Annotated in this window: 813 protein-coding genes, 14 tRNA genes and 2 riboswitches (1 of these 829 only partly in view); of the genes, 401 read left to right on the forward strand and 426 right to left on the reverse strand. The window is 42.4% G+C overall.

All coding sequences use genetic code 11. The features are described from left to right. The 4 genes from ACLI08_RS00005 to ACLI08_RS00020 all read right to left on the reverse strand — a co-directional run. Positions 1–3705: hypothetical protein (locus tag ACLI08_RS00005; protein ID WP_411426398.1), on the reverse strand; the 3705-nt coding region annotated here is incomplete at its 3' end. Positions 3706–3928: 223 nt separating this feature from the next. Beyond that, positions 3929–9808: a T9SS sorting signal type C domain-containing protein gene (locus ACLI08_RS00010; protein ID WP_411426399.1), complete on the reverse strand. Its 5880-nt coding sequence runs from the start codon at positions 9806–9808 to the stop codon at positions 3929–3931. Between the two features lie 379 nt (positions 9809–10187). Continuing rightward, on the reverse strand, positions 10188–10676 hold the full coding sequence (ribH, locus tag ACLI08_RS00015) for a 6,7-dimethyl-8-ribityllumazine synthase (RefSeq protein ID WP_411426400.1): 489 nt from the start codon (positions 10674–10676) through the stop codon (positions 10188–10190). A gap of 7 nt (positions 10677–10683) precedes the next feature. Beyond that, positions 10684–11484 carry a tetratricopeptide repeat protein gene (locus ACLI08_RS00020; protein WP_411426401.1) on the reverse strand — a complete coding sequence of 267 codons (801 nt, stop codon included), beginning with the start codon at positions 11482–11484 and terminating at the stop codon, positions 10684–10686. Between the two features lie 142 nt (positions 11485–11626). On the opposite strand from ACLI08_RS00020, the gene recF reads away from it, so the two are divergent. The 12 genes from recF (at position 11627) to gap (ending at position 23951) form a co-directional block, all read left to right on the forward strand. Next, a complete protein-coding gene (gene recF, locus ACLI08_RS00025) occupies positions 11627–12706 on the forward strand; it encodes a DNA replication/repair protein RecF (protein ID WP_411426402.1) in 1080 nt (359 codons plus the stop codon). A gap of 55 nt (positions 12707–12761) precedes the next feature. Further along, positions 12762–13430: a DUF2461 domain-containing protein gene (locus ACLI08_RS00030; RefSeq protein ID WP_411426403.1), complete on the forward strand. Its 669-nt coding sequence runs from the start codon at positions 12762–12764 to the stop codon at positions 13428–13430. A gap of 40 nt (positions 13431–13470) precedes the next feature. After that, entirely contained in the window at positions 13471–14484 is a 1014-nt protein-coding gene (gene murB, locus ACLI08_RS00035; RefSeq protein ID WP_411426404.1) for a UDP-N-acetylmuramate dehydrogenase, read from the forward strand. 257 nt (positions 14485–14741) lie between these two features. Then, positions 14742–16049: a hypothetical protein gene (locus tag ACLI08_RS00040; protein WP_411426405.1), complete on the forward strand. Its 1308-nt coding sequence runs from the start codon at positions 14742–14744 to the stop codon at positions 16047–16049. Between the two features lie 30 nt (positions 16050–16079). Next, on the forward strand, positions 16080–16577 hold the full coding sequence (locus tag ACLI08_RS00045) for a hypothetical protein (RefSeq protein WP_411426406.1): 498 nt from the start codon (positions 16080–16082) through the stop codon (positions 16575–16577). A gap of 23 nt (positions 16578–16600) precedes the next feature. After that, positions 16601–18079 (forward strand): LytTR family transcriptional regulator DNA-binding domain-containing protein, encoded by a 1479-nt coding sequence (locus ACLI08_RS00050; RefSeq protein ID WP_411426407.1) that lies wholly within the window; start codon positions 16601–16603, stop codon positions 18077–18079. A gap of 61 nt (positions 18080–18140) precedes the next feature. Next, positions 18141–19247: a glycosyltransferase gene (locus ACLI08_RS00055; RefSeq protein ID WP_411426408.1), complete on the forward strand. Its 1107-nt coding sequence runs from the start codon at positions 18141–18143 to the stop codon at positions 19245–19247. Beyond that, complete coding sequence (locus ACLI08_RS00060; RefSeq protein ID WP_411426409.1) at positions 19238–19801, forward strand: RNA polymerase sigma factor; 564 nt, start codon at positions 19238–19240, stop codon at positions 19799–19801. Before ACLI08_RS00055 ends, ACLI08_RS00060 begins: the two co-directional genes overlap by 10 nt. A gap of 208 nt (positions 19802–20009) precedes the next feature. Further along, on the forward strand, positions 20010–20864 hold the full coding sequence (locus tag ACLI08_RS00065) for an energy transducer TonB (RefSeq protein WP_411426410.1): 855 nt from the start codon (positions 20010–20012) through the stop codon (positions 20862–20864). Between the two features lie 123 nt (positions 20865–20987). Next, positions 20988–21878 carry a lipoyl synthase gene (lipA, locus tag ACLI08_RS00070; RefSeq protein ID WP_411426411.1) on the forward strand — a complete coding sequence of 297 codons (891 nt, stop codon included), beginning with the start codon at positions 20988–20990 and terminating at the stop codon, positions 21876–21878. A 163-nt stretch (positions 21879–22041) separates the two neighbouring features. Continuing rightward, positions 22042–22944 (forward strand): BRCT domain-containing protein, encoded by a 903-nt coding sequence (locus ACLI08_RS00075; protein ID WP_411426412.1) that lies wholly within the window; start codon positions 22042–22044, stop codon positions 22942–22944. 5 nt (positions 22945–22949) lie between these two features. Then, positions 22950–23951: a type I glyceraldehyde-3-phosphate dehydrogenase gene (gene gap / locus ACLI08_RS00080; RefSeq protein ID WP_411426413.1), complete on the forward strand. Its 1002-nt coding sequence runs from the start codon at positions 22950–22952 to the stop codon at positions 23949–23951. A gap of 56 nt (positions 23952–24007) precedes the next feature. Here the strand turns inward: gap and ACLI08_RS00085 are convergent, their stop codons facing one another. Continuing rightward, on the reverse strand, positions 24008–25117 hold the full coding sequence (locus ACLI08_RS00085) for an ABC transporter permease (protein WP_411426414.1): 1110 nt from the start codon (positions 25115–25117) through the stop codon (positions 24008–24010). Between the two features lie 8 nt (positions 25118–25125). Next, a complete protein-coding gene (locus ACLI08_RS00090; protein ID WP_411426415.1) occupies positions 25126–27315 on the reverse strand; it encodes a carboxy terminal-processing peptidase in 2190 nt (729 codons plus the stop codon). A gap of 136 nt (positions 27316–27451) precedes the next feature. Here ACLI08_RS00090 and surE point away from each other — a divergent pair, with 136 nt between their 5' ends. The 6 genes from surE (at position 27452) to ACLI08_RS00120 (ending at position 34238) form a co-directional block, all read left to right on the forward strand. Continuing rightward, entirely contained in the window at positions 27452–28231 is a 780-nt protein-coding gene (gene surE, locus ACLI08_RS00095) for a 5'/3'-nucleotidase SurE (protein ID WP_411426416.1), read from the forward strand. Between the two features lie 99 nt (positions 28232–28330). Beyond that, positions 28331–28648 carry a hypothetical protein gene (locus tag ACLI08_RS00100; protein ID WP_411426417.1) on the forward strand — a complete coding sequence of 106 codons (318 nt, stop codon included), beginning with the start codon at positions 28331–28333 and terminating at the stop codon, positions 28646–28648. Positions 28649–28926: 278 nt separating this feature from the next. After that, positions 28927–30159: a hypothetical protein gene (locus ACLI08_RS00105; RefSeq protein WP_411426418.1), complete on the forward strand. Its 1233-nt coding sequence runs from the start codon at positions 28927–28929 to the stop codon at positions 30157–30159. 90 nt (positions 30160–30249) lie between these two features. Continuing rightward, positions 30250–31371 (forward strand): lipid-A-disaccharide synthase, encoded by a 1122-nt coding sequence (lpxB, locus tag ACLI08_RS00110; protein WP_411426419.1) that lies wholly within the window; start codon positions 30250–30252, stop codon positions 31369–31371. A 64-nt stretch (positions 31372–31435) separates the two neighbouring features. After that, positions 31436–32161 carry a C40 family peptidase gene (locus tag ACLI08_RS00115; protein WP_411426420.1) on the forward strand — a complete coding sequence of 242 codons (726 nt, stop codon included), beginning with the start codon at positions 31436–31438 and terminating at the stop codon, positions 32159–32161. A 52-nt stretch (positions 32162–32213) separates the two neighbouring features. Then, positions 32214–34238, forward strand: a complete 2025-nt coding sequence (locus ACLI08_RS00120) for a ComEC/Rec2 family competence protein (protein ID WP_411426421.1) — start codon at positions 32214–32216, stop codon at positions 34236–34238. A 59-nt stretch (positions 34239–34297) separates the two neighbouring features. Here the strand turns inward: ACLI08_RS00120 and ACLI08_RS00125 are convergent, their stop codons facing one another. From ACLI08_RS00125 to ACLI08_RS00140, 4 genes are read right to left on the reverse strand one after another with little or no spacing between them, the layout of a single operon-like run. Next, positions 34298–34762 (reverse strand): thioredoxin family protein, encoded by a 465-nt coding sequence (locus tag ACLI08_RS00125; protein WP_411426422.1) that lies wholly within the window; start codon positions 34760–34762, stop codon positions 34298–34300. A gap of 46 nt (positions 34763–34808) precedes the next feature. Then, positions 34809–36575 (reverse strand): peptide MFS transporter, encoded by a 1767-nt coding sequence (locus ACLI08_RS00130; RefSeq protein ID WP_411426423.1) that lies wholly within the window; start codon positions 36573–36575, stop codon positions 34809–34811. 27 nt (positions 36576–36602) lie between these two features. Beyond that, positions 36603–38165: a peptide MFS transporter gene (locus ACLI08_RS00135; protein WP_411426424.1), complete on the reverse strand. Its 1563-nt coding sequence runs from the start codon at positions 38163–38165 to the stop codon at positions 36603–36605. Continuing rightward, entirely contained in the window at positions 38166–40340 is a 2175-nt protein-coding gene (locus tag ACLI08_RS00140; RefSeq protein WP_411426425.1) for a S9 family peptidase, read from the reverse strand. Between the two features lie 161 nt (positions 40341–40501). On the opposite strand from ACLI08_RS00140, the gene ACLI08_RS00145 reads away from it, so the two are divergent. Then, positions 40502–41839, forward strand: a complete 1338-nt coding sequence (locus tag ACLI08_RS00145) for a hydroxymethylglutaryl-CoA reductase, degradative (protein ID WP_411426426.1) — start codon at positions 40502–40504, stop codon at positions 41837–41839. Beyond that, positions 41832–42737, forward strand: a complete 906-nt coding sequence (locus tag ACLI08_RS00150) for a GYDIA family GHMP kinase (protein ID WP_411426427.1) — start codon at positions 41832–41834, stop codon at positions 42735–42737. Before ACLI08_RS00145 ends, ACLI08_RS00150 begins: the two co-directional genes overlap by 8 nt. A gap of 50 nt (positions 42738–42787) precedes the next feature. On the opposite strand, the gene ACLI08_RS00155 is transcribed toward ACLI08_RS00150, so the two are convergent. The 7 genes from ACLI08_RS00155 to ACLI08_RS00185 all read right to left on the reverse strand — a co-directional run bounded on the left by ACLI08_RS00155 (position 42788) and on the right by ACLI08_RS00185 (position 48256). Continuing rightward, the gene (locus ACLI08_RS00155) at positions 42788–43414 is read right to left on the reverse strand and encodes a hypothetical protein (RefSeq protein ID WP_411426428.1); all 627 of its coding nucleotides are present in this window, start codon (positions 43412–43414) and stop codon (positions 42788–42790) included. Positions 43415–43541: 127 nt separating this feature from the next. Beyond that, positions 43542–44342, reverse strand: coding sequence for a TIGR00266 family protein (locus ACLI08_RS00160; protein WP_411426429.1), 801 nt, complete (start codon positions 44340–44342; stop codon positions 43542–43544). A 117-nt stretch (positions 44343–44459) separates the two neighbouring features. Then, the gene (locus ACLI08_RS00165; RefSeq protein ID WP_411426430.1) at positions 44460–44831 is read right to left on the reverse strand and encodes a YchJ family protein; all 372 of its coding nucleotides are present in this window, start codon (positions 44829–44831) and stop codon (positions 44460–44462) included. 543 nt (positions 44832–45374) lie between these two features. Then, a complete protein-coding gene (locus tag ACLI08_RS00170) occupies positions 45375–46052 on the reverse strand; it encodes a response regulator (RefSeq protein ID WP_411426431.1) in 678 nt (225 codons plus the stop codon). Positions 46053–46128: 76 nt separating this feature from the next. Continuing rightward, entirely contained in the window at positions 46129–46884 is a 756-nt protein-coding gene (locus ACLI08_RS00175; protein WP_411426432.1) for a sensor histidine kinase, read from the reverse strand. Positions 46885–46964: 80 nt separating this feature from the next. Continuing rightward, the gene (locus tag ACLI08_RS00180) at positions 46965–47642 is read right to left on the reverse strand and encodes a hypothetical protein (RefSeq protein ID WP_411426433.1); all 678 of its coding nucleotides are present in this window, start codon (positions 47640–47642) and stop codon (positions 46965–46967) included. A gap of 8 nt (positions 47643–47650) precedes the next feature. After that, on the reverse strand, positions 47651–48256 hold the full coding sequence (locus tag ACLI08_RS00185; RefSeq protein ID WP_411426434.1) for a hypothetical protein: 606 nt from the start codon (positions 48254–48256) through the stop codon (positions 47651–47653). Between the two features lie 214 nt (positions 48257–48470). Between ACLI08_RS00185 and ACLI08_RS00190 the strand changes: the two genes are divergently transcribed. Next, a tRNA-Met gene (locus ACLI08_RS00190) sits at positions 48471–48543 on the forward strand. 376 nt (positions 48544–48919) lie between these two features. Beyond that, positions 48920–49975 (forward strand): serine hydrolase domain-containing protein, encoded by a 1056-nt coding sequence (locus tag ACLI08_RS00195; RefSeq protein ID WP_411426435.1) that lies wholly within the window; start codon positions 48920–48922, stop codon positions 49973–49975. A gap of 563 nt (positions 49976–50538) precedes the next feature. Here ACLI08_RS00195 and ACLI08_RS00200 read toward each other — a convergent pair. The 36 genes from ACLI08_RS00200 to recR form a co-directional block, all read right to left on the reverse strand. Next, positions 50539–52929: a GumC family protein gene (locus ACLI08_RS00200; RefSeq protein ID WP_411426436.1), complete on the reverse strand. Its 2391-nt coding sequence runs from the start codon at positions 52927–52929 to the stop codon at positions 50539–50541. A 3-nt stretch (positions 52930–52932) separates the two neighbouring features. Further along, positions 52933–53751, reverse strand: a complete 819-nt coding sequence (locus ACLI08_RS00205; protein ID WP_411426437.1) for a polysaccharide biosynthesis/export family protein — start codon at positions 53749–53751, stop codon at positions 52933–52935. Between the two features lie 133 nt (positions 53752–53884). Beyond that, entirely contained in the window at positions 53885–55009 is a 1125-nt protein-coding gene (locus ACLI08_RS00210; RefSeq protein ID WP_411426438.1) for a UDP-N-acetylglucosamine 4,6-dehydratase family protein, read from the reverse strand. A gap of 14 nt (positions 55010–55023) precedes the next feature. Continuing rightward, the gene (gene cmk / locus ACLI08_RS00215; protein ID WP_411426439.1) at positions 55024–55725 is read right to left on the reverse strand and encodes a (d)CMP kinase; all 702 of its coding nucleotides are present in this window, start codon (positions 55723–55725) and stop codon (positions 55024–55026) included. A 34-nt stretch (positions 55726–55759) separates the two neighbouring features. Next, positions 55760–56914 (reverse strand): DegT/DnrJ/EryC1/StrS family aminotransferase, encoded by a 1155-nt coding sequence (locus ACLI08_RS00220; protein WP_411426440.1) that lies wholly within the window; start codon positions 56912–56914, stop codon positions 55760–55762. 12 nt (positions 56915–56926) lie between these two features. Continuing rightward, on the reverse strand, positions 56927–57490 hold the full coding sequence (locus ACLI08_RS00225) for a sugar transferase (protein ID WP_411426441.1): 564 nt from the start codon (positions 57488–57490) through the stop codon (positions 56927–56929). Positions 57491–57511: 21 nt separating this feature from the next. Then, on the reverse strand, positions 57512–58897 hold the full coding sequence (locus ACLI08_RS00230) for an undecaprenyl-phosphate glucose phosphotransferase (protein WP_411426442.1): 1386 nt from the start codon (positions 58895–58897) through the stop codon (positions 57512–57514). Positions 58898–59071: 174 nt separating this feature from the next. Next, a complete protein-coding gene (locus ACLI08_RS00235) occupies positions 59072–60310 on the reverse strand; it encodes a WcaI family glycosyltransferase (protein ID WP_411426443.1) in 1239 nt (412 codons plus the stop codon). Continuing rightward, a complete protein-coding gene (locus ACLI08_RS00240; protein WP_411426444.1) occupies positions 60307–60759 on the reverse strand; it encodes a VanZ family protein in 453 nt (150 codons plus the stop codon). Before ACLI08_RS00240 ends, ACLI08_RS00235 begins: the two co-directional genes overlap by 4 nt. 4 nt (positions 60760–60763) lie before the next feature. Next, complete coding sequence (gene galE / locus ACLI08_RS00245; RefSeq protein ID WP_411426445.1) at positions 60764–61789, reverse strand: UDP-glucose 4-epimerase GalE; 1026 nt, start codon at positions 61787–61789, stop codon at positions 60764–60766. An 11-nt stretch (positions 61790–61800) separates the two neighbouring features. After that, positions 61801–62742 (reverse strand): UDP-glucuronic acid decarboxylase family protein, encoded by a 942-nt coding sequence (locus ACLI08_RS00250; RefSeq protein WP_411426446.1) that lies wholly within the window; start codon positions 62740–62742, stop codon positions 61801–61803. Further along, positions 62739–63557 (reverse strand): glycosyltransferase family 2 protein, encoded by an 819-nt coding sequence (locus tag ACLI08_RS00255; RefSeq protein ID WP_411426447.1) that lies wholly within the window; start codon positions 63555–63557, stop codon positions 62739–62741. The genes ACLI08_RS00250 and ACLI08_RS00255 overlap by 4 nt, the downstream gene beginning before the upstream one ends. A gap of 114 nt (positions 63558–63671) precedes the next feature. Next, positions 63672–64226 carry a WcaF family extracellular polysaccharide biosynthesis acetyltransferase gene (locus ACLI08_RS00260; RefSeq protein ID WP_411426448.1) on the reverse strand — a complete coding sequence of 185 codons (555 nt, stop codon included), beginning with the start codon at positions 64224–64226 and terminating at the stop codon, positions 63672–63674. After that, a complete protein-coding gene (locus ACLI08_RS00265) occupies positions 64219–65403 on the reverse strand; it encodes a glycosyltransferase (protein WP_411426449.1) in 1185 nt (394 codons plus the stop codon). The genes ACLI08_RS00260 and ACLI08_RS00265 overlap by 8 nt, the downstream gene beginning before the upstream one ends. Before the next feature lies 1 nt (position 65404). Continuing rightward, the gene (locus ACLI08_RS00270) at positions 65405–66574 is read right to left on the reverse strand and encodes a glycosyltransferase family 4 protein (protein ID WP_411426450.1); all 1170 of its coding nucleotides are present in this window, start codon (positions 66572–66574) and stop codon (positions 65405–65407) included. Beyond that, entirely contained in the window at positions 66574–67908 is a 1335-nt protein-coding gene (locus ACLI08_RS00275; RefSeq protein WP_411426451.1) for a hypothetical protein, read from the reverse strand. Before ACLI08_RS00275 ends, ACLI08_RS00270 begins: the two co-directional genes overlap by 1 nt. Then, the gene (locus ACLI08_RS00280; protein ID WP_411426452.1) at positions 67908–69125 is read right to left on the reverse strand and encodes a glycosyltransferase family 4 protein; all 1218 of its coding nucleotides are present in this window, start codon (positions 69123–69125) and stop codon (positions 67908–67910) included. The genes ACLI08_RS00275 and ACLI08_RS00280 overlap by 1 nt, the downstream gene beginning before the upstream one ends. Positions 69126–69139: 14 nt before the next feature. After that, positions 69140–70120, reverse strand: a complete 981-nt coding sequence (locus ACLI08_RS00285) for a glycosyltransferase family 2 protein (protein ID WP_411426453.1) — start codon at positions 70118–70120, stop codon at positions 69140–69142. A gap of 2 nt (positions 70121–70122) precedes the next feature. Then, positions 70123–71280, reverse strand: coding sequence for an acyltransferase family protein (locus tag ACLI08_RS00290; protein WP_411426454.1), 1158 nt, complete (start codon positions 71278–71280; stop codon positions 70123–70125). 7 nt (positions 71281–71287) lie between these two features. After that, complete coding sequence (locus ACLI08_RS00295; RefSeq protein WP_411426455.1) at positions 71288–72304, reverse strand: hypothetical protein; 1017 nt, start codon at positions 72302–72304, stop codon at positions 71288–71290. 6 nt (positions 72305–72310) lie between these two features. Next, positions 72311–72901 carry a DUF4254 domain-containing protein gene (locus tag ACLI08_RS00300; protein WP_411426456.1) on the reverse strand — a complete coding sequence of 197 codons (591 nt, stop codon included), beginning with the start codon at positions 72899–72901 and terminating at the stop codon, positions 72311–72313. Between the two features lie 2 nt (positions 72902–72903). Beyond that, a complete protein-coding gene (locus ACLI08_RS00305; protein ID WP_411426457.1) occupies positions 72904–74013 on the reverse strand; it encodes a hypothetical protein in 1110 nt (369 codons plus the stop codon). A gap of 11 nt (positions 74014–74024) precedes the next feature. Next, positions 74025–74987: a hypothetical protein gene (locus ACLI08_RS00310; protein ID WP_411426458.1), complete on the reverse strand. Its 963-nt coding sequence runs from the start codon at positions 74985–74987 to the stop codon at positions 74025–74027. A 46-nt stretch (positions 74988–75033) separates the two neighbouring features. After that, the gene (locus ACLI08_RS00315) at positions 75034–76335 is read right to left on the reverse strand and encodes a lipopolysaccharide biosynthesis protein (protein WP_411426459.1); all 1302 of its coding nucleotides are present in this window, start codon (positions 76333–76335) and stop codon (positions 75034–75036) included. Positions 76336–76432: 97 nt separating this feature from the next. Beyond that, positions 76433–77545: a GDP-mannose 4,6-dehydratase gene (gene gmd / locus ACLI08_RS00320; RefSeq protein ID WP_411426460.1), complete on the reverse strand. Its 1113-nt coding sequence runs from the start codon at positions 77543–77545 to the stop codon at positions 76433–76435. Between the two features lie 20 nt (positions 77546–77565). After that, positions 77566–78516, reverse strand: a complete 951-nt coding sequence (locus tag ACLI08_RS00325) for a GDP-L-fucose synthase family protein (RefSeq protein WP_411426461.1) — start codon at positions 78514–78516, stop codon at positions 77566–77568. A 276-nt stretch (positions 78517–78792) separates the two neighbouring features. Next, positions 78793–80103, reverse strand: a complete 1311-nt coding sequence (locus tag ACLI08_RS00330) for a hypothetical protein (RefSeq protein WP_411426462.1) — start codon at positions 80101–80103, stop codon at positions 78793–78795. Further along, the gene (locus ACLI08_RS00335; protein ID WP_411426463.1) at positions 80100–81542 is read right to left on the reverse strand and encodes a hypothetical protein; all 1443 of its coding nucleotides are present in this window, start codon (positions 81540–81542) and stop codon (positions 80100–80102) included. The genes ACLI08_RS00330 and ACLI08_RS00335 overlap by 4 nt, the downstream gene beginning before the upstream one ends. A gap of 57 nt (positions 81543–81599) precedes the next feature. Beyond that, positions 81600–82598, reverse strand: coding sequence for a mannose-1-phosphate guanylyltransferase (locus ACLI08_RS00340; protein ID WP_411426464.1), 999 nt, complete (start codon positions 82596–82598; stop codon positions 81600–81602). 103 nt (positions 82599–82701) lie between these two features. Next, positions 82702–83247 carry a dTDP-4-dehydrorhamnose 3,5-epimerase gene (gene rfbC / locus ACLI08_RS00345; RefSeq protein ID WP_411426465.1) on the reverse strand — a complete coding sequence of 182 codons (546 nt, stop codon included), beginning with the start codon at positions 83245–83247 and terminating at the stop codon, positions 82702–82704. Continuing rightward, on the reverse strand, positions 83247–84113 hold the full coding sequence (gene rfbA, locus ACLI08_RS00350; protein WP_411426466.1) for a glucose-1-phosphate thymidylyltransferase RfbA: 867 nt from the start codon (positions 84111–84113) through the stop codon (positions 83247–83249). Before rfbA ends, rfbC begins: the two co-directional genes overlap by 1 nt. An 18-nt stretch (positions 84114–84131) precedes the next feature. Next, positions 84132–85187 carry a dTDP-glucose 4,6-dehydratase gene (gene rfbB, locus ACLI08_RS00355; protein WP_411426467.1) on the reverse strand — a complete coding sequence of 352 codons (1056 nt, stop codon included), beginning with the start codon at positions 85185–85187 and terminating at the stop codon, positions 84132–84134. Between the two features lie 30 nt (positions 85188–85217). Beyond that, positions 85218–86612 carry a UDP-glucose 6-dehydrogenase gene (locus ACLI08_RS00360; protein ID WP_411426468.1) on the reverse strand — a complete coding sequence of 465 codons (1395 nt, stop codon included), beginning with the start codon at positions 86610–86612 and terminating at the stop codon, positions 85218–85220. 71 nt (positions 86613–86683) lie between these two features. Further along, the gene (locus tag ACLI08_RS00365) at positions 86684–87931 is read right to left on the reverse strand and encodes a nucleotide sugar dehydrogenase (RefSeq protein WP_411426469.1); all 1248 of its coding nucleotides are present in this window, start codon (positions 87929–87931) and stop codon (positions 86684–86686) included. Beyond that, positions 87931–88923: an SDR family oxidoreductase gene (locus ACLI08_RS00370; protein ID WP_411426470.1), complete on the reverse strand. Its 993-nt coding sequence runs from the start codon at positions 88921–88923 to the stop codon at positions 87931–87933. The genes ACLI08_RS00365 and ACLI08_RS00370 overlap by 1 nt, the downstream gene beginning before the upstream one ends. Positions 88924–89084: 161 nt before the next feature. Next, on the reverse strand, positions 89085–89705 hold the full coding sequence (gene recR / locus ACLI08_RS00375) for a recombination mediator RecR (RefSeq protein WP_411426471.1): 621 nt from the start codon (positions 89703–89705) through the stop codon (positions 89085–89087). Positions 89706–89807: 102 nt separating this feature from the next. Between recR and ACLI08_RS00380 the strand changes: the two genes are divergently transcribed. After that, positions 89808–91319 carry a sodium:solute symporter gene (locus ACLI08_RS00380; protein WP_411426472.1) on the forward strand — a complete coding sequence of 504 codons (1512 nt, stop codon included), beginning with the start codon at positions 89808–89810 and terminating at the stop codon, positions 91317–91319. Here ACLI08_RS00380 and ACLI08_RS00385 read toward each other — a convergent pair. Both ACLI08_RS00385 and ACLI08_RS00390 read right to left on the reverse strand, forming a co-directional pair. Beyond that, entirely contained in the window at positions 91300–91665 is a 366-nt protein-coding gene (locus ACLI08_RS00385; RefSeq protein ID WP_411426473.1) for a CoA-binding protein, read from the reverse strand. The two genes, ACLI08_RS00380 and ACLI08_RS00385, sit on opposite strands and share 20 nt — an antisense overlap. Before the next feature lie 107 nt (positions 91666–91772). After that, complete coding sequence (locus ACLI08_RS00390) at positions 91773–92855, reverse strand: carboxypeptidase-like regulatory domain-containing protein (protein ID WP_411426474.1); 1083 nt, start codon at positions 92853–92855, stop codon at positions 91773–91775. 133 nt (positions 92856–92988) lie between these two features. Here ACLI08_RS00390 and ACLI08_RS00395 point away from each other — a divergent pair, with 133 nt between their 5' ends. The 3 genes from ACLI08_RS00395 (at position 92989) to ACLI08_RS00405 (ending at position 95464) form a co-directional block, all read left to right on the forward strand. Beyond that, the gene (locus ACLI08_RS00395) at positions 92989–93663 is read left to right on the forward strand and encodes a hypothetical protein (RefSeq protein ID WP_411426475.1); all 675 of its coding nucleotides are present in this window, start codon (positions 92989–92991) and stop codon (positions 93661–93663) included. Positions 93664–93744: 81 nt separating this feature from the next. After that, complete coding sequence (locus ACLI08_RS00400; protein ID WP_411426476.1) at positions 93745–94509, forward strand: intradiol ring-cleavage dioxygenase; 765 nt, start codon at positions 93745–93747, stop codon at positions 94507–94509. Between the two features lie 199 nt (positions 94510–94708). Next, positions 94709–95464, forward strand: coding sequence for a phosphatase PAP2 family protein (locus tag ACLI08_RS00405; RefSeq protein ID WP_411426477.1), 756 nt, complete (start codon positions 94709–94711; stop codon positions 95462–95464). An 8-nt stretch (positions 95465–95472) separates the two neighbouring features. Here ACLI08_RS00405 and ACLI08_RS00410 read toward each other — a convergent pair whose 3' ends face one another. Continuing rightward, on the reverse strand, positions 95473–95922 hold the full coding sequence (locus tag ACLI08_RS00410; protein ID WP_411426478.1) for a lipoprotein: 450 nt from the start codon (positions 95920–95922) through the stop codon (positions 95473–95475). A 206-nt stretch (positions 95923–96128) separates the two neighbouring features. On the opposite strand from ACLI08_RS00410, the gene ACLI08_RS00415 reads away from it, so the two are divergent. From ACLI08_RS00415 to ACLI08_RS00425, 3 genes are all read left to right on the forward strand, one after another. Next, positions 96129–97139: a T9SS type A sorting domain-containing protein gene (locus tag ACLI08_RS00415; protein WP_411426479.1), complete on the forward strand. Its 1011-nt coding sequence runs from the start codon at positions 96129–96131 to the stop codon at positions 97137–97139. A gap of 91 nt (positions 97140–97230) precedes the next feature. After that, positions 97231–97746: a hypothetical protein gene (locus tag ACLI08_RS00420; RefSeq protein WP_411426480.1), complete on the forward strand. Its 516-nt coding sequence runs from the start codon at positions 97231–97233 to the stop codon at positions 97744–97746. 53 nt (positions 97747–97799) lie between these two features. Further along, on the forward strand, positions 97800–98435 hold the full coding sequence (locus tag ACLI08_RS00425; RefSeq protein WP_411426481.1) for a MarC family NAAT transporter: 636 nt from the start codon (positions 97800–97802) through the stop codon (positions 98433–98435). Between the two features lie 80 nt (positions 98436–98515). On the opposite strand, the gene ACLI08_RS00430 is transcribed toward ACLI08_RS00425, so the two are convergent. The 4 genes from ACLI08_RS00430 to ACLI08_RS00445 form a co-directional block, all read right to left on the reverse strand. Further along, positions 98516–98929 carry an RrF2 family transcriptional regulator gene (locus ACLI08_RS00430; protein ID WP_411426482.1) on the reverse strand — a complete coding sequence of 138 codons (414 nt, stop codon included), beginning with the start codon at positions 98927–98929 and terminating at the stop codon, positions 98516–98518. A 15-nt stretch (positions 98930–98944) separates the two neighbouring features. Continuing rightward, a complete protein-coding gene (ctlX, locus tag ACLI08_RS00435) occupies positions 98945–99883 on the reverse strand; it encodes a citrulline utilization hydrolase CtlX (protein WP_411426483.1) in 939 nt (312 codons plus the stop codon). Positions 99884–99896: 13 nt separating this feature from the next. After that, a complete protein-coding gene (locus tag ACLI08_RS00440; RefSeq protein WP_411426484.1) occupies positions 99897–100811 on the reverse strand; it encodes a dimethylarginine dimethylaminohydrolase family protein in 915 nt (304 codons plus the stop codon). Between the two features lie 150 nt (positions 100812–100961). Continuing rightward, a complete protein-coding gene (locus ACLI08_RS00445) occupies positions 100962–102245 on the reverse strand; it encodes a citrate synthase (protein WP_411426485.1) in 1284 nt (427 codons plus the stop codon). Positions 102246–102617: 372 nt separating this feature from the next. Here ACLI08_RS00445 and ACLI08_RS00450 point away from each other — a divergent pair, with 372 nt between their 5' ends. Next, the gene (locus ACLI08_RS00450; RefSeq protein ID WP_411426486.1) at positions 102618–103700 is read left to right on the forward strand and encodes a GDSL-type esterase/lipase family protein; all 1083 of its coding nucleotides are present in this window, start codon (positions 102618–102620) and stop codon (positions 103698–103700) included. 285 nt (positions 103701–103985) lie between these two features. Here the strand turns inward: ACLI08_RS00450 and ACLI08_RS00455 are convergent, their stop codons facing one another. The 6 genes from ACLI08_RS00455 to ACLI08_RS00480 all read right to left on the reverse strand — a co-directional run bounded on the left by ACLI08_RS00455 (position 103986) and on the right by ACLI08_RS00480 (position 111381). Next, on the reverse strand, positions 103986–106103 hold the full coding sequence (locus ACLI08_RS00455) for a peptidylprolyl isomerase (RefSeq protein WP_411426487.1): 2118 nt from the start codon (positions 106101–106103) through the stop codon (positions 103986–103988). Positions 106104–106261: 158 nt separating this feature from the next. Then, positions 106262–107251 carry a CNNM domain-containing protein gene (locus tag ACLI08_RS00460; RefSeq protein WP_411426488.1) on the reverse strand — a complete coding sequence of 330 codons (990 nt, stop codon included), beginning with the start codon at positions 107249–107251 and terminating at the stop codon, positions 106262–106264. A gap of 191 nt (positions 107252–107442) precedes the next feature. Continuing rightward, entirely contained in the window at positions 107443–107994 is a 552-nt protein-coding gene (gene lptC, locus ACLI08_RS00465; protein WP_411426489.1) for an LPS export ABC transporter periplasmic protein LptC, read from the reverse strand. Then, positions 107994–109361, reverse strand: a complete 1368-nt coding sequence (locus ACLI08_RS00470; RefSeq protein WP_411426490.1) for a tetratricopeptide repeat protein — start codon at positions 109359–109361, stop codon at positions 107994–107996. Before ACLI08_RS00470 ends, lptC begins: the two co-directional genes overlap by 1 nt. 17 nt (positions 109362–109378) lie before the next feature. Then, positions 109379–110653 (reverse strand): hypothetical protein, encoded by a 1275-nt coding sequence (locus tag ACLI08_RS00475; RefSeq protein ID WP_411426491.1) that lies wholly within the window; start codon positions 110651–110653, stop codon positions 109379–109381. Next, on the reverse strand, positions 110650–111381 hold the full coding sequence (locus ACLI08_RS00480) for a type III pantothenate kinase (RefSeq protein ID WP_411426492.1): 732 nt from the start codon (positions 111379–111381) through the stop codon (positions 110650–110652). The genes ACLI08_RS00475 and ACLI08_RS00480 overlap by 4 nt, the downstream gene beginning before the upstream one ends. Before the next feature lie 99 nt (positions 111382–111480). On the opposite strand from ACLI08_RS00480, the gene ACLI08_RS00485 reads away from it, so the two are divergent. From ACLI08_RS00485 to ACLI08_RS00500, 4 genes are all read left to right on the forward strand, one after another. After that, positions 111481–111553: transfer RNA gene (locus ACLI08_RS00485), tRNA-Phe, on the forward strand. 70 nt (positions 111554–111623) lie between these two features. Further along, a tRNA-Phe gene (locus ACLI08_RS00490) sits at positions 111624–111696 on the forward strand. 224 nt (positions 111697–111920) lie between these two features. Continuing rightward, complete coding sequence (locus tag ACLI08_RS00495) at positions 111921–112367, forward strand: KTSC domain-containing protein (protein WP_411426493.1); 447 nt, start codon at positions 111921–111923, stop codon at positions 112365–112367. A gap of 174 nt (positions 112368–112541) precedes the next feature. Beyond that, positions 112542–112970 (forward strand): CBS domain-containing protein, encoded by a 429-nt coding sequence (locus tag ACLI08_RS00500; protein ID WP_411426494.1) that lies wholly within the window; start codon positions 112542–112544, stop codon positions 112968–112970. A 109-nt stretch (positions 112971–113079) separates the two neighbouring features. Here the strand turns inward: ACLI08_RS00500 and ACLI08_RS00505 are convergent, their stop codons facing one another. Beyond that, positions 113080–114180 (reverse strand): fatty acid desaturase family protein, encoded by a 1101-nt coding sequence (locus ACLI08_RS00505; RefSeq protein ID WP_411426495.1) that lies wholly within the window; start codon positions 114178–114180, stop codon positions 113080–113082. Positions 114181–114413: 233 nt separating this feature from the next. Here ACLI08_RS00505 and ACLI08_RS00510 point away from each other — a divergent pair, with 233 nt between their 5' ends. From ACLI08_RS00510 to ACLI08_RS00525, 4 genes are all read left to right on the forward strand, one after another. After that, positions 114414–115019, forward strand: coding sequence for an HPP family protein (locus ACLI08_RS00510; protein ID WP_411426496.1), 606 nt, complete (start codon positions 114414–114416; stop codon positions 115017–115019). Positions 115020–115031: 12 nt separating this feature from the next. Continuing rightward, entirely contained in the window at positions 115032–117053 is a 2022-nt protein-coding gene (locus tag ACLI08_RS00515; RefSeq protein ID WP_411426497.1) for a thioredoxin domain-containing protein, read from the forward strand. Between the two features lie 2 nt (positions 117054–117055). Then, positions 117056–117937 (forward strand): mechanosensitive ion channel family protein, encoded by an 882-nt coding sequence (locus ACLI08_RS00520; protein WP_411426498.1) that lies wholly within the window; start codon positions 117056–117058, stop codon positions 117935–117937. A gap of 115 nt (positions 117938–118052) precedes the next feature. Continuing rightward, the gene (locus tag ACLI08_RS00525; protein ID WP_411426499.1) at positions 118053–118733 is read left to right on the forward strand and encodes a hypothetical protein; all 681 of its coding nucleotides are present in this window, start codon (positions 118053–118055) and stop codon (positions 118731–118733) included. Here the strand turns inward: ACLI08_RS00525 and tsaB are convergent. The 3 genes from tsaB to ACLI08_RS00540 are packed head-to-tail and all read right to left on the reverse strand — an operon-like array spanning position 118720 to position 122166. Next, positions 118720–119391 (reverse strand): tRNA (adenosine(37)-N6)-threonylcarbamoyltransferase complex dimerization subunit type 1 TsaB, encoded by a 672-nt coding sequence (tsaB, locus tag ACLI08_RS00530; RefSeq protein WP_411426500.1) that lies wholly within the window; start codon positions 119389–119391, stop codon positions 118720–118722. The genes ACLI08_RS00525 and tsaB overlap by 14 nt on opposite strands. Positions 119392–119403: 12 nt before the next feature. Beyond that, positions 119404–120708: an efflux RND transporter periplasmic adaptor subunit gene (locus ACLI08_RS00535; RefSeq protein WP_411426501.1), complete on the reverse strand. Its 1305-nt coding sequence runs from the start codon at positions 120706–120708 to the stop codon at positions 119404–119406. A 9-nt stretch (positions 120709–120717) separates the two neighbouring features. Then, positions 120718–122166 carry a TolC family protein gene (locus tag ACLI08_RS00540; protein WP_411426502.1) on the reverse strand — a complete coding sequence of 483 codons (1449 nt, stop codon included), beginning with the start codon at positions 122164–122166 and terminating at the stop codon, positions 120718–120720. 137 nt (positions 122167–122303) lie between these two features. Between ACLI08_RS00540 and ACLI08_RS00545 the strand changes: the two genes are divergently transcribed. Beyond that, the gene (locus ACLI08_RS00545) at positions 122304–123695 is read left to right on the forward strand and encodes a DUF4403 family protein (RefSeq protein WP_411426503.1); all 1392 of its coding nucleotides are present in this window, start codon (positions 122304–122306) and stop codon (positions 123693–123695) included. Between the two features lie 36 nt (positions 123696–123731). On the opposite strand, the gene ACLI08_RS00550 is transcribed toward ACLI08_RS00545, so the two are convergent. From ACLI08_RS00550 to ACLI08_RS00615, 14 genes are all read right to left on the reverse strand, one after another. After that, on the reverse strand, positions 123732–123974 hold the full coding sequence (locus tag ACLI08_RS00550) for a hypothetical protein (RefSeq protein WP_411426504.1): 243 nt from the start codon (positions 123972–123974) through the stop codon (positions 123732–123734). Next, positions 123974–124561 (reverse strand): DUF420 domain-containing protein, encoded by a 588-nt coding sequence (locus ACLI08_RS00555; RefSeq protein ID WP_411426505.1) that lies wholly within the window; start codon positions 124559–124561, stop codon positions 123974–123976. Before ACLI08_RS00555 ends, ACLI08_RS00550 begins: the two co-directional genes overlap by 1 nt. Before the next feature lie 15 nt (positions 124562–124576). Further along, positions 124577–125197 (reverse strand): SCO family protein, encoded by a 621-nt coding sequence (locus ACLI08_RS00560; protein ID WP_411426506.1) that lies wholly within the window; start codon positions 125195–125197, stop codon positions 124577–124579. 3 nt (positions 125198–125200) lie between these two features. Beyond that, positions 125201–125866 carry a hypothetical protein gene (locus ACLI08_RS00565; RefSeq protein ID WP_411426507.1) on the reverse strand — a complete coding sequence of 222 codons (666 nt, stop codon included), beginning with the start codon at positions 125864–125866 and terminating at the stop codon, positions 125201–125203. A gap of 76 nt (positions 125867–125942) precedes the next feature. Next, complete coding sequence (locus ACLI08_RS00570) at positions 125943–126293, reverse strand: cytochrome C oxidase subunit IV family protein (RefSeq protein ID WP_411426508.1); 351 nt, start codon at positions 126291–126293, stop codon at positions 125943–125945. 24 nt (positions 126294–126317) lie between these two features. Continuing rightward, positions 126318–127301 carry a cytochrome c oxidase subunit 3 gene (locus ACLI08_RS00575; protein WP_411426509.1) on the reverse strand — a complete coding sequence of 328 codons (984 nt, stop codon included), beginning with the start codon at positions 127299–127301 and terminating at the stop codon, positions 126318–126320. Between the two features lie 46 nt (positions 127302–127347). Further along, positions 127348–127935 carry a heme-copper oxidase subunit III gene (locus ACLI08_RS00580; RefSeq protein WP_411426510.1) on the reverse strand — a complete coding sequence of 196 codons (588 nt, stop codon included), beginning with the start codon at positions 127933–127935 and terminating at the stop codon, positions 127348–127350. A 19-nt stretch (positions 127936–127954) separates the two neighbouring features. Then, positions 127955–128857, reverse strand: coding sequence for a heme o synthase (gene cyoE, locus ACLI08_RS00585; RefSeq protein ID WP_411427365.1), 903 nt, complete (start codon positions 128855–128857; stop codon positions 127955–127957). Positions 128858–129116: 259 nt separating this feature from the next. Further along, entirely contained in the window at positions 129117–129863 is a 747-nt protein-coding gene (gene deoC / locus ACLI08_RS00590; protein ID WP_411426511.1) for a deoxyribose-phosphate aldolase, read from the reverse strand. 59 nt (positions 129864–129922) lie between these two features. Next, complete coding sequence (locus tag ACLI08_RS00595) at positions 129923–130222, reverse strand: VanZ family protein (RefSeq protein ID WP_411426512.1); 300 nt, start codon at positions 130220–130222, stop codon at positions 129923–129925. A 61-nt stretch (positions 130223–130283) separates the two neighbouring features. Next, positions 130284–130664: a glycine cleavage system protein GcvH gene (gene gcvH / locus ACLI08_RS00600; protein ID WP_411426513.1), complete on the reverse strand. Its 381-nt coding sequence runs from the start codon at positions 130662–130664 to the stop codon at positions 130284–130286. Between the two features lie 65 nt (positions 130665–130729). Beyond that, positions 130730–138103 carry a cell surface protein SprA gene (gene sprA, locus ACLI08_RS00605; RefSeq protein ID WP_411427366.1) on the reverse strand — a complete coding sequence of 2458 codons (7374 nt, stop codon included), beginning with the start codon at positions 138101–138103 and terminating at the stop codon, positions 130730–130732. Between the two features lie 72 nt (positions 138104–138175). Continuing rightward, positions 138176–138757: a Holliday junction branch migration protein RuvA gene (gene ruvA / locus ACLI08_RS00610; RefSeq protein WP_411426514.1), complete on the reverse strand. Its 582-nt coding sequence runs from the start codon at positions 138755–138757 to the stop codon at positions 138176–138178. 63 nt (positions 138758–138820) lie between these two features. Continuing rightward, the gene (locus ACLI08_RS00615) at positions 138821–141118 is read right to left on the reverse strand and encodes an NADP-dependent malic enzyme (protein WP_411426515.1); all 2298 of its coding nucleotides are present in this window, start codon (positions 141116–141118) and stop codon (positions 138821–138823) included. Positions 141119–141248: 130 nt separating this feature from the next. Here ACLI08_RS00615 and ACLI08_RS00620 point away from each other — a divergent pair, with 130 nt between their 5' ends. After that, positions 141249–143021 carry a DUF885 domain-containing protein gene (locus ACLI08_RS00620; protein ID WP_411426516.1) on the forward strand — a complete coding sequence of 591 codons (1773 nt, stop codon included), beginning with the start codon at positions 141249–141251 and terminating at the stop codon, positions 143019–143021. 119 nt (positions 143022–143140) lie between these two features. Beyond that, positions 143141–143755, forward strand: a complete 615-nt coding sequence (locus ACLI08_RS00625) for a WG repeat-containing protein (protein ID WP_411426517.1) — start codon at positions 143141–143143, stop codon at positions 143753–143755. Between the two features lie 19 nt (positions 143756–143774). On the opposite strand, the gene queG is transcribed toward ACLI08_RS00625, so the two are convergent. From queG to ACLI08_RS00690, 13 genes are all read right to left on the reverse strand, one after another. After that, positions 143775–144698 carry a tRNA epoxyqueuosine(34) reductase QueG gene (gene queG, locus ACLI08_RS00630; RefSeq protein WP_411427367.1) on the reverse strand — a complete coding sequence of 308 codons (924 nt, stop codon included), beginning with the start codon at positions 144696–144698 and terminating at the stop codon, positions 143775–143777. A gap of 31 nt (positions 144699–144729) precedes the next feature. Next, complete coding sequence (locus ACLI08_RS00635; protein ID WP_411426518.1) at positions 144730–145086, reverse strand: four helix bundle protein; 357 nt, start codon at positions 145084–145086, stop codon at positions 144730–144732. 49 nt (positions 145087–145135) lie between these two features. Further along, a complete protein-coding gene (gene ruvB, locus ACLI08_RS00640) occupies positions 145136–146161 on the reverse strand; it encodes a Holliday junction branch migration DNA helicase RuvB (protein ID WP_411426519.1) in 1026 nt (341 codons plus the stop codon). Between the two features lie 28 nt (positions 146162–146189). Further along, positions 146190–146483, reverse strand: coding sequence for a GNAT family N-acetyltransferase (locus ACLI08_RS00645; protein WP_411426520.1), 294 nt, complete (start codon positions 146481–146483; stop codon positions 146190–146192). A 58-nt stretch (positions 146484–146541) separates the two neighbouring features. Continuing rightward, on the reverse strand, positions 146542–147948 hold the full coding sequence (locus ACLI08_RS00650) for an APC family permease (protein WP_411426521.1): 1407 nt from the start codon (positions 147946–147948) through the stop codon (positions 146542–146544). A gap of 112 nt (positions 147949–148060) precedes the next feature. Then, positions 148061–149857 carry a cbb3-type cytochrome c oxidase subunit I gene (locus ACLI08_RS00655; RefSeq protein WP_411426522.1) on the reverse strand — a complete coding sequence of 599 codons (1797 nt, stop codon included), beginning with the start codon at positions 149855–149857 and terminating at the stop codon, positions 148061–148063. A gap of 31 nt (positions 149858–149888) precedes the next feature. Continuing rightward, positions 149889–151085: a cytochrome c oxidase subunit II gene (locus tag ACLI08_RS00660; RefSeq protein ID WP_411426523.1), complete on the reverse strand. Its 1197-nt coding sequence runs from the start codon at positions 151083–151085 to the stop codon at positions 149889–149891. Between the two features lie 19 nt (positions 151086–151104). Further along, on the reverse strand, positions 151105–152637 hold the full coding sequence (locus tag ACLI08_RS00665) for a quinol:cytochrome C oxidoreductase (protein WP_411426524.1): 1533 nt from the start codon (positions 152635–152637) through the stop codon (positions 151105–151107). Between the two features lie 27 nt (positions 152638–152664). Continuing rightward, positions 152665–153210: a c-type cytochrome gene (locus ACLI08_RS00670; protein ID WP_411426525.1), complete on the reverse strand. Its 546-nt coding sequence runs from the start codon at positions 153208–153210 to the stop codon at positions 152665–152667. An 11-nt stretch (positions 153211–153221) separates the two neighbouring features. Next, complete coding sequence (locus ACLI08_RS00675) at positions 153222–153746, reverse strand: DUF3341 domain-containing protein (protein WP_411426526.1); 525 nt, start codon at positions 153744–153746, stop codon at positions 153222–153224. A gap of 5 nt (positions 153747–153751) precedes the next feature. Continuing rightward, positions 153752–155170: an NrfD/PsrC family molybdoenzyme membrane anchor subunit gene (gene nrfD, locus ACLI08_RS00680; RefSeq protein WP_411426527.1), complete on the reverse strand. Its 1419-nt coding sequence runs from the start codon at positions 155168–155170 to the stop codon at positions 153752–153754. 40 nt (positions 155171–155210) lie between these two features. Continuing rightward, the gene (locus tag ACLI08_RS00685) at positions 155211–158261 is read right to left on the reverse strand and encodes a TAT-variant-translocated molybdopterin oxidoreductase (RefSeq protein ID WP_411426528.1); all 3051 of its coding nucleotides are present in this window, start codon (positions 158259–158261) and stop codon (positions 155211–155213) included. A 33-nt stretch (positions 158262–158294) separates the two neighbouring features. Further along, the gene (locus ACLI08_RS00690) at positions 158295–159635 is read right to left on the reverse strand and encodes a c-type cytochrome (protein ID WP_411426529.1); all 1341 of its coding nucleotides are present in this window, start codon (positions 159633–159635) and stop codon (positions 158295–158297) included. Positions 159636–159848: 213 nt separating this feature from the next. Here ACLI08_RS00690 and ACLI08_RS00695 point away from each other — a divergent pair, with 213 nt between their 5' ends. Beyond that, positions 159849–160235, forward strand: a complete 387-nt coding sequence (locus tag ACLI08_RS00695) for an SPOR domain-containing protein (RefSeq protein ID WP_411426530.1) — start codon at positions 159849–159851, stop codon at positions 160233–160235. Positions 160236–160343: 108 nt separating this feature from the next. Here ACLI08_RS00695 and ACLI08_RS00700 read toward each other — a convergent pair whose 3' ends face one another. Further along, entirely contained in the window at positions 160344–162383 is a 2040-nt protein-coding gene (locus tag ACLI08_RS00700) for an insulinase family protein (RefSeq protein ID WP_411426531.1), read from the reverse strand. Between the two features lie 27 nt (positions 162384–162410). Beyond that, positions 162411–163736 (reverse strand): M16 family metallopeptidase, encoded by a 1326-nt coding sequence (locus ACLI08_RS00705; protein ID WP_411426532.1) that lies wholly within the window; start codon positions 163734–163736, stop codon positions 162411–162413. A gap of 200 nt (positions 163737–163936) precedes the next feature. Between ACLI08_RS00705 and rplU the strand changes: the two genes are divergently transcribed. From rplU to ACLI08_RS00725, 4 genes are all read left to right on the forward strand, one after another. Continuing rightward, positions 163937–164248 carry a 50S ribosomal protein L21 gene (rplU, locus tag ACLI08_RS00710; RefSeq protein ID WP_411426533.1) on the forward strand — a complete coding sequence of 104 codons (312 nt, stop codon included), beginning with the start codon at positions 163937–163939 and terminating at the stop codon, positions 164246–164248. A gap of 71 nt (positions 164249–164319) precedes the next feature. Then, a complete protein-coding gene (rpmA, locus tag ACLI08_RS00715; RefSeq protein WP_322625723.1) occupies positions 164320–164580 on the forward strand; it encodes a 50S ribosomal protein L27 in 261 nt (86 codons plus the stop codon). A gap of 809 nt (positions 164581–165389) precedes the next feature. Further along, entirely contained in the window at positions 165390–166055 is a 666-nt protein-coding gene (locus ACLI08_RS00720) for a hypothetical protein (RefSeq protein ID WP_411426534.1), read from the forward strand. A gap of 55 nt (positions 166056–166110) precedes the next feature. Beyond that, positions 166111–167076: a polysaccharide deacetylase family protein gene (locus ACLI08_RS00725; protein ID WP_411426535.1), complete on the forward strand. Its 966-nt coding sequence runs from the start codon at positions 166111–166113 to the stop codon at positions 167074–167076. Positions 167077–167078: 2 nt separating this feature from the next. Here ACLI08_RS00725 and ACLI08_RS00730 read toward each other — a convergent pair whose 3' ends face one another. The 3 genes from ACLI08_RS00730 to ACLI08_RS00740 all read right to left on the reverse strand — a co-directional run bounded on the left by ACLI08_RS00730 (position 167079) and on the right by ACLI08_RS00740 (position 169285). Beyond that, a complete protein-coding gene (locus ACLI08_RS00730; protein WP_411426536.1) occupies positions 167079–167660 on the reverse strand; it encodes a hypothetical protein in 582 nt (193 codons plus the stop codon). A 65-nt stretch (positions 167661–167725) separates the two neighbouring features. Next, complete coding sequence (locus tag ACLI08_RS00735; protein WP_411426537.1) at positions 167726–167887, reverse strand: hypothetical protein; 162 nt, start codon at positions 167885–167887, stop codon at positions 167726–167728. A 120-nt stretch (positions 167888–168007) separates the two neighbouring features. Continuing rightward, positions 168008–169285 (reverse strand): acetyl-CoA hydrolase/transferase family protein, encoded by a 1278-nt coding sequence (locus tag ACLI08_RS00740; protein ID WP_411426538.1) that lies wholly within the window; start codon positions 169283–169285, stop codon positions 168008–168010. Positions 169286–169427: 142 nt separating this feature from the next. Here ACLI08_RS00740 and ACLI08_RS00745 point away from each other — a divergent pair, with 142 nt between their 5' ends. From ACLI08_RS00745 to pruA, 10 genes are all read left to right on the forward strand, one after another. Continuing rightward, entirely contained in the window at positions 169428–170108 is a 681-nt protein-coding gene (locus ACLI08_RS00745; RefSeq protein WP_411426539.1) for a TetR/AcrR family transcriptional regulator, read from the forward strand. Then, positions 170105–171763 carry a peptidase domain-containing ABC transporter gene (locus tag ACLI08_RS00750; protein WP_411426540.1) on the forward strand — a complete coding sequence of 553 codons (1659 nt, stop codon included), beginning with the start codon at positions 170105–170107 and terminating at the stop codon, positions 171761–171763. Before ACLI08_RS00745 ends, ACLI08_RS00750 begins: the two co-directional genes overlap by 4 nt. Before the next feature lie 4 nt (positions 171764–171767). Then, positions 171768–173129, forward strand: coding sequence for an HlyD family secretion protein (locus tag ACLI08_RS00755; protein ID WP_411426541.1), 1362 nt, complete (start codon positions 171768–171770; stop codon positions 173127–173129). A 12-nt stretch (positions 173130–173141) separates the two neighbouring features. Beyond that, complete coding sequence (locus tag ACLI08_RS00760) at positions 173142–174542, forward strand: TolC family protein (protein ID WP_411426542.1); 1401 nt, start codon at positions 173142–173144, stop codon at positions 174540–174542. A 45-nt stretch (positions 174543–174587) separates the two neighbouring features. Continuing rightward, positions 174588–175406, forward strand: coding sequence for a type I methionyl aminopeptidase (map, locus tag ACLI08_RS00765; RefSeq protein ID WP_411426543.1), 819 nt, complete (start codon positions 174588–174590; stop codon positions 175404–175406). A 63-nt stretch (positions 175407–175469) separates the two neighbouring features. Further along, positions 175470–175841: a GxxExxY protein gene (locus ACLI08_RS00770; RefSeq protein WP_411426544.1), complete on the forward strand. Its 372-nt coding sequence runs from the start codon at positions 175470–175472 to the stop codon at positions 175839–175841. A 51-nt stretch (positions 175842–175892) separates the two neighbouring features. Further along, positions 175893–176660, forward strand: a complete 768-nt coding sequence (locus tag ACLI08_RS00775) for a class I SAM-dependent methyltransferase (RefSeq protein WP_411426545.1) — start codon at positions 175893–175895, stop codon at positions 176658–176660. Between the two features lie 191 nt (positions 176661–176851). Beyond that, on the forward strand, positions 176852–178120 hold the full coding sequence (locus ACLI08_RS00780) for a DUF5103 domain-containing protein (protein ID WP_411426546.1): 1269 nt from the start codon (positions 176852–176854) through the stop codon (positions 178118–178120). A 111-nt stretch (positions 178121–178231) separates the two neighbouring features. Next, positions 178232–178618: a Co2+/Mg2+ efflux protein ApaG gene (gene apaG, locus ACLI08_RS00785; RefSeq protein ID WP_411426547.1), complete on the forward strand. Its 387-nt coding sequence runs from the start codon at positions 178232–178234 to the stop codon at positions 178616–178618. Positions 178619–179011: 393 nt separating this feature from the next. Continuing rightward, positions 179012–180637 (forward strand): L-glutamate gamma-semialdehyde dehydrogenase, encoded by a 1626-nt coding sequence (gene pruA, locus ACLI08_RS00790; protein WP_411426548.1) that lies wholly within the window; start codon positions 179012–179014, stop codon positions 180635–180637. Between the two features lie 128 nt (positions 180638–180765). Here the strand turns inward: pruA and ACLI08_RS00795 are convergent, their stop codons facing one another. The 3 genes from ACLI08_RS00795 to rsmG all read right to left on the reverse strand — a co-directional run bounded on the left by ACLI08_RS00795 (position 180766) and on the right by rsmG (position 183494). Next, a complete protein-coding gene (locus ACLI08_RS00795) occupies positions 180766–181503 on the reverse strand; it encodes an SDR family oxidoreductase (RefSeq protein WP_411426549.1) in 738 nt (245 codons plus the stop codon). A gap of 77 nt (positions 181504–181580) precedes the next feature. Beyond that, positions 181581–182471 carry a helix-turn-helix domain-containing protein gene (locus tag ACLI08_RS00800; protein WP_411426550.1) on the reverse strand — a complete coding sequence of 297 codons (891 nt, stop codon included), beginning with the start codon at positions 182469–182471 and terminating at the stop codon, positions 181581–181583. A 396-nt stretch (positions 182472–182867) separates the two neighbouring features. Further along, positions 182868–183494, reverse strand: a complete 627-nt coding sequence (rsmG, locus tag ACLI08_RS00805; protein ID WP_411426551.1) for a 16S rRNA (guanine(527)-N(7))-methyltransferase RsmG — start codon at positions 183492–183494, stop codon at positions 182868–182870. 150 nt (positions 183495–183644) lie between these two features. Here rsmG and ACLI08_RS00810 point away from each other — a divergent pair, with 150 nt between their 5' ends. From ACLI08_RS00810 to ACLI08_RS00835, 6 genes are all read left to right on the forward strand, one after another. Next, positions 183645–184184: a hypothetical protein gene (locus ACLI08_RS00810; RefSeq protein ID WP_411426552.1), complete on the forward strand. Its 540-nt coding sequence runs from the start codon at positions 183645–183647 to the stop codon at positions 184182–184184. 109 nt (positions 184185–184293) lie between these two features. Then, complete coding sequence (locus tag ACLI08_RS00815; RefSeq protein ID WP_411426553.1) at positions 184294–185481, forward strand: pyridoxal phosphate-dependent aminotransferase; 1188 nt, start codon at positions 184294–184296, stop codon at positions 185479–185481. Positions 185482–186204: 723 nt separating this feature from the next. Beyond that, positions 186205–187371 (forward strand): formate-dependent phosphoribosylglycinamide formyltransferase, encoded by a 1167-nt coding sequence (purT, locus tag ACLI08_RS00820; RefSeq protein ID WP_411426554.1) that lies wholly within the window; start codon positions 186205–186207, stop codon positions 187369–187371. Between the two features lie 222 nt (positions 187372–187593). Beyond that, entirely contained in the window at positions 187594–188007 is a 414-nt protein-coding gene (locus tag ACLI08_RS00825; RefSeq protein ID WP_411426555.1) for a hypothetical protein, read from the forward strand. Between the two features lie 104 nt (positions 188008–188111). After that, on the forward strand, positions 188112–188501 hold the full coding sequence (locus tag ACLI08_RS00830; RefSeq protein WP_411426556.1) for a lumazine-binding protein: 390 nt from the start codon (positions 188112–188114) through the stop codon (positions 188499–188501). Positions 188502–188548: 47 nt separating this feature from the next. Beyond that, positions 188549–189232: a YiiX/YebB-like N1pC/P60 family cysteine hydrolase gene (locus ACLI08_RS00835; protein WP_411426557.1), complete on the forward strand. Its 684-nt coding sequence runs from the start codon at positions 188549–188551 to the stop codon at positions 189230–189232. A gap of 60 nt (positions 189233–189292) precedes the next feature. On the opposite strand, the gene ACLI08_RS00840 is transcribed toward ACLI08_RS00835, so the two are convergent. Both ACLI08_RS00840 and xth read right to left on the reverse strand, forming a co-directional pair. Beyond that, entirely contained in the window at positions 189293–190918 is a 1626-nt protein-coding gene (locus tag ACLI08_RS00840; protein WP_411426558.1) for a hypothetical protein, read from the reverse strand. Positions 190919–190963: 45 nt separating this feature from the next. Beyond that, the gene (gene xth, locus ACLI08_RS00845) at positions 190964–191737 is read right to left on the reverse strand and encodes an exodeoxyribonuclease III (RefSeq protein ID WP_411426559.1); all 774 of its coding nucleotides are present in this window, start codon (positions 191735–191737) and stop codon (positions 190964–190966) included. A gap of 142 nt (positions 191738–191879) precedes the next feature. On the opposite strand from xth, the gene fabD reads away from it, so the two are divergent. After that, entirely contained in the window at positions 191880–192755 is an 876-nt protein-coding gene (gene fabD, locus ACLI08_RS00850; RefSeq protein ID WP_411426560.1) for an ACP S-malonyltransferase, read from the forward strand. 19 nt (positions 192756–192774) lie between these two features. After that, a complete protein-coding gene (locus ACLI08_RS00855; RefSeq protein WP_411426561.1) occupies positions 192775–193245 on the forward strand; it encodes a hypothetical protein in 471 nt (156 codons plus the stop codon). Positions 193246–193601: 356 nt separating this feature from the next. Here the strand turns inward: ACLI08_RS00855 and ACLI08_RS00860 are convergent, their stop codons facing one another. The 5 genes from ACLI08_RS00860 to pepE form a co-directional block, all read right to left on the reverse strand. Next, positions 193602–194507 (reverse strand): cation diffusion facilitator family transporter, encoded by a 906-nt coding sequence (locus ACLI08_RS00860; protein ID WP_411426562.1) that lies wholly within the window; start codon positions 194505–194507, stop codon positions 193602–193604. Positions 194508–194652: 145 nt separating this feature from the next. Then, positions 194653–195693 (reverse strand): hypothetical protein, encoded by a 1041-nt coding sequence (locus tag ACLI08_RS00865; RefSeq protein ID WP_411426563.1) that lies wholly within the window; start codon positions 195691–195693, stop codon positions 194653–194655. Positions 195694–195728: 35 nt separating this feature from the next. Beyond that, positions 195729–196478 (reverse strand): hypothetical protein, encoded by a 750-nt coding sequence (locus tag ACLI08_RS00870; RefSeq protein ID WP_411426564.1) that lies wholly within the window; start codon positions 196476–196478, stop codon positions 195729–195731. Beyond that, positions 196465–197025 (reverse strand): RNA polymerase sigma factor, encoded by a 561-nt coding sequence (locus ACLI08_RS00875; RefSeq protein ID WP_411426565.1) that lies wholly within the window; start codon positions 197023–197025, stop codon positions 196465–196467. Before ACLI08_RS00875 ends, ACLI08_RS00870 begins: the two co-directional genes overlap by 14 nt. A gap of 181 nt (positions 197026–197206) precedes the next feature. Then, positions 197207–197914: a dipeptidase PepE gene (gene pepE, locus ACLI08_RS00880; RefSeq protein WP_411426566.1), complete on the reverse strand. Its 708-nt coding sequence runs from the start codon at positions 197912–197914 to the stop codon at positions 197207–197209. A 78-nt stretch (positions 197915–197992) separates the two neighbouring features. On the opposite strand from pepE, the gene ACLI08_RS00885 reads away from it, so the two are divergent. Genes ACLI08_RS00885 through ACLI08_RS00910 form a run of 6 tightly spaced genes read left to right on the forward strand, consistent with a single transcriptional unit; the run spans position 197993 to position 202360 of the window. Further along, positions 197993–198730 carry a hypothetical protein gene (locus ACLI08_RS00885; RefSeq protein ID WP_411426567.1) on the forward strand — a complete coding sequence of 246 codons (738 nt, stop codon included), beginning with the start codon at positions 197993–197995 and terminating at the stop codon, positions 198728–198730. Next, the gene (locus tag ACLI08_RS00890) at positions 198720–199430 is read left to right on the forward strand and encodes a hypothetical protein (RefSeq protein WP_411426568.1); all 711 of its coding nucleotides are present in this window, start codon (positions 198720–198722) and stop codon (positions 199428–199430) included. Before ACLI08_RS00885 ends, ACLI08_RS00890 begins: the two co-directional genes overlap by 11 nt. Next, the gene (locus ACLI08_RS00895) at positions 199423–200151 is read left to right on the forward strand and encodes a hypothetical protein (protein WP_411426569.1); all 729 of its coding nucleotides are present in this window, start codon (positions 199423–199425) and stop codon (positions 200149–200151) included. Before ACLI08_RS00890 ends, ACLI08_RS00895 begins: the two co-directional genes overlap by 8 nt. Then, on the forward strand, positions 200111–200851 hold the full coding sequence (locus ACLI08_RS00900) for a hypothetical protein (protein ID WP_411426570.1): 741 nt from the start codon (positions 200111–200113) through the stop codon (positions 200849–200851). The genes ACLI08_RS00895 and ACLI08_RS00900 overlap by 41 nt, the downstream gene beginning before the upstream one ends. Then, positions 200836–201600 (forward strand): hypothetical protein, encoded by a 765-nt coding sequence (locus tag ACLI08_RS00905; protein WP_411426571.1) that lies wholly within the window; start codon positions 200836–200838, stop codon positions 201598–201600. The genes ACLI08_RS00900 and ACLI08_RS00905 overlap by 16 nt, the downstream gene beginning before the upstream one ends. Continuing rightward, the gene (locus ACLI08_RS00910; protein ID WP_411426572.1) at positions 201590–202360 is read left to right on the forward strand and encodes a hypothetical protein; all 771 of its coding nucleotides are present in this window, start codon (positions 201590–201592) and stop codon (positions 202358–202360) included. Before ACLI08_RS00905 ends, ACLI08_RS00910 begins: the two co-directional genes overlap by 11 nt. A 4-nt stretch (positions 202361–202364) precedes the next feature. Here the strand turns inward: ACLI08_RS00910 and ACLI08_RS00915 are convergent, their stop codons facing one another. Next, positions 202365–203330 carry a GlxA family transcriptional regulator gene (locus ACLI08_RS00915; protein WP_411426573.1) on the reverse strand — a complete coding sequence of 322 codons (966 nt, stop codon included), beginning with the start codon at positions 203328–203330 and terminating at the stop codon, positions 202365–202367. 168 nt (positions 203331–203498) lie between these two features. Here ACLI08_RS00915 and ACLI08_RS00920 point away from each other — a divergent pair, with 168 nt between their 5' ends. From ACLI08_RS00920 to ACLI08_RS00935, 4 genes are read left to right on the forward strand one after another with little or no spacing between them, the layout of a single operon-like run. Beyond that, the gene (locus tag ACLI08_RS00920) at positions 203499–203921 is read left to right on the forward strand and encodes a DoxX family protein (protein ID WP_411426574.1); all 423 of its coding nucleotides are present in this window, start codon (positions 203499–203501) and stop codon (positions 203919–203921) included. Then, positions 203918–204472: a dihydrofolate reductase family protein gene (locus ACLI08_RS00925; RefSeq protein ID WP_411426575.1), complete on the forward strand. Its 555-nt coding sequence runs from the start codon at positions 203918–203920 to the stop codon at positions 204470–204472. The genes ACLI08_RS00920 and ACLI08_RS00925 overlap by 4 nt, the downstream gene beginning before the upstream one ends. 28 nt (positions 204473–204500) lie before the next feature. Then, positions 204501–205037, forward strand: coding sequence for an SRPBCC family protein (locus ACLI08_RS00930; protein ID WP_411426576.1), 537 nt, complete (start codon positions 204501–204503; stop codon positions 205035–205037). Between the two features lie 48 nt (positions 205038–205085). Beyond that, a complete protein-coding gene (locus ACLI08_RS00935) occupies positions 205086–205538 on the forward strand; it encodes a VOC family protein (RefSeq protein ID WP_411426577.1) in 453 nt (150 codons plus the stop codon). A 66-nt stretch (positions 205539–205604) separates the two neighbouring features. Here ACLI08_RS00935 and ACLI08_RS00940 read toward each other — a convergent pair whose 3' ends face one another. Both ACLI08_RS00940 and ACLI08_RS00945 read right to left on the reverse strand, forming a co-directional pair. Next, positions 205605–206468: a zinc-dependent peptidase gene (locus ACLI08_RS00940; RefSeq protein WP_411426578.1), complete on the reverse strand. Its 864-nt coding sequence runs from the start codon at positions 206466–206468 to the stop codon at positions 205605–205607. A 109-nt stretch (positions 206469–206577) separates the two neighbouring features. Beyond that, on the reverse strand, positions 206578–207414 hold the full coding sequence (locus ACLI08_RS00945) for a zinc-dependent peptidase (protein WP_411426579.1): 837 nt from the start codon (positions 207412–207414) through the stop codon (positions 206578–206580). 130 nt (positions 207415–207544) lie between these two features. Between ACLI08_RS00945 and ACLI08_RS00950 the strand changes: the two genes are divergently transcribed. Then, a complete protein-coding gene (locus ACLI08_RS00950; protein ID WP_411426580.1) occupies positions 207545–209383 on the forward strand; it encodes an NACHT domain-containing protein in 1839 nt (612 codons plus the stop codon). Between the two features lie 36 nt (positions 209384–209419). Here the strand turns inward: ACLI08_RS00950 and kynU are convergent, their stop codons facing one another. Then, positions 209420–210703 (reverse strand): kynureninase, encoded by a 1284-nt coding sequence (gene kynU / locus ACLI08_RS00955; protein ID WP_411426581.1) that lies wholly within the window; start codon positions 210701–210703, stop codon positions 209420–209422. Positions 210704–210800: 97 nt separating this feature from the next. Between kynU and ACLI08_RS00960 the strand changes: the two genes are divergently transcribed. Then, positions 210801–211634: a hypothetical protein gene (locus ACLI08_RS00960; protein ID WP_411426582.1), complete on the forward strand. Its 834-nt coding sequence runs from the start codon at positions 210801–210803 to the stop codon at positions 211632–211634. 79 nt (positions 211635–211713) lie between these two features. Here the strand turns inward: ACLI08_RS00960 and ACLI08_RS00965 are convergent, their stop codons facing one another. From ACLI08_RS00965 to rsgA, 11 genes are all read right to left on the reverse strand, one after another. Next, positions 211714–217965 (reverse strand): T9SS sorting signal type C domain-containing protein, encoded by a 6252-nt coding sequence (locus tag ACLI08_RS00965; RefSeq protein WP_411426583.1) that lies wholly within the window; start codon positions 217963–217965, stop codon positions 211714–211716. Between the two features lie 339 nt (positions 217966–218304). Further along, a complete protein-coding gene (gene queA / locus ACLI08_RS00970; protein ID WP_411426584.1) occupies positions 218305–219354 on the reverse strand; it encodes a tRNA preQ1(34) S-adenosylmethionine ribosyltransferase-isomerase QueA in 1050 nt (349 codons plus the stop codon). 141 nt (positions 219355–219495) lie between these two features. After that, positions 219496–220758: a 3-phosphoshikimate 1-carboxyvinyltransferase gene (gene aroA / locus ACLI08_RS00975; protein ID WP_411426585.1), complete on the reverse strand. Its 1263-nt coding sequence runs from the start codon at positions 220756–220758 to the stop codon at positions 219496–219498. A 13-nt stretch (positions 220759–220771) separates the two neighbouring features. Continuing rightward, positions 220772–220990 carry a hypothetical protein gene (locus ACLI08_RS00980; protein WP_411426586.1) on the reverse strand — a complete coding sequence of 73 codons (219 nt, stop codon included), beginning with the start codon at positions 220988–220990 and terminating at the stop codon, positions 220772–220774. A gap of 9 nt (positions 220991–220999) precedes the next feature. Next, the gene (locus ACLI08_RS00985) at positions 221000–221326 is read right to left on the reverse strand and encodes a nucleotide pyrophosphohydrolase (RefSeq protein ID WP_411426587.1); all 327 of its coding nucleotides are present in this window, start codon (positions 221324–221326) and stop codon (positions 221000–221002) included. 103 nt (positions 221327–221429) lie between these two features. Continuing rightward, the gene (locus tag ACLI08_RS00990) at positions 221430–223436 is read right to left on the reverse strand and encodes a DUF3857 domain-containing protein (protein ID WP_411426588.1); all 2007 of its coding nucleotides are present in this window, start codon (positions 223434–223436) and stop codon (positions 221430–221432) included. Between the two features lie 26 nt (positions 223437–223462). Further along, positions 223463–225418, reverse strand: coding sequence for a transglutaminase domain-containing protein (locus ACLI08_RS00995; protein ID WP_411426589.1), 1956 nt, complete (start codon positions 225416–225418; stop codon positions 223463–223465). 3 nt (positions 225419–225421) lie between these two features. Further along, positions 225422–227377 carry a transglutaminase domain-containing protein gene (locus ACLI08_RS01000; protein WP_411426590.1) on the reverse strand — a complete coding sequence of 652 codons (1956 nt, stop codon included), beginning with the start codon at positions 227375–227377 and terminating at the stop codon, positions 225422–225424. Between the two features lie 9 nt (positions 227378–227386). Next, positions 227387–229285 (reverse strand): DUF3857 domain-containing protein, encoded by a 1899-nt coding sequence (locus ACLI08_RS01005; RefSeq protein WP_411426591.1) that lies wholly within the window; start codon positions 229283–229285, stop codon positions 227387–227389. Positions 229286–229339: 54 nt separating this feature from the next. After that, positions 229340–229792 carry a D-aminoacyl-tRNA deacylase gene (gene dtd / locus ACLI08_RS01010; protein ID WP_411426592.1) on the reverse strand — a complete coding sequence of 151 codons (453 nt, stop codon included), beginning with the start codon at positions 229790–229792 and terminating at the stop codon, positions 229340–229342. Positions 229793–229796: 4 nt separating this feature from the next. Continuing rightward, complete coding sequence (gene rsgA, locus ACLI08_RS01015) at positions 229797–230768, reverse strand: ribosome small subunit-dependent GTPase A (protein WP_411426593.1); 972 nt, start codon at positions 230766–230768, stop codon at positions 229797–229799. Between the two features lie 234 nt (positions 230769–231002). On the opposite strand from rsgA, the gene ACLI08_RS01020 reads away from it, so the two are divergent. Next, positions 231003–231287, forward strand: coding sequence for a hypothetical protein (locus tag ACLI08_RS01020; RefSeq protein WP_411426594.1), 285 nt, complete (start codon positions 231003–231005; stop codon positions 231285–231287). 124 nt (positions 231288–231411) lie between these two features. Here the strand turns inward: ACLI08_RS01020 and ACLI08_RS01025 are convergent, their stop codons facing one another. From ACLI08_RS01025 to metK, 13 genes are all read right to left on the reverse strand, one after another. After that, positions 231412–233076: a hypothetical protein gene (locus ACLI08_RS01025; protein ID WP_411426595.1), complete on the reverse strand. Its 1665-nt coding sequence runs from the start codon at positions 233074–233076 to the stop codon at positions 231412–231414. 106 nt (positions 233077–233182) lie between these two features. Next, positions 233183–234268, reverse strand: coding sequence for a chorismate mutase (locus ACLI08_RS01030; protein ID WP_411426596.1), 1086 nt, complete (start codon positions 234266–234268; stop codon positions 233183–233185). A 143-nt stretch (positions 234269–234411) separates the two neighbouring features. After that, entirely contained in the window at positions 234412–235311 is a 900-nt protein-coding gene (locus ACLI08_RS01035; RefSeq protein ID WP_411426597.1) for a prephenate dehydrogenase, read from the reverse strand. 62 nt (positions 235312–235373) lie between these two features. Next, the gene (locus tag ACLI08_RS01040) at positions 235374–236537 is read right to left on the reverse strand and encodes a pyridoxal phosphate-dependent aminotransferase (RefSeq protein WP_411426598.1); all 1164 of its coding nucleotides are present in this window, start codon (positions 236535–236537) and stop codon (positions 235374–235376) included. Next, positions 236534–237361: a prephenate dehydratase gene (locus ACLI08_RS01045; RefSeq protein ID WP_411426599.1), complete on the reverse strand. Its 828-nt coding sequence runs from the start codon at positions 237359–237361 to the stop codon at positions 236534–236536. The genes ACLI08_RS01040 and ACLI08_RS01045 overlap by 4 nt, the downstream gene beginning before the upstream one ends. Positions 237362–237609: 248 nt before the next feature. Continuing rightward, on the reverse strand, positions 237610–238635 hold the full coding sequence (locus tag ACLI08_RS01050; RefSeq protein WP_411426600.1) for a hypothetical protein: 1026 nt from the start codon (positions 238633–238635) through the stop codon (positions 237610–237612). After that, entirely contained in the window at positions 238613–240229 is a 1617-nt protein-coding gene (locus ACLI08_RS01055; protein WP_411426601.1) for an FAD-dependent oxidoreductase, read from the reverse strand. The genes ACLI08_RS01050 and ACLI08_RS01055 overlap by 23 nt, the downstream gene beginning before the upstream one ends. Then, complete coding sequence (locus tag ACLI08_RS01060) at positions 240207–241727, reverse strand: polyamine aminopropyltransferase (RefSeq protein ID WP_411426602.1); 1521 nt, start codon at positions 241725–241727, stop codon at positions 240207–240209. Before ACLI08_RS01060 ends, ACLI08_RS01055 begins: the two co-directional genes overlap by 23 nt. Then, complete coding sequence (locus ACLI08_RS01065) at positions 241720–241941, reverse strand: DUF350 domain-containing protein (RefSeq protein ID WP_411426603.1); 222 nt, start codon at positions 241939–241941, stop codon at positions 241720–241722. The genes ACLI08_RS01060 and ACLI08_RS01065 overlap by 8 nt, the downstream gene beginning before the upstream one ends. Before the next feature lie 25 nt (positions 241942–241966). Next, the gene (locus ACLI08_RS01070) at positions 241967–242167 is read right to left on the reverse strand and encodes a hypothetical protein (protein WP_411426604.1); all 201 of its coding nucleotides are present in this window, start codon (positions 242165–242167) and stop codon (positions 241967–241969) included. A 3-nt stretch (positions 242168–242170) separates the two neighbouring features. After that, complete coding sequence (locus ACLI08_RS01075) at positions 242171–243403, reverse strand: DUF4178 domain-containing protein (RefSeq protein WP_411426605.1); 1233 nt, start codon at positions 243401–243403, stop codon at positions 242171–242173. A 3-nt stretch (positions 243404–243406) separates the two neighbouring features. After that, a complete protein-coding gene (locus tag ACLI08_RS01080; protein ID WP_411426606.1) occupies positions 243407–243766 on the reverse strand; it encodes an S-adenosylmethionine decarboxylase family protein in 360 nt (119 codons plus the stop codon). A gap of 153 nt (positions 243767–243919) precedes the next feature. Continuing rightward, positions 243920–245170 (reverse strand): methionine adenosyltransferase, encoded by a 1251-nt coding sequence (gene metK, locus ACLI08_RS01085; protein ID WP_411426607.1) that lies wholly within the window; start codon positions 245168–245170, stop codon positions 243920–243922. Between the two features lie 786 nt (positions 245171–245956). Between metK and ACLI08_RS01090 the strand changes: the two genes are divergently transcribed. The 4 genes from ACLI08_RS01090 to ACLI08_RS01105 all read left to right on the forward strand — a co-directional run bounded on the left by ACLI08_RS01090 (position 245957) and on the right by ACLI08_RS01105 (position 250247). Next, positions 245957–247249, forward strand: coding sequence for an O-acetylhomoserine aminocarboxypropyltransferase/cysteine synthase family protein (locus ACLI08_RS01090; protein WP_411426608.1), 1293 nt, complete (start codon positions 245957–245959; stop codon positions 247247–247249). 170 nt (positions 247250–247419) lie between these two features. Beyond that, entirely contained in the window at positions 247420–248400 is a 981-nt protein-coding gene (locus tag ACLI08_RS01095) for an alpha/beta fold hydrolase (protein WP_411426609.1), read from the forward strand. A gap of 562 nt (positions 248401–248962) precedes the next feature. Beyond that, complete coding sequence (locus tag ACLI08_RS01100) at positions 248963–249397, forward strand: OsmC family protein (protein WP_411426610.1); 435 nt, start codon at positions 248963–248965, stop codon at positions 249395–249397. A 325-nt stretch (positions 249398–249722) separates the two neighbouring features. Beyond that, positions 249723–250247: a hypothetical protein gene (locus ACLI08_RS01105; protein WP_411426611.1), complete on the forward strand. Its 525-nt coding sequence runs from the start codon at positions 249723–249725 to the stop codon at positions 250245–250247. 30 nt (positions 250248–250277) lie between these two features. Here the strand turns inward: ACLI08_RS01105 and ACLI08_RS01110 are convergent, their stop codons facing one another. Continuing rightward, on the reverse strand, positions 250278–251426 hold the full coding sequence (locus tag ACLI08_RS01110) for a DUF3800 domain-containing protein (protein WP_411426612.1): 1149 nt from the start codon (positions 251424–251426) through the stop codon (positions 250278–250280). 113 nt (positions 251427–251539) lie between these two features. After that, positions 251540–251645, forward strand: a riboswitch (SAM riboswitch). 102 nt (positions 251646–251747) lie between these two features. On the opposite strand from ACLI08_RS01110, the gene ACLI08_RS01115 reads away from it, so the two are divergent. From ACLI08_RS01115 to ACLI08_RS01135, 5 genes are all read left to right on the forward strand, one after another. Further along, a complete protein-coding gene (locus tag ACLI08_RS01115) occupies positions 251748–252749 on the forward strand; it encodes a homocysteine S-methyltransferase family protein (RefSeq protein WP_411426613.1) in 1002 nt (333 codons plus the stop codon). After that, the gene (gene metH, locus ACLI08_RS01120; RefSeq protein WP_411426614.1) at positions 252750–255425 is read left to right on the forward strand and encodes a methionine synthase; all 2676 of its coding nucleotides are present in this window, start codon (positions 252750–252752) and stop codon (positions 255423–255425) included. It begins immediately after the preceding gene. Between the two features lie 87 nt (positions 255426–255512). After that, positions 255513–256469 (forward strand): methylenetetrahydrofolate reductase [NAD(P)H], encoded by a 957-nt coding sequence (gene metF / locus ACLI08_RS01125; protein ID WP_411426615.1) that lies wholly within the window; start codon positions 255513–255515, stop codon positions 256467–256469. Between the two features lie 122 nt (positions 256470–256591). Further along, positions 256592–257689, forward strand: a complete 1098-nt coding sequence (locus ACLI08_RS01130; RefSeq protein ID WP_411426616.1) for an acyloxyacyl hydrolase — start codon at positions 256592–256594, stop codon at positions 257687–257689. 51 nt (positions 257690–257740) lie between these two features. Further along, on the forward strand, positions 257741–258469 hold the full coding sequence (locus ACLI08_RS01135; protein ID WP_411426617.1) for a head GIN domain-containing protein: 729 nt from the start codon (positions 257741–257743) through the stop codon (positions 258467–258469). A gap of 164 nt (positions 258470–258633) precedes the next feature. On the opposite strand, the gene gldA is transcribed toward ACLI08_RS01135, so the two are convergent. Genes gldA through ACLI08_RS01150 form a run of 3 tightly spaced genes read right to left on the reverse strand, consistent with a single transcriptional unit; the run spans position 258634 to position 263268 of the window. Continuing rightward, the gene (gene gldA, locus ACLI08_RS01140; protein WP_411426618.1) at positions 258634–259539 is read right to left on the reverse strand and encodes a gliding motility-associated ABC transporter ATP-binding subunit GldA; all 906 of its coding nucleotides are present in this window, start codon (positions 259537–259539) and stop codon (positions 258634–258636) included. A 46-nt stretch (positions 259540–259585) separates the two neighbouring features. Continuing rightward, positions 259586–262339 (reverse strand): carboxypeptidase regulatory-like domain-containing protein, encoded by a 2754-nt coding sequence (locus ACLI08_RS01145; RefSeq protein WP_411426619.1) that lies wholly within the window; start codon positions 262337–262339, stop codon positions 259586–259588. Positions 262340–262383: 44 nt separating this feature from the next. Beyond that, complete coding sequence (locus tag ACLI08_RS01150; RefSeq protein WP_411426620.1) at positions 262384–263268, reverse strand: GLPGLI family protein; 885 nt, start codon at positions 263266–263268, stop codon at positions 262384–262386. 213 nt (positions 263269–263481) lie between these two features. Between ACLI08_RS01150 and ACLI08_RS01155 the strand changes: the two genes are divergently transcribed. Together ACLI08_RS01155 and ACLI08_RS01160 are read left to right on the forward strand one after the other, a co-directional pair. Continuing rightward, on the forward strand, positions 263482–264282 hold the full coding sequence (locus tag ACLI08_RS01155; RefSeq protein ID WP_411427381.1) for a hypothetical protein: 801 nt from the start codon (positions 263482–263484) through the stop codon (positions 264280–264282). Between the two features lie 5 nt (positions 264283–264287). Further along, complete coding sequence (locus ACLI08_RS01160; RefSeq protein WP_411426621.1) at positions 264288–264902, forward strand: deoxynucleoside kinase; 615 nt, start codon at positions 264288–264290, stop codon at positions 264900–264902. A 77-nt stretch (positions 264903–264979) separates the two neighbouring features. On the opposite strand, the gene ACLI08_RS01165 is transcribed toward ACLI08_RS01160, so the two are convergent. From ACLI08_RS01165 to ACLI08_RS01175, 3 genes are all read right to left on the reverse strand, one after another. Then, a complete protein-coding gene (locus ACLI08_RS01165) occupies positions 264980–265504 on the reverse strand; it encodes an inorganic diphosphatase (RefSeq protein ID WP_411426622.1) in 525 nt (174 codons plus the stop codon). Positions 265505–265688: 184 nt separating this feature from the next. Further along, positions 265689–268184: a DUF5686 family protein gene (locus ACLI08_RS01170; protein WP_411426623.1), complete on the reverse strand. Its 2496-nt coding sequence runs from the start codon at positions 268182–268184 to the stop codon at positions 265689–265691. 155 nt (positions 268185–268339) lie between these two features. Further along, positions 268340–269317, reverse strand: coding sequence for a pyruvate dehydrogenase complex E1 component subunit beta (locus ACLI08_RS01175; RefSeq protein WP_411426624.1), 978 nt, complete (start codon positions 269315–269317; stop codon positions 268340–268342). Between the two features lie 133 nt (positions 269318–269450). Between ACLI08_RS01175 and ACLI08_RS01180 the strand changes: the two genes are divergently transcribed. The 9 genes from ACLI08_RS01180 (at position 269451) to ACLI08_RS01220 (ending at position 275797) form a co-directional block, all read left to right on the forward strand. Then, complete coding sequence (locus tag ACLI08_RS01180; RefSeq protein WP_411426625.1) at positions 269451–270083, forward strand: GLPGLI family protein; 633 nt, start codon at positions 269451–269453, stop codon at positions 270081–270083. A 225-nt stretch (positions 270084–270308) separates the two neighbouring features. Beyond that, positions 270309–271055 (forward strand): electron transfer flavoprotein subunit beta/FixA family protein, encoded by a 747-nt coding sequence (locus tag ACLI08_RS01185; RefSeq protein WP_411426626.1) that lies wholly within the window; start codon positions 270309–270311, stop codon positions 271053–271055. A 92-nt stretch (positions 271056–271147) separates the two neighbouring features. Beyond that, positions 271148–272116 carry an electron transfer flavoprotein subunit alpha/FixB family protein gene (locus ACLI08_RS01190; protein WP_411426627.1) on the forward strand — a complete coding sequence of 323 codons (969 nt, stop codon included), beginning with the start codon at positions 271148–271150 and terminating at the stop codon, positions 272114–272116. A gap of 92 nt (positions 272117–272208) precedes the next feature. Continuing rightward, entirely contained in the window at positions 272209–272826 is a 618-nt protein-coding gene (locus tag ACLI08_RS01195) for a bifunctional nuclease domain-containing protein (RefSeq protein ID WP_411426628.1), read from the forward strand. A gap of 205 nt (positions 272827–273031) precedes the next feature. Further along, complete coding sequence (locus tag ACLI08_RS01200; RefSeq protein ID WP_411426629.1) at positions 273032–273856, forward strand: thymidylate synthase; 825 nt, start codon at positions 273032–273034, stop codon at positions 273854–273856. A gap of 70 nt (positions 273857–273926) precedes the next feature. Beyond that, positions 273927–274268 carry a 2TM domain-containing protein gene (locus ACLI08_RS01205; protein WP_411426630.1) on the forward strand — a complete coding sequence of 114 codons (342 nt, stop codon included), beginning with the start codon at positions 273927–273929 and terminating at the stop codon, positions 274266–274268. Positions 274269–274270: 2 nt separating this feature from the next. Then, on the forward strand, positions 274271–274753 hold the full coding sequence (locus tag ACLI08_RS01210; RefSeq protein ID WP_411427368.1) for a dihydrofolate reductase: 483 nt from the start codon (positions 274271–274273) through the stop codon (positions 274751–274753). 92 nt (positions 274754–274845) lie between these two features. Beyond that, on the forward strand, positions 274846–275349 hold the full coding sequence (locus ACLI08_RS01215; protein WP_411426631.1) for a hypothetical protein: 504 nt from the start codon (positions 274846–274848) through the stop codon (positions 275347–275349). 82 nt (positions 275350–275431) lie between these two features. After that, complete coding sequence (locus ACLI08_RS01220) at positions 275432–275797, forward strand: hypothetical protein (RefSeq protein WP_411426632.1); 366 nt, start codon at positions 275432–275434, stop codon at positions 275795–275797. Here the strand turns inward: ACLI08_RS01220 and ACLI08_RS01225 are convergent. The 4 genes from ACLI08_RS01225 to ACLI08_RS01240 all read right to left on the reverse strand — a co-directional run bounded on the left by ACLI08_RS01225 (position 275794) and on the right by ACLI08_RS01240 (position 280799). Further along, positions 275794–276126 carry a hypothetical protein gene (locus tag ACLI08_RS01225; RefSeq protein WP_411426633.1) on the reverse strand — a complete coding sequence of 111 codons (333 nt, stop codon included), beginning with the start codon at positions 276124–276126 and terminating at the stop codon, positions 275794–275796. The two genes, ACLI08_RS01220 and ACLI08_RS01225, sit on opposite strands and share 4 nt — an antisense overlap. A 67-nt stretch (positions 276127–276193) precedes the next feature. Next, a complete protein-coding gene (gene accD / locus ACLI08_RS01230) occupies positions 276194–277048 on the reverse strand; it encodes an acetyl-CoA carboxylase, carboxyltransferase subunit beta (protein WP_411426634.1) in 855 nt (284 codons plus the stop codon). A 79-nt stretch (positions 277049–277127) separates the two neighbouring features. Further along, on the reverse strand, positions 277128–278195 hold the full coding sequence (gene fbaA, locus ACLI08_RS01235; RefSeq protein ID WP_411426635.1) for a class II fructose-bisphosphate aldolase: 1068 nt from the start codon (positions 278193–278195) through the stop codon (positions 277128–277130). 48 nt (positions 278196–278243) lie between these two features. Next, positions 278244–280799: an outer membrane protein assembly factor gene (locus tag ACLI08_RS01240; RefSeq protein ID WP_411426636.1), complete on the reverse strand. Its 2556-nt coding sequence runs from the start codon at positions 280797–280799 to the stop codon at positions 278244–278246. 39 nt (positions 280800–280838) lie between these two features. On the opposite strand from ACLI08_RS01240, the gene ACLI08_RS01245 reads away from it, so the two are divergent. Next, on the forward strand, positions 280839–281564 hold the full coding sequence (locus ACLI08_RS01245; protein ID WP_411426637.1) for a TrmH family RNA methyltransferase: 726 nt from the start codon (positions 280839–280841) through the stop codon (positions 281562–281564). Positions 281565–281646: 82 nt separating this feature from the next. Here the strand turns inward: ACLI08_RS01245 and ACLI08_RS01250 are convergent, their stop codons facing one another. The 3 genes from ACLI08_RS01250 to ACLI08_RS01260 form a co-directional block, all read right to left on the reverse strand. Then, positions 281647–282363 (reverse strand): porin family protein, encoded by a 717-nt coding sequence (locus ACLI08_RS01250; protein ID WP_411426638.1) that lies wholly within the window; start codon positions 282361–282363, stop codon positions 281647–281649. Position 282364: 1 nt separating this feature from the next. Further along, positions 282365–283096 carry a bifunctional demethylmenaquinone methyltransferase/2-methoxy-6-polyprenyl-1,4-benzoquinol methylase UbiE gene (gene ubiE / locus ACLI08_RS01255; RefSeq protein ID WP_411426639.1) on the reverse strand — a complete coding sequence of 244 codons (732 nt, stop codon included), beginning with the start codon at positions 283094–283096 and terminating at the stop codon, positions 282365–282367. Positions 283097–283183: 87 nt separating this feature from the next. Next, complete coding sequence (locus ACLI08_RS01260) at positions 283184–284434, reverse strand: ABC transporter permease (protein WP_411426640.1); 1251 nt, start codon at positions 284432–284434, stop codon at positions 283184–283186. Positions 284435–284743: 309 nt separating this feature from the next. On the opposite strand from ACLI08_RS01260, the gene purH reads away from it, so the two are divergent. The 8 genes from purH (at position 284744) to hutF (ending at position 294095) form a co-directional block, all read left to right on the forward strand. After that, entirely contained in the window at positions 284744–286270 is a 1527-nt protein-coding gene (purH, locus tag ACLI08_RS01265; RefSeq protein ID WP_411426641.1) for a bifunctional phosphoribosylaminoimidazolecarboxamide formyltransferase/IMP cyclohydrolase, read from the forward strand. Between the two features lie 62 nt (positions 286271–286332). Beyond that, entirely contained in the window at positions 286333–287361 is a 1029-nt protein-coding gene (locus ACLI08_RS01270) for a rod shape-determining protein (protein ID WP_411426642.1), read from the forward strand. Between the two features lie 10 nt (positions 287362–287371). Next, the gene (gene mreC / locus ACLI08_RS01275; protein WP_411426643.1) at positions 287372–288208 is read left to right on the forward strand and encodes a rod shape-determining protein MreC; all 837 of its coding nucleotides are present in this window, start codon (positions 287372–287374) and stop codon (positions 288206–288208) included. Then, positions 288208–288714, forward strand: a complete 507-nt coding sequence (locus ACLI08_RS01280) for a rod shape-determining protein MreD (protein ID WP_411426644.1) — start codon at positions 288208–288210, stop codon at positions 288712–288714. The genes mreC and ACLI08_RS01280 overlap by 1 nt, the downstream gene beginning before the upstream one ends. Continuing rightward, a complete protein-coding gene (mrdA, locus tag ACLI08_RS01285) occupies positions 288711–290582 on the forward strand; it encodes a penicillin-binding protein 2 (RefSeq protein WP_411426645.1) in 1872 nt (623 codons plus the stop codon). The genes ACLI08_RS01280 and mrdA overlap by 4 nt, the downstream gene beginning before the upstream one ends. Position 290583: 1 nt before the next feature. Beyond that, a complete protein-coding gene (gene rodA, locus ACLI08_RS01290) occupies positions 290584–291840 on the forward strand; it encodes a rod shape-determining protein RodA (RefSeq protein ID WP_411426646.1) in 1257 nt (418 codons plus the stop codon). 72 nt (positions 291841–291912) lie between these two features. After that, complete coding sequence (locus tag ACLI08_RS01295) at positions 291913–292710, forward strand: N-formylglutamate amidohydrolase (protein WP_411426647.1); 798 nt, start codon at positions 291913–291915, stop codon at positions 292708–292710. After that, entirely contained in the window at positions 292710–294095 is a 1386-nt protein-coding gene (gene hutF, locus ACLI08_RS01300; protein ID WP_411426648.1) for a formimidoylglutamate deiminase, read from the forward strand. The genes ACLI08_RS01295 and hutF overlap by 1 nt, the downstream gene beginning before the upstream one ends. A 98-nt stretch (positions 294096–294193) precedes the next feature. Here hutF and ACLI08_RS01305 read toward each other — a convergent pair whose 3' ends face one another. Beyond that, positions 294194–294547, reverse strand: a complete 354-nt coding sequence (locus tag ACLI08_RS01305) for a winged helix-turn-helix transcriptional regulator (protein WP_411426649.1) — start codon at positions 294545–294547, stop codon at positions 294194–294196. A 115-nt stretch (positions 294548–294662) separates the two neighbouring features. On the opposite strand from ACLI08_RS01305, the gene ACLI08_RS01310 reads away from it, so the two are divergent. From ACLI08_RS01310 to ACLI08_RS01340, 7 genes are all read left to right on the forward strand, one after another. Further along, positions 294663–295721 carry an NADH:flavin oxidoreductase gene (locus ACLI08_RS01310; protein WP_411426650.1) on the forward strand — a complete coding sequence of 353 codons (1059 nt, stop codon included), beginning with the start codon at positions 294663–294665 and terminating at the stop codon, positions 295719–295721. Between the two features lie 135 nt (positions 295722–295856). Beyond that, a complete protein-coding gene (locus ACLI08_RS01315) occupies positions 295857–296408 on the forward strand; it encodes an RNA polymerase sigma factor (RefSeq protein WP_411426651.1) in 552 nt (183 codons plus the stop codon). After that, positions 296405–297106 (forward strand): hypothetical protein, encoded by a 702-nt coding sequence (locus ACLI08_RS01320; protein ID WP_411426652.1) that lies wholly within the window; start codon positions 296405–296407, stop codon positions 297104–297106. The genes ACLI08_RS01315 and ACLI08_RS01320 overlap by 4 nt, the downstream gene beginning before the upstream one ends. Before the next feature lie 22 nt (positions 297107–297128). Next, positions 297129–298256: a hypothetical protein gene (locus ACLI08_RS01325; protein ID WP_411426653.1), complete on the forward strand. Its 1128-nt coding sequence runs from the start codon at positions 297129–297131 to the stop codon at positions 298254–298256. Between the two features lie 33 nt (positions 298257–298289). Then, complete coding sequence (locus ACLI08_RS01330) at positions 298290–299216, forward strand: DUF58 domain-containing protein (RefSeq protein ID WP_411426654.1); 927 nt, start codon at positions 298290–298292, stop codon at positions 299214–299216. 120 nt (positions 299217–299336) lie between these two features. Continuing rightward, positions 299337–299413: transfer RNA gene (locus ACLI08_RS01335), tRNA-Asp, on the forward strand. 355 nt (positions 299414–299768) lie between these two features. Then, positions 299769–299845, forward strand: a tRNA-Asp gene (locus tag ACLI08_RS01340). Positions 299846–299880: 35 nt separating this feature from the next. On the opposite strand, the gene ACLI08_RS01345 is transcribed toward ACLI08_RS01340, so the two are convergent. The 3 genes from ACLI08_RS01345 to ACLI08_RS01355 are packed head-to-tail and all read right to left on the reverse strand — an operon-like array spanning position 299881 to position 302491. Continuing rightward, positions 299881–301410, reverse strand: a complete 1530-nt coding sequence (locus ACLI08_RS01345) for an ArnT family glycosyltransferase (protein ID WP_411426655.1) — start codon at positions 301408–301410, stop codon at positions 299881–299883. Positions 301411–301412: 2 nt separating this feature from the next. After that, a complete protein-coding gene (locus ACLI08_RS01350; protein ID WP_411426656.1) occupies positions 301413–301787 on the reverse strand; it encodes a GtrA family protein in 375 nt (124 codons plus the stop codon). Then, entirely contained in the window at positions 301784–302491 is a 708-nt protein-coding gene (locus ACLI08_RS01355; RefSeq protein ID WP_411426657.1) for a phosphatase PAP2 family protein, read from the reverse strand. Before ACLI08_RS01355 ends, ACLI08_RS01350 begins: the two co-directional genes overlap by 4 nt. A gap of 197 nt (positions 302492–302688) precedes the next feature. On the opposite strand from ACLI08_RS01355, the gene ACLI08_RS01360 reads away from it, so the two are divergent. Further along, positions 302689–303270: a TIGR00730 family Rossman fold protein gene (locus tag ACLI08_RS01360; protein WP_411426658.1), complete on the forward strand. Its 582-nt coding sequence runs from the start codon at positions 302689–302691 to the stop codon at positions 303268–303270. Between the two features lie 52 nt (positions 303271–303322). On the opposite strand, the gene ACLI08_RS01365 is transcribed toward ACLI08_RS01360, so the two are convergent. The 6 genes from ACLI08_RS01365 to rlmN form a co-directional block, all read right to left on the reverse strand. After that, positions 303323–303395 (reverse strand) — tRNA-Gly (locus ACLI08_RS01365). 31 nt (positions 303396–303426) lie between these two features. Beyond that, positions 303427–303512, reverse strand: a tRNA-Leu gene (locus ACLI08_RS01370). A gap of 18 nt (positions 303513–303530) precedes the next feature. After that, positions 303531–303603 (reverse strand) — tRNA-Gly (locus tag ACLI08_RS01375). 261 nt (positions 303604–303864) lie between these two features. Then, positions 303865–306432, reverse strand: coding sequence for a DNA mismatch repair protein MutS (gene mutS / locus ACLI08_RS01380; RefSeq protein ID WP_411426659.1), 2568 nt, complete (start codon positions 306430–306432; stop codon positions 303865–303867). Between the two features lie 372 nt (positions 306433–306804). After that, positions 306805–307782: a polyprenyl synthetase family protein gene (locus ACLI08_RS01385; protein ID WP_411426660.1), complete on the reverse strand. Its 978-nt coding sequence runs from the start codon at positions 307780–307782 to the stop codon at positions 306805–306807. Positions 307783–307904: 122 nt separating this feature from the next. Next, positions 307905–308957: a 23S rRNA (adenine(2503)-C(2))-methyltransferase RlmN gene (gene rlmN, locus ACLI08_RS01390; RefSeq protein WP_411426661.1), complete on the reverse strand. Its 1053-nt coding sequence runs from the start codon at positions 308955–308957 to the stop codon at positions 307905–307907. Between the two features lie 193 nt (positions 308958–309150). On the opposite strand from rlmN, the gene ACLI08_RS01395 reads away from it, so the two are divergent. After that, positions 309151–309792, forward strand: a complete 642-nt coding sequence (locus ACLI08_RS01395; protein ID WP_411426662.1) for an O-methyltransferase — start codon at positions 309151–309153, stop codon at positions 309790–309792. Here ACLI08_RS01395 and ACLI08_RS01400 read toward each other — a convergent pair. The 6 genes from ACLI08_RS01400 to ACLI08_RS01425 form a co-directional block, all read right to left on the reverse strand. Further along, on the reverse strand, positions 309751–310362 hold the full coding sequence (locus ACLI08_RS01400) for a phosphatase PAP2 family protein (protein ID WP_411426663.1): 612 nt from the start codon (positions 310360–310362) through the stop codon (positions 309751–309753). The two genes, ACLI08_RS01395 and ACLI08_RS01400, sit on opposite strands and share 42 nt — an antisense overlap. A 5-nt stretch (positions 310363–310367) precedes the next feature. Next, positions 310368–310661: a twin-arginine translocase TatA/TatE family subunit gene (locus ACLI08_RS01405; RefSeq protein WP_411426664.1), complete on the reverse strand. Its 294-nt coding sequence runs from the start codon at positions 310659–310661 to the stop codon at positions 310368–310370. A gap of 146 nt (positions 310662–310807) precedes the next feature. Then, positions 310808–311797: a T9SS type A sorting domain-containing protein gene (locus ACLI08_RS01410; protein WP_411426665.1), complete on the reverse strand. Its 990-nt coding sequence runs from the start codon at positions 311795–311797 to the stop codon at positions 310808–310810. 118 nt (positions 311798–311915) lie between these two features. Continuing rightward, positions 311916–314150 carry a M1 family metallopeptidase gene (locus tag ACLI08_RS01415; protein WP_411426666.1) on the reverse strand — a complete coding sequence of 745 codons (2235 nt, stop codon included), beginning with the start codon at positions 314148–314150 and terminating at the stop codon, positions 311916–311918. 3 nt (positions 314151–314153) lie between these two features. Next, positions 314154–314660 (reverse strand): DUF6702 family protein, encoded by a 507-nt coding sequence (locus tag ACLI08_RS01420; RefSeq protein ID WP_411426667.1) that lies wholly within the window; start codon positions 314658–314660, stop codon positions 314154–314156. 30 nt (positions 314661–314690) lie between these two features. Continuing rightward, the gene (locus tag ACLI08_RS01425; protein ID WP_411426668.1) at positions 314691–315440 is read right to left on the reverse strand and encodes a LuxR C-terminal-related transcriptional regulator; all 750 of its coding nucleotides are present in this window, start codon (positions 315438–315440) and stop codon (positions 314691–314693) included. A gap of 213 nt (positions 315441–315653) precedes the next feature. On the opposite strand from ACLI08_RS01425, the gene ACLI08_RS01430 reads away from it, so the two are divergent. Both ACLI08_RS01430 and ACLI08_RS01435 read left to right on the forward strand, forming a co-directional pair. After that, on the forward strand, positions 315654–315797 hold the full coding sequence (locus ACLI08_RS01430; RefSeq protein ID WP_411426669.1) for a hypothetical protein: 144 nt from the start codon (positions 315654–315656) through the stop codon (positions 315795–315797). A 6-nt stretch (positions 315798–315803) separates the two neighbouring features. Further along, positions 315804–316541 (forward strand): hypothetical protein, encoded by a 738-nt coding sequence (locus ACLI08_RS01435; RefSeq protein ID WP_411426670.1) that lies wholly within the window; start codon positions 315804–315806, stop codon positions 316539–316541. A gap of 60 nt (positions 316542–316601) precedes the next feature. Here ACLI08_RS01435 and ACLI08_RS01440 read toward each other — a convergent pair whose 3' ends face one another. From ACLI08_RS01440 to ACLI08_RS01475, 8 genes are all read right to left on the reverse strand, one after another. Next, entirely contained in the window at positions 316602–317183 is a 582-nt protein-coding gene (locus ACLI08_RS01440) for a tRNA-(ms[2]io[6]A)-hydroxylase (protein ID WP_411426671.1), read from the reverse strand. Positions 317184–317300: 117 nt separating this feature from the next. Beyond that, positions 317301–317621, reverse strand: a complete 321-nt coding sequence (gene trxA, locus ACLI08_RS01445) for a thioredoxin (RefSeq protein WP_411426672.1) — start codon at positions 317619–317621, stop codon at positions 317301–317303. A 120-nt stretch (positions 317622–317741) separates the two neighbouring features. Continuing rightward, the gene (dnaE, locus tag ACLI08_RS01450; RefSeq protein WP_411426673.1) at positions 317742–322262 is read right to left on the reverse strand and encodes a DNA polymerase III subunit alpha; all 4521 of its coding nucleotides are present in this window, start codon (positions 322260–322262) and stop codon (positions 317742–317744) included. A 532-nt stretch (positions 322263–322794) separates the two neighbouring features. Beyond that, entirely contained in the window at positions 322795–324384 is a 1590-nt protein-coding gene (locus ACLI08_RS01455; RefSeq protein ID WP_411426674.1) for an MFS transporter, read from the reverse strand. A gap of 18 nt (positions 324385–324402) precedes the next feature. Continuing rightward, a complete protein-coding gene (locus ACLI08_RS01460) occupies positions 324403–325455 on the reverse strand; it encodes an HlyD family secretion protein (protein WP_411426675.1) in 1053 nt (350 codons plus the stop codon). A 22-nt stretch (positions 325456–325477) separates the two neighbouring features. After that, the gene (locus ACLI08_RS01465) at positions 325478–326818 is read right to left on the reverse strand and encodes a TolC family protein (RefSeq protein WP_411426676.1); all 1341 of its coding nucleotides are present in this window, start codon (positions 326816–326818) and stop codon (positions 325478–325480) included. A gap of 204 nt (positions 326819–327022) precedes the next feature. Further along, positions 327023–327526: an RNA-binding protein gene (locus ACLI08_RS01470; protein WP_411426677.1), complete on the reverse strand. Its 504-nt coding sequence runs from the start codon at positions 327524–327526 to the stop codon at positions 327023–327025. Positions 327527–327747: 221 nt separating this feature from the next. Beyond that, complete coding sequence (locus tag ACLI08_RS01475) at positions 327748–328224, reverse strand: DUF6252 family protein (RefSeq protein WP_411426678.1); 477 nt, start codon at positions 328222–328224, stop codon at positions 327748–327750. A gap of 224 nt (positions 328225–328448) precedes the next feature. Between ACLI08_RS01475 and ACLI08_RS01480 the strand changes: the two genes are divergently transcribed. The 4 genes from ACLI08_RS01480 (at position 328449) to ACLI08_RS01495 (ending at position 331703) form a co-directional block, all read left to right on the forward strand. Continuing rightward, on the forward strand, positions 328449–328997 hold the full coding sequence (locus ACLI08_RS01480; RefSeq protein WP_411426679.1) for a 30S ribosomal protein S16: 549 nt from the start codon (positions 328449–328451) through the stop codon (positions 328995–328997). A 14-nt stretch (positions 328998–329011) separates the two neighbouring features. After that, positions 329012–329539 (forward strand): ribosome maturation factor RimM, encoded by a 528-nt coding sequence (rimM, locus tag ACLI08_RS01485; RefSeq protein ID WP_411426680.1) that lies wholly within the window; start codon positions 329012–329014, stop codon positions 329537–329539. A 146-nt stretch (positions 329540–329685) separates the two neighbouring features. Then, positions 329686–330393 carry a tRNA1(Val) (adenine(37)-N6)-methyltransferase gene (locus tag ACLI08_RS01490; RefSeq protein ID WP_411426681.1) on the forward strand — a complete coding sequence of 236 codons (708 nt, stop codon included), beginning with the start codon at positions 329686–329688 and terminating at the stop codon, positions 330391–330393. Positions 330394–330524: 131 nt separating this feature from the next. Further along, positions 330525–331703 carry an acyl-CoA dehydrogenase family protein gene (locus tag ACLI08_RS01495; RefSeq protein WP_411426682.1) on the forward strand — a complete coding sequence of 393 codons (1179 nt, stop codon included), beginning with the start codon at positions 330525–330527 and terminating at the stop codon, positions 331701–331703. A gap of 341 nt (positions 331704–332044) precedes the next feature. Here the strand turns inward: ACLI08_RS01495 and ald are convergent, their stop codons facing one another. Then, positions 332045–333139 carry an alanine dehydrogenase gene (gene ald, locus ACLI08_RS01500; protein WP_411426683.1) on the reverse strand — a complete coding sequence of 365 codons (1095 nt, stop codon included), beginning with the start codon at positions 333137–333139 and terminating at the stop codon, positions 332045–332047. A 279-nt stretch (positions 333140–333418) separates the two neighbouring features. On the opposite strand from ald, the gene ACLI08_RS01505 reads away from it, so the two are divergent. Beyond that, entirely contained in the window at positions 333419–334045 is a 627-nt protein-coding gene (locus ACLI08_RS01505; protein ID WP_411426684.1) for a hypothetical protein, read from the forward strand. Positions 334046–334089: 44 nt separating this feature from the next. Here the strand turns inward: ACLI08_RS01505 and ACLI08_RS01510 are convergent, their stop codons facing one another. From ACLI08_RS01510 to ACLI08_RS01525, 4 genes are all read right to left on the reverse strand, one after another. After that, on the reverse strand, positions 334090–334725 hold the full coding sequence (locus tag ACLI08_RS01510) for a hypothetical protein (protein WP_411426685.1): 636 nt from the start codon (positions 334723–334725) through the stop codon (positions 334090–334092). A 48-nt stretch (positions 334726–334773) separates the two neighbouring features. Next, on the reverse strand, positions 334774–335334 hold the full coding sequence (locus tag ACLI08_RS01515) for a DNA-3-methyladenine glycosylase I (RefSeq protein ID WP_411426686.1): 561 nt from the start codon (positions 335332–335334) through the stop codon (positions 334774–334776). Continuing rightward, positions 335324–336019 (reverse strand): queuosine precursor transporter, encoded by a 696-nt coding sequence (locus ACLI08_RS01520; protein WP_411426687.1) that lies wholly within the window; start codon positions 336017–336019, stop codon positions 335324–335326. Before ACLI08_RS01520 ends, ACLI08_RS01515 begins: the two co-directional genes overlap by 11 nt. A gap of 143 nt (positions 336020–336162) precedes the next feature. Beyond that, positions 336163–336996, reverse strand: a complete 834-nt coding sequence (locus ACLI08_RS01525; RefSeq protein WP_411426688.1) for an alpha/beta hydrolase — start codon at positions 336994–336996, stop codon at positions 336163–336165. A gap of 200 nt (positions 336997–337196) precedes the next feature. Here ACLI08_RS01525 and ACLI08_RS01530 point away from each other — a divergent pair, with 200 nt between their 5' ends. Together ACLI08_RS01530 and ACLI08_RS01535 are read left to right on the forward strand one after the other, a co-directional pair. Next, entirely contained in the window at positions 337197–337838 is a 642-nt protein-coding gene (locus ACLI08_RS01530; RefSeq protein ID WP_411426689.1) for a Crp/Fnr family transcriptional regulator, read from the forward strand. 63 nt (positions 337839–337901) lie between these two features. Then, positions 337902–338708 carry a sulfite exporter TauE/SafE family protein gene (locus tag ACLI08_RS01535; RefSeq protein WP_411426690.1) on the forward strand — a complete coding sequence of 269 codons (807 nt, stop codon included), beginning with the start codon at positions 337902–337904 and terminating at the stop codon, positions 338706–338708. A gap of 24 nt (positions 338709–338732) precedes the next feature. On the opposite strand, the gene ACLI08_RS01540 is transcribed toward ACLI08_RS01535, so the two are convergent. Next, positions 338733–338812, reverse strand: a tRNA-Leu gene (locus ACLI08_RS01540). Positions 338813–338973: 161 nt separating this feature from the next. Here ACLI08_RS01540 and ACLI08_RS01545 point away from each other — a divergent pair. Then, entirely contained in the window at positions 338974–339915 is a 942-nt protein-coding gene (locus ACLI08_RS01545) for a ribose-phosphate pyrophosphokinase (RefSeq protein ID WP_411426691.1), read from the forward strand. A gap of 34 nt (positions 339916–339949) precedes the next feature. Beyond that, positions 339950–340558 carry a 50S ribosomal protein L25/general stress protein Ctc gene (locus tag ACLI08_RS01550; RefSeq protein WP_411426692.1) on the forward strand — a complete coding sequence of 203 codons (609 nt, stop codon included), beginning with the start codon at positions 339950–339952 and terminating at the stop codon, positions 340556–340558. A gap of 90 nt (positions 340559–340648) precedes the next feature. Here the strand turns inward: ACLI08_RS01550 and ACLI08_RS01555 are convergent, their stop codons facing one another. The 9 genes from ACLI08_RS01555 to ACLI08_RS01595 all read right to left on the reverse strand — a co-directional run bounded on the left by ACLI08_RS01555 (position 340649) and on the right by ACLI08_RS01595 (position 349669). Beyond that, on the reverse strand, positions 340649–343294 hold the full coding sequence (locus tag ACLI08_RS01555; RefSeq protein ID WP_411426693.1) for a carboxypeptidase regulatory-like domain-containing protein: 2646 nt from the start codon (positions 343292–343294) through the stop codon (positions 340649–340651). A 41-nt stretch (positions 343295–343335) separates the two neighbouring features. Next, entirely contained in the window at positions 343336–344115 is a 780-nt protein-coding gene (locus ACLI08_RS01560) for a GLPGLI family protein (protein WP_411426694.1), read from the reverse strand. A 63-nt stretch (positions 344116–344178) separates the two neighbouring features. Further along, positions 344179–344490, reverse strand: a complete 312-nt coding sequence (locus ACLI08_RS01565) for a hypothetical protein (protein ID WP_411426695.1) — start codon at positions 344488–344490, stop codon at positions 344179–344181. A gap of 290 nt (positions 344491–344780) precedes the next feature. Then, positions 344781–345560, reverse strand: coding sequence for a GLPGLI family protein (locus ACLI08_RS01570; protein ID WP_411426696.1), 780 nt, complete (start codon positions 345558–345560; stop codon positions 344781–344783). A gap of 68 nt (positions 345561–345628) precedes the next feature. Further along, the gene (locus ACLI08_RS01575) at positions 345629–346393 is read right to left on the reverse strand and encodes a GLPGLI family protein (protein ID WP_411426697.1); all 765 of its coding nucleotides are present in this window, start codon (positions 346391–346393) and stop codon (positions 345629–345631) included. Between the two features lie 41 nt (positions 346394–346434). Continuing rightward, positions 346435–347196 carry a GLPGLI family protein gene (locus tag ACLI08_RS01580; protein WP_411426698.1) on the reverse strand — a complete coding sequence of 254 codons (762 nt, stop codon included), beginning with the start codon at positions 347194–347196 and terminating at the stop codon, positions 346435–346437. A gap of 41 nt (positions 347197–347237) precedes the next feature. Beyond that, entirely contained in the window at positions 347238–348023 is a 786-nt protein-coding gene (locus ACLI08_RS01585) for a GLPGLI family protein (protein ID WP_411426699.1), read from the reverse strand. A gap of 49 nt (positions 348024–348072) precedes the next feature. Continuing rightward, complete coding sequence (locus ACLI08_RS01590) at positions 348073–348837, reverse strand: GLPGLI family protein (RefSeq protein WP_411426700.1); 765 nt, start codon at positions 348835–348837, stop codon at positions 348073–348075. 52 nt (positions 348838–348889) lie between these two features. Further along, positions 348890–349669, reverse strand: a complete 780-nt coding sequence (locus tag ACLI08_RS01595; protein WP_411426701.1) for a GLPGLI family protein — start codon at positions 349667–349669, stop codon at positions 348890–348892. 199 nt (positions 349670–349868) lie between these two features. Between ACLI08_RS01595 and pth the strand changes: the two genes are divergently transcribed. Then, entirely contained in the window at positions 349869–350495 is a 627-nt protein-coding gene (pth, locus tag ACLI08_RS01600) for an aminoacyl-tRNA hydrolase (RefSeq protein WP_411426702.1), read from the forward strand. A gap of 80 nt (positions 350496–350575) precedes the next feature. On the opposite strand, the gene ACLI08_RS01605 is transcribed toward pth, so the two are convergent. Then, entirely contained in the window at positions 350576–353284 is a 2709-nt protein-coding gene (locus tag ACLI08_RS01605) for a reprolysin-like metallopeptidase (RefSeq protein WP_411426703.1), read from the reverse strand. 188 nt (positions 353285–353472) lie between these two features. Here ACLI08_RS01605 and ACLI08_RS01610 point away from each other — a divergent pair, with 188 nt between their 5' ends. The 3 genes from ACLI08_RS01610 (at position 353473) to bioB (ending at position 356288) form a co-directional block, all read left to right on the forward strand. Next, a complete protein-coding gene (locus tag ACLI08_RS01610; RefSeq protein ID WP_411426704.1) occupies positions 353473–354399 on the forward strand; it encodes a bifunctional riboflavin kinase/FAD synthetase in 927 nt (308 codons plus the stop codon). A 249-nt stretch (positions 354400–354648) separates the two neighbouring features. After that, positions 354649–355122, forward strand: coding sequence for a hypothetical protein (locus tag ACLI08_RS01615; protein ID WP_411426705.1), 474 nt, complete (start codon positions 354649–354651; stop codon positions 355120–355122). A 65-nt stretch (positions 355123–355187) separates the two neighbouring features. Next, complete coding sequence (gene bioB, locus ACLI08_RS01620) at positions 355188–356288, forward strand: biotin synthase BioB (RefSeq protein WP_411426706.1); 1101 nt, start codon at positions 355188–355190, stop codon at positions 356286–356288. 115 nt (positions 356289–356403) lie between these two features. Here bioB and ACLI08_RS01625 read toward each other — a convergent pair whose 3' ends face one another. Continuing rightward, on the reverse strand, positions 356404–357318 hold the full coding sequence (locus ACLI08_RS01625) for a DUF6607 family protein (protein ID WP_411426707.1): 915 nt from the start codon (positions 357316–357318) through the stop codon (positions 356404–356406). A gap of 97 nt (positions 357319–357415) precedes the next feature. Between ACLI08_RS01625 and ACLI08_RS01630 the strand changes: the two genes are divergently transcribed. From ACLI08_RS01630 to ACLI08_RS01660, 7 genes are all read left to right on the forward strand, one after another. Beyond that, positions 357416–359491 carry a TonB-dependent receptor plug domain-containing protein gene (locus tag ACLI08_RS01630; RefSeq protein WP_411426708.1) on the forward strand — a complete coding sequence of 692 codons (2076 nt, stop codon included), beginning with the start codon at positions 357416–357418 and terminating at the stop codon, positions 359489–359491. A gap of 31 nt (positions 359492–359522) precedes the next feature. After that, positions 359523–360128 carry an HmuY family protein gene (locus ACLI08_RS01635; protein WP_411426709.1) on the forward strand — a complete coding sequence of 202 codons (606 nt, stop codon included), beginning with the start codon at positions 359523–359525 and terminating at the stop codon, positions 360126–360128. 73 nt (positions 360129–360201) lie between these two features. Next, complete coding sequence (locus tag ACLI08_RS01640) at positions 360202–361848, forward strand: tetratricopeptide repeat protein (protein ID WP_411426710.1); 1647 nt, start codon at positions 360202–360204, stop codon at positions 361846–361848. A gap of 61 nt (positions 361849–361909) precedes the next feature. Continuing rightward, the gene (locus ACLI08_RS01645; RefSeq protein WP_411426711.1) at positions 361910–363775 is read left to right on the forward strand and encodes an OmpA family protein; all 1866 of its coding nucleotides are present in this window, start codon (positions 361910–361912) and stop codon (positions 363773–363775) included. Positions 363776–363892: 117 nt separating this feature from the next. After that, on the forward strand, positions 363893–364789 hold the full coding sequence (locus ACLI08_RS01650) for a cupin-like domain-containing protein (protein WP_411426712.1): 897 nt from the start codon (positions 363893–363895) through the stop codon (positions 364787–364789). 49 nt (positions 364790–364838) lie between these two features. Then, positions 364839–365315 (forward strand): regulatory protein RecX, encoded by a 477-nt coding sequence (locus ACLI08_RS01655; RefSeq protein ID WP_411426713.1) that lies wholly within the window; start codon positions 364839–364841, stop codon positions 365313–365315. Positions 365316–365411: 96 nt separating this feature from the next. Beyond that, on the forward strand, positions 365412–367256 hold the full coding sequence (locus ACLI08_RS01660) for a tetratricopeptide repeat protein (RefSeq protein WP_411426714.1): 1845 nt from the start codon (positions 365412–365414) through the stop codon (positions 367254–367256). A 36-nt stretch (positions 367257–367292) separates the two neighbouring features. Here the strand turns inward: ACLI08_RS01660 and gldD are convergent, their stop codons facing one another. The 4 genes from gldD to mutY are packed head-to-tail and all read right to left on the reverse strand — an operon-like array spanning position 367293 to position 370707. After that, the gene (gldD, locus tag ACLI08_RS01665) at positions 367293–367865 is read right to left on the reverse strand and encodes a gliding motility lipoprotein GldD (protein WP_411426715.1); all 573 of its coding nucleotides are present in this window, start codon (positions 367863–367865) and stop codon (positions 367293–367295) included. Next, complete coding sequence (gene gldE / locus ACLI08_RS01670) at positions 367849–369150, reverse strand: gliding motility-associated protein GldE (protein ID WP_411426716.1); 1302 nt, start codon at positions 369148–369150, stop codon at positions 367849–367851. Before gldE ends, gldD begins: the two co-directional genes overlap by 17 nt. A 27-nt stretch (positions 369151–369177) precedes the next feature. Then, positions 369178–369618, reverse strand: coding sequence for a single-stranded DNA-binding protein (locus ACLI08_RS01675; RefSeq protein ID WP_411426717.1), 441 nt, complete (start codon positions 369616–369618; stop codon positions 369178–369180). 48 nt (positions 369619–369666) lie between these two features. Then, positions 369667–370707 carry an A/G-specific adenine glycosylase gene (gene mutY / locus ACLI08_RS01680; protein ID WP_411426718.1) on the reverse strand — a complete coding sequence of 347 codons (1041 nt, stop codon included), beginning with the start codon at positions 370705–370707 and terminating at the stop codon, positions 369667–369669. A 130-nt stretch (positions 370708–370837) separates the two neighbouring features. Between mutY and ACLI08_RS01685 the strand changes: the two genes are divergently transcribed. From ACLI08_RS01685 to ACLI08_RS01705, 5 genes are all read left to right on the forward strand, one after another. Then, complete coding sequence (locus ACLI08_RS01685; protein ID WP_411426719.1) at positions 370838–371134, forward strand: HU family DNA-binding protein; 297 nt, start codon at positions 370838–370840, stop codon at positions 371132–371134. 496 nt (positions 371135–371630) lie between these two features. Beyond that, a complete protein-coding gene (locus ACLI08_RS01690) occupies positions 371631–373175 on the forward strand; it encodes an Rne/Rng family ribonuclease (protein ID WP_411426720.1) in 1545 nt (514 codons plus the stop codon). 94 nt (positions 373176–373269) lie between these two features. After that, positions 373270–374298 (forward strand): DUF6438 domain-containing protein, encoded by a 1029-nt coding sequence (locus ACLI08_RS01695; protein ID WP_411426721.1) that lies wholly within the window; start codon positions 373270–373272, stop codon positions 374296–374298. A gap of 5 nt (positions 374299–374303) precedes the next feature. Further along, complete coding sequence (locus ACLI08_RS01700; RefSeq protein WP_411426722.1) at positions 374304–374795, forward strand: hypothetical protein; 492 nt, start codon at positions 374304–374306, stop codon at positions 374793–374795. 309 nt (positions 374796–375104) lie between these two features. Continuing rightward, entirely contained in the window at positions 375105–375623 is a 519-nt protein-coding gene (locus tag ACLI08_RS01705) for a hypothetical protein (protein ID WP_411426723.1), read from the forward strand. A gap of 67 nt (positions 375624–375690) precedes the next feature. On the opposite strand, the gene ACLI08_RS01710 is transcribed toward ACLI08_RS01705, so the two are convergent. The 3 genes from ACLI08_RS01710 to ACLI08_RS01720 form a co-directional block, all read right to left on the reverse strand. Next, positions 375691–376311 carry a heavy-metal-associated domain-containing protein gene (locus ACLI08_RS01710; protein WP_411426724.1) on the reverse strand — a complete coding sequence of 207 codons (621 nt, stop codon included), beginning with the start codon at positions 376309–376311 and terminating at the stop codon, positions 375691–375693. Between the two features lie 148 nt (positions 376312–376459). Then, positions 376460–377038, reverse strand: a complete 579-nt coding sequence (locus ACLI08_RS01715) for a DUF3127 domain-containing protein (RefSeq protein WP_411426725.1) — start codon at positions 377036–377038, stop codon at positions 376460–376462. A gap of 60 nt (positions 377039–377098) precedes the next feature. Continuing rightward, complete coding sequence (locus ACLI08_RS01720) at positions 377099–377980, reverse strand: flavin reductase family protein (protein WP_411426726.1); 882 nt, start codon at positions 377978–377980, stop codon at positions 377099–377101. 159 nt (positions 377981–378139) lie between these two features. Here ACLI08_RS01720 and ACLI08_RS01725 point away from each other — a divergent pair, with 159 nt between their 5' ends. Then, positions 378140–379300, forward strand: a complete 1161-nt coding sequence (locus tag ACLI08_RS01725; RefSeq protein ID WP_411426727.1) for a sensor histidine kinase — start codon at positions 378140–378142, stop codon at positions 379298–379300. A gap of 72 nt (positions 379301–379372) precedes the next feature. On the opposite strand, the gene ACLI08_RS01730 is transcribed toward ACLI08_RS01725, so the two are convergent. From ACLI08_RS01730 to greA, 3 genes are all read right to left on the reverse strand, one after another. Continuing rightward, positions 379373–379792, reverse strand: coding sequence for a hypothetical protein (locus tag ACLI08_RS01730; RefSeq protein WP_411426728.1), 420 nt, complete (start codon positions 379790–379792; stop codon positions 379373–379375). Between the two features lie 168 nt (positions 379793–379960). Next, a complete protein-coding gene (locus ACLI08_RS01735; RefSeq protein WP_411426729.1) occupies positions 379961–380350 on the reverse strand; it encodes an HIT family protein in 390 nt (129 codons plus the stop codon). A 17-nt stretch (positions 380351–380367) separates the two neighbouring features. Next, positions 380368–380844, reverse strand: a complete 477-nt coding sequence (gene greA, locus ACLI08_RS01740) for a transcription elongation factor GreA (protein ID WP_411426730.1) — start codon at positions 380842–380844, stop codon at positions 380368–380370. Positions 380845–381013: 169 nt separating this feature from the next. Between greA and ACLI08_RS01745 the strand changes: the two genes are divergently transcribed. Next, entirely contained in the window at positions 381014–381442 is a 429-nt protein-coding gene (locus ACLI08_RS01745; protein WP_411426731.1) for a Rieske (2Fe-2S) protein, read from the forward strand. A 94-nt stretch (positions 381443–381536) separates the two neighbouring features. Here ACLI08_RS01745 and ACLI08_RS01750 read toward each other — a convergent pair whose 3' ends face one another. From ACLI08_RS01750 to ACLI08_RS01770, 5 genes are all read right to left on the reverse strand, one after another. Continuing rightward, positions 381537–383714 (reverse strand): TonB-dependent receptor, encoded by a 2178-nt coding sequence (locus ACLI08_RS01750; protein ID WP_411426732.1) that lies wholly within the window; start codon positions 383712–383714, stop codon positions 381537–381539. A gap of 96 nt (positions 383715–383810) precedes the next feature. Beyond that, positions 383811–383905: riboswitch (TPP riboswitch) on the reverse strand. Between the two features lie 187 nt (positions 383906–384092). After that, positions 384093–384494 carry an alternative ribosome rescue aminoacyl-tRNA hydrolase ArfB gene (gene arfB, locus ACLI08_RS01755; protein WP_411426733.1) on the reverse strand — a complete coding sequence of 134 codons (402 nt, stop codon included), beginning with the start codon at positions 384492–384494 and terminating at the stop codon, positions 384093–384095. Positions 384495–384508: 14 nt separating this feature from the next. Next, positions 384509–386416: a DUF4301 family protein gene (locus ACLI08_RS01760; RefSeq protein WP_411426734.1), complete on the reverse strand. Its 1908-nt coding sequence runs from the start codon at positions 386414–386416 to the stop codon at positions 384509–384511. Continuing rightward, complete coding sequence (gene pnuC, locus ACLI08_RS01765) at positions 386386–387012, reverse strand: nicotinamide riboside transporter PnuC (protein ID WP_411426735.1); 627 nt, start codon at positions 387010–387012, stop codon at positions 386386–386388. Before pnuC ends, ACLI08_RS01760 begins: the two co-directional genes overlap by 31 nt. A gap of 17 nt (positions 387013–387029) precedes the next feature. Further along, complete coding sequence (locus tag ACLI08_RS01770; protein WP_411426736.1) at positions 387030–387662, reverse strand: 4'-phosphopantetheinyl transferase family protein; 633 nt, start codon at positions 387660–387662, stop codon at positions 387030–387032. Positions 387663–387746: 84 nt separating this feature from the next. On the opposite strand from ACLI08_RS01770, the gene ahcY reads away from it, so the two are divergent. Together ahcY and aat are read left to right on the forward strand one after the other, a co-directional pair. Next, entirely contained in the window at positions 387747–389063 is a 1317-nt protein-coding gene (gene ahcY / locus ACLI08_RS01775) for an adenosylhomocysteinase (RefSeq protein WP_411426737.1), read from the forward strand. Positions 389064–389486: 423 nt separating this feature from the next. Continuing rightward, positions 389487–390134: a leucyl/phenylalanyl-tRNA--protein transferase gene (gene aat / locus ACLI08_RS01780; protein ID WP_411426738.1), complete on the forward strand. Its 648-nt coding sequence runs from the start codon at positions 389487–389489 to the stop codon at positions 390132–390134. 12 nt (positions 390135–390146) lie between these two features. Here the strand turns inward: aat and ACLI08_RS01785 are convergent, their stop codons facing one another. Then, positions 390147–391331: an MFS transporter gene (locus tag ACLI08_RS01785; RefSeq protein ID WP_411426739.1), complete on the reverse strand. Its 1185-nt coding sequence runs from the start codon at positions 391329–391331 to the stop codon at positions 390147–390149. A gap of 167 nt (positions 391332–391498) precedes the next feature. Here ACLI08_RS01785 and ACLI08_RS01790 point away from each other — a divergent pair, with 167 nt between their 5' ends. Continuing rightward, positions 391499–391975 (forward strand): TspO/MBR family protein, encoded by a 477-nt coding sequence (locus ACLI08_RS01790; RefSeq protein ID WP_411426740.1) that lies wholly within the window; start codon positions 391499–391501, stop codon positions 391973–391975. 26 nt (positions 391976–392001) lie between these two features. Here ACLI08_RS01790 and ACLI08_RS01795 read toward each other — a convergent pair whose 3' ends face one another. Beyond that, positions 392002–392592, reverse strand: a complete 591-nt coding sequence (locus ACLI08_RS01795) for a hypothetical protein (protein WP_411426741.1) — start codon at positions 392590–392592, stop codon at positions 392002–392004. A gap of 220 nt (positions 392593–392812) precedes the next feature. Here ACLI08_RS01795 and ACLI08_RS01800 point away from each other — a divergent pair, with 220 nt between their 5' ends. Both ACLI08_RS01800 and ACLI08_RS01805 read left to right on the forward strand, forming a co-directional pair. Continuing rightward, entirely contained in the window at positions 392813–393514 is a 702-nt protein-coding gene (locus tag ACLI08_RS01800; protein ID WP_411426742.1) for a DUF4397 domain-containing protein, read from the forward strand. Between the two features lie 169 nt (positions 393515–393683). Continuing rightward, the gene (locus ACLI08_RS01805; protein ID WP_411426743.1) at positions 393684–394628 is read left to right on the forward strand and encodes a geranylgeranylglycerol-phosphate geranylgeranyltransferase; all 945 of its coding nucleotides are present in this window, start codon (positions 393684–393686) and stop codon (positions 394626–394628) included. A gap of 106 nt (positions 394629–394734) precedes the next feature. Here the strand turns inward: ACLI08_RS01805 and ACLI08_RS01810 are convergent, their stop codons facing one another. Beyond that, positions 394735–395340 (reverse strand): 5' nucleotidase, NT5C type, encoded by a 606-nt coding sequence (locus ACLI08_RS01810; RefSeq protein WP_411426744.1) that lies wholly within the window; start codon positions 395338–395340, stop codon positions 394735–394737. A 116-nt stretch (positions 395341–395456) separates the two neighbouring features. Between ACLI08_RS01810 and ACLI08_RS01815 the strand changes: the two genes are divergently transcribed. Continuing rightward, positions 395457–396203 carry a DeoR/GlpR family DNA-binding transcription regulator gene (locus tag ACLI08_RS01815; RefSeq protein WP_411426745.1) on the forward strand — a complete coding sequence of 249 codons (747 nt, stop codon included), beginning with the start codon at positions 395457–395459 and terminating at the stop codon, positions 396201–396203. Between the two features lie 6 nt (positions 396204–396209). Beyond that, on the forward strand, positions 396210–397016 hold the full coding sequence (locus tag ACLI08_RS01820; RefSeq protein ID WP_411426746.1) for a polysaccharide deacetylase family protein: 807 nt from the start codon (positions 396210–396212) through the stop codon (positions 397014–397016). Here the strand turns inward: ACLI08_RS01820 and ACLI08_RS01825 are convergent. Further along, positions 397009–397881 carry an AraC family transcriptional regulator gene (locus tag ACLI08_RS01825; RefSeq protein WP_411426747.1) on the reverse strand — a complete coding sequence of 291 codons (873 nt, stop codon included), beginning with the start codon at positions 397879–397881 and terminating at the stop codon, positions 397009–397011. The genes ACLI08_RS01820 and ACLI08_RS01825 overlap by 8 nt on opposite strands. A gap of 185 nt (positions 397882–398066) precedes the next feature. On the opposite strand from ACLI08_RS01825, the gene ACLI08_RS01830 reads away from it, so the two are divergent. Next, a complete protein-coding gene (locus tag ACLI08_RS01830) occupies positions 398067–398660 on the forward strand; it encodes a hypothetical protein (protein WP_411426748.1) in 594 nt (197 codons plus the stop codon). A gap of 65 nt (positions 398661–398725) precedes the next feature. Here ACLI08_RS01830 and ACLI08_RS01835 read toward each other — a convergent pair whose 3' ends face one another. Continuing rightward, on the reverse strand, positions 398726–399709 hold the full coding sequence (locus ACLI08_RS01835) for a Gfo/Idh/MocA family protein (protein ID WP_411426749.1): 984 nt from the start codon (positions 399707–399709) through the stop codon (positions 398726–398728). A 109-nt stretch (positions 399710–399818) separates the two neighbouring features. On the opposite strand from ACLI08_RS01835, the gene ACLI08_RS01840 reads away from it, so the two are divergent. Beyond that, on the forward strand, positions 399819–400682 hold the full coding sequence (locus ACLI08_RS01840) for a sugar phosphate isomerase/epimerase family protein (RefSeq protein WP_411426750.1): 864 nt from the start codon (positions 399819–399821) through the stop codon (positions 400680–400682). A gap of 45 nt (positions 400683–400727) precedes the next feature. Here ACLI08_RS01840 and ACLI08_RS01845 read toward each other — a convergent pair whose 3' ends face one another. Both ACLI08_RS01845 and ACLI08_RS01850 read right to left on the reverse strand, forming a co-directional pair. Further along, positions 400728–402437 (reverse strand): DUF6029 family protein, encoded by a 1710-nt coding sequence (locus ACLI08_RS01845; protein WP_411426751.1) that lies wholly within the window; start codon positions 402435–402437, stop codon positions 400728–400730. After that, entirely contained in the window at positions 402437–402913 is a 477-nt protein-coding gene (locus ACLI08_RS01850) for a TlpA family protein disulfide reductase (RefSeq protein ID WP_411426752.1), read from the reverse strand. Before ACLI08_RS01850 ends, ACLI08_RS01845 begins: the two co-directional genes overlap by 1 nt. A gap of 284 nt (positions 402914–403197) precedes the next feature. Between ACLI08_RS01850 and ACLI08_RS01855 the strand changes: the two genes are divergently transcribed. The 3 genes from ACLI08_RS01855 (at position 403198) to ACLI08_RS01865 (ending at position 406678) form a co-directional block, all read left to right on the forward strand. Further along, positions 403198–404727 (forward strand): redoxin family protein, encoded by a 1530-nt coding sequence (locus ACLI08_RS01855; RefSeq protein WP_411426753.1) that lies wholly within the window; start codon positions 403198–403200, stop codon positions 404725–404727. Between the two features lie 97 nt (positions 404728–404824). Next, the gene (locus tag ACLI08_RS01860; protein ID WP_411426754.1) at positions 404825–405580 is read left to right on the forward strand and encodes a T9SS type A sorting domain-containing protein; all 756 of its coding nucleotides are present in this window, start codon (positions 404825–404827) and stop codon (positions 405578–405580) included. Between the two features lie 42 nt (positions 405581–405622). Next, positions 405623–406678 (forward strand): Omp28-related outer membrane protein, encoded by a 1056-nt coding sequence (locus ACLI08_RS01865; RefSeq protein ID WP_411426755.1) that lies wholly within the window; start codon positions 405623–405625, stop codon positions 406676–406678. A 79-nt stretch (positions 406679–406757) separates the two neighbouring features. Here the strand turns inward: ACLI08_RS01865 and ACLI08_RS01870 are convergent, their stop codons facing one another. The 3 genes from ACLI08_RS01870 to ACLI08_RS01880 form a co-directional block, all read right to left on the reverse strand. Then, complete coding sequence (locus ACLI08_RS01870; RefSeq protein WP_411426756.1) at positions 406758–407477, reverse strand: hypothetical protein; 720 nt, start codon at positions 407475–407477, stop codon at positions 406758–406760. Between the two features lie 151 nt (positions 407478–407628). After that, entirely contained in the window at positions 407629–408759 is a 1131-nt protein-coding gene (locus ACLI08_RS01875) for a DegT/DnrJ/EryC1/StrS family aminotransferase (protein ID WP_411426757.1), read from the reverse strand. A 227-nt stretch (positions 408760–408986) separates the two neighbouring features. After that, positions 408987–409415 carry a hypothetical protein gene (locus ACLI08_RS01880; protein ID WP_411426758.1) on the reverse strand — a complete coding sequence of 143 codons (429 nt, stop codon included), beginning with the start codon at positions 409413–409415 and terminating at the stop codon, positions 408987–408989. 246 nt (positions 409416–409661) lie between these two features. On the opposite strand from ACLI08_RS01880, the gene ACLI08_RS01885 reads away from it, so the two are divergent. Both ACLI08_RS01885 and ACLI08_RS01890 read left to right on the forward strand, forming a co-directional pair. Then, a complete protein-coding gene (locus ACLI08_RS01885) occupies positions 409662–410903 on the forward strand; it encodes a 3-deoxy-D-manno-octulosonic acid transferase (RefSeq protein ID WP_411426759.1) in 1242 nt (413 codons plus the stop codon). Continuing rightward, positions 410887–411336: a GNAT family N-acetyltransferase gene (locus tag ACLI08_RS01890; protein WP_411426760.1), complete on the forward strand. Its 450-nt coding sequence runs from the start codon at positions 410887–410889 to the stop codon at positions 411334–411336. The genes ACLI08_RS01885 and ACLI08_RS01890 overlap by 17 nt, the downstream gene beginning before the upstream one ends. On the opposite strand, the gene ACLI08_RS01895 is transcribed toward ACLI08_RS01890, so the two are convergent. The 4 genes from ACLI08_RS01895 to ACLI08_RS01910 all read right to left on the reverse strand — a co-directional run bounded on the left by ACLI08_RS01895 (position 411337) and on the right by ACLI08_RS01910 (position 414566). Then, complete coding sequence (locus tag ACLI08_RS01895) at positions 411337–411711, reverse strand: hypothetical protein (RefSeq protein ID WP_411426761.1); 375 nt, start codon at positions 411709–411711, stop codon at positions 411337–411339. It abuts the gene before it with no gap. Positions 411712–411723: 12 nt separating this feature from the next. Further along, the gene (locus ACLI08_RS01900) at positions 411724–413829 is read right to left on the reverse strand and encodes a T9SS type B sorting domain-containing protein (protein ID WP_411426762.1); all 2106 of its coding nucleotides are present in this window, start codon (positions 413827–413829) and stop codon (positions 411724–411726) included. Between the two features lie 34 nt (positions 413830–413863). Beyond that, entirely contained in the window at positions 413864–414403 is a 540-nt protein-coding gene (locus ACLI08_RS01905; protein WP_411426763.1) for an RNA methyltransferase, read from the reverse strand. Positions 414404–414484: 81 nt separating this feature from the next. Further along, positions 414485–414566: transfer RNA gene (locus tag ACLI08_RS01910), tRNA-Leu, on the reverse strand. Positions 414567–414710: 144 nt separating this feature from the next. Between ACLI08_RS01910 and ACLI08_RS01915 the strand changes: the two genes are divergently transcribed. Together ACLI08_RS01915 and ACLI08_RS01920 are read left to right on the forward strand one after the other, a co-directional pair. Then, the gene (locus tag ACLI08_RS01915) at positions 414711–416099 is read left to right on the forward strand and encodes a dipeptidase (protein WP_411426764.1); all 1389 of its coding nucleotides are present in this window, start codon (positions 414711–414713) and stop codon (positions 416097–416099) included. A 138-nt stretch (positions 416100–416237) separates the two neighbouring features. Beyond that, a complete protein-coding gene (locus ACLI08_RS01920) occupies positions 416238–416720 on the forward strand; it encodes a hypothetical protein (protein WP_411426765.1) in 483 nt (160 codons plus the stop codon). 97 nt (positions 416721–416817) lie between these two features. Here ACLI08_RS01920 and ACLI08_RS01925 read toward each other — a convergent pair whose 3' ends face one another. Then, a complete protein-coding gene (locus ACLI08_RS01925) occupies positions 416818–417756 on the reverse strand; it encodes a hypothetical protein (RefSeq protein ID WP_411426766.1) in 939 nt (312 codons plus the stop codon). A 24-nt stretch (positions 417757–417780) separates the two neighbouring features. Here ACLI08_RS01925 and ruvC point away from each other — a divergent pair, with 24 nt between their 5' ends. Genes ruvC through ACLI08_RS01955 form a run of 6 tightly spaced genes read left to right on the forward strand, consistent with a single transcriptional unit; the run spans position 417781 to position 421902 of the window. Continuing rightward, positions 417781–418335: a crossover junction endodeoxyribonuclease RuvC gene (gene ruvC / locus ACLI08_RS01930; RefSeq protein WP_411426767.1), complete on the forward strand. Its 555-nt coding sequence runs from the start codon at positions 417781–417783 to the stop codon at positions 418333–418335. A gap of 12 nt (positions 418336–418347) precedes the next feature. Next, positions 418348–419481 carry a radical SAM family heme chaperone HemW gene (hemW, locus tag ACLI08_RS01935; protein WP_411426768.1) on the forward strand — a complete coding sequence of 378 codons (1134 nt, stop codon included), beginning with the start codon at positions 418348–418350 and terminating at the stop codon, positions 419479–419481. 55 nt (positions 419482–419536) lie between these two features. Continuing rightward, the gene (locus tag ACLI08_RS01940; protein ID WP_411427369.1) at positions 419537–420301 is read left to right on the forward strand and encodes a cyclase family protein; all 765 of its coding nucleotides are present in this window, start codon (positions 419537–419539) and stop codon (positions 420299–420301) included. A 26-nt stretch (positions 420302–420327) separates the two neighbouring features. After that, positions 420328–420681 (forward strand): DUF4260 domain-containing protein, encoded by a 354-nt coding sequence (locus ACLI08_RS01945; RefSeq protein ID WP_411426769.1) that lies wholly within the window; start codon positions 420328–420330, stop codon positions 420679–420681. Positions 420682–420725: 44 nt separating this feature from the next. Then, on the forward strand, positions 420726–421091 hold the full coding sequence (locus ACLI08_RS01950; protein ID WP_411426770.1) for an MmcQ/YjbR family DNA-binding protein: 366 nt from the start codon (positions 420726–420728) through the stop codon (positions 421089–421091). A gap of 43 nt (positions 421092–421134) precedes the next feature. Then, a complete protein-coding gene (locus ACLI08_RS01955; RefSeq protein ID WP_411426771.1) occupies positions 421135–421902 on the forward strand; it encodes an enoyl-CoA hydratase/isomerase family protein in 768 nt (255 codons plus the stop codon). A gap of 75 nt (positions 421903–421977) precedes the next feature. Here ACLI08_RS01955 and ACLI08_RS01960 read toward each other — a convergent pair whose 3' ends face one another. From ACLI08_RS01960 to ACLI08_RS01970, 3 genes are all read right to left on the reverse strand, one after another. Next, positions 421978–423078, reverse strand: coding sequence for a DUF4407 domain-containing protein (locus ACLI08_RS01960; protein WP_411426772.1), 1101 nt, complete (start codon positions 423076–423078; stop codon positions 421978–421980). A 159-nt stretch (positions 423079–423237) separates the two neighbouring features. Further along, positions 423238–424656: a M56 family metallopeptidase gene (locus tag ACLI08_RS01965; RefSeq protein WP_411426773.1), complete on the reverse strand. Its 1419-nt coding sequence runs from the start codon at positions 424654–424656 to the stop codon at positions 423238–423240. Then, complete coding sequence (locus ACLI08_RS01970) at positions 424656–425024, reverse strand: BlaI/MecI/CopY family transcriptional regulator (protein ID WP_411426774.1); 369 nt, start codon at positions 425022–425024, stop codon at positions 424656–424658. The genes ACLI08_RS01965 and ACLI08_RS01970 overlap by 1 nt, the downstream gene beginning before the upstream one ends. A gap of 175 nt (positions 425025–425199) precedes the next feature. Here ACLI08_RS01970 and ACLI08_RS01975 point away from each other — a divergent pair, with 175 nt between their 5' ends. Further along, on the forward strand, positions 425200–428622 hold the full coding sequence (locus tag ACLI08_RS01975; protein WP_411426775.1) for a hypothetical protein: 3423 nt from the start codon (positions 425200–425202) through the stop codon (positions 428620–428622). A gap of 50 nt (positions 428623–428672) precedes the next feature. Here ACLI08_RS01975 and ACLI08_RS01980 read toward each other — a convergent pair whose 3' ends face one another. The 3 genes from ACLI08_RS01980 to ACLI08_RS01990 all read right to left on the reverse strand — a co-directional run bounded on the left by ACLI08_RS01980 (position 428673) and on the right by ACLI08_RS01990 (position 431889). Beyond that, complete coding sequence (locus ACLI08_RS01980; RefSeq protein WP_411426776.1) at positions 428673–429164, reverse strand: hypothetical protein; 492 nt, start codon at positions 429162–429164, stop codon at positions 428673–428675. An 87-nt stretch (positions 429165–429251) separates the two neighbouring features. Then, the gene (locus ACLI08_RS01985) at positions 429252–430649 is read right to left on the reverse strand and encodes a di-heme oxidoredictase family protein (protein WP_411426777.1); all 1398 of its coding nucleotides are present in this window, start codon (positions 430647–430649) and stop codon (positions 429252–429254) included. 76 nt (positions 430650–430725) lie between these two features. Beyond that, the gene (locus ACLI08_RS01990; protein WP_411426778.1) at positions 430726–431889 is read right to left on the reverse strand and encodes an imelysin family protein; all 1164 of its coding nucleotides are present in this window, start codon (positions 431887–431889) and stop codon (positions 430726–430728) included. Positions 431890–432029: 140 nt separating this feature from the next. On the opposite strand from ACLI08_RS01990, the gene ACLI08_RS01995 reads away from it, so the two are divergent. Genes ACLI08_RS01995 through ACLI08_RS02005 form a run of 3 tightly spaced genes read left to right on the forward strand, consistent with a single transcriptional unit; the run spans position 432030 to position 436934 of the window. After that, positions 432030–433139, forward strand: a complete 1110-nt coding sequence (locus ACLI08_RS01995) for an imelysin family protein (protein ID WP_411426779.1) — start codon at positions 432030–432032, stop codon at positions 433137–433139. A gap of 11 nt (positions 433140–433150) precedes the next feature. After that, positions 433151–434527, forward strand: coding sequence for an HTTM domain-containing protein (locus ACLI08_RS02000; RefSeq protein ID WP_411426780.1), 1377 nt, complete (start codon positions 433151–433153; stop codon positions 434525–434527). Then, positions 434466–436934: a TonB-dependent receptor domain-containing protein gene (locus tag ACLI08_RS02005; RefSeq protein WP_411426781.1), complete on the forward strand. Its 2469-nt coding sequence runs from the start codon at positions 434466–434468 to the stop codon at positions 436932–436934. Before ACLI08_RS02000 ends, ACLI08_RS02005 begins: the two co-directional genes overlap by 62 nt. Before the next feature lie 50 nt (positions 436935–436984). Here ACLI08_RS02005 and ACLI08_RS02010 read toward each other — a convergent pair whose 3' ends face one another. Continuing rightward, positions 436985–437428: a carboxymuconolactone decarboxylase family protein gene (locus ACLI08_RS02010; protein ID WP_411426782.1), complete on the reverse strand. Its 444-nt coding sequence runs from the start codon at positions 437426–437428 to the stop codon at positions 436985–436987. 75 nt (positions 437429–437503) lie between these two features. Continuing rightward, a complete protein-coding gene (locus ACLI08_RS02015) occupies positions 437504–438076 on the reverse strand; it encodes a Crp/Fnr family transcriptional regulator (protein ID WP_411426783.1) in 573 nt (190 codons plus the stop codon). 249 nt (positions 438077–438325) lie between these two features. On the opposite strand from ACLI08_RS02015, the gene ACLI08_RS02020 reads away from it, so the two are divergent. Next, positions 438326–438529, forward strand: coding sequence for a hypothetical protein (locus ACLI08_RS02020; protein WP_411426784.1), 204 nt, complete (start codon positions 438326–438328; stop codon positions 438527–438529). 119 nt (positions 438530–438648) lie between these two features. Here the strand turns inward: ACLI08_RS02020 and ACLI08_RS02025 are convergent. The 3 genes from ACLI08_RS02025 to ACLI08_RS02035 form a co-directional block, all read right to left on the reverse strand. Next, positions 438649–438730: transfer RNA gene (locus ACLI08_RS02025), tRNA-Leu, on the reverse strand. A 47-nt stretch (positions 438731–438777) separates the two neighbouring features. Further along, positions 438778–438851, reverse strand: a tRNA-Ala gene (locus tag ACLI08_RS02030). 72 nt (positions 438852–438923) lie between these two features. Beyond that, on the reverse strand, positions 438924–439550 hold the full coding sequence (locus ACLI08_RS02035; RefSeq protein ID WP_411426785.1) for a 2OG-Fe(II) oxygenase: 627 nt from the start codon (positions 439548–439550) through the stop codon (positions 438924–438926). Between the two features lie 99 nt (positions 439551–439649). On the opposite strand from ACLI08_RS02035, the gene ACLI08_RS02040 reads away from it, so the two are divergent. Together ACLI08_RS02040 and ACLI08_RS02045 are read left to right on the forward strand one after the other, a co-directional pair. Further along, positions 439650–440102: a 6-pyruvoyl trahydropterin synthase family protein gene (locus ACLI08_RS02040; protein WP_411426786.1), complete on the forward strand. Its 453-nt coding sequence runs from the start codon at positions 439650–439652 to the stop codon at positions 440100–440102. A 17-nt stretch (positions 440103–440119) separates the two neighbouring features. Then, positions 440120–440872 (forward strand): UDP-2,3-diacylglucosamine diphosphatase, encoded by a 753-nt coding sequence (locus tag ACLI08_RS02045; RefSeq protein WP_411426787.1) that lies wholly within the window; start codon positions 440120–440122, stop codon positions 440870–440872. Here the strand turns inward: ACLI08_RS02045 and ACLI08_RS02050 are convergent. Continuing rightward, positions 440869–441219, reverse strand: coding sequence for a hypothetical protein (locus tag ACLI08_RS02050; RefSeq protein WP_411426788.1), 351 nt, complete (start codon positions 441217–441219; stop codon positions 440869–440871). The two genes, ACLI08_RS02045 and ACLI08_RS02050, sit on opposite strands and share 4 nt — an antisense overlap. 117 nt (positions 441220–441336) lie before the next feature. On the opposite strand from ACLI08_RS02050, the gene ACLI08_RS02055 reads away from it, so the two are divergent. The 5 genes from ACLI08_RS02055 to ACLI08_RS02075 all read left to right on the forward strand — a co-directional run bounded on the left by ACLI08_RS02055 (position 441337) and on the right by ACLI08_RS02075 (position 447630). Beyond that, positions 441337–441669 carry a hypothetical protein gene (locus tag ACLI08_RS02055; protein ID WP_411426789.1) on the forward strand — a complete coding sequence of 111 codons (333 nt, stop codon included), beginning with the start codon at positions 441337–441339 and terminating at the stop codon, positions 441667–441669. Positions 441670–441781: 112 nt separating this feature from the next. Then, positions 441782–444163, forward strand: coding sequence for a TonB-dependent receptor (locus ACLI08_RS02060; protein ID WP_411426790.1), 2382 nt, complete (start codon positions 441782–441784; stop codon positions 444161–444163). Between the two features lie 23 nt (positions 444164–444186). Then, a complete protein-coding gene (locus tag ACLI08_RS02065) occupies positions 444187–444747 on the forward strand; it encodes a type 1 periplasmic binding fold superfamily protein (RefSeq protein WP_411426791.1) in 561 nt (186 codons plus the stop codon). A 272-nt stretch (positions 444748–445019) separates the two neighbouring features. Further along, on the forward strand, positions 445020–445403 hold the full coding sequence (locus ACLI08_RS02070; RefSeq protein ID WP_411426792.1) for a DoxX family membrane protein: 384 nt from the start codon (positions 445020–445022) through the stop codon (positions 445401–445403). 130 nt (positions 445404–445533) lie between these two features. Continuing rightward, positions 445534–447630 (forward strand): prolyl oligopeptidase family serine peptidase, encoded by a 2097-nt coding sequence (locus ACLI08_RS02075; protein ID WP_411426793.1) that lies wholly within the window; start codon positions 445534–445536, stop codon positions 447628–447630. 50 nt (positions 447631–447680) lie between these two features. Here the strand turns inward: ACLI08_RS02075 and ACLI08_RS02080 are convergent, their stop codons facing one another. Beyond that, entirely contained in the window at positions 447681–448622 is a 942-nt protein-coding gene (locus tag ACLI08_RS02080) for a lipid A deacylase LpxR family protein (RefSeq protein WP_411426794.1), read from the reverse strand. Then, positions 448622–449299: a monofunctional biosynthetic peptidoglycan transglycosylase gene (gene mtgA / locus ACLI08_RS02085; RefSeq protein ID WP_411426795.1), complete on the reverse strand. Its 678-nt coding sequence runs from the start codon at positions 449297–449299 to the stop codon at positions 448622–448624. Before mtgA ends, ACLI08_RS02080 begins: the two co-directional genes overlap by 1 nt. A gap of 277 nt (positions 449300–449576) precedes the next feature. Between mtgA and recJ the strand changes: the two genes are divergently transcribed. Further along, entirely contained in the window at positions 449577–451271 is a 1695-nt protein-coding gene (gene recJ, locus ACLI08_RS02090; protein ID WP_411426796.1) for a single-stranded-DNA-specific exonuclease RecJ, read from the forward strand. A 69-nt stretch (positions 451272–451340) separates the two neighbouring features. On the opposite strand, the gene ACLI08_RS02095 is transcribed toward recJ, so the two are convergent. From ACLI08_RS02095 to ACLI08_RS02125, 7 genes are all read right to left on the reverse strand, one after another. Then, positions 451341–451943, reverse strand: coding sequence for a hypothetical protein (locus tag ACLI08_RS02095; RefSeq protein WP_411426797.1), 603 nt, complete (start codon positions 451941–451943; stop codon positions 451341–451343). A gap of 35 nt (positions 451944–451978) precedes the next feature. Further along, the gene (locus ACLI08_RS02100) at positions 451979–452299 is read right to left on the reverse strand and encodes a type II toxin-antitoxin system RelE/ParE family toxin (RefSeq protein WP_411426798.1); all 321 of its coding nucleotides are present in this window, start codon (positions 452297–452299) and stop codon (positions 451979–451981) included. Continuing rightward, complete coding sequence (locus ACLI08_RS02105; protein ID WP_411426799.1) at positions 452290–452532, reverse strand: hypothetical protein; 243 nt, start codon at positions 452530–452532, stop codon at positions 452290–452292. Before ACLI08_RS02105 ends, ACLI08_RS02100 begins: the two co-directional genes overlap by 10 nt. 135 nt (positions 452533–452667) lie before the next feature. Then, entirely contained in the window at positions 452668–453657 is a 990-nt protein-coding gene (locus ACLI08_RS02110; protein WP_411426800.1) for an aspartate-semialdehyde dehydrogenase, read from the reverse strand. A 199-nt stretch (positions 453658–453856) separates the two neighbouring features. Then, positions 453857–454252 (reverse strand): large-conductance mechanosensitive channel protein MscL, encoded by a 396-nt coding sequence (mscL, locus tag ACLI08_RS02115; protein ID WP_411426801.1) that lies wholly within the window; start codon positions 454250–454252, stop codon positions 453857–453859. Between the two features lie 64 nt (positions 454253–454316). Continuing rightward, positions 454317–456758: a bifunctional UDP-N-acetylmuramoyl-tripeptide:D-alanyl-D-alanine ligase/alanine racemase gene (locus ACLI08_RS02120; protein ID WP_411426802.1), complete on the reverse strand. Its 2442-nt coding sequence runs from the start codon at positions 456756–456758 to the stop codon at positions 454317–454319. A gap of 77 nt (positions 456759–456835) precedes the next feature. After that, entirely contained in the window at positions 456836–457453 is a 618-nt protein-coding gene (locus tag ACLI08_RS02125) for a thymidine kinase (protein WP_411426803.1), read from the reverse strand. Between the two features lie 102 nt (positions 457454–457555). Between ACLI08_RS02125 and ACLI08_RS02130 the strand changes: the two genes are divergently transcribed. From ACLI08_RS02130 to ACLI08_RS02145, 4 genes are all read left to right on the forward strand, one after another. After that, positions 457556–459256 carry a hypothetical protein gene (locus tag ACLI08_RS02130; RefSeq protein ID WP_411426804.1) on the forward strand — a complete coding sequence of 567 codons (1701 nt, stop codon included), beginning with the start codon at positions 457556–457558 and terminating at the stop codon, positions 459254–459256. Next, entirely contained in the window at positions 459257–459967 is a 711-nt protein-coding gene (rsmI, locus tag ACLI08_RS02135) for a 16S rRNA (cytidine(1402)-2'-O)-methyltransferase (protein ID WP_411426805.1), read from the forward strand. A gap of 243 nt (positions 459968–460210) precedes the next feature. Beyond that, positions 460211–460579, forward strand: coding sequence for a glyoxalase (locus ACLI08_RS02140; RefSeq protein ID WP_411426806.1), 369 nt, complete (start codon positions 460211–460213; stop codon positions 460577–460579). A 3-nt stretch (positions 460580–460582) separates the two neighbouring features. Continuing rightward, positions 460583–461311 carry a sulfite exporter TauE/SafE family protein gene (locus ACLI08_RS02145; RefSeq protein ID WP_411426807.1) on the forward strand — a complete coding sequence of 243 codons (729 nt, stop codon included), beginning with the start codon at positions 460583–460585 and terminating at the stop codon, positions 461309–461311. Between the two features lie 17 nt (positions 461312–461328). On the opposite strand, the gene ACLI08_RS02150 is transcribed toward ACLI08_RS02145, so the two are convergent. Genes ACLI08_RS02150 through ACLI08_RS02160 form a run of 3 tightly spaced genes read right to left on the reverse strand, consistent with a single transcriptional unit; the run spans position 461329 to position 464454 of the window. Continuing rightward, positions 461329–462441 carry an NAD(P)/FAD-dependent oxidoreductase gene (locus ACLI08_RS02150; RefSeq protein WP_411426808.1) on the reverse strand — a complete coding sequence of 371 codons (1113 nt, stop codon included), beginning with the start codon at positions 462439–462441 and terminating at the stop codon, positions 461329–461331. Positions 462442–462447: 6 nt separating this feature from the next. After that, on the reverse strand, positions 462448–463191 hold the full coding sequence (locus tag ACLI08_RS02155; protein ID WP_411426809.1) for a DedA family protein: 744 nt from the start codon (positions 463189–463191) through the stop codon (positions 462448–462450). A gap of 30 nt (positions 463192–463221) precedes the next feature. Continuing rightward, positions 463222–464454, reverse strand: coding sequence for a dicarboxylate/amino acid:cation symporter (locus tag ACLI08_RS02160; protein WP_411426810.1), 1233 nt, complete (start codon positions 464452–464454; stop codon positions 463222–463224). A 220-nt stretch (positions 464455–464674) separates the two neighbouring features. Here ACLI08_RS02160 and ACLI08_RS02165 point away from each other — a divergent pair, with 220 nt between their 5' ends. The 3 genes from ACLI08_RS02165 to ACLI08_RS02175 all read left to right on the forward strand — a co-directional run bounded on the left by ACLI08_RS02165 (position 464675) and on the right by ACLI08_RS02175 (position 468487). Next, positions 464675–466576 (forward strand): S9 family peptidase, encoded by a 1902-nt coding sequence (locus tag ACLI08_RS02165; protein WP_411426811.1) that lies wholly within the window; start codon positions 464675–464677, stop codon positions 466574–466576. 76 nt (positions 466577–466652) lie between these two features. Then, complete coding sequence (locus tag ACLI08_RS02170; protein WP_411426812.1) at positions 466653–467855, forward strand: aminopeptidase C; 1203 nt, start codon at positions 466653–466655, stop codon at positions 467853–467855. 65 nt (positions 467856–467920) lie between these two features. Beyond that, the gene (locus ACLI08_RS02175; protein ID WP_411426813.1) at positions 467921–468487 is read left to right on the forward strand and encodes a hypothetical protein; all 567 of its coding nucleotides are present in this window, start codon (positions 467921–467923) and stop codon (positions 468485–468487) included. Here ACLI08_RS02175 and ACLI08_RS02180 read toward each other — a convergent pair. Then, positions 468484–468954: a hypothetical protein gene (locus tag ACLI08_RS02180; protein WP_411426814.1), complete on the reverse strand. Its 471-nt coding sequence runs from the start codon at positions 468952–468954 to the stop codon at positions 468484–468486. The two genes, ACLI08_RS02175 and ACLI08_RS02180, sit on opposite strands and share 4 nt — an antisense overlap. Positions 468955–469116: 162 nt before the next feature. Between ACLI08_RS02180 and ACLI08_RS02185 the strand changes: the two genes are divergently transcribed. After that, the gene (locus ACLI08_RS02185) at positions 469117–470700 is read left to right on the forward strand and encodes an FMN-binding glutamate synthase family protein (RefSeq protein ID WP_411426815.1); all 1584 of its coding nucleotides are present in this window, start codon (positions 469117–469119) and stop codon (positions 470698–470700) included. On the opposite strand, the gene ACLI08_RS02190 is transcribed toward ACLI08_RS02185, so the two are convergent. From ACLI08_RS02190 to pdxA, 13 genes are all read right to left on the reverse strand, one after another. Then, positions 470697–471110, reverse strand: coding sequence for a hypothetical protein (locus tag ACLI08_RS02190; RefSeq protein WP_411426816.1), 414 nt, complete (start codon positions 471108–471110; stop codon positions 470697–470699). The two genes, ACLI08_RS02185 and ACLI08_RS02190, sit on opposite strands and share 4 nt — an antisense overlap. 123 nt (positions 471111–471233) lie before the next feature. Continuing rightward, positions 471234–471605, reverse strand: coding sequence for a hypothetical protein (locus ACLI08_RS02195; RefSeq protein WP_411426817.1), 372 nt, complete (start codon positions 471603–471605; stop codon positions 471234–471236). Positions 471606–471622: 17 nt separating this feature from the next. Then, positions 471623–472354: a hypothetical protein gene (locus ACLI08_RS02200; protein WP_411426818.1), complete on the reverse strand. Its 732-nt coding sequence runs from the start codon at positions 472352–472354 to the stop codon at positions 471623–471625. A gap of 113 nt (positions 472355–472467) precedes the next feature. Beyond that, positions 472468–473226: a LytR/AlgR family response regulator transcription factor gene (locus ACLI08_RS02205; RefSeq protein WP_411426819.1), complete on the reverse strand. Its 759-nt coding sequence runs from the start codon at positions 473224–473226 to the stop codon at positions 472468–472470. Further along, positions 473223–473885 (reverse strand): sensor histidine kinase, encoded by a 663-nt coding sequence (locus ACLI08_RS02210; RefSeq protein ID WP_411426820.1) that lies wholly within the window; start codon positions 473883–473885, stop codon positions 473223–473225. Before ACLI08_RS02210 ends, ACLI08_RS02205 begins: the two co-directional genes overlap by 4 nt. 497 nt (positions 473886–474382) lie before the next feature. After that, positions 474383–474880: a hypothetical protein gene (locus tag ACLI08_RS02215; protein ID WP_411426821.1), complete on the reverse strand. Its 498-nt coding sequence runs from the start codon at positions 474878–474880 to the stop codon at positions 474383–474385. 35 nt (positions 474881–474915) lie between these two features. Further along, positions 474916–476148 (reverse strand): serine hydrolase domain-containing protein, encoded by a 1233-nt coding sequence (locus ACLI08_RS02220; RefSeq protein WP_411426822.1) that lies wholly within the window; start codon positions 476146–476148, stop codon positions 474916–474918. 68 nt (positions 476149–476216) lie between these two features. Next, positions 476217–477566: an acetyl-CoA carboxylase biotin carboxylase subunit gene (gene accC, locus ACLI08_RS02225; RefSeq protein WP_411426823.1), complete on the reverse strand. Its 1350-nt coding sequence runs from the start codon at positions 477564–477566 to the stop codon at positions 476217–476219. Between the two features lie 88 nt (positions 477567–477654). After that, positions 477655–478146, reverse strand: coding sequence for an acetyl-CoA carboxylase biotin carboxyl carrier protein (gene accB, locus ACLI08_RS02230; RefSeq protein WP_411426824.1), 492 nt, complete (start codon positions 478144–478146; stop codon positions 477655–477657). Between the two features lie 28 nt (positions 478147–478174). Further along, on the reverse strand, positions 478175–479173 hold the full coding sequence (locus ACLI08_RS02235) for a beta-ketoacyl-ACP synthase III (RefSeq protein ID WP_411426825.1): 999 nt from the start codon (positions 479171–479173) through the stop codon (positions 478175–478177). 173 nt (positions 479174–479346) lie between these two features. Further along, positions 479347–479541 (reverse strand): 50S ribosomal protein L32, encoded by a 195-nt coding sequence (gene rpmF / locus ACLI08_RS02240; RefSeq protein WP_411426826.1) that lies wholly within the window; start codon positions 479539–479541, stop codon positions 479347–479349. A gap of 9 nt (positions 479542–479550) precedes the next feature. Then, positions 479551–480096, reverse strand: a complete 546-nt coding sequence (locus ACLI08_RS02245; RefSeq protein ID WP_411426827.1) for a YceD family protein — start codon at positions 480094–480096, stop codon at positions 479551–479553. Between the two features lie 121 nt (positions 480097–480217). Next, on the reverse strand, positions 480218–481276 hold the full coding sequence (gene pdxA, locus ACLI08_RS02250; RefSeq protein ID WP_411426828.1) for a 4-hydroxythreonine-4-phosphate dehydrogenase PdxA: 1059 nt from the start codon (positions 481274–481276) through the stop codon (positions 480218–480220). A 51-nt stretch (positions 481277–481327) separates the two neighbouring features. Between pdxA and ACLI08_RS02255 the strand changes: the two genes are divergently transcribed. After that, a complete protein-coding gene (locus ACLI08_RS02255; protein WP_411426829.1) occupies positions 481328–481918 on the forward strand; it encodes a riboflavin synthase in 591 nt (196 codons plus the stop codon). Between the two features lie 11 nt (positions 481919–481929). Here ACLI08_RS02255 and ACLI08_RS02260 read toward each other — a convergent pair whose 3' ends face one another. After that, on the reverse strand, positions 481930–483114 hold the full coding sequence (locus ACLI08_RS02260; protein ID WP_411426830.1) for a cytochrome-c peroxidase: 1185 nt from the start codon (positions 483112–483114) through the stop codon (positions 481930–481932). Between the two features lie 168 nt (positions 483115–483282). Next, positions 483283–492504: a choice-of-anchor L domain-containing protein gene (locus ACLI08_RS02265; RefSeq protein ID WP_411426831.1), complete on the reverse strand. Its 9222-nt coding sequence runs from the start codon at positions 492502–492504 to the stop codon at positions 483283–483285. 420 nt (positions 492505–492924) lie between these two features. Here ACLI08_RS02265 and ACLI08_RS02270 point away from each other — a divergent pair, with 420 nt between their 5' ends. Together ACLI08_RS02270 and ACLI08_RS02275 are read left to right on the forward strand one after the other, a co-directional pair. Then, entirely contained in the window at positions 492925–494187 is a 1263-nt protein-coding gene (locus ACLI08_RS02270; RefSeq protein WP_411426832.1) for a putative DNA modification/repair radical SAM protein, read from the forward strand. A gap of 1 nt (position 494188) precedes the next feature. Continuing rightward, entirely contained in the window at positions 494189–494956 is a 768-nt protein-coding gene (locus ACLI08_RS02275; protein WP_411426833.1) for a TIGR03915 family putative DNA repair protein, read from the forward strand. Positions 494957–495027: 71 nt separating this feature from the next. Here ACLI08_RS02275 and ACLI08_RS02280 read toward each other — a convergent pair whose 3' ends face one another. Further along, entirely contained in the window at positions 495028–497481 is a 2454-nt protein-coding gene (locus tag ACLI08_RS02280; protein WP_411426834.1) for an AsmA family protein, read from the reverse strand. 492 nt (positions 497482–497973) lie between these two features. Here ACLI08_RS02280 and ACLI08_RS02285 point away from each other — a divergent pair, with 492 nt between their 5' ends. The 4 genes from ACLI08_RS02285 (at position 497974) to ACLI08_RS02300 (ending at position 503197) form a co-directional block, all read left to right on the forward strand. After that, positions 497974–499272 (forward strand): pyridoxal phosphate-dependent decarboxylase family protein, encoded by a 1299-nt coding sequence (locus ACLI08_RS02285; RefSeq protein ID WP_411426835.1) that lies wholly within the window; start codon positions 497974–497976, stop codon positions 499270–499272. Between the two features lie 29 nt (positions 499273–499301). Beyond that, positions 499302–501155 carry a hypothetical protein gene (locus tag ACLI08_RS02290; protein WP_411426836.1) on the forward strand — a complete coding sequence of 618 codons (1854 nt, stop codon included), beginning with the start codon at positions 499302–499304 and terminating at the stop codon, positions 501153–501155. Next, complete coding sequence (locus tag ACLI08_RS02295; RefSeq protein WP_411426837.1) at positions 501128–501652, forward strand: 2'-5' RNA ligase family protein; 525 nt, start codon at positions 501128–501130, stop codon at positions 501650–501652. Before ACLI08_RS02290 ends, ACLI08_RS02295 begins: the two co-directional genes overlap by 28 nt. A gap of 111 nt (positions 501653–501763) precedes the next feature. Beyond that, complete coding sequence (locus ACLI08_RS02300; protein ID WP_411426838.1) at positions 501764–503197, forward strand: TlpA family protein disulfide reductase; 1434 nt, start codon at positions 501764–501766, stop codon at positions 503195–503197. A 34-nt stretch (positions 503198–503231) separates the two neighbouring features. Here ACLI08_RS02300 and ACLI08_RS02305 read toward each other — a convergent pair whose 3' ends face one another. Both ACLI08_RS02305 and ACLI08_RS02310 read right to left on the reverse strand, forming a co-directional pair. Beyond that, a complete protein-coding gene (locus tag ACLI08_RS02305; RefSeq protein ID WP_411426839.1) occupies positions 503232–503993 on the reverse strand; it encodes an SDR family NAD(P)-dependent oxidoreductase in 762 nt (253 codons plus the stop codon). Positions 503994–504158: 165 nt separating this feature from the next. Beyond that, the gene (locus tag ACLI08_RS02310) at positions 504159–504560 is read right to left on the reverse strand and encodes a helix-turn-helix domain-containing protein (RefSeq protein ID WP_411426840.1); all 402 of its coding nucleotides are present in this window, start codon (positions 504558–504560) and stop codon (positions 504159–504161) included. Between the two features lie 54 nt (positions 504561–504614). On the opposite strand from ACLI08_RS02310, the gene ACLI08_RS02315 reads away from it, so the two are divergent. Next, positions 504615–505238, forward strand: coding sequence for a 2'-5' RNA ligase family protein (locus ACLI08_RS02315; RefSeq protein ID WP_411426841.1), 624 nt, complete (start codon positions 504615–504617; stop codon positions 505236–505238). A gap of 67 nt (positions 505239–505305) precedes the next feature. Here the strand turns inward: ACLI08_RS02315 and pyk are convergent, their stop codons facing one another. From pyk to ACLI08_RS02340, 5 genes are all read right to left on the reverse strand, one after another. Then, entirely contained in the window at positions 505306–506739 is a 1434-nt protein-coding gene (gene pyk, locus ACLI08_RS02320) for a pyruvate kinase (RefSeq protein ID WP_411426842.1), read from the reverse strand. Between the two features lie 4 nt (positions 506740–506743). Next, on the reverse strand, positions 506744–507223 hold the full coding sequence (locus tag ACLI08_RS02325; RefSeq protein ID WP_411426843.1) for an IPExxxVDY family protein: 480 nt from the start codon (positions 507221–507223) through the stop codon (positions 506744–506746). 120 nt (positions 507224–507343) lie between these two features. Next, entirely contained in the window at positions 507344–508090 is a 747-nt protein-coding gene (gene rnc, locus ACLI08_RS02330) for a ribonuclease III (RefSeq protein WP_411426844.1), read from the reverse strand. Between the two features lie 7 nt (positions 508091–508097). Next, positions 508098–509351, reverse strand: a complete 1254-nt coding sequence (fabF, locus tag ACLI08_RS02335) for a beta-ketoacyl-ACP synthase II (RefSeq protein WP_411426845.1) — start codon at positions 509349–509351, stop codon at positions 508098–508100. A gap of 212 nt (positions 509352–509563) precedes the next feature. Then, on the reverse strand, positions 509564–509800 hold the full coding sequence (locus tag ACLI08_RS02340; protein WP_026980165.1) for an acyl carrier protein: 237 nt from the start codon (positions 509798–509800) through the stop codon (positions 509564–509566). A gap of 177 nt (positions 509801–509977) precedes the next feature. Here ACLI08_RS02340 and ACLI08_RS02345 point away from each other — a divergent pair, with 177 nt between their 5' ends. The 3 genes from ACLI08_RS02345 (at position 509978) to ACLI08_RS02355 (ending at position 512467) form a co-directional block, all read left to right on the forward strand. After that, positions 509978–510547: a phosphoribosylglycinamide formyltransferase gene (locus tag ACLI08_RS02345; protein ID WP_411426846.1), complete on the forward strand. Its 570-nt coding sequence runs from the start codon at positions 509978–509980 to the stop codon at positions 510545–510547. A 44-nt stretch (positions 510548–510591) separates the two neighbouring features. After that, a complete protein-coding gene (gene rnhA, locus ACLI08_RS02350; protein ID WP_411426847.1) occupies positions 510592–511062 on the forward strand; it encodes a ribonuclease HI in 471 nt (156 codons plus the stop codon). A 322-nt stretch (positions 511063–511384) separates the two neighbouring features. After that, positions 511385–512467 carry a hypothetical protein gene (locus ACLI08_RS02355; RefSeq protein WP_411426848.1) on the forward strand — a complete coding sequence of 361 codons (1083 nt, stop codon included), beginning with the start codon at positions 511385–511387 and terminating at the stop codon, positions 512465–512467. 77 nt (positions 512468–512544) lie between these two features. On the opposite strand, the gene ACLI08_RS02360 is transcribed toward ACLI08_RS02355, so the two are convergent. Beyond that, positions 512545–512676, reverse strand: a complete 132-nt coding sequence (locus ACLI08_RS02360) for a hypothetical protein (RefSeq protein WP_411426849.1) — start codon at positions 512674–512676, stop codon at positions 512545–512547. Positions 512677–512870: 194 nt separating this feature from the next. Then, positions 512871–513788, reverse strand: a complete 918-nt coding sequence (locus ACLI08_RS02365) for a phospholipase D family protein (protein ID WP_411426850.1) — start codon at positions 513786–513788, stop codon at positions 512871–512873. Between the two features lie 180 nt (positions 513789–513968). On the opposite strand from ACLI08_RS02365, the gene ACLI08_RS02370 reads away from it, so the two are divergent. The 4 genes from ACLI08_RS02370 (at position 513969) to ACLI08_RS02385 (ending at position 518394) form a co-directional block, all read left to right on the forward strand. Then, positions 513969–514898, forward strand: coding sequence for a PfkB family carbohydrate kinase (locus tag ACLI08_RS02370; protein ID WP_411426851.1), 930 nt, complete (start codon positions 513969–513971; stop codon positions 514896–514898). A 70-nt stretch (positions 514899–514968) separates the two neighbouring features. Next, positions 514969–516867: an amidophosphoribosyltransferase gene (locus ACLI08_RS02375; RefSeq protein WP_411426852.1), complete on the forward strand. Its 1899-nt coding sequence runs from the start codon at positions 514969–514971 to the stop codon at positions 516865–516867. A 241-nt stretch (positions 516868–517108) separates the two neighbouring features. Further along, positions 517109–517528 carry a transposase gene (locus tag ACLI08_RS02380; RefSeq protein ID WP_411426853.1) on the forward strand — a complete coding sequence of 140 codons (420 nt, stop codon included), beginning with the start codon at positions 517109–517111 and terminating at the stop codon, positions 517526–517528. A 14-nt stretch (positions 517529–517542) separates the two neighbouring features. After that, positions 517543–518394 (forward strand): IS3 family transposase, encoded by an 852-nt coding sequence (locus ACLI08_RS02385; protein WP_411426854.1) that lies wholly within the window; start codon positions 517543–517545, stop codon positions 518392–518394. 259 nt (positions 518395–518653) lie between these two features. Here ACLI08_RS02385 and ACLI08_RS02390 read toward each other — a convergent pair. The 5 genes from ACLI08_RS02390 to ileS all read right to left on the reverse strand — a co-directional run bounded on the left by ACLI08_RS02390 (position 518654) and on the right by ileS (position 526170). After that, a tRNA-Ile gene (locus tag ACLI08_RS02390) sits at positions 518654–518727 on the reverse strand. A 109-nt stretch (positions 518728–518836) separates the two neighbouring features. Continuing rightward, entirely contained in the window at positions 518837–519400 is a 564-nt protein-coding gene (locus ACLI08_RS02395; RefSeq protein WP_411426855.1) for a hypothetical protein, read from the reverse strand. A gap of 42 nt (positions 519401–519442) precedes the next feature. Then, the gene (locus ACLI08_RS02400) at positions 519443–522208 is read right to left on the reverse strand and encodes a PD-(D/E)XK nuclease family protein (RefSeq protein WP_411426856.1); all 2766 of its coding nucleotides are present in this window, start codon (positions 522206–522208) and stop codon (positions 519443–519445) included. A 139-nt stretch (positions 522209–522347) separates the two neighbouring features. After that, entirely contained in the window at positions 522348–522731 is a 384-nt protein-coding gene (locus ACLI08_RS02405; RefSeq protein ID WP_411426857.1) for a TraR/DksA family transcriptional regulator, read from the reverse strand. A gap of 7 nt (positions 522732–522738) precedes the next feature. Beyond that, a complete protein-coding gene (ileS, locus tag ACLI08_RS02410) occupies positions 522739–526170 on the reverse strand; it encodes an isoleucine--tRNA ligase (protein ID WP_411426858.1) in 3432 nt (1143 codons plus the stop codon). A 137-nt stretch (positions 526171–526307) separates the two neighbouring features. On the opposite strand from ileS, the gene ACLI08_RS02415 reads away from it, so the two are divergent. The 8 genes from ACLI08_RS02415 (at position 526308) to ACLI08_RS02450 (ending at position 534740) form a co-directional block, all read left to right on the forward strand. Next, positions 526308–528428 (forward strand): hypothetical protein, encoded by a 2121-nt coding sequence (locus tag ACLI08_RS02415; RefSeq protein ID WP_411426859.1) that lies wholly within the window; start codon positions 526308–526310, stop codon positions 528426–528428. A gap of 91 nt (positions 528429–528519) precedes the next feature. Continuing rightward, positions 528520–528933, forward strand: a complete 414-nt coding sequence (locus ACLI08_RS02420; RefSeq protein ID WP_411426860.1) for a response regulator — start codon at positions 528520–528522, stop codon at positions 528931–528933. A 25-nt stretch (positions 528934–528958) separates the two neighbouring features. Further along, the gene (locus tag ACLI08_RS02425) at positions 528959–530089 is read left to right on the forward strand and encodes a sensor histidine kinase (protein WP_411426861.1); all 1131 of its coding nucleotides are present in this window, start codon (positions 528959–528961) and stop codon (positions 530087–530089) included. Between the two features lie 17 nt (positions 530090–530106). Next, entirely contained in the window at positions 530107–530925 is an 819-nt protein-coding gene (locus ACLI08_RS02430) for a CPBP family intramembrane glutamic endopeptidase (protein WP_411426862.1), read from the forward strand. A 71-nt stretch (positions 530926–530996) separates the two neighbouring features. Next, entirely contained in the window at positions 530997–531929 is a 933-nt protein-coding gene (locus ACLI08_RS02435; RefSeq protein WP_411426863.1) for an alpha/beta hydrolase, read from the forward strand. 136 nt (positions 531930–532065) lie between these two features. Next, entirely contained in the window at positions 532066–532476 is a 411-nt protein-coding gene (locus ACLI08_RS02440; protein ID WP_411426864.1) for a hypothetical protein, read from the forward strand. Between the two features lie 171 nt (positions 532477–532647). Then, a complete protein-coding gene (locus ACLI08_RS02445; RefSeq protein WP_411426865.1) occupies positions 532648–534093 on the forward strand; it encodes an amino acid permease in 1446 nt (481 codons plus the stop codon). A gap of 83 nt (positions 534094–534176) precedes the next feature. After that, on the forward strand, positions 534177–534740 hold the full coding sequence (locus tag ACLI08_RS02450) for a 5-formyltetrahydrofolate cyclo-ligase (RefSeq protein ID WP_411426866.1): 564 nt from the start codon (positions 534177–534179) through the stop codon (positions 534738–534740). A gap of 53 nt (positions 534741–534793) precedes the next feature. Here ACLI08_RS02450 and ACLI08_RS02455 read toward each other — a convergent pair whose 3' ends face one another. After that, a complete protein-coding gene (locus ACLI08_RS02455; RefSeq protein WP_411426867.1) occupies positions 534794–535369 on the reverse strand; it encodes a lipoprotein signal peptidase in 576 nt (191 codons plus the stop codon). Between the two features lie 231 nt (positions 535370–535600). Between ACLI08_RS02455 and ACLI08_RS02460 the strand changes: the two genes are divergently transcribed. The 13 genes from ACLI08_RS02460 to ACLI08_RS02520 all read left to right on the forward strand — a co-directional run bounded on the left by ACLI08_RS02460 (position 535601) and on the right by ACLI08_RS02520 (position 547839). Further along, positions 535601–536089 carry a GbsR/MarR family transcriptional regulator gene (locus ACLI08_RS02460; RefSeq protein WP_411426868.1) on the forward strand — a complete coding sequence of 163 codons (489 nt, stop codon included), beginning with the start codon at positions 535601–535603 and terminating at the stop codon, positions 536087–536089. Positions 536090–536129: 40 nt separating this feature from the next. After that, positions 536130–537242, forward strand: a complete 1113-nt coding sequence (locus tag ACLI08_RS02465) for an efflux RND transporter periplasmic adaptor subunit (RefSeq protein ID WP_411426869.1) — start codon at positions 536130–536132, stop codon at positions 537240–537242. 18 nt (positions 537243–537260) lie between these two features. Further along, on the forward strand, positions 537261–540428 hold the full coding sequence (locus ACLI08_RS02470) for an efflux RND transporter permease subunit (RefSeq protein WP_411426870.1): 3168 nt from the start codon (positions 537261–537263) through the stop codon (positions 540426–540428). 13 nt (positions 540429–540441) lie between these two features. Then, complete coding sequence (locus ACLI08_RS02475; RefSeq protein ID WP_411426871.1) at positions 540442–541839, forward strand: efflux transporter outer membrane subunit; 1398 nt, start codon at positions 540442–540444, stop codon at positions 541837–541839. A gap of 208 nt (positions 541840–542047) precedes the next feature. Beyond that, on the forward strand, positions 542048–542560 hold the full coding sequence (locus ACLI08_RS02480) for an ankyrin repeat domain-containing protein (RefSeq protein WP_411426872.1): 513 nt from the start codon (positions 542048–542050) through the stop codon (positions 542558–542560). Positions 542561–542573: 13 nt separating this feature from the next. After that, the gene (locus ACLI08_RS02485; RefSeq protein ID WP_411426873.1) at positions 542574–543341 is read left to right on the forward strand and encodes a T9SS type A sorting domain-containing protein; all 768 of its coding nucleotides are present in this window, start codon (positions 542574–542576) and stop codon (positions 543339–543341) included. Next, entirely contained in the window at positions 543341–543742 is a 402-nt protein-coding gene (locus ACLI08_RS02490) for an OB-fold protein (RefSeq protein WP_411426874.1), read from the forward strand. The genes ACLI08_RS02485 and ACLI08_RS02490 overlap by 1 nt, the downstream gene beginning before the upstream one ends. 7 nt (positions 543743–543749) lie before the next feature. Beyond that, positions 543750–544607: a DUF5777 family beta-barrel protein gene (locus ACLI08_RS02495; protein ID WP_411426875.1), complete on the forward strand. Its 858-nt coding sequence runs from the start codon at positions 543750–543752 to the stop codon at positions 544605–544607. 18 nt (positions 544608–544625) lie between these two features. Then, positions 544626–544997: a hypothetical protein gene (locus ACLI08_RS02500; protein WP_411426876.1), complete on the forward strand. Its 372-nt coding sequence runs from the start codon at positions 544626–544628 to the stop codon at positions 544995–544997. A gap of 19 nt (positions 544998–545016) precedes the next feature. Continuing rightward, positions 545017–545556: a YceI family protein gene (locus tag ACLI08_RS02505; RefSeq protein ID WP_411426877.1), complete on the forward strand. Its 540-nt coding sequence runs from the start codon at positions 545017–545019 to the stop codon at positions 545554–545556. Between the two features lie 82 nt (positions 545557–545638). Continuing rightward, positions 545639–546100, forward strand: a complete 462-nt coding sequence (locus ACLI08_RS02510) for a PEGA domain-containing protein (RefSeq protein WP_411426878.1) — start codon at positions 545639–545641, stop codon at positions 546098–546100. A 120-nt stretch (positions 546101–546220) separates the two neighbouring features. Continuing rightward, positions 546221–547270, forward strand: coding sequence for a PA0069 family radical SAM protein (locus tag ACLI08_RS02515; protein WP_411426879.1), 1050 nt, complete (start codon positions 546221–546223; stop codon positions 547268–547270). 56 nt (positions 547271–547326) lie between these two features. Then, entirely contained in the window at positions 547327–547839 is a 513-nt protein-coding gene (locus tag ACLI08_RS02520) for a hypothetical protein (protein WP_411426880.1), read from the forward strand. A 64-nt stretch (positions 547840–547903) separates the two neighbouring features. Here ACLI08_RS02520 and ACLI08_RS02525 read toward each other — a convergent pair whose 3' ends face one another. After that, on the reverse strand, positions 547904–548512 hold the full coding sequence (locus tag ACLI08_RS02525) for a superoxide dismutase (protein ID WP_411426881.1): 609 nt from the start codon (positions 548510–548512) through the stop codon (positions 547904–547906). A gap of 216 nt (positions 548513–548728) precedes the next feature. Here ACLI08_RS02525 and ACLI08_RS02530 point away from each other — a divergent pair, with 216 nt between their 5' ends. After that, a complete protein-coding gene (locus tag ACLI08_RS02530) occupies positions 548729–549718 on the forward strand; it encodes a hypothetical protein (protein WP_411426882.1) in 990 nt (329 codons plus the stop codon). Positions 549719–549785: 67 nt separating this feature from the next. Here ACLI08_RS02530 and ACLI08_RS02535 read toward each other — a convergent pair whose 3' ends face one another. Next, a complete protein-coding gene (locus ACLI08_RS02535; protein ID WP_411426883.1) occupies positions 549786–550424 on the reverse strand; it encodes an SLATT domain-containing protein in 639 nt (212 codons plus the stop codon). 307 nt (positions 550425–550731) lie between these two features. Here ACLI08_RS02535 and ACLI08_RS02540 point away from each other — a divergent pair, with 307 nt between their 5' ends. The 5 genes from ACLI08_RS02540 to ACLI08_RS02560 all read left to right on the forward strand — a co-directional run bounded on the left by ACLI08_RS02540 (position 550732) and on the right by ACLI08_RS02560 (position 558138). Continuing rightward, positions 550732–553881 (forward strand): UvrD-helicase domain-containing protein, encoded by a 3150-nt coding sequence (locus tag ACLI08_RS02540; protein ID WP_411426884.1) that lies wholly within the window; start codon positions 550732–550734, stop codon positions 553879–553881. Between the two features lie 5 nt (positions 553882–553886). Then, positions 553887–554348, forward strand: a complete 462-nt coding sequence (locus tag ACLI08_RS02545) for a hypothetical protein (protein WP_411426885.1) — start codon at positions 553887–553889, stop codon at positions 554346–554348. 69 nt (positions 554349–554417) lie between these two features. Then, complete coding sequence (gene kbl, locus ACLI08_RS02550; RefSeq protein ID WP_411426886.1) at positions 554418–555611, forward strand: glycine C-acetyltransferase; 1194 nt, start codon at positions 554418–554420, stop codon at positions 555609–555611. Positions 555612–555721: 110 nt separating this feature from the next. Further along, on the forward strand, positions 555722–557113 hold the full coding sequence (locus ACLI08_RS02555; protein ID WP_411426887.1) for an OmpA family protein: 1392 nt from the start codon (positions 555722–555724) through the stop codon (positions 557111–557113). A 98-nt stretch (positions 557114–557211) separates the two neighbouring features. Then, positions 557212–558138 carry a restriction endonuclease gene (locus ACLI08_RS02560; protein WP_411426888.1) on the forward strand — a complete coding sequence of 309 codons (927 nt, stop codon included), beginning with the start codon at positions 557212–557214 and terminating at the stop codon, positions 558136–558138. On the opposite strand, the gene ACLI08_RS02565 is transcribed toward ACLI08_RS02560, so the two are convergent. Further along, positions 558135–560333 carry a patatin-like phospholipase family protein gene (locus tag ACLI08_RS02565; RefSeq protein ID WP_411426889.1) on the reverse strand — a complete coding sequence of 733 codons (2199 nt, stop codon included), beginning with the start codon at positions 560331–560333 and terminating at the stop codon, positions 558135–558137. The genes ACLI08_RS02560 and ACLI08_RS02565 overlap by 4 nt on opposite strands. 159 nt (positions 560334–560492) lie before the next feature. Then, positions 560493–562289: an excinuclease ABC subunit UvrC gene (uvrC, locus tag ACLI08_RS02570; protein WP_411426890.1), complete on the reverse strand. Its 1797-nt coding sequence runs from the start codon at positions 562287–562289 to the stop codon at positions 560493–560495. 505 nt (positions 562290–562794) lie between these two features. Between uvrC and ACLI08_RS02575 the strand changes: the two genes are divergently transcribed. Further along, positions 562795–563757, forward strand: a complete 963-nt coding sequence (locus ACLI08_RS02575) for a succinylglutamate desuccinylase/aspartoacylase family protein (protein WP_411426891.1) — start codon at positions 562795–562797, stop codon at positions 563755–563757. Positions 563758–564296: 539 nt separating this feature from the next. On the opposite strand, the gene ACLI08_RS02580 is transcribed toward ACLI08_RS02575, so the two are convergent. Beyond that, entirely contained in the window at positions 564297–565199 is a 903-nt protein-coding gene (locus tag ACLI08_RS02580) for a hypothetical protein (RefSeq protein ID WP_411426892.1), read from the reverse strand. An 85-nt stretch (positions 565200–565284) separates the two neighbouring features. Here ACLI08_RS02580 and ACLI08_RS02585 point away from each other — a divergent pair, with 85 nt between their 5' ends. Then, positions 565285–565746, forward strand: a complete 462-nt coding sequence (locus ACLI08_RS02585) for a CPCC family cysteine-rich protein (protein WP_411426893.1) — start codon at positions 565285–565287, stop codon at positions 565744–565746. A 278-nt stretch (positions 565747–566024) separates the two neighbouring features. Here ACLI08_RS02585 and ACLI08_RS02590 read toward each other — a convergent pair whose 3' ends face one another. Together ACLI08_RS02590 and ACLI08_RS02595 are read right to left on the reverse strand one after the other, a co-directional pair. Continuing rightward, positions 566025–566906 carry a hypothetical protein gene (locus ACLI08_RS02590; RefSeq protein WP_411426894.1) on the reverse strand — a complete coding sequence of 294 codons (882 nt, stop codon included), beginning with the start codon at positions 566904–566906 and terminating at the stop codon, positions 566025–566027. Positions 566907–566992: 86 nt separating this feature from the next. Further along, on the reverse strand, positions 566993–567376 hold the full coding sequence (locus ACLI08_RS02595; protein ID WP_411426895.1) for a hypothetical protein: 384 nt from the start codon (positions 567374–567376) through the stop codon (positions 566993–566995). Between the two features lie 314 nt (positions 567377–567690). On the opposite strand from ACLI08_RS02595, the gene ACLI08_RS02600 reads away from it, so the two are divergent. From ACLI08_RS02600 to ACLI08_RS02635, 8 genes are all read left to right on the forward strand, one after another. Next, positions 567691–568848 (forward strand): homogentisate 1,2-dioxygenase, encoded by a 1158-nt coding sequence (locus tag ACLI08_RS02600; RefSeq protein ID WP_411426896.1) that lies wholly within the window; start codon positions 567691–567693, stop codon positions 568846–568848. A gap of 85 nt (positions 568849–568933) precedes the next feature. Continuing rightward, positions 568934–570094 (forward strand): 4-hydroxyphenylpyruvate dioxygenase, encoded by a 1161-nt coding sequence (hppD, locus tag ACLI08_RS02605; protein WP_411426897.1) that lies wholly within the window; start codon positions 568934–568936, stop codon positions 570092–570094. 297 nt (positions 570095–570391) lie between these two features. Beyond that, on the forward strand, positions 570392–571159 hold the full coding sequence (locus ACLI08_RS02610; protein WP_411426898.1) for a DUF3108 domain-containing protein: 768 nt from the start codon (positions 570392–570394) through the stop codon (positions 571157–571159). 9 nt (positions 571160–571168) lie between these two features. Then, complete coding sequence (locus tag ACLI08_RS02615; protein ID WP_411426899.1) at positions 571169–572101, forward strand: tryptophan 2,3-dioxygenase family protein; 933 nt, start codon at positions 571169–571171, stop codon at positions 572099–572101. A gap of 22 nt (positions 572102–572123) precedes the next feature. After that, entirely contained in the window at positions 572124–573365 is a 1242-nt protein-coding gene (locus ACLI08_RS02620) for a peptidoglycan DD-metalloendopeptidase family protein (RefSeq protein ID WP_411426900.1), read from the forward strand. A gap of 7 nt (positions 573366–573372) precedes the next feature. Further along, on the forward strand, positions 573373–575016 hold the full coding sequence (pgi, locus tag ACLI08_RS02625; protein WP_411426901.1) for a glucose-6-phosphate isomerase: 1644 nt from the start codon (positions 573373–573375) through the stop codon (positions 575014–575016). A gap of 234 nt (positions 575017–575250) precedes the next feature. Further along, positions 575251–575685, forward strand: coding sequence for a hypothetical protein (locus ACLI08_RS02630; RefSeq protein WP_411426902.1), 435 nt, complete (start codon positions 575251–575253; stop codon positions 575683–575685). A 64-nt stretch (positions 575686–575749) separates the two neighbouring features. Beyond that, positions 575750–576697, forward strand: coding sequence for a GLPGLI family protein (locus ACLI08_RS02635; RefSeq protein WP_411426903.1), 948 nt, complete (start codon positions 575750–575752; stop codon positions 576695–576697). Positions 576698–576706: 9 nt separating this feature from the next. On the opposite strand, the gene ACLI08_RS02640 is transcribed toward ACLI08_RS02635, so the two are convergent. Then, a complete protein-coding gene (locus tag ACLI08_RS02640; RefSeq protein ID WP_411427382.1) occupies positions 576707–576937 on the reverse strand; it encodes a hypothetical protein in 231 nt (76 codons plus the stop codon). Here ACLI08_RS02640 and ACLI08_RS02645 point away from each other — a divergent pair. From ACLI08_RS02645 to ACLI08_RS02655, 3 genes are all read left to right on the forward strand, one after another. Further along, positions 576909–577718, forward strand: coding sequence for a GLPGLI family protein (locus ACLI08_RS02645; protein ID WP_411427370.1), 810 nt, complete (start codon positions 576909–576911; stop codon positions 577716–577718). The genes ACLI08_RS02640 and ACLI08_RS02645 overlap by 29 nt on opposite strands. A 76-nt stretch (positions 577719–577794) precedes the next feature. Next, positions 577795–578376 (forward strand): YdeI/OmpD-associated family protein, encoded by a 582-nt coding sequence (locus ACLI08_RS02650; protein WP_411426904.1) that lies wholly within the window; start codon positions 577795–577797, stop codon positions 578374–578376. 72 nt (positions 578377–578448) lie between these two features. Continuing rightward, positions 578449–579510, forward strand: coding sequence for a DUF6438 domain-containing protein (locus tag ACLI08_RS02655; RefSeq protein ID WP_411426905.1), 1062 nt, complete (start codon positions 578449–578451; stop codon positions 579508–579510). Between the two features lie 297 nt (positions 579511–579807). Here the strand turns inward: ACLI08_RS02655 and ACLI08_RS02660 are convergent, their stop codons facing one another. The 3 genes from ACLI08_RS02660 to rbfA all read right to left on the reverse strand — a co-directional run bounded on the left by ACLI08_RS02660 (position 579808) and on the right by rbfA (position 583005). Beyond that, positions 579808–581232 (reverse strand): MATE family efflux transporter, encoded by a 1425-nt coding sequence (locus ACLI08_RS02660; RefSeq protein WP_411426906.1) that lies wholly within the window; start codon positions 581230–581232, stop codon positions 579808–579810. A 162-nt stretch (positions 581233–581394) separates the two neighbouring features. Continuing rightward, positions 581395–582600 carry an ABC transporter permease gene (locus tag ACLI08_RS02665; RefSeq protein ID WP_411426907.1) on the reverse strand — a complete coding sequence of 402 codons (1206 nt, stop codon included), beginning with the start codon at positions 582598–582600 and terminating at the stop codon, positions 581395–581397. A gap of 12 nt (positions 582601–582612) precedes the next feature. Beyond that, a complete protein-coding gene (gene rbfA / locus ACLI08_RS02670) occupies positions 582613–583005 on the reverse strand; it encodes a 30S ribosome-binding factor RbfA (RefSeq protein ID WP_411426908.1) in 393 nt (130 codons plus the stop codon). Positions 583006–583173: 168 nt separating this feature from the next. Between rbfA and ACLI08_RS02675 the strand changes: the two genes are divergently transcribed. The 3 genes from ACLI08_RS02675 to mce are packed head-to-tail and all read left to right on the forward strand — an operon-like array spanning position 583174 to position 584829. Then, on the forward strand, positions 583174–584010 hold the full coding sequence (locus ACLI08_RS02675; protein WP_411426909.1) for a sulfite exporter TauE/SafE family protein: 837 nt from the start codon (positions 583174–583176) through the stop codon (positions 584008–584010). Next, positions 584010–584405: a DUF1634 domain-containing protein gene (locus ACLI08_RS02680; RefSeq protein WP_411426910.1), complete on the forward strand. Its 396-nt coding sequence runs from the start codon at positions 584010–584012 to the stop codon at positions 584403–584405. The genes ACLI08_RS02675 and ACLI08_RS02680 overlap by 1 nt, the downstream gene beginning before the upstream one ends. 19 nt (positions 584406–584424) lie before the next feature. Next, on the forward strand, positions 584425–584829 hold the full coding sequence (mce, locus tag ACLI08_RS02685; RefSeq protein WP_411426911.1) for a methylmalonyl-CoA epimerase: 405 nt from the start codon (positions 584425–584427) through the stop codon (positions 584827–584829). A 110-nt stretch (positions 584830–584939) separates the two neighbouring features. On the opposite strand, the gene ACLI08_RS02690 is transcribed toward mce, so the two are convergent. The 6 genes from ACLI08_RS02690 to ACLI08_RS02715 form a co-directional block, all read right to left on the reverse strand. Further along, positions 584940–587666, reverse strand: a complete 2727-nt coding sequence (locus ACLI08_RS02690) for a T9SS type A sorting domain-containing protein (RefSeq protein WP_411426912.1) — start codon at positions 587664–587666, stop codon at positions 584940–584942. A gap of 143 nt (positions 587667–587809) precedes the next feature. After that, positions 587810–588862, reverse strand: coding sequence for a thiamine-phosphate kinase (gene thiL / locus ACLI08_RS02695; protein WP_411426913.1), 1053 nt, complete (start codon positions 588860–588862; stop codon positions 587810–587812). Positions 588863–589050: 188 nt separating this feature from the next. Further along, positions 589051–589812: a succinate dehydrogenase/fumarate reductase iron-sulfur subunit gene (locus ACLI08_RS02700; protein WP_411426914.1), complete on the reverse strand. Its 762-nt coding sequence runs from the start codon at positions 589810–589812 to the stop codon at positions 589051–589053. A gap of 15 nt (positions 589813–589827) precedes the next feature. Further along, positions 589828–591837 (reverse strand): fumarate reductase/succinate dehydrogenase flavoprotein subunit, encoded by a 2010-nt coding sequence (locus tag ACLI08_RS02705; RefSeq protein WP_411426915.1) that lies wholly within the window; start codon positions 591835–591837, stop codon positions 589828–589830. 15 nt (positions 591838–591852) lie between these two features. After that, entirely contained in the window at positions 591853–592692 is an 840-nt protein-coding gene (locus tag ACLI08_RS02710) for a succinate dehydrogenase cytochrome b subunit (protein ID WP_411426916.1), read from the reverse strand. A 291-nt stretch (positions 592693–592983) separates the two neighbouring features. Next, on the reverse strand, positions 592984–593835 hold the full coding sequence (locus ACLI08_RS02715) for a ChaN family lipoprotein (protein WP_411426917.1): 852 nt from the start codon (positions 593833–593835) through the stop codon (positions 592984–592986). A 205-nt stretch (positions 593836–594040) separates the two neighbouring features. On the opposite strand from ACLI08_RS02715, the gene ACLI08_RS02720 reads away from it, so the two are divergent. Next, positions 594041–595402 carry a hydroxymethylglutaryl-CoA synthase family protein gene (locus tag ACLI08_RS02720; protein ID WP_411426918.1) on the forward strand — a complete coding sequence of 454 codons (1362 nt, stop codon included), beginning with the start codon at positions 594041–594043 and terminating at the stop codon, positions 595400–595402. An 88-nt stretch (positions 595403–595490) separates the two neighbouring features. Here ACLI08_RS02720 and ACLI08_RS02725 read toward each other — a convergent pair whose 3' ends face one another. Further along, complete coding sequence (locus tag ACLI08_RS02725; RefSeq protein WP_411426919.1) at positions 595491–598352, reverse strand: triple tyrosine motif-containing protein; 2862 nt, start codon at positions 598350–598352, stop codon at positions 595491–595493. Positions 598353–598616: 264 nt separating this feature from the next. Here ACLI08_RS02725 and ACLI08_RS02730 point away from each other — a divergent pair, with 264 nt between their 5' ends. From ACLI08_RS02730 to ACLI08_RS02740, 3 genes are all read left to right on the forward strand, one after another. Beyond that, positions 598617–600038: a glycoside hydrolase family 30 protein gene (locus tag ACLI08_RS02730; protein WP_411426920.1), complete on the forward strand. Its 1422-nt coding sequence runs from the start codon at positions 598617–598619 to the stop codon at positions 600036–600038. Beyond that, positions 600038–602350 (forward strand): glycoside hydrolase family 3 N-terminal domain-containing protein, encoded by a 2313-nt coding sequence (locus ACLI08_RS02735; RefSeq protein WP_411426921.1) that lies wholly within the window; start codon positions 600038–600040, stop codon positions 602348–602350. Before ACLI08_RS02730 ends, ACLI08_RS02735 begins: the two co-directional genes overlap by 1 nt. A 188-nt stretch (positions 602351–602538) precedes the next feature. After that, complete coding sequence (locus tag ACLI08_RS02740) at positions 602539–603303, forward strand: amidohydrolase (RefSeq protein WP_411426922.1); 765 nt, start codon at positions 602539–602541, stop codon at positions 603301–603303. 66 nt (positions 603304–603369) lie between these two features. Here the strand turns inward: ACLI08_RS02740 and ACLI08_RS02745 are convergent, their stop codons facing one another. From ACLI08_RS02745 to ACLI08_RS02755, 3 genes are all read right to left on the reverse strand, one after another. Beyond that, positions 603370–605007, reverse strand: a complete 1638-nt coding sequence (locus ACLI08_RS02745) for an Ig-like domain-containing protein (protein WP_411426923.1) — start codon at positions 605005–605007, stop codon at positions 603370–603372. Between the two features lie 235 nt (positions 605008–605242). Beyond that, a complete protein-coding gene (locus tag ACLI08_RS02750) occupies positions 605243–605926 on the reverse strand; it encodes a ComF family protein (RefSeq protein WP_411426924.1) in 684 nt (227 codons plus the stop codon). A gap of 204 nt (positions 605927–606130) precedes the next feature. Continuing rightward, positions 606131–606490 carry a hypothetical protein gene (locus ACLI08_RS02755; protein WP_411426925.1) on the reverse strand — a complete coding sequence of 120 codons (360 nt, stop codon included), beginning with the start codon at positions 606488–606490 and terminating at the stop codon, positions 606131–606133. Positions 606491–607029: 539 nt separating this feature from the next. On the opposite strand from ACLI08_RS02755, the gene ACLI08_RS02760 reads away from it, so the two are divergent. The 8 genes from ACLI08_RS02760 to ACLI08_RS02795 all read left to right on the forward strand — a co-directional run bounded on the left by ACLI08_RS02760 (position 607030) and on the right by ACLI08_RS02795 (position 616165). Beyond that, entirely contained in the window at positions 607030–607698 is a 669-nt protein-coding gene (locus ACLI08_RS02760; protein ID WP_411426926.1) for a hypothetical protein, read from the forward strand. A gap of 38 nt (positions 607699–607736) precedes the next feature. Continuing rightward, entirely contained in the window at positions 607737–611060 is a 3324-nt protein-coding gene (gene mfd / locus ACLI08_RS02765) for a transcription-repair coupling factor (RefSeq protein WP_411427371.1), read from the forward strand. Positions 611061–611290: 230 nt separating this feature from the next. Next, positions 611291–611608, forward strand: a complete 318-nt coding sequence (locus tag ACLI08_RS02770; protein WP_411426927.1) for a hypothetical protein — start codon at positions 611291–611293, stop codon at positions 611606–611608. A 42-nt stretch (positions 611609–611650) separates the two neighbouring features. Beyond that, the gene (locus ACLI08_RS02775) at positions 611651–611953 is read left to right on the forward strand and encodes a hypothetical protein (protein ID WP_411426928.1); all 303 of its coding nucleotides are present in this window, start codon (positions 611651–611653) and stop codon (positions 611951–611953) included. A 170-nt stretch (positions 611954–612123) separates the two neighbouring features. After that, on the forward strand, positions 612124–612549 hold the full coding sequence (locus ACLI08_RS02780) for a VOC family protein (RefSeq protein WP_411426929.1): 426 nt from the start codon (positions 612124–612126) through the stop codon (positions 612547–612549). Positions 612550–612707: 158 nt separating this feature from the next. Next, positions 612708–613160, forward strand: coding sequence for an IS200/IS605 family transposase (gene tnpA / locus ACLI08_RS02785; protein WP_411426930.1), 453 nt, complete (start codon positions 612708–612710; stop codon positions 613158–613160). 224 nt (positions 613161–613384) lie between these two features. Beyond that, positions 613385–614929 (forward strand): glycine--tRNA ligase, encoded by a 1545-nt coding sequence (locus ACLI08_RS02790; protein WP_411426931.1) that lies wholly within the window; start codon positions 613385–613387, stop codon positions 614927–614929. Between the two features lie 75 nt (positions 614930–615004). Beyond that, positions 615005–616165, forward strand: coding sequence for a hypothetical protein (locus tag ACLI08_RS02795; RefSeq protein ID WP_411426932.1), 1161 nt, complete (start codon positions 615005–615007; stop codon positions 616163–616165). A gap of 375 nt (positions 616166–616540) precedes the next feature. On the opposite strand, the gene ACLI08_RS02800 is transcribed toward ACLI08_RS02795, so the two are convergent. Continuing rightward, a complete protein-coding gene (locus tag ACLI08_RS02800) occupies positions 616541–616906 on the reverse strand; it encodes a winged helix-turn-helix transcriptional regulator (RefSeq protein WP_411426933.1) in 366 nt (121 codons plus the stop codon). An 85-nt stretch (positions 616907–616991) separates the two neighbouring features. Here ACLI08_RS02800 and ACLI08_RS02805 point away from each other — a divergent pair, with 85 nt between their 5' ends. The 7 genes from ACLI08_RS02805 to ACLI08_RS02835 all read left to right on the forward strand — a co-directional run bounded on the left by ACLI08_RS02805 (position 616992) and on the right by ACLI08_RS02835 (position 639836). Continuing rightward, positions 616992–617510, forward strand: coding sequence for an SRPBCC domain-containing protein (locus ACLI08_RS02805; protein ID WP_411426934.1), 519 nt, complete (start codon positions 616992–616994; stop codon positions 617508–617510). Between the two features lie 157 nt (positions 617511–617667). Then, positions 617668–618144 carry a DinB family protein gene (locus tag ACLI08_RS02810; RefSeq protein WP_411426935.1) on the forward strand — a complete coding sequence of 159 codons (477 nt, stop codon included), beginning with the start codon at positions 617668–617670 and terminating at the stop codon, positions 618142–618144. A 159-nt stretch (positions 618145–618303) separates the two neighbouring features. Beyond that, a complete protein-coding gene (locus ACLI08_RS02815) occupies positions 618304–618789 on the forward strand; it encodes an acetyl-CoA carboxylase biotin carboxyl carrier protein subunit (RefSeq protein ID WP_411426936.1) in 486 nt (161 codons plus the stop codon). A 202-nt stretch (positions 618790–618991) separates the two neighbouring features. Beyond that, positions 618992–620434 carry an acetyl-CoA carboxylase biotin carboxylase subunit gene (accC, locus tag ACLI08_RS02820; protein WP_411426937.1) on the forward strand — a complete coding sequence of 481 codons (1443 nt, stop codon included), beginning with the start codon at positions 618992–618994 and terminating at the stop codon, positions 620432–620434. Positions 620435–620442: 8 nt separating this feature from the next. After that, a complete protein-coding gene (locus tag ACLI08_RS02825; protein ID WP_411426938.1) occupies positions 620443–621984 on the forward strand; it encodes an acyl-CoA carboxylase subunit beta in 1542 nt (513 codons plus the stop codon). Positions 621985–622525: 541 nt separating this feature from the next. After that, positions 622526–635545: a fibronectin type III domain-containing protein gene (locus ACLI08_RS02830; protein ID WP_411426939.1), complete on the forward strand. Its 13020-nt coding sequence runs from the start codon at positions 622526–622528 to the stop codon at positions 635543–635545. A gap of 874 nt (positions 635546–636419) precedes the next feature. Then, positions 636420–639836: a T9SS sorting signal type C domain-containing protein gene (locus ACLI08_RS02835; protein ID WP_411426940.1), complete on the forward strand. Its 3417-nt coding sequence runs from the start codon at positions 636420–636422 to the stop codon at positions 639834–639836. Between the two features lie 339 nt (positions 639837–640175). Here the strand turns inward: ACLI08_RS02835 and ACLI08_RS02840 are convergent, their stop codons facing one another. Further along, a complete protein-coding gene (locus tag ACLI08_RS02840) occupies positions 640176–641339 on the reverse strand; it encodes a beta-ketoacyl synthase N-terminal-like domain-containing protein (RefSeq protein ID WP_411426941.1) in 1164 nt (387 codons plus the stop codon). Between the two features lie 49 nt (positions 641340–641388). After that, positions 641389–642510, reverse strand: a complete 1122-nt coding sequence (locus tag ACLI08_RS02845; protein ID WP_411426942.1) for an acyltransferase family protein — start codon at positions 642508–642510, stop codon at positions 641389–641391. Positions 642511–642700: 190 nt separating this feature from the next. Between ACLI08_RS02845 and ACLI08_RS02850 the strand changes: the two genes are divergently transcribed. Further along, entirely contained in the window at positions 642701–642916 is a 216-nt protein-coding gene (locus ACLI08_RS02850; RefSeq protein WP_411426943.1) for a hypothetical protein, read from the forward strand. Positions 642917–643059: 143 nt separating this feature from the next. Next, positions 643060–643293 carry a hypothetical protein gene (locus tag ACLI08_RS02855; RefSeq protein ID WP_411426944.1) on the forward strand — a complete coding sequence of 78 codons (234 nt, stop codon included), beginning with the start codon at positions 643060–643062 and terminating at the stop codon, positions 643291–643293. A 424-nt stretch (positions 643294–643717) separates the two neighbouring features. Here the strand turns inward: ACLI08_RS02855 and ACLI08_RS02860 are convergent, their stop codons facing one another. The 5 genes from ACLI08_RS02860 to ACLI08_RS02880 form a co-directional block, all read right to left on the reverse strand. Further along, positions 643718–644002: a F0F1 ATP synthase subunit epsilon gene (locus ACLI08_RS02860; protein ID WP_411426945.1), complete on the reverse strand. Its 285-nt coding sequence runs from the start codon at positions 644000–644002 to the stop codon at positions 643718–643720. Between the two features lie 85 nt (positions 644003–644087). Further along, the gene (atpD, locus tag ACLI08_RS02865) at positions 644088–645599 is read right to left on the reverse strand and encodes a F0F1 ATP synthase subunit beta (protein WP_411426946.1); all 1512 of its coding nucleotides are present in this window, start codon (positions 645597–645599) and stop codon (positions 644088–644090) included. Positions 645600–645856: 257 nt separating this feature from the next. Then, the gene (bioA, locus tag ACLI08_RS02870) at positions 645857–647128 is read right to left on the reverse strand and encodes an adenosylmethionine--8-amino-7-oxononanoate transaminase (protein ID WP_411426947.1); all 1272 of its coding nucleotides are present in this window, start codon (positions 647126–647128) and stop codon (positions 645857–645859) included. Between the two features lie 52 nt (positions 647129–647180). Next, a complete protein-coding gene (gene bioD, locus ACLI08_RS02875; RefSeq protein ID WP_411426948.1) occupies positions 647181–647804 on the reverse strand; it encodes a dethiobiotin synthase in 624 nt (207 codons plus the stop codon). Between the two features lie 45 nt (positions 647805–647849). Beyond that, positions 647850–648263, reverse strand: a complete 414-nt coding sequence (locus ACLI08_RS02880; RefSeq protein ID WP_411426949.1) for a DUF2007 domain-containing protein — start codon at positions 648261–648263, stop codon at positions 647850–647852. Positions 648264–648424: 161 nt separating this feature from the next. On the opposite strand from ACLI08_RS02880, the gene ACLI08_RS02885 reads away from it, so the two are divergent. Further along, the gene (locus ACLI08_RS02885) at positions 648425–649561 is read left to right on the forward strand and encodes an AI-2E family transporter (RefSeq protein WP_411426950.1); all 1137 of its coding nucleotides are present in this window, start codon (positions 648425–648427) and stop codon (positions 649559–649561) included. Here ACLI08_RS02885 and ACLI08_RS02890 read toward each other — a convergent pair. Further along, on the reverse strand, positions 649536–650681 hold the full coding sequence (locus tag ACLI08_RS02890; RefSeq protein WP_411426951.1) for an aminotransferase class I/II-fold pyridoxal phosphate-dependent enzyme: 1146 nt from the start codon (positions 650679–650681) through the stop codon (positions 649536–649538). The genes ACLI08_RS02885 and ACLI08_RS02890 overlap by 26 nt on opposite strands. 147 nt (positions 650682–650828) lie before the next feature. Here ACLI08_RS02890 and ACLI08_RS02895 point away from each other — a divergent pair, with 147 nt between their 5' ends. The 11 genes from ACLI08_RS02895 (at position 650829) to ACLI08_RS02945 (ending at position 658540) form a co-directional block, all read left to right on the forward strand. Then, positions 650829–651335 (forward strand): DUF2975 domain-containing protein, encoded by a 507-nt coding sequence (locus tag ACLI08_RS02895; RefSeq protein ID WP_411426952.1) that lies wholly within the window; start codon positions 650829–650831, stop codon positions 651333–651335. Positions 651336–651346: 11 nt separating this feature from the next. Next, on the forward strand, positions 651347–651868 hold the full coding sequence (locus ACLI08_RS02900) for a hypothetical protein (protein WP_411426953.1): 522 nt from the start codon (positions 651347–651349) through the stop codon (positions 651866–651868). An 11-nt stretch (positions 651869–651879) separates the two neighbouring features. After that, on the forward strand, positions 651880–652560 hold the full coding sequence (locus ACLI08_RS02905; RefSeq protein ID WP_411426954.1) for a DUF2975 domain-containing protein: 681 nt from the start codon (positions 651880–651882) through the stop codon (positions 652558–652560). A 3-nt stretch (positions 652561–652563) separates the two neighbouring features. Next, positions 652564–652770: a helix-turn-helix domain-containing protein gene (locus tag ACLI08_RS02910; protein WP_411426955.1), complete on the forward strand. Its 207-nt coding sequence runs from the start codon at positions 652564–652566 to the stop codon at positions 652768–652770. Positions 652771–652890: 120 nt separating this feature from the next. Then, entirely contained in the window at positions 652891–653673 is a 783-nt protein-coding gene (locus ACLI08_RS02915; protein WP_411426956.1) for a hypothetical protein, read from the forward strand. Between the two features lie 14 nt (positions 653674–653687). Further along, positions 653688–654095, forward strand: coding sequence for a hypothetical protein (locus ACLI08_RS02920; RefSeq protein WP_411426957.1), 408 nt, complete (start codon positions 653688–653690; stop codon positions 654093–654095). Positions 654096–654179: 84 nt separating this feature from the next. Further along, positions 654180–654917 carry a hypothetical protein gene (locus ACLI08_RS02925; protein WP_411426958.1) on the forward strand — a complete coding sequence of 246 codons (738 nt, stop codon included), beginning with the start codon at positions 654180–654182 and terminating at the stop codon, positions 654915–654917. Between the two features lie 159 nt (positions 654918–655076). After that, the gene (proC, locus tag ACLI08_RS02930) at positions 655077–655853 is read left to right on the forward strand and encodes a pyrroline-5-carboxylate reductase (RefSeq protein ID WP_411426959.1); all 777 of its coding nucleotides are present in this window, start codon (positions 655077–655079) and stop codon (positions 655851–655853) included. A gap of 260 nt (positions 655854–656113) precedes the next feature. Beyond that, on the forward strand, positions 656114–656899 hold the full coding sequence (locus ACLI08_RS02935; RefSeq protein WP_411426960.1) for a Bax inhibitor-1/YccA family membrane protein: 786 nt from the start codon (positions 656114–656116) through the stop codon (positions 656897–656899). A 138-nt stretch (positions 656900–657037) separates the two neighbouring features. Then, on the forward strand, positions 657038–657493 hold the full coding sequence (locus ACLI08_RS02940; RefSeq protein WP_411426961.1) for a T9SS type A sorting domain-containing protein: 456 nt from the start codon (positions 657038–657040) through the stop codon (positions 657491–657493). Positions 657494–657499: 6 nt separating this feature from the next. Continuing rightward, positions 657500–658540 (forward strand): hypothetical protein, encoded by a 1041-nt coding sequence (locus ACLI08_RS02945; RefSeq protein ID WP_411426962.1) that lies wholly within the window; start codon positions 657500–657502, stop codon positions 658538–658540. Between the two features lie 48 nt (positions 658541–658588). On the opposite strand, the gene dusB is transcribed toward ACLI08_RS02945, so the two are convergent. Further along, complete coding sequence (gene dusB / locus ACLI08_RS02950; protein WP_411427372.1) at positions 658589–659581, reverse strand: tRNA dihydrouridine synthase DusB; 993 nt, start codon at positions 659579–659581, stop codon at positions 658589–658591. Positions 659582–659850: 269 nt separating this feature from the next. Between dusB and ACLI08_RS02955 the strand changes: the two genes are divergently transcribed. The 4 genes from ACLI08_RS02955 to ACLI08_RS02970 all read left to right on the forward strand — a co-directional run bounded on the left by ACLI08_RS02955 (position 659851) and on the right by ACLI08_RS02970 (position 667559). Further along, complete coding sequence (locus ACLI08_RS02955; RefSeq protein WP_411426963.1) at positions 659851–663570, forward strand: beta strand repeat-containing protein; 3720 nt, start codon at positions 659851–659853, stop codon at positions 663568–663570. Between the two features lie 198 nt (positions 663571–663768). Beyond that, on the forward strand, positions 663769–664068 hold the full coding sequence (locus ACLI08_RS02960; protein ID WP_411426964.1) for a hypothetical protein: 300 nt from the start codon (positions 663769–663771) through the stop codon (positions 664066–664068). Between the two features lie 216 nt (positions 664069–664284). Next, positions 664285–666081: a translation elongation factor 4 gene (gene lepA, locus ACLI08_RS02965; RefSeq protein WP_411426965.1), complete on the forward strand. Its 1797-nt coding sequence runs from the start codon at positions 664285–664287 to the stop codon at positions 666079–666081. Positions 666082–666203: 122 nt separating this feature from the next. Next, entirely contained in the window at positions 666204–667559 is a 1356-nt protein-coding gene (locus ACLI08_RS02970) for a hypothetical protein (protein WP_411426966.1), read from the forward strand. Here the strand turns inward: ACLI08_RS02970 and ACLI08_RS02975 are convergent. Both ACLI08_RS02975 and ACLI08_RS02980 read right to left on the reverse strand, forming a co-directional pair. Further along, a complete protein-coding gene (locus ACLI08_RS02975; RefSeq protein WP_411426967.1) occupies positions 667556–669835 on the reverse strand; it encodes a two-component regulator propeller domain-containing protein in 2280 nt (759 codons plus the stop codon). The two genes, ACLI08_RS02970 and ACLI08_RS02975, sit on opposite strands and share 4 nt — an antisense overlap. A 149-nt stretch (positions 669836–669984) precedes the next feature. Then, a complete protein-coding gene (locus ACLI08_RS02980) occupies positions 669985–671130 on the reverse strand; it encodes a cystathionine gamma-synthase (protein ID WP_411426968.1) in 1146 nt (381 codons plus the stop codon). Between the two features lie 111 nt (positions 671131–671241). Here ACLI08_RS02980 and ACLI08_RS02985 point away from each other — a divergent pair, with 111 nt between their 5' ends. Continuing rightward, the gene (locus ACLI08_RS02985) at positions 671242–672036 is read left to right on the forward strand and encodes a PdaC/SigV domain-containing protein (RefSeq protein WP_411426969.1); all 795 of its coding nucleotides are present in this window, start codon (positions 671242–671244) and stop codon (positions 672034–672036) included. Positions 672037–672092: 56 nt separating this feature from the next. Here the strand turns inward: ACLI08_RS02985 and ACLI08_RS02990 are convergent, their stop codons facing one another. Further along, positions 672093–672548: a DinB family protein gene (locus ACLI08_RS02990; protein ID WP_411426970.1), complete on the reverse strand. Its 456-nt coding sequence runs from the start codon at positions 672546–672548 to the stop codon at positions 672093–672095. A 203-nt stretch (positions 672549–672751) separates the two neighbouring features. Here ACLI08_RS02990 and ACLI08_RS02995 point away from each other — a divergent pair, with 203 nt between their 5' ends. Then, on the forward strand, positions 672752–674299 hold the full coding sequence (locus ACLI08_RS02995) for an aldehyde dehydrogenase family protein (protein ID WP_411426971.1): 1548 nt from the start codon (positions 672752–672754) through the stop codon (positions 674297–674299). Between the two features lie 76 nt (positions 674300–674375). On the opposite strand, the gene ACLI08_RS03000 is transcribed toward ACLI08_RS02995, so the two are convergent. The 8 genes from ACLI08_RS03000 to ACLI08_RS03035 form a co-directional block, all read right to left on the reverse strand. Beyond that, the gene (locus tag ACLI08_RS03000) at positions 674376–675158 is read right to left on the reverse strand and encodes an enoyl-CoA hydratase/isomerase family protein (RefSeq protein ID WP_411426972.1); all 783 of its coding nucleotides are present in this window, start codon (positions 675156–675158) and stop codon (positions 674376–674378) included. Between the two features lie 31 nt (positions 675159–675189). Beyond that, positions 675190–676686 carry a sensor histidine kinase gene (locus ACLI08_RS03005; protein ID WP_411426973.1) on the reverse strand — a complete coding sequence of 499 codons (1497 nt, stop codon included), beginning with the start codon at positions 676684–676686 and terminating at the stop codon, positions 675190–675192. Positions 676687–676690: 4 nt separating this feature from the next. Next, positions 676691–677242, reverse strand: a complete 552-nt coding sequence (locus ACLI08_RS03010) for a CopD family protein (RefSeq protein WP_411426974.1) — start codon at positions 677240–677242, stop codon at positions 676691–676693. A 111-nt stretch (positions 677243–677353) separates the two neighbouring features. Beyond that, a complete protein-coding gene (hemH, locus tag ACLI08_RS03015; RefSeq protein ID WP_411426975.1) occupies positions 677354–678382 on the reverse strand; it encodes a ferrochelatase in 1029 nt (342 codons plus the stop codon). Positions 678383–678507: 125 nt separating this feature from the next. Next, entirely contained in the window at positions 678508–679059 is a 552-nt protein-coding gene (locus ACLI08_RS03020; RefSeq protein WP_411426976.1) for a transposase, read from the reverse strand. 121 nt (positions 679060–679180) lie between these two features. Beyond that, the gene (locus tag ACLI08_RS03025) at positions 679181–679564 is read right to left on the reverse strand and encodes a hypothetical protein (RefSeq protein ID WP_411426977.1); all 384 of its coding nucleotides are present in this window, start codon (positions 679562–679564) and stop codon (positions 679181–679183) included. A gap of 133 nt (positions 679565–679697) precedes the next feature. Continuing rightward, positions 679698–680168 (reverse strand): macro domain-containing protein, encoded by a 471-nt coding sequence (locus ACLI08_RS03030; RefSeq protein WP_411426978.1) that lies wholly within the window; start codon positions 680166–680168, stop codon positions 679698–679700. A gap of 49 nt (positions 680169–680217) precedes the next feature. Further along, a complete protein-coding gene (locus ACLI08_RS03035; RefSeq protein WP_411426979.1) occupies positions 680218–681090 on the reverse strand; it encodes a helix-turn-helix transcriptional regulator in 873 nt (290 codons plus the stop codon). 228 nt (positions 681091–681318) lie between these two features. Here ACLI08_RS03035 and hemA point away from each other — a divergent pair, with 228 nt between their 5' ends. The 10 genes from hemA to ACLI08_RS03085 all read left to right on the forward strand — a co-directional run bounded on the left by hemA (position 681319) and on the right by ACLI08_RS03085 (position 690113). Continuing rightward, on the forward strand, positions 681319–682581 hold the full coding sequence (gene hemA, locus ACLI08_RS03040; RefSeq protein WP_411426980.1) for a glutamyl-tRNA reductase: 1263 nt from the start codon (positions 681319–681321) through the stop codon (positions 682579–682581). Positions 682582–682665: 84 nt separating this feature from the next. Next, on the forward strand, positions 682666–683589 hold the full coding sequence (hemC, locus tag ACLI08_RS03045; RefSeq protein WP_411426981.1) for a hydroxymethylbilane synthase: 924 nt from the start codon (positions 682666–682668) through the stop codon (positions 683587–683589). Beyond that, on the forward strand, positions 683589–684263 hold the full coding sequence (locus ACLI08_RS03050) for a uroporphyrinogen-III synthase (protein WP_411426982.1): 675 nt from the start codon (positions 683589–683591) through the stop codon (positions 684261–684263). The genes hemC and ACLI08_RS03050 overlap by 1 nt, the downstream gene beginning before the upstream one ends. A gap of 204 nt (positions 684264–684467) precedes the next feature. Further along, entirely contained in the window at positions 684468–685496 is a 1029-nt protein-coding gene (hemE, locus tag ACLI08_RS03055; RefSeq protein ID WP_411426983.1) for a uroporphyrinogen decarboxylase, read from the forward strand. Between the two features lie 88 nt (positions 685497–685584). After that, positions 685585–686124, forward strand: coding sequence for a GNAT family N-acetyltransferase (locus tag ACLI08_RS03060; RefSeq protein WP_411426984.1), 540 nt, complete (start codon positions 685585–685587; stop codon positions 686122–686124). 7 nt (positions 686125–686131) lie between these two features. Beyond that, complete coding sequence (locus ACLI08_RS03065; RefSeq protein WP_411426985.1) at positions 686132–686929, forward strand: DUF6896 domain-containing protein; 798 nt, start codon at positions 686132–686134, stop codon at positions 686927–686929. Next, positions 686929–687831 (forward strand): oxygen-dependent coproporphyrinogen oxidase, encoded by a 903-nt coding sequence (gene hemF / locus ACLI08_RS03070; protein WP_411426986.1) that lies wholly within the window; start codon positions 686929–686931, stop codon positions 687829–687831. Before ACLI08_RS03065 ends, hemF begins: the two co-directional genes overlap by 1 nt. Before the next feature lies 1 nt (position 687832). Further along, on the forward strand, positions 687833–688627 hold the full coding sequence (locus ACLI08_RS03075; protein ID WP_411426987.1) for a DUF3800 domain-containing protein: 795 nt from the start codon (positions 687833–687835) through the stop codon (positions 688625–688627). A gap of 76 nt (positions 688628–688703) precedes the next feature. Further along, entirely contained in the window at positions 688704–689699 is a 996-nt protein-coding gene (gene hemB / locus ACLI08_RS03080; protein ID WP_411426988.1) for a porphobilinogen synthase, read from the forward strand. A gap of 15 nt (positions 689700–689714) precedes the next feature. Next, entirely contained in the window at positions 689715–690113 is a 399-nt protein-coding gene (locus tag ACLI08_RS03085) for a c-type cytochrome (protein WP_411426989.1), read from the forward strand. A 49-nt stretch (positions 690114–690162) separates the two neighbouring features. Here ACLI08_RS03085 and ACLI08_RS03090 read toward each other — a convergent pair whose 3' ends face one another. The 5 genes from ACLI08_RS03090 to ACLI08_RS03110 form a co-directional block, all read right to left on the reverse strand. Continuing rightward, positions 690163–690864, reverse strand: a complete 702-nt coding sequence (locus ACLI08_RS03090; RefSeq protein WP_411426990.1) for a DsbA family protein — start codon at positions 690862–690864, stop codon at positions 690163–690165. Positions 690865–690954: 90 nt separating this feature from the next. Continuing rightward, positions 690955–691950: an acyl-ACP desaturase gene (locus ACLI08_RS03095; RefSeq protein WP_411427373.1), complete on the reverse strand. Its 996-nt coding sequence runs from the start codon at positions 691948–691950 to the stop codon at positions 690955–690957. Between the two features lie 9 nt (positions 691951–691959). Beyond that, positions 691960–692694, reverse strand: coding sequence for a lysophospholipid acyltransferase family protein (locus ACLI08_RS03100; protein ID WP_411426991.1), 735 nt, complete (start codon positions 692692–692694; stop codon positions 691960–691962). A gap of 242 nt (positions 692695–692936) precedes the next feature. Next, on the reverse strand, positions 692937–693347 hold the full coding sequence (locus ACLI08_RS03105; protein ID WP_411426992.1) for a BrxA/BrxB family bacilliredoxin: 411 nt from the start codon (positions 693345–693347) through the stop codon (positions 692937–692939). A gap of 160 nt (positions 693348–693507) precedes the next feature. Next, positions 693508–694647, reverse strand: a complete 1140-nt coding sequence (locus ACLI08_RS03110; RefSeq protein WP_411426993.1) for a lycopene cyclase family protein — start codon at positions 694645–694647, stop codon at positions 693508–693510. Between the two features lie 169 nt (positions 694648–694816). On the opposite strand from ACLI08_RS03110, the gene ACLI08_RS03115 reads away from it, so the two are divergent. Continuing rightward, a complete protein-coding gene (locus ACLI08_RS03115; protein ID WP_411426994.1) occupies positions 694817–695971 on the forward strand; it encodes an ATP-binding protein in 1155 nt (384 codons plus the stop codon). Between the two features lie 346 nt (positions 695972–696317). Beyond that, positions 696318–697046, forward strand: coding sequence for a metallophosphoesterase family protein (locus tag ACLI08_RS03120; RefSeq protein WP_411426995.1), 729 nt, complete (start codon positions 696318–696320; stop codon positions 697044–697046). Positions 697047–697149: 103 nt separating this feature from the next. On the opposite strand, the gene ACLI08_RS03125 is transcribed toward ACLI08_RS03120, so the two are convergent. After that, positions 697150–698133: a fasciclin domain-containing protein gene (locus ACLI08_RS03125; protein WP_411426996.1), complete on the reverse strand. Its 984-nt coding sequence runs from the start codon at positions 698131–698133 to the stop codon at positions 697150–697152. 237 nt (positions 698134–698370) lie between these two features. Beyond that, positions 698371–700431, reverse strand: a complete 2061-nt coding sequence (gene metG, locus ACLI08_RS03130) for a methionine--tRNA ligase (protein ID WP_411426997.1) — start codon at positions 700429–700431, stop codon at positions 698371–698373. Between the two features lie 229 nt (positions 700432–700660). On the opposite strand from metG, the gene ACLI08_RS03135 reads away from it, so the two are divergent. The 4 genes from ACLI08_RS03135 to ACLI08_RS03150 all read left to right on the forward strand — a co-directional run bounded on the left by ACLI08_RS03135 (position 700661) and on the right by ACLI08_RS03150 (position 704833). After that, entirely contained in the window at positions 700661–701557 is an 897-nt protein-coding gene (locus ACLI08_RS03135) for a S66 peptidase family protein (protein WP_411426998.1), read from the forward strand. Beyond that, positions 701557–701916 carry a YraN family protein gene (locus ACLI08_RS03140; protein WP_411426999.1) on the forward strand — a complete coding sequence of 120 codons (360 nt, stop codon included), beginning with the start codon at positions 701557–701559 and terminating at the stop codon, positions 701914–701916. The genes ACLI08_RS03135 and ACLI08_RS03140 overlap by 1 nt, the downstream gene beginning before the upstream one ends. A gap of 78 nt (positions 701917–701994) precedes the next feature. Beyond that, positions 701995–702657, forward strand: a complete 663-nt coding sequence (locus ACLI08_RS03145; protein ID WP_411427000.1) for an aspartate kinase — start codon at positions 701995–701997, stop codon at positions 702655–702657. A 13-nt stretch (positions 702658–702670) separates the two neighbouring features. After that, a complete protein-coding gene (locus tag ACLI08_RS03150; RefSeq protein ID WP_411427001.1) occupies positions 702671–704833 on the forward strand; it encodes a M12 family metallo-peptidase in 2163 nt (720 codons plus the stop codon). Positions 704834–704881: 48 nt separating this feature from the next. Here ACLI08_RS03150 and ACLI08_RS03155 read toward each other — a convergent pair whose 3' ends face one another. From ACLI08_RS03155 to ACLI08_RS03205, 11 genes are all read right to left on the reverse strand, one after another. Next, complete coding sequence (locus tag ACLI08_RS03155; protein ID WP_411427002.1) at positions 704882–706774, reverse strand: Nramp family divalent metal transporter; 1893 nt, start codon at positions 706772–706774, stop codon at positions 704882–704884. 10 nt (positions 706775–706784) lie between these two features. After that, on the reverse strand, positions 706785–707438 hold the full coding sequence (locus ACLI08_RS03160) for a metal-dependent transcriptional regulator (RefSeq protein WP_411427003.1): 654 nt from the start codon (positions 707436–707438) through the stop codon (positions 706785–706787). A gap of 103 nt (positions 707439–707541) precedes the next feature. Continuing rightward, positions 707542–708291 carry a tetratricopeptide repeat protein gene (locus ACLI08_RS03165; RefSeq protein ID WP_411427004.1) on the reverse strand — a complete coding sequence of 250 codons (750 nt, stop codon included), beginning with the start codon at positions 708289–708291 and terminating at the stop codon, positions 707542–707544. A gap of 1 nt (position 708292) precedes the next feature. Beyond that, positions 708293–708673, reverse strand: coding sequence for a GxxExxY protein (locus ACLI08_RS03170; RefSeq protein WP_411427005.1), 381 nt, complete (start codon positions 708671–708673; stop codon positions 708293–708295). A gap of 235 nt (positions 708674–708908) precedes the next feature. Next, a complete protein-coding gene (locus ACLI08_RS03175; RefSeq protein WP_411427006.1) occupies positions 708909–710744 on the reverse strand; it encodes a BatD family protein in 1836 nt (611 codons plus the stop codon). A gap of 77 nt (positions 710745–710821) precedes the next feature. Further along, positions 710822–711643 carry a tetratricopeptide repeat protein gene (locus ACLI08_RS03180; protein WP_411427007.1) on the reverse strand — a complete coding sequence of 274 codons (822 nt, stop codon included), beginning with the start codon at positions 711641–711643 and terminating at the stop codon, positions 710822–710824. Continuing rightward, positions 711643–712677 (reverse strand): vWA domain-containing protein, encoded by a 1035-nt coding sequence (locus ACLI08_RS03185; RefSeq protein WP_411427008.1) that lies wholly within the window; start codon positions 712675–712677, stop codon positions 711643–711645. Before ACLI08_RS03185 ends, ACLI08_RS03180 begins: the two co-directional genes overlap by 1 nt. Positions 712678–712679: 2 nt before the next feature. Beyond that, the gene (locus tag ACLI08_RS03190) at positions 712680–713684 is read right to left on the reverse strand and encodes a vWA domain-containing protein (RefSeq protein ID WP_411427009.1); all 1005 of its coding nucleotides are present in this window, start codon (positions 713682–713684) and stop codon (positions 712680–712682) included. A gap of 1 nt (position 713685) precedes the next feature. Beyond that, a complete protein-coding gene (locus ACLI08_RS03195; protein ID WP_411427010.1) occupies positions 713686–715329 on the reverse strand; it encodes a hypothetical protein in 1644 nt (547 codons plus the stop codon). A 12-nt stretch (positions 715330–715341) separates the two neighbouring features. After that, entirely contained in the window at positions 715342–716208 is an 867-nt protein-coding gene (locus tag ACLI08_RS03200; RefSeq protein ID WP_411427011.1) for a DUF58 domain-containing protein, read from the reverse strand. A gap of 134 nt (positions 716209–716342) precedes the next feature. Then, complete coding sequence (locus ACLI08_RS03205) at positions 716343–717347, reverse strand: AAA family ATPase (RefSeq protein WP_411427012.1); 1005 nt, start codon at positions 717345–717347, stop codon at positions 716343–716345. Between the two features lie 402 nt (positions 717348–717749). Between ACLI08_RS03205 and ACLI08_RS03210 the strand changes: the two genes are divergently transcribed. Next, the gene (locus ACLI08_RS03210; protein ID WP_411427013.1) at positions 717750–718619 is read left to right on the forward strand and encodes an aldo/keto reductase family oxidoreductase; all 870 of its coding nucleotides are present in this window, start codon (positions 717750–717752) and stop codon (positions 718617–718619) included. Between the two features lie 49 nt (positions 718620–718668). After that, positions 718669–719424 (forward strand): SDR family NAD(P)-dependent oxidoreductase, encoded by a 756-nt coding sequence (locus ACLI08_RS03215; protein WP_411427014.1) that lies wholly within the window; start codon positions 718669–718671, stop codon positions 719422–719424. Positions 719425–719508: 84 nt separating this feature from the next. Here ACLI08_RS03215 and recA read toward each other — a convergent pair whose 3' ends face one another. Together recA and ACLI08_RS03225 are read right to left on the reverse strand one after the other, a co-directional pair. Then, a complete protein-coding gene (recA, locus tag ACLI08_RS03220; protein ID WP_411427015.1) occupies positions 719509–720513 on the reverse strand; it encodes a recombinase RecA in 1005 nt (334 codons plus the stop codon). A 95-nt stretch (positions 720514–720608) separates the two neighbouring features. Then, positions 720609–721607: a helix-turn-helix transcriptional regulator gene (locus ACLI08_RS03225; protein WP_411427016.1), complete on the reverse strand. Its 999-nt coding sequence runs from the start codon at positions 721605–721607 to the stop codon at positions 720609–720611. Positions 721608–721702: 95 nt separating this feature from the next. On the opposite strand from ACLI08_RS03225, the gene ACLI08_RS03230 reads away from it, so the two are divergent. After that, positions 721703–723094 carry an RtcB family protein gene (locus tag ACLI08_RS03230; protein WP_411427017.1) on the forward strand — a complete coding sequence of 464 codons (1392 nt, stop codon included), beginning with the start codon at positions 721703–721705 and terminating at the stop codon, positions 723092–723094. Positions 723095–723227: 133 nt separating this feature from the next. Then, positions 723228–724574: a rhodanese-related sulfurtransferase gene (locus ACLI08_RS03235; RefSeq protein ID WP_411427018.1), complete on the forward strand. Its 1347-nt coding sequence runs from the start codon at positions 723228–723230 to the stop codon at positions 724572–724574. A gap of 70 nt (positions 724575–724644) precedes the next feature. Here the strand turns inward: ACLI08_RS03235 and ACLI08_RS03240 are convergent, their stop codons facing one another. The 9 genes from ACLI08_RS03240 to ACLI08_RS03280 all read right to left on the reverse strand — a co-directional run bounded on the left by ACLI08_RS03240 (position 724645) and on the right by ACLI08_RS03280 (position 742100). Beyond that, the gene (locus tag ACLI08_RS03240) at positions 724645–725916 is read right to left on the reverse strand and encodes a murein hydrolase activator EnvC family protein (RefSeq protein WP_411427019.1); all 1272 of its coding nucleotides are present in this window, start codon (positions 725914–725916) and stop codon (positions 724645–724647) included. Between the two features lie 11 nt (positions 725917–725927). Then, positions 725928–726740, reverse strand: coding sequence for a DUF4292 domain-containing protein (locus tag ACLI08_RS03245; protein ID WP_411427020.1), 813 nt, complete (start codon positions 726738–726740; stop codon positions 725928–725930). Between the two features lie 12 nt (positions 726741–726752). After that, positions 726753–728054, reverse strand: coding sequence for a tetratricopeptide repeat protein (locus tag ACLI08_RS03250; protein WP_411427021.1), 1302 nt, complete (start codon positions 728052–728054; stop codon positions 726753–726755). 7 nt (positions 728055–728061) lie between these two features. Next, positions 728062–729072 carry a sugar phosphate nucleotidyltransferase gene (locus ACLI08_RS03255; RefSeq protein ID WP_411427022.1) on the reverse strand — a complete coding sequence of 337 codons (1011 nt, stop codon included), beginning with the start codon at positions 729070–729072 and terminating at the stop codon, positions 728062–728064. A 90-nt stretch (positions 729073–729162) separates the two neighbouring features. After that, complete coding sequence (gene dut, locus ACLI08_RS03260) at positions 729163–729603, reverse strand: dUTP diphosphatase (RefSeq protein ID WP_411427023.1); 441 nt, start codon at positions 729601–729603, stop codon at positions 729163–729165. 9 nt (positions 729604–729612) lie between these two features. After that, on the reverse strand, positions 729613–731070 hold the full coding sequence (locus tag ACLI08_RS03265; RefSeq protein WP_411427024.1) for a polysaccharide biosynthesis C-terminal domain-containing protein: 1458 nt from the start codon (positions 731068–731070) through the stop codon (positions 729613–729615). Positions 731071–731211: 141 nt separating this feature from the next. Beyond that, positions 731212–733074: an OmpA family protein gene (locus ACLI08_RS03270; protein WP_411427025.1), complete on the reverse strand. Its 1863-nt coding sequence runs from the start codon at positions 733072–733074 to the stop codon at positions 731212–731214. 31 nt (positions 733075–733105) lie between these two features. Next, positions 733106–734044 (reverse strand): type IX secretion system membrane protein PorP/SprF, encoded by a 939-nt coding sequence (locus ACLI08_RS03275; protein WP_411427026.1) that lies wholly within the window; start codon positions 734042–734044, stop codon positions 733106–733108. A gap of 220 nt (positions 734045–734264) precedes the next feature. Next, positions 734265–742100, reverse strand: a complete 7836-nt coding sequence (locus ACLI08_RS03280) for a fibronectin type III domain-containing protein (protein WP_411427027.1) — start codon at positions 742098–742100, stop codon at positions 734265–734267. Positions 742101–742268: 168 nt separating this feature from the next. On the opposite strand from ACLI08_RS03280, the gene hflX reads away from it, so the two are divergent. From hflX to ACLI08_RS03300, 4 genes are all read left to right on the forward strand, one after another. Further along, entirely contained in the window at positions 742269–743498 is a 1230-nt protein-coding gene (hflX, locus tag ACLI08_RS03285) for a GTPase HflX (RefSeq protein WP_411427028.1), read from the forward strand. 146 nt (positions 743499–743644) lie between these two features. Beyond that, entirely contained in the window at positions 743645–743950 is a 306-nt protein-coding gene (locus ACLI08_RS03290; protein ID WP_411427029.1) for a c-type cytochrome, read from the forward strand. Between the two features lie 78 nt (positions 743951–744028). Then, positions 744029–744625 (forward strand): TetR/AcrR family transcriptional regulator, encoded by a 597-nt coding sequence (locus tag ACLI08_RS03295; RefSeq protein WP_411427030.1) that lies wholly within the window; start codon positions 744029–744031, stop codon positions 744623–744625. Between the two features lie 53 nt (positions 744626–744678). After that, positions 744679–745962 (forward strand): MFS transporter, encoded by a 1284-nt coding sequence (locus ACLI08_RS03300; RefSeq protein ID WP_411427031.1) that lies wholly within the window; start codon positions 744679–744681, stop codon positions 745960–745962. A 105-nt stretch (positions 745963–746067) separates the two neighbouring features. On the opposite strand, the gene ACLI08_RS03305 is transcribed toward ACLI08_RS03300, so the two are convergent. The 7 genes from ACLI08_RS03305 to ACLI08_RS03335 form a co-directional block, all read right to left on the reverse strand. Beyond that, positions 746068–746955 (reverse strand): DUF3078 domain-containing protein, encoded by an 888-nt coding sequence (locus ACLI08_RS03305; RefSeq protein WP_411427032.1) that lies wholly within the window; start codon positions 746953–746955, stop codon positions 746068–746070. Positions 746956–747024: 69 nt separating this feature from the next. Continuing rightward, complete coding sequence (locus tag ACLI08_RS03310; protein WP_411427033.1) at positions 747025–747549, reverse strand: DUF2480 family protein; 525 nt, start codon at positions 747547–747549, stop codon at positions 747025–747027. Positions 747550–747731: 182 nt separating this feature from the next. Next, on the reverse strand, positions 747732–748055 hold the full coding sequence (locus ACLI08_RS03315) for an SUF system Fe-S cluster assembly protein (protein ID WP_411427034.1): 324 nt from the start codon (positions 748053–748055) through the stop codon (positions 747732–747734). Positions 748056–748063: 8 nt separating this feature from the next. After that, entirely contained in the window at positions 748064–748483 is a 420-nt protein-coding gene (locus ACLI08_RS03320; RefSeq protein WP_411427035.1) for a SufE family protein, read from the reverse strand. Further along, entirely contained in the window at positions 748473–748934 is a 462-nt protein-coding gene (locus ACLI08_RS03325; protein ID WP_411427036.1) for a hypothetical protein, read from the reverse strand. The genes ACLI08_RS03320 and ACLI08_RS03325 overlap by 11 nt, the downstream gene beginning before the upstream one ends. Before the next feature lie 48 nt (positions 748935–748982). Then, positions 748983–750200 (reverse strand): aminotransferase class V-fold PLP-dependent enzyme, encoded by a 1218-nt coding sequence (locus ACLI08_RS03330; protein WP_411427374.1) that lies wholly within the window; start codon positions 750198–750200, stop codon positions 748983–748985. A gap of 189 nt (positions 750201–750389) precedes the next feature. Continuing rightward, entirely contained in the window at positions 750390–752447 is a 2058-nt protein-coding gene (locus ACLI08_RS03335) for a M13 family metallopeptidase (RefSeq protein WP_411427037.1), read from the reverse strand. 240 nt (positions 752448–752687) lie between these two features. Here ACLI08_RS03335 and ACLI08_RS03340 point away from each other — a divergent pair, with 240 nt between their 5' ends. The 8 genes from ACLI08_RS03340 to ACLI08_RS03375 all read left to right on the forward strand — a co-directional run bounded on the left by ACLI08_RS03340 (position 752688) and on the right by ACLI08_RS03375 (position 760596). Then, a complete protein-coding gene (locus tag ACLI08_RS03340) occupies positions 752688–753380 on the forward strand; it encodes an SCO family protein (RefSeq protein ID WP_411427038.1) in 693 nt (230 codons plus the stop codon). A 51-nt stretch (positions 753381–753431) separates the two neighbouring features. Continuing rightward, positions 753432–753665 carry a FeoA family protein gene (locus ACLI08_RS03345; protein ID WP_411427039.1) on the forward strand — a complete coding sequence of 78 codons (234 nt, stop codon included), beginning with the start codon at positions 753432–753434 and terminating at the stop codon, positions 753663–753665. Between the two features lie 5 nt (positions 753666–753670). Next, a complete protein-coding gene (gene feoB / locus ACLI08_RS03350; RefSeq protein ID WP_411427040.1) occupies positions 753671–755782 on the forward strand; it encodes a ferrous iron transport protein B in 2112 nt (703 codons plus the stop codon). 291 nt (positions 755783–756073) lie between these two features. Next, the gene (locus ACLI08_RS03355; protein WP_411427041.1) at positions 756074–756514 is read left to right on the forward strand and encodes a hypothetical protein; all 441 of its coding nucleotides are present in this window, start codon (positions 756074–756076) and stop codon (positions 756512–756514) included. A 127-nt stretch (positions 756515–756641) separates the two neighbouring features. Then, positions 756642–757076: a septal ring lytic transglycosylase RlpA family protein gene (locus ACLI08_RS03360; RefSeq protein ID WP_411427042.1), complete on the forward strand. Its 435-nt coding sequence runs from the start codon at positions 756642–756644 to the stop codon at positions 757074–757076. 55 nt (positions 757077–757131) lie between these two features. After that, entirely contained in the window at positions 757132–757476 is a 345-nt protein-coding gene (locus ACLI08_RS03365) for a septal ring lytic transglycosylase RlpA family protein (RefSeq protein WP_411427375.1), read from the forward strand. Between the two features lie 60 nt (positions 757477–757536). After that, positions 757537–758625 (forward strand): MBL fold metallo-hydrolase, encoded by a 1089-nt coding sequence (locus tag ACLI08_RS03370; RefSeq protein ID WP_411427043.1) that lies wholly within the window; start codon positions 757537–757539, stop codon positions 758623–758625. A gap of 66 nt (positions 758626–758691) precedes the next feature. Then, the gene (locus tag ACLI08_RS03375; RefSeq protein WP_411427044.1) at positions 758692–760596 is read left to right on the forward strand and encodes a M1 family metallopeptidase; all 1905 of its coding nucleotides are present in this window, start codon (positions 758692–758694) and stop codon (positions 760594–760596) included. A 179-nt stretch (positions 760597–760775) separates the two neighbouring features. On the opposite strand, the gene ACLI08_RS03380 is transcribed toward ACLI08_RS03375, so the two are convergent. The 3 genes from ACLI08_RS03380 to ACLI08_RS03390 all read right to left on the reverse strand — a co-directional run bounded on the left by ACLI08_RS03380 (position 760776) and on the right by ACLI08_RS03390 (position 763290). Next, positions 760776–761063 (reverse strand): hypothetical protein, encoded by a 288-nt coding sequence (locus tag ACLI08_RS03380; protein WP_411427045.1) that lies wholly within the window; start codon positions 761061–761063, stop codon positions 760776–760778. A gap of 248 nt (positions 761064–761311) precedes the next feature. Further along, positions 761312–761992: a response regulator transcription factor gene (locus tag ACLI08_RS03385; RefSeq protein WP_411427046.1), complete on the reverse strand. Its 681-nt coding sequence runs from the start codon at positions 761990–761992 to the stop codon at positions 761312–761314. After that, complete coding sequence (locus ACLI08_RS03390) at positions 761989–763290, reverse strand: sensor histidine kinase (protein WP_411427047.1); 1302 nt, start codon at positions 763288–763290, stop codon at positions 761989–761991. Before ACLI08_RS03390 ends, ACLI08_RS03385 begins: the two co-directional genes overlap by 4 nt. 240 nt (positions 763291–763530) lie before the next feature. Here ACLI08_RS03390 and ACLI08_RS03395 point away from each other — a divergent pair, with 240 nt between their 5' ends. Then, the gene (locus ACLI08_RS03395) at positions 763531–764046 is read left to right on the forward strand and encodes a DUF1573 domain-containing protein (protein ID WP_411427048.1); all 516 of its coding nucleotides are present in this window, start codon (positions 763531–763533) and stop codon (positions 764044–764046) included. A 353-nt stretch (positions 764047–764399) separates the two neighbouring features. Further along, a complete protein-coding gene (locus ACLI08_RS03400) occupies positions 764400–765062 on the forward strand; it encodes a response regulator (protein ID WP_411427049.1) in 663 nt (220 codons plus the stop codon). 71 nt (positions 765063–765133) lie between these two features. Here the strand turns inward: ACLI08_RS03400 and ACLI08_RS03405 are convergent, their stop codons facing one another. From ACLI08_RS03405 to ACLI08_RS03425, 5 genes are all read right to left on the reverse strand, one after another. After that, positions 765134–765925 (reverse strand): NAD(P)H-binding protein, encoded by a 792-nt coding sequence (locus ACLI08_RS03405; protein ID WP_411427050.1) that lies wholly within the window; start codon positions 765923–765925, stop codon positions 765134–765136. A 100-nt stretch (positions 765926–766025) separates the two neighbouring features. Then, positions 766026–767738, reverse strand: coding sequence for a GNAT family N-acetyltransferase (locus tag ACLI08_RS03410; protein WP_411427051.1), 1713 nt, complete (start codon positions 767736–767738; stop codon positions 766026–766028). 78 nt (positions 767739–767816) lie between these two features. Continuing rightward, on the reverse strand, positions 767817–768302 hold the full coding sequence (locus tag ACLI08_RS03415) for a hypothetical protein (RefSeq protein ID WP_411427052.1): 486 nt from the start codon (positions 768300–768302) through the stop codon (positions 767817–767819). 7 nt (positions 768303–768309) lie between these two features. Beyond that, positions 768310–768810 carry a hypothetical protein gene (locus tag ACLI08_RS03420; protein ID WP_411427053.1) on the reverse strand — a complete coding sequence of 167 codons (501 nt, stop codon included), beginning with the start codon at positions 768808–768810 and terminating at the stop codon, positions 768310–768312. Positions 768811–769018: 208 nt separating this feature from the next. Continuing rightward, positions 769019–769840, reverse strand: a complete 822-nt coding sequence (locus tag ACLI08_RS03425; protein ID WP_411427054.1) for a DUF1963 domain-containing protein — start codon at positions 769838–769840, stop codon at positions 769019–769021. Positions 769841–770079: 239 nt separating this feature from the next. Here ACLI08_RS03425 and ACLI08_RS03430 point away from each other — a divergent pair, with 239 nt between their 5' ends. Further along, positions 770080–770982 carry a histone deacetylase gene (locus tag ACLI08_RS03430; protein WP_411427055.1) on the forward strand — a complete coding sequence of 301 codons (903 nt, stop codon included), beginning with the start codon at positions 770080–770082 and terminating at the stop codon, positions 770980–770982. A 110-nt stretch (positions 770983–771092) separates the two neighbouring features. On the opposite strand, the gene trpS is transcribed toward ACLI08_RS03430, so the two are convergent. Continuing rightward, positions 771093–772064, reverse strand: coding sequence for a tryptophan--tRNA ligase (gene trpS, locus ACLI08_RS03435; protein WP_411427056.1), 972 nt, complete (start codon positions 772062–772064; stop codon positions 771093–771095). A 75-nt stretch (positions 772065–772139) separates the two neighbouring features. Here trpS and ACLI08_RS03440 point away from each other — a divergent pair, with 75 nt between their 5' ends. Then, positions 772140–772892 (forward strand): lysophospholipid acyltransferase family protein, encoded by a 753-nt coding sequence (locus ACLI08_RS03440; RefSeq protein WP_411427057.1) that lies wholly within the window; start codon positions 772140–772142, stop codon positions 772890–772892. An 83-nt stretch (positions 772893–772975) separates the two neighbouring features. On the opposite strand, the gene ACLI08_RS03445 is transcribed toward ACLI08_RS03440, so the two are convergent. From ACLI08_RS03445 to ACLI08_RS03455, 3 genes are read right to left on the reverse strand one after another with little or no spacing between them, the layout of a single operon-like run. Beyond that, positions 772976–774742: a hypothetical protein gene (locus ACLI08_RS03445; RefSeq protein WP_411427058.1), complete on the reverse strand. Its 1767-nt coding sequence runs from the start codon at positions 774740–774742 to the stop codon at positions 772976–772978. Next, positions 774735–775283, reverse strand: coding sequence for an RNA polymerase sigma factor (locus ACLI08_RS03450; RefSeq protein WP_411427059.1), 549 nt, complete (start codon positions 775281–775283; stop codon positions 774735–774737). The genes ACLI08_RS03445 and ACLI08_RS03450 overlap by 8 nt, the downstream gene beginning before the upstream one ends. 28 nt (positions 775284–775311) lie before the next feature. Next, positions 775312–775746 (reverse strand): hypothetical protein, encoded by a 435-nt coding sequence (locus ACLI08_RS03455; protein WP_411427060.1) that lies wholly within the window; start codon positions 775744–775746, stop codon positions 775312–775314. A 463-nt stretch (positions 775747–776209) separates the two neighbouring features. Here ACLI08_RS03455 and ACLI08_RS03460 point away from each other — a divergent pair, with 463 nt between their 5' ends. Next, positions 776210–776842, forward strand: a complete 633-nt coding sequence (locus tag ACLI08_RS03460) for an SMI1/KNR4 family protein (protein ID WP_411427061.1) — start codon at positions 776210–776212, stop codon at positions 776840–776842. Between the two features lie 51 nt (positions 776843–776893). On the opposite strand, the gene ACLI08_RS03465 is transcribed toward ACLI08_RS03460, so the two are convergent. The 4 genes from ACLI08_RS03465 to ACLI08_RS03480 form a co-directional block, all read right to left on the reverse strand. Beyond that, positions 776894–778507, reverse strand: coding sequence for a S8 family peptidase (locus tag ACLI08_RS03465; RefSeq protein WP_411427062.1), 1614 nt, complete (start codon positions 778505–778507; stop codon positions 776894–776896). Between the two features lie 77 nt (positions 778508–778584). Next, positions 778585–779448 carry an MBL fold metallo-hydrolase gene (locus tag ACLI08_RS03470; protein ID WP_411427063.1) on the reverse strand — a complete coding sequence of 288 codons (864 nt, stop codon included), beginning with the start codon at positions 779446–779448 and terminating at the stop codon, positions 778585–778587. Positions 779449–779602: 154 nt separating this feature from the next. Further along, positions 779603–780118: a TlpA family protein disulfide reductase gene (locus ACLI08_RS03475; protein ID WP_411427064.1), complete on the reverse strand. Its 516-nt coding sequence runs from the start codon at positions 780116–780118 to the stop codon at positions 779603–779605. Positions 780119–780133: 15 nt separating this feature from the next. Further along, positions 780134–780913 (reverse strand): hypothetical protein, encoded by a 780-nt coding sequence (locus ACLI08_RS03480; protein ID WP_411427065.1) that lies wholly within the window; start codon positions 780911–780913, stop codon positions 780134–780136. Between the two features lie 280 nt (positions 780914–781193). On the opposite strand from ACLI08_RS03480, the gene ACLI08_RS03485 reads away from it, so the two are divergent. The 17 genes from ACLI08_RS03485 (at position 781194) to ACLI08_RS03565 (ending at position 796015) form a co-directional block, all read left to right on the forward strand. Continuing rightward, a complete protein-coding gene (locus tag ACLI08_RS03485; protein WP_411427066.1) occupies positions 781194–781523 on the forward strand; it encodes a HesB/IscA family protein in 330 nt (109 codons plus the stop codon). A 146-nt stretch (positions 781524–781669) separates the two neighbouring features. Beyond that, positions 781670–783118, forward strand: coding sequence for a Fe-S cluster assembly protein SufB (sufB, locus tag ACLI08_RS03490; protein WP_411427067.1), 1449 nt, complete (start codon positions 781670–781672; stop codon positions 783116–783118). 41 nt (positions 783119–783159) lie between these two features. After that, on the forward strand, positions 783160–783507 hold the full coding sequence (locus ACLI08_RS03495; RefSeq protein WP_411427068.1) for a four helix bundle protein: 348 nt from the start codon (positions 783160–783162) through the stop codon (positions 783505–783507). A gap of 44 nt (positions 783508–783551) precedes the next feature. After that, positions 783552–784304: a Fe-S cluster assembly ATPase SufC gene (gene sufC / locus ACLI08_RS03500; RefSeq protein WP_411427069.1), complete on the forward strand. Its 753-nt coding sequence runs from the start codon at positions 783552–783554 to the stop codon at positions 784302–784304. A 38-nt stretch (positions 784305–784342) separates the two neighbouring features. Beyond that, entirely contained in the window at positions 784343–784705 is a 363-nt protein-coding gene (locus ACLI08_RS03505) for a four helix bundle protein (RefSeq protein WP_411427070.1), read from the forward strand. Between the two features lie 51 nt (positions 784706–784756). Beyond that, entirely contained in the window at positions 784757–786073 is a 1317-nt protein-coding gene (sufD, locus tag ACLI08_RS03510) for a Fe-S cluster assembly protein SufD (RefSeq protein ID WP_411427071.1), read from the forward strand. Positions 786074–786269: 196 nt separating this feature from the next. After that, positions 786270–786668, forward strand: a complete 399-nt coding sequence (gene rnpA / locus ACLI08_RS03515; RefSeq protein ID WP_411427072.1) for a ribonuclease P protein component — start codon at positions 786270–786272, stop codon at positions 786666–786668. A gap of 294 nt (positions 786669–786962) precedes the next feature. Further along, positions 786963–788606: a S41 family peptidase gene (locus tag ACLI08_RS03520; protein WP_411427073.1), complete on the forward strand. Its 1644-nt coding sequence runs from the start codon at positions 786963–786965 to the stop codon at positions 788604–788606. Positions 788607–788924: 318 nt separating this feature from the next. Beyond that, the gene (locus ACLI08_RS03525; RefSeq protein ID WP_411427376.1) at positions 788925–790901 is read left to right on the forward strand and encodes a KUP/HAK/KT family potassium transporter; all 1977 of its coding nucleotides are present in this window, start codon (positions 788925–788927) and stop codon (positions 790899–790901) included. A 21-nt stretch (positions 790902–790922) separates the two neighbouring features. Next, a complete protein-coding gene (locus ACLI08_RS03530; protein ID WP_411427074.1) occupies positions 790923–791744 on the forward strand; it encodes an OmpA family protein in 822 nt (273 codons plus the stop codon). A gap of 140 nt (positions 791745–791884) precedes the next feature. Next, a complete protein-coding gene (locus ACLI08_RS03535) occupies positions 791885–792370 on the forward strand; it encodes a hypothetical protein (RefSeq protein ID WP_411427075.1) in 486 nt (161 codons plus the stop codon). Then, complete coding sequence (locus ACLI08_RS03540) at positions 792360–792560, forward strand: helix-turn-helix transcriptional regulator (RefSeq protein ID WP_411427076.1); 201 nt, start codon at positions 792360–792362, stop codon at positions 792558–792560. The genes ACLI08_RS03535 and ACLI08_RS03540 overlap by 11 nt, the downstream gene beginning before the upstream one ends. 31 nt (positions 792561–792591) lie before the next feature. Next, a complete protein-coding gene (locus ACLI08_RS03545) occupies positions 792592–793074 on the forward strand; it encodes a methylated-DNA--[protein]-cysteine S-methyltransferase (RefSeq protein ID WP_411427077.1) in 483 nt (160 codons plus the stop codon). Positions 793075–793225: 151 nt separating this feature from the next. Next, positions 793226–793768: a 3-hydroxyanthranilate 3,4-dioxygenase gene (locus tag ACLI08_RS03550; protein ID WP_411427078.1), complete on the forward strand. Its 543-nt coding sequence runs from the start codon at positions 793226–793228 to the stop codon at positions 793766–793768. Positions 793769–793854: 86 nt separating this feature from the next. After that, positions 793855–794040, forward strand: coding sequence for a hypothetical protein (locus tag ACLI08_RS03555; RefSeq protein WP_411427079.1), 186 nt, complete (start codon positions 793855–793857; stop codon positions 794038–794040). 199 nt (positions 794041–794239) lie between these two features. Beyond that, entirely contained in the window at positions 794240–795169 is a 930-nt protein-coding gene (locus ACLI08_RS03560; protein ID WP_411427080.1) for a magnesium transporter CorA family protein, read from the forward strand. A 153-nt stretch (positions 795170–795322) separates the two neighbouring features. Next, a complete protein-coding gene (locus ACLI08_RS03565) occupies positions 795323–796015 on the forward strand; it encodes a helix-turn-helix transcriptional regulator (RefSeq protein WP_411427081.1) in 693 nt (230 codons plus the stop codon). Between the two features lie 553 nt (positions 796016–796568). On the opposite strand, the gene ACLI08_RS03570 is transcribed toward ACLI08_RS03565, so the two are convergent. The 4 genes from ACLI08_RS03570 to ACLI08_RS03585 all read right to left on the reverse strand — a co-directional run bounded on the left by ACLI08_RS03570 (position 796569) and on the right by ACLI08_RS03585 (position 801076). Further along, the gene (locus ACLI08_RS03570; protein ID WP_411427082.1) at positions 796569–797018 is read right to left on the reverse strand and encodes a GNAT family N-acetyltransferase; all 450 of its coding nucleotides are present in this window, start codon (positions 797016–797018) and stop codon (positions 796569–796571) included. Then, on the reverse strand, positions 797015–798019 hold the full coding sequence (locus ACLI08_RS03575; RefSeq protein WP_411427083.1) for a DUF4837 family protein: 1005 nt from the start codon (positions 798017–798019) through the stop codon (positions 797015–797017). Before ACLI08_RS03575 ends, ACLI08_RS03570 begins: the two co-directional genes overlap by 4 nt. A gap of 10 nt (positions 798020–798029) precedes the next feature. Continuing rightward, complete coding sequence (locus ACLI08_RS03580) at positions 798030–799793, reverse strand: LysM peptidoglycan-binding domain-containing protein (protein ID WP_411427084.1); 1764 nt, start codon at positions 799791–799793, stop codon at positions 798030–798032. 95 nt (positions 799794–799888) lie between these two features. Then, a complete protein-coding gene (locus ACLI08_RS03585; RefSeq protein ID WP_411427085.1) occupies positions 799889–801076 on the reverse strand; it encodes a phosphoglycerate kinase in 1188 nt (395 codons plus the stop codon). A 502-nt stretch (positions 801077–801578) separates the two neighbouring features. Between ACLI08_RS03585 and ACLI08_RS03590 the strand changes: the two genes are divergently transcribed. Both ACLI08_RS03590 and ACLI08_RS03595 read left to right on the forward strand, forming a co-directional pair. After that, a complete protein-coding gene (locus tag ACLI08_RS03590; protein WP_411427086.1) occupies positions 801579–802727 on the forward strand; it encodes an ATP-binding protein in 1149 nt (382 codons plus the stop codon). A gap of 125 nt (positions 802728–802852) precedes the next feature. Then, positions 802853–803242 (forward strand): DoxX family protein, encoded by a 390-nt coding sequence (locus ACLI08_RS03595; RefSeq protein ID WP_411427087.1) that lies wholly within the window; start codon positions 802853–802855, stop codon positions 803240–803242. A 71-nt stretch (positions 803243–803313) separates the two neighbouring features. Here ACLI08_RS03595 and ACLI08_RS03600 read toward each other — a convergent pair whose 3' ends face one another. From ACLI08_RS03600 to ACLI08_RS03630, 7 genes are all read right to left on the reverse strand, one after another. Continuing rightward, positions 803314–805587: a helix-turn-helix domain-containing protein gene (locus ACLI08_RS03600; protein WP_411427088.1), complete on the reverse strand. Its 2274-nt coding sequence runs from the start codon at positions 805585–805587 to the stop codon at positions 803314–803316. Positions 805588–805773: 186 nt separating this feature from the next. After that, positions 805774–806346, reverse strand: a complete 573-nt coding sequence (locus tag ACLI08_RS03605) for an OmpH family outer membrane protein (RefSeq protein ID WP_411427089.1) — start codon at positions 806344–806346, stop codon at positions 805774–805776. A 235-nt stretch (positions 806347–806581) separates the two neighbouring features. Beyond that, positions 806582–807436: a class I SAM-dependent methyltransferase gene (locus ACLI08_RS03610; RefSeq protein ID WP_411427090.1), complete on the reverse strand. Its 855-nt coding sequence runs from the start codon at positions 807434–807436 to the stop codon at positions 806582–806584. Next, on the reverse strand, positions 807437–807952 hold the full coding sequence (locus tag ACLI08_RS03615) for a hypothetical protein (RefSeq protein ID WP_411427091.1): 516 nt from the start codon (positions 807950–807952) through the stop codon (positions 807437–807439). Between the two features lie 11 nt (positions 807953–807963). After that, entirely contained in the window at positions 807964–809835 is a 1872-nt protein-coding gene (gene mnmG, locus ACLI08_RS03620; RefSeq protein WP_411427092.1) for a tRNA uridine-5-carboxymethylaminomethyl(34) synthesis enzyme MnmG, read from the reverse strand. Positions 809836–809977: 142 nt separating this feature from the next. Further along, a complete protein-coding gene (gene ybeY / locus ACLI08_RS03625; protein WP_411427093.1) occupies positions 809978–810397 on the reverse strand; it encodes an rRNA maturation RNase YbeY in 420 nt (139 codons plus the stop codon). Beyond that, complete coding sequence (locus ACLI08_RS03630) at positions 810390–813782, reverse strand: hypothetical protein (protein ID WP_411427094.1); 3393 nt, start codon at positions 813780–813782, stop codon at positions 810390–810392. Before ACLI08_RS03630 ends, ybeY begins: the two co-directional genes overlap by 8 nt. Positions 813783–814002: 220 nt before the next feature. Here ACLI08_RS03630 and gltX point away from each other — a divergent pair, with 220 nt between their 5' ends. The 3 genes from gltX (at position 814003) to ACLI08_RS03645 (ending at position 816959) form a co-directional block, all read left to right on the forward strand. Further along, complete coding sequence (gene gltX / locus ACLI08_RS03635) at positions 814003–815514, forward strand: glutamate--tRNA ligase (RefSeq protein WP_411427095.1); 1512 nt, start codon at positions 814003–814005, stop codon at positions 815512–815514. A 76-nt stretch (positions 815515–815590) separates the two neighbouring features. After that, complete coding sequence (locus tag ACLI08_RS03640; protein WP_411427096.1) at positions 815591–816565, forward strand: SPFH domain-containing protein; 975 nt, start codon at positions 815591–815593, stop codon at positions 816563–816565. A gap of 100 nt (positions 816566–816665) precedes the next feature. Continuing rightward, positions 816666–816959 (forward strand): hypothetical protein, encoded by a 294-nt coding sequence (locus tag ACLI08_RS03645; protein WP_411427097.1) that lies wholly within the window; start codon positions 816666–816668, stop codon positions 816957–816959. Between the two features lie 263 nt (positions 816960–817222). Here ACLI08_RS03645 and ACLI08_RS03650 read toward each other — a convergent pair whose 3' ends face one another. The 4 genes from ACLI08_RS03650 to ACLI08_RS03665 all read right to left on the reverse strand — a co-directional run bounded on the left by ACLI08_RS03650 (position 817223) and on the right by ACLI08_RS03665 (position 820235). Next, positions 817223–817459: a DUF6327 family protein gene (locus ACLI08_RS03650; RefSeq protein WP_411427098.1), complete on the reverse strand. Its 237-nt coding sequence runs from the start codon at positions 817457–817459 to the stop codon at positions 817223–817225. Positions 817460–817462: 3 nt separating this feature from the next. Next, positions 817463–817819, reverse strand: a complete 357-nt coding sequence (locus ACLI08_RS03655) for a competence protein (protein WP_411427099.1) — start codon at positions 817817–817819, stop codon at positions 817463–817465. Positions 817820–817843: 24 nt separating this feature from the next. Then, positions 817844–818179: a YtxH domain-containing protein gene (locus ACLI08_RS03660; RefSeq protein ID WP_411427100.1), complete on the reverse strand. Its 336-nt coding sequence runs from the start codon at positions 818177–818179 to the stop codon at positions 817844–817846. A 370-nt stretch (positions 818180–818549) separates the two neighbouring features. Continuing rightward, entirely contained in the window at positions 818550–820235 is a 1686-nt protein-coding gene (locus ACLI08_RS03665; protein ID WP_411427101.1) for a glutamine--tRNA ligase/YqeY domain fusion protein, read from the reverse strand. Between the two features lie 184 nt (positions 820236–820419). Between ACLI08_RS03665 and folB the strand changes: the two genes are divergently transcribed. Beyond that, positions 820420–820779 (forward strand): dihydroneopterin aldolase, encoded by a 360-nt coding sequence (gene folB / locus ACLI08_RS03670; RefSeq protein WP_411427102.1) that lies wholly within the window; start codon positions 820420–820422, stop codon positions 820777–820779. Positions 820780–820913: 134 nt separating this feature from the next. Next, a tRNA-Cys gene (locus ACLI08_RS03675) sits at positions 820914–820987 on the forward strand. A gap of 55 nt (positions 820988–821042) precedes the next feature. On the opposite strand, the gene ACLI08_RS03680 is transcribed toward ACLI08_RS03675, so the two are convergent. The 3 genes from ACLI08_RS03680 to rnr form a co-directional block, all read right to left on the reverse strand. Then, complete coding sequence (locus tag ACLI08_RS03680) at positions 821043–821726, reverse strand: LysE family translocator (protein ID WP_411427103.1); 684 nt, start codon at positions 821724–821726, stop codon at positions 821043–821045. A 56-nt stretch (positions 821727–821782) separates the two neighbouring features. Beyond that, on the reverse strand, positions 821783–822451 hold the full coding sequence (locus ACLI08_RS03685; protein ID WP_411427104.1) for a head GIN domain-containing protein: 669 nt from the start codon (positions 822449–822451) through the stop codon (positions 821783–821785). 177 nt (positions 822452–822628) lie between these two features. Further along, on the reverse strand, positions 822629–824818 hold the full coding sequence (rnr, locus tag ACLI08_RS03690; RefSeq protein ID WP_411427105.1) for a ribonuclease R: 2190 nt from the start codon (positions 824816–824818) through the stop codon (positions 822629–822631). A 119-nt stretch (positions 824819–824937) separates the two neighbouring features. On the opposite strand from rnr, the gene ACLI08_RS03695 reads away from it, so the two are divergent. Next, positions 824938–825177, forward strand: a complete 240-nt coding sequence (locus ACLI08_RS03695) for a DUF2007 domain-containing protein (protein ID WP_411427106.1) — start codon at positions 824938–824940, stop codon at positions 825175–825177. A gap of 620 nt (positions 825178–825797) precedes the next feature. Then, a complete protein-coding gene (rpiB, locus tag ACLI08_RS03700) occupies positions 825798–826229 on the forward strand; it encodes a ribose 5-phosphate isomerase B (RefSeq protein ID WP_411427107.1) in 432 nt (143 codons plus the stop codon). A 46-nt stretch (positions 826230–826275) separates the two neighbouring features. Here rpiB and ACLI08_RS03705 read toward each other — a convergent pair whose 3' ends face one another. Then, the gene (locus ACLI08_RS03705; protein ID WP_411427108.1) at positions 826276–826875 is read right to left on the reverse strand and encodes a hypothetical protein; all 600 of its coding nucleotides are present in this window, start codon (positions 826873–826875) and stop codon (positions 826276–826278) included. A 100-nt stretch (positions 826876–826975) separates the two neighbouring features. After that, positions 826976–827569: a hypothetical protein gene (locus tag ACLI08_RS03710; protein ID WP_411427109.1), complete on the reverse strand. Its 594-nt coding sequence runs from the start codon at positions 827567–827569 to the stop codon at positions 826976–826978. Between the two features lie 65 nt (positions 827570–827634). Between ACLI08_RS03710 and ACLI08_RS03715 the strand changes: the two genes are divergently transcribed. Then, positions 827635–827802 carry a hypothetical protein gene (locus ACLI08_RS03715; protein ID WP_411427110.1) on the forward strand — a complete coding sequence of 56 codons (168 nt, stop codon included), beginning with the start codon at positions 827635–827637 and terminating at the stop codon, positions 827800–827802. Between the two features lie 568 nt (positions 827803–828370). Here ACLI08_RS03715 and ACLI08_RS03720 read toward each other — a convergent pair. Next, positions 828371–829027, reverse strand: a complete 657-nt coding sequence (locus ACLI08_RS03720) for an Abi family protein (protein WP_411427111.1) — start codon at positions 829025–829027, stop codon at positions 828371–828373. 192 nt (positions 829028–829219) lie between these two features. Between ACLI08_RS03720 and ACLI08_RS03725 the strand changes: the two genes are divergently transcribed. Beyond that, positions 829220–831343 carry a Tex family protein gene (locus tag ACLI08_RS03725; protein WP_411427112.1) on the forward strand — a complete coding sequence of 708 codons (2124 nt, stop codon included), beginning with the start codon at positions 829220–829222 and terminating at the stop codon, positions 831341–831343. Positions 831344–831557: 214 nt separating this feature from the next. On the opposite strand, the gene tatA is transcribed toward ACLI08_RS03725, so the two are convergent. Beyond that, positions 831558–831749, reverse strand: a complete 192-nt coding sequence (gene tatA, locus ACLI08_RS03730) for a twin-arginine translocase TatA/TatE family subunit (protein ID WP_411427113.1) — start codon at positions 831747–831749, stop codon at positions 831558–831560. Positions 831750–831946: 197 nt separating this feature from the next. On the opposite strand from tatA, the gene ACLI08_RS03735 reads away from it, so the two are divergent. The 14 genes from ACLI08_RS03735 to purD all read left to right on the forward strand — a co-directional run bounded on the left by ACLI08_RS03735 (position 831947) and on the right by purD (position 848321). Then, positions 831947–832813, forward strand: a complete 867-nt coding sequence (locus ACLI08_RS03735) for a murein hydrolase activator EnvC family protein (protein WP_411427114.1) — start codon at positions 831947–831949, stop codon at positions 832811–832813. Continuing rightward, positions 832813–833163: an SdpI family protein gene (locus ACLI08_RS03740; protein ID WP_411427115.1), complete on the forward strand. Its 351-nt coding sequence runs from the start codon at positions 832813–832815 to the stop codon at positions 833161–833163. The genes ACLI08_RS03735 and ACLI08_RS03740 overlap by 1 nt, the downstream gene beginning before the upstream one ends. Before the next feature lie 13 nt (positions 833164–833176). Beyond that, the gene (locus ACLI08_RS03745) at positions 833177–834658 is read left to right on the forward strand and encodes a GH3 auxin-responsive promoter family protein (RefSeq protein ID WP_411427116.1); all 1482 of its coding nucleotides are present in this window, start codon (positions 833177–833179) and stop codon (positions 834656–834658) included. 175 nt (positions 834659–834833) lie between these two features. Beyond that, the gene (locus ACLI08_RS03750) at positions 834834–836522 is read left to right on the forward strand and encodes a DUF6909 family protein (RefSeq protein ID WP_411427117.1); all 1689 of its coding nucleotides are present in this window, start codon (positions 834834–834836) and stop codon (positions 836520–836522) included. 9 nt (positions 836523–836531) lie between these two features. After that, entirely contained in the window at positions 836532–837518 is a 987-nt protein-coding gene (locus ACLI08_RS03755; RefSeq protein WP_411427118.1) for a hypothetical protein, read from the forward strand. 3 nt (positions 837519–837521) lie between these two features. Continuing rightward, positions 837522–838364, forward strand: coding sequence for a dTDP-4-dehydrorhamnose reductase (rfbD, locus tag ACLI08_RS03760; protein ID WP_411427119.1), 843 nt, complete (start codon positions 837522–837524; stop codon positions 838362–838364). Between the two features lie 7 nt (positions 838365–838371). Further along, positions 838372–839676, forward strand: a complete 1305-nt coding sequence (locus ACLI08_RS03765) for a flippase (protein ID WP_411427120.1) — start codon at positions 838372–838374, stop codon at positions 839674–839676. Positions 839677–839715: 39 nt separating this feature from the next. Continuing rightward, positions 839716–841098: an O-antigen ligase family protein gene (locus tag ACLI08_RS03770; protein WP_411427121.1), complete on the forward strand. Its 1383-nt coding sequence runs from the start codon at positions 839716–839718 to the stop codon at positions 841096–841098. Then, complete coding sequence (locus tag ACLI08_RS03775) at positions 841091–841891, forward strand: glycosyltransferase (protein ID WP_411427122.1); 801 nt, start codon at positions 841091–841093, stop codon at positions 841889–841891. Before ACLI08_RS03770 ends, ACLI08_RS03775 begins: the two co-directional genes overlap by 8 nt. After that, the gene (locus ACLI08_RS03780; protein ID WP_411427123.1) at positions 841888–843120 is read left to right on the forward strand and encodes an O-antigen ligase family protein; all 1233 of its coding nucleotides are present in this window, start codon (positions 841888–841890) and stop codon (positions 843118–843120) included. The genes ACLI08_RS03775 and ACLI08_RS03780 overlap by 4 nt, the downstream gene beginning before the upstream one ends. After that, on the forward strand, positions 843071–844201 hold the full coding sequence (locus ACLI08_RS03785; protein WP_411427124.1) for a glycosyltransferase: 1131 nt from the start codon (positions 843071–843073) through the stop codon (positions 844199–844201). Before ACLI08_RS03780 ends, ACLI08_RS03785 begins: the two co-directional genes overlap by 50 nt. A gap of 33 nt (positions 844202–844234) precedes the next feature. After that, positions 844235–845548: a hypothetical protein gene (locus ACLI08_RS03790; protein WP_411427125.1), complete on the forward strand. Its 1314-nt coding sequence runs from the start codon at positions 844235–844237 to the stop codon at positions 845546–845548. A 91-nt stretch (positions 845549–845639) separates the two neighbouring features. Further along, the gene (locus tag ACLI08_RS03795) at positions 845640–846998 is read left to right on the forward strand and encodes an exopolysaccharide biosynthesis polyprenyl glycosylphosphotransferase (protein WP_411427126.1); all 1359 of its coding nucleotides are present in this window, start codon (positions 845640–845642) and stop codon (positions 846996–846998) included. 51 nt (positions 846999–847049) lie between these two features. Further along, positions 847050–848321, forward strand: a complete 1272-nt coding sequence (gene purD, locus ACLI08_RS03800) for a phosphoribosylamine--glycine ligase (protein ID WP_411427127.1) — start codon at positions 847050–847052, stop codon at positions 848319–848321. Here the strand turns inward: purD and ACLI08_RS03805 are convergent, their stop codons facing one another. Further along, entirely contained in the window at positions 848322–848552 is a 231-nt protein-coding gene (locus ACLI08_RS03805) for a DUF6341 family protein (protein WP_411427128.1), read from the reverse strand. A 48-nt stretch (positions 848553–848600) separates the two neighbouring features. On the opposite strand from ACLI08_RS03805, the gene ACLI08_RS03810 reads away from it, so the two are divergent. Further along, positions 848601–849530, forward strand: a complete 930-nt coding sequence (locus ACLI08_RS03810) for a DUF6427 family protein (protein WP_411427129.1) — start codon at positions 848601–848603, stop codon at positions 849528–849530. A gap of 54 nt (positions 849531–849584) precedes the next feature. Here the strand turns inward: ACLI08_RS03810 and upp are convergent, their stop codons facing one another. Then, on the reverse strand, positions 849585–850238 hold the full coding sequence (gene upp, locus ACLI08_RS03815; protein WP_411427130.1) for a uracil phosphoribosyltransferase: 654 nt from the start codon (positions 850236–850238) through the stop codon (positions 849585–849587). A gap of 66 nt (positions 850239–850304) precedes the next feature. On the opposite strand from upp, the gene ACLI08_RS03820 reads away from it, so the two are divergent. Further along, positions 850305–850910, forward strand: coding sequence for a DUF4254 domain-containing protein (locus ACLI08_RS03820; RefSeq protein ID WP_411427131.1), 606 nt, complete (start codon positions 850305–850307; stop codon positions 850908–850910). A 106-nt stretch (positions 850911–851016) separates the two neighbouring features. Further along, the gene (locus ACLI08_RS03825) at positions 851017–852081 is read left to right on the forward strand and encodes a glycosyltransferase family 9 protein (protein WP_411427132.1); all 1065 of its coding nucleotides are present in this window, start codon (positions 851017–851019) and stop codon (positions 852079–852081) included. A 113-nt stretch (positions 852082–852194) separates the two neighbouring features. Here the strand turns inward: ACLI08_RS03825 and ACLI08_RS03830 are convergent, their stop codons facing one another. Further along, complete coding sequence (locus ACLI08_RS03830; protein ID WP_411427133.1) at positions 852195–853247, reverse strand: 2Fe-2S iron-sulfur cluster-binding protein; 1053 nt, start codon at positions 853245–853247, stop codon at positions 852195–852197. Positions 853248–853378: 131 nt separating this feature from the next. Between ACLI08_RS03830 and ACLI08_RS03835 the strand changes: the two genes are divergently transcribed. From ACLI08_RS03835 to ACLI08_RS03940, 22 genes are all read left to right on the forward strand, one after another. Further along, positions 853379–853726, forward strand: a complete 348-nt coding sequence (locus tag ACLI08_RS03835; protein WP_411427134.1) for a PadR family transcriptional regulator — start codon at positions 853379–853381, stop codon at positions 853724–853726. Between the two features lie 5 nt (positions 853727–853731). Then, positions 853732–854337, forward strand: a complete 606-nt coding sequence (locus ACLI08_RS03840; RefSeq protein WP_411427135.1) for a hypothetical protein — start codon at positions 853732–853734, stop codon at positions 854335–854337. Next, positions 854330–854935: a hypothetical protein gene (locus ACLI08_RS03845; protein ID WP_411427136.1), complete on the forward strand. Its 606-nt coding sequence runs from the start codon at positions 854330–854332 to the stop codon at positions 854933–854935. The genes ACLI08_RS03840 and ACLI08_RS03845 overlap by 8 nt, the downstream gene beginning before the upstream one ends. Then, the gene (locus ACLI08_RS03850; RefSeq protein ID WP_411427137.1) at positions 854928–855545 is read left to right on the forward strand and encodes a hypothetical protein; all 618 of its coding nucleotides are present in this window, start codon (positions 854928–854930) and stop codon (positions 855543–855545) included. The genes ACLI08_RS03845 and ACLI08_RS03850 overlap by 8 nt, the downstream gene beginning before the upstream one ends. Continuing rightward, positions 855538–856155: a hypothetical protein gene (locus ACLI08_RS03855; RefSeq protein WP_411427138.1), complete on the forward strand. Its 618-nt coding sequence runs from the start codon at positions 855538–855540 to the stop codon at positions 856153–856155. The genes ACLI08_RS03850 and ACLI08_RS03855 overlap by 8 nt, the downstream gene beginning before the upstream one ends. Next, entirely contained in the window at positions 856145–856834 is a 690-nt protein-coding gene (locus ACLI08_RS03860; protein WP_411427139.1) for a hypothetical protein, read from the forward strand. The genes ACLI08_RS03855 and ACLI08_RS03860 overlap by 11 nt, the downstream gene beginning before the upstream one ends. An 18-nt stretch (positions 856835–856852) precedes the next feature. Continuing rightward, entirely contained in the window at positions 856853–857545 is a 693-nt protein-coding gene (locus ACLI08_RS03865) for a hypothetical protein (protein WP_411427140.1), read from the forward strand. An 18-nt stretch (positions 857546–857563) separates the two neighbouring features. Beyond that, a complete protein-coding gene (locus ACLI08_RS03870; RefSeq protein WP_411427141.1) occupies positions 857564–858244 on the forward strand; it encodes a hypothetical protein in 681 nt (226 codons plus the stop codon). Positions 858245–858248: 4 nt separating this feature from the next. Beyond that, positions 858249–858935 (forward strand): hypothetical protein, encoded by a 687-nt coding sequence (locus ACLI08_RS03875; protein ID WP_411427142.1) that lies wholly within the window; start codon positions 858249–858251, stop codon positions 858933–858935. A gap of 17 nt (positions 858936–858952) precedes the next feature. Further along, positions 858953–859654: a hypothetical protein gene (locus ACLI08_RS03880; protein ID WP_411427143.1), complete on the forward strand. Its 702-nt coding sequence runs from the start codon at positions 858953–858955 to the stop codon at positions 859652–859654. A gap of 47 nt (positions 859655–859701) precedes the next feature. Beyond that, positions 859702–861174, forward strand: a complete 1473-nt coding sequence (locus ACLI08_RS03885) for a DUF5687 family protein (protein ID WP_411427144.1) — start codon at positions 859702–859704, stop codon at positions 861172–861174. A gap of 25 nt (positions 861175–861199) precedes the next feature. Next, positions 861200–861895, forward strand: a complete 696-nt coding sequence (locus ACLI08_RS03890; protein WP_411427145.1) for an ABC transporter ATP-binding protein — start codon at positions 861200–861202, stop codon at positions 861893–861895. Positions 861896–862023: 128 nt separating this feature from the next. Further along, positions 862024–864738, forward strand: a complete 2715-nt coding sequence (locus tag ACLI08_RS03895; protein WP_411427146.1) for a tetratricopeptide repeat protein — start codon at positions 862024–862026, stop codon at positions 864736–864738. Between the two features lie 22 nt (positions 864739–864760). Next, a complete protein-coding gene (locus tag ACLI08_RS03900; RefSeq protein ID WP_411427147.1) occupies positions 864761–865159 on the forward strand; it encodes a bactofilin family protein in 399 nt (132 codons plus the stop codon). Then, positions 865134–865361 carry an AtpZ/AtpI family protein gene (locus ACLI08_RS03905; RefSeq protein ID WP_411427148.1) on the forward strand — a complete coding sequence of 76 codons (228 nt, stop codon included), beginning with the start codon at positions 865134–865136 and terminating at the stop codon, positions 865359–865361. The genes ACLI08_RS03900 and ACLI08_RS03905 overlap by 26 nt, the downstream gene beginning before the upstream one ends. A gap of 511 nt (positions 865362–865872) precedes the next feature. Next, the gene (gene atpB / locus ACLI08_RS03910; RefSeq protein WP_411427149.1) at positions 865873–867099 is read left to right on the forward strand and encodes a F0F1 ATP synthase subunit A; all 1227 of its coding nucleotides are present in this window, start codon (positions 865873–865875) and stop codon (positions 867097–867099) included. A gap of 55 nt (positions 867100–867154) precedes the next feature. Continuing rightward, positions 867155–867349, forward strand: coding sequence for an ATP synthase F0 subunit C (locus ACLI08_RS03915; RefSeq protein ID WP_045970061.1), 195 nt, complete (start codon positions 867155–867157; stop codon positions 867347–867349). Between the two features lie 85 nt (positions 867350–867434). Then, positions 867435–867935 (forward strand): F0F1 ATP synthase subunit B, encoded by a 501-nt coding sequence (locus tag ACLI08_RS03920; RefSeq protein WP_411427150.1) that lies wholly within the window; start codon positions 867435–867437, stop codon positions 867933–867935. A gap of 11 nt (positions 867936–867946) precedes the next feature. After that, the gene (atpH, locus tag ACLI08_RS03925; RefSeq protein WP_411427151.1) at positions 867947–868474 is read left to right on the forward strand and encodes an ATP synthase F1 subunit delta; all 528 of its coding nucleotides are present in this window, start codon (positions 867947–867949) and stop codon (positions 868472–868474) included. 61 nt (positions 868475–868535) lie between these two features. After that, a complete protein-coding gene (gene atpA, locus ACLI08_RS03930) occupies positions 868536–870110 on the forward strand; it encodes a F0F1 ATP synthase subunit alpha (protein WP_411427152.1) in 1575 nt (524 codons plus the stop codon). Positions 870111–870182: 72 nt separating this feature from the next. Then, positions 870183–871049: an ATP synthase F1 subunit gamma gene (gene atpG / locus ACLI08_RS03935; protein WP_411427153.1), complete on the forward strand. Its 867-nt coding sequence runs from the start codon at positions 870183–870185 to the stop codon at positions 871047–871049. A gap of 111 nt (positions 871050–871160) precedes the next feature. Continuing rightward, a complete protein-coding gene (locus ACLI08_RS03940) occupies positions 871161–872003 on the forward strand; it encodes a hypothetical protein (RefSeq protein ID WP_411427154.1) in 843 nt (280 codons plus the stop codon). A gap of 55 nt (positions 872004–872058) precedes the next feature. On the opposite strand, the gene ACLI08_RS03945 is transcribed toward ACLI08_RS03940, so the two are convergent. The 3 genes from ACLI08_RS03945 to ACLI08_RS03955 form a co-directional block, all read right to left on the reverse strand. Continuing rightward, complete coding sequence (locus tag ACLI08_RS03945) at positions 872059–876708, reverse strand: beta strand repeat-containing protein (protein ID WP_411427155.1); 4650 nt, start codon at positions 876706–876708, stop codon at positions 872059–872061. A gap of 241 nt (positions 876709–876949) precedes the next feature. Beyond that, positions 876950–877462, reverse strand: a complete 513-nt coding sequence (locus ACLI08_RS03950; RefSeq protein ID WP_411427156.1) for an acyl-CoA thioesterase — start codon at positions 877460–877462, stop codon at positions 876950–876952. 103 nt (positions 877463–877565) lie between these two features. After that, complete coding sequence (locus ACLI08_RS03955; RefSeq protein ID WP_411427157.1) at positions 877566–878534, reverse strand: SPOR domain-containing protein; 969 nt, start codon at positions 878532–878534, stop codon at positions 877566–877568. Positions 878535–878632: 98 nt separating this feature from the next. On the opposite strand from ACLI08_RS03955, the gene dprA reads away from it, so the two are divergent. From dprA to ACLI08_RS03980, 5 genes are all read left to right on the forward strand, one after another. Continuing rightward, entirely contained in the window at positions 878633–879736 is a 1104-nt protein-coding gene (gene dprA / locus ACLI08_RS03960; RefSeq protein ID WP_411427158.1) for a DNA-processing protein DprA, read from the forward strand. A gap of 60 nt (positions 879737–879796) precedes the next feature. Continuing rightward, a complete protein-coding gene (locus tag ACLI08_RS03965; RefSeq protein WP_411427159.1) occupies positions 879797–880342 on the forward strand; it encodes a hypothetical protein in 546 nt (181 codons plus the stop codon). Between the two features lie 90 nt (positions 880343–880432). Next, complete coding sequence (gene dinB / locus ACLI08_RS03970) at positions 880433–881530, forward strand: DNA polymerase IV (protein ID WP_411427160.1); 1098 nt, start codon at positions 880433–880435, stop codon at positions 881528–881530. A gap of 123 nt (positions 881531–881653) precedes the next feature. Next, on the forward strand, positions 881654–883291 hold the full coding sequence (locus ACLI08_RS03975; protein ID WP_411427161.1) for a DUF6377 domain-containing protein: 1638 nt from the start codon (positions 881654–881656) through the stop codon (positions 883289–883291). Positions 883292–883497: 206 nt separating this feature from the next. Beyond that, a complete protein-coding gene (locus ACLI08_RS03980; protein WP_411427162.1) occupies positions 883498–886488 on the forward strand; it encodes a T9SS type A sorting domain-containing protein in 2991 nt (996 codons plus the stop codon). Positions 886489–887108: 620 nt separating this feature from the next. Here ACLI08_RS03980 and ACLI08_RS03985 read toward each other — a convergent pair. The 9 genes from ACLI08_RS03985 to ACLI08_RS04025 all read right to left on the reverse strand — a co-directional run bounded on the left by ACLI08_RS03985 (position 887109) and on the right by ACLI08_RS04025 (position 899000). Beyond that, complete coding sequence (locus ACLI08_RS03985; RefSeq protein WP_411427163.1) at positions 887109–887303, reverse strand: hypothetical protein; 195 nt, start codon at positions 887301–887303, stop codon at positions 887109–887111. Between the two features lie 139 nt (positions 887304–887442). Then, positions 887443–887946 (reverse strand): DinB family protein, encoded by a 504-nt coding sequence (locus ACLI08_RS03990; protein WP_411427164.1) that lies wholly within the window; start codon positions 887944–887946, stop codon positions 887443–887445. Between the two features lie 90 nt (positions 887947–888036). Further along, positions 888037–888678: a ligase-associated DNA damage response endonuclease PdeM gene (pdeM, locus tag ACLI08_RS03995; RefSeq protein ID WP_411427165.1), complete on the reverse strand. Its 642-nt coding sequence runs from the start codon at positions 888676–888678 to the stop codon at positions 888037–888039. Between the two features lie 114 nt (positions 888679–888792). Continuing rightward, the gene (locus tag ACLI08_RS04000) at positions 888793–891252 is read right to left on the reverse strand and encodes a ligase-associated DNA damage response DEXH box helicase (protein ID WP_411427166.1); all 2460 of its coding nucleotides are present in this window, start codon (positions 891250–891252) and stop codon (positions 888793–888795) included. Between the two features lie 82 nt (positions 891253–891334). Beyond that, positions 891335–892939: an ATP-dependent DNA ligase gene (locus ACLI08_RS04005; protein ID WP_411427167.1), complete on the reverse strand. Its 1605-nt coding sequence runs from the start codon at positions 892937–892939 to the stop codon at positions 891335–891337. Beyond that, complete coding sequence (locus ACLI08_RS04010; protein ID WP_411427168.1) at positions 892936–893979, reverse strand: ligase-associated DNA damage response exonuclease; 1044 nt, start codon at positions 893977–893979, stop codon at positions 892936–892938. The genes ACLI08_RS04005 and ACLI08_RS04010 overlap by 4 nt, the downstream gene beginning before the upstream one ends. A 168-nt stretch (positions 893980–894147) precedes the next feature. After that, complete coding sequence (locus tag ACLI08_RS04015) at positions 894148–895545, reverse strand: DUF5689 domain-containing protein (protein ID WP_411427169.1); 1398 nt, start codon at positions 895543–895545, stop codon at positions 894148–894150. 16 nt (positions 895546–895561) lie between these two features. After that, positions 895562–896164, reverse strand: a complete 603-nt coding sequence (locus tag ACLI08_RS04020; RefSeq protein ID WP_411427170.1) for a choice-of-anchor J domain-containing protein — start codon at positions 896162–896164, stop codon at positions 895562–895564. Between the two features lie 10 nt (positions 896165–896174). Then, a complete protein-coding gene (locus ACLI08_RS04025) occupies positions 896175–899000 on the reverse strand; it encodes a carboxypeptidase-like regulatory domain-containing protein (RefSeq protein WP_411427171.1) in 2826 nt (941 codons plus the stop codon). 140 nt (positions 899001–899140) lie between these two features. On the opposite strand from ACLI08_RS04025, the gene ACLI08_RS04030 reads away from it, so the two are divergent. The 5 genes from ACLI08_RS04030 (at position 899141) to ACLI08_RS04050 (ending at position 905117) form a co-directional block, all read left to right on the forward strand. Further along, positions 899141–900277, forward strand: coding sequence for an endonuclease/exonuclease/phosphatase family protein (locus tag ACLI08_RS04030; protein WP_411427172.1), 1137 nt, complete (start codon positions 899141–899143; stop codon positions 900275–900277). Between the two features lie 150 nt (positions 900278–900427). Beyond that, the gene (gene serS / locus ACLI08_RS04035; protein ID WP_411427173.1) at positions 900428–901699 is read left to right on the forward strand and encodes a serine--tRNA ligase; all 1272 of its coding nucleotides are present in this window, start codon (positions 900428–900430) and stop codon (positions 901697–901699) included. A gap of 74 nt (positions 901700–901773) precedes the next feature. Next, positions 901774–902466, forward strand: a complete 693-nt coding sequence (locus tag ACLI08_RS04040) for a hypothetical protein (RefSeq protein WP_411427174.1) — start codon at positions 901774–901776, stop codon at positions 902464–902466. 102 nt (positions 902467–902568) lie between these two features. After that, entirely contained in the window at positions 902569–904353 is a 1785-nt protein-coding gene (locus ACLI08_RS04045) for a tetratricopeptide repeat protein (protein WP_411427175.1), read from the forward strand. Positions 904354–904463: 110 nt separating this feature from the next. Then, entirely contained in the window at positions 904464–905117 is a 654-nt protein-coding gene (locus ACLI08_RS04050; RefSeq protein WP_411427176.1) for an HD domain-containing protein, read from the forward strand. A gap of 110 nt (positions 905118–905227) precedes the next feature. Here ACLI08_RS04050 and mgtE read toward each other — a convergent pair whose 3' ends face one another. The 10 genes from mgtE to ACLI08_RS04100 all read right to left on the reverse strand — a co-directional run bounded on the left by mgtE (position 905228) and on the right by ACLI08_RS04100 (position 916713). Further along, on the reverse strand, positions 905228–906580 hold the full coding sequence (mgtE, locus tag ACLI08_RS04055; protein ID WP_411427177.1) for a magnesium transporter: 1353 nt from the start codon (positions 906578–906580) through the stop codon (positions 905228–905230). Further along, on the reverse strand, positions 906570–907346 hold the full coding sequence (rsmA, locus tag ACLI08_RS04060) for a 16S rRNA (adenine(1518)-N(6)/adenine(1519)-N(6))-dimethyltransferase RsmA (RefSeq protein ID WP_411427178.1): 777 nt from the start codon (positions 907344–907346) through the stop codon (positions 906570–906572). Before rsmA ends, mgtE begins: the two co-directional genes overlap by 11 nt. Before the next feature lie 54 nt (positions 907347–907400). Beyond that, positions 907401–907724 carry a DUF4286 family protein gene (locus tag ACLI08_RS04065; RefSeq protein WP_411427179.1) on the reverse strand — a complete coding sequence of 108 codons (324 nt, stop codon included), beginning with the start codon at positions 907722–907724 and terminating at the stop codon, positions 907401–907403. Between the two features lie 155 nt (positions 907725–907879). Beyond that, positions 907880–908536, reverse strand: coding sequence for an NAD(P)H-binding protein (locus ACLI08_RS04070; RefSeq protein WP_411427180.1), 657 nt, complete (start codon positions 908534–908536; stop codon positions 907880–907882). 182 nt (positions 908537–908718) lie between these two features. Next, the gene (locus ACLI08_RS04075) at positions 908719–909282 is read right to left on the reverse strand and encodes a hypothetical protein (protein WP_411427181.1); all 564 of its coding nucleotides are present in this window, start codon (positions 909280–909282) and stop codon (positions 908719–908721) included. Positions 909283–909595: 313 nt separating this feature from the next. Beyond that, positions 909596–910993, reverse strand: a complete 1398-nt coding sequence (locus ACLI08_RS04080) for an RtcB family protein (RefSeq protein WP_411427182.1) — start codon at positions 910991–910993, stop codon at positions 909596–909598. A 57-nt stretch (positions 910994–911050) separates the two neighbouring features. Continuing rightward, positions 911051–912658 (reverse strand): PcfJ domain-containing protein, encoded by a 1608-nt coding sequence (locus tag ACLI08_RS04085; protein ID WP_411427183.1) that lies wholly within the window; start codon positions 912656–912658, stop codon positions 911051–911053. Positions 912659–913537: 879 nt separating this feature from the next. Then, a complete protein-coding gene (locus tag ACLI08_RS04090) occupies positions 913538–914491 on the reverse strand; it encodes an L-threonine 3-dehydrogenase (RefSeq protein ID WP_411427377.1) in 954 nt (317 codons plus the stop codon). 156 nt (positions 914492–914647) lie between these two features. Next, entirely contained in the window at positions 914648–915163 is a 516-nt protein-coding gene (locus ACLI08_RS04095; RefSeq protein ID WP_411427184.1) for a hypothetical protein, read from the reverse strand. Between the two features lie 59 nt (positions 915164–915222). After that, positions 915223–916713 carry a hypothetical protein gene (locus tag ACLI08_RS04100; RefSeq protein ID WP_411427185.1) on the reverse strand — a complete coding sequence of 497 codons (1491 nt, stop codon included), beginning with the start codon at positions 916711–916713 and terminating at the stop codon, positions 915223–915225. A 137-nt stretch (positions 916714–916850) separates the two neighbouring features. On the opposite strand from ACLI08_RS04100, the gene yiaA reads away from it, so the two are divergent. The 3 genes from yiaA to ACLI08_RS04115 all read left to right on the forward strand — a co-directional run bounded on the left by yiaA (position 916851) and on the right by ACLI08_RS04115 (position 919249). Then, the gene (gene yiaA / locus ACLI08_RS04105) at positions 916851–917327 is read left to right on the forward strand and encodes an inner membrane protein YiaA (protein ID WP_411427186.1); all 477 of its coding nucleotides are present in this window, start codon (positions 916851–916853) and stop codon (positions 917325–917327) included. A 109-nt stretch (positions 917328–917436) separates the two neighbouring features. Further along, positions 917437–918699 carry a DUF2157 domain-containing protein gene (locus ACLI08_RS04110; RefSeq protein ID WP_411427187.1) on the forward strand — a complete coding sequence of 421 codons (1263 nt, stop codon included), beginning with the start codon at positions 917437–917439 and terminating at the stop codon, positions 918697–918699. Beyond that, positions 918689–919249 (forward strand): GDYXXLXY domain-containing protein, encoded by a 561-nt coding sequence (locus ACLI08_RS04115; RefSeq protein ID WP_411427188.1) that lies wholly within the window; start codon positions 918689–918691, stop codon positions 919247–919249. Before ACLI08_RS04110 ends, ACLI08_RS04115 begins: the two co-directional genes overlap by 11 nt. A gap of 42 nt (positions 919250–919291) precedes the next feature. Here ACLI08_RS04115 and ACLI08_RS04120 read toward each other — a convergent pair whose 3' ends face one another. From ACLI08_RS04120 to ACLI08_RS04135, 4 genes are all read right to left on the reverse strand, one after another. Continuing rightward, positions 919292–920530: an AbiH family protein gene (locus ACLI08_RS04120; RefSeq protein ID WP_411427189.1), complete on the reverse strand. Its 1239-nt coding sequence runs from the start codon at positions 920528–920530 to the stop codon at positions 919292–919294. A gap of 79 nt (positions 920531–920609) precedes the next feature. Continuing rightward, a complete protein-coding gene (locus ACLI08_RS04125; protein WP_411427190.1) occupies positions 920610–921323 on the reverse strand; it encodes a 3'-5' exonuclease in 714 nt (237 codons plus the stop codon). A gap of 85 nt (positions 921324–921408) precedes the next feature. Next, positions 921409–922614, reverse strand: coding sequence for a serine hydrolase domain-containing protein (locus ACLI08_RS04130; RefSeq protein ID WP_411427191.1), 1206 nt, complete (start codon positions 922612–922614; stop codon positions 921409–921411). A 98-nt stretch (positions 922615–922712) separates the two neighbouring features. Continuing rightward, positions 922713–922746, reverse strand: the 3' end of a protein-coding gene (locus ACLI08_RS04135) for a hypothetical protein (protein WP_411427192.1). It continues 677 nt past the right edge of the window; only the last 34 of its 711 coding nucleotides appear in the window; the start codon falls outside the window, past its right edge; the stop codon is at positions 922713–922715.

Below are 922746 nucleotides of genomic sequence, written 5' to 3' on the forward strand. Positions count from 1 at the left end.
AGCATCCTCGCTGGTCTCGTGAAGCGAGATGGTTACTCCTGTACCAAAGTAGGCTACAACCTGGTCTATTAGCGCCTGCAGGTTAAAACTCGCTACGTTGTCGTTGTTAAAATCACACTCTTCTAACGCCGGGAATGCCGGGATGATAGGGGCTGACTGGACATCAAGTAGCGTGCTTACAACGATGCTACATCCGGTAACGGCATCTTTTACCAAAACATATAACGTGGCGTCTGATGAAAGGTACGGAACGCTAACGTCTAAAAAGTTGGCATTGCCCGCCAAGGCATCGCTTTGGTTAACGTAATAGGCAACTGTATATCCCGCCTGGCCATTGGTAATAACCGGGGTAATGGTGTTTAAATTGAAATATCCCTGGCCCGGAACTTCTTCGCATGAAGTAAATACCGGAACCGTAAGGTTAGCGTCAGGTAATGGGTTTACCACCAACCTGAACGAACCCGTATTCCAGCAACCGAAAGGCGTTTGTACCCGGTAATATATAGGTTGCATATCAGGTATTGTATTACGGAATGCAGCAGGTGAACCTATTGTATTGATATTAAGTTGGGCATCGGTATTAGAAGTATAATAGGTAATGGTATTAGCAGGGTCTGATGTTATCTCCGTTGCCTTAGAAGTTAGGTTAAACGTCTCAGTACCGTCGTTTGAAGGTGCCGTATTATCACATAATATATAGTCACTTACCGGTACAATGTTTGGCCTTTGATGCACCACCAGGCTTACGGTTGCTACAGAGTAGCAACTGGTACCAGCAGCATTTGGTGCAATACGAATAAACACAGAGCCTGTAGACGAGGTATATGTTGCAGGGGCTGAAATCTGACCTGCTGTACCGCCGTTATTAGCATCATTTAACGAAGTGTAATAACTATATTGGTATCCTGAAGCACCTGCAACAGCTTGCTGTGCAGCCGGAACAAGATTAAACACCGCTGTTCCCGTATCGTCGGTTTCGCAAAGCTCTAGTGGTGTTACCGGCGACAATGCAGGACTTGAAAGCGCTCTTAATGCCACTGAAGTTATGCTGTAACAACCTGCCGATGTTTGTACGCGTGCGTATACTGTTGTAGTAGCTGTATAGTAGCTATTAGGCAGCGGAGTACCTCCGGCTTCGGCAAGTGCCTGCGTTGTATAATAAGAAACCGTGTATGTGGTATTACCGTTTGTAACATCGCTGTTTTTTGTAGACAGGGTAAATGTAGCACTACCGGTACCGTCATCGCAAAGCACATAGTCACTTACGGCTGTATTAATAACAGGCAGCGGATTAACCGTTAGTGTAAACGAACCTATACTATAACAGCCAAAAGTATTTTGCACCCTTACCCAAATGGTTTGAGGTGTAGCGGTATTATTATATGACGATGCATTTACAATAGAGGATGTACCTGCCTGAGCCGCAGTTAAAGAATCAAAATAGGTTACTGTAAGCCCGGCTACACCTGCAGTAGCTTCTGCATCTTTTGTTGTAAGATTAAATGTTGCTACATTTCCTGTAGTAGCAGGGTCATCACACAAAACGTATGGCGTTACAACTGGTACTGCAGGCTTAGGATGTACCACTAAGTCTACTGTTTTAACTGCATAGCAATTAGTAACAGACGCTGTTTTTACAACCCTTATGTAAATGGTTTGAAGATTTGGAACCGTATTTTGATATGATGACGGTGTGCCAATTTGCCCCGTACCCGCCTGCGCATCGGATAGCGACGTATGGTAGGTGACCGTAACATCTGTTTGACCGTTTATAACCTGATTACCTGCGGTTGTAAGGTTAAATACGGCAAGACCATCATAATCGTTATCACAAAGCTCTAAATTAGTAGCGTTAACTAATACAGGAAGTTCATCTATAGTAATATTCTGCGTGGATGATCCCGGTAAACGGCATCCTCCCGCGCTACCTGCGTAGGTATACTTTACCTCATAGGCACCTGGCGCTGATGTAGCCGGATTAATTTCTCCACTAACAGAATTAATGTCGAGGCCTGTTGGCGTTGCACTGAAGGTGCCGCCATTAGCAAAGTTAGTATCCTTAGCAGGTGTTATTAAAGGATCTGACTGGCACGCAACCGAAGGAATAGTAAATCCTGTTACCGAAGCACCACCCGGAGTAACAATTACATTTACGGCTAAGGGTATACTTTCGCAACCCAAGGCATTTCTCTGAACAACATAATATTGTGTAGTACCTACAACCGATGTATTTGGCACAGGGCCTGTTGTAATATATTCTGTACCATTTGAGTCAAACCACACCAGTGTAGTACCGGGATCTGCAGTTCCTGATAAACCCGGGGCAACTTCTCCCTGGCAATACGTAAAATCAGTTATAGAAGGCGTTTGTGGCTCCGGATTCTGAAAAATAATCTCCAGAGTTTGTTTACAGTTTGCCCTTCCCCAGTCAAATCTATAGGTACCGGCAGTGGTAAACCCGGAGATATTAGTAACCGGAACACCGGGGTTAGCAATATTTACACTTGCCGGATTATCGGCATGTGGCGTCCATGTGCCAAAGCCTACAGCACGTGTGGTAATACTGTTATTGTTACAGTCTAATGTGGTTGTGGGTGTAACAATGCTATTTTGCACGTATATACTAATATTATCCAGCAGGTTACCCGTACTGCTACCAAACTGAAATCCAGACTGCTGACCGGCTGTAAGTACAGAACGGAACATAATACGTGTTACAGGCTGTCCGGCTGGCGACGTAAAAGAGATGACCGGATTTGTGGTACCGTCTCCGTAATGTACCCATCCCGTACCGGTAGTATATAGCCCAATACGCGTGTACGGGCCGTCTGGCGGGCCTGTTACCAGTTCCATTTGATCTGTATTAAAGCTACCAAATGCCTGGCGTGCCCTGTGATAAAAATCTATATTAAATGTAGTAGGATATGGCGTGTTGAATTCCTGGTAAATCGCTTGCTCGTCTATACCATTAGAGCAAAGTTCGCAAATATAACTCCCGTCTACTGCTGCGGCTGTAGGTGTAATAGCGGTGGTATTACTGGGCCAGTACTCTATATCACCACTACCGGCAAGCGTACGCCAGCCCTGAACTGCAAAGTGATTGTAATCAGAATTTGATGTTGATGTAAAAGCATGGTCTTCAAAACTGCCATTTACACATACGTTTTCGCATCCCGCGGGTATAGGCGGGGTAGATACGCAAATGCCAAATGTAGGTGATAACGATGGCGAAATCATATTAAAATAAAAACGCAGTTTATACGACTGCCCCGCAACCAGATTGTAAAGCCGAAGCGAATTAGCATTTGAACATCCTATCTCAGTAAGCTGCCCGCAGTTACCGGAATACGCTGCAACAATTATTGGCTGAGAGTACGCTCCCGGCGCAAAAGGTGTAACATTCCAGATAGATATTTGATGGCTGGATGCTGTTGCCGTAAACTGGTACCATACATCCAGAGGTGCCGTAGTAACTGTACCGCAAGATGAGGAAGGAACACCCGAAGCGGTAGCCCCCGTAAACGAAGCCGTAACAAAAGTAGAGCTGGTAGTACAGCTGGCAGCACTGTTAACGTTTAAGGTAATAGCACCGCTACAGTTATCATTAGCGGGAGCAAATATTTTTTTTACAGGATTACTCAAGGGTAAAGCAAACAAATACTGTATTGAAAAAAACAATACGAGTAGCAGGGTATTTTTCTTCATCAACTTATAATTTGGCAATAAAATTATGTTAAACCGATGGTTTCACAAACCATTAACGCTCTAATAACAGGGAAAAATACAATTATCCTACCCAAAAAATTCCATTTTAAGTAAATATCACATAATTGTTATCTGTTGATATATTTGAAACAAAAAAAAACCGCCTGAGCGGGAACTCAGGCGGGGTGCAAGCAAAAGGGGATTGCTTACTAACTAAACCTAATCAGAAAACTATTTTCTTAGTTGATTTACCTGCATCGGTAGTGGTATTAACTATAAGCATTTGTTGCTCAGCGCTAATCCTGTCTACCGTTACAGACGGAGCATTAACTGCACTGTGGCTGTATACCAGTCTTCCTGTAATGTCATAAACATCAACCGCCTTTATAGTGCTGTTTTCTGCATTTATTACAAGGCTGTTACCTTTTTTGTATACAACCACACCTGCATTTGTACCCATTTCAGGGTTCGTTGTACCAAGCGTTTCGGTAGTGTAGAACAACTCAAAACGGTTGTTAAACGTACCTTGCCCGGTATTAAATATATAGTCTCCGGCAGTTAGGTTAGTAACTATTCCGGTTACGTTGTCTTTAAGATAAACTGTTTGCCCCTGGCCAAAAATACCCTGAGCGTTTTGCAGGTTTATGGTGTAGCTACCCGCTACAGCCGATGTATACCCCATGGCTACCCTGTCTGTATTTGCAAACACTGCACGTGCCTGTATAGCTAACGGCGTTTCGTTTTGCATAGTATAAGCTATTGCATTACCTTCTGATTGCAGCACTTTAGCATCGTAGCCGTAATCAAACTGATTAGTAGTTTCGTCCATGTAAGCTACGGCAAATTGAGAAGCAAAGCTACCATCTGCCGCCAACATGTTTATCCAGTAACGCGATATCGCTGCCGGAGTTGCTGCATTTCTTAAAAATGCCTGCGATGCACCCGGGGTACCCCTTCTCATTTTATTGGTAAACTTAAGTACCGGTGTAGTTACACCTGTTGTAGTCCTTACTATAAAGCCCTGACCGGGAGCAAGCAACCATGTACTCGCCGGACCGTTATAATACTGTGCCTGTCCCGCTCCGCCGCCTAATGCCGGATTAGCAACAAAAGCTGCCATAGTTAAAGTAGCGTAAGAGGTAGCAGCGCTGTTATTCCTCTTCCTCCAAAAATAAACACCAGAAGTAACATCTATAACATTAGCATTGGTAGCAAAGAAATCATATACATTTATAGGAGAAGGGTAAGGATTACCCACCGCTGTATAACGATCTCCTTCTGCAGAAAGATTAATGTTAATATTACCGTTATTTGGAACACCTTTAAACACACCGTTAAACTCTGTAGCGGTATCTCCATCGCCATAACCAGGTAGCGAAGGTATAAGGTTTGGCATCCTTATAAGGTATCCTTTTGCCGGAGCGAACGATGTGCTAAGCGGATCTACGTGCCAGTAGGCTTCCAGCCAATCTGTTCCGTTGAACCCGTACTTGTACTCGTAATAACGGTTAGATGTGGTAGAAGGTGAAAAATCGAGTAGCCTTTGATTTGCCACAGGAGATGACCATAACGTATAGTCGTACCTGTAAAGCTGGTTACTCTTTTTGTTAAAGGTAATATTACCGGTGTTAACTACATTGTTTACCTGTAGCAGTGCCGCGTTATCTTCAATAATAAGCTGAGCTGCATCGTCTACAAAAACGGCACCTTTTACTCTTAACGTGTGCCCTGAGGCTATGGTAATAACACCACTGTTTACCGCAATACTACATGCCGTAAGACTACCCGAAGAAGTGTAATCACCATCAAAAACAGCAGCATACTCTATAGACTCCGGCTCCCCGTTACTCCATGATGTTCCATCCCAAACGGTGGTAATGGCGCAAGGCGCTGCCTCCTGCCACTCATAGGCTCCAAGATCTACAAAACCATCATATACACGGTCATTCCCTGCAAAATCTTTTGTAACAGCAAACAGATCAGGAACAAGACCTGCGCTGTAATAATCTGCAAGGCCTGAGTTTACGGCAGGGCTGTTAGTATCTAGTGTATAATCTCCTACTGAAGCATTTGAAAATAGCGGATCTGAAGCTAAAATATTATTACCCGTATTATTGTTTGCCCCAAGATAAGTGGCATCTGTAAGTACATTTTTAAAGATAACAGCATCAAGACCTCCGGCACCGCTTGTATCTACAAAGGTAGCGCCGTTGTTATTCATTACAATACTGTTTCTAAACACTGCCGGAGCCTGTGCGGCACCTGCGTTGCCATAGTACATAAAACGCCCCTCGCCTGAAGCTATATTTTGGTCAAAAGTACAGTTTGTAAAGATAGGTCCCGCATTTATTCCTGAAAACAGGGCGTTGCTACCGCTTACGTAATATAACGCACCACCTTTTTCCTGTGCATTATTTCCTGTTACAATACAGTTAGTAAATGAATCGGCACCGCTTACAACGGTATCGCTATCACCTTCTATATAAAATGCTCCACCTAAACGCGCTGCAAGATTATCTTTTATCTTCACCCTGTCAAAAACAGTAGCATTAGAAACTGCATTAAATACCCCTGCACCGTAGTCAGACTCGTTTGCTGTAATGGTACTGTTATATACATACGTAGTACTATGAACGTTATAAATCCCTCCACCCGAAAGTGCATCGTTACCTATAACTACAGACAAATCTTTAATTACCGTACCAGAACCATCGTTATAGACTCCGCCCCCGTGGGCCGATGCAAAGTTGTTTTTCAGCGTACTGCCCTTTATAACCGGCATACCCGAAATATTAGCAACACCCGCACCTGAATTAGCGTGGTTATTATTAATCTGCGCATTGTTTATAATCATGCCCGACAGACAGTTTTCATTATAAACCCCTCCACCTTTTCCGGTAATGAAGTTTTCCTGAATTAAAACATTTCGCAGTTCGTACTCGCTGTTTTTGTTATAAACACCACCACCATTATTACGGGCTATAGCATTTCCGTTTACCGTAATATCTCCGGTACCATCTGCATAGGCATCCCTAATAATAAATCCGTCTACCACTACACCAGACGCAGCAGTAATACCGGAACCTACAATAATGTGGTAAAGGTTATCTGTTTCTATTTCCTCTAAGCCTACTTTACCGGTAAGCAGCGTTTCACCGCCAGATACTCCTGTAGCTAAAGGCAGGTATTGCCTGTTGTTTACAGAAGATTCAAACCCGGCAAATCCACCGTATAAAGACACCCCATTTAAAAGAACAAAGGCGTTATCCCTATCGTTAGCATCGGCATTGCTATAATTATCTGCCCTGTAAAAAGGCCTGTACTTACCGCTTGCTACCCATATTTGCCTTATCGTTGCCGGTGCGGCATCATTAAGTTGTTTAGCAAGATAAAGCGCATCGGCCAGCTCGCTCATTGGGCTCGCCCAGCTTTCGCCTGTACCACCCTGGTCTTTACGTACATAAAGCACACCATTTTGTATGTTCATGCCCAGTGTACTTATTTGTTTAACCTCAGATGGTGCAGAGAACATTCCGTTGCTTTCTGCCCTCACCCTGTAGTAATATGTAGTACTGCCTGTTAATCCCGAAAGTGCCCTGTAAAACGTATTTCCGCTTACACCGTTCACCGTACCCGCTACAGCTGTAGGTGCTACAGTGGTATAAGATAACGATTGTGTAGTACCTGTGTAATTTGTAATAGCAACATTATCCAGAATGAAGCGTGTTGCGGGAGAATCTCCAGACGACTGTATTTTAATTCTTGAATTTGCAGTACCACCGGTTAAAGCAAATACATAACTGCGTGGTGTGTTAAGTGCCGCCAGATTTGTACCCAGTTGGGTAAAGTTAGTACCGTCTGCGGCATATAGCACTTTTACGGTAGTGTTATCTAACTGATATTTTGCCAGGTCTACCGAAAGATACGTTTCGCCTGTTAAACCCGAAAGATCAATTGCCGGAGAAGTTACAGCACCCACCTGCCCGGCAGCACCTATAACCGCAACACCTGAGCCTTCGAATACATTGCTCACCGCCCAGCCGGCTAACTGGAAGCGCGTATCTGCATTTATAACAGGAACAGCGCCATCTGCAGCAAAACCTGAAAAATCTTCGTTTAGCACATACGTATCAAACACTGGCGATGTGCTTACATTCAATTTAAAGTTATATTGGCCCGGCATAAACCATTTTGCCCTAAGGCCAGACATAGTAACATTAGAAGGCTGTTGTACCACAGGCACAATAACCGACTCTGTTCCTATGATATTTTGAGTAGTGGTAAACGTTTGCTCGCTACCATATCCTATAATTGTTGTATTGTATTCCCACACCCTAAAGTAATACTGTGTTCCATCAGTAAGGCCCGCAAGCGATACGGTGTAAGCACCATCTGTAAGAGCGCCCCCCATAACCTGGCTACCCGTACCCGGAGTAAAGCCTTGGGTAGTACTGTACTCTACACCATAGAAAAGAGCATCGCACAAAATTTGCGGAGCCGCCTGTATGGTAGCACCAGAAGCACTAATATTAGAAACCGTACCACTATAAAGTATTACAGGGGCTTCAGCATTTTTATGGAAGTTAAGGTGGAAAGGAGCTTCGGCAGCAGCGTTAACAGCAGCTACCCTAATGTAGTAGGTTCCTGCCTGGCTAATGTAGTACTCTATTACCTCTTGCGAAGCGCTGGTTTGAGATGATGCAACTGCCTGCGTTAACGCTGAAGGGCATGAACCCTGAAACAGGAACAAATCAGCGTTTCCTGAAAAATCAGATAGTGAAATGGTATAGTTACCAGGGCAGTTTGCCACAAACTTATACCATACATCTTTAGCGTTATCGCCCTGCGTAAGGGCAGTATAAGTAGATGATGCTAAGGTACCCGTAATATCTCCCATAAAAGAGTCTATTGTTTCGGCATTGGCACAAAGATCGTTTGTAATAGCAGTGCCAATAACTTTTCCGTTAACCACTACCTGGGTAGCAGCTTTCCCTCCGGTAAGCGTGATTACATTGGTGTTGTAAGTACCTACACTTAAACCAAATTTAAGGCGAACATAAAACGTATTGTAAGCCAGCACACCTTCTGCATCGTAAGCAATGGTAACGCTTGGACCGAAATTAGAGTTTGGAGAAAGCGAAACCTCATAGTTACTGTTACCGAAAACAGAGAGATTTCCTGCACCCGGAGCAAGGTTAACCGAATTTATGCGGAAGCTTTTAGCTATAGATGGGCCATTACCCACAAAATAGTTTAGGTTATAGCGTACCGGATTTATAATATTAATCTCCTCAACGTGTGCCACAACAGGGACAGTATTGTAAGAAGAAACCGCTAAGTTCTGTGTAATTTGGCTCGCCGCTATATTAAGCCCCATTGAAATGTTAGAATCAAAGTCGGCACCATTATGAGCAATTGTAATCCGAGCCTGAGTATCAGACGTTCTTACAACACTTGCAATAGATATTCCACCAGGAACGTTAACCAGTGTAAATCCGTTTCGGTTTAGCGTAGGCACAAAAGTACCTACAGTAAGTTCGGCCACAAAAGTGCTGGTGTTTAACTGATCTTCCTGTAAAGAGCCGTTAAGCATAAGCTTTGGCTGCAATACCCCCTGAAGATTAAAATCTTTAAACTTCAACGCACCTGCACCTCCCCTTTTACTGAAATTGATTTTTACATCCGACGCAAATACAGTTAATGCGTTAGATACCGTAACAAAGAAAACCCCGGTAGGAGACGGCGTAGTAATAGTCTGGGCTGTATACGTATTTCCGCCATCGGCAGAAACACTAACGGTTATAGGACCACCATCTGCGGCGGTTTCGTTAGCCAGCTCAAAACTAAGATTCACGCTATTGTAGGAAGATAAGTTATAAGATGGTGTTGTAAGAGAAGCATTTACAGCCGCAAATTTTGCATAGCCACCCCCTACAACAACATCGTTTCCTGTCCATCCCACCGGAAGGAAACTACCCGCAAAAGATTGCTGGTCTATTACGCTCTGCGCATTGGCACTAAAAGTTACGCCAAGCAAAAGCACAAGGACATACTGTCCATAAAGAGCACGTAGCCCTTTCAGACGCTTAAAAACTGTTTTCATAAGATTAGGTCTTTAAGTATAAAAGTTCACACCCCCATGTGAAGATATTTTCCGCCCATTAATTTTGAATAGGAATCCATCAGTATTTTATACAGGGTAAACTTATTAAAATGAGGTACAAAAAAAAATACCTAATGTTAGGTATTTTTAATTTATTAGGGTTTCCCCTATATTTTTACGTCATCCTTAAAAATAATATTCACCAACAGGTGTCTTATCAACAATATGCAACAAAATTTAAATATTTTTGAATAAAATACTGATTTATCAATATTTAAAAAGTAAATAACAAGAAATAATTCAAATAATTAACAATTTATCAACGGTGTTTTAACAGAATTAAACTCGTGAAAAACGTCAGATTAGGGTTTCCCCTAGTTTATACCGATGTTTTTAAGTATGCCATACGTATGGCCACAATAGCCGCCTCTGTACCCTTGTTTCCATGCTTGCCACCACTGCGGTCTATAGCCTGTTGCATGGTATTATCGGTAAGCACACAAAACACTACCGGAACATCTGTTTGAACATTGAGGTCTTTTATACCCTGCGATACAGCTTCACAAACAAAGTCAAAATGCTTCGTTTCCCCCTGTATAACACTGCCTATAGCTATAACAGCGTCTACGTTTTGGGTTTGTATCATTTTTTTACTGCCGTACACCAGTTCAAAGCTACCCGGCACATACCAGGTTACTATATCTTCCTGAGGAACATTGTTCTCTAAAAGCGCCTGCAGTGCACCGTTATACAAACCTGAAGTTATATTATCATTCCATTCTGAAACAACAATCCCAAACCGAAGACCCTTCGTGTTTGGGATTGTGTTCTTATCGTACTGAGATAAGTTTTTATTTTCTGTTGCCATATAAAATTTAGTCTACTTTAGCAATGTATGCATCAATCAGCATACCTTCGGCAGAAGTACTGTATTTATCTTTTATTTCTGTGTAGTACTTAAGGGCATCTTCTTTTTTGTTTAGGCTTTCGGCAAGCTGTCCTGCTTTAAACAGGAAACGAGGAGTAAACACTTCGTTGTCGCTTACTTTAGCTGCATCAAGGTAATACTGTAAACCTTTGGCAAGGTTGTCATTACCACCAAGCTGTACAAAAGCATCGCCCATAGCACCTATAGCCGAAGCCTTAAGTGCAGGATCTTCAGTTTTAAATGTATCAAGATGCGCTACAGCCTCTTTATACTTACCGGTGTTAAGGTAAGCTGTACCTGCAAAATACTCTGCAAGGTTAGCAGCATCTGTACCAGAGTACTCGTCTATTATTTTAAGGAAACCATATTTACCTTCACCACCGTTAAGGGCAAGGTTAAATAATGAGTCCTGAGATTTTTGAGCATTTAGAGCCTGTGTAAGGTACTGTTCTGCCTGGAACATTTCGTTAGCAGCCTCTTCCTCTTTAGGGGTTACTACAAACTTATCTACCAGTAGGTAACCTATGGTTACAAGAGCTACAGCACCAAGTACTATATAAATGAACTTTTGGTTCTTCTGCACCCACTCTTCTGTTTTAGAAGCACCTTCGTCTAACGAGTTGAATACATCGGCAGTAGTACTATGGCCTTCAAATGTAGTTTCTTCTACTTGCTGGTCTATTTCTACTTCCTCTTTTTCTACTTCAGGTTTCGGGGCCTTATAACCTCTTTTATTGTATGTAGCCATTTATTTTATTTTAGTGAGCGCAAAAATAAAATTTTTATTGAAAACTAAAACACCTTTTGTCGATATTTTTCGATAATTTGCAGCGTGTAAAAAAAACCTGCCTCTTTTACGGAAGGTTTTCATATTCAGACCCGTTTACGCCATGCACCTGCAAAGTTTATCGCTACTCAATTATAAAAACATCGCCGAAGCCACCTACGAATTCGATTCGAAAATAAATTGTTTTACCGGAAAAAACGGCGTAGGAAAAACAAACGTGCTTGATGCCATATACCACCTTGCCTACGGAAAAAGCTACTTTAACCCACTGGCAGTGCAAAACATACGCCATGGCGAAGACTTTTTTGTGATTGACGGCACCTTTATAAAAGATGAACGTACAGAGCAAATTGTATGCAGCCTTAAAAAAGGAGCAAAAAAAGCACTGAAGCGAAACGGCAAGGTATACGACCGTTTTAGCGAGCACATAGGCTTTATCCCGCTGGTAATTATATCGCCTTACGACAGCGACCTTATTATAGAAGGCAGTGAAACCCGCCGTAAGTTCCTAGACAGTGTAATATCTCAAATGGACGCCCCTTACCTGCAGGAACTTATAAATTACCAAAAGGTGTTATCTCAGCGTAATGCTTTACTAAAGTACTTTGCGCTAAACCATACGTTTGACCGCGAAACCTTATATATATACAATGAACAGCTTAGTGGCATGGCACAGCACATTTATGAGAAACGCCGTGCTTTTATAAACGAGTTTACACCCATACTGATTAAACACCACCAGGCAATAACCGATTCGGCAGAGGAAGTAAACCTCGTATATGAGAGCCACCTCCACCAAAACAACCTGATAAACCTGCTGGACGAAAACCTGCAGCGCGACCGTGTACTGCAATATACCAGCGTGGGTATACATAAAGACGAGCTGTTGTTTGAAATCGCGGGCCATCCTATTAAAAAATTTGGATCGCAGGGACAACAAAAAAGCTTCCTGATTGCGCTAAAGCTGGCGCAGTTTGAGTTTATGAAAAAACAAAGCGGCGTACTGCCCATACTTTTATTTGACGATATTTTTGATAAACTTGACGAAAGTCGCGTGGCGCGCATTGTACAGATGATAGACGATAAGGTGTTTGGCCAGATTTTTATAAGCGACACCCATAGCGAACGTACTGAGGCTATAGTAAAAGAAACCCACCAGAGTTATAAGATTTTCACGCTGTAAGTTATTCGGCGATTTGGTTATTCGTACCTTTAAATTCAGAAAATACACTTTAGTTATGATATCAGAAAAAACCCTTCAGTTTCTGGAAGACTTAAGAGAAAACAACTACCGCGACTGGTTTCAGGCAAACCAGGATCGCTATGCCGATTATAAAAAAGACTACAAAGCCACTACCGAAGCGTTTATTGCAGCAATGGGTAAATACGACGAAAGCGTGTCGCACCTGGAATTTAAAGACTGCTCTTTCCGTATAAACCGTGACATCCGTTTTAGCAAAGACAAAGCACCCTACAAAACCAATATGGGTATATGGATGTACCCCGGAGCCAAGCACGATAATCTTGCAGGCTACTACATACATATAGAAAAAGGAAAATCATTTATAGCCGGTGGCCTTTACTGCCCACAACCTGATGCGCTTAAAAAAGTAAGGCGAGAAATCGGCGGATTTTATGAAGACCTTGATGAAATTGTTCAAAACAAAGATTTTCAGCAAAACTTTAAAGCCCTGAGTAACGAAGACGCCCTTAAAAACATACCGAAAGGATATGAAAAAGAGCATCCGGCTGCAGAATTCCTTAAACTAAAAAGTTTTATAGCACAGGCACCCGTAACAGATAAGGAGCTGCTTTCTAAAAACTTTGTAGAGGCTACCGCAAAAAAACTTTCGGTATTAACCCCTCTTGTAGATTTTTTAAACCGCGGACTTACCACTGAAGAGTAAAACCGTACTTTTGCAGCCGTATTAAACTTTTATATTTACAATGGAAATCTTAAGCAACTATCCGCTAAAAAACCTCAACACTTTTGGCATTGCAGCGTGCGCAAAAGAATATGTTTCGGTAACCTCTGTAGAAGAACTTAAGTTGGTACTTAAGGAAAACCAAGGCAAGAAACTGTTTATTTTGGGCGGCGGCAGCAATATGTTGCTTACCCAGGACATAGACGCTCTTGTTATACATATAAACTTAAAAGGTATTGAAGTAGTTGCCGAAAATAACGGCACCGCACAAGTAAAGGCAATGGCCGGCGAGAACTGGCATGGCTTTGTACAATACTGTATAAACCACAACTACGGCGGTGTAGAAAACCTTTCGCTCATCCCCGGAAATGTGGGTACTACGCCCATACAAAATATAGGTGCATACGGCACCGAGATAAAAGATACTATGATACAATGCGAAGCCCTGCACATAGCCACGCAGGAGCTCCGAACCTTTACAAATGCCGAATGTGAGTTTGCGTATCGCGAAAGTATTTTTAAATCTGAATTGAAAGGTCAGTACATTATAGTATCGGTAACCTTTGACCTTACTATAGCAAACCACAAAATAAACACTGCTTACGGAGATATTACAGCCCAGCTAGCCGCAAAAGGCATTACCTCCCCTACTATTAAAGATGTAAGCGAGGCGGTAACGGCAATTCGCCAAAGCAAACTACCCGACCCGAAAGAACTGGGCAACAGCGGCAGCTTTTTTAAGAACCCAATTATTCCTAAAGCACAATACGAAGCGCTACACGAAAAATTTCCTGATATGCCGCACTATGTAGTAAGCGAAACCCAGGTAAAAGTACCTGCCGGCTGGCTTATAGAACAAAGTGGTTTTAAAGGAAGCCGTTTTGGCAATGCCGGTGTACACGCGCGCCAGGCACTTGTTATTGTAAACTACGGTAACGCTACCGGTCAGGAACTTGTAAACCTGTCTAAAAAAATTCAGCAAACGGTTTTTGAAAACTACGGAATAGCCATAGAAGCGGAAGTTAATATTGTATAAACAATACTCGATTTTATAGACAAAAGCCACCTTAAACGGTGGCTTTTTTTGTTGGCGCCTGCACCTCTTACAACCATTCTGTAACTAAAGATTATTCCTACCATAACAAACCATACTGCTGACGCTACATTTCGTGCATTTCACGACATTATTTTTTACAAACCACTGATTTATTGTTGCTTTGACCTAACAAATCGCGATTACCGGGAAGCCGAAAACGTAGTATAGAGTAGGCGTAAAAAGTAGCCAATGAAGCCATGAAAAAAATAATATTCTCATTGATTTTCTTCTTACTTATGGTACCTGTAGCATATAGCCAATGCGACACCATAAAAGAAATACGTTTAACAATAATCAGCTACACAAAAAAGGATAAAGACATTAACGTAACAGCATCAATAGACAGGAAACAAAATATGGGGCGAAAGGAAATAGCAGCTACCGAAGGCATAGGGAAAAATAAAACTTATGAGGTAGTTAATATCGAAAACGCCGAAGTAAAACTCCTTGAAAAAAACATCTGCTTTGAAAATTTTACTGACAGCGCTCCGTATTTGTCGTTTAGTATTGATAAGCCCTACCCAGGCTGGACATTTACGTACACCGTGACAATAGTTACCCGCGGGGGAAAAACCTACCTGGGCGAACACGATGGAAAACTTGATTTCGTAAAAAAAGAAACCTCCTTACGAAATCCGCTGCCTAAGCTAAAAAATGTTACACAAACACCTTCTAAATTAAAAAATGACAGCAACGAGGTGTCTAAATTTATGTACCTAACCGCTGCAGACTTCAATTTTGACGACAATAAATCTGGTTACGTAGGTCATTTAAATATGTATAGAAAACCTTACAAAAGATTTGGCTTTAATGCCGGGTTAATGAAGATAAATTACAACAACAACGACAGCATTGTAGCAAATGCATTTAACAATGTAAAAATGAATCCGCTAAACAACGCGGAATCAGACACTACCTACATACGCCAATTTAATCAGTATACACGAAAAGTAAAATCTACTGCATTTAGCATCTATTTTCAGCCGCTTGTAAAAATTAATTCGTGGGATAAACAATATTATATTTACGCCCACGGACATTTCGAACTCCTCATCTCGCGCTTTACCATTACCACAACAATGAAAAACATAGCGCAAGATACTATAACGGTAACTAAAGACAACATCCCGGCAGTACTCTCTTTAGGAAGTACATCTAAATCGGTTACCACACAGCAGCTGCTTAACGGGTACTTTGGAGCCGGTGTAACTTTTGATCTAAGTATTACAGAAAGATCTTCCTTATTTTTTCAGCCAACTATTGGATGGACAACAAATTACCCTCAGGTATCATCCGTAAATTCTGGAAATATTTCTTATATTGACACCAGTAGAAACTGGAATGGATTTTACCTTATACGTTCGTACTACCGCAACAAACTGGAAAAATCAGAAATAATTATAGGAACAGATATACGCGGCCTCCTCCCCCGGTACGAACCCTATTATTCTGTTTATGCGGGCATAAACATAGATGTTAATGCACTTGCCGATATACTAAAGTAAATTAATATAAACCTTTAAAACTTTACAATTATGAATGAGCATCTTAACGGCGATCTAAAAAAAAACGGACCAGATTTCGTATTCACGTTAAAACAATTGACGGGCAAAGCTGGTTATAAAACAATTGAAAAAACAATCATTAAAGTAATGGACTATTATGGTATTATAGTACGATACGAACATCCTGATGATGTTGCCGACGATTATTCCACTGACCCGAATATTTCTTCAGACCTCAGTTTTACTTTGCAAAATAGTGAATGGGATAGTATTAGTGACCTAAAAGTGAGAGTAATGCCTATTAACGACGATGGAACTGAAACACAAGACTTAATTCCTTATTTTCGTGAGCGCCTGGCTTATTACAAAGATAAAGAAGGGATAGCTCATAGTGAAATTGAGAAGTTTACAAAACAGTGGGAAGAACAAAAGAACATTATCATCCCATCGGCTGAACCAAAACACACGAAGGCGAAAGATTTTAAACCAAAAGTTATAAAAGGCGATATTATTTTAAGCTTAAAATAATGTATTTAAACTGAAACCAACCTATGCAAAAATTACTTTTATTAGTAGCGGTCTGCTGTTTACTTACCACTTCACTAACTGCACAAGAGCTAAAAAAGTATGCAGAACCGTTGGCTTCACAAAGCCCCAAAAAATATATCAATGAAGCACTGCAAAAAAATCCGGCAACCACAATAGAGGCTGCTGGATTATTTTATAATTTGGGGCTTTCTTACTCCTATCTTAACCAGGAAGAAAAAGCTGTAGAGTACCTTATAAAATCAAAAAAGCTTTTTGAAAAAAAGGGAATGACGTCCGTTGCTAAAGATGTTTCTTTAGAAATACATTGTGTTATTGCTTCCCAGGAGCACTATAACAAGTATAGCGACAACTTTTTAAGCGAGTTTTACAACTACGCAAAACAAAACGAGTCTGCTCACAGACTTGCATTAGCCTACAATGAGTTTGGAAAAATGGATTTAGATGAGTGGCAAAAAGACAGCATAAGTAATCCCGTAAAGCTTAATCATTCTGAGAAAATGTTTAAAACCGCATTACAGTTCAATAAGAAGGACAGTAAACCGGGAACCGCTGCTAAAATTTACCATAACCTTTTTGCCGTTTATCTATTTAGAGGAAAGATGGAAAAAGCAAGAAAATATCAGGATACTGCTTTTGTATTCGCAAAAAAGGAGAATAATGCCGAAGAAATATTTACCGGCAACTACAGCGTAGGACTCACCTACTTTTACGAAGAAAACTATGTTGCCGCTATAAGTTGGTTTAAACAAGCTGAACCAATAAAACTAGCTTACTATGGGCAAAAATACCAACGGCTACTTTACAAAAAAATGATGGAGAGCTACGATGCGCTAAACGATCAACCTAACCGTCGTAAGTACCAAAAGCTTTATCTGGACCTTGAAGCTAAAATAAATGATGAACAACAAAACATAGCCATCCACGAGACAGAACAGAAATACCACCTTGAAGAAAAAAATAAGGAAATCTCGACGTTACAAAATTTCAGAGAGAAGTTTAACAAAAATAGGTTAGTATATGCAGTACTGCTTTTCCTTGTTTTTTTAATGGCGCTGTATTCGTTTGTGCGGTGGAAAAAAGTAGACTATTACAAAAAGAAACTGCAAACCGAGAAACTACAAGTTCAGGAAGAAAAACAGGTAATTGAGGAAGTACATTTAAAAACAGTAGAGGAGCTGGAAAAGGTAAAAAAAATAGTTACCGAAGGGCACATTATTTTAAAAGACAACACCAAAGTATACATGGCAGATCTTATGTATGTAAAAGCGGAAGACCACTACCTTAACCTGTACAGTAAAGACGGAAAGAAACATTTTGTACGCGGCAAAATATCTGACATATTAAACGAGTTACCTCCTAATTTTTTAAAATGTCACAGGTCGTATATTGTTAACACTAACTATATAAACACGTATGGAAAAGGCGCAGTGATCTTAAAAAACAGGGAAAAGATACCGGTATCACGCAATTTTAAATTCTGAAAATGTTTATTATTAAAAGTGATGTAAAAGCACTAATTTTGCCACCAAATTTTAAAGGCTGATGCTCGAAATTACTTTTTACGTATTTATCGGAATAATTGTACTGCAACTGGCATACTATCTTGGTATTTTCGGTAAGTTTATATTTGCAGCACCCCCACAGGTTACGCAAAAAAAACTTCCGGTTTCTGTACTGGTGTTGGCAAAAAATAATGCTGATAAGGTAAAAGACCTGGTGCCAAAACTGGTAAACCAAAATTACCCTGACTTTGAAATTGTTCTTATAGACAATGCATCCAGCGATGAAAGCATAGATATTATGGAGGAGCTGGAGCTTGCCCATAATAACGTACGCCTGGTAAAAGTAGAAAACAACGAAGCTTTCTGGGGCAGTAAAAAATATGCACTTACCTTAGGCATTAAAGCCGCCCGAAAAGAATACCTGCTGTTTATAGACGCCGACTGCGAACCGGCTTCAAACGACTGGCTTATGCACATGGCCTCTCAGTTTACCATGAGTAAAACCATTGTTCTTGGTTTTAGCGCTTACAGGCTGGTAAAAAATTCGCTATTAAACAAACTCATCCGTTTTGATGCCCTGGTAAATGCTACGCAACGTTTTGCCTGGGCCAAGCTTGGGTCGCCGTTTAGTGGAGACGGCCGCAACCTTGCGTACAAAAAAGAAGAATTTTTTAAACGCAATGGTTTTATTAACCACATGAACATCCGCACCGGCGAAGATGCTCTTTTTATAAACGAAGCTGCAAACAGTAAAAACACGGCAGTGTGCTACACCCCCGAAAGTTTTACCTACAGCGATGCTCCGCTGAGCTTTAAAAGCTGGATACTTGATAAACGTAAAGCTGCCTACACCACCACATTCTTTAAAACATCAGACCAGGTTAAGCTAAAGGTATTTACTTGGCTACAAGGGTTATTCTTTTTATTTATGACCCTGCTTATTGCCTTTCAGTTTAACTGGATGGTGCTGGTTCCGGTAATTGCTTTCCGCTACCTGCTATGCTGGATTATTATGGCGCAAAGCGCAGCCAAGCTAAATGAAAAAGATACCGTATACTGGTTCCCTTTTATAGAAATAATGCTTATCTTCACACAACTGTATGTATTCGCAGTTAATCTTCTTTCACGAAAAGCACATTGGCAATAAACTCCCAACGTATACAAGATAACATAGCAAAAGCAAAAAAAGGCGACCAGGTGGCGTTTACTTTTTTGCTCGACTTTTATTGGAGCGAGGTGTATAACTTTATGCTGAAGCGCACCCAAAACGAAACCGACACCGAAGACATAGCCATAGAAACCTTCGCTAAGGCTTTTGACCGCATAAGCACCTACAATCCGGAGTATGCGTTTAATACCTGGCTGATAAGCATTGCTAAAAATGTGCATATTGACATACTACGCAAAAAAAAGTCGGTATTATTCGAGGAAATTACCGATGATGAAGACAGCCGCGCCCAAAACATAGCCGACAGCTCTCCTACTGCAGAAGACCAGCTTATACGCGAACAAAACCTTTCCAGCCTGTTGCAATGCATTAAGCAACTTAAGCCACAATATCAGGAAATAATACAGTTACGGTATTTCCAGGAACTGTCTTACCAGGAAATAGCCGATCAGTTGCATGAACCTTTAAACAATGTAAAGGTAAAAATACTGCGCGCTAAAAAACTTTTACTGGAAATCATCACAAAAAAATAAAGTGACAATTGCGTAAAAATCACCCTCCGGTAAAAAGCATTATTAAACAATCTGCGTAATAAATGTGATTTTAGGGAGATTTTTCTAACAAAATGATTAAAGCCTTACTTTACAGACTACTCACAGTAAACACTTTACACAATACACGCAAGTACTACATCGTTATAGTGATATAGATAATTTTCAAACCTAAAATCACCACTTATTTATGTCAAAAGTAGATGTATTCCACAACGGTTGGATTGACCTCGTATTTGAAGGACGCAACCAGCAGTACGGTGCTTACCAGCTCCGCAAGCAAAGCCCAAAAACTACTGCCATTGCCCTTTTCTCAGGCATTTCATTTCTTGGGCTTGCAGTAGCCATACCGGTTACAATAAACCATTTTTCAGGAAGTGAAACTGCGGCATTGCATCCCGCAGCGCCACATCTTATGGGAGTAGTTGAGATTGACACTGACATCACACTTGATGAGCCTGAACTTCCTAAACCTGCAAAACCTGAACCCCAAACTGCGGCTGCGGCACCACCGGTAAACGACGTAGTTAAATTTACAGATAAGCTTGTAGCTACATCAGATCCTGTAGAAAACCCGCCTACTCAGCAGCAACTTTTAAATGCTAACACAGGGCAGGAAAACATTAAGGGTGCAGGAGAAAATGGCAACCCTCTAAATACCACGGGCCCTGGCGTGCCCGACGGCACGGGAGAAAACCCGGAGGGTCTAATTACTGGCAACACCGTAGAAACCACCGTAACGGTAGACGAAATGCCGGAATTCCCCGGAGGTATAAAAGATTTTTTAACCGCGGTGGGGCGTAACTACGAAGTACCGGAAAGCGATGAGCCACAAACAGCTAAAATCCTTGTGCGCTTTATTGTAGAAAAAGATGGCTCTATCAGTGATATTTCGGTTACCCGCGACCCTAAGCCCGAACTAGGCCTTGGCAAAGAAGCCATAAAAGCATTAAAACGCATTAAAACCAAATGGACTCCCGGTAAAAAGAACGGACAATATGTGAGGACGGCGTACAACCTGCCCATTATGGTAAATATTCACTAAATAAAGAGCTCCGAAAGGGGCTTTTTTTATGGCTAACCGCAAACGCGAATTAACTTTTGTAGACCGCAAGCGGCGTATTGTGTATGTAAAATTAACGTATCTTTGTACTCTGATTTTGAAAGTATGGAAACTGTTTTAGATACTTCCAGGCCTGTTGCCCAAAACGGCCTGCTTACACAAAAACCAAAATGGCTTAGGGTAAAACTCCCAACGGGCCAAAAATATACAGAACTTCGTGGCCTTGTAGATAAGTACAAGCTGCACACTATATGTACTTCGGGAAGCTGCCCTAATATGGGCGAATGCTGGGGCGAAGGTACTGCTACGTTTATGATTCTTGGTAACATCTGTACACGTTCGTGCGGCTTTTGTGGCGTAAAAACCGGAAGGCCTGAAACCGTAGAGTGGGATGAACCGGAAAAAGTAGCGCGTTCTATTAAACTAATGAACATAAAACACGCGGTAATAACCAGCGTAGACAGAGATGACCTCAAAGATGGTGGTTCTATCATTTGGGCCGAAACTGTAAAGGCAGTACGCCGTATGAGTCCCGGCACCACTATGGAAACCCTTATACCCGACTTTCAGGGAATAACCCGTAACATAGACCGTATTGTAGAAGTAGCCCCAGAGGTTGTTTCCCACAATATGGAAACTGTAAAACGTCTTACCCGTGAAGTGCGCATACAGGCAAAATACGAGCGTAGCCTAGAGGTACTACGTTACCTTAAAGCAAGCGGTATTAACCGTACAAAATCAGGTATTATGCTGGGGCTTGGCGAAACCGAAGCCGAAGTGCTGCAAACTATGGAAGACTTGCGCGGTGTAAACCTTGACGTGCTTACCATAGGCCAGTACCTGCAGCCGAGCAAAAAACACCTTCCGGTTAAAGAATTCATTACCCCGGATCAGTTTAAAAAATACGAGGAAATAGGCCTTGAAATGGGCTTCCGTCACGTAGAAAGTGGTGCACTGGTACGTTCGTCTTATAAGGCACAGAAACATATTCTTTAGGCTGTTTAGTTAGAAGTTTTTTTGAAGCATTAAGTTAAATACAATCGAGACATAGTCGTAAAATATTTAGAGTTAATATTAATTTAAAATTATAACGCTCTATTTTTTATATTTGAAGTAAATCGATTTCTATTCCAAATATAAAACATAACAACCGACAATTATGAATCAAACAGATCATCAGTTATTAATAGTAACTTCAAAAGCACGGTCAGATAAGGCTATAAATGAATTAAAAGGTTTATTAGAAGGAATAAATTTAGATAATGTAGTAAACGATTCTGAAGTCAATGAGTTAATACTTTGGTGTGACAAACATAGAGAATTAATTGACCGAAATCCTTTTAATGAATTAATGTACGTTATCAGACAGGCGATTATAGAAAATATCCCGACTGTTGAAGCAATTGAAGATCTGTTCTATTTATGTCAAAAATATGAAGGTGATAGCTATTATTACAAGGCCGTTACAGCAGATTTACAGACTCTTCATGGTTTGTGTCATGGAATTTTATCTGATGGCGTTATTACCGACGACGAAGTTTTCAATCTCTACGATTGGCTTAACAAAAACCAACACCTAAACACATATTATCCTTATGATGAGATTAGAAGTTTAGTAAGTTCAATTGTAAGAGACAAAATTATAACCGAGGAGGAAAAATTAGTTTTAAAAGCTTACTTTAAACAATTTGTTAATATAGTTGACCCTTCAATTAAGCAAAAAGTCGAAGATGAAACTAAAGGGCTAACTATAATGGAATATTGCACGAGTGATCCTGAGGTGGTTTTTGAAGGAAAAACATTCTGCATAACTGGCGCTTTAAAAAGAGGAAAACGAGAAGAACTTCAATCTGACATAAGTAAACTTGGAGGTATTCCTGTAAACAATATTTCAAAAAAAACAGACTATCTTATTGTGGCAGATAATGGTAATCCTGCATGGGCATTCTCGTGTTATGGAAGAAAAATTGAGCAAGCGATTAATTTACGAAAACAAGGACACGTGATTACCTTGATTCACGAATTTGACTTTTGCGATATAATTGATGATTTGAATAATTAACATTCGTGAAAAAAAAAACAAAAATAGCCATTAACGGTTACGGGCGTATAGGCCGCAATCTTTTCAGGCTGCTGATAAGCCACCCTACCATAGAGGTGGTTGCCATAAACGACATTGCCGATGCTCACACCATGGCGCATCTTACCAAATACGACAGTATACACGGTACATTGCCCTACACTGTTTCGCATACCGAAGACAGCATTATTATAGACGGGCACTCCTACCCTTTTGTCAGGCAAAAGGATGTTTCGGATATCAACTGGGCTGCGTACGATGTAGACATTGTGGTAGAATCTACAGGGAAATTTAAAACGCTGGAGAATGCACAGAAACATCTTAGCTCTGGTGCTAAGAAAGTCATCCTTTCTGCCCCACCCGAAGATGACCGTATTAAAACCGTAGTTCTCGGGGTAAATGAAGGGATTTTAGATGGTGCAGAAACCGTCATTTCTAATGCCAGCTGTACAACGAACAACGCCGCTCCCATGATGAAAATCATTAACGAACTGTGCGGTATAGAACAGGCGTACATAACTACAGTACACTCATACACTACAGATCAAAGCCTGCACGACCAGCCCCATAAAGATTTGCGTCGCGCACGGGGTGCATCGCAGAGCATAGTGCCCACTACAACGGGTGCCGCAAAGGCACTAACAAAGATATTCCCTGAGTTTGTAGGTAAAATAGGTGGCGGAGGCATACGAGTACCGGTACCAGACGGCTCGCTTACAGACATTACCTGCTACGTACGTAAAGAAGTAAGCATAGCGCAAATAAATGACGCGTTTAAAACTGCTGCTGAGGGCGAACTAAAAGGTATACTAGCTTATACCGAAGACCCCATAGTTTCGGTTGACGTCATAGGCGTACGAAATTCCTGCTTGTTTGATGCCCAGCTAACCTCTGTAATAGACAAAATGGTAAAGGTGGTAGGCTGGTATGATAACGAGATTGGCTACTCGTCACGCCTGATTGACCTGATAACTTTCGTATCAAAATAAAACACAAAAAAGTCCGCATTTTTAAAAATGCGGACTTTTTTATACTTTCAAAACCTTTACTCTGCTTTTACGTCAAGCGCATCGCGTAAGGCGTTACCCGCCATCATAAAAGCAAGCACCAATAACAACATGGCAATACCCGGAGCCATAGCAAGCCATGGTTTACCCAATATTATGTAATTATAATGATCTTTTATCATGCCTCCCCAGCTTGGTACAGGCGGCTGTGCCCCCAAGCCTAAAAAGCTAAGCCCGCTTTCTACTAATATGGCGGAAGCAAAGTTGGCAGCCGAAATTACAATAACCGGAGCCATACTATTTGGCAATATATGATGGAATATGATACGGGCGTTACCATAACCTAAAGCACGCGCAGCGGTAACGTACTGCATTTGCTTAATGCTCATTACCTGGCCTCGCACCACACGCGCCACCTCTACCCACATGGTAAGTCCTACCGCTACAAACACCTGCCAAAATCCTTTACCTAAGGCAAGGGTTATGGCTATAACCAAAAGCAGCGTAGGAATACTCCATATAATATTAACCAGCCACATTACAAATGCATCTACCTTGCCTCCATAATAACCGGCAACAGCGCCAAAAAATATACCCACGATAAGCGATATAAAGACAGCTACAAAACCTATGGCTATAGATACGCGGCTGCCTATAATGAGCCTGCTTAAAAGATCTCTGCCCTGGCTGTCTGTACCTAACAAAAACTTTTGTTCAGATATGTACTGCCTTTCAAAATCCTGTGCACTAATGTTGTTGCCAAAATCAGATAATGGAACTGACTTGTAGAGCGCCAGCGAAGCATCTGAGTTGTACTCCGCATAGCTAAGGCTATCTGCTTTTATTTTATAATCAAGTATAGGCACCTTCGGTTGAGGGTCTTTTTCGCCAAAAAATAATTTGGAGAATGCGCCCTGACTGCTTTCCTTGGCAGGAAATTTCAGCATCGTTACTTCAAATCCCGGAGGTTTGCTGTGTATGGCAAGATCTCCCCAGTTAGCATTTTCTGATTTTTCCGGAGCTAACACATAGGCAAATACTGCCACAAGCACCAGTATGGTTATGAATACAAAACTTAAAACGCCCCAAAGATTCTTCCTGAACCTTTGGAGCGCCAAGCCCGTAAGCGATTTTCCGGATTTATCCATGTACGCGCTTATCGTGTTTTTATTTTACTTTCTTTTTTTTCTACTGATGCTGCCGCCTTGCCGCTTTTGTTCTGCATATCGCTAAGCACGTTAAGTGCCTCATTTACATACGCATCTTTACTAAGGCTTTTGTACCAGTCTTTTTTCTTCTCAGCAAGTGCAGGATCTTTTTTAAACTGTTCTTTCTCGGCAGGAAGGCCATCAAAAGCCAACTCGTTACTGTATGTATTAAGCGCTTTAAATTTCTTGGCTGCAGCTTCTATCCTTTCGGCATCCGCTTTAAATTTATCTGCATTAAGGCTGTAGTTATTATCATCCTTACGTGCGCTCAGGAACTTTGCATTTTCATCCATAAGCGTAAACTCCGGATTTTCGGCAATACGTTTCCTGCTCGCTGCAATAACTTTACTAAAGTCATTTTTAAACGGCTTGTATGGTGCAGGGGCAATTTTATCCCAAGGCAGGGCGTTGTCGCTGTCGCGCTCGCCTATTTCTATGTAGCTATATTTATCCGGCATTACAATATCGCTCTTAACACCTTCGCGCTGTGTAGAGCCACCATTAATACGGTAAAACTTCTGCGTAGTAGTTTTAAGCGCACCAAGGTCGCCAAAGCTGTTACCACGTACAAATCGGTTCAGGTCATAAATATTTTGAACCGTACCCTTACCGTAGCTTTGCTTGCTACCCATAATAATACCGCGTTTATAATCTTGTATGGCTGCTGCAAAAATTTCAGATGCAGAAGCAGAGAAATTATTTATCAGCACCACAAGCGGGCCGTCATAATGCACTTTAGAGTCGTTATCGTTAAGCACTTCAGTATTTCCGCTATCCGAACCTTCGCCACGGCTGCGCACCTGTACTACAGGGCCTTTTTCTATAAACAGTCCTGCAATATCAACAACAGTTTTTAACGAGCCTCCACCATTATCGCGCAGGTCCATTACAATACCGTCTACACCCTGGGCTTTTAGTTTATCTACCTCGGCAGCAACGTCTTTAGCCGCATCGCGGTTGTCCTTGTTTTCAAAGTCGATATAAAACTTAGGCAGGTAAATAACGCCGTATGTTTTACCGTTCTTATTTACAATGCTTGATTTGGCGTACGTTTCTTCAATTTCCACCACCTCGCGGGTTATGGCTATAACCTTAACCGTACCATCTACCTTTTTAACCGTAAGGCGTACTACGGTACCTTTTGGCCCTTTGATTTTTTTAACCACATCATCAAGCCTCATACCGCCTATTTCTACAGGCTCCTCCTTGTTTTGGGCTACTTTAATAATGATGTCACCCTGCTCAAGCTCTTTGCCCCTCCAGGCAGGACCACCGGGAATAAGTTCAGAAATTTCAACATAGTCGCCTTTTTTCTGAAGACGCGCCCCTATACCCTCAAGAGAACCCCTCATGCTGGTATCAAATTTCTCTTTATCATCAGGAGCAAAGTAGTACGTATGCGGGTCAAAACGCTCTGCAATGGCATTAAGGTATACGCTAAACCACTCCTCACGTTTTAGTTCGCTTACAAACTCAAAGTAATCGTCAAGCGACTTTTTAGTAGTTTCACGCGCTTCTTTTTCAAGCTCTGCAAATGATTTTTTGGCGCCCTCTGATTTGGTTTTATCGTCAGCAGGCGCATTTTGTATCTTTTCCTTATCGGTAACCGATGATAGAACTGAAAGCTTTAACTGTTTCCTCCAGCGCTCGCGCAGTTCTGCATCGTTTTTAGGGTACGGCATTTTCTCGTAGTCCGTATTAAATTCTTCCTGCGTTTTAAAATCAAACGGCTGAGAAAGTATGTCTTTATAAAACCCTTCCGCCTCTTTTACACGTTGTTGAAAACGGGTGTACGTAAGGTTAAAGAAATCAAGCTTACGATCATTTATCTGCTCGTCGAGCTGAGTTTCATATTTGGCAAATTCATTAATGTCGGCCTGGGTAAAAAACCTCTTTGAAGGATCCAGGTTTTCCAGGTAATCTTTATAAACGCCTTTACTAAAATTGTCGTCTACCGGCACAGGGTTGTAATGCGCCTTGTCTATAACATACGTCAACAATTCTATCAACATCCGATCCTTATCAGGATCTCCGTTTTTCCCCGGGATCATACTGAACCCAAACAGCGCGCCGGCTAACAGCACAACTACCGCTACTATTTTATAGTTTCTCTTCATAAATTGAATAAAGGCATTCATTACATTCTTTTCTTCGTAATTATTAACACAGTAAAAATTGTGCCAAAATCCGTAACCGTCGTTCTTTCCCACTACTGCGGCAAAAATTGCGTACTTTAGCAAACGTAAAAATACAACTCTTATTTTTAAAATCAGCATGACTACACAAAAACCTTTAATACTGGTTACAAACGACGACAGCATAAACGCACCCGGAATACGCACCCTGATTTCGGTTATGAAAGAGCTGGGCGACGTAGTGGTTGTAGCACCAGACAGCCCGCAAAGTGCTATGGGCCACGCCATAACCATAAACAGCACCCTGCACATTAACAAACTTAATAACGACCCGGAGCTGTATGCTGAATACAGCTGTAGCGGCACCCCGGTAGACTGTGTAAAATTTGCCGTAAACGAAATACTGCACCGCAAGCCCGATTTGTGCGTAAGCGGCATTAACCATGGCTCTAACTCATCTATTAATGTGATTTACAGTGGCACCATGAGCGCCGCCGTAGAGGCCGGCATAGAAGGAATACCTGCCATAGGCTTTTCGCTACTGGATTACAACTGGAACGCTGATTTTGAACCGTGCCGGAAATTTGTAAAGAAAATTGCCGCGGAGGTATTGCAAAAAGGCCTGCCTGAGGGAGTTATCTTAAACGTAAACCTGCCAAAACTACCTGAAAACGAAATTAAGGGTATTAAAATTTGCCGCCAGGCAAAAGCCTATTGGGAGGAGAAGTTTGACAAACGCACTAACCCAATGGGTAAAGATTACTACTGGCTTACCGGAAAATTTGTTAATCAGGACAACGGCGAAGATACCGATGAATGGGCACTGGCACAGGGTTACGTATCGGTAGTGCCGGTACAGTTTGACCTTACGGCGCACCACGCCATACAAACCCTGAACAGCTGGGGACTGAACGGATAATTTCTTTAACACATAATTAACAATTAAATAAGTTTTCATGTTTATATTGCATTAACAAACCAAGTATATTAATTGTTTAATATTTCAACCAATTTTAACATGAAAAATTTATTTCTGACATGCTCCATTGTAGTAGGCGCGACTGTGACGTGTGCAGCACAGAAAACTAAAGTATTTGTTGGATCAGCGAGAGTTTCTTATCCATCGCAAAATACAATTGTGGTAACCTGCACAGGTCAGGGCACATGCGCAACTGTATACCCAGGAATGGATGGTCATTGGCATTTGTCTATACCCGCCATCAAAAAGGATTTTATACTCACATCAAACACTGTGAGTTCACGCCCAATTGAAGAGATTCCCGATGTGAACCCAAATGGTGAGTATGATTTTCTTGTAAAAAATCCTACAGAGTAATAAAATAATAATTAAAGTGGTGGTGATTGTATTTTTAATTCAGTCACCACTTTTTTTTAATCATGAAAAATATATTATTTATCACTTTTGTATCGTTTCTAATTCATAATAATGGATTTACACAAAATTTAAATTCGGAAAACTCTAAAAAAATAATTGTTGCGTTAAGCCTTAATGACTGTATAAACTGTAACATTTCTCTACATGAAATTAGACAAAAACTAAATAATCCGAAAATAAATTTCGTTCTAGCGGAACATCTTAAAAACGACTCCATATTGGTAAACAGAAAAACAGGAATAAACAATTTTAATCCCCGTGTAGTTATATATTCCGATTCAATATACAACAAACTCACTAGTGGTTTAAGAAGCACTGTAAACATATCAAAAAACGACAAGGTTATTTACAGCGACTTTTTATACAAGCTAAACATCGACACTTTTGTTTCAGAATATAACAAACGCTCTACCACCCCACAAGCCTGCTACTCCCCTTTACGGAGCGGCATACAGCTTATTCAGCCCGACCAAACACTACTGATAAACGACTACCAACTGGGAAGATGGACGTATTACAATAACAAGGGCAATTATAAAGATATTATAGCAGATAGCCTTTGGATAAAAAAAGCCTATCAAACCTACTACAAGCCACAAGAATGGCATAAAAGATATAACGAAATAACCGATTTATTAAAAGAGTACCCAAATGTACTGCCAGTTATAAACGCTGCCGTTATAGACAACAGCGAACTCACTATGCTTACCGAAATCAGTTTTATGGAGCCTGGAAAAGACAACAATATAAACATTGTTAAAAAGCCTTTTATAGCAATAATAGATGCTGCAACAGGGGGCCTTAAGGCATTTAAACGCATAGATACAGTCGCACTTAGCAACAAAAACTACTACATTAACACAGCTGATTTTACAAAACAAGGCAACGTTTATCTTTTCCCTATAAATTCAAACAATGACCCGGTAAAGGACACTAAATTCCTGGCAACTTTTACAGAAAACAGTAAAACAGGCGTTCTTGAACTTAAGGAGATTTTACCCGCTACCATTCCGGAGAATTATATAAAATATGGGCTTAACAACAATTTCCACAACTACATTATGAAAGGAAATCTGGCTCTTTTAAAATTTGGCGAATACATTTACGACTGGAAGAATAAGATTAAATATCCCATACCATTTCCCAAAGAAGATTTTGATACGTTGGCAAATCTTTACGACGGGGTTATGAACGGAGGAAAACCATTAAGCTATTACATTAACGATATTTACGAAGATGCAGACACCGTTTACATACTATACAACGACAAAGACAATAACTTATGGGTAGCACTGGTCGACAAAAAGACAAAAACACCCAAAAAGAAGACCTTAGTGTTAGAAAAAGAAAAGCTAACCGCCATAAAAAACTCCCCGGGTTTTAAAATTAAAGATAACAAAACACTTGTATGCTTAGACAATAATAACTGTTTAGCGTATTATCCGTTTTAAGTGTAATGTAATGATAAGCCCGCCCTAACCCGGCGGGTTTTTTATTGCTTTATCAAAAAACATTACCTTTGTGGCTAAAGCTACTTCGTAATGAAATACTACATTATAGCCGGTGAAGCCAGTGGCGACCTGCACGGCAGCAACCTGATGAAACAACTTTTTAAGGCCGATCCGCAGGCGGAAATACGTTTTTGGGGCGGCGACCTCATGCAGGCAGCAGGCGGCACGCTGGTTAAGCACTACCGAGACCTGGCGTTTATGGGCTTTGCCGAAGTAGTAGCCAACCTTAAAACCATTTTAAACAACATTAAATTCTGCAAGGCAGATATAATGGCCTTTAACCCCGATGCCATAATTTTTATTGACTACCCGGGCTTTAATATGCGTATAGCCAAATGGGCCAAAGAACACGGCATACCTACGCACTATTATATTTCACCGCAAATATGGGCGTGGAAAGAAAACCGCATTAAGGCCATAAAGCGCGATGTAGACCACATGTACATTATCCTTCCGTTTGAAAAGGACTTTTACGAAAAGAAACACAACTTTAAGGTACACTTTGTGGGCCACCCACTTATTGATGCCATACACAGCCGTACCCCTGTTAATGAAGAAGCATTCCGAAAAGAATTTAACCTGGACAATCGCCCCGTTATAGCCCTGCTACCCGGAAGCCGTAAGCAGGAAATTTCTAAAATGCTAAGCGGCATGCTGTCTGTAGTTAACGATTTTCCCGGTTATCAGTTTGTAATTGCCGGTGCGCCGTCTCAGGAATACAGCTTCTACCAACAGTTCCTTACAAACGACAGCGTTCATTTTATAAGCAACCGTACATACGACCTTTTGGGCATAGCGCATGCGGCTCTTGTAACATCGGGCACAGCTACGCTGGAAACTGCCCTTTTTAAAGTCCCTGAAGTAGTTTGCTACAAGGGAGGATGGATAAGCTACCAGATCGCAAAACGCATAATTACCCTAAAATATATCTCCCTTGTAAATCTTATAATGGACAAGGAGGTTGTTAAAGAGCTGATTCAGGATGACTTTAATTCTGTTAATTTAAAAACTGAATTAACAAAGTTATTAACACCGGAGTACAGAGCGAAAGTGCTTGAAAACTACCATATACTGGAAGAAAAACTGGGTGGCGACGGAGCCAGCGAAAAAACCGCAAAACTTATTGTTAAAAACTTTAACACAGCAAATTAAATAAATTTTAACCTTAACCGTTATATTTGCAAAAACACGAGTTGAATTTGAAAAAATAAAAGTTTTGAAGTTACTACAGTTTACATCACTTACCTTACTACTATCATTAACTACCATTAACGCTAATGCCCAAAGCGGCAAAGAGCGGGGTTCCGGCAGCCAGGTAAGCGCTATGCAAACAGCAATTGTAGCAGAAACCGCACTTACAAGTATTGAAGGTGCGGCAGAAGCCGAAACTGCAACTCCTGCAAACGACCTTGCTTACAACGATACTTCGCGTGAGAAAAGCAAAGGCGGACCAAACAAATCAGACGGGCCTAAGAAGAAAAAGAAAAAACCGGTAGAAGTTGTAGAACAGCCGGAAGAGGATTTTTCTCCAGCTCCTAACGAAAACTACTTTGCACGCCAAATTGTAAACAATGCGCTTCAGTTTGAAGGTGTACGTTACCGTGGCGGAGGCACTACCACTGCAGGTATGGATTGTTCGGGCATGGTGTACGCTACCTTTAAAATGTTTGACTGGACACTACCACGCAGCTCGGCTTCTATGGCAGATGGCGCAGGTCGTGAGGTAGACCTAAAGGAAGTACGCATAGGTGATTTATTGTTTTTTGACAATAGCCCTTACAAAAAAAGGATTAACCACGTAGGTATAGTTACCGAAGTGACTGAAACCGGCGAAGTTAAGTTTATACATGCCACCCTTAGCCACGGTGTTGCTATATCGTCTATGAACGACAACTATTACATACGTACATTTGTACAGGCTAACAGGGTTATAGAAGATTAATCCTGCAGTTACCAAACCCAATCAACCAACCTAAAAACCTGTTCAATATCTTATGAAGGTATTGAAATACCCTTTAATACCATTTACACTATTTATAGCAGCCGGAGTTATTACCGGCTGTACTTATTTAATACCACTTTATTTTGTGTTGGGCATTTTACTCATCACACTTACCGGTACATTCATTGCTTACAAAATCACTAAAAACGCCCTGCAACCAAAACCCTACTTTGAAATAGGCATTTTGCTACTTGGGTTTAGCCTTGGGCTTTTATCACAATGGATTTACTACGCACCAAATGCAAAATCACATTACAGCCATTGGATAAAAAATGACAGCATTCCGGTATTTTATGGAACAATAACCGAAAGGCTAAAACCAAATGAATTTTACGAGAAATACCTATTTGAAGTAAAAGGTGTAAACAAGCGTGCTGCATCGGGCACATTGCTTTTAACACTGGCAAAAGATAGCCTGAAAACAAAATTACATACAGGGCAAATGCTTTTTTTGCAGGCAAAACCCGAAGAAATTGCGCCACCGGCCACGTATTATCAGTTTGATTATAGCAGATACATGGCACTGCAAAATGTCTTTCACAAAGTCCGTTTAAAGAACAACTATGTTACTACGGGAACAGACAGCAGATTTCTTATGCATATCTATAAACTGCGCGACACACTTATAAATAGCTATGCACAGCATCATTATCCCGTAAAAATACAGCAGCTCATAAACGCGCTGGTGTTTGGCCAGCGGCAAGATTTAGACCCTAACCTCAACAGCGAATACACTAACGCAGGGGTAGTACACATACTTGCTATATCAGGCTTACACTTTGCGTTACTTTTTGTTATTTTCAATTGGCTGCTTAGCCCGCTAAAGCGCATTAAACATTGGGGCGTAGCGTTACATATAACCGGAATACTGGCGTTAATGTGGCTCTTTGCACTTATAACAGGATTATCTGCTTCTGTAGTACGTTCTGTAGTTATGTTTAGCTTTTTGCTTGTAGGACAGGCCCTGAACCGACGGGTAAGCATCTATAATTCGCTCGCCGTTTCTGCTATGGTATTGTTGTTGGTAAAACCCGCTTTTTTATTCGATGCTGGGTTCCAACTCAGCTATACGGCCGTTTTGGGCATCGTGATAATGCAGCCGCTATATAAACGGAAGTTGCAAAGCAAGCACCTCATTATAAACAACCTCCGCGATTTGGTAATGGTTTCGCTAACTGCACAAATTGCAGTATTACCGTTAACCCTTTATTACTTTCATCAGTTCCCGTTACTGTTTTTAGTAGCAAACATTGTAGTAATTCCGTTATCAAACGTGGTGCTCATACTGGCTCTAGTAACACTAGTGCTAAACTTTTGCTGGGCCTGGGCAGCGGCTTTCACCGGTAAATTATTACTGTGGTGCATCAACATCATGAACAGTTTTACACACTGGATCGCCTCGTTTGAAAACCTGTTGATTAAAAACATCCCGTTTACGCCGATTATGCTTTTACTACTCTATAGCGCGCTAATTGCAACGTTGATATATCTATACAAAAAATCTTTTAAAAATGCCCTTACAGCGGTGGTATTAGTGCTTATATGCCAATGTAGTCTTATTGCCATCAAATATAGCATAGATAACAAAAGTGAGTTGATTGTTTTCCAAAACTTCAACCACAGCATTATAGCACAGAAACAGCAGGACAAGATCATTATAAACACTTCAGACAGCCTTGCACTTACCAACCTTAATGTAACAAACTACATACGGGACAACTTTAACCCCAAGACGGTTGTAAAACCACTGCAAAACTTTTTATACAGCAACAAACAACGGATTTTTATAATGGACAGCACCGGAGTATATCCACCAAAAGTAACGCCCGACGTACTGATAATAACCGGATCGCCTAAAGTAAATTTCGAGCGGGTTTTAAGCACACTCCACCCAAAACGCGTGGTAGCCGATGCCACAAATTATAAAAACTTTGTAACGCGATGGAGTAAAAGTTGCTCCAAACAAAAAATCCCTTTCCATGCCACAGCAGAAAAGGGAAGTTTTGTATTGGAATAGTGGATTTGTTTATTTAGAAAGCGAAACTGCCAAATAAATAAATTCCACAAATTAACGTATTAGCTCTTTTTAATAATCTTATTAGCACCATCGAGCCAGGTAGCAGGGCCACCGGCTACATAACCGGTACTCCCAAGAGCTTCAAAGCTGATTTTGCCTTCGGCTGTTTTTACACCTTTAGCAAACCATACCGTAGGGTATCCCCTAACCTGGAAAAACTGCTGAAGGTTTGCATTCTGCGCCTTTAATTCGTCGCTTTGCGGTGCACGCCTCGGAAAATCAAGCTCTACAAGAACCACATTATCCTTAGCCCATTTAGCAAATTCAGGTGTTTTAAGCACCTCTTTTTGCAACTTCATACACCAGCCACACCAATCGCTACCGGTAAAAAATAAAAGTAGCGGCTTTTTAGTTTTTTGAGACAACGCTGTAGCCTTAGCCACATCGGTATGCCATTCTAGCTCCTGCGCCTGCGCTGCAAAAGAAGCCAGGGTTACAAACAGTATTAATAATGCTTTTTTCATATTAAATATTTTGAAATGGATAAACCAAAAACAATGCCGAATTATTTTAATGCACGCCATGCATTAACCTTTTCAACAAAGGTGTAAGAGCCATAATTATAAGCCCTAATACAACCGGAATAATAGTGAATATAAGGAAGAACGTTGTCATAGAATACTGTGCGGTGATTTCATCAATCATACCTCCCATTTTACCGGCAATTTTATTACCTATTGCTATGGCAAGATACCATATGCCAAACATAATCGCAATCATCCTACCAGGAACTAACTTACTAACGTAAGAAAGACCCACCGGCGAAATACAAAGTTCTCCTATAGTATGGAAGAAATAAGCCAATACAAGCCAAACCATGCTAACTGCCGCAGTTTTAGCGCCTGGCTCAATGTCGCTTGATCCGTAAGCAAGTACCGCAAATCCGATACCTAAAAGAATCATACCAAAACCATTTTTAAAAGTAGCAAATGGATTATATTTACTTTCCCAAACCTTAGAAACCACTGGCGCAAAAGTAATGATGAACAATGAGTTTAGCACACCAAACCACGTAGCAGGGACTTCTGACTTTTCCTGAGAGTACTGCTCTTTAAGCATATAAATCACTATACACCAAATTATTAAGAAACTAAAAGATAGTATTATGTTACCTAACGCAAATCTTTTAAACGTTTGCAGGAATAGCTTTGCTAATACGTACGTAATAAGGGCAAGCGGAATAATTGTTATAAGGGTATTAACTATATTAAATATCAACTTGGAATTACCTTCCAAAACCCTGGCTGTATAATCACTCGCAAATATAGTCATAGACCCGCCAGCCTGTTCAAACGACGCCCAGAAGAACATTGTAATAACCGCTAGTATAATTATAGCAATCATTCTGTCCCTAAGAACCGCTGTATACTGAGATATCCTCTTTATAGTTACAAATAAAAATAATCCAAGTGCTACAATGATAACAAAATTAGGCCCACTTAAGGTCCCTACAGTAAAAGGAAACGCATTAAGTTTTCCGTTAGAGATAACAGATATTGGATCATTTACAATCCAGGTAAGACCAAGTATAGAAGTTATTGCTATAATTACAAGATCAAATTTTGAAAAAGGATTTCTTTTTGCAACAGCAGGGTCTTCTTCTGTATCCACTTTATCTTCAACTGGCTTTAAGCCAATTTCGCCAAAAATATTTTGGGTAAAGTAAAACTGAAGCATACCAAAGAACATAAAAATCCCTGCAAGGCCAAAACCATAACTCCATCCCCACTCAGGGCTTTCACCTATGTAACCGCACAAAAGCATTCCAAGAAATGCGCCTGCATTTACACCCATGTAAAATATGGTGTAAGCACCATCTTTTTTTTCAGGATGGTTCTTATACATGTGGGCTACTATAGAAGTCATATTCGGCTTAAAGAAACCATTACCTATAACAAGAAGCACAAGGCCCAAATACATAAAGAAATGATCTACCTCTATAGCCATACTTAAATGCCCCAAGGTCATTAGTAACGCGCCTAAAACTACCGCCCAGCGATAGCCTATTATTCTGTCTGCAATGTATCCTCCCAGAATAGGTGTAAGGTAAGCCAGTGCAGTATAAGAACCATAAATAGACATAGCATGTTCTCTGGGCCATCCCCAACCTGGGTTATCTCCTAAAATAGATGATGTTAAAAAAAGTACCAGAAGAGCACGCATACCGTAATATGAAAAACGTTCCCACATTTCGGTAAAAAACAGCACAAAAAGGCCGGCCGGATGCCCCAGCACGTTTGATTTAAAAAAATCGTTTGTTGTCGCAGTTGATGACATATATAGTTGTTAAGTGTATTTACAAAATTATTTTACTTCCTGCATTAGTTTACGCACCAGTGGAGATATTACTATAAGCACCAGCCCGGCAATCACCGCATATATGGCAAGCTGGTAGTAACCATCGGTATACGTAATCAGCTTTTGCTGAAGCGTGTCATTTTCGCCTCCTTCAGATAAGCCTGCTCCAAGAATACCCGCAACATACTGACCGTATGCACTGGCAAGGAACCACATCCCCATCATTACCCCCTGTAACTTTTGCGGAGACAGCTTGGTCATGATAGATAAACCTATTGGCGAAAGGCAAAGCTCGCCAAAAGTAATTATAAAATAGGCAACCACAAAAACATCAAGGCTGGCAATGCCCGGAGCCACTTCAAAAAAGCGCGTGGTATAAAAAGTATAGAAACCTCCTGCAAGGAATAAAAAGCCTAATCCAAACTTTATAACCGTATTAGGTTCAAATTTTTTAAGCGCCAGCCATATTAGCCCCACTATAGGTGCAAATATGATTACAAATACCGAGTTAGCAGCATTGTTTACCCCGTTTGGATCGAGAGTTAAAGTACCGGCAACAACATTATTTAGGTTTTTAGCAGCGAAAATACTCAGTGAACCTCCGCTCTGCTCAAAAAATGCCCAGAAAATAATAGAAAATACTATAAATACCAGCGCAGCGATTAGCTTCTTGGCTTCCGCCATACTATGCTGCGTCATTTCATATATCAGGTAAATCAGGGTAAGTGGCCCTATGGTATACATAAAATAATCGGTGTACTCGGTTTTAGCCACCATTACCATGATTACCGGTATTAAGGCAAGTGTAAGGAGATACACGCCATACTCTTTCCATTTAGGCGTACCCGAAACCTCTACTACAGCGGTATCTGTTACTTTTTCTATTCCACTAACAGGTGGAAGGCCAATAGGGCCAAGCGTTCTTTTTGTAAAGATAAACGTAACCAAACTTATAGTCATTACAATGCCTGCAAGCCCAAACGCTACATTCCAGGTTTTATCTACAGGGATAAAACCGCTAAAAAGTTGGCCTTTACCTATAGCGATACAAGCGTAACCCCCAAGCAGCGCACCTATATTGATACCCGAATAAAACAAAGAAAAACCGGCATCGCGCCTGTTATCGCCCTGCTTATAAAGCGACCCTACCATGGTAGAAATATTTGGCTTAAAGAAACCGGTACCTATTACGGTAAAGCTAATTCCTAAGAAAAAGTTGCTCTCCGGAAAAGGGTTAAAAGCCAGGATAGCACTACCGATTATCATAAGGAATCCACCCCAAAAAAGAGACTTGCGGAAACCCAGGATTTTATCGGCAAACAATCCTCCGATAAACGTAAATGCATACACAAAAGCCTGCGTAGCCCCATACTGCAAATTAGCCTTGGTTTCACTCATGTGCCCGCCATTTTCCAGGATAAGGTGGGTTATCATAAAGTAGGTAAGTACGCCGCGCATGCCATAAAAACAAAAACGCTCCCACATTTCAGAGAAGAAAAGTCCCCACAACTGTTTAGGGTATTTCCCCTTAAAGTCCTGAATTTGTTCTAAAGTTAAATTCTCGCTCATTTATAGGTTTTCTTTAATAAAATTGGTCATTTTAGTGTACAGCTGCAGCCTGGTTTTGCCACCGTAAATACCGTGGTTTTTATCCGGGTAAATAGCCCAGTCAAACTGTTTATTGGCCTGTATAAGGGCTTCTATCATCTGCATGCTGTTTTGTACGTGTACGTTGTCATCGGCAGTACCATGCACTAACAGGAATTTCCCTTTTAAATTCTTTACAAAATTTATAGGCGAATTGGTGTCATACCCTGCTGCATTTTCCTGCGGGGTTTGCATATAACGTTCTGTGTATACACTGTCGTAAAAACGCCAGTTTGTAACCGGTGCCACGGCAATTGCCATTTTAAACACGTCGGCACCTTTAAACAGGCAGTTACTGCTCATAAAGCCACCGTAGCTCCAGCCCCATATCCCTATGCGGGAAGCATCTACATAGCTGTATTTAGCAATAACTTTAGCGGCATCTATTTGATCCTCTACTTCGTATTTACCCAGTTCCTTATAGGTAACTTTTTTAAATTCTGCACCTTTAAAACCTGTACCACGGCCATCTACGCACGCTATTATGTAGCCTTGCTGCGCAAGCATATAATACCAGTAATCGTTAGTACTGTGCCACTTGTTAGCTACCTGCTGGCTGCCCGGCCCACTGTACTGATACATTAAAACAGGATACTTCTTATTCGGGTCAAAATCAGATGGCTTTATAAACCAGGCGTTTAGCACATTCCCTTTTTCAGTAGTAATGGTTGTAAACTCTTTATCTTTAAGGCTGTATTTACCCAGCTTATCTTTAAGGGCATTGTTATTAAGCACCTCTTTTACCAGCTTACCATCTTTACTGCTGTTAAGTGTAAAGGTTTCCGGCTGTGTAGCACTCGAAAAGAAGTTAAGAAAGTAGTTATAATCCGTACTAAATTTAGCGTCGCTGGTACCGGTTTGTGTGGTAAGCCTCATTTTATTTTTACCGTTTACCCCTACGCGGTACACATCACGGTTTATGCTTCCGTTTTCAGTAGATTGATAAAAAATAGTCTTTGTTTTTTTGTCGTACCCATAATAGGCAGTCACCTCCCACTTACCTTTGGTAACCTGGTTTACCAGCTTACCGGCTTTAGAATACACATAAATATGATTGTAGCCGTCTTTTTCGCTGGTCCATATAAAGCTGTTATCGTCCAGGAAGGTAAGATTATCTGTAACATCTACATACGCCTTATCGGTTTCATTTAGCACCACTTTTGCGCTACCGCTGTTAGCGTCTACAAAAATCAGGTCAAGATTATTCTGGTGGCGGTTAAGCACCTGTACACTCAGGGTTTGCGCCTCGTTAGTCCACTTTATTCGCGGGATGTAAAAGTCCGCATAGTTACCCAGTTTAATTTCTTTATCTGTATTTGTGTTTACATCATAAATATGAAGTGACACTACACTGTTTTTTTCACCTGCTTTTGGATATTTAAACACATCGCGTGTCGGGTAAAGGCTTTTGCCATAAATATCCATAGAAAACTCAGGCACCTCTGTCTCATCAAAGCGAATGTAGGCTATTTTATCCCCCGTAGCATTCCACTCGTAGGCTTTTACAAACGAAAATTCTTCCTCGTACACCCAGTCGCAAACACCATTAATTATAGCATTCTTTTTACCATCTTTAGTTACCGGGCGCACTATTCCGTTGGCCAAATCACTAATATAAATATTGTTATTATAAACGTACGCTACTTTTTTACCATCAGGCGAAAATGAAGGTTCCTGTACCTTGTTTTCGGCAATGCGGGTTAGTTTTTTAGAAGAAATATCGTAGCTGTAGTAATCTGCTACAAACGAATGCCTGTAAATCTGGTCGCTGTTAGCAGCCAAAAGCATCTTCTTCTCATCTTTGCTAAAGCTATAACTGTCTATACCCTGCGGAAACTCGCTCATACCCCTTGTATCAATCAGGGTGCCTACTTTGTTAAGCGTGACAAAATCATAGAGGTCTACTGTGGCAGTACCTGCATTCCAGTTTATGTTTAGCACGGTATACTGGTTGGTATTTTCCATAGCCTTTAGCTCGTCCATACCTTTAGTACGGAAAGCCCCTCCCCATATTTCTTCAAGCGTTATTTTTTGCTGTGCAAAAAGTGGCACTGTGGCCAGTAAAAAGAATAAAATTGACTTTTTAGCGTGTTTCATTTTCGGTATGATAAAAAACTTCCAATTTTAGTAATTTTTTATGACTTACACCTCCTTTTTTTTGTTAAACTAAAATTGAAGCGTGTATTGATTGCATTTTTGTTTAAAATGGCTTGGCAAACCCCTATCTTTGCACCGAATTTTAACACGCATAACTAAAGATGAGCAAGGCGATTAGCGGTTTTAGTAAACTAACCAAAGAGCAAAAGATAGCATGGCTGGCAGATAATTATTTTCAAAACCCTGACGAAGCAACTTCCCTGCTTAAGCAGTATTGGAATGATGATGCCCCACTGCAAAAACTGCACGATGAGTTTATAGAAAATACTATAACCAACTTTTATCTGCCGCTGGGCATAGCGCCAAGCTTTACCATAAACGGTAAAGACTACACCATACCCATGGCCATTGAAGAAAGCTCTGTAATTGCGGCAGCCAGCAAGGCAGCAAAATTCTGGTCTACACGCGGCGGTTTTAAAGCAACTATACTAAACACCGAAAAAATAGGCCAGGTACACTTTAAATATGAAGGCGATGCGCAAAAACTTACTGCGTTTTTTGAAACCGTAAAACCAAAATTGTTTAGCGACACCGAAGACATAACTAAAAACATGCAAAAGCGTGGCGGCGGTATACTGGATATAATCCTGCGCGATAAAACAGCTCTGATTGACGGCTACTACCAGCTGCACGCTACCTTTGAAACCGTAGACAGCATGGGCGCTAATTTTATTAACTCGTGCCTGGAACAATTTAGTAAAACACTAAGACAGGAGGCGCTAACCTACGCCCCGTTTACCGAAGAAGAAAAGCACATACAGGTTATAATGAGCATACTGAGCAACTACGTACCTAACTGCGTAGTACGTGCCGAGGTAAGCTGCCCTGTGGAAGACCTTAACGAAGATAAAAACATTAAGCCGGAGGAATTTGCACAAAAATTTGTTACCGCAATTAATATAGCCGAAGTAGAGCCTTTTAGGGCGGTAACGCACAACAAAGGTATAATGAACGGCATTGACGCTGTGGTTGTAGCCACAGGAAACGATTTTAGGGCAGTAGAAGCTGGTGTGCATGCGTATGCAGCTAAAGACGGCCAGTATACCAGCCTGAGCCATGCCAAAATAGAGAATGGCATTTTTACGTTTTGGCTGGATGTTCCTTTAGCGCTTGGTACCGTGGGCGGACTTACTACCCTGCATCCGCTGGTTAAATTCTGCCTGGAAATGCTGGGTAACCCGTCTGCTAAGGAGTTAATGCAAATTGTAGCAGTAGCCGGCCTGGCACAAAACTTTGGTGCGGTACGTTCGCTTACCACAACAGGGATTCAGCAGGGGCACATGAAAATGCACCTTATGAACATACTTAACCAACTGGGCGCTAACGATAACGAAAAGAAAGCAACGATAAAACACTTCGAAAAACATACGGTATCTCACGCTGCGGTTGCTGAACTTCTTGAAGAACTACGTAAAACTGACCCTACCACCATTGAATAAGACTTTACATGCCAACGGAAAACTGCTCATTATAGGTGAGTATACCGTTCTTGACGGTTCTGACGCGTTTGCCCTGCCCAGCAGGTTTGGGCAGTCTATGGAAGTGTGCCCTAATGAATCTGCTACAGTGAACTGGAAAAGCCTGGATGCCGACGGATCAGAATGGTTAACCGCATCTATTCCGCTTGCAGATATTTATTCCGACCGACATGCTGCTGCTACAACCGAAACAGCAATGCTGGTAAAGGTACTGCACCAGGCGCATACCGCCAATCCTGAGGTATTAACTTCAGGATTTGATGTAATTACAAAGCTTACCTTCCCAAGGCTTTGGGGACTGGGAACCTCCTCTACCCTTATTAGCCTGGTGGCCGACTGGTTTAGCATTGACCCATACCTCTTACTTGCAAAAACCTTTGGTGGCAGTGGCTACGACATAGCCTGTGCGCAACAAACAGCACCCCTGCTCTTTAACCTGAAACAAGGAATACCAGATGTAGATACTGTAGCTTTTAATCCTGTTTTTAAGGAGAAGTTGTATTTTGTATACCTTAACCAAAAACAAAACAGCCGCGAAGCCATAGCTGCCTACAGGGAAAAGGTGTTTGACAAAGAAACGCTGATACAGCAAGTAGATAAGTTGGTAGCAGAAACATACCATGCGCAGGATTTAGGCGCTTTTTCATCTGCTTTGGAGAAACACGAAGCCCTGCTCAGTGGTATATTAGGCATAGCCCCTGTGCAGGAACGAATGTTCCCGGACTTTAAGGGAGTAATTAAAAGCCTGGGCGCTTGGGGCGGCGACTTTGTTTTAGCCGTGTCTGAGGACAACCCTGTGGCTTATTTTAAAGAGAAAGGTTACAACACCATAATACCGTATACCGAAATGGTATATTAACACAAAAGCTCCCGTTATGGGAGCTTTTGTGTTAATGTTGAGAGATATTACTATTCGTTCTTTCTCGGTGCCTCCTTATTTACGTCTGTTTTACGAAGCATAAAATACCCGCCTACTGGGTGCTTACCTACGCAGTTACAATTACCATAGGTGTCTGATTTTTCAAATACAAGCTTACCCCTATTGTCTTTATACCATTTGTCTATGGCTTCTTTTAATGCAGAGCGTTTCTTTTTATCCTTTAAACCCTTGTGGTAAAACTTCCATCGGTCACTGTACGATTCGTATTTTACGCCTGCCAGTCCCTCAACCGGAAGCTCGTGTATAATTTCTACAAGTGCCATTAGGGCTACATCGCCTAAACGATAGTACCCTTTCCCGGAAGGAAGTTTAGCCTGAGTGGGTTCCTGGCTTTCTATTAGCGCTATAAGATATGGCACCCCTTTTTGCCTTAACTCTACTACCTGCCAAAACAAATGGTCGCCACAACCTGAGTTGTATTTAAATTTGCCAGTAGGATCTGGCGTTATACTGTCTTTTCCGCAAACAGGGACGTCAAAAACATACTGTAAATTCCTCACGGTCTTTGCAGCCGGGTCTTCCGTTTGTATAGCGGGCTGCTGTGCCTGCAACAACACAGGAAGCAAAAGCAGGATAAAAGCAACAAGTTTTTTCATGATGTGTAGAAAATGTCCTTTGGTTTGCCCAAAGGTACAAAAGCAGCCACATTTTTTTTACAAAATAAAAAAAAGGGCCGAAGCCCTTTACTAAAAAAAATCAGGAAACTAAAATATATAAAAAATCTTAAAATCGGTTATCACCATCCAGCAGGTTACCTAAACCTCCCAGAATACTGCCTTCATCGCGCTGGCTGCCGCCCCCTTGAGGAGCCGAGGCATAAATACGACCGGCAAGCCTGCTAAACGGAAGCGACTGTATGTACACTACTCCAGGCCCTTGCAGGGTAGCGTAAAACAGGCCTTCGCCCCCAAATATAGTGTTTTTTATTCCCCCTATAAATTCTATGTCATAATTAACACTGGGAGAAAACCCTACTATACAACCGGTATCTACCTTAAGCACCTCTCCGGCGGCAAGTTCTTTACGTGCCAGTGTACCACCGGCGTGTACAAATGCCAGCCCATCTCCCTCAAGTTTTTCCATGATAAAACCTTCGCCGCCAAAAAGGCCACGGCCCAGTTTACGCGAAAATTCTATCCCTACAGATACACCTTTTGCAGCGCATAAAAAGGCATCTTTCTGGCAAATAAACTTGCCTCCATATTGCCTTAAGTCTATAGGCACAATTTTACCGGGATAAGGAGATGCAAAACTTACCTTTCTTTTACCGTGCCATTGATTTAAAAACACGGTCATAAATAAGCTTTCCCCGGTAAGCAAACGCTTCCCTGCGCTAAACAACTTACCCATAAAACCTTCGTTCTGGTTAGAGCCGTCGCCAAAAATGGTTTGCATTTGTATACCGCTATCCATCATCATAAAGCTGCCTGCCTCTGCTACCACGGCTTCCTGCGGATCCAGCTCTATTTCTACATATTGCATTTCTTCACCGTAGATATGATAATCTATTTCGTGTGCTGTCATTTTGTGTTTTCGTTTTTTGATGTTGATTACACATTAGACAACAAGTAAAAAAAATGTTACACGTTGTACGATGTTTTATTTTGTTAAACTTTAGTAACCCAACAACGAACATTAAAATTACTCACCGGACAAATAGTACCACATTCCTTGTATCGCTACAAATGTAGACAGCTCATTATGCACGTGTGCCGTTAGCCTGTCATCCATATAGTAGGCTTTAAATGCTACTTTATCGTCTTTGGCATAAAGCACCTCAAGCTTTACCCAGGTACAGGCGTTTGCCCATTCTTGTATATGTTTTTTAGAGGTATACTTTCGTTCTTGCGGTGCAGTTGTATTATAAATATAATCTATGTTTTTAAGCACATACGCCGTATAACGGGACCTCATTAATTCCTCAGGGGTTTTAGGCAATAAAGTGCGACTTATAAAAGGCTGGCAGCACTTTTCCAAATCCATACCCGACCCGCATACACATTTCTTCTCCATAACACATTCAGTTTTAAGCAAAAGTAATATTCAGAAATTAATTACGAAAAAATGTATGGTACAACTGTAACAAATGCTTTTAAAAAACGTCTATTAATACGAGTTCAGTCATCAAAATCAAAAAAAGAAGAGAAATGGCTCCGGCCAAAATGGATTTGAAAAGATTTTACCCCTGCATAAATGTATGCTGGGGTTTTCTTTTTATATAAATATGGATGCGATAAAGCAATGATATTAAAAACTAAAAGCCGGCAGGATTCGACCTGTGTACGTGCGGCTAAAAATTAGCGAAATTTTTATTGGGCGGAAAACGCCACACCTACATCCATACCGGCTTTGAGGATATAATATGCTAAACCGTCACTGCTTTTTTTAACTCCACTTAAAAAAATAAGATCCTTGGTTTAAACGAATTTTTGTGCTGTAAAAATTCTGTGCATTTCCCGTTATATCCGGTACAAATGTGATAATAATACATAAACTGTCAACGGTAGAAAATACCTGTTTTTACCTTTAAAGTAAAATTACAATATATTTAAAATACTACTGAATCAGGGGTAAATCTTCTATTTTTATAACATTGTTCTGTATGGCATATATAACAAGCCCGGCAATGTTTTTTGCACCTGTTTTTGCAAAAAGATTGTTTTTATGGCCTTCGGCGGTACGCTGGGTTATATATAGCTCATCTCCTATTTCTTTTGCCGTTTTTTGCAGGCATATAAGCCTTAGCACCTCTATTTCCCTATCGGAAAGCAAATCCTCCTGCTGACATACAGGGCGCGGCGCTTTGCCCGAAATCTGCTCACGCAACGCATCAAGTTGCTCGTCTTTAAAGTAGTAGCCCTGGCGTTGTACAGTGCGTATAATATCGGTAAGTTCTATAGGCGAAACACCTTTAGGCAAAAAAGCAGCTACACCTGTTTTAAGCATAAAACCCGTAAATGCGCGTTGATAGTGCGATGATATAACGATAGTACGCACCGTAGGAAAGTCTGACTTAAGGCGCTCTGCTACGGCTATGCCATCCATACCGTTCATGCGAAGGTCCAGCAAAATGATATTGGGAACGGTTCCGGTATCTGCTAACTTCTGAAATAACTCCTCACCACTTGTGGCTGTAAAGTTTACCTCTATATCTGGGCAGGTTTGCAAATAGTTTTCCAGAAGGCTTACTATAAGTGCATCGTCATCGGTAATTACAACAGAAATTTTTTCCATAAAAGGGATAGATTGGTAAAGCACAAAATTAACAATTTTAAAATCGGAATTTTATGATATTTCCACACAATTTACCCTACACAGCTTTCGCAGCAAGAATAAAGCGCGTGCCTTTACCCGGCTTTGAGGCTACACGGCACCTGCCACCCAAATATTGAGCGCGCATTTCTAAGCTGCTTAAACCCACACCTTGTTTAAGCCCCGCACTGTCAAAACCTACACCTGTGTCTTTAACAGACAAAGCATAAAAATTAGGCGTATGCCTCCAGGTAACTTCAATCTTGTCTGCTTTTGCGTGTTTAATGGCATTAGTAACTACTTCCTGGAGCATACGCACCAATTGTAATTTTGCCTGTGAATTCAAATCCTCAAACGAACGCACATCGGATACAAATTGTATGTTGAATTTATTTTTCCATGGCTCAAGTACTCCGTCTATTAAATCAGAAACAGCCGAAAACTCTAACATTGGCGGCATAAGATCGTGAGATATGCGGCGGGCTTCTGCAATACTTTCACCAAGCATTACTTCTATGTCCTGAGGGGTTTTAGCTAACTGCGCCTTCATGCGTATAACCGACAGCTTACCTATAAGGCCATCATGGAGATCAGATGCTATACGGTTACGCTCTTTTTCCTGTGCCAGCAAGCCTGCTTCAAGTAGTTTCTTTTGATGTTCTACTTCCAGCCTGGCTTGCCTTAAATTCGCTTCTGTCATTCGTTTATAACCCGTATGCATTATTTTGATAACAACCAGCACTATAGTAAATACTACCAGTATTACAATTGCTATCCATAGTGCCACAACATTAGGGTCTTGCCACTTCTCCATTACATTTGTTGATTTCGCCTGAGCAAATGTATAAAAATACACTTGCTTTACCACCAAAAACCTGCAATAGCTAAGCCAAGCTAAGACGTGACAGCTTTTTTCCTAAGTGCTTCCTTTAATATTACACTTAAAAGAAACAGGTAAAAAGCTTCAATACAAAAAACATTCAGTGTCCAGAATACAAACTTCACCCCAGTACTTTCATTTACAAGGAAATTAAACGGCAGGTAAACCAATAAGTTTATGGTAAAGTATAACATCACGACATTGTTAAACCAAAAGTGCTTTACTTTTGTAGCGGTAAATGCATTCATTTTTTCGTACAGGAAATGTAATGCCAGTATAATTATAAAGGCATCACTTACTATTTTTGAATAAGGCTGAAACTCTTTAACAGAAACCTGCTTGTAGATAAAATTGTAGAATAACTCAAAACAGATATAAGCCGCGCTTAATATAGAGAGCAGTAAAAATAATTTGGTCTTTTTCTCTAGTAAACATCTAGCATATAAAACAGAAAAGAAAACAACATCTGTTAAAGCATCCAGTAAAACAAATATATGATTCCTTCCATTTAAGACCTTAGCAAGATAAACGCCAAAGAATTCCATCCCTGCCATGAGAATCAGATAAACCGATAGCATTCTATAGAAAGGTACAGGCTTCTTCCACGCAACCAAACCTAATAATGCAATACCTAAAAGAGAATACCTATATGCCTCTACAATTACCTGAGCTACTTCCTTAATATTATCCATTTAAAAAATTAAAGCGAAAGCAAATAGAAATCAGTTGTTAAAGCAGAGGGGCCATAGGGAGGCACTACACTGGCAGCATCATCATACAGCACCAAATCATCATCCTGATTTGTTACAATAAGATCGGCTCTGTCTAAATTGTACGTTTTATCAGAAAGCAGCCCCATGGTTACTAACGTTTCTTTCAATTCAAAATCACCTACCTCTAAAATAAATGCCTGAAACATACCTACAGGAGACTTAGCCTGCGTAGGAATCCAGCTTTTGTAGTTTTCTTTCCATCTATCAATTCGAGCCTTAGCCACTGTATCAGGTATTTGATTTGAGCCAAGGTTAAAGTATACTTTACATGGTGTAGTATACTTATACAAAACATCTTTATATTCTTCCTTATCGTAATCTGCAGGTATTACAAAAAAATATAACTCATTTTTATAAATACCCGGATATAAATGTAAAAGTTCGCATTTCTGAGAATACTCATCAAGTGTATACGAAAAACAATTACCTCCCTGCTGAAATGCAGAAACCATGGCGTCAGCCGCTTTAGGGTCTTTAGATAAAACAAGGGAATTCCACTTATTGATACTGGATATGATTTCGGGATTTGTCATTTTGATAAGTTTTAAGAATTTTAACAAGTAAAAATATTCGGATAAATATAAGTATTTTACATAAAACAAAAACTAACAATTATATTATAAAAAAAACAAAGACGCAAACATCTAAAAAACAACACCCTAGGACTTTTCTTCAAAAAAACATAAAATTTATTCCATATTATGCTTGTTTAATTAAATATCCGTTGTATATTTGCACTCGAAACATCGCGGGATAGAGCAGTAGGCAGCTCGTCGGGCTCATAACCCGAAGGTCACAGGTTCGAGTCCTGTTCCCGCTACTAACACAAACCCATCAGTAAAACTGGTGGGTTTTTTGTTTGCTGTTACTTTGTTAACCCTTGTAAACGTGGGAACTAACGAGAAAATTGGATTAACTTTTTAATGAAGTATAAATGCAATGAAAGGAGTGGGGATGTTCGGTAGAAGGAATTTTAAGAACCAGAAGTTTTAACCAAAACAGTAACAGAACTGATATAATCATTTTAAGCATTCTGAAAAATGAATGAAACTAGACGTAGAAAACTAAACTTAAAGAAGAAAAAAGGTAATACAAACCAATACTAATCATACGATATTACTTATCGTTAGCCGACTTTAATTTACAAAACCGACTGCGAACAACAGATATGATACTAAATAAAATTTAGGTTACAAATGGCACAAATTATTAAACTGATATTTATCACAACAACAATTCTATTTTCAAGTTGTAATTCATCTGCACAACAAAAAGACAATTATTCCGAAAAAATTGACAGTTTATTAAAAATTAAACATCCGAGAGAGTTTAATGGAGTGGTTTACATCCAACAAAATGGAAAAACTAAATATGCAAAAGCATACGGTTTAGCAGATTTCGATATAAACACACAACTTAAAGTTGGCGACAAGTTTTCTACAATGTCTATAGCTAAGCAGTTTACCGCAGCACTAATTTTGCAAGAAGTTGAAAAAGGAACAATTGATTTGCGAACACCAATCCGAAAATATTTACCCGATTTTAAATACTCTTGGGCAGACACCGTAACAGTTCATCAGTTGCTAAATAATACTTCGGGTTTGGATAGCGAAAACATAAGTAAGCAGTTGAAATTTAAGCCTGGGACAGCATTTAGTTATTCAAATGCCGGGTATTATGTAGCTGGATTGGTTTTGGAAAAACAAAGCGGTAAAAATTTCGAAACTTTGGTAACTGAATTATTCAAAAAATGTACAATGAATAACAGCTATTATCCTAATAAAAAAAATAGTCAGCTTTTGGTAAAAGGTCACACCATAAAAAAGGACGGAACTTTTAAACTTAACGAAAAATTAGATTTTGAGACCGATAATTATTTCGGAAGCCATCTCATTGTTACTGCGCCCGATTTGGCAAAATGGAACGAATGTTTACATAACGGAAAAGTTCTAAAACCGGCAACATATAAATTGATGACCAATTATGTAATAACAGACCAACATCAGGTTTTTAGTGAAAACCCTATTGGCTACGGCTATGGTTTACGAATAAATGACAAAGCAGATATTTTTGAAGTTGGACATACCGGGTTTCATCCAGGCGAAGGTTTTACTACAGTAAATTTATATTATCCAAAAACTAAAACAAGTGTTGTGGTTATGGAAAATACAGGTAATGAAAACTTTGATATTGCTTATTATTTCGAGCAGGAAATTAGAAAAATAGTTAAAGAAAGTAAACTCCTGAAATAGATTTATTTGTAATAACTACGATTTTACTTTATACTTTGAATTTGGGTTTTTGCGTTGGTTTTAGAGTGGCCTATCTTCAATAGTTATATAAATCCGATATTCATCATCTTATATCTACCATCAGTATTCAGCACCTCCGTGCGTAAGCCCCCGTTGCAGACGCAGTTCGTGCTGCTCAAAGAAGGGTAAAACAAGGTCATTTAAGGTGTCAGCTGACACCAGTGCATTTTTCCGGTTATAAAGCTTCGCGAAGGCTTTGACTAGGTATTATAAATATTTGCTGATAGATCTTCTGCTTCAACAGTCACTATTACCTTTATAGCAGCATTGTAAAACTTCACTATTTTGAAATAAAAATGGATTATTTGATTAAACTTTTCCATCTTTACTATTACTAAAACAGCGCCATCAACAATACTAATGATTTTTTCATTTAAGCATCTATATCTCCCCTCAGCCATTAGCAATATTGAAACAAAAAAACCTGTCCAATAACTATGAACAGGTTTTACATTTCGAACAAACGACTATAATTTCATATAATCGCTGTAATAAATAAATCATTACCTACCTAACAATTTATCTTTCCAGGTCTTTGGTTTTTTAACTTCAGGACCATAACCGTAACCATAGCCATAACCATAGCCATAGCCATAACCGTAGCCATAGCCATAACCGTATCCTTCCGTACCACCAGTATCGTTAAGCAAAATAGCCATATTAGGCAATTTACGCTCTGCGTACAAGGCACTTGGAACACTAAGCATACGTTTATCTAAATAATTAGCCCTTACCACGTAAACAAAACAATCCGCGTATTTAGATATAATTTGGGTATCAGACACTAAACTTACAGGAGCAGTATCTACTATAATATAGTCATAATCACGCTTAAGATTTTCAAACATTTCTTCTACTTTTTTACCCATTAAAAGCTCTGCAGGGTTTGGCGGTATTATCCCGGGAGGTAAAACATAGAAGTTATCAAACCCTTCCTGCTTAATTATAAAGTCATTAACATTATTATCCTTAGAAGACAGATAATTGGTAAGACCTTTACTTGGCACATTTATATACTCATCAAGCTTAGGATTACGTATATCCATAGCTACCAACAACACCCTTTTACTTGTAAGTGCTAGTGTTGCTGCTAAGTTAACCGATATAAACGTTTTACCTTCTTTCGGCACTGTAGAAGTTACAAAAATAAGCTTAGCCTCATCTTCTTTATCCTTATTACTAAGGATAAATTCAAGATTTGTTCTTATTATCCTTAGCGACTCTGCTGTACTTGAACGGCTGTGCTGACTCATAAGCTCTTTGTTAAACTCAGAACGCGGTACATCACCAAGGAACGGCATACCTAACTTAGTAATCTGTTGACGACCTCTTACTTTACTATCCAGCATTATCCTAACAAAGATAACACCGGCAGGAAGAAACAAACCTAAAAGTAATGAACCGAAATATACTGCACTTCTGTTTGGATATACAGGACCTGAATTAGCAACTGCCTGATCTATCACTTTTGCATTATCTGCAGTAACAGCCATTGTAATTGCATTCTCCTCTTTTTTCTGTAACAGATATAAAAAAAGTTGCTCTTTTACTTTTTGTTGCCTATCAACTTCTCGAAAACCTCTTTCTTTGCGAGACACATCAAGAATCTGTCCATTAAAATCTCCTTTTATGCTTAACAAATCGCGCTGCTTGATCCTAGCTGTTTCGTACAAATTATTAAGATTCGTTTGAATTGATAGACCCGCTTGTCTTATCTGCTGCTCTAAACGTTTAATCTCTGGATTCTCTGGCGATGTATAGGCTAAGAGTTTTTGCCTTAAAAGTACAAGATTATTGTAACTATCAATCAATTCAGGAGATGCGTTTTCAGGAATTATATTAGAGGGAATTAAATCATTAACGGAGGATTTTTTGAGATGGTTCTTCATAGCTTTAATAATGCTCATTTCTACCCCGGCAGAAAAAACGTTCTGATCATTAGAACCTGAAGCACTCAACAAAGACTCAGTATCAAAAGGCAAATCTGTTACTCTGTTATTTCGTTTGTAGCGTTCAACCATATCCTCAACATCTACTAATTCCTTTCTTATAGAATCAAGTCTCTTACGAATAAATACATCCGTATTTTTTGCAACCTGATTCTTATCATTCTTAGCATCCTGATTATAGGTTGCAATGAGCGCATTTATATAGTCAACGCCTTTTTCTTTTACTGGATTAATAACTGAAAGAATTAGAACACTGCTGGAATTTTGATCAACAGGAGCAACTTTAAAGTTGGAGCGAAAAGCGCCGGTTACAGCAGCAATATTAGACTGCTTTACCATTAAAATCTCACCACCAGGTTTATTACCCAGCAGCGTATCCCTGATTACCATAGTACCAAAACCATTTTTAAAAGTTGAACCAAACCTGTACTTACCAGTCGGTTTTTTACTACTATCATAAAGTTCAAAAGTGCTCTTAGACAAAATCTTTACATAAAATAAGGTATCACGTTCATAAAAATCTTTGTTCTTTACAATATAATCAACCACGAATGGTGCGCTTTTATAAAGCTCAACGGTACGCACTTGGCCTTCAGAATAATAAGATATATTATAACCAAGTTTCTGAACAGTTTTTCTGGCAAGTGTACGCGCTTTAAGAACTTCTATTTCATTATCAAGATTACTTTTCACTTTCGCAATAGCACCCAAATCGTTAAAAGCAGACAACTCTGAGCCAATATCTCCTTTTTTGTCATCCTTTATCATAATTGTTGCTGACGCACTGTATAAAGGAGTGCTATATCGTAAATAAAGAAAGGCACCTGTAACCGATAGTAAAACGAACAGAACAAACCATTTCCAATGGTAAAGATAAGGGGCTAAGATTTCACCGATATTGAGGGTTGACGCTTCTTCAGACACCGATTTGTTTTCTATGCTCATTGTTTAGTTTTTTATTAGTAAAGTAGTAATAGCTAACAGCACCGACAAACTCGACACTATTAAACCAAAATTGCTCCCTGTAAGCGACGTAGCAGCCTTAGACTTGTTCGGCTTTATGTAAATTAGATCATTTTGCTGCAGGTAATAATACGGTGAATTTATGAAGTCTGCCTTTGTTATATCTAAATAGTGATATGACTTTACACCATTGTCTTCCCTAACTAACAGAATTTCTTCTCTAACCCCATAAATAGTTAAATCACCCGCTTTTGCAATAGCCTGAGGTAAAGTAAATCTTTCAGATGCTACCTCAAATTCTCCAGGTGTAAGTACTTCTCCTAAAACCGTTACTTTAAAGTTTACTAAACGAACAGAAATAACCGGGTTATTTATATAAACCTTAATTTTATCTGACAACATTTTAATCAATTCGACCTTAGACATACCTACGACAGAAAGTTCGCCCAAAACAGGAAATATTATTTTACCATCTTCGCTCACCTGATATGTTGGAGAAACGGCCGAATCAGAACTCTGCGCATTACTTCCGTTTAAACTCTTGGCACCTCCTGCGTCTGCCGCGGTAACAGCAGAATAAGACCTGTTGAATGGCCTTGCTGCTTCCTGAGCGAGATAGTCAGCTGAAGAAACAGTAATGGCAAGCACATCATCTGCCTTAATTTTAATTTCATAACCACGCTTGGATTTACCAACAATGGTATCATTAGGATTTAGCCCCTGAAAATAGATAATCTTTTTACTTGTATTGCAAGAAAAAAGAGCAAAAGCTAGAAAAAATAACAGGCAGATTTTTTTTACCATTTGTTAATTTATTATCAATTAATTTATAAAATTAAGCTTTATGAATGGTTTTTCGCAAACCAGCCCAAGCGCAAATATAATTTTTTTGACGCAGATAAAAAGGAGGTAACCTAAAAATAACGTATCTTATAAGTTATCTCATGTCCAGAGCCTCGTAAATAGAATTTGCACTTACAAACTCAGGCACAATAGCTTTTATCTTTGTTACCGTAAGCATATTGTTGTACAGCAAAGCAATCTGCTTCAATTCATCAAGCTGTCGTGTGTAAGGTATAAATCCTACTGTATCTTCTACACCTATAACAATATTCTCATTATGAGTAGGTAAAGTACGAGACGACTGTGATATTAGTTCTTCAAACAACTTCTCCCCCGCCCTTAAACCGGTATAGCGTATTTGTATATCTTCTTCGGGCTCCATACCCGCCATTTTAATCATTTTGTAAACAAGATCTGTAATCTTAACCTGTTTACCCATATCAAAAACAAAAATTTCTCCGCCCTTGCCCATAGCACCCGCTTCTAAAACCAACAAACATGCTTCTTTAATGGTCATAAAAAAACGCGTAATATCTGGGTGGGTTACTGTAACAGGGCCTCCTTCAGCAATTTGGCGTTCAAAAACAGGAACCACAGACCCATTAGACCCCAGCACGTTGCCAAAACGGGTTATAATAAACCTTGTATCGGTTTCACCATTGTTACCCTGGTTATGTTGCAAAGATGTTATAAAACGCTCAGCGATTAACTTTGTAGCCCCCATAACATTTGCAGGATTAACTGCCTTATCAGTAGAGATCATAACAAAAGTACCCACATTATGCCTGGCCGCTGCGGTGGCAACTATACGTGTACCTTCAATATTTGTAAGAACAGCCTGCGTGGGGTTGTCTTCCATCATTTGCACATGCTTGTATGCTGCCGCATGATATACCACATCTGGCTTATAAGTGGCAAATAAATGCTCTACAGCCGCCTCGTCTGTAATGTCTGACAAGGCAATACAAAACTTAGCTCCAGATGAAAGTGCCGCCATTTCTAAACTCAGCAAATACAAGGGCGTTTCTGCCTGGTCTGCCAGTATAATTAAAGACGGTACAAAATTAAAAAGTTGCCTGGCAATTTCACTACCTATAGATCCTGCAGCACCCGTTATAAGAACTGTTTTTTTGCTTACTTGCGAAAAAATAGAGGTTTTATCGAGCACAATAGGCTTGCGCTCCAGCAAATCTTCCAGTTGGTAGTTGATTCCTTTCATCTTTAAATGGTTCTTTATACCTTCTCAGACTTTAAAACCCCGGCTACAATATCCATTACTTTATTAAATTGTTGCTCTCTGGTAAGGTTGGTATTATCAATTTCTATAGCATCTTCTGCTTTCCGAAGGGGTGAATCCTGCCTGTTACTGTCTATATAATCCCTTTCCTCAATATTTTTAAGCACCTCTTCGTACTGCACTGCTTTACCGGACGCTTTAAGTTCGTTGTACCTTCGGGTAGCGCGCTCAGACGGGGCAGCAGTCATAAATAGTTTTAATTCGGCATCCGGAAAAACCACGGTGCCTATATCCCGGCCATCCATAACAATACCCTTATCAAGACCCATACTACGCTGTTGTTCTACCAGTTTTTCACGTACAGGAGGCAAGGCTGCTACTTTACTCACAGCCCCCGAAACCTCCATAGAACGAATATCTTCATCTACATTTACGTCGTTAAGATAAATTTCGCTACGGAAGAGGTTAGTGTTGTATTGAAACTTCAGATTAATGCTTGGCAGTTTCTTTAAAAAATCATCTTCGTTTAACACGCCGTTTAGCACAAAGCCATTATTAATAGCGTATAATGTAACAGCCCTGTACATGGCTCCGGTATCTACATATATGTAGTTAAGCGCCTTTGCTATTTCCTTTGCAAGCGTACTCTTACCGGTTGATGAAAACCCGTCTACAGCTATGATGATCTTTTTATCCAAACTAAAAATTTCTATTTATTGTGTGACAGCAAAACTAGTTAATATCTCCGAAATATCCTTTAAGACACGTAAAAATACGCAAAATCTGTTCTTCATCCATACCTGTGCCCGAAGGCAGGCACAATCCCGTTTCAAAAAGACGCTGGCACACTTTACTCCCAAAGTACAAATATCCTTTATATAGAGGCTGCAAGTGCATAGGTTTCCAAAGCGGCCTCGACTCTATGTTATGCGCATCTAAAACCTGCCTTAGTTCCTCTGTAGATTTACCGGTACTTTGTGTATCGCTTATAGTAATGCAGGTAAGCCAATGATTAGAACTAACATTACTATTATAATTTGTAAAAACCTTAACCCCCGGGATACTTTTAAAAAATGAGATATACTTTTGATGAAGCTCGTTTTTTTGCTGTAGCCTAAGAGGCAGTACCTCCATTTGCCCGCAACCAATTCCTGCCGAAATATTACTCATCCTATAGTTATACCCCAGAACACTATGTTGATAATGACTTGCCGCGTCACGCGCTTGTGTGGCCAAAAAAACAGCTTTTTCTTTTAGCTCGGGCGCCTTGCAAACAATGGCTCCACCGCCCGAAGTGGTTATTATTTTATTTCCGTTAAACGAAAGCACCCCAAATGTGCCTAGCGTACCGCACTTTTTGCCGTCTATGGTACTGCCCAAGGCCTCTGCCGCATCCTCGATGATGGGTATATTATAGCGTTCGGCAACAGCATTTACATCATTTACCTTGTAGGGCATACCATATAAATGTACGGCTATTATTGCTGCGGGCTTTTTCCCGACCGATATACGAGCTTTGATGGCAGTTTCAAGCTGAACCGGACATATATTCCAGCTTTCGGGTTCGCTATCTATAAAAACCGGTGTTGCACCTACATAGCGCACGGGATTTACAGAAGCTGCAAATGTAAAACTTTGGCAAAGCACTTCATCGCCTTCTTTTATTCCCAGCAGCAGTAATGCTAAATGGAGGGCTGAAGTACCTGAATTAAGAGCGGCCACATGGCTGTTTGATTCTAAATAATGTTCAAGCTTTTCTTCCAGCCCCAAAACGTTATCTCCTAGTGGGGCTATCCAGTTTTTTTTAAATGCATCATTAATATAATCAAGTTCTGTGCCTCCCATATGCGGTGGCGACAACCATATTCTTGAACCTGAATCATGCATATAAATTGGTTTTTAAAAATACAACTTGGGTAGTTTACCTGTTAATGTACAAATAATAAGCTTAATATCCATTAAAAGGCTTTGATTATTGTAATAGATAAGGTTTAATCTTACCTTATCCGGGAAAATAACTTCGTCGTTATATTGCTGCGGGTTTTCAACATTTTGCAGCAGGTATTCTTCTGCGGCATATTTAATACTTGCTGGCCCTGTAAGCCCCGGACGAAGATTAAGCAGGCACCGATTATTCCCTGTAAGCCGGTCATAATATCCGGGAATATCGGGGCGCGGTCCCACAAAACTCATTTCACCCTTTAAAATATTGTAGAGTTGTGGCAGCTCGTCTATTTTATACTTCCTAATAAAGGCTCCAATATGGGTAACCTTTCCGGCGGCATCCATAGAACGGATTTTATATATTATGAAATTACTACCAAAACGCCCTACTCTAACCTGTTTGTAAAACCCACCTCCTGAAGAAGTAAAACGCACTATGAACCAAAAAAGGAATATTACAGCACTTAACGGTATAAGTGCAATAAGAGATAAAACAATATCAAAAATTCGTTTTCCCAATAAAGGATGATTTTTAATGTATTAGTATGCTTTTTCTTCTCCTTTAAATATGTTCCATACCGTTAAATAAATAATTTTTATATCCAGGAAAAAACTCCAGTTTTCCAGATAAAATATATCGTAAGATACCCTGTTTTTTATATCAAGGTCTGATTCTATCTCACCGCGGTATCCGTTAACCTGTGCCCAGCCTGTAATACCCGGTTTTATAAGCTGCCTTACCAGGTAGTTATTAATAATTTCCTGATATTGGGCATTCTGCACTGTCATGTGTGGCCTCGGCCCTACTATAGACATGTGCCCCATAAGTACGTTCCAAAACTGTGGAAACTCATCAAGGCTGGTCTTCCTTAAAAAGGCGCCTATTGGCGTAATGCGCGAATCTCCTTTGGTAGCCATTTTTTTATCAGACTCTTTGTTTACATACATACTCCTGAACTTAAGGCACCAAAACTCTTTTCTGTCCCTACCCAGCCTTTTCTGCCTGAATAAAACCGGACCTTTAGAGTTAATTTTTATAAGTAAAGCTATAATTATAAACAGCCAGCTGCAGATAAATACAAGTACACCAAGGCTAAAAACAATATCAAAAGTGCGTTTAATAACTTTATTATATGTTTCTTCCAGCGGTTCTTTTCTTAACGAAACTGTCGGTATGTTACCAAATTGCTTAAACTCGTAACGGTTATAAAATTGAAAATGGAAATCAGGAATTATCCTTACACGGATACCCGCCTTGTCTACCACTTTTGTTATTTCTTCTATTTCTTCTATAGTAATCCCTGGCGTGGCCACTATAACTTCATTTACCTGATGGTTTACAAGGTATTCTTCCATACGAGAGAAATTACCAAGGTATTTACCCAGATACTCGTCTTGAGTGGTATCATCAAAATATCCTAGTATGTCGTACCCTAAGTGTGGATTGTTTGATACCAGATCTTTAAACTGCCTGGCACTGTTACCATGCCCTAAAATAATTACATGCCTTAAGTTATATCCCTGCCCCCTAAGGAACATTACAAACCGGTTTATTATATATTTTTCGGTACCGAAGCAAAGCATAAGCAACGCAGGGTATATAAAAACAAAGTTTGTAGGTAAAAACGGTTGTGAAAAATAAGACACTATAACTATGCTTAGTGCCAATATTACTACCCCCTTAAACGTTTTGTATATTTCCAGTGAAAATCCCGGCCGTAAACGATGGTCGTTATAAAGATTACTAGATGTACCGCTATAAAACCATACGCACAGCAATATAATCAGCAGGAAAAATTTTGATTTAAAATGCAATGCAAACGTATCCGGTTGAACAATGTATACACATAGTACATAGGTTAACGCCACCACAGAGAGGTCTGCTATTAGCCTAACCAGCGATATTTTATTTAAATACTGTTTCATTTTAAAGATACGGCGGTTAACTTTCTAATTTGTGCTGCCACTGCGTCAGCACTACCAAATCACATTATAGTTTAAGCGCATTTAAAACCCCGGTTAACGACCCCGGATTGGTTTTGCAAAGTTTGGAATTTTCTGTTAAAAAAAACAGATATAGTGTTACGGAATGGTAAAAATTTATTTTTCTTTTAATGCGCGCAGTTTTGCCTCAAAATCTTTAAGAATATTGGTTTTACTTAAGAATCTTTCAGCATATTTACGTGCATTGTTACGATACACAGACAAATCAGTCTCTGGTGCAATTGCTTTTCCTATACTTTGTGCCAGTGCCTGCGGATTTTCCGGTTCGCATATTATGCCCATATCATGCTCGCTCATCACGTTAAAAAGAGACGTGCCAGGTTCTGCAGTAACAATTGCACAGCCCCCCGCAGCTAAAATCCCCGTAAGCTTGCTTGGCATAACAAGGTCTGCAGCAGACTTTTTCTGCAATACCAAATGTACATCGGCAGTTGCCAGCAATGCCGAAAGCTTTTCATACGGCTGTAAAGGATAAAAAGATACCCTGTCCAGATTTTTGGCTGCTGCCATTTGCTGAAGCTTCTCTTTACCTCCGCCAGAACCAACAATAATAAAATAAACATCTTTGCGATCCCTGTAAATATCGGCGGCATCTATAATACTTTCAAGCCCTTGCTTTTCTCCCAGATTACCACTGTAAAGAATTACTTTATCATCCATACCTATACCGAATTCTGTACGTAATGACTGCTCTTTCGGCAACGGACGTATAGCACTTTCGTCTACCCAGTTAGGAAACATAATTTGTTGTGAGAAAGGAATGCCTTTTGCTGCAATTTTATCGGCCATACCCTGGCTTATGGTAGATACCTTTGTACTTTTTCTAAGTATAAAGCGTTCAAGGCCAAACATAATGTTTAAAAATGTCTGATTTTGAATCATTCCAAGCTCTTTGGCTGCATCTACCTGAAGATCCTGTATGTGGCTAACCATAGGAACTCCCCTAAATTTAGCATAAATAAGCGGAAGCAGTCCTAAATGGAAGGGTGGTGCAGCACAAAAAACTGCGTCAAATTTCTTTGAAAAAAGAAACTTAAACCAGTATGGCAATACACCGAGTATAAATGAAAACTCATGAATAATCCTCTTTTTAGAATTAACCTCTTTAGGAACATACAGCGGTACGCGGTGAACCTTAGCACCATCTATGATTTCTGTAAACCACTTTTTGCCTTTATAAGCATCATGTACTTCCCATTCAGGATAATATGGTAGCGCAGTTACCACATGTACATCATGCCCCTGCTGAGCAAACCAGCTCCCCATTTCTCCTGTATACTTGCCTATTCCGGTAAGTTCCGGGCTATAGTTAATTCCAAAAATAAGTATCCTCATTTACAAATCCATTTATTACTAAGCTTATCTAAAGCAAAAATCCCTATAAATCCTCCGGAAATATTTAAAACAATGTCGTCTATATCAAATTTCCCGATATGTAAAAAATATTGTGTAAACTCTATCATTAGTACCACTAATACTATGCTTACACCAATAAGTAATTTATTGTTTTTTTTTCCGGAAAGCACCGAAGCAAAAAAGCTAAATGGGAAAAACAGTAGTAAATTCCCGGTGATCTCTTTTATAATAAACCACTTTTCGTTGTTATACAGCAACGAAAAATTTTTTATGTAATTAATCTTTTCCTCAAAAGGAACAAAGTTTATGTTACCTGTTAAAAAAAGCTTTCCATATCGCTCTGTGGTAAACAATGTTAAAAAAAACACTGTAAAGTAGTAACAAACAGCCACTACTTTACCCGTGTACTTTATTAATCTGCTATCCACCAAACTAATTAAATGGATTAGCAGCTATATATTTTTCCCACTTCCAGGCAGATTTCATCATTTCCTCTATTCCTAATGCTGCAGACCAGCCCAGCAGATTAGAGGATTTAGTAACATCTCCCCAAACCTGCTCTACATCTCCAGGCCTACGGGCACCAATGGTATAGTTAAGTGTTTCGCCGGTAGATGATTCAAAGGCATTAATAACTTCCAGTACCGAAGTACCTTTACCTGTACCAAGATTAAATACCTCATAGTTATCTTCGGCAGCAGCACTTTCAAGCCTTTTTATAGCACTTACGTGTGCCTTGGCTAAATCTACCACATGAATGTAGTCGCGAACCGCGCTACCATCAGGGGTATTATAGTCGTTACCGTACACAGTTATAGGGCCACGTTTACCAATTGCAGACTGCGTTATAAAAGGCACAAGGCAGTTAGGCACACCTATAGGTAGCTCCCCTATAAGGCCTGTTTCATGCGCTCCTACCGGATTAAAGTATCTTAATGAAATTACGCTAAGATCTTTATTTATATTACAGTAGTCGGTTAAAATCTCTTCGCATATCTGCTTTGTATTTCCGTACGGCGACTCTGCTTTTTGTACAGGTGCATCTTCAGTAACAGGAAGTACTTCAGGCTGACCATATACGGTGCAAGACGATGAAAACACAAAGTTCATTTTCCTGTCTAAACTCTCCAGTATATTAATTAGGGAGTACAAATTGTTTTTATAATATTTAAGCGGCAATTGAACTGACTCACCTACAGCTTTGTATGCCGCGAAGTGAATTATCCCGGTAATATCTGTATGCCTGCTAAGAAAATCCTGAACCTTAGCTTCATCGCAAAGGTCAAAAAATTCGTGCTCAGGCTTTTTACCGGTTATTTTTTCAATCTGGTTTAGTATTGCAGCTTCAGAATTAGATAAATTATCTACAATTACAACTTCGTACCCTGCATTAAATAACTCTACAACAGTATGAGAACCGATGTAGCCTGTGCCACCTGTTACTAAAATCTTTGCCATGCTACTAACTATTATTTACTAAGTACTTTATCAAAATATTCAATGGTTTTTGTAAGCCCTTCCCTAAGCTGTACCTTTGGTTCCCAATCCAACTCTTTCTTAGCAAGAGAAATATCCGGCTGCCTTTGTTTAGGATCGTCCTGAGGAAGTGGCATAAATGTAAGTTTTGATTTAGAACCTACAAGATCTAAAACATTCTCGGCAAGTTCGAGCATAGTAAACTCATTAGGGTTACCTATGTTTACAGGTCCGGTGAAACCTTTAGGGGTATTCATTAACCTGATAAAACCTTCTACAAGATCATCTACATACTGGAAAGAACGGGTTTGATTACCGTCGCCAAAAATAGTGATGTCTTCACCTTTTAATGCCTGAACAATAAAGTTAGACACTACGCGCCCGTCTTCAGGGTTCATTTTTGGCCCGTAGGTATTAAATATCCTTACAATTTTTATATCTACCTGGTTTTGGTTATGATAGTCCATAAATAAGGTTTCTGCACAACGCTTACCTTCGTCATAACAAGAGCGTATACCTATAGGGTTTACGTTACCCCAGTAACTTTCCGGTTGCGGGTGCACGTGCGGATCACCGTAAACTTCGCTGGTACTTGCCTGAAATACTTTTGCATTAACCCTTTTTGCAAGTCCTAAAACGTTAATAGCCCCCATTACAGAAGTTTTTATCGTTTTTATAGGATTATACTGGTAGTGAACAGGGCTTGCCGGACAGGCAAGATTATATATTTCGTCTACTTCGGCAAAGTATGGTTCTGTAACATCATGGCGAACTACCTCAAAATAAGGATTATCCATAAGGTGAACAATGTTTGACTTACTGCCTGTAAAGTAATTATCAAGACATATTACTTCATTACCTTCATTTAGAAGTCTTTCGCTTAGGTGCGAACCAATGAAACCGGCACCTCCGGTTATAAGTATCCTTTTTTTCATATCTTTCTGAATTCTTTGATCTTTGTTTGAATCTGTAAAAAATAATTAGACTTAAATCGCGCAAAATAGTAGCCCTCTTTTCCATCCAAAAATCCCATCTTAAGGAGATAAGACCCTACAAAATAGACGAAGGGCAACCAACCTGTTTCCAGAAGTCTGTATTTAAACTTTTGCCTTTTATTTAAACCTTCAAATCCTGTTTGAAGCAGTGTCATGTAACGGCGCGCCTCCCAAGTAGAATAAGCATTATGTTTGCCAATGTAATGCTCAAGCCCCTTAAAATCATTATGTATTATGTGCGACTTAAACTCTCCTACTTTACCCTCAACTATTGGATGTTCATGAACTTCCATATCAAGATGGCTCCATGAATCCTCATTGATTCTTTCATACTCTCCTTTACCTACTCTAAATAAAGGAAGTTTCTTAAATGGGTCTCCATGCTTAAGCTGCTTTCCCATAAAATAATTTACAAAAACTATCCAGTAGCCATTGTATTCCGGCCTGTTTATTGCCACCTTAAGCTCCTCAATAAACTCATCAGTCATATACTCATCGGCATCCAGAAACAACACCCATTCGTTCTTTATATTAAGGTTTCTAAGCACCCAATTCCTTTTCTTTGGAAATTGTCCGTTCCAGTCAAACTGGTGCACTTCAGCCCCATATTCTAGCGCTATCTGTGCCGTTTTATCTGTACTCTTAGAGTCGATAACCATAACCTGATCAAAGCCTGTAAGGCGATCAAGGCAACGAACCATATTAGGCTCTTCATTTTTAACCGGCACTACAACCGTAACAGGTATTTTTGACATATTATATTAAATACTGTGTTATACAAAATATTTATCTACTTGCGGTACACCATACTCTTGAACACAAACCTACTAAAGCAAGTGTATTTACCTGGTAAGGTTTCTAATCAGAAACTAACAATCCTTTAGCTCCCTGGATGTAAGCGGTTTACAGGGAAAGCCTGCACAAACCATCCAGTCAGGCATGTCTTTAGTAACCACAGACCGCGCACCTATAACGGTTCCTTCTCCTATAATTACACCGGGATGTATAAATACCTGTGCTGCCACCCAGGCATTTTCTTTAATAACAATAGGCTTAGTATAAAGAGGAAATCCTTTTAATGTATAATCATGTGTACCGGTACATATATAACTGCCCTGAGATATTACGGCCCTTTTACCTACAGTTATTCTTCCCTGCGAATATAATTCAACTCCATTAGCAATTCCGCATTCATCATGCAATTCAAGGTTCCAGGGAGCCCATATTGTTACACGTGGATATACGTGTACACCCTTACCTACCTTAGCCCCAAAACATCGTAAAACTAAAGCGCGCCAAGCATGTAATGGCTTCGGCGAGTATTTAAAAAACACCAAATATACCACTGACCAAACTACCCTCATAATTCTGTTAGAAAAAGAGAATGATGCGCCTTTAAAAGTATCTTCGTTTACTTTAGCCATTTATATTGTTTTCAAAAATTGTTTTAAATCTAAGTGCCGCGTTTTTAACCGAAAAAAAAGATGTATAAACTTCATAAGCCTTTTCTCCTTTTTGGTGCTTTTCTTCATTTGTAAGAGACAGCCACTTTACCAGCGCACTCTTTACTCCATCAAAATCGTCATTTACTACAACGCCTCCATCTCCATTCTTAATTTCCTGCCAAATGTTAACTTTATCAGTTATTAAAACGGCTTTGCTACACGCCATGGCTTCAACTATGGCAATGCCAAAATTTTCCTGATGACTGGGCAGTACAAATGCTTCGCTGTTGTAAAATGCCCCCCATTTCGCCTCATTCTTCAGCATACCCGGAAAGTGAATTTTCTTACTCCTGGAAGCTAAATCCTGTAGCTGTTTGCCATATTCTGTATCTAAACCTGGACCTGCTATTACAAGATCTGGTATATTGTTGTTCTCTTTTAAATCTAAATAGGCTTTTATAAGCAAATCTACTCCCTTCTTTTGATGGATTCTGCTCATAAAGACAATATATGGAGCCCCTTGCTTTAAATCAGGACATGTTTTATAAAAGGCTTCATTCATTACCTGACTATTGTACGGTGGTGGCGGCTGAATACCGTAACCGATATTTAATTCACTCTGCGGCTTATAGGGCGAAAAAGGTTCCCTTGCCAATTCCAGCTCCTGCTGGCAGGTAAACAATACACCATTACACCCATTAACAACTTTTCCTTCAAAAAGCGCATAAAAAATAGTGTTCCGTAGCGCTTTTATACGTCGCTCAGGTGCCTTCTGAAAGTATGGATCCAGCATACCGTGAGGCATAACATACAGTTTAGGATAACTGCTGTTTGTTTTTTTATACTTCTTCCATGCCTTGTAAGTACCGTAACTGTTATACTGCCACAAACCATGAATTACAACCACATCAAACCTGTGAAAGTTATCTTTTAGCCAAGTGCTTAGTTTTTCGTTGTACGAGTAAGGCCCCTTACCATTACCAAGTGGATGGATGGTAAATGCAGACGATGACAAATAAGATGAATCAGGATCATCAAAACAAACCACCTCATTGTATACCCCTATTTCCTGAAGTGCCGGAACCATATTACGAATACCCTGAGATGGACCGCCATGCTCGGGATTCATAGTTGTTATTACGCGTATTATCTTCATGTTATGAGGCAACTATGTACTTATATATTTCTTCTATTTTGTCTAATGTAGCAGAACTGTCAAACCGAATAACATTCTGCAGCCCCAATGCTACATATTCCTCCCTCTTAGCTTCAGATGCGAGCAGGGCTAATATTTTTTCAGCTGACTTTGCAGCCCAGCACAGGGTAACTTCGTTATTTTCTGGGCAACGTTCCAGTAGGCAAGACGCATTTCCAGCCACTTCATTCATTGGAGCTTCATCGGTCGTAGCCACTACCGTACCACTAGCCATAGCCTCTATAATAGGCCAACCGAATCCTTCAGCCAATGAGGGGAACACAAATACATCGGCACCAGAATACGCCTCATTAAGCAGGTGATTTGGTGCATTGATAATAAAATGAATATCTCCCTTATATTTTGATTTATTAAATTCTTCGGTAAGCTTAGCTGATGGGGGAGTACCTAAAAGCACCAAGGGCAAAACATAGCCCTGATCCCTGAGGCTATTATAAATTTTTATAACTCCCACCCTATTTTTATACCATTGGTTCCCGCCTACATGCAACACATAGCCGTTAGGTACGTCAGTATTTATATAATTTCCTATTACCTTACGGCATGCTGCTTTATCCAGCAAATAGAAAGGCTGGTTTAAAGCATTATAAACAACAGTAGTATACCCAGGGATGCTTGGACGCATAAAACGCAATAAATCTTCTTGAGTCTTTTTAGAGATACATATAAAATTCTTCGCCTGTAAATAGCCGCGTTTTATAAAATGCTGGTATAGTTTACCGCTAAGCGACGTAGGGTTTTCGGGTATTTCGTTTAATGCAGAGCGTTGTGCTAAAAAGTCATGGCAATGCACTATGTGCTTTCTGTCTTTTATAACAGGAGCATACGGCCCTAACGCATGGTCAGTAAGCACATACAGTGTGTTACCCGGTAATGCGTTCACAAGTTTCTTTAACCGTATAGGGAATATCAGGTATTGGTCTATATAGCCCAACCACTTCTTTAAAGATGCAGGCGCAGGCAATTTGTAAAACTTAGCTTCGGGGCGAACAATTTGTACTTCATACCCCTTTATTTCCATACCTTCGGCAAGCCATGAGGCATAGCGCGGCATACTGTTAGAGCCTAAAAACAGTGGATGTGTTATGAATACTATTTTCTTTAGCTCCATCAGGCAAATACTTTTTTAGTGTTACTATCCATACCAGCAATAAGAAAGCCTCCCGCCAGTACAACAAAGCCTAAAGCATTAGGTTGGGATAATGTTCCCTGAATAATGTTTACAAATGCATAACTTAAAATAAGCCAAGGCATAATATTACCCTGTCTCAAATTCTTGTATGCTACAGATGCAAGTCTTAGTGTAAAAAACACTCGGGTTAATATGAATAGTACACCTAGAATCATTCCAGATTCACGGGTAAGCCTACCCCATTCACCCTCTGAAAACTCTACCATAGTACCTCCTGTTAAAAGCTGCGCGCCAACGTTAGAACCTGCTCCCAAACCATAGCCTAAAGGTGGTATATCCCCGTCGAAGGCACTTAAGAGGCTGTATCCTATAATACGGTTACTGATTATACCCTCTGCACCACCTTCACTCTTATTGGCTGAAGTAAATCTGTCTGTAAAGGCACCTGAAGCCGTTTGGAAGAAGGCAAACTGTTGTAGTACACCAAAAAGCATAACAATTGCAATTGCCGCCCCAAGCATTCTACTGAAAGTTCTTTTATTTTGGGACACCAAAAAAAGACTGAAAATAAAGGTAATGCCTATAGAAAACAGTACCGTACGACTTATACTTAATGGTACTGCCGCAATCAGCGCGAAGGTGCTTGCCCATAATAAATACTTGGGTACCTGATTTTTTCCATTAAACCAAAAGTAAAATATAAAGGGTGCCGTAAATGAGTAAAAAGCTGAAAGCCCGCTAGTAAACGAAAATGTTCCGGGAACACGGTAAAAACCACCTCCTCCGGAAAAGCCAGATCCGTCACCTTCTCCACCTACACCTCTGTTTACCCATGCACTCTGCGGGCTGTAAAATTGTACCGCTACCAGTAAAGTCATCAAAATATTAATTATCAAGATGGCTCTACCTATTTTTACCATATCATCATAATCAAAGACACGGCCTATGATAAATATTAGTGGAAAGTGTAACACGAAAATACGCAGCCCGTATATTGCCACAAAAACGTTACCATGACCCGCCAAAAAAGTAAATATAAACGTTAATATGGTAAGCATTGTAAGAGCCCCGTTAAAAAGGTTTTTAGGAAAAACTCCTGCCCTTATGGCTAAAAAAATCATGTATATAGCCACCGGATCCCTTACAATAAGTAAAGGTCCTGCTAATCCCGGAACAACCCATTTACGTAGCGCACCCTCAAAAATAAGCAATAAAAAATATAACCAAATTGCCTTTTTGATATACAAAATTCTACGCAGGTTTATTTTGCCCTGAATATCATTAAATACTATTTTCTTTGCCTGTACGCTCATTATAAATTATTAATAACCCCACGGGCATAACCCTGCCACGAGTATCCTAAGGCCTTGCTACGGGCAGCAGCCTTCATTTGAAACGTTCTTTCCCTATCCGAAGCAAACCAGTCTATATGCGATGCTATGGCATCGCTATTGTTTATCGGCACGCAAAAACCTGTTTCACCTTCGGTTACCAAATCATCACAGCCAGTGTTCGGAGTAATTATTATAGGTAATCCCTGGCTCATAGCCTCCTGTACAACTAGTGCTCTGCCCTCTACAATAGATGGCAGGCAAAACACATCGCACGAGGCCATAGTTTTAAGCACTTCTTTGTGCGGCATAGTACCTAAATATGTAAAATTAGGCATTTGGTTTTTATAAAATTGAAAATCATCCTGCAGGCTACCTACAACAACCAGCTCTATTTCTTTGGAAGATAATAACTTTACAGCATTAAACAAATCCGCAAGCCCTTTTCGTTGTCCCATGCTGCCCGCAAAAAGAATTTTTAACGGCCTGTTTTTTACGATTTCCCAAGTAGGTTGCTCAATATCCGTGCGTGGCGCCGGAGAACCAAACGGTGAAATAATCACTTTTTTATTCATCTCAGCCGGAATCGAATCGGCTACAAATCTGCTTGGTGTGGCAACTACGTCGGCCAACTCCATTTCGCGCACTTTTCTGTCGAGTTTTTCCTGCGAATCTTTTATACCGCCTCCAAGAGTTTTTGCCCATTGAGGGTATATTTCACTCTGTCGCATCATTAGTGCACGTCCGGTAGCCCAATAGGCTATGGGCAGATCATAAACTTTTTTTATACCTAAGCGTGTTGCTTCTTCAAACTGAAAAGCTGCACCATCTTCATATGCGTATACACCTTCAAGTCCTTTTGGATTATTTTTGATATATTCAGCAACCTGCATGTCCAGCGTATGATAAATATTATCTACGCTGTACTTTTGCGGCAACGGACTTGTTTTATTAAATTTCTTATATAACATCCTGCCTACTTCGTAATAAGGATATTGTACGGTATACGGTTTTACAGCTTCGCTGTATGTGCGCTTTTCTAAATCTTTTAGCCCGGGAAGCTTACTAAACATTCCGGTAAGGTTATTATCAAAACGGGCTATGGTTGTATAAAACTTAAGCAGCCTGTTTTGGTGCTCAAGCTCATTAATTATAGCCCTTACGTTTTGATTTCCAGTAGGATGGCTTACAACAAACATACTTTTTTATGTGTTTAGGATAGTATCTTTTTTGCTGTTGCTATAACAAATCTTTTTATGCCGGAAATAGTGTCGGGTATAAACCCGAATCCATTTTTGTACATAGCTATTTGCCTTTTCACCTTACCACTATCCGACAGGTTTAACAACGCCGTTTCCAGTTCATTCTTTTCAGCTTCGGTAAAAACTTTAGACTGCAGGCTTGAGGCATGCCTTAATGCAAAATTTTCCCTTGCCTTACTTAATACACCAAGATCCCAATTTCTTTTTTGAAATGCAGGTAAAAAAGCCAGTGTAAAAACAGCATACAAACCCTGGAGTTCTGTAATTTTTCTTTTTACCCTAAGGTTCTTAGAGTCATTCCACACCCTGTATTTAGAAAGTGTAAGCGGTACAAATACATTACCATATCCAGCATCTGCAATGTTCACTGAAAGAAAGAAATCTTCGGCAAAATTCGTAGGTGCCGTTATGTAATTTACCTTTTCTAAAGCTTCCCTGCGAAACATAATTATGTTTGCAGCAACTTTATAGCCCTTAACTGTTTCTTTTAAGCTCGTATCGGCATCAATGTATTCTTGTTTCCTTGAAATCTTTCTATGGCGGTTTTCATTACCATCATCATCGATTTCTATAACATTTCCATGCCCATAGCCGGCATCTTTATATTTAGAAAGAAGGCCTCCTATTTTTTCTATATACTCCGGCAGTAGCAAATCATCAGAATCCAGTTTAAGGATAAACTCTTCTTTACCATGTCTAAGGCACTGGTTTGTATTTTCTTTCATACCAAGGTTTACCGGTTGGTGTAATACCTTAAGTATAGAAATTTCGGCAGCCAGCCTATCTAAAATTTCTTTAGTATTGTCTGTACTGCAATCATTAGAAACTATTATTTCCTCAGGAAGTACTGTTTGAGCCATTACGCTTCTTATACACGCCTCAACATAAGCCTCCTGATTATATGTAGGTATACAAACCGAAATCTTTTTCATCACTATTTGTTTTGAATATTAATTATTTTACCCAATCCATTTTCAAACAACAATACTACTCTCTCAAAAGAATTACGCCAAAAATCTACTTTCCATTCAGTAACCCTGGCTATAAAGTAAACAACAACACAAACTAAAACAATTAGCGAGTATACATGCATAAGATTAAAGCGATCATAAGGTAATACCGAAGTAAATAAAAACAGTAATGGTGTATGGAAAAGGTATAATGTAAAAGTACAATTACCTACTATCCTTGACTTATCGTATAGCCAATCAAATATCTTATTATTTTCAAAATATTTGCTGATGTATTCAGATAATTTAAATACAGACAGCATGTTTAGAACTACAATAAGCCCGAACAAATAATCAGCAAGATAATTCCATGAAAAGAACAGTTTATAGCCAAAGAGAGTATTGTCTGCAGTACTTTTCTGAAGTGGCATTTGTTCTACATTATGTATATAATAAATCAAAAGTACGGTAGAGACAGAGCTAAGCACTAACGATACTATAAAATTCATTTTTATTTTTTTTTCTTTTATATAAAGTACACTGCCCAGTAACCAAACAGGGAACAGCAGTAATACTTTAGGGAAAGTAAGGCATATAATGGCCCCAAATAACGGCCACTTCCATTTGCCTTTATAAAGCACAAAAACAGCAAAGAGCACATAATACATTACCTCATACTGTACTGACCATAAAGCCGTTTCTAATGGAGGAGTAGCACATAAAGTGTACGCCTGGGACAAGAAAGAAAGATTTAAGAAAAATCGGGGAACTAAAAAATTATAGTTTTCAATATCTGCAAATAACTGCGGATACAGGTTTACGAGCAAAATAGATACGATAATTGAAAAAATAATGGCAGGCAGCATTACAGAATAAATTCTACCTAACCTGGCTACCATAAATTTTTTAAACGTTACATTAGGCCGGGTTCCTGACATAGTTATTAAATAACCGGAAAGCACAAAAAACACCATAACATAGCAATGTGATTTAGCATACAAAAGCCCAAATTTTTCTGTAAACTGGGGGCTTGAAATATATTGTTTCCCTGCTATATCTTCAGAACTTACATGGTATATAAACACATAGAACGAAGCTATGATACGCAACACCTCAAGATAAAACGACTTTAATTTATTCATGATCTCTTTAGCTTATTGATGATAAAACACCCTGCGTATAAACACTGCTTTTCCAGTTAATACATTCTTTATGGCCTGCCATACACGTAGGGAAATGATTCCGCTCCAAGTGTAAGCATGGGTGGCACGGAGCCACCGCATCTATAACCTTACCTCTAAAAACTGGCGCTATAATACGTGATTTTCGCACCTCGGTTATGGTTACGGTGGTATTAGTTGTAGCAAACTGCAACAGGTGCGACGGAAAACTGTCTGTAGTTACCGTCCATGCCGCCTTGTGCGACAAGGCTATAATATCGCCGGGTTCTTTGTAAAAGAACACCACTTTAAGCCCTGCCTCTAAAAATGCGTTTGCATCTTTATCTTTTACAAAAAAGGCATAATAGGCATCAGGCAAATTTTGCTTAGCCCACCATACCGGTACAAACTGCCTGCTTGTACCCGTAGGGAACACCACTACCTTTTCTCCTAAATCTTCAGGAAACTCTAGTTCTGGCGATGTAGGCATCTCCGCACTGTTAAGCTTTTGGTATATTATATCAGAATCAGCTTCCAGCTGCATAATGTATTGCTGGTATGTTGCTGACCTGATTTTCTTTATACCTATTATATCCAGGTAACCCTGGTATTTTTCTATCCATTCCCAACCGGGAAGCTGAACAACGTTTAATACCGATGCGATATTAAACATAAAAATATTTATACTGTCTTTAAGCTTGCGGTTGCCTTTATCAAATATTACTGCCCTATGGTAGGGTACAACATATTTTTTTCCCTGCGTTATGCCGCCTAACATGCTGCGTAAACCCAGACTTGTATATAAGTATTTACACTCGGTTTTATCTGAAGTAAACTGAAGCCTGTCGCCAAAGGTGTACTGGGCAAGGTTTTGCATAAATGGCGGTACGTAAATATTATAAGTAAACTGGGGTAAAATCTTTGCTACTGCATAAAAACTTACCAGCCTCATCCAGATGTCGCCATTTCCGCCCGAAGATATGTCTATGTTTAATTGCTCCGCCATTATTTTTTATGCTTGTTTGTTCTTGTACAGCTGAGGATTCAGTGTAGGGTCGTTATACATTTTCAGCTGCCTGTACACCTTAAATTTAAGCACGCCACCTTCAAGGGCTGCAAAAATATCTTCAAGACACTTGGCAAGATCCGCAATCTGCTCGTCAAGTATGGCTACCTTAGCGGCACAGTTAGCCTTATGCTGTTCATTTGCATCAGGTCTTATTGTTTCCTCATACATGTGGTAATGCTTAAGCGACATAATAGAAAGCCTGTCTATCATCATACCCGGTGTTTCAGAGTGTTGCTTAGATGCTACAGGTATATTGTGTTCCTGTAAGTATAGTAGTATCCACTCATCTATCTTTTCCATAGCGTTGTTACGCGCCTGATTATATTTGTCTATATTCCTTTTAGCTTCTACTATACGAAGCGGATCTATATCTTTTACACGGGCAATATCTTCCTCGTGCCACAACGAAAAGTTAAAGTGATGGTTTTCCTCAATAAATTTAAACGGAAGTAATTCCTCTGTAAGAACCACTTCTGTATGCCAGGCTTCTACTTTATCTTTGTGTAATTTTAATATTTGGTCAACAGATATCATAACTATAATGTTTTTAATAATTCTATATACTTATTTGCAATATATTTAACGCCAAATTCTTCGGCAGGTTTATTAACATATTCCTTATAATAAGGCATAATGCGGTCAGAGTAATCCGGCAGGTATTCGTTTACAGGTACTTCCACCTTAACATTATGATATTTTAAGGCTGAGTATACACCGCTTTTGCCTATGTGTTGCTGTGGTGTACAAGATATGGCTACGCTTAGCAACTGCATTACTGTTGAAACTTCGGCAGGACTTAATAATCCGAGTACGACAAAATTAATTTTACCTTTAAAAAGCTCTTCTAAGCGCTTAATTTCATTAATTCCGTAATCTCCTATACGACCAAAACTTATAAAACCGATTTCCTTATTGGGATTATTCTTAACAAGGTCGACCAGCAAATCCTCTAATCTTGCCTGCGGGTACAACGTACCAAAGATACCTAAAAGCATCCATTTATCTTCTTGCCCTTCGGGCACACCCAGCTTTTGGTATACTGTTTTTACATATTCCAGGTTCGGCGGACTCTTTCTTATATTACTGAACAAAGGAAGTATCTTTGCCTTTATACCTGCTGATTCCGCTACTAACTGATACAGCACATTTGAAACCGTAATAAGCCGTGGTTGCAATGTTTTTACAATCCTTTTAGCCACCTGCCTTTGAAAAAAGCCTATAATCTTGTGCTTAAAGGGCGATACCGTCGATATTCCTATCCATATTTCATGGAACATGATATGCCATCTTACATCAGCCTTAATTTCATGCAACATTGAAGCGAAGCCTGTTGGAATCCCTTTTTTATGAAATGAGTAGGGCACATACTGCAGGCTTACCCAGTCAGGATTAAAACTTTTTATAAAAGCATTAACTTTAACCCCTTTCGTTTTCCAGTCCAAAGACCTTGGCAGTCGTATAACCGATATATGAACATCTTCCTCATACTGAGTACTTTTGCTTTCTTCGCTTACAAAAGCATCATTAAGAGCTAAAAGCACTACATCATTGCCTTGTAAGATTAACTCTGAAGCCAACAGACGCACATAGTCTCCTACGCCGTCTTTACCTGGTTGTGCAGAGCCGCATATAAATACAATTTTCATGCAGTGTAAATTTACTTACTATAAAATCTTACCAAAAAGCTCCAAATTAACAACTGAAACTTCATAATCTTAATTTTCTTACCTGTAAACGGTTGTAAAGGACCACTGGCTTGATTCCAAAAAAGCTTATCAACCATTCTTGGCTTGATTCCCTTAAAGAATAGTCGAAATGGGCTTATTGACCACGGTTTCGCTGCACCAAGGGCATGAGGAATAGTTATTAAACCATTTTCAAACCCCATTGCTTCCTTACCTGCAAAACTGATATTTCCGTTATATACCTCTACAGCCGCATTCATAGCATCTTGGTCGGTCTTACTAAAAGGATCAAAGTCACCATAAAACTGAGCCTTTGGTTTTTCACTAAAAATAGATTTGTCTAATCCACCAATAGCAGCTGACATTTTTTCCTGAATATCTTTCCAAATTTGCAAATACTCTATTTGATGGCGCGTAATACCTATAAAACCACCGTTTACATAAATGGGATTTTTAAAGCTTAAATCAATATTATAATCTTTAAAATACTTCCTCCAGCTTACCCTTCTTGGATGTAGTTCCTGTAGTGGTGAATTTAAGTCTTCAGCAACCGCAACGCCGCAAGTTGTCCAATTTTCTAAGTATCCAAACGGCGCATTTACAACTATGTCGGGATCTAGGTAAAATAATATATCCGATTTAGTTGATGCATTCATAAACAAATCAAGCATAAAATCCGGCTTATAATTTGTAAGATGCTTCTTTGTATTTAGCGGAAGAAAATATACGCTAAGCCCTTCTCTTACCTTTAGCACCGTGGCTCCGTTCCAATTGCCGAGATCAACTAATGTACCTTGGTTTGCCCAAGATGGTAAAGCACCTTTATAGCCAACAAAAAAATTACCTCTAAACCCATTATTATACGAAGAGTTAATTAAAACAGCTACGCCATAATGATAGCTACCTTCAAAAAGAGTACAAATAGCTGAATCCATAATCTATTTTTTAATTCGAATTAAGAACAAAATTGTATACACAAAATTATACCGCAGCAACCTGCCTGTACCTCGCTACCTTTATTAACAAAAAAGATATTGTTATGACTAACGGTATCAGCGCTGTGGTTAACTGGAAATATAATGCATCAGTTATATTGTCTACCTTAAAAAAATATAAACCAACTACAACTGAAAAGATATTCGTTGTTATTAGTAAAACCGGATTAATAATCCACCCCTGAGACGATGACAAACCATAACAAGCTCCACCTATTAAAGTAAGACAACTAAGTGTCATTGTTAGTAAAAGCTCAAAATTTAGTCCAAGATAACTTTTACCAAGCAAGGACAAAATAAAATCGTCTAATAGCCATGTAAAAAAAATAATGACTAAACAAATTGCTATAAGAAACGAAAAGTAGAGACCAAGGTGCTTTATCATTTTACTTTTATCCGTGAGTTTAGAAAACTGAGGGATGAATAACGTATTAAACATCATTGACACTATAGAGGTAAGCATTGTTATACGTGTCATAGCCCCTATACCCGCAATATCTGAAGAAGTGCCAAAAAAGGATAATAACCACAAGGTAAGTTGTCCTGAAATACAATAATAAATATTACCCGGAAGACTTCTCTTTACAATATTTAAAATATCCCTTTTAACGTTTTCATTAACCCCAGCAGTTTCATCTACATAACTTGCAGAAATCTTCTTAAGCTGAGCGTTACCCCAAATCCTGGGAACTCCGTTTGCAAGAAGCGTAACAAAAGTAAATGGAAATAAAAACACACTTAATGAAGTGAGGGCTAAACGTCCAAAACCTACAAACCCTTGATTTTTTTGCAAAGGCAATACAGCGTGATGCAATTTAGGGATCGTTTCTAATAACGAGTCTGATAAGGCCGCCCAAAAAGCTGGTAACAACGAGGCACAGATTAAAAATATGGTTAATGTTTCAGCTCCCTGCTTATGGAGTAAAAACACTAAAATGGGTAAAGAAACTACTAAACTAAATATAGCAAACTTCCTTCGGAGTACTACACCGGTTTTAAGTACTTCTCCCAATTTAAACTTGTCATCCCAAACTTTACCCCCACTAGACATAACACCAACACCAATGCCACTATCTGCTAAAACCGTCATGGTACCAAGCATAGTAATGGCTATTGTGTAATAAGCGTATTCCTGCTTCGGCAGAAGGTTTGTAACAATTAAACCTGTGGCAACACCAGCCAATTGAACCAGTACTTGCGCAAAACCGGTAACACTCAGCATTTTGCCCCAACGCAAAAACGTAGCGTATCGCTTACTATCTTTTAGAGAGTCTAACTTGTTTTTCAAAATGCAATATGCTTAATTATTACGTCTGTAAGAAACTCAGTGAGGATAAAGAATTAATCTCAATCTTCACTGAGTATATATTCTACCAGTAACTATTTTATCCTGCAACGTGATCCCACTGAGCGTTAAAGTTCCTTTTAGCCCATTCAACATCTGAGGCTACCATTTCTTTAACAAGCCCTGCAAGATCGTACTGTGGCTCCCAGCCAAGTTTAGTTTTAGATTTTGTAGGATCGCCTATAAGAAGATCTACTTCTGTAGGACGGTAATATGTAGGGTCTACTTTTACCACAACCTTACCCACTTCAAGCTGGTAAGCCGGGTTGCTACATGATTTTACTTTTGCTGTTTCGCTTTCGTTTTCACCTTCAAATTCAAGCTCTACACCCACTTCAGCAAATGACAGGCGAACAAAATCACGCACAGATGTTGTAACTCCGGTAGCAATTACATAATCTTCAGCAACATCTTGCTGAAGTATGCGCCACATAGCCTCTACGTAGTCTTTAGCATGACCCCAGTCTCTAAGGGCGTTTAGGTTACCAAGGTATAAACAATCCTGTTTACCCAGAGCTATAGCGGCCGTAGCCATTGTTATTTTCCTGGTAACAAACGTTTCTCCCCTGCGAGGCGACTCATGGTTAAAAAGAACTCCGTTACAAGCAAACATATCGTAAGCTTCCCTGTAGTTTTTAGTAATCCAAAAACCATAAATTTTTGCCACACCGTAAGGAGACCTTGGGTAAAATGGCGAGTTTTCGTCATAAAAACCACGCTCATTTTTGTTTTCAGGTAAACCTCCGTATAGCTCAGAAGTAGATGCCTGATAAATTCTTGTCTTTTTCTCCAATCCTAATATACGAACAGCCTCAAGAATCCTAAGCGTACCTATACCGTCTACATTTGCCACATACTCAGGAGAATCAAAAGAAACCTTAACGTGAGACATAGCACCAAGGTTATAAATCTCGTCTGGCTTTACCTCTTGTATAATTCTGATAAGGTTTGTAGAATCTGTAAGATCACCATAATGCAGTTTAAAGTTTACATTATTTTCGTGCTGATCTACATACAGGTGATCTATCCTTTGCGTGTTAAATGATGATGATCTTCTTTTAATGCCATGAACCATATAGCCCTTTTCCAATAAAAGTTCTGCCAGGTACGACCCATCTTGCCCGGTAATTCCGGTAATAAGAGCTGTTTTCATATATTTCGCTTTGGTATTTTTTAAATGGTTACTTTTTTAACGCTGTCTATATTTTGTAAAAACCACTCATAGGTTTTCTTAATACCTTCTTCAAGGTCAATTTTGTGTTTCCAGCCCAGGTCATGCATTTTAGACACATCCATAAGCTTACGTGGCGTACCGTCTGGCTTAGAACTGTCCCAAACGATTTCACCGGTGTGACCCACAATTTTTTGTATGGTTTCAGCAAGCTCTTTTATTGTAAGATCTACACCTGTACCTACGTTATATAAATAATCCGGAAGCGTATTTTCCAGGGCAAAAATCACACCTTCTGCCATGTCGTCTACAAACAGAAACTCACGCATAGGCGTACCACTGCCCCAAAGGGTTACCGGAGTATTGCCATTTAATTTAGCCTCATGAAACTTACGCATCATGGCAGGTAAAACGTGCGATGTATTTAAATCGAAATTATCGTGGGTACCGTACAGGTTTGTAGGCATAAGGCTTACATAGTCCTTACCAAATTGTTTACGAATAGCCTCACAAGCCTTTACTCCTGTAATTTTAGCAATCGCATACCACTCATTAGTAGGCTCAAGAGAATCTGTAAGTAAATAATCTTCTTTAAGTGGCTGAGGCGCAAACTTAGGATATATACATGAACTACCTAAAAAGATAAATTTCTCTGTGTCATTTTTCAAGGCAGCATCAATAAGATTGTTCTGGATAAGCATATTCTCCATAATAAACTGATACGGAAAATTATTATTAGCCAAAATACCACCTACACGGGCTGCTGCGTCTATTATAACGTCTGGCTTGTGCAACGATATAAAATTCCTTACAGCCTCTTGCTCGCGCAAATCAAGTTCGCTGCTGGTAGCCCCTATAAGATTTGTATATCCTCTGGATTCCAGTATTCTCCAAATTGCTCCTCCCACCATTCCGCGGTGTCCGGCTATATATATTTTCTTATCTTTCTGCATTGGTTTTTATATAATTCGGTATAATATGGAACGTGCAAATTACTACAAAATGTTAAAAAACAAAAGTAATTCTTTTTTATAAAATTTTAAATACTACAAAGTTTTTTAACGTAAACAGTTATATTTTTTCACAATTTAGTAAAATAAAACGATTGATTTTATAACTAATAATAACAAACTGTAACTTCTACAGCTCTTTATTATTGATTTGAAAAAAATATCGTAGTACTACTGTGCGTTAACTTTCCCCTTTTCTAAAAAATCAAAAGATTACATTTACTTTTGATTTTTATGAAGTGCAAATTTATTAAAAACAAACCAACATAAACAGTATAATGGTAAGGTTTTTAAAAAAAACGCAATCCGGAGGCTGCTAAAGTTAAACTGCACCAAAACCTGAAGATAAAAAAGCAACGTTACAGGATTAAAATACTGTTTTTGAAATAACTTATACACTCCGGAAAAAACGAGCCCCTGCAAGAAAAAGAAAACTACAATCCCTATCCAAAGGAAATTTGCATAGGCAAACCCAAAGTTCTCGGTAGGCCATGATGTTTTACTAACGCTGCTCCGTGGCATAGGAGGACGAAAATCTTTTTGCTGTAAATAAATACTCTTAAAATAAACACCCTGATCTACCTGTGGTATACCCCCTTTATCGCCCTTGTGCATAAAGGCACCCGCGGGAGCAAAATACCCCTCCATATGCCAGGCATTAGAATTGTTAAAATAATTAGCCGCAAAAACATCTATAAAAACATACGAAAAATTGTAAAGGAAATTTTTTGACACGGTGTAACCGGGGTTTTTATCTGTAGCTATTAGCTTTTGATTACCCCCTCGCAAAATGGGTATGGCTATAATATAACTTACAAGTAACACACAGGCTATTATGCCTGCAAGAACTGTATTCTTGTTAACGCGGATTTTTTCTACATAATAATGCCAACCGCCCAAACCCGCGAAAGCTACTATCATAGCCGGTTTTCTACCACCAAAAGAGGTATACACCAAAAAGAAAAGACATAACAACAGAAAGAAATATTTTTTTGCAACCTTGCCGTAGTATCTACTCAGCAACAATATAATCAACAATACAAGCGGAAACAATTCTAAAAGAATCAACGAATATTGTCCGCCCTGTAAACCTACGCGATCTTTTAAATGGGTTAGCAAATAACCCAACCCATCTATCCTGAAAAGGAAATAGGCATACCCTGACATAGCTAATGCAAAAAGGCAAGCAGTGATCCACAATACACGGCGTGGGTTAAAAGAAAAGGAGTAATGCTCTGCAATACCTGTCTTAGGTTTAAAAACCAATATACCACAAACAAGGCTTACGTAAGCCAGCGTTTGTAGCAGTGTATAATTGTAAAATGCGGAATAAACATCGGTATGGCAAATGGTAAGTATTCCTTTAAGAAAACTATCAGGATATAAGGCCGTGAAAAAGATAAAAGGCAGGTTAAACACTGCAAACTTAATAGAAATAAAGCGCAGCGGACTGAAGACGTCTTTACTGGGCGAGGCAAAAAAAGTGCAGCTATATAAAAGACTAAACCAAAAAAAACAGAGCCAAATCATGGTGTATTATTTTTCCTGATCATAAGGTACGTTAATATTGCCAACTGCGCCACACCGGGCATTAAAAAAAGTAAATAGTTACCTGTAAATCCGTATATGGCTAAAAATACTGTGAATAAAATTGTAGGTAAAAGATAAAATAAAAGTTTACTTATACGCACCTGCTTTACGTAAACGTATAAAGCAAATGCCGAGCAAAATATTTCAGCCGCAAAAATGCCCAGCCCCGCCCCTCCATTTAACCTTAAACCAGAGGCTATAGCCATAAACACAATAGTTCCTAACAGCTTAATTAAACTATATAGCACAAACTGAGATGAAAAGTTATTCTTCTTTATAAACTCCACCATTACAAAAGTAAAGTTTTGCAAGAAAACGGTAGCAAACAAATACACCAGCAAAGGGAGATCAAAATGTAAGATATTTGCTGTAAAATACGGATAAAAAAATCTTATAAGCGGTATGCCCACTATAATGCCAAGCATTAATGGCAAGAGCGAGAAGTTCCAATATTTTTTAATAATCGAATTTATAAAGGCAAAATTATTTGTGGCAAAATTCTTTTGAATTTCCGGAAACAGGGGTTGCATTAGTACAGAGGCTATCCTGAAAAAGAAGTTAACCATTTTTTGGGTAATATTAAAAGCGGGTACTACTGCCGGGCCAAAAAAATTAGATACCAGGATTGTAAGTCCGTTTTCATACGTTTTCTCAATTAAGAAACCGGCATTTAAACCCATAGACTTTTTTAGTATAACCGCAGTTGAGGGTCCGGCGTGGTGGACACGAAAGGCTATGAGCCCGGTATTTTTTGCTACATAAAAATATACAACAGTGAAAAAAACTGCGTTAACCGCTAATACAGCAATACTGGTTAACAGCAAGCTCTTGGTAAAAAAAATAAAAACCGCTATAGCTATAACTTCAAAAAAATCAAGCATAAACTGTAGCTGCATGGTTTTACGTATTTTACCAAATGGCTCAAACAAGCGCACTATAAATGAACCGGAATATTGATGCAACAACCTGGACAGTACTAAAAACAGACACACCAACCCACCCTGGTTAACTGTGAGATAACTATAATTAACCTTTAAAAATGAAGAAAGCAATACGGGATTACACATTACATACCCTATAACGAGCTGTAATAGTATAACCCATATTGCTGCCTTTATTATACTTTTTACTAAAGGCGGAACACGAAGCCCCGAATGGTAAGAAATATTTATGTAGTTAATACTGTAGTGCAAAAAGCCATTACCAAAAGCGGTTATTAATGACGCCGCATTAAAAAGCAATAACCATAAAGAGTATTTATCTTTACCTACAGCGGTGAGAAACAAAGTAGCTAACAACAACTGGCGCATAAAGCTAACGCCTATAGACGCCCCGCCCCATTTAACAGCACCAAAGTAACGCAGATACTCTTTAAACACTACAACACATTGTTATTTTACTATTATGCGTAAAAAACGCGCAATAAATTTGCTTGATTAATCCAGCAACGTAGAGTTAGCTTTTTCTAACTGGCTATATACATTTTTAACCTCTTGAGAATGGTCTTTATGCAGTATAAGGTTAGCCGTAGCCGTATGCACAAAAATAGTGTTTTCTAAACCAAGGAATGCCGTGTAGTTATCTGTTCCTATAACCATATTACCAAACTCGTCTACCTTGTGCCCCATTTTATGAAGGTACTCGTAAACAGAATCAAAAGAGCCAAGGTCTGACCATTTAAATGTAGCAGGTACTACCTTAATTTTTTTGCTACGCTCCATTACTGCGTAGTCAATACTGATTGAAGGTATTTTTAACGAAAGTTCTTCATCAAGCCTTCCGTTGTCACTTTGTTCCCATGCAGTAAGCGCCGCAGCGTATACATCGGGCTGAAACGCCTTTAGCTCATCCAGCAGTACACTGGCTTTAAAACAAAACATTCCACTGTTCCACAAAAAGTTACCGCGGTCTATAAACTCCTGAGCAGTAACCTGATTTGGTTTTTCACGGAAGGAAACTACCTCGTCTCCTTTGTGCTCTATGTAACCATAACCGGTTTCCGGCTTTGTAGGCTGTACACCAAAGGTAACTATAAACCCGTTAGACGCCTTTTCTACAGCTTCATCTATGGCCTTTTTATATTCTGCATCTCCTTCTATAATATGATCTGAAGGAGTTACTATTAAAACATCGTCTGGTTGCGAAGCAAATGCAGCGAAAGCTATTGCCGCGGCAGTATTTCTTGGAACCGCCTCTACTATGTCCAGGTAGTTAACGTTACAGGCATTTAGTATCTCTTTAGATAGATGACAGTTATCCCTGCTGCCCACTACAATTACATTACTTGCAAAAGCATTATTGCGTTCTGCTGTCATTTCAAATAATGATTTACCGCCAAAAATTGCAAGATATTGCTTTGGCCTGCTTTTCCTTGAAAGTGGCCACAGACGGCTTCCCACCCCTCCGGTGAGTATCACATGTGTAACTTTGCTCATTCGTTTTTTTTTTAATAGTAAGACTTAAACCATTTATTGTTTCTATAGCACCGCCGGGTTATACGGCACTATTATATGCAATTTACTATCTACAGATAGCTTTTTAATATTCCGCTTCAGAAAAAAATGGCAGCAATTGGTCTTTTTCAGAAACTATAACCGCTTCTGCTGCAAATCCCCAGTCTATACTTAGGGCCGGATCGTTGTACCTGATACCCCGTTCCTGCTCCCTGTTATAATAATTGTCGCACTTGTAAGCAAACTCTGCCACATCAGACAATACTAAAAAACCATGGGCAAAACCTTTAGGCACAAACATCTGCCTTTTATTATCTGCACTTAATATTGCGCTTACATACTTACCAAATGTGGCAGAATCAGCACGCAGATCTACAGCAACGTCTAAAACTTCGCCATGTATGACCCTGACTAGCTTAGCCTGCGCCGCATCGCCTATCTGGTAATGGAGGCCCCTAAGCACCCCTTTTGAAGAAAACGACTGGTTGTCCTGAACAAAATCTACATCAAGACCGGTAACCTGCTTAAACGTTTGTTTATTATAACTCTCGTAAAAGTAACCTCTGCCGTCGTTAATAATTTTTGGCTCTAATATAAAGCAGCCCTCAATACTTGTATGAACTATATTCATTATTTTGTTTCAATCAATGACAGGAGTTTTTTTCCGTAACCGCTCTTTAAAAGCGGTTCGCACAAGCTCCTAAACTCTGCTTCAGAAATATATCCCATTTCGTAGGCAACTCCTTCCACTGCACCTATTTTTAATCCCTGACGTTCCTCTATAACCTCTACAAACTGCGAGGCCTGCATAAGCGACTGAAACGTACCGGTATCTAACCAGGCGGTGCCCCTGTCTAAAATACTAACTTTTAACTTATTATCTGCCAGATAATATTTATTTACGTCGGTTATTTCAAGTTCGCCGCGCGCACTTGGGCTAATACTCTTAGCTATGTTAACCACATTATTGTCGTAAAAATAAATTCCCGGTACAGCGTAGTTAGATTTTGGCGTTAAAGGTTTTTCTTCTATAGAAAGTGCTTTACCATTTTCATCAAACTCTACAACACCATAACGCTCAGGGTCATGAACGTGGTAAGCATATATAATACCACCATCGGGGTCTGTGTTACTTTGTAACAACTTACCCAAACCTGCTCCATAAAATATATTATCCCCCAAAATAAGGGCTACTTTATCATTCCCTATAAATGCTTCACCTATAAGAAATGCTTCGGCAAGGCCATTCGGATGTTCCTGAACTTCATAATAAAATGCACAGCCGTATTTTTTTCCATCACCCAAAAGCTCTTTAAAAAGTGGCAAATCTTTTGGGGTAGAAATAATAAGTATTTCTCTTACACCAGCCATCATTAATGTAGATAGCGGGTAGTAAATCATAGGCTTATCGTACACAGGCATAAGCTGTTTACTAACTGCCAGTGTAAGCGGATGTAAACGTGTACCCGAGCCGCCTGCTAATATTATTCCTTTCATATATTTTGCATGGCTGGGTTATACCCTGTTTATATATTGATCCGTATAGTAATTCATGTAGTCGCCGGAAGTTACATTTTTTAACCATTGCTGGTTGTTTAGAAACCAATCAACGGTAAAGTTAAGACCTTCCTCAAATGTTACCGAAGGTTTCCAGCCTAATTCCTTGTTAATTTTAGAAGCGTCTATAGCGTATCTTAAGTCATGCCCTGGCCTGTCTTTAACATACGTTATCAGTTTTTCGCTTTCGCCAGCCGGCCTGCCCAGCTTAGCATCCATAATTTTACACAGAAGCTTAACTAAGTCTATATTTTTCCACTCATTAAAACCACCTACATTGTATGTTTCGTGGTTTTTACCTTCATGAAACACCAGGTCTATTGCCGCTGCGTGGTCTACTACAAATAACCAGTCGCGGGTGTAATTACCGTCTCCATAAACCGGCAGTGGCTTGTTGTTTATAATATTATTTATAAACAACGGTATAAGCTTTTCAGGAAAATGATTAGGCCCGTAATTATTACTGCAATTTGTTATAACATAGGGCAACTTATAGGTTTCGCCGTAAGCCCTTACAAAATGATCTGAAGCCGCCTTACTCGCAGAATACGGAGAATTTGGCGCATAAGCAGTCTGCTCTGTAAAAAGCCCGGTGGCACCCAATGTACCATAAACCTCATCTGTACTTACATGGTAAAATCGTTTCCCTTCAAAATCATTTGCCCAGCGCTCTTTAAAAGCGTTAAGTAAATTTAGGGTTCCGGTTACGTTAGTTTGCACAAAGGCAAGTGGATTAGTAATAGAACGATCTACATGCGATTCTGCTGCAAGATGTATAACCGCCTCAAAAGAATGCTGTTTAAAAAGTGCTGATATTACAGATGCATCTGTAATATCAGCCTTAATAAACGTATAATTTGGTTTATTTTCTATATCACTTACGTTTTCCAGGTTACCGGCATAGGTTAAAGCATCCAGATTATAAATTTCATAATCAGGATAGTGGTTTACAAATCTACGCACCACGTGAGACCCTATGAAGCCGGCTCCTCCGGTTATAAGTATTTTTTTCATTTACGCACTGTTTGATAACGGGCAAAGGTACTATTTTCCTATAGCCTGGAAAACAAATCCTATTTCTTTAAGTTTGTCTCCGTCAAGCAGGTTCCTTCCATCAAACACAAACGCAGGCTTTTTCATATTATCATAAATACGCTGCCAGTCATATTCTTTAAACTCATCCCACTCTGTAAGCACAGCAATGGCGTGAGCACCTTCAAGAGCCGCATAAGGATCATTGTAAACAGATACACCTTTAGCATTTTCTTCTTTAGACCTTGTGTTAAGGTAATTAAGGTCTGAATAAACCTGTGGCTCCTCTACTTTAGGGTCAAACACGGCAATATTTGCCTGCTCAAACAACAGGTCATCGGCAACGTAAATAGCTGCAGACTCACGGGTGTCGTTTGTATCTTTTTTAAATGCCCAACCAAGGAAAGCAATCTTTTTACCCGATACAGTATTGTAAAGTGTTTTTACAATGTTTGCTGCAAAACGCCTTTTTTGGTGGTCGTTCATTATGCAAACCTGCTCCCAGTAGTCAGCCACTTCGTCAAGTCCGTATGATTTTGCTATGTATACAAGGTTAAGGATATCTTTTTGGAAACAAGAACCACCAAAACCTACAGATGCCTTAAGGAATTTAGGGCCTATTCGGCTATCCATTCCTATTGCCCGCGCTACTTCATTTACATCGGCTTCTGTTCTTTCACAAAGTTCAGAAATCGCGTTTATAGAAGATACTCTTTGCGCGAGGAAAGCATTGGCCGTAAGCTTAGAAAGCTCAGAAGACCAAACGTTTGTAGTAAGGATACGCTCTTTAGGAATCCAGTTAGCATATACTTCTGCAAGTGCTTCCATAGCTTCTTTTCCGCCTTCGGTAGTTTCACCACCGATAAGAACCCTGTCGGGGCTAAGCAGGTCTTCTACTGCCGTACCTTCTGCAAGGAATTCAGGGTTAGAAAGTATTTGGAATTTAACTCCATTTCCTGTATTGTCAAGAATGCTACGTACAGCCTCTGCAGTACGTACAGGAAGTGTAGATTTTTCAACAACAATTTTATCTGTTTTTGCAACGGCGGCTATCTGCCTGGCACAAAGCTCTATATATTTAAGATCTGCAGCCTTACCTTTACCTAATCCATAGGTTTTTGTAGGGGTGTTTACAGAGATAAATATCATTTCTGCCTCGTCTATTGCCTTATCAACTTCTGTACTAAAGAACAGGTTTCTGCCCCTTGCCTGTGCTACAACATCAGCCAGACCAGGCTCGTACACCGGAAGGTTATCCAGGTTTTCGTTGTTCCATGCAGCAATCCTTGCCTCATTTAAATCTACAATAGTAACTTTGATATGAGGACATTTAGCGGCAATTACCGCCATTGTAGGACCACCTACATATCCTGCTCCAATACAGCAAATGTTTTTTACTCTACTCATTACAAAAAACCTTATTTATTTTAAACTATCGTTACGAAATTAACATTATTTAAAAAATTACAATAACTGATTTAGAAAATTTTTTTAAAATCATATACAACACTAACCGGCTTGCATATATCTTCTAAATGTATTGCTTTGAATTCACTGTGTCCCACACCGGCAAATACTGCGTCGTACGTACCCAACGGCAATTCTTTATAACTTGTAAGCCCATACTCATGAAACACTTCTGCCGGATCTGCCCACGGATCATATAACGTTATATCAATGTCATACTCCTGAAGGGCTTTTACCACGTCTACAATTTTAGTATTACGCACATCCGGGCAATTTTCCTTAAAGGTAATACCAAGCATAAGCACTTTAGAGCCGTTTACAGCAATACCCGCCTTAATCATTTTTTTAACCAATTGCGAAGCCACATACTCCCCCATACTGTCGTTAAGACGCCTGCCCGCAAGGATAATTTCAGGATGATATCCTGCCTCCTGTGCTTTCTGCGCAAGGTAGTAAGGATCTACCCCTATACAATGCCCACCTACCAGACCGGGCCTAAACGGAAGAAAATTCCATTTTGTACCGGCCGCTTCCAGTACCGCGTGGGTATCTATATCTAAAAGCGAAAATATTTTAGACAGCTCATTTACAAAAGCTATGTTTATATCGCGCTGAGAATTCTCTATTACCTTGGCTGCCTCAGCCACTTTTATACTCGATGCTTTGTGTGTACCGGCAACAATTACAGACCTGTACACCTCATCAATTACATCTGCCGCATGTGCTGTAGATCCTGATGTTATTTTTACAATTTTTTCTACAGTATGGTTTTTATCGCCTGGATTTATACGCTCTGGCGAATAACCTGCAAAAAAATCCTCATTAAACTTCAAACCACTAATTTTTTCCAGCACCGGCACACATTCTTCCTCTGTAACACCCGGATACACGGTAGACTCATACACCACCACATCTCCCTTTTTAAGCACTTTGCCTACAGTTTCACTGGCTTTATAAAGTGCGGTAAGGTCTGGCCTGTTATTTTTATCTACAGGTGTAGGTACAGTAACAATGTAAAAATTACAATCTTCTATACCATTAAGCTCAGAGGTAATGTACAAACCACTTTCCTTTGGCACAGTAGTACACAACACGTCGTGTAATTGACCGGAGCTTACCTCTAGGGTTACATCATTACCTTCTTTTAACTGGGCAACTCTATCTTGTTTTATATCAAATCCCACAACGGGATATTTCTTTGCCATTAAAACTGCCAGTGGCAGCCCCACATATCCCAGTCCTATTACTGCTATCTTCATTACTCAGAAACCGGTTTTAAATTTTCCCAATACCATTTCACTGCCTCCCGAAGCCCCTCATCCATACTAAACTCCGGTTTGTACCCCAGCAAATCTTTCGCTTTATCTATACTGGCTAAAGAATGTGGTATGTCGCCTGCGCGCTCCGGACCGTAAACAACATCTACATTGGCTATTTCGGCATCAAACTCAGAAAGGTATTTTTTTAAACCATCAATAAGGTTGTTAAGCGTAGTACGCTCACCATAAGCCACATTATACACTGTATTAACAGCTAAAGGGTTCATGGTAAATAACGCACGTTCATTTGCCTGCACTACATTGTCTATGTACGTAAAATCCCTGGAATAATTTCCGTCTCCGTTAATTACAGGGCTCTCGTGCTGCATAAATAACGCTACAAACTTTGGTATTACCGCTGCGTAAGCACCGTTAGGATCCTGCCTGCGACCAAAGACATTAAAATACCTCAGCCCTATGGTTTCCATTCCGTATACTCTGCCAAAAACATCGGCATACAACTCATTAACATACTTGGTAACCGCGTAAGGCGAAAGCGGCCTGCCTATAACCTCTTCTACTTTAGGTAGTCCCTGGCTATCGCCGTAGGTAGATGAACTTGCAGCATACACAAAGCGCTTAACATTAGCATTTCTGCTGGCTACAAGCATATTAAGAAAACCACTTACATTAACATCATTTGTGGTTACCGGGTCTGCAACAGATCTGGGAACAGAACCTAAAGCAGCCTGGTGCAACACATAGTGTACACCTGCAACTGCTTTTTCGCAGTCGTTTATGTTGCGTATATCGCCTTCAATAAATGTAAATAACGGATGAGATAATAAATGTTCGATGTTTTTTTTGTGACCTGTAGCCAGATTATCAAAACAAACCACCTGAAAATTTTTACCAATGAAATTATCGCACAATGCAGAACCTATAAATCCTGCGCCGCCGGTTATTAAAATCTTTATTTCAGCGTTTTCCATAAAAATCCTTATTCAAAAACCGGCCTCCCCCTTCGGTTGCAAATATAAATACTAAAATTTTAACAAAGTGTTATTTATATGTTTAGTTTAACTTTTTTCCAAATACATAGTAAACCACATATTATATTGCAAAATATGCAAATTACCTGTTTATGCTAACGTTACATATTTTTAATCGCATTCTCAAACGGTACTCGGTGTATTATACTTCGTCCCAGTGTTACCTCATCGGCAAACTCTAGCTCATCGCCCACGGCTATACCCCTGGCAATAGCCGATGTAGCCACGCCTGAGTCTTTAACCTGACGATAAATGTAGAAGTTAGTAGTATCGCCCTCCATGGTACTGCTAAGGGCAAAAATCAACTCTTTAACACCGCCTGCCTTTACCTTTTCTACCAGGCTACCAATGTTTAACTGGCTGGGGCCAACACCATCTATCGGAGAAATTTTTCCACCTAAAACGTGGTAAATCCCTTTAAACAAACCTGTATTTTCTATAGCCATAACATCGCGTATATCCTCTACTACACATATTAGCGAAGTATCGCGCATGGGATTGGCGCAAATAGTACAAATCTCGGTATCGCTTATGTTATGGCAGCTTTTGCAGTACTGAATGTCGTTCCTCATTTTAAGCAGGGCATCGCTAAGCAGCTGGGTTTGAATTTCGGGCTGGCGTAGCAAATGCAGTACCAGCCTTAATGCGGTACGCTTTCCTATACCGGGCAACTGGGAGATTTCTGCCACGGCATTTTCAAGTAATTTAGACGACATTTCCATAACCCCGCAAATATATAAAATTAAAACCGCACGTGCTATTTACGGCAAAGGCTAAGCAGTTTTCAAAAATTTTTATTTGCTTTGCGAAACAAACATGAAAAAATGAGCCCAGTAACCATACTTACCATAATCGTTATCTACTTTGGTGTACTAATACTTATATCCCGTTTAGTAAGCCGCAACGACAGTAGCAACGACACTTTTTTTAAAGCCAATAAAAACAGCAAGTGGTACCTGGTTGCTTTCGGGATGATAGGTACAGCACTATCTGGGGTAACGTTTATATCTGTCCCCGGGGAAGTAGGCGCTCCGAGTGGCGAGCAGTTTAAATACTTCCAGTTTATACTGGGCAATGCTTTGGGCTTTATCATTATAGCCAAAGTGCTGCTGCCATTATATTACAGGCTGAATTTAACATCAATATACGGTTATATAGAAGGCAGGCTGGGATATTACAGCTACAAAACCTCGTCCATGATTTTCCTTATAAGCCGCACCATAGGTTCGGCATTCAGATTATATTTGGTGGTTATTGTACTGCAACGCTATGTTTTTGATGCTTTTGGAGTACCGTTTTGGGTTACAGTGCTTATATCGCTGCTGCTCATCTTTGCCTATACCTATAAGGGCGGATTAAAAACAATCATTATAACCGACTCGCTGCAAACATTTTTTCTGGTATCATCGGTATTCTTTACCATATACTTTATTTGCGACAGCCTTAACCTAAGCCTGCCACAGGCCTTTGAAACCGTAAAACACAGCAACTACTCCAAAATATTTTTCTTTGAAGACTTTATAGGCAGCCGTTTCCATTTTATAAAACAGGTAATAGGCGGAATGTTTGTAACCATAGCCATGGTAGGCCTGGATCAGGATCTTATGCAAAAAAACCTGAGCTGTAAAAACATAGGCGAAGCCCAAAAGAATATGTTTACCTTTACGGGTACGTTTGTAATTATCAACCTGTTCTTTTTAGGCGTAGGCGCACTACTCTACATTTATGCCAACCAAAATGGCATAGAAGTACCTATGGTAGATGGTAAATCGCGTACCGACCTGCTTTTCCCCGAAATAGCATTTCATCATCTTTCGCTGATTCCGGGAGTGGTATTTTTATTGGGTCTAACAGCCGCTACTTTTGCCACAACAGACTCGGCACTAACAGCACTTACCACATCGTTTTGCGTAGACTTCCTTAATATGGACAAACCCGAAAATGCGAAACAACAGGGTAACGAGCGCACAAGGCACTTTGTACACATTTCGTTTTCACTGCTTATGTTTTTAGTGATTGTGGTATTTAATGCTATTAATGATGCCTCTGTAGTAAGTATGATTTTTAAAATAGCATCGTTTACATACGGGCCACTTCTTGGGCTATACAGCTACGGGCTATTTATGAAAAACCTTACGGTAAAAGACAAACTTGTACCTGTGGTGTGCGTAGCTGCACCACTTATAACGCTATACCTAAGTCTTAACTCGGCTACGTTTTTTGGGAGTTATGTTTTTGATAACGAACTTATAGTAGTAAACGCTGCAATAACGTTTATCTTGCTGCTATGCATCAGCAAAAAAAAAGCACAAACCATTAAAACTGGTTCGTACTAAGCAACACCAGCGTACAGGCTATTTCGGGCTCAATTTGGTTGTTTTTAAGTAACTGTATAAGTTCCATATTCTCTGTACCGGGATTAAAAATAACACGCTTAGGCTTTAAGCCAATAATGTAATCATAATACGGTTTTTGGTTCATAGGGTTCAGGTAGAGGGTTACGGTATCTACGCCTTCAAACGGGGCAGCTCCTTTTTCTATCTTGATACCATCAAGGTCGTCTTCTTTTTTACCCATAGCCACTACCGGATGGCCATAACGCTGGAGCATTTTAACCGCTTTATAGGCGTATCGGGTAGGTTCAGTACTGGCACCCATAACCAGTGTTTTCTTCGTTTCCATTTTATAGTAATTTGATATAAAATTACGAAAAGACAAGTTGAAAAAAGAAGGTTTTAGGGTTACTATAACACAAAAAACAGATATAGTTTCAGCTACCTGAAGTTTAGCTAAGGCACATACACATAATCTACAGGCAGTAAATCACCCACCTTTAGGCTACCCATATAACCCCTGAAAAGTAGCGCATCTATCGGAAAAAACAATCCGTTATTATCTATATAAAACACATCAGCCTGAAAGTTAATACCTGATTGCGTGCGGGTATCCATTTGCCTGAGGAGATTAAAAGTAACCGTTGTGTACCGTGGCTTCACCGGGCCTTTACTTAACACCAGCGTACCCGCCTTAGGCAACATTTCTTCAACCGCAACAGTATTTACAGTTACCTTTTTTATGCCAAGCGTATCAGAGACCTTAAGATAATCGCCCGGCTGTACAGGAGTACTACCGGCGTACAGGGTAAACTTTTGACGCTCCCAGTCGTTATCCTTAATCGTATGCATTAAGTGGGTAACCGAACCTAAATACGCCTGCTTACGTTTTTTATCTGCACCATTGCGCACAGAGACGTCTGTAAAAGAAGATGTGCCCGCATAAAAAGACTGGTAAAGGTAGGCCTCATCAAGGGTGTTAGTATTGTATTTCACTTCAAAAGAAACCAGATTATACAATAATCTGTATTCTAAATGGCGGTTAATTACACGTATAGGAGTACGGCATTTAGCTTTTAAAACATGGTTTTGTTCATCGTATGTAAGGTAAATATCGTCTTCATTTTCTATACGGCTGTTTCTCCCCCCTTTAGACCTACCAAGAAACTGCTCCCTGAACACCTTTAGCATTTGTTTACGCGTAAAAAATGGCTTGTTAGAAATCACCAGTTCATCCAGCTCTGTTACAGCGGTACGCAGGTAAAGTTTAAGGTTTTTGCCTTTATACTGAAAAGGGTCGTCTACCCGCAACGTTTCAAATCCCACAAAGCTAACCATTAACGGCGCATTGTATTTTGTGGCGGATTGTATACGGAAAAACCCCTTTTCGTTAGTGGTTGCCGAAACCGTAGTACCATCCAAATATACGTAAGCCGCTTCAAGAGGCTTCTGCTCTTCATCATATACATAACCCGAAATAACTTCCTGAGCAGTAGCAGGCATACCCCAAAGCAATAACAGCAATAATAATTTATACATCTGAATTCTTTTTTGTAAAGGTAATTTTAAATTGGCAGCATTAACGTGCTTAAGCTACAATAGTGTGGCGTTAACCTATAATTTAACCGCACCAGCAGCAATCTGCTTACTTTTACCTTTTAAAGTTACAAGCATGATTAACAACACACCTGCCCGCATATACAAAGCAGCACAACGCGGCTTATTTGAAAACAACAATCAGCGTTGGGAAGCAACATTTAGCTTCGAGCAATACCAGGACACCAATCGCCTAGCCTTTGGCACCCTTAAAGTGGTAAACGATGAAACGCTGGCTTCCGGCAAAAGCATAACGCGCCAAAATAATCCCGGAACCGTATTGCTAATACCCTTGGTAGGGACTTTAGAATATACACTTAACGGCAAAATAGATTATACGGAAACTAATGAAGCTACATGGCTACCTGCGCAGGGCGAAATAACGCTGAGAAATCCGTATGAAAATGAGCTCATAAATTTCCTTTATATACTATTTGATGACAAGATAGTAAACGAACCTACTACAATAAGCATAAACCTGAAAGAGCGTAGCAAACTCACCCCTTTTTCGTTACCGGGAGTTGTAAAAGCAAAAATGGGACTATTCAACGGGCGTGCCGAGGCCATTTATAAGCTGAGTGCTACAAACAACGGGGTGTTTATATTTATTATAAGCGGGGCGTTTGAAGTGCAGGGAAGGCTACTGGAAGCCAGGGATGGCCTGGCACTGTGGCAGCTGAAAGAAGCAGATATGGAAGCGCTCTCTGAAAATGCCCTTGTACTGCTACTGGAGGTTCCGATGGGGAGTTAACCTACACAAGCCTGCTGTTAACCTCAGTTTACAAATATTACCTTTAAACGGGCCGTTTACTACATATAAAACATCGGTACTATGGAACGTAAGCAATTTTTCAGGACAATGGGGCTAGCCGGCCTGGCCCTTACAAGTGTAAAGATTTTACAGGCATGCAGCACAGAAGATGACAGTGTTTCGTCTGGTTCTAATGCAGGTAGTGGCAGCATTAGCTCTGGCGGCAATAGCAGTACCACAACCGATAGCTGCACCGTATCTCCCTCAGAAACGGCAGGCCCCTTCCCTACCAAGAACCCATCCTCACTGGTTGCAACAAATATTGTTTCAGACCGTACAGGAGTGCCCCTAACCATTACAATAACGGTTAAAAATGTAAACAATAGCTGCGCAGTACTTACCGACGCCATAGTAGACATTTGGCACTGCGACAAAGACGGTTACTATAGCGAATATGGCGGCACACAAATGCAGAGCGTAAACTACACCACGGTTCACTTTTTGCGCGGCAGGCAAACCACTAATGCTAATGGTAAAGTACAATTTACATCAATATTTCCGGGTTGGTATTCCGGGCGGGCTACCCATATACACGTTCATATCTACAACAGCAGCGGAACATCGTTACTAATAACCCAGATAGGTTTTCCCGAAGGCGACAACAGTGCTGTAGTACAGGTTAATGCCGCAAGTGAATACGGATATACAAAAGGAATGACCGGATATACTTATAACGCTTCAGATAACATTTTTAGTGATGATACCACAGGGAGCGAAATTGCCACCTTATCAGGGAGCGTAGCAGACGGTTTTAGCCTTGAGCATACCATATATGTTTCAGCATAGTTTTTCATATAAATTAGTTTGAGTTAGTTTTTTAGTCACTTTCGAAAGCCTGCCCTGGTTCATAACCTGAGCAGGCTTTCTATTTAACGTCTTTCATGGGCTGTTTAACCGTATTGGCAGGGAGTTCAACTATTTTAACATAGCTATAGTAGTGGCTTACTTACCTTTACAGGGTAATTACAACAAAACCAATAATCTTATGAAAAATCTGCTGTTTATTCTACTGACACTTTCTTGTTCATTACAGGCGCAGAACAGCCTTACCGCAAAAGACACCCTGCAACCCGATACGTCTAAATATCAGTTTAGCTATAAGCAGCTTATTATACCTGGGGTGCTTATAGGATATGGAGTTATAGGAATAGGATCTGACCAGTTGATTGATTTCAACAAAGGCATACGTGCAGAGGTTAAAGAACATATAGACGAAAAGCTGACGATAGACGACTTTTCTCAGTATACCCCTATGCTGTCAGTATATGCGCTTAATTTTGCAGGTGTGGACGGTAAGCACAACCTGGGCGACCGCACCATAATCATGGCTACCTCTTATCTTATAATGGCTACAACAGTTACCACATTAAAGCATAGTATACACGTTAACCGCCCGGATGGAACCTCTGATAACTCATTCCCTTCGGGGCATACTGCCACATCATTTGCCGGAGCCGAATTCCTTTTTCAGGAATACAAAGACAAAAGCATTTGGTATGGTGTTGCCGGGTATACAGTAGCTGCGGGCACCGGTTTCTTCCGTATGTACAACAACAGGCATTGGCTAACCGATGTTACTACCGGTGCAGGTATAGGCATACTGAGTACCAAGGCAGCTTACTGGTTATTCCCGGTTATAAAAAAACATATTTTTGGGGGCGATACCGGCAAGCTTACCGGAATGATTATGCCTTTTTACAACGGAGATCAGCTGGGCGCAGCTATGGTTATACGCCTGTAACATTAACGTCATGCATTTATTTTTATTCCGGCAACCAATGCGTTAGGCAAAAACGGTTGCTTTACGTTATTTTTCAGGCTAAAAATGTAAGTGCCTTTTTTTAAAGGGAAATCCGTTTTAATGGTTGTAATACAATCGCAAACATCACCGGCGCAGTCGGAAAGGTTTTTTCCGTTTTTATCCTTAAGAAGGATTTTAGTATTTATAGTTTCATCTTTTCCGTCAGGAGACTTTATTTTTACACTTACAGGTATTTCATCATAACCCGGCTCATAAATATGGGAAAAAAATACGTTTACAGTAGCGGCTTTTTGATCGGCAGGTATAACAACCGTATAGTCCTGCCACTTGTCGCTAATCCATCGGTTATCCTGAAAATCAGTAGTTACGTGTTCCTGAAACTTATTACAAGAAGATAACATCAAAATGGAGAAAAGCAATAGTATTGATTTTTTCATAAGTAAGTGGTAATAATATTAAACCGACGTATTTATTTTAACAAAAACATACTAACATATAACAATAAAGTACAGTTTTTATTTTAAATACGCAACCACAACAAAAATCTTTCGTTTACCGCTACCTGTCATCTGTTTACCTCAAAAAAAATGCAGGGAAATAGCGATTAATATCTTTGCCTACAGCAATTTATACTTTAGGCAATATGAAAAGAAAAGATTTTTTAAAAAACAGCCTCGGCTTTCTGGGCATGGCTGTGGCGGCACCGGCCATACTCAGGGCTGCCGGCAGCACAGAAGAAACCGAAACCCTGGCTACCTGTACGGTAGCGCCTACCGAAACGGAGGGGCCTTTCCCCACCCATACACCTACCGGCCTTGTGCGCACTGACATTACGGAAGGAAGAACCGGCGTTCCTTTTACAATAAACATTACTATTAAGAACAAAAATGCTAACTGCGACGCGTTACAGGGTGCTATGGTAGACATATGGCACTGTGATAAAGATGGTAATTACAGCGAGTACGGAGGTACCCAAATGCAAAGTGCCAATTACACTACGGTAAGTTTCTTAAGGGGCAGGCAGGTTACTGATGCAAACGGGCTGGTATCTTTTACCTCTATATTCCCGGGTTGGTACACCAGCCGCGCCACACATATACACGTACACATTTATAATTCGGCAGGTACATCATTACTCATCACACAAATCGCTTTCCCTGAGGGAACAAATAGCGCAGTAGCAACCGTTAACGCTGCTACAGCATACGGGTATACAAAGGGAATGACCGGATACACGTATAATGCTAATGACAACGTGTTTAGCGATGATTCAGCAGGCCTGGAACTGAGTAGCGTAAGCGGCAGCCTGACCGAAGGCTATACACTACAACATACCATTTATGTAAACGGACCTACAGCAGGCATTGACGACTATAACAAAAACATTTACAGTATAAAACAAAACTACCCTAATCCATTTACAGATGCTACCACCATACCGCTAAACCTGCAAATGGATAGCGAGGTAACCATAGCAGTATACGATTTTACCGGACGTAAAGTATTAACGGCGTTTAACGGTGCACTTAATGCCGGAGAAAACGCCATAAGCCTTAACAGGGGCGGTTTAAGCAGTGGATCGTACATTTACAGGGTATCTGTAGTTAATGCCAATGGAAAATTTGAAGAAAGCAAACAGATGATTGTGCGCTAAGCAATCAGTGTTTTTTATTGTTGGTTATTTATATATTTGAAAAAGGAGGGAGTGCAGACCCTCCTTTTTATTTCTAAATAATAGATAGACTATGGAATATCCTAAGATAAGACTCGCATACAGAATGGTAATAGACAGCACTGCTACCGGCGCGTGGGAACGCTATGTTTTTGAAGATACCTACAAAGAATACCTTATGCAGCAACAACTGTATAACCGTAAAGAAAATCCCGCTGCCACCTTTAGGGAACTGCTGGCAGAAAACCCTAATGCCGAAAAACTGCATTACTTAACCGGGCTTGCGGCAAACAGCTACATACAGCAACTTAAAGGACACTTTTACAAAGTGCCCGATGTGCTGGGAAACAATTTCTTTCCGTTTGAAGGCTACAGGCTCGATGTAGTAAATACAGATATTACAGACATAACAAAACACAAGATAGGCATTACATTTTTCTCCCCTTTACTTATCTACCTGGGTACGGTAAACAACTGTTATCTTGTATCTGCAAATACTGCTGCAACCGAAGGCTATGATACGCTTATGTTTCCTGTACAGCCACAGCTCGCTATTTGCTATTACCAGGATGCTATAATAAGCAGCTAAAGGATTTTTGATTTGTAGTAAAAACTGTACCTTTACTAAACAAACAACACGGTATGGAATTATTTGTATTCATTTTTGCGGCACTTTTTTCAGTACTTAACCCACTGGGGGCGGTGCCAATTTTTGTAGGCTTAACCCAGGATGATACTTTAAAAGAACGCCAGCGCATTTCTATCTGGACCGCCATAAATGTTTTTATCATACTTTTAGTTTCATTTTTTGCAGGTCAGTATGTACTTAGCTTTTTTGGCATAAGTATAGATGCACTTCGTATAGCCGGAGGTTTTATTATTGTAAACTCGGGCTTCTCACTACTAAACCGCCGTTTTAGCAAAGGCCGCGGTGTACATAAAGAAGTTGAAGCCGATGCCCAAAAACGTAACGACATAGCCCTTACCCCACTGGCTATACCCATGCTTGCAGGCCCGGGCAGTATATCGCTGCTTATAGCCATGCACCAGGACTATAAAGAAATGGAACAGCAAATAATAGCTGTAGCGGCAATGGCATGCATAGCTCTGGTAATATTTTTACTTATGCGGGGCGCTCACAAGGTATCTCAGGCACTGGGAGCATCGGGTATTGTGGCCATATCGCGCATTATGGGCTTTATAACCATAGCCATAGGGGTACAATACATTATTAGCTCTATTTCAAATATTATAGAAGGGCTTAAGTTTCCGCACTAACAAAAAACCATATAGCATTAAAAATATAAAATCCACGCAGGTAAATCTGGGTGGATTTTATATTTTGACAAGTATGTAAATTACATTACCGAAAGGTCGTATAAGGTTTTATTTTGCAGCATTTCCAGCGTACTGTCACGCACCTGGGCTAAAAAGTGATTTAGAGCGCAGGCATGTTCATCCGGGCAGTCGTCGCACTTTTCATAAAAATTAAGGCTTACACAGGGCAGCAAGGCTATTGGCCCGTCAAGCACGCGGATAATAGTAGCCGCAGTAACCGTTTTAGGGTCCTTCATAAGGTAATATCCTCCACCCTTACCCTTTTTAGAGCCCAGTATACCAAACTTTTTTAAATCAAGTAAAATGGCCTCTAAAAACTTCTTGGGTATTTGTTCTTTCTCCGAAATATCAGATATAAGCACCGGCATTGCCGCTTCCTGCTTTGCAATGTAAATCAGTGCTTTTAGTCCGTATTTCGTTTTTTTACTCAGCATACTGCCGTATTATTTTTATTCGTCTTTCTTTGGCAAAAACACCTCCGCCATCATGCAGCGAGCGCTTCCTCCGCCACAAGCCTCAATAGTGTCAAGGTTTACAGAAAGAATTTCAACGTGTTTTTCTATCATTTTTACCTGTTCGGCCGTGAGTACGCTTTTCGCTGCCTGACTCATTACAAGGTAGCTTTTGTCTTTACCCTGCACCTGTAGCATGTTACCGGCAAAATGGTTAAGCTGGGCCTCGGTAAGCAGTATGAGTTCTTTACCATCCTGACGAAGGCTCGCCAGTACTGCCTTACGTTCTTTTTTATCATCTATACAATCAGCGCAAATCACAGCAAATGTAGTGCCCACACACATCATTACATTAGTATGGTAAATGTGCTTACGCTCGCCGTTTACGGTTTGAAACGCTTCAAATATAACAGGGCTAAATTCAAAGTCTTCGCAAAACTCAATCATTAATTCCTCATCGGCACGTGGTGAAAGTGCACAATAGGCTTTTTGGTTTTCACGATCAAGTACCAGGCTACCGGTACCTTCCAGGAAAATATTATCTTCTTCGGCACTGGTATAGTCCATGATTTCTTCAAAATCAAAACCTTTTTCCTCCAGCACGTCAAATATATCTTCGCGGCGTTCGGCACGGCGGTTTTCGGCAAACATAGGATACAGCACTACATCGCCCGTTTCATGAAACGACACCCAGTTATTCGGGAAAATAGAATCAGGCGTATCAGGATCTACCGTATCATCTACAACCACTACATTTACCCCTACGGCACGCAGTTTTTCCACAAAAGCATCAAACTCCTGCTGTGCGTTGGCATTTACAGTTGAAGGCAGCAGCCCGTCCATTACCTTTTGGTAATAATTGTTAACTGCCGTTTGCTCATTCATCCTGAACGCCACCGGGCGTATCATAAGTATGCTGTCTGTAATTTGTTTCATGTGTCAAAGATAATTAATCGCGTATCAATGGCAAAGTGCTGCAGCGAAGTAAACCTTCCTGTTTTGCAATTTCGGCATAGGGCACCTCCTCTACTGTAAAGCCTTTTTCTAAAAGCCAACTTTTAAGTCGGATAAACCCTTTTTCTATAACCACCACATCAGTATCTATAGAAAAGAAATTAGAGGTCATATCATACATTTCATCGCGGGTTATATGAAACAGGTTTTCGTTACCGAAAAGATTTACCAGGTAGTTATAATCGGCTTCGTCCCTAAAACCGTCTTTATAAATGACAGCCTTGTCTTTACCTACAGGCTGAAAACAACAATCCAGGTGCAGTGCGTTGTCGCGTGCCTCAGTACGTGATTTTACAAGATCAAACTCTTTTACGATTTTATCCGGAAAAAGCTCTTTTATAAAATTTACACCCTGCATATTAGTACGGGCTGTAATATAGTCCTTATAGTCATCGCCTTTATAGGTCCCTATAAAAATATAATCATCCCACAAAATAACGTCGCCACCCTCTATATGTACTTCCTCAGGTGCTTTAACCACTTTATTAGGATCCACGTTATTCACTATGTACTGAATAGCGGCCTGCTCGCGTTCGCGGTCCGGAAGTATATTAGCCCATATAAACGTGTCGCCTATAACAAAGCCAATATCGCGGCTGAAAATCTGGTTATAGTCTTCTATCAGTTCAGGGCGGTAAACCGTTACCCCGTACTTTTCAAAAATGGCACACAGGGCTTCCATTTCAGGTACCATATTTTTCTCCAGCGGATAGGTCCCGGCTTTTATATGTTCTAATGATTTTGGGTCGTATGCTTCTTGTATTGTAGGCGTAGGACCGTTACTTACGGCGGTACCTACTACCAAAGCCCTTAGGCGAGAAGTTTCATTGGTTACATTAAGGTGCATCATTGCTCCATATTTTTACGCAAATATAAAAAAAGCCACTTAATATTACATTTTTCTTTAAAAAATGATGATAATTTAAAAATTACACACATAAAATAAAAAAACACGCCATTGCATGTGCAATGGCGTGCTATAACTTAACTATTATCAAAACTAACGTTGGTCTTGCTTTACAAAAGGCCTTAGCGGACTGCCGGTATATACCTGGCGCGGACGGCCTATTGGCTCCTTGTTAAGGCGCATTTCTTTCCACTGGGCAATCCAGCCCGGAAGGCGACCTATGGCAAACAGAACGGTAAACATTTCTGTAGGTATACCCATAGCCCTGTATATGATACCCGAGTAGAAATCTACGTTAGGGTATAGGTTACGCGCTTTAAAGTAGTCATCTTGCAGGGCAGCCTCCTCAAGCTTTTTAGCAATAGAAAGCACCGGATCGTCTACACCAAGCTCAGCAAGTACATCGTCTGCTGCTTTTTTAATGATTTTAGCCCTAGGGTCAAAGTTTTTATATACCCTGTGGCCAAAGCCCATAAGGCGGAACGGATCATCTTTATCTTTTGCCTTAGCAATGTATTTTTCTGCATCACCTCCATTTGCCTGGATTTCCTCAAGCATTTCAAGCACCGCCTGGTTAGCACCACCGTGAAGCGGCCCCCAAAGTGCAGATACACCTGCTGAGATAGAAGCAAACAAACCAGCATGAGAAGAACCTACGATACGCACTGTAGAAGTAGAACAGTTTTGCTCATGGTCTGCGTGAAGGATAAACAGCTTATCAAGCGCTTCTACCACGGTAGGGTTTGGTTTGTAAGGCCCTGTAGGAAGTTCAAACATAAGCCTCATAAAGTTCTCTACATAACCTTTAGTGTTATCGTAGTAGTTTAACGGGTACCCCATGTTTTTCCTGAATGTCCACGTAGCAATAACAAGGAATTTACCCATTGCTTTACATACTGCATCATACAGTTGCTTATCATCACCTACATTAACCTGTTGCGGGTTAAAAGCAGTAAGCGCACTGGTAAGAGACGCCAATATGCCCATAGGGTGTGCATTCTTAGGAAAACCATCGATGATGTTCTTCATCTCTTCGTTTACCAGCGTATATTTACGAATGTCATTTTCAAATTTTTCAAGCTGCGCCTGCGTAGGCAGCTCACCAAAAATAAGAAGGTAAGAAACTTCAAGGAAATTAGATTGTTCAGCAAGCTCCTCTATAGCGTAGCCCCTGTAGCGCAGGATACCTTTTTCTCCATCAAGAAAAGTGATATCACTTTTACATGATCCGGAATTTTTAAACCCAGGGTCAAGGGTAATAGCTCCGGTGGTGCCGCGCAGTTTATCAATATCAATAGCTACTTCGTTTTCAGTTCCTATGATTACAGGAAACTCATACTTTTTGCCATCAATCTCCAATATAGCAGTATTTGACATGACAGTATTTAGTTTGTATGTGGTTTAAAAAATATTATCCCTGCGAATTTAGGAAATAACTATTGATTTATAAAGAAAAAATATTATTATAATCGCTAAATAAGTATATATATTTCAAAAAAAATACACACTGAACCACCCCCAAAAAAACAGCGGTAATAACTATAAAATAAACTAAAATTATTTTGCATACCCAACAAAATAACAACGTCTTCTTAATTTTATCAAAGAGATTTCGCACCACCCTACCCTTTCATAAAATGCAATCCGAAAAATAACGATTTTATAATTCTATAACGAATTGACGCAATATTACTAGTAGGTGATTGATATTTTTATATAATTTGCAAGCAAACTATAAACACACCTTATATGAATAAAACAAAACGCCTATATGTTTTTGCCGCAGCTCTTATGCTTTCGGCAAACGTTTCAGCAATTAACCCACCCGTAAAATATGTTACCTTGGGACGCACCGAAACCCTGTCAGACAATACTATTGCCCTCATTGGCGCCGCGTCTTCGGTAAGCTTTGGGGTACGGGGTGACCAGTGCACCGTTAAAGCGAAATCCGTAGACACGTATACACACCACAACTATGTGGTGATAGAGGTAGATGGGCAATACTACAGCAGAAATAAGGTATCTGCCGCAGGCACTGACATTCTTGTAATGCTGGAACCGGGGAAAAACCACACAATATCTGTTTATAAGGCTACTGAGGCAAGCGTAGGCACCGTAGTGTTTATGGGAGTAACCGGTAAAACAGCACCTGTAGTGGCAAAGCCCAAAAAGAAAATAGCATTTATAGGCGATTCCATAACATGTGGCATGGGGAATGATTTGAGCGAAATACCATGCGGTAGCGGAGAATGGTATGACCAGCATAATGCATACTACTCTTATGCGCCCATAACCGCACGCACTTTAGGAGCGGATTTTGTGCTAAGTTCAGTTTCTGGCATGGGGATGTACCGCAACTGGAACGACGACCATAAAGACGAAGCCATAATGCCTGAAGTATACGAAAATCTTTACCTGAACAAAGATGCGTCTAAAAAGTATGATTTTGCCTTTGTACCTGATATTACCTGCATAGCACTGGGCACAAACGATTTTAGCGACGGAGATGGCAAAAAACCGCGCACACCTTTTAGTGAAGAAAAATATGTAGCAAATTATGTAGATTTTATAAAAACGGTTTACAAGTATGCACCTAAAACCAAAATTGTGTTACTGAACAGCCCTATGGTAAATGGCACGAAAGGAGAACTTTTTGTAAAATGCCTAAACCGCATAAAAGACGAGGTAAACAAACAGCCCGGACATAGCCCCATAGAAGTTTTTACCTTTAATGATGTTACCCCACACGGATGCGGCTATCACCCGGAGATTGAAGATGACAAAGCTATGGCTGCTCAATTGGCCCCTTTCCTTAAAACGCTAATTAAGTAAGCTAAGCTATACATATTAAACACACCGAAAGCCTTCGTAACCAACGAAGGCTTTTTTACTCCCAGACTATTCTTACTATATCTTAGGCCAATAAAGAGCCCAGATCAACCAGCCGCGTATAAATAATACAGTTTTAACCGAAAAAGCCAGCAACTTAAATACACAACAAACACCGCACAAAACAGAGCTGCCAACACAAGAATAAGAGCAAAATACAGAGATAAAAAAGCGCATAAAAAAAGTCCTGCCAAACGGCAGGACTTTTTTATTATCTTAAGCTAATTCTTAGTAGAACTTGCTTCTGTTATCTTCGATATCTGCTTTGTCTTTAAGCGCTATAGAAAGGCGGTTTTCAATACCTGAACGACCCTGACCGTTTAACCTTGCTACCATAGCAGCCTGAGATGGCTGTGCAGGCGCAACTTCAACGTTCTTAGTTCTTACCATAAACACACCCGACTGTCCATCAATAAGTTTAGAGGTTTTACCTGCTCCAAGGCCAAAGGCTTTACCTACAACTTTCATTTCAGGGCCAACACCCATAATCATAGGGTTAGCAAGAGTGACACCGGTAGCATTTGCTACAGTAGCACCTGCCTTTTGAGCAACAGCCTCAAGAGTAGCACCCTGCATTTTTTCCCTGATTATTTTAGCTTTCTTTTCATTACGGATGATAGGAAGTACGCTTAGCTTAGCTTCTTCAAGAGGAAGTACACCTTTTGCATTAATAGTTTTAAGTGCTACTACTACACTACCTTTAGCAGAAGAAAGATCAAACTTCTTAACATCGCCTACTTTAGTATCATCGTTATAAGCCCAACGAACGATTTCGCGCTCTGCACCTACACCAGGTATGTTGTCGTCATTCTCGCCAATTTTGTTAGCAGGAGTAACTGTAAGACCTGCCGCTTTAGCAAGGTCGGCAAGTGGTTTTTTAGTATCGCGCGCATCCATTTCCAGCTTAGTAGCTTTTTGGAAGTTAGCGTCTATAGTAGTTTCACTTGGCTGTATTTTCTTAGCAAGGTTAGCCACACGTACACCATCGTACTTGTCTAGTACTTTAATCACGTGGAAACCAAAGTCTGTTTCTACAACACCCGTTTTACCTATCGGATTGTTAAAGATAAAGTCGTTAAACGGCTTCACCATTTGGTTTGGTGCAATATTATCATAAACACCCTGGTTGTTCATAGAACCCGGATCGTTAGAGTTCTCCATAACAAGCTGGCCAAATGAAGCAGGATTAGCATTTACTTTAGCAAGTAGTTCTTCAGCCTTGGCTTTAGCCTGCTCTTTAGTAAGTGTAATTTTACCATCAGCCATTTGTGCGCCTTTGTAACCAATAAGTATGTGGCTTGCTTTAACGCTTGCACCCGGTTTTTTGGCAATCATCCTTGTAACAGTGTAGTAACCGTTGTTGTTGTAAGGACCAAAAACCTGACCCGGAGCAAGAGCAGAGATCTGCTGGGCAAACTCTACAGGAAGCTGACCTTTAGTAACGAAAGTACTATCGTAAGGCACTTCAGAATTTTCCGCGATAAATGAAGGCACCTCAGCTACAGGTACATTTGCAAAACCAGGTATAGTATCAGTTTTACCTTCTACAAGTTTTACAGACGGTACAAGTAGCGCCTCGATAGACTTTTTCACTTCAGCCTCATCCTGAGCAGAAGGTTTGTTTTCTACAAAAACAACCTCAAGATCACGAGATGCTTCAGCCTTATATTTCTTAGGATTCTTTTTCATGTAATCGATAAGTTCCTGATCAGTAACTTTTACCTTAGGATCTTCATCGTTTATAGTGCTGTAAGAAACGCTAACGTAGTCAAAGTTTACTTTATCAGACTCAGCCGCATACCTTTGTTTTGCTTCAAAGTCAGTTGTAAAGAATGCCGCCTTTAGTGCAGTAGCATACAGCTGTTTCCTTGCCGAAGCCTCAATATCAGGCCTTTCATTTTCAATAGCCTGCCATTGCTCCGGGTTGTTCTTTTTAAGATTAACAAGGAACTCATTAAATTTAGCTTTGTCAAATTTACCGGCAGCGTTTACAAACTGAGGGTTATTGCCCAGCATTTGCCCGTAAATATCAAGTACGTGGTCTTTACCTACACGTATACCTGCTTTTTCACACAGCTCTTCAAAAAGTATTTTGTCAACTTCCATGTTCCAAACATAGCCAGCTGCCTGACCTGCGGTAGCACCCTGCTGACGCTGTTGCATATTTGCAACCTTTTTGTTGAACTCCAGGTACGCAATATCGGTCCCGTTAACGCTACCTACATATTTATCTACACCGAAACCGCCGCTTTTAACCACGTCGCCAATGATGAATGCAAGAAGACAGAAACCTATGATACCGATAAGCAGTATCGAACGTTCTCTGATTTTTGATAAAACTGCCATTTGTAAATCTGTTATTTTTTAATTCAGTGGGCGAAAATACAATTATCTGCTTAATAATAAAAATAGTGGAAACTTTTTTTAAGGGGATTTCTTAAAATTACACATGCATTGTGATTTACACAGCTTATAGGGCTAAAAAACGCCGTACTAACCATAAGCTAAACATCGTGCTCATCTTCTATATCGCCAAAGAGCTCCTCTACAATATCCTCTACCGTTACAATACCCAGTGTTTGCCCCGCATCATTTTGTATAACCGCAACACTACGACGGTTACGGGTAAGTATTCTAAGAACATCTTTTATATACATAATGTGCGTAACCCGAATAGGAAACACCATGGCCTCCCCCACCGTTTCCGGGTTTTTAAATAAGGAAAACGCATGCACATACCCTATTATATTTTCTGGAGCGCCATTGTAAACCATAATTTTGCTGTATCCCGTTTTTACAAACAATGCCCGAAGCTCATGAACCGGGCTGCCAATAGCAACACCCGAAACCCTTTCCAGGGGCGTCATTACATCGGCGGCGGTACGGGTACCAAACACCATGGCATTTTTAAACAACGCTACCTCTGCCTCTACTTCGTCTTCCTGACCTACGGAAGTAAGCTGCTCTTTTATGTAAGCACCAAATTCGCCTTTTGTAAACTGATCTTTACGGTCCTTTTGCCGAAGGTTAAAAACGTTTACCAGCATAAAATCGGTAAACCAAACCATAAGGCGGCTAACACTGCCAAACAGCACCACAAAAACATACGCCGGCAGGGCAAATATTTTAATGAGCCTGTTAGCGTACACCTGAAAAAACACTTTGGGAAGAAAATCTGCAAAGGCAAAAAGCAACAATCCGCTTACGGCCGCATATACAAATATGCGCACAATGATATTTTGCAAAGGCCACAACTGCTGCAACACCAATAGCATGGTATAACAATACAATACCTGCGCCAGCGCATTACCTAAAAGCATTGCCGCAATAAAATGAGAAGGATTTCCCGTTAACCGGGTTAGGATTTTTGAGGAAAAAGACTGTTGACGGCTTTCTACCTCAAGGTATACTTTATTTGCAGAAATATAAGCGGTTTCCATACCGGAAAACAACGCCGAGAACAGGAGGCAAACTATAATAACTACAGCCTCCATAAGCACTATTTTTTAGGCTCGTTAAACCTGCTGTACGAACGCCTGCGCACAAAAAACATAATAATGCCTGCTAACACAAACAAAATACTTGGAAAAGGATCCCTGCCTTCATTGTATTTTGACACAGCATCGAATAAAAACGCCGCAGACATTATTAAAAAGATATAAGGTATATATTTAAAGTACATAGTTTAGGGTTTAAAGTTGCTTATGGCGCCACGGCTGCGCTGTGTGTTCATTATTTTAAAGTCTTTACTAAAGTCTACCCCAGGCCCTTCAAGGAAGCTACCTTTGTTGTCTGTAAATTTAAAATAATTCTCGGTATAAAACCACTCATTCTTTTGGTCGTAGTATAACTGTTCTGTGGTAAGTTCCTTACCATCTTCAGTATAAATACGTACATTACCACTAAGATCTATTACATCGGTTTCCTCATACACTATAGCATACTTACCGGTAATGTGGGTTTTAGCCCCATTTTTATCATACAGCGTTAAATGAACCCCTTTCGGAAATTCATTAAAACCATATTGCAGCTGTGTGTAGTCTTTCATTAGCGGGCTTACCAGCGTAGAGGCCACCTTGCCCGAATCGGTGTATACCAGGTTAATGTCTTCAGTTTCACCTACCGGATTAAAACCGATACTGTTTATGCGCTGCACCTCCCTGAAATTACTTTCGCACGAAGTAAGCACAACAAACAACACCAGTATTGATGCAATATAAAAAGTACCTTTAAGCATTATTTTAATTTAGGTAGCGTTACGGTTTCGTTAATCCAGCAGCCATAAGTAATTACATCTCCCTTTCCTTTCCTGGCCGCCTTAGCCTCTTTCTTTGTCGGAATCCTTTTTAGGTAGCCCTGCTCCATAGAGGCAACGGTATTTTTAAAGCGCGGCTCTGCTATCTCAGCTTTTTTGAGTGTAGCAATAGCAGCAAACACCAATGCTTTTCGGTCAAATTCAGACAAATCACAATCTTTAGCCGTTAAAGACATATATTGCTCTGCAATAAACAGATACGGCATACCTGATTTTGTATTCGCTTCAGCGGCTTTAAGCGCATATTGTTTAGCTTTAGCCTTATCAGAGTTTCTGTATAATTCGGCAATAGCCATAAAAACATCAGCTTTGCGCACTACATTAGCACTCATTTTTGCCGCGGCTTCGTAGCACTCAACTGTTTTAGCTATGTTGTTTTTCTTTTGATACAACTGTGCCATTTCATACGCAACATCGTACGTAGGCCTTAAGCCATACAAACTGCTTACGGCATTAAAATACAAATCAGTTTTGGTGCAACGAGCATTTTTTAACGCTATTACCATACCGTTTATCCACGCTGCCGACTTAGAGTTTTTCTCGTACTCGCTGCCATAAAAAGCTTCAAGGGATTTACAGTCTACAGACGGAGAAACCTGTTTTGCCATGTTATCTGCAACGGCATCAAGGCTTGACTCGTCGTACTTTGTATCAGCAAGAAACATACTTTCTTCCTGTTCTATTTCCTGTTCTTTTTGTTTCGATAGTAGTTTTGCACGCTTATCTGCCACGTTATTCCTTACTTCGGCAATATGCCCCAGTAAATCCGTGTATTTTTGAAGTAGAGCCTCCGTTGTAAAACCTTTTTCTTTAGCTGAAAATTTTGCGTAATACAACCTGAAATACAACTCAATTGCACGATATTCCTTAAAATTGGCCTTGCTAACACTGTAGGCATGATCCAGCAACGGAAAAATATCCTTATCTGCCGCACCTTGTGAGCTTAACAACATGGCCTTGGCTATTTCACCACTACCGGAAGGATAGTTTTTTACATACAAATCTGTAAACGCCAAGGCCTCTTCTACTGCTTTCTTTTTATCCGCATCAGTTCGGGCGGCCTCAACATTATACAGATACACACGGTTACCGTAGGTATATAAATCTTCGTTTACACGAGGACAGTCTTTTTTCAGTGCAGCAATTTGCCCGGCCGCTTCCTCATATTTACCGGCAAGTACAGCGCTCTTAAATGCACTAATGTTGTCTGCACACTTAGACACCTGAGCCGAAGCCGTGTGCATAAATGCCAGAAACGTAACAAAGAAAACTACCCTATGTAATTTCATATTCTTTATTGTGTTTATTATTCAAACTTCCTCTTAACAAACCACCTATCATTAAGAGAAAAACCTACAAACAGGTTAAAGTAATTCTCCTGGATAAGCCCTGCGTTTTTAGTACCGCGCTTACCGTACTCTAGCCCTAAGTTAAGACTGGTTCCGCCAATACCCGCAAGCGGAAGACCTACACCAAGGCTTACACCCATATCTTTAATAGACTGGTTATTTATAACCATACCGGTAGTTTCGTATCGTAAACCACCCCTATAGGTAACACGGCTAAGGTAGCTTGTAAAAGAATAGAATTTAGGTATATAGTAACCACCTAATGCTATGCGATAACTGTTTTCAAACTTTACATCGGTAACGCCGTCAAACCTGTTTTGAAGCACACTACTGCCTGTGTAGGTATATTCTAAACCTGCAAACCACTTACGCATTTCCCCAAAACCTGCACCGGCAGACATTTTAGACGGCATTTTTACATTTACTGCGTCTAAACGCTTACTGTAAGTATCAGCCGCCTGCTCTACACCCGAAGAAGTCAATATAACAGTAGAAATTTCGCGGTTTGTAACGCTATTTAAGCTTGTTTCAGGCGAAAACACTGCGCTTGCAGTCCATGTATACTTTTTATTTACAAGCTTTTGGTAATAAGCACCAAAGTTAAACGTAACCCCGTTATAATCACTCAGGTTAGTTTCACGCGTATCGTATTGCAGGGCATATTCAGCCATGTTAATACTTACTTTGGACTTTGTTGTAATTTTACCAAAGTAATAATTAAACTCAGCACCAAGTGAAAAACTGCTGGATAAATTATACGAAAACCCACCAAACACTTTGTTAAGACCTCCTGTACCTTCAAAATAGCGATTACGCCTGTAATTATCGGCATAAGGCTCTGTAGTGTTTTGAATCCTGTACCCCACACTGGTGTAAGGCATTAACCCAAACGCCAGACCAAATTTTTTAAAAGGCAGCGCAAGTGCTATGTAATCTACAGAGGTACGGCCTGCTGTAGAATTTTCTGTTTCTGTTTGAAGCTTTGTTTTTGTAGAAGTAGCCCCCACAGCCAGGTTGGCAAATTTAAGCCTTCCGTAGGTAGCAGGATTTTGCAGGTTAAGGTGAATACTATCTGTAAGCACACCTATGCTACCCATACTTCTGTTTTCGGCTGTACCTTTAAACTTAGTATCGCCTAATCCGTAAAAAGAATAAGGCGAAGAGTTATTTTGCTGGGCAAACGCAGATGAGGCACCCACAAAGCATAGTACAGCTAATAATTTCTTTATCATTTTTGGTTTGTATATTTGTATAAATTGTTCAGGCTTTCCAGGAGGAAATTTGAATTGGCAAATATGGTGTTTTTTAAACTTTTAGCCAAAAATTCGGCATCACCTCCCGTTAATATTACTGTTAACGCCCCATAACGTGCTTCATAAACCGATATAAATCCCTCTATTTCAAACAAAAGACCGCAAACTGCGCCCACATGTAAGCTGGCGTTAGTACTGTTACCGATAAAACTTTGGGGCATTTCCGGATATAACAACGGAAGTTTTGCCGTAAAAGTGTGCATGGCATTATATCTTAGCTGCAAACCCGGCGATATGGCGCCACCATGGTATACATTATCTGCCGAAATAAAATCATACGTTACACAGGTTCCGGCATCTATAACAAGCCTGTTTTGGCGGGGAAACTGCAGCACCGCTCCTGCCGCCAGCACCATTCTGTCTACACCAAGTGTGTGCGGCGTGGCATAGTTATTAGTAAACGGCATGGGAGTTTCCCTGTTTATATGCGTTACAACGGTGTGCTCTTTTAGCCATAAAAACAACTGTTCTTCCTCTTTCCCTACTACAGACAGTATACTTTTAGAAATTTTCGGGTACTCAGAAAAAATTTCCGCTACCTGTGTAAGCGCGGTTTCTTTCTCTACCGAAGCCGAAAAGATTTTTACATCGTTCTCAAATACAGCGAGTTTAATTTTTGTATTGCCAATATCTACGGCTAAAAGCATTTTGTGTTTTTTGTAACCGCAAAGATAGCAATTGATTTTTTTTATTTTTTGCTTTGCATAATTTAAAAATCATTCTATATTTGCAGCCGCAATAAGGACGGTACCTTAGCTCAGTTGGTAGAGCAATGGACTGAAAATCCATGTGTCCCTGGTTCGATTCCTGGAGGTACCACAAAATAAACCCCTGATGCCACATTCAGGGGTTTTATTTTAAAAATACCCGAATTGCAAAATTACATACTGGTACCTTAGCTCAGTTGGTAGAGCAATGGACTGAAAATCCATGTGTCCCTGGTTCGATTCCTGGAGGTACCACAAAAAAGCCTTTTACAAAATGTAAAAGGCTTTTTTTTATTGCCATAAAGGCGATAGATATGGCTGTGAATTAATTCATGCATTACGCAACCACAACGGCAGGCATTTAAACAGTAAAGCATACTTAAATTTAAGTTTATACAAAACTGCTTTATTTTTAAACAATTACCACTACCTTTGCAGCCGTTTTAAAGTATCCCGAATAAAATACACGCACTATGAACATGAAAAAGATTGTTGAGTACCGCAAGCTGCTTAACGTTACTAAAACAGCTACCCTTAAAGAGCTGAAAACCATATACCGCAACAGCATGAAGGACCATCACCCGGATACCATTACTGACGATGCGGAAAGGCAGGCTGCCGAAGAAAGGAGTACCGCTATTATAGAAGCATACCACTTTTTAGTAAGTATAGCCCCTGAAACACTTGAAAAAACAAAAGCCGAATACATAGCCACTACAACCACGCAGGCCATACAGGAATTTTACTACGACAACAGTGTGCTATACATTAACTTTGCCGATGGCACTAACTACGAATACTTTGGGGTACCTAAGGCTACTTTTATAAAAATGATTAATGCGGATTCTCCGGCGCGTTTTGCACGACGTAATATACACGGTGCGTTTCTGTACCGCAGTGCCAGCAAAATTGTATCTGAAAGCTAAAACTTAGCCTCTATAAACAAAGAGCCCGCCATACAGCGGGCTCTTTGTTTTTTACACTAAACTCCTAAACGCCAACTATAATATACAAATAAAAAACAGTTCAATCTATGTTTTCGGTCATGTTTTTTACTGTGATTTCTGCAGAACTTTACTATAGAAATTAAAACAAACATTATGAAACACAGAGTATCGGTAATGCAGATAATGACTCCAAAACCTGTAGTACTAAATAAGAAAGATTCACTTGAAGAAGCAGAGAAACTGTTTAAAAAGCACAACATACGCCACATTCCAGTAGTAGACGGCAAAAAAATAATCGGCATGCTTAGCCTTACCGACCTGCTCCGCATAAGCTACGCCGATGTAGCCATGGAAGACAACGACGAAAGCGGCGTGGAAGCGGTGGTATACAATATGTTTACCATTCCGCAGGTAATGACCCGCACACCTATGACGGTGGATGTAAAAACAACTATAAGGGAAGTAGCTGAGATATTGGCGAGGGAGAACTTCCACGCACTGCCGGTAACGGAAAATGATGAACTGGTAGGCATTGTTACCACCACAGACCTTATTAACTACCTGTTACTGCAATTCTATTAGAATATTAACCCAAATTAATACGCACTATTTATTCAACCAGAAAAAATCCTCCGACAAGCCCAGGCCCCGGAGGATTTTTGATTCTGTAATTTTCCGAAAAACAATAGAATTATATTTCACCGGACAGGAAAATACTCTCCCGTGCACCGCTGTTTTTTAACAGCACAAAATGCGAACGTATAGCAGCATAAAACGGGTAAGACGTGTAAGGAAGTCCATTTTCACGGGCATATCGTTTTATAATCGGTGTAATGTATGGATAGTATGTGTGCCCCACCCCAGGAAATAAATGGTGCGCTACATGATGGGTAAACCCTCCGTATAAAAAATTAGCAACAACGCTATCCGTACTAAAGTCTTTTGTTACCGTAAGCTGATGTACCGCCCAAGTGGTAGGCATTTTACCGTCTTGCGGTGCTTCAGGAAATACCGCTTCCTCATCTACATGTGTGCTAACTAAAGCTACTACTCCCAGCATACTACCGCAAAGGTGCATGGCAATCCATGCAAAAAATATCATGTACCACGGCTGATGCAGTACCTGGGCGGGTAAAACCACCATATACAATATATTAACCACCTTAGTGATAAATAAGCGATAATATTCCACTCGCGGTATATCAGCAATACGTTTTACATAATTATCCCTGGTGCCAAAGAAATCTTTAAAATCTCTTACAAACAACCAGTTTAAGCTATACAACGGATACAGGAACCACATATATATGTGCTGATACTTATGAAAATTCAGCAATGGGCTCGTAGGGAATATCCGCACCAGGTCGCTTTGCTTAATGTCTATATCCCAGTCCGGTATATTACTGTATGGATGGTGCAGGCGTATATGGCGGGTAATCCAAAGCCAGCGGTTACTACCAAAAACTTCGAGCACCCATGTAAAACGGTCGTTGTTTTTTGGCGATTTAAAAAGTGCTCCGTGCGCGGCATCATGAAATGCATTTATAAAAAGTACTATCATGGTAAAACCACACAAAATATAAAACAGGAATAGCAGCGGTGTGTTGTTACCAAAAAGCAGGATGCAAAAATAAAAAGTAAAATAAGCCACGAGAAGCCCTAAAGATTTGGCAACATTTTTACGATACAGGCTTTCGTTTTTTAGAACAGTTTCTTCAACCTCGCGATGCAGTCTTTTGAAAAAATCATCTGCACCCGGCCTTTGAAAAGTGGGTCGTTTACGTTTTTCCATGTGGTGATAATGTGATTGATGCACTACAAAATTAACCAAAATTGCAGTGTACAAATATCAGTTTAGGTTTGTTTTAACACGAAATACCCTAAACTTTTATATTTATTAATAAGATGTTAATTGTTGGTCTTAGAAATTGGTTTTACACGACCATTAATAGGGTAAGGTTATTTTGTATGTTACCTTTGCGGGAATGAAATTTCGTACCATGTTAAGTAACATAAGCATACACCATGCCTCGTAAACTCATAAAACGAACGTACCGCACTACACGCTATATCCTATACCGGGAAACCCTTGTAGATGCCCGCGAACATTTCTGGGCATTTGTTGGCTCCTTCGTAGGGCTTGGCATCATAGCCTACCTGCAATACGGTAGTAACCTTAACCAAAACGATCTCGTATTTTTAATCGGTTCCTTTGGGGCTTCCTGTGTACTGGTGTATGGCGTTATAGAAAGCCCGCTGGCACAACCTCGCAACCTTATTGGCGGGCACCTGGTTTCTGCCGTAATAGGTGTTTCTGTCCAAAAACTACTGCCCGACCTACTATGGGTTGCTGCACCATTAGCCGTTTCACTTTCCATTATAGCCATGCAAATAACTAAAACCCTGCATCCGCCGGGTGGTGCCACGGCGTTAATTGCCGCTACGGCCTCGCCCCAAATACGTAGCCTTGGGTACATGTATGTACTTTCACCGGTGCTTTCGGGCTGCCTTATCCTGCTTGTGGTAGCATTGATATTTAACAACCTTACACCAATGAGAAAATACCCTTCTGCTGCGGCACGGAAACGCTATGCACATATTATAAAACGTATTAAGCAAACCAACCGATAAACATATTTTGCCATGAACGAACTAAAATATGAAACCAGCCCCTACCTGCTACAGCACGCAGAAAACCCCATATACTGGAAGGCATGGAAGCCCGAAACGCTGCAACAGGCTGTTACAGAAAACAAACTCATAGTACTGAGTGTAGGATACTCGGCATGCCACTGGTGCCACGTTATGGAGCATGAAAGTTTTGAAGACCATGAGGTAGCGGCACTAATGAACGCGCATTACGTTTCTGTTAAGGTAGACCGCGAGGAACGCCCCGATGTAGATGCTACCTATATGAAGGCTGTACAGATTATGACGGGGCAGGGCGGCTGGCCCATGAACGTAGTATTGCTGCCCGATGGCAGGCCGGTATGGGGCGGTACTTATTTTAGGAAACAGCAGTGGATGGAAACACTGGACCAACTCCAGCAAATGTACCGTGATGAACCCGAAAAAATGGAAGATTATGCCACACGGCTTCTAGAAGGCATAAAACAGTTATCGCTGCTTCCGCCTAATGAAGAGGAGGGGATAAAAGATCCGTTGCACATAAAACCGTTGGTAGAAAAATGGTCGCGGAGTTTTGACTGGGATTATGGTGGCTACGCCCGTGCTCCCAAGTTTATGATGCCAAACAACTACCTGTTCCTGCAACGCTACGGATATCAAACCCAAAGCAAAGACTTGTTAGATTTTGTAGACCTTACCCTTACCCGCATGGCTTGGGGAGGTTTGTTTGATACTTTAGGCGGAGGCTTTTCGCGCTACTCTGTAGACATGCACTGGCACGTGCCGCATTTTGAAAAAATGCTGTACGATAACGGCCAGCTGATGAGCTTATATGCCGAAGCCTATAAACGCACCAAAAATCCGCTATACAAGGAAGTGATTGATAAAACACATTTCTTTATAAAAACAGAACTTACTACCCCCGAGGGCGCTTTTTATAGCGCCTGGGACGCCGATAGCCTTAACAGTATCGGGCACAAAGAGGAAGGTGCGTTTTATACCTGGGAAAAAGAGGAGTTAAAATCCATATTGGGGGATGATTTCCCGTTGTTTGAAAAGGTATTTAATATTAATGAGTTTGGCTTTTGGGAGAAGAACCAATATGTATTAATACAAACCGAACCGTTAGAAGCACTTTCCGTTACTTTAGATATAACCGAAGACGTATTACGCCGAAAGAAAGAACAATGGGAACAGCTTTTATACAAGGAGCGCGAAAAGCGCCACAAACCCGGGCTTGACGACAAGGTGCTTACATCCTGGAACGCATTGATGCTGAAAGGCTATGCAGATGCGTATAAAGCCACAGGTGAAAAAGTGTATGTAGACGCAGCCATAAAAAATGCATCGTTTATAACCAGCAGGCTTTGGCATGAAAACGGGCATCTTTGGCGCACCTATAAAAATGGTGAAGCCCGCATACATGCCTTCCTGGAAGACTACGCCCATACGGCAAATTCGCTTATAAGTCTATACCAATGTACGTTTGATGAGCAATGGCTTAACCAGGCATGCCAACTGGTAAACTATGCCTTAGAACATTTCTTTGACGAAAACAGGCAGCTGTTCCTGTTTAATCCTCGTGGACAGGAGACGCTGATCGCTGCACACTACGAAACGGAGGATAATGTAATACCTGCAGCAAACTCGGTTATGGCAAATGTACTATACACCCTGAGTTTGTATTATGATAATGCCTATTACGAGAAAGTAGCATTGCAAATGCTTTATAACGTACTTCCCGGCATAGATTATCCGTCTGCGTTTAGCAACTGGCTGAACCTGTGGCTAAGCCTTTCGGCAGATAACAAAGAACTTGCCATTTGCGGCCCAGACGCCCATGAAAACGTGCAAGAAATAAACCGGCTGTATGCACCACATGTTTTGATTGCCGCAACAGAGAAACCGTCGGGACTGCCTTTACTAAAAAATCGTTTTGATAATACGCAGAATCTATTTTATGTTTGCCAAAACAAAACCTGCGGACTGCCGTTTACAAAAGCAGATGAAACTATTAATGCCATTACAATAAAATAATTATGCCGCAAACCGTAACTACTAATCCTACATCGGTATTTAGCAAGGAAAAGATAGACCACTATGTAGAAATCCTTGGCGATAAAATTGTGGGGTTTATACCCAGCATATTACTGGCCATAGGTATTCTAATAGCCGGGCTTATAGCCATAAAGTTTATCAGGAAATTTATAACCCGTATTATTACCGCAAGGCCAGACCACGACCCTACCCTGCTGAAATTTATACTGGATGTAAGCACATGGGCGTTACGGATACTCCTTTTTGTAACCATAATAGATAAGCTGGGTGTAGGCACCACTTCGTTTGCAGCCATTATAGGAGCCGGTGCGGTAGCTATAGGTTTGTCTTTACAAGGCTCACTTTCTAACTTTGCGGGTGGGTTGCTTATAATATTATTTAAACCGTTTAGGGTAGGCGACTACATAGAGGCACAAGGACAGGGTGGCACTGTAAGCAGCATACAAATTTTTAGTACCAGGCTTATAACATCAAACAACCAGGTGGTATACCTGCCAAACGGCACACTGAGCAACAATACTATTAAGAACTTTTCGCAGGAGCCGCTACGCCGTGCCGAAATATTGCTGAACATAGCTTACAGTAACGACCTTTCGCATGTAAAAAATGTAATCTTTAAAGCTATCAAGGCAGATGAGAAGGTATTACAGCAGCCCAAGCCCGCGGTAGAGATAAAAGCGCTTACCGATAGTGCCATCCAGGTAGGGATATATATATGGGCCGAACGTGCAAAATACGGCGCTATGGTATCTGACTTTCATGAGAACATAAAAGATGCCTTTGAGCAAAACGGTGTAGAATTACCTACAAGCCATCAGGATGTGAGCATTACTTATACTAATAAAAATCCTGAGACAAAATAAATTTTATAAAAAAACGTTTTAGAGGCAATTATTGTGTTAATTTTTTCTTATCGCACTATAATTAGAATACTTTTGCCAATAAACTATTAACTATCACATCAGTTTACCACAAATAATGAAAAATTTAAAACTAACTTTTACCGCCGCAGTGCTTTGCGCTTCTGCAGCAGCATTTGCCCAGTCTGTAAATACATCACCGTTTACCGCAGGTGGCAGGCAGGTGCTAAACATTAACAGCAAACCGGCATCAGTAGCCGGTAGCATGTATACCAGCGAGAGCTTTTTGCCGGGTAAAATAAGTACAGATCCGAGTACGCTGCTACTGCGTTATAACGCGTATTCAGATTATTTTGAAATCGACTACCCACAGGAAGGCACTACAAGGTCATTACCAAAAAAAGAAGGGGTTAGTGTAACGTTTGTTTCTACGGGCGAAGAGTACCAGTATGTAACTTACCACAAAAACCGCGATGAGATTACAGGGTATTTAAACGTAATAAGTGCTGAGCCAAAAGTAAAAATATTTAAACGTGAAAGGGTTTATCTGCAGGAAGGCAGTAAATCAGAAAACGGGTATTCGCTTAACAAGCCTTCGGAATACAAAAGGGCTTCAGATGAGTTTTACATACAAATAAACGGCGGAGACATTGTTTATTTTTCAAGTAAAAGCGCCCTGGCCAAACTTGTACCTCAAAAAAGCAAAGAGGTAAAAGAATTCATCAGCAAGAACGATATTGACCTGGAAAAACCGGAAGACCTTAAAAAACTGGGTACATTTTTATCTACCCAGCTGTAGGCTTACCGGCTATAAAATCCTTTAGGTAAAAAGGTTCAAAATAAGCGACATCTACGGTGTCGCTTATTTTGTATTTATCATAAGACAAAGCACTCATATAAGCCGCCGATGGATACAGCACCTCACTGTGGTGTACTATTTTACCTTCAGGCAAAACACCTACACATTTGGCCGCACCGTCTCCCGCGATATGAATAGTACCGTCTATGTCACTAAATGAATCTTCTGTTATTACCTCTGCCTTTGTAATGCGTAAACGGTTGTATTGGTTATCAAAAACAGCAGTATAGGCTTCCATTCTGCGGGCATCTATCAAGGGTATTATTACACCGCTATCCACGGTTACAGACCGCGCTATAAGCTCCAGCGTATCTATGGCTATAAGCGGAATACCCAGCGCATAGCAAAGCCCTTTAGCTGCCGAAACCCCAATACGCAACCCTGTGTATGATCCTGGCCCCATACTTACTGCCACCGCAGAAAGGTCAGACAAAGCAAGACCCGCCTCCCTTACAGCTTCCTGTATAAAAACGTGCAACTTTTCTGCGTGGGCATACCCTTCGCCCGCATATTCTTTAAGCGCTTTTGTTTCTCCGTTTATCGCTACCGATACGGAACAGTTTTTGGTGGCGGTTTCTATGTTTAAAATGGCAACCATACTTGGTATTAGTTATTTATCTTTCGGCTTATCTGCGGGTGCTGTCGCCTTTTTGACTTTATCGCCGCTGGTAAGATCGTTTGTAACGGTATTATAAGGCCCTGTAATTACTACATCGCCGGATTTAAGACCAGACAACACCTCTATATTAGTATCGTCTTGTATGCCCGTTTTTATTACGCGAAGTTCGGCTTTATCGCCGTTCTTTACAAATACACACTCAAATCTTTCTTTCTTTTTACCGCCTTCTTTTTCTTTCTCTTTATCCTCCAGCTCTTTTACCACATCTTTTTTGGTAGCTGTAGTATCTGTTTTTACCACTACAGCACTAATAGGTACAGCTATGATATCATTTTTCCTTGTTGTGATAATATCAACCGTAGCCGTCATACCCGGGCGGAAGGGCGAAAAATTAGCCGGCTTACCCTGTAGCATATCTTCATACGATTCTTTAAGAATACGCACCTTTACCTTAAAGTTAGTAACCTGGTCTGCCGTTGTTGCAGCGGCTGAGTTAGATATACTGGTTACCGTACCTTTAAATTTACGCTTTTGGTAGGCATCTACCTCTATTTCTGCCTCGTTACCTATCTGCACCTTTACAATGTCGTTTTCATTAACATCTACCTCTACCTCCATGTTGTTAAGGTTAGCCACACGAAGAATTTCGGTACCCGTCATTTGCTGTGTACCTACTACCCTTTCGCCAAGCTCGGTATCAAGTTTAGAAATTGTTCCGTCTACCGGAGAGTAAATGGTGGTACGGTTAAGGTTGTCCTTAGCCTCGGTAACGCTGGCACCGGCACTCTGAACCTGGTAGTAAGACGATTGTTTAGCCGCCTGAGCTACTTCGTAAGCCGAAACAATTTTATCCCATTCTGATTTAGAAATTACTCCTTTATCAAATAATGTTTTGTTTCTATTGTAGTTTGCCTTAGCCTCCTTAAGCTGTGCTTCGGCCTGGTTAAGACCCGCCTTTGCAGTAGCCATAGATGCCGAGGTACGGCTTACTCCTGACTCGTATAAGTCTGGGTTTATACGCACCAGCAACTGGCCTTTTTTAATGGCCTGGCCTTCCTTTATAGGAAGCTCTATGATTTCGCCCGATACCTCAGACGATATTTTAACCTCTACTTCGGGTTGTATTTTACCGGTAGCCGATACGGTTTCGGTAATGGTAGTAGGCTTTACAGTAGTAAAGGTAACTTCTTTACCCTCTTCCTTATTCCCTATTTTACCTGTTTTCTTTAATGCTAAAACCGCTACTATGGCTACAACAACCACAATTACAATTATGTAAATAGACTTTTTTGACATGAGTTCTGTTTATTTATCTGAAATTTGGCTAATCGGTACTCCGAAATAAAATTCTAGGATTTTTACTTTAAATATGAAATCGTACTTGGTACGTAGTAGTTCGCTTTGTGCGTTTACAAACTGGGTTTGAGCCTGGTTATAATCAAATACGTTGATTAAACCCACTTCATAACGCTCGCGGGCGTATTCTTTGGCCTGTTCGCGCGCAGTAACGGTAGCTTTTGCTGCTTCGTACGTATTTAAAGCGCCCTGAGCATCAGTATAGGCTTTGTAAACGTTTTGCTCTAGTGTAAGCTCTTGCTGCTGCAACGTAATACGGCTACGCTCCAGTGCAATTTTTGCGCGCTCTACGCTGTTGCGCGTAGAAAAACCATTAAGTATGGGCACGCTTAACGACACCCCGAATGAATGACCTTTATTAGCATCAAACTGATCCCATATAGGTGCATGCTTACTCAGCAAAGGCACGTAGTTTGGCGCCAGCACCAGCTGGTTAGTACCCTCTACAAAACCTACTGTGGTATTTGGCACTACGGTACTCTGCTGATACCCCACCACCCTGTCTGAATAAGCGGCACGGGTATTGAAACTGTAGAAACCCTGCAAGGTAGGCTGATAAGCTCCCTTGGCTATCTTCACGTCTTTTTCGGCTACAGATACATTTTGCTTTGCAATTTTTATCTCGGTACGCTGCTCGCGCGCTTTGCTGTAAATCTCTAAAGCAGTTTTAAATAGTACGCCGGTATTATCTGTAGGATAATCACGATCTTCTGTATCAAAATCCTGGAAATTTTCCAGCTGCATTAACTGCGCCAGGGTAAGTTTAGAAATAAGCAAGGTGTTTTCGGCGGCAATTTTATTTTGCGTATCAGTGGCTACAGTAGCCTTAATATCCAGCAGGTCGCCTTTAGGAACTGAACCCGCCTCTACCAATTGCGAAATACGATCCATCCGCTGGTTGTCATACGCCAGTTGTTGCTCCTGTACTTTCAGGTTTTCTTTATTAAATAAAATCTGCAGATAAGAATTCGCCACGTTAAGCGCTATATCCTCCTGCATTTTTGTAAGCTGATACTGTGCGGCTACAGCAGCAAGCCTTGCGCGGCTAAAACGATGCTGGCGTTGCAGTCCACTGTAAATATCTATACCCACATTACCCCCAAGTGAGGTAAACTGCACGGTTTGGTTTTCAAGTAAACCGGTGGTTATATTTTGGTTAAGACCAATATTCCATGAGTGCGACCCCTGCGCGTTTATAGTAGGCAGGAAGCCTCCAAATGCATCGCTCTTAGCCACCTCTGCCGTAGCCACATCGAGACCGGAGAGCTTTATGGAAATGTTATTTTTAAGTGCATAATCCACGCACTCCTTAAGGCTCCATTTTTTTTGCTGCGCCAAGGCGGGCAGCATGCAAAAAGCAAGCCCTACGCTTAAGATAATTCTTTTTGTGTTTTTCATAATTGGTAACCCCTGCAATGTCAGTGTTAGTAGGCAGTGTACACCCGGGTATACCCTGCTTAGCAATTAGACTTAACTATGGGTATTTTGTTACAAATTAAATTATAAATTTGCCGCAAATTTGTACTATCACATCTATGAAAACCTTATTAATTAGCCTTTTAGGCACCAGCCTTTTATTAACGGGTTGCGGTACTGCAAAACGTATTGAGGCCCTGAAACCCGAACCGGGCAATTCTACCGAAGTTGTTTATAACAAAACATCGTCGTTTATAAGCCTGCCGGTAAGTGTTACACTTGCCGATATTGAAGGCCAGACCAATAAATTATTTAACGGCCTTGTATACGAAGATAACGACATTACCGCAGACAACGTAGCTCTAAAAGTTTGGAAAACCGCCCCAATTAAATTTACCGACAAAAATGGGCACCTTGTAAGTGTGGTACCCCTAAAAATAAGCGGTAAGGTGCGCTACGGAACCACGGCAATGGGTATAGACATGTACGATACCCGCGACTTTGACATTAATGCCAACATTACTTTTGACAGCGATGTTGCCATGAGCAACTGGAAACTGAAAACCGAAACCAAGATAGCTTCTATAGACTGGGTTGAAAGCCCATCTGTTACCATTGCCGGAAAAAAAGTACCGGTAACCTACCTGGTTAACCCTGCGCTTAAGCTGTTTAAAAGCCGTATAGAAAATGAGCTTGATAAAGCAATTAGCGACGCTGTAAACTTTAAGCCGCAAGTATTGAGCGCCCTTGAAAGCGTTTCTAAACCCATGCTTACAAACAAGGATTACAACACATGGTTTAAATTAACCCCGGAAGAATTGTACGCCAGCGATGCCCGTATAAAAAACAAGCAGATTGTAATGAACATGGGGCTAAAGTGCAGCATGGAAACTACCGTGGGCCAGCAACCAAAACAAAGCTTTGACAAAAACAAAGTGGTACTTAAAAATGACCAGAATATACCGGATAAGGTTTCTATATCTGTAGCTGCTATATCTACATTTCAAACAGCAAGCCAAATGATAAGCAAAAACTTCCAGGGGCAGGAGTTTGGCGATGGTAAGCGAAAAGTAACAGTGCAAAAGGTAGACCTGTGGAGTAAAGACAACAAACTTATTGTAGCACTAAACCTTACCGGCAGCATAGACGGCACGATTTACCTGAGTGGTATTCCAAATTATAACGCGGTTACAAAAGAAATTTACTTCGATAAAATGGACTACATCCTGGATACCAAGAGCGCGCTTATGAAAACCGCTAACTGGCTTGCAAGTGGTATAATCCTGAAAAAAATTGAAGAAAACTGTCGCTATTCTATAAAAGAAAACCTGGAGCAAGGCAAAAAAGCTATTGCGCCATACTTAAACAACTATTCGCCTGTGGCGGGGGTTTTTGTAAACGGAAACATAGAGAACTTCGATTTCGACAAAATAGAAATCACTAACAGCGGCATGGTTGCCTTTATAAAAGGTACCGGAAAAGTAAACCTAAAAGTAGACGGGTTAAAATAACAGCCTGTAAAAACAGCTATAAAAAAGAAGCGCAGTTTATAACTGCGCTTCTTTTTTTGCTTTGGTACGCATACGGTAAACAATAAAACCAACCAGCCCTACTAACAGGTACGGAAACACCATAAGGTACACAATACCATCGTTAACAGCTTCGGGTTGTACGCCCTGTTCGTTGTTTTCAAGTGCTGCACGGCACATGGCACACTGCGCATGTGCTAACGAACCGGTAAGTATTAAAAGTAGCGTATAAAAATACGTACGTATAGTATGTTTAAACATTAGTTATGGTAATAAGGAGATATCATAAAGTAAACAATTACGCCGGTTATGGCCACGTACATCCACATAGGGTAAGTAACGCGTGCCAGCTTCTTGTGGCGCTCATAGCTTCCTGAAATACCCCTTACAAATGTAAAGAGTACAAAAGGTATAATAACCACCGAAAGTGTTATATGAGTGAACAGAATAAAGTAATACACATAGCGTATACTACCCAGCGCAAGCTTTTCGGCATCTTCTAAATTGCCATTATGGTCAGTATCTCCAAAAACGGTAGTAATACTGGTCATGTGATACGCAACATACATTACCAAAAAACTTAGTGACAGTGCTATTGCCACCTTAACAAGCCTTTCGTGAAGCGACCTGTTTCCGCGCTTTACAGCGGCCACCGCAATAAACAACACCACAGCCGTAAGGCCGTTAATGCCGGCATATATGGGTGGTAAGAATGATAACGGCTGAACATTATAACCCATTTTCGGCAGGTTAATACCAAATAGTGCTGCAACCGCAATAGGGATAATAACAGAAACGGCTATAATCCACTTACTATATTTCTTTTCAGATTCTAAATATTGTTCCATTGGTTACTATAATTATTATTCTAAAAGCTTTTTAATATCCTCTTTAAGCGCGTCTATACCGCTTTGCTCTAAACCATCGTAATACATAATCGGATTGCCAAACTGGTCTTTCCTGCAGCGGATGTTACCATCCTGGTCTACCAGCGCAAATAAGCCTGAATGTTCAAACCCTCCCGGTACATTAGGGTTAGTGCCGGCATACAATTTAAACTGCTTGGCCAGATTGTAAATATAATCGCGATCGCCGGTTAAAAAATGCCAGTTATAATGCTTAGCCCCCAGCAGTTTGCCATGTGCTTTTAGAACAGCCGGAGTATCGTGCGCTGGATCTATGGTTATAGATGCAATACCAAAATCAGGGCGACCATAAAACGCCTCCTGAAGCTGGAGCATATTTTGGTTCATTTTAGGACAAATGGTAGGGCACGTGCTAAAAAAGAACTCTACCACATACACCTTGCCTTTATAATCATCGTCAGATATTTTTTTATTATCCTGATCTGTAAGCTCAAAAGCAGGCACCTTACCAATATCAACCAGATCTGACTTCTTAAAACGGTCTACTATTTTTGGCACCGCCCATATACCGAAAATCAGCACAATGAACGAGATACCTATGTATGATTTATTCTTCATAAATTAAATTTTTCTTTTTGCTGCCTGCTGGTATACATTATTCTGCTTAAGCGCAAGCCTGTATTCCCTCAGCATTATTTTTACATCGTCGGTCATGTCGTTATGAAGCTCACTTACAATAAACATATTGTAACCGTCTTTAAAACCTACAGCACCCTTGCTATCACTGCCTTTACGGCCTCTAAGCGCGCGTTCTTTATCTATTATATACACGTATGGGCTTCCGCAATGTGCATCCAAAGGTTCTTTAACCTTTAGTGAGGCATGAAAAGCACGTATATCGGCAGGATTAGCAAACACAAACTTCCAGTCGCTAATATCCCCCATACGCTTAAGACTTTCCTGTAGAGCAGTTACCTTCTGCTCGTCGCCTGTAGGTAGCAGCATTACCATCTGAAAATCAGTGAACCCCCTGTACTTGGCATTGATTTTCTGGTTAAGGTTAAATATGGCTTCCTTACGGGGTGTTATATCATCTCCCGGAAATCCTATAATGGAAATTTTCCCCGTAAGATGAACGGGCTGCTTATCTAAAGTAGAACCTACAGGCAGCTCATTTACATTTTTGGTAATCTTAGGAAGAAAGAGCGAATTATGCTTAACCATTGAAAAATATACATATAGGATAAGCGGCGCCACAAGCAGTACAAAAAGTATTATTTTTTTCATAATAAGGCACACATAAGAGTATACAAAATTAAAAAAGGCGGTTGATATAACCGCCTTTTTTATGAATTAATGTGTATTAGAATATCCACTTGTATTGACTGTTGTGGAATACTTCATATACGTAATTACCTTCAACAAGTAAGATGAACACTAAATAAATTATAAGAAATATTAGTGGGGCAACAATAGACCACCTGAAACCGGCTTTTTCGCCTTCAAGGTGCATAAACGCCCACATAATATAGTATGCTTTTACTATAGTAAGGATAATAAATAACCAGTTTAACAGGTTAAGATGAAACAACTCATTGTGGTGCAGCGCAGCTGGCTTAACAATACCAAAAGCAACTTCAACGATTGTTATGATAGAAAGAATTCCGAAAACAGTCCAGATTCTTTTTGTGTTCGATTCGTGAGCGTGAGCCATGATTCTGTTTATTTTTTAATGTTATTAAACAAGGTAGAAGAATGTAAATACAAATACCCACACAAGGTCTACAAAGTGCCAGTAAAGACCCACTTTTTCAACCATTTCGTAGCTCTTTCTTTTTTCATAAGTACCCAGTAGTACGTTAAAGAAAATAAGGATGTTGATTATTACACCAGAGAACACGTGGAAACCGTGGAAACCTGTAATAAAGAAGAAGAAATCAGCAAACAGCTTGTGGCCGTATTCGTTATGCTGAAGGTTAGCGCCTTCTACAACCATTGCAAAATCCTCAATTTTAGCAACAGACGCTTCATGAGAAAGCACTTCTTTCTTCTTAGACTTAGCGTCAATATATTCTGTCCTTATAACAATATTAGGATTAGCCTTAAGACCGGCAGCTACTTCCTCAACAGAATAAGATGGAAGAGATGCCCCACTTTCAAACCAAATACCTTTGCTCTTGGTTTTCTCAACCCTTTCAGAAGGTATTTCAACAGCAAAATCTTTAAGTGCTACCCTTTTGTTTGTAGTAGCATCTACAAACTGTAGTACAGCACCACCTTTAGTTTCAACAGCGCCAAATTCACCGCTAATAAAATTTTTCCATTCCCAAGCCTGAGAACCAAGGAAGATAAAACCACCCACAATGGTAAGAAGCATATAAATTGCCACTTTGGTTTTCTTCATGTGGTGCCCTGCATCTACAGCAAGTACCATAGTTACAGAAGAGAAAATAAGGATAAAAGTCATTAACGCTACATAGTACATAGGGGCATCTACGCCGTGCATAAACGGAAAGTGTGTAAACACCTCGTCGGCTATAGGCCATGTACCGATAAATTTAAACCTTGAGAAACCATAAGCGGCAAGGAATCCGGAAAAAGTAAGCGCATCAGACATGATGAAAAACCACATCATCATCTTACCATAGCTTGCTCCAAGAGGCTCGTTTCCGCCGTCCCAAGTTTTGCCTGTAGTGGCTGTTGAAGTAACTGTCGCTGCCATAAAACGTTATTAGGTTAAAAAGTTCCCAAATTTACATTTTTTTATTTTAATAGAAATAGAAAAATAAAAACAAATAAACCCACAAAAAGTCGAGAAAATGCCAAAAAAGCGCACCTAACTCTATTCCAAGGGTTTGGGAAGGGTTATATTTATGTTTAAAATGATTATAAATTACAACTAAAAGAACCAGAAGCCCCGCAAACAAGTGCACCAGGTGCAACACTATGATTACGTATAAAAACTGGGTGGTTATATTACTGGCCGGCCCGGTTAAATAAAGGCCGTTTGCCACAAACTCAGAAAACCCGTAAAACTGGGAAACCACAAATAATACACCCAGCGCAAGCGTAGCCAAAAGCATGGCTGTAGCACCAGAGTGGTTACCTTTTTTTACTGCCGTTTTGGCAAAATGAAACGTAAAACTGCTTATAAATATAGCTACCGTACTCACTAAAAATGCCTGAGGCATTTCCAGGTTTTTTAGCCAGTCCGGCCTTGAAGAACTTACTACGTAAGCGCTGGTTAAACCGGCAAACATCATAAACATGCTTATCATGGCAAACCATAAAAGCATTTTTTTACTCCTTGCATTCCTGTCGTTGTGCTCCTGCACGCTCATAAGAACCTTTTCCATAACGGATGAGTTAACTATTTTATCTTAAAAATTTATCGGCAATATATATCACCTGTAACAGTGATATATAAGAAACACTAACCAGCATAAGCTTTTTAGCCGACTGGGCGTCCATTTTATTGTATAGTTTTACAGCATATACCAGCATCCAAACCCCTAGCAAAAGCACTAATGCAGCAGCAACAATACTAAGCCTTAACGAACCTGTAATCCCTGTAACCGGAAACACAGAAACAATAATAAGCCAAATGGTATATAGTATAATCTGCAAAGCCGTTTTCTTATCTTTTTCGCCGGTAGGCAGCATAAAGAAGCCTCCTTTTTTATAGTCTTCATAAAGAAACCACCCGATAGACCAAAAATGAGGAAACTGCCAAAAGAATTGTATAAGGAAAAGCGTACCCGCCTCTATATCAAAATCGTTAGTACAAGCTACCCAACCCAACATAAACGGAATAGCACCCGGAAACGCCCCCGCAAAAACCGATAACGGCGTTACCGTTTTTAGCGGCGTATAAATACTGGTGTATAAAAATATGCTCACCGCGCCAAACATGGCAGATTTAGGATTGATACTATACAGTATGCCTACCCCAATGATTGTTAATATACAACCGAAAATAAATGCCCCGCGAACCGAAACCCTACCGGCCGGTAAAGGCCTGTTTTTTGTTCTGTCCATAAGCGCATCAAGGTCGCGCTCAATAATTTGGTTATATACATTAGAAGCACCCACCATGCAGTAACCACCAATAGCTAAAAGCATTAGAGTAATCCAACTGAAAGGATGCTCATCTGAAACGCCAAGCAGGTAACCGGCAAGGGAAGAAAAGACAACGCTTAGTGCCAAACCTGTTTTTGTAAGTGCTTTAAAATCTGCAAAAACGGATTGCACGGAAAATGTAGTATCAGACGCGTTCAAAGTAGCTTTCATGGGTTTTTAAAAACTCATGCAAAGATAGTTTGAAATGTTTGTTTTAAAAAACAAATACTGCTAAAATGCCACGTAAAAAAATTTGATATTTTTTTTAATTTACAACGCAACCTTTTTAAAACCGCTGCATCTTACTAACAGAAAAGACCGGGAAACCGGCCTGCTCTGTTGCTATGAAAAAGAAAAGTTTTGCAAAAATGCTATGAAAGAGAAAGCCTTCTCCCTTTAAAAGGAGAAGGTTTTTTCGTTAATAGCCACCCTCTGCCGAGGCGCCCGAAACAATGGCCTTGGCTGACGACGTCCCTATACGCTTTACGCCCAGCTTTATCATAGCCATTGCTTCTTCATAATTCCTTACCCCGCCGGCGGCTTTTACCGGAAGCGGCGCTGCGTTTTGCAGCATTATTTTAACACCTTCTATAGTGGCACCGTTAGGCTTACCATCCTCTGTTTTATAAAAACCTGTAGATGATTTTACAAAAATGTTGTTGTAATCTTCAAGGTCAGCAGTGGCAGACACAGCACCTTTTATAAGCTGACATATACCTGCAACTTGCTCATCGGTAAGGGCCGCGATTTCTATTATCCATTTTACCACCCTGCCGTGAGCAAGACCTAACGCAGTACATTTTACCACTTCTTCCTCCACAAGCGCAACCTCTCCATTTATGTAAGCTGAATAGTTAGCCACAAAATCAAGGTCATCAGCCCCGTCTTGTATGGCCTGCCTGGCTTCTTCAAGCTTCGCCTCTACCCCACCTTGGCCTAGCGGAAAATCTATAACCGTACCTACATCTACATTAGAATCTGCCGCGGTAATCATTTGGCACGCCATGTTAACCATATCCGGGCGTACCATTACCAGTTTAAAATTTTCTTCAATCGCTTCGTTTACCAATTGTTTTACAACCTCACGATTTTCATCGGGTGTAAGCCCCGCCTGCTCCGGCAGTTTTAAATAAGTAGAATCAAGGTACTGACGTATATTTTCCATAACTATTTTTATTGAATGGTATAAAAAACAAAATCCCGGAGGATATCCGGGATTTAAATTTAATGCTTTTTTACTTTATCTGCAATCCAAAATAACAATGTTGCAACAAGACTGCCTGATGAATTTGCAAAAACATCTGTCATATCCGGGCTGCGGTCCTGGGTAAATAATCCCTGACAAACTTCTATAAGCACACCGAATAAAACGGTAGCTATAAAAACCGCCAACCTCACTTTACCCCTATTGCTAAAAGCGCGATAGCCATACAATGTCCATAATGCAGTAAGCGCAATGTAAAAAGAAGCGTGTACGTATTTATCGGCATTTTCCTGTGTGTTAATGCCCTGAAAATTTTTCATACTTATAAGGCACAGCACGGTAATAAAAGTTGTCCATATCACAGCGGCCCAAAAGTAAAATTTACGCACCTATTTCGTTTTTGTATTGTTCGCTATCAAATAAAGTTTCTATTTCAGACGGGTTGGCAATTTTCACCTTTACCATCCATCCTGCACCGTAAGGATCTGAGTTTACAAGTTCAGGGTTAGCCTCCAACTCTTCGTTAAATTCTACGATTTCGCCAGACAACGGAAGGAAAAGATCTGATACTGTTTTAACAGCTTCTACCGTACCAAACACCTCATCTTTGTCCAGGGTTTGGTCCAGGCTGTCTACCTCTACATAAACAATATCTCCCAGCTCTTTCTGGGCAAAGTCAGTAATACCTACAGTAGCAATGTCTCCATCTACTTTTACCCACTCGTGGTCTTTGGTATACTTTAGTTCAGAAGGAATATTCATGTTGTTTGTTGTTTTTTTAGCAAATGTATGTTTTATAGGGCAACATTAAAAATGTTTTTCCCAAATTAATTACCAAATGTATACCTGAGCGTAAAGCCTGTACGTATGGTAGTTACAGGATACGACGTAGAAATAACCGCCTTACTAAACGAATGATCGTAGTAGAAAATGGCTGTTAATGCCTTACTGAAAGCGTAGTCACCCGTAAGTTTTAGCGTCCAGATGTTTTGTCCGCCACCCAGCTGGTTGTTATCATAATCAAGGTAACGCACAATAGTAAGGCTCCTGCGCAGTGTAAGGTCCATCTTAAGGTTAATATCGCTCTTAATGGTATTAGTAGGGTTGTTAGCTAACCTAGAGTTTATAACTACGTCTTTAATACGATAGCCCAGCCCCAGGGTATAGTCATTACCTTTAACCTCAGTAAGCAGGTTGTTATCAAAACTCATGTTAAGTGTACGGTCTTTTTTAACCTCGGCTACAAACTTAAACGAGTTTTTCATTTCCACATCAAAACGGATAAGCGGGTTAAACTGTTCTGAAAGGTTAATGTTGCTGATAACATACTTGTTAAAGAAGTTACCTGCGTTGTTATTGTCTCTGTTCTGCTCGGCTAGTGAGGGATCATAATCGTAATTAGAACGGTATGAGTTAATGTTATACGAAGCCCTGTAACCATGCTGTATAGAAAAACGCTTAAACCTGTCTTTAAAATACTTATAACGCATAAGCCCAGTGTACTTTACAACCCAGTTTGGCAATGGCACATCGCGGAACATACCCGTATTTGCACTCGCAGCATTTTTACCCTGATAGGCAGCAAGGAATGCCGGAAGCAGTACAGCCTGGTTATTTTTACCGAAACCTACCGGGTAACCGTTATTAGCTGTAGCAAAATCACTCTCAGGAATACCCGCATCTCCGTAGCGTGGTATATTACCTCCATAATGTTCTGCAGCCAGCTTGTTAGCAATAATAAGCCTGTTTTCCCTGAATTTATCAAAGGCAGCACTGCCGTTTTCGTCAGATCGGCTGAATGCTGTCTTTATAAGCACCGTAGAAATCTGGAAGTTACCGTAACTGTACGGCGAAAGTGCCTGATAATCGTACCTATTATTTACCTCATCATAAGCGTCGTACTGCTCGCTATGGTTAAGCGATGACGTACGGTCTGCAGTAAGGTCTATTTTAAAATCAGGGAATAAATCTACTGATGCCGTGAGGTTAAGCTGCTTGGTATCTACCTGCGTGAAACTTTGGTTAAACGCATTATAGGTGGTAAGGTACCCCATCTTGGCCGCCTCATAACGCACATCGGCATCCTGGCTACCAAGGATAAATCCTAAAGTAGGTCTTGTAGTACCAAAGAAACCTATAGATGGCAGGTAACCCGGAAGCACCGTACCATTAGTTTCGCTGTAGTTAACCTGTATGTTTTTTACACTTGTAAGTACACCCAATAATCCGTTTACAAAAGGGTTACCATCCTGAGACACCTTCGGGTCTGCGGCTATTTTCTCGCCCGGTTTCGGCGGTGCTTTTGGCGCGGCTCCTTTAGCCGGAGTCTTTTTCTTAGGCCCAAGCCCCAGGTATTTATAAAACATATCCATGCTAAGTGTAGCATTGATTTTGTGCGAATTATTGTTCTGTATCGTGTTACCTAATGCTGTACCGTCTGCCGAAAACGCAAGCGCATCGGTACTACGGGTCCAGTTGTAGGTAGCGTTATAGCTGTACGTTGCTTTTACAAAACTAAGGAACGGCAGCTTGCTGAGCGGCAAATCATAGTTCACCACAAAATTTTGCGTATGGGTGTTTGGTGTACCAATGTTCCAGAAATCTGTAAATACCGTGTAGCTTTCTATTGGGTTACCCTCCTCATCAATATAGTTCCTTACAATATTGCTGGTAGCCACCGCGTAGTTAAACTTAAGTGACTTGGTAATATTATAGTTAAAGCCATACTGGTAATTAAAGAAATAGTTTCTCCTGTACAGCGGGCTTATGGCTATACCTTCTACATCTATGTTACGGTACTGCATCCTGTTGTACTGCCTCAGGATGTTTGTACTAAACGAAAGGTTAGACGGCAGGTAGTTAAAGTTGAAATCGCTCAGCATTTTCCAGTACTGGCTCTTTTTCATAAAGCCAACATTTTTAAGCGGTTCTACCGGCTTGCCCTGGAAGGTGTAGTTATAATCTGCCGTAGCCCTTACCTGCTGATCCAGCTGTTGTTCTATCTGGTAATCGCTGTGGTTTGTTTGGTTATACGAATACGACAGCGTAACGTTTTCCGGGCTGTAAATATGTGCTTTCTGTTCTGGTGCACGTTCTTTTTTAACCCCAATAAAGTTAATGCTCTTTGTTTTGGTATAGTCTACATTACGGTTTAATATCGACTCGCGTTCGGCATCGGAAGTAGCTACATCAAGTGCCTGGTCTATGGTAATGTCTTGATAATATTGATCATACTTAGGCGTAACTGAAGTTTCGCCTACAGCATAGTTAAACGGAATATTAAGGTGTGCCTTTTTAGGCAATAGCTTCCCTATATTAAGATTTGTTACCAGACTATACTGCTTGGTATCTTTAAGGCTTCTTTCGGTAGGCCCCTGCTCTACCGTACCAAAACCAATAGTGCTAAGGTTACCCGTAGCCGAAAGCGTGGCAAGGTCGGCAAAGTTAGTATCTAACGCTGCTGTAGCGGCATATCCGCCCTTGTTATCCATGTCGCTAAGGCGAAGTTCGTTAAACCAAACCTCTCCCCTAACCGCAGGTGCCGGCGAAGGAACGGTAGCAAGGCTAAGCACGTTGTTTCGTACACCCAGCATCAGTACGCGTACGTTACCAAAGTTAGGGTTACCTTTTATTCCCAGCATCATACCGGGTGCCAGCGAAGGGTCTAGCTCGCGGGCATCTACCCTGTAAACACGGTCAACGGGGTCATACGGAATGGCATTTTGCAACGCAAGAAGTTTTAGTTTGGTAAGGGCACTAATACTCACCATTACTTCGTTGTCCTCAGGCCACACATCTTCTGCCCTATAGGCAAGATCTGCGCGTCCATCAAAAACGGTTTTCTTAAGCGGTTTACGTATTTCGTAGAAGTTGTCACTGGCGTCGGTACCGAAACGTACTACAGCCGCCAACTGGTCGTCCTGAAGGGCATTGCTTTCTTCATTGCCCGTATTATCAGGAAGCGCCTCGGCGTGCAGGAACATCCTTATTTTTTTATACTGGCGCATGTCTACGTTTACATACTTAAACACCGCACGGGTATCCCCGGGTTCAAGCCCTGAGTTAATATCATTACTACCATTAGTAGCATATACACGAAGTGACAAAGCTTGTTCGTTCTGGTTAATAACCGCATTGTTACTGTACAGCTGCTCACGTATTACACCCGGAGGCGACATATATGGTATAGGCGAACGCTGGGTGTTTTCCTGTACGTTTAACGATACCACATCAAAACCGGTGTGCCACCTTTCAGCATCGTCAGCATTAGTAAGGTCGCTGTCCAGTGAATTTTCGTACTGCCTCCATTCGCTGCGTACCAGGTCAAAAGCACCCATACGAAGCGTAACATCACTCTTAAATCCGGTAAGCATTACACGCATAAAACGGATAGAACGCAGGCTGCTAAGCGACCCCACGCTATCGGTCATGCTCTTAACCGGAATTTTGTACAGTAACCACCTGCGCCTTGTAGTCCCTTCTTCCATCGGCTCAGAGTCGCTCTTACGCTCATCTACAAGGTAGTTTGTACCCACTATGGCATTTGGCCCTATTGGTATTTCATAAGTATAATACGCATCTATGGTATTCATGGTATTATCCTTGTTTATGTCTTCAATATCAGGTAATGTAGTGCTACCCCTGTTAGTGTTACCCACATCTACAGGCGAGTTACCCTGAACGCCGTTGTAATCTTTATAACGGTCTATAATACCGCCTTCTACGGTAAGGTAGTAACGGTAGTTATCTGCAGCAGGGTCTTCAAACCCGGCAAATGCAGGAAACTTAGCCGCTTCTTCAGCATCGTTAAGACCATCAAAACCTACGTCCTGAAGTTCCCTGTTGGCAGCATTAGTATCAAAAGCATAGATAAGCGACTGCGATGAAGGTACCTTGCCCCAGTCTGAAGAATACACAAGTGCTGCACCATCGGTGCCCGGCAACCCATTTTCGTATTGCTTACGGTTATCGTGAAGTATATCTTCCGAGATTTCACCCAAATGCAGAATCAGCTTACCGGTATTGCTAGGATCTTCCTCATCAGACGGATTAGCATAATACGGATCCAGCATCCAGAACTGAATATACTCTACGTTAGTCTGCTCAAAGTTAGTAGATGTAAGCGACCTCATAATACCACCCCAGTTTTGCGTAGCACGGGCATCGTTAAACATACCCTGCCCATCGGCATCCGGGCTAAAGTTATACGGGCCGCGTTCCTTTGGAAAATAAGAAAGGTCTAAAGTTGTTACAACCCGGCTTTGCCCCGGGGCAACATCTGTATTAGGATAAAGCTCTGAATAGTAAATACGACGCGTAAGGTTAGTAGAAACAGAACCTGCGTTTATACCCGCAGGCCTTGAGCCCGACGCATAAAAAATAGGATCTATACTATACCAGGCCAGCTTACCACGCTTGTAACCGGTAGATACAAATTTATCGGTATCGGTACCCGTACCCTCATACCCTACAGGCACACTGGCAAGCGACCATCCGGAAGCACCACGAAGGTCGATATTGCTCTGCGATCCCTCAAAGTCTTCTACATACGTGGTGGCTTCGCCATTAAACTGGTCGGCTTTACTCGCTCCCGGTTTAAGGTACGCAAACTCGCCACGGAATGAAAGATTAGATGGCACATCAGTATCTACAAACGGCAGCTTATTTACCATACGGGTAAAAAATGGCATCTCTGTACTAAAGTTTGTATTAATACCAAAGATGGTATTGTTTACCGACTCCTGACCGTAGTTTGTTTTATTAGTAAATGGCCTTTCAGACATACGCAAAATGGTAGCCCCTACAAGAAACTTATCGTTAAACTTGTGTTCTACGTTAATACCAAAGAAACGCCTGGTCTGCTGACCAAATGTGTTATTATTTTCTAACGAAACCTGTACCGGTGTACTTGAGTTTAGCAATGAAGGATCTAGTATTTCCACCGTACCTGCCTGGTAGTTTACGGTATAATCTACCCCCTCTACAAGGGTACGCCCACCGGCAGTAACTACCACAGAACCCTGTGGCACATTAAAGGCACCAAGAGATATACCACCGCCACCAGAGCTTTTAAATCTACCTTTTAGCTGGAACTTATTTTTACCGGTTTGCTGCATGGCCTCTGCCTGTGTAGAAGCATATAGTTTACGGTAAACGTATTTGCGCTGGTTTTCGTTATACGAAGATTCATCTGAGTACAAGGCGCTGTTACCTGTGTTAGTACCAAGCTTATCAAAAAGCAATTTACCAAACGGCTCTACGGTAGAGAAAATAACACGGCCGTTTTGCTGGTCTATGGTTAATCCTGGATAAAAGTCGAAGAAACCATCACCACTAGGCTGAGGGTCGCCCGCGTAGGTAAGGCGGTCCATGTTAAACACCCTAAGTAGCGGAGTTTCTTTAACATCGGCCTGTGTTCCTGTGCCATCGGGTAAATCAAGCCCACCCACGTTAGCCGGCGTGATATAGTTAAGCGGAGAGGGGTCTGTATATAATATATTAAGTGTAAAGTTTTCCTGGCTCAATTGGTACCCATTCGGAATCTGGTACACGTTTTTCATCATCAGGTTCCAGGTAGGCTGGCCCACATTTACAAGGCTGCTCTTAAGCAACTTCAGAACAAGGCTGTTAGTAGAAACCGCAGTTACCTGCGATGTACCGTTATTATCTGTAACAGTAGGTGTTGTAGCATCTACACCATCGGTACCAAACTCACCCACCTGAAATACCTTGTCGCCTACCGTATACTGGTACGCTACTGCAAGTACCTCGTCGTTGTTAAGCTTGGTATTTAATGAAATGTAACCTAACCTGGCATTATACGTAAACTCAGATGTGGTTAGCTTACGGGCATTTTCCAGTTTTACGTAGTCGAGCCCCTCTGTAGTTTTGCCGTTAATGGCACCCACAAAGCTACTGCTAGATGTGTTTACTATCTGCCTTATCGTTGAAGCCAGTAAACTCGGGTTATCAACGCTTGTATTACCTATATTGGACGGATCTAGCCTGTTGTTTCCGTTATCCGGATAATTGTTGTAAAATGCAGGATCGCCGGCTTCGTTATTGGTTACGTTATAAAAAAACGCAGCAGGGTCTACACCCTTTCCTATATACCCTACAGAACGGTTTGTAATATCTTCAACGGGGGCAGTGTTTACAAGAGGCTTAGACTGTAACCTGCCTTCACCCAAATCCTGGAACGCTACAATATTACGCGAGTTATTCTCGGTAGTATTAATACGGTTTTGCTTGTTTGTAACCCACACTTCAATACGTGTTATCTGCACGCGGTTGTCTATAAGCGGATAGCTTCTTAACCAGTGGTCATAACGCTCGCGGAAAAACTGCGACAGGAAGAAATGCCTGTTTTCATCATACTCAAGCGCGTACAGCGAGAAATCCTGTACTACGCTGCCACCCTGGGCAGTAACGGTTTTGCTTTGTGATTTTTGCTCAGAATAAATACCCGTAAAGGTAGTTTTACCAAACTGAAATTGCCCCTTTACACCAAAGAGGCTCTGTGCTCCCCGTATAAGGGAGTTAGACAATGGGAAGCTTACGTTACCCACTTCTATTTTCCTGATTATATCATCCTCGGTAGGCGTATAATCAAGCTTAATCATATTTTGGAACGCGAATGTACTTTGGGTATCATAGTTGGCCATTACGTTTAGCCTTGTACCCACTTTACCCTGAAGGCTCATGCTTATACGCTGGTCAAAATCAAATGTAAGGCTCTTTCGGTTACGCGGAGATAAGGCAGGGTTATCCTGCCTGGTGTAACGCATACCAAGGTCTACCTCTACAGACCCCTGTGGCTTTACATCTATGGTATTACCGCCAAAAATACTTTCAAACAAACCTGATTTTACGTAATACCGTGGCAGGGCATCTTTTTGCTGCTTCTCTGTGGCCTTATCACTTATGGATTTGTTTTTTTCCTGGTAATATTGGCGCATAGACTCGCGCAGCACCAGCTGCTCGTACTCCTCGGGTGTAAGCATAACGGGGTAACTTATGTTAAACCCGTCAAATTTATTGGTATAAATATACGTATTGGTCCTTGGGTCGTACTCATACGCCTCTACAATACTGGTAGGGTTTTTAAGCTCTACCTTACCTGTATTATAACCTTTTATGGTATCGCGTGAAGCTTCCGATTCTTCTTCTTCGGTTACCTGCGCCTGTACCATTACGCCCATAACCAGGAACAGTAATGAAAAGGTATACTTCAGATGTTTATAAAAGTGGTTAGAGTACTCTGTTTTCAAAGACTATAAATTTTTTAATGCTAATTTTATTATTGCTTCAACCGTAGCGGAAGGATCTTGCGTAAGTATTTTCTCCACCGCTTTTTCAGCCAGCTTTTTATTAAAGCCTAATACTTCCAAGGCAGATAACGCCTCATCTCGGTTTGTATTGTAGCCCGGCGCCGAAACTTCCTCCAAATCGTACAGTTTTAACACTTTATCCTTCAGGTCCAGTATAACGCGCTGCGCGGTTTTTGCCCCTATCCCTTTTATAGACTGTATGGCGGCTACATTACCCGTACCTATGTGGCCTATGATTTGCCTTGGCTCTAAAGAGGATAACATGGTACGCGCCGTACCGGCACCTACACCGGAAACCGATATTAACAACTTAAACAGCTCGCGCTCGGCCTTTTCGGCAAAACCAAAAAGCGTATGCGCATCTTCCTTAATCTGAAGATACGTATACAGCTTTATTTTTTCTGAATCAGGAAGCAGTGAAAATGTATGCAGTGATATATGTACAAGATAACCTACACCATGGCAGTCTATCACTACATCGGTTGGTGTTTTTTCTACCAGCCTTCCTTCAAGATGTGCTATCATAAATTGTTAATTGCCTTATGAATGTCCAAAAATAAAAAATTTATTTACATAAAACCCCCAAGATTATTTCCTGGGGTTTTTGCTTCGCTTTTCTTTTTCCTGTGCATCTACAACAGCTACAGCGGCCATGTTTACCATTTCGTTTACACTGGCGCCAAACTGTACTATGTGCACCGGCTTATCCATACCCATCATTATAGGGCCTATAGATATTACCTGATCCAGTTCTTTTAAGAGCTTGTAGGTAATGTTTGCCGATTCCAGGTTAGGGAATATCATTACATTGATTTTCTTACCTGCCAGTTTAGAGAACGGGAATTTATCCTGATGCATGGCTTGGTTTAGGGCAAAGTCGGCCTGCACCTCACCGTCTACAATAAGATCCGGGTAGTTTTTATGCAAATAATTTACCGCCTCACGTACTTTTACGGCACCCGCTTCCTGAGAAGAACCAAAGTTAGAGTACGACACCATAGCTATTACGGGCTCTAAACCAAACAAACGGGCAGTACTTGCCGTAAGCAGTGCTATTTTAGCAAGGTCTTCGGCAGTAGGATCCGGGTTTATTGCCGTATCAGATAAAAATATAGGGCCGCGCTTGGTAAGCATAAGGTTAGTAGTAGCAATGCGGCTAATACCCGGCGCCCTGTCTATTACCTGCAACACCGGCTTAACCGATGCCGGATAGTTGCGGCTGTATCCAGTAATCATGGCATCTGCATCGCCCTGGCTTACCATCATGGCAGCATAGTAGTTACGCTGGGTCATCATTTTGCTGGCATCAAGCTCGCTTACGCCCCTGCGCCTGCGGGCTTCCCAAAAGGCTTTGGCATACGCTTTAAAACCATCCTCAGCTGCCATAGACTCCGCACGCGGATCTACAATTTTACACTCAAAATCAAAACCGATTTCCTCCTTAAGCTCCTGTATGGTTTCGCGGTTACCTAAAAGTATTGGTTCGCCTATACCCTCTTCCTTTACAATCTGGGCTGCCTTAAGCACATCCAGCTGGTCTGCCTCGGCAAATACTATGCGCTTAGGCGCACTTTTGGCACGGTTAATAAGCAACCTTGCCATTTTGTTGTCGTTACCCAGCCTGTCCAGCAGTTCTTCTTTGTATTTCTCCCAGTTTTCAATTGGCTTTTGTGCCACGCCACTATCCATGGCTGCCTTAGCCACAGCCGGCGGTACCACAGCAATAAGCCTCGGGTCAAACGGTTTAGGGATTATATAGTCGCGGCCAAAAATCAGTTTGGTTTCGCCATAGGCTATATTTACCTGCTCCGGCACTGACTCTTTAGCAAGCTGAGCCAAAGCGTGTACCGCAGCCATTTTCATTTCCTCGTTAATCTTAGTAGCCCTTACATCCAGCGCTCCGCGGAAAATGTACGGGAAACCAAGCACGTTGTTTACCTGGTTAGGATTATCGCTACGGCCGGTAGCCATAATAATGTCTGAACGTGTGGCTATTGCCGTATCGTAATCAATTTCGGGCGTAGGGTTTGCCATGGCAAAAACAATAGGGTCTTTAGCCATGGTAAGCAGCATTTCGGGCGTAAGCAGTTTACCTACCGAAAGCCCCAGAAACATATCTGCACCTACTATGGCTTCGGCAAGGGTTTTAGGCTCACCCGGCTGCGCATACTTCATTTGTATCGGCAGCAGGTCGGTACGGCTTTGTACCAGCATACCGTTAACATCAAACATGGTAATGTTCTCAGCCTTTACACCCAGTAACAAGTACAGGTTAGCACAAGCCAGCGCGGCAGAACCCGCACCTGAAACCACAATTTTAATTTCAGATATATTTTTACCGGCAAGCTCTGCAGCATTTAGTAACGCTGCCGACGATATTATGGCTGTACCATGCTGGTCGTCGTGCATTACGGGGATATTAAGTTCTTCTACCAGGCGGCGTTCTATTTCAAACGACTCCGGAGCCTTAATATCTTCAAGGTTAATACCGCCAAAGGTTGGCGCTATGTTTTTAACGGTTTCTACAAACCTGTCTATATCTTTTGCGTCTACTTCAATATCAAAAACATCTATATCGGCAAAAATTTTAAATAAAAGGCCTTTACCTTCCATTACCGGCTTACTGGCTTCCGGGCCTATGTCGCCCAGGCCAAGTACCGCAGTACCGTTAGATATTACCGCTACAAGGTTACCTTTTGCGGTGTATTTATACACATTGTTTACATCCTTTGAAATTTCCAGACAAGGTTCTGCCACGCCGGGAGAATAAGCGAGCGAAAGATCGCGCTGGGTGGCATACGGTTTTGTTGGTACAATCTGAATTTTACCAGGTTGGGGTTTTGCGTGGTAAAGCAGCGCTTCCCTTCGTTTACTGTACTGATTCATTCGTTTTCGTAATTTGGATTTACAAAGGTAAACCTATGCAGCAAACTGCGAAATATTTAACGATATTCTTTTGCCCGAACCTGAAATTAAAAAAATGTATCTTTAGCCTGCAAAATCATATTACGCAACTATGAAAAAAATAGCCGCTATACTGCTTATTGCCGCCGGCATTATGCAGTCTTGCCAAAAAAAAGAAGCTGTAACCACGCCAAACAAGGCACTGGCCACCGTACTAAACGATTACTACCAGCAACGCCTTAAGCTATATCCGCTGGAAGCTACCCAGGCTGGCGATGCCCGTTATAACGACCTGTTTCCTAATACGCTGAGCGATGCTTTTCATGATCAGGTAAAAGACTTTTTTACCAAATACAAAGAAGCACTATCCAAATTTAAAGACGACGAGCTGAGTGAAAACGACCGCCTGAGCAAAGAAATCCTGATGTGGACGTGCAACAACGAACTGGACAGGCTTAAATTTCATGAGGAGTTACTGCCTTTTAACCAGTTTAGTGGTACGCACCTGGCCATGGGGCAGCTGGCATCGGGTAGCGGTGCGCAGCCTTTTAAAACCGTAGCCGATTACAACAACTGGCTGAAACGCCTTGACGGCTACAACGAATATCTCGTTACGGCACTTGCCCGTATGAAGGAAGGTGTGGCTAAAGGCTATGTGCTCCCAAAAACACTGACCGAAAAAATGATTCCGCAGTTTAAGGAAATGGCAAATGAAGATGTGCCTTCGCACTTGTTTTATATGCCCATAAAAAATTTCCCGAAAGACTTTAGCGAAGCCGACAAAAAAGAACTTGCCGCGAAGTACACTACTATACTTAAAGATAAGCTTATTCCGGCATTTAAAAATATTTATAACTACTTAAGCACCGACTACCTTAAAGCAAGCCTTCCGCAAAGTGGTATTAGTGCCATTCCGCAAGGCAAGGAATACTACAACTTCCTGATAAAGAACTACACCACTACCGAAATGGGCGCCGATGAAATACACAACCTTGGGCTTAAAGAAGTGGCACGCATTAAGGCGGAAATGGAAAAAGTGAAACAGCAGGTGGGTTATACGGGCGACCTGAAATCGTTCTTTGACTATGTGCGAAACAAAAAGGAACTGATGCCGTTTACTAATCCGCAACAGGTTATAGACAACTTTAACGCCATACACAACCGCATGAAACCGAACCTGGAAAAGCTGTTTGGTAAAAAGCCAAAAACGCCGTTTGAGGTGCGCCGTACCGAGGCGTTTCGTGAGGCGACTGCCAGTGCAGAGTACAACCAGGGCAGTGTAGACGGTACGCGTCCGGGGATTTTTTATGTACCAATCCCGGATGTAAAGAAATACAACACTTTTGCCGATGAAGACCTGTTTCTGCACGAGGCCATACCGGGGCACCATTACCAGATTTCGCTACAACAGGAAAACAAAGACCTGCCTGAGTTCAGAAAAACAATTTGGTTTAATGCCTATGGCGAAGGCTGGGCACTATATACAGAATCACTAGGTAAAGAGCTTGGCCTGTATACCGACCCTTACCAGTACTTCGGGATGCTAAGTGCCGAAATGCACCGTGCTATACGCCTGGTGGTAGATACCGGTATGCACACCAAAGGCTGGACCCGCGAGCAAGCCATACAATACTCCCTGGATAACGAAGCCGAACCACAGGAAAGCATCATAGCCGAAGTGGAACGTTATATGGCCATACCGGGTCAGGCGCTGTCGTATAAAATAGGCCAACTTAAAATACGTGAGCTGCGCACAAAAGCAGAAAAGGAACTTGGCACCAAATTCAGCATTAAGGAATACCATGACCAGGTACTGGATGCAGGATGCCTACCATTAAAAGTTTTGGAAGATAAAATCAATAAATGGATTGCAAGTAAAAAGTAATAGGGAGCCTCGCTGAAAAGCGGGGCTTTTTTTTGCCACTAATTGCACAAATCTTTTTTCGTTGATAATAATTAAAAACACCCGACCGTTTTACATAACTTTGAACAAACCTTCAACCTATGAAAAACTTACTCTCAGCACTTTTAATCATCGTCTGCATATCGGTTTCTGCCCAAACAAAATTTAAAATCAAGGAAGTGGTAGGCAAGGACTGGAAATCTACCTTTTATATTGTTAATGAAAAAGGTAAAATAACCAAACAACTGGACACAACCAAATATCTTATGCTTATGAGTCCTAAGCAATATGTATACTTTGCAGTATTTGCTCTTAAAAATAAAAAAGGTTGGCAAGCCATTGACTTTAATGAGAAAATATTATTTGAGGTATACAACTGGAGTCCAGGAGAACCAACACCTGACGGACTGATTGAGAACAGAATCAGGATAATTGATAAAGATGCAAAAATTGGTTTTGCAGATGAAAAAGGTAATATTGTCATCCGTCCCCAGTTTGAAATTGCGAGTTCATTCTACCAGGGAAAGGCCATGATTGGTAAAGAATGTAAAAAAATACCCTGGGGCAATCATGAGAATGAGGAAGGTGGTTGCCACCACTATAGCATTAACTGCAATCAAAATGGTTATATTAATACAAAGGGAGAAATAATAGAACTTGGAGATTTTACATTTGAAGCCATTAAAAAGAAAATAGGCTGGAAGACTCCTTATTAATCCCAAACAAAACTACAACCTACTTCAAAAACTCGATATTCCGCATAAGCCCGGAATACTTGGTGCGTTTTACTGCTGAATTTTTAAATACCTTACGGAAGGTATCTTCGGTTATTTCTTCCCAGTCTTTTTTAGTGAGGGTCAGTAAATCCGGGTGTGGGCTAAATAGCGGCTCTCGGTGCGGCTTACTAAAACGGTTCCATGGGCATACGTCCTGGCACACATCGCACCCAAAAGCCCAGTCATCAAAGCTGCCCTTCATTTCATGCGGAATGTTTTCCTTAAGCTCTATGGTAAAATAGCTGATGCACTTGCTGCCATCTACTACATAAGGCGCGATGATGGCCTGGGTAGGGCAGGCATCCAGGCAGGCGGTGCAAGAGCCACAATGATCGGTAGTGGCGTGGTCGTATTCCAAATCTATGTCTACAATCAGTTCAGCAATAAAGAAAAACGAACCCGTTTTTTTGCTCAGCAGGTTGCTGTTTTTGCCTATCCAGCCTAAGCCGCTTTTGGCAGCCCATGCCTTATCGAGCACCGGGGCACTGTCTACAAACGCCCTACCCCCTACTTCGCCTATGTTATCGTTGATGGATTGTAACAGTTCTTTCAGTTTATCTTTTATAACCGAATGGTAATCCTGCCCGTAAGCGTATTTAGAAATCTTATAGGTTTCGGAAATCTGCTTTTCTTCAGGATAGTAGTTCAGCAGCAGGGAAATCACGCTTTTAGCACCATCCACAAGCAGCGTTGGGTCGAGCCGCTTATCAAAATGGTTTTCCATATACTGCATCTGGCCGTGACGGTTTTCGTTGAGCCATTTTTCCAGACGTGGGGCTTCTTCTTCCAAAAACCCAGCTTTGGAAATACCGCACGACATGAAGCCAATGCGTAAAGCTTCGGATTTTATAAAGGCAGTATGTTTTGATTTAAGATTTATGATTTAAGATTTAAGATTGAACTACACTCACCTTCTAACCATTTCTGGCTTTAACAGTTTTTAGTGAACTCACAAATATTGCCGTCAATTCATTGCCTTCAATCCAAATGGGTTCCACTTCAGCCTTATTTAGACATTGTTTATCCATGACTATTTCAAGCCAAAACAACGTTTCATCGGCTTCTTCCGCAACTATGGTAAGTTTAGCAATAAACTCCCGGTCGCTTCTTGCTCTGCAGGCCGCCCGATAATTAGCTCCAACTGATGTACCACTTCGTACAATTTGATTTGCAACGGCCCTACAAGCAATTGTATTTGGCAACTTTTCTATCAAATCAATTATCATTAAAGAAAAGCGTTTTGAACGGAATTTAAGCTCATCTGTAGTCATAACTATAAACGTAATCGAAGTTCAATCTTAAATCTTAAATCTTAAATCCTTAATCAAACAACCCGCCTTGCACTCCCGGTTTTACCCTGTTAAGATGCTTATACGCTTTCTCAGTTACTTCACGTCCGCGTGGGGTACGGATGATAAAACCTTCCTGTATCAGGAACGGTTCGTATACTTCCTCTATAGTTTCGCCATTTTCAGATACGGCGGTAGCCAAGGTAGAAAGCCCTACCGGCCCGCCTTTAAATTTATCGATAATGGTCGTCAGGATTTTGTTATCCATTTCGTCAAGCCCATGCGCATCTACATTAAGGGCGCGGAGTGCATACCGCGATATTTCTATATCTATGCGCCCGTTACCCTTAATCTGGGCAAAATCACGCACGCGGCGCAGCAACGCATTGGCTATACGCGGCGTACCACGGCTTCGACCGGCAATTTCAATGGCTGCCTCCATGGTAATAGGCATTTTAAGGATCGCCGAACTACGCTCTACAATAGTGGTAAGAAGTTCGGTAGTGTAGTATTGTAAGCGGCTTTGTATACCAAAACGCGCGCGCATGGGCGCCGTAAGCAAACCCGAACGCGTGGTAGCACCTACCAGTGTAAACGGGTTTAGCCCTATTTGTACCGAACGGGCATTGGGGCCGCTCTCTATCATTATATCAATCTTAAAGTCCTCCATGGCAGAATACAGGTATTCTTCCACTACAGGACTAAGACGGTGGATTTCGTCTATAAAAAGGATGTCTCGCTCTTCAAGGTTGGTTAACAATCCGGCAAGGTCGCCCGGTTTGTCTAATACCGGCCCGGAGGTAATTTTAATGCCTACACCAAGCTCGCTCGCAAGGATATTTGCCAATGTGGTCTTACCAAGCCCCGGTGGCCCGTGAAAAAGCGTATGATCCAGCGCTTCACTACGCAGGTTAGCCGCCTCTACAAACACCTTCAGGTTTTCAAGCACCTGCTCCTGCCCTGTAAAATCGTCAAACGATAACGGGCGCAGTTTCTTTTCAAGGTCGAGTTCCTCGGGATTAAAATTTTTATTGGTAGGATCGAGATTCGCGTTCATAGCGCAAATATAACGCAAATAGCGTTAGCTACATTTGGTAGCCCTCGGAAAGAACATCATGCCATTCCGGATGATTATTTATATAGTAGGCTACATACCCACAAAGTGGCACCACAAAAAGTCCGTTGCTGCGTGCATAGCCTAACACCTGTTTTACAAGTTCGGCAGCCACACCCTGACCTCGCAAATCAGTCGGCACTTCCGTATGGGTAAGGTACAGTTTATCTTCTTTTATGTGAAACTCTAAAAACGCAAGTTGGCCGTCGGCACTAATTTCAAACTGGCACTCCGCATCGTTTTTTTTAAAATCAGATAATATCATGTAGTAGTACTTTTTATAAAGTTCTGAAATATAAACGTATTAAAAACCTAACATAACGTTAAGCATTCTTCCTTTGCGTAAGGTAGTACACCGGCACCCCGGCAAGCATAATAGCCACACCCCAGCCACATGTTTCCGGCTTATCTATAAGCAATGCAATACAGAAAAACGCTGCAAGTACAAAATAGACTATGGGCAAAAACGGATATCCAAAGGCTTTGTAGGGCCTTTCGGTATTTGGCATTTTCTTACGAAGGATAAAAATACCATAAATAGTAAGGATATAGAAAATCACCACAATGATCATTACATAATCCAGCAAGTCGCCATATTTACCGGTTAAACACAGTACTGATGCCCAAATGCACTGTAACCATAGCCCCCAACCGGGTACACTTGCCTTGTTAAGACTGGCTGCTTTTTTAAAAAACAAGCCATCGTTCGCCATGGTATAGTATACACGTGCGCCCGCCAATATAAGCCCGTTGTTACAGCCAAACGTAGAAATCATAATCATAATGGCTATGATATAACTCCCGTTGGTGCCAAAGATAAACTGCGACGCCTCTACTGCTACGCGTTCAGACGGTGCGAAGGCAATGTTTTGCATTGGCATTACAGCAATGTACATAATGTTGGCCAAAATATAAATAATGGTTACAATCAGCGTTCCAAGGAATAAACTCAGCCCCACATTACGCTGCGGGTTTTTAATTTCGCCGGAGATAAACGTAACACCGTTCCAGGCATCGCTACTAAACAGTGAACCCACCATACTCGCCGCAATGGCAGATAAAAGCACCGTACCACCAATATTTATCCATTGACCTGAGTCTTTACTGAATGATTTGGCAGTCCAGGCATCCGCCCAGTTTGCATTCCAGATGTCTGCTTTTGCTGCAAGGATAAAACCGAACACCACCAAACCAAGCAGCGAAGCGATTTTAGTAATGGTAAAGACTGTTTGTATGTATTTACCGTTTTTTACACCACGGCTGTTTATATAGGTAAGGATTATAATGGTAACAATAGAAACCAACTGGGCAGCATTAAGCTTAAAACTGCCTACTTCGTAAAGAATATTCTGGTCGCCCAATTGCGGAATGAGGTAGGCTGTAAATTTACCAAACGCTACCCCTACCGCTGCAATGGTACCGGTTTGTATAACCGCAAAGAAACTCCAGCCGTATAAAAAGGCAATGAGCTTATTATAGGCTTCCTTTAAGTACACATACTGACCACCCGCCTTTGGGAACATGGCACTCAGCTCACCGTAGCTCACTGCAGCAATCATTGTCATAAGACCCGAAAGTACCCATATAAGAATCAGCCACCCGGCACTGCCTATGTTTTGCACCATACCGGCGCTAACAATAAAGATACCGGAGCCTATCATGGACCCTACAACAAGCATGGTGCCGTCTAGTAAGCCCAGCTCGCGCTTCATATTTTTATCTTCCTGCATATTGAATGTTTGGTTAAGGAGCTAAAGATAAAATTTTAAACGGAATTACAATAAAAAAGTACGGCTCCCAAAAAGGGAGCCGTAATTGTATAACGATATAAGAAATATAATCTTAGTGGTGAAGCTGCTCTTCGCCCGGCTTCATAGGCACGTTCTGAGGAACAAAGTCTTCATCATGACCTGGCTTGCTGTAGTCATAAGCCCAACGGTATACCTCAGGTATTTCGCCCGGCCAGTTACCGTGGATGTGCTCTACAGGAGTAGTCCACTCAAGGGTATTAGCCCTCCATGGGTTTTGCGGCGCACGCTTACCTTTAAACATACTGTAGAAGAAGTTCCAAAGGAACACCAACTGGAACGCAGCACCTATAAGGGCAAACATTGTGATTACCACGTTAGCATCGGCAAGGTCATCAAATAATGGGAATGCAGAGTTTGTATAGTAACGACGAGGAAGACCTGCCATACCAAGGAAGTGCATTGGGAAGAAAACTCCGTAAGCACAAACCGCAGTTACCCAGAAGTGGATGTAACCAAGAGTCTTGTTCATCATACGACCGAACAATTTAGGGAACCAGTGGTAAATACCTGCAAACATTCCGTAAAGTGCAGATATACCCATTACTAAGTGGAAGTGGGCAACTACAAAGTACGTATCGTGAACGTTAATATCCAGTGTACTGTCACCAAGTATAATACCTGTAAGACCACCTGTAATGAATGTAGATACAAAACCTATAGAGAACAACATTGCAGGGTTTAGCTGAAGGTTACCTTTCCATAGTGTGGTAATCCAGTTAAATGCCTTAACCGCCGATGGGATTGCAATAAGTAGCGTTGTAAAGGTAAACACCGATCCAAGGAACGGGTTCATACCTGATACGAACATGTGGTGACCCCAAACGATTGTTGAAAGGAAAGCAATTGCAAGTATTGAAGTAATCATGGCGCGGTAACCAAAGATAGGCTTACGTGCATTTGACGTCATAATTTCAGATACAAGACCCATTGCAGGAAGGATTACAATGTAAACTTCCGGGTGACCAAGGAACCAGAAAAGGTGCTCATACAGTACCGGAGATCCACCCTGATAGTGAAGTACATCACCCGCAATGTAAATGTCCGAAAGGAAGAATGAAGTACCAAAGCTCCTGTCAAATATAAGTAGTAGTGCTGCAGATAATAGTACCGGGAACGATACCACACCAATAACAGCAGTGATGAAAAGCGCCCAAACAGTAAGTGGCAGCCTTGTCATAGACATACCTTTTGTCCTTAGGTTGATTACTGTAACAATATAGTTAAGTGACCCCATAAGAGACGATGCAATGAAGATAGCCATTGAAACCAACCAAAGCGTCATACCTGCACCAGAACCAGGAATAGCCTGAGGAAGTGCCGATAGTGGCGGATAGATTGTCCAACCTGCAGACGCAGGACCAGCTTCAAGGAATAATGATGCAACCATTACAACCGCAGAAATGAAGAACAACCAGTAAGAAACCATGTTCATAAATCCTGATGCCATATCGCGTGCACCAATTTGCAACGGAATAAGAAGGTTACTAAACGTACCACTTAAACCGGCTGTAAGTACAAAGAATACCATGATTGTACCGTGGATGGTAACAAGAGCAAGGTAAATATCATTACGCATTACTCCGTTAGGGGCAAACTTATCGCCAAGAAGCACTTTAAATATACCAAAAGACTCCTCCGGCCATGCGATTTGCATACGGAATAAAAGCGACATTATAATACCAATGATACCCATAAGCGTACCGGTAATAAGGTACTGCTTGGCAATCATTTTGTGATCGAGACTGAAGATATACTTCGTAATGAAGGTCTCCTTGTGGTGATGACCGTGATCATCGTGAGCGTGAATCTCGTGTCCTTCTGCTGACATATTTCTTTAATTTGATATGTTTAAACTAAAATTATTTCCCTGTTGCTTTTTTTACAGTATCTGCTTTAGGAGCAGCACTGTCTGTAACAACAACAGCAGAATCTGCTTTTGCAGGAGCAGCTGCACCAGCAGGAGCGGCTTCTCCTTCTGCCTCTTTCTTCACAGCCTGCCCAAGAGTTTCTTTCTCAGATAGCCATTTTTTGAAATCAGCTTCATCTTCAACAACAATTTTCATTTGCATATTGTAGTGAGAAGCACCACAAATTTTATTACAAAGAAGCAGGTAATCAAACGCGTACGGCTCAAGAGCAGTTTTTCCTTGTGCTACAAGCTCCTGACTCTTTTTAGTACGGATTTCGTTGATATGGTCTACTTTCGCCATAATCTTAGGATCCTGACGCATCTCTTCAGTTGTAATTGAAGGAACAAAACCAAACTGGGTTACCATACCAGGAACCACGTTCATCTGCGCCCTGAAGTGCGGCATATAAGCAGAGTGAAGTACATCCTGAGAACGGAACTTAAATATGATTTGCTTACCTTTTGGCAGGTGAAGTTCGCTTGCAGCTACATCATCCTGAGAAAACGGATCAGCCATATCTACACCCATACTGTTTACACCTTTAATGTAACGTACGTTTGCTTTACCAAGCTTACCATCTTTACCGGCATAACGTACCTCCCAGTTAAACTGCTTAGCGTATACCTCTACATAGATAGCATCCTCTTTCGCTTCCTCATCTATAAACATAATGTTTACCCAGGCAAACAAACCGTAAAGGATAAGAACGAATAGTACAATTACCGGGATAATTGTCCAAAGGAACTCAAGTTTATTATTATCAGAAAAATATAGTGCCACTTTTCCTTTTTCACCACGGTACTTAAACGAGAAGTAGTGAAGCAGGAATTGTGTAATAATCTGTACTACAAAGATAAGCACCATAGAGACGTTCATCAGGCTATCGTACTGAGGCCCGTGTACCGAAGCAGGTGTACCAAGTACAACACCGCCCCATTTCCACATTGAATATATAGTAAACAGATATATAAATCCTACAAAGGCAAACATAAGATAACCCTGAACCTTGTTATCGGCATCAGTAGCAACTCCTGTATCCTCACCAGCCCTGCCGGTGCCCACCTGAGTAAGATGGAATATCTTAGTAAGTTGCCATATAGCAACACCTAATAAAACTACTACAATTAGAATCAATAAACTTGTCATCTGTTTATTTCTTTAAATATTAATAATGGAAATGCTTACTCTCCTCAATAAGCGGGTTACGTTTAGCCAATAGAGGCGATTTAGTAAGTGCGGTAAACACTACAAGGATAAACAATCCAAGGAAGAACAGCACAGAACCAATTTCACCGGCACCTATAAACCACTGCTCACCAACGGTAGCAGGCATGATCATGTTAAAGAAGTCGATATAGTGACCCAGCAGGATTACAATACCAGCCATAACTATGATCCAAGACAGACGCTTAAAGTCGGTATTAATAAGGATAAGAACCGGGAACACAAAGTTCATGGCTACCATACCAAAGAATGGCAGTGTATAGTTATCTATCCTCATTTTAAAGTAAACAACCTCTTCCGGTATATCTGCATACCACATAAGCATGAACTGAGAGAACCAAAGGTACGTCCAGAATACGCTGATACCGAACATAAATTTAGCAAGGTCATGAATGTGACTTGTATTTACATACTCAAGATATCCTTTTGATTTAAGGTAAAGTGTTATAAGGGCAATAGTAGTAATACCGCTTACAAAGAAACTTGCAAACACATACCAGCCAAATAGTGTACTATACCAGTGAGGGTCTACAGACATAATCCAGTCCCAAGAAGACATAGACTCTGTAACTATAAAGAACGCAAGGAAACCTGCCGCTGCTTTAAATGATTTTTTGTAAGAGATATTATCAGTAGCCTCATCCTGAGCAAGTGACTGCTTACGAGAGTACTGACGGTAAAGAATCCAACCACCAAGGAATATTGCAGCCCTGATAAGGAAGAAAGGCCCGTTTAGGTACCCTGATTTACCTTGCATAATGTGATCGTGGGCTACTACGTTTTTATCCATCCAAATGAATACGTGGTGGAACCCCGCAACACCAAGTGCAAGGAAAATAAGTAGGATAACCGCACCAGGAATAAGGTAAGCAGTAATACCTTCCATAACCCTGAACAATACCGGAGACCAACCTGCCTGAGCAGCATTCTGTATTGCATAAAAAGCAAGTACACCAACTGATATAAGAAGGAAGAATAAAAGACCTACATATAGCGCAGACCAAGGCTTGTTTTGTAATTGATGAAATACGTGCTCCACGTGCTCTTTATGATCAGCGTGTGCATCATGGCCTTCATGTGCAGCCTCTGCGTGGGCATCATGACCTTCGTGACCAGCTTCAGCGTGAGCTTCATGAGCAGGTGCAGCATGAGCGTCGCCAGGTGCAGCAGGAGCCTCAGCAGTAACGGCAGCAGCAGTATCTGCTACTCCTGGTACAGAATCATGCACTGCAACAGCAGTATCATGACCTACCTCTGCAACAGCAGGGGCTTCGTGAGCTTCGTGATGCGCAGGTGCGCCTTCAGCGTGGTGCTCCGCGTGACCATGACCACCATGAGCATCCTGAGCAGCGATGATTTTTTCAGCATCAGCTACTGTTTTAGGTGCAGTAAAAAAACTGTACCCGATACCAAGGGCGCCTAACACCATCAGTACGAAGGCAAAAGTTTTTAATTTACTAGAAAATGTATACATATATTTTATGCTTTCAGTGTTCTACAATTACAATTCACTCTTAAGTTTCATAACATAGCGAGACACCATCCAGCGTTCTTTCTGACTCATCTGATTAGCGTGGCTACCCATCATGTTACGTCCGTACATTACTACGTGGTATACACTACCCTCAGTAATTTCACGGTCTTTATAGTTAGGTACACCGGCAAATTTCTCGCGCTTAGCAAGATTACCTTTACCATCACCTTTTTCACCGTGGCATATTGCGCAGTAAACGTTAAACAAGCCTTTTGCTTTTTCTTCATCATACTCGCCAGCGGCAAGTGGAGATACAAGATTAGCTTTGGCTGCTACATACCCTTCTTCTGTATTAGGGTATTCATACGGAGTGAAGCCTCTTGGTATAGAACCTTTGGCAGGAAGCTGACCTTCCTTACCGTTGTTAAAAGCATGAGATTCAGAATAGGTTTCATAACCCACAGACTCATACATATTAGGCATGTACTGGTAATTAGGCTCCGATTTGTTGAAGCACGAGGTAAGCGCCGCAGAGGCAGAAACCACAAATGCTATTTTATATAATGCTTTCATACTTCTTTTTCTTAGTGCTTTTCTATTACTTTAACTTCAACAGCCCCGGTACCTTCAAAGAACGAAACAAGCGAAGCTTCATCACCGTGTACAGGCACCTCCATAAGGAAGTGGTCGTCTGTAGTACGTACATCAGGGTTTTCAGCTTGTTTAAAAGGCCAAAGTTTACTCCTCATGTAAAAAGTGATTACCATTAAGTGAGCCGCAAAAAACACGGTCATCTCAAACATAACCGGTACAAAAGCCGGCATGTTTTGGTAGTAAGAAAAGCTTGGCTTACCACCTATATCCTGAGGCCAGTCGGCAATCATGATGTAGTACATCATAGACGTGGCAACAGACAATCCAACCAAACCATATAAGAATGCACATATAGCTAACCTTGTAGGTGCAAGACCAAGAGCTTTATCAAGGCCGTGAACCGGGAATGGCGTGTAAACTTCTTCAATGTGATGATGAGCAGCACGGGTTTTCTTTACTGCATCCATAAGGATATCATCATCATTGTAAAATACGTATAATACTTTATTGCTCATGATTCTTAGTGATGATTATGTTCTGAATGTGAATGGTTATCGTGCTCAGCGTGTAGTTTCTTGTACTTTTCGCTTGAAGTTTTCATGATAGACTTAACCTCTGCCTGAGCAATTACAGGGAAGCTTCTTGCGTAAAGCAGGAACAATACAAAGAAGAAGCCAATAGTACCGATATAGAAACCAGCATCTACAAAAGTAGGCTGAAACATAGTCCATGAAGATGGAAGGTAATCCCTGTGAAGCGATGTAACGATGATTACAAAACGCTCAAACCACATACCGATGTTAACCACGATAGAAATTACAAACGAAGCAAAGATGCTGGTACGGATTTTCTTAACCCACATAACCTGCGGAGAAATTACGTTACACGTCATCATTAACCAGTAAGACCACCAGTAAGGACCTGTAGCCCTGTTAAGGAATGCATATTGCTCATATTCTACTCCTGAATACCAGGCGATGAAAAGCTCTGTAATATAAGCACAACCTACAATAGACCCTGTAATCATTACAATGATGTTCATAAGCTCTATGTGCTGTATAGTAATATAAGACTCCAGGTTAACTACTTTCCTCATGATGATAAGCAGGGTGTTAACCATTGCAAATCCTGAGAAGATAGCACCCGCAACGAAGTATGGAGGAAGGATGGTAGTGTGCCATCCAGGAATTACTGAAGTGGCAAAGTCAAACGATACAATGGTGTGTACCGAAAGTACTAGAGGTGTAGCAAGACCGGCAAGTACCAGTGATACTTCCTCAAAACGCTGCCAGTCTTTAGCACGTCCGCTCCAACCGAAGCTAAGGATAGAGTATACTTTTTTAGTGAAAGGCGTTACAGCCCTGTCACGAAGCATTGCAAAGTCAGGCAAAAGACCTGTCCACCAGAATACAAGTGATACAGAAAGGTAAGTTGAAATCGCAAACACGTCCCAAAGAAGTGGCGAGTTAAAGTTTACCCAAAGTGAACCGAACTGGTTAGGAATAGGCATTACAAAGTATGCTAACCAAGGGCGACCCATGTGGAATACAGGGAACATAGCCGCCTGTACTACCGAGAAGATGGTCATTGCCTCTGCAGACCTGTTAATAGCCATTCTCCATTTCTGACGGAATAAAAGTAGTACCGCAGAAATTAGTGTTCCGGCGTGACCGATACCTACCCACCATACAAAGTTGGTAATATCCCATGCCCAGCCTACTGTTTTATTTGATCCCCATGTACCGATACCTGTACCTACTGTGTACGCAACACAAGCAACTCCCCAAAGGAAGGCAGCAAGAGCGATCGAGAAAACGATCCACCACTGCTTGTTAGCCCTTCCCTCAACCGGCTTGGCTACGTCCACCGTTACATCGTGGTAATTTTTGTCACCTATAATTAAAGGTTTTCTGATGGGTGCTTCGTAATGAGACGACATAATCCTTTTATGTTTGTTTCTATTAATATACTTTTAACTACTAAGTATTCCTTACTTTAACGTGGTAGAATACATTTGGCTGCGTACCAATCTGGCCAAGAAGGTGGTAAGCCCTATCGCTTTCCTTAAGCCTTACAATCTCGTCCTGAGCATTGTTTACGTCACCAAATACCATAGCTCCACTGCCACAAGCCTCTGAACAAGCTGTTTCAAACTCGTTAGTGTTTACCGGCCTGCCTTCGCGCTTAGCCTTAAGGATAGTAGCCTGAGTCATTTGAATACACATAGAACATTTCTCCATAACACCGCGTGAACGTACGTTTACGTCTGGGTTAAGCACCATACGGCCAAGATCATCATTCATGTGGTAATCAAACTCACTGTTTTTGTTATAAAGGAACCAGTTGAAACGACGCACTTTATAAGGACAGTTGTTAGCACAGTAACGGGTACCTACACAACGGTTGTACGCCATGTGGTTTTGACCCTGACGACCGTGAGATGTTGCAGCCACAGGACATACAGTTTCACACGGAGCGTGGTTACAGTGCTGACACATTACCGGCTGGAATACTACCTGAGGATTCTCTGCAGGATCTTCCATAGCGTTAAATGTGTGGATAGAATCCATAAGACCGTGAGCGGCCTCTTTCTTCTCTACATCACCTGCAAAAGTAGCCTCAGATGAATAGTACCTGTCTATACGCAACCAGTGCATATCACGGCTTCTCCTAATCTCAGACTTACCTACTACAGGCACGTTATTTTCAGCATGACAAGCAATAACGCAAGCGCCACAACCTGTACAGGCATTAAGATCTATTGAAAGGTTAAAGTGGTGGCCTGTTGTTCTGTCAAACGACTCCCAAAGGTCGATTGAAGCAGCAGGAACCTCTTTGTGGTCGTAAGATACCTGAGGCATCTCATTCCACTCTGATGCATCTTTCGAGTTGAAATCTGCAAGTGTAGTTTCCTTAACGATATCTCCCCTACCCATTAGTGTACGCTGAAGCTGTACACAGGCAAATTCGTGCTCACCTTCTGACTTAGCCAGGGTAGCGTTTTGGAACGCGTTAAGGTTATTATATAGTGTGTAAGCATTAACACCCACAACCATTTCTTGCTTCATAGCAGCCTGACGACCGTAACCAAGCGCAAGACCAAGAGTACCTACTGCCTGACCCGGCTGGATAAGCACAGGAACTTCAAGTTTCTTACCGTTTACAGTAAGTGTAGCTTTACTACCGTTAAGACCACCGTTAGCCACGTTCCAGTTTTCAAGGCCAAGCTTTTTAGCATCAGCTTTAGAAATGGTTACATAGTTATCCCATGATGTCCTTGTGATAGGATCAGGGAACTCCTGTAGCCATGGGTTGTTAGCCTGCTGACCGTCTCCAATACCTACTTTAGTGTACAGCACCAGTTCAAAGTCACCTGCAGGTTTAGCAGCAGCAAGCGTGTTAGCAGCACCGGAAAAATCAGCACCCGCAGCGGCAGCAGCACCTGCAACAGCAGTGTACGCCACACCATCGTGTACTAATTGATTCCACGTTTTACCACCGGCATAAGCAGGGGCAGCCGCTTTAATATAATCATAATATGACGCAGGGTTACCACTCCATGAAAGAAGCGCATCCTGGAATTGTTTTGTTTTAAACAGCGGACGGATTGTAGGCTGAGTAATGGCATAATAACCTTTTGCAACGCTTACATCTCCCCAAGACTCAAGGTAGTGAGGTGCAGCAGCAGCAACAGTAGCCACAGCAGCAGTTTCATCCTCTTTAAGAGCGAATGCTACAGAAAGTTTTGCTTTTTTAAGCGCTTCAGCAAACTCATTACCGTTTGGCAGAGAGTATACCGGGTTAACATTACTAAGAATAACCACATCTACCGCGCCTGCCTTAAGATCGTTTACAAGCTGGGCAACCGCTTTAGCGTTGCCTTTACGTGTATAACGAGGAGCAGCAGGGTTAAATGCTTCTGATTTAAGAGCGTTGTTGATGGCAATTACAAGAAGCTGAGCATTAACATCATCAAGACCCGAAACTACCACACCTTTAGCGCCGGCAGCTTTAAGCTGTTGTGCAGCCTTAGCCACTTCTGCAGCAGCAGTTTTATCCAGGGCAGTAGCAACGCCACCACCTACTATTGCATTATAAAGTGCTACAAGAGCATATTTTTGTTGTGTAACGGTAATAGCAACACGCTTGTCTGCGTTAGCACCTGTAAGTGTCATGTTAGACTCAAACTGGATGTGCTTAGACATTTTACCATTTTTAGGGATACGGTTAGCAGTATAACCAGACTCGTATCCTCCTCCTTGCCAGTCGCCAAGGAAATCAGCACCTACAGAAACAATCACGTCTGCCTTAGCAAAATCGTAATCAGCAAGTGCCCTTTCGCCGTATACCGCCTGGAACGCATCAAGCGCCTCAGACGCAGAAACTGCATCGTATACCACGTGCCTGAAACCGGCATATTTAGCACCGAATTCAGCAATAAGTTTATCTGTAGAAGGACTTGCAGTAGTACCTGTTACAACCGCTACTTTACCACCGTTTGCAGCAGCAGCTTCAAGAGCAGCTTTAACTTTAGTATCTACCTCTGCCCATGTAGCAGGCTTGCCCGCAATTTTTGGCTCTTTTAAACGAAGACTGTCATAAAGAGAAAGAACCGAAGCATAAACCCTTGCATTAGGATTTAACTTAGAACCTGCAAGAGTGTTCTTTTCAACTTTAATAGGGCGGCCTTCACGGGTTTTGATAAGCACGTTAGCAAAATCAAAACCATCTGCTATAGTAGTAGCGTAGTAATCAGCAACACCAGGAATAATTTCCTCTGGCTGCACTACGTAAGGTATAGACTTAACAACCGGACCTTCGCACGCAGCAAGAGAAGCTGCTGCTGTAGTAAAGCCCACATATTTTAAAAAGTCACGACGGCTTGTAGACGAATTTGACAAAGTTTCCTTATCACCAAGAAACTCATCAGTAGGAATTTCTTCAACAAACTCGTTGTTTCTCAGCGTCTCAACAATAGAGCTGTTGTTCAGCTCTTCAACACTTTGCCAGTATTTTTTGTTTGATGCCATGTTGTATATAGATATTAGCTTCTTAGTAATTGATTAATAGTGACATTTTCCACACTCAAGACCACCCATATTGGCAGCAGTAAGTTTCTGAACACCGTACTTCTTGGCAAGTTCGTCGTGGATTTTCTTGTAGTAGTCATTACCTTCAACCTTAACTTCGGTTTCACGGTGACAGTTAATACACCAGCCCATTGTAAGCGGCGCATGTTGTTTCATCACCTCGAAAGTTTCAACCGGTCCGTGACATTTCTGACACTCAACTCCGGCAACCGAAACGTGCTGAGAGTGGTTAAAGTAAACAAAGTCCGGAAGATTATGGATCCTTACCCACTTCACAGGCTTTTCTTTGCCTGTATACTTACCGGCTGTTTTATCCCAACCTACAGCATCATATACTTTTTGAATCTCAGCAGTATAGAATTCTTTTGAACGGTCATAGATAGAATCTTTATCACCTTCAAAAGCACTGATATTTTTATGACAGTTCATACACACGTTAAGAGAAGGTATACCCGAGTGCTTGCTCACCCTTGCAGAAGAGTGACAGTACTTACAGTCGATACCGTTATCACCAGCGTGGATTTTGTGCGAGAAGTGGATAGGCTGCACCGGCTGGTACCCCTGATCTACACCTATCTGCATTAACCATCCGTATAGAAAATATGACGAAGAAAGGATTAGCAAAATAACCGTTACCAACACAAGGAACTGGTTTTTAACGTAAGCCTGCCACACAGAAATCGACGGCGCTTTTTCGGTTGAAATACCGTTAGCCGCAGCCACCTTTTTAAGCGTATTGTTTACAAGCACAAGCATAACAATAAGCACACCAAGCACCACTATTAGAGCACCAAGTATGATTACCTGCGACACACCACCTTCGGCAGCAGCACCAGGCTGACCAGCAGCCGCAGCTGCAGGAGCAGCAGCCTGCTCTTTAGGCTGAGAAGTATACGCAAGAATGTTGTCTATGTCTGCAGTACTCAACTGAGGGAACGCAGTCATAACAACCTTGTTGTTATCGTTAAATAGTTTCACAGCAGCAGCATCGCCAGCTTTAATCATGGCGCTACTGTTATGAACCCAGTCATAAATCCATTTCCTGTCGTGCTTATCAGCAACACCCCTAAGGGCCGGACCTGTAGATTTATCATCAAGCTTATGACAAGCTGCACAGTTGGCGTTAAACAGTTCCTTTCCTTTTGCAGCATCGCCCGCACCGGCAGCAGGAGCAGCAGCATCAGCGGCCGGAGCCGGAGCAGCAGCAGGCGCAGCAGCCTGTTGAGCATACGTACAAAGAGAAAAAGTTAGCGAGAGCGCCAGGAAGAACATTAGAATTCTTGAAAACGAAGAATGGTTACCCACTTTTTTCATATTAATAATGATTATCGACAAGTTTGGTACGATTTTTACAGCGTATAATTGTTAAAAACTATACTTTTTTAAAAAACTCCCACAAAAATACGACTTATGTGCTATTCTCAAACCTTAATTAAACCATTCGTTTCAATTTATAATTATTCTAAATAAGTATAAAACCCCGCGTTTTTCCTAATTATCGTACATTTGTATCAAACATAGTTCATTATGAGATTTTTAACATTTAAAAACACCCTTGCTTTAGCATTGTTAACATTATTACCGGCAGCAAAAATTTATGCGCAAAACAATGTGCCAGTGCAGCAGGATCCGCGCTTTGAAGAGCTGCTTAACGCAAAAAGGAAGATAAATGCTTCTATAACAGTAAATGACCGCTATAAGATCCAGATTTTTTATGGCACTAACGATAAAGCAAGAAAAGCCCTACAGGATTTTAAGCGTGATTTTAAAACTACAGATGGCACCATAATATTTGAAAGCCCTACATACAAAGTGTGGGTAGGTAGCTATAAATCAAGGATTGAGGCCGAAAAAAACCTGGCTGCAATGCGAAAAAAATACCCTACTGCACTAATTGTAAAACCAAATAAATAAGCAATTTAACCACTACAACAGCATCTATAGCATTTTTGCAACGACTGTTGTAAAAGCATAAAAAAAGGCTGCCCCTGGGCAGCCTTAATTTTTGTAATGCAGTATTAATTACTGGAAATCAGCCGGAGTTACACCTTCGTTAACTTTAGCCTCAACCACAGTAAGATCTAGTTCAAAACCTACATTCATTAATACTTTAAAAGGTATTTTTACACCTTTTACTGCTTTATAATCGCTGTAATAGGTAGTTTGTTTTTGTTCACCTTTTTCGTCACTGTGCATTTCAGCAACTTTAAAACCGGTCTTAACATCGTAAAGGTAGCTGTCTGTACCGTTTTTAATTACATACGCATCAGCTCCATTTACAGACTCAATAGCTGTAAGCTTCACGTCTTTATTGGCAAGCATAGCAAGCTCTTCAAACGGAACAGCGCTCTCTTGCATTTCTTTTAGCTTATCGCCTGTAATATCTTGTTTTTGGCCTTGCTGAGATACATAAGCAGCTTTGTCATTAACTACCTGCTTCATCATGCTCATACCCATAACTTTCATTTCTACAAACTGCTTGTGGTCTGCACTTACTTTAGAAGTTAACTCCAGTGTAGTACCCTGAACCGAAGCTGTAGATTTAGTGTAAATGGTTTTAACCGCTTTTACAGCCTTATCTCCACCAACAGCCTTAATGTAACCATCAAGTACAGTTTTAGCAGTAACACCAGCAGGTATCGGCTTGCTAACTACCGGTTTTTCTGACGGGTTACCAAATTTATCGAAGTAGTTTATAGGAATACCTGTTTTCTCTAAACCAGGAAGTACATCGGCAGCTTTACCAATCACTATTATACGAGAGTTATCTGCAGAGAAGAATTTCTTAGCCGCGTTGCGGATGTCTTCAGCTGTTACATCGTTAATATTCTTGATGTAATTTTGGTAAAAATCTTCTGGAAGACCCTGAGTTTTTGTAAGTAGTGCATAACGGGCTACAGTACCCGGTTTTTCTACCTGCATAACAAAGTTACCTATGTATTTAGCCTTAGCTACTTTAAGCTCTTCGTCTGAAACAAGGTCTGTCCTTATCCTTTTAACCTCGTTCATCATTTCTACCACAGCACTGTCTGTAACAGCGTTACGTACTGATGTAGAAGCATCAAAGTTACCTACGTACTTGTTACCACCTACAGATGAGTAAGCACCGTAAGTCCAGCCGTGTTTTTCACGAATGTTAAGGAACAGCCTGCCTTCGCCACCGCCACCAAGGATTTGGTTAGCAAGTATTGTAGCAAAGTACTCCTTATCGGTCATTTTAAGGTTAGTAACGTTAGCTATAGTAATTTCACTCTGTACTGCGTTTGGCATATCTACAAAGTTTACCTGAGTGTACTGAACGTCTTTAGGATCGCTGTATGATGCAGCCGGAGCCTTATCGCCAGTCCATGAACCAAAAAGCTTGGTTACTTTCTTTTTAACGTCTTTAAACTTAACATCGCCCACCACTACCAGGTACGCATTGCCCGGCACAAAGTAAGTAACATAGTTTTGTTTAACGTCGTCCAGGGTTACGTTGTTCAGCGTTTGCTCAGTAACGTACTCACCATTAGGGTGTTTAAGCCCATAGATAAGCGCATCTGTAACGCGGCCTGCAACAGCCTTAACGTTTTTCTCCTGGCTTTTAAGGCCTTCAATCATTTTTGCTTTTTGCTTATCAAACTCCTCCTGTGTAAACAGTGGGTTTAGCGCACCATCGGCAAGAAGCTCAAGCAGGCGGTCGTTATATTTAGAAAGTCCGCTTGCCGAAGCACCGTTAGCACCAAAGTTAATGCTGGCACCAAGGTAGTCTATCTCCTCATTAAACTTGTCTTTGCTAATGTTTTTAGTACCCTCGCCTATTACTGCACTAAGCATATCGCTAACACCCTTTTTAGCACCTTCTGCATATGGGGCATTGTCTATAGTAAGCGAGTATGAAACCCTTGGCAGTTTGTGGTTTTCTACCACAAGCACCTTAAGGCCGTTTTTAAGTTCGAAAGTTTGCGGTTTACCTACGTTTACCACAGGCGAAGGGCCCGGTTTAGGCATAGGAACCTGTTGTGCCTGAAGCACCGGAACAGATAAAAATAATCCGGCTAACAGATATATAACTTTTTTCATGATGTCTTATATATAATATAGGTATGCTTAGTTTTGAGCTTTTTCTTTAGCTGGTACGTAGTTTAACACCAGGCGCTGGTTAGGGTTAAGGAATTTCCTTGCCACTTCCCTGATTTCCTCACGTGTTATTTTACGGTAAATATCAATTTCTGTATTAATAAGGTTAGTATCGCCATACAGCAGGTAGTAAGTAGCAAGGTTATCTGCAATACCCTCTACGCTTGCGTTGCTGTTTACGTAGTTATTTTCAAACTCGTTTTGCAGCTTGGCAAATTCCTTTTCAGAAATAAGGTCGGTTTGCACCTTTTTTATTTCCGCATCAATATCAGTAAGTACCTCTTCGCTGGTGTGTGGTGCCTGCGGTATACCGTATATAATGTAAGAACCGTAGTCTTCCTGGCTGTAGTTAAATGCCGCTACCTGTAGTGCTTTTTTGTCTTCGTCTACAATTTTCTTGTACATACGAGAACTCTTACCGCCGCTTAGTACAGACGAAAGCATATCCAGCGCACGCGCCTCACGTGTTGTCATATCCGGTGTGCGGTAAGCCGTAACCAGCATAGGCAGCTGAATGTTCGGGTCCTCAAACGTAGCGTTTATGGTTTGGGTAATAGGTGCCTCCTGCGCTTTAGTGCGTGTAACAGGCGTACCTTTAGGTATGTGTGCAAAGTATTTGTTTACCCATTCTTTAACCTGTGCTTTATCAAAATCACCGGCTACTACAAGAACCGCATTGTTAGGGATGTAGAATTTTTTAAAGAACGCCTGGAACTCACTCAGCTTAGCAGCATCAAGGTGCTCCATAGAACCGATGGTTGTCCAGCGGTACGGGTGTACTTTAAACAGGTTCTTTTTTACCTGCGGGATAAGCTGCCCGTAAGGGCTGTTATCATAACGAAGGCGTTTTTCTTCTTTAACAACTTCGTTTTGCGTATCTACACCTACCTGGTTAATTACAGGGTGCCACATACGCTCTGATTCCATCCATAAGCCCAGCTCTGTGTTGTTGCTAGGAAACACTTCGTAGTAGTAGGTACGGTCTTCGGTAGTGTTAGCATTATTGTTACCGCCGTTAGCCGTTACAATTTTAAACCACTCCCCTCTTTTAATGTTATCTGTACCTTCAAACAGAAGGTGCTCAAAAAAGTGTGCAAAACCGGTGCGGTCTACTTGCTCGTCTTTAGCTCCTACGTGGTACATTACAGATGTAATTACCACCGGTGCGCTTTTGTCCTGCTGCAAAATTACATGCAGGCCGTTGTCCAGGTTATACTCTTCAAACTCCACTTTTTGTGCGTAGGCCGAAGCACCAAGCAACAAAAGCGAACCTAAAGCCATTACGGATTTTTTCATAAAAAACAGTTGATTAATAATTCAGGTTTATAGGTGTGCAATTTCGGTAAAATGTTACAATAAAATTAAATTTTTTAGCAAAGTGGGGTTATCATTTGCACAAATTGCGGAAAAGGCACAATTTTTTTAGTGCGCGGTTGACTGATAAATAATAAGTTGTATATTTGCACCCTTGAAATTTATTAATAAACCATATTGTTATGTACGCAATCGTAGAGATAGCAGGGCAGCAATTTAAAGTTAGCAAAGACCAGAAGGTGTTCGTTCACCGTCTTGAAGGCAACGAAGGCGACGCGGTTAAATTCGCGAAAGTTCTTCTTCTTGCAGACGGCTCTAACGTTACCATCGGCGCCCCGGCTATAGAAGGTGCTTCAGTAGAAGCCAAAGTGCTTCAGCACGTTAAAGGAGACAAAGTTATTGTTTTCAAAAAGAAAAGAAGAAAAGGTTACAAGGTAAAGAATGGTCACCGCCAGTCTCTTACTCAGATAGAAATCACTGCTATCGTTAAGTAATCTGAACTTTAAAAAACAAACACTGCTGAAAGCGCAGGATTAATTACTAACAATTTTAAACCCAAAACATCATGGCTCACAAGAAAGGTGTCGGTAGTTCTAAGAACGGTAGGGAATCAGAATCGAAACGTTTAGGCGTTAAGATTTTCGGCGGCCAGGCTGCTATTGCCGGTAACATCATTATCAGGCAGAGAGGTTCTAAGCACAACCCTGGTGAAAACGTATACATGGGCAAAGACCACACGCTACACGCGAAAGTGGACGGTGTTGTTAAATTCCAAAAGAAGAAAGACAACAAATCTTATGTATCTGTAGTTCCATTTGAAGCTTAAGACTTACATGTAGTTGCATTGGTTAAATGCAACCCCTATATAAAAAAGGCGATAAGAATTTCTTATCGCTTTTTTTATATATTCCAATGTCTCGTACCCGAATACGCTTGCACAAAAAAGGCCGACTCATTACTGAATCAGCCTTTTCTTACAATTTATAAGATTAAACCGGATATTATTATTGTAAGTACGTATTTTTAATATTAATTAATTTTCTTTTTTCCAGTTTAACTTTTTTGCTAAAAAAGGAAATAATACATAATTCATAAGGTATAAAACCGGAGTTGATATAATGATACCCAAAACGTAAAATTTAAACGTATCTACAGTTATGCCATGTATGATAAATACAAACAACAAAATTACACCTGATGTAAGCACTGTATTAAATATTCTTTTTGCCATAGTTATTTTTGGTTACATATGATTGATAGTTTCTTCTACGTGAACACTCACTACCCTCAACATTTTCATAAAAGGCAACAATTTTGTAAAACAACTGAACGAGCACTTACACTTTCTGCTGTTAACTAAAATTATAACCCGCCTCGTATATATAATTCCTATTGGTCAGACAAATTTGTAAGCCCATCGAAGTCATCCGTCTCCTAAAACTTACAGAGACCTAAATTAAGAATTTTTCGAAATCTGACACACCCCTTAATTTTAACAGACATTATTCTTGCTAGTTTATTTTTTTACAAAATTTATAGCTACATTAAAAAGATGGAAATTCTTATCGCTTTTTTTATATCCATATAATAACTGCCCTGCTCAGGCGTTACTACCAACACAAACCAATATTACCAATGCGCTACTTATTTTTATCCTTATTTTGTAGTTTATTTGCACTAAACCTGCACAGCCAGGAAACTTACAAAGACACCATTACCTTACAGGAAGTAAAAATCAACAAGAAAAAGCTTAAAGTTGTTACTGTAAAGCAAGGTAAGGGAAAGCAAGAAATCGGCAACGGTTTTTTTAAGACAGTCCCTACACAAACTTTTTTTATTGAAAACCTGCCTTATGGTACAATCCAGGAAATAAGGTTGCACTTTATGTGGATGAGCATGGTAACCAAAGAAGGTAGTATACCTACCTCAAAAATAGAAAGTACTACTTATGAAATTACCCTACATGAAGTTACAGACAACAAAATGGGAAAAGCTATAAACAACACACCCCTACTTGTAAAATTACCCGCTGGCAGAAAATCAGAGCCATCAGCCACAGTAGATCTTAGTGCATTACACTTAACTACTGATAAGTTTTTTTTGGTACTAAAACGCGCCTCTGATTTACCCTGTGCCGATTGTAATTTCTATATTCCAATTGGTTACAAAACAGAAAAACAATTACTTTATCAGGGAGACATATACAATATTACTATAAAAGACAACACTAAAATTGGCTCTCATCCGGGATACTACAGCGGTTTGCTCTGCGAAATAAAAACCCTAACACGGGAGTACTAATTTAAGCCACCCCTAAGTTTGTTTTTGCTATTTTAGTACAACAAACACTAAGGATATGAAATTAGCCCGATTATTAATATTGCTGTTATTTTCTGTTTTGGCTTTTGCCCAAAACACCGTAAGCAGTTATAAACCGTTTTTTGGCAGTGGTACCTATAAAGGCAATCCGGTAATAATCACACGCAGTTTTGTATACAACAACACACCCAGCTACCTGTATACCAATACGCAAACGCTGGCCACAGCAATAGCACCGGCAAAAGACCTTAAAGCCACCCCTGCCCCACTGGCGCAACTTAAAACACAGTTTGCCAATACGCCCTATATAAAAGCGCTGGCTGCCGCCGAAAACCAGTCGTATGCGCTGCAGGATGCGGGGCTTATACACGGCTACCCAAAAGAGCACGGCATTACGCTTACAATAGACCTGTGCCCATCGCACAAAAAGCTGGACAGGGTTATTTTTACTTCGCTTATAACCGAGTTTGGCAAAACCCTGCAGCCGGTACCCGTAGCACTTTCTATTACAGGGCGGTTTATGCTTACCCATACCGATGACATTCTTTGGCTTAAAAGCCTGGAGAAACAAAACAAGATAAAAATTACCTGGGTTAACCACACCTACAACCACCATTACGACCCAAAGGCACCGCTTAACGAAAACTTTATCCTAAGCCCGGGTACCGACATAAACTTTGAGATACTGGGCACCGAAATAGCCCTGCTGCAACGCGGGCTGTTGCCGTCGGTTTTTTTCCGTTTCCCGGGTTTGGTATCAAACAATAAGGCGGTTACCGCGGTTACTGATTTTGGCATTATACCCATAGGCAGCGATGCCTGGCTTGCCAAAGGGCAGCAGGCAGCAAACGGCAGTATAGTGCTTATACATGGCAACGGTAACGAACCCCTGGGCGTAAAAGACTTTATAAAACTACTGCAAACCGAAAAAGAAAAAGCCATGGCGAACCAATGGCTTTTATACGATCTGCGCGATACCGTAGAAGACGAGTTTAAGCAGTAAAATTATTTACCGGCTTTCCACATTGGGTTATCTGACTTAGGAATATCCAATGATACTACTACATAACGGAATTTTTTACCCGAAGCGGCGGCCGTTTCTTTATAATATTTAAGGTCGCTTTTAAACGCACGGCCAAGATTAGAATGACCAAACAACACCACTGTAGGCTCACTGACCGAAAAGGTAAGCGGTTCGCCGTTTACATTTCGCAGTACCCTGCCCTTAAACGGATTTGCTTCGGTAGGGCTAGCCGGGTCATACGCCTGCATATAGCGCGCTGTAACGCCTACACAGGTGTTTTTTTCGCGGGGGTCGGCTACCATTTTATCATCACCCAGTGCAATGCCGTAGTACGGTAACGACTTGGTTTTAGTAGTATCGCCCACTATGGCATAGTAATCTGCGCTGTTTTCAAAAAAATACAGCTCTTTTGTATCAAAGTCATTCTTTTTCTGATAAAAAGCAGCAACATCCTGGCGTGTATCAAAGGTAAGGTTACGGTTAGCGCCGTAAATAAGGCGCGGACCCAGCGAACACGCGCTGATACCGGCAGCAGCTACAACCAGCAAAACAAGTTTTTTCATTGTAGTATAATCGGTTTTAATTTGGTTTGGTAAATATAGGCAAAGCACCTATGTGAGGATAAACGTTAACTGCTTTTGCCCCTGTAGTAACCCACAAAGTAGCCTATTAGTCCACCGGCAAGTAACGGCAGATAAAATATAAGGTGAAATATAAGACTGATAAGCCAGCTAACCAGCAGGCAGATACCCACCAGTGCCAATATAAAAATAATGTCGTTTGATTTCATGGTAAAAATATGTTGCTATACATTACTAATGTAATAAAAAACAAACGTTACTTCTATAAAAAAAGGAAACCCGCCGGGTTCACCCATTACCGGCAGGTTATCACAACTACAACTATAAAACTAAATACAACTTTTAAACTCGTTAAAGTATATTTCTTCTATGCTTTCCCTGTGCGCAGGGTGTGCTATGTTTATCATGGCCTTAGCGCGCTGTTTTAATGTTTTACCGTACAGGTCGGCTATACCATATTCAGTAATCACGTACTGTACGTGCCCGCGGGTGGTAACAATACCCGCCCCCTCTTTAAGGAACGGCACTATTTTATTTTCCCCGTTTTTAGTGACTGATGGCAGCGCTATAATGGCCTTACCTCCTTCACTTAGTGCAGCGCCGCGTACAAAATCCATTTGCCCGCCTATACCGCTGTACATACGGCTCCCTATAGAATCGGCGCACACCTGACCGGTAAGGTCTACCTCTATGGCCGAGTTAATGGCTACCATTTTAGGGTTACGCCTTATTATTGCGGTATCGTTTACAAAAGACGACTCGCGCATTTCTACAAAAGGGTTATTGTCTACAAAATCATACAACCGCTGCGACCCTATAAGAAACGTAGCCAGGGCACGACCCTTAAGCACACCTTTCTGCTCGCAGTTAATGACCCCGCTTTCAATCAGATCTATAACCCCATCTGAAAACATCTCGGTATGCAGCCCAAGGTTTTTGTGGTTCTTAAGTTTGGCAAGCGCGGCATTAGGTATAGAGCCTATACCCATTTGCAGTGTGCTGCCATCTTCTATTAATGATGCCACGTACTCGCCTATCTTAGCTTCCTGATCATTTATTTCTACCGGTTTTTGGCAGTACAGCGGCACATCTGCCTCTACTATATAATCAATGGCAGATGTATGTAGCACGCTATCGCCAAAGGTGCGCGGCATACGCGGGTTTACCTGCGCTATAACCAGCTGCGCCATTTCTATGGCAGCCCGCGTAGCCTCTACCGATACACCAAGCGACACATATCCGTGCGCATCGGGTGGCGAAACCTGTATAAAAACCACATCTACCTGCAATACCTTTTTGCGGAACACACGCGGCAATTCACTAAGGAATACCGGGGTGTAGCTACCGTTTCCGGCGGCAAGGGTGTGGCGTACATTTTTACCTATAAAGAACGAATTAACATGAAAACTGCCTGCCAGCGCAGGATCGGCATACGGTGCCGGACCCTCGGTGTGCATGTGGCATACCTCCACGTTGCGTAATTCGGCAGCCCTTTCGGCAAGTGCAGCCGTAAGGATATTAGGGGTAGCGGCAGCCGCCTGCACGTACACCCTGTCGCCCGGCTGAATTGCAATAACAGCCTGGGCAGCGGTAACATATTTGCTCATAACCTAAAACTTATACAGCAAAATTAGCACGCTCTAACAGGGTAAAATATGATAAAACTCATCTTTTTAAACATTATTTAACAATAGTTCATCTTGCATAAATGATAGTAATACTATTAACTTTGCGTAAAATAATTTCAGGATGAGATTTGTACTGTCAAATCTGAAACTTCAGATAAACGATAACATATATATAAAAGACCCGGAGACCTCTGCCTTGGGCAAAAAGATATTGAAGGAAAGCATACTGCTTATCCACGAAATAGGATTTGAGGCTTTTACATTTAAGAAACTGGGCGAACGCATAGAGAGTAACGAAAGCTCTATATACCGCTATTTTGAAAACAAGCACAAGCTGCTGGTTTACTTATCGTCATGGTACTGGAGCTGGATAGAGTACCGGCTGGTATTTGGCGTGGCAAATATGGCTGTAGCGGCAGACCGGCTAAAAACCGCCATTACCATTGTTACCGAAGAAACCGCCGATGATGAGGCTACAGAACATATAGACGAATCAGTGCTTAAAAAGATAATTATAAATAACTTTACCAAGACACTGCTTACCAAAGAAGTAGACGAGGAAAACCGCCTGGGCTTTTTTGAAATTTACCAACGCGTAATACAGCGTGTGGCCGGCATAATTAAAGAACACGCTCCACACTACGCCTTTGCCGAGAGCCTGGCAAGTACCATTATACAGGGGGCGCTGCACCAGCATTTCCTGAAGACCCATTTTCAGTCGTTAACCAATTGTAACGATATGATAAGCCCCACCGAATTTTATATTAACCTTACCGAAAACGCGCTAAAAAATTCACTATGACCCCGTTAAAAAGATATTACAACTTACTGAAGCTGGACAAAAAAGACGTGTACCAGATTATATTTTACGCTGCCTTTGCCGGGCTCATAAGCCTGTCGTTACCGCTGGGCATACAGGCCATTATAAACTTTATACAAGGCGGGCAGGTAAGCGTATCATGGATAGTACTGGTTATTATGGTTACCCTGGGTGTAGCGCTGGTAGGCGTACTATCACTTATGCAGCTGCGCATTACAGAAAACCTTCAGCAGAAAATATTTGTGCGCGCCACCTTTGAGTTTGCTTACCGCATGCCGAAGATACGCCATAAAGAACTGTACAATCAGTACGCGCCGGAGCTTACTAACCGCTTTTTTGATACCCTTACCATACAAAAGGGTACCTCTAAACTGTTGTTAGACTTTTCTACGGCATTGCTGCAAATACTACTGGGTATTATACTACTGTCTTTATACCACCCGGTATTTATCATCTTTGGGGTATTGTTGTTTTTATTGCTGTATGCCATACTTAAGTTTTCGTTTAACGACGGTGTGGAAACCAGCCTTAAAGAATCAAAGTACAAATACAAAGGCGTATACTGGCTACAGGAAATAGCACGTAACCGCTTTACCTTTAAAAGCAAAACCGGTTTAGACTACGCCCTTATGCGAAACGACAAACTGGCGGGCGACTACGTGGGCAGCCGCGAAAAACACTTTGGCATTATAAAAAGGCAGTATACACAGCTTATAATATTTAAGGTACTGATTACTGCGGGGTTGCTATCGGTAGGTGGCTACCTGGTGCTGAGCCAGAAAATGAACATAGGGCAGTTTGTAGCTGCCGAAATCATTATCCTGCTGGTGCTAAACTCGGTTGAAAAAACCATTATAGGGCTTGAAACTTTGTATGACGTGCTTACATCGGTTGAAAAAATAGGTCAGGTTACCGATTTAGAGTTGGAGCCAGACCACACGGCTAAACAACTACAGTGCGAAAACGGCATTGCGCTGGAAGCTGAAGACCTTAGTTTCCGTTTTCCGGATGCCGATAAAAACGCGCTGAGTAACATTAACCTGAAAATACAACCGGGCGAAAAGGTATTTATAAGCGGACGCAACGGTTCTGGCAAAACCACCCTGGTACGCCTGCTTAGCGGTTACCTTCAGCCTACATCGGGTATATTTTATGTAAATGAAAACAACCTGAACAAAAGCGATAACGACCAGTACCGCAACCTTACCGGTGTAGTGCTGCAAGGCGAAACGCCGTTTGAAGGTACCCTGCTGGAAAACATTACCCTTAATGACCCTGCCATAACAGACGAGCGTGTAAAATGGGCCATAGAAAATACAGGGCTTAGTGGGTTTGTAAAGTCGCTTCCGCTGGGGTTAGATACTAATATCATTCCGTTTGGCAAACAGCTTACGGCATCGGTAAACCGCAAAATAATGTTGGCAAGAGCCATAGCCAAAAAGCCACAGGTGTTATTCCTGGAAGACCCTACAGAGAGTATGGACGAAGAAAGCGCAATGAAGATTGTAGACTTTTTATTTGCCCCTGAGCATAACTGGACAGTGGTAGTATCTTCAGTAAACGGTTATTGGAGGCAACGCTGCAACAGGCACATAGAAATGGATAAAGGAACTATTGTTACAGACATAAAAATTTAAGGCCATGCTAAACATATCTGACAAAAACCCCGTAAAGTTTGACGGCAGCCGATATAGAACCGTAATGGAACTGGGCAACAGGCCGCACTATAAGATACTACGAAAAATAATACTGGGCATTTGCACGGTGCTGGTACTGGTGCTGTTTTTACCCTGGACACAGAGCATCCGCGGCACAGGTGCCGTAACCACGCTAAAGCCAGACCAAAGGCCGCAAACCATACACAGTGCCATAGCCGGGCGTATAGAAAAATGGTACGTAAAGGAAGGCGATTTTGTAAAAAAGGGCGATACGATTTTGTTCCTTTCAGAGATTAAGGAAGATTACTTTGACCCGAACCTGGTGGCCAATACCGGCGAGCAGGTTGACGCCAAAAAAATGTCGCTGGAATCGTACGGTGGTAAGGTAAAAGCACTTGAAACCCAGATAGGCTCGCTGCAAAGCGAACAGAAACTTAAACTGCAACAGGCGCAGAACAAAATACGCCAGGCTCGCCTTAAAGTAAAGAGTGACAGTATAGACCTGGAAGCTACACGCACCCAGCTTAGGATAGCCGAAACACAGTTTAACCGTGCCGTAAGCCTTAACCGCGAAGGCCTGAAACCGCTTACCGACGTGGAGGAAAAACGCCTTAAGCTACAGGAATCTGAGGCAAAGATTATTACACAGGAAAATAAATTCCTGGCGGCTAAAAACGACCTGATAAATGCGCAGGTTGAAATCAACCGTATTATAGCAGAGTACTCTGAAAAGGTATCTAAGGCAAACAGCGACAAATACACTGCCATAAGCAGCCAGTACGAAACTAAAGCACAGGTAAACAAACTACAAAACCAGTACATTAACTACAGTATAAGAAACGGCCTGTATTACATAAAAGCGCCACAAAGCGGCTATATAAACAAGGCTATACTGGGCGGTCTTGGCGAAACCATAAAGGAAGGCACTGCGGTAGTAAGCATTATGCCGGCAGGCTATGATATTGCTGTAGAAACCTACGTAAACCCTATAGACCTGCCGCTTATACACAAAGGCGCTAAGGTACGAGTTTGGTTTGACGGATGGCCTACTATAGTATTCTCGGGTTGGCCCGGCATATCGTATGGTACTTTTGGCGGGCGTGTGGTAGCTATAGAAACTTTTATAAGCCCTAACGGTAAGTACCGCATACTTATTTCGCCCGATAAGGATGAGCACCCATGGCCTAAACAGCTGAGCATAGGCGCAGGATCTCAAACCATAGCACTGTTGGATAACGTGCCGGTGTGGTATGAAATATGGCGTACGCTAAACGGCTTCCCGCCAAACTATTACCAGCCTAAAGATGCTGCCGGAGGCAAAGATGCGGCTAAAGACAAAAAATAAGGAACGATATTTATGAAAAATATAAAACGACTGATTGCCCTGTGTGCCTTGCTGCTCTTCAGCACAAATGCACATACACAGGAACTTAACAAAGACGTACTGAGCTTTGACGAGTACCTGGGGTATGTAAAAAAATACCATCCGGTGCTTAAGCGGGCTAACCTGGAACTTAGTAAAGCCCAGGCTGCCCTGCTACAGGCACGCGGGGGTTTCGACCCAAAGATAGAGGTAGATTATGACACCAAGCAGTTTAAGGATAAAGAGTATTACTCGCTACTAAGCAGCAGCTTTAAAATACCTACCTGGTACGGTATAGAAATCAAGGCCGCGTTTGACAACAGCGAGGGTGTATACCTTAACCCGCAAAATACCCTGCCAAACGCCGGGCTTACCTCACTGGGTGTAACGGTACCCATAGGCCAGGGCCTGTTTATTAACCAGCGCATGGCCGATGTGCGTTCGGCAAAATTGCAGCAGCAGCTGAGCGTAGCAGAACGGAGGATACAGGCAGTAGCGGTATTGTATGATGCTTCTGCGGCGTACTTTAACTGGCTCAAGGCTTTTCAGGAAGCAAGGATGTATACCGATTACCTTACCTATGCAGAGGAGCGTTACAAAAATATACTCACACTTATAGACCGCGGCGATAAGCCCGCTATAGACAGCGTAGAATCAGGCATTACCATTAAGAGCCGTAAAATGAGCCTGCTCGACGCGAAACTGAAACTGACCAAGGCCCGGCTGGAACTGTCTAACTACCTGTGGATTGAAGATGTGCCGGTAGAGGTGCGCGAAACCCTGGCCCCTCAGGAAAACCTCTCGGCTATTATAGACGAGTCGCTGATTTCCGGCGGCATTGTGCAAACCGATAGTATTTTGGCCAACCACCCTAAGCTACAGGCACTTGAAACTAAAATATCTATACTGGATGTAGAACGGAAACTAAAGGCCAATATGCTGTTACCCAAACTCAACGTGGGGTACCACTACATTTCTGAGCCTTCGTATGTAGACCGTTTCCGTATGGAAGACTATAAGTTTGCCGTAAACTTCTCCTTCCCTATTTTCCTGAGGAAAGAACGTGGTGCACTAAAGCTGGCAAAGATTAAAATACAGGATGCTTCGCTGCAACTTACCCAGGAACGCCTGCAACTAAAAAACAAAATAGATGCGCAGCAGGCAGAAATTAGCGCCGTGGGCCAGCAACGCGAGGTTATAAGCGGTTTGGTGAATGACTACAGCACTATGCTGAAATCAGAAGAACGGTTGTTTTCGTTTGGCGAAAGCTCTTTCTTTCTTATAAACACGCGCGAAAACAACCTGATTAGCGCGCGCCTGCAACAGATAAGCCTGGAAAACCGCTATTTTTTCAGCAAGGCCGACTTGTTTAAATTACTGGCTAATCCTGATTAAAGTGATAGAAATTAGTTACTTTTGCAGCCTTATTTGTTTTGAAAAATGATTATACCTAAAACCCGCGAGGAAATAGAACTGATGCGCGAAAGCGCCCTTATAGTGAGTAAAACACTGGGTATGCTGGCCACAGAAATAAAACCGGGCGTTACCACGCTGCAACTGGATAAACTGGCTGAAGAATACATACGCGACCACGGTGCCGTACCCGGCTTTAAGGGGCTGTATGGTTGCCCAAGCACGCTGCTTACCAGTGTAAACGAGCAGGTGGTACACGGATTGCCTACAAACCGCCCTATAGAAGACGGAGATATAGTATCTGTAGACTGTGGCGCGCTTAAAAATGACTTTTATGGTGACCACGCCTATACGTTTGAGATAGGTAATGTAAACCCTGAAACTAAAAAACTACTTCAGATAACAAAGGAAAGCCTGTATGTAGGTATCCGCGAATTTAAGATAGGCAACCGCGTGGAAGACGTGGGCAGTGCCATACAAAAGTTTACCGAAGCACACGGTTATGGTGTGGTACGTGAGCTGGTAGGCCACGGCCTGGGCAGAAAAATGCACGAAGACCCGCAGATGCCTAACTACGGTAAACGCGGTCGTGGTAAGCTGTTTGTAGAAGGTATGGTAGTTGCCATAGAGCCTATGATTAACATGGGTACTAAAAACGTACGCACCCTTAAAGACGGCTGGACGATTTCTACCCGCGATGGCAAGCCAAGTGCGCACTTTGAGCACGATGTAGCCCTAGTAGACGGTAAGCCTGAACTACTCAGTACGTTTAAATATATTTATAAAGCCCTGGGTATAAACAGCACCGAAGAAGATGAATTCAGGCAGATGCCGTTAGTGGTGTAGTTAGTTGTTTCATAAATTTCACAGAGGTACACGGAGAAGTCACAGAGATTCACGGAGGGAACTATGATTTATAACGAATTAACAGGTGTTGTAATTGGTCATGCACTGGAAGTCCATAAACATTTGGGACCAGGGCTTCTTGAATCGGCTTATTCAGAATGTCTCCTGTATGAATTGCTGCAAAGCGGTCTACATGTTGAAGTACAGAAGCCAATGCCTGTTGTTTATAAGAATGTAAAACTTGAGCATGGTTATAGAATCGATTTATTAGTGGAAAAGACCTTGGTCGTAGAACTTAAAACAGTAGAATGCTTTACTGAAGTACACTACGCTCAAATACTTACTTATCTTAAACTTGGAGGTTATCCTGTGGGGTTATTAATAAACTTTCATACTAAAATTTTAAAAGACGGGATTAAACGTTTTGTCATCTAAGAAGCTCCGTGCATCTCCGTGACTTCTCCGTATATCTCTGTGTAATAACAGATGAAAAAACTTTTTAAACTTATACTAAATACCATACCGCGCCCACTGCTTATACGCTTAAGCTATGTGGCACGCCCACTGCTGGCACTAAGCCTTAAAGGCAGCACGTATACAGACCCTATAGACGGACGCAGCTTCCGTAGCTTTTTACCATATGGGTACGGGCATCAGCGTAATAACGTATTGTCGCCAAGCACGTTATCATTAGAGCGCCACAGGCTTTTATGGCTGTACCTTAAAAACGAAACCAACTTTTTTACCGCGCCTCACAAAGTACTGCACTTTGCTCCTGAACAGGCGTTTTATAAGTTGTTTCGGGGTATGAAAAACCTTGATTACACCACAACCGACCTTTACTCGCCCCTGGCCGATGTTAAGGCAGATATATGTAACCTGCCGTTTAAGGACAATGAGTACGATATAATATTGTGTAACCACGTGTTAGAGCACATTCCAGACGATACAAAAGCCATGCAGGAACTCTACAGGGTATTAAAACCCGGAGGCATGGCAATACTGCAAATCCCTCAGGATCTGAGCCGTGCAACCACTTTTGAAGACAACAGCATTACTGACCCTAAGGAGCGTGCACGCATCTTTGGCCAGTACGACCACGTAAGAGTATACGGCCGCGATTACTTTAACAAGCTGCGCAGCATAGGTTTTCGTGTGGTAGAAACTGATTACACTACTACCCTTAACCCGCAGGATGTAGAGCGCTACTGCCTTGCCAAAGGTGAAATAATACCGGTTTGTTTTAAAGACTGAAATAACTAAAATAAACATATACCAAGCCGTGCAGTTTTGTACGGCTTTTTTTACATTATAAACAAATTCAGGGCAAAATAAAACAAAAGCTGTTTCTTAAAAATTAGCCCTAAATCACATTCGGCAAAGCCGCAAAAACTATTATTGCTATCTTTACGTTACATAATGTACAATTACAAGACAATAAAGACATGACAAAGCCCTTTTACAGGCTTGCAGCTATAGCCTTTCTGTTATTTTCCATAAGCCTTAACGCGCAGGATGTACTAACCGAAGTAGCCCCTCCTTACAATATAAAAACCGTTTCGTTTGTGCAAAACGGTGAAAACGTATTTCCGTTTATAAAGCTTGGCGATAACTTTACACTGCAATTTGACGACCTTTTTGGTAACGAGGCCAACTATTATTACAGCATACAGCACTGCAATTACGACTGGACGCCCAGTACCCAACTCAGCGTAAATGACTACCTTCAGGGGTTTGACAGCCAAAGGATACAAACCTATAATAACTCGTTTAACACCCTGCAGATATACAGCCACTACATGCTGAGCTTCCCAAACAAGTTTACCTCTATTAAGCTGAGCGGCAACTATATGATAAGTATTTTAAACGAGGACCGGGATGTGGTATTTAGCCGAAAGCTGATTATTTATGAAGACCGTGTAAGCGTGCCGGTACAGGTAAAACGATCGCGCGATATGGCTACCATACAACAGGCTCAAAACCTGGACTTTGCCATAAAAAGTGAGAGCGTACTGTTTCAGAGTCCGCTTACCAATGTAAAAGTAGGGCTGTTTCAAAACGGCAGGTTTGATAATGCGATTTACAACGTAAAACCCCAGTACACCATAGCTAACGACCTTATTTACAAGTACAATAAGGAAACGCAGTTTTGGGGCGGTAACGAATACCTGTACTTTGAAAACAAAAACATACGTAATGCAGTGGCAAATGTGCTTCGTGTTACCGCAGGTGACCTGTACAATACCGTATTGTATACCAATGAAGCACGGGGCAGCAAACCCTACACAAACTGGCCCGATGTAAACGGAAACTTTGTAATTAAAAACAGCGCGCCAAGCGTGGAAGACAGCAGCATAGAGAGCGATTACAGTTGGGTATTCTTTAAGTTAAGCGCGCCATTGCTGTTCAATAAAAAAGCGGTGTATGTGGGCGGTATGTTTAACAACTATGCCAAAACCGACGAGTACAAGCTGGATTATAACGAAAAGGAAAACACCTACGAAAAGGCGATATTAATAAAGCAGGGCTTTACCAATTTCATGTATATTTTAACCAATAAAAACGGTACGGTAGACGGTGAAAACGCCCCTGACGGCAATTATTACCAAACCGAAAACCAGTACGACATACTGGTGTACTACCGTATGAATAACGACCGTTATGACCGTGTTATAGGCCGTGGTACTGCCAGCTCGCTAAACATTATTAACTAATAACCAAAGAGTTAAAATTAAGTTCGCCTTAATTTAACTAATTCGGGGTGGCGGGCTTCAGCTAAATTTAATATCTTTGTAATGAAAATTGCTTAAACAAACAGCCGCAGTATGGTATCTCAAATAACCCAGGGCATAAAAATTTCTGTATCAACCAGTTTTGAAGGCACGTACTTTAAAAACTACAGGATTCAGTTTGCCTTTAGTTATCATGTTACCATAGAAAACCAAAGCAAAGACTCTGTGCAGCTTAATACCCGCCACTGGGAAATCCTGGACTCGCTAAACGACCTTGAAGTGGTAGACGGCGAAGGGGTTATAGGTAAAAAGCCCGTACTAAAACCCGGCGAAAAGCATACCTACAGCAGCGGTTGCCTGCTTTCATCGCCATTCGGTGCTATGAAGGGCTACTTTAGCATGATCAATTTTACCACTACCCGAAACTTTAAAGTGTACATTCCGGCATTTCGCCTTAGTGCTCCTTTTGCGCTAAATTAGTCGCGAAATAAATTTGCATAATAAAGACATACCACAAAGTTTTCAACAGGTACTATAGCATTTTAGCAGCATTTATTCTTCCGCTTTTTGGTATGAATTTTCGTGTTTTAACACTTTTCGAAACACCTGTTTTTACAGGAACTGCCGATTATTCTTCCGCAATAGCATTATATTTTACTGCCATTTTCTGCCAAAAAACATACTCCATGCCGAAAATACGTATATAGCTACTTTACAGTTGTTTACTGAAGAAGCGACTTCAGTACACAGCTAAAAAGTTTTATGCATGGCAAGCCAATACCCTATTGGGCGTTACAATGGTTCTTTGTAACTTTGTGAGGCAAAATATTTTTTTGCCGACAAACAAAACGAAAAACGAAAAACTGGAACAACATGCCAAAAGGAATTTATAACGTGCCGAAGGCCGTGAACGAACCTGTAAAAAGTTATGCCCCGGGCTCTAAAGAAAGAGAACAGGTACAGGCTGCCTTTACAGCACTATATAATACTACCGTAGATGTGCCTATGTACATAGGTGCTCAGGAAGTAAGAACCGGAAAAACCAAAGACATCCGCCCACCGTTTGACCATAAAAAAGTGGTAGGTACCTACCACGAGGGCGAAAAACAACACATAGAACAAGCGGTTACTGCCGCTATGGAGGCCCGCAAAAAATGGGCTAACCTTAGCTGGGAGCACCGTGCATCGATATTCTTAAAAGCGGCCGAACTGCTTGCAGGCCCGTACCGCGCCAAAATAAACGCGGCTACCATGATAGCCCAGGCTAAAACCGTGCACCAGGCAGAAATTGATTCGGCTTGTGAGCTTATTGATTTCCTGCGTTTTAATGTGCAGTTTATGCAGCAGATTTATGCAGAACAACCTATATCGTCTGAAGGGATTTGGAACCGCCTGGAGTACCGCCCGCTTGAAGGGTTTGTGTATGCCATAACGCCGTTTAACTTTACAGCCATATCGGGTAACCTTCCGGCTGCCCCTGCCCTAATGGGTAACGTAGTGGTATGGAAACCAAGTGCCAGCCAGGTATACAGCGCTCAGGTAATTATGGAAGTGTTTAAACTGGCAGGCTTACCGGCAGGTGTTATAAACATGGTACACGGTAGCGCCTCTATGATTAGCGAAACGCTTATAAGCAGCCCTGATTTTGCCGGGGTACACTTTACCGGCTCTACCGGTGTGTTTAACGATATATGGATGCAGATAGGCCAAAACATAGGCAAATACAAAACCTATCCGCGTATAGTAGGCGAAACCGGTGGTAAAGACTTTGTACTGGCACACCCGTCTTCTATACCTGCCGAAGTAGCTACCGCACTAAGCCGTGGCGCCTTTGAATACCAGGGGCAAAAATGTTCGGCGGCATCGCGTGCGTACATCCCTGCATCAATTTGGCCTGAGGTAAAAGAACTTCTAATAAAAGACATCAACTCATTTAAAATGGGTTCGCCAGAAGACATGAGCAACTTTGTATCGGCGGTAATCCACGAAAATTCATTTGACAAACTTGCCAAATACATAGATGCCGCAAAAGCATCTGCCGAGGCAGAAGTAATAGTGGGCGGCGGTTATGATAAATCGGTTGGCTGGTTTATAGAACCTACCGTAATTGTTACCACAAACCCTGATTACGAAACCCTTACTACAGAGCTTTTTGGCCCGGTACTAACCATATACGTGTACGAAGACGCACAGTGGGCAGAAACCCTGAAACTGGTAGACAGCACCAGTCCGTATGCCCTTACGGGAGCTATTTTCAGCCAGGACCGCTATGCTGCCGAAGAAGCTACAAAAGCGCTTGAAAACGCTGCGGGTAACTTCTACATAAACGATAAGCCTACGGGCGCCGTTGTAGGCCAGCAGCCTTTTGGCGGTGCACGCGCTAGTGGTACTAACGATAAGGCCGGTTCTGTACTGAACCTGTACCGTTGGGTATCGCCACGCACCATTAAAGAAACCTTTGTACCACCTACAGACTACAGGTATCCGTTCCTGGGATAATCTTTATCATTGAGAGGAACGAAACAATCTCATAACAATCAAGCCTGCCGATGTATTTCGGCAGGCTTGATTGTTTTTATTCTTATTTCATCTGTTATTTTTTTCACTAAAACCTGATGCGGTTATTTTTACCACGGAATTTCTCCCGTTTCAGGGTTTGATTCTTCGCTAAAATACTTACCATGCGGCCCATCCTTATCTATCATGGCATATTTGGCCACGCGTTCGGCTGCTACTTCTACAGATCCAGGGCCACTATGGTTATTAAAGTCCGTTTTAGTATACCCAGGGTCTATAGCATTAACCTTAAACGCGGTGTCTTTAAGTTCGTAAGCAAGCTTTACGGTGTAAATATTTAATGCTGCCTTAGAGGAGTTGTATACACCGGCATTTAGCCCGTAATATGGCCAGGAAGGATCGCTGTTTAGCGTTAATGAGCCTACGCTTGAACTAACATTTACAATACGTGGTGCATCAGATTTCTGAAGCAGGTCTACAAACGCCTGTGTAACCCGTACTACACCAAACACATTAGTATCATACACGGATTTAAACATCTCTATAGGCGCGGTTAGAGGTGCCTGTGGCATTCCACCGCTTATTCCGGCATTATTAATAAGTACATCGAGCACATCGGTTTTACTGCCTATAGTTTCGCGTGCTGCCTTTACCGAAGCATCATCAGTAACATCCAGCTGTACAGCCTCTGCATTAGTCAACCCCTGAGCTTTAAGTTTGTTTACTGCTTCTTCGCCATTTTGTAAGCTACGGCTACCTATGTATACATAAAATCCCTGTTGCAGCAGTATACGTGCCGTTTCAAAACCTATACTCTTATTAGCCCCTGTAATGAGAACTTTTTTCATACAAAATTTATTTTGTGGTTATTACAGAGGCAAAATTAGCGGTAAGGTAATGCCCGGTCGTGGCACACAAATAGGTTTTAATGGTACATTTTACGGATGTCCGCCCTGTAGACTGCCGGTGTTTGGGTTGTAAGCCTCTTAAAGAAACGGTTAAAATAAGAAGCGTCTTCAAAACCAAGCGCGAAGGCTATTTCTTTTACAGAACTATCTGAGTGGAACAACAATCGCTTAGCTTCCAGCAGCAAGCGGTCATGAATGTGCTGTATGGCAGTTTTACCACTTTGCGCCTTTATTATTTCGCTAAAATGCCCCGGCGAAAGATTTACCCTGGCTGCGTAGCCTGCCACATCATGCATGTGAGCAAAGTTCTCTGTAATAAGTTCATAGAACCTGGTAAGCAATTCGCGCTCCGGGGAAGTCCCACGGTCTGCAAACTGCTCTGTATATAATCGACTAAGATGGATTAGGAGTACTTGTAAGTAGGCCAGCAGCATACTGTTTTTCCATGTATTTTCATCATTAAATTCATCGAGTATTTTGTACGATATATCGTTTAAAAAAGCAACATCTTCAGCAGACAACACCAGCTCATGCCCATTGTAAGGATTTTTTATAATAGGCAGCTCCCTTAGCACACGGTTTTCTTCAAGCTCCAGAAATTCCTGCGTAAAACAGATGGCTATAACATCGTTTTGTCCGCCATTTTCTTTGAGCATAACCTCGCGAGGAGAGGAAAAGTAAAAGCGGTTTGGTGCCACATCATACTGTACCATGTCTACCCAATGACGGCTTTTGCCCTGCCGCATAAAAATGAATTTATAAAAATCATTACGATGGGGTACAAAAAAAAGTTCTTTCTGAAAATTGGTAAGTGCTATGCACTCTGCAATTTCAAAATGCATATTCCCCTTAATGCCTGAGCTTTGCAACGAATATACGGGTATCTGTGTATCAGTTAAGGTATTCATCCTCCAAAGCTACGGTTTTTAATAACACGCTGCTTTAGGAGGAGCGTATCACATCATGAACAAAAAAAATGCCCTGTATTTGGGTATACAGGGCATTTTCAAAAACCAATCAAAACCAATTATGAAAAAAAACTTTACTTCGTGTCTGTGTCAGGTTTGTTCCCTGATTCTGATACAAATGTACAGCACATTAACCGGCAGATAGGTTGTTTTTAGATGAGTAGCAATTATGTTTCGGTGTATGGCAGGTGCCTGTATATAATGTGCTAATGTAACATTTTTTTAATGTAGCAATTAGGAGCATTACATTGGTACATTTATTCATTGCTACATTGCTACATTGCCACATTGTTACATTGTTACATTATTACACTGTTACATTAAAAAATTCCTAAATTATTTATACTTCATAGCAAGGTGCACCACCTTTTTGGTTTCAAAGAATTCGCCTGCAAAATAATCCGGCAGGTTGTAAATCGTAACCTTTTGGAACACGGCAAGCTCCTCGGTAAGGTCGCCGCCCTTAAGGTACAGTATGCCGTTTGGCAGGGCGTGCTGCTGGTCTTTCTTTACTTTACCACGCACCCATTTTACAAAATCAGGCATATTAGTTACGGCACGGCTTACAATAAAATCGAATTCCTCGTTAATGGTTTCGGCACGTTTTTGTTCGGCGCGTACGTTTTTCAGGCCAAGCCCTGCGGCTACTTCCTGCACTACCTTTATTTTTTTGGCAATAACGTCTACCAGGTAAAAGTTGGTTTCAGGAAACAGTATGGCCAGCGGAATACCCGGAAAGCCTCCGCCTGTACCCACATCGAGCACGCTTGCGCCGGGCACAAACTCCATAACCTTAGCTATACCCAGCGAATGCAGCACATGGCGGGTGTAGAGTTCGTCTATATCTTTACGGCTAATTACGTTTATCTTGGCATTCCAGTCCTTATACAGCCCTTCCAGTGCGGCAAACTGCGCCTTTTGGGTATCGGTAAGGTTAGGGAAATACTGTAAAATTTCCTCCATGGGTTTAAATTTTTGACAAAAGTACACATTTCCGTGATGAAATTACCGCTTAACAATGCCTTTACATACGGGTTTAATATTTATCTTTGGCTCCCGTGATGCAAGACTGATAACCAGTACATTTAATTAAAAAGGAACGCAAATTAATCTTTGGAAACAATAACAGAAATATTGAGCAATTACCAAACATTTGTTCTTAACAACTTGCTAATAGGTTTACTATTTGTGAAACTGGTTTCCTTTTTTTATGAAAAAGAACTGTACTCAATTGCTAAAGAAATCATTCGTTGGCTGATTATTGGTTACGCTACTACGGGTCTGCTTTATTTGATAGTTTGTCTTATAAACAATCCGGCATTTCAACAGCGCGCAACGGGATCGTATTGGTGGGCTTTCTGGATAATGTCGTTTTTTTCAACTATCCTTCCTTTCGTTTTACTCCTTAAGAGACTTAAACATAAAGTTTGGGCCATATTTACAATATTATTGCTGATGAATTTTGGTATAGGAATGAATTGGCTTGTTACGAATGGGGGTTCAGGAAGTGGCTGGTCGGTAGGGTTTTCATTTTCGCCTTTCCTGATATTTTTAGGGGGTGGCATCCTAGCAGGTTTAGTAATTACGGGAATCAGTATAATAATATTGAAATTTAAAAAAGCAGATTCACCTCAAAACATCAATATCAAATGAAACGCGCTGTAATGGTTAATGGTATTGTTTCAGCAGTTATCTTTGTACAGACGTTTTAAAAACAACTGACTAAGACAAACAAGTAAATAAACACACAAATAGAAATAAAATGAGCGTTCTTTCAGACAGGATTAACAACTTATCTACATCGCAAACGCTGGCCATGGCCGCAAAAGCAAGGGAACTAAAAGCACAGGGCATAGACATTATAAGCCTTAGCCTTGGCGAACCCGATTTTAACACTCCTGAATTTATTAAAGAGGCAGCCATACAGGCCATTAAAGATAACTACAGCACATACCCTCCGGTAGACGGTTACGCCGAACTAAAGGACGCTATTGTACTTAAATTTAAACGCGACAACGGCCTGGAATACAAGCCGGCTAATATTGTAGTCTCTACAGGTGCCAAGCAGTCGCTGTACAACGTATGCCAGGTAATGCTTAACCCGGGTGATGAGGCCATACTGCCCGCGCCGTACTGGGTAAGCTATGCCGAGATGGTAAAAATGGCTGATGCTACTCCGGTTGAAGTGCCTACTTCGGTAGAGAGTGATTTTAAAATTACGCCGGAGCAACTGGAAGCGGCCATTACGCCAAAAACCAAACTAATCATGTTCAGTTCGCCATGTAACCCAAGTGGTAGCGTATACAACCGCGAGGAGCTTACAGCTATTGCCAAAGTGTTAGAGAAATACCCTAACATTTATGTGGTGAGCGACGAAATATACGAGCACATTAACTTTAGCGGCAACTTTTGCAGCATAGGCACCATCCCGGGCATGTTTGACCGTACCATTACCGTAAACGGTGTGGCTAAGGCGTTTGCCATGACCGGCTGGAGGATAGGCTACATAGGTGCTCCTGAGTTTATAGCTAAGGCGTGTACTAAAATGCAGGGCCAGGTAACCAGCGGTGCTAACAGTATTGCACAGCGTGCTACGATTACCGCGCTTCAGGCCGATCCAAGTGTGCTTAAAGACATGGTAGACGCATTCCATCGCCGCCGCGACCTTGTGGTAGGCCTTGTTAAGGAAATCCCGGGCTTTAAAATCAACGTCCCTGAAGGTGCGTTTTATGTGTTCCCTGATGTGTCTTCCTATTTTGGCAAAACACTAAAAGGCATGGAAATTAAAAATGCCGACGATTTTAGCATGTTCCTGCTAGAGCACGCTAACGTAGCTACCGTAACCGGAGACGCGTTTGGTAACCCTAACTGCATCCGTTTCTCTTACGCTGCCGCAGACGACCAGCTTGCCGAAGCGCTACGCCGCATTAAAGCTGCCGTAACCGAGTAAATTGTTTTTACCTACGATATAGAATCCCGCCCCGTGCGGGATTTTTTGGTTTATATAGTACCGTAAAGCCAACAAAAAAATGCCCTGTATTTGAGTATACAGGGCATTTTAAAAACCAATCAAAACCAATATATGAAAAAAAACTTTACTTCTTGTTTATGTAAGGATTGCTCCTTTATTCTGATACAAATGTACGGCACATTAAATGGTAGCAAGGTAGTTTTTAGATGAGTTACCAATAGCTTTCGGCAAACAGCAGGTATAGTACTGTAAGTGATTTCGGTTAGCACATCAAACTGAATTTCAGTCAATATTACTGTGAGTGGGATTGTAGCAATACAAAAAGCGGAGTGAGCATTTACGCCATTTCTAGAGGTGTCTGGACTGTTGGGCGTAAAAACAAAAAAATGCCCTGCGTTTGAGGTTGCAGGGCATTTTAAAAACCAATCAAAACCAATATGTGAAAAAAAACTTTACTTCTTGTTTATGCAAGGATTGCTCCCTGATTCTGATACAAATGTACGGCACATTAAGCGGCAGCAAGGCAGTTTTTAGATGAGCCGACAGTATCTTTAGACGAGCAGGCTATGTACAGGCACCACCCGTAAAACAACACCTGCCTGCGGCGTAGCCAAAACCAAAAATCTTGTTACTTTTGCGTACAAACAACATAACACTGCTACCCCGGCAGCAATGCCCATCAGGGCATAAGGGGCACACATTATGCAAAAGAAAATTCTCCTTTTAGGATCTGGTGAGCTGGGCAAGGAATTTGTTATTGCCGCACAGCGCCTTGGGCAAACCGTAATAGCGGTAGACAGTTACGAAAACGCACCTGCCATGCAGGTAGCCCACGGTTTTGAAGTAATCAACATGCTCGATGGCGTAGCACTTGATGCAGTAGTAGCCAAGCACCAGCCCGACTTTATAGTACCCGAAATTGAAGCCATACGCACCGAACGTTTTTACGATTATGAAAAACAAGGCATTACCGTAGTGCCCAGTGCCAGGGCGGCTAACTTTACCATGAACCGTAAAGCCATACGCGATCTTGCCGCAAAAGACCTTGGCCTGCGTACGGCAAACTACCGCTATGCCACCTCAGCCGAAGAACTGCAACAAGCGGTAGCCGAAGTAGGTATGCCGTGCGTAGTAAAGCCACTTATGTCCAGCTCGGGTAAAGGGCAAAGCACCATAAAAACCGAAGCCGATATAGAAAAAGCATGGAACTATGCCGTAGAAGGCAGCCGTGGCGATGTGGTAGAGGTTATAGTAGAGGCGTTTGTAAACTTTAACAGCGAGATTACCCTGCTTACCGTAACTCAAAACAACGGCCCTACCCTGTTTTGCGCCCCTATAGGCCACAGGCAGGAACGCGGTGACTATCAGGAGAGTTGGCAACCGGCACACGTAACCGATAAAGACATAGCCGAAGCACAGGATATGGCACGCAACGTAACCGAGGCACTGGGTGGCGCGGGTATTTTTGGGGTAGAGTTTTTCCTTGCCGATGAAGGTGTATACTTTAGCGAATTGTCGCCACGCCCGCACGATACCGGTATGGTAACGCTTGCCGGTACCCAAAACTTTAGCGAGTTTGAACTGCACCTGCGTGCCATACTAAGCCTTCCGATAGCCGAAATTACACTTGAAAAAGCCGGTGCAAGCGCCGTTATACTGGCCTCGGGTACGGGTACACCGGTTTACAGTGGTGTAGAAGCCATTGCCGCCCTGCCGAAAACCGACTTCCGATTGTTTGGCAAACCCACTACACGCCCCTACCGCCGTATGGGTGTAGCGCTGGTAACAGATGCTTTGGGTACACCCATAGAGCAGATTGTAGAAAAGGCAAAAGCGGCAGCCGCGCTGGTAAAGGTGTCTGAACAATAAATATGTACATCCCCATATATAGCGGCTACTGTACAGGTAGCCGCTATTTTTTTTTGCAAGAAAAGTTATTTGGCCAAATAATTGTAGTGATATTAATTGCGTAAGAGAGCCCTTACATGATCAAAATAGGTTCTTAACCTAAATTTGTTAAAATAAATCAACTTTTAAATAGTCGAAAAAATTTAACTTATTTTTGTACCAAACAATCCTACATTACCCTTTATGAAATTACGTACCGCCCTTTTACTTGCCCTTACCTCATTAAGCCTTATTTCATGCCAGCCTACATCTCCTGAGGAAGTACTTACGGCGTATTTAGAAAAGGCGAACCACGGCGAGTTTGAAGAAGCGGCAAAGTATGCTGATAAAGAGTCGCAATCCATGCTTATGTTCATGGCAAGCATGACCCCTGCGGCAGACAAGCTGAAAATGATGCAGCAAACGGTAGACATTAACGTGGTAACGGCAGATACAAAGCCGGATGTGGCCTATGTAAAGGTAGACCTGGTACTGGATAAAAAGAAAAAATCACAGGGAGATTTTGTATTAAAGAAAGAAAATGGTGACTGGAAAGTAGCTATGGGCGAACGTTTTAATAAGGTTAAGGAAAAAGAGGCACAGGCTGCCACCGAATAACATTTTCCCTTTTTAACTGGGTTGGCTTGAATCCAACGAATTAAACAACTATTGTTTTATAACTTCAAAAGAGTATCTTTACCGAAATTTAACAACCAAATTTCATGAAAAGATACGTAAAAAACATTGCTTTTTCTGCACTTTGCTTACTTGCGATAGCATGTGGAGGTGGCAACGAGCCTGAGTCTGTAGCCAAAAAATTCCTTGAAGCTACTACGAGCGGCGAAATTGCCGAAGCAAAAAAATATACTGATGAGCAAACCGGTATGATGCTGGGAATGACAGAAAGTATGATTACCCCGGAGAAGAAAGCCGAAATGGCGAAGCAAAAACCGGATATTGAAATCCTTTCTTCAGAAGTAAAAGATTCTACCGCTGTGGTAAAATATAAAATTACCAATACCAAAACTAAAGAATCAGTAGAAAAGCAACTGGATATGAAACAGGTAAAAGGCGACTGGAAAGTTACCATAAAAAAAGAAGGTAAAAACTAATCCCTCTTTTTAACCTGCTGACTTAGCCTTTAGAGTAAAATACTTCAATGAATAAAAAAACCGCCGTTATACTAGCAAAATTTGCTGTGGGTATTACGGCGGTTTTTCTTTTGTGCCTTGGTATGTATAAGGCTTTTTTACTAGCCGACCACCACGCCGAAAACCGCGAAATAAAACGCCACAAAACCACTACCCGCCTGTCTGCCACGGAGCGGGAGCTCCTGCATGAGGGCGACTTTATTTTGCGCCGGGGTTTCGGGTATTTTAGCGACTTTATAGCGGGCAACCTCAACGATGGAAAAAAAGACGTTACCCATGCGGGTATACTGGTAAAACAAAACGGAAAATGGTGCGTAATACATGCCCTTTCATCAGATGTTTCTGAAATAGACGGTATGCAGCTACAGCCTTTAAACGACTTCCTGCACTACTCGGCTCCCGGAAAAATCATCGTTACCCGAAGCAAACATGCTTCTGCAACAGTAGGGAAGGCCATTGCAATACGGGCGCAGGTGTACCTTAACAAACACATCCCCTTTGACCATAGTGGCACCATAGATAATGATAGCGCTTTATTCTGTACCGAGCTGATTTGGCAAATCCTTGAAAAAGACCTGCATCGCGTAACGCTGCCCAATACCGCATACGAACGCAAAGCCTTTTTCCACTCTATGCAGCCCATGTACAGCACAAAATATTTTGATATTGTGATTGACCAATATCAAAAATAAAAAACGCCGCTGCAACGGTTTAAGCGTTACAACGACGTTTTTTATAGGGTGTAAATATTATTACTTCGCCTTGTTAAGCGTCAGGTTTTTAAATGCCGAAACGTTTATTACCTTTTCGCTGTCATTATCAAACGAAACGCTGATACTGTCGCCCGCCTGGGTTACCGGCAGTTCATTACTTATCTGAGATGAACCTATAAATATGCGCTTATCTCCCGGCAGGGTAAAGTAGTAAAAACTGTTGCCGTTTTTAATATCGCTTTGTATACGTGCCACTACTGCATTAAGTTGAACCTTTGCTGTTTGCTGATCCGGGCTTATGCGGTTATCGGCCATGTTGTATACGTTTTTAAATGCCATAAGGGTTTCCTGCATGGTGTTACCCACGCCCACTATGGTATAATCGGCAAGTGACACCATGGCATACATTTTTACCAGCCCGCCATCATCTTTAAGCGTCATTACATAGGTAGGGATGTTGTTAATATTGTACGGCACCGGCAGCGATGCCCTGTATCCCTTCTCCTGCACCTTACCCTCGGCAGACTGCTGTGCAGCGTATTCGGTAGCACCGCTTTGGTTATAGTACGTAGCCTCTTTAGTGCGTGTATCTACCAGTACAAACCCCACAGCTGATTCCTCCTTACCTACAGAACTTAAACCGGTATACCAGTACGATTTATTATTTTCGCCATACACAAGTGTCATTTCCTCGGTAATCTGCAATTTGCCTTCACCGCTAAAGTTCCAGTAACCGCGTACGTATTCGCCCCAGTCGTTAAGCTGATCTTCTATAAACTCCTGCGGCTCTACGCGGTCTACCCACGCAGGAGTATCTGCCATGTTGTAGTCGGTTATTTGTCCGCTTTGTGCGTCTACAATAACAACACCCGTAGCGTTGTTACCGCTAATGCCTACCTGTTTGTTATAACGGGTAACCACCCAGTATGGTTTACCTTGGTCGTCTATCTCAAACGTATAATCTGTAAGGCCAGTAGCCATGTAGCCGTTAAAATACAGGTAACGCTTTAAATCCTGAAAAAAGAACGCCCCCGGTTGGTACTTAATAGCCAGCTTGGCGCCACCCACCTGCTCTACCAGTTTTACATCGCGCTCGTTAGTCGCCGAAACCATAACGTAGCCCGGGGTACCCTGGCGGTTGTTTACCCATTTAAAAAATCCCGAATGCAATAATGGTGCTACCCAGTACAGCTTTCCGTTTACCTTTTGTATATTAAAATCACCCAGGGTGGTTTTGCTGCCCAGTGCAGGCTCGCTACCCAGTATTTTTTCGCCCAGCAAATAGGCAAGATCCTGGTCTACCACGCGCACATTATCTATATCCAGCGGGGTAATGTGGTGGTGAATGTCTGTTCCGTTTTTAACGTTGCCTATCAGCGCACGATACGCATCACTGCGAAACATAGGTGCACTGGATATGCTCATAACCACTATGTAAGCCACAATGGCGCCTATGGCTATTAGCAACGGGCGTGCTGCCGCTGCAGGTTTAAGCGTGGCCTTTTTACCCGTACCCTCTGCCCGGGATGATAATACCAGCAGTGCCAAAAGCAACGCCGCCAGCATAAGCGGGAGCTTAAGGAAACGGAAATTAAATACCGGCATGCCGAAATAAAGGAATAACGCTGCCAGGATGACTACAATAACAATAGCCGACTTTTTCATGTTTTGGTGTGTTTTACAATATAAGTCGCTACCCGGGGTAAAATGTTACGGCTGTAGTGTAATCCATACCGGGGCATGGTCGCTGGTTTTTTCCCAACCGCGCACGTGGGTATGTACGCCAGCACTTTGCAAAAGCGACAATGCGCTATCGTTTAGTAAAAAATGGTCTATGCGCAGGCCGGCATTACGGTTGTAAGCATCCCTGAAATAATCCCAATAGGTATAGATAACAGCATCAGGATTCAGGTGGCGCAGGGCATCGGTAAAGCCCAAGGCTTTAAGCCCTTCAAAAGCAGCGCGCGTTTCCGGCCTGAACAGCGCATCGTTTACCCACCGCTCCGGTTTATAGGCATCTGCCTCAGCAGGAATTACGTTAAAATCCCCCGCCAATACCAGAGGTAGTTTTAGTTCCAGCAACTCTTTTGCCCTATGGTGGAAACGCTTAAACCACGCCAGTTTGTAATCAAACTTAGGCCCCGGCGCAGGGTTGCCGTTAGGCAGGTACAGGCAGCAAATGCGTATACCGTTTACCGTAGCTTCCAGGTAGCGGCTTTGCTCGTCGGCAGGGTCGCCCGGCAGGCCTTTTACAACATCGGTTACCTCGTACCCTTTTACTAACAGGGCTACGCCGTTCCAGCTTTTTTGCCCTATCCAAACGGCGTCATACCCGGCAAGCTGTATATCCATGAGCGGAAACTTTTCGTCGGGGGCTTTTAATTCCTGCAGGCAGGCCACGTCGGGTTGTTCTTCGGCAAGCCAGCGCAGTAGTACAGGCAGGCGGCTGCTAATGCCGTTAACGTTGTAGGTAGCTATTTTCATAAATGGTTTTTCTTGTTTTGTTTGCCTTATGAAGATACAAAATATGCGCTACACAGCCATATACAGAAAAAAGCGTATTTTTGCCCCGACAAAAAACAACCGATAAGCCCACCGGCTTGCCGGATAAAAACAGACACGAACAATGAAAGCATACGTATTTCCGGGCCAGGGTGCCCAGTTTACCGGAATGGGTAAAGACCTGTATGAAGGTAATGCCGAAGCAAAAGAACTTTTTGAAAAAGCAAATGACATCCTTGGTTTCCGTATTACCGACATTATGTTTGAAGGTACTGCCGAACAGCTAAAAGAAACCCGCGTTACCCAGCCTGCGGTATTTTTACACTCGGTTATTAAGGCAAAAACCCTAGGCGACAGCTTTACTCCAGATATGGTGGCGGGTCACTCACTGGGCGAGTTCAGCGCGCTTGTAGCGGCCGGTGCCCTTACTTTTGAAGACGGACTGAAACTGGTAAGCCAGCGTGCGCTTGCCATGCAAAAAGCATGCGAAATAACCCCAAGCACCATGGCTGCCGTACTGGGCCTTGACGATAAAATTGTAGAAGATGTATGTGCATCTATTGACGGTGTGGTGGTTGCAGCCAACTATAACTGCCCGGGTCAGCTGGTAATAAGCGGCGAAACCAAAGCAGTAGAGGCTGCCTGCGAAGCGCTTAAAGCTGCGGGTGCCAAGCGTGCCCTGTTACTACCTGTGGGTGGTGCATTCCACAGCCCGATGATGGAACCTGCCCGCGAGGAGCTTGCTGCTGCCATAGAGGCTACTACCTTTGCCAACCCTGTGTGCCCTGTGTACCAAAACGTACCGGCTACCGCAGTTAAAGATGCTGACGAAATTAAAAAGAACCTTATTATACAGCTTACAGCCCCAGTAAAATGGACGCAAAGCGTACAGAACATGATTGCCGATGGTGCTACCCTGTTCACTGAAGTAGGCCCTGGTAACGTGCTGCAAGGTCTTGTAAAAAAGATAAACAAAGACGTAGAGACTGCTCAGGGGTAATTTAGTTTACCATCAGCTTATGAAAATGAAATTTTTTCCGGAACGTGAGTACAATTTGCAATATCGCTTTAAACGTGAAGGAGCAGTCGAATATCTGACTGTGAATACCAAACATTCGGGTAGTTTGGTTTCTGGAATAACGACTAAGAGCTTTATCGGAAAAGTAGACAACCAAGGTTTCCGGCTAATTTCATCCACTCCCGGAATAGGCGCTTTCTGCGTGCTTACCGGAACATTTCATACCGATAGCTGTAAAGTAAATGCGCAGGTTAACAAGCCTTTTAAAATTCTTGCAGGCATAATTACATTAATGATGTTTGCAACCATAATAATGCAGTTAATAACCAAACCAGGATGGAAAAATATGGGGCTTATAATCCCCTTATGCATGTTCTTTTTTGGAGGAAGTTGGTATTTAAAATGGACTTTTAAAAGATCGTTACACCTATCTATAAACAAACTGAACGAAATCCTGATATTTCAACAATAGAAAAAATCCTCATCCGAAAAGATGGGGATTTTTTTTAAAACAATCCGCTACCCTTATTACTTAAATTCGTTTGGTATATTTTTCATCTGTTCTTCTAAGTTCCAATTACTGGGTTTTTCTCTCGGATTAAACCATTTATATCCTTGTTGAGCCCATAAACTTCTATAATCTTTAGCTGATTTTACGGTATAATCTTCATATCCAAACTCTACTCCACAGCATTGACATATTTCATACGTGGGCGATTTCCCATCTTTACCCCAAGGTAAACTATCTATAAATAGTCCACACACTCTGCAAAAGTTCATAATTTGTAAATTAAATTTTATTGGCGATTCCGATAGCAGTTAATTCTGTTAAGTATTCGTCCCCAACTCACACCCATCGCCTTCTACCTCCACCTCAATGGTATAATACGTAAACGGGTATTTTTTCAGGATTTGCCGTACGCTACGTTTTATTTCCAGGAGTTCGGTAAAGGTATCTACCCCTTCGGTTTGTATATGGGCGGTGTATACGTGGTGCTCCCCTTCTAACGACCATACGTTTACATGGTGCATACCGGTAACATTTGGAAGCTTTAATATCTCGGCTTTAATTGCCTCGGTATCTACATCAGCCGGAACACCCTGAAGAATTATAAACAGCGTTTCTTTAAGCCGCCCGACTACATTGTACACTATAAACAGCGTTATACCCAGCGACAGTACCGGATCGAGCCACGGCACATCGGCAAACAGCATTACTACAGATACTATAAACACCGCTACCCAGCCAAGCACGTCTTCTATAAGGTGCCAACTCACCACACGCTCGTTCATAGACTTTCCGCCCATAAGCTTATAAGCCGCATAACCGTTTACCGCCATGCCCAGCAGCGAAAAATACAGCATCCCCTTAGCATCAGCATGCTCCGGGTGAAACAGCCGGTTTACAGCCTCGTACACCACAAAGCCCGAACCTACAATAAGTATAATACTGTTTATAAGCGCGCCCAGCAAACTGAACCTGCCGTAGCCAAAGGAAAACTTAGCATCGGCTTTTTGAGAGGATTTGTTGTGCAGGTACCACGAAAGCCCCAGCGAAAGGCTATCGCCCATATCGTGCAGGGCATCAGATAGTATGGAGACACTGTTTACATAAAACCCGCCTATGATTTCCAGTATGGTAAAACCAAGGTTAAGGAAAAAAGCTGCTTTTATATTTTTAGCGGAGGTATGGTGCGCGTGGTCGTGCCCGTGGTGTGCATGGTTGTGAGGCATGGGGAAATTTAATTTTGCTTAAAATTACAGAAATATCTCCATGCCCCCTAAAGTTTAGCAAAAGATTAAAAACGCAAAAAAGGCGCCCCCTCTCACATAGGAACGCCTTTTTTAAAAAATAGTACAAAAACTAACCCTTAACTAACTAATTTATATCAAATCTCATGCCAAGGCTGAAATTATTATATCCTGAAAAACTGTGGGTAAAGGTTTCCTGAAGGTCATACTTCGCATAAACCCCTACAGCCCTGTAGCTTACATAAGCACTAACACCGTATACAAAATCATTTACGTTATAATCGCCTTTTGTTTTTTGCTTTACGCTGTTGCCTCCATCGTTTTTATATTTAAGGATTTGTTTCTCCTTAACGTTGAACCCTGCATAACCCCCTAAACCTAAACGGAAACTTTCGTGGGTACGGAAATCTACTTTATCGCCGTTCATTCTTTTTTTGCTGAAATCAAACTCCAGGTGCGCAGGCACTACAAGGTTTACATAACGCAGGCGGGCTACATCAAGGTTCCTGCCAAAGTCGGCCAACACCGTTTGGTTACCCTCTTTTACAAAATAGCGGTTGTTGTCCGGGCGCAGGTTGTTGTATTGTAACGATAGCCCGTATTTAGCGTGCAGCAGGTTGTTATTTTTAGCCAGGCGCGTGTTCCAGGTAAGGCCCACTTCATAAAAATCCGACCTCCATTTAAAACCATCGGCAGATGCCCCGTCTTTAACCAGCCTGTTTACACCCAGTGCATATACAAATTGCGATGTAGTGCGTCTTTGCCTTTCCTGCCTGGCTTTGGCTTTAATGGTATCATTCCTGTATCCTTCTGAATACGAAAAGCCAAACCTATGAAACTTTCTTTCCGCCTGTATTTTACCGTCTACTTTGTCGCGCACCAGGTCGGCCAGTTTTTGTTCTTCTACACCTACGCGGGTTTCAATGTTTTTAGCCCTTTTTTCGGCATATTCTTTTTTACGTTTATCGGCTTCCGCAGCAGTTATTTCGTTTTTATCCAGCAGCAGGTTTACGGCGTCTACCTCTATTTTAAGCGAATCCTTTTCCTGCTTGGTAATGGTTTCAATGTTGTTTGAGATTTCGGTAGCCTTTTGAGAAAAAGTCTGACCGCTCATTTTGTTTACAGCAAGGCATAAGAATGCCATTACATAAAAAGTTACCTTAATCATGTTTGTTAATTTTTTTGATGTTGATGATGATTGAACTATTCCAGATTGCGTGTTGCCACAGCAGTTTTTACGGCTTTATATTTTCTTTCCAGTGTATTAATTACCTTACCACGGAACGATTCGTTTAGTTCCCCTTCCACATTATCCAGTAAGGTATTGGGGTTTACCTTAATTTTTGGTTGGTTTATGTTTGCTACAGCACTGTTAGCAGGGTTAGCCTTTCCTTCCACGCTTGCCAGTAGCGCTTGCGGGTCTACCTTAAGTTTACCCACTTTAGCATCCGGTGCCTGAGCGTCCTGGTTATTAACCTGTACGTTATTTTGCTGGGCTATTTCCTGGTTTTTCGGCATTAGGTTTTGTACCGGCTTATATGATTTCTCTGCATTTGGTTGTAATGCCTTTTTAGCAACCGGCCTGGCAGCATCGGCAACCTCACTGTATTGTGGTGCGGTATCTTGTGTTAGCTGAGTAGCAGGAGCGGTAGTTTGTGGCTGCTCCGTTTTATTTGTTACCACCTGTGGAGCATTAGTATCAATCACGTTTTGTTCCGCTTCGTGGTTCATCAGGAAGAACCCACCGCCCAGCATCAGCAAAAAAGCCGCCGCCATATACAACCAGCTACGGTTGTTTTTCTTAACAGGCACTACTTTTACCTCTTGCAAGGCAGCCTGCTGTTCGGCTACGGTAAGCATGGCATCGAGCCTGTCCCACGCATTAGCCGAAGGCTGAATGCTGCGCTGCTGTAGCTTTTGTTGTATTTCCTGTTCCAGTTTATTCGGTTCCATTTTCGTAATTCTTTAGTTTGTTTACCTGCTCCTGCAGCATTTTCCTGGCGTGGCTCAGCTGGCTTTTGCTGGTGCCCTCGCTTATCCCTAACATGGTGGCAATTTCCTGGTGTTTGTAGCCTTCTATGCAGTACAGGTTAAACACCATTCTATAACCTTCGGGCAGGGCATCTATAAGGGTTTGAATATCATCTACAGATAGTCCGCTCTCTATATTATTATGGGTGTCTTCTACATAAAACTCATCTTCCAGAAAACCCACTTTCTTTTGCACCCTCAGGTAACTTATACATTCGTTTACCATTATACGCCTTATCCATCCTTCAAAACTGCCTTTGTGCTCAAAGTTCTTAAGGCCTGTAAACACTTTCATAAAAGCGGTTATCATTACATCTTCTGCCAGGTGCAGGTCTTTTATGTACTGCCTGCACACCCCCAGCATTTTCGGTGCGTGTGCCGTGTAGATTTGCTGCTGGGCGTGCCGGTTGTTTTCGGCGGCCTGCCGTATCAGCCCGGCTTCATCTCTATGTAAGGATATTACTTTCAAAATGTATGCGTATTGGTTCAATAATGGTTTCTATAAGGTAAGACGCACCAACCTGAAAAATGGTTGCATGAAAACATTATTTTTTTTAAAATATTTTATAACAAACTGATTAACAGCATTAAAATAACTAAAAAAATTTGAGTGCGCGCATAAAAAAAACCACGCGGTGCGTGGTTTAGTATTACTTTAGTCCGCTCAGGTCGGTGCCCGGCTCTACTTCTACAGGCTCCATGCCGTGGCGGAAAAGCCTTGCCTGCAGGTCGCCCCGCAGCGCTACCGATGTACCGTTTACCTCCAGCCAGCTGCCCTCACGCAGGCCCAGCACCGGTACGGTATTAAACTCGTGGAATTCGCGTATGCGGGTTTCACGGGTTTCACCCATGTGGGTACTGCCCGGCTGTGGATCCAGGTAGTGCGGATTCAGGTTAAAGGATATGGCTCCCAAAGTTTTAAAACTCGGCGGATATACTATAGGCATATCATTAGTGGTTTGCATGGTTATGCCACAAATGTTACTGCCGGCGCTGCTGCCCAGGTAAGGTACGCCGCGGTCTATAGCCTCTGAAAGTGACGTAATAACCCCGGTCTTGTACAGCTGGGAAACCAGCAGGAACGTATTACCCCCTCCGGTAAACACGGCTTCAGCGTCGGTTAACGCCGCTGCCGGGTCTTCAAACTGATGTATTCCTTTTACGGCAATGCCTAACTTTGCAAAGTATGCCGCAGCACGCGCTGTGTAATCATCGTGGCTCATGCCGCCCGGGCGCGCATACGGTATAAATATAAGCGATGAACAGCCTTCAAAATGGCGTTGCAGTACCGGTTCTAAATATTCCAGGTAGCTGCCTCCGTGTAAGGTAGAGGTACTCGCAATAATAAGTTTTTTCATTCGTTAATACTGTTGTAGTGGCTGCAAAGGTACAAAGTTTTTATACCTGCATGCCGTACAACCACCATAATACACACTATGAAACCATTTGCATACGCCCTGTTAGCCCTTTTTATACTTACAGCACCGGTTTGCCGGGCGCAAGACCGCTGCCCCGTAAACGGAAAAGTGTCGAGCAACTTTGATGATCTTGAAGGGATTTATGTTATTAACCGAAGTACTGAGGCTACTGTGTTTACAAAGCGCGGGGGCTACTTTAGCATACCCGCTGCCGTAAACGATACGCTATTGTTTTCATCCATACAGTTTACGGCCAAAGAGGTGGTGGTAAAACCCGAACACTTTGGCAGCGATTTACTCATAGTACCCATAGAACCCATGCACCGCCAGCTTACAGAGGTTATTATTAACGATTACAGCCATATAAATTCGGTAAAGCTGGGCCTTGTACCGGCTAACCAAAAAAAGTATACCCCAGCCGAGCGCCGCCTGGCTACCGCGAGCCAGTTTAAAATGAATCCGTTAGGACTCGACCCTATTTTTAACGCCTTTAGCGGCCGCACTGCCATGCTTAGAAAAGCTGCGGAAACCGAAAAAAAGGAAACGCTTATAGATAAAATATACTACCTTTATAGTGAAGACGACATAGTAGCCAAACTGAAAATTCCGGTGGAGTATGTACGTGGATTTTTATTTTACGTTGTAGAAAACAAATACCTCACTAAAGCCATAGACGAAAAAAACCACGAAATGGCAAGGTTTATGATGTCTGGTCTTGCAACCAAATATTTGTCTTTACTAAACAATGACCATTAAAAACCTTATCCTTTTTCTACTGTGCCTTTGCCCGGTTGTTACCTTCGCCCAGGAGCGCCAGCCTCTTAGCGGGCGTGTGCAGGTAAACGGTGGTAATGCTACCGGCATATTTGTAATCAATACCCTTACAGGAACAGAGGTGCGTACCGATACAGAGGGCAAATTTACCCTGCCTGCAAAACCGGGAGATAAGCTGGCTGTATACGGCAAAAACATTGAAGACCGCCAGTTTGCCGTAAGTAAAGGATCATTTACACAAACACCTTATGTACTGGAGGTTAACGCTAAAGCTACTGAGCTGCAGGAGGTGGTAATAAACGATGTAAACGAGGAAAAGCTGGGGCTCGTACCCAAAAATCAGAAAAGAATGACCGTAGCCGAACGCAGGGTGCATACGGCAAAGAGCGGCATAGGGCTTGATTTACTGCTAAATGTGCTTAGCGGGAGGCTAAAGATGCTTAAAAAAGCGCTTGAAACCGAACGCAAAGAACAGCTTATGGCGGTAATAGACGGTATTTTTACCGACGAAGAGTTGGCTAACATGGGCGTACCGCGTGATTTGGCCCGTGGCTTTTTATTTTACGCCATAGAAGATCCCACCATGGCCGATGCTATTAGAAGTAAAAACGAGTCGTTAATGAAACTTACATTAATGGACCTGTCTGATAAATATAACAAACTACAGAACCAACATGAATAAGCTACTCTCTCTGCTGCTGTTTTTATGCGTAGGCAGCGTAATGGCACAACGCCAAAGTTTTTCGGGAAAAGTAATTGTAGGCGATGCTTCATTGCCTAATATTTTTGTAATCAACCAGGCCACAGGAGCCGAAACCAAAACCGACAACAACGGCCTTTTTACCATACAGGCACGTAGCGGCGATATCCTGGCCATATACTCTGACCGTACCGATACACGCCAGTTTGAACTACGCAAAAAATGGTTTAACGAGCAGCCATACACTTTTGAAGTAAAACTAAAAACCACAGAACTTGCCGAAGTTGTGGTAGACGATAAAATAAATTCTAAAAAGCTGGGCGTAACCACTGGGTACGAAAAAGCCTACACTCCTGCAAAACGCCGCAAAAGGGCAAACCGCACCGTAACTACTAACCAGGGCGTTAGCCTTAGCGTAGATGCTATGGCCAACAAGGTAAATGGTCGTACAAAAATTATTAACCAGAATGTAAATACAGAAGACAAAGTTATAGCCATAGATAACTTTAAGAATATGTATTCTCCTGAGGAAGCCGAAACCGAATTTGGCATCCCGGCAGACCAGGCCGAAGCGTTTGCTTACTTTATTGTAGAAGACCCTGATTGCCTGCAGGCACTGCGCGCCAATAACCGTACTAAGGCAAAACCGAACCTTCAGCGCCTTGCCAAAGTATATTTGGAACGTAATGAAACTGAAAAGTAGCCTTGCTGTTACCTTTCTCCTACTTATATTTAGTTGTGTAGCACAGGTGCGCAAACCGCTTTACGGTAGGGTTGTTGTTTCTGGGGAAGGCACTGCAGGAATTTTTATCATTAATAAAAATAGCGGAACCGAGACCAAAAGCGCTGCCGATGGCCTTTTTACCATAGCAGCGAAACCCGGAGATAAGCTGGCTGTTTTTCATCAAAACATTGTAAGCAGGGATTTTGTGGTAAGCAGCATTGCATTTGAATCAACCCCCTATGTGCTGGAAACGGAACTGAAGGGTGATGAGCTTAAAGAGGTGGTGATTAACGCCGTAACGTCAGAGTCGTTAGGATTAGTACCAAAAGGACAAAAGAAAGTAACCGAAACGCAACGCCGTCTTATGAAATACAGTAGCGGCAGCGGCCTCACCTATCTTATATACGCCCTTACCGGAAAGCTAAAGCCTTTAAAACGTGCCAGGGAAACGGTAAAAAAATATGAACTTAAAGACCAGGTTTGGAATTTAATTACCGATGCCGATATAAAACAATGCGGGGTATCGGCAGAAATGGCTAAGGGCTTTATATTTTATGCCATAGAAGACAAAAGGGTAAAGGCTGCCATAGATTCGGGTAGTGGCGAAATAAAATTGTTACTTATAGAAATAGCCGAAGAATACTTAAAACTGCAAAAAGAACCATGCACCGATTGTTAACGCTATTATTGCTGCTGTATACGGTAACGGCATTTTGCCAGCAGGATTTGCGCGGGCGCATCATATCTGGCGATATGGCGGTTAGCGGTGTTTTTGTAATTAACAAACGTACGGGAGCTGAGGTAAAAACAGACAACAACGGCTATTTTACCCTTAGTGTAAAACCGGGAGACCGCATAGCCCTATATGGCAAAAGTGTAGAAGTGCGTGAATTTGCTATTAACGAAGCCGCCTTAAAGGCGAATCCGTACGAGCTGGAAGCCGAGCTCAAGGCTACGGTGCTCGAAGAAGTAAAACTATCGCGCATTGACCCCGAAACACTGGGCCTTGTTCCGAAAGGGCAAAAACAGTATACACCCGCCGAACGACGGCTGAAAACCGCAGGGGAGTTTAAACCGAACTTTTTATTTATACTGGGCGGTGGTATTTCCATGCCGTTTGACCCGATTATAAATGCCATAAGCGGCCGCACTAAAATGCTGAAGAAAAACGTAGTGGTAGAACAAAAGGAAGGTTTAATAAGTAAATTGGGCAACCTGTATACGGAGGAGCAAATAAGCCGTACCTTTGGTATACCGTCGCAGCTGGTAAATGGTTTTGTATATTACGCCATAGAAGATACCGATTGTGCCGAGGCGTTACGCACAAAAAACAACGACCTTATAAAGCTACGGCTTATGGTGCTTGCAGAAAAATATATGGCATTGCAGAACCAAAAAACACCAGACACACCAAACCATGAAAACTAGAATCTTCTACATACTGTTTTTACTGATTCCGCTGGCTGTACTGGCGCAAAATAAAGAGCGGGAAGTACTGCGCGGACATATTATAGCCGACTCGCTTAGAGTGGGCGACATTGTTATAAAAAATGCTACATCGGGGCGGCAAACCAATTCTGATGATAACGGTTATTTTATAATCATGGCGCGAAAAGGCGATACCATTCAGTTTAACAGTATTACCTACCGGCCGCAGCAACTGGTACTTACCGAGGCGCTGTTACATGAAAATCCGCTTACGCTGAAAATGGATATTAATGTAAAGGTACTGGATGAAGTAATTATAACACCCCTAACGGGCGACTTAGGCTACGATGCCGCACACACCAAAGTACGGGCGCTAAACCCAAAGGTAAAACCGGAAGAACTTACCTACCCCTACCCCATACCGCACAACAACCCGCTTGTACACTATAATATGGAAAGCCAGCTACAGGGTGTAGACTTTGTGAAGGTGTTCCGCATGTTTGTAAAGAAAAAGAAACAAAAGGAAGACCGTGGCGAAATATATGATGCCAACAGTAAAAAAAACTTTACATCGGTTATTACCACGCGTTTCAGCAACTACTTTTTTACCGAGTCATTACAAATACCACAGGACCAGATAGGCCGTTTTTTAGCCTTTTGCGATAAAGGCAAAGAAACCGCCCCCCTGCTTGATCCGCGGAAAGAATTTGAGCTAACAGACTATCTTGTAAAAAAAGCCGCCGAGTATTTAAAAAAATAACGATTTACACCGCCTGCCCGCTAAACTTTTCGCGGTACATTTTAGGTGTCATTCCCACATTTCGCTTAAACAGCGTACGGAAGGTTTTTTGGTCGTTGTAACCGCTTTCGAGCATTACTTCGGTTATGGTATGGCGTTGCTGTTCCAGCAGTTGTTTAGCAGCCTCAATACGGGTTTTTTGCAGGTATTCTATTGGTGTAATGCCCGTTACCTGTTTAAAACGCCTTGCCAGGTTACGCCGGCTGGCGGGCACGCTGCTTATTATTTCCTCTATGGTATTGGCCTTATTAAAATTACGGCGTATTTCCTGCTGTGCTTTTTTTACCAAATCATCCGTGTGGTTTTCATGCGGTAAAAATGAGCCAAAGTACGTTTGCCGGTTACGGTCCATGTCTATAGAAAACATTTTTGCTGCACGCACAGCTATTTCCTTACTACAATATACCTCCAGCAACAGCATAAGCAGGTGAAACGTATTTGTGGCACCACCGCTGGTGTACACCCTGTCTTGCCCGGTAACCACCGCATCGGCACGCAGCACCACTTCCGGAAAAAGCTGCGCAAAATGCCCTCCGGCGTTTACGTGCGTAGTAGCCGGCCGGCCATTTAAAAGCCCGGTTGCCGCCAGTATAAAGGCACCTGTACAAAAGCTTGCTACCGCACCGCCTTTAGCATACTGCCCAGCCAGCCAGTGGAACCACCCCATATTTAGCTGCATGGCACCCGGCAGCGCATCGTTTTTAAAGGCCGGTATCATCAGCAGGTCATAGGCATCGTTATCTGTTACGGGCAGTACGGTATAACCTTCGTACTTTACATCGGTATGCTCAGGCAGGCGCAGCAGGCAAATATCAAAAATGGGCTGTTTGCCACTTTCTGCGTAAAATCCGTTTACGCTGTCCAGCACGTCGGCTATGGCTGCTACACTCAGCAGCCTGTAATCTCTCTGCAAAAGGATACCTACTTTCATAAGTCGCTACAAATTTGGTTGTTACCCAAAGGTACATTTTATTTTGTCCTGAATCCCCCCTGCGTTTGGCTTTTTAGCACAACCTGAATTTTATCGTTTATAAATACTTTTGTAAAGCAGCCTTATAATTAGTACATTCATAACCAAATAAACAAAAAATTACATCTTATGAAAAAATTACTGCAATTACCACCTTTAAATACAGATATGGGAGTACTGCTGCTACGCCTGTTTTTCGGGGGAATGTTTACCTACTACGGCTGGGGGAAAATAGCCGCCTATAACGAAATACTGCCCCAGTTTGGCGACATTATAGGCATAGGGCCTAAGCTATCGTTTAACCTTGTAATATTTGGCGAGTTTGTATGTGGTATACTCATAGCCCTGGGACTTGTTACTCGCCTGGCAGTAATACCCAGCTTTATAACCATGGTTGTAGCCTACTTTATAGCACACGGAAACGATGCCTTTGCCGATAAGATACCGGCGTTTACATACCTTATCCTTTCGGCAATCATTTTTATAAATGGTAGCGGCAGGTACTCGGCAGATGCTTTATTGTTTAAAAAGAAAGACAACACTTTATTATGAGAAAACTAAAACTCCAGGTACAAATATCTATAGATGGCTTTATAGCAGGTCCGGCTGCCGAAATGGACTGGCTGGAATGGAACTGGGGCGAAGACATAGCCAACTATGTTACCGCGCTTACAGAACCTGTAGATACCATAGTAATGGGGCGTAAACTGGCTGAGGGCTTTGTACCCCACTGGGAAGCTGCGGCAAAAAGCCCTGAGCACGTACCCGGGGCAGAAAAAATGAGCAGCACCCCTAAAATAGTATTCAGCCATACTTTAGAAAAGCACGATTGGCCTAATACTACTTTGGCGCACAACCCGGAAGCGGTAATCACAGCTCTTAAAGAAACCGCTGGCGGAGACATTATAGCCTACGGTGGTGCCAGCTTTGTATCGCACCTCATAGAAAAGGGACTGGTAGATGAATTTTTCCTTTTTGTAAATCCTGCTGCACTGGGTAGCGGTATGCCCATTTTTGCAGGGCTTCAAAATCCGCTCACGTTAAACCTGGTTGAGGCCGTGCCCTTTGGTTGCGGTATCACGGTGCTGCGCTACACACTTTAACCGAATCATTAAATAAACACTTTACACTATGAAAATCCTTAAGAGAATTGGCATCGCCCTATTGGCAATCATTGTACTGCTACTGGTATTGGCTCTGATAATGCCTAAAGATTATAAAGTAGAGCGCGAGGTAGTAATAAACAAGCCTGTAGGCGAAGTATTTGAGTACGCGCGCCACCTGAAAAACGAAGACGAGTACAGCGTGTGGAGCATGGCCGACATGAATAAAACACAAACTTTTAAAGGCGAAGACGGACAGGTAGGTTTTGTGAACAGCTGGTCGGGCAACGACAAAGTGGGTGTGGGCGAACAGGAGATTAAAGCTATTACACCAAATAAGCGTATGGATGTAGAGGTGCGCTTTAAAAAGCCTTTTGAAAGCGTTATGCAAAGCTACACCCTAACCGACAGCATAGCACCGGGGAAAACTAAAGTGGTATGGGGATGCAGCGGTACAAGCAGTTACCCTATGAACCTTATGAATGTAATGATGGACGGTATGCTGGGTAAAGACATTCAGCAGAACCTGGATAACATGAAGGCTAAAATAGAAGCCCTTAACTAAGTACATAAAGCAAACCATTAATAATCATCAAACAACAAACAACAGTTTATGAAAGCACTAAACCCGTATCTTAATTTTAACGGTAAAACCGAAGAGGCCTTTAACCACTACAAAAAGGTTTTTGGCGGAGCGTTTGCCACCTTTATGCGGTTTAAAGACATGCCCAAACATCCATCGGGTAACGAAGGGTGTGAAGACGCAGAACCAAACGGCGAAGATGGCAACCTGATTATGCACGTGGCCCTGCCAATAGGAGCCAATATGCTTATGGGCAGCGACGTTCCGGGCAATATGCCTCAGGCCGAAACAGGCACTAACATTTCTTTGTCATTCCATGCTGAGAGCCGCGAAGATGCCGACCGCATTTTTGCCGGGCTTGCCGAAGGGGGCGCTGCACTTATGCCAATGGCAGATATGTTTTGGGGCGACTACTGGGGCATGGTACAGGATGCATATGGCATCCACTGGATGATAAGTTTTAACACCATGCAGCAACAATAATTTTCAGCAAAGCGCAATCATCAATCAAAGAGTTGAAAAAGCCGTACGAAAGTGCGGCTTTTTATGTTATGCCGCCTTTTTGTAGTTTACCATAGTAGCCACCATATCATATAAGACGGGTAGCTTTTGGCTAAATTCTTCGGGGGTTTCAAAAAAGTATTCTAAGGCCACCGCCACAAACTCACGTTCGTTTTTATAAGCATAATGCCTAAAGTAGTTGGCATTTACAATTTCAATAAGGTTTTCGTCTACCAGTATGTAGGCAATAATTTTGGCATACATATCGGCATACATATCTCCGGCAGCACCAAAGTTTTTACTCATGGCGCCTGTGTGTACCACGTGGGCAAACTCGTGCAGGCCCAGGTTTACGCTATTGGCACTAAAATCAAGCCCAGCCTCAAAATGCCTCCAGCTAAAAACCACTGCGCCCGCCGGAACATTAAACTCGGCAAAGTTATAGCTGCCCGCCATTGCCGAGCGGTACACATCCGGGTACAATACCACTACGTTAAACAAATCAGTAAGGTAATGGCGCAACCCAAAGGTGAGTATTACCCAGGTGGCCGAAATTTTCAGTTTCATTTCGTCGGTAACATCAAGCCCGTCGCGCCCTATAAACTTATAGCGTTTCATGAATGTGGAAACCCGATGCTGAAAGTAAGCCTTGTGCTCATCAGAAAGATCACGGTAAAACCTGAATTCGTTTTCCAGCAAAATACCGGCATACGGTGGCAGGGTACGTTTTACAGGGTAAAAATGCACCACGGCAGGTTTACGGAATGCCAACAAATAGGCTGATTCGGCTGACTTAGCAGACAAATAAAACACCAGCGCCGTAACCATAAGGCCCAGGAAAACAAAAACTATAATTTGCGAAGTAGGAATCATGCCAGGTAAACCGCTATTAATTTTGTTAAATATAATCATTTTACCGGAATACCCGATACAATTAACTAACGTTCAATTCCTTAAAATTAGTATTTACACAGCTTTTATATTTACATGGCAGCTTACTTATAATACAGAGCACCCCCAGCTACACCGGTTTATAATTTATCATTTGGGTTATAATGGTGTACAACTCCGGCAGCTTTTGTTTAAACTCGGCAGGCGTTTCAAAAAAACTTTCCAGGGTTACCGCCATAAACTCGTGCTGGTTTGTAAAACCGTATTCGCGCAGGTAGCCCAGCCCTGCAAGATGCTGTAGGTTATTGGGTTCGCCTATGTAAGTAATCACCTCATCAAACTTAGCCGCATAGAGGTCGCCCGAAGCACCACCCTCATCACTCGCGGTGGCACACACGTGCAGCGCGTGCGAAAACTCGTGAAGGCCCAAGTTTACATTGTCTACGCCATGGCGTATGCCTTCTTCAAAATGTTTCCAGCTAAACACCACCGCCCCTGCCGGGTGGTTAAACTCGCCCTTGTGCCATAGCCCTGTAACAGTGCTTTCATAAACATCAGGATAAAGGATTATATGTTCAAAAATACTGGGTAGATAGTAGCGCATACCAAAGGTAAGCATTACCCAACTGGCGGCTACTTTTACTTTCATTTCGGGTGTTATGGTAATGCCTTCGCGCGAGTGGAATTCGTAGGTTTTTATAAAACCGTTTACCCGGTGCCTAAAGTAGCTTTTATGTTTTTTTGAAAGGTTGCGGTAAAACGAAAAATCATTGTGCAGCACCTGCTTTAACGGCGCGGGGATGTCTTTCTTAAACAAGTAAAAATGCACAAAGGGCGGCCTGCCGAAACGGCGTACCCAAAAGTACTCCAGCGAGTCTAAAAAAAGGTAACCGAATAAAAAAATGGTAAGCGCTACAACACTTAGCGTTACTACAACAAGAAATATAAGCCCTACGGAGTTCTCCATGCAGTGTTTGTTATTGGTTGGTCAATATAAACAAAAAACGCTATTAGACTTAGAAAATTTTAACACTTGCTTTTTTTCGTTATTTTTGAAGGAACCAACAACAATAAATAATCGTCAATACTATACTAAAATGGAAGAAAAGATTTTAGAGTCTATCGTCACTGGCTTCACAAAGGCATTTATCGAAGAGGGAAAAAATATATTCGATGAGATTTACGATAAATCATATGACCAAATCAAACAATTTATAGGAAAAGATATTAAACTTTATCTAACCAAACAAAAGGATCGTTATTCGTACATAAAGACTTTACTAAAAGGTAATACACCCGTTTTTTTATATGACGTGTACTTTCCTTCGAAATTGATATATCAGAAAACACAAGTAATAAATACTGATTCTACATCCGAATTATTTAAAAAGTTTAGGTGTATCACAATAATTGGTGATGCAGGTAGTGGTAAAAGTACATTAGTGAAGCATCTTTTCCTAAATTCTATCCTCGAAAAAGAGAAAATTCCAATCTTAATAGAATTACGCTACTTGAATGAATCATCCGATGAGTTAGAGATTTATATAAAAAAAATTATTACACAAAATAAACTTGCCGTTAATAATGAAATACTTGAGAAAATACTTGAGAAGGGTAAGTTTACATTATTTTTTGATGGATACGATGAAGTAGATGAAAAGACCAAAAAAAAGCTGGGAAAACATATAATTGAATTTATAGAAAAATATAATTTGAACAATTATTTACTAACATCTCGTCCTTACTCGCATGCAGAAAACTTCCCTAGATTTACAAACTTAAAAATGAAGGATTTAGAACTGAAAGATGGTGAAATCAGAGGTTTTGTTTTCAAACAGTTAAGTAATGAAACTGAACTCGCTGAAAAAGCTATAAAATCAATTGAGCAGGGCAATAGTACATATATACGAAGCTTTTTAAAGAATCCATTATTACTCTCGTTATATCTTTTAACATTTCAGAGTTATGCCTCAATACCTGATAAAAAATACATCTTCTACAGACGTGTAATAAATGCTTTATTTTCCGAACATGATAGTAAAACTAAACTAGGTTATGTTAGGGAAAAACTATGCGGATTAGACCAAGAACAGTTTGAAACAATTTTAAAATCTTTTAGTTTTTTATCATATTTTGAAAATGAGTTTACTTTTGATCGAGATTACATAAATTTAAAACTTAAGTTTATAAAGAACAAAAAAGACTTAAGCTTCGATAATAATAAATTCATTTCAGATTTAAAATCGGCTATCTCATTATGGATAGATGATGAAGGTATTTACTCTTTTGCCCATCGCTCATTACAAGAATATTTTACTGCATTACTGATTTCTGAACTCAAATCAGATGAGAACAAACGTGTTTACGAAAAAATCATCAGTAAGTACGAAAACTCATATCCTTCTCGCAGAGAAATGGAAAACTTATTATATCTGCTTAAAGAAATGGATGAATACAACTTCATTAAAAACTTCTACTTCCCATTACTATCTGATTTAAAACAGACAATCACTAATCCCGACTTTAGTTATGAGAACAATTATCTTCTTTTTTTCATGAGAGGTTTCGAAAAGATGAGAGATGAAACTGGACACACAATATTACGACCATTGATTAATTCTAGCATTTATAAAACCATATATGTTCATTTAAATTTTACAAGAGAACTCTATGCTTTTATAAAAGAAAAATTGAATCAGCCATCATGCCTTGAATACTATAATGATATGTTCAATTCACAAAAAGTGAACGCTAAAAATCGTGGATTAAATCTTGAATTCGATGAGCTACAAAAATTTTATCAAATAGCTAAGGGAGATAAACTAACAAAATTAACGAAAAAAATCACTACCCACCTAGATAAAGAAATTATTTTTTGTGAAAGATACATCGAAAAAAATGATTCAAATGAGAAAGATTTAGTGGATTTAATTTAGATATAAAGGGGGGCTCTAAAGCACCCCCTTTATATACTATTTCTTATGCGATAAAATACCGGCCTTAAGTATCTGCCCAAACTCGTACATGTCCTCAAACGAGCAGTACAGTGGCACCGGCGCCAGGCGGATAACGTTTGGCTCGCGCCAGTCTACAATAACACCCTCTTTCATTAGGTAATCAAACAGCTGACGGCCTTCGCCATGCAAAAATACCGATAGCTGGCATGCACGCTCTTTAGGTTCAGCTGGCGTTATAATTTCGAAATGTCCGTTAACCTCACGGTCTATTTCATGCAGTATATATTCCAGGTAAGCCGTAATGCGGTCGCGTTTTTCTATCAGTGCGGGCATACCTACCTCATCAAACATCTCTACCGATGCAAGGTACGGAGCAAGCGATATTACAGGCAGGTTACTTACCTGCCACCCATCGGCACCGCGCACAGGGTCAAAATTAGGCTCCATAAGAAAACGGCGCTCCTTGTTGTGCCCCCACCATCCGGCAAAGCGCGGCAGGTCGGTATCGTTATGGTGCATTTCGTGTACAAAAGCCCCCGATGCATTACCCGGCCCTGAGTTCATGTATTTATAACTGCACCATGCCGCAAAGTCTACATTCCAGTTGTGCAGTTCCAGGTGTATGTTACCGGCAGCGTGTGCCAGGTCCCAGCCTACGTAGGCACCGGCTTCCTGCCCGGCTCTTGTAATGGTTTCCATATCAAAAACCTGCCCGGTATAGTAGTTAACGCCACCTATAAGCAACAGGGCAAGCTCATCGCCCACTTCTTTTATTTTTGCCAGCACATCTTCCAGGCGAATGTTGTGCTCACCCGGCCTGCGCTTTATCTCTACAATAGCATCGGCCGGATCATAACCGTGGAACTTTACCTGGCTTTGTATCATGTACTGGTCGCTGGGGAAGGCTTTTTCTTCGCACAATATCTTGTAACGTTTTGCCGTAGGCCTGTAAAATGACACCATAAGCAGGTGCAGGTTTACGGTAAGGGTATTCATAACCGTAACTTCGCTGGGTAGTGCGCCTACCAGTTTACTTAGCGGTTTAGAAAAACGCTCATGGTAATCCCACCAGGGCTTATCGGCATAAAAATGGCCTTCTACGGCAAGGTTAGCCCAGTCGTCCATAACCTCATCTACATAGGCTTTAGTACGTTTTGGCTGTAGCCCAAGGGAGTTCCCCGTAAAGTAAATAACCTGTTTTCCGTTTACGTGCGGAAATACAAATTCGCCCCTGTATTTAGCCAGCTTATCCTGCGCGTCGAGTTGTTTCGCGAATTCGCGTGTATTTTGAAAGTTCATTATGTTGTGTTTGTGTCTTATGCGCAAAAATACAGAAATATTACTACCACATGCAGTGTTTTGGTACTTTAGGTATCTTTGTATTAAATAAACTGCAATGAAATACCGTTTTTATGTTCCTGTTTTTACGAGCCTGTTAGTTTTTTCGGCCTGTGCCAAAAAAGAAAATGCCATGCCGGCTTCTAAAAACACAGCTGCTCCTGTAGCTGCACACGCTGCAATTCCCCTTGAAAAAACAGCCAACGCGCTCGACGGTATATGGATAAGCCACGATTATCTTACCACTATAGAAAAAACAAAACAGATTTATGCCAATGCGGCCCACAAGGCCACGCTTTTCGGGTTTATGCTGTACAAAGACAAGATGCTTACCGGCAAGCCCGACATGGAGGGGTTTAATACGTTTGAGGGTGGATACATATACCCACTGCTATACAACAATGCCGGTTACTTTGAACTGGATAAAGTAAGGCGTGGAAAATACCCCGAAAGCGATTATATGCAGGTGCGCCCCCTGGCCGATGGCAACGCCGAAATAACGTATACCAAAAGTGGTAAGAAAGATGTTTTCAGAAAAATAAGCGGATCTGATAAGGTAGACGAAAACATACTGAACAATACTATAAGCAGCATGATTTTTAACGGCACCTATAAAGATAAGCTTACGGGTAAAAAAATCAGGTTTACTAACGGCAGGGTAAGCGGCATGGGTAAGTTAAACCTATTTGGGGTTATGTATGCTTTTGAAGAGCGCAATTTTGACGAGGTATATTTTGGCTCCGACCAAACAACAGAGAATACTGTAAACTATCATTTTGTTTATAACAATGGCGCTATTACACTATACCCGGTACTACGCCCCGCAGGTAATAACGACACTTATACGTACAGCAAAACGCCATCTTATATCCTGATGCCTGTGCAACAGTAATATAATGGTTTTAAAAAGCAAAGGGGCTGTCCTGATACCGGACAGCCCCTTTTTAGTTTAGGTTAGATATAAAATTGTATTAATGAAGCAGTACTTTACGCTCTGCAACTTTACCAGAAGCCAACTGCACTTTTACAATAAGTACCTGCTCTGTAGAGCCTGTGTTTCCTTCAAAAGTAAGGTTGTTAACGTTATCTGCTTTTAGCAGTTGCCTGCCCAGTATGTCGTACACCATTACCGACTTGATGTTCTCTTCAGCATTTACTTTAAGTATACCGTTTTTACCAAAAATCACGGTACTCTTATCATCGGCAACCGGCTGGTTAGTACCCAGCGTAGTTGTGTTATAAATTATGCTGAACCTGTCGTTAAATGTACCAGCATCGGTAGTAAAGGTATAAGCATGTGCCTTAACATTTACTACTAAGCCTTCTACGTTGTCTACAAGATATATGGCCTGGTCTGCTGTAAACACTCCTTCGGTATCAGATACGTTTATGGTAAAAGTACCTGCCTGAGTAGCTTTAAAGCCCATTGCTACCTGGTCTGTATCTGTAAACTCAGGACGGCCTTGTATAGCAAGGATATTTTCATCCTGAATGGTATAAAGGTTAATGTTGTTGTCTACATAAATCCTACCGTCAATACCATTGTCGTAACCTGTAGTAGCTTCGCTTGTATAACCTACCATTGCCTGGCTGTAGCTTCCTGCTGTGTCTGTAATGTTTAACCAATATTTAGAAGCATCAGGTGCAGCACTACGGAAGAACTGGTTAGTACTGTTACCCACCCTCATAGCATTAGTAAACACTATGTTTGTTGCTGTAGGTTTTGCTTTTACTATAAAGCCCTGTCCTGTATTAAGTACGCCACCAGGGTTTATTGCATAACCGTTTTCTCCACCAGGAGCCGCGTTTGCTACATAAGCAAGCTTGGTTACTGTAGTATAGCTACTCTGTGTTTTATCGTTTGTTTTCCTCCAGAACCACAGTGTACCTTCCATATTATCAATGTTAGCATTAATAAAGTCGTTAACACGTATAGGAGACGGATAAGGGTTACCCACTGCGTTAAAGCCTTTACCTGTTACAGCTACCGCCTTATTTATGGTACCGTTGTGCGGTGTACCTTCAAACATACCTGTAAACACTGTTGGCACAGCGGTAGGATGGTTATTTGGCGTACGTATCAGGTAACTTTTAGCGGTTTCAAAGTTGATTTGGGATGATACCCTTCCGTATAAGTCGGTTGCCGTTTTATACTCGTAGAAACGATCTGTAAGCGTTTGTGGCGAAAATGCCTGAAGCTGTTGATTGTCTACCGGAGATGACCACAACGTATAGTCAAAACGTTTTACAAGCGAGCTGTTTCGGTAAAGTTGTATTTTACCTTCGTTAGCAATCTCGTCTATCTGAACTAATGATGCATTGTTATTTACCACCATTGTAGCTGTAGGTGCTACGGTAAGTTTACCTTTTACGGTAAGGCTTGCACCCGAAGCCACATTAAAGCGGGCGTTGTTTTTAACTTCACATGAACAAACCGTAAGGTCTGTGCTCAGGTTAAGGTTAGACTGTATTTCTACCGCAGTGTTTATAGTAGGTGTACCATTCCAGCTTCCGTTCCATACTAATGGCGCAGGTACGTTTATGTACAATGCTGGGGTAGCTATTGCAGTACAGTTACCGTTTTGTACTAAGGCCCTGAAGTATTTTGGAGCCGTTATAGGGCCAATCTGTGCACCACTTAATGTAGTGGTTGTATTAGCTATATCTACAACACCGTTTGTAAACGCTGCGTCGTTAGCTGACTGCCATTTTACTATGTTACCCACGCTGCCTGTAAGCGAAATACCCGAAGACAGTATGCTGTTTTTACATATAGTAGTTACCGCAGCCGAAAGTACGCCTGCAACTGTTGACGTAGCCTGTACGTTATAGTATGCGGCAGCGGTGTAAGTACTACAGGTATTGTTTTTAATGCGTACCCAGTAGGTAGTGTTTTGCTGTGGCGATACGCTTATAGAAGCTGTAGTGGCGCCTGCAATGATATTAGTACCTTCTGAGCCTGTACCCCACTCGTACACTGAGTTAGTTCCCAGCACACCGCCTATAGCTGTAAGTGTAGTACTGCCTCCGCAAAGTACCGAAAGCGGACCTGTAATAGCGGTAGGAGCTACTGACACGATTGATGTTGGAGTAAGTATCATAGTGGCGTTACAAGATCCTCCATTTTCATGCACCCTGAATTCTACAGTAGTATTTTCGTTAAGTGTGTAAGTACCTGCAAGTACATTTACTAAACCTCCACTCCATGATGTACGGTTCCAAACACGTGTACCGTTAATGTAAAGCTCGGCATCGTCATCCCAACGTGTAAACGAAATCTGGTATGTGCCACAGCTAAATCCTTTACGTTTGTAAACCAACACGAAGTTATCGTTTGGCACTGTACATCCCTGCCAGCCTGTTGCTGCCGAAGGCGACGCGGTATCGGCCCAGCTGTTAGTGCCGGTTGTGGTATCGAATCCAAGGGTGTTTTGTGTATAGTAACCTTTGTAAACAGCGTCTGAAAGTGTAAGCGTAGTCCCCGAGTATCCGTAAGCATTCCATACACCATCACCAAATACGGCCGGGTTACCCGGTACAGTGGCAACTGTTACGGTAGTAGTTACGGCTGCACTTTCAGGAGTACAGTTGTTATAATTTACTAAGCGCACCCAGTATGTGGTTGTAGCTGTAGGAGATACTGTGATTGAAGCACCTGTGGCACCCGCAATGATGTTTTGACCTGCAACAGTACCTGTACCCCACTGGTAGGTAGTGTTTCCGCTTACGCTTCCGCCCGCTGCTGTTAGCGTTGTAGAAGTGCTACCACAAGCGAATAAAGCATTATTACCTGTTATACTTGTAGGAGGAACCGAAGCCGGAACTATAGCAAGTACTGCACTGGTAGGACCGGTAACTTCCCTTGTCCTGATTTCTATAGTACTGTTTGCATCAAGGTCGTACGTACCTACAACAACGTTCGTTCCGTTAGTTGCACGTGTCCAAACCTGTGTACCGTTAATGTATACCACAGATTCATCATCCCACTGCGTCATGGTAAGGGTATACCTGCCACATGTAAAGCCCTGGCGTTTTGCTACGTAAGTAAAGTTGTCATTTGGCACAGTACAACCCTGGTAGTTTGTAGCCGATGAAGGCGAAACTGAGGTACCCCAAGACGATGTACTGTTAAAGCCAACCGTATTTTGAGTATAATAACCAAGGTAAGTAGTGTTAGTTAAGCTCACGCTGCTACCGTTGTAGGCATATACATTCCATGTGTTGTTACCAAATACCGAAGGATCTCCCTGAACCGGGGTAACCGTAACGGTTGTAGTAACTGCTGCACTCTCAGGAGTACAGTTATTATAATTTACTAATCGTACCCAATAGGTTGTTGTAGCCGTAGGAGAAACAGTAATTGAAGCCGTTGTAGCACCTGCAATTATGTTTTGACCTACAGCACCGGTACCCCATTGGTATGTGGTATTACCGCTTACACTTCCGCCAGTTGCGGTCAATGTTGTGGTGGTTGTTCCGCAGGTTAATGATGTATTACCTGTAATGCTCGTAGGTGGAACCGAAGCCAGTACTATAGTAAGCACAGCACTTGAAGCACCTGTTATTTCCCTTGTTCTGATTTCTATAGTACTGTTAGCATCAAGATCGTAAGTGCCTACAACAACGTTCGTTCCGTTAGTTGCACGTGTCCACACCTGTGTTCCATTAATATAAACCACAGATTCATCATCCCACTGCGTCATGGTAAGCAAATATTTACCACAGGTAAAGCCCTGGCGTTTTGCTACGTAAGTAAAATTATCTACCGGCACAGTACAACCTTGGTAACCCGCAGCGTCTGACGGCGCATAATAGCTACCCCAAGATGATGTAGTGTTTAATCCAAGTGTATTCTGCGTGTAGTAGCCCAGGTATGCAAGCCCTGTAAGCGCTACGTTACTGCCGTTGTAAGCATATACGTTCCACGTATTGTTACCAAATACCGCAGGGTTGCCCGGAGATGCTGTAACCGTTACGGTAGTACTTACCGCAGCACTCTCAGGAGTACAGTTATTATAATTTACTAAACGTACCCAATAGGTTGTTGTAGCCGTAGGAGAAACCGTAATGGAAGCGCTTGTAGCACCTGCAATTATATTTTGGCCTATAGTGCCTGTACCCCACTGGTACGTAGTGGTACCGCTTATACTACCGCCTGTAGCGGTTAGTGTGCTAGAGTTAGTAGTACAGCTCAGTGCAGTTATTCCGCTGATTGCTGTAGGTGGCACAGATGAAGGTGCTATATTTAGCACGTTATATGCTACTCCGTAGGCCTCGCGTAACCTTACTTCAACAGTACTGTTAGCATCAAGGTCAAAAGTACCTATTACGCTACTAATTCCTAATGAAGTGCGGTTCCAAACTAAGGCTCCGTTTACGTAAACCGCTGCCTCATCATCCCATGAGCTCATGGTAAGCGTGTAACGGCCGCAAGGGAAACCTTTACGCTTTTCTACCACTGTAAATACATCTGCCGGAACGGCACAACCCTGCCAACCCACCGTAGCCGATGGCGATACTGCTGTACCCCAAGAGGCAGTAGTATCTAATCCAAGTGTATTTTGTGTATAATACCCCAGGTAAGTTAAACCTGTAAGATTGATATTTCCTCCGTTATAACCGTATACATTCCAAACACCGTTTCCAAAAACTGACGGATCGCCAGGAACCGGAATTACAGTAACAGTAGTGTAAATCGCAGCACTCTCTGGAGTACAGCTGGTGTAGTTTATCAAACGTACCCAGTACGTGGTATTTGCTGTAGGCGAAACAGTAATTGAAGCACCTGTAGCGCCCGCAATGATATTTTGGCCTGCTACGGTACCAGTACCCCACTGGTACACAGTGTTGCCCACGGTAGTACCACCGGCAGCAGTAAGTGTAGTAGAGGTAGTTCCGCACGTAAGGGCAGTGTTACCGGTTATGCTTGTAGGAGGAACTGAAGTAACAAAATTAAGCACCGCATTCGAGACACCCCCTATTTCCCTCACTCTTACTTCAACTGTAGAATTAGCATCCAGGCTAAAGGTACCTACATATGAGCTTGTAGTACCACTACCGCTCCATGTAGCACTGTACCAAACTTGTGTACCGTTTACGTATACAACAGCCTCGTCATCCCACTGAGACATGGTAAGTGTATAGTTACCACAAGGGAAGCCTTTTCGCTTCGCTATAAATGTAAAATAATCAGCAGGCACAGTACAACCCTGGTAGCCTACCGCATCCGATGGAGAACCAGATGAACTCCATGAATTAGGCGTATTAAGACCTGTACCGGTTTGGTTATAAGTACCAAGATAATTAAGACCAGAAACATCTATATTACCACCGTTATATGCGTATACATTCCAGGAATTGTTACCAAATACAGACGGATCGCCAGAGCGTCCTGAAAGCGTTACCGTTTGGAAAGCAGCGTCAGAAAAGCCATTGCAAGGCGAACCGTTTGCCCTTCTTACCCAGTATGTAGTATTAGCAAGCGGTGTTACTGTTATAGAAGCACCTGTTTGACCGGCAATAACATTTTGCCCAGCCGTGGTACCTGTACCCCACTGATACGTGGCATTGTAACCATGTGTACCACCGGTAGCGGTAAGCGTTGTGCTTGTTGTGTTACAATCTAGCCCTGTAACTCCACTAACGGCTGTTGGAGCGGTAGACTCACAGGCAAGCGATGTAATGTTAAACGAAACACGAGACGAACCTGCATTTTCAAAATACTCCAGTAAAAGGTCTGTATTTCCGCTTAGCAGTATTGTAGCTGTTTTGCTGCCGTAGCTGTGCAGTGCCCAGTCTGAAAGTGAGCTAACAAACGTAGCCCCACCATCAAGGCTCAAGCGGTAACCGTCATCGGCACCTACAGTAATGGTGTAGTAACCCGCAACGTAGTTCTTGTTCATTTTAAACCTTACGGTAAAATAATCTGCGTAAGAGCCGCAAATATTTGTACCGCTGATAGCTCCTGTACCGGGATTTAAGTCAAAATTCTCGGTTTGCGTGGTGTAACCACGATAGGTAAATGCCGAAACGCTTGCCGGTGGCGTAGTAGTAAAGGCTGTGTTGTTAGAATACACATAACCTATCCACTGTCCTTGTCCGGAACTGGTTTGGTTACCAGATGGGGTACACTGGGCATTTACTTTTAACCCTGTAAGCAGCATTATAGCCCCAAGCAGGCTATAGCGTAGTGTTTTGTTTACAGCAAGTAAAAATTTCATCATTTTTTGTATTTTTAAGGGGGGTGGGGTGCTTACCTAAGCGTTATTACACACCTGTAAGCAAGTTCAAAAATACCTCTGCAACACAAAATTTTGATTAAATTTTCGGTTAGCAGGCTACAAAAGCCGACGAAACTTAATTTACTGTAGACGAATGGTTATTATTTTGTAAGAATTAATTCATTTTATGAATACCACAAATTGTATGCAGTCATAGCTTTAAGCCCTTAGACACTGTAAAACATATCAATTGCTTAACAATACGCGTTTAAATTTTTAGCATAAAAAAATCCGCTTTACAACTAAAGCGGATTTCTTTAACAGTTATTTTGTAGTCCTAAACTACAGGATTAGCATAGCATCTCCATAAGTGTAGAAACGGTATTCTTCCTTAACGGCTTCTTCGTATGCTTTCTTCATAAGGTCATGCCCCATAAAAGCAGATATCATCATAAGAAGTGTACTCTTAGGTGTGTGGAAGTTAGTTACCATACAGTCGGCCACGCTGAAATCATACGGAGGGAAAATAAACTTATTAGTCCACCCTATGTACGGATTTAAGGTTTTAGACGATGAAACCGAACTTTCCATGGCACGCATGGTAGTGGTACCTATGGCACACACTTTGTGTTTGTTTGTTTTAGCCCTGTTTACCACATCACACGCCTCCTGGCTAATAATCATTTCCTCAGAGTCCATCTTGTGTTTGCTAAGGTCTTCCACCTCTACCGGGTTAAAAGTACCTAGGCCCACGTGCAGGGTGATTTCTGCAAAGTCTACACCTTTAATTTCCAACCTCTTTAGTAGGTGCTTAGAAAAGTGAAGCCCTGCGGTAGGTGCAGCAACTGCGCCTTCCTCTTTAGCGTATATGGTTTGGTAACGCTCTGCATCTTCAGGCACCACCTCACGGTTAATATACTTAGGTATAGGGGTTTCGCCCAGCTCGGTTAGCTTATTACGAAACTCTTCATAACTACCGTCATATAAAAAGCGAAGCGTACGGCCACGGCTCGTGGTATTATCTATAACTTCTGCCACAAGGCTGTCGTCATCGCCAAAGTACAGCTTGTTACCTATACGTATTTTACGGGCAGGATCTACAAGTACATCCCACAGGCGCTGCTCACTGTTTAGCTCCCTTAAAAGGAAAACTTCAATACGGGCACCGGTTTTTTCTTTATTACCGTAAAGGCGCGCAGGAAAAACCTTAGTGTTGTTAAGCACCATTACATCGCCTTCATCAAAATAATCTATGATATCTTTAAACAGCTTGTGTTCTATAAGGCCGGTTTTGCGGTGCACTACCATAAGCCTTGACTCATCTCTGTTTTCTACCGGAAATTCTGCCAATAGTTCTTTAGGCAGGTTGAAATTGAAGTTGGATAATTTCATTTCTCTATTTTAAATTGCCTGCAAATATACTATCCTGAAACAGGGGTTGTCAAGTGTTTTGGGATTTATTTTACTAAGCAGTTAGTAATTAGCGGTCAGCTTTCAGCCATCAGCCCTTCACAATGGGCTAAAAGCTGAGAGCTAATGGCTGGATGCTTTAACCTCAAACCCCAGTTTCTTCATATCCTCCCAAAACGTAGGGAATGACTTGCTTACCACACCGGCATCTTTTACCACAAACGGCACTTTTAATGCCAGTGGGGCAAACGCCATAGCCATACGGTGGTCGTTGTAAGTGGCTACTTCTACCCCTTCATTTTTATTTGAAGATGGCGCAAGCGTAAGGCTATCATTAGTAACCGTAACCTCGGCACCAAATTTGGTCAGTTCTGTTTTAAGGGCTTCCAGCCTGTCAGTCTCCTTTATTTTAAGGGTGTGCAGCCCTGTTAAATGACAACCGACACCTAGCGCAAAGCAGGTTACCGCTATGGTTTGTGCAATGTCGGGGGTGTTATTTAGTTCCAGGTTTAAAGTTTGCTTCGCCTGTTCAATTTCCAACCTCGGGTGAGGTTTAGAGTTATGTTTACTCAGCGTGATGTCATTACCCGAAAATTTAGTCTCAACTCCAAACTCCTTATAAATACCAGCCAAGGCACTATCGCCCTGCAAACTATTTTCCCTGTAAGACGAAAGGGTAATGCTTGTACCCGCTTCGCTTAATGCGACAATACTGTAAAAATACGATGCCGAGCTCCAGTCGCTCTCCACCACAATAGTTGTTGGTTGCAGGTTGCCGGTAACCGGCTGTACCGTGATGGTATTCCCGTCAAATGTATTTTGTATACCCACTTCGGTAAGCAGCCCAAGGGTCATTTTTATATATGGTATAGAAGTAAGTTCGCCCTCAAGAGTTAATTCAAGCCCATTTTCCAGCTTCCCTGCAATAAGCAACAACGCTGTAATGTACTGGCTGCTTACGTCGGCTTTAACAGATACCTTACCTCCTGTAAGCTTTTTACCGGTTATTTTTAGTGGAGGATAGCCTTCGTTGCCCGCATACTCTATATCGGCCCCCAGGCTTCGGAGTGCGTCTACCAATACACTTATGGGCCGCTCCGTCATACGTTGGCTACCCGTAAGCAGCACACTGCTGCCTTCTTTCTGGGCAAAATAAGCGGTAAGGAAACGCATGGCTGTACCGGCATGGTGTATATCTACCACCTGCTGTTCTGTAGCTAATGCAGCCTGCATGGCTACGCTATCATCACTTTCCGAAATGTTTTGTATGCTTATACCCGGGTAAAGTGCCTGCAAAAGCAGTGCCCTGTTGGTTTCGCTTTTACTACCGGTTACCTGTACCGACGCCTGAGCTACGGTTTTCCCCACACTTATCTTTACGTCCATAAAATCCTTCTTCTTATTTATTTCTTGGCTTTTGCACAGCCGCGTTTTTTTGTTTTAGCCGCCGCCTGAAAGGTTCCATGATAAGCACCTCGGCAAGCGCCATACCACCCGACCAAAACAATATAAAAGGCCAGGGGTTTTTAGCTCCCCAACCTATGGTTACTTCTATAAGGGCCGCACATGCAAAAAAAATCACAAATGCAGTGCCCATGTTTATCAGTTTTACCTTCATGGTAAGCGCTTATTTTAGCTTTTCGTTATTATGGTGCCTGTCGTGGTCGCGCTTGGTTTTAAGATCCATTTTCTTGTCAAACGCCGCCTGAAGGTCTACCCCCGTTTGGTTCGCCAGGCACAATACCACAAAAACCACGTCGGCAAGCTCTTCGCCCAGGTCTTTATTTCTATCGCTTTCCTTTTCACTCTGCTCACCGTAACGGCGGGCTATAATACGGGCTACCTCTCCTACCTCTTCGGTAAGCTGTGCCATATTAGTAAGCTCGTTAAAATAACGAACCCCGTGTTGTTTTATCCAGTTATCTACATCAAGCTGTGCGTTCTTAATATCCATTGCCATATATTTTATTGGGGTATAAAAGTAACAGTTTATTAGTAAACCAAAAAACAAAGGCGGGATGATTAACCCCGCCTTTGCACTAATATAACTAACAAACTTATGCTTTTTTAAGCACTATCTTTTCGGTTTGCTTTTCTACCATTTTACCAAAAAAGTCTTTTACAGTTTGGTAATAATCCGGTGTAAAAACCGCCTGGTTAAGATCCATAATCATTAACAATTGCACTTTATCTCCCTGGCCCTGAATAGAATATTTAAAGCTACCCAAATTATCTTCCATAGTAACCGCGGTGTTTTTTGGCAAACTTTCTATTACATAACCTGCGGGTAAAGCAATACTCACGGTATATTTTTCTTCCTGTGGATATACAAAATCTATAGGATACTCGCGCTTATCAAGTTTAAACGGATTTTGCGTTAAGGCGCAATACATAAGCGGGTTAACATACATCTTATCACCTATGATATCTACCGCATTATTGTAGGTAAAGTCGTAATCTTCAACAACCGGCTTTGCCAAATCTTTCTCGTTAGTAAACTTAACCTCACTGATTTCAAGCCCGGTATGCCTTTTCTCTTTTTTCTCCAGGTACGATTCTTTACTCATCTTTAATGCAATATCCCTAAAATCCAGCGCATTATTATCAGTATACTGTACACGTGCCTTACCGGTACACTTTCCGGTAGCGTCTAAAGCGGCCTGTACTACGGTGATTTCTTTAGACAATACAGAAGACGAGAGCGGAATCTGCGTACTATGACCATTTTTATCTATCATAAGCCCGTTCCAGTACAGTACGCGGGAAGGAAGTGTGTTAACCCCACTGTGCTTAGAAGTAGCATCCAGCAATACCACTTTATCTCCTTGCTTAATAGCACAAATCACGTAATCAAAAGCACCGCGGTTAGGGAACAACGATATTTTTTGCGAACGCGAACACACTAATACCGGGTAAGCTTCTAAACCGGCATAGTTAAGCATTGCCGTAAGCATAAGGTTTATTTCCGCAACATCACCCGTTTTTTCCTTGTACGCTTTTTTTACCCCGTTATCGCAAAGTATACCATAATTACCATTCCAGTTTATACGCTCTTTTACGAAATTAAAAATCGCGTTTATTTTTTCATCCGGCGTTTTAAGTGGGGCAACCAGAGCCTTAATATCGTCTTCAAAATAGCCGGTTTTAGAAAGCTCATCGCCAAAGCCGTCACGCTTATAAATCGTTTTTGCTACCTCCTCCCAGGTAGTAGAAAGCATCTTTACAGGCTCGTCAGGAAAGCTTATCATACTTAGTTCATGCTCAATACCCGAAATATAATTTTCAGGATTCCCTACAAAAGCTTCGTCTTTAAGGGCAGGCAAATCAGATAGCTCATACGTAGTAACGGTTTCCATATAATCCAGCTTATCCTGCGAAAATGTTGTCTTTGCTACATAGCCGGAAGAACGCTCTTTGCTAATAGAATTTATACTGGCAGTACGTTTAGTAGTGTTTACCACGGGGGTAAAATACCCACGCACATTTGTGCTATAGGTGTAATACTGCGGTATACGTGTAGTTAATGAACTATAGGCTACAGGGATTTCCTGCTGGAAACTCCAGTCAGGCATTTGGCTGAAGAAAGGTGAATAAACTACATAACGAAACTCTATTATACTACCTTCTTTAACGTCGGGCAGCATTATTTTTTTGCGCCTTACGTTTTTTCCCACCTGCTCCATAAACTCCCCCTCGCTTTTCAGCTTGGTTTTTTCCACCTTTCCGTTTACCAGGTTATAAGTATAGGCCTTAGAAATATCTATCCGCTCTTTATCGGTATCATTGTTATAAAGATATACCGCCTGGCTGGCATGTTTATATCCTTCTTTTGTATAAATTTTAATTTTCATTTCCACCTCTGTAACCATCTCAAAACCTGAGCTCTGAGAGTAATTAAATGCGGTTTCGCGCTTGCTAAAAAGCACTGCAGCCGGCGCCGACGGATCTTTTGGGTGGGACTTTTCCTCAAGCTCTGCTTTTGTTACTTTGCCCAGTTCGTGGTTTTGGGCAAAAACCGAAACAGTACACAAAAATGCAATAATGGTATATTTAAATAAATGCATATATAGTTGGTTTATAAATTAGTCTGTTACTTTGCTTTAGTTATTACAATTTTTTGCTTAAACTTTTCTATGGCCTTATCATAAAAATCTTTTAGCCCGGCGTAGTGTTCGGCAGAAATCACAGCTTTGTTATAGGCTACGGTAACCAGAAGGCTTACCGAATCGCCTTTGTTTTCGGCCAAAAACTTAAACGACATTAAGTCATCCGGAAGTTTATATGAAACCGATTCGGGTATAGACTCTATGGCAAAACCTTCAGGGATTTTTACTACTACACTATACTTTTTCTCTCCCGGAAAACCAAAATCAACCGGATAAAGCCGCTCTTTCTCTGTAAACGGATTTTTCATGGCAGAGAATAAAATAAGCGGAGAAACATAAATACGGTTACCTAAAAGCTCTGCGGCATTAGAATTTGTAAAATCCATATCCTCAGTTACAGGCTTTGTGTTATTTTTTAACTCACTTACGCGGTAATTGCTGATTTGTAATCCCGTATACTCTTTTTCTAAGGCTGCCGCCGATGCATCGGAATCTGTATTTTCGGCATATTTCTCCCTAAAAATTTCTCCGTAATAATCGTTATGAATAACCCTGATTTTTCCGCTACAACCCCCATCAGGATTTAGCGTTACAGCCAATACGGTATTTTTTAAAGATGGTTTTTCGGGTATTACGTTCACATCTTTTATTTCTTCGTCTTTAAGCATTAAACCTGCCCAGTTTACAGCCCTGAGCGGCAAAACCCCGGGGCGCGACCATTTAGAGGATGCATCTAAAAGTACCTCCTTTTCATTTATTAACGCTACACAGGTTACGTAATTAAAGGCATCATAAGCAGGCGAAAGCGCTATGCGCGAATTACGATGGCATTGTAAAACCGGGTATGCCTCTATACCGGCATACCGCAGCATGGCTGTAAGCATAAGATTGATTTCGGCAACGTTACCTGTACCTTCTTTATAGGCTGCTTTAACACCCTGATTACAAACTACACTAATACGCTGGTTAAACGTCATGTGCTGCTGTACAAACGAAAAAATAGCCTGCATTTTTTCCTCCGGTGTAGTTAAGCCTTTTATAACACGGTCTATATCCTCGGTAAAATATCCGCTTTTATTAAGTTGTCCTACAAAATCCTCGTCTTTGTAAATTCGCCTGGCAACACTCTGCCATGTATAAGGAGACAGGTTAATGCTTTTACCCATTTTAGAAAACCGCTTAAGCTCATGCGCTATGCTACAGGTATAATTATCTACATTATTTACCAGAGAAACATCTTTTAAAGCCGGAAGGCCGTATGCGGTATAGCAGGAATATTCTTCGGAGATGTTATTTTTTTCATACGTAAGTTTCTTTTGGTCTATTTTAAAGAAGCCCCGCGGAACAGTAATAAACGTAAACAATCCAGGAATTATGGTAACCAATTCGCTATACTTTACGGGAATCTCCTGCTGAAAATCCCACTCGGGTATACTAAAATAAAGAGGGCTGGATATGGTATAGTAAAGCTCTACAATACACTTCTCCTTAGCGTTAGGCATTACAATCCGCTTATTCATTATACCTTTTATAACCTGCTCATCAAAAACACCATCTGTACTTAAACTGGAAGCTGCCACTTTATCGTTTACAAGATTATAGGTAAGCGCCTTTTCTATAACTACGGTTTCAGTGGCATCCCTGTCTATAAGGTACGCAATATTGCGGGTGGCGTACTGAAGCCCTTCTTTCGTATAAATTTTTATTCGAAATTTATACGAAGACTCCCGGCGCATTTTAAAGATATCTTTTGAATAGATGATTTTATGCTGGCAGCGGCTGTATAAAACAGCAGCTGAAGCGGAGGAATCTGCCGGATAAAAATCAGATTGCAAATCGGCTACAGAAACCGGCAGCAAATTTTGTTCCTGACCGTAAAATGCAGCGGAGTTTATTGCAAGGATGAATACTGAAAACCATTTAAAAAAACTGCAACCCATACGTCAGTTTGATTTTTTGAGTACTATTTTTTCGTTCTGCTTAGCAATAACACTATTAAAAAACTCCCTTAGGTAAGGATAAAAATCCTGACTGATTATGGGTATATTTATTTGTGTAATGGCCAGTACCTGTATGATATCGTCTTTTTGCTGACACATAAAACTAAACATACCTGCGTTTTGATCCATAGCCATTTGAAGCTTCTGTGGAATCGACTCTACCGTGTAGCCTTTGGGTATTTTTATACTTACGGCGTACCTGTCCTGGTACGGGTAAATAAAATCAATAGGAAAATCTCTTTTTTCCTGCTTAAAAGGGCTAACCTTTTCGGTTAAAAACAGCAGCGGATCTATATACATTTTATCGCCGGCAACATCTGCACCCTGGGCAATTTCAAACGAAAACTCTTCAGCAACTATTTCTTTTAAATCAGCTACATGCTGCATCTTTAAATCCGAAACAACAACATCGTCATACTTTTTTTCAAGCCGCTGGGCATTAGCCTCAAGGTTATACCCTCCATAATTTTCCCGATACAAATACCCTGCATAGTCATAATAAGCGGCCTTATATTTTCCTTTAATGCCGCCTTTGTTATCCATATCGCATTGTATGCTTATGGTTTCTTTGCCCAGCTTAGCGTTCATTAGCGAAACGTCTTCTGTATCGCCATTCTTTTTTATGAGGCGCCCGTTCCAGTTTAGGGTCCTTACCGGCAAAATATTTGGTACAGTATACTTACTGGTAGCGTCCAGCAGGTATTGCTTATCAGCAATCTTAACCGAAGTAATAACATAGTTATATGCAGTACGGGTAGGAAACACCGCTATACCATTATCTCTTGTGCTGGTAAGCACAGGATTAGCATCGAGCCCGGCATAGCGAAGCATAGCTGTAAGCATAAGGTTGATTTCGGCCACATTCCCCGTACGGCTTTCATAAGCTTTTTTTACGCCCTCTTTACAGCGGTAGCTACTTTTATCGTTCCACGCCATGCGGCCCTGTACATAAGTAAATACAGCGTTCATTTTTTCTTCGTCGGTCTTAGCCTGCGCTAAAACAGGGTCTATATCTTTCTCAAAATAAGAACTTTGCTTTAGCTCGCGCCCGAAACCGTCCATGCCATAAATATTCTTTGCTACGTTTTTCCAGTCGGTAGCATAGTTTTCTACAGATCTGTTTGGTAAAGAAACGGTGGCCAGTTCATGCTTAATCATGGCGGTGTAGTTATCCGGGTTGTTTACGTAGGGTTCGTCCGGAAGTGCTTTTACATTTTTAGCAGCATATTTATATACCAGTTCCTTACACTCCAGCTGATAGTTATCCCTAACAAAAACTTCATCTTTTTGTATATCGGCATACCCTACCGTATACACATTGTAAATAAAATACCCCGGTACCGCCACATCGTACCGTACATTATCTACGGGGATATCATACTGAAAATAAAAGTCTTCAAGGTTTGTAAAGTACGGTGTACGGATTTTATACTTATACTCTATAATACTGCCCTCCTTTACGTTAGGCATTTTTATTTTCTTACGGGTATAATCTTCCACAGGCTCATCTTCGGCTATGCCTTCCGTGCCCAGCGGGGTTTTAGTAACTACACCATTTTCAAGGTTATAAGTTGCAGCATCATAAACGCTGCCTTTACCCTTACGCGATCCGCTGTAAAAAACAATTTTACTGTCGGCGTACTTATACCCTTCCTTTTTGTAAATCTTTATGCGGTTATACACCTCAGTAACCATAACCCAGTAATTGTCTACCAAATCAAAATACGTATTACCATAATGATATTGATAGGCAGCCACAGCCGTGGTGTCTTTAGGATGTTTTTTTTCGATAAGGTCTTTTGCCGTTACCTCCGGCGCTTTGGCCAGTTTTGTAGTTTGAGACCAAAGCAAGCAACTGCAAAAAAACAGTAGTGCCGCGTACGCTAAACGTATATTCATACCGGGGATTTACTTTTTAACCAATACAGCTTTAGCATTTTCACTACGGGCAATTTTATCCCTGAACTCGCGGTATTTATCGTAGTCCTCCTTAGCATACACACCATCATTTAACCTGATGCTGCGCTTTACTGTAATCTTATTTTTATCTGAAGTGTATTCGGCTTTGTACTCGCCAAATTTTTCTGTAATAGAAACATTTTGAGGCATTGCTTCTACCGAAAAACCCTCGGGCAGGGTAACCACTACCTCATCGTTATCAGTATAACCCGAATCTACCTCAAGCGGCAGTTTACGGTTACGGTAACGTACAGGTACGTAAGAGATTTGATTAAATGCATTAAGTGCAAAAATAAGCCTGCCCGAACTAAGGCTACCATACTGCGGCACCTCTAACTGCAGGTTTTCGGTTAAGGTAAGCTTATCAGCATCGTTGCTTAAATCTACCTTTTTAAGTGTAAGCCCATTTAAATGCGCCAGGCGTTTTTTATATTCTTTGGAAAGATCTTCGGCAGATAGTCGCGTCATGTAAAAACGCGAATCATACTGTAGTCCGGCACTTGTACGTTTAAGGCTACCTGACAAATTACCCTCAGGACTTATGGCGTAGGTAGTAACCGAAACCTGCGTGTTTTCGGCAGGCAGATACGTATGGGTACGCACCAGCTCCCCTCCTTCAGGCTTTATAACAAGGGCATAACGGTTATCTGTAAAATCACCCTGGTGCCCAAACGGTTCAGTTTGGCTGGTACATTCCATCCACACGTAGCCGTCTTTATTTGGCAGCGCTAATATCATGTGGTTACCCTGCATAGACGAAAAGTCTTTCTGCAGGTCGCGCCCGTTATGGTCTCCGTAAATCACGGTACAATACGACTCTATGCCAATCGCTTTTAACAGCGCACGCGTATAGTTAGAAAGGGCTTTACAGTCGCCATAACCTAAGCGGTCTACATCTTTAGCCTTCATGGGTTTCCAGCCGCCTATACCCAACTGAATACTTACATAGCGGGTTTTAGACTGCATATATTCATATACTATACGGGCTTTTTTTAGCGGATCATTTTCGGCAGCGGTAAGTTGTTTTATTTTCTCTACCGTTTCTGCAGGCAGCTCATCAGTACCCGAAATCAGGCTGCCATACATCCATTTACCCATACTCTGCCAGTCGGCCACGGTGCCCTCTACACCTTCCAGGTTAAAACGGTTAAGGCTGAAAAGTATATATGGGCGTACTTTACTTAACGAAGGCGCTTCTTCTTCAGACCTCAACGCAGGTATGTTAGCTGCGCTAAAGGTATATGTATTTCCCTGCTGCTGTTTTTCCAGCTTTACGTCGCCAAAATTATATTCTTTGTACCTAAAGCCAAGAGATGGCTCCACCGTAAACCTGCGTTCGGATTTTACCGTACTCAGAAAAACTCCTTCAACCGGCGACCACTGGGGTAAAAACGCGGTATTAGACGACTCTGTTTCGCAATTGAAAACAATGGTAAAGGGGTAAGTAGCCGGCGTAAAATCAAGATACAGCATACGATTATCTGTAACCTCAGCATCTGAAGATACAGCCACATCACGAAATTCCTTTTTCTTAATTTTTTTTATCTGCTCACCATTTTTGTCATAAACAATGGCCTCAATACTGCGCACATTGGTACTTTTATCATAATACACAGACGCACCTATAAAGCCTAATCCGCGTTCGTTAAAAACAGTAACTACACGATGTTCTTTAGACTTAAGGCTTGTAAGGGATGATACAGTGATTTCTTCTGTGCTGTTGCGTAATACAGCATTAGCGTTTTCTAATAATTCTGCGGGAATTGCAGCTGCGCTATAGTTTTCATCTTGTGCAGCAGCAGAAAAACACAATAACAGGGATAAAACAAGGGAAATTCTAAGTAACATAATCAATCAGTTGGTTGTGTCAAAATTAGTTTTTTTTAACAAACCACCAAGCAGTTACTCTTTATTTTTACTATCTATAATTATTGTAACAGGGCCGTCGTTTAAAAGTTCCACTTTCATATCGGCACCAAAGCGACCCGTTTGTACGGGCTTACCCAGCTCTTTACTGATTTTTTGCACAAAAGCTTCGTATAACGGAATGGCAACGTCGGGCTTGGAGGCTTTAATGTAGCTGGGGCGGTTGCCTTTTTTAGTTTGCGCATGTAGCGTAAACTGGCTTACCACAACCACATCACCGTTTATTTCCTGAACCGACAGATTCATAACACCATCGGCATCGCCAAAAATGCGCATGCGCACGATCTTGGCAGCAAGCCAGTCGATATCTTCCTGGGTATCGGCATCTTCAATACCTACCAGCACTAAAAGGCCGGCATTAATATCGGCGGTTTTTGTTCCTTCTATAGTTACCGATGCACGGCTTACACGTTGTATTACAGCTCGCATTAGGTTACTCTTCGTTGTCGTTATTTTTACCGTCGGCATAAATGTCGCTGCGGTAATGTTCCTCGTCGCCTTCCAGCATTTTAAGGTAATTTTGGTAACGGCTCCAGGCTATTTCATCATTTTCCAGCGCTTCTTTAACCGCACAGTGTGGTTCTTCCTTGTGCAGGCAGTTATTAAACTTGCACTGGTCTTTAAGCGCAAAAAACTCCGGGAAATAGTCGCCCAGCTCGTCTTTCTCCATATCTACAATACCAAAACCACGAATACCCGGGGTATCTATAATTTTAGCACCAAAATCAAGATCAAACATTTCGGCAAAAGTAGTAGTATGCTGCCCCTGGCTGTGCTGCTCGCTGATTTCTTTGGTTTTAAGATCAAGCCCGGGCTGCAGGGCATTTACCAGCGTGCTTTTACCCACACCAGAGTGACCGCTAAACATACTGACACAGTCTTTCATCTCGGCTTTTAACTCGTCTATCCCTTTGCCGCTTGCAGCAGAAACGCGCAGGCATTTATAGCCAATACGGTTATAAATAAACTGTAGGTACAGTTGCTCATCGAGCATATCATCGTTAAACGTGTCTATTTTATTAAAAACCAAAACAGCCTCTACCCCATACGCTTCGGCAGTAACCAAAAAACGATCTATAAAACTGGTGGTAGTGGGTGGATTATTTATGGTAACAAGCAGGAAAAGCTTATCTATATTAGAGGCTATAATGTGCACCTGTTTACTGAGGTTTACCGATTTACGCACAATATAGTTTTTACGCTCGTGTATTGTATGGATAAGCCCGGTAACGGTATCGGCAGTTTCATCAAGGTCAAAATCTACCACGTCGCCTACCGCTACGGGATTAGTACTTTTAATGCCCTTAATACGGAATTTACCTTTAATACGGCATTCGTACACGTTGCCCTCTTCGGTTTTTACCAAATACCAGCTTCCCGTAGATTTATAAACCAGTCCTGTCATGGCGCAAATATAGTAAAGCCTAAAAAAATAATCATCATTACAGCAAGTAAAGGTACTAATGCTTTAGGAGAGCGATAGGTATAATTACGCCAGCACAATAAACGTAATAATACTCTTACACCGATAAAACCAGTAAATTATATTTGTTATGTTAACATTTTTTGATGGCCATTACAGGCGTAATCCGAAAAGCCTTTATTAAAAGAGTAGGAACAAAAAAACCAAACCGTAATCATGGCAAACAACAATCATTATGTAGTTGTAAACGCTACAGGAGAATTACTTAACGCAAGTATTAACGGAGAATCTACTACGGTAGATATTAATGGCTATTCTGCATGGATGCAGTTTCCTTCAACCGGAGAAACTATCAGCATTGATATAGAAATGAACGATAGAACAGCTAACCAAAATATTACTGTAAATGGAGGTGTAGACTCTTATACCATCATTCAGTTTTGCAATAACGGCTGGATAAATATTTTCCCTTCATCTGTTAACGAAAGGGTTAACATTTAACCTCTTAACGCTGGAAGCCCTATAAACTAAAGAGGGTCGCATTAATAATGCAACCCTCTTTTTTTAATACAACCTGTTAGATAAACAATAGTATTGCTTTTTTACTAAAACATGAATACTATTCTTACTTAGGTATTGTCATACGACCAAGTTTATCCTTATCTTTTTTAGATGCGTAAATAATGTAGTTACTGTCGTCTGACCTGTAAACTACACCAGGGCGAAGTATGAGTTCATCTTTAATTACCTCATCCGGGTCTTTACGTGTAATATTACCTTTTTTATCAAAAACAAAAAGCGATGGTACAAGCTTGTTTGTACTTCCCATGCCTTTTATCTTTTCTATATCTGTAACACCTTTGTTCTTAATATTGTCGTTAATAAGTACCGAAAGCACCCCGTTTCTATAAATAGGCACTGCACCTATAAACTCTGCCCCACTGCTACTCATCTGAGCAAACGGCACAGAAATAACACCACCCACAGAAAAGCTGTTGCCGTATGCGCCAAAACCTAATCCTGCACTAAAAGTGGTTACGGCTGCAGCCTGCAATTTAGGAATTACGTTACTCCATTCGTGTGTACCATCTGCGGCTAATGAAGTTACTATTATTTCGTTTTTATTATATATGGTAGTTGTAGCACCCACACCTACACCACCAAAGCCTATACCGGTTGTGCCTCCGGCCTGCACGGTTTGATACTCAGAAAGCATTATTACGCCTCCGTCTTCCCTGCCTATAATGCTGGTTATATTGTAAAGCGGCGGTACCTCTTTACCTTTTTTTGCCCTGCGTTCACCTATAAGCTTAACTTTAGTAGCCATGTCAAAATCGTTAAACTTAACCAGTTCAGGCTGGTTAGTTGTAAGGTTAATGTTCGCAGCATACACGCCTTTAAGCTCTGCATTTATCCTTCCGCTGTCTGTAACTCCCGAATAAAAGCCCATAAGGTGCAGTATATTACCCGATGGTACAATTTGGCAGTTTATAAGGCTTTTATCCGTAACCCCTATATTAATAACTTCTTTTTTGTACGCATTGGCGCTTTTGTAAGCATGTACTTCAAAGCGCTCTACACGCTCTTTTTTCTTTTTATCCCTCCAGCCTTCGTTTATTACAAGGAACACATCGTCGTTTAGTGCTACGTCAAAGTCGGCTATGTAGAACTCGTAGTCTTTATGGTCATCATCATACACTACTTTTTCTACCGTATTAAAAATTGTAGCAAGGTTATCATCAAAAAGCTTAACCTCATATTTTACAGCATCCTCTTTTTTAAGTTTTACCGCATGCATAACCAGTAATCCTGACCTGTCCTGGGTAGTACGGAAGTAAAAGTTACCGCGTTCGCTCTTTTTCTCTACAGGAACCTTAAATAAAATCACACCATCTTTACTAAGATTACCATCCTCGCCAAGCGGCGTACCTACCAAGTTATACACCTTTTCTTTTTTATTGTAAACGCTGCCTATGGCATAAAGTTTACCATTAAAAAGGTATACATCTTCAAACTCTACTTCCCTGTCATTAAGATCCGGCAATATAATTTGCTTGCAGGCCAGCAGTTTCATAGAACCGCTTTCAAAAATCTTTAGGAAATAATCGTCTTTCCTTACTCCTATACCATAAATTTTTCCATTAGCCTCACCTATAAAGTGTACAAGCTTTTGCTTATCTTCAGGGAGCTCTTCACCGTAAGAAATATTAAGGTTTTCTAATTTGTATTGTGCTTGTAGTGTAGCACAACCCATAAACAGCAATGCTGCTGCCAATAAAATTTTTTTCACTTGGTTGACTTGTTAAAATTCGCTACGATATTACAAAAAAAATTATAACACCAGTCTGATACACATAAAAAAAAGACGGCATTGCCGTCTTTTAATCGTTATAGTATTACTGCTTGTTAATTACTTTTTCCTGGTGGCTGATACTCTCCTGGTGGATGGCTTTAAAAATATCTATGATAAATTCTTCGTTAAGGCCTTTTTCCCTGCCTTGCGTAGTCATTTTCTCCAGGATTTCGCTCCAGCGTTTGTTTTGCAACACCGCTACATTAAACTCCTTTTTAAGTGCGCCAATTTGTTCCGATACTTTCATCCTTTTACCCAGCAGCTCTATCAGTTTGTTGTCATATTCATCAATGTTAATACGAAGGCCAGCCATTTTACTATCGTAGTCAGCATTCGCTTCAGTTTCCTTACGCACACGCAGGTCTTCAAAAATCTGCTTCAGTTTTGTAGGGGTTACCTGTTGGGCGGCATCGCTCCAGGCGTTGTCAGGGTCGATATGCGTTTCTATGATAAGGCCGTCATAGTTCAGGTCGAGTGCCTGCTGGCTCACCTCCTGAATCATATCCCTGCGGCCGGTAATGTGGCTCGGGTCGCAAATTAGTGGCAGGTCAGGGAACTTATTCTGGAGCTCAATAGCCAGCTGCCATTCTGGTATGTTACGGTATTTGGTTTTTTCGTAAGTAGAAAAACCACGGTGAATCACCCCAAGCTTTTTAATGCCTGCATTGTACAAACGCTCTACCCCACCCAACCAAAGGGCAAGATCCGGGTTTACGGGGTTTTTTACCAAAACTATTTTGTCTGTCCCGGCAAGCGCATCGGCAATTTCCTGTACGGCAAACGGGTTTACAGTGGTACGCGCGCCAATCCAAAGCACATCAATATCATGCTCCAAAGCCAGTTTTACGTGGGTAGCATTCGCAACTTCTGTAGCCATAAGCAGGCCCGTTTCAGCTTTAGCTTTTTGTAACCATTTAAGGCCAATGGCACCTACACCTTCAAACCCACCCGGGCGGGTACGCGGTTTCCAGATGCCGGCACGGTAAATACTTACATCGCTATCCTTAAGTTCGTGTGCTATTTTTAAAACCTGTTCTTCGGTCTCGGCACTGCACGGACCCGCTATAACCAGCGGGTGTGTTAGTTTAAAATCATCTAACCAGGTGCGTAGGGCGGTGCTATTTTCCATATTTCTTTATATTATATTTTAAATTGTGTGCTTTTATTATTTACCAAGGACATCGTCCCGGGTCATTATGTTCGACCCTATAAGGGTCTGATAAGTGGCATTATCATGCAGAACTACAAACTATCAACCATAAACAACAAACCTTACTTAATCCCGTTCAGTATATCTTTTATCCTGTTTGTATCTTCCATTTCCTGATAAATACCTTCAAAATCATCCTGCTCTAAAAGTTGCTGAAATTTTTGCAGGTTAGCTATATACAGTCGCAATGCTTCCGCTACATTGCCCTTATTTTCTTTAAAAATACTCGCCCAGGTGGTAGGCGAACTCTTGGCAAGCCTTACTGTACTGGCAAAACCGCTGCCGGCCATATCAAAGATGTCGGTTTCATCTTTTTCCTTTTCAATAACCGTTTTACCCAGCATAAACGAACTGATGTGCGAAAGGTGTGAAACGTACGCTATGTGCGTATCGTGTGACACTGGATCCATATAACGGATGCGCATGCCTATTTTCTTAAACAGCGCTAATGCTTTTTCCTGCAGCTTAAAGGCCGTTTTTTCTACTTCGCAAATGATATTTGTTTTACCGTTAAACAACCCGTGTACAGCCGCCGAAGGGCCACTAAACTCGGTACCTGCTATGGGGTGTGTAGCTATAAAGTTACGCCTTTTAGGGTGATGTTCTACCGCCTTGCAAATAGCTGCCTTGGTACTCCCGGCATCAAACACTATGGCTTCTTCCTTAATATTATCCAATATTTCAGGCAGCATTGTGGCGATGTGGTTTACCGGCACAGTTACAATTACCCAATCGGCATCGTTAACCGCATGTGCCAACCGTATTTCGGGTGTTTCCGCATGATTAGAGGGTTGGTTATGATGCAGGCATACCCCGTGGTTAATAAAGCCTAACAACAGTGCCTCCTCCACGTGTTTATCAACGGCATCTACCCCAAAAATCCGTGCCTCCGGAAAGGCCGCCTTTATATCGAGTGCCAAAGAACCTCCTATGAGCCCTAGGCCTATTATGGTTACGTTCATCTTCTTAGTTGTTGGTTGTCGGTTGCTGGTTGTTGGGCCACTCAACGTTCAACTTTATGACTTTACAAACTTTCAACTTTATCAAATCTACTTATCGCTTCACTAATTACATCTTCAGATGCGCAAAGCGAAAATCTTACATATCCTTCGCCTGCGCTGCCGAACACCGTACCGGGCGTCAGGAAGATGTGCTTGTCATACAAAATACTGTCTACATACACCTCTGCATTTTCTACTCCTGCAGGTAGTTTTGCCCAAACAAATAATCCGGCCGTATCACGGTTATAAGTGCAGCCCAGCTTATCGGCCAGGGTAAAGATAAGCTCACGCCTTTTGCTGTAGGTTGCGTTAAGGTTACTAAACCACTCGTCGCTACTGTTCAGTGCGGCTATAGCTCCCTTTTGTATACCATAAAACATACCGCTGTCCATATTGCTCTTCACTTTCAGTACAGCATCAATCAGCTCCGGGTTACCCGAAACCATCCCCACGCGCCAGCCCGCCATATTAAAGGTTTTACTTAGCGAGTTCAGTTCCAGCGCCACATCTTTAGCGCCTTCTGCCTGGAAAACAGAAAGCTGATCGGTATTCAATACAAAACTATAAGGGTTGTCGTTTACTAAAAGTATACTGTGCTTTTGGGCAAAATCAACCATTTTTTGCAGCATGGCCTTACTCCCTTTAGCCCCCGTAGGCATATGCGGATAGTTAACCCACATTATCTTTACACCTGCCAAATCTGACTCTTCAAGCGCCTCAAAATCAGGTTCCCAATCGTTGGCTTCACTCAGGTTATAATACACAGGCTCTCCACCTACCAGCTTTGTCGCCGATGTGTACGTTGGGTACCCCGGATTAGGTATCAGCACCTTATCACCCTCATTAAGAAATGCCATACTGATATGCATTATCCCTTCCTTACTACCCATAAGCGGCAGGATTTCATTAACCGGATTCAGGCTTACGCCAAAATGATTTGCATAAAAAGAAGCTATGGCTTCGCGGAGTTCGGGTAATCCCTGATAACTTTGATATTCGTGGGCTTTGGCATCGTTAAACGAACCCGAAATCGCATCGAGTACCGCTTGGCTGGGTGGCAGGTCAGGGCTGCCTATCCCCATATTAATTACCTTTTTACCTTCTGCTATCATTTGGCGCACTTCCCTCAACTTTCCGCTAAAGTAGTACTCCTTCACCTCATCGAGCCTTTTGGCTGCTGTTATCATAACTTTCCGTTTTTATATTCGCCCAGTACCTTGAACTGGGTAGTCATCAGTTCTAAAATCGTTTTTGCCTTTTGGTAGTGCTTGTATTTTTCAAACACCACATCCACAAAAAAGGAATATTTAAAAGGCGTTTCGGCTATCGGCATGCTTTGTATTTTACTCAGGTTCAGCTTGCAGTTGTTCATTACATTCAGTACTGTAGCCAGACTGCCGGGCGTATCCTCAAGCGTAAATTTTACCGATGCCTTGTTTATCTGTTCCGGAGGCAATACGCTGTTTTGGGTTTTTACAATAACAAAGCGCGTTTGGTTATTTTGTATGTTATGGATGCTGTTTGCCAATACATTTAACCCAAACATTTCTGCCGCTATGGGGCTACCTATCGCCGCAATGCCTTTTAAACCCTGTTCTGAAATATAGCGGGCACTTTCGGCGGTATCTGCGCTTTCCACCAACTTTATATGTGGGTATTTTGCTAAAAAATCAGTGCATTGCAGCAGCGCCATAGGGTGCGAATGTACTTCGGTAATGTCGCTTAGGCTTTGCCCGGAAAGCGCCATAAGTGTCATGCTTATATTAAGGTAATGCTCGCCTATAATGTGCAGGTTGTTGTTGTCAATCAGGGCGTAGTTTGGTATTATGCTACCGGCAATGGAATTTTCCAGCGCCATAACCCCTAAGCCCGATTCGTTAGTTACTAAACTCTGCACCAGCGCGGGGAACGACATACATTCGGCAAGCGGCGCGTTGTTACCAAACCATGCCCCGGCCACCTGATGATGAAAACTCCCCTTAATACCCTGAATTGCAATCCTTGTGTCCATAAATTTCAGCCAAAAAAAAATCCCGATTTGCATCGGGATTATATATCGTTTGTACGTTTACTTGTCGTTACTATACAGCCATATAACCCCTGCCCTCTTTCCAGAAGAAATAAAAATAGGTGTTATAAAAAATCGAGCTGTTCATTTTGTAAATTGTGTATGGGGCTAATTTAGTAATTATTTTTATACACGCAAATGGTTTTAAACTTTTTTGAAGAAATGCCTTGTTTAAAAAACACCTCCCTGTTTTACGCTTTCTTGCTTTTCCAGATAAACCCGTCTAAAATGTAGTGGGTAAATTGCGGCACCGTAAGCAATGGTACCAGTAAAAATTGCCAGGCTTGCAGGGTATTACCAAGCCCTGCATTATAGTGCCCGTTCCAAACCAGGATTTCCCACAGGTACTCTTCAGAGAACGCGAAAAGCGACAACACGGCAATGTAAGGAATAATACCCCAGTACCGTTTAAGGTAGCTGTAAACGCCAGGCACCGGCTGGGCAGGCTGTTGTATTTCTTTAAGGTAAATCAATCCCATATACGGTATGCCGTGCGAAATCACATTAAGCAAAGTAAAAACCAAATCGTTGTTATAATACACAATACCAAAGTACCATGATAACGCTGTACCTATAATTACAGCGTTCTTTGGTATATTAAAATATTTCTGGCTAAATCCAATGTAAGCCGTTCTGAGCACATAAAAAGCGAGTACAGCGTAATACAGCCACGTAAATACCATAAGCGCTTGTGGGTTTTGCCATGAGAAAAACTCGCCTGGCATAAACCATGCGTACTGCCGGGGCGGACTCATAAACCAGTATAGCATGGGGTAGCCCGTGGCGGCATATATTACAAAGCTATCAGTATACCGGTTGAGTTTTGTTTTGGGCTCTTTACGGGCATACAGCCGCATAAAGCCGTACTGCTGCCGTATAAAATGAAACACGGCAACATACGCCATGGCAACCCAAAACACTTTGCTGCCCAGCGAAAACAGTACCAACCCGATTACAAAACACAGTATTGGCAAGGCAAGTAGTAGTTTTCTTCGTTCGCGAAAGGCCACAGGCACAAAGTACGTTTTAAAGAGCGTAGCATATACGTGCGCCACATCTATAAATACAACAAAAAATAACCAGGTATAAAACGAGTAATGATTTTCGAGTTGGGTAAGCCATGGTTGACAAAGCAATACCACTGCCAGCGTTACAAACGGCGGCGATAGGATAAACAGACTGTCGGTTTTGGCCTTATGAATCCACGGTTGTGCCATGCAGCATTTGGTTTACAGCGGTTATGCCCTGATGGAATGCCTCCTCAAATACCGATATCCCTGAGAGGTCAGAATGGGCGAAAAATATTTTATCATCAATAGGCAGCGCTGCCTGTTGTTTTTCATTTGAAGTTATAAAACCGGGCACAGGGCTTATCATACCATGCCCTAAACGACATACTTCTATTTCATCGCAATAATCGCGCAAATTAGGATGTGCCTTTTCCAGGTCGGCTAATACAAATTCTTTCCAATACGCTGCATTGCGCCTATAGAGTTCTTTACGGGATTTTTTGGTATCAATGTCAGGAAAACTATAATAGTATGTAATTACTATACGGTCGTTTAGCTGGTTTAGGGCTTGCTGCTGGTCATAAATATAACCCAGCCCCTTGCCTTTGTAAATTACATTGTCCCAGCACAGCGGGTAAGAACCATCGCTTGGCAAATCAAGAAGGGTAAGTGTAGCCAGCATCCACGGCGCGTATGTAAATGATTTTGTAAACCCCTTGCGTCCATTAATAATATACTGGTTTACAAACTGCGGTGTGGCCATAATAACCTTATCTGCGTGTATGCGTACCGAACGTTTTTTATCTGCGTTATACGCTAAAACCGTAACCCCATTACCTTCGGGCTTTACGCTATAGGCAAGGTAATTTAAAAGCAACTTATCTTTTGTATACTCTTTTAAATGAGATGCCAACCGGGCATTACCCTCAGGCCAGGTAAGCACGCTGTCTTTGTTGTAAACACTGTTTTTCCGGGCAGCGAAATAATGTATGCCTGCCCATGCCGAAACGCCGGCTATACCTAAGCCATAATCGTCCCGGCAGCAATAATCTACATATTCCTGTAACGATTCTTCAGTAAAACTGTTATTGTCCATCCATTGTTTCATGGTCAGTGTATCCAGTCCCTTTACCTCAGCATTTGGGGAAGCTTGCGCTATAGGAAGATCAAACCAAAACCTACCGTTCTCCGCCCTGCCTTCTCTGAAACGTTTCATTTCAGCAAAAAATGAAGCAATCCGGACGTCCTGCTCCGGGGTATTGCCGTATCTGGGCACTAAATCTTCCTGCCAGGCATTACGATAATACAGCCTTTCCTGCGGATCGAAGCTGAGTTGCTCCTCATCAAATACAGGCAACCCGTTAGCATCAAAACCGGTTATGATGTTCGATTCGTGTAAAAAACGAATAAGTTCCCGGTCATGTAGATTAGGCAGTGGCAGGTAATGCGCACCAAGCGGATATTTAGAATATTTATTTTCACCGTTAGAGGCATTGCCCCCTGCGCGGTTTTCCATTTCTATAACAAGGAAATCAGTTATGCCTTTTTGGGAGAGTTGGCGCGCGGCACTAAGCCCTGAAATCCCGCCACCTATAACCAGGTATGGTACCGTAATTACCTCTACAGGCTCATGAAAATCTTTAGCCCAAAGCCGATGCCCTAAAACATGGCGTGTACCGGTAAGTCGCACCAGTGTTGCCGCGATTTTTTGTCTGCACGCATTAAGCACAGGTACGGCTAATGATGCCAGTGCGGCTAACTTTATAAATCGCCTGCGGTTATAGTTTGCCCCACTCTTCATCAAAATAGCGTACAAGGATTTGGTTGTCCAGGCGGTTTACCTCTACTTGGGACGCCCGCATATCTTTAGTAAAACCATTTAGGCTCTTAAAGTTATAATCGTAAAACCGAAGGTTTTCGGCCGCATGGCGTAGTGGCTTATTAAAATCAGCCGTAATATTATTAGCTGCAATGGTATAGCCCCACTCGCCAAACGAAGGTACATACACGTGGTACGCATCCGTCTTTGGCAATACCTGAGCAAGGGTTTGGTTGATGCACCAAAAAGATTTTGGTGCAAAATACGGAGATGTAGTTTGTATTACCACCAAAGCATCGGGCGACAGTATGTGCTGCAGCGCCCTGTAAAAACTGAGCGAATATAATTTTCCCAGACTGTAATTAGACGGATCAGGGAAATCAATAACCACTACATCATATTGTTTTCTTTGCTGTTTTGCCCACACATAAGCGTCGCTATTGATTACAGTAACCTTAGGGTTATTCAGCGCATTTTTATTAAAACCGGTTAGTATGGTGTTGGTTTTAAACAGGTTGGTCATCCCTTCGTCCAGGTCTACAAGGGTTATGGTTTTTACCTCAGGATACTTCAGTATCTCGCGCACGGCAAGGCCATCGCCCCCGCCCATAACCAGTACATTTTCCACACGTTTTGCTGCAGCCATAACAGGGTGTACTAAAGCTTCGTGATAACGGTACTCGTCTGCAGAACTAAACTGAAGGTTGTTGTTCAGGTACAGTCGATAATCACTTTTGTTATGGGTAAGCACTATGCGCTGGTAAGGTGTTGAGTGCGTGTAAATAATATTTTCGCCATAGAGCTTGCCTTCAGAATACGAAAGGATATCATCTGAAAAAATAAACACCGCTACCAGTATGGCAAAACACAGTATGGCCCGCGTTTTAAGGAATGTAACGCGCCTTAGTTCATTTTTAAGGGCAAAGCACAGCACCAAGGCAATACTAATATTGATTAACCCAAAGAATAGTGATGTGCGGATGATACCGAGTTGCGGCACCAAAACCAACGGGAATAATATAGACGCGAGTAAAGCACCTATGTAGTCAAATGTAAATACGTTTGATACAAGATCACGAAAGCGCACACGGTCTTTAAGGATATTCATAAGCAGCGGTATCTCCAGCCCTACAAGGCATCCGGTAGTAAATACCAGCAGATAAAGCACAAACTGAAAATAATCTACGCTTTCAAACAATACAAAAAGTACCGCCGAACTAAGCCCGCCTATAAGCCCCACTAACAACTCTATTTCTACAAAGGTGTTTAGCAGGTTGCGTTTTATAAACTTAGAGAAATAAGAACCTATACCCATAGAAAACAGGTATACGCCTATAATAAATGAAAACTGCTTTACAGAATCGCCCAGCAGGTAACTGGCCAGCGTACCGGCCACCAGCTCGTACACCAGCCCACAGGTGGCTATGGTAAATACGGCAAGCAGCAGCAGGATTTCAAAACTAAAAAACTTTTTACCCATGTATGGCTCCGCTGATAATGATGGAAATGCCTATGATAAACGAGGCAAATACAATGGCCAGGGCAACGTTGTTATTCTTAGAAATTTCGTGCCAGGTGTTTTCGGGCGTAAGTTTTTCTATAACAAAATAGGCAATAAAAAGGATTACAATTCCTAACACCGAAAATATTATTGAGGCTATCCCTCCTCTTACAAATGCTTCAAACAAATTCATAATTACTTTATTTTATGATTGGTATTTATTTATGATGAAATCCGTGCACACCGCCTGTGCGCACATAAGTAGCCCGCGAAGTACTTCCCGCATATTTTTCGGTAGTTTCGCAGTCGCAAATACGACCACCATTAAGTGCCGTGTACAAGTAATATGCATACACAAGCAGGGCTACACCCAGTGCAATGGCATGCGAACTGAAAAAAAACTTCTTTTTTATTTCCATACACTACTCGTTATAAGGTGAATAATCACTGTCTTCCCAGCGTTTTGTTTCATTGTACCTGTCCCAGTAGAACAAACCCAAGCCTAACAGTGCCATAAAAATAATAGGTATAACTACATTTCGCTTACTGGGCGGGTTTCGGGTAACATCTATATTTATGGTAGTTGTTGTACCATCATCAGGAGCCTTTTGCGGAGTAAATACCAAATGATACCTGCCGGGCGCTACGCCACAAAGATTCATTTCCTCATTTTCAGATCCTTCATGCCAGCTTTCACCACCTTCATAACCGTGGTAGTACTCCAGGTCTTTACCAGCGTACTCTTCGGCACCTGTAGATTCGTTTACAAGACCTATATCTACGTAGGCCCAGCTGTTGTTAACGTCGGCATTAAGTTTTATACGCAGGGTACTTGCCGCCTCGGTCACCGTAAAGGTTTTACTCACGTACGGCTTATTGGCATAAAGGCTTATGGGGAGGGTATCTGTAAGCAAGTTCTCCTGTACTTTATCCCTGTAAATAAATATATGGCTAAATATAAGCAGTAGTGCCGTAACCGCCAGTATAATAACACTGTTACCCAGTTCTATTACAGGAGGCTGCACAATGCCCACACCTACCTTTACCGGCATTCGCTTTGCGTTAAAAGCTTTTTTTACCGTACCCGAAGCTATGTGCTCACCCACAAAAAGGGTTTGGCCATTTTCATCTATTTCAAAAGAAATGATGTAGGGAGGATTAATGTATTCCTTCATTGTTTGTTGCTTACGCGGGAGCACATAATCAAAAATACCTTCTGCGTAGGCTATTGTGGTTTTCTCTTTTCCGTAAAGCTGGAAAAATGTACCATGATAGTCTACTTTAAGAGGTGCCCCCGAAAGCTCTAACTTCGTTTCCTCCTCTTTTAAAAAAATCCAGTGCCCGTTGCTCTCGCTTAAAAAAGCTCTTTCTCCCTTAGGCCCGTCTAATATATACTCTTGCCAGTAATAATTACCGGCAACCCGCTTAACCAGCATACCCGTAACGGTGTACGCTACGCCAAATAATTCCCCTTGCTGCCCTATATTGAGGCCGCAAGACGTATCGGGTATATAATTGTAAATTTTAATGATTTCGCCGGCAGGGTTTTTCTCATAAGAAGACAATGCGCAACAGTTACTGCAGGCAAACTCTACCAGCTTCAACTCCACCGGTACTACGGTAACTTTTTTGCATTTAATACACGTAACATCCATCGCCTATCGGTATATTTCGGTATCGTTAATAATAGCCCCGCCAAAGTAATCTGTAAATGCCTTTGCTACCGTACGCACTTTGGCAGTATTATCTGCAAGATAATTGCACAGGTACACATCAAGCGTAAGCTGGTTAAACTCAGGCCAGGTATGTATGCAGATATGCGATTCCATAAGGCATACCGCAGCGGTAAAACTTCCATTATCAAACACGTGGCAGGAGTACCCCACTTCCACAAGGCCGTAAGTACGCAGTATGGTTTGGGTAAGCATCCTGAAACCTTCAGGATGGGTAAGTTTGTCTGTAGTTTCGGTTTTCAGGGTAAGCAGCTTGTGTAGCCCTGCCGAATATTGGTGTTGCATTGTTGCAAATTGGTTAGTGATGGATTTTTTTCAAAGATATTTTTTCTACGGAAATTAACAATGCTTTTAGAAAAAATATTATAATCATCCTAAAACCAAAACAGCCCCGCGTTAACGGAGCTGTTTATTATAAACTAAGATGTAATATTCAAATTAAAGCGCAAAGGCCTCTTTAACTTTCTCTACGTGGTCAAGCTTTTCCCATGTAAACAGCTCTACTTCTACCGTTTTAGTTTCACCTCCTGGCGCAGTAAAGGTTTTAGAAACCACCTCCGGCTTACGGCCCATGTGTCCGTAAGCGGCAGTTTCGCTGTAAATAGGGTTACGCAGCTTAAGGCGCTGTTCTATAAAATAAGGACGCATATCAAAGATAGCCTCTACCTTTTTGGCAATTTCGCCATCGGTAAGGTTAACATTGGCTGTGCCATACGTGTTTACGTAAATATTTGTAGGCTTAGCCACACCAATAGCATACGATACCTGAACCAGGATTTCGCTGGCTACGCCGGCTGCCACAAGGTTTTTAGCAATATGGCGTGTAGCGTAAGCGGCACTACGGTCTACCTTACTAGGGTCTTTACCGCTAAATGCACCACCACCGTGCGCACCCTTACCACCGTAGGTATCTACAATGATTTTACGGCCTGTAAGGCCTGTATCACCGTGCGGGCCACCTATTACAAACTTACCCGTAGGGTTTATGTGGTAGGTAATCGCATCGTTAAAAAGGTAGGCGTACTGAGGGTTTTTCTCAATAATCCTTGGTATAAGGATGTTTAGGATATCCTCCTTAATTTTAGCAAGCATGGTAGGCTCATCAGCAAAATCATCATGCTGCGTAGATACCACAATGGCATCTATGCGTACCGGCTTGTTATTATCATCATACTCCAGCGTTACCTGGCTTTTAGCATCAGGGCGAAGGTATGTAATCTGGTCGTTTTCGCGCCTTAAGGCAGCCAGTTCCTGTAGCAGCTTGTGGCTCAGGTTTAGTGCCAGTGGCATGTAGTCTTCGGTTTCGTTTGTAGCATAGCCAAACATCATACCCTGGTCGCCTGCACCCTGCTCCTCTTTGGTAGCACGGTCTACACCCTGGTTAATATCCTGGCTTTGTTCGTGTATGGCGCTAAGAACGCCGCACGAGTTAGCCTCAAACATGTATTCGCTTTTTGTGTAGCCAATTTTTTTAATCACATCGCGTGCAATTTGCTGCACGTCCAGGTAGGTTTTGCTCTTTACCTCACCGGCAAGGATAACCTGCCCTGTGGTAACAAGTGTTTCGCAAGCCACTTTAGATTCCGGGTCAAAAGCAAGGAAATTATCAATCAGCGCGTCCGAAATCTGGTCAGCTACTTTGTCAGGATGCCCTTCGCTCACTGACTCTGACGTAAATAAATATGCCATAGTAAATGTCTCTAATTTTAGCGGAAAGATTCTGATCGCCACACGGCTAAAGGGAGGAGTTATGTCCTGCTTTAGCATTTTTTTGTGAGGTTGCAATCAGTCCAAATCTGTCCTCTTAATTAATTCGGGTGCAAAGGTATAAAGGTTAGCCGAATAAAAAAAACATACAGGCTAATTTTAATACCTAAAAAATTTTATTAGTCTACTTAAATACTATAGTATTTAAATTACTCGAAATGAACAGCCTAAATGTTAAATTTTAAAATTTTGTTTGGCAGAATGAAAATTACTCCCGAAGTTTGCCAAGAACAAAAACGAGAATTCAAGATGAAATTTACAATGTGCCATATGTGCTGTATGATGTGGAAATCTTCCGCGGTAAGCGCTATTGCATAGTTTTAAGTTTCTTTAAAATATACGCCAAAGCCTTCCGCAACCCGGAAGGCTTTTTTGTTACCCGAAAAACAAAAACGGTAACGCGGCATAAGTTAACTAACTCAAATTAAACTGCCCCTGCTCCCCTTAGCCACTAAGGGGAGGCCAACAGGGAAACAACAAAAGAAAAAAATGAAAAACTCAGTTAAAAATATGGCTATGTGTTGTTGTATGATGTGCATGTGCACACCACCCCGCTGTAGCCATACGCTAACGAGCCCATACCCTGCATAAACCGGCAGGTATAAAAACTCTAAAGCCCCTTTGGTACAGCAAGCCAAAGGGGCTTTTTTATTTCGCATAAATCTTAGTTCAGTTCAAATTCAATAAAAACATTAAAAAATTACCATCATGAGCACACAAAAATTTTCTACAGCAGCACTACACGCCGGACACGATGTAACTAAAAACGGAGGTACCCGCGCTGTGCCTATTTACCAAACTACTTCATACGTTTTTAATAACGCAGACCACGCCGCTAACCTGTTTGGCCTTGCCGAACCCGGCTTTATATACACCCGACTTAACAACCCTACAAACGATATACTGGAACAGCGCCTTGCCGCTCTGGAAGGCGGAATTGGAGCGGTAGTTACAGCATCGGGAACCTCGGCACTAACTACGGCACTGCTGGTACTGCTAAAAGCAGGAGACCATATTGTAGCCAGCAACAGCCTGTATGGCGGCACCTACAATTTGCTGAATGTTACCCTGCCAAGGCTGGGCATTACCACAACGTTTGTAGACCCATCTGACCCGAAAAACTTTACGGCTGCAGCCAAGGAAAACACCCGTGTATTTTTTGCTGAATCACTGGGCAACCCAAAACTTGATGTATTAGACCTTAAAGCCATAGCCGATGAGGCCCACGCGTTTAAAGTACCGTTTATTGTAGACAATACCGTGCCTACCCCCTACCTGCTTAATCCCATAGCGCACGGAGCCGATATTGTTATCCACTCGCTTACCAAATACATTACCGGAAACGGAACATCGCTGGGTGGCGCAATTATAGATGCCGGTAAATTTGACTGGAGCAGCGGTAAATTCCCTGAGTTTACAGAGCCATCATTAGGCTACCACGGGCTGATTTACCATGATGCACTGGGGCCTGCAGCGTTTATTGCCAAAGTACGCATAGAGGGATTACGCGATTTTGGTGCAGCATTGAGTCCGTTTAACGCGTTCCAAACCATACAAGGACTGGAAACCTTGCAGGTACGTATAGAAAAACACAGCAAAAATGCGCTGGAATTGGCCAAATGGCTTCAAAGCCAGCCCGAAGTGGCATGGGTAAACTACCCGGGGCTGGAAGACAGCAAATACAACGCACTAGCCAAACAGTACCTGCCAAAAGGGCAAAGCGGCATAGTAACCTTTGGGCTTAAAGGAGGCTTTGAAGCCGCCAAAAAGGTAGCCGATGAAACCAAACTGTTTTCATTACTGGCTAACATAGGCGATACCAAATCGCTTATTATACACCCGGCGAGCACCACGCACCAGCAACTTAACCCTGAACAGCAGCAAACTACCGGGGTAACACCAGACCTGATTCGCCTTTCGGTAGGCCTTGAGGATATAGAAGACCTGAAAGCCGACCTGAAAGAAGCTTTTGTAAAAGTGGGTAAACCTGTAAATGTATAAAGTCTATCAAATTCACCCGCTCGTTATTGCAAGCAAAACGCGGGAATAAAATACTTCATAATTGTTTGTTATTTGTTTGTGGTAAAACCGCCCCTGCCTGTCCTCCTCCATAAAGGCAGGGAGGTTTTTACCAAACCACATTTTATCATTGTCATCAAAAAAAGAAAAAAATGTCTGCACTACAACACATTATAATACCGGAATGGAAACTGCAAAACGGCACCAGCATACCCCTTGTGTCGTTAAGTTACCAGGTTTTCGGGCAGCAACCGGGTACGGCACCTGTTATTGTAGTAAACCACGCCCTTACCGGAAACAGCAACGTAACCGGGCTAAACGGTTGGTGGAACGACCTTATAGGCCCCGCCAGAACCATAGACACCCGTAACTTTACCGTAATAGCCTTTAACATTCCGGGGAATGGCTACGATGGCCTGCCACAAAACCTCATCCATAACTATAAAGACGTTAGCGCGCATGATGTGGCCGCACTGTTTTGGGATGGGCTGTACCAGCTTGGCATCCACTACCTGTATGCGCTTGTAGGAGGCAGCCTGGGCGGAGGTATTGCATGGCACATGGCTGCACTAAAACCTGATGCTATAGAACACCTTGTACCGGTGGCGACCGACTGGAAAGCAACCGACTGGGTTGTAGCAAATACCCTGATACAAGACCGGATACTAAACAACTCCACTAATCCCATAGCCGATGCGCGCCTGCACGCCATGCTACTATACCGCACACCGAAAAGCCTGCAGCAACGCTTTAAACGAGAGCACCTAGAGAGCACTTTTGAAATAGAGCTTTGGCTGGAACGCCACGGAAAAAAACTGGAAAACCGCTTTACGCTGGCATCCTATAAATTAATGAACCATTTGCTGCGCACCATAGACATCAGTAAGGGCAGCAGTTTTTTGGCGATAGCCAAAAAAATAAAAGCAAAAGTCCATCTAGTGGCCGTAGATAGCGATTTACTTTTCACCCAGGACGAGGCCCAACTTACCTACGTGTCGTTAAAAGCGGCAGGGGTTAAAGTAAGGTACAACGAAATACGATCGGCGCACGGGCATGATGCTTTTTTAATAGAATACAACCAGTTGGCAAAGATTTTGAAACCTGTTTTTGCGCAGGAAAAAGAATTTGCCTGAAAACGGAAAGACAAAAGCGTAAAAAATCTACGCAAGCTACATCGTTAACGTATGTATTATTTTCAAACAAAATATAGATTTGGAAAATAAATTAAAATTAATATGTTAAAATTGAAAATATAATTTTGCCAAATCAAATTTTGTTTCGATATTTGGCAATAAGAATAAAGTATTTAGAACATGAAACTTTGCATTTGTAATTCATCGGTTATGGCGCAGTGGAAGTATACTTCTGCAGAGGGCACGTTATACACTGTTTAAAAAGTTTCATTTAAACATACAACAAGCCCCTGCACCACAACAGCAGGGGCTTTTTTTATAGTACAACATAATTAGTAAAAGAGATATGACAACGACAGTCGCACATACATATAATATGCAGCTTCAGCTGATTTGCTCCCTATCGTGGAAGGCGCAGGTGCAGTATATGCAGTTACCAGAACGGCAGTCGGTATAAACTTAGTTTATAATTCAGTGCAGGGCTCTTTTGGTAACACAATCCGAAAGAGCCCTTTTTTATTACACAAAAATTATCCGGTTATCCACTTTAAATATAAGCCTTATGAACAATCCATCTATCAACGTACTGGGCTACACCGGCCAAAACAGCCAGTTTGTGGTAAAAACCTCAAACACCGATTTGCGTATAACCCCAAGCGCTACGCAGTATGTACCGCAAACCCCAAACCCATATGAATACATACTGGCGGGCTTTGCAGGCTGCATTAACGCACTGGGCCACGCAGTTGCTAAGGAATTCGGTATTGTGCTGAAGTCGTTACAGGTAGAGATTAAGGGCAGCATGACGCCAGAACCAGACGTGCGCCCCGGCTTTGATAAGATAGAGATAACCCTTAGGCCGGCCGCTGTGGCACCGCTCGATGTCCTGCAACGATGGATGGAAGAAGTACAGTTCCGCAGCCCGGTTTATGATACGCTTGTAAACAATACCCCCGTAAGCCTTAACTTGTATAAGGAATACACAGCGATAAATTAGTAAAACACCTGCTGCAAGGTTTTAAGAACCTTGTAGCTGTTACAATACAACCCGTTTCAAGAGCATAAAGCCTTGCGGTTAAACCAATATAAGTTTGTTTAAGTTGTTGTTTTTTTGTTTGTTGAGGCCTGCCTTTGGCCTACCGCCGAAGGCAGTTTTCTCTTTTAAAGAGTGAAGTCAACACAAAAGCTTTGGGAGTTTTTTTACCTCAAAGAACACGAAGGTTTTTCACAAAGCTCACAAAACAAAATGACACGTTACACTATAGTAAGAACACAAAGCGCTTTCCTTTAGAAAGCTTAAAAAAATACAAAAAGAAAAATCAATGGCACATACCATAAACATAATACTCTTTGGCATAGGCAATGCCGGGAGCGCCTTAATAAATAAAGTAATTAAAGAACGGGATGATATAGCCACGCCCGCACCCGAAATACGTTTTCCGGTGATAACCAATAGTAGTGTGGCTTTTTTTGAAAAGGATGCCGACGGTTATGCCTGGGAGGCCAACTTTATACGCTTTGCCATACCGTTTAAAATAGACGATGTGGTAGAGTATATATTGGAGCACGACCTGCATAACGTGATTGTGGTAGATGCCTCGCCAAATGCCGAACTCCCTGCCGAGTACCCTAACCTGGTACGCATGGGCTTCAGCATAGTATCGATTAACGAAACGGTGCAGTACCTGCCGGAGAATTTTGAGAAGGGCATTAAGTTCCTTACCGATACCCGCGGGCTGGGCTACCGTTTTATAAAATCAGTACCCGGCGATGCCTCTGCCGCAGGCAATGCGCTGTATGATGCCATACTGCAAGTAGCCGGAAAAACAAAGGAAGCAGCCGCATAGGCTGCTTTTTTTATGGTATATGAAACAGTATCAACTCCATCTATCTAATAAGTTTTTCAATTCTTTAAGCTCATTTTTTGCTAAAATATCCAATTCATTACCAGTTGCTAATCTTATTGCATCTCTTGCCTGCTGTATCCTATTCAGCATAGGTACTACAATCCTCTTGCCGTGCTTTACAAATGTGTCTAAATCTTTGGCATTCGATGGAATTTTATATCCATCTCTTCCTGATGCTATAAGAATTCCTTGATCCCTTAAACTACCAACAACTTTAGACCGAAAATATTCTTCTTTTAGATTCTCCGAACGACTCTGATTCAGGTGACTGAATATTTCCTTGGTCGTTATAAATTTATTTTTAGGATTAGACCTCTGAAAAAGAAGAAGAAGCTTTAAAAATTTTATTTGGTCAATCTTCTGCTGACTGTCTCCGTTCACATTATTCAAAAATTTGCTAATTCGCTGATAACAAACCGAAGCAATCGATGGATCAAAATTCTCGTCAATATTAGATTCCATCAGTTCCTCAAATGAGTAATCTTTTGGAAATTCATCAATACTCGTAATAATTGGTTTTAAAATTTCCAGAAAGGTTCCACTGTGCTCTGACTTCTTCTTTTCATCAAAAACATAACCTAAGGTACCTGCAACAAAGTCAGCAATTTGAATATAGAAACTTTTATCACTTTCTACTAGTCCAAAATCTGAACCAGAAAACAGATTTAAATCGTGATTCTTATGTACATACTTTTTAAACTCCAACATAAAATCATTACCCCCATGTTCATCAACATAAAGCTCTAACTTTGGAAAAGTTCTGTAAAGCTCTTTATAAACTAAATTGTTCAAATACTTGTAGAAAGACTTTTTTATTGAAAACCCCTTGCCATATAACTTTCTTTTATCTACAACTACAGAATACACACTTATGTCCAGTTTTGCAATATCCTCTAAAATCCGTTTTCTTCTGGAGTGATTTCCTGCTACACCACTAGACTTCATTTCACCTGATTGAAAATTATGCTTCTTTCTAAGGATATTTATGTCTTCATATAATTTTGCAAGATTATCATTCTTGCAGATAACTGCTGCAACAATGAAGTGCGTTCCTTGTTTTTCAAAATCAAAGGAGTTATTACCAAACTCATCTGCAAATGCCGTAACAATATTGTTCATTGATAAATTATGTTGGTTATTGGTAAATTTAACAAAAATTCACAGCAAACAAATTATTTGTATTCTACAAATCTATATAGTACTTTTGCAGTATTCTTTAACACAATTGAATCATGTTATCACGAAAGGTGGAGGGATTAGACCCTGCGAAGCCTTAGCAACCCTTTCCCTGTAAAGAAGGTGCTACATTCTACTACGCCATGCGTGGATAGATAACAGAAACGGAATTTCTTCCTCCCTTCTACCCCACCTGATGACATAATGTAAGAAACAAATTTTAGGTTACATAACCTGAAACTTTAAACCTTGAACAAAAGGATTATGTCTGAAATACACAACGCGCTTGCTCAACGCATTTTGATACTTGATGGAGCCATGGGAACCATGCTGCAGCGCCATAACTTTACCGAAGAAGACTTTCGCGGCGAACGCTTTAAGGATTTTCCGCACCCACTTAAGGGCAATAACGACCTGCTGAGCCTTACCCAGCCCGAAGCCATTAAAGATGTTCACCGCCAGTACTTTGCTGCCGGAGCCGATATTGTGGAAACCAATACCTTTAGCGGCACCACCATAGGCATGGCGGATTACCACATGGAAGATTTAGTTTACGAACTAAATTATGAATCGGCTCGCCTTGCAAAAGAAGTTGCCAACGAGTTTACAGCGGCCAACCCTGACAAACCACGTTTTGTAGCAGGCTCTATAGGCCCTACAAACCGTACCGCCAGTATGAGCCCCGATGTAAACGACCCGGGCTACCGTGCCGTAACCTTTGACGATCTTCGCATTGCTTATAAAGAACAGGTTAATGCGCTGATTGATGGCGGTTGCGACATACTTTTGGTCGAAACCATATTCGACACGCTTAATGCCAAAGCGGCACTTTTTGCCATAGAGGAAGTGAAGGACGAACGTAACCTTGATATTCCCATTATGGTGAGCGGTACGATTACCGATGCTTCGGGGCGTACCCTAAGCGGACAAACGGTAGAGGCATTCCTGATTTCCATTTCGCATATACCATTATTAAGTGTTGGCTTTAACTGCGCCCTTGGTGCAGACCAGCTAAAACCGTACCTGCGCAGGTTGGCACACAACACGCAATTCAGCGTTTCGGCACACCCAAATGCAGGTTTACCAAACGCCTTTGGCCAGTACGACCAAACACCGGAAGAAATGCAGGCGCTCATCAGGGAATACCTTAATGACAACCTGATTAATATAATTGGCGGTTGTTGTGGCACTACGCCGGAGCACATCCGCCTTATTGCTGAAGTTGCTGCTGAATATCAACCGAGAAAAATTGAGGTAACTATATAGATGGCCGGAGAAGAAAGATATTTGAAGTTGAGTGGTTTGGAACCGCTCGTGGTTACGCCTGAGAGTAACTTTATTAACGTGGGCGAACGTACTAACGTAACTGGTTCGCGTAAATTCCTGCGTTTAATTAAGGAAGAAAAATACGAGGAAGCGCTGGACATAGCCCGTGCTCAGGTAGAAGGCGGCGCGCAGATTATCGACGTGAATATGGATGAGGGGATGCTGGATGGCGTGTATGCCATGACCAAGTTCCTGAACCTGATAGCTTCTGAACCTGATATTGCCCGTGTGCCTTTAATGATAGACAGTTCTAAATGGGAAATCATTGAGGCAGGGCTAAAAGTGGCTCAGGGCAAAAGCGTGGTAAACTCCATAAGCCTTAAAGAGGGCGAGGAACTTTTTATAGACCACGCTAAAAAGATAAAACGCTACGGTGCAGCAGCCATCATCATGGCTTTTGACGAAAAAGGCCAGGCCGATACTTACGAGCGCCGTATAGAAATATGTAAACGCAGTTATGATATATTAGTTGAAAAAGTAGGCTTCCCTCCGGAAGACATTATTTTCGACCCTAACATTTTCCCGGTAGCCACAGGTATGGAAGAACACCGCCGCAACGCAGTCGACTTTTTCCTGGCTACAAAGTGGATCCGTACTAACCTGCCTTACGCCCACGTAAGCGGCGGGGTGAGTAACGTATCGTTCTCGTTCCGTGGTAACGACAAGGTGAGAGAGGCCATGCACTCGGCATTTTTGTACCACGCCATACAGCACGGTATGGATATGGGTATTGTAAACCCCGAAATGATAGAGGTTTACGACGATATAGACAAAGAGCTACTGGAACACGTAGAAGATGTTCTCCTGGATCGCAGGGATGATGCTACCGAACGCCTTCTGGCTTTTGCCGAAAACATAAAAGGCGATGCTAAAGTTACTGAAAAGCAGGCTCAGGAATGGCGCAGCCTTCCGGTACAGGAACGCTTAACCCATGCACTGGTTAAGGGTGTAGACGAGTTTATAGAGGTAGATGTAGAGGAAGCACGCCTTACCGCTACCAAACCCATTGAGGTAATTGAAATTAACCTTATGGCGGGTATGAATGTGGTGGGCGACTTGTTTGGGTCGGGTAAGATGTTCCTGCCACAGGTGGTAAAATCGGCCCGCGTTATGAAAAAAGCTGTGGCCTATCTTTTGCCGTTTATTGAAGCGCAAAAAGATGGAAAATCGTCAAGGGCCGGGAAAGTCCTCATGGCTACCGTAAAAGGCGATGTACACGATATTGGCAAAAACATAGTATCTGTAGTATTAGCGTGTAATAATTTCGAAATCATAGATTTGGGCGTAATGGTACCGCCCGAAAAAATCATAGAAACCGCCGTTAAGGAACAAGTAGATATAATAGGTTTAAGCGGGCTTATTACACCTTCGCTTGATGAAATGGTATACCTGGCCAAAGAACTGGAACGCCTTAATATAAACATCCCAATAATGATAGGTGGCGCCACTACAAGCCGTGCGCATACAGCGGTAAAAATTGCCCCGGAATATAGCGACACCGTGGTACACGTTAACGATGCCAGCCGCGCCGTAACGGTAGCGGGTAACCTTGTTAATACAAACGCTAAAACTGATTACGCAAAAGACATTCGCCAGGAATACGACAAACTACGCGAGGGCTACCTGAACCGCACGCGCGAAAAAGACTTTTTAAGTATTGCAGATGCGCGTGCCAATAAATTTAAGATAGACTGGGATGCATATACTCCGTATGTACCTAAACAACTTGGCGTGCAAACGGTTTACCCTAACTTAGAGGAGCTGGTTCCGTACATCGACTGGACACCGTTTTTCCAAACATGGGATTTACACGGCAAATATCCGGCTATACTTACTGATGATGTGGTAGGCGAACAAGCACAATCACTTTTTGACGATGCACAGAAGATGCTGAAACAAATAGTAGACGAAAACTGGTTTGAAGCCAAGGGTATATTCGGGATATTCCCGGCGAATACGGTTAATGATGATGACATTTCTCTTTATGGCGAAGCCGGAGAACCACTAGTTACCTTTTTAAGTTTGAGGCAACAATCTCAAAAAACTAAAGGCGCACCAAACATTGCCCTAGCAGATTTTGTGGCCCCCATAGAAAGCGGGAAACAAGACTACGTGGGAGCGTTTTGTGTTACTACCGGCTTTGGCGTAGATGAAAAGGCGGCTGAATTTGAGCAGGTACACGACGATTACAACTCGATTATGACTAAGGCACTGGGCGACCGTTTTGCAGAGGCTTTTGCCGAATACCTGCATAAAAAAGTACGTACCGAAATATGGGGTTACGCCGCAGACGAACAACTTAATAACGACGAGCTTATTAAAGAGCAATACCAGGGCATACGCCCTGCACCGGGATATCCTGCCTGCCCGGACCATTTGGAAAAAAACACCATTTGGCAACTGCTGCAGGTAGAGGAAAACATTGGCGTAAAACTTACCGAAAGCCTTGCCATGTGGCCGGCAGCATCGGTATCGGGCTATTATTTTGCTAATCCGCAGAGTAAATATTTTGGGCTTGGAAAGATAAAAGCAGACCAGGTAGAAGACTATGCCAAACGAAGAAACGTAAGTATAGAAGTAGCTAACAAATGGCTCAATCCTAATATAGCAGATTAATTCGGTTGTCCGTTGATGGTTGATGGGCTTATTCGTGCCGACGATCAACCGACAACCGACAACTGGCAACTAACAACCAAGAAAGAAATGAAAGTAACCGAACATATAGAAAACGCCAAGGGCAAAACCCTGTTTTCATTTGAAATACTGCCTCCACTTAAAGGGCAAAACATACAATCGATTTTTGATGGCATAGACCCGCTTATGGAGTTTAAACCGCCGTTTATAGACGTTACCTACCACCGCGAAGAATACGAATATAAAGAACTGGGTAACGGGCTGCTGCAACGCCGTGTGGTTAAAAAACGTCCCGGTACCGTGGGTATATGTGCTGCCATACAAAACAAGTACCAGGTAGATGCGGTTCCGCACATACTATGCGGTGGGTTTACTAAGGAAGATACCGAAAACTTTTTAATAGACCTGGACTTCCTGGGCATACATAACGTAGTGGCGCTTAGGGGTGATGCAGTGAAGAATGAAATTTATTTCCGCCCCGAAAAAGAAGGGCACAGCTACGCAAGCGAACTGGTTACGCAGATTGAAAATCTTAATAACGGAATTTACTTGGACGATGAACTGCTAAACTCAGCCTGTACTGATTTTTGCATTGGCGTAGCGGGTTATCCTGAAAAACATATGGAAGCACCAAGCCTGGACAGCGACCTGCATTTCCTGAAGCAAAAAATAAAGAACGGTGCGCAGTACATTATTACCCAGATGTTTTTTGACAACCAAAAGTTTTTCGACTTTGTAGAAAAATGCCGTAAAGAGGGTATTACCGTACCCATCATTCCGGGATTAAAACCCATAGCTACTAAAAAACAGCTTAATATGATTCCGCACCGTTTTAAAGTAGACCTGCCGGACGACCTTATTATGGAAGTGGTGAAAGCAAAAGATAATGATGCCGTAAAACAAATAGGTATAGAATGGTGTATTACACAAAGTAAAGAACTGGTTAAAGCAGGCATACCGGTGCTACATTATTACAGCATGGGCAAGGCTGAAAACGTAAAGGCTATAGCTAAAGAAATTTTTTAGACCCAATGGGTTTGAAAAATCTCTTTATGCAAAACACTTATTAACCACATTTAAGCAAATATTTACCTACACATTTACGGTCAAAAACTCAATTATTTTATATTTGCCCATTAACCGTAAAAATGAGGCACCTTTACCTTTTACTGCTGTTTTTTTCCTGCGCGGCAATTGCCCAAACCGAAACACCGGCGGGGTTTGCCGTTGAGGCAAATTATTTTTACGGTAACATTATCCCCCACAGAAAAGGCATGATGCACCTTATACTGGGGCATCCGGAAGGTATGGTACTAAGCATCAACAAAAAAACCTTTGGCACCCGCGAATGGGAGTCGGCATACAATTTACCCGAATACGGCGCATCGTTCCATTATCAGGACATGAAAAATGAAGCCCTCGGAAAAATGTATGGGCTGTACGCGCACTACAACTTCTTTTTTTTACAGCGTCATCTTATGTTCCGCATTGGGCAGGGTGTAGCCTATAACACCAATCCTTACAACAAAGAAACCAACTACCGTAATTATGCTTACGGGGCACATCTAATGCCGTCTACCTACTTTATGCTGAACTACAGTAAGCAAAATCTTTTAGGGCCGCTAGGCGTTCAGGCAGGGCTTATCTTTGTACACCATAGCAACGCGAGCATGAAATCGCCTAACACCAGCACTAATACTGTAGGGGTTAATGTGGGGATAAACTACTCGTTTGGAGACAAACAAGCTGTGGCCGATACCATTACTCCCGTCCCACCAGCACAGTTCAGCAAAGCGCTTCATTATAACTTTGTATTAAGGGGCGGCATTAACCAAAGCGACCTCATAGGCAGTAAACAATATCCGTACTACGCTTTTAGCGGGTACCTAAGCAAACGTATCAGCAGAAAAAGCGGCCTGGAAGCGGGAGCCGATTTCTTTATACCGAAATACTTAAAAGAGTACATCCATTATATGTACATTGCCTATCCTGAAATTCACAGTAATCCTAATGCCGATTACCATAAACTGGGGCTTTTTGGCGGATATGAACTGTATATAAACAAAATGTCTTTTGAAGGGCAGGTTGGTTACTATGTGTATGAGCCTTATAAAAATACAGGCGGGCTATACGAAAGGCTCTCGTTTAAGTACTATTTGGGCAAACGCTTTTTTACCGGCACCAGCCTAAAAACGCACGGAGCCAAGGCAGAGGTTATGGAGTTTAATTTTGGGATACAACTTTAGATGATGACAACACAGATAGCCCCATACTTCTCAAAATCTTTACGCTTGTTTATGTGCATGGCATTGGTAATGCTGTATACATCATGCAATAATGAAAATGCACCGGAATGTTTCCGAAAAGCAGGTAAAACCGTAGTTTATACGGTAGAAACCGAGGATTTCAGTACGCTGGATGTAGGCGAAGGTATTAGCGTGGTACTGGTAGAAGGCCCCGAACATAATGTTACCGTAGAAACAGGCGAAAACTTAAAAGACAATATACACGTAAGCGTTACCGATGGTAAACTTAGCTTAACCAACAGCACATCATGCAACTGGGTAAGGCAATACAATACTACCACGGTTACCGTTACGGCTCCAAATATTACGTATATATTTAGCGGCACACAGTTTAACATTACCTCCGCGGGTACATTGCATTACCCGGAGCTGCTTATACAAAGCGGTATGTTTAGGGGCGATACGCCGTCGGCATTTATAAGCCTCGATGTAGTGTGTAACCACCTTACGGTAGAAGACAACCAAAACCTGGATTGTTTTGTAACGGGCACTACCGAAAACCTATTGGTTGATTTTTACTCTAATAACGGCCATTTTGACGGCACGGGGCTTACTGCAAAAAACGTGGCGTTTTTTCACCGCAGCACTAATGATATTACGGTTAACGCTACCGAAACGATTAAGGGAACGCTGTTCTCTACCGGTAACCTGGTGCTTTTAAACCATCCGCCGGTAGTAGAGGTAATCCAAAAGTATACAGGCCACGTAGTATACCGGTAACATAAAAAAAGAGCTTCGGTTACCGAAACTCTTTTTAGTATTATTAGTATTAGTCGCACTCCTCTGTGTCTTTTTCAGAAGGCGGCGCGGGAACAGGGTTTGGCTGCTCCTGCTTATCTTTTTCTATTTCTTCCTGCCACCAGGGCAATGGTACTCCGCACATATTATTTCTTTTTTGTCATTTCCCTGAATACCGACTCAAGGTTTTTATTCTTAAGGGCTAACTGCAGCGTTTTAAGTCCGTTTGCCTGCGCAAAGTCAAAAACCGCGGGGCGCTGGTCTATACCCGAGCTAAAGGTAAGCTCCCACACGTTTGCTTTGGCGTGCTTTACGTTAACCACATCGGGCAGTGTTTGTAGTAATTCAGCGGTAACGGGTTTGTCAAATTCTACCTCTATAACCTGCTCTACCGCAGTATCTTTAACCAGATTGTTCAGTTGTTTATCGGCCACTATTTTTCCGTGGTTAATAATAATTACACGATTACAAATTGCCTCAACCTCCTGCATAATGTGCGTACTGAGGAAAACAGTTTTATCTTTACCAATGTTCTTAATCAGGTCGCGTATTTCCACCAGCTGGTTAGGATCAAGTCCGGTTGTAGGCTCATCGAGTATAAGCACATCAGGGTTATGCAGCAATGCACAGGCTAGCCCCACACGCTGACGGTAACCTTTACTAAGTGCCCCAATTTTTTTATGCGCCTCAGGTGTAAGGCCGGTAAGATGTATTACCTCTTCTATCCGCTCTTTTTTTACATGGTACACATCTGCATTAAAGGCAAGGTATTCGCGCACATACAAATCAAGGTACAGCGGGTTATGTTCCGGCAGGTAACCTACCGAACTTTGTACCGCTTTTTGCTGCGTGGCTACGTCGTTACCGTTTACGCTTGCTGTACCGCTATCGGCAGCTATATAGGTGGTAAGTATTTTCATAAGGGTGCTTTTACCCGCGCCGTTTGGCCCCAAAAAACCTACAATCTCACCTTTTTTAACCGAAAACGAAACCGCATCGAGCGCCTTTTGCTCGCCGTAATTCTTTGAAATTCCTTTAACCTCAATAGACATAGTACCTAATTGTTTTACGCAAAAATACTAATAAAACACAGCAATGCTATAGGATATTGTATTTTACACTAAATAAAAGATAGCGCGGCTGTACCCTGTAGCGCGATATACGCGTACTAAACTGGTTAAAGCTGTCATCGTTTAACGATGTAGTGTTTAGCAGGTTGGTACCGCTAACCTTAAACTCCCACAACTTGTTTTTTGTAAGGTACATGGCACTGGCATTAAGAAAATCATATTCGTTATCGCTGGTGCGGGTGTTGTTGTAGTAATGGTTATAGGTATAATCTGCCGTAAGGGTAACCGCGTTAAACAACAGGTAATCCATGCGTGCGTAAGGGCTGTGGGTATAGGTTCTATTACCGGTATAGCTGTTTATGTTAACCGAATACCCCAATTCCAGGTTTGGCCATTCTTTAAAAATCGTCCCCAGGCTTGTAGTATAGCTTTGTGTAAACTGCTCGGTTACCTGGCGCAATGCATTTGCCATGGTTACCTCAGCCTGAATAGTATTATCTGCCCTGAAGTTGTTGTAGCGGTTCCAGCTTAAGTTAGCGTTTACCGATGCTTTATAAAAACGGGCAAAGGTACGGTTATAGCCCGCCATACCACTTATAATTTCATCGGCAAAGTTAGAGTTCTCCACCGTACTAACCTGGTTAATACCGTTGTAAGATGCCAGCGTTTTTACGTCGTTGGCCTTACGGCTGTAACTTAGGTTGGCAAAAATCTGGGTGAAGTTAAACATTACATACCTAAAATAGTTTAGGTTATGGGTTTGATACGTAGCACTCTCCAAATTACGGTTACCCCTAAAAAGCGAACTGTAATTATTAAGCACCAGGCCGCGGGCGTACTTACTTATATCGCTAAACTCATTGGTCATGGTATAGGTATATAACAGGCGCTCTGATTTTTTTATCTGGTATAGGGCGTATACGTCGGGCAGCGCGCGGTAAAAAGTTTGGTTGACAGATGCACCCAGCTGCTCGTTGTTCATATAAAAGCTGTGAAGGCTTACCCCCGGATTAAATGTAAATTTCCCCAAAATAAACTTGTAATGCAGCCCCAGGAACACATCGTTAAAGCTGTAGCGAACATTATTTTTACTGTTTGCATCGAGGTTGTCTGTAGCCCCCGAATCCAAGACTTGAAAAAGGTTACTGTTAAACTGCTGGTACGAATACGTATCGCCAAGGGTAACATTGATGTTTGCCTTAGGTGTAACCAAATAATACCAGTCTGCCTTTGCGTCTGTTTTATTAGTAATAATAAGTTGCTTCTGGTTTAGGTTGTACTGGCTTCCATCAGCAAGGCCAAGGTTCATACTGCTGTCTCCTGTAGCACTGTCCGGGAACGGATTGTACTCAAGTATGGCTTTGTAGAATGGGTCTTCCTGCTGGTAAAGGTGTTGCCCTTCAAAAGAGAACACATTTTTATCGTTTGCTGTATAATACAGGTTCAGGTTTTGGTTAAACGAAAAAGGCTTTTGGTTTTTACTGGTATAAATATCCTGGCTTTGTGCCGTTTGCGGACTCACGGTACTCATAAGATCAGTATCTTCCCCTTGCTTTGACACCTTAAAGAAGGAGTCGTAATCAAACTGAAAACGTGTACTTGGCTTATAGCTAGAGCTTAGTTTTATTACACTAAAGTCGCTGCGTTGCAGTGTACGTTCTTTAGTTTCCTGTACGGTTTGTGTTTCGCGCGTTACAGGATCTAATATGGTATTCCGGCTTTGGGTTTGCAGTTCATTCCTACCCGAGTTTATTATTGCAAACCCGCTCAGGTTCCACGTCTTGGTAGGGTTATAGCTAAAGTTAGCCGCGCCAAACTTAGTCTCAATGCTCTTAGCCCTATTATTACGCAGTAGCGAAACGCCAAGATTGTTAGAACTCACGTTGAAGTTAGTACCTCCCTTTTTCATTACATTACGGAAACCGCCGGTCATTTTAAAATAATCCTGCATGGTAAGCGGAAGCTCGCCGGTGTTGTTAAAATTACCTATAAGGTTAACACTGTACAGCGGGCTGTAGTAAAAAAGCTTCGGGTTTAAAATGTAACGTGCGCCATCGCCGGTACCCCCACCGGCGGTAAGGTCGCCAAACCAAAAGTTCTTTTTACCTTCTTTTAGTTTAATGTTCATGGCTACGTTTTCTTCGTTGTTAACCAAGCCTTTCATTTGGCCCACCTCGTTATAATTACGCAGCACCTCTACTTTATCCAGCGCATCTGCCGGAATGTTTTTTACGCCCAGCTTGGTATCGCCATCAAAAAAATCCTTGCCTTCTACCATGAGCTTAGTTACGGTTTTACCCTCCACCTTCACATTACCATCGGTATCTACCTCTACCCCGGGCAGTTTTTTTAGTACATCTTCCAGCTTACGCTCTGTACCGTTTGTAAACGAATCAGAGTTATACACCAGCGTATCACCTTTTACAGTTACGGGCATTTCGTGTACAATTTCAAGTTCTTTCAACTCAATACCGGCCTGCATGGTAATATTTCTGGTAACATTAGCCGATGTGGTAGTAAGGGCTTCCTCGTACGTATTGTACCCTATATAACTTGCCTTAATACCATAGTTGGTATTAGGTTTAAGGGTTAGTGAGAAGCGCCCTTTATCATCAGTAATAGCGTAAGACTCCATGGTATTGTTAGTCTTATTAACCGCCATTATGTTAGCCATTTCCAATGCTACACCGGTGGAGTCTTTTATAACACCTTCAAATTTTATGGTTTGGGAAAAGCCCACCGCCGAAAACAGCAGTAACAGCCCAAGTAGTATTTTTTTCATTTGGGAAAGTAATAATAAATACGATTTTGTGTAATTACGGCTGCTTACATACGCGGAGGCCTGCCACCACCAGGGCCGCCCGGACCGCCCATCTGGCGTATTTCTTCCATTTTCTTAGCTACCGTTTCTTCGTACTGCGCTTGTGTAACGCGGCTGCCTTTGTTAGGTTTTTTAATCTCGGATTTCTCTTTAGGGTTAAGTACTATCTTACTACACAAAATGGTTGTTTTCCCATCGCTAACCTCTAATATTAACCCGGGAAGCCCCCAGTAGTTAGACGGCCCTGTACTTACCGGAATGTCGGGGGTGTACCATGCCGTTATGGTAGTTTCCTTAGGCATTTCCATGCTGTCCATAAAATTAGTACGGTTATTTGCCTTCTGTTCGTCGGCCTTTTTAGCATCGTCTGTTTTAGTAGCATCCTGCTTTTTAGGGCGTAGGTTCCTAAAATCTGATTTATCTACCGGAACCACCGCAGTAGCTTTGTAACAGGTATAATCGCCTACTTTCTTGGTTTCGGCTTCCATTTTCCATTTAATCTTAGGCAGCGTATCGTCTATAAGGAACTCCTTCCCGAAAACTTCTTTCTCAAACAAAAAGCGTTTTTCTTTTACATCTTTATAATGGATGCCACCACCGCCCATAAAACTGGCCATCATGCGCATGCCACCGTTATCGCCGGGTGCATCAAGCTTTTCTTCTTCTTTATAGGTACTTTCACTGCGGTTAAAAACCAGTACATAGGTTTTTTCGAGCGCTTTTTTCATGCGCTCTTTAAACTGTTTTTCCATTTCAGGGGTTATGTTGCGGTCGCCGCGTGGTAAGTCAGGTACACCTGTTTTAGATTCGTAAGTAGCAACGCCCTGAAACTGCTGCGCCGATGCTACAAAAGTGCTTACAACGGCTATAAGGGTTAAAATTTTTTTCATATTAAAATGAGGATTCAATGTTTACATTCATAAGACTACAAACAAGCCTTTTGGTTACATGGGTTTGCATTGTTTTTACCGCTAATATGATACGTTTTACCTACACTTTACCTAAAAAAGCAAGTGGGCGGCACATTTTAACCAATGAACACTCTGTTACTATCCGCCCTTAGTATTTTTTGTACTTTTACGGCAATAGCTGAGTTTTAAAAAATGATACGATATTTAACGCTGTTAGTACTACTTTTCGCTTCGCTGCATGCTACCGCTCAGGAAGCGTTACTGCCAGTGCGCATTATGGCTACGCCGAAAGCTACCGCACAACGCTTTATAGGCACCGATGCCTTTGGTTGGGAGTACGTAGTTGCCGATAATGAATTCAGGAAAGTAAAGGATGATAAGGCGTACAAATACCGTAATGTAGCACTGGGCGAAATAACCCGTGCCGACTTACAAAACCCGTTGCAAATAGTGCTGTTCTACAAAAAGTTTAATACAGTGGTTTTACTGGATAACCAGCTTAACGAAACGGGCGTTGTTAACTTTAATGAAACTACGCCGCCACTAATGGCCGATGCAGTGGGCCTGGCATCGCAAAACCGCCTGTGGGTGTATGATGTAACCACACAGCAAACCGGATTGTTTGATCTTAAAAAAAGTAGCTACCGCACGCTTACCCCACCAAGTAACAGCGGCTTAACCTGGTACCAAAATGACTACAATTATTTTTATTGGACAGATGCATCGGGCGCGTTTTATACGCTGAACCTTTTTGGTAGTGTTACTTCGGGAGGTACTTTGCCTGGGTTTAATAATGCGCAACTCATAGCGGCAAATACACTGCTGCTACAACAGGGTAATACGCTTGTACAATACAACTTAGCCACACGCAAGGCTACACCGGTATCAATCGTTGAAAAATCGTTTACGGCATTCTATTATAAAGAAGGAATTTTAAGTATTTTTACCAACAGCGAAATTATACAGTACAAACTAAGTTTACCCAGAGAATAAACACTATGCATATAGCTGTAGCAGGCAACATAGGTGCCGGAAAAACAACCCTTACCGGCCTGTTGGCCAAACATTTTAAGTGGGAACCCCACTATGAAGACGTAGTAGACAACCCTTATCTGGATGACTTTTACCACCAGATGGAACGCTGGTCTTTTAACCTTCAAATCTACTTTTTAAACTCGCGTTTCAGCCAGATACTACAGTTTCGCGAAAGCGGCAAAAACATTATCCAGGACCGCACCATATATGAAGACTCTCATATTTTTGCGCCTAACCTGCATGCCATGGGGCTTATGAGCAACCGTGATTTTAGCAACTATAAATCGCTTTTTGAACTTATGGAAGGTTTTGTAGGTGCGCCTGACCTGCTTATATACCTGCGCAGCAGTATACCAAACCTGGTAAAACAAATACATAAACGCGGACGTGATTATGAAAACACCATAAGCATAGAGTACCTTAGCCGCCTTAACGAGCGCTATGAAGCATGGATTCAGGGATACGACAAGGGCCGCCTGCTGATAATAGATGTAGATAATATAGATTTTGTAAGTAACCCTGAAGACCTGGGCGACATTATAAACCGTATTAATGCAGAACTTAACGGTTTGTTTTAATACAACCTTTTACATAGTACTATAAAAAAACAGCGCTTTTGGGCGCTGTTTTTATTTGAACTTGCAACTAAGATTAATTATTTAATGCTGAAAAGGCCTTCAGGCTTGTCAGCTTTGCTGTTAAAGCGCTCAGTACACTCGGCAATAAGCTTTTCAGCATCAGCAAGGTTACCCCAGCCACGCACTTCAACTTTTTTGTTTTCAAGATCTTTATATACCTGGAAGAAGTGTTCTACCTCTTTCTTAAAATGCTCATTTACATCGCTAAGGTCGTTCATCTTACAAGCAATTGGGTCAGACACTGGTACACAGATGATTTTTTCATCATCGCCTTTGTCATCTGCCATATAAAACACACCTATAGGCTTAACCTCAGCTACACAACCAGGGAAAGTAGGCTCAGTAAACCACACAAGCACGTCTAGCGGATCGCCGTCAAGGGCAAGGGTTTCCGGTATAAAACCGTAATCAGCCGGATACATCATTGAAGAGTAAAGCATCCTGTCAAAACGGATCCTTTTCATATCAAAATCATACTCATATTTGTTCCTGCTACCCCTAGGTATCTCAATAAGAACGTCGAATGTTTTTGTTGCTGACATTGTTTTTTCTGTTTTTTTATTACGCGGGGCAAAAATACTATAAAAAAAGTATTAACAAATGTGATTTGGTAAAAATTACGCAGGAAATTAACCTCTTTACATCCTGATAACACAAATTTAGACAGTAAGTTACATTACCACACACCCATCCGCGCGGATAAAACCTGTTTTGTAAGTTTGCCTGTTAAAAATAGAATCCAAACGAGCCTTTGATTACAAACTTATTAGCATCGGGCAGGGTTAAGTAATTACCCCTCCATGCAAAGTCTATACGGAACACCTTAAATATATTTCCTATACCCGCATGATACTCCCAGTATACATCTTCGGGTGCGCGGTATATAACGTTGCTGGCATTAAGGGCACGGTTAGCATCGGTAATGGTACCGTAAACACCTTTAATACCCACAATCTCCCGCAGGTTAAGGTCGCGAATGCCCGGTATGCGACTAAACAGACGTCCGTTAAAATTATGCTCTAAGTGAAGGGAAACATATTCGTCTGCCAGAAACTCATAATAGTTAAGCAGGTTATATGTGTTTTCTATGCTAAACCAGCTTTGGTTACCCGGAATTACGCCCATAAGCCCAAGCGGCACCGTACCAAAAATTTTACCTGCTTCAAACGTGGTAAACAACCTGCCGAATCCACCAACCAATATTGGCTGACGGTAGTAAAACTGCAGTTTATCATAATTAAAGTCGCTTTTTGTAGCGCCGTTAATACCATGGGTATAATTAAGGAACAGGCGCGCGTAGTTAAAATCTACATCGCTGCGCTCCACGCCGTAACCTATGGTACGCCTGCCTGGGGTATAGTCGGCCAGGAAGCCATATTCGTACTGCTGAATATGCCCTACGCTGCCTTTAGAATGATCATTAGGATCGCGCCAGTAATCCAGCTGAAACGCTGTAGGATCTGCGCTGCGAAGGGTACGGTAGTTAACATTACCCTTCAGTACAAAATTTTTAAACGGCTCTATCTCGGCGCTAAACGTAGTAAAGTTAACCGATGTAAGTTTGTTGTTGTTACCACTTGAAAATAATGATGACGACGCAAAGCTACGCCCCAGTACATCGTTAGTAGCTGTAAGGCTTACCCCTATTTGCTCTATATCGCGGCGGTTACCGGCATGCAATATTATACGGTTACGCTTATCTACCATCCATTTACCGCTTATGCCGTATTTAAACTTATCGTCTTTAAAACCGTAAGCGGTATAGCCTTCCAGCCTCCAGGGGTCGTTAGGACCAAAGTAAGTACGCCCACCGGTACGCAGCCTCCAGCCTTCCACGCTGTTAAAACCAAAGGTAGAAAATATGGGACCGTAGTCAAACTTACCCATTTGGTAATACCCGCTGCCCAGTGTGGCCACCAGGTCGTACATATGCTTAAACTTCGGTATAGTTTTAAGCGTGTCCAGCATTTTGTACACCCCTTTTTCGTCTTTATTTAACGATTCAAAGCGGTTTTCTTCCCAGAACTCATCGCTCTTGTAGTTTATAGAGTCGTTGTAGGCGTTAACCTCTTTGTTATAAAATTCGCTTTCCAGCTCTTTATTAAATACGTAATCGCGGTACAGTGTAGTACGCTTACCATAAACTCCTTTCGACTCGTCCTTTTTACGCAGGGCAAAGTCGCTCATCATATGATCGCGCTTCAGGAGGAAAACAGAGTCGTTAAGCACATCAAACTCCTGTTCTATGTAAATATCTTTTACCCAGTTAATATTAGCTCCACGACTGGCGCTCATGGCTATTTTTTTAATGGCAAAAGTGGTATCGTTTACCCAAAAGTTACCTTTAAAGGTAAGCTCACCCTTACGGCGCGGGTAAAACACTATATTATAACAATACTTATTATCTACTACCGCAGTATCGGCCAGCACATAGTTGTACACATTAATACCGGTGCGAGATAATGGGCTTACAAAGTCCTTGTCAAAAAACTTAAGATAGTTGTTGTAAATGTCGTATTCGGCATATAGGTCTTTAATAAATGCGGTGATTTGCTGGTTACCGCTAAAGCCCGAGTTACGCGCTGCAAGCGGTATCTCTTTTTTACGACCCAACTTGTTATCTCCATATACTTTACTCAGCGCTTCGTTTATAAATATAGGCAGGTAACTTTTACCCGTAACACTGCTTGTATCTACATGCTGAAATATAAACTCCATGCCCTTAAACACCTTGCTCTTGGTCATGGCGCTGTCTATATTATTCAGGTCAAACTCTACTTTTTCATATTTATCATACTGGTATTGCTTAAACATGTGCAGCCCGTTTTTACGGCGCCTGCTCCATATTTTACGCAGTATATCTATGGCTGGGTTATTTTTCTTAGATGTTTTACCGGCATAAAGCTTTACCTCAGCAAGTTCTGTAGCATCAGAGAGTTTTATTTTAAGATTATAGGTAACCGCTGCAGTTAGGTGCACCTGTTTAGATGCAAAGCCTACAAAAGACACGAGCAGTTCGGTATAAGGATTAACCGACTCCAGGTAAAACTTACCGTTTTCGTCGGTAATAACACCTTCGTTAGTCCCTTTAAAATACACATTTACATAAGGCAGGGGTTGGTCTGCGTTATCTACAATGGTTCCGCTTACTTTGGTTTGTGCCAAAGCAGCCGCGCAAAATATAATAAAACACCCTAGGGCAAACAGTAACTTTCTTTTCATACTGGGTTAAAACAAAAAACCTCATCATTTATTATGATGAGGTTCAAATATAGGGTAATAATTTGAAAACTATCGGATTTAAAAATCTCAAAATGCCGTTAAATACACCACCTTACAGATTTCTCAATCAAGGAATCAACAAATTAACAAATTCTCTATTTGTACATTACTTTTTTCACCGCTTTTACTACATCACCGGCGTTTGGTAACCATTCTTTAAGCAATACCGGAGAGTATGGCGCAGGAGTATCGGCAGTAGTAATACGCTGTATAGGCGCATCAAGATAATCAAAAGCACGTTCCTGTACAATGTAAGTAATCTCTGAAGCTACAGAACCAAACGGCCATGCTTCCTCAAGGATAACAAGCCTGTTTGTTTTCTTAACCGACTCCAGTATTGTAGCATGGTCCATAGGACGCACCGTACGAAGATCTATAATTTCTACGCTGATGTTTTCTTTTGCAAGTTCATCTGCAGCTATAAAGGCCTCTTTAAGTATTTTACCAAAAGATACAATAGTTACATCTGTACCTTCACGTTTTACATCGGCTACGCCAAGCGGAATGGTGTATTCACCTTCAGGCACCTCACCTTTATCGCCATACATTTGCTCAGACTCCATAAATATTACAGGGTCGTTATCACGAATTGCCGATTTAAGAAGGCCTTTAGCGTCGTATACGTTTGAAGGAACTACCACTTTAAGACCCGGAGTATTAGCATACCAGTTTTCAAAAGCCTGGCTGTGTGTAGCGGCAAGCTGACCGGCAGAAGCCGTAGGGCCACGGAACACTATAGGGCAGTTAAACTGGCCGGCACTCATTTGGCGTATTTTGGCAGCATTATTTATAATCTGGTCAATACCAACAAGAGCGAAGTTAAATGTCATGAATTCAACAATAGGCCTGTTACCGTTCATGGCACTACCTACTGCTATACCGGCAAATCCAAGCTCGGCAATCGGCGTGTCTATAACCCTTTTAGGGCCAAACTCGTCAAGCATACCTTTAGAAGCTTTGTACGCTCCGTTGTATTCGGCAACTTCCTCACCCATTAGGTAGATGGCCTCGTCGCGGCGCATTTCCTCGCTCATCGCCTCAGCAATTGCCTCCCTGAATTGTATTGTTCTCATGTAAAAATTTTTCGCGTGTGTTAAATGAAACGCAAAAATAAAGATTTAAAATTATTTTCAGCTATTTTTCACACGTAATAATACTATTAAAAAGTACCTTAGCCCTGCTAACTGCCTCTAAAAAAACACTGCCTTGGCTACGAAAACCTTTTCGCGTTTTTTACTGATATACTGCATTGTGCTTTTTAACAGCACCTGCATTGCACAAAACATCTATGCCGAGTATGTAACGGTTTATAAAGCCATACAGATTAATGAACACCAAAACAACACACTTACCTCATCAAAAGCCTACAACGTAAAGGTGCCTCCATTTCTATATGCATACAGCTACGCAAACCAAAAATCATACTTTACCCTTATAAAAGGCCCGGGTAAAACCACCGCAACTATAATAACCGAAAATGACCCTCAGCCCATAAAAGACGTTATAGATTTTCCATCAAAAGAATGCATTTATAAAGACCTGCAAAAACGCACCATGTATGTTACCACTACAGACAGTAAGGGCAGCCATGCACAACAGGAAACACTAAACAAGTATGCGTGGAAAATCAATAAAGAGCGCCAGACTATTTTAGGCTACACCTGCTTCAAAGCTACCTGCGTATATAACGAGGTAACCATAACCGCTTGGTTTACAAAACAAATCAAAGTGCCCGATGGCCCACTGAAATACCACGGGCTGCCCGGGCTTATACTAAAAGTTACTACAGGCCCTTACTACGAAACTACAGCAGCCTGCATAGAGGTACACCAAAAATGAGAAAAAAGACGTATTTTAATTTGAACCTCACTTAACAGATCACTGAATTTAATAAACAAAAAATAACAGAACCCTGAAAAACTACACAGATTTTAAATCAATATCATTTTTTATATGGAATTTTCGCTAAAATGATATTTAATATGCATGCATAGTTTTTTATTCGGATATTTTTCTTAACTTCGTGTTAAGCAAAAATTTCAAACGTTATAATTCCAATACATAATGAAAATATTAGTTTGCATCAGCCACGTGCCTGATACTACTGCAAAAATCAACTTTACAAACGGCGACAGCGAGTTTGACACTGCCGGTGTTCAGTTTGTAATAAACCCTAACGACGAGTTTGGCCTTACACGTGCCATTTGGTTTAAAGAACAAGCGGGTGCTAATGTAACCGTGGTAAATGTGGGTGGTGCAGACGCCGAAGCCACACTGCGTAAAGCACTTGCCATAGGTGCTGACGAGGCCATTCGTGTAAACGCAGCCCCTACAGATGGTTTCTTTGTTGCAAAACAACTTGCAGAAGTAGTAAAAAACGGCGGATACGACCTTGTAATTGCCGGAAAAGAGTCGCTGGACTATAACGGCGGCATGGTACCGGGCATGCTTGCCGGGCTACTGGGTTACGATTTTGTAAACGGATGTATTAACCTTGAAGTAACAGGTAGCGATGTTAAAGCGGTACGCGAAATAGACGGCGGTAAAGAAACCCTTAGCGCCAAGCTTCCGCTTGTAATAGCCGGACAAAAAGGACTTGTGGAAGAAAAAGACCTGAAAATACCTAACATGCGCGGTATTATGGCAGCCCGTACAAAAGCCCTTACCATACTTGAGCCGGTAGGCGCTGACGCTAAAACAAAAGCTGTGAAGTTTGAAAAACCTGCGCCTAAATCAGCCGTGAAGCTGATAAGCCCTGACAACCTTGATGAGCTTGTAAACTTACTTCACACCGAGGCGAAGGTTATTTAATGTAACAATTATTCAATGAGGTAATGTAGCAATTTACATTGCGAAAGCAAAATTGGTACATCGATACATTAAACCATTAAAAAATTAGAAAAATGTCAATACTTATATATGCCGAATCGGCAGAAGGAAAATTTAAAAAGACAGCGTTTGAGCTTGCTTCTTACGCTAAAAAAATAGCCGGAGAAACTGGCACGACTGTCACTGCAATTACCATCAACGCAGATGACAGCCAGGCGCTTGCAAAATATGGCGTAGACAAGGTACTTAAAGTAACTTCAGATAAACTAAAAGCATTTAACGCAAAAGCCTATGCCGATGCGGTAAAGCAGGCAGCACAAAAAGAAAGTGCTAAAATTGTACTTTTCTCAAGCAACACAGACAGCCTTTATGTAGGACCGCTTGTAGCCGTAGGCCTTGATGCGGGTTACGCCAGCAACGTGGTAGCACTACCTGCAAGCCTGTCGCCATTCCAGGTTAAGAGAAACGCTTTTTCTAACAAGGCGTTTAACGTTACCGAAATTAGCACTGATGTGAAAGTATTGGCTGTAGCCAAAAACTCTTTCGGCTTAGTAGAGTCACCTGCTTCGTTAACAGAAGAGGCGTTTGAACCTTCATTAAACGATGCCGACTTTACTGTAAAAGTAGAATCTTCAGAGAAGGTAAGCGGTAAAGTAACCATAGCTGATGCTGAGATTGTGGTATCTGGCGGACGCGGACTTAAAGGCCCTGAAAACTGGGGATTAATAGAAGACCTTGCTGCGGCACTTGGTGCGGCGACTGCGTGTTCTAAACCGGTATCAGACCTTGGTTGGAGGCCTCACAGTGAGCACGTTGGCCAAACCGGTAAGCCGGTAGCCAGCAACCTGTACATTGCAGTAGGTATTTCGGGCGCTATACAACACATTGCAGGTATTAACTCAAGCAAGGTAAAAGTGGTTATAAATGCAGACCCGGAAGCGCCTTTCTTTAAAGTAGCAGATTACGGTGTAGTGGGCGATGCGTTTGACATTGTACCTAAGCTAACCGAAAAAATAAAAGCTTTCAAGGCACAAAACTCATAATTTTATTTTAACTTGTGCCCCTAAATGGGCTATCAGGTACAGGATAGTTATTATCTTTGCCCGATAGCCTATTTTTTGTTTAAAAAACCAAGATGAGCTTAGTAAAACTGACGATTAAGGGCATTTCGTACAGCCAAACGCAAAACGGCGCATACGCCCTGATATTAAATGAAGTAGACGGTGAACGCAAATTACCTATTGTTATTGGTGCTTTTGAAGCCCAGTCTATTGCTATTGCCCTTGAAAAAGAAATAAAACCCCCAAGGCCCCTTACCCACGACTTGTTTAAAAACTTTGCAGACCGTTTTGACATAGTGGTGAAGCAGGTTATTATTCACAAACTGGTAGATGGTGTGTTTTTTAGCAGTATCATTTGCGAACGCGATGGTATCGAAGAAATTATAGATGCACGTACGAGTGATGCCATAGCACTGGCATTACGGTTCAGCGCGCCTATTTTTACCTATAAAAACATACTGGACAAGGCAGGCATTTACCTAAAAATAAATCCCGAACCCGGAGAAGAGCATCATGATGATGTACTAAGCACACCGGAAACCTTTGGTGCAGCAGAAAACCCTGCCCCTACCGATAGCCTTTCGCAATACAGCGTACAGGAACTGTATGAACAGCTGGATGCTGCCGTGCAAAACGAAGATTATGAAAAAGCGGCTAAAATCCGCGACGAAATATCGAAAAGAGAAAGTTAATCAATGTGAAAATGTAGCAATGTAACAATGAGTATACTTTCAGCAAACAATATACAAACAGCTTTCGGGCTGTTTTTTTTTGCTTTGTGAATAACCCGTGATAACCTCTTTTTCGCATAGTCTAAAATTTATATATTTTTGCATCATAGTTGTTCTGACGATAAACCCGAATAACCAAATAACCCCATTAACGAATAACCTACAAATGAAACAATACCACGACCTTGTGAAGCATGTAATGGAAACCGGTCACCAGAAAGGCGACCGAACCGGAACCGGAACCATAAGCGTTTTTGGCTACCAGATGCGTTTTGACCTAAGTGAAGGTTTTCCGCTGGTTACCACAAAAAAACTTCACCTGAAGTCGATTATATACGAATTGTTGTGGTTTCTTAAAGGCGACACCAACATTAATTACCTTAATGAAAACGGTGTACGTATTTGGGACGAATGGGCCGATGAAAATGGCAACCTGGGTCCCGTATACGGTGCACAGTGGCGTAACTGGAACGGGCAGGATATTGACCAGATTACCGAACTTATAGATACCCTTAAAAACAACCCAAACAGTCGCCGTATGCTGGTTACCGCATGGAACCCTGGGGTATTGCCGGAAAATGGAAAATCGTTTGGGGAGAATGTTGCCAACGGTAAGGTGGCACTGCCTCCGTGCCACGCGTTTTTCCAGTTTTATGTAGCAAACGGAAAACTGAGCTGCCAACTGTACCAGCGCAGCGCCGATATTTTCCTTGGAGTACCGTTTAACATTGCCTCGTATGCCCTGCTAACCATGATGATTGCACAGGTATGCGGACTTGAAGCAGGTGAATTTATACACACCTTTGGCGATGCACACATTTACAATAACCACATAGAGCAACTGCAACTGCAGCTTACACGCGAGCCGCGACCACTACCTAAAATGGTATTGAACCCTGAAATTAAAAACATCTTTGATTTTACATTTGAAGACTTTACCCTGGTGGGCTACGACCCGCATCCGCACATTAAGGGTGCGGTAGCTGTGTAAGCAGGTTTACCATTTCTATAACATTTTAATTTAGTATTTTTCCTATCTTTAATGACACGATTTTAAGAAAATGGAAAAAACGCAACACGAATTATACGAGTATGCGCGTAAACGCGTAAAGCAGAAAAAACTGGTTTATCTGCATTTTGTGCTGTTTTTTGTGGGCAGTATATTTCTGTATATTATAAACCGCTGGCTGGAAGTATACCCAGAGTACAACTGGTACCTGTGGGGCATAACAGCGTGGGCTTTTGTATTTATACTACATTTTATTAAAATATTTGTTACCGAAACCTTTATAAACAAAACCTGGGAGCGGGAGCAAATAGAAAAACTGGTAGCCCGGCAGCAACGCCGTATAGAAGAACTGCAAAAAAAACTGGATAACGACACTAACACCCCTACCCTGTAATGATTCTTACCCTTATAGCTGCCGCCGCAGAAAATAATGCCCTGGGCAAAGACAACCAGCTGGTTTGGCATCTGCCCGACGATTTTAAGCGTTTTAAAAAGCTTACATCCGGGCACTACATTATCATGGGCCGAAAAACGCTTGAAAGCATGAACGGGCCTTTGCCTAACCGCACCAATATAGTTATTACAAGACAGGAAGATTATACCTACCCGGGCTGTACGGTTGTAAACAGCCTGGAGGAAGCCTTGGCTGAATGCCCGCAGCACGAAGAGGTTTTTGTAATAGGCGGTGGCGAAATTTATAAACAGAGCATTGAAAAAGCGGATAAAATTGAGCTTACACGTGTACATACCACGGTAGAAGCAGATGCTTTTTTCCCAGAGATTAATACAGAAGAATGGTCTCTTACTGAAAGTATACAACATGATAAAGACGAAAAGCACAAGTTTGATTTTGTGTTTGAAACGTGGGTGAGGAAGTAAAACAAACCATGAGTGTAGAAATAAATGTTTATTGTAAGTCAATCTCTGACAACGTGATACCTTCACTTATAAAAAGGTTAAATAGTTTTGACATGGACGTAGAAATCCATCCGAATTTTTCTTTCAACAATCATTCTGGATTTTTACCATTTAAGTTTACATTTAATGAACACCAATTCAATTTTTTAAAGAACAAACAATTACTTAGTGGCTTCGAACTATACATAAACGATTTTGAATTAACAAAGGAGACAAGCACCTTAATAAATCCTAACTTCTTCCAAAAACTCATTGGCAAACGGAAAGACAACCGCTACTTTGAATCGAAACAAATCGACGCAATTTTAAAAAACTGTCATAAACAGATTAGCTTCAACTTTAATTCCTCAACAGATAGTTTTGAAGCAAGATTTGCTATCCTAACAAGCGCTATAATTACTGAACTTACGGATGGACTCTATAATTACCCCGCAGATAACATATGGTGTACAGCCAATGATCTTGTAGAAAAATCGTATGAAGAAGTTAGAGAATTCGAAAACACATTGATTGAAGAAAACATTACATTTCATGAATTCAAAGAATGGGTAAGCTAAATACCACTATAAACATTTTAAATTAAAAACGCTTTCCTGCTCTGCTCATAATCGCTAAATTGCTGTATAGAAAATTTAGAAAATGCCACACTATAAAGCCCTGTTCCGCATACCCGGAGATAAAGAATTAGAAGCGCACCATGGCTACGTGCCCGATGCTTTTTTTACCGCTGCACAAAACACTACGACTAACGATATTGTAATGATGTACGAAGGTGGTTTTGTACTGACCAGCGCCCTACATGAAAAGCTGAACATACCCGAAAAATTTACGAGCTACGCCTCTGTAGGTGCAGATACTGCCGAAGGTACTCAGGACAGTGAATCATTCCGCAACGCACTTCTAATGCAGCTAAAACAGGCTAACCATGCCCGCCCGCTTGAAACGCATTTTCACTACCAGGTTTTTGCCATGGAATATATAGACCCGTCGTTTGATGATGATTAAATATTAAAAGAAGAAAAATTTCCATTTTCAATAAATAGTTTTAGCTCTTTGACTAATAAATGAGAGGGATCTACAGTCAATCTCTCAGCTTTCTTATTAATCAACGAATCCCAAACAACAGGTGTTTTTTTATTATCGTTTATCCAATAAGAAAAATTGGGACCGATACAGACATCAGAAAAAAATTCTATCCCATGAAATACACCATTAATGTAGGCTGAAAGTTCAGCATACGTATATGTATTTCTTGAAAACACCATGCCAGGACGATATTCTACACACCAAACTATATCGGCAAGCCGTTTTTTTATTTCTTCAATCTCAATCATACATAAAATTCATAAAAAATCCCTGAAACTATACAGCTGCAGGGATTATTAGTCTTTATAGATATTACTACCTCAATTCGCCGTTTTGGATAAGATCAAGGTAAAGGTTTACTTTGTCTTTAAGTTCTTTTCTTGGTACAATAAAATCAAGAAAACCGTGCTCAAGTAAGAACTCAGCCGTTTGGAAACCTTCAGGTAGTTCTTTACCGGTAGTATCCTTAACCACACGTGGCCCTGCAAAACCAATAAGCGCTCCCGGCTCTGCTATGTTTACGTCGCCCAGCATAGCGTATGATGCCGTAGTACCACCCGTTGTAGGGTCTGTACAAAGTGATATGTATGGTAAGCCTGCTTCAGCAAGCTGAGCCAGTTTTGCGCTGGTTTTGGCAAGCTGCATTAACGAAGCTGCTGCTTCCATCATACGCGCACCACCTGATTTAGAAATCATCATAAATGGCAGTTTGTTCTTTATGGCGTAGTCTACCGCGCGGGCTATTTTTTCGCCCACAACAGCACCCATAGAACCGCCAATAAAAGCAAAATCCATACAGGCTATTACTAAATCCCTGCCTTTACTCTTACCCACAGCAGTGCGTACAGCATCTTTTAGCCTGGTTTTATCCATAGCCTCTTTTAGCCTGTCGCTGTATTTTTTAGTATCTACAAACTTCAGGCTGTCTTTACTGGTAATGTCTTTATCCAGCTCTGTAAATTCATTATCATCAAAAAGGATTTCGAAGTATTCTTTACTTCCTATCCTTACATGGTAGCCATCTTCGGGGCTAACATAAAAATTCCTGGCCAGCTCATCGGCATCTACAATCTTTCCGGTGGGCGATTTGTACCAAAGCCCTTTAGGCACATCCCTCTTATTTTCAGTAGGGGTTTGTATTCCTTTTTCCGTTCTTTTAAACCAAGCCATAGTGTAGTTTTAAGTTAAAAAAAGTACCGGTTATCAATCGCTATAGGTAAGCGACTGATAACCGGTATTGGGTATTATACTAAAGTGTATTTACGTTATTAAGGTCGGCAAAAGCCTGCTCCAGCCTTTTGTTAAAGGTAACTTCACCTTCACGAAGCCACTTACGCGGATCGTAGTGTTTTTTGTTAGGAGACTCAGGGCCGTCCGGGCTGCCTATTTGTGTTTTAAGGTAGTCTACTTTACCTACCATATAATCACGGATACCTTCTGTAAATGCAAACTGAAGGTCTGTATCTATGTTCATTTTTACAACACCATAAGAAATGGCTTCCCTGATTTCCTCAAGAGATGAACCAGAACCACCGTGGAAAACAAAATCTACAGGGTTTTTCTCTGTACCGAATTTCTGCTCTACATACGCCTGAGAATCTCTAAGGATAGTAGGAGTAAGTTTTACGTTACCCGGCTTGTATACACCGTGTACGTTACCAAAAGCAGCCGCTACAGTAAACTTAGGCGATACTTTGCTAAGCTCTTCGTATACGTGTGCTACTTCTTCCGGTTGTGTATATAGTTTAGAAGTATCTACATGGCTGTTATCTACACCATCTTCTTCTCCACCTGTAATACCAAGTTCTATTTCAAGGGTCATACCCATTTTAGCCATCCTTTCAAGGTATTTGGCAGAAATTTCGATGTTTTCTTCAAGAGGCTCTTCGCTAAGGTCCAGCATGTGCGAGCTGAAAAGCGGCTTACCGGTTTCGGCAAAGTGTTTTTCGCTGGCATCAAGAAGTCCGTCTACCCAAGGCAGCAGGTTTTTAGCACAGTGGTCTGTATGTAGGATTACGGTAGCACCGTAAGCTTCGGCAAGGGTATGTATGTGTTTTGCACCGGCTATAGCTCCAAGTATAGAAGCTTTTTGTCCGTCGTTGCTAAGGCCTTTACCAGCATTAAATGCGGCACCGCCGTTAGAGAACTGGATTATTACAGGGGCATTTAGCTTAGCAGCTGTTTCCAGCACACCGTTAATAGTGTCAGAACCTGTTACGTTTACCGCAGGAAGTGCAAAGCCTTTTTCTTTGGCAAGTTTAAATATCTCCTGTACCTGGTCTCCGGTAGCAACACCGGGCTTAATATTGTGAGCCATCAGTTATTGGGTTTTTAAAATTACTTTCACAAAAATAGTATATTTAGTTTAGAACGGATAATTAATACCAAAATTTAAAACCGAACTACCAAAATTATATCCTTTAAACCAGCGGTCGCCTGTTAATCGGGCGGGGTCATAGGTTTTAAAACCTACATCGAACCGGAATACAAAAAAGTTGAAATCGTACCTGAAACCTGTACCTGTACCTAAAGCCAGGTCGCGCAGCGAACTGATTCCGTTAAAGGTGTAGGCAGGGTCTGTTTCGTCATCAAAAATATTCCAGATATTACCCAAGTCACCAAACACGGCACCATTTAGTTTTCCAAAAATGTTATAACGAAGCTCTGTACTGAAAGAGATTTTCATGTTGGCCTCGTTAAAGTCGTTAATACTACCGCTTCGTCCGGGGCCCAGGCCGTAGCTTTGCCACGCGCGGTTATCATTACTACCACCGGCAAAATAACTGCGGGTAAACGGAATAGAGTTAGAGTTGCCATAAGGCACCGCTAACCCAAAAAACGCTCTCATGGCCAGCACCCTGCGATGGCGCAAATCCCAGTGCTTTATAAAGTCTACTTCACCTTTAAGGTACTGCGAGTACTGCACGTCAAACAACGTCCGCTGCCCCACAGGTACGTTTTTATTTTCTTTCATTAACGGCGCCACAAGGCTCAGCAGCCCACCGGCACTTTCGCCCTTTACCTTAAAGTTATAAAAGTTGTTGTCTGTAATACCTTCCTGGGTGCTTAGTGTGTAGGTAAAGTTACTGGCCCAGATAAGGTTATTTTCGGTAAGGCGCCTGCGCCTTTCCTCAAGCCTGCGCACCTCAAGAAAATCCGCGTCGGTTATACTGGTTCCGGTATTAGTAGCCAAGACATCGTTTATAAAGCTATAAACACCTGAGCCGGAAAGGTTATGAAATTCATCAAAATAATCCTGGTTAATACCTGTATACGAGTTGGCAATGGTGTTTAAGCGCGCGTAAGACGAACGGTATACATTAAAATAGTTACCTGCATTTACGTTACGGATGTACTGCAGGTTCCATAAATCAAATTTAGCGGTACGTCTTCTGTCAGGTGTCCAGTTATAGCTCAGTACACCTGTAAGGTTTTCTTTATCGAGACCTATATTCTTCTGCCTGCCCACACCTAAACTTACCAATGTGCTGGGCAACATCTCTTTCGGTATAATGCGTTCTGTATTTACAGGGAACCACACCCTGGGGATAGAGAGTTTCGCATCGGCACCATATTCAAGGATATTAAAAAACGCTTTATCTTTTATGGAGCTGTCTTTAGACGAACCTATGTTTCCGCGGGTACTAAGCGTTAAGGTTTCGGCACCCCGAAATACATTTAAAAAGGTTACCCCCATAGTACCCTGTACACCAAAATCCTGAATACTGTTGTGGTTAAGGTCGGCAGCAATATTAAACCTGTAGTTCTTTTTAGGATTCAGCCTTACTTTTGCAATGAGCGATGTACCGGTACTGTCTGCCTTGTCTTCCTCATAATTTATAAGTATAGGCGATGCAAATATCTTTAGGTTGCTAAGGTAGCGGGAGGTACGGGTACGCCTGATATCGGAATAGGTACTGCCCGGCGTAATAAATATAGGATCTGTAAGCGCCCGTGGTTTATAACGTAATTTACCATTAGTTAATATGGTAAAACCATTATACATGGTAGTGTTTACCTCGGCATTTGGCTCGTACGGGTTATTCACCTGGATTTCTACCTTGCTTATTTTATATATTTTAAACGGACGAACATATACCGAGTCTTCTGTCCGCACATTTTCATTATCTATAAACATATCTACATTAGCCCTGTAGTTGGTATTTACCGTATCTACTGAGTAACGTATGTACGTAGGATCAAACTTCCAAACGCCATGGTTCTTAAAATAGTTTGATATCCGCTCGCGCTCCGCCGCAAAATCAGCTTCGCGGTACTGCCTGCCATTTTTTAAAACCGCATCAGCCTTACTGCGCCTGTAGAGGCTATCTAATGCCGGGGTTTGTATTTTCACATCTATAGAATCTACAATGTACGGCTTGCCGGTAACAACCTCATATTTAATAATGGCTTTTTTGCTGCTTACAGTATCTATGGTATAGTTAGCTTTCGCCCTGAAATAACCCTGCTTATAATAATAGGCATACAACCTGTTCTTTGACTTCTTTACACGGGCAAGGTCTACAATTACAGGGGACTCACCGGTTTTCTTTAAAAAATTACTGATACCCGAAACCACAAACGAATGCCCCAGGCGGTTTACCTGCTTTTCACTCAGTAAAAACGTAAGGGTTTTGTGCCTGCCGGGTTTTCGGTCCAGCCAAAGATGGTATAAGGAATCAGGGTTTGGCTTAGCCAGGTTATACATGTGCAGCCTTAAATGAAAGCCCAGTATATTAGAATTTTCCTGCTGAAAGAGCTGTAGGTAATGCTCCTCGTCGTTTTTTTTCTCTTTGTTTACGGTAATAACATTCTTCTCCAGCAGGTGCTTACCCTCCGGAACCCTGCTCGTAAGGTCGCACGATGCAACAATTACTGCCAGTAATATAAATAGTGTTATTTTTGTGGTTATATTCTTCAAAACGGTACTGCCGAAACTAAAGTCAAAAATACGTTTTTTATGCTAAGTAAAAGCCAAATAAAGTTAATAACGGGATTACAACAAAAAAAATACCGAAAACAGCATAAAATGTTTTTTGCCGAAGGATTAAAGGTGGTACAGGAACTCCTTGATTCTTCGCTTACCCTGGTACACCTGTACAGCGAACCGGGTTACTTTAACAACGTACCACCCACCAAATATAGCGAGGTGACCGAAACCGAACTAAAAAAGGTGAGCGCGCTTACCACTGCGCAGCACTGCCTTGCCCTATTTGAAATTCCAGACGAAAAACCCATACCTCTAACGGGGCTAAGTGTAGCCCTTGACGACGTGCGCGATCCGGGAAACCTGGGCACTATAATACGCCTGTGCGACTGGTTTGGCATTGAAACCCTTGTGTGCTCTGTCGCGTGCGTAGATGTGTACAACCCTAAAGTAGTGCAGGCTACAATGGGCAGCCTAACCCGTGTTAATGTGGTGTACGCAGACCTTGACCATTACCTGCAACAAACCAAGCTGCCTGTTTTTGGTACTTTTATGGATGGGGAGAATATTTATAAAAAAAGCCTTCCGGCGGAAGGCATTATTGTAATGGGCAATGAAGCCAACGGAATATCTGAAAACATAGCAGCACTGTGCAGCGAACGAATAGCCATACCACGTTTTGGCGACCTGCAACAAACCGAAAGCCTTAACGTAGCTACGGCTACGGCTATTATACTCAGTGAGTTCAGGCGCGGATAAAACAGCTCACTATTTACCCGAACTACAAATAGTAAACGTATTTATCAAATCAAAAGAAATTTTTGCAATGCGTGGCAAAAAATTAGTGGAACGCAAAGTTTACAAACACACCGCGTGTTTTCATGCTTGCTACGTTACCTGTATACGGACTGTTAGGGTCGTTATCGCGTATTAGTTCATCATCAAAGCTAAACACACCGCGTATAGAAGGCGAAAACTTAAAGTACTCAAAGTAAATATCTATACCCGCTCCAAACTCCCAGTTATTGGTCCAGGTTTTCATACGGAAACGGTCGCCCGTAAGGTTATCGTCTTTTACTTTTTCCTGTGCATCAAAATTTAGCGTACGCGATACCCCACCTATAAGGAAAGGTTTTATATTTCCGGTACGCGTTGCCGAAAATTTAAGCAACAACGGAAAGTGTATATAGGTAGATTTTACCTCGCGCAGGCGGTCATACGATGTGGTAAGGCGTTCATCTGTCCAGGTAAGGTTACGCTGCGTATAAGCAAGCCCCGGCTCAAATCTCAGGTCGAAATGCTCATTTAGCCTAAGGTTACCTATAAGGCCTACGTTAAAACCCGTGGTGCTTTGCACCTTAATATCTTTGGCAGGCGGTGTTTTATAATCAAATTTAAAATCGTAACTGTTAAACCCCAGGTAATAGCCCCAGTGTACACGCTGCTTGTCAAAGTTTTCCAGGTGGATAATAGGGTCGCGCCCAAAAATACGGGTACCTAACTGCGCATGCACCAACACGCCCGCTAAAAGGAATATATAGACTAAAAACTTCTTCATTTTATTGTTTTGAGGCCGTATAAATAGTAGCCACACCCATAGTTTGCGGCAAATGCTTCACCTCTATAAACCCAATTTTGCGCAAAATATTGTTTAGCTTTTCGCCAAAAGGAAAAACCGATGCCGATTCGGCAAGATACGAGTAGGCCCCGCCCTCTTTACTAAACAGCTTACCTACCAGCGGCAGAATTACTTTCATGTGAAAAGCATACCCCTGTTTAAACGGAAACTTAGTGGGCACTGAAGTTTCCAGGATTACAAAAATTCCGCCCGGCTTTAGCACGCGCAGTATTTCGGCAAAGCCTTTTTCAAGATTTTCAAAGTTACGGATACCAAAGGCTACGGTAATAGCATCAAACGTATTATCTTCAAACGGAAGGTTTTCGCTATCGCCATACTGTAAGGTAACGCGACTTTGCAGGTTTTTGTCGGCTATTTTTTTACGGCCCACCTCCATCATACCTTCGCTAATATCTGCACCAATGATTTTAGGCGCCTTGGTTTCAGACATAAGTATAGCAAGGTCTCCGGTACCGGTAGCAATATCCAGTATGGTTTGCGGGTTTTTATCAGATACCAGCTTAAGCACCTTCTTACGCCATTTTACATCTATACCAAAGGTTATAACGCGATTAAGGCCATCGTAGTTGCCGCTGATGTTATCAAACATCTGGGCTACCTGTTCTTTTTTCCCGAGTTCGGAATCTTTATAAGGGGTTATTTGACTGCTCATTGTGTGTATTTACGAAACAAAGATACAGCAAGTTTTTTTATTGCGGCGTTTGTAATAAAAAATACAGCCTCAAACAACCGTTAAACCCTACATACCCGTCCTGATTGCCTCAACCGGATCTAACCTCGCTGCAGAGATAGCAGGCAAAATACCCGAAATAAGCCCGATTATAATAGAAAGCCCGGAACCGATAACAATATTGGTAAAGCTTAGTATAAATTCAAAATCAAGGACTTTAGAAGCCACGGTGGCAATACCCCACACCATAAGAATACCTATAACACCACCTAAAAGCGAAAGGATTACGGCTTCAAACAAAAACTGCATTAGTATAAAACGGCTTTTGGCACCCAGGGATTTTTGTATACCTATAATATTGGTACGCTCTTTTACCGAAACAAACATAATATTAGCAATACCAAAACCACCCACGAGTAGCGAAAACCCTGCAATAATCCACCCTACAAGGTTCAGCATGCTTATTATACCATCTATAAAATCAGTAAATGCCGAAAGCACGTCAATCATAAAGTTATCATCCTGACCCGCCTTAAGCCCGCGGACGGCACGCATTTTTTGGGTAATCTCTGCCTTACACTGGTCAGAATCCATGCCTTGCAGCGGTTTTAGTATAATAATGGGCGTCATAAAATCATTATGGTCGCCGTACATATTACGCAGGGCATTTACCGGTATGTATACAGAAATATCGTTACTGGGGCCAAAGGTACTACTACCCTGTTTTTCAAGCACGCCTATAACGGTAAAACGCTTACCGTACATTTTTATCTTTTTATCTATAGGATCTTCATCACCAAAAAGTGTTTCGGCAATGCCCTGTCCCAGCACCACCACACTTGTACCGGAGTTGGCTTCAGCCTCGTTATAAAACCTTCCCTTTTCTATTTTAAGCGCCTCAATGTCGGCAATTTCCTGAGATACCGGCTGCACATTTACCCCCGTAGCCGATTTCTCTTCATAGCGCAGGGTTTCGTTTTTGGTAAATATCTGGTATGCGAGCGTTTTTACTGTGGTAAGGTTATCTTTAAGATACTGGTACTCCTCAAAGGTTACATCTGGAAAATAGTCCATTTTCCAGCGCGGTATATTAGAAGGCCCAAACGAAAAGCGCTTAAGGTACATGGTATTTTTATCTACGCTGCTAAGGTCTTTTTTAATTTTATGATCCAGCGAGTCTACCGCAGCCAGTACAGCTATGATAGAAAATATACCAATGGTAACACCAAGCAGCGACAAAAAAGTACGCAACTTGTTATTGGTAAGCGAATTCATGGCAAAAGAGAAACTCTCTCTAAGCAGGCGCAGGTATAACAGCATAATACAATGTAAGATATTGTGGCCCGGTAAAAACCGGCCGTATTTAAGCCGTGCGGCACAGGCGCAAACAACTTTATAGCATTAGTAGCAAAGAACTAAAAAAAGTTACACCTACCCTGCCCTGCTTAGCGTTAAAAAATTATACAGTGCATCAATTTTTTTATAAACAAAGCCACTGATTAACAGCAAAAAACTAAAACAGAATATTTATTTAGAAGTAATTAAAATTAAGTGAATTTACATATTGAATGTTACAGGTACAAATACTACCTTTGCGCCGCAATAAACACACAACTAAACACACAACAAATGAGTACTGTTAAAACAATTTCTTCGGCCCTTATTTCGGTATTTTATAAAGACGGCTTAGAGCCTGTAGTGCGCAAGCTGCACGAAAATAACGTAACCCTATATTCTACCGGAGGTACTGAGCAGTTTATTAAAGAACTGGGCATACCGGTAGTAGCCGTAGAAGATGTAACCTCTTACCCGTCTATACTGGGCGGACGCGTAAAAACCCTGCACCCTAAAGTATTTGGAGGAATACTCAACCGTCAGGATAACGACCAGGACGTAGCACAAATGCAGGAGTTTAACATTCCGCAAATAGACCTGGTTATTGTAGACCTGTATCCTTTTGAAAAAACGGTAGCTTCGGGTGCGCCGGAAGCTGACATTATAGAAAAAATAGACATCGGCGGTATATCGCTTATACGTGCGGCTGCCAAAAACTTTAAAGACACGGTAATCATAGCGTCGGTTGAAGATTACGGCACGTTCCTTGAAGCTTACACCGCAAACAATGGCGCAACTACGCTTGAAGAGCGCAGGAAATTTGCCACCAAGGCCTTCCACGTATCCAGCAACTATGACACGGCTATCTTTAACTATTTTAATACCGACGAAACCTACTACAAAGCCAGCGTAGCCGGCGGAGAAGTACTGCGTTACGGAGAAAACCCACATCAGAAAGGTTACTTTTTTGGCGGGCTAAACGAAATGTTTACCAAACTTCACGGTAAAGAGCTTTCTTACAACAACCTGCTTGATGTAGATGCTGCGGTAAACCTAATTGGCGAGTTTAAAGATGACAAGCCTACGTTTGCCATACTTAAGCACAACAACGCATGCGGCCTTGCCACGCGCGAAACCGTTAAAGAAGCCTACCTTGACGCCCTTGCCGGCGACCCTACATCGGCTTTTGGCGGTGTACTGATAAGCAACGCTAAAATAGATGAGGCCGCCGCCGAAGAAATCAACAAACTGTTTTGCGAGGTAGTTATAGCTCCTGCTTATACAGAGGGCGCGGTAACCATACTTCAGGAAAAAAAGAACAGGATAATACTTATTCAAAACAACGTTACGCTGCCTGAAAAACAGGTTCGTACGTGCCTTAACGGACTTCTTGTACAAGATAAGGACAATATTACAGACAATAAAGAGCTGTTAAAGACCGTTACGGTAACATCACCTTCTGAGCAGGAAATCGAAGACCTGCTGTTTGCATCTAAAATATGCAAGCACACTAAATCTAACACTATAGTATTTGCTAAAAACGGCCAGCTAATAGCCAGCGGCACCGGACAAACCAGCCGTGTAGACGCCCTTAAGCAAGCTGTTGAAAAAGCTAACGCATTTGGCTTTAGCCTTAGCGGTGCAGTTATGGCAAGCGATGCGTTCTTTCCGTTCCCGGACTGTGTGGAACTGGCAAAACAAGCCGGAATAACATCAGTAATACAGCCGGGCGGATCTATAAAAGATGAACTGAGTATTAATTATTGTAACGAAAACGGCGTTAGCATGGTATTTACAGGTGTACGTCATTTCAAACATTAATTTTATTACTTTTGTAGGCTTGAATTAAACAAAAATATATAATACCTAATACCCGGATTAATATGGGATTTTTTGATTTCATGACCGAGGATATTGCGATAGACTTAGGAACCGCAAACACCCTCATCATACATAACGACAAAGTTGTGGTAGACAGCCCCAGCATAGTAGCGCGCGACCGCGTATCGGGCAAGATAATTGCCGTAGGTAAGGAAGCGAACATGATGCAGGGTAAAACCCATGAAAACATTAAAACCATACGACCTCTGAAGGATGGTGTTATTGCCGACTTTGATGCTTCTGAAAAAATGATGAGTATGTTTATAAAAAGCATACCGGCACTTAAAAAGAAGCTGTTTACCCCTGCCCTTCGCCTTATTATATGTATACCAAGCGGTATTACTGAGGTGGAAATGCGTGCGGTAAAAGAAGGTGCAGAACGTGTAAACGGTAAAGAAGTATACCTTATACACGAGCCTATGGCAGCTGCAATAGGTATAGGTATAGATATTATGCAGCCGAAAGGTAACATGATTGTAGATATAGGTGGCGGTACTACCGAGATTGCCGTAATAGCCCTTGGCGGTATTGTGTGCGATAAATCGGTTAAAATTGCAGGCGACGTATTTACAAATGATATTGTATACTACATGCGTACCCAGCACAACCTTTACATAGGTGAAAGTACTGCCGAGAAAATAAAAATTACCATAGGTGCAGCCATTGAAGACTTAGAGAGCCCACCGGAAGATATGAGCGTGCAAGGACGAGACCTGTTAACGGGTAAACCAAAGCAGGTGGAAGTATCGTACCGCGAAATAGCAAAGGCACTGGACAAATCAATACAGCGTATAGAAGACGCGGTTATGGAAACCCTGAGCCAGACTCCGCCGGAACTCGCTGCCGATATTTACAACACAGGTATTTACCTTGCGGGTGGCGGTAGTATGCTACGAGGCCTTGACAAAAGGATTTCGCAAAAAACAGACCTGCCGGTTTACATAGCCGAAGACCCGCTTAGGGCAGTAGTACGCGGAACCGGAATGGCACTAAAAAATATACCAAAATACAGGAGCATCCTTATTAAATAAGATTTAGCAAATGCAGCAAATAATAAACTTTTTATTAAAAAACAGTATTAACTTACTGTTTTTGCTGCTTTTGGGCATATCGTTAACGTTTACCATACAAAGCCATTCGTACCACCGTAGCCTGGCAGTGTCCAGCGCTAACTCGGTTACCGGGTACACGTATGAGAAAATTAACGAGGTAGAAAGCTACTTTAGCCTGCGCGAACAAAACGACAGGCTATCGCATGAAAATGCGGCGCTAAAGCGTATGCTTTTTAACACCCAGGACACAGTAAACAAACCACCGCTTACCCTGCCCGAAAATACTCCGGGCAACTACAAGGTGTACGAAGCCAAGGTTATTAAAAACTCTTACAGCAGCCAGGAAAACTACTTTACTATTAATGCCGGTACGGCAGAGGGTATTAAAGAGGATATGGGTGTAGTAAGCAGCCAGGGTGTAATAGGTGTGGTAGAAAAAACATCGGCACATTACAGTACAGTAATCAGCATACTGAACAGAAAATTCAGGCTTGGTGCCAAGATTAAGAAAAATGACCACTTTGGTACCCTCACCTGGAACGGTAAAAGCACCGGATTTGCGCAGCTTATAGATGTACCACGTATTGCCAGCTTTGCAAAAGGCGACACAATAGTTACAGGGAATGAGTCTACAATATTCCCGGAAAACATACCAATAGGCACGGTAGAAACCATTTACCGCGACAAGGTAACACAAAACTTTACCCTGGAAGTACGCCTGTTTAACGACATGACGAGCCTGGGCTATATATACATTATAGAAAACAAGCATAAAGAAGAAATAGAACAACTGCAGGAAGAAACAAAGCCTGAAGAACAGCACTAATGAACCCAACTGTAATTATAAACATACTCCGCTTTATAGCGCTGCTTGCCGTTCAGGTTGCGGTTTTTAACCAGCTGAACCTATTTGGATTTATTAATGCCTACCCGTATATACTGTACATAATACTGTATCCTGCAAATGGCAATAAGGCAGTACTTTTACTATCGGCTTTTTTTATGGGGGTTTTGCAAGACCAGTTTTGCGACACCGGTGCGCACGCTGTGGCTTGTGTAACACTTGCCTATTTAAGGCCTGCTTTCTTTCGTTTTTCTTTCGGTGTAAGTTACGAGTACCAAACCATAAAAATAAACGACAGGCTATCACCTGAAAGGCTTATTTTTATTTTCCTTTCGGTAATCACACATCATTTCATTTTGTTTATGATGGAGCTTTTCCGTTTCGACCTGATCCTCGATGTGCTGCTGCGCACAATTGTTACTACGTTGTTTACGTTAATAATCAGTATCATTACCATATACCTTATTAAGCCGGGCAAACAACAATGAGAAAAATATTACTGCCCATACTTATCATTACGGGCACCCTGCTAATTATAGCAAGGCTTTTTTACCTGCAAATACTAGACGATTCGTACATTAAAAAAAGCGACAACAACGCTATTAAAATTAAGTACGAATACCCTGAACGTGGCTATATTTTTGACCGTAACGGAAAGCTAATGGTAGCAAACCAGCCCGCTTACGATATTATGGTTACCCCTAACGACATAAAGGAACTGGACACCCTGGCGCTGTGCGAACTGCTTAAAATAGACACCGTTTACTTTAACGAACGTATAAAAAAAGCAAAGGTATACAGTCCAAGGCTACCGTCTATTTTCCTGCCTTCTTTAAGTAAAAAAGAATTTGCCGCCTTTCAGGAAAAAATACGCAGGTTTAAAGGATTTGATATTGTAAAACGTTCGTTAAGGGACTATCAGGTACACGTAGGGGCTAATATCTTTGGGTATATAGCTCAGGTAAACGATGCCATTATTAAAAAAGACCACTACTATAAAAGCGGCGACCTTATAGGCAAACAGGGTGTAGAACAAATGTATGAGGAGATTTTACGCGGACAAAAAGGCGTAAAATACTTTCAGAAAGACCGTTATGGCCGCGAAATAGGATCGTTTAAAGAAGGTAAATATGATACGCTTGCCATACCCGGCAGGGATATTACCCTTACCATAGACGCCGCCTTACAGGAATATGGCGAAAAACTAATGTTTGAAAAGCGTGGCGGTATTGTAGCGATTGAGCCTAAGACCGGTGAAATATTAGCATTGGTAACAGCACCTAATTATGACCCTGCATTACTTGTGGGACGCGACCGGTCTAAGAACTACACAATGCTTTTTAGGGACTCAATTGCAAAACCTCTATATGACAGGGGGCTTATGGCAGAATACCCTCCAGGGTCACCGTTTAAGATACTTACAGGCCTTGCTGCATTACAGGAAGAAGTTGTAGATGAAAACAGCGTATTCGTATGCCACCATGGCTTTAGCTACGGTCGAGGTGCTTTTATGAAATGTCACGATTCGGGTGCTAACCGCCTGCATGAGGCTATTTACAAGTCATGTAACACCTACTTTGGTAATGCTTTCCGCCTTACTATAGACAAATATAAAAACCCTAATACAGGTATAGATGTGTGGGCAAACCACATGAAGAGCTTTGGCCTTGGTAACTTTATGGGTTACGATTTACCAACTGGGAGGAAAGGACACATTCCTGACTCAAAATACTATAAAAGATATTACCCTAATGGCGGATGGAGAAGTTCTACCGTAATTTCATTGGCTATTGGGCAGGGAGAAATAAGTACCACACCTATACAACTGGCTAATATGGTGGCAACGGTGGCTAACCACGGCTATTATTATACACCTCATATTGTTAAGGAAATAAAGGGAGAAAAAATAGACCAGGCGTTTACTAAACGCCATACCACTACCATAGACCAGCAGTATTTTGACCCCATAGTAGCGGGTATGTTTGACGTATACAACCTGGGTACGGCAAGCCACTTACGGGTTCAGGGCATAGACATTTGCGGAAAAACCGGTACCGCCGAAAACTTTACTAAAATAAACGGCGTACGCACCCAGCTTACAGACCACTCTATATTTGTGGCTTTCGCTCCTAAAGATGACCCTAAAATAGCATTGGCAGTATTTGTGGAAAACGGTTACTGGGGAGCCAAATGGGCCGGGCCAATTGCCAGCCTTATGATAGAAAAATATTTGAAAGGCGAAGCCGTAACACAGAAAGCAAAAGAAGAATGGATAATGACCCACGGACTTACCGAAGAATATGCTAAAGTAACCAGCGGGCTTCCGTTTAAAATTAACCAGGGCGGGCACCACTAAAATGAAGAACCAAAAAGTAACTAACAACATCGACTGGATATCTATCCTCCTGTACACAATGCTGGTGATTATGGGTTGGGTTACCATTTATTCGGCATCGTTACCCGAAGATAACGCTTCGATCTTTGATCTGAGCCAGGTATCGGGTAAACAGATATTGTTTATGGTTACCAGTATACCGCTTATCATTGTAATCCTTACGCTGGACGCCAAGATATACGATAAGTACGCCTTTGTATTCTACGGAGTGGGTCTGTTGCTACTGGCAGGGCTCTTTGTTTTTGGTAAAACCATAAAAGGGCAAACCAACTGGTACCAGTTTGGCGGGTTTAGTATGCAGCCGTCTGAATTTGTGAAGATTGCCACATCCATAGTCCTTTCTAAATACCTGAGCGACGTTCAGGTGAACCTGAAACTATTTAATCATCAGCTAGTTGCTTTTGGCATTATACTGCTCCCGGTGGCGCTTATTATGCTGCAACCCGATGCCGGTAGTGCACTGATATTCTTTTCGCTGGTATTTGCCATGTACAGGGAAGGCCTGCCGGGGTGGTACCTTGCTGTAGGAGGATCTGCTGCAGCCTTGTTCATCCTTGCATTACTTATACAACCTGCAGCACTTGTAGGCTTTAGCCTCATAGTATTGCTTGCTGCCTATTTTATGACCCGCAGGGCGCAGCGTAACCCCATATTATACGCTATATTATTTGTAGGTATTACAGCTTATGTATTCTCTGTAGATTACGTTTTTGAAAACGTACTGGAATCACACCAAAAAGACCGTATAAACGTACTTTTTGGCAAAGATGTAGACATGCAGGCCGAAGGATACAACCTTAACCAGGCGCAGATTGCCATTGGTTCCGGGAGCTGGCTAGGGAAAGGTTATCTTGAAGGAACCCAGACCAAAGGCGGATTTGTACCGGAACAACATACCGACTATATCTTTACTACAGTAGGCGAAGAATGGGGCTTTGCAGGCTCTGTTACCGTTATCCTGCTTTTTGTAGGATTGTTACTCCGCATAATATATCGCGCCGAGCGGCAAAAAAGCAAAATGAGCCGAACCTATGGCTACTGTGTGGCATCGATATTATTTATGCACTTTTTTATTAATATAACCATGCTTATACGGTTATTCCCTACGGTAGGGGTTCCGTTACCGTTTTTTAGCTATGGTGGTTCCAGCTTATGGGCTTTTACCATGCTGCTGTTTATATTTATAAAAATGGATGCCAACCAGGTAAACGAGTGGTAAAATAATTCGGCGGCTAGTTTGGGCTAAAAGTGTAACTTTGTTGTAAACACAAGCTAAAAACCCAAACACCTTATGGATATTTACCATATTACAGAACCTACAGCACCCAAGGTGCCCATAATTATAAGTTCGCCGCACTCCGGTACCTATTTCCCGGATGACATTAAAACACGTTTACATCCCGACAAAGCCGAAAGGCCCGATGACGCCGACTGGTTTATAGATACCCTGTACGATTTTGCCCCTGCAATGGGAATTACCCTTATTAAAGCCAACTACTGCCGGTGGGTTATTGACCTTAACCGCGACCCTGAAAGCAAACCTTTATATACAGACGGCAGGGTAATCACAGGACTGGTTCCGTTTACTGATTTTAATGGCAATCCGCTCTACACCGGTGCAACACCTGATGAAGTGGAAATCGCCGAACGTGTACAAAAATACTACCTGCCCTACCACGAAAAGCTAGAAGAACTACTGGAACAAACCAAACAGCAATTCGGCGCCGCACTGTTATTTGATGCGCACTCTATAAGGGGCGTGGTACCCGGCATCCAGGCAGACGCTTTTCCTGAGTTGATACTGGGCGATAACGATGAAACATCTGCTTCTGCATCTGTAATTAAAACCGCTTGGGATGTACTGAAAAACAGCGGCTACCAGGCCACTCACAACACTCCGTTTAAAGGCGGACACATAACGCGATACTTTGGCAAGCCGGATAATAATATCCATGCGCTACAGCTGGAAATGGCCAAAACCAATTATATGGATGCCACTGAAACAGCCTACAACCTGGAAAACGCAGAAAAAATTCGCGCCGTGCTAAAACAACTATTTACCGAACTCATAAAAACCGTAACCCCATAATGGCAGCGGATACTACGTACACCTTTAAAGGGCTACTTACCGAAAGCGGATGGATTAGCAATGCAGCAGTGCAGCTTGATGCCGCAGGGAATATTTTTTCGATACAAAAGACCGACACACCGCAAGGCGAATATATAAATGGCTATGCGTTGCCGGGTTTCCAGAATGCACATTCGCATGCGTTTCAGTACGCTATGGCGGGCCTTGCAGAACTACATACCGATACCGGTGCGCAGGACGATTTCTGGAGCTGGCGAAACGCCATGTATGGCTTGGCGCTTACCCTTTCGCCGGAGCAAATGGAAGCCGTAGCCGCCATGCTGTACAGCGAAATGGCACGCCATGGCTACACAGCCGTAGCAGAGTTCCACTACCTGCACCACGACAAAGACGGCAACCCCTACCCTAACCTTGCAGAGATGGGCACACGCCTTATGGCTGCCGCCAAAAAAGCAGGAATCCGTATTACGCTGGTGCCTATGTTTTATCAACAGGGTGGCTTTGGGCAGGAACCTGTAGAGAAACAAAAGCGCTTTATTTCGCCTACTATAGAAGATTACTACAAACTTTTAGACAGTACTATTGAAGCTGCCAAAAATTTTGATAAAGCCAATGTAGGCATAGGCATACACTCATTGCGTGCGGTAAAACCCGAAGATGTGATTGCGTTGTGCAGCGCCTTAGACGGTTCACGCCCGTTTCATATACACGTATCAGAGCAGTTAAAAGAAATCGAAGACTGCCTTGCCTATCACGGCAAACGCCCCGTGCAATGGCTGCTGGATAACTGTGCAGTTAACGAAAGCTACCACTTGGTACACGCTACGCATTTAGACGAAAGTGAAGTAACCGGTATCGCAAAAAGCGGTGCCAGCGTAGTCATTTGCCCCAGCACAGAGGGCAACCTGGGCGATGGCCTATTTAGCTTTGACAGCTACAAAAAACAAAACGGCAACTGGAGCATCGGCACCGACAGCCATGTAGGGCTTAACCCATTGGAAGAACTTCGAATATTGGATTACGGACAGCGCCTTGTTTCGCATAAGCGTAACACGTATGTTGTGCCTGACAGTGGCGACAGCGGTTTTAACGCGATTAAAATGGCATGGCAAAGCGGCCGCAGGGCTATGGGCACTAATGACAAAGAATTCTTTGCAGTAGGCCAACCATTTGATGCTGTGGTGATGAAGGCTACATCGCCATTGATTGCCACCGCAGCCGAACGCAACCTGTGCAATACTTTTGTGTACAGTGCCGACGTTACCGACATGGAGGGGACTATTGTTTCGGGGCAATGGGTAAGCCGTAACAACAGCCTGCAAAACCGCGATGCTATTGTAGCCGATTTCATTGCTGTTATGGAAACGCTCAAAACAAGAAAGTAACACCGGTTACCTAAAAACTTCCGGTCCCTTAAAAGCAACATACATCAAATTTTTAAGGGAACCGGAGGTTTATATTATTGCAAAAACAAATAGGTACGCTATACCAATTCTGACTCTAGATAGCCTTGTCTTTTATTTTCGTGGTAGGTGTCATTCCACTGTACTAAATCCCGCATAATAGGGATAAGCGCACGGCCTTTATCGGTAAGGCAATATTCTACCCTAGGCGGCAGCTCTTTAAATTCCTCCCTTAACAAAATGCCATCGGCTTCAAGCTCTTTAAGCGTATCGGTAAGTACCTTTTTAGATATGCTCCCTATTGCTGCATGAAGCTGCCCGAAACGGGCTGTGCGTTCCCGCAGTGCATATATTATTATGGGCTTCCACTTACTGCCCAGTATAGCCATAGAACGGTGTATGGGGCAATCGCTGTACTTAAAAGATTTACTCATAAATGTTTTAGTGCCTATTGGTTACCCTTCGGTTACCAGTTTATTTTGTTGATGGTTACAAATATAAACCATTGGTGGTATATTTGCACATATTTAAATATATAAATACTTTAACATGAGTTTAGATTCATTATTTACTCCGTTTCAATATAAAGGTTTACACCTTAAAAACCGTTTTGTAATGGCACCTATGACCCGTGCCTTTGCTACAGACGGTATACCTACGCAACAAATTGCCGATTACTACACCCGCAGGGCTGCTGCCGGTGTGGGGCTTATACTTACCGAGGGTACTGTAATAGACCGCCCGGCATCTAAAAACCTTAAAGACATACCCAATTTTTATGGCGATGAAGCCCTGGCACAATGGAAGCGTATAGCCGAAGGAGTACACCTTGCGGGCGGCGCTATAGCACCACAAATTTGGCACGTAGGCAATACCCCGTACGGATGGCAGCCGCCTGCTCCGTTTGAAAGTCCGGAAACCATGACTGCTGAAGATATAGATGCTACCATAAAAGCCTTTGCCAAAGCGGCCAAAGCTGCTAAAGATGCCGGGTTTGACGCGCTTGAAATTCATGGCGCGCACGGCTATCTTATAGATCAGTTTTTTTGGGAAGGTACTAACAAACGTACAGACGACTTTGGCGGAAGCACCATTAAAGAACGCAGCCGATTTGCCGTAGCAGTGGTAAAGGCCATGCGTGAGGCTGTAGGCCCTGATTTTGTAATCATCATCCGCCTTTCGCAGTGGAAACAGCAGGACTACACCGTTAAACTTGCCCATACGCCGCATGAACTGGAAAGCTGGGTGTTGCCGTTAGCCGAAGCCGGTGTAGATATTTTCCATGCATCGCAACGCCGTTACTGGGAGCCTGAGTTTGAGGGCGACGACCTTAACTTTGCAGGATGGATTAAAAAAGTAACCGGCCAGCCTACCATAACAGTGGGTTCTGTAGGGCTTGTAGGAGATGTTATGGGATCTTTCCAGGGGCAAAATTCGGGTACAGCAAATATAGATGAACTGCTGCGCCGATATGACCGCGGCGATTTTGATCTGGTAGCAGTAGGCCGTTCACTACTGCACGACCCTGAGTGGGTGCAAAAAGTAAAAGCAGGGCAGTTTAATGAGCTTAAATCTTTTGAAGCGTCGAGCTTACAAACACTTTATTAAAAACATATCATCTTAAATTACTGAAACTTCCGGGGCTATGCTTCGGGAGTTTTTTTATTTTTAGAAAATTTTTTATTCCTCAGGCAACATCATAAAACATAATTACGTCTTAGTGATATAAACCAATCGGTATTAGTGAAAATAATTAAACTACATACGTCAGACGAAAGCCTTATAAAAAGGATATTGCAAAACGACAGTAAGGCCGAACGCGAATTGTATATGCGTTATGCCGGCAAAATGCTTGGCGTATGCAGGTTGTATGTAAAAGACCTTCACTATGCCGAAGACGTAATGGTAGAGGGGTTTACCAAAGCATTTCAAAATCTGGATAAGTTTCGGTTTGACGGAAGTTTTGAAGGCTGGCTGAGGCGGATTATGGTACGGCAGGCCATAGATTTTTTACGATCAAGGCGTGCCATTCAGTTTGCAGATATAGAAACCGCAGAAGTACCTGCTGTTACAATAGATGAACCCGACTTTGATGTAGAGTTGCTGCAGTTGCTCATAGACAACCTGCCCGAAGGATACCGTACCGTACTGGTTATGTATGCTATAGAAGGCTACAGCCACAAGGAAATCGCGGTTTTACTGGGCATTACGGAAAACACATCCCGGTCGCAGTTGTTTAAAGCACGTAAGCAGTTAGAAGAACAGCTTGCATTAAAAAAGGAAAACAGGCTATGAAAAAATATAATTTAGAACAACAACTCGCCGAAAAGTTGGGCAGCCGCAGTATATCACCAAGCGATAATGCCTGGGAGCGCATTGCTTTTAACAGGCAGCAACAGGCGGGAAAAAAAAGCAGGAAAAAACGCAGCCTTTATTGGGTAGCGGCATCGGTTGCTGTGTTGTTGATAGGAGGGTATTTGTTTATAACAGCTTTAAGTACTTCGGTAAATATAAATACTACGCCGCAGGTAGTGCAGGGCAAAGATGTCTCACCAGCGCAGCAAACCCCTAATTATACCCCTAACGCATCCCAAATTGCAGACGCCGTTACGGAGCCTGAATATGCTGAACGTAAAACAGCAAACAACCTGCCCAATACTAAACCGATTAACGATACGGATAATCAAGACCAACTGGCCGCAGTTAGCAACAATAAGCCATTACAATTGTCACCTACCGAAGTTGCATTGCCTGAAGCGGATATAAAAGCAGCCGGTACTGTTATTGCTGCTGCCCGCCCACAGGAAGATGTTTTGCTTGAAAAAGCAATGCGAGACGTAGCAGCGCAAAAACAATTTAAGCAGACAACCAACCAGGAAGCCCTGCTAAAAGAAGTGGAATCAGAAATGGACGAATATTATCGGGAAAAGGCGCTGAGGTTCTTTTCGCTTAAGTATAAAAAAATTCGTATTGTGGTAAAAGACAACCACTAAAACCTTTTAAAATTACCTTACCATGAAAAAATTAATGTTAATCGCCATAGCGGCGACCGGACTTTTTTTGCCCAAACTTAACGCGCAGGTGCTGCGTGATTCCTTGGGGTATTATGAGCTAAATGAAAATGTAAGAGGGCGTGCGCCGCTGGATTTTAAGGATTATGAAAAATATCGTAAAGAGCGTATAGCACTATTGGAACAAGAAAAAGCGCAAATAGTGGAAGATGAAAAAGAAGCATTGAAAAAAATCATTGAAAGCATAGATGCGCGCCTGGAAAGAAAGGAGATTTCCCCGGAAAAAGCATTGGCTTTAAAAGAGAAAGCGGCTAAAATTGCAGCCGAAAACATTGATAACAAAACAGAAATTATAAACAACCATATAGCATTAGTAAACAGGGATGTGTATTACAACTTAGATTTGTATACCACTTCTTATGTTCAAATTGGCTTTGGCAACGCTACCGATGAGGCAGGAAGTTTTTTACTTGGTTTACAGTATAAAGGCGAGCGCAAAAAGCCTAAATACGACAAAAGAACCTTTGCAGACATTGTAGTAGCCGCGGGATTTGGCAGTATGCATGGCGATCCGTACAAGTTTTTTAAACACGGTAATGCAGAGTTTGGGCTTACGCTGCGCACCCGTCTTTTTAAAGACCATAATAAGGTGCGATTGCTGTACGGAGTGTCTTATATGGCTGAAAGTTTCCAGTTTAATGACAATAAGTATGTGGTAAACAACAACGGCTACAGTACACTGGAAACCTTTTCGTCGCCGCTTAAAAAGAGAAGCTATTTTCAGGTAAACAAAATAATAGCGCCGTTTTATTTAGAGTTTGGCCCTTCTAAAAAGAAGGAATACAAAGACTATTTCCGTTACGACACCTCTAAAGCGTTTAAAATAGGCATAGGCGGATATGTAGGTGCCGCGGTGAGTGCCATGCAAGTTTTAAAATATAACGAAACCGGGCACAATGTGGTACTAAAACGCAGGGCAGACTATAATACTAATGACTTTGTATATGGTGTTAACGGCTACATAGGCCTTGGCGACATAAGCCTTTTTGGGCGGTATGAGATTAACAAAGTGTTTAAAGATGCTGATATTAAAAATAATGCACTATCTGTAGGTTTAAGGGTTGTATTTTAATATGCTGTGCTTTTTTCCTTATTTTTGGGAAGTATGAAGTTAGATGCACAATTAGAGAAAATATCGGCGTTTTCACATTTAGAGCTTTTAGCCAACCAAATTGTGGAAGGCTTTATTTCGGGCATGCATAAGAGTCCGTTTCATGGCTTTTCGTCTGAGTTTGCCGAACATAAGGTGTACAACCCCGGCGAGAGCACCAAGAATATAGACTGGAAACTCTACGCCCGTACCGACAGGTTGTACAGCAAGCGTTATGAGGAGGAAACCAACCTGCGCTGCCACCTGATTATAGATAACTCGGGCAGTATGCACTACCCTAAACTGAAAGATGGGCAGTTGTTTTATGAAAACAAGATAGGCTTTTCAGTTTTGGCAAGTGCTGTGCTTATGGATCTGCTGAAACGCCAGCGCGACGCCGTAGGCCTTAGCGTGTATAGCGACACCTACGAGTACTACGCGCCCGAAAAAGGCAGCGGCAGGCACCACCGCATGCTGCTGGATAAGCTGGAAGGACTGTTAGCCGCGCCTACCGTAGCAAAACCTACCGATACAACCACATTTTTACACCAGATAGCACAAAAAATGCACCGCCGCAGCATGATTATATTGTTTACCGATATGTTTCAGCCGGGCGAAAATGAAGCACTGTTTGATGCGCTGCAACACCTGAAACATGATAAACACAAGGTGGTACTGTTTCATGTAATTGACAAAAAGACCGAGTTTAACTTTGATTTTGACAATACCCCGCGCAAATTTATAGACCTGGAAACAGGCGAACAGGTAAATCTTTTCTCGGAAAATGTTAGGGAAGAGTACGAAAAACAGGTTGCAGCCTACTTTAAAAAAGTAGAAGAAACCTGTATGCAGTACCGGATTAAGTACGCTCCGGTATCTGTTGACGAAAAATTTGAAAAAATATTAACGACTTACCTTGTTGAGAAACAAAAGTTTGGATAATCATCAGAAAAAATATCTGAAAATTATTTTCAAAACACTTGCAGATATCAAAAACTGCCGTATATTTGCACTCGTAATAATGAAACAAACAACGCGAGTTGTCTAATCATTAAGAACGCTGGTTTGGTAGTTCAGTTGGTTAGAATACGTGCCTGTCACGCACGGGGTCGCGGGTTCGAGTCCCGTCCAGACCGCCAGCATGCAAAGAAAGCCCTGCTTTAAGCGGGGCTTTTTGCGCCAAAATATATTACTTCCCACACAGGGAAGTGTTACGATAGTTGTGTTGTTTATGCCACACGAAAGTGTGGTAGGTTTAGTAGTTAGACCAATGAAAAGCTTTCCATTTATTTGGAGGGCTTTTTTATTTTTGTGCCCACTCCAGCGGTATTTATCCGCTACAAAAAAACATTCCCTCTTCTGTTTTGGCAGTCAGTAACTTATAAAATATTTTGCTTTAGTGTAGCGCAAACGCTTGCAGATGTAAAAAATCGCGTTATCTTTGCACCCGCAATAATGAACAACAGCCTTGTGCTGCTAATCATTAAGAATGCTGGTTTGGTAGTTCAGTTGGTTAGAATACGTGCCTGTCACGCACGGGGTCGCGGGTTCGAGTCCCGTCCAGACCGCCAGTTTAAAGTAAGCCCTTCTTTTTGAGGGGCTTTTTTTATGGCTGATTACAAACCCCTCTATAGCCTTTCAGTACATATACTAATACTCTCTTTGCAGGTTTGCCACCGCGTTGCAGTATAACAACTTCAGGCTTCAGTACGGTATCAAAACAATCGCTATAAACCTCTTTCGGGTCTTTAAAATTGTTAGACGTGGTTATAAAATAGGCATCATCACCTTTTTTAAGCGCGGGTCTATATTGATTTAGCCAGGCATAGGTATGGATATCTTCCAGCTTTCCCAGGGCTACAAAATTCATGTGTAGTGGTTGCGCTACGTAATTATCTATGTGTGCTCCGGTAAACCATTTGTTTGCTATAATAAAGCTGGTTTCGGTAAGTCCGTTATGGATGTTTTGTTTCCGTATTTTGTCAAAATCGTTTTTTAGTGCATTCCATCCGTACATATCCAATGTTACATCGCCTTTGCCTACTATATCGGGCTGTTTTTTGCCCAACGTGCCCGGGTAAAAGTTTATAACCAACACACCAGCTACAGCAATTATACCAGTAAAACCTACCGCGCATTTTACCAGCCTGAAGTAAACTCGGCTTACATAATCTTCCATTCTAATTGCGGTTATAAGCAGGAGCGCCGTATACCCAGGGCCTGACCAATGCGGCAGCGTATCCCGTAACAGCGACAATCCTAACAATATTATAATTAACGGCAGGCTTAGTAATAATAGTAGTTTTTCGGCAGGGGTGCCTTTACCGTTTCTCCGTTTTATTATTTGCCAAAGCACTACCACATAAAGCAGGTAGTTAATTGGGTTGTTGTAAAACACACCCCCAAACAATTCGCGCACGAAGCCGTTACCGTTTACATGATTTCCGGGAACCACCCTGCTACTGTGAAACGTATAGGTGATAAAATGATTCTCTACGTTCCAAAACAGGATGGGGCTCACACAAACAGCGGTTATAAGTACAGACAGATATAAGTAAGGGTTACGTAGTAAATTTCGGCGGTAGCAAAGAATATATAGACCGACTCCTAACCAAAGAAAAACCCCATGAACCTTACTCATAATACAAAATCCGGCTATTATGCCAAAACTCAATAACAAGCGATTGATTTGAATGGGCGACTTTGGTTGTGAAAAAAGCTGCACCAACAGATATATAGCTACGATCCAGAAGAAGTGTTGGGGTGCATCGGGCATTATAAAAGTACCTGCTATAATGCTACTGTAAAATGACGCGGTAAACAGCAAAGCAGCTATAAAACCGGCGTTTTCATTTTTAAGCAAGGCGGCAATGCGATATATGAGCCAGGTATTTACAGCCGCAAGAAGTATCGGCCCCAGCCGTACCGAGAAGTCGGTTACCCAATGTAGGTTAAGGGTAGTTAGCCTTATGAGCAGGGCTACCATAGGTGGGTGGTCAAAATAGTTCCACTGCAGGTGCCTTGCGTAAGACAGGTAATATACCTCGTCATTACCCAGATGTATCGTTGCTGCCACTAAGCAGCGCGATAGCGTGGCAATTACAATAAGAAGGAGTGTTTTTTGTTTTGCTGTCATCCTTAGCTAAAGGTGTACAGGCTGTTTGCGGTAAAATTCCAGAAAAAGACTAATACCGTTACCAGCCCCTTTGAAACATAAAAATTAAGTTTAGTATTACGCTGAAGCCAGTATAACATGCCCACATTTAGCCCAAATCCTACAAACGAAATAAGGGCAAACCGCAGAAATTGCTCGGCTATGTGCGTATCAGTATTTTGAAACGTAAAATGCTTGTTCAAAAAGTAATTGTTTACCGTACCTAAAGAAAATCCTATAGCGTTAGCCACGTACTTGTTTACCTTTAGCTTCTCTTTAAAAAACCAGGTGGTTGTAAAATCAATGGTAAGTCCGGTAGTGCCTACAAGGCCAAATTTTATAAACTGAAAAAGCGTCATACGTCTGTTGTCATAGAAGTACCCGGGGCGTTCCTCAGGCCTTTTCCTGATAAGGTGTTTTTAATAGGTTTTATTATTGTACGTTTAATAGGTTTGTACCACAAAAACGACAGTACCGCACACAATACGCCCACAGTAATACCGCCAAGCACATCGGTTAAAAAATGGTGACCAAGGTAAATGCGGGAATATGCAGTGCAAAGCGCTATTGCTATACTAAACACGCAAACCGTTTTTCGGCGCGTGTAAAGCGACAATACTGCCGCCAGTGCAAAAGCGGAAGCCGAGTGCCCTGAAGGAAAGCTCCGCCAGCCTATGCGGCTGTGTGCAAAGGTATCTAAATAATAGTTTATATGATGCTCATGGAAAAAAACCGCAGGCCGGGGTGCTGGGATAAATGTTTTTAACAACTGAGCCGCTATCCCTGAAAGTAAATATGATATTATAATAAGGTAGGCAAGCCGCCTGTGTCTTTTTGCGGTAACAATTATTAGTATTGCCAGTGCTATTACAAAGGTGCCATCGCCTAAAAACGTAAACATATTAAACACCAGTGCTAAAGCTGGAGTGTGTACCGGGTTTAACGCCATAAAACATGTTGCTTTGCTAAGAAACAGGGTTAGGCACAACATTACCGCTGCAATCATTGTAAAAAGCAGGAAGAATAACGTGTTTCTCTTTACTACTTTCATGGCTCTTTTCATAGTAGAACATTTTAAGACACCTGTAAAAATAACCGATTTAAAAAATGTTAAAATCAAGTTAATGTTATTTAATTCAATAAGATAATTAATTTTAAATTACTGGAATATAGCGCATTGTGAACTTTAGGGAAACCCAGCGTTAACAGCATTTGCGTACTACCGGCACAATTAATATCTTCCCGCTTTAATATATAGGTATGAAAAATATTGCTGTTTTTTGCGCATCAAGTCCCGGCTTTAATCCTGATTTTGAAAAAGAAGCCTACGCCCTGGGGCAATATTTAGCCGAAAGTGGCTACGGACTTGTGTATGGCGGTGCCCAGGTAGGGCTTATGGGAGCTGTGGCAAACGGCGCGTTAAGCAAGGGAGGGAGTGTTACCGGTGTGTTGCCTGTGTTTTTGCAAACCAAAGAAATAGCCCACCCGGCGCTGACCGAGCTTATTATTGTTGATACAATGCACGAAAGAAAAACCATTATGAGCGAACGTTGCGAGGGTATTATAGCATTGCCGGGCGGTTTTGGTACTATGGAAGAGCTTTTTGAAATGCTTACCTGGGCGCAACTCGGATTGCATAAAAAACCAATAGCCATGCTAAACACGGCCGGGTTTTATACGCCGCTACTTTCTTTTATAGATAATATGGTAACAGCAGGTGTGCTGAAACAAATCAACCGTGATATGCTGCTGGTAGCCGATAATATGATCGATTTACTGGGGCTTATGGAGGGTTATGTAGCCCCCGAAGTGCCAAAATGGCTAAACATGGAAAGTACCTAATAAAAAACGATCTAAAGCAAAAAATCCTCAACAAAGTTGAGGATTTTAGTTGAGCGAAAAACGGGGTTCGAACCCGCGACCTCCACCTTGGCAAGGTGGCGCTCTACCAGCTGAGCTATTTTCGCAAATAAACCCTTTTCAGGGTTCGGTATTTTGTACTCAAGGCGGGACTTGAACCCGCACGGGCATTACTGCCCACTGGATTTTAAGTCCAGCGTGTCTACCAATTCCACCACTCAAGCATAAAAGGTAGTAATTAGAGCGAAAAACGGGGTTCGAACCCGCGACCTCCACCTTGGCAAGGTGGCGCTCTACCAGCTGAGCTATTTTCGCATTATATCAAATAATATCGCTTTTGGCTTCATTATTACGGCTGCAAATATACAATGGTTTTTGGTTTTTGCAAGCGTTTTTGGGAGAAAATTTGCACCAAATAATTTTCCATCCGGTAACGTTCTGATAACGTTTTGCTTAATAAAAAAAGTTTTCAGGCCCAGTTTTTCAGTTGTAGTTTTTATAATGGTTTATTAACGTCAATATATTTTACAACTGCCCTACACCCGAATAACAAATCCACAAATTAACGCATTCACCTTATTTCGTAATCATCCGTTTTATTTCGTTCAGTTTCATCAATGCCTCTACCGGAGTAAGCGTGTTAATATCAAGGTTAACAATTTCCTGCTTTATTTCTTCTAAAAGAGGATCGTCCAGGTTAAAAAAGCTTAGCTGCATTTCATCTTTAGCCGCGGCCTTTACATTACCCAGTGCTTCTCCACTATGGTCTTTTTCCAGCTTTTTAAGTAGCTTTTGGGCTTTTTGTATTACCGTTTGCGGCATACCGGCCATTTTGGCTACATGTATACCAAAACTGTGCGCGCTGCCACCCTTAACCAGCTTACGGATAAAAAGCACATTATCTTTAAGCTCTTTTACACTAACGTTAAAGTTTTGCACCCGCTCAAAAATGTCCTGCATTTCATTCAGCTCATGATAGTGTGTAGCAAACAACGTTTTTGGTTTTGCAGGATGTTCGTGAATAAATTCGGCAATAGCCCAAGCTATGCTTATACCATCATAGGTACTGGTACCGCGGCCTATTTCGTCCAGCAAAATAAGGCTGCGGTCGCTCAGATTGTTTAGTATACTGGCGGTTTCGTTCATTTCCACCATAAAGGTAGATTCGCCCATACTTATATTATCGCTGGCTCCTACACGGGTAAAAATTTTATCTACCACGCCCATACGCACGCTTTCTGCAGGAACAAAGCTACCCATCTGTGCTAACAATACAATAAGTGCCGTTTGCCTTAGTATTGCCGACTTACCACTCATGTTTGGCCCTGTAATCATAATTACCTGCTGCTGTATCCTGTCCAGGAACACATCGTTAGTAATATAAGGAGTGCCTACGGGGAGCTGTTTCTCTATTACCGGGTGCCTGCCCTCTTTAATTTCCAGCTCGTGGCTTTCGTCTACATCTGGCTGCACATAGTTACTGTCTATAGCCAGCTGTGCAAACCCCGAAAGGCAGTCTATCTGGGCTATTAGCCCGGCGTTTAACTGAACCGGTTTTATATAAGTACCTATCCAAACCACAAGCTGTTCAAAAAGCTGGCTTTCAAGGGCGTAAATTTTTTCTTCGGCGCCCAGTATCTTGGTTTCGTATTCTTTAAGTTCTTCGGTAATATAGCGCTCGGCATTTACCAGCGTTTGCTTACGAATCCAATCTGACGGAACCTTATCTTTATGGGTATTGCGCACCTCTATATAGTACCCAAACACATTGTTAAACGATATTTTAAGCGATGTAATCCCTGTTTTCTCACTCTCGCGGCGTTCTATCCCTTCTAAAAATTCCTTGCCGCTAAAGGCTATGCTGCGTAACTCGTCGAGCTCAGGGTGCACACCTCTTGCTATGGCATTTCCTTTATTAATCGCAACAGGCGCATCCGGGTTCAGGGTTGTTTTTATTTTTTCGCGCAGCAGTTCGCAGGCGTGCAGGCTGTCGCCAATGGCTTTAAGTGCCTCGTTATCACTTTCCAGTGCCAGTTGCTTTACCGGCACTATAGCATCCAGCGATTCTTTCAGGTAAATTACCTCTCTTGGCGAAATTTTCCCGGTAGCCACCTTAGAAATAAGGCGCTCCAGATCGCTTATCTGTTTTATCTGTGTTTGAAACTGCGTTAGCACATCGCGGTTGTTTTTAAGGTACGCCACCACCTCATGCCTGTTGCGTATTTTATTTACGTCTTTAAGTGGCAGTGCCAGCCAACGCTTTAGCAGGCGGCTGCCCATGGGGCTAAGGGTACGGTCTATAACATCGAGCAGTGTTACGGCGTTTTGGTTGGTGCTGTGGTACAGCTCCAGGTTGCGTATGGTAAACCGATCCATCCATACGTAAGCATCTTCCGCTATACGTTGGATGTTGGTTATGTGCTGTACTTTATTATGCTGTGTTTCGCCCAGGTAATACAGCACCGCTCCACTGGCTATAATTCCCTCGGGAAGTTCTTCTATCCCGAAACCTTTTAACGAATTAGTACCAAAGTGTGTAGTAAGGCTCTCAAAAGCGTAGTCTTCTTTATAAATCCAATCTTCCAGGTAAAACGTATGGTAGTTTTCGCCGAAGGCTTCCTTAAAGGCGTTTTTTTCGTTTTTCCCGGTAAGCACCTCGCTGGGGCTAAAGTTTTGCAGTAGCTTGTCTATATATTCTTCATTACCCTGTGCACACAGAAACTCGCCCGTAGACACATCTAAAAACGAAACGCCAATGGTTTTCCTGCCAAAGTACACCGAAGCAAGGAAGTTATTCTGCTTGCTGTGCAGCACCTCGTCATTTAGTGCCACGCCCGGGGTAACCAGTTCTGTTACGCCTCGTTTTACAATGGTTTTAGTCATTTTAGGGTCTTCCAGCTGGTCGCATATTGCTACCCGGAGCCCTGCCTTTACCAGTTTTGGAAGATAGGTGTTTAGCGAATGATGCGGAAATCCGGCAAGCGCCGTTTCGCTTTCGCTGCCGTTACCACGCTTAGTAAGGGTAATGCCCAGTATACCTGCCGCACGTATGGCATCTTGCCCGAAAGTTTCGTAAAAATCGCCCACACGAAATAACAAGCAAGCATCAGGATATTTAGCCTTAATGCTGTTGTATTGTTTCATCAACGGGGTTTCTTTTGCCGGTTTTTCTTTCGAAGCTGCCAAATTATATGCGGTATTAGGATTAACGACTACAGGGCGAAATTAGGCAAAATTTAGCCAATAATAAAAAAACTCCCGTTTACCTATAATTGCCAACCGTTTACCTCAAAAGATAAAGCAACTGTACTTAAGGTATTAACTTTAGCATATCAACAAAACGAATGGTAGTAGTAAAGATTTTGCGATAGAGCGTAATGAAGTAGCACGCAAAGCAAAAAATTTGAATCCTAAGCTAATCTATTTTATATTCTATCTGTAAAGGCTATGTTTAATACATGGCCTTTACCTTTAAAATAATCACTTCCTACCCCCTACTACAGCACTCTACGTGCTTTATATTTTACGCTCTATAACGTAATTCACCATAAGATTAAGCGCATCTTTATACTCTGATGCCGGGTAAGTAGAAAGTATTTGCAGGGCTTCCTCGCGGTATTCGCCCATTTTTTGTTCGGCATACGTAAGCCCACCTTTGTTTTTTACAAAGGCAATAACCTCTTTTACGCGCTTTTTATCTTTGTTGTGGTTTTTAACCGAGTTAATAAGCCAGCTCTTTTCCTGCTTGGTACAATTATTAAGCACGTAGATAAGCGGCAGGGTCATTTTCTGCTCCTTAATATCTATGCCTGTAGGTTTGCCAATGCTGTCTTCGGTATAATCAAAAAGGTCGTCTTTAATCTGGAACGCCATACCTATAAGCTCACCAAACCGGCGCATTTTCTCTACATCTTCACTCTCAGGGTTAACCGATGCAGCACCCAAAGAGCAACAGGCTGCAATAAGCGTAGCGGTTTTTTGGCGGATAATTTCGTAGTAAATATCTTCAGTAATATCGAGCCTTCGGGCTTTTTCTATCTGCAGGAGTTCGCCCTCGCTCATTTCGCGTACGGCAACAGATATTATGCGAAGCAAATCAAAATCACCGTAGTCTATGCTAAGCAATAAGCCTTTAGAAAGTAGGAAATCACCTACAAGCACAGCAATTTTATTTTTCCACAAAGCATTAAGCGAAAAAAAGCCACGGCGGCGGTTAGAGTCGTCTACCACATCATCATGCACCAGGGTTGCCGTGTGTATAAGCTCTATAACCGATGCACCACGGTACGATCGTTCGTTTATAGTGCCGCCGCTAATCATTTTAGCGGTAAGGAATACAAACATAGGGCGCATTTGCTTCCCTTTGCGTTTTACAATGTAGAAGGTAATCCGGTTTAAAAGTGCCACTTTGCTGGACATGGCCTCGTAGAACTTTTTCTCAAAAAGTTCCATCTCGTGTGCAATGGGCTGCTTTATTTGTTCGGTGATTTTCATGCAGTGCCAAAGATAGCAAAAACACACAACAGTTTATAATGTTGATATGTTATAAAGTTTTTAAAATCCCGCAGGGTTTTAAGTAGCAACCCGTGTTCAAAAACTTTCAAAAATCAGAGCAACTACACCGCTGCTTCGTTTTTATTAGCAAGCTGGCCGCAAGCGGCATCTATATCTTTTCCGCGGCTGCGGCGCACTTTTACTACAATATCATTACGTTCCAGTGCTTTTATGTAAGCATTTACTGCCTCGGGTGCTGCCTGCTGAAACTCCCCGTCGTCAATAGGGTTGTACTCTATCAGGTTTACCTTGCAGGGCACGTACTTGCAAAACTTTACCAGGGCATCTACATCTTCCTTTCGGTCGTTAATGCCGCCCCAAACCACATATTCATAAGTAACGCGGCTTTTGGTTTTGCTGTACCAGTACTCCAGTGCTTCCCTAAGCTCTGTAAGCGGAAAGCTGGTGGTAAATGGCATAATGCGGTTACGCACTTCCTCTATAGCCGAGTGCAGCGATACGGCGAGCTTAAACTTTACCCCATCATCGGCCATTTTTTTAATCATTTTAGAAACGCCCGATGTACTTACGGTAATACGCTTGGCACTCATGCCCAGTCCTTCGGGCGAGGTTATTTTTTCTATCGCCTTCATTACATTGTTGTAATTCATAAGCGGTTCGCCCATGCCCATAAATACAATGTTACTTAGCGGATGCCCGTGGTAGAGCCTGCTTTCGCTGTCTATAGCTGCCACCTGGTCATAAATTTCATCCGGGTTAAGGTTCCGCATACGCTTAAGGCGTGCGGTAGCGCAAAACTTACAATCAAGGCTGCAGCCTACCTGGCTGCTTACGCATGCTGTTGTACGGGTTTCTGTAGGTATAAGTACACTTTCTACCACAAGGCCATCGTGCAGCCGTACAGCATTTTTTATGGTGCCGTCCTCGCTTTGCTGCATTTGATCTACGTGTATGTGGTTGATTACAAAATTGTCTTCCAGCATCTGGCGGGTGCTTTTTGCCACATTTGTCATGTCGTCAAAACTGTGCGCACGCTTATTCCACAACCATTCATATACTTGGTTGCCACGAAAAGCCTTGTCGCCATTTGCCACAAAAAAATCCCTTAACTGCTCTTTGCTCAGTGCCCTTATGTCCCTTTTTTCATTTTGCATAGTGCAAAGGTAACTTTTTTTTGTTTATGGGTTATGTGGTGATTCGGTTACGGTTACGCATTAGCACCTGATGTCAGATGGCTGATTTTATATGAATGAAAACTAAACACCGCAAGCTGAACACTAAAAGCTAGCGCCTCCATATAAAATCTGAAATTCTACCCGTATCTTTGCACTGTTAAAATAGAACGCCATGCATACCCTGTTTGAAGAGTTTGACGATTATGCCACCCGCCACAGTGCCGATGAACCTGCTTTGCTAAAAGAATTAGACAGGGCTACCCACCTACGCACCACGCAGCCGCGTATGCTAAGCGGGCATTTTCAGGGGCGTATACTTAGTATGCTGAGTAAGCTTATTAGCCCAAAAGCGATACTGGAAATAGGTACGTTTACCGGATACGCCGCATTATGCCTTGCCGAAGGCTTGGCACAAGATGGCACACTGGACACCATAGACGTAAACGAAGAACTTTTTGATTTGCAGCGCACGTTTTTTGACAAAAGCCCTTGGGGCTCCCAAATCACGCAGCACCTGGGCAGCGCGCTGGATATTATACCTACGCTGGGCAAAAAATTTGACCTTGTGTTTATTGATGCCGATAAGGAAAATTACCCCAACTACTGGGAAATGATAGTACCCCTTATGAATAAGGGCGGGGTTATCCTTTCGGATAATGTATTGTGGAGTGGAAAAGTACTTCAGGAAGTAAAACCAAACGACAAAAGCACGCGAATACTGGTAGAGTATAACCGTATGGTAAAAGAAGACCCGCGCGTAGAAACGGTTCTGTTACCCATTAGAGATGGGCTTACTGTTAGTAGGGTTATCTAAACGTTCGTGTTGCGGAAAATATTTATCGCGTAGTTTTGCATAGAGCAGGCTCATAAGCCAACCCATAAAAGCGCCAAAAATATATCCGGTAAGTATATCACCAGGGTAGTGAAGCCCTAGATAAATGCGGCTGTATGCAAAAATTAACGGCCACAAGAAGAAAAACCCTATGTACTTAAGGTAAGGATGCAGCACACGGTATACTAACACTGCTACAGCCATAGAGTTAGCGGCATGCCCTGAGAAGAAGCTAAATGAATGCCTTTTAATCACCGCGCGCACTACGGTAGCAATTTCGGGGTTGTTGCCCGGGCGTAATCGTTGCACGGTATTTTTAACCAGATTAGTAGTTTGATCTGTAAACAAAACGGTTAACCCTACAACACCCACAACCATAAGTGCGTGTTTCCAGCCAAGGCGTTTAAACGCAAGGTAAATCACAATAGCAAATACAGGAATCCAGGCTACTTGCTTTGTTATTATTTCCCAAACCGGATCCCAGGTGTCAGATCCCAGGCTGTTAAGGTACACAAAAAGCTGTACGTCCCACTGGTGCAGTTTTTCAATCATACGGATTAGTGCATACGTTTTATAGGGCCTGTCATGTCTTCAATATCCCCCTTCACCTTGTCTATTTCGCCCTGTATCTGGTTTGGCACACTGCTTTCACCCAGGTCTGTAAAGGTTTTTTTAATATCTTCTACTTCGGCACTTTTATGTATTTCGTATTTAATGTCGTTTGTAGCATCTTTAAGCTGACGCATACCTTTACCCAGCGTACGGGCAATTTCAGGTATTTTGTCGCTACCGAAAAGCATAAGCGCCACCAGTATTATTACAAACATTTCGCCGCCTCCTATTCCGAACATAATCTTGATTTTTGATATACAAAGTTAACTATAAATACGCTGTTATAGTACTTACGGTTTGGTATATTAATGTTTTTTTAAGCTATAAAACAAAATCGCCTGTACTTTAGCAGGTACAGGCGACAACATTATGCAGTTAACACACGTTATTTTTTAACAAATTTGGTTACCTGTATTTTACCACTCATTTCTGAAGCAGCAAAATATACTCCAGTGGTAAGGCTACTAATATCAAGGTCGTTACCTGTTCCTGTAAGTACTATTCTACCGGCGGCATCGGTAATGCTTACTTTAGTCACACTCATATCTTTAGTAAAGTGTAATACATCTGTAGCAGGATTAGGGACTATACCGAAAGCATCTGCATTAGGGCTGGACACTGTGCTTAAAACAGCCGGATCATAGAGTTCAATTAAACTAAAATCATAATCTACACCCAGAGCAGGCACAGTAATATTGTTCATAAGGCTGCGAATCCTTGGGGTGTTATCTTCAGCGGTGTAGTACAAATAAATAGTCTGTGCTACAGTACCAATCTGCAACCCAAGATAGTATAGCTTTAGATTCTGAACTATCTTTAAGCGGGTTAGTGTAGCAGTGCCTACTGCCCCTATAGATGAACTAACAGTACCGTAAGCATCTACCGAAGTTGTGCAACTGCCGCTAAACGTGCCGGTATAGCCCAACCCATCATACGTACCTGCAACCACATCTGCATAGCTGTAACCGTACTGTAGTGGAAAAGTACCTAAAGTAGCGTTATTAGTACTGTAATTAAGAATAATACCATCTACGTTTAATCCCGTAATAGTACCTGCACCTGTGGTGTAAATACTTATATTAGAAGTATTGCCCGCACCATTGTATTCTCCGTTAGACGAGGCTACCAACTGCGTACCGGGGTACGAAGCCACATCTGAAGATGATGGCGACACCACACTTGTAATACTGCTCCCGTTTGCTGTAAGCGACGAAAAGTCCCAGGACACATTAGCGCCCGAAGGTGTTTCGTTAACGGTACCCGCACCAAGCCTGTACCCGGCCTGCGGAACAGATGTAGTGTAAAAGTTATTAACGGTTTGAGAGAAGCCGCCCAAGCTAATAAATGAAAAAATAGCAAGTAGAGTTTTGTTCATAAAGTTTTGGTTTTAAGCCAAAGGTATATAAAAAGGCATATTTATTTTTAAGAGGCATAAAAAAACCCTGATATATCGGTAAATACATCAGGGATATAGGTAAACTGCTCTGTTTTTGTTATTCTGAGCCGTTGTCAAATTTCGTTTTCACGGCTTCTCGAGGCCACATGTTGTTCGTCACGTCAATGTCTGCCGTTTGCAGCTTAGGGTCAAGCTGAAACTTAACCACCTTTTTATCTGTGGCTATAACCCTTATAGCACTTTGGTTATTCTTTCTCCATATTTGTACCGGAAAGGTTTGGGTTTCGCTGGTACCATCCTCGTAGTTTAGCTGTACAATAATGGGCATTAACATACCACCCGGTTTATTAAAGGTAAGCTCGTAGAAATACTTAGGCTGCTTAAGGCCGGCCTTATCTTCTGCGGTGAGTTTTTCGTTTACAAAATCGTTTAGAAGCTTTACATCTTTTTTATCAAATGCTTTGTCTTTAGCGTCGGTTACCATGTATACAAATGGGCCTTGCTCCTGTCCAAACCTCCCTTTGCGTATGCTGGCTTGTTTTTTATCTTTAGGTTTTTCGTCGGTTACGTAGTATTGTTTTACATCGGCTATGCCTATATCTACATAATCAGTGGTGTAGAACCAGCCTCTCCAAAACCAGTCCAGGTCTACCGCCGAGGCGTCTTCCATAGTACGGAAAAAATCCTCAGGGGTTGGGTGCTTAAACATCCAGCGCTGGGCGTAGGTTTTAAACGCGTGGTCAAACAGGTCGTGCCCCATAATTACCTCGCGCAGTATGTTTAGCCCCGTTGCAGGCTTACCGTAAGCGTTGTTACCAAACTGGTGAATGGTCTCTGAGTTGCTCATTATGGGCTCCAGAAACTTTTGGTCGCCACTCATGTACGGTACTATATTAGCCGCAGGGCCGCGGCGCGTAGGGAAGTTAGGGTCGTATTCCTGCTCTGTAAGGAACTCCACAAAACTGTTTAACCCTTCGTCCATCCAGGTCCACTGGCGCTCGTCTGAGTTTACAATCATCGGGAAAAAGTTATGCCCCACCTCGTGTATGATAACCCCTGCCATACCCCACTTAATACGGTCGCTTACCACGCCTTTTTCATCCGGGCGGCCGTAGTTCCAGCAAATCATAGGGTACTCCATGCCCTGGTCTTCAGCCGAAACCGAAATCGCTTTAGGGTAAGGGTAATCAAATGTATATTTGCTGTAGGTTTTAAGCGTGTGGGCTACTATGCGGGTACTCTTATCGCCCCACAGCGGGTTAGCCTCTTTAGGATATAGCGAAATAGCCATAACCGTTTTGCCGCCAAGCTTTACCGCCATGGCATCGTATATAAACTTACGGCTTGAACTGAACGCGAAATCACGCACGTTTGTAGCCTTAAACTTCCAGGTTTTCTTTTTGGTGCTAAAGCCTTTCTCTGAAACTGTGGCCTCGTCTTGCGTGACTACCACTATCGGTTTATCGAAGGTTTTGGTAGCCAAATCCCAACGCTTTACCTGCTCCGGTGTAAGTACCTCAGCACGGTTTTGCAGTTCGCCTGTACCATCAAGTATGTGGTCTGCCGGGGTGGTAATGTTTACTTCGAAGTTGCCAAACGGCAGGGCAAATTCGCCTGCGCCCCAAAACTGCATATTCTGCCAACCCTCCACATCATTGTACACCGCCATGCGTGGATAAAACTGTGCTATTACGTAAAGGTTGTTACCATCTTTATCAAAATGTTCGTAACCGCTGCGTCCGCCTATAACCTGGTAGTTGTTAATGTTGTACCACCATTTAATGCTGAACGATACCTTTTCGCCGTGCTTTAGCGGCGTAGGCAGGTCTATTCGCATCATGGTTTGGTTTACGGTATATTTCATCGGCTTGCCGGCTGCGTCTTTTACGTAGTCCAACTTAAAGCCGCCGTCAAACTGCGGTTGCAGGTACTCACGTGAAAAACCCGCCGGGCTGTACGCCTCGTTCATCTTCTGGCTGTCTACCAGCTTAGAGGGCGAATCGGCTGCCTGCTGGTTTTGATCCAGCTGTACCCACAGGTACTCCAGTGCGTCGGGTGAGTTGTTTGTGTAGGTTATGGTTTCGGTACCGTAGAGCTTGGTGTTTTTATCATCCAATTCCACGTCTATTTTATAGTCGGCCTGTTGCTGGTAGTAAGCAGGGCCGGGTGCGCCCGATGCCGTACGAAACATATTCGGCGTAGCCAAAAGATCGTACATCTGGCTGAACTTGTTGTTGTCGCCGTGGCCGGGCTCGCGTGGTGTAGCGAGCTTTTCCTGCGCAACGGCGCATAAGGAAGCGAGTACCGAAAGGATGCAGATAACTCTTTTCATGGTTTAGTAGTAGTTTAGTATGCCCTGGGGCGTGTCGTAGTTTAACAGCAAGCTTTTGCGCTGGTTGTTTATGTTAGCATTTATCATGTTTTGCTGTTCGCGAAACATTTCAAACAATATCGTATTGCGTACCTGTACCGAAGTTACTTTTTTTGGTGCCGGAACCGTGTAGTACACCACCAGCATATCGTCTTCGTACTCGCGGGTAAAATACGTAAGTGCGGCGGGCTTACCGTTTACGGCAACGCTCATTTTATCGGCTATGTATTTTTGTATGGTTTCCGTGCTTTCGGGGAGTTCCTTGCCCGAAGCCAGGCCAAACTTTTTCCCATATTTGGCGCTCAGTGCTTTTTCCAGGTCGTCTATAAAAATGCGCCCGGTTATTTGCAGCTGTTTTTTAGCCGGTGCAGCCTCCACCTGAAACACGGCTACGTAGTATTTATGTACGTTTGCCGATGTGAGTACCCCCAGCAACAGTACCAAACACAATATGCGGATTAACTTTTTCATGAAGGGCTAAGATAGTAAATTGATTTAAAATTACAGCCAGCCCATTTTTACTGCTTTATAACCCAGTTCGGCAAGTGATTTACAATCAGACTTTGCAAAAATATTTTTACGATGAGAATTTACCGTATGCACAGACAAGGACAAAATATCTGCTATCTCGTGGGTATTTTTACCGGAAAGAACGAGTTGAAGCACCTCTTTTTCACGTTTAGAAAACGGCTCTTTGCTGGGCAAAAGCACATCGCCACCCACCGGAACGTTATAATAAGAAGGCGCACCGTTTAAACCAATGAAGGACAGGCCCGAAGGCTTGTCTTCGGTTTTAAGGTGCGTAATATCTGTTTGCACCCCTAATACACGGATAACCGAACCCTGTTCATCACTCTGCAGGGTAAGGGTTTGCATAAGTATCCATTTGTATGTGCCATTTGCACAGCGCAAACGGTAGTCATAGCTTACCTTGTACCTCAGCACCTCCTCGGGTGTTAAATCACCAAAAAACCGTGTAACCTCCTTTTCATGTGCGGCAAACCTGTTGCGGTCGTCTGGGTGAATGTATTCAAAAATATACTCCGCCGAAAAGTCCTCGGGATTAATGCCCAAAATGTTATGTATGGTGTTACTTACAAACTCCATCCTGGCAGTGGCAACATTAAAAATGTAATAGTAGAAGTTACCCACGTGGAATACTTCCAGCATTTTTTTGTAAACCTCCAGTTCAAAGTTTGGCTGAATGTCGCCTTTATGGTTTTTGGCAATTTCAGACCAGGTCTTTTTCATCTCATCGAATTTGACAATTTCCATAGCATACTGTAAGTTAGTTGATTACTACAAAAATATAAAAAAGCAGAAAAAACCAACCATAAACGCTATTAACATTAAAAACTCAAAACATACTATACGGATTAACTTGCTTACAGCCTTTTGAAAATAGAATGCTTTTGTGGGAAAGATGGAATAATAATATTAATTTTGGGAGAAAACCAACATAATATGGATGATTTGCTCCCACTTAGCGACGAGCAACAAAAACCTATAGAAATTAGTAGAGAAAAAATTAGGAACAGTCAGTTTTCTATGAATGGAGAAGTGATTAAGGAAATGAGTAAGTTCATTCAAAAATGTATAACAAAATAACAATCAATGGATTTATTAATTGAGGCTACAATAATTTTAATTGGATTTGTATTATTCTTTACAATTAAAAATTTCTTACCAACATATTTTGCCGAGAAAGGCAAAAACCTAGCCACTAAAGAAGATATCGAACATATCACCGAAAAAGTTGAAAAGATTAAAGCTGAGTTTGTAAAGAATATTGAATTCATTAAAGCAGACTTAACCTATCTCAATCAAAATAAATTTAGTATTAAAGCTGCCGAAAGAGATGCATTAATTGAAACCAACAATAAATATTCTGAGTGGTTAAATGTAATAATGAGTATCCGTTTTACAGACATTAACCATCAGAACTATGAAAAACTTAATGATTACTACCATAAAATTAAAACCAGTAGATTAAACTTTCACAATGCCGAAGACAAACTTCATTTGTTTCTGCATGATGAAGAACTAATGAAAGTGAAGTTTGCATGTATAGAACAAACGCTGAAATTAGAATTCCTCTTAGACAATACTCTGGCAAAATGCATAGAACATTTCAGGAATCACAATATATACTTTGATAACCTTGCTAAAATATCTGAAAAAGACATTACTCCTGATTTTCTAATCGCTCAAATGAAAGAATCACAAAAGCAAATAGATGAAATTTTTTATAAATTTATAGATGATAAAAATGAACTATATATTGAAGTTCACAGAACTCGTACTAAATTTATAACTACATTAAAAAAGAGACTTTATGATATAATGAGTTAATCAAGACTGCTTTGGGTTACACTCACCATAAAAGACAATGTATAGCTAAATAAAAGCTCTCTACCCATGTATCGCCTCACTCTTCCCGTAACTCTGAATGATCTGGCCTTCGTATTCCAGCCATTCTGCCCAGCGTTTTTCTACGTCAACGTCTTCGGCATATTTGCGGGCAAAGTTTAAAAACGTGGTATAGTGCGTGGCTTCGCTTACCATAAGGTCGTGGTAAAACTTGGCCAGTTCGGTATCTTTAATATTTTTAGACAACACCCTAAAACGTTCGCAGCTGCGGGCTTCAATCATGGCGGCAAACAACAGGCGGTCTATAAAAGAGGTGTTTCGGCTGCCGTCTTTTTTGCAAAACTTCATCAGCTGGCCCACATAATCATCACGGCGCTCACGGCCCAGGGTATAGCCGCGTTTCTCTATAATGTCGGTTACCATTTTAAAGTGCTCCATTTCCTCCACGGCAATCTCGGCCATTTTCTGTACCAGGTCTAAGTGCTCAGAGTTATTGGTAATCAGGAATATGGCATTGCTGGCGGCCTTTTGTTCGCACCAGGCGTGGTCCGTAAGGATTTCCTCAAGGTTACTTTCCGCTATGTTTGCCCAGCGTGGGTCGGTTAAGAGTTTTAGTCCAAGCATGATGAAAATATTATGGCTGCAAATTTAAAGAATTTAAAACACAAACCTCATCCCCTTAAAATACAAAATCCCGCCGTAATGGCAGGATTTTGTATGTAGTGCAGTACAATCTTAATATTAAGAAAGTAGCGCGTCTATAGCCTTAGTGTAGGTTTCCTTAGGAGCAACACCTACCTGGCGGCCTACCACTTCTCCGTTTTGGAAAATAAGCACAGTAGGGATGTTACGGATACCATATTTAGCAGCAAATTCCTGGTTAGCGTCTACGTCTACTTTACCAACAACTGCTTTACCGGTGTACTCTTCGCCAATTTGCTCAATGATTGGGCCTACCATACGGCAAGGGCCACACCATGCTGCCCAAAAGTCTACAAGTACCGGTTTGTCTGATTTAAGTACTACTTCCTCAAAAGTAGCGTCTGTTATTGCTTGTGCCATAATATAAATTCGTTCTTAATTATAGTGAGTATTGTGATTACAAAGCTAATAAATATCAATGTAAAACTTACGTTAAACATATAGCTTTTGGTTATATGCTGATAATCAAAAACTATACCCTTAATTCAGTTTAAAATTTATCTGCAGTTTATCAAGCTCCTGCAGCAGTTCGTTACTTATTTTTATCTTCATTTTACGGCTTGGCATACTCAGCTTGGTTACTACCTGTATGGTTTCCTCCTCCGCTACCGCATCTGCCGTAAGGTCTTCTTCAAAATCAGGTATTTCTGCGTCGTCTGCATCATCCGCAGGTTCTGTTAGCCGTGCGGTAACAGCAGCTACAGGAACCACAGGCTTATGTACTTTTTGCAGTTCCATAACCTCAAAAGTTACCTGGTTATCGCCTTTGTTACCGGCAAACAACTGAAACAGACTTTGTATAAGCTGCTCCTGCAAATCAAGCACATTAAACTGTATAATGAGCTTTTTGGCAAAAGTAGGCAGTACATCCTGTAGCTGCTGAATTAACATAAACTGCAACCTTGGTTCTCCTTTTTTGCCCTCGGCATTGGTCCACCCCTCACGAACCATAACGCGTATAAATACAAAGTTATTATTCACCAAAAAATGGCGGAACTTAAGGTACTCCTCTCCATATATCTTAAACTCATAACTTTCGTCATAACCTTCCATATTAAAGATGGCCCATCCTTTACCGTTTTTGGCTGTTTTATGCTGGATATTAGAAACAATCCCGCCAAAGCTCAGGTTTTTGTTTACATGGGGTTCCAGGTTTTTAAGAGCCTCCAGGCGGGCGTTACAAAAGTAACGCATCTCAAACTTAAAGTCGTCCAGCGGGTGACCCGATATGTATATACCTACCACATCTTTTTCCCGGGCCAGTTTTTCCATGGTACTCCATTCCTCGCACGGAGGTACTACAGGCTCAGGTATCTGCACTTCGCTGGCCTCGCCAAAAAGGCTTACCTGGCTGCTGTTTGCATTGTCCTGCATCTTGGCGCCGTAGCGCATGGCTTTTTCCAGGAAGGAAATGTTATCTGCGGCATCCATGTGGAAATACTGTGCACGGTGGGTATCTGTAAAGCAATCAAAACCACCGGCAAGGGCAAGGTTTTCAAACGCTTTTTTATTTGCCGAGCGCAAATCTATACGGCGTGCCAAATCAAATATCGACTTATAGTTGCCGTCTTTACGGTTTTGTACTATGGTGTCTACCGCGCCGGCACCTACCCCTTTTACAGCTCCCATACCAAAACGCACTGCGCCCTGGTCGTTTACCGTAAACTTATAAAACGATTCGTTTACATCAGGCCCCAAAACGGTTAAGCCCATACGCTTACATTCTTCCATAAAGAAGGTAACCTGCTTAATATCGTTCATGTTGTTACTCAGTACCGCTGCCATGTACTCGGCAGGGTAGTGCGCCTTAAGGTAGGCCGTTTGGTACGCTACCCACGCATAGCAGGTAGAGTGGCTTTTGTTAAAGGCGTAACTTGCAAAGGCTTCCCAGTCTTTCCAGATTTTTTCAAGCACCTGCGGGTCATGCCCTTTTTCTGAAGCCTGCGCCACAAACTTGGGCTTCATTTTATCCAGTACATCCTTCTGCTTTTTACCCATCGCCTTACGCAGTACGTCGGCCTCACCTTTGGTAAAGCCCGCCAGCTTTTGCGACAGTAGCATCACCTGCTCCTGGTATACCGTAATGCCGTAGGTTTCTTTTAGGTATTCCTCACAGGCATCAAGGTCGTATTTTATTTCTTCCTCACCGTTTTTACGGCGTACAAAACTCGGAATGTATTCCAGCGGGCCCGGGCGGTACAGGGCATTCATGGCAATAAGGTCGGCAAATACAGTAGGCTTCAGGTCCTTCATGTATTTTTGCATACCGGGCGATTCGTACTGGAACACCCCTACGGTTTCACCCCTTTGGAACAGCTCGTATGTTTTTACATCATCTATGGGGAAGGTTTCCGGATCAAGCTCTATACCGTGCTTGTATTTTACCAGCTTTACCGTGTCTTTAATCAGGGTAAGGGTCTTAAGCCCCAGAAAGTCCATTTTTAGCAGGCCGGCACTTTCTACCACCGAGTTATCAAACTGGGTAACGTAAAGGTCAGAATCCTTAGCTACCGAAACCGGAACGAAATTGGTAATATCGTCGGGCGTAATAATTACCCCACAAGCGTGTATACCTGTGTTTCGCATAGAGCCTTCCAATACCTTTGCCTGCTGTATGGTTTCGCTGGTAAGGTCACCACCATTAGCCAGGGAAATAAGTTCCTGTACACGGTCGTACTCATCAGAACGCAACGCGCCACGAAGCGCATTTTGGTCCATGGTAAATATCTTGGCAAGCTTCATGTTTGGTATCAGCTTTGCCACCTTATCGGCTTCAAACAATGGTAAATCGAGCACGCGGGCAGTATCTCTGATAGATGATTTTGCCGCCATGGTACCGTAGGTAATAATCTGTGCTACCTGGCTGGCACCGTATTTATTAATTACGTAGTCCATAACGCGGCTACGGCCTTCGTCGTCAAAGTCGATATCAATATCGGGCATCGACACCCTGTCCGGATTAAGGAAACGCTCAAAAAGCAGGTCGTATTTAATCGGGTCTATGTTTGTAATGCCAAGGCAATACGCTACCGCACTACCCGCTGCCGAACCCCTGCCCGGCCCTACCGATACACCCATATTGCGGGCTTCGGCAATAAAGTCCTGCACAATAAGGAAGTAACCCGGGTAACCCGAGTTTTTAATGGTGTTGAGCTCGAAATCGAGGCGTTCGCGTATTTCATCGGTAATTTCGGTGTAGCGCTTTTCGGCACCCCGGTAGGTAAGATAACGCAGGTAGTTGTTTTCCCCACGCTTACCGCCGTCCTCATTATCCTCAGCAACCTGAAACTCTTCCGGTATATCGAACTTAGGAAGCAATACATCGCGGTACAGCGAATAGGCTTCTACTTTTTCTACTATTTCCTGTATGTTGTGTATGGCTTCGGGGAGGTCTTTAAAGATCTCCTTCATTTCGTCGCCACTCTTAAAATAGTATTCATTATTAGGCAACCCAAAACGGAATCCACGGCCGCGCCCTTTAGGCGTAGCCAGCTTTTCGCCGTCTTTTACGCACAGCAAAATATCGTGTGCGTGGCTGTCGTCTTTATTTACGTAATAGGTATTGTTAGTAGCAACCAACTTTACATTGTGCTTGCGCGCCAACTTTATAAGCGAGGCGTTGACACGGTCTTCATCTTCCTGGCCATGGCGCATAAGCTCCATGTAAAAGTCATCGTCAAAAAGGTTTTTCCACCACAGCAACGCTTCTTCGGCCTGGTTTTCACCAATGTTAAGCACTTTGTTAGGGATTTCGCCGTACAGGTTACCCGACAGCACCATAACATCATCTTTGTACTGCTCTACCACCTTTTTATCAATACGCGGGACATAGTAAAACCCGGCAGTATAGGCTATAGAAGCCATTTTGGCCAGGTTGTGGTAACCGTTTTTATTCTTGGCCAAAAGCACCACCTGATAACCGTTGTCTTTACGGGTTTTGTCTTTATGGTCTTCGCAGATAAAAAACTCGCAACCCACAATTGGTTTCATCAGCACCTCTGTAGGCTCTTCTCCTGCTTCAATAGCGGCCTTGTTCTTAGCTTCGGCAGATTTGTTGTGGTTCAGTACGTTGCTTACAAAGTGAAATGCCCCCATCATGTTACCATGGTCGGTCATGGCTACGGCGGGCATTTTGTGTTTGGCTGCCGCCTTAACAAGATCAGGAACGCTAATAGTAGATTGTAGTACCGAAAATTGCGTGTGGTTGTGCAAGTGCACATACTGCACCCCCGAAATATCTATCATTTCGGCAGGGGCCTCCGTTTCTATCCCTTTAGCCGACTGTAGTTTCTCTAGGCGCTGGCGTACCTGCTCACTCGCCTTTTTAAGGTTAATATGCTTTAAACCAATAAGCTGTATGGGCTGCGGGTTATAATTACGGAACTCCGTAAAATACCCCGGATGCACATCGAGCTCCTCTGCGGTAAAAATATCACGTTTTAAAAGCTCCAGGAAACAGCGTGTTGTAGCCTCCACGTCGGCAGTAGCGTTATGGGCTTCGGCAAAGGGTTCGCCAAAAAGGTATTCGTGCAGCTCGGTAAGGGTGGGCAACTTATAGCGGCCGCCACGCCCGCCGGGCAACTTTAGTAAATCAGCCGTAATTTCGGTACAGGTGTCCAGCACCTTCATACTGCCCATACGCGTTTCTACGCCGTAGCGGTAAAACTCGGCACCCATAATATTAACGTCGAACCCTACGTTTTGGCCTACTACAAACGAGGCCTTAGACAACGCCTCGTTAAACTTGCCCAACACATCGGTAAGCGGAATACCCTGCTCCAGTGCAAGGTCTGTACTTATGCCGTGAATCCTCTCGGCATCATACGGTATATTAAACCCATCAGGGCGGATAAGATAATCCTGGTGCTCTACAAGCCTGCCCATATCATCATGCAGCTGCCACGCGATTTGTATACAGCGCGGCCAGTTGTCAGTATCGGTTATGGGAGCGTCCCAGCGTTTTGGTAATCCGGTTGTTTCCGTGTCGAAAATCAGGTACATAGCAACTATTGGATTTTAAAGCAGTTAAAGGTCGAGAGGGATAAAAAACACCCTTCTACAAAAATAGGCTTTTTTTGGTGGATTTACAGAGGGGTGGATTTGTTAATTTGTTAGAAGGTGGAGGTCCGATGTCGGGGGTCCGATGTCCGATGTCTGGATAATTAGGCTTCCGTGCCGCGTCATTTGAGGAGGAATGACAAAGCAATCTGGTTTGAATGTTGATTTAGATTGCCGCGCTCCGTTGCACTTCGCTCGCAATGACCCAGCCCAGGGCAACATAAACCCAAAAAAGGAAAACCCCGCGGCACACATTCCGCGGGGTTTACACAACAACCAAAATATAAAACCAAGGGATCATCAATCCCGACCTTACACTATTTTTAAACTCCTATGTAATGCGCCAGCACACTTGACCCACCCCGCCCGCCAACACCCCTCCGAAAGAGCGGAATACTCACTCTGCCCCATCATCGGACATCGGACTTCCGACATCGGACATCAGCCACCGGACACATCCTCAAATCCAAAACCCTTAGCTTCCCCATACCTTATTCTTAAACAAGTCAAAACTAAAACGCAGCTGCCTGTTTAACAGTAACAGCACTACCACAGCCAGCAATACGTAACCCATTACGGTAAATATTTCCATATTGGCAAGTAATGTACTCTGCGTTCTTGTGGCCTGGGTAAGGCTTTTTATAGCCAGTTTGTACGCCTCAGGTTCGGTATAGCCTTTCGCCATAAATCTTTGTACCGCCGCAGCGGTCCTGTCCTGTAGTTGCGGGCTTTCGGGCAGCAGCCCTAAACTGATGTTGCGGTAGTGTTTCTGGATAAGGAAAATCTGCATATTCTGCATGATGCAAAACCCAATGGTACTGCCCCAAAAGCGCCCTATAACGCCCGTAGTACCAGAAAATGGCGCCAGCTTTTTCGGTACAGATGACACCGTAAACAACACCAGCGGAACAAACAAAAATCCCACGGCAAAGCCCTGCAAAAAATACGGTGCCGTAATATCTGCTAACGAAGCGTCGGGCACAAACAGGAACGTCATCCAGAGGTGGTGCATGGCCAGGAGTAAAAAGCCCATTATGAAAATGTACCGGCTGGCTACGGCGCGCGCCAGGCATACTCCCGCCAAAACCATCCCGGCCACATTACCCGCTACATTTATAAATTGCACATGGGCTACGCGGGCAGGTTCCCAGTTCCAAACGGTAAACATGGTGCTGTGGCAAATGTTTAGCGTGGCACGCGCTACGTACAACACCACAAACAGAAAGAACCCTATACGGAGGTTAGGGTACCCAAACACCACAAGGTTAAAAGACGGGCGGCGGGCGGTAATTTGCCGCATTAAAAACAACGCGCCAAACAACAGGGCTGCAACAGCGGCAGTTACAATCTGGGCCGACTGGAACCAGTATTTTTTTTCGCCATAAATAAATACAAAAGCCCCGGCAAGTATGGTAATATGTACCAGTATAAAACTCGCCCAGTCTATTTGGTACAGCGGCACTTTGCGCTGCATGCGGTTATTGGTAAATGTAATAAGTATAAAACCTACGCAGGTAAGCTGAAACAGCGCCGAACCCCACGCCATATAGCGCCAGTCGTAATTTTCGAGCAGGTATACTGCTATGTTCATTATAAACGGCGATGCCAGCAGCAGCGCCCCGTAGGTAACACTAAAGCCTATAATTATGGCGTTTCGGGTAGTAAACCGGCTGATGAGCAACTGCCTTAGCGGAAGCCACGGTAACGCCATAAAAACTCCCTCCGCTACACGCAACAGCAAAAACACTACATAGTTTTTTGTGTATGCCGATGCCACAAATGTTATGGCAGACAGGCTGAATATTACCAGAAAGTAGTTTTTTGGCGGAAAGAATTTAAACAACCTGCTTTCTACCAAGAGCGTGGCTAAAAAGGTGCCGTAGGTAACACAGAGCGAAAACTGCAAATCTTCCACTTCTACATCCAGGAAACTTGCCGAATAGGTAATGTTACTGGTGTATACGCCAAGCAGCACCATACAGTGCAACAGGCAAAAAAACAGCACAAAAACCGCCAGCCAGTTAGGTACCCAGGGTTTAAAAACCCCGCTATTTTTTATGGGCATTGTAATGCTTATTGAGGGTTAGTCCTGATGTTTTGCTACTACAATAACATTCATGCCGGCGCGCAAAAATGCATTTTCCCCGGCGGTGCCGCTAAGCGTGATTTTTACCGGGATGCGCTGTTCTATCTTTACAAAGTTACCGGTGGCGTTATCCGGAGGGAGCAGCGAAAAACGCGCCCCACTGGCAGGAGAAAGCGACTCTATTTTACCGGTATATTTTTTATCGTTTAGCGCGTCTATTTCCAGGGTTACCTCCTGGCCTACTTTTAGGTGTGCCAACTGGGTTTCTTTAAAATTAGCCGTTACCCACTTTTCGCTGCTTACCATGTTAACCAGGGTTTGCCACTCTTTAACCAGTTGCCCCGGCTGCAGGGTGCGCTTACCCACATAACCATCATAAGGCGCAGTAATTACAGTATACGAGTAGAACAGTGCCGCGTTTTCGGCCTCTGCTTTTTTTGCAAGATACTGCGCTTCGGTTTCAGGCACCACAGTGCCGGCCTGTGCGGTGGTTAAGCCCGCCCTGCGGATGCTGTTTTGCACTTCCTCGTAATGTGATTTCGCCGCCTGGTAATCGGCTTCTATGCGCTGCACCTGTTGCAGTGTTGTGGCTTCCTCTTTATACAGCGCTTTGTAACGATCCAGGTCTTGCTTTGCCTTAACCATAACCGCACGTGCACCCGAAAGCCTTGCCTGTTCTATAGCGCTTACCGCACCCGCCGCCTGTACCGAAACCCTGCTAACGTTAATAGCGTTTTTTGCGGTAAGCTCATCGGCAAGTGCCTTGTCTAAGCGGGCTTTGTACTCGCGGGGGTCTATTATAATAAGGGTATCTCCCTTGTGTACTAATTGATTTTCGCGGTATCGCACCTCTGCCACATACCCCGTAACACGGGCTGCCACAGGGGTTATGTATTGTTCTACCTGTGCATCGTTAGTTTCCTCGTGGTTGCGGTAGTAAAAAAAGAACCACAACGCCAGTACTATACCGGAAATAAACAACAGTGTTGCCACTGCCGTAACTATGGTGTGCAGGTAACCTTGTGCAGTAGCGGGACGAAAAAGTTTCATATCTCTTAAAATGGGGTGTTGACTATTCTGTAAAAGGAAGCCCTGCCGTGTGCAGTAGTTCGTAGTATTTCATGACCGCATCTATACGTACCGAAATCCGGTTGTACCGTGCCTGAAGCAACGCATTATCAGCATCAATCATTTCTGTGCTTACTACCAGCTGGTTAAGGTACTGTAGTTTTACCAGCCTGTAATTTTCGGCAGCCAATGTCTGGGCAGCATCGGTTACTTTAAACTGCTCCTCAAGCTCCTCATATTGTTTATATTGCCTAAAAATACGGTCGCGGTTTTCATCGGCTACAATGGCAGCCTGGTGTGCTGCGGCGGCTGCTTTTTCTTTGGCCAATGCTACCCGGCTCTTATTTTTGTAAAGGCTGCTGATGTTATAGGTGGCCTGTATACCCACCTGGCCAAAGGTGTAGGCATTCCAATCGGGCGGAAAAAACATAAAGTTGGGGTACTTGTAAGCATAATTACCATACAGGCTGATAACGGGCAGGTAGTTTGCCTTGGCGTTCTTTACCTCTATGCGATTCATTTCGGTACGGCGGTCGGCCATTTTAAACTCCTCATTGGTTAGCGAGGCATTAGTAAGGGCAGCCAAATCGTATTTTAATGTAACCGGCACAAGCCCCAGGGTATCTATAGCTATAGGTTGGCCTTCAGGGAGCTGTAACACTGTTTTAAGGTCATTATACGCTACTTCCAGTTCCTTACGGTTATTAATCAACTGAATTTCGCGGTCTTTTAGTTGCAGCTCTGCCCGAAGCACCTCGTTTTTGGTAATAGTTCCGTTTTTGTGCAATGCCTTTACTTCCTTAAGGCGTTCTTTTTCTTCGGCTACATTTTCGCCCAGCAGTTTATCCAGCTGCATACGCTTGTACATACCCAGGTATATTGCCGTTATGTGTAGTTTTACATCCTTTTGTGCTTTTTGTACCGCATACCCGGCTGCCTCACGGTTAAGGGTTGATTTTTGTATGGAATTATTAATCTGGTTGCCCTGATATAACAGCATGCTTCCGCTTACGTTAACATCATACATATTATTGTGGATGTCGGTCACCTTTTGCCCGCCAAAGGGGCCTGATTTAAATTCGGTAATATTTGTAATACGTGCATAAGCCGTATGGAAATCAAGCTCCGGTAATTTAGCTTCTTCGGCTTCAGCCACTTCTTCTCCGGCTATGTTTTTTTGGGTCAATGATTTTAAAACCGTACGGTTTCGGGTTTCTGCCAGGGCAAATGCCTGCTTTAGCGAAAGGGGCGCTGCGGGGTTTTGCTGCGCTTGTATATACGGGATGGTACAGAATATAACAGCTATTATTAGCAGGGTGCGTTGTAGCAACTTTTGCGGGTGCATATATCAATTAAGATTAACACTGCAAAGTTCTGTAGTTTATTAAAGTCTTTTATAAAACAAAAAGACAATGATTTATTTAAAAAAGACAAACATTTTATCGCAATGGTTTGCGATAAAATCATACGGTTTATGCAGGTACAATAAATAAAAAAACCGGCGCAAAGGCCGGTTTTATCATCAAGGTATAACGGAATGCGTACGTTTTTACTCGTAGCCTTCGCCCCTGTTAAAATCGTTGTTACGGTCGTAACCGCCACTACGATAGTTGTCACGGTTACCGCTGTTGTAACGGTCGTTGCTACGGAAGCGGTTATCGCTGTTTCCGTTGTTGTAACGATCGTTGCTACGGTAACCTCCGCCGCCGCCGCCACGATTGTTATCGCGGTTAAAGCTGCGCTGAGAGTTGTCCCTGTTAAAAGAAGGACGTCCCCCACCCGGGGTGAAAGGTCTTTTCTGAGGTTGCTGAGCCCTTGCGTCAGTTTCATTAACCACAATAGCGCGGCCTTCCAGACTGGCGCCGTTTAGCCCCTCGATAGCCCTGCGGGCGTCTTCCTCGTTTGGCATTTCCACAAAGCCAAAACCCTTACTGCGGCCGGTGGTCCTGTCCATGATAATTTTTACAGAATCTACCAGGCCGTATGCCTCAAAAGACTCCCTTAAATCTGCCTCGCCAAGGGTAAACGGAAGGCTTGCAACAAAAATGTTCATGTAAAAAAAGAATTAAAAAAAAACGGTATAAAAATGTTTGTACTCGGCCATCGTTTTTTGAAAATCAAAAATCAGGCTATATCAAATATAAAGTTAATTATTTTACAAACAACAAATTAAATTTTATTTAATAAATTTTTAATAAGCTGCGGATTAAAAAAAATGCCCCCACCATTACAGCAGGGGCATTACTTATAAAAATACATACATATACTGTGTTGTTACGGTACGCGCGTTACCGGCAGCTTATAAAAATGACCGCTGGTAAAAGACAGTTCGTTTCCGCTGGCATCCAGCGCCTGGAACCTGAATGTACCTGTAATATACCCTTTGCTAAGATCTGTTTCTTTAGGGTCTGCACTTACAGATACCCTTCCGCTGGCGTCTGCATCTGTAGTGGTATATTCCTGAACAACGCCGTCTGCGTTAAACAAAAACGTAGCGGTGTTAGAAGCGTCGCCTCCTAAAGTATAGTCTCCGGCTGTAGAGTTTGTTGTCCTTAATGTAAGTGTTTCGTACCCGCGGGTAGCCACAACAGTAAGGGCATTATTAGAACCCACAGTAGCCGTATAACTTTCTGCCTGCCATACTTCCCTGTCTTTATAACCCTGCACGGCAGGAGAATTAAAACTTACGTCATCCTGACATGAGCTGAAGGCGGCAGCCAAAACAAAAAGCGACAAAATTTTTTTCATCATTATATTCTTAGAAGGGGTAATTCAATTTTTCCAACGACAAAAATAGCGTTTTGTAGAATATATCCTAATCAAAAACATATAAATCACAATAAAATTTTAAATTTTGAAATTAGTACCGTGCAAAAATCATAAAATTCAGCAATTACATCATTTCAAAAGTTTTCTTTGTTATATTTGCACGCTAAAATTAACGGGGTCGGGTACCCCACTAAATCTAATTAAAGATGCCTGTAAGAATCAGATTACAACGCCACGGTAAAAAAGGTAAACCTTTTTACTGGGTAGTAGCGGCAGACAGCCGTTCTAAACGTGATGGTAAATTCCTAGAAAAAATAGGAACGTACAATCCTAACACTAACCCTGCAACTATAGACCTTAACGTGGACAGCGCGGTTAAGTGGCTATTTAACGGTGCTCAGCCATCGGACACTGCAAGGGCTATCCTTTCTTACAAAGGAGCACTTCTTAAACACCACCTTGAAGGCGGCGTGCGCAAAGGTGCACTAACTGCAGAACAGGCTGAAGAGAAGTTTGCTAAGTGGCTTGAAGAAAAAGCTACTAAAGTACAAGGTAAAAAAGACGGACTTAGCGCTACTAAAGCAGATGCAAAAGCTCAGGCTCTTGCTGCTGAAAAGAAAGTTAACGAAGACCGTATTGCTGCTAAAAAAGAAGCTGAAGAAGCTGCTGCCGCTGCGGCTGCTGCCGAAGCTGCTACAGCAGAATCATCTGAAGAAACTACTTCTGAAGAAACTACAGAAGAAACCGAAGCTTAATTTACTACCGGCGAATGCGTAAAGAAGACTGTTTTTATTTAGGCAAAATCGCCAAAAAATTTAGCTTTAAGGGAGAAGTACTGGCCTGGCTGGATACTGACGACCCGGGTTATTTTCAAGATATGGAATCAGTGTTTGTTGAAAGAAACAAACATCTGGTTCCATTTTTTATTGAACAAAGCCGCTTACACAAAGGCGAGTTCCTACGTATAAAATTTGAAGATATAGACAGCGAAGAAGATGCCGATGGAATTATGGGCAGCGCAATATATCTACCCCTTACCATGCTGCCTAAGCTGGAGGGTAACAAATTTTATTTTCATGAAATCATAGGCTTTAAAGCAGTAGACGAACGACTTGGCGACATAGGCATTGTAACCGGTGTTAACGACACGTCATCTCAGGCACTTTTTGAAATTAAAAAAGGTGAGATAGAAATACTAGTACCTATGATTGATGACTTTATTGTAAAGGTAGACCGCGAAAACAAAACGCTTTTCCTTAAAACACCAAATGGACTGGTAGATCTTTACCTTGGTTAATCTTTAGTTTTAAAGTTGCTGACTCATTTTCTTTAATCATTTAAAGATTGAAAAATTTAAAGATTGAAAAATCGACGCAAGTCTATCATCTATTATCTTTGCGTTTTTCAATTTAAAATCCATCATTCAAAATTTAAAATAACAAATTGTTCCAGTTTAAGCAATTTAGCGTACAGCAAGACAAAACCGCCATGAAGGTAGGTACCGATGGCGTTCTGCTGGGTGCATGGGCACCGGTAGCTCACCACCCGTATAACGTACTGGACATAGGTGCCGGAACCGGGCTTATATCGCTGATGCTGGCACAGCGCTGCGGCGCCGAACAGATAGACGGACTGGAAATAGATGCTGCCGCCCACGAGCAGTGTGTGGAAAACTTTGAGGCATCGCCATGGGGCGACCGCCTGTTTTGCTACCACGCCAGCCTTGACGATTTTATGGAAGAATGGGAGGAGGAATACGACCTGATTGTAAGCAATCCGCCGTTTTACACCGAAGATTATACCAGTGGCGATGCACAGCGCGATGCAGCCCGATTTGCCACCTCATTACCGTTTCAGGATTTGCTGGAAGCATCAGGGATTATACTAAGCGAAAATGGTGTTTTGGCAGTAATCATTCCTTTTAAGGAAGAAGCTAACTTTGTTGCCCTGGCAAAGGAAGAAGGGTTGTTCCCGTTTAAAATTACCCATGTTAAAGGCACACCCGAAAGCGCTGTAAAACGCAGCCTGATGGCTTTTAGCCGCCACGAAACCCACGAGATTGTTACAAACGAACTGGTTATTGAAACCGCCCGCCATCAATATACTGCCGAGTATATTGAACTTACAAAGGATTTTTATTTGAAGATGTAGTTTTAAAACTATAGATAAGAAAACAGCTCAAACATTTCACAAAAATTCAATTTCAATCGAAATAACGAACAAAATATTATTGAATTGTTAGAATTCTTTCCCTACATTTGTTTCAAACAAAAAACAAACGAATGAAACCCGATCTTTTTCAGGCACCTGATTACTACCTGGTTGACGACCTGTTAACCGATGAGCACAAAATGGTGCGCGATGCTGCCCGCGAGTGGGTAAAGCGCGAAGTTTCGCCTATTATAGAAGACTATGCCCAAAGGGCTGAGTTTCCAAAACAAATTATAAACGGCCTGGCCGAAATTGGTGCCTTTGGCCCATATATTCCGGAGGAATACGGTGGCGCAGGACTGGACCAGATTAGCTACGGCCTTATTATGCAGGAAATTGAGCGCGGCGATAGCGGCGTGCGTAGTACTGCATCGGTACAGTCGTCTTTGGTTATGTATCCTATATGGAAATACGGTAGCGAAGAGCAACGCAAAAAATACCTGCCTAAACTGGCTACAGGCGAATACATGGGATGTTTCGGGCTTACCGAACCGGACTACGGTAGTAACCCTGCCGGTATGATTACCAACTTTAAAGATAAAGGTGACCACTACCTGCTAAACGGTGCCAAGATGTGGATAAGCAACGCCCCGTTTGCCGATATTGCCGTAGTATGGGCCAAGAACGAGGAAGGCCGTATACATGGGCTTATCGTAGAGCGTGGCATGGAAGGTTTCAGCACGCCTGAAACCCACAACAAATGGTCGTTAAGAGCCTCAGCTACAGGCGAATTGATATTTGACAACGTTAAAGTTCCTAAAGAAAACCTGCTACCTAACAAGAGCGGACTGGGCGGCCCACTGGGGTGCTTAGACTCAGCGCGTTACGGTATTGCATGGGGTGCCATTGGTGCTGCTATGGACTGCTATGATACTGCACTGCGCTACAGCAAAGAGCGTATACAGTTTGACAAGCCAATAGGCGCTACACAGCTACAACAGAAGAAGTTAGCCGAAATGATTACCGAAATTACCAAGGCACAGCTGCTTACCTGGAGGCTGGGTGTACTGCGTAACGAAGGCCGTGCAACAAGCGCGCAAATATCTATGGCTAAGCGTAATAACGTAGACATGGCTATAAATATAGCACGCGAGGCAAGGCAAATGCTGGGCGGTATGGGTATTACCGGAGAGTACAGCATTATGCGACACATGATGAACTTAGAAAGTGTAATTACTTACGAAGGCACCCACGACATCCACCTGCTTATTACAGGGCTTGATGTTACCGGGCTAAACGCCTTTAAATAATATAAACTGTTAAGCGGTATACACAATCTTCCGCTTTTGGTATTATTTTTTTTTATTTTTTTCACCCCAAAGTGATCTGTTTTATACATAAATCAGGCATTTTGGGGTGTTTTCGTTTATTATTCTTCCACAGGCATTTTTGCTGCTAACAACTATACATGGTTTTACTGAACAACAGCCTTCAGTACGCCAACTTTTTTTTCGGCTTACCTTTGCCCGAAAGTTTATTTACAATCTATATATAACCTCAATTTAAAAGCTCAACCTGTTGCCTGGATACAAAAAAGCCCCGGATACATACTACCGGGGCTTTCTTTAACAAACAGAACAGGAAACAACAATTAAATAAGGGAACCCTGAAAGGCGTTATGGATTTCGTCTATCATTACCTCCCCCTTTACTATATTAAGGCCCTGGGCCAAATCAGGATATTCGCGGCAAGCGGTTTCCCAACCCAGGTTGGCCAACTTTATAATATATGGCAGCGTCACGTTAGTCAGTGCCAGGGTACTGGTATAGGGTACCGCCCCCGGCATGTTTGTAACGCAGTAGTGCACTATGTCGTTTATAATGTAGGTAGGCTCTTCGTGCGTGGTAGGGCGTGTGGTTTCAAAACAGCCACCCTGGTCTACCGCCACATCTACCATAACCGTACCCGGACGCATTTCTTTAAGCATGGCGCGGGTTATAAGCCTTGGGGCACGCGCCCCGGGTATAAGCACAGCACCTATAATCAGGTCGTGGGTTTTTATGTGTTTCTTTATATTGTATACGCTGCTAAATTCGGTTACCACGTGTGGCGGCATTACGTCGTTTATGTAGCGCAGGCGTTTCATATTAATGTCCAGCATGGTTACGTGGGCACCCAGGCCGGCCGCCATTTTAGCCGCCTGAACACCTACCACCCCTGCACCCAGTATAAGAACGCGCCCCGGAGGCACACCCGGTACACCACCCAACAATACGCCACGGCCTTTAACCGGCTTTTCTAAATACTTGGCGCCCTGCTGTATGGCCATCCTGCCCGCCACCTCACTCATAGGGGTAAGCAGCGGTAACGAGCCATCAGCGTCCTTTACGGTTTCATAAGCTATACATATTGCCTTACTGGCTATCATGGCACGGGTAAGGCTTTCGCTACTGGCAAAATGGAAGTAGGTAAAAATTACCTGGTTGCGCTTTATCAGCGGATACTCTACGGGTATGGGTTCCTTCACTTTTATAATCAGTTCGCCCATAGCGTATACCGCCTCTAAACTGGGGAGTAGTATTGCACCCGCCTCCCTGTAATCTTCATTAGGGAAACCACTACCCTCTCCGGCAGACTCCTGTATAAAAACTTCGTGACCCAGGCTTACCAGTTCGTACACCCCTCCCGGAGTTAGGGCTACCCGGTTTTCTCCGTTCTTCATTTCTTTTGGCACCCCTATTTTCATGATGGTCTAGAATATTTTTTTTGCAAATATAATCACTACACCCCCTAATTCGAAAGGGTACAGACGTAAATTTTATAAAAAATATTTCTCCAACCCCGAATTTTAATATACACATAGAGATTGAGTAATGATTTTTAACAGACTACCCCCTATTTTCAGGGGGCAACAATTAAAAAGTTTTGAAATTAGTACAAGTATTAGGTTAAAAATTGAAATCCGTTTACAAGCCTATAGACTCCACTTATTAAATCCGTACCTTTACTTTTTAAGCAAACCGAAATGAAAAAACTCGTCCTTCTATCCCTCCTGGCTTTAGCTGCCTGTAAAAAAGAAAGTACCGTAGGTAACCCTACTGCAGACTCTACCGTAGTAGATACCACCCTGGTAGCACCACCTGCAGAAGAACGCGCCCTTAAGGATACTACCGAAACTGTAGCCCCCGAGCGTACCACGGCAAACCCGGAAGAATCGGTTACGGGGAATTTTACCGGTAAAAATGTAACTGCTATTGCCACATTAATACACGAGGGCACCGATAGCGAAGACCCGGCGCAATACAGCATTACCTTTAACGACCCTGCCATTGCCGCGGTGCCTGGTGTATGTTGCGGCGTACTACTGGTAAACGAAGGCGACCTTAACGGTGATGGTAACGACGAGCTGGGCGTGGCAAATGCCCCACTGCACGGCTGCACCTATGACTATCAGGTGTATACCTATAAAAATGGGAAATGGCTGCGCTACCTAGAAAGCTTCCTAATACCTACCGCCTGCGACGGCATAGACCGTGAAAAAGTACAGGAACTGGTTTTTAAGGAAGGAAATACGGTATATTACATGAAAACCGACGTTAACAACGAAGATTTTAAAAAGATAAAAACCAAAGCTAAGGTGCTGGTAAAGTAAACGTAACTACTTTAATAGCTATGGCTCACACCAAATTATAGATTTTATTTAGAAGGAGGTACTATTTCTTTAATAGTCATTTTAAACGGATGATGGCTGTAAGGGTCGGTTAACCATCCATTGGCATTCTCTCTGCGTTTGTACATCACAATCTTATTCCCTTTGGCGCATAAGGTATCAACCTCAAAGTCTATTCCCGTATTTTTTGTACGTGGAATTACCCTTCGTAAACCTGCAAAAAATTGCCCGGGATTTTTCGCATCGCCATACGGCACCAAGATTTCCATTTTACCCGAAAAATCAGCTTTAAGTGTAAACGGAACAGGAACTCCTATGGCAGAGCCCGGCTTACCTGAAGCGTCAACTTCATAAAATACCAAAAGCAGGTCCGTATCTTTATAGCCATACAGCCCATTACGTGGCGTTTCGTTAAAACTAAATGTTACCGAACTGATGTATCCGTTCTTTGGCAGCGAGGTAACAAGGGTTACCATTTCATCATAAAAAAGCGCATCAGAATTTACACATAAGCTGGAAAATTTTGTCTTAACCACTTTGGCCTTTTCAGGCGGAGTATTACTAATACGTACTTCCGGAAGCTGTATGGTGTCTTTTTCTAGGTTTTGGCTAAAGCCGATGCCTGCCGTGAGCAGCAGGGCTAAAAATAAAAGGTGTTTCATGGTTCGTTGGTTTTTCTTACAAAACGCCTTTATGTGCGTTGTAGTATGTTACTGCCTCAGCCAGCAACTCATTACATGGTCGTTTACCATGCCTGTGGCCTGCATATGCGCGTAGATAATGGTGCTGCCTACAAACTTAAAGCCCCGTTTTTTCAGGTCTTTACTTATGGCATCGCTAAGAGGCGTAGTGGCGGGCACTTCGCTCAGCGTGGCAAAGGTATTTACTATGGGCTTGCCATTAGTAAACGCCCAAAAGTATGTGCTAAAACTACCAAACTCCTGTTGCACCTTCATGTAATTTTGCGCATTGGTTATAGCAGCAAGAACCTTTAGCCTGTTACGGATAATACCCGGATCTGCCATAAGGCGGTCTATATCTTCCTGGGTATATTGGGCTATTTTTTTATAGTCGAAGTTATCAAAGGCTTTGGCAAAACTTTCGCGACGTCGCAGTATGGTAATCCAGCTAAGCCCCGCCTGAAATGTTTCCAGTAGCAGGAACTCAAACAGCCTGTCATCATCATACACGGGCTTGCCCCACTCGTTATCATGGTATTCCTGGTAAAGCGGATCTGTGCCGCACCAGCCGCAACGTACTTTATTGCTCATTTTGCAGTTGTTTTTTACGGTCGTGTTGGTGAATGTATTTTTCTATAAGCCAGTGCCCCAGGTAAATAAAAGGTGTCATGAGTATGGCTATAACCAGCTTTACGCTATAATTAGTAATGCCGCTGGCTATGTACTGCTCAAAGGTAAGCTTTCCGCTAAGGTAAAACGCTATGCCCAGTACAATAAACGAATCAAACAGCTGCGAGATTACCGTACTGCCCGTACTACGCAGCCATATCATCCGTTCTCCGGTCATTTTTTTAAAGAAATGAAACATGGTTACATCTATAAGCTGCGATACAATAAAGGCGGTAATGCTACCCAGTATAATAAGCTGGCTCTGCCCGAATATGGCATTGAACTGTTCGTCGGTTACCCAGCCATCGCCCTTGGCAGCGGGAATTTTCATGGCAAAGTACAGCAACACAAAACAGTAAGCAATAAGCCCCGCCGTAATTACCGACAGGCGCTGTACGCCCTTGCGCCCAAAGTATTCGTTAATAAGGTCGGTAGTAACAAACACTACCGGCCACGGCACCACGCCTATACTCATAAGATACGGCCCGAAGCCTGCTACCGGGCCTACAAAAATAAGTTTGGAACCTATAAGCTCGGCTACCACAGCATTGGTTATAAATATCCCTGCCAGTACTACGTACAGGGTGCTTTTTCGGGTTTCAAACATAGTTTTTAGTAAGTAAAGCCGTAAAGTTACGCAATTTAATAACCCGAAAAACGGTAAACAGCCGTTAAAGATTTACTCCTTTTTAACGAATTAAAAAAATTAAAGGCGCACTGAAAATCCGTGAAATTAGTATCAAACAAAAACTACTGCCACTTCCTGGCCCAGCCTGCTATGGCATCTAAATTAGCCTTTTCGGTATCAGGGCTGTTCATGCCGGCATCGTGCCCTTTCCCGGGGTGAATGATAAGGTTAGCCGGCACCTTCATTTGCTGTAATTTTGCATAAAACACACGTGAAATATTTACATCAACCAGCGCATCGGCATCACCGTGAATAAGCTGGGTAGGTATGTTTTTTATGTGGAAATACGGGCTTACGTTTTTAAAGGCCGATATATCGGCGCGCGGCGCAGGGTCGTATTTAGCGTTGGCAAGGTCTTCCAGTATTTTTATCCTGCCCTGTTTGTACAGCGGGGCAAGAAAAGTAGTTTCATCGAATATAGATGGCCCGCACATGGCGGTAATGCTCTTTATGTTTCGTTTTGTGGTATAGCCATACAATAACGACAGGTGTGCCCCGGCGCTAATCCCCATTAGGTGAATATGTTTAGCATTATATCCGTACGTTTTAGCTGAATTTTGCACCAAGGCTATGGCGTTGTCTATATCGGCCAGCAGGTCATTGGCGTGAACTGAGTCGCTTACATAGCGGTAATCAACATTAGCCACTACTATGCCGCGGTCGCGTACATCGCGGGCATGCTTATCGGTATAGGCATTATCGCCCTGTGTCCACGCGCCACCGTGAATCATAATCAATACAGGGGTTTTAGCCGAAATATCTTTCGGAAGAAACAGGTCTATGTACTGCTGCTTGTTTTTGCCATAGGGCAAATGGTACACTTCTTTTTGCGCCGTGGCAGTAAACGCCATAAAAAGGCATACGCCTGCAATCAGGCTACGGAAATAGATTTTCATAAGAATGGATGTTTTTTGGAACCACCAAGATACTGCTTTCCTGCTAAAAAATATCCTTACCCGCATTTTTTACTGCACAGGTAACAAAAGTTACAAAATGTACGGCTGGCATAATGTTACTTTGGTATCGCCCTTTGCAAGCCGCTATATTTTAGTGGGGAAAATTGTACTTTTACACAACGCCATCATTACAATACACCATGATTAAAGATGAAATAGCCGCGGCCTACGGAATGCTGTTTGAGCCCGCATTGATTGAGGAAATTGCTACCATAGCCACCGTAACCGACTTTGAGGAAGGCGATACGCTTATAGAAATCAACGAGTACATCCGCCGTATGCCCCTGCTGCTTAACGGTGCCATAAAAATACTGCGCGAAGACCGCGATGAAGGCGAACTGCTGCTATACTTTTTAGAAAAAGGTGATACCTGCGCCATGACGCTGGCCTGCTGTATGGGCGATACCCGAAGCGAAATAAGAGCCATAGCCGAAACCAGCGGTACGGTGGCCATGTTACCGGTTGCTAAAATGGAAGAATGGCTGGGCAAGTACCGCAGCTGGCGCAATTTTGTGTTTACCAGCTACAACAAGCGCCTTAGCGAAATGCTTACCGCTATAGACAACCTGGCGTTTATGAAAATGGACGAACGCCTGCTGCACTACCTCTACGAAAAAGCCAAAGTAAACCGCAGCAACACGGTGAGCAATACCCACCAGGAAATAGCGTATGCGCTAAACACATCGCGCGTGGTGGTGTCCCGATTATTAAAAGCACTGGAAAATGACGGCATTATAAAACTAAACCGCACCACCATAGATATCCTTAAAAACCCTGTGTAACATTTGTTACGCCCAATAAAATTTAATTGCACTACCTTCGTCCACTAAAACGATGTAGTGATTATGAGTTTTTCGGTTGTTACCGGCTATGTACTGGCAGTATTAGTGGGTGTATCTCTGGGGCTGGTGGGCAGCGGCGGCTCTATACTTACAGTGCCCATATTGGTATATGTACTGGGTATAGATCCTGTTATTGCCACCGGGTATTCGCTTTTTGTAGTGGGCAGTACCGCTTTTGTAGGCGGAATAAAAAACGCCCTGAAACATAATGTAGCGTTTAATATTGTTGCCGTATTTGGCATACCTTCGCTGGTTACGGCGTATGTTATGCGCGCCGTAGTACTCCCTGCCCTGCCTAAGGTTATATTTAGCACCCCATCGTTTACACTTACTAAAGCACTACTGCTCATGCTGCTGTTTGCCGTGGTAATGCTTACCGCTGCCATAAAAATGATTCGTTCGGCAGCACCCTGCGCGCAAAACACCGCCGGGCCATCACCTGTAAAACTGGCGCTTAGCGGCGTAGTTACCGGTGTGCTTGCAGGAGCGGTAGGTGCAGGAGGAGGATTCCTTATTATACCGGCGTTAGTGTTCCTGGCTGGCATGCCCATGAAAAAAGCCGTAGGCACCTCCCTGTTTATCATTGCCATACAATCACTTGCGGGTTTTGTAGGCGACCTGCATGGAAATACGGTTCAGTGGGGTTTTCTGTTGCCGTTTACCCTTGCAGCCGTATTCGGAATTTTTATTGGCATATTCGCATCGCAAAAAATTGAGGGCGAAAAACTTAAAAAGGGTTTCGGCTATTTTGTATTGCTCATGGGTATTTACATTATTGTAAAAGAGCTTATTATAAACAAAAAGCCCTGATCTGTAAGATCAGGGCTTTTTTAGTACCTGGAGTGGGAATCGAACCCACACACCGTAGTACACGAGTTTGAGTCGTGCGCGTCTACCAATTCCGCCATCCAGGCGTATTACCGCTTGGTAATTTTTACGCTGCAAAAATAGAAAAATATATTTAACTCTACGAAAAATAGGCAGGTTTTTACTTCGTGGGTTAAATTAAATTCCTAAATTTGCACCCTGTTTAGAAACAACACAACACTAACAAACTACTAAACAGTAAATTAAAATGTCGTACCTTGAACCGGAAGCCAAGATATTTGCGTGCTCTAAAAGCACGTATCTGGCCGAAAAGATAGCCGAAAGCTATGGCATACCTTTAGGAAAGGTGTCGCTTTCGCACTATAGCGACGGAGAATTTCAGCCGTCGTTTGAAGAATCGATAAGGGGATTAAGAGTGTTTTTAGTATGCTCTACCTTCCCAAGTACAGACAACCTTATGGAGCTGCTGCTTATGATAGATGCAGCCAAAAGGGCGTCGGCCAGGCACATAACCGCAGTAATACCTTACTTTGGGTGGGCAAGGCAGGACCGTAAAGACAAACCCCGCGTGCCTATAGGGGCAAAACTGGTAGCCAAGCTACTGGAAGCCGCCGGAGCCACAAGGATTATGACCATGGACCTGCACGCAGACCAGATACAGGGATTTTTTGAGAAACCGGTAGACCACCTGTTTGCATCAACCATCTTTGTACCGCACATTAAGGCACTGAACCTGGAAAACCTTACCATAGCCTCACCGGATATGGGTGGTAGCAAAAGGGCATATGCGTACAGCAAATTCCTGGGGTCTGATGTGGTAATATGCTACAAGCAGCGCAAGGAAGCCAACAAAATTGAAACAATGGAACTTATAGGCGACGTTAAAGGCCGTAATATTATATTGATAGACGATATGATAGACACCGGAGGAACGCTTGCCAAAGCTGCCGACCTGATGATGGAAAAAGGTGCACTAAGCGTACGCGCTATATGTACACACGCCATACTAAGCGGTGATGCTTATGAGAAAATTGAAAACTCGCAGCTGAAGGAACTTATTGTTACCGACAGTATTCCGCTTAAGAAGGAAACTTCTAAAATAAAAGTGGTAACCTGCGCAGGCCTGTTTGCCGAAGTAATGCACATGGTACAAAACAACGTATCTATAAGCGGCAAGTTTTTACAGTAGTAAACTATTTTATTAATTATATATAAACATTTAGATGAAATCAATTACGATTAAAGGATCTGAAAGAGAAAGCGTGGGTAAGGCGGCAACGCGTGCGGCACGTAATGCTGGAATGGTTCCTTGCGTGTTATACGGAGGAGAACAACCAGTGCACTTTATTGCTGAAGACAAGGCGTTTAAAAACCTTGTGTACACTCCAAACGTACACACTGTTGTAATTGACCTTGAAAGCGGTAAAACTTTTAACGCTATCCTTCAGGACATCCAGTTTGACCCAGTGTCTGACAAAATCCTTCACATTGACTTTTACCAACTACATGATGATAAAGAAATCACTATGGAAGTTCCTGTAAAAGTTGTAGGTAACTCTAAAGGTGTTATGGCCGGTGGTGTTCTTCGCCTTAACCAGCGTAAACTTAAAGTGCGTGCCCTTCCTGCTAACCTGCCAGACTTTATTGAGGCTGACATTACTGAGCTTGAAATGGGTAACAAACTTTACATTACTAAACTTCCACAAGACGGTTACAAACTACTTCAGCCAGATAACACTGTTATCGCTCAGGTACGTATCTCTCGTGCGGCTATGAAAGCTGCTCAGGAAGCTGCAAAAGCTGCAAAGCCAGCAAAAGGAAAGAAAAAGTAATTTACTTTTATCCGTTATACAAAGAGCGCTCCGGTTTCGGGGCGCTTTTTTTATGGGTTAATACCTGCCCTGTACTTCTAAAATCTATACTTAAAACCTCACCCTGAACGACAGCATTACATAACGGGGCAACAACCTGAACGAACTGGTGGCATAGCCCACATCGCTTACGCTGTAGGTGGTAAAGTTTTGGGTATTAAAAAGATTACGACCATCCAGCATTATAGCATAGGCATCTTTTTTAAAGGAGTACGACGCCTCAAAATCGGCAAAGAAGTAATTGTTGTTATTATCCAGCCCGCCAAAGTTATAATGCTCTGCCTTTGCGGTAAACATAAGCGCATCGGTAGGCTTATACGTTAGATCCAGGTAACTGGTTTTGTTGTGATTTTTAAACGTAAAATCAGATACTACCTTAGAAAAGTTCCACTCCGAAGCCAGCCTGAAGTTAAAAGCCGACTTAAAACTGCTGTGCCAGCTTGCCTTATACGTTTGCCCGTACGATGTATTTTCGCGCAGGCCAGAACCGTTTATTTCATTAAAATACACATAACGGTATACACGGGCATCAAACCCTATAGAGCCTTTTAATTTTTTTACTACCAAATGCGTATTAAGGTTAAACGACAGGTTATCACCACCTTTAATAATAAACGACTCAGAGAGCGAACTGTTTTGTTCTAAACGGGTACGGCTGGCTATAACGTTGTTTTGCTTACCATAGTTAGCCTCCACCGAAAGGCTGTAACGGTTAAGATAATGCTTGGTAGTATAGCTAAGGCTTGCCGAAGAGCTTTCGAGCTGGTTAAAGTAGCCTAACCCCTTACTAAACCCACGCGAGGAGGTAAGTAAATACGCATCGTTAACCTGTAGCAGCCCACTATTTGTAATGTTGTAGTTGTACGAGCCGAAAAACATATTATCCCCGTTTATTTCATACTTTACAGTAACATTAGGGTTTACTAAAAAAGGCTGCTGCCGGGTATTGCTGCCCTGGGCGCTTTTAAAACGGTTAAACAGCTGGTTAAGGGTAAGCCCCGCCCCTACCGAAAAACTGTTAAACGTCCAGTTGTAATTGCTTTTACCGTAAAGGTTACCCACATTGTACATGGCGTGTGCCTGAAAATCATCCGGGTTAACCACATCGGTATCTGTAAAAAGGCTAAAACGGGTAGCCAGGTCATCGTTGTTGTTTTCAAAACCTACGGTAAAGGCTATAAGGTCGTCATTTTTTTGTTTCAGTTTAAAGTCGGCTTCCAGTGCCGCATACTGTGTACTGCTTTGCACGCCATTTGCCACCGCCGAAATATTGTTATACGAAAACAAATCGCCCATAAGGTAGCTGTTAATGCTATAATCCTGCGGCAGCCTGTCGGTTAAAAACCGGCTTTTAAGCAGTACCACGTTCCGTTTGTTCCATTTGTGGGTATAAGTAGCCTGCTGGTCAAAATACGCACTACGGGTTTGCAGGCGTTCCAGCGTGCTGGTGCCGTTAAAGGTAAGGCTGTTATTAAAGTTATTACGCCCCATGTTAAAGGTACTCAGCGTTTGCAGCATTTGGTTTGACGAAAGATCTGTAGTAAAATACGCGCTTACATAGCCCCGTTGCAGGTTATTCCGGGACAAATCCTGCTCTGTATTGGTAAAGCTGGACCCCTGAAAATCGTATACCGATAGCGCGCTGCGGTAAGTACTTAGCCTATCAAAACCCAGCGAGCCGTTTATCCTCATCTTGCTTTTGCTGCCCAGCGGAAAAATAGTGCTTAGGGTGGTGTTTTGGGCATTGTTAAACCGCGAACGTTTTTCGTCTATGCGCGATACACTACCAGAAAGGTGCATAAGCTGGGTGGCGCGCGCTGCCATCCCTACCGTTTCCAGGTCGGCACTGCTGTAATACATTTCATTTATATCGCCCACATAATCTAACCCGGAATTAGTACCCGAACCCGTAAGGTAGTTTTTGTACTGTTTGCCAAAGTTCATAAGATTACCGGTGGCGTTATAGCGGTTTTTATTACCATAACCCACAGTAAGGTTGCCAAACCAAACCGCCTTATACTTTTCGTCTATTGTAAGGTTTAGCGCTACGGCATCTGAGTTTTCTACGCCTTTTAGCAGCTTATTTTTAGAGTAATTGCGCAGTATCTCTATCTTATCTAAAGGCTTGGTGGGCATGTTTTTAGTAATAATACTGTAGCCGCGGTTAAAAAGGTCGTCGCCCTCTACCATAACGCGGTCTATGTCTTTATCGCCGTATTTTATTTTACCGTCGGGTTGTATGGTTATGCCGGGTATGTTTTTTAGCAGGTCTTCTACCACCACCTCTTTACCGGTGCTTAGTGCCTTGGCATCGTACACCAGGGTATCGCCTTTGCGCTTTATGGGCACATCTGCCTCTATAACCACCTCTTTTAGGGTGGCGCCGCCTTCTTTAAGGCTTATGTTGTGGGTAAGGGTTTTATCTTTTTCTGTAACGATAAGGGGCAGCACTACCTTTTCGAAACCTAAAAAATTTACCTCCAGGGTGTATTCTCCCGGTTTTTTAGCCTCAAGCTGGTAGCCGCCATTATCTGCAGAAATGGCAAACGACACTATTTTTTGCTCCTTGTCTTTAAGCAACACCGAAGCCCCCGGGAGCAGCTCCCCGGCCTCTGATTTTATCCTGCCGCTTATTTCGGTTTGGGCAAGTAACGGAAGGGTAAAACAGAAAAAAAAGATAATAAAATATTTAAACATAATGGCGGTATGGCGTAGATGGTATTCCTTTTAAAAAGCGGTTATTGTTCCCACTCGTATTTAAGCTCTAGCCCGAAACGTGGTATTTTAACGTCTGCCGACATTACATTAGGGCTATCCATATCTGTCTTTTTGGTTATGTTTTCTAACGCTTCTCTTCGGTCTTCTAAAAACTGCCTGTAGGTAATCGGTTTTTTATTTTTTGTTTTTACCAGTTTAGTAAAGTCGCTGTGTAATATGCTATTATCCTTAAATGCAATGTTTATGGCTTTATAAGTACATTCACCTGTCGCATCATAAGCCTCTAATATTAAACCAGGTAAACCATGTAATTTCCATGGGCCAACGGCAAGTGGTATTTCAGGAGTAAACCATGCGGTCCAGTCTCGCCCTCTGTAAGAGACAGTGGCCTTTACACAGGTATAATCAGCTATCACTTTTTGCTCTTCAGTTATTGTCCACCTTAAATCTGGGTAAATATCCTCAACCAGTACTTCATTGCTAACCATTAATTCAAAAAAAAGTAACTTCTTGTTCAGTAAATCTGTCTTGATGTAATCGTTATAAAAATTCTTTTTAGATGTATCCACAAACCGTGAATCGTTTTTATCGAACGATTGCCCCTCAGACACCTCTCCACCGTATATTTTATATATTGATGAAGTATTATCAGCAAAAAGTGTTGAATATGATCTTCCGTAAGTATTCAGAAATGTTACATTTATGAACTCTACATAGCCCACTTCTACATTAATTTTTTTTGATTGTGAAAAGCAGAAAAATGAACTTATACACAAGGCTGTAATTAATAGTATCTTCATAGATTATTATCATCAATATTATGTCCGGGAAAGCATTTTCCCGGACATTTTTTTAAATTAAAATTACTTGTCAGATATAGTAGCTGTAACTTTTACTGTGACTTTCGGACCTGCGTCTTTCTGTGCTTTATCTCGTTCTGCCTCGCCATATTTATCGCAATCCTCCTGTGATTTATCGTAAGAAAATTTAACTTTAAGATCAAACGGTACCTTAGCTCCATTTTTATAATAAAGAAGTGTAACGGTACACGGATATGGCTCTTCTGCAGCATTAGCGGCTTCGTTTTTCAATACAATGTTTTTAACCGGGTCTGTAGCAGAAGCACTCATGTAAATTGAAAATAAAGAAAAAATACCCAAAAAAAGATTTTTCATAAAAATTAAATTTAAAAGGTTTGTAAATAATTAAAAAATATGTTGAGCAAGCTTGTCCTTACGTTTATGCAATAAAAACTATGTCCGGTATTTACCGAAATTTCACTGCTTTGAATAACTGTCTTAAAAAAGAATCCAGATAGAAGTTCCACAAGAATCTGCTTCGGAACTTATTTAATCGATATTGGTTTTGTTTGTTGTTGTAATATTAATACCTTTTTATCTTAAAACAAACTTGATCATTTCTTAAAAAAATGTTAATTGCGAAAAATCCGTAATGAGGTATTACCCTACTCCTCCCACTCGTATTTAAGCTCCAGGCCGAAAGGCGGTACCTTAACATCCGCCGATATTACATTAGGGTTCTCCATGTCTAGCTTTTTGTTTATGTTATCTAGCGCTTCTATACGGTCTTTTAAAAACTGCCTGTAGGTCATCGGTTTCTTATTTTTTGTTTTTACCAGTTTAGTAAAATCGCTGTGTAATATGCTGTTATCATTAAACGCTACAGTTATGGCTTTATAAGTACATTCACCCGTCGCATCAGAAGCCTCTAGTATTAAACCTGGCAAACCATGTAATTTCCATGGGCCAACGGCAAGCGGTATTTCAGGAGTAAACCATGCAGTCCAGTCTCGCCCCCTGTAAGAAACAGTTGCTTTTAAGCAGGCATAATCAGCTATCACCTTTTGCTCTTCAGTTATTGTCCACAGTAAATCCGGGTAAATATCCTCAACCAGCACATCATGCCTAGTCAGTGATCCAAAAAACAACATTTTTTTGTTAAGCAAGTCTGTCTTCATATAATTGTTATGAAACTTTTTTTTAGACATCTCCACAAACCGTGAATCGTTTTTATCAAACGATTGCCCTTCAGACACCTCTGCTCCGTATTTTTTATATACTGATGCAGTATTATCAGCAAAAAGTGTTGAATATGATCTTCCGTAAGTATTCAGAAATGACACATGCACAAACTCTATATAGCCCACTTCTACATTAATTTTTTTTGATTGTGAAAAGCAGAAAAATGAACTTATGCACAAGGCTGTAATTAATAGTATCTTCATAGATTATTATTGTCAAAATTATGTCCGGGGAAATGTTAATTGCGGAAAATCCGGAATGGAGTATTACCCTATTCCTCCCACTCGTATTTAAGCTCTATTCCATTACGCGGAGGTTTCTCTGCTTTATCAATTTGTAACCCCGGCACGTTAGCAAGGCTTGATAAACTATTATTCCTAGCCTCCTCCTGCTTCTCTAAAAACTCTCGATAAGGCATGGCTACTTTATTTTTAGACACCATTAGCGTTTTGAAATCCTTACTAAATAGCGCAGAAGTTTCGGTTTTAATTCCTTCAGCAGATATTCTGTATCGTTGTGTTACGTCATAACACTCCAGTATAAGCCCCGGAAGCCCATGCAGTTTCCACGGACCAAAAGAAACCGGTATCTCTGGCGTAAACCACGCAATCCATTCTCTGCCCCTAAAACTTGTTGTTGCTTTAGTACATTTATAGCCCGCTATAATTTTAGTATCATTGGTAACATCCCACTTAAAACTGTTGTAAGTGTCTGTAACTAATATAATATGCCCAGATAGTTTATCAAAAAACTGAAGTGTTTTGTTTTTATTATCTAACCTGAGATAGGTTCCCTCATTATTCCTAAGCCGCTCAATATTAAAAGTTGATGCTTCTGTAGGCTTCTCTTCCCACCTTTCAGTAGTGCTAAATTCCTCTTTATAAATAGATTCATTGTCTTGTATCCATAAAATGGTTTTGTACTTAAGTGGTAAATCGGTATTACAAAACATGGTGTACTGAACCCTCAGCCCTGCTTTAGTTTGGGCATACGCCGTAATGCAAAAAAAGAAGATGATTCCTAAAGTATATTTCATAACGGTTGATGATATATTACGCTGTATTGTATAAGCTGCCGCTACTCCTCCCATTCATATTTAAGTTCGAGGCCGCCGCGTGGTGCCGTTTTAACTTCAAGATTCATGTTAGAAATTTTTGACATTAAAACTTTATCCCTGTTTTCACTTGCCTCGGCCTGATCTTCTATAAATTTCTTTATATCTATTGGTTTAGTACTCTTAACAGCCATAAGATTAACAAATGGCTTTTCAAAAACGTCTCCTTTACTAAATTCTATCTTATCTATTTTAAACGCAAATCTATTGCTGCTATCGTTAGCTTCTAAAATCAACCCTGGCAATCCGTGTAGTTTCCACGGACCAAAAGATAACGGGATATCGTTTGTATACCATACATCCCATTGCCTTCCCCTATAAGCTGTAGTAGCTTTTACACAGTTATACCCTGCAATTTGTTTCTGTTCTTGTGTTATATTCCACTTTAAATCCGTGTAAATATCTTTAACCAAAAAAATGTTTTTGCCTATTACATCAAAGAAAAACATACGCTTACCATTACGATCAATGGTTATATACGGCTCATAATCAGATTTCAGCCTTTTTGGATCCACTTCAATCTCCGTGGGCATTTCTTCCCATCTTTCGGTGGTACTGGCCTTATCCTGATAAATGGAAACGTTATCTTTAACCCGTAAAATGGCTTTGTACTTAAGTGGTATATCGGTATTACAAAACACGGTGTACTGAACCCTCAGCCCTGCTTTAGTTTGGGCATACGCTGTGATGCAGAAAAGGAAGATGATTCCTAAAGTATATTTCATAACGGTTGATGATATATTATGCTGTATTGTATAAGCTGCCACTACTCCTCCCACTCATATTTAACCTCCTCCTGTTGTGCCCGGGGTGCCGTTACCCTTTCTGTTGATACATTTAATTGCTGAGAAAGCTCTCTCATTGCATTTTCTTCTGCTTCATCTTCGTCCAATAAAAATTGCTGATAGGTAATAACGGTTTTACTCCTTACAGGCATAAGCGTGGCGAAATCAGTTTTAAAAATCTTATCACTATCCAGTTTTTCAATCTTTGAAACACGATAGATAAATAAATTAGACACGTCAGACACTTCGAGTATCAAACCCGGAAGCCCTCTTAATTTCCACGGGCCAAAAGACGATGGAATGTCTGGTGCAAACCAGGCCGACCAACCTCTGCCACGATAGGTGGTGGTTGCTTTTATACACTTATATCCCCCTATTTGCTTAGATTCACTGGTTATGTTCCACTTAAAAGGCACAAAGTTATCTTTCACTAAAAACCAGTTTTTAAGTACGCCCCCATGCATCAGTATTTCTTTTGCCACAATATCTGTCCGGATACACGGGGATACCTCCACCTTCAGCACATCCTGATCTATATGCATATCTTTAAGATTTTCAGCTACAGGCTGTCCGCTCCAGGGTTCTCGGGAATTATGGTGTTCCTGCCATATAGAAACGCCATCTTTAATGTAAAGCGTGGCATTTAGTTTATAAGGAACGGCCAACCCCTTATAAATATCATATTCTATTTTTAAACGCTGCTGCTTTGGCTGGGCAAACGACAAACTCAGTCCCAAAAAAAGTAAGATGAATGTGTACGGCTTCATGGTTTATATCTATAAGTAGTTAGGTAATATTGCTGGTTTATAAATGGTTTTATTGTTCCCACTCGTATTTAAGTTCTTTCCCTGATCTTATCGGTATATCAACCCTCCCTGCACCTTTATTATCGTTATCTATAATTGCTCTGGTGTTTAGCAGGTATTCTTCATATAAATTAACAAACTCCTTATATCTTATAGGTTTAGAGTTTTTAGACTTATATAAGGCCGAAAACTCCTTATTAAATATATCGCTTTTAGTAAAGTCTAGTTTAAGGAGCTTTATTGCATATGTATTAGATTCGTCTTGAGCCTCCATTATAAGCCCCGGCAAACCCTGAAGTTTCCATGGCCCGTAAGGAACGGCAACCTTTGGCGCAAACCATGCAATCCATTTCCTTCCCCTAAACAGTGCTGTAGCTTTCGTACAAGAATATCCGGCAATCTCACGGGTTTCTTGCGTTAGTTCCCATTTGAGACTGTTAAGTGCATCTTCTACATAGAAAATGTTACCATTAATATCATCAAATAAGTATATCTTACGCTTCTTGTAATCAATTTTAGTGTAAGGTTCAAAAACATTTTCTGACGCTACAATAGTTGTATTACCATCGTCCTTACCACTTTTATTAAAACTTCGGGTATTATAATTTTCAAAATAAATGGTACTGTTATTATGACAATACAACGTTGCTAACATGGTATTAGGCAAATCAGTGTTATTGTAAACCCTGTATTCGGCTTTAAAATCATTGTTGTAATCTTGTGAAAAACAAACATTACAAATCATTAGCACCATTAAGAATATAGCTTTTTTCATACTTTGTGTAAATAATACTTTTTAGAGACTAGGGTTAAATTTTACCTTTCCTCTATTCCTCCCAATCGTATTTAAGTTCATAACCAAACCGTGGCACCTTAAAGTCGGGCACCACTATGGCTTTTGAGTCTGCATCCATTTGCTTGTCTAGATTATCAAAAAACTCCTTGTTCTTCTCAATGCACTCCCTGTATGGCATGGGCACTTTATTTTTAGTTTTTATCAATGATTTAAAATCACGCTGCAAAAGGTCGCAACCGGTGGTAGAAACCTTTACGGCATCAAACGAAACCTCACCAGTAGCATCATACGCCTGTAATATTAAGCCGGGGAGGCCGAGCAATTTCCAGGGGCCAAAGGGTGCCGGGATTTGTGGAGTAAACCACGCCGTCCAGGTGCGCCCCCTGTAGTATGCTTCTGCTTTGTAACAGGTGTACCCTGCTATTACTTTTGTTTCGCTTCCCACGTTCCAGTTAAAGCCGCCATACGTATCTTTAACTAATGCTATAGACCTGGCCAAATGAGAATACAGTAACAATTCCTTTTTTTCTGCATCGGCCCGGGTATACATGGTTTCTATTATGGGTAATACATCGCCGGTTATGGGGGCGGTATAATTTTTTGCAGATTGGGCATCTGAATAATTCTCACCTCCTAAATGATAAAAAATGCCTGCGCCTTCATTTGCAATAAGTCTATCATAACCTCCCGAATACGACGAAGCGAAAGGGATAGCCATATACATTTTGTAGGTTATCATAGTGCATTGGCGCTGCTGCGAGAAAGTAACTGTTGTAAAAACAAGTGTAAATAGTGCAAAAAAAGATTTCATGTAAGCGGTTTTGGTTTTCACTGGTTGGTCCCACCGGTTGTTTAGCAGGGACACCCTAATGTAAAACATAAAACTCCGCTTCCAGATATTATATTTCTTAAAAAAATGTTAACTGCGGAAAACCCGCAACGCAAATTAGGGTTTTACCCATGTAAACCCTAGCAGGATGCAAATTGTATAAAAAACCTATCTTTGCACCATGAAATGGCTTACTAACCTTTTTAAAGGCAAGAAAGAAGAAAAAGAAATTACAGACCCCATGAAAAAGTTCCTCATTGCCGGACTGGGAAATCCCGGTGCCGAATATGTAAATACACGCCACAATATAGGCTTTAAAATACTGGACCGCCTTGTACAACAGGAAGGGCTCAGCTGGGAAACCGCAAAACTGGGCCAGGTAGCGGAATATAAACTAAAGGGCCGCACCCTGATTTTACTAAAGCCTAATACCTATATGAACCTTAGCGGTAAAGCGGTAAAGTACTGGATGGATAAAGAAAACATAGCCAAAGAAAACCTTTTGGTGGTTACAGACGACCTTAACATACCCTTTGGTACCATACGCATTAAGGCAAAAGGTAGTGATGGTGGGCATAACGGTCTTAAGAACATTCAGCAGATTTTAAACACTGCAGATTATCCGCGCTTTAGGTTTGGTATTACAGACGCCTTTAAAAAAGGCCAGCAGGTAAATTATGTTTTGGGCGAATGGAGCGAGGAAGAAAAAACGGCAATGGGCGAACGCCTGGATAAGTCTGCCGATGCCATACGGGAGTTTGCGCTATCGGGTATTGCTAATACCATGAGCACTTTTAACGGCAAATAACGCCTTATTAAAATAGCAACAAAATAAAAAATGGCGACTGTAAATACAGCCGCCATTTTGTTTTATGTATAACGCAGTGATTATTTCACTACTATCTTACGGGTTTCTTTACGGGCACCATCTTGTACCGTTACAAGGTATACACCCTGCTCGGCATTATTCAGGTTTATGTTACCCGAAAACAGTCCGCTATTGGCAAACTTATTATTATATACTACCCTGCCACGAATGTCGTGTACCATAATGGTAATATCATTTTGGCTCTGAGAAGTAAACTCTACAGTAAACGTACCGTTGTTAGGGTTAGGATACACCACAAAGTTACTTAGCCCTACCTCAGGAGTGCTTAGTACATACTGAGATGAACATATTTGTACGGCCCATGAATTTATACTTCCGGTATCACCGCTTTGGGTATCCCTAAAACGTAGTTTCCAGTTACCGTTAATGGTAGAACCTACATAATTATTAAGGGTACCTACCGCCTTATATGTACCGGTAGTAGGGCTGGCGCACACTACAGAGCTACCGGCATCACTAAAGGTTACGTTAAGGTTTTGGCGGCTAGAACATTGTGCAGACCACAGGTTAACAGTTGTATTAAGCGGGTTTTGTACAGCTATAGTAAGGTCGCTTAGGTCTGTGTGTGTAGCATTTACAGCCACGTTTATAGATGAAACAGTTCCCGAAATTCCGCTAACCGCTACCTGTTGCGTTGTGTAGGTAGAGTTACCGTCTGGTATGGTTGCACCCGTGTTATTTGTAAATGTTTGGCAGTTTGTTACCAGGGTATAGCCTATAACAATGCTTTCAAGATTTACGGCATAAAATACGTTACCTACTGATTTTACCATAACACGGCAATCTGTACCTGTAACACCAGCCGGAACCGTTATAGTCTGTGTACCATCGTTTGCAGTACCGCTTGCTAAAACAGTATCAAAACTTTGTCCTCCGTTAGTAGAAAGAAGTATATCTACCTTAGCACAGTTAATACTGTTAGCAGTGGTACCTGCTACATCCCATGTTATGGTTTGCTGGCTGTTGTTATCCCAGGTAACACCTGTGGTAGCCTGCGAAGTAACCTGGAACGGACCCGCAGCTGACTTTACAACTATAGAGGTTTCGTCTGTTTTTGTGTAGCCTCCTACGCGGTCGTTAGATGCACCTGCTACGTTGTCTTTACCGGTAAGGGTAAACTTCATGGTACGGCTTGTATTTGAAACCGACTCCCACGTAGATGAAAGTGCACCTGTAAGCACAGTTTCAAGTTCAGGGAAATAACGTACAGGCGTAGCCGTAGGCACTAAAGACCTAAAATTAGCTCCTGTAGTTTTTGTTAGTGAAGGAAAGCTTGATGAACCCGATGTAGCGCTAGTACTAGGGTCATTTTCTTCCCATAGGTAGGTAATGTTTGAAGCATTGCCCGACATACCTACTCCCGAAAGCACAAATGCCGTACCCTTAGGTATGTTGTAATCTGTACCTGCGTTTACTACAAAGTCTGCGTTATTCATTGAAGAATTTTGCCCACAACTCTTATTAGCGAGGTTAGATTGTATTTGCTTAAGGTTAGCAGCGGTAAAATAAGGGTCTGAATGTTGTTGTATGTCAAAGCCTTGCGATACTCCTGCATAGCCCATAATGGTACTACCACTACCCGGCTCTGTTTGCGGAGAAATATTTGCAGTTCCTACACCTTCATAGTTATATGAAAAAGAGTGGTTACCACCCAGCTGGTGGCCCATTTCGTGCGCTACAAAGTCTATATCAAAACTATCTCCCTTAGGTATATTGTTAGACGGCGAGGTAATACCACTACCTTTTTGTCCATCTATACAAACACAGCCTATACAGCCGGCATTACCGCCTCCGCCAGACCTTCCGAAAAGGTGGCCTATATCATAAGCATCTTCGCCTATAACAGATGTAAGCGTATTTTGCAGCTCTGTATTCCAGTTATCCATATCCGTCGCATTAGAATACGGGTCGGTAGAAGCATTGGTGTAAATAATGCTGGTTTCGTTATCAATCATTATAAGGTTAAGGGCCAGGTCTATTTCAAACACGCCGTTAACACGGGTCATGGTAGTATTCATAGCTGCCAGTGCACCTGCCGTGCCATTAAAGTAGCTACCGTACTCACCCGTACATGATAGTGCAAGCCTGTACGTTTTAAATATACGCGAACTTGATTGTGCAGAACGCTCTGTAAGTTTATCTGCTGCGTTAATTAAAGAAGCATCTTCGCGCGTGGTACAAGACCATGGCAGTTTACCTTTATCGCGCTTATCGCCCGATTGAAAGATGGCATATACAGCTGCATTTGTGGTATAAGGTTCTATAAATTCAGCTTTACTATCGGCTTTTATAACCATGGTTTGAATCCCAGACGGATCTACACTCATACGAAGGTGTGCTGTAGGATTATCTAAGCCGTGCCCTGCATACGAGCGTATTTCAGGGAAGTTCTTTTGTAGTAACGGAGAAAAGTTTGAGGCTTCAAAAACCTCATAGCGTTCTGCAGATCCGTCCAGCGTAGGAATAGATATAATTACCCCCGGTGCTCCAGACCAGCGTTGCGGCGCCGTGGCAAGCGCCTTCTTAAGCGTTTCCACATCAATGGAAACAAGGGTTAGGCCTTCCTTAGCATTGGCAAAAAGAGGGCTTTTTTCACCAAGGGTTTCTACCTTAGACGATTCCAGTATCGTCCAGGAGCCTCCCTTTTGTGAATAGCCTGCCGTAATGCTTAACAGGGCGCTAACACATAATAGGAATTTTTTTTTCATTGTTAACAAAATGTTTAGGTAGTCAATAGAGGGCAAATATACTGTTAATATTGTGTTTTTCATCGACACATTTCTAGGTGTTTACCGACAAACTATGTTAAAATTCAAACATTTGACGAATTACATACAATTTTAAAACATATATTAACACAATAAATTAATTTTGCCTTAATTAATCAGGATTGGTTTTGAATATCTACAACGCTATAGAGGAGTTCCCTCAAAACATAAAAACCGTGGTTACCTTGGGCACTTTTGATGGCGTGCACCAAGGACACAAAATATTACTGAACCGGTTATTGCAGGCAAAACAAAAAACGGGCTACCAAAGTGCGGTGCTTACTTTTTTTCCGCATCCGCGTATGGTACTGCAACAGGGAGGCGAATTTAAACTGCTTAATACCATGGCAGAAAAAGCTACCCTGCTACAACAACAAGGCATAGACAACCTTATTATACACCCTTTTAGCCTGGAATTTTCAAGGCTTACCGCCGAAGAATTTGTAAAGAACATACTGGTAGACCGCCTTAACGTAGCGGCAATTATTATAGGCCATGACCACCGTTTCGGCAGAAACCGCACCGCTACTACCCAAGACCTTGAAGAAATGGGCAAAGAATACGGTTTTGAAGTGGAGCAAATCTCGGCATTTGAAGTGCAGCAAACTCCCGTAAGTTCTACTAAAGTACGCAATGCCCTTGCCGAAGGAAACATAACCCTGGCTAACAACTACCTGGGCTACCCGTACTTTATTACCGGCATCGTAGCCAAAGGGCAGCAACTGGGCCGCACCATAGGTTTCCCCACAGCAAACCTGCACGTAGCCGAAGACTACAAACTTATACCCGCGCACGGCGTATACACGGCATCGGCACAGATAAACGGAAAAACGGTATACGGTATGCTAAACATAGGCGTTCGGCCTACGGTAAGCGGCTTTGGGCAAACCATAGAAACGCATTTTTTTGATTTTAACGAAGACATTTATAATACACCGTTACAACTAAACCTGCACTCCAGGATTAGGGATGAACAAAAATTTGAATCGCTGGACGCGCTTAAAGCACAGTTACATAACGATGCACAAACGGCACGGGCATATTTTAATCTGTAAAAAATAACCTCAGCAAAAGTATAATCAGCCTTAAAATCATAATGATTTTAAGGCTGATTTGTTTTTTACCCCTGCGTGAAACAGCCCCAACTTTAAAACTCCTTAACAACAATTGGCAAATGTTTAAGGAACAAGCACTTACATTTTACGTAACTTTAGTGTAAGCCTTTGCCTGATAAGGTGCTGCAGCCGTAGTTGCCGGCAAAGGAGGTATGAGTACTGAAACAACAACTTTAAAACTACCTGTTTATGAAAACTTCAAGAATCTTAACAAACGGAATCATCATTTTCTTAGGTATAGGCGTATTTTTCCTGTTCATGGAACTACTTGGGCTGTCTAAAAACATCTACTTACGCCTTATCAATTTTGTGTTTGTAATTTATGGCGTAAACCGTACACTACAGCAAAACCATGATGAGGGCAATTATGGCTACTATACTAACCTGGCTGCCGGTCTGCTTACATCGGTAAGTGGTTTAATAATGAGTGTGGCTGCATTTTTAATTTATGTAAGCATACAAGGCGGAGACACCTACCTGGAAAGATACCATCAGTCGTACCTGTTTGGTAGTGGTAATCCATCAATGTACCAATTTGGTATAAGCCTGTTCCTGGAAGGGCTTGCGGCCTGCGCCATAACCTCGTTTACGCTAATGCAGTTCTGGAAAGATAAAGACCGTAAAATCAACGCGGTAGACGACGTTAACCACAACAGCTACTAATCTTTAGGGGGTAGCGTATATCATTTAAGCATAAATTAGTTACTTTTGGTGCAAATAATTTTGTTATGAGCAACAAAAGACACGATTGGACAAGGGACGAAATAATAGCATTATATAACAAGCCCTTTATGGAGCTGCTATACGAAGCAGCTACAGTACACCGCCAGCACCACGACCCTAACGTGGTACAGGTAAGTACACTACTTAGCATAAAAACCGGCGGTTGCCCGGAAGATTGTGGCTACTGCCCGCAAGCTGCCCGATACCATACCAATATAGAAGGTAACGACCTTATGAGCGTGCAAACTGTAAAAGCACAGGCCCTTCGTGCCAAGGCTTCAGGATCTAGCCGCGTATGTATGGGTGCCGCATGGAGAAACGTAAAAGACGGACCTGAATTTGACCAGGTGCTGGAAATGGTACGTACCATTAACAAACTGGATATGGAGGTTTGCTGTACCCTGGGTATGCTTACCGAAAACCAGGCAGCGCGCCTTGCAGAAGCCGGATTGTATGCCTACAACCATAACCTGGATACGTCTCCGGAATATTATAAGGAGGTAATTTCTACCCGTGGGTACGATGACCGCCTTAAAACCATAGAAAACGTAAGGAAAACTAACGTTACTGTATGTAGCGGAGGTATTATAGGTATGGGCGAAACGGTAGAAGACCGTGCCGGTATGCTTGTAGCATTGGCATCGTTAAACCCACAGCCGGAATCGGTGCCTATTAACGCGCTTGTTGCCGTAGACGGAACTCCGCTTGAAGACCAAACCCCGGTAGAAATATGGGAAATGGTGCGTATGGTAGCCGTTACACGTATTGTAATGCCTGAAACACAGGTTAGGCTTTCGGCAGGCCGTACCCAAATGAGCCGCGAAGGACAGGCCATGTGCTTCTTTGCCGGTGCCAACTCTATATTTGCCGGTGATAAGCTGCTTACCACGCCAAACCCTGACGTGAATGAGGACATGAAAATGTTTGAAACACTTGGGCTACAACCGCAAAAACCGTTCATTAAGCTAATGCAGCCGCAAACGGTAGAAGCTGAAGATTCGGCATACCAGTCGCTTGGCGAAAAGCCAAAATGGAGCCGCCCGGGCCACACTATAGACCGTAACCTTAAAGCAAGCGGCAAGTCTGTAGAGGAAATTACTGAATAACAACGTGTTTACATAGTATACAAAAAGCCCGAAACATAATGTTTCGGGCTTTTTTTTGCATACGCAAATTTTAAAAACTGACTAACTTTAAAAGAATTGATATATAAAAAGGGATTTATTTCTTTACAAAACTGTCTATAATAGCATCTACCTCCTGCTGGGTAGCATCTGCCTTTAAGGCAAACAACTTACCGAATAGCGATTTTTTATCTACTTTTTCCTGAAGCGCTAAATCTTTATCGGCAGCAAAAACCTTATCCCATTTGGTACGCACTTTAAGCCAAAGCGCTTTGTTTTTTGCCCACCAGTCCTGTGCTATTTTACATTTGCTGTCGGCTACTTTAGTATACACATCCATTCCTTTTTCCTGCGCCAGTAATACATCGTTACCGTTTGCATCCCTTACCAGCTTGTCGTTATCCTGCTCGTGCAACCAACCAAAAGCGGTAATCTCATGAATATTCCTTCTTTTCAGCACATTATAGTCGCTGCGCTTGGTATGTTCCCTGCGTGGTAGCGGAGCATCGGTAGTGTTCATCCAGTAATGCTTGCCGTCTATATGTACCCAGCTTGCCGTGCCCTCATATCTTGGGCTGTCATCTACCTGATATACTTTTTGTGTCCACTGCCCTTTAACCTCTTTGGCAGGTAGCTTTTTATACTTCCAGGTGTTATCCTTAAAAAAAGTATACAGCTCAGTATTTTCATACAGCCAGTCCTGGCGCCAGTGTTTTACAATATCATCTTCTACAGGGCCTGTTATAAGCAGGTGCTGCATTACCACCTTGTTAGGGGTATCTTCTACCAGCTCTATCCACTCCAGTGCTTTCTCATGTTTGGTTTCAGAGGGTTTATAGCTGGCACTGTCTTTAGGGTAACTAAAGGTTTCAGTAAAATTAAACTGTACTTCGTAGCAGCCACACATGGATTTAATGGCTTTTTTATCCTCTTGCTGGCTGGCTTTCTGAGCCACGCCATTAAGTGTAAACAATGAAGCAGTTAGCATTAAAAAGAGTCTGTTGTTTTTCATAATACGGATATGATTCTAAAATTTTGACAGGGCAAAAATATTAAATTAATTTAGAATAAATAAAAATAGAGTATATATTTGCAACAAATTATTCAGAATGCTTCTAAATAAAATTTGCATAGCAGGTATTTTTTTATATGGATGTAATGCCGTAGCCCAGCAGCACACGGTGCAGGATTCGGTAAAAAACACGCAGCTAAATGAGGTAATGATAACCGCCACCCGAAACACCCGCCAGCTGGCTAACCTGCCGCTACCCGGTGCAGTAGTAGACTCTGCAACCATAGCGCGTGCCGGCATAGCACGTCTAAACGAAATACTATCTGAACAAACCGGGCTTATTACAGTAGCCGACTTTGGCGGTGGCGAAGGGTTGCAAATGCAGGGCTTAGACGCTGCCTACACCATGATTATGATAGATGGAGTGCCGCTTGCCGGGCGCACAGCAGGCACACTAGACCTTTCGCGTATTACCGTAGGCAATATAGAACGCATAGAAATAGTTAAAGGTGCTTCGTCTGCACTGTACGGGTCAGAGGCTTTGGCAGGGGTAATTAATATCATTACCAAAAAACCAAAGCCAAATACGCTAAAAGGCGTTGCTGCCTACCGCTATGCATCATTTAAAACCCACGATGCTAACGTTACACTAAACGGAGGTTACAAAAAGCTTGTGGCATCGTTATTTGCCAACCACTACATAAACGGTGGTTACGACCTAAACACATCAACACCAAACAAAACAGTAGAGCCGTATGTAAACACCACAATTCAGCCGAAGCTGGGTTATACTATAAACGATAAGCTTAACATCAACGGGTCGTTTAGGTATTACAACCAGCTACAGGATTACAAGCTTTATAGCAGCGAAACCAACTACAGCGGAAAAACAGAAATAAACGAGTGGAATGCACAACTGAAAGCAGACCATAAATGGACCGACAAATCACGCGCGGAATACGAAATTTACACCACCAATTATCGCAACGGCCAGTATCTGAACAGCCCTGAGGGTACACCTTACGAAAACAGCTTTTACAACCAGTGGCTCATACGCCCCGAGATTCGCACCATGTATAATCTTAAAAAAGGCATTTTTACAACCGGTATTGGTTTTAACCATGAGTCGCTTAACCGCACCTATTTTCAGAGTGAAGCAGTATTTAATTCGGGTTACGCCTACGCACAGTACGACTATAACCCCGGCGGCAGGCTTAACCTGCTTACCGGCCTGCGCTACGATGCCCACAGCAAGTATCGCTCGCAGCTAAGCCCAAAGATTGCCGCTAACTATAAGGTTTCTGAAGCTTTGTCTGTAAAAACATCGGTAGGCTACGGATATAAAGCCCCTGATTTCCGGCAATTGTATTTCAATTTTACCAATTCATCGCAAGGGTACAGCGTGCTGGGCTATAATGTAGTGCAGGAACAACTAGCGGCGCTTGAAGCCGCCGGGCAAATCACCCGCCTTTACGACGTAAACCTCGGGAGCCCTTTAAAGCCGGAGAGTTCTATAAACTTTAACCTTGGGGCGTATTATAAAAAAAAGGCACTAAAAGCCGATATAAACTTCTTTTACAACTCCATAAACAACCTCATCGATTCGCGCGCGGTGGCACTTACCACTACGTCGCAAACCATATTCAGCTATATAAATGTAAACCGTGTATTTACCTACGGAACCGAACTAAACGCACAGTACAACATTACTGATAACCTTCGTTTACAGGGCGGATACCAATACCTTGTAGCCAAAGACCCTGATGTTATAAACAAGATTAAACACGGGGAAGTATTTGCCCGCGACCGTAATACGCTGGAATCGTTCCAACTGAAACGCTCTGATTATTTCGGGTTGTTTAACCGCTCACGCCACATGGCTAATTTAAAACTATACTACACCGTGCCTGTATGGAAAACCGATTTGTCACTAAGGGCGGTGTACCGTAGTAAATATGGCCTAACCGACTCTAACGACAGCCAGGGCGTGCTGGATAAGTACGACACATTTGTAAAAGGCTACGTATTGCTGCATGCATCGGTTACACAGCCCCTTGGCAAACATTTCCTGCTTCAGGGCGGGGCAAATAACCTCTTGAACTATACCGATCCGGTTAATATATCAAACCTGCCGGGGCGCATAGCCTACCTAAAACTTCAGTATAATTTTTAATCCTAAATACATAATTTCAAAACTCAAAAAGATGAAAAACCTATTTAAAACGTCTGTCCTTGCCTTAACCGTTTTACTTGCTTCATGCGATAACGACGATAACAACACCCCTGCGGCTACCGCTGCCGAAACGGTAACTGTATCTAACCTGTATGCACCACAAAGCGGTGGCCAGGGCCAGCCGGTAAGCGGGGCGTTTACTAAATTCAGCTTTTCGCAAAACGCTACCGTAACAGACGACAGTTGGGATATAGCCTTCCGTGGTACCTCAATCATAGTAAACGGTGGTAGTGTTATAGGTGTTACAGATGAGCCTGCACGTACTGGCGTAGCGGCAGCCAGCACCGTAACCGGAACCTTTGCATCGGTTACAGCCATTCCTGCCGAAAGCACCTTTACACAAGACGCTACCGGTACGTATGCTATAAGCAACTGGTATAATTATGATGCTGCTACACACATTATAAGCCCGGTAGCAGGAAAAGTATATGTGGTAAAAACCCACGATGGCAAATATGCCAAATTCGAAATACTAAGCTATTACAAAGATGCACCTGCTTCGCCTGAGGCTACTTCGCCATCGCGCTATTACACCTTTAAATTTGCCTATAAGCCAAACGATAACACTACATTTTAATACCTTAAGCCCTCCACTACCGGAGGGCTTATTATTTACGGGAGTTTAGTTATATTTGGGCAAAAACACGGGCATGACCTTTCGCCATTTTTATATATCCCTTTTAATGGCACTGCTTTGTACACCACTATGCGCGCAGACAGTAGCTCAATGCGATACGCTTATTAAAAGAGGCGTAAATGCCATGTGGCAAAAACAGCATGCAAAATCGCTGGAACTGCTTACAGAGGCACGCACCATGGCCGAAAAAAACCACTGGTACAAACAGCAGTTTCTTGCCCTTAATAATATTGGCGCCAATTATTATAACCTGCTGGATTATGGCGAAGCGCTAAATTACTATCTGGAAAGCTACACCCTGGCAGTAAAAAAACTTAACCCCACCAGCGAAATGGTGGTGCTAAACAATATAGCCATACTCTACTCTACCGAAAAAAACTTCGCCAAGGCAAAAGAGTACCTTAACAAGGCCTACAACATTGCAGCAGAAAATGGCGATACGCTTAAAACGGGCCTGTATGCCATGAATTTAGGCCAGGTAGAAAACGAAGCAAAAAACTACAAGGAAGCCCGCCGTTATATACTGCTTTCGATACCCATGCTAAAACACGATGCCAACCTCTACAGCCTGGGGCAGGCTACACTTATTGAGAACGATTTTTATCTGGGCAATGCCATAAAGGCACGGCAGGCGGCCATGCAACTACTCCCCACGTTAAAAAACCCGGGGTTTAATGATATTGGGCTTATACTTAATATGATTGTAGCACGCAGTTACATACAAACAAAAAATGCAGACGAAGCTATAAAAAGCATAACTAAAATATTAGCCTCCACACCCGGGCTTAACATGCAGCAGGAACTTTATAGCCTGCTGGCACAGGCATACACCCTGAAGCAGGACTATACGGGAGCACTGCGTTATAAAGACTCGGTTTTAGCAACCGAAAAGAAACTGACCAAAACAAAAAATGCCGAACTCTACCAAACCAGCCGTGTGAAGTTTGAATTGCAGGACTACCAAAACCAGCTGGCCATAAACAAAGAGAAGCTAAAATCAGAACGGAATTTTACCTACTACCTTGCCGCCACAGGCCTGGCGCTTATTATTATTTTAGTACTCATAGCCCGCAACCAGTCGGTAAAAAACAGGCAAAAGCAGTTAATATCCGAACGGAATGAAAAAGCACTGGAGCTGGAACTGGAACAGGAAAAAAATGAAAGACTACTACTAGCCCAGCAAATACATGAAAAAGAAGCGGCAGCCCTGCTGGAGCAGGAACGCCTGAAGACCGAAATAGAAGCCCGTAATCGTAAACTTTCGGCACGTGCCCTTTATCTTACAGAGCGTAATACCCTTATAGAAGATCTTATACAAAGCGTGGGAGAAAATCCTGCACTGGCAGGTAACCCGGCACTTATGCAGCACATAAAGTCGTTAAAGGTACACCTGAAAGGCACGGCCGACTGGGACAGTTTTGTAACGCATTTTGAAGAAGTAAACAACCGCCTGCTGGAAAAACTGAAAACCGCCCACCCGGCACTTACCGCTAACGACCTGCGCTTTATAGCCTACATATATATGAACCTTACCACCAAAGAAATTGCAACCCTGCTGCATATAACGCCCGAGGCATGCCGTAAACGCAAGGAGCGGCTCTCGGCAAAAATGGAACTCCCGGAAGGTACACCGCTCTATGATTACCTGCTTGCAGTGTAACCGTGGGTGTTAAAAAAAATAAAAAATACGCTATCTTTACCGCTACCAACAAAAACATTCCATGAATAAGAAATTATTTGTAATGGCTGCGCTCATGGCTGCCAATACCATTTTTGCTCAAAACAAGGACACTGAAAATGCCGACCGCCTTTTTGCGCGTTTTGAATATGTAGATGCTGCTAAAGAATATCTTAAGCTGGCCCAGAAAAAGAAAGACCCCTACGTATACAAGCAACTTGCCGAAAGCTACTTTAATGTGTACAACACCCGCGAAGCCGCTACCTGGTATGCTAAAGCAACCGAATTTCCTCAGGATGCCGAAACCTACTATCGCTATGCACAAATGCTGCGTGCAGAAGGCAAACACGAAGAGGCCAATGTGCAGATGCAAAAATTTGTCAAACTCGCTCCGGCAGACCAGCGCGCCATAGCGTTTAGCAAAGACCCTAACTACCTGCCCAGGCTACGCAGCCAGGCAAAACTGTTTGACGAAAAAATACTGAACATTAACGATGACAAGTACAGTGATTTTGGGGGAGTATTAGCGCAGGACAATACGTTTTATTTTACCAGCTCGCGCAATGTGCTTCGTAAAAAATACGGGCGAAATGAGGAGCCTTACCTGGATATGTACTCGGCTACATACAACAACGGGGCTTTTACAGAACCATCGGCCATTAACGAAATCAATACCAAATGGCATGATGGGCCTGCATGTATTTCGGCAGACGGTAACGTGATGTATTTTTCCAGCGAAAGCTTTATAAACGGTGCGTTTGTAAAAGAAGGGGGCGCCAGTACAGGCTTTATTCACCTGTTTCGGGCAGAGAAGAAAAACGGCAAATGGGGAAATATAAAATCAGTACCATTTAACGGAAAAACATGGAGTACGGGTAATGCCAGCCTTAGTGCCGATGGTAAAACACTGTATTTTGCCAGTAACAGGCCGGGCTCTATGGGTGGCAGTACAGACATTTGGAAAGTAGCCATTAAAGGCGACAACCAGTACGGCGAACCCGAAAACCTGGGCAGCACCATAAACACTGAAGGACGCGAAAACTTTCCGTTTATTACGGCAGACAACAAGCTGTATTTTGCCTCAGACGGACACAAAGGCTTTGGCGCACTGGATATTTTTGTGGCAGATCTTACCCAAAAAACCGAGCCTCAAAACCTGGGGCAACCGGTTAACTCGGCTAAAGATGATTTTTCGTTTACATTTAATACCGAAAACAATATTGGCTTTTTTAGCAGCAACAAAGCCGGAAAAGACAATATGTACATGGCTATACCATTGTGTGGTGTAGATGCCATTGTTACCGTTACAGACAAAATTACAGGTAAGGTAATACCGCAGGCTAACGTAACTATACTGGATGATAGAAACAATGTTATAGAAAGCCACAAAACAGCTATGGATGGTACTACTACCTATGCGGTAGACTGCAACAAGGCGTTTACGTTTCAGGCAGAAGCGGCGGGATACGAAAATGCAACGTTTACCATGGCGGCTTCTAAAGGTGGCAAGCAGCAGGTGCAGGCGGTATTAAACCCGCTTTCGGCACTTATTGTAGAAAACCGTATTATGCTGAACAACATCTACTTTGAGTTTGACAAAAGCTTTGTAACCCGCGAAGCCGCATTTGAGCTCAACAAACTTGTAAGCATAATGAAGGCGAACCCTACTATGGTTATCAGCGTAAAGGCGCACAGCGACTCTAGGGGTAGTGACGAGTATAACCTTAAATTATCAGACGAGCGTGCAAGGGCTACCGTACAATACGTTATCAGCCAAGGAATAGCATCCGAAAGAATCAGCGGTAAAGGCTATGGCGAAACCGAGCCTCTGGTAAGATGTGGCGACAAGTGTACTGATGAGGAACACGCCAAAAACCGACGCACCGAGTTTATTATTATAAAAAAATAACACCACTCACCGTTGGCAGGATACGCAATGGCATAACATTTGGGTAAATTTTAGGAAACAATTTTCTTACAAATAACAACCCTTTAGTAATTTTGTGTAGCTAATCTGCTTAAACGTATGGCTTTAAATCTAACAGAAATTGAGCGTGTAAAAACCATTTCGAAAGAAGACTTTTATAACAACTATGTTAAGAAACAAAAGCCGCTGGTTATAGAGGAACTTACCCATGACTGGCCGGCCTTCGAAAAATGGAAATTAGACTATATAAACGACATAGCCGGAAACAAAACAGTACCACTGTATGATGACCGGCCGGTATCGCACAAAGATGGGTTTAACGAGGCGCACGCGTCTATGAAAATGAGCGAGTATATACAACTGCTTAAGTCAAAACCCACAAATTACCGGATTTTCCTTTATAATCTTATGAAGGAGGTGCCGGCACTTAAAAACGATTTTAAATGGCCCGATATAGGCCTGAGGCTGGTAAAACAGCTGCCTATGCTGTTTTTTGGCGGCGAAAACAGCCGGGTGTTTATTCATTATGATATAGACTACAGCAACATACTGCACTTTCATTTTCATGGAAAAAAGCGCTGTATATTGTTTGACCCTGAGCAAACGCCCTATTTGTATAAAGTACCGCACGCGCTTATATCAAGGGAGGACATAGATTTTGACAACCCTGATTTTGACAAATGGCCGGCGCTAAAAGAGGCAAAAGGACTGGTGTGCGAACTAAACCATGGCGAAATGCTGTACATGCCCGAGGGCTACTGGCACTACATGAAGTACCTTACGCCGGGCTTTAGCATGAGCTTAAGGGCGTTTCCACGAAACCCGGTTAACCTCATGAAAGCCGCTTACAACGTTACGGTAATGCGCTACTTTGACAATCTTATGCGCCGCGTACGGGGCCAAAAGTGGATAGATTACAAAAACCGCGAAGCGGTGGTAAGAACCCACAAAAAACTAAATCTACCGGTAGAATACGTACAAAACCCGGTGGGGTAAACATAACATCCCGCGCCTTTAGGTGCGGGATTTTTTTATCTTTGCGCTAATGGATACAGGGCACACCTCTTACACCGTAGAAGAAGCTACACGAAAGCTGGAGTACTTTTGCAGCTACCAGGACCGCTGCCATGACGAAGTACTGCAAAAGCTGAAAAGCCTCCACATGATTCCGCAGGCCATAGACCACATTATGGCGCACCTTATAGAACACAACTTTTTAAACGAAGAACGGTTTGCATGCAGCTTTGCCCGCGGTAAATGGCGCATAAAACACTGGGGAAAAAGGCGTATAGTACAGGAGCTTAAACTACGCGGCATATCAAAATACAATATAGATAAAGCCCTGAAGGAAATCAACGAAGACGATTATATTCAAAATTTTGATACGCTGGCGCAGGAACAATGGGATAAAACCCGCGAAACCTCAACACTTAAAAAGAAAAAGAAAGTAGCTGATTTTCTGCTAAGAAAAGGCTACGAAAGCCATCTTGTATTCGACAAACTAGAACAACTAACACACTAAGCAGTGTTTAAAAATTAGCTATTTTATAACTGCTAAAATTTTGTTAACTTAGCTCACGGTTTTTGCTCCTGCAAAAACACGCTTTAATAAGCAGCTATGAAACACATTTACTTTAAAATAGCACTATTCTTATCCCTTTCATGCTTTGCGCAAAATCACGTTAGCGAAGCGTATAAACTGGAAAGGCAGGCAAAATCACAGGTTTTAAAAAATCCGGAAGGTGCACTTACGCTGGTAAAGCAGGCCTTGCGTAAACCAAACCTTACCGATACCATTTACGGATCGTTATACAACATATACGGTATTTACTTTGGCATGAAGGGCAATAACGACTCGCTTATTTATTACCAGAAAAAATCCATTTCTTACTTAGAAAACTATCCTGAAAAAAGGGCACAAAGCCTTATTCCGCTGGGTGTGGGCTACCGTAACAAGGGCGAACACGAAATGGCGCTTAACTACCTGAACCAGTCGCTGGAAATATTCAGAGGGCAAAAAAATAACCGTGGCATGGGTACCGTTTACGGCGAAATAGGTAGTGTATACAATACACTGGGTGATTACGAAAAATCTGTAAAATACCTGGTTCAGGCGGTAGAACTACTAAAAAAAGATAAGGCCACAGACAAGCTGCCCGCCGTACAGCAAAAACTGGCCAATACCTATCTGGCACAAAAAAACTTCAGTTTTGCCATAGACCTTTATAATGCCTGCCTACCCGAATTTAAACGCCTGGGGCAAATGAAAAACTACTACCTTACCCTGGGCAACCTGGCTGAGGCATACATACATACCGATAACTTTAACAAGGCTATAGAGGTACTTAACGAATCTATAAGAGGCTCAGAATTTTTTGGGGATAAAACTATACTGGGAGTTAACTATGCTAAGTTGGGCAATGCCGAGCAGTATCTTAAACATTATGACAAGGCTTTTGCCGCGTATGATAAGGCGACAGAGCTAATGATAGCATCGGGCTCTAACAGGGTTATACGCATTTCCGGAGAATATATAGGGCTGCTAAGCAAGCACAAGCAATATACCAAAGCTATAGAGGTAATAAAAAGGGTGGATAAGCTTAACATGTACAGCAAAAGTAACCCCGAAGACCAGTCTATTTACAAAAAAGCGGTAGGAGATGCCTACAGCGGCACCCAGCAGGCCGATGCTGCCATAGCGGCGTACCAGCAAAGCATAAAGATAAAAGACTCACTTGCCGAAGCAGACCGTAGTAAAGCCATACGCGAAATGCAGGCAAAGTTTCAAACCGAGCTGCAACTGGAGAAAAACCACAGCCTTGAAGCCAATAATAAACTGCTCCAAAAAGACCTGGAAGCAGAGCAAACCCGCAGATGGCTGTACCTAACCGGAGGCATTGCACTGCTTGTACTGGTGCTTATGGCACTGCGTAATTACCGCATTACGTCAAAGCTGCAAAGAACAAAGCTGCAATCATTAGAAGCAGAAAAAAACATGATTGCCCAGCAGCACCTGCACGAACAGGAACTTACCAATGCGCAGCGTAATATTATAGACGAAAAACAGCGCGAACTTACCAGCACGGCACTGCGTATGGCTAACCTTCAGGATAGCCTGAACCAAATGATAGACAAGTGTAATAACGGGGAAATAAGCCGCGTAAGCGACCTTAAGAAAGAGTTACAACTGCTATCGCGCCAGGAAGACTACTGGAAACAATTTGAAACCCGTTTTAATCACGTTCATCCTGAGTTTAGTAACTCATTGCAAAACCGCTTTAATAAACTTACTAAAAACGACATTGAGTTTTGTTCGCTGCTAAAACTTAATTTAAGCAACAAGGAAATCGCATCGCTGTTGCAAATTTCTCACGAAAGTGTGATTACTAAAAAGTACCGCATTAAAAAGAAAATGGAAATCAACGACGATGAAACGTTTGAGCGTTTAATCAAAGAGATGTAATAGCACTACATTTGATTTTCAGATTTTTAAAAGCAATTATTTTTTCCAGCGGATAGACTCTACAAGGTTTTGCATATCATTCTTAATGTATGCGGCAGCCGGCATTACAGAGTCGAAATTAGGCCTGGCATAAAAGTACATAGACCCAGTAACAAAGTGGTGCACGCTGTCAGTTACATAAAACTGTGCATTAGTAGCAGCATTACCCCCCACGCTCGAAAACATTCCGTATACCTTGCTGTCTTTGTTCATATACGGTAGGGTATTTATGTTATCGGCTTTAATAACGTGCTCATACGTCAGCTTTTCGGCATCTTTTATTAGCAGGTCAAGGTTGTTATTTACCGGCTTATAGCTAAGGTAAATCGTAGCCTTCATTTTAGGATATTCTATAAGCAGGTTGCAATTACCTTTATCTTTTATACGCGCAAAAGAGTTATAGTCAAAAGTAAACGGGCACCCCTGATTAAAGTGCATATTGTTACCAAGCTCATAATCGAGCCTTAAAAAACCATCGGGCTTAGGGCTGGTATCGCCACCACAGGCTGTAAAGAAAGTTGAGGCAGCAGCCAATATAGAAAATGCTAAAAACTTATGTATGCGTTTCATGCAGGGTAACCTTAATTTGTTTTATTCTTCTGTTATCAACAGATTCTGCGGTAAAGATATTGCCATTAAAATTAATTTTCTGCCCCTTTTCAGGAAAATTACCGTTTAGCTCTATTAAAAATCCGGCCAACGTATCGGCCTCTCCCCGCTCCTGTTCAAAAATTTCCTCATCAATGCCGGTTATCCGGTAAAAATCCTTCAGGCTTATTTTGCCTTCAAACAGATATATGTTGTCATCTATCTGGCTAAACACCACATCATCCCCGGCATCAAACTCATCGCTTATATCGCCTACTATTTCTTCCAGCACATCTTCAAGGGTAATAATACCGGCAGTATCGCCATACTCATCTATAACCACTGCAAAGTGGCGTTTCATCCCCTGAAATTCGCGCAGCAAATCATCAAGCTTTTTAGACTCAGGTACATAATGTGGTTCGCGCAGCATTTGCTGCCAGTTAAAATCCTCAAGCGACGTGTGCGGTAACAAATCTTTTAAAAACAGCACCCCTTTTATCTGGTCTATAGAATTTTGGTACACCGGTATACGGCTGTAACCCGATTCTATAACCAGCCCCAGCAGTTCACGGTAGGGCGTAGTTACAGGCAGGGCAAAAACATCAATCCGCGGCGTCATTACCTCGCTAGCCTCGGTAGTGCCAAAGTTTACAATACCTTCCAGCAGGCGTTGTTCCTCCTGGTTTGCACCGCCGTAATCGGTTAGCTCCAACGCCTGCGACAACCTGTCGATGTCAAAATCCTGCTTGCCAAGGTTAATCCGGTTATTAATGTACAATATAAGCTTACGAAGCGGTACCGTTATAGGGCTAAGTATACGGCTAAGCACATACACCGGAAAACACAAGGCCAGCGCCACAGCTTTAGTATGCCGTACTGCAAGCGCTTTAGGTATCATTTGCCCAAAGACCAATACAAGCGCAGTAATAACAACTACTCCGGCTACTACACTTAACCATGCATACGGCAAGCCCGAAAAAGGCTGGGCACTAAAAAACAGCACAATGGCCGAAACATTGATAACGGTGTTTGTTATAGAAAGTGTAGCCAGCAGTTTTCGTGGAGTTTCTATAAGTGTGGCTATAATACCCGCCTTACGTATATTTTTTGTGCGAAGTGCAGCAATATCATCTGGCGAAAGCGAAAACAAAGCAACCTCGGCAGCACTAACCACCGCCGAAAAAAACAACAACAGTACAACGGTGGCAAAAACCGCCACAAGATTAAAGTCAGTTACCAGTATGGTCTGGGGGCCGGGATCGTCCAAAACTAAAACTATTGGTTATACATGGGTTTAAAACGGAAGGTCGTCATTCTCGGGTAGGGTAACATCATAGTCCGGCCGGGGGGCAGCTGCCGGCGCACCCTGCTGAGGTGCCTTAGCCGGGTCATACTCTTTCTTAGTAGAAAGAAACGTAAACTCTGTAACCTGTATCTCTGTAGTATACTTAGGGGTACCGTCTTCGCCCTGCCACTGCCTTGATTTTATGCGCCCTTCTATATATATTTTATCGCCTTTACTCAGGTACTTTTCGCATACCTCGGCCGCTTTATTACGCACTACAAGGTTATGCCACTCGGTAGTAACAATACGCTCGTTTGTTTGCTTATTAATGTACACCTCATTAGTAGCCAGCGGAAAACGGCCTATGCAGTTGCCACCATCAAAATAGTGCAACTTTACATCGTCGCCCAGGTGGCCTATGAGCATTACTTTATTTAACGTACCATTCATTAGTATTGCGGTTTTGAGTGTTTATACCAAATATACTTAATAATACCGTTACTGCCAATGCCGCGTAGCAAAATTGTGCAGCACTATGGGCAGCGGTATATTTTTAAGCCGCTCAGGTTCAATAGCATCCTGAAGCGTAAGTGCAGTAGTAACCTCCCAAAAGCGGATATGTAGTTTTTGATGCGAAAGCTTGTGTATTACCACCTCTGGCGAAAGCAGGGTTATTTGTTCCGGCTCAAAGCCCAGTTGCGCAAACGAATGTATAAGCGGCACCGTAGCTTGATTTGATGTAAACTCCTCTGTTTCCAGCAGTGGAAACTGGTACAGGCCATGCCAAATACCTTTTTCGCTTCTGCGCTGCACCAGTAATTTACCGGCGGCATCTTTTACCACTATATAATTAAGGTAACGGTCTGTAACCTTTTGCTTTTTTAGTTTTACAGGGAGCTCGGCTACCCTGCCTGTGGCGTAGGCCGCACAGGTATCATTAAATATGCATGCGGCACAATCCGGACTTTTCGGTACGCACTGCAGGGCGCCAAACTCCATCATGGCCTGGTTAAACGCGCTGGCCTGACCGGCAGGCATAAGTGATGCAGCAAGGGCGGTAAACTCTTTTTTGGCCCCCGAAGAAGAAATATCTGTAGTAATACCGAAATAGCGCGATAGTACCCGGTACACGTTACCGTCTACCACGGGCACGGCCTCGCCATAGCATATAGAGGCAATGGCGGCGGCAGTATAATCGCCTACCCCTTTAAGCTTAAGCAGCCCGGCATAGCTGTCAGGGAAGCTTCCGCCGAGATCAAAGGCTACCATTTTAGCAGTAGCGTGCAGGTTACGCGCGCGGCTGTAATACCCCAGGCCCTGCCACAGGTGCAGTACCTTTTCTTCGGGTGCATTAGCCATATCCTGCACGGTAGGAAACGCCGCTATAAACTTGTTAAAATACGGAAGACCCTGTGCTACACGGGTTTGCTGCAGCATAATTTCTGAGAGCCACACAGGGTACGGATGCGGTGTTTTGCGCCAGGGCAGGTCGCGCCTGTTTTGCAAGTACCAGTCTATTAATAACTTAGAAAATGTCATTGTTATGGGATGGTTTGCAAAATTAAAAGTTTATGTTATTAAATTTTAATAGATTACCTTGAATAATTGTTTTTTTAATTGTTATATTTGCACACTCAAAAAAATACATACAAAATAAAATCTAGAAAAAATGACGAAAGCAGACATCGTAGCGAAAATTTCGGAGAAACTTGGACTTGAGAAAGGTGATGTTCAGGCAACAGTTGAGTCTTTCATGGAAGAAGTAAAAGCTTCACTTGAAACCGGAGATAACGTTTACCTAAGGGGTTTTGGTAGCTTCATCATCAAAACACGTGCTGAAAAAACAGGAAGGAATATTTCTAAGAATACAACCATCAAGATACCTGCCCACAACATTCCGGCATTTAAACCTGCTAAGATATTTGTAGACGGCGTAAAAACGAATACTGAAGTAAAAGCAAACTAATTTATTAACCACAAACACCCTTAGACATTATGCCAAGTGGTAAAAAAAGAAAAAGACATAAGGTAGCTACTCACAAACGTAAAAAAAGAGCGAGAGCTAACCGTCACAAGAAGAAAAAGTAGTGTAAACTACTTTTTTCTTTTTTAAGGCCTAAAGATGATAGACAATTAACCCGGCACACCGGAGCAAGGATGAAAAACACCTGCCTAAAGTTGTCTTTTCGTTTATTATCTGTTATCTTTAGGTCTTACTTTAAAAAAAAGTTCATTGAAAAAAGATTTAATTTCAGATTTCAGAATTTAGATTTCAGAATAACGCTGAACACTGAATACTGCGACTGATTACTGAATCGCCGGGTACAACAATGCCTGTATAACTATTGTTTAATCCATCTGGATACGGTTTGTAGTTTGTAGTTTGTAGTTTGTAGTTGCCGTGAGCATCCATAAACCATAAACAATAAACCATAAACAATACACAGATAAAAATGTACAGCGTGAACAAAGAACTTATTATCCGTTCTGGTTCTGAAGCGGTAGATTTTGCCTTATTAAAAGATGGAAAACTAATAGAATTACACAAAGAAAAGGAAGATAAAAGCCAGTTTAATGTAGGCGATATTTTTATTGCAAAAATACGTAAACCGGTACCGGGGCTAAACGCGGCCTTTGTAAATGTGGGTTTTGAAAAAGACGCATTTTTACATTACCACGACCTGGGGCCAAATCTCCCTTCTTTGCTGAAATTCATAAAACTTGTAAGCGCAGGTAAATTAAAGGACTATTCCCTTAAAAATTTTGCTTTTGAACCGGAAATAGACAAAAACGGAGCCATTGCCGATGTACTAAGCTCTAACCAGAGCGTACTGGTACAGGTAGTAAAAGAACCCATAAGCACTAAAGGCCCACGTATAAGCTCAGAGCTTTCGCTGGCGGGCCGCTATGTGGTGCTGGTACCGTTTAGCGATCGTATTTCCATATCGCAAAAGATAGAATCTAAAGAGGAAAAAGACCGCCTTAAAAGGCTGGTACAAAGCATAAGGCCAAAAGGTTTTGGTGTTATAGTACGTACCGTTGCCGAAGGCAAAAAAGTGGCAGAGCTGGACAGAGACCTCCAGAACCTGACCGATAAGTGGACCGCCATGTGCAAAAGGCTACAGGGCGCACACCACCCAAGCAAAGTGCTGGGTGAAGTAAATAAAGTGTCATCTATACTCCGCGATGTGTTTAACGATACCTTTACCGGTATTTACGCAGACGACGAAGACCTTTATTACGCAACGAAGGACTATCTGCAGGAGATAGCCCCGCAAAAAGCGAATATCGTAAAGCATTACCAAAACAGGGATTTGCCCCTATTTGAAAAATACAACATAGAAAGGCAAATAAAAACCTCTTTTGGAAAAACGGTATCTATGAGCAAAGGCGCGTATCTTATTATAGAACACACCGAAGCCCTGCACGTTATAGACGTAAACAGTGGTAACCGCTCTAACAAGGCACTAAGCCAGGAAGACACCGCCCTTGAAGTAAATCTTATAGCCGCCGCCGAAATTGCAAGGCAGCTGCGACTAAGGGATATGGGAGGGATTATAGTGGTGGATTTCATAGATATGAACAATCCGGAGAACCGCAAAAAACTGTATGATTTCCTGAGAGAGGAAATGAGCGACGATAAAGCAAAACACAAGATCCTGCCACCGAGTAAATTTGGCCTGATACAAATTACACGGCAAAGGGTGCGGCCTGAAGTAAAAATAAAGACCAGGGAGGAAAACCCTATGGGTAGCGGCGAAATAGAAGCCCCTATACTGGTAATAGACAAAATATCGGCCGACCTTGAAAGAATTATACGGAACCACAAAAAACTGGTGCTTAATACCCACCCGTTTGTGGCCGCTTACCTTACAAAAGGTTTCCCATCCATACGTGCAAAATGGTTCATGGAGCACAAAAAATGGATAAAAGTAATACCACGTGACGCTTACACGTATTTAGAATACCACTTTTATGACAGCAACGGAAACGCTGTTTCAGAATAACAAAAACCGCTCTTACAACGTAAGGGCGGTTTTTTTGTTTATACTAAACTGCAGTGTTTCAAAGTTATTATATTCGTACACAAAACCAACCGCTATGAGATACTCCTTTTTTGTTTTATTGTTGTTGCTGTTTTCCTGTAAGAAAGATGAACAATCTGCAAACTATAAACATGTTAAACATATACCCAGTATTGTAGACAGTCTTAATACAAACGCTCAGGTAAAAGAATACTTGGCTACTAAGGTAGATACTAACCTCAGGGGGTTTGATATGCCGCCGTTAGACCAGATGGATATTACGCCTTTTGGAGGCAAGAATGACAGTATATTCCGTTCGTCTTTTAAAAAATATGGTGTTACACGGAATTTTTATAAAGCTGATTTCGATAATAACGGTTATACTGATATGCTTTTATTAGGAGGATATGGTAACTCGTATTATTCTTTCGTTGTTATGAATAATGGCAATAGTGATCCAAAAGTACACCTAATGGGATCGTTCGATTATTTTTTTATCCCAAAACTAATTTACAGGAAAGGGAATCCGCTTTTAGAAATACATGGGGAGAAACCTGACTTTAGCAAAAAGAAAATTTCATTTAAGCCGTTTCATGATACATTACATTGGAAAAATATCGGTTTTGCAGGGGAGAACCAAAATCCGAAAGAATATAAAATTGAAAAGATTCAATTTGTTGAAGGAGGCTGTTTCGGCACATGTCCGGTTTTTGAAATACATATAGATGATAAGGGAAAAACTTTTTTCTTTGCTGAGTTTTATAATTTTAGTCATGATCATGGGGCTAAGCCTGAAGATAAGGTTTTTGTAACTACCCTTAGTAATAAAACGTATAACGAAATAAAGTCATTCTTGAATTATATTGATTTTTCAACCCTGCACAACGACTATAGTGTTTTTTATACCGATGCCGCAAGCTGTGATTTAATAATTACTTATGATGGAGGTAAAACAAAGAAAATCAGTGATTACGGCATGTTGGGTTCTCACGAACTCATAGCATTATACACGTACTTTAAAGAACTTCGCTTTAACCAAAACTGGAAGGAAATAAAAAAACCCGACGGGATTAGGATAAACACCTGGATTAGAGACACAGAATAACCGCCATGAAAAAAAACACAATCATTGCTATACTCTGCCTAACGGCTATAGCCTGTAAAAAGGATCCTGAAAAAACATTAAATGACACCGTGGAGACTCAAGTTACAACGCCACCAAAACACCCTACAAACACAACTAAAAGCGACACGCTTACTATCGACAAGCGTTGTGCTGTAACCTACTGGGCACCTAAGGAAAAGATGGATAAAATGAAAAAAGATGGAGGTGACGGTTTTTATACCGCTTCAGATGATGTAGGATGGTATATATATGAATCTACAAGGTACCTTGATAGTATTAATTTCCCAATAATCAGGACTAAAGGCTATAGATATATCCGGTTTAAGAAAGCCGATGGTTCCTCAGAATATATAAACACAGATACCATACATGGAATAGCCAATATTTATTTCTTTGACCCGCATAAAACAGTTATCAATGCAGATATTACAAATATATACGAATCGTTTCCGGAATATTTTACCCCTTCCGAATAGTTGCATGCACTTTTGTATCATCATTCCGCGCTTTTGTATAAGTCCGTCTGAGTACCACCGCCCTACCTTTGTCATGTAACATTTAAAAACAAAATACTCATGTCGAAGACAATATTTATTACAGGAGCATCAAGAGGATTTGGTAAACTATGGGCAGAAGTAGACAAATACTTTAAATAACCGACAGGACTTTATCAGATGAGATTACTCTCATTGCACAAAAAAACAAAAACACCGTTACAATTAGGTAAAACCCTATTCTATAAAAACTCCCCTAGCCTTACTTTAGAACAAATTTTACTCAACTAAATGAAAAACACCTACTTTTTACAGGCGCTGATTATGGCGTTGTTTATCTCCTGCGATAAGGATGATAATGGCATTAACAGCCCGGCAGGAGGTACTAATAAAGTATCCTTTGTATATAACGGAAAAATGGTAGAACTTGACAGTTTTTATGCAAACAACATTACAAGGATAAGCACTAATGAGGTAATAGGTAAACATGTAAGTGCTTATCATTCAAAAAGCGGTTTTCAAAATACAGATTTTACAGCCGATTTTTATTTCTATACCAACGGAAATGATTACAGCCTGTATAGTGTAAAGGTGGGAGTTACCGAAAAATACGATTCAGGCCCTGTGGTGTCATCGACAGATTACTACGAAAACACTTTTTATAACGATACCGATTTAAACTTCACTCATAACATCTCAAATAACACGGGAGTTATTATACAGGGCGAATTTAACGGAAAACTTACTGACCACTTACTCTATGATACAATAAGCGTAAGCCAGGGAAAAATAAAATTTGAGTTACCGTAATACGCAAAATAGAAAACAAAAAAGCAACCCGTTAAGGTTGCTTTTTGTATTTGGTATATAATGTAAATTACATGCTACCGGCTTTGTCGTGGCTGCAAGAAGCTTTTTTCTCACCGCCTGCGCAGCATCCTGCTTTCTTTTCGCCTGCGGCTGGTTTAGCATCAGTAGCCGCGGCCGATGCACCGTGAGCCGAGCAGCAACCTGCTTTTTTCTCGCCGCTGTGGCTGCAAGCTTCTTTGCTTTCAGCAGTTTTAGCGTCAGCTTTAGCCGCTTTTTTCTTTTTGCCTTTATCAAAAGAAGCATCGTAGTACGCCTTATCGCCAGACGATTTTACGTCAGATACTTTATAGGCTCCGTCGGCAAGTTTTTCTACCGTTTCTACAAACTTTTCAGGGGTTTGTTTAGCCGGGTCAAACGCTACAGTAGCTGTTTTCTTTTCAAAATCCACACTGGCTTTAGATACGCCTTCCATGCCGCTAAGTTTGTTTTCAATGGTTTTGGCACAGCCTTCAGGGCAGGTCATACCCTCTATTTTAAACGTAGTGGTTTCCAGGTTAGCTGCAACTGCTTTAGTATTGTCTGCAGTAGTAGCTGCATCGGCAGTAGCTTCGGTTTTAGCAGCATCTTTACAGCTTGCAAATACAAGCACTGCCACAGCCATCATAGAAAGTTTCTTTGCAAAATTCATACGAAGTTGTTTTTTATATTTAAAATATTGTTCGTCTCAGGCTACAAATGTAACTAAAAACCTAAATCACAGGTATGATATACATCATTTTTATACACTGGGTAAACAAAAAACCCTTTTCTGTTACAGAAAAGGGTTTGTAAGTATCTTAAAACGGAAGATCGTCATGTTCCTGCTCGTTATAATTCGGAGCCGGCTCAAAAGCATCGCGCGGCGTAGCCGGCTGCTGAAAGCCCTGCTGTGGCTGGCCGTAGCCGCCTCCCTGTTGAGGGGCGTTGTATCCTTGTTGTGGCTGTGCGTAACCTCCGCCTTGCGGAGCACCGTATCCACCTCCTTGCGGAGCGCCATAACCACCACCCTGAGGGGCACCATAGCCCTGTTGCGGCTGTCCGTAGCCACCCTGCGGGGCACCGTATCCCTGTGGTGCGCCATACCCTTGCTGAGGGGCATCGCCGCCACGCTCTATCCTCCAACCCTGTATAGAGTTAAAATACCTTGTTTCGCCTTGTGGAGTTACCCACTCACGGCCCCTAAGATTTATGGAAACCCTAACAGGCTCACCTATCTGGTAACTGTTTAGCAAATCGCACTTATCCTGAGTAAACTCTATAAGTATGTGCTGCGGGTACTGCTCATCTGTAGTTACTACCACTTCTCTCTTCCTGAAACCGTTAGCGCCAAAGGCTTTGGTTTCGTCAATCATTTTAATCCTTCCGGTTACTTCCATAAATTTTGGTTTTTTTCTGCCTCAACGGGCAGCTATCGTTACTATATAAAAAATTGTTCTCTAAAAATTTCCTTTGGCAAGTAGCAATTTCCATGCCGTAGCCACATCATTCGCATCAAGATATTCTTTAGCGCGCTGTAGCTTTTTCTGCTCATCATCAGCACTTAAAAGCGCTTTGGCTTCAAAACTGCCTTCTACAAATGTAGCAATTTCTTCGGCTGTGGGCAAGGCCTCTACATTACCCAGCTTACCCAGGTCGTTACCGTTAAATAACGGGCTGTTTGTTATAAATGCCGGTATGGCATCTACCCCTACTCCCAGCGTAGTAAGCGGTTTTTCTACCTCAAAAAGCCCATCGTTAGCACGCGAATACCAGTTGCCTCCCAAGCGCGATACCAAGTCTATTTTATGCTGGTCTATGTTACCGGATTCATCCAGTATATCTTCGCTTATGTGCATTCTAAGCACTTCGCAAATTACAAGGTTACCCGCACCTCCGCCATCACCCAATGATACTATCTGGTTTACACGGCATTCAAACTGTACCGGGGCTTCCTTTACCCTTGGCGGTTTTACCACCTCAGATGGCAGCATGGTAAACCCTGCCTTTACAAACTCGTTAACCCCATCGGCATACTCTGTACTGCTTAACGATGTTTGCTGTACCATGTCATAATTTACAACATTAATAACCACTTCCTTATGCAAATCGGCGTTAATAAGCGTATGCTTTATGGTGTTGTTCCTTACCCTTCGCGATGGCGAAAAAATCAGTATGGGCGGATTAGTACTGAAAAGGTTAAAGAAACTGAAAGGCGACAAATTAGGCTCTCCGTTTGCATCTACTGTACTGGCAAGAGCTATAGGCCTTGGCCCTACAGAACTCTGCAAATAACCGTGTAGCTTTTGTGTAGGTAAATCGTTTGGGTTAATGGTAAGCATTATTGTTGTTTGTTGTTTAGGCAAAGATACTTTTTATAACGTATGAATAACGGCGCATGGTAAGGTTGTTAATAAAATATTCCGGCCGTTGCAGCGTTATGGCTATACCTCTTGCTACCGTTAGTTTTACTATCTTTAAGGCAAAATATATTTTTTTGTATGCAGATTTCCGATAAAAGGACCGTAACCCGATGGGTAATTATTATAGTTTCTTTTTTTATTGTAACTTTTATAGTGTGGAATACCTATTACCTGTTTCAGATTTTTAAAGAAGAGGAACGCAATAAAATGGAACTGTGGGCGCAATCTCAAATAAGCCTGAACAACGCAAATGAAAATACTGACGTAGAGTTACCATTGCGCATTATAACCGGTAACCGCACTATTCCCATTATAAAAGTAGAGGTACATAAAGGGAAAGATAGTGTAGTAGATATAGCAAACATAGACGAGTCTATACCAAAAAATTCAGAAAGGATGCGTGCTATTTTAGAAGATCTTAAAATGGAAAACTCACCCATTAAAATGGAAATTTCTAAAAAGCACATACAATACCTCTACTATGGTAACTCTACCCTGTTAAATGTTCTGAAATACTACCCGTTTGCACTCGTGCTTATTATAATACTTTTTGGCGCTGTGGTGTACAACTTTTATCGTGCTACAAAGGCCGGCGCACAAAACAGGCTTTGGGCAGGTATGGCTAAGGAAACCGCCCACCAGATAGGTACACCGTTATCTTCTTTACTGGGATGGATAGAAATAATGCGTGCCGATGACGTAGACGAAACTACCGTAACCGAAGTAGAAAAAGATGTACTGCGCCTGCAAACCATAGCCGACCGCTTTAGTAAAATAGGCAGCGAACCGGTGCTGGAAGAACGGGATGTAATAGCGGAAACAGAAAAATCATTTCAATACCTTAAAAGCCGTGCCAGCCGCCAGGTAGAATTTAGCTTTACCGCACCAAACTACCCGGTAAAAGTGCTGCTAAACCCCGAACTCCATAGCTGGACGATAGAAAACCTGGTAAAGAACGCCATAGATGCCATGAAGGGTAAAGGCACCCTGCACGTAGAAATACAGGAACGCGAAAATTATGTAAAAATCAGGGTGACAGACAGCGGTAAGGGCATCCCAAAATCGCAGTTTCGCAAGGTATTTGAACCTGGATTTACCACCAAAAAACGCGGTTGGGGGCTTGGACTTTCGCTTACCCGCCGTATTGTAGAAGAATACCATAACGGACGCATAAAGGTGGCGCAAAGCGAAATAGGCAAGGGGACCACCATGCAGGTTACACTGGATAAGATAAAATAACACTCGGCGCGAGACATAAAAACAAAGGCTGCCTAATCAGGCAGCCTTTAATACTTTTATAACAACACAGAATTAGTTTGCTGTATATGTTTGTTCATAAGTAAATTTTACTCCATTAACGGTTTCTTGGTACTCAATCAAAAGCTTGCTCGAAGAAAGCTCTTTAATTGTACCAGTGCTTCCGTCGCTTGTAATGCTGGTTCCATTAACAGTGTACGTATCGGTGTAAGTCATTGGGTTACAATCTGAAGTATACTCCACACCCGTTAAAGTACCGTTAGTTCCGTACATTTCATAGTCTTTTGCAGTAGTACATGCATGTTCGTAAGGCTGATTTACACTCTGCCCTGCAACAGTTGTCTTAGTACCACTAAAGTACCACTTACCTACTGTAAGCTTAGACATATCTACTTTTGAAACATTGTTGTTGTCGTCTTTAGAACAAGACATAATAAGGGCACTAGCCATAAGAAGGCCTAATACTTTTTTCATCTTTTTTGATTAATTGGTTTAACAATGCCGCAAAGCTATTCTATTTTTTAACATTTACAAATTAAATTTAACAAGTAAAAAAATAATTTAACATTTATTAACGCTATGTTGTCTTAAGAAATTAACATCCTTTACTGTTAAACAATAAAAAAGCACCTTACGGCGCTTTTAAAGATTTTCATGTATTTGTTTGGCCAAAGCCTCAAACTCTTCTTTTTCGAGTTTTACCTTATTTACAAAGCGCATCTCGTCCATTTCGTTAAGCGGAATAAGGTGTACGTGTACGTGTGGCACTTCAAGGCCCACCACAGCTACACCTACCCTTTTGCAAGTCACGGTTTTCTCCAAGGCTTTAGCTACCTTTCGGCTAAACTTCATAAGCCCCAGGTAGTGCTCCTCTTCCATATCAAAAATCTTATTGATTTCCTGCTTGGGTATGCACAGCGTGTGCCCTTTAGCGTTAGGGTTTACATCTAAAAAGGCAAGGTAGTTTTCATCCTCAGCTACTTTATATGCCGGGATTTCGCCGCTAACTATTTTGGTAAATATGGTGCTCATAGTGCTTTATTTACAGGTTATTCCCTTGTTATCTCAAGAACCTCAAACTGCAGTGTACCGTTTGGCACCTTGATTTCGGCAACCTCGCCTACAGTTTTACCTAAAAGGCCTTTGCCTATGGGCGATGTAACCGAAATTTTATTAGCCTTCAGGTTCGCTTCACTCTCGGCTACCAACATGTACTTCATTTCCATGCCATTTGCCTTATTTTTAATTTTTACGGTACTAAGTACTAAAGCTTTGCTGGTATCCAGTTGCGATTCGTCTATAATACGTGCGTTAGCTACAAGCTCTTCCATTTTAGAAATTTTCATCTCTAAAAGCCCCTGCGCTTCTTTGGCGGCATCGTACTCGGCATTTTCAGAAAGGTCGCCCTTATCCCTGGCCTCGGCAATAGCCTGGCTGGCCCTTGGGCGCTCTACACTCTTCAGGTAATCCAGCTCATCTTTTAATTTTTTCAGTCCCTCAGCGGTGTAATAAGATACTGTACTCATAATTTCGTCGTTTATATAAATAGAAAAAATCCCATCTCGACGGGATTTCCTTTACGCAAAGATAATATTTTACTGTTAATTGTTTTTTTAGATACTGCAATCGCAGACACCAAAGTTAATTAAATTAAATTTGTTTCATAATTTTTACTGCTAAATTTAAAAAATTGTAATGAAAAAAATCCTCACGCTTGTGGTACTTATAATAGCCCTTGCAGCATGCAGCAGCGACAGCTACGTAAACCGAAACCCTTACCTTAACACTGGCTCTTTTAGCTGTACCATAGATATTACACTGCCCAGCAATGACAATTTACGATTTACCGCAAACCCCGTGGTAATACGCACCGCGGGTTACGGCATTAACGGCCTTATAGTAATGAATACCGGCAGCGGCTACGTAGCCTGGGAAAACACCTGCCCCAACCAGGAAATCACTTCCTGTTCTATACTTACGCTAAATGGCGCGTACGCTACCTGCCCATGCGATGATGTAAAATACAGCCTGTTTACCGGGCAACCCACTACACCCATGAAGTTTAACCTTAAAGCCTATCGTATAGAAATACTGAGCAGTACTTCCATACGGGTGTATAATTAACCACACAAAACAGACGGCATCTATTGAAAATAAAAAAGCTCCTGCAACCGAAGCCGCAGGAGCAAATTCACTAATTGGTTTTTAACTAAACTCTTTAAAACTTAAGGCTTACCCCTGCAAGGAAGTTAATGCCCGCCTGTGGGTAATAGTAAGGATCTGCACCGTACATATAGCCGTTTGAAACATATTTTTTATCGAAAACATTGTTGCATAGCGCACTTATGGTTATCGACCTGAATACTGATTTCACAGGGATATCATAAGACAGGTTAACATCGTTTATAAAATAATCCGGCAGCTTAGATGATGCTGTTTCCAGGTTATCCATATACTGCTCGCCTACGTATTTAGACAATAACGCTGCCTGGAAGTTTTTAAACGGAATAAAAATAAGCTGGTTTGCTGCAATAACCGATGGCGAAAACGCAATTTGTGTATTACCCAGATTCTGCACCCCCGCATCTCCTTCGTTGTAAAAATCAATGTTACGGTTAGCACTCACGGCAATATTAGGCCTTATAACAAGAAAACTTGTGGCCTGTATGGTAGCATCGGCCTCAATACCCATACGTAAACTTTTACCGCTGTTAGCATATATAGGCGAACCCACATCGTTAATGGCTCCGGTAAGTACCAGCTGGTTTTTATAATACATATAATAACCGTTTACGTTTACCGCTGTTTTGTTTTCTTTAAAGCGCCATCCTAATTCAAAATCGTTAAGGCTTTCCGGTTTAACGCTGCCGCTTTCGTAATCGCTTCGGCGCGGCTCCTTGTTACCCCTACCGTAGCTAAAGTACAGGCTGTTGTTGTTATCAGCCGTGTAAGTAAAGCCTGCTTTAGGATTTACAAAATTAAACGTGTCATCTGCCGGTATGGCATCGAGGTTGTTTTCGGTTACGTTATCGGCCTTGTAGTGCACACGGCGGTATTGCAGGTCTGCAAAAAGGCTAAGGTTATCGCCCAGCGCGTAAGTGGCTTTGGCAAACACGTTAAAGTCGGTTTTACTGGCGCTGTTGTCATAATAGCGGTCGCCGGGGCGCACAGCACCCGAATATTGTGCCCATATGGCCTCGCCATAGTGCACGCCTTCGTACTTATTAAGGCCTCCTCCAAATATGGCGTTAAGCTTTTCATCTTTATAGTTTAACGAGAAGGTAGTACCGTAAAAATTATTATCAAGCCATTTTTGGGTAATAACGTCCGAAGTACTTATTGTGTTGCCACCTATTGTTAGCGGTAGTATACCGTAAGCGGGCAGTTCAGCATCGTCTCGGTAATTTTCGTAATACCCGCGTCCTTTGGTATAAAACACCGCTATGTTACTGTTCCAGTTGCTGTCTAATTTTTCATTCCAGTGCAGCTGGTACTGGTCCTGCCAGTAGTTATCGGTTTCGTTATTATAAAATTTTACGTTACCTGTATCATCGGTATAATAACCCGAATAATTATACCTGCGGTTAGCCGCCATGGTAGCAGCGTCTATACCGTTCCAGGCCTGGTAGGTTTTTTCGCTTCCGCCAAAAGCTAGTGCCTTAATAAGCGTAGTAGCCCCTACATACGTTCCCTGAAGGAAATACGACTTAAGGTTACTGGCAGCGCGGTCTATATAACCATCACTCTGAATGTTAGACAACCTACCCGCAATTTCTACATGGTTATTTATAAGGCCGGTACTAAACTTTACCGTATGCTTACGCGAATTAAAGCTACCGTAAGAGTTACTGATTTCGCCTTCGGCATTTTTCTTATAGGCATCGGTAAGCACGTTTAGGCTTGCGCCAAAAGCACCCGCGCCGTTTGTACTTGTACCTACACCACGCTGCACCTGGATACTTTCGGCAGACGAAGCAAAGTCGCCCATATTTACCCAAAACGTACCGTGCGATTCGGCATCGTTATACGGTATACCGTTAAGCGTTACATTTATACGGCTGGCATCGGCGCCACGAATGCGTATACCTGTATAACCTATACCATTACCGGCGTCTGTAGTTGTTACTACCGATGGCAGGTAATTAAGCAACACAGGGATATCCTGCCCCAAGTTACGCGGAGCCAGTTCGGCTTTGGTTACGTTAGTAAAAGTTACAGGAGCAGTGCTGTTTACGCGTACGGCCTGTACCAACACCTCATCTAGTTTTGTAGCAGTAGTATCTTTTTGGTTTACAGGCTGCTGCGCAAATGCCGCAGCGGGTAACAGTAGCAAAATAAAGCGCTTAGAAGCTAAGCTACTAAAAAGCCCTGGAGCTTTAAAATAATCGTTTTTCATCCGTAAAATATTTACGAATAAAAGGGGTAATTATTCTTTTTGGTTTAACGTTTAAAATAATGTAATGAATTCTCGGCAAATGTGGCGGCGTGCACTCCGTTGTTTTTGCCTGTTCCCTTGGCAGCATTACCCGCCCAGGTTCATTGGGTATGATCTCAGCCCGATTATTTAGGGCACCCCTTTGAGACGGTGCAAAGGTAAATGATTATTTGATTTTTTAAACAGATTGGTAAAAATTTAAATCATCGCCCTGTTTTCACGTGCAAGTACACTCATTTTCAAGAGGTAAAAAACTTTGCCAAATAAAAAAACAGGGCTGCCTTACGGCAGCCCTGTTGGTATATTTTTTTTAGCCGTTAGGCTAAAAACTCCGGATTCTTAAAAATCGGGCCTTTTTCGCGATTGTTTTTTATCACTGTTGCGGCGCTTGTTTTCCATCCTTTTAAGCATTACCGCACGTGGTATGCGGGTAGCTTTCCTGGGGATTTCGGGTTTTATTGCAGCAGCAATGAGTTGCAAAAAACGCCGGGTTACAAGTTCCTTATTGCGCAACTGGCTCCGGTCTTCATCGCAGTGCAGTATAAGCTGCCCTTCTGCGTTAATACGGTTTGCCAACTTAGACAACACTAACAGTTTTTCCTCATCGGTAAGCGCGGCAGATGTAGCCGGGCTAAAACTAAGCACCACTTTACTGGATACCTTGTTTACATTTTGCCCGCCGGCACCGCTGCTGCGTACCGCTTTGTATTCCGGTTCGGTTAAAATTTTATTTGCGTCCAAAAAAATTCAGTTCATTAAACCGGTTTTTGGTGTGCCGGCTTAAGCAGGTCGTTTACGGTTTTCACCGGATTAAAGGTTTTTAGCGGCACCTCTACAAACACAGTAATCCACCCAGCCATAGCCCCGTTCCATAATCCCGGAAGTTCATACGATTTTACTTCTTTACCCATGCGGTTTTTTTGCACTATAAACCCTGTGTTAGGATCTACATAACCGCTAAGGTCAAATTTATTTCCTTTAAAATCTTTAAGCCCGCACACAAGGTCTACTGGGTTAAAGTGTGTACTTTGCCCAAAAATATGGCTCTGTATCTTGTTTTCAAGGTCTATCTGCGAGCTCTCCACTATTTGCAGCGATAACTTACCGCGTTTACCTTTTACCCAGAACGGACCACCGCCGGGTTCACCTTCGTTCTTAACCATACCACAAACACGTATAGGCCTGTTAAGCTGTTCCTGCACGTAGAGGTACTTATTTTCAAGGGTAAACTTATCAAAATCCGGCGAAATATCAAGCATCAGCTCCTGCTCTGCAAACTTAATTATTTCGTCTAGCTCGGCTTCATTTATACTACCGTTCTCAATATCTTCCAGGTATTTAAATATTTTTTCCTGTAGCTTAATAAGAATACCCCCCAGTGCCTTTTTATAAGTGGCTATGGTCTCCATTTTAGTATGCCTTACGTTGTCTATATTTTTTATAAACACCACATCGGCATCCAGGCGGTTAAGGTTTTCTATAAGTGCGCCGTGTCCGCCCGGGCGGAACAACAGCTTGGTTTTTTCCTCGCGGAACGGCTTATTGTCTAAGCCTACGGCAAGGGTATCTGTTTCTTTATGCTGATAGGTAAAGTTAAAATGGATTTTTATGCCCGTTTCTTCCTCTACCCTGCTGCGCGCATCGTTAATAGCATCAAGGAAACCATTGAGGTGATTTTCTGATATGGTAAAATGCACATAAGTTTCGCCATTAGACGCTGCATAGGCAGCAGCCTCTCTAAGATGCTCGTAAACCGGGGTAGCACTAAAATCATCATACTGATGGAATGGCAGTATACCCTTAGGCTTATTGGCATAATCAAAATGCTCCTCGCTCATCATGGTTTTTACAAAACTGTAAAAACGGGCATCTTCGCGCAGGTTTTCATTATCCATATCCGGGCAGTTAATGTGCTTATTTGCCTCGGCAGCTATTTCCTTATAAAACGGAAAACGCTCTAGCCCCAGTAAAAATACCGGCAGCGCATTGTCTTTTATACGGTTTGTATACCCGTTAATGGTTTCTTTAGCGGGGTCGTAATCGTTAATAAAGTCGTGCAAAAACTTAAACATCCGCGTAGCTGCACCAGATGCCGGTACAAACTTCTTCAGTTTATAGCCGTCTTTTCTGCTATCAAAGAAATCTGCCAGTGCGGCAGCTTCCTCTTTCTGGAGCAGGGTTATGCCGTCGCCGATTACCGCAGGCCTGTCCAGGTTTATTTTTGCAATGCCGTTTGTAAAAATGGTTAACTGGTGCGCTACCTTTTCCATGGTAATTCCACGGCGGTAAATCTGCATAAAATCAGTGATTTCAAGCCCCAGTTCCAGCGCTTTTTCAAGCTCACGGGCAATTTCAGATACTTTTTCAAATACGTTGTCGTAGCCGGTTACTATCCTTAACCTAAGGTTTTGGTTGTTTAGTAACTTTTCGGCCAGCTCATTTGCTGTTTTATTTTCTTCGGGGGCAATTACAATAGCCAGGTCGCTCTGTTTAGGATTGTTTACCAAAGCAATATCCTTCGCCTTAAAATGCAGGCGACGGTTGTTTTTTTGCTGGGCAAACGGCTCATCATTTAGCAGTGCAGCCGTGGGCTTACTGTTTTCTTCAGCATACACGGTAATACCTAACGTGTCTACTTTTTGTCTCGTAAAATTCTCTTCCATGCTAGATAGCCATAAACGGCAATTACGGTTAAAACTACATTCAAAATACTGGTAAGGGCGTACCCTTTCAAGTAAAAAAGCGGAACGGCTATTATATCTCCTACTATTAAAAACAGCCAGTTTTCAAGTTTGCGTTTCGCAAGCTGCCATGTCCCCACAAAAAGCAGCCCGGTCATAATGATATCGGCATACGCCCACCATCGGTCAAACTTGTTAAACAAAATATAGATAACCGAAACAAATATAATAGAAAAAATAAAAATAAAAACAGACTTTAGCCAATCTTGATACGAATTTTTTGTAATTTTTAGAATATCGTTATCATTTTTGTATGGTTTTTGCCATAGCCACCATCCGTAAATACTTACATAAAAATAGTACAAATTAATAATCAGGTCGCCGTAAAGCTCCCAGTTAATTAAAAGGTAAATATATATTACCGTACTGGCAAGACCCGTAGGATACAGCCATATACTGTTTCGTTTACTAAACACTACGCTTACTATGCCTAAAATCACAGCAAGGCTTTCAAGCAAAATCTGGACAAATGTATAGTCTTTATATTGCCTGAATAAAAAGTCGTAAATGTCAAACATTAAAAAAATGTTAAAGATTATATCCCAAGGCAATACACCAGTGTAAAACCTTCGAGCTCCATAAAATAAAAAGGTACGGTTGCCTTTACCCCTTCAAAGTCAAATGCGGTTTCCCCCTCACCGCTTTCCGCCGTAAACGGAAACACCTCTATATTTTGTTTAAAGCTCATTCCGGGGCGCGATATCATTTTATACACCGCTTCTTTAACCCCCCATATTATAATGAGCATCCTAAGATACTCTGATGCGTTTTCTTTATTTAAAAAGCCAAATTCGTTCCCCACAAACTTATCGGCTATAAGCACCACTTTTGGCCGTTGCATTTCCATGTCTATGCCTATCTGGCGGCTGCTTATAATAATCGCGCTAAACGCATACGAGTGCGTTATAGAAATATTTCGCCCGTCGGTAAGGTGCGGCTTACCTTTATCATCATAAAAAAGATCAAAATCAGTATAGCCGGCGTGCTGCAACAACATACGCACCCCAAGGAAACCTTTTTGGTGCTGCTCGCTCTTCATGCTTTCCAGCCGGTTTTGGCACAGTTCCTTAAGCTGCGTGGCAGCACGCAGTTCCTCCAGGGTTTCGGTGTTCTTCCACACCAGTACCCGGGTATCAGCATCTATGGTAAGCGATTTATATAAAGGCATTTATTAATTGTTGAAGCAGAAAATTAATTCCTATTTAGTACCTTTGCAAAAATTTTCGAATAACAAATATACTGTAAATAGCTGATGAGTACAACAACGCTGCCTTATGTGGCTTACAAAGTTAAGGATATTTCGCTTGCGGAATGGGGAAGGAAAGAAATACAACTTGCAGAAGCTGAAATGCCGGGGCTTATGGCCCTGCGTGCGGAATATGGCCCTAGCCAGCCGCTAAAAGGTGCCCGTATAGCTGGTTGCCTTCACATGACCATACAAACGGCCGTGCTTATTGAAACCCTTGTAGCCCTGGGTGCCGAAGTTACCTGGAGCTCTTGTAATATATTCTCTACACAAGACCACGCTGCTGCTGCTATTGCTGCTGCAGGTATTTCTGTTTACGCCTGGAAAGGTATGAACGAACAGGAATTTGACTGGTGTATAGAGCAAACTCTTTGGTTTGGTGAAAACCGCGAGCCGCTTAACATGATCCTTGATGATGGTGGCGACCTTACTAATATGGTGTTTGACCGTTTCCCTGAACTTGCTGCAGGTATTAAAGGCCTTAGCGAAGAAACTACTACAGGGGTACACCGCCTGTACGAAAGGATGAAAAACGGCACACTGGTAATGCCTGCCATTAACGTAAACGACTCTGTTACAAAATCTAAATTTGACAACAAATATGGCTGTAAAGAAAGTGCTGTAGATGCGGTACGCCGTGCTACAGACCTTATGCTTGCCGGTAAGCGTGTGGTAGTTTGTGGTTATGGAGACGTGGGTAAAGGTACTGCTGCATCATTCCGTGGAGCAGGTTCTATAGTTACCGTTACCGAAATTGACCCTATCTGTGCCCTACAGGCTGCTATGGACGGTTATGAGGTTAAAAAACTTGATACTGTAATAGCAAATGCCGACATAGTAATAACTACTACAGGTAACAAAGACATTGTGGTAGGCCGTCATTTCGAACAAATGAAAGACAAAACTGTAGTTTGTAACATAGGCCACTTCGACAACGAAATAGACATGGCATGGCTTAACGCTAACCACGGTGGTTCTAAAGTAGAAATCAAACCTCAGGTAGACAAGTACAGCATTAACGGTAAAGATATTATCATTCTTGCCGAGGGCCGCCTTGTAAACCTTGGCTGTGCTACAGGGCACCCAAGTTTTGTAATGAGTAACTCGTTTACAAACCAAACGCTTGCGCAAATAGAGCTTTGGACAAACAGCGCTGCTTACGAAAACAAAGTATACATGCTGCCTAAGCACCTGGACGAAAAAGTGGCTGCCCTACACCTTGCTAAACTTGGCGTGGAGCTTGAAACCCTTTCAAAAGGCCAGGCTGATTACATAGGCGTAGACGTACAAGGTCCGTTTAAACCGGAGTACTACCGTTACTAATAAACGCAAAACGTTATATATAAAACCTGCCGTTTGGCAGGTTTTTTTTATTTTCAATGAACGTAAAAAAGCCGGCAGCCCACAAACAATGATGTGAAACAAACCGGCTTTTGCATTGGATAAAATGAATAAAAACTATCTTAACTATTAATAAAATCCGAAGTTGAAGTTGTTTAAAAAAGCCCCGGAAATACGAGGCTTTTTAATACTACCTAACAATCAAAATAAACTGTTCCCACACAAGTTTGGATAACAATTTAAAGCCCTTTCTGCTAAAAGAACAAAGCAAAAGTAAGGCGGGAAACAAGCCGGAAAAATACCTAACAAAGGGTAATTTTAAGGTTTAACACTATGTAAGGATTAACCGTAAGCAATTAAAAATATAGCATTATTTTTGTAGCCCGTTGTAATTTATAAAGCACTATGTATTTTTTGTCGCGCGAACTTTACTTCCCTCCCGTAACACACGCTTCACCCGAAGGTATTGTGGCAGTGGGCGGCGACCTAAGCCCCGAAAGGCTTTTGCTGGCGTACCGCAGCGGAATATTTCCGTGGTTTGATGAAGATGAGCCTATACTGTGGTGGAGTCCGCCGGAGCGCATGGTGCTGCTGTTCCCAGAACTTAAGGTTTCTAAAAGCATGCGGAATATTATTAACCGCAATATGTTTAAGGTTACCTGGAATACTGCTTTTGAACAGGTAATCAAATCATGCCGTACCATAAAACGCGATGGGCAACCGGGAACCTGGATTACAGAAGAAATGCAGGAAGCCTACTGTACACTACACAAAATGGGTTATGCAAAATCAGTAGAGGTATGGCAGGACGATGTTTTAGTGGGAGGATTATATGGCGTGGATCTGGGGAATATATTTTGCGGAGAAAGCATGTTTAGCAAGGTAAGCAACACCAGTAAAATTGCGTTTATAGCCCTGGTCCAAAAACTGCAAAACGAAAAATATCACTTACTGGATTGCCAGGTACATAACGACCATTTAGAAAGCCTTGGCGCACGCGAAATACCACGTGATATTTTTATCAGGGTTTTAAACACGCCAGCTTCAAAGTAAAAGAGCCGCGCGTTATGCGTGTGGTTTCAGTCTACGTTGTTTTCTTTCCCAGTTGTATGCATAGGCAATAGAAATCACTACCACAAATGCAGCAAAGTAAAACATGGCAGGTATACGCGATAAATGGTCTGCGTAGTACCATCCTGCAATGGCAGCACCCGTGCCTATACCTATTTCCATAGCCATATAGCTTGTAGCTACTGCCTTACCGCGGTCTTCCGGGCTGCTGAGTTCTACCATCCACGCATTTAACGATGGCGAAAAAATACCCTGTGCTATACCATATACCCCGGCAGCTACTAAAAAGAGCATTGGCGTATTAGCCGCGCCTGTACCTATAAGTGCCAAAACAAGTACCGTTAGCCCATAGCGCATTACCCGTACCCTTCCGTACTTATCACTCGCCTTTCCGGCCAAAAAACGCATTACCAGCGAGGTAATGGTAAGCACCATAAAAAATGTCCCTTTATTTGCAATACCTAGCGATTCTGATTTATCTGGGATAAGTGTAAGCATTGTACCATAAGAAAGGCACGAAAGCAGGTTTACTATTGCAGCCGGTATGGCTTGTTTAAGGATAATATCCCGGCGGTTAATTTTTAGCAACGAAAACCGGAAACGCTGATTATTCGGCAGGGTTTCCTTCATTTTCATTATAATCAGTATACTGAGCAGCGCAAATGCAGCCGAAACATAAAAAAGCACATTAATACTAAAATGCAAGGCAAGGTAACCACCTATTGCAGGGCCTACTGCCATACCTGTACTAAAAAACAGGCCGTGAAAACCAAGGGCTTCGCCCCAGCGCTCTTTTGGGGCAATGTCTGCCACATAGGCCGCGGTAGCCGTAGGCTTAAAACCTGTAGAAAAACCATGCAGCAATCTTAAAAATAAAAACCCAGACACGCTGGCTAATACCGGATACAGCACCCCGCAAACAAAACACACTATACTACCCACCGCCATTACAGGCACCCTGCCTACAGTATCGGTAAGGCGTCCGCTAAAGGGTCTTGAAATTCCGGCTGTAAGGGTAAACAACGCTATGATAAGGCCTTTATACTCTGCACCTCCCAGGCTACTTAGGTAAGCAGGGAGCTCGGGTATAAGCATATTAAAGCTGGCAGAGAACAATAATGAACTAATACACAACAGGCCAAATTGCAGGTTATAGATAGGATGGGAAACTTTCTTCATAATGCGCCGCAAAGGTACGCCGCTAAAAAGGGTTATCCTATGTTTTATATGCTAAATTTATGTTGCCATAACCATTAGGATAAAGTTACTCACATAGCGGATTTAACCTGCATTTATGAACATCAGGTTTAAAAAAGAAATAACTTTGTAATATAAACCGTACTATTATGAGTAAAACAATGAAGATATTGGTAATGGTGGCTACTACCCTTACCCTTGGCTATATATCAGGGCTTGTTACGCAAAGCAGTGTAAACACATGGTACCCTACCTTAAATAAACCGTTTTTTACACCGCCAAACGCAGTTTTCCCAATAGCGTGGAGTACGCTGTATGTGTTTATGGGTATTGCGGCGGGGCTGGTTTGGGCGCGTATAGAAGTGCAAACCGAACTCGTAAAAAAAGGACTTAAATTCTTTGCCGTACAGTTAGCGCTTAATATGCTGTGGAGTTACCTCTTCTTCGGATTAAAAAATCCGCTTGTCGCCCTTATAGAAGTAGTACTGTTATGGCTGATGATTTATGAAACATGGCATGTATTTAAAAGAGTAGACCGCATAGCAGGGTGGCTTTTTGTGCCTTATCTCGCTTGGGTTACGTATGCTTCGGTGCTAAATGCGTCCATCTGGTGGCTAAACCGCTAATCAGCACCGAAACATTTAGCTTGGGTTTACTTGCGTAGCACTACAATCCAGTCCCACTCAGCAGGGTCACCCACACCTACACTTGGCGTGTACAGCATAATATGTACTTTTTCGCCGGGATGGTTTTGCCTGCTTTGCTTTACCACTTCAAGGTTGTCTATGGCATCCCAAATTGTTGCATAATCGGTAGCGTTTACAAACTCCGGCATTTCGCCATAGGTTATAAAGTCTACATCAGACACACCCGGGAGCGGAGCCTCAGTGTTAGACACAGCAAAGTCTGTAGCCGTTAAAAAAGTCTGCGGAAATGAAATTTCGCCTTTACCTGCCCAGTGTATCCCTCCCGAAAACACGGTGGTATTACTTTGCAGTGTTTTTAAGGTAATACTGCCAATATCGCCCGGAGAAACGTATTGCGGAACAAGATTTAAAACCGCATCGTCCGGAAGCTCTACGTTTTGCCCACCTTCAAAAGTGTTGGTGTTTAAATCTACTTTTAACAGTACAGCGGCATTTGGCGCATCTTGTACACGTGTGTTGTCTGTTTGCACGCTGTCATTGCTGGTGCATGAAGCCACTAAAGCGGCTAAGGCAATTGCTGGTATGATTTTTTTCATAGTAAAGATTTTTCAAAATAGATACACTCTAACCTAAAGGGTTGCGTAGAAAAGGTTAAATTGTTTCTATTCCCGCAAAAAAATCACCCATTCACCTCAATTGTTATATACCATTACATAAGACTTTGTAATTTTACAGGTGTTAATTAACACATTTCTACGCAACCCATCTAACATAAACCGCATCTAATATTTGAAAAAAAATTAATGTTGTGAAGCTATGAAATTTAAATTCCTTTCCGTTTTAACAGGCGTAATAACTGCTGCGTTTTTTGCTACCTCTTGCAGCAACGACCTAAATAACGATTATTACACCCCGGTAGAATCTGCCGCTTACGGCTATATTGTAAATGCCAGCCCGAATAGTGGCGACTTATATTTTTATGCCGACCAAAACCTGCTGAACAGCACGGCGCTTAATTATGGCAATTCTGCAGGGTATTACCGTTTTTATCTGGGCGACCGCACCTTTAGCGTTAAAAGCTCGGCGGGCACCTCGCTGGCTACTACTTCGCTTAAACTTAGCAATCAGGATTACTTCGGGTTATTTGCGGTTAACACCTTTAACAACATAGAACTCGTAGCCTACAGGGATACCCTGGTGCAACCGGCCGCAGGTAATGCACGCGTGCGCTTTATAAACCTGATACCTGATTCACCCGACCTGGATGTGGCAACACCAAGCGCCAGCCTTGCTACAGGATTAAGCTTTAAAGAAGCCACTGATTTTATAGAAGTTGCTGCCGGCACTTACGACATTGCCTTTAAAAATGCCGGTACCGGCACAGTAATCACAACGGATACTGCCGAAACATTTAATGCCGGATATATATATACTATCTACGTTAAAGGATATCTTTCTCCTGCTGCGGGTAGTAACGACACTGCAACCGCCGTAAAACTTACAAACTACAGAGGTTAATAATTTTCAGTACGTTTTTAAAGCACTCTTATTTAGGGTGCTTTTTTTATGTTTTTTATGGACGATGCCTAATATTTTTTCAAATCATATAGAGAAGACAATTTATTTTACCCCTATATTTACAGTATATTTAAACAAACTAAAAAACCGAAACGTAGTAACGCACCCCATGGCATCAAGAAAAGCAAGACTGGTTCTCATGAAAATATTCAGCCTTTTTTCTGTAGTCCGTGGTTACAACATACCCGTTATTGCGCTGGCGCAATACCTTTCGGCCATTTTTATTCTTGACACTAAAAGGCGCGCGCTAGATATACTGCTCGACGGCCACCTTTTTATAATAGTACTGGCATCGTCTATAAGCATTGCTTCAGGGTACATTATAAATAACTTTTACGACGCCCAAAAAGACCTGATTAACCGCCCAAAAAAATCCATGCTGGACAGGCTTGTAAGCCAGGGCACCAAACTGCAGGTATATTTTGCGCTCAACTTTATAGCCGTAGCACTTGCTTTTGTGGTATCATGGCGGGCTGTAATATTTTTCTGCACCTATATTTTCCTGATTTGGTTTTACTCGCACAAGCTGAAAAAATATCCACTTATAGGCAACCTTACTGCGGCTTTACTGGCTGTATTGCCGTTCTTCGGAATATTGTTGTATGTAACTAAGTATAATGAGGGTACTTACTTTATGAGCGAACGCGTAGGGACCATATTTGCGCATGCTACGTTCCTGTATATGCTTATATTAACCAGGGAACTGATTAAAGATTTGGAAAACCTGGCCGGAGATATGGCTGCCAATTATAAAACCATACCTGTTATGTTTGGCGAAAAAGTAGCCAAGCGCATTATAGCGGCACTTATTTTCCTTACCATAATACCTGTTTATTTGCTGATTGAGGTATACGATGTAGGCTATATGGATGTATACTTTTATACCGGCATGCTGGTTATTATATTTTTCCTGTACCGCCTGTGGGATGCCTCGTCTAAAACCGATTACCTGCTGCTGCATAATCTTGTAAAAGGCCTTATAGTAGCCGGTGTATTTAGTATTGTACTTATAGACCCGGCGGTTTTAGTACACGGAAGGCAATTGTTGGTGTAGAAAAGGTTTCCCAAATCAACCTTAATACTTCCAATAACACCCGTTTTGCAATAAAAAATCCCGCCAGGGCGGGAAACAGGAACTATTAAAAAAAATCAGAAAATCATTACCAACGCGGCCTGTCTATATTTTCTACAGCCGGAAGGTCGGCAAGGCGCTGGCGTATGTGTGTGAGGTCACGCACCAGTGCAGGCACTTCTTTCCAGTGGTTTACACGCTGATAATTCTCTTTATATATGTTGTGGAATGCCGTAAACATAATGGGCTTACCCTTGCAGTAATCCAGGTTTTTGCAGTGGTCGTCTATCAGGAAATCTGTATCAATCACGCTTTTATCACCACAAAAAATAATGTTCCTCCAGTGAATGAACGGAAAATGTTCTTCCAGCCACAGTTTTTTCTCATACAATGAAAGCGGAAATTCCATAGCTGCCGACACTATGTACACATCATAATCTTTCATCAGGTCTTTTACCGCTTCTACAGCCCCTTCCATTACGGGCAGCGTACGGAAAAACCCCGGTGTAACCAAAAACTTTGATATCGCGTCATTCGGTAACGCTTCACTCTCCATGCGGCCAAGCATGGTTTCGCGCTCCGGCCTGTTGCCGTATTCTTTTTCGTACCAGTTAAGGTATTGCGTTTCTACGTCGGCTAAAACACCGTCCATATCTATCGCAATTGTCTTTCTAATTCTTTCTGAGGTATTCATGAGGTTATTGCATTTTGTTGCAGCAAAGTTACGCTTATTTTGCAATATATTGCAACTTTATGCAAAATTTTGCAATGTTAAATTTTTGTATATTTGCCGTAAACAAATTCTTGATAATGGTTAAAGAAGAGCGTTTACAGCTCATACTACAGCACTTAACCCGCGATAACCGCGTACAACTTGGCGAAATGAGCCGCCTGCTCAGCGTATCTGAAGATACCGTAAGGCGCGACATAAAGGAACTGGACGTGCAGGGATTGCTAAAAGCCGTACGCGGCGGTGCCATTGCAAACAGCAGTATACCGCACCACTACCGCGACAGGGAAACATTTGATATTTCACTAAAAAGGCGCATAGCCGAAAAAGCCATACCGTTTATTAAAAACGGGCAAACCATTTTTATGGACGGAGGAACATCGGTACTGGCGGTAGCGCAAATGCTGCCTAAAGACCTTAAGGTTACTGTAGTTACTAACAGTTTCCCCGTAGCCGATGTACTGGAAGACCACCCTAATGCAGAAGTGATTTTTGCAGGAGGCCGACTCTACAAAACGGCGTTTACCACCATAGGCCAGCAGGCCATTGACACGGTACGTAATGTGCGTGCCAATATTTACTTTTTTGGTGTAAGCAGCATACATACCATTGGTCTTACCGCACGCAGCTACGAAGACAGCCTGGTAAAACGCGCAATGGTAGAAAACGCTACGCAAATCATTGCGCTAAGCACACTACAAAAAATAGATACTGCCGAGGCTTTTTTTGTATGTCCTATTACTAAGGTGGACACACTGATTACAGAAGCCACACCAGACGATGAAAAACTTCAGCCATACAGAGATTTAGGGCTAAATGTAGTATAATAAAGCATGAAAAAACTAGTTTACATACCCCTACTGTTACTGTTGTTGCTTATAGCTCCTGCTGCATACCATTTGCAGGAATCAAGAGAGTGGAACGGTAAAAAATGTGCCGTTGTACTTACGTATGATGATGCGCTAAATGTACACCTAGACACTGTGCTGCCTCAGCTAAACAAGTATAACCTTAAAGGCACTTTTTATCTGGTAGGCAATGCCCCTGCCCTTACTAATCGTATAAACGAGTGGCGAAAGGCGGCAAAAGAAGGCCACGAACTGGGCAACCATACCCTTAACCATCCGTGCGATGGCAGCCTGCCGGGCAGGGCATGGGTAAGTAAAGATGCAAACCTTGCAAAGTATACTGTAAAACGGGCCATAGACGAAATAAAAGTTACCAATGCTTTTTTAAAAGCCATAGACGGTAAAGACAAACGCACCTTTGCTTACCCTTGTGGCGACCTAAAAATTAACGATACGCTTTTTTACAACAGTCTAAAAAACGAATTTTCGGGAGCACGGGGCGTTGTATCAGCCTATGCCAGTGCAAAAGATATTAATCTGGACAACATTTACTGCTTTGGGCAAAGCGACACCACTGCCGAGCAGATGATAGCGCAAATTAAGGAAGCTGAGAGAAAAGGCAGCTTGATAGTGTTGCTGTTTCACGGTGTAGGCGGAGAACATCCGCTAAATGTTAGTGCGAAAGAACACGAAAAAGTACTGCGTTACCTAAGTAGCCGTAAAAAAGATATATGGGTTGCCCCGATGGTAACTGTAGCCGAGTACATAAAGAAACTACAAACGGCTAAATAAGGTGCGCCTTTAGCTCAGTACGGTATTGCGAGGCGCTTTTACCCGTTACCTCTTTAAAGCTTTTATTAAAGTGGCTAAAGTTATTAAATCCGCTTTCATAACACACCTCGCTTATGGTTATAGGCTTTTCAGCCAATAATTTACAGGCGTGTACCACGCGGTATTCGTTAACAAACTGCACAAAGGTTTTGCGGGTCATTTTTTTGAAGTAACGACAAAAAGACGGCACCGTCATGCTGGCTATTTCGGCAACCTCGTCCAGCGCTATAGTTTCCCTGAAGTTATCTTTTACAAAGTTAAACACCATGTTTATACGGTCGTTGTCCTGCACATGGGTTTCCAGGGCAAAACCCTCTGCATTTAAAACTTTATAGTCTTCCGTTTGTTCCAGGTCGTGCAATACGCTTATAAGTGTTATAAGGCGCTCAAACGGATCCATATTTGCCATTTCCTCCATACGTTCCCCTACCAGGTAACGCACATCGGGTCCAAAGGCTATACCACCCCTAGCCTTTTCAAATAAAGCACCTATACTTTTTGTTTCGGGTAACCCCATAAAGGTGTCGCCTAAAAAGTCGGGCTTCATTTGTATTACAGTTTCTTTTTTGTTGCCGGTAGTATCGTCAGTAAAACCACAGTGCGGCAAATTACTGCCTATAAGTATAAGGTCGCCATCGGCATAGTATGAAATATGGCTGCCTATTTGCCGCTTGCCCGAACCGCCGTTTACATACACCAGCTCCACCTCGGGATGGTAATGCCAAACGTGAGAACGCAGGTTACTGTTTTGGTCAAAAGTAACATAAGCAAAGCTGCTCCCGAAAGAGGGCTCTATGACTTCAAATGAGGCACGTACGTTTTTCATGAAAATGTTGCATTTTTCGTTACAAATATAGGCAGACTACACTAAAATTGGCTCGATTTAACTAAAAAACGTTTTCGTAAGGTTAATATTGAATACAAAGAGGCAAATATTGTTGTAACATTTTTAAAACTGTGGTTGTAATTTAGCATCAGATAAAAAGAAGTACAACCTAAAGCTGTAAGAACATGAAAAGTCTAATGAAATTCGGAGTAGCACTTGTAGCACTGTTAACCACGGTTGTTTCACATGCAAATGACAACGACTTCCTGGTAAAAACCAAAGAAGGTGCCGGAAAAGCGATAAGCTTTACCATAAAAGAAAGTAAAGATGTACTTGTAAAACTATACGCTAAAGACGGGGCAGAGATTTTTAACGAAACCGTAAAAAGCAAAAACGGTAAGGTAGACAGGACGTATGACCTAAATGCACTACCAGACGGTACATATTACCTGGAAACAGAAACCGCTACAAAAGTAGCACGCCACGAAATTACAATAAAAGGAAAATCTGCTGTGGTGGCCGAAAATGCAGTATCTGAAATTGCAAAACCTGTAGTACTAAACAACAAAGGTATTGTTACAGTACAGGTATCTAAAAACGATAAAACGCCGGTTGATATAAAAATGTATGACGAAAACAACAACGAGCTTTACAATGAAACATTTGAAGGCGGGAAAGTTGCAAAACGTTTTGACATTACAAAATCAACAGCTAAAAATTTCACGTTGGTTATTGGCTACAACAACAAACTGTTTGTTGAAACCATCTCCGCGCGATAAAATGAGGTTTGGTTATAGCAAAAAAGCTCCACAATGTGGAGCTTTTTTATTTTATATCTATAGAGCTATAAAGTACCCAAAATATTATCCATTATCCAGTTGGTATGAGCTCCTGTATGCCCAGTGGAAGGATGTTTCAGTATCCCTGCCAAATGTTTCTGCATATTCTCTACATGATACAACTGAATGTTTTCAGGATGTGGTATAATTAGCTCTTCCGTACCTGCTTCTGTAATCAGCGTAAGCGGCACCTCTTCAAAAACTGCAAACTTTATAGTGCCTTTACTACCATAAATACTCACTTCATCTTCGCGTTTTAGCGTACCAAAATTCCATGACCCTGTACCGGTAACACCGGTATTATGCAGCCATGTAGCTGCTACCGCATCTTTAGCAGTGTAAAGCCCTTGCTGGTTAAGGCTTATGCCGTGAGCCTGGGTTACGCTACCGAAAAAGTACACAAACAAATCAAGCCCGTGGCTCGCAAGGTCGTCAAAGTAGCCACCCGGTGCTATAGCCGCATCGGTACGCCAGTTATAAACTCCTGATAAATCTGTTTCAGAAGCCACCTTGGTTAAGTTCCAGTGTATATGGCGCGCACTACCTATCCTACCTTCCTCTATCCATTGTTTTACCTGTAAAAACCTGGGCAATGACCTGCGGTAATACGCCACAAAAAGAGGGAGCTTCCTGGCATCAAACGCTTCGGTTATTGCCACACAGTCATCATAATTTGGCGCCATAGGCTTTTCTATACAGCAAGGCTTACCGGCCTGAGCCACTTTAAGAGCGTAAAACTTGTGTGTATCGGGCGGGGTAGCTATATATACAGCATCAATTTCAGGGTCATTTATCAGGGCATCAGCATCAGCATAGTATTTCTCTACACCATGCCTCCGGGCATAATCGGCAGCTTTTTCGGCATCCCGGCGCATTACCGCCTTAAGGGCAAATCCCGATACTTTTTGATATGCCGGGCCACTTTTACGCTCGGTTACATCGCCGCAGCCTATAATGCCCCAGCGTATTATTAACTGTTTTTCGTCCATTGTGTGTTTGGTTATTGTTGTGCAGGCTAAGGTAGCATTTTTAGCGAAACACACTTATAGTCACTTTAACCGTTATTATAACATTTTAAAAAAATGTACTTTAGTAGCTATGGATAACGCAGATAAGGATATTAAAATATCGCTGGCACAATGGTCATTACACCATGCTATACAATCAGGTACTATGGACAAGCTTGATTTTGCCAAAAAAGCCGGGCAACTGGGATTTGAAGCTGTAGAATACGTGTCGCGATTTTATACACAGGAAGCAAAAAGCGCGCAGTCTTTTGCGCAAATAGTAAAAGAAATAAATCAGCGAAGCAACGATGCAGGGATAAAAAACCTGTTGATTATGATTGATGGAGAAGGGAATCTTGCATCGGACATCGCACGAGAACGTATTGAAGCAATAAACAACCACCTAAAATGGTTGGAAGCAGCAGCCGAACTTGGCTGCCACAGTATACGGGTAAACCTTACCGGCGGAGATGAAACCAAACAGGAAAAGTGGATTAATGCCTCCACGTCATCACTGATAGCTTTATCAGATTTGGCAAAAGCCTATGATCTGAACGTTATTGTAGAAAACCACGGCGGCATAAGCAGCAACGGTGGCGTACTGGCACGGGTGATGAAAAACGTTAACCTACCAAACGTAGGCACTTTACCTGATTTGGGTAACTTTTGCATCAGGCGGCAAGATGGCTTAAAATGGCCCAGCCCATGCGTGGAAGCATACGATCGCTACCAAGGCGTTACTGAGATGATGCCCTGGGCAAAAGGCATTAGTGCAAAAACCTACGATTTTAACGAGCACGGCCTTGAAACCACCATAGACTACACTAAGATGATAGCGATTATTAAAAACAGTGGCTACAACGGCTATATAGGGATAGAATATGAAGGGCAACGCCTTAGTGAAGAGGAAGGCATAATAAAGACCAAAATAATGCTGGAAAATTTACTAACATAAAAAAACCGGCAGTTGCCGGTTTTTTTATGTTAGTAAGCACAATGCTTAAAACGCTGTGCTGATTTGTAAAGATATACCTGTACTTTCGGGCACATAACGGCATACACCACCCACACATACCAAACCCCCACGCTGACGGCCGTAGTTAGCCGCAATACGCGTAGCACCTATGCGGTACGCGCCACCTACGTTGTAGTAATGGATGCGCTTGTTAGGGTCGTCGTTACCGTAGTTATAAATATCCCATACGTAGAAGGAGTATTTATCGTCCAGGTTAAGCTCGGCGGTAGCACCTGCCCAGTTCTTTTTATCGGCATCGGCCCACATATGCTCACCCTCTAAACGGATAGACCTTTTAGGGGTAAAGTTGTAGGTAGCTTCGGCAGTTACAATATTTGTATTTACCTTATCGCCGCCTTCTATCCAGGCCTTATTGTAAAATTGCCTCATATAATACAAAGCCGTGTGCCAGCTTTCGCTAAACTGCTTGCGTATCTCAAAGTTGTAATCGCTAAAGTATTTATCACCTACGCCTAAAAAGCGGGTTTCATAAGATGCAGGGTTGAGCCTGTATGTACCCGGAAGGTTGTACCAGCTGCTTAGGTTTACTGCCAGCTTGGTACCGTACTTACCCCCAAACGCAGTTTCTTTGGCAAAATCATAAAACACATCAAGCTGTCCGCCGGTTTCCCCGGCTTTCATAATACCCGTAGTAATAAAGTCTACCTTACTTTGTGCCTGGTATACATAAATGTTTGCCAGGTTGCTGTGGTGCTGCTTAGTAAGTGCAGGGGTAAAATTCAGCACCCTGTCGTTATAGTTAAGGCTCGATGAATTGGCATCGTATACGGCAGGCTCACGCTCACTAAGAAATTTGAAGTTTTCGGTACGGCGCAGCGTAGCATCTATACCAAGGCCTTCTTTAGAATATCCCATGTTAAGGGTTACGGCATTACCCGGCTTAACCAGGTAAGGGTCTATCTCGTTTTGAAGGTTAAGCACACCGTCTTTTTCTTTGTAATCAGCTTCTCCGTTTATGTAAAACGAATTGTGTATAAACCCAAAGCGTGCGCCATAAGCATTGGTAAGGGCATTAAATGGAGCAGGCTCGGCAAGTGCTTCGTAACGGCCAATATAGCTGGCGCCAAAAGAAAGGTCGGATACCTGAAATTTAAACAGGTTGTTCAGGCTAAAGTCAGCATCAAATCCGTAAATATCGCCTTTAGAAACATTAAATCCTGTACGCTGACGTCCGTAAAGGGCAGTAAGCTTAATATCATCAGTAGGCCTGTAAATAACACGTCCTCCACGCAGGGCCGTATTTATACCCAATGCGCGGTCTTCCCAAGCACGGAACAGCATACCGTTACCAAACTGCTCGTAGAAGTACCCGCCGGTAAGTTCCAGTTTACTAAACTTATAAGTAGCATACCATATGCCTACGTTAGTACCTTTAAAACCCGGATTGTAATTCAGCAGGGCATTTGGTTCATACGCTTCACCCTGTATACCGGCCGTAAAGCCTTTATACTGATAGTTTAGCAACAAGTAATTGTTTGAGCGTATGGGCTTACCGTTTATGGGCGCAGCCTTTTGGTTTACACCTGTACCCTTATCGTTAAGATACCACTGCGAATTGCTTTCAAATCCGCCATATAAACGCCCGTAATCTTTTTTTGCCACTGTATCTGTCTCCTGAGCGTAGCCATAAGTCAGCGCAAAAAGAGGCAGCAACCATAGTATTTTTTTTCTCATTACAGTTGTTTCAATTTTTCAAAAAGTTCGTTTTCGGCACCCTGGCTGTAACCGTTGTGTATGTAAACTACCTTTTTATTTTTAACTACAATAGTATACGGTACGTTAGCTATACCCAGTGCCCTTTTCAGGTCCTGGTTGCTGTCCAGCAATACTTTATAAGGCCAGTTTTTACCATTTAGTAATGGTTTTACCCTTTTTTGGGTGCGGGCATCGTCTATAGAAATGGCCACTACTTCCATATTAACTTCCTTGCTCCATTCGGCATAATGCTCTTTTATAGCATCAAGCTCATTAATACACGGAACACACCATGTTGCCCAAAACGAAAACACATATATTTTATCTTTTTCGGCAAAGTCGTCCTTAATGTTTAGGGTTTTGTTATCAACCGATTTTATACTTACCCCCGGCATTTCTTTCTGGGCAAAAGCAATGGAGGAAACGAACAGTAAGAGTAGTGCAAACTTTTTCATAAATGTCTTTGATTTTTAAGTGCAAACTTGTTGGTGCGCAATATTAAAAAAAAATTAAAGAATGGCGGAATTATTGAGGGAAAATCAAAACCTATGGAGTAGGTAGATTTATAAAAAACACAAAAAAGACTAATAAAATGTATTTTTAAAACACTTTTAAGCACAATTAGATAATAATACCTTTAACAAAAAAGATTTTTACTGGTTTTTTTTCAAGTAACATTTTTTTTACATAATTTTCGCCTGCTATTTTTACTTTTCAGATTAACATAACAAAACTATTAATGAAAAAAACTTTACTCTCATTACTATTATTAGGCGGCCTTTCGGCAAATGCACAGCTTGCAAGCGGCAGTACAGCGCCTGATTTCACCGCTACAGACATTAACGGTGTAGAACACAGCCTTTATGCTGATTACCTTAACCAGGGTAAAACAGTAATTATTGATATTTCTGCTACTTGGTGTGGCCCATGCTGGAGATATCACGGAACACATGCCCTTGCTGACTTCTATGAAACGTACGGGCCAAACGGCTCTAACGAAGTGGTGGTGCTTTTTATTGAGGGCGACCCAGGCACTTCTGTACAAAGCCTTTATGGAACCAATACATCTTCTGACACAAGCACAACGCAGGGTAACTGGACTAACCATTCTCCTTACCCTATCATTGATGACGGAACAGGTGCTATATCTAACGCGTATGCCATCCAATATTTCCCTACGGTATATATGATATGCCCTAACGGTAATGTCACAGAACTTACGAACAATGCAAATCCGCCAACAGCACCTATACTAAAGTCTAAGATTACTGCCAGTTGCCAAACGCTGACAGGAGCTGTAAACAAAGCGCGTTTTGACGCCGTTACCACACCTATTTGTCAACAAAATGGTGTAGTAGTGGCTCCGCTTAAAAACCTTGGTACAAACAAGATACTTTCTGCAACGGCTGTCCTTAAAGAAAACGGGAACGTAATTGCTACTAAAAACTACACCAGCACCACCGGTGTAAGCCTTTACAACACTACAAACCTTACATTCCCGGCTACTAACTTTACAGACGGCGTACATACTATTGAACTTACTGAAATTAATGGCTTAACCACCCTACCACACCCTGAGACAGCCACACAAGATGTGGATATCATATTAAACAACGATACTCAGGTAGGCAACAACCTTACAGTAGAGATATACACCGATTTTTATCCTGCTGAGGCTTCATGGGAAATTAGAAATAACAGCACTAATGCCCTTGTAGCAAGCGGAGGACCTTACACAGCAGGAACCGAAGACACATTTGGCGGTGGTGGCCCAGATGCCAATACTACCATTACATCTACAGTAACACTTCCTGATACCGATGACTGTTACAAAGTAATACTTAAAGACTCTAACGGAGACGGATGGTATTTCCAGACATCAAATTCTTATGATCCAAACGCGTTCCGTGGAATTAAAATACTAAATGGAGACAATGTGGTGTATGAGAAAAACGTTAACCTTGCCGCTTTCTCTACAGCCAATTTCGCTGCAGCGTTAAGAACTGTTTCTGTTTCAGATGCATTCCAGCCGGGTGCAAATAAGGCATTCTCGGTATATCCTAATCCTACAAACGGTATATTAAACATACAGAGCACCGAAAACGTAACAATTACGGTTACTGATATGGCCGGTAAAACTGTATTTGCAGCTAAAGACATACAAAACGGCGGCACCATTAATCTTGGCAGCCTACAAAAAGGCATTTACATCGCTACAATGAAAGGCGAAAGTGGTGCTCAAAATTCTGAAAAAATTGTTATCAACTAACAATAACCACTATGCAATTCTGAAAACGCTACCGGGATATTTATACACCCGGTAGCATTTTCGTTTTAATACAATAATAAAAATACACTATTAAACCATGAAAAAAATAGCACTTATAGCCACTCTACTGCTAGGAATTTTAACCTCTACTGCTCAGCAAATTGCTGTAACAACCAGGGGTGATGTAGTTTTACCAGATGGTTATACTTTTACCACAAATAGTTTAAATTCGCCTACCGGCACACAACCTACACCAAACAAACTTCGCTTTAAAGTAACTAACCTTACACAGGAAGACATGATTGTAGGGATAAAGGTGATAAGCATGAGTAATAACGTAGACGGCTCTAATTTACAGTTATGCTACGGCGTGTGTTTACTAAACATACAACCGGGTAACATTATAACAGATGGCTCTGTACTGGCAGCAGGCGCTACTTCTACATCAGACGACGACCACTTTATTAACATGAACCCCGGTACTGACGGTCAACCTGTAAATTACCAACTGGCATTTGTAAAGCTTACCAGTAACGAGGATGGCGATTTAACGGTGCAGGAAACGCTACAAACCATTAACTACACCTACTCGGCTACCGCAGGCACAGAGACAGCAGTACTAAAACAGATGGGTGTAGATATTAAAAATACTGTTGTAAAAAACACGGTAACAATACAAACGGTAAACCCTGCAAACGTAACATTTTACAACATTAACGGCGCCATAGTAAAAAGCCTGCCACTTAATGCCGGAATAAACAATGTAGACACAACCTCATTTGCAAACGGTGTATATACAGCTACGTTTACATCGGGCTCAAAAACGGCTTCTGCAAGAATTATAAAAAACTAACTGCCTGTTATAAGCAGCACAAGCCTTTATTAATAAATACCTATGAAAAGAATTTTATCGCTACTGTGCTTAACAGCGTTAATTATATGGGGATGTTCCCGCGATTACGAAATTTTACAGTCGTATGATTCTGTAATCCTAACGGCAGATAAATCGTACACGCTGGTAAACAATACCATTACATTTTCTGTAAAGGACAATAATGGAACAGACCACACGGCTGAGGCTACATTTTACGTAGACGGTACTAAAATCAGTGGCAACACACTTACTTCGGCCAACGTACAGCAGTATAATGTTACAGCATCATTAGGCCCTATGACGTCTGAGCCTATAACGGTAAGCTTTGGCAGCACTGCGGAGTTAAACTTTAAAAAGCGTGTACTTATAGAAGATTATACCGGTACATGGTGTGGCTATTGTACGCGTGTAGCATGGGCTATTGAACTTGTAAAAGGACAAACAGAAAATGTAGTGCCGGTAGCCATACACAGGCCAAGCAGCAACCCTTCTAACGCACAATACGACCCATATAACTATGATGCCAGTGCTATAGAAAACACCCTGAGCGCCATAGGTTACCCTAAAGGATACCTAAACAGGCGCACACGCTGGACATCGCCGGAGCCAAATAACCTGGCGCAGGTTATTAACCTTACACAAGGCGATAATCCCAAGCTGGGGCTTGCCATGAAACCTACTGTACAAAATGGTAAAATTAACCTTGATGTTAACGTTATGTTCAGCAAGGACTTTACTGCGAGCGGGCTTAAACTTGTGGTATACGTACTTGAAAATGGTTTGCTATACCCTCAACACAACTACACCGAATATTATAACGGTGTTTCGGTTATAGAAGACTGGGTACACAACCACGTGCTACGTTCTTGCCTTACAGACATTACCGGCGAAACCGTGCCGTCTGAAAAAACTACGCTGAATAACGTTTATACAAGAAGTTTCAGCGTAAATGTGCCCGATAACGTTACCAATGTGTCAAACATGGAATTTGTAGCATTCATAATCAACGAAAACGGGCGTGCTGTTAACGTACGTAGTGCCCATGCCGGCGAAAACCAGGAATTTGAAATAGAATAAGTATAACTTATTTTCCAAATAACAAAAGCCCGCTGTTTAATTACAAGCGGGCTTTTTTATGTAAAGCATTGCAAGAGTATTAATGGTTGTAATATGGGCTGTCCCAAATATAGGCATTAAAGTTTTTGCCTTTCCAAAAGCAATAGTACAATGCCACTCCGCAAAAAGCCTTGAATCCAAACAGAAACGTAAGCAGCACAAACAATTCGTGGTTTGTGCCAAAGAAAAACCACTTATCTAATATTAAAGTGAACAATGCGGTACAGCAAACTAAAAACACCAACAGGCTTCCCATGTCGCGCATGGGCCTAACCATTAATTTCCTGAAAGGATTTAAATCGTTACCCCATTTGTGTATAAGATAGTAATAATCGTCTGCAATAGGCGCAAACAATAAGGGGTCGTCGTAATTCTTTAAATGAAAGTGGCTGGAAGGCGCCATAATCATAAAACCCGATAGTGCAATGTTATGATCTTGCTCTAAATGTTTTATGCGTGTAAGTGCTTCCTCCGGTATGGTATTTTTATAAAGCTCAGTGCTTAAAAACCGCAGCCGATAGTCTATGCATACCGCTCTTATTTGGTTAAGATGAAAAATACGCGACGGCTCAAGTTTATTTACATTAAACAGGTTTTCAATGCCATTACCCCCCATCGCTAACCTCTCTTTTATATCCGTGCGTTGTTCTGCATCTTTTTCGAGTAACAGGTGCACTTGCTGCATTACATCTTCTTCCGTAACCGATTTATTTCTTTCAGAAAGCAACGCTTCAGTAAGATCTTTGTTATCCCACAACATACTCTACATTATTTCATTAAACACCACTAAATTAACCAATTAAAGCCGCTTTAAAAAACAACAATTGTTAAATTTGATATACAAAAACAGTACCGGCAGCAACAAAAAAAGCAGCCCTTACAGAGCTGCTTCTAAATTATATTTGCTTTGTTTATTTTAAAAACTCAAGGATAGCCCCGGTTATAAAAGCTATCTGCTCATCATCTAGTTCTGTATGCATTGGTAGCGCCAGCACTTCGTTTACTAACTGGTTTGTTACCGGGAAATCCGCTTCATTATAGCGGGTATCAGCATATGCCTTTTGGCTGTGCAGCGGTATTGGATAATAAATAGCACATGGTATGCCCTTATCCAGCAGGTGCTGCATAAGTGCATTACGGTCGGCATTCAGTATCCTGATTACGTATTGGTGAAACACGTGGCTGTCTTGGTCACCTACAACTACAGGAGTAACTACGTTAGGATGATTAGCCAATGCAGCGCTATATTTGGCAGCAGCCTCACGGCGCGCCTTATTATAGGCATCAAGGTGTGGTAACTTGGCATTAAGCACCGCTGCCTGAATGCTGTCTAAACGGCTGTTTACACCTACCACATCATGGTGGTAACGCACGTACATGCCGTGGTTTACTATACCCCGAAGCGAATGTGCAAGAGCGTCATCATTAGTAAAAATAGCACCACCATCGCCATAGCAGCCCAGGTTTTTACTCGGGAAAAATGATGTAGAAGCCACATGTCCTATACCTCCGGTTTTCTTCTTGCTGCCATCGGCAAACTTGTAATTAGAGCCTATACCCTGAGCGTTATCTTCAATAACGTAAAGGTTATGCTCTTCTGCGATTTCTAAAATGGCATCCATATTAGCTGCCTGCCCAAAAAGGTGTACCGGCACTATGGCTTTAGTACGAGGTGTTATGGCCTTTTTAATAGCATCTACAGAGATGTTAAATGTATCTACATCTACATCTACTAACACAGGTGTAAGCTGTAGTAATGCTATAACCTCTACGGTAGCTGCAAAGGTAAAATCGGCTGTTATAACCTCATCACCCGGCTGAAGCCCAAGGCCCATCATGGCTATTTGCAGTGCATCGGTACCGTTAGCACACGGAATAACATGTTTTACGCCAAGGTAATCTTCAAGATTTTTTTGAAATGATTGTACCTGAGGGCCGTTAATGTAAGTGGTAGTATCTAGCACTTCCTGTATAGAAGCGTTTACGGTATCTTTTATATGGTCGTACTGTGATTTCAGGTCAACCATCTGTATTTTTTTCATAATAACTTTGCCCTGAAAAACGGGCCGTTGTATTAAGTTAATAAATCGGCACAAAAATAACTAACTTCCCCGACTTATAATCATGAAAAAAATCAGTTTTTTTATTCTGAAATGGGTACTAATAAAAATGACGGAGACGCTGCTCCGGTTTTATTAGCCTTTGCAGCGCTTCCGCCAAATTTTACTGGTTTTAAAACACAGTGGGGGCTGTGCTTTTATTTATTATTTTAAACGACAGGACAGAGGGCCTCGTAGCCCCGGTTTATAAAATATTTTAATATTTTTCGCACTATCCCTTTTAGCACCATCCCACCGGGAATAACCCCAATAAGAAAATTCAGAATAGCATCTATAATATCCTCTGCTGCTGAGGCTGCATTTAGCACTTTACATAAATATCTACGGAGACGCTGCCAAATATTCCCACCGGTAAATGCTGCAGAAAAACTGCTCTCTCTTGCAGTATTAACTTCGGTAGCCGACATTAATAAACTGTTTGAGGACAATGCTGCTGCTGCCCTATAGTTTTCTCCCAGTTCTTCAGCTATTTCTCCCTCAGTTACTAACGCTTCCGTTTCGTAAGTCTCTTTAACATCTCGTTTTTCTTCTTCAAATACTTCGTTGTCAAGAAAATCAAATGAACCCTGTAAACTCATGGTTTTGTTGTTTTTTCTGCCTACTCTTTGTTACCGTTTTCGGCGTACCGGCTTATTAACGTTCGATTGGAATTCCGGTTTCGAAATTCCTTTAATTCAACATCATATCCAAAATATTGTCGTGAACAGCCCTATAAACGTCGCCAGATGTACCGCTACGCAAACAGCTAATACTCATTCAAGCAGTTATGAAAGCAACTGAACGCAACAGGCAAAAAATAAAAATCATATTTTTGCAAAAAAAACATGCGCCTACTGTACAGCCTGCTAATAAATACTGTTATGCCCATGCTGCATATAGTAGCTTTATTTAATAAAAAAATGAAGCTTTTTGTACAGGGCCGCACAAGCGTATTTTCTACGTTGCAGGAAAAAATAACACCTGCCGATAAAGTAATTTGGTTTCATGCGGCATCTTTAGGGGAATACGAACAGGGACTTCCTGTAATGGAAAAAATGCGGATGCTGTACCCCTCGCACAAAATACTGGTTACATTTTTTTCTCCTTCGGGTTATGAAATACGAAAAAACACTAGCGCTGCAGATGTGGTAGTATACTTACCGATGGATACTTTAAAAAACGCAAAAAAGTTTTTAAAACTGGCTCACCCTGATATTGCATTTTTTATTAAGTACGAGTTTTGGCCTAACTATCTTTTTGAACTAAAAAAAGCAAATGTACCTACTTACCTGATTTCAGGGCTCTTCAGGCCAAACCAGGTATTCTTTAAATGGTATGGCAGTTTATATCGCAAGGCGTTTAAGTCATTCAACCATTTTTTTGTGCAGTATGAAAGTTCTAAACAACTTATTTCATCCATAGGATTTAATAATGTAACCGTTAGCGGCGATACCCGTTACGACAGGGTAAGCCGTATACTGGAACAGGACAATCATTTACCGTTTATAGAAGATTTTACTAATGGTAAAACTACAGTAATCTTTGGTAGTTCATGGCCTAAAGACGAGGAAATGTTTATGGGCTTTATTAACAAACAGCCCGACACCAAATTTATCATTGCTCCCCATACCTTTGGTGAAAGTCACATGGAAAGCCTGAGGCAAAACATTACAAAACCTATTGTATTCTTTACCGAAAAAGAGGGCAAAAATCTTAAAGATTATGATGTACTGGTAATAGACACCATAGGATTGTTAACTAAAATATACAGCTATGCTGATGTGGCGTATGTGGGTGGTGGTTTCGGCACATCGGGCCTGCACAATATTTTAGAACCTGCCGCTTATGGAGTTCCGGTTGTAATAGGCCCTAATCATAAAAAATTCCCGGAAGCTAAACAGCTTACAGATGCGGGCGGATGTATTGTAGTACATAACCAAACAGAGACCGAAGCTGTACTAAGCCGCTTAACAACCGAAGAAAACTACAGGAATACAACAGGCAGAAATGCAGGTGACTTTGTACAACGCAACCGCGGCGCGGTATACACCATTCTAAAACACATACAGCATGAACATAGCCTTTAAACCTTTTGAAACTGCTGATGCGCCCGCAGTAATAACCATGATGGAGCAATTTTACGCCATAGATGGCTACCCTATAGATGCAGCAGTAAGCATGGGGCTGTTTATGGAGTTTACAGAAAACGAAAGCCTGGGCAAAGGATGGACAATCACCGCCGATGGTGTGACGGTAGGCTACGTTATTCTTACGTTTGTATTTAGTTTTGAATATGCGGGCCGTATTGCTTTTTTGGATGAATTATTCATAAGCGAGTCTATGCGGGGTAAAGGCCTTGCAAAAGAAGCACTCGAATTTATTAAAACGCAAACCGATTTACTTTCGATAAAAATTATTTACCTGGAAATAGAACCTCACAACGAAAGTGCCCGTAAACTGTATTTATCTAAAGGATTTAAAAATCATAAAAGGGGCTTAATGCGCTACACCGCAAAATAATTACACCTCCTGCGGCACAAAATGGCTTTCTGCACCATCTTCCAGCACTATATAGATACGTTCCCAGCGCTCGCCTTTTATAAGTTCCCAGGTATGACCGGTTCCTTCTGTATCTTCGGCTAATAGCACCGTACCGGGTTCTATAATAAAGGTTTCGCCATTGGTAACCTTAAAGCGCAGTGTACCACTTAAAGTAACCACGTACTGCCTGCGCGGTGCCGGGTGCGCTACCTTTTGATACTCCTCTACATACGTTTGTGCAAAAAAACCTTTGGCAGATACAAAAACCGTATTGGCTATATACCCGTGCTGAAATGTACAGCCCCCGTCTGGCGTATTTACCAAACGGACAGCTTTTATAAGAACATCACTCATCTGTATCGTTAACTATCTGATTAGGGAAAAATGTCCTCTTATTTCGGGCATTGTAGGTTTTACACGCACCACATACCAGTAGTCGCTTGCGGGCAACTGGTATCCGTTAAAGGTACCATCCCAACTTGTATTATTAACACTAAGACGGGTAATAAGCTTACCGTAACGGTCAAAGATATCAACGGTTGCCTGCGGAAGCTTGCTAAGGCCGGCAATGGTAAAGGTATCGTTTATATCGTCGCCGTTCGGGCTAAAGTATTTCGGTATAAGGTCTACTGCAAATGCAAACGGATATTCGCCACAACCGTTTAACGACTGTGCCACCACTATGTAAATACCCTGAGAAAGGTTATAAAAAACATTAGATTGCTGATAGTCGCCACCATTTAATGAGTAAATATAGTTTTGAGGATCGTTATTCTGCATACGCACCTCTACCCTGTCGTTTTCTACCCATACCGTACTGATAACCGGAGCCAATTTACGCGTAACAATAAACGTACGTGTGGCAAAACATCCGGCTGCATTCGTAAGCGTTACGGTATATGTACCACCTTCTTCAACACTTATGGTAGGTGTAGTTTCCAGTGTAGACCAAAGGTAAGATACGGCATCAGCCTGAGCTGCATTTAGCACCGCCGTAGTACCGCTACAAAAATCAATATGTGTTTCGGGGTCTGCAATTACTGGGGCTGCTACCGGAGTTACAGTAACCGGTACGCGTGAGTCTGCGGCACAGCCGTTGTTTTCGGCAAACACATAGTAGGTTGTAGTTGTGGTAACCTGGGGTGTTGTATACGTAGTACCCGTTGCCAGTAAGTTACCACCCGAAGGTGCATCATACCAATACACATTACCCACACTGGCCGAAGCCTGAAGTGTAGTAGGCTGGCCTTCGCAGGCGTTTACATTAGCCGAAGCTACAGTAATAACAGGCTTAGCCGTAACGTTAGCCCTTACCGCCACGCGTGGTGCAGTGGCACACGTATCATCATACGCTGACGCATAGTAAGTAGCCGGGGCGGTTAACACCGGGGTAGAAAAAGAGTTTCCTGTTGCTATGGGGGTATCTCCGGTAGCAACATCATACCAATATACCGTACCACCACTGCTCTGGGCTTGTAATGTAACGCTTCCGCTACCACAAACGGCAGGAGAATCTGTATGAGACGTTATTGAATTTATACTTATAAAGGTACTCGCCGCTATATTTAACACCGGATCGCCTGGCATACCTCCAAACTCTATTATATATCCTTTTGGTGCATACTCGTTTGGCCCTCCGGCATCGGGCAGGTCGTTCCATGACCCGGCAATCCCCACTCCGGGTGCCGTAATATGTGCATAGTCTTCGTTGCCTCCTGAGTCGTTAGGCTCCCCCGTATTCCAAAAAGCAAAATTCGGCGTACTACCGTTTGGCCCGCCGTTCCAGAACGTAGTACCGGCTTCAGGCCCGGTAACCCATTTCCAAACGCCTTCCTGGGTAGCATCTGTACCGCCAATCCAGCCTGTTCCCTGTGCCTGCTCACCACAAAGGCGCGCTTCGTCCATAGACAATAGCGTGGCAAGGTAACCCTGCAATCCGTAATAGCTATCGGCAGCAGCAGCAGTACGTGCAGCAGTCCAGGTAATGCCCGGAGCAGATACATAGCGGTAATAATGCCCCGTGCTGGGCAGGTAATTCGCTTCGCCAATACTTATAGAAAAGGTGCGGTTACCAGTGGCAGTAGCACTACCGGTAAACACTACATTTTGTACCGCCTGCACTAACGTAGTGTAAGGTACCTGCTGACCTGCATTTCCTTTTATGGTAAGTTTACCCGCGGTAGCATCCCATACCGATGTAATACCGGCAATGGTGGTATTTAACGATAAGCGATCGTTACCGTTACTGTAACCCGCAGATATTTGTATATAAACAGCCTCGGCAGTAGTATCTCCGGGGTCAGGATCTGTAATAGTAAAAGAAGTAACAACATTAATGGTACCGCCAGGGCAGTACACCTGGTTTCCGGCGGCAGTTACTACCGGCGGCTGATTGGTTTGGGCATGCGTATTGAGGGCTGCCAGTCCAAAAAACAGGCAACCCGTTAAATAACGGGATAACTTTTTCTTCATTCCGTAAAAATAGAAAATAATTTTTACGGCATTCTTAATTTTTGGGATAATATATCTTACTAAAAATATCCCAAACCACCACCCCAGCACTTACCGAAATGTTTAATGAATGTTTTGTACCAAGTTGGGGAATTTCAATCACGCCGTCGCAAAGATCTACGGCCTGTTGTTGCACACCTTTTACCTCATTACCAAATACTAAGGCATAGCGCTGCCCTGCTTCGGGATGAAAATCCTGAAGAAACACCGCGCCCTGTACCTGCTCAACGGCATAAACCGTTACATCGCTTTGTTTAAGTGAAGTTATTACATCGGTAACACTATGTGCATGTTCCCATGCTACGGTTTCGGTAGCGCCCAGTGCTGTTTTATGGATTTCTTTATTAGGAGGTGTTGCAGTAATTCCGCATAAATATATTTTTTCAAGCAAAAAAGCATCCGCCGTGCGAAAAACAGACCCTATGTTATGCAGGCTCCTTACATCATCAAGTATAATGATTAGTGGTGTTTTTTCGGCATGTTTAAACTCGTCAGGATTTTTACGATCCAGTTCGGCATTGGCTAATTTTCTCATAAAAATTATCTTTTTTCGTAAAGGTAATATGCTAAAAACAGATTATAAAAAAAGCCTCTGATTTCTCAGAGGCTTTTGCTGTGCGGGTGAAAGGACTCGAACCTTCACACCGTGAGGCACCAGATCCTAAGTCTGGCGTGTCTACCAATTTCACCACACCCGCAGGTCAGTAATACTTGACAGTGTTTGTTTCATTATTACGGGTGCAAATATACGGCAGTTTTCTGAATATGCAAGAAAAAGGAGCAAAAAATAATTATTATTTTTTCTGTACATTTGGCTTAAAATCGTATATATCTCATAATAAATGGATAACATAAAAAATTATGTCGGCCAAAACAAAGACCGATTTATAAACGAACTGATTGAACTGCTTAAAATACCATCGGTTAGCGCAGATAGCGCCTACAGCCAGGATGTAATTAACACCGCAGATGCGGTACTTAACAGCCTTAAAGCGGCGGGATGCGACAAAGTAGAACTTTGCGAAACACCGGGCTACCCGATTGTGTATGGTGAAAAAATTATAGACCCTGCCCTGCCTACCGTATTGGTTTATGGCCATTATGATGTTCAGCCAGCCGACCCGATTGAACTTTGGACCTCCCCTCCTTTTGAGCCCGTAATTAAAAAAACGGAGCTGCACCCTGAGGGTGCCATCTTTGCCCGTGGCGCCTGCGACGACAAAGGCCAGATGTTTATGCACGTAAAGGCGCTGGAATATATGGTACAAAACAACAACCTGCCGTGCAACGTAAAGTTTATGATTGAGGGAGAGGAAGAAGTAGGATCGCCAAGCCTTGCCTGGTTTGTAGAGCGCAACCAGGAGAAGCTTAAAAACGATGTTATCCTGATTTCAGATACGGGGATGATAAGCAACGAGCAGCCAAGCATAACCACCGGCCTTCGCGGCCTTAGCTATGTAGAGGTAGAGGTTACCGGACCTAATCGCGACCTGCACTCGGGTCTGTACGGTGGTGCTGTAGCTAACCCTATTAATATATTGGCCAAGATGATTGCCAGCCTGCACGACGAAAACAACCACATTACCATACCGGGTTTCTACGACAAAGTAGAAGAACTAAGCCGCGAAGAGCGCGACGAAATGGCAAAAGCACCTTTTAGCCTTGATGCTTACAAAAAAGCACTTGATATAGAAGATGTGTATGGCGAAGCTACCTACACCACTAACGAACGCAACTCCATCCGCCCTACGCTAGATGTAAACGGTATATGGGGTGGCTACACCGGCGAAGGTGCCAAAACGGTTATTGCCAGCAAGGCCTACGCTAAAATATCAATGCGCCTTGTACCAGCACAGGACTGGAATGAAATCACCGAACTGTTTACCAAACATTTTACAGCTATAGCACCAAAAGGCGTAAAAGTAAAAGTAACGCCACACCACGGCGGCCAGGCGTATGTAACCCCTATAGACAGCATTGGCTACCAGGCAGCTGCTAAAGCATACGAAGAAAGCTTTGGTGTTAAGCCTATCCCGGTACGTTCAGGAGGCTCTATTCCTATTGTAGCGCTGTTTGAAAAAGAACTGAAAAGCAAAACCATAATGATGGGCTTCGGTTTGGATAGCGATGCCATTCACTCGCCAAACGAACACTACGGTATTTTCAACTACCTTAAAGGAATTGAAACCATACCGTTGTTCTACAAACATTTTACGGAGCTTTCGAAATAAGTTTACAGTCGCAGTCGCAGTTCACAGTAAAAAAACTGAAGAACTGCGACTGAGACTGCATACTAAAAATGCACCCTACGACTGTAAACTAAATTTCGTATTTTTGGCTTTACGTTTTAAAACAACAGGTGCCGCTTCATGAAAAAAACACTGTTTTTATTTCCTTTTGCCTTTATAATAGGTTCCTGCAAATATTTTGATAAGCAGGTACCCGATGAGGACAAGTTGTTACAGCAACGGCTGGAACAAATCAACTGGAAACAGGTAAGCAGCTACCCGTCTGTATCTGAATGTGATGCTATTACCGACAAGGAACTGAAAAGGGATTGTTTTTTTTCAACCATGGCGCGTCTGGTTCAGGAAAAGCTGGGTGCCGACACCATAGCCATGCTGCACCCATGTATGGATACCATTAACATGAAGGTTACCGTATACCCCGATTCCAGGATTGTTTTTGAGCCGCAATTCCCGGCAGACAGCACTACGTATAACCGGGCAAAATTTGACAGTATTATAAAATCGCGTCTTGTTGATTTCCCGAAAGTAGAGCCTGCACAAAAGGAAGGAATCCCGGTAACGAGCCAGTTTATTATCCCCATACTGCTGGATGTGGCGCAGTAGCTTCTACTCCTACCTCCGCAAGGTCTTTCCGACCTTTTAGGTTTAAAACTGCAACCATAAAAACACCTACAAGGTTTTTAAAACCTTGCAGGAATACTTAAAACTTCCTCTTGAACGTCAGCACAAAATAACTACCGGCAATTACGGGCAGTACTATGTTTAGCATCCATTGCAAGGTGGCGGCAAGTACTACAATCCATTCGTCTACACCAATTTTCCCGAAAAAAAATACCGCTACACTGCCCCGCACCGCAAAGTCGATAAAGGTAAAATTGGGCAACGACGAACCAAGGAAGTAAATCCCCGCTATTGCAGGCAGCATAATATACGCCGGCACGGCAACATTAAAAAGTATAAAAAGTAGATAGTGCTGTAACACTATGCATAAATAGCGCAGCAGCGCATACACCATATTACGCCTATGTACGGTTTTGGGTAGTTCTTGTATTTTTTCTATCAACCGTTGTATAGAATATCCCTTTATGGTAATTTTTCTTGATGCAAAAACAACTGCAACCAGTACGCCTATTGCAGCAAGTATAAGAAACAAAAGGCTACTGGGTAATATGTTGTACATAAAATTAAATACCACAAGACCACTAAGTCCGGCAACTACGGCTATAATCATTTGCACACCATTACAAATAAGATTTAGGAACACTACCTGCCCCGCTTCTTCCTTTTTATAGTAAAACGCCTTAGCGGCGTACTCCCCTAATCCGTTTGGTGTAAAAATAGCGGCTGTAACAGCTGCCAGCACTTGGGCAGCCGACTTACCTAATGATATAGGCCGTAGCATACCCGAAAGTGCCTGCCATTTCAGTACCTCTAAAAAGCGGTTCATCACTGTAAGAAACAGTATGGCTGCAATAATTAGTGTAGCACCTTTTCTGTTTATGGCATCAGACAAACGCTCAGGGTTAAACTGGCTTCCGTCGGAAAGGCGGTTGTAGATAAAATAAAACGCTCCGCCCACTACCAATATTTTGGCAATAAACACAAAGAATTGCTTAGTTTTGTCGGGCAGGGCTTTCATCCTCGCAAAAGTAACAAAATTACCTTGGCAAGCGAACGTATTATATTAGGCATAGACCCCGGAACCACCATTATGGGCTTTGGCATTATTAAGGTGGTGAATAAAAACATGCAGTTTATTCAGCTGAACGAACTTAACCTAAGCAAATACGACGACCATTACCTGAAGCTTAAACTCATTTTTGAGCGCACTATAGAACTGATAGAAACCCACAATCCAGACGAAATAGCCATTGAAGCACCTTTCTTTGGCAAAAACGTACAGAGCATGCTAAAGCTTGGCAGAGCGCAGGGCGTGGCTATGGCTGCAGGACTTTCGCGCCAGATACCCGTTACCGAGTACGAGCCCAAAAAAATAAAAATGGCCATAACCGGAAACGGTAACGCCAGTAAGGAGCAGGTAGCTAAAATGCTGCAACAGCTCCTTGGCTTGAAGGAACTCCCTAAAAACTTGGACAGTACCGATGGGCTTGCCGCTGCCGTGTGCCATCATTTTAATACGGGCAAGGCTACCGTAACGGGAAAAAGCTATAGTGGATGGGATGCGTTTTTAAAACAAAACCCAGACAGGGTTAAATAAGGCACAGAACACATGGCGGGCATATACATCCATATACCATTTTGCAGGCAGGCATGCCACTACTGTGACTTCCATTTTTCTACCTCTATGAAAAAACGGGAGGAAATGGTTCAGGCTATAGCCCGGGAAATTGCGTTGCGAAAAGATGAACTGGGTAACGAAACCATAGAAACCATTTACTTTGGCGGAGGTACACCATCGGTTTTAACGAATGAGGAAATCCAGTTGCTGATTGATACCGTGTACCAAAACCATACGGTTATTGAGAATCCTGAGATTACCCTTGAAGCCAATCCGGATGATTTAACACCCGACAGAATTACCGAATTACCAAATTACCGCATTAACCGCCTGAGCATTGGTGTACAGTCGTTTTATGAGGAAGATTTGCAAATGATGAATCGGGCGCACAATGCCACCCAAGCCGAAGCCTGCCTTACCGAAGCCGTAAAGCATTTTGATAACATTACACTCGACCTTATTTACGGTATCCCCGGTATGAGTAACGAACGCTGGATGCAGAATGTAGAAACGGCACTATCGTTCGGCATTCCGCATATATCAAGCTATGCACTTACTGTGGAGCCAAAAACCGCACTGCACACATTGGTAAAAAAAGACATCATAGCCGCACCGAGTGATGAAGCCGCGCACGAACAGTTCCTCCTCCTTGCCGACCGCCTGCAACAAGAAGGCTTTGTGCATTATGAGCTGTCTAACTTTGGCAAGCCGGGTTACTTTAGTAAAAACAATACGGCATACTGGCTGGGCAAAAAATACATAGGCATAGGGCCATCGGCACACAGCTATAACGGCACACACCGCAGCTGGAATATAGCCAATAACACGCTGTATTTAAAGGCTCTTGCCGAAGACAAACTTGCCTTGGAAACCGAAGAGCTTACCCCTGCCGACCGTTACAACGAATACGTAATGACGGGGTTGCGCACCATTTGGGGTGTAGATGTGAAAAGGGTTAAGAATGAATTTGGCACAACGTACTCGGATTACTTGCTTAAAGAAGCTACGCCGTTTGTAGCACAGGGGCTGCTTTCGTTTGAAAACAATACCCTAACTACTACCCGCGCCGGAAAGTTCCTTGCCGATGGTATAGCTAGCGATTTGTTTTTTGTAAATTTGGATTGAATTGTGTCACGGAGCTTCACAAAGAAGTCACGGAGTTACACAGAGAAGCCTAATGATGCAAGCCAGTATTCAATACAACAACAAAAGCTTTCAGGTTGATTTTTCATCACCCATAGACCTATCGTTACCCATAACCGCCGATGGTAAAAACCCCATAGCGTGGTACCTCAATCAGCCGGAAATCAGTCCCGTTAGTATAGACGACTGGACCGGACAAGTAGCTAAAGGATCGTCGACCAACTTTAACAACATAGCCTTTAACCCGCATGCGCACGGTACACACACCGAATGTTTGGGGCATATAACCCGTGATTTTTTCAGTATCAATAATGCGCTAAAGACTTTCTTTTTTGTAGCGGAGCTTATTTCGGTTACGCCCGAAGAAAAGGATGGTGATTTGGTGATTACCAAATCCCAGATAGAACAGGCACTAGGCAGCAAAACGCCCGAAGCGCTTGTAATACGAACCCTTCCGAACCTTGACGAAAAGAAACACAAAAACTACAGTCACGCCAATCCGCCCTACTTAGAGGAAGCTGCCGCTACGTTTATCCGCGAAACTGGCATTAATCACCTGCTCATCGACCTGCCGAGTGTAGACCGCGAAGAAGATGGTGGTAAACTCCTGGCCCACAAGGCATTTTGGAACGTAAAAGACACGCACAACCTCAACGCTGACGCACGTCAAAACGCTACGATTACCGAACTTGTTTTTATTGATGACAAAATTACCGACGGAGCCTACCTGTTGAATTTGCAGATTGCGAGCTTTGATAACGATGCCAGCCCGAGCAAGCCGGTGCTTTATGGTTTATTTTAAATGCTGAATTTTAAATTTTGAATGTGATGAAACAGCTGATACAGTTAGAGGAAGCGGCACTATTTATCCTAGGCATTTACGGGTTTAGCCTGCTGCCTTTTGCATGGTGGTGGTTTCTAGTACTTATCCTTGTACCTGATTTTTCAATGATAGGTTACCTCGCCGGGAATCGTGCAGGTGCCTGGGTATACAACCTGTTTCATCACAGGGGTATTGCTGTGTCAGTGTACCTTTTGGGTTGTTACATGGTAAACGCCAATATACAGTTGGTTGGTGTAATGCTCTTTGCCCACAGTAGTATGGACCGGGTGTTTGGCTACGGCCTGAAATATGAAAGCGGTTTTAAGTTTACACACTTGGGAGAAATTGGGAAGAAATAACCTCAGCTGACTTTTCACTTTATGACTTTAAACCTTTCGACTCTATGACCATACAAGACCTTTACGATTACTGCCTTAGCAAACCGGGCGTTACCGAGCACTTTCCGTTTGATGAAGACACACTGGTGTTTAAGGTGGGAGGGAAAATGTTTGCCCTTTCATCATTATCTGAATGGGAAAAAGGCAACGCCAGTATCAACCTGAAATGCGACCCTGATCGTGCCGAGGAATTGCGCGCTGAATACGAAGGCATAAAGCCGGGCTACCACATGAGCAAAGTACACTGGAACACCGTAACCGTTAACAGCGATGTACCCCCTAAATTACTGCGGGAGCTTATAGCCCACTCTTACGAACTGGTATTTAACAGCCTTACTAAAAAACTTAAGTCTGAAATATCAGGCGCATAAACACTATAATCCAAACTACATATAACCTAAATAACCTCATTTTATGCAAACAATTACGGAAGCCTTTGTAACTTCTGAAGTTAAAAACGGCATAGCCACCGTTACGTTTTTTCATCCGCAGGGCAATTCCATGCAGGGTGTACAACTGGCACGGCTTGCAGCAGAAATAACCGCACAAGGCGAAAACCCCGAAGTAAAAATAATAGTACTGAAAAGCGCAGGCGAAAAGGCATTCTGCGCAGGTGCCTCGTTTGATGAACTGCTGTCTATAACCAACGAACAGGATGGCAAGGCATTCTTTTCAGGGTTTGCCAATGTAATTAACGCTATGCGTAAAGCCCCTAAACTCATTATAGCCCAAATTCAGGGGAAAGCCGTAGGCGGTGGCGTAGGCCTTGCCTGTGCTGCTGACTATACTTTAGCTACCGCAGCAGCTTTGGTTAAGCTAAGTGAACTTACCATAGGCATAGGGCCATTTGTCATCAGCCCGGCGGTGGAGAGGAAAATAGGCACCTCGGCCTTTATGCAAATGACCATGAACGCTACCGAATTTTACAGCGCACAGTGGGCTAAGGAAAAGGGTATGTTTACCGAAGTTTTTGAAACGATAGCGGAACTAAATTTGGCAACGAATACACTTGCTGAAAAACTTTCTACCTACAACCCCGAAGCCATGCGCCTGCTGAAACAGATAGCCTGGCAGGGCACAGAAAACTGGGACACGCTCCTTGCCGAACGCGCACAAATGAGCGGCTCATTGGTACTGAGTGATTTTACTAAGGAAGCGCTACTTAAGTTTAAGAGTTTGTAGTTTATGGTTTATAGTTCCGGACGTAACCATGAACTATAAACCATAAACAATATAACCGCAAAAGCGAAGCTTTTGCTACATTACACTTTTCTGTTTTTCGCTAAAGCGGTCGGTATGCGTACGCAGCATATCGAGCGCTTTTTGCTTTTTATGTTCGTAGAGTTCGCGGTCGGTACGAATATCAGCATACACATCATCATAAATTGCAGCATCTGTAGATTGCAGTAATTGTCGTTGATGGGTATCCATCGCCAGATTAGAGCGCATGGCTGCTTCGGTATCTTCCAGCTTAAAGTCGTACTCCCCTTTTGGCGAAAGCAGCTTGGCTATAATAGGCGATGTTTCTATAGCCAGGAACAGCAGCATTATAAACAACGATGGTAAAAACGGCAGCTTATTCAGCGCATTAATGCGCGCCATTAGCCCGTCGAAACCATCAATAACGGGTTGGGTTTCGGTAACTTTTTTATCCAGATCCGCCTGAAGCACTTTACCGGCTTTTTCGTTCTCGGCTATTCTGGCCTCGTTGCGTTTACGCAGGCTGTCCAGTTGTTGCTTGGCGGCATCATGGCTTTCGCGCTTTTCTTTGTAGATGGGGCCTTTACCCATTTTCTTGGTTCCGGCTGTACCTTCGGCTTCGGTAATATAAGAACTGTACAAACCGGCCACTTCCTTTTCCTTACGCGCTATTTCGGCACGCAGGCTATCGGTCTGGGCTTTATTTTTATCCAGGTCGGTTTTATAAAAGGTACTCACCTGCTTTTTATTGGCAATAGCCATATCGTTTTTTTCCTTAAGGAGCTGGGCGTTAACTTCCTTTTCGAAAATTTTAATCTCAAGCGGTTTGGAAATTACTATGGCTATAATGATTGCCAATACGATACGTGGTGTGGCCTGCAGCAGCTCTTGCCTAAATTTATCGCGCTTACGGATCGTAGACACAATAAACCTATCCAGGTTAAAAATAAGCAAGCCCCATACAAACCCGAAGAATGCCGCCGTATACACGTTATCAAACACCGTATATAGCGCATAGGCTGAGGCTATCCATGCCAGGAGTGCCGTGAAGAATACGGTGGCACCAATACCCGCATATTTGTTTTGTTCACCATTAGAGCAGGTGCCAATGATGTTTTTATCTGCCCCGGAGCAGATAATAAAAAATTGTTTCAACATAGTACTGAACGTTTTTTGTTTTTGATGATTGATGATGATGATACTGCAAAGATAACGTGATTTTAACTACAATTGTTATAAAACGCTGATACGAATTACGTTAAAAAAAAATATCCGCCCGGTGTGGGCGGATGTTACGTAGTTAAAAGCGTTGCTGTATTAAGCCTTTAAATTTACTGTTATAGGCAGGGCGTATGATGTACGTACCGCGGCACCTTTTACCTTACCGGGATTCCATTTAGTGGTAATGGTTTTAAGTGCACGGATGGCTTCATTACCCAGTCCATACCCGGGATCTCTTAAGATTTTAAAACCCGACATACTGCCATCGGTTTCTATAACAAATTGAACATATACCCTTAGTGGTTTATCCTCTTTTACGTCGGGCACTCTAAATTCTTTAATAACAAGCTTCATAAACTCCCCGATACCTCCCGGAAACTCCGGCTGCGGATCTAATTCTGTAAAGTTATACACTGGCTGTTGGTCTGCCGTAGCTTTATCCTGCTCTGAGCCTACATTACTATCAGAAGGTAAACCTGCCTTATGAACACCTTTTTCTTTCTTCTTAGAATCACTTTTCTTTAACGGTGATGCAGTGATTTTTTTGCCATGTTTTAGAGCAATGCTCTTAGTTTTTAATGGTGCTGACGCGGAAGTGGAAGCCTTTTTTGGTTTTGATAATGTGGCTTCTGTCTTTGAAACCGGGACACTTTGTGCTTCCACCTCTACCGAAAAAATTAATACAAGAGCGGCAAACACGGGCAATACGCTTGCCTGTAACAGTGCTGCTTTTAAACGTGTGGTGGTTTTTGTCATCATGATAAAACGTTTTTTGGTTAAACTAAAGTTTATACTGCTGGCCAGCGCGTAAGCCATAGGCGGTGTAGCCTTATCCAGCAGTAATGATTGATAGGTGGTTATGTTAAGATGTTGATGTATTACGGCGTCATCGGCCAGGAACTCGTGATTGGTTTGTATCGCCCTTTTGTACAGGTATAAGAATGGATTGAACCAAAACACTGTTTTAAGTAATTCTATAAACAGTACATCGAGCGTGTGTTTCTGGTGCACATGTGCCAGCTCGTGTGTAAGGAGTTCTGGCTCTGTTAGCCTACGTTCGTATTCTTTATCGCTTATAAAAATGTAGTTCAAAAATGTATGCGGAGGCATTTCGTCTTTAAGTAAAACCAGCGTTGCACCTTTATAATCAAGTAACGTTTTGCCACGTTTTGCCCTGTAAAATTTTAAAATGTTAAGCATAAACCTGACAGCAAGCAACGTTACGACTAAAACATAACCGCCCACAGCCGCATAAAACAAATAGGGCGTTTGTACAACTTCAGTTGTTGCTACGGGGGCTGCCGCTACCAGTTGCATAGCTTCTTCAGGTGGAGGTGATGCCTCTGCCTCAACGTATATCGGGATGGTAATAACGGGCAAAACCAAAGAAAACAACAGGCTGCCTAATAAATAGAACCGGTTAAACCTGTGCATTTTTTCGCGGGAAAGCAGCAGGTGGTATGCCGCCAGGAAAATTCCCAGCAGCAAGATCGATTTCAGGATATAGGTTTCCATTACTTTCGGTTTTCTATCTCTTTGTCGATTATTGAACGGAGTTCTTTCAGTTCTGCATCGCTAAGATTGGTTTCTTTGGTAAAGAAAGACGCAAACTGTGCCGCAGAGTTATTAAAGAAACTTTTTATCATTCCGTTTACCTGTTTAGAAAAGTAGTCGGATTTGTTAACCATCGGAAAGTACTCACGGCTTTTGCCGTATTCCTTATATCCTACAAAGCCTTTTTCGGTCATACGCTTTAGTAGCGTAGCTACCGTGGTAGCAGCAGGCTTAGGATCAGGAAAAGCATCAATAAGGTCTTTCATAAAAGCCTTTTCCTGTTTCCATAAAAACTGCATTAGTTGTTCTTCGGTTTTGGTCAGCTGCATATTCTACAAAATTAGAATTACTTCTACAAATGTAGAATAAAAAATAATCCACACAACAAATTACTGAATTTTAACACTTTGCAAAGCACCAAAAATCGAGTAAGCAAATTATCGCACTAAAGCATTACCCGAAAAAACATACTACTTTTGTAGTTTTTGAGTTTATACGGTTACGATGCTAAAAAACGGGATTTTATGGATGTTGTTGCTACTATGTGCCGCCACCGTGCAGGCGCAGGACAACGGCACGCCATATAAAACCCGGAAAGTATTCCCCGTAACCGATACCATACGTATAGACAGTGTATCGGTAAACCCAACAGGATTTTCGCTTAAAGATGTTTCGGGCAAAGCGATAGACACCACCTATTACAAGGTCGACTTTAGTAAAGCAATGGTAGTATTTAAAAACGGCTACCACCCTGTAGATTCCCTAACGCTAAACTACACCGCTTACCCTTCTTTCTTAACTAAAAAATATGCGCTGTACGACCGCAGCCGTGTGGTACCAAACGATGCTAAAACCGGCGAACGGTATACATTTAATCAAAATGCAAACAACATCCTTAAACCACTAAACGGGCTTAATACTTCCGGGAGCATTACAAGGGGTATAACGGTAGGTAATAACCAAAATGCTGTGGTAAACTCTAACCTCGACTTGCAGATTACAGGGAAATTATCAGACAAGGTAAGCCTTCGTGCCAGCATACAAGATACTAACATTCCGTTGCAGGATGGTGGCTATTCGCAAAAGCTTGATGAGTTTGACCAGATTTTTATCGAAATGTTCAGCGAAAAGTGGAACATTCGCGCAGGCGACCTTTTCCTGGAAAATCGCCAGTCTAAGTTTCTCAACTTCAACAAAAAAGTACAGGGCCTAAACACCACTGTGGTACTGGGCACCAATGAGAACAAAACCACTATAAATGCTGCGGCCGCTTTGGTTCGTGGGCAGTATGCGCGCAGTACATTTACAGGTACAGAGGGTAACCAGGGTCCGTACAAACTTACCGGTAGCAATGGTGAGCTATATGTACTGGTTATTTCGGGTTCAGAGCGGGTGTATGTAAACGGTGTATTGCTGGAACGCGGCGAGAGTAATGACTACGTTATTGATTACAATGCCGGAGAAATCACCTTTACGTCGCTGTTCCCCATTACCAGCGAAATGCGTATTAATGTGGAATACCAGTACAGTAACCAAAACTTTTCGAGGTTTGTTACCTACGGTGGCGTAACGCATGAATCAGAAAACTGGAGCGCAGGCACCTATCTGTACAGCGAAAGCGACATGAAAAACCAGCCGCTACAGCAAAGCCTTACTACAGAGCAGGTAGATATACTTAAACAAGCGGGCGACAACACGGCGTTAATGACCGCACCATCGGCTTACGAAGATACGTATGGAGAAAATAAAGTATTGTACCGCCGCGAAACTGTAAACGGTACAGCTATTTACATTTACTCTAATAATCCCTCCGATGTATTATATAATGTTACCTTTACCAATATGGGCGCCGGTAATGGTAATTACGTGGTTTCTGCCACTGCATCGGTAAAAAAAATATATGAATATGTAGCACCGCTAAATGGTGTTTCACAGGGCAGTTACGAACCGGTGGTAAAGCTTACGGCCCCGGCGAAAATACAGATAGCAACCGTTATGGGGAGTTACCACCTCGGCGAAAAAACACAGGTAAACGCCGAGGTAGCCGTTAGTAATAACGACAAGAATTTATACTCGCCCATAGATGATGGCAATAACCGCGGTACCGCCCTTAAGCTCGACGCGAAGCAACGTGTGTTTACGCGGGAAACAATGCTTGTGGATGCCTTTGCCAATTACCAGTTTGTACAGCGGGAATTCCGTACCATAGAGCGTTTATTCAACATAGAATTTAATCGCGACTGGAACCTTACCAATGTAATTACCACCGATTATAATCAAAGCTATCTTATTGCGGGCACCACGCTGCGTATGCCAAAAAACGGGCAGGCTACGTACCAATTAGAGCAACTGGACTTTGGTAGCGGGTTTACCGGCACACGCCATGTAGTAAACGGGCAGTTTACTTTTGGTAAATTTTATATACAGGAGTCGGGCAGTGCGCTAAAGAGTAACGGTAACTATAGTACCTCATCGTTTATACGAAATGAGGCGCTAACAAAATACCATTTCGGGAAAAACTGGGCCGGGGCAAGTTTCCGTGCGGAAAATAACGAAGAAACCCTGAAAGAAACCAACACTTATAGCAGCCTGAGCCAGCGCTTTACAGAATATGGCGCTTTTACGGGCCGGGGAGACAGTACTAAAGTATATGTAGAGCTGGGCTATTTACAGCGCGCCAATGACAGCCTTGTAAATACAGTGCTAAAGCAGGTAAACACATCGCGCTCTTACTATCTTAAATCACGGTTACTTAAAACAGATAAAAGCAACCTATCTTTGTTTGTAAACTACCGGACGCTTAAATTTACAGACGCTGCGTACGCTACCCAAAAGTCGCTAAACTCGCGCCTGCTGTATAACGACCGCTACTGGGGGCAACTGCTACAGGTTACAGGAGCGTATGAAACGGCTTCAGGTACTATAGCCGAGCAGGAGTTTACCTATGTAGAAGTACCGGCAAGCCAGGGGGTATATATGTGGAATGATTACAACAACAACGGCATACAGGAACTACAGGAATTTGAAATAGCTCCCTACCCTGACCTTGCCAAATACGTGCGGGTATACCTTCCTAACCAGGTATATGTGGGTACGCATCAAAATAAATTCTCGGTATCAGGAACGTTTAACACCGCCCAATGGCAAAACGAAACCGGGATTAAAAAGTTTCTTTCATACTTTTATGATCAGGCTTCGTACATCATAGACCGTAAAATTCGGCGCCAGGGCAGTAATTTCGACATGAACCCTTTTTCTACCTCCGAAGAAAACTTATTAGGGCAAAACAGCTCACTGCGAAACAGCATTTTCTTTAACCGCGGAAAACAGCATCATTCGGTAACCTATACGTACCTGAACAGCCGGAGCCGGAGCTTGCTTTCGGTAGGTTCGCAAGATGCCAGGTTGCTGTCGCACCAGGCACAGTATGCGCACCTCATACAAAAAACATGGTTGCTTTCGTATACTCAGCAACACAGTAAAACCAGTGCCGACGCCCAAAACTACGAACAGAAAAACTATACCATTTTTAGCTATCAGCTGGCACCAAAAATTTCGTACATATTTTCACGAAATGCCAGCCTTGACGTTTTTTACGAATATCAGGATAAACGGAATGCCATAAACGGTCGCGAACAACTATCCCAGCAACGCACCGGTACTTCATTTAGCTATGCTACAGAGAAAGGCTTTACCACAAGCGGCGAACTTTCGTACTATAAAAATGATTTTACAGGAGACCAAAGCACAGCAGCGGCATACCAAATGTTACAGGGGCTTACCGCAGGGAAAAACATAACCTGGCGCCTGCTACTGCAAAAAAACCTTACACGTTTTCTTGATGTAAACCTTAGTTACCAGGGCCGTAAAAGCGAAACCAGCAAAACCATACACACCGGAAGCGTGCAGTTAAGAGCGTATTTTTAGGTGATTAAAAACGCATGAATAAGTGGAATAATTGAGAAAATCTATAATTGTTACTCCACCAGCTTTTTTTCTTTAGCAGAAAAAACTTCAGATTGCAGTATATACGCTTTGGCAAATGCCTTTAAATCGGCAGGCTGCGCATCAAAATTTTTAAGTAAAAACTTCTTATCAGCTTTTATCTGGCCGGTGTAGCCGGTAATCCATGGCACATTATCCTGTATGTTCAGGCGGATAAGGCGTGCCTCATAGTTATCGTAGTCTTTTTTTATGGTAGCATCGAGCAGGCTGGTACCTTTATCAAAAAGCCGTTTCTTGCTAAACAAACCGCTTTCATAGCGTGCTTTAAGCACAATAGACACCGCCTTATATGCTACCAGTGTAGTATTTTGGTGGGTGTCAGTAACATCCTCAAAACGCTTATAGAAATTATTAGTGCTTTGTTCAGATACTGCCGCGTTTACATACTCCTTGCGTATGGTAGCAAGATCTCCTACAGGCAATCCCGCAACTATAAATGCTATAAACATTACTACTAACTTCATGGGCACAACACTAATTTACGGTTTTGGGCAAATATACATTTTCTATCCTATACCTATCAAGCGTTGTGCCAATGAATGTTAAAGCATTTATAGCGAGTTAATAAACGTCAGTAGGTCTTCGCGGTCTTTAGCACTCAGCTGCTTAAATTTATCTTTGCTGGCCTGCGCTTCGCCACCGTGCCACAGTATGGCTTCGGTAACATTACGCGCACGCCCGTCGTGTAAAAGCTTAGTATGCTTGTTTACCTTGTTTATAAGCCCTATACCCCATAGCGGCTGGGTACGCCATTCGGTACCGCTGGCCAGGTAATCAGGAGCGTTATCGGCAAGCCCGCTACCCATATCATGCAATAGCATATCGGTATACGGGCGTATGGTTTGGTTGCGTAACGACGCCACACTGTGTCCACTACCGGTTTGCATTTTAGGAATATGGCATGCCGCGCAGTTAATGCTGTTAAAAATCTGTTTACCCCTAAGCACATTCTGGTCGTTGTAATTACGACGCATAGGTACAGACAGGGTTTGGCTGTACAGCACTACCTTATCAAAGTTACTATCGCTTATTTCCGGCGAACCACCGTTTGGTATGGCATTACAGTCTACACCCGGCGGGCATATTTCATCAGGAAAAACGTATGATGTAATACCCATATCGTTTACAAATGCAGCCGCTACCTGCTGCCTTATGTTCGGTTGGTTTGCCTTCCAGCCAAAACGTCCCATTTTAAGGCTGTTTGTCATTTTATCATACACATAGTTGGCACGCCCCGAAATACCATCGCCATTAGCGTCATTTTCATCGGCAAAGCCCAGTAACGTGTGTTCCTCTACGGCTTCGAGTAAACCAAGGCCTATGATTTGGTTTGCTACCCTTGGCGAAACCAGCCCCCCATTAGCCAGTGCACCATAACCCAGGTTGCCTATGTTATAAACAGGCTTTTGCAGGGTAACTACCGTACCATCGGCAAGGGTTTCGGTAACATTTTGGTAGGTAATGGTGTACGTCCCTTTTACGGTTTGCCCGAGGATAGCCGTATCCTGCAGCTGATGCCCATATACAGGGTCTACCAGTGCACCGCCAAAGGCATCAGACCCAGGCAGGCTCAGGCGCATAAGCAGCCCGGCGCCCAGTTCGCCATCGTAGGCAGGCGGACGACCACGGCCGTCTTTAAAGTGACAGGCCCCACATGAAACAGCGTTAAAAAACGGCCCAAGACCATCTCGCGCCGTCGTGCTGGATGGTGCTGAAACCCAGCTTTGGCGAAAGAAAGAGTTACCCACACCAAAAGCTTCCGCTTCATCTGATGATAGGCCGGGAAGCGCAAAACCAAAGGCTTCCTCTGTAGTATTTTCTACCGTTGCAGTGCCGCCGCTGTATTGTTCACCGGTCTCGGCGGTAAGCGGTGTATAATCACTCTCCTTGTTACAGGCCGCGCTGATAATACCCAATGCCAGCAGCCAGCCAAACGTAGTTTTTTTCATGATATTTATAAACGCAGGAAGCACCTTTAGTAAAAAGGCACTTCCACAAAACAGATTACTATATAAAAACCTAAATTTATGGATTTACTGCTAATCCCAAAGCCGATGAACCCGACAACAGGTTAACACTAAAGTCATTTTTAATGGCCTTCCAGGCATCGGCCACTTTAACACCTTCTACAGACGAAGCACCACCCGAAATAGCATAATCAAAAGGAATATACATAGCATTTACCTTCGTTTGCGCATTTACTATAGATGCCTCTATGTTGTTATAAAACTCAGGGTTAGCTTTTTTAACCAGGTCGGCTAAAGAAGCACCTTCTATGTCGCGGTATTTTCCGTGGTATACGTTTACAATACCCTGAAGGTTTTGTATAATATCCCTGTGCGTGTTATCACTAAAACAACTGTGCTCATCTTCCTGATCCCTGTTGTTTAAGGCTACCGCCATACGCTCTACAGGAAGTTCGGCAGCTGCCAGAGTGGCAATGCCCAAGTACATATTAGTAAGCGCCACATTTTCATTCATACCAAGAAAAGTAGCCCTGTACGTACCTGATGGTGCCCATAAATCAACCAGGTAGGTAAGATGATCGGTAAGCAAATCAGCGCAAATATTAAGATACTGCTTTCTGCGGTCTGCGTTTAAAGCTGTGGTATAATCCGTATACGGCCTTTGCCCGGCAAGAAATGCCGAAGGAGCCGTTAAATCCTGCCCCCATAGCAAAAACTCAATGGCATGGTAGCCTACGCTAATGGTTTTTTCTCCGCCACTTTCGTTAAGTGTTTCCAGTAACTCTTTGGTTAATGTAGGATACAAATCAGTTCGGTTTATAATACCGCCGTTGTATACCATTCCGTTATCTTCTACATAATCTATAAAGTTTTCATCGAGCGGCCAGGCGTTTAGCAGGGCTTCAGGGCCATTATCATCTGCATCTATAGGACCGTTTGCAAACCTGAATGCCTCTGTAGTTCCGTAAGTCTCGCGGGCTTCTTTCCATTTGGTTTTGGCGTTATCAAAACTGTCCTGGTTAGGATTTGCCGTAAAAGTGTTTATGGCAGCCTCAAGTTCCTCTGCATCTGTAAGGGCATCCTTGTAGTTTTGGTACACTATGTTAGCATAGTTTTCCATAACCAGTTGCTTTTCACTTTTGCCGTTATCATCATTGCTGCAGGCGGTAAATGCTAAACCGGCTATGGCAAGTGATCCCAGGGCAAATATTGTATTTTTCATATCGCTTATTTAGATTTATTAAAAACAAGGCAAATGTATGAACTTTTGATATTTGGACAAAAGTTAAATGTTAAAAAATTTATTTAGAATAATTAAAGATAAATAATTGTTGTTTCATACTTTTGCCAAAAATTCTCAGTATGAAAAAGATTGTAGCGTTATTTACACTGATTATCATTGCCGCAGGATGCTCATCATCAGACGGAAACAACACCTCTAACACGGCTAATTACGATAAAAACGCCGTGCTTACAAACTGGGCCGACAATATTATTATACCCGCATACACTGCCTATGATGCCGCACTAGGCTCACTGCAAACAGCGGTATCTGCATTTACAGAAACCCCTACGGAAGCAAACCTGATTACAGTACAAACGGCCTGGCTGGATGCCTACAAGAAATACCAGCACGTAGCCATGTTTGACACAGGTATGGCAAGCGACCTTAATCTTATGCTTTCGGCTAACACCTTCCCTACCGATGTTACCGGCATAGAAACAAATATAAGCTCCGGCACATACAACCTGGAGTTGCAATCGCAGTTTTCGCGCCAGGGATTCCCCGCACTGGATTATCTGCTGTATGGCATGGGTAGTACTAACGAAGAAACTGTAGCTGTTTATGCAGGCGCTGCCGGAAACAGTTATAAACAATACATTACAGCAGTAGTTAACCGGCTTAAAACCATATCAGCTGCGGTGCTTGCCGACTGGAATGGGGCATACCGAAACACCTTTGTAAATAACACCAATTCGGTAACCGGATCGCTAAACCACAGCACTAATAATTTCGTAAAAAATCTTGAAAAAGATGTACGATACCCTAAGGTAGGCATACCTGCCGGGCTTTTTAGCAACGGTGTGCTATTCCCTGAAAAAGTGGAAGCGTATTTTCGTGGAAACGTGAGTAAAATACTGCTTAATGAAGCCATAACAGCCTCTAAAAAATTCTTTAACGGCACGTATTACAATAGTAACGGTACGGGCGCCAGCCTTAAAGGTTACCTGGATGCGGTAGGTGCAAAATCAGAAGGGCAAAACCTTAGCGATATTATTAACGCACAGTACGAAACCATACTTACTAAAAACGGGGCCTTAAACGACAGTTTTACTACTCAGGTAACTACAGATAACAGTAAAATGATCGCAGCGTATAACGCCATGCAAACGCAGGTGGTATACCTTAAAGTAAATATGTTTAGCGCACTTAGCCTTACCATAGACTACGTAGACGGCGACGGCGACTAAAACATTTAACTATGCTACGCGCAGTAAATACTTACCTAAACACTACTACAGATGCCGCATCGCTGGCCTTTTTCAGGCTGGCATTCGGCATCATGATGTTTATGGGCATGGTGCGTTTTGCGCTTAATGGGTGGATTGAAAAATTTTACATAAAGCCTGTTTTCCATTTTACATACTTTGGCTTTGGTTGGGTAAAACCATTAGGTATTTACACGTATGGTATTTTTATAGTTTGTGCTGTAACTGCACTTATGGTAGCTGCGGGGTATAAATACAGGATGGCCATCATATTGTTTTTCTTAAGCTTTACCTACATAGAGCTTATGGATAAAACCACCTACCTTAACCACTACTACTTTATATCGGTAGTAAGTTTTGTAATGATATTTTTACCGGCAAACGCCGCTTTTTCCTTCTATGCGAAACACGATAAGGAGTTGTGTAGCAACACAGTGCCGCGCTACACCGTAGATATTTTAAAGCTGCTGCTGGGCATAGTGTACTTTTATGCCGGGATTGCAAAGCTAAACTCCGATTGGCTTGCAGCAGCGCTTCCGCTTAAGATATGGCTTCCCGCCAATGCACACCTGCCCATCATAGGCGCGTTTTTGGGTAAAGAGTGGGTAGCATACGCCTTTAGCTGGATTGGTGCTGTTTATGATTTGAGTATTCCGTTTCTTTTGCTTTACAGGCGCACACGCTTGTTTGCCTTTGTACTGGTGGTTGTTTTCCATGTACTTACACGGATATTGTTCCCCATAGGCATTTTCCCCTACGTAATGATTGTATCTACACTGATATTTTTCAGTTCGGGCTTTCACAGAAAAGTACTGGAGTATATAACATCAAGGGTCAAAAGTCAAAGGCCTGAAGTCGAAAGCCAGCAGGTAAACAATACACCGATAAATACAAAACACACCCCACAAACTGCTAAAGTAATAGTGCTGGCTGTGACTGTAGTCATACAATTAGTTTTTCCGTTCCGTTACCTTTGCTACCCCGGCGAATTGTTCTGGACCGAAGAAGGTTTCCGGTTCTCCTGGCGGGTAATGCTTATGGAAAAAGCAGGCTACGCGCAGTTTACCGTTACTGATCCGCAAACCGGAAAATACGTAGTGGTAGACAACACCAAATTCCTTACGCGTTTCCAGGAAAAGCAGATGTCGTTTCAACCCGACTTCATACTGGAATACGCTCATTTTTTACGCGATTATTACAAAAAACAAGGCATGGCCGAACCTGAAGTGTACGTAAACAGCTACGTAGCCTTAAACGGAAGGCTCAGCCGCCCTTTTATAGACCCGAAAGTAAACCTTGCAAAACAAGATGAATCATTTAGCCACAAGACCTGGATACTTCCGTTTACCGGTAGCATCAGCGGTTTTTAGCCTGTTACTGTTTTTTATATTCTTTAGTGCTTCGGCGCAGAACCTAAACGTACAAGGTAAAGTAACTACCGAACAAGGTACACCTCTTGCCAATGCACAGGTTATAAACACCACTATAAATACTGCGGCCGTAACAGACCAAAACGGTACGTTTACCATAGAGTGCGGCCCTACAGCGCATTTGGTAATTTATACAGATGGCTATGAAATGGCTGTGCTTGATGTAAACGCTAACAGCACCATCCCTGATATTACGTTAAAAAAAATCACAGAACTTACAGAGGTAGTTATAGAGCGTAACCTGCAAAAACGCTCGGCTATAGGTTACCTTAAAGACATAGATGGCACCAATATATATGCCGGTAAAAAAAGTGAGGTGGTTACGGTAGACCGCTTGGTGGCAAACAAAGCCGTAGGTACTATGCGCCAGATATATGCCCAGGTGGTAGGCCTTACCTTTAACGAAGGTGCCGAAGGCGGACTGCAGCTAAACATTGGCGGGCGCGGGCTTAACCCAAACCGTACCAGTAACTTCAACACCCGCCAAAATGGCTACGACATTAGTGCCGATGTTTTGGGTTACCCCGAAAGTTACTACACCCCACCGGCCGAAGGTGTAGAAAAAATACAAGTGGTTCGTGGAGCGGCATCATTACAATACGGTACGCAATTTGGCGGTCTGGTAAACTTTATAATGCATCAGCCCTCTAAAAAACCTATAGAGGTAGTACAACGAAACACACTGGGCTCTTACGGATTGTTTACCAACTTTAGCAGTGTAAGCGGCACGGAAAAAAAATTCAGCTTTTATACCTTTTTTAATTACAAGCAGGGTAACGGCTTTAGGCCAAATGCTAATTTTAACAGCCGCAATTTCTTTATCAACCTCAACTACGCATTTACCGAAAAAACAGCGTTACACTTTGATTATACATTGTTTGACTACCTGGCAAAACAACCCGGTGGCCTTACTGACCTGATGTTCCATCAAAATATGCTGCAAAGTAACCGTACAAGAAACTGGTTTGGCGTTAACTGGAACCTTTTTAACCTAAAACTGGAACATAAGTTTACCGAAAATGCCAACTTTAATGTACAGTTCTTTGGGCTTAATGCCAGCCGCGAAACGGTAGGCTACCTTAGTAACCGGGTAAGTGGTGCCGACCCCGGAGAGGGGCGCGACCTGATTAAGGGTAAATTTGTAAACTGGGGTGCAGAAGCAAAGTTTTTGCAGCAATATACCATTAACAATCAAAAGAGTGCGTTTTTAATTGGTGCAAAATATTACCAGGCGCAAAATACTGGCTACCAAGGCCCCGGCAGTGCCGGTAGCGATGCTAACTTTACCCCCGCAACCGTTGATTTTCCTAGTTATGCTAACCAAAGTGATTACAAATATCCCAACCTTAACGTAGCCTTATTCGCTGAGAACATATTCAGGCTGTCGCCAAAGTTTACCATAACGCCCGGCCTGCGCTATGAGAACATAAATACAAAATCAAAGGGATACTGGCGCCATATAAATACCGACCTTGCCGGAAATGTAATACTGGATGAGAGGCTGGATGAGAACGTAACAAAGAACCGAAACTTTTTTCTGGCAGGCATTGGGCTAAGTTATAAGCCTACACAAAAAGCTGAGTTGTATGCCAATATTTCGCAAAATTACAGGTCGGTTACGTTTAGCGATATACGCACCGCTACACCGGGGCTTGTTATCGACCCCAATATTACTGACGAAAAAGGCTTTACCAGCGACATAGGCCTTCGCGGAAAAATAGACGACCGTTTTAGCTATGATACAAACGTATACGCCCTTTTATATAACGACAAAATTGGCGAATACCAGCGTGTAAATCCTAACGGCGGAGGTGCTGTGGTGCGTTACCGTAGTAACATAGGTACAGCCATTACCTACGGATGGGAAGCATTGGGCGACTGGAACATTAGTAATACATTCTTTAAGCAAAATGATAACTTTTTGTGGACGCTTTTTGTAAACAATGCCATTACTGACAGCCGCTACCTAAAAACAGATGCGCCAAACATTAAAGGAAACAAAGTAGAGTTTGTACCCACAATAAACCTTAAGACCGGAACAACCGTTGGGTGGGGCAATTTTAAAGCATCGGCCCAGGTAATGTACGTATCACAGCAGTTTACAGACAGTAATAACAGTACCGCAAACGAAACCGAAAATACCTTTGGGGTTTTCGGGCAAATACCATCTTATTACGTTGCCGATGTTTCGGCATCGTACACATGGCGTTGTATAAAGCTGGAAGCAGGCGTTAATAACCTTACAAACAACTACTACTTTACACGCCGCGCCACCGGATACCCCGGCCCGGGTATATTACCCAGCGAACCGCGCACTTTTTACACTACACTACAAATAAAACTATAAACACAGATGGCTCCCGAAACGGAGCCATTTGTATCTTTGCCGACTATGCCTTAAACATCTGCTGGTTCCAGCTTGCTGCTTACAGCCAGGCGGTTCCAGGCATTAATGGTTACGGCAGCCACAATAAGCTGCGCTATGTACTCATCGGTAAAAAATGATTTTGCCAGCGTGTATGTAGCATCCGTAAGGCCGCGACGACTTATAAGCGTCACTTCTTCGGCTATTGCCAAAACAGCTTTTTCCTCATCTGTAAATAACGTTGTTTCTTTCCAGGCATTAAGCAGGAAAATACGCTGTTGTGTTTCTCCGTACTTTATCGCGTCTTTTGTATGCATATCTATGCAAAATGCACAGCCGTTTATTTGCGATGCCCTTATTTTAAGCAGTTCTTTATGCGTTTTTGTGAGCGGTGTGCTTTCTACGTATGCCGAAAGGGCATAGAGTGCTTTGGTAGCCTGTGGTAGTTTTTCTATAACATTAATGCGTGTTTTCATAATACTATAATTTTTATGTGTTATTAATTACAGTACAAAGTTGGGCATAGACAGCCTAAAAAAACTTAAACAGGTTTAAGAACGCTTTTTGCTACGGATTTCACTAAGATATTCGGGCGTAAAGCCCAAAAATGAAGCCAAAAGGTACTGCGGCACACGCTGTACAAATTGCGGATGGTTATCTAAAAAGTGGAAATACAATTCTTCTCTTGAAAAGCCGTAGAGGTATTTAATCCGCATTTGGCTTGCGGCATACGCACGCTGGTAAACAAACCTGAAATAACGCTCCATTTGCGGAAAATCTCTTACCAGTGCTTCCTGCTTCTCAAAGCTTATTACAAGAACATCGCTTTTTTCCACTGCCTGTATAAAAAACTCAGATGCAAGCTGTCGTTCATAAGCAATATTATCAGTAATCCACCAGTTTTCTATAGCAAACTCCGTGGTTTGTTCAGTACCCTTATCTGTAACAAAAAACTTCCGCAGGCAACCGCTTATTACAAAATAATGATTGCGGCAAACCTGCCCTGCTGTTACAAGATTTTGCTTTCGCGACACACTTACAACGGTAAAATAGCCAATTATTCTATTAAAATCATCATCGCTAAGCGTTACAAACTTACCTATATGCTGTTTAAATGCTTCCATACATAATCATTGGTAGCAAAGTTTAGATAAAAATTCGGTATAACACGTACGTTAATAAAATTATAACCCCGAAACGCTACCTATTGTTAATCAAATATTTTGCAGGGGTAATGAAAATTTACGCAACGTAAAGCCAATATTAACAAATGCTAAATTTTTATTAAGCCGTTTCTTAATACCCAATAACATTATTAATTTTATATCAGAACCAATGAAAATAATTGATTAATAACCTAAAAAATTAACGCTATGCATATTTCTATTTTTCGCACGATTTACAAAAATGTAATTGACAACCAAAGGATAGAGCTTTTGCTGCAACGCCACAACATCTCATTCGAAAAAACATTATATGATAAAGGGTCACGCTACAAAATAGCTTCAGACAACGAAGACTCTATAAACATCTTCAAAAAGCAGCTAAATATGATTTATCCGCAAATCGCGCTATAATACCAAGCCTCCTGAACAAGGAGGCTTTTTTATGCTAGAAAATCAACACTAACACAATAGCTTCATTCAAAACACCTAAAAAATAAAAAAAGCCTCTGATTTCTCAGAGGCTTTTGCTGTGCGGGTGAAAGGACTCGAACCTTCACACCGTGAGGCACCAGATCCTAAGTCTGGCGTGTCTACCAATTTCACCACACCCGCAGGGTTGCAATATTGTATAGTTTCAAAAACAATACGTTTACACTTCGTGGAGAAGATGGGAGTCGAACCCACGACCTCTTGCATGCCATGCAAGCGCTCTAGCCAGCTGAGCTACATCCCCGAATTGTGAGGGCAAATATAGTGCTTTTAATTTTCATTTTCCAAACATTTGCGCAAAAAACATTCCACCAAATCAGTTAGCTGTTTTAAGCCAGCCGGTTATGCTTAGGCGGGGGCGTTTTACAGGCTTAACTTCATGTTCTAAAAGCTGGCTTTCAAAAACCACAACCCTGCCTTGCAGCGGAAACACCGTGATTTCCTCCTCGCCACCGTTCGGTTGAGGAAGATATATAGCCAGTTCACCACCATATTCAGGTTTCCAGTCTTCGGCATTCAGGTAGCAAATAAAGCTAAGCTTGCGGCTATTGCTGTTATGGAAATTATCCAGGTGGCGTTTATAAAAAGTCCCCTCAGGATATACAGCATAGTGAAACTCCTGCTGGCGTATGCCCATATAGCAGGTACGGTTTAAATAGGTGGCAAAATCCTGAACCTTATCCAGGAACACGCGCTCGGCGCCATCTGTAGTTTCGTTTAGCCAAAGGATAAAATCCCCGCGTATGGCAGCCACAACCTGCTCATCAGCCTGATGCCCTATAGCCGACTTTTTAAAACTATCCTGTTCATATTTTTTTAAAATATCGGCACGCAATACTGCGACCTCTTCAGGAGTAAAAAAGCCGTCGGCCACTGCATAGTGGTTTTCCATAAGCCCGTCTATAAGCTGCTCGTACAGCGGGTTCATTTCTAATTCGTCCATAAATAATAGGCTGTAAAAATACCCTCCAAAGATAGTGGTAAAATATAATACCCCGCGGCGCAATATTTGCTAACTTTGCAGCCGTAAATTTCTATTGCAATGAGTAACATCAGGATTACCAAACAATTTAGTTTTGAAACCGGCCACGCCCTTTACGGATACGACGGAAAATGTAAAAACGTACACGGCCACAGCTACAAATTATCGGTTACGGTTATAGGTAAACCTATTACCGATACTGCTAACGTAAAATATGGCATGGTAATAGATTTTGGCGACCTGAAGAAAATTGTAAAGGAACAAATCGTAGACGTGTTTGACCACGCCACCGTGTTTAACAAAAACACACCGCACATAGAGCTTGCCGCAGAGCTGCAAAATCGCGGACACCACGTAATACTGGTAGACTACCAGCCTACAAGCGAAAATATGGTTATTGATTTTGCGGCAAAAATAAAAGCGTTGCTACCTGCAGATGTGGCACTGCACTCGTTAAGATTGCAGGAAACCGAAACATCTTTTGCAGAGTGGTACCAAAGTGATAACCTGTAAGCGCATTGCCCTTAAGCATGGAGAAACAACTCAAAATATACTTTGCCTCAGACCAGCATTTTGGAGCACCCACGCCTGAACTTAGCGCACCACGCGAACAACGTTTTGTAAAGTGGCTGGACGAGATAAAGCAGGATGCCGACGTGCTGTTCCTGGTAGGCGATTTATTCGACTTTTGGTTCGAATATAAAACCGTGGTACCCCGTGGCTTTGTACGTGTACTGGGTAAACTTGCCGAGCTGAAAGAGCGCGGTATAGAAATCCATTTTTTTGTGGGCAATCATGACTTGTGGATGGACGACTATTTTGAGAAAGAACTTGGCATACCGGTATACCACCGCCCTCAGGAATTTACCTTTAACGGCAAAAACTTTCTTATAGGCCATGGCGATGGGCTGGGCCCCGGCGACAAAGGCTATAAGCGCATGAAAAAAGTGTTTACAAACCCGGTGTCTAAGTGGTTGTTTCGCTGGCTGCACCCCGATGTAGGTGTAAAACTGGCACAGTATCTTTCAGTGAAAAACAAATTGATTTCTGGCGATGAAGACGTAAAGTTTCTTGGCGAGGAAAACGAGTGGCTGGTATTGTACAGCAAGCGTAAGCTGGAAACAAAACATTACGACTACCTCATCTTTGGTCACCGCCACCTGCCTATGGTAATTAAAGTGGGCCCTGATTCAGAATACGTAAACCTGGGCGACTGGATAATTTACTTTACCTATGCCGTTTTTGACGGTACTACCTTTGAGCTGAAGAAGTACGAAAACTAATTACGGCCTTCATTAAACACATAGCCCTGTAAAGCTACGTTAAACAGAGCACCTTCTACAAGGTCTTTTATTTCGGTATACTCCATATGATTTACCGCAAGGTCTATTTCGGGTACAGGGGTTTTTAATAAAAACTTATGGCAACGTCCTTTCATGGCGCAGCTTTCGCAACGCATATCTTTACAGGTTTTTATAAGCTCAGAAAATTCGTTTAGCTGATACGGCGTCAGGTAAAAACCCGTTTCACGAAATACAAGCTGAATTCGGTTTTGAAGCACTTTCCCGTCCTTCTTCCAGTAAAATGCTACGCCAAAATTATTGTGGTATAGTTGCGATACTTCTTTCATGTTTACCCTCATTGCGTTTCCACAAATATAATTATTAATTAGAATCATTCTAAACAATATTGTTTTTTTAATGTTAAAATGGTTACGGCAATGTTTTTGTTGTTACTTTTGCAACAGATGAAAAGAAAAATAGCCATATTCAACCTGGTATTAATGGCATTGGTACAGTTTACCATTGCCTTTAAATCTTTTCACGCTTTTTCGCACCACCATGATGATACACACAAAACAGAGCACGCTTTAAAATATAAAGCGGAACTGAGTGCAGACCATCATGACGATTGCAAGGTGTGTGATTTTCATTTTGACTTTTTTACAGCACCACAGCAGTTTTTCTTAAAACTGCATTTTCCATACTATCATATTGGCTACACGTTTAACGTTGTAGAAGGGTTTACCAATTTTCCGGGCAGCCTGTTTTCCCTGCGGGGCCCTCCTTCACTAATCTAGAAAATACTATTTGCTCCTGATTTCAAGGCCGTAATCTTATTGCCATAAATGTATCAGGACGCTAACGGCATACTCATGCCCTATTCATTCATTTTCTCAGATTAAAATTACCATGCGAAAACTCGTTATGCTTATAGCCTTTTTGGCTACAGGCTGGTGTGCGCAGGCTCAATACACCCTTAGCGGAACGGTAAGCAACAGCCAAAGCTTTCCGTTAGATGGTGCACACATCCACCTGGACGAAAACCACGCTACAGCCTCGTTGCCTGACGGCACCTACAACTTACCCGGCATTACAGCAGGCAGCCATAGAATAGTAATATCTTACATAGGCTATAAGAGCCTGGATACGGTAGTTAACCTTTACCGTAACCTGATTATAGATGCGCGGCTTAAACCGGAAAATCAACAATTGCAGGAAGTGGTGGTTAGCCAAAATTTGGCAGCAGGCACAACTGTACATACCCAAAAGCTAAACACCGCCACGTTAGAAAAATTTAGCGGTGCCACACTGGGTGATGCCCTGCGTGAAATAGCCGGAGTAAGCTCGCTACGCACGGGCAGCACCGTTGTAAAGCCTGTAATTAACGGTTTGCACAGCAGCCGGGTGCCTGTATTTACCAATGGCGTTCGGTTGGAAGACCAGCAATGGGGCACAGAGCACGCGCCAAACCTCGACGTAAACGCTGCCGGGAAAGTAACTGTAATTAAAGGTGCCGGTGCGCTACAATACAGCGGTGATGCCGTGGGCGGATTAGTTCTTGTAGACCCTTTAAACATAGATAAAGACACCCTTACGGGGCGTACTATAATGACTGCCGACAGTAACGGACGCGGTGGTACACTGGCTACAAGTCTGTACAAAGGTGCCGAAAAAGGCTGGGCGTGGAACCTTGGCGGTACCCTAAAATACCTGGGCGACAGGCAAACGCCGGATTATGTACTAAGCAACACCGGAAACCGTGAAGCTAACTTTAACTCCAACCTTAAGTACATAGGCGATAAGTACACTTTAGGAGCATCATACAGTTTTTATAACGCCACCATAGGCATTGCTACAGCTACCCACATAGGAAGCCTGGGCGATTTGGTCACCGCCATAAACAGCCGGCAGCCTAATGTTATTAATCCGTTTACCTACCGTATTGGTGCGCCAAGGCAAGAGGTGCAGCACCATTTGGGCAAGCTGAACTATAACCGGGAATTAGCCGATGGCAGTTCGCTATCCTTACAATACGCGTTTCAATTGAACCGAAGGAAAGAGTATGACCTGCGCCGTGGCGCTTTAGAGAAAGTTGCTGCGTTAGACCTCAGTCTGGCAACGCACGCGGTAAATGCTGACTGGAAGAAAGAAAGCGGGGATAACACTTATAAAGCCGGGACAAGCGTAGCCTATCAGCAAAACAATGCAAACCCTGCAACGGGTATACGACCGCTAATTCCTGATTATACAAAAATTGATGCGGGTGCATACGCCATTACAAACCATAGGTTTAGTAATACCCTATCGGGCGAAGCGGGGCTGCGCTATGACTTTAGCCATGTACTGGCTAAAAAGTACTATCAAGTGTCGCGCTGGAATGACTTAGGATATAACGATGGCTCCTTTAACCATTTTATAAAGGAAGATCTGGGCACACAGTATTACACAGAGCCTGAATTTACCTACCATAACGTATCGGCAAGCCTGGGGCTGAGGAAACAACTTAGTAACAGCGTAGAGGTAATGGGCAATGTAAGCCTTGCTATGCGTAATCCTAACCCAAGCGAGCTATTTAGTGATGGGCTTCACCACAGCAATGCCACCATAGAATTAGGCAGCCTGCGCACCAAAAAAGAGGAATCTGTAAAGGCGTCTGTAACATTACTTAAACAGGCAGGCAGGCTTACTTTTGAACTTACGCCGTACATAAACCGCATTAACAACTTTGTTTACCTGCAACCTACAAACCTGGAATACACCATACGCGGTTCGTTTCCGGTGTACCGCTACAGGCAAACCGATGCTTTTATGGCGGGCACTGACCTACATCTGGGCTACAACATTACCGAGAACCTTACGTACGGGTTAAACGCTGCGTACATCTACGCACAAAACACACGAGACAACTTGCCGTTAGTAGATATGCCTCCTGCAAATTTTGTAAACAGCCTACGTTTTACGCAAAAGAAATGGCACAATTTCTTTGCCGAGCTACGCAGCGAAACCGTGTGCAGGCAATGGCGCTATCCTGATTATAATTTCTATGCAGATATCCCACAGACAAATGGCACTGTAAGCACTTATGTAGATATCAGTACGCCCCCGGCAGCGTACCAGTTGTTTAATGTAAGTACAGGTACACAGTTTACATTGGGTAAAACAACGGCTGCAGTTAGCCTATCTGCTTTTAACCTGTTTAACACCACCTACCGCGACTACCTTAACCGTCAACGCCTTTACGTAAACGAAACAGGCCGAAACATTCAGCTACAAGTTAAATTAAATTATTAATACACACTTAAATCCATTTTTCCATGAAAAACCTAAAGATGATGGCACTGGCTGCTATCGTGGTATCAGCTGCATCGTGCAGTAACGACGACAAACCACAACAAGTAATTGAAAACGAAGTTATAACCACGGTAACCGCTACCCTTACACCTAACGGCGGCGGCACTGCCATTGTACTAAAGTCGCAAGACCTAGACGGCGATGGGCCAAACGCGCCTGTAGTTACCGTAAGCGGATCCGTAACAGCGGGTGCCAGCTACACTGGCACGGTAACTTTTTTTAATGAAATGGTTTCCCCTGCCGAGAACATAACCACTGAAATTGAAGAACTAGGTGTAGAGCACCAGATTTTCTTCCGCCAAAGCGGGCTTGGAACATTTGCCTATGCAGATACCGACGCCGACGTAAAACCTATAGGGCTAAGATTTAACTACACGGCAGCGACCGCTGCTACAAGCGGAAACCTTACCCTAACACTAAGGCACTTACCTAACAAATCAGGTAATGGTGTATCGGGTGGCGATATTACCAATGCAGGCGGCAGCACAGATGCCGAAGTTGTTTTCCCTATTACAGTACAGTAAAAAACAAGAGTGTGGAAGTGAAAAACCCACACTCTTGTTTTAAAAACCCCTGAGCTTCAAGAAAGTTCAGGGGTTTTATTTTGGCTCGAACACATAAATAATTGATAAAATGTAGTACCGTTCACCGCTTTTGCATAGAGAATAAACATTAAAAATTAAATTTATAGCAATTATACCTAATTGTGTATTTCTCAAAAAAACTGAAATTTTTTTAACATAATTTTTATTAAATTAGTTAACACATTCATTCACAATAGACTAAACAACTGCTTATGAATTCTAATTTTACTAACATTATCCGTATTGTACTTGGCCTTATACTTATAGTATTTGGCATTAATAAAATCTATTCTTTTATTCCCCTGCCACAGCCCCCTGTTGAAGCCGCAAATTTCATAGAGTCTTTAGTAAACACCGGCTACATGTTATCGTTAATAGCCATTGCCGAAATTTGTGTTGGTTTAATGCTTGTGCTCAGGTTATGGGTTCCGGTAGCATTATTGCTATTGGTTCCGTTATCATTAAACATATTGTTTTTTCACCTGTTTTTAAACGTTCCCGGCATAGGGGCGGCAATATTGGTTACAGGTCTAAACGCTGTATTGCTGTATAAAAACAGGAAACGGTATGCCCCCCTCTTCCGGGAGGCATACTAAATCACACCCCCGTGTGGAGATACCCGTGTCCCAACACGGGTATTTTTTTGCGCTTTTTTTGGTGTTAATATTTACTGTGCTTTCTGCAAAAAACCTCCATGATAGTTACATTTGTACAAAACCAATAGTTATGAAAAAAACACTATTTATAATGGCCCTGGCCACCGGACTAAACGCCACTGCACAAATGAATTCTATTAAATATCCGCAAACGCGCAAAGACAATACAACAGACACTTATTTTGGAACTCAGGTGCCAGACCCTTATCGCTGGCTTGAAGATGACCGCAGCCCTGAAACTGCAGCCTGGGTTAAAGCCGAGAACGAAGTAACAAACGCTTACCTGGCACAAATACCGTTTAGGGACGTTATTAAAAAACGCCTTGAGGAGTTATGGAATTACGAACGTATATCGGCTCCGTTTACCGAAGGCGCTTACACGTATTATTATAAAAATAACGGCTTGCAGAACCAGAGCATCCTATACCGTAAGGGCAAAGATGGCAAAGAGGAAGTTTTCCTGGATCCTAATGGGTTTAGCAAAGACGGAACCACGTCACTTTCTTCGGTACGGTTTAATAAAAAAGGTAATCTTGTAGCCTACATGATCTCTGAAGGCGGAAGCGACTGGGGCAAAATTATTATTATAGACGCCGCAACCAAAAAACAACTGGGCGCTATAGAAAATGTAAAGTTTAGCGGCATTGCCTGGAAAGGAAACGAAGGCTTTTACTACAGCACCTACGATAAACCCGAGGGAAGCCTGCTTTCGGCAAAAACCGACCAGCACAAACTGTACTTCCACAAGCTTGGCACACCTCAAAAAGAGGATACGGTAATTTTTGGCAACGAGCAAAAAAACCGCTACGTAAGCGGCTACCTTACCGAAGATGAACGCTACCTTATTATTTCGGCAGCAAACAGCACCTATGGCAATAAGCTGTATGTAAAAGATTTATCAGTTGCAGATGGTAAAATAGTTACCATAGTAGACAACTACGATAGCAGCAGCCAGGTATTAGATAATAAGGGCGCAACACTTTACATAAGCACTGATTACAAAGCGCCTAATAACCGTTTGGTAATCGTTGATGCTGTTGCGCCGCAGCAAAGCAACTGGAAAGACCTTATAGTCGAAACCGATAATGTTTTGTCTGTTACTGATGGTGGCGGATATTTGTTTGCCTTTTATATGAAAGATGCCGTATCTCAAGTAAAGCAACTGGATTATAACGGTAAACTGGTTAGGGAAATCACACTGCCCGGACTGGGCACAGCATCGGGCTTTGGTGGTAAAAAAAGTGAGAAAACGCTGTACTATTCGTTTACTAACTATACCACACCGGGTAACATTTACGCTTTTGACCCTAAAACAGGAAAATCTGTTGTGTACCAAAAGCCTAAAGTAGGCTTTAACAGCGAAGACTATACCAGCGAACAGGTTTTTTACACCAGTAAAGACGGCACTAAAATACCAATGATTATTACCTATAAAAAGGGGCTGAAACGCGATGGTAAAAATCCTACCATACTGTACGGCTACGGTGGCTTTAACGTAAGCCTTACCCCTGCTTTCAGCATTGCTAATGCAGTGTGGCTGGAAAACGGCGGAATATATGCCGTGCCAAACCTTAGGGGCGGTGGCGAGTACGGCCGTAAGTGGCACGATGCCGGCACCAAGATGCAAAAACAAAATGTATTTGATGACTTTATAGCTGCTGCCCAATATCTTATTAAAAACAACTACACCTCGTCAAGCTATCTTGCTATACGCGGTGGCAGTAACGGAGGATTACTCGTAGGCGCCTGCATGAGCCAGCGCCCCGAATTGTTTAAAGTAGCACTGCCCGCAGTAGGTGTTATGGATATGCTGCGTTACCACAAATTTACAGCAGGTGCTGGTTGGGCTTACGACTACGGCACTGCCGACGACAATAAAGAAATGTTTGAATACCTAAAAGGATATTCCCCTGTACAATCGCTTAAGAAAGGCGTACACTACCCGGCTACCCTTGTTACCACAGGTGACCATGACGACCGCGTGGTACCTGCGCATAGCTTTAAATTTGCCGCTACACTGCAGGAATGCCAGGCGGGCAACGCACCGGTTTTAATACGAATTGAAACCAATGCCGGGCACGGGGCAGGTAAATCTACCGCGCAAACCATAGCCGAACAAGCCGATATACAGGCGTTTACCCTATACAACATGGGAATCAAGTTATAAGTTGCCAGTAGCAGTTTTCAGTCTGCCTGGCTGAAAACTGCTACTGAAAACTAAAACAAGTACCCTAACTGTATTGAACCATAGTAATAACCCGTAATTACATTATTACGGAGTTCCTGGCCTCGGTAATTAAAAGAATAGGCATATGTGTACCGACCCCGCCCGTATTTTATACCTGCTTCGGCATTGAACCTGAAAGGTATAAGGGTATAGGTTACCGGGCTGCTATTATTAAACGGACTGCCTTGTATGGTAGCATCGTAATACATATATTGTATCCTGGGGTTAAAAAATACAAACAACTCCCGGCGACCGGTATAGTCCCGGGATTGGTTTAGTGCCGCACCATACATACTGCTGTGGTTTATTGGCGTAAGCATGCCGTTAAGGCTAATGCGCGACATAACGCCTACCGATGCGCTGCTCCATATAGTACCCCACTGGGCTTCGGCCTGTACATAATAATCTGCCTTTCGAAGACGGTTTCCTGAAAATAGCTTATGGCTGTAGAATGCGTTTAACTGAACCGCAGGCGTGGTTCTAATTTGGTATTTCCAGCCCAGTACCCTTGGGTAATGTAAAAGGCCATGCAGAAACTTTTGGGTAGCTTCTGCCCCGCTCTCCGGGCCTACAACGCCCAACTGAAGGTTGGCTTTTAGCAGATTACCGTTTGCGTGATATATGTTTATTCCGCCCTGGGCAAACAAATATCCGGCATAGGGCCTGTCTTGCGTTATGGGTTCTGCTGTGTATACGCTTTGAGGGTTGTACATATACTGCCCCACACGAAACTCCCATATTTTACGGGATGCGCTTAAAGTATCTGAATTGCTTAAAAAGCGGTAAAACAACTCAAGTCCGTTCGTATAATACCGGTCATTGTGCACAGATGTATACAGGTCGTTGTCGCTAACAATACCAGCTTCGGCAGGCCTTTGTGCCCAGCCCATGCTACTGCACAGCAGTAATAGGTATAGTAGCAAAGGGCGCATCAATAATCCAGTTTTACGTATTTCATGTGTTTCATGATACGTGATTTACGCCTCTCTATATATCCTGAAGATCCTTTGGCTTTATACTTAAACGGATTTGGCAATATGGCTGCAATTCCGGCAGCTTCGTAGCGCGTTAAATTTGCAGCGTCTTTACCGTACCAATGCTGTGCCGCGGCCTGCGCACCGTACACGCCATCGCCCATTTCTATGCTGTTAAGGTATACCTCCATAATACGCTCTTTACTCCACAATAGCTCTATAAGTACCGTAAAGTACGCTTCAAAAGCCTTACGCACATAGCTGCGACCCTGCCAAAGAAATACGTTTTTGGCTGTTTGCTGGCTTATGGTACTACCGCCTTTTATACGCTTGCCTTTACTGTTGCTCTTATACGCCTGGTACATGGCCCTGAAGTCGAAACCATGATGACTCAGGAATGTACCGTCTTCACTGGCTATAACGGCCTTTTGTAACTTTGGCGAAATTTCTTCAATAGGTACCCAGTCGTGTTTGCAGTGCAGGTCTTCGCCACCGGCTTTTTGTTCAAAAGCACGGGTTATCATCAGTGGTGTAAACGGCACCGGGACCCAACGGAATAACAATACCGAGAATACTGATATAAGGAAAAACCAGATAACTACTTTATAAAACAGGCGAAGTATTTTTTGAAACATATAAAATGCTGGTGTATTAAGGCGCCACGAAATTACGAATTAAAATTTTTAGTTTTGTACTAGCCACAAATTTCACAAATTTGCACGAATCATTTATGAAGACTTCTTTACCAACCGGAGCACTGGTAATTAATTGTTATGCAAAAAAACATTGCCGCACTCCGCTACACTGCGTTCGCAAAGACAGCACAAGAGAAACGCGATGAAAAAACAGTCTGCAAAACTCTCACTTGACATACCGTAAAATATACCCTACTTTTACAGAAAATTGTTTTTAATGCGCTGGACTTTTGCCCCGGAACCCGACCCGTTGATTATAAACCACCTGACCGATGTACTGGGGGTAGACCGCCGTATAGCAACCCTGTTGGCGCAGCGTGGAATTAGCACATATGAGGAGGCACGGCAGTTTTTTCGTCCATCGCTGGCAGACCTGCACGACCCGTACCTTATGAAAGACATGGATAAAGCAGTGACCCGTGTAGAAAATGCAATGGCCAGCGGTGAGAACATTCTTGTTTTTGGCGATTATGATGTAGACGGCACTACAGCGGTCTCATTAATGAGTGGCTACCTTCGCACTATTTACCCCAATGTAGATACGTATATCCCTGACCGTTATGCGGAAGGATACGGCGTATCATTTGCGGGTATAGACTATGCCGATGACAACGCTTGCACCCTTATCATAGCGCTCGACTGTGGTATTAAAAGCCCGGATAAAGTGGCTTACGCCAAAGAAAAAGGCATTGATTTTATTATTTGCGATCACCACCGCCCCGGCAATACCCTACCCGATGCAGTTGCCGTACTGGATCCGAAGCGCGACGACTGCTCTTACCCTTACGATGAGCTTTGCGGTTGCGGTGTGGGCTTTAAACTGATACAGGCACTGGCCGCTAACCGTAACCAAACCATAATGGATTTGCTACCGTGGCTGGACTTAGTAGCCACAGCCATTGCTGCCGATATAGTACCCATAACCGGGGAAAACCGTATCCTGGCAAAATTTGGGCTCGACGTAATTAATACCTCACCCCGTGCAGGAATTAAAGCACTTATACAGAACGCGAAACGACAACAACTTACCATAAGCGACGTAGTGTTTACCATAGCCCCGCGCATTAATGCCGCCGGGCGCATAAGTCACGGTAAACATGCGGTGGCATTACTTACCGAGTTTAGCCTGGAACAGGCCGAGGAATTTGCCGCGCAAATTGAAACCTTTAATGCCGACCGTAAAAACCTGGATAAGCAAATTACCATGGAAGCTCTGAGGCAGATAGACGACAATAACGACCATGAGCGTTACAGTACCGTAGTGTACCAAGAAGACTGGCATAAAGGGGTAATAGGCATTGTGGCGTCGCGCCTTATAGAGACATACTACCGCCCTACACTGGTATTTACCAAAAGTGGCGATAAGCTGGCTGCTTCGGCGCGTTCAGTACGGGATTTTGATATTTATAATGCCCTTGAGGCGTGTGCCGACTGCCTGGAGCAGTTTGGCGGGCACATGTATGCGGCAGGACTGACGCTAAAAGAGGAACAATATGAAGCATTTAGGGAAAAATTTGAGCAGGTGGTGCAAAGCACCATAGCACCCGAATTACTAATCCCCGAAATAAAGATTGATGCAGAGCTTGACCTGGCCGACATAACCCCGAAATTCTTCAGGATACTTAAACAGTTTGAACCCTTTGGCCCGGGAAATATGACACCTGTGTTCCTGACTAAAGGTCTGCGCGATACGGGCTTTGGGCGTGCCATAGGTGCCGATAGCGACCACCTGAAACTATTTGTGAAACAAGGCAATAGCGAGGGATTTGGCGCGGTAGGCTTTGGCCTTGCCAAAAAGAAAGATATTACCTGCAACGGTAACGCTTTTGATGCGGCTTACAGCATTGATGAAAACGAATGGAACGGACAGGTGAGCTTGCAGCTTCGGCTTAGGGATGTGCGGTGTGAGTAGTGGATTTGGCGGGTTTAAAGATTCCTGACCTAACTATTTTATGTAAACCCATTAAGACAACCATGCTAATCAATTATCATTTTGCACCCCATATTTTTCAACTACCGATTCCTTTATATCGGAATAAGTTACGGCTGTAGCTATCTTCCTCAATGTACTTAAAGAAATGCTTTTCTGCGACCCTAATTTGGTATTCAATTCTATAGCAGAAACAACATAAAACTCCCACTGATTTAAATCTAAAGGATTTACAGTCGGTTTTTCAGTATGCTTTAGCAAGCAGAACACATAAACATCGGCATGCCGTTTAGATATTCCCGAACGTTTATCTATACTGTAATCCCATTCTTTGGCCTCGCCACAACCAAACTTAATTTCTGACAACTTAAGCTGTTCCCAAGACTGTAAGAAAGCTGATGACTTCACCTCAACTTTAACGCCATGAGGAGTAATCAAATCAAATGCATCCCATTCTTTCCTTGTCTTTTTAATATCTATACTCAATGCGGTCGCAACAATAAATTCAGCTAATATACCGCGCGTAGCATTACTCAAAATATCAGACACACTCCACCTCCAAAAGTCGAGTAATGAAAAGTTCAATTCACTATTCTCAAATGAAAGTTTCTCCTCACCTGATTTTAATTTTACAATGTGATTGGTTAAGTCCATTATTATGTATTAATCCGAATAAAGAAATTGGTTAATCAACTCCTTGTATCATCTATCTTTATAGGATTTTGCCTTGTATCAAAAACATTTGCAATAACAACTCTTTTCGCTTTGGCGTTTATGTAATACAAAATCTTATAATTACCCGTAATAAGATAGCGAAACTCCTGCGCCCTGTCTGATAAAAGTACTTCTTTAGCACCTATTTCAGGAGTTGAACCTAGTCTCGCAGTTTCGTCGACAATAGTATATGTTATCTTTTCAGCTACGCTAATGCCTGCCTTAAATTTATAGTAGTTAAAAATGTCTTGTAGCTTATCTTCGGCAAATTGTGTCCAATAAACCTCTAACGCCATCCTTTCATTTTTTGCCTCAAGTCACTAACATTAATTAACCTTCCGTTCTCTTCATCTTCAACAGACCTGTCCATTTCAGCATTAAATTGTTCCATAGACATAGGTTTTAGATTTTGCTCAAAAACTTCTGACTTACTTTGGTGCAAAAAATTCTCAACAGCAGTGATAATCTTTTCATTATCGAGCCGTAGAAATTCCTGTACTATTAATATTTTTCGGGCTTCTAAATTCATCTTTATTAAGGTATACTACAAAGTTATACTTTTTTAACGTTCTGTAAATAACTTCGTTGTTAAAGTACAATCCAACAAAAAACCCGCTAAGCCGTAGCTTGCGGGTTTTTAAATATCGTAAGTAATTCGTTTAAATTATACCAGTCCGTTTGCCACTAGGTATTCCGCAATTTGCACCGCATTTGTAGCAGCACCTTTACGAAGGTTATCGGCTACAATCCACATGTTAAGTGTGTTTGGCTGGGTTTCGTCGCGGCGGATACGGCCCACAAAAACCTCATCTTTACCCTCGGCATATAGCGGCATAGGGTAATCGGCATTAGCGGTATCATCCTGAACCACCACACCCGGGGTATCGCTAAGTATCTGGCGTACTTCGGCAAGATCAAAATCATGGCTAAACTCCACGTTTACGCTTTCGCTATGCCCACCCACGGTAGGGATACGCACAGTAGTAGCCGTAACACGAATGCTATCATCGCCCATGATTTTCTTGGTTTCCTTAACCATTTTCATTTCCTCTTTGGTGTATCCGTTATCTTCAAACACGTCTATCTGAGGAATGGCGTTACGGTGAATAGGGTACTTGTATGCCATTTCGCCCTCTATACCGGCATATTCGTTTTCAAGCTGTTTTACCGCTTTAACACCGGTACCGGTAACGCTCTGGTAGGTAGAAACCACCACACGCTCTATATTATATTTTTTGTGCAGACCCGATAGCGCCAGTACCATTTGTATGGTAGAGCAGTTAGGGTTGGCTATTACCTTGTCTTCGGCAGTAAGGGTAAACGCATTAATTTCAGGAACCACCAACTTGTTAGCCGGGTTCATTCTCCATGCGCTTGAGTTGTCTATTACGGTAGTACCTGCTTCGGCAAACTTAGGCGCCCATTCTAACGAAGTACTACCACCCGCCGAAAACAGTGCTATTTGCGGCTTCATGCTTACAGCAGTTTCCAGACCTACCACCTTATAAGCAGTGCCTTTAAAGGTTACCTCTTTACCTACAGACCTCTCTGAGGCTACAGGAATCAGTTCGGTTACGGGGAAATTACGTTCTGCCAGTACTTTAAGCATTACTTCGCCTACCATTCCGGTAGCGCCTACAACAGCAACTTTCATAGTATAATTGTGTGATTAATAATTTAATTTGGGTCAAAAGTAGTTATAAAAGTGTTTCAAAGTAAAAATTTATAACAAAGAAATACCGCCCTTGCGAGGCGGTTTTGTTAAATATTAGAATATGTAGTATAGCGGAAACGTCTTTATAACGAAATGTTATGCATGTAACAAAAATACTATGCGTAACATATTTTTAAAATTATAGATTTGGTCTGCTTTTCAGCGCATCACGGATTTCCATAAGCAGCTTTTCTTCATTGCTTGGTGCAGGTGGCGCAGCCGGAGCCTCAGCCTCTTTTTTGCGTGTGGCGTTAATGCCTTTTACAATAAGGAACAGTGTAAAGGCCACAATAACAAATGAAATCACGTTACTAAGAAACAAACCATACTTTACGGCAGTTCCGGGTATAGTAAGTTCGGAAAGGTTTTTTAGATTCGCCTTTTCCAGAAGCGGGGTAAGTATAAGCGGGGTAATTATATCTTCTACCAGTGATTTTACAATAGCATTAAATGCTGCACCAATAATAACACCCACGGCCAGGTCCATTACATTACCCTTCAGGGCAAAGTCTTTAAATTCTTTCAATAATGCCATAAGCAAATAAGGATTTAGGTTATTTAATTGTTTTCGGTAATTACTAAGATACAAAAAACAAATTTTACTCTTTGTAAAAAACCCGTTTTACACGCTGTGAAATACTTGTTAAAATTTCATACGGTATGGTTTCCAGCACCTTGGCCATTTCGTGTACGGTAGGACCTTCGCCAAAAATTACAGCGGTGTCACCCTCTTTGCAGTCGATACCCGTAACATCGGCCATGAGCATATCCATACAAATACTGCCTAATATAGGGGCTTTGCGCCCGTTTATGGTTACGTATCCTCTACCATTACCCCAAGCTCTGCGTATACCATCGGCATAGCCTACGGGCAGTGTGGCTACACTTACGGGTTGTTTTGCCATAAAACGGCGGCCGTAGCCCACGCTATCTCCGGCAGGTACTTGTTTTATTTGTAGTATTACCGTTTTAAGGGTACCCACATTTTGCAGAAACTTCTGTTCTACAGCATCGTTACCCACACCATACAGGCCAATACCCAGGCGCACCATATTATATTGTGCTTCGGGATAATGGTAAATACCTGAAGTATTCAGTATATGCCGTATAGGGTTAATTGCAAGCGCCTCTGTGATTTGGCCAGACCATTTATCAAATTTGCTTATTTGCCCCAAAGTAAAATCTTCAAACTGAGGGCTGTCTGCCGCCGAAAGGTGCGAGAATATGCTACGTACCTCTACAAAGTTATTGTTACGCAACAGGCTTATAAGTTCCTCAAGTTGGTTCTCCTGAAAACCCAGGCGGTGCATACCGGTATCCAGCTTTATGTGTATGGGGTAATTGCTTAAGTTCTTTTGCTGTGCCAAGGTAATGAACGCGCGAAGTTCCTTAGCCGAATAAATCTCCGGTTCGAGGTTGTACGCTATCATGGCGCCAAATGCAGTAGTTTCGGGGTTCATTACTATAATTGGCGTACTAATGCCCGCATTACGCAGGTCGATACCCTCATCGGCAAAGGCCACCCCCAGGTAATCAACCTTTTCGTGGCTCAGGGTTTTGGCTATCTCGTAGCTACCCGCCCCGTAACCAAACGCTTTTACCATAACCATAATTTTGGTTTCGGCCTTTAGCCGGCTTTTATAAAAATTAAGGTTGTGCACTACAGCGTTAAGGTTAATTTCAAGTACGGTTTCGTGGGTCTTTTCTTCAAGAAGCACCACAATTTCATCGAACCGGAAACTACGCGCTCCCTTAACCAGTATGGTTTGGTCGTTAAAACCCGACGGCTTAAAGTTGGCCAGGAATTCGCGGGTATCTTTATAGGGGTAAAAATTAGGAAAATCGGCCAGCTCTCTGCTTATGGTTTCGCCTATACCTATCACACGGCTTATGTTATGACCAGATAGTAGCTTTGCCACCTTTCTGTACAATACTGATGTATCAAACCCGCTCTGGAAAACATCCGACAATATAACTGTTTTTTCCTGGTGTGTTTTCTGTTGCTCTAAAAAGTCGAGTGCTATTTTAAGCGATTGGTAATCGCTGTTAAAACTATCGTCTATGAGGGTACAACCGTTTATTGCTGTTTTTACCTGAAGCCTCAATTCTACAGAGTATAAACCGGATATGCGTTCCGCTATAGTTTCATGGCTGTAATCCATGCTCAGCATGGTCATGGCGCAACTTATAGCATTCTCTACCGAAGCATCATCAGTAAACGGAATGTTTACTGTAAATGTACCGCGATAATTAAAGGTTAGTTGTGTACTTCCGGAAATAACCTTACAATGGATACTTACCACGGCATTGTCGTCATTAAAACCCCAGGTAAAGGTATGCACGCCATAAGGCACAAGGCGGATAACCTGTGGGTTGTTTTGAAGTATCAAGGTTTTTACATGGGTAAACAGCTTTAGCTTTTCAGCTATTTTTTGGTCGCGACTTTCAAAGCCTTCATCGTGCGCGGAGCCTATATGTGTAAGTATGCCTATAACCGGGCGTATTATAGGTTCCAGCTTTTCCATCTCACCCACTGTGGAAATTCCAGCCTCAAAAATACCCAGGTCATGGTGCTCATTTATACCAATAACAGAGAGTGCGACCCCTACCTGCGAGTTATAACTCTTAGGGCTACGGATAATGTTATAATCAGGACTAAGCAAGTAGTTAAGCCACTCTTTTACTATGGTTTTTCCGTTACTGCCGGTTACAGCAATAACCGGGAAGTTGTATAACTGCCGATAGTTTATGGCAAAATCCTGAAGTGCTGTAAGGGTATTGGGTACAATAAAAAAATTAGCCTTACCCTCACTCCCGTGCGGAATATGGTTTACCACAAAATTCTGCACGCCTTTTTCTATCAGCGCAGGGATAAACTGGTGACCATCGCGATTTTGTCCGGCAAGGGCAAAGAAAAGAGTGCCGCTGTTGTTTTGGAGCGACCGGCTGTCTATAGACACGTTGTCTATTTCTGCATCAGGCTTATTGCCTTCAAAACGGGCATTAAGCCAATGGGTTATATGTTTGGTATGAACGCTCAAGGTATAAATAGAATTTACTGTAAAATTACTATTTAAAACCGAGATTTTTCAGCATTAAGCGAACCAAAAAACAGTGATTATTCCGCCGGTTTATCAAAAGATTTTTTACTCTCCTGCTGTTCCCTAATAGCTTGGTAATACGCCGCCCTGCTCAGGGGTTCATATTCTTCCGTTTCCCCAAGCAGCACTAACTTATCATTTTGTGCTTTTCTAAAACTGTAGTGCGCCAGGTTACCGGTACGGGTGCACACTGCATGTACTTTTGTAACGTATTCGGCAGTAGCCATTAATGCAGGCATGGGACCAAAAGGGTTGCCTTTAAAATCCATATCGAGCCCTGCCACTATAACACGGATACCGTTGTTTGCAAGGTCGTTGCACACCGCCACAATTTCATCATCAAAAAACTGGGCTTCATCTACCCCTACTACCTGGCAGTCCTGTGCCAAAAGGCGTATCATGGCGGCCGATTCTACAGGTGTGCTGCGTATTTCGTTACTGTCATGAGACACCACCATTTCGTCATGATAACGGGTATCTATAGCAGGTTTGAAAATTTCTACTTTCTGTTTTGCAAACTGCGCGCGTTTTAGCCTGCGTATCAGTTCTTCGGTTTTACCCGAAAACATAGACCCGCAGATAACCTCTATCCACCCGAATTGCTCTTTATGATTTACTGTATTTTCAAGAAACATTTTATACCTTCAGCCTGTAAAAACAGAAATGTTTTGCGTTACTTTGTAATGAACAAAAATATTAAAAAAGTAACGCTCCACGCCTTATTATCCTATAAAGTTATGAAGAAAAAGTTAGAAGCCGAGCTTATAAGCATTGCGCATCGCATACTGAAACTTAAAAACAGGGCCGAACTGGAACAGCTTCAGCAGGAAACACTAAACCTGTATCAAAAGCTTTCGGTACTAAAATTTGTAGAGGATAATTTTAACGACGTAAAACCTACCATTGGCTTTGCTTCGGCAGAGCAAAAGCTGGAAGAAATATACAGCCGGGAACCACAAACAACTGCCCCAGAGCAACAGGAACCTGCAGAAGATAAAGAAAACACAACGCCTGAAACTCATGAGGAGAACCTAGCTGCCGAAGTAGCTGAAAATGTTACTCCCAAAGAAGAACAGCCAGAAGAAATTGACACTAATGGCGACGAACCTGTGGCGGAGGAAACACCTGTAGCAACTGAAGAACCTGCCGCTGTAGCGGAGGAAACTCAGGAGCCGGAAGAAATTACTCAAACAGAAACACCTGAACACCCGGAAGAAACTGCCGAATCTGAACCTTCGGAAGAAACTGCCGCAGAAGCAGAAGAAACCACTGCAGAAACGGAAGAAGTACAGGCTACAGAAACTGAACCTGCTAACGTTACTGAAGAAACTGTTATTGATGAGCCCGTTACTGAGTCTGATGAAACCGCAACAGCTGAGACTGAAGAAACACCAGCCGAAGACCCGCAGGAAACTGAGCACGAAAAAGAGCAGGAGCATCATAACCAACCCGAAGAACATAAAAAGCTTGCAGAACAACCTGTAACCCACCACAGGGAAGAAATCACCGCCGAAGTAGGTTTACATGAAGATTTACAGGAACCGATTACCGAAGTACCTGAGCTGCCCGAAACCGGTCAACTACCGGAAGGAAATGCTGAAGATACAGAAAATGGCACCGGCGAAGGCATAGACATACCTACAGGCGAACCTGCCGTTTCTCAGGAAGAAGCAGCTATTACCGAAGAAACTACCGGCACAGAAATAAACTTTGACCGTAAGGAAACAAAGCAGCGTGAAATTGTGTTTGAAGATTTTAGCAAATTCATTGAACCTGAATTTGTAAAAAAATCAGATACAGGCAGCCCGAAAGAACCGGAAAATGCAGCTCCAAGCTTTGACGACTGGATGAACTGGGAACCGAAAAAAGAAGAAGCTTCGCCGGCAGCCGAAACGCCAAAAGAGGAGCCTAAACCGGTAAATCCGTTGGATGACTGGATGAACTGGGAACCTTCTAAATCTACATTTGGTAACGAAACCCCAAGTCCGCAACCAAAAGCGGAGGAACCAAAAGCGGAAACCAAATCTGACGACTGGATGAACTGGGAGCCGTCTAAATCGGTATACGGGTCGGCACCCGCAGAACCGGAAGCTCCTAAGACCGCACCGGTAAACGAATGGCGTGCACCGGAGCCAGAATCATTTACACAAAAAACCACCGAACCGGAACCGGCTAAACCTGTTGCACCAAAATACAGCGACACGTTTGTCCGCGCCATGAGCCTTGGGCTAAACGACCGCATAGCGTTTGAAAAACATCTTTTTGGCGGAAGCAGCGAAGACCTTAACCGCGTGGTATCTCAAATCAATACGCTTAATACATACGAGGAAGCACACGACTTTATAACCGACCTAGTAAAGCCTGACTACAACAACTGGAACGGCAAAGACGAGTATGAAGCGCGCTTTATGGAACTGGTAGAGAAAAAATTCAGGTAAATGAGTAAACTGTATATAGTACCTACCCCCATAGGCAACCTTGAAGACATGACATTCAGAGCCATAAAGGTGCTTAAGGAGGTAAACCTTATCCTGGCGGAAGACACACGCACCAGCGCTAAACTACTAAAGCATTTTGAAATAGGCACCCACATGATGAGCCACCACATGCACAACGAGCATAAAACGGTGGAAAGCATTATACAACGCCTTAAAGGTGGCGACACGGTAGCCCTAATAAGTGATGCGGGTACGCCTGCCATATCAGACCCCGGGTTTTTACTTACCCGCGCCTGTGTGGAAAACAACATAGCGGTAGAATGCCTGCCCGGCGCTACGGCTTTTGTACCGGCATTGGTAAACAGTGGCCTGCCCAACGATAAGTTTGTTTTTGAAGGTTTCCTGCCCGATAAAAAAGGTAGGCAAACACGCTTTTTGGCTTTAGCCGAAGAAAGCCGCACCATGATATTTTACGTTTCCCCGCATAAGCTGGTAAAGACGTTAGGCGAGTTTGCGCAATACTTTGGCGCTGACCGGCCTGTTTCGGTATCTCGGGAGTTGAGCAAGCTGCACGAGGAAACGGTACGTGGTACCGCCACCGAAGTACTGGAACATTTTACCAAAAAAGAACCTAAGGGCGAAATTGTGGTAATAGTGGGCGGTGCTGTAGCAGAAAGGAAAAAGAAACGCGAAGACAGGGAGGAAGAGTAACTCCCTTGATTTTCCACATAATACACAAACGTTCTGTCATCTCGAGGCACGAAGCAATCTAAAATTATGAAATTCAAAGTAGATCGCCGCGCTCTGTACCTCCGCTCGCGATGACGGAACAGAAGTGCATCGCGAGTTAGCCACAAAGTTTTTCAGGTTCCGTCATTGTGAACGCAGTGAAGCAATCTCTAACAATGTAAAAACCCTATCCTTCACAATACTTTACCTTAACAACCAAAACCCATGAAACCAAAAGTAACCTCCATACGTCCGTTTATAGGCTCTAAAAATTTTGAAACCTCACGCAGCTTTTACCGTGATTTGGGGTTTGAAGAAAACGAGTTGGGCCCCGGATTCTCAGTATTTCATTTCCAGCACCTATCATTTTACCTGCAGGATTATTATGCCGAAGAATGGGTAGGAAACACCATGGTATTTATGGAGGTAGAAAACACAGAAGAATTTTGGGCATACCTGCAATCGCTTAACCTCACCGAAAAATACCCCGAGGCTAAATTGGTTCCGCCACGCACCCTGCCTTGGGGAAGCGAGTGTTTTGTACACGACCCTGCCGGGGTACTATGGCATTTTGGGGCGTTTAACCCGGAATAAACCATGACCGAAAACTACTACCTGTTTGTTATACTCGCTTTAGTATGCGAAATCATTGGCACGGTATCGGGCTTTGGCTCATCGATACTTTTTGTGCCTGTAGCCAGTATGTTTTTTGATTTTAAGACCGTACTGGGCATTACGGCAGTATTCCATGTGTTTAGTAATCTATCTAAAATTGCGCTGTTCAGGAAAGGGATTGACAAAAACATAGCCCTTAAACTGGGCATACCTGCGGTAGTATTTGTTATCATAGGCGCATGGCTTACTACGTTTATCCCTGTAAAAATCATGGAGCTCTACATGAACCTGATTTTAGTAGTGCTCGCCATTTATCTTTTTGCCAACTTTAATAAAGAACTGAAACAAACCGATACCAATTTATACGGAGGTGGGGTGCTTTCGGGTTTTCTTGCGGGGCTAGTAGGTACCGGTGGCGCCATACGCGGCATTACACTGGCGGCTTTTCACTTACCTAAAGATACATTTATTGCTACCTCAGCGCTCATAGACCTAGGAGTAGACAGCAGCCGCGCCATAGTATACATAAGCAACGGCTATTTTAAAGAGCAGTACCTGCTGCTTATTCCGTTTCTTATAGGAATAAGTATTGTGGGAAGCTACTTGGGTAAAATCATACTCAAACACACATCAGAAAAGGCGTTTAGGTATATAGTGCTATCTATAATTGTTATTACTTCGGTATTTGAAACGGTGAAGTATTTTTGGTAGAGTAGTTAAAAGATCGGCTAAACCAAATCTGCCAGCTCCTGCCCTATAAGGCTGCCTATGGCTACACCCATGCCGCCAAGGCGTACACCGCAGTACACATGGTTGCTCAGTTGTTCTACGATTGGGCGTTTACTGCCACCCATACCCATAATACCACTCCAGCGGTGGGCTATGGCTACTTCGGTATTGGGCAAAATGATTTCGCGGAGGAGTTGCTCTAATCTGTTCTGAATAATATCGGTAGTACCAAATTCAGTAGTAGTTTCTCCTTCAAAGTCGAGATTCCGGCCACCGCCAAACAATATGCGGTTGCCTATATTACGAAAATAGTAATATCCGCGATCTATATGGAAAGTACCACGTATGTCCAGGTTTGGCATCGGTTCGGTAATGAGTACCTGCGCGCGTGCAGGTTTTACAGCACCGTTGGTTAGTTGATCTGCAAAAGCATTGGTAGCAAACAGGAGTTTCTTTGTAGTAAACGAGAAATCACCCAGTGCCACTTCTACTCCATCAGGTTTTTCAGTATAACCGGTAACGGTTTGGCTGTTGAGTATTAAAATCCCGGCGGCGTGCGCTTCTTTTAAAAGCGCCTGCATCATTTTCCCGGTATCTATTTGCCCTTCAAACGGATTAAATATTAAATACTCTTTGGTTCCTTTAAATTCAAAACGGTCTACTTCCCTGCTAAACACATCGGCTCTGAACAGCGGACGCAGTACTTCGTTTACAAACGGCATACGGCGCAGGCAAGCCTCATACCCGGCCGTATCGCTATCCAGGAACAGCTCGTAACCACCATGCGGACGAAAATCTATAGCAGCATCGCCCAAGCGTTTGCGTAGGATTTGTAGCCCCTGCCAACGTTTTTGTATCAGTGAAACAACTTCCTCCTCTGTGTGAGTGATAAGGTCATCCATAATCTCGCTCAGGCTGCCAAAACAGGCAAACCCGGCATTTTTAGTACTGGCTCCCTGAGGTAAGGGGCCACGTTCCAGCACCAGTATTTTTGCCTCGGGGAAACGCTCACGCAGCCGTAATGCGGCATGAAGGCCTACAATGCCACTCCCCACTACGGTGTAGTGCACATTGCTGAACCAACTGTCTATTTCCCACCAGCTAAAATTCATGACTATTTAGTTAGGGAATATATTAGCATCGCCGTCATTATCGTCGTTAGCCTCTTCAATAGCTTCCTGCTCGGTTACTTTTTTACCTTTCAGCATATTAAGCAACACAGGGAACGTGGTAATAAGAACAATACCTATTACTATTTTTTCAATGTGAGCTTTAAGATCTATGTCAAACTGCACTTTAAAAAGCTCGTTAAGGTAATGCCCGGCAAAAATCATTGCAAATGCCCAAAGGATAGAACTCGCAATGTTGTAAGCCATAAACCTCTTTTTATCCATTTTTACAATACCTGCAATAATAGGTGCAAATGTGCGCACTATAGGCAGGAAACGCGCGAAGATAATGGCGCGCCCACCGTGTTTTTCAAAAAACTCATGCGCCTGTATAAGGTATTTCTTTTTAAACAAAAAGGTATCTTCTTTCTTGTAAAGGTAGGTACCGCTCTTGTAACCAAACCAGTACCCAAACATATTACCTACAACCCCGGCTGCGGCTACCATGGCAGCCAGCACCGTTACGTTTAAAAAGCCATTGCCCAGGTCGAACACGGTAGACATAAGCGAATCGCTGTAAATACCGGCCAGGAACAAAAGGCTGTCGCCCGGCAGGAAGAAACCTGCAAAAAGTCCGGTTTCGGCAAATACAATAAACAATACTACATAAATCCCAACAGGAACACCGGCTACGTGCAGGTTAATGTAAAACTCGGGGTTAACTAACTGCATCCAGTTAAAGCCTTTTTCCATACTATATTTTATTTGTTTTGATGATGATTCTTATTTTTTTGCCTCCCACTTATCAATGGCGCTCGTTGCCAGGGCGTTGCCCAAGACATTTGTCATGCTCCTGCCCATGTCGCAAAAATGGTCTATAGGTAATATTAAGGCAATGCCTTCTGCCGGTATATCAAACATGGCGCACGTGGCCACCACAACAATTAATGATGCCCTTGGTACCCCTGCCACACCCTTGCTGGTAAGCATAAGTACAAGCAGCATAAGCAGTTGTTTTTCTATAGGCATATCTATACCGTATACCTGCGCTATAAACAGGCTTGCAAACGTCATGTACATCATGCTGCCGTCCAGGTTAAAAGAATACCCAAGAGGCAGTGTAAACGATACAATTTTTGGGTCGCAGCCAAAGCGCTCCAACTCTTCTGTAAGCTTAGGAAATACTGCCTCGCTACTGGTTGTACTAAAAGCCACCAGTAATGGGCTCGCCAGCCTTTTTAATAACGTAAAAAGCCTGTTGCCCAGTATAAGATACCCTACGGTAAGTAGCAGCACCCACAATAGCAGTATACCCAGGGCAAAATCTGCAAGGTAGCCCGCATAAAGCCTCCAGATATCAAAGCCATACAGCGCAACCGCACCCGCCACTGCACCGAGTACGCCCAGTGGAGCAGTCCACATAATGTACGATACCATTTTTAGCACTACGTGGGCCACGGTATCTAAGGCTTTTATAATAGTTTTTGATTTCTCCTCGCTAAGGGTAGACAGCGCAATGCCGAACATAACAGAGAACACCACTATTTGCAGTATTTCGTTAGCGGCAAGGGCTTCAAATATGCTTTTGGGAATAATATGCGTAACAAAGTTTTCAAGCGAAAAAGACGATGTGCCCTTTACAAGGTCATCAGCAGGCGCCAGCTTAGACATATCTATAACCGTACTCTTACCGGGTTCAAGCCAGTTTACCAATGCCATGCCCAATAACAACGAAATAAGCGATGCCGTTAAAAACCAGCCCAATGCCTTACCTCCTACACGCCCTACCATTTTTACATCGCCCATTTTAGCAATGCCCACTACCAGCGTACTAAAAACAAGTGGAGCTATAATCATTTGCACAAGGCGGATAAATATAGTCCCCAGAAGTTTTATATTCTTAGCAAAAGCAGCAGCAGTTTCGGTATCGTAACCCGTATGGATAAAATTCCCCAAAATACCGCCTATGATCATGGCGGCAACAATGGCAAGAAATAATTTATTATTGCTTTTCAAAAGTAAGAGGTTTAGAGACCGTGAAATTACTGATAATTTTTTAAAGGTGTTTTAACAGTTCCGCTTTTAGGCCGAAATATTAACGATTTGGTATTTTAAAAACATAATCCTCAAACAAAGGGCAGGTATACAACATGTTTTTTGCATTATTTTTTTAACGGTCAGTTTCGGCTAATAGTCTTATTTTTGGAGAGCGTTTTTATAAAACAAATACTTAGTAATGAAAAAAATTTTATTGTTAACAGTGAGCCTAATGGGATTATCGGCTTCAGCACAGCAAACCATGACACCGGAGTTGTTGTGGAGCCTTGGGCGTGTAAGCGCGCTTGGCATAAGCAAAGATGGCAAATCAGTAATATACAAAGTTTCTACGCCAAATGTAGCCGAAAACAAATCGGCTTCTAAATTTTACAGCATACCGCTTACCGGCGGAAGCGCAACAGAAATTAAAGAAACCGAAGGGCTGGTTAAAGACAAAAATCTGTCTCCCGATGGCAAACTTATGCTTACCAGCAAAGAAATAAAAGTAGAAAAACTGCTGGGTAGCGACCTGCACCCGGAACTGGAAAAAACAACAGCGCAGGTATACGATGGCCTTGACTACCGCCACTGGGATACGTGGAATAACGGCACCCATAATCACGTAGGTTACCATGCCGTGGCAGACAAAGACGGATTTACCGATATTATGCCGAACGAGCCATACGATTCACCACAAAAACCACATGGAGGCGATGAGGATTTTATTTGGGGTCCTGATGGAAAAACCATTGTATACGTATGTAAAAAGAAAGCCGGTACAGCCTATGCTACAAGTACTAATACCGATTTGTATGAGTACAACCTGGAAACAAAAAAAACTACAAACCTTACCCCGAACAACCCGGGTTACGATACACAGCCGGCATACTCTCCGCAGGGCTACCTTACCTGGCTGCAAATGAAACGCGACGGCTATGAGGCCGATAAAAATGATATTATTGTGCGCTATAACGGTTCCGACCTTAATCTTACAGCAGGTTGGGATGGCACAGTAGACAGTTTTACGTGGAGTGCGGATGGTAAAAAAGTGTATTTCCTGGCGCCGGTAGATGGCACCAAGCAGCTTTTTGAGGTTAACTTCCCCGGGAAGACCAAAATTGCCGTTACCGTAACCCAGCTTACCGATGGTTACTTTGACGTAAACAGTATTGTGGGCTTTAGCGGCGAAAATGTTATTACAGAACGCGCCGACATAAACCACGCACAGGAAATTTACAGCTACAACTTAAAGAAGAAAACATGGAAACAAATCAGCACAGTAAATAACAACGTATACAACAACCTTGCCCTTAGCAAAACAGAGAAACGCTATGTAACTACTACCGATGGCAAAAAAATGCTGGTATGGGTAGTACTTCCGCCAAATTTTGACCCTAAGAAAAAATACCCGGCGCTATTGTATTGCCAGGGTGGCCCACAAAGTGCCCTTACGCAGTTTTACAGCTTCCGCTGGAATTTTCAGGTAATGGCAGCACAGGGTTACATTATTGTAGCACCAAACCGCCGCGGTATGCCGGGCTATGGTGTACAATGGAATGAACAGATAAGTAAAGACTGGGGCGGCCAGGTAATGGACGACTATCTTAGCGCTATAGACGATGTAGCCAAAGAGCCTTATGTAGATAAGTCAAGACTAGGTGCTGTAGGTGCCAGTTACGGTGGCTACTCGGTATTCTATTTAGCGGGTATACACAACAAAAGGTTTAAAACTTTTATTTCGCACTGTGGCGTATTTAACCTACAAAGTATGTATGGCACTACCGAAGAAGTATTTTTTACCAACTGGGACAGTGGTGGCCCATATTGGGACAAAAACAATGCGGCCGCACAAAAAACCTACACTAAATTCAACCCAATAAATAATGTTGATAAATGGGACACCCCTATACTGGTAATACAAGGCGGCAGTGATTACCGTGTACCTATCGGGCAGGGGCAGGAAGCATTTCAGGCAGCGCAGCTTCGTGGCATTAAGAGCCGATTCCTGTATTTCCCGGACGAAAACCACTGGGTATTAAAACCACAGAACGCTATGGTATGGCAACGTGAATTTTTTAGGTGGTTAAAAGAAACATTATAGAATATTCAGTGCAAATTGGCGTTTTATAAAAAAACGTTAACTTAGCACAGAAATAACATAACATTAATAAAAAACTATGAAAAAGTTTTTCGTTAAGCCACTACTAGCGGCACTGCTTATAGCCGGCGGCTTACAAAATGCAGCGGCACAGGATTACCTGATTAATTCGGTAAAAGGAAACCAAAGCGCAAACAGTAAAGAATCGTTTACGTTTAAAGATGTAATAAACATTGAAAGGACTCCTGTAAAAAACCAGGGATCAAGCGGCACTTGCTGGAGCTACTCTGCTAACTCGTTCCTTGAGAGTGAAATGATTCGTATGGGTAAAGAGCCTGTAGAAATATCACAGATTTTTACAGCGCGTAATGCCTATGTAGAAAAAGGAATTAACTACGTGCGCATGCACGGTGCCATAACCCTGGGCGATGGCGGTTCGCTACACGACGTTATAAACATGTACCGCAAGTACGGTGCAGTTCCTCAAAGTGTGTATACCGGGCTTAATTATGGTACCAGCAAAAATAAATTTGCCGAAATGGCTGCTATAAACGAGGCGTTCCTGGCAGCAGTGGTAAAAAACCCTAACGGAGAGCTAACGCCAAACTGGATTAAAGCATATACTGCCGTTATAGATTCTTATCTGGGACAGGTACCTGAAAGCTTTGAATTTAAAGGCAAAAAATACACACCTCAAACTTTTGCTAAAGAAGTGGTGGGCATTAATCCTGATGATTATGTAGAGCTATCATCATTTACCAATAAGCCTTACTACCAAAAAATGGTACTCATGGTACCAGACAACTGGGACCTGGATCTTGTGTACAATGTAAAGGTAGATGAACTTACAGACATTATAGACAACGCACTTGCTAAAGGCTACAGCGTAGGCTGGGCAGGAGACATTAGCGACAAAGGCTTTAGCTGGAAAAACGGTGTGGCGTATGTACCGGCAAAACCATTTGCCGATATGACTGATGAGGAAAAGGCTAATATGTTTAAAGGTCCGCAACCGGAAATGAATATTACCGCAGAAATCCGCCAGAAGGCATTTGACAACTATGATACTACAGACGATCATGGTATGCACATTGTCGGCCTTACTAAAGACCAAAACGGTAAAGAGTACTACATTATAAAAAACTCATGGGGTGCTACCAATGACTACAAGGGTTACATTTATATGACCAAGAACTTTGTGAAACTAAAAAGCACAGCGATTTTACTACATAAAGGCGGCCTTCCCAAGGAGCTTGCCAAGAAAATCAATGTTAAGCAATAGTACTAAAACCTGCCATATGGCAGGTTTTTTTATACATTTGCACCAACAAAAAACCAATCATTATAATGAATCGATTTATACTGGCACTTGCCTTATGTTTCTGTACACTAAAAGGAATTGCACAAACCAGCAACACAACCGTTGAAAAATCAATATGGAATGTACAAACCGGCCTGCTGGGAGTATATGTAAACAACGAATACCGCCTGAGCAACGCATTTGCCCTGCGTACCGAAGTTGGTTTAGACGCGGGCTTTGCAGCTAAAACCAATGATACTAAATGGGGCATGATACCCACCATTAATATTGAGCCCCGCTATTATTACAACTTGGCCAAACGCGCTGAGAAAGGCCGAAATACTTCGGGTAACGCCGCTAATTTTTTTACCGTACTTTTTAAATATAATGCAGACTGGTTTGTAATTTCTAACGAGGACAATGTAATTACCGAAAACATGATTGCCGTTATACCAAAATGGGGTATCCGCCGAAACATAGGTAAAAGTAAATTTAACTATGAAGCAGGAATAGGCATAGGTTACTATAACTATTTCGGCTCAGACCGAAAGTATTCCACTAATCCGGAAGGTGTGGCGGTAGACCTTCACTTACGCATAGGATACCGATTTTAAATTTCGGCAACAGTACCGCCCATAAAAGACGCTTGTTCTTGTTGCTGCACGTTTTTAGCATTAAAAGAATTAATTACCTTAGATGCCTCGCTTACATAGCGCTTGGCCTCCTTAATGCTGTGGGATTTTACAGAAATGTTTTTAGAAGGTTTTTTATGGAAGTTAATGTGCACATACTGCTTACGTTCGGCAGTAGCAAATAGAACAACCATACCCATTATACCTGCAATAAGAAAGGTATATTTTTCACCGGGGTTTTGTTGATTTACAAAAAAAGAAACTACGATTAACACAGAAGGCAATAAGGCCAGTAAAACTCCTTTTCTGCTTATAATACGTTTAAAGGATACTGCTGCTATGTCAGCAACTTTTACGCTGGTTTCCCCCCTGTAGGATGACAGCTGGATGTGGTTTGCAAACACCCTGCCGCAACTGTTGGTAAACAGTGGAGTTGAGGTTGATTTCATTTTACGTTATTTTAAAGGGCATAACAAATTTAAATTATTTTTATTATTTTATGAAATTTACCGCATAAAATATTCTTAACGCATCAAATTATCTGCCAGCAGTAATTTCAGGGAACTTTTATTTTAAATTTGTAAGACACTACAAAAAACAAATCGCAATTTATGAGAAAAATTTTCCTGCTTTTCTGCGTTACTTCTCTTTCTATAATAGCACTGTTAACGTTTATAAATACAAAGTCGGCGTTGCTGTTACTTATCTTTGGCCCGCTTATACTTATGGGATTTTATGATATGTACCAGTCTAAAAAAACCATACGGAGGAATTTCCCTTTACTGGGCAGGCTCCGTTATGTGCTGGAATCTATAGGCCCGGAAATGCGCCAGTACTTTATAGAAACTGACCTTGACGGTAAACCTTTTAACAGGCTTCAGCGCAGCCTGGTGTACCAGCGCAGTAAAAAAGAAACCGACACTACACCCTTTGGAACGCAACTCGACGTGTACAGCGAGGGATACGAATGGATAAACCACAGTATAAGGGCATTGCCTTTTAATAAAATAAACCACGAACCCCGTGTACGTATAGGTTCATCGCAATGCAGCAAACCGTATGACGCCAGCCTGTTTAATATTAGCGCCATGAGCTACGGATCTTTAAGTAAAAATGCTATCCTTGCACTAAACTCCGGCGCTAAAATGGGTAACTTTTACCATAATACCGGCGAAGGAGGGATATCTCCTTACCACCTGGAACCGGGGGGCGATATTGTATGGAATATAGGTACCGGGTATTTTAGCTGTCGTGATGCCGATGGGAATTTCAACTACGACGAATATGCCAAACGCGCCCAGCTGGACAGCATTAAAATGATTGAAATAAAGTTTAGCCAAGGCGCTAAACCAGGGCACGGCGGTATGCTGCTTAAAGAAAAGGTAACCGACGAAATTGCCGCGATACGTATAGTAGCCAAAGGGAAAGATGTAATGTCGCCCCCTACACACTCTGCCTTTAGCACACCTTTAGAACTTATGGAGTTTGTAAAGCTGCTAAGAAAAGGATCTGGCGGCAAGCCCATAGGCATGAAAATATGCATTGGCAACAAATCAGAATTCATTGCCATTTGTAAGGCTATGGTAGAAACTAAAACCTACCTTGATTTTATTACCGTAGATGGTGGTGAAGGAGGCACCGGCGCAGCACCACAAGAGTACAGCGACCACGTAGGTATGCCGCTACGAGACGCACTTGCCTTTGTGTATGACTGCCTTGTGGGCTTCGACCTTAAAAAGGAAATAAAAATAATATGCAGCGGCAAAATAATCACAGGGTTTGATATTATTAAAGCCCTTTCTATAGGAGCCGATGTATGTAACTCGGCCCGCGGAATGATGTTTGCCCTTGGCTGTATACAAGCGCTGGAATGCCACACAAACACCTGCCCTACCGGCGTAGCCACACAGGACCCTGACCTGGTAAAGGGACTTGTACCTGCAGAGAAAAGCGTACGCGTAGCAAGGTTTCAGCACGAAACGGTAAAATCTGCCGTGGAATTAATGGCATCTGCAGGGCTTGCCCATCCGGATGATGTAGGCCGAGATGTGGTAAGTATGCGCATAGACCGTACTACCATAAAAACCTACGCACAAACATACCCTGAACCGGTACCGGGCTGCATGCTGGAAGGACATAGCGTGCCTACAGATATGTTTTACTTTTGGAAAAAAGCGTCGGCTTCTCAGTTTTAAACCGGCTTGCGGAGGAAACGGTTTTTTACCTTATGCACAAAATTACGTGCCTCGGTATAATTACCGCGCCAAACGTACCATTCTATAAGCGTGCCGTTTTTAAGATAAAGACGTAGCTTATATTCTTTACGGGCTTTATATACCGCCATAGCCATCATTATGCAGCCTATAGCAGCAATGCAAACTTTAAGTGCACCTTCTGTAGGCTGAAGAAAAAATGGCATTACAAACAGCGGCAACGGTACAAGCAGGAATAACAAACTTTGGGTAGAAATAGACATTGCAAGTTGCACATCTTTAATGTCGTCCGCTTTCACTTCCGTTTCGCGGACTGCCGAGGCAAAAATAACTTTGTCCTGAAAAAGCTTTCCGCAAGTGTTACTAAACAGGGGTAATTCTGAGTCATTCATAATAATTGGGGGGTTAAATAGCTCAGATATATACGAGAAAAAAAATAACATGGTTTTAACAAAAAGGCCGCGAAAAAAATTTTCGCGGCCTTTTTAAAATTAACTAACTATTTATTTAAATAACTACCCTCTGCGTTGTTTTATAGCCTCCCTCATCTTCTTTCTGTTCTCTGTCTTTTTTTCAAGAAAAAGCTGATATTGCTTATCTGTAAGGATCTCTTTCATGGCTGCGTCGCGTTTAGCATCAGCCTCTTTTAAGACTCCCATTTTTTTCCTGCGCCCTGCCGGAGCGTCTTTTACTTCCTTCGCCGTTTTTAAAAATTCAAGGTTAATGTTATAAGCCTTGTTGTACTGTGCCTCGTTTAAAATAAGCTGTGATTTAAGGCTATCAGTAATTTTGGTAGCGGCCTGCGTGGTTTTGTCCTGCGCATTGCTGGCGCACGAAAAAAATAGTACTACAAAAAATACCGTTAGTGATTTAAAAAGCTGTGTCATATATCAATACCGTTTTATTATAGGTTAATAGTATAAGTAGTTCCGTTTATAACAAGTGTCGCTGTATTATCTCCGTTAAAATTAATGGTACCGTTGTAACTAAAAGACGCGCCCTGGCTCCCGGTACCCGTTACAGAAACCACAGCCGTACCACCCGTAATTTTTGAAGTAGTTTTATTAACAACTATATTTTGCAGTGTTAAAGCAATAACACTATTAAAGCTCCTGCGCTGCCTTACCCTGCTTTCCTGATGTCCGTTTCTGTTATAGGTACCATTTATAACCGCAGTAGCGTTTTGCGCGCCCAAATTAGAAATACTTAACGATGCAGCAGAAGTGTCGTTACTTTGCATGGTAGGGGTAGTATACGTACCGGATATATTAGACGTGTATAAAAGCGTGGTTGGTATGCCGTCAGTACACTGTAACGTATAGGTACGCGTACCTGTATAATTATAGTTATAATGAGCTCCTGTATAAACCGGGTTGTATGTAAAACTGTATTGCTGTGCGCAATTAATCGCAGGAGTGCTCGTATAAATGCGCTGAGCAGAAGCGTCGGCATTTGCATCGGTTGCAAGTTTTGCAAATCCGTTACTGTTCTCAACTACAGTAGCCTCTACCATATCTGCGGCATCGGCCTGTGTGGCGGCATTGTTATCGTCATCTTTGTTGCAGGAAACTAAGGCACTGCCAAGTATAACTAACGGCAGCATTACTTTTAAGCAGAAACCCTTTGCTTTTTTCATAACGTTTATATTTTATGGTTATTGAATCAAAACTAAGCAACAAGATTTTATCTTACAGAAAAAGCAACGTAAGCGGTACATATACTACCCTGAGCCGTACCATTGTATGCCTTCTACTGTTTTAACCATGCTAAAAATTGCTGTACTCTGGCTTTACTCACTATAATTTCGGTATGGGCGGCATCTGATATGTGCACCAGTAAACGCCTTGAAAAATAGTGTTCCACACTACCTATAAACTTTTTGTTAACTATTACCTGACGGTTTGCCTGAAAAAAAACTTCCGGATCTGCCATTTGTTCCATTTCCTCAAGGGTATGTGTGGCGTGATAGCGCGAAGAAAGCGTATGCAGTGTAAGTATGCCGTTTTCTGACTGTATATAAACAACCTCACTTAGTTTCAACGGTATTATACGTTCCCTATGATGGATAAGTAAAGTAGTTTTATGGGTTTTATTTATAGACTCCATAGCCGTTTCAAGCCGTTGCGGATATCTTTCGTTAGGATGAAATAGCAATTTCATGTCTAAAAATTTTTGCAGGGCAAGTTGTAGCTTTTGTTGGTCTACAGGCTTTAGCAGATAATCAATGCCATTCACCTCAAAGGCATTTATGGCGTACTGATTGTATGCGGTGCAGAATATTACCGGCACCTTTATCCCTGAGAGTTTAATAACATCAAACCCTGTACCGTCACCCAGCTTAATGTCGCTTATAATAAGTTGGGGCACAGCATTTGTTTGCAGCCAGGCTACAGCACTTTTTACAGACCCTGCCACCCCGGCCACAGAAAAACCCTTGGTTTCCTGCACCAGGCTTGCTATGTAACGTGCTGTTTTAATTTCATCTTCTATAATAAAAACCTGAATCATAACAACGGAAGTTTTACGGTAAAATGTATTGCCGACTTTTCTATAGCCACCTCACCACCACCCAACAGCCTGTAGCGTTCAGAGATATTAAATAGCCCTATCCCTTCGCCATCCTGAATATCGTTTAGTGCAGCCAAGGTATTTTTAACCACTACATAATTGCCTTGGGTAAAAATTTCAATTTCAAGCGGGGTTTCGGCAGCGACCACATTATGTTTTATAGCATTTTCGAGTAGCAACTGTAAAGACGCCGGCGGAATTTTTCTGCTAAGCACCTCAGGAGCTATATATACACTTATTTTTAAGGCGTCTTCAAAACGTTCCTTTATAATGTATATATAGGCATTTATAAAGTCGATTTCTTTGCAGAGAGTAACCATATAGCCTTCAGGTGGGGTTAACAAGTACCTGTAAATGTTAGACAACTGCATACTGTATCGCTGCACGGCTTCGTCATGTGTAAGGCTTACAAGCGTACTAAGCGAGTTAAATAAAAAATGCGGACTCAGCTGTTGCTGAAGTGCATGTAGCCTGGCTTCAAGATTTTCGTGTTTCAGGCGCTGGTTTTCTATTACCGTTCGTTGGTTTTCGGCACTGAGAAACATATTATAGGCAATAAAGTACAAAAACGCATTTACAATACTTCCCCTAAAAAGCATTATGCCAATTACTGTTTTACGCCTCGGAAACATTTTAAATAATAGCGAACTCTCTGCCCCGGAAAAGTTTCGGAGTGCATATAAAAATAAGTAAGATGCCAAAAAACCAAACAGAAAACTGAGTAAAAACTTTACCCAATGTGTGCTGCGTAACCACTTGTTTTCTGCTGAAATCAAAAAAATATTAAACAGCCAGCAGGCATAAGCATATAGAAAAACCGACAGCAAGTTTGTTAACAGGGTTCCTGCGCCTACAGTTTCGCTACGATGTTGAAACATTTGCGGTAAAAACCCCAGCAATGCTATAAACGCAGACACAATGGCCCCGGTAAGGGGCTTATATTTTTTTAAAGTATACAGCATCCTGTAAAAATAACAATAATGCTTTTTCAGCTCCTTAAATCTTTAATGAGCGAGACATTTTATTTGCTGAACAGGCCTTGGTTTAAATCATCGTATAAATAGCAAACCCTGCACAGGGCAGGGCTTACAAAGTCTTATTCGTAGTACGGTATAATTCTTTTTCGGTCTATAGGGCGGTTTGCAATAAATACCTTAAACTGTTTTTCGTTTAAAACCGATTTCAGTTTTGCATCGCGCTCCTCTTCAAGGCCACGCTGTCTTTTATTGCGCTCGGCCTTGTCGGCATTTTTATTATTTTCAAAAGTCTTCTTCAGGAAATCAAGGTTAACAATATATACCTTCATGTTTTGGGCATCATTAAGTATAAGATGCTCTTTCATTTGGTTAGATATAGCCCTGGCAGCCTGTTGCGCATCCGGACCTTTTTTTTCTGCAGCAATAGAAACGGCAGGCTTGGTTGCTATCGGCTGTTCTACAGGTACAACTTCTACGGCAACAGTATCTACCGCTACCGCTTCGCCATCTTGGGCGAAAGCCATTGCTGTTGTAAAAACTACGGCAGCAGCACTAAAAAATATTTTTTTAAAGGTACTTTTTTTCATAAAATCAATGTGGTAAGTTACTGTGGGCATAGATACAATTTTTTTTGCTTGCAGTAAAATCTGTATTACAATTTATCGGAATATTTTATCAGCAAATCATACATGTTGTAAAAGCACTTCATGCCGGGCTTGCTGTTAATGCCTGTATTTACCACCATGTAAGCACCCTTGCCCGTTTTAGGATTAAAGTAGAGCAAACTCGCTACGCCGGGGTCGCCACCAGTATGCCCTATAAATCCTGCCGGTGTATGCGCTATAAACAACCCGGAATTATATTCATCGGAATAAGGATTTTTGGTGCGCCTCGGCTCAATAAAATTATCCGCCGTAAGGTACTGTTTAAAATACTCTTTATAGCTCTCCGGTTTTAACAGCACACCCGTACCCTTATAGCCTTTTATCAATTCTCTTAAATACAACCCCATTTCTCGCGCATTACTCGCAAGACCCCCATCGGGATAGGTAATAAGACGGTAGGGTTTAATTGCTGTTACAGAATCAGCAAAAAGCGTAGATATACTATTACTGACCTCTTTACTTATATTAAAACGAGTATGAGTCATCCCCAAGGGTTTAAGTATATATTTCTCTACAAAAACATGATACTGCATTCCTGTAGCCTGCTCTATGACATACGCTGCTATGGCAGCACCAAAATTAGAATACGCGTATTTACTTCCTGGTTTATAATTACCCCAGGCATCTTTCGTATAATACTTACCCCCAGGAAAAAGTGCATCACCTAAAAATACGGGCAAGTACTCTATTTTATCAGGGCTATTCATCACTTCATCTCCATCGTAAGCGCTCCCCCCATTATCGTACAGAACATAATTGTGCCTTAGATAGGCATCGGTATCTTGTATACCTGAAGTATGTGTAGCAATATTCCGAATAGATATTACAGCATCAGGAAAACGAGGGTTACGCAATAAAAAAGGCAAATAGCGTGTAGCATCTTCATCTAGTTTTAGCTTACCCAACTCCTGAGCTTTAAGCAAAGCAAGACCAATAAATGTTTTAGAAACAGAGCCGATGGTTTGTACCGTTTGCGGCGTGTAAGCATTCTTCGCCTGCACATCCTGAAACCCAAAACCTTTTGTAAACAATGTTCCGCTACTATCAGCTATAGCAACACCCACCCCATTAAAGTACCCTTGTTTTTGCAATGCATATAACTGGTTTGTAAGACTGTCTTTCGTATGGATACGCGCTACCACATCCCTAGGCTCATTTTGCTTGTTTTTCTGACAAGAGCAGAATAAAACGCATGCCGCTAATAACGATAGTAATTTCATAAATTGGTTTTTTGCAGTAACCAATATAATAAAAAAAGCTCCGCAATACTGCGGAGCTTTCAGGTATATTATTCAGCCAGTGGCTTCATTTTAAATGTTTCCATGAACTTAGTGGTGTAATCCCCTGATATATATGCAGGATCATCCATAAGCTGACGGTGGAACGGAATGGTAGTTTTAATACCTTCTATGATAAACTCATCAAGCGCACGCTTCATTTTGTTTATAGCTTCCTCCCTGGTTTGTGCCGTGGTAATAAGCTTAGCAATCATAGAGTCGTAATTTGGCGGAATAGTGTAACCGCTGTATACGTGGGTATCTAGCCTTACACCGTGGCCACCCGGCATGTGCAGGGTAGTGATTTTGCCCGGAGACGGACGGAAATCGTTATACGGATCTTCGGCGTTAATACGGCACTCTATAGAGTGTAGCTGTGGCAGGTAGTTTTTACCTGAAATAGGCACACCGGCAGCCACCATTATTTGCTCACGGATAAGGTCGTAGTCTATTACCTGTTCAGTAATAGGGTGCTCTACCTGTATACGTGTGTTCATTTCCATAAAGTAGAAGTTGCGGTGCTTGTCTACCAGGAACTCTACCGTACCGGCACCTTCGTAGCTGATAAATTCTGCAGCCTTAATAGCGGCTGCACCCATTTGCTCACGGAGCTCATCGGTCATAAACGGCGACGGAGTTTCCTCAGTCAGTTTCTGGTGACGGCGCTGTACAGAGCAATCCCTTTCACTAAGGTGACATGCTTTACCAAATGAATCACCTACCACCTGGATTTCTATGTGGCGTGGTTCTTCAATCAGTTTTTCCATGTACATACCATCGTTACCGAAGGCTGCACCGGCTTCTTGCTTGGCGCTGTCCCATGCTTTACGAAGATCTTCTTCCTTCCACACAGCACGCATACCCTTACCACCACCACCGGCAGTAGCTTTAAGCATTACAGGATAACCTACTTCTTTAGCAAGTTTTTCGGCAACTTCATAAGACTCAATGATACCTTCAGATCCGGGTACACATGGTACACCGGCGGCTTTCATTGTAGCTTTTGCAGTAGCCTTATCACCCATTTTGTCAATCATCTCTGGAGAAGCACCGATAAACTTAATACCGTGCTCTTTACAGATTTTAGAAAAACGTGCGTTTTCCGAAAGGAAACCGTAACCCGGGTGTATAGCATCGGCATTGGTAATTTCCGCTGCCGCAATTATGTTTGATATTTTAAGGTACGAAAGGTTACTTGGCGGCGGGCCTATACATACGGCTTCGTCGGCAAACTTTACGTGTAGGCTTTCCGCATCGGCAGTAGAATAAACCGCCACGGTTTTAATGCCCATTTCCTTACAGGTCCTGATAACACGCAGTGCAATCTCTCCCCTGTTAGCAATTAATATTTTTTTAAACATCTTATTTGTTACTTTAAATGATGAATTATAAATTTTAAATGGTTTGAACGATGTAATTCATCATTCAAAATTCAAAATTTAAAATAAATTAAGATGGATCTACCAGGAATAGTGGTTGGTCAAACTCTACCGGAGAGGCATCGTCTACCAGTACCTTAACTATTTTACCTGATACTTCAGATTCTATTTCGTTAAATAACTTCATAGCCTCAATAACACACACTACGTCTCCTTTGCTTATAGTGCTGCCCACTTCTACAAATGAAGGCTTGTCCGGAGATGGTTTTCTGTACAGTGTACCGATTATTGGCGACTTAATAGTTATGTATTTTGCATTTTCATCTGCAGCAGGAGCAGCGGCAGGAGCCGGCGCAGCAGCAACAGGCGCAGCGGCAGGAGCGGCAACAGGGGCAGCAGCCTGAGCTACAGGGATATGCTGAACAAAAGCAGTGGCTTCAGAAGCAGCACCTTCGGCAGTAGTTTTAATGGTGATTTTAAAATCATCCATCTCCAGTTTCACTTCTGTGGCCCCGGATTTTGCCACAAACTTAATTAGGTTTTGAATTTCTCTGATATCCATAAGTTCCGTTTATTATATTGTAGTTTGTTTAGTTCTTAGTATATGCCCACTTAAGGTAAATAGAACCCCATGTAAAGCCTCCGCCAAAAGCAGCAAAGATAATATTATCTCCTTTTTTAAACAGGTGTTCAAAATCGGCTAGTACAAGTGGTAGCGTAGCACTGGTAGTATTACCGTATTTTTCTATGTTAACCAGCACTTTAGAGTCGTCTACACCCATACGGCTTGCAGTAGCATCTATAATACGGCGGTTTGCCTGGTGTGCTACAAGGTAAGCCACATCATCCTGGGTAAGGCTATTTTTTTCCATAATGCGCGCGCTAACGTCGGCCATATTACTTACAGCATATTTAAATACCGTTTTACCATCCTGGTATACAAAGTGTTTACCCTGGTCTACCGTTTCATGGCTTGCAGGCAGTAGTGAACCACCGGCCTCTATACGAAGGAATTCGCGGCCTACACCGTCGCTCCTTAGTATTTCATCCTGCAGCCCAAGCCCTTCGTGGTTTGGCTCAAATAATACTGCACCGGCACCATCGCCAAATATAATACAGGTAGCACGATCTGTATAGTCTATGATAGACGACATTTTATCGGCACCTATAAGCAACACTTTCTTGTAACGGCCTGTTTCAATCAGCGCGGCAGATGCACTCATACCGTACAGAAAGCTGGAACAGGCAGCTTGTAAATCATACCCAAAGGCATTAACCGCACCTATATTAGTAGCCACGTACACTGCAGTAGCAGCAACAGGCTGATCCGGAGTAGCAGTAGCCACTATAACAGCGTCAATATCTTCAGGATTAACACCCGACTTTTCAATAAGATTTTGAGCAGCTTTGATTGCCAAATAGGAAGTACCTTTATCAGCATCTTTAAGAATACGCCTTTCTTTAATACCGGTACGCGAAGTAATCCACTCGTCATTGGTATCTACCATAGATTCCAAAACTTCGTTTGTAAGCCTGAAATCAGGCACATAAGACCCCACAGCGGTAATAGCGGCTGTAATTTTACTCATAATTTAAGGTAAATAGATACACACTTTAAAAAGCAAAAACCGCTTTAAAAAGTGGTGGAAATTACAAAATTTTTCACAAACGGGCGTCAAAAAAAGCCGGATTAGAAAAAAAACGACCCCTTTAACAAAAAAAACTCCCACAAAGTGAGAGTTTTACCCTATACTTTCAGCAATTAAGCTTCCGCTACCTGCTTATCGATAACTACCTGGCCTCTGTAGTACATTTTGCCTTCATGCCAGTAAGCCCTGTGATAAAGGTGAGCTTCACCTGTTACAGGACATGTAGCCACCTGAGGAGCCACCGCTTTATAGTGCGTCCTTCTCTTATCTCTTCTGGTTTTCGAGGTTTTTCTCTTAGGATGTGCCATTTTACTATATTATTTTTTATCCGTTAATAGTTTTTTTAAACTGTCCCATCTTGGGTCAGTACTTTTTTCTTCTTTTTCTTCTTCTTGTTGCTCTTTCGGAGCAAGCTCATCCAGCTTGTCTAATATCCCGGCACCTACGGTACCGTCTTTCACTCCGGGATGCACCCTTTTTCCTGGCACAGACAACACAATCATCTCATAAACATACTGGCTTATATCTATCTGATATTCACCATGCGGAAGTATAAGAATCTCGTCGTTATCATTATTGAATTCTTCACCAAACTTCACAATCAACTTTAGCTTACCTTTAATAGGCAGGTCAAAGTCTTCATTCGTTATATCACAAGGCACGTTTACAAAGCCCTTATGTTTAAACGAAAGCTCCATCATGGTGCTTTTCTTCTCCAGAATAAGATCTACTTTAACTTTTACGTCGTTATACTCGTCAAAGCCAAAGCCATCAAAGAACGTTTTATCAATATCAAACTCAAACTGGTGCTTTCCCTGCTTTAACCCCACAAACGGAATTAAAAACTCCTTGTTCACTTTCATTTCAGCCAGTTTTTACTGCTACACCTGTTTCACTTGTATGTAAACACAGCGCAACATATTAGTAATAACAGTTTTGAGCGTGCAAAGATATAAAATTATTGCAAATCCAAAACCGTATCGATTATTTTTTTTCTTCTTGTTTTTCCCTCACTTTCAAAGGATTCTTGCTAATCTCCTTATATTCCTCCCTGTGATGAAAAACATCCAGCGCTAAATACACGGCTTCTTTAAACGAATTTGCGTCGGCTACACCCTGCCCCGCCACATCGTAAGCTGTACCATGGTCTGGCGAGGTACGTATGCCAGACAAACCGGCAGTGTAGTTAACCCCGTTACCAAACGAAAGGGTTTTAAACGGGATAAGACCCTGGTCATGGTACGCTGCTATTACAGCATCGTACTTCTCGTAGCTTCCGTTGCCAAAAAAACTATCAGCACTAAACGGCCCAAAAACCAACACACCTGCTTCAAACAACTTTTTAAGCGCAGGCTTAATAACATCCTCGTCTTCCCTGCCTATAACACCGTTATCGCCACTATGCGGATTAAACCCAAGTACAGCGATTTTCGGCTTGTTAATCCTGAAATCCTGCTTAAGAGATTTATTAATGGTATGGATCTTTTTTAAGATAAGCTCTTCATTTAAGTGTTGTGCCACTTCGCTTACCGGAACATGGTCTGTAAGCAAGCCTACGCGTAAGCCATCGTTAACCATAAGCATTAGCGCATCACCATCAAGCTCCTGATCCAGGTAATCGGTATGGCCCGGAAACTTAAACTCATCGCTCTGAATGTTGTACTTATTTATAGGAGCAGTAACTAATACATCTATCTGCTTTTGCTTTAATGCATCTACCGCCGCTACAAACGACTTAACAGCATATCCGCCCACAACATCATCGTTTTTACCAAACTCTATATTTACACCCTCTTTCCATACGTTAAGCACGTTGATTTTACCCGGTACTAACTGATCCAGCTTATCAATCCCGTGCACATTGCAATTAAGGTTAAGCGCTTTTTTTATAAACGAAACAATTTTTACATTGGCAAAAATAACCGGAGTGCAAAATTCGGTCATCCGGGTATCTTCAAAAGTCTTAAGCACCACCTCTGGCCCTACCCCGTTAAGGTCGCCTATAGATATGCCTACAATTACATTTTCTGCCTTTTTTGCCATGGTTGTAAATATGCTTAATTTTGGTGCTACAAATTTAGAAAATAAATCGCCATGTTTACAGGAATAATTGAAACCGCTGCAACTATAAAACGCATAGAGCGCGAAAACGAAAATATACACTTTACATTTTCGAGCAGCATTACCCACGAATTAAAGATAGACCAAAGCCTGGCACACGACGGTGTTTGCCTTACCGTGGTGGCTATAGATGCCGATACCTATACCGTAACCGCCATTAAGGAAACACTGGAGAAAACCAATCTGCGTGAATGGACCGAAGGTACTGAGGTAAACCTGGAACGTGCCATGAAGCTGGGCGACCGCCTGGACGGACACATAGTGCAGGGACACGTAGACCAAACCGGCGTTTGCACACAAGTGGAAGAAGCTGGTGGAAGCTGGTACTTTACCTTTGAATATGACCCTGCAGCAAATAACATTACCATAGAAAAAGGATCGATTACCGTTAACGGTACCAGCCTAACCGTGGTTAATTCTAAAGAAAACGCGTTTAGCGTAGCTATTATCCCATACACTTATGAGCATACCAACTTTAAACACTTTAAAGTGGGAACAACGGTAAACCTGGAGTTTGATGTAGTAGGCAAATACGTAGCGAGGCTGCACGCATTAAGAAAATAACATTTTACAGATTACAGGTGCTGATTGATAAATGGATCTAACCAACGAGGATCAGACTGAAGGCTTGTATCATTTAACGTATACAAGAAAGCAATCAGCGCCTGTATATCATTTTCCGAAAGATTTAACTTTCTGGGTAAACCATCTACACCCTTTAGCAAGGGCGATAGATTTGGATGGGGCTGCACTCCGTTGTTATAAAACTCTATTACCTGTCTCAGCGTACGAAAACGGCCGTCGTGCATGTAAGGTGCCGAATGTACTATGTTACGTAATGTCGGGATTTTAAACGCTCCTTTAAGACTCTCATTGCCATAGAAGCTGTATGCTCCCAGGTCATTAACAGATAAGGCATCCAGCCCGTTATTACCCATACCCATGGGAGGCGCCACAAATCCTTCTGTTGTATGACAGGCGTAGCAACTAACACCGCCATCGGCATACGATTTCAGGAACAATTCTTTACCCCTGTTTTCTTGTACAGAAAAATTAGGAAAAGGATCTACCATCCGCGAAACCTGAGCCCTTCCTTCATCATATTTGCTTTTAAAACTAACAATGCTCCTTATAAACTGCGACAACGCCGAAGCAATGCGTTCTGAACTTACCGTACCGGAACCAAATGCTTTTACAAATAAATCTGCATAATAATCCTGCTCTCTTACGCGCTGTAAAACCAAATCTGCCGTCATGTCCATTTCAGTATGATCAAGCATCGGCATAAGTACCTGCGCTTCCAGAGACGATGCCCTTTCGTCATAAAAAAAACGCCCTCTTTTATAAAAACGAGAATTAATGAGCGATATGGAATTCCTTTTGGTTTTGCCCCCATACAAACCTGAACTAAACGGACTGGAATCGGCAAAGGCCGCCTCTGGCCTATGGCAACTGGCACACGCCGTAGAACGGTTTAAACTAAGGTTGCGGTCATAAAACAACACCCTGCCAAGGGTAGCACCGTCATCGGTTATCGGATTGTCCTGAGGTGTATTATCTATACCGGTAACGGCACTGGGCAACAGACCTCCGTCATTGGTATTAAAATATGCAGGCAGTTGTATGTTACTGTAATTATACGGCTGTTCGGGTAAATTAAGTACTGAGGTATCCTGGCCGTCATCAAAAGACGTATAACCGGGATCAGTACCACAAGACATTAAAAATAAAACAGGGATAAGGGATAGTATTGATTTCATATAATATTGGTATGCCAATATGTTTCTATATGAAACAATAAGTTACACCACCCAACACGATTTAACAACGAATTAACGTATTTACTAGATTAAATCGAAATTTACAACAGTAATAAAATAAAAATGCCACGCTTTCGCGTGGCATTTTTTATACATATTGTTTAACGATTATCGCTTAAGAGCAAAGTGACCCCTGAACTCACGTTTAACATTGTTTTCAGTAAATTCTACTGTAAACCAGTAGTCGTCTGACGGCAGTGGGTGACCGTTGTAGGTACCATCCCATCCTTGTCCTTCATCTGCACGGCTCATTGGGCTTAATTGCTTAATAAGCTTACCGTAACGGTCGTAGATCATTATCCTTGCATCGGCATAGTTAGCATTAGCCATACCTACAATGTTCCAGTAGTCGTTATAACCATCACCGTTAGGAGTGAAGAATTTAGGGAAATCCACAAGACTTACACCGTTGATAGGGAAAGTAGCACAAGGGAAATCTGTTTTAACGTCGCGCACATAGATGGTATAGTAACCCAGTGGAATGTTTTCAAACACGTTAGAATTTTGCCAAGGGCCTACAGCAGGCTCACCTTCCGGAGCTATAGCATACTGGTACTCTCCGTACCCCTCTACAAGTACTGTTAGTGTTTGCTCTGCACTAAATGCATTACTTACAACGTAACCAGCACCAGAAACAGGAGTTGCAGGACCCGATAGGAACACCTCAAATGCATCTGACGGGAGCGAAACGCAACCTTCAGGACTGGTAACTACCACACTGTAAAGACCCGCATCTGTAGCTGTGTAGTACTCTGACGTAGCACCAGGAATAGCCACACCGCCTACATACCATTGGTATGAATGACCTGCGTTTACAACACCACTCCATAGTTCAACACCATCGGTAGCACCACTTCTAAAGTCTTTACAAACAGTATCACCAGTACCGCTTGTAACGATAGGCTCAGGTAGAACGTTCACTACATAGCCGAAGCTCGTTACATCAAAACATTTGGCGTTTGTAGCAGAGTTTACCACACGAACCCACACAGTACCGTTAGGACCTGCATTGTAAGCCGCAGGTGTAGCAATGAACTCAGGAGCAGTAGTATCTCCGGCAACAGCCGCAGCCATACTTGTATAGTACTCCAGAATAAACTGAGTTGGGTTTTGAGAACCAAGCACCTCAGGAGCTACACGCGTAAGGTCTATATCTGTAACACCATCATTAACTGCATCATAATCACATGTAGGCAGCGGGTTTGTTGTTACTGCATTAGCAACAGCCGATTGCTCTGCATATAACCAAAGTGTACCTTTAATTGTACAACCCGTAGCGTTATTTCTAACCACTACCCAAATATCATCTGCATACTGGGTTTGGTTCGTGTAGATATGAGGTAATGCCGTACCGGCTGTTTCAGCAGCCTGATCTGCGTAGAACCTAATATAGTAATCTGTAGGGTTAACACCGTTAGCTGTAAGCTGATCGTTGATATGTCCTATCAGGTTGAACTGCTCGTAGCCTGTACTCATAGGATTACAGATAGCATAGAACCTAATGTTACCGGCAGCATCAAAAATCGGAGGCAGCGGGTTAACATGCAGGTTAAGCGTTACATGTTGTTCACAAGCAGGCGCGCCCGGTTGTGTATTTGTTCGTGTAAGGCTTACAATTACGGTATCATCCCATGGCACCACATTAGCGTAAGCAGTTGGTGTAGCTATTGGCGTACCGGCAGCAAGGTCAGCCGCGCTGGCGTAGTATTGTACCGTACTCAGAGAATCTCCTGCCAATACATCTGCCGCAGCTAGTGTAAGGTTGAAGTTCTCTATACCATCGCCCCTGTTGTTGTCATCACAAAGCACAAGTGGCTGAGGATTTGGATTTGGCACAGGAAGCGGGGTAACCATGATTAACATACTTTCTTTGCTCACACAACCAAGTGGCGTGGTAACGCGAACGTATATGTTTTGCGGATTCGCCGTGTTAGTGTACTGCGTAGGATCAGCAATTGCATTTGTATCTGCATCCCTGTCTGCAGCGGTTTCGTAGTATTTAACTACGTTGCTTTCACCAATACCAAATGGTGTAAGGATTTCATCTTCCCTAACCGTAAGGTCGAACGGCGCTTTTCCATCATTTGCTGTTGTATCATCACAAATAATCAGGTTAGCCGGGTGCGCAAGCTTTTGTGGCTCATGTATTATTAGCTTAAAGCTCGTTACAATGAAACACTCTGTACCAGGATACTCTACCCTTACCCATATTACGTCGTTATTGTGCCCTGAATATGTTGCAGGAGAGACGATACGTGGTGAACCGGCCTGAGCATTAGCTTCAGAGGTAAAGTATTGTATGGTAACCGAACCTGCCGGAAGACCTAGCTGTGTATTTATTGACGCATCCTGAGCGGTAAGATCAAACACAACTGTATCGTCCTGACCATTCAGATCCGTATCATCACACTTCGTAATATCAGTCAACAGAACAGACTGAGGTGCCGGGTTAACCAGTAGTGTAATTACTACAGGAGTACCTTTACAGCCTGTTATAGTATTTGTAGGTACTGCGTATACAGTATCAACAAGTGGGTTTACATTTTGGTAAGCAGCTGTATTAACAATTGGGTTGATTTCAAACTGCGCACTAATTAATGTAGGATAGAATGTAACAGTAATATTCGGCGAACCGTTAATCATGGTTGTTGCCATTTGATCAAGATCAAACACGCCGTAACCATCATCGTTTGTGCTACATACAGTACGTTGTATTGGCGTTAGCGGTGCTAGTACCGGTAGTGGCTCTACTCTTATATCTAAAAGTACTACCCTGTAACAACCTGTAACGTCATTAGTAACCCTTACAAAGATAGACTGTACACCAGGAGTGTTTTGGAACGCTGTAGGGTTACCTATTGCATTAGTACCAGCCTCTGCATCTGCAAGTGTAGTATGGAACGTAGTATTAAGACCAAGTACACCTGTTGTAATTTCACCAATTTTAGACGTTAAATCAAACAACTCAATTTCATCACCCGGGTTGTTTACGTCGCACAAAGAAAGTGGCGACGGCTGGACAACAACCGGCTTAGGATTAACATTAAGTTGTAACGGAACTACATCATAACAACCGGTTGCGTTAATCGTAACTTTAATATACACTGTGCCTGTTACTGTATTGTAAGTAGCCGGCGTAGCAATTACAGGGCCACCGTTTTGCAGGTCAGCCATTGACTGATAGAAGCTAACCGTGTGCGTAGCAGGGTTAAGCGAACCAAGTACCTGAGGTATATATGTTGTTAAATCAAATACTCCAATACCATCTGTATCGCTTGCACCATTATCGCACACGTTGTACGGCGTTAACGGATCTACGGCGATTGGCCTCGGGTTAACTATTAATCTAACCGGAACTACGGTACCGCAACTTGTGTCATTTGGTATAGCCGTAGAATATAACCTTATAAACAACTGCTGTTGGTTTGCGTTAAGGTTATAATAATTAGTTATGTTAGTTATACGGTTAACATCGAAATCAGCACCAGCCTGAGTTTCATAAACATAAGCTGCAACATCTGCCTGTCCACCAATAGCCTCTGCTATAGCGGCAGTTAAGTCGAAGTACCCATGTAGGCCTGCATCATCAACCGAACATGTTTCTACAGGATTAGGAATAATAGGCGTAGGCCTTGCAATTACCCTTATTTGGAACTGCTCTTCATCTGTACAGTCTGGAGTGGTGCTCGTATGATCCCACAGGTAAACCTGATATGTACCTGTAGTAAACACATAGTTTACCGGATATTCTACCTGACCGCTTACATTAGGACCACCAGGAAGCTGGAAGTACCTTGCCGTAGAAGGGTTTGCCTGAGGCACCACATATTGCTCACAAGACACAACATCTGCAGGGCGAGGAATGTCTATTTTATTAACAGTAACCGAGAACGGATACTCTGTGCTACAAATTTGATTTGTACCTACCTGAGCGTATGCATACACGTTCTGTGTATCAGTAAGCGTAAGGTTAGTTATTAAACCGCGACCTCCTGTTTGGCTATAGTAAGCAAACGGTGCAGGAAGTGCAGGAAGTGTATAAGTGAAACACTGTGTAACGTTCGCAGGCGCGGTGCTCAGTACCGGAGTTGTATTTACCTTAACCGTAATTATAGACTGGTCATTACATACAAGCCTTCCGTTAAGAACCCTGTACAGATATAGTTTTATAGTACCAGTACTAGCGTTGTATAAGCTGTGTGCTGTACTCATAACAAGATCTGTAACAATTTGCTGACCCGGAGTATCAGGCCCGCCAGGAAGTGAATAATAATGCTGTATATAAGTATCATTAGGGTTTGTACCACCAATGTTAAGGTTTGGCAGCGTGTAGCTGTCACATGTTTCTATATTAACCGAAAGAAGGTTATTAAGTGTAGGATCTGAATTTCCGCTAGACACATAAGTTTCACCCCAAGCAGTAGGAAGTGCATTTGCATCATTAGCAAGCTGCACCATAAGTGCATCTACCGAAGCAGAGTATATTGATACATTGAATGTACTTTCTGTAAAACACGCAGGGTTTGCTGTGGCTGCAGAGTAGATATAGAACCTTGATCCCGAAGCGCTGGCATTAGTAAACAACTGGGTACCCGGAGCCACCTCAGACTGGCCTGCAGCCGAAGGACCGCCCGCCACGGTATAGTAGTGGTAGCCAGCCGGAATACTTGGCAATGTATATGAGTCACACACATCTACGTCTGAAAACGCTATTGTGTTAGGCGTTGTAGTAATATTGATATTAAAACTTGTCTGAGCAACACAGTTAGGAGCTGTAGCCGATTCTGCATAAACATACATATCCATAGTGCTGGTAATACGGTCACCGGCACGGTAAGCAGTACCGGTACGATCCGGACCACTGTAGTAGTTACCTACAGTTAAAGCAGGGAGTATATACTCATCACATGTTACAACGTTAGCTATAGTACCAACCTGAGGCGTGTTATAAATATTTACAGTAAAGAATGTATTGCTTGTACATGCAGCAGCAGCAGGAATATAAAAATAAATTTGCTGTGTTGCAGTAATTGGAGTACCAGCAGCTATCACTGTACCACCGCCAGAGGCTGCTGTACGGTATTGCTGACCTGCAGGAAGTGCAGGAAGTACATAGCTATCACACCTAAACACATCGGCAGGAGGGTTTGGATTTACAAAAATTTGTAATTGCGCCTGACCTGCACAATCTGGTGTTCCGCCCGAGCGTACAAAAATATACACAGGCATACTCGTAGATATTGTTTGTGTAGGGAACAGCTGTGTACCCCCACCATCGGGCTGGGTAAAGTATCCTATACTTGCAGGAGCTGGCGTTACTGTAGGATAAGCAGGCAACTGGTAGGTACCACACACTGCTATTATACCGTCGCCATCAGGGTCTATAGAAGTAATATCTATCGCCGGAGAAGGAACGGCAGTAACATCAAAGAAATTCTCCACAAAACAGCTAGGAGTGTTTGTTAGGTACGCGTACACATACACACGCTGAGTGGTAGTAAGTACAGCACCCGGCAGTAAAGCCTGGTTACCTGCTGTAGATGGACCGCCAGACATAGTGTAATACCCTACAATGGCATTGTTAATCGACTCTGTTGAAGGAAGTACATAGCCCAGGTTCTCACACACAGACTGATTAGGCATTTGTGTAAGGGTAAGCGGCGTTATCGTAATGGTAATTTGATCATAAGCCTCACAACCTGCTGTACCAGAGTATGGATACACATCGGTTGTAGTTGTTATAGGAGTGCCTGCCGGTATTATTGCACCCTGACCGTTTGGCTGAGTGTAATAAGACTGGCCTGTAGGCAACGCCGGTAAAGTATAACTGTTACACGCCGTTACATCCGGATAGTCTGTAATAGTAGGCTGAGCAGATATACTAACATCAAAGAATGTATTTGTAGTACAGTTAGTACCGTTAGTTACCGGAGCGTAATAATAGATGCGTCGGTTAGCGTTGATAACCGTACCTGCAGCGATAGGACCAACTCCATTTGGCGAAGTAAAATACCCTCCCACCGTAAGAGCAGGTAACGTATAATTACCACAAGAGTTAACGTTTGTAGGGATAACTGTGCTATCAACAATACTTACAGTAAACGAACTCTCACTGGTACAAACCGGCGTAGTATTACTTGAAGCAAAAACATAAATAGTTTGCGAAGTTGTAATTGGTGTATTAGCCGCTATCTGTGTTCCTTGTCCGTTTGTATCTGTGTAATACGCCTGCCCTGCCGGAAGTGCAGGAAGCGTGTACGAACCACAAGCAACAACGTTAGAAGGCGTAGATACAGTTGGCGGTGTTAATATGGTTACCAAGAAATCGCCAGATCCTGTACATGTTACACCACCCTGGGTAAACTCTTGCCACACATAAACGCGCTGCGATGCAGTTAAACACTGACCAACAGGTATAGGTGTTCCATTACCGGCAGCTGTAGGGCCCCCAGGATTGTTATAGTAACGGCCAAAAGGTATTGCCGGAAGGCAATATTGCGTACAGCGTGTAACATCTGGTATTACTACATTGCTGTTAATAACAGTAACTGTAAATTGTTTTTGATTATAACAACCAGACGAAGTAGATGCTGTAGTAGCATATAACGTAGTAGTCTCTGTTAAGGTATGAGTTGTATTAGACGCATAGAATGTACCACTCATGTTAGGCTGAGTATAATAGCCTATGATAGTATTATCTACGGGCAGCGTGTAACTATTACAAGCAACAACGTTAGGATAGTTACCTATTGCAGGTCGCTCTGTAATAGTAACTGAGAAGCTACGGTCTTGAGCGCAATTTGAAATTGGATCAACGTAATAAAGGTAAACCGTTTGTGTTTGCGTAACGGTGTAAATAATAGGCCCCTGTCCACCGGGACTAGAATAATAATTACCCACGGCAGGAGCACCTACCCGGTATGGACCACATGAAACGATATCAGAAGGAGCATTAATCGCTCTTGTTACATACACCGTAAAACTAGTCTCCGAGTAACAACTACCATCTGGATTTGGCCTGTATATATAAATAGTACGAACGGATGTATTGCTTATTGGCGTACCCGGCAGAAGCACTGAGCCCGTACCACCAGAAGCGGTACGATAACTATTGCCTGGAGATAGCGGTGGTAAAACATAACTTAAACCTTCACAAAGTGCCTGGTTAGGCAGTGTATCTGCTTTGTATATAGTAACAACAAAGTTAGTATTTGCCGTACATGAAGCCGCTGTAGGAATAAAATAATAAATAGTTTGCGTTGCGGTAATTGGAGTACCCGGCGCGATTTCGGGCCCGGCACCATTAGGGCCGGTCATATACTTATGCCCGCTTGGAAGCGCAGGTAATATATACTGGTCACAAACAGCAACGTTTGACGGAGGTGTTACAGCTGTTAGTACCGTTACAGTAAACTGGCTTTGGTTAAAACAACCGTCGGCGTTAGCATTATATATGTATATAGTTTGCGAAGTTGTTATACGAGCATTGGCAGCAATTTGTGTGCCGGTGCCGGTAGCACCACCGGCAGCAGTCCAAAACGTTCCATCTGTAATCGTAGGCAAATCGTAAAAACCACACACCTGAATATCTGAAAGTGTAGACACAGGTGGTATAGGGCTAATACGTATTGTAAACGAAGTTACAGCATAACAGCTGGTATTAAAGCTACTTGAAACCCTGGCGTATATAGTACGCGTAGCAGCGCCGAATGCGTTACCATCAAAAGAGAAACTGTTAGGTGTAGTAATTTCGTTTAAAGCTGAATCAGCATCCGCCTGAGAAGTATAGTAGGAAACCGAGTAGTTAGACGGACTTTGACTACCTAAAATAGTAGCTGTATTTGCGGTTAAGTTAAATACCGAAAAATTAGATCCAACCGAAGTCTCACAAGAAACAAGCCCCGGAGCCACAGAAGCTGTAGGCGCTGCCACAGGAACAAGATCAAATGGAGCAACAGTATAACAACTACCCTGAGTACTTTTTACTCTTGCGTAAACAGTAATCGTAGTGTTGTTAGAAGTGGTATACGTAGTGTTTAGCGGGTTAGCACCGGCTTGGGCATCTGCAGCAGAACCATGATACGTAACATTAGTGTTAGTACTCTGGCTAAGCAGCACACTGTTATTAGCATTTAAGTTGTAGGTAAAAACCCCTGAAGAGTTAGGACACGAATAAATATTAGCAGGAGTACCCACCGCAGGTGGGGTAGCAAACTGAACTTCTATCTGCTGAGAGGTAGAACAAGACGTTGCAGGATCTGTAACCGTTACCACATAGGTAGCTGACTGGTTCACCGTTAAACTAGAAGACGTACCAAGTACTGCGCTGTTTGTAGTTGTTGTCCACGCATAGTTGTACGCATTAGACAACCCCGTGTTAATGGTATAACTTTCTCCCTGGCACAATGCGTTATTGTTAGCTGTAGTAAGGCTATTCATAAGCACAGTTTGCCCAAGGTTAACACCTCCGGCAGGGAAAAACACAGCCGAGTTATAACGACCGTCTGTACCATCTTGCAGTGTTGCGTTTGCATCACCATCATCGGCTACAACTATCTTTATATGATAAGTGTTACCCACTACAAGTCCTGAGTAATTTGCAGTAAGCTGAACGCTTTGCCCCTCAAAATTTGTAGCGGCAGTCATAGCAGCACCACCACCATTAAACACACCAAAGTACTGGTCGTTTACACTGGCACAAGCACTGTTATATGAATTGCTCCTTAACGTTGCGACAGAAACAGGGCTTCCGTTTGGCAACTTAGCAATGTTAACATAAGCAGAAGAAGGACCTCCAACAGGCTTAATAAGAATTGCCATACCATCTCTGGAAGTACACTGGTACTGACCATATTCTTCCGAAGCAAACATATACGGTATTGATATGGAAGTAGAAACCGCTGTAAAATCAAACTCAAGTACCGTAGCGTTACGGGTACGTACACCTCCACCCAAAGCAGCCTCAAGATCAGCATCACCAAGCCAAATTGAACCGGCGGCACCATCTGTAGACACGCTTGTGTTAGGCCCTGAAGCAGTAAGTGCGTTACCTGAAACCATTACCACGCCCGAAGTCATCGGGAAAGCGGTATTGGAATTTGTAAACGTACCTAAACCAGTACCCTGAGAATAAGCATAGTTTTGGGCACCTGTGGTTACCGAAACGTTAGCAGGACGCACAAGGCATCCCCTACCGTCAGTACCCAGCAACGTATTGACCAAAACGTTTGCATTTGAGTTATTATAGGTTGTATTACCTACAACAACCCCTTGTGAAAACCCTGTTAAACAGCACAACAAGGTTAACAATACGAGTAATTTTTTTTTCATAAACTTCCAACTAATACTAGCAATCCTTAATTTTTTGGAGCCCTCCTAACAATTTATTTAACAAGACGTTAAAAGGGGAAGGCAAATATAAAATAATTGTTTATCGACACTGATAATTTTGAAACAATTTTACTTCACCTCCTACATTTTTTTCTATCACTAATTATTTTATTCATTTTAACACACTTAAACCACTATTTACAAAATAATAATGCATAATTTTTACAATTCATCTTAATAAACTGAAATTTACACACTATGCATTGTTGGCAAAAATACACGAATTTTTTATTTATCCCAGTATAAATTCACTATTGTAGCTTGTTAATAACAATTAATTTCCAACAAACCCTACCTTTTAACTTTTGTTGGAGAATTTTTAACATTTTGCTGAGTATTTTTGCATAAAAGCGATGATATATGTACGATAGGATAAGGGAAAAGCTTACAATTTTAGCCGATGCAGCAAAATATGATGTTTCTTGCTCGTCTAGCGGGGGTAACCGAAAAAACACCAACAAAGGCATAGGCGACAGCAGTGCGAGTGGTATTTGCCACACCTATACCGAAGACGGCAGGTGTGTATCGTTGCTAAAAATATTACTCACAAATCATTGTATATATGATTGTGCTTTTTGTGTATCGCGCCGCAGTAACGATGTAAACCGTGCTGCGTTTACCGTAGAGGAAGTGGTAGAGCTTACCATGAGCTTTTACCGCCGCAACTATATAGAGGGGCTGTTCCTTAGCTCGGGTATTTTTAAAAATGCCGACTTTACCATGGAGCGCTTACTGCGCATTGTTAAGAAACTGCGCCTTGAGGAACGCTTTAACGGCTACATCCACCTAAAAACAATACCGGGAGCCAGCCAGGAACTACTTACCGAAGCCGGGCTTTATGCCGACCGTATGAGCATAAACCTGGAAATGCCTACAGAAACCGGGCTAAAATTGCTGGCACCGGAAAAATCACATGAAGAAGTAAAGAAACCACTGGGACTTATACAGAACACTATAACCCAGTTTAAAGACGAAAAGAAAACCGGGCTTATTAAAAGTGTACCGAAGTTTGTTCCGGCAGGTCAAAGCACCCAGATGGTTATAGGTGCCACGCCCGAAAACGATATGGAAATTATGTACACCGCAGATAAGTACTATAAAGACTTTTCGCTAAAACGTGTGTACTATTCCGGGTACATACCTATTAGTAATGACACCCGTATGCCGGGTATAGGGAGCCAGCCTCCCCTACTGCGTGAAAACCGCCTCTACCAAACCGACTGGCTTATGCGTTTTTATGGTTTTGAAGTAAAAGAGCTGCTTAACGCAAAAAACCCTAACCTTGATATTGATGTAGACCCAAAATTGGGTTGGGCACTACGCAACTTAGAGCAGTTTCCGGTGGATTTAAACACCGCCGATTACCAGATGATTTTACGCATTCCTGGTATAGGGGTTTCATCGGCTCAAAAGATAGTGCAGGCGCGCAGGTTTGGCAGGTTGTACACCTACCAGGTAAAAAAAATGGGTATAGCGTATAGCCGTGCAAAATTTTTTATACGCTGTGCCGACACCCCTTATATGCTTAACGAACCCGATGCACCAAGGCTGAAAGGGCTTATTTTAAGTGAAAGCAGCAGCAAATACCTGAAGGTGGCACAAAATCAGCTAAGCCTGTTTTAATATGATGCTGTATGTTTTTGATGGCTCTTTTGAAGGGCTGCTTACCGCTGTATTTGAAAGCTACGAACGAAAACACAAACATGTGCAACTTATTTGGGATAAGCTGCACCAGCCTTCTATGCTGGCAGACGAGCATATAGTAATAAGCGACGAGCAAAAGGCGCAACGCGTATGGAAAGCACTTAAAAAAAAGATTGACACGCGGTGGGCTAATTCCTTTTACACTTCTTACTTAAGCGAAGATGCCCAGGCGTTTAACGACTTGTTTGGGTTTGCGCATTATATATTTGATAATCCGGAAGGGGCTTACAAAAATTTTGGCAACCCGTTTGTTATTGCCATAGATAAAATGGCGCATAAAATAAGCCGTGAACGCCATCGTATGAAAGCCTTTATACGGTTCCAGAAAACGGCGGACGGTATTTATTATTGCCCCGTGGAGCCCGACTTTAATGTACTGCCGCTTATTGCAAAGTTTTTTAAAGACCGGTATGCAGACCAGCAATGGATTATTTATGACGTGCGCCGAAAGTACGGCCTGTTCTACGACTTAAAAAGCGTAGAGGAAATAACATATGAGTTCGTATCTGAAATAGATACCCGATCTGTACAGCTGCCAAAAAACCTTACCGACGACAAAGAAGAACTGGCAGCTATTTTATGGAAAGACTATTTTAAAAGCACCAATATACCAGCCCGGAAAAATATGAAACTTCATTTACAGCACGTGCCAAAGCGGTACTGGAAATACCTTACCGAGAAATTCTAAAAAAACAACCTTACGATTATAAAGTCTAAAGCCGGACGTCCGATAGCGCGTGGGATACTTTGGGTTGTACCTTACCGCTTTTTGCCCAGCCGTATCTTTACCTTACCGTCGTCGCCATCTTCGGCCACAAGGTGAATTACAATACCCCTGTTGCGCCTCTTGGCAAGTTCCTTTGCATCTGTGATTTCCTTATCTTTTTCGGGGTTGCGCAGCGGCACATCTATATATAATAATGTACCGGCACCAAAAGAGTACACACCCTCAACATCCATATTAAGTACAGAGCTACTTATTTTTAGCGGAGACACCTGTACTTTTTCTCCCATTATATCCAGCTTACCGTTCAGGTCTTTAAAGGCAATATTTTTTATATCCCTAAACGGAAAAGCGAACTTACCCACATTTACTAACGGCTCAAAATTTACCAGCTTACCATTTTTCAGGGTAAAGGTTACAGAACCATTTATAGACCTTGGCAGCAGCACGCCGTTACTGTTTACGCTTCCGGTAACATCGGCTTTGGCAGAAAGTTTGCCTTTTAGATTCTTAGAGTTAAGGGTTTGCATACCAAAGTTATCAAACGCATAAAAGAATTGCGAAATATCTGTATTGTTTACATTAGCTGCAAGATTATACTTTGTGGTACCGCCGGGTTTTACCATACCATTTATCTCCAGTGAACCACCGGCATGGTTAAGGCCGGCATTTTTAAGCAAAATATTTCCGTCTTCGTTTAGCGAAATCAGGGCGTGGGCATTTGTAGCGGTAAACTTTTTATAATGTACGCGCGCAGCCTTAACCGCCATGTCTATAGTGCCGTTTTCAAAAAGGTCGGCCAGGGCATTTACCACATTAGCATTGTCAGACTGCTTTTGCTGTGGTTTGCGCTGTACCGCTACCTTCCGTGCTTTTAAGAAAGACATAAATTCTTCCAGGTAAAGTTGCGGACTGTACACGTTCCACTTTAGCACCAGCTTTTCGGGTGCATTATAATATAGGTTTAAAAAATTTTGCACAGAACCATCCATTACAAAACTACTCTTACCTGTTTTTAGTAAAACTTTATCAATACGGAGATTATCTTTTGTAAAATGAAGGTCTACGGCAATCCCTTTAAAATTCATGCCGCGCGGCACATAGGTCATGGCAGCATTTTTTACAGAAACACTACCTTGTACAAGCGGCTTTACCAGCCTGAACCTTTCTACATCGGCACGGAAGGTAAGCTGTGCCTTAGCCGTGCCATCAGTAAGCTTCAGCAAAGAGGCGTCGGTAATACCGTTTAGTGCTTTTACGTTGAAGGCCGTGGTAAGTGCACCCACTGCTATGGGATTATCTAAATCCCGGATTTCAAAACGCTTCATGTTTACTGGCACTCCTTTATAAGCACCTTTAAACCCAAATAATTTAATGGCGGAGTTGGCATCGGTATACCCCTTCCCTTTCTGCCTTTGGTTAGTAAACACGCCAAAAAAACTACAATTGTTTAGGGTACCGCCGGGCACGGTGAGTACGTTGTTTGCTACCCGTGCGTTTACCTGAATCAGCGGATCGTTCTTTTCATTAAAACCACCCACCAGGTCGCACCGCACATCAATGGGCTTGCTTATGGCAAACAACATCAGTTTTTTTGTAATGTTAGGCGATAACAGGGCGGCAGCATCTTTCCATAGAATAGCATTATTTTCTATGGTAATACTGAAACGGGCAGCAGCATCCATACCCAATTTTGCGCCTATGGTAAACGTATCTGAGCCAATAGCCAAGGGCATTTTGGCGAAAGCAAGCACTTTATTGTTCTTATAATAGGTAATATCAAAATTGCCCTTAAGGGATTTATTCTTTATAAAGCTACCACGTCCTGTGTTAAATGCCATCGTATTCGCAAAACCATCGAGCTGAACAGCAGCTTTTATAACATCACCTTTAAAATCTAAAGAAGCACCCAGCCTGTGTACATTAAATGAATATTGCTTTTGGTTCCGTTTGTTCTCTGCCGAAAATTTAACCTCTTTAAGTAACACGTATTTTAACTCCGGGAATGATGATTCACCTGACGGTTTATCATCCGGACTCTTACTTTTCTTAAAAACCGCGGTGTTAGAGTAGCCGTTCTGCGCAGTATACAAGTCGATAGCGGCATTATTAATGGTGACTTTATTTACCTGCACCACTCCCCGTAACAGGCCCAGTATGTTAACCGCCACCCCTACATATCCGGCTTTTAAAAAAGTATGTTTATGTGTATCATACAGGCTGTCTCGCAATACTACGTTTTTTAGCGACACACTTATGCCGGGAAAGTCTTCTATAAGAGTGGTCTCCATACTGCTAACGGTGAGTTGTCCCGAAATATTTTCATTGAGTGTTTCGGTTATAGTTTTAAGTACCTCCTCTTTGTGGGTGTGAAGGTAAAACGCCAGGCCTGCGTACGCCACAACCAATAGCAATACTAAACCACCAATAAAACGGGCAGCTAATTTTAAGAAACGGTTTTTATTTGAAGGAGGTAAAGTTTCTGTCATGGGCGGGGTGCGTTTTTAGGAAGCAAACTAAGTTAAAAATATTCGCGTCAAAAATGTCTTACATTTTGTTAAAAACAATTGAGTGTATAAAATGAGTGCGGACGCTTTCGCGTCCGCACTGCCCCCAGAAAATAAACGCACTAAATCGACTTCAGTGCATGTAAAAACAACTGTATAGTTAATAAACGATCGGCACCATTTATTTAATTATACTCTGCAAAAATACCACTCTACACAGTTATTAGTGGTAAAATTGTATAGACAAAATATAGACAGCCCTTGTAAAAGCTGCATTTTACGGGGATTTTTTTCAAATGGCAACAATCTCGACTTTAAAATTCATAAAAACATCCTGTAAGAAAATATCGCCAAAACTCCTCTTTTGAAGCAGTAGTGAAGGTGGCTTTTTTACACTTTTTAGCGCAATGTGATATTTATCATAATTTACATGGAACAATGCGTTTTACTTTGCGAAATTAAACTACCCTAATTATGCTTTATTGGAAAAAACTTACCGCCGCCGAACGCACCGCCCGGGTACACCACGCCCTGAGCGAGAATGTAAATTTTAGCACAGACGCGTCTTTGGGCTACCCCGCATCACGGTTAGACGATAAGGTTTTTAGTGAAGATGTACCTTTCCTTAAAGATGCGCCCGTATTGCAAACCTATGCTGCAAACCCTAACCATATAGGATGCCACACACTGGGTACGAGTGAGGCTGCCTTTAAGGGTACGCAGGAAATAGAACGCGAGGTGCTTAATGTGGTGGCATGTGATATTTTTAGAGCCGAACCCGGCAGCTTTGACGGCTACATAGCCCCCGGCGGAACCGAGGCTAACATACAGGCAATATGGATGTATCGTAACTATTTTATAAAGCACCATAAAGCACATCCGTCAGAAATTGCGGTACTGGCTACAGAAGATACCCACTACTCTATAGCTAAAGGGTGTAACCTGCTTATGCTGGACTGGATTAAGGTACCCGTGCACTTTACCGGCAGGCACAAAGATCCTGTGGAACTGGAAAGCCTTATAATAACCGCGCGTGCTTCGGGTAAAAAGTATTTTATAGTGGTGGCTAACATGGGCACCACCATGTTTGGGTCTGTAGAGGTAGCCGATATTTACATTGAAATGCTGGAACATTACGGGCTTCAGTACAAATTGCATATAGATGCCGCCTACGGTGGTTTTGTATACCCGTTTAGCAACGACCACAGCAGGCTGAATTTTGAAAACCCTAAAATAAGCTCCATAACCATAGACGCGCACAAAATGCTGCAGGCGCCTTACGGTACCGGCATTTTCCTTTGCCGTAAAGGCTATATAGAAAACGTACTTACTACCGAAGCCGAGTACGTAGAAGGCATGGACCTTACGCTTTGCGGTAGCCGTAGCGGAGCTAACGCCGTAGCTGTATGGATGATCCTTTTTACCTATGGGCCACACGGCTGGCAGGAAAAAGTAAACATACTCCAAATGCGCACCAACTGGCTGTGCAACCAGCTGGACGAACTTAAGATTGAATACTTCCGCGAGCCACACATGAATATAGTAACCATACGCGAAAATTACATTCCTAAATCCGTAGCCCAGGCCTTTAACCTTGTGCCCCAAAAACACTGCGAGGGCAACCTATGGTACAAAATTGTGGTAATGGATCATGTGGAAACAGAACACCTGGCGCACTTTATAGAGGTATTAAAAATAGGCCACTTACCCGAAGAAGAACATTCGAAGTATACTGAGATAGTACATAAAAATTCATTTTTTGTGAGGTTTTAATAAACCTCTTTTATAATAAAACGAAACGCATGACACACTACAACAACTCGGCACACACATTCCACATACCGGTTATGGGGCTGGCGTATACTATAGACACGCCCGTACGGCTGGCGCACTTTGGTATTTCGTCGTGTATTTCTATAACAGACGACGACCTGTGCGAAAAAATGTCGGCTTACTTTTCTAAGAAATTTAACCTGCCCTACCAGGCAATTTCTGCAAAGGCTTTAGACCATAGGGCACAGCGGGTAAAGCAGTACCTAAATATGGTAGATACCATTGTAAAGCAAAAGTTTGAAGACTTTAAGGCAGAGCTGGCCGAAAACCGCCCTACGCTTGACAAGTTTATGGAAATGCTGCCGAACAAAAGCGCGCTTAAAGAAGGCCTGGAACAAATAATGGCTGAAGGAAGCCAAATGGCCGAAAACGTAAAGGCGTACCTGGAAAAAAACTTTTTACCGGGTAACATCGACGTGAATATTATGACCAAGGTAGACAAGGAGAACCGGGACGAAAAAAACAATCCGCTGCCGGTGGCTTTTAACGACGCACACGCTTCTCTACGCGGGTTTGCCGAAAGCAACCTCAGTTCGTCTGTGGTATTATCTGCCGGCATGAACCCAAGGCTATACAGCTATTTCGAAAACTTTGCCGATTTTTATCCTGATCAAAACGGCAACTTTAAGAAGAAGATTGTACTTAAGGTAAGTGATTTCCGTTCGGCTTCTATACAAAGTGCATTCCTTGCCAAGAAAGGCCTTTGGGTATCTGAATACCGCATAGAATCAGGGCTTAACTGCGGTGGCCATGCCTTTGCTACCGACGGCTTGCTTATGGGGCCTATACTTCAAGAATTTGCGCAAAAAAAATCGGAACTGGCTAACGCGGCATACAGCCTTATGGCAAAGGCGCTGGAATTAAAACAACTGCCTGTACCGGCCCAAATACCCAATATGGATGTTACCGTTCAGGGTGGCGTGGGTACCGCCGAGGAACATGATTTCCTGCTACAGCACTATAAGGTAGCATCGGTAGGCTGGGGATCTCCCTTTCTTTTAGTACCTGAAGCCACCGCCGTAGATGAAGCCACGCGTACCCTGCTTGCCGGGGCAAAAGAAGAAGATTTGTACCTGAGTAATATGTCTCCGCTGGGGGTACCGTTTAATACGGTACGCGGCACTACTAATGAACTGCTGAAACAGCAACGCGCAGAAAAAAACCGCTATGGTAGTGCGTGCCCTAAAAAATACCTGGCACTTACACCCGGTGAAGACGGATTAGTGTGTACCGCATCGCGTAAGTACCAGGAGCAAAAAATAAACGAACTGCTTACCGAGAACGACATTGAGGCCATGATGGAAAAATCCTGCCTTTGTGTAGGGCTTTCGGCACCGGCACTTATAGAAAAGGGCATTCCTGTTAAGGGTGAGCAGCAGGGTGTAGTAATATGCCCGGGTCCAAATATGGCTTATTTTACGCAAGAGGTATCTCTTTACCGTATGGTACGCCACATTTATGGCAATGACAATGTAATTACCGTGCAGCACCGCCCACACATGTTTATAAAGGAGCTGGATCTGTATGTAAAACATCTGGAAAAAGAAGCGGCAAACCTTACTGAAGCAAATGCGCAACAGCTAAAAAAACTAAAAGCGTTTAAGCAGAACCTGCTTGATGGGATAGCTCATTACGAAAACCTGTTTGCCCAAAACCAAAACTGGTTTACAGAGCAACGAGGCGCCATAACTACGGCACTTATCCAATACCGCCAGCAAACGGAGCGCCTACTTAACGAAACTGAAACACAAACTGTAGATGCGTATATTTGTAACAAACAATGTAACGCCTGCCAATGCCAAACGAAAACCGCTACTTTATAGCAGTAATCCCATCGGAAGAAATTTCGGCAGAAATTACTGCGATTAAACATGAAATAGCCAGAGTATATAATGCTGAAAAGGCGCTTAAGGTAATGCCACACATTACCCTTAAAGCGCCTTTTGTTATTAGTAATGACAAAACCGAAGCGCTGATGCAGTGGTTTAAAACCATTACATTACAAACAATTCCTTTTGATGTATCTCTTGATGGTTTTGATGTTTTTGACAATCCGAAAAATCCGGTGGTGTTTATTAAACCTGAAACTTCTGATGCGCTACACAACCTGCAAAAAGAAATTTTACAGGCCTTTAAAAGTATGTTCCCTAATATTCCTGTACATTTTCATGAGGATGATTTTCACCCCCATATCACGTTGGCATACCGGGATTTAACCTACCCCGATTTTTTAAAAGCCAAAGAGGTATTTAAAACCCGGAACTACAAAAATAATTTTAGGGTAAAAAGTTTTAGCCTGCTGAAACACAATGGAGCGTAATGGGAGGTTATATACAGTAACGACTTTAAAGCCCAATGAAATGTAATAAAACACGAACAACTGTCGTTAAAACCCTATTATTTACACTACCAACAAAACCATATCCCATCCATGAAAAATGTTTTTATACTTGCGCTCTTGGCACTGAGCGTTCTTAGTACCGGCAATTTAGCTGCGCAAACGAAAAAGCGTTACCCCAAAACCGCCTGTCTTGTAGCGGACAGAAACGACACCATTTTGAAACAAGTATATTTTCAGAATGTCTCAAATAACTACAAACGAAATGAGATAATAAAAAATCATTCTAAAGCCACTCCTGCCGATTTTGTAATAACCGCTAAAACTGCCGGATTTTATAAAATTTATTCTTTTAAACCCTTTGGAATACCCTCTACGGTATACATTCAGTCTGGCGACTCTGTTACATACAAGAATAACGGCAATAACGGACTTACTTTTACAGGAAAAAATGCTGCGCATTATAACTTCTTTAATGAGCTGTTTAAAAACGGCAATACGTATCCGGACTATAACGAAAAAGAGGAATTACATCAATATAAGGTTACATGTGCCGAAATTCTTAAACACCGAATAGCATTCCTAGATGACTATGCTAAAAAACATAAGGTTTCATCAGAATTTTATAATGCTGTAAAAACCGATTTGGAATTCGGCTTCATTGGGCAGATTTTAAACAAATTCACAATACCTGATAATGCGATTAAAAACAACCCGAAAGTATTGGATGGCATTAGCTTTAAAACTTTTAACTTACAAAAAAATGTTCCTGTTAGCTATAACTTTTATTGGGCGCTGAGTAATTACGTACGCAGTTATAGTATAATTAATGAACCCTCGGAAAATTATTCTAACAACAAACTGAAATTCAGGATTAGCGTTATAAACAAAAACCTGAAAGGCGATTTGAGGGAATTTGCGCTTACTGAAACATTTGAAGATTACGAAACTCACCTAAAACCGGAGAACATAAGCGCTATAAAAGAGTGCCTAACAGCTACTCTTACCTCCATAAAAGACCCTGCTTATAAACAAGGACTGGAAAAAAAACTCAAAAAACTATTACAGTTAAGCGCTGATTTGCCACAGGAAGTATTAGACGCCCAACTCTTAGATACCGAAGGAAATCTGTTAGCAGTAAAAGACATCCTGAAAAACCAGGTCAATAGCATTAAGGTGCTGGACTTTTGGGCAAGCTGGTGTGGCCCTTGTATAGCAGGTATGAAAGAAACACACGCCCTAAGAGAGAAAATTACTTCTGAGCGGCAAGTTGCGTTTATTTATATTTCTACCGATAAAAATCTCGACCAGTGGAAGAAAAAAGTCGCGGAACTAAGCGCTCTGGGGATAAATAAAAATCACTACCGCCTTACCGAAGAAAGCCATAAACTCTTTTCAAAGTTCTTTTTAATAGAATCTATACCAAAATATGTGGTGCTAACCCCGGCTAACAAAGTATATTTAAATACTGTTCCGGCACCGGGAAGTACAGATTTCGAAAACGTATTACAAAGCGCTTCTAAATAAAAATAGCCGACAGTTACGTCGGCTAATTTATGTTTTACAGAAACATCCCTCCCGATGCTTCTATGCGCTGTGCTGTAATCCAGCGGGCATCATCGGTACAAAGGAACGCCACTACCCCGCCTATATCGTCTGGCAGGCCTACCCTGCCCAGAGCCGTTTGCGCGGCTATAAAGCCGTTAAGCTCGGCATTATCGCGTACTGCACCGCCACCAAAATCAGTTTCTATAGCGCCCGGAGCCACTATATTTACACGGATACCCCTTGCGCCCAGTTCCTTGGCCTGGTACTTGGTAAGTGTTTCCATAGCGCCTTTCATGCTGGCATACGCTGCATAGCCGGGCAGGCTAAAACGCGCCAATCCTGAAGATATATTAACAATACCACCTCCGTCATTTAATAGCGGCAATGCATTTTGCGAAAGGAAAAACGGAGCTTTAAAGTGTACCGCTACAAGGGTATCAAAGTCATCCGGAGTAGTTGCTGCAAACGGAGCATAAACGCCAAAACCGGCATTATTTACCAAAAAATCGAATTTTTCTGCCCCAAAAACGTCGTTAAGCGTAGTAGCCACCGTGGTAAAAAAAGTATCTATACTTTTGGCATCGGCAACGTTAAGTTGTAGTGAAGCCGCTTTTTGGCCTAGTGCCTCAATCTCGGCTACTACCGCATCGGCTTCTGCCTTTTGGCTGTTGTAGGTAAGTAATACGTTAAGGCCTTTTTTAGCTATGGCAATCGCCATATTTTTACCAAGGCCACGGCTACCGCCGGTTATAAGTGCAATTTTAGAATGTGCCATGTTGTTGTATTATTTAATGATTTACATGGCAAAGGTAGTAAGCTGATATGCCTGAAAAATGATGTACTCTTCAGAATTTGATTAGCCTTCCCAGAATTAGTTTCAGGTTTAAAGTTTCAAGTTGTTTTAAAGTTCAGAACGGTAAAAAACCTGAAACCCGAAACTTTAAACTAAAATTTTCTTCCTGTATTGCAACGGTGTTATACCTGCCATGCCCTTAAAAAACTTGGTAAAATTAGTAGGCTCATCATAACCAAACTTCTGCCCTATCTCGGCTATAGACAGGGTAGTTTGTTTGAGTAGCGTAATAGCCTCGGCAAGTATACGCTCTTCCATAACTTCGCAAACCGATGAATTAATGGTAATTTTAAGCGTATTAGTAAGGTGCCTGGGGTGTATGAAGAGCTTGGCACCAAAATCCTGTGCGTGTAGTCTTCGCGATGCCCTGCCACTAATAAGATCGTTAATATGCTCGTCTACGAGCTTTAAAAAACTGGTGGTGATTTCGTCTTTACGCGAAAGTATTTTCTCGGGTATTTTATATGTTTTAACAGTTTGTGTTTCCATAAGGCATAAGTATAGGGCTAAGTTACAAAAGAACTTATTATTTTTGCAGCACCTATGGCAAAACGAAACGCTAATACAACCCAGCTAACCCTGTTCCCCGAAACGCTGTATGAATACCACATACTGCTTTCGCCCAGCGATGCCATAAAGGAAGAGGTAGACAGCCTTAAACAACAGCTGCACGAACAGATAGGCATAAGCGAAAAAGACCGTACCTCCATAGCGCACATTACCCTGTTGAAAATTGAGGCGTTTGAATCTACCAATATGAGGGATTTGGTTAAAAAAGCGCTTGCCGGGGAAACCAAATTTACCATTAAGGTAAACGGGTACGACTACTTTAGCCACGGTGATAGCCGTACGCTTTATTTAAAGCTGGAAAACCCCGAAAAGGTAGACCACATAGCCGTAGCCATAAAAAACCCCGCTAAAAAGCGCGCACCTAAACCTAAATACAGGCAAACAAGCATTATAGACAAGCCGGAGCGCAAGCAAAAGCTTTCTATGACGCCACACATTACCATAGCCAGAAATATAAATCAGGACGACTTTAACCGTATTGACTTCTCCGTTTTTGAGTATGAAAACGAATGGGTGTGCGACAGGGTTATTATCCGCCGCCGCCTTGCCAATACCGATAAATTATTTAGCCCCGCCGGGGAAATTAAGCTGGGTTAGCAAACTTCTTTATACAACTAAAAATGGCTGCCTTATGGCAGCCATTTTCTATATAATGTAATAACGATTACGCTTCAATTTCAGAAACCCTAAGCGTGTTTACCATACCTTTATCGGCAACCGGCATTGCTGCAAGGTTAATAACAATATCACCTTTTTCTACAATACCTTTTTCTCTTGCAATGGTATTTACATCTACTACCGTTTCGTCTGTACTAAGCGACTTGTCGTAGTAGAATGAGTTAACACCCCATAGCAGGCTTAGCTGCGTAAGTATCCTGCGGTTGTCTGTAAACACAAGGATCTTAGCGTTTGGCCTCCAGGCAGAAATCTGGAATGCTGTATAACCACTGTTTGTAAGCGTACAGATAGCTTTTGCCTGAATTGTACCTGCCATTTGCGCAGCGTGGTAGCATATAGACTTGGTTATGTAACGCTTAGTACGTACTGTAGGTACGTTTTGCGGTACATGGATAAGCGGAGAGTCTTCAACGGCTTCAATAATTTGGGTCATTTTTTCAATAACCTGTACCGGGTAGTTACCTACAGATGTTTCGCCGGAAAGCATTACAGCATCAGCACCGTCCATAACAGAGTTAGCCACGTCGTTAACCTCGGCACGTGTAGGTGTAAGGCTGGTGATCATGGTTTCCATCATTTGGGTAGCCACAATTACAGGTATACGGGCCGTTTTAGCACGGTTGATAAGTTTCTTCTGGATAAGAGGCACTTCGTGGGCCGGCATTTCCACACCAAGGTCACCACGCGCTACCATAAGGCCGTCGCAGTAGGCTACAATCTTATCAATATTTTCTACACCTTCCGGTTTTTCTATTTTAGCAACAATAGGAATCTTATATTCAGAGTGTTCCGCTATAAGATCCTGAAGATCCTGAAGGTCTTGCGGTGTACGCACAAACGAAAGCGCAATCCAGTCTACCTGAGCTTTAATAGCAAAAATAGCGTCGCGGATGTCTTTCTCTGTAAGTGCAGGAAGCGATACTTTTGTATTTGGCAGGTTTACGCCTTTTTTAGATTTAAGCGGGCCACCTTGTATAACTTTGGTTTTAACCTCCGCTACTTTATCTGTTTCTACAACTTCAAATATAAGTTTACCGTCATCCAGCAATATCCTTTCGCCAGGGTTTACGTCGCCAGGAAACGCCTTATAGTTCATGTATACCCTTTCGGCAGTACCCGGAACATCTTCGGCAGTCTGGAATGTAATTACATCGCCAGGGTTTACCACTACGTCTTCCTTCATTACGCCTACGCGCAGTTTAGGCCCCTGCAGGTCGGCAAGTATTGCTGTATTGTAACCAAACTCTTCGTTAAGGCCGCGGATAATGTTTATACGCTCCTGTACGTCTGCATAATCTGCATGCGAAAAGTTAATCCTGAATACGTTTACACCGGCCAGTATCATTTCATTGATAACTTCCCTGGTGCTGCACGCAGGACCCAGCGTGGCTACAATTTTAGTTTTCTTGTTTGTCGGCATTCTCTTAAAAAATTAAGTTGTTTTTCGATTTAAGTTTATAGTGGTCTACTTTATAGGCAGTGGTTATGTGCTTTACCTTTAACAACTTTTGTACTACGTCATCCTCCTCATCAGACACGTTTTCTATTTTTAGTACATAGTCAGCCGTTTTCAGGTCCGGTAAAAAAAATACCGTGGTACTGAAAGCAAACATCTCTGCATCAAAAAGCGACTCGGTGCTTGTTTGTGCCGTGGTAATACTATTTTTGTTTTGTATAAGATGCCAGGCCACATCATGGTCTGTATCTTCAAAGAAAAAGCGCGAAAACAAAACCAAATCCTCCTTCTGTTTTACGCTCAGGTCGTTAGGGCATTTTTCCAGCCTTATTTCGAGTTCTCTGTTAACAAAATAAGCAAGCCTGTAGTCTTCCAAAGACGAATGTATGGCGATTAGGATATAATCAGCATCTTCAAAATCGTCTATTAATAACTTATGGACAGCCATATAGTACTCTCACTCCAAATAAGCCGTAAATATAAGACTTAAAAATTATAAAAAATAATCTTAAAATTAAGTTTACGCTAATTTATTCACGAAAACGATTTAGTTAAATAGGAAGTTGGCTTATTTTTTGTTAATTTTTTCCTGAAATGCAAAATAGGCGCGCTGAGATGCCTTTTCCTCTGCTTTTTTCTTAGAAGTAGCCCGCGCCTTACCTACAATTTGTCCGTCGATTTTAAGTTTTACACCAAAATGCTTCTGTCCCTCAACGCCATTGTCTTCATAAACTTCATAATGGAACGACTTTTTTTGCTTTTGGCACCACTCTATAACAAGGCTTTTGTAACTTATTACCTTACCTTCCAGCTTGGCAATATCTACATAAGGCACAATTACTTTATCATGGATAAATTTTTCGCAAAACGGAAAGCCACGGTCAAGGTATATGGCACCCACAAACGCTTCAAACAGGTTACCGTGAATGTTTTCGCCGAAGTGTTGTGCAGATACTTTGCTCTCTACCCACTTAATAAGATTAAGGTCGCGCCCCAGTTCGTTCAGGTGTTCGCGGCTTACAATTTTAGAACGCATTTTAGTAAGATAGCCTTCGTCTCCGGTAGGCACCTGGTTAAATAAATGCGCAGCAATGACAGAGCCAAGCATAGCATCGCCTAAAAATTCTAAGCGCTCGTAGTTTATAGGATTACCTTTTTCGTCTTGCTTATTACTGGACCGATGGGTAAAGGCCCTTTTGTAATGGTTAAGCTCTATAGGGTCAAATCCCAGTATGGATTTCATTTCGTTAAAAAAAATCCCGCCTTCACTAGGAACAGGGCGGGATTTTGAAAATATCTTTTTAAAGAATCCCATATTCGGATTATTCTTCTAGCTTTTTAACAAGCACACAGGCGTTATGGCCTCCAAAACCAAAAGTATTGCTCATAACCACCTTCATATCGCGTTTTTGGGCTTTATTAAAGGTAAAGTTTAGCTTAGGATCGATGTTTTCATCGTCAGTAAAATGGTTAATGGTAGGCGGAACAATGCCGTGTTTTATAGAAAGCACAGAAGCTATGGTTTCTATAGCCCCGGCAGCCCCTAAAAGGTGCCCTGTCATACTCTTTGTAGAGTTCAGGTTAAGGGTATAGGCATGATCCCCAAAAACTTCAAGTATAGCTTTACTCTCTGCAATATCGCCCAGTGGCGTACTGGTACCGTGCATGTTAACACCATCTACATCCTCTGGCCTAAGGCCAGCATCGCGCAAACAGTTTAGCATTACATTTTTAGCACCAAGTCCTTCAGGGTGCGGTGCTGTAATATGGTGCGCATCTGCACTCATACCGCCACCGCCAATTTCGCAGTATATTTTTGCCCCACGCGCCTTAGCGTGCTCATACTCTTCCAGTATAAGCGCACCTGCGCCTTCACCAAGCACAAAACCATCGCGGTCTTTGTCCATTGGGCGGCTGGCCGTAGCAGGGTCGTCGTTTCTTGTACTAAGGGCATGAAGCGCATTAAAGCCCCCCATACCGGCTATGGTTACAGCTGCTTCGCTACCTCCGCTTACCATAACATCTGCATGGCCTAAACGAATGTAGTTAAACGCATCTATAAGCGCGTTTGTAGACGAAGCGCAGGCACTTACCGTAGTAAAGTTTGGCCCACGGAAACCGTATTTCATAGATATATGACCTCCGGCTATATCGGCTATCATTTTTGGTATAAAGAAAGGGTTAAACTTAGGCACTCCGTTTCCGGTAGCCCAGCCTATAACTTCTTCCTGGAAGGTTTCAAGCCCACCAATACCAGAGCCCCATATAACCCCTACCCTGTCTTTATCAAGGGTATCCATATTAAAGCCGGCGTCGTTTACAGCCTCTTCACTGGCTACCATGGCATACTGCGCATAGCGGTCCATTTTACGGGCTTCTTTGCGGTCTATAAAGTCTTCTACTTTAAAGTTCTTTACTTCGCACGCAAATTTGGTTTTAAAGTTGGTGGTATCAAAATATGTAATTGGCGCAGCACCGCTTACACCGTTTATAAGGCCGTTCCAGTATTCTTCTACGGTATTGCCTATAGGAGTAAGCGCCCCCAGGCCGGTTACCACAACTCTCCTTAACGTCATACAGTTACTTTTTGGTTATAGTTATAAAACAATACCCATGCGTCTTTAATATAAAACCAGGTTAAATATAAAGAAAACATGGGTATTGGCATACTTTATATAGCGGCCGCAATGCGGCAGTTTTTAAATCTGGCTATCAGACAACCCTATTATGGGAGACAAATAAACAATAACATCCATGCAACTAGAGCCACATGGATGTTAAATATTTATTACTTCTTTGCTTCTTCTATGTAAGAAATAGCCTGACCAACAGTAGAGATGTTTTCAGCCTGATCGTCTGGAATCTGGATATCAAATTCTTTTTCAAACTCCATGATAAGCTCCACAGTATCTAGTGAATCAGCTCCAAGGTCGTTAGTGAAGCTTGCTTCTGATACCACTTCGTTTTCGTCAACACCTAGTTTGTCTACGATGATCGCTTTTACTCTTGATGCAATGTCTGACATAATCTTTAATTTTAGAATTTAAATTGAACGGCAAAAATAAAAAACTTTATTTTAAAACCACGCATTCAATAAAAAATGTGAGTACTAAGGTAAAAAATTAATTTTAGAAAAATGTGAACCCCTTGTTATTTTGCGGGATTTAATTCTTTTTTTTGCATTTTGAAAACGGTTTGCAACATGAAAAATATTGTGATTTTTGCCTCCGGAGGGGGGAGTAATGCCGAAAAAATAATCAACTATTTTGCAAATAGCCCCCTTGCGAGGGTGGTATTAGTACTAAGCAACAATACAAACGCAGGGGTTTTAGAGAAGGCAAAAGCACACGAAATACCCACCCTGACCTTTACAAAAGAGGAACTGAACAATGGCTGGGTGCTGCGCCACCTTGCTGCATTTAATCCACATCTGATAGTATTGGCAGGGTTTTTACAGAAATTTCCTTCCGAAATTATAGCTGCATACCCGCACAAAGTGATTAACATACACCCCGCATTGCTGCCTAAGTATGGCGGAAAAGGCATGTATGGCATCCACGTACACCGTGCTGTATTAGAAAACAACGAAGCCGAAAGCGGTATTACCATACATTATGTAGATGAAAATTATGATGAGGGTAATATTATCTTTCAGCAGAGTATAGCATTGCAAGGCTGCACCACAACCGAAGACGTGGCTGCAAAAGTACTTACGCTGGAGCATGAGCATTTTCCGAAGGTGATTGAGCAATTGATTAATGAAACAATGTAGCAATTTCAGAATAACCAAATTAACAAATAACCGCATAACCTAAAATGCATACCGTACATATATATACAGATGGTGCTGCCAAGGGAAATCCCGGCCCGGGGGGCTATGGGGTAATCCTGGAGCAAGTGGGTACCGGTTACCGCAAGGAGTTTTACGAAGGCTTTAGGCGCACCACAAACAACCGTATGGAACTGCTGGCCGTGATTGTAGGGCTGGAAAAACTAACCAAACCCGGTACAAGCGTACTGGTTGTAAGCGACAGCAAATATGTGGTAGACAGTGCCAGCAAGGGCTGGGTGTTCGGGTGGGAAAAAAAAGGCTTTAAAGACCGCAAGAATGCCGACTTATGGAAACGTTTCCTTAAAATTTACCGCCAGCATAAGGTAGATTTTAAGTGGATAAAAGGCCACAACCAGCATCCGCAAAACGAACGCTGTGACCAACTTGCCGTTATGGCCTCTACAGGCCCCGATTTACATATTGATGCTTTTTATGAGCAGCAGGGCGAGGAGTAAAAAATAGGGGAAATCCTTATTACTTTTAACAGTATTGTCTTGTTTAAAAACAGACCTTCGAAACAGAAACTTCAACCAATTGAACTACTGTGATATGAGAAGAAAGGGTTTAGAAAATTTTTCAAACAGATATAACACTACATTGCTGATAATCAATTTACTAATTTTATTCTGCCACGCAAAAGCCGCCTCACAAATAATACCAAGCAAAAAATATGATTATGGAAAGATTGACAATTACGTAGTAAACCATCACACATTAGATGGAAAAAACAATTGCATTACAGTACTTTACTCATCCGCCGATTGCAAAAACTGCATCTTGTTTTTAAGGCAAACATTAGGTGAAATCAAACCCGACAATAAAATCCCCGTCTACGTAATTACAGACAATATAGCTTACGCCAAAAAAAACCTGGGCAAATACAAACTCAACTACACCTACTATTTTGACCGTGAAGTATTCAACCTGTTCGAAATCAACAAACGAACCTTGCTTCACTCACGATTCAACGGTGTCTTAAACGATAATCCGGAACAAATTATAAACCTTACAAACGCTAGAGCTACTACTCCTGAAATTGTATTTCAGCAACAAGACACTGTGCTTATGGCCAATGACCTAGAAACACGGATAATGCCTTACGACGCGTTTGCCACCATAAACCCAAAAATGGACGTAGCAATACTGTTCAGGAAAACAAAATCAGCCGACGTAAACAAATCGTATAGCGTTACGTATTTACACAAAAACCTGCGCGACTCTCTTAAAATTTACACGCTTCAGGAGCGTAACCCTGACCCTGAAAACTTAAAACTGATACCGTTTAAAGAATTTGGGCAACTGGCACAGAAAAACGCCATAAATTTTTATAAAATCCACTCGCTTACCAGCTACAACAATACGGTATATTGCACTTTTACAATTAGCCGGCTGTATAAAGATGTAAGGCAAAAAGATAACTTTTCTATCCTGTCAAACGCTTTCATTGCTCAAAAGGAAATAAATTCTGAAAAAGACCTTCTGGACGTAATGCACATAGATACATACGACCATATCTATTTTGCCGATATGTTTACGTACCACGACACCGTATACCCCATGAGCACCTGGATTTACAGCACACCCGACCCTACAGGAAAAAACACATTGCTTAACAACGTAAACAAAGTTGAAGCAAATGGTGGCGAACTTAGCTTTGGCGGAAAAGCTACAATTTTATTAGACCCAAATACACAAACGATGAAGATGACAGCTTTAGACGCCAACGCCCCTAAGGTAAGATTCAGGAAAAACACCTTTGAAAACGGTAACTACACGTATAAACTCCAAAAATTGATGACAGACGAGTCTAAAAACCTCGGGAACATAACTTTGACAAAGGAGCTCACTATCCAAAAATAACACCAATTAAAAAAACCTGAACACTCATTAAGTGTTCAGGTTTTTTTATGTGTCTTGTCGCAATCGTTTGCGAAATCTTAGCTAAAAAAAGCGAGCGCTAATAGGCATAACCCTACTACAGATGCCACGCTTGCCGCCAGCATCTTGGTAAACATCCCTGCAGGAAGTTCATCCATCTGCCCAAATCCTCCGTTGTGGTTAGGTGTCATAACTATGTTTTTTAAGGTTCTACAATAAAGTTACGCCTATATATAATGTCTTCCTCCTAAAAAAACATTAATTAAAACCTTACAGTACGTTAACTTTTTCTTCATTAACGACGAACATAGGGATTTATTTTATTCTGCACAATATTTAACTAGGGTAAACCCTATAATTTAACATATAAATTTAATACAGCGTATTAAAAATTGTAAAGAATAGGATTTCTCATAGAGGTTTTTCCGTTGGAAGGTTTACCTGTTTTATGGCAAAAATTTTCAGGGAAGTCATAATTGTTCCATTGAGACCATATTGTCCACGCTTGGTGGGATAAAGGTCTATCAGGGTTAAACGGAATTGATACACCCGTCCTTATACAATAACCCGAATATAAGATCTCTTTATACTTTGGCTTCGGTTCCTGAAACTGAGCAAGATCTCCAACGGGTTTTGAATAATCCTCTCTTGAAGGCTTTATATCCTCTACATCAAGCTCATCTTTAAACTCTGATAATCGTCTCGATTTATATCCTGTCGAGTTGCCATTATAAAAATACTCCGTATTATCTACCAGGATTTCAGACTTTATATAGGTTTTACCTATGTTAATAATTAATTTTTTCCCCTGATAAACCGGACGTTTAACAAAAACAACATCATTATTATTAGCAATCTCTTTGCATGACGTCCACGCATCCCAGTCTGGATTACCCACAAAGTGATCTGTAAAAGAATTGATAAGTGTTTGTTCGGAATATACACCAAACTCTATATTGTTTTTAAATGATGCGTCATAAAGATTAATAGAAGTTATTAATCCCTTACTTTCGTTGCCATAATATTTAGCATGCAAATTAGCGGCGTAAATGATACTAATGTTAGGAAACCGTTTAAAGTAATCAAAATCATCCTTGCTGAAGCTTCTTTTTACATCATTTTCATTTTTGCCGAAAACAATTATAATATGAATTTCAGGCTTATTAATATGCTTTTCGAACAGCTTTTTAAAGTAATCATCAAGTTTAATAAATGGGGAAACTATTAATAGCACTTTTTCTGCATCCCATATGATACTATCAATAGTATCAATCAAGGCTGCACCCGTCAAAAATTTACTCATAGAAATAAAAAAGTTATTTGGTTGTTTTGATAGGATAAAATTATAAATGTTAATGTTTTTAACAAAATTCAAAACTACTTTTTAACCATTAAATCCTAACTCCGTAAATTGATGGTAACCATATTGCTACTGTCATACCTTTACACTATCTTTGCATCCTCAATTTTGCGACTGAAACAAATGAATAAACTACTGATTGTAGGTACTGTGGCTTTTGACGCCATAGAAACCCCTTTTGGCAAAACCGACAAAATACTTGGCGGTGCAGCTACATACATAGGTCTTTCGGCCTCTTTCTTCAACGTAAAAAGTGCAATAGTATCTGTGGTTGGCGAAGATTTCCCTCAGGAATACATAGATATGCTTAACAATAAAGGCATCGATACCACAGCTATTGAGGTGGTGCCGGGCGGAAAAACGTTCTTTTGGAGCGGCCGCTACCACAACGACCTTAATAGTCGCGACACACTGGACACACAGCTAAACGTACTGGCAGATTTTCAACCGAAAGTACCGGCTAATTTTACCGATGCCGATGTAGTGATGCTGGGTAACCTGCACCCTATAGTACAAAGCAGCGTGCTAAACCAGCTTACTGCTACTCCTAAACTGGTAGTGCTGGACACCATGAACTTTTGGATGGACTGCGCACTGCCTGAACTTATGGACGTAATTAAACGTGTAGACGTTATTACTATAAACGACGAAGAAGCACGCCAGCTTAGTGGCGAATACAGCCTTGTTAAGGCTGCCGCCAAAATTCATACCATGGGACCTAAATACGTGGTTATTAAAAAAGGTGAGCACGGCGCACTGCTATTCCACAACAGCAATGTATTCTTTGCCCCTGCCCTTCCGCTTGAGGAGGTGTTTGACCCTACCGGTGCCGGTGATACATTTGCCGGTGGTTTTAGCGGGTATATTGCCCAAAGCGAAAACGTATCATTTGGCAACATGAAAAACGCCATTATATATGCTTCTAACCTGGCGTCGTTCTGTGTAGAGAAATTTGGAACAGAACGTATGGAAAAACTTCAGAAAGACGAAGTAACAAACCGCCTGCAACAGTTTAAAGCACTCACACAGTTTGAGATAGAACTGGAAGAATAATACAACAATTAAGCCTCTTTATGGGGCTTTTTTTGATATAACTACAACACACAACAACACACATACAACTATGAGCGACGCTATTAAACACGAATGTGGTATCGCAATGCTAAGGCTTTTAAAGCCACTTGAATACTATAAAGAAAAATACGGTTCGGCTTTTTACGGCGTACAGAAAATGTACCTGCTTATGGAAAAGCAACACAACCGCGGGCAGGATGGCGCAGGATTTGCCAGCATAAAACTGGACGTAAAACCCGGCCAGCGCTACATTAGCCGTGTACGCAGCAACCATTCGCAACCTATATTAGATGTTTTTGCACAAATAAACGCCCGTATAAACGAGGAACTTGCTGCTAACCCTGCATACACAGACAACGTAGCGCTGCAAAAAGAAAACATACCCTACATAGGCGAGGTGTTTTTAGGACACGTACGCTACGGTACTTTTGGCAAAAACAGCATAGAAAGTGTTCACCCATTCTTGCGCCAAAACAACTGGATGCACCGCAACCTGATTGTAGCAGGTAACTTTAACCTTACCAATGTACAGGAACTGTTTAACAGCCTTGTAGAACTGGGCCAGCACCCAAAAGAGCTTGCAGACACCGTTACGGTGATGGAAAAAATAGGCCACTTTCTGGATGACGAAGTAGCCGATCTTTACCAGGAGTGCAAGCAGGAAGGCTACACCAAGCAGGAGGCCTCACCCGTAATATCAGACAGGCTTAATGTAGCCCGCATACTAAAGCGTGCCTCTAAACAATGGGATGGCGGATATGCCATGGCAGGTATGTTTGGTCACGGCGATGCTTTTGTGTTTCGCGACCCGGCAGGCATACGCCCGGCATACTATTACCAGGACGATGAAATTGCCGTAGTAGCCAGCGAAAGGCCGGTAATTCAAACAGTGTTTAATGTAGCCTTTGATGACGTTAAAGAACTTACACCGGGCAGCGCTATAATCATTAAAAAGAGTGGTAACGTATCTGTAGAGGAAATCATTCCGCCTACGGTAAACAAAGCATGTTCTTTTGAGCGCATTTATTTTTCACGCGGAAGCGATGCCGAAATATACGAAGAGCGCAAAGAACTGGGCCGCCTTGTTTTGCCCGATGTGCTTAAAGCCATAGACAGCGACACAGACAACACTGTATTTTCATACATACCAAATACTGCCGAAACGTCTTTCTTCGGGATGGTAGAAGCCGCTAACGACTTCCTTAACCAACGTAAGAACAACGAAATCCTTGAAAAGCGAAATGTACTTACAGAGGAAACACTTAAAGAATTGCTTTCGGTTAAAATACGTACCGAAAAAATAGCCATTAAAGATGCCAAGCTGCGCACCTTTATTACAGAAGACAGCAGCCGCGATGATCTTGTGGCACACGTGTACGACGTAACGTATGGCGTAATAAAACCACAAGATAACCTGGTTATTATAGATGACTCTATTGTACGCGGAACAACGCTTAAAATGAGCATCATTAAAATGATGGACCGCCTTAACCCAAAACGCATTGTAGTGGTATCTGGAGCACCGCAGATACGCTACCCCGACTGTTATGGTATAGACATGGCTAAACTGGAAGGCTTAGTAGCATTCCGTGCGACACACGAGCTGCTTAAAGAACGTGGTATGGAACACATTATACACAATGTATACAACAAATGTAAAGCTCAGGAAGGACTGCCGGATAAAGAGGTGGTAAATCACGTAACGGAGTTTTACGCACCTTTTACGGATCAGGAAATATCAGACAAGATAGCGAAAATGCTTACCACTTCAGACATTAAGGCGGAAGTAAAAATAATATTCCAAACCGTAGAGAACCTACACAAGGCATGCCCGAAAAACCTCGGAGACTGGTACTTTACCGGCGACTACCCTACTCCGGGTGGTAACCGTGTAGTAAACCGTGCATTTATTAACTTCTACGAAGGTAATGACGCACGAGCTTATTAATTAAAACCAAACAAAATATGCATTTAAACGGATAAAAATGCACTTTGTCGATTATTTTAAGTTTTTAACGCTCAAAATTTGCACGCAAGTGCCTTTAAGTATATTTTTACCCAAAATAGCATTAGTAAAATTTAAAATTTTACGGTATTTTTTGGGGGCTAAAAAAGGGAAAACCAAAAGTTTTCCCTTTTTTTTATGAATTTGTCTCGTCCTGAAATAGCGATACACAAAAAAGTATCGTATGAATAATTACTCAAAACGCACGCAAAAAGATTACACACTAAGTTTTAAGCTTGGTGTAGTCAAAGAAGTTGAATCGGGCATTTTTTCAGTAACATCTGCCCAAAGGCACTATGGCATTCAAGGGCGTTCTACTGTTGTTAATTGGCTTCGAAAATATGGTAACTTTGATTGGGAAAATCAAACACCATCGAATATGCCAAAGACACCTGAACAACGCATTATGGAGCTTGAGGCCAAGGTTAAGCTTTTGGAAAAGCAGAAAGCCCAGCTTGAAAATCAAAATCATATATCCGATTCTAAAGCAATCATTTTTGATATGATGATAGACCTTGCAGAAAAAGAATATAATATTGATATTCGAAAAAACTTACCACCCGGACAATCCAATCCTTCAGTAAAAAAAGGCAGGAAAGCATAAGCTTTAGCTGTGGTTTGTTCGGGATAGACAGGCAGGTTTATTATCAGAGCATTAAGCGCTCCAGATTCAGGAGAACCCGGGCAGAACAGGTTGTAGTGCTTGTAAAAGAGCAGCGCATGGCCCAGCCCAGGATTGGCACACGTAAACTCTATCACATACTTAATAATAAGCTTAGGGAGTTAAAAATAGGCCGGGATAAGTTCTTTGGTATTTTAAAAGCAAATCATTTATTAATAAAGCCAAAAAGGAGTTATCATGTTACTACATGGTCACACCATCGCTTTAGAAAGCATCCTAACCTGATAAAAGAACTTGATATTACTAAACCGGAACAAGTATGGGTGTCCGATATTACATACATCGGAAAGCGTGATAAACCTTGTTATTTAAGCTTAATAACAGATGCTTATTCTAAAAAGATAATGGGATATGATGTATCTGATTCCCTGAGTACACAAGGCTGTATTAATGCTCTTAAAATGGCTCACAAGAATAGGATGTTTAAGTCTGAATCATTGATACATCACTCGGACAGAGGAATACAGTATTGTTCAGATGAGTATCAATACTTATTAAAGAAATGTAATCTAAAGTGTAGTATGACTCAAAACTCAGATCCTTATGAAAATGCAGTAGCGGAAAGAATAAATGGTATATTAAAACAGGAATTTATGATTGATACTTATCATCTTGAATTAGTATTAATGGAAAAACTGGTAGCAGAAGTTGTAAATAAGTATAACCAAATCAGGCCACATTGGTCAAATTACATGCTTACTCCAAATCTGATGCACCTGCAAAATAGTATCAAAATGAAAACATATAAAACAAAAAACAGAAGCAACCCGAAAGCTACTTCTGTCTAAAAAATGTATTTTTACTAGTATTAATCCTGTATCGTTATTTTAGGACTAGTCAATTTACTTAATATTACTCTCCGAAGAAAATATCTCAGTTATTTATCTTTTCCATTCAAGCATGTATAGTAGTTTATTAGCCACAATATATGGGCCGTGCAATATCCGTACAATTTAGAACATAAAATATTTGGGCATTAGATAAGCTGCGATTTTTACAGAATTTTTCAAAACAAAAAACCCCCAGTAATACTGGGGGTTTGCGGTGTGGTCCCACCTGGGCTCGAACCAGGGACCACCTGATTATGAGTCAGGTGCTCTAACCAACTGAGCTATAGGACCGCTTTCGTGGGTGCAATATTAGTACTATTTTTAATTCAAACCAAATGTTTAAGCGAGTTTTCTACTCTTTTTTTTGAAAAAATAAATAACTCACACAGTATCAAACACCTTACTCAGCAAGTTCTGCGGCAACTAATTTAAAATGTTCCCGTAACTGAAGCCTGGCTTGCTGTTTCACCACAAACGGAATGGTAGTTTCTGATGTTATAACCCGTATTTTCTTTATTAAAACAGTTTGCAGCTTTAAAAAATTGGCCTTCATATCTGCTTCTTTACCGTCTTTTTGAACCAGTATGAAGTCGGACATAAATCCTACAGGGTCGCAATCCGTAGCACTGACCTGGCTACAGGTAATTTCGCTGCCATCTTCAAGCACTAAAACTACTTTACCGCTCTCTTGTTTAAGACAACCCACACGTTTATCTCTGTGCACAATGTTTAATGAAATAAGATAAAGGCCCTTTAAGGCATCTTTTACTTTTACATCCTGATAACCGGCAGAGAAAAAAACCACACCGTTGTTTACAATTGTTTCACTTTCATCAGTGGAAACAGCTTTAGGGAGTTCAGTAAAAATAGTACGGGCCCCTGTTATACTATCTTTAACACTTACGTCTATTTTTTGCGCAAAGCACGATGCAGATAATAAAAGCGTAAAAATTAATTTATTCATCTTAGGTTGGATTTTATTTTCAAATTTATGCTAAAATTTCAACTACACAAGCTCTTCTTTAAATGGCACGTCTGCATTAAGCAGCTCGCATATTAACACTGCTAACTGCTCTTTAAAGCTTTCCAGCACCTCATGGTTTATAACATTATACTCTGTACCATCGCCTTTATAGGTAAAGCCCATAAACCCACTACGCATATTTTTAAAAGAAATAATACCGGCTTCTATCTCTAAGGCCTTAGCGTGCGGCTCGTACATAAACGCATAGCAAAGCAGCTGAATTATTTTATCGTTCTTTACCTCATGCGTTAAGCCATTCCAGTCTTTAAGGGTTACATTACCCTTTTCTACTTTTCCTGTCTTGTAATCTGTAATACGCAGCTTACCGTTTCGCTCCTCTACACGGTCTATATTACCCGAAATCAATACCGGGTAAGGCAACAGCGGGTGTTCCAGCCAGCGCTCAAACTTGGTTTCTAGAGCCAGTAGTTTTATGGCCTCCCCGTCTTGAAGTGATTTTTTCTCCTGCTTTAAAAAATTGTTTACATTCCGCTTAGCCACCTCAAATGCCAGCAGGTTTCGTCCTTTTTTTATCTCACCCTCTTTGTACACCGCTATAAACTGGTCGGTTACCGCCTTATTTGCCTGCTGTTCCATACCCTCTATATCCTGCAGGGTAAGGAAACGGCCTATAGTGGGTTTATAAAGCTCTTCCAGAGCGCCGTGTATAATGGTGCCCAGTGTATTAAGTGCTATGCTCTCCTCTACCTCATCGGTTTCGCTTATGCGAAGAATACGCTGCAGGTAAAACTGCATAGGATTACGTAAATAACCCGTTAGTGCCGATGGCGAAAAACCCTTAACAGTAGCGATCTCCTTCAATCTGTCTACAACCAAAGGTGTTTTTGCCACCTCCATAGGTTCATACGCCTTTTTAGGAAGTTCTGCATTATACAGCTTTTTAGTAATCGTATGAGCAGCGCGTTTTTCTATTTCAAGCTGGGTTAAAAAACGGCTTGGCTCGCCGGCATCCAGCCCTTCGCTCTCGGTATTGTATAAAAGGTAAATGTTTTTTGCGCGAAGCAACAAGTGGTAAAAATGGTAGGTATAAATGGCATCTTTTTCTTTAAATGTAGGCAGGCCGAGCTCTCGCTTTACATCGTACGGAATAAAAGAATTGGTAGACTTTCCGGCGGGGAATTTACCCTCATTCATACTGGTAATGATTACATTTTCAAAATCCAGCACGCGGCTTTCTAAAACGCCCATAATCTGCAGGCCGCTAAGCGGCTCTCCCTCAAATGAAACCTCGGCCAAATCTATAACCTGCTTGTAAATAGCATAGAGCACCTGCAGGCTGCCAATGTGGTGGTGGGTTTCGGCGTAATTTGTAAGCCGGTTAACCACTTTAAATATAGAATACACAAACGCCTTAGCTATTTTATCTTCATCATGGTCGTTACCTAAGAAGGATTTAAGGGCAAGCAGTATATTGCTTATGCGCGATAAGATACCAATAACATCGGTAGCATTCCACCGCTCAAAAAGCAGGGTAAAGAAATCAGATGCCTCGCCCTGGATTTCAAACAGTTTTTGAAGCGACATAAACGTAATATTGTTACCGTTTATAACCTCCCTAAGGCGCCTTGCATTTATGTAAGGTTCTACTAATGGGTGCGTAAGCACATCCAGCACTTCGCGGTAGTAAAGGGTATAACTTTTTTCGTTACGGTTTATGGCGTTTGTATGAAGCTTAAAAAGTTTTTGAAGCAATATTTGTGCAGGATTGTTGCGGCTGCTGTACCCCATGGTAATATTAAGGCTGCCCACATTTTCGGGCAGGCTGTACAACACCGGTATCAAAAGATTTTCTTCCCCTAGCACAAGGGCGGTTTTATCAAGGCTATGGCCTTCCACTTTTAGGTCCTCTATAATTTTACCGGCTATTTTAGCCTGTCCTACGGTTTTTGGGGTGCCAATGATGTGAATATCCTTTTGTTTGTCAAACTCGTTTACAACCCATTCAAATACGTTTCCGGCGTATTGTTTCCAGTCTTTTTTAAACCGGCGTACAAAAAGCCCTGCATCATGGTACGAGTCGTTAAGAAAAACATAGTCTATATCCCAATAAACCCTGGCCTGGTTTTCCAGCAGCAAATGCTGAATGATCTTTTCTTCGGCGGCATTAAGCGCATTAAAACCCGCAAAAACGAGCTTGGCACCCGTATAGGCGTTACTAAAATGCGAAAGGTTAGCCACAGCCTCGCGGTAAATAAGCCCCTGATACCCGAAACCCTTAGTTAACAGATGCGCGTAAAACGCGTCATAGTACACCGGCAGCAGCTTATAGAATTCTAAATGGCGCATCATCATATCTGTAGGCTTTTCTATATCTACAGACCAGTGCTCTATTTCCTGAATATTTTCTATATATTTAAGTACCTTATGGGGTTCCAGCAGGTAACGGTCTATTTCATTAAAATCCTGAAGCAGCGTTTTTGCCCAGTTTGCAAAGTTTTCAAACGGTTGCTGCCTGTCAGCCGGGGTTAACCCCAGGTAAACATTGTAAAACTCAAAAAGCAGTTCTATAGGGTCTGCGCTGCGTATCCCCGCCATTTCCTGTACAAAATCTTCTATACTGGTTATGGTAGGTGCAAATACGGTACCTGTTATATGTTTTTTAAGTGATTCTAAAAGAAAAACACGCGCACGCTTGTTAGGCAGCACTATGGTAATGCCGGGTAAATCCTGACCGTAATCGGCTACAATACGTTCGCTTAATTTATCAAGAAAGGTTGGGTTCTGCATATAGCAAAGCTACGCAAAAAGCTGTTTGAGAGTATTGCTGCACCGTAGTAATATTTTATTCTACATGCAGCTTTTGAAAGAAAAGCTTTGCGCGTATTGCGGCAAAAAAAATACCCCCGCATAGCGGGGGCAAGTGTAATTATCTTTGCATATTCTTTGCTTCAATGCTCATTGTAGCATGCGGAACCAGCTTAAGGCGCTCTTTGTTTATAAGCTTACCGGTAACCTTGCAAATGCCGTAGGTTTTGTTCTCAATCCTGATCAGCGCATTTTTCAGGTCGCGGATAAACTTCTCCTGGCGTATGGCCAGCTGAGAGTTTGCTTCCTTACTCATGGTTTCGCTCCCTTCCTCAAACGCTTTAAAGGTAGGCGAAGTATCGTCTGTACCGTTGTTAAGGTCGTTTAAGTAAGCACTACGAATGAGCTCCAAATCAGCTTTGGCTTTGTCAATTTTCTTCGTAATCAGTTCCTTGAACTCAGCCAGATCTGCATCTGAGTATCTAATTTGTTGCTCATCTACCATAATCAATCTATTTTGAAATTAATATTAGGGTTGTTATGTCATCAAACTCAATTTCTGTACCATTAGCCACTTCATCGCTAAAAATCAACGCATCGGTTAGCGTTTCGCTCTTTATATACGCCTCATTAGCAGTAACGGCGGCCTGTAGTACATTATTGTTTTTAAGGGTAACGGTAATCCTGTCAGTTACTTCAAAGCCGCTGTCTTTACGCAGGTTTTGTATCCTGTTTACCAGTTCGCGCGCTATACCTTCGTTTCGTAATTCGTCGGTAATGGTTATATCCAGCGCTACGGTAATACCACCTGCATTTGCTACCAGCCAGCCCGGAATATCCTGACTTGAAATTTCCACTTCCTGAGGGGTTAAAGTAATAATTTTTCCTGATACAGCAATATCTATACTACCCTTGCCCTCAAGCTCTGCAATCTGTTCTTGCGAGAAACCTTGTATCTCTTTGGAAACCAGATTCATATCTTTACCCACCTTAGGCCCAAGCGCTTTAAAATTAGGCTTAACCTGCTTAACAAGCACGCCCGAAGCATCGTCTAAAAGCTGTATTTCTTTTACGTTTACTTCAGCTCTTATCAGCTCTTCTACCGCCTCGATTTCCGCCTTCTGATTTGCGTCAAGTACCGGAATCATTACCCTTTGCAGCGGTTGGCGCACTTTTATCATTTCCTTCTTCCTTAGCGAAAGGACAAGGGATGAAATAGTCTGCGCTTTCTGCATACGGCTTTCTAACGATTTATCAACAAAGTTATCAGCATACTGGGGGAAATCGGCCAAATGTACACTCTCCGCGGCTTCTTTCTGTGAACCTTGTGTTAAATCTTTGTATAGCCTGTCCATAAAGAACGGCGCTATTGGCGCGCCCAGTTTAGCCACAGTAACCATACAGGTATACAGGGTTTGGTAGGCTGCTATCTTGTCTTGCGCGTACTCGCCCTTCCAGAAACGGCGGCGGCACAAACGCACGTACCAGTTGCTCAGGTTTTCCTGAACAAAATCACTTATGGCGCGTGCTGCACGTGTAGGCTCATAATCGGCATAAAAGCCGTCTACGTCTTTTATAAGCGTGTTTAGTTCCGATAGTATCCAACGGTCTATTTCAGGCCTTTCTTCCAATGGAACTTCAGGTTCTGAATAGGTAAAGTTGTCTATGTTAGCGTACAGCGCAAAGAACGAGTACGTGTTGTACAGTGTTCCAAAGAACTTACGACGCACCTCGGCAACTCCTTCAATATCAAATTTAAGGTTATCCCACGGGTTAGCGTTGCTTATCATGTACCAGCGTGTAGCATCAGGGCCGTATTCGGCAAGCGTAGTAAACGGATCTACCGCATTACCAAGGCGCTTACTCATTTTCTGTCCGTTCTTGTCAAGCACAAGCCCGTTAGACACCACATTTTTATACGCCACTTGGTCAAACACCAGTGTACCTATGGCGTGCAGCGTATAGAACCAGCCACGGGTTTGGTCTACACCCTCGGCAATAAAATCTGCCGGGAATGAAGTATGGTTGTCTATGTATTCTTTGTTTTCAAACGGATAGTGCCACTGTGCATACGGCATGGCGCCACTATCAAACCAAACGTCTATAAGGTCGCTTTCGCGCTTCATAGGCTTGCCAGACGGAGATACCAGTGTTATGGCATCTACCACGTTTTTATGCAGGTCTATCAGGTCGTAATTCTCCTCGGTCATGTTGCCCGGTTCAAACCCTTTAAACGGATTCTCGGTCATAACACCGGCGGCAATGGCTTTTTCTATACCGTTGTACAGCTCCTCTGCCGAACCTATGATAAGTTCCTCGGTTTTATCCTCAGTTCTCCAGATAGGCAGCGGAATACCCCAGTAGCGCGAACGGCTCAGGTTCCAGTCGTTAGCGTTTTTAAGCCAGTTGCCAAAACGCCCTTCACCGGTAGCCTTAGGTTTCCAGTTTATGGTTTCGTTCAGGTCGAACATACGCTCTTTAACGTCGGTCATTTTTATAAACCAGCTGTCCAGCGGATAGTATAGTAGTGGCTCATCTGTCCTCCACGAGTGCGGATAGCTGTGTACGTACTTTTCTACCTTAAAGGCTTTGTTGTTCTCTTTTAGGTAAATAGATATTTCTACGTCGGCACTACGCTCCGGCGCTTCGCCTTTGTCGTAGTATTCGTTTTTCACGTATTTGCCTGCAAGTTCCAGCGCCTTACCGGCAGGGTTATCCAGGCTGGTAAGGTGGCTTGTAAATTTACCCTGAAGGTCTACCAGCGGCACAGGATTACCGTGCGCATCCAGCACCAACATAGGCGGTACTTCAGGCTTGGCTTCTTTAGCTACCTTGGCGTCATCTGCACCAAAAGTAGGCGCGGTGTGTACTATACCGGTACCGTCTTCGGTAGTAACAAAGTCACCCGAAATTACGCGGAACGCATTCTCCGGATTTTGGTACGGTAGTACAAACGGCAATAACTGCTCGTAGCGTATGCCTACCAGGTCTTTACCTTTGGCTTCAGCCAATATTATATACGGTATTTTTTTATCTGCGGATGTGTAGTTGTCAAAATCAGCTGCCTCAGTACTTTCAAAATACTTACCACCAAACTGTTTGCCTACCAGGTTTTTAGCAAGTACTACGTTTATCGGCTCAAACGTATATTGGTTAAATGTTTTTACCAATACATAATCGATGTTTGGCCCTACCGTAAGTGCCGTGTTGCTTGGCAATGTCCACGGAGTAGTAGTCCAGGCAAGGATGTCTATGGCGCCAAAGCCTTTAAGGAAATCAGGCAGCGAACTTTCTATAGCCTTAAACTGGGCAACAATAGTAGTATCGGTAACATCCCGGTACGCACCCGGCTGGTTTACCTCGTGTGAACTAAGGCCGGTACCCGCCTTAGGCGAATACGGCTGTATGGTGTAGCCTTTGTACAAAAGACCTTTATCGTAAATCTGTTTTAGCAGCCACCAAACCGTTTCCATGTATTTTGGCTTGTAGGTAACGTACGGATCTTCCATATCTACCCAGTAGCCCATTTTTTCGGTAAGGTCGTTCCATACGTCGGTATAACGCATTACGGTACGCTTACAGGCTTCGTTATATTCTTCTACAGAGATTTTTGTCCCTATGTCTTCTTTAGTAATGCCCAGTTCTTTTTCGGTACCCAGCTCTACGGGTAGGCCGTGGGTGTCCCACCCAGCCTTACGTTTTACCTGATACCCTTTTTGGGTTTGGTAACGGCAAAAAATATCTTTAATGGCACGCGCCATAACGTGGTGAATGCCCGGCAGGCCATTTGCACTTGGCGGCCCTTCAAAAAACACGTATTGCGGCTTGCCTTCGCGCGTGGTTACACTTTTCTCAAATATGTTTTCCTTCTTCCAGAAATCAAGTACCTCGCTAGCCACATTTGCCAGGTCAAGGCCCTTATATTCAGTAAACTTCTTACTCATTACGACTAGGTTCAAAAAATCAATTTGCGAATGTAGTGATTTTTTTAAAGCAACAGGGATATATCAATCATAATGTGGCTAAGGTAACGTTATCATTAAAAACAATTACTTTTACGCCACAACCAACGCTATTTTTTATGCGAAAAATATTACTACTGATTTTAATCTTTACGTTAGCGCAAACAACCGTAGCCCAACGCACCCACATTGTTTACACACATGAATATAACCTCATGGAAGGCGATAAGGAATCACTGTATAAAATAGCGCAGTATCTAGATGTTAGAGATACCATTTTAGAAACCCTGGGCTACCACATTCTGCACCCGGAAATACGGCATATAGCAACCCGGATTATTGAAGAAAACACCAGTTTTTTACCAAACGAATTCCCGCTGGATTCTACGGCTACCGCTGCAAAATTTAAAGACTTCCTGCAAAAGAACGATACTAAGATATTTTTTGACGAACGAGCTAACACGTTTGTACTTACGCCACTGGAACAGCGCACCATACGCACCCAACTACGCCAGTTACCCACCGAGCGCATAGCTGCCCTGGCTAATGAAAAACAGCGATTAATGAAGTTAAACTGGGTGAAGTTTAATCAAATAGACTCGTTGGTTACAGCAAAAAACCCTAAAGCACTTTTAGCAATAGCTTCTGAATACTACCGGCAGCGTGGCCGCTACGACAGATACAATTTTGACGGTGAAAATTTTACCGATCTCTTAGAATTGCTCACCGGTATTGGCGTAGGGGTAGAAAATCGCCGGGGTACTATCATCTGGAATATAGACAAAGAATATGACAATGCTCCCATACTTAACCTGCTTATCTTTTACACCAAGCATTACAAAGATTTTAAGTGGGATGACAAAACACAACTCTTTATAAATAAAAGTTTAACCGTTGCCGCCACAGGAATAGAACAGCGCTTAGTAGAGCAGATGAAAACCAAGGATAATGACGAGGCGCTGGAAACCTTTGTAAAACTTACCGAATGCGACCCGGATCGAGTGAAGGGAATATCAGCAGAGATGGACAAAATTAAATATGAATTAAACTTTAGCATACCTCAATTCCCTGATAGATTTGCTGTACAACTGGCATATCTTACAAAATACTGCCGCGAGCAAAATATTGACTATAAAGGCAGCGCGTATTTAAAAAAGGCTATAGAGAAACTGAATAGTAAAATATCGTTTAAAGAACGTTGGGCGCTTGAAAACGAACTGATACACAACCTTACCTTAAAGGATATTACCGCGTTTGAGTATTGGAGCTTAATCAATGAAAAAAACTGGTACCTAACCAATTCGGCAGGCAGGATACTGGATATTTTTTATTCAAGACACTGGAGTGCTATTTTAACCAACCAAAAGCAATTAGAGCATTATTTAAAAAAGTCTGCCTTATTTAACCGGCTAAGTATTAACGGGATTTGCCTTGACTACCTCATAAAATTTGACGGAGCTTCGCCCGAAGTATTAAAAACACTTACAAACTTACACTCTAAAGACGCCGATGTAACGCAACGCGCCAAAATGGCTCTGGAAATACAAGGCAGGCGTTATGTAAGGCATTCTTTATCTGATATGGAAACCAAAACCTACCATGTTGAGGATTTTGAAAATAAGCTGAATGCAATACTTAAGGATTATATAGATTCTGACAAAAACACAGACACACTGACGTCATTACTTTCTGAGATTAGTTACAAACAAATCGGCATAGCACTTACACAGCTTAACAAGCTGACATTTAAAGACAACAGTAAAATCTATTCCTTCTTAAACCGGGATTTTGGTTTTTTCTTAATGGGTTATGATAAAGGACATGAAGAACGTTATACCTTCCTAAACCTATACAATAAATACACAGAGTACGAGCTTTATGCTTATTACTTGGATGAAGCAGGCATTACGTACAAAAACCCGGATGGGACCTTAGATTACGACGCTATATACGACCACCTTAAATATGATGAAACTACTGTTTTAGCAGGCGGCGGAAGCTCTAAAGATAACGGAGTATATGCAACCATAAAGCTACTCGAAATTACATTTAACACCACTCTTGGATTCTCTAATAAATACTGTAGCTCTAATAATATGTACGCCTGCGACAGCGATGTTAAGGTAATGGCTTGGCTGGCATACCTTAAAGAAAATAAGCTTTTAAAGAAAGAACATAACGAGCCACCTTCATTTCATAAGTATAAATACTCTTATAATATTTGGGGCCGCAATTATTAAGATCGTTTCATAGCTGATTATTTAAAAAACGTACAGCAGGGAATTGCTTATTTGCAACAAAAATCTCTACTTTTGTTTAAACTTTAATCAGATGGCCATTCCTTTTATATACCTCATAGATGACGACGAAGATGACCGTGAAATCTTTGGTATGGCTGTAAAAAATGCTATTCCTACTGCGTTGTGCAACGCGTATTGTAACGGGAAAAAAGCACTTAAGGCATTAAACAATTCACAAAAGCCTGATTACATATTTATAGACCTTAATATGCCACTTATGTCGGGCAGGGAAGTGCTTTTAAAAATACGTGAATGCCCCACTCTACAAGGGGTGAGCACTATTGTGTATACTACTTCATCTAACCCTGCAGATGTAGAGGAGCTAAAAAATTTAGGTGCCACACATTATTTTGTAAAGCCAAACAGCCTTAATACGCTTATCTTTGTTTTAAGAGAACTATTTTCGGGTGCAGCACTGCCGTACCTGATAAACGGAAGTACTTAAAAAACAACCCAAAAAACTACTGCGCATGGCTGATGAAAATTATATGCGTACCGCTGGCGAAACCTATCAAAAAATGGTTGCCGAGGTAAAAGACTATGCGATTTTAATGCTGGATACCGATGGCAATGTACAAAACTGGAACCTGGGTGCAGAGCACATAAAAGGATATTCAGCCAGTGAAGCCATAGGGCTTAACTTTAGGGTATTTTACCGCGAAAGCGACCGCCTGAAATTGCTCCCCGAACAACTCATTGAGGAAGCGCGGCAAAACGGGCGTGCCACACATGAAGGGTGGCGCGTACGAAAAGACGGCTCTATGTTTTGGGGTGCAGTGGTAATAACCGCACTGCATGGTAATCAGGGAGAGGTAATAGGCTTTAGCAAAGTAACGCGCGACCTTACCGAGCGAAAAATAGCAGAAGACCGCATAAACAATTATCTGCGCGACATAGAGCTACGCAACCGCCAGCTGGAAGAATTTGCCTACATAGCATCGCATGATTTACAGGAACCGCTGCGTAAAATCAGGATTTTTAGCGAAATGCTGGAAAACAGCCTTGACGACCCACAGGCAGCGCTAAAATACAGCCACAAGATTAATGATTCGGCTACGCGTATGGCTACCCTCATACAGGGCATACTAAAATACAGCCAGCTATCATCTTCGGAGCAAATAAAGGAAACGGTAGACCTTAACCATATTTTACAGGAAATAAAGGAAGATTACGAAATACAAATGTGCGAAAAACAGGTAAAATTACATACCGATACGCTACCTGTAGTAAATGCCATACGTACGCAAATGACGCAGCTTTTTGCCAACCTGATAAGTAACGCCATAAAATTTTCCTCTAAAGATCCGCTGATTACCATTTCGGTATCTGAGGCACAACCCGAAGAACTGACCGATTACCAACGCTCTGATGAAAAAGCGGTGTATGCAAAAATAACGGTAACCGATAACGGAGAAGGCTTTGAACAACAGTACGCCGACCAAATTTTTAAAATATTTAAAAGGCTTACCAGCACCGCCGGTACCGGTATAGGGCTTGCGCTGTGCAAAAAAATTGTAGAAAACCACCACGGCACCATAGCCGTACAAAGCGCCCCGGGCGCCGGCACTATATTCACTATTACACTGCCTGTTATGAGATAAACAAAAATACCACTGTAATGAAACCAATAGCCACCTACTTTGTAACCGCCTATGTTATTTCATGGACAATATGGCTACCGCTGTATTCTGAAGCTATAGGCATAGGAAAACTTCCCACACTACCCTATCACCATGCTTTGGGAGGCTTTGGCCCCATGATTGCCTCTCTTATTTGCACGGCTTTTTTTGATGGCAGGCAGGCACTGGCAGCCTTAATAAAACAGTGCTTTACCCTCCGGTATATCTCGTACGTTTTACTTGCCCTTACAAGTCCATTTATAATTGCGGGCATTGCAACCATTATAAGCCACTACGCAAACGGAACTGAAATGGTGTTTAACGGGCTTACAAAAAACAAAGAAATGGCACAAATGAGCCTGATACCGTTCTTTTTATACAATCTGTTGTTTTTTGGTTTTGGAGAAGAAGTGGGCTGGCGTGGTTTTGCGCTCCCCCGCCTGCAACAACACATGAACGCGCTGAGTGCCTCAATGTTGCTTACTGTATTTTGGGCACTGTGGCACGTATCGCTTTTTCTGTATCGGCCGGGTTACGTTACTATGGATGCCGCCGGTGCTTTTGGGTGGATACTCAGCCTTGCCACAGGCAGCGTGTTACTTACATGGTTTTACAACAGCACCAGGGGAAGCCTTTTAGTATGCGCCATATTACACGCCACAATAGATATTCCGTTTTTATCCGATTTACCTTCTACAGAGATCAACAGTTATATGGGTATGCTAATCACCCTATGGGGAATTGCCACAATTATTATATTTAAGCCTAAAAACCTGAGCAGGGAGGCAAAATATGTCGCGGAACCTAAAACGAGTTGATTAATATTTCTCACTGTAGCGGGTTATTACTACCTTACGCGCCCAAAACATCGTTGATTATACCAAACCTTATGAAGAAAATTACTTTATTGTTTTTCACGCTGCTGTTCACTGTGGTTTCGTGGGCGCAAGACTTTAAAACCATCACCTATTTTGCTAATGACAGCACCCAGCTGCAACTGGATTTATTTCTACCAAAACCTGTAGGAGGTAAAAAACAAAAGGCAAAAGACAAAATGCCACTATTAATACACGTACACGGAGGAGGATTTGCCGGAGGCACCCGCGAATGGGGCCACACCCTGTGTCGCGAAGCGGTTAAAAACGGTTATGCTGCGGCCACCATAAGTTACACCCTATATATGAAGGGGAAAAAATTTAGCTGCGACGGTATCCTTACCGAAAAAGTAAAGGCATTTCAAATCGCTGCAAACCAGCTGTGGCAGGCTACCCTATTTTTTATTAAAAACGCCGACACTTATAATATTGATACCAATAAAATTTTTATATCGGGCAGTAGTGCCGGTGCCGAAACCGTACTACACGCCGCTTATTGGGACCGCAACCTTATGGCGCTGTATCCGGGCAAACTCTCAAACAACTTTAAATACGCAGGTGTAATAGCGGGTTCAGGTGCTATTATGGACATTAACCTGGTTACCATCCCTAAGCTGGTTCCTATGATGTTCTTCCACGGCAGTTGCGATGGCACCGTACCTTACGCCACCGCGGCACACCACCTGTGCCCTACCAATGCCAGCGGATGGCTTATGCTTTTTGGGTCATACGCTATTTACAACCGCGTTATAGAGCTAAACGGAAGCGCCCAACTCTACACGTTTTGTAACGGAGGCCATGAATACAGCGATGAACTGTTTAGCAAGCAGCCCGAAAAAACCATAAGTTTTATAAAATCAGTATTGGCTGGAGAAAAAATTCAGGCGCACACTATTATAGCTACCGGAAAAAGCTGCAAAAGAGATAATTACAACTTCTGCGATTAGCAATAATGGCTATATGAGTGTTTCCCAATGTTAAGTTTTTACCAAAAACGGAAGACTTAACATTGAAATCCCGATTTTTACTTTGCTGTATGTTAATTTTGCGTTATCTTAATGTAAATAAAAATATCAACCTGTTATGAACCGAGAAGAAATGAGAGTTGTAGAATTTGTTGTAACCGAAAAAAGCAAGTCTAAAAAAGGTAAAAAAGCTTCTAAAAAAGAAGTAAAAAAGATTGGCCTTTTTCACGTTTGGGCAGCATCAGGCAAAGGCAGTAAAAAATTTACCGGCCTTGTAGAAGACGCCGAAACAGGACTGCTTATAGAGATAGGTTATAAAAACATCCGTTTTCTTAACGACGAAGAGCTGGAAATGCTTACCGATGCGGCTATCCTTGAGGCAGAAGCATTGCTGGAAGTAACCGAAACTACTCCTGAAGCAACAGAAACCACAGAAGAAGCTACTACAACCGAAGCACCGGCAGCAGAAGCACCGGCAGCAGAAGAAAAAACGGCGGAAACAAAACCGAGACGTACTAAAAAAGCATAACAGCTTATTTACATAACACTACTTTACAGGCATCCTTCCCTAAAAAAACGGGAGGGATGTTTTGTTTTTACTGATAATTTACACAACACACAGTTAGATAAGTTAAAATTATTATAATAATAACAAAACCTCTATATTTGGAGATTCTTATACAACACTAAAAAACTATATATGTCTATTTGGAAGAAAAAATCACTTTCCTCACTTCTTTCAGAAGCGTCTGACTCTGAAAAGGGACTTAAAAGAACGCTTTCTTCAGGAGCACTAGTAGCGCTGGGAATAGGTGCTATTATAGGTGCCGGGCTTTTCTCGTTAACAGGTATTGCTGCTGCCGAACACGCAGGCCCTGCTGTAACAATTTCATTTGTAATGGCGGCCGTGGGCTGTGCATTTGCAGGCCTTTGTTATGCAGAATTTGCAAGTATGATACCGGTTGCAGGTAGTGCTTACACGTACTCTTACGCTACAATGGGCGAGTTTATGGCTTGGATCATAGGCTGGGACCTTGTGTTAGAATATGCCCTGGGCGCCGCTACCGTAGGGGTAAGCTGGTCCAGGTACCTGCTGGAACTCCTCGCAAAATTTGACATTCACCTACCCGCGCAGCTTTGTTGCTCACCTTGGGAAACACTTACCGTAAACGGCCAGGTGATAGAGGGTGGTATTATTAACCTTCCTGCCATATTTATAGTTTCTATGCTATCGCTTTTACTTATAAGGGGTACTAAAGAATCTGCAACTATGAACAACATACTGGTTATAGTTAAAGTAAGTGTGGTAATTTTATTTATTGTACTGGGATGGAGCTTTATAGACGAAGCTAACTACACCCCTTACATACCAGAAAACACAGGTGTAAAAGGCGAATTTGGCTGGAGTGGTATAGCCACCGGTGCCGCTACCGTGTTCTTTGCATTTATTGGTTTCGACGCCGTTTCTACAGCAGCGCAGGAAGCAAAAAATCCACAGAAAGGTATGCCTGTAGGTATACTGGGTTCGCTACTGGTATGTACTATTTTGTATGTACTTTTTGCACACGTAATGACAGGCCTTGTACCTTACTATAAATTTGCAGGCGACGCTAAACCGGCTGCAACTGCTTTTGCGGTAACAGGCTACGATTTCCTTCAAACAGGATTAATCATAGCTATCCTTGCAGGTTACACGTCTGTAATACTTGTAATGCTTATGGGCCAGAGCCGCGTATTTTACTCTATGAGTAATGACGGACTACTACCAAAATTCTTTAGCGATATACATGCAAAATTCCGCACGCCATGGAAAACAAACCTTTTCTTCATGGTGTTTGTAAGCATATTTGCAGGATTTGTTCCTGTAAGCGACTTAGGCCACATGGTAAGCATAGGTACCCTTCTTGCATTCTCTTTAGTATGTATAGGTGTACTTATTATGCGTAAAAAAATGCCCGATGCTCCAAGGTCTTTCCGCACCCCGTTAGTACCGTTTGTACCTCTTGCAGGTGTTGCGGTATGTGTATACCTTATGTATGCACTTCCGGCAGAAAGCTGGTTAAGGCTATTTATATGGATGGCACTTGGTGTGGTAATCTATTTTGCTTACGGCAAAAAAAACAGCAAAGTTGTAGAAGAAAAATAACGACAAACAAACACATAATTTCCAGCAAAATCCTGCCCTTAGTGGCAGGATTTTATATTTTAAACCAATTACTATATTTGTGTATGGAGAAAAAGGAACTACGCCAAAAATATAAAGCGCTGCGGGCAGCCCTGCACCCCGATGAAGTAGCCGACATGAGCATGGCTATAGCAAACAACCTGCTACGGCTAAATGTTTGGCAAAAAACCTATTTCCACCTTTTCCTTACCATGGAAAACCAAAAGGAGGTACATACTGATAGCATTCAGCATATATTGTGGGGGCGCGATAAGGAAATTGTAGTATCTAAATCCGACTTTGAATCTAACACCCTTACCCACTACCTGCTTACCGAAAGCACACGCCTTACCATAAACCCTTACGGTATACCCGAACCTGTAGATGGTATAGAGGTGCCTGCCACAAAACTGGATGTGGTATTTGTACCCCTGTTAGCGTTTGACCGCAAAGGCCACCGTGTAGGATACGGAAAAGGATTTTACGACCGCTTTTTAGCAGCCTGCCGGCCTGACGTAATAAAAGTAGGATTGTCGTTTTTTGAGGCTGAAACACAAGAAATACCGCATAACGATACCGATATACCGCTGGATTATTGCGTAACGCCAAACGGCATTATTTCTTTTTGAGAATACAGATGAGTAAGGTATCCTGAAATCTGAAATCTGAAATCTGAAATTGATTACTCTTTAGGGAATGCCTTTTTATTAAAAACAATCAGTATACCCACGCCTACAGATATAGCGGCATCGGCAACGTTAAAAATGGCATTAAAGAAAAGCACATCGCCCTGGCTGTTGTGTACAATGGGGAAATAGAACATGTCTACCACTTTCCCTTCAAACCACTTACCGTAATGATGCGCGGTGTCTAAAACCGCTACTTTATCGGGGAAGCTGTGGTCAAAGAGTACACCGTAAAATACAGAATCTATAATATTACCAAAAGCGCCCGCAAGTATAAGGGCTATGGCAGTAACAAGATAAGCCGACGCATTTTTTTTCACCGAATCAGCCAGCCACCAGCCTATACCGGCCACAGCACCAATACGGAAAATAGTAAGCGTAAGCTTACCGCCAAGCCAGCTCGGGATTTTAGTGCCCCACGCCATACCTTCGTTTTCTATAAACCTGATTTGAAACCAGCTAAACACATTTACGGCCTCATCCAGCCTAAAGTGGGTTTTTATGTATATTTTAGAAATCTGGTCTATAAGTAAAATTGCAACGGCAATAAGGTAAGCTCTTGTTAATGACATATCTCAATATTTCAGCGCAAAAATAAATTAAATTATCAAACTATAAGTATTAAGGGCTATTTGTTGGCAAATGTTTTTAATATGCTCCACGCAAAAACATTAATATGTGGCTAGGCCTCGTTAATGCTTCACATAAAAACATTAACAAAACTTTAACCGCTTGTTGGTTCGGCTTTAACCGAACTAACCGAACTAAACACGTACCTTTGCCCTGAATTTTTTATCAAAATAATGGAAGAGATACAAAAACAGCGTGGGGAATTGATAGAAATGTTTGGGCAGCACTTCGAAAACATAGGGCACCTCCCTCCTCTCGGCGCACGTATACTGGCTACATTAATACTGGATTCGTGTAGCAGGCATTACACCTTTGAAGACCTTACCGAAGTCATGGGCGCCAGTAAAAGCTCTATTTCTACGAATCTTAACCTGTTACTAAAAATGGGTAAGATAAGCTACTACACCCAACCGGGCGACCGCAAAAAATACTATCGCCCGTCCGACTTCAGTGAGCGTTTTGGCAACTACCTTAAAATGATTTCGTTCGAAAAAGAAATCATAGAGCGTATGCTGGACTACCGAAAAAAGACCATTACCTGTCACGCTGCCCAGTTTGAACTGGAAAAGTGTATGGCCTACAAAGAACATATCCTGGAAATGGAAGACCTGCTTAACAAAAGCATGGAACGATTTAAACAAATAGAAAAAAACGGCAATTAGCACACACATCATTCCTTACAACTATATTTTAAAAACACTTATGAAGAAAACAACCCTAATCGGCGCTTTCGCCGCATTGATATTGCTGGCTTCGTGCGGCAAAAAAGAAGAACAGGCTCCGCAGGCAGCCGGCCCTATGCCGTTTCCTGTAGCCACAGTTACCGCAGAAAACGCTGTGGTGTATAATGAGTTCCCGGCTAACTTTGAAGGTCAGCAAAACGTGGAAATTCGCTCTAAGGTTACCGGATTTATAACCCAGATACTGGTAGATGAAGGCCAAGAAGTACACAAAGGACAAGTACTTTTTAAAATAGAAACCCAGACGCTTAACCAGGATGCGGCATCGGCTAAGGCTAAGGTAGCCGCTGCTCAGGTAGAAGTAGACCGCCTTAAACCCCTTGTAGACCGTAAAATTATAAGCAAAGTGCAGCTGGAAACCGCCCAGGCTAACCTTCAGGCGGCTAAAGCAGCATACGCAAGCGTAGCGGCTAACATAGGCTACGGTACCATTACCGCACCGGTTAGTGGTGTTATTGGCGGGCTTCCGTATAAGGTGGGTGCATTAGTTAGCCCTACCACTGCAGACCCGCTTACAACCGTAAGCGACAGCCATGTAATCCGTGCTTACTTTAGCATGAATGAGACCCAGCTGATAAGCTTTGCCAAAACTTTTAAAGGCGCTACACTACAGGAAAAACTTAAAAATGTGCCTCCTGTGGGGCTTATCCTTGCCGATGATAGCGAGTACAACCTTAAAGGCAAATTGGAAACCGTAAACGGACTGGCTAACGCTACAACAGGTACCACCCAGTTCAGGGCAGAGTTTAATAACCCTGAGGCCGTGCTGCGCAGTGGTGGCAAGGGTACGGTACGCATACCTGTAACGTATAACAACGCTATTGTGGTGCCACAAAACGCGGTGTTTGATATGCAGGGCAAACAAATGATTTACGTTGTAAATAAAGACAATACAGTTAAGAGTAAAGTACTTACCATAACCAATACCAGCGGTACCAACTTTATAGTAAGCGAAGGCCTACAGGCCGGAGAGGTAATTGTAACCGAAGGTGCAGGAAAACTTAAAGACGGCATGGCCATAGTACCACAAACGGGTGCTCCTGCCCCACAAGCCGCTACTACTCCTGCAAAATAATAACCACACACACTACTTATGCTAAAAACATTTATAGAAAGGCCGGTACTGAGTACCGTAATTTCGATATTGATAACCATACTGGGTATACTGGGGCTTACTGCGCTCCCTGTAGAGCAATACCCGGAAATTGCACCCCCTACGGTACAGGTAACGGCTACCTATACCGGTGCCAATGCCGAAACAGTACTTAACTCGGTAGTAATACCGCTGGAGGAAGAAATCAACGGTGTAGAGGGTATGACGTATATGACCAGCTCTGCCGCTAACGATGGTTCTGCTAATATTACCGTATACTTTGAGCTGGGTGTAAACCCTGATATTGCTGCGGTTAACGTACAAAACCGTGTGTCGCGCGCTACAAGCAAGCTGCCACAGGCGGTTATAAACACCGGTATTACCACCCTTAAAAGCCAGACCAGCGCGCTGATGTTCCTGGCGCTTTACAGCAAAAACAAGGAATACGATGGTACTTTTGTACAAAACTATGCCAAGATAAACCTTGTGCCTAAGCTGCAAAGGGTAAAAGGTGTGGGCCAGGTAAACGTGTTTGGTGCCAAAGACTACTCAATGCGTATATGGATAGACCCTGAAAAAATGGCGTCGTACAACATTACCCCTGCTGATATACAGGCAGCACTACAAGAGCAGAACGTAGAGGCCGCACCGGGTAAATTTGGCGAAAACGCACAGGGTGTATACGAGTACGCCATTAAATATAAAGGCCGCCTTAATAAAACCCAGGACTATGAAAACATAGTGGTAAAGGCAATAGGCAAAGGTAATTTTGTACACCTTAGTGATGTAGCAAAGGTAGAACTAGGTGCATTTAACTATGGGCAAAAGAACTTTGCCATGGGTGCCGATGGTGTTGCCATAGGTATTTTCCAAACCTCAGGCTCTAACGCTAACGAAATCATAGACCAGGTAAACACCATTCTGCAAAGTGCCAGGCCAAATTTCCCTGAAGGGATAGACTACGTGGTACCTTACGATACTAAAGTATTCCTGGATGCCTCTATAGACAAGGTAATCCATACGCTTGTAGAAGCATTTATATTGGTGTTTATTGTGGTGTTCCTGTTTTTACAGGATGTGCGCAGCACCCTGATTCCGGCCATTGCGGTACCGGTAGCTATTATAGGCACCTTCTTCTTCCTCAATGTATTTGGGTTCTCTATAAACATGCTTACGCTGTTTGCCATGATCCTTGCCATTGGTATTGTGGTAGACGACGCCATTGTGGTGGTAGAGGCTGTACACGCCAAGCTGGACGAAGGCGAAAAAGATGCCAAAAAAGCTACCCTTAGCGCCATGAGCGAAATTACAGGCGCTATTGTATCTATTACGCTGGTTATGGCGGCGGTGTTTATCCCAGTTTCATTCCTTAGCGGGCCATCGGGGGTATTTTACAAGCAGTTTGCCATTACCCTTGCGGTATCTATTGTAATATCGGCGGTAAATGCGCTTACGCTTTCGCCTGCCTTGTGTGCGTTGTTCCTTAAACCACACACAGACCATGGCGAACACAAAAAGAAAAACCTTAAAGACCGTTTCTTTACGGCGTTTAACAGCGGTTTTGATGCCATGAACAACAAGTACACCGGCTCCCTTCGACGCATGGCAAAAAATAAATGGGTTACAGGTATTATACTGTTTGTTTTTATAGGCATTACGTATTTCCTTTTTGCCACTACACCAAGCGGGTTTATACCGAATGAAGACCGCGGGAACATTATGGCCGACATTACCCTGCCGCCGGGAACCACGCTGGAACAAACCCAAAAAACGGTAAACAAGCTGGACAGCATCCTTGCAAGTATGGATATTGTAGAGTCGCGTATGAACATTGTAGGTTTTAGCTTACTTAACCGCGTAAACGGTGGTAGCTACGCGTTCTCTGTTATCCGCCTTAAAAACTGGAGCGAACGCACCGAAAAAAACCAAAGTGTAGATGCTGTAGTGGGCGAACTCTTTGCCCGTACTGCCGGGTTTAAAGATGCACGTGTGCTGTTTTTTACCCCGCCAAGCGTACAGGGCTTTGGTAGTGCCGATGGTTTTGAGTTTAAAATACAGGATACCGGAGACGACGACTGGGCTACCGTAAGTAAGGTAAGCAACGAGTTCCTGGCCGAACTGAGCAAACGCCCTGAGATACAGTATGCGATAACCAACTTTAACCCGGGCTTTCCGCAGTATCAAATGGATATAAACGTGGAGCGTGCTAAAGATGCAGGCGTATCGGTAAGTACCATATTTAATACCATGCAGGGATACTACGGAGGTTTGTATACTACCGACTTTAACCGTTTTGGTAAACAGTACCGTGTAATGATACAAGCCGAACCGGGACAGCGCGCCGATGAAAACTCAATAAATAAAATATACGTTCGTAACGACAAAAATCAGCAGGTAGCCATAAGCCAGTTTGTTAGCTTCAAGAAAATTTATGGCCCTGAAGCGGTGGCAAGGTTTAACATGCTTAAGGCCGTAAACGTAAACGGTAAAAGTAAGCCAGGCTACAGTAGCGGCGACGCGATTAAGGCCATTCAGGAAACTGCGGCAAAGCACCTTCCTAAAACATACACCTATGAGTTTAGCGGCATGACCCGTGAAGAAATCATAGCCGGTAACCAGGCTGCAGGGGTGTTCCTGCTGAGTTTAATATTTGTATACTTCCTGCTTAGTGCCCAGTACGAAAGCTATATAGTGCCGCTTTCGGTACTGCTATCGTTACCGGTGGGTATTGCCGGAGCCATAGGCTTTGTAAAACTAGCCGGGCTGGAAAACAACATTTACTTCCAGGTGGCGCTTATTATGCTAATAGGCCTACTTGCTAAAAACGCCATCCTAATTGTAGAGTTCGCCATGCAGCGGCGCAAGCACGGGCTTAGCCTGGTACAAGCCGCTACAGAGGGAGCCCAGGCGCGTTTAAGGCCTATCCTTATGACCTCGTTTGCCTTTATTTTCGGGCTTATGCCTCTTGCTCTTGCCAGCGGTGTAGGTGCCGTGGGTAACAAGAGTATAGGTATGGGTGCCGTAGGTGGTATGCTTATAGGTACGGTATTCGGGGTATTTGTAATCCCTATACTGTTCATTATTTTCCAGGGCTTACAGGAGCGTATTTCGGGCAAACCGAAAGCGGAAGACAACAATGAGAAAGAAGAAATCCCGGTAATGGAATAACGTTGAGATCATCATGAAAAAAAATCTTTATAAAATAGTTTTATCGGTTACCGCCGGGTTACTGCTACAGTCCTGCTTTACAGCGAAAGACTACAAGCGCCCCAGCGTAAAAGCCGAAAACCTGTACAGGACAGAGGTAGTGGCACAAGACAGCACCTCATTAGCCGACACTAAGTGGGACAAACTTTTTACAGACCCACAACTACAGGAACATATTAAAACAGGCCTAAAAAATAACTTTGATGCCCGCGTTGCATTACAAAACATAGCCACAGCCGATGCGTACCTTAAGCAAGGTAAGGCAGGCTTCTTTCCTACCCTTAGCGGCACGGCAAGCTGGCAGCACCAGGAATTGGCTAAAAACAGCCAGTTCGGGGCGTTCTTTAATGGTTCGTTGGATACCTACCTGCTTACGGCAAACCTTAGTTGGGAAGCCGACATTTGGGGTAAAATACGCAGCAATAAGAGGGCGTACAATGCTACCTACCTGCAAACCATAGCGGCTAACCAGGCTATAAAAACAACCATTATAGCTAATGTGGCCAGTATGTACTACCAGCTCTTAGCACTGGACGAACAGCTTAAGGTAGCCGAAAACACGCTGCAAAACCGTGTAGAAAGCATAGAAACCATTAAGGCTTTAATGGATGCCGGTAGTGCTAATGAAGTGGCGGTAAAACAAACCGAAGCCCAGAAGTACGCTACCGAGATTACTATTGCCGACCTTAAGAACAGTATAACGCTTACCGAAAACAGCCTGTCGTTACTACTGGGTGAAGCACCGCACAAAATAGCACGTGGCACTTTTTCGGCACAGGTGGTAAACCCAGAGATTAAGTTGGGCTACTCTGCGTCGCTGCTTAAAAACAGGCCCGATGTAATTAGTGCCGAATATGGCTTAATCAATGCTTTTGAACTTACCAATGTGGCCCGCAGCGCGTTTTATCCTTCGCTTACCATAACGGCACAGGGTGGTTTACAGAGTATAGACCTTAAAACGTGGTTCAGTGCTAACTCGCTTTTTGCAACTGTGCTAACCGGCTTAACGCAGCCTATATTTAACCAAAGGCAGATACGCACCCGATACGAAGCGGCTAAGGCTACTCAAGAGGCAGCGTATGTAAAGTTTGAGCAATCGGTAGTAACAGCAAGCCGCGAGGTAAGCGATGCACTGGCGAACTACAAAAATGCTGAGGAAAAAATAAGCCTGTATGAAAAGCAGACCGATGCCCTTAAAAAAGCCGCCGATTACAGCGACGAACTTTTAAATTACGGCATGGTAAACTACCTGGAAGTACTTACGGCTAAGAACAACGCACTTAGCAGCGAGCTAAGCCTTATAGATATGAAATACAAAAAACTTTCGGCTACCATAACCCTTTATAAGGCACTTGGAGGCGGCTGGAAGTAACAGCAGAATTAAGAGCAATCTTAATTTCATATAGATTAATTGTTTGTTTTATGTACGCCGCCCGGAGCAGGAAACTGTTTCGGGCGGCTTTTTTGTGGCTATCCTCTTGTATAGTAACGGCATAATATCTTATCGTTTGATTAAAATGATAAGATATTATTACTAACTAATCGTAAAAAATCATAAATTCGTCTTAAAATTTGCTAAAATGAAGAAGAGTTTATTGTTTGCACTGTTGCTGTGCCCCTTACTCCACTACGGGCAGGCACAGTTTGACATTGCCCGAAAAGGCACCGTAGCTGAACTGGAAAAGCTTGCTGCAAAAGACAAATCGGTAGTAAATGCTGTAGACGCTAACGGTAACAGCATGCTTATATTGGCGTGTTACCGCGGCAACACCGATGTGGCAAAGTACATTGCCGGTAAAACAACCGACATTAATTACAAAAGCAAACAGGGTACCGCCCTTATGGCTGCTGTAATGAATGGCAATGTGGAACTTGTAAAATTCCTGCTGCAAAAAGGTGCCAAAGCGGATGTTACCGAAGATTCGGGTAAAACAGCACTTATTTACGCGGTGTTTTTCGGAAAAACCGATTGTGCCAAAGCGCTCATAGCTGCGGGTGCTAATAAAGGCATAAAAGACAATGAGGGTAAAACCGCCCTGGACTACGCTCACAATTCCCAGAATACAGAACTCATAATTCTACTTGATAACTAAAACAAAAAAACGCATGAAAAGAAAATTCCTAACACTGGTTGCGCTTACTGCAATGAGCGCTGCATTTGCACAAACAAAATCAACCGGCACCGTAACAATAGGCGGTATGACTGTAAAAATCGACCTTGATTCATCTGCAAACCTTGCAACGTATACACTTACCGGGCCATCTAACAAATGGTTTGCCATAGGGCTTAACGCTACTTCTATGAGTAGCAATACAGACATAGTACAATACGGCACATCGTTATTAGACAGGTCTTTGCCCGGCGGACACAGCGCACCTACCACAGACACCACAAATAACCTTACCCTTGTTAGCAATGATGTAAGCGGAACCACGCGCACTATAGTAGCTACACGCCCGCTAAGCACCGGCGATAGTAAAGACTATACCTTTAACTACGACACCATTACTACCCTTAATATTATTTGGGCTATAGGGCCAAACACAACCGTAAGTTCAGAACATGATACTAAAGGCACCTCCAGGCTAACGTTTAGTACGGTAGCCGGTGTAGAAGATGCTGCTAAAGTAGAAAACCTTTTGGTATACCCTGTACCTGCTTCTAACACTGTTACCATAAGCAACCAGGCAGGTTTACTTATAGATACCGTAAGGATATTCGACATCAATGCACGCCTTGTAAGAGAACTTTCTCCTGCAAGCAAAGATGAAACTACTGTTATAGACGTAGCTTCACTTGACAACGGCACCTACTTTGTGGAAATCACGGGTAACGGCAACAAAACCGTGAAAAAAATACAAGTAAAACACTAATGAGCAAAACGTTTAAAATAGCACTTGGCGTTATAGCCGTTGTTCTCATAGGGGGCTTTGCCGGTTACAAATATGTAATGAGCGGCGGTGCCCGCCATGTAGAAACTGAAGATGCCGCGTTTACCACAACAGCGGCTCAGCTTACTAAAGAGTTTGGCGAAAATGAGCAGGCAGCGTCTAAAAAATACCTGAATAAGGCCGTAGCGCTTACCGGCGAGGTAACGGCTGCCGAAGGTAATACCGCAACGCTAAACGGCACTGTACTATGTACCCTGCATGATTCTACAGCTACTGCAACGGTAGGCGCACCCCTTAGCCTTAAAGGCCGTGTTGTGGGCTATGACGACCTAATGCAGGAAGTACGCCTGGATGAATGCTTTATTACCGAACAGAAAAAATAAACACACTATGAAATATTTTAAGATGTTAGTTGCCGCACTGCTTGTGTGTGGCGCTGCGCATGCTCAGGACGATCTTTTAAAAGACCTGGATTCTACATGGACTCCTAAGGCCGATGCAGCAACCGCTTTTAAAGGAATACAGATATGTAGTATGCAAAGCACCAAACTGGCGGCAAAAAAAGAGTTTTACTTTGTGGTATCGCACCGTTTTGGTGACCTGCAATACGGGCTTGATAATTTCTTTGGGTTAGATAATGCCTATACAAAACTGGGCGTGATTTATGGCCTTACCGACTGGCTTTCGGTAGCGGGTTCAAGGCATACGTATAATAAAACCTACGAACTGGCTGCCAAGTACAGGCTTGCCCTGCAAAAAGAAGGCGGTAGCCCGGTAACTGTAGTAGGCTACAACACCTGGGATATTAATTCTAAACTAGAAAAAGAAGAGTACCCAAACCTTAAAGCTACAGACCGCTTTGCATTTTCTACGCAGTTACTGATTTCAAGAAAAATAAACGACCGCGTGTCGTTAGAACTGGCTCCGGTATACGTACATAAAAACTTATACGAGCCTGCCTACGAAAACAAAGACCAGTTTTTAGTAGCGGCCGGTGGCCGGTGCAAAATAACCAAACGCATGAGCATTAACGCAGAATATGCAGCAAGGGTAAACACCCCCGAAAGCACTACGCTGTACAAAAACCCACTTACCTTTGGCCTTGATATAGAAACCGGTGGGCACGTATTTCAACTGGTGTTTAGCAACAGCCAGCCTATGAACGATGTATCTTACTTTACAAACGCGGCCGGAAACTGGGGCAAAGGAAGTGCGTTCTTTGGGTTTAACATGTACAGGGTTTTCTAACTAAAAAATTGCAAGAAGATGAAATCAAAACATATAATCACACTGGGTGTTATGGTTAGCATCCTTTCGGGTGCCATAACACTGTTTACGTCATGCGATTCGCATACGTATGAAGAGGCTGCCGGCCCGGCGGTACCAAATCCCGTATATACTAGTAACATTAAACCCATTTTTCAGAATAACTGTGTAAGCTGCCATAGCCAAACCTACGGGCAGCAACCGTACTTTGAAACCTACGACCAGGTAAAAGAGGAAACCCTTAACGGCGATGTGGTATGCAGAATAGACGACCAGTCTTGCGGTAGCGTAATGCCTACCACCGGCAGAATGGCACAGCCCTTGATTGATCTGATTAAAACCTGGAAGGCAAACGGCTGCCCGGAACAATAATATTTAAAATAGCACTACCATGAAAAAGATAATAATAGCCTGTACTGCCCTGCTTATGGGCTACGGTGCCATGGCGCAAAAAGCAATAACGCGTACCGGCGAGGTTAAATTTGAAGCCAGTATGCCTTCGCTGGAAGAAATCGCGGCTACAAACAGCACGGTTTCGGCAGTGCTGGATAAAAACACCGGAGAAATTGCTTTCCTGGTGCTGGTTAAAGGGTTTAAGTTTAAAGTGCCTTTGATGGAGGAGCACTTTAACGAAAACTATATGGAAAGCGACAAGTACCCTAAAGCATCGTTTAAAGGGAAAATCATAGGGTATGATAAAAATGCCACTACCGAAAAAACATACGATGTAGAGGGCGACCTTACCATACACAACGTAACCAAAAAGGTAAAGCAGAAAATAACCATAAAGCCTGCCGGAAAAGACACTAACGGCACGTTTTCGTTTAGTGTAAAACCACAGGATTATAACATAGCCATTCCGGCACTGGTAAAAAATAAAATTGCCGAAAACGTAAAAATAAACGGCAAGTTTACCCTTACCGAGAAATAAGATTTAAGCGCTTTTTTTGACAGAGGTTGTTTGAATTGTGCTGTAAAAAACTACTTTTGCGCCACAACCAAATAATTTTCCGATGAAAAAAATGTATCTGGTACCGGTATTATCGTGTACTCTACTATTAAGCAGCTGTGCCACAATTGTCTGTGGCTCAAAACAAACCATCAGCGTAGTTAGCAGCCCTGCAAAGGCCGATGTAATTGTAGATGGAACTTTTGAAGCCCGCACGCCAGCAAACGTAACGCTGGAGCGCAAAAAAACACATACACTTACAATTCGCCTTCAGGGTTATAAAGATTACGAAGTAAAACTGGAACGAAAGTTTAATGCCTGGTATATTGGCAATGTTGTTTTTGGCGGCATTATAGGCCTTATAGTAGACCCTATCACGGGAGCTATGTATAAGCTTACACCAGACAAGATAAACACTGAACTGGGACAGAGTACAGCATATAAAAACGGAGCCGTACAGGTTAATGTTGCTTTAGAACCCATAAACGGATCACTGGAAAAAATAGGCCAGTTAGAGCGACTGTAAATTGTAAAAATAATAAAAAGCCCTGCCGCAATGCAGGGCTTTTTGTTTAAAACTATTTTCTTTATTATAAGATTATTTTCTAATATTTAATTTACTTTGCACTAATAATGTGCGCAGGTAATGAAAAAGGAAATTAAGGGGCAGGGAGCCGTACAAAATATACACAACCGCTTTATACAGCACCGGTACGAAAAATCCATTTACGATGATGATTTTGAAGAAACTGTAGCCAAAACAGAACTACTGGAAGTATTCCCGAAAACTATTGTAAATACCGTAAAAAGTCCGGACCTGCACATGATGTACAGCATGAACCCTTACCAGGGATGCGAACATGGCTGTGCTTACTGCTTTGCCCGCCCCACGCATGAGTACTGGGGGTACAGCGCCGGGGTAGACTTTGAACGGAAGATAATGGTAAAGAAAAATGCACCCCAACTGTTAGAACAGTTCTTTAAAAAACGGGGTTATAAGGCAGAGCCCATTCTCTTGTCCGGAAATACCGACTGCTACCAGCCCGCAGAGCGAAAAATGGAAATAACCCGCAAAATGCTACAGGTGTGCCTGGACTACCGCCACCCGGTGCATATACTAACCAAAAACGCGCTGGTAACCCGCGATATAGACATTATACAACCCCTGGCAGAGAAAAACCTGGTTACCGTATCGCTCAGCATACCTACCATAAACGAGGAGCTACGCCGAAAGTTGGAACCCCGAACCTCATCGGTACATAACAAACTGCAAGCCATAGAAACGCTTTCAGGTTACGGCATACCCGTACACATTATGGTAGCGCCCATTATCCCGGGGCTAAACAGTATGGAGATACTAAACACGCTGAAGGTTATTAAAGAAAAGGGCGCGCTGGATTTTGGCTATACCCTGGTACGGTTAAACGATGCGGTTGAGCCTATTTTTATCGACTGGCTACAGGAGCATTACCCTGACCGTAAGGACAAAGTATTACACCACATAGAAAGCATGCACGGCGGCAAGCTGGGCGAAAAAACCTTTTTTAAGCGCCGCAAAGGCGAAGGCAACATTGCAGAAATGATACATACCACGTTTAGAGTGGGACGGCAAAAGTATTTTTCGGGCAGCGTTTTCCCGGAACTGCGCACCGACCTTTTTGATGGCACCAAGGGCGAACAGCTGAGTTTGTTTTAGTGTTTGGCTCGGTTTTTGAAAGATTTTTATAAACCAATTATCAAAAACCGTTTCCTATGAAAAAGCTGTTACTTTTATTATTGAGCCTTACGCTGTTTGCATCGTGTTCAAATGACGACGACACTGTGGATACAAAACCACACGGCACAATATCTTTTGATTTAAACGGAGAAAAAGTTGTACTTACTGATTTATACGAGAATGATCTTAAAAGAACGGGCGGAGAGAAATACGGTATACAACTTTACGGGGTTAATTATTTGGAAGAAAACAAAGATTTCCCCAAATATACATTTCAAATGTACCTGGAGGGGCCAAATGAAATCGGCATCTATCATCTATCCAAAATAATGATGGATGTTCCGGACAGACCTAACGGAGGGCAAGCTCAGGTGTATACCACGTACTACAATGAACCTGAATTGGTTCCTGGATTTGACCTTGTTTACAATTTGGATTTTACCGAGAAGAATAAAATTACGGGTACATTTTCGTGCGAAGTAAGTAGCGGACAAGCGGTACTAAAACTTACTGATGGAGTGATAGATTACACTATGGCAAAAAAATAAATTCGTAACAAAAAAAACGGGCGCCTTTCGGCACCCGTTCCAGGTTATCTAAAATTAAAGAAAATTATTTCTCGTTAGCATAACGCCTTGCTACTTCTTCCCAGTTAATTACACTGAAGAAAGCTTCAATGTAATCAGGCCTGCGGTTTTGGTAGTTCAGGTAGTAAGCGTGTTCCCACACGTCCAGGCCAAGGATTGGTGTACCACCACAGCCTACTTCGGGCATAAGTGGGTTATCCTGGTTTGGTGTAGCGCATACCTCTAGCTTACCGCCAGGGTGTACACAAAGCCATGCCCAGCCCGAACCAAATTGTGTAGCAGCAGCTTTGGCAAACTTTGCTTTAAACTCCTCAAACGAACCGAATGCTTTTTCTATAGCAGCCTCAAGTTCGCCTGTTGGCTCACCTCCGCCTTTTGGCGAAAGGATAGTCCAGAACAGGTTGTGGTTATAAAAACCTCCACCGTTGTTACGCACAGCGGCATTGGTCATATCAAGGTTAATAAGAATGTTTTCTATGGTTTTACCTTCCAGGTCTGTACCTGCAATGGCGTTATTAAGGTTAGTAGTGTACGCGTTATGGTGCTTTGTATGGTGGATTTCCATGGTGCGGGCATCTATATGCGGCTCCAGTGCATCGTATGCGTACGGTAATTTTGGTAATTCAAAAGCCATGATTATCTTGGTTTAAAAGATTAGTATTAAATTTTAAATCAAATTTAGGGATTTTCGGGGTTACAAAAAATAACAATTTGTAAATATTTAGCACCCCGGTTAACAAATCCACATTTGCAATACCTGCTTTTTTTAATAATGCCGTAAAACTTTGGTAACCTGCCCGGTACCTAATACTAATACATTTGTTTTTCACACCATTACCTTAAAACAAATATGAAAAACAAATTACCATTTGCCACATTTGCCCTTATGGCAGCCGTTCTTGCATCGTGTAGCAGCAACGACCTTACCCAAACCACCACTGCCAAAAAACACACTACCGCAACAGGTAAAATATCGGGTGCCACCGTACTGGGAGCACCGGTAGCCGAGGCCAAAATATACAAACTGCTTCCGGGCTATAACAGTTCAGACGTTTTTGAGGCCAGCGGGGTGCAGTACCTTGGCGGCTACTTTTACGTAGCCTGCGATAACACGCAGAAAATAGCCAAAATAAAAAGTACCCTGCCTATAAACAGCTCCAGCAACTCATTACTGAGTACGGGCGCACCGGGTTCGGGGAGTTCTAATTATGAAGGTATTACGTATGAGGCAAACGGTACGCCGCACTTTTATGTAGTGGAAGAATCAGTAGCAAACGGCAGCGTGTACCAGCCGCGCATCAGCAGGCTCGATGCTTCCATGAACTACCAAAGCCGCGACTGGGCCGACTATAACTTTTCGTCATCAAATAACAATAAGGCGTTTGAAGGGCTTGCATGGGTATCGCGCGGTGGCAATAACTACCTGCTTGGGCTTGTAGAGGGCACCGGGAAAATAGCGGTACTGCTAAAAGGCAGCTCCAGCTGGAACCTGGTTACCGAAATCACCCTGCCATCATCGGTAACGTTTACAGATTATTCAGACCTTGCCATATCATCTACCGGGAAAGTGGCTATAACCGCACAGGAAGACGGACAACTGTGGGTGGGGCAATTAAGCAGCACATCATGGAGCATAACAGGCGGCACTGCATATACGTTCCCGCTGGGTAGTTCAAGTGGGGTAATAGGCACCGGAACTTTACAACTATACGGTAATGTAGAGGGTGTATCGTTTATTACCGATACGCAAATTGTGATTTGCTCAGACAAAGCCGATAGTAGTCAACCAAGCTATCAATCCTACAAGGAACAAACGGTATCAGTATTTAACCTGCAGTAATACTTTTTTTATACAAAATAGTGAACCCCCGGTTGAAAGGCCGGGGGTTTATGTTTTTAGGAGTATGTTAATTCTTATAAAAAAGAATTACTGTAATAAAAATTGCTGGGATTACTATAAGAGTATGAAATAGAAATTGAGTCGCGAAATAATACTCAATTCTAAACCTTATTACTTGTAACTGACTTAACTCATGATATTTTGGAGTCTTAGATTGCTCTAATCTATTATCAATCGGAAGATGATTATCATACTTTTCTAAAACCCTTTGATACTTATGAGATATGTCTAAAGCCATTTGTCTTTTCTTTTCGATGCTTGAATCATCCTCAAGAGTTTTAAAAATCCTCAATTCATTATATATTTCAGAAAGTTCAAGTCCACAATTATGAAAATCTCTAGCTTTTAAACTATAATCCTTGGAGTTTTCAATCTGCCCAAAGACTAGTGCGACTATCGAAAGGCTAGTTATAAGATAAGCCAATAAATTGTTGTCAACTATCGGAGAACTGATGTTGTAGACTGTTAATAATCCTGCAATAGTCAAATATACTGAAATCATATTTAACGCAAGATTAGATAATTTCCCCATACGTACAAGTCTAGAACTAGCGTTGAATCTACAACCTTTCGTGATCCAGATTTTATAATTTAGTTCTTCTAGAAATGTTTTATCAAGATAATCTTTATAACTTTTTTTAGACATAATATTTTTGGAACTTAAAGATGATTGGACTTTGGTTTTATCCAAAGATAAAAAACATCCTAAACTTTAATCTTTTCTCATCATATTTTTAGTAGTTATTCAAACCGTTAAGCAGACTGTCCCACATTCCGAAGGAATGCTCTGTGTGCTTTAAAGAAAAACCTTCGAGAAACTTTGTGTAAAAACTTTGTGCGCTCTGTGGTACAAAAACGAGATTGCCGCGCTCCGTACCTCCGCTCGCCATGACAGAGACTGAAAACTGCGAGGGCGACTGCAAACTGAAATCATAAATTAGTACCTTTACCCTATGCCAAAAACCGCTTTTTCTATATACAATGCCTCGGCAGGGTCGGGTAAAACCTATACACTGGTTAAAGAATACCTGCGCATACTGCTTACCTCCCCTACCGATGATGCCTACCGCCGCATCTTGGCTATTACCTTTACAAACAAGGCTGTTGCCGAGATGAAAACCCGTATTATCCTTAACCTGTCCGATTTTGCTAAAGACGACCCGGGACCTCGTGCCGAGATGCTCATGCAGGTATTAAATGTGGAAACCGGACTCTCATTGGCTACCATTAAGGACAAGAGCCGCGCGATTATTAAAAACATCATTCACAACTACGCGGCGTTTGATATTAGTACCATAGACAAGTTTACCCACAAGGTTATCCGTGCCTTCGCGCACGACCTTAACCTGCCCGTTACCTTTGAAGTATCGCTGGAAACCGACCTGCTGCTGCAGGAAGCGGTAGATGCCGTAATAGCCAAAGCGGGCGACGACGAAACCCTGACCTCCCTGCTGGTAGACTTTTCATTAGATAAAACGGATAATGATAAGAGTTGGGATGTAACCCACGAGCTGTTCCAAACCGGGCGGCTGCTGGTAGACGAAAACAACCGTGCCGAACTGGAGCAGTTTGAAAGCAAATCTATTGCCGACTTCCTTGTGATTAAAGACAAACTTCGGCAAACTGCCACCCAGCTTGAGGCCGAATGCGTAGCGCAGGCCAATGAAATGTTTACCATACTGGAAAACAACGGGGTAGATTTAAAGTCGTTTTCGCGCGGTACGTTCCCTAACCATATAGGGTACATTCGGGATAATGCCCTGAAACCATCGCACAAGCGCTTTTATGAGGTGGAGGAAGTTGCCATAAACAAAACGGCTAAAGACCGCGCCATAATAGAACACCTGCTGCCCGACCTTATAAGCCGCCTAAAGGCCATTTATAAGAATTACGAAAAGAAGAACTTTTACGAAGCCTTCCTTAAAAACATTACGCCCCTATCCCTGCTAAACACCATAGGCCAGGAGTTGAAGCGTATACAGGAGGAGCAAAACATACTCTCGATTTCTGAGTTTAACGCCATTATAAACAAAGAAATACAAAACCAGCCCGCGCCGTTTATATACGAGCGCCTGGGCGAACGGTACCGCCACTTTTTTATAGACGAGTTTCAGGATACCAGCCACATGCAGTGGCACAACCTGATTCCGCTTATAGACAATGCCCTGGCGGGCGAAGATGCCCATGCCGGGCGCGGCTCGCTTATGATAGTGGGCGACCCAAAGCAAAGTATTTACCGCTGGCGTGGTGGCCGTGCCGAACAGTTTATAGAGCTGGGCAAGGAAACCTTTAACCCGTTTTCTAACCCGGATAAGCAAACCGTAACACTGGGCACCAACTTTAGGAGTTACAGCGAGGTGATTAACTTTAACAATGGGTTCTTTACCTTTTTGTCAGACAGGTTTAGTAATGAGGAGTACCGCGATTTGTATGCTGCGAGTCCTCAAGCCGTTAACAGCAAAGAAGGCGGTTACGTAAATATTTCGTTTGTTCCCGAAATTTCGGAAGTTGGAACTGATGATGAGGAAGAAATCACTAAAGACGACCTGTACCTGCAGGCTACGCTGGCTACCATAGAAAAAGCCCGTGCGCAGGGTTTTCAGTACAAGGATATTGTTTTGCTTACGCGAAAAAGACAACCCGGCATACTACTGGCTAACTATCTTACCGAAAATAACATACCCATACTGTCCAGCGAAACGCTGCTGATAGAAAACGCTACTGAGGTTAAGCTCATCCTAAACCTGCTGCGCTATCTTAAAAGTAACGAGAATAAAGAGGCTAAGGCGCACTTCCTCTATTTTGCAAGCCGCACACAAACCACCCTTGCCACGCATGATTTTATAGCACAGGGTATGGATCAGCCTACAGAACAGGCATTGCAAGACTGGCTGGCGCAGTATGGCATACACATATCGTTTAGGGATTGCCGAAAAAAATCGCTTTACGAGGCTGTGGAGAGTATTATTGACGCGTTTATTAAAGAGAAAGCCAACCAGAGTTACGTGCAGTACTTCCTGGATTTGGTTTTAGAGCGCGACATACGTACGCAAAGCGGCATAGCCGACTTTTTGGAATATTGGGACAAAAACGGTTCTAAATTCAGCATACCATCGCCGGAAGGTAACGATGCCGTACGTATTATGACCATACATAAAAGTAAGGGTCTGGAGTTTCCGGTAGTTATATTTCCGTTTGCCGAAGAAGACTACAGCCGCGCCCGCCGTGATAAGCTGTGGCTGGAACTGGACGACGACACATTTGAATTTGAAAAAGCCCTGATAGACAGCAGCCGTGCCGTTACCGAATATGGTGAAAAAGCCGCCGAACTCTATAACATTAAAGCACAGGAGGAAATGCTGGACAACATCAACATCCTGTACGTAGCCCTTACCCGTGCCGAAGAGCAGCTTTATATAATAAGTGGCTTTAACTTTAGTAAAAGCGGTGCCCTGCCCGAAAATAATATGTCGACCTTCTTTATAGAATACCTTGATAAATATGCCAACTTTAGCCGGGAGGTTACAGAATATGCCTTTGGCAACCCGCAGCGGCTTTCGGCACCCGAACTGCATACGGCCGAACAACCCAAAATACAGGTAGTGCGCCAGCGCTTTAACCCGCGTATGGTAAAAATAGCGCAGCGCGAATCGCTTATGTGGGGCAGCACGCAGCAAAAGGCCATAGAGTTTGGTAACGTAACCCACGAGGTGCTTTCTTATGTAAAAACAAGGCATGACATAGATACCGCCCTTACCAAAGCCATAGAAAACGGACTTATTACCACCGGCCAGCGCGAGGATATGGAGGAAATCGTATCGGTAGTGGTAACACACCCTGAACTGGAAATTTTCTTTGCCGATGGCAATACGGTGTTTAATGAGCACAACATTATAGGCCCGGGCATACCCAACCTGAAACCCGACCGCGTGGCTATTAACGGTACCTCAGCCTACCTGCTGGATTATAAAACCGGCGCGCATAAAGACGAATACGCCAGGCAGCTTGGCGGCTATGCTTTTGCCCTTAGGCAAATGGGCTACACGGTAGAAAAGCAGACTATAGTATACATAGGCGAGGAAATGCAGATTGTTAATGTTTAATATTGATGGATGCTATAAATAAAGAAACGGAACTTGTTTATTATAAAAAGCTCGTGCTTGCCACGCTAGATTACCATGAAAAAACCGGTTTCATTAAAGGTGAGTATCTAGATCAGCTGACGGCACAAACTGAAGAGCATTTTACCAAATCAAGGCTTTCAAAACTAAAACAATGGTTTAAAGATTTATCTGAAGTATTTATTGAACAACTTGATTTTGGTTTTAATGATTTTTTACAAGAGGAGACAGGATATGATGTAAATGTATTTGAAGCTTACTTTACACGTGTTGATAAAATAATAGCCAAGGGAAAGATTACCACTGATAATCAGTTTTACGATTTAAAAAACGCTGCTGACTTAGCGGTACAATCTAATCTGTTTGATATAAAAAAAACTGAACAACTAAATAAGTTGCTTTTTGACTACGAAAACAAAAAACAAAGTCGTACAAAAAAACCAATTTAACCGAAATGAAATCGTTTCTGTAACTTTGCCGAACAACAAACAATAAACTATAAACAACAAACCCAAACTATGTATTCAAAAATCAAAGAACACCTGGCTGCCGAGCTGGAATCAATTAAAGAAAACGGGCTGTATAAAAAAGAACGCATCATTGCTTCGCCGCAGGGTGCAGAAATAACCCTTACATCGGGCGAAACGGTACTAAACTTTTGCGCTAACAACTACCTGGGGCTTTCATCGCACCCGGAAGTGGTACAGGCGGCAAAAGACGCGCTGGATACGCACGGTTTTGGTATGTCATCGGTACGCTTTATTTGCGGTACGCAAGACATCCACAAAAAACTGGAGGAAACCGTAGCCAACTTTTACGGTACAGAAGACACTATATTATATGCAGCTGCTTTTGACGCTAACGGCGGGGTGTTTGAACCGCTACTGGGCGAAGAAGACTGTATAATAAGCGACAGCCTTAACCACGCAAGTATTATAGACGGGGTACGCCTGTGTAAGGCAGCGCGCTACCGCTATGAAAACAACAACATGGCCGACCTGGAAGCCCAACTTATAAAAGCTACCGAAGCAGGCCACCGCTTTAAGCTGATTGTTACCGATGGTGTTTTCAGTATGGATGGTCTTGTAGCCCCGCTGGATAAAATATGCGACCTTGCCGATAAGTACGATGCCATGGTAATGGTAGACGAGTGCCATGCTGCCGGTTTTATAGGCGCAACCGGCAAAGGTACGCTTGAGGCAAAAGGCGTTATGGGCCGTGTAGATATTATAACCGGAACTTTGGGCAAAGCCCTTGGCGGTGCTATGGGCGGTTATACAACCGGTAAAAAAGAAATCATAGAAATACTGAGGCAGCGTTCGCGCCCGTACTTGTTTAGTAATTCGCTTGCGCCATCTATAGTGGGCGCCTCTATTAAGGTGTTTGAACTGCTTGAAAAGGACACATCGCTTCGTGATAAGCTGGAGTGGAATACCAACTACTTTAAAGATGGCATGAAAAAAGCCGGGTTTGATATTATAGATGGAGACAGCGCTATAGTACCCGTAATGCTTTACGATGCCAAGCTAAGCCAAACCATGGCCGACGAACTTTTAAAGAAGGGAATCTATGTAATAGGATTCTTCTTCCCGGTGGTTCCGAAAGAAAAAGCACGTATTAGAGTACAGCTTTCTGCAGCCCATACACAGGCACATTTAGACAAAGCGATAGCCTCATTTACAGAGGTTGGGAAATCTTTGGGTGTGATTTAACTATATTTTAAGCAGCTTTGTAGGATATATTCTGTTAATTCGTTTTGCCATTACGGTACAACCAAGTAATTTTGTAGTATATAACCTATATGTAATTAAAACAAAAAAGTATGAAACATCTAAACAAACTTTTCGTTGCTGCGTTGCTTGCTGCGGGCTTCACTGCCCAGGCGCAGAACGAGGATAACCCATGGGCAGTGTCTTTTGGTGTTAATGCTGTAAGCAACAGATTTGGTGCTTCTTCAAAATTTGAAGATCAGTTTACACACTACTTTAAAACTAAAGATACCTGGAACATTCTTCCTTCAGTATCTTACATTAACGTATCGCGCTACGTAGGTAGTGGTTTCTCATTTGGTGTTACCGGATCGGTAAACAAAATAGACAAGTGGGTAAGCCGTGAGCCGGGTACTCTTAACTACACTATCTCTAACCCTGGCGACCTTACTTACTATGCTGTAGATGGTATTATTAAGTATGGTATCCTTGAAAAGAGCTGGTTTAACCCGTACGTACACATTGGTGGTGGTTACACATGGATAGACCAAATGGGTAACGGTACAGTAAACGGTGGTTTAGGTGTAAACTTCTGGTTTAGCGATAACGTAGGCCTTACAGTACAATCTACGTACAAGCACACGTTTGAAGACCAGACTGAAGCTAACGTACAACGCCACATTCAGCACTTTGCAGGTCTTACCTTCAAATTTGGTGGTAAAGATACAGACAAAGACGGTATCTATGACAAGTATGACGAGTGTCCGGATGTAGCTGGTCCTAAGCAATTTAACGGTTGCCCTGATACAGATGGCGACGGTATAATAGACAAAAACGACTCTTGCCCGGATGTAGCTGGTCTTAAAGAGTTTAACGGATGTCCTGATACAGACGGCGACGGTATTGCAGATAAAGATGACGCATGTCCGGATGTAGCTGGTCCTAAATCACTAATGGGCTGTCCTGATAAAGATAACGACGGTATTGCTGATAAAGACGATAAGTGTCCGGATGTAGCTGGTCCTAAAGAAAACGCAGGTTGCCCTTGGCCAGATACTGATGGCGACGGTGTACTAGACAAAGATGATCTTTGCCCTAACGTAAAAGGTACTGCAGCTAACCGTGGTTGTCCTGAAGTAACTGAAGAAGTTATGAAGAAACTAAACGAGTACGGTAAAACTATCCTGTTTAACAGTGGTAAGGCTTCATTTAAAGAAGAAACTATGCCGGTACTTGCTTCTATGCTAGCTATCTTTAAAGAATACCCTCAGGCTCAGTTTAGCATTGAAGGCCACACAGATAGCGATGGTAGCAACGCGCTTAACCAAACACTATCTGAAAACAGGGCTGCTGCTGTAAGGAACTTCCTTGTAGAGAACGGTATTGCTGCTGACAGGCTAACTTCTAAAGGTTATGGTGAAACTAAGCCAATTGCATCTAACAAAACTGCAAAAGGTAAAGCACTTAACCGTAGGGTTGAAGTAAAACTTATCAAAACTGAATAGTTTTAAATAAGAAATATACCAGGAACGCCTCCACAATGTGGGGGCGTTTTTTTTATGCTATAATTTCTGTAAATTAGAGGTTTATAAACTAATCGAGTATGGAAATTAAACCCGATAAAATTCTCTTTATTAAACTAGGTGAAGGTGGAAAATATGAAAAAGACTGTATAGAAAAAAGCCAGACATTACGCCTGGGCTATCAGGAATCTAATCACCAAACCTGCATATCAAATGATTGGACAACTTTACATACTTCCTTCCAGCAACTTGGATTTAATAAAAGTGTATCGACAAGTCATACAAATCAGATCCGACTGTTTTACACAGAGGATGAAAAAACACTTTGGATTACATTTTATGCTAATAAGCTTTGGTGGTGTTTTTCCAGACCTGTAATTACTCAACTGTCAGATGGAAGCAAATCACGTCCTGTGATAGGAAAATGGTCAGATGAAGACATTTTTGGCAATAAACTGCTTGCAAGCAACATTAGCGGCAGACTACTTAAAACACAAGGGTTTAGAGGAACAATTTGCAAAGTTATAGAACGCGACTATACGTTACAAAAAATAAACAGAAAACAATCAAAAGAGATTCTTGAGGTTGAAAACGCTTTAGCAAAATTGAACGAAAAATTAGCTATCTTAATTCAGAACTTACAGTGGAAAGATTTCGAAACGCTGGTAGATCTAATATTTAGACAGGCTGGCTGGCAACGGGTAAGTGACACTGGTAAAAATCAAAAAACATTAGACATTGAACTTTTTGCCCCGGTTACTTCGGAACGATCTATTGTTCAAATAAAATCTCAATCGACACTTCGCGAGTACCTAGATTATAAAGAAGATTTTGCCCCTATGAATGATTATCACCGGTTCTTTTTTGTAGTACACTCGGCTTCAAATAATTTGGCAAATTATAAAGATAGCGGTGACTCAAACATCCACCTCTATCTTTTAGAAAAAATAACCGAATTAACAATATCATCTGGCTTGACAGAATGGGTGATAAAAAAATCATCTTAAAACCAAAACCCTACACTAACCCAGGTAAAGTGGTTGTGGGTTTCGGGGCTCCAGGAGTGTTTTACCTCTACAGGGCCTATAATAGTTTTTAGCCCATAGCCCACCGCATACCCCGAATAGGTGGGTAGTGAAAACATTTTACCCTCTTCGTACAGGTTATCGCCTATGTTAGCATAATTAGCAGAGAAGTTAAGGTGGTGCTTGCGGTAAAACTCATAGTCGGCAGTAATGCTGCCTTTTATGTAGCTGTTACCCGAAAGGCTCAGGAAATCGTACCCGTAAAAATGCCTGAAACTGTTGGTAGGATAATAACCATACCCGCCCAGTACAAAGTTAAACGTAGGCACCTGGTTATGCCCAAAGCTCATACCGGTTTCGCTTTGCAGTTGCAGGGTACAATGGTTAAACAGGGTTTTGGCAGTACCCAGCTCGCCTTTAATCAGCGTAAAACGGCTGAATTCGCCGGTATAGTCAGACGAGAAAAGGAATGCCTTTGCTTCGCCCGAAAAGTAATACCCCTGTGATGGGAAAAACTTATCATCGAGCGAATCGAATTTCAGGTAACCGTACGCGTCGCCATAGGTACTATTTTCAAGCTTAGGATTTATACCCGGTATGGTGGTCGATTCTATTTTTATATGCTTGTGCTCTACCCCTGCGCCTATAAGAAAACGCTCGGCAAATACGGTCTGGAAGTACAACTGGTTGGTAAAATCCCGGTAATCCACGTTCATGCTCTCTACATTAAGCAATTGGAGAAGCGACACGGTGGTATAGTCTGCCGATATGTTACGGTTAAAACCCGAGTAACTGGAATGGAAACCGTAACTGATATGGTAGCCGTTATCTATATAATAATCCAGGTTATAACGGGTGTTATCGCCCAAAATAACGTCTAGCGACACCACGTCGTTATGGCGCACGATGTTCTTTTGCGTAAAGTTGATAAGTATGGCGCTCTTGTACAGCGCATCATAATGAAGCCCAAACTTTATGTAGCGGCTTATGGGATTTTCACGCAGCGACAGCTTTAGTATTTCGCCACGCTTTTCGCCCTGGTCAAAACAATACCCTATGGCGGTATAGTTTTGGGTGGCGTTTAGCGTACTAAGCCCTGTATTTAAATCCTCATAGGTTATAGTACTGCCGGGTTTAAAGTTCAGCTTACCCACCACGTAAGAACGGGTGTACTTATCGAGCCCGCTTATGCGTATCTGTTCTATGTACATGGTATCCTGCACCTTCATGCGTTCCTTTACTACCGGCTTACCATTGCCTAACAGTTCTAAGGTGGTAAGTATTTTGCGTGCCGCTTCCTCACCCTGTTTTATAATCTGTTCCCCATCTTCAAACGAAACCACCGAAAACCCAGATATATCGGGTTTAATGTAAATGTCGGTTGCCTTGCGCTTTTCCTCCATTTTCTCTATCATCTGGTAGTTGTTTATCTGCACCAGTATACCGGTAGCACCTTTAATTTGGTCGCGGGTTTTTAGCGGATCCTGCACGTCTACGCCTATGATTATATCGGCACCCATTTTCTTTACCTCTTCTATGGGGTAGTTATTAGTAACGCCGCCATCTATAAGCATGCGCCCGTCTATTTCTACCGGGTTGTATAACGATGGAAACGCGCCACTGGCCAAAACAGCATCGGCCAGTATACCCTGGTTCAGCACCACTTCCCGGCCGGTTTCCACATCTGTAGCTATGCACACAAACGGAATGGGCAGCTTATTAAAATCCCGTATGTAGCGCACGTGGTTGGTAAGGCGGTTAATAGTAGTATAGTTGTAAAGCCCTTTAGAAATGGCAGTGGGCACCCCTATGCGAAATCCCTGGAACGGGAGCTGCAGCGCATAGAGTTCGTCATTCCGCTTTTCGAAAAAGTTTTTGTTTTTACGCGGGGTGTAGTCTTTTAGCAAGGCGTCGGCATCAATAGACCTGAATATAGAATCCAGCTCTCTAGCCGAATAACCCGCGGCATATAAACCACCTACAATGGCGCCCATACTGGTACCGCCTATGTAAGAAACCTCTACCCCTGCCTCCTCTAAAACCTTAAGTACGCCTATGTGGGCAAGGCCTTTAGCCCCGCCACCACTTAGTACCACACCTATTTTAGGCTTCATTTTTTTCTCCTGTGCCGATAGTGTGAGTGAAAAACACAGCAACAAGAGGAGGAGTTTTTTCATGTATTAGGTTTGTTTCAGGTTTAAGTTTGGCTTAACCTGCAAGGTTTCCGGAACCTTGTAGGTTTACAACCGCCAGCCTGGATTTTCGCTTTATCTTTCTGTTTATTATTTTAACACCTACAAGGTCTCAAAGACCTTGCAGGGGCGTGTCTGCTCGAGCTATTTCGCTTTATCCTTATAATATTCCGTAATTTTTTTGGCTTTAGCCGGGCCCACCACTTTGGCTATTTCCTCCTCGGGTGCCGCTGCCATACGCTTAACCGATTTAAAGTGTTTTATAAGCGTTACCATGGTTTTTTCGCCTATGCCCGGTATGCTTTCCACACTGGTTTGCAGGGCGCTCTTGCTGCGCTTATCGCGGTGGTGTGTAATCCCGAAACGGTGCGCTTCATTTCGCAGCTGTTGTATGATTTTAAGCGTTTCGCTTTTTTTGTCTAAATACAGCGGCACGGGGTCGCCGGGATAAAATAATTCCTCGAGGCGTTTTGCGATGCCTAAGATACTGATTTTCCCACGAAGGCCGAGGTCGTCCAGGCTTTTTAATGCCGAACCTAACTGGCCTTTACCACCGTCTATAATAATCAGTTGCGGCAGCGGCTGGTTTTCGTCGAGAAGGCGCTTGTAGCGGCGGTACACCACCTCTTCCATACTGGCAAAATCGTTTGGTCCCTCTACGGTTTTTATATTAAAATGGCGGTAGTCTTTTTTACTGGGCTTACCATCTTTAAATACCACACACGCACTAACGGGATTTGTACCCTGAATATTACTATTATCAAAACATTCTATATGGCGAGGTTCTACCGGCAGGCGCAGGTCTTTTTTCATTTGCGCCATAACCCGGGTGGTATGCCTATCGGGGTCTACAATTTTCATTTGCTTCATCTGGTCCATACGGTAAAAACGCGCGTTGCGCTCACTTAGGTCCATAATCAGCTTTTTGTCGCCCAGCTTCGGCACGGTAACCTTTACGTTTTCGCCAAGGTCTATTTCATACGGTACTAAAACTTCGCGGGTATTAAGACTAAAGCGTTCGCGCATTTCTACTACGGCTATTTCCAGCAATTCGGCATCGGGCTCGTCCAGCTTTTTCTTTATTTCCATAGTATGGCTGCGGATAATAGCCCCGTGCGACACCTGTATAAAATTAATGTACGCCATGCTTTCATCGCTTACAATGCTAAAGCAATCCAGGTTATTAATCTTAGGGTTAAATACCGTACTGCGCGCCTGGTAGTTTTCCAGCGTTTCTATTTTTTGGCGGATAACCTCAGCTTCCTCAAAACGCATTTCTGACGCCAAATCCATCATCAGCTTTTTAAAATCGCGAAGGCTTTCCTTAAAGTTACCCTTTAGTATTTCGCGTATGGCGTCTACATGGTTTTGGTACACCTGTAGCGGTTCATGGCCTTCGCAAGGGCCTTTACAGTTGCCTATATGATACTCCAGGCATACCTTAAACTTACCCGCACGAATGTTTGTGGGGGTAAGGTCGTAATTACACGTACGCAGCGGATATAGCTCCTTAATCAGGTCCAGCAGCGTACCCACGGTTTTAAAGCTGGTGTAGGGACCAAAGTATTCCGACCCGTCTTTAACCACATTACGGGTAGGGAATATACGCGAAAACGGTTCGCGTTTTATGCAAATCCACGGGTAGGTTTTATCATCTTTAAGGAGTACATTATAGCGGGGCTGCAGCTTTTTTATCAGGTTGTTTTCCAGCAGCAGGGCCTCGCTTTCGGTAGGGACAACAATGTGTTTTACGGTAACAATTTTCCGCACCATTACACGGATACGCCCACTGTCGTGCACTTTGTTAAAATAAGACATTACCCTCTTTTTAAGGTTCTTTGCCTTACCCACGTACAGCAGCTTGTCGTCTTTATCAAAATATTGGTATACCCCCGGGCTGTCCGGCAGGGTTTGTATCTGTAATTCTAAAGGCGTTTGCATAATACAAAGTTAGCAAAGTTTTTAGTGGCGGTGGGTTAAAGTCGCAGTTTTCAGTCTCAGTTTTCAGGGCTTACTCTTGTGTTAGTAACACAGAGATTCACGGAGGGAGCTCAGAGGTTCACAGAGAAGTTATTATCCAAAGTCAGCAAAGTATACAGATCGGTCAGTCGCAGTCTCAGTTTACAGGCAAGAGTAAGCAACAACGAACCATAAACCATGAACCACAAACCATTAACCACAAACTTCCCCATCATGGCGGGCGGAGGAACGGAGCGCGGCCATCTCATTTTTGCTCACTAAAGCCCGTAAAGCATTCCTTCGGAATGTGACAAGTACACAGAGGGAGCAGGCGCAATCACAGTCCGCAGGCGCAAACAATACACCGCAAACTAACCGCCATATGATTACAAATTGTTAAATTTAGCGCGGCAACAGCCAAAAGACCTGCGGGAAACCGGCAAGCACTTGCTTACGGCAATACCACACTTTATACAACATAAAGCCTATGAGCGCAAAAGAACTTACCATACTGGGAGAAACCATACTGCCGGGACAGGGCAAAACCTTAAACATGGAAATAGCCCGCCTGCATACCATGACCAAACTAAAAGTGCCTGTGATTATAGAACGCGCCAAGGTAGATGGCCCCACGGTACTGTTTACCGCAGGCCTGCACGGCGATGAAATAAACGGTACCGAAATTGTGCGCCAAATGATAGCCCGCAACATCAACAAGCCCAGGGCGGGTACTATTATTTGCATACCGGTGGTAAATATTTTTGGCTTTGTAAACCAGTCCAGGGAATTCCCCGATGGGCGCGACCTTAACCGGGTGTTTCCGGGGAGTAAAAAGGGTTCGCTTGCCAGCCGGTTTGCGTACTTTTTACTAAAGGAAATTGTGCCGCATGTAGACTACGCCATAGATTTCCATGCCGGGGGTGCCAGCCGTTTTAACGCGCCACAGATACGCATTGTACCTAACGATGCCAACCTTAAAGCACTGAGCGAGGTGTTTAACGCCCCGTTTACGCTATACAGCAAAAACATACCGGGGTCTTTTAGGAGCGCGTGCAGCAAACTGGGGGTAAAAATGCTGTTGTTTGAAGGCGGTAAGTCGCTTGACATTAACGCCGATGTTACACAGGAGGGCGTAAGGGGTGCCAAGCGGGTGCTGCATCACCTGGGCATGCTAAACCCGAAAAAGAACCTGCGCCTGGCCGAACGCCCTACGATATGCATAGAAACCTCGGCATGGATGCGCGCACGGGAGTCGGGCTTGTTTCAAAACCCTACCAAGGCGGGGCAGTTTGTAACCAAAGGCGAGGTGATTGCCTGCATTACTGATCCGTTTGGCAAATACGAAAAGAAGGTACGCGCCCCGCACAGTGGCTACATAATCAACAGCAACGACTCGCCTATTGTGTACGAGGGCGATGCTATTTTTCATATAAGCGTGAAGATGGGGTGAGGGGTTTTGTTTCAGGTGTAAAGTTTCAGGTTGAAGGTTTTGGTCACAGTTTCCAGTCGCAGTCTTCCGGCTGAGTAAGAAACCATGAACCACAAACTATGAACCACAAACCACCATCGTCATGGCGAGCGGAGGTACGGAGCGCGGCCATCTTTAACTTTACGCCTTTGTAATTTTGCGAGACTTTGTAATTCAGATTTTCACGGAGAAATTATTACCCAAAGACTCTCAAAGGAAGCTCAAAGTTTTCCGAAGTTTTTTGCCATTACTTTTAAGCACGCAGAGCATTCCTGCGGAATGGGGAAAGGTCGGAGAGTGCCCAAGGGCAGTTTTCAGGATTCGTCATGGCGAGCGGAGGTACGGAGCGTGGCCATCTTATAACATAATAGTGAGGCTGCTTCGTGCCTCGCAGTGACAATACGTGGAAGTGTTATGTTATAAGGCACTAGCGGAACACTGTTTTTTATATTAGTGAGAGGATGGAGCAGGAAGTTCGACAAAATTTAAAATCCAATATTTGACACCTCATTATCCCGCCATCAATCCAAATACTTCCTTTTAAAAAGCAATAAAATCTCAATATGCCCTTCAAATATAATTGTGTGTTGTTTTAGCACAATCACTTTAGGGAACCATTGCACATCAAACAAAGCCGCATTTTCCTTGTCCATAAAAACAGTTTCCAGCCGGCTGTTGTTGGTCATTTTAAGCAGTCGTTTTGCCTTTACAATATCGGCTTGGGTTTCGTATACATTTACCGCCAGTATTTTAACTTGTTTGTTGCCACGTTGCTCTGCCTGAAAGTCGGCCACCAGAGGAAAACGCTGGAAACACTTAGCGCAACTGTTATCCCAAAAATCAAGCACAAACGTTGCAGAGTCCTCTGCCGAAATTACGTGGCTCTTCATGTTGTAATCAAGATACGTAACATGAGACGAAATATTCCGGTTAGTAGCTCCGGTAAAATTCCTGTACAGATTATATTGGCTTGATAGTGGAATAACGATATAATACGTAAAAACCGAAAGGCTTATAGCCAAAGCCCACGCGGTAATTTTTGCTGTGTTAGAGTTTTTATGGCGGAACCAAAGGCCAATACCAAGGGAAATAAATCCAGAAATTTCTATCAACGGGTAATGGAAGGCAGATGGATTCAGGAAGTATATTAACACGTAGGGCAACAGGTAAAATAAACTAAAAACAAGCAGGATATAAACATTTTTAAACGTTTTTAAAACCCCGAAGCGGTTAACCAAATAATAACCCACAAAAAAGTGAAACAACACTATAAAAGCCTGGTTCCAATTATCATTGTACACAAGTGGATTGTACAAATCGTAATTACTGAGCTGCTGAAAAATAAACTGAATAACAAATATTACTATAATAATTATGACAATTAAGAGCACAGTAAGTGCTATTTGCTTTGCGGTACGTTTCATAATTGGTTTTATTGGTTACGCAATTATACAACTATTTTAAAAAAACAATTACTTTTATTTACTTTGCAGCACAAAAACCAATCACTTGATTACAGATACCAAAATTTTAACCGAAATCAATAATCGCAGGAAGTATTTTAGCATACACTTCCCGGCTATTGAAGACTGTGGCGATAATGATAGCATTACGCTGCCTAACTCCTGTCCTGCCTGCGGTTACAACACGCTGGATTCGCGTTGGGGCTGGGAAATATGCAGCATTTGCTTTTGGGAAGACGACGGTCAGGATAACCATAATGCCGACAAGGTTTTGGGTGGGCCTAACCACTGCTATTCGCTAAATGGGTACCGCGCAAAAATCTACACATGGATGCAACGCTTAAAGTCGGGTGCTTACGAACTGAATGAAAACGAGTTGCGCGCCGGCGCAGCCTTAAACGAGTTAGACAATCTTATACAAAATAACGAACAAGACGTACACATCGTAGCAAACCAAATAAATACGGTGGGTGCGTTAGTTAAGGATTTGAGGAAAAGATTTGCTTAAGGTAGAAAATTTCAGGTTGAAGGTTTTAGTCACAGTTACCAGTCGCAGTCTTCAGGGCTGAGTACGAAACCATGAACTACAAAACATCATCGTCTTGGCGAGTGGAGGTACGGAGCGTGGCCATCTAATAATATAATAATGAGACTGCTTCGTGCCTCGCAGTGACGGTATGTGGAAAATATTTGAATTTATTGACCCAAGCGAGCGTCTTGCTTGTGCGATACTATAAATAATTCAACACTCGTGTCAGCGGGGAGCTATAATGAGAATAAGTATAATTAAAATGGCAGATAATAATTTAATATCTCCTCACCCAAATCCGTTAATTTTATACCATTCTCATCTTCATATTTTACTACGTTTTCTCTCACCAATACTTCGATTACTGTTTTGTAAAAATAATCTAAATTAAAATGTATCCCTTCCAGTTGTAATTTACCTAAAATATCAATAATTGAAGTGTCATTAACAGCAAATATTAGTGTTTCGAATTGCTGAGAAGTTAATCCCGTTAAATTTTCAATTCTCTTAATGAAATGATCGATAATTGTCCGCAATTTATGATTATCATTTTTTACACCTCTCACCTCATTTCTTAAGATTTCCAAATTGTCTGTGGTCGTTACAAGTTCATTATTAAGGGATGTTATCGTTGAATTATACGACTCTATTGAACTAGTTAAACTAGATCTCTCATTGTCAAACTGTTTATGCAATCCAACTATATTATTATTAAGTTCTGACACTTTAGCTTCCCATTCCTGTATTGTCTTACTTCCCGATTTCGCTTGGTCATATTCAAATTCATGAATTGCTATTTCTTTCTTTTTTTCCCAAGTTTGTAATGCTTTTTCATCCCGTATGTCCTGCCGCCAACGATTTATAAACTTCAATATAAAGTCTAATCCGAGCATTACTCCTGGCGCAATAATTGAAATTAAAATAGCTTTAACCAACGGCCACAAAATACGACCAATAGTTTGTCCAGCATAAGTAGTATTTATAAAATCTATTCGAGCTTCAATAGGTTTTGTGGATAAGAAAAAAATCGCTAATACATCCCAATTATAAATGATCAAAATAATTCCGTAAACGGTAATTATGGGATATCTTAAACGTTCTCTAAAAATTTTTGCAATTTCGTTAGTGGTTACTTCCATTGATAGTTGATTAATTGGGCTAATCAAATCTACTAAATTTCAACAAATAAATATCAGAAATCAATTTTCTATAAATTCGTTGTAAGTTATAACAAAGACTGCCGCGCTTCGTACCTCCGCTCGCAGTGACGGGGCGGGCAAACCATACCGAATGTAACTGCCATCAACCAAAAACTAACAACCAAAAACCACTCCGCAAAATTACAACCCCATCGCTTAAAAAGTACTGAAGGCAGTTGTTCAGTAAAATCCAATTGAGTGAAACTCCCAACAACTGACAACTGACAACCAACAACTAAAAAACCGAAACGACGTACTAAAGGCTGTTGTTCAGTAAATGCCTGCGGAAAATGCGGAAGAATAATGGCGGTTTTTAAAATACGTAATTCCGTTATCCTGTTGTTTTTCAGACCAATGAGTATATTATCAAAACGGCGTTTTTTAGAAAATTTCTGAAAATTTCTTCCCAAAAGCGGAATATCTCCCTGTTGATAACTTTTTCTGTAAGATTTAGCTAATAAGTGACGAAAGTCACAACACTAGGGGTAGTTTTTGTTATTAATATAACAATCTCATCAGCCCTAAAACGATTTACATTATCGAATATTTATTTTTACCTCAAAAAACAAATGTAAAATTAAATTTTTACGATATTTGTTATATGAAACCGCAATGGCAGGGCTTACTACCGCACCTTAAGTTCCTTATTAAAAGGAACCCGGAATGATTTTGACCCAAACTTCACAATCATTGCTTCATTTAATTCACTAATTTTAAGACGATTATGCCAATATACCATAAATTAGGTAACATTCCGCAGAAGCGCCACGTACAGTTTGAAAAGCCTGAGGGCGGACTGTACTACGAGCAGCTTTTCGGTACCGAGGGCTTCCACGGGCATTCAGCCTTGCTGTACCATGTGCACCGCCCTACCCAGGTTAAGGAGATACTGAAATCGTATTCTGTAGCACCTAAAATTGCCATAGACAAAAACATTAAGTCGCTCTTATTCAAAGGCTTTGAACTAAAACCGGAAGCCGATTTCCTGGACAGCCGCAAGGCCATGCTGGTTAACAGCGACTGCATTATAGGGCTTGCTGCCCCGCAGGAGTCGCTACGCAGCTACTTCTACAAAAACGCAGATGCCGATGAGATGCTTTTCATACACCGTGGCACGGGTACCCTGCGCACGCTTATGGGTAACATTCCGTTTGAGTACGGCGACTACCTGGTAATACCGCGCGGCATGATTTACCAGATAGATTTTGACACTACAGACAACCGTATTTTTTACGTAGAGTCTACCGCACCTATCTATACGCCAAAGCGTTACAAAAACGCAAGCGGTCAGCTACTGGAGCATTCGCCGTTTTGCGAGCGCGATTTTAAACTGCCTGTAACCCTTGAAACACACGACGAAAAAGGCGACTTTATCGTTAAGATTAAAAAGGAAGGCATGATGCACGAAGTGGTATATGCCACGCATCCGTTTGACGTTATAGGCTGGGATGGGTACAACTTCCCGTATGGGTTTAGTATTCATAACTTTGAGCCTATTACCGGGCGTGTACACCAGCCGCCTCCGGTGCACCAAACCTTTGAAACCAGCACGTTTGTAGTGTGTTCGTTCTGCCCAAGGCTGTACGATTACCACCCTAAAGCCATACCGGCTCCGTACAACCACAGTAACATAGACAGCGACGAGGTATTATACTATGTAGATGGTGATTTTATGAGCCGCAACAACATAGAGCAGGGCCATATTACCCTGCATCCTAAGGGTATACCTCACGGGCCTGCACCCGGGGCTATGGAACGCAGCATAGGCAAAACGGTTACCGAAGAGCTTGCAGTTATGGTAGATACCTTCCGTCCGCTTATGGTTACCGAGGAAGCTATGAGGCTGGACGATGGACAGTATTATAAGAGCTGGGTAGAGTAACATTCGCTTATTCTAAAAAGCCGTTACAAAACGAATTAAAAACAACATGTCGCTGACAGTGTGTCAGTTAAGAAAATAATAAAATATGGCAAACGAAATAAAAAGTGTAGAATACGGCCTTGAAAAGATTTTTGAAGGCGCCCAGGATTTTCTTCCGCTACTGGGCACTGATTACGTAGAATTTATTGTGGGTAACGCCAAGCAGGCCGCCCATTACTATAAAACCGCTTTCGGCTTTCAGTCGGTAGCATACGCCGGGCTTGAAACAGGCCTTCGCGACAGGGCAAGTTATGTAGTTAAGCAAGATAAAATACGCTTTGTATTTACTACGCCGCTTACCGCAGAAAGCCCTCTTAATGAGCACATTGTAAAGCATGGCGACGGCGTTAAAGTGGTGGCGCTTTGGGTAGAAGATGCCCGTAAATCATTTGAGGAAACCACCAAGCGTGGCGCCAGGGTATACATGGAGCCAACGGTTGAAACGGACGAGTTTGGCGAAGTGGTACGTGCCGGTATTTATACCTACGGCGAAACCGTACACATGTTTGTAGAGCGCAAAAACTACAACGGTACGTTCTTACCAGGGTACAAAGAATGGAAAAGCGACTATAACCCTGCCCCTACCGGACTTAAGTACGTAGACCACATGGTGGGCAACGTGGGCTGGAACGAAATGAACAAATGGGTAAAATGGTACGAAGACGTCATGGGCTTTGTAAACTTCTTATCGTTTGATGATAAGCAAATTACAACAGAATACTCAGCCCTTATGAGTAAGGTAATGAGTAACGGCAACGGCCGCATTAAGTTCCCAATCAATGAGCCGGCAGAAGGTAAAAAGAAATCTCAGATTGAGGAATATCTTGATTTTTACGGTGGCCCTGGCGTACAGCACATAGCCATTGCTACAGATGATATTATTAAAACCGTATCTGACCTTAAATCACGTGGTGTAGAATTCCTTTCTCAGCCACCACAGGCGTATTATGATGCTGTTCCTGAGCGCCTTGGGGTACACAGGGATGCGTTTAAAGAAGACATCCTTGAAATCCAGAAACTGGGCATAATGGTAGATGCTGATGAAGAAGGCTACCTGTTGCAAATATTCACCAAACCGGTTGAGGACAGGCCTACACTTTTCTACGAAATCATACAGCGTATGGGAGCCCGTGGATTTGGCGCCGGAAACTTTAAAGCGCTGTTTGAGAGCATAGAACGTGAGCAGGCATTACGTGGAACGCTATAAAAATTGGCTAAAATTTAATTATCTTTAACAAACCACCCCAAAAACGGCTCTACTTTGACAAATTTGTGTTAAAGTTGATTTTTAAGAGAGAATTTTGCAAGAAGATGCACTACTTTTGCACTCGCAAAGAGAAAGTGGTAAATAAATAATTCTTTTTGCAGGTAAATTTTCATAATTTATAGTTTTTGGTTGGTTAATAGCATAAAAACCCGGTCATACTTTTGACTGGGTTTTTTTGTTTTCTTATTTTTGGAATAGATATTGCATTCTTATACCCAAACACCAAAACAAAACGCTATGAAAAGATTACTGGTTCTACTAATGCTTGCAGTTTGGGGAACGGCAGTCCCCCAGGAGTCCTTTAAATCGGGAGAATATTTTAAGTTCAGGATACACTACGGTGTTGTAAACGCGGGCTATGCTACCCTGGAGGTTAAAGACGCGGTAAAAAACGGTAAAAAAGTGTTTCACGTTGTGGGTAACGGGTACACCACCGGCATGACCAAGTTCTTCTTTAAAGTGACAGACCTTTACGAGAGTTATTTTGACCGCGAAACCGGTAAGCCTTACCAGTTTGTGCGCAAAATAGACGAAGGCGGCTACACCAAAAACCAGGAAGGTTTCTTTAACCAGGACAACAATACTGTAACCGTTAAAGACTACAAGCACAAGAGCCAAAAAACCATTTCGGTAACAGAAAATGTTCAGGATATCGTTTCTACCTTCTACTACTTAAGAAACCACCCGCAGGTGGATAAGCTGAAAGTAGGCGAATCTATTACGGTAGATATGTTTTTTGATGATGAAATAACAAAATTTCGACTAAAACTCATTGGTAAGGAAGATATATCCACTAAATTTGGAACCGTTTCTACAAGAGTGTTCCGCCCGTTAGTACAGGCGGGGCGCGTTTTTAAGGAAGAAGAGAGTTTAACCGTTTGGATATCAGACGATGAAAATAAAATTCCGTTAAGGATAAAGGCCAGCCTTGCAGTAGGTTCGCTTAAAGCCGACCTTGAGGCATACAACGGCCTGGCGCATCCTTTCCGGATAAAATCAAAGTAACAACACACAATGGAGATTACATCCGCTATTGCAGAGAAAATCGAAGAACTTGAAAAAAAGTTCAGCGCCATAAACCAACGTACAGAAACGCATCTGGAAGGGTTGCTTTGGGCAAAGCCCCTTACCTACTGGGACTATATACAAACCGATGCCCTGCTAAACCTGCAAACGCAGCGTACTACCCTGCCCGATGAAATGGTATTTATAATGTACCACCAGGTAAACGAGCTGTTGTTTAAAATGATACTGTGGGAAATCAACCAGCTGTGCCATACCGATGTACCTGCAACAGATTACTTTACCGAAAAACTGCGTCGTATAAGCCGCTATTTTGATATGCTTACCACATCGTTTGACATTATGGGCGATGGTATGGAGGTAGAGCAATACATGAAATTCCGCAATACACTTACCCCGGCAAGTGGTTTCCAGAGTGCGCAGTACAGGCTTATAGAATTTGCCAGTACAGATCTTATTAATCTTATAGATTACCGTTTCAGGGCTACCATAGACCGAAACACTCCATATACCCACGCGTTTGAACACCTGTATTGGCAGGCTGCCGGCAAAGACTATAAAACCGGCGAAAAAACGTACCTGCTTGCCGAGTTTGAACGCCGCTATAAAGACGAGTTCCTTCGCTTTATGGAAGAGTACAATACTATAAACATCTGGCGTAAATTTAAACAACTGCCGCAGGAGCACCAGGCTAACCCTGAGCTGGTTGCCGCCATGCGCCATTATGATTATACGGTAAACGTTACCTGGGTTATGGGCCACCTTAATACCGCCAAAAAATACATAGAAAGTACCAGTGGCCCGCAGGAAGCAACCGGCGGCAGCGACTGGAAAAAATATATGCACCCTAAGTACCAGCGCCGCATCTTTTTCCCCGAATTATGGTCTGAAGAAGAACTGCGCACCTGGGGAGAAAACGTATAAACGCACTATTAAAACAAACGCATTGAGATATCTCGTAGTTATATTATCATTATTAACCTTAATAAGCTGCAATAAAAAGGAAGAATCTAAAACCCCGGCAAAGCCCGTTGCGCAAAAGCCTAAAATCACAAAGCAGTTTGGCTTTGTAACCAATGATTTTAAGGTAGTGCACGATACCATAAAACGTGGCGATACCTTTGGCGGACTTTTAGAAAAAGAGGGTTATGATGCAGCCACAATTCATAAAATTACAGAGGCCATAAAGGATACTTTTGACCTCCGCGACATACGTGTGGGTAAGCCCTACACCCTGTTTAAAGACAAAAAAGCCCCTAACGGGCTTAAAGTGTTTGTATACGAGCCTGATAACCTTAGCTACTACGCCATAGACCTGCGCGATACCATAGCAAAGGTTACTAAAACCGTAAAACCTATTACCGTAAAACGCCGCGTTATAGCCGCGGAGATTGAAGGTTCGCTTGCCGAAACACTGGATAAGGCCGGAGCCAGTGCCGCCATGGTACAGGAGCTTGCCGATGTGTATGCGTGGACCATTGACTTCTTTAAAATACAGCGCGGAGACAAGTTTGCCGTAGCGGTAAACGAGCGCTACATAAGCGATACCATTTATGCCGGTGTAGAGAGCATAGAATCATCGTTCTTTGAATATAAAGGCAAACGTATTTACGCATTCCCTTACAAGCCCGATGCCAAATCAAAATCGCAATATTACGACGAGGAGGGCAAGGTGCTTAAAAGTATGTTCCTTAAAGCGCCGCTTAAGTTTAGCCACATAACATCGCGCTTTTCGCCGCGTAGGTTTCACCCGGTACAAATGACCTGGAAGGCCCACAATGGTACAGACTATGCGGCACCTACGGGCACCCCTATTATGACTACCGCCACAGGTACCGTAATACAGGCAGGGTATACATCGGGTAATGGTAATTACGTAAAAGTAAAACACAACGCCACCTACACCACACAGTACCTGCACATGAGCCGCATTATAGCGCGTGTGGGCCAGCACGTTACCCAAGGGCAAACCATTGGCCTGGTAGGCAGTACGGGCCTTGCCACAGGGCCGCACGTATGCTACCGTTTCTGGAAAAACGGCGTACAGGTAGATGCCCTAAGGCAAAAGCTGCCTAACTCGCAGCCTATGGATAAAAAATATATTCCCGGTTATTTAGAGCACATAAAACCGCTGAAAAAAGAACTGGACGACATAGCAGAAAAGAAATTAAATTCCTCAACAAAATAGAAGAAAAATGGCTTTAGAAAACATTAACCCTACCGGCACCGCAGCATGGAAAGCACTGGCAGACCACTATGCTGAACTAAAGGATGCTAAAATGCAGGACCTTTTTGCCGCAGACACACAGCGTGCAGAAAAATTCCACATTGCGTGGGAAGACTTCCTGGTAGACTACTCTAAAAACATTGCTACCGAAAAAACCTTTACCCTGCTTCAGGATCTTGCAAAAGAGGTAAACCTTAAAGGTGCCATAGAAAGTTACTTTGGCGGCGAAGCCATAAACCGTACCGAAGGCCGTGCGGTACTACACACTGCACTACGCGCACCACAAAACGCAGAAGTACTGGTAGACGGCGTTAATGTAATCCCGGAAGTATATGCCGTTAAAAACAAAATAAAAGCCTTTACAGCGTCTGTAATCGCCGGAGAATTTAAGGGGTATACAGGTAAAGCCTTTACCGATGTGGTAAACATAGGCATTGGCGGGTCTGACCTTGGTCCTGCCATGGTGGTTGAAGCACTTAAATTCTACAAAAACCAGCTTAACGTTCGTTTTATATCTAACGTAGACGGCGACCACGTTATGGAAAGCCTTAAAGGGCTTAACCCGGAAACTACCCTTTTTGTAGTAGCTTCTAAAACCTTTACCACACAGGAAACCCTAAGCAATGCCGAAACAGCCCGCAAGTGGTTCCTGGAAAGTGCATCAAGCGAAGATGTGGCCAAGCACTTTGTGGCGGTTTCTACTAACATACAAAAGGTTACCGAGTTTGGTATAGCCGAAGAAAACATATTCCCAATGTGGGACTGGGTTGGCGGTCGTTTCTCTTTATGGAGTGCCGTGGGTCTTACCATAGCCCTTGCGGTAGGTTACGACAACTTCGACAGCCTGCTTAAGGGTGCCAACAAAATGGACGAGCACTTTAAAACTGCTGAATTTGATCAAAACCTGCCTGTAGTGCTTGCACTGCTTAGCGTGTGGTACAACAACTTCTTTGGCGCAGAGAGCGAAGCGCTTATACCATACACACAATACCTGCAAAAACTTGCCCCGTACCTGCAACAGGGTATTATGGAAAGTAACGGCAAGAGCGTAGGCCGCGATGGCAAACTGGTTAACTACCAAACAGGTACTATCATTTGGGGTGAGCCGGGAACCAACTCCCAGCACGCATTCTTCCAGCTGATACACCAGGGAACCAAGCTTATCCCTACAGATTTTATTGGCTTTAGCCAGCCACTACACGGTAATGCAGACCACCATGAAAAGCTTATGAGTAACTTCTTCGCGCAGACAGAAGCCCTACTTACCGGTAAGCCGGAAGCTACCGTTCGCGCTGAATTTGAAAAAGCAGGTACCGCAGCCGATAAGGTAGAATACCTTACGCCATTTAAAATATTTGCAGGTAACAAGCCTACCAATACCTTCCTGATTAAGAAACTTACCCCGGAAACCTTGGGTAGCCTTGTAGCACTATACGAGCACAAGATTTTCGTACAGGGTGTTATCTGGAATATTTTTAGCTACGACCAGTGGGGCGTGGAGCTTGGTAAGCAACTTGCCAACTCTATCCTTGATGAAATCAAATCAGGTGAAGTTAAAGCACACGATGCCTCTACAACCTTCCTAGTAAAAGCATTCCTTGCACAGAAGTAATTTTTACTGAACTTATATACAGAACGCCTCACTTTGTGGGGCGTTTTTTTATGTGCACAAACCCACTCGCCATGTGAGTCTTTTCTTATATCTTACTGATTTATAGAAAAATACATAGAAAACATACTTGCATTTAATCGGATTTAAAGCCCGTTACATCGAATATGTAAAGGATTCGTTAATTTTTATAATTTCTTTAACTATTACGTTTTAGCAACAGCGCTAACTTAGGTTATGATAACATTGCGCATTGATTATCAGAGTTATACTTTCCACTCTGCAATTCGCCAAGGAAAGCCAATCAAAATCATTATTATTAACATGAAAAAGTTATTTTTTATCATTGTCTGTTTCATGACAGTATCCCTTTCAGCCAATGCACAAAGCAGAGGTGAAGTTGCGGCAAAAACTAAACTTGTTTTTGAGGTTAATGGTAGAGTTGTTGAAACAGATTCTCCAAAAGAGATAACCTTAACAGAAACAACCTCAATGCTCGCCAGAGCATCCTATCAAGGCAAAGGCGGCATAGGTATACCTGTACATATTTACCACTACAACTCTCTGAACGGAGATATTTACCATGCCGGAGAAGGAATGCTGTATTATTCTCCAGGCACAACTTTAGGTGATATAATAGATTTTATACTATCAATCTGGCATTATCTGTAAATAAATTTGTGTAATTTTTAAAAAGGCGGTGTTATATACACCGCCTTAATTAAACACTAAAAATATGTTCCAAAACCTGACAGACCTTATTATAATATTATTAGTAACAATCTTTTTGCCAAACCAAAATCCTATAAAAGGACAGATTACTTACAAACAAAAATCACACGACATTTTTGACAATGATATTTATTTCAACACAATCCTAACTTTTGACTCTATAGCATCTTTACAAACCTCTCACAGGTATGGAATGGATACCGATAATGGTACCAGTGTACAATCGTCCGGAAATTCCGCTGCAGTTGTAACAAGTGCTTATGACGATAAAGGAACATTGTTTTACAGGAATAGAATTACCCATGAGTTTGTGGTTCGTGCAAAAGAAATGAAACCATTTGCTGCGCATCTTGTAAAAGAAAACTGGATAAACATTGAATGGAAAATAAAAAACAGTTTTAAAACATTGCTTGGCTACAAAGTACAAAAGGCCGTAGGAACTTTTAGAGGGAGGACATGGACAGCTTGGTTTGCAATAGACATCCCTTATCCGTTCGGACCCTGCAAATTACACGGGCTACCAGGCGTTATACTACAAGCCTCAGACGAAAGGTACAGCTATGAAGCAACGAATATATGCTACCCCTGCGACCCAAATAAAACAGAAAAGATAGAACGACCCTTTGAACAACAACAATACACAATAAAACAATACGTACGGATGATAGACAATATGGCGGTATACTCTATGCTGGAATTTCAGCGGCAGGAAAAATCCTGGAATCCCGGCAGACCCATGAAATGTCTTTATCCATCTACAGAAGAGAGTATAAAAAAAAGTAGGTTAAGGGGCACCGACATTGTGTACGAATGGGAAAATAAAAATACAAAACGTGCCATTTACAACAAAGATACGCTAAACGCTACCGTAGACTATGAAGCCGCCGCAGAGCTTAAAAAAAGAAACATTATGCCGCCACCCGGCATAGAAATGCCTATAATGAAACAGTAAATAACGGCCTCACTTTGTGGGGCGTTTTTTTGCTACCTTTAGCAAAAAAACAACCAATTTTAAAGCCATGATAAAATCTGTATTAGCTGCAATAATAGTTACAGCGGCATTATTATTTAAGGATTCCGCCCCACAACAAAATCCCATCGGGCAGGTAACATATAGAAATTCAGCCTTTGGCATTGAAAATGAAATTCTATATAATAACACCATTCTTACATTTGATTCTATATCATCCATGCATGTATCCTGCAGGAAAGGCATGAAAAAAGATACCGGATTAACCATAAAGACCAACGGCCTCGCCGGTGTAATAATGCCAGACAATAGCGACGAAAAAGGTGCGATTTTTTACCGGAACAGAGCAACTAAGGAATTCCTGATTAGGAACCTGGCGATAAAGCCCTTTCCGCCTACTATCGTTACAGAGCATTGGATAGATATTGACTGGAAAATAAAAAACAGTTTTAAAACACTACTTGGCTACAAACTCCAAAAAGCAGTGGGTACTTTTAGGGGAAGAACCTGGACGGCATGGTTTGCCGTAGACATCCCTTATCCGTTTGGTCCTTTTAGCCTGCACGGACTACCAGGTATGATACTAGAGGCAAAAAGTGACGATTACACGTATATAGCCACTTCAGTTTGTTTTCCATGCGATGCATCTAAAACGGAAAAAATTGAACGCCCCGATGAGGAAAAAAAAATGACTATAAAAGAATATGTGCGCATGACCGATAACATAGCAGTGTACAGCATGCTGGAATATCAGAAACAGGGCAAAAGCTGGAACCCCGGCAGGCTCATGAAATGCCTTTATCCGGCAACGGAAGAAAGTATAAAGAAAACCCGGCAACGGCGAACGGATATTGTTTACGAATGGGAAAATAAAAATACAAAACGTGCCATTTACAACAAAGATACGCTAAACGCTACTGTAGATTATGAAGCGGCAGCCGACCTCAAAAAGAGGAACATTATGCCGCCACCCGGCATAGATATGCCAACAATGAAACAATAGTTACACATAAACGCCATTACTGCAGTGGCGTTTATTGTTTATTAATTATTACATTGCTGCTACAAAAAGCAATCTTATGAACCCAAAAGTTGACCTGTTTCTGGAAAAAGCCACCAAGTGGAAAGAAGAAATGGTTTTATTGCGCACCATAGCCCTTAGTAATAATGAGCTTGTCGAAGATTACAAATGGCTGCACCCGTGCTATACGGTTAATGGTAAAAACGTAGTGCTCATCCACCAGTTTAAGGAATATTGCGCGCTGCTGTTCCATAAAGGCGTTCTTATGTCTGACCCTGATAGGTCGCTGATACAACAGACCGAAAATGTGCAATCGGCACGGCAGCTGCGATTTACATCTGTAGAGCAGATAAAAGAATTGGAATCAGTAATTAAAGATTATATTAACGAAGCCATTAAAATAGAAAAATCAGGAAAGAAAGTTGCCCTGAAAGAAACCGCCGACTTTGATGTTCCCGAGGAATTTCAAACCAAGCTGGATACAGATGCCGACCTGAAAAGGGCGTTTAACGCCTTAACACCCGGCAGGCAAAGGGCGTACCTGTTTTACTTTTCGCAAGCCAAACAATCTAAAACCCGTGAGCAACGGATTGAAAAATACATCCCGAAAATACTGGATGGTAAAGGGATGGATGATTAGCGCGTAATAATTCCAGAAACTATAGCGTTAAAACTACATAAACGCAAACCACCCACCTACCTCTCGCCAACTATGAAACAAAAAAGAATACTATTATTGTTCTTCTTACTGGCAGTAACAGCCTGTACAAATCAGGAAAGCATATATAAAGCTTCGTTAACCCCCACACGGATTGACTCGCTTACCACAAACGCCGAAATAGAACAGTACATAGGCGATTGTGACAGCCTATACCGTAAATTCACACTACAGAAAGTGCAGGATATTGTATGCATTAGTTGCGATACCCTGCTTGATAACCTTGCCAACAGGCTCAATATCGATTTTTCGTGGCAAAAAGCCGATTTAGACAATAACGGTTATACGGACTTACTGGCAACCGGGACTAATAAAACGTATGGGAACTGGAACTTTGACCCAAACCGGGAAGTAGAATATTCAAAAGAATTTAATGCTTTCGTAATAATGAATTTCGGGCCGGAAAAAACAAAACTATTTGACCTTACCGAGGGACATTACCCGAGTATTGTAGCACGTGTTGAATATGACAGCCTGAAACCTTTTGTTGGGGTATACACCCCCAAGCTGAATGCATTTCTTAAAGAGTCCAGACGCCCGGAAACGAAATCTAAACTAACATATAAATTCGGGAATTTTATAGAGTATAATCCTGCGCCAAAAGAATATGATATTGAGAAAATTGAATATACCACCACACCTTGCAATGGGGAGTGCCCACTTTTTTCAATCATAATACACGAAAATGGTGATGCGATTTTTGCGGCAAATAAATACAACTATACACTACCCTGGCAAAAAGGCAAGTTAATCAGTGGCACATTTAAAACCACTATCAAAGATGAAAATCTTGAAGAGTTAATCACAATTCTTAATTATACCGACTTCCCTAACCTTAAAGACAATTATAATGTACCCTGGACCTGCGATCGGAGTGGGGTTTTAAAGGTAACCTATAACGATGGGCAAACAAAGACAATAGATGACTATGGCGTCCAGGGCACTTACGGTTTAAGGAAACTTCACTCGCTTTTCCATGAATTGAGGACAAATCAAAACTGGAAATTAATCAGCAAAGAAGCTCCATACGATTACAGCATTATGAAAAGGTATTAAGGTTCGTTCCATCTCGACCGTAGCAAAGCGGCACGAGGGCTTTGCCAAAAGTGTCCGAAACATGAAGCGTATAGTCTATAGAACCCCAGAGGGGTGATATATTTATAGATAATATGCGCAGGAGTGAGCAGAGCTCCGGAGGAGCGGCATATTTATACGATTATATGTCGTTCCTACGGAACTCCTTTGCATACAAAACCATTCATTTTGCTATAGATATGCCGCTCCTCAGGAGCTGATGAAAGGTTTCGAACACTCGTGGGGCTTACTTGACCCGGCGAAGCAAATAGAAGACCCCTACACCTTCACCACTTTCCACTTCCCTTTCCTGAAAAGAATAAAGCTGGCTATACTCATACAGGTCTCAGCCACAGGAATCGCTATAAACACGCCTACAGGCCCTAAATCCAGTTTTAGTGACAAAAGATACGCTAACGGGATTTGGAACAGCCAGAAGCCCACAAAATTCACCCTGGAAGGTGTTTTGGTATCGCCTGCACCGTTAAAGGCGTTAATAAGCACCATGCCCATACCGTAAAATACATAGCCCAAACTGAGTATGCGTATGGCTTTTACGGCAATATCGTGTACGTGCGGATTGTTTGTAAAAAACCACATCATGGGATCGGCTGTCAGGAGCGTTACCGCCATAATAAGCGCCATATAAATCACATTAAACTTCGCCGTTACCCAAACCGAACGTTCGGCACGTTCTACTTGTTGTGCTCCAAGGTTCTGCCCAACAAGCGTAGCGGCAGCACCACTCAGTCCCCAGGCGGGTAGTAAAAAGAACATCATAATTCGCAGGGCGCTTTGGTACCCCGCAGAGCCTTCATCGCCACCCGTTTCGGCAACAAGCCGCGCCAGGAAAATCCAACTGCAACTGGCTATTACAAACTGTAACACGCCCGGTGCAGCTACTTTTACCAATGCCTTTACCTGCTGCCACTGCACTTTAAAATACGACAGCGTTACCGTAAGCACGCCTTTACCATTAAACAGGCAATACCACTGGTACAGCACGCCCACGCTGCGCCCTACAGCCGTTGCCAATGCCGCCCCCGTAAGCCCAAAAGCCGGCACAGGCCCTGCCCCGTTTATAAACAACGGACACAGCAATATGTTACAAATATTGGCTATCCAAAGGCTTTTCATGGCAATGGCGGCATTACCTGCCCCACGAAATACGCCGTTTAGCAAAAACAGCAGCATGATTACAAAGCTGCTGCCCATAAGTATTTGGGTAAACGGTGCGCCATACGCCGCCGAAGCTTCAGAAGAGCCCATTAGTATAAGTATGTCTTTGGCATAAATAACGCTTGGCAAAGCTATAAATATATTCAGTACTATAGCTACCACTACCGCCTGCATACCGGCACGTGCGGCGGCTTCGGGGTCTTTTTCGCCTACACGGCGCGCTACCATAGCCGTAGCTGCCATACTCATGCCTATGGCTATAGAGTACACTATGGTAAGTACCGATTCGGTAAGGCCAACGGTTTGCACGGCAAAACTGCTGTTTTCTAAATGGCCTACAAAGTAAAGGTCTACCAGCGCAAATACTGATTCCATCATCATTTCAAGCATCATGGGTATGGCCAGCAGCAGTACGCCGCGCCTTATACTGCCGGTAGTAAGATCTATGTTTTCGCCCTGCAACGATTGTTTCAGTAAACCGAAAAAGCGTTTCAGGGCAGTTGGGTTTTGTCCTGATTGTGTCATGATATAACGTAAGATTAAAAAAGATAAATGATTGACCAGGCGCTGTACGCACCTACGGATTACAAGCCGAAAAGTAATACCCTAAAGGGCGGCAAAAACAATCATATACAAAAGAGTGGAATACACATATATAAATTTCTGCAATACAGAAAAGCTACATGCTTAATTTTCAAGAATGGAGGCCCGCACGCGTGAGGCCGCAATCCGCGATGCCACTATACCCAGCACAAATATGGTAGCGAGTACCGTAAGTATGCTCATAACATCAAACTCGGTAGGGTACGCCAGTGTGGGGGTTATCATAACCATGTCAAACTGTTGTTGCAGCAGTACAATGATTATTCCCAAAACCAAACCGAAAAACGCGCCAATGGCGGTAATAAAAATTCCCTGGATAAAAAACACCTTACGCAGGCTGCTTACTTCGGCACCCAGATTATAAAGGGTTTTCAGGTTATCCTGTTTATCGAGGATAAGCATAATCAGTGCACCGGCAAGGCAAAACAAGGTAAGGATAACTACCAGGGTGCAAAATAAGTATACCACCAGGTTTTCGGCATTCAGCATTTTGTAAAGCGAATCGTTTAGCTGAGCGCGGTTTTTAACCTCAGTACCTGGAAACACCGCTTTAAGCCCTGCCCTTACCGCCTGTTCATCGGCTCCCGGTTTCAGTTTAAACTCTATGCTGCTGTATTGGTTTTTGGCAAATTCTAATAAATCCTGCGCCAAATCAAGGCTGCAAAACACGTACTTACTATCTACATCGTCGTTAACCGAATACACACCCGATAAAAACAACTGTTGCTTATTAAACCCTTCTTCGGCAGACTCAATGGTGCCTTTACCGGCGCGTGGTACGTATACCTCAAAGGCGTGGTTTACATTAAACAATGCCAGTGATAGCTTATTATAAAGGCTGGCTCCTACCACTACCTCTCCTGTATACGGGGTTAGCCAGTGCCCGGCAAGCAGCCGCTTCGGGTCGTTTATGGGCGATACGCGGGTGTACAATGTATCTACCCCTTTTAAGTAGGCCACCTGCTCTTTACCGTCAAAGTAAAAAAGCACGCGCTCTTCGGCAACGTTAGATGCCACCAGTATGCCCGGGATGGCTTTTAGCTTAGCCTCCTGAGCCGGGGTTACCGTAATGGTTTTGCCCACAGTGGGTGTAAGCTTTAAATCAGGATCTGTTTCGCCCGAAAACGAAAGGCTATACTCTTTAAGCCCCCCAAATACTGACATAATAATAAACAGCGCGGCGGTACTAACCACTATACCCAGTGCCGCAATCATTGTAATAATGTTTACGGCAGAACTTTTGCTACGCGTTATGGTGTAGCGTTTTGCTATGTACAGTGAAAATGACACGCTTGGGCTGGTTTACATTTTTTTGCGTCGAACCAATAGTTCAGGGTTCTCAATAGGGTTATTAGCTCCCTTAAGCTCTTTATCAAGCACTTCTATCCTGTCTAGTGAGTCATCTATATAAAATACCAGGTTTGGCACCTTACGAAGCTGTAGCCTTACGCGCTGAGCAAGGTCGTGCTTTATAAGCGGCGCATTGCTTTTTACAGCGTTTAATATTTCGCCACCCCTTTCTGAAGGGAATACGCTAAGGTATACCTTTGCAATAGAAAGGTCTGTGGTAACTGCTACTTTAGATATAGATATAACAAGGTTGCTTACACCGTTCTTACGAATTTCGCCCTGTAGTATATCTACAAGGTCTTGTTGCAGCAACGCTCCTATTTTTTTCTGCCTATTTGTTTCCATTTTGCAAAAGTACTCAATTTATTGATAGCTTGTGCCAAATCCACTTAACGCGTTAGCACGGGCATAAATAGCCTCAAACTATATCAGATTAGCAACATTTAGCCCAAATTACCAAATATTTTATTTTTTAAGGCGTAAATTTACGCCTCATACAGAAAATTATTTGCCATGTCGGTACTTACATTTACCCTGATTATGCTGTTTGGCGCCTGGCTTGCAGGCTTTATTGGTTCGCTTTCGGGCCTGGGCGGCGGCATTATTATTATACCGCTGCTTACCATAGTGCTGGGGGTAGACATCCATTATGCCATTGGCACCGCGCTGGTATCGGTCATAGCAACATCGTCTGGCTCGGCGGCGGCCTACGTGCGCGAAGGCATTACTAACATGCGGCTGGGTATGTTCCTGGAAATCGCTACTACACTTGGCGCAGTGGGCGGCGCATTGATTTCGAGCGCGGCACCCGCTTCGGTCATTGCCATTATATTTGGGCTTACCCTCATTTTTTCGGCTATAAATTCGCTGCGCAAAAAATCAGAACACGTACTGCAAACCTCGAGCCCGCTGGCCGAAAAACTAGACCTGCCGGGCACCTACCCCGCACCGGACGGTACACCCGTACCCTACGGTGTAAAAAATGTTATAGGCGGATTCAGCATGATGGGCCTTGCCGGAATGATGTCTGGCCTTTTAGGCATAGGATCTGGGGCGTTTAAGGTAATAGCCATGGATAATATTATGCGTATACCGTTTAAGGTATCTACCACCACCAGTAATTTTATGATGGGTGTAACCGCCGTGGCCAGCTCAGTTATTTACATACAAAAAGGGTACATACAGCCTGCTATATGTATGCCTGTGGTAATAGGTGTGCTACTGGGCGCCTTAACCGGTGCAAGGGTACTTATTAAAGCCAACCCAAAAAAGCTTCGCCTGTTCTTTGCCTGCCTTATTATGGTACTGGCGCTAAACATGATTTATAACGGTATTAAAGGAAACATATAATGGAACACAAACACAACCTGAAACAGGAAAAGGATTTCCAAAAACTAATAGGCAACCTGCTGCGCTATGGCGTATGGCTGTCGCTAGCTGTGGCACTTAGCGGTGGTATTATCTACCTTACAGGCCATGCACAGGAAACTGTACACTATGACACCTTTACCGAAAATGACCGCAGTATTTTTGAGGTAGTTGCCGATGTGCTTTCGGGCGTTTCGCGTGCCGATGGCGTATCGGTTATTTTCCTGGGGGTACTGTTGCTGTTTCTTACCCCTGTGCTGCGTATGGTACTGTCGTTGTTTTCTTTTATAAAAGAAAAAGATACTAAGTACGTATGCATAACCCTGCTGGTTATGGGGATTATAGGCATGAGTATAGCCTTAGGATTTTCGCATTAACCCAAACCCAAAATAAATCATGAGAAAAATAGAGCACCTAGGCATAGCCGTAAAAAGCCTTGAAGTAAGCACTCCGCTTTTTGAAAAACTACTAAACACACCGTGTTATAAAACCGAAGAAGTAGCCAGCGAGGGCGTAAAAACCGCTTTCCTGCAAAATGGCCCTAATAAAATTGAATTACTGGAAGCCACGAATGCAGACAGCCCTATAGCCAAGTTTTTGGAAAAGAAAGGTGAAGGGATTCACCACATAGCTTTTGACGTGGAAGACGTTGTGGCTGAAATAGCCCGCCTTAAAGCAGAAGGTTTTACCGTACTTAACGAAACCCCTAAAAAAGGCGCCGATAATAAGCTGGTGGCGTTTCTGCACCCTAAAGGTACCAATGGCGTACTGATAGAGCTATGCCAGGAAGCGCCATTGTAGGTTTAAAATTTGTTTCAGGTTTAAAGTTTCAGGTTGCCACTCTGCTGAACCTGAAACTTTACCCGAGGCAATGCCGAACTGGAGAGGCAAACCTGAAACTAAAATAACAATTAGTTTTTCACTACAAGAAAACTCTTTGAAGCACCTTCAGAGTAAGCCCTTACCAGGTAGGTAGCCTGTTGCAACTGTTTCATATCTAAAACTGCAGTAACGGTGTTAAATACCTCTGCAGCTACTTTTTGTCCGTACAAAGTGTAAACTTCTATTCTTTCAATATTCCCCGCTGATACAATGTTAAGATTATCTTTTACAGGATTAGGATAATAGCTAATATGACTACTATAAACACTATTTATAGACAATACCACCTGCACTGTAACTGCTAATAGTTCCGATTCACAACCGTTTACAGTTTGACTGGCAAAATAGGTAGCTCCATTTGTAAGTTGCGTATCAGGCTCAAGCAGATTATAATTAGCATCGTACCATTTAATTTCTGCTCCCTCGACAACTAAGTCGGCAATGGTAGCATTTTCAGCCACATCTGTAGTTATTAACTGTACCGATTCACCGGAAGGAAGCGATGTTGTACAAAGTTCACCGGAAAAAACCTTCGCAACGCGGTCTCTTAAAACCCCGTTATAAGATATAAAGTTTCCTACAATCATTAGATTACCGTCTTCACTTACAGCTATTCCCTTTACATAAGAATTTACACCGGTTCCAGGATTAAACGTGGTATCAATACTACCATCTGCATTAATCCTAACCAAACCTTTCCTGGAAGTATTATTATATGACTCAAAATAACCGCCTAACATTATTTTGCCGTTAGGTAATAGGGTAACATTGTACACAAAAGGATTTGCACCGCTTGACCCCAAGCCCGGATTAAACGTTGCGTCATTAGAACCGTCAGGGTTAAGGCGAGTAATGCCACGTCGTTCGTTATTATCTGCCAGACTGTAAAGCCCAGCAGCCAAAATTTTTCCGTCGGGCTGTATGGCTATTGAGTAAATAGTACCGTTAAACCCGGAACCCACATTAAAACCGTTATCTATAGTACCATCCTGATTTAATTGCACTATCCTGTTTGCCGGTGCACCATTAAATTGCGTAAAAGAACCACCTATCAATATCTTTCCGTTACTAAGAACTTTAATAACATTTACAGTATTATTAGCGCCTAAGCCCGCTGTAAAAGTAGCATCTGGACTACCGTCGGGATTAAGGCGGACAATATGCCCTACGGCAACATCGTTAAAAGAAGTAAAAAGTCCGCCTACAATGATCTTCCCATCCGGATTTAGTGCGATAGCACTTATGGTATTATTAACCGAAGCAGGTACTAAAAAGCCCGCATCAAGTGTACCATTGGGATTAAGCCGTGCCAGCCTGCTGGCAGGTGTATCATTGTATTTGGTAAAACCTCCACCAATAATAATCTTCCCATCGGGTTGTGCACTTAAGGCAACAACAGAACCTAACACTCCACTTCCCGTAGTAAACGATGTATCTATAGTTCCATTTGCATCAATCTTTGCAATCCCTGTGGTCGATTTGCCGTTATAGGTGGTGAATGCCCCTCCAATAATAGCTTTATTGTTATCTACAGTAATAATAGTGTTTACTAAACTATCTGCCCCGGTTCCTTTATTAAAAGTGTAATCCAGACTACCCTCGGCTTCTATCCTTACAATATTTCTATGAGAAACTTTATTATAGGCATAGAAATTACCACCCAGTATAACTTTGCCGTCGGGTTGTACCACCAGGGTTAATACATCCAAATCTGGGCCTACACCATCATTAAATGCGGTATCTATACTGCCATCTGTATTTAGGCGTGCCAGAAAGTTAGGTCCATCTTCGAAGACGTGAAAAAACGAGCCGCCAACTAAGATTTTTCCGTTGTTTGTTAAAACAATCTTTTCTATTCTGCTTGTTAGCAAATAGGAAGCGTTAAAGGACGTATCTTCGCTACCATCTTCGTTAAAACGAAGAAGATTATCCTGTCCACCATCAGAAGCTGATCCGCCTACTAAAATCCTACCATCGGGCTGTACTGCTAAAGTACAAACATCATAATTAAGATATAGCCCTGTATTAAACGTAGTATCAAGCGTACCATTAGTATTAAGTCGTATAAAACGATTTATGTCCTGCTCGCCTATACCGGTAAACCAGCCGCCTACCAATATTTTACCATCAGCCTGTAAGTTTAAACATTTTACGTCGTTGTTTAGTAACAAACTGCTTCCAAAACCCTGATCGAGAGTGCCGCTACTGTTTATCCTTGCAATATGATTAACTGGCAAATCATTAAAAGTAGTAAAAGCTCCTCCTAAAATAATACTGCCATCCGGCAGAGCCAACACAGCTTTTACTTCGCCATTAGCACCTGTACCCGGGTTAAATGTCGAATCTAACGATCCATCAGCATTTAGGCGCACTATATTTCCGCAAGGCACTTCATTTACATAAGTAAAAGAACCCGCAACAAGTACTTTACCATCAGGTAACAGTACTATACTTTTTACCCATCCGTTTACGTTACCGGCAAACCCTCCATCTCTGCTTCCGTCTTCATTAACCCGTATCAGGGATGGGCAGTCAATGTTGTTGTAACCGCTAAAGCCTCCTCCTACAAGCACTTTGCCATCGGGTTGTAAAGCAATTGCGTGTACCGCTCTGGTTGTACCGGGAGCACCAGGAAATATGGCGTTTGAATTATTAAAATCAGCATCTAGCTGTCCAGGAGTTTGAGAAAAAGCGCTGAAAAAAGTTACAAACACGCAAAACACGGCAATCAGATTGCGTAATAATTTAGTTTTCATGGCAAATTGGTTTTTTATGGTTTTTAAAACAAGGCAGCTCACTACCTTACAGCACGAATTTAATCAACTGACACCAAACCACCAAAAAAAATAAGCAGCTAACCTTTTGGATAACTGCTTATTATAATACTACAAAAAAAGCACTATTCGTTTTCCTGAAGCGCATTCCATCCTCTTGATTTAAGCGGAATTTTAGTATTAGCGCGGGTAATAAGATGTATACCTTCGCTCTCCTGAGTGGTATGCCCTATAACCGTGAAGTTAGGATTACCTTTAATCTTGTCAAAATCTTCCATTTTAATGGTGAAGAGTAGCTCATAGTCTTCGCCACCGTTAATAGCAACCGTAGTAATATCTATATTAAACTCCTCGCAGGTATTAATAAGTTGCGGATCGGCAGGGATTTTCTCCTCATACAGGTTACACCCCACACCACTTTGTTTGCAAATATGTATAATTTCAGATGACAACCCGTCTGAAACATCAATCATGGCTGTAGGCGTTACGCCAAGTTCCTTAAGCATACCGCGCACATCGGTACGGGCTTCGGGCTTCAGCTGGCGCTCTATAAGATAATTATAGGCATCAAGGTCGGGTTGATTATTCGGGTTCACCTGAAACACCTGTTTTTCGCGTTCCAGCACCTGTAATCCCATATAGGCGGCACCTACATCTCCCGTTACCACAAGCAGGTCTGTAGCTCCCGCACCGTTACGGTATACAAGGTCTTCAGCATCGGCTTCACCAATTGCCGTAACACTAATAATAAGCCCTTTTTGAGACGAAGTAGTGTCGCCACCTACTATGTCTACTTTATAAATTTTTGCTGCGAGCTTAATACCCTCGTAAAGCTCATCTAAAGCCTCCACAGGGAAACGGTTGCTCACCGCGAGTGAAACGGTGATCTGCGTAGGTTTGGCATTCATGGCGGCAATATCGCTAAGGTTTACCACCACCGCTTTGTAACCCAAATGCTTTAACGGCATGTAAGCCAAATCAAAGTGTACTCCTTCTACAAGCAAATCTGTACTGACTACCACTTTTTTGTCTTTAAAATCAAGTACAGCAGCATCATCGCCTATACCTTTAAGGGTAGAGGGTTGTGTAATTTCAATATTCGCTGTAAGGTGTTCTATAAGGCCAAATTCGCCCAGCGTACCCAGATTGGTGCGCTGCTGGTTTTTATCTTCTATCATTTTCTTGAGTTTCTGAGTTTCTTAGCTACTGAGTAACTGAGCAGCAAAGTTACGAAGATTTCCTGTAGCGACGCATCACATGCGTCTTCCGCATAAAATGGATGCCACACGCATGCAATACATCCTTACAAAAACAAAAACGCGCCCCAACCGGAGCGCGTTTTGTATATAATAAAAGCGGTGAGCTATTATTTAAGGCTTGCAAAAAGATATTCCCTGTTCATACGGGCTATGTTTTCAAGCGAAATACCTTTAGGGCATTCTACTTCACAAGCACCGGTATTAGTACAGTTACCAAATCCTTCTTCATCCATTTGGCGTACCATGTTAAGCACACGCTGCGTAGCCTCTACTTTACCTTGCGGCAGTAGTGCATACTGAGATACCTTAGCACCTACAAACAGCATGGCCGAACCGTTTTTACAAGTAGCCACACAAGCACCACAACCTATACATGCAGCCGCTTCAAAAGCGCGGTCTGCATCGTGCTTAGGCACCGGGGTAGCGTTAGCGTCTATAGTACGACCAGAAGTATTTACAGAAACGAAACCACCGGCTTGCTGAATACGGTCGAACGCAGAACGGTCTACCATAAGGTCTTTAATTACCGGGAACGCCTTACTCCTCCATGGTTCTATGTAAATGGTATCGCCATCTTTAAACGAACGCATGTGCAGCTGGCAGGTAGTTACCTGGTGTGCCGGGCCGTGTGCCTGGCCGTTGATATAAAGCGAACACATACCGCAAATACCCTCGCGGCAGTCGTGGTCAAAAGCTACCGGCTCCTGCCTGTTGTTGATTAGCTGTTCGTTAAGCTGATCAAGCATTTCTAGGAATGAGCTATCGGTAGAAACATCATTAAGTTTATATGTTTCAATGCTGCCTTTAGCTTTAGCGTTTTTTTGGCGCCAAATCTTAAGGGTTATATTTATATTTTTAGAAGAAGCCATATCTTTAATAATTTTTTATTTGTAATTCCTGGCTGCGATTTTAATGTACTCGTAGTTCAGCACCTCTTTATGAAGCACTTCGCTGTTAATGTCGTACCCCTGGTACTCCCATGCACTAACGAAGTTAAAGTTTTCATCATCACGAAGTGTTTCACCTTCAGCATCCTGGTACTCTTCACGGAAGTGACCACCACATGATTCGTTACGTTGTAGTGCGTCGCGCGCCATAAGCTGGCCCAGGTCTATAAAGTCGGCTACACGGATAGCTTTTTCAAGCTCAGTGTTCAGCTCATCTGCAGAACCCGGTACGTATACGTTTTTATAGAAATCTTCCTTAAGCGCAGCAATCTCCGCAATCGCTTCGTTAAGGCCTTTCTCGTTACGCGCCATACCCACCTTGTTCCACATAATGTGGCCAAGTGCTTTGTGGAATGAATCTACAGACTTGTTACCGTTGTTATTAAGGAATCCGTCTATTTGTGCTTTTACAGCAGCTTCAGCCTCATCAAACTCTGCGGTATTGGTAGCAATTTTACCGGTACGGATTTCATTGGCAAGATAGTCAGATACAGTGTAAGGCAGTACAAAGTAACCATCGGCCAAGCCCTGCATTAGCGCCGAAGCACCAAGGCGGTTAGCACCGTGGTCAGAGAAGTTAGCCTCACCGGCTACGAAACAGCCCGGTATGGTACTCTGCAGGTTATAATCTACCCATACGCCACCCATAGTGTAGTGTACCGCAGGGTAAATCTTCATTGGTACTTCATACGGGTTTTCAGCGGTAATTTGCTGGTACATTTGGAAAAGGTTACCATATTTCTCCTCTATCCACGCCTTACCAAGCTTTACAATTTCCTGCTCAGAAGGATTGTGGTTACCCTGCGCATAAGCCGCCTGACGGCCTTTGTTTATAATTTCTGAAGAGAAATCAAGGTAAACACCTTCCTGGGTATCGTTGTTCTCTATACCGAAACCGGCATCACAACGCTCCTTAGCAGCACGCGAAGCAACGTCGCGCGGTACAAGGTTACCAAATGCAGGGTATCTCCTTTCAAGGAAATAATCTCTGTCTTCCTCTTTAATATCTGTAGCCTTAAGCCTTCCTTCGCGGATGGCCTGCGCATCTTCAAGTTTTTTAGGAACCCATATACGGCCTGAGTTACGAAGCGACTCAGACATAAGGGTTAGTTTACTCTGGTTAGTGCCGTGTACCGGGATACAGGTAGGGTGAATTTGCACAAAACACGGGTTAGCAAAGTAAGCGCCCCTTTTGTGTATTTTCCAGCCGGCAGTAACGTTACTACCCATAGCGTTTGTAGAAAGGAAGTATACGTTACCGTAACCACCTGAAGCTATGATAACCGCGTGAGCCGAATGTCTTTCAAGCTCTCCGGTAACCAGGTTACGTGCAATAATACCACGTGCTTTGCCGTCTACTTTTACAAGATCCAGCATTTCGTGGCGGTGGAACATTTTTACACGGCCAAGGCCTATTTGCCTTGATAGTGCAGAATATGCACCCAGTAGCAGCTGTTGTCCGGTTTGACCCGCAGCATAGAAGGTACGCTGTACCTGAGTACCACCAAACGAACGGTTGTCCAGCATTCCGCCGTAATCACGTGCAAAAGGAACACCCTGAGCCACACACTGGTCTATAATATTTACAGACACCTCTGCAAGGCGGTGTACGTTTGCCTCACGGGCACGGTAGTCGCCACCTTTAATGGTATCATAAAACAGCCTGTAAACGCTGTCGCCGTCATTTTGGTAGTTTTTAGCAGCGTTAATACCACCCTGTGCAGCAATAGAGTGCGCACGGCGTGGAGAATCCTGAAAACAGAACGCCTTAACGTTGTAGCCCATTTCGCCAAGCGAAGCGGCTGCCGAAGCACCGGCAAGACCGGTACCTACTACTATTATGTCAATCTTTGGCCTGTTGTTTGGGGCAACAAGTTTAAGATGGTCTTTATATTTGGTCCATTTTACGGAGATATCCCCCGCTGGTATCTTAGAATCTAACTTCATATCGGCAGACGTTGATTATTTTAATATGAAATGAATATATAACGGTATAATAGCAAAAGCCGCCGGAACAACTATTGCAAACGCATAACCGAATTTCTTAATAAAACCGTTGTACTTAGGATTGTTTAAACCTAACGACTGGAAAGCACTGCTAAAACCGTGGTGAAGGTGCAGACCCAGCGTTATCATGGCTATAACATACAGTATGGTAGCTACAAGACCTATTTTAGGATCTTTAAAAAACGCTATGGTAATTTTGTAAAGGTCTTTATATAAGTCAGCTACTTTAAGTTTGTTATCTACACGGATTACTTCTGTCCTGTTTTTAATTTGTATCATACCCTGGTCCTTAAGCGTTACCGGAAGGTAGTTACCGTTTGTAGTAACATACAGCTCCTGCTTTTGGCCCATTTGCTCTACCGTAATGGTTTGCAGTGGCATGTTTTCATCAAAATGCATCTTTGCCCAGAAGTTAACCATATGCGTTACAATAAACACAAGGATAATGGTACCCAGTACCGCCATGTTTCTTGATGTCCAGGCTGAGTTTTTAGACGGGGCGTTCATAGCATACTTAACCGGCCTTGCCTTTTGGTTCTGGATGGTAAGCGCTATACCATCTATAGCATGGAATAGGATAGAGAAGTACGTAAGATACGATAAGATTTTCACTGCCGGGTTTGTGGTCATGAAAAGCGCGTATTGGTTAAAGTGCAACGCAGCATCCTCGCTGGTAGAAAGCAGCTGTAAATTACCCAATAAGTGCCCTACAAGAAACAGGCAGAGAAATAAACCTGTTAAAGCCATCCAGTATTTTTTCGCTATGGAAGACTTCAAAAATGCAGATTTTGCCATAATGTTTGTTTAAAAGTATAAGGTTTTTAAAAAAATCAAACAAAAATACTGCTAAATACTTTTTACCACAACCTCTAAACAATAATTTATAATCAATTTAAAGTAGGTTTTTTTCTAAAAAAATACCCATATTAATTTCACTTTACATTATTTTAAACCAAAATTACTGCATTATTTTCAACATTATAACACTTGGCAGCAAACACACGTGCATACCGTTATTAACTACATCGATTTAGCATTGTTAATAACACCGCCCGCAACGGCTATATTTAGCAAAATTACTATACACTAGTAGGTTTTTGTAACGTCTTCGTCTACCACCAGTATAAAGTCGGCCTTACCCCTACTTTCCGCATCCAGGAGTAACAACTCCTTTTGAGAAACCGCCGCTATAGTAACCACACGCAAACCCAGTTTATACTGTTTAAGATACCAGCTTATTCCCTCAAAGTTATCGCTGTGGTAGGTACCGTTATAATGGATAAAAGTACTGCCGGCCTTTAGGTTTTGCGTTATAAACCACGCCATAGTAGCGTCTTTTATCGCCTGCGCCTTTGGCAGGTTATCGCCGCCGTGGCCACCGCTCATTCCCAGCATGGCCTTGTAACCCGGCAGGTTAGCATCGTACGGTATGGGTAGCGGGGCTATCCATTGTTTTTCGTCAACGGTAAGCGCTGTTAATGATTCTAATCCTTTACGGTACACCTGGCTGGCGTATTTACGCGGAACATTAGTAGCTATAAAAGGTATTTTATGCGCCTTCGCAAAATCCACAAGGGGTTTGTAATCGGTTTTATGATTAGGCCAAAGCCTTGCCAGGCTATCAAGCTGCTTTTGTTCTATCTCACCCGAAAGATAGCGGTTCAGCACCGCCTGGTTATCAGCCTCTATCATCTCGGCACCCAACACTAATGGGCGCTGTTGCTGCACATCGGCAGCAAGCTCATATTCCAGCCAATGGATAAGGCTGTTGTCATGCAGCTCGCCAAACAAAACCACATCGGCCTTTACTGCCGCCTTAAGCAATTCTTTGTATGTGGTTTTCTTTCCCTTTACCGTAAACAGCTGATAACCTTGTTTATCCTGCGCGTTTAGCAGCAACGCGCAAACCATTAAACCCAGCGTAAATATCTTTCTCATATTATTAATAATGATTATAAATAAAGTTGCCGCAGCACATATATTTTACCAATAAAAGGCAATGTTGCTCAAAATTTTAAAGATAGCAAAATTTTAACCCGAAAACTGCCCACGCCTTCGCAATAATGGTATTTAGCATTTGTGTAACCCACGGCGGTACGTGCAAAATAAGTAAATTTGCAGTTCTTCAAAACCTAACGCAATAATGAACACAGGAATTGATGCTATTGCATACGACATTGCCAAAATACATTTGCCTATAAAAGACCTTGCCAATGCAAGGAACATAGACCCTGATAAGCTGGAAAAAGGTTTGGGACTTATAAAAATGACCCTGCCCGACGCCCACCAGGACGCTGTAGTGTTTGGTGCTAATGCCCTTACCCGCCTTATAGACGACAATCACTTAAATCCTGCCGATATTGCCCGGATTTATGTAGGTACCGAAAGCGGCATAGACAACTCGAAGCCCATAGCGTCTTTTATAGTGGCGTTAATGGAACAAAAATACGGGCACAATACGTTTTTACACTGCGATGCCGTAGACCTTACCTTTGCCTGTATAGGCGCGGTAGATGCACTGCAAAACTGCCTGGATTTTGTTCGGCTTAACCCGAATAAAAAAGCAGTGGTTATAGCCAGCGATATTGCTAAGTACGACCTTGAAAGCACCGGCGAATACACCCAGGGCGCGGGTGCTGTAGCACTACTGGTTAGTGCCAACCCCAGGATTATAGCCATAGATAACAACTGGGCGGTAAGTACACGCGGGGTATTCGACTTTTTTAAGCCGTACCGAACGCTTGCCAAAAAAGACATTACTAACATTGAGGCAAACGAACCTTGGTTTGGCAACCTTGAGGCGCATATAGAAATACACAAAGACCAACCGGTTTTTGATGGCCAATACAGCAACACAGTATACACAGAACGTACCCGTGAGGCGTATTTTTCATTCAAAAAACTAAGCAATATACAAGGTTCGTTATACGATACGTGGGAGGGTATTATTATGCACCTGCCGTATGCTTATCAGGGGCGCCGAATGTTCTCTGAAATTTTTGCGCTGGATGCTGCTACCCCATTGCTTACCGGTAATGAGGAGGCAGCCGACTTTGCTAACCGCGTTAAAGAAATCAGCAAAAGTGAGGAGTATAAAGCATTTGTTGCCCAAAAGCTGCAACCTGCCGAACCGGCTTCGTCATTAATAGGTAACCTGTATACGGGTTCTATTTTTATGGGGCTGCTGAGTGCTTTAGTGGTTAAAGCAGAGCAGGGCACCGACCTTGAAGGTAAGAAGTTTGGTTTCCTGGCGTATGGTAGTGGCTCTAAGAGTAAGGCATTCCAGGGAACATTGCAAAGCGGATGGAAAGCTGCCGCAGAAAACGCACGCCTGTTTGAAACCCTGGCAGCAAGCACCGTGATTGACTTTGAAACCTATAACAAACTCCATAAAAAAGAGCAGCACTACAGCGTAGTGGCTCCTGTAAATGAGTGGGTTTTAGATAAAATAGAAACCGAATTACCTAACCTTACCGGTGCCCGCTACTATCGTTGGGCAGAGTAATTAGGGTTATCCGTTAATTCGGTTATTTGGTAATCCGAAAAAAGCCCGGGCTATAAAATTAGTCCGGGCTTTTTTATTTTACTACTAGTCACGATGTACCTTCCTCTACAATCCCCTCTAAAAAAGCCGAGAAGTTATCCTCATTAGCCACATTAAGCTTTTTTCGAATGCGGTACCGGGCATTTTCCACCCCCCTAAGCGATATACCCAGCAACGGGGCGATTTCCTTATTGCTAAGGTTCATCTTTACAAAGGCACACAGGCGCAGTTCTCGCTGTGTAAGTGTGGGGTTCAGCTGCTTTAACTTCTCAAAGAAGTTATGGTGTACCTTTTCAAAATGCACATCAAACACTTCCATATACTCCTCGCCTATCCTGTGCCGGTTCAGTTTTTGGAACATCTCCAGCAACTTCTTACGCGATTCTTCGTTGCGCAGGTATTCCTTCAGTTCCTTAAGGTCATCGGTAATTTCGGCAAAAAAATCCTTTTTCTGTACCAGCAACATGGTGTAATTGGCAAGTTCCTTACTCTTATTAATAACATCTTCTTCCAGCTGGGCTTTATCGCGTATTACCGCCTCTTTATCGCGTTGCAGCTTTAGTTGTTCCAGCTCCAGTTCCAGCAGTCGCTTGCTGCGTTCGGCCTCGCGGGTACTCTTTACTTTTTCGTAGCGTATGCGCCTTTTTACGAGCAAACGTATACCAAATACCGCCGATATACCGAGCAAAGCATAGCAAATGTAAGCCAGGGTAGTTTCGTACCAACGCGGCAGTACTGTAAAGGTGTAGCGCGCCTCTGCCCCGGCAATGCCTGCGGTGTTACGGCTGCGTACTTTAAAGGTATAGGTGCCCGGGCGCAGATGGGTATATTCTTTATAAGGTTCGTTTTGCCACGGGCTCCACTCCGTATCGTTATTTTCTAAAAAATAACTATACTGCACATCTGTACCATGCGGCATTTTAGGCGAAGCAAAATCAATACGTATAATATCCGTACGGTTAGGCAATGCCACCGGAGCATCGGTAGTGGTTAGCGACACAAGTTCCTGCTTACGGTTCCTGAAAAAAGACACAGCGGTAATCTGGGTAGCCACCGCCTCTGATGGCGGGGCGCTCTTTAAATTGTAAAGAAACAAACCGTTTGTAGTGCCAAACAACATCCGGTCGCCGGGCAGCCCCACAAGGCATTCCATACCGCGGTTAAAGGTACCTTTAAGATTAAGGAACAACTCTTTTTCTATACTATTACCTGCAAAATAACCAGCTTCATCGTCCTGAACAAACCAGGTACGCCCGCCATACTGCAATAGCTTTCGGGTATTTTTACCGGCATCCAGGATTTTATTCAGTGGCTCAAACGGATGAAAACGGCCCGTATGCGGATTAAACGTATAAATACCTGTATTGGTAGTAAATACCACCGTACCATTCCACCTGAAAACATTAACGTTGAGCGGATTTTTCAGTCCGTTTTTATTGGTAAACTGGTCTACGGAGCTCACCCTGGTGTACGTAGCATCAATACGAACGCGGTACACACCCTGGTAGCCATGGCATATCCAGTAGGTATCCGGTTCATCGGCCGGCAATATGTCGCGCGCTGATTCATTAAACCCTTCTATTTTGTGCCGAATTAACCACTGCCCTGCGGTTTCTTCAACAAGATACAACCCGTTGTATTGAGAAGCAAGATACCAACCCCTGCGCCCGTTTACCGGAATAATTTTCCAAAAACCCGAAGCCCCTTCTACCCTTGTGGCAGTGTTATCATTTATGGTATACAGGCCGGTATCGGCAGCAGCAATTACGGTGGTGTTTAGTTTTTGAACGCTCCACACCTGGCCCTGCACACCGGGCACTTTTACAAAATCAGGCTGTAACCCCACTGCGCCAGATGTGTATACACCCTGCGTTGTAGCTATATAGATGCGGTTATCTGCAACGAGTGCATCGTATACCGATGCTTTATTAAACAACAACCGGTATGGTGACCTAAAATCAGCGTAGGCAAGGCCGTTGTTTTGCAATATCCATATATTGCCATCGGCTACACGGTATAAACGCTGTATTACTTCATTTCTCAACCCGCTAAACATGGGTGAGTTTCGCGTAACCTCTCCCTTTATGTTTATCGTTACAATACCGGAATCCACACTGCCTATATAAATACTGCCATCGCGGTTTTTTAGTGCCGATGTAGCCCGCCCCGGATAGTCTGAATCAAAAAACCGGTTCATAAGCAACATTTTGCCCGTAGCCAGCTCACCCATATACAACCCGCCCTGCACGGTTACTACCCATATTACCCCTGGCCGTTCGCCCGGCAATATTTCGGCAACATTTTCATTGTTATACGCCGCCGCAGAAAACACCATCATAAGCGTATTGCTCATGGGCTGCAGGGTAAGTATACCCCTGCCATTTTCCTCAACATAGTAATTACCACCCACCACACCAGAGTATGTAAACGTAGTAGACGCCGGAATGCGTGTAGCGGTTTTACCGGCTGTAACCATGATTTCGCCATAGGCACGGTACAGCATACGGTTGTCTGCATACTGTATATCCCACACGTTTTCTATGTTCTCCCGTGCACCGGCTATGTCTTTCATCAATGATTTATAGGAATATTCACCCGTAGGTTTGCGGTACACCAGTCCGGCCTCGTCATACCCGCCCGCATAAATTTGCCCACCCTGGCCTTTGGCCAGGCTGCGCACAGAGGAGTTGTTAGGCAGTACTACCTTATGCCAGTGCTCACCATCGTATACCAGTACACCGTCATTATTACCAAAAAAAAGTGTACCATCATTTCCTTCGCACATAGCCCAGAACTGGCTGTCGGCCTCAAAGTCTGACTTAGTAAACTGATGAATTTTAAGGTTTTCCTGTGCAAGGGTAAAAACCGGCAAAAGCAGGAGTACAAGCTTAAAAAGAAATTTATTTATCACGGATAACGAAAAGCTTATTTTACGAAAACGTTGTAATTAATATCTATAACAGGTGGTAAAAATAATTTAATTTTTATAAAAGTGTATATTTTTATTTTAGTTAATTTTTTGAAAATAAATTTTTTACAAAAAATAACGAATTAAAAACGTACACGGTTTGTGTAATGATGTAAGCAAAGTGTAGTGTGATTTTTTTGCTAACGAAAACGACTTCTTACTTTTGGCAATGTGATACGGTTAGCGTATTCACCCAATTTCAACTTTATGCAATACCTTGTTAAAAGAACGATTTTTTTAACTGCCGCCGGAGCTGTGTGCGCCATGCTTGTGAGTGCATGCGCAGGCTCGGGCAGCGCAGTTAAAAGTACTACAGTACCGGCTTACGTAACCATGCCCGATAAGTCGGCACTACTACAGTTGCAGCACACCTCGCCTGCCCCACAAGCGAGCCATGCACAGCTGGTTATAGACACCAATGACACTTACCAAACCATGGATGGTTTTGGGTACACCCTTACCGGCGGCAGCGCACTGCATATTATGCGTATGAGCAGTGCGGCGCGCGCTACCTTGCTACAAGAACTTTTTGGTAATGGGCCGGAAGGTATTGGTGTTAGTTTCCTGCGCATAAGCATTGGCGCATCTGATTTAGATGAGCTTGTTTTTTCTTATGATGATATGCCTGCGGGTAAAACAGACCCCGAGCTGAAAAATTTCAGCCTTGGCTATGATCAAAAATACCTTATACCGCTGCTTAAACAAATACTGGCCATAAACCCGAAAATGAAAATACTGGGGTCGCCCTGGTCTCCTCCGGCATGGATGAAGACTAATAACGACACCCGTGGCGGCAGCCTTAAAACAGAATACTACCCGGTGTATGCCAATTACCTGGTAAAGTATTTACAGGAAATGAAAAAAGAGGGCATAGATTTATATGCCATAACCATACAAAACGAACCATTACATCCCGGTAATAACCCCAGTTTATTAATGCCTGCAAACGCCCAAAAGGAGTTTGTAAGGGATCATCTGGGGGCAGCCTTTTCCAAAAACAATATCCAAACCCGGATCATTATTTATGACCACAACGCCGACAGGTATGATTACCCCATCAGCATACTGGATGACCCCAAGGCCGCACAGTACATAGATGGTTCAGCTTTTCACCTGTATGGTGGCGAGGTTAGTGCCATAAGTAAGGTCCACAATGCCCACCCGGAGAAAAACTTGTATTTTACAGAGCAATGGGTGGGCGCACCGGGAGATTTTGCCAAAGAGATGTCCTGGCATACCGAAAACCTGATTATAGGTGCTCCGCGCAACTGGTGTAAAACCGTACTGGAGTGGAATCTTGCCGCAGATGCCGAACAGCAACCCCATACCGACAGGGGCGGTTGTGTAGGTTGCATGGGCGCGGTAACCATAACCGGAAACGATTACAAACGCGAACCGGCCTATTACATAATAGCACAGGCCAGCAAGTTTGTACCCGCAGGATCTGTACGCGTAGGGTCTAACCTTTTAGATGGATTGCCTAACGTAGCCTATAAAACACCTGACGGGAAAACGGTGGCTATTGTACAAAATACATCGGGCGCAGAAAAAACGGTAGACATAACCAGCGGTAACCGCAAAACAACAATAACTCTTAAAGCGGGCGGCATAGCTACCCTTGTATTGTAATGAAATTTATTTCTAAAAACTTAGCTACAGGCGTTTTCTCTCTTGCCGCGCTTATAGCACAGGCACAGCAAAAACAGGCAGACATCGACAAAAAAGTTGAGGCGCTTATCAGTAAAATGACCATTGAGGAAAAAGTGGGTCAAATGGCACAGGTAACCCTTGATGTTATAGGCAAAGGCGGTAACCGCTACGCAGCAGCACAGCCGTTTCAGCTTGATCCTGCAAAGATGAACGACTTATTTGCAAAGTATCACATTGGTTCAGTACTTAATACCTCAGCAAACACCGCGCTTACCACTAAACGCTGGTATGAGGTAATTAGCGAAATCCAAAAGACATCGCTTAAAACAGACCGTAACAAAATACCTGTTTTGTATGGCGTAGACGAAATACACGGTGCCACCTATACCGATGGTGCTACTATGTTTCCGCAGCAAATAGCGCAGGGCGCCGCACGTAACCCTAAGTATACAGAACTGGGTGCTGCCATAACAGCTTACGAAACCCGCGCCAGCAATATCCCCTGGACGTTTAGCCCGGTGCTTGATTTAGGGCTGGATCCACGTTTTAGCCGTATGTGGGAAAGCTTTGGCGAAGACCCTTACTTGTGTTCTGTTCTTGGCGCTGCCATTATAGACGGGTACGAGGGTAAAGACAACAACATAGCCGATCCGTACAAAATAGCCAGCTGTATGAAGCATTTCCTGGGCTACCATGCTACCATAAGCGGAAAAGACCGTACGCCAAGCTATATAAGCATAGACGCACTGCGCGAATACCACCTGCCATCGTTTAAAGCAGCGATAGACGCCGGTTCGCATACTATTATGATAAATTCGGGCATTATCAACGGGGTTCCGGTGCATGCCAACTATGATATCCTTACCAAATTACTTAAAGAAGAGCTGGGCTTTAAAGGCCTGGTGGTTACAGACTGGGCAGACATAGAAAACCTGCACAGGCGCGACCGCGTGGCTGCAACCGATAAAGAAGCCATAATGCTGGCCATAAATGCCGGTATAGACATGAGCATGATTCCGTATAACTATGAGGTTTTTTGTGATAATTTAACCGCCCTGGTTAAGGAAGGCAAGGTAACAGAGGAAAGGATAAACGACGCCGTGCGCAGGATACTTAAAGTAAAGTATGCACTGAACCTTTTTGAAAAACCGAATACCCACTACAAAGACTACCCGAAATTTGGCAGTAAAGAACATGAAAAAGCAGCCTATGACATGGCTGCAGAAGCCATAACCCTGCTGAAAAACGAAGGGAATGTACTCCCGCTAAAAAAGACTACAAAGGTATTAGTTACCGGACCCAACGCTAACAGCATGCGTACCCTTAACGGTGCGTGGACGTACAGCTGGCAGGGCGACCGCGTAGAACTTCATGCTGCTAAATACAATACCATACTTGAGGCGGTGCAAAATGAAATAGGCAAACAAAACGTAACCTATGTTCCGGGTGTTAGCTATAAGATGGATGGCCACTACTACGATGAGTATGCCGATAAAATGGATGAGGCTGTGGCTGCTGCCAAAAACGCCGATGTAGTGCTGCTTTGCCTTGGCGAAAACAGTTACACCGAAAAACCGGGCGACATGAACGACCTGTACATGAGCGACCTGCAAACAGAACTGGCTCAGAAAATTGCCGCTACCGGAAAAACGGTTATTCTTATACTTAATGAAGGAAGGCCAAGGGTAATAAGCAAATTTGAGCAGCAGATGAAAGGTATTGTACAAACCTACCTGCCGGGCAACTTTGGCGGCGATGCGCTTGCCGATGTACTTTTTGGCGATGTTAACCCAAGTGGTAAACTACCCTACACCTACCCACGCTACCCTAACGCTACCATTGGCTACATACACAAGCCAAGCGAGGAGCAAAAGAAAGCCGAAGGCGTGTACAACTATGAGGCTGACTATAACCCGCAATACCTTTTTGGGCACGGGCTTAGCTACACAACCTTTGAATATAAAGACCTTAAATTAGACAAAAACGCCATTAAAAAAGGTGAAAACATACAAGTAAGCGTTACTGTAACCAATACCGGTAAAGTAACCGGTAAAGAGGTGGTGCACCTGTTTACGAGCGACTTGTATGCCAGCAGCGTAACGCCGGATGTAAAACGCCTGCGTCGCTTTGAAAAAATAGAACTGAAACCGGGCGAAAGCAAAACTGTAAGTTTTACACTAAACCCGGCCGACCTTAGCTACATAGGCCGTAATGGCGAAACGCTGCTTGAAGCAGGCGATTTTGAGATAGCTATAGACAAGCTAAAGGCGCAGTTTTCAATGACAGAATGATAATGTTTTTATCATAAATTAGAGTTTTAGGTTAGTACTTCGCAAAGGCCGGCAGTTTTTTATAAACTGTCGGCTTTTATTTTTTTACACTCTTAAGTAACGACACTCTGACTATACCTTAAAAAAATCGGTAGTTAAATGACTTTGTTTAAGAAAAATTCATCAAATTCGTGTAAAATTACACAAGAATGAAAATTTCTATCATACAAACTACGCTTGCGTGGGAAGATGCGGCTGCTAATCGCGCACACTTTACACAGCTTATTGACACCATACAGGAAACCGACCTTATTGTACTGCCCGAAATGTTTACCTCGGGTTTTACCATGAATGCCGCCGGAGCATCTGAAGCGCCAAACGGAACCAGTGTAGCGTGGATGCAGCAAATGGCCCAGGCTAAAAACTGTGCCGTAACGGGCAGCATTGCCATAAAAGAGGACGAAAAGTATTATAACCGCTTGTTTTTTGTATATCCTGATGGCAGTATGCAAACCTACAACAAGCGGCATTTGTTTTCTTACGGAGATGAGCACAACCACTATACCAAGGGCACTGAAAAGCTTATTATAGACTACAAAGGCTGGAAAATATGCCCGCTGATATGCTACGACCTGCGCTTCCCTGTGTTTTCCAGGAACGTAGAAGGGTATGATGTGTTGCTTTACGTAGCCAGCTGGCCGCAAGCGCGCATATACGCCTGGGATGCGCTGCTTAAAGCCCGCGCCATAGAAAACCTAAGCTACACCATAGGCGTTAACCGTGTGGGTACAGATGCCGCCGACTTTTTGTACACCGGGCATTCGCAGGTGCTGGATCCATTAGGTGGCTATATACTGGAACCTACAAAGGAAGATGGAGTGTTTAGCGTAACGATCGACAAAAGTGCATTAGAAGCCACCAGAACACGTTTTGCCTTTTTAAATGACAGGGACCATTTCGACATAAAACTATAAAGCACAAAAAAGCCACTGATTTTAGGTGAAAATCAGTGGCTTTTTTATTAGCATCCGTAAGGTTTATCAACCCCCGCCGTCTATAAATTCGCTAAAGTCCCAAATGGCCCTTACATCTATCTTTTTAATGTTTTCCGGATTTTTTTCGTCCATTTTGTAGATTACCTCCTCGGGTTGGAGCTTTTTCTGGTAATCTCCCGTATCCCACTCGCGGTTTTTATTGTCGTCGTAAATCAGGCGTATAATATACTCGCGAGGTTCAAGGAGCTTAAAGTCGATTTTGGTTTCCTTTTCGCTGTAGGCAGATACCAGCACCTCTCCTTTTTCATTGGTTAACTCTACAATAACCGGGAAACGCTTTATGTTTTTCAGTTCTAAATACAAGTTACCGTAATCCGTGTAAGGCTTTGTAGCCAGCTTATAGGTTAGGGTATCGTTCTTTTTCCCGTAAAAATCAGTTAACGCACCGGGTAGCAGGCGCATTTTATATTTTTCGTTTTCCGTTCGGTTAAAATCAAAAATGATCTCCTGCTCAAAATCGTTGTACGTATGCTTAAACGGCACCGCCACAGAGTCTTTGTTTACGAGCGAAATCTTAGCCAGGTCTATATTATCAATAGGCGTACTGGTTTTAAGCGTAAACCTTTCGGTATAGTGCAGCCCGCCTTTTTGTACCGCATCTACAGTTAGCGAGTCGGCCGCCTTAAGTTCTTTATATTTAAGCGTGTATAACTTTTGCCCGCCCGGCTGCTCTACGGCAAGCTTAAGCGAATCTTTAATACCCCTTGGCAGCCAAAGGTTTAGCGAGTCTTTGTTTTTTTCGGCAGTAATACGGCTGCGCACCTCTGCACCGGTTACGGCATTTTTTACAGACGCGGTTATTTTCCGTGCACCAGAACCTTCGTAAGGTATGTACCAGCGGTTAGACGACACAAGCTCAGGTTTTTGGGATGCAAACGGCAGCTTTTCCTTAAACAGCTCCAACCTGAAAAGCGTATCGTTTGGTACATTTAGCGGCGCGCCTAAATACGCCAGCTTGTCGCTTTTAGGGTTGTACACATAGTTTTTTGCCACATCTTTCATAGCAAAAAGGTGGTACTTGCCCGCCTTTATGTTTTGTATGGAAAACAGCTTAAGGCTATCCAGCGTATTAGTTACGTACAGGGGTTTTTCTTTGTAAATGGTGCTGTCGTTAAACTTTTCGTTGGCCTCATACAGCATAACGGTAACAAAGTTGTCGGTTTTAATATCGTGGGCATCTTTAATTTCGCCATTTACACGAAGCGAATCTATATACGGCCCGGTAGAAAACACAAACCTGAACTGCGTGTAGGGGTTACCCTCATTGTTGTCGGTTATACTTTGCCCGAAGTTAAAGTTGTAGGTCGTATTTTCGGGCAGCGTATCTTTTATCTTTATGCTGATAAACTTACTGGCGCTACCCATAGGTACAATATCGGGCTGGTACTTTAGCGGCGGCGAAATTATAAGCTGCTTGCTAATGTCTTTTACCTTTATGTACTCGTCAAAATCAATACGTATTTCCTTGCCTGTAAAGTTAGTAGACATATTTTTTGGCAGGCTGCCCACCATAACCGGAGGTATGGTATCTTTAGGGCCGCCGGTAATGCCACCTCTTTTTGCACAACCGGTAAGCACTACCGAAATGAGCAACATATAAAAGAAAATACTACGCTTAAGCATATTGGTTTTTTGAAATTGTAACGGCAAAATAACGATTATATTTACTGATGCGGAAATGTTTTGCCGAAATTTACAAAGAGGAGTTGTTTTGCCACGAATTACACGAATTTATTTTTCTGATTAAAATTCGAATATCCGATTTTGTAATTGCCTAAGATTTTGTTTGCTGATAGAATTCGTTTAATTAGTGTAATTGCTTCGCCTGTTCGCTTACGCTCGGGTAGTGGCTACATCTTTAGCTTTGCGCGTAAGCAATGGTAACAATGCTGAGGCGGGCACCGGGTATTTCAAGCAGTAGTTTGCCGCACGCCTCAAGGGTAGCACCGGTAGTAATAACATCATCTATCAGCAGGAAATGTTTACCCGTATGTACGTCAGCATTGCGGATGCCAAAGGCACTCCCCACCCCGGCGGCACGTTTTTCGCGGCCTTTTTTAGTCTGGGTTTTGGTGTAGGTTTCCCGCAGCAGTATGTCATCGGTATACGGTACTTGCATACCCGCAGACAATGCCAACCCAAACTCCGTTACCTGGTTGTACCCCCTTTCGCGTAGCCTGCGCGGGTGCAGCGGTACGGGAATAATATCTGTAACAGTGGCCAACTCAGGCACCTGCTTAAGCAGCGGGGCATACAGCCCGCCCATAACCCGCCCTACCGACTGTTGTTTGCGGTATTTAAGGTTGTGGATAAGTTCCTGCACCATACCATCTTTATGAAAATACACTAACGACGACGCGTGTTCCAGTGGCAGGCGGCCGTAGAATTTCTGCGCGGTTTCATTACCCGGATTGCGGTAATGTTGGGTAAAAGGCAAATCATGCCGGCAGCGGGTACAAATGGTGTCTTCGTACTCTAGCAGCAGGGCATCGCAGCCGTTACAGAGGGTGGGGTATAGTAGGTTGATTAGGGATTGAAGCATTTTTGGTTTTGGTTTTAATCGATATCTTCGAAAGGTATTTCACCCTGGCGCATCAGTTCGATAAAATGTTTTACTTCGAAGTAAATTGTGGATACGCAGCTATTTCTTCGTCTTTTTTAAGATCGGTTAATGTTGAGAATTTTCGCACTGCCTCCATTATTCTGTTTATTAGACAATTGTAAAACTATAAAAAGATCCCGGGAGCTATCTTATCCGAATTAATCTTTGAATGTAAGAAATAACAGTTGCTATAATTTTGCATACCCAATCTGGTTCTTCCCTAAACCAATTCCGATCCTTTACTTCACGACACAGTGGAGAATACAAATTAGTTTGTGTATCACTATCCCAAAAATTCATGTGGTATCCTCCTCTAAAATATATCTCTTCATCCTTCCCGATTGGTCGGTTTTTAAGAATCCCAAGTTCTGTAAGATTACAGCAATTATCAATAGTGCCAAGGAATGTCATATCTATCTTTGTAAGAACCTTGCCTTTTTCTCGTTCTTTAATGCAGAAATTTTTTAGCTTTTTTACAATCAAAAGAACTTCGTCATCAGTCATAATCTCCCAAAATTAAATTAATCTCGCCCATTTGTTGTGTAATATATTGATTTTAATTCTGTTAAAGACCCAAATTCCTTTACTTTATTCATTAAAATTCGATTCGGCTATATGTGTGTTTAGTTTCCATAAACCTACAAAAAATATCCTAACAAAAAAAGATGGCCGCTGTCGTACCTCCCTCACTATGGACATACCGCATAATCACGACCGAGTGAACCTACGGCCTTAAACTTCGTTGCGTTAAGCAAAATAGCGGTTGAAGCGTTAAGAACGATTTGCTGTTTGAGCGAAGCGAGTTCAAATCGTTTAGCTGAAACCGCTATTTTGTAGCATAAGAACTTACAGCCTTGACTTTTTGGTTCTTTTGTGTCAAGACAAAAGAACATCTTAAAAGATAGCCACGCTCCGTACCTCCGCTCGCCATGACAGCCGCGAAAAATCTCAGCCGCTAAGCAGCTCAGAAACTAAGCAACTCTAATTTATTTATGAAAAACTTTGGCTTGGGATTTGTATTTTTGCGTAGCAATATTGTATCTATGAACTACTTGAAAATTTTAGCGTTTGCATGCCTGTCCCTGTTGGTTTTTTCGTGCAAAGACGATGAACAGCAACGCCTTGCCGAAACCAAACGCGCCGAGCAGGTAAACGACTCCATACTAAAAGTAATAAGCCGTAACTGGCACTTTGATGTACCTCAGCCCACGGCCAAAGCCGCCCAGCAACTGGCCGGATGGAACGAGTGGGAACAGTTTAACAACGAGTTGCAGCAAAAGCCTACCAGTACCCTGGAGGCATTTAGGCGCAAAGCCAATGTACTGGTAACAAAAGCCGAAGTGCTCAAAAATAACATTCCTGCTTTTTTAAACAAACCTCAGGTGCGTGCACGCCTGGATGTGGTGATTACTAACATCCAGATGATTTACACGTACATGAACATAGAAACCATACCCGATAAAAAAATCATAAGCCTTATAGGGAGCATAACGCGCGAACTTACCGCTACCCAAAACCAGGTAGACGAAATTATACGCATTAGCGAAATCCCTAAGGAGGAGGGCGAACAGGAGATGCTGCGTGCCATGGACACTACCAGGCTGGCAAACCCTGATGCCATGAATACGCCACCACAGGCACAACCCTTAACCCCCACACCGCAAAGGCCACCGGGGCACGGGGCATTTATGAAACAAAGAAATACGCCTTGAAAAACGAAATCATAAGTAAGTACCGCGAGTCGGGAAAAATAAAGGAGATAGCCAAATCATTACAGCAACCGGGCAATAAAGTACTGATTAAGGGCTTGGTAGGCTCGTCGTTATCTTTTGTAACCGATCCGCTGTTTCGCGAAACCGAACTGCCGTTCCTGCTTATTTTAAAAGACAAGGAGGAGGCTGCCTATTACCTTAACGACCTGGAGGCACTTGTAGGACAGGATGATGTGCTTTTTTACCCCGGCTCATACCGCCGCCCGTACCAGATTGAGGAAACCGACAACGCCGCTGTACTGCTGCGCGCCGAGGTGCTTAACCGCATTAATTCGCGCAAGAAGCCTGCAATCATTGTATCGTACCCCGATGCGATATTTGAAAAGGTGGTTACACGCCAGCAACTCGACAAAAACACGCTTAAAATAACCGTAGGCGACCAGGTGAGCATCGACTTTATAAACGAGGTGCTGTTTGAGTACGAGTTTCGCCGCGTAGATTTTGTAGCCGAACCGGGCGAGTTTAGCGTTCGCGGTGGTATACTCGACGTGTTTTCGTTTAGTAACGATAACCCCTACCGTATAGAGTTTTTTGGAAACGAGGTAGAAAGCATCCGTACGTTTGACGTAGCCACGCAGCTTTCGGTAGAAAAAAAGAAAAAGATTACCGTTATCCCCAATGTGGAAAACAAGCTGGTAAATGAAAAACGCGAGAGTTTCCTTGAATATATAAGCTCAAACACCGTGCTGCTGCTTGAAAATACAGAAGCTTTGTTTTACAGGCTCGACAACCTCTTTGAGCGTGCTACCGACGCATTTAGCAAACTCAGCACCGATATAAAACACGCCACACCCGAGGAACTTTTTGTAAACCAGGAGGCCTTTATTAAAAAGGCACTCGATTTTACCATAGCCGAAATAGGCAGCAAAGCAGTGTTTAAGGCCAGGGAAACCTTTGAGTTCCGTACCAGGCCCCAGCCATCGTTTAATAAGCAGTTCGATATGCTGCTGAACGACCTTAGCATTAACCAGAACAACGGATACAAAAACTATATACTATGTAGTAATGAGGCTCAGGCGAAGCGTTTCCAGGATATTTTTGAAAGCCTGGAAAGCGCTAACCAAAAAGACATACTCAAACAGTACAAAACCATTGTTTTCCCCATATTTGAGGGATTTGTAGACGAAGAAAATAAAATAGCCTGCTATGCAGACCACCAAATCTTTGAGCGTTACCATAAATTCAGCATAAAGAACGGGTACAGCAAAAAACAGGCGATTACAATAAAAGACCTTACCTCGCTTAGCGTGGGGGATTATGTAACACATATAGACCACGGTATAGGCAAGTTTGGCGGGCTGCAAAAAATTGAGGTAGACGGCAAACTACAGGAAGCCATAAAGCTTGTGTATGCCGATAACGACATTGTGTATGTAAGCATACACTCGCTGCACAAAATATCTAAATACAACGGTAAAGACGGCATTACCCCAAAGGTGCACAAAATAGGCAGCAGCGCCTGGAAAACCCTGAAACAGAAAACCAAGGCACGCGTTAAGCACATTGCCTTTAACCTGATTCAGCTATACGCCAAGCGAAGGCTGGAAAAAGGGTTTCAGTTTGGCCCGGACAGCTACCTGCAGGCCGAGCTGGAATCGTCATTTATCTATGAAGACACACCAGACCAGATTACTGCAACCCGCGATGTAAAGGCCGATATGGAACGCGACCGCCCCATGGACCGCCTGGTATGTGGCGATGTAGGCTTTGGTAAAACAGAAGTCGCCGTACGTGCCGCATTTAAGGCTGTTGATAACGGTAAGCAGGTAGCCGTGCTGGTGCCTACTACCATACTGGCCTTTCAGCATTATAAAACCTTTAGCGAGCGTTTAAAAGAGCTTCCGGTTACGGTAAGCTACCTTAACCGTTTCCGTACGGCTAAGCAAAAATCTGAAACCCTTAAGGCACTTGCAGAGGGCAAAGTAGATATACTTATAGGCACCCATCAGTTGGTTAACAAAAACGTGCAGTTTAAAGACCTCGGCCTGCTGATTATAGACGAGGAACAAAAATTTGGCGTAAACGTAAAGGACAAGCTAAAAACCATAGCCGAAAACATAGATACCCTTACGCTTACGGCAACCCCTATACCGCGTACGCTGCAATTCTCGTTAATGGCGGCGCGCGACTTATCGGTAATTAGCACTCCACCACCCAACCGTTACCCTATAGAAACGCACGTGGTGGGCTTTAACGAAGAGGTAATCCGCGATGCAGTGGCGTACGAAATAGAACGCGGTGGGCAGGTGTACTTCATTAACAACCGTATAGAGAACATTAAGGAAGTTGCCGGGATGATTCAGCGCCTGGTGCCGCATGCTAAAGTGGGCATAGGCCACGGGCAGATGGACGGTAAAAAACTGGAGGAACTTATGCTGTCGTTTATGGCCGGTGATTTTGACGTGCTTGTGGCTACGAGCATCATAGAAAGCGGGCTCGACGTGCCGAATGCCAACACGATTTTTATTAACAACGCTAACCACTTTGGGTTAAGCGACCTGCACCAGATGCGGGGTCGTGTGGGCCGAAGCAACAAAAAAGCGTTCTGCTACTTCATCACTCCGCCGTACAGCGCCATGACTGAGGAAGCCCGTAAACGTATACAGGCTTTAGAACAGTTTAGCGACCTGGGCAGCGGGTTTAACATTGCCATGAAAGATCTTGAAATCCGTGGCGCGGGCGACATACTTGGTGCCGAGCAAAGCGGTTTTATTAACGAGATAGGTTTTGAAACCTACCAAAAGATAATGAACGAGGCGATTGAGGAACTGAAAGAAAACGAGTTTAAAGACCTGTACACCGAGGTGGAGGGTGAAACCGAAAAAGAATACGTTAAAGACCTGAACATAGACAGCGACTTTAGCATGATGTTCCCAGACGAATATGTAAACAACATTACCGAAAGGCTTAACCTGTACAACGAGCTGGGAACCCTGAAAAACGAAGAGGAACTAAAAGCCTTTGAGCAGCGCCTTATAGACCGTTTCGGGCCGTTGCCAAAACCTGCGCAGGCGCTTATTACGAGTATCCGCATTAAGTGGCTGGCTACGAAAATGGGTATTGAAAAACTGGTACTGAAGCAAGACAAAATGGTGGGCTACTTTGTAGGCGACCAAAACAGCGCGTTTTATCAAAGCGGTAATTTCCACCGGGTAATAAAATTTGTACAGCAGTTCCCTACCCTGGCCAAAATGAAGGAGAAACAAACCAAAAACGGCCTGCGCCTGCTGCTTACCTTCGAAAACGTACGCAGCCTTAAAAGGGCGCATGATTTGTTGGGGATGGTTTTTGAAGATGCTTAGTCGCTGAGAAGCTAAGCTACTGAGTTTTTCACGGTCTGTCATTACTTCGTCAGTTGTGGCAAGTCTTCTTGTACGAGGCACGAAGCAATCTTATGGTGATTTGAGATTGCCACACTCCGCTGCGTTCCCAATGACAAGGTGTGAAGAAAGGATTCAATATTACATAAGTACTGTTTTCTGTTAAGATATTTTTTGTAGGTTTGGGTAAATCAATATTCTAACCTCATACTATGACCATTGACCAGTTTATCAAAAGAGAATTGCCTGCTTTAAAATTAATGATAGAGAACGAGCTAAAAAGTGAGTTTGATTCACATGAGTTTATAAGACACTTTTCACGAAAATATGAACTTGATTACGTTGATTTTTTAAGTAATTACAAGGTCAAACCCTTTAGGACTGTCAACTCGAAAATAGCAACGAGTCTTTCCAAATACGCGGATGATTTAGGAGTAAAAAAGGGAAATGAAGTATTCAGCGAAAGTATTTTTGGACTAAATGTTCCAAATAAAAATTGGATTAAGACAAATTACTCTAATGAACTCTAATACATTTCATTTTTAAAATTTCAGACAACAATTATTACTCCGATGAAATCTTCACTTATACCTGAATACAATAGAGATCTATACAAAAATTGGGCAAATTCAAGATTTATAGAATCAACATATGGAAGTTCTTTATCTTATATTTCTTCAAAAATAAAGAAAACAGCTGCTAACGGACCGTTTATTGATGGAGACATTGCTGAGTTCATACTACAAATAATCGGTAATTATAATATTACAGACGAAGAATTAAACGAACATGTTAGGCTAGCAACTTTTTACATAAGAAAAGGTAACGATCAGGAAATTTTAAGAATCGTAAAAAGTAATATTAAGAAAAGTTGATTTAGATCTACCCTGCGAATGCCCTTACAAAAACAAATCCACCACTACATAAACTCCATACCTGAGCCAAAACGTACCGATATGAAACGCTGTACAATACCATACTGTAACGTGGGAAGGGGCAATAAGTAATTTTTGTAGTTTTATATAAACGAACAAAACCCACAACCATGGCACAACTAAACCCCTATATCCATTTTAACGGCAATGCAGAAGAAGCGTTTACGTTTTACAAAGCAGCTTTTGGCGGCGAGTTCGCGGCACTGATGCGGTTTAAGGATTTCCAAAATCCGGAGCATCCGTTCCCGGAACACGAAGCCAACAAAATCATGCACGTATCGTTACCCATTGGTGGCGGTAGCGTACTAATGGGCAGCGATGTCCCTGAGGTTTTGGGCACGGTAAACGAAAATGAAAACCGCAGTAAAATTTCTATAGCTTGTGCCAGCAAGGAAGAAGCCGATAAACTGTACAATGCACTATTGGAAGGCGGCACGGTAGAAATGCCTATAGCCGACAGCCCTTGGGGTTCGTATTTCGCCATGTTTAGGGATAAGTTTGGCATAGAGTGGATGGTGAGTTTTGATTATAAGTAATACTTCAGCTCCTCTCAACCCTGAAAGGGTTGCGTATATTAGCCTCGGGTAACGCCCGGGGTTTTAGATAACCACCGCATCATATCCCGGGATTTCATCCCGGGTTAGTATACGCGACCCCATCGGGGTCGGAGTAAATTACAACCAACCACATCAGCATGCCACAATCATTAGCTTACAATTACATACACCTTGTTTTTAGCACCAAGTATCGTGAACCTACCATTCCAGCAAGTGTAGAACCACACCTATATGTGCATATTGCTGCAATATGCTTACGGCTCGATAGTCATGCGCTTGCCATTGGCGGTATGCCCGACCATATTCACATATTATTGTCGCTTTCTAAAAAACATGCATTGGTAACTCTGGTACAGGAGATTAAAAAGGTGTCGTCGCTTTGGATGAAAGAACAGCCAGGAGTATCACCTGATTTTTACTGGCAAAATGGCTACGGTGCATTTTCAGTTAGTCCAAGACATGTAGAACGTGTAAAACGATACATTGACCGACAGAAGATCCACCACGCTGCAACTACCTTTCAGGATGAGTATATAGGTTTCTTAAAAGACTATAATGCCGACTGTAATGAACATTATCTTTGGGATTAACCGACCCTGAAAGGGCCTTGCATATTAGCCTCGGGTAACGCGCGGGGTTTTAGATAACCACCGCATCATATCCCGGGATTTCATCCCGGGTTAGCATCCGCGACCCCGTCGGGGTCGGAATTGAATCTCCGAAATAACTTGCCCCAAGGTTCTTTCAATCTTCAATCCCCAAATAAACAAATCAACAAATTACCGCATTAACAATCTTTTCCTATTTTTGCACCATGGCAAAACAAGACGATATATTTAAGAATGTAATCTCGCACGCTAAGGAGTATGGTTATATATTCCAGTCGAGTGAAATATACGACGGCCTAAGCGCCGTATACGACTACGGCCAAAACGGTGCCGAGCTGAAGAAAAACATCCGCGAGTACTGGTGGAAAAGCATGGTGCAAATGCACGAAAACATTGTGGGGATAGACGCCGCAATCTTCATGCACCCTACCACCTGGAAAGCATCGGGACACGTAGATGCCTTTAACGACCCGCTTATAGACAACAAAGACAGTAAAAAACGGTTCAGGGCCGACGTGCTTATAGAGGATTATGCCGAAAAGCTGAACCAAAAAGCCCAGAAGGAAATAGATAAAGCCCGTGCTAAATACGGCGATGCCTTTAACGAAGAAGAGTTTAAGGCTACCAATGCACGCACTAAAGAATACCTGGAACGCAAGGATGCCATACTGCAACGCATGGCGCGCAGCCTTGAAACCGAAAATCTTGCCGACGTAAAAGCCCTTATTGAGGAGCTGGAAATAGCCGACCCCGATACAGGTTCTAAAAACTGGACCGACGTACGCCAATTTAACCTGATGTTTGGCACCAAGCTGGGTGCTGAGGCAGCTAACGCTATGGATTTGTACCTGCGTCCGGAAACGGCTCAGGGTATTTTTGTTAACTTCCTTAACGTGCAGAAAACCGGCCGCATGAAGGTGCCGTTTGGTATTGCACAAACCGGTAAGGCGTTCCGTAATGAAATTGTAGCCCGTCAGTTCATTTTCCGTATGAGGGAGTTTGAACAGATGGAAATGCAGTTCTTCGTTCGTCCGGGTGAGGAAATGAAATACTACGAGTTCTGGAAAGAAACCCGCCTTAAGTGGCACCTGTCGCTAGGGCTTGGTAAAGAAAACTACCGTTTCCACGACCACGAAAAGCTGGCGCACTATGCTAACGCCGCTGCCGATATTGAATTTAACTTCCCGTTTGGCTTTAAGGAGCTGGAGGGTATCCATAGCCGTACCGATTTCGACCTTAAAGCGCACGAACAATATAGCGGTAAAAAACTACAGTATTTTGACCCTGAACTAAACGAAAACTATGTGCCTTACGTAGTGGAAACTTCGGTAGGACTAGACCGTATGTTCCTTGCCGTGTTTGCCACATCGCTTAAGGAGGAAACCCTTGAAGATGGTTCTACACGTACCGTGCTGAGCCTTCCGGCTGTACTGGCCCCTACTAAGGCGGCTGTACTTCCGTTGGTTAAAAAAGACGGCCTGCCGGATGTAGCCCGCGAAATCATTGAAGACCTTAAGTGGGACTTCAACGTGGCGTATGACGAAAAGGATGCCGTAGGCCGCCGTTACCGCCGCCAGGATGCGCTGGGTACACCGTTCTGTATTACGGTAGACCACCAGACGCTGGAAGACCAAACCGTAACCATACGCCACCGCGATACCATGGCTCAGGACAGGGTAAAAATCGCTGACCTGCGCGGTATTATAAACGACGAGGTTTCGGTAAGGAACTGGTTGCTTAAAATGAAATAAGATTTTTGTTTTAGATATATGAAACGCCTCACTTTGTGGGGCGTTTTTTTGTACATTGTAATCTAACATTCTTGAATGATGAATATATTTTTTTCATGGCAATCGGATTTGCCTTATAAGGAAAACAAAAACTTTATTGAGGATTGTATTAAAACCGCCATAAAGGAATTAAATCACGAAAATAAACACCTAGTCGATTTCTTATTGGATAAAGATACGAGCGGAGAGCCTGGAAATCCTGAAATAATTAGTGTGATTTTAGAAAAAATTGATAGATGTAGAGTTTTTATATGTGATCTCACTGTCATTAATTCCAAATATGAAGGGCGGAAATTACCTAATCCAAATGTCATTTTTGAATTAGGCTATGCTATTAAATCTTTAGGCTGGGAAAAAGTAATTTGTGTAGTTAATGAGGAATTTGGCAAAAGTGAGGAGCTGCCTTTTGACATGAAACATCGCCGAATGCTTTCATACAATCTATCAAAAAGAAGTAAATCCGGTGAAAAGAGAAAAATAGTTGATGCTATAAAATTTAACATCCAAATATTAAAAGACAGGGGCTTGCTTTTTGACGAACTTGAAGATTATACAAAACAAGATGTCGACACAGAGTTTTTAACAATTATAAATCACATTAGAAAAATAGTTTTTCAAAACATAAATAAGAACATACTTTTAGACACGGATAAAATGCTAAATTTAAACAAAAATGAACTGATTTTATGTCTTGAAAATCGTGAAATATTAGGCTTCCATCTTTTTAAAAATTTCACTATTAACTCTAACTCCATAAAGAGGTTAATTGATGTTGTAATTGCTAATTCAAACTATAGAAGAGACAAGATCGTTGTATTAGTGAAGTTCAAAGAATGGCTTGACGGATATAATAAGATAACTGGGGATAGATATTTTGAAAAGCCATTTCTTGAACTCAAGAGTTCAAATGAATTTAAGATTATGAGATCTAATCTTTCGGCTTTGCCAAACCGATTAATATTAGGAAAAATCGTTTCAGAAGAAAAGATTGCAGTTTATGATTTTGGAGATATCGTTAATAGCGAAAGGATTAAAAAAGCTTGCACTTATTTTATAATTAATCAAACTTTTATAGAGCATTATGTTAATCTCATTTTTAATTTCATTTTTAATTTCATTGAGATTGCAAATATGTGGCTTGACAGGACTGGCGGAGAATTTATACTTGACTCTTTTAATCAATTTGAAATTAAATAATTTCACCTAGCTCAAGGATTTACTCATGCTAAACAATTAAACCAACACGCTCCGCACCCCCACTCGCAGCGACAAAACCGGCAAATACTACTTTCTTCACGCACCGTCATTACTTCGTCAGTTCGGCCAAGGCCTCGTGTGCGAGGAGGCACGACGAAGCAATCTTATTAAAAGGTTAGCCCGCTGGTATGAGCATAGCGCTTATGCGTCTTAAATATTTAGATTGCCACACTCCGCTGCGCTGCGTTCGCAATGACAGGCGCGGGTACAGTGCAAGAAATAGGGATGCTTTATTCACGTCCCTTTCTTCAATGAAATGTTTTTGCGAGGAGGAACGACGAAGCAATCTGAAAATAAAACCGAAACACACACATATCAACCTTTATCTTTTTCTACCACTCCATTACCCCAATTGGTAATAGCATTCAGTAACGGAATCAGTGTTTCGCCCATAGTAGTAAGCCTGTAGGTTACCATAAGCGGAGGCTTGGTACCCGTTACAGTACGGTGTATAATCCCATCGTTTTCAAGTTGTTTTAGCTGCAGGCTCATAGTCATTTCGGTTACAGCCGGGATTTCCCTACGCAGTTCGCTATAGCGTCTTGGCCCTTGCATAAGATGGTAAAGTAGCACTGCTTTCCATTTACCACCAACCAAACTCATAGTAAGGCTTACCGTACAAGGATATGTTTTACCCTTATATAAGATTTCGTTACGGCTGCATTCAGTTTTTATATCCATCTATCCTTTTTGATAGTTATTGCAAGACAAAAGTACTACATTTATTTTTGTACTATAATTTTTATAGTACTTAATTATCAAACAAATGCAAAATTCCATACATTGGCCCGAAGGCTATTTACCGGGCACCACAGACAATTTTTGTTCCAATGAAGTTATTATCTCCGGACTAACTACTGAAGAGGTGTGGCCAAACATTGCCAATCCTTTTGCCTGGCCATTATATTACGCTAATTCTTCGGACATCGAATTTATAAATCCGAACGACAAAACACTTTACGAGGGCGTACGTTTTAGGTTCAAAACCTTTGGTTTTCCAATAGAGGCACAGATTACAGAATTTATACCTCCAAAAAACGGGCAACCCGCAAGGATTGCATGGCACGGCTGGGCAGAGGGCGATGAGGAAACAAGGCTCGATGTAATCCATGCATGGCTTATAGAAGACCTTGAGGTTGGTCGTGTAAGAATACTAACACAAGAAACGCAAAAAGGAAAACCCGCCATAACACTGGCGCAGCAAAAACCTAACCCCATGATAAACGGGCATCAGGATTGGCTTGAGGGATTGGTAAATTATTCTAAATCTTGTTTAAAAAAATAATACTTTTAGTAAACTCTATAAGTTTATGACTTTGCCTTCATAAACTTATAGAGTGCTTTTTAAATTCCCAAGCGTTTCGGTCTGTACAGTATTGAAAAACACATGAAGCAACCTAAAATAAACTCGAAACACCTATCTTTATAAAAACCTCAAAACTATGGAACAAAACCAGTTTATAGCAAACCGCCTACGCGAAGTGTTCCTTAACGGCACGTGGATAGCAAATACCAATTACAAAAAAGAACTGGAGGCTACCACATATAAGCAGGCCATACAAAAGGTAGGTAACCTTAATACTATAGCGGTACTTACTTACCATATTAATTACTATCTCTCAGGGTTGCTAAGGGTATTAAATGGCGGCCCTCTTGATATAAGTGATAAATATAGTTTTGATGCCCCTGTACTACAAACTGATGCCGAGTGGAAAGCTCTGGTAGCAAAACTTCTGGAAAATGCCGAAGCCTTTTCTCAGGCTGTGGCGCAGCTGCCTGATGCCACTTTAAACACTCCCTTTGTTACTGAAAAATATGGTACTTATAATAGAAACCTGGAAGGTGTTATAGAACACAGCTATTACCATTTAGGGCAAATAGTTCTTATTAAAAAACTGGTAGGCGACTCAGCCTTGTAAATACGGCAGCGTTACTGGAACATAAATAATTAAAGCAGTGATTGCATAACCCACGCCTATACAATCTTTTCCAGGTGTATATAATTTTACCAAAAATACACAAACCTCCACCACTAAAACGTTTTCTTTTTTGATATCTTTACGTCCCAAACTACTTTTATGAGCAAAACGTATAAGATAGCGGTAAGCAACGGCAGCAGCTTTGACATTACCCAAGATCAGGTGAAAACCTTTGACGCCATAAGTACCACGCAAAACCAATACCATGTACTTAAGGACAACACCCCCTACCGTGCAGCCATTACTGCACAGGACTTCCTGAAGAAAACCTATACTGTGGCTATTAACAACAACACCTACGAGGTGCACATAGCCGATGCCCTGGACCAACTCATAAAAAACATGGGCTTTGAGGTAGGCACCGCCAAGCAGGTAAACGAAATCAAGGCACCAATACCGGGCCTGATTTTAGAAATCAGCGTAACCCCCGGCCAAACCGTAGAGGAAAACGACACCTTATTAATACTGGAAGCCATGAAAATGGAAAACACCTTCCACTCGCCGCGCGCGGGCGTTATTAAAAGCATAGCCGTTACCCAGGGCCAGGCCGTAGATAAAGGACAACTGTTAATAGAATTTGAGTAATTGTTTTTTGACACGAATACCACGAATTAACACCAAACTTAATTTATGAAATACGTGTCATACGAAAAACAAGCCCGATAGTATATAAATGAGTTGACACTAAAATTTGAGTAAACGCTTTCGCCGCAATTTCCACTACTGATAACCACAAACCTAATTTGTGAACATTAGTAAAATTAGTGGCCAAAGAAAAAATATCAGTATGAAAAAAATACTTGTAGCCAATCGTGGGGAAATTGCCATAAGGGTAATGAAAACCGCAAAAAAAATGGGCATAAAAACAGTAGCCGTTTACAGTGCCGCAGACCGTAATGCCCCCCATGTAAAATTTGCCGACGAGGCCATATATATAGGAGAAGCACCCAGCAGCCAGAGTTACCTGGTTATGGATAAAATAATAGGCGCCGCACAAACTACCGGTGCCGACGCCATTCACCCCGGTTACGGCTTTTTAAGTGAAAACGCCAACTTTGCCGAAGCGGTTACCGCAGCGGGCATTACCTTTATAGGTCCGCGCCCTGATGCCATACGCGTTATGGGCAGTAAGCTGGGCGCTAAGGATGCCGTTAAGGCATACAACATACCTATGGTGCCGGGCGTAGACAAAGCCATTACCGATGTAGCCGAAGCCAAAGCCATAAGTAAGGAAATAGGTTTCCCGATACTTATTAAGGCCAGTGCCGGCGGTGGCGGTAAGGGCATGCGTATTGTTCAGAACGAAGAAGAATTTGAATCGCAAATGGATCGTGCCATAAGCGAGGCGGTTTCGGCCTTTGGCGATGGTAGCGTGTTTATAGAAAAATACGTGGGTTCGCCCCGCCATATAGAGGTTCAGGTTATGGCAGACAGCCATGGCAACACCCTGCACCTTTTTGAACGTGAATGTAGTGTACAGCGCCGCCACCAAAAGGTGGTAGAGGAAGCACCATCATCTGTACTTACACCAGAGATTCGAGAGGCTATGGGTCAGGCTGCCGTTAAGGTGGCACAGGCGTGTAATTATCTTGGCGCAGGTACGGTTGAGTTTTTATTGGATGAAAACCTGAATTTCTATTTCCTTGAAATGAACACCCGCCTTCAGGTAGAGCACCCGGTAACCGAACTTATTACAGGGCTTGATTTGGTAGAGCTGCAAATACGTGTGGCACGCGGCGAGGAACTCCCTATAAAACAAGCCGACCTAAAAATACTGGGCCATGCTATGGAACTGCGCGTATACGCCGAAGATCCGCTGACCGACTTTTCGCCAAACGTGGGTAAACTGGAAGTGTACCAGATCCCTGTGGGCGACGGTATACGTGTAGACAACGGCTTTGAACAAGGCATGGATGTACCTATATATTATGACCCCATGCTGAGTAAGCTTATTACCTACGGTAAAAACCGCGACGAAGCCATACAGCGCATGATAGAAGCCATAGACCAGTATAAGGTAGAAGGTGTAGCCACTACCCTTCCGTTTGGTACGTTTGTTATGGAGCACGAGGCATTTCGTTCGGGTAACTTTGATACGCATTTTGTAAAGAAATATTACGATGCCGAATCGTTAAAGGCAAAGCTGGATACCGAAGCCGAGATTGCCGCGTACATAGCACTGAAGCACTACCTTGAAGACCAAAAAGTATTACGACTACCCATTAGCTAATATCCGATATGGAAAATAAGATACAGTTATTAAACGATAAAATAGCCCAGGCAAAACTGGGTGGTGGCGAAAAACGTGTAGCTAACCAGCACGCCAAGAAAAAACTTACCGCACGCGAACGCGTGGAGTACCTGCTCGACGAAGGCTCGTTTGAAGAAATAGGCATGCTGGTTACCCACCGCAGCACTGATTTCGGGCTGGAAAAAGAAACCTATTACGGCGACGGTGTAGTTACCGGGTACGGCACTATAAACGGCAGGGCGGTGTATGTGTTTGCACAAGACTTTACCGTGTTTGGCGGTGCGCTTTCTGAAACCCATGCCGAAAAAATATGCAAGGTCATGGATATGGCACTGCGTACCGGCACACCCATGATAGGACTTAACGACAGCGGTGGCGCCCGTATACAGGAAGGCGTTCGTTCGCTGGGCGGTTATGCCGACATATTTTTTAAGAATGTACAAAGCAGCGGTGTGATTCCGCAAATAAGCGCCATTATGGGTCCGTGTGCGGGGGGTGCGGTATATTCGCCTGCCATGACTGATTTTACCATGATGGTAGAAAACACCAGTTACATGTTTGTTACCGGGCCAAACGTGGTAAAAACCGTAACAAACGAAACCGTAACCAGCGAAGAACTGGGCGGCGCCAGTACCCACAGTACCAAGAGCGGTGTGGCACACGTAACATCGGCTAACGATGTGCAGTGCCTGGAAGATATAAAAACCCTGCTGAGCTACCTGCCGCAAAACAATACAGAAAAAGCTCCGGCTCTACCTTTTACCCCCGACGATGAAATTCGCGATGTATTAAGCGACATTATCCCGGATAATGCCAATAAGCCGTATGATATGCATAAGGTGATTCAGGGTATTATAGATGAGAATTCGTTTTTTGAGATACATAAGGCGTATGCCGAAAATATTATTGTAGGCTTTGCCCGCCTGGGCGGCCGCAGTATAGGCATAGTAGCAAACCAGCCCGCGTACCTAGCCGGGGTGCTTGATGTAAACAGCAGTATTAAATCAGCGCGGTTTGTGCGTTTTTGCGATTGCTTTAATATTCCGCTTTTAGTACTGGTAGATGTACCGGGTTTCCTGCCGGGTACTAACCAGGAATGGAACGGTATTATAACCCACGGCGCCAAGTTGCTTTATGCGCTTAGCGAGGCTACCGTGCCACGTGTTACGGTAATTACCCGTAAGGCATACGGCGGCGCGTACGACGTTATGAACAGTAAGCATATAGGGGCCGATTTTAACTACGCATGGCCAAGTGCCGAGATTGCCGTAATGGGTGCTAAGGGAGCCAGCGAAATTATTTTTAAGAAAGAGATTAGCGAAGCCGAAGACCCTGCTGCAAAACTGTTGGAAAAAGAGGCTGAGTATGCGGATAAATTTGCCAACCCGTACACGGCTGCACAACGCGGGTTTATAGATGAAGTTATAGAACCAAAACACACAAGGCGAAAACTACTTAAAGCATTCAGCATACTGGAACATAAACAAGTAGACACACCTAAAAGAAAACACGGAAATATTCCGCTTTAACCCAAACTTTAGTTTTCTGAACCCTAAGAACCACCTTGTACGCAGGGTGGTTTTTTTATGGGCATAGCCATCTTATTTTTCTTAATGAAATCATAAATATCACAAAACAGATGTGAACCATCATAAATAAAAGTTAAGGTATTACAAAAGTCATTATGGGAGTATTTGATAATTAAATGTTTTATTAACGATAAATAAACAAAATATAACTATTTCGTTGTTTTACTAACGAAAATATGGTAGTTATAGCGTCTATTTAACAATAATAAACCAAAACAATTATGTTAAAAATTGTATTTTATTCAATTTTATTACAAATAAAATTGGTTTCATTGATAAAAATATCAACAGTTAGCTTTAAGTGTTATAAAAAACTAAAAATAAATGCGTTTGTGTTATTTTTATGTTAATTCGATATTTTTGTAAATCTAACAGAAAAAAGATGATGGAAAATTACACACGGCAAGCAGACTATCAACGGTCTGCATCACCAGAACGTGAGTTTAGTATGCGATCCGGCCCCGGATGGCATAATAATCTCATGAAACGGTTTGTGCTCACAGTAGCATTTTTACTCTTCTGCCTGGTGCCTGCCTTAGCGCAGGTAAGCGTTAGCGCTACAGGAGGAACGACTACCGGTAGTTATGCCACAGTTAATGCTGCCTTTACGGCAATTAACGCTGGCACACACACCGGAAACATTGTAATCACAGTTACAGCAAACACGACAGAACCCGCCACGGCAGTACAACTGCTAAAAAGCGCGGCTCCGTCATCGTACACCAGCATCCTCATTAAACCAGGCAGTGCAGGCATCGTAATTAGTTCTGCAGCTACTCCTACTAACAACAGGGGTATATTAGAGTTTGTTGGTGCTGACAATGTAACAATAGATGGTAGTGCTAACGGCACTACTTCCAGAGACCTTACAATACAATGTAGTACTTCTACCGGAGCAAATGGCCCGGCAGTAATAAGGTTATCGTCTAACTCAACTACGGGAACTGATGGCGCAGATAACATTACCATTAAAAACTGTATAATTGTAGGGGCACGCAGCTCTGCTACCAGTACTAGTACAAACTATGGGATTGTATTCGCAAACAGCACTGGAAACATCAGTGCAAACCTAGGGTCGTATTCAAGCATCAACACTGTAATACAAAACAACCTTATTACAAGGTGTTACAATGGTATATATGCAGCAGGTGTAAGCGCAACGTATCCCAATACTGGGCTTCAAATAACTGGAAATACTCTAGGAAGCGCTACATCTTCAGATAACATTGGAGCACGAGGTGTATATGTCTCTTTCACGGCAACATCTACATCAGGAGGAAGCGCAATCATTGAAAAAAATGATATTCGCGCTGGTGACAATGGTACCACCGGATACGGTGCAATTGTAACGGGTGTAGAAGTAAACTCAACAAACTATGGTGTTATAATTAGGAGAAATAACATTCATAATGTTAACCAGCCTACTACGAGTGGATGGGCAGGTACAGGTATTTACATAAACTCAGCTACAAACAATACTTTGGGTTATATTCAAAATAATATAATCCGAGACATAACCGCAAGTAACTACAGTACTTCTAATACTGCATCATATATAAACTATGGTATATGGTTTAATGCAGGTGTTACAGGCTACAACGTAGATAATAACACTATAGCGTTCTTAGTAGCTAACCCTACCGGCTCAACAACTAATCCGGCATCTAACCTGATTTACTTGTCTAGCGGTACGTTATCTTCTTTTAGAAACAACATCCTTATAAATACTGTTAACAGTACTAACGCTCTTGGTCTTTATGTGGCAACCACATCAAGTATTTCATCTGCTGCAGTAAATAACAACAATTACTATATTCCAAGTGGTAGTATAGGCTATTACAATGCTGGAAACAGAACTAATCTTGCAGCATGGCAATCTGCTACATCTAAAGATGGAAATTCTTACAGCACTAACGTTACGTTTACGTCGGCAACAGATCTTCATATTCCGGCAGGTACCAGTACAATCTTGGAATCAGGTGGCGCATCGTTGGCTGCTACAGGCGTATCTGTAGACTATGACGGAGACGCAAGGCCAGGGCCTTCGGGTTCTGTAAACGGCGGCGCCACTGCTCCGGATATAGGTGCCGACGAATTTGATGGTATCCCTGCTGTGCCATGTACCACGCCAAGCGCCGCTACGGCAACAGCTATAACTACAGCCAGCACTACAGCAACCAGCATAGCAGGAACAATCACTGCACCTGCCACTGCCCCTACGGGGTATCTTGTTGTTTATAGTACTTCGGCTACGCTAAGCGCAGGGCCGGTAGACGGAACTGCTTACTCTGCGGGTACTGCACTTGGCGGAGGTACCGTAGGATATGCAGGTACTGCTACATCTTATACTATAAGTTCGTTAACATCAAACACTAATTACTATGTGTTTGTTTACAGCTATAATTCAGGAACATGTTTAGCAGGGCCTAAATATTCGGCTACATCTGTAACAGCAAATGCGGTTACGTGTGCTGCTGCTCCAACTGCGCTTGCTGCCAGCACTACTAATAACAGTGCTTCTGTAAGCTGGACTGCATCTGCTACGGGTGGTGGTGCCGCTGCCATTACCTATACACTACAATTGTATAGCGATTCTGGTTACGCAACACTCCTAAACACATATAACAACGTTACAAGTGCGTACGTTATAAGTGGTCTTACAGCTAACACTATCTACTACTACCGTTTGACAAGCTCTAACGGAAGTTGTGGTACCACCGCAACAGGTAACTTTACAACACAATTAGTTACACCGGTTACATGGACGGAAGGTTTTACAACAACTACGCTGCCCGCAGGATGGGTTAATACAGGCACGTGGACTATTGGTTCTGCGCGTGGTGTTACGGGCAACCCCGGTAATAACATCTACAAAAACCTGTTTTCCAGCACAACTACTGCCAGTTTTACAACAATAAACATTGGTCCTCTGGGCAGTAACGACCGACTGAAGTTTGACTGGAAAACGTCAAACTTTTCGAGTCCGTATGGTGCTCCGGCAGCAGGTTCTGGAAACATTGTAGTAGAAATTTCTACCAACTACGGAAGCAGCTATACAACACTGGCTACTTTCAATAACGATGGTACATCCACATGGCGCAACAACGTATTATCGCTTTCAGCTTATGCAGGACAAAATGTAAAACTAAGGTTTACAGGCAACTGGACTAGCGGCGACTACGATTTAGCTTTTGATAACTTTGTTATAGAGCCTACCCCTGCATGTGCTGCTCCTACAGATATTACAGTAGGCGTAGTGTCTGAAAGTACCGCTGCAGTAAGCTGGACTGCGCCATCGCCTGCGCCGGCTAACGGATATGAATACTATATAAGCACCACAAATACTGCACCTACTGCTGCCACAGGCGCTACAGGTACAGTTGCAGCTGGTACTACAAATACTGTATTTACATCGCTTAACCAAAACACCACTTACTACTTCTGGTTAAGATCTGTATGTAGCGGAGCCGATATATCTGCATGGTCTTCATCGGGTGCATTTACCACGCAAGCTGTTGCGCCGGTAACATGGACAGAAGGTTTTACCACCACAACGTTACCTACGGGATGGTCTAATTCAGGGTTTACAATAGGATCTGCACGTGGTGCAACAGGCAACCCTGGTAACAGTATCTATAAAAACATATATGGTACAACACCTAGCGGTAACTTCAGCACTATAAATATAGGCCCACTAGGAAGTAATGACCGTTTAAAGTTTGACTGGAAAACGACTAACTTCTCAAGTCCTTATGATGCTCCTGCAGCTGATTCTGGTAATTTTGTAATAGAGATTTCTACTAACTACGGAAACAGCTACACTACACTTGCAACGGTAAATAACGACGGTACTGCCGCATGGCATACAAACACCTATTCGCTAAGTGCATATGAAGGTGAGATTGTAAAAATCCGTATTACCGGTAACCGTACAAGCGGTGACTATGACCTTGCTTTTGACAACTTTATTGTTGAGCCAACTCCTACGTGTGAAGCTGCTACTTCACCAATTACTGGAGCAGTAACAAACAATAGTGCTTCGGTAAGCTGGACAGCATCTGTAAGTACGCCTGCAAGTGGATATGAGTACTATGTAAGCACTACAAACACTGCACCTACCGCTGCAACTACTGCAACCGGTAGCGTAAGCGCAGGAACAGTAAGTGCTACTATTACATCTTTATCGGGCAACACAACCTACTACTGGTGGGTACGTGCTGTGTGTAGCACTTCAGACAAGTCTACGTGGACAGCCGGAACCACCTTTAGCACTTTATGTGACCCAGTTACAAGCATAAACGAAAACTTTGACGGCGTTACCGCTCCTGCACTCCCTTCATGCTGGACAAGAATAATAAGAGGTGCTACGGTAAGTACGCTGGCTACTGTGGTAACTAACACAAGCGTTGTAAGCACAAGCCCTAACGCTGCGAGGTTATACAATGCCGGATCTGGAACAAGCGACGAAATAATGCTTGTTACCCCACTAATCAGCAACCTTACGGGCGGTTCTCGCCAGGTGCGTTTTAACGCCGCTAATACATTAACAGATGTAAACTTAGAAGTTGGTGTACTAACCGGTTACGGCAGCAGCGCTACATTTACTGTACTGCAAACCATAACACTTACTACAACAATGACTGAGTATGCTGTGCCATTTACATCTTACACGGGCTCTGGCAACAGAATCGCGCTAAGAATGGTAAACAACGCACAGTACGGCTACATTTACATAGACGACTTTAAGTGGGAAACTATACCTACATGTTACAAGCCTACGGGTGTAACAGTAGCAAGCACTACCACTACAAGCGCTACATTTAACTGGACTGCTCCTACACAAGGAACTCCTGCAACGTATGAGTATGAAATCCGTTCAGCAGGAGCTGCCGGAAGCGGAAGCGCAGGCCTTGCTGCCAGCGGTTCTGTAACTGCACCTGCACTTACAGCAACAGCATCTGGCCTACAGGCAGCAACTACGTATACCATATATATGCGTACAAACTGTGGCGTATCAGACAACAGCGAGTGGACAACAGGAAGAACATTTACTACACTTTGTAACCCTGTAACGTCTCTGCCTTGGACTGAAAACTTTGACAGCATGGCAGCTATAGGTACAAATGTGCTACCTACCTGCTGGTCAGCTATAGCGACAGGAACAGAGAATTACAACACTTCAAACGCGGCATCTAACACCTACAATGACCCTAGAAGTACGCCAAACTATGTAACCCTTTACTGGCAGGGTTCAAATATTAATTCAGCGTACCTTTGGACACCTGGATTCCAACTAAACGCCGGCGAGAGCTATACCTTTAGTTACTATTGGGCTGGTGATGGCTTGACAGGATGGGCTGGTGAAGTATATTCTAATACTTCTCAGAGTTCTACCGGAGCGACTCAGCTTGGCGCAGCGTTCGTAACTTCTTCAACTACTACAACATCCGGATACACATTAGTAACCAGGACATTTGTTCCTGCTACAAGTGGCGTATACTACTTTGGTATAAGGACAACAACTACGAGCTTTTCTCCTGAATACCTTGGATTTGATGACTTCAGCCTTGTTAAAACTCCAAGTAGCATAACATCATTTACACCAAGTTCAGTATGTTCTGCAGGTGGAACAAATGTTACTATTACAGGTGTAAACCTTAATGGCGCTACTTCGGTTAAATTTAACGGCGTTAACGCTGCATCTTACACCGTAGCAAACAATACTACGATTAACGCTGTAACTCCGGCAGGCTTAACCGCAGGAGCTATAACTGTAGTAACCCCTAGCAATACTGCAACCAGCAGTACTAACTTTACTATAACTACAAACCCTACCGTACCGGCTATTACCGGAGGCGAGGGAGGATCTGTATGTTTAGGCACACCGCTTACACTGAGCAACGCTACAACAGGTGGTGTTTGGACTACATCTAACGATGCTGTGGCAACAGTTAATGCTTCTACCGGTGTGGTAACGGGTGTAGCACCAGGTATTGTTACTATATCATATACTGTAACAACTAACGGATGTTCTACAACACGCAACCAGGCTTTAACAGTAATAACACCTCCATCAATTGTTTCGGCGAGTGGTAACCAAACCCTTACCGAAGGCGCTACTGCTACTTATACAGTAACTGCCTCTGGCGATATTACAGGCTATCAGTGGCAAATAAACACGGGCAGCGGATGGAACAACATTACTAACGACGCTACATACAGTGGAGCTACTACAAGTGCGCTTACCATAAGCAACTTAGTAAATACCATGAATAATAACCAATACAGGGTTATCGTTTCGGGTAACGCACCTTGCGGACAAGCAACGTCTAATCCTGCTTCATTGTTTATAAGCACAATAGGCATCACATCGCAACCGACAGATGTAACGCTTTGTTCTACAACAACTACTGCTTCTTACAGCGTTTCTGCTACAGGTACAGGTCTTACCTACCAGTGGCAGGTTAACACGGGAAGTGCATGGACTAACCTAAGCGGTCAAACTTCTTCCACACTTAACCTAAGCGGAATTACAACTGCTTTTAACGGATATAAGTACCGTGTTATCATTACAGACAGCAACAGTACTACAGCTACATCGAGCGAAGTAAACCTTACTGTAAATGAAGTATTGAATGTAACAAGCCAGCCATCTAATCAAACGGCTTGTTTCGGTAGTACATCAACAAAAACCTTTACAGTAGCTTATACAGGCGCTGCTACAGGTATACAATGGCAGTACTCTGCTAATGGTACTTCTTGGTCAGATCTTGTTGCTACACCTCCTGCAGGCGTAAGCTACAGCGGTGGTGCTTCAAACACGCTAACAGTAAACATTGGTGCAAGTACACCAATAGCTACGTACTACTACCGCGCTGTAATAGGTGGTACAAGTCCTTGTGGCGATGTTACTACAAACACTGCAACGCTTTCTGTGTACAGTGCTACTATAACTGCTACTGCAAGCAGCAGCAGCTACTGTACCCCAGGCACAGGCGTAACACTTACAGCAACCGGAGGTTCTACCTATGTATGGTCTCCTGCTGCAGGTCTAAGCGCTACAACAGGTGCAAGCGTAATTGCTACGCCATCTGCTACAACAACCTATACTGTAACAGGTACAGACGCTAATGGTTGTGTAAACACCGCTACCGTTACTGTAACTGTAAATGCTGCGCCAAGCGTAACAGCTTCTGCTTCTGCAGCAGGAGTTTGTTCAGGACAAACTGTAACATTATCAGCAGTAGGTGCAGTTGCCTTTACTACAGGTAACGTAAGTACTTATGGTTTTGCAGCCTCTACCGGAGCTACGCTTGAGGACATGAGCAGCGCAACAACGATAGGTGTTGCAGATAACGACGATGACCCGTACGCAGCTTCTAACATAGGGTTTACATTTAACTATAACGGAGTAGACTATACCCAATTCTCTGCCTCTCCAGATGGTTTTATTACCCTTGGCAGCGCCACAGCTGCAGCGCAGTACAATAACGACTTTACATCTACAACAAACCCTGTAAAAATCGCTCCTTACTGGGATGACCTTGCCTTAGGAGACGCAGCAAACGGTGGATACATTAAATATGTAGTTACCGGAACCGCTCCTAACCGTATATGTAAAATAGAGTGGTTTGTTACTATTCCTCGTAATACAACAGGAACACCATCGAGCAAGTTCCAGATTTGGCTTTATGAAAGCACAAACGCTATTGATTTCCGATACGGAACAATGGGTAGTGCAACATCAAGCGCTTCTGTGGGTATACGTGGTACTGGTACAACTAACTTCCAGAGTGTAACAATAAGCTCTAATACAGCTGCAGTAGGCACAGCTAATAACAATAATGCTTTACAACCTACATTAGGAACTAAATATACGTTTACACCGGTTCAGCCAACGCTTAGCTACGCATGGACATCAATCCCTGCAGGCTTTACTTCAACTGACCAAAACCCGGTAGCAACGATAACAGCTAATACTACATACGTAGTTACTGCAACCGCTTCAAACGGATGTACAGCTACAACAAGTGTAGCAGTAACAAACAACTCTCCTGCCGTAGCCGATATTACCGGCAATACCACAGGAAACATGTGTACAAGTGCCACATTAGATCTTGACAGCGCTACAACAGGCGGTTTATGGTCTTCTTCTAACACTGCCATTGCCACTGTAGATGGTACTACAGGTGTGGTAACCGGTATTGCACAAGGAGCAGTAACCATTACTTATACTGTAACAGCTAATGGCTGTAGCGCATCTAAAACAACAAGCATAAACGTATATGTAGCCCCTGCAATTACATCTGCAAGCGGCAACCAAACGGTAACCGCAGGTTCTTCGGCTACTTATACCGTAAATGCTACAGGATCTAACCTTGCTTACCAATGGCAGGTAAATACCGGCAGCGGATGGACTAACATTGCTGACGATACCACCTACGCCGGTACAGCAACAGCTACGCTTACTTTAAGTAACGTAACTACGGCTATGAACGGATACCAATATAGAGTTAGTGTAAGCGGAACTGCACCATGCAGTGCTGTAACATCTAACCCGGCATCGCTAATTATAAGCGACATAGGTATTACTTCACAACCAGAAAATGCTACCATCTGTTCTACATCTACAACTGCTTCATTTAGCGTTACAGCTACAGGTACAGGCCTTACTTACCAGTGGCAGGTAAATACCGGAAGCGGATGGACTGATTTAACAGGTGAAACAGCATCTACACTTTCTGTTACAGGTATTACTACCGCTTATAACGGTTATCAATATCATGTAATTATAACAGATGCAACTGCTACTACTGCAACATCTAGCGCAGCTATCCTAACTGTTAACAGCCCAGCTGTAATAACAACTCAGGCTACTTCGCAAGGCACATGCTTTGGTACTGCCGGTTCTAAAACCTTTACTATTGTACGTTCTGGTACAGAAGCCATCCAGTGGCAATACTCAGCTAATGGAACAACAGGATGGGCAAACGTAACAAACGCTACCCCTGCAGGCATCAGCTACACAGGCAATACTAACAATGCGCTTACAGTGTCTACAACTGCTACAACTGCAGCGGGAGTATACTACTTCCGCGCTGTGATTGACTCTGCATCGCCATGTGACGATACAGTAAGCAGCGTAGTTACATTAACTGTATCTCAGCCATCTGTAACTGCTTCAGCAAGCTCTTCTACTTACTGTACACCAGGAGGTACAGCAGTAACACTAAGTGCAAGCGGTGCATCAACTTACAGTTGGTCTCCGGCTACAGGTCTTAGCGCTACAACAGGCGCAAGCGTTACCGCTTCACCTACAGCTACAACAACGTATACCGTTACCGGTACAAACGAATTTGGCTGTACAGCTACTTCTACAGTAACTGTAACTGTAAACAACGCGCCTACTGTGGCTGCAATTGCAGCTGTATCAGAAGTATGTGCCGGAGGTACAGTACAACTAGACGCAAATGCTGCCGTTGCATTTACTACGCCAGCTATAACCTCATACCAGTTTACAAGTACTACGGGTACGTATACCCCGGTAAGCAGCAATGCTACTTCGGTTCCAGTACTGGCAGATCTTGCTATTAGTGCCACGTTACCTATCGGATTTACATTTAACTATGGTGGAAACAACTACACCCAGTTTAAAATGACTTCAGATGGTTTCATTACACTAAATACTGCTCAGACATCAACTATTTCTGGCAACAACTTAAGTACTGCTAACGCAAATGCGAGGCCAATAATAGCACCGTTATGGGATGACCACGCCGGTAGCGCAACGGCTGGTTCTTATGCCGGATATGAGCTAACAGGTTCAGCACCAAACAGGGTACTTACTGTAGAGTGGAGAAACTGGCTATGGGGCTATTTAGCCACCACGCCGGTAATAAGCTTCCAGGTAAAACTTTATGAAGGAACAAACAACATAGAGTTTACTTACCGTACAGAAAGCGGAAGCATAAGCAGTGGATCTGCCTCTATAGGACTAGGCGCACCTACCGGTAACGGATCAGGAAGCTACCTTGCCCTAACGAGCATTAGCACACCTGCAGTAAGCAGTAGCACAAACACTACTAACTTAAACACTAAGCCTGCTACAGGCACTGTATACAGGTTTAGCCCTGGTAATGCTCCTGCACTAACCTATGCATGGACATCTGTACCGGCAGGATTTACTTCTAATATTAAGAACCCTGTAGCTACAGTAAGTGCAAATACTACTTATTATGTAACTGCAACTGCTCCTAACGGATGTTCTAACACATCTAACGTAAGTGTAACTACTACAAGTGGCGCAACCATAACTACGCAACCTGTAGCCAGTACAACGCTATGCCAAGGTGGTAACTTTACATTAACTGTTGCTGCTACTGGCCCTGGTGTAACATACCAGTGGAGAAAAGGCGGTAACAACATTGTAGGTGCAACCACAAACACATACACTGTAACAGGAGCAACTCCTGCACAAAGCGGAGACTATGACGTTGTTGTAACACCATCATGCGGTAGCGCACTAACAAGTAATGTGGCTACGGTATTAGTTAACCCTACACCTACTGTAACCGCACCATCTAATGTAAATGTATGTGCAGGTGCTACAGTAAGCGCCATAACACTAACCGGAACGCCAAGCGGTGTTACGTTTGATATTACAGGCGGAGCCGCTGTAGGTTTAGCAAACCAAACTAACATTACAAGCATTCCATCGTTTACTGCTGTGAGCACTCAAGCTAACGCAACGGTAACAATAACGCCTAAGGCAAATGGCTGTACTGGAACTGCAGTAACGTTTACTATTACTGTAAATCCGTTGCCTACCGCAGTGAGCGTAGCTACACCGGCTGCACTTTGTAATACCGGTAGCGCTACAGCTACACTTACAGCAACGGGTGGTTCTCACAGTACTACAATACTTACTGAGAACTTTAACTCTAATGCTCCTACCTGGAGTATTGCAGGAACTGGTGCCGCCTCAACAAACTGGGTATACCAAACAGTTCCTTACACGTACGCCAGTTATTTCACAAACTTCTCTACAACAAACGGAGGTAAGTTTGCAATAAGTAACTCAGACATTGGAGGAAGCGGTAGTACTACAAACACTACGCTTGCATCTCCAACATTCAGTACGGTAGGATATACTGCTGCAACGCTAACATTTGAGCACTATTTAAGGTACTCAACAGGAGACACTGCCAATGTAGAAATTTCTACAAACGGTGGTAGCTCATGGGCTACACTACAAGCTTACACAGCTACTGCAGGTACTAGTACAGCGACAACAAATGCTTCTATTACGCTACCTTCACAGTACCTGGGTCAGGCTAACTTAAGGATCAGGTTTAATTTCGTAAGCAATTACGGTTATTTCTGGCTAGTAGATAACGTTAATGTAAGCGGTACTACACAAGCACCTATAACATGGACGCCTACAACAGCGCTTTATACAGATGCAGCAGGTACAATTGCTTATACCGGCGATGCAAGGGCTACCGTTTACGCTAAGCCTACTGCAAACACCACGTATACTGCTACAGCAACAACTACATCTGGTTGTACAAGCACTGCTAACGTTACAGTTACTGTAAACGCGTCTAGCGCTCCAAGCGCAGCAGACCAGCAGTTCTGTGCAGGTGCTACAGTGGCAAACCTTGTAGCTACAGGAAGTAACATACAGTGGTATAGTGCTGCAACAGGAGGATCTCCACTTGCAGGCACAACAGCGCTAACGCCAGCTACGTACTACGCTTCTCAAACAGTAAATGGTTGCGAAAGTGCACGTACTGCCATAGTGGTAACACTATTAAGCTCATGGACTGGTGCTGTAAGTAGCGACTGGGCAAACCCTGCTAACTGGTGTGGTAACACAATACCTACAACAGCAGTAGATGTTATTATACCGGCTGTAACAACACTTCCGGTGATTACTACAGGTAATACAGCTCTTGCACACAACCTTACGCTGAGTGCAAACGCAACACTTACTGTACAAACGGGAGCAACGCTAAGTGTAGATAATATACTTGCCGTAAATCCATCTGCAACGCTAACCGTACAAAATAACGGTGCGCTAATACAAGGTGCAGGTACAGTAGTTAACCCTAACAGCGGTAACATAGTGTTTACTAAAAACGGTAGCTTACTTTACAGAAATGACTATACCATGTGGTCATCTCCGGTAACGGGACAAAACCTTGCGGCCTTCTCCCCTGCCACAGTATCTACACGTTTCTATACGTATAACCCTGTTACAGACCAGTATGCGCGTGTAACGGCTGCAGATAACTCATTTGCTCCGGCAAGAGGTTACCTAATCCGTATGCCAGACAACTATCCGTTAGTATCAGGATACTACACAGGTGCAACTCCGGTAAGCTTTGCGGGTACCTTTACAGGTGCGCCAAACAACGGTACTGTAAACTATACATTGTCTACAGCCGGAAACGGATTTAACTCTGTGGGTAACCCATATCCTTCTCCAATAAACCTGGCTGCCTTCTTTGCGGCAAACAGTTCATCTATAAACGCCTCTTCAGGTATTTATCTATGGAGAAAGAAAAACAACGGCGACAACACGTCTTATGCAACGCTTACCCTTGCAGCCTACACAGCAAACCCTGCAACAGGCGGAGGATCTGAAAACAGTTCATTCTACGTGTACGATCAGTCAACAGGATCTAACAACTGGTTAATTGCACCGGCACAAGGATTCATTGTTAAAACAAATGCAACTTCAGGTAACCCTACACTAACATTTACAAATGCTATGCGTAGACCTACCCCTGGAACATCTCAGTCTTTCTTCAGGCAGCAGGCCGATACTAATTCGCGTATGTGGATTAACATGACTGCCGCTAACGGAATGGCAAGCCAAACCGCAATTGCATACATGAACCAAGGTACCCTTGGCATGGATTACGGATACGACGGTGAGAAGTTTACAGATGCAAACACATTAGCAGTGTACTCTATTGCCGAGTCTAAGGCACTTGCTGTACAGGCAAGGCCACAGTTTAACAACACAGATATAGTACCAGTAGGTTTCTTTGCTCCGGCAGCAGGCACTTACACTCTATCTATGGACCATGTAGATGGTGTTTTTGCAAACGGTCAAACAATATATCTTCGCGATAACGTAGAAGGTGTAGTGCGTAACCTAAGCAACAACAGCTATACATTTGCTACTGAAGCAGGAACATTTGACAACCGTTTTGAAGTTCTGTACACTACAGAAGCTCTTGGAACAAATGACCCTACTATAAACCCAGACAATGTTGTAGTATACAAAGAAGGTACTACTATACAAATTAATACCGGCAGCACTATTATGAACGGAATTACTGTTTATGATATCCGCGGAAGGAAAATTTACAGCGTAAGCGATATAAACAATACGCAAACCGCTATAACAAACCTTACTGCAGAACAGCAAGTATTAATTGTAGAAATAGACACTGTAAAAGGTAAAGTAAGCAAACGAATCATCTACTAACGGTTGCTATAAGCATTTAATCCCAAAATAAGAAGCGGGGCTGTCTCAGTTGTGAGACAGCCCCCTTTTTATTTATACGGCAACCAGCACACAAGTAGCAACGCATATTAGCCATCTTCCTTCTCAAGCATCACAATACATCTCTAAAAACGCGCCAGGTATTTATGGCAACAAATAAAAAATGCAGAACAAAAGAGCTCATTGAAATAACCGAACCAAAGCACCAGTTTAATCATTCGACTATAGCTACTAATGCCACCAAAAACAGTAACCGAAATATAGACAATCCATACTCCATTAACGCAACAACTCATTACCAATACTTTACACGTAAATTTTGTTAAAACAGTCTATAATTTGTCTATAGACAAAATGCAAAAAAACACCGCCCAACGGCATAACTTTGCTTCATCGAACATTATTTAACAACCGTTCGTCTATACTTATTGCAATTCGTCGACACTTTACGTGGACTTGCCCCCCTTATATACCTGTCCGACGAAATCCACAAAAAACGCGACGAAATGCAGCGTACATTTGTAATGTAATAATAACAGAACAGTTTTTTACATCCAGCATCGCATCAAACTAAAAAATAAATACTAAAAAATGATTTCAATAGTAAAAAAACACACAGAATACCGCCAATAGGCAAATACGTAGGTACAAAGGCGTTATAATTCCGGCCTTTAAAAAAGATCTAAAAGATGTAGTTTGTCGTAAAAAAAAGCACTTCATCTGAAACTTACTGATAATCAATACTAAAAAAATTGATAAAAAATTTTCAGTAATAAAAATTCTTAGTACATTTGCCCCCGCAACCAAAAAATAGTTAAGCCCCCCTTAACTACCTAAAATTTAAATAATTACTAAAATGAAAAAAGCATTATTTTTACTATTGCTATCTCCAGTTATTGCCTTTTCTGGAACTAGCCGCAACAATGGTACTGCCCCTAAAACTATCGTTAATAAAACTACTGCAGCTCCTGTTGCAGGACTAAGCGGAACGTACACGATAGGTGCTACAGGCGCTAATTATACAACTATAACTGCTGCCGTAAACGCACTTAACTCTCAAGGTGTTGCCGGACCGGTTACCTTTAGGTTTAAAGACGCTAACTATAACAACACTACCGGCGAAACGTTCCCTATCGTTATTAATGCTGTTAGTGGTGCATCAGCGACAAATACCATAACATTTAAACCTGCTGCTAACGTAAACACAACAATAACAGCAAACAACATAAACGGCTACACTGGCGTACCTGCTTTGTTTATACTAAAAGGTAGCGACTATGTTACTTTTGATGGTAGTAACACAGATGGCGGAAGCTCAAGAAACCTAAAGCTTGTTAATGGTGATAACATCGACTACATACACCGCTCGGTTATATGGGTAGCAAGTAACGGAACTAACGGTGCTACTTATAACACCTTTAAGTACCTTAACATAAGAATGACTGTTAAAAACAGCGGAAGCACGTATTGTGCGGGTATATACGCTGGTAAATATGATACAGGAAACAGCATTAACCAGGATCCGGCAGAAGCTGACAACAAATACCTTACAATAATAAACAACGACTTTGACAACGTAAAACAAGGTGTTGTTATAAACGGTAGTAATACAGCTAACCTACGCACAACATATACTGTTGTAAAAGCAAACGACCTTGGTGCGTCTACAACTGAAACTATTATTTGCCCTGCAACATTTAACAACGTTGACAACTTTACATATACAGAAAACTTTATCTATAACCTTTACAGAAATACCACTGCAGGTGCTCTTATCTCTGCCGGTATCTACGTAAGCGGAAACAGTACAAACGGTACCATTACCCGTAACCAAATGAAAACCTTTACCAAAACGGTAACAGAAAGCTATACATTTGGTGGTGTAGTACTTGCTTCTACAGCTACTTCAAGTAACATCCTGGTAGCTAACAACTTTATCGCCGGGATATCTGGTAACAACAACGGATCTCCTTACCTAAACGGCCATGGTATATCTATAGCATCTGGCGGCGGATACAAAATTTACCACAACAGTGTTTACATGAACACTAACCAAAGTAATGACAACACAACAAACGGTTTCTCTGCAGCGCTATATGTAAAGGGTGCAACCGGAGTAGATGTAAGAAACAACATTTTTGTGAACACACAAACAAATACGCTTACACGCAGGTGTGCCATACTGATTGACGGAGCGGCAAGCCAGCTATCTACACTTAATTACAATGATGTTTATTCTACAGATAAAATAGGTTACGCAGGTACAAATGCTTCATGGTTTGGCAACCCAGATTATCAAACAACACTTTCTGGATGGAAAACACTTTCTGGAAAAGAAGCTAACTCTATAAGCTACCTTCCTGCCTTTACTAGTGCTACAGATCTACATATAACTAGTGCTTCATCTAACGATGTTTTAAAAGCAGGAACATACATTTCAACGGTAAATAAAGATATAGACAACCAGGTACGCAGCACTACTACACCTGCTATAGGAGCAGATGAGTTTGGTACAGTAACATTCCCTACAGGTAGCGGTTCTACAGGTATCTACTGTTCATCTTCTACAACATGGAACGGAACAAGCTGGAGTAACGGAAGCCCTGCAATAAACAAAGATGTTATCTTTACAGGAAACTATACGGTGAGCGGTAACACTACACTATCGGCCTGTTCTATATATGTTCTAAACGGCGCAACAGTAGAATTTACAGGTACAAGTACAGCTTATGTAGACCATAGCGTAAACGTACAAACAAACGGTAGCCTTACATTTAGGAGCGGTACAGTACTTTTCCAGGTAGATACAGACCAAAACAGCGGTACAGTAACCATAGAGCGCAACAGCGGACTACTTAAACGTTACGATTACACAATGTGGTCTTCTCCGGTAGTAGATAACAGAACTACAGGTTTCCAAACTCTTAAGCAGTTCTCTCCTGCTACTTCGGCCGGTCGTTTTTACCAATACAACACTAACAGCGGTACACAAGGTTTATATGCTAAAGTAGATGAAACTACAACTAAGTTCTCTTTGGGTAAAGGTTTCCTTATCCGTATGCCAGACACTAACCCAGCCTCAGGATATTACCAAGGTACTACAAGGATAACTTTTACAGGTTCATTCCAGGGTACACCAACTAACGGGACTGTAAGGGTACCTCTAACGTACACAGACGCTAACCATGCCTTTAACGCAATAGGAAACCCATACGCTTCTCCAATAAGCATCAGCGATTTCCTTAACGCAAACAGCGACGCTATAACTGGTACAATATGGTTATGGAGAAAAACAAACGATAAAACGCAGACAAGCTACTCTACATGTAACCTATCGGGCTACATTGCTAACAGTGCTCCGGGCGGAACTGACACAAGTGGTAACATAGTAATACAAAATCCATTTGCTATAGATGCTAAAGGTTCTCTTAACACTGCTCAGGGCTTTATTGTAAAAGCTAAAGACGCAAGCAAAGAAGTAATATTCAGAAACGATATGCGTTTGCAAAACCACAGCAACGCTTTCTTCAGGACTACAGCTGCAGATGCCGGCCAGGTAGTAACCTTAAGCAACGACGGTGTAGACAGGCTTTGGTTAAACATCTCTAACGGTGACACAGATCCTCAGTTCAGCCAAACACTTATCGCCTACAACCCTGTAACAACTACAGATATTGAAGAAGGATATGACAGCGAAAACATAGGAACAGACGGTATAAACCTTTACACAGTTCATGTTAAAGAAGGTGTTTCAACAAACTTTGGTATCCAGACTCGCGGTTCATTTAACGTAGAAGACAGGTACTACCTAGGCTATAACGCTACAGCTGCAGGAACATACACTATACACACAGATGATGTAACAGGTGTTTTTGCAAACGGACAAAAAGCATACCTTGTGGATAACGTAGAAGGTATAGTAAGAGATATTACAACTTACGACTACACATTTACTACAGAAGCTGGTACATTTAACGACAGGTTTACAGTAGTTTACAAAGCAGAAAACGCTTCACTTGGTACATCTACTCCGGTAGCAGACGTTAAAGAAGTAAAAGTTTACAACAACAACAACGAAATAAAAGCCCTGGCTCCTACTCAAATCAAGGCTGTGGTTATCTACGACATGCTTGGCCGTACACTGTACAGCAATGCTAAAGTAAACAACACAGAATTTGCATCAGGCGCTATCAATGCAGACCATCAGGTAGTAGTGGTTAACATGACTCTTGAAAACGGACAAGCTGTATCAAAGAAAATTATGATGAACTAATCATCATAATGGTTTAGTAATTTTTAGTTGGATAAAAGGGCGGGGGTAACACCCCGGCCTTTTAGATATAAAAGATCTTTCACTTAGTAATAATATAGCAGTAACAGCTTACGGCATATTGTGGAATTTTTTTCCCATTTTCCACAATGTTTAGTAATTTTTTAGTTGGATGCTAGCCCCGGCGGCTTTTACCTCCGGGGCTTGTTTTAAAAACTAAACTGCACAGGCTTTATAATGATAAGGCAATGTCATTATAATATTTTAGTAATTTTTTTAGTTGGATGCACGATAAAGGACACTTAGGTGTCCTTTATCATTTTATAGAACCCTGTAGAAAAATTACTGCGGAGTTTTACTTATAAGAATGCTAACGGCATTACCACCAAAGCCCACAGCATTAATTAAAATATTTTTAAGCTCCCTATTTTGCACAGCCTCATAAAAAGGCGAAGGGATAAACGTATTATGCTGTAGCATATAAGCAGCCATCTCAAGGCTAAGCATACCACTGGCACCAAAGGTGTGCCCTATTTTCCATTTGTTGGTGGTAAGCAGGGGAATGTTATTGCCAAATATAGCTTTAACCGCATTATATTCCGCTAAATCACCTTTTACCGTTCCTGGCGCATGCATTACCACCGCATCTATATCTGTTGCAGAAATCGCTCCTAAAGCCATTCTCATGCTTGTTTGCAGGCAATCTCCATTAGCAGACAACGATGCACCGTGAGATATAACCTCTGTGGCATACCCTACACCTCTTATATATGCAAGAGCATTTTCTTTATAACCAGATTCCAGGCACGCTACAGCAGCGCCTTCACCCAGCACCATGGTATTTAATTCTTTTTCTAAATCAAGGGCGCGGCACGGAAACTCATTAGTAATATAACTGTAAATTTTCATGGCGCGCATTTGGGCTATGGTAAACCCGGTAAGGGGCGCCTCGCTACCTCCTACCAAAAACCGCTGTGCCATACCGCTCTTTAGCCAGGCTACGCCGTTTAACACGGCGTGAAGTGCCGTACTACAGGTAATGGAATGTGAGATCTCAGGACCAGAGCTTTTAATATCCTGCGCTACCCAGCTGGCTATGTTACCCAGCGTAGTGCCCGGCGAAGCCTGCACTGCAGCTTTACCGGTTTCAAGAAACTCGCTGTGATACTGCTCAAATAAATCAGTAGCACCACGGCTGGAGCCAATGTTTACACCTACGTTAAGTGCATTGTCCCAACCAGATTGTGCAATAGCTGAGCGGGAAGCCAATATGGCATACAAAACAGATTTATCGAGATTTTTATAATGAGGATTGCTCTTTTTAAGGCGTTCGGCTTTTTCTGAAAGCGCGACAGGGAGCACACCACCAAACGTTTTAGAATCTATAGCTGTAAGCTCGGTTAACAGCGTTTTCCCGGATTGGTATTGTGCCCACACATCCGATGGATTATCGCCAAGCGGCGAAAATGAACCAATAGCAACAACAGAAATAACATCGGTACCCATACCAATTAAAAATTTTTACAAAGATACGGGTACTAATGCTTTTAAAATACTAAAATCGTTTGTTAAGCCATTTTCTTACCGGAACGTCATAACAGTAAAGTGACAATAAAGCCACCACTATACTTACTACAAAAGTAAGCAGCATATAAGGCCAAGCCTCTGAAAAAGCAGGCTTTTTGTTATTAGAAACATAGGCCGTATAGGTATATATAAACGGATAATGTGTTATGTACAAAGGATAGGATATATCCCCTAAAAATTTACTGATTTTTAAACCTGCCCCACTAACAGTTCCGCCTGCGCCTAAAAGCACTATAAAAGGAAAAACGACTATAATGCAAAAACTTTCGTATATACCGTTAATCCATAGCCGGCCTGTTCCGCCCAGTCGCGGCATACACAAAGCCACAATAAGCAACACAGCACTATAAAAAAACGCGTTTTTAAAGCACTGTAGTCGCGCAGCCCTATGCAGTAAAATACCCGCAAAAAATGGGAACATTACGCGTGTAAGGCCTATGTGAATTCCGGATAAAGAAAGTTCCCACCCCCCTACTACATCGCCTGTTTTACCAAAGACAGCGAGGTAAATTAGTGCGGTACCAAATATTGCTACAAAAAAAGCCAGCCATCTATCAGAAAGCCTGCGCCCTACAAGAGCATATAGTATGTTCGCCACATATTCGTAAAATAATGACCATCCGGGGCCGTTTAATGGGTGCATTTCGCCCCAGCCCCTTATCTCAGTACCAGGCGACAAAGGAATTAGAAAACATCCCAGTAGAAACGCTACAATTACCTTCCATACCGGAGTATCTGCTACGGCAGGCATCCATGGGCAAGTCTGAAAATAAAATAGCAGCGCACCTATAAGCATGCCCAAAACTACTAAAGGCTGTAACCGTAAAACCCGTCTTTTCAGGAACTGCATTACGTTCATAGTACACCACCTGTCATCATACGCATAGCTGATTACAAAACCAGAGAGCAAAAAGAAAAAATCAACCGCCAAGTAGCCGTGATTTATAATCTGGTCCTGGTGCCCGGACGAATGAGGCTCAAAAATATGGAAGATAACAACAAGTATTGCTGCTGTGCCCCGCAGCGCGTCTAGCACGGCATAATGAGGCTTATCTGCCCTTACAGCAACCTCCGGATTTAGATATTTCATAAGATGTTTTTTGGATTTTCTAAAAATAGAGAAACTATCTCTTACACCAATGCATACGTTGCACATCTCCAAAATATGATAATTTATAGGGTGTTTTAGTCAAAAATAAAAACACACCACAACTATTTCACTAAATATTAAAATAATTTATAATTTTTTGTTAATTTAGTAGACACTAAAAACCATAAATATGAATACGCCCGAAGACAAAACACGCGTTGTGCGTCCTAATTACACGCTTCCGGCTATACTATTGTCCGGATTAGGTTACTATATAGCCTTTCACATTGCCGAACAACCCGGCACTCCAAATGTATTACTGCTAAAAATGCTGGGCATTGGAAACATGATTGTATTCGGCACTGCAACGATATTTGGCATAAAACGACTGTTTAGCAGGCTATAATTACAAAATACCGACTATAGATAGCAAAAAATTGCTAAAAAAATTCACAAAACATTAACGTAGAATTAGTACAAATTTTGTGTGCAGCTGCGTTTATATAGCATAATTTCGTTGTATAAATGTTTAACCAAAAATAAGTTGCCATGAAACAGTATGAAAACGAAACACGTATAGTGCGACCAAACTACGCGCTTCCGGCATTGGTTTTGGTTGCGCTCGGATATTATATTACATTCCACATTGCCGAAATGCCGCACACACCAAATGCTATACTTTTAAAAAGCGTAGGGGTTATGTGTATGCTTATATTCGGAGGGTTGTTACTTGCAGAAGCTATAAAAGCTTTTAGGCGCAAAGAGAAAACTCAAAGTGCATAGTAAATGCTTATAGGGCTGCAACAAAATTGTAACCCAAACAACATATACATTTAGGGTTTTACCTGTTTCAATATAGGTAAAACCCTAATTTTATTTCGGGTCACCCTGATACTTTTGCAACAGGTAGTGAATAATTCGTATTTGAATGTATTTTAGCCGGTACCTGACTTAACAAACCGATACAGACCAATTTATTAAGAACCCGGAACCGGCACTTGGGTAAAACACCACAGCCACTGATACTACTGAGTCGGTGGCTGTTTTTTGATGAAAGCAAAGTACCCCAATAATATTTTACAAAACCTGTTTTTAAAAACCAAAATCCCGGAAACTACCGGGATTTTTTATTACAATTCAAAATCACATGCCACAAAAAAAACCCTCTGCATTGCTGTAGAGGGTTCTTTATTGAGTATAGATGATATTAATCAACCAATATAATAATCCTGTTGTCTTTTAGCTCCAGCGTACCGCTTTCTATAGCAAGCAGAAACTTCTGGTCTTTGTCTGATTTTACAAAACGGCTTCCTAAATCAGCAGTTTTATAATCAGCCACCGCTATCTTGATGCTTCCCTTAGCCAGTATAGAAACTATGTTGGCGTGGTTATTAAGCATCTGGAATTCGCCATTTATGCCAGGTACGGTTACAGAGGTAACGTTTCCTTTAAACAAATGCCCTTCCGGTGATACTATTTCTAATGATAACATACGTTGTTAGTTTATAGTTTGTAGTTTATGGTTTATAGCTGTGCGGCATAACCACAAACCATAAACCATAAACAATAAACCGTTATTATGCTTCAGCTAACATTTTCTGGCCTGCTTCAATCACGTCCTCTATACTACCTTTAAGGTTAAAGGCAGCTTCCGGAAGATGATCCAGCTCACCATCAATAATCATGTTAAAGCCTTTGATGGTATCTTTAATATCTACAAGTACACCAGGTATACCTGTAAACTGCTCAGCTACGTGGAACGGCTGAGAAAGGAAACGCTGTACGCGGCGTGCACGGCTTACAACGAGTTTGTCTTCCTCGCTAAGTTCTTCCATACCAAGGATGGCAATAATATCTTGCAGCTGCTTGTATTTCTGAAGGATTTCTTTTACCCTTTGTGCAGTATTGTAGTGGTCATCACCAAGAATTTGCGGAGTAAGGATACGAGAGGTAGAATCCAGTGGGTCTACCGCAGGGTAAATACCAAGCTCAGCAATTTTACGGCTAAGCACCGTAGTAGCATCAAGGTGGGCAAATGTTGTAGCAGGAGCCGGGTCAGTTAAGTCATCCGCAGGTACGTATACCGCCTGAACCGATGTAATAGATCCGTTTTTAGTAGATGTAATACGCTCTTGCATAGCACCCATTTCAGTAGCAAGTGTAGGCTGGTAACCTACCGCAGATGGCATACGGCCTAGTAGCGCCGATACCTCTGAACCTGCTTGTGTAAAACGGAATATGTTATCTACGAAGAAAAGTACGTCTTTACCTTGTCCGTCTCCGGCACCATCACGGAAATACTCTGCAATGGTAAGGCCCGAAAGTGCCACACGTGCACGTGCTCCCGGTGGTTCGTTCATCTGACCGAACACGAAGGTAGCTTTACTTTCCCTCATAAGGGTTTTATCAACTTTAGACAGGTCCCATCCGCCGTTTTCCATAGAGTGCATAAAGTCGTCGCCGTATTTAATAATACCAGACTCAAGCATCTCACGCATAAGGTCGTTACCTTCACGGGTACGCTCACCTACACCGGCAAATACAGAAAGACCACCGTGTCCTTTTGCAATGTTATTAATAAGCTCCTGGATAAGTACTGTTTTACCTACACCGGCACCACCAAAAAGACCAATTTTACCACCTTTTGCATAAGGCTCAATAAGGTCGATTACTTTGATACCTGTAAAAAGTACTTCAGAAGATGTAGAAAGTTCGTCGAAACGAGGCGCAGGTCTGTGAATAGGAAGACCGTTTGCACCTTCTTTTGGTAAATCGCCAAGACCATCAATGGCATCACCTACTACATTAAACAAACGTCCGAAGATATCGCTGCCAATAGGCACCTGTATAGGAGCACCGGTTGCTACTACTTCCTGTCCGCGGCTAAGGCCGTCTGTAGAGTCCATAGATATAGTACGTACTGTATCTTGCCCCACGTGAGACTGTACCTCTAGTACAAGCTTTGAACCATCGTTTTTAATGATTTCTAATGAATCATAGATCTTAGGTAGCGCAGCAGCCTGTGAGTCAAACACCACATCTACTACCGGGCCGATAATCTGTGCAACTTTTCCTGTTACTTTAGACATTGCTTATGTATTTATTAAACAGCTATTTATCAGTTTCGAGAAAACTCATTTTTCTCGGCTGCAAAGATAGTTTTTTATATATGAATTATGCAACATATACATTGCGATTTTTTTAATAAAAATGCGTATTTCAGTAAAATCCGATTTAAAAAGGAGCTCATTTAAGGCACCGGGTTTCAATATGTTTACAGAAACCCCTTAACCTCCTAAAGTCGGAACAGCGTTTATTTTAAACAAAAACACAAAGCGCACCCTGCTTAAAACACCTCCTCCAGTGCCTGCTCTATTACCTCATAAATGCGGTTTAGCTGGGGCTCAGTTATTATATACGGCGTTAACACATATACAATATTACCCACCGGGCGTAGTATAACACCTTTATCTATAAAGAACCGGTAGAGCTTATTCCTAAAATCACCATAGTAAGACTCTGTTGCGTCGCGCTTTATTTCCAATGCCACTATTACACCCAGTACCCGTGCGGTTTTTACACGCGGGTGTTTCAGCATCTTGTGCATAAACGCGGTGTGGCTTTCGGTAATGCGGGCTATGCTTTGCATGGTGGTTTCCTGTAAAAGCAAATCGAGCGCGGCGTGCGCAGCTGCACAGCCCGTAGGGTTTGCAGTAAAGGTATGCCCATGAAACAGTGCTTTATTTACATCATCGCTATAAAAACCATTAAAAATATGGTCGGTAAAGCTGGTAATTGCCATAGGAATTGTACCGCCCGTAAGCGCCTTGCTCAGACACATAATATCGGGCTGTGCGGTAAGATAATCACACGCAAAATTTTTACCTGTTTTACCAAAGCCGGTCATTACCTCATCGGCAATGGTAAATACGCCATGCTCCTTACATACATTAATTAAATCGGTAAGAGCTTCAGGGCTGTACATAACCATACCTGCAGCACCCTGAACAAGGGGCTCAAAAATAAAAGCAGCAAAGTCTTCTGTTGCAACTAACGATTGCAGCGCCTCCAGGCTCTCCTGCTCCTTTCCGGGAACGGGCACCGGTATGCGGGCAACCTCTATAAGCGAACCTTTAAAGGCCTCGGTAAAAAACGAAATACCACTGGCTGCCATGGCCGCAAAGGTATCGCCGTGAAAAGCATCTTCAAATGCAATGACACGGGTACGTTTTTCGCCCTTGTTGTAAAAATACTGTAGCGAAGCCTTAAGTGCAACCTCTACAGCAGTACTACCGTTATCGCTAAAAAAGAACTTCTTTTGGTTGTTTGGCAAAATTTGCATTAGCCTTTCGGCAAGTTTCAGTGCAGGATCATGCGTAAAACCGCCAAAAAGAACATGTTCCAGAGTAGTAAGCTGCTTATAAATGGCGTTAGCAATATACGGGTTACTGTGCCCAAAGGGATTAACCCACCAGCTGGCTATGGCGTCTATATATTCCTTACCGTTTTCATCCCAAAGCTGGGCGCCTTCACCACGCGTAATTTTTATGGGCGGCAATGCTGTTTTATGCTGTGTATACGGATGCCATAAAGCACCAGTATATAATGTGTTTTCCAAAACCTGAATATTTTTTAAAAATTCTGTTTAAACAAAAAAGTCAGGCTGCCCCCTACTGCAGAGCAAGCAAAGCCTCCCTAAAATCATCGGCATAGGCAGCTACTACGTTAGCATCAAAATAAGGCTCGTTGTTTATACGCCCTATAACATTAAGCCCCGTCATACTTAGTATAACCTGCTCTGTAGCCGGGTTTTCATCACCGTTAAAAATAATACCGACAATGACAACACCCCTGTTTTTAAGTGCTTCTACCGTAAGTAACGTATGGTTTATACTGCCCAGGTAATGGCGCGATACCACTATTACCTTATAATCTGGTTGTATAAGATCTGCTATAGTTTGTGTAGCGTTTACAGGCACATATATCCCTCCTGCCCCTTCTATTACCAGGTGCGGATTTTCTGTAGCAGGCTCTTTAATATCCTGTACCGAAATAGCAACACCATCTATAGCCGCCGCAAGGTGTGGGCTGGCCGGGGTGTGCAGGGCATAAGCATTGGCATGCACCTTTGTTACAGGGTTACTTAGATAGCGTTTTACTTTGTGGCTGTCGGAATTATCCAGGTCGCCGGCCTGTATGGGTTTCCAGTAGTCTGCCTCCAGTGCCTGGGTTACAATGGCCGATGCAATTGTTTTCCCTACATCTGTGCCTATTCCTGTAATAAATAGTTTCATGTCGTATATTATATTCTTTAAGGCTGCCGATGTGTGCCGCCGTTTTTACTTTATTTCAAACTCGTGCTTACAGTGGTTACAATGGTATTTGTACTTTATAAAAAAGGGCAAAGCACTTAAAACCAACCCCAGCAAAAAAGCCAAAAATCCGCCGCGATCGCGCACCGTACTCATTACCTCAATCTCGGTAGAACCGCAATTAGGACAATGGATAGCATTACCGGAATTATCTAAAGCATAACGCGGTACAGATTGCAGTATTTCTTTCGCCCTGATAACGTCTTCGCTTCGCACAAAAAGCTGTACCCCACCTATGGCGTTACTAATCAGCGGATCTGTATCTATGGTATTATTGTTCTTAAGGAATACCTCTACACCATCTGCCTCAAGCCTTCCTTTAAAGATAAGCGCTTCCGCAGAATACTGAAATACGGCTATTTTTTCAAATTGTGGTTTCATAAAGACAAAGTTAGGGAACAAACACTTACACTCGGCAAGCATTAGCAAGTGTTAAATACTCACACCGCATATTATCAATACTTTAGTAATTCGTTACCAAACATTTATGCGTTTTCAGTCTAATTTTGAAGAATATTCTTAAAATTAACACATTGCCCGCTATGGAACTCCGGCTACCACCTTACTTACGCACACTAGCCATAATGTTGCTGATTATTATTATCGTATTTTTTATGATAGTAGCAAAAGAGCTTTTGGTCCCCCTATTGGTATCAGGATACATAGCCATGCTGTTAACCAGTACGTGTAACCGTATGGAGCGGTACAAAATACCGCGCTCGCTGGCAGCGTTTATATGCCTGCTGATATTTGTAGCGGCACTGGGTGGCATCTTCTTTTTTATTTACCTGCAGGTGCGCGGCTTTTGCCACGACCTGGGCGACGGCCTTACTACAAAGGTAAATGAGTTTGTTATTGAAGCTAACAAATGGAGTAAAGACACCTTTGGCACAGACCTGGGTATGCCAAACGGCTTTGAAATGGAAAAAGCCGTGGAAATGGTGGGCAATGAAAACACTAAGCCCACCCAAATGATACTGGACACCCTTAATACCTTAAGCGATATAATACTGCTACCGGTATTTATCTTTTTCCTGCTTATATACAGGGACCACCTGGCAGTATTTGTAACAAGGGTGTTTCGCAAACAAGACAATGATTTCCTGCTGAGAAAGCTAACATCTATACGCAAAATAGTGCACGCTTACATAATGGGTGCCGGTAAGGTTATGTGCATACTGGCAGTGGTAAACACCGCTGTATTATTTGCCCTGGGCATAGAGCACGCTATATTTTTTGGGGTGCTGGCTGGTATGCTGAATATAATTCCTTACGTGGGGCCTGCCCTGGGGGCCATACTTCCGTTTACGTTTGCCCTTATAACTAAAGACAGCTTATTTTATCCGGTAGCGGTGGTAGTAGCCTTTACTATTATTCAGCTTTTAGAAGGATCTTTCCTTACGCCAAAAATTACCGGAAGCAACGTAAACCTTAACGCGCTGGTGACGTTTATAGGCCTGCTTATAGGCGGAGCAATATGGGGTATTGTGGGCATGATACTCATAATACCAACCATAGCCATTATGAAAAAGCTATTTGAACTAAGCCCGGCTACACAGCCCTACGCTTATTTGTTTGGCGAGGAAGACAGCGACTGGCTGCGCACACGTCTAAGGCGCAAACCGCCTACTCCTGCCCCTGTGCCACCGGCTGCTACAGATACCGCAGAGCATTTGTAAGCACATCCATCATGCGGCTCATGTCCGGGCGGGTATTAAAACCGTGGATACAAAAACGCAGGCGTTCCTGCCCGACAGGCACCGTAGGCGATAATATAGCCTTAACGCTAAACCCGGCACGCTGAAGTTCTGCTGCAATTTTACGGGCACGCTCGTTACCTGGCACTATAATACAATGAATAGCACTATAACTGAGTATAAACGGAAGATGACAGCGTTCTGTTTCTGATTTAAAGGCGCTTATAGCTATATGCAGCTTACTTACAGTAAGCGGATTATCAATTATTGTATTGTAACTGCTTATTATGGCGGCTAATGAATGGGGTGGCAATCCTGTAGTGTATATAAAACTCCGGGCAAAATTAGACAAGTAAACCGTAAGGTTTTTACTGCCCAGCACTGCTGCACCATGGCATCCCATAGCTTTGCCGAAGGTTACCAGCCGGGCAAAAACACGTTTATGCAGTCCGTAAGACTGTAACAACCCTTGTCCCCTGTCACCAAAAACACCTACAGCATGCGCTTCGTCTACAACCAGGCGGCACCGATAGCGCTCGGCTATATCTGCAAAGGCCTCCAGGTTTGGCGTATCGCCATCCATACTAAAAACAGATTCGGTTACAATATATAGTTCTGTAGCCTTGCTACGATACCGCTCTATAAGTTTATATAACGACTCTTTATCATTATGCTGAAACTTATAGGATTGTGCCCCGCACAGCCTAAGCCCGTCGCGTATACTGGCATGTATGTATTCATCATACAAAACCACATCCCCTTTTTGCGGCACCGCGCTAAAAAACCCCACATTAGCATCGTACCCAGAATTAAATATAAGAGCACTATCGGCTTCATGAAACTGTGCCAGCAAAGTTTCAGCTTCGTTATACAGCTCATGATTACCGGTTATAAGCCGGGAACCGGTAGCACCGTTAACCTTTATATTTCTTTGTAACAACAACTGGTTTGTAGCCTCAAAAAGTTGGTCTGATGCAGCCAACCCTAAATAATCGTTAGATGAAAAATCAATCAGGCCTGCTGTAGTGCCGGGTGTGCGCAGGGCATTTTCAGCAATGCGCTGTTGTAGTTTTTCTGCAAGATGTAAGGGGAAATCATTCATTATTTCAAATATAGGAAAATGTGTTAAAATTTAACAGGCGGCAGTTTTATCTTTTTGTCAATTAAAAATTATTGTTTTTCAACAATTTTTTTACTTTTGTCGAAAACAAATTATCAAATTCAACTAACAAAACATCTTTAACGCATTATGAAAAACATCCTTATACTCCGAGTATTATTAAGCGTGAGCTTTGCCATTTGTGTAATTACTATAGTTTTTGGCATTCCGTTTACCTTAATGTTTAGTGCTTTTCCGCAGTTAATGCCTCCAACGTTACACCTGAAAGTAGAAACCCTTAACGGAGTGGGACGTTATATACTGCCGCACCTGCTGCTTATGTTAGCAGAAACCGCTTGCTTCGCTTATGCGCTTTACAGAATGAAAGAGTTGGTTAAGCTCTTTGAAAAAAGAATATTTTTTGATGCCCGCGTATCAGCGCACTTTAAAAAGGCAGGCCAAATGATACTTTTAAGTTTTATGATAGGCTTTATAAACGGAAGCTTTTATTTGACATACGAAAATTTTATAGGGTTCGATATTGATATTGACCTCGCTACATTCCTGTTACCGGCTACAGGCTTACTGCTTATGGCACTGTCTGATGTATTTACAAGTGCAAAAATCCTTAAAGACGAAGCGAACCTAACCATTTAAGTTAATATTTTATGAAACAAAACATTAGCATAATAACCACTGCATTGTTGATTATACTTATCCCATTTTCTGTATACATAGGGATAACTTTTGTGGCTGGCCTGGCTGGCATAGTAAACAAAGTACCTGAAATGGCCAATTCATTTATATCTAGAAATTTTTATGCATTAACGCCCCCGTCAGATACAGAAACAAGTTTGTTTTTGATTGGTTATGCCGCTGTAATGGCCTATCTTTTTGTAGGTGTAAATAACCTTAGATTAACGTTTTCAGACATTGCGAAGAAAGGCACCTTTAGCCACGGAACCTCAGACCGACTATACAAAGCAGGGATAGCAATAATAAGGTTTGCGTTCCTAAAATACGCGCTGTTTGGCATCTTTGGAGCGTTGTGTTTATCTGATATATTCTCTCTTTTTAGTGAATTTGTACCATTAATTGTATTTTCTTTTTGTGGAAAATTTATCCTTATAATAGCCGGCATGGCCGAACAGGGAGAAATTTTGCTTGAGGAAACCGAATTAACCATTTAATACATCAGAAAATGAAATCAAATTCCCGCTTTTTATGGCAACTAAACGGTATTGTACGCGTATTGTTTTGGCTGGGGCTGGCATTTGCTGCCTTAATACTCTACGATGAAATAAAGTTTGTAGACAATAACTCGGATCGAACCTATCCTATACATGTAAACGTGTCTCTTACCAAACCATCGACACGAGAAAACGTAACGCAGCAGGATCTTTTTACAGACAATGAGAGGTATGCGGCCATATCAGCCAAAACGTTGTCATTATCTTCTACTGAAGTAACTATGTATGTAATGCCAAAATCAACGTTTGCCACTTTTCTTATCTTACTGCAAATTATAAGCTTGCCCATAGCCTGGCTTGTGGTGTTACGGCTACTCAATCTTTTCCTGGCAAGGCTGGAAACCAATTTTTCCTTTAACCGCGCACTCTCTAAATATGTAAAATATATGGGCAATACCCTTATAATTTACCAGTGTATAGCGTTTGTAACAGACAAACTTATAGCCGCTAATTTTGCACAAATGCAGTACATACCGCAGATAAGCGGCTGCAAGCCTACTGCCCTCATGGAAATCACACCGGGAAGCAGCACATCGTTTGTGGTGTTTTTTGTAGGCGTGTTGTTGCTTGTTGTGGCACGACTAATAAACCATGGGTATGATTTACAACAGGAAACCGAATTAACCATTTAGCCTATGCCTATAGTTATAAACCTCGATGTAATGCTTGCCAAACGTAAAATGCGGAGCAACGAACTGGCAGAGCGGCTGGGCATTACCACGGCAAACCTCTCTATACTTAAAACCGGTAAGGCAAAAGCCATACGCTTTAGTACCCTGGAGGCTATATGCCGGGAACTAAACTGCCAGCCCGGAGATATTATGGAATATGTAAACGACTAACACCTTAGTTGTTACTTTAAAATTAAATACTACAGGTGGTGCGCAATTTATTTTACCTTACTTTTGGCATATACTCAGTACTATAATAACGCATTGCGAAACAGGTAAGCACATACAATAATGGACAACCAAAAGACAGAAAACATACTTAATATATTTTCGGAAGCCTTAGCAAGTCACGGCCTTAACGTATTAAGCACAGATGAGCAAGGCTTTATGCTGATACAAAAGGGAGAAGACGCCCTGAAAATAAACACCGGCAATCTTGTAAAAGAGTACCTGCAAACAGGCGACGACACCCCTGCAAAAACACTAGCCGCTGCACTGGCTGAGCACGGTGCCGAAGTACCGCGGAACTGGGAAAAAGCCAAAGAATCAGTGTACATGTCGTTTCAAAACCATGAATTTGATTTTAGCACGTTAATCCACATCCCGGTAACGGCTATGTTAGCGGCTGTTTTTGTGTACGAAACCGGCGGGTCTCAGGTTTATATTACCCAAAATGAGCTGGACACCTGGAAAATAGACAGCGAAACACTAAGAGACCAGGCCTTTGCTAATGCCGAAGCTTTATTAAGGCAAAGCAGCATAAACGCTACAGCAGTAGAAGACCGCGAACTCATATATATAGATACAGAGGCACATGCCCTAAAAGGTGCACTGCTGTTTTCGTACGGGTTTAAGGAGCAAATGGGCGTACAGCTTGGTTATCCTTTTTATGGGATATTTCCGGCACGCGACTTCTTTTATGTATTTGCCGAAGCTAACCTGGATTTCTTTTGCAACAGGCTTGGTGGTGTGGTTAAAGAAGAATACCTGTCTACGGGATACCCTGCCACTACCGAGATTTTAAAATTCACCCAGGATGATGTAACGGCTATAGGCGCGTACGAAATTGAGTAATACCAAGTATAAAAATGCTTAATTACAACCTAAAAAAACGCCTTCGCTATTACATATTGCTTGCTGCACTTATAATTGCCGTACCTGTTGTAGTGCTAATGGGCAGTATTATATTTACAGGCAGTGTGGGGCACGGGCTGGGTATGGCTGTTATTCCCTCACTGTTTTGCATACATTTCATTTTCGGATTACTGTATTTTAAGTCGTATACTAATGCAAAGTATGCCGCAGGAATACTTTCTATTATTCCCGGGGCAGCAATGTTTTGGCCCGCCGTAACATGGGGTGCTGCACCATGGTTTTGGCTGTCTCTAATTACGGTCTACTTTACCTATTTGCTACTCAGTATTATACTCTGGGAAACTTTGTATCATTGTATCGTCATCATAAAACGGGTAAGAGAAATAAGACAAACTTTATGATTTCTAACAAAAATTAAATAATTTGTTGTTTTTAAGCTAAAAATCTAGTTATTTCGCTTACTGAAATTTTAAAAAACCTGCCAAATGAAAAACAAATTGATTGTAGGGCTGTCGGCTCTTGCCATTATCGTTATGTCATCATGCACCAGCAATGACTCAGACAACTCAAATCAAAACAACAGCAACAAAAAATACATTAAGTCGGTTACCACTATTCCGGCCGAAAGTCCATCAGATGCTGCTACGCTTTCTGTAAACTATGACGCCGCAGGAAAAGTAATCAGCGCTACAGATGGTACTGAAACTACCTTTTTTGCATACGAAGACGGCCACCTTAAAAACATAGGCGGTTCTTCAGACGTGCTTACTATGACCGAAGTAACGGGTACACCTCAGGACGGATTTGAAATAGGCCGCGTGCTACAATACGACAGTAACGGAAACCCTGTTAAAGTGCAGATATATGAGCGCGACTGGGACGACACTATCTTGGCAACATACGAGGGCGAAATTATCTATGATAACAAGCCAAACCCTTACTACAGCACTATGGAAGCTGCCGGTATTATTGAAGTACTGAACAATGTAAACATTAACTTTAGCCTTAACCCACAAAGCGAACAACTGGTAAAGGCTAAAATGCTGCTTCCGGCAAACAACCCTAAAAAGGTAGTTATTAAAGACCTTGATGGTATGGTTAAAAGTACTATTGTTACAGACTATGTTTATGACAACAGCAACTACCCTTTAACCGCTACAACTACTACGACAGATGAAGACGGAGGGGTATATATTTACAGCACATCGTATACTTACAAGTAATACGACCGCTATACAGTAAAACGAAAAGCGCCCCAAGAGGGCGCTTTTTTCATTACATCATGCTTGTAAAATTTAGGTATAGCTTTATTAACAAATAAATTATTTCCACCGAAACACAACAAGCGCTATATTAGGCACTATCATTTAAATCAGCTGATTATGAATATACATATTATAGGCGGAGGTAACCTGGGCACAGCCATATCTGTAGGGCTGGCGCAGTACACAACCGGAAACACCATTACCGTAACGCGCCGTAACGTAGCCCTTATAGGGCACCTTTCACAATACGGCATACGCACCTCTGCAAGCAATATAGAGGGCATAACAGGCGCAGACATGATAATACTTGCCATAAAACCCTGGCAAGCCGAAGCTGTACTCCAGGAAATCCTGCCACACATAAGCGGAAAAATAATCGCATCAGCTGCCAGTGGCGTTACCTTAGATCAACTACATGGCATAGTAGCCGATAGCAATACAGTAGTACGCATAATGCCAAATATTGCCGCCCAGTATGGCGCATCGGCTACCTGTATTTCGGCACTGGCACAGGATATTGCAAAAGTGCAGCCGGTGGTAGATTTGTTTGACAAAGTAGGCACTGCCTTAATTATAGACGAAAAACTAATGGATGCCGCAACGGTACTTGGCGCCTGCGGTACTGCTTTTGCCTTGCGTTACATAAGGGCAAGTATGCAGGCGGGCATAGAAATAGGGTTTGATGCTAAAACTGCATTGGCCATATCAGCACAAACCGCACTGGGTGCTACCGAAATGCTGCTTAAAGAAAGTGCACACCCTGAGCAGCTTATAGATAAGGTAACTACACCCCAGGGATGCACCATAGCCGGGCTGAACGAAATGGAGCACGAGGGCTTTAGCTCATCGCTTATAAAAGGGATAAAAACGTCTTTAAAGCAAATTAAAGGTTAAGCTATTTGTCATAAAGAAGCATTTCATCGACTTTTATTTAATATACATCTAATTAATTTTCATAGTATTAATTTACAATGTATGTTTGTACCATAAAATAGCATTAGTAAAATTAAGTTTTACGGTATTTTTGGGGGCAAAAAAAGGGAAAACCATAACGTTTTCCCTTTTTTATTTTTTAGCAACCGCTATGGCATACTTTTCGATGCAGATTCAATTATTAAGCACTATATTTACATTGCGAATTAATTACGTAACCAATGAACGAAAAATCAAGAAATCCATTCCTTTCAGAAAAAGCGTATAGTGGCAACAATGCCAAAATGTACGATGCAGCGGGTAACCCTGTGTATGTTTATGATGCTAACCAGGTAATGACGGTGCGTGGCACCATAAATAAAACGTTTATCCTGTTTGGGCTTTTAGCTATAGGTGCGCTGGCACCGTTTGTAATGCTGGCATACGGCATTAACCCGCTACCGGCGGCAATAGCATGTGCCATAGCTGGCTTTGTATGTGTAATAGCAGCCGGTTTTTCTAAGAAAAACGCTATGTATCTGGCACCTGCATACGCGCTGTTTGAAGGTGTTTTTATAAGTAGTGTTTCAATGTACGTAGAGGTAGCCTATGGAAAAGGCACCGGAATTGTGCTACAGGCAGTAATGGGCACCCTGCTTACCTTTGGCGTTTGCCTTGCCCTGTACCGTTTCAGGATTATAAAAGTTACAGAGCGTTTTAAGTCTATTGTTATTGCCTCTATGATGGCGGTTGTTACTTACTATCTTATTGCATTCCTGTTTAGCTGGCTGGGAGGCATAACACCGTTTCACCACGGAAACTCTCTTATGAGCATTGGCTTTAGCCTGTTCCTTATTGTTTTGGCAGCAGCTAACCTGCTTATGGACTTTAGCTTTATTGAAGAAGGATCTAAAAACAACCTGCCAAAATATATGGAATGGTACAGCAGCATGGGGCTTCTTATAACCCTTGTATGGTTATACCTGGAAATTTTGCGACTACTTTCTAAACTGCAAAGCAGAAACTAATTTTAAGACAGCCTGATATATTTTAACAAAGGTTCTGCATTGTGCAGAACCTTTGTTATTTTATAGAGGTATATATAAAAAATTAGGTATATAACATCAGAATTAATACTTTAGCACATTAATTTCACCGACCCGTACATGAAACAAACACTACTTTTACTCACCACATTGCTTGGCGTGTCCGCCGGTTTCGCCCAAAGCGGAATAGGCCACAACAACGCAAGCGGGCTAACGGTAAACAACTTTTCGCACGTGGTAGGCGAAATCTACGTTGTGCCCCAAAACACTAACAACCTTACATCTGGCTTACTTGGGTCTGTTACAAAGGTAACCCTTGGCAGCCTTGGCGTAAATGACTATGCAGAAATGCAGGGTGTAAAATACTACCCAAACCCGGTAGACGATTATTTAACTGTAGAATTACCACAACAGGCCATGCTCTCTAACGCTGTACTTTATGACATTAAAGGTACCCGGATAAGCCTTCCGCCCGCAAACGGAAACGTACTTAACCTATCGGCACTTGCTGCAGGAACCTACTTCTTAACCTTTGCCGAGCAAAACATTAAACCTATTAAAATTGTAAAAAAATAACCAACCATGAAAAAAATATACTTACTGCTATTATTAGTTTGTACAACTCTTTTTGCCCAGGTTCCACAGGGCTTTAGCTACCAGGCGGTAGCACTTAACAGTTCTGGTGCAGCGGTAGCTTCAGCTCCCGTACGTGTACGGCTAAGCATACTGGAAAACAGCGCTACCGGCAATGCGTCTTATGTAGAAACACACAACCCTACTACAAATAACGTAGGCCTTTTTACACTTACCATAGGTATGGGTACACCTACTACAGGCACATTTGCAAACATTAACTGGGCTCAAAACGCTAAGTTCCTTAAAGTAGAACTGGATGTAACTAACGGCACCAACTACGTAACTATAGGCGCATCTCAACTGCTTTCTGTACCATACGCCATGTATGCGGGCGGCGTTGCGGGAATAGGATCTGGCAACGGAAGTGGAACAGGAGCAAGTTTCTCAAGTCTTTATATGTGTGGTACATTTAACTCATTTAACCCGGCTACAGCTGTAGAAATGCAAGGCGATTCTTCATTTAGATGTTTTAAATATCTTACTGCCGGAAGCCAAATTAAATTTACACCATCTACAACTTCTACCGTCCTTTACGGTAAAGGTACCGAAAACAATCTTGCGGCAAATGCTACCGGATTTGCCATTCAGTCAAACGGAATTTACGCAATAGAGGTTTACACCCAGGGAACCGATCAGAATGGAAATAGAATATATAGTGTTAACATAGAAAATATATCAGTAAGGGTGCAACCCAATTCATATTTCTTTAACGGAGATATACCTATGACATATAACGCTGCTACAAATACACTAAGCTGTACCGTAACAAATGTATATTCAAGCACCGACTTAGAAGCCCGTTTCCGTAATTTCCAATTTATAATAGGAAATTATTATTACGGTGATAACCTTACCGATGGCAGCATTGATGATGGTAACGCCTCAGAAATACCATTCCCGGCTTCTACCACAACCCGAAGCTACCGTATTACACTCAATCTAAACAGTACAGGTATAGGTAGCCCATATACCGTAACAGCCCAGTAAAAAATACGATCCATAAAAAACTCCGCTTTAAGGCGGAGTTTTTTGTTTTTATACCGGCTGGCTTTCGCCAAATTTTTGCAGGATTTCATCAAAGGCGGCGTACAAATCCACCGCCTCATCGCTGGTAACCAGTTTTTGCCTGTGCTCTTTAAAGTTTGGTATACCCTTAAAGTAGTTAGTATAATGCCTTCTGGTTTCGTTAATACCGGCACGCTCACCTTTCCAATCTATAGACCATATAAGGTGGTTACGGGCGGCTTCTACCCTATCTGCTATGGTAGGAGCAGGTAAATGATTGCCCGTAGCTATAAAGTGCTTTATTTCGTTAAATATCCACGGATACCCTATGGCAGCACGGCCTATCATAACACCATCTACACCGTACCTGTTTTTGTATTCTACCGCTTTTTCAGGGCTGTCTATATCTCCATTACCAAAAATAGGTATCTGTATACGCGGATTGTTCTTCACACGTGCTATGTGGCTCCAGTCGGCCTCACCTTTATACATCTGGGCACGCGTACGCCCATGGATAGACAATGCCTTTATACCCACATCTTGCAGGCGTTCGGCTACTTCATCTATATTTATTGAATTTTCATCCCAACCCAGTCGGGTTTTTACCGTTACCGGAAGGCTTGTACTGTTTACTACCGCCTTGGTAAGGCGCACCATAAGGTCTATGTCCTTAAGCACACCGGCACCGGCACCTTTACAAACCACCTTTTTTACAGGGCAGCCAAAGTTTATATCTACAAGATCAGGGTTTACCGTTTCTACAATGCGGGCGCTCATGGCCATAGCCTCTTCATCCCCACCAAAAATTTGTATACCTACCGGACGCTCGTAATCAAAAATATCAAGTTTCTGGCGGCTCTTTATAGCATCACGTATTAATCCTTCGCTCGAAATAAACTCGCTAAACATAAGATCAGCACCATGGGCTTTACACAACCTGCGGAAAGGCGGGTCGCTAACATCTTCCATAGGGGCCAGCAAAAGCGGAAATTCGGGCAGTTCTATATTACCAATCTTAACCATCATGCAGCATTTTGGGCAAAGGTACAAATTAAAATAATAACCGCACGAGCTGTAAATACTGACAACCTGCCAATTATACTTAAACATTATGTTAATACCTTAAATTAATTAACAGATAAACATTCAAATGTAAAATAAATGTTAATAATCAGGTCGAACTACCACTTTTAACAGCCCATTAGCAGAAAAACTACTGATTATGAGGTTATTTTGCAGCGTGAGTCCCCTCACTTCAAAAAGAAAGTTTATACTCTCAAAACCAGTTAAATATGATTAAAACAACTACTTGTTTCAAGTGGATGGCAATGCTCTGCCTTTTACTTATTTCAGGAGTAGCATTATCCCAAACGGTAACCGGTATGGCACCGAGTAATGTTACGCAACGCTCTACGGTAACCCTTACAGGCACCGGATTTACCAATACCAGCACGGTACGTTTTTACACCGGCACAGACTCATCTACAGCTGCCGCTTATGTAAACGCTACACAGGTTACTTACGTATCGGCCACCCAGCTTAAGGTGGTAGTCCCTGCCGTAACTGCTGTAGGGTCGGCACCGGCAACACGCGCCATCCGTGTGTATAACGGCAGTACAGCCGGGGCAGCATTTAGCTACACTTATACCGCACCGGCAGGCACACCAGCAGTGGCAGGTGTTACCCGGATCATTACAAACTACAACGGCTACTGGAGCACTACTTCTACCGCAAACAGCAGCGTACAACCGGATACCGGGCACAGCCTTATGGCTTTTCAGTACAACAACACGTTGTACAGCACCGGGCCAGAGCAGGATGTTACTAACGTATTAGCAAATGCTAATACGGGAGCGTACACTACAGGTAACTGGCGTGCACTACCCATTAACAATATAGACGGCACCGTGCCTACAGGCACTAATAACCCTAACCTGATTGTACTGGCCAGCCGTGTAGACGGCGACGCAAACAATGCAGTACCTACTGCGCCAACCGTAAACGGACTTTCGGTGCGCGATGTACTTATTGATGGTTTCCGTGGGCTTAATATAGGCACCGGAGTAACCAACCTCCCATCTACATCGGTACTAACATTTCAGGCTACAAATATAAGCGCAGGAGTGGCTACAGACGAAGTGCCAGACATTATGGTAAGCCAAATTGCCGACCCTAGCGACAACTCATTTTCTGTATACTGCTTTTTAGACAGCAATGGTAATATTGTAGGTAGCCCGGTACAGATAGCACTAAACAGCATTAACCCTTTAGGAACCTACAAAACAGATTTCTTTACCCTGCAGGCAGGCGCACCGCTAAATACTGCTACCGTAAACGGATGGACAACAGTAGGTGCAAACACACGCCAAATTCGTGTTGCAGCGTACAAGCTGTCTGATTTTGGCATCAACGAAACAAACAGAACACAGGTAGCCAGCTTTAAGGTAATGCCAAGCGGCACCAGCGACCCGGCGTTTATGGCGTATAACCGCAGCTCATTCCAGGTACCGGCCCCTGAGATTTCGGGCCAGCCACAAAGCGTGGCAAAGTGCCCCGGCACTACGGCAACGTTTACAGTAACGCTTACGTCGACAGGTACAGAGCTTACCTACCATTGGGAAAAAAACGGTAACCCTATAAGCAATGGCCCTTCGGGCACCGGCTCTACGTATTCAGGAACAGATACTGCAACCCTAACCGTTACCGGCATTACAGCACAGGACAATGGTGTGTACCGCTGTGTGGTAAGCAACCCGGGCGGAGCCGCGTTTAGCAACAGCGCCTACCTTAACACCGTGATATTATCTGCCTCTGGCGATGTATCTACCTGTATAAACAATCCTGTAGCCATTCAGGTAAATGCAAACGGAAATTCACCAGTATACCAGTGGTACAGCAACACGGTAAACAGCACTACCGGCGGAACGCTTATAAGCGGTGCCAATACCTCTACTTACACGCCGCCAACTAACGTGGCAGGCACCCGTTTTTATTACGCAGAAGTGTACCCAAGCGGTTACGAATGTGCTAAAACTGCATCTACCCCGGTAACCTATACAGTGTTCGGGTCTTCAGTCGCAGGAACCGTAAGCGGAAATCAAAGCGTTTGCCCGGGTGCACCGGCTACCGTTACCCTAAGCGGCTACACCGGAACCATACAATGGCAAACTACCACCACCAGTGGCGGTACAGGCGGATGGGCTAATGTGGCGGGAGCTACATCGGCATCGTACACTAACCCTTCTGTAAGCCAAATTACCTACTACAGGGCTGTAGTAACTAACGGAAGTTGTGCATCGGTAACATCGGGTACTACTATCATTTCGCCGATTACATCATTTACATGGACAGGCGCTGTAAGCAGCAACTGGCACACGCCAAATAACTGGAGCTGTAATGCTGTACCTACCCTAAACGACGATGTAACCATACCCGTAACGGCAAACCAGCCTATAATATCTCAGGCAATAACGGCACTGGCAAAAACCCTTACCCTACAGCCAAACACTTCGCTTACTGCAAACAGCGGCACTAATATTCAGGTGCAAGGCGCGGTAACCGTGGATCCATCGGCTACGTTTACCCTGCAAAACAATGCTAACCTGTTACAGGATCCTACCGCTACTGCAAGTAATAACAACGGAAAAATAACCATAACCCGTAACAGTAACAGCCTTTATAAACTGGACTACACCTTATGGAGCAGCCCGGTTACCGGACAAAACCTGTTTGGCTTTTCGCCAAATACGGTAAACACGCGTTTTTATACCTACAAACCGGCAACAGACGTGTATGCAAGAGTGCCTAACTTAAGCAGCACATCTACAACCACGTTTGACGTAGCAAAAGGATACCTTATACGTATGCCAAATGCCGCCGAAGCACCGGGTTATAACGAAGAAACTACAGCAATAGCTTTCCCGGGAGTATTTACCGGTACACCAAATAACGGTACGATTTACGCCGCAGTTGCTGCCGAAGGGCAAGGCTACAACGCCATTGGTAACCCTTATCCATCTGCAATAAACGTATTTAACTTTATTGATACTAACGCGGCTTCGCTTGCAGACGGTACATTATACTTCTGGAGAAAGAGAAACAACAGCTCTAACCCAAGCTATGCAACCATCACCAAATTTGCCTATGCCCGCAACGAGGCTACAGGCGGAGATGCAGCCGGGCAGGCCTTTATAGACGGGCAACAATCAGCCTGGACTATTAACACAGGGCAAGGATTTATTGTAAAGGTAAAACCGGGTACTACCCAGGTAGCCTTTACAAATGCAATGAGAAGGAACACCAATACAAACCAGATTTTCCGCCAGGCACAGCCGGAAGGAAATCCATCTAAACTAACGCTTACCATAAGTGCTGAAAACGGCGCATATAACGCCACAGTACTGGGCTATTCTTCTGTTACAACCAATGATTTCGACTTTGGTTACGATGGTAAGGCTTTTGCCGATGGCGCACTCCAGCTGTATACACTTCAAAATACAGATAAGATGGTTATACAGGCACGTGCAGCGTTTACAGATACTGACAGGGTACCAACCGGATTTACAACCACACAACCCGGAACGTACACCATTAGCCTTACCGATAAAACCGGTACATTTAGCACCGGGCAAGCGGTATACCTTAAAGACAGCGTTACCGGCACAGTACACAACTTTGCCGATGGTAATTATAGCTTCGCCACAGAAGCCGGAACGTTTAACGACCGTTTTGAAGTACTGTACAACACCACCGTACTGGGCACAGCTACGCCAAACGAATCTGCAAACCAGGTTGTAGTTTATAAAAACAACAACGGCCTGCAGGTTAGCACAACAAACGCTACTATTAAAACCATAACACTACACGACATCAACGGACGCGTTCTTTACAAAAAAGATAACATAGGCCAAAACCAGGTTACCGTTAACGACGTAACCACCGAAAGCCAGGTGATTCTTGTAAACGTTATTACCCAGGATGGTGCTGTAACAAACAAGAAAGTGGTTTATTAATTAAAACATAAATAAAACACATGAGCCCTGCCATACATTTGGCAGGGCTTTTTTTATAGGCAATCAGGTAGTTCAGCGATTAAAAATGATATTCGTCAGAATCATACACGCCTTTCGTCGACACAAAAGCGCATTTTATCGTTAACAAAATATTAAGAAATTAAATAAAGTGTTATATTTGCTCTACCCAAAAATAATATGACAACCATGAAATGCTTTGACCACACCTTACTAAAGGTCAGCATTGTAGTGTGTTTATTGTGTACCGGAAAAATTAATGCCCAGCGCACTAATGTTTTGCCTGCCCTGCCCGAAACAACAAAAGGCTATTCGGCTTTTGATAAAGAAGCAGCCACAGGGATAGGAAATGCGTTAAACCTGTTTTTTGCACAGCGTGAGCTGCTTGCAGAAAGCAAAATCCAGAAAAGGATAAGGAAAAAGAAAGACCCGATACTAATACCCTACGCGCTGAACAAAAAACACCTTGGCCTTTGCTAAAAAAGAAAACCAACCCGCCCATAAGCGGGTATTTTTTTATACTATAACCACCTATTTTAAAACCCGCTAACTTTAACTATATTTGCCGATTAAAACACCTACCTTTACAGGTAAGGCCCGCGTGAGCGATAGCAGCAGGGCGCCGTGCGCCGCGGATAGCGCGACGGCTGCAACGCAGTGAAAGCCGGCACGCCCAATTAATGATAACAGACGAAGATGAAGAACATTAGGAACTTTTGTATTATTGCCCACATTGACCACGGTAAAAGTACCCTGGCCGACCGATTGCTGGATGCTACACAAACCGTAACCGCACGTGAGCAACAGGCACAGCTGCTGGACAATATGGACCTGGAGCGTGAGCGAGGCATTACTATTAAAAGCCACGCCATACAAATGGAGTACACCCACAACGGCGAAAAATACATACTAAACCTTATAGACACCCCGGGCCACGTAGATTTTAGCTACGAGGTGTCGCGCTCTATAGCGGCGTGCGAAGGCGCGCTGCTTATTGTAGACGCCGCACAGAGCATACAGGCGCAAACCATAAGTAACCTTTACCTGGCGCTGGAAAACGACCTGGAAATTATCCCGGTACTAAACAAGGTAGACCTGCCAAGTGCTAACCCTGAAGAGGTGAGCGATGACATTGTAGACCTGCTGGGCTGTAAACTGGAAGACATTATACCTGCATCGGGTAAAACCGGGTTTGGGGTAGATAAAATACTTGAGGCCATTGTAGAACGCATACCGGCCCCTAAGGGCGACCCTGCAGAGCCGCTACAGGCACTGATATTCGACTCGGTATACAACCCGTTCCGTGGTATTGAGGTAATTTTCCGTGTAATAAACGGCGAAATTAAAAAAGGCCAGAAGATTAAATTTATGGCTACCGGCAATGAGTACTTTGCCGACGAAATAGGCACCCTTAAGCTAAACCAGGTTCCTAAACAGGTGGTAAGCGCCGGAGACGTGGGTTACCTGATTAGCGGTATTAAGGAAGCCAAAGAGGTAAAGGTGGGCGACACCCTTACCGATGCTAAAAACCCTACCCAAAACATGGTAAGTGGTTTTGAAGATGTAAAACCAATGGTATTTGCGGGTATTTATCCGGTAGATACCGAAGACTACGAGGAGCTACGCAACTCTATGGAGAAACTACAGCTAAACGATGCTTCGCTGGTGTTTGCCGCAGAGAGTTCGGCGGCGCTGGGCTTTGGTTTCAGGTGTGGTTTCCTGGGCATGCTGCACATGGAAATTATACAGGAACGCCTGGAGCGCGAGTTTAACATGACGGTTATTACTACCGTACCAAACGTTAGCTACCTTGCCTATACTAAAAAAGACCCGGACAAGCCAATTGTGGTAAATAACCCTAGCGACCTGCCGGAACCTTCTAAACTGAGCCACGTAGAGGAGCCTTTTATTAAGGCTACTATTATTACAAAGTCGGATTTTGTGGGTAATGTTATGAGCCTGTGTATAGAAAAGCGTGGTCTTATTACCAACCAAACCTATCTTACCACAGAGCGTGTAGAGCTTAACTTTGATATGCCGCTTGCCGAAATTGTATTCGACTTTTACGACAGGCTAAAAACCGTATCTAAAGGCTACGCCTCATTTGACTACTCGCCTATAGGTATGCGCACCTCTAAGCTGGTACGCCTTGATGTACTGCTAAACGGCCAGGGTGTAGATGCACTATCTGCACTTATCCATGAGGATAACGCCTACAATATTGGTAAAAAAATGTGCGAAAAGCTGAAGGAGCTTATACCACGCCAACAGTTTGATATTCCTATTCAGGCAGCTATTGGTGTTAAGGTTATAAGCCGTGAAACGGTTAAGGCGCTTCGTAAAGACGTTACCGCCAAATGTTATGGTGGTGATATTTCGCGTAAGCGTAAGCTTCTTGAAAAACAGAAGAAAGGTAAAAAGCGTATGCGCCAGGTGGGTAACGTAGAGATACCTCAGGAAGCGTTTATGGCGGTACTGAAACTGAACGACTAAATTCTGTATTAAGTAGCGAGTATTAAGTAGTAAGACTTGAAGACACAAGATAATAGATGAAAGACCCGGTGCAAATTGTGCCGGGTTTTTTGTTTATTTTAGTGGGGTAAAACCAACTTATTATGACAGAAATTACTGGAGAGGAGTTTAATAAATTACTTGCAGTTAGCGGAGAAATATCAGGTTACAAAGTCTTATCTGATGGATTATCCTTTATTATTCTGCCGGACTTAAACGAGATTTATATAAAAAATTGTACGTTTATTGGGGATAGCATTAAGGTAAAAAGTAACCCTTTCAATTTAGAGCAAAGCATTTACTTCTCTGATGTTAATTTTTACAATGAAAATAGGTTAGCCTTTGATAATTGCACATTTAAAAATTTAATTTTTACACAGGTACATTTAAAGTGCATTATTGAAGTAAATACTCCGAATATTGAAAGCCTACGGCTTGAGCGACTTACAGCAAACAGTAGTTTTGTGATGGATGGCAATATAAAGTCTGTCTTTATTACTATGTCAACATTTAGCAACATAATAATTTGCGATAAATTATACTCGTTTGAATTTAGTATTTATAAGTGTTCGTTAGAAGGACTTACTATAATAAACTCTAAGATAGAACGATACACCAATTTAAAAAATAAGTTTTTAAGACAGATAAATGCCAGTGCGGATCATTTCTACCGATCAGTGGAATTAGGAAGTTTTTATTTTGCAGAAAATGTAATTGGTCAGAATGTAGAATTACGCAGTTGTAATATCACGAAGAATCTAGAATTACGGAAAAATAAGACATCTGAAAAAGCACTGTCTATTAGATTTGAAAACTGTGAAATCAAAGGAAAATTAAAGTTTACAGAAAATCATCTTTCCAAACTCATTTTTAAAGACATAGAAGTTCAGAATGACGCCCATTTTGACGATTTAAAAGTTGATTCAATATATTTCTCAGACCTAATTTTCCATAAAAACACATACATTGATAATTTAACTATTAATAAACTAGAGGAGTGTGAAAGAAAAACATTACGACAAATTAAATACTCAATTCAAAAAACAGACAACAAAATAGACTACAACCGCTTCCGCGCTTATGAACTTACGGCATATTACAGAGAATTAAAGTGGTACGGGGATTTTATAGATAAGTTTGTGTTAGGCGCTACAATATTATCTACCGGATATAATCATAGTTGGCGTAGGGCACTACTGTTTACTATTGGATTTGGATTGTTTTGGTATTCTACCCTTTATTTTCTTCAACATCATGGCCATTTTTCAATATATGAACTGAACAACTACTTCAATGGTGCTTTCCGTTTCTTTCTAGTTACAGACTTTTCAAGCCCATTCGAGGAGAAAGGAAAATATCTGCAAACGGCATGGTTATGGATTCCGCTTATACTCGGCAAAATCTTCATCGCCTTCGGCATCTACGAAATGATACAGGCGTTCCGAAAATTTAAGGCCTAATTACCCCGTATAACCATTATTTTGCGTACCGCCTTCATGGTAGTATCCTCACTGGATATAAACACCATATACACGCCGCTACGCACCTTATATTTACCAAAGGCAGTAGTGTCCCAAGTTATGGTACCGCCTTCGCTGGTGGTTTCGTATACCAGGTTACCCTCTACGTCGGTAATTTTTACATTGGCTTTATCGGTAAGGTTGGTAATCTTTACATCGCCCTCGTAACCCGGCCTTACGGGGTTAGGGTACGCATACACGCTGTTAAGGTCGTTTGCCGCCGCGGTGCTGCTGCCTTTAAAAGACACCATGCCTTTATCAGTTGCAAAAAACACCTCGCCCGTAGTGTTGTCTATGGCTATGTCGTTAATGGTATTGCTGGGTAGTGGCGAATTATCTTTGGTAAAATGGTACAGCGTTTTTTGCCCGTCAGACGACACTAAAAACGCGCCCGCCGTATCGGTACCAAACCATTTATTATCACTACCGTCTATTTCAATATCGTTAATGGTTTGGGCATACATAAGCTCCTGCGCCACACCTTCTTCTTCTATAATAACCTGCGATGTATTTATAACATCTTCAGATAAAAACCTCTGTGTACTGTAAATTACCCGTAAGCCACTGCGTGTGCCTATCCACATTCTGCCGCTTTTATCTATAGCAAGGCTCATAACATAGTTATCGGGCAACTCGTTAGCCGTGGTAAGGCGCATAAACTTGTTGGCGGTTTCATTAAATCCTATAAGCCCATAGGTAGTACCGCTTGCAATCCACTTGGTGCCGCTGTCGTCTACAACAATATCCTTGTACTGCATCTCCTGGGGTGTAGGGTACACGCTTTCAAAGCTGTAAGGCGTCCAACTCGTACCCGTTAATTTTTTCAACGGTTTTTTGGTAAGCCCGTTCATGATCCATAGCGTACCTTGCTTATCAAACACGCCCGACTGTACACGCACGGTACGATAGTTATTTACTAAACCCTGGTTTTCTATACCACTGTTTGTTTCATCATACAGTATGGTAGGTACCATGTCGGTAAGCTTCATCATCCCCGACCCTGATGACAGCAGGTATACCTGTTTTTCATCGGTGGGGTTTATTAACACATCTACAATATCAGTAATATCTTTTGTAACCCCACTAATAGTTTGCAGCGTAGTATACGGAATATTTGTCCACCCCGTACCCGCACTTAACTTACTTACACCATACTTCCTCAACTTCGGGTCGAAGTTTACGTCGGCAAATCCGTATACCGCCCACAGGGCGTTTGCAGATTTTTTAAGGGCATAAATGTTACTGCGTAGCGGGCCGTTAGGAGTAATATTTGTAGGTAAAAAAGTATTGAGGTCTATAGAATAAACACCCTTTTCGGTAGTACCTACATAGAGGTTTCTGCCTACTACTGTTGCCGCAGAAAACACAGCCGGTTCGCCTACGGTGTTAATCTGGTACTGCTGTACTAAAGCATTATCATACACCACTACTTTCTCTGCAGATGTAGCTACCATAAAGCCATTAGCCTCCCTTAAATCTAGTATGGCAGACGGCAATGGTGCCAGCCCCGATGTAGTATTGTTGTTTACAGTAACAAAATCGCCGGTGGCAGATGCCGCTACAAGTTTATTATTAAAACTGATTAGCCCCGTCCAGTTACCGGGTACTACCTGGCTCCATTCGTTATAATCTATCAGGTTAGCACTGGCGGCAGAAGCCCTTAAAATACCGCTCTCGGTAGCGGCATAAATATACCCTTGGTGTACGGCACACTGGTTTACTTTTAATAAACCGCCACCGGGGCCTATGCTGTAGGTATCGCCAAACTGCAGGGTATTTACATTAAACTGCACGATTCCGAAATCACAGCTTAAATACGCCATACCGTTACTTTCATAAATACGGTTGATAGCCTTTTTATTGTACGGAACGTTTGTCTCCTGAACAATATCTATTTTGGTTACCACACTGCCATCTGAATTTACAACCAGCAACAACCCGGTACTGTTACCTACCAGCAGCCTGCCTGTATCGGCACTAAAGTGCATGGCGGTAATACCATCGGCCTTTAGCCCCTCGACCGAAGTAATAGTTTTTAACTCCCCCGAAGCACTGTTTTGCGAAAAAATCGCACTACCCGAAGCCGCAAACATACGCGTATTGTTTTGGGCCATAGCCACTACGTTAGTATACGAATAGTAACTACCCCACTGCTGGGTTTGGGCAAAACCAAAACAGCAAACAAACAATAAGAAAAGGGTATGGCGGATGTTCATGTAAACGTTATTTGCGCAAATATAGCTAAAACGCAGTTATCGGCATTTTTGTATGTGTCCTATAAAAATAGTTGCCACGGATTACACAGAACCCCGCCAGTTAAATTATGGTGATTTGTGTAATTCGTGGCAATGTAGCTGTATGCGTATTAGGCGTTAAAAGCCTGTTCTATATCGGCAATAAGATCTTCTATATCTTCTACCCCTACACTAAGGCGCACCAGGTCGTCGGTAATGCCGATTTCTTTACGCTTAGGTTCCGGTATGCTGGCATGCGTCATTAAGGCAGGGTGGTTAGCAAGCGATTCTACGCCGCCAAGCGACTCGGCAAGGGTAAATACTTTTACATTCTCCAGGAATTTAATGGCATCTGCCTTTTCACCGCCTTTAAACGTAAAGGATACCATACCCCCAAAACCGCCTTTCATTTGCTTTTTTGCAATTTCAAAAAACGGATGGCTTTCAAGCCCCGGGTAAAATACCTTATCTACTTTAGGATGGTTTAGCAGGTACTCTGCTACTTTTTGTCCGTTAAAGCTGTGGCGCTCCATACGCAAGTGCAGGGTTTTAATACCGCGCAGTACCAGGTAGCTGTCTTGCGGGCCTAATGTACCTCCGGTAGCAAACTGTGCAAAATGCAGTTTTTCTCCAAGCGAAGCATCTTTAACCACAAGCGCACCGGCTATAACATCACTATGCCCACCCAGGTATTTTGTAGCACTGTGCATTACAATGTCGGCACCCAAATCCAGCGGACGCTGCAGGTATGGGGTAGCAAAGGTATTGTCTACCGCAAACAGCAGGTTATGCGCTTTGGTTATTTTGGCAATAGCCTCTATATCGGCAAGCTTCATAAGCGGATTGGTAGGTGTTTCTACCCAAACCAACTTTGTATTCTCGTTAATAAGGCTTTTAAACGCTGCCTCATCGGTCATGTCTACAAAGTGAAATTTTATGCCATAGTCCTGGTATATACGGGTAAACATCCGGTAGGTTCCGCCGTACAGGTCGTCCATGGCTATAACCTCATCGCCGGGCTTTAGCAATTTCATTACTGTATCTGTGGCAGCAAGGCCACTGGCAAAAGCAAGGCCGCGCGTACCGTTTTCTATGCTTGCAAGGGCATTTTCAAGCGCAGTACGTGTAGGGTTTGCTGCACGGCTGTATTCATATCCTGTATGTACCCCGGGGCTGCTTTGTGCAAAGGTAGAGGTTTGGTACACCGGTGGCATTACGGCTCCGGTAGCAGGGTCATGATGCTGCCCGCCATGTATGGTTTTGGTGTTAAATTTCATATAAACTTGAATTTCTTTCTTAAACTATCCGGCAAATTTACTGTAATTTAGTTACACCAATAGCCTGTTTAACGGCAATTAACCTTTTACATAACCCAAGCGCAAATTTTTATGAAACGTATCCTCCTATCTGCTGCACTGATTGCTACACTTGCCTCATGCAAAAATGAAAAGGCTACTGCCACACCCGAAACGGCTACTGATTCTACCACCATAAATGCGCCCGAGGCGGCTTCACTGTCTTTTGACAATAAGGTATACGAGAAAAAAAGCAAGCTAAAAACCGGCAACCAGGCTACCGTAGTGCACCTGGAGATTACCGAAGCAGTGGGTAACGGTGCCGACAGCATTAATAATAAAGTATTTAGAACTGTACGCGATATAGCACACTTTGGCGAGGGAAAATCGAAGGCAAAAAGTTATGACGCGCTGATGGATGAGTTTATAGCTGCCTACGAAACCATAACAAAAGAAGATACTTTCGAAGATATGCCGTGGGAAGCTACTGTTAAAGCCAGTGTGGCCTATAAAAACGACAGTATTATAAACATAAAACTAAATTATTACACATTTACAGGCGGTGCCCACGGTTACGGGGCAGATACATCGTTGTTATTTAACACGAAGACCAGAACAAGCATAGAACGTGATGCTCTTTTTAAAGATAAAAAAGGTTTTACGGCACTTGCCGAGAAAAAATTCAGGGCGAAGTACAAAATCCCGGCAGGCAATATAAACAGCACGGGCTACCAGTTTATGGAAGACAAATTTGTATTACCAAATAACATCTTTTTTACCGACAAGGGACTACTGCTACTGTATAACCACTATGAAGCAGCAGCCTATGCCGAAGGACAAAAAGACGTTTTGATTTCTTACGAAGAAGCAAAGCCGTTTTTAAAATAGTTTTCAGTCGCAGTAATCAGAAGTACAAAGTGAAAACTGCGACTGAAAACTAAAAATTATATAAACTTCCTAAGCTGCATCATAATACCCAGGTGCAATGCCTCGTGGTGGTTATTAAAAGCAATGGCATCTTCCACGGTGCTTAGGTCAAACCCCATTTCACTCTTGCGGGCATTGTACGTTGTAAATACGCCACCGTTATAATCATCTTCTGTTTTTTGTACTAACGCATGCAGCAGGTTACGCAGCTCTACCGCTTCACTTGGCGAGATATCCCTGTGTGGGGCTGTACCACGGGCGTAAAGCGATACAAGTTCGTCACCAACCAAAAGGTGCTGGTTAGTACCCTTATAAACCAGTATTTGCTGAGACACTATAATGTGGCCAATGTTCCAAATCAGGTTGTTACGAAACCCTTCGGGTATTTTATTTAATTCCTCTATCGAATATTTTTCGAAATATTCATCCAGCAACTCGCGGTTACGGCGGGTAATTTTAAATTCGGTTTCCATGGGTGTGTTATGTTTTTACACGAATTTCTCAATTTCCCGGCAGTTATCAAACCCATTTAGCAAACCTTTTTAAAAGAATTTTAGTTTTTTAGCAGATGTGCCGAAAAATTTATGTAATTCTCGAAATTTGTGGCTCATAGCAAATAATATTTAAAAAATACTATCTTTGTAAATATAACAACAAACAGCAATAAAGTTACAAAATGGCTACACTTACAGATACGTTCGGCATACAAAAAGCCCTTACCGAACTGGGCATTACCGAAGTAAACGCCGGTACCTCTACCGGGCTTCATAATTTTGCTAACGGCGCCTTGATTTCGTCTTACTCTCCTGTAGACGGCTCGCTTATAGCACAAGTACAGTGCTCTACAGCCGAAGACTACGAAACTGCAATGAAAAAGGCCGAAGAGGCGTTTAAAATATGGAGGCAAATGCCTGCGCCTAAGCGCGGAGAAATTGTACGCCAAATGGGTGACGAGCTTCGTAAACATAAAGAGGCACTTGGCCAGCTTGTAAGCTACGAAATGGGTAAAAGCCTTCAGGAAGGCCTGGGTGAAGTACAGGAAATGATAGACATCTGTGATTTTGCTGTAGGTTTATCGCGTCAGCTGTACGGACTTACCATGCACAGTGAGCGCCCTAACCACCGTATGTATGAGCAGTGGCACCCGCTGGGAATAGTAGGTATTATTTCTGCCTTTAACTTCCCGGTAGCGGTATGGAGCTGGAACTCTATGATTGCCTGGATATGTGGTGATGTTTGTATATGGAAACCAAGTTCTAAAACGCCTATATGTGCAGTAGCCTGCCAAAACATAATTAAAACCGTACTGCAAAGGAACAACGTTCCTGAAGGGGTAAGCTGCCTTGTGGTAGGTAACGAAAGCGGTAACCTTATAAATAACGACAAACGTATACCTATGGTATCGTTTACAGGTTCTACAAGAATAGGACGCCACGTATCTAAAACCGTTGCAGAGCGTTTTGGTAACACCATCCTTGAGCTTGGTGGTAACAACGCCATTATAGTATCTGAGCACGCAGATATAAGCATGGTGCTGGTAGGTGCTGTATTTGGCGCTGTAGGTACTGCCGGTCAGCGTTGTACAAGCACACGCAGGCTTATAGTACACGAAAGCGTATACAACAAAACTATAGAGGTGCTTAAGAGCGCTTACAGCCAGCTGAAAATAGGCAATCCACTGGATGCTAATAACCACGTAGGCCCGCTTATCGATAAAGGTGCCGTACAGGATTACCTTAACGCGATTGAAAAAGCGAAACAGGAAGGCGGAAAAATTATAGTTGAAGGAGGTGTGGTTGAAGGTGACGGCTACGAAAGCGGCTGCTACGTAAAACCATGTATTATTGAGGCAGAAAACCACTTTGACATTGTACAGGAAGAAACCTTTGCCCCTATCTTATATGTAATGAAGTACAGCAACATACAGGAAGCTATAGATATGCAAAACGGTGTGCCGCAAGGACTTTCTTCTTCTATCTTTACTACAAACATGAGAGAGATGGAGCTGTTCCTAAGCGCTCAGGGTAGCGACTGTGGTATTGCCAACGTAAATATTGGTACTTCGGGTGCTGAGATTGGCGGTGCATTTGGCGGTGAAAAAGAAACAGGTGGTGGCCGCGAAAGTGGTTCAGATGCATGGAAAGCGTATATGCGCAGGCAAACCAACACCATTAACTACGGTACTCAGCTGCCATTGGCACAAGGCATTAAATTTGACCTGTAATACAATATATCTTATACCAAAAGACCCGCCAAATGGCGGGTCTTTTTCGTTTACTATCGTAATGCTTTATCCAGGATTACTTACCCGGAAAAGCTGCCTTGCGTTTTTCCATAAAAGCGGTAGTACCTTCTTTAAAATCCTCTGTACCAAAAGCTTCGCCAAAACTGCGAATCTCTGTAATGTAACCGTTTACACCATCTTCAAAACCGGCATTAACCGATTTAATGGCTAAGGCTATAGCTATAGGCGAGTTCTTTATAATTTTTGCAGCAATACCTTTGGCAAAGTCAAGCAGTTCTGCCTGCGGCACTACATGATTTACCAAGCCCCATGCCTTAGCATCATCGGCACTAACCATTCCGGCGGTGATTATCATTTCCATAGCACGCCCCTTACCTACCAGCTGAGGAAGGCGCTGTGTACCACCGTAACCCGGGATTACACCCAGTGAAACTTCGGGAAGGCCCATTTTAGCATTATCACTCGCCACACGGAAATGACATGCCATGGCAAGCTCCAAACCGCCCCCCAGTGCAAAACCGTTTACAGCGGCAATAACCGGTGTACCCAGGTTTTGAACAAAATCAAACAACATGGCCTGACCTTGTGCTGCAAGGTGCTCCCCTTCTTTTACATCAAAATGGGCAAATTCGGCTATATCTGCGCCTGCTACAAAGGCTTTTTCTCCGCTTCCGGTTACTATAATAGCTTTTACATCAGCATCAGCGTCCAGCGCTTTAAAAGCGTCGTGCAGCTCCGCTATGGTTTGTTTATTAAGTGCATTTAGTTTGGCAGGCCTGTTTATGGTAATCAGGGCAATGCCGTTTTCTTTTTCGGTTAAAATATTTTCAAAGGTCATGGTTATATAATGTTTCGTTTGTTTGTTTTCTTTAGGCAAAAAATCCCGTATCATCGGGGTTTATAATAGGCAGGGTTACCGTAAATACGGTACCGGCTCCGGGTGCACTATCAAACGTAATGGTACCGTGATAGTTTTCCACTATATTCTTTATGATACCCAGGCCAAGGCCCATTCCGCTGCTTTTTGTGGTAAACTTAGGTTCAAATATACGGTTTTTATGCTCCATGCTTATTCCTTTACCGTTGTCTGAAACCAGTATGCGCACCCGGTCGCCAAAACGCACCACATTTACCGCCACGTGCGGATCTGCCTTATCCTCATCTATAGCCTGTATGGCGTTTTTAACCAGGTTGGTTATAATACGGATCAGTTGGGTACGGTCCATGCGGGTTATGATTTGCTGTTCGTCGGCATGGAAATGTATGTAGCCCTCGTTAAAAATATCTACCGCCAGCTTTACAATCTCTACCACATTAAGGGTTTCGTTTTGTTGCGCCGGCATACTCGCAAAGCTGCTAAACGCCGATGCTACAGAGGTCATGGTATCTATCTGCTGAATCAGCGTATTACTAAACTCGGCGAGTTTTTCGCGTATGTTAGGATCGGCAGGGTCAAACTTCCGTTGGAAACTCTGCACTGTAAGCCGCATAGGGGTAAGCGGATTCTTTATTTCGTGGGCTACCTGCTTGGCCATTTCGCGCCAGGCCTCCTCCCGCTCTTTCTGTGCCAGCAGTGCGGCACTTTCGTCGAGGTCATCTACAAGGTTGTTATAAGCATCTACAAGCAGGGTTATTTCCTGCGGGGCATCGTGCATGTGTATTTTCTCGTTTTGCTCGTTAAGGCGGGTTTCCTTTATACGATCACTCACCGCTTTAATACTGTGGGTAATGTAACTACTAAGGAAATAAGCAATTACCACCGAAATAATAAGCATAAACGAATACACCTGTATAAAGCGGGTAATAAAGTTGTTTATCTCTTTTTCGTAATAGCCATCGTCTTCCATATAGGGCAGGTTAAGTATGCCCAGTGGTTTAAAACGGTTGTCTTTAATATAGCTGTACGAGGAGCGGAATTTTTTATTATCAGGCGTCGTCTTCAGGTCAACAAACCGCTTTTCAGCCGTAGAACGTATTACTTTCAGTATATGCTGAGGGATATCCTGATTAATGGTATCTACAGAAAAAGCCGCCTTGCTCGACTTTAGCAAGTGACCGTTAAGGTCGTAAATGTTTATTTCGGTTCCGTGAATATTGGCCAGTTCATGGATACGGTCTTTAAAAATTTCGGGCAGGTTCTCTGTAGTAAGCGGGTACGTGGTATTTGCCATTACGTAGCTAATGTGCTCTTTAATGGAGTTTTCCTTACGCTCCAGCCGGTCCTGGTGGTACTCTTTAGCCTCTTTTTTAAACTGGTAAATGGATACAATGGCTATAAGGAACGACGCAATAAGGGTAATGAATATAAGCGAAACAAATATCCTTACCCGAAGTGACCAGCGTTTTATCCTGAATTTTTCCTTCATTATATCAGGAGTTGTTCTTCTCCCTTATTTTTTTATAAAATTTATACCCAAGCATAAGCAATACGCTAAAGGCTATGATGCCTAGCACACCGAAAATCCAGTTTATGGCATTTTTTAAAATTACCAAAAATACCACCGCAAACAAAATCAGTGTAGCACCCTCATTCCATAGGCGCATAAAGCCCGTAGTGTGCTTTACCTCATCGCGTTGCAGCTGCTTAAAAATCTGGTGGCACTTAAGATGGTACAGGTACAGCAAAAACACAAATGTAAGCTTTACGTGCATCCAGGGCTGGGTAAGCCAGGTATTGCCTGTAGGGGTAAAAAACAACATCCAGTAGGCAAATATGCTCGCAAGCACAGCACTGGGCCAGGTTATAATATACCATAGCCTGTAGCTCATAAGTTTGTATTGCTTAATAAGAATCTCTTTTTCGGGCGAGGGTTTACTATTTGCCTCAATATGGTACACAAACAACCTTACAATGTAAAACAAACCTGCAAACCAGGTTATTACAAAAATAAGATGTAGTGATTTTATGTAATTATAGTCCATTATTCATTAATATCATTACTACAAAGATAGCCGTATTACCACAAAAAGGAAGCCATTATGCACGGCTTCCTTTTTATAATGTGTATTTTAACGTAATTATTTTCTAAAACCTTAAGCGGTCACTTCTGCATTAGCCCACTCATTTATCCAGTTGGCCACTACGTTTACCCACTCCTCACCATCGTTAAGGCAAGGTATGGCATGGAAGTTTTCGCCGCCGTTCTCCACAAAATCCTCGTTGGCACGCATAGCTATTTCCTCTAGCGTTTCCAAACAGTCTGACACAAACGCCGGGGTGACTACTGCAAGGTTTTTTATACCCGCTGCCGGCATTTTGTTTATCTCCACATCGGTATATGGTTCTAACCATTTATCGCCTGCAAGGCGGCTCTGGAAGGTTAGTGAGTATTTATCTTTAGGTAGGCCAAGTTGCTCCACTACAAGCCTTGTAGTTTCGTAGCACTGGTGGCGGTAACAAAACTTATGCGCCGCAGATGGCGTAACACAGCAGGTGCCATTTATCTTACAATGCGACTTAGTTACATCGGTCTTACGGATGTGGCGCTCCGGTATACCGTGGTAGCTAAACAGCAGGTGGTCGTACTCAAAGCCTTCAAGGCCTTTTTTAATAGAATTAGCCAATGCCGTAATGTAATCAGGTTTATCATAAAACGCAGGCACATCGGTAAAGCGCATATGCGGGAATTTCTTTTTCCTGATTTCCTCGGCAAGTACCAGTATGGTTAGCGTAGAAGCCATGGCATACTGCGGATACAACGGAAACAGCAGTACGTCGGTAACGCCTTGGTCAGACAGTTTTTGCAATCCGCTTTCTATAGACGGGTTACCGTAACGCATGGCCAGCTCTACTGGGATTTCGGTTTTAGGTGCTACTTTTTGCTGTAGCCTTTTGCTTAGTACAATAAGTGGCGAGCCTTCTTCCCACCATATTTTAGAATACGCGTGGGCCGATTCTTCAGGCCTTTTGCGCAATATAATACCACGAACAAGCAATGCCCTTAACAGGAACGGCACGTCTATAACGTACTTATCCATAAGGAACTCGTCCAGGTACGGTTTTACATCTTTTGCGGTAGGGCTTTCCGGTGAGCCCAGGTTAATTAAAAGTACTCCTTTCATTACTTTTATTTTTGTTTTATGGTGTCGCTGTTGGGTACAAATATCGCACAACAGACTGTATATATTTTTTATTTAACTATCGTTTACCCAACCTGCAAGGTCTTTAATACCTTGTAGGTTTTAATTTATTCCAACGTAATCATCGCCTCCAGAATACTATTCCTTTCATGATGAGCGAAGACAAAATTATCTCTCCCTCCAAATAATTCCAAAACCTCCCTCCTCATAAGTTTTGTAGGTCTATCGGAAATATGGCCATTGTATGATGAAAACTTAAAACTCGTAAAATCAAGCCCAAAATGATGCTTCGGATTCATGTGGATGTAAATAATGAGACTACTCAAATATAATTCGTTTGGAACCCTTATTCTTCGGAAGTGTTTCTCAAACAAACTCCCCGTTCGGTTATACATTTTATTAAACGCCTTTGCATACGCATTAAACAGGTTTGATATTTTCTGTGTAGCAATTTCGCCTTCAACATTCGATGCAAATAAAAGGTGAAAATGATTATCCATTAAACAATATGCATAAATAAAACCTATGTTGCTTAAATATTTGTCTATTAGGCTTAAAAAGTAAATCTTGTTTTCTTCATTATTAAAAATGTTTGTGCCGTTAATACCACGGTTATAAATATGATAAACAAAATCCTTTTCTAAAACTTCGAGTTTCATTTTTTGCTACTTGTTTTTCGTTGTCCCTCCTGCAAGGTTTTTAAAACCTTGTAGGTATTCTTGTGAACCACACTTTATCTTAAATTTTAAACCTACAAGGTTTCAAAAACCTTGCAGGTTGCTACCGGATTTGAAAATCACTACCGATTATACCTGGTGGCGGAAGATTAAAAAACACTTTACCTGCTTTTATATCTTCATATAATCGACATACTACTGTGTTTAACTCATCTTGTTCACAGGCGTATGTATCTATTTCTCCATACTTTGAATACGAAGAAACATTAAATCCTTCTTCAATGTCATTATACCAAAGTACTTGCCTGCCAAAAATAGCCACTACCCAAAAACCACCACCTTCGTTTCCATATTCTGTTTCCTGCCATTTTTCAGGAGTAATTTTTATATAGTGCCATAGTGCAAGCTCTGTAATACTCATATTTGCAACTGCTTCACTAATGTTTGCATTAAGTGCTTCTAATGGTATAGGTTGCCAGGTTTTCATCTGTTTTCCGCGTATTTATTAAATCTACTGCAAGATTTTTGAAACCTTGTAGGTGTTTTTCTGAACTATACTTTATCTTAAATTTTCAAACCTACAAGGTTTTAAAAACCTTGCAGGTTGCTCGCTCATACCATTAAAAATCGTAGACGGTTACAGCAATGTCTTTATCAGAAAGAACAGATATTATAAGCGGTTCTATTTCTTCCCACTTTCCTCCGGCTAGCCCACAGCCAATACGCGGCATGTGTACTGAAGCAGTATTTTCAGTCGCAAAAGCCCCCACTTTTTCAAGCGCTTCTTTCACGGCTTCATAACGTATGGGGGCATTGCCTTGTTCGTCCTTGTTTATCTTATGCTGACCTATAATGTTTGCTACCCACAAATCTTCTTGTACCTGTACAAACTGAACTTCGCCCAATGCAAAGTTTTGTCCCGATTTAAACCACTCGCGATACCGCTTTTCAGGATTTTTCCAACGCTTTGAGATAGCCATTACAAAACCTTTTCCCCAAACACCAACATCATTACAAATATGTGCAATTATCTTATTTCCATCATGTTGAGGGTTAGTAGCATCACCTTTTATGTATTGTATTTCTGTCATTCTTTAATACCCCGTCTATTATCTTACGTCTATCATCCATCAGTCTCACTTACACCTTCTCCGTTATACTCATCAAGTACTTTTTAGGAGTAGTTCCAAATTTCTTTTTAAATGCCGCTATAAAGTGGCTTGCAGTACTGTAGCCTATTTTTAGGCCTACTTCGTTTACGTTATACGACCCGCTGTCCAGCAACTTGCGGGCATAGTCCATTTTGTAGTCGAACAAAAAACCGTATACACTGTCGCCGTAAATCTGGCGAAAACCCATTTTTAATCTTTTCAGGCTGATGCCCACCTGTTCGCTCAGTTCTTCCAGCCCGGGTGGTTCTGCCATGTTCGCTATTACTATATCCTTAGCCTTTCGGATTTTAATTACATTATCCTCATCTACCAGGAACGGACACTGCTCGGCATTAGGGTCTTCGGCACGGTTAAAGTACAGGCTCAGTAGTTCGTACACCTTACCCTTAAAATACAGTTTTTTTACCGATGGGTGCATGTTAAAATGAAACATCTGGCTGAGTACCACCGCCATAGACGGATTTATAGGATCGTCTTTATAATATTTTCTGTCTATGTTGTCCGGGCTCAGGAACGGAATATGATCGGCCTGGTCCGAAAAGAAACCGTGAAACTTTTTTATAGACACCAGCAGTGTAAGCACCCAACTGTGGGGCTCTATTTCCAACTGCATGGGCAGGTTGGTCTGCGGGTTATACAAGAACAAGGACAGCTCTTCGCGCAGGTCCAGCGCATAGCGCCCTTGGTTAAAAATAAACTTGGCTTTGCCCTTTAAGCCAAAGTGAAACTGTATAAATTCTGTACCTACTTCGCGCAGAAAAGAATAGTTTTCATCGCTGTTATTCTCAAATTTCAGCACATAAAAACCATTTCCTATCATCAGTTCCTCATGAGTACCCATAGCGTTATTTTTAAAAGTGAAAGTGACCTCAGTCACAACTTTTTTATTTAGAACGCTTCTAAACAAAGCGGTCGCAAAGCGTTGATTTCATTGCAAAAATACGTTATTTCCGTAAAAAAAGGTGATTTACAGCATAAATAACGTGTAGCGTTATAAAAAGACCGTACAGCGTTATTTTTTAAAAGTTGTGCGTTATACTTTTGTTAAACTTTTTAGGTAAAAGTGTATATGGACAAAAATAACATGCACAGGCATCAGTATTTTTATGCTGTGGGACTAAGTTTCAGGAAAGCTGATGCCGAGGTTAGAGGAAAATTCAGCCTTGATGCACAAGGCCGTGCCGCTGTATTAGCGCAGGCCACCGCAGAAGGTATTGAAAGCCTTATTGTGGTAAGCACCTGTAACCGTACAGAGATATATGGGTTTGCACAGCACCCTTTTCAGCTTATAAAATTACTTTGCGATAACAGTAACGGTTCGGTGGAAGAATTTCAGCGTGCCGCATTTGTATTTAAAGGCCCTGAAGCGGTAGAGCACATATTTCGTGTAGGTACCGGCCTTGACAGTCAGATACTGGGCGACTTTGAAATTATAAGCCAGATAAAAATAAGCTTTAACGAAAGTAAAAACAACGGCCTGGCAAATGCTTTTATGGAACGCCTTGTAAACAGCGTAATACAAGCCAGCAAGCGCATTAAAAACGAAACCGAACTAAGCAGCGGTGCCACATCAGTATCGTTTGCATCGGTGCAATACATTCTTAACAATGTTGAAGATGTACAAAACAAAAACATTTTACTTTTCGGAACCGGGAAAATAGGCCGTAATACGTGCGAAAACCTGGTAAAACACACCAAGAACAACCATATTGTACTTATAAACCGTACCCGAGAAAAAGCCGAACAGGTAGCCGGAAAGTTTAACCTTGTGGTAAAAGACTACGACCTGCTTCCGCTGGAGATAGAAAAAGCCGATGTGCTCGTGGTGGCTACAGGTGCGCAAAAACCTACCATAGACCGGGATATCCTAGCATTAAAGAAACCCTTGCTTATACTGGATCTTTCTGTGCCGATGAACGTACATGAAAACGTACGCGAAATGGATGGGGTAACCGTAGTACACCTGGACGACCTGAGCAAGATTACTGACAGTACACTGGAAAACCGCAAAAAACATATCCCTGCAGCCGAAAGTATTATCAATGAGGTAATGGAAGAGTTTAATGAGTGGACAAACGCCCGCAAATTTGCTCCTACCATAAATGCCCTTAAAGATAAACTTAACGCTATTAAGGAAGGCGAAATCGACTTTCAGCGCAAAAAAATCAGGAATTTTGACGAAGAGCAGGCCGAAATCATAAGCCAGCGCATCATACAAAAAATCACTACCCATTTTGCTAACCATCTTAAAGACCATAACACCGCTGTAGATGAAAGCATAGAGTGGATAGAAAAAGTTTTTAAATTAGAAACGAAAGAGCAGGCTATTTAAACCATAGCTTTTGCGTTGTGATTTTCGGCTGAATCAGTCACCTGAAACTTAACCCGAGGCGAAAGCCGAACTGACAAAGTAAACTTGGAACAAAAAACAATACGAATAGGCACCCGCGACAGCGAACTTGCACTATGGCAGGCACATACCGTAGAACGTAAGTTAAACGACCTGGGCTACGCTACCGAAATTGTAGCCGTAAAAAGCACCGGCGACATTATACTGGATGTACCGCTATACGAACTGGGTATTACCGGTATTTTTACCAAAACACTGGATATAGCCATGATAAAAGGCGAGGTAGACATTGCTGTGCACAGCATGAAGGATGTACCTACCGCATTGCCAAAAGGCATAGTACAGGCCGCTGTTTTACAACGTGCAGATACCCACGATATTTTAGTACACAAAGGTAACGACGGCTTTTTTGCCGATGCTGCCACCATTGCCACCGGTAGCCTTCGCCGCCAGGCACAATGGCTGCACCGTTATCCTAACCATACCGTTACCGACCTTCGGGGCAACGTAAACACCCGCCTGAAAAAACTGGAAGAAAACGCCTGGGAAGGTGCCATTTTTGCCAAAGCAGGTTTGGAACGCATTAACGTATTACCAAATAACCATATAACCCTAGATTGGATGATACCGGCTCCGGCTCAGGGCGCTATGGTAGTAGTTGCCATGGAAAACGACGCCTATTGCCGTGAGGCCCTGGCACAACTAAACGACACCCCTACCGAAGTCGCTACACATATTGAGCGTCAGTTTCTACGCAGGCTAGAGGGTGGCTGTACCGCCCCAATAGGTGCATTGGCAACATACATAGGCGACGAAATCCGATTTGAAGGGGTATTGCTAAGCATAGACGGAAAACAAAGGTTGCATATAGAAAAGACCATTCCGGCAAATGCTAATTACAGTAACCTGGGCAACGAATGTGCCGATGAAATACTGCAAAACGGCGGAGCCGAGTTAATGGAACAAATACGTACCCAACTTAAAAAGTAATGACCTACCGCGTACTGTCTACCAAAAAACTGCAACCCAACCAAAAAATGTACCTGCTTAATGCAGGGCTTTCGGTTATTGAGGCAGACTTTATTGGTATAAAGTACCGGGACTTTGAAATACATAATACGGCTTCAAACCTTATTTTTACCAGCCAAAACGGCGTTATAGGGTTTTTGAAACACAAGGCAAGTAGTGTTTTTGCCGGAAGCAGTATTTTTTGCGTAGGCGAGAAAACAAAAAAGCTGCTGGAGCATTACGGCTTTAAAGTAGTTGAAATGGCTCATGATGCTGAAAAACTGGCGGCTATACTTACAGAGAACTATGCAACAGAACGTTTTATGTTCTTTAGTGGAAGCATGCGCCGCGAAACATTGCCACAGGCTCTTAAAAGTGCGGGCATCCGCTTTACTGAAATACAGGTGTACGATACCGTGTTAACCCCACGCCATATACAAACAAAATGTAACGGGTTACTGTTCTTTAGCCCGTCGGGTGTTGAAAGTTACCTGAAAGAGAATACAATTACAGATGAGGCCTGTTTTTGCATAGGGCAAACCACAGCAAACGCACTTACAGGTATAACAGATAAGGTGATAATAGCCAATACGCCCAGCGTAGAAAATGTAATAGTACAGGTAAGGAATTATTACGCAGAATTACGGCTTGAATAACGTCCTGTCATTGCGAGCGCAACGCAGTGGAGTGTGGCAATCCCATAACCAGATTGCTTCGTCGTACCTCCTCGCAATGACAGACGGATAGGATACGCTCCTGCAAGGTTTTTACAACCTTGCAGGTATTTATAAAAAAAGATAAAAGTAAACCTGCAAGGTTTCTAAAACCTTGCAGGTGAGCAAAAACATAAAAACAAAAAAATGAGCTTAAAAAACGACCTATTTTTAAAAGCATTACGAAACGAAACCGTAGAACGTCCGCCGGTATGGATGATGCGCCAGGCAGGCAGGTACTTACCTGAATTCCGAGCCCTGCGCGATAAATACGATTTCTTTACCCGTTGCCAAACGCCTGAGCTTGCTGCTGAAATCACGGTACAGCCCATCCGTATAGTAAAACCCGATGCGGCTATTTTATTTAGCGACATTCTTGTGGTACCGCAGGCTATGGGTATAGAAGTGCTTATGAAAGAAAGCGTAGGTCCGTTTTTGCCTAACCCTATCCGTTCTGCTCAGGATGTAGAAAAAGTAATAGTTCCGGATATCCACGAAACGCTGGGTTACGTTATGGACGCCATAAAGCTGACCAAAGAAATGCTGAACGACGAAGTGCCACTTATTGGTTTCGCCGGTTCACCGTGGACCATTTTCTGCTATGCCGTAGAGGGTAAAGGTTCTAAGAGTTTTGATACTGCCAAAGGTTTCTGCTTCAGCCAGCCGGAAGCTGCACACGCGCTGCTACAGAAGATTACCGATACCACCATAGCTTACCTGAAAGAAAAAGTAAAAGCAGGTGTAAATGCCGTACAGGTATTTGACAGCTGGGGTGGTATGCTTAGCCCGGTAGATTACCAGGAGTTTTCATGGAAGTACATTAACCAGATTGTAGAAGCACTGGCACCGGAAACGCATGTTATCGTATTTGGTAAAGGCTGCTGGTTTGCACTGGGCGATATGGCACAGAGCAAGGCTTCGGCGCTGGGTGTAGACTGGACGTGCAGTGCACGTAATGCCCGCTACCTGAGTGGTGGCCGCATTACCCTGCAGGGTAACTTTGACCCTAGCCGACTGCTTTCGCCTATACCTACCATTAAAAAAATGGTACACGAAATGATAGACGAGTTTGGCAAAGACAATTATATTGTAAATTTAGGCCACGGCATATTGCCAAACATTCCGGTAGACCACGCTAAGGCGTTTATAGATGCCGTAAAGGAATATAAGAAATAGTTTTTGGTTGATGGTTGTTAGTTGTTTGGAAACCAAAGCGGGTCTAATAACTAACAACCGTCAACTAAAAACTAAAAACACACTAAAAATGAAAACCTGGGTTACCGACAGGATAAGTAATGTAAAACCCGCTGAGTTCTTTTCTCTTGTAGACAAGAACAGGGCATACATTACTCCTACGTTTCCTAACACTACCTCTCAGTGCAATTCGCTGGTTAATACCACGGCATTCCTTATCCGGGCGGCTAACAACGAGCAACGCGGCGAAAACTACTACTTCTACCTGCGCGATGTAAGCAGTAACCGGCTTATAGGGTACATTTGTGTAAAGAACATAATCCTTAATATTATGAAGGCCGAGCTGGCCTATTTTATAGATGCCGATTATCAAAACAAAGGCATAATAACCCAGGCCGTATCGCAGGTGGTAACCTACTGTTTTGATGCCCTCGGGTTTAACAAGCTGTACATTTGCACTCACCCCGAAAATATTGGCAGCCAGCGCGTAGCCGTTAAAAATGGTTTTACTAAAGAAGGCATCCTTAAAGAGGAATTTAAAAACGCCGATGGTGGCCTGGAAGACGTGGTGTATTTTGGGTTATTGAGGTCTGAGTATAACAATATATAGTAATTCTATGACCCGACCGGTTGTAACATATAACATTAGCAACGCAAAAGAGATTCCTTCCAATGAAGTTTTGCAAGATGCGCTACGAAATAATGCTGTCATGCTCGTGTTTGATATCGGTCAAAAAAAATTACAGGAAGAAGTCGGCAAGGATTTAAAAACAAAGCTGAAGGATTGCTGTGTTGGCGTGAGCCTTGATGGTTCCCATATAAAAATCAATAGAATTATTACTAATGACGAGATTGAAGCCAATGTAGATTTTTTTGAACAATGTGCAAAGGATTACAGGTCGTTGTCCAAAACATTGGTTTATAGATTGGTAGAGCATTTAGGTGTTGCACTAAATAAAGATTTCCCTTCAGAAACATTAAATCCTCTTCATGCAAAAGGCCAAAATAAAGGGGAATTTAATAACTGGGAGTACTACTTACATGGCTTTCATGTCCATTTTTATAATGTTGAAACCGGTCAGGAAATAGAAGCTCCGTTTATGTTTGGTGATGATTATGGAGACCTGGATCCTTATTTCTTTTCAAATTACATTACTTCTACACCTCAATATAAACCATTACCTATAGAGCTACATGAACCGTATTATGATGGGAAGAGAATATTGGACAAAATGCTTGAATCAGGAAAACTGGAACGTGTTCAAGGCAATTGGCCAGGAGTCATTGGTACAATAGTTACTGACAGGAAAAAAATAGAAATTAAGACTCTCGAGTTTGACAAGAAAAATGAGAGTGAACCGTTAAAGGCTGACAAAAAGAAGTTCAGCCTGCTTAGATTTTTACGATTACAATAATGAAAGATAAATTTTACGCATACATACAACAATTACAGGATACCATAACTGCCGGCCTGGAAGCGGTAGACGGTACCGCAACGTTTCGTGAAGACCTTTGGCAACGCCTCGAAGGCGGCGGCGGCCGTACCCGTGTAATAGAAAACGGCAACGTGTTTGAAAAAGGCGGGGTAAATATCTCTGCCGTTCATGGGCCGCTACCCAAAGCCATGCAGGCGTATTTTAATGTAGGCGATGTAGATTTCTTTGCCTGTGGTCTTAGCCTGGTCATCCACCCGAAAAGCCCAATGGTGCCTACGGTACATGCCAACTGGCGTTATTTCGAAATGTACGATAAAGCCGGTAATGTGGTAGACAGTTGGTTTGGCGGCGGCCAGGATCTTACACCTTACTACTTGTTTGATGAAGATGCCACGCATTTCCACCAAACGTGTAAAACGGCCTGCGATAAGCACGATGCCACGTTTTACCCACGCTTTAAAAAGCAGTGCGACGAGTACTTTTGGAACGCACACCGCAACGAAGCCCGTGGTATAGGCGGATTGTTCTTTGATCACTGTAAAGCCACAGAAGACTTCAGTATGGAGCAGTGGTTTAACTTTGTTAGCGAAGTAGGCAACAGCTTCCTGCAAGCTTATGTGCCCATTGTTGAACGCAGAAAAGACCTGCCTTATACTGATGAAAACCGTACCTGGCAGGAAATCCGCCGTGGGCGCTACGTAGAATTTAACCTTGTGCACGATAAGGGCACACTGTTTGGGTTGAAAACTAACGGCCGTATGGAGAGTATACTCATGAGCCTTCCACCACATGTGCAGTGGGTGTATGACCACCATCCGGAAGCGGGCAGCGAAGAAGAGAGGTTGATTAAAATATTAAAACAACCAAAAATCTGGATTTAAAATGTATATAGCATATTTTGATGAATCCGGGGATGATGGATACCCTAATTACTCATCGCAATTATTTGTTATGAGTGTTGTCTACATGGAAGAAAGCAATTGGAAACAGAACTATGAAATTATTAGGAAATTCCGGAAATTTATAAAAGACAAATACGGTTTTCCTATTAAAATGGAGTTTCACTGTAGGCAACTTATTCAGGATAAGCATCCATATCATGGAAAATATAATCCTCAGGAACGAAAAGAATTACTTGAACTTCAATTCAAGCTTATTGCTGCCTTGGATTTAAAAATAATAAACGTTGTAATAGACAAACATAAAATTACTTCCAACAACTACGATGTATTAAAAAACGCTTTCACTTATAGCCTTCAAAGAATTGAAAATGATATGCTATCTGAAGATGACAATCGTTTTATTGTTATTACAGATGAAGGACGTATAGAAAAAATGACTGCTGTATCAAGATTATTACAAAGGATAAATTATATACCTTCACTTTTTGAAGAAGGAAGTTATAGGAATGATTTAAAAACAATATTAGAAGACCCTCTTCCTAAAAAATCTCAAGAATCATATTTCATTCAACTATCAGACACATTAGCTTATATAGTAAACTTATATGCTCAGAGAAACTTGATTCAAAATCCTATTAATTGGCCAAGAAGAGTATCTGATGTTTTAAATTATGGCGATGAAGAAGAACTACTTGAGATTCTTTTAAGAAAACAAAGATTAAATTTAAAAGCAAATAAGAATAATAAATTTGGAATAGTACATTACCCTAAATAAAAACACCACCCTACACCCCATTCGGGGTTCAAGTGGTTCAATGCAAATGTACAATAATATTTTAAACTATACAACTATGTTTCCTATCCATAGAAATAGACGTTTAAGAGTTAATGACTCAATCCGTTCGTTAGTGCGCGAAACCATACTAACACCAAATGATTTTATGTTCCCGATGTTTATTGCTGAGGGAACTAATGTAAAAGTGGAAATACCAAGCATGCCGGGCATATACCGCCGCTCTATAGACCTTACCGTACAGGAGGTAAAAGAATTGTGGAGCCTGGGCATTAAGGCGGTAAACATTTACGTAAAAGTAGACGACAGCCTTAAAGACAACGCGGGTGTAGAGTCGTGGAATCCTAACGGGCTAATGCAGCGCGCCATTAAAGCCATTAAAGATGCTATTCCTGGTATGATAATAATGCCCGATGTGGCACTTGATCCTTATTCTATTTACGGACATGATGGTATTATTAAAAATGGAGACATTGCCAATGATGAAACGGTAGACGCACTGGTACGCATGGCAGTCTCCCATGCTGAGGCGGGAGCCGATTTTGTAGCACCCAGCGATATGATGGACGGCCGTGTTATACGTCTGCGCCAGGGGCTGGACAGCGCCGGTTTCCATAATGTGGGGATTATGAGTTATGCGGCTAAGTACGCATCGTCGTTTTACGGGCCGTTTAGGGATGCACTGGACAGTGCACCCAAGGAAGGCGGAGAAATCGCGCCTAAAGACAAAAAAACGTACCAAATGGACTATGCAAACCGCATAGAAGCCATACGCGAAGCACTACATGATGTAGAAGAAGGCGCAGACATTGTTATGGTAAAGCCGGGTATTGCCTATCTTGATATTGTTCGGGAAGTGAAAAACGCGGTAAACGTGCCGGTATCGGTATACCAGGTGTCCGGAGAATATGCCATGGTAAAAGCTGCAGCAGAACGCGGATGGCTGGATCACGACAAAATAATGCTGGAACAGCTGCACTGCATTAAGCGTGCGGGAGCTGATATTATAAGTACGTACTTTGCCAAAGAAGCAGCTATTTTGCTGAATAAATAAACTTTACTACACGCCATGAAAAAACTATTGATAGCCATAATCTTAACAGCACTTGCCGCCTGTGGCGGTAAACAGGAAAAATCAGCGGAAAACGCAGAAACGCCTACCGTTGCCGAAGGTGCGGCAACAAACCTTACTCCTGAAGAACAGGCCGGACAGGAAATTTTCGACGGAAAAGGCAACTGCTATACCTGCCATAAGCCCGATGCACAGGCTGTAGGGCCTTCAATAAAAGAGATTGCTAAAATTTATAAGGAGCAAAAGGCAGATATGGTAACGTTCCTTAAAGGCAATGGCAAGCCCATTGTAAAACCGGAACAATATGAGGTAATGAAAACAAATTTTTACCTGACCAAGACCTTTACGGACGCCGAACTAAAATCTATACAGGCCTATATGTACAGTGTACAATAAATAAGAAAGCGGAGCATAATGCTCCGCTTTCTTATTTACTATAATGCCATTAATTACAATCACCATCTACAGAACAACTGTCGCCCTCTATTATGGTAAGTTTAGGATGTGCCTGCTGCCATTCATCGTACGAACGTTCCAGTGTTTGAAAAAACACGTCTGGTGTTTGCGCCCCCGATACCGCATATTTACGGTCAAATACAAAAAACGGTACGCCACGTACTCCTATCTGCTGTGCTTCCTGTATATCGGCTATAACATCGTTTACAAAAGCCTCGCTGCCCATAGCTTGGGTAAGTGCAGCTATATCCAGTCCAAGCTCTTTGGCAAAGCCTAACAGGGTTTCGGTGTCGTCTATGTTTTTACCTTCTGTAAAATAGGCTTTAAACAACAGTTCTTCGGCCTCGTTCTGTTTACCGTATTGTTTTGCAAAATGCAAGAAACGGTGCGCGTTAAAGCTGTTGGCCGGTATGGTTTTATCAAAATCATAGGTAAGACCTACCGATGCTGCCATATCTGTTACATACTGGTTCATGCCCTTAGCCTCCTCAAGCGATACGCCTTTGTGTTCGGCAAGGAACTGGTGAATGCTCTTGGTAGGGTCGGTCTTCATATCCGGAGAAAGCAAAAAGCTTTTCCATTCTATTTCTATATTTTCACCGTTATTAAACTGCGCCAGTGATTCTTCAAAACGGCGCTTACCGATATAGCAGAACGGGCACATAATGTCACTCCATATTTCAACTTTCATATTGTCAGTTATTTTTATGCAAAGGTACGCCATAAAAAAACGGGCAACTTACTTGTTACCCGTTTTTTAACGCTTACCTCTGGTATAGTGTTATTTTATAAGAGCAGGCTGTACCCACTTAAATATGTATGATTCTTCAGGAATTACAAGCCTTTCGCTTATGCGCGCCATCCTGTCCGGTAATTTCATAAGGTAATCGCGTGCTTTTTCTGCTTCGGCAGTAAGGCCCGATACTTTGTCTATCTGCCACTTTTCTATAAGCTTACGAAGTATATCTACATAATCGTGAGAGGTGTAAACACCTATACGCTGTGCAGAGTTACTAAACTCCTCAAAAGCGGTGCTTATTTTATCGCCACTTTCGCGAAGGAAGTGTGCAGGCATGGTTATCTTAAGCTTCATCATGTGCTGGAAAGCCAACATCATTTCACTTGGGTCTACCTGGAAAATACGGTTTACAAACTCGCTGTAGGCAAGATGGTGGCGCATTTCATCGCCGGCTACCAGCTTACACATTTTGCTCAGCTTTTTATCGCCATATTTTTTAGCCAGCTGCGATACGCGGTTGTGCGATATATATGTAGCCAGTTCCTGGAAACTGGTGTAAACAAAGTTTTTATACGGGTCGCGGTCTGTGCCTATATCAAAACCATCGTTTATAAGATGGTGCGTAGTCATTTCCACTTCGCGCATATTTATGCGTCCGCTAAGGTAAAGGTACTTGTTTAGCAGGTCACCGTGGCGGTTTTCCTCACCGGTCCATTGGCGCACCCATTTACTCCATCCGTTACCACCTTCGCCTACCTGGTCTACCCCTTCTACGTCCATAAGCCATGATTCGTAGGTAGGCAGCGCCTCTTCGGTTATGGTATCGCCCACAAGCGTTACCCAAAAGTCATACGGAAGGTCTTTAGCTATTTCGCGCAGTTCTTTAACTTCTTCAAAAAAGTTTTCATTTTGAGAATCCGGCAGCAAATCAGAAGGTTGCCAGATGCTTTCTACCGGGATAAGAAAGTCCTCTACATAAGAATCTACGCTCTTTTCCAGGAACTTCATTACCTCCAGGCGGATGTTTTTTACAGACATGTTGTTCATTTAATTTTTTATTCCTTGTATCACTGCACGCTCTGTCCTTACCATTAATTCTTCAAAAGGAATATCTTTAACAGCAAACGGTTCCTGTATGGTAAAGGTAAGGCTGTTGCCTACCGTTAACGGAAACATTCCGTTTTTTACTACTTTCCAGGAGTTATTAATGCTTACCGGGACAATCCACGCCGACGGTGCATACTTACAGAGTATTTTTAGCCCGCTTTCGCTAAACTTCTTAGGCTCTCCGGTTTTACTTCGGGTACCTTCAGGAAATATAACAGCCGAACGGGTATTTTTTTCAATATACTTGCCAAGACCGCCTATTACAGGGATAGCCTGTTTGGGGTCTTTACGGTCTATGAGTACGCTGCCGCCGTGCCTTAGGTTATATGACACGCTGGGTATACCCTTGCCGAGTTCTTTTTTGCTTACAAACTTCGGGTGAAATTTGCGCATGAACCATATGATTGGTGGAATGTCGTACATGCTTTGGTGGTTTGCCACAATAATAAGCGGCACACCCTGCGGCACCTGCTCTAACCCTTTAAACTTAACAGTAGTACCTAAGATAAGCAAAGACCGTACCAGCCAGCCATTTAGTATATCTACGCTTTTTTTGTGGGCCTGGTAACCAAACACATTTAGGCAAAACCACTGTATGGGATGAAATATAACCAACAGCAATCCGAATGCCAAATAAAAAAGTACCGATAAGGGGTAAGACAACAGTTTTCGCATTTTACAATAAAAAATCGTGTAAAAGTAGTGTGTTTTTATGGAATAATAAAAAAATTTAGTATGCAGGCATTTAATTTCAGATTTTAGAGGGTAGACTTCAGATTTTTCCCTAGGAGATAATAGATGAGAGACATAAGATAAGGGACTCTCGAAACATCTGATTAATCAGATTACAAAAAACCCATAAAACAAAAAACCACGCCTTGCAGCGTGGTTCTCATTGTTATCTAAAATTAAAAAGACTAGCAGTATTCGTTGTAGGCCTCTTTAAGGTTATCGGCTATCATTTCTGCAGGGCGGCCTTCTATAACGTGGCGCTCCAGCATGTGTACCAGCTCACCGTTTTTAAACAGTGCCATGCTTGGCGATGACGGCGGGTAAGGGAACATAAGTTCGCGCGCGGCATCTACAGCTTCTTTATCTACACCGGCAAATACAGTGATTATGTTTGCAGGCACTTTATCGTTAGCAAGGCTCATACGTGCACCCGGGCGCGCATTACGCGCAGCACAACCGCAAACCGAGTTTACCACCACAAGGGTAGTACCTTCTTTTTCAATTTCTTTTTTTACGTCTTCAGCAGTAAATATTTCTTTAAACCCGGCCTCAGAAAGTTCGGCACGCATTGGTTTTACTAATTCTTCAGGATACATAACTGTACTAATTAAAGTTTTATGGCTACAAAGGTAAGCAATTTTACATCTAAAAATATAAATGTATCAATTTTTGTTACAGAATATCGTTAGCTGCTTAGTTGCTTAGCTTCTGAGCTATTAAGCCTTCGCGATTCATTTAAAATTTATAATTCATCATTTAAAATAATCTACTTAGTAGCGCTTTAATAAACATACCTTTGGGGCAGCTCCAAATTACCTTCAGGTCGCCCCACAGCGAGGTTTCCTCATCCAGGAATTTAAACACGGGTGCCGCCTTACCCTTGCGGAACATAGCAGCGAAGATACCGCCTCCCTTTTCATTCGTCTTTCCCAAAATATCCAGCAGCAGCAGGTCATAAAACCAAAAGCGGTTTACTTTATAAAACGTATTTAAAGGCGCATCTTTTTGCAGGAAGTTAACCAGCTTTTTACTCAGCTTGCTTGCATTTTTAAACGTGTAGCCCGTGCTGGCCTTCGTCCACCCTCCGGTAGAGCCTATATGCATTATGTTTTTTGAGTTTACATCCCAAAACCTGTAGCTGGTCATGGGGATGCTGCCGCGTTCCTTGTCTACTATAGTATACCCGCCCGCCCCAAGTTGCTGTACATAATCAGCTATAGCCTGCTCATATTCTTTTTCGGGCAGCAGGTCTTTACTAAACAGCGTGTATTCTACAATGGCTTCGGTTTCGCTGAATGGCAGCACGTACATAAAGCGCGTGTTGCCTTTTTGCGGAACGCTGAAGTCCATAAACACCGGTACTTCGGCATTAAAAACCGCGTTATCGGTCTTTATATGCCACCCTATAAAATGCTGTTGCAGTACCGGATACTTTTTTTGCATTGTCGGCAGCGTAGCACAGTAAATACTGTTAAACAGCTTGCTACAGGTATACTCCGCTTCCGTTGTCTTAACAAGCACATCGGCGCCACGGTCGTTAAATGAAATTACCTTATCCTGAACCATAAAAATGTTTGGGTGTTTTGCCAACTCCCGCTTTACGTATCCGTAAAAGTCGACGCCCCGTATCATTTTGTAATGGTAATCATCGAAATCAAGCTCGGTGCGAAAATCTTCATTGGCAAACACCGCGGTATTCCAGTTGCGGTGCACTATGCTGTCCCATTCGCCCACGCCTTCTTCCCAAAAGCACCAAGTACGGTCGTTAGTGGCCTTGGCATCAGGATCCAGCAGCAGTATATTTTTTTGTGTAAAGCTACCGGAAACTGCCATACGGTAGGCCGTAAGAAGCGCGGCCAGCCCTGCACCGGCAAAAATATAATCGTAGTGTTTCATTAACCCAAAAATAATAAATAAACAGTACTATTTTTCGTGAGCTTAACACCAAAAGGTTTTTATATACGTTTATTATTTAATAGATTTGTTACCAGAGGGTTTCCAGTTGTTTTTGTGTTATCGCCTGACTAAGCAATCTGAAATCTACATTCTGAAATCTGAAATCAAAATGATCAATAAGCGCCTACTCATAAAAAACCTGCTCGCCAATAACGACGAAAGTAGCTTTTATGATAAAAAGCGCCAGCTGAACCTGCATACTAAAGAAGGTAAAGCCAAGTTTGCCAAACACATTTGCGCACTGAGCAACAGTAACCCTACTAACAACAGCTATATAGTTGTAGGCATAGAAGATGGAAGCAACGAAATTGTGGGTACTGATTTTTATGACGACAGCCGCATACAAAACCTGGTAAACGCCTTCCTGGAAAATCCGCCACAAATTCAGTACGAAAATGTGCCTTTTCCTAACCTGCCAAAAGACCGGGTGGTAGGGCTGGTAACCATAAGCCCCAACGGGCGTACTGCCTATTTTAAAAAGAATGTGTACACCATACCGGCAGGTGCAATTTTTATGCGCAGGGGCAGTAACTCTATTCCTGTAGATGCACTGGTGGTAGAGCCTAACCGACTTAATGAGATTATTGTAAACAGCGTAGAAAACAATTCGCGTAACAGTATAGAGCATACCCTTGAGGGAGTTATAGATTTTATAAACAACCGCCATAAAGATATGCCCGCGCACTATAAAGTGTTTAAAGAACTATTTGTAGTGTGCTGGGCCGGGCATAAAAAAGTAGTTAAGGGCAATACCTACTACAGCCGCGTAGACATAGAACTGATAAACGAGCAGATTAAGCTGTTTTATTCGGCTTTAGATGAAGTAAGTATAGAATATACCGACGATACTTTTAGCATTACCGAATACGTAGCCCTGGGGCTTAATGACAAAACGAGTTACTATCCGCTGGAAAAACTCACCATTAGCTTTACCGATAAAGGCAGTTACCACATGGAAAGCCAACTGTTATTTGACCCTCCCCAGTACAACGAAAAGCTGATGTATCACATTTATAATTCGCAGCTGGCGCTACTGCGTAAACTGGAAAAAAACATTTACCTTACCGATCGCGAATACCGCGATGTAAGCAACATACCCAGCACACTGATGATTTGCTACCTCAACGGTTTTGAAGATGCCAAACAGCGCCTTGCCGACGCCAAGCCATTATTAAAAGCCTTCCCTGACCCGGCGGTTTATGTATCGTTTAAAGAAGCCATGCGGGTACTACGCAAAATGAAGTACGACAGGCAGGTAAGTTAGACAAAACATGGAACAATCAGCCACTCTAAAAAAGAGCGGTAAGCACATGTTAGTCACTCTCACTTTTTATTTTGTAGCTATGGCGACCGCTATAGCCTTGAGCGTAACTGACCCGGGCGGACCATGTACTCCCGGCAGCGGAATTATTATTTTAGCCATACTACCGTTTATAACATTTATACTTTTTACAATAAATCTTATTATGTATCTTTTTGATAAACAAGAATACAGGCCATCGGCAACAACACATTTGTGTACATTGGCAATTTACCTGACTGTTTTCCTGGTACTGAGAAACAATTAATCATTAAATTTACACTTTACACACACCCTAAAAACCATTGTAATGGGCAGAACCCTTGTTATTGGCGATATTCACGGTAGCCTGCGCGCTGTAACCCAAGTTATGGAACGCGCTGCCATAACCCCGGCCGACCACCTTATTTTCCTGGGCGACTACGTAGACGGCTGGAGCGAAAGCCCGGAGCTTATCGACTTTTTGCTTGAACTTAAAACTACCCATAAGTGTACCTTTATACGCGGCAACCATGACGACCTGCTTATGCAATGGCTGCATACCGGAGAATACAGCGAACAATGGTTTAACCATGGCGGACGTATAACTATGGAGCGCTACAACGCCCTTGCTGAAGAAAAGAAACAAATCCACATACTATTTCTGGAAGGATTAAAGGACTACCATCTGGACGACGAAAACCGCCTGTTTGTGCATGCCGGTTTTACTAACGTAAACGGCATACATCACGAATATTTTCCGCGAATGTTCTACTGGGATCGTACCTTGTGGGAAACTGCCCTGGCGCTGGACACTTCTCTAAGCACCGAGGATCCGTTGTACCCAAAACGGTTTACACATTTTAAAGAAATTTTTATAGGTCATACCGCTGTTACCCGCATAGGGCAGACCGTACCGGTAAATAAAGCTAATATTTGGAATGTAGACACCGGAGCTGCCTACCGCGGACCTTTAACGATACTGGATGCAGACACCAAGCAATACTGGCAAAGCGACGGCGTAGATACCCTGTACCCTGACGAGGCCGGGAGGAATTAAAAAATATGAGGGCTGCCAAATGGCAGCCCTCATACATTCACAATCATAAGGAAACTAACTTACCAACCTAAAGTTAAGTTATCTAAAAAGGACATTGCATTTATTATAGTGCAGGTTGCAACACGCGTGATATTTTGTGTATAACACCGTTTGCCGCCTGAATATCTACCGCAGTAATGTTACTTGTGTTACCCGCCTGGTCTGTAATACGGGCACCCCCTGTTACGTTGATGGTAATGTTTTGTGCCGGGTTTGTAATCATTGGCACAGGCAGGTTGTCTGAAAGCTGTGTAGACAGTACGTTACCAGAAGTTACATGGTATTGAAGCACTTTAGTTACCTGAGCTGCTGTAGCACCCACTGCAAAACCTGTACCTGTGGTAGCCGCTGTAAAGGCAGCATTATCGGGAGCAAATACAGTTAGTGGCGAAGTATTAGTAGAAAGTGCTGCAGCCACCGCGCTCTGGTCGCCAAAAGTATTGGTTGTTAACACGGTTTCAAGCGTATCAAAATCAGGATTTGCTTTAACGTGAGATACTAATGTTGGCAATGCTATAACACGGTTTACTATGTGTATAACACCGTTGCTGGCCGCTACGTCTGCTGTAGTTACTACAGCACCACCGTTATCTATACCGCCATTAATGGTTACCCCACCAGAAGTGTTTATAAACATGCTTATTTTACTGGTAGATGAAGCGCTTCCTGTAGCCTCTGTTTTTACATAACCGGTAGTAAGGTTTGTAGAACGTGCTACAGTACCGGCAATTACGTGGTTTAGCAGTACCTGTTTTAATGTAGCCACAGGAACCTTGTCGATAGATGAAAAGTTGTTTGCCTGTAAAAACCTGTTAAAGGCATCATTCGTAGGAGCAAATACAGTAAACTGTCCGCTACCATCAAGAGTAGAAACAAGGTCAGCACGGGTTAGTGCCTGAACAAGGATTGAAAAATCGCTGTTAGCCGAAGCTACATCAACAATAGTGTTTTGTGGAGTAGTGTTGTTGTTATCATCATCATCGCAGCTTATAAAAGCAGTAGCAACAAATAACAATAACGCCGAAAGTTTTAGCATCTTTAATTTCATAGCTATTTAGTTTATAGTTAATTATGACGCTAATTTATGTACGAAAACCTTTTTGTTTAACTTTTTTAGCAAAACATTAAACATTGTAAGATTAGTTATGCCAAAAATTCACATTTTGAATAAAATAATTCAACATTTGTTAAAACCGCAAAATTAAACCGTAATAAATACCAATAATGCAACAAAGCCCCCGCATAACGGAGGCTTTGTTTATAGTCGTTCGTAAAAGATTAGTAGCTATGAAATCACTTCGCCATTACCTACCCCATCGGTATCAGGGTTAACAAAAACAAGTTTGCCTTCGGCGTTTTGGGTCATAAGTATCATACCCTGGCTTTCTACGCCACGCAGTGCACGTGGGGCAAGGTTAACCAGTACGGTAACGCGCTTGCCTATAACTTCTTCCGGAGAAAAGCTCTCTGCAATGCCCGATACTATAGTACGCACATCTATCCCGGTATCTACTTTCAGTACCAGTAGTTTGTTAGCCTTTGGCATTTTCTCAGCCTCAAGAATAGTACCCGTACGGATATCCATTTTGGCAAAATCATCAAACTGAATTAAATCCTTTTGTGGAGCAGCTACCTTATTAGCGGCTTTGTTAGCCGTTTTTGTAGCTTCCAGTTTGTCGACCTGGGCTTGTATGGCCTCGTCTTCTATCTTAGCAAAAAGCAATTCCGCTTCGCCAATAACGTGTCCTGCCTTAATCAGGTCGGTCTTCGTATTGATATCATTCCACCCAAAACTATTATCCAACTTAAGGATGTTTTTAAGCTTCCCGGCAGTAAACGGTAAGAAAGGCTCACTCAGTACCGCTAAGGCAGTGGCTATTTGCAGCGCTACATACATTTGGGTTTTTACGCGCTCAGGGTTTTCTTTAATCACTTTCCATGGCTCCTCATCGGCAAGGTACTTGTTTCCAAGACGTGCCAGGTTCATCAGCTCGCTAAGTGCCTCACGGAAACGGTAGCGTTCTATACTGCCTGCAATTACCGCAGGGTAGGCACGCATTTCGGTAAGGGTGGCTTCGTCTACCTCGCTAAACGTATTAGCAGCAGGTACTTCTCCGTTGTAATACTTATTGGTAAGTACCACCACACGGTTAATAAAGTTGCCAAATACAGCCACAAGCTCGTTATTGTTACGCGCCTGGAAATCTTTCCAAGTAAAATCGTTATCCTTAGTTTCAGGGGCTGTTGCCGTAAGCGAATAACGCAGCACATCTTGCTGGCCCGGGAAATCCTGAAGGTACTCGTGCAGCCATACCGCCCAGTTTTTACTGGTACTCAGCTTATTGCCCTCAAGGTTAAGGAATTCATTTGCCGGAACATTATCCGGTAGTATATAGCTGCCTTCTGCCTTAAGCATAGCAGGGAATATTACGCAGTGGAAAACAATATTATCTTTGCCTATAAAGTGTACCAGCTTGGTATCGCTGCTTTTCCAGTACGGTTCCCAGTCTTTACCTTCGCGCTCCGCCCACTCTTTTGTAGATGATATGTAGCCAATAGGTGCATCAAACCAAACGTACAGCACTTTACCTTCGGCACCTTCCACAGGTACAGGAATACCCCAATCAAGGTCGCGGGTTACGGCACGTGGCTTAAGGCCGTCTTCCAGCCATGATTTTACCTGTCCGTACACATTTGGTTTCCAGTCTTTTTCGTGCCCTTTTAATATCCACTCACGCAAAAAGCCGTCATATTGATCTAATGGTAAAAACCAATGCTTGGTAGATTTCAGCACGGGTGCCGTACCGGTTATGGTAGATTTAGGATTTATAAGATCTGTAGCGTTTAATGAACTACCACATTTTTCGCACTGATCACCATAAGCCTCCTCATTACCACATTTAGGGCAGGTACCGGTTACAAAACGGTCGGCAAGGAATTGCTGTGCTTTTTCGTCAAACAACTGCTCTGTTACTTCTTCAATAAACTTGCCTTCGTTGTACAGTTTCTTAAAGAATTCCGAAGCGGTATCATGGTGTATTTTAGCCGACGTGCGCGAATAGTTATCAAACGAAATCCCGAAATCCTCAAACGAAGTTTTTATAATATGATGGTATTTATCTATAACCTCCTGCGGGGTAATGCCCTCTTTTTTAGCCTTCATAGAAATGGCCACACCGTGCTCATCGCTACCGCAAATAAAAGCTACGTCCCTGCCCTGAAGCCTCAGGTAGCGGGCATAAATATCACTTGGCACATAAACCCCGGCAAGGTGGCCTATGTGTATGGGGCCGTTAGTGTACGGTAATGCGGCGGTTATGGTATATCGTTTCGGGTCTTGTAACATATCGTGGATTTGAAATTTACCTGCAAAAGTACAAATAAATTGCACTACTACCACTGCTGCATTATGGTATGAAATTTGGAGGTAATTAAAGCAATATCAACAACCTTTTTTTGAGTAAATTTGCACACACGGAAAATAATAGCCCATGTTTTTTAATTTTTTACAAAATACGTGCAGGGTTTTTCTCTGCCTTGTGTTGTTTTCCGTTACCGTAAACGCCCAACACCTTATGAAACTACCGCCGTACCTTACAAAAGGAGATACCGTAGGCATACTTGCCACCGCCCGAAAAATAGACCACGAACCGCTGGAGCCTGCCATACAACTACTTAAAAGCTGGGGGCTGAATGTTGTTGTGGGCAAAACCGTGGGGCTTGACAACCACCAGCTTGCGGGAGCCGACTGGCAGCGTGCAGCCGATTTCCAGGAAATGATAGATAACCCCGCCATAAAAGCCATTTGGTGTGCTAAAGGCGGCTATGGTACCGTACGTATGGTAGACCGTATAGATTTTACCCATTTTAAAAAGAAGCCAAAATGGCTTATAGGCTTTAGCGATGTTACTGTACTGCACAGCCACATAAACAATATGGATGTAGCCACCATACACGGCATTATGTGTGCCAGCGTAAGTACTGCCTCCCCACAGGCAAAGGAAAGCCTGCACAAAGCGCTGTTTGGCGAAAAAATAACCTACAGCGTACCGGCGCATAAATTTAATAAAACAGGAAAAGTTTCGGGGGAGCTGGTAGGGGGAAACCTCTCTGTGCTGTTTAGCATTGTAGGTTCGCGTTCTGAAATGGATTATAAGGGTAAAATCCTGTTCCTGGAAGACCTGGACGAGTACCTGTACCACGTAGACCGCATGCTTATTAACCTGGAGCGAAACGGCTATTTTAAAAATGTAAAGGGCATAGTAATAGGAGGCTTTACTAAAATGCGCGATAACGATACCCCTTGGGGACACTCTGCACTGGAAATTCTTAAAGAAATTACACAGGAGTACAACATACCGATTTGCTTTAATTTCCCGGCGGGCCACATTACCGATAACCGGGCTTTAGTTTTTGGCAAAGAGGCAACCCTTGAGGTTACCCAAAGTGGAACTAAGTTAAGTTTTGAATAATGGCCGACCATAACGACTTAGGCAAAGAGGGTGAACAGGCTGCCGCCGATTTTTTAAAAAAAGAAGGCTACAAAATACTGCACACCAACTGGGTTTTCCAGAAAGCCGAAATAGATATTATAGCGCAAAAAGATAACATACTTGCTGCTATTGAGGTTAAAACACGATCATCGCTGGAGTTTGGGCTACCACATGAATTCGTAAAACCTGCCAAAATAAGGCTGCTCGCAAAGGCCATGAACCATTATGTAGAAGATAACGACATAGATGCCGAAGTGCGGTTTGATATTGTTTCAGTTCATAAAAACGGGGGTAAATTTGAACTGGAACATTTAAAAGATGCATTTTTCTTTTTTTAAAAGTGTTAAATTTACAACAATTTGTTTAATTTTATATATTTGTAATCCCAAGGTAAACACACACAACTATTTACACCTATGAAAACCATCTCATCAGTAGTAGAACATTACATTAAAACTAAACCTTTCCTGCTCAGTGCCCTGTCGCAGGGAATTATTAACCTAACCTCGCTTGCCCGTACCATGATGCCTGAGCTGGAGCAAGAACTCGGCAAAGACATTAAGCAAGGCGCTGTAGTTATGTCTTTAAAAAGGCTTTCGGAAGACCTTGACTTTAGGGTTAACCACAAAATAGTTAAGGTACTTAAAGGCATAGGGGAAATTACGGTACGTTCATCACTTACCGATTTTACTTTCTCTGTTAGCGATACCATACTTAGCAGGCAGGCAGAGCTTATTAACAGCATTAATGCCAATCCCGATGTTTTTTACACCTCATCGCGCGGGGTAAATGAAACAAACATTGTGGTAAGCAGCAGCATGAACCACATTGTAGACAGGCTTTTTGCCGATGAAAAAAAGATAGAGCGCAATGATAACCTTGCCTCTATTACAGTAAAGTTGCCTAAAGACAATATTAATACCCCGGGTATTTATTATTATATTTTCCAAAGGCTTGCCTGGGAAGGTATAACTATAATTGAAGTGATTTCTACCTCATACGAGTTTACCATACTGGTAAACGAAGATGAAGTAGATCTTGCCTTTAAGGTTATAAAAGACCTTAAGACCAACAGTTAATACAACCACCTGAATGAAAAAAATTACACTTCTTATGGCGCTGTTTTGCGCCATAACTGTTTTTTCCCAAAAACGTATCCCTGCACAGGTAACGGCGTTAATAAACAACAATACGCAGTTTAGGCCTGTAGCACCGCTTGCTGTAAATAATGCATTGCACCCTGCTACAGATAAACTGGTAAACAATGCTACTTATGCTACGCTAAACCTGGCACAATCGACAGATATTGCACAAAATAAATATCCATACCTGGAACTTGCTGTACCCTATAACGGCAGCACCATTACGTTACAACTGTACCGCGCAGAGGTAATGGCACAGGGATTCCACGTAGATACAGATAAGCAAAAAAATAACGTATACAGCGCGGGAGCTTACTACAGGGGTATTATAAAAGGTAATTACAACTCGGTAGCAGCGATAAGCTTTTTTAACACCGGAATGACCGGTATAATTTCAGGAGGCAAACTTCAAAACCTGGTTATAGGAAAGCTTAAATCAAGCAGGGAAGATTACATAATTTACTCTGATGCTAACCTTGAAATAAACAGCGCCTTTAAGTGTGCTGCTACAGATAAAGGCACGGTACCCGGTTTTTCCCCGAAAAAGAAACAAGAACGCAATGTGCAGACTACCCGATGTGTAACATTGTATTTTGAAATAGATTATATGCTGTACGAGGGTAACAATTATAGTGTTACCGAAACTACAGACTGGATAACCGCACTGTTTAACAACGTACAAACACTATATAACAACGATGGTATAGACACTGCTATAAAATCAGTATTTGTATGGACAGAGCCAGACCCTTACGATGGTGTAGGCTCCAGCGATTACCTGTACCAGTTTTATGCTAACAGGCCCTCTTTTGATGGAGATGCCGGTATGCTGGTGGGCGATGACGAAGGAGGACTGGGTGGTGTAGCCATAAGTATTGCCGGGCTTTGCAGCACTGAAAACGTAAGCTATAGCGACGTAGATCTTTATTTCGAAAATCTGCCCGTATTCAGCTGGGACGTAGAAGTTGTAACCCATGAGCTGGGGCACCTATTTGGTTCGCCACATACCCACGGCTGCTACTGGAACGGCAACGATACTGCTATAGACGGCTGCGGTACATCGGCAGGATATACCGAAGGAGATTGCGAGCAAGGGCCGTTACCTGATCCTGAAACCGGTGGAACCATAATGAGCTACTGTCACCTTGTAGACGGGGTGGGTATCAATTTTGCCAACGGCTTTGGACCACAACCCGCACAGCGTATAAGAGAACATATTTCATTTTCACTATGCCTTAGCGCAGACTGTATAAACACTTGTTTTAATGATGTTGCAGATGTAAATGTGATAGATGTTTCTACCAATTCGCTAACGGTAAAGATAAAATATAACGAAGCCGAACAATCTCCGGGGCCATGGCAAATAGCCTATGCACCTTACGGGCAAACACCTTCTAACTGGCAGGAACCTACCAGCAATCCGGTTATTTCTGTTAATGGCCTTAACCCAGACACCTACTATTCTGTTGCCGTAAGGCGGGCGTGCAGCGACGTACAGGTAACCCCGAGCCAGCAGGTTGTAGCAATGACCGCTGGAGACTGGTGTAACCAAACGGTAGTGTGGAAAGATCCTGATGGTAATAATAACTATGCCGACGGACAAAAAGCGGTACGCCTTATAAAAGCAGAGCCAGGAAGCCAGATAACCGTTAATTTTTCTACGTTTGTAACCGAAATCGGTTTTGATTTTATGTACGTATATGAAGGAGCCGGTACAGATGGCAACCTTCTAGGAACCTATGATGGCAGTAATCCGGCAGAATCGTTTGTTATAAATGGTGGTGAAGCGCTTAGTTTTGTGTTTGTATCTGATACGTTTGTAAACTTTGACGGATGGCAGGCTAACATAAATTGTACGCTTAACACTACCAGCCACAACTTTAAAAACATGAGTTTTTATCCTAACCCGGTAAATAACAAACTAACGATAAACACTACCGAAGGTATAGAGCATATAGCCATATATAACGTAGCGGGACAACTACTAACCAATAAGCAGGTAACAGCAACCAATAGCCTTATTACAGACATGAGCGGTTATGCAGCCGGCGTGTACTTTATTAAAGTAGACAACAGCCGTAGCACTGCTACTCTTAAAATAGTAAAGCAGTAATTACATAATGCTCATAAATAGAAGAGGCAGCGCTAAGCGCTGTCTCTTCTATTTTGTACTGTCTTTTATAATCAATACCGGGATTTTTACTTTGTGCCGTACTGCATCTACTGTAGTACCAAACAAGAGGTCTTTAAAGAGGTTGTGGCCGTGGGCTCCCAAAATCAATATATCAAAGGTACCATCTGTATTGATAACCTGGGGTATCTGTTTTTTTGGGCTGCCAAAGCTGAGTTGGGTTTCTACATGGTAACCCGCTTCGGTGAGGCTTTTACTGTAGCGCTGCAGGTATTCCATATCGGTATTGGTCTCATAGTCCTGAGCCTGGTCGCCGTGCAGCATGGCACCCACGGTTTCTACAATGTGTATTAGAGTATATTTTGCTTCCCTGCCGCCCAGCTGCAGCGCGCTTGAGAGTGTCTTTTCATCAGTGCGGCTAAAATCCAGCGCTACCGCTATGTTGCGGTACATTTGTATATCGGGCAAGGTACGTATGGCAGCCGGTGTAAGGTGTGGCACTATGCCAGGGACAGCCCTACCCTTCCTAACCAAAGGCTCTATGGTAATATAAAGCAATAAAACAGCCGCTGCAAGCGCTATTGGTACCACAAACATCCATATATACTCCGGATGGGCAGATGTGACCAGCCAGCCCTTTATTTCATCAAAAACAAGCTTTACATTAAGCCCTACAATAACCAGCGCTATTATCCACGATGCCGCTTTGGTTACCGGGCCTATGGCAAACTCATTCATACGGCTTTTGTCGCTCACAAAATGAATGAGTGGGATAATCGCGAAGCCCAGCTGCAGGCTTAGCACCACCTGGCTCAGTACGAGTAAATCGCCCGTAGCCGAATCGCCAAAGTATACAATGGCTATAAAGGCCGGTGCTATGGCAACAATACGGGTAATAATACGCCTTACCCATGGCTGTATACGCAGGCTAAGATAACCCTCCATAACTATCTGACCCGCAAGGGTACCGGTAACCGTACTGCTTTGCCCTGCGGCAATAAGCGCCAGTGCAAACAATACGGCGGCGCTGCTTCCCAGCATGGGTTCCAGCAGCTTGTGCGCATCTTGTATATCGGCTATTTCATGCAGGCCATTGGTAAAGAATGTAGCCGCCGCAAGTATCAGGATGGCTGCATTTACAAAAAAGGCAAGGTTAAGGGCAATAACCGAGTCAATCAGGTTATAACGTATGGCTTGCTTTATGCCTTTAAACGACCGGTCGAATTTACGGGTTTGCACCAATGAGGAATGCAAGTACAAATTGTGTGGCATTACCGTTGCGCCTATTATACCTATGGCTATGTATAAAGCTGCTGTGTTAGGCAATGAAGGTACCAGGCCTTTTACAATTTCGCCGGCATCAGGTTTTGCAAAAAACATTTCCGCCAAAAATGAAAGCCCTATAATACTTATTAGCCCAATGATAAATGCTTCCATTTTTTTAATGCCCTTATTCATAAGGAACAGTAGTAAAAACGTATCGAGCATGGTAATGCTTACGCCCCACAGCATAGGCAGCTTAAACAACAGGTTTAGCCCTATGGCCATACCCAGTACTTCTGCAAGGTCGCAGGCAGCTATAGCCACCTCGGCCAGCAGGTACAAAAAGAAGTTTACGGCTTTAGGATACGTTTCCCGCGATGCCTGAGCAAGATCCCTTCGGGTAACAATACCTAACCGTGCACTAAGGCTTTGTAGCAACAGTGCCATAATGTTACTCATAAGCAGCACCCATATAAGGGTGTAGCCAAACTGGCTTCCGCCGGCTATATCTGTAGCCCAGTTTCCGGGATCCATATAACCTACGCTTATCATATAGGCAGGCCCGAAGAAAGCCAGTACTTTTTTCCATCCGGTAACATTTTGCCCTGCGTTTACTGACTCATGCACTTCTTCCAGCGAGTGTGTATTTTTATTTGGCATACGCTAAATGTTATACGGGTTTTACAAACAGGTTGCCTGCTATTTTGTTAGACACGGTAAGTTCGCGGTCTTTAATTTTAATATTTACAGAAAAGTCAAAATCTTCCCTGCCCAATACTTCTATAACCGCCCCCAGAGCTATTTGCTGTTTATCTAAGTATTGTAAAAAGGGTGCACTACTGTCTTTTACGCCTACGCAAAGTACCTTTTTACCCACATTGATTTCAGAAAGCAGCTTTTTTTCTACCGATGCAATGTTTCCCTGAACGTCGGGTATAGGATCCCCGTGAGGATCTTCGGTAGGAAAACCCAAAAACTCATCGAGCTTATTAATAAGCTTATCTGATTTTATGTGTTCCAGTTGTTCGGCAACATCATGCACCTCATCCCAGCTAAAATCAAGTTTCTCCACCAGGAAAAGTTCCCACAGGCGGTGCTTGCGTACAATCATCAGGGCTGCAAAAGTACCCGCTTCAGTAAGTTGCACTCCCTGGTACTTTACGTAATTAGCCAGGCCTTTATCGGCAAGTTTCTGTATCATGTCTGTTACAGAAGATGGCTTGCTCTCCATAACGCCTGCTATGGCATTAGTGCTAACTCCTTTGCCGCTCTGCTGTGATAAGTGGTATATAACCTTTAGGTAATTCTCTTCAGAATGTGTCATTTACAAAAACAATAATAACAAATATACCAAAAAATAAAGCAGCTCATAAAATCATTTTTAGTTTAAACTAAAAATTAACGATGCTGCAAAAATAAAGCAGCTGTTATTGCTGCTTTATCTCTTTTATATCGTTTTGTTTTATCCAACCCACATTATCGTCGGGCAACTGGATTTTTTTCCAGCCATCCTCGACTTGCATAACGTTTACTTTAGTACCCGCGTGCAGGATAAATGCATCCTGAGCCGCCTCCCTTGGTTCTGATTTTACCGTTATTACCTCAGGGAACACTATGGCGTAGTTTTCGCTGTTTTTCTGGGTTTTTACATAAATGGCAGCAACTACACTCAGTGCAAGTAACCCTGCCGCGACAAACATCCCCACAAAGAAAATTCGTTTTACCAACGCCACTCCCGAGAAATAATACCCTACAAACAGCAGCAGGAATACTACCGAAAATGACACCGCTATCCACGCCCAGGTATTGTAATGATATTGGCCTGTAGCGTTATAAATTAGCTTGGAAAAACCTACCCTCGGCGTAGCTTTTATATCGTCTATGGCCATTTTTTTTGCAAAGCCGAGATTTACTGTAACATCTTTATTGCCGGGATCCAGCAATAATGCTTTTTCATAATTATATACCGAAGGAGCTACCTGGTTTAATTTGTAATAGGCGTTACCCAGGTTAAAATACACCTCGGCAGATTGCTTACCTTGTTTCAGGATGCCTTCATACTGCTCCGCAGCACCTTTGTAATCGCCTTTTTTGTACAGTGCATTGCCCTGCTCAAAGCTCTGCCCAAAGGCAAGCCCTGTGATTAAAAGTATTGCTATGTAAATTATGTTTTTCATATTACAATTTTCCGTTAATAACCCTTCGAACACCATCTTTAAGTAACACCACATTAAAGTTGATTAAGAATCCTAACTTACAGCCTGATAACTTTAAATATGTTAAAAGCTGAGCCAAATGTATATCCTTAAGATTGTCCACAACCTTAACTTCTATGATAAATTTATTTTCGACAACTATATCAGTTCTATATCCTACGTTCAGTTGTATTTCTCCATCTTCTAAAGACATCGGCTTTTCTTTTTCAACAAATAGGCCTGCCTGGTAAATCTCATAACAAAGACATTCTGTATAGGCACTCTCAAGAAGTCCCGGGCCAAGTCTCTTATGAACTTTTAGCGCACAATCGAGAACTATCTTTGCTATTTCATTTTCTGTCATTTGCTTTATCTACATTTTACCACTAAGTACACAAAGTTTTTCACAAAGCCATGATTTAAGCACACGAAAAGCTGACTTCGTCATTTGACAAAGGACACAAAGCTTTGTGAACTTCTAAATTTGGGCTAAGCCCAAATCTTTGTGACATATACTACAATTGTATTCTTACTTTATACCTGTGAACTCGGTGAAAAACTTTGTGAACTTAGTGGTAAAAAAACATTCCTAATACACTCTAAGACACCTGTTTCTCTAAACTTGTGATTACACTCACCGCGCTATCGTAATCCTGCTGCATGGCCGTATCAGACGACGGTGCGTATCGTGCAAACTCACAACTGTCCATGATACGGCTAAATGCCTCTACCGTTTCCGGGCTTGCGTTGCGTGACAGCAGTAACTCACGGATATTATCCCGGCTAAGTTCGCTGGTTTCTATACGCAGTTTCGCTTTAAGGAAATTATGCAGTGCTTTTTCCAATGCCAGGTAAAACGGCTCTTTGCTGCCCAGTTGCTTTTTAGCAGCAGTAAGGTACTTTTTAGCCAGCTTATTGTTAGTACGTATTTTACTACCCACTACATCGCTGTCATACGCTTCTTTTTTCTTGCGTGCCAATACAATAACCGGAATAAACGCAAACGGCGCAACTAACAGCACATAGAATAACGTAGAGCCATAAAAATCATCGGCTTCCCGCGAACGCAGCGTAGTTTCGGTAGCTATATAGCGGAACGTTTCGGTAGGTTTTACCTCGTGCTTGGCCGACTGCGCTTTGTGTGCTTCGGCTACACTTTCCGGAACGTTAAGCACATCAATCATTATTTCCTCGCTGGTTTTCGTATGGTATTTGCCTGTGGCAGGATCAAACCAGGAGAAGGTTAATGGCTTTATAGGATATTTCCCCTTACTGCCGGGCACTATGGTATACACATCGGCTATGCTGCCTACCATACCCGTAAGTGGTGTTTGCACATTTTCCTTATGTTCAGGATCATACGTTTCAAGCGCAGCCGGAACTTCCGGCTTTGGCAGGTTAAACAGTTTAAGGTTACCCTTACCACTTACACTAACTGTAAGCTGAATAGATTCGCCATTTTTGCTGGTCGTTTTATCCGGAGTAACTTTAAAATCAAAGTTACCCACTGCCCCGCTAAAGTCGGCCGGCTTACCATTTTCCGGCAATGGCCTTACATTAATGTAGTTAGTCCCTGTAGAGGTACTGGTTTTGGTTTGCGTCATAAACGGACGTCCGAAGAAGTCGGTCTTACCGCTTGGCACTTCTACAATCAGTTCATCTATAAGCGGTTCCAACTTTAACTTGCCCGCTTTTTGAGGGTACAATACCGCCTTGCGTACCACAACATACCTATAAGGTTTACCGTTGTAAGTACCCTGTTCCACTTTCATATGTTGACCATCTACCACCTCTATCTGGCTCCAGAAGTCGTTGTATTTAGGACTTGTTTTTTCGGCGAACTGTAATACGCTGCTGTTAGGACTTACGTAAAGTTTATAAACCACATTAACCGGCTGGTTTACGTACGGATTTGTATTCTGCACTTCTGCCACCAGGTGTATACCATCGTTAGGATTAGCTGCACGTGCGGCCTGTTCGGCCTGCTCCTGTTGCTGCCTGCGTTGCCCGAAAGGATCAAATGGGTCAAATGGGTCATAGCGTTGCGGTTGTGGCTGCGGGTTAGGGTTTGCCACGGCATCGCCTACGGTTATTTTAAAGGGTACGGTTTTATACACCGTACCATCTATTTCTATAGTAGCCTGGCCTACGGTAAATGTACCTTTTGCTTTAGGAACAAGCACATACGTATACGCTTTACTAAAAGAGGTTTTACCGTTAATCCATGAATTGCTTATGCTTTGTCCCGGGCCCGAAACATTAAATCCCTGAAATGACGGAGGGCTAAAGTTATCCCCATCTTTATTCATGCTAAACTCTACACGCAGCTTTTCGTTTATCCCGATTTTGGTACGGCTGGGTGTAGCCTTAAACTCTACCTGCGCCTGTAGGGCGTGTAGGGCAAAAAGGAATAATATGACTAAATACTTCTTCATTGTTCGTTTACAAAAAATGGAAAATCCACGTCAAAAATATTGCATTTACTGCACTTAAAGCATAATCAGGTAATCTATTACCAGTCTTTTTCAGGCTGTACCTGCTGGCCCCTTACTTTTTTGCCGTTCTTTACCTTATCCTGAACTTTCTTTTCTTCATTGTTCATAGCGTCAAGAAGTCGCTGCATCTGGTCGCGGTTAGGGCTGGCTTTAGTAGGCTCAGGCTGTCCTTTGTCCTGTTTGTCTTTGCCATCGCCATTGTTTTTATCCTTGTTATCGCCTTTATTATTGTTGTTGTCTTCTTTATCCTTGCCTTTGTCTTTATCCTTGTCCTTATCTTTATTATCGCCTTTATTAGGATCCTGGTTTTTGTCCTTATCCTTACCGCCTTTATCTTTTTGATTTTTATCCTTGTTGTCTTTATTATCATTTTTCTTAGGCGGTGGCGGAGGATTGTTTTTCAGCATCTCCTTGGCAAGGGCATAATTGTATCTTGTTTTTTCGTCTGAAGGATTATTTCTCAACGCATTTTTATAAGCCTCTACAGCTTTATCATATTGTTTTAATTCCATAAGGGCATTGCCCATATTGTGAAACGCCTGATATTTCTCCTGCTTGGTTTTAGCATTTTCTATGGCCCTGCTATAGGCAAATGCAGCCTCAGCAGGTTTTTTCTCCCTGTATATGGCATTACCCAAGTTATAGGACGGAATAGACTGTGTAGGGTTGTTACTGCCCGAAATACGGTATTGTGCCTCAGCTTCCGGGTAGTTTTTTGCCTGGTACTCGTCGTTACCTTTTGGCAGATTTTTATCTTTAATTTCCTTTTCTGGTTGCTTATCCTGCGAAAAAGCCACAACGGCACAAAGCAGCAGGCATACTGTAAGTACTCTTTTCATTATTCTTTTTCGTTAAACAGGTTAAGTTTTGTAATCCACGATGTTTTGCGGTCCAGTAAAAATATATCCAGGAACAACAGCAGTAATGCTGCGCCAAGGAACCACTGGAACTGCGACTCGTACAGGGCTACTTCTTTTGATTCAAACTCTTTTTTCTCTATGTTTTCCAATGCTTTTTTTACATAATCGGTAACCTCGCGAGTTGTACCTCCGTATACGTAACCGCCTTTGGTACGTTCGGCTATGGTTTTAAGCGCATCAGGATAAAGTTTTGTAATTACCGTTTCGCCGGCATTATCTTTCTTATAACCTTCTATACGGCCGTTGTTTTTTAGCGGTATGGGTCCACCTTTTTCGGTACCTACACCCACGGTAAGTATTTTTATGCCCTTTTTCTCAGCTTCTTCAGCAGCGGCTTCACTGTCTTCGCCATGGTCTTCACCATCTGAAACCAGTATGAGTAACTTACTCGTCTGCGGATCATCATAATACGTAGAAGCTAAATGTATGGCATCGGCAATGGCTGTACCCTGGCTCGAAACCATATCGGTATTCATGCTTTGCAGGAACATTTTTGCTACACTGTAGTCTGTAGTAATGGGCAGCACCGGGTAAGCGCTACCGGCATAACCAATAATCCCTATGCGGTCTGTACCCAGGCTATTAATTATTTGCGATACAATTTGCTTTGATTTCTCCAGCCTACTGGGTGCCACATCTTCGGCAAGCATACTCTTACTTACGTCTATGGCAAATACTATGTCTACCCCCTCGCGTTTTACCTTTTCGGTGCGGGTGCCTATTTTTGGGTTAACTAATGCCAATACTATACCCGCTATGGCAAGCGCCACAAAGGCAAGCTTTAGCGCAGGTTTAAATACTGAACTTTCGGCACTTAGTTTTTTTACCAGCTGCAGGTTACCAAACTCGCGCTGTTTTCTGCGTTTCCACCAAAGGTTAAACAAAAACAGCAGCACCAGCAGCGGAATCACTGCCAGCAGGTATAAATATTTTGGTTCTTCTAACTCGTACATAATTAAATAAAGCTTCGGTAAAGTGTTTTACGCGCAAATGCCTCGGCTAAAAGCAATCCAAAGGCAGCCCACACCCACGGGCGGAACTTTTCGTCGTAGTTATAAAACTTCTGTTCTTCAATTTCGGTTTTCTCCAGCTTATTTATCTGGTCGTAAATGGATTTAAGCTTGCTGTTGCTGGTAGCCCTGAAATAGGTTCCGTCTGTTTTCTTAGCAATCTCTTTCATAAGCCCTTCATCTATCTGCACAGGAGCCATTTGATACAGTAGTTTACCACTCTCATCTTTAGCATACGGCATCATGGCCTGCCCGTTTGTACCAATACCTATGGTATATACCTTAATGCCGTACTCTTTAGCCATATCTGACGCCATGCGCGGATCTATAAAACCTGAATTGTTTACACCATCTGTAAGCAATATAATGATGCGGCTCTTTGCCTTGCTGTCTTTTAGCCTGTTTATGGCAGTAGCAAGCCCCACACCTATACCGGTACCGTCTTCCATAACCTGGTCGTCGTACTGTATAGACCTGATAGCCTCCTTAACAAGTTCCTTGTCGCTCGTTACAGGGATTTTAGTATAGCTTTGGCCGGCATACACCACCAGCCCTATACGATCGTTAGGGCGATTGTCTACAAAATCTTCGGCCACACGTTTAAGGCCCTCAAGGCGGTTTGGCTTAAAGTCTTTAGCCAGCATACTACCCGAAACGTCTACCGCCATAACTATGTCTATACCCATACTGGTACGGGTTTTACTGTTTACATCTACCGTGCGCGGACGTGCCATGGCTACAATCATAAACGACAGCGCCATTAGCCTAAGCGCAAACAATACAGGCTTTAGCTTTGCAAGCCATGATGGCGATGCTTTAAAACCGTTTACAGAACTTATGGTAAGCGAAGCCGTTTGCTGCTTACGTTTCCAGATGTACCAGCCTATGGCAAACGGAAATGCCGCAAACAACCAGAAGAAACCGGGGTTTAAAAATGTTACTTCGTTCATATTAATGTTGCTGTTGCGGATTCAGGTTCTTCATTTCTATCGAATTCTTTACGCGCTCTATGATTTTAGGGGCATATTCATCGCCTTCCTTATACAGCAGTATTACCTGCTGAAGGCCCTGCTCCTGCCCAAAAGCATATACATCATAATGTACCGGTATGCTTTGCTTGGTTATAGGATCAGGATAACCCATGGTACCATAGGCACGCTTACCGTTAACACCGTCAGGGGTACGGTATTCTTCATCTTTAACCAGTATGTCTTTAGCACCGGTAGCTTCCCAGTTTTTAATTATGCCGTCTATGGCAGTACCCAGGTCTAATTCTTTAGGCTCTTTAAGGTTAAGCGTGGCCACGGCTATGTACAGGTTTCCAAACGGCTTACCATCGCCAAACATGGCCATGTCTTTAAACAGCGCGTAGCTGTCTTTAGGCATTATAGCGGCCGCGTCTAAACGCTCAAGTACATGGGGCGTTTCTATAGTTATACCCGGCACACCATATTCGCTTTTTACCCACTGCCCTTCGAGCATCTCCTTTGTAGTTTCACCATAAAGCATGGTCCTTACGGCAGTAAACGAAAAGTAAAACGCCAGTAAAAACACTGCTACAGACGCGGCGGCAATAATCAGGTTGCGCTTTCTTCGTTTACGTTTTGCTTCCTCCAGCTTACGTTTTGCCTCAAGCCACGCCTGGGTAGTATCTTCTTCCGGCTGATTTACCGGTATGCTGCGGTCTATAACTACAATGGTAGTTTCTATGCGGCTGCGGTCTTGTGCGATTTCAAATTCCAGCGGCTTAGACTTGGCAAATTTTACCATGTCTGCCGTACGCAGCACTTGCTCCAGCTGCTCAAAAGTTTCCTGTTTCAGGAGCATTTTGCGCTTTTGGGTAGCATTATGCATGGCCTCTATAAGCTCTGTGGTAGTGCTTTCCATAGCCGGTATGTGTATGGCCTCTTCTATATACATACGGGCTATATCGGCCAGTTCGCTGTAATATTCTTTTACTGCACCCTGTTTTATAAGCTCTTTACGCTCCAGGTTTTGAAGCAGTTCTGTAGCCTTTTCTATAGGCGACACTACACGTTCATCGGCTTTTTTCTTAGCGGGCTGCTTTTTGCGCTTGGTTACATACCACCAAATGCCATACGCCAGTACACCTGATAAAACCAGTGCCCCCAACAGCCACCACACCCAGCCATTACTTGATGGTTGTGAAGCTACCGGCTTAATATCGAACATTTTTTGTTTAAGGGTGTCTACCTTAACATTACTTACCTCCAGGGAAAGCGAATCAGACTGAAGGGTTTTATTGTTAATAACCACCGGAAGGCGCGGTATTACATACCGGCCACTATCAAACTGGGTAAGGCCGTATTTTTTTATCAGCTCATACGTGCTGCCTTTCTTTACCGTATCTATCGGGTACGACTCCAGTACCTCGAGCTGGCCGAATAACTTTCCTTCCGGAAAGTTTACCTTATCCTTGCTCTTTACCGTAGCCTTAATGGTAAAATTTGCCTGCGCCCCCACTTTTATTTTGGCAGAGTCTATGCTGGTAGCAAGCGGATTTTGCGCAAAGAGCACAAACCCGGTTAACAAGGCCAGCATGGCGCATATATTCTTAAACATTGTTACTTTCATGCTTTCACCTGCTTATGCCCGGGCTTTAAAGTAGCCCAGCAACTTGGTTACATACGATTCATCTGTACGGGTACTTACCACACCGGCCCCGCATCGGTTAAAGGTTTCCTGAAAATATTTCAGCTTTGCCTGATAGTATTTCTCATATTCCAGCCGCACCTTTTTGCTTCCGGTATTAACCAGCAGCGTTTCACCGGTTTCGGCATCGGTCATTTGTACCAGCCCCAGGTCTGGCATTTTTTCTTCACGGGCATCGTAAACACGTACGCCGGTAATATCATGTTTTTTAGAAGCTAGTTTAAGCGTATGCTCATAGCCATCTGCCATAAAATCAGATATAAGAAATACGATGGCCCGCTTTTTAAGCACGCCCGAAAGAAACTTAAGCGCCTGTCCCACATCGGTCTTCCTGCTCTTTGGCTGAAACTCTATCAGTTCCCTGATGATGCGCAGCACGTGGCTTTTTCCTTTTTTTGGCGGAATGTAAAGCTCAATCTGGTCTGAGAACAGGATCAGGCCTATTTTATCGTTGTTTTGCGTAGCCGAAAACGCCATAGTGGCTGCAATCTCTGTTACGATATCCCGCTTAAAAGCGTTTTGTGTACCAAAGCTTTCGCTGCCGCTAACATCGGCCATGAGCATCATGGTAAGCTCACGCTCTTCCTCAAAAACCTTTATATACGGCTCGTTGTATCGAGCAGTTACATTCCAGTCTATATTACGCACATCATCGCCAAACTGGTACTGGCGTACCTCGGCAAACGTCATACCCCTGCCTTTAAACGACGAGTGGTACTCCCCCGAAAAAATGTGGTTACTGAGCCGCCTGGTCTTTATCTCAATCTTGCGGACCTTTTTTAATATATCTTTTGTATCCATTTTACAGTTTAAAGTTTAAGGTTTCAGGTTTCAAGTTACCACTCAGGCGCACCGCTCCGGTCAACAACCTGACACGAGACGTTAGCGAACTGGCGAAGCAAACTTTAAACTTTAAACCTGAAACGGCCTTCGGCCTACGGAACCTCTATCTCGTTAACGATTTTGTTGATGATGTCCATAGAGGTAATGTTCTCTGCTTCTGCTTCGTAAGTAACTCCTATACGGTGGCGTAGCACATCGTGCACCACAGCGCGAACATCTTCAGGGATTACATACCCACGGCGTTTAATAAACGCATAACATTTAGCCGCATTTGCCAGGTTGATACTACCCCTTGGCGACGAACCAAAACTGATTAGAGGCTTAAGGTTCCCTAATTTATATTGCTCCGGATAACGGGTAGCGAATATAATATCAAGGATATATTTTTCTATCTTCTCATCCATGTACACCTCCCTAACGGCTTGCTGCGCACGCAGGATTTGGTCTACCGTAACCACAGGGCTTACTTTTTCGTAAGAACCTTTAAGGTTTTGGCGGATAACAAGGCGCTCGTCTTCCAGCTTAGGGTAGTCTATTACTGCCTTTAACATAAAACGGTCTACCTGCGCCTCGGGCAGCGGATAGGTACCTTCCTGCTCTACCGGGTTCATGGTAGCCATAACAAGGAACGGTTTTTCCAGCCTAAAGGTTTCTTCGCCAATGGTTACCTGCTTTTCCTGCATGGCTTCCAGTAGTGCCGACTGTACTTTGGCCGGGGCACGGTTAATCTCGTCTGCCAGTACAAAGTTGGCAAATATAGGACCCTTTTTTATAGAGAATTCATTTTGCTTAATGTTGTATATAAGGGTACCCACCACATCGGCAGGAAGCAAATCAGGCGTAAACTGTATACGGCTAAAACTACCCTGCACCGCCTGGCTAAGTGTATTAATAGCCAAGGTTTTAGCAAGTCCCGGAACACCCTCAAGCAGTATATGGCCCTGGCCAAGCAAGCCTATTAAAAGGCGCTCTATCATGTACTTTTGCCCTACTATAACCTTGTTCATCTCCATCATAAGAAGATCTACAAAGGCGCTTTCCCTTTCTATTTTTTCATTAATCGCCCTGATGTCCAGAGCTGCAGAATTTCCTTCCATAATTTATGTTCGTTGTTTAAGGAGTGTAAATTAACAAATGCTTTTTTAACACCGCAAATTCATTGCCGAATTTATTGAGATTATGCTTCTTATGCTGTTAATATGTTGTTAACGGGTTTTATAGTTGAACTAAACTACTGAAAAACTTATAATTAACACAGCATACAAATGCTTCAGAAACTGACAATGAAGCTACAGCCCAATTATGAACGTAACTAATACAGATAAAGTATATACGTGTTAAATATGGCATTATGGTTCATGGAGAATTTTTTACTAACAAACTTAAATTAACAATAAAAACCCATGAACCATAAGGTAATTTTACAGTGAATTTTTACAAAAAATACAACCGAATTTTAAGTAATTTTGCCTTGTAAAATTCTGCACAACGCGTAATATATGGAAATTAAGCTTTCGCCTGTAATAGCAGGCGTTATGAACTGGGGCGACTGGCACGCAAAATTTAACCCCACACAAACCGCCGAACTTATAAACCACTGTGTAAGCAATGGCATAACAACCTTTGACCATGCTGATATTTACGGAGGCTATACCACCGAGGCTGATTTTGGTAAGGGTTTTGCGCAAAGCGGTCTAAAACGTGAAGATATACAGCTTATAAGTAAATGTGGCATACAGCATACGCTGGGGAACCGTAACAATGCTGTAAAACATTACGATTATAGTAAAGAGTATATAATCTGGAGCGCAGAAAATTCGCTTAAATTTCTACAGACCGATTATCTGGATGTGTTGCTGCTGCACCGCCCAAGCCCCTTAATGCACCCTGACGAAATTGCCGAAGCAGTAACAAAGCTGAAACAGGAGGGTAAGATTAAAGCCTTTGGCCTTAGCAACTTTACGAATAGCCAAACCGATCTTATACGCACACGCACTGAGGTTTTTTGCAACCAGATAGAATTTTCTGCTACAGCGCTACAACCCATGCTAAACGGATCTCTTGATTACATGATGGTTAACAACATAAAACCCCTTGCATGGAGCCCTGTGGGGAGCGTATTTAAAGAAAACACCGCCCAAACACAACGCTTAAGAAAGCTGCTTTCGGGATTTGCTGAAAAATATGGCGTAACCGAAGATGTAATTCTTTTCGCGTGGATTATGCAGCACCCTGCGGGTATTATACCGGTATCTGGCTCTACCAGCGCAGAGCGGCTGAAAAATCAAATGAAGGCTACAACCGTAAAGCTGGAACTTATGGACTGGTTTGCAATATGGACAGAAAGTACCGGCCATAAAGTACCTTAAGCAAAACACCTCCTTTACACCCAAAACACAGAACATTACAACACACGATATGAAAAAAACAGTACTAATAACCGGAGCTACCAGCGGAATAGGCCGTGCGACAGCACGTTTACTGGCACAAAACGGGTACCGCCTTGTGATATGCGGACGCAGGGAAGACCGCCTTGCTGAACTTCAGGATGAGTTTGCCGAACTTACCGATGTGCAAACCCTGAACTTTGACGTAAGGAATAAAAAAGCGGTGGCAAAGGCCATAAAATCACTACCTGCCGATTTTTTAAATATTGATGTTTTAATTAACAACGCGGGTAATGCCCACGGGCTGGACCCCATAGAAAATGGCGATGTAGACGACTGGGATGCGATGATAGACATTAACGTAAAGGGACTGCTGTACGTAAGTAAAGAAATCATACCCGGTATGGTAGCGCGCAAAAGCGGGCACATAATAAACATAGGCTCTATAGCCGGAAAAGAAGTATACCAAAACGGTAATATTTACTGCGCTACAAAACACGCGGTAGACGCCATAAACCAGGGTATGCGCATGGACCTTAATCAATATGGCATACGCGTAGGTGCCATAAACCCCGGAATGGTAGATACTGAGTTTAGCGAAGTACGTTTTAAAGGCGACCGCGAGCGTGCAGAAAATGTTTACAAAGGCCTGGAGCCGCTACACGCCGAAGACATAGCCGATATTATACACTTTGTAATATCGCGCCCTTATCATGTAAACATAGCCGATTTACTGGTATTACCTACCGCCCAGGCGAGTGCTACTATTGTAAACAAAAAAATATAATGTACTGACTGCAGTACATATAAAACCAAAACGACCTGTTATTGCTAACAGGTCGTTTTGTATATAAAAGTTGGTTGGCCTAAATTATATCGACGATTCTTTAATCGCTTCTTTAATGCGCAGTTCAAGCTCCTCGGCAAGTTCCGGGTTATCTTTAAGCAATGCTTTAACAGCATCCCTACCCTGGCCCAGCTTGGTATCGCCGTAGCTAAACCATGAACCTGATTTCTTAACGATTTCAAACTCCACCGCAAGATCCAGGATTTCGCCGGTTTTACTTACGCCTTCGCCATACATAATGTCGAATTCAGCTGTTTTAAACGGCGGTGCTACCTTGTTTTTAACCACTTTTACCTTAGTGCGGTTACCAATCACGTTGTCGCCATCTTTAATTTGCGACGACTTACGGATATCTAACCTTACCGAAGCATAAAACTTAAGCGCGTTACCTCCGGTTGTAGTTTCCGGGTTACCAAACATTACCCCAATCTTCTCACGAAGCTGGTTAATGAAGAACACCGTACAGTTGGTTTTATTAATGGTAGCCGTTAGCTTACGAAGTGCCTGGCTCATAAGGCGTGCGTGCAGACCCATTTTAGAGTCGCCCATTTCACCTTCAATCTCGCTTTTAGGTGTAAGTGCCGCAACCGAGTCGATAACCACAATATCTATGGCTCCAGAACGGATAAGGTTTTCGGCAATTTCCAATGCCTGCTCACCGTTATCCGGCTGCGATATGATAAGGTTTTCTACATCTACACCCAGTTTTACCGCATAATGACGGTCAAACGCGTGTTCTGCATCTATAAACGCTGCAATACCCCCTGCTTTTTGCGCCTCTGCAATGGCGTGTAATGTAAGGGTGGTTTTACCCGATGATTCCGGACCGTAAATTTCTATGATCCTGCCGCGTGGGTAACCGTTTACACCCAGTGCAAGGTCTACCCCAAGCGAACCCGATGGTATGGCTTCTACTTCCTCTACCGCCTGGTCGCCCAGTTTCATTACGGTACCTTTACCGTAGGCTTTATCTAATTTATCCAGCGTAAGCTGTAATGCTTTTAGTTTTGCTTCTCTTTCTCCACTCATTTTGCTTTGATATATTTTGAGTAAAATTAGTTGTTTTTTCCTTCTGCAATATTAAGAATATTTTCTTAGTTACAAAATTATTTTCTTATTTATTTTTATTTACCATATTGCCTTAACGCCCTATTAAACTTTTGAATCATTCTCCGCCTTAAATGTACCGGCTGAATTACTCTTAACGAATCGCCAAACCCAAGCAGTAATCGTTCCAGTTCGTAATTAAACTGCACACAAATTTTAAACACGGTTCCTCCGTCTTTTTCTTCCACCACCACCTGCGAATGATGAAAAGGCTTGGTTTTTACGTAAGGTGCATTAAGTTTGTCTACAAAGAAGATTATATTTCGCCCTCTTTGCCGCTCCGAAACCGTAACGCCTATTACTTCCCTGAAAAAGTTGTCAGGGTCTATATTCTTATCTTCATAAGGCTCATTTTCAACGACATTAATTTGTTCCATACGATCCAGAGCCAGGTTAACAATTTTACCCTGCTTGGTACAAAACAGAAACCAACGGTTGTTATACTCCTTTAAAAACTGCGGATGTACTATAAACTGGTTAAAATCTAACGCCGAGAAACTCTTGTACGTAATGTTTAACACCTTTTTATTTAAAATGCTCTGGTATAAAACGTCAATATGTTCCAGCCCTTTCAATTGATTGTTCTTATCGAGATGAATTATTGATTTCTCCTGTACGGCGTGAATGGAGTTTTCCAGCTTTTGCAGCACACCATTCATTTCTGCAAACATCGAAAAATCTTTAAACTGCTTCAGAATCTGTATGGCATTGTTCATTGCCTTTAAATCGTTCTCATTAACAGATATGTTATGGATGCTATATTCAGGGTCGCTGTAACGGTAATACTTTTTCTCGTAAACCTCAATCGGCGCTTCATAGCCAAACTTTTCACTGCGCATATTTTGCAAATCGGCCTGTACCGTGCGTTTGCTCACATAGGCTTCCTTTCCTTCAAACTCAAACAACGCTTCCGAACATTCGTGGATAAGATCGTCCAAGGTATACTTTTTAAACCGGTTACTAAGGCACTTATCAAGCGTTTTGTAGCGTATCAGCGCATTTTTGTTCGACGACATTTCTTTTTTTTTATAAAACTACTAAAATTATTTCAACTGCGCAGATACATTGCGCAGTTAGTATATTCCTTTGCATCAGAAAAATAATAAAGACCATGAAAACAGTTAGCGGAAATGAACTGATTGCTTTAGGTTACAGACCGGGAAAATGGTTTGCCGAAGCACTGGAGCACATCCACCAGAACAATTTAAATGAAGAAGAAATGCAGGCTTATTTGGAGCAGTTTAAATCGCCCGATTCATTACCACTAAATACAGAGCCGCAAGAATTTGTAATTAACATACGGGCAGAGCACGAAAGCGAAGCCGACAACGTAGAAAAAGTAATAAGCACCATGAACGTGCTTATGAAAACTCCTACGCTAGTTAAAGGTGCCATAATGCCCGATGCCTGCCCTACCGGGCCCGAAGGCCATATACCTGTGGGTGGGGTGGTAGTAGCAAAAAACGCCATTCACCCGGGATTTCACAGTGCAGATATTTGCTGCTCTGTAATGCTTACCGATTTTGGAAAAGTTGAACCCAAAACCGTTTTAGATGCAGCACATGCGGCTACGCATTTCGGTTACGGCGGAAGGCCACGGGGAGAACAAATGCCAATGTCGCAGGAATTGATGGATGCTTTTAGGGAAAACCAATTCCTTAACGATGAAAAACTAATAAGCATAGCACGATCTCATATGGGAACCCAAGGCGATGGAAACCACTTTTTGTTTGTGGGTATCTCTAAAAATACCGGAAACACTATGCTTGTAACACACCACGGCTCCAGAGCACCAGGAGCTATGCTATACGATAAAGGAATGAAAACCGCTAACCGTTTCAGGATGGAGCTTTCTCCTGATACACTTAAGGAAAATGCGTGGATTCCGTTTGAAACCGAAGAAGGTAAACAATACTGGGAAGCATTGCAGTTAATCAGGAACTGGACCAAGGAAAACCACGAATCCATTCATAACGCAATCTTGAAAAGCCTTGATGTTGAGAAACAAGACAGATATTGGAACGAACATAACTTTGTATTCAGGGATGGTGATTTGTTTTACCATGCAAAAGGGGCAACGCCACTGGACGATAAATTTTTGCCGGATATTACAGGACCGAGGTTAATTCCCCTGAATATGGCAGAGCCTGTATTAATTGTTCAGGGAACAACAAACGACAGAAATTTAGGTTTTGCCCCTCACGGAGCAGGTAGAAACTTCAGCAGAACGTTTCATAAAAAATCGTTGGCACATAAAACCACTGAGGAAATTTTCAGCGAAGAAACACAAGGTTTAGACATCAGGTTTTTTAGCAATGAAATTGACATTTCTGAATTGCCAAGTGCCTACAAAAATGCTAAAAACGTTAGGGCACAAATTGAGGAATACAATCTTTGCGAAGTGCTGGACGAGGTGATGCCCTACGGCTGCATTATGGCAGGTGATGTGCAGAAAAACGCGCCTTGGAAAAACAAGAAAAAGAAGTTCAGAGCCAAAAGCTAAATGATTTACAAATAACTACTTAACACACCAACCAACAAACTTCCTGACTTTTCAGGAAAATTATTACCTTTGCTGCGGTTCCGCCAATAGGAGCCGCAGTATTTTTTATTTTCTCAACTTAAACTGTGATAGCATGCAACTGTATAACACTTTAAGCGCCGAGGAAAGGGCCGCACTTATAGAAGAAAGCGGCAAGCAGCGCCTTACGCTGTCTTTCTACGCGTACGCACACATTGAAGATCCTAAAGCTTTTCGCGACAGCCTTTTTGTAACCTGGAACAAACTCGATGTTTTGGGCCGTATTTACGTGGCTACCGAAGGTATTAACGCCCAGCTTTCGCTTCCGGCAGATAACTTCTACGCGTTTAAAGACCACCTGGACACCATTCCTTTTCTTAAAGACATCCGCCTTAATGTGGCTGTGGAGCAGGACGACCTTTCGTTCCTGAAACTGACCATTAAGGTGCGTAACAAAATTGTTGCCGACGGGCTTGACGACGCTACGTTTGACGTTACCAACAAAGGCGTGCACCTTGGCGCCAAGGACTTTAACCAGATGCTGGAAGACCCTAACACCATTGTGGTAGACTTCCGTAACCACTACGAAAGCGAAGTGGGTCATTTTAAAGGCGCGATTACGCCCGATGTGGAAACCTTCCGCGAGTCGCTGCCCATTATTGAGGAGCAACTACAGGATTATAAAGAAGACAAAAACCTGCTTATGTACTGCACCGGAGGTATACGCTGCGAAAAGGCTTCGGCGTTCTTTAGGCACAAAGGGTTTAAAAACGTGTACCAGCTTGAGGGGGGTATTATAGAATACACCCGCCAGGTGAAGGCAGAAAACCTTGAAAGCAAGTTTATTGGTAAAAACTTTGTATTTGACGGCCGCCTTGGCGAACGCATTACAGAGGATATTATTTCGCAATGTCACCAGTGCGGTAAGCCGTGCGACAACCACACTAATTGTGCTAACGAAGCCTGTCACCTGCTGTTTATTCAGTGCGATGATTGTAAGGCATCTATGCAAAACACTTGTTCTACCGAATGCCTTGAGGTAATCCAGCTGCCGGTAGAGGAACAAAAGGCACTGCGCCGTGGTGTTAATAAAGGTAACATGATTTTCAAAAAAGGGAAGTCAGACAAGCTTAGCTTTAAAAAGAGTGGCGAACTGCCCGATGTGGCCATAGCCACTGCACCTAAACCGGTACGCGCACGTATTCGCAAAACGCTTATTGGTAAAGGTGAGCATTACTACCCTAAAGCCGGCGTAGGACAGTTTACCATAGAGCAGGGTGAACTGAAAGCGGGTGATAAAATCATCATTTCAGGCCCTACAACAGGCGAACAGCAACTCACCGTAGAGAATATGCGTGTAAACGGAAATGAGGGCGCTACAGCCACCGCAGGCGACAAGGTGACGTTTAACCTGCCGTTCCGTGTGCGTTTGTCTGACAAACTATACAGGGTACTACAATAATATACATTCATTACTACCATAAAAAAAAGCTCCTAACGGGAGCTTTTTTTTATGGCTTATATATTTTCTTTTACTTGGCTATCCACTGTGTAGGGTTAAGGTCTTTTGTATTTTGCATCACTCGGAACTTAAGTACTGGCCGGCCTTCGGGGTCATCCCCTACAACACCTATACGCTGGTTTATCGAAACTTTGTCACCGGGACTAACCGTTACATTCTCAATATTTACATAAACCGTAAGATAGTTACCATGACGTATAATTACCATCTTTTGACTGTTCCTCATATTCTCAACATTACTTACTTCTCCACCAAATACAGCCCGCACCGGCGCACCTGATTCCGTTGTAATATCTATACCATGGTTGTAAACCTCCACGTTATCTATGTAGGGGTGCTGGTGTCTGCCAAAACCAGACGAAATAAAGCCTTTTTCTACCGGCCATGGCAGCCTTCCCTTATTTGCCGTAAAGTTATCTGATACTATTTTACCCTCTTTAGTCAACACAATTTTATTGGTTTCAGAGGCCCGGGTACTCTTGGTTGCCTTTTCAGCAGCGGCGGTGGTTTCTTTAGACTCTGTTGCAGTTTTTTTGGCTGTTTTGCGGTTAGCCTCGGCTATGGCAGCGCGAATAATACGATCTATTTTGCGGTCTATGTTACGGCTTTCTTTTTCTTTAGCCCTGATTTCTGCCGCATATTTCTTTTTGTCTTTGCGTATGGACTGCACCAGTTGTTCTTGCTGCTCTTTATCTTTCTCAAGCTGGGATTTTTCTTTTACGCTCTCTACAAGTAGTTTTTCTTTTTTCTGCTTCTGTACACCCAGTTGCTCCAGCCGGTTTTCTACCTCATCCATCTTACTGCGGATTTCATCTCCCTGCACTTTAGTAAACCCGGCGTACTGCTTCATGTACTGCACCCTTTTATAGGCTTCCAGGAAGTTTTTAGAAGAAAGCACAAACATTATACGGCTTTGCTGAGATCTGCTCTTATACGCCTTTAAAAGCATTTTAGCATAATCTTCTTTAAGTACTTTAAGTTCGCGGTTTAGTTTATTAATGGCTATCTGGTTCAGGTAAATATCATCGGTAAGCAGCCTGGTTTGTTTTTGGGTATTGCGTATCAGCTTTTCGCTAAGATTAATACGGGCTTCGTTCTCGGTAAGTTTGCCAAGCACTGATTTTTCTTTAGAGCTTTCGTCTTTAATAAGGCTGTTAAGCGCTTTAATCTCCTTTTGGAGTTCGGCTTTACGTGCCTCCAGCTTGCGCTGCTGCTCACCGCCCTGGGCAAGTGCGGCAACGCACGAACCGATAAGAAAAAGTGTTAGCAAAAGTTGTTTCATACCCACGGTGCTTATTCGATGGTTATTTCTTTTGAATTTTCCGGAATTTCAAACGGAAACGTCAATTTTTCGTCAAAGGTAACAGAATTATACTTTATATCAATTTTTACTTTATCGGCCTGTTCTGCCAAAATACCTACAGATGCTGGCAAACTAGCTTGCGGGTACTGGTTATAAGCAGGGTATTGTATGGTAAGGCTACGCGGGTCAAGACCGTTTTGGTCTACCTGCTGCTGTATTAAAAGGTATTTAGACCCTTCAAACAAAAACTGTTTTAGCAGATTGCCGTCTTTACCGGTTAGCTTATACTGTCCGTTATCTGCAGTGGCGGCGTATTTACCTTTGTTAAGGTCGTATATCGCTTCGCCCAACAACAGATTTTGTACTTTTTTAAAATCAAGGTCGGTTCCCAGCCAGCGGCTAAGCAATTTATAATCTCCCTTAAAAAACGTGCCGTTTAGTTTTTCGTAATAACTCACTTCACTGGGCGTGATTAATGCCTTTGCTACAGTAAAACCAAGGTAACGCACACTTACCAGTATGGTTTCATCTTTTTTCATACGGATATCTGCCGAAACATTCTGCGTTTGGTTTTTATCCTCGTATCGCGCATCTGCCTTAATAAGCAGGGTACTGAAATTATGCGGATTAGCATAATGTGCAGTGGCTATTTCGCGCGCCGGTTTATCTGCATCTACCGTAACGGTTTCTGCAGGGGTTGTAACATCGGTTTGTGCTACCACGGCCTGTTTTGGTTTACAAGATACCAGCAATAGTGCCATGCTTAAAACCGATATAAAGCCTTTTTTCATTTCCTTTTTCATAAGCAATTCATTTTAGCCTTTGCCCAATGCTTTCTTTGCAAGGTCCAGCTGTTGTTTAAATTTGGCCGAAAGTGCCGCATCATCTACAATAAAATCCATGCCAGACTCCAGCCATTCTTTTGCCTTACCGTACTGTTGCAGTTTATTTGCTGCAAAGCCGGCATAATAGTAAAGCTGCGGCTGAGTAGGGTATAAATCAAGATACTTTGTAGCCAGCTTATACATTTTATCGTACTGTGCACTCTCTGCGTAGGTAAACAAAAGCAGGTCTACCGCTTCGGTATCGTCATCTTTATTTACCAATGCTTTTTCAAAATAACGAATAGCTTCTGAGAAGTTCTTCTTATTAAAGAAAAATTTACCAATTTCTTTCGGTACATTCACCGTACGGTCACCGCCAAATGCATCTACCGCTTTTTCAAGAGCCGGTAAATAGGCGGTGTTATTGCTCGCATAGATTAAAAACTCGTTTAATACGCGGTGCTTTATCTTAGCATCTATTTTACGGCTGCCTATAACCTGCATCATATTTTGTGTAGCCTGTGCAGGGTCATTATTATTCAGGTTAAATTTAAACAGGCTCACCTGCGCCCAGTCGCTTGTAGGCACAGCTTTTTCCAGCCTGCGTGCCACTTCTTCGGCCTTAGCCTCCTGATTACTTTCGCTATACAGGTAAATCAGGTCTATGTAGTTATCCTCATTTTTAGGATTCTTTTTTATAGCCTCCTCCAGCGCTTCGCGCTTTGGTTTAGCCTCTCCCCTTCCCGCCAGGATTTCCAGTTTATAGCGCTCACGCTTTTCACTCATCCCTACCGTTTGCTCCATTTCGTTTATCAGGGTAAGTGCCTTGTCATACTGCTGTGTGTACATGTATAACGAAACCAAATCTTCCTGATAGTATTCCTTGCGCCATTCGGTAAGTTTTACAACTATAGGTATGGCGCGGTTAAAGTCTTTCTGTTCGTAATAAACATCATACAGCCCCTGCCAATACCAGCGGTTCTTAGGATCTATTTCAGTAGCCTTTTTAAACGCTTTTTCGGCCTCGGCATAGTTTTTTAACCACAGGTAATTTTTGCCCAACTCATGATACGCTACCGCGCTGTTTGGCTCTTTAGCAAGGCATTTTTGCAGTGCCACTATAGCCTTATCATAATTTTCCATCCCTTTTTGCTTCAGGGCCTCAAAGAAATTATTTTCAAAATCGTTGTTTGCCAATGCTATTTCTTCAGGCTCCTGCTGGGCAAAAGCACCTACAGGCCCCAATAGGGAGCCTGCAAGCATTATACCACAAAAAAGGCTTTTTATCTTCATTATGCTACTATTCTAAAACACTATAGTCGCCTATGCTTACGGCGGTAAAATGTCCGTTAAACACCGCATGGTTCCCTATCATGGCGTTATCCAGGTTAGCGTCTTTTATTTTAGTATTAGTTTGAATCAGGCTGTTTTTAATGTTACTGTCGGCAACCATGGTATTATCCCCTATAGACACATTAGGGCCTATGGTACTGTTTCTAAGCACTACCCCTTCCCCTATGTAGCATGGAGGGATTATAGTACTGTCTTCCAGTACTACACTTGGCGAAACCAGGTTTACCCCATCCTGATGTAAAAAGTTAAGCATACGGCTGTTTGTTTCTACCGTAACGTCTTTGTTACCGCAATCCATCCAGTGCTCTACCTTACCCGGAACAAATTTCATGCCTTTCTGCTTCATGTTCTCTAAGGCATCGGTAAGCTGGTACTCTCCGCCTTTCATTACATCGTTATCCAAAAGGTATTGTAACTCGCTGCGTAGTGTTTCGCCACTCTTAAAATAGTAAATACCAATTATAGCGAGGTCGCTTACAAACTCCTTCGGTTTCTCCACAAAATCAACAATCTGGTTATTGTCGTTTAGCTGTACAACGCCAAAGGCACTCGGGTCGTCTACACGCTGTACCCATATAACGCTGTCTGCTGTGGTATCAAGGGTAAAATCAGCGCGAAACAACGTATCGGCATACGCCACTACAACCGGGCCGCTCATACTTTCCTTTGCACTCATAATAGCGTGGGCTGTACCCAGTGGCTTATCCTGGTAATAAATAGAACCTTTTGCGCCAAGCTTTTCGGCTATAGCTATAAGTTCTAATGGCACTTTGTCTCCAAAATCACGGTGTATTATAAAGGCAATTTCTTCTATTTCCTGATTAAGCACCGCCGCTATATCTTCTACCAAACGGTGTACTATTGGCTTTCCTGCTATGGGTATAAGTGGCTTTGGTACAGTAAGTGTATGTGGGCGAAGGCGCGATCCGCGGCCCGCCATAGGTACAATAATCTTCATCCTCTTTTTGTTCGTCTATTGTGTATATTTTTAATCTTACTTAACTTTTTAGAAAAGATTGATTAGCTAAAAAACTAGTTTGTGGGCACATTATTTTGTTCCGGTACTTCCAAAACCTCCGGCACCACGGCTGGTATCTGAAAGTTCGGCAGCATCCTGCCATTCGGCGCGCTCATGTTTTGCTATAACGAGCTGCGCTATGCGTTCGCCATTTTCTATCGTAAACGGCTGGTTTGATAAATTTACTAAAATTACGCCTACTTCGCCCCGGTAATCTGCGTCAATCGTCCCGGGGCTGTTTAGTACCGTAATACCGAATTTGGCCGCAAGGCCACTACGTGGGCGTACCTGTGCCTCATAACCTACAGGAAGCTCTATGAAAAGGCCTGTTTTTATAATAGCGCGCTCTAACGGGTTTAATACAACGGGCGACTCTAATACAGCCCGCATGTCCATACCGGCGCTGGCTATGGTTTCATAATTTGGCAGGGCATGGCCCGACTTATTAATAACTTTTATAATAACAGACATATACTGATTTTATTTTTTAACGAGTTTAAGAAGTGTGTGTTTTTCGTTTCGGTAAACGAAAAATATAAATCCAAGAAGTGCCACTACTCCGAATACATAGGTATGGCGAAGAACAGGAACGTAAAATGATATCCCGGAAAGCACAACAGCCAGTGCCATATAGGTACCCATGGTTTTTACGTCGTATGGTATGGGGTAATATTTGGCTCCTATTACGTAGGAAACGAGCATCATGGTACCGTATGCAGACAGCGTGGCAATAGCAGAGCCCATGTAACCCCAAACGGGTATAAGGGCAATATTAAACAGAATGGTAATAATGGCACCAATGCCCGAAATATAGGCACCCATTTTTGTACGGTCGGCAAGTTTGTACCAAACCGATAGATTGGTGTAAATACCCAGGCAAAGGTTAGCAAGCACAATTACAGGAACAATCTTCATACCTTCCCAATAGGAAGCTGTTGGCACAATGACATACTTCAGTACATCTGCAAATACCACCACACCAAGCAGAATTACAGAGCCCAGTATTACAAAGTATTTTGTAATTGTGGCATAGGTTTGCCTAGCGTTATCCTTACTAGCATGGCTAAAGAAAAAAGGCTCTATACCCAGCCTGAACGCCGTAGTAAAAAGCGTCATGAACAACGCCAGCTTATAACATGCAGAATACTTTGCAATATCATCTTTAGCAACGTGCATGTAAGAAAGTAACGGCCTGTCGAATACCTCGTTTATGGCAAATGCTATACCTGCAAACATAACCGGGATAGAATAATTCATCATCCGCTTCCAGAGCGTTTTATTAAAATGCCATGATATTTTAAAGTAATGCGGTATAAGCAGCAGCAGGGCAAAAAGGCTGGAAATCACGTTAGCCACAAAAACATAGCCTACCTGAAAATCGCGTGTAAATAAATCGTCCCAAATACTACCGGGATGTGCATTGGCAAGTTTTGGCAAGAATAATAAAAAGAAGAAATTTAGCAGCACATTACAGCATACGCTGCCTATTTTAACAACGGAGTAATATAGCGGGCGACTATCGGCACGAAGTTTAGAAAACGGTGCTATGGTAAGCGCATCCAGTACTAACACCCATACAATGTATGGCATGTATTCTACGTCTGTTTTCAACGCCCAGGCAAAGCTTCCCCTAAAAACCAGCCCCAATACCAGGAACGCCAGCGATGACCAAAACAAAGAGATTGTTGTGGTACTTACCACGTCTTTTTTATCTTCAGTATTGTAGAACCTGAAAAAACTGGTTTCCATACCGTACGATAAGATAACATTGAAAAAAACCAGCCATGAAAAGTTAATAGAAACCTGCGCAAACTTTTCCATATCCATAACGCCGGGCATTACGTATAAAGGATTAAGTATAAAGCTGAATAATCTGGGTACCACGGTGGCAATACCGTATATAGCCGTATCTTTTAAAAGTTTTTTGTGCAGGCTCAATGGCTGATGTTTTTAATAATCAGCAAAAATAACGATAATTTCTTTGCGTGCTTAAAAAAGCAGATTTTCATGTGGAGTTAAAAACAAAATACCCTGCCTTTCGGCAGGGTATTCCAAATATGATTTTGAAGCCTTTGTTGATTATTTTTTAACCACAAGGAATTCACTACGCCTGTTTTGTGCGTGTTGTTCTTCTGTACATTCTGTACATTGAACTTTAGGCTCGCTTTCGCCGTAACCCTGACCAGAGATACGATCTTTAGAGATGCCCCTTGAAATCACGTACTGTACTGTACTCTTAGCCCTGCGGTTAGACAGGTTCATGTTGTACTGGTCACTACCACGGCTATCGGTGTGTGATTTAACCATGATTACAAGATCCGGGAATTTCTTCATTGTCTCAACTACTTTGTCTAGCTCAAAAGCACCTTCTTTAGTAATGTTGCTCTTGTTGTATTCAAAGTAAATATCGTTAAGTACAATTTGTTCCTCTGGTTTTTCAACCGGTTTAAGCTTAGCATCCACTTTTACTTCTCCACCCGGAGTTTTCTCTATAGGGAATGCATTACCTTCATAACCTTCGGCTGAAGCCTGGATGGTGTATGCCCTGTCGCAGTCTATACCGTATTCTACAGTACCGTCTGTACCGGCAGTACGCCTTTCAATAACGTTACCTTTTTCATCTAGTATTGCTACAGCAGCACCAGGTATTACAGCACCGGTTTTAATATCTGTAACTACAACCAATGCCTCAACAGCACATAGTGGTTTAGCCTCGTATATTTTGTCAAAGCCATCACGGTTACTAGAAAAATATCCTAGTTTTTTATCCAGGTTGTACGTAAATGCAAAGTCATCTTTGTTTGTGTTTACAGGAGCACCAAGGTTTTGTGCTTCTGCACCAGATTTTTTAAGATCAATTACGTAAACATCAAGAGAACCGAAACCTTTTTTACCATCTGTAGAGAAGTATAGTTTACCATCATCAGCAATAAAAGGGAAGTTTTCTTTACCTTCAGTGTTTACTTTAGGACCAAGGTTAACCGGCTGGCCGTAGCTGTTTTTTCCTGTGATTTCCACTTTCCAGATATCGCTGCTTCCGCCCATAGAACCTTCCCTGTCTGAAGCAAAGTACAGCCATTTGCCATCTTTACTTACCGAAGGGTTACCTGTACTCCACTTTTTATTGTTAAACGGTAGTTCGGTAATATTTTCCCACCTTCCGTTTACTTTAGTAGCCTTGTAAAGGTATAACTGGCCTTGTTTGATTTTCTTTTCTTTGTCTTTTATGTACTCTTTTTCGTTAAAGCTCTCGCTGGTAAAGTACATAGTGTTGCCATCTGCAGTAATAGCCACAGGGCCATCATGCCATCTTGAGTTAACGTCTGTTACAGGAATCGGCTCGCTGTATGTGCCATTTGCATTGTAAGTAGACTGGTAAATATCAAGGTAAGGCTCTTCGTTAACACCATATTTTTTACGGGCAGTATTACGTGCACTTGTAAAATAGAATGTATTATCGCTAGCTAAAACGCCACCAAACGAACCATACTTTTTATCGTTAATGTCTAGCACCTTTTCATTGAAAAGTTTTGCCTGCTTACGAAGTGTAGGTAGGTAATTTGGATCTTTTTTAAACTCTACAGCACGCTGATCTGACGGTGCAAGAGAAGCAAACTTTTGCATCTGCGCATTAGCTTCCTCATACTTGCCTTCTGCCTTTAGCATTTGGGCGTATTTGTAATATGTTTCAGCATCCTGCGGTTTTTTAACCACCTCGGCAAACCATTTAACGGCTTCCTTAGTATTGTACATGTTATAGTAGCTTTCTGCAAGCTGCTTTTGTACATACGGGTCTTTTTTATCCAGCTTAAGGTATTCCTGGGCTGCATCTACATACTCAAGACGGTCAAACAGTTTGTCTGCATCTTTAGTAGCATCGCTCTGCGCCATTACTGAACCTGTCGCCAGCATAAAACCAAGTGTAATATATAGATTTCTCATGGTATCTTTCTTTTTTTATGTAGCTATTAGGTTAGAAGTAACGTGGTGAACGAGATACTTTTTTCGGGAAATTCAGGTCGAAAAGAAGCATAAATTCGTGAGACGCAGGAGTAGTTACTTTAAGATCGCTAACAATGCGGTCATAAGCATAACCTATCCTTATGTTAGGAGTAATGGCGTAGTTAACCATACCACCCCAGCTATCGTCTAGCCTGTATGTAGCACCAATTTCAAATTTCTCGAAGAAAAGCGCGTTTAATGAACCGTCTATTGAAGGATCTACACCAAAAGCCGATTTTACCATAAACGATGGCTTTAGTTTAAAGTCGTCATTTATCTGGAATACGTAACCCCCGGTAAGGAAATAGTGCGATACTTCTGAACCAAATTTATAATCGGTACCATTCTGAGTAAGATCAAGGTGTTTGCTCTTAAGCATGTTTGGCACAGAGAATGACAAATACCAGTTATCATTGTAATAGAAGATACCGGTACCTACATTAAAGTACGCATTGTTTATGTTTTCGGCAAATGCAGGGTCGTTAAGATCTGGTATATATTCACCGTACCTAATCTGATCAAAAAGACCTACTTTGTGGAACGTGGCACCTGCTTTAAGACCAAATGCAAGCCTATTAGAACCGCCAAGTTTTACAGTATAGCTAAAGTCTCCATAAACGTTAGTTTCGTTTACAGGACCTATTTTGTCTGTAATGGCTGAGAAACCAAGACCTACGTTTTTACCCGCAGGAGAGTGTATAGACAATGTACCTGTACTAGGTGCTCCGTCTACATCTACCCACTGTTTGCGGTAAAGCAAACCTACTGCAAGGTTTTCTTTACTACCAGCATAAGCCGGGTTAATCACGTTCATGTTATACATGTACTGGGTGTAGTGCGGATCTTGCTGGGCATGTGCCCCCATTAATCCTCCCAATGCAACTAATGCCGCCAGGTATAGTTTTTTCATTATTCTGTGGTTTTCTTTATTAAAGGTTATTGTGGCTTTATCCCTGTTTAACCTAACAGGCGGTAAATATGCAAAATTTTAATCTAAAAAAAGATGTTTTAAAAAATTTTAATAATAACACCTCAAAAAGTTAAAATTAAAACTTCTTTGCAACTGCCAGCCTGTGGGTAAGGTGTGCCTCCTACCTATTTGGCAGGAAGCACATTACCACATAATTTATTTATTTTACTCCTCTGTTTACATAGATCCAACCGGTACGGTTTTCTCCGTTTGAACGTACAAAGGTATAGAAGTAAGTACCTGTAGGCAAATCTTCGTTAGAAGATGTTTGTCCGTGCCACTGATCAGTATACTGTCCTTCAAACTTATAAACTTCTTTTCCGTAACGGTTAAAGATAACCAGCTTGCGTACATCTAAACCTGTTAAAACAAAATTGTCATTTAGTCCATCAGAACCGTCTGGCGAAATACCACGCTGTACATTACACATAGTAGTAACTACGTTTACAGGCAGTGTTGCGGCACAGGCAGCACCTGATTTAGGATTTACAGTTACCACATAGTCTCCAGATTTAGTAACAACTACTGTTTCTGTATTACCTACGTTTTCTGTAGCTCCTGCTGAGTTCGTGTAGGTCCAAACGATATCTACGTTATCCACGCTGTATATTGGGTCTGAATCCAGCACTACCTGTAGTTGGTATTTATTATCTACACAGCCTTGTGTTGTAGTAATTACCGGCTGAGCGGTTATTATTACATTTACAGGAGTACTTACTATTTCAAGACAATCGCTTGTAGCTGCTATAGTATTAATTATAGTGTAAGCACCAGGCTGGCTGTTAGCAACATCTATTACACCGGTAGCGGCATTAATGCTAAGCCCAGCAGGAGTACTAGTGAACTGGCCCGCTGCACCCGCAAGAGCAGGAGACACAGTAGTTGTTGTTGTCTTACAGTAAGCAGCTTCACTGTAGCTGAAATCTGCTACCGGAGCATTAGTAATAGTAACTGTTATAGGGGTAGATGCTACAGTTTGACCCGCACATCCGTCTGTACCTATTACAGTATTTGTTACTATATACACACCAGGCTGGCTGGCAGATGGGTCTATACTACCTGAAGTAGCGTTTATAGAAAGACCCGCATGGTCTACGGTAAATGTCCCTTTTACAGCATCAGTTGCCATTGCAGGCGCTATAGAAGCTGTACCCGGAGCATTACATCTCTGAACTACAGGATACGTAAACTCAGCTATTGGCAGCTTAGTAATGATAATGTTTACAGGAGCTGAAACAACTGCTGCACATCCGCCAGAGGCAGGAACGGTATAAATTACATCATACGTACCGGCAGCATTAACGCCAAGATCAATTTCACCGCTAACAGGGTTTATAATAAGCCCGTTTGAAGCAGTATATGTACCGCCCGCGTTGTTAGATCCGCTCAGTGTAGGCAGTATAGAACCACCATTAGAACAGAATGCTGTACCACCGTAGGTAATTGTAGCCACCGGAAGCGGTGTTATAGTTACAGTAACCGATGGAGCATCAAAGCCTAAACAAGGCGCTGTGGCCGGTACTGCATACGTAATTGTATACGCAACACCCGCTGTGCTTGTAAGGGTATTAATAGCACCTGTTGCAGGATCAATATCAAGACCCGCAGGAGTGGCCCTAAATGTACCGCCTGTTGTACCTGTTATCTGAGGTGCTGCAATAGTACCTGCATCAGAACAGTAAGTAGCAGCAGAGTAAGCAATGGTTGTTGCAGGATCTGGAGCTGCTACTATGGTTACCGTAGTATCTGCCGTACGGAATTCACCGCATGGACCAGAAGCCGGCACTACATAGTTTACGATATAAACGCCCGCAACGCTTGCAGCAAGATCAATCTCGCCGGTAGCAGGATTTATACTTAAATCAGGAGAGTTAGCCACATATGTACCACCTGTTAAAGTAGCAGGAATAAGACTTGGCATAGCTGTGCCTGCATTAGAACAGTAAGGCGTACCGGCATAAGATAAAGTACCGGTAAGTGGTTCTATAATTTCTATAGTAGCATCTGGTACTATAGGAGCAGGGCAACTACCTGTACCTGGTAGTACGTAACTTACAGTATAAATACCCGCAGGAGTTAATCCAAGATCTACAGTACCGTTTGCATCTATAACAAGATTGGTATCTGTTGATGAAAATATACCTCCGGAAGCACCCATAATGTTAACCGGAGCAGTAGTACCTGCAACCCTACAGAACGGACCTCCGTAAGAAATCGTAGTAGGCGTAATATCTATAATTTGTACATCGTCCTCTGCGATTACAGCCGGACATGTGGCTGTTGCAGGAATGGTGTAAGTAATGTGGTAGCTACCCGGAGTACTTGTTGCAGGTGTAATTTCACCTGTTACAGGATCAAGAGTAAGACCAACTTCAGGTGTAACAGTATATGTACCTGCAGTACCACCTATTTGCACCAGGTTTGAAGGCGAAGCAGGGTCTGTAGGGCAGTAAGCCGCAGCATAACCTAATGTTGCTGATGTTAGCGTTACATCTATTTGCAGTGGCACCAGTGTTTTACAATCTGGCATTGCCGTGTCTGTAATTACAGCATACAAGGTAGTGTTAGCCGTATTGTAAGGCTGAGTTACGTCTATTGCATTTATGTTATTGTTAGCATCAGCAATAGAAGCATATAAACCTACAAAAGAATACTTGGTAGGATCCAGCGTACCCAGGAAGTTTATATTAACGTTAGCATCGCCTGTTGTACCAGTACTACAAGCTGTAATAACATCGTAGGTAGGCGCTGTGTAAGGGTTACTTATAGCTATAGTAACAGTATCTGTTACAGGAGTAGCGCTAGAAGGCACCGGCATGGTAACGGTTACGGTATACACATGGCTGCCTGTATCTGTTATTGATATAGTTTGCGAACTAGCCGTAGTACCTACAACAGTTGGCGTATATGGCTGACCGTCTTGTAACCAAGTATAGGTGTATACCTGAGTAACACCCGGGTTATCTACCCTTGCAGTAAGGTTATAAGAAGTGGCATTACACAGGTACTTGTTTGTACCAAGTTCTACCACAGGATCACAACTTAAGCTAGGCCCAGAGATTTGGTTAATAACATAGCTACCATTCTGACGACTATAGTTTGTTACAAGCAGGGCAAAAACCTGACCTGGAGCACCTGAAAAATCAACCTGCTCAGTATTGGATGCAGAGTAACTACAATCTAACATATAAGATGTATTTGGCGGAGTACCTAAACGTGCACATGCATCTAACTTACTTGTAAAAGGACCAAATAATGCAAAATCAACATCTAAAGCAGCACCAGTACTAGATGTTTGAACCAGACTTAAAGACACTGTACCGGCATCATTAAGCCTTACGTAATACCATTGAGGAAATGGCGTACTAAATAAACATCCAACAGTTCCGTAACCGTCTTCTTGCTCTATAGGCTCCGTGGCATTTGACTGAGGTGCTGCTAATACACCGGCACAAATTGGACGTGCATCACCTACTGATACCTGAGGACCTACAATTTCAAATTGGTTCCAGTTACTGAAACTAATACCATCGGCACACACGGCTCTCACCCAGCCTGTGTACGAAACTCCAGGTGCCAGAGGGCTTTCAAAAGTATAGTTAGGCACAGTTACAGTAGTACCGGTAGTAGGCGCCGGGGTAGTTGTAGGCTGTACTACAACCTGCCATTGCGAAATATCTCCTGGATCTGTCCAAGTAAAATTAACACCTTCAGAAGTTAGACAGTTTATAGCAATACCTTCCGGCCTAACGCAGTTAGGAGCAACACAGTTTGTTATATTTGAGTAAATTATCCTGTTATTATTCGTATTAGATGGTTTTGTAAAAATTACCTCACCAACTATATTTTTTACAGTAAGACCTATTTCAGTCAAAGATGTACCTCCGGTGTTCCAGAAAACATCAAAAGGAGCGTTAGCACACAATGGCACTTGTACTGCCAAAGGCCCTGCACCATTAGGTAAACTTAAAGTTGCTACAATAGTACCGTTTTGTCTTACAGACATTGTACTACCTTGCCATCCATCACTACCAGAATCGGTTAGCGTAAACGTATAACTACACTGATTTGCTAATGGACATAGACCTGTTTTAAAGGTAACTGGTCCTGTGATCAAGCTATTGTTACCCGGGCCACAAATTGCTCTAACGTATACTTTGTATGACGTACCGGGAGTTAAGCCAGGTGCAGTGTAAGATGGTGTACCGTTTACAATAACACCAACTGATGTTGCTGTAGGCGCTGGACTTGCTTCAGGCAATACAAATACTTCCCATTGGGTAGCAGTACCTGCTTCAACCCATGTAATGTTAGCTGAAATATCTTCTATGGTTCCGACGGCTAGGTTTGTTGGTTGCACACAGGTGATAACTTTAAACTCTAAGTTATCTATGGCAGCAGGAGGGTTAGACCCTAAACTACCATTGTTTACCCATTCAAATATAAACCTGCGTGTAGTACCCGCATAAGCAGTAACATCTATTACTTCTGCTCTGTTTGTCCATGTGCCTCTACCAGTTAGGTTACCACTGTGGTTAATGTTATTAGTAGAAACAGGAACCTGAGTACCCGCCACCGGTGTATACGTAAGCGGAGTACTTAGAAGACGAACACGGTCATTGTTGGTTTCACCATCGTTTCTCCAATCATAAGTTACAGATATCTGTGTAGTTCCGGCAGGAATGCTAATATCACGGTAAGCATGTACCGTAGACGTTGCAGTAGTTGTGTAAGCATTTGAAGCTCCATTGTCATTAGTAATATATAATGAATGTGTAGCACTATTACTTACAGCAGTACCGTAGAACCACTTGTTAGCCTGAGATCCGTTTGTTAGTGTCCATGTTAGCGGACCTTCAAAGTCTTCTGTGTAGGTAAGTGAAGCCGGCACCTGTAGAGTGGTAAAAGAAGCAGGTCCAGTCCAGAAACTTTTATCAGAATCACTACATACAGCTCTTACATATACATTATATACAACGCCAGGAGACAGGGTTGTAGGTGTATAAGCTGCAGTACCTGTTACCAGTGTACCTACTGTAGCTTCTGTAGGAGCAGGCTCTGTTACCGGAACCACATACACTTCCCACTGGGTAGCAAGTGCTGCCTCAGTCCATGTAATATCGGCTGAGTTTGTAGTAGGGTTTGCGGCAGCAACAGCCGTAGGCTGTGTACAGGTAACCCTCTTAAACTGTATGTTATCTATAGCTGCAGGAGGGTTTACACCTACTGAGTTAGCGTTATTTCTCCATTCAAAATCAAACCTCCTTACGGTACCTGCATACGCAGACACATCTACAAGGTACCTGGCGCTTGTCCAGTTAGCATTGTTTAGCAGACCTGCAGTAGGCGTAATTGGTACGTTATCAGCACTCGCTGTTGATATAGATGCCCCGGCTACAGGATTAACTGTAACAGGAATGTTGAAAACACGCAAACGGTCATTTGAGGCCTCACCTACGTTTCTCCAATCAAAGCTTATTGCCATAATTGTTGTTCCTGCAGGTATAAGAACATCTCTATAAACGTGTACTGCTGACGCAGTAGAGTTTGTGTACGCGTTAGACACACCATTATCATTTGTAATGTAAAGAGAGTGCGTAGCGCTATTACTTACTGCAGTTCCGTAGAACCATTTATTAGGCTGAGAGCCATTTACCATAGTCCAGGTAAACGGACCTTCAAAATTGTCGTCATATGTAACTGTTGCCGGTGACTGAAGGGTAGCAAAGTTATACGGTGCAGACCACGGACTTGTAGACGCACCACTGTTACAAATTGCCCTTACATAATAATTGTAAGTGGTACTTGGGCTAAGATCGTTACGTGTAACACTGTTACCTGTTACAGGTATACCTACAGTAGCATCTGTAGGTGCAGCCTCTGTAAACGGAACAATGTAGTACTCATACGTAATTGTAGGAAGAGCGGTCCATGTTAAAGTAGCGTCAGTTAAACTAATACCATTTGCCGTAAGCCCGGTTGGGCTTAAACATGCTGGGGTTGTACAGTTAACATTTCCTGTAAATAAAGATGAAGCCTGAGCACCTGTGCCGGCAGGCTTAGTAAACAACACCTGGTCAAAATTATTTTTTACAGTAACCCCTACTTGCTCAGGATTGTTACCACCGTTGTTCCAGTATAATTCAAACGGAATACCGTTACATAGCGTCACTACCCTTGTAACAGGCGTTGTGCCTCCGGTAGTAAGGGTTAGGCTGGCTACCTCAATACCGTTTTGTCTTACAGACATGGTATTTCCCTGCCAACCGTTATTACCAGTGTCGGTTAATTCAAAGTTGTAGTTACATGTAGCTGAAGGAAGACACACCGGTGTGGTAAATTCAATGGGGCCTGTCCAGAAACTCTTATCTGTAGGACCACATACAGCCCTTACATACACTCTGTATTTTACACCTAAGTTTAATGTAGGTATAGTATAAGATGTACTGTTTACAATAGTACCTGTAGAAGCTGCTGTAGGGGCAGGATCTGTAACCGGAGCTACAAATACTTCCCACTGTGTTGCTGTAGAAGCCTCTGTCCATGTAACATCAGCAGTAGCATTAGTAGCGCTTGCAGCAACAACATTAGCCACAGCAAGGTTTGTAGGCTGAGGACATGTTACAAGTGTAAAGTCTACATTATCTACAGCTGCCGGAGGCGAAGTACCGTTGTTGTTGTTATTTGCCCACTCAAAAATAAATCGCCTTGTAGTCCCTGCATAAGCAGAAACGTTTATAAAATATCTTTGATTAGTAGTCCATGTGCCATTTAAAGAAAGGTCTACTCCGGGAACGTTAACATTTCCACTTACTGCAGTAGTTTGTGTACCTGCTACGGGAGTATAGGTTACTGGTGTATTCCAAACGCGCAAACGGTCGTTATTTGCCTCACCCTGACATCTCCAGTCAAAGCTTAACGCCATTACGGCAGCACCCGGAGGTATTATAACATCGCGATAAGCATGAACAACAGAAGCGGTCATGTTATCGTATCCGTTTGATACACCGTTGTTACCAGAAATATAAAGTGAGTGTGTAGGACTTGTAGAAACAGCAGTGCCCACATACCATTTGTTAGCTTGGTTGCCGTTAACTAAGGTAAAACCAAAGTCAGACGATTCAAAATCCGTGTTCCAGTTAAGTGTGGCAGGAACCTGTAAAGTGGTAAAAGTTATTGGTCCGGCCCATTCACTGTTATTGCCGTCAGGCTGACATTTTGAACGAACATAAACATCATAAGTAGTGGTTGACAAAAGGCTTGTAACAACTGCTGTGGTAGCGTTTGTTACTGTCTGGCCTCCTGTTTCTGTAGGAGCCTGGCCTGTTGGCACAACCTGTACCTGATAGGTACCCGCGTTAGAAGCGTCAGTCCAGGCCACTGTTGCGCCAGTTCCTGTAATGTTAGGAACAGTAACAGCAGTAGGAGTAGAACATAGTGTTACTACACTTACGTCGTCTACTAACCAGCGATCGCCATTGTCACCGCGCATTACAAAAGCCAGGTGTACAGACTGACCAGCGTAGCTAGACGGTATGTTTACACGTTTTAAGGTGTACTCTGTTTGAACAGGGTTAATTTCAAGTTCTGTCCAGCTGGCTAGTTCTGTAAACGATGCCATGTTAGCAGGATCAGTACCAATGAATACCTTGTAAATTGTGCCTTGGTCACCGTTTACATACAGTCTCGACCAAAAATTTAGCTGTCCGGCTGATGGCATTGTAATTGCAGGAGTAATAAGCCAGTCGTCGGTAAACGTTCCATCGGCAACGTTCTCGTTCTGCATGTAAGCAGCCGAGTTTCCGGTGTGAGCGGGAAGGTTTACATTACTGGTTACTTGCGCCCAGGACCGTGCAGGACCGGCTGCGTTGATTATCGACCACCCTGCAGGTCCCGAACCAGGAGTCCAGGCACCTTCAAATCCTTCGGGGCCAAACTGTGCAAAGCCCATAAAAGATAGCAGAAAGGCGAAAATCACAAAAGTAATTTTCTTCATAGTTTTTAGTTTAGGTAAAATTTAATTTCCAAATTTATAAAAATATAACATATACTTAACGCGTTGGCTAAATTTAACAAATTTTTTCAATGGTTTATGTGATTTTCTTATAATGCCCTTTATAAGGGCTTAATTTCGTACTTTTGTAAATATTTATAACATTACTACATGCTCGAAAAAGAAGTAATAAATTTTGAAAAAACCGTAATTGCAGGTATCATAACGCAAGAGCAGAATGAAGAAAAGCTAAATGAGTATCTGGATGAACTCGAGTTTCTTACGTTTACGGCCGGCGGTGAGGTAATAAAGCGATTCAGCCAGCGCATGGATAAACCTAACCCTAAAACTTTTTTAGGGACCGGTAAAATAGACGAAATACACCTTTACATAAAAGAAAACGATGTTAAGACCGTAATTTTTGACGACGAGCTTACCCCGGCACAACAAAAAAACTTAAACAAAATCCTGGATTGTAAAGTGCTTGACCGTACTAACCTTATCCTGGACATCTTTGCACAGCGCGCCGAAACGTCTTACGCCCGTACGCAGGTAGAACTGGCGCAGTGCCAATACCTGCTGCCAAGGCTAAGTGGTATGTGGACCCACCTTGAACGTCAGCGTGGTGGTATAGGGATGCGCGGGCCCGGTGAAACGGAGATTGAAACAGACCGCCGTATTGTACGCGATCGTATAGCATTGCTCAAGGAAAAAATCAGGACCATAGACCGACAAATGGGCATACAACGCAGCAACCGCGGCGCTATGGTACGCGTAGCTCTGGTGGGTTATACTAACGTAGGGAAAAGTACCCTTATGAATGTAATAAGTAAAAGCGAGGTGTTTGTAGAAAACAAATTGTTTGCTACACTAGACACTACCGTGCGCAAGGTGGTAATTAAAAACCTGCCGTTCCTGTTGTCTGACACGGTAGGGTTTATACGTAAACTACCTACCCAACTGGTAGAATCATTTAAAAGTACGCTTGACGAAGTGCGTGAGGCCGACCTGCTGCTGCACGTAGTAGATATTTCGCATCCTGATTTTGAAGACCATATAGCATCGGTAAATCAAATTTTGCAGGACATAAAGAGCAATGACAAGCCTACCATAATGGTGTTTAACAAAATAGACGCCTATAAGCCACTTGTTATTGACGAAGACGACCTGGTTACCGAAAAAACAAGACGACACTTTTCTTTAGAAGAATGGCAGGAAACCTGGATGAACAACGTGGGCGAAAAGAACGCCCTGTTTATATCAGCTACCAACAAAGAAAACTTTGAGGAATTTAGGGAAAAGGTTTACGAAGCTGTAAGGGAAATCCACATTACGCGTTTTCCGTATAATAAATTCCTTTACCCTGACTACAAAGAAAATTTTTCGGAAGAAAAAGAATAACCACACTCGCAGTAAAAATGGATACGGGCAAAAAACTCAGGATAGTTGTCATTTCAGGATCTGGGCTTGTACTTACTGTATTATTTTTACTGCTTTTTTATTTGTTTCAGTCCACAAACAACACTCCCCAATGCGGCACCAAAATAATGCCGCTCTTCTGCGGAACAAAGAACATTCCTGAATATGCACAAACCGGCAGGGATATCTTTAATAGTAATTGCGCAGCCTGCCATAAAATAAACAGCACATATAACCCCATAAACCTCAACGGACCGTTAGCTGACAGTATTTATTTTAATAGGTTTATTTCTGAACAAAACACCTTAAAGAAACACAATAAGCAACTTATAAAGCACGTGGGCAAAAATAAATTCTATATGCATTTGTTTAAGTTAAGCCCCCAAGAAAGTGCAGCACTCTACAGCTACGTAGCCTATTTTGTAAAAGAGTAATTTTCACAGAAAAAAAATTATTTAATTTTTAAAAGTGAATGAACATTCACTTATATTTGCGTCGGTAAATATAAATGAATGCGCACACGTAATACTGATAAACAAGACCTTGTAAAAGAAACCGCTATAAGCCTCCTGGCAAAACAGGGGTTTGAAGGCTTTAGTATGAACAAGCTGGCAAAGGCCTGTGGCATATCGGTAGCTACGCTATATATTTACTATGCAGATAAAGACGACCTGATTAAACAAATCGGTTTAGAAATGGGGCGTGAGTTTTTCGGAAGCGCGCTGAAAGACTTTAGCCCCGAAATGCCTTTTGCCGAGGGCTTACGCCTGCAATGGAAAAACATGTTAAATTACGGCACTAAAAACCTCTTAAATGTAAAGTGCTGGGAAGCCATTCGCCACTCGCCACATAATGAGTATGTATTGCAAAACAGCTATACCCAGTTTAAGGAAACACTTACGCTTTTTAGGGAAAACGCTATTAAACGCGGCGAACTCACAAATTTGCCGTTTGAAGTATTCTGGAGCATAGCCTATGGCCCGCTGTACACTCTGATGCGTTTTCAGCAGGAGAAGAAAAGCCTCGGCGACCGCCCGTTTAAGCTAACCCCCGAAATGACCGAAGCAGCATTTGAAGCTGTTATAAAAGCACTTACACCTACCAAATAAAGAGTTCAATCATCAATCATCACAATCACACATCACAAAAAAACGAACAGTACATGAAAACCAAATCAAACGACAACCCTCTTTCAGGCTATCAAAAGCTGGTTATTTTTATACTGGCCATGACCCAGTTTACGGTAATCCTTGATTTTATGGTAATGTCGCCACTGGGCACCATACTTACCAAGTCTATGCATATGACCCAGAGCCAGTTTGGGCTGGCGGTATCGGCATACGCCTTTAGCGCCGGTATATCGGGCTTGTTAGCCGCAGGCTTTGCCGATAAATTCGACCGAAAAAAGCTCCTTATCTTTTTCTATGCCGGGTTTATAATCGGAACATTTTTCTGCGGAATAGCAAACACCTTTGTAACACTGGTAGCTGCCCGTATTTTTACCGGCATTTTCGGAGGGGTAATAGGCTCTATAACTTTTGCTATTGTAACCGACCTTTTTGCACTAAACCAGCGCGGCCGGGTAATGAGCTTTATGCAAATGGGCTTTGGCGCAAGCCAGGTATTAGGTATACCCATTGGCCTAACCGCTGCCGAGTATCTGGACTGGCATGCGCCGTTTCTGGGTATTGTAGTAGTAGCCGGTATTATTATGGCACTCATAGCCTTTAAAATGAAGCCGGTAGACGAGCACCTTAAAATAAAACAAGACAAATCGCCCCTACTCCACCTATGGCATACGGTAGCCAAAAAAGATTACAGAGTGGGATTTACCGCTACTGCCCTGCTTTCTATAGGCGGATTTATGATGATGCCCTACAGTAGTACCTTTGTAACTAACAACATAGGCATTCCATCGGCTCAGTTGCCTATAATTTACTTCATTGCCGGAATATTTACGCTTATCATTATGCCGATAATGGGTATTGTAAGTGATAAGGTAGATAAGTTTAAGATATTTACAGCAGGCTGCCTATGGATGATAGCCATAGTTATAGTATACACCCACCTGGGCGTTTCGCCTTTATGGCTGGTAATAACAGTTAATGTACTTATGATGATTGGCATCATGGGGCGCATGGTGCCCAGTACGGCTATGGTTTCGGGTGTACCCGAAATGCAGGACAGGGGTGCTTTTATGAGCATCAACTCCTCGTTACAACAAATATCTGGTGGGGTGGCCGCTGCCATAGGCGGATGGATTGTATACCAGGAAAACGAAAACAGTCCACTGCAACACTTTGATACCCTGGGCTATGTAGTGGGCGCTATAACACTAATAAGCATAGCATTAATGTACAGGGTTTACCTTATGATAAAATCTAAACCCGATGCTACCCCAAAACCACATAACCCTATTGACGAAATAGGCGTTGCGGAACAATAGACAAGCTATTAAGAATAACAAAGCCCTTTGAAGTTTGTGTTCAAAGGGCTTTGTTATTTATATGGTAGTAAACACTTTACACAGTGCTTATCTTCAACAAATTAATTAAAAACCGTAATTAGCCGCTACCCCAAATACCTGCCTTATCTGGAAACCCCTGTAGGCATTATCATCATATATGGTTTGGAACTGAAGGTTTGTGGTAAGATAACGGTTTATCTTCATAACAATATTCAGTTGGTAGTCAATATCCACATTCTGAGGATCTTCAAGGTAATTTGAGTAGAGGTTAAGTATGTTTTCAAAAGTAACATTTGCTATAACATCGAGCTTGTAATACATACTGGCATTAAAACCAAGCTCATAGCGCATGCTTTGCCCCTCCTTCACCCCGAAGTACGCTTCGTTTGGCAAGGTAAAGTTTTTATCTACAAACGTAAATTTACTGGTAGCAGGCGAAATATTAATCTTAAAATTCTCGTCGCGTACGTACTGCATACCCGGACCTACCAGTAAGTAAGCGGGCGACATAAAGTTAGTGTATCGCGTACGGATTTCAGCACCGTTATCGTCTTTACCGTAGTTATACCCTTTTGTAAATTGCGTGCGGAAGTTTAAAAACGCTGTATAGTTCCAGCGGTCAGACGCCTTTTTACCCACAACCGAGTTATAATACAGCCGGTCGTCGGTTTTCTTGGCAAAAGAACTTGTACGTGTTTTTACAATACCGTAACTGGCAATAACCTTGTTATCCCAGCTCCAGTCGCCTTTTTTATAATTGAAATCATAGTTAAAGCCCAGCGTACCCGATATGTTGTTTTCGCCACCGGCCACCCAGTTTTCAAAGGTACTTTGGTTAAACAGCAATGAGGCATTACCTTTCTTGGTCCACGGGCCTATAGTATCGTTATCGGCTTTCGCCGGATTATCGCCCTGTGCTGAGGCTATACCGCAAAACAGCAGCGTGGCGCCAAATAGAAGCAGTTTTTTCATGGTTTTAAAGGGTTTGTTACAAATATACCCCATAAGGGTACAGGGAATTTAAAACTTACGTTAAAAAAGCTATTTGCGCTTGTAAAGCGGCACTGATGAGCAGGCCTCGCCAAACATAATGCTTTTTGCCACGGGCTGCAGCTTTTGGGTTGCCATTACATACGCTTCCTGAGGCACCGGCTTACGCGAGCAGCCTTTAATAATCACAGGTTTATCTGTATACTGGATATAGTCCAGGCCGTTTAATATTTCCTGGTAAATAAGGGTATTTAACTGTGCCACACTGCCCTGCACCACTTTTTTAGCCACCGGTAAAAGGTAGGTAGTAACCAGCATATATGCCCATGCAGGCACTATAGCATCGGTACTGCAAAAAACAGCTACATACGTACCAGTGTACTGGCTCCAGTCATGATTTTTTAAGGCTTCGCGAAAATCTTTTTCACGCAACACAAACCCTTCCCACAACCATCCGGAAATATCCAGGGCTACGCGCTCCCCTTCCGGGTAATAATCCTCAAGGTCAAAGACCTGTAGGGCGCTGTTTGAAACGCGGTTTACTATTTCGTCTTCAGCATTTATTTCTGGCTTCATACTTAACCTTTTTAAGTAGTGTTACACACCCACCCCGGCTTTCAGCCACCTATCCATAGGACAGGAATACCACTCTGATGTTCGGTTGCTATTATTTTCCTCCTCTGGAGGCGTGCCTGCAGGGCTGGGTGAATATACTATACGACTTTATGACTTTCGACTTTTAAAACTTTAAGACGCAATTATAGCATACCCAGCTCCAGCTTGGCTTCTTCGCTCATAAGGTCGCGTGTCCATGGCGGGTCGAAGGTAATTTCTACCTCTGCTGCCTGCACGCCGTCTATTTTCTTTATCTTTTCCTCTACCTCAAGCGGAAGGCTTTCAGCCACCGGGCAGTTTGGCGAGGTTAGTGTCATTAGTATTTTTACTTCGTTATCTGTGTTTACCATAACGTCGTATACTAATCCCAGTTCGTAAATGTCTACAGGGATTTCCGGGTCATAAATGGTTTTAAGCACCTTTACTATTTCTTCGCCCAGCTGGGCCGTATCAATTTCTTGTGTCATAGCTTGTATTAGTTTTTAGCACTGAAAGCCAGCGCATACATTTTAATCTGTTTAATCATGCTTACCAAACCGTTAGCACGCGTAGGCGAAAGATGCTCCTTCAGCCCTATTTCGTCTACAAAATTGGTGTCTGCCTCCAATATCTCAGCAGGTTTTTGCCCACTAAAAACACGAATCATAATGGCTATAAGGCCTTTTGTAAGTATGGCATCGCTATCTGCGGTAAAAACCACAGTGCCATCTTTTTCTTCGGCGTGAAGCCACACTTTGCTTTGGCAGCCTTTAATAATGTTATCGTCGGTTTTGTACTGCTCATCTATCAGCGGAAGCGATTTACCAAGGTCTATAACGTACTGGTAGCGCTCATCCCACTCATCAAACATCGAAAACTCGTCGATGATTTCATCTTGTATTTCTCTAATTTTCATCACTCTTTTTATATTTGGCGGCAAGCGCTACGATCAAATCCGTAAGCGGCTTTATTTCCTGCGGCGGAAAGCCGTTATCAAAATCGGCACTTTTAAACGTATTACCTTCTTTTACCACTGTAAGTGTTGCAATAGCGGCACCATCATAAAATCGTTTAGTGGTAGGCGACTTTAAATCGGCCATAGCTTCAGGCTTCACGGTTTTGTAAGCCTGTGTAAGCTGGTTCCATTCGGCTTCCGCCAAAACGGCTTTACTTGTTATATTCCGGTTACGCCCATCTATAAATGTAAGGGTATCCTTTTTAGCAATAACCTTATGGTACGCTCCGCGGGTAGTGGTTTCGTACTCAAACGAAACATTATTGGCAGCTGCCTCTGCGGCCTTTTTCTTAGAGCAGCAGCCGGTGGCCAGTACAAATACTGCGGCAAGCAGTGCAAAAATATTTTTCATGAATCTGTGTTTGCTTTACTGTAAAAATAGCAAAAAATAAGCCAGTAATTATCCCAACATCATCTGGGCTTTTTTAACGGCAGCTACCAGCGCGTCTATTTCCTCCTTAGTATTATAAAAAGCAAATGAAGCACGTATGGTACCGGGTATATTAAAATGCTCCATAACCGGCTGCGTACAGTGATGGCCTGTGCGCACGGCTATACCCATTTTGTCTACAATAGTACCCACGTCATACGGGTGTATACCGGCAAGGTTAAACGATATTACCGATGCTTTTTCTTTTGCTGTGCCTACAAACTGCATTCCCTCTATTTCGGCAAGCTTTTTATTACCGTATTGCAGCAGCTCGTGCTCGTAAGCAGCAATATTTTCAAAGCCCACTTGGTTAAGGTAATCTATAGCGGTACCCAGCACAATACCCCCGGCAATATGCGGCGTACCGGCTTCAAATTTATGCGGAAGCCCCGCGTAAGTAGTATGGGCAAAGGTAACCTCCTTAATCATTTCGCCACCACCCTGGTAAGGCGGTAGTTTTTCAAGCCAGGCTTCCTTACCGTACAAAACGCCCGTACCTGTAGGCCCACAGGCCTTGTGCCCACTGAATGCATAAAAATCAGCATCGAGCTCCTGCACATCTATTTTCATGTGCGGTACGGATTGAGCACCGTCTATAAGCACGGCAGCGCCCGCCGCATGCGCCTTCTCTATTATGTATTTTACAGGGTTTATAGTACCCAAAGAGTTACTTATATGATTAACCGCCACAATTTTTGTACGGCCCTGCGCCAGCAGGCTTTCAAAAGCCGGCAATATAAGGTCGCCATGCTCATCCATAGGTATAACCTGCAGATCTGCCCCGGTACGCTGGCAAAGCATTTGCCACGGCACTATGTTACTATGGTGCTCCATGGCCGAAACCATTACCGCATCGCCCTCTTTTAAAAACTGTGTAAACCCGCTTGCCACAAGGTTAATACCATGCGTGGTGCCGCTGGTAAAAAGTACTTCGTGGGCATGGGCGGCATTAAGATGTTTCTGTATGGTTTGGCGCGAAACCTCGTAAGCATCTGTTGCCAACTGGCTAAGGGTGTGCACACCACGGTGAATATTAGCATTTATGGTTGTGTAGTATTTACTTATGGCATCTATAACAACCTGTGGCTTTTGCGATGTAGCCCCATTATCAAAATAAACCAGCGGCTTACCGTTTACGGTTTGGTTAAGTATAGGGAAATCAGCACGTATGGCTTGTATATCAAACATTTGTGTATCTTGTTTTGTAGCTGCGTTCATGGCAGGGTGTATTTTGGCACAAAGTTACGTCAGGATTTTTAAAAAAGGGTGCTCATAACCACTAAAAAGCATCGCTATCTGTTTCCGTTCTAAATAAGATGCAGATTTAACAATTATTGCAATAAAAAAAGCCACCCGCTCAGGTGGCTTTAGTTGGTATTACCAAATTTTTACGCGCTTATCTGGCGCTACATATAATTTTTCTCCCGGCTTAATATCAAATGCCTGGTAGAACGAATCTATATTTTGCAGAGGTACATAGGCGCGGTACATACCTGGTGAGTGAGGATCTGTTTTTACTTGATTCTTTATGGCTTCATCGCGCATTTTTGTGCGCCATATGGTAGCCCAAGAGATAAAGAAACGCTGCTCCGGAGTATAACCGTCTATAAGGCCAGGGTTGCCTTTTTCTTTCAGGTATAACTGAAGCCCATCATAAGCGGCGTTTACACCACCAAGGTCGCCTATGTTTTCACCCAGGGTAAACTTACCGTCTACATGAATGCCTGGTAGTGGCTGTAGCGCGCTGTACTGGCCGGCAAGATCGCCTCCAAGGCCTGTAAATTGTTTAAGGTCTTCTTCGCTCCACCAGTCTACAAGGTTACCGTTAGCATCGTATCTTGCACCGCTATCGTCAAAACCATGCGATATTTCGTGGCCTATAACAGCGCCTATACCACCGTAGTTAACGGCTTCATCGGCACGGTAATCATAAAACGGCGGTTGCAGTATAGCCGCAGGGAATACAATTTCGTTATACGATGGGTTAAAGTATGCGTTTACAATTTGAGGCGCCATACCCCATTCGGTTTTATCAACAGGCTTGTTTAGCTTGGCTACATCTTCTTTCCAGCTCCATTTTGCAATGTTAACCGAGTTTGAAAAATAGCTTCCACCCATTTCAGGGCTTGCAATAGCAAGTGCAGAATAGTCTTTCCATTTATCTGGGTAGCCTATTTTAACGGTAAGATTATTTAATTTTTTTACCGCGTTCTCTTTAGTAGATTTGGCCATCCATGGCAGGTGGTTTATACGGTTTTCAAACGCAAGCATTACGTTTTTAATCATCGCCTGGGCCTTAGCCTTAGCTTCCGGCGGAAATTTTTTAGCAACATACAACTGGCCAAGTGCCTCACCCAAGGTACCATTAATCGTTTGCAGGGCGTTTTTATCACGCTTTTCCTCTTTCAGCGCACCACGAAGGGTTTTGCTGTAAAACTCCCAGTTAGCGGTTTCTATGCCGGTGGTTAACTTACCGGCAGAACGGCGCAGTTCGGCCCACTTAAGGTAGTCTTTCCAAGCCGCCACGTCTTTTTTCTTAAAAATAGCATCCAGTTCGGTCATGTATTTAGGCTGTGCTACAACAATGGTAGCGGGTTTACCCAGGCCAATAGCCGCAAAGTACGTATCCCAGTTTACGCTTGGCGAAAGCTTTTTAAGCTCGGCAAGGGTCATAGGGTTATAGGTAACGCGGTCATCGCGTAGGGCTACCCTGTCCAGCATAGGAGTGGCAAGTTCGGTTTCCAATTTCAGGATACGTTTAGCGGCAGCCGCTGCATCTTTTTCTGTATATCCTATGTACTTAAGCATACGCGCCACATGTTGCTCGTATTTTGCGCGCTTCTCTTTACTGTCGGCATCTTCACTGGTATAATAATCCCGGTCAGGAAGTCCCAGCCTTCCGGGCCCCAGCGTAATTACATTTTTGTTACTGTCTTTAGCATCAGCACCTATGTATACACCAAAGAAGCCTATACCGCCCTCTTTTTCCATTTCTGCCAAAAAGGCCGTTAGTGTTTTTACATCGGTAATCGCATCTATCTTTTTAAGATATGGCTTTAAAGGCGTAATTCCGGCTTTGTTACGTGCCACAGTATCCATAATGGTACGGTACATGGCAGCGGCTTTACCCTGATCGCTTTTCGGGTTAAGTTTTTTGTTTGCAGCGGCTTCTTTAAGTATGGCCAAAGCATCGTTATTGGTATTTTCACGAAGCTCGTCAAAACTCCCCCAACGGGTTTTATCGGCAGGTATTTGTGTAGCATCACTCCACTTACCGTTTACATACCTAAAAAAATCGTCGCCGGGCTTAACCGACTTATCCATGTATTGCAGGTTAATGCCGGGTTTTTGTTGTGCTGCGGCATTGTTGGTGCAAAGCGCCCCTCCTGCAAGAAGTACAGCAGCGGCAAGTTTTGCGTCAAAACGTAGTTTCATCTGTTTGTGTTTTTTCTAAGATTAGTACAAATATATACGATTCGGTTACACATAAACCGACACATTTGTTAATTCATGTTTTAGCTAGTTTCTAATACAGCGGCTATAAAAGGCTACATTCATTAGCAAAATCGCAGTATTGTAGCTATTTTTATTTCGTTTATACTCCATATAAATTAACACCTGTGTGGATTAACTAATGCCGCTTTCTTCGCTATCTTTGCATAAATTTTCTGCAAAATGCGTTCTATTCTAAAAAAATACCGACTGTTTATAGGGGTTATGGTGGTGCTTTCGGCAATAATCCTTTACTTTTTTTATAACGCGCTTACTCCAAAAAAATCGCTTAAAATATATAGCCCTGCCGATGTTAACCCGGAACTGGCAGACAGTAGTGTAACGGGTGTGGCACGCCACCACCGCATAGCGCCGTTTAGCTTTACGAACCAAAACGGAAAAACCATCACCCAGGAAGATTATAAAGGCAAAATATATGTGGCCGATTTCTTTTTTACCTCATGCCAAACCATTTGCCCTAAGATGACCAAAAACATGGGCTGGCTTCAGGATAAGATAAAACAAATGCCCGATGTAATGCTGCTTTCGCATTCTGTAACGCCAGATATAGACAGCGTACCCGTGCTACGCAAGTATGCCGATGAAAAAGGTGCCATTGACGGTAAGTGGAACCTTGTTACCGGTAGTAAAAAAGATATTTATTACATAGCGCGCAAAAGCTATCTTGCCGTAAAAACGGCAAACAGCAGCGAGTTGTATGACATGGTACATACCGAAAATTTTATCCTTGTAGATAAAAAAGGCCGCATAAGAGGTTTTTATGACGGTACTAATTTAAATAAGCCCACAGAAGACGGCGTTAAAAACGTATCGCAGCTTTTAGAGGACATTAAATGGTTACGCGAAAATGAATGATTATAAAGATTAATTGTTACTTTTGTAATCTAAATTTATTCTAAATAAAAGTTGAAAACAAATCTCGCGCAGCTTAAAAAAGGCCAAAAAGCCGTGATAACCGACTTTAACGTGGACGCCATTCCGCTTAAATTGCTGGAAATGGGCTGTCTTCCCGGTAACGAGGTTGAGCTGTTGCAAATAGCCCCGCTGGGCGACCCTATATACATTAACGTTAGCGACAGCCATGTAAGCATACGCAAAGAAACTGCTGCCGAAATAGACGTTATACTAATAACGGAGTAATTCTCATGGCCGGTAATACAATAAAGATAGCCCTGATAGGCAACCCTAACGTAGGAAAAACATCTGTGTTTAATCAGCTTACAGGGCTAAACCAGCAGGTAGGCAATTATCCGGGTATTACCGTAGAGCGCAAAAGCGGCGTTTGTAAACTTCCTAACCACATACGCGGAGAGGTAATAGACCTCCCAGGTACGTACAGCCTTAATGCCAGCTCTATGGATGAGAGCGTGGTTATAGAGCTGCTTATGAATAAAAACGATAAGGATTATCCGGACGTGGCCGTAGTGGTGGCTGATGTGGAAAACCTTAAGCGTAACCTGTTGCTTTTTACACAGATTAAAGACCTTGAAATCCCTACGATACTGGTTATTAACATGGCCGACCGTATGGAGAAAAAAGGAATTTCAATAGATATCCCTTATCTCGAAAATCATCTTAAAACCCGTATAGCCTTAGTAAGCACCCGGAAAGGTACGGGCATAGATCACCTTAAAGACCTGTTGCTTAACTACAACGGCCTAAGCACAGAACCCTGCCTTAACGCCAGCAGCATAGACCCTGAATATTTCGGGCGCCTGCGCAAGCAGTTCCCTAACCAGTTGCTGTACAAGCTGTGGCTGGTTATTACCCAGGATGTTAACTTCGGGAGGCTGGACCGTAAAGAGGTTCAGGGAACATCGGTAACAAAAAGCAAGTCAGACCTGAAGCGCATGCAGCAGCAGGAAACCATAAAGCGTTACCAGTTTATAAACAACGTACTTAAAGTAGGCCAAAAAATAGACACCGCCAAGGCTAACGACCTGCGGGCAAAGCTAGACAGGGTACTTACCCACAAAATATTCGGCTACGTTATCTTTTTCTTTATCCTTTTGTTGATTTTCCAGAGTATCTTCTCCTGGAGCGAGATACCTATGGATTTTATAGACGAAACGTTTGCCGCACTGGCAACCACGGTAAGCGAAAGCATGCCGCCCGGTAAGTTAACCGACCTGATTACCCAGGGAATTATTCCCGGTATAGGTGGGGTGGTTATTTTTATTCCGCAAATTGCATTCCTGTTCCTGTTTATAGCCGTACTGGAAGAAAGCGGCTACATGAGCCGCGTGGTGTTTCTTATGGATAAAATAATGAAACGCTTCGGGCTAAACGGAAAAAGCGTGGTGCCGCTAATATCTGGTACGGCGTGCGCCATCCCGGCCATAATGTCTGCACGGAACATAGAAAACTGGCGCGAACGCCTTATAACCATACTGGTTACCCCTTTTGTTACCTGTAGTGCCCGTTTACCTGTGTACACTATACTAATATCACTTATTATCCCTGAAAAATATGTGTTGGGTATTTTTAACCTGCAGGGACTTACCCTAATGTTATTGTACCTGCTGGGATTTGGCGGGGCTATCCTTGCCGCGTGGATTTTAAATAAAATACTGGAGCTTAAACACAAGAGCTTTTTTGTGGCCGAAATGCCCAACTATAAGCTGCCTATGTTTAAAAACGTAGCCATAACCGTAATAGAAAAAACCAAGGCGTTTGTATTTGGCGCAGGTAAAATAATATTGGCACTCTCTGTGGTAATATGGTTTTTAGGATCGCACGGGCCGGGTGACGATTTTAAAAATGCCGCAGACATTGTAAAAAAAGACGCTGTAGAACGCCAGGTAAATCCTGCGCACTGGGAAGACATGATAGCGGCCTACCAACTGGAGCATTCGTACATAGGTATTATGGGTAAAACCATAGAACCCGTAATACGCCCGCTGGGCTACGACTGGAAAATAGGCGTAGGTATTGTGTCATCTTTTGCCGCACGCGAAGTATTTGTAGGTACCCTTGCCACTATTTATAATATAGGCAGCAGTGCCGAAAGCGAAGACGAAGTAACCATCCGCCAAAGGATGGCTGAAGAAATAAATCCGGAGACGGGAGAAAAAGTATTCAATTTTGCAACCGGGGCATCATTATTGCTGTTTTATGCATTTGCCATGCAGTGCATAAGTACCCTAGCTATAACAAAGAAGGAAACTAATTCATGGAAGTGGCCTTTAATACAGCTTGTAGGCATGAGCGGATTTGCCTACGTTGTAGCGTTAATAGCTTATCAGTTTTTAAAATAATTTACAATGAACATTCAGGATATTATTGCCTACGGGCTCGTACTGATTTCGGTTGTTTTTTTGGTGAAAAAGTTTTTAATACCAAAGAAAAAAGCCGTTCCCTGTGGCGGAGACAGCTGTAAGTGCCACGATTAGCCAAAGTGCTTAAAACCGCGCTATAGGGCTGATTTATAACATATTTATTATTTAGAACGATTATAAAAAACCGCAATTTAACATCTTACCTGATGTTTGTTGCGGTTTTTTCTCGTGTTATTGCCTATATTTGCGATCCTGAACATTTATAAAACTATGTACGCAACAATCAAAGAAATGCATTCATTTTGGGCCTACGCAGTACTTGGCCTGCTGGTAATAGCAATACTTAATTCGGTAGTAGGGCTTGTAAGGAAAAAACCCTTTACAGCAAACGACCGTAAGATTGCTTTGTTTGCATTGATTTTTTCGCACATACAACTATTGTTCGGGCTTATAATGCTGTTTACTTCTCCTTACCTTGAAACTGCAAAGCAAATAGGTATGGGAGCAGCTATGAAAGACAGCACCCTTAGGCTTTACATTGTAGAGCACCCTTTTGTAAACATAATCGCTATCGTATTAATTACTATGGGTTGGTCTAAACACAAAAAAGCTGAGGATGATACGGCTAAATTTAAGAAAATCGCCGTGCTTTATGCCATCGGACTGGTATTACTGCTTAGCATGATACCATGGAGTACCTGGTTAGGTTAGTCTCCGTTTTTCGGGCTTTTTGAGTCCCGTCCTGTTCTTTGGCATGTTAATTGTAAAACTAACGGACAAAAATATTATATCTATGAGGAATAGCGTAATTATTTTCAGTACAGCAGTATGTTTATTCATGTTAACAGCCTTCACTACGGCCAGTAACACGGACGTACGTGAATCAGCAAATGTAAATGTCGTGGCAGACTCTACCGGCGTTAATAACGCCTGTGCAGACGAAGCCGAAGCTTCCTTGCCGAAGCTTACCCACTACAAATCAAATGTACTGGCTACGTATTACGCTGATAAATTTAATGGCCGCAGAACTACCAGCGGCGAGCGTTTTCATAATTCTAACTATACTGCCGCACACATGAGGTTACCGCTGGGTACTGTGGTACGGGTAACTAATGAGGCAAACGGCAAGTATGTAGATGTTAAAGTTAACGACCGTGGCCCCTACAGCCGCAAGCTTGAAATAGACCTTACTAAAAAAGCCTATATGGAAATTGCATCGCGCAAGGGAGCAGGCAGTTTTAAGGTAAAGCTTGAAATAGTAGAGAAGAAGTAAAAACATACCGTTTTAATATATGAAGAAGGCAGCTTTTTTATTACTGGTTACATTAATGGTAGTAGTTACCGGATGTGGCAGTTCTAAAAGGGCTGCTTTTTCTATGTACGATAAAAAGGCGGTGGCCACGTATTACCACGATAAGTTTAACGGCAAAAAAACCGCCAGCGGAGAACCATTTAGCAACAGCAAATACACCGCCGCGCACCGTAAGCTACCCTTTGGCACAAAACTTAAAGTAACCAATAAGGCGAACGGAAAATCAGTTATTGTTACCGTAAATGACAGAGGGCCGTTTTCGGGCGGGTTTGATCTGGACCTTACACGTAAGGCTTTTATGGAAATTACCGACAAAAAGACTCACGGTAACCTGACAGTAACCCTGGAAATTGCCAAATAACAAAACCTGCATACTTTTTGAGGCAGATTTGGCAATTATTAATTCCATCACACACATCTTATGACAATCTTTCTTGTGGTTATTGCAACACTGGTACTTGCAGTATACCTTTTTATGCAGCAGCCTAAGTTTGGCGCCAGGCCTTCGGGCAGTCGCCTGCAGCGCATACAAAACTCCCCCAATTACAAAAACGGCGCATTTCAAAACCTCAGCGATACACCACAGCTCGCCGAGGATACTAAAATGACTGAGGTACTGTACAAGTTCTTTTTCGGGAAAAGTAAACTAAACGTACCGGTGAGCGTTATCCCCACACAAAAAAACGACTTAAAAAACCTGTCCAAACAGGAAAATATAGTGGTATGGTTTGGGCACTCCTCTTACTTTATTCAGGCAGATGGCAAAACCCTTTTGGCAGACCCGGTATTTAGCGGCAATGCTTCGCCTATAGGCAATGTACCTGCTTATAAGGGCAGCGATGCCTACTCGGCAGAGGATATGCCCGATATAGATTTCCTGTTTCTATCGCACGACCATTGGGATCATTTGGATTATAAAACCGTAAAACAATTGCTGCCCAAAGTAAAACGTGTTATAACAGGGCTGGGAACCGGCGCACATTTAGAATGCTGGGGCTACAGTCCCGAAATAATCACGGAGCTGGACTGGCATGAAAGCGCTACGTTTAACGATTTTATTTTTATAGCGCAGCCTGCAAGGCATTTTAGCGGCAGGGGGTTTAAGCGAAATGGTACGTTGTTTATATCTGCTGTTTGGCAAACGCCTTCTTTCAGGCTGTACCTGGGTGGCGATAGCGGCTACGACACCCATTTTGAAAGGATAGGGAAGGAGCATGGCCCGTTTGACCTTGCTATCCTGGAGTGCGGACAGTATAACCACGCGTGGAAATACATACACATGATGCCCGAGGAAACTGCTACAGCAGCACGTCTACTAGGGGCTAAAACGCTTTTACCGGTGCACTGGGCCAAATTTTCACTTGCGCTGCACGATTGGGACGATTCTATAAAAAGAGTTACTACAGCGGCGCAAAATCAGCAACAGCCCATAGTAACCCCCATGATAGGAGAAAAAATTTACCTTGATAAGTTAAACCATACACAACACTGGTGGAATGGTTTGCAGTAATAGTTAATTCTTTATTTTAAGTGGGGTCGTTTACGGGCTTTTATAAACTTTGTTTATTTTTACTGCATGAGAACATTTTTAGTAACAGCACTACTATCGGCCTCAGGCCTTTTTGCGCAGCAACATAACCCTAATCCCGGGTACTGGCAGCAGCATGTTGATTATAAGATGGATGTAGACATGAACGTAAAAACGTTTAAGTATACAGGCAAGCAACAACTGGTTTATACAAACAATTCGCCAGATACGCTGCGCAGGGTGTTTTACCACCTGTACCCTAACGCGTTTCAGCCCGGAAGCGAAATGGATGCCCGGCTGCAAACCATAGCCGACCCTGATAAGCGTATGGTAAAAAGTTTTAAAAGCGGCAATAAAACGGTAAACGAAAGCCGTATTGCCACTTTAAAACCAGACGAAATAGGCTACCTTAAAGTATCTGACCTTAAACAGGATGGTGCCACTACAAAAATTAACGAAGAAGGCACTGTGCTTGAGGTAAACCTGGCACAACCTTTATTGCCCGGGAAAAGTACTACGCTTACCCTTAGTTTTGAAGGGCAGGTACCTTTACAAATTCGCAGGAGCGGCCGTAACAGTGCCGAAGGTGTGGCGCTGAGCATGACACAGTGGTATCCAAAAATGGCCGAATATGATTTTGAAGGCTGGCATGCCGATCCGTACATAGGCCGCGAGTTTCATGGTGTGTGGGGAAATTTTGATGTAAAGATTACTATAGATAAAAGTTACACCATAGGTGGCAGCGGGTACCTTGAAAATAAAAACGAAATAGGACACGGCTACGAAGACGAAGGCGTAAAGGTAACGTACCCTAAAAAGGCTAAAACCCTTACATGGCACTTTGTAGCACCTAATGTGCATGACTTCGCCTGGGGTGCAGACCCTGCGTATGTGCACGATAAACTTATAGGTGCTAATGGCGTAGAACTACACTTCTTTTATAAAAACAATCCGGAGTATGTAGAAGGCTGGAAAAAAATGCAGCCTAAAACTGCCGAGCTGCTGGAGTTTTACAATAAAAACGTAGGCCCTTACCCGTACAAACAATACAGTGTAGTACAAGGTGGTGATGGTGGTATGGAGTATGCTATGTGTACGCTGATTACCGGCAACCGCAGCTACGGCAGCCTGGTGGGTGTCACCGCACATGAGTTTGCCCACTCATGGTTTCAGCACATACTGGCCAGCAACGAAAGCAAGCACGAATGGATGGACGAAGGCTTTACCAGCTATATAAGCGACCTAGCTATGGAGTCTGTACTTCCGGCTAAGGTAAAGGAGGGTGAAGAACCCGAAAGTCCGTTTGCAGGTGCATATAAAGGTTACTTTTATATGGTGAAGACCGGAAAGGAACAGCCGCTTACCACGCATGCCGACCGATATGACACCTCTACACTGTACAGCATATCTGCATACAGCAAGGGTGAAATATTTTTGGCGCAGCTGGGATATCTTATAGGACAGGATAAACTTGCCGAAACCCTAAAGCGCTATTACGCAGACTACAAGTTTAGCCACCCAACACCAAACGACATTAAACGTACTGCAGAGCGTGTCAGCGGCGCCAACCTGGACTGGTATCTTACTGACTGGTGCCAAACCACAAATACTATTGATTACGCTATAAAGGATATTAAAGACGAAGGTAATACCACGCGTGTAGTGCTGGAGCGCAAAGGGCGCATGCCTATGCCACTGGATCTTATTGTAGTGTATGAAGATGGTACACAGCAAGGACTGTATATACCGCTGCAACTGATGCATTATGAAAAAGATAACCCGTATCCTAACCTTCCGCGCACGGTGTTAAAAGACTGGGACTGGGGACACGTAACGTATGAGTTTACGTTGCCAAAACCAAAGTCGGCTATAAAGGTTTTAGCCATAGACCCGGCAGAACTTATGGCAGATGTTAATAAAGAAGACAACAGCTATATACCAGGCAAAAAATAATATACAGCCGAAATTATACAATAAACCCCTTTAATGTTATTCATCAAAGGGGTTTATTTTTTAATAAAAAGCCTCCGGTATTAAGTTAACCGGAGGCTAAGGCAGGCAAAATAGATTGAAAAACCTGCCACATTGCCTTGTAAGAAGTGTATATAGGCGCTAAAAACCCGAATAAATGGTTACGATTTTTTAGCTGGGTTAGCAGGTGTTGCCGGTGCTGTTTCTTCTTTTTTTACAGCTTCTTGCTTAGGAGCAGATGGCGTTGAAGTAGTTGAAGACGGCGCTACCGTAGTACTTGTAGTATTGCTTTTTTCTGTAGCAGTAGTAGTACCTGCCGGCTGCGGCTGCGTAGTAGTTGGAGTTGTTTGCGTTGTAGTAGATTTTGTTTCTGCCGGTTTCTGAGCCGGTTGTTGTGCTGAAGCTACAATTCCTGTAAGCATTAGAGCACCTGCAATTAGTTTTTTCATGGTGTATTTTTTAAAATGTTTAGTTTTCTGTACTAATCCCCGTAGTGAGGTACGCATTAATAAAGGCAATATAAATGCCGAAAACGTAACATTTCAAATAACTCACAGTGTATATTATTATAACCTTTTGGTTTAAAGGAATTTAATCACACAATGACAAAAAAATGGCGGATTTAAATCTTTATACAACAATTGTTGAATTTGTAGAAATATGTAGAGCCTAATTGCGGAATGGCTGGGGAATGCGCCTAGGGCGCGACCAGCTTAAAACCCACCCTTGGTATATTTTCTATACGGATGCTGTTGTCTTCCTTAAAAATTTTCCTGAGGCGGGATATAAATACGTCCATGCTGCGGCCCATAAAGTAATCATCTGTACCCCATAAGGCGGTAAGCATACGCTCGCGCTTCAGTATGGTATTTTTGTTGTCTATAAATAATTTAAGCAGGGCGCTTTCGCGCTCAGTAAGCTGTATGGTTTCGCCGTTTCGGTGCAGCGAGTAATTGTTTGGGTCAAATGTAAAAGACCCTATGGTACACGTGGTATTTTTAGGCACGGTTTGCTTTTGGCTCCGCTGTAAAAATACCTCAATCTTTAAAATCAGTTCTTCTATGCTATACGGCTTTACCAAATAGTCGTCGGCACCGAGTTTAAGGCCTTTTATACGGTCTTCCTTAAGTGTTTTTGCCGAAAGGAATATAATGGGCACCTCAAGGTCTCTTTCGCGTATAGCGGCGGCGATTTCAAAACCGTCCATGCCCGGCAGCATTACATCGAGCACGCACAAATCAAATCCTCCTTTTTTAAAGGCTTCAAAGGCATCCTTACCGTTCTCATAATGGGCTACATCATAGTGTTGCTCCAAGTTATCGGCGGTAAGAAAAGCCAGGGTGCTGTCATCTTCCACGTACAGTATTTTCTTTTTCATGCCAAACTGTTTTTAGGGATTTCCACGCTTACGGTAATACCCGTAGTACCGGTATTGTTCCGTATTGAAATTTTCCAACCGTGAAGTTCACAAATCTTTTTCACATAAAAAAGCCCGAGACCAAAGCCTTCTACTTCCTTAGTGTTTTCGCGCGGAATGCGGTAAAACCTGTCAAAAACAAAATCGAGGTGTTCCTGTGGTATACCCGGCCCGTTATCGCTCACCTGCAACAGCAGCCCTTTGTTTTGGGGCAACAGCCTTATATCTATTACCGGATTTTCTGTTCCGTATTTTATGGCATTTTCTACTATGTTGTATACTATGTTGTAGGTATGAAACTCATCTGCAAGTATGCATTGCTTACTCCCTCCTGTGGCAAGGTTAATGCGGGCATTCTCAAACTTGGCAAGGGCATTTTCCTTTACAAGTTCCAGCGTGTCAGGAAGGCAGAAGGACTGTTTTTCCAGTCTCCCAAAACCCGATTCGGTTTTAGCCACAGACAATATGCGTTCTATGTGCTGGTTGAGCTTATTGCTCTGCTCAATAATAATTTTAAGATACCGGTTCAGCTTAGGGTTATCATGTATTTCGTGCTGTTTTGCAGCGTAGTTGCTGGCTATTAATATAGATGACAACGGTGTTTTAAATTCGTGTGTCATGTTATTAATAAAATCTTTTTGCAGCTCAGTATACTTCTTTTGCTTTAGCAGCAAAATAACAGAGTACACATAAATCACCAATACCAGGAAAAGCACCGCGGTATAAACCCAGTACAATCCCAGTGTGCTCAGGTAACTATGGCTCATTTTTGGGAATCTAACCGCAAAGTAATACACCAGTCCGGGCCGTTTAGGGAAACAGTTAACGCACTTCAGGCTCTCGTTTGTAACTTCCTTACCATCCATGTTAATATACTCGCCATACACCATTTCATCGCCGGAGCAGTCGTATACAGCATACTCATAATCCATATCAAGCTTTACCTTTAAAAACTCATTTTTAAGGTAGTAGCTAAGCACTTCGGCTTCAAACTGGTCGTTTACGTTTACTACATAATAGTCGTCTGCCACACGTTTTATGGGTGGTTCGGTAGGTGGTTCGGTAGTGTTGTCTGCATAAATCTTAGTTACAACATCTTGCAGCGCGAAGTGTATTTTGTCGCCCATTTCGCGGCGTTCAAAATTATATGCCTCGCGCAGCATTAACAACTGCATGGTAATTACCCCCACTATTGCTACCAGGCCTATAAATACAATGATATTTAGTTTGTTGAATTTCAAGGTATGTAAATCTTTCATACAAATATGCGGTAAAAAAATAAATCCGTAATCATTGCAGAAACCGTTAACAGGTGGTTAACACCAATGTTATCAGTCGTTTTTCTGTTTAAAAAACTAATCAACCATCACGTTGTTAACATGTCATTAACAAGAGTTTGAAGGCGGTTAACAAATTAAAACAATTATGGTATTACATTTGTAACATAGAAAAGCAACCATAACGGTACAATTTTTAAATTTGTAACTAAATAAGTACGTATGAAAACATTAAAATTATCTCTGTTTGCTGCTGCAGCACTTTTTGTATCTGTATCAGCATCAGCTCAGGACAAAAAAGCAACTGAACTTAAGAAAGACACAAAGAGCGCTTCAATCCCGGCAGCAACTGCACCTGCTGCAGTAACACCTGCTACAAGCCAAAAACCTACAGGACTTACTTTTAAAGAAGAGTCTTTTAACTTTGGTGATATTGAAAAAGGAAAACCGGTAACACACGAGTTTAGCTTTAAAAACACATCTAAGGAAACTATCCTTATTACTGCTGTAAAAGCGTCTTGCGGATGTACTACTCCTAACTGGACTAAAGAACCTATTAAACCGGGAGAAAGCGGAACAGTAACAGCTACTTACAACGCTGCTAATCCTGGCCCTTTTACTAAAACTGTAACTGTAACTACTAACGATACAGACCAAAACAAAATCCTTGTAATTAAAGGTAAAGTTAATGGTGATACAGCTCCAACTCCGGCTCCAACTCCGGCTGTTAAGCAATAATTTTTAGAACTTATATAGTTGAAAGCCACCTTAATAGGGTGGCTTTTTTTATTATATGTAAAACGTAAAATAACACGACTGATTTTCCACTTACTTAACCCTAAACCTCCCTCTTCGAAAACTTTCGTGGTAATTTTAACAATATGTCAGGCAACAGCGCATTTAATTATTACGATAAACAGTGACTAAATCACAGCACCAACCCCAAAAGTTTGAAATAACGTTAAAAAAAACCAATTAACAGGATTTTATTTATAAAAACAACCCTGTTACTGTGTGAATTGCGGATTTCCCGCAACGACCGTATTTAATTAAAGGTTAAATTTGCATTGCCAATTCTAAACCGCCCCCAATTGAACAGAATTTTACATGTACTTGCTGTAGACGATCACGTAGTGGTTTTGGAAGGTTATCATTATATGTTCCAGAACCTTAATCACGAGCATGATGAACTAAAATTTATAAAGGCCCGCGATTGCGAAACGGCCTACCACCTTATAATGGCTCACAGGTACGAGCCTTTTAACGTGGCACTACTTGATTATAGCATCCCTCAGTACGAAGACCAAAAACTATATAGCGGGGCTGACCTTGCATCTCTTATACGTAAAACAATGCCGGGCTGTAAGATTATACTTATGACCATGCATAAGGAGATTGACATTATAGGCAGCATTATAGAAAAGATAAACCCGGAAGGTTTTATAAATAAAAGCGACTGCAGTGCAGAAGAACTCTCTGAAGCATTTAAACAAGTGCTTGACGGACAGATAGTATACAGCAAGGCAATTTCTAACTATTTGAAACGCAAAGAAAAGGGTATTGTGCTGGAGGACATAGATGTACGGATAATTTTATTGCTTGCAAAAGGGATTAAAAATAAAAACCTGAGTAACTATATACCACTGAGCGATAGTGCTATAGAGAAACGAAAATATAAAATTAAAAGATTGCTGGAGGTAGAGGGAAATGACGAAGACCTTATACATGAAGCCCGCATGCAGGGTTACATTTAAACTATGGCTCCCAATTTAGATATGCATATTTTTAGCTGCCCGAACCTTTATAAAAGTTCGGGCAGTATTTTTTAGGAAAATGTAACGCCTAAAAGCCGCTGTAGCTTCTCCTGGCCTTTCACGATTTTACCCACAGTAGTACCACCCTGTACAAAATTAGGTGCTATGAGACCTAAATCCTTTGCCACGGCTGTGTAATATTCCCGGCGGGTTTTGGTTTCCGGGTGTACAGCGGTAAATACTTCACCCCATACACTACGCCCTATTATTTGAGATAAAATAGCTACGCATTCTTCCCGGTTTATAAGGTTAACGGGGCCGTCTGGATTTTCTATATTGTCCCTGCCTGATAAATGGTATACAGGGTGGCGCTCCCCTCCTACCAGTCCGCCAAGGCGCACAATAGTGGTACTAAAATCATTACAACTCTGTAATACCCTTTCGGCAACCCGCACCTGTTTACCACTTTCCGTTTGCGGATTAGGCTCTGTTACTTCGTCTACTTCCGGAATATCTGTACTCTCTCCGTAAACTGAAATAGAGCTCGTAAAAAGCACTTTTTTTATCCCTGCCTGTATTGTGTATGGCACAAGCGCTTTTAGTTTATCAGGATAAGAAATTGCCCCTTCTGCACGTACTTTAGGAGGTATTGCTATAACAAGCACCTCACTACCGTGTAAAAATCCGTTTATTGCGTCAGCATCAGGATTGTTTAAATCTACCTGAAAAGGCAAAATCCCCTTCTCCTGCAAAACAGGCAACTTAGCAGCCGTGGTAACAGATCCTTTTACGATGTGGGTTTTTACAAGCGATTCGGCCAGTGGCAATCCTAGCCAGCCACAACCCAATATAGATATTTGCATTGATTGTTTTATTTCCAGATCAGGCCAAACCATTCCCCTAACCTGAGTTTTTAAGCCCGCAAGTTACATTTAAAAACCATTTGTAACAGTACATCTAAGGCTATTTAGCAGGCTTTCTTACAGGCTTTACCTCAGCCGACTTAGCCGCGCGCGCCGTAGCGGGTTTCGACGCTTTACTTGTCGGAGCTTTTATCGGTGTACCGTCTATGCTCTTAGGTAATTTAGGTTCAGGCGTTTTTTCGGGAGCCTTAATTTCTTCTGTAGGCTTTTGAGACGCCGGTGTTTTCTTAAGCTTATACAAGTCGTGCCTGCGGTCTTTTAAAATACGTACGCTGCCAAACTCATGCAGTTCCCTTAGTAAATCCAGGTCTACGTCTACAATAATGGTCATTTCGGTATTTGGGGTAGCCTCCGCTTTTATACCGTTGCTGGGGAAACTAAAATCACTGGGCGTAAACACCGCCGTTTGCGCATACTGGATATCCATGTTATTAACCCCGGGAAGGTTACCCACACAGCCCGCTATTGCTACGTAGCACTCATTTTCTATGGCACGTGCCTGTGCACAATGGCGCACACGGGTATAGCCGTTTTGGGTATCTGTAAGGAAAGGAACAAAGAGTATTTCCATACCCTCATCGGCCAGCAGGCGGCTAAGCTCAGGGAATTCTACATCGTAGCATATAATAATACCTATTTTGCCACAATCGGTATCAAAAGTTTTTATTTCGTAGCCACCTTTCATACCCCAGTAGTTTACCTCGTTTGGGGTAATGTGTATCTTGGTGTACATTTCGCTGGTTCCATCGCGCTTACATAAAAAGCCTACGTTGTAAAGGTTACCATTTTCTACCAGGGGCATACTGCCGGTAATGATATTAATGTTGTACGAAATAGCCATTTCCTGAAAGCGCTTACGTATGGGTTCGGCATAGCGGGCTATCTCGCGTATGGCATCTGCTTCGCTAAGGTGGTTAAAATCGGCCATGAGCGGTGCCACAAATAATTCAGGGAATAAGGCGAAATCACTACCGTAACCCGAAACGGCATCTATAAAAAACTCAGCCTGTTCAAAAAGCGCCTCCACATTTGCCAGCGGACGCATTTGCCACTGTACCAGCCCCAGGCGTATAACACTTTTACGGGCATTAATCAGTTTCGGCTCCTTTTCGTAGTAAATGTTATTCCACTCCATAAGTACGGCGTAGTCCTGGCTGTCTTTATCACCCTCCAGGTAGTTACGCATTATCTTAATCACGTGGAAATCATTACTCAGTTGAAACGACAGCACGGGGTCATAAATTTCCTTTTGGCGTACTTTGGCTATATATTCTTTGGGGGTAATTTCATCGGCATGCTCATTAAAATGCGGCATACGCCCGGCAAATATTATCCCTTTAAGGTTAAGCTGTTCGCAGAGTTCCTTACGGGCGTCGTATAGCCTCCTGCCCAGGCGAAGGCCACGGTACGCAGGGTCTATAAACACATCTATACCGTATAGCACCTCGCCATCATAATCGTGGGTGTCAAATGTGTAGTTACCGGTAATTTTTTCGTAAGTGTGGTTAGCAGTGGCTTTTTTATAATCAATAATAAGCGACAAGGCACTGCCCACCACTTTACCGTCTACCAGTACTACCAACTGCCCTTCGGGGAATATTTTTAAAAGACGTTTAATATCGTTAAGGCCCCAGTAGGGTTCGTCCATTTCCATTTCGCTTCCTGTATAAGCGTGCTGCATAGACAGGCGGAGCTCTTTGTAATCTTCTATACGTAGGTTACGGAGCTCTACTTTGGTTATTTCTGCTTGCATAATCCTTTTCTAGTTTATGCTAAATGTACGAAAACCTTTCGCTTAGATGTATCTATGGTTGGTTAAGGGGGTGTTAAATTAAGACTTAGCCCTTACCAGAGCTTCCATCTTGTGATTAAAAATATCAAGAAAAACGCGCATTTCTTTAGTAACACATTTACAGCCTACACATATAATCACCCGTGTATATGTATGATTATCCTTTATAAGCGGTTCCAGCCGACTGGCAGGACCTCCGGAATAACTGTAGCCAGATAAAAGAACAGGCTTATTATCAGTAAAGAATGCCTCTGCCAGGCGTTCAGCAGCGGCTTTAGCCCACACCCTGTCGTTTTCCGAAAATCGGTCAGCATTATCAAATAGTTCTAAAAGCGATACAATGGTATTAACCTGATGGCTTTTCCACTTTTCAGGAGCGTTTTCCACCACCAATTTCTTAGGAATATAATGCACAATTTTACTAAACTCGGCACGATGAGGATTTGCAATGGTATCTACCTCTACATTCTGAGAGGAAGACGCTAAGGGTATTAAGAAACTGAAAAGTAGTAAAAGTGATTTCATAATCATTTTAATTGCAATAGGTTATTTTCCTTGCATCTATAGTAATCATACCCATTTTCCAGTCAAAAGAGAATTCCTTTACTTGCTTTGATAATCCGTTACAGGTAAACAGTATATAATCTTTATCTAGAAGCGTTTTGTGTTCGTAACCCAAAAAGTTTGCATAATGGTTTACTGGATAATAATCTTTTTTCTGCTCGGCTGATAGTAACTCGTATTGCCTCAAGTCAATACTTTTTCTCTCAGGCAATTCTATAATTCCCAGATTAATCTTATTTAAATCCTTGGGAATATTTACAATCTTAACCTTAAAATCATATACTTTAAATATAAGCTCTATAACGGGGTTATCAGTTGGTAAATTAACTGAAAAATTACCGTCAAAATCGACATTGCCTAATGGGTCGATAACCGGCACCGCAAATCCATCCCTATAAAACTGCCCGCTGATTTGGGGAGTAGTCAGATATGAAAGGCTGCAGAATATTAATGTAAAAAAAAGCTTCATATTATTGAAAAACAATCTGTTAATTGATTTTTATCAGAATTCATAGTGCTACTATCCGTAGTCGGGATTTGATTGAGTACAGCATCAGAGACACCATATTTTTTTAATTTTTTCATTAGAAACGTCTATTTATAAACTTATATTATCTCAACTACTTATTGTTTTAAATAATATATAAAATCAACCAACACTACAATTAAGAACCCTCCTAATGGCTTTGGTGTTCAAACCAAAACGTATTTTTTTCCTCGTCATAAAAAACATACACAAGCCCCATGTCGCCCCACATAAGCCCGGCGTTATCTTCGCTATCTACCTGAAATAACAACCGGGCATGTTTACCCTTACTGTTAATGGGTGTATTCTCCAGCTGAATCCACCTTGGGTAACCCGCCAACTGCGTACGATAATAACAATTACCGGTAAGTTTTTCGCAAAACTGCTCATACAACTCCCACGGTTCCTCCGGCTCAAGAGCGGTTATAATAGATACAGCCTCAGGACTGTACAAAGGTAAACCCTGCCAGTCTGGTAACGAAAGTGCCTCGTCCGATATTATTTCGCAATACGGGCGCGGAGTAATAAACGATGGCGCCAATAACGTTACCTGCCGTGTAGGATTAAACTCCGTTAAGAGTTTTACGTAGCACTCGTTTACGTTGAAAGACTCGTTAGCCGTGGAATGTGGGCAAAAAAACTGTAACAGCCTTACCCCTGCAGGCAACTGTGTAAATGGCGACGCAAAAACCTGAAATACAAATTGGAGCGGGAGGCCTTTTTTGCTTACCGGCCAGGTATCTCCCTGCTCAAAGTAGGGCGTGCCGCCAAAATGCGACCTGAAGGCCGCTTCCGGATGCAAGCGGGTAGCTTCCTTAACCTTTAACACAGTGGCGTTTTTTATAAGCGGTATAAGCCGGTTCTCCAGCTGCTGCAGTGTTGCAGCTGCGATCCCCTCAGGATCAGCTGCGTCATAGGGCGGCAAAGTATTTTTACCTCCGGAAGAGGCAGGCATTTTCTTAAAAAACTTCATGATAAAACGGGCGTTGGTTTGGAATTTATAATCAGCAAAACTCTTAGTTTCGTCTAAAAGAATCTTTTGCTATATTATATCTATACATTTAAAGATACGTATAAATCTGAAAACTAAATAATTATGTTTATAAATATAACTTTTTTTAAACAAAATGTGTAATTAATGTAAAACTTTACGGTTTGTTACGCACATCCGAAAAGGGCAGCTAACTACATTTGTAAATAAAAACGCACTGCATGTTCCCTATTGCTTTCCACCCCATTTACAAACATCCCCTACCCGACGGTCATCGGTTCCCTATGATAAAGTATGAGTTGCTGCCACAACAATTACTACTCGAGGGTATTGCAGAAACAAGCCAGTTTTTTGAACCGGGCATGCCAAATATGGAGCACGTACTGGCTGTTCATAAACAGGAATATGTAGAACAGCTTACCTCCCTTACATTAGATGCGCGGGCGGTAAGAAAAACCGGCTTTCCGCTTTCTGCCGAACTTGTAGAACGGGAATTCAGGATAGCCCAAGGCACTATAACCGGCGCAGAGCAGGCACTACAAACCGGAATTGCCTTTAACATAGCCGGAGGCACCCATCACGCCTACTCTACGCACGGAGAAGCCTTTTGCCTGCTGAATGACCAGGCGATGGCGGCACAGTACCTCATCGACACAAAGCGGGCTAAAAAAGTACTTATTGTAGACTTAGACGTGCATCAGGGAAACGGAACAGCCGAAATTTTTACCGGAAACAACGCTGTGTTTACTTTTTCGATGCACGGAAAAAGCAATTATCCGTTTAAAAAGGAAACGTCTGATCTTGATATCGCCCTACCCGATGGTACTTCCGATGATACATACCTTGCTATTTTAGAAGACACTTTGCCAAAACTTATTGATACCGAAAAGCCCGATTTTATATTCTACCTCAGTGGTGTAGATATTTTAGCTACAGATAAACTAGGCAAACTGGGCTGTACAATAGCCGGTTGTAAACGCCGGGATGAGATAGTTTTAGAACTTTGCCATAAACTTAATATCCCGGTACAATGTAGTATGGGTGGCGGCTACAGCCCTGATATTAAAATAATAATAGAGGCCCATACCAACACGTATCGCGTTGCTAAAGACCTCTACTATTGATTATTTTATATGTTCTATGCGAAGTTACCAACCCCACCTTCGGTTACCCCTCCGAGGGAGTGGAACACCACTCAGCCGTTAACTGAAAACTGCGACTGAATACTGAAAAACTATTCAAAACCAAGTTTCTCCCTTACGCGGTCCAGTACGCTGTTTGCCTGATTAGCGGCTTTTTCAGCACCTTTGTTAAGTTCGGCATCCAGCTCGTTTAGGTTGGCCATATAGTAAGCATACTTTTCACGTACGGTTTTAAACTTCTCGCAAATCAGCTCAAATAGCGCCTGCTTAGCATGGCCGTAGCCATAGTTACCAGCAAGATAGTTGGCACGCATAGCCTCGGTTTGTTCGGGTGTAGCAAGCAGTTTGTATATAGCAAACACGTTGTCTGTATCCGGGTTTTTAGGATCCTCAAGTGGTGTTGCATCAGTTTTTATTAGCTTAATCTGTTTTAACAGCGCCTTATCATCCTGGAAGATATTGATGAAGTTATTGCGTGATTTACTCATTTTTTCACCATCTGTACCCGGTACAATCTTGGTTTCCTCGCTGCTTATCGCCTCGGGTAGTACAAAGGTTTCACCCATCTGGTGGTTAAAGCGGCTGGCTACATCACGGGTTATTTCCAGGTGTTGCAGCTGGTCTTTACCCACAGGTACAAACTCGGCATCATACAATAGTATGTCGGCCGCCATAAGCATTGGGTAGGTAAAAAGCCCGGCGTTTACATCGGCAAGCCTGTCGGCCTTATCCTTAAACGAATGCGCCAGTGTAAGCCTTTGGAACGGGAAAAAACAGCTTAAGTACCAGCTTAGCTCGGCGGTTTGCGGTACATCGCTTTGGCGGTAAAAAGTAACGCGGTTAGTATCAAGTCCGCACGCCAGCCAGGTCGCCGCTACGCTATATGTATTTTCGCGAAGGGTTTTGCCGTCTTTTATCTGGGTTACCGAATGTAAATCGGCTATAAACAGAAACGACTCATTCTCGGGCTTATTGGCCATTTCTATGGCCGGCAGTATAGCCCCGAGCAGGTTGCCAAGGTGCGGTGTGCCTGTACTTTGTACACCGGTTAAAATTTTTGCCATTGTAAAAGTTTGAAATTTTCACAAAGGTAACGGTTTTCATACATTATTCACGCCGAATTGCTACATTTGGGCAGTATGAAAGCCTTTAAATACATTTTCTGGACTCTGTACCGTATATGGTTTTACGTGGTTATGGGTATCCCCATTATAGTGCTGTCGCCTTTACTGGTGCTTTCGCTGTTATCTGAACGTACTTATCCCTTGTTTTTTATCATGGCGCGTGGCTGGGGCCGGTTTACGTTGTTATTTATGGGTTTTTGGACCCAAATAGAAAAACAACAGCAGTTTGAACTCGGCAAAAGCTATATGCTGGTAGCCAATCATACCAGTATGACCGATATTATGCTGATGCTGGCCATTTGCCCTAACCCGTTTGTGTTTGTAGGCAAAAAGGAGCTTGCTAAAATACCCATCTTCGGGTTCTTTTATAAGCGCAGTTGTATTCTTGTAGACCGCAACAGTAGCAAAAGCCGTTTTGAGGTGTTTCAACGGGCGCAAAAACGCCTGAGCCAAGGCCTTAGTATTTGCATATTTCCAGAAGGCGGTGTGCCCGACGACGAAAACATATTGCTGGATGAGTTTAAAGACGGCGCATTCCGGCTTGCTATAGATCACCAGATTCCCGTTGTACCTATGGCGTTTGCCGATAACAAAAAGCGCTTCAGCTTTACATTTTTTAGTGGAAGCCCGGGCAGGATGCGCGCCAAAGTACTGCCTTTCATCCCTACCGAAGGTTTAACCCAGGACGACAAAAAAGACCTCAAGGACAAAACGTGGCAGGTGATTTATAACCAGCTTATGCAGTACAATACACAAAACCGAAAATAAAAATCATAAAAAAACGCCCTCCGTTACAGAGGGCGTTTTCACTTAACTTAACTTTATAATGGCCCAACCCGAAGGGCCTCAATCTAAAAACTAAAACTAACACCGGAATACAGGCCTATAAAATAAGGCTTAAAGGTACCTGCATCCCTGCTGTATGTATTTACCTGGTACTTAAAGGTAGGCTCAAAGTTAGCTTCCAGGGATTTAAATATCCTGTATTTAAAACCAAGGCCCACGTTAGTACTAAAATGTACGTTATTAAGGTTTTGTGCTTCACCCACATCTGTAGCTAAGCCCTGAGTGCTTATAACACTAACATTATTTTGGTTAAGAAACAGCGTACTAAAACCGCCTATAACCTGTATGCCAAACTTTTTGCGTAATAACGCGTAAGACATTTCTAACGGCACCTCTACGTAACCCGTGGTTTGCACCATAGCACCGCTGTAACTTTCCTTACCGGCTGCTGCTGCAAGACCCGCTACTACGCTACTACCTTCAGTACGCGTGGTTACCACAATGTTAGCGTTTTTGCTGCTGCGCGCCACGTTACTGGTGGCACCGTTTAGCGAGGCATAAAACTGTATATCCTGCGTAGCGTAATTAAGGTTTACCGTGTTTATACCTGTACGAATGCTTATGCGGCTGTTTACAGCATAATTAACCCCTAAGCCATAGCTAAGGTCTTTATCATAATTTTTTGCGTTAGACGCAAACTGTGCATCTATAGGCGAACCACCCGATAGTGAACCATAAAACACAGGCGCTACCTGTGGCTTTAGATTCCATTTTGGTGCCTTGCCACTTTCCGCAAGCTGTTCTTTTTTGCTTTGCTCCTGCTCTCTCAGTAATTTTTCGAGCTCATTTTCCTGAGCCGGTTTTACAGTATCTGTAACAGGTACTACGTTCGCTTCGGTAACCGCAGTTTCGGGCGTGGCTACCGGTACGTCTTTATCTATAACAGCCGAACCATCATTTGCCCTACCCTGCATGGGAGTATTTTCATTTGCTGTAAGAGCCGCATTGTTTTCCGGTGAAACAACAGTACCTATGGGGCTACTATTTGCAACTCCCGCGCCCTTGGTAACATTGTTTCCGGCAACGGAATTATTTATAATATCCTGATTCGTTGTAAGGGTACTTTTGCCCTTTTGTGTATGCCTGCCAGGTTTTGCTGTAGCAACGGCTTCCTGGGCATAGGTAGGTAAAATACGTTTGCTATGTGCTGATTTTGTAGCACTGCTACCCTGGTCAGCATTTAAATTTTGTACACCACCATGTGCTGTGCGCTTACGGAGATTTCTTCCCGAAGCCTGGTGATTCGCCTTATCTTCAGCATTAGCATTGTTGTTATAGACTACCTCGCCTTCGCTTTGCAGCGTAGCAGTATTACTACCTTTATGCTTAAGGGTTTGTTTACGGTTGTTTTTTAAAGCGGAAGCCGCATTATTGTTGTCCGGAGCATCATCGGTACTTACCAGCGAACTCGGATTTCCTGAAAGCGTATTTACATTGCCCGGGGTGCCTTCTACAGCGCCCGGTGTTACTACCTTTTCAGGATCTACGTTCTTTTCCCCTTCGGTTGCTACAGGGTTTACCACCACACCGCTACCAGCTGGTTTTACAGTAGGTGTGGCACTGTTGTCTGACAGGTATTGCCAGCCAAAGAATGCCCCTGCCACCAATCCGGCAGCAACACCTGAGTACCGGAACCATATAGGCACGGCACGTCGTTTTTTCTTTTCCTCTAACGCCTCCCTGATGTTATCCCACACAAACTCCGGCGGTGTAACTTCAAAGTCTTTAAGCTTTTCCTGGAAAACACGGTCTACATTTTTCCTTTCACTCATTTTGTATCCGGTAATCCCCTGTTTTTTGCAGGGTTTCAATTTTCTCTTTCAATATCATTCTGGCACGTGCTAAGTTAGACTTAGATGTTCCATCTGTAATACCCAGCATTTCGGCTATTTCCTTATGCGAATATCCATCTGTAACATACAGGTTAAATACCGTACGATACCGGTCTGGCAGCTCCTGTATTATCTTTACCAGGAACTCCATGCTTACCTCATCGGCCTCTATATAAACGTCGGCCTCCTCAGGTATATTTTCGGTTACAAGGCTAAACACACCTGTGGTACGGTACTTTTGTAACACGTTGTTTATCATGAGCCTTTTTGCCCAACCTTCAAACGAACCCTGAAAGCGGTACTGGCCTATTTTATCAAATAATAATATAAAACCGTCTTGCAAGTTATCTTCTGCGTCGGCACGGCTGCGGCTGTATTTTAGGCATACTGCAAATAACTTAGGCGCCAGCAAACGGTATAGCTGCTCCTGGGCTTTTATATTATTTGCCTGGCAATCTTTTATTATTTGATCTAAACCCAAAAGTGCGCATTTATAATTTTTTATTAACCTACTGCCATAAAGGCACTTCTTTTACAAGAAAGGTATCATTACCCTGTGCATCTGTACCGGTGTAAAACTTAAATGTACAACTATTGTATACAGACAGCGGCACGGTAAAACTAAACGAAGCCACATCTGGAGCCGTAGCCGTAGAGGGCTGGCAATCTACGTTATCTAACACCATGGCTTCTACGGCCATAGTATAAACGCTTTGGTTTACGGTAGAGTACATACCGTTAAAATAATGGCAATCGTCGGGTTTTTTGTAATACACACTTATGGTGTAGGTTTCGCCACGCTTCATGTATTCGGGTACAGAAACCCCTTCTGTAGCCAGGTACGTAAGGTGAAAGTTAACTTTTGGGGAGTCGTCTGCACTGCAGGAAACTACAAGTAAGATACCCGCAATAAAACACAGAAACGCTATAAGGCTCTTTTTCATACTATCAATCAATTCTAAATACAACTACGTTCATAATTACAGATACAAAACCCGGCGACAGGTTGCGTTATCGGTACAAAAAATTACGAATAAAATTATTAACAGCCTAATGTAATAGATAAAAACATCTTAAACAGGCGTGTAGCATTTTCGATGCCTGGCTGAATACATTAGGAAACAGCAGGCAAAACACAATGGATATCATGTTACGGAAATTACAGGTATATTAGTTGCTGTGTACCCGTATAATTGTAAGATTGCCCTCCGTATTCACATTCATTTCTGATCTAAGTACTGCTGCCATTAACGGGTGTTAGGGCTATAGTGCCCTCAAAAAGCAAGTCGACAACAAGAGTGCCATTGCAATAAATACCGTTATGTGGTAATAATAGGAAAAAAAGTATCTTTGGTTATTGGCTATTTAATTTGGCAAAAGGCTAAATTTGGTAAAACCATTTAAATTATGGATGCGCTATATGCACAACTAAATCATATAAAAAACAAACTAGACCTACTACGTAACAAAGACCGACAGTTAAAAATATTTGGTGCCAATCGCCATAAATATACCCTTAATAAATGTCTTAATTTAAAAAAAATTATGGCCTTTGAAAATGAAAACAAGTGTATACTGCCGCAAGGTTATAAATTGTTTTTGATACATATAGGAAATGGCGGTGCAGGCCCAAATTATGGACTGGAACCTTTGGAAAATTCCCTTTTTGATGACCTTGACTATAAAAGAGGCGAATTATTAAATCCGGGCAGACCTTTTCCTTACGAAAATAACTGGAACTTATCTTTTAGACCAAAACACAGCATAGAAGAAAATGACGAGCTGTACTATGAGGAACTTGAAGAATTTGAAAACCTGTATTTCAATCCTGAACATATAAACGGAAGTATCCGTATAAGCAATTTAGGCTGTGGCACATATGAAAATCTGGTAGTATCAGGATCCGAAAAAGGGAATATATGGGTGGATTGTAGGGCAAGTGACGGCGGTATTTATCCTAATCTCAAAAATAACCAAAGAATAAATTTCCTTGACTGGTACGAGCTATGGCTTGATAAATCCCTTGCAGAATTATCATAAAAAAAGCCGCTAATCACTTAGCGGCTTTACTATTCAATGCAATAACATAAATTACAGTTTCTCTCCTCTTGAAACCTTATCGGCAAGGATAATAGCGTTGTAAGCATTTACTATTTTACCAGAACGGCAAACATCTTTAAACTGGCGTGTAGCATTTTCATCACCGCCAAGCATTACTTCCTGAGGGATGGCAATACCTGATTTCATGATGATTTGCTTTACCTGGGCTGCTTTTAACTTAGGGTAGAACGCACGTACAAGCGCGGCTACACCAGCAGCGTTAGGCGATGCCATTGACGTACCCTGAAGGTATTCAAACTTATCGTTTGGCACGGTAGCGTAAATCCTTACACCCGGCGAAAACACGTCTACCTTGGTTTTACCGTAGTTACTAAAGTCGGCTACCAGGCCCTCTCCGTAATCGTGTGTAAGGGCACCTATGGTAAGTACGTTATCTGTGTATTCTTCAAGCGTGTTTTTATCGTCGTTAGGGTAACGCTCGCTTTTATCGGCATCAAGGTCTATACCTTCGTTACCGGCAGCAAATACTACAAGTACGTCTTTTTCGCCTGCATATTTAAGCGCATCGTACACCCACTGGCTGTGGGGCGAGTAGTATTTACCAAAACTACCGTTAATAACTTTAGCACCGTTATCTACTGCATAGCGAATGGCAAGCGCTACGTCTTTATCGTACTCGTCGCCATCGGGCACGGCGCGTACTGCCATAACTTCTACATAAGGGGTAGCTACACCGTCTCCGCCTACATTGTTGTGGCGCGCCTGTGCTATAATACCCGCTACGTGCGTACCGTGCTTAGCGCCTTCTTTTTCAGGGCCAATAACGTTAGCGTTACCGTAGGTTTTGCTGTTCCAGTCGTCTGCGTTATCTTTAAGGATGTCTTTACGCGCGTTGTAGTCCTTGTTAAGGTGGTATTTAAGCTCGCTGTCGTAATGCTCAAGGCCCTCTTTAATCTGACCCATAAGCTCCTCATGCGATACCTGGCTAAGGAACATTACAAAACGGTCTTTAAGACCGGCAATAGCAGGGTCATCTATTTTAAGGTTTTTAAGGTCGTCTGCCGTGTAGTGCTCTTTACCTGTTTTTTGCCTGAAGGTTTCGTCTGCCTTTACAATAAAGCCCATACGCTGTTTCGCCGTTTGTGCCTGTTTTACCTCCTCATCGTACTCAGCAAGAGCGCGTTTGTAGGTTTCAGAACCGTCGTCACCTTTTTTAATGATGCGCACAAACTCCATGTTTTCGTGCTCTATGTCGCCCAAAAAGTTCCAGCCGTGGATGTCGTCTATATAGCCGTTTTTATCATCGTCTATACCGTTACCCGCTATTTCTTTTTTGTTTGTCCAAAGTACATCTTTAAGCTCCGGGTGTTCAATGTCTACCCCGCTGTCTACAACGCCTACAATAACTTTAGCAGCCTTGCGGCCTTTAAGCAGTTCGTATACGCGGTCTACGCTCATACCCGGAATGGTATCTTTAAACAGATCCAGGTGGCTCCAGCGTTTTTCGTCAGTTTCGGTTATTTTAGCCTTTTTGGCAGTAACCGGTGTGGTTATGGCTAGTGGTTCGGCTGTGATTTTCTTGGCGCCGCAGCTTGCAAGAAACAACGCAAGGGCCGCCGAAAGGAAAATTGATTTGAATTTCATCCGTTCTAAATTACTTTTTTTGATAAAAAATTGGTCTAATGTATTGCCTGTTTGTTACACAAAGGTAGCAATTAACATTATATTAATATTTCGTTTGCCTTATAAACCTCTTTAAGGCGCACCCCTTTTTCGGTATGCTGCACGGTGATTACTTCATTATGTGCATCATGCCCAAGGATAAGGTAGTAGCCTTTATCGGCAGCTTCGGTAAGAAATTTATTTTTTTCGTCCAGTGTTAGTAGCGGCCGGGTATCGTACCCCATAACGTACGGCAATGGAAGGTGCCCAACGGTAGGAAGCAAATCGGCCATAAATACAAATGTTTTTCCGTTATGGTTAATCACGGGCAGCATTTGCTTTTCAGTATGGCCATCGGCAAACAACACCCCGAAACCTGCTTCGGTTTCCGCTTTAAAATCACCGGTTTCCGGGCGGGTTATAAATTTCAGTTGACCGCTCTCCTGCATGGGCATAATGTTTTCGGGCAGAAATGACGCTTTTTCTCGGGCATTTGGCTTAGTGGCCCATGCCCAGTGGTTATCATTGGTCCAAAAGTGCGCGTTTTTAAAAGCAGGCTCATAGCCCGTGCGGTCTTTGTTCCATTGTATGGCACCGCCACTATGGTCAAAATGCAGGTGGGTAAGGAACACATCGGTAATATCATCGCGGTGAAAGCCGTGCGCTGCCAGCGAACTGTCCAGGTTAAAATCGCCCCAAAGCGAATAATAGCCAAAAAACTTATCGTTCTGCTTGTTGCCCATGCCCGTGTCTATCAGGGTAAGGCGGTTACCATCTTCTACCAAAAGGCAGCGCGCTGCCATATCTATAAGGTTGTTTTCATCGGCAGGATTGGTTTTGTTCCAAATGGTTTTCGGCACCACACCAAACATGGCACCACCATCGAGCTTAAAGTTGCCGCTTTCTACGGTATAGAGTTTCATTATAGTTTGTTATTTGTTTGTATGTGCAAGTTAATGAAATTAAGCTTGTATATACAGCCCAACATAGTTGCCAGCATCATTTTTTCCGCGAAAACCAAATGTTTTACAGGTAAATGTGTAGTAGCAATACAAACAAATAAATGTTATATAACGATTAATCTTTAAGGGATCGTACAATAGCCCTGCGAAGTGATTTCATTGTTCCTTTACTATAACCGGCTTCATTTTTAGCCATAGTACCATCTTTACCATATAGCACTGTGGTAGGAAACGCCGTAACAGTAATACCCAGTGCTTTGAGAAGATTAATGCCTTCTTTTTTAAACGTGGAATAGTAATTCATTTTCTTATAGGCGGCGTAAGAAACTACGTCTTCTTGAATGTCAAAAGCGTTAATACCTATTATAACCAAATCATCTCTAAATTCTTCCTGTAAGGCTATCAGTTCCTGTATGGCTTGCAGGCAGGGCGCACAGCCCCTGTGCCAAAAATCGAGCAACACTACCTTCCCTTTTAAACTGGCGAGGTTAAGCACCTGGTTATTGTGCAGTGTTATTTCAGTATCGGGCAGTTGCAGATTCTTAGTAACGCTTTGCGCGGAGGCGTTTAAAAACAGCATACTTATAAAAAACGACAGTAAAAGCGGAAAATAACGGTTGGCAGTATTCATTGTTTTAATGGAATTTTATCGTTGCATCATAAGAGTATAGCGCTCCCTGGCGTTTACGGTTTCATTTTTCTGTATTGTAAACTGGCTTACGTTTATATTTGGGTTAATGGCTATATATTCTACTTCGTAATAAATATATTGTTCCATGTTTTCCCATCGTAAGAAGGAGTAATACGCCACGGGGAGGTAATCTGACTTACGTATGTAATGCTTTTCCACATTATCCCGGATATCCTCATGGTCTTTAAACCTAAAAGTGAGTACATACACGGGAATATTGTTAAGCTCCTTTTCCTCAATGCCAATGTTGCCAGCCATAGCTTCATATTTGCCGAACGGCTGTTTTTGCATTATATACTGGGATAATAAAAGCGATTTATAATTTTCAACCACAGCCTCTACCTTATGTTTTTTACTAATAACATCGGGTTTGTTGTTAACATCCAGCGAATCGATCTTCCAGTTCATCCACAGGCACTTTTTCCCATCGTACTTTCTAAACCCGTAAGTACTGGTGCCTAACTCTGTAGACACCTCATCTACTATGTTATACATTTTATTGCCGTTTACATATAAAGAACAAACGGCTATAGTACTTATGGTATCGCGCCGGGAAAGAAATTTATTTTTATGATGCATCTTGTACACCACGGTATGCAGGTTTTCTATAGCATGGTCTATTTTCTTTAGTAACTCCTTCGGCTCGGGTGTACTTGCCTGAGCGGTAATAAGGTTTGAAGAAAAAAGCATTGCGGCAACACAAAACAAGAGCCTGAATTTTGTAATTTTAAGCATTGGTTTAAATTTGGTTTGTATGGCTTGTTAAGCATGTAACAGTGTACGTAGCCTAACATATTGGTTTATTTAAAAGTATAAACACTTTCTGCATCCAATTTTGCATTAACACAAAATTAACAGATTTAATTATTTTCAGGCACTCAACCAAGAGGCCAACAATGTTAAATATAAACATCTTCTATAGCATTATTGTACAATAAAATAGCAGCATTTTATTAAGCCAACTTTTTGGTATATCTTTGCAACGTAATTTAGACTAAATACACGCTTTTAAGATATGATAAAAGTTTCTGATTCAGCAAAGAAGAGGGCCATCATGCTTATGGAAGATGATGGATTTAACGCCGAAACCGATTATATAAGGGTAGGTGTTAAGAGCGGTGGATGTTCAGGTTTGTCATACGAACTGAAATTTGACAACACAATAAACGAGAACGACAAAGTATTTGAAGACAATGGCGTAAAGATAGCCGTAGACAAAAAAAGCGTACTGTACCTTGCCGGTACCACGCTTGAGTTTAGCGGCGGACTTAACGGTAAAGGCTTTGTTTTTAACAACCCTAATGCAAGCCGCACGTGTGGCTGTGGGGAGAGCTTCTCGCTTTAAAAAAGTTTAAAGTTTCAGGTTTCAGGTTCCAGGTTTTGGAACCTGAAAATGAGACTTATTTATAAAGTTAAAAAGTTATTCAGTAGTGTCTTCCGGTTTGAGTGAGCAACTTTAAACCTGAAACTTTAAACCTGAAACAAAAAAACATGAGTAAGTACACAGAAGAAGAATTAAAAATCGAGCTCGAGAATAAAGAATACGAGTACGGTTTTTATACCGATATAGAAAGCGAAACCTTTCCTAACGGGCTTAACGAGGATATTATCCGCGCGCTTTCGGCTAAAAAAGAAGAGCCGCAGTGGATGACCGAGTGGCGCCTTGAGGCGTTTCGTGCATGGGAACAAATGACCGAACCGGAATGGGCAAACGTACACTACGAGAAACCTGATTTTCAGGCCATATCATATTATTCTGCACCGCTTAAGAAAGCAAAATACGAAAGCCTTGACGAGGTAGACCCTGAGCTTCTTGAAACATTTAAGAAACTGGGTATTTCTATAGACGAGCAAAAAAAGCTTGCCGGCGTGGCGGTAGATATTGTAATGGACTCGGTATCGGTAGCTACTACATTTAAAAAGACACTCGCCGAAAAGGGCATTATTTTCTGCTCTATCAGTGAAGCAATAAAAGAACACCCGGAACTGGTTAAAAAATACATAGGCTCTGTAGTGCCACAGAAGGATAACTTCTATGCAGCGCTAAACTCGGCTGTGTTTAGTGACGGTTCATTCTGTTATATTCCAAAGGGCGTGCGTTGCCCTATGGAACTTAGTACGTATTTCCGTATTAATCAGGCAGGTACAGGCCAGTTTGAGCGTACGCTCGTAGTAGCCGACGAAGGCAGCTATGTAAGCTACCTTGAAGGATGTACTGCGCCAAGCCGCGACGAAAATCAGCTTCACGCTGCCGTAGTAGAGTTAATAGCACTGGACAATGCCGAAATAAAATACAGCACCGTACAAAACTGGTTCCCGGGTAATAAAGAAGGTAAAGGTGGGGTATACAACTTTGTAACCAAACGTGGCCTTTGCGAAACCAATGCTAAAATAAGCTGGACCCAGGTAGAAACCGGTTCGGCAGTTACCTGGAAATACCCAAGCTGTGTGCTTAAAGGTGACAACTCGGTAGGGGAATTTTACTCTATTGCGGTGACCAATAACTACCAGCAGGCAGACACAGGTACCAAAATGATTCACCTTGGTAAAAACACCAAGAGCACCATTATCTCTAAAGGTATCTCGGCAGGTAAGTCGCAAAACAGCTACCGTGGCCTTGTACAGATAGGAAGCCGTGCCGAAAACGCGCGTAACTTCTCTCAGTGCGACTCCCTGCTTATGGGCAACAACTGTGGCGCACACACGTTCCCGTACATTGAGTCGAAAAACACCACTGCTAAGATAGAGCACGAAGCTACCACCAGTAAAATTGGCGAAGACCAGGTGTTTTACTGCAATCAGCGCGGTATCCCTACAGAAAAGGCGATTGCCCTTATTGTAAACGGCTTTAGTAAAGACGTACTGAACAAACTGCCAATGGAGTTCGCTGTGGAAGCGCAGAAGCTTCTGGAGATAAGCCTGGAGGGAAGTGTAGGGTAAATTTGAAAATGAGATAATTTGATAATTTGTAAATGCTATAGATGGAGCCTAAGCGGAATGTAATTGTTGTCCAAACATTTGAATTTGCTTTAGGTATTGTAAAATATTGCGAAGTGTTGCAGGACAATAAAAAGTTTGTAATTGCTAATCAGTTATTAAAATCAGGAACATCTATCGGTGCAAATATCAGGGAAGCTCAAAATGCTGAAAGCAAGGCTGATTTTATTCATAAGTTTAAGATTGCAGCCAAAGAAATTGAAGAAACATTTTATTGGCTTGAATTGTGTAAGTTTTCTGAAAATTATCCAAATCCGGATGATTTGATTATAAAGCTTGAAAATATATCACGGATAGCTAACAAGATTATAATAACATCGAAACAAAAATAACGAGTGGAATTTTCAAATTTCCAAATTAATAAATTTCCAAATTAATGTTATCAATAAAAAACCTGCACGCGAAGGTAGAAGACAAAGACATATTAAAGGGTATTAACCTAGAGGTTAAAGCCGGTGAGGTACATGCCATTATGGGGCCAAACGGTTCTGGTAAAAGTACCCTTTCATCGGTTATTGCCGGTAATGAAAACTACGAGGTAACCGACGGTGAAATCATCCTTGAAGGTGAAGACATAGGCGAACTAGCCCCTGAGGAGCGTGCACACAAAGGTGTGTTCCTTTCGTTTCAGTATCCTGTAGAGATACCGGGCGTATCGGTAACCAACTTTATGAAAACCGCCATCAACGAAACCCGTAAGGCTAACGGCCAGGAGGAAATGCCGGCCAACGAAATGCTGAAGCTTATCCGCGAAAAAAGCGAACTGCTGGAAATAGACCGTAAGTTCCTTTCGCGCTCGCTAAACGAAGGTTTTTCGGGTGGTGAAAAGAAGCGTAACGAAATCTTCCAGATGGCTATGCTTGAGCCGAAAATCGCTATCCTTGACGAAACCGACTCAGGTCTTGACATTGATGCGCTTCGTATCGTGGCAAACGGTGTAAACAAACTACGTAGCAAAGACAACGCGGTTATTGTTATTACCCATTATCAGCGCCTTCTTGATTATATTGTACCTGATTACGTACACGTACTATACAAAGGTAAAATTGTAAAATCAGGCGGTAAAGAACTTGCCTTGGAGCTTGAAGAAAAAGGCTACGACTGGATTAAAGCGGAGAACGAAGCTTAGTCGTAAAGTCGAAGGTCTAAAGTCATAAAGTCTTAGGAATGGGTAAATTCAGTTCTTTTGAAGAAATTAATTCTTGGCAACGTGCCAGATTATTAAATAAAAAGATTTACCTAATTACCGATACCGATGCTTTTCGAAAAGATTTTGATTTAGCAAGACAAATCCGCAGATGCTCTGTTTCAATATCTTCTAATATTGCTGAAGGTTTTGAGCGCAATACGGATAAGGAGTTTATCCAGTTTCTGTACATAGCAAAAGGCTCAGCGGCTGAAGTAAGATCGCAGCTTTATCTGGCTTTAGATTTAAATTATATATCTCAGCAAACATTTAATGAACTGTTTGCCGAAGTAACCGAAATATCAAGACTGCTTGGCGGTTTTATAAAATATCTCAATAAATAAAGTTTGCTAAGGTCTTTATGACTTTAGACTTTAAAACTTTAGACTGTTATAATGGATTTAAAAGAAAAACTATTATCGTCTTTTATGGCGTTTGAGGAGCGTGTAGATGTAACCAGCAGCCTGCACGACATCCGTACCGAAGCCATTAAAAATTTTGAGGCGAAAGGCTTCCCTACAAAAAAGGAGGAGGCATGGAAATATACATCGTTAAATGCGGTGCTTAAGCACGATTTTACCGTGTTCCCTAAAAGCGAAGCGGCACTGGATTATGGCGATGTAAAAAAATACTTCCTGCACCAGATAGATACCTACAAACTGGTATTTATAGACGGTGCATTCAGCTCGTTCTTAAGCAGCACAACGCATGACGGCATAGACGTGTGCCTTATGAGCAGCGCGCTTAACAAGCCTAAGTATAAAGAAGTTATAGACAGCTACTTTAACAAAATAGCCAGTAAAGACGAAACACTTACATCATTAAACACGGCTTTTGCCAGCGAAGGTGCTTTTATCAACATACCAAAAAACAAGATAGCCGATAAACCTATCGAAATCATGTACCTGAGCACCGGCTCCGAAGCCGCGCTTATGGTACAGCCGCGTAACCTGGTTATTGTAGGCGAAAATGCACAGGTGCAAATCATAGAGCGCCACCAAAGCCTTAACAGCAATCCGGTGCTTACAAATAGCGTTACAGAGATCTTTGCCCAGGAATACGCCAATGTTGATTACTACAAGATTCAGAACGATGAGCAATCGGCAAACCTGGTAGACAACACCTATATCGCCCAAAAACGCAATAGCAACGCTTCTGTGCATACTTTTTCGTTTGGCGGTAACATTACCCGAAATAACCTGAATTTTTACCACCAGGGCGAGCGTATTGAAAGCACGCTTAAAGGTATTACCATTATAGGCGGTAAACAGCACGTAGACCACTACACTCTGGTACACCACGCTGAGCCAAACTGCGAAAGCCACCAAAACTATAAAGGTATTTTTGACGGTAACGCAACCGGGGTGTTTAACGGTAAAATTTACGTAGAGCGTGAGGCCCAGAAAACCGATGCGTTCCAGCAGAATAACAACATACTGATTAGCGAAAAGGCAACGATTAACGCAAAACCTCAGCTAGAGATTTTTGCAGATGACGTTAAGTGTTCACACGGTTGTACCATAGGCCAGCTAGATGACGACGCGTTATTTTACCTGCGCAGCCGTGGTATCCCGGTTAAAGAAGCCAAGGCACTGCTTATGTACGCGTTTAGCAACGAAGCCATAGACAGCATACGCATACCGGAGCTTAAACAGCGCATAACCAAACTCATTGCTACCAAACTGGGCGTAAGCATGGGTTTTGATTTATAAAAATTTATCCGTTTTTAAATAGTAGAAGACTGCCTCTCGGGGCAGTTTTTTGTTTTTATTTTGCCACTAATTACACGAATTTTCACAAATTCTATTTTGGACTTTTTGCTCTGTTTATGATTTTACTTCGAAAGCCAATTTGTCGAAATTAGCGTAATTCTTGGCAAAGCTCAAAAAACATTACCTTTGCACCCGCATGGAAACCAAACGCTATACCTACGGCAAGGCCGAAAAACTAAAAAGCCGCACACTTATCAGTGAGCTTTTTGTAGATGCCCAGTCGGTAAGTAAATACCCGTTGCGATTGGTGTACAAACCTTTAGAACCCGGTGAGGGTGTGATTACTCAGGTAGGCGTTTCGGTATCTAAGAAATACTTTAAGCGCGCACACGACCGTAACCTGTTTAAGCGCCACCTGCGAGAAGCCTACCGCCTTAACAAACATTTACTACTGGATACCGTAGACAAGCCGTACGCCATAATGTTTTTTTACCAAACCAAAGACCGCCTTACCCACGCCGAAGTCATGGAAAAAACGGTGCAGCTGTTTGAGAAGTTTCTGGTAAAGGAAGGGTTTGTAAATAAATCCGAATAGCATAATAATGCTTTACTTTTTAGCGTTTTACAGCTAAATTATACCAACCACCATGAAAAAAATAGTATGCACACTGCTTGTGGCATTGGCAATTAAGGCTGTAAGAAATCTGAAGATAACGAAAATGCCAGTGTGGATTACGAGGCCAAGCCAATAAAGCCTGGGCAGCTGTAAAATCCGATTTTAATGAGCTTACGGGTTTCTCCCTTGTGCTGCTTAATATTTGGCCGGTAATCGTTATATTCGTGGTGGCATACATTCTTTACAAACGAATGATTAGAAAAAAGAAACAAAATGTTTAAGAGATTTAAAAAGAAATACGTAGTTCCGGTCCTGGCTACAGGGCTGCTGTTTACGGGGGTAAGTTTTAGCTACCGCGATGATTTTTTTGAGATAGCCAAGCAGATAGAAATATTTACCACCCTGTACAAAACGGTAAATACCAACTACGTAGACGAAACCAACCCGGGCGAGCTGATGGATAAAGCCATTAAAAGCATGTTGGCCGACCTGGATCCGTATACCAATTATTTTAACGAAGCCGATGTGGCTAAGTTCAAAATAAACAATACCGGCGAATACACTGGCATCGGCGCTATGATAAGCCGTAAAGACGGTAAACTGATTGTTCAGGAGCCGTATAAAGACTATCCGGCAGATAAAGCAGGTTTGAAGGCGGGCGACGAAATTATTCAGATAGGCGATATTGCCCTGGCCGACTTTAAGGAGGATGCCAGCGAATTGCTTAAAGGCAGTAAGAATACCAAAATAAACATAAAATACCTACGCCAAGGCAAAACCTACACTACTGATTTGGTACTGAGTGAGGTAGATGTAAAAGCGGTACCGTTCTTCGGAATGGTTGACAAAACTACCGGATACATAGTGCTTTCGCAGTTTAATGCCAAAGCCAGCAGCGAAACCAAAGCGGCCCTGCTGGATCTTAAAGGGCAGGGGGCTACAAAAATAATTTTGGATCTGCGTGGCAATCCGGGTGGTTTATTAAACGAAGCCGTAAACATTTGCAGCCTGTTTGTAAAAGAAGGCGAGGTAATTGTTACTACTAAAAGTAAGAACGAAAAATATAACAATACTTATAAAACACGTACCGCGCCGGTAGATTTAGATATTCCTATTGCAGTGCTGGTAGACAGCAAAAGTGCTTCGGCTTCAGAAATTGTATCGGGTGCATTGCAGGATTTAGACCGTGCCGTGGTGGTAGGTAGCCGTAGTTTCGGCAAAGGACTGGTTCAGCGCCCTATAGACTTAACGTATGGCACACAAGTAAAGGTTACTATTTCGCGGTATTACACGCCTTCAGGCCGATGCATACAGGCGCTGGACTATACCCATAAAGATGCCGATGGTAAAGCCATACGTGTAGATGCTAAAAACTATAACACCTTTAAAACCCGCAACGGGCGCAGCGTACAGGATGGCGGCGGCATACAGCCCGACGTAGCACTGGAAGAAAGCAAACAAAGCCCTATAGCCGATGCAGTACTGCGTAAAGACGGTATTTTTAATTTCGCCACGCAGTACTACTACAAAAACCCTAACCTGGGCACTAAAATACCTGCTATAACAGATGCCGACTTTGAGGCGTTTAAAGCGTTTTTAAAGAAAGAAAAATTTGAGTTTGACACCGCTACAGAAAAAGCTGTAAAAGAGCTGCTGGTAACCGCTAAAAAGGAAAAAGTAGACGAAAGCATAAAGACAGAGTACGCAGCACTGCTTTCTGCGGTGCAAAAAAGCGAGGAAAAAGAACTGACAGCACACAAAGAGGAAATCAAACAACTGATTACCGATGAGCTTATAAAACGCTACCAGTACAAAGAAGGCCTGTACAAGTACTACCTTGCTAATAATACCGAGATTAAAAAAGCTACTGCCCTGCTGGCTAACCCTGCAGAGTACAATAAAATACTTAAGAAGTAATTTAATATCACAATCCCCTCATAAAGAGGGGATTTTTTATTGGAACAGCTTCCTAACCGTTTTGTATCATCTACAAAACCGCAACAGCCTATCATAACTTAAAAACATTCGCTATTTTCTATGTGTTTTTTTGCGGTAGAAAATTAAAAACACTACTTCTTTTAAAGCGTTTTATTTCGGTTTATAACTTTTTGATAACCAAATACGGTGTAGTATTGCACAGAGCGCAATTACACAGGTGTTTAGTGAATTAATAGATGGTTTTCAATACGCTGTGTTATAAAATCTGCTACATTTGTTTCTTCATAATTTCAAACAATAGTCGTGAGCTCAAGTCACAAACACTTAAACAGTGTAACGTTAGGAGGACTAATCGTTACCCTGGGTATCATTTACGGGGACATCGGTACTTCACCCCTCTATGTAATGAAGGCCATAGTAGGTTCGTCACCTATAGACAAAGAGGTACTGCTGGGTGCACTATCGTGTATCTTCTGGACCTTAACCTTGCAAACCACCCTAAAGTATGTAGTACTAACCCTACAGGCAGATAACAAAGGTGAAGGCGGAATTTTTTCGCTATACACCCTTGTAAAGCGCCTTAAAAAGAAAGGGCTTATTATCCCGGCTATTATTGGCGGTAGTGCGCTCCTTGCCGACGGTATCATCACCCCACCGGTATCGGTTTCCTCTGCTATAGAAGGGCTACGCATTTACAACCCTGAAATTAACACCGTGCCTATTGTTATAGGTATTTTATTTGTACTGTTCCTTATCCAAAAATTCGGAACCAGCCTTGTGGGTAAGTTCTTCGGTCCCATGATGTTGCTTTGGTTTGGTATGCTGGGTGTACTGGGTATTATACCCATGTTCCATAACCTGGAAGTGCTTAAAGCGCTTAACCCCTACTACGCCATACACCTGCTGAGCATACACCACGATGGTTTTTACGTACTCGGATTTGTATTCCTGTGTACCACGGGTGCCGAGGCGCTGTATAGCGATATGGGCCACTGCGGACGCAGCAACATACGCATAAGCTGGGGCTTTGTAAAGCTGATGCTTATCTTAAACTACTTTGGGCAGGGCGTTTACCTTATGGAACACGCTGGTAAAACCCTTAACGAGCTAAGCGGCAGCCCCGAAATTCCGGGGAACCCTTTTTACCTGCTTATGCCTCAATGGTTCCTGCCATTTGGTATTGCCATAGCTACCTCAGCGGCTATTATAGCCTCTCAGGCGCTGATAAGCGGTTCGTTTACGCTGATAAGCGAGGCCATGCGACTAAACTTCTGGCCGAAAGTTTCGGTAAAATTCCCTACAGAACTAAAGGGTCAAATCTATATACCGTCTATTAACTGGTTATTATTCTGGGGTTGTGTATTTATTACCCTGCACTTTAAAGAATCCAGCAACATGGAGGCGGCTTACGGCCTTGCCATTGTACTGTGTATGATTATGACCACCATATTACTGGGGTACTACATGGTTATGAAGCGCTATAATAAACTCTTTATACTGGGTACGGTATTAGTGTATTTCAGTATAGAGGTTTCGTTCCTTATAGCTAACATGAGTAAATTCCACCACGGCGGTTATGTATCTGTAGGTATAGCGGGCTTACTGGCTTTTGTAATGTTTGTATGGTACAAAGCCAAGGAAATCAGGAGCGAATACACCGAGTTTACTAAAATAGACAACTATAAAACGGTACTGGCAGAGCTAAGCCATGACGATTCTATTCCTAAATACGCCACCCACCTGGTATACATGACTAATGCGGGTATAAGCGACGAGATAGAATCGAAAATTATATACTCTATATTGCAAAAAAGGCCAAAACGCGCTGATATTTACTGGTTTGTACACGTTAATGTGGTAGATGAGCCGTACACTATGGAGTACCGCGTACGCGAAATTGTACAGGATGATGTTATCCGGGTAGATTTTTACCTGGGCTTTAGGGTTCAACCGCGTATTAACCTGATGTTTAAGCAGGTAGTTCGCGATCTTGTTAAGCGTGGTGAGGTAGATATTACCAGCCGCTACGAATCATTGAGCAGAAATAATGTAATAGGCGACTTTAAGTTTGTAATCATAGAAAAATTCCTGAGCTATGATAATGAGCTGCCTTGGTTTGAGCGTATTATCCTGGATATCTACTTTGTACTGAAAAAAGTGAGCCTTTCTGAAGGCAGGGCGTTCGGATTAGACAGCAGCTCGGTTAAGGTAGAAAAGTTTCCTATCGTAATTCATCCGCCCGAAGATATAAGCCTGGTCCGCATAGACGAGTAGAACCAATAACACACACCTTATATGCTGAAAAAACTCTTTTTTTTATTGCTGCTTGTCGGCTCAGGCACCCGTGTGCTAGCACAGGAAGAAACTGTGTACTCGGTGTATTTTGAATTTGATAAGTTTAACCTGGACGAAAAACAGGGATCTAACGTTGTGGCATTTGTAAAAGGAATAGACACCACACGTATAGAAACCATTCAGATTTTTGGCTATTGCGATGACCGCGGTAAAGACAGTTACAACATGAAGCTGAGCAAAAACCGCGCTAATACCATAAAGACAAAGCTGATGTCTCAGGGGGTAAAAAATAAAATCATTATTACCATAGAAGGCAAAGGGCGTATAATGCTCGATGAGGATATGGATAATAAAAGCGAGGCACGCTCTAAAAACCGACGTGTAGACGTGGTGGTTAACTTTAAGCCCGCCCCGCCCCCGGCACTGGAACCCGGCATGTATAATGCCGTTAAGGAAAAAATGATAGCCGGGGACCGTGTATACCTGGAAAAAATTTTATTTGAAAAAGGAAGTAGTATACTCACCATGAGTTCGCGCACGGAGCTGGACAAAGTGGCCAAAATACTTAAAAAGTATAAGAAGCTGGAGTTTGAAATTCAGGGGCATATATGCTGTACCCCTACCTTTCAGCGCGAGGCCATAGACCGTGGCACCCGGAAGCGGGAGCTAAGCGTAAACAGGGCAAAGTCAGTATTTAACTACCTAAAAAACAAGGGTATCGACGTAAAACGAATGACTTACAAGGGCTACGGAAATACAAAGCCACTAGGCAAAGGGCCTGAGTATGACAGGCGTGTAGAACTTGTAATAACCAAAGCATAACAAAAGTAAATCCGGGCTGTGTCCCGGATTTTTTTATAGTACAATAATTTCATAGATTGATTCGTTTTACAAAATGTAAAGTTTATTTTACTTTATGAAAAAATATTTTTACATTTGAATAAACCAAAAATTCAATCATTATGAAAACAACGTACTTATTTCCGTACCGCTACAAGTGGGTAAGCGGCATTATGCTAGGCATATCAATGATATTGTTTGCGCTGTCATGGGCAGGCGATAAATACAAACCGTTTGAAATAGTTGTAGACGTATTTGCAATCAGGGGCAAAAAGGGATTCTTATTTGGCCCAAGCTCATGGTTTGTGTGGGTAACAAATGACATATCAGACGAAATTTTCTTTACCCTTACCATTATCTCGGGGCTTGTATTTGCCTTCAGCAAAGAAAAAACCGAGGATGAAATGGTAGCTTCTATACGGCTTAACAGTCTGGTAAGGGCTACGGTAAGCAACTACCTGATTTTGCTGTTTCTGTATCTTACGGTGTACGACGCCCCATTTTTAAGTATTCTTAACGTAGCTATGTTCTCGCAGTTGTTTATTTTTATCCTCTTATTCCGCGTAAGCATGTATCGTTTTAATAAATCAGCGCAATATGAAGAATAATATAAAAGTACAGCGCGCCATACACAACCTTACCCAAGCCGAACTTGCCGAAAAAATAGGCGTAAGCCGCCAAACCATAAACGCTATGGAGGCCGGTAAGTACGTACCCAGTACGGTACTGGCGCTTAAGCTGTCGGCGCTGTTTTCGGTGGGTGTAAATGATATTTTTACGCTGGAAGAAGGCGAATAATAATTGTACCTTAGCAGTGAAAATTAAAGTTATGCAGCAGGCATTTTTACAAACACCTTTGGGAACTGCCATTATTGAAGGCGATGAAAACGGCGTTAGCCGGATTAGCATTACCGATGGCGATGGCAATGCAACAGAAAACCATGACAAAACACCTTATGTTTTAGCGGAAGCTGTAAACCAGCTGAAAGCTTACTTTGATGGAAAACTTAACACCTTTAGTTTTAAGCTAAACCCAGAAGGTACCGATTTCCAGAAACGAGTTTGGGATGCGCTGCTTAAAATCCCGTATGGTAAAACCACGTCGTACCAGGAACTGTCTGTACAACTGGGCGATGTTAAGGCCATACGTGCGGTGGCATCGGCTAACGGTAAAAACCCTTTGTGGATTGTGGTGCCGTGCCACCGGGTAATAGGCTCAGACGGGTCGCTTACGGGCTACGCAGGCGGGCTGTGGCGAAAGAAATGGTTGCTGGAGCACGAAACCCCGCCTGTACAGCAAAGCCTGTTTTAAACGGCTTTATTTTGCGTGAAACTGATTTATGAAACAGTTATAAAAAACTGATAAATGTCAGCTGTTGAACCACACAAAGCCGTAATTTTATACTACGATTTTCATCTGAAAATTAGCAATTGTTATTTCAAACTTCTTAACAGAAAAAACTATGGCACTTACACCGCCCTTTAACCTGCATAAATGGATAGATGATAACCGCCACCTGCTTAAACCGCCTGTGGGTAACAAAAATATATATCCGCTGTCTGACGACTATATTGTTATGGTAGTTGCAGGGCCTAATGCACGTAAAGACTATCATTATAACGAAACCGAAGAACTGTTTTATCAGCTGGAAGGCAGTATAAAAGTTGTGGTTCAGGACGACGGTCAGCGAAAGGAAATGGAACTGCACGCCGGAGATATGTACCTGCACCCGGCTAAGGTGCCGCACAGCCCCGTACGCAGCGAAGGGTCTATCGGCCTGGTTATAGAGCGCATCCGTGCAGGACGAGGGTTTACAGATGGATTGCTTTGGCACTGCGAAAACTGCAACCACAAACTTTATGAAGTGTATTTTGAACTACACAACATAGAAAAAGACTTCCTGCCCCACTTTAAGCATTTTTATAATTCGGAAGAGTTGCGCACCTGCAAAAGCTGTGGCCACGTACTCCCTGCCGACCCGCGTTTTGTAGCTAAGGAAGAGTAATGTCTGCCCAAAAGAATCTCATCTGCCCGGTATCTTAATAGAAACCGGGCAGATTTTTTTTAGCTATCTTTGGGAAAACTAAAACCATGAAAACCAAAGCGTTTTTATTAACCGCATGTACCCTTATTGCACTCACTGTTAGCGGTATTATATTTATACATTTTACAAACGACCACGCAGAATGCGAAACCGTTAAGGAATACTCTGTAACCCCCAAAGGCGAAAAAATTACTACCACAAAGCATATATGCCGGGAGCGGTTTGCTATTTAAACTGTATAATTCACAAAATAATAACCTTAAGAAGTCCTTAATATTCAAAAATGCAGGCCATTGTGGCACTGTAATTGGTTACCTTTGCAAAAAATTTGTTCGCACACCTATGGACGACGACAGTCATACGAAAGTATTAATCGTTCAGGGATAGCCGGTATGCGCTTTCCCTGAACATAAATCACGGGAAAACGCTATCATGGTAACTTTTTACACCACAAATCAGCACGGCCTTGCCGTAACAGCCACTGCTACAAACGCGCTATGGATAAGCGCCGTTAACCCTACCCAAGCAGAGCAACACTACCTTTTGAACGAACTTAACGTTCCGGAGGCATTTTACAACGACATTGAAGATATAGATGAACGCCCCCGTATAGAATACGAAGACGGCTGGTACCTGATTATACTTCGCGTACCGGTAAAACACAACAGCGAACGCCTACCCTACACCACCGCGCCTATGGGTATAGTATTTAAAGAAGGTATTTTTGTATCTATCTGCTTCAGCCAAAATGAGCTCATCCCTGATTTTATTCAGTACTCACAGCGTAAGCGTATACTGCCGGTAAACCATTTTGATTTGGTACTAAGGCTGTTGCTTTCCAGCAGCATTTGGTTCCAAAAATACCTTAAGCAAATTAACCAGCTAATAAAACACGCCGAAGACAACCTGGAAAAATCCATCCGAAACGAAGACTTGCAGGCACTATTGCAAATAGAAAAATGCCTGGTGTATTTTATTACCTCTATTAAGGGTAACGAAATGCTATTTTACCGCCTGCGCAACCTTAAGGAACACCGCGATACTTACGACGCCGACCTGATTGAAGACGTGGAAATAGAGCTGCGCCAGGCCCAGGACACTACAAATATTTACAGCGATATCCTTACCGGTACTATGGATGCGTATGCCAGTGTGATTTCTAATAACCTCAACGTGATTATGAAACGGCTTACGTCTATATCCATCATACTCATGATCCCTACGCTCGTTGCCAGTTTTTATGGCATGAACGTACCAAACGAGTTGCAAAACACACCATACGGTTTATGGCTCATTGCCCTGGCTTCGTTTATACTGTCTGTAGCCGGAGTGTTGTTGTTTAAAAAGAAAAATCTTTTTTAATATATCAATTTGAAAATTTAACAGTGTATCAATTTTTTAATGTAACAATTTATGGGAGCGCATATCCGGTCCAGCAAATTGGTAAATTGTTACATTAAAAAATTGATACACTTCCAAAAAGATTATTTTCTTACATTTGTAAAAAAATCAGGTATGATTTCTAAACGAATAGGCGAATTTATAGAAGCGGTAGGGCTAAGCTACTACGCTTTTGAAAACAGCATCGGCGCCAGCCGTGGCGCTATTAGCAAGGCCGTAAAAGACGAAAAAAGCATAGGCAGTAACGTTATAGAACGCATTATAAGCACGTATCCGCAACTAAGCCCTAACTGGCTGGTTACCGGAAATGGTGATATGCTGCTTTCTGAGAGTGAAATGCCTTCGGGGGTTACTACGTTTCGTCTGAAGACAGATGTTACCGTAGAGAGCCAAAAAATACCCTTATACGACCTGGAAGCCGTGGCCGGTATAGTGCCGCTGTTTGGCAGCGCAGGTAAAACGAAGCCCGAGGATTATATATCGGTACCGCACCTGCCTAAATGCGACGGCGCAGTCTATGTAACCGGCGATAGTATGCGCCCCATACTAAACAGTGGCGATATAGTAATGTACAAGATTCTGGACGATGTAAAGAACAGTATTTTTTATGGCGAAATGTACCTTCTTGGCCTTGATATGGGCGGTGATGAGTACATTACCGTAAAGTACATTCACCGCAGCGATGAGCCGGAACACATAAAGCTGGTAAGCGAAAACCCAAAACACCAGCCTAAAGACGTGCCTATGGAATCTATCCGTGCGCTGGCCCTGGTTAAAGGCAGCATACGCATTAATGCTATGTTTTAAGGCAACTACTTAAAATAAAATATTTTACAGGCAATTTGCAAAATACTATTGGCGTTCTGCTGAGTATATGTAAATTGCCTGTAGTCTTTTTATAACCAACCAATTATGAAAAATCCTTACTTGTATTTATGGGCTGTGAGTATTGTATGCCTTATTTTACTATTTTTCAATAACTCACCCGACAGCACATTTGATATAAACGTGCATGACACTTATTATGTAGTTGCACATCAATACGTTTATATACTTCCGGCAATACTATATTTTATAATAGGATTACCATATTTGCTACCGGTTATATTGAAGAAAAAGTTATTAGTTTGGCCGACACATTTACATGTTTGGGGGAGTATTTTATTTTTCTTGTATGTGGTTAGTTTAATATATATAATGGCATTCTCTTCTCTGCCTCAGCGTTATTACAAAAATTGGGCAATACCTGATGAATTCCCACTACTATCATCAGTACCAATAGCTTTTTTATTTTTTGTATTATTTCAGGTAGTTGCATTGGTAAACTGCACTGTAGCATTGATACGAAGAAAATAACACTTTAAATTGTCTTGTGCATACGTATATGCGGGATATCATCTTCTAAATATCCCTCGCCATCTTGTACAAAACCATGGCTTTCGTAGAATTTTTTAAGGTACAGTTGTGCCGATATGGTAATGGTTTTGTTACCAAAGTTATCGTAGATGCCCTGTATTGCGGTACGCATCAGTTCATGGCCCCATTTACGGTCGCGATAATCGGCATCTATAACCACACGGCCTATTGAAGGATTGTCGAAATAATATCCGGCATTAAACAAACGGGCGTAGACCACTATTTTGCCGTCAAACTTACCCAATACGTGTAATGCCTTGGCATCTTTACCATCAATATCCGGATATACGCAATTTTGTTCTACTACAAACACGTTTGCACGTAATTGCAGGGCTTCATATAGTTCAGAAGTAGAAAGTTCGTTAAAACGCTTTATTTCGAATTGTAGTGTCATATAAATTTTGCCGATCGTATTATGGCTTCAAGTTCTAAAAGTAAATCCCGCTTAGGCGACGATGGGCTGTAAATAAACCCTTCAATAACCAGGTAGCAGTTGTTTTTGGTATCGCGAATGCAGAAATTAATAAACGGCCCGTTCATAAAGTCGTTTTTCATTTCCCAGTTGCCCCTCGTTTCCAGGGCATGGTGGTCTTTAAAACCGGTCATAAACAACGACGGCGCATAAGACTGCTCTGTAATCATATACGTATCGGCTATGCGACCGTGAATGTATAACCCGCCTACCGAATCGCGCATGTGAACGATGTTGTTTACCAGGTCGCGGTTCTTTTCCACCGTTTCCACAGGCACCCGGTAAAGCAACAGGCTGGTATTACCGCCCTGTATCTCCTTTTTAAGCCACAGGAAATTTTGGGTTTTAATAGCAGTACGGTACGTAACAGGGATTTTAAGGCTAAGCCCAAAGTTATTTTTTATGTAAGTACTGTCGCGCAGGCCGGTTTCTATATTCTGTTTTTGGCAAATGGCCATTTCGCTCTGGTGGATGGTACGTATTACATCATCCGAATACATTTGTATAGCTTTCTGCAGCTCGGCGGTATTTTTACCGGTAATGTAAAATATGTTTTGGGGCTTGCTGTACGCGTCTTTTTTGTACTGATAGTCCAGTGATTTACCGGCACCTTTTTCTACAAAAATTACATTGCGCCCGCGCTTAATATCTACGTCAAAGGTTTGTTCATGGTACTGGTTCAGCGTAAAGATAGGTTCTTCCTGCACCAGCCCCTCTACAGGCGATGCAAATTTTTTCCTAAGGCTGTCGCCCACGCTGCCGTTCCACAATACATCGCTTATAATGATGTTTACCTCATTTACCTGCCCTTCAGACTGACGTTTGAGGCTATCGTCTTTACAAGAAAAAAAAGTGCAGCAAATAAGTAACGCTACGGCTACTCTTTGCTGCACTTTTGTAATACGTTTTATGTAAAGGGTCATTAAATATAAACTAGTTATCCCCTATTTTCAGTTTCATTCCGGGCTGTATGCTCTCGTCTTTAATTTCGTTCCAGGTTTTAAGGTTCTCCACCGTTACACCCGGGTGCTTTTTAGCAATACTAAATAACGAATCTCCCTTTTGTACCACATACAGGCGGGCTTCTTCATACGTAGTATCGCGCCTTCTTGGCTGAGCCGATGCTGCTACAGCAGGCTTGTCTTCCTTAACCGGCGAAGTATTAGTATCACAATCGGCAGCAGCTACAGCGTTGTCTGGCTGATTATCAGATTTATTAGCAGATTTAGACGAACCTACGCTCTTGCCTTTAGATTGCTTGGTAGTATCTACGACAGCTATTGCAGTTTCCGGTTGTTCCTCTGCAATAATGCGCTCTTTAGTAACCGTGGTTTTTTGTATTTTCAGCTTTTGTCCAGATCGTATGTTAGCGCCTTTAATGTGGTTCCACTTTCTTAGGTCGGCTATGCTTACGTCATACTTTTCAGCTATTTCGCCAAGGTTATCACCACTCTTTACAATGTAGGTTTTAGTAATAACATTGGTTTTCTTCTGGTATTTAGACTTATGCCTTGTGGTATTCCTTACAATTGCAGTACTGTCTTTATCCGGGCGGCCTATCCAGTATGGCCTTTCACGCTTTGTAGCTTCATGATCTATGTAGGCATAAATCGCACTTTCGTTAGACGCAAATAAACCAATTTTATCTTTCGGCAACCTCAGGTAATGCGGCTTTTGCGCGTTAAACGGAATTACATCCAGCTTATAAATCGGGTTAAGGAATTGCAGTTGCTTTACAGGAACATCGAGCAGGCTGGCAATTTGTTTAAACGACATTTGGCGTTTAACCATTACCGTATCAGTTTCAAAGTAAGTAAGCGGCGCTTTTTTACCCTGTAAACCATGCTCTTTGGCATGTTCATAAATGTACATTGTAGCCAGGAAAGCAGGGTTGTATGCCTGGGTTTCCTTCGGTAAATTACGGCGTATGTTCCAGTAGCTTTTATAATCACCGCTACGGCGGATGGCTTTAGTTACATTACCCGGGCCGGCGTTGTATGAGGCCAATACCAAATCCCAGTCGCCAAAAATATTATAAAGGCTAAGCAGGTACTGGCAGGCAGCCTCGGTAGCTTTAAGAGGGTCGCAACGCTCATCTACATAGCTGTTTACTTCCAGGTTAAACTGCTTACCCGTAGGGTACATAAACTGCCACAGCCCTGTAGCACCTACCGGGCTCTTTGCCCTTGGGTTCAGTGCACTTTCTACAATGGCCAGGTATTTAAGCTCCAGCGGTACATTGTACTTAGCAAGATATTCTTCAAACATCGGGAAATAGTACTCGCTTATCGCCATAAGCCTCTCGTAGCTTTTCGGGCGGTTTTTCAGGTACGATTTTATAATGTTTTCTAATCCCTTGCTGTATTCAATGTTAAACGGAGAACGGTCATCCATCTTAGCAAGCCTGCTTTTAAGAAGCTCAGTGCTAAGCTGTTTGTACTCTACATCAACATCCGGGTTAATATTTTTAAGGTCGAACTGCATGTCTTTAAACAGGTCCTCATTGGCTAGCTCTCCCATCCAAAGGCTGTCTATACACGCCATTTCATGATTACGTACAAACGATGCTTTTACAGAATCAAGGAACGATAGTTTTATTTCCGGTCTTGGTGTTATCTCCGTATGAGCCGTTTCCTGGGCAAAAAGGCCCGCCGAAAACAGCGCAAACATTAACGACAATGTTGTTTTTTTCCTCATAATTTACTTCCTCACATAATAAATTACCAGATGCCGCCGTAGCGGCACCATTCTGAGTATAACTCAGATTTTAATTTTATATTGTATACTTTAACTTATTCAAGTATAGCAGCTATACCCGGCAGGGTACGGCCTTCAAGCATTTCCAGCATGGCACCGCCACCTGTAGAAACGTAGCTCATTTTTGGCTCCAGGCCAAATTGTTTTACTGCAGCCACAGAGTCGCCACCACCTACAAGAGAGAACGCGCCTTTTTGCGTAGCCTCAGCAATAAATTCGCCAAGGGTAATGGTACCGTTTGCAAATTTCTCCATTTCAAACACCCCGATAGGGCCGTTCCAAAGGATGGTTTTGCTGGCAAGGATAACCTCTTTAAAGTTTTCCAGGGTTTTTGGCCCGGCATCAAGGCCCTGCCATCCGTCCGGGATTTCGTTTACGTTTACAATCTGCGTGTTAGCGTTAGGGCTAAAATCATCGGCAGCAACCACATCTACAGGTATGTGTACCTGTACATTGTGCTCCTTAGCCTTAGCCAAAATTTCGTGTGCCAGATCCAGCTTATCAAGCTCGCAAATAGAGTTACCTACATTTCCGCCAAGAGCTTTAATGAAGGTATACGTCATACCGCCACCCACAATCAGGTGGTCTATTTTATCCAGAATGTTCTCAATTACCGTAATTTTAGTAGAAACCTTGCTACCGCCAAGGATAGCCGTTACAGGCTTTTCGCTGTTTTTAAGTACTTTGTCCAGGCTTTCTATTTCCTTAGCAAGAAGTAAACCAAATACTTTAGCCTCAGGGAAAAACTTAGCAATAATAGTTGTAGAAGCGTGCGCACGGTGAGCGGTACCAAAAGCATCGTTTACATATACATCGCCCAGTTTAGCCAGTTTACCTGCAAAAGTCTCATCACCCGCTTCTTCCTCTGCATAAAAACGTAGGTTTTCAAGAAGCAGTACTTCACCCGGTTTAAGATCTGCCGCTGCGGCTTCGGCTACATCGCCTATGCAGTCTTCAGCAAATTTTACTTCTTTACCAAGCACCTCACTTACCTTAGCCACAATGTGCTTAAGCGAGTATTTTTCCTCTTTGCCTTTCGGGCGGCCCAGGTGGCTCATAAGGATAACGCTTCCGCCGTCTTCTAAAATCTTATCTATAGTAGGCTTTGCAGCCACAATGCGGGTATCGTCGGTTACATTAAAGTGCTCATCAAGAGGCACATTAAAATCTACGCGGATCACCGCTTTCTTGTCTTTAAAATTGATGTCGGCAAGCGTTTTCATAAGGTGTCTAAAGTTTTTTGTATTTGTATGGTAAAATGCAAATATAGCCCTTTATGTTAATAATTAGCCAATTTATTGTTCATAAACATTTTTGCAATCTTAATAACAAACTGATTTACAAACAAATATATTAGTGTTAAAGTTGGCTTTTTTACATGAAACCGAAATAATTTGTAATGAGATTGATAGTGGTATTTTTAAAGAAAACGATTGCGTAAAATAAAAGCTAAAATGTTTATAAAGAAGATTTTTGTTAAATTAAGTAAGAAGTTTAATTGCGGAGATTTACAATCGACAAACCTAAAAAACAGAATCACGTCCGTATGTCGTTGCGAGGAGGCACGACGAAGCAATCCAATATTTTATGCTACAAGTTGGTTATAAGACTGCCCCGCTCCGCTCGCAGTGACCCCGCGTGAAGAAAGCAGTCACAGCCTCAGCCAGAAAAAACTAAGCTACTAAGAAGCTCAGAAACTAAGTAAACTTCCCCTATCTTTGCCCCATGCTTTTCTCACAAATCTTAGGGCAGGACCACATAAAAAGCCACCTTGCTACCAGTGCCGACAGTGGCCGCATACCCCACGCGCAGCTCTTTATAGGGCCCGAGGGCAGCGGTACGCTTCCGCTTGCAATAGCCTATGCGCAGTACATACTGTGCAGCAATACCGGCGGCGAAAACCAGGGCGGTAACGCGGCGTGCAACCTTAAGTTTGAGCATTTTGCCCACCCTGATTTGCATTTTGTGTTTCCGGTGGCTACAAACAGCGACGTGAAAAGCCACCCGGTAAGTGCTAACTTCCTGAAGCAATGGCGCGAGTTTATTACCGAAACCCCGTATGCAGGGCTTTTTGACTGGTATAAGAAAATTGACATTGCCAACAAGCAGGGCCAGATAGGCGTAGACGAAGCTACTGAGATTATGAAGGCGCTTTCGTTAAAGGCCTACGAGGGCGGTTATAAAGTAATGATTATTTGGATGGCCGATAAAATGAATACCGCCACCGCAAATAAACTCCTGAAACTGCTGGAAGAACCGCCACAAAAAACCGTTTTTATACTAATAGCCGAAAGCCAGGACGATATACTGCAAACCATACTGAGCCGCTGCCAGGTACTGCAGTTTAACGCCCTGCCAGAAAAGGTAATTGCCGATGCGCTTGTTTCACGTGAAAACACCTCCCCTAACGCTGCCATGAAACTGGCACACCAAGCGCAGGGTAACTATAACAAAGCCCTGCACTTACTGCACAAAACCGAAGACGAGTTTCCGTTTGAAGAATGGTTTATCATGTGGGTACGTGCAGCTTTTAGAGCTAAAGGAAACGCCGCAGCAATACACGACCTGATTAGCTGGAGCGAGCAAATAGCAGGTATAGGCCGCGAAGCACAAAAGCAATTCCTGAATTATTGTATAGATATGTTTCGCCAGGCAATGCTGCTCAATTACGGAGCCAAACCGCTGGTATACATGGAGCCAACGGTAGATAACTTTAAGCTGGAAAAATTTGCACCGTTTGTAAACGGCACTAACATAGTGGAAATTTTTAAGGAACTGAGTGACGCCCTGTACCACATAGAGCGCAATGGTAATGCCAAAATTATCCTTACTGACCTGTCTATAAAACTTACACGCCTTATCCACAGAAAGTAGCGCAGTATGCCTTTACTGCAAGTGCTTTGTAGGAATATTTTTAGCAAACCATAAAACTTAATATGCTGCAAAGCAAAGTTTTACTATTTTTGAACCCTAACGAATAACAAACACAACAAACAAATATGGAAACACATTTACAAACTGCCGTACTGATTACCCTGGCTTTTTTTGCCATAACGTTTATACAATCAGGCTACGATAAAATAATGGACTGGCAGGGGAATGTAGGTTGGCTTAAGAGCCACTTTGCCAATACGGTAATTAAAAATTCGGTACCGGCGGCACTGGGCTTAGTGCTTGTTTTAGAAATACTTGCAGGGGCATTTTCAGTGATAGGTATGGTAAAAATATGGATGGGCGAAGGCACTGAGTTTGCCGCGTATGCCGGTATACTTAGCGCTGTTACGCTACTGATATTACTACTGGGCCAGCGCCTTGCCAAAGACTACGACGGTGCCCGCACCATAGTGATTTATTTTGTACCGGCCATATTGCTACTAAGCTGGCTGTAATTCTCACATCACAAAAAATATAATCCCCTGATACGCTTTTGCATCAGGGGATTTTTTATACTAAAATCAGTTTACTGAATACTCGCCTGGTATAACCGTAGCTCTCCGTAGGTAAAGGCGTCGCCCACCTTTTCTTTAAGTGGCCCCAGGGCGGTATCGGTATACCCTTCAAAAACGGTCGCTAAAGCGTTTATTTTATCTTCCGGCAATACATCGGTCAGTTTTATCTTTCCGGCTTGTATAAGGCCCGCAAAATGGCTCTGTACGGTAGTTTCGGTAAGTTTGCGTACCTGTGCGATTTCTTTTATGCTAAGGCGCTGCTGCCAAAGTTCGTACGTTTCATCAAGCGTGGATTTTTTCTTTTCGGTCTTTTTCTTCTTTGGCAGGTAACGCTCGTCGTCAAAATCATCATCGTCTTCCTCTACGAGCGCAACTGGGTTCTGCTTCATAATTTCCTGAAGAGCAGCAATTTTATCAGCCTTATAACTCGCTATTTCAGGGGTAGTTAGGCTTTCCTTGTCTATGCTTTCGCCTGCGGCAAGCACATCGGCAAGGCGGCGCGCTTTTAGCATTCTAAGCACGGCATTCGTCTGTGCCTGTTCCAGTTCGGTGAGTTCTTCAAAAAAAGCCTTATTTCTCCTGAGCCTTCTTACCTCCAGCATTTTACTGTAAAGGCTGGTAGCAATGCTGTCCATAGTAGGATAAAAATAATGCACCGCTGCCGTAATGCGTTCCTGTACAAAATGCACATCTACTTCCTCTTGCGCAAAAATACGCTCCAACTGGTTCAGGAATTTTGCCGACGCATCGAGCAGGCTGTGTATGCGGTCTTCCTGCTGGCGTGCCCATTGCGTATGCGGCTTTTTAACCGACTTTTCGCCCTCGTGGTTGTAGCTTACCTTGTGCTGCTGCCAGCTTTTGGCCAGTGCCCCCCAGGAAAAACTGTCTTTAAAATATCCCAGGGCAAACTGTAACGTTTCCCTGCGTAACGAAGCCGCAAGCTCATCTTCCTCTGCCCTGCCCTCTGCATACTGCATTACGTCTTCGTCATTGCTTATGCCATTCATACGCATTGGAGAAAGCAAAATAAGCCCTTCTAACGAACGTAAACGCGAAAGAGCCACATAGGCCTGCCCAGGCATAAAAACATGGCTTACATCAAGCACAGCTTTGTCAAATGTAAGCCCCTGGCTCTTGTGCACGGTAATAGCCCATGCCAAACGCAACGGATAGTGTACAAACGTACCAAGCACTTCTTCTTTTACCTCTTTGGTATTTTCGTCTATTGTGTAGCGTACGTTTTCCCATTCGTATTTTTCTACGGCAATGGTTTTATTGTCATCAGGGAAACGCACAAGTATTTCGCTGTCTGTAAGCGACTTTACTATGCCTATCTTGCCGTTAAAGTATCGTTTTTCCGGCGAAAGGTCGTTTTTAATAAACATTACCTGTGCCCCTACCTTAAGCTTAAGCAATTGTTCTACGGGGAAAATCTTCTCAGGGAAATCGCCCACTATCTCAGGCAGGTAGCTGTACTCCCTGCCGTCCAGGTCTTCCAGTGCCTGGGCGTTCATAGTGTCCGCCTTGGCGTTGTGGGTAGTCAGCGTTATGTAGCCCGGGTTGTTTTTTAAATCAAATGCCGGATTTACGAACTCATTCAATACCGCAAGATCCTGGTTTGTAATCAGGTTGTTGCGCAAATTGTTTAATACGCCTATAAAACGCGCATCGCTTTGGCGGTAAATTTTATCAAGCTCTATATACAGCGGCGGGTTTTCCTGTACTACATGACTGTGGAAGAAATATTTACCACGGTAAAAATGCTGCAATACAAACCATTCTTCATTTTTTACCACTGGCGGTAATTGTAGTAAATCTCCTATAAAAAGGACTTGCACTCCGCCATACGGAGTATTTCTTTGACGTATGCTGCGCAAAGCATAGTCTATAGCATCCAGTAAATCGGCCCGTAGCATACTTACTTCGTCTATAACCAGCAGTTCCATGTTTTGGATAACCGCTTTCTTTTCGCCGCGCATGGTAAAGTGCCGCTTTAGAGACGTTTTGTTTTCGAACCTTACGCTATCTGAAATAAAATCCTGATTGTACGTAGGCAAAAAACCTGCAAAGGGTAACTGAAACATACTGTGTATGGTAACGCCGCCAGCATTTAAGGCCGCAATACCCGTAGGCGCAACAACGACTACATTTTTCTGAGTAGTGCGTATAATTTCTTTTAGCAGCGTGGTTTTACCCGTGCCGGCCTTGCCCGTAAGAAAGATGCAACGGTTAGTTTGGTTAATAAAACGCAGCGCGTACTCGGCTGTAGCAGAACGGTTTTGCATGCAGATTGGTTTATAAAACGAAAATAGTCAAATTTATAAGAAAATATTCTAAATATCTTAAATAAATTTAAGATGTTTTGTACCGGCAAAGTTATGGAAATTGAATGCGCCTAAGTAAATATTTACAAACAAAAAGGGGCGCACTGTATATACAGGCACCCCTTTGTTATGTATTAGAAAAACCGACTACTTTTTCTCTGCAGTGGTTGTTTCTTCAGCTTTTCCAGATGATTTGTAGGTAGCATTAACCTCCTTAATTATCTCATTTGTAATATCATAGCTGTCTTTAGCATAAATTACGTTAGAGGCATCTACAGTACCGAAAATATAATCATAACCTTTCTTTTTACCATATGCCTTAATAAATTTTTGCATACGGCTAAGAATTGAGTCATGCTTAGTACCTTCTTCCTTACTGAATTTTTCCTGTAATTGTTGGTATTTTCCGGTAAGTTCCTGTTGCCTTTGCTGTAATTGTTGGGCCTTCATTTGTGCCCATTGCATACCCTTTGCTTTCGCTTCGCCCTCAAGTGCAGCAGCTTCTAATCTTAGTTGCTGATCGTCTTTTTGCATATCGCGTTTAAGTTCATCTTCCTTAACTTTTGCTTTGTCTTCCCAAGCTTTAAGCTCATCAGATTTTTCAAAAAGTTTAGAGGTATCAACGTATGCAGTCTTTAGTCCGTTAACCGGAGCAGCACCTTCTTTGTTACAAGCAACAAGAGATAAAACTGCGCCAACTATTACAAGTGATTTTTTCATTTCCTGAAATTAGAGGTTTAAAAATTTTGGTAAAAATAATAATTCCAAAGTATACACCAAAAATAGGGTGTTTTTTTAGATTTTCTTTAGTATAAGTTTTACTTATCGTTATTTTAAAAACATATAGACTCAATCAATTAAAAACGGATTAAAATAAAGCGATTTAAGCCATCTTTAAAAATTACAAACCTAAACGTATATTAAAAGGTATAAAAGTTAATTTAAAGCCTTTATTTTAATTTTTAGCGTTCTTTAGCACGTAAATATGCGACGAATATTCAAAATTACGGCTAGCTTTTAAGTTTGACACCAAACCACGCCAAAATCCTGCGATAAATTTCATTTTTCCCGTTTTATATTTTTCAGACAAGAGGCTTACATAAAAACTGTCAAATTTCATCGGAAGAATTTCCACAAGATCTATTCCCTGTCCGCCAAATAACTTTTTAATGGACGTTTTACTGAAATGCCAAAGATGCCTTGGAACATCATAGGCTGCCCAATACGCACCATAGTATATTGCGTCGTGTGATTTATAATTAGGCACCGCTATAACCAGTACACCATCGGGTTTTACAATCCTCTTCAGTTCTGTAATCTGTGCTTCAACATCGGGAACGTGCTCCAGTACGTGCCACATGGTAACCACATCCATACTATGCGAAGGAATATCCTGTAAAGCATCTGCAAGGCGCACACCTTTAGCCTTTGCAATTTTTCTGGCTTTTTCACTAGGCTCTATTCCCGTGATTTCCCACCCGTTCTGTTGCGCTACCACCAGGAAATCACCTGTCCCCGCCCCGATATCAAGCAACTTGCCTTTACCGGGCTTAAATCCCTGTACGAGGCTAATTTTATCACGTAATGCTTTTTGCTTAACGGTATGATATAATTTTTCAAACAACGATCGTTTTCCGTCGGTATGCGAAATATAATCGTCACTTTCATAATAACGGCCTAAATCGCCTAACGCAGGCTGCGGATGTGTTTTTAAGAGTCCGGTATCAGCATCTAACAAAAGTTGAAATGTTTCGCCCGAAACAGAATGATCCTTTACAGTAATGTAAACGTTTTGGTCTTTAAAATCCATTTATAGATTATTGTATTCGTCTTTAAGTTCTTTTAAATATTTTAAGGTTACCTGTTTAAAAAGAGAGTTATCGTCCAGACAATCTTCATTACTTTCGTTAATTACAGATAAGCCTATAAAGTGCTCTTTGCTGCCTATTACATTTACATCGGTAGTGTGTGAGGTAACCATAAACTGGCCCATATCAAAATATTTCTGCAATTCATCTAAATCATACAGCAATACTTTAAGCTTGTGACCCTCGTACGTTACCCAGTAGTTAACGTCTTTATAGCTACCCACTCCATACTTATCTGCCGCGAATTGTACAAACGGCATTTTACGGGGGTTGTTTTCAAATATAAACGCTGTAAGCCCCTGCTCTCTGCCTAATACTTTTTTTCCTCCCGGTACCAATACAAAGTCGTTTATTTCTATGGTATGCCTGGGCTGTATACATGACGTAAATAACGTAGCAGCTATAAACACCAAAAACCCTTTATTAAAAAGGGTTTTTATTTTATTGAAACGTTCCACGTGAAACATATTTAGCGTCCCATATGAATTAACAGTACAGAAACGTCCGCCGGAGTTACTCCGCTAATACGCGAAGCCTGAGAAATGGTTACCGGGCGAATCTTTTTCATTTTTTCGCGCGCCTCATACGAAAGCGACTTTATTTTATCGTAATCAAAGTTATCAGGAATTTTAACATCCTCCAACCTGTTTAGCTTATCGGCGTTATTTTTTTCCTTTTCAATATACCCTGAGTACTTCACCTGGATTTCTGCCTGCTCCACAATTTCACGATCCAAATTATGTTCAACGATATACTCCTGCACTTTCTCAAACTTAAGAATATCCTCCAGCTCTATTTGTGGACGCGAAAATACTTTAAACATCTTATCCGGCTGAGAAATTGGAGCTGATTCTTTAGACTCTAATATAGGATTAGTTTCTGCAACCGTTACACTAGTTTCTTTAAAGAAATTTACAAAAGCCTCGCTTTTCTCTTGTTTATACTCCATTCTGCGTAAACGCTCATCAGAAGCAAGACCTATAGCATGTGCGATTGGCGTAAGCCTGAAATCGGCGTTATCCTGACGTAATAACGTGCGGTATTCCGCGCGAGATGTAAACATACGGTAAGGCTCTTCGGTACCTTTTGTAATAAGGTCGTCAATCAGCACGCCTATGTACGCTTCATTACGCTTAAGAATTAACGATTCTTTTTCCTGTACTTTAAGCGCAGCATTTATACCAGCCATTAAACCTTGTGCAGCGGCTTCCTCGTAACCGGTAGTACCGTTAATTTGCCCTGCAAAAAACAACCCATCTACCAGCTTTGTTTCAAGCGTGTGCTTAAGCTGTGTAGGCGGGAAATAATCATACTCTATAGCATAACCCGGACGGAAGAATTTTACATTCTCAAAACCGGCTACACTACGTAATGCTTTAAACTGAACATCCTCCGGAAGGGAGGTACTAAATCCGTTTACGTATACTTCGACCGTATTCCATCCCTCAGGCTCTACAAAAATCTGATGACGGTCCTTATCTGCAAAACGATTAATTTTATCTTCTATAGATGGGCAGTAACGCGGGCCTAGGCTTTTTATCCTACCATTAAACATAGGCGAACGGTCAAATCCCTCACGCAGCAAATCGTGTACCTCGTTACTAGTATACGTCATATAGCAAGAACGCTGTTCTACTAGCGGCTTTGTTATATCCAGGTAAGAAAACTTATCTGGGTTAACATCGCCAGGTTGCTCTACCATTTTAGTATAATCAAGAGAACGCCCATCTACACGAGGAGGCGTTCCTGTCTTCATACGGCCGGCAGTAAAACCAGCAGCAACTAAATCTTCGGTAATACCATACGAAGCACTCTCTCCTGCCCTGCCACCGCCAAACTGTTTCTCTCCAATATGGATTAAACCATTAAGGAAAGTACCATTAGTAAGCACTACGGTTTTGGCTTTAATTTCTATTCCAAGCGAAGTTCTTACACCCTTAACCTGTCCGTTTTCTATAATCAATCCCTTTACCATTTCCTGGTAAAAATCAAGATTACGGGTACCTTCAAGCATTAGCCTCCACTCTTCCGCAAAGCGCATACGGTCGCTCTGAGCGCGCGGACTCCACATAGCAGGACCTTTACTTTTATTCAGCATCTTGAACTGAATAGCGGTCTTGTCTGTCACAATACCGCTATACCCGCCAAGTGCATCAATCTCACGGACAATTTGCCCTTTTGCAATACCACCCATAGCGGGATTGCAAGACATCTGCGCTATGTTTTGCAAACTCATTGTAACCAGTAGCGTACTGCAGCCCATATTAGCTGCTGCCGCCGCAGCTTCGCTGCCAGCGTGCCCCGCACCCACCACAATTACATCATATTCTTCCTGAAACATTGTATTCCTTTCTATTCGTTTTGTTCCACGTGGAACAGAATTAATTTATTTTTTTCTCGTGTTCCACGTGGAACACGATGCCAAAGTATCACGAGTAAAAGTTCCACGTGGAACAATTAAACGAAACTGGAGGGTATTTAAGCTATTGTTCCACGTGGAACAACTTCATTTTTTCTTCCTCTTTAGAGCGCATAAGCTGTTCGTCTGCTTCCGACTTATCTTTATAACCGCAATAATGTAATACGCCGTGAGCCATAACCCTACGGAGTTCTTCCTCGAAAGAGACATTAAAGTCAGCAGCATTATCTTTAACACGCTCCACAGAAATGAAAATATCTCCACTAATAAGATTACCCATAGTGTAATCAAAACTTATAATATCTGTAAGTGTATCGTGGTTTAAAAACTCTATATTTTTTTCTAGAAGATAAGCATCATCACAGAAGATATAATTGATTTCACCTTCCGTTTTATCTTCACTTTCTATAACCTGCGAAATCCAGTTTTCATACTGCTCCTCGTTAGGTATTTCAAAATCCGTTTCGTAATTAAAACTAATCATTGCTCTTAAAATAGGTTTGTACCTTTTGATTAAAATTCGGGCGCAAAGGTAGTGGTTGTCTGTTCAATATCTCAACACTATTCAGATAATCTTTTAAAGATTCCGGAAGCGGTGTAGCGGTATTATTAAACTCTTTTTTATTTGTTTCACTTTGCCTTTTATTATCTTGCCCCTGTTGCAGCATGGCTTTATCCAATTTCAGCAAATCCTGTTTAAGGTTTTGCATACGCTGCAGGGTTTCGTTTTTAAAACCTTTATCTAACAGTTGCTTTTCTATCTCCTTCATTTGGCGTAACGCATTTTGTCCGTTGCCACCCATACCTGTTTTGTCCAATAATTGTTGTAGCTGCTCCCTAAGCTTCTGTTGTTCCTTGTAAATTTCCATTATACGTTCTGCATTCCCTTCGCCATCGCTGCCTTCACCATCGCCTTGTCCTCCACTCTGCCCGGTTTTACTGCCCGGTTTTTTACCACCTTCGTTTTGACTGTTGCCTTCCTTATCGCCCTTTTGCTTTCCGTTTTTATCACCTTCCTTCTGGCCCTCTTTCTCCCCTTTGCCTTGTCCTTGCTGCATACCCTGCTGCATTTTTTGAGACAGACCCTGTTGCTTCTGGATGATATCAGAAAGCTGTACATCTTTACCCTGTTTGCCTTTTGATTTACCTGAACCCTGCCCCATACCACTCATTTGCATTTGCATATTGTTTAAGGCATCAGCAAGAAAATCGGCAAGCCTGTTAGCCGAGGTAACAGCAAACTGCTGGTTACTGGTACCACGTGGTACCAGGTTTTCGGCTAGGTCGTCTATAGCCTTATCTACGTAATAATGTACCTGACCAACCTCCTTGGTGATGTTATCTGATATCTTCGGGTTACGTAACGACAGTGCAAAAAGACTGTCGTCTACATGCCCAAATTGTACTTTAAGATCTTGTTGTTTTTTTAGGTATTTGGCAAAGTTAGCATTACGGGCACCGGCATTTTTAAACTGGCCCATAACATCCTCCTGAGAGAATGAGTAAGCCAAAAGATTGTCTAGTATCTGGCGTAGCATTTTTACATCCTCCTCCATTTGTTCCTGCTGTCCGCCCTGCATCGACGATTGCATTTTGCTACCCATTTGTTTCATTTTATTGGCAGCACTTTTTTGCTTCGGCTTGGCTTTATCCTGTTTACTTTTTTGGTCGCCGCTTTCTTTTTGCAGTTCGTCTTGCGCCTTATCCATATCCTGGTCTATGCTCTGCTCCTGCTTTTCATCTACCGGAATATCCATAGGTTTTTTAAGCTGCTGGTTTTGCTTATCCAGTTCACGCATTTCTTTCTGAAGCTTGTCAAACTCCTTTTTCAACTCAGCTTGTTCCTTTGCATTGTTATCTTTACTGTCGGCCAGTTTCTCCTGCTTATCGCCAAGTTGGTTTAGTTTTTCAGAAATCTGCTCTGCTTTTTTCTCTACATAAAAACGCTTGGTAAGTTCTACAAGCTGTTCTAAACTCTTGTTTTGATCCTTGCTTTGCTGTTTCAGCTTGTCAACTTTATCAAACAATTCTTCCTGCTGAAGCTTATTTGTAAGGTCTTTTAACTCGTCTAAAAGTTTCTTGTTTTTTTCTGATTCATTTTCATTTTTCTCTAAGCGTTTCATCAATTCTTCCTTAAGCTCATCTTTCTTTTCAGGAAGAAATTTCTCCAGATTTTCTTTAAGCTGCTTGCTTAGTTCCTGCTTGCGCTCTTCTAACTGCTGTTGTTTATTTATAAAATCCTGAACCTTTTTCTGGTCTTTAAAATCCAGGTTATTTTTCTCCTTACCCATTTGCTGAAGTTTATCCAGCTCTGAGTTTTGCTTGTTTTGGTTTTTTATTGACTTTTCAAGATTGCCAATATTACTGTTCTGTTCCTGCAACGCTTTTTCCTGCTGCTCATCGCCGGTAAGTTCTTTATGAGAAAATACAGACGACTTGGTACTCTTAAACCCATGCACGGCATCGTTATCAAAAACCTCGAAATAATATTCGTACACTACGCCGGGTTGTATGCTTAAGCCGTTAGGGAAACTGTAGTAAAACCTGTCTACAGTTCCCTTCTTAACCGGCAATGTTCCACGTTTGGCAATGGCAGGATTATCCTGAGGGTAATACACCACGTGAAGCTTGGTAAGGCCGTTATCATCGCTTACCTGGCCCAGTACAATCTCTTTTTTCAGCTTTAAACTGTCGGGCGCACTCTGTGCGGTAATGGTAGGGTACTGATCTTTAATGGTAGAAATCTGATATTGCAGCTTTTCGTGGTTTTTTACCTTATTATTTGATGTAAGAATTTGATATTCTGTGTTTTGAAGTATATTTTTACTTAAACTAAAGCTGTTTTCGTTGTTTACGAAGTTAGTAGCAGCATTATTAGCCATCCATTGTACGCTTGTAGTAGCAAGGGCATCTATTTTCCAGGTTACCTTAGTGCCTTCTGGTACTATAGCGTTACCGGTACCTTTAACCACCTCGTTCTTTTTACCAAGGTATGATGGAAACTGAAGTACCATTTCAAAATTAGCAATCGTAGGTACGGCAACCACTTCCAGCTCGTAAGGTTTGCTCTCTACGTTATTTGCCGAAAGCTGAAAACTAATTGCTTTAGTAGGCTTTTCGAAACGATACGTAAAGACTCCCGGTTTTGTACTCTCCAGGTAGTAATGCTCCTCCCCTATGTTTATCATGGCGTTTTCCGGAACTACATTACCCACAGTTTTTACTTCGAGTAAAAAGTCGGTGTCCTGCTGTGCTATCAGTTGTTTATTAACAACAACAAACTCAAACGGAGCCGGTGGTGCATAGTGGGTGTTATAATTAACAACACGGGTAAAGCTGTTAGTAATAACCGCACCATTACCGCTTACAAAAAACAAAAGCAGTAATAGTAACGGAACTATTGCATACGGCAGGTACTTTACATTCTTTTTAAAATTAATGGCATTAGCAAACGGTACCGGTTGCAGGCTGTTTGCCTTTTGCTCTATAGACGCCAGTAATAGCTCGCTTTGTTCCGGCGCATTACTCAGCTGCAGAAAATTGGTAAGCTTATCGCTCACTTCACTAAAGTGATTGCCAATGATTGCCGAAGCCTGTTTATAATCAATACCCTTTTGGAGCTTGAATAATTTAAACAACGGAAACAAAATAAAACGGCCCAGCAACAGGATTTCTACAGTTATGAACAACCAGAACAGCGCGGTCCTCCCCTTTTCGGGTAGCCACAGGAAATATTCTATGAGGAACGTAACTATAAAATAAAGTAGTCCTAAACCCGTAAAGAAAATTGTTCCACGAATAACTTCATTGGTATAATACTTCTTTATAAAGGCTTCGAGCTTGGCGTATATGATGGTTTTTGCTTCCAAATTGTGTATAAATTAACTACCGTTGTTAATAACCGATAAAATTACAAATTATCCCGTTAGTAAAAACGGATTTTTTCAGGATACATTGTTGATAACAAGTGGATCTGTTTATTTGTAGATTCGTGTATTCGGGTCTTACTCACATACAAACAAATTGACAAATCCACGAATTAACAAATCCACCCCAAAAACCTATCTTTGCATAAAAATTTACAACATCATGTCTAAACCGGTACGCGTGCGTTTTGCACCAAGCCCTACTGGCCCGCTACACATAGGCGGTGTACGTACGGCATTATTTAATTATCTGTTTGCCAAGAAACACGGCGGAACCTTTTACCTGCGTGTAGAAGATACCGACCAAAACCGTTTTGTACCCGGAGCCGAAGAATACATAGTGGAAGCACTAAACTGGCTGGGTATCCCATTTGATGAAGGTGTGGGTAAAAATGAAAAATTTGGCCCGTACCGCCAAAGCGAACGCAAAGAAATATACGAACAGTATGCCAAGCAGCTTATAGAAGGCGGATGGGCGTACTATGCTTTTGATACTGCCGAAGCATTAGACGAAGCCCGTAAAGCAGAAGAAGCCGAAGGAAAAACCTTTATATACAACCATACCACACGTGGAACACTAGATAACTCACTAAACCTTTCGGCAGAAGAAACCGCTACAAGGATAAACAACGGTGAGCACTATGTGGTACGCTTTAAAGTACCTGTAGGCGAAAAACTATTGCTACACGATATTATTCGTGGTGAGGTAGAATTTGATACCAACCTGCTGGACGATAAGGTTCTTTACAAAAGCGATGGTATGCCTACCTATCACCTGGCTAACATTGTAGACGACCACCTTATGGAAACTAGCCACGTAATTCGTGGTGAGGAATGGTTGCCTTCTATGCCACTGCACGTATTGTTATACAGGGCTTTCCAGTGGGAAGCACCTGAGTTTGCCCACCTGCCGCTTATCCTTAAACCAATAGGAAACGGTAAACTAAGCAAGCGCGATGGTGATAAAATGGGCTTCCCGGTTTTCCCATTAGAATGGAAAAACGCCGATGGTACATCGTCTATGGGTTACCGTGAGCAGGGCTTCCTTCCTGAAGCAGTTATTAACTTCCTGGCGCTACTGGGTTGGAATCCGGGTACCGAGCAGGAGCTGTTTACCCTGGATGAGCTGGTACAAATATTTGACCTAGAAAGGGTACATAAGGCAGGAGCTAAATTTAATCCTGAAAAAAATACATGGTTTAATCACCAGTATTTCCAAAGGCAGGAAAATGATGTACTGGCAAAAGAATTTAGCCATACCCTACTGGAGAAAGGAATTAACGTTCCGGTTGAAACCGTATCGCGCGTGGTAGGCCTGGTTAAAGAACGTGCATCGTTTGCATCGCAACTCTGGGATTTAAGCCATTACTTCTTTGTAGCACCTGAATCGTTTGACGAAAAGGCTGCAGCAAAGCAATGGAAGCCCGATACAAGCGCTCTACTGAATGAACTGGCTAAGGAACTACAAAATACCTTAGACTTTAGTTCTGCCAACACAGAAAGCGTTGTAAAGGCCTGGGTAGAACAAAAAGGCATAGGTATAGGTAAAGTTATGGCACCGCTGCGTTTAAGCCTTGTAGGCGAATTACAGGGGCCTCACCTGTATGATATCATGGAAATCATTGGTAAGGAGGAAACACTTAAACGTATTGCGAAAGCAACCGCTACATTATAAAAATTTTAAAGCCCCTGTAACAAGGGGCTTTTTTTTGCGTATAACTAGTATATAACAATTAAAAACCAATTTACTAATGGGTGTAGCATTTCTCTTTTTTCTATTCCTGGGGGTTGTAGTCCTCTTTTTAGGAATTTTTACCGTAAAACAGCAAACCGCCGTAATCATAGAGCGTTTTGGTAAATTTAACAGCATACGGCAGGCAGGCTTACAGTTTAAAATTCCGTTTGTAGACAAACAGGCCGGGAGGATTAACCTTAAAATCCAGCAGCTTGATGTAATCATTGAAACCAAAACCAAAGAAAACGTATTTGTAAAAATGAAGGTTTCGGTACAGTTTAAAGTAATACAGGAAAAGGTGTACGAGGCCTTTTACAGGCTGGAGTATCCGCATGACCAGATTACTTCTTATGTATTTGACGTTGTACGTGCCGAAGTACCTAAGCTAAAGCTGGATGATGTTTTTGAACGTAAAGACGACATAGCCATTGCCGTAAAACGCGAACTTAATGAAGCTATGACAACGTATGGTTATGACATCATAAACACGCTGATTACTGATATAGACCCGGATCCTCAGGTAAAAAATGCCATGAACCGTATTAACGCTGCCGACCGCGAAAAAGCTGCCGCAGAATACGAAGCCGAAGCCCAACGTATACGTATTGTAGCAAAAGCTAAGGCAGAAGCCGAAAGTAAAAGGCTACAAGGTCAGGGTATTGCAGACCAGCGACGTGAAATAGCAAGGGGACTTGTAGAGAGTGTAGATACACTAAATAAAGTGGGTATTAACAGCCAGGAAGCCTCTGCTCTTATAGTAGTAACGCAGCACTATGACACACTACAGGCAATAGGTAGTGATACTAACAGCAACCTGATACTGCTACCAAATACACCTCAGGCAGCAAATGATATGCTTAACAACATGATTGTTTCTTTTGCAGCAAGCAACCAGGTAAATGAGCAACTTAAAAAAGGTGGCAAAAATAAACCTGCCGAGCATAAACCGTACCTGGATAACCCGGACAATGCGCACGAAAAAAATGACTAACTTTTGTAATGCCTTCTGTAAAGAGGGCATTTTTTTTACCTAATCATTAAACCAAAGGCATAACCTGCAGTCTTATAAGTAACTATAAACTGTAAATGTTATGAAAATTAATTTTTTAAGGCTGGTGGTATTAGTAAGTGTACTTACTGCGGCCAATGCTTCTGCACAAGATGCCACACAAAAACCAAAGCGCGATCCGGAAAAGATGTTTGCCAGCATAGATACTGATGCTGACGGTAAAATAAGTAAAAACGAGGCTGCGAAAGCAGAACGCCCAATGCTTAGCAACCGTTTTGATGAAATAGATACAAACAAAGACACGTATCTTGACAAAGATGAACTTAAAGCCTTTAGGGAGAAACAAAGAGCTAACAGAAAACAGAAACAGGAATAATGAAAAGGCTACCGTTATGGGTAGCCTTTTTAATTTTATGCCGTTAAAAAACGTATTTTTTAAGTAATCTAAATATTACGTACAAAACAAAAGCCACCGAAGCAATCATAAACAACTGCCATGCAAAAAGGCCAAACGAAAAGTCATTAGATGTAAATTCCATATATAATTGGTTTGAAGGGATTTAAGCAAATATAAAAAAAAGGCTACCATAAAGGTAGCCAAAAAGCAAAAAAAATAATGTGTATAGTAAAGTATGAAAATTATAAGATTTTCTTTAAAAGCCATGCCATTGCAGCACTTTTTATAGGACCGGAAAACATACCTAAAAAGCTAAAAATCTTTTTTGGGGTATCCCCTATTATGTTTCCGGGTTCCAGGCTTTCTTTAGTAGTATCAAGGCTGCGCTTAAACTTGGCATAAGCAAGATCTCGCTCTACCTTTTTTATTTCTAGTTCTTTGTTTATTTCTTCAAAGCTGCGGTATACTTTTATTTGCATGGCTTAGTCGTATTTTTTAAAAAACATTCTTGAAAAAGTGGCAAGCAGCGGGCCTTCCACAATCTTATCCTGAACTTTGTATATTACAACCGCCAGCAGCAGGTATATTAGCCCTACTATAAGGAAACCGTATGCATGATTATCTAGCCAGTAACCTATACCCAAAGCCAGGGCAATAGAAAAAAATACTGTTACAATAACCAGCATGGTAGCCAGCAGAAACAGTTTGAGCATTTGTGCAGTGCTCTTCATTAGTAACTTAAACGCCCAAAGCTTATAGTAGGCAAAACTACTGTCTATAAGATTTTTGGTTTCGTTTTTAAGCTCTTCTGCGTTTTCTTTTATCTCTTCAAATGCCATGGCTATGGATTGGTTTATATCATGTTAGTTAGCTGACGGGGTAGACGCCTTAGCGTTTTGTTTAAGCTCTTCTAATTTTTTTTCAAGTGTAGCAATAACTTCGTCTGCCTTATCTTCTACATTTGCTACAAGCTGATCAAGGCCTGCTTCAATGTCTTGCTGAGCATACCCGAATTTACTTTTTACAGTTTCAGCAAAATCACCAAGCTTTTCTCTTAATTCGTCTGCTTTCTGGGTAGCACCGTCTTTAATTTTCTTTCTTGTTTTTTTTCCTTCGTCTGGAGCGAATAAGATTCCTAATGCTGCTCCTACCGCCGCACCTGCAAGTACGGCTACAACTGTTGATGTTTTACCAGCCATAATTATAAGTTTTAATTATTAAAATTCGTTTTTCAATTAACTCTTATAAAGGTAGCAAATATTAACATACCCTCCTTGTTAATATGTGGTTAATTTACCCATAAAAAAGACCAAAAATTAAAATAAAGCGATTTAAGAAGACTTTATAATAATAGATGATAATTATCATTACCTGATTTTAAAAATCGATTATAAATAAGATATGAAAGTCACTTTTAATATAATAAAACTATGTATTTTATACTTTTAATTGATTTTATATATAATAGTAAATTACTATCATAATTAATTAAAACAATACATAATATTTATAAAAACAAAAACCGGAGCTATAAACTCCGGTTTTGTAAAAATACATAGTTGTTAAAAACTATTCTTTGCTTTCTACCTTAGCCCAAGTATCTCTAAGGCCTACAGTTTTGTTGAAAACTAACTTCTCAGCATTGGTATCTGTATCTACACAGAAATAACCAAGGCGTTGGAACTGATACCTCTCCCCTGCTTCTGCACTTTTAAGTGAAGGCTCCAGGTAACCCGTTATAACGCTAAGCGAATTAGGATTAATGTATTCTTTAAAGTCAACATCTTTATCGCCGTCAGGGTTTTCGTGGGTAAATAACCTGTCATAAATGCGCACTTCAGCCTTAACAGCGTGTGCTACAGAAACCCAATGTATGGTACCTTTAATTTTTCTTAAAGAAGCTTCGGTACCGCTACCACTCTTACTATCAGCATCGTAGGTAGCATGGATTTCAGTTATGTTTCCGTCTGCATCTTTAATCACACTTTCACCTTTAATAATATAAGCATTTTTAAGGCGTACTTCTTTACCCAGTGTAAGGCGGAAATATTTACTGTTAGCGTTTTCCATAAAGTCTTCGCGCTCTATGTACAGCTCACGGCTAAATGGAACTTCGCGGAAACCTGCCGACTCATCTTCAGGATTGTTTTCTGCTTCCAGCCATTCTTCCTGCCCTTCAGGGTAGTTTGTAATAACCAGTTTTACAGGGTCTAAAACTGCCATAACACGTGGGGCTGTTTTGTTAAGCTCCTCGCGTACACAAAATTCCAGTACGCTTACATCTACAAGGTTAGTACGCTTTGCAATTCCTATGGTATCTGCAAAGTTTACAATAGCCTGTGGCGGGTAACCCCTGCGGCGCATACCGCTTATGGTACTCATACGCGGGTCATCCCATCCGGTAACGTAATTTTCCTGAACCAGTTGCAGCAGCTTACGCTTACTTACAACCGTATGGCTAAGGTTACGGCGTGCAAACTCGCGCTGTTTAGGGCGGGTGTTAGCGCTATCATATATTTGGTCAAGGAACCAGTCGTACAATTCCCTGTGCATCATAAACTCCAGTGTACAAAGCGAGTGCGACACCGCTTCAAGGTAATCGCTTTCTCCGTGTGCCCAGTCGTACATAGGGTATATACACCATTTATCGCCACTGCGGTGATGGTGTTTGTGTAGTATACGGTACATAATAGGATCGCGCATAAGCATATTACTGCTTGCCATATCTATTTTAGCACGCAGTACGTGTGTACCTTCCTTAAATTCACCATTTTTCATGGCTTCAAAAAGGCTAAGGTTTTCTTCTACGCTTCGGTTACGGTATGGGCTTTCGGTACCCGGCTGGCTTGGTGTACCTTTTTGTTTTGCCATATCCTCAGAGCTTTGGCTGTCTACGTAAGCCTTACCATTTTTTATAAATGTTACAGCCCAGTTGTACAGATCCTGGAAATAATCAGACGCATAACGCTCCTCTGCCCAGCTAAAACCAAGCCACTCTACATCGCGTTTAATGGCGTCTACATACTCCTGCTCTTCTTTAGCAGGGTTGGTATCGTCAAAACGCAGGTTTACAGGGGCATTATACTTAAGTCCTAACCCAAAGTTAAGGCATATAGAACTCGCATGACCCACGTGTAGGTAACCATTTGGCTCCGGCGGAAAACGGAAACGTAATTTGTCTTTAGGAAAACCATTGGCCAGATCTTCCTCAATAATCTGTTCAATAAAATTCAGCGAACGCTCTTCGGTTGACATATATTTTCTGTTATAAGACTGCAAATGTAGTTAATTAGTAGCAAAGTTTCTGAGATGCTGAGTTACTTAGTTTCTGAGTTTATAATAGCTTTTTAAAAAACTAAGCAGCTCAGTAACTCAGTAGCTTTTTAAAACTTTGTAACTTTGTATCTCAGAAACTAAGTAACTCAGAGACTTTTAAAAAATGGGTATTATTAAGCTACAAAACATACGAACGTTTTCGTTTCACGGTTGCCTTAATGAGGAGGCCAAAATAGGCAGCGACTATCGTGTAGACCTGGAAATTAAAGCAGACCTGCGTAAAAGTATGGTTACAGATGAACTGGCTGATACGGTAGATTATGTGCAGCTAAACCGCATAGTAACCGAAGAAATGGCCATACGCAGTAAATTACTGGAACACGTGGCACAGCGCATTGTAAAACGTATTTTTGCCGAACTGCCACAGGTAAGCCGTATACAGGTAGCGGTAAGTAAAATTAATCCTCCTATTGGTGGCGATGTAGAGGCGGTAACCATACAGGTAGAGGAGTTTCGTGCCTGATTATTGTGAATTTTGAATTATAAATTTTAAATGAAAGCGATTTATATTCAAACCGTTAGAAAAAAGTGTGCTACAAATGTGAGGTAAATGTGGTAAAATTTAAAAATTTATGTACATTTGCCATCCAAAATAATGGCATCTTGGCCGAGCGGCTAGGCACAGGTCTGCAAAACCTGCTACAGCGGTTCGAATCCGCTAGATGCCTCCAAACAAAAAACTCCTTTATTACTAAAGGAGTTTTTTTATTTTGTAGCGGTTTATATTTAATGCTGTTCCTGATGTTCTACCTCATTTATGGCCTTTTTAAATCGCTCAGGAAACCAACCCTGAACTAATAATGCCAAGCCAAAAACCATAAGTATTACGCTTATTGCCTGCTTTATCTTCATAATGTTACGGGTAGTAAGTTTACTTCGAAGCTGTTTTGCAAGGCCTATTTTGCACAAGTCTACAGCAAAATAAGCGCATATAACAGAGATGAAAAATACCAGTATGCGTGTAGGATCCATATCTAATTTAGGACCCCAGGTAATTATTATGGCAAGCCAGAAACCCAGTACGCCTATGTTTATAAAATTAAGCAGGAAACCTTTTATAAAAAGGCTCATGTAATCTTTACGGATAATGTCTTTGCTTGCGTCGTCTACCAAATCATTTTTACTTACTTTCTTTAGCTTCATTAGTGAAATAAAACCGTAAGTAAACATAACGAGCCCGCCAAATATAAATAAGGCAGGCTCGTCTTTTATTTTTTCAAGCAGTTTGTAGCTGCTAAAATACGCTATAAGTATAAAAACTATATCTGAAGTAATGGCGCCCAGGTCGAAGGCTATGGCTGCCTTAAAACCTTTTAAAACACTGGTTTCGAGCAGTACAAAAAATACGGCTCCCGGCATTATGCTCAGAAAAAAACCCAGTGGAATAGCGCTTAAAATATCTTGTATCATCAAGTCGGTTTAACGATGCAAGATACATTTTTTAATTATCATTAAAAAATAGGCGTTTATTTTACCACTATATTACCTCCGGCCACGGTTTTTTGGTTAACCTGTTTTGGCTTGCCATAAATGTAAATATTACCCCCTGCCCTGGTTTTCGCATCTACAAAATCAGTGGCAAATATTTCTGCTGTACCTCCTGCGTTTAGTGTAATCGTAGTTTGCTGCGTAGTAAGCTCTGTAGCCTGTAGCGTAGCACCAGAAGACATAGTTACATCGCTGTTTTTAACGTTGCCTTTAAGCTCCAGTTTACCACCGGCATTTGCCTTAACTTTTAACCTGTCTGTATCTATTTTAAGCACCACTTTTGCACCTTCTTTTGCATTAACATCAAAGGCAATGCTTTTAAACGTATCCGGAGATGTTACTGTAGCGCCTTCACTAGCCTCTACCCTATCTATTTTACCGGTGTAGTACAGCGTAGCCTCTACGTTTTCGCCGCTAAAAATTTTGGTTACTTTCATCCTTATCTTAAGATCGCCGTTTACAGTTACTACCTCTACATCATCGGCATTGGCACCACGCAGTTCTATCTTGTTTTCAGTAGCATGCATCATGGTAACGTTTATCCTGTCAAACGCCCTTACTGCAGTAAAGTCGCCCAAATTTTGCGTTTTCTGAGCGTTTATAAGTTGGCTCAAACCTATAAAGGCTACTATCAATAGCTTTTTCATACTTTGTTTTTTAAAAAATTGTTGATATTACTTACAAAGTAACGCTAACAGCAAAGACAATGCCGTTAAAAACTTGTTACACTTTTTGCAAAGTTTTTCTAATAAAAAAGCCGGGCTTAAGCTTCTATTGTGTTTAAAAAGAAAACTTATTCCCGGCAATTACATTTTGTAAAACAACTATTCTGCGTTTTTCCTTAAAAAGGTAAAGTCAAGCTGTTTTTTAACAAGGTCGGCATTTTTAACCTTTACCCATACCTCGTCGCCCAGCTGTAGCAGGTTATGAGTAACCTGTCCTACAAGGGCATATTGCTTTTCGTCAAAGGTGTAATAGTCGTCCCTGATTTCGCGTATACGGCACATGCCCTCACACTTGTTCGAAACAATCTCTACATAAATACCCCACTCTGTAACGCCGGAAATTACACCCAGGAATTCTTCATCTTTATGATCCAGCATGTATTTAACCTGCATGTATTTTATGCTGTCGCGCTCTGCATTAGCTGCAAGGTTTTCCATATTGCTGGAGTGCGCACACATTTCTTCGTAATGCTCTGCATCGGCTGATTTACCACCATCGAGGTAGTGCTGTAACAGCCTGTGCGCCATAACATCGGGGTAGCGCCTTATGGGTGACGTAAAGTGCGAATAATAATCAAACGCCAGCCCGTAGTGCCCTATGTTCTGGGTGCTGTATTTTGCCTTGCTCATGCTTCGTATAGCCAGGGTATCTACAAGGTTCTGTTCTTTTTTCCCCTGAACTTCGGTAAGCAGGTTATTAAGCGATTTAGAGATATCGTTTTTAGACCTGAAATTTATTTTATAACCAAATTTAGAAATAACCGTTTGCAGGTTTATAAGCTTATCTTCATCCGGCTCGTCGTGAATACGGTATACAAATGTTTTTTCAGGTTTTTGCTTACCAATAAACTCAGCTACTTTACGGTTAGCCAGCAGCATAAACTCCTCTATCAGGTGGTTAGCATCTTTAGCTACTTTAAAATACACCCCTGTAGGTTCTGCCTGTTCGTTAAGGTGGAATTTTACTTCAACCTTATCAAACGAAATGGCACCGTTTGCCATGCGCTTACGGCGAAGTATCTTAGCCAGATCATCCATTTTAAGCGTTGCAGAGCGAATATCTTCGCTAACGGTATACTCTGTACCAGTTAACGATATTTCGGCCGGTATAGTGGCGCTTTTTGTTTCAATAATGCTTTGTGCTTCTTCGTAGGCAAAACGCTGGTCGCTGTAAATTACCGTACGGCCAAACCATTGGTTTACTACTTCTGCCCTTTCGTTTAGCTCAAATATGGCCGAAAAGGTATATTTTTCCTCGTTAGGGCGCAGTGAACATGCAAAGTTACTCAGTACCTCTGGCAGCATAGGTACAACCCTGTCTACCAGGTATACCGATGTGGCGCGTTTGTAAGCCTCCTGGTCCAGTATGGTACCTTCCTGCAGGTAGTGCGATACATCTGCAATGTGGATACCTATTTCGTAATTACCATTTTCAAGTTTTTGGAAACTCAGTGCATCATCAAAATCCTTTGCATCTTTAGGGTCTATGGTAAAGGTAAGTACATTCCTCATATCCCTGCGTTTAGCAATTTCTTCCGGGTGAATTTCGGTATCCAGCTTTTGTGCAAATACTTCTACATCTACCGGGAAATCATACGGAAGCCCGTACTCTGCGAGTATGGCATGTATTTCTGTATTGTGCTCACCCGGTTTACCTAGTACCTTAAGAACCTGGCCAAAGGGGCTGTCGGCCTTAGCAGGCCAGTCGTCCAGGTTAACCAGTACAACATCTCCATTCTGGGCATTGCCTATTTTATCTTTAGGGATAAAAATATCGGTATACATCTTAGGGTTTGCAGTGCTTACAAAAGCAAAGTTCTTTTGAATATCTATAACACCTACAAACTCTGTTTTTTTACGTTCTATGATTTCAACCACTTCGCCTTCAGGCCTTCTGCCTTTACGGCGGTTGTATATGTATACCTTTACCTTATCGCCATCCAGGGCTTTGTTAAGGTTATTAGTGGGTATAAACACATCGTCTTCAAGATCAGGAGCTACAAAGTATGCTGTTTTACGGCTGGTCATATCTATAACGCCTTCTACATATTCTGTTTTACTCAGCACCCTGTATTTACCGCGCTCTACCTCTTCTATGTTTTCCTTGGCAGCCAAGAACTTAAGTTCCTTTATAATCTCGTTACGGCTTTTAGTATCATCCAGCTGCAGTACGGCTGCTATTTGCTTGTAGTTAAATGTTTTATTAGGGTCTTTGGCAAGTATCTTATAAATCTTTCCCGAAAAATCTTTTTCCTTTTTGGCTGTTGGTTTGCCTTTCTTCTTACTCATAATTCATTCTAAATATGCGGAAATTTACGAATAACTATCAGAATTATAAGACATGTTAAAGAAATAATAACGTTTAAATACGTAATTTTATATGCAACAAGGCCTTTAAAACCCTAACTATGAAACACTTTGTAACAGCGGCTATCTTTACTTATCCTCATGAAATAACCATACTAAAACACTTACTGGAAGAAGCCGGCCTGCAGTTTTACTTTGAAAACGAAACCATGGCCAGTGTAGTTCCCCTATACACACACGCACTGGGCGGCATAAAACTTAAGGTACACAAAAACGACCTTAACACCGTAAAAGAAATACTGGACAACTTTAACCACAACAACCATCTTAAAATAATTTAAGCCAAACCTTCTTCAAGGTTTTCAACATTTATAATAAAAACAAAAAAGAAAATTTTTAAAAAATCTTTTTATGATTGTTATTATTGCTTGTTGATATGTGGAATAACTTTTTAAAGCTGGGCTTGTTTTTAGAGTTATACAATTTTATACAAATGTTTCAACAGTGTTAACAGAATGTAAATTTTTAAAAATGAGTTGTTTTCGTTTTTTTCGTTAGAGGTTATTAACAATGGTTAATTTCTATTAACAGCATATTTTTATGGAAAACTTCACTGGTTAATTATTGTTAATAACTGTGTAGAAACTATGGAAAACTCTACAACAAATTTTAAAGAAATTCACTTGCGTAATTCAATCCTTTTTGGCTTATAAAAATTTCGATACGGTTTAAAAAAATCTTTAATTTTTAGTTTTTAACTTATCAACAAAAGCCGTTAAAAATTACCACCTTTATTTTCAGTGCTTTATTAAAGTTACTAACACTGTTGTTTTTTAACATATTTATTGCTATACTATCACGTACATGTGTAACGTGTTAGTTTCTAATATTTTGCATACTGCTGCACCATATGAGGCCATTTTATGGTACCTTTGCAGTAAATAACACACTGTAAATAACTATGAAAATTTCTATAGGAAACGACCACGCAGGTCCGGAATACAAAAAGGCAATTGTAGCACACCTTGAATCAAAAGGTTACGAAGTTATTAACCACGGAACCGATACAGCCGATAGCGTAGACTATGCAGATTTTGTACACCCAGTGGCAAACGATGTTGAAAACGGGGAGGTAGATTTTGGTATTATTATCTGCGGAAGCGGTAACGGTGCTGCCATGACGGCCAACAAGCATCAAAAAATACGTGCAGCGCTGTGCTGGACCAAAGAAATTACCGAGCTGGCACGCCAGCATAACGATGCTAACATACTAAGCATACCTGCGCGCTACACCAGCAAGGAGCAGGCAATAGCTATGGTAGATACGTTTTTAAACACCGCCTTTGAAGGAGGTCGCCACAAAACCCGTATAGATAAAATGCCTTGTATGTAACACGGTCATTATAATTCATAAAAAAATCCGCCCACAGGCGGATTTTTTATTTTCTGGATTTTTCCCTGATGTCTTTAAAAATACGGTTGTAACTCCCTACAATCATACCCCCGTTACTCCTGTATACGTTTACATTAGAGGTGGCATTGGTTTGGCGTGTGGTAACGCCCTGTGCGGTTTGAGAGTAAATAATTTCTCCGCGTTTAAGGTCGTATACCTCTAGCGATACGCGGTTAATACGCTCGTCGGCAAGGGTATTTCCTTTTGCGTTTACGTCTACCGTACCGCCAATATCGTCTTTAACTGTGCGGCATTTTATATTGATGAGGTAATCATAGTGGGTACCATCGTACATTTCCTTTATAAGCGATCGGTTAGGGTTAAACGGAATTTTTTTCTGCAACATTAACCCCTTAGTAACCGATACCCTGCTAAGGCGGTCGCCCAGATATTTGCCAAAATCTTTTTCGGCAAGCTGGTACAGCTGTTGGTAGTTGTAGCCGCTGCCTTCATCGCTAAGCAGCCACCGCCCCTGGGTAAAATCAAGGCCGGGCTGGTCTACAGGGCTTACAAGTGAATAACGGGGAACGCTACAGCCCCCTAAAGCCAGTAGCAGCACAAGCAGAAGTAAGTTGGTTATACGCATAGGTACGGTAATGTGATTTGTTTTTATGCAGCAAAAAGTATGCCTGTGCCCTACTCTTTTTTATATGAAAAAATCACGCTGGTGTGCGTGATTTATATAGTTAGTGATTTTTTAGCCATTGCTCTGCTTCTTTTTTTACAAAAGATTCAATATTATCAAGTGTTGCACCAGCATAATAATAATTCTCATCTTCATATTCAAGATCTTCCCACGCATAGTGTAAGAGATAAAAGGGATTTAACCCGTAACCATAGTCGTATTGATTACATAAATGATAGAGTTCCCTTAAGTTTTTCCTTAAAGAATTATCTGTTACTATATTCATAACATGATAACGAATCAATGCAAGTATAGCAGCTTCACCATCAAGTTCTGTAAGGTTCAGTTCAATAAGTGCGCGGCTAACATACGGCTGTATCTCAAGTGTATCAATAGGTTCTGCAAACGAAGCAAGCATAAGCACACCTGGCATTTCATTACCTTCCTTCATTAAAGACAATGCCCACACCACAACAAGGTTATAATTAAACGGATTTACACTTTTATGCGCCCGAATAAGATTTGTCAGATATGTGTATTGCTGCTCAGAATCATATGGTTTAACGGAAGGTGCCGCTGGTTCTGTTGGCTCTACTGGTTTTGGTATTGGTTCTGTTTTAGTTTTGCTACCAAATAGCTTTTTAAAGAAACTCATATTGGTTGGTTTTGAGAAAGTAAAAGTAATGAAAGTAGCTAAAATAAAAAATCACGCTGGTGTGCGTGATTGGTTGGAATTACTTTTTAGAAGTTCCTTTTGAAGGAGAACTTCCAGATGTCTTGGGTGCGGGAGGATTGTTTCCTCTTCCACCTCCAGATGGTTTTCCAGTGGTGCTTGGACCATTTACTGGTCTTGGTTTAGTTGCCATAAAATTTAAATTAGTAAATTAACATTATTTGAAATTCACTATTAAAATTATAAAATTTTTAAGTGTCCTTTTTAAATAATAAGGTTTTTATTTTGTTATAAATTTAAGTTACCGCGAGTCTACCGCCTTTGATTTGTTATAAAGTTTAAGTTAGATTTACTCGCTAACCCGCGGTATTTTAATGAGTCAATAGAGGTATAATTTTACTGTTCAATTCTCCATCACAGTACCAACCTAAAAGTATACCATCATTAACAAATCCTTCGCCTACAAAATGAGTATTTTCATTAACAGACCATTTTAGATGTAAATATTCAAATTTACATTTTTAACGTTTATTGTTAATAGCATCGTTTGACCCGAACCATCAAACCATGTAGTCTGATATTCTCCAACAAAACTTTCATTTTGTTTACCTCTTAAATCAGCACTTTCTGTAACAACTGTTGTAGATCGATTATTCGTATACTCGCCTAAAAGATTTCCATTGGATGTTAGTCTAAAATAGAAGCTGCCTATTACCATATAAATTTGTATTTAATTTACCTTAAACATATAAAAATCCCTACAAAAAAATAAATCATAAATAACTATACTTCAGCCAGTTTAAGTCTACAGTTTTTTATTACCTCCGCTACTCTGTCGTTTCGTTTTGCAATTTCAGGAAGGTCTTTGTTTAGCCACCCCATGACCATAATAATATTAGTATGCATTTTTTCAAGCTCGCCCAGGTTCCAGCAAATGGGTTCATGATGAAATATCCTGTTCCTAAAGTTTCGTATTTTATTTATAGGCGCCGAAACTATATTGCGTTGACGTTTACTCTTTTCAAGATACGGGAATGCTTTTCTTAAGGGTTTCCACAATACACGTTCGTATTCTGCATTTAACAACCGTACCCAAAAACCTAATGTCAGTTCGGCAATAACCTTAGATGCTGTAATGGTTTCGCCCCGGTTGATGATGTGTTTTTCGGCAGTTTGTATTTCATTTTTCAGGTTACGTAGCCCTACCTCTGATTTCATTTTTAAGTACCAGTCAGGGGTTCCGAAATAATCGGTCAGTTCCCTGTTAAGGCTGTTTCTCAGTGCCACTTCCAGCATAGAAATTGTAGGATAAAATGACTCTGATAATTCTATGTTACAATGGTAGTGTGTTATTGCAAGTTGTTCTTTATCAGGATAACGGTCAAAATATTTTTGCATCCTTTCAGTCGAAAATATTTTTTGGTAGTAACTTTTATCCATAAAAAATTGTATTTTTGCAGTATGCTGTCCCGGTTATTCCTCTCCCAGACGTTTTAGGTGCTGGTGATGAAGCCGGGTTTTTTTATTTTTGGTTGGTACTCTTACCCCAAACATACAAAAATCCCCACCTCAAAAAAAATATATAAACTGCAAAAGATTCTTCATATTTGCATCCCTTATTACAATCAAAAAATGACAAACATACAATACATTGCCGGGCTGGTAAGCGCCCCGGTTAAAGGCATTGAGGCTGTGCTGCAACTCCTGTCTGAAGACTGTACTATACCCTTTATAGCCCGCTACCGCAAGGACATGACCGGCAACCTTGATGAGGTAATTATAGAGCAAATAGCCAAATACAGCCAGGCGTACGACGCTATTGTAAAGCGTAAGGACGCCATTATAAAAAGCATACAGGAGCAAAACGCCCTGTCCCCGGAACTGGGTGCCAAGATTAACCAAAGTTTCGACCTTACCGAGCTGGAAGACCTGTATCTGCCCTACAAAAAGAAGAAGAAAACCCGTGCCGATGCCGCCCGCGAAAAAGGGTTGGAACCGCTTGCCAAAATCATCATGGCGCAGAATGCCGATGATATGGATTTCCTTGCGGCAAAATACCTGAATGATAAAGTTGCCAACGAAGACGAGGCACTGCAGGGCGCACGCGACATCATAGCGGAGTGGATTAACGAAAATGTGTACATCCGTAAAAACCTGCGTCGCGTTTTCGGCCGCAAAGCGGCCATTACCACAAAAATAGCCAAGGGCGCCGACCCGGAAAAAGCTAAAAAATTTGAGCAGTACCTGGACTGGAGCGAGAACCTTACCAAAGCACCATCGCACCGCCTGTTGGCCATGCTTCGCGCGGAGAACGAGGGTGTAATTAAGTTCAGCGTAGACATAGAAGATAAAGATGAGGCGATTGACTTTATGGAGCAGGCCATCATTAAAAACAAACGGGAGACTGCAACCCAACTCAAAAAAGCCATAGACGACAGTTACAAACGCTTGTTGGCTCCCGCCATTAGCAACGAGGTACTTAGCGAGGCTAAAGCCAAAGCCGATGCAGTAGCCATACAGGTATTTGCCGCCAACCTGCAGCAGTTGTTGCTTGCCCCGCCGTTGGGTCAAAAACGTATCCTTGCCATAGACCCGGGTTACCGTACGGGCTGTAAAATTGTGTGCCTGGACGAGCAAGGCGACCTGTTGTACAACGAAACCATTTTCCCGCATGCGCCACAAAATGAAACGGCGATTGCCATGAAAAAAATCCGTTCTATGGTTAACGCCTATAAGATCGACGCGATTTCGATAGGAAACGGTACCGCCAGCCGAGAAACGGAAACGTTTATAAAGAAGATAGCCTTTGATAAGCCTGTGCAGGTGTTTGTAGTAAGCGAAGCGGGTGCTTCGGTGTACTCGGCATCTAAAATTGCCCGCGACGAATTCCCGAAGTACGACGTTACCGTTAGGGGAGCGGTTTCCATAGGCCGCCGCCTGAGCGATCCGCTTGCAGAGCTGGTTAAAATAGAACCCAAAGCCATAGGTGTGGGGCAGTACCAGCACGATGTGGACCAAAGCCTTTTAAAAGACGAACTGGACACCGTGGTGATGCGTTGCGTAAACTCGGTAGGGGTAAACCTCAATACGGCGAGTAAATCGCTCCTGGGCTACGTGAGTGGTATAGGCGAGAAGCTTGCCGAGAATATTGTAAACTACCGTAGCGAAAACGGTCCGTTTGAAGACCGCAAGCAACTGAAAAAAGTAGCCAGGCTGGGGGAGAAGGCCTATCAGCAGGCGGCGGCGTTTGTGCGTATACCTAATGCAAAGAACCCGCTGGATAATAGTGCGGTGCATCCGGAGGCATACGCTATTGTAGAAAAAATGGCGAAAGACCTGAAACTGAAAACCGCCGACCTGGTAAGCAACAAAGAGGCGATTAAAAAGATAAACATCGATGCGTATATAACCCCGGAAATCGGGAAGCTTACGCTTCAGGATATATTAAAAGAACTCGAAAAACCGGGGCTAGACCCGCGTAAAGCTGCTAAGGTATTTGAGTTTGACCCGAACGTAAAAACCATGGCCGACCTTCGTACCGGTATGGTGCTGCCGGGTATTGTGAACAACATTACCAACTTCGGTTGCTTTGTAGATATAGGTATTAAAGAGAGCGGACTGGTACACATTTCCCAACTTAAGGAGGGTTTTGTAAGCGATGTAAACGAAGTGGTAAAGCTGCACCAGCATGTTACCGTAAAAGTTACCGAAATAGACGAAAGCAGAAAACGCGTAGCACTTACGATGATTCTTTAGCTTGGTTGATGGTTGTTAGTTGTCGGTTGTTAGAAATTTCACTCATGTCGGTGAAATTACACCTGCTACATCCGTCATCGCGAGGAACGAAGCGATCTAAAATTATATAGTTAGGCTCCCGCTACTGCGGGAGTTTTTTTATATCAAAAAAACAAAAAACCCCTTTAAGACCCTGAGCCTTAAAGGGGTTTTTAAAAATAAAACAACAAAGTTGTTACAGTTTATTTTCGTCCTGAGCCTGTGCTTTTTTAGGCGCAGTAGTATGGTCTTCGTCTTTAGCGGCATTTTTAAATTCCTTAATGCCGGTTCCAAGCCCTTTCATAAGTTCAGGAATTTTTTTACCACCAAAAAGCAGTATCACAATTACCAGTATTACAAGTATTTCGGTAAGTCCTAATTTTCCCATAACAGATTAAAAATTAAATTATCGTACAAAGTTAACTATAAAATATATTCGTGACTCTATTTACGTCAAATATTTAACTTTGGTTTGCGTTAATTAAGAAATTCTGAAACTAAGGTGTTATTTTTGGTGGCTCGTTTGCCGCTAATGCCCCTTTTTAATACGGCAGAGTTAGTATATTTGTCAATTAAACCGTTACTATGTCGGCAAAAAGGCTTAAAAAGCAAATATTAAAGAAAAAGCTCTTTAACAAAAACCGTTTGGTTATACTAAATGAAGATACCTTTGAGGAGATATTTTCGCTTAGGCTAAACCTTATGAATGTTTTTGTGGGGCTTACTACGGTTAGCATTGTAATGATAGCCCTTACCACCTACATTATTGCCTTTACGCCCCTGCGCGAATACATACCCGGGTATGCCAGTACCCAGCTAAAACGCCAGGCTACCGAAAACGCCATAAAATCAGACTCGCTTATAAAAGTTTTGGATCAGGAAAAGGCTTACCTCGCATCAATTAAAAAAGTGCTTACAGGAGACCTTGACCATACCAAGCTGAGCCGGGACAGTATAGTAGCCGCAGAACAGCAGGAACTGGATCCCGAAAAAATGCAGCCTAACGAAGCCGACCAAAAGCTGCGCGAACAGGTAGCGCTGGAAGATAAGTATAACCTGTTTGAAAAAGCTACGCCCAGGGTGAGCCAGGTGCTTTTCGCACCGGTAAAAGGTACCGTAACCCAGCCGTACAATGCAGCTAAAAAACAGTTATATGTAACCGTAGCCGTGGCTAACAATACACCCGTAAAGAGCGTAGCCGCAGGAACAGTAGTGCTTGCCGACTGGACACCTACAAACGGTAATGTAATGGTGGTGCGCCATAACGATGGTATAATCTCTGTGTACAAAGGCCTGGCGGTACTAAACAAAGAACAAGGCGATGTGGTGCGCAGTGGAGAAGTGCTGGCACAAACAGGCTTTAACGGTAAAGGCGAGGCGGCCCAGTTGCATTTTGAACTCTGGAAAGACGGTTATCCGATTAACCCCACCCAGTTTATAAATTTTGAGTAATGGATGCTTTTTTTGAAAATATAGCCTTACCGTCTTTTATAGCGGGTATAGCCTTTTCTTTTATAGGGTCTTTTATGGCATGGAGTCCGCCTAAAGAGATAAATGGGGTAGTGGGTTACCGCACCAGGCGTTCCATGAAATCGCAGGCACACTGGGATTTTTCACAAAAATACTCCGGTAACATTATGGGGGTAGGCGGGCTGGTTATGGCAGTGCTTTCGGCACTTAGTTATTTCCTCCCAGTGGCAGTAGAAACAAAACAAATTGTGGGGCTTATAGCGCTTGTAACCCTTTCTGTAGGTATGATAGTAGCCACTGAAGTGGCACTGAAACGAAAATTTAAAGATTAAAAATATCCTTATAATGTCATTAAAAACATTAGGAGCTAAAATATTTGCCGGCATTGTTCATAAGCAAACCCAAAAGTGGGCTACAAACCCTGTAGCTACACAAGAGCAGGTGTTTAAAGAATTAATTGCAAAGGCAAAAGAAACCCAGTTTGGCAAAGACCATGATTTCGGCGCAATACAAACCTATGCTGATTATGTGTCAAAAGTACCCGTACGCGATTACGAGGCATTAAAGCATTATATAGAAAGGGTAGTGCATGGTGAGGCCGATATACTTTGGCCAGGCAAGCCGCTTTATTTTGCTAAAACATCGGGTACAACCAGTGGTGCTAAGTACATTCCGCTTACAAAAGAGAGTATGCCTTTTCATATACAAGCTGCCCGAAATGCTATACTTAGCTACGTACACGAAACGGGTAATGCCGGTTTTGTAGATGGCAAGATGATTTTTTTGCAGGGGAGCCCGGAGCTCGACGAAAAGCACGGGGTGAAGTTTGGCCGCCTTAGCGGTATTGTGGCGCATTACGTTCCGGCGTATCTGCAAAAAAACCGCATGCCAAGTTGGGAAACCAATATTATAGACGACTGGGAAACCAAGGTAGATGCCATAGTGCAGGAAACCATACAGGAAGATATGACCGTAATATCGGGTATACCCAGCTGGGTGCAAATGTATTTTGAAAAACTGCATCAAAAAGCCGGGAAACCGGTGGGGCAGATATTCAGGAATTTTAACCTGTTTATATACGGTGGGGTAAATTACGAGCCGTACCGTGCTAAATTTGAGAAGCTTATAGGCCGTAAGGTCGACAGTATAGAGTTGTTTCCGGCTTCGGAAGGTTTTTTTGCCTACCAAGACAGCCAAAAGGAGAAAGGTATGTTGCTGTTGCTCAACTCGGGTATTTTCTATGAGTTTATAAAGGCAGACGAGTTTTTTACCGAAAACCCGCGCCGGTGTACCATAGGCGAGGTAGCTCTTGGTGTTAACTACGTGCTTATAATATCTACCAATGCCGGTTTATGGGCCTACAACATAGGCGATACTGTAGCATTTACTTCGCTGGCGCCGTACAGGGTTGTGGTTACCGGCAGGGTAAAGCATTATATATCGGCATTTGGCGAGCACGTAATAGGCAAGGAGGTAGAAACGGCTCTTAAGCAGGCTATGGAAGGCACAGAGGTACGCATAAACGAGTTTACCGTGGCTCCTCAGATAACTCCTGAAACGGGTTTACCGTATCACGAGTGGCTTATAGAGTTTGAAAACGAACCGCAAGACATGGATGCTTTTGCATTAAAGATAGATGCCGCCATGCGCAAGCAAAACGTGTACTATGACGACCTGATTGTGGGGAATGTGCTGCGCACGGTAGTTATTACCAAAGTAAAGCAAAACGGCTTTCAGGAGTATATGAAGAGTATAGGCAAGCTGGGCGGACAAAACAAATTGCCGAGGCTTAGTAACGATAGGAAGATTGCTGACTATTTTAAATAAGAAAGCATACCTTAACGAAACCCAGTTTTCGTTAACACGTTGCAGGAATATGTTAATAAAAACAGGTTTAATTAGGTGAGGATAATAAAATTATTTGTTAGTTATTTTATCGGTAAACGCATTTTAAACACATTAAATTATAAAAAACTTACATTTGCCATAAAATTTACAATGTATGCAAGGAACTAAAAACATTTCACGTTCACGTGCTCAGGAGTCGTCTGCGGCTATAGAGCGCCTGTACATAACCATGCGCCACCTTTTTAACCGCGGTTTTTATAAACCGATGGGGGTAAGCGGCGAAACCTTGCGCGAAGCCCTTTTACAGCTTCGCCCGGAAATATACGGCTCTATTGCCGAAGAAAAAGCCGAACTAAACGGACTACTATATGTTATAGAACGCCTCCCTGTAGGTATAGAGCAATGCCGCTTTATTAACCTTACCAGCGACGAAGGGTATGGCAAAAGCCATTTTAAAGCCATAGTACCACCAAAACGTAAACGCAACTGCTACCGTATAGACGAGGAGCAAATGAACGTGGAAATTACCCGCGGGCGTAGCGATATTTATGATATTCTTACTCACCTTACCTTTATTTACATAGAGGCAGAGAAAATAAAAAACCGCGTACTGATAGACGATAACGGCGAAATAGCACGCGACTGGGTAAAGCTGGAACAGGTTATAGAGAACGAAGAACCGCTGCAACTGGAAGAGCGTGAGCGCGCCATAAGCCACCTGAGTATTATATTGGGCCGTACGTTTGCAGAGATTAACGCCATATACGATGGTTTTGCTACAAAGGCAGATCCGGACAGGTTCCTTAGGGTAATTTACTGGCTGGGTAAACTGGCTATAGAAGAAGCCCTGGGTGCCGGTAAGCGTACGGTAACTTTTACCCCGGTACTACGCGAAAGGCTTGGCCACCACATACATGGCGAAATATGGGCCGATAACATTAAGGCTGTACTAAAGCAAAACGGACTGCTTCAACGCCCTATACACATTATAAGTGCCAATATGCACAGTGTAATGAATTCGGTTTTTGCACCATCACTGTTTAAAGGTAAGTATAAAGATAAAGACGACTTTTTTATATACGAAGAGCTAAGCCGTTCAGATAACGGTACGTTGCGCGATAAGGTTCAGGAAACGGCGCTTAAAAACGGTATGATTTATATGCCCGATACTTCGGGCACTAACATAGACGTTCAGATTTTTGATACGGCTAAGATAGACTTTAGCAAAACAGCGTTTCCGGGTGCTAAGGTGGCCGACGAACAGCCTGTAATTATTGTTATGGACTATGCATTTGGTGAGCAGGCTTACGAAACCATAGATGAGCTGCTTAAACCATACAAGGAAAATGATACCAAAACATTAATAAATGTAGAGTCGGTATCTATTATGGGTAAAGCGGGTATCCTGGAAGGTAACAAGGGAGACATTATGATTCCGTCTGCGCACATAAACGAAGGTACGGGAGATAACTATCCGTTCCATAACGAGCTTACAGCCGAAATGTTTGAAGGGCAGGGCATACCGGTATATAGCGGCCCTATGGTTAGCGTACTGGGAACATCGTTGCAAAACAGGGATTTGCTTAAGTTTTTTAACGAAAGTACATGGGGTGTTATAGGCCTTGAAATGGAGGGCGCCTACTACCAGAAAGCCATACAAAGTGCCAGCAAAATACGTAAGAGCATTAACCCGGACGTAAAAGTGCGTTATGCGTACTATGCGTCTGATAATCCGCTTGAAACCGGCAGCACCCTGGCCAGTGGAGGCTTAGGTACCACAGGTGTAAAACCTACCTACCTGATAACCATTAAAATACTGGAGCAAATTTTTAATATACAATAAAACAAACGAATGGAAAATCAACAACATAACCAAAATGTTGAGGTAGACCTGGGTGCCATAACCCGTAAATTAAAACAATACGGTACCAGGGTAAACGATTCTTTTTTTGATGGTGTGCTTTTTATAAAAAGGAACATCATCATTATTTTAATCCTTGTTGTTGCAGGGGGCGTGCTGGGTACTTTGGTAGACCGTTCGGAAAAAAACTACCAGCACCACATTTTTGTTACGCCTAATTTTGAGAGTAATAACTATCTGTATGCTTCGGTAGCACTTCTAGACGACAAAATTAAAGAAAACGACACCGTATTTTTAAAACAGCTGGGTATAACCAGGCCAAAAGATATTGCCAAAATAGAAATTAAGCCGGTACTTGAAATTTACAAGTACATGGATGAGTCTATAGAGGGTAACATGAATAACAGGCTGGAGCTTTTTAAAACCATGGCCGAAAATGGCGATGTAGATAAGCTTATAGAAGATAAAGAGGTTAGTAAAAACTACACTAACCACGAAATTATAATAAGTACTAACGGCAAGTATAAAGAATCAGAACTTGCCGGGCCTGTAATGAAGTTTTTAAACGCAGATCCTTATCTTAACACCATAGCTGCACAACAGCGTAAAAACCTCGACACCAAGATTGTTGAAAAGGAAAAAATGGTGGCTCAGATAGATAATGTACTGGCAGGCTTTACAGCATCGCGCGCTAATTCGGGTAGTGTGTATTACAATGATAATACTCCGCTGAACGAAATGCTAAATGTACGAAACAGTTTTGTTATACTGCTGGACAACTATAAGGTGATGAAAATAAACTTCAGCAAAATAATTAATGATAAAGCCAGGATACTTAACCAGTACGATTCTAACATTATATCAAAAAAAATGAAGCTGATATTCCCTTTGGTATTCCTTATCATTTTTGCGGTGGTTGTGCGTTTCCGCAAGGCGTATAAAAAGCAGATGGCCAAAAGACAGCTACAAACCAGCTAACGTATGATACAGGTTTTAGTTATGGGTGCCGGGGGACAGCTGGGCCAGGCTTTACAGCATATGGCTAAGGGCTACAGCGGTTTAAGCATTTACTTTGCAGATTCTGCCGAAGGTAATATAGCCAGCTTCAGTGCACTGGAAAAGCTGTTTGAAAAAGTAAAACCGCAGTATTGTATTAATGCTGCGGCGTACACCGCTGTAGATAAAGCCGAAACAGAGCAGGAAGCAGCCCGCCTGGTTAATGTAACTGGTGCTGCTAACGTAGCTAAAGCATGCCTGACTTATCACGCCAGGTTAATACATATTTCTACCGATTTTGTTTTTAACGGTAAAAAAAAATCTCCCTACACAGAGCAGGATGAACCGGATCCTATAAACGTTTACGGTGCTACAAAACTCCTGGGGGAGCGTCAGGTAACCGCTATACTACCCGCGCATTATATTATACGTACCTCATGGGTATATTCTGAATACGGAAATAATTTTATGAAGACTATGCTGCGCCTTGCAAATACCGGTAATACGCTAAATGTGGTAAACGACCAGTATGGTACACCTACTAATGCGCTGAGCCTTGCACAGGCATTGCTGGATATAATTATCTATGAGCACAGCCATAATTCCGCTCAATTCGGTACGTACCATTACAGTAACGAAGGTGAAGTAACCTGGTATGGCTTTGCACAGGAAATTTTTAAGAAACACAAACTGTCGCCTGTGGTGAACCCGGTAACATCGGGATACTTTAGCACACCTGCTACGCGCCCGGCTTACAGTGTAATGGATAAATCTAAAATAAAGGAAACGTTCAAATTAAACATACCACAGTGGCAAACACTGCTGTAAGAGCAACATGATAAAAAAGCTTAAAAAATTCTTTGAATCTAAAGACCGCAAAACGGTACTGAAGAATTTTTTTTCCCTGTCTATTCTACAGGGGCTTAACCTGTTGCTGCCGTTTATAACCTTCAGGCACCTTATAAAGGTGCTGGGAATGGATAATTTTGGGCTCATACAATTTTCGTTGGTTTTTGTTACCTATTTCCAAATCCTTACAGATTACGGATTTAACATGAATGCCACTAAGGAAGTTTCCTTACACCGGGATAACCCCAAAGCATTACACAGAATATTTAGCGAAGTGTTTTATACCAAGCTGCTCCTTATGTGCATAAGCGTTATTATAATGAGTCTTATTGTATTTAATGTTCCTTTGTTTAAAAAGGATGCATTGGTTCATTTTATATCCTTTGCGGGTTATGTGGTAGGTATGGGTATTTTCCCGATGTGGTTTTTTCAGGGATTGCAAAAAATGAAGTACATAACGTATATTAATATTATTTGCAAAACGTTGTTTACCGTAGCAATTCTGGTCTTTGTAGACCGCCCGGATGAAACCTGGCTTGCCAGCCTTTTTACAGCCTGCGGATTTCTTACGGCAGGTGTGATATCACTTTTTTTTGTGTACAGGCAGTTTCAGGTTAAAATGCATAAGCCATCGTATAGTGCTATTAAAACCCAAATTATAATAGGCAGGTACCTGTTTTTTTCTGAACTAAAAATATCGCTGTTTACTAATACCAATACCTTTATAATGGGATTGTTTTTAGGCAAGACGGCTGTAGGATATTTTATGGCAGCAGAAAAAATATGCCGCGCCCTGGGGCATTTGGCTACGCCACTGTCTAATGCCATGTTCCCGTACATGTCGTTGAAAATGACCGAAAGTTTTGAGGCCGGCTATGCGGAGGTAAATAAAGTGGTAAAAGTAGGTGTGTTAGTTTTTGTACTTATGCTTGTACCATTGTACATCCTGGCACCGTGGATTATACACGTATGTTATGACCTTGAAGCAACCTCACCGGCTGTGCTGCTATTTAGGATACTGCTTATATTACCCGTTACCACCTTTATAGACAGTATGTATGGCAAGCAGGTACTTATTACACTAAATAAAGACAATTTATATTTTAAGGTTATACTGTTTGCGGCCTTGCTTAATGTAAGCCTTAACGTATCATCATTAATGTCGGGTTACGGTACTACAGGTACTGCGGTGTCTATATTTATAACACAGTTGTTTATAGACGCCGGTATGTTTTACTACGCCCACAAAACCATAAAGGGATTACGAAGGCAAGATTTATCTGCCGTATAACTTACAGCTAAACGGCTGTACATTTTTAAAAGAACTATAATGCCTATAAAGAAGATATACATATTTCTGTTTTTTACCGGACTCTTTTTCCTTGGCTTTAACGAGTATGAAGGGATTCCTTTTCTTGGAGAGTTTCAAACAGAGGTAGCGGCGCTCTTTTTCCTTTTAGGATTTTGTTTCTTAGTACTAAGTGGCAAAATTGCTTTGCCTTTAAAAAGTCCTTTATTCCGTATTTTGCTGCTATTTGTAGCTTGGTGTATTATTTGTACATTAATAAATATACCCACTGTTGCCACTAACTATTTTAAGCATATACCCGGTATAAGCCGTTTTATAAGACAGTTATTCTCATTACTACTATCTGTAGGTGTTTTCTTTCTGTTATACTGGAATGTAGCTATAAATATGAGTATAAAAGAGCTTTTTTACAGGATAAGGAAAGTTATTTTTTGGTCGCTTATTGCAGCGTCGATATACGGATTTCTCGAAATTTTGGTGGTATTTTATCATTTTTCGCCGGCAAGGCAAGTATTAGAACTCTTTAGTTATCTGCCTTTTATTGAAGTTGGATATGTGTCAAACAGGATTTCTTCTATAACTTTTGAGGCGCCTTCTTTAGGAACGTATCTTATTACCATCTCGGGCTGGATGTTTAGCTATATACTTACCAGTAACAGGCCGGTGAGGTTTGTACCTGCCTTACTTGTGCTTATACTTATGTATTATTCAGATTCGCGCACGGCCTTAGTTATTGTGTCTTTACAATTTATCATTTTTATGGTATACATGCTCCGGTTTGAAAAGTACCGTAAATTTATCATTAACCTCTCTGTAGTCCTCGCCCTTACAATAACGGCGGTGATGGCCATTAACGGCAGAAAAATCACTAAGCGTTTAGAGTCACTTAACTTTGTAGAAAATTTTAAGTCGAACATATCAAATAAGTCCAGGTTTGGTATTCAGTATGCTTCAATTCAGGTGTTTAAAGAGCATCCTGTGGCAGGCGTAGGGTTTGGGCAGCTGGCGTACCACTCACGCTTTCATTATCCGGGGTGGGCTACACACAATAACTGGGAGTTTAAATACCTGTACAAAAATCAAAAAGTATCTTCGTTTCCTCCAGCATATAACATTTACACACGTTTGCTGGCTGAAACCGGTATTATAGGGTTGGGTATTTTTTTAGCATTCATATATTTTGTACTTGTACGCTGTAAAAACCTTATAATTGCTACAACAGGTTATAAACAGGTAATGGTAGTAAGTTTACTTATTACTTTTTCAGGTTTATTTTTAAACTGGTTTCAAATAGATAGTTTCAGGCTATTTGGTATTTGGATATCTTTGGCGTTACTGATGCGTTTTGCCATGCCAGATACTATTGAAGCTAACCAGAAAGAATCAACATCTTCTAATGAATAAAACGGCTATACTTATACCGCATTATAATAACCCTGAGGGATTAGTACGCTCATTAGGTTCTATACATTATGAGGAGCGTGCAGACGTATTTATTGTAGATGATGGTAGTAATACCCTTTTAATAGATGAGGACGCCGTTAGGTTGTCTTTTAAAGCTTCCGGAAGTATTACGTTTATATATCTGGGTGAAAACAAAGGCATAGAAACCGCTTTAAATACAGGGCTTTCGGCAATAACAGCTACACAAAAATATACCTACATCGCCCGGTTAGACAGCGACGATCAGTGCATTGGCAACCGATTTTTTATACAGGAGCAATATATGGATACTCATCCTGATATTATGCTCTTAGGTTGTAATGCCCATGCTGTAGATAGCGATGGTAACACACTTTACGATCTGATATTCCCCGAAACCAATGGCCAAATAAAGAAAAAAATGCATGTTAACTCTATGTTTTTACACCCTGGGGTTATTATACGCGCTTCGGTACTTAGCCAGGTAGGTCTATATCCATTAGGCTATCCGGCAGCAGAAGACTATGCGTTATTTTTTAAAATTGTGAAGCATTATAAAGCAGAGAACCTGCAGCAGTTTTTAGTAAAATATGAAATAAACCCCTCAGGTATATCGGCAACCAGGAGAAAGAAGCAGGTACAAAGCCGCCTGCGTATTATGGCTGATAATTTTTATTTTGGTTTTTATCCGGTTTATGGCATACTGCGCAGCCTGCTGCTGTATGTAATGCCTACCGGGCTTATACTTGCAATTAAAAAGAAGCTGAGCAAATGAAAACTGTAACCTTACAAAAAGTATATACGGTAGTACTGGCGTTGCTTGTGGCGCTGTTTCCGTTTTCTAAGGCATTGCCAAATATACTGCTGCCACTGCTGGTGGTACTGTTTGTATCCGATGTGCGTAACGTAGATTTCAGTAAGCTGAAACAACCGGTAGTATATGCCTTATACACGGTTATGGGCTATTTGTTTATAAAAGGAGCCATACGCGGCAGCCTTTTTTCTGAATTTTCGGTATACAGCAAATACATAACCATACTGGTAATGCCGGTGCTGTTTGCTAAGGTAACAGATTACCTGCTGATTAAAAAAGTGTTGCTGGCGGGTATAGTGGCTACAGTGGTGGTAAGTATTATAAAATCATTAATCTATTACGCTGCCCACGGTAACTTTCCGTTTAACATAGGACTGGAGGTAAACGAAATATTAATACTGGAACGCCCGTACGCAGGCTTCTACGCGGTAGCCGGTACGCTACTGTCGCTGCACCTTATTCCTAAAATGCCGCGCTACCGCTGGCTACTGGTTGCAGCAGCAGGGCTGTGTGTGTTTTTTATTGTATTTATAGCCGCCAGGATGTCGTTAATATCCCTGGTAATATGTTTGGGTATATACATTATGTTTTATGCCCGTATGAAGCTGATTACGCGTTTGCTGATAGCTTTTGCCGGTTTGTTGCTGGTAAGCGGTGCGGTGTTCCTTAATAAAAACCTTTATAACCGTCTTTTTGTAGACCAAACCATGGATACCACTATAGATTATGAACCGCGTGTGGTAATATGGCAGTGTGCTTACGACCTGTTACACAACCCGGACTATAACCCCGTGTTTGGCTTTCCGTCTAACAAAGTGCTTGAAAATGAATATGTAGACTGCTTTGCCGGAAAAATTACAAACAACGAAACCAAGCGCGCCTGGTTTATAAAAGTTAAGTTTAATTCGCATAACCAGTTTCATGACTATATGCTGGCGCACGGTTTTGCCGGGCTGCTGCTGCTTGCCGGTTTTATGCTTATGCTGCTGTACCACGTAAGGCGAAACTTTATATATTTTTCTATAGTACTATCGCTTATATTTTTTATGGCAGTAGAGAATATCTTTTTCCGTCAGATGGGGTGCTATATTTTTAGTATCTTTATCGCCTTGCTGCTAATTAACAATAATCAGATCATTGATGAGGAAGATCAAAGTAGCTCATATCCTTTTTTCTTCAAGCGGGGTTGATACCTATGCCCGTTTAATAACCGGAAATACTGATGCCGATAACTTCGAGCATATTATTATCCATGGCATTAACGATACTGATATTCCATTTAAGTCAAAGGACGGAACGGTATTTAAAAGCTACCGCTTACCGCTGGAGCGCAGTATATCTGTTACAAAAGATACCACCTGCCTTTATAAGGCCTATAAGATTATAAAGGCCGAAAAACCCGACGTTATACACGCACACAGCGCCAAAGGCGGCGTTATAGGCAGGATTGTGGGCAAACTTACCGGTACCCCGGTACTATTTACACCGCACGCATTTTCTTACCTAAGTGCCGAAACGGGGTTTAAAAAGTTTGTCTTTTTAACCATAGAAAAATTATTACGCGGAAGTTCTACGCTACTGGCTACATCGCAGTCTGAAGCTGGCAGGGGGATAGCAGAGGTAGGCTTTAGCCCGGATAAAACTATTGTATTTAACAACAGTATTAACCCTGTGGCCCAAATACAGCCGCTAACCCTGCAAAAAACCTGGCCCGATACGTATCTGTGTACCATAGGCAGGCCCAGCTACCAAAAGAATATTGAGCTGATGATAGAATCGCTTTACCACGTAAAGCAACAGTGGCCCCAGGTACACCTTGTAGTAGTGGGGGTAGGCTTTTTATCAGATAAACTTAGCGCAGTAAAAGAAATCATCCGTAACCGTAAGCTGGAAAGTAATGTAACTATTATAGACTGGACATCGCGCGAAAACACCCTTAACATACTCAGCCATTGCAGCGTGTACCTCAGTACATCGCGTTACGAGGGTTTGCCATACGCGGTTATAGAAGCACTTGCCCTGCAAAAGCCGTGTGTGGTAAGTAATTGCGACGGTAATAAAGACCTGGTGGAAAATGGCTATAACGGCTATGTAATACCCTCAGAAAACCCCGCAGACTATGCCGAGAAAATACTGGCCCTGTTACATAATGATGCTTTACAAAAACAGTTTTCTGAGCACGCGGGCAAAATGTTCTCTGATCATTTTAATCTTCAGAACAACATATCCCTTATAGAAAATATTTACAAAGAAGCTGCTGCACGTAAGTAATTTAGTAGCTTTTTTTGAGAAACGAAACGTACAATGAACAACATACAGGTTTATTCCCGAGATACATTATTACACCGACTGGGCTTGCCTACGGGCACCAAGAGTGTAATATTTTTTATATCGTTAATGCTTATTACACTACCCATGGCACACGTATACAATACGCTTGCCGTGATTTTGTTTGTGTTGTTTACCGTACTGTCTTACCAGCGTGCCAGCATGAAGATACACCTTACCGCTGCCTTGTGGCTGCCCATTGTACTTTTTGTGCTAATGATGGCTTCTGTGGCGTGGAGTGTAGATACGGTGGTATCATTTAAGGCGCTGAGTAAAGAGGCACCGTTACTATTTATACCCCTGGCGTTTGGCATTATGAGGTCGCTGCGCTACAAGCACATAAACGATATACTACGTTACTACAGCAGCGCCATGTGCCTGCTTGCCATTTACATAACCCTAAGGGCGGTATTCAGGTTTTTTTCGGGTGAAGGAATGCATGTGTTTTTCCTTAACGGTTTAGCCACGCTTAGTATTTCCTTGTATCTGTCGGTATTCCTGTCGCTGGCCATGTTCTACTTTTTGGGTAAAAAAAACAATACATACTGGGGTAAAGTGGCCATGTACTTCTTGTTCTTTGTTATCATTTTATTGTCAAAAAAAATAATCATCATTACAGATGCCTTGGTGGTTATTGTATACTACCTGTTCTTTTCTAAAGACGACCGTGCAAGCCGTGTGTACTCTATACTATTGTTTACAGTGCTGGCCTCGGCATTAGCCTATTACGGTAACGTATCTGAAATCATGGAGCGCGAAAATGAAAGGCGTACGGGCGCACCGGCTACAGAAATGGTGCATAATGTAACGCTGCAGGAAGCATGGACAAAAGAAACCTTTGCGCCTACTGATTACCTTAATGGCTATGCCTTTCGCCTGTACCAGCTTCGTACTGCTAAAGAAATGCTTTCAGGCTCATCGCGCATGCTTTCGGGTTACGGAATCAATGCGTCTTCGGTTGAGGTAAAAAAACGAGGTGAAGCCCGTGGCCTTACCTACACCGGGTGGGCAGACCAGCCTTACAATACGCTGAACTTCCATAACCAGTATATAGAGGCGTTTTCAGATTTAGGCATAGGTGGCTGCCTGCTTATTATAGCCATGGTGGTGTACAGCCTGTACAACGCCGTAAGGCGAAGGTATTTTATACACATAGCCTTTTCTGTACTAATGATAAGCCTGTTTTTAACCGAATCGTTTTTATGGAGGCAAAAGGGCCTGGTGTTTTTTACGGTCTTTTACTGCCTTTTTAACACTCCCGGCATATTTGTAAAACAGAATAATGTATAAAAAATCGTTTATTTGCACCGTGCTGTTTACAGGCCGCCTATAATCACGCGTATTACAGTGCGGTAGCTTCTGTGCAATTATTATATTTAGTATGAACACTTCAGAAAATAAAGGATTTCCGGCTTACATAAGGCTAACAAACATTGTTGTAGACCTTATGTGCATCCTGCTTTTATCTGTACTTATATTTCAGGATGTTGCCCGTAGCAATATGTACTTGTGTATATACGTTTTTTGCAGCTGGAGCATAATAGCCTATTTTTCGGGTTTTTATGAGGTGTACCCGTTTACAAAACCAGGCAAAATAGTAGCTAAAGTAGCAGTGCAGCTCGTATTGCATACGGCCGCCATGTTCTTCTTCCTTTTATTTTCGGCACATACCGTTGTGGGGCTTACCCTGCTTGCCGGTTACGCAGGGGTTTGTACCTTGCCGGTGCTTGTATTAAAGCTGTTTGTATACGTATATTTAAATACCTACAAGGCAAAATGCCGTTGTGGCAATACGGTTATTGTAGGCTATAATGCCACTTCGTTACAGGTAAAAGAAGCCCTTTCGCGACACAACGATAACGCAGTGCTTGGGTTTTTCTCAGACCGGGAGAGTGGCGCAAACATTACCGGCGGTATAGCGCAACTCGACTCCTATATACAAAACAACGGCGTAAATACCGTTTACTGTAGCGTATCTGAAGCTACTACACAGCAAATAAACCATTTGGCCACCTTGTGTGAAACCAAGGGTATCCGGTTTAAACTGGTACCCGATGGCGGTGTAACCATACTTCCTAAAAAGTTCCGTATTTCGTATTACGAAATTTTTCCTTCGTTTACGCTGTACCGCACGCCGTTACACGACCCTATTGCACGCCTTTTAAAGCGTGTTTTCGATGTGGTTTTTTCCCTGTTGGTTATCGTGTTTATTATGTCATGGCTTATCCCTATAGTGGGCTTATTTATAAAACTGGAGAGCAAGGGCCCCGTGTTTTTTAAGCAAATCCGCCTGGGTGTAGATGGTAAAGATTTTTGGTGCTATAAGTTCCGTTCTATGCAGGTGGCTAATAACGAGGGGAACCTTACCGTAAAAAATGACCCAAGGGTAACCCGTACGGGCAAGTTTTTGCGTAAAACAAGCCTGGACGAAATGCCACAGTTTATAAACGTGCTCATAGGCGATATGTCGGTTGTAGGGCCAAGGCCTAAGGTATACAGCCACCATAACCAGTATAAAGACCACATTTACCGCTTTATGGACCGCCTTAAAATAAAACCCGGCATTACCGGCCTTGCGCAGGTAAGCGGCTACCGTGGCGAAATAAACAGCGATGGCGAAATGCAAAACCGGATACGCTACGATGTTTTTTACATAGAACACTGGTCTATGCTGTTTGACATGAAGATAATCATGCAAACTGTGGTAAACATTTTTATGGGCGAGGATAAAGCCTATTAAAAATGTTACCTTTGCAGCTACAAAACATAAACACACAATCTGCATAAACACATGAACATTTTATTACTTGGTTCAGGCGGTAGGGAACATGCCCTTGCCTGGAAAATGCTGCAAAGCCCGCTATGCGATACTCTTTTTGTAGCACCCGGTAATGCCGGAACCGCCGGTATAGCTACTAACCTGGCCATTAACCCCGTAGATTTTGAGGCTGTAAAAACCGCTGTACTTACTAACAATGTACAACTGGTGGTAGTAGGCCCCGAAGACCCGCTGGTTAAGGGCGTGTACGATTTTTTTAAGAATGATGAACAACTGGCACACGTTCCGGTAATAGGGCCGTCTCAGTATGGTGCGCAGCTGGAAGGCAGTAAAGAGTTTGCTAAAAAGTTTCTTATAAAACATAACATCCCCACTGCGGCGTACGACAGCTTTACTAAAGAAACCGTAGAGGAAGGATGCAAATTTCTTGAAACCCTAAAGGCGCCTTATGTGCTTAAAGCCGATGGCCTTGCTGCCGGTAAAGGTGTTCTTATATTAAACGACCTTGAGGAGGCGAAGCAAGAGCTTAGGAATATGCTTGTAGATGCTAAATTTGGCGATGCCAGTGCAAAGGTGGTTATAGAGGAGTTTCTGGATGGTATAGAACTAAGCGTTTTTGTACTTACCGATGGTATAAATTATAAGCTGCTGCCTACTGCAAAAGACTACAAGCGTATAGGCGAAGGCGACACAGGCCTAAACACAGGCGGTATGGGTGCTGTAAGCCCGGTTCCGTTTGCCGATGCCGAGTTTATGGAGAAGATAGAAACCCGCATTGTAAAACCTACTGTAAATGGCATTAAAGCTGATAACATAGATTACAAGGGGTTTGTATTCATAGGGCTTATAAAAGTAGGTAACGACCCGTTTGTAATAGAGTACAACGTGCGCATGGGCGACCCGGAAACAGAAGTGGTTATCCCAAGGCTAAAAAGCGACCTGGTAGAAATTTTTCTAGCTATGAGCCAGCAGAAACTAAACGAAGTGGCATTTGAAATAGACGAGCGCAGTGCTACCACAGTAATGATGGTAAGCGGGGGCTATCCTGAAGATTATGAAAAAGGTAAGGTAATTACCGGCCTTGATGCCGTAGAGGGTTCGCTGGTATTCCATGCCGGTACTACGCTAAAAGATGGCGAGGTTGTAACCGCAGGGGGCAGGGTGCTTGCTGTAACCTCTTACGATAATGACTTTAAAGAGGCCATAAAAAAATCTTACCAAAATATAGATAAACTACATTTTGATAAGATGTATTATAGAAAAGATATCGGCTTTGACCTTTAATTAAGAAAGGAAAGAGTGTGCCGTAGTATCCTGGTCGTCGTCGTTGTTAGCTTTAAATATGTTAAGCTGTTTTAGCCAGTAAACAAAAGCAGCGCAGCAAATCAGGATAAATACCCAGGTGATGATGTTTGCAGCCCACCAGTTTTTAAGCTCAAGGCTGCGGAAGAAATCCAAAGGGATGAAAAGGAAATCAGTAAAAAGAGATCCAAGGCCTTCAAAAAATGCTTTCATTTTTTAATAAGTATTATATTAATAGACACAAAAGTATAAAATTATAGTATGCTGGCAAGTATTTTCAGTAAAACAAGGCCCATAAATTATGTTTTATTAGGCATTACCCTTGTTTTATTTTACGGACTTAATGTAAGCAGCGATCTAAGCTGGCTTTCGGTGCCGCTGTTGCTGGGCCAAAAAGCAGGTTTATTGCTGCTGCTTTGTGCATCGGTACTGCTTGTGGGGTTTATTACCCTGCGCAATACCCTTACTAAGGCAAACAGCTATGCCGTGGTACTATTTATACTGTTTTTTATACTGTTTCCTACCACGCTGGTAAACGGTAAAATTATTGTGGCCAACTTCTTTTTGCTCCTGGCATTAAGGCGATTAATATCTTTACAATCATTGATTTCGCCTAAAGAAAAGATATTTGATGCTACGTTTTGGATACTTGCGGCATCAGTATTCCATTTTTGGTGCATTATTTACCTGGTTATGGTATTTGTGTCTATTGTATTTCACGTAGCCAGGGATTACCGCAACTGGATTATTCCGTTTGTGGCTCTAATGGCGGTAAGCATTATTTATATTATGGTAGGGCTTAGCATAGGCCACAACCTGTTCGATCATTTGTTTGATGATATGTATGTGAGCTTTGATTTTACCTATTTTGAAAACGTGTACCAAAACATAGCCTTGTCGCTGTTTGCCCCGGTAGCCCTGCTGTTTTTATTGCCTTATGTGGGCAGTATAAACAGTAAACCGCTAAACCTTCAGGCCAGCCATAAAAAGGTGTTGTACTCGTTTTTAATAGGTGTGGGTATTTACATACTTAGTAACCATAAAAACAATAGCCTGCTTATATTTACCTTTGCGCCACTGGCCATAATGGGTGCTAACTTTATGGAAGCACAGAAAAGCGACTGGACGCGTGAAGCCATAGTATGCAGTATAGCGGCCATAGCATTCTTTATATTCTTTGCGCAGTTGTAAAACTACAGGTCTATATAAAACAAATAAGGGATGCTACTGCATCCCTTATTTGTTTTATAACTTCACCCCGTAGGCTAAATCTCCTGCATCGCCCAGTCCCGGCACTATGTATTTCTTTTCGTTCAGGTGGCTGTCTACATCGGCTATCCACAGGTTGAAGTTATCGGGCAGGTTCTTCTGTAAAAATTCTACGCCTTCGGGTGCTGCAATGGCTACGGCTATATGCACAGCGGCCGGGGTTTCGTTTTCCAGTAATTTAAGGCAGGCAGCCTGCAGGCTTAGGCCGGTGGCAAGCATGGGGTCTGCTATTATTACTGTTTTATTTTTAAGGGAAGGCGCTGCCTTGTATTCCATTACTATATCAAAATAATCGTCGTTGTTAGGGTGGTGGCGGTAGGCCGATATAAAGCCGTTTTCGGCATCGTCAAAAAAAGAAGTAAACCCCTCGTGCAGTGCCAAACCGGCGCGCAGTACAGAGGTTACTACTATGCCGTGTTGTAGTCTGGTGGTTTCTTTAGTGCCCAGGGGCGTGGTTACGGTGTGCGGCTCATAGGGTAATGATTTGCTTATTTCGTAGGCCATGATTTCGCCAATGCGGTGAATGTTTTTGCGAAAACGCATGCTGTCGCCCTGTATGGTTACATCGCGCAGCTGCGATAAAAAACGGTTTAAAATACTGTTGTTTTCTGAAAGGATATGAACCTGCATTTTGCGAAAAAATTTGTTTTGGTGTTATAAAAGTATTAAAACTATATTTGTAAAAAAATAAAAAGTATGTTTTCAGGATTTGCATTCCCTATTTTCGAGCAGAGTATAAAAGACTATCACGTACACGACAGTATAGATCAGCCTATTAGCAACCCATACGACAAAGGTAGTATAGAGCACCTTTTGTATGCAAAAAACTGGGTAGATACCGTACAGTGGCACTACGAGGATATAGTACGCGACCCGAATATAGACCCTGTAGCTGCACTGGACCTAAAGCGTAAAATAGACGCCAGCAACCAGGTGCGTACGGATATGGTGGAATATATAGACAGCTATTTCCTGGACAAATATAAAGATGTACAGCCTAAAGCCACGGCAAAGATAAACTCTGAAAGCCCGGCATGGGCCATAGACCGCCTGTCTATCCTGGCGCTTAAAATATTCCACATGGCCGAAGAAGCTAACCGCCCTGACGCCAGCGAAGAGCACCGTGCAAAATGCCAGGAGAAACTAAACGTGCTGCTGGAGCAGAGAAAAGACCTTAGCACCGCCATAGACGACCTGCTTACTGATATAGAAAATGGCGATAAGTACATGAAAGTGTACAAGCAAATGAAAATGTACAACGACGAGGACCTTAACCCGGTGTTGTACCAGGGCAAGAAATAATACAAACACAATATACCCTAAGCCTTCCTGCCGTGTAGCAGGGAGGTTTTTTTACTAATACACGGTTTTGCACACGCATGCTCACCGTAAATACCATTACTAAACAATGCCGCATAAAAAAGGAAAAGGCCACATTCACTTGCTTGTACTGCGATTTTCGGCTATGGGCGATGTAGCCATGACGGTGCCTGTACTCCATGCCCTTACCACCCAGCACCCCGAAGTGCGGGTTATAGTAGCATCGCGTGCTGCCTTTAAGCCTTTTTTTGATGGTTTGCCTAATGTAAGTTTCCACGCGGCTGATTTAAGCGGTTCCCATAAAGGATTTTTCGGCATACTGCGACTGTATAAAGAGCTAAAGGCGCTGCACATATACGCCGTAGCTGATTTACACAATGTATTGCGTACCAAAATCATTACGAAACTCTTTGCCTGGCGCGGCAAAAAAACAGCTACCCTTAACAAAATGCGCGATGCGCAAAAGCGCCTTACCGCAGCTGTAAACAAGGATTTTAGTGCGGTAACACCCATTGTATACCGCCATGCCGATGTTTTTAAGGCACTGGGCTTTCCTGTGGTGTTAAACGAAAGTGCGGTGCTACCCAAGCCTGCACTGCCTAACGAATTAAAGGATATGGCAGGGCCAAACGGTATCATACGTATAGGTATAGCGCCTTTTGCCCAGCACATGGGCAAGGTGTACCCTACAGATCTAATGCGGCAGGTAATAGACGCCCTAGCGGCTAAACCGGGCATCAGGCTGTATTTATTTGGCGGAAACAAGCACGAAGCACACCAGCTTAAAAAAATGGCTGCTGAGCGCCTTAATATAGAGGTTGTAGCAGGAGGGAGGTTTACCCTTAAGCAGGAACTGCAGCTTATAGCAAACCTAAACGTTATGCTGAGCATGGATAGTGCTAACGGACACATGGCCGCCATGTACAGTGTGCCGGTAATTACGCTTTGGGGTGCCACGCATCCCTACGCGGGGTTTGTACCGTATAACCAGCCGCTGTCTAATTCTATTACGTCTGATAGGGAGAAATATCCGCTGTTGCCTACATCCGTTTACGGAAATAAAGTGGTGCCGGGTTACGAAGATGCTATGCGTACCATAACCCCACAAATGGTATTAGATAAGATTGGCGAAGTCTTGAGTCGAAAGTCATAAAGTCATAAAGTTGAAAAGTCCGTGGAAGTTGATTCTCCACGGACTTTTTTATTACGTAAGACGAGTAAGCCTTTCGACTTTATGACTTTAAACTTTCGACTATAAATGACTAATTAGACATCATCAAAATCAACATATAATTCTTCTGATGTAGGGTGTGCCTGGCAGGCCAGTACAAGTCCTTCTGCTATTTCGCCATCGGTAAGTATAGCGTTTTTCTTCATTTCTGCTGTACCTGATTTAACACGGCACACACAGCTGCTGCAAATACCACCCTGGCAAGAGTATGGAGCGTCTACGCCTTGTTTTAGCGCAGCGTCTAGCACGGTGATTTCCTTTGGCATAAAAAAGGTGGTTTCCTCGTCGTCTACAAGTACGGTTACCTTAGTCTGTCCACTTAGGTCGGCTTCTATTTTTTTCTCGGCTATAGGGGTAGAAAACAGTTCAAACTTAATGTTCTTCTCCGGAACGTTGTGCTCTTTTAGCACGTCGTTTACGGTAAGTATCATTTCCTCCGGGCCACAAAGGTAAAACTTGGCAAACTCTTTTTCCTTATGCTTGTTGTTTAGCACAAAGTTTACCGCGGCACGCTCTATACGTCCAAAAAGCGCATCGCCGGCGTGGGCACGGCTGTATACAAAGTGTACAAAAAACCTGCCCAGGTATTTTTCCTGCAGCTGGTGCAGCTGGTCATGAAAAATAGTATCCTCAGGGCTTTTATTGCCGTATACCAGTACAAAAGTACTATCTGGCTCGTGTATAAGTACCGACTGCAGTATGCTCATAACCGGGGTAATACCGCTGCCGGCAGCAAACGCTGCATAGTTACGCTGCCTGTCGGATTTTGGTTCAAAAATAAATTTACCTTCGGGCACACCTACCTCCATGCTGTCTCCTACAGCCAGTTTTTCATTGGCAAAAGCCGAAAACCCACCGTTCTTAACCGCTTTAATGGCTACGCGAAGTTCGCCGCTGCCAGGTGCAGAACAAATAGAGTAGGCTTTACGCACTTCTTGCCCTTCGTACTGGGTTTTTATGTTAATGTACTGGCCGGCTGTAAAGTTATATGCTGCCGAAAGGTCTTGCGGAACCTCAAAGGCTATAGAAACCGCATGAGGGGTTTCCCTGCGGATGTCTTTTATTTTTAACGAATAGAATGTTGACATTGCTTGCTTGTTATTTACTGCAAAAATACAGATTATGATATGAGTAATAAACCAAAGGTTAAAATTTATATACCTAAGAAAGTTATACATAAGATTTTTATGTATACATTTGCTGTACAAATTTGTAGTACATGAAAAACTCCCAACTGTATAAAGGTAGCCTTAATACCATAATAATGAAGCTACTGGAAGAAAACGGCCGCATGTATGGTTATGAAATTACCCAAAAGGTAAAGCTTATAACCCGCGGTGAACTAAACATAACCGAGGGTGCGCTGTACCCAGCATTACATAAACTTGAGGCCGATGGCCTGCTGGATGTGGAGGTAGAACGCGTAGACAACCGCCTGCGTAAGTACTACAAGCTTACAGAGCAGGGCGAAAAAGAAACCGTAAACCGCCTGGAAGAACTACAGGAGTTTATAAAAAACATGCAGTCGCTGGTAAGCCCTGCGCCTAACCCTGACCTTCAATTTTAAGTATTATGAAACTTACAACCGAACAAATACAAGCTGTAAACAAAGCCCTCCTGCGCGCGCGCATAGCACATTATGACATAAGACTGGAACTGACCGACCACGTAGCGTCTGTGCTGGAAAAACAGGAAGGGGATTTTGAACAAAACCTTGCCGCTTATATAAACGACAACAAGAAACTGCTGCGCAGACTGAACTACAAGTTTATGCGCACAGGCGCCACCAAGGGCCTGAAGCTGCTTTTTACCAACCTGTTTTCATGGAGAATACTGCTTATTTTCGTGGGTATTATTGGCTTGGGAAAAGTTATACAGCAGTTTGCCGCACCGGATGATATGGGGATTTTTATGTTCCTGATTTTTGTGGTGTGCAGTGTTATGGGTACTTATCCCGCCATTGAAAATATATTCAGGAAAAGGGAAAGCTTTTCGTTTGACCTGGGTATTGCCTTTGTGCCCACGATAGTGCTGTACCCAAGTATTTTAATGCAAAGATGGGTGCCAAATCCTGATTTCCTGATTGTGTATTATGCATTTGTTGGGGCGTTTTCAGTAAACATACATTTTACCATTAAGGAGTTGTATAAAAAATACCTTTCGCTATATCATGTATAAATTAACCACAGACCAGATACAGGAAATAAACGCCGCGCTAAAAAATGTAGGGGTGTACTATGCCGATATCCGTATGGAACTGACCGACCATGTAGCGAGTACTATAGAGAGCGAGGGTTTTAGTGGAGATATTGAAACCTACGTACAATCCCACAAGGAAGAGATACAGCAACTTAATGAAAATGCCGAGGCCATGGCCATGCACAGAAACCTCAAGGCTGCTTTTATCGAAACAACAAAACCGGGCTTTTGGCTGGTGTATCTGAGCCTTGTGGCATTAGGGGAGATAATGATCCGTTTTTCCGATGCCGATAGTGCCGCAATATCTACGCTGGCTTGCGCTATGGTTGTAGTACTCGTGGCAGCGTACAATCCGGTATTTAGAGGAAATACGCCTGAGTTTTCAGGTAAAAAACATTACAAAATTATAGACCGTATGCTGGTGGTGGCGTGCATTGTTTTACTTAACCTTTATACCCGTACGGAGCAACACCAGTTAACCATTATACTGAGTGCCACTATTGGTGCGGCAGGGTATGCACTTTATGCAGCCACAAAAACCCAGGTTGCTAAATATAAATCACACTACTATGCGTAGTAAAAGCACTAAATATCCGGAAACGATAGTGTACCGCTATATAAAGCAACAGGGTATAGTGTACGACGATATTTGCCATGAACTGGCAGACCATGTTATTTGCGCCCTGGAGCAAGACACTACATTAACTCACGAAAACTTTCAGGAACGCTTAAACGCTTATGTCCATTCCCATAATATGGTGGCTATGATTACGGCTGCTAAGGAACAGGTGCGCCTACGCGAAAGAGCTTACCGTAAAGAAATGGTTAAAGGATTAATGTCCCCAAAAGGGCTATTGCAGTTGCTGATTTTTTTTGGGTTATTTTACGCGGCGTACCAAAATGAAGTTACTAAATATATGGCTGAAGCCGTGTTTGTAATAGGAATGTTATTTGGTATGTGGGCCATGGGTTTTAAGAGAGGGGCTAAATCCTTACCCAGCTATAGGAGGCTTTTAAGGCTAACGGGTTTTTATCTTTTAATACCTCTATCATGGTTTAATAAGCATATAACACCAGATACGTTAATCTTTAATATAAGCAATGCCGTTAGTATGGCTTTGATAGCCACTATACTATTGCTTATGTGGCAGGTAAACCAACAGCACAATCGTAAATATTATGCCTAAACTAACCACAGACCAATTACATTTTATAGATACCTACCTTAAAAATTCGGGGGTGGAGTATGTAGACATACGGTATGAAATGACAGACCACATAGCCTGTGCCCTTGAGGAACAGGAGGGCGATTTTATGGAGAATTTTAAACGATATATGGCCCAGAACAAAAGCCAACTATTAATTCAAGGCAAGGCATTTGCGTGGAAAGCCAGCAGGCGTGCAGTTAAGCATTTCTTTTCAATACTGTTAAGTTGGTATGCTGCATTACTGTTTTTGGTTTTGAGTTTTATTTCATATAAAGCGGTTTCGTTATATGGTGTAAAACCAGTGGGGGACACTATGTTTATTGTTTTTTTGGTTGTATTTCTTACAGCCGTATTTATAACCATAAAAGGGAGGATTACTGCGGACAGAGGTTATTCGGTGGCGTTTAAAGCCCTTAGTGTACCCTGCTTGTTTATATATGTATTCCAAATCGTAGTGAATCCGTTACGAATAACATCTCCCGATTGGTTGGCAGCGTTAGTTGATTCTTTTTACCTGGTTTTTATACTAGCTGTTTTTGTAAACTATATTGTGTTAACTAAAAAATATAAGGTCCGTTATGCAGCATAATAAGCTATCAGCCGAACAAATACAACAACTGTACCTTTTTGTACAAAATAACGGCGTACACTATTACGACCTGCAAACCGAGCTGGTAGATCATCTGGCGAATCATATAGAAAGCCAGTGGGAAAGTAATCAGAATCCTGACTTTGAAGCTGCCCTTAGTTTTGCCTATTCGGGATTTTCCGATGATGGTTTTCCATCCTTGGTGAAGCTCAGGAAAGAGGCATTGGGTAAGCGTTATGTTAAGTTGGTAACAAAAGGGTTTATAGCCTTTTTTACTCCCCCGGCTGTCCTGGTTACCGTAGTGTTATTATTTGGGTGGTATTATTTGTTCAGGTTTGATAAAGAGATTTTTGGGATGCTGTTTGCCGCTATGCAAATGGCTGTTTTGGCCTGGGTCCTTTATCAACGGAATAAGATAAAGAAAAAAGCAGAGATAACCGGGCGCAAGTGGCTTTTTGAAGAACTCATATACAGTAGTGCAATTGTATTAGCATACATGGGATTTTCTTTCCAGATAGTAAGGCTCTGTTTTATGAAGTATACGGTTGATTTCTTTACTTATGGTATTCCGTTAGTGGTTACGGTGCTTACGTTAAACAGTTACATAGGGATTTTTATGATTCCGTCCAGGGCAGAACAATACTTAAGGGATACCTACACGGAATACGATTTGGTTTAACCATGAAGACGAATTATAATGAAGCAATTATCAGCCGAACAAATAGAACAACTGTACCTTTTTGTACAAAATAACGGCGTACACTATTACGACTTGCAAACCGAGCTTGTAGATCACCTGGCGAATCACATAGAAAGCCAGTGGGCGTATAACCAAAACCCGGATTTTGAAGACGCCCTTAGTTTTGCGTATTCCGGATTCGAAAAAAATAGTTTTACAACATTGGTTGCCGCCCGAACAAAAGCGCTTTTAAAAAAGCATATAAGTTTTGTAAGAAGTTGTTTCGTTTCCTTTTTTACATTCCCGAAGCTCATTGTTACTGTTGCCTTGTTTTTCTCGTTGCACAGTATTTTTTTGATTGATACTGAAGTACCTATTTTTCAGCTCTCAGTACTTGCATTGCAACTTATGTGTTTAGCAAAATTTAACCTTACAAAAAAACATTTTGAAAAACGTTTGAAACAAAAAGAAAAAGTATGGCTGCTGGAACAGTTGGTTTATAAAAGCACCACTATGCCGGCGACTCTTTTTATTACCGGTATCTCATTTCAGTTTACAGATAACTTTAACGGCCCGGGGGTTGTAGCACAATGGGTGCTGTCCGGGATATTTACCCTGGTTTTTTTGCACAACTATATAGTAATTTATATTATACCTAATAGAGCAGAAGAATACTTAAGGGATACGTATCCGGAATATGATTTGGTTTAACCATGAAGATGAATTATAATGAAGCAACTAACAGCCGAACAAATAGACCAACTGTACATCTTTACCAGGCAGCACTTTGTAGAGCATTACGACCTGCAAACTGAACTGGTAGACCACCTTGCCAATGCCATAGAAACGCGCTGGGCTAAAGAGCCCAATGTGCCATTTGAAGATGCACTGCAGGCTGCGTTTAAAAAGTTTGGCATCTTCGGGTTTAGCGATGTTGTAGAACAGCGCAGCAAAGCGCTGGGTAAAAGGTACCAAAAACTCATGTGGGGGTATTTTAAAACTTTTTTTACCGTACCAAGGTTGCTGCTTACATTGACACTTATAGTCTGCGCAAAGCTTATTTTGGCATATAACGTATATGTAATGCTGGCCCTGTACATAAGTATGCAGGTATATTCCCTGTACCGCATGAGCGTAAACATAAAAGCATTTAACCAAAAAGCTAAGGAAACAGGCCGTAAGTGGATGTTTGAGGAAATGATTTTCAGGGGGGTTACGTTCTCTGCCCTGGCGGGGTTTTGGTTTCAGTTTGGGCAAATGATGTACAATACCCAAAACGTAGCCGGGCAGTGGCTTATAGCCGTGCTTAGTGTAGTGTTGTTATTGCATAATTATATAGTACTGTTTATCATCCCATCAAAAGCAGAACAATATTTAATAGAAACCTATCCGGAGTACAAAATGGTATAATACTATGGAGAACAATACAAAACCAAGAAAAACAGTATCGGCTACACAAGTGGAAGCATTGTTTTATTTCCTGAAAAGCAGGAACATAAAACATTACGACGTACAGTGCGAACTTGCCGACCATATAGCCAATGCCATAGAACAAACCTGGGAGCGAAACCCCGATGTATCTTTTGCCGACGCTCTTGCAGTAGAAGAAGAAAAGTTTGGCGGTAAGTTCGGGTTTATGAAGATAATGCTTAAACGCCAGGCTGCCTTTCGCAAAAGGTATCGTAAAATGTTTAGAGGTTATTTTTTCTCGTTTTTTAAATTACCACAGCTAATAGGCGTGGCGGCTTTTGGCTATGCGGTATTCCGGTTATTATTGTGGTGGCCCAAGGCTTATATTTTGTTGTTTGTAGTATCTCTATTCATTATGATTTTAAGAGTCAGAAGTTTAAGCAGAAGATATGCGACTAGTCCGCATGGACATCACTGGCTTATGGAAGAAATGATATATGCCCGAGATGGGTTTGGGTACATGGTCTTTTTTATTAATCTTGCCTGGCAAATGTGGCGGGATGAATATCCACCCATATTGCTACTGTTCGAGTCGATACTGTACACCTTGCTAATGCTGTACGTATATGTAAAACTGATAATAATACCCAACCGCGCCGAAGCCTATCTTAAAGAAGTTTATCCTGAATAGGGAAAATAAACCTTGCTATGAAAAAGATTACCACAGATCAGATAGACGCATTATATGCGTTTACCATAAAGCATTACATAGAATATTATGACCTGCAAACCGAACTGGTAGACCACCTTGCCAATGCCATAGAGCAACGCTGGGTTACAGAACCCAACATTCCGTTTGAGGACGCATTACAAGATGAGTTTAAAAAGTTTGGCATCTTTGGGTTTACCACTCTTGCCGAACAGCGCCAACTATCGCTTACCAAAAAATACAATGGCTTGGTATGGCGTTATTACAAAGATTTTTTACAAGTGCCTCGTGTCCTGTTTACATTGGTTTTTTTCAGCGCAGTACTGTTTCTTTTTACAGAAAATGAAATATGGATGAGCCTGTTTCCAGCAGTAGCTTTGTTGCTGTTTTTAACGCGTGCAATACAGCTGGTGTGGCGCTACCGTAAAAAAGTACGCGCTACCGGTAAAAAATGGCTGTTTGAATATGTTATTTTTAACTTCGCAGGTTTAGGAGCGCCCACAATGCTGCCTTTTCAACTAGTGCATTTTTATTTTGAGTACAGGGTTCCGGTGATATTGGTCTGGGTAAATGCAGCTTACTTTACCGGAATGGTGCTGTACTATTATGTTATGCTTTTTACTGTGGCATCACGGTCTGAGGAGCATTTGATGCAAACCTATCCGGAGTATGCTTTTGAAAATATCCCTCAAAAAGTGTAACGTTCTGTAATGTAGTTACACTAATCTTTAAAAACCGTCACACAATTATGTTTAAAAAATTCCTCTGGCTAGAGTGGAAGTCCTTTACAAGGTCGGCTTCCTTCGGCGTTAACATGGTCATTAAGATTATACTGGGCGTTTTGGCAGTAATTTACAGCATCATGTTCCTGTTTCTTAGTGCCGGTGCATACTATGGCATTAAAGAAGAACTTCACCAGGATCCTTTAGTGGTAGTAAGCAAATACCTTATTTATTATTTTCTTCTAGATATGATAATCAGGGCATTAATGCAAAAAGTACCGGTGGTTAATACACGACCGCTGCTTACATTGCCCATAAAACGAAGTACAATTATAAATTTTGTACTGGGCAAAACGTTTCTGTCGTTTTTTTGCCTGCTGCACGTATTTCTGTTGGTTCCCTTTAATATTGTATTGCTCATAGAGGGGTACGATCCAGTGGGGGTTGTATTCTGGTGGCTTGGATTATGGCTTATAGTATACATAAACAACCTGGCAAACCTGCTCATGGGCGATAATGATTTTATCTTCATTATTTTCCTTGGTATATTGGCTTCGTTAGTAGGTTTAGAGTACTATGGTTATTTTGACATAACGCTTGTTACAGGCGCATTGTTCCATAGCCTGTATAGCACCTACTTTGCCGTACTGGTTCCGGCAGCGGTATTTGCGGGATTATTTTGGTACAGCCATAAATTTTTCAGCAAAAAACTTTACCTGGATACCGGCCTTAAATCAAAATCAGAAATTGCCGATGGGAGAGAATATACGTTCCTTAACCGTTTTGGTGCCATGGGCACTTTCCTTAAAAATGATCTAAGGCTAATCCTTAGAAACAAGCGCAGCAAGACTACGGTTATAATGAGTGTCATATTTATTTTTTACGGCATATTATTTTACAGTGGCGGTATAGAAGCGTATGACAATACACCGATGAAAATGTTTGCCTCTATATTTGTAACCGGTGGTTTTATGATGACCTTCGGGCAGTTTGTGCCCAGCTGGGACAGCTCTTATTACCCGCTAATGATGAGCCAAAACATTCCGTATAGCCAATACATAGCCAGTAAATGGTGGCTTATGGTGGTAGGTGTGGCATTTAGTACACTTATCTGTTCGTTTTATTTGTACTACGGGATAGAAATTTACCTTATGATACTATCTGGCGCTGTGTTTAATATAGGTGTTAATTCGCTTTTAGTACTCTTGGGTGGAGCCTATGTAAAAACGCCTATAGACCTGGCCAGTGCCAAGCAGGCTTTTGGTAATAAGCAGGCATTTAACATAAAAACCTTTTTAATATCATTACCTAAACTGTTGCTGCCTATGCTGTTGTACACGCTGGGTGCCAAGCTTATAAGCCCGCTTTACGGCTTTATATTTGTAACAGCCGCGGGATTACTGGGGCTTATATTCCGCAAGGCAGCCTTTAAGGCCATAGAGCGCATTTATAAGTCAGAAAAGTACGACACCATAGCGGCTTACAAACAAAAGAACTAATTACTAATACAACGCTTCATCAACCATGATACAGATACAAGACCTTAAAAAAGCATATAACGGCACAGTAGTGCTAAACATACCAAACCTTACCATTAATAAAGGCGAAAGCTTTGGCCTGGTAGGTAATAACGGTGCCGGTAAAACCACGCTGTTCAGCTTGCTGCTGGATTTGATAGAGCCCAGCACCGGGCATGTAGAAATTAACGGCATACAGGTAAACAAAAGCGAAGACTGGAAACCCCTTACTGCGGCGTTCTTGGACGAAAGCTTCCTTATAGGCTACCTTACCGCCGAAGAGTACTTTTATTTTATAGGCGAACTTCGCGGGCAAAACAAAGCATCGGTAAATGAGCTGCTGGCTAAGCACACTGATTTTTTTAACGATGAAATATTGGGTAAAAAGAAATACCTGCGCGACCTGAGTAAGGGTAACCAAAAAAAGGTGGGCATTATAGCTACCCTTATAGGTAATCCTGATGTTATAATACTCGATGAGCCGTTTGCAAACCTGGACCCTACCACGCAGTTCAGGCTAAAGAAAATTATAAAAGACCTTGCCGAAGATAAAACCAAAACCATACTGGTAAGCAGCCATGACCTGGCGCATACTACAGAGGTAAGTAATCGCATAGTAGCCATGCACAAAGGCCAGGTGGTAAAAGACCTGTATACATCGGCAGAAACGCTGGAGGAACTGGAAGCGTTTTTTGCAGTATAAAAAGTTAATTCCCTGCCCTGTGGCGGGGAATTTTTTTTAAAACAACTGCCATTACAAAAAAGAACCGTATTTTTACCCTCTACTATACTAAAAAGTAATTTTGAAAGTTTAGGATAAAAAATTCTTTTGTGTTGAAAACCAGTTACTCAAAATATATTTTGTTTTTCGGGGCGGCTATTTTTGCCATAGGCTGCTCTACAAAAAAAGACAAATTTATAAACCGTAAATACCATGCCATGTCTACCAAATACAACGTTATGTATAATGGTAACAACGCGCTTGTGGCAGGTGTTAAGGAGCTTAAAACCAATCTTAAAGACAACTACTGGGACGTGCTCCCTGTAGAGCGTATGCAGCGGCCTCCGGAAGAAATGGAACCCACAGACCGCCGTAATGCTAACATAGAACGCGCCGAAACAAAGGCCGTTAAGGCCATACAAAAACACTCTATGGACATAGGCGGGCAGGAGCGTAATCCGCAAATGGATGAAGCCTACCTGTTACTGGGCGAAGCGCGCTACTACGACAACCGTTTTATTCCGGCTATGGAGGCGTTTAACTATGTGTTATACAAATACCCTAAGAGCAGTGCTATAGATGAGGTAAAAGTATGGCGCGAAAAAACCAACATAAGGCTGGATAACACCGGTGTAGCCATTAAAAACCTTAAACAACTCCTTAAAGAAAAAAAGGAGATTATGGACAGGCAAATTTATAGCGATGCTAATGCCATACTGGCCCAGGCTTACATAAACGAAGAGTATAAAGACAGTGCTGCAACAGTTCTTAAGGAAGCAGCTAAATCCAGCCGCGATAAAGAAAAGAGGGCTCGTTATTATTTTATTACCGGGCAGCTTTACGGTAAAATGGATAAGCCCGACAGCGCTTTTGCCTATTTCCAAAAGGTAATAGACATGAAGCGTAAGTCGCCACGCATATACACTGTGCAGGCACATGCTATGCAGGCGGGTATGTTTAACCACAAAGGCGGCGATACCCTTGCCTTTATAGAGAAATACCGTAAAATGCTTGCCGATAGAGAAAACAGGCCATTCCTGGATATCATTAACCATCAGGTAGGTTTGTTCTATGACCGCCAGGGCAATACTAAAAACGCGGTCAAGTACTATAATGTTTCCATAAAGAAAAAAGGCGCAGATAAATACCTTACTGCCAGTAATTACCGAAACATAGCCGAGATAAACTTTAAGCAGGCTAAATATCTTGTGGCGGGCAAGTACTACGATAGTACACTCGTAAATATGGATTTCCGCACGCGTGAGTACAAAGCCATCAAAAAGAAACGTGATAACCTTGAAGATGTTATTAAATACGAAAACATAGCCAATACTAACGACAGTATTTTATATGTAGCGGGGCTTTCGCCGGAAAAGCGAGTGGCGTATTATAGTGAATATATAGAGAAACTAAAAAAGCAAGACGAGGAAGCCCGTAAAAAGGCAGAGCTTGAACTCCGTAAGCAAGAGAACCGTGCGGCTAATGCAGCAGGCGATGATCCTATGGGCCAAGATGCCCCGGACGCTAAAAATGCTTTTGCCGCTAACAAAGGCAACATATCTGCTGCCGAAATGGCAAGGAATCGCGAGGCATCTTCGGTTTTTGCCAGTAATAGCCCTAAAAGTAGTGGCGTAGCCAGAAGCGCAGGTGGTGCGGCATCGGGTCCGTTCTATTTTTACAACGATGCTAATGTAAGTTCGGGTAAAGCTTCGTTTGCAGCCAAGTGGGGCAAAAGGCCGCTTGATGATAACTGGAGGGTACTCTCTGAAATGAAGTCTGGTGGCGCAGGTTCAGATGTTAGCGCTGCAGACCTGGAAGACGCAGATAACAATGGTACGGCTTCGGGTAAAGACAATAAAAAAGACAAGCCGCTGGAACCGCGTTATGACCCTGAGTTTTACATAGGCCAGCTTCCGCAGTCGCAAAAGGTATTAGACAGCCTTGCTAAAGACCGCAACTATGCGTACTTTCAGCTGGGTGCCATTTATAAAGATAAATTTAAAGAATACAACCGCGCCGCCGATAAGCTGGAAAAGCTGCTGACGTATAATCCGGAGGAGCGCCTTGTGCCGCCGGCTCTTTACAATTTGTATCGTATATACCAAACGCTGGATCCTGCAAAGGCGGAAGTGTATAAGCAACGCATACTTTCACAATACCCAGATACCCGTTATGCGGCAATCATTAAAAACCCTAACCCGGAAGAGCTGTTTGCCGGAAGCCCGGAGGCGGTGTATAAAAAATTATATGATGAGTACCGTAAGGGCGATATTCGCGAGGTGTACGAAAACATTGGCCAGTATATAGATACCTATGAAGGGGAAGATATACTACCAAAGCTGGAACTATTAAAAGCCAGGCTGGCAGGAAGGCTCCAGGGTGTAGAAGAGTATAGAAAAGCGCTTAATTATGTAGCCCTTACCTATGCTAACGCAAAAGAAGGTAAGGAGGCCGATGCCCTGCTTAAAAAAGATATACCTGCTCTGGAAAAAGTAGCCTTTGGCGCGGCGCCTACAAGCTTTAAAATCATTTTTAAGTTTGAGGCTAACGACCCTAAAATTGCAGCGCTTATAAAAACCATTCAGCAGTTTATAAAAGACAACAATAACAATAACATTACCGTAAGTAACGACATATATACGGTTAACGAAAATATAGTGGTTATCCACGGTCTTATAAATAAACTTGCCGCTAATGATGTGGCCACCATACTAAGGGATTACAAAGAATATAAAATAGCGCAGGTGCCTACCATTATAAGTGCTGAGGATTATAAGGTAATACAAATAAAGAAAAACTTTGGGCAGTACCAGCCGGTGAAGTAACACGTATATATATAGGAGTAGTATGTTTGAGAAATCGCAGAAATCATATACAGATCTTTTAGGAAAAACAAACCGTATTGTAGAAGGTACGTCTATAACAGGCGATATAGTGTCTCAGGCCGACCTAAGGCTCGACGGTGTTTTAGTAGGTAATATAACAACACAGGGCAGGGTGGTTATAGGCCCCGCTGCCAGCGTTACCGGCGATGTAAAATGCAAGAGTGCTGATATAGAAGGAAAATTTAACGGGCGCATAGAGGTGCAGGAACTTCTTAGCATAAAAAACAAAGCTCACATTCAGGGTGAGGTAGTAGCCGGCAAGCTGGCTGTAGAACCGGGTGCGGTTTTCACTGCCACCTGCACCATGAAAAATACGCCAAAAAACAATCCGGCCCATGACAAGCAACCCGCAGGACAATAATAAAAAACCAAACCCCTGGCTGGCACTGATAAGCATCCCTACACAAATGGGGCTTATCATTTTTTTATTTAGTAAACTGGGCTCATGGCTCGACGAAAAATACCCAAACCCTAACGGACTATATTTTATAATCTGTACTATGGCAGGTGTTGCTGTGGCATTGTACAATGTTGTGCGTCAGGTAAATAAACTTAATAAATAAATGGATAAAAGCTTTTTTAAAACCTTTGCTATTGTTTCGGGCCTTGCCTGTGTATTTCTAATTACCAACGTGTTGCTGTTTCAGCTGCCTGATTTAAAAGCGCAAAGTGCTGATTTTGTTTATCCTGTGTATGTAACAGTGCTTTTCTTTTATGCCGTTTGTGCAGCAATATTATTTGTATTACATTTTATAGCCAAAAAAAATCCCGGGCAAACAGGGTATATTTTCCTACTCTTAACCACCTTACAGGTTGTAGCGGGCTATCTGTATATCAGGCCTGTTTTATCGAAAACGATTGAAGTCCCTATAGAGAAAGTCAACATTTTTGTTATTTTTATGTTATTTTTAATGTTGGAGGCCTATTTTACAACGGTTCTCTTAAACAAAAAACAATGATTTTTTCCAAAGGCTGAAAATTCTCGAAAAAAGTAGATTTTCAACATTGATATATTAAATTAAAGCGTACCTTTGCGCAAAATTTGAGGACTGTAAAATTAAGATAGTTAATAAGATGGTGTTTTCCGGACAATTTCTAAAGAACTCAGTTGCGGCCCTGTTGCTGGTTCTGCCCCTTATTTCTTCTGCTGGTTCAACTGAGGATTCAATCCACGTACAGCACGATAGCGCTGCCGTACATGCTGAAGCCCCTGCTGCACATGAAGCCCATGAGGGTCATGCTGCAGAGCCTGCTGATGAAAAATCAAAAATCAACGAGCATATTGCCCACCACCTTCAGGACTCTCATGAGTTTGTGTTCTTCTCTGACGAGCAAACAGGTGAACACTACGGTTTCCCGCTACCGGTTATTCTTTACGATAACGGCGTGAAATTTTTTATGTCGTCTGCATTTAACCATGGCGAATCTGTGGCTAATGTAGATGGTAACTACTATAAGCTTTTCCACAACAAAATATACAAGACAGATGCTGCCGGCGATCTTAAGCTGGATCACCATGGTCACCCAACGGTGGCTCAGGCTATGGATTTTTCTATAACTAAAAACGTAGTGGCTTTATTGTTTACAGCGTTACTAATGTTTGTGTTATTTACAGGTCTTGCTAAAACGTATAAAAAAGGTCCGAACGCGCTGCCTACAGGTTTTGCACGTGTGCTGGAGCCGCTTGTTATATATGTAAGGGATGAAATAGCCAGGCCAAACATTGGCGAGGAAAAGTATAAGAAATTTATGCCGTACCTGCTTACAGTGTTTTTCCTTATCTGGACGCTAAACCTTCTTGGCCTTACGCCACTGGGTATAAACGTTACCGGTAATATTGCTGTAACGGTTTGCCTTGCGCTGTTTACATTCTTTATAACACAATTTAGTGCTAACAAAGAGTACTGGGGCCACATCTTCTGGATGCCGGGTGTTCCTTATGTAATGAGGATAGTACTTGCGCCTATAGAAGTACTTGGTCTTTTTACTAAGCCGTTCTCACTACTTATCCGTTTATTTGCAAACATTACTGCGGGTCACACGGTAGTTATGGGTCTTATAGCGGTAATCTACGTAATGAAGAACCAACTTACCGTAGGTGGTAGTATAGGTGCGTCAATGGTGCTAACACTGTTTATCTCTGTAATAGAATTGCTTGTGGCGTTCCTTCAGGCGTTTATCTTTACCATGCTTTCTTCGCTGTTCATAGGTATGGCAGTGCAGGAGCATGATCATCACCATGACCACGCACATGGCCATGACGATCATCATGTAGAGGACCCGGAAATCCCGGTAATCTAATTTTTGAGAAAACAACTAATTTAAAATAGAACATTAATTTAATTAATTATATATCATGGAAATTCCAGGTCTAGTTGGAGCCGGTCTTATTGTAATAGGTGCCGGTCTTGGTTTAGGTAAAATTGGTGGTTCTGCAATGGATGCTATTGCCCGTCAGCCAGAGGCTGCTGGTAAAATCCAGACTGCAATGATCATCATCGGTGCACTTCTTGAAGGTCTTGCATTCGGTGCTCTAATCCTAGGAAAATAATTAAACAAACACCTGCAACGGTTGGTTGCAGGTGTTGTTTTAAAGCTAATTAGAAAAACAACAACAATACCAGTAATAAAAATATATGGATAAGTTAATTAATGATTTTTCGTTTGGTTTGTTCTTTTGGCAGGCTATTATCCTTGTAGTAATTATTTTCCTTCTTGGAAAATTTGCGTGGAAACCTATCATCGAAGCGCTTAATGCAAGGGAAGAAGGTATAGCTAATGCTATTGCATCTGCGGAACTTGCCCGTAAAGAAATGGCTACACTTAAGGCTGAAAACGATGCTATCCTTCACCAGGCACGTGCCGAAAGGGATGCTATTATGAAAGAAGCCCGCGAAATAAAAGATAAAATGATTGCTGCTGCCGAAACAGAAGCTAAAGTAAAAGCTGATGCTATTGTAGAAAAAGCTAAAGCTGAAGTAGCTGCTGAGAAAAACGCTGCCATGGCCGAACTTAAGAGCCATGTATCTGCGCTTTCGGTAGAAATTGCAGAAAAACTACTTAAAGCAGAGCTTGCTAATAAAGAAGCACAGACCGGCCTTGTAGAAAAAATGCTTGACGAAGTAAAACTAAACTAATTTTCACCCGTATGAGCAGAGCTGCAGTACGATACGCAAAAGCAATACTAGACCTTGCACAAGCCCAAGGCGTAGCCCCACAGGTAGCTACCGATATGGAGCAGATTACTGCTGCCGTAAAAGAAAGCAAGGAGCTGTCTAACTTTTTAAACAGCCCTGATGTAAAAGGTGATATTAAGCTAAACGCACTTAACGAAATATTTGCCGGTGCACAACAGATAACCGGGTCGCTTTTTCAGTTGCTACAGGAAAACAAAAGGTTTGGCATACTTGCTGCAATCGCGGCACAGTACAAAGAACAGTTTGATGCTGCGAGTGGTGTAGAAACGGCTGTGGTAACTACCGCGTTCCCTATAGATGCAGATCTGGAAGCTAAGGTACTTGCTAAAATAAAACAGTTTACCACTAACCAGGTAACCATTAAAAATGTAGTAGACCCTTCTATCATAGGCGGGTTTATTATAAGGCTTGGCGATAAGCAATTTAATGCCAGTATAGCGGCAAGGTTGCTTAACCTTAAAAGGGAGCTGGCCAACTAATTATAAACAGGCTATTATTTAGAGTAGTTCATAAAACAGGTAATTAAACTTAATTATACAGATGGCAGAAATTAAAGCTGCTGAAATTTCAGCAATATTAAAGAAACAATTGTCCGGTTTTGAATCGGGTGCTACACTGGAAGAGGTAGGTACCGTACTTCAGGTAGGTGACGGTATTGCCCGTGTGTACGGACTTAACAATGCTCAGTATGGTGAGCTTGTACAGTTTGAAAGCGGGTTAGAAGGTATTGTATTGAACCTTGAACAAGACAATGTGGGCGTAGTATTGCTTGGCTCATCAGTAGGTGTTGCAGAGGGTTCTACAGTAAAAAGGCAAAACCGCATTGCTTCGCTAAAAGTAGGTGAGCAAATGCTTGGCCGTGTTGTAGATACACTGGGTAACCCTATAGATGGTAAAGGACCTATTGGTGGAGATCTTTATGAGATGCCGCTAGAGCGTAAAGCTCCGGGTGTAATTTACCGTCAGCCGGTAACTGAGCCGCTACAAACCGGTATTAAGGCTATCGATGCCATGATCCCTGTAGGACGTGGCCAGCGTGAGCTTGTGATTGGTGACCGTCAAACAGGTAAAACTACCGTTTGTATAGACACCATTCTTAACCAGAAAGAATTTTATGATGCAGGTAAGCCTGTATTCTGTATATACGTTGCTGTAGGCCAAAAAGCCTCTACAGTAGCAGGTATTGCTAAAACCCTTGAAGAAAAAGGTGCTCTTGCATATACCATCATCGTTGCTGCTAACGCTAGTGATCCGGCTCCTATGCAGGTATACGCGCCAATGGCAGGTGCTGCTATAGGTGAGTACTTCCGTGATACAGGCCGTCCGGCACTTATCATTTATGATGACCTTTCTAAGCAGGCAGTAGCGTACCGTGAAGTGTCGCTTCTACTTCGTCGTCCACCAGGACGTGAGGCGTATCCGGGTGACGTATTCTTCCTTCACTCTCGCCTTCTTGAGCGTGCTGCTAAGGTTATTGCCGATGATAGCATTGCTAAAGAAATGAACGACCTTCCGGAATCACTGAAGCCAATTGTTAAAGGTGGCGGATCGCTTACGGCGCTTCCTATCATCGAAACACAGGCGGGTGACGTTTCTGCATACATCCCTACAAACGTAATCTCGATTACAGACGGTCAGATCTTCCTTGAGTCAGATTTATTTAACTCAGGTGTACGCCCTGCAATTAACGTAGGTATTTCGGTATCTCGTGTAGGTGGTAACGCACAGATTAAGTCAATGAAAAAAGTAGCAGGTACACTTAAGCTGGATCAGGCTCAGTACCGCGAACTTGAAGCGTTTGCTAAATTTGGTTCAGACCTTGATGCGGCTACTATGAACGTAATCGAAAAAGGTAAGCGTAACGTAGAAATCCTTAAGCAAAGTGTAAACGATCCGTTTACAGTAGAAGATCAGGTTGCTATTATCTATGCCGGTTCTAAAAACCTGCTTAAGAGCGTACCTGTAAACAAGGTAAAAGAATTTGAAAAAGACTACCTGTCTTATCTAAACGCTACACACAGGTCTACACTTGATGCGCTTAAAGCTGGTAAGTTTACAGACGAAATCACAGATGTGCTTGAAAAAGCTGCTGCCGAAATCGCTTCGAAATACTAAAAAATTAATTTAGCAATTAATCAGTGTAGCAATTGTTACATTGATTAATTGTTTCATTATTACATTGATAAAATGGCAAACTTAAAGGAAATACGTAACAGGATTGCTTCCGTTTCATCGACCATGCAGATTACCAGCGCGATGAAAATGGTTTCGGCTGCAAAGCTAAAAAAGGCTCAGGATGCTATTACCGCCATGAGGCCTTACTCTCAAAAGCTAACCGAGCTATTGCAAAATCTTAGCGCTACGCTGGAGGGTGATACAGGTGGAGCATTTGCCGAGCAACGCCCGGTAAATAAAGTCCTTATCGTGGCCATAACCTCTAACAGGGGTCTTTGTGGTGCTTTTAATACTAACATTATAAAGCAGGTAAAAAACCTGCAAGACGTTGTTTATGCCGGTAAGCAGGTAGAAGTACTGGCTATTGGTAAAAAAGGTAACGACGTTTTAAAGAAGCTTTCTAATGTGGTAGAAAACAAAAGCAGCCTGTACGACGCACTTACCTTTGAAAACACAGCCCATATAGCACAATCGCTTATGGACAGGTTTACTGCCGGTGAGTACGATAAAATAGAGCTTGTATACAACCACTTTAAAAATGCAGGTACACAGGTAGTAATAACAGAACAGTTTTTACCACTGGTACCGCCACAAGCAAATAAAGAAAGCAATACTGAGCTTGATTACATCTTTGAGCCATCTAAAGAGGAAATCGTGCTTAGCCTTATTCCGCTTTCGCTTAAAACCCAGCTTTACAAAGCGGTTCGTGATTCATTTGCTTCAGAGCACGGTGCCCGTATGACGGCTATGCACAAAGCTACTGATAATGCTACCGCACTGCGCAACCAGCTTAAACTTACTTATAACAAGGCCCGCCAGGCTGCCATTACCGGCGAAATCCTTGAAATTGTGGGTGGTGCAGAAGCGCTTAACAGTTAATACATACAAAACAAACATAATGAAGAGGCTGCCTGCGGGTAGCCTTTTTTATTATAGGTAACGTACTTTTATAACTAATAATACGTTTACCTAAGCAACTATTATATTAATATGAAATTGTTTAAAAATTCTTACTTGCTATTGGTTTTTGCTACAGGCATAGCTTTTGCGCAAAGCAGTAAAACCGTAACGCTTACGCTGGGCTTTAAGCCAGCTACCACTTATAGGCAAACCTATATTCAAAATCATAAAACGACTATTAAGTACAAGGCCGATGAAGATGTGCTGAAGGTACTTGCTGAACAGGGTGTGCAAAACCCTACGATCCAGGAGGTAAAATCAGACTATACCAGCGAGGTAAGCACAGGGAAGTCGTTAGACGGGAAAACATTTCCGCTCACCATAAAGTTTATAAAAGCTCCAGATAGTTTTGGCAGGAATGGGATTACTTCGGCTACAAAAATATATGGCCATGGCGAGGTTAATGCACTTCCTAAAATAGATTCTATCGTAGCACCTGAAATGGCGGATGCTTTAAAAAAGTCTGTCCTGAAAACGCTTGATGGTATGTTTAACCAAGTAAAATATCCTGAAAGGCCGTTTAAGCGTGGCGATACCCAGCAGGTGGTTTCGCCGGTTACAATGCCGCTTGCCGGAACGGTGCTGGAAATGGATCTGATAACCGATTACACACTGGTTGAGATTAAAAATGGCATTGCCCGGTTTGATATTGCCATTAGTTACAAGGCAAAGAATAACGATCCTAAGTATAATATCACGGCTACAGGCACAGGTAAGGGCTTTATGGACTACGACATAAAGAAGTCTTTTGCTGTGGCTCAGAAAAGCGACATTTTAATGCAAATGGCATTTACCTATAAGGAGTTTGATATGGACATAGCATCAGAGATGCATTATGATATTAAGAGTGCCGTATTATCTGATGCCAAATAAATTAAAAACGCCACCCATACGGGTGGCGTTTCAGTTAAGTAAATTCAGTATAAACTTACCTCTTTATCACTTTTACAGACGATGTTTTATCGGCCGATGTAATTTGAAGTATATACGTTCCTTCGGCAACATTGCCAAGGTTTAGTTGTAATTGTACTGCAGATGCATTTTGCTGTAGCACGGTTTGACCTAAAAGGTTTACAAGTGCCACCCTGTTTATTACTGTAGATGACTGAATGTTCAGTACATCGTTAGTAGGGTTAGGGTATACTACAAATCCGTTTTTACCAAAGGTATCTGTGCCAGATACGTAGTGAGCGGTAATTGCAGTATAAGTACTTGTACAACCGTTTACGGTTTGCGTTACGTAATACGTAGTATCGTTAGTAAGCGCAGCAGAAGTTTCTACCGCAACGTACTGACCGTCTACCATTACATACCATGACACAGTAGCGTTGGCCGCTGTAGTAGCGCTTAGCGCGGCTACCGTATCGCCATCGGTAAAGTTTTGGTCAGCTGCTGCAACCGGAGCATCTACAACATTTACGATAACGCTAACAGCTTGTTTTTCGCTGCTGCAGTTTCCTAGTGTCTGGTTAACGTAGTACGTACCTGTAGTAAGGGCTGTAGTGCTGCTTAGAGCTTCGCCTGTTTCAGTAGCGTACCAGTTTAATGTAGCATCCTGACTTGCCGTGGCGGTAAGCTCTGCTACAGTAGCTCCATTACAGAAACTTTGAGCAGTAGCTACAGGAGCTGCAAGGTTTGTAACTGTTACCTGTACGGCAGTAGCAGTACTTACACATGTACCGTTTGCCGCAGTAACATAATAGGTACCTGTGGTAAGCGCTGTACCTGAAGTAAGTGCTGTACCACCCTGAGTGGCAGACCATGTAAGGGTAGTACCTTGTGCCGCTGTAGCCGTAAGCTGAGCTACAGTAGCGCTTCCGCAGAATGTTTGTGCGCTTGCCTGTGGTGCAGCCGGAGTTTCGCAGTTTGTAGTGAAACTACCTGTTACAGCTCCAGATGAACACACGCTGTTATATGCAGTAGCACTATAATAGTATGTTGTAGATGGCAATAGGCCTGTAACTTGTAAAGTACTTGTAGTGGTGTTAAACGGAGATCCGGTTACCGGTGTAGTCATGGCTTCATCAGTATACAAGTTGTACGTATAGCCGGTAGCCGGCGCACTGCCTGCTAAAAGGCCAAAACTTACGTTTGCACCGTTAGAAGTTGCAAAAGCAAATGCACTGTTAAGCACAGGACATTCATTTACAAGTTGTGCAGATATTGCGAAAATATTCGGTACCGGTTCTGTAGCACCAGACGATGTTTTAGTAAAGGTTACCGATGCAATGTTTTTAGACTGGTTAGCGGCATCTACCGGTAGTGTTACATAGAACACTTTAGAAGCGCCTGTTTCTACACCTCCAATGGCGTTAGCCCTGTTTGCACGTCCTATGCCCGAAATCAATGCAGGCTGTGTTGCTGTAGCTGTACCGTACCAATCCAGTAATGAAACAGATGTTGCAGCCTGGCTGGTGTTATCGGTAAAGTTTATTTGCACATTAATTGTAGAACTACCACTACCCGAGGTTACTGCTACATAAAGGTTAGTAGCTTTAACAGGGCTTGTAAGAGTTAGGGTTCCGCTTTGGTTTTGTGCAGGAAGCCTTAGCGAGTTGTTTACGCTATAGTCGTTCAATAAGAACTCCAGTCCTGTAATGCCACTGTTTGTAAGCCTTCTATTTAAAGGCAAACCAATTCCACTAACACCCGAAGTGTTATTGTTTTGATAATCAAGTGAAATGTATGAGTTGTTTGCTCCATCTACAGCAGCTGTAGTGCTTAGGTTAGCTATACCTGTACCGTTAGCAATAACATCGCTGTCAAAGCCGGTAACATCTATTGGAGTGTAAGCGCTTTGGGTTGTAAAGCTAGCCAAAGCAGACCATGTGGCGTTAAAACATCCTGTGGTTTCAGCTTTTACCCTGTAATAGTATGCTGTACCTGTTTGCAGGTTAGTAAGCGTATAGCTATTTGTAGTTGCTACATACGTAGTTAACAGGTTGCTCATAGCGGCATCAGCATAAACTTCTACCGTGTAAGAAGGAGCAAGGCCACCTGTACCCATTACCGATGTCCAGTTTAGGTTAGCACCAGAGTTTGTAATGTTGCTTGCACCAGCGTTTACTGTAGCTTTAGCACATGTAATAACATTGTATACGGCTGCCTCGCTGTATACCGGGCCAAAACACTCTATACCGCCATCGTTATAAGCATAGGCAGTATAATAATATTTAGTGTTAGCCGATGCAAAGTCTGTAAACACAGGGGCTGTTGTACCTGTAGCTACTATTGTACCACCACCAAAGGCAGTTCCTACCGCGTATGTAGTGCCTAGTACAGGTGATGCTGTTAAAGGCGCTGTGCTGCGTACCAGTATATACCCTGTAGGGACTAAAGAAGCGTCAGATGGGCTTACTGTAATTGTTGCCCCACTTTCGGTAACATTACTACTATCTACTAACGGAATGCCCGGTGTTGTGCAGTTAGCAGGTTGTTCTGCTACTACAATAGTATAATCTTCTGTTTCACCGTAGCTTTCGTCTCCACAAGGAGTCATGTCAGAGAAATAGTAAGAACGAACACGCATTCTGTAGTTTCCTTGCGGAGTACCTGCCGGAATGTTTATGGTGCCTGTGTAAGTAGCATCATTACCCCAAGAGCCATCAACGCTTATTGGGTGTTCACCCTCGTCATCAAAGTTTAAGTTTTGGTTCCAGTCTACAAATACACTTACCGAATCATAACCACCCAAACGGGTAACGCTTATGTCAAAAGAAGAACCTGCGGCTTTACTTACCTCCATATCGGTATAGTTTTCGTAGCCACTGTCTGATTCTGTACTGTTATTTATGTTAGTATATCCGCCGGTGGTTGTTACCTGCGTAATGTAGTCATCAGTAGGGAAATTAATTACAGGTATACAGTAGTTAGGCGTAAACGAAGCTACAGACCATGAACTGTAATCGCCGTTTCCGCAATTAGTACGCACATAAAGGTAATACGTAGTACCCATAGTGGTATTTGCCGTAAATGAAGGTGTTGTGGTTGCAGTTGCATCCGTTGGCGCTACAGGTTCTGTAGACAATACGTATTCGTATCCTGTAGGGGCGGTGCCCAGTGTAGGTGTGTTCCAGCTAAATGTGCTGCTTGTAAATCCGTAGTTTGCCGCAAGTCCTGTTGGGAAATAACAGCTTGGCGGGGTTAGTACGGTAATGGTATAATCTTCAAATTCTCCCCAAGGTGCAGGTCCACAGGCACTGTCAATGTAACCTATGTAGCTGTTTGCAACCCTCATACGGTAATCGCCCGGAGTTTGAGTGCCCGGAATGTTCACTGTACCGCTGTAGCTGTCTGTGTAGGTGGTAGTGGCTACAATGGTTTCTCCTTCGTCAGAAAAATCCAGGTCTTTATTCCAGTCTACCCACACATAAAAGTAGTGAGTACCACTGCTTACTTCTAAATCAATATTGAAAGACCCGCCAGGTACCTGAGATACAGCCTGGTCTGAAAAATCAGTATAGCCCGTACTGCTCACGTCGCTTTGGCTCGCAATGTTTGTAGCGCCATTTGTGGTAGACACATTTGTAAGATAGTAAGATGTACTGCTGGTAAGGCCTGTAGGGATACAGTAGCCAGAGAAAAACGTGCCCGAAACGTAGTTAGAATCGCATATTCCGTTGTTTGCTTTAACCCTGTAGTAATATCTTGTATCATTAGCAAGGCCGGTTATGGCTTGTGCCAAACCGGTAAGGCCCGTAAATGGTGAGCCTGGTAGGGCTTCTGTAAAGGCTACATCTGTGTAAACCTCTACAGTGTAGGTTGCAGGCACGCTGCCTGAACCGTTAGAGGCAAGTTCCCAAGTGATGTTTGCAGTGCCAATCCCGGTTATATCGGCATTTACTGATGCCAGCTCAGGACAGTTAGAAAGCACCTTGGCGGACACAGCGAAAATATTTAACGCACCCGACGAACTGCTTTTTGTAATGGTTATGGTTTCAATCTGTTTTGATTGGTTTTCCAAATCTATATTTGCTGTAAGCTGATATAAACGAGGATTATCAGATGGATTGTCTAGCCCGTTAGTATTTACATTTACACGGCCAAAGCCAGAGGCAGCCACCGGTAAATCAGTACTGTAATACCAGTCAGGTATTGTGGCAGATATTGCGGTTTGAGACGTACCATCGGTAAAATTGATTTCTACGATAATGTCAGAGTCTCCACTACCAGAGGTAGCCAGGAAGTAAAGTTTAGTTGCCGACAGTTGGTTAGAAAACGTTAGTGTTCCGCTTTCGCCGGCAGCACTAAGTTTTAGCGAATTGCTGTCGGAAAATGATGCAAGCTGATAGCTTAGGCCGGTAGTGGCCGCTACTGCAGAGGTAATCAATCCTCCTACAGGCAGGCCATAAGCAGGTGGAGTAGACGATCCAGTTGCCTGAAAGTCATTAGCCACAAAAGCGTATCCGGCATTATCTACATCAGATGTAGTGCTGGATGACGCGCCACCTAGCCCATTTGCTATAACGTCTTGGTTAAACCCAGACGATACGCTTAGCGGCTGATAGCTTTGACCATACGAAATCCCAAATGCTGTGAACATAAGGAATCCCGCAAGTGAGCGTAAATTTCTTTTCATAAATGTAATAGTTGTTTATACTGAATGATAAAAATACACAGAAAACAGCGTGGTTTTAACAAAGGTTTAGTATTATAACAATTATCTTATGAAATGGTAAATTTTAACCAATTTAGCCGTTTTACAAAAAAATGTAACTTTAATAAATTGTTTTTCAGTTGCCGTAGTGCTAAAATGAAAACTGTTTTACAAAATCCTATACTATAACCTAATAAAAAAGCACCGTTATGGTGCTTGTATTTTATTCGGTAAAAAGGGCTCTTAATTCTGTAGCCTCATTAGGTTTCATTTTTCCGGCAAGTACCAGGCTAAGCTGTTTACGGCGCAGCGCGGCTTCATAGCGTTGTTTTTCCAGGTCGGTTTCCGGTATTAGTGCGGGTACAGGTACAGGCCTTCCGTACTCGTCTACGGCTACAAAAGTATATATGGCCTCATTTGCTTTGGTTTTGTTTCCGCTTACCCGGTCTTCAATCCAAACGTCTATAAACGTTTCCATGCTCGATGTAAAGGTGCGGCTCACTTTTGCCTCCATGGTTACCACGCTTCCCAGCGGAATAGAGTGGTTAAATGCTACGTGGTTTACAGATGCTGTAACCACAATGCGGCCACTGTGCCTTCGGGCTGCAATACTGGCGCAGCGGTCCATGCGGGCAAGGAGCTCGCCACCAAAAAGGTTATTAAGCGGATTAGTTTCTCCCGGCAGTACTATGTCGGTCATAATACAAACAGAATCTGAGGGGTGTTTTGGCTGCATTATTTTATTTGCGTGTATTTGTTGCGTTTTGCGCAAAGATAATGCTAACCACCGGGCAAAAAAAATCCTCCGCAACGGGAGGAACTTTTTTACGATATTGTTGTTATTTTACCAAAATCCAGGCATCTATATCGCCATTTTGGTGTATTTCGTTAGCATTTTGCTGAGCTTCGGCATAGGTAGCAAAGCTACCATAAACAACCGGATACAGTCCGGCCTTGTTTACTTCCAGCCTGTGGGCTTTGTATCCTTTAGCGGTAAGTGCAGCGGCAGCCTTTTCGGCATTGGCTTCGCTTTTAAATGCGCCCGCTACCACGTGGTATGGCAGCGCTATGGCTACGGCAGTTTCCTCTTGTTGCAGTGCTTCTTCATCCTGTTTTACAGGAAGGCTTACTGCCGGCAGCGGATTTTCTATAAAAAACGTGGCCTGCTGTATGCGTTGTTCTACCTTACTTTGTACGGCATTATGTACGGCAAGCGTTTCCTGGTCTATTTTACGGCTGTAGTAGTTAGCATATGCTATAACACCCGCCCCTGCAAACAGCGCAAATACGGCAGCGTATTTAAGGTAGCTGTAACTGCGTTTACGCTCTGGGGTAAAAATAATTGGTGCTTTTTCTTCCAGTTCCTCTACAACCGCCTTAAGTTCCTCACGGCGTACAGCTGGCGAAACCACCGCGCTAAGCCCAAAGGCATCGGTAAGATAGTTTACAGGGGTGTCCGGGGTAAATACCAGGCTGCCTTCAGCATTAAGTCCTATCTGGCCTATGTTTTTAAGGAACAGCACATCCATGCCGCTAAGGGTTCGTTTCCACTGGGCTACAGTTTCGGTAATGGCCGAAACAGCTGCTTCGTAAGAAATTTTTTCCTGCTGCGCTATATGATTGGCTAAAAGACCGTCATTATTCTTTACATTCGCATTGAATGAAATTACCTTTTTGGGAGGATAGAATGTGTGCGAAACAGCGTTTAACTGTGCCGGGCGTATTTCGGTAAGGAAAGCGCCAAAACCGGGAACGGTAACACACTGGTAACGGTATAATAGTGCCGATATGTATTTCTCTATCTTCATAAACACAAAATTAATCATTGAGTGGGGTGGGCAAAATTTTATTCACAAATTTTATTAACAATAATGATTAGCTGATAACGAGCTGATTACAATTTAAAATGAACCAACCGGAATTATTTAATACCCTGGCGCTCATGCGTGTAGAGGGTGTGGGCGACATTATGGCAAAAAAGCTCATAAACCACCTGGGTAGCGCCGAAGCCGTCTTAAAAGCGAAAAAAAGCCAACTCATTTCTATAGAAGGTGTGGGCGAAGTGCTGTACCGTAACCTGCAAAACCAAAACATTTATAAGCTTGCCGAAAATGAGCTGAAGTTTATAGAAGCAAACCGTATTAATCCGCTTTTTTATCAGGATGCCGAATATCCGGAACGGTTAAAGCATTGCGTAGATGGACCGGTACTGTTATTTGGCTCGGGGAATATAAACTTTGCCGGGCGAAAAACCCTAAGTATTGTAGGTACGCGGCAAATGACGGCCTATGGTGGCGATTTTTGCCGCAAGCTGCTGGAAGACCTGGTGCCGCTAAACCCTGTTATTGTAAGCGGATTTGCATATGGGGTAGACATACACGCACACCTGGTGGCTATGGATCTGGGGCTGCAAACCATAGGTGTGGTGGCGCACGGCCTGAATCAGGTGTACCCCAAGCCGCATAAAAAGTACGTGGCGCGTATGGAGCAAAACGGCGGTTTCCTTACCGAGTTTTGGAGTACTAGCAACCCGGACAGGGAAAATTTTGTAAAGCGTAACCGCATAGTGGCAGGCATTAGTGAGGCTACCATTATTATAGAGAGCGCCGAGAAAGGTGGTTCGCTTATTACGGCTAATGTGGCCAATGATTATAACCGCGATGTGTTTGCACTGCCCGGGCGCATTACAGATAAGTATAGCATGGGGTGTAATGACCTGATAAAAACCCAGCGTGCCAACCTCCTTACGGGTGCAGCCGACCTTATATATATGCTAAACTGGGAGCTGGAAGACAAAAAGCTACCACCAATACAAAAGCAATTGTTTGTAACCCTGGAGCCCGATGAACAAAAGGTATACGATTATCTGCAAAAGAACGGCAAGGAACTCCTGGATATTATAGCCCTGAACTGCGATATGCCGGTATTTAGGCTCTCATCTATGTTACTTACTATGGAACTAAAGGGTGTAATCAGGCCATTGCCGGGTAAGTTGTTTGAGGCGGTGTGATTGATTGATTTTATAATTAAATAAACCTCAATAAATTGAGATTTTAGAAATCTAAAAAGTATGGAAAATGAATTACAAGATTTGATTAATGAAAGTTCACAAATAAATTTTAGCAATAATTGTGAAAGGAGTATTCATGGTATCTATAGCAAAGCTTCTCCATCTCTTTTGGCTTGGGTTGCACGCGTAGAAAACTATGTGGTTACTAATTATAATTCAGAAAGTGGGCCGTATAAATTGTTTCAAACATTTCATAAGAATAAACTAAATGGTTATGAAGAAGATGATTTTAATAAGCACATAACAATTCTAATTGGTACTTTAGAATCATGCCTTAAAATCTCGCCAAATAAGACACAATCGAAAGACGACAATGTAATAATGATGTTGATTAAAAATTACTTATTTTGGACGGTTTTAGTTGTGGCTGTTGGAGCTTCATACAAATTAGGATTTGATAATGGAAATACTAAATTTGATAGAGAAAAGATTGAGCTAAATGCAAGAAATGAAATCTTAAAGTTAGACATTGAAAAAAAAGAAATAATTATTCGAAGCAAAGACTCAATGATAATAGAACTCAAGAGTAAGGAAATAAAAAAGTAATAAATAGATTGCCACACTCCGCTGCGCTGCGTTCGCAATGACGCATAGATAGGGAAATGAACAACGCTTATTTTTCCGTAATTTTACCGTATGGAAGAATCCGCCATACAACAACCCCAGCGCAAAATAATCCATGTAGATATGGATGCCTTTTACGCCTCGGTAGAGCAGCTTGATAACCCCGAACTGCGGGGTAAGGCTATTGCCGTAGGTGGTGGCGAAACCCGTGGTGTGGTTTCGGCGGCGAGTTATGAGGCACGTAAGTTTGGGGTGCGTAGCGCCATGAGTGGGTATCTTGCCAAAAAGCGTTGCCCACACCTTATTTTTGTACGGCCGCGTTTTGACCGTTATACGGAGATAAGCCGGAAAATACGCAGCATCTTCCATGAGTTTACAGACCTTGTAGAGCCACTGAGCTTGGACGAAGCCTACCTGGATGTTACCCAAAACAAAAAAGGCATACCCAGTGCCACACTCATTGCCTCCCAAATCCGTCAACGCATATTAGAGGAAACTGGGCTTACTGCATCGGCGGGCATTAGCATTAATAAATTTATAGCCAAGGTAGCCAGCGACTACAACAAGCCAAACGGACAAAAAACCGTAACGCCCGATGAAGTGTTGCCGTTTTTAGAAGCCCTGCCCATAGGTAAGTTTTATGGCGTGGGTAAGGTTACCGAAGAAAAAATGTACCAGCTGGGCATTTTTACGGGTAAAGACCTTAAGGAAAAAACTGAGGAATACTTGGCGGCACATTTTGGTAAAAGTGGCCCGTACTATTACCACGTGGTGCGTGGCATACACAACAGCCCGGTAAAGCCAGACCGTACCGTAAAATCAGTAGGTACAGAGCATACTTTTAACGAAAACCTGGTGTCTGAGGTATTTATGCTAGAGAGGCTGGAAAAAATAGCCGCCGAGTTGGAACGCCGCCTTAAGAAGAAAAAGATAGCCGGAAAAACCGTAACGCTTAAACTAAAGTATTCTGATTTTACAGTGCAAACCCGTAGCAAAACCCTTCCGTATTTTATATCAGATGCCAGCCTTATAACCGAAACCGTTAAAGAGTTGCTGTACCAGGAACGGCCAAAGGAGTCGGTGCGGTTGCTGGGCATTTCGCTGTCTAACCTTAATAACGAGGCAGGCGTAAAAAAGACCGTAGCCGTGCAGCTTAAGTTCGACTTTTAGTGCAAAGCATCCGTGTAGGCAAACGTACTATTACAAAGTGTTGCCCGGTATTTTTGCAGCGGTGTTTTTATGTACTATTTATTTATCGCTATATTTGACGGTTTACCAAATAGTATTTATTCCATGAGGTATTGGCGCATTTTACTTTTACTTTTTGTATATACACCGCTTTGGGCCCAGCAAACACTGGCTGGCCTTGATGCGGAAATTAATAAGCGATCTGTATACGAAGCCGCCAAAAAACAACGTATAGCCCAGCTGCAAAACTATCTTACTGCAAAAGACCTTTCGCCACAGGAGCGTTTCGCCATTAATGGCAGGCTGGTTGCCGAATATATTCCGTACAAGTTTACCAGTGCCGTAAGCCATTTAGAAGAAAACATACGCCTTGCCGAAACAATGGGCAATATTACCCTGCAATATAAAACCGAATTGCAGCTTGCAGAGCTGTTATCATCATCGGGCAACTATGCCGAGGCCGCAGATGTGCAGGCCACAGTAAACCGGAAATTACTGCCCGATACATTACTAAGTCAGTATTATTACGGCAAGATTTGGCTTAATTTCAGGCTCAAGTTTTATAGTGCACACCAGGCTACCCGTAATAAATATGACAGGGTTTACAATGCATATACAGATAGTTTACTGGCGCGGTTACAACCCGGTACAGAGGCCTATCTTAATATAGTGGAAATGCGTTACCGCGATAAGGGCGATTACCTTAAAAACCGGGAGGCAAACCTGAAAAGGCTTTCTATGGCCACCCCGGGTGAAAGGCCCTACAGCAGCATTACGTTTTTTTTAGCGCAAAGCTACCTGCAGCAAAACAATACAGAGCAGTATAAAAAGTACCTGGTGCTCAGTGCAATTTCAGATATAAAGTCGGCTACCCGCGATTGTGCATCGCTTACGGCCTTGGCGGTACAACTGTTTAAGGAGGGCGATATAGAACGCGCGCACCGCTACATAAACATAGCTTTTGAAGACGCATCGTTTTACAACAGCAGGCTGCGGTTACAATCGGTTTCATCTGTACTGCCGTTAATTACAAAAACGTATGACGAGGCGGTACAGAAAGAAAAAAGCAAGCTTACGGCCACCGTTATTATAATTAGCGTATTATCTGTATTGTTATTGTGCCTTGTGTTTTACATCTGGAAACAGTACCGAAACCTTAAGGCAGCACGCCACAACCTGGAAGCGGCTAATAGCCGCCTTAGCCAGCTAAACGCCCAGCTACAGCATACTAACTCTGAACTTAAAAACCTGTACGGCGAACTTGCCGATACTAACCGGGTTAAGGAGTACTATATAGGTACCTTGCTCAATTTTTGTTCTGATTATTTAGATAAGCTTGATGTGTACCGAAAAACGGTAAACAAAATGATTATAGCAAAACAGGTTACAGAACTGCTGGACCGTACTAAATCGCCACAGCTTGTAGAGGAAGAAATAGAACGTTTTTACAAAAATTTTGATAGTATTTTCCTGCATATTTATCCGGACTTTGTAGCAAAGCTAAATGCGCTGCTTTTACCCGATGAACAAATACAATTAAAAAAAGGCGAACTACTAAATACCGAACTAAGGGTTTTTGCACTCATCCGGCTTGGTATTACAGATAGTGCCGGTATTGCAAAACTGCTCCGCTACTCGGTTAATACCATTTACAACTATAGGGTAAAAACAAAGAACAAAGCCATTTCTCGCGACGACTTTGAGGAAAAGGTACTTAAAATTGGTGCATTTTCTTCGTTGTAATGCTTTTGTAGGGCTATTAAAACCACTACTTTTTTTAGGTTTTGTAAAATTTCTAATAGTTTGATTTACATTTTATTAACTGTATAATCTCATTTTATACATCCACTTATTTTATACCAGCACTGTTTTTGTGCGCTTAGGTGTAGTTTCTTCGCAAACGATTTAGTATACAACCCAAATCTTTAATCATTTTATTCCACTCAATTATGAAGAAACTATTACTATTATGCAGCTTTGTGCTGGGTATGGGCTATATGCAGGCGCAGTCGCTTTCGCAGAGCATGTATGTAGACTTTGGCCCTACCGGGGGTACAAATGGGGCTATTACCCCAAGCCCCGATGCAAACGGGCATTACTGGAACAATGCTACCAATGGTGCACTTGGTGCAGCGTACGACATTGTAAATGCTAACAATGCCGACACCGGCATAAACATGACCGTAACCGATAACTTTGTGGTAAACACTTCCACTAATTACGGTCCTACTGCGGTAACACAATCGGCACTGGGTGACCTTGCCATAAGCACCGCTACCCAGGATTATTTTTATCTTGAAACAGGAGGTTCTGCAAACAGTACAGGGCAGCTTACCTTTACCAACCTGAATCCGCAAAAAGGATACAAATTTTATATTTTTGGCTCAAGGCCTACCAGCAATGTGCGTATTTCCCAATATGTATTTACTGGCTTAAACAGTTTTACCGGACAGCTGCAAACCAGCGATGGTAGTACAGGAAATCTTACCGGCATACTGGGTACCGAAATGCTTACACCCGATGCTTCCGGTAAAATAACCCTAAACATGAGCATACTGCAAAACTCTTTTGCATACATAAACGCTATGCGTATAGAAGAGTATACCGATATGCCTGTGGTAGATGTGGCATCTATTACGGTAACTGGAGCTAATATTACTAACAGCGGGCAGTCAGCGCAAATGACTGCTACAGTTTTACCGGCAAACGCTACGTTTCAAAATGTGGTTTGGAGTACATCAAACCCTGCTATAGCGGTAATAAACAACAACGGTGTGCTTATGCCGGTAGGTAATGGTTCGGTAACGGTAAAAGCCGCCAGCGCTCAGAATCCCGATGTATTTGGCACGGCAGATGTTACGGTAACCGGGCAGATTACACAGCTTTACTTTAGCGGAAGCGCTACCGAAAATGGCGACAATCCGCAAACGGCACTACCCATGCACATGGTTACCGGTACAAACGGGGTGGTAAGCAATGTGTTTGAAATTTACACTTCCATTGCAGATGCCGGGACACTGCGTTTTTACACTACCCAGGATGACAATGCCACAATATACGGCCTGGGAAGCGCACAAGGTACCTTGGCACTTAGCGGCCCGGGTATAGACCCTGACCAAACGGGTACGGTACTTATTACGGTAAACCTTACTTCTAACACGTACACCATTACACCTATAAACTGGAGTGTAGTGGGCAGCAGCATAGCTAACGGATGGAATGGCGATGCCCCACTAACATACCAGGGCAACGGTATATGGAGCAATACAATAAACATGACAGTGGTAGGAACCGATACTAATCCACGTTTTGTATTTAAAGGCAACCAGTCCTGGAACTATGTGTTTAAAAAAGTAGCAGGCAGCCAAAATTCGGTTGTAATGGAGAGCCAGGCTAACGAGTTTGGCATAACCATGAGCGATATAGATTTAAGGTACGGTAACTTTGTTATTACCCTTAATCTTAATAATTACACCTACGGAATACAGTGTGTAGCTATAGATGAGCACAAAATTTCGTTCATGGGATCTTCTGTAATGAACGGGCAAGGCGCTACAAACATGCAGGGATATGCATACAAGTATAACGACCTGCTTCAGCAAAGGGCGGCTAACGGAAGCCCGGCATTTTTCAGGAGCAATATTTCGGTTAACGGAAACAACACTACGGCGGCACTAGCACGCTACGAAAAAGACCTTGAAGGTGATTGTGGTACGTATGTAATTTTTGGACTTGCACTGGGCAATGAAGGCATACACGAAAACGGCCAAACGGCTTACGATTCGTACAACACTAACTTACAGTTACTAATACAAAAAGCTGTAGCCGATGGCAAAACACCATTGGTTATAAATAACTACGTTCGTGGTGATTATAACGCTGCGGACTATAATTACGTAAAGCAGATGAACCTGCTTATGGCACAATGGAACGTGCCGAGCACTAACACGTTGGGTGCTACAGATAACGGTACCGGTAACTGGGTAGAGGGCTACTGGTCAGATTCGCTTCACCCGAATGACGCCGGCCATAACGAAATGTTTTATGCCATGGTACCCTCTGTTTTTGATGCCATAGCGGCAGGAAAACCCCAACCGGTTATTGCCACTACTGCAGGTATTTCACCAGATCCTACGGCTACACAAAGCGTGCTGAAGTTTACACCAGATAATATGATTCACCCGTTTACAAACGTGGTTGATTTTAAAACTACCGCTACAGGCCGTATAGCGGCGTTTAGCACGGCTACAACTGCCGAAGGTGTAATAAGTATTAACGCCCAGGGTATACCTGTATATACGTCTCCCGCCGGAGCTACTGTAACAGGTACTACTGCTGTAAACGATGGCAACTGGCACACTGTGGCTCTTACGCATTACTATGCACGCGGCACTACCTTACTTTATGTAGATGGTGTACTTGCCGGAAGCACTAATGAGCAACTGGAGGCTAAAGTATTTAGCCTGCACGGTACTAATGCACCTGCAGATGTTACTTACCGTAACTGGTATTTTTACCGCTCGGGGATGAATGACCTGGAAATTGCAGCCCTTTATAACGGTACGCTGCTTAAGTCGAGCCTTGAGCTGTATGCCCCATTGAACGGCGATGCCGAAACGGCTAATGCTATGTTTACTAACCTGGCCCAGAGTACCGTAAGTGTAGATGCCAGTGGTTTTACCGTATTAGGCACCGGCAATGTTGTAGCCGATAGTAAAAATATGACAGCTTACCCAAATCCGGTAAACGATATCCTGAACATAAATGTGGCAAAAAACCTGCCCGTAAACAGCGTACAGGTGTACAACACACTGGGCATGCTGGTAAAAGAAACTACTAATACAGCTAGCATAAGCCTTGCAGGCCTGCAAGAAGGTGTATATGTTGTAAAAGTACAGGCGGGTAATACTACCGGAATGTTTAAGATAGTTAAACGATAATTTTATTTAACAATTTGATAGTTATTTATTAGAATGCAGTAATGAGAAAAGCCGTGCCTTGAATCAGCACGGCTTTATTTTTTTATTTCTATGTGGTAAAATAATTACCACTCACATAAATGCTTTTAGTAATAAAAAAAAGACCGTCGGGGGAGACGGTCTTACGTTTTTGGCATTGTAAAAATGAAGATAATCGGGAAATGCCTCTTTATGCAGTTTTAAGTCTTAAATACGGTTAACGTAAAATTGGGGGACGTTTGTTGTATTTATCTGTTACAAATGTACATGGCTTACATAAGAAATATTGGATTATTAGGCTAATGCATTTTATGTGCCGACGAATGGTATTGTTGTGTCGACAAAATGAAATTTTTAACGTATTTTCTGACAATAAGTAGGGTTTATATGGCGTTTAGTGTAATATGGTTAAACACATGCGTATTTTGGCACAAGTCATCTGTACTTCTTTTTCTCTATGTTAGTATAAGTAAAAACAATGGTAAACGCTGTCATTGTACTGTGAGTAGAGGTACTTTTGTACTGTATCCAAAACGCAACGATTACTGTAAATTTTCCCTAAATGCTATTTAAAAACACCGCTAGTCCCCTGCGGTGTTTTTTTATTTGTAATGTTTGGTACAGCTGTCTGAGGAGCAGCTATCGCATGATGTGCCACAATCGCGGTTAAAAAGCGCAAGGAGTAAAAGCAGTCCTGCCGGTATAAGCAATAAGTACTGTTCTTCTGCCACTGCCTGGTATATTATAATGCCTGATAACACAAACCGTAAAATGCGCGATACCGTAAAATATTTCATAGCCTTAAAAATTTAAAGGATGTAAAGTAATGCAAATAGCCTTACTATGTCTGCTACAAAAGTTACATAGCGCCAAATAAAAAAACACCGCCTTTGTAAAAAGCGGTGAATAGTATGATTGATGATGAAACGGCTGTAGTTATATCCTTGGCCTTTCATAGAAGGCAGGTGGCTCTATGCCCAGGCCGCGCAGGTATACATAACCTTGGCCGCGGTGGTGTATTTCATTATCTATAAAGTACAGTATAGTACTAAGCACTGTACCGGGATAACTGCCAAATGCCACAATTTCTTCAGCAAAGCGCTCTTCTGTAAGCTGTTGCCAATATGCGTCCAGGCGGCTGGTGGTAGCATCCCATACGGCAAGGAGTTCTTCTTTTGTTTTCGGCAGGCCTTCGCCCGTATCGTGCGACAGGTAAGCATCCCATTCGTTAGTAGCAAGGCCTTTAATCCCTGCGCTGGCTAAGTCTGTTACCTCCATAGCCATGATAAAGAAAGGGCGCATGCCGCCTATGCGGTATTCAAACAGTTCCTTTTCAGGAAAAGCCTCAATAACCCTGCGGGTAAGGCTGCGATGCCCCTGCCAGTGGTGTAGTAGTTGTTCTTTGCTAATGATTGCTGTTGCGGTTTGTACGTGTTCCATAACTCTTGCTTATTTTTTGATTACAGTACAAAAGTAGCCCCCGTTAATGACAGCCCTATGTCAGCAGGAATTTTAAAAAGTAAAATATTTTCAGGAAATGTTTATTTCAGATACCATGTCTCCGGTAATGGCATATACTGCATTGCCCTGTTGTGGCGTCATAACAAAGGTACCCGTAAACTCCCCAAATGCCGGTAATATCATTTGACTCCCGGTACGAAAAAAACACGGTAGTTTAAGAAATTGCCTGCCTGCCCCTTTAAGTTCAACGGCGGGGTGTATGTGTCCGCAAAGTGTGAAAAAACTCTCGCGTTCTTCAGGGTGATGGGTAAGCAAAAAACCATTTGTAGACCACTCGCTTACCACTTGTATGTTTATGGCCTCGTATTTTCTCGGATGGATAATATCGTGGTTTCCGGCAACGAGCACTATGGGTAAGCCCGTTTTAGCTACCCAGCCGCTAAACAGGTCCCACTCTTTATTAAGGCTACTATGAAAAAGGTCGCCCAGGAAACAAATACCCTCCGGCTGAAACAGCCCTATTACGGTATCCATTTTCTGGTAGTTTTTAAACATAGCCTGCCCAGGTAAAGCCACCCCGTGCTTACGGAAGTGCGACACCTTGCCTAAATGTACATCGCTAATAAGCAACAGGCGTTTTTGTACCCAGTAAACAGCTCCGGTACAGTGCAGGATGAATTCGTTTTGGTTAATGGTAATACTGTGGGTCATGCGGCTGCAAAGATACTTTGTAACACGCCGCGCACCTAATTTTTAACTTTTGATGATAGTGTATTATTAAACTAATTCCTGTGTTTGTAAAGCAAGCACCTAAAGCTGCATTTTCTACTTCATGTAACTGGCCGTCATTTTTTTAATACGCTCAGCCAGCGTTTCAGATGATAAGCGTTCGCGCAGCCTGTCGGTTATTATAGGGAAGCTAAATGGCGTGGGTTTTTCGCATTGTTTCCATACTATTTCCTGGCCCTCTATGCGGTTTAGCGCCGTTAACAGGCGGCCCTCCTCCAACTGGTGCTCAAAGGTTTCACGGTACGCCTGCTGAAACAACAGGTTTTCGGGTTCGTAATCCCTGAATACCTCAAAAATCAACTGGCTGCTACTTTGCAGATGCTTTGTTTTTAGCATTTTGCCCGGATAACCTGTAAACACCAGGCCAGATATTACGGCAATATCCCTAAACTTTCGGCGGGCCATTTCGGTAGCGTTAAGGCTGTGTTGCAGGTCGGCGTGAAGGTGTGTGGTGGTAAACAGGTCGTTATCCAGCACTTGCTGCATATCAATGGGCTTATCGCTCAGCAATTCAAAACCATAGTCGTTATACGCCAGCGAAAACGTAATGGGCTCCAGCAGGCTTATACGATAGGCCATAAGGCTGGCAAGGGCTTCGTGCACGTAACGGCCTTCAAACGGATAAAAAATGGCATGGTACCCTTCGCGGCTTTTAAAGGTTTCTATTAAAAACTGGGCATCGGTAGGTACAATGCTTTCCTTACGCTGTCGCGCAAAAACAGGGTATAGTGCGTAGAGTTCGGGTGTCTTTTCATCGGTATTCGCCGAATAGAGTTCCTCACGCAGCAGCTCGCTCATTTGTGCCGAAAGCGTAAGCCTTCCGCCCATCCAGGTGGCGTGCTGCGCCTTGGCACCCGGGTCTGCCCGGCGTACCAGCACTTCCATATTTTTTATACGGTACAGTTCCAGTTTTCTTCCGGCAAAAATAAACACGTCGCCGGGGTTAAGTTTAGATACAAACCATTCTTCGATACTGCCTATATAGCCTCCGCCAAAAAACTTTACGTTCATAACCGCATCGCCTACAATAGTGCCTATCTGCATACGGTGGCGCAGTGCTACCTGCCGGCTGTTTACCTTAAACCTGCCATCGGCTTCTATTTCCACCTTTTTATACTCGTCGTAGGCCTGAAGGCTTTGGCTGCCTCGGGTTATAAAATTAAGACAAAACTGAAAATCGTCTCGCGTTATCCCCTGAAAGCAAAATGTGCCCTGTACTTCTTTAAATATCTCATCGGGGTAAAACCCATCGCTTACTGCAAGGGTTACCAGATATTGTATGAGTACATCCCAGCTGTTAAGGTACGGTATGCGGTCTTCCACTACGGTTTCCTGTACCGCTTTTCGCAAAGCCGATGCCTCTATAAGTTCTATGGCATGGGTAGCCAGGAAGTAAATGTTACTTTCCTGACCCGGACGGTGCCCGCTGCGGCCTGCCCGCTGCAGGAAGCGCGCTACGCCCTTAGGCCCGCCTACCTGTACTACGGTTTCTACCGGGGCAAAGTCTACCCCAAGGTCCAGGCTACTGGTGCACACTACGGCTTTTAGCTGTTCATCCCGTATGGCCTGCTCTACCCAAACGCGGGTTTCCCGGGCTATAGACCCGTGGTGCATGGCAATTTCTCCGGCAAATTCAGGGTATTTATCCAGCAGGGCCTGAAACCATATTTCACACGCCGATCTTACGTTAGTAAAAATCAGTGTGGTGCGGCTGTTTTTAATAATTGTGGCTACTTCGTCTATAAGATGCAGCCCCATATGACCCCGCCACGGATATGCATCCATGGTTGGCGGGATGATGGATTTTACATTTATTTTTTTATTGATGTGCGCACGTATAAGAGTACTGTTTTTTAAAGCATCAGAATCATGGCCTAAAAGTACTTCCATGGCCTGTGGCAGGTTACCTATAGTAGCCGATATGCCCCAAATGCGCAGCTTAGGTGCTACTGCCTTTAAACGGCTTAGAGCCAGTTCTACCTGCACGCCCCTTTTAGTGCCCAGAAGTTCGTGCCACTCGTCTATAATAATGGCGCTGCAGGTTTTAAAGACAGAGGCGTAGTCTTTACTGGCCAGCATTAACTGCATACTTTCGGGGGTGGTTATCAGCAGGTCCGGTATTTTCTTTTTTTGTTTGGTACGTTCTGCCGATGAGGTATCGCCTGTACGTATACCCACTGTAAGTTGTGTACCCAGGTCGTTAGCTACGCGTTCTGCCGCTTGCTGTATCTCTACAGAGAGTGCCCGCAGCGGCGTTATCCAAATGGCTTTAAGGCCGGGTTTATGTTTTGTTTGATAATCAGGATTCGACTTTATATATTCTAAAACTACAGGGAACCAAAGCGCATAAGTTTTTCCGCTGCCTGTGGGCGCATTTAGCAGGCCGTGCTTTCCTTGTAAAAAAGCCGTCCAGGTTTGCTGCTGAAACGGAAAGGGTTTCCACCCGCAATCCGTAAACCAGTCTTGTGCTATGTTAAACAGTTGTTCCCTGTTCATTTTTTATAGTGATAATATTTTGGTGTCGTTAACTACGTCTACTTAGTTGACTTTATAACTTTCGACTTTACAGCTTTATGACTCATTTTGGTATCATTGCTTTTAAATCCTCAATGCTATTGGCATCTTCTATAGCCTTATCATGGCGCCAGCGTAGTATACGTGGGAAACGTGTAGCTATACCGCTTTTGTGCCTGCCGGATAACGATATACCTTCAAAGCCTATTTCAAAAACCAGCTTTGGGGTTACGCTTCTTACCGGCCCGAAACGTTCCAGGGTGTTTTTCTTTATATAATCATCTACCATCCTGAATTCTGCATCGGTTAACCCTGAGTATGCTTTAGCAAAGGTTACCAGTTCTTTAGTGCCATCATCTTTGGTTTCCCAAAGCGCAAAAGTATAGTCTGTAAAAAGGTTGCTTCGCCTGCCATGGCCGCGCATGGCGTAGGTAAGCACGGCATCTATGCTAAAAGGGTCCAACTTCCACTTCCACCAGTCGCCTTTTTTCCTGCCCACCCCGTACACCGAATCGTTTCGCTTAAACATAAGCCCCTCGCTGCGCAGGTCGCGGGCTTTGGCTTTTTCATGAAGCGCATGCTCCCACTCGGTTAGTGTAATACGTTCTGAAAGTTGTAATGGCAGCGCGTAGTCGGCCACATTTTTATAAAGCTGTTCCAGCAAAGCCCGGCGCTCCGTGTAGGGCAGGTTTCTTATATCCTTGCCATTCCACTCCAGCAAATCATAAGCCCGAATGATTACCGGTGTTTTTTTCAGTAGGGAAGGGGTTACTGTTTTTCGGCCTATACGGGTTTGCAGGTCGTTAAATGATCCTATGGTATTATCTATCCACGGCAGGATTTCGCCATCTATAACAGTACCATCGGGTATAATGCCCATAAAGCTGTTAAACTCCGGGTACTTATCGGTTACCAGTTCTTCTCCGCGGCTCCATATAAACAGTTGCCCGTTCCTTAGTATGGTTTGGCTGCGTATGCCGTCCCATTTGTGTTCTGCGCTCCAGTCGGCTACATTGCCCAGGTCTGCCGGTTCGTTTTCAATGGCGTGTGCCAGGTAAAATGGGTACGGACGGCTGAGGTTATCGCCGGCTTTTTCTTCTAAGACCAAATCCCGGAAACTAACCGTGTCCGGATTCCATTCGCCCATAAGTTTGTACGCCAGTACATCTTCATTTACACCAGTTGCACGGCTCAGCGCACGGGTCATTAGTTTCTGGCTTACGCCAATGCGGAAACTCCCTGTAATCAGTTTTGTAAAAACAAACCGTTCGTAGTAATTCAGTCTGAGCCAGTTTTCCTGTAAATAGTTTTTTTTATATTCATCGGTTTGCTTTTTCAGGTGTATCATTTCCTGCACAAACTCGGTAAGGCTTTTGTCAGAATTGTCAGTAGAGTTAGGTATAACAAGCGCTATGGTTTCGGCGAGGTCGCCCACTATGTGGTAACTGTCTTCAAACAGCCACAGCGGAATATTAGCCAGCTCTGCCGCCCACAAGCGTAGCAATGTGGTGTTTACCGGACGGGGAGGCCTGCGGTGCGACAGTATGGCTATGGTCCATACCTTGTCGGTATCGCTTGCCGTACGGAAATATTGCGTAAGGGCATCTACCTTAACATTAGTTTTATTGCTGCTGTCCAGCGTTTTTATGAGCTCTGCGAAAAGTTTCATAGGGCACCTCCTTCCGTATCCTGTGCTTCGGGGTTGGCAACAGCTTCCACCTCGCCCTCATCACCTTCATACTGGGTGTGCTCTGTACGGGCATCGTAGCCCATTTCGCGCAGGTAGGCACTAAAAATATCACTATAGCCATGGGTGCATATTATTTTTTCGGCTCCGGTAGCTTTTATGCTTTCCAGCAGTCCCTGAAAATCGCAGTGGTCGCTCATTACAAACCCCTTGTCTATGGCACGGCGTTTACGTGCGCCCCTAAAGGCCATCCATCCGCTTGCCGAACCGGTAACGTAGGGGGTAAGCCTTTTTATCCAGGGTGTGCCGTGTGCGCTGGGCGGTGCAATTACGATACTGCCTGCTATGTCTTCTTTTTTTGTATCTCTTGTAATGAGTGTAGTTTCCGGGAAAGTAATCATAGGCCGAAGCACGTTAGTCATGTTTTCTACTGCGCCATGTGTGCATATTTTCCCTATGGAGGGATCCAGGTATTTTAGAATACGCTGTGCCTTACCCAGTGTGTAGGCAAAAATAACCGAGGTTTGACCCTCGGCGCGGTTTTGTGCCCACCACGCATTCACATCGGCCATTACCTCTGCCTGTGGCAACCATTTAAATGCCGGAAGCCCGAAGGTGTTTTCGGTAATAAAAGTATGGCACTTTACTACTTCGTAAGGTGTGCTAATGCCATCGTCTTCAGTTTTGTAATCCCCTGTAAAAACCCAAACTTCACCCTTGTATTCTACCCGTACCTGTGCGCTGCCTATAATGTGCCCCGCCGGATGAAAGCTAAAAGTAACCCCGTTTATGGTAAAGGTTTCTCCCCAGTTTTTCCCGGTAACTATTATATCACCTAACCGGTGTTGTATGATGGGCACGTTTTGATGATGGGTTATATAGCTGCCGTGCCCCCAACGCGCATGGTCGCTGTGCCCGTGGGTTATAATGGCTTTTGGTACTGCGCGCCACGGATCCAGGTATACATCGGCCTGTGCGCAGTAAATGCCTTTATCGTTAAATGCAAGCAGGGGTTGCCTCATTAGGTTTAGGTTTTTGTACCAATAAAGATACAACCTGCGCTATTGTTAACAGCATAGCTTTTGCCAAGTTTAACGTTTGTTTACGTAAGATTTAACCCGTGTGGCATAAAGCAAAAACGGCTTCCTTTTTACAGGAAGCCGTTCTTAGATTTTATTTTGGTAAAACTGTTACTGTAGTTTTACGTTGTCTATTTGCATAGTAGTAGTAACACCGGTTGCAGAACCAGTATACTCAAATATTACATAACCCTGGCCGGTAGCCGGTATAGCATAAGTACCACTGTTTGTAAAGTTAGTAGCGTAACCGTTAGAACTACCAGAAGCAATGCTAAATTTATTAGTAATATCTACAAGGGTAGCATCGTTTATGTTACCGCCCGGTGTATAGTTAGTACTGTAGTATACTTTTAGCACGTCTCCGTTACTATAACCGTCTTTGGTCTGGAACGAAAGGTTTTTGTTCGTAGTAAAGTTAGCCGGAACTATATAAAGTACCCTGTTTGCAGCAGATGTATTTCTGAAAGCTGAAAACTGTATGTACTTATTATTACCAAAGGTTTTTACCTGCCAGTAGAAATTACCTACAACAGCATCATTAATTGCATTAGGGAATGTAGAAGCGTTTAAAGCGTAGCTTTCAAATGTTTCGTTAAACGCACCGTATACAAGGTTTGTACCTACAATTGCCGGAGCCGGGTCTATCCTTACATCATTAGTTAGTTTAATATCTTCTTTAGAGCGTGCAAAGAACTGGTAGTCGCTGCCATACTTTGTAAGTACGCCACGGATGTTTCCGCTTTGTGAAGGGATTTTATTACCCGAAAAATTAGCGTAGCTGCTGGTACGGAATGCCAGTGTATTACCCGATGCATCTGTAATTAAGCGGTTTGTAGCACCACCTGCAGTAGCAGAAATGTTATCTTCAAAGTATGTTTTTCCTACCTCTGCATCTGCAAACTGTACATTTTTAAGTTCTATAAGCGTACCAAGGTTAGCGTCGTTTAGCGCCTGTGTAAGGGTTAACTCTCTTACCAGCTGCTCTTCGCTAACTTCCTCGCAAGATGGTACTACGTACTTAGCGTACTTGTACTCAGGGATACGGCCAAACGCAAGTTGTACCGAAGGATTTTGAGGATCAAGCCCGTTGCTGCTGTACTGGTCGCCTATTGAAAGGATACCGTTTTGCAGCATGGTGTATAAGTCTTTCAGTTTTACGTACACCTTACGGCCCGGATAAAAATTATCACCAAAAAGAGTTGTTTTGTCTATAGCTACTGTAAAACCTACCGGAGCAGAACCGTCTGCAGGTTTGGTTTGAAAGTAAACAGCCTTAAAGAAGTTACCTGCTTCATCGCTAGATGTTACATAACCTTCAATAACGTCGTCCGGAACGTATTTTGCGTATGCCGTAGGTGTTACAGCTTTTACATCGGCTACGCTCTTGTTTGCTGTAATTCCGGGATCTACACAGTTCATATTTGGTACGCCAAAGTCTTCATCTATACAGCTTGTAAGAGAAGCTGAAACGGCAAGCGCCAATACTGCTGATTTTATATAATGTTTCATAGTCATTTTTTTGAGATTATTGTACAATCACGTTGTCTATCTGGTAAGAGCCGTCTAAATCAGCGTTAGTACCAGAACCTGTAACTTTAAATGCAATGTGTACTTTAGAACCTGTGTATGCAGCAAGGTTTACATCGCCACTGTTTATAAACTCAAAGTACTTAGAGCTTGTAGTAGGCAGGGTAGCACTTAGCGGTGTCCAGGTAGCTGCAGTTACATTGGTACCGTCGTAATCTTTAGATATAAGTACCTCAAGTTTGTTAGCGCTTGACGATACATAACTCTGCGAAGCTTTAAAGTTAAGTTTGTGGTCTTTACCATCATTAAGATCAAGTACAGGAGTTATTAACCATCCTACGTTAGAGGCATCTCCAGACGAGTACGGGTTAAACTCTGCATAACCGTTACCGCTATACACCTGTATCATCCATTTCTTGTTACCCGCTTCGTTGTAGTTTGTCCAACCGTTAATAGCAAGAAGTGAATTGTCTTCGCCCTTAGAAAAGGTTTGAGACACCTTAACCGGAACGTATGCAGGTAATTGCGTATCTTCATCGCAGCTAACAACCGCCGGGGCTATTACTGCAGATAATAATAAAACCTTAAAAATATTTCTCATAGCCATTTAATTAGAAGTTTATGTAAAGGTTTACAAAGTAGTTTCTGCCGAAACCGTAGAAGTACTTAGGAGCAAAAGCAGGAGTTCCGCTTAGTACATCCTGGCTAAGGTTTTGGTAGTTTGATTTCCTTGCTTGTTCAAAACCGCCTGTTTTGTAAATCTCGTTAAATACGTTGTTAACGCTTGCAAAGAAACCTACTGTTTGCTTGCCTATCCTCCAAGACTTACCACCCTGAATGTTAATAAGGGTAATAGGGTCAAATTTTTCTTGTTTTAGTAGCCTGTTTGCAAGCGCTGTGTCTATGTTGTCAAAAGCAACACCTGTAGCTGGGTCTTTAAAGAAGTTAGATGTTCTTAATAGTGCAGATACATCTACGTAGCGGTCTGCAAGGTAGTTAGCGTTAGCGCCTACCCACCAGAAGTGAGGATCGCGGTATTCTACACCTACAGAGTAAGCCTGCTCTGGCATACCAGGTAATTTGTAGTTTTTAAGGTATGATTTACCAAAGTCTACAGTAGTTACAGGAGAACCACCGGCTATAGTACCTACACCAGAAGCGTCTTCTACTGCAAGTGCATCGTTGTTTACAGATACGTTAGGGTTGTTAGTATATATGTACTGGCCTATAGATGCTGCACCTTTTACAGTAATAGTACTGGTTAGGTTGTATTCTATACCAAATTCTCCACCCATCATACGCTTGCTTATGTTTGTAACTGTTTCTGCTACAAACGCATTATCTTCACCGGTATTGCTGGTATCCTCAAATATACCTTCACCGTAGAAGAATGAAGTTTCTACTGAGTTTTGAGTAGTGTTGTAGAAACCTGTAAGGCGTGCCTTAAGTTTAGGAGCCCTTATAACGTAGTTAATATCTCCACCGCTTACAATTTCGCTGGTAATACCGTCTACTATACTGTTGTTTATCCTTGCGTTAGGGAATGTGTTACGCAGGGTAGGCGCCTGTGTCATGCGTACTGCATTTAGTACAATCATGTTACGGCCGTTGATTTTGTAAGTAAGTCCACCTTTAAAACCAAAGTTTTCAAAAGTAACTGTTTGGCTCTTGCCAAAAGAGTTGTTAGCGTAGATACCGTTCCTGTAAAGACCGTCTCTGTAGTATTCGCTCCTAGAGTAGGTTTGGCCAAGGTAAAAATCAAACTTCTTGTAGTTAAATTTAAACTGGGTAAACGCATCTACAACATTAGCCCAAAGATTATAGTTGTAACCAAAAGTATCTCCCACACCTACTTGCCTGTTAGGGTTGTTAAGGTCGCTTTGAGAGAAATCACCCTGATAGAAGTTGTCTATATCTGAGTAGAACTGGCCTCCAAGAAGGTCTAGTAAGTTTTGGAAATTGTGCGATTTAAGCCTTCTGTATGTAACGCCACCGTTCATAGAAATGTTGTCGGCAAGCTGAGAACGAAGTATTGTATTTGCAGTAAATGTCTTGTCGTCTGTACGGTCTTCATAAAGAACGTATGCGCTGCGTCCGGTAGCAGTGTTCATGTTAGCACGGTAAAGTGCAGTCCAGTCAAGTTGCCTGTTTTTAAGGAAATTTGCACTTGCTGCAGCAGCCACCTGAGGCGCCTGGTTACCTATGTAATCTCCCTGTTCTGTGTACATAGATGTAAAGTAGCTAGGCAGGTTACGGTAGTACGTAGGGTCAGGATTGTTTGCGTTTTGATAATCAAGACGGCTGTTTCCTATTTTACCAAACTGGTAAGATACGTTAGTGTTTAATGAAGTACTTTCGCTAATGTTCCAGTAGTGGCTTAGCATAATAATAGGCTCTTCAATATCTTTCATACGGCTGTTGCGTTTTTTGCCGTTTTGCCATCCCCAGTAAGAGTTGTACTCTTCACCTGCAAGCCTCGTTACCTCGTCAGAGTTTGGTGAGTTTTTACCGCGCCTGTTCTGTGCATAAATGCTGGTAAGGTTAAGGCTGTGCTTGCTGTTTATCTTTTTTTCTACGCTGGCAAAGAATGAATTTGCTGCATAGTTAGTACCTTCAAAATATCCTTCGGTAGCCCACCTTCTTGAAGCAGAAATGGTGTACGCCCATCCGTCAGCACGTAGTCCAGATGCGTAGGTACCCATCATCCTCCAGCTGTAGTTTGTATTAGTACCACTGTAAGATACCCTTACGCCCGGCCTGTAAATGCTGGCGCGCGTGTTTATTTCCTGAGTACCCAGTATGTTACCAAATGTATAGTCAGACGGTGCAGAACCCATAGTAAACTCCTGGTTACGTGTAGCGTCGTTAAGGCCACCCCAGTTACTCCACTGTGGCCTTCCGTCATACAGTTTGTTCATTACCACACCGTTTAGCATAGTAGTACCGTAAGCGTTATCTAAACCTCTAATCCTGAAACGAGCCTGTCCCCAGTTAAAGGCAGCAGCCTGCTGGTAGGTATCACGAGAGCTTTGTAGCAGTCCGGCTGTGTTGTCCGATCCGCTGTTATCGTCACCCAGGTCATTATCTGTAATGGTTATAAGGCCCAGCTGTTGTTCAGAGGTAACATCTTCTTCCAGTGTTATTACTCCAAGGTCAATTGTTTTACCGGCAACACCCACAACACTAAATGTTTGTGGTACAAAACCGGCAGTGGTTACTGTAATTTCATGACTTTCGGCCACAAGGTCGTTAAACACAAAAACACCATCTGCGTTTGTAACCGCGGTTTGGCCTGTAGCCTCTATTGTGGCTACTACGTTTTTAATGGGTTTCTGCGTTTTAGCTTCAACCACCTTACCCTGTACCGATGCTGCTTGCTGCGCCCATGCACATACAACCTGCATTACGAATAAAAGACTGAGTACGAGTTTTTTCATAGATAAATTTAAATTATTTCTTTCCTTTGTTAAGTTAAAAATTTCTTAACGGCGGCAAAGGTACATCATTTCCAAAATATTATTTACTTTTGGCACCCCATTTGTTATAAAAATTGATGTTAAATTAATATTTGTTGATAATGAACAAAAAAATCGCCCTGTTTTTCCTGCTTTTTGCAGTATTTTCAATAAGCACAGGAAACGCACAGGATAAAAAGTACAAGGTGCAAACCATAGCTTTTTACAACGTAGAGAACCTGTTTGACACCATAAACGGGCCAAACAACGACGAAGAATGGCTGCCCGATGGTAACATGCACTGGACAGGCACCAAGTACAAACTGAAGCTGCAACACCTTTCGCGCGTATTAAGCGAGCTGGGTAGCGGCGAAAACCCTCAGCCACCGGCTGTTATAGGCCTTGCCGAGATAGAAAACCGCGGTGTGCTGGAAGATCTTATTAAGCAGCCACTACTAGCCAGTAAAGGCTATGGCATTATCCATTTTGACAGCCCTGATAAAAGGGGTATAGATGTGGCGCTGCTGTACCGTAAAAGCGTATTTAAGCCGTTAAGTTACAAAAAAGTTCCTTTAATGATATTCGATAAGGAAAGAGCAAAGGAAAAGAAAGAGGTTGAAAAACAGGTTGCTGAAGGTAAAAATACGGGTAAGACTGAGGAAGAAATGTCTGTTTACATAAATGTAGATTACAGCGGGCGCATCTACACGCGTGACCAGCTTGTAGTAACTGGCCTGCTGGATGGCGAAGAGGTAAGCTTTGTGGTAAACCACTGGCCATCGCGCTCTGGAGGCGAAAAAAAGAGTGCCCCTAACCGTGAGGCTGCCGCCGCGCTAAACAAAAAGATAATAGATTCGCTCTACGCAAAAAATCCTAACCTGAAGCTGGTTACCATGGGCGACCTTAACGATGGCCCTTACAACGCCAGCGTAAAAGAGGTGCTTGGCGCAAAGGGTAACCGCGATGATGTAAAACCGGGCGGGCTGTATAACCCTATGTACCCTATGAGCGAAAAAGGCATAGGTACCCTGGCACACCGCGATGCATGGGACTTGTTTGACCAAATGATTATTACAGAACCGTTACTTAAAAAAGATTACACATCATACCGTTACTGGAAAGCAGGCGTATATAACAAAACCTACCTTACACAACCGTCGGGTGCGTTTAAAGGATATCCGCTAAGGAACTCTAACGGAGAGGTAGGCTACAGTGACCACTTCGCGGTATACCTGTATTTTATAAAAGAACTTAAATAAATCCAGATTATAAGTACATACAAACCCTGCCGTAAGGCAGGGTTTTTTATTGGTAAAAATGTTAAAAAACCATGTGATTAGCCTGATAATTGTTACCTATGGTTTAAAAACAAATCGCTAAATTTGCCCACATTATAAAATTTTTACACAATGTTACAGACAGCATTTATTAGGGACAACCGTGAGAAAGTAATCAGCGCCCTGGCAAAACGTAATTTTGATGCCACGCCGCTTGTTGATGAAGTTATAGCTCTGGACGAGAAAAGAAGGTCCACACAGGTAGAGCTGGATACCATACTTGCCGAGTCTAACAAGCTGTCGCGTAGCATAGGCGAACTTATGAAAGCCGGTAAAAAAGACGAGGCAACCGCCATGCGTGAGCAAACCGGCCAGTACAAGGAAAGAGCAAAAGAGCTGGAAGAAACTCTTGCTGCGGCTACCGCACAGCTTACAGAAACACTGTACAAGTTGCCAAATACCCCTGCCGATATAGTGCCGGTGGGTAAAACACCGGAAGAAAACCTGGAGGTATACCGCAGCGGAGAAATCCCTGCGCTGCACGAAGGTGCGGTACCACACTGGGACCTGATTAAAAAATATGACATTATAGATTTTGAACTGGGTGTAAAAATCACAGGTGCCGGTTTCCCGGTATACAAAGGCAAGGGAGCTAAGCTGCAACGTGCCCTGATTTCTTACTTCCTGGATAAAAATACCGATGCCGGTTATGCCGAGTTCCAGGTGCCACACCTGGTAAACGAAGCTTCTGGTTATGGTACTGGCCAGCTTCCTGATAAGGAGGGCCAAATGTACCATGCCGTTGCCGATAACCTGTACCTTATTCCTACGGCAGAGGTTCCGGTTACAAACATTTTCCGTGATGTAATCCTGGAGGAAAAAGACCTCCCTGTTATGTGTACAGGCTATACACCGTGTTTCCGCCGCGAGGCAGGTTCATGGGGTGCCCACGTGCGTGGCCTTAACCGCCTGCACCAGTTTGATAAGGTAGAAATTGTGCGTATAGAAAAACCGGAAAACAGCTACGCTGCGCTGGACGGTATGGTAGATCACGTAAAAAATATATTAGACGAGCTAAAACTTCCGTACCGTGTATTACGCCTTTGTGGTGGCGATATGGGCTTTGCATCGGCGCTTACCTACGATTTTGAGGTGTATTCTACCGCACAAGACCGTTGGCTTGAAATCAGCTCAGTGTCTAACTTTGAAACCTTCCAAAGTAACAGGCTAAAACTGCGTTTCCGCGATAAGGAAGGTAAAAACCAGCTGGCACATACCCTAAACGGTAGTTCACTGGCATTGCCACGTGTACTTGCCGGTATACTGGAAAACTATCAAACTCCTGAGGGTATTGTAATCCCAGAAGTGCTAAGGCGCTACACCGGTTTTGATATTATAGATTAATATTTATCCGTAATAGTATTTTTATAAGAAGCCTGTCCTAAATTATAGGGCAGGTTTTTTTATATCTTTAGTGAATGAAAAACCAATTAATCATACTGTTATCTCTTTTCTTTTCAATGGTTTATTCACAAGGAAAACCGTTGGAGAGCTATGTGCCCACAGGGTGGAAACTTTTGGCTAAAGCAACTGGCGATCTTAACAAAGATGGGCTGGATGATGCAGCCATAGTCATAGAAAATACTGACCCGGTCAATATTATAAAAAATGAGGAAGGTCTAGGCGCAAAGGAACTTAATACCAATCCGCGCCATTTACTTATACTGTTTCAGGAAAGTGGTGGCTATGTGCTGAAGCTTATCAATAAGAAGTTTATACCCAGCGAGCATATTGCGGAAGCACCTTGTGTTACAGACCCTTTTTCAGCAGGAGAAGATTTCCGTATTAAAAAACAGGTGTTACATCTAAGGTTCGGCAATTGGTCCAGTTGCGGTAGTTGGTATGCGGGAAGTTCTACATACAAGTTCCGTTTTCAGGAAGATAATTTTATCCTTATCGGTTATGATGAATTTTCCATGCATAGAGCTGCCGGCGATATTTTTAACGAGAGCATCAATTTCCTAACTAAAAAGAAAATCGTTACTACAGGTGGCAATGAGTTCGACCAAAAGCTGAACCATCCCGTAAGCAAAACAACCACAATAAAACTCCCGGTACCCATAAAGCTACAGGATATGCAAGGCATTACCGGCAAGGAATTTAATTTTTAGCGCGTTATTTCGGGTGTAATGGGTATATTTGTTTGTTGCCTGCGCTAAAACTGCTGTTTCAGGCGTTTATGTTTGGTACACTATTAGCAGGTTGTTTGTTGTATGAAAAAATTATTCCTATATATCGCCTTTTTGTTCTCGGTTGCGGCTTTTGCCCAAAACGAGCAACTGGCGCAAAATTATTTTGAAAAAGGCGAGTTTGAAAAAGCCGCTATTATTTACCAGGACCTGGATAAGGCGCAGCCGCGCAACCCATTTTTTGCGCAAAAACTTGCGGAGTGCTACCAGCAGCTTAAACAGTATGATAAGGCTGAAAAGCTACTTAAAGATAAGCTGGAACTCGTAAAAATGCCGTTGCTGCTGGTAGACCTGGGCTACAATTACCAATTGCAAAAAAATCAGCCGAAAGCCGACAGTTATTACAAGGAGGCCGTAGATGCGGTAACAAAAAATCCAGGTAACGTGTACATGATAGCTAACGCTTTCGAGAAAAAAGTGCTTATAAAAGAAGCCCTTGCCACGTACCAGGCCGCCAATGCCGCTAACCCTAACATGAACTTTGATTACCAAATGGCACTTTTGCAGGGTCAGCTGGGTAACATAGAACCCATGATAGAAAAGTTACTGAGTTTTTCTTACCAAAACCCGCAAAACCTGGTGGTGGTACAGAGTCAGCTTTCGCGGTTTATGAACGAGGAAAACACCAGCGACAATTTTAATTCCCTGCTTCGTAAAGCTCTGCTGCTGCAAACACAAAAATCACAGGATGTGTTTTGGAACGAATTCCTGAGCTGGTTCTTTGTGCAGCAAAAAGAATACGGTAAGGCCTTTATACAGCAAAAAGCGGTATATCGCCGAAACCCTGACCTGTTTATTAATATTGTAAACCTTGGCCGCCTGGCTGCCGAGGAGCAGGAAGATGCCACGGCAAAAGAGATTTTCGACTTTGTGGCCCAAAACACCACAGAAACCGATTTGCTTATAGATGCAGAATATTATGTGCTGCAAATAGATATAAAAAACGCAACCGATGCTACCCTGCCGCTCATCAGCCAGCGTATAGCGGCCGATTTAGAAAAGTTTGGCACTACGCCGGGTTCGCTTAAATTGCAGGTACTGAAAGCCGACTTCGAAGCGTTTCAGCTTAAAGACAGCACGGCAGCTCTGGCCACTTTAGACCGTGCCCTGCAAATGCCGCTTAATAAGTTTCAGCAGGCACAGGTAAAAATGAAAATGAGCGATATTTTACTGGCAGGTGAAAAGTTTAACCAGGCGATTTTGTATTATACCCAAATACAGGAAGACCTTAAAAACGACGCTGTGGGTAACGAGGCGAGCTTTAGGGTAGCGCGTGCCAGTTATTTTAAGGGCGATTTTGAATGGGCGCAAAAACAGCTTGGCGTACTAAAGTCGAGCGCGTCTCAACTTATAGCTAACGATGCCATGGAGTTGTTCCTGCTTATTAGCGACAATACGGTGGAAGACAGCCTGCAGGTGGCGCTTAAAAAGTTTGCCCGCGCCGATTTTAAGCTGTATCAAAATAAAAAGGCAGAGGCTTTGCAAATGTTTAAAGACCTACGCGCTACAGATAAAACCGAAAGTATACAAGACGTAACCCTGCTGCGCATAGGCCGCATTTACGAAAGCATGGGGCAGTACGACCTTGCTCTGCAAAGCTATGCCGAAATTATAGATAAATACAAAGACGGCATTTATATAGACGAAGCACTGTTTTTTTCAGCAGAAATATATAGTAAAAAGCTCAATCAGCCCGATAAGGCCAAGCCGCTTTACGAGAAGATGATTTTTGAACACGAAGACAGTATTTACTTTATAGAAGCCCGTAAACAGTACCGTATACTGCGTGGCGATGCACAAAGCAGTTAACCACAGTTATACACACTATACAAGCCCGGCTTTAACACAAAGCCGGGCTTTTTTGTGCGGTGGGTTTAAAAGAAGGGTGTATTTTTGTATTCCTAAAAAGAACAACAATTATGAGCAACGCCGCCCTTATACACAACACCATAAACTTTGTAAAACAACAACTTCAGGGTGCTGAGGGGGGGCACGACTGGTTTCATATCCAACGCGTATATAACAATGCCCTTAATATCGCCGGGGGAGAAGACTGTAACCTTACGGTGGTACAGCTTGGTGCGCTGCTGCATGACGTGGCCGACAGCAAGTTTCATAACGGCGACGAAACTGTGGGGCCTCGTATAGCCCGCGAGTTTTTGGAAAGCCAAAATGTAGACGAAGATACCATACTACACGTGGTGGCCATCATAGAAAATATATCGTTTAAAGGTGGTAATTTTGACAAGAAGTTTAGCAGTAAAGAGCTGGATATTGTTCAGGATGCTGACAGGTTAGACGCTATAGGTGCCATTGGCATAGCGCGCTGTTTTAACTACGGCGGCTTTAAAAATCGCCCGTTGTATGACCCTGCCATAGAGCCCGCAATGGGTATGGATAAGGAAGCGTATAAAAACAGTGTATCGCCTACAATAAATCATTTTTACGAAAAGCTTCTGCTGCTTAAAGACCGCATGAATACCGACACGGGACGTAAAATCGCCGAAGCACGCCACAATTATATGGAGGGTTTCCTGGCGCAGTTCTATGCCGAGTGGGACGGGGAGCTGTAGTTGTTTTTACAATCATTTTCCAGGTGAAATTTCCTTTAAAATGAATAAAAAGCTTTATAGCATGGATTGCTTTACCATGTTAGAAATATTCCAAAAATATTTGCAATATCCTAAAACCCAAGTATTAGTTTGGCAATAGAAAAGTAGATAAGGATACCGCAAATATCGTTACTGGTAGTAATAAAGGGCCCGGTAGATAATGCGGGGTCAAAGCCTACACGGTTTAGCAATATGGGTACAAATGTACCTATAAGCGATGCTATAATGATTACCGATACCAGCGATATGCTTACCGTAATACCCACGGCGTAGCTTACATCGAGCAATATATGGCTTCCGGCTATAAGTATAGATGCCAGTATGGCACCGTTTAGCAAACTGAGTAATACCTCTTTTATAAGGCGGTTCCAAAGGCTGCCGCTTATACTGTTATTGGCCAAACCCTGTACGATAATAGCACTTGACTGTACTCCTACGTTACCGGCCATAGCGGCTATGAGCGGGGTAAAAAAGAACAGTTCTTTATGGTTGTTCATGGCGCCGCTAAAGCTGTTGAGCAACTTTACGCTTACAAACCCACCCAGCAGGGCCAGTACCAGCCACGGAAGGCGTGCACGCGTTAGGTCAAGGATGCTGTCATCAGCCTCTACGTCCTGAGAGATACCCGCCGCAAGCTGGTAATCCTTATCGGCTTCTTCCTTAATTACGTCTACAATGTCGTCTATGGTAATGCGCCCTACAAGCCTGCCCAGTTCGTCTACCACAGGTATGGCTTCCAGGTCATACTTTTGCATAATACGGGCTACTTCCACATCGGGTGTGCTTACCTTAACAAAGTCAACCTTAGGTATATACACATCTTTAATCATACTGCGTGTGCTTGTAACCAGCAGGTCTTTTAAAGACAACCTGCCTTTAAGCCTGCCTTCATCATCTACCACATAAATAGAATGTACACGTTGTACATTAGCCGCCTGTTCGCGCATTTCCTTTACACAGGTAAGTACGCTCCAGTTTTCGTTTACCTGTACAAGCTCTTTACCCATAAGACCACCGGCGGTATCTTCATCATAGCGCAGCAGGTCTACAATGTCTTTGGCGTGTTCTACGTCCTGAATTTCAGAGATTACCTCCTCTTTCATTTCGGCAGGGAGTTCACCTATAATATCGGCAGCATCGTCTGTACTCAGCTCGTCAAGCTCCTCTGCAATTTCTTTTGCAGATAACCCACGCAAAATTTTCTCCCGCACTTCCTCGTCCAGCTCCAGCAGTATCTCGGCTGTTTTTTCGGTATCAAGGATGTGGAAAATATAAATCGCATCAGCATCATCCAGCTCGCCCATAATTTCGGCAATATCGGCGTAGTGAAGATCTTCCAGTAATGCTACCAGTTCATTTTCACGGTTTTCGCTTGCATATTGCTCTATCTGGGCGATGAAATCCCTGCTGATTTTAAACTCCATTGGCTATCTTTTGCGTAAGGGTAATAAATTGCTCTACCGAAAGCTGTTCCGGGCGCAGGTCAAAGATACTATCTTCCTTTAAAATATCAGTGGTTATGTAGCTTTTCAGGCTGTTTCGCAGTGTTTTTCTGCGTTGGTTAAAGGCGGCTTTTACCACCCCGAAAAACAGTTTTTCGTCTACCGGCAGGTGGTAATTTTCTTTCCTCCTGAGCCTTAGCACACCACTTTTTACTTTTGGCGGTGGGTTAAATACGTGTTCCGGTACGGTAAACAGGTATTCGGCATCATAAAATGCCTGTACCAAAACCGAAAGTATGCCGTAGGTTTTACTGCCTTTCTTTTCGCAAATACGTTCGGCAACCTCCTTTTGGAACATACCCGAAAACTCTGGTATACGGTGGCGCATTTCCAAGGTACGGAATACGATTTGCGACGAAATATTATACGGATAGTTGCCTATAATGGCAAACGGGCTGTCGCCCATGGTTTTAGTAATGTCGTATTTCAGGAAATCCTCGCTTATAATATGGTTGTGCAGTTTAAGGTAATGTGCCTGCAGGTATTCTACAGACTCAGTATCTATTTCTATAACAAAGGTTTCAATATCTTTTTGAAGCAGGTACTTTGTAAGCACGCCCATACCGGGCCCTATTTCAAGCACTTTAGTGTAGCCCTGTAGGGTTAGCGAGTCGGCAATGTCTTGGGCTATGCTTTCATCTTTAAGAAAATGCTGCCCCAGGTGCTTTTTAGCTTTTACTTTATCCATGGTGCAAATATCGCTGTTTATGGGGAATAACTAAAAAGGCACCCACTTTAATTTTTATACCGATAAAAACTCCTGTACTATTTCCAGTTCTGTGCGGAACTGTAGCACTGAGTTGCCAAAAAGTTGTTGCATTTCCGCACGGAACGCAGGTGAATGTTCCCTGTAATATGTCTCCAGTTTTTCGCGGCTGTCTGCGGTATATTGTACAGAGTAGGTAGTACCGCCATGATGCTGTTCATCGCCCAGCACCTTTACAATTTTTATTTTGCTAAACATGCCGGTAGCCATAATTTCGGGTACGTGCTTGTCCATCATGTATTGTAGCCACTGTTCGTGTACAGTAGGTTCTACGGCACTGGTAACGTTGTATATTATCATTTTTATAAGGTGATTTGGTTATACGTTTATGCGGTTATTCGGAAAAATCAGGCTGTACTTTTATACAATCTGAAATCCTCTACAAAGATAGCGCAGTGCCGTTATGGGCGTGATAATTTTTTGGTAATTTTTTATAGGGTCAAAAGTCATAAATTCTAACCTCCTAACTCCTGTATTTCATCCGATGGTACAATGATATTAGAATAGCTATTATTGTCGAGCCAGATCATAGCGCGTGCTATTGTGGTAGTTGTTATGCTGCGGTACTTTTTAAGGCTGCCCACAAGCAGCGGGTTTATTACCTTAAACACTGCTGCTGCTATTTTTTCGCCCAGCCTGTTTTCACTACGCTTGGTGGTAATTAGTGAGGGCTGCATTATATGGGTATTGGTAATGCTTTTTTCTAAAACTGCTTCCTGCATTTGGCCTTTAGTCCGGTTGTAAAATATACTGCTGTTTTTATCGGCGCCCAGGGCAGAGATTACAATGTACGATGGTATGCCGTTTACCGCTGCAAGGGTTGCCGCCGCTACCGGTATGCCGTAATCAATTTTATAATAGGTTTCTTTATCTGGGGTTTTAGCTTTTGTAGTGCCTATGCAGCAAAAAACCACATCGCCCGTAAAGTCAGCCGCATGCTGCTCCAGGGCAAACAAGTCTATTATATACTCCTTTATTTTTGGGTGGCTGATACCCGAAGCTTTTCGCGAAAAAAGTTTTACGGTATTGTACCGGTTATCCTTTAATAACAATTGTAGTAGTTCGGTTCCTGTAGCGCCGGTGGCTCCTAATAATATAGCGGTTTTCGTCATTTTCTTCTGTTTTATGTGTATAGGTACAAGCCTCTTATGAAGAGAGAGCTGTGCTTTTGCATAAAGATACGGCATATAAACGGTACAGAATCTTCCTTTTACAGTAGTTTAAGTTTTGTGTAAACAGTGGGGCCAACTTCAGTGCACAAAAAAAACCACAGTATTACCTGTGGTTTTTATCATTACTTGGAAGCCTTTTCATTTTTCTCATTCTTGTCATTTTTCTCCGGCTTGGCTTCCTTTTTCTTGCTAAGTTTTTTAGCGAGTGCCTTTTTATCCTTTATACGTTTTAAGGCATCGTCCATATTGCTCAGCCAGTAGTTATTAAGCCCGCCGAGTTTCGCCTTTGTATAATACTCTGTTGCGGCATTATACATTTCGTACTTTTCATAAAGCATCCCGGTAAGGAAGTCTATGTAAGCCATGCCCATGCCCGGCACTTTTACTGCGGCTTCAATAATTTTATAAGCGTCGTCTAGCCTGTTAAGGTTAATAAGCATACAAATGTATTGCCCGTATACGGGCAGGTAATGCTTATCCAGGTACAACGTCATACGGTAGTAGTACTCAGCCTGCTTATAATCATCGAGTTGCTCCTCGTAAATCTGCCCCATTAAAAAGTGTGCCCCGGCGTGTTCATCGTCGGCCGCTATAACGTACTGAAGTTTTTCTATGCACTCATCTACATTAAAAGGGTAGTTATCCTTTGCCTGTATGTACATAACTTCGTGATTAGAAAGTCCCATATTGGTTATCTTTATGCGTTAATATAAATCACCACAAAGCAGGCGGGCCACCGTACACCGGTAAGGTAGTGTGCGGTTGGTTTACGCATTTATTGCAAGTTGCTCCTTGTTGTACCAGGTGCCGTGTACCCGCGTTCTGCTGTGGTTTTGTAAGAGTTGGTTCGTTGGTTTGCCCTCTCTCTTTTACCCCTTTTAAGGGAGATTTTCTTTATTTAATAATTGCGACATCGCTTACACTACCGTCGTGGCGCAGTAAATCGGCCCTATCAACGGTTCGTGAACTGCTCACTGCGACTGCCCACTATAAACCAAACTACCCCTTGTCCATCCTCACGATTTTCGGGGTAAAGGTTCCCAGCACGTCTACCAGTGCTGTTTGCTGCGCCATAACATCATGTATGTTTTTATAGGCCATAGGCGCTTCGTCTATGCTGGAGCCAATGAGTGTAACACCGTGGTGTGCCAATACCTTTTTTAGCTGGCTGTTGGTAATTTCGCGTTTGGCCTGCGTGCGCGAAAGTAGCCTGCCCGCCCCATGGCTAGCCGAGTTAATAGACTGAGCGTTACCCTTACCTTTTACAATAAAGCCGGGTGCCGTCATGCTGCCGGGTATAATGCCCAACACATCTTTTCCGGCGGGGGTAGCACCTTTGCGGTGCACTATAAGTTCCTGCCCGTTTACCATTTCTTTCCAGGCAAAGTTGTGGTGGTTTTCTACCATGGTAAGCGGGCGCGTACCCAGTGCCTTACTTATACGCCTATGAATATCATGGTGGCAAGCCGAAGCATAATCGCCGGCAAGGTTCATGGCAAGCCAATACTCCTGCCCGTTATGCGTATCAAGATCCAGCCATGCAAGATGGCGTGCCTCCTTAGGCAGCGGAGTTTGCTTCATGGCAAGGGTGGTGTACTCTTTGGCAATGTTCGCCCCAAGGCCCCGCGAACCGCTGTGCGACAGTAACCCTATATAACTGCCCGCAGGCAGGTTAAGGGTAGCATCTTTTTCGGTTATGGTTACTATGCCAAACTCCACAAAATGGTTACCACCCCCTGATGAGCCCAGCTGTTTCCACGCCTTATCTTTAAGGCGTTTTACAAACGGTATGTCGTTAAACTCACTACGGCTGAAAATAGCATGGTCTGCCGGGCTTCTGTGTACCTCACTCATCCCGAACTTGGTATGCTCGTGTAGCAGGTTTACATATTTATCCTTTGCACCTTCCAGGTAACTGGGGTCTATGTCGTATACGCTAAGGCACATACGGCATCCTATGTCTACCCCCACGCCATACGGTATCACCGCATTTTCGGTAGCCAGTACCCCTCCTATGGGCAGGCCATAGCCACCGTGACCATCGGGCATTAAGGCGCCGGCCTTGCTTATGGGCAACTTTAGTGCGGTGTACAGCTGGTCTTTTGCCTCCCGTGCTATGCCATCTTCGCCAAAAATCGCGTAGGGTGCACGCTGGGTGTTTAGCTGCCGGCTCTCGGTTTTTTTCGCTTCGAGTAATGCCTCGGCGGTGCGGCCCATTATACCGTCTCCCATATATTCAGTTGGGTTTGCCAATACTTCTTTAAGCAGGGCCAGTACCCTTTCTCTTGATTCCCGCTTGTGGAATTTCTTCATGTCGTCTAATGCAATGCTTATTGCCTTGTTTTGCGGAAATCCTATATCTATGAGGTGATTACCCCTTAATTTTAATTTTGCCATAATTTTTAATTTTTAGTCAGAAGCCCAGTGTCATTACCTGAAGCGGGCTTCCTGTATTTACTTGCCCGCAGCAGCAGGCGTAACTTTGCGCAGCGTATTCTGCTCTTTCAGTATTGAGTCTAACGAGCGGTTAAAATCCTCGGTTACCTGGTTTGCAGGTACAGCATTTTCGTATTGTGGCATGGCTGGCAGTGTTTTGTATTCTGTTGTTGATGGACCACCAAACCTGGAAATTACAAACACTATTTTTAATGCGAATAGTACCAATTTTACTATAGTTGCAATTTCGCCGCCATTGTCTGTGTTGCGTGCGTTTTGTGCTTGCTGCTGTGCCAGCCTGCGGTGTGCCATAAGCGCGTCTATACGCGGCTCTATTCGTGGCATTCCTGCCGCTTGGCCAACTGCAACTGCTGCAACCGCTGCAGCAACAGGGGCTTGTGGCGCATCGTAAGGCACGTACAAATCGCAGTCTATGGCTATACCGTTTAGCTTGGCCCATTTTTCTATGTGGTGCTCTGCCTCTAAAGACACATACTCGTTAAACCTGGCTTTCGCCTGCACTATACTATGTTCTTCTGTACGGTATTCCAGCGTGGCGAGGGTTTCATAGCCTTCTGTACCCTCGATAAATTTGCGTAGGGAAAAGATGGCAGTATCACCTGCAGCGCAGTCACCGTCATAATCGGCTACGCAGTGGCTCATTTCCACGCCCTCGTTGTAAAGCTCTTCAGAAGTTAGCAACTGCACTATACGAAAGATATCTTTATCTGAAATAACTTCATAGTCAGGTACTTGCAGCGCATCCCAGTCGCCCCCCATCTCGGCGGCAAGCCTTTTGGCCTTTTCAATTTCGTGCTCGCGTGCTGCTTTTACCAGTGCTGCCCAGCTTCGGCCTTTTAGCTTAAAACCGTTTGTTTCGGCGTACTTATCTGCCACGTAACCTGTTACCGATTCTATTTCGGCAAACTGTGCATCCCGTGCATTTTTTGCTACAAACTGTATAAACTTCGCCCGGAACGTATTGTCTTTTATGTCAGCAATATTTGCAGACCACGCTATGTTTTCAGCAAGCTTGTGCGTGGCACCGTAACCCAGTGCCTGCGCTCGCCGTATGGCCTGATCTACAGTGTACATATGGCCCGGCGTGTTCCTGAACTCATGCGCCATTTTGTGCGTAAACTTAGCGGGAAACGCACACAGGCTCAACACGCTATCGCCCCTGCCCAGCTGTATGTACCACAGCATGTGTACTATTTTGCTTTCGGCAAATACGTGCTCCATAAACTGGGGCACATCATAGGTTGTAAACAAATACCTGATAAGGCTTGCCAGTTGACCATCAGCGGTAAGGCTGTCTTTTGTCCAGTCTTCTATGGGGTGTACCGTTTTGTTGCCAAAGCGGCTTATGTTTGCCAATACATCTATATACGCCGGATTTCTAAGCACACCGTAGCATTTTTTATGGTACATAACGATAAGCAACCTATAAAAAGCTTCGCGTTTCCAGGTATGGTGTGCGGCGCTCATAGCTGCAAAATGGTTGTGTATGGTAGCTTCTATGCTTTGGCCTGCCATAGTGGCGCCCGGCGGATTGTGGTACAGTTGCTCTACCAACGCCGGAAAGCGTATTACAAAAGGCGTAAGCTGTGTGTTTAGTGTTTCCATGGCTTTTAGCGTTTTGGCAAACACCTGGTTTGGCTGGTTAAGGCTGCACTAAGTGATTGCCGGGTTTGTTGTTTTTTTAAACATTTATTTCTTTTTAGTCGAAAGTCCGGGGTCGAAAGTCGAATGCCGGAAAACCGATTGTTGTTTTGTTATTATTTTTTAATCCAAATTCAACGCTTGTTTTTTAGCGTTTTATGACTTACCTGTACACCTGACCAAATGAAATAAAAAAGCCCGGTCGTTAACGGGACCGGGCTGTTTACCTTTGTTAAGGTGTAATTCCTCCTTTCACAAGGGAATATGCGGTCCTGTGCCATAGCCGTTTTGCCCGAATAACTCAGGACGGCTTGCGTTTAGTATGTGTACAATGTGTTGTAGCATGTGCAAATAAAAAAGCCCCGAAACTTGCGTAACGGGGCCTGTATATATTGTTATTGAATATTTTTATCTATCCAAAATTTATTACACAATACCCCATCGCCGGTGCAAGTACTCTGCCTGCATCCTGTAGCTTTATGTTAGATATTGTGAAACTCATTTTTTTAATTTTTATCTTGTTGTTAAACGTGCTGCAAATGTATAGCATTTGTTTTTTATAATCCAAACAAAATCAGCTATTTGTAATTAGTCTATTTTTCGGTAAGAATTTTCAGCGTATTTTTTATAATAATATTTTTGTATTTAAATTGCTGATATACATTTAATTAACATGATTTGTAGATAATGCTGTCGCACAGCAGGTTTCTTCAGATTTTTTGTAAAATTTTCGTCGGGATGGTATAATTTTCCGGCGTATTTTTTGCCAAAAATAAAAAAACCCGGACAAAAGCCCGGGTTGCGTAGTGTGTTAAAAAAGTGTGTTAGTTTATGAATGTTTAGCTATTGTGCTTTTAATTCCGATAGGTGTGCCAGCATATCTGCGGTCATAGATTGCAGGCTAAAGTCGTGATTCCAGCCCCAGTCTGCGCGTGCGCTGCTGTCGTCTATGCTTTGCGGCCAGCTGTCGGCTATCTTTTGCCTAAAGTCGGGCTCATAGCTTATGGTAAATTCCGGCAGTTGCTGCTGTATGGCTGCGGTAATTTCCTTTGGCGTAAAATCCATGGCAGACAGGTTATAGCTGCTGCGTATTTTTATGTTTTCGGCCGGAGCCTTCATAATTTCTATAGTGGCGCGTATAGCATCGTCCATATACATCATAGGCAGGCGGGTATCTTCTGAAAGGAAACAGGTATAGCTGCCGTTTTCCAGTGCCTTGTGGTAAATGTCTACTGCATAATCAGTAGTACCACCTCCCGGAGGTGTGCTCCAGCTTATAAGGCCGGGGTAGCGTATACTGCGTACATCTACACCGTAAATGTTATGGTAGTATTCGCACCAGCGCTCACCGCTTTGCTTGCTTATGCCGTACACGGTACTGGGCTCCATAACGGTATACTGCGGCGTGTTTTGCTTAGGCGTTGTAGGGCCAAAAACCGCAATACTGCTGGGCCAGAATATCTTTTTAATCTTACCTGCTTTGGCCAAATTCAGTACGTGGAATAGCGAGTTCATATTAAGATCCCATGCGAAAGCGGGGTTTTTCTCTGCCGTGGCACTAAGCAGGGCTGCCATAAGGTACACATCGGTTACGCCATGTTTTTCTATGGTGTGCTCTATCTGGTTAAAATCCAGTGCGTTTACCACCTCAAACGGGCCTGAGCTTACAAACTCCGGATCGGTTTTGCGCACGTCAGACGCTATTACATTATTAGTGCCGTATTCTTCGCGTAGTTTTTTCGTCAGTTCGGTACCAATTTGCCCACAGGCGCCGATGATGAGTATTTTAGGCATTATAGCAGTGTTGTTTGTGATTACAAATATATACGTAATAAAATTACGAATTTTACTTTTTATGAGGGTAAATATAACATTTTTTTGAAATATTGTGATTGAAATTAATTCTAATTCGATTAATAATCAGTTTGAAATTACGAAGGCCTTTGCTCAAATTCAAAATATGATAGTGTCTGAAATCGTAAATTTTTCAGGAAAAGCGATTCTTCCTTTAACGGATTGATTTATGTTTTCTATCAAATGTTGTTCTGTATAATGAGCGTTTAATATTGTTCCATCTTCCAAAGACAGTTCCAAAAAGGGCTTCCCAATATATTTTGGCGGGGTTTCTCGCATTGCCTTTACTAGATCAAAGTTATACTTGGTATCAATGATAGTATCCCAATACACAGTGATTTTGCCATTTTTTGTTTTGTATGGAAACTCTACCCAACATTCGGGAGAATATGCAAAACCAAGAGTGTCTTTCTTATCTTGAAAAAAGTGTAAAGTAAGTGACTGTGATTCGCCCTTAAGTTCTACCCATCCCTTTTCGGCGGTGTCATTTGTAACTTCGTATATGTTTTTATAATAATTTTTATGATGGATTTTTTCTTCGTAGGCTATTGCCGGTTTTTTATTACAACTGATAAATAGTAGTGGTAACGCGAATAATATCTTGTAAATATTCATAGTATTCGTCATAACTTTATAAGGATAAATTTTTTCGCTTTGCGTAACGGTTTATAAAACTACATATTTATTAACTCCAAAGCCGCTTCATATGGCGTTTTCTTTTCTGCTAAAGCAATAAGCCAACCTAAAAAACTGATGACAAAAATATCCTCTTTAATGGCGGGATTCATCATTTTAACAATACCAGCTTTGAAATCAGGGTGGCGCGCTGTTTCGGGTTTTAGTATGCAGCGTTCTACAATCAGGGCAAATTCCATAACACGTTGCTCGTTTACCTGCTCCAGGTATTTTTTGTAGCGGCGTTTAAAGCTTTTTAGCCGGGCCAATGCCAGTTCCTCGTTTTCAAACTGTGCGTGCATTAGTATTTCCATAAGTGCTTTGCGAATGCTCCATAGCATGCCTAGCTTCTTTTCGTACCAGGCATCGGTATGGGTAAACTGTGCCATGTATTTCAGGGCGTTGCGGTTGCGCTGCTGCACAAGGAACATGGCTATGCACACACGCAGGTCGTTTACGTCTTCGGGAGCCGATTTTTTAGTGGCACTTTTCAGGGCCTTTTCCGCTATTGCCAAAGCCTCTGCGGGCTTGCCTGAAAAGTGCAGGTTCAATGCCAGCAGAAGTTGCTGCCTTAAATAAAACCGGCTGTGGTAGCGGCTGCCCTGCTTTTGCATAAGCGTGCTCATTTGGGCAAGGTAGTTTTGGCTTTCGGTAAAACGGTGGTTACGGAAGTTAATGTTTGCCAGGAAATAAATCACATAAATATGATAGTAGAGTTGGTTGTCGCCGCTTTCCTTTTTAGATTCAATAAACTCATAGCTGCGCTTAACAAAGGGTTCTACCAAGGTAAAGTTGTGGTTCATGGTGGCGTACTCGTTGGCTATAAACAGCATTTGGTAAAGCGATTTATACGTAAGCACCTCGTTTAGTGATACGCCCAGTTGCTTTACCGTGCCCAGCACCAGCGTACGGAAATCGACTACTTTGCCCTTCAGGTGAATGTCGTGCAATTCTTTTCGCAGTAAGGCGTAGCCTATGTTCAGCTGGGCTTCGCGCTGCATTTGAACGCTATTGGTTTGGTACTTTTTTACTAAGGCGTTTAAATCCTCGGTAGGGTTGAGGTGGGCATACTGAATGCGGGTAACGTAAATTTCGTTTAGCAGGCTAAATTGTTCCAGCGGAAGGGCGCGTGCTTCCGCTTTGGCCAGGCATTTAAACGCGGTCTTGGTAAGGTTATGTTCCAAAAAGAACCGGCTTACCACCAGCAGGCGCAGTACCTCGTGGGCTTCGCCGGTGGCATTTTCAAACGTACGGTTGGCCATAAACTGCACCAGGCTTTCGTGCAGCCTTTTTCGCAGGGCATGGTAGGCATCGTTATTATCTTGCCCTTTATATAATTTTTTTATGCCATCTATATCGTCAGTTTCTATAAGTTTAAACAACTTAACGTCTTTAGCATCGTTACGCTTGTTTTTATAGCGGAGGAATGCGCTAAACTCACGTTTATCATCCTCATTCATTAAAGAAACAATATCAGGTATGGCATTCATATAGGGTTGATTTTAGGGTATTCAAATGTAATGAAATTATAATTAAGTCGTCAGTTTTGTCTTTATGTTGACTTTTGGGCGGAGCATTTCCGGCGCATCTTTGCATCAGAAATAACAACAAAAACATTTTTAAAATTATGGAACCGCTAAGAACATTCGACGTAAACGAAACAACAACAACTTCTAAAAAGGACAACAACACAAACGGACGGAACCCTATGAAACCTACCGGGGCATTTATAGGGGCCTCATGGGCAGCACTGCTTGCCGGAGTAGTAGGATACTGCGTGGGTTTATGGAATGCCACCATGCAGCTTAACGAAAAAGGATACTACTTTACCATACTGCTGTTCGGGTTGTTTGCTGTAATATCGGTACAGAAAAGTGTAAGGGACAAAGCCGAAGGCCTGCCGGTAACTGACTTGTATTACGGCCTGAGCTGGTTTGCCACCGTAGCTTGTTTGGTGCTGCTGATAATAGGCTTATGGAACGCCGACCTGCTGCTGAGTGAAAAGGGCTTCTACGGAATGTCGTTTACGCTGAGTGTGTTTTCTGCAATAGCCGTACAAAAGAATACCCGCGATGCCCAACTTATAGCGGCTAAAGATATATAACGCTTAGCGGTGCCCTGTAGTTGCAGCAATGCGCTGCGGGGCTTTTTTACTTCTTTCCGATACTTAATAAACCCACCATTTTTTTATCTTTAACCAAAACCGCTATGCCATGGCTATACCAAAAAAAGACCTGGACGAGTTGCTCCGCGCAAACGTGATTACCCCCGAAACCGTTCGGGATATAGAGCAATACTACCTTACCAAAAAACAAGAGCAGAGCAATCCGTTGCTTGCAATATTTGCCGCCTTGGGCGGTATACTGGTGGGGCTGGGCATTATCCTTATTTTTGCCCACAACTGGGATAACTTCTCCCGGCAGGTAAAAACGTTGCTCGCGTTTACACCGCTGTTACTTTCGCAAGCATTTGCAGCGTACTGCATTATTAAAAACAAGAGCGTTGCCTTTAAAGAAACCGCCGCCGTACTGGTGTTTTTCTCGGTAGGGGCAAGCATATCTTTAGTGGCACAGATTTACAATATTAGCGGCGATTTCCCTAAATTCCTGCTTACATGGGCATTGCTGTGTGCACCGCTTATATACCTGCTGCGCAGTAATGCCGCCGTGGTGCTGCACATAATAATCGCGGTAGTATATGCCGTAAGTAAAGGGTGGTGGAGCTACCCGTATGAAGAACCCTACTGGTATCTTTCGCTGATAGCCATTGTGCTACCCTATTATTACAACCTGATAAAAGATGATGCAGAAGGGCGCATAACGCGTACCCTGCACATACTGATGCCCATAGCGTTTATGGTGGCAGCACATATGTTTTTCTCGCATACGGGCGATTTCTCGTTCCTGTTATTTGTGGTGTTTTACGGACTGCTGTACATGGCAGGCAAACTGCCGAAACTGGGCTGGGGGTACAAGTTTATAGGAATATGTGGTACTATGGTGCTGTTGTTTATGGGTTCTTTCCGCGTAGTATGGGAGGATATGGACACCGATAAAGTGCCCGGCGGTTATATAGCAGTTTTTGTGCTGATGCTTGCAGGTACATTGTTCTTTATAGGCAGAAACCTGAAGCAGAAAGATTTTGACCTGGCGCAGTTTTTACCGCTTTCAGTATTAGCTATGTATATGCTTTCGTTTGTGTCAAATGGCTTTGCCGCGGTGGTTACGAACCTCATTACACTGGGTGCCGGACTCTGGTACATAAAGCAGGGTATAGACAGGGTAAAGTACCTCACGGTAAATTTTGGCCTTGTTATTATAACCATCCTGGCTGGCTGCCGCTTTTTTGATACCGACCTTAGTTTTGTAATCCGTGGGCTGCTGTTTGTAGGGGTAGGTGCCGGCTTCTTCGTGGCCAACTATGCCGTAAGTAAACGCAAGCGACAAACCTTAAAAACACAACCTCATGAAAACTAAAATTTTATTAATAGCCTTTGCTGTAGTAGCACTGATACAGCTCGCCATACCGGGACAAATGGTATATGAAAACGAAATGGCCTATACCAAAGGCACCGAATATAAGTTTAAGACCAAACCCATCGACCCTACCGACCCGTTTAGGGGTAAGTACATTCGCTTGGATTTTGAACCTGATACTATAAGAGCCAAAGAATACCAGTTTGGCAATGACGAGAAAGTGTACGCGCTGCTGGGCAAAGACAAAGAAGGTTTTGCTACAGTGACTAAACTTCAAACCGATATACCACAAAAAGGGGACTACGTTTTAGTAGAATTAGGATATAATTATGATGGAATACAGCATTTTGATTACCCTTTTAACCGCTTTTACATGGAAGAAAGCAAGGCCTCCGATGCTGAAACGGTTTACCGCGAATATAGTAACAACGATAAGAATAAAGTTCCGGCGTATGCTGTGGTGTCTGTAAGGGGAGATGTTGCCGTAGTTAAAGATGTTATTGTAGGTGGTATGCCTATAAAAGAGTACGTAGAAAAGCACCGGAAGTAGTGCTTATAAAATATCAACTAAACACCCCGTAGCATATTTATGTTATGGGGTATTTAGTTTTTCAAAGCGTATATTTTGAGGTAGTTTTTGGCACAGGGATTTATTGACAATTTTGTCGCGCATCATTTTCTTTTTGTTGAAGTGGCGTGATATGTTCTGTACAATTTCGGTATAGTTATCAGAGCCATCTGCGCGCTGGTGGTAGAATACTTTTATCGATACGCAGTTAGTATGCTCAAAAATAGTGTTCAGCAATATCCTATCTGATAGCCCACATGAATGCCCCATAATATATACCTGAAAACTATCGCCATCTATAAAGTCCAGTACCTTTTTGTAATTTGAATTTTGAAGATATTGAAACGATTTTATGTACTTCAGGTATTCGTTATCGTTTTTTTCTTCTATTTGCTTGTAATGGTCATCCATTTCATCACCAAAGCCAAAATTTATTTTGTTGTTAGGGTCATTAAGGCGACCGTGGATTTGGATTTGATGAGAAGTTCCAAAATAAGCTATGTCATTATTTATTAGTTTAGCCAGATAATTTGACAAACTTTGCGTGTAGTTGAAATTCAAAAAATAGTTTGTGGTTTCACGACCTTTTTCAAATATAAAGTTTGTTACATCAGAACTTTCAAATGCTGATTTTAAAATCCTATTTCTTATACGTATTTCTGGTAGTTGAGCATTTGAAAATTCTTGAATATATCTCTTTTCTTGTTGATATTGAAATTTGTGGTTAAATATATCTGATATCTTAACAATATCAGTAGTATTTTCAAAGTTGTATTTGGCATCAACTTCTTCTTTCAAATATCTCTCCAACAAATTCTTTACCTGTTCAAACTCTTCATTGAGTTTCTTAACTTTAGTATTGTCATTTTCTTTCAAACAATCTTTTAGTAACCTGTAGTATTCGTTTTCAATATCTACCCAGTTTTGGATTGAATGATTTTTACAGATTAATTTAAAAAAATCACTTCTAAACTCAAAAATGGTATCAAGATTATTTTTTATTGCAGCAATTACCTGCTCACTGAATTTGTGCCCATTTGTTTTACAATATTCCTTAAGGTTTTTAACAAAGTCAGCAAAACAGGAGGTTTCATATTGAACGTAAATATAATTCATTTCATTTACGTACACTAATTTTTTTATGGACTCGTCTTTGTAAAAAAGTCTTAAATTACTCCAAAACCAATTTATAAAATCCCCATAAGATGTTGGTAATCCATGCGCAAGGTCAAAGCCGTTGCCTATAATAACAAGCTTGTTCATAGTAAGGTTGGTTTGGTATAAAAATAACTAATAATTGCTGCTGTTAATCTTCGGACATCAGACATCGGACTTTCAACCCCTAAACATGCACCACCTCGTCGTCTACCAGCAGCTCCTCGCGGCGGAAACGCAGCAGTATTTGGGCGGTAGCCACAACGTCTTTTTCGCAGTAGGTAACAATGCGGTCTATGTCTTTGGCTATGTAGTACACGTGCGCCACCTCGCTGCCGTCTATATCATCTTTAGGCGATGGTATGCCCAGTATCTTGGTAAGCAGTTTTAGCGAAGTGAAGCTTTTATAATCGCCAAATTTCCAAAGCTCCATGGTATCCAGGTGAGGTACTTCCCAGGGCTTTTTGCCAAAAAGGTTCAGCTTGCCGGGCAGGGGTACGCCGTTTATAATCATGCGGCGGGCTATGTAGGGTATATCAAACTCCTTGGCGTTATGCCCGCACAATATGTGCTGCGGCTGTCCGAAATGATTGTTTAACAAGTTGCTGAAATCACGTAGGATTTTTTCTTCTTCGCCAAAAAAAGAGGTTACCCTAAAGTGGCGCACATCATTACGAAAGGTAAAGAACCCCGCAGATATACACACAATTTTACCAAATTCGGCCCAAATACCGGCACGGTCATAAAAGTCTTCGGCCTCTATTTCGCCCTTGCGTTGGTAGGCTGTTTTTTGTGCAAACAAATCCTGTGTTTCATGGTCGAGCTGAAAGTAATGCTCATGTTCGGGTACCGTTTCTATATCAATGAAAAGGACATTTTCCAGCCGTATTTTTTCAAGCATTGTAAATATTGTTTTGACACGAATTAATTACACTAATCTACCCTAATGGGTATTATACCGATTGGTATAATTCGAGTCTTGAAAATTATTTCATTTTACGTTTGTTGCCTTCGCCTTCCCCGGGCTTCATTTTGCCCAGCATTTTATAGGCTTCGTCTACATATACATAAAAGTCGTTGCTATGCGGGTCGTAATTAGGTTCAGTCCTTTTGGTTTGATAACCCTTGGTGTGACCCAGCCTTACAATAACCAGGTTGTCTGCCGGTATGCAAATTACAAACTGCCCAAGGTGGCCGCGCATATAGTACATTTTTTTACCCATGTAGTTGTTTATCCACCAGCCGTACCCGTATTCCGGGCTTTTGGCAAAACGTGGTGTAACCATACGGGCTACATCGGCGCTGTCAAGCACTTTGGCAGTGTTCCACATTCCGTGGTGCAGGAATAATTTGCCAAAGCGTGCAAAATCACGGGCGTTGCTGCCCACACAACAGTAGGCTTTTTCTATGCCATCTTTTTTATCGAGCTGCCACAAGGCATCCTGCTCCATGCCCATAGGCTTCCAGAATTTATCCGATACATATTCGCTCAGCGTTTGCCCGGTAGCCTTTGTAACCACCATAGCCAGCAGTTCTGTAGCGCCGCTAACGTATACAAATTCTTTGCCCGGCTCTTTTACCACCGGTACATTCAGCATGGTTTGTTCCAGGTGGTTGCCAAAGTAGGCGCGTGTAGTAATGCTAAAGGCACTGCTGTATTCTTCATTCCAGTCCAGCCCCGTAGCCATAGAAGACAAGTCGCCCACGGTGAGTTTCGCGGCAAGCCCCTTTTTAAACTCCGGGAAAAAGTCACCCACTTTTTGATCCAGGCTTTTTATTTTACCTTCTTCAATAGCCTCAAACATAGCGGCAGAGGTTATGCTCTTAGCCATGCTGAACGAGTTGGTTTTGCTCTCCGGCCCGTAACCATCATAATAGCTTTCGTGCCAAATGCTGTCGTTCTTTATAATCAGGTAGGCTACCGTGCCCAATTCTTTGTTTACCTGCTCAAGCCTTTCAGTACCTTTAATGTTGTTGTAGTCTTTGGTATTAGCCCATGGTTGTGGCGTACCGTGGTGAATGGTACGGTTATCAAAATGGGTATAGTCATCCAGGTAGGCGGTGGTTTTGCCGTGCAGATACACCACACGTACGGCTTTTATAAGGTAATCTACATCAAATATGTACATGAGGGCTATAATAACAGCCACAGGCAGCACAAACCATTTGAGGAGTTTTTTCAGGAATTTCATAAAATGAGCGGTTTACTACGAATGTACAAATTATTTTGTACACCCCGCAAGGCGTGCTTTACTTAACGGAAATGTGGTAATGGCGGTGTAAGATTTAACTACTGCGCAGCCCGGTTAAGGTTATCTGATAGC

Origin of the sequence: Flavobacterium sp. RNTU_13 (assembly GCF_046614455.1) — a bacterium.
In the GTDB taxonomy this organism is placed as follows: Bacteria; Bacteroidota; Bacteroidia; order Flavobacteriales; family Flavobacteriaceae; genus Flavobacterium.

Excerpts from the sequence above, each read along its gene's own strand:
- ACLI08_RS00010 (WP_411426399.1), bottom strand. The coding sequence starts at position 9,808 with ATGAAAACAGTTTTTAAGCGTCTGAAAGGGCTACGTGCTCTTTATGGA.
- ribH (WP_411426400.1), bottom strand. The coding sequence starts at position 10,676 with ATGGCAACAGAAAATAAAAACTTATCTCAGTACGATAAGAACACAATC.
- ACLI08_RS00020 (WP_411426401.1), bottom strand. The coding sequence starts at position 11,484 with ATGGCTACATACAATAAAAGAGGTTATAAGGCCCCGAAACCTGAAGTA.
- recF (WP_411426402.1), top strand. The coding sequence starts at position 11,627 with ATGCACCTGCAAAGTTTATCGCTACTCAATTATAAAAACATCGCCGAA.
- ACLI08_RS00030 (WP_411426403.1), top strand. The coding sequence starts at position 12,762 with ATGATATCAGAAAAAACCCTTCAGTTTCTGGAAGACTTAAGAGAAAAC.
- murB (WP_411426404.1), top strand. The coding sequence starts at position 13,471 with ATGGAAATCTTAAGCAACTATCCGCTAAAAAACCTCAACACTTTTGGC.
- ACLI08_RS00040 (WP_411426405.1), top strand. The coding sequence starts at position 14,742 with ATGAAAAAAATAATATTCTCATTGATTTTCTTCTTACTTATGGTACCT.
- ACLI08_RS00045 (WP_411426406.1), top strand. The coding sequence starts at position 16,080 with ATGAATGAGCATCTTAACGGCGATCTAAAAAAAAACGGACCAGATTTC.
- ACLI08_RS00050 (WP_411426407.1), top strand. The coding sequence starts at position 16,601 with ATGCAAAAATTACTTTTATTAGTAGCGGTCTGCTGTTTACTTACCACT.
- ACLI08_RS00055 (WP_411426408.1), top strand. The coding sequence starts at position 18,141 with ATGCTCGAAATTACTTTTTACGTATTTATCGGAATAATTGTACTGCAA.
- ACLI08_RS00065 (WP_411426410.1), top strand. The coding sequence starts at position 20,010 with ATGTCAAAAGTAGATGTATTCCACAACGGTTGGATTGACCTCGTATTT.
- lipA (WP_411426411.1), top strand. The coding sequence starts at position 20,988 with ATGGAAACTGTTTTAGATACTTCCAGGCCTGTTGCCCAAAACGGCCTG.
- ACLI08_RS00075 (WP_411426412.1), top strand. The coding sequence starts at position 22,042 with ATGAATCAAACAGATCATCAGTTATTAATAGTAACTTCAAAAGCACGG.
- ACLI08_RS00085 (WP_411426414.1), bottom strand. The coding sequence starts at position 25,117 with ATGGATAAATCCGGAAAATCGCTTACGGGCTTGGCGCTCCAAAGGTTC.
- ACLI08_RS00090 (WP_411426415.1), bottom strand. The coding sequence starts at position 27,315 with ATGAATGCCTTTATTCAATTTATGAAGAGAAACTATAAAATAGTAGCG.
- surE (WP_411426416.1), top strand. The coding sequence starts at position 27,452 with ATGACTACACAAAAACCTTTAATACTGGTTACAAACGACGACAGCATA.
- ACLI08_RS00100 (WP_411426417.1), top strand. The coding sequence starts at position 28,331 with ATGAAAAATTTATTTCTGACATGCTCCATTGTAGTAGGCGCGACTGTG.
- lpxB (WP_411426419.1), top strand. The coding sequence starts at position 30,250 with ATGAAATACTACATTATAGCCGGTGAAGCCAGTGGCGACCTGCACGGC.
- ACLI08_RS00120 (WP_411426421.1), top strand. The coding sequence starts at position 32,214 with ATGAAGGTATTGAAATACCCTTTAATACCATTTACACTATTTATAGCA.
- ACLI08_RS00125 (WP_411426422.1), bottom strand. The coding sequence starts at position 34,762 with ATGAAAAAAGCATTATTAATACTGTTTGTAACCCTGGCTTCTTTTGCA.
- ACLI08_RS00130 (WP_411426423.1), bottom strand. The coding sequence starts at position 36,575 with ATGTCATCAACTGCGACAACAAACGATTTTTTTAAATCAAACGTGCTG.
- ACLI08_RS00135 (WP_411426424.1), bottom strand. The coding sequence starts at position 38,165 with ATGAGCGAGAATTTAACTTTAGAACAAATTCAGGACTTTAAGGGGAAA.
- ACLI08_RS00140 (WP_411426425.1), bottom strand. The coding sequence starts at position 40,340 with ATGAAACACGCTAAAAAGTCAATTTTATTCTTTTTACTGGCCACAGTG.
- ACLI08_RS00145 (WP_411426426.1), top strand. The coding sequence starts at position 40,502 with ATGAGCAAGGCGATTAGCGGTTTTAGTAAACTAACCAAAGAGCAAAAG.
- ACLI08_RS00155 (WP_411426428.1), bottom strand. The coding sequence starts at position 43,414 with ATGAAAAAACTTGTTGCTTTTATCCTGCTTTTGCTTCCTGTGTTGTTG.
- ACLI08_RS00160 (WP_411426429.1), bottom strand. The coding sequence starts at position 44,342 with ATGACAGCACACGAAATAGATTATCATATCTACGGTGAAGAAATGCAA.
- ACLI08_RS00165 (WP_411426430.1), bottom strand. The coding sequence starts at position 44,831 with ATGGAGAAGAAATGTGTATGCGGGTCGGGTATGGATTTGGAAAAGTGC.
- ACLI08_RS00170 (WP_411426431.1), bottom strand. The coding sequence starts at position 46,052 with ATGGAAAAAATTTCTGTTGTAATTACCGATGACGATGCACTTATAGTA.
- ACLI08_RS00175 (WP_411426432.1), bottom strand. The coding sequence starts at position 46,884 with ATGGAGAAGTGGCAAGACCCTAATGTTGTGGCACTATGGATAGCAATT.
- ACLI08_RS00180 (WP_411426433.1), bottom strand. The coding sequence starts at position 47,642 with ATGGATAATATTAAGGAAGTAGCTCAGGTAATTGTAGAGGCATATAGG.
- ACLI08_RS00185 (WP_411426434.1), bottom strand. The coding sequence starts at position 48,256 with ATGACAAATCCCGAAATCATATCCAGTATCAATAAGTGGAATTCCCTT.
- ACLI08_RS00195 (WP_411426435.1), top strand. The coding sequence starts at position 48,920 with ATGGCACAAATTATTAAACTGATATTTATCACAACAACAATTCTATTT.
- ACLI08_RS00200 (WP_411426436.1), bottom strand. The coding sequence starts at position 52,929 with ATGAGCATAGAAAACAAATCGGTGTCTGAAGAAGCGTCAACCCTCAAT.
- ACLI08_RS00205 (WP_411426437.1), bottom strand. The coding sequence starts at position 53,751 with ATGGTAAAAAAAATCTGCCTGTTATTTTTTCTAGCTTTTGCTCTTTTT.
- ACLI08_RS00210 (WP_411426438.1), bottom strand. The coding sequence starts at position 55,009 with ATGAAAGGAATCAACTACCAACTGGAAGATTTGCTGGAGCGCAAGCCT.
- ACLI08_RS00220 (WP_411426440.1), bottom strand. The coding sequence starts at position 56,914 with ATGCATGATTCAGGTTCAAGAATATGGTTGTCGCCACCGCATATGGGA.
- ACLI08_RS00230 (WP_411426442.1), bottom strand. The coding sequence starts at position 58,897 with ATGAAACAGTATTTAAATAAAATATCGCTGGTTAGGCTAATAGCAGAC.
- ACLI08_RS00235 (WP_411426443.1), bottom strand. The coding sequence starts at position 60,310 with ATGAGGATACTTATTTTTGGAATTAACTATAGCCCGGAACTTACCGGA.
- galE (WP_411426445.1), bottom strand. The coding sequence starts at position 61,789 with ATGGCAAAGATTTTAGTAACAGGTGGCACAGGCTACATCGGTTCTCAT.
- ACLI08_RS00250 (WP_411426446.1), bottom strand. The coding sequence starts at position 62,742 with ATGAAAAAAAGGATACTTATAACCGGAGGTGCCGGTTTCATTGGTTCG.
- ACLI08_RS00255 (WP_411426447.1), bottom strand. The coding sequence starts at position 63,557 with ATGTCAAAAATACCTGTTACGGTTGTAGTGCCGGTTAAAAATGAAGAG.
- ACLI08_RS00260 (WP_411426448.1), bottom strand. The coding sequence starts at position 64,226 with ATGGCTAAAGTAAACGAAGATACTTTTAAAGGCGCATCATTCTCTTTT.
- ACLI08_RS00265 (WP_411426449.1), bottom strand. The coding sequence starts at position 65,403 with ATGAAGATAATACGCGTAATAACAACTATGAATCCCGAGCATGGCGGT.
- ACLI08_RS00270 (WP_411426450.1), bottom strand. The coding sequence starts at position 66,574 with ATGGAGCTAAAGAAAATAGTATTCATAACACATCCACTGTTTTTAGGC.
- ACLI08_RS00275 (WP_411426451.1), bottom strand. The coding sequence starts at position 67,908 with ATGAGCGTACAGGCAAAGAAAATAGTATTTAATGATATTCAGGGCAAA.
- ACLI08_RS00280 (WP_411426452.1), bottom strand. The coding sequence starts at position 69,125 with ATGTTTGTTGTAAGCCATCCTACTGGAAATCAAAACGTAAGGGCTATA.
- ACLI08_RS00285 (WP_411426453.1), bottom strand. The coding sequence starts at position 70,120 with ATGAAAAAGATTTCGGTTTGTATACCTACATATAATCAGGAGGCTTAT.
- ACLI08_RS00290 (WP_411426454.1), bottom strand. The coding sequence starts at position 71,280 with ATGAATAAATTAAAGTCGTTTTATCTTGAGGTGTTGCGTATCATAGCT.
- ACLI08_RS00295 (WP_411426455.1), bottom strand. The coding sequence starts at position 72,304 with ATGGCGGAGCAATTAAACATAGACATATCTTCGGGCGGAAATGGCGAC.
- ACLI08_RS00300 (WP_411426456.1), bottom strand. The coding sequence starts at position 72,901 with ATGATATCTGTTGACCAAATATTAAAATTACACAAAGATAAAGTAGAA.
- ACLI08_RS00305 (WP_411426457.1), bottom strand. The coding sequence starts at position 74,013 with ATGAAAATTGTATTTATATGCGGCTCTGCACAACCAGGTAAAGACGGC.
- ACLI08_RS00310 (WP_411426458.1), bottom strand. The coding sequence starts at position 74,987 with ATGGATTCAGCTATTTGTACTCTTTTTGAAGGTAGCTATCATTATGGC.
- gmd (WP_411426460.1), bottom strand. The coding sequence starts at position 77,545 with ATGAAAACAGCTCTTATTACCGGAATTACCGGGCAAGATGGGTCGTAC.
- ACLI08_RS00325 (WP_411426461.1), bottom strand. The coding sequence starts at position 78,516 with ATGCAGAAAGATAAGAAAATATATATAGCCGGACACCGCGGAATGGTG.
- ACLI08_RS00330 (WP_411426462.1), bottom strand. The coding sequence starts at position 80,103 with ATGATTTGGCTCTGTTTTTTTTGGTTTAGTCTTTTATATAGCTGCACT.
- ACLI08_RS00340 (WP_411426464.1), bottom strand. The coding sequence starts at position 82,598 with ATGAGCAAAGTTACACATGTGATACTCACCGGAGGGGTGGGAAGCCGT.
- rfbC (WP_411426465.1), bottom strand. The coding sequence starts at position 83,247 with ATGAATATAGTTCATACAAGTATTGAGGGCTGCTTTATATTAGAGCCA.
- rfbA (WP_411426466.1), bottom strand. The coding sequence starts at position 84,113 with ATGAAAGGAATAATATTAGCAGGCGGCTCGGGTACACGTTTACATCCG.
- rfbB (WP_411426467.1), bottom strand. The coding sequence starts at position 85,187 with ATGAAAAAAATACTTATAACCGGAGGAGCCGGCTTCATAGGGTCTCAC.
- ACLI08_RS00360 (WP_411426468.1), bottom strand. The coding sequence starts at position 86,612 with ATGAGTAGAGTAAAAAACATTTGCTGTATTGGAGCAGGATATGTAGGT.
- ACLI08_RS00365 (WP_411426469.1), bottom strand. The coding sequence starts at position 87,931 with ATGAAGATAGCAGTAATAGGACTGGGATATGTGGGGCTGCCACTGGCA.
- ACLI08_RS00370 (WP_411426470.1), bottom strand. The coding sequence starts at position 88,923 with ATGGAAAACGCTGAAATAAAGATTTTAATAACCGGCGGCGCAGGATTT.
- recR (WP_411426471.1), bottom strand. The coding sequence starts at position 89,705 with ATGGAAATGTCGTCTAAATTACTTGAAAATGCCGTGGCAGAAATCTCC.
- ACLI08_RS00380 (WP_411426472.1), top strand. The coding sequence starts at position 89,808 with ATGAGCCCAGTAACCATACTTACCATAATCGTTATCTACTTTGGTGTA.
- ACLI08_RS00385 (WP_411426473.1), bottom strand. The coding sequence starts at position 91,665 with ATGGAAACGAAGAAAACACTGGTTATGGGTGCCAGTACTGAACCTACC.
- ACLI08_RS00390 (WP_411426474.1), bottom strand. The coding sequence starts at position 92,855 with ATGTATAAATTATTATTGCTGTTATTGCTTTGGGGTATGCCTGCTACT.
- ACLI08_RS00395 (WP_411426475.1), top strand. The coding sequence starts at position 92,989 with ATGATTAACAACACACCTGCCCGCATATACAAAGCAGCACAACGCGGC.
- ACLI08_RS00400 (WP_411426476.1), top strand. The coding sequence starts at position 93,745 with ATGGAACGTAAGCAATTTTTCAGGACAATGGGGCTAGCCGGCCTGGCC.
- ACLI08_RS00405 (WP_411426477.1), top strand. The coding sequence starts at position 94,709 with ATGAAAAATCTGCTGTTTATTCTACTGACACTTTCTTGTTCATTACAG.
- ACLI08_RS00410 (WP_411426478.1), bottom strand. The coding sequence starts at position 95,922 with ATGAAAAAATCAATACTATTGCTTTTCTCCATTTTGATGTTATCTTCT.
- ACLI08_RS00415 (WP_411426479.1), top strand. The coding sequence starts at position 96,129 with ATGAAAAGAAAAGATTTTTTAAAAAACAGCCTCGGCTTTCTGGGCATG.
- ACLI08_RS00420 (WP_411426480.1), top strand. The coding sequence starts at position 97,231 with ATGGAATATCCTAAGATAAGACTCGCATACAGAATGGTAATAGACAGC.
- ACLI08_RS00425 (WP_411426481.1), top strand. The coding sequence starts at position 97,800 with ATGGAATTATTTGTATTCATTTTTGCGGCACTTTTTTCAGTACTTAAC.
- ACLI08_RS00430 (WP_411426482.1), bottom strand. The coding sequence starts at position 98,929 with ATGCTGAGTAAAAAAACGAAATACGGACTAAAAGCACTGATTTACATT.
- ctlX (WP_411426483.1), bottom strand. The coding sequence starts at position 99,883 with ATGAAACAAATTACAGACAGCATACTTATGATACGCCCGGTGGCGTTC.
- ACLI08_RS00440 (WP_411426484.1), bottom strand. The coding sequence starts at position 100,811 with ATGATGCACCTTAATGTAACCAATGAAACTTCTCGCCTAAGGGCTTTG.
- ACLI08_RS00445 (WP_411426485.1), bottom strand. The coding sequence starts at position 102,245 with ATGTCAAATACTGCTATATTGGAGATTGATGGCAAAAAGTATGAGTTT.
- ACLI08_RS00450 (WP_411426486.1), top strand. The coding sequence starts at position 102,618 with ATGAATAAAACAAAACGCCTATATGTTTTTGCCGCAGCTCTTATGCTT.
- ACLI08_RS00455 (WP_411426487.1), bottom strand. The coding sequence starts at position 106,103 with ATGGCAGTTTTATCAAAAATCAGAGAACGTTCGATACTGCTTATCGGT.
- ACLI08_RS00460 (WP_411426488.1), bottom strand. The coding sequence starts at position 107,251 with ATGGAGGCTGTAGTTATTATAGTTTGCCTCCTGTTCTCGGCGTTGTTT.
- lptC (WP_411426489.1), bottom strand. The coding sequence starts at position 107,994 with ATGCTTAAAGGTACTTTTTATATTGCATCAATACTGGTGTTGTTTGTT.
- ACLI08_RS00470 (WP_411426490.1), bottom strand. The coding sequence starts at position 109,361 with ATGAAATTACATAGGGTAGTTTTCTTTGTTACGTTTCTGGCATTTATG.
- ACLI08_RS00475 (WP_411426491.1), bottom strand. The coding sequence starts at position 110,653 with ATGATAAAGAAATTATTAGCTGTACTATGCTTTGTGGGTGCCTCATCT.
- ACLI08_RS00480 (WP_411426492.1), bottom strand. The coding sequence starts at position 111,381 with ATGCTTTTAGCCGTAGATATTGGCAATACAAAAATTAAACTCGCTGTA.
- ACLI08_RS00495 (WP_411426493.1), top strand. The coding sequence starts at position 111,921 with ATGAAAAAGATTGTTGAGTACCGCAAGCTGCTTAACGTTACTAAAACA.
- ACLI08_RS00500 (WP_411426494.1), top strand. The coding sequence starts at position 112,542 with ATGAAACACAGAGTATCGGTAATGCAGATAATGACTCCAAAACCTGTA.
- ACLI08_RS00505 (WP_411426495.1), bottom strand. The coding sequence starts at position 114,180 with ATGGAAAAACGTAAACGACCCACTTTTCAAAGGCCGGGTGCAGATGAT.
- ACLI08_RS00510 (WP_411426496.1), top strand. The coding sequence starts at position 114,414 with ATGCCTCGTAAACTCATAAAACGAACGTACCGCACTACACGCTATATC.
- ACLI08_RS00515 (WP_411426497.1), top strand. The coding sequence starts at position 115,032 with ATGAACGAACTAAAATATGAAACCAGCCCCTACCTGCTACAGCACGCA.
- ACLI08_RS00520 (WP_411426498.1), top strand. The coding sequence starts at position 117,056 with ATGCCGCAAACCGTAACTACTAATCCTACATCGGTATTTAGCAAGGAA.
- ACLI08_RS00525 (WP_411426499.1), top strand. The coding sequence starts at position 118,053 with ATGAAAAATTTAAAACTAACTTTTACCGCCGCAGTGCTTTGCGCTTCT.
- tsaB (WP_411426500.1), bottom strand. The coding sequence starts at position 119,391 with ATGGTTGCCATTTTAAACATAGAAACCGCCACCAAAAACTGTTCCGTA.
- ACLI08_RS00535 (WP_411426501.1), bottom strand. The coding sequence starts at position 120,708 with ATGTCAAAAAAGTCTATTTACATAATTGTAATTGTGGTTGTTGTAGCC.
- ACLI08_RS00540 (WP_411426502.1), bottom strand. The coding sequence starts at position 122,166 with ATGAAAAACACAAAAAGAATTATCTTAAGCGTAGGGCTTGCTTTTTGC.
- ACLI08_RS00545 (WP_411426503.1), top strand. The coding sequence starts at position 122,304 with ATGAAAACCTTATTAATTAGCCTTTTAGGCACCAGCCTTTTATTAACG.
- ACLI08_RS00550 (WP_411426504.1), bottom strand. The coding sequence starts at position 123,974 with ATGTTTAAACATACTATACGTACGTATTTTTATACGCTACTTTTAATA.
- ACLI08_RS00555 (WP_411426505.1), bottom strand. The coding sequence starts at position 124,561 with ATGGAACAATATTTAGAATCTGAAAAGAAATATAGTAAGTGGATTATA.
- ACLI08_RS00560 (WP_411426506.1), bottom strand. The coding sequence starts at position 125,197 with ATGAAGAATAAATCATACATAGGTATCTCGTTCATTGTGCTGATTTTC.
- ACLI08_RS00565 (WP_411426507.1), bottom strand. The coding sequence starts at position 125,866 with ATGAAAAAAATAATACTTTTTGTACTGCTTGTGGCGCCGCTTATCCTA.
- ACLI08_RS00570 (WP_411426508.1), bottom strand. The coding sequence starts at position 126,293 with ATGGCTCACGCTCACGAATCGAACACAAAAAGAATCTGGACTGTTTTC.
- ACLI08_RS00575 (WP_411426509.1), bottom strand. The coding sequence starts at position 127,301 with ATGGCAGCGACAGTTACTTCAACAGCCACTACAGGCAAAACTTGGGAC.
- ACLI08_RS00580 (WP_411426510.1), bottom strand. The coding sequence starts at position 127,935 with ATGGAAAAGGTTCTTATGAGCGTGCAGGAGCACAACGACAGGAATGCA.
- deoC (WP_411426511.1), bottom strand. The coding sequence starts at position 129,863 with ATGGAAAATATACGTCAGTACCTTGATTCTACTTATTTAAAACTGCCG.
- ACLI08_RS00595 (WP_411426512.1), bottom strand. The coding sequence starts at position 130,222 with ATGAAAAATTTTCAGGGCATTAACACACAGGAAAATGCCGATAAATAC.
- gcvH (WP_411426513.1), bottom strand. The coding sequence starts at position 130,664 with ATGAATATTCCTTCTGAACTAAAGTATACCAAAGACCACGAGTGGGTA.
- sprA (WP_411427366.1), bottom strand. The coding sequence starts at position 138,103 with ATGGGCGTAATGGTACAGGCGCAGGTAACCGAAGAAGAAGAATCGGAA.
- ruvA (WP_411426514.1), bottom strand. The coding sequence starts at position 138,757 with ATGATAGCACATCTTGAAGGAAGGCTGGTAGAAAAAACACCAACCGAT.
- ACLI08_RS00615 (WP_411426515.1), bottom strand. The coding sequence starts at position 141,118 with ATGAATCAGTACAGTAAACGAAGGGAAGCGCTGCTTTACCACGCAAAA.
- ACLI08_RS00620 (WP_411426516.1), top strand. The coding sequence starts at position 141,249 with ATGAAAAAAATAGCCGCTATACTGCTTATTGCCGCCGGCATTATGCAG.
- ACLI08_RS00625 (WP_411426517.1), top strand. The coding sequence starts at position 143,141 with ATGAAAAACTTACTCTCAGCACTTTTAATCATCGTCTGCATATCGGTT.
- ACLI08_RS00635 (WP_411426518.1), bottom strand. The coding sequence starts at position 145,086 with ATGACTACAGATGAGCTTAAATTCCGTTCAAAACGCTTTTCTTTAATG.
- ruvB (WP_411426519.1), bottom strand. The coding sequence starts at position 146,161 with ATGAACGCGAATCTCGATCCTACCAATAAAAATTTTAATCCCGAGGAA.
- ACLI08_RS00645 (WP_411426520.1), bottom strand. The coding sequence starts at position 146,483 with ATGATATTATCTGATTTTAAAAAAAACGATGCGGAGTGCCAGTTTGAA.
- ACLI08_RS00650 (WP_411426521.1), bottom strand. The coding sequence starts at position 147,948 with ATGCAGGAAGATAAAAATATGAAGCGCGAGCTGGGCTTACTAGACGGC.
- ACLI08_RS00655 (WP_411426522.1), bottom strand. The coding sequence starts at position 149,857 with ATGTCAGCAGAAGGACACGAGATTCACGCTCACGATGATCACGGTCAT.
- ACLI08_RS00660 (WP_411426523.1), bottom strand. The coding sequence starts at position 151,085 with ATGACAAGTTTATTGATTCTAATTGTAGTAGTTTTATTAGGTGTTGCT.
- ACLI08_RS00665 (WP_411426524.1), bottom strand. The coding sequence starts at position 152,637 with ATGTATACATTTTCTAGTAAATTAAAAACTTTTGCCTTCGTACTGATG.
- ACLI08_RS00670 (WP_411426525.1), bottom strand. The coding sequence starts at position 153,210 with ATGAAAGCATTATATAAAATAGCATTTGTGGTTTCTGCCTCTGCGGCG.
- ACLI08_RS00675 (WP_411426526.1), bottom strand. The coding sequence starts at position 153,746 with ATGAGCAATAAAGTATTATACGTATTTTACAATGATGATGATATCCTT.
- nrfD (WP_411426527.1), bottom strand. The coding sequence starts at position 155,170 with ATGTCGTCTCATTACGAAGCACCCATCAGAAAACCTTTAATTATAGGT.
- ACLI08_RS00685 (WP_411426528.1), bottom strand. The coding sequence starts at position 158,261 with ATGGCATCAAACAAAAAATACTGGCAAAGTGTTGAAGAGCTGAACAAC.
- ACLI08_RS00690 (WP_411426529.1), bottom strand. The coding sequence starts at position 159,635 with ATGAAAAAAGTGGGTAACCATTCTTCGTTTTCAAGAATTCTAATGTTC.
- ACLI08_RS00695 (WP_411426530.1), top strand. The coding sequence starts at position 159,849 with ATGAGATTTTTAACATTTAAAAACACCCTTGCTTTAGCATTGTTAACA.
- ACLI08_RS00700 (WP_411426531.1), bottom strand. The coding sequence starts at position 162,383 with ATGAAAAAAGTTATATATCTGTTAGCCGGATTATTTTTATCTGTTCCG.
- ACLI08_RS00705 (WP_411426532.1), bottom strand. The coding sequence starts at position 163,736 with ATGAAAAAATCCGTAATGGCTTTAGGTTCGCTTTTGTTGCTTGGTGCT.
- rplU (WP_411426533.1), top strand. The coding sequence starts at position 163,937 with ATGTACGCAATCGTAGAGATAGCAGGGCAGCAATTTAAAGTTAGCAAA.
- rpmA (WP_322625723.1), top strand. The coding sequence starts at position 164,320 with ATGGCTCACAAGAAAGGTGTCGGTAGTTCTAAGAACGGTAGGGAATCA.
- ACLI08_RS00720 (WP_411426534.1), top strand. The coding sequence starts at position 165,390 with ATGCGCTACTTATTTTTATCCTTATTTTGTAGTTTATTTGCACTAAAC.
- ACLI08_RS00725 (WP_411426535.1), top strand. The coding sequence starts at position 166,111 with ATGAAATTAGCCCGATTATTAATATTGCTGTTATTTTCTGTTTTGGCT.
- ACLI08_RS00730 (WP_411426536.1), bottom strand. The coding sequence starts at position 167,660 with ATGAAAAAACTTGTTTTGCTGGTTGTAGCTGCTGCCGGTATCAGCGCG.
- ACLI08_RS00735 (WP_411426537.1), bottom strand. The coding sequence starts at position 167,887 with ATGAAATCAAACGACATTATTTTTATATTGGCACTGGTGGGTATCTGC.
- ACLI08_RS00740 (WP_411426538.1), bottom strand. The coding sequence starts at position 169,285 with ATGAGCAAATATGTTACCGCTGCCCAGGCTGTTATTGCAATTCAGCCG.
- ACLI08_RS00745 (WP_411426539.1), top strand. The coding sequence starts at position 169,428 with ATGAGATTTGTACTGTCAAATCTGAAACTTCAGATAAACGATAACATA.
- ACLI08_RS00750 (WP_411426540.1), top strand. The coding sequence starts at position 170,105 with ATGACCCCGTTAAAAAGATATTACAACTTACTGAAGCTGGACAAAAAA.
- ACLI08_RS00755 (WP_411426541.1), top strand. The coding sequence starts at position 171,768 with ATGCTAAACATATCTGACAAAAACCCCGTAAAGTTTGACGGCAGCCGA.
- ACLI08_RS00760 (WP_411426542.1), top strand. The coding sequence starts at position 173,142 with ATGAAAAATATAAAACGACTGATTGCCCTGTGTGCCTTGCTGCTCTTC.
- map (WP_411426543.1), top strand. The coding sequence starts at position 174,588 with ATGATTATACCTAAAACCCGCGAGGAAATAGAACTGATGCGCGAAAGC.
- ACLI08_RS00770 (WP_411426544.1), top strand. The coding sequence starts at position 175,470 with ATGATTTATAACGAATTAACAGGTGTTGTAATTGGTCATGCACTGGAA.
- ACLI08_RS00775 (WP_411426545.1), top strand. The coding sequence starts at position 175,893 with ATGAAAAAACTTTTTAAACTTATACTAAATACCATACCGCGCCCACTG.
- ACLI08_RS00780 (WP_411426546.1), top strand. The coding sequence starts at position 176,852 with ATGACAAAGCCCTTTTACAGGCTTGCAGCTATAGCCTTTCTGTTATTT.
- apaG (WP_411426547.1), top strand. The coding sequence starts at position 178,232 with ATGGTATCTCAAATAACCCAGGGCATAAAAATTTCTGTATCAACCAGT.
- pruA (WP_411426548.1), top strand. The coding sequence starts at position 179,012 with ATGCCAAAAGGAATTTATAACGTGCCGAAGGCCGTGAACGAACCTGTA.
- ACLI08_RS00795 (WP_411426549.1), bottom strand. The coding sequence starts at position 181,503 with ATGAAAAAAGTTCTCATTACAGGGGCTAATAAGAGTATAGGTTTTGAA.
- ACLI08_RS00800 (WP_411426550.1), bottom strand. The coding sequence starts at position 182,471 with ATGAATACCTTAACTGATACACAGATACCCGTATATTCGTTGCAAAGC.
- rsmG (WP_411426551.1), bottom strand. The coding sequence starts at position 183,494 with ATGGAGGAAATTTTACAGTATTTCCCTAACCTTACCGATACCCAAAAG.
- ACLI08_RS00815 (WP_411426553.1), top strand. The coding sequence starts at position 184,294 with ATGAGCGTTCTTTCAGACAGGATTAACAACTTATCTACATCGCAAACG.
- purT (WP_411426554.1), top strand. The coding sequence starts at position 186,205 with ATGCAAAAGAAAATTCTCCTTTTAGGATCTGGTGAGCTGGGCAAGGAA.
- ACLI08_RS00825 (WP_411426555.1), top strand. The coding sequence starts at position 187,594 with ATGAAATTACGTACCGCCCTTTTACTTGCCCTTACCTCATTAAGCCTT.
- ACLI08_RS00830 (WP_411426556.1), top strand. The coding sequence starts at position 188,112 with ATGAAAAGATACGTAAAAAACATTGCTTTTTCTGCACTTTGCTTACTT.
- ACLI08_RS00835 (WP_411426557.1), top strand. The coding sequence starts at position 188,549 with ATGAATAAAAAAACCGCCGTTATACTAGCAAAATTTGCTGTGGGTATT.
- ACLI08_RS00840 (WP_411426558.1), bottom strand. The coding sequence starts at position 190,918 with ATGAAAAAGTCGGCTATTGTTATTGTAGTCATCCTGGCAGCGTTATTC.
- xth (WP_411426559.1), bottom strand. The coding sequence starts at position 191,737 with ATGAAAATAGCTACCTACAACGTTAACGGCATTAGCAGCCGCCTGCCT.
- fabD (WP_411426560.1), top strand. The coding sequence starts at position 191,880 with ATGAAAGCATACGTATTTCCGGGCCAGGGTGCCCAGTTTACCGGAATG.
- ACLI08_RS00855 (WP_411426561.1), top strand. The coding sequence starts at position 192,775 with ATGAAAATGAAATTTTTTCCGGAACGTGAGTACAATTTGCAATATCGC.
- ACLI08_RS00860 (WP_411426562.1), bottom strand. The coding sequence starts at position 194,507 with ATGCCTCACAACCATGCACACCACGGGCACGACCACGCGCACCATACC.
- ACLI08_RS00865 (WP_411426563.1), bottom strand. The coding sequence starts at position 195,693 with ATGATTAAGGTAACTTTTTATGTAATGGCATTCTTATGCCTTGCTGTA.
- ACLI08_RS00870 (WP_411426564.1), bottom strand. The coding sequence starts at position 196,478 with ATGGAACCGAATAAACTGGAACAGGAAATACAACAAAAGCTACAGCAG.
- pepE (WP_411426566.1), bottom strand. The coding sequence starts at position 197,914 with ATGAAAAAACTTATTATTGCGAGTACCTCTACCTTACACGGAGGCAGC.
- ACLI08_RS00885 (WP_411426567.1), top strand. The coding sequence starts at position 197,993 with ATGAAACCATTTGCATACGCCCTGTTAGCCCTTTTTATACTTACAGCA.
- ACLI08_RS00890 (WP_411426568.1), top strand. The coding sequence starts at position 198,720 with ATGACCATTAAAAACCTTATCCTTTTTCTACTGTGCCTTTGCCCGGTT.
- ACLI08_RS00895 (WP_411426569.1), top strand. The coding sequence starts at position 199,423 with ATGAATAAGCTACTCTCTCTGCTGCTGTTTTTATGCGTAGGCAGCGTA.
- ACLI08_RS00905 (WP_411426571.1), top strand. The coding sequence starts at position 200,836 with ATGCACCGATTGTTAACGCTATTATTGCTGCTGTATACGGTAACGGCA.
- ACLI08_RS00910 (WP_411426572.1), top strand. The coding sequence starts at position 201,590 with ATGAAAACTAGAATCTTCTACATACTGTTTTTACTGATTCCGCTGGCT.
- ACLI08_RS00915 (WP_411426573.1), bottom strand. The coding sequence starts at position 203,330 with ATGAAAGTAGGTATCCTTTTGCAGAGAGATTACAGGCTGCTGAGTGTA.
- ACLI08_RS00920 (WP_411426574.1), top strand. The coding sequence starts at position 203,499 with ATGAAAAAATTACTGCAATTACCACCTTTAAATACAGATATGGGAGTA.
- ACLI08_RS00925 (WP_411426575.1), top strand. The coding sequence starts at position 203,918 with ATGAGAAAACTAAAACTCCAGGTACAAATATCTATAGATGGCTTTATA.
- ACLI08_RS00930 (WP_411426576.1), top strand. The coding sequence starts at position 204,501 with ATGAAAATCCTTAAGAGAATTGGCATCGCCCTATTGGCAATCATTGTA.
- ACLI08_RS00935 (WP_411426577.1), top strand. The coding sequence starts at position 205,086 with ATGAAAGCACTAAACCCGTATCTTAATTTTAACGGTAAAACCGAAGAG.
- ACLI08_RS00940 (WP_411426578.1), bottom strand. The coding sequence starts at position 206,468 with ATGATTATATTTAACAAAATTAATAGCGGTTTACCTGGCATGATTCCT.
- ACLI08_RS00945 (WP_411426579.1), bottom strand. The coding sequence starts at position 207,414 with ATGGAGAACTCCGTAGGGCTTATATTTCTTGTTGTAGTAACGCTAAGT.
- ACLI08_RS00950 (WP_411426580.1), top strand. The coding sequence starts at position 207,545 with ATGGAAGAAAAGATTTTAGAGTCTATCGTCACTGGCTTCACAAAGGCA.
- kynU (WP_411426581.1), bottom strand. The coding sequence starts at position 210,703 with ATGAACTTTCAAAATACACGCGAATTCGCGAAACAACTCGACGCGCAG.
- ACLI08_RS00960 (WP_411426582.1), top strand. The coding sequence starts at position 210,801 with ATGAAATACCGTTTTTATGTTCCTGTTTTTACGAGCCTGTTAGTTTTT.
- ACLI08_RS00965 (WP_411426583.1), bottom strand. The coding sequence starts at position 217,965 with ATGATGAAATTTTTACTTGCTGTAAACAAAACACTACGCTATAGCCTG.
- queA (WP_411426584.1), bottom strand. The coding sequence starts at position 219,354 with ATGAAATTATCCAACTTCAATTTCAACCTGCCTAAAGAACTATTGGCA.
- aroA (WP_411426585.1), bottom strand. The coding sequence starts at position 220,758 with ATGGACGTAAAGATAAGTGTGGGGAAAACCGTAGCTCAGGCGTCGGTA.
- ACLI08_RS00980 (WP_411426586.1), bottom strand. The coding sequence starts at position 220,990 with ATGAAGGTAAAACTGATAAACATGGGCACTGCATTTGTGATTTTTTTT.
- ACLI08_RS00985 (WP_411426587.1), bottom strand. The coding sequence starts at position 221,326 with ATGGATATTAAGAACGCACAGCTTGATGTAGATAACTGGATAAAACAA.
- ACLI08_RS00990 (WP_411426588.1), bottom strand. The coding sequence starts at position 223,436 with ATGCATTTATTTAAATATACCATTATTGCATTTTTGTGTACTGTTTCG.
- ACLI08_RS00995 (WP_411426589.1), bottom strand. The coding sequence starts at position 225,418 with ATGGGTTGCAGTTTTTTTAAATGGTTTTCAGTATTCATCCTTGCAATA.
- ACLI08_RS01000 (WP_411426590.1), bottom strand. The coding sequence starts at position 227,377 with ATGAATATACGTTTAGCGTACGCGGCACTACTGTTTTTTTGCAGTTGC.
- ACLI08_RS01005 (WP_411426591.1), bottom strand. The coding sequence starts at position 229,285 with ATGTTACTTAGAATTTCCCTTGTTTTATCCCTGTTATTGTGTTTTTCT.
- dtd (WP_411426592.1), bottom strand. The coding sequence starts at position 229,792 with ATGCGAGCTGTAATACAACGTGTAAGCCGTGCATCGGTAACTATAGAA.
- rsgA (WP_411426593.1), bottom strand. The coding sequence starts at position 230,768 with ATGACAGGACTGGTTTATAAATCTACGGGAAGCTGGTATTTGGTAAAA.
- ACLI08_RS01020 (WP_411426594.1), top strand. The coding sequence starts at position 231,003 with ATGGCAAACAACAATCATTATGTAGTTGTAAACGCTACAGGAGAATTA.
- ACLI08_RS01030 (WP_411426596.1), bottom strand. The coding sequence starts at position 234,268 with ATGGAAAATAGCACCGCCCTACGCACCTGGTTAGATGATTTTAAACTA.
- ACLI08_RS01035 (WP_411426597.1), bottom strand. The coding sequence starts at position 235,311 with ATGAACGTAACCATAATAGGCCTAGGGCTCATAGGAGGTTCTTTGGCA.
- ACLI08_RS01040 (WP_411426598.1), bottom strand. The coding sequence starts at position 236,537 with ATGATAACAGCAGCCAAAAGGCTCGATGAGGTGAAGGAGTACTACTTT.
- ACLI08_RS01045 (WP_411426599.1), bottom strand. The coding sequence starts at position 237,361 with ATGGACACAAGGATTGCAATTCAGGGTATTAAGGGGAGTTTTCATCAT.
- ACLI08_RS01050 (WP_411426600.1), bottom strand. The coding sequence starts at position 238,635 with ATGGCACAACCGTGGATTCATAAGGCCAAAACCGACAGTCTGTTTATC.
- ACLI08_RS01055 (WP_411426601.1), bottom strand. The coding sequence starts at position 240,229 with ATGAAGAGTGGGGCAAACTATAACCGCAGGCGATTTATAAAGTTAGCC.
- ACLI08_RS01060 (WP_411426602.1), bottom strand. The coding sequence starts at position 241,727 with ATGGGTAAAAAGTTTTTTAGTTTTGAAATCCTGCTGCTGCTTGCCGTA.
- ACLI08_RS01065 (WP_411426603.1), bottom strand. The coding sequence starts at position 241,941 with ATGAATTTGTTTGAAGCATTTGTAAGAGGAGGGATAGCCTCAATAATA.
- ACLI08_RS01070 (WP_411426604.1), bottom strand. The coding sequence starts at position 242,167 with ATGGAAATAAAAAAGAAGTTTTTTTTCAGTTCGCATGCCATTGCACTG.
- ACLI08_RS01075 (WP_411426605.1), bottom strand. The coding sequence starts at position 243,403 with ATGGATGTTACGTGTATTAAATGCAAAAAAGTTACCGTAGTACCGGTG.
- ACLI08_RS01080 (WP_411426606.1), bottom strand. The coding sequence starts at position 243,766 with ATGCAACACCAATATTCGGCAGGGCTACACAAGCTGCTTACCCTGAAA.
- metK (WP_411426607.1), bottom strand. The coding sequence starts at position 245,170 with ATGGCATATTTATTTACGTCAGAGTCAGTGAGCGAAGGGCATCCTGAC.
- ACLI08_RS01090 (WP_411426608.1), top strand. The coding sequence starts at position 245,957 with ATGAGCACACAAAAATTTTCTACAGCAGCACTACACGCCGGACACGAT.
- ACLI08_RS01095 (WP_411426609.1), top strand. The coding sequence starts at position 247,420 with ATGTCTGCACTACAACACATTATAATACCGGAATGGAAACTGCAAAAC.
- ACLI08_RS01100 (WP_411426610.1), top strand. The coding sequence starts at position 248,963 with ATGAACAATCCATCTATCAACGTACTGGGCTACACCGGCCAAAACAGC.
- ACLI08_RS01105 (WP_411426611.1), top strand. The coding sequence starts at position 249,723 with ATGGCACATACCATAAACATAATACTCTTTGGCATAGGCAATGCCGGG.
- ACLI08_RS01110 (WP_411426612.1), bottom strand. The coding sequence starts at position 251,426 with ATGAACAATATTGTTACGGCATTTGCAGATGAGTTTGGTAATAACTCC.
- ACLI08_RS01115 (WP_411426613.1), top strand. The coding sequence starts at position 251,748 with ATGTCTGAAATACACAACGCGCTTGCTCAACGCATTTTGATACTTGAT.
- metH (WP_411426614.1), top strand. The coding sequence starts at position 252,750 with ATGGCCGGAGAAGAAAGATATTTGAAGTTGAGTGGTTTGGAACCGCTC.
- metF (WP_411426615.1), top strand. The coding sequence starts at position 255,513 with ATGAAAGTAACCGAACATATAGAAAACGCCAAGGGCAAAACCCTGTTT.
- ACLI08_RS01130 (WP_411426616.1), top strand. The coding sequence starts at position 256,592 with ATGAGGCACCTTTACCTTTTACTGCTGTTTTTTTCCTGCGCGGCAATT.
- ACLI08_RS01135 (WP_411426617.1), top strand. The coding sequence starts at position 257,741 with ATGTGCATGGCATTGGTAATGCTGTATACATCATGCAATAATGAAAAT.
- gldA (WP_411426618.1), bottom strand. The coding sequence starts at position 259,539 with ATGTCTATTGAGGTTAAAGGAATTTCAAAGAATTACGGCGAGCAAAAG.
- ACLI08_RS01145 (WP_411426619.1), bottom strand. The coding sequence starts at position 262,339 with ATGAAAAAAATACTACTTGGGCTGTTACTGCTGTTTTCGGCGGTGGGC.
- ACLI08_RS01150 (WP_411426620.1), bottom strand. The coding sequence starts at position 263,268 with ATGAAAAAAATTTTAACCCTTATAGCCGTTGTAAGCACTTTTGTAGCA.
- ACLI08_RS01155 (WP_411427381.1), top strand. The coding sequence starts at position 263,482 with ATGATACGATATTTAACGCTGTTAGTACTACTTTTCGCTTCGCTGCAT.
- ACLI08_RS01160 (WP_411426621.1), top strand. The coding sequence starts at position 264,288 with ATGCATATAGCTGTAGCAGGCAACATAGGTGCCGGAAAAACAACCCTT.
- ACLI08_RS01165 (WP_411426622.1), bottom strand. The coding sequence starts at position 265,504 with ATGTCAGCAACAAAAACATTCGACGTTCTTATTGAGATACCTAGGGGT.
- ACLI08_RS01170 (WP_411426623.1), bottom strand. The coding sequence starts at position 268,184 with ATGAAAAGAAAGTTACTGTTTGCCCTAGGGTGTTTTATTATATTTTGC.
- ACLI08_RS01175 (WP_411426624.1), bottom strand. The coding sequence starts at position 269,317 with ATGAGAACAATACAATTCAGGGAGGCAATTGCTGAGGCGATGAGCGAG.
- ACLI08_RS01185 (WP_411426626.1), top strand. The coding sequence starts at position 270,309 with ATGAAAATATTAGTTTGCATCAGCCACGTGCCTGATACTACTGCAAAA.
- ACLI08_RS01190 (WP_411426627.1), top strand. The coding sequence starts at position 271,148 with ATGTCAATACTTATATATGCCGAATCGGCAGAAGGAAAATTTAAAAAG.
- ACLI08_RS01195 (WP_411426628.1), top strand. The coding sequence starts at position 272,209 with ATGAGCTTAGTAAAACTGACGATTAAGGGCATTTCGTACAGCCAAACG.
- ACLI08_RS01200 (WP_411426629.1), top strand. The coding sequence starts at position 273,032 with ATGAAACAATACCACGACCTTGTGAAGCATGTAATGGAAACCGGTCAC.
- ACLI08_RS01205 (WP_411426630.1), top strand. The coding sequence starts at position 273,927 with ATGGAAAAAACGCAACACGAATTATACGAGTATGCGCGTAAACGCGTA.
- ACLI08_RS01215 (WP_411426631.1), top strand. The coding sequence starts at position 274,846 with ATGGACGTAGAAATCCATCCGAATTTTTCTTTCAACAATCATTCTGGA.
- ACLI08_RS01220 (WP_411426632.1), top strand. The coding sequence starts at position 275,432 with ATGCCACACTATAAAGCCCTGTTCCGCATACCCGGAGATAAAGAATTA.
- ACLI08_RS01225 (WP_411426633.1), bottom strand. The coding sequence starts at position 276,126 with ATGATTGAGATTGAAGAAATAAAAAAACGGCTTGCCGATATAGTTTGG.
- accD (WP_411426634.1), bottom strand. The coding sequence starts at position 277,048 with ATGGCTTGGTTTAAAAGAACGGAAAAAGGAATACAAACCCCTACTGAA.
- fbaA (WP_411426635.1), bottom strand. The coding sequence starts at position 278,195 with ATGGCTCACAATATTAAGCCCGGTGTTGCTACCGGAGACCAGGTACAG.
- ACLI08_RS01245 (WP_411426637.1), top strand. The coding sequence starts at position 280,839 with ATGCTAAGTAAAAGCCAAATAAAGTTAATAACGGGATTACAACAAAAA.
- ACLI08_RS01250 (WP_411426638.1), bottom strand. The coding sequence starts at position 282,363 with ATGAAGAAGTTTTTAGTCTATATATTCCTTTTAGCGGGCGTGTTGGTG.
- ubiE (WP_411426639.1), bottom strand. The coding sequence starts at position 283,096 with ATGAGCAGTCAAATAACCCCTTATAAAGATTCCGAACTCGGGAAAAAA.
- ACLI08_RS01260 (WP_411426640.1), bottom strand. The coding sequence starts at position 284,434 with ATGCTGTTATACCTGCGCCTGCTTAGAGAGAGTTTCTCTTTTGCCATG.
- purH (WP_411426641.1), top strand. The coding sequence starts at position 284,744 with ATGAGTACTGTTAAAACAATTTCTTCGGCCCTTATTTCGGTATTTTAT.
- ACLI08_RS01270 (WP_411426642.1), top strand. The coding sequence starts at position 286,333 with ATGGGATTTTTTGATTTCATGACCGAGGATATTGCGATAGACTTAGGA.
- mreC (WP_411426643.1), top strand. The coding sequence starts at position 287,372 with ATGCAGCAAATAATAAACTTTTTATTAAAAAACAGTATTAACTTACTG.
- ACLI08_RS01280 (WP_411426644.1), top strand. The coding sequence starts at position 288,208 with ATGAACCCAACTGTAATTATAAACATACTCCGCTTTATAGCGCTGCTT.
- mrdA (WP_411426645.1), top strand. The coding sequence starts at position 288,711 with ATGAGAAAAATATTACTGCCCATACTTATCATTACGGGCACCCTGCTA.
- rodA (WP_411426646.1), top strand. The coding sequence starts at position 290,584 with ATGAAGAACCAAAAAGTAACTAACAACATCGACTGGATATCTATCCTC.
- ACLI08_RS01295 (WP_411426647.1), top strand. The coding sequence starts at position 291,913 with ATGGATATTTACCATATTACAGAACCTACAGCACCCAAGGTGCCCATA.
- hutF (WP_411426648.1), top strand. The coding sequence starts at position 292,710 with ATGGCAGCGGATACTACGTACACCTTTAAAGGGCTACTTACCGAAAGC.
- ACLI08_RS01305 (WP_411426649.1), bottom strand. The coding sequence starts at position 294,547 with ATGAGTAAATCTTTTAAGTACAGCGATTGCCCCATACACCGTTCTATG.
- ACLI08_RS01310 (WP_411426650.1), top strand. The coding sequence starts at position 294,663 with ATGAGTTTAGATTCATTATTTACTCCGTTTCAATATAAAGGTTTACAC.
- ACLI08_RS01320 (WP_411426652.1), top strand. The coding sequence starts at position 296,405 with ATGAAAAAATATAATTTAGAACAACAACTCGCCGAAAAGTTGGGCAGC.
- ACLI08_RS01325 (WP_411426653.1), top strand. The coding sequence starts at position 297,129 with ATGAAAAAATTAATGTTAATCGCCATAGCGGCGACCGGACTTTTTTTG.
- ACLI08_RS01330 (WP_411426654.1), top strand. The coding sequence starts at position 298,290 with ATGAAGTTAGATGCACAATTAGAGAAAATATCGGCGTTTTCACATTTA.
- ACLI08_RS01345 (WP_411426655.1), bottom strand. The coding sequence starts at position 301,410 with ATGACAGCAAAACAAAAAACACTCCTTCTTATTGTAATTGCCACGCTA.
- ACLI08_RS01350 (WP_411426656.1), bottom strand. The coding sequence starts at position 301,787 with ATGACGCTTTTTCAGTTTATAAAATTTGGCCTTGTAGGCACTACCGGA.
- ACLI08_RS01355 (WP_411426657.1), bottom strand. The coding sequence starts at position 302,491 with ATGAAAAGAGCCATGAAAGTAGTAAAGAGAAACACGTTATTCTTCCTG.
- ACLI08_RS01360 (WP_411426658.1), top strand. The coding sequence starts at position 302,689 with ATGAAAAATATTGCTGTTTTTTGCGCATCAAGTCCCGGCTTTAATCCT.
- mutS (WP_411426659.1), bottom strand. The coding sequence starts at position 306,432 with ATGAAACAATACAACAGCATTAAGGCTAAATATCCTGATGCTTGCTTG.
- ACLI08_RS01385 (WP_411426660.1), bottom strand. The coding sequence starts at position 307,782 with ATGAAAATCACCGAACAAATAAAGCAGCCCATTGCACACGAGATGGAA.
- rlmN (WP_411426661.1), bottom strand. The coding sequence starts at position 308,957 with ATGCAAAATGAAAAAAGGGACATAAGGGCACTGAGCAAAGAGCAGTTA.
- ACLI08_RS01395 (WP_411426662.1), top strand. The coding sequence starts at position 309,151 with ATGCATACCCTGTTTGAAGAGTTTGACGATTATGCCACCCGCCACAGT.
- ACLI08_RS01400 (WP_411426663.1), bottom strand. The coding sequence starts at position 310,362 with ATGATTGAAAAACTGCACCAGTGGGACGTACAGCTTTTTGTGTACCTT.
- ACLI08_RS01405 (WP_411426664.1), bottom strand. The coding sequence starts at position 310,661 with ATGTTCGGAATAGGAGGCGGCGAAATGTTTGTAATAATACTGGTGGCG.
- ACLI08_RS01410 (WP_411426665.1), bottom strand. The coding sequence starts at position 311,797 with ATGAACAAAACTCTACTTGCTATTTTTTCATTTATTAGCTTGGGCGGC.
- ACLI08_RS01415 (WP_411426666.1), bottom strand. The coding sequence starts at position 314,150 with ATGAAAAGAGTTATCTGCATCCTTTCGGTACTCGCTTCCTTATGCGCC.
- ACLI08_RS01420 (WP_411426667.1), bottom strand. The coding sequence starts at position 314,660 with ATGAAAAAGTTAATCCGCATATTGTGTTTGGTACTGTTGCTGGGGGTA.
- ACLI08_RS01425 (WP_411426668.1), bottom strand. The coding sequence starts at position 315,440 with ATGAAAAAGACCTGGTCTGAAATTGCCAAAAACCATAAAGGCGACATT.
- ACLI08_RS01430 (WP_411426669.1), top strand. The coding sequence starts at position 315,654 with ATGGATGATTTGCTCCCACTTAGCGACGAGCAACAAAAACCTATAGAA.
- ACLI08_RS01435 (WP_411426670.1), top strand. The coding sequence starts at position 315,804 with ATGGATTTATTAATTGAGGCTACAATAATTTTAATTGGATTTGTATTA.
- ACLI08_RS01440 (WP_411426671.1), bottom strand. The coding sequence starts at position 317,183 with ATGCTTGGACTAAAACTCTTAACCGACCCACGCTGGGCAAACATAGCG.
- trxA (WP_411426672.1), bottom strand. The coding sequence starts at position 317,621 with ATGGCACAAGCAATAACAGACGCTACTTTTGAGGAAGTAGTACTTAAA.
- dnaE (WP_411426673.1), bottom strand. The coding sequence starts at position 322,262 with ATGTACCTGATTTTCGACACGGAAACAACCGGATTACCAAAACGCTGG.
- ACLI08_RS01455 (WP_411426674.1), bottom strand. The coding sequence starts at position 324,384 with ATGCCCATAAAAAATAGCGGGGTTTTTAAACCCTGGGTACCTAACTGG.
- ACLI08_RS01460 (WP_411426675.1), bottom strand. The coding sequence starts at position 325,455 with ATGAAACTTTTTCGTCCCGCTACTGCACAAGGTTACCTGCACACCATA.
- ACLI08_RS01465 (WP_411426676.1), bottom strand. The coding sequence starts at position 326,818 with ATGCACCCGCAAAAGTTGCTACAACGCACCCTGCTAATAATAGCTGTT.
- ACLI08_RS01470 (WP_411426677.1), bottom strand. The coding sequence starts at position 327,526 with ATGAACATTTTTGTTGCAAGCCTTCCGTTTACCCTTGGCGAGGCAGAT.
- ACLI08_RS01475 (WP_411426678.1), bottom strand. The coding sequence starts at position 328,224 with ATGATGAAAAAAATTTTGTCGCTTTTTGTTTTGGCTGCCGCCTTCAGC.
- ACLI08_RS01480 (WP_411426679.1), top strand. The coding sequence starts at position 328,449 with ATGCCTGTAAGAATCAGATTACAACGCCACGGTAAAAAAGGTAAACCT.
- rimM (WP_411426680.1), top strand. The coding sequence starts at position 329,012 with ATGCGTAAAGAAGACTGTTTTTATTTAGGCAAAATCGCCAAAAAATTT.
- ACLI08_RS01495 (WP_411426682.1), top strand. The coding sequence starts at position 330,525 with ATGAAACCCGATCTTTTTCAGGCACCTGATTACTACCTGGTTGACGAC.
- ald (WP_411426683.1), bottom strand. The coding sequence starts at position 333,139 with ATGAAAATAGGGGTGCCAAAAGAAATGAAGAACGGAGAAAACCGGGTA.
- ACLI08_RS01505 (WP_411426684.1), top strand. The coding sequence starts at position 333,419 with ATGAAAAAACTCGTCCTTCTATCCCTCCTGGCTTTAGCTGCCTGTAAA.
- ACLI08_RS01510 (WP_411426685.1), bottom strand. The coding sequence starts at position 334,725 with ATGAAACACCTTTTATTTTTAGCCCTGCTGCTCACGGCAGGCATCGGC.
- ACLI08_RS01515 (WP_411426686.1), bottom strand. The coding sequence starts at position 335,334 with ATGAGCAATAAAGTACGTTGCGGCTGGTGCGGCACAGATCCGCTTTAC.
- ACLI08_RS01520 (WP_411426687.1), bottom strand. The coding sequence starts at position 336,019 with ATGTTTGAAACCCGAAAAAGCACCCTGTACGTAGTACTGGCAGGGATA.
- ACLI08_RS01525 (WP_411426688.1), bottom strand. The coding sequence starts at position 336,996 with ATGAAAATCTATTTCCGTAGCCTGATTGCAGGCGTATGCCTTTTTATG.
- ACLI08_RS01530 (WP_411426689.1), top strand. The coding sequence starts at position 337,197 with ATGATTAAAGATGAAATAGCCGCGGCCTACGGAATGCTGTTTGAGCCC.
- ACLI08_RS01535 (WP_411426690.1), top strand. The coding sequence starts at position 337,902 with ATGAGTTTTTCGGTTGTTACCGGCTATGTACTGGCAGTATTAGTGGGT.
- ACLI08_RS01545 (WP_411426691.1), top strand. The coding sequence starts at position 338,974 with ATGTCGTACCTTGAACCGGAAGCCAAGATATTTGCGTGCTCTAAAAGC.
- ACLI08_RS01550 (WP_411426692.1), top strand. The coding sequence starts at position 339,950 with ATGAAATCAATTACGATTAAAGGATCTGAAAGAGAAAGCGTGGGTAAG.
- ACLI08_RS01555 (WP_411426693.1), bottom strand. The coding sequence starts at position 343,294 with ATGTTTAAATATTTTATTATCTTTTTTTTCTGTTTTACCCTTCCGTTA.
- ACLI08_RS01560 (WP_411426694.1), bottom strand. The coding sequence starts at position 344,115 with ATGAAGATACTATTAATTACAGCCTTGTGTATAAGTTCATTTTTCTGC.
- ACLI08_RS01565 (WP_411426695.1), bottom strand. The coding sequence starts at position 344,490 with ATGAAAAATCTTTTTTTGGGTATTTTTTCTTTATTTTCAATTTACATG.
- ACLI08_RS01570 (WP_411426696.1), bottom strand. The coding sequence starts at position 345,560 with ATGAAGATACTATTAATTACAGCCTTGTGCATAAGTTCATTTTTCTGC.
- ACLI08_RS01575 (WP_411426697.1), bottom strand. The coding sequence starts at position 346,393 with ATGAAATATACTTTAGGAATCATCTTCTTTTTTTGCATTACGGCGTAT.
- ACLI08_RS01580 (WP_411426698.1), bottom strand. The coding sequence starts at position 347,196 with ATGAAATATACTTTAGGAATCATCTTCCTTTTCTGCATCACAGCGTAT.
- ACLI08_RS01585 (WP_411426699.1), bottom strand. The coding sequence starts at position 348,023 with ATGAAGCCGTACACATTCATCTTACTTTTTTTGGGACTGAGTTTGTCG.
- ACLI08_RS01590 (WP_411426700.1), bottom strand. The coding sequence starts at position 348,837 with ATGAAAAAAGCTATATTCTTAATGGTGCTAATGATTTGTAATGTTTGT.
- ACLI08_RS01595 (WP_411426701.1), bottom strand. The coding sequence starts at position 349,669 with ATGAAATCTTTTTTTGCACTATTTACACTTGTTTTTACAACAGTTACT.
- pth (WP_411426702.1), top strand. The coding sequence starts at position 349,869 with ATGAAATGGCTTACTAACCTTTTTAAAGGCAAGAAAGAAGAAAAAGAA.
- ACLI08_RS01605 (WP_411426703.1), bottom strand. The coding sequence starts at position 353,284 with ATGAAAAAAAAATTCCTATTATGTGTTAGCGCCCTGTTAAGCATTACG.
- ACLI08_RS01615 (WP_411426705.1), top strand. The coding sequence starts at position 354,649 with ATGAAAACTTCAAGAATCTTAACAAACGGAATCATCATTTTCTTAGGT.
- bioB (WP_411426706.1), top strand. The coding sequence starts at position 355,188 with ATGAGCAACAAAAGACACGATTGGACAAGGGACGAAATAATAGCATTA.
- ACLI08_RS01625 (WP_411426707.1), bottom strand. The coding sequence starts at position 357,318 with ATGAAAAACAACAGACTCTTTTTAATGCTAACTGCTTCATTGTTTACA.
- ACLI08_RS01630 (WP_411426708.1), top strand. The coding sequence starts at position 357,416 with ATGCTTCTAAATAAAATTTGCATAGCAGGTATTTTTTTATATGGATGT.
- ACLI08_RS01635 (WP_411426709.1), top strand. The coding sequence starts at position 359,523 with ATGAAAAACCTATTTAAAACGTCTGTCCTTGCCTTAACCGTTTTACTT.
- ACLI08_RS01640 (WP_411426710.1), top strand. The coding sequence starts at position 360,202 with ATGACCTTTCGCCATTTTTATATATCCCTTTTAATGGCACTGCTTTGT.
- ACLI08_RS01645 (WP_411426711.1), top strand. The coding sequence starts at position 361,910 with ATGAATAAGAAATTATTTGTAATGGCTGCGCTCATGGCTGCCAATACC.
- ACLI08_RS01650 (WP_411426712.1), top strand. The coding sequence starts at position 363,893 with ATGGCTTTAAATCTAACAGAAATTGAGCGTGTAAAAACCATTTCGAAA.
- ACLI08_RS01655 (WP_411426713.1), top strand. The coding sequence starts at position 364,839 with ATGGATACAGGGCACACCTCTTACACCGTAGAAGAAGCTACACGAAAG.
- ACLI08_RS01660 (WP_411426714.1), top strand. The coding sequence starts at position 365,412 with ATGAAACACATTTACTTTAAAATAGCACTATTCTTATCCCTTTCATGC.
- gldD (WP_411426715.1), bottom strand. The coding sequence starts at position 367,865 with ATGAAACGCATACATAAGTTTTTAGCATTTTCTATATTGGCTGCTGCC.
- ACLI08_RS01675 (WP_411426717.1), bottom strand. The coding sequence starts at position 369,618 with ATGAATGGTACGTTAAATAAAGTAATGCTCATAGGCCACCTGGGCGAC.
- mutY (WP_411426718.1), bottom strand. The coding sequence starts at position 370,707 with ATGACATTTTCTAAGTTATTAATAGACTGGTACTTGCAAAACAGGCGC.
- ACLI08_RS01685 (WP_411426719.1), top strand. The coding sequence starts at position 370,838 with ATGACGAAAGCAGACATCGTAGCGAAAATTTCGGAGAAACTTGGACTT.
- ACLI08_RS01695 (WP_411426721.1), top strand. The coding sequence starts at position 373,270 with ATGAGATACTCCTTTTTTGTTTTATTGTTGTTGCTGTTTTCCTGTAAG.
- ACLI08_RS01700 (WP_411426722.1), top strand. The coding sequence starts at position 374,304 with ATGAAAAAAAACACAATCATTGCTATACTCTGCCTAACGGCTATAGCC.
- ACLI08_RS01705 (WP_411426723.1), top strand. The coding sequence starts at position 375,105 with ATGAAAAACACCTACTTTTTACAGGCGCTGATTATGGCGTTGTTTATC.
- ACLI08_RS01710 (WP_411426724.1), bottom strand. The coding sequence starts at position 376,311 with ATGAATTTTGCAAAGAAACTTTCTATGATGGCTGTGGCAGTGCTTGTA.
- ACLI08_RS01715 (WP_411426725.1), bottom strand. The coding sequence starts at position 377,038 with ATGGAAGTAACCGGAAGGATTAAAATGATTGACGAAACCAAAGCCTTT.
- ACLI08_RS01720 (WP_411426726.1), bottom strand. The coding sequence starts at position 377,980 with ATGCTTACCATTAACCCAAACGATTTACCTACACAAAAGCTACACGGT.
- ACLI08_RS01725 (WP_411426727.1), top strand. The coding sequence starts at position 378,140 with ATGCAGATTTCCGATAAAAGGACCGTAACCCGATGGGTAATTATTATA.
- ACLI08_RS01730 (WP_411426728.1), bottom strand. The coding sequence starts at position 379,792 with ATGAAAAAAGTATTAGGCCTTCTTATGGCTAGTGCCCTTATTATGTCT.
- ACLI08_RS01735 (WP_411426729.1), bottom strand. The coding sequence starts at position 380,350 with ATGAGCACCATATTTACCAAAATAGTTAGCGGCGAAATCCCGGCATAT.
- greA (WP_411426730.1), bottom strand. The coding sequence starts at position 380,844 with ATGAGTACAGTATCTTATTACACCGCTGAGGGACTGAAAAAATTAAAA.
- ACLI08_RS01745 (WP_411426731.1), top strand. The coding sequence starts at position 381,014 with ATGAAAAAAATCCTCACGCTTGTGGTACTTATAATAGCCCTTGCAGCA.
- ACLI08_RS01750 (WP_411426732.1), bottom strand. The coding sequence starts at position 383,714 with ATGAAAAACGATTATTTTAAAGCTCCAGGGCTTTTTAGTAGCTTAGCT.
- ACLI08_RS01760 (WP_411426734.1), bottom strand. The coding sequence starts at position 386,416 with ATGGAAGAGAATTTTACGAGACAAAAAGTAGACACGTTAGGTATTACC.
- pnuC (WP_411426735.1), bottom strand. The coding sequence starts at position 387,012 with ATGTTTGACATTTACGACTTTTTATTCAGGCAATATAAAGACTATACA.
- ACLI08_RS01770 (WP_411426736.1), bottom strand. The coding sequence starts at position 387,662 with ATGCCTTTATATAAATCGCTTACCATAGATGCTGATACCCGGGTACTG.
- ahcY (WP_411426737.1), top strand. The coding sequence starts at position 387,747 with ATGAGTACAACAACGCTGCCTTATGTGGCTTACAAAGTTAAGGATATT.
- aat (WP_411426738.1), top strand. The coding sequence starts at position 389,487 with ATGTATTTTTTGTCGCGCGAACTTTACTTCCCTCCCGTAACACACGCT.
- ACLI08_RS01785 (WP_411426739.1), bottom strand. The coding sequence starts at position 391,331 with ATGAAGAAAGTTTCCCATCCTATCTATAACCTGCAATTTGGCCTGTTG.
- ACLI08_RS01790 (WP_411426740.1), top strand. The coding sequence starts at position 391,499 with ATGAGTAAAACAATGAAGATATTGGTAATGGTGGCTACTACCCTTACC.
- ACLI08_RS01795 (WP_411426741.1), bottom strand. The coding sequence starts at position 392,592 with ATGAAAAAAATCATACCAGCAATTGCCTTAGCCGCTTTAGTGGCTTCA.
- ACLI08_RS01800 (WP_411426742.1), top strand. The coding sequence starts at position 392,813 with ATGAAATTTAAATTCCTTTCCGTTTTAACAGGCGTAATAACTGCTGCG.
- ACLI08_RS01805 (WP_411426743.1), top strand. The coding sequence starts at position 393,684 with ATGGCATCAAGAAAAGCAAGACTGGTTCTCATGAAAATATTCAGCCTT.
- ACLI08_RS01810 (WP_411426744.1), bottom strand. The coding sequence starts at position 395,340 with ATGAATACCTCAGAAAGAATTAGAAAGACAATTGCGATAGATATGGAC.
- ACLI08_RS01815 (WP_411426745.1), top strand. The coding sequence starts at position 395,457 with ATGGTTAAAGAAGAGCGTTTACAGCTCATACTACAGCACTTAACCCGC.
- ACLI08_RS01820 (WP_411426746.1), top strand. The coding sequence starts at position 396,210 with ATGAAAAAACTAGTTTACATACCCCTACTGTTACTGTTGTTGCTTATA.
- ACLI08_RS01825 (WP_411426747.1), bottom strand. The coding sequence starts at position 397,881 with ATGAAAAACGTACGTGCCTCATTTGAAGTCATAGAGCCCTCTTTCGGG.
- ACLI08_RS01830 (WP_411426748.1), top strand. The coding sequence starts at position 398,067 with ATGAAAAGTCTAATGAAATTCGGAGTAGCACTTGTAGCACTGTTAACC.
- ACLI08_RS01835 (WP_411426749.1), bottom strand. The coding sequence starts at position 399,709 with ATGGACGAAAAACAGTTAATAATACGCTGGGGCATTATAGGCTGCGGC.
- ACLI08_RS01840 (WP_411426750.1), top strand. The coding sequence starts at position 399,819 with ATGGATAACGCAGATAAGGATATTAAAATATCGCTGGCACAATGGTCA.
- ACLI08_RS01845 (WP_411426751.1), bottom strand. The coding sequence starts at position 402,437 with ATGAGAAAAAAAATACTATGGTTGCTGCCTCTTTTTGCGCTGACTTAT.
- ACLI08_RS01850 (WP_411426752.1), bottom strand. The coding sequence starts at position 402,913 with ATGAAAAAGTTTGCACTACTCTTACTGTTCGTTTCCTCCATTGCTTTT.
- ACLI08_RS01855 (WP_411426753.1), top strand. The coding sequence starts at position 403,198 with ATGAAAAAAACTTTACTCTCATTACTATTATTAGGCGGCCTTTCGGCA.
- ACLI08_RS01860 (WP_411426754.1), top strand. The coding sequence starts at position 404,825 with ATGAAAAAAATAGCACTTATAGCCACTCTACTGCTAGGAATTTTAACC.
- ACLI08_RS01865 (WP_411426755.1), top strand. The coding sequence starts at position 405,623 with ATGAAAAGAATTTTATCGCTACTGTGCTTAACAGCGTTAATTATATGG.
- ACLI08_RS01870 (WP_411426756.1), bottom strand. The coding sequence starts at position 407,477 with ATGTTGTGGGATAACAAAGATCTTACTGAAGCGTTGCTTTCTGAAAGA.
- ACLI08_RS01875 (WP_411426757.1), bottom strand. The coding sequence starts at position 408,759 with ATGAAAAAAATACAGATGGTTGACCTGAAATCACAGTACGACCATATA.
- ACLI08_RS01880 (WP_411426758.1), bottom strand. The coding sequence starts at position 409,415 with ATGAGTTTACAGGGTTCATTTGATTTTCTTGACAACGAAGTATTTGAA.
- ACLI08_RS01885 (WP_411426759.1), top strand. The coding sequence starts at position 409,662 with ATGCGCCTACTGTACAGCCTGCTAATAAATACTGTTATGCCCATGCTG.
- ACLI08_RS01890 (WP_411426760.1), top strand. The coding sequence starts at position 410,887 with ATGAACATAGCCTTTAAACCTTTTGAAACTGCTGATGCGCCCGCAGTA.
- ACLI08_RS01895 (WP_411426761.1), bottom strand. The coding sequence starts at position 411,711 with ATGAGTGATGTTCTTATAAAAGCTGTCCGTTTGGTAAATACGCCAGAC.
- ACLI08_RS01900 (WP_411426762.1), bottom strand. The coding sequence starts at position 413,829 with ATGAAGAAAAAGTTATCCCGTTATTTAACGGGTTGCCTGTTTTTTGGA.
- ACLI08_RS01905 (WP_411426763.1), bottom strand. The coding sequence starts at position 414,403 with ATGAGAAAATTAGCCAATGCCGAACTGGATCGTAAAAATCCTGACGAG.
- ACLI08_RS01915 (WP_411426764.1), top strand. The coding sequence starts at position 414,711 with ATGGATAACATAAAAAATTATGTCGGCCAAAACAAAGACCGATTTATA.
- ACLI08_RS01920 (WP_411426765.1), top strand. The coding sequence starts at position 416,238 with ATGAAAAAAACACTGTTTTTATTTCCTTTTGCCTTTATAATAGGTTCC.
- ACLI08_RS01925 (WP_411426766.1), bottom strand. The coding sequence starts at position 417,756 with ATGAAAGCCCTGCCCGACAAAACTAAGCAATTCTTTGTGTTTATTGCC.
- hemW (WP_411426768.1), top strand. The coding sequence starts at position 418,348 with ATGGCGGGCATATACATCCATATACCATTTTGCAGGCAGGCATGCCAC.
- ACLI08_RS01940 (WP_411427369.1), top strand. The coding sequence starts at position 419,537 with ATGCAAGCCAGTATTCAATACAACAACAAAAGCTTTCAGGTTGATTTT.
- ACLI08_RS01945 (WP_411426769.1), top strand. The coding sequence starts at position 420,328 with ATGAAACAGCTGATACAGTTAGAGGAAGCGGCACTATTTATCCTAGGC.
- ACLI08_RS01950 (WP_411426770.1), top strand. The coding sequence starts at position 420,726 with ATGACCATACAAGACCTTTACGATTACTGCCTTAGCAAACCGGGCGTT.
- ACLI08_RS01955 (WP_411426771.1), top strand. The coding sequence starts at position 421,135 with ATGCAAACAATTACGGAAGCCTTTGTAACTTCTGAAGTTAAAAACGGC.
- ACLI08_RS01960 (WP_411426772.1), bottom strand. The coding sequence starts at position 423,078 with ATGTTGAAACAATTTTTTATTATCTGCTCCGGGGCAGATAAAAACATC.
- ACLI08_RS01965 (WP_411426773.1), bottom strand. The coding sequence starts at position 424,656 with ATGGAAACCTATATCCTGAAATCGATCTTGCTGCTGGGAATTTTCCTG.
- ACLI08_RS01970 (WP_411426774.1), bottom strand. The coding sequence starts at position 425,024 with ATGCAGCTGACCAAAACCGAAGAACAACTAATGCAGTTTTTATGGAAA.
- ACLI08_RS01975 (WP_411426775.1), top strand. The coding sequence starts at position 425,200 with ATGCTAAAAAACGGGATTTTATGGATGTTGTTGCTACTATGTGCCGCC.
- ACLI08_RS01980 (WP_411426776.1), bottom strand. The coding sequence starts at position 429,164 with ATGAAGTTAGTAGTAATGTTTATAGCATTTATAGTTGCGGGATTGCCT.
- ACLI08_RS01985 (WP_411426777.1), bottom strand. The coding sequence starts at position 430,649 with ATGAAAAAAACTACGTTTGGCTGGCTGCTGGCATTGGGTATTATCAGC.
- ACLI08_RS01990 (WP_411426778.1), bottom strand. The coding sequence starts at position 431,889 with ATGAAAAATACAATATTTGCCCTGGGATCACTTGCCATAGCCGGTTTA.
- ACLI08_RS01995 (WP_411426779.1), top strand. The coding sequence starts at position 432,030 with ATGAAAAAGATTGTAGCGTTATTTACACTGATTATCATTGCCGCAGGA.
- ACLI08_RS02000 (WP_411426780.1), top strand. The coding sequence starts at position 433,151 with ATGCTACGCGCAGTAAATACTTACCTAAACACTACTACAGATGCCGCA.
- ACLI08_RS02005 (WP_411426781.1), top strand. The coding sequence starts at position 434,466 with ATGAATCATTTAGCCACAAGACCTGGATACTTCCGTTTACCGGTAGCA.
- ACLI08_RS02010 (WP_411426782.1), bottom strand. The coding sequence starts at position 437,428 with ATGAAAACACGCATTAATGTTATAGAAAAACTACCACAGGCTACCAAA.
- ACLI08_RS02015 (WP_411426783.1), bottom strand. The coding sequence starts at position 438,076 with ATGGAAGCATTTAAACAGCATATAGGTAAGTTTGTAACGCTTAGCGAT.
- ACLI08_RS02020 (WP_411426784.1), top strand. The coding sequence starts at position 438,326 with ATGCATATTTCTATTTTTCGCACGATTTACAAAAATGTAATTGACAAC.
- ACLI08_RS02035 (WP_411426785.1), bottom strand. The coding sequence starts at position 439,550 with ATGGACGAATTAGAAATGAACCCGCTGTACGAGCAGCTTATAGACGGG.
- ACLI08_RS02040 (WP_411426786.1), top strand. The coding sequence starts at position 439,650 with ATGAGTAACATCAGGATTACCAAACAATTTAGTTTTGAAACCGGCCAC.
- ACLI08_RS02045 (WP_411426787.1), top strand. The coding sequence starts at position 440,120 with ATGGAGAAACAACTCAAAATATACTTTGCCTCAGACCAGCATTTTGGA.
- ACLI08_RS02050 (WP_411426788.1), bottom strand. The coding sequence starts at position 441,219 with ATGAAAGAAGTATCGCAACTATACCACAATAATTTTGGCGTAGCATTT.
- ACLI08_RS02055 (WP_411426789.1), top strand. The coding sequence starts at position 441,337 with ATGAAAAGAAAAATAGCCATATTCAACCTGGTATTAATGGCATTGGTA.
- ACLI08_RS02060 (WP_411426790.1), top strand. The coding sequence starts at position 441,782 with ATGCGAAAACTCGTTATGCTTATAGCCTTTTTGGCTACAGGCTGGTGT.
- ACLI08_RS02065 (WP_411426791.1), top strand. The coding sequence starts at position 444,187 with ATGAAAAACCTAAAGATGATGGCACTGGCTGCTATCGTGGTATCAGCT.
- ACLI08_RS02070 (WP_411426792.1), top strand. The coding sequence starts at position 445,020 with ATGAATTCTAATTTTACTAACATTATCCGTATTGTACTTGGCCTTATA.
- ACLI08_RS02075 (WP_411426793.1), top strand. The coding sequence starts at position 445,534 with ATGAAAAAAACACTATTTATAATGGCCCTGGCCACCGGACTAAACGCC.
- ACLI08_RS02080 (WP_411426794.1), bottom strand. The coding sequence starts at position 448,622 with ATGCGCCCTTTGCTACTATACCTATTACTGCTGTGCAGTAGCATGGGC.
- mtgA (WP_411426795.1), bottom strand. The coding sequence starts at position 449,299 with ATGTTTCAAAAAATACTTCGCCTGTTTTATAAAGTAGTTATCTGGTTT.
- recJ (WP_411426796.1), top strand. The coding sequence starts at position 449,577 with ATGCGCTGGACTTTTGCCCCGGAACCCGACCCGTTGATTATAAACCAC.
- ACLI08_RS02095 (WP_411426797.1), bottom strand. The coding sequence starts at position 451,943 with ATGGACTTAACCAATCACATTGTAAAATTAAAATCAGGTGAGGAGAAA.
- ACLI08_RS02100 (WP_411426798.1), bottom strand. The coding sequence starts at position 452,299 with ATGGCGTTAGAGGTTTATTGGACACAATTTGCCGAAGATAAGCTACAA.
- ACLI08_RS02105 (WP_411426799.1), bottom strand. The coding sequence starts at position 452,532 with ATGAATTTAGAAGCCCGAAAAATATTAATAGTACAGGAATTTCTACGG.
- ACLI08_RS02110 (WP_411426800.1), bottom strand. The coding sequence starts at position 453,657 with ATGAAAGTTGCTGTTGTAGGCGCTACCGGAATGGTAGGCGAAGTAATG.
- mscL (WP_411426801.1), bottom strand. The coding sequence starts at position 454,252 with ATGGCATTATTGAAAGAATTTAAAGACTTTGCCCTGAAGGGTAATGTA.
- ACLI08_RS02125 (WP_411426803.1), bottom strand. The coding sequence starts at position 457,453 with ATGTTTCTTGAAAATACAGTAAATCATAAAGAGCAATTCGGGTGGATA.
- ACLI08_RS02130 (WP_411426804.1), top strand. The coding sequence starts at position 457,556 with ATGAAGAAAAAGTTAGAAGCCGAGCTTATAAGCATTGCGCATCGCATA.
- rsmI (WP_411426805.1), top strand. The coding sequence starts at position 459,257 with ATGAGTAAACTGTATATAGTACCTACCCCCATAGGCAACCTTGAAGAC.
- ACLI08_RS02140 (WP_411426806.1), top strand. The coding sequence starts at position 460,211 with ATGAAACCAAAAGTAACCTCCATACGTCCGTTTATAGGCTCTAAAAAT.
- ACLI08_RS02145 (WP_411426807.1), top strand. The coding sequence starts at position 460,583 with ATGACCGAAAACTACTACCTGTTTGTTATACTCGCTTTAGTATGCGAA.
- ACLI08_RS02150 (WP_411426808.1), bottom strand. The coding sequence starts at position 462,441 with ATGAATTTTAGCTGGTGGGAAATAGACAGTTGGTTCAGCAATGTGCAC.
- ACLI08_RS02155 (WP_411426809.1), bottom strand. The coding sequence starts at position 463,191 with ATGGAAAAAGGCTTTAACTGGATGCAGTTAGTTAACCCCGAGTTTTAC.
- ACLI08_RS02165 (WP_411426811.1), top strand. The coding sequence starts at position 464,675 with ATGAAAAAAATTTTATTGTTAACAGTGAGCCTAATGGGATTATCGGCT.
- ACLI08_RS02170 (WP_411426812.1), top strand. The coding sequence starts at position 466,653 with ATGAAAAAGTTTTTCGTTAAGCCACTACTAGCGGCACTGCTTATAGCC.
- ACLI08_RS02175 (WP_411426813.1), top strand. The coding sequence starts at position 467,921 with ATGAATCGATTTATACTGGCACTTGCCTTATGTTTCTGTACACTAAAA.
- ACLI08_RS02180 (WP_411426814.1), bottom strand. The coding sequence starts at position 468,954 with ATGAAATCAACCTCAACTCCACTGTTTACCAACAGTTGCGGCAGGGTG.
- ACLI08_RS02185 (WP_411426815.1), top strand. The coding sequence starts at position 469,117 with ATGAGAAAAATTTTCCTGCTTTTCTGCGTTACTTCTCTTTCTATAATA.
- ACLI08_RS02190 (WP_411426816.1), bottom strand. The coding sequence starts at position 471,110 with ATGAATGACTCAGAATTACCCCTGTTTAGTAACACTTGCGGAAAGCTT.
- ACLI08_RS02195 (WP_411426817.1), bottom strand. The coding sequence starts at position 471,605 with ATGACACAGCTTTTTAAATCACTAACGGTATTTTTTGTAGTACTATTT.
- ACLI08_RS02200 (WP_411426818.1), bottom strand. The coding sequence starts at position 472,354 with ATGAAAAAAGCAAAGGGTTTCTGCTTAAAAGTAATGCTGCCGTTAGTT.
- ACLI08_RS02205 (WP_411426819.1), bottom strand. The coding sequence starts at position 473,226 with ATGATTCAGGTTTTTATTATAGAAGATGAAATTAAAACAGCACGTTAC.
- ACLI08_RS02210 (WP_411426820.1), bottom strand. The coding sequence starts at position 473,885 with ATGCTTTTTAGGGGAAGTATTGTAAATGCGTTTTTGTACTTTATTGCC.
- ACLI08_RS02215 (WP_411426821.1), bottom strand. The coding sequence starts at position 474,880 with ATGCCCACAGTAACTTACCACATTGATTTTATGAAAAAAAGTACCTTT.
- ACLI08_RS02220 (WP_411426822.1), bottom strand. The coding sequence starts at position 476,148 with ATGAAATTACTATCGTTATTAGCGGCATGCGTTTTATTCTGCTCTTGT.
- accC (WP_411426823.1), bottom strand. The coding sequence starts at position 477,566 with ATGTTTAAAAAAATATTAATTGCTAACAGGGGAGAGATTGCACTGCGT.
- accB (WP_411426824.1), bottom strand. The coding sequence starts at position 478,146 with ATGGATATCAGAGAAATTCAAAACCTAATTAAGTTTGTGGCAAAATCC.
- ACLI08_RS02235 (WP_411426825.1), bottom strand. The coding sequence starts at position 479,173 with ATGAGTAAAATTACAGCCGCTATTACCGCTGTGGGGTCTTATGTGCCT.
- rpmF (WP_411426826.1), bottom strand. The coding sequence starts at position 479,541 with ATGGCACATCCTAAGAGAAAAACCTCGAAAACCAGAAGAGATAAGAGA.
- ACLI08_RS02245 (WP_411426827.1), bottom strand. The coding sequence starts at position 480,096 with ATGAAAGTGAACAAGGAGTTTTTAATTCCGTTTGTGGGGTTAAAGCAG.
- pdxA (WP_411426828.1), bottom strand. The coding sequence starts at position 481,276 with ATGGCAAAAAAGGCAGAAAATGTAATTGTAGGCATATCTATAGGCGAC.
- ACLI08_RS02255 (WP_411426829.1), top strand. The coding sequence starts at position 481,328 with ATGTTTACAGGAATAATTGAAACCGCTGCAACTATAAAACGCATAGAG.
- ACLI08_RS02260 (WP_411426830.1), bottom strand. The coding sequence starts at position 483,114 with ATGAAATCAATACTATCCCTTATCCCTGTTTTATTTTTAATGTCTTGT.
- ACLI08_RS02265 (WP_411426831.1), bottom strand. The coding sequence starts at position 492,504 with ATGAAAAAAAAATTACTCGTATTGTTAACCTTGTTGTGCTGTTTAACA.
- ACLI08_RS02270 (WP_411426832.1), top strand. The coding sequence starts at position 492,925 with ATGTACGATAGGATAAGGGAAAAGCTTACAATTTTAGCCGATGCAGCA.
- ACLI08_RS02275 (WP_411426833.1), top strand. The coding sequence starts at position 494,189 with ATGATGCTGTATGTTTTTGATGGCTCTTTTGAAGGGCTGCTTACCGCT.
- ACLI08_RS02280 (WP_411426834.1), bottom strand. The coding sequence starts at position 497,481 with ATGACAGAAACTTTACCTCCTTCAAATAAAAACCGTTTCTTAAAATTA.
- ACLI08_RS02285 (WP_411426835.1), top strand. The coding sequence starts at position 497,974 with ATGCTTTATTGGAAAAAACTTACCGCCGCCGAACGCACCGCCCGGGTA.
- ACLI08_RS02290 (WP_411426836.1), top strand. The coding sequence starts at position 499,302 with ATGACACACTACAACAACTCGGCACACACATTCCACATACCGGTTATG.
- ACLI08_RS02295 (WP_411426837.1), top strand. The coding sequence starts at position 501,128 with ATGCCAAACGAAAACCGCTACTTTATAGCAGTAATCCCATCGGAAGAA.
- ACLI08_RS02300 (WP_411426838.1), top strand. The coding sequence starts at position 501,764 with ATGAAAAATGTTTTTATACTTGCGCTCTTGGCACTGAGCGTTCTTAGT.
- ACLI08_RS02305 (WP_411426839.1), bottom strand. The coding sequence starts at position 503,993 with ATGGCACATTCTAAAATTGCACTTATAACCGGCGGTAGCCGTGGCCTT.
- ACLI08_RS02310 (WP_411426840.1), bottom strand. The coding sequence starts at position 504,560 with ATGGAAACACAAACTGTTAAAACATATAAAATACCCGAGAAAATACTT.
- ACLI08_RS02315 (WP_411426841.1), top strand. The coding sequence starts at position 504,615 with ATGGCAAAACGAAACGCTAATACAACCCAGCTAACCCTGTTCCCCGAA.
- pyk (WP_411426842.1), bottom strand. The coding sequence starts at position 506,739 with ATGCCGACAAACAAGAAAACTAAAATTGTAGCCACGCTGGGTCCTGCG.
- ACLI08_RS02325 (WP_411426843.1), bottom strand. The coding sequence starts at position 507,223 with ATGGCTGTCCATAAGTTATTAATAGACGATTTTGAAGATGCTGATTAT.
- rnc (WP_411426844.1), bottom strand. The coding sequence starts at position 508,090 with ATGGGATTCTTTAAAAAGATATTTTCAAAATCCCGCCCTGTTCCTAGT.
- fabF (WP_411426845.1), bottom strand. The coding sequence starts at position 509,351 with ATGACGTTAAGGAGAGTTGTGGTAACCGGCCTGGGGGCGCTTACTCCT.
- ACLI08_RS02340 (WP_026980165.1), bottom strand. The coding sequence starts at position 509,800 with ATGTCAGACATTGCATCAAGAGTAAAAGCGATCATCGTAGACAAACTA.
- ACLI08_RS02345 (WP_411426846.1), top strand. The coding sequence starts at position 509,978 with ATGAAAAATATTGTGATTTTTGCCTCCGGAGGGGGGAGTAATGCCGAA.
- rnhA (WP_411426847.1), top strand. The coding sequence starts at position 510,592 with ATGCATACCGTACATATATATACAGATGGTGCTGCCAAGGGAAATCCC.
- ACLI08_RS02360 (WP_411426849.1), bottom strand. The coding sequence starts at position 512,676 with ATGACACCTAACCACAACGGAGGATTTGGGCAGATGGATGAACTTCCT.
- ACLI08_RS02365 (WP_411426850.1), bottom strand. The coding sequence starts at position 513,788 with ATGAGTAAATTTTTGACGGGTGCAGCCTTGATTGATACTATTGATAGT.
- ACLI08_RS02370 (WP_411426851.1), top strand. The coding sequence starts at position 513,969 with ATGAATAAACTACTGATTGTAGGTACTGTGGCTTTTGACGCCATAGAA.
- ACLI08_RS02375 (WP_411426852.1), top strand. The coding sequence starts at position 514,969 with ATGAGCGACGCTATTAAACACGAATGTGGTATCGCAATGCTAAGGCTT.
- ACLI08_RS02380 (WP_411426853.1), top strand. The coding sequence starts at position 517,109 with ATGAATAATTACTCAAAACGCACGCAAAAAGATTACACACTAAGTTTT.
- ACLI08_RS02395 (WP_411426855.1), bottom strand. The coding sequence starts at position 519,400 with ATGAATAAATTAATTTTTACGCTTTTATTATCTGCATCGTGCTTTGCG.
- ACLI08_RS02400 (WP_411426856.1), bottom strand. The coding sequence starts at position 522,208 with ATGCAGAACCCAACCTTTCTTGATAAATTAAGCGAACGTATTGTAGCC.
- ACLI08_RS02405 (WP_411426857.1), bottom strand. The coding sequence starts at position 522,731 with ATGGTAGATGAGCAACAAATTAGATACTCAGATGCAGATCTGGCTGAG.
- ileS (WP_411426858.1), bottom strand. The coding sequence starts at position 526,170 with ATGAGTAAGAAGTTTACTGAATATAAGGGCCTTGACCTGGCAAATGTG.
- ACLI08_RS02415 (WP_411426859.1), top strand. The coding sequence starts at position 526,308 with ATGCGAAAAATATTACTACTGATTTTAATCTTTACGTTAGCGCAAACA.
- ACLI08_RS02420 (WP_411426860.1), top strand. The coding sequence starts at position 528,520 with ATGGCCATTCCTTTTATATACCTCATAGATGACGACGAAGATGACCGT.
- ACLI08_RS02425 (WP_411426861.1), top strand. The coding sequence starts at position 528,959 with ATGGCTGATGAAAATTATATGCGTACCGCTGGCGAAACCTATCAAAAA.
- ACLI08_RS02430 (WP_411426862.1), top strand. The coding sequence starts at position 530,107 with ATGAAACCAATAGCCACCTACTTTGTAACCGCCTATGTTATTTCATGG.
- ACLI08_RS02435 (WP_411426863.1), top strand. The coding sequence starts at position 530,997 with ATGAAGAAAATTACTTTATTGTTTTTCACGCTGCTGTTCACTGTGGTT.
- ACLI08_RS02440 (WP_411426864.1), top strand. The coding sequence starts at position 532,066 with ATGAACCGAGAAGAAATGAGAGTTGTAGAATTTGTTGTAACCGAAAAA.
- ACLI08_RS02445 (WP_411426865.1), top strand. The coding sequence starts at position 532,648 with ATGTCTATTTGGAAGAAAAAATCACTTTCCTCACTTCTTTCAGAAGCG.
- ACLI08_RS02450 (WP_411426866.1), top strand. The coding sequence starts at position 534,177 with ATGGAGAAAAAGGAACTACGCCAAAAATATAAAGCGCTGCGGGCAGCC.
- ACLI08_RS02455 (WP_411426867.1), bottom strand. The coding sequence starts at position 535,369 with ATGTCATTAACAAGAGCTTACCTTATTGCCGTTGCAATTTTACTTATA.
- ACLI08_RS02460 (WP_411426868.1), top strand. The coding sequence starts at position 535,601 with ATGGAAGAGATACAAAAACAGCGTGGGGAATTGATAGAAATGTTTGGG.
- ACLI08_RS02465 (WP_411426869.1), top strand. The coding sequence starts at position 536,130 with ATGAAGAAAACAACCCTAATCGGCGCTTTCGCCGCATTGATATTGCTG.
- ACLI08_RS02470 (WP_411426870.1), top strand. The coding sequence starts at position 537,261 with ATGCTAAAAACATTTATAGAAAGGCCGGTACTGAGTACCGTAATTTCG.
- ACLI08_RS02475 (WP_411426871.1), top strand. The coding sequence starts at position 540,442 with ATGAAAAAAAATCTTTATAAAATAGTTTTATCGGTTACCGCCGGGTTA.
- ACLI08_RS02480 (WP_411426872.1), top strand. The coding sequence starts at position 542,048 with ATGAAGAAGAGTTTATTGTTTGCACTGTTGCTGTGCCCCTTACTCCAC.
- ACLI08_RS02485 (WP_411426873.1), top strand. The coding sequence starts at position 542,574 with ATGAAAAGAAAATTCCTAACACTGGTTGCGCTTACTGCAATGAGCGCT.
- ACLI08_RS02490 (WP_411426874.1), top strand. The coding sequence starts at position 543,341 with ATGAGCAAAACGTTTAAAATAGCACTTGGCGTTATAGCCGTTGTTCTC.
- ACLI08_RS02495 (WP_411426875.1), top strand. The coding sequence starts at position 543,750 with ATGAAATATTTTAAGATGTTAGTTGCCGCACTGCTTGTGTGTGGCGCT.
- ACLI08_RS02500 (WP_411426876.1), top strand. The coding sequence starts at position 544,626 with ATGAAATCAAAACATATAATCACACTGGGTGTTATGGTTAGCATCCTT.
- ACLI08_RS02505 (WP_411426877.1), top strand. The coding sequence starts at position 545,017 with ATGAAAAAGATAATAATAGCCTGTACTGCCCTGCTTATGGGCTACGGT.
- ACLI08_RS02510 (WP_411426878.1), top strand. The coding sequence starts at position 545,639 with ATGAAAAAAATGTATCTGGTACCGGTATTATCGTGTACTCTACTATTA.
- ACLI08_RS02515 (WP_411426879.1), top strand. The coding sequence starts at position 546,221 with ATGAAAAAGGAAATTAAGGGGCAGGGAGCCGTACAAAATATACACAAC.
- ACLI08_RS02520 (WP_411426880.1), top strand. The coding sequence starts at position 547,327 with ATGAAAAAGCTGTTACTTTTATTATTGAGCCTTACGCTGTTTGCATCG.
- ACLI08_RS02525 (WP_411426881.1), bottom strand. The coding sequence starts at position 548,512 with ATGGCTTTTGAATTACCAAAATTACCGTACGCATACGATGCACTGGAG.
- ACLI08_RS02530 (WP_411426882.1), top strand. The coding sequence starts at position 548,729 with ATGAAAAACAAATTACCATTTGCCACATTTGCCCTTATGGCAGCCGTT.
- ACLI08_RS02535 (WP_411426883.1), bottom strand. The coding sequence starts at position 550,424 with ATGTCTAAAAAAAGTTATAAAGATTATCTTGATAAAACATTTCTAGAA.
- ACLI08_RS02540 (WP_411426884.1), top strand. The coding sequence starts at position 550,732 with ATGCCAAAAACCGCTTTTTCTATATACAATGCCTCGGCAGGGTCGGGT.
- ACLI08_RS02545 (WP_411426885.1), top strand. The coding sequence starts at position 553,887 with ATGGATGCTATAAATAAAGAAACGGAACTTGTTTATTATAAAAAGCTC.
- kbl (WP_411426886.1), top strand. The coding sequence starts at position 554,418 with ATGTATTCAAAAATCAAAGAACACCTGGCTGCCGAGCTGGAATCAATT.
- ACLI08_RS02555 (WP_411426887.1), top strand. The coding sequence starts at position 555,722 with ATGAAACATCTAAACAAACTTTTCGTTGCTGCGTTGCTTGCTGCGGGC.
- ACLI08_RS02560 (WP_411426888.1), top strand. The coding sequence starts at position 557,212 with ATGGAAATTAAACCCGATAAAATTCTCTTTATTAAACTAGGTGAAGGT.
- ACLI08_RS02565 (WP_411426889.1), bottom strand. The coding sequence starts at position 560,333 with ATGAAAAAACTCCTCCTCTTGTTGCTGTGTTTTTCACTCACACTATCG.
- uvrC (WP_411426890.1), bottom strand. The coding sequence starts at position 562,289 with ATGCAAACGCCTTTAGAATTACAGATACAAACCCTGCCGGACAGCCCG.
- ACLI08_RS02575 (WP_411426891.1), top strand. The coding sequence starts at position 562,795 with ATGAGCGCAAAAGAACTTACCATACTGGGAGAAACCATACTGCCGGGA.
- ACLI08_RS02580 (WP_411426892.1), bottom strand. The coding sequence starts at position 565,199 with ATGAAACGTACCGCAAAGCAAATAGCACTTACTGTGCTCTTAATTGTC.
- ACLI08_RS02590 (WP_411426894.1), bottom strand. The coding sequence starts at position 566,906 with ATGGAAGTAACCACTAACGAAATTGCAAAAATTTTTAGAGAACGTTTA.
- ACLI08_RS02600 (WP_411426896.1), top strand. The coding sequence starts at position 567,691 with ATGCCAATATACCATAAATTAGGTAACATTCCGCAGAAGCGCCACGTA.
- hppD (WP_411426897.1), top strand. The coding sequence starts at position 568,934 with ATGGCAAACGAAATAAAAAGTGTAGAATACGGCCTTGAAAAGATTTTT.
- ACLI08_RS02610 (WP_411426898.1), top strand. The coding sequence starts at position 570,392 with ATGAAAAGATTACTGGTTCTACTAATGCTTGCAGTTTGGGGAACGGCA.
- ACLI08_RS02615 (WP_411426899.1), top strand. The coding sequence starts at position 571,169 with ATGGAGATTACATCCGCTATTGCAGAGAAAATCGAAGAACTTGAAAAA.
- pgi (WP_411426901.1), top strand. The coding sequence starts at position 573,373 with ATGGCTTTAGAAAACATTAACCCTACCGGCACCGCAGCATGGAAAGCA.
- ACLI08_RS02630 (WP_411426902.1), top strand. The coding sequence starts at position 575,251 with ATGATAACATTGCGCATTGATTATCAGAGTTATACTTTCCACTCTGCA.
- ACLI08_RS02635 (WP_411426903.1), top strand. The coding sequence starts at position 575,750 with ATGTTCCAAAACCTGACAGACCTTATTATAATATTATTAGTAACAATC.
- ACLI08_RS02640 (WP_411427382.1), bottom strand. The coding sequence starts at position 576,937 with ATGGATGATATAGAATCAAATGTAAGAATGGTGTTATTATATAGAATT.
- ACLI08_RS02650 (WP_411426904.1), top strand. The coding sequence starts at position 577,795 with ATGAACCCAAAAGTTGACCTGTTTCTGGAAAAAGCCACCAAGTGGAAA.
- ACLI08_RS02655 (WP_411426905.1), top strand. The coding sequence starts at position 578,449 with ATGAAACAAAAAAGAATACTATTATTGTTCTTCTTACTGGCAGTAACA.
- ACLI08_RS02660 (WP_411426906.1), bottom strand. The coding sequence starts at position 581,232 with ATGACACAATCAGGACAAAACCCAACTGCCCTGAAACGCTTTTTCGGT.
- rbfA (WP_411426908.1), bottom strand. The coding sequence starts at position 583,005 with ATGGAAACAAATAGGCAGAAAAAAATAGGAGCGTTGCTGCAACAAGAC.
- ACLI08_RS02675 (WP_411426909.1), top strand. The coding sequence starts at position 583,174 with ATGTCGGTACTTACATTTACCCTGATTATGCTGTTTGGCGCCTGGCTT.
- ACLI08_RS02680 (WP_411426910.1), top strand. The coding sequence starts at position 584,010 with ATGGAACACAAACACAACCTGAAACAGGAAAAGGATTTCCAAAAACTA.
- mce (WP_411426911.1), top strand. The coding sequence starts at position 584,425 with ATGAGAAAAATAGAGCACCTAGGCATAGCCGTAAAAAGCCTTGAAGTA.
- ACLI08_RS02690 (WP_411426912.1), bottom strand. The coding sequence starts at position 587,666 with ATGAAAACTAAATTATTACGCAATCTGATTGCCGTGTTTTGCGTGTTT.
- thiL (WP_411426913.1), bottom strand. The coding sequence starts at position 588,862 with ATGATAGAAGATAAAAACCAGCAGCGCACCAATCTGGGTACGCTGGGC.
- ACLI08_RS02700 (WP_411426914.1), bottom strand. The coding sequence starts at position 589,812 with ATGGCTTCTTCTAAAAATATAAATATAACCCTTAAGATTTGGCGCCAA.
- ACLI08_RS02705 (WP_411426915.1), bottom strand. The coding sequence starts at position 591,837 with ATGAAGTTAGATTCTAAGATACCAGCGGGGGATATCTCCGTAAAATGG.
- ACLI08_RS02710 (WP_411426916.1), bottom strand. The coding sequence starts at position 592,692 with ATGGCAAAATCTGCATTTTTGAAGTCTTCCATAGCGAAAAAATACTGG.
- ACLI08_RS02715 (WP_411426917.1), bottom strand. The coding sequence starts at position 593,835 with ATGAGAAAGATATTTACGCTGGGTTTAATGGTTTGCGCGTTGCTGCTA.
- ACLI08_RS02720 (WP_411426918.1), top strand. The coding sequence starts at position 594,041 with ATGAACACAGGAATTGATGCTATTGCATACGACATTGCCAAAATACAT.
- ACLI08_RS02730 (WP_411426920.1), top strand. The coding sequence starts at position 598,617 with ATGCAATACCTTGTTAAAAGAACGATTTTTTTAACTGCCGCCGGAGCT.
- ACLI08_RS02735 (WP_411426921.1), top strand. The coding sequence starts at position 600,038 with ATGAAATTTATTTCTAAAAACTTAGCTACAGGCGTTTTCTCTCTTGCC.
- ACLI08_RS02740 (WP_411426922.1), top strand. The coding sequence starts at position 602,539 with ATGAAAATTTCTATCATACAAACTACGCTTGCGTGGGAAGATGCGGCT.
- ACLI08_RS02745 (WP_411426923.1), bottom strand. The coding sequence starts at position 605,007 with ATGCTTAAGCGTAGTATTTTCTTTTATATGTTGCTCATTTCGGTAGTG.
- ACLI08_RS02750 (WP_411426924.1), bottom strand. The coding sequence starts at position 605,926 with ATGCTTCAATCCCTAATCAACCTACTATACCCCACCCTCTGTAACGGC.
- ACLI08_RS02755 (WP_411426925.1), bottom strand. The coding sequence starts at position 606,490 with ATGACTGATGACGAAGTTCTTTTGATTGTAAAAAAGCTAAAAAATTTC.
- ACLI08_RS02760 (WP_411426926.1), top strand. The coding sequence starts at position 607,030 with ATGAACTACTTGAAAATTTTAGCGTTTGCATGCCTGTCCCTGTTGGTT.
- ACLI08_RS02770 (WP_411426927.1), top strand. The coding sequence starts at position 611,291 with ATGACCATTGACCAGTTTATCAAAAGAGAATTGCCTGCTTTAAAATTA.
- ACLI08_RS02775 (WP_411426928.1), top strand. The coding sequence starts at position 611,651 with ATGAAATCTTCACTTATACCTGAATACAATAGAGATCTATACAAAAAT.
- ACLI08_RS02780 (WP_411426929.1), top strand. The coding sequence starts at position 612,124 with ATGGCACAACTAAACCCCTATATCCATTTTAACGGCAATGCAGAAGAA.
- tnpA (WP_411426930.1), top strand. The coding sequence starts at position 612,708 with ATGCCACAATCATTAGCTTACAATTACATACACCTTGTTTTTAGCACC.
- ACLI08_RS02790 (WP_411426931.1), top strand. The coding sequence starts at position 613,385 with ATGGCAAAACAAGACGATATATTTAAGAATGTAATCTCGCACGCTAAG.
- ACLI08_RS02795 (WP_411426932.1), top strand. The coding sequence starts at position 615,005 with ATGATGAATATATTTTTTTCATGGCAATCGGATTTGCCTTATAAGGAA.
- ACLI08_RS02800 (WP_411426933.1), bottom strand. The coding sequence starts at position 616,906 with ATGGATATAAAAACTGAATGCAGCCGTAACGAAATCTTATATAAGGGT.
- ACLI08_RS02805 (WP_411426934.1), top strand. The coding sequence starts at position 616,992 with ATGCAAAATTCCATACATTGGCCCGAAGGCTATTTACCGGGCACCACA.
- ACLI08_RS02810 (WP_411426935.1), top strand. The coding sequence starts at position 617,668 with ATGGAACAAAACCAGTTTATAGCAAACCGCCTACGCGAAGTGTTCCTT.
- ACLI08_RS02815 (WP_411426936.1), top strand. The coding sequence starts at position 618,304 with ATGAGCAAAACGTATAAGATAGCGGTAAGCAACGGCAGCAGCTTTGAC.
- accC (WP_411426937.1), top strand. The coding sequence starts at position 618,992 with ATGAAAAAAATACTTGTAGCCAATCGTGGGGAAATTGCCATAAGGGTA.
- ACLI08_RS02825 (WP_411426938.1), top strand. The coding sequence starts at position 620,443 with ATGGAAAATAAGATACAGTTATTAAACGATAAAATAGCCCAGGCAAAA.
- ACLI08_RS02830 (WP_411426939.1), top strand. The coding sequence starts at position 622,526 with ATGAAACGGTTTGTGCTCACAGTAGCATTTTTACTCTTCTGCCTGGTG.
- ACLI08_RS02835 (WP_411426940.1), top strand. The coding sequence starts at position 636,420 with ATGAAAAAAGCATTATTTTTACTATTGCTATCTCCAGTTATTGCCTTT.
- ACLI08_RS02840 (WP_411426941.1), bottom strand. The coding sequence starts at position 641,339 with ATGGGTACCGATGTTATTTCTGTTGTTGCTATTGGTTCATTTTCGCCG.
- ACLI08_RS02845 (WP_411426942.1), bottom strand. The coding sequence starts at position 642,510 with ATGAAATATCTAAATCCGGAGGTTGCTGTAAGGGCAGATAAGCCTCAT.
- ACLI08_RS02850 (WP_411426943.1), top strand. The coding sequence starts at position 642,701 with ATGAATACGCCCGAAGACAAAACACGCGTTGTGCGTCCTAATTACACG.
- ACLI08_RS02855 (WP_411426944.1), top strand. The coding sequence starts at position 643,060 with ATGAAACAGTATGAAAACGAAACACGTATAGTGCGACCAAACTACGCG.
- ACLI08_RS02860 (WP_411426945.1), bottom strand. The coding sequence starts at position 644,002 with ATGTTATCATTAGAAATAGTATCACCGGAAGGGCATTTGTTTAAAGGA.
- atpD (WP_411426946.1), bottom strand. The coding sequence starts at position 645,599 with ATGTCTAAAGTAACAGGAAAAGTTGCACAGATTATCGGCCCGGTAGTA.
- bioD (WP_411426948.1), bottom strand. The coding sequence starts at position 647,804 with ATGAAACTATTTATTACAGGAATAGGCACAGATGTAGGGAAAACAATT.
- ACLI08_RS02880 (WP_411426949.1), bottom strand. The coding sequence starts at position 648,263 with ATGAAACCACAATTTGAAAAAATAGCCGTATTTCAGTATTCTGCGGAA.
- ACLI08_RS02885 (WP_411426950.1), top strand. The coding sequence starts at position 648,425 with ATGGAACTCCGGCTACCACCTTACTTACGCACACTAGCCATAATGTTG.
- ACLI08_RS02890 (WP_411426951.1), bottom strand. The coding sequence starts at position 650,681 with ATGAATGATTTCCCCTTACATCTTGCAGAAAAACTACAACAGCGCATT.
- ACLI08_RS02895 (WP_411426952.1), top strand. The coding sequence starts at position 650,829 with ATGAAAAACATCCTTATACTCCGAGTATTATTAAGCGTGAGCTTTGCC.
- ACLI08_RS02900 (WP_411426953.1), top strand. The coding sequence starts at position 651,347 with ATGAAACAAAACATTAGCATAATAACCACTGCATTGTTGATTATACTT.
- ACLI08_RS02905 (WP_411426954.1), top strand. The coding sequence starts at position 651,880 with ATGAAATCAAATTCCCGCTTTTTATGGCAACTAAACGGTATTGTACGC.
- ACLI08_RS02910 (WP_411426955.1), top strand. The coding sequence starts at position 652,564 with ATGCCTATAGTTATAAACCTCGATGTAATGCTTGCCAAACGTAAAATG.
- ACLI08_RS02915 (WP_411426956.1), top strand. The coding sequence starts at position 652,891 with ATGGACAACCAAAAGACAGAAAACATACTTAATATATTTTCGGAAGCC.
- ACLI08_RS02920 (WP_411426957.1), top strand. The coding sequence starts at position 653,688 with ATGCTTAATTACAACCTAAAAAAACGCCTTCGCTATTACATATTGCTT.
- ACLI08_RS02925 (WP_411426958.1), top strand. The coding sequence starts at position 654,180 with ATGAAAAACAAATTGATTGTAGGGCTGTCGGCTCTTGCCATTATCGTT.
- proC (WP_411426959.1), top strand. The coding sequence starts at position 655,077 with ATGAATATACATATTATAGGCGGAGGTAACCTGGGCACAGCCATATCT.
- ACLI08_RS02935 (WP_411426960.1), top strand. The coding sequence starts at position 656,114 with ATGAACGAAAAATCAAGAAATCCATTCCTTTCAGAAAAAGCGTATAGT.
- ACLI08_RS02940 (WP_411426961.1), top strand. The coding sequence starts at position 657,038 with ATGAAACAAACACTACTTTTACTCACCACATTGCTTGGCGTGTCCGCC.
- ACLI08_RS02945 (WP_411426962.1), top strand. The coding sequence starts at position 657,500 with ATGAAAAAAATATACTTACTGCTATTATTAGTTTGTACAACTCTTTTT.
- dusB (WP_411427372.1), bottom strand. The coding sequence starts at position 659,581 with ATGGTTAAGATTGGTAATATAGAACTGCCCGAATTTCCGCTTTTGCTG.
- ACLI08_RS02955 (WP_411426963.1), top strand. The coding sequence starts at position 659,851 with ATGATTAAAACAACTACTTGTTTCAAGTGGATGGCAATGCTCTGCCTT.
- ACLI08_RS02960 (WP_411426964.1), top strand. The coding sequence starts at position 663,769 with ATGACAACCATGAAATGCTTTGACCACACCTTACTAAAGGTCAGCATT.
- lepA (WP_411426965.1), top strand. The coding sequence starts at position 664,285 with ATGAAGAACATTAGGAACTTTTGTATTATTGCCCACATTGACCACGGT.
- ACLI08_RS02970 (WP_411426966.1), top strand. The coding sequence starts at position 666,204 with ATGACAGAAATTACTGGAGAGGAGTTTAATAAATTACTTGCAGTTAGC.
- ACLI08_RS02975 (WP_411426967.1), bottom strand. The coding sequence starts at position 669,835 with ATGAACATCCGCCATACCCTTTTCTTATTGTTTGTTTGCTGTTTTGGT.
- ACLI08_RS02980 (WP_411426968.1), bottom strand. The coding sequence starts at position 671,130 with ATGAAATTTAACACCAAAACCATACATGGCGGGCAGCATCATGACCCT.
- ACLI08_RS02985 (WP_411426969.1), top strand. The coding sequence starts at position 671,242 with ATGAAACGTATCCTCCTATCTGCTGCACTGATTGCTACACTTGCCTCA.
- ACLI08_RS02990 (WP_411426970.1), bottom strand. The coding sequence starts at position 672,548 with ATGGAAACCGAATTTAAAATTACCCGCCGTAACCGCGAGTTGCTGGAT.
- ACLI08_RS02995 (WP_411426971.1), top strand. The coding sequence starts at position 672,752 with ATGGCTACACTTACAGATACGTTCGGCATACAAAAAGCCCTTACCGAA.
- ACLI08_RS03000 (WP_411426972.1), bottom strand. The coding sequence starts at position 675,158 with ATGACCTTTGAAAATATTTTAACCGAAAAAGAAAACGGCATTGCCCTG.
- ACLI08_RS03005 (WP_411426973.1), bottom strand. The coding sequence starts at position 676,686 with ATGAAGGAAAAATTCAGGATAAAACGCTGGTCACTTCGGGTAAGGATA.
- ACLI08_RS03010 (WP_411426974.1), bottom strand. The coding sequence starts at position 677,242 with ATGGACTATAATTACATAAAATCACTACATCTTATTTTTGTAATAACC.
- hemH (WP_411426975.1), bottom strand. The coding sequence starts at position 678,382 with ATGAAAGGAGTACTTTTAATTAACCTGGGCTCACCGGAAAGCCCTACC.
- ACLI08_RS03020 (WP_411426976.1), bottom strand. The coding sequence starts at position 679,059 with ATGAAACTCGAAGTTTTAGAAAAGGATTTTGTTTATCATATTTATAAC.
- ACLI08_RS03025 (WP_411426977.1), bottom strand. The coding sequence starts at position 679,564 with ATGAAAACCTGGCAACCTATACCATTAGAAGCACTTAATGCAAACATT.
- ACLI08_RS03030 (WP_411426978.1), bottom strand. The coding sequence starts at position 680,168 with ATGACAGAAATACAATACATAAAAGGTGATGCTACTAACCCTCAACAT.
- ACLI08_RS03035 (WP_411426979.1), bottom strand. The coding sequence starts at position 681,090 with ATGGGTACTCATGAGGAACTGATGATAGGAAATGGTTTTTATGTGCTG.
- hemA (WP_411426980.1), top strand. The coding sequence starts at position 681,319 with ATGGACAAAAATAACATGCACAGGCATCAGTATTTTTATGCTGTGGGA.
- ACLI08_RS03050 (WP_411426982.1), top strand. The coding sequence starts at position 683,589 with ATGACCTACCGCGTACTGTCTACCAAAAAACTGCAACCCAACCAAAAA.
- hemE (WP_411426983.1), top strand. The coding sequence starts at position 684,468 with ATGAGCTTAAAAAACGACCTATTTTTAAAAGCATTACGAAACGAAACC.
- ACLI08_RS03060 (WP_411426984.1), top strand. The coding sequence starts at position 685,585 with ATGAAAACCTGGGTTACCGACAGGATAAGTAATGTAAAACCCGCTGAG.
- ACLI08_RS03065 (WP_411426985.1), top strand. The coding sequence starts at position 686,132 with ATGACCCGACCGGTTGTAACATATAACATTAGCAACGCAAAAGAGATT.
- hemF (WP_411426986.1), top strand. The coding sequence starts at position 686,929 with ATGAAAGATAAATTTTACGCATACATACAACAATTACAGGATACCATA.
- ACLI08_RS03075 (WP_411426987.1), top strand. The coding sequence starts at position 687,833 with ATGTATATAGCATATTTTGATGAATCCGGGGATGATGGATACCCTAAT.
- hemB (WP_411426988.1), top strand. The coding sequence starts at position 688,704 with ATGTTTCCTATCCATAGAAATAGACGTTTAAGAGTTAATGACTCAATC.
- ACLI08_RS03085 (WP_411426989.1), top strand. The coding sequence starts at position 689,715 with ATGAAAAAACTATTGATAGCCATAATCTTAACAGCACTTGCCGCCTGT.
- ACLI08_RS03090 (WP_411426990.1), bottom strand. The coding sequence starts at position 690,864 with ATGAAAGTTGAAATATGGAGTGACATTATGTGCCCGTTCTGCTATATC.
- ACLI08_RS03095 (WP_411427373.1), bottom strand. The coding sequence starts at position 691,950 with ATGTCTGTAAAAAACATCCGCCTGGAGGTAATGAAGTTCCTGGAAAAG.
- ACLI08_RS03100 (WP_411426991.1), bottom strand. The coding sequence starts at position 692,694 with ATGCGAAAACTGTTGTCTTACCCCTTATCGGTACTTTTTTATTTGGCA.
- ACLI08_RS03105 (WP_411426992.1), bottom strand. The coding sequence starts at position 693,347 with ATGTATCCTGAAGAATTAGTAAAACCAATGCGTGCCGAACTTTCTGAG.
- ACLI08_RS03110 (WP_411426993.1), bottom strand. The coding sequence starts at position 694,647 with ATGAAACACTACGATTATATTTTTGCCGGTGCAGGGCTGGCCGCGCTT.
- ACLI08_RS03115 (WP_411426994.1), top strand. The coding sequence starts at position 694,817 with ATGATCAATAAGCGCCTACTCATAAAAAACCTGCTCGCCAATAACGAC.
- ACLI08_RS03120 (WP_411426995.1), top strand. The coding sequence starts at position 696,318 with ATGGGCAGAACCCTTGTTATTGGCGATATTCACGGTAGCCTGCGCGCT.
- ACLI08_RS03125 (WP_411426996.1), bottom strand. The coding sequence starts at position 698,133 with ATGAAATTAAAGATGCTAAAACTTTCGGCGTTATTGTTATTTGTTGCT.
- metG (WP_411426997.1), bottom strand. The coding sequence starts at position 700,431 with ATGTTACAAGACCCGAAACGATATACCATAACCGCCGCATTACCGTAC.
- ACLI08_RS03135 (WP_411426998.1), top strand. The coding sequence starts at position 700,661 with ATGAAACTACCGCCGTACCTTACAAAAGGAGATACCGTAGGCATACTT.
- ACLI08_RS03140 (WP_411426999.1), top strand. The coding sequence starts at position 701,557 with ATGGCCGACCATAACGACTTAGGCAAAGAGGGTGAACAGGCTGCCGCC.
- ACLI08_RS03145 (WP_411427000.1), top strand. The coding sequence starts at position 701,995 with ATGAAAACCATCTCATCAGTAGTAGAACATTACATTAAAACTAAACCT.
- ACLI08_RS03150 (WP_411427001.1), top strand. The coding sequence starts at position 702,671 with ATGAAAAAAATTACACTTCTTATGGCGCTGTTTTGCGCCATAACTGTT.
- ACLI08_RS03155 (WP_411427002.1), bottom strand. The coding sequence starts at position 706,774 with ATGCCAAATAAAAATACACACTCGCTGGAAGAAGTGCATGAGTCAGTA.
- ACLI08_RS03160 (WP_411427003.1), bottom strand. The coding sequence starts at position 707,438 with ATGACACATTCTGAAGAGAATTACCTAAAGGTTATATACCACTTATCA.
- ACLI08_RS03165 (WP_411427004.1), bottom strand. The coding sequence starts at position 708,291 with ATGAAAAACATAATTTACATAGCAATACTTTTAATCACAGGGCTTGCC.
- ACLI08_RS03170 (WP_411427005.1), bottom strand. The coding sequence starts at position 708,673 with ATGACAGAAAATGAAATAGCAAAGATAGTTCTCGATTGTGCGCTAAAA.
- ACLI08_RS03175 (WP_411427006.1), bottom strand. The coding sequence starts at position 710,744 with ATGAAGAAGTATTTAGTCATATTATTCCTTTTTGCCCTACACGCCCTA.
- ACLI08_RS03180 (WP_411427007.1), bottom strand. The coding sequence starts at position 711,643 with ATGAAAAGAGTACTTACAGTATGCCTGCTGCTTTGTGCCGTTGTGGCT.
- ACLI08_RS03185 (WP_411427008.1), bottom strand. The coding sequence starts at position 712,677 with ATGTACGAGTTAGAAGAACCAAAATATTTATACCTGCTGGCAGTGATT.
- ACLI08_RS03190 (WP_411427009.1), bottom strand. The coding sequence starts at position 713,684 with ATGAACGAAGTAACATTTTTAAACCCCGGTTTCTTCTGGTTGTTTGCG.
- ACLI08_RS03195 (WP_411427010.1), bottom strand. The coding sequence starts at position 715,329 with ATGAAAGTAACAATGTTTAAGAATATATGCGCCATGCTGGCCTTGTTA.
- ACLI08_RS03200 (WP_411427011.1), bottom strand. The coding sequence starts at position 716,208 with ATGGATACAAAAGATATATTAAAAAAGGTCCGCAAGATTGAGATAAAG.
- ACLI08_RS03205 (WP_411427012.1), bottom strand. The coding sequence starts at position 717,347 with ATGGAAGGAAATTCTGCAGCTCTGGACATCAGGGCGATTAATGAAAAA.
- ACLI08_RS03210 (WP_411427013.1), top strand. The coding sequence starts at position 717,750 with ATGGAAATTAAGCTTTCGCCTGTAATAGCAGGCGTTATGAACTGGGGC.
- ACLI08_RS03215 (WP_411427014.1), top strand. The coding sequence starts at position 718,669 with ATGAAAAAAACAGTACTAATAACCGGAGCTACCAGCGGAATAGGCCGT.
- recA (WP_411427015.1), bottom strand. The coding sequence starts at position 720,513 with ATGAGTGGAGAAAGAGAAGCAAAACTAAAAGCATTACAGCTTACGCTG.
- ACLI08_RS03225 (WP_411427016.1), bottom strand. The coding sequence starts at position 721,607 with ATGTCGTCGAACAAAAATGCGCTGATACGCTACAAAACGCTTGATAAG.
- ACLI08_RS03230 (WP_411427017.1), top strand. The coding sequence starts at position 721,703 with ATGAAAACAGTTAGCGGAAATGAACTGATTGCTTTAGGTTACAGACCG.
- ACLI08_RS03235 (WP_411427018.1), top strand. The coding sequence starts at position 723,228 with ATGCAACTGTATAACACTTTAAGCGCCGAGGAAAGGGCCGCACTTATA.
- ACLI08_RS03240 (WP_411427019.1), bottom strand. The coding sequence starts at position 725,916 with ATGAAACAACTTTTGCTAACACTTTTTCTTATCGGTTCGTGCGTTGCC.
- ACLI08_RS03245 (WP_411427020.1), bottom strand. The coding sequence starts at position 726,740 with ATGAAAAAGGAAATGAAAAAAGGCTTTATATCGGTTTTAAGCATGGCA.
- ACLI08_RS03250 (WP_411427021.1), bottom strand. The coding sequence starts at position 728,054 with ATGAAGATAAAAAGCCTTTTTTGTGGTATAATGCTTGCAGGCTCCCTA.
- ACLI08_RS03255 (WP_411427022.1), bottom strand. The coding sequence starts at position 729,072 with ATGAAGATTATTGTACCTATGGCGGGCCGCGGATCGCGCCTTCGCCCA.
- dut (WP_411427023.1), bottom strand. The coding sequence starts at position 729,603 with ATGTCTGTTATTATAAAAGTTATTAATAAGTCGGGCCATGCCCTGCCA.
- ACLI08_RS03270 (WP_411427025.1), bottom strand. The coding sequence starts at position 733,074 with ATGAGAAATCTATATATTACACTTGGTTTTATGCTGGCGACAGGTTCA.
- ACLI08_RS03275 (WP_411427026.1), bottom strand. The coding sequence starts at position 734,044 with ATGAAAAAACTATACCTGGCGGCATTAGTTGCATTGGGAGGATTAATG.
- ACLI08_RS03280 (WP_411427027.1), bottom strand. The coding sequence starts at position 742,100 with ATGAAGAAAATTACTTTTGTGATTTTCGCCTTTCTGCTATCTTTTATG.
- hflX (WP_411427028.1), top strand. The coding sequence starts at position 742,269 with ATGCTCGAAAAAGAAGTAATAAATTTTGAAAAAACCGTAATTGCAGGT.
- ACLI08_RS03290 (WP_411427029.1), top strand. The coding sequence starts at position 743,645 with ATGCCGCTCTTCTGCGGAACAAAGAACATTCCTGAATATGCACAAACC.
- ACLI08_RS03295 (WP_411427030.1), top strand. The coding sequence starts at position 744,029 with ATGCGCACACGTAATACTGATAAACAAGACCTTGTAAAAGAAACCGCT.
- ACLI08_RS03300 (WP_411427031.1), top strand. The coding sequence starts at position 744,679 with ATGAAAACCAAATCAAACGACAACCCTCTTTCAGGCTATCAAAAGCTG.
- ACLI08_RS03305 (WP_411427032.1), bottom strand. The coding sequence starts at position 746,955 with ATGAAAAAACTGCTTCTATTTGGCGCCACGCTGCTGTTTTGCGGTATA.
- ACLI08_RS03310 (WP_411427033.1), bottom strand. The coding sequence starts at position 747,549 with ATGAAGCCAGAAATAAATGCTGAAGACGAAATAGTAAACCGCGTTTCA.
- ACLI08_RS03315 (WP_411427034.1), bottom strand. The coding sequence starts at position 748,055 with ATGACACAAGAAATTGATACGGCCCAGCTGGGCGAAGAAATAGTAAAG.
- ACLI08_RS03320 (WP_411427035.1), bottom strand. The coding sequence starts at position 748,483 with ATGAAAATTAGAGAAATACAAGATGAAATCATCGACGAGTTTTCGATG.
- ACLI08_RS03325 (WP_411427036.1), bottom strand. The coding sequence starts at position 748,934 with ATGAAAAATATTTTTGCACTGCTTGCCGCAGTATTTGTACTGGCCACC.
- ACLI08_RS03330 (WP_411427374.1), bottom strand. The coding sequence starts at position 750,200 with ATGTTTGATATACAAGCCATACGTGCTGATTTCCCTATACTTAACCAA.
- ACLI08_RS03335 (WP_411427037.1), bottom strand. The coding sequence starts at position 752,447 with ATGAAACTACGTTTTGACGCAAAACTTGCCGCTGCTGTACTTCTTGCA.
- ACLI08_RS03340 (WP_411427038.1), top strand. The coding sequence starts at position 752,688 with ATGCGTTCTATTCTAAAAAAATACCGACTGTTTATAGGGGTTATGGTG.
- feoB (WP_411427040.1), top strand. The coding sequence starts at position 753,671 with ATGGCCGGTAATACAATAAAGATAGCCCTGATAGGCAACCCTAACGTA.
- ACLI08_RS03355 (WP_411427041.1), top strand. The coding sequence starts at position 756,074 with ATGTACGCAACAATCAAAGAAATGCATTCATTTTGGGCCTACGCAGTA.
- ACLI08_RS03360 (WP_411427042.1), top strand. The coding sequence starts at position 756,642 with ATGTTAACAGCCTTCACTACGGCCAGTAACACGGACGTACGTGAATCA.
- ACLI08_RS03365 (WP_411427375.1), top strand. The coding sequence starts at position 757,132 with ATGGTAGTAGTTACCGGATGTGGCAGTTCTAAAAGGGCTGCTTTTTCT.
- ACLI08_RS03370 (WP_411427043.1), top strand. The coding sequence starts at position 757,537 with ATGACAATCTTTCTTGTGGTTATTGCAACACTGGTACTTGCAGTATAC.
- ACLI08_RS03375 (WP_411427044.1), top strand. The coding sequence starts at position 758,692 with ATGAGAACATTTTTAGTAACAGCACTACTATCGGCCTCAGGCCTTTTT.
- ACLI08_RS03380 (WP_411427045.1), bottom strand. The coding sequence starts at position 761,063 with ATGAAAAAACTAATTGCAGGTGCTCTAATGCTTACAGGAATTGTAGCT.
- ACLI08_RS03385 (WP_411427046.1), bottom strand. The coding sequence starts at position 761,992 with ATGAAAAAGAAAATACTGTACGTGGAAGATGACAGCACCCTGGCTTTT.
- ACLI08_RS03390 (WP_411427047.1), bottom strand. The coding sequence starts at position 763,290 with ATGAAAGATTTACATACCTTGAAATTCAACAAACTAAATATCATTGTA.
- ACLI08_RS03395 (WP_411427048.1), top strand. The coding sequence starts at position 763,531 with ATGAAAACATTAAAATTATCTCTGTTTGCTGCTGCAGCACTTTTTGTA.
- ACLI08_RS03405 (WP_411427050.1), bottom strand. The coding sequence starts at position 765,925 with ATGCAAATATCTATATTGGGTTGTGGCTGGCTAGGATTGCCACTGGCC.
- ACLI08_RS03410 (WP_411427051.1), bottom strand. The coding sequence starts at position 767,738 with ATGCAAGCAGAAATAACCAAAGTAGAGCTCCGTAACCTACGTATAGAA.
- ACLI08_RS03415 (WP_411427052.1), bottom strand. The coding sequence starts at position 768,302 with ATGAAATCACTTTTACTACTTTTCAGTTTCTTAATACCCTTAGCGTCT.
- ACLI08_RS03420 (WP_411427053.1), bottom strand. The coding sequence starts at position 768,810 with ATGAAGCTTTTTTTTACATTAATATTCTGCAGCCTTTCATATCTGACT.
- ACLI08_RS03425 (WP_411427054.1), bottom strand. The coding sequence starts at position 769,840 with ATGAAGTTTTTTAAGAAAATGCCTGCCTCTTCCGGAGGTAAAAATACT.
- ACLI08_RS03430 (WP_411427055.1), top strand. The coding sequence starts at position 770,080 with ATGTTCCCTATTGCTTTCCACCCCATTTACAAACATCCCCTACCCGAC.
- trpS (WP_411427056.1), bottom strand. The coding sequence starts at position 772,064 with ATGGCAAAAATTTTAACCGGTGTACAAAGTACAGGCACACCGCACCTT.
- ACLI08_RS03440 (WP_411427057.1), top strand. The coding sequence starts at position 772,140 with ATGAAAGCCTTTAAATACATTTTCTGGACTCTGTACCGTATATGGTTT.
- ACLI08_RS03445 (WP_411427058.1), bottom strand. The coding sequence starts at position 774,742 with ATGAGTGAAAGGAAAAATGTAGACCGTGTTTTCCAGGAAAAGCTTAAA.
- ACLI08_RS03455 (WP_411427060.1), bottom strand. The coding sequence starts at position 775,746 with ATGAAAAAGAGCCTTATAGCGTTTCTGTGTTTTATTGCGGGTATCTTA.
- ACLI08_RS03460 (WP_411427061.1), top strand. The coding sequence starts at position 776,210 with ATGGATGCGCTATATGCACAACTAAATCATATAAAAAACAAACTAGAC.
- ACLI08_RS03465 (WP_411427062.1), bottom strand. The coding sequence starts at position 778,507 with ATGAAATTCAAATCAATTTTCCTTTCGGCGGCCCTTGCGTTGTTTCTT.
- ACLI08_RS03470 (WP_411427063.1), bottom strand. The coding sequence starts at position 779,448 with ATGAAACTCTATACCGTAGAAAGCGGCAACTTTAAGCTCGATGGTGGT.
- ACLI08_RS03475 (WP_411427064.1), bottom strand. The coding sequence starts at position 780,118 with ATGAATACTGCCAACCGTTATTTTCCGCTTTTACTGTCGTTTTTTATA.
- ACLI08_RS03480 (WP_411427065.1), bottom strand. The coding sequence starts at position 780,913 with ATGCTTAAAATTACAAAATTCAGGCTCTTGTTTTGTGTTGCCGCAATG.
- ACLI08_RS03485 (WP_411427066.1), top strand. The coding sequence starts at position 781,194 with ATGATAAAAGTTTCTGATTCAGCAAAGAAGAGGGCCATCATGCTTATG.
- sufB (WP_411427067.1), top strand. The coding sequence starts at position 781,670 with ATGAGTAAGTACACAGAAGAAGAATTAAAAATCGAGCTCGAGAATAAA.
- ACLI08_RS03495 (WP_411427068.1), top strand. The coding sequence starts at position 783,160 with ATGGAGCCTAAGCGGAATGTAATTGTTGTCCAAACATTTGAATTTGCT.
- sufC (WP_411427069.1), top strand. The coding sequence starts at position 783,552 with ATGTTATCAATAAAAAACCTGCACGCGAAGGTAGAAGACAAAGACATA.
- ACLI08_RS03505 (WP_411427070.1), top strand. The coding sequence starts at position 784,343 with ATGGGTAAATTCAGTTCTTTTGAAGAAATTAATTCTTGGCAACGTGCC.
- sufD (WP_411427071.1), top strand. The coding sequence starts at position 784,757 with ATGGATTTAAAAGAAAAACTATTATCGTCTTTTATGGCGTTTGAGGAG.
- rnpA (WP_411427072.1), top strand. The coding sequence starts at position 786,270 with ATGGAAACCAAACGCTATACCTACGGCAAGGCCGAAAAACTAAAAAGC.
- ACLI08_RS03520 (WP_411427073.1), top strand. The coding sequence starts at position 786,963 with ATGTTTAAGAGATTTAAAAAGAAATACGTAGTTCCGGTCCTGGCTACA.
- ACLI08_RS03530 (WP_411427074.1), top strand. The coding sequence starts at position 790,923 with ATGCTGAAAAAACTCTTTTTTTTATTGCTGCTTGTCGGCTCAGGCACC.
- ACLI08_RS03535 (WP_411427075.1), top strand. The coding sequence starts at position 791,885 with ATGAAAACAACGTACTTATTTCCGTACCGCTACAAGTGGGTAAGCGGC.
- ACLI08_RS03540 (WP_411427076.1), top strand. The coding sequence starts at position 792,360 with ATGAAGAATAATATAAAAGTACAGCGCGCCATACACAACCTTACCCAA.
- ACLI08_RS03545 (WP_411427077.1), top strand. The coding sequence starts at position 792,592 with ATGCAGCAGGCATTTTTACAAACACCTTTGGGAACTGCCATTATTGAA.
- ACLI08_RS03550 (WP_411427078.1), top strand. The coding sequence starts at position 793,226 with ATGGCACTTACACCGCCCTTTAACCTGCATAAATGGATAGATGATAAC.
- ACLI08_RS03555 (WP_411427079.1), top strand. The coding sequence starts at position 793,855 with ATGAAAACCAAAGCGTTTTTATTAACCGCATGTACCCTTATTGCACTC.
- ACLI08_RS03560 (WP_411427080.1), top strand. The coding sequence starts at position 794,240 with ATGGTAACTTTTTACACCACAAATCAGCACGGCCTTGCCGTAACAGCC.
- ACLI08_RS03565 (WP_411427081.1), top strand. The coding sequence starts at position 795,323 with ATGATTTCTAAACGAATAGGCGAATTTATAGAAGCGGTAGGGCTAAGC.
- ACLI08_RS03570 (WP_411427082.1), bottom strand. The coding sequence starts at position 797,018 with ATGACACTACAATTCGAAATAAAGCGTTTTAACGAACTTTCTACTTCT.
- ACLI08_RS03575 (WP_411427083.1), bottom strand. The coding sequence starts at position 798,019 with ATGACCCTTTACATAAAACGTATTACAAAAGTGCAGCAAAGAGTAGCC.
- ACLI08_RS03580 (WP_411427084.1), bottom strand. The coding sequence starts at position 799,793 with ATGAGGAAAAAAACAACATTGTCGTTAATGTTTGCGCTGTTTTCGGCG.
- ACLI08_RS03585 (WP_411427085.1), bottom strand. The coding sequence starts at position 801,076 with ATGAAAACGCTTGCCGACATCAATTTTAAAGACAAGAAAGCGGTGATC.
- ACLI08_RS03590 (WP_411427086.1), top strand. The coding sequence starts at position 801,579 with ATGCTTTTCTCACAAATCTTAGGGCAGGACCACATAAAAAGCCACCTT.
- ACLI08_RS03595 (WP_411427087.1), top strand. The coding sequence starts at position 802,853 with ATGGAAACACATTTACAAACTGCCGTACTGATTACCCTGGCTTTTTTT.
- ACLI08_RS03600 (WP_411427088.1), bottom strand. The coding sequence starts at position 805,587 with ATGCAAAACCGTTCTGCTACAGCCGAGTACGCGCTGCGTTTTATTAAC.
- ACLI08_RS03605 (WP_411427089.1), bottom strand. The coding sequence starts at position 806,346 with ATGAAAAAATCACTTGTAATAGTTGGCGCAGTTTTATCTCTTGTTGCT.
- ACLI08_RS03610 (WP_411427090.1), bottom strand. The coding sequence starts at position 807,436 with ATGGATTTTAAAGACCAAAACGTTTACATTACTGTAAAGGATCATTCT.
- mnmG (WP_411427092.1), bottom strand. The coding sequence starts at position 809,835 with ATGTTTCAGGAAGAATATGATGTAATTGTGGTGGGTGCGGGGCACGCT.
- ybeY (WP_411427093.1), bottom strand. The coding sequence starts at position 810,397 with ATGATTAGTTTTAATTACGAAACGGATTTTGAAATACCTAACGAGGAG.
- gltX (WP_411427095.1), top strand. The coding sequence starts at position 814,003 with ATGTCTAAACCGGTACGCGTGCGTTTTGCACCAAGCCCTACTGGCCCG.
- ACLI08_RS03640 (WP_411427096.1), top strand. The coding sequence starts at position 815,591 with ATGGGTGTAGCATTTCTCTTTTTTCTATTCCTGGGGGTTGTAGTCCTC.
- ACLI08_RS03645 (WP_411427097.1), top strand. The coding sequence starts at position 816,666 with ATGAAAATTAATTTTTTAAGGCTGGTGGTATTAGTAAGTGTACTTACT.
- ACLI08_RS03650 (WP_411427098.1), bottom strand. The coding sequence starts at position 817,459 with ATGCAAATAAAAGTATACCGCAGCTTTGAAGAAATAAACAAAGAACTA.
- ACLI08_RS03655 (WP_411427099.1), bottom strand. The coding sequence starts at position 817,819 with ATGGCATTTGAAGAGATAAAAGAAAACGCAGAAGAGCTTAAAAACGAA.
- ACLI08_RS03660 (WP_411427100.1), bottom strand. The coding sequence starts at position 818,179 with ATGGCTGGTAAAACATCAACAGTTGTAGCCGTACTTGCAGGTGCGGCG.
- ACLI08_RS03665 (WP_411427101.1), bottom strand. The coding sequence starts at position 820,235 with ATGTCAACCGAAGAGCGTTCGCTGAATTTTATTGAACAGATTATTGAG.
- folB (WP_411427102.1), top strand. The coding sequence starts at position 820,420 with ATGGGTATTATTAAGCTACAAAACATACGAACGTTTTCGTTTCACGGT.
- ACLI08_RS03680 (WP_411427103.1), bottom strand. The coding sequence starts at position 821,726 with ATGATACAAGATATTTTAAGCGCTATTCCACTGGGTTTTTTTCTGAGC.
- ACLI08_RS03685 (WP_411427104.1), bottom strand. The coding sequence starts at position 822,451 with ATGAAAAAGCTATTGATAGTAGCCTTTATAGGTTTGAGCCAACTTATA.
- rnr (WP_411427105.1), bottom strand. The coding sequence starts at position 824,818 with ATGAGTAAGAAGAAAGGCAAACCAACAGCCAAAAAGGAAAAAGATTTT.
- ACLI08_RS03695 (WP_411427106.1), top strand. The coding sequence starts at position 824,938 with ATGAAACACTTTGTAACAGCGGCTATCTTTACTTATCCTCATGAAATA.
- rpiB (WP_411427107.1), top strand. The coding sequence starts at position 825,798 with ATGAAAATTTCTATAGGAAACGACCACGCAGGTCCGGAATACAAAAAG.
- ACLI08_RS03705 (WP_411427108.1), bottom strand. The coding sequence starts at position 826,875 with ATGCGTATAACCAACTTACTTCTGCTTGTGCTGCTACTGGCTTTAGGG.
- ACLI08_RS03710 (WP_411427109.1), bottom strand. The coding sequence starts at position 827,569 with ATGAGTTTCTTTAAAAAGCTATTTGGTAGCAAAACTAAAACAGAACCA.
- ACLI08_RS03720 (WP_411427111.1), bottom strand. The coding sequence starts at position 829,027 with ATGGATAAAAGTTACTACCAAAAAATATTTTCGACTGAAAGGATGCAA.
- ACLI08_RS03725 (WP_411427112.1), top strand. The coding sequence starts at position 829,220 with ATGACAAACATACAATACATTGCCGGGCTGGTAAGCGCCCCGGTTAAA.
- tatA (WP_411427113.1), bottom strand. The coding sequence starts at position 831,749 with ATGGGAAAATTAGGACTTACCGAAATACTTGTAATACTGGTAATTGTG.
- ACLI08_RS03735 (WP_411427114.1), top strand. The coding sequence starts at position 831,947 with ATGTCGGCAAAAAGGCTTAAAAAGCAAATATTAAAGAAAAAGCTCTTT.
- ACLI08_RS03740 (WP_411427115.1), top strand. The coding sequence starts at position 832,813 with ATGGATGCTTTTTTTGAAAATATAGCCTTACCGTCTTTTATAGCGGGT.
- ACLI08_RS03745 (WP_411427116.1), top strand. The coding sequence starts at position 833,177 with ATGTCATTAAAAACATTAGGAGCTAAAATATTTGCCGGCATTGTTCAT.
- ACLI08_RS03750 (WP_411427117.1), top strand. The coding sequence starts at position 834,834 with ATGCAAGGAACTAAAAACATTTCACGTTCACGTGCTCAGGAGTCGTCT.
- ACLI08_RS03755 (WP_411427118.1), top strand. The coding sequence starts at position 836,532 with ATGGAAAATCAACAACATAACCAAAATGTTGAGGTAGACCTGGGTGCC.
- rfbD (WP_411427119.1), top strand. The coding sequence starts at position 837,522 with ATGATACAGGTTTTAGTTATGGGTGCCGGGGGACAGCTGGGCCAGGCT.
- ACLI08_RS03765 (WP_411427120.1), top strand. The coding sequence starts at position 838,372 with ATGATAAAAAAGCTTAAAAAATTCTTTGAATCTAAAGACCGCAAAACG.
- ACLI08_RS03770 (WP_411427121.1), top strand. The coding sequence starts at position 839,716 with ATGCCTATAAAGAAGATATACATATTTCTGTTTTTTACCGGACTCTTT.
- ACLI08_RS03775 (WP_411427122.1), top strand. The coding sequence starts at position 841,091 with ATGAATAAAACGGCTATACTTATACCGCATTATAATAACCCTGAGGGA.
- ACLI08_RS03780 (WP_411427123.1), top strand. The coding sequence starts at position 841,888 with ATGAAAACTGTAACCTTACAAAAAGTATATACGGTAGTACTGGCGTTG.
- ACLI08_RS03785 (WP_411427124.1), top strand. The coding sequence starts at position 843,071 with ATGAGGAAGATCAAAGTAGCTCATATCCTTTTTTCTTCAAGCGGGGTT.
- ACLI08_RS03790 (WP_411427125.1), top strand. The coding sequence starts at position 844,235 with ATGAACAACATACAGGTTTATTCCCGAGATACATTATTACACCGACTG.
- ACLI08_RS03795 (WP_411427126.1), top strand. The coding sequence starts at position 845,640 with ATGAACACTTCAGAAAATAAAGGATTTCCGGCTTACATAAGGCTAACA.
- purD (WP_411427127.1), top strand. The coding sequence starts at position 847,050 with ATGAACATTTTATTACTTGGTTCAGGCGGTAGGGAACATGCCCTTGCC.
- ACLI08_RS03805 (WP_411427128.1), bottom strand. The coding sequence starts at position 848,552 with ATGAAAGCATTTTTTGAAGGCCTTGGATCTCTTTTTACTGATTTCCTT.
- ACLI08_RS03810 (WP_411427129.1), top strand. The coding sequence starts at position 848,601 with ATGCTGGCAAGTATTTTCAGTAAAACAAGGCCCATAAATTATGTTTTA.
- upp (WP_411427130.1), bottom strand. The coding sequence starts at position 850,238 with ATGCAGGTTCATATCCTTTCAGAAAACAACAGTATTTTAAACCGTTTT.
- ACLI08_RS03820 (WP_411427131.1), top strand. The coding sequence starts at position 850,305 with ATGTTTTCAGGATTTGCATTCCCTATTTTCGAGCAGAGTATAAAAGAC.
- ACLI08_RS03825 (WP_411427132.1), top strand. The coding sequence starts at position 851,017 with ATGCCGCATAAAAAAGGAAAAGGCCACATTCACTTGCTTGTACTGCGA.
- ACLI08_RS03830 (WP_411427133.1), bottom strand. The coding sequence starts at position 853,247 with ATGTCAACATTCTATTCGTTAAAAATAAAAGACATCCGCAGGGAAACC.
- ACLI08_RS03835 (WP_411427134.1), top strand. The coding sequence starts at position 853,379 with ATGAAAAACTCCCAACTGTATAAAGGTAGCCTTAATACCATAATAATG.
- ACLI08_RS03840 (WP_411427135.1), top strand. The coding sequence starts at position 853,732 with ATGAAACTTACAACCGAACAAATACAAGCTGTAAACAAAGCCCTCCTG.
- ACLI08_RS03845 (WP_411427136.1), top strand. The coding sequence starts at position 854,330 with ATGTATAAATTAACCACAGACCAGATACAGGAAATAAACGCCGCGCTA.
- ACLI08_RS03850 (WP_411427137.1), top strand. The coding sequence starts at position 854,928 with ATGCGTAGTAAAAGCACTAAATATCCGGAAACGATAGTGTACCGCTAT.
- ACLI08_RS03855 (WP_411427138.1), top strand. The coding sequence starts at position 855,538 with ATGCCTAAACTAACCACAGACCAATTACATTTTATAGATACCTACCTT.
- ACLI08_RS03860 (WP_411427139.1), top strand. The coding sequence starts at position 856,145 with ATGCAGCATAATAAGCTATCAGCCGAACAAATACAACAACTGTACCTT.
- ACLI08_RS03865 (WP_411427140.1), top strand. The coding sequence starts at position 856,853 with ATGAAGCAATTATCAGCCGAACAAATAGAACAACTGTACCTTTTTGTA.
- ACLI08_RS03870 (WP_411427141.1), top strand. The coding sequence starts at position 857,564 with ATGAAGCAACTAACAGCCGAACAAATAGACCAACTGTACATCTTTACC.
- ACLI08_RS03875 (WP_411427142.1), top strand. The coding sequence starts at position 858,249 with ATGGAGAACAATACAAAACCAAGAAAAACAGTATCGGCTACACAAGTG.
- ACLI08_RS03880 (WP_411427143.1), top strand. The coding sequence starts at position 858,953 with ATGAAAAAGATTACCACAGATCAGATAGACGCATTATATGCGTTTACC.
- ACLI08_RS03885 (WP_411427144.1), top strand. The coding sequence starts at position 859,702 with ATGTTTAAAAAATTCCTCTGGCTAGAGTGGAAGTCCTTTACAAGGTCG.
- ACLI08_RS03890 (WP_411427145.1), top strand. The coding sequence starts at position 861,200 with ATGATACAGATACAAGACCTTAAAAAAGCATATAACGGCACAGTAGTG.
- ACLI08_RS03900 (WP_411427147.1), top strand. The coding sequence starts at position 864,761 with ATGTTTGAGAAATCGCAGAAATCATATACAGATCTTTTAGGAAAAACA.
- ACLI08_RS03905 (WP_411427148.1), top strand. The coding sequence starts at position 865,134 with ATGACAAGCAACCCGCAGGACAATAATAAAAAACCAAACCCCTGGCTG.
- atpB (WP_411427149.1), top strand. The coding sequence starts at position 865,873 with ATGGTGTTTTCCGGACAATTTCTAAAGAACTCAGTTGCGGCCCTGTTG.
- ACLI08_RS03915 (WP_045970061.1), top strand. The coding sequence starts at position 867,155 with ATGGAAATTCCAGGTCTAGTTGGAGCCGGTCTTATTGTAATAGGTGCC.
- ACLI08_RS03920 (WP_411427150.1), top strand. The coding sequence starts at position 867,435 with ATGGATAAGTTAATTAATGATTTTTCGTTTGGTTTGTTCTTTTGGCAG.
- atpH (WP_411427151.1), top strand. The coding sequence starts at position 867,947 with ATGAGCAGAGCTGCAGTACGATACGCAAAAGCAATACTAGACCTTGCA.
- atpA (WP_411427152.1), top strand. The coding sequence starts at position 868,536 with ATGGCAGAAATTAAAGCTGCTGAAATTTCAGCAATATTAAAGAAACAA.
- atpG (WP_411427153.1), top strand. The coding sequence starts at position 870,183 with ATGGCAAACTTAAAGGAAATACGTAACAGGATTGCTTCCGTTTCATCG.
- ACLI08_RS03940 (WP_411427154.1), top strand. The coding sequence starts at position 871,161 with ATGAAATTGTTTAAAAATTCTTACTTGCTATTGGTTTTTGCTACAGGC.
- ACLI08_RS03945 (WP_411427155.1), bottom strand. The coding sequence starts at position 876,708 with ATGAAAAGAAATTTACGCTCACTTGCGGGATTCCTTATGTTCACAGCA.
- ACLI08_RS03950 (WP_411427156.1), bottom strand. The coding sequence starts at position 877,462 with ATGCAGCCAAAACACCCCTCAGATTCTGTTTGTATTATGACCGACATA.
- ACLI08_RS03955 (WP_411427157.1), bottom strand. The coding sequence starts at position 878,534 with ATGAAGATAGAGAAATACATATCGGCACTATTATACCGTTACCAGTGT.
- dprA (WP_411427158.1), top strand. The coding sequence starts at position 878,633 with ATGAACCAACCGGAATTATTTAATACCCTGGCGCTCATGCGTGTAGAG.
- ACLI08_RS03965 (WP_411427159.1), top strand. The coding sequence starts at position 879,797 with ATGGAAAATGAATTACAAGATTTGATTAATGAAAGTTCACAAATAAAT.
- dinB (WP_411427160.1), top strand. The coding sequence starts at position 880,433 with ATGGAAGAATCCGCCATACAACAACCCCAGCGCAAAATAATCCATGTA.
- ACLI08_RS03975 (WP_411427161.1), top strand. The coding sequence starts at position 881,654 with ATGAGGTATTGGCGCATTTTACTTTTACTTTTTGTATATACACCGCTT.
- ACLI08_RS03980 (WP_411427162.1), top strand. The coding sequence starts at position 883,498 with ATGAAGAAACTATTACTATTATGCAGCTTTGTGCTGGGTATGGGCTAT.
- ACLI08_RS03985 (WP_411427163.1), bottom strand. The coding sequence starts at position 887,303 with ATGAAATATTTTACGGTATCGCGCATTTTACGGTTTGTGTTATCAGGC.
- ACLI08_RS03990 (WP_411427164.1), bottom strand. The coding sequence starts at position 887,946 with ATGGAACACGTACAAACCGCAACAGCAATCATTAGCAAAGAACAACTA.
- pdeM (WP_411427165.1), bottom strand. The coding sequence starts at position 888,678 with ATGACCCACAGTATTACCATTAACCAAAACGAATTCATCCTGCACTGT.
- ACLI08_RS04000 (WP_411427166.1), bottom strand. The coding sequence starts at position 891,252 with ATGAACAGGGAACAACTGTTTAACATAGCACAAGACTGGTTTACGGAT.
- ACLI08_RS04005 (WP_411427167.1), bottom strand. The coding sequence starts at position 892,939 with ATGAAACTTTTCGCAGAGCTCATAAAAACGCTGGACAGCAGCAATAAA.
- ACLI08_RS04010 (WP_411427168.1), bottom strand. The coding sequence starts at position 893,979 with ATGAGGCAACCCCTGCTTGCATTTAACGATAAAGGCATTTACTGCGCA.
- ACLI08_RS04015 (WP_411427169.1), bottom strand. The coding sequence starts at position 895,545 with ATGAAACATTATATAAAATCAGCAGTATTGGCGCTTGCCGTTTCAGCT.
- ACLI08_RS04020 (WP_411427170.1), bottom strand. The coding sequence starts at position 896,164 with ATGAGAAATATTTTTAAGGTTTTATTATTATCTGCAGTAATAGCCCCG.
- ACLI08_RS04025 (WP_411427171.1), bottom strand. The coding sequence starts at position 899,000 with ATGAAAAAACTCGTACTCAGTCTTTTATTCGTAATGCAGGTTGTATGT.
- ACLI08_RS04030 (WP_411427172.1), top strand. The coding sequence starts at position 899,141 with ATGAACAAAAAAATCGCCCTGTTTTTCCTGCTTTTTGCAGTATTTTCA.
- serS (WP_411427173.1), top strand. The coding sequence starts at position 900,428 with ATGTTACAGACAGCATTTATTAGGGACAACCGTGAGAAAGTAATCAGC.
- ACLI08_RS04040 (WP_411427174.1), top strand. The coding sequence starts at position 901,774 with ATGAAAAACCAATTAATCATACTGTTATCTCTTTTCTTTTCAATGGTT.
- ACLI08_RS04045 (WP_411427175.1), top strand. The coding sequence starts at position 902,569 with ATGAAAAAATTATTCCTATATATCGCCTTTTTGTTCTCGGTTGCGGCT.
- ACLI08_RS04050 (WP_411427176.1), top strand. The coding sequence starts at position 904,464 with ATGAGCAACGCCGCCCTTATACACAACACCATAAACTTTGTAAAACAA.
- mgtE (WP_411427177.1), bottom strand. The coding sequence starts at position 906,580 with ATGGAGTTTAAAATCAGCAGGGATTTCATCGCCCAGATAGAGCAATAT.
- rsmA (WP_411427178.1), bottom strand. The coding sequence starts at position 907,346 with ATGGATAAAGTAAAAGCTAAAAAGCACCTGGGGCAGCATTTTCTTAAA.
- ACLI08_RS04065 (WP_411427179.1), bottom strand. The coding sequence starts at position 907,724 with ATGATAATATACAACGTTACCAGTGCCGTAGAACCTACTGTACACGAA.
- ACLI08_RS04070 (WP_411427180.1), bottom strand. The coding sequence starts at position 908,536 with ATGACGAAAACCGCTATATTATTAGGAGCCACCGGCGCTACAGGAACC.
- ACLI08_RS04075 (WP_411427181.1), bottom strand. The coding sequence starts at position 909,282 with ATGGGACTTTCTAATCACGAAGTTATGTACATACAGGCAAAGGATAAC.
- ACLI08_RS04080 (WP_411427182.1), bottom strand. The coding sequence starts at position 910,993 with ATGGCAAAATTAAAATTAAGGGGTAATCACCTCATAGATATAGGATTT.
- ACLI08_RS04085 (WP_411427183.1), bottom strand. The coding sequence starts at position 912,658 with ATGGAAACACTAAACACACAGCTTACGCCTTTTGTAATACGCTTTCCG.
- ACLI08_RS04095 (WP_411427184.1), bottom strand. The coding sequence starts at position 915,163 with ATGAATATTTACAAGATATTATTCGCGTTACCACTACTATTTATCAGT.
- ACLI08_RS04100 (WP_411427185.1), bottom strand. The coding sequence starts at position 916,713 with ATGAATGCCATACCTGATATTGTTTCTTTAATGAATGAGGATGATAAA.
- yiaA (WP_411427186.1), top strand. The coding sequence starts at position 916,851 with ATGGAACCGCTAAGAACATTCGACGTAAACGAAACAACAACAACTTCT.
- ACLI08_RS04110 (WP_411427187.1), top strand. The coding sequence starts at position 917,437 with ATGGCTATACCAAAAAAAGACCTGGACGAGTTGCTCCGCGCAAACGTG.
- ACLI08_RS04115 (WP_411427188.1), top strand. The coding sequence starts at position 918,689 with ATGAAAACTAAAATTTTATTAATAGCCTTTGCTGTAGTAGCACTGATA.
- ACLI08_RS04120 (WP_411427189.1), bottom strand. The coding sequence starts at position 920,530 with ATGAACAAGCTTGTTATTATAGGCAACGGCTTTGACCTTGCGCATGGA.
- ACLI08_RS04125 (WP_411427190.1), bottom strand. The coding sequence starts at position 921,323 with ATGCTTGAAAAAATACGGCTGGAAAATGTCCTTTTCATTGATATAGAA.
- ACLI08_RS04130 (WP_411427191.1), bottom strand. The coding sequence starts at position 922,614 with ATGAAATTCCTGAAAAAACTCCTCAAATGGTTTGTGCTGCCTGTGGCT.